The organism is Streptomyces collinus, from assembly GCF_031348265.1.
Lineage (GTDB): Bacteria > Actinomycetota > Actinomycetes > Streptomycetales > Streptomycetaceae > Streptomyces > Streptomyces collinus.
The window spans coordinates 5,635,277-6,558,022 of the sequence record NZ_CP133771.1 but is presented as its reverse complement, the minus strand read 5'-3'; the positions used below and the strand labels follow the sequence as shown (position 1 = coordinate 6,558,022).

The 922,746-nt window shown below is 70.9% G+C and carries 811 protein-coding genes, 9 tRNA genes, 3 rRNA genes, 17 pseudogenes and 4 riboswitches (2 of these 844 only partly in view); of the genes and pseudogenes, 322 read left to right on the top strand and 518 right to left on the bottom strand.

What is annotated here, in order from left to right; translation table 11 throughout:
- Together RFN52_RS29935 and RFN52_RS29930 are read left to right on the top strand one after the other, a co-directional pair.
- Positions 1-1,647 carry the 3' portion of a RecQ family ATP-dependent DNA helicase gene (locus RFN52_RS29935; RefSeq protein ID WP_184850731.1) on the top strand. 519 nt of this gene lie to the left of the window's left edge, so the window shows 1,647 of its 2,166 coding nt (coding positions 520-2,166); its start codon lies off the left edge, out of view; it ends in the stop codon at positions 1,645-1,647.
- A 312-nt stretch (positions 1,648-1,959) separates the two neighbouring features.
- Entirely contained in the window at positions 1,960-2,571 is a 612-nt protein-coding gene (locus RFN52_RS29930) for a hypothetical protein (protein ID WP_107459927.1), read from the top strand.
- A 288-nt stretch (positions 2,572-2,859) separates the two neighbouring features.
- Here RFN52_RS29930 and RFN52_RS29925 read toward each other — a convergent pair whose 3' ends face one another.
- The 6 genes and pseudogenes from RFN52_RS29925 to RFN52_RS29900 form a co-directional block, all read right to left on the bottom strand.
- Positions 2,860-3,489 carry a hypothetical protein gene (locus RFN52_RS29925; protein ID WP_184850729.1) on the bottom strand — a complete coding sequence of 210 codons (630 nt, stop codon included), beginning with the start codon at positions 3,487-3,489 and terminating at the stop codon, positions 2,860-2,862.
- A gap of 68 nt (positions 3,490-3,557) precedes the next feature.
- Complete coding sequence (gene rnhB, locus RFN52_RS29920; protein WP_062929510.1) at positions 3,558-4,259, bottom strand: ribonuclease HII; 702 nt, start codon at positions 4,257-4,259, stop codon at positions 3,558-3,560.
- Positions 4,260-4,397: 138 nt separating this feature from the next.
- A pseudogene (locus RFN52_RS29915) lies at positions 4,398-4,801 on the bottom strand (TetR-like C-terminal domain-containing protein); the annotation flags it as partial.
- 136 nt (positions 4,802-4,937) lie between these two features.
- A complete protein-coding gene (locus RFN52_RS29910) occupies positions 4,938-5,843 on the bottom strand; it encodes an ADP-ribosylglycohydrolase family protein (RefSeq protein ID WP_184850727.1) in 906 nt (301 codons plus the stop codon).
- A 12-nt stretch (positions 5,844-5,855) separates the two neighbouring features.
- Positions 5,856-6,515, bottom strand: a complete 660-nt coding sequence (locus RFN52_RS29905; RefSeq protein ID WP_184850725.1) for a histidine phosphatase family protein — start codon at positions 6,513-6,515, stop codon at positions 5,856-5,858.
- 199 nt (positions 6,516-6,714) lie between these two features.
- Positions 6,715-7,320 (bottom strand): YdbC family protein, encoded by a 606-nt coding sequence (locus tag RFN52_RS29900; RefSeq protein ID WP_184850723.1) that lies wholly within the window; start codon positions 7,318-7,320, stop codon positions 6,715-6,717.
- Between the two features lie 155 nt (positions 7,321-7,475).
- On the opposite strand from RFN52_RS29900, the gene RFN52_RS29895 reads away from it, so the two are divergent.
- On the top strand, positions 7,476-8,009 hold the full coding sequence (locus RFN52_RS29895) for a TerD family protein (RefSeq protein WP_184850721.1): 534 nt from the start codon (positions 7,476-7,478) through the stop codon (positions 8,007-8,009).
- Between the two features lie 83 nt (positions 8,010-8,092).
- Here RFN52_RS29895 and RFN52_RS29890 read toward each other — a convergent pair whose 3' ends face one another.
- Complete coding sequence (locus tag RFN52_RS29890) at positions 8,093-10,984, bottom strand: vitamin B12-dependent ribonucleotide reductase (protein WP_184850719.1); 2,892 nt, start codon at positions 10,982-10,984, stop codon at positions 8,093-8,095.
- Between the two features lie 164 nt (positions 10,985-11,148).
- On the bottom strand, positions 11,149-11,709 hold the full coding sequence (gene nrdR, locus RFN52_RS29885) for a transcriptional regulator NrdR (protein ID WP_184850717.1): 561 nt from the start codon (positions 11,707-11,709) through the stop codon (positions 11,149-11,151).
- A gap of 623 nt (positions 11,710-12,332) precedes the next feature.
- On the opposite strand from nrdR, the gene lexA reads away from it, so the two are divergent.
- Positions 12,333-13,112 (top strand): transcriptional repressor LexA, encoded by a 780-nt coding sequence (gene lexA, locus RFN52_RS29880; protein ID WP_031108030.1) that lies wholly within the window; start codon positions 12,333-12,335, stop codon positions 13,110-13,112.
- 182 nt (positions 13,113-13,294) lie between these two features.
- On the opposite strand, the gene RFN52_RS29875 is transcribed toward lexA, so the two are convergent.
- The 4 genes from RFN52_RS29875 to RFN52_RS29860 all read right to left on the bottom strand — a co-directional run bounded on the left by RFN52_RS29875 (position 13,295) and on the right by RFN52_RS29860 (position 20,242).
- Positions 13,295-15,271: an ATP-dependent DNA helicase gene (locus RFN52_RS29875; protein ID WP_184850715.1), complete on the bottom strand. Its 1,977-nt coding sequence runs from the start codon at positions 15,269-15,271 to the stop codon at positions 13,295-13,297.
- Between the two features lie 218 nt (positions 15,272-15,489).
- Positions 15,490-16,212: a GNAT family N-acetyltransferase gene (locus tag RFN52_RS29870; RefSeq protein ID WP_184850713.1), complete on the bottom strand. Its 723-nt coding sequence runs from the start codon at positions 16,210-16,212 to the stop codon at positions 15,490-15,492.
- A gap of 134 nt (positions 16,213-16,346) precedes the next feature.
- The gene (locus tag RFN52_RS29865) at positions 16,347-18,224 is read right to left on the bottom strand and encodes an IucA/IucC family protein (RefSeq protein ID WP_311241084.1); all 1,878 of its coding nucleotides are present in this window, start codon (positions 18,222-18,224) and stop codon (positions 16,347-16,349) included.
- A gap of 563 nt (positions 18,225-18,787) precedes the next feature.
- Complete coding sequence (locus RFN52_RS29860) at positions 18,788-20,242, bottom strand: aminotransferase class III-fold pyridoxal phosphate-dependent enzyme (protein WP_311241243.1); 1,455 nt, start codon at positions 20,240-20,242, stop codon at positions 18,788-18,790.
- A gap of 346 nt (positions 20,243-20,588) precedes the next feature.
- Here RFN52_RS29860 and RFN52_RS29855 point away from each other — a divergent pair, with 346 nt between their 5' ends.
- The gene (locus tag RFN52_RS29855) at positions 20,589-21,812 is read left to right on the top strand and encodes a trypsin-like serine peptidase (protein ID WP_184850711.1); all 1,224 of its coding nucleotides are present in this window, start codon (positions 20,589-20,591) and stop codon (positions 21,810-21,812) included.
- Positions 21,813-21,898: 86 nt separating this feature from the next.
- Positions 21,899-22,108: pseudogene (locus tag RFN52_RS29850) on the top strand (hypothetical protein); the annotation flags it as partial.
- A gap of 87 nt (positions 22,109-22,195) precedes the next feature.
- On the opposite strand, the gene hflX reads toward RFN52_RS29850, so the two are convergent.
- From hflX to miaA, 6 genes are all read right to left on the bottom strand, one after another.
- Positions 22,196-23,689, bottom strand: coding sequence for a GTPase HflX (hflX, locus tag RFN52_RS29845; RefSeq protein WP_184850709.1), 1,494 nt, complete (start codon positions 23,687-23,689; stop codon positions 22,196-22,198).
- Positions 23,690-23,831: 142 nt separating this feature from the next.
- Complete coding sequence (locus RFN52_RS29840) at positions 23,832-25,448, bottom strand: M1 family metallopeptidase (protein WP_184850707.1); 1,617 nt, start codon at positions 25,446-25,448, stop codon at positions 23,832-23,834.
- Between the two features lie 160 nt (positions 25,449-25,608).
- Entirely contained in the window at positions 25,609-27,786 is a 2,178-nt protein-coding gene (locus RFN52_RS29835) for a RelA/SpoT family protein (protein WP_184850705.1), read from the bottom strand.
- 297 nt (positions 27,787-28,083) lie between these two features.
- A complete protein-coding gene (gene dapF / locus RFN52_RS29830; protein WP_184850703.1) occupies positions 28,084-28,956 on the bottom strand; it encodes a diaminopimelate epimerase in 873 nt (290 codons plus the stop codon).
- A 28-nt stretch (positions 28,957-28,984) separates the two neighbouring features.
- Complete coding sequence (locus RFN52_RS29825) at positions 28,985-29,497, bottom strand: hypothetical protein (RefSeq protein WP_184854080.1); 513 nt, start codon at positions 29,495-29,497, stop codon at positions 28,985-28,987.
- A 108-nt stretch (positions 29,498-29,605) separates the two neighbouring features.
- Complete coding sequence (gene miaA, locus RFN52_RS29820) at positions 29,606-30,544, bottom strand: tRNA (adenosine(37)-N6)-dimethylallyltransferase MiaA (RefSeq protein ID WP_184850700.1); 939 nt, start codon at positions 30,542-30,544, stop codon at positions 29,606-29,608.
- A 182-nt stretch (positions 30,545-30,726) separates the two neighbouring features.
- On the opposite strand from miaA, the gene RFN52_RS29815 reads away from it, so the two are divergent.
- Positions 30,727-30,996 carry a hypothetical protein gene (locus RFN52_RS29815; protein WP_184850698.1) on the top strand — a complete coding sequence of 90 codons (270 nt, stop codon included), beginning with the start codon at positions 30,727-30,729 and terminating at the stop codon, positions 30,994-30,996.
- Positions 30,997-31,022: 26 nt separating this feature from the next.
- Entirely contained in the window at positions 31,023-31,472 is a 450-nt protein-coding gene (locus tag RFN52_RS29810) for an antitoxin (RefSeq protein ID WP_184850696.1), read from the top strand.
- 128 nt (positions 31,473-31,600) lie between these two features.
- Here the strand turns inward: RFN52_RS29810 and RFN52_RS29805 are convergent, their stop codons facing one another.
- From RFN52_RS29805 to RFN52_RS29790, 4 genes are all read right to left on the bottom strand, one after another.
- Positions 31,601-32,314 carry a class III extradiol dioxygenase subunit B-like domain-containing protein gene (locus RFN52_RS29805; protein WP_184850694.1) on the bottom strand — a complete coding sequence of 238 codons (714 nt, stop codon included), beginning with the start codon at positions 32,312-32,314 and terminating at the stop codon, positions 31,601-31,603.
- Between the two features lie 58 nt (positions 32,315-32,372).
- Positions 32,373-33,887: a tRNA (N6-isopentenyl adenosine(37)-C2)-methylthiotransferase MiaB gene (gene miaB / locus RFN52_RS29800; RefSeq protein WP_184850692.1), complete on the bottom strand. Its 1,515-nt coding sequence runs from the start codon at positions 33,885-33,887 to the stop codon at positions 32,373-32,375.
- 64 nt (positions 33,888-33,951) lie between these two features.
- On the bottom strand, positions 33,952-34,605 hold the full coding sequence (locus tag RFN52_RS29795; RefSeq protein ID WP_107459905.1) for a response regulator: 654 nt from the start codon (positions 34,603-34,605) through the stop codon (positions 33,952-33,954).
- Positions 34,605-35,666: a sensor histidine kinase gene (locus RFN52_RS29790; RefSeq protein WP_184850690.1), complete on the bottom strand. Its 1,062-nt coding sequence runs from the start codon at positions 35,664-35,666 to the stop codon at positions 34,605-34,607. The genes RFN52_RS29795 and RFN52_RS29790 overlap by 1 nt, the downstream gene beginning before the upstream one ends.
- Positions 35,667-35,776: 110 nt before the next feature.
- On the opposite strand from RFN52_RS29790, the gene RFN52_RS29785 reads away from it, so the two are divergent.
- Both RFN52_RS29785 and RFN52_RS29780 read left to right on the top strand, forming a co-directional pair.
- Entirely contained in the window at positions 35,777-36,262 is a 486-nt protein-coding gene (locus tag RFN52_RS29785; protein ID WP_033308295.1) for a cation:proton antiporter regulatory subunit, read from the top strand.
- A 4-nt stretch (positions 36,263-36,266) separates the two neighbouring features.
- Entirely contained in the window at positions 36,267-37,484 is a 1,218-nt protein-coding gene (locus RFN52_RS29780; RefSeq protein ID WP_184850688.1) for a cation:proton antiporter, read from the top strand.
- A 40-nt stretch (positions 37,485-37,524) separates the two neighbouring features.
- Here RFN52_RS29780 and RFN52_RS29775 read toward each other — a convergent pair whose 3' ends face one another.
- Positions 37,525-37,935 (bottom strand): pyrophosphohydrolase domain-containing protein, encoded by a 411-nt coding sequence (locus tag RFN52_RS29775; RefSeq protein WP_184850686.1) that lies wholly within the window; start codon positions 37,933-37,935, stop codon positions 37,525-37,527.
- 97 nt (positions 37,936-38,032) lie between these two features.
- On the opposite strand from RFN52_RS29775, the gene RFN52_RS29770 reads away from it, so the two are divergent.
- Positions 38,033-39,034, top strand: a complete 1,002-nt coding sequence (locus tag RFN52_RS29770; protein WP_184850684.1) for a TAXI family TRAP transporter solute-binding subunit — start codon at positions 38,033-38,035, stop codon at positions 39,032-39,034.
- A gap of 30 nt (positions 39,035-39,064) precedes the next feature.
- Here RFN52_RS29770 and RFN52_RS29765 read toward each other — a convergent pair whose 3' ends face one another.
- Positions 39,065-40,471 (bottom strand): sensor histidine kinase, encoded by a 1,407-nt coding sequence (locus tag RFN52_RS29765; RefSeq protein ID WP_184850682.1) that lies wholly within the window; start codon positions 40,469-40,471, stop codon positions 39,065-39,067.
- Between the two features lie 9 nt (positions 40,472-40,480).
- Positions 40,481-41,167 carry a response regulator transcription factor gene (locus RFN52_RS29760; RefSeq protein ID WP_184850680.1) on the bottom strand — a complete coding sequence of 229 codons (687 nt, stop codon included), beginning with the start codon at positions 41,165-41,167 and terminating at the stop codon, positions 40,481-40,483.
- Between the two features lie 290 nt (positions 41,168-41,457).
- Here RFN52_RS29760 and RFN52_RS29755 point away from each other — a divergent pair, with 290 nt between their 5' ends.
- The 8 genes from RFN52_RS29755 (at position 41,458) to RFN52_RS29725 (ending at position 48,014) form a co-directional block, all read left to right on the top strand.
- A complete protein-coding gene (locus RFN52_RS29755; RefSeq protein ID WP_097221293.1) occupies positions 41,458-42,234 on the top strand; it encodes an amino acid ABC transporter ATP-binding protein in 777 nt (258 codons plus the stop codon).
- 74 nt (positions 42,235-42,308) lie between these two features.
- Positions 42,309-43,154 carry a glutamate ABC transporter substrate-binding protein gene (locus RFN52_RS29750; protein WP_184850678.1) on the top strand — a complete coding sequence of 282 codons (846 nt, stop codon included), beginning with the start codon at positions 42,309-42,311 and terminating at the stop codon, positions 43,152-43,154.
- Between the two features lie 132 nt (positions 43,155-43,286).
- Positions 43,287-43,961: an amino acid ABC transporter permease gene (locus tag RFN52_RS29745; RefSeq protein ID WP_184850676.1), complete on the top strand. Its 675-nt coding sequence runs from the start codon at positions 43,287-43,289 to the stop codon at positions 43,959-43,961.
- The gene (locus tag RFN52_RS29740) at positions 43,958-44,866 is read left to right on the top strand and encodes an amino acid ABC transporter permease (protein WP_184850674.1); all 909 of its coding nucleotides are present in this window, start codon (positions 43,958-43,960) and stop codon (positions 44,864-44,866) included. Before RFN52_RS29745 ends, RFN52_RS29740 begins: the two co-directional genes overlap by 4 nt.
- Positions 44,867-45,146: 280 nt before the next feature.
- Positions 45,147-46,754 (top strand): FAD-dependent monooxygenase, encoded by a 1,608-nt coding sequence (locus tag RFN52_RS29735; protein WP_184850672.1) that lies wholly within the window; start codon positions 45,147-45,149, stop codon positions 46,752-46,754.
- Positions 46,755-46,772: 18 nt separating this feature from the next.
- A complete protein-coding gene (locus RFN52_RS40130) occupies positions 46,773-46,934 on the top strand; it encodes a putative leader peptide (RefSeq protein WP_351118586.1) in 162 nt (53 codons plus the stop codon).
- 100 nt (positions 46,935-47,034) lie between these two features.
- A complete protein-coding gene (locus RFN52_RS29730; protein WP_184850670.1) occupies positions 47,035-47,598 on the top strand; it encodes a cupin domain-containing protein in 564 nt (187 codons plus the stop codon).
- Complete coding sequence (locus RFN52_RS29725) at positions 47,595-48,014, top strand: rhodanese-like domain-containing protein (protein ID WP_229857066.1); 420 nt, start codon at positions 47,595-47,597, stop codon at positions 48,012-48,014. The genes RFN52_RS29730 and RFN52_RS29725 overlap by 4 nt, the downstream gene beginning before the upstream one ends.
- A 43-nt stretch (positions 48,015-48,057) precedes the next feature.
- On the opposite strand, the gene recX is transcribed toward RFN52_RS29725, so the two are convergent.
- Both recX and recA read right to left on the bottom strand, forming a co-directional pair.
- Positions 48,058-48,906 (bottom strand): recombination regulator RecX, encoded by an 849-nt coding sequence (gene recX / locus RFN52_RS29720; RefSeq protein WP_184850668.1) that lies wholly within the window; start codon positions 48,904-48,906, stop codon positions 48,058-48,060.
- 3 nt (positions 48,907-48,909) lie between these two features.
- On the bottom strand, positions 48,910-50,034 hold the full coding sequence (gene recA / locus RFN52_RS29715) for a recombinase RecA (RefSeq protein WP_184850666.1): 1,125 nt from the start codon (positions 50,032-50,034) through the stop codon (positions 48,910-48,912).
- Between the two features lie 413 nt (positions 50,035-50,447).
- Here recA and RFN52_RS29710 point away from each other — a divergent pair, with 413 nt between their 5' ends.
- Positions 50,448-50,999, top strand: coding sequence for a hypothetical protein (locus RFN52_RS29710; RefSeq protein ID WP_184850664.1), 552 nt, complete (start codon positions 50,448-50,450; stop codon positions 50,997-50,999).
- A 21-nt stretch (positions 51,000-51,020) separates the two neighbouring features.
- Here the strand turns inward: RFN52_RS29710 and RFN52_RS29705 are convergent, their stop codons facing one another.
- Together RFN52_RS29705 and RFN52_RS29700 are read right to left on the bottom strand one after the other, a co-directional pair.
- Complete coding sequence (locus RFN52_RS29705) at positions 51,021-52,292, bottom strand: AI-2E family transporter (protein WP_184850662.1); 1,272 nt, start codon at positions 52,290-52,292, stop codon at positions 51,021-51,023.
- A 232-nt stretch (positions 52,293-52,524) separates the two neighbouring features.
- On the bottom strand, positions 52,525-52,719 hold the full coding sequence (locus RFN52_RS29700; protein WP_184850660.1) for a DUF3046 domain-containing protein: 195 nt from the start codon (positions 52,717-52,719) through the stop codon (positions 52,525-52,527).
- A 79-nt stretch (positions 52,720-52,798) separates the two neighbouring features.
- On the opposite strand from RFN52_RS29700, the gene RFN52_RS29695 reads away from it, so the two are divergent.
- Positions 52,799-53,743, top strand: coding sequence for a hypothetical protein (locus tag RFN52_RS29695; RefSeq protein WP_184850658.1), 945 nt, complete (start codon positions 52,799-52,801; stop codon positions 53,741-53,743).
- Here RFN52_RS29695 and RFN52_RS29690 read toward each other — a convergent pair whose 3' ends face one another.
- From RFN52_RS29690 to RFN52_RS29680, 3 genes are read right to left on the bottom strand one after another with little or no spacing between them, the layout of a single operon-like run.
- Complete coding sequence (locus RFN52_RS29690; RefSeq protein WP_184850656.1) at positions 53,744-54,055, bottom strand: AzlD domain-containing protein; 312 nt, start codon at positions 54,053-54,055, stop codon at positions 53,744-53,746.
- On the bottom strand, positions 54,052-54,780 hold the full coding sequence (locus RFN52_RS29685; protein ID WP_184850654.1) for an AzlC family ABC transporter permease: 729 nt from the start codon (positions 54,778-54,780) through the stop codon (positions 54,052-54,054). Before RFN52_RS29685 ends, RFN52_RS29690 begins: the two co-directional genes overlap by 4 nt.
- A 22-nt stretch (positions 54,781-54,802) precedes the next feature.
- Positions 54,803-55,633, bottom strand: a complete 831-nt coding sequence (locus tag RFN52_RS29680) for an AraC family transcriptional regulator (RefSeq protein ID WP_184850652.1) — start codon at positions 55,631-55,633, stop codon at positions 54,803-54,805.
- A gap of 167 nt (positions 55,634-55,800) precedes the next feature.
- Between RFN52_RS29680 and RFN52_RS29675 the strand changes: the two genes are divergently transcribed.
- From RFN52_RS29675 to RFN52_RS29665, 3 genes are all read left to right on the top strand, one after another.
- On the top strand, positions 55,801-60,750 hold the full coding sequence (locus tag RFN52_RS29675) for an ATP-dependent helicase (RefSeq protein ID WP_184850651.1): 4,950 nt from the start codon (positions 55,801-55,803) through the stop codon (positions 60,748-60,750).
- A gap of 141 nt (positions 60,751-60,891) precedes the next feature.
- Entirely contained in the window at positions 60,892-61,713 is an 822-nt protein-coding gene (locus tag RFN52_RS29670) for an Fpg/Nei family DNA glycosylase (protein WP_184850649.1), read from the top strand.
- 32 nt (positions 61,714-61,745) lie between these two features.
- Complete coding sequence (locus RFN52_RS29665; RefSeq protein WP_184850647.1) at positions 61,746-62,510, top strand: SDR family NAD(P)-dependent oxidoreductase; 765 nt, start codon at positions 61,746-61,748, stop codon at positions 62,508-62,510.
- 91 nt (positions 62,511-62,601) lie between these two features.
- Here RFN52_RS29665 and RFN52_RS29660 read toward each other — a convergent pair whose 3' ends face one another.
- The 10 genes from RFN52_RS29660 to RFN52_RS29615 all read right to left on the bottom strand — a co-directional run bounded on the left by RFN52_RS29660 (position 62,602) and on the right by RFN52_RS29615 (position 77,893).
- Entirely contained in the window at positions 62,602-62,901 is a 300-nt protein-coding gene (locus tag RFN52_RS29660) for a hypothetical protein (RefSeq protein ID WP_184850645.1), read from the bottom strand.
- A gap of 403 nt (positions 62,902-63,304) precedes the next feature.
- Positions 63,305-63,775 (bottom strand): Dps family protein, encoded by a 471-nt coding sequence (locus tag RFN52_RS29655; protein WP_184850643.1) that lies wholly within the window; start codon positions 63,773-63,775, stop codon positions 63,305-63,307.
- Between the two features lie 201 nt (positions 63,776-63,976).
- Positions 63,977-64,357: a helix-turn-helix domain-containing protein gene (locus tag RFN52_RS29650; RefSeq protein ID WP_033314530.1), complete on the bottom strand. Its 381-nt coding sequence runs from the start codon at positions 64,355-64,357 to the stop codon at positions 63,977-63,979.
- A 109-nt stretch (positions 64,358-64,466) separates the two neighbouring features.
- The gene (locus RFN52_RS29645) at positions 64,467-65,012 is read right to left on the bottom strand and encodes a CinA family protein (RefSeq protein WP_184850641.1); all 546 of its coding nucleotides are present in this window, start codon (positions 65,010-65,012) and stop codon (positions 64,467-64,469) included.
- Positions 65,009-65,863 (bottom strand): CDP-diacylglycerol--glycerol-3-phosphate 3-phosphatidyltransferase, encoded by an 855-nt coding sequence (gene pgsA, locus RFN52_RS29640; protein ID WP_184850639.1) that lies wholly within the window; start codon positions 65,861-65,863, stop codon positions 65,009-65,011. Before pgsA ends, RFN52_RS29645 begins: the two co-directional genes overlap by 4 nt.
- The gene (gene rimO, locus RFN52_RS29635; protein ID WP_184850637.1) at positions 65,860-67,359 is read right to left on the bottom strand and encodes a 30S ribosomal protein S12 methylthiotransferase RimO; all 1,500 of its coding nucleotides are present in this window, start codon (positions 67,357-67,359) and stop codon (positions 65,860-65,862) included. Before rimO ends, pgsA begins: the two co-directional genes overlap by 4 nt.
- 93 nt (positions 67,360-67,452) lie before the next feature.
- Positions 67,453-68,298: a helix-turn-helix domain-containing protein gene (locus RFN52_RS29630; protein ID WP_184850635.1), complete on the bottom strand. Its 846-nt coding sequence runs from the start codon at positions 68,296-68,298 to the stop codon at positions 67,453-67,455.
- Positions 68,299-68,561: 263 nt separating this feature from the next.
- Positions 68,562-71,315: a DNA translocase FtsK gene (locus RFN52_RS29625; RefSeq protein ID WP_184850633.1), complete on the bottom strand. Its 2,754-nt coding sequence runs from the start codon at positions 71,313-71,315 to the stop codon at positions 68,562-68,564.
- Positions 71,316-71,442: 127 nt separating this feature from the next.
- On the bottom strand, positions 71,443-72,123 hold the full coding sequence (locus RFN52_RS29620) for a response regulator (protein WP_184850631.1): 681 nt from the start codon (positions 72,121-72,123) through the stop codon (positions 71,443-71,445).
- A gap of 307 nt (positions 72,124-72,430) precedes the next feature.
- Positions 72,431-77,893 carry a HAMP domain-containing protein gene (locus RFN52_RS29615; RefSeq protein ID WP_311241083.1) on the bottom strand — a complete coding sequence of 1,821 codons (5,463 nt, stop codon included), beginning with the start codon at positions 77,891-77,893 and terminating at the stop codon, positions 72,431-72,433.
- Between the two features lie 381 nt (positions 77,894-78,274).
- Between RFN52_RS29615 and RFN52_RS29610 the strand changes: the two genes are divergently transcribed.
- On the top strand, positions 78,275-81,028 hold the full coding sequence (locus RFN52_RS29610) for a SpoIIE family protein phosphatase (protein ID WP_184850627.1): 2,754 nt from the start codon (positions 78,275-78,277) through the stop codon (positions 81,026-81,028).
- A 48-nt stretch (positions 81,029-81,076) separates the two neighbouring features.
- Here RFN52_RS29610 and RFN52_RS29605 read toward each other — a convergent pair.
- From RFN52_RS29605 to thyX, 8 genes are all read right to left on the bottom strand, one after another.
- Positions 81,077-81,149: transfer RNA gene (locus tag RFN52_RS29605), tRNA-Thr, on the bottom strand.
- Between the two features lie 74 nt (positions 81,150-81,223).
- Entirely contained in the window at positions 81,224-81,886 is a 663-nt protein-coding gene (locus tag RFN52_RS29600) for a DegT/DnrJ/EryC1/StrS family aminotransferase (RefSeq protein WP_184854078.1), read from the bottom strand.
- A gap of 114 nt (positions 81,887-82,000) precedes the next feature.
- A 5S ribosomal RNA gene (gene rrf / locus RFN52_RS29595) occupies positions 82,001-82,117 on the bottom strand.
- A gap of 95 nt (positions 82,118-82,212) precedes the next feature.
- A 23S ribosomal RNA gene (locus RFN52_RS29590) occupies positions 82,213-85,328 on the bottom strand.
- 308 nt (positions 85,329-85,636) lie between these two features.
- Positions 85,637-87,162, bottom strand: a 16S ribosomal RNA gene (locus tag RFN52_RS29585).
- The 16S, 23S and 5S rRNA genes sit together here, the layout of an rRNA operon.
- A 502-nt stretch (positions 87,163-87,664) precedes the next feature.
- The gene (locus RFN52_RS29580) at positions 87,665-89,350 is read right to left on the bottom strand and encodes a ribonuclease J (RefSeq protein ID WP_184850625.1); all 1,686 of its coding nucleotides are present in this window, start codon (positions 89,348-89,350) and stop codon (positions 87,665-87,667) included.
- 154 nt (positions 89,351-89,504) lie between these two features.
- Positions 89,505-90,404, bottom strand: a complete 900-nt coding sequence (gene dapA, locus RFN52_RS29575; protein WP_184850623.1) for a 4-hydroxy-tetrahydrodipicolinate synthase — start codon at positions 90,402-90,404, stop codon at positions 89,505-89,507.
- A 212-nt stretch (positions 90,405-90,616) separates the two neighbouring features.
- Positions 90,617-91,357 (bottom strand): FAD-dependent thymidylate synthase, encoded by a 741-nt coding sequence (gene thyX, locus RFN52_RS29570; protein ID WP_033313015.1) that lies wholly within the window; start codon positions 91,355-91,357, stop codon positions 90,617-90,619.
- Positions 91,358-91,532: 175 nt separating this feature from the next.
- On the opposite strand from thyX, the gene RFN52_RS29565 reads away from it, so the two are divergent.
- Positions 91,533-91,772: a hypothetical protein gene (locus RFN52_RS29565; RefSeq protein WP_184850621.1), complete on the top strand. Its 240-nt coding sequence runs from the start codon at positions 91,533-91,535 to the stop codon at positions 91,770-91,772.
- 112 nt (positions 91,773-91,884) lie between these two features.
- Complete coding sequence (locus RFN52_RS29560; RefSeq protein ID WP_184850619.1) at positions 91,885-92,439, top strand: SCO5741 family PH domain-containing membrane protein; 555 nt, start codon at positions 91,885-91,887, stop codon at positions 92,437-92,439.
- A 74-nt stretch (positions 92,440-92,513) separates the two neighbouring features.
- Here RFN52_RS29560 and RFN52_RS29555 read toward each other — a convergent pair whose 3' ends face one another.
- From RFN52_RS29555 to rpsO, 5 genes are all read right to left on the bottom strand, one after another.
- On the bottom strand, positions 92,514-92,969 hold the full coding sequence (locus RFN52_RS29555; protein ID WP_184850617.1) for a tetratricopeptide repeat protein: 456 nt from the start codon (positions 92,967-92,969) through the stop codon (positions 92,514-92,516).
- A 13-nt stretch (positions 92,970-92,982) separates the two neighbouring features.
- Positions 92,983-93,735 carry a 4-hydroxy-tetrahydrodipicolinate reductase gene (gene dapB, locus RFN52_RS29550; RefSeq protein ID WP_184850615.1) on the bottom strand — a complete coding sequence of 251 codons (753 nt, stop codon included), beginning with the start codon at positions 93,733-93,735 and terminating at the stop codon, positions 92,983-92,985.
- Between the two features lie 28 nt (positions 93,736-93,763).
- Complete coding sequence (locus RFN52_RS29545) at positions 93,764-95,143, bottom strand: M16 family metallopeptidase (protein WP_184850613.1); 1,380 nt, start codon at positions 95,141-95,143, stop codon at positions 93,764-93,766.
- Positions 95,140-97,356, bottom strand: coding sequence for a polyribonucleotide nucleotidyltransferase (locus RFN52_RS29540; RefSeq protein WP_184850611.1), 2,217 nt, complete (start codon positions 97,354-97,356; stop codon positions 95,140-95,142). The genes RFN52_RS29545 and RFN52_RS29540 overlap by 4 nt, the downstream gene beginning before the upstream one ends.
- A gap of 286 nt (positions 97,357-97,642) precedes the next feature.
- On the bottom strand, positions 97,643-97,930 hold the full coding sequence (gene rpsO, locus RFN52_RS29535) for a 30S ribosomal protein S15 (protein WP_003993372.1): 288 nt from the start codon (positions 97,928-97,930) through the stop codon (positions 97,643-97,645).
- Between the two features lie 268 nt (positions 97,931-98,198).
- Between rpsO and RFN52_RS29530 the strand changes: the two genes are divergently transcribed.
- The gene (locus RFN52_RS29530) at positions 98,199-98,492 is read left to right on the top strand and encodes a DUF397 domain-containing protein (protein ID WP_184850609.1); all 294 of its coding nucleotides are present in this window, start codon (positions 98,199-98,201) and stop codon (positions 98,490-98,492) included.
- Between the two features lie 226 nt (positions 98,493-98,718).
- Here RFN52_RS29530 and eccD read toward each other — a convergent pair whose 3' ends face one another.
- The gene (gene eccD / locus RFN52_RS29525) at positions 98,719-100,224 is read right to left on the bottom strand and encodes a type VII secretion integral membrane protein EccD (protein WP_184854077.1); all 1,506 of its coding nucleotides are present in this window, start codon (positions 100,222-100,224) and stop codon (positions 98,719-98,721) included.
- A gap of 320 nt (positions 100,225-100,544) precedes the next feature.
- On the opposite strand from eccD, the gene eccCa reads away from it, so the two are divergent.
- The 5 genes and pseudogenes from eccCa to RFN52_RS29500 form a co-directional block, all read left to right on the top strand.
- Complete coding sequence (eccCa, locus tag RFN52_RS29520) at positions 100,545-104,519, top strand: type VII secretion protein EccCa (RefSeq protein ID WP_184850608.1); 3,975 nt, start codon at positions 100,545-100,547, stop codon at positions 104,517-104,519.
- Between the two features lie 348 nt (positions 104,520-104,867).
- The gene (locus tag RFN52_RS29515) at positions 104,868-105,383 is read left to right on the top strand and encodes a hypothetical protein (protein ID WP_184850606.1); all 516 of its coding nucleotides are present in this window, start codon (positions 104,868-104,870) and stop codon (positions 105,381-105,383) included.
- Positions 105,383-107,683 (top strand): DUF6571 family protein, encoded by a 2,301-nt coding sequence (locus RFN52_RS29510; RefSeq protein ID WP_184850603.1) that lies wholly within the window; start codon positions 105,383-105,385, stop codon positions 107,681-107,683. The genes RFN52_RS29515 and RFN52_RS29510 overlap by 1 nt, the downstream gene beginning before the upstream one ends.
- Before the next feature lie 36 nt (positions 107,684-107,719).
- Positions 107,720-108,325, top strand: coding sequence for a hypothetical protein (locus RFN52_RS29505; protein ID WP_311241082.1), 606 nt, complete (start codon positions 107,720-107,722; stop codon positions 108,323-108,325).
- A 38-nt stretch (positions 108,326-108,363) separates the two neighbouring features.
- Positions 108,364-108,771 (top strand): annotated as a pseudogene (locus tag RFN52_RS29500) (transposase family protein); the annotation flags it as partial.
- Between the two features lie 356 nt (positions 108,772-109,127).
- Here the strand turns inward: RFN52_RS29500 and RFN52_RS29495 are convergent.
- The 8 genes from RFN52_RS29495 to eccB form a co-directional block, all read right to left on the bottom strand.
- Positions 109,128-109,430: a WXG100 family type VII secretion target gene (locus tag RFN52_RS29495; protein WP_031138373.1), complete on the bottom strand. Its 303-nt coding sequence runs from the start codon at positions 109,428-109,430 to the stop codon at positions 109,128-109,130.
- 87 nt (positions 109,431-109,517) lie between these two features.
- Entirely contained in the window at positions 109,518-109,856 is a 339-nt protein-coding gene (locus tag RFN52_RS29490) for a WXG100 family type VII secretion target (protein WP_097221214.1), read from the bottom strand.
- A gap of 93 nt (positions 109,857-109,949) precedes the next feature.
- On the bottom strand, positions 109,950-111,155 hold the full coding sequence (locus RFN52_RS29485) for a S8 family serine peptidase (RefSeq protein WP_425579482.1): 1,206 nt from the start codon (positions 111,153-111,155) through the stop codon (positions 109,950-109,952).
- An 86-nt stretch (positions 111,156-111,241) separates the two neighbouring features.
- The gene (locus RFN52_RS29480; protein ID WP_184850598.1) at positions 111,242-112,921 is read right to left on the bottom strand and encodes a hypothetical protein; all 1,680 of its coding nucleotides are present in this window, start codon (positions 112,919-112,921) and stop codon (positions 111,242-111,244) included.
- Positions 112,921-113,367 (bottom strand): DUF2563 family protein, encoded by a 447-nt coding sequence (locus RFN52_RS29475; RefSeq protein WP_191848025.1) that lies wholly within the window; start codon positions 113,365-113,367, stop codon positions 112,921-112,923. Before RFN52_RS29475 ends, RFN52_RS29480 begins: the two co-directional genes overlap by 1 nt.
- A gap of 166 nt (positions 113,368-113,533) precedes the next feature.
- Positions 113,534-114,145 (bottom strand): hypothetical protein, encoded by a 612-nt coding sequence (locus tag RFN52_RS29470; protein WP_184850594.1) that lies wholly within the window; start codon positions 114,143-114,145, stop codon positions 113,534-113,536.
- Positions 114,133-115,404 (bottom strand): type VII secretion-associated serine protease mycosin, encoded by a 1,272-nt coding sequence (gene mycP / locus RFN52_RS29465; protein WP_184850592.1) that lies wholly within the window; start codon positions 115,402-115,404, stop codon positions 114,133-114,135. Before mycP ends, RFN52_RS29470 begins: the two co-directional genes overlap by 13 nt.
- A gap of 11 nt (positions 115,405-115,415) precedes the next feature.
- On the bottom strand, positions 115,416-116,942 hold the full coding sequence (eccB, locus tag RFN52_RS29460) for a type VII secretion protein EccB (protein WP_184850590.1): 1,527 nt from the start codon (positions 116,940-116,942) through the stop codon (positions 115,416-115,418).
- 198 nt (positions 116,943-117,140) lie between these two features.
- Here eccB and eccE point away from each other — a divergent pair, with 198 nt between their 5' ends.
- From eccE to RFN52_RS29420, 9 genes and pseudogenes are all read left to right on the top strand, one after another.
- Entirely contained in the window at positions 117,141-118,457 is a 1,317-nt protein-coding gene (eccE, locus tag RFN52_RS29455) for a type VII secretion protein EccE (protein WP_184850588.1), read from the top strand.
- 35 nt (positions 118,458-118,492) lie between these two features.
- Positions 118,493-119,242, top strand: a complete 750-nt coding sequence (locus RFN52_RS29450; RefSeq protein WP_184854076.1) for a hypothetical protein — start codon at positions 118,493-118,495, stop codon at positions 119,240-119,242.
- Between the two features lie 302 nt (positions 119,243-119,544).
- Positions 119,545-119,658 (top strand): annotated as a pseudogene (locus RFN52_RS40255) (hypothetical protein); the annotation flags it as partial.
- An 813-nt stretch (positions 119,659-120,471) separates the two neighbouring features.
- Positions 120,472-123,501 (top strand): MinD/ParA family ATP-binding protein, encoded by a 3,030-nt coding sequence (locus RFN52_RS29445; protein ID WP_425579483.1) that lies wholly within the window; start codon positions 120,472-120,474, stop codon positions 123,499-123,501.
- A 296-nt stretch (positions 123,502-123,797) separates the two neighbouring features.
- The gene (locus RFN52_RS29440; protein WP_184850584.1) at positions 123,798-125,651 is read left to right on the top strand and encodes an ABC transporter substrate-binding protein; all 1,854 of its coding nucleotides are present in this window, start codon (positions 123,798-123,800) and stop codon (positions 125,649-125,651) included.
- Between the two features lie 18 nt (positions 125,652-125,669).
- The gene (locus RFN52_RS29435; RefSeq protein ID WP_184850582.1) at positions 125,670-126,719 is read left to right on the top strand and encodes an ABC transporter permease; all 1,050 of its coding nucleotides are present in this window, start codon (positions 125,670-125,672) and stop codon (positions 126,717-126,719) included.
- A complete protein-coding gene (locus RFN52_RS29430; protein WP_184850580.1) occupies positions 126,716-127,627 on the top strand; it encodes an ABC transporter permease in 912 nt (303 codons plus the stop codon). The genes RFN52_RS29435 and RFN52_RS29430 overlap by 4 nt, the downstream gene beginning before the upstream one ends.
- Complete coding sequence (locus tag RFN52_RS29425; protein WP_184850578.1) at positions 127,624-128,643, top strand: ABC transporter ATP-binding protein; 1,020 nt, start codon at positions 127,624-127,626, stop codon at positions 128,641-128,643. Before RFN52_RS29430 ends, RFN52_RS29425 begins: the two co-directional genes overlap by 4 nt.
- Entirely contained in the window at positions 128,640-129,668 is a 1,029-nt protein-coding gene (locus RFN52_RS29420; RefSeq protein ID WP_184850576.1) for an oligopeptide/dipeptide ABC transporter ATP-binding protein, read from the top strand. The genes RFN52_RS29425 and RFN52_RS29420 overlap by 4 nt, the downstream gene beginning before the upstream one ends.
- 66 nt (positions 129,669-129,734) lie before the next feature.
- On the opposite strand, the gene RFN52_RS29415 is transcribed toward RFN52_RS29420, so the two are convergent.
- The 9 genes from RFN52_RS29415 to rimP form a co-directional block, all read right to left on the bottom strand.
- Positions 129,735-130,688 carry a bifunctional riboflavin kinase/FAD synthetase gene (locus RFN52_RS29415; RefSeq protein WP_184850574.1) on the bottom strand — a complete coding sequence of 318 codons (954 nt, stop codon included), beginning with the start codon at positions 130,686-130,688 and terminating at the stop codon, positions 129,735-129,737.
- A 170-nt stretch (positions 130,689-130,858) separates the two neighbouring features.
- On the bottom strand, positions 130,859-134,260 hold the full coding sequence (locus RFN52_RS29410) for a trypsin-like peptidase domain-containing protein (RefSeq protein WP_184850572.1): 3,402 nt from the start codon (positions 134,258-134,260) through the stop codon (positions 130,859-130,861).
- A gap of 262 nt (positions 134,261-134,522) precedes the next feature.
- Entirely contained in the window at positions 134,523-135,428 is a 906-nt protein-coding gene (gene truB, locus RFN52_RS29405; RefSeq protein ID WP_184850570.1) for a tRNA pseudouridine(55) synthase TruB, read from the bottom strand.
- Positions 135,425-135,877 carry a 30S ribosome-binding factor RbfA gene (gene rbfA / locus RFN52_RS29400; RefSeq protein WP_184850568.1) on the bottom strand — a complete coding sequence of 151 codons (453 nt, stop codon included), beginning with the start codon at positions 135,875-135,877 and terminating at the stop codon, positions 135,425-135,427. The genes truB and rbfA overlap by 4 nt, the downstream gene beginning before the upstream one ends.
- A 32-nt stretch (positions 135,878-135,909) precedes the next feature.
- Positions 135,910-136,203, bottom strand: a complete 294-nt coding sequence (locus RFN52_RS29395) for a DUF503 domain-containing protein (protein ID WP_184850566.1) — start codon at positions 136,201-136,203, stop codon at positions 135,910-135,912.
- A 133-nt stretch (positions 136,204-136,336) separates the two neighbouring features.
- On the bottom strand, positions 136,337-139,450 hold the full coding sequence (gene infB / locus RFN52_RS29390; protein ID WP_184850564.1) for a translation initiation factor IF-2: 3,114 nt from the start codon (positions 139,448-139,450) through the stop codon (positions 136,337-136,339).
- Between the two features lie 145 nt (positions 139,451-139,595).
- On the bottom strand, positions 139,596-139,892 hold the full coding sequence (locus RFN52_RS29385; protein WP_078625620.1) for a YlxR family protein: 297 nt from the start codon (positions 139,890-139,892) through the stop codon (positions 139,596-139,598).
- Between the two features lie 101 nt (positions 139,893-139,993).
- Positions 139,994-140,992 (bottom strand): transcription termination factor NusA, encoded by a 999-nt coding sequence (gene nusA / locus RFN52_RS29380; RefSeq protein ID WP_184850562.1) that lies wholly within the window; start codon positions 140,990-140,992, stop codon positions 139,994-139,996.
- A 2-nt stretch (positions 140,993-140,994) separates the two neighbouring features.
- Positions 140,995-141,495 (bottom strand): ribosome maturation factor RimP, encoded by a 501-nt coding sequence (rimP, locus tag RFN52_RS29375; protein WP_184850560.1) that lies wholly within the window; start codon positions 141,493-141,495, stop codon positions 140,995-140,997.
- Between the two features lie 216 nt (positions 141,496-141,711).
- On the opposite strand from rimP, the gene RFN52_RS29370 reads away from it, so the two are divergent.
- Genes RFN52_RS29370 through RFN52_RS29360 form a run of 3 tightly spaced genes read left to right on the top strand, consistent with a single transcriptional unit; the run spans position 141,712 to position 143,654 of the window.
- Positions 141,712-142,245 (top strand): hypothetical protein, encoded by a 534-nt coding sequence (locus RFN52_RS29370; RefSeq protein WP_184850558.1) that lies wholly within the window; start codon positions 141,712-141,714, stop codon positions 142,243-142,245.
- Positions 142,242-142,706, top strand: coding sequence for a ferritin-like domain-containing protein (locus RFN52_RS29365; protein ID WP_184850556.1), 465 nt, complete (start codon positions 142,242-142,244; stop codon positions 142,704-142,706). Before RFN52_RS29370 ends, RFN52_RS29365 begins: the two co-directional genes overlap by 4 nt.
- A 48-nt stretch (positions 142,707-142,754) precedes the next feature.
- Positions 142,755-143,654: an aminoglycoside phosphotransferase family protein gene (locus tag RFN52_RS29360; RefSeq protein WP_184850554.1), complete on the top strand. Its 900-nt coding sequence runs from the start codon at positions 142,755-142,757 to the stop codon at positions 143,652-143,654.
- Between the two features lie 99 nt (positions 143,655-143,753).
- Here RFN52_RS29360 and RFN52_RS29355 read toward each other — a convergent pair whose 3' ends face one another.
- The 7 genes and pseudogenes from RFN52_RS29355 to RFN52_RS29325 form a co-directional block, all read right to left on the bottom strand.
- Complete coding sequence (locus RFN52_RS29355; protein ID WP_184850552.1) at positions 143,754-145,454, bottom strand: proline--tRNA ligase; 1,701 nt, start codon at positions 145,452-145,454, stop codon at positions 143,754-143,756.
- 107 nt (positions 145,455-145,561) lie between these two features.
- Positions 145,562-146,092 (bottom strand): GNAT family N-acetyltransferase, encoded by a 531-nt coding sequence (locus RFN52_RS29350; RefSeq protein WP_184850550.1) that lies wholly within the window; start codon positions 146,090-146,092, stop codon positions 145,562-145,564.
- A gap of 117 nt (positions 146,093-146,209) precedes the next feature.
- On the bottom strand, positions 146,210-147,058 hold the full coding sequence (locus tag RFN52_RS29345; RefSeq protein WP_184850548.1) for a GNAT family N-acetyltransferase: 849 nt from the start codon (positions 147,056-147,058) through the stop codon (positions 146,210-146,212).
- A gap of 178 nt (positions 147,059-147,236) precedes the next feature.
- The gene (gene ispG / locus RFN52_RS29340; protein ID WP_030853172.1) at positions 147,237-148,394 is read right to left on the bottom strand and encodes a flavodoxin-dependent (E)-4-hydroxy-3-methylbut-2-enyl-diphosphate synthase; all 1,158 of its coding nucleotides are present in this window, start codon (positions 148,392-148,394) and stop codon (positions 147,237-147,239) included.
- A 168-nt stretch (positions 148,395-148,562) separates the two neighbouring features.
- A complete protein-coding gene (locus tag RFN52_RS29335; protein ID WP_506005314.1) occupies positions 148,563-149,867 on the bottom strand; it encodes a M50 family metallopeptidase in 1,305 nt (434 codons plus the stop codon).
- Complete coding sequence (gene dxr, locus RFN52_RS29330; RefSeq protein WP_184850545.1) at positions 149,864-151,120, bottom strand: 1-deoxy-D-xylulose-5-phosphate reductoisomerase; 1,257 nt, start codon at positions 151,118-151,120, stop codon at positions 149,864-149,866. Before dxr ends, RFN52_RS29335 begins: the two co-directional genes overlap by 4 nt.
- 96 nt (positions 151,121-151,216) lie before the next feature.
- A pseudogene (locus RFN52_RS29325) lies at positions 151,217-153,156 on the bottom strand (acyl-CoA dehydrogenase family protein).
- A gap of 349 nt (positions 153,157-153,505) precedes the next feature.
- Here RFN52_RS29325 and RFN52_RS29320 point away from each other — a divergent pair.
- The 3 genes from RFN52_RS29320 (at position 153,506) to RFN52_RS29310 (ending at position 157,998) form a co-directional block, all read left to right on the top strand.
- Positions 153,506-154,519, top strand: coding sequence for a LacI family DNA-binding transcriptional regulator (locus RFN52_RS29320; RefSeq protein ID WP_184850541.1), 1,014 nt, complete (start codon positions 153,506-153,508; stop codon positions 154,517-154,519).
- A gap of 148 nt (positions 154,520-154,667) precedes the next feature.
- A complete protein-coding gene (locus RFN52_RS29315) occupies positions 154,668-156,710 on the top strand; it encodes a glycoside hydrolase family 31 protein (protein ID WP_184850539.1) in 2,043 nt (680 codons plus the stop codon).
- 100 nt (positions 156,711-156,810) lie between these two features.
- Positions 156,811-157,998 carry a sulfotransferase family protein gene (locus RFN52_RS29310; protein WP_184850537.1) on the top strand — a complete coding sequence of 396 codons (1,188 nt, stop codon included), beginning with the start codon at positions 156,811-156,813 and terminating at the stop codon, positions 157,996-157,998.
- Between the two features lie 30 nt (positions 157,999-158,028).
- Here RFN52_RS29310 and RFN52_RS29305 read toward each other — a convergent pair whose 3' ends face one another.
- From RFN52_RS29305 to RFN52_RS29275, 7 genes are all read right to left on the bottom strand, one after another.
- On the bottom strand, positions 158,029-158,742 hold the full coding sequence (locus tag RFN52_RS29305; protein WP_184850535.1) for a glycoside hydrolase family 12 protein: 714 nt from the start codon (positions 158,740-158,742) through the stop codon (positions 158,029-158,031).
- A gap of 35 nt (positions 158,743-158,777) precedes the next feature.
- Complete coding sequence (locus RFN52_RS29300) at positions 158,778-160,967, bottom strand: glycosyl hydrolase family 95 catalytic domain-containing protein (RefSeq protein WP_184850533.1); 2,190 nt, start codon at positions 160,965-160,967, stop codon at positions 158,778-158,780.
- Positions 160,964-162,943, bottom strand: a complete 1,980-nt coding sequence (locus tag RFN52_RS29295; RefSeq protein WP_184850531.1) for a beta-galactosidase — start codon at positions 162,941-162,943, stop codon at positions 160,964-160,966. Before RFN52_RS29295 ends, RFN52_RS29300 begins: the two co-directional genes overlap by 4 nt.
- Complete coding sequence (locus tag RFN52_RS29290) at positions 162,943-165,141, bottom strand: sialidase family protein (protein WP_184850529.1); 2,199 nt, start codon at positions 165,139-165,141, stop codon at positions 162,943-162,945. The genes RFN52_RS29295 and RFN52_RS29290 overlap by 1 nt, the downstream gene beginning before the upstream one ends.
- Positions 165,142-165,250: 109 nt before the next feature.
- Complete coding sequence (locus tag RFN52_RS29285) at positions 165,251-166,201, bottom strand: carbohydrate ABC transporter permease (RefSeq protein ID WP_184850528.1); 951 nt, start codon at positions 166,199-166,201, stop codon at positions 165,251-165,253.
- Positions 166,198-167,232, bottom strand: coding sequence for an ABC transporter permease (locus RFN52_RS29280; protein ID WP_184850526.1), 1,035 nt, complete (start codon positions 167,230-167,232; stop codon positions 166,198-166,200). Before RFN52_RS29280 ends, RFN52_RS29285 begins: the two co-directional genes overlap by 4 nt.
- Before the next feature lie 26 nt (positions 167,233-167,258).
- A complete protein-coding gene (locus tag RFN52_RS29275; protein ID WP_184850524.1) occupies positions 167,259-168,941 on the bottom strand; it encodes an extracellular solute-binding protein in 1,683 nt (560 codons plus the stop codon).
- Between the two features lie 322 nt (positions 168,942-169,263).
- Here RFN52_RS29275 and RFN52_RS29270 point away from each other — a divergent pair, with 322 nt between their 5' ends.
- Positions 169,264-172,101: a glycoside hydrolase family 3 C-terminal domain-containing protein gene (locus RFN52_RS29270; RefSeq protein WP_184850522.1), complete on the top strand. Its 2,838-nt coding sequence runs from the start codon at positions 169,264-169,266 to the stop codon at positions 172,099-172,101.
- Positions 172,102-172,198: 97 nt separating this feature from the next.
- Here RFN52_RS29270 and RFN52_RS29265 read toward each other — a convergent pair whose 3' ends face one another.
- The 3 genes from RFN52_RS29265 to RFN52_RS29255 all read right to left on the bottom strand — a co-directional run bounded on the left by RFN52_RS29265 (position 172,199) and on the right by RFN52_RS29255 (position 177,692).
- Positions 172,199-173,644 (bottom strand): aldehyde dehydrogenase family protein, encoded by a 1,446-nt coding sequence (locus RFN52_RS29265; protein WP_184850520.1) that lies wholly within the window; start codon positions 173,642-173,644, stop codon positions 172,199-172,201.
- A gap of 122 nt (positions 173,645-173,766) precedes the next feature.
- A complete protein-coding gene (locus tag RFN52_RS29260) occupies positions 173,767-175,440 on the bottom strand; it encodes a PucR family transcriptional regulator (RefSeq protein ID WP_184850518.1) in 1,674 nt (557 codons plus the stop codon).
- Between the two features lie 119 nt (positions 175,441-175,559).
- Entirely contained in the window at positions 175,560-177,692 is a 2,133-nt protein-coding gene (locus tag RFN52_RS29255) for an ATP-binding protein (RefSeq protein WP_184850516.1), read from the bottom strand.
- 252 nt (positions 177,693-177,944) lie between these two features.
- Here RFN52_RS29255 and gabT point away from each other — a divergent pair, with 252 nt between their 5' ends.
- The gene (gabT, locus tag RFN52_RS29250; protein ID WP_184850514.1) at positions 177,945-179,279 is read left to right on the top strand and encodes a 4-aminobutyrate--2-oxoglutarate transaminase; all 1,335 of its coding nucleotides are present in this window, start codon (positions 177,945-177,947) and stop codon (positions 179,277-179,279) included.
- A gap of 648 nt (positions 179,280-179,927) precedes the next feature.
- On the top strand, positions 179,928-180,599 hold the full coding sequence (locus RFN52_RS29240; protein ID WP_184850512.1) for a phosphatase PAP2 family protein: 672 nt from the start codon (positions 179,928-179,930) through the stop codon (positions 180,597-180,599).
- Here the strand turns inward: RFN52_RS29240 and RFN52_RS29235 are convergent.
- The 7 genes from RFN52_RS29235 to RFN52_RS29205 all read right to left on the bottom strand — a co-directional run bounded on the left by RFN52_RS29235 (position 180,581) and on the right by RFN52_RS29205 (position 188,350).
- Complete coding sequence (locus RFN52_RS29235; RefSeq protein WP_184850510.1) at positions 180,581-181,051, bottom strand: hypothetical protein; 471 nt, start codon at positions 181,049-181,051, stop codon at positions 180,581-180,583. The genes RFN52_RS29240 and RFN52_RS29235 overlap by 19 nt on opposite strands.
- Positions 181,052-181,191: 140 nt before the next feature.
- On the bottom strand, positions 181,192-182,610 hold the full coding sequence (locus RFN52_RS29230; RefSeq protein WP_184850508.1) for an NAD(P)/FAD-dependent oxidoreductase: 1,419 nt from the start codon (positions 182,608-182,610) through the stop codon (positions 181,192-181,194).
- 18 nt (positions 182,611-182,628) lie between these two features.
- Entirely contained in the window at positions 182,629-183,429 is an 801-nt protein-coding gene (locus RFN52_RS29225; RefSeq protein WP_184850506.1) for an ABC transporter permease, read from the bottom strand.
- Positions 183,430-184,359: an ABC transporter permease gene (locus tag RFN52_RS29220; protein WP_184850504.1), complete on the bottom strand. Its 930-nt coding sequence runs from the start codon at positions 184,357-184,359 to the stop codon at positions 183,430-183,432. It abuts the gene before it with no gap.
- Positions 184,359-185,504 carry an ABC transporter ATP-binding protein gene (locus RFN52_RS29215; protein ID WP_184854074.1) on the bottom strand — a complete coding sequence of 382 codons (1,146 nt, stop codon included), beginning with the start codon at positions 185,502-185,504 and terminating at the stop codon, positions 184,359-184,361. Before RFN52_RS29215 ends, RFN52_RS29220 begins: the two co-directional genes overlap by 1 nt.
- Positions 185,505-185,509: 5 nt before the next feature.
- Positions 185,510-186,757, bottom strand: coding sequence for a polyamine ABC transporter substrate-binding protein (locus tag RFN52_RS29210; protein WP_184850502.1), 1,248 nt, complete (start codon positions 186,755-186,757; stop codon positions 185,510-185,512).
- Between the two features lie 57 nt (positions 186,758-186,814).
- Entirely contained in the window at positions 186,815-188,350 is a 1,536-nt protein-coding gene (locus RFN52_RS29205; RefSeq protein WP_184850500.1) for a gamma-aminobutyraldehyde dehydrogenase, read from the bottom strand.
- A 199-nt stretch (positions 188,351-188,549) separates the two neighbouring features.
- Here RFN52_RS29205 and ybiA point away from each other — a divergent pair, with 199 nt between their 5' ends.
- A complete protein-coding gene (ybiA, locus tag RFN52_RS29200; RefSeq protein WP_184850498.1) occupies positions 188,550-189,125 on the top strand; it encodes a riboflavin biosynthesis intermediates N-glycosidase in 576 nt (191 codons plus the stop codon).
- 51 nt (positions 189,126-189,176) lie between these two features.
- On the opposite strand, the gene RFN52_RS29195 is transcribed toward ybiA, so the two are convergent.
- Both RFN52_RS29195 and RFN52_RS29190 read right to left on the bottom strand, forming a co-directional pair.
- Positions 189,177-189,641: a DUF4190 domain-containing protein gene (locus RFN52_RS29195; protein ID WP_184850496.1), complete on the bottom strand. Its 465-nt coding sequence runs from the start codon at positions 189,639-189,641 to the stop codon at positions 189,177-189,179.
- A 69-nt stretch (positions 189,642-189,710) separates the two neighbouring features.
- Positions 189,711-190,334, bottom strand: a complete 624-nt coding sequence (locus RFN52_RS29190) for a DUF4190 domain-containing protein (protein WP_184850493.1) — start codon at positions 190,332-190,334, stop codon at positions 189,711-189,713.
- A gap of 277 nt (positions 190,335-190,611) precedes the next feature.
- Between RFN52_RS29190 and RFN52_RS29185 the strand changes: the two genes are divergently transcribed.
- Both RFN52_RS29185 and RFN52_RS29180 read left to right on the top strand, forming a co-directional pair.
- Positions 190,612-191,673: an adenosine deaminase gene (locus RFN52_RS29185; RefSeq protein WP_184850491.1), complete on the top strand. Its 1,062-nt coding sequence runs from the start codon at positions 190,612-190,614 to the stop codon at positions 191,671-191,673.
- Positions 191,670-192,395 carry a glycerophosphodiester phosphodiesterase gene (locus RFN52_RS29180; RefSeq protein WP_311241080.1) on the top strand — a complete coding sequence of 242 codons (726 nt, stop codon included), beginning with the start codon at positions 191,670-191,672 and terminating at the stop codon, positions 192,393-192,395. The genes RFN52_RS29185 and RFN52_RS29180 overlap by 4 nt, the downstream gene beginning before the upstream one ends.
- Here RFN52_RS29180 and RFN52_RS29175 read toward each other — a convergent pair.
- From RFN52_RS29175 to RFN52_RS29165, 3 genes are all read right to left on the bottom strand, one after another.
- A complete protein-coding gene (locus RFN52_RS29175; protein WP_184850489.1) occupies positions 192,340-193,980 on the bottom strand; it encodes an RNA polymerase sigma factor in 1,641 nt (546 codons plus the stop codon). The genes RFN52_RS29180 and RFN52_RS29175 overlap by 56 nt on opposite strands.
- Before the next feature lie 128 nt (positions 193,981-194,108).
- The gene (locus RFN52_RS29170; RefSeq protein WP_184850487.1) at positions 194,109-194,633 is read right to left on the bottom strand and encodes a hypothetical protein; all 525 of its coding nucleotides are present in this window, start codon (positions 194,631-194,633) and stop codon (positions 194,109-194,111) included.
- Between the two features lie 103 nt (positions 194,634-194,736).
- The gene (locus RFN52_RS29165; protein WP_184850485.1) at positions 194,737-196,176 is read right to left on the bottom strand and encodes a gamma-aminobutyraldehyde dehydrogenase; all 1,440 of its coding nucleotides are present in this window, start codon (positions 196,174-196,176) and stop codon (positions 194,737-194,739) included.
- 164 nt (positions 196,177-196,340) lie between these two features.
- On the opposite strand from RFN52_RS29165, the gene RFN52_RS29160 reads away from it, so the two are divergent.
- The 7 genes from RFN52_RS29160 to RFN52_RS29130 all read left to right on the top strand — a co-directional run bounded on the left by RFN52_RS29160 (position 196,341) and on the right by RFN52_RS29130 (position 203,354).
- Positions 196,341-196,880: an Lrp/AsnC family transcriptional regulator gene (locus RFN52_RS29160; protein ID WP_184850483.1), complete on the top strand. Its 540-nt coding sequence runs from the start codon at positions 196,341-196,343 to the stop codon at positions 196,878-196,880.
- Between the two features lie 13 nt (positions 196,881-196,893).
- Positions 196,894-198,261, top strand: a complete 1,368-nt coding sequence (locus RFN52_RS29155; RefSeq protein ID WP_184854072.1) for an aspartate aminotransferase family protein — start codon at positions 196,894-196,896, stop codon at positions 198,259-198,261.
- A 206-nt stretch (positions 198,262-198,467) separates the two neighbouring features.
- Positions 198,468-199,217: an ABC transporter ATP-binding protein gene (locus RFN52_RS29150; RefSeq protein ID WP_184850481.1), complete on the top strand. Its 750-nt coding sequence runs from the start codon at positions 198,468-198,470 to the stop codon at positions 199,215-199,217.
- Positions 199,199-200,836: a hypothetical protein gene (locus RFN52_RS29145; RefSeq protein WP_184850479.1), complete on the top strand. Its 1,638-nt coding sequence runs from the start codon at positions 199,199-199,201 to the stop codon at positions 200,834-200,836. The genes RFN52_RS29150 and RFN52_RS29145 overlap by 19 nt, the downstream gene beginning before the upstream one ends.
- A gap of 128 nt (positions 200,837-200,964) precedes the next feature.
- A complete protein-coding gene (locus RFN52_RS29140; protein WP_184564843.1) occupies positions 200,965-201,372 on the top strand; it encodes a VOC family protein in 408 nt (135 codons plus the stop codon).
- A 24-nt stretch (positions 201,373-201,396) separates the two neighbouring features.
- Entirely contained in the window at positions 201,397-202,518 is a 1,122-nt protein-coding gene (locus tag RFN52_RS29135; protein ID WP_184850477.1) for an LOG family protein, read from the top strand.
- Between the two features lie 146 nt (positions 202,519-202,664).
- A complete protein-coding gene (locus tag RFN52_RS29130) occupies positions 202,665-203,354 on the top strand; it encodes an LAETG motif-containing sortase-dependent surface protein (RefSeq protein ID WP_184850475.1) in 690 nt (229 codons plus the stop codon).
- 61 nt (positions 203,355-203,415) lie between these two features.
- Here the strand turns inward: RFN52_RS29130 and RFN52_RS29125 are convergent, their stop codons facing one another.
- From RFN52_RS29125 to rlmN, 5 genes are all read right to left on the bottom strand, one after another.
- Positions 203,416-204,210 (bottom strand): maleylpyruvate isomerase family mycothiol-dependent enzyme, encoded by a 795-nt coding sequence (locus tag RFN52_RS29125; RefSeq protein WP_184850473.1) that lies wholly within the window; start codon positions 204,208-204,210, stop codon positions 203,416-203,418.
- Between the two features lie 24 nt (positions 204,211-204,234).
- Positions 204,235-205,254 (bottom strand): ABC transporter ATP-binding protein, encoded by a 1,020-nt coding sequence (locus RFN52_RS29120; protein WP_184850471.1) that lies wholly within the window; start codon positions 205,252-205,254, stop codon positions 204,235-204,237.
- A complete protein-coding gene (locus RFN52_RS29115) occupies positions 205,254-206,918 on the bottom strand; it encodes an ABC transporter permease (protein WP_184850469.1) in 1,665 nt (554 codons plus the stop codon). The genes RFN52_RS29120 and RFN52_RS29115 overlap by 1 nt, the downstream gene beginning before the upstream one ends.
- Positions 206,894-207,931, bottom strand: coding sequence for a thiamine ABC transporter substrate-binding protein (locus tag RFN52_RS29110; RefSeq protein WP_184854071.1), 1,038 nt, complete (start codon positions 207,929-207,931; stop codon positions 206,894-206,896). The genes RFN52_RS29115 and RFN52_RS29110 overlap by 25 nt, the downstream gene beginning before the upstream one ends.
- A gap of 124 nt (positions 207,932-208,055) precedes the next feature.
- A riboswitch (TPP riboswitch) is annotated at positions 208,056-208,162 on the bottom strand.
- 24 nt (positions 208,163-208,186) lie between these two features.
- On the bottom strand, positions 208,187-209,293 hold the full coding sequence (gene rlmN, locus RFN52_RS29105) for a dual-specificity RNA methyltransferase RlmN (protein ID WP_107459252.1): 1,107 nt from the start codon (positions 209,291-209,293) through the stop codon (positions 208,187-208,189).
- A 358-nt stretch (positions 209,294-209,651) separates the two neighbouring features.
- Here rlmN and RFN52_RS40250 point away from each other — a divergent pair.
- Together RFN52_RS40250 and RFN52_RS29100 are read left to right on the top strand one after the other, a co-directional pair.
- Positions 209,652-210,218 (top strand): annotated as a pseudogene (locus RFN52_RS40250) (DUF6414 family protein).
- 29 nt (positions 210,219-210,247) lie between these two features.
- A complete protein-coding gene (locus RFN52_RS29100) occupies positions 210,248-210,649 on the top strand; it encodes a hypothetical protein (RefSeq protein ID WP_184850466.1) in 402 nt (133 codons plus the stop codon).
- A 206-nt stretch (positions 210,650-210,855) separates the two neighbouring features.
- Here RFN52_RS29100 and RFN52_RS29095 read toward each other — a convergent pair whose 3' ends face one another.
- The gene (locus RFN52_RS29095) at positions 210,856-211,425 is read right to left on the bottom strand and encodes a DUF7660 family protein (protein ID WP_311241079.1); all 570 of its coding nucleotides are present in this window, start codon (positions 211,423-211,425) and stop codon (positions 210,856-210,858) included.
- Between the two features lie 239 nt (positions 211,426-211,664).
- Positions 211,665-212,051 carry a DoxX family protein gene (locus RFN52_RS29090; RefSeq protein ID WP_184850464.1) on the bottom strand — a complete coding sequence of 129 codons (387 nt, stop codon included), beginning with the start codon at positions 212,049-212,051 and terminating at the stop codon, positions 211,665-211,667.
- A 176-nt stretch (positions 212,052-212,227) separates the two neighbouring features.
- Between RFN52_RS29090 and RFN52_RS29085 the strand changes: the two genes are divergently transcribed.
- Together RFN52_RS29085 and RFN52_RS29080 are read left to right on the top strand one after the other, a co-directional pair.
- The gene (locus tag RFN52_RS29085) at positions 212,228-212,701 is read left to right on the top strand and encodes a carboxymuconolactone decarboxylase family protein (protein ID WP_184850462.1); all 474 of its coding nucleotides are present in this window, start codon (positions 212,228-212,230) and stop codon (positions 212,699-212,701) included.
- A gap of 142 nt (positions 212,702-212,843) precedes the next feature.
- Positions 212,844-213,767 carry an RNA polymerase sigma-70 factor gene (locus RFN52_RS29080; RefSeq protein ID WP_184850460.1) on the top strand — a complete coding sequence of 308 codons (924 nt, stop codon included), beginning with the start codon at positions 212,844-212,846 and terminating at the stop codon, positions 213,765-213,767.
- Positions 213,768-213,798: 31 nt separating this feature from the next.
- Here RFN52_RS29080 and RFN52_RS29075 read toward each other — a convergent pair.
- Positions 213,799-214,137 (bottom strand): annotated as a pseudogene (locus RFN52_RS29075) (transposase family protein); the annotation flags it as partial.
- Between RFN52_RS29075 and RFN52_RS29070 the strand changes: the two are divergent.
- The 4 genes and pseudogenes from RFN52_RS29070 to RFN52_RS29055 form a co-directional block, all read left to right on the top strand.
- A pseudogene (locus RFN52_RS29070) lies at positions 214,085-214,291 on the top strand (replication initiation protein); the annotation flags it as partial. The pseudogenes RFN52_RS29075 and RFN52_RS29070 overlap by 53 nt on opposite strands.
- A gap of 1 nt (position 214,292) precedes the next feature.
- Entirely contained in the window at positions 214,293-214,490 is a 198-nt protein-coding gene (locus RFN52_RS29065; protein ID WP_097221050.1) for a helix-turn-helix transcriptional regulator, read from the top strand.
- A pseudogene (locus RFN52_RS29060) lies at positions 214,490-215,523 on the top strand (site-specific integrase). The gene RFN52_RS29065 and the pseudogene RFN52_RS29060 overlap by 1 nt, the downstream one beginning before the upstream one ends.
- Positions 215,524-215,757: 234 nt before the next feature.
- On the top strand, positions 215,758-215,946 hold the full coding sequence (locus tag RFN52_RS29055; RefSeq protein ID WP_184850458.1) for a hypothetical protein: 189 nt from the start codon (positions 215,758-215,760) through the stop codon (positions 215,944-215,946).
- A 76-nt stretch (positions 215,947-216,022) separates the two neighbouring features.
- Here RFN52_RS29055 and RFN52_RS29050 read toward each other — a convergent pair whose 3' ends face one another.
- The 6 genes from RFN52_RS29050 to rpsB all read right to left on the bottom strand — a co-directional run bounded on the left by RFN52_RS29050 (position 216,023) and on the right by rpsB (position 221,326).
- Entirely contained in the window at positions 216,023-216,472 is a 450-nt protein-coding gene (locus tag RFN52_RS29050; RefSeq protein ID WP_062929313.1) for an SRPBCC family protein, read from the bottom strand.
- A gap of 116 nt (positions 216,473-216,588) precedes the next feature.
- Complete coding sequence (locus tag RFN52_RS29045; RefSeq protein WP_184850455.1) at positions 216,589-217,716, bottom strand: phosphatidate cytidylyltransferase; 1,128 nt, start codon at positions 217,714-217,716, stop codon at positions 216,589-216,591.
- Positions 217,716-218,273, bottom strand: a complete 558-nt coding sequence (frr, locus tag RFN52_RS29040; RefSeq protein ID WP_030231567.1) for a ribosome recycling factor — start codon at positions 218,271-218,273, stop codon at positions 217,716-217,718. The genes RFN52_RS29045 and frr overlap by 1 nt, the downstream gene beginning before the upstream one ends.
- 165 nt (positions 218,274-218,438) lie before the next feature.
- Positions 218,439-219,197: a UMP kinase gene (gene pyrH / locus RFN52_RS29035; protein ID WP_184850453.1), complete on the bottom strand. Its 759-nt coding sequence runs from the start codon at positions 219,195-219,197 to the stop codon at positions 218,439-218,441.
- A 184-nt stretch (positions 219,198-219,381) separates the two neighbouring features.
- The gene (gene tsf, locus RFN52_RS29030) at positions 219,382-220,218 is read right to left on the bottom strand and encodes a translation elongation factor Ts (RefSeq protein WP_184850451.1); all 837 of its coding nucleotides are present in this window, start codon (positions 220,216-220,218) and stop codon (positions 219,382-219,384) included.
- A 187-nt stretch (positions 220,219-220,405) separates the two neighbouring features.
- Positions 220,406-221,326: a 30S ribosomal protein S2 gene (gene rpsB, locus RFN52_RS29025; protein ID WP_184850449.1), complete on the bottom strand. Its 921-nt coding sequence runs from the start codon at positions 221,324-221,326 to the stop codon at positions 220,406-220,408.
- Between the two features lie 273 nt (positions 221,327-221,599).
- Between rpsB and RFN52_RS29020 the strand changes: the two genes are divergently transcribed.
- On the top strand, positions 221,600-222,172 hold the full coding sequence (locus RFN52_RS29020) for a M23 family metallopeptidase (RefSeq protein WP_184850447.1): 573 nt from the start codon (positions 221,600-221,602) through the stop codon (positions 222,170-222,172).
- A 217-nt stretch (positions 222,173-222,389) separates the two neighbouring features.
- Here RFN52_RS29020 and RFN52_RS29015 read toward each other — a convergent pair whose 3' ends face one another.
- The 18 genes from RFN52_RS29015 to proS form a co-directional block, all read right to left on the bottom strand.
- A complete protein-coding gene (locus RFN52_RS29015) occupies positions 222,390-222,947 on the bottom strand; it encodes a TetR/AcrR family transcriptional regulator (protein WP_184854069.1) in 558 nt (185 codons plus the stop codon).
- A gap of 93 nt (positions 222,948-223,040) precedes the next feature.
- A complete protein-coding gene (gene whiG, locus RFN52_RS29010; protein WP_184850445.1) occupies positions 223,041-223,883 on the bottom strand; it encodes an RNA polymerase sigma factor WhiG in 843 nt (280 codons plus the stop codon).
- A gap of 271 nt (positions 223,884-224,154) precedes the next feature.
- Positions 224,155-225,315, bottom strand: a complete 1,161-nt coding sequence (gene dprA, locus RFN52_RS29005) for a DNA-processing protein DprA (RefSeq protein ID WP_184850443.1) — start codon at positions 225,313-225,315, stop codon at positions 224,155-224,157.
- The gene (locus tag RFN52_RS29000; RefSeq protein ID WP_184850441.1) at positions 225,312-226,937 is read right to left on the bottom strand and encodes a YifB family Mg chelatase-like AAA ATPase; all 1,626 of its coding nucleotides are present in this window, start codon (positions 226,935-226,937) and stop codon (positions 225,312-225,314) included. Before RFN52_RS29000 ends, dprA begins: the two co-directional genes overlap by 4 nt.
- Positions 226,938-227,339 carry a YraN family protein gene (locus RFN52_RS28995; protein WP_184850439.1) on the bottom strand — a complete coding sequence of 134 codons (402 nt, stop codon included), beginning with the start codon at positions 227,337-227,339 and terminating at the stop codon, positions 226,938-226,940.
- Positions 227,340-227,415: 76 nt separating this feature from the next.
- Positions 227,416-227,724, bottom strand: coding sequence for a DUF2469 domain-containing protein (locus RFN52_RS28990; RefSeq protein ID WP_003965949.1), 309 nt, complete (start codon positions 227,722-227,724; stop codon positions 227,416-227,418).
- A 56-nt stretch (positions 227,725-227,780) separates the two neighbouring features.
- Positions 227,781-228,305 (bottom strand): NUDIX hydrolase, encoded by a 525-nt coding sequence (locus RFN52_RS28985; RefSeq protein WP_184850437.1) that lies wholly within the window; start codon positions 228,303-228,305, stop codon positions 227,781-227,783.
- On the bottom strand, positions 228,295-229,074 hold the full coding sequence (gene lepB / locus RFN52_RS28980) for a signal peptidase I (RefSeq protein WP_184850434.1): 780 nt from the start codon (positions 229,072-229,074) through the stop codon (positions 228,295-228,297). Before lepB (RFN52_RS28980) ends, RFN52_RS28985 begins: the two co-directional genes overlap by 11 nt.
- A 51-nt stretch (positions 229,075-229,125) precedes the next feature.
- The gene (gene lepB, locus RFN52_RS28975; RefSeq protein WP_184850432.1) at positions 229,126-230,088 is read right to left on the bottom strand and encodes a signal peptidase I; all 963 of its coding nucleotides are present in this window, start codon (positions 230,086-230,088) and stop codon (positions 229,126-229,128) included.
- On the bottom strand, positions 229,976-231,067 hold the full coding sequence (gene lepB, locus RFN52_RS28970; RefSeq protein ID WP_184850430.1) for a signal peptidase I: 1,092 nt from the start codon (positions 231,065-231,067) through the stop codon (positions 229,976-229,978). Before lepB (RFN52_RS28970) ends, lepB (RFN52_RS28975) begins: the two co-directional genes overlap by 113 nt.
- Positions 231,060-231,785: a signal peptidase I gene (lepB, locus tag RFN52_RS28965; protein ID WP_184850428.1), complete on the bottom strand. Its 726-nt coding sequence runs from the start codon at positions 231,783-231,785 to the stop codon at positions 231,060-231,062. Before lepB (RFN52_RS28965) ends, lepB (RFN52_RS28970) begins: the two co-directional genes overlap by 8 nt.
- Before the next feature lie 45 nt (positions 231,786-231,830).
- Positions 231,831-232,181: a 50S ribosomal protein L19 gene (gene rplS, locus RFN52_RS28960; protein ID WP_184850426.1), complete on the bottom strand. Its 351-nt coding sequence runs from the start codon at positions 232,179-232,181 to the stop codon at positions 231,831-231,833.
- A 134-nt stretch (positions 232,182-232,315) separates the two neighbouring features.
- Positions 232,316-233,149, bottom strand: a complete 834-nt coding sequence (trmD, locus tag RFN52_RS28955) for a tRNA (guanosine(37)-N1)-methyltransferase TrmD (protein WP_062929296.1) — start codon at positions 233,147-233,149, stop codon at positions 232,316-232,318.
- On the bottom strand, positions 233,149-233,691 hold the full coding sequence (gene rimM / locus RFN52_RS28950; RefSeq protein ID WP_184850424.1) for a ribosome maturation factor RimM: 543 nt from the start codon (positions 233,689-233,691) through the stop codon (positions 233,149-233,151). The genes trmD and rimM overlap by 1 nt, the downstream gene beginning before the upstream one ends.
- An 84-nt stretch (positions 233,692-233,775) precedes the next feature.
- Entirely contained in the window at positions 233,776-234,015 is a 240-nt protein-coding gene (locus RFN52_RS28945; RefSeq protein ID WP_003973401.1) for an RNA-binding protein, read from the bottom strand.
- A gap of 2 nt (positions 234,016-234,017) precedes the next feature.
- Positions 234,018-234,437 carry a 30S ribosomal protein S16 gene (gene rpsP / locus RFN52_RS28940; protein WP_184850422.1) on the bottom strand — a complete coding sequence of 140 codons (420 nt, stop codon included), beginning with the start codon at positions 234,435-234,437 and terminating at the stop codon, positions 234,018-234,020.
- Between the two features lie 293 nt (positions 234,438-234,730).
- A complete protein-coding gene (locus tag RFN52_RS28935) occupies positions 234,731-235,333 on the bottom strand; it encodes a hypothetical protein (RefSeq protein ID WP_031107038.1) in 603 nt (200 codons plus the stop codon).
- Positions 235,334-235,583: 250 nt separating this feature from the next.
- Positions 235,584-236,999 (bottom strand): proline--tRNA ligase, encoded by a 1,416-nt coding sequence (gene proS, locus RFN52_RS28930; protein ID WP_184850420.1) that lies wholly within the window; start codon positions 236,997-236,999, stop codon positions 235,584-235,586.
- Between the two features lie 199 nt (positions 237,000-237,198).
- On the opposite strand from proS, the gene RFN52_RS28925 reads away from it, so the two are divergent.
- Both RFN52_RS28925 and RFN52_RS28920 read left to right on the top strand, forming a co-directional pair.
- On the top strand, positions 237,199-238,053 hold the full coding sequence (locus RFN52_RS28925; RefSeq protein ID WP_184850418.1) for a class I SAM-dependent methyltransferase: 855 nt from the start codon (positions 237,199-237,201) through the stop codon (positions 238,051-238,053).
- Positions 238,054-238,189: 136 nt separating this feature from the next.
- Positions 238,190-238,789 (top strand): hypothetical protein, encoded by a 600-nt coding sequence (locus RFN52_RS28920; RefSeq protein ID WP_184850416.1) that lies wholly within the window; start codon positions 238,190-238,192, stop codon positions 238,787-238,789.
- 77 nt (positions 238,790-238,866) lie between these two features.
- Here RFN52_RS28920 and ffh read toward each other — a convergent pair whose 3' ends face one another.
- The 5 genes from ffh to nsdA form a co-directional block, all read right to left on the bottom strand.
- Positions 238,867-240,417 (bottom strand): signal recognition particle protein, encoded by a 1,551-nt coding sequence (gene ffh, locus RFN52_RS28915; RefSeq protein ID WP_184850414.1) that lies wholly within the window; start codon positions 240,415-240,417, stop codon positions 238,867-238,869.
- Positions 240,418-240,498: 81 nt separating this feature from the next.
- The gene (locus tag RFN52_RS28910; RefSeq protein ID WP_184850412.1) at positions 240,499-242,946 is read right to left on the bottom strand and encodes a [protein-PII] uridylyltransferase; all 2,448 of its coding nucleotides are present in this window, start codon (positions 242,944-242,946) and stop codon (positions 240,499-240,501) included.
- 38 nt (positions 242,947-242,984) lie between these two features.
- On the bottom strand, positions 242,985-243,323 hold the full coding sequence (locus RFN52_RS28905; RefSeq protein ID WP_003993253.1) for a P-II family nitrogen regulator: 339 nt from the start codon (positions 243,321-243,323) through the stop codon (positions 242,985-242,987).
- A complete protein-coding gene (locus tag RFN52_RS28900; protein WP_184850410.1) occupies positions 243,320-244,660 on the bottom strand; it encodes an ammonium transporter in 1,341 nt (446 codons plus the stop codon). The genes RFN52_RS28905 and RFN52_RS28900 overlap by 4 nt, the downstream gene beginning before the upstream one ends.
- Before the next feature lie 338 nt (positions 244,661-244,998).
- Positions 244,999-246,495: a transcriptional repressor NsdA gene (gene nsdA, locus RFN52_RS28895; protein ID WP_184850408.1), complete on the bottom strand. Its 1,497-nt coding sequence runs from the start codon at positions 246,493-246,495 to the stop codon at positions 244,999-245,001.
- A gap of 446 nt (positions 246,496-246,941) precedes the next feature.
- Between nsdA and RFN52_RS28890 the strand changes: the two genes are divergently transcribed.
- Complete coding sequence (locus RFN52_RS28890) at positions 246,942-247,607, top strand: bifunctional DNA primase/polymerase (protein WP_184850406.1); 666 nt, start codon at positions 246,942-246,944, stop codon at positions 247,605-247,607.
- Between the two features lie 124 nt (positions 247,608-247,731).
- Here RFN52_RS28890 and ftsY read toward each other — a convergent pair whose 3' ends face one another.
- A complete protein-coding gene (gene ftsY / locus RFN52_RS28885; RefSeq protein ID WP_184564750.1) occupies positions 247,732-248,931 on the bottom strand; it encodes a signal recognition particle-docking protein FtsY in 1,200 nt (399 codons plus the stop codon).
- 151 nt (positions 248,932-249,082) lie between these two features.
- Between ftsY and RFN52_RS28880 the strand changes: the two genes are divergently transcribed.
- Entirely contained in the window at positions 249,083-250,054 is a 972-nt protein-coding gene (locus RFN52_RS28880; RefSeq protein ID WP_184850404.1) for an LLM class flavin-dependent oxidoreductase, read from the top strand.
- A 199-nt stretch (positions 250,055-250,253) separates the two neighbouring features.
- Here the strand turns inward: RFN52_RS28880 and RFN52_RS28875 are convergent, their stop codons facing one another.
- From RFN52_RS28875 to RFN52_RS28860, 4 genes are all read right to left on the bottom strand, one after another.
- Positions 250,254-251,672 (bottom strand): sugar porter family MFS transporter, encoded by a 1,419-nt coding sequence (locus RFN52_RS28875; protein WP_184850402.1) that lies wholly within the window; start codon positions 251,670-251,672, stop codon positions 250,254-250,256.
- A gap of 222 nt (positions 251,673-251,894) precedes the next feature.
- Positions 251,895-255,500: a chromosome segregation protein SMC gene (gene smc, locus RFN52_RS28870; RefSeq protein ID WP_184850400.1), complete on the bottom strand. Its 3,606-nt coding sequence runs from the start codon at positions 255,498-255,500 to the stop codon at positions 251,895-251,897.
- Positions 255,501-255,721: 221 nt separating this feature from the next.
- Complete coding sequence (locus tag RFN52_RS28865; RefSeq protein ID WP_030852030.1) at positions 255,722-255,925, bottom strand: hypothetical protein; 204 nt, start codon at positions 255,923-255,925, stop codon at positions 255,722-255,724.
- Between the two features lie 378 nt (positions 255,926-256,303).
- On the bottom strand, positions 256,304-256,585 hold the full coding sequence (locus RFN52_RS28860; RefSeq protein WP_031138144.1) for an acylphosphatase: 282 nt from the start codon (positions 256,583-256,585) through the stop codon (positions 256,304-256,306).
- A gap of 161 nt (positions 256,586-256,746) precedes the next feature.
- Between RFN52_RS28860 and RFN52_RS28855 the strand changes: the two genes are divergently transcribed.
- A complete protein-coding gene (locus RFN52_RS28855) occupies positions 256,747-257,883 on the top strand; it encodes a CAP domain-containing protein (protein ID WP_184850398.1) in 1,137 nt (378 codons plus the stop codon).
- 85 nt (positions 257,884-257,968) lie between these two features.
- A complete protein-coding gene (locus tag RFN52_RS28850; RefSeq protein WP_184850396.1) occupies positions 257,969-258,367 on the top strand; it encodes a winged helix-turn-helix transcriptional regulator in 399 nt (132 codons plus the stop codon).
- Here RFN52_RS28850 and mutM read toward each other — a convergent pair.
- The 8 genes from mutM to recG all read right to left on the bottom strand — a co-directional run bounded on the left by mutM (position 258,357) and on the right by recG (position 265,772).
- Positions 258,357-259,217 carry a bifunctional DNA-formamidopyrimidine glycosylase/DNA-(apurinic or apyrimidinic site) lyase gene (mutM, locus tag RFN52_RS28845; RefSeq protein WP_184850394.1) on the bottom strand — a complete coding sequence of 287 codons (861 nt, stop codon included), beginning with the start codon at positions 259,215-259,217 and terminating at the stop codon, positions 258,357-258,359. The genes RFN52_RS28850 and mutM overlap by 11 nt on opposite strands.
- A gap of 105 nt (positions 259,218-259,322) precedes the next feature.
- Positions 259,323-260,171 (bottom strand): ribonuclease III, encoded by an 849-nt coding sequence (rnc, locus tag RFN52_RS28840; protein ID WP_184850392.1) that lies wholly within the window; start codon positions 260,169-260,171, stop codon positions 259,323-259,325.
- Positions 260,172-260,178: 7 nt separating this feature from the next.
- Positions 260,179-260,352 (bottom strand): 50S ribosomal protein L32, encoded by a 174-nt coding sequence (gene rpmF, locus RFN52_RS28835; RefSeq protein WP_003951102.1) that lies wholly within the window; start codon positions 260,350-260,352, stop codon positions 260,179-260,181.
- 2 nt (positions 260,353-260,354) lie between these two features.
- Positions 260,355-261,008: a YceD family protein gene (locus RFN52_RS28830; protein WP_184850390.1), complete on the bottom strand. Its 654-nt coding sequence runs from the start codon at positions 261,006-261,008 to the stop codon at positions 260,355-260,357.
- 124 nt (positions 261,009-261,132) lie between these two features.
- Entirely contained in the window at positions 261,133-262,245 is a 1,113-nt protein-coding gene (locus RFN52_RS28825) for a F0F1 ATP synthase subunit B family protein (RefSeq protein ID WP_184850388.1), read from the bottom strand.
- Between the two features lie 121 nt (positions 262,246-262,366).
- Positions 262,367-262,846, bottom strand: coding sequence for a pantetheine-phosphate adenylyltransferase (gene coaD, locus RFN52_RS28820; protein WP_184854068.1), 480 nt, complete (start codon positions 262,844-262,846; stop codon positions 262,367-262,369).
- Between the two features lie 26 nt (positions 262,847-262,872).
- On the bottom strand, positions 262,873-263,460 hold the full coding sequence (gene rsmD, locus RFN52_RS28815) for a 16S rRNA (guanine(966)-N(2))-methyltransferase RsmD (RefSeq protein ID WP_184850387.1): 588 nt from the start codon (positions 263,458-263,460) through the stop codon (positions 262,873-262,875).
- Between the two features lie 83 nt (positions 263,461-263,543).
- Positions 263,544-265,772 (bottom strand): ATP-dependent DNA helicase RecG, encoded by a 2,229-nt coding sequence (recG, locus tag RFN52_RS28810; RefSeq protein WP_184850385.1) that lies wholly within the window; start codon positions 265,770-265,772, stop codon positions 263,544-263,546.
- Positions 265,773-265,961: 189 nt separating this feature from the next.
- Between recG and RFN52_RS28805 the strand changes: the two genes are divergently transcribed.
- On the top strand, positions 265,962-267,800 hold the full coding sequence (locus RFN52_RS28805; protein ID WP_184850383.1) for an HSP90 family protein: 1,839 nt from the start codon (positions 265,962-265,964) through the stop codon (positions 267,798-267,800).
- Positions 267,797-270,730 carry an ATP-binding protein gene (locus tag RFN52_RS28800; protein WP_184850382.1) on the top strand — a complete coding sequence of 978 codons (2,934 nt, stop codon included), beginning with the start codon at positions 267,797-267,799 and terminating at the stop codon, positions 270,728-270,730. The genes RFN52_RS28805 and RFN52_RS28800 overlap by 4 nt, the downstream gene beginning before the upstream one ends.
- A 249-nt stretch (positions 270,731-270,979) precedes the next feature.
- Here RFN52_RS28800 and fakA read toward each other — a convergent pair whose 3' ends face one another.
- Entirely contained in the window at positions 270,980-272,710 is a 1,731-nt protein-coding gene (fakA, locus tag RFN52_RS28795; RefSeq protein ID WP_184850380.1) for a DAK2 domain-containing protein, read from the bottom strand.
- Between the two features lie 268 nt (positions 272,711-272,978).
- Here fakA and rpmB point away from each other — a divergent pair, with 268 nt between their 5' ends.
- Positions 272,979-273,164 (top strand): 50S ribosomal protein L28, encoded by a 186-nt coding sequence (gene rpmB, locus RFN52_RS28790; protein WP_004924906.1) that lies wholly within the window; start codon positions 272,979-272,981, stop codon positions 273,162-273,164.
- Positions 273,165-273,328: 164 nt separating this feature from the next.
- On the opposite strand, the gene thiD is transcribed toward rpmB, so the two are convergent.
- Both thiD and RFN52_RS28780 read right to left on the bottom strand, forming a co-directional pair.
- Positions 273,329-274,126: a bifunctional hydroxymethylpyrimidine kinase/phosphomethylpyrimidine kinase gene (thiD, locus tag RFN52_RS28785; RefSeq protein ID WP_184850377.1), complete on the bottom strand. Its 798-nt coding sequence runs from the start codon at positions 274,124-274,126 to the stop codon at positions 273,329-273,331.
- Positions 274,123-275,088 carry a thiamine-phosphate kinase gene (locus RFN52_RS28780; RefSeq protein WP_104781449.1) on the bottom strand — a complete coding sequence of 322 codons (966 nt, stop codon included), beginning with the start codon at positions 275,086-275,088 and terminating at the stop codon, positions 274,123-274,125. The genes thiD and RFN52_RS28780 overlap by 4 nt, the downstream gene beginning before the upstream one ends.
- Before the next feature lie 206 nt (positions 275,089-275,294).
- Between RFN52_RS28780 and RFN52_RS28775 the strand changes: the two genes are divergently transcribed.
- A complete protein-coding gene (locus RFN52_RS28775) occupies positions 275,295-275,528 on the top strand; it encodes an Lrp/AsnC family transcriptional regulator (protein WP_031106939.1) in 234 nt (77 codons plus the stop codon).
- 20 nt (positions 275,529-275,548) lie between these two features.
- The gene (locus RFN52_RS28770) at positions 275,549-276,067 is read left to right on the top strand and encodes a DUF3515 domain-containing protein (protein WP_373308606.1); all 519 of its coding nucleotides are present in this window, start codon (positions 275,549-275,551) and stop codon (positions 276,065-276,067) included.
- Between the two features lie 21 nt (positions 276,068-276,088).
- On the opposite strand, the gene RFN52_RS28765 is transcribed toward RFN52_RS28770, so the two are convergent.
- The 3 genes from RFN52_RS28765 to RFN52_RS28755 are packed head-to-tail and all read right to left on the bottom strand — an operon-like array spanning position 276,089 to position 279,104.
- Positions 276,089-277,246 (bottom strand): D-alanine--D-alanine ligase family protein, encoded by a 1,158-nt coding sequence (locus tag RFN52_RS28765; RefSeq protein WP_184850375.1) that lies wholly within the window; start codon positions 277,244-277,246, stop codon positions 276,089-276,091.
- A 59-nt stretch (positions 277,247-277,305) separates the two neighbouring features.
- Positions 277,306-278,316 carry an NAD(P)H-dependent glycerol-3-phosphate dehydrogenase gene (locus RFN52_RS28760; RefSeq protein WP_184850373.1) on the bottom strand — a complete coding sequence of 337 codons (1,011 nt, stop codon included), beginning with the start codon at positions 278,314-278,316 and terminating at the stop codon, positions 277,306-277,308.
- Complete coding sequence (locus tag RFN52_RS28755) at positions 278,313-279,104, bottom strand: lysophospholipid acyltransferase family protein (protein WP_184850371.1); 792 nt, start codon at positions 279,102-279,104, stop codon at positions 278,313-278,315. The genes RFN52_RS28760 and RFN52_RS28755 overlap by 4 nt, the downstream gene beginning before the upstream one ends.
- 159 nt (positions 279,105-279,263) lie before the next feature.
- Here RFN52_RS28755 and cofC point away from each other — a divergent pair, with 159 nt between their 5' ends.
- Together cofC and RFN52_RS28745 are read left to right on the top strand one after the other, a co-directional pair.
- Positions 279,264-279,902: a 2-phospho-L-lactate guanylyltransferase gene (cofC, locus tag RFN52_RS28750; RefSeq protein WP_184850369.1), complete on the top strand. Its 639-nt coding sequence runs from the start codon at positions 279,264-279,266 to the stop codon at positions 279,900-279,902.
- A 9-nt stretch (positions 279,903-279,911) separates the two neighbouring features.
- Positions 279,912-280,115 carry a hypothetical protein gene (locus RFN52_RS28745; protein ID WP_033313194.1) on the top strand — a complete coding sequence of 68 codons (204 nt, stop codon included), beginning with the start codon at positions 279,912-279,914 and terminating at the stop codon, positions 280,113-280,115.
- An 85-nt stretch (positions 280,116-280,200) separates the two neighbouring features.
- Here RFN52_RS28745 and RFN52_RS28740 read toward each other — a convergent pair whose 3' ends face one another.
- The 4 genes from RFN52_RS28740 to leuC all read right to left on the bottom strand — a co-directional run bounded on the left by RFN52_RS28740 (position 280,201) and on the right by leuC (position 283,514).
- Entirely contained in the window at positions 280,201-280,842 is a 642-nt protein-coding gene (locus RFN52_RS28740) for an HU family DNA-binding protein (protein ID WP_030851950.1), read from the bottom strand.
- Positions 280,843-280,978: 136 nt separating this feature from the next.
- Complete coding sequence (locus RFN52_RS28735) at positions 280,979-281,209, bottom strand: SCO5555 family protein (RefSeq protein WP_030851947.1); 231 nt, start codon at positions 281,207-281,209, stop codon at positions 280,979-280,981.
- A 277-nt stretch (positions 281,210-281,486) separates the two neighbouring features.
- A complete protein-coding gene (gene leuD, locus RFN52_RS28730; protein WP_184850367.1) occupies positions 281,487-282,080 on the bottom strand; it encodes a 3-isopropylmalate dehydratase small subunit in 594 nt (197 codons plus the stop codon).
- A gap of 6 nt (positions 282,081-282,086) precedes the next feature.
- Complete coding sequence (gene leuC, locus RFN52_RS28725; RefSeq protein ID WP_184850365.1) at positions 282,087-283,514, bottom strand: 3-isopropylmalate dehydratase large subunit; 1,428 nt, start codon at positions 283,512-283,514, stop codon at positions 282,087-282,089.
- Positions 283,515-283,709: 195 nt separating this feature from the next.
- On the opposite strand from leuC, the gene ndgR reads away from it, so the two are divergent.
- On the top strand, positions 283,710-284,426 hold the full coding sequence (ndgR, locus tag RFN52_RS28720; RefSeq protein ID WP_003993203.1) for an IclR family transcriptional regulator NdgR: 717 nt from the start codon (positions 283,710-283,712) through the stop codon (positions 284,424-284,426).
- Between the two features lie 189 nt (positions 284,427-284,615).
- On the opposite strand, the gene RFN52_RS28715 is transcribed toward ndgR, so the two are convergent.
- From RFN52_RS28715 to RFN52_RS28670, 10 genes are all read right to left on the bottom strand, one after another.
- Positions 284,616-284,688 (bottom strand) — tRNA-Glu (locus tag RFN52_RS28715).
- Positions 284,689-284,716: 28 nt separating this feature from the next.
- Positions 284,717-284,788: transfer RNA gene (locus tag RFN52_RS28710), tRNA-Gln, on the bottom strand.
- A gap of 20 nt (positions 284,789-284,808) precedes the next feature.
- Positions 284,809-284,881 (bottom strand) — tRNA-Glu (locus RFN52_RS28705).
- 40 nt (positions 284,882-284,921) lie between these two features.
- Positions 284,922-284,994, bottom strand: a tRNA-Glu gene (locus RFN52_RS28700).
- Between the two features lie 21 nt (positions 284,995-285,015).
- A tRNA-Gln gene (locus tag RFN52_RS28695) sits at positions 285,016-285,087 on the bottom strand.
- Positions 285,088-285,176: 89 nt separating this feature from the next.
- The gene (locus tag RFN52_RS28690; RefSeq protein ID WP_184850362.1) at positions 285,177-285,908 is read right to left on the bottom strand and encodes an HAD family hydrolase; all 732 of its coding nucleotides are present in this window, start codon (positions 285,906-285,908) and stop codon (positions 285,177-285,179) included.
- Positions 285,909-285,937: 29 nt separating this feature from the next.
- Positions 285,938-288,157 (bottom strand): FlgD immunoglobulin-like domain containing protein, encoded by a 2,220-nt coding sequence (locus RFN52_RS28685; protein ID WP_184850360.1) that lies wholly within the window; start codon positions 288,155-288,157, stop codon positions 285,938-285,940.
- 175 nt (positions 288,158-288,332) lie between these two features.
- A complete protein-coding gene (gene gltX / locus RFN52_RS28680; protein WP_184850358.1) occupies positions 288,333-289,817 on the bottom strand; it encodes a glutamate--tRNA ligase in 1,485 nt (494 codons plus the stop codon).
- Positions 289,810-290,586, bottom strand: coding sequence for a fumarylacetoacetate hydrolase family protein (locus RFN52_RS28675; protein WP_033313200.1), 777 nt, complete (start codon positions 290,584-290,586; stop codon positions 289,810-289,812). Before RFN52_RS28675 ends, gltX begins: the two co-directional genes overlap by 8 nt.
- 172 nt (positions 290,587-290,758) lie before the next feature.
- On the bottom strand, positions 290,759-290,950 hold the full coding sequence (locus tag RFN52_RS28670) for a hypothetical protein (RefSeq protein WP_184854233.1): 192 nt from the start codon (positions 290,948-290,950) through the stop codon (positions 290,759-290,761).
- A gap of 604 nt (positions 290,951-291,554) precedes the next feature.
- Here RFN52_RS28670 and RFN52_RS28665 point away from each other — a divergent pair.
- The 10 genes from RFN52_RS28665 to RFN52_RS28620 all read left to right on the top strand — a co-directional run bounded on the left by RFN52_RS28665 (position 291,555) and on the right by RFN52_RS28620 (position 302,752).
- On the top strand, positions 291,555-295,397 hold the full coding sequence (locus RFN52_RS28665) for a sensor histidine kinase (RefSeq protein WP_184850357.1): 3,843 nt from the start codon (positions 291,555-291,557) through the stop codon (positions 295,395-295,397).
- Between the two features lie 9 nt (positions 295,398-295,406).
- Entirely contained in the window at positions 295,407-295,820 is a 414-nt protein-coding gene (locus RFN52_RS28660; protein WP_030851929.1) for a roadblock/LC7 domain-containing protein, read from the top strand.
- A gap of 110 nt (positions 295,821-295,930) precedes the next feature.
- Positions 295,931-296,326, top strand: coding sequence for a DUF742 domain-containing protein (locus RFN52_RS28655; RefSeq protein WP_030851927.1), 396 nt, complete (start codon positions 295,931-295,933; stop codon positions 296,324-296,326).
- Positions 296,307-296,882 (top strand): GTP-binding protein, encoded by a 576-nt coding sequence (locus RFN52_RS28650; protein ID WP_062929254.1) that lies wholly within the window; start codon positions 296,307-296,309, stop codon positions 296,880-296,882. Before RFN52_RS28655 ends, RFN52_RS28650 begins: the two co-directional genes overlap by 20 nt.
- Positions 296,883-297,257: 375 nt before the next feature.
- Positions 297,258-300,584: a sensor histidine kinase gene (locus tag RFN52_RS28645; protein ID WP_184850355.1), complete on the top strand. Its 3,327-nt coding sequence runs from the start codon at positions 297,258-297,260 to the stop codon at positions 300,582-300,584.
- 10 nt (positions 300,585-300,594) lie between these two features.
- Entirely contained in the window at positions 300,595-301,008 is a 414-nt protein-coding gene (locus RFN52_RS28640; protein WP_003993185.1) for a roadblock/LC7 domain-containing protein, read from the top strand.
- Positions 301,009-301,102: 94 nt separating this feature from the next.
- Entirely contained in the window at positions 301,103-301,687 is a 585-nt protein-coding gene (locus RFN52_RS28635; RefSeq protein ID WP_184850353.1) for a DUF742 domain-containing protein, read from the top strand.
- The gene (locus RFN52_RS28630) at positions 301,668-302,249 is read left to right on the top strand and encodes a GTP-binding protein (RefSeq protein ID WP_014675207.1); all 582 of its coding nucleotides are present in this window, start codon (positions 301,668-301,670) and stop codon (positions 302,247-302,249) included. Before RFN52_RS28635 ends, RFN52_RS28630 begins: the two co-directional genes overlap by 20 nt.
- Before the next feature lie 78 nt (positions 302,250-302,327).
- Positions 302,328-302,561 carry an NACHT N-terminal Helical domain 1-containing protein gene (locus RFN52_RS28625; RefSeq protein ID WP_184850351.1) on the top strand — a complete coding sequence of 78 codons (234 nt, stop codon included), beginning with the start codon at positions 302,328-302,330 and terminating at the stop codon, positions 302,559-302,561.
- The gene (locus RFN52_RS28620) at positions 302,558-302,752 is read left to right on the top strand and encodes a hypothetical protein (protein ID WP_184850349.1); all 195 of its coding nucleotides are present in this window, start codon (positions 302,558-302,560) and stop codon (positions 302,750-302,752) included. Before RFN52_RS28625 ends, RFN52_RS28620 begins: the two co-directional genes overlap by 4 nt.
- 95 nt (positions 302,753-302,847) lie before the next feature.
- On the opposite strand, the gene RFN52_RS28615 is transcribed toward RFN52_RS28620, so the two are convergent.
- From RFN52_RS28615 to RFN52_RS28600, 4 genes are all read right to left on the bottom strand, one after another.
- Positions 302,848-303,042, bottom strand: coding sequence for an acyl-CoA carboxylase subunit epsilon (locus RFN52_RS28615; RefSeq protein WP_142159151.1), 195 nt, complete (start codon positions 303,040-303,042; stop codon positions 302,848-302,850).
- A 35-nt stretch (positions 303,043-303,077) separates the two neighbouring features.
- Positions 303,078-304,661: an acyl-CoA carboxylase subunit beta gene (locus tag RFN52_RS28610; protein ID WP_184850347.1), complete on the bottom strand. Its 1,584-nt coding sequence runs from the start codon at positions 304,659-304,661 to the stop codon at positions 303,078-303,080.
- Positions 304,662-304,815: 154 nt separating this feature from the next.
- Positions 304,816-307,188: a polysaccharide lyase 8 family protein gene (locus RFN52_RS28605; protein ID WP_184850345.1), complete on the bottom strand. Its 2,373-nt coding sequence runs from the start codon at positions 307,186-307,188 to the stop codon at positions 304,816-304,818.
- Positions 307,189-307,304: 116 nt separating this feature from the next.
- The gene (locus RFN52_RS28600; protein ID WP_184850343.1) at positions 307,305-308,162 is read right to left on the bottom strand and encodes an SDR family NAD(P)-dependent oxidoreductase; all 858 of its coding nucleotides are present in this window, start codon (positions 308,160-308,162) and stop codon (positions 307,305-307,307) included.
- Between the two features lie 462 nt (positions 308,163-308,624).
- On the opposite strand from RFN52_RS28600, the gene RFN52_RS28595 reads away from it, so the two are divergent.
- The 3 genes and pseudogenes from RFN52_RS28595 to RFN52_RS28585 form a co-directional block, all read left to right on the top strand.
- Positions 308,625-309,227, top strand: a complete 603-nt coding sequence (locus RFN52_RS28595) for a YceI family protein (RefSeq protein WP_184850342.1) — start codon at positions 308,625-308,627, stop codon at positions 309,225-309,227.
- Positions 309,228-309,446: 219 nt separating this feature from the next.
- Complete coding sequence (locus tag RFN52_RS28590; RefSeq protein WP_184850340.1) at positions 309,447-310,232, top strand: S1 family peptidase; 786 nt, start codon at positions 309,447-309,449, stop codon at positions 310,230-310,232.
- 79 nt (positions 310,233-310,311) lie between these two features.
- Positions 310,312-310,464, top strand: a pseudogene (locus RFN52_RS28585) (TetR family transcriptional regulator); the annotation flags it as partial.
- Positions 310,465-310,484: 20 nt separating this feature from the next.
- On the opposite strand, the gene RFN52_RS28580 reads toward RFN52_RS28585, so the two are convergent.
- Positions 310,485-311,063: a YdeI/OmpD-associated family protein gene (locus RFN52_RS28580; protein ID WP_184850338.1), complete on the bottom strand. Its 579-nt coding sequence runs from the start codon at positions 311,061-311,063 to the stop codon at positions 310,485-310,487.
- A gap of 39 nt (positions 311,064-311,102) precedes the next feature.
- Entirely contained in the window at positions 311,103-311,687 is a 585-nt protein-coding gene (locus RFN52_RS28575; RefSeq protein WP_184850336.1) for a TetR/AcrR family transcriptional regulator, read from the bottom strand.
- 72 nt (positions 311,688-311,759) lie between these two features.
- Between RFN52_RS28575 and RFN52_RS28570 the strand changes: the two genes are divergently transcribed.
- Positions 311,760-312,695, top strand: a complete 936-nt coding sequence (locus RFN52_RS28570) for a DMT family transporter (protein WP_184850333.1) — start codon at positions 311,760-311,762, stop codon at positions 312,693-312,695.
- A 170-nt stretch (positions 312,696-312,865) separates the two neighbouring features.
- Complete coding sequence (locus RFN52_RS28565; protein ID WP_184850331.1) at positions 312,866-314,062, top strand: Cmx/CmrA family chloramphenicol efflux MFS transporter; 1,197 nt, start codon at positions 312,866-312,868, stop codon at positions 314,060-314,062.
- 420 nt (positions 314,063-314,482) lie between these two features.
- On the opposite strand, the gene RFN52_RS28560 is transcribed toward RFN52_RS28565, so the two are convergent.
- Complete coding sequence (locus tag RFN52_RS28560; RefSeq protein WP_184850329.1) at positions 314,483-315,838, bottom strand: hypothetical protein; 1,356 nt, start codon at positions 315,836-315,838, stop codon at positions 314,483-314,485.
- Positions 315,839-315,987: 149 nt separating this feature from the next.
- Between RFN52_RS28560 and RFN52_RS28555 the strand changes: the two genes are divergently transcribed.
- Positions 315,988-316,647: an SLATT domain-containing protein gene (locus tag RFN52_RS28555; protein WP_184850327.1), complete on the top strand. Its 660-nt coding sequence runs from the start codon at positions 315,988-315,990 to the stop codon at positions 316,645-316,647.
- Positions 316,648-316,678: 31 nt separating this feature from the next.
- Here RFN52_RS28555 and cimA read toward each other — a convergent pair whose 3' ends face one another.
- The 6 genes from cimA to ureA all read right to left on the bottom strand — a co-directional run bounded on the left by cimA (position 316,679) and on the right by ureA (position 323,002).
- Complete coding sequence (gene cimA / locus RFN52_RS28550) at positions 316,679-318,283, bottom strand: citramalate synthase (protein WP_184850325.1); 1,605 nt, start codon at positions 318,281-318,283, stop codon at positions 316,679-316,681.
- Positions 318,284-318,584: 301 nt separating this feature from the next.
- Positions 318,585-319,022, bottom strand: a complete 438-nt coding sequence (locus RFN52_RS28545) for a TolB-like translocation protein (protein ID WP_311241078.1) — start codon at positions 319,020-319,022, stop codon at positions 318,585-318,587.
- The gene (locus RFN52_RS28540) at positions 318,931-319,530 is read right to left on the bottom strand and encodes a TetR/AcrR family transcriptional regulator (protein ID WP_184850323.1); all 600 of its coding nucleotides are present in this window, start codon (positions 319,528-319,530) and stop codon (positions 318,931-318,933) included. The genes RFN52_RS28545 and RFN52_RS28540 overlap by 92 nt, the downstream gene beginning before the upstream one ends.
- A gap of 8 nt (positions 319,531-319,538) precedes the next feature.
- Positions 319,539-320,576, bottom strand: a complete 1,038-nt coding sequence (locus RFN52_RS28535; protein ID WP_184850321.1) for an agmatine deiminase family protein — start codon at positions 320,574-320,576, stop codon at positions 319,539-319,541.
- Between the two features lie 9 nt (positions 320,577-320,585).
- On the bottom strand, positions 320,586-322,298 hold the full coding sequence (locus RFN52_RS28530; RefSeq protein WP_184850319.1) for an urease subunit alpha: 1,713 nt from the start codon (positions 322,296-322,298) through the stop codon (positions 320,586-320,588).
- Positions 322,295-323,002 carry an urease subunit gamma gene (ureA, locus tag RFN52_RS28525; RefSeq protein ID WP_184850317.1) on the bottom strand — a complete coding sequence of 236 codons (708 nt, stop codon included), beginning with the start codon at positions 323,000-323,002 and terminating at the stop codon, positions 322,295-322,297. The genes RFN52_RS28530 and ureA overlap by 4 nt, the downstream gene beginning before the upstream one ends.
- A 114-nt stretch (positions 323,003-323,116) precedes the next feature.
- Here ureA and RFN52_RS28520 point away from each other — a divergent pair, with 114 nt between their 5' ends.
- The gene (locus RFN52_RS28520) at positions 323,117-324,547 is read left to right on the top strand and encodes a cytosine permease (RefSeq protein WP_184850315.1); all 1,431 of its coding nucleotides are present in this window, start codon (positions 323,117-323,119) and stop codon (positions 324,545-324,547) included.
- Positions 324,548-324,611: 64 nt separating this feature from the next.
- On the opposite strand, the gene RFN52_RS28515 is transcribed toward RFN52_RS28520, so the two are convergent.
- Together RFN52_RS28515 and RFN52_RS28510 are read right to left on the bottom strand one after the other, a co-directional pair.
- Positions 324,612-325,700: a branched-chain amino acid aminotransferase gene (locus RFN52_RS28515; RefSeq protein ID WP_184850313.1), complete on the bottom strand. Its 1,089-nt coding sequence runs from the start codon at positions 325,698-325,700 to the stop codon at positions 324,612-324,614.
- A 242-nt stretch (positions 325,701-325,942) separates the two neighbouring features.
- Positions 325,943-326,986 carry a 3-isopropylmalate dehydrogenase gene (locus RFN52_RS28510; protein WP_184850311.1) on the bottom strand — a complete coding sequence of 348 codons (1,044 nt, stop codon included), beginning with the start codon at positions 326,984-326,986 and terminating at the stop codon, positions 325,943-325,945.
- A 154-nt stretch (positions 326,987-327,140) separates the two neighbouring features.
- Here RFN52_RS28510 and RFN52_RS28505 point away from each other — a divergent pair, with 154 nt between their 5' ends.
- Positions 327,141-328,721, top strand: coding sequence for a purple acid phosphatase family protein (locus RFN52_RS28505; protein WP_184850309.1), 1,581 nt, complete (start codon positions 327,141-327,143; stop codon positions 328,719-328,721).
- Positions 328,722-328,773: 52 nt separating this feature from the next.
- Here the strand turns inward: RFN52_RS28505 and RFN52_RS28500 are convergent, their stop codons facing one another.
- The 4 genes and pseudogenes from RFN52_RS28500 to RFN52_RS28485 form a co-directional block, all read right to left on the bottom strand.
- A complete protein-coding gene (locus RFN52_RS28500; protein WP_107051730.1) occupies positions 328,774-328,905 on the bottom strand; it encodes a hypothetical protein in 132 nt (43 codons plus the stop codon).
- A gap of 249 nt (positions 328,906-329,154) precedes the next feature.
- Positions 329,155-329,697, bottom strand: a complete 543-nt coding sequence (locus tag RFN52_RS28495) for a GNAT family N-acetyltransferase (RefSeq protein ID WP_184850307.1) — start codon at positions 329,695-329,697, stop codon at positions 329,155-329,157.
- 74 nt (positions 329,698-329,771) lie between these two features.
- A pseudogene (gene pruA, locus RFN52_RS28490) lies at positions 329,772-331,402 on the bottom strand (L-glutamate gamma-semialdehyde dehydrogenase).
- Between the two features lie 90 nt (positions 331,403-331,492).
- Positions 331,493-332,419: a proline dehydrogenase family protein gene (locus RFN52_RS28485; protein WP_184850303.1), complete on the bottom strand. Its 927-nt coding sequence runs from the start codon at positions 332,417-332,419 to the stop codon at positions 331,493-331,495.
- Positions 332,420-332,571: 152 nt separating this feature from the next.
- On the opposite strand from RFN52_RS28485, the gene RFN52_RS28480 reads away from it, so the two are divergent.
- The 6 genes from RFN52_RS28480 to RFN52_RS28455 all read left to right on the top strand — a co-directional run bounded on the left by RFN52_RS28480 (position 332,572) and on the right by RFN52_RS28455 (position 339,642).
- Positions 332,572-334,005 (top strand): PucR family transcriptional regulator, encoded by a 1,434-nt coding sequence (locus RFN52_RS28480; RefSeq protein ID WP_311241077.1) that lies wholly within the window; start codon positions 332,572-332,574, stop codon positions 334,003-334,005.
- Between the two features lie 15 nt (positions 334,006-334,020).
- Entirely contained in the window at positions 334,021-334,665 is a 645-nt protein-coding gene (locus RFN52_RS28475) for an HAD family hydrolase (RefSeq protein WP_184850299.1), read from the top strand.
- Between the two features lie 85 nt (positions 334,666-334,750).
- Positions 334,751-336,244: an ABC transporter substrate-binding protein gene (locus RFN52_RS28470; RefSeq protein ID WP_184850297.1), complete on the top strand. Its 1,494-nt coding sequence runs from the start codon at positions 334,751-334,753 to the stop codon at positions 336,242-336,244.
- On the top strand, positions 336,241-338,004 hold the full coding sequence (locus RFN52_RS28465; RefSeq protein ID WP_311241076.1) for an ABC transporter permease subunit: 1,764 nt from the start codon (positions 336,241-336,243) through the stop codon (positions 338,002-338,004). Before RFN52_RS28470 ends, RFN52_RS28465 begins: the two co-directional genes overlap by 4 nt.
- A complete protein-coding gene (locus tag RFN52_RS28460; RefSeq protein WP_184850295.1) occupies positions 337,994-338,962 on the top strand; it encodes an ABC transporter ATP-binding protein in 969 nt (322 codons plus the stop codon). The genes RFN52_RS28465 and RFN52_RS28460 overlap by 11 nt, the downstream gene beginning before the upstream one ends.
- Positions 338,959-339,642, top strand: coding sequence for an ATP-binding cassette domain-containing protein (locus RFN52_RS28455; RefSeq protein WP_184850293.1), 684 nt, complete (start codon positions 338,959-338,961; stop codon positions 339,640-339,642). The genes RFN52_RS28460 and RFN52_RS28455 overlap by 4 nt, the downstream gene beginning before the upstream one ends.
- On the opposite strand, the gene RFN52_RS28450 is transcribed toward RFN52_RS28455, so the two are convergent.
- On the bottom strand, positions 339,629-340,207 hold the full coding sequence (locus tag RFN52_RS28450; RefSeq protein ID WP_184850291.1) for a TetR/AcrR family transcriptional regulator: 579 nt from the start codon (positions 340,205-340,207) through the stop codon (positions 339,629-339,631). The genes RFN52_RS28455 and RFN52_RS28450 overlap by 14 nt on opposite strands.
- 86 nt (positions 340,208-340,293) lie before the next feature.
- Here RFN52_RS28450 and RFN52_RS28445 point away from each other — a divergent pair, with 86 nt between their 5' ends.
- Positions 340,294-341,835, top strand: coding sequence for an MFS transporter (locus RFN52_RS28445; protein ID WP_184850289.1), 1,542 nt, complete (start codon positions 340,294-340,296; stop codon positions 341,833-341,835).
- Between the two features lie 26 nt (positions 341,836-341,861).
- Here RFN52_RS28445 and serA read toward each other — a convergent pair whose 3' ends face one another.
- The 6 genes from serA to RFN52_RS28415 all read right to left on the bottom strand — a co-directional run bounded on the left by serA (position 341,862) and on the right by RFN52_RS28415 (position 351,882).
- On the bottom strand, positions 341,862-343,451 hold the full coding sequence (gene serA, locus RFN52_RS28440) for a phosphoglycerate dehydrogenase (protein ID WP_033313244.1): 1,590 nt from the start codon (positions 343,449-343,451) through the stop codon (positions 341,862-341,864).
- Between the two features lie 270 nt (positions 343,452-343,721).
- On the bottom strand, positions 343,722-344,720 hold the full coding sequence (ilvC, locus tag RFN52_RS28435; protein WP_030851456.1) for a ketol-acid reductoisomerase: 999 nt from the start codon (positions 344,718-344,720) through the stop codon (positions 343,722-343,724).
- A 121-nt stretch (positions 344,721-344,841) separates the two neighbouring features.
- The gene (ilvN, locus tag RFN52_RS28430; protein ID WP_003993148.1) at positions 344,842-345,366 is read right to left on the bottom strand and encodes an acetolactate synthase small subunit; all 525 of its coding nucleotides are present in this window, start codon (positions 345,364-345,366) and stop codon (positions 344,842-344,844) included.
- A 36-nt stretch (positions 345,367-345,402) separates the two neighbouring features.
- Positions 345,403-347,253 carry an acetolactate synthase large subunit gene (locus RFN52_RS28425; protein ID WP_184850287.1) on the bottom strand — a complete coding sequence of 617 codons (1,851 nt, stop codon included), beginning with the start codon at positions 347,251-347,253 and terminating at the stop codon, positions 345,403-345,405.
- A gap of 225 nt (positions 347,254-347,478) precedes the next feature.
- Positions 347,479-350,493 (bottom strand): putative bifunctional diguanylate cyclase/phosphodiesterase, encoded by a 3,015-nt coding sequence (locus RFN52_RS28420; protein WP_184850285.1) that lies wholly within the window; start codon positions 350,491-350,493, stop codon positions 347,479-347,481.
- 438 nt (positions 350,494-350,931) lie between these two features.
- The gene (locus RFN52_RS28415) at positions 350,932-351,882 is read right to left on the bottom strand and encodes a 2-hydroxyacid dehydrogenase (protein ID WP_184850283.1); all 951 of its coding nucleotides are present in this window, start codon (positions 351,880-351,882) and stop codon (positions 350,932-350,934) included.
- A 77-nt stretch (positions 351,883-351,959) separates the two neighbouring features.
- Between RFN52_RS28415 and RFN52_RS28410 the strand changes: the two genes are divergently transcribed.
- Both RFN52_RS28410 and RFN52_RS28405 read left to right on the top strand, forming a co-directional pair.
- Positions 351,960-352,958 carry an aldo/keto reductase gene (locus RFN52_RS28410; RefSeq protein ID WP_184850281.1) on the top strand — a complete coding sequence of 333 codons (999 nt, stop codon included), beginning with the start codon at positions 351,960-351,962 and terminating at the stop codon, positions 352,956-352,958.
- Positions 352,959-353,084: 126 nt separating this feature from the next.
- Positions 353,085-354,257, top strand: a complete 1,173-nt coding sequence (locus RFN52_RS28405) for a PQQ-dependent sugar dehydrogenase (RefSeq protein WP_184850279.1) — start codon at positions 353,085-353,087, stop codon at positions 354,255-354,257.
- A 21-nt stretch (positions 354,258-354,278) separates the two neighbouring features.
- Here the strand turns inward: RFN52_RS28405 and RFN52_RS28400 are convergent, their stop codons facing one another.
- The 7 genes from RFN52_RS28400 to RFN52_RS28370 all read right to left on the bottom strand — a co-directional run bounded on the left by RFN52_RS28400 (position 354,279) and on the right by RFN52_RS28370 (position 362,040).
- Positions 354,279-354,452, bottom strand: coding sequence for a DUF6191 domain-containing protein (locus RFN52_RS28400; RefSeq protein ID WP_373308608.1), 174 nt, complete (start codon positions 354,450-354,452; stop codon positions 354,279-354,281).
- Between the two features lie 69 nt (positions 354,453-354,521).
- Positions 354,522-357,605, bottom strand: coding sequence for a helix-turn-helix transcriptional regulator (locus RFN52_RS28395; RefSeq protein WP_184854065.1), 3,084 nt, complete (start codon positions 357,603-357,605; stop codon positions 354,522-354,524).
- Between the two features lie 128 nt (positions 357,606-357,733).
- Complete coding sequence (locus RFN52_RS28390; protein ID WP_107459412.1) at positions 357,734-357,919, bottom strand: hypothetical protein; 186 nt, start codon at positions 357,917-357,919, stop codon at positions 357,734-357,736.
- Between the two features lie 198 nt (positions 357,920-358,117).
- Positions 358,118-358,654 (bottom strand): hypothetical protein, encoded by a 537-nt coding sequence (locus tag RFN52_RS28385; protein WP_184850275.1) that lies wholly within the window; start codon positions 358,652-358,654, stop codon positions 358,118-358,120.
- A gap of 35 nt (positions 358,655-358,689) precedes the next feature.
- Positions 358,690-359,262, bottom strand: a complete 573-nt coding sequence (locus RFN52_RS28380) for a GNAT family N-acetyltransferase (RefSeq protein ID WP_184850272.1) — start codon at positions 359,260-359,262, stop codon at positions 358,690-358,692.
- Entirely contained in the window at positions 359,240-361,486 is a 2,247-nt protein-coding gene (locus RFN52_RS28375) for an MMPL family transporter (RefSeq protein ID WP_184850270.1), read from the bottom strand. The genes RFN52_RS28380 and RFN52_RS28375 overlap by 23 nt, the downstream gene beginning before the upstream one ends.
- Before the next feature lie 158 nt (positions 361,487-361,644).
- Positions 361,645-362,040: a hypothetical protein gene (locus RFN52_RS28370; protein WP_184850268.1), complete on the bottom strand. Its 396-nt coding sequence runs from the start codon at positions 362,038-362,040 to the stop codon at positions 361,645-361,647.
- A 191-nt stretch (positions 362,041-362,231) separates the two neighbouring features.
- Between RFN52_RS28370 and RFN52_RS28365 the strand changes: the two genes are divergently transcribed.
- On the top strand, positions 362,232-363,035 hold the full coding sequence (locus RFN52_RS28365; protein ID WP_184850266.1) for an SAM-dependent methyltransferase: 804 nt from the start codon (positions 362,232-362,234) through the stop codon (positions 363,033-363,035).
- A gap of 57 nt (positions 363,036-363,092) precedes the next feature.
- Here RFN52_RS28365 and gatB read toward each other — a convergent pair whose 3' ends face one another.
- The 11 genes from gatB to RFN52_RS28310 form a co-directional block, all read right to left on the bottom strand.
- A complete protein-coding gene (gene gatB / locus RFN52_RS28360; protein WP_184850264.1) occupies positions 363,093-364,607 on the bottom strand; it encodes an Asp-tRNA(Asn)/Glu-tRNA(Gln) amidotransferase subunit GatB in 1,515 nt (504 codons plus the stop codon).
- A gap of 16 nt (positions 364,608-364,623) precedes the next feature.
- Positions 364,624-364,863: a hypothetical protein gene (locus RFN52_RS28355; RefSeq protein ID WP_030851407.1), complete on the bottom strand. Its 240-nt coding sequence runs from the start codon at positions 364,861-364,863 to the stop codon at positions 364,624-364,626.
- Complete coding sequence (gene gatA / locus RFN52_RS28350; protein WP_184850262.1) at positions 364,860-366,353, bottom strand: Asp-tRNA(Asn)/Glu-tRNA(Gln) amidotransferase subunit GatA; 1,494 nt, start codon at positions 366,351-366,353, stop codon at positions 364,860-364,862. Before gatA ends, RFN52_RS28355 begins: the two co-directional genes overlap by 4 nt.
- A 6-nt stretch (positions 366,354-366,359) precedes the next feature.
- Positions 366,360-366,656 carry an Asp-tRNA(Asn)/Glu-tRNA(Gln) amidotransferase subunit GatC gene (gene gatC, locus RFN52_RS28345; RefSeq protein ID WP_007384860.1) on the bottom strand — a complete coding sequence of 99 codons (297 nt, stop codon included), beginning with the start codon at positions 366,654-366,656 and terminating at the stop codon, positions 366,360-366,362.
- Positions 366,657-366,906: 250 nt separating this feature from the next.
- A complete protein-coding gene (locus tag RFN52_RS28340) occupies positions 366,907-367,296 on the bottom strand; it encodes a hypothetical protein (RefSeq protein WP_184850260.1) in 390 nt (129 codons plus the stop codon).
- 485 nt (positions 367,297-367,781) lie between these two features.
- Positions 367,782-370,070, bottom strand: coding sequence for a putative bifunctional diguanylate cyclase/phosphodiesterase (locus tag RFN52_RS28335; protein ID WP_184850258.1), 2,289 nt, complete (start codon positions 370,068-370,070; stop codon positions 367,782-367,784).
- Between the two features lie 258 nt (positions 370,071-370,328).
- Entirely contained in the window at positions 370,329-372,524 is a 2,196-nt protein-coding gene (gene ligA, locus RFN52_RS28330) for an NAD-dependent DNA ligase LigA (RefSeq protein ID WP_184850256.1), read from the bottom strand.
- A gap of 15 nt (positions 372,525-372,539) precedes the next feature.
- Positions 372,540-373,547, bottom strand: a complete 1,008-nt coding sequence (locus tag RFN52_RS28325) for a methionine synthase (RefSeq protein ID WP_184850254.1) — start codon at positions 373,545-373,547, stop codon at positions 372,540-372,542.
- A 31-nt stretch (positions 373,548-373,578) separates the two neighbouring features.
- Complete coding sequence (locus RFN52_RS28320; RefSeq protein ID WP_184850252.1) at positions 373,579-374,277, bottom strand: SDR family oxidoreductase; 699 nt, start codon at positions 374,275-374,277, stop codon at positions 373,579-373,581.
- A gap of 74 nt (positions 374,278-374,351) precedes the next feature.
- Positions 374,352-374,891: an LOG family protein gene (locus RFN52_RS28315; protein ID WP_107459433.1), complete on the bottom strand. Its 540-nt coding sequence runs from the start codon at positions 374,889-374,891 to the stop codon at positions 374,352-374,354.
- Positions 374,888-375,694 carry a class I SAM-dependent methyltransferase gene (locus RFN52_RS28310; RefSeq protein ID WP_184850250.1) on the bottom strand — a complete coding sequence of 269 codons (807 nt, stop codon included), beginning with the start codon at positions 375,692-375,694 and terminating at the stop codon, positions 374,888-374,890. The genes RFN52_RS28315 and RFN52_RS28310 overlap by 4 nt, the downstream gene beginning before the upstream one ends.
- An 80-nt stretch (positions 375,695-375,774) precedes the next feature.
- On the opposite strand from RFN52_RS28310, the gene RFN52_RS28305 reads away from it, so the two are divergent.
- Positions 375,775-376,098 (top strand): DUF427 domain-containing protein, encoded by a 324-nt coding sequence (locus RFN52_RS28305; protein WP_184850248.1) that lies wholly within the window; start codon positions 375,775-375,777, stop codon positions 376,096-376,098.
- A 61-nt stretch (positions 376,099-376,159) separates the two neighbouring features.
- Complete coding sequence (locus tag RFN52_RS28300) at positions 376,160-376,942, top strand: alpha/beta fold hydrolase (protein WP_184850246.1); 783 nt, start codon at positions 376,160-376,162, stop codon at positions 376,940-376,942.
- Between the two features lie 104 nt (positions 376,943-377,046).
- Here RFN52_RS28300 and mnmA read toward each other — a convergent pair whose 3' ends face one another.
- On the bottom strand, positions 377,047-378,177 hold the full coding sequence (mnmA, locus tag RFN52_RS28295) for a tRNA 2-thiouridine(34) synthase MnmA (RefSeq protein ID WP_184850244.1): 1,131 nt from the start codon (positions 378,175-378,177) through the stop codon (positions 377,047-377,049).
- A gap of 60 nt (positions 378,178-378,237) precedes the next feature.
- Between mnmA and RFN52_RS28290 the strand changes: the two genes are divergently transcribed.
- On the top strand, positions 378,238-378,903 hold the full coding sequence (locus RFN52_RS28290; RefSeq protein ID WP_184850242.1) for an N-acetylmuramoyl-L-alanine amidase: 666 nt from the start codon (positions 378,238-378,240) through the stop codon (positions 378,901-378,903).
- A 63-nt stretch (positions 378,904-378,966) separates the two neighbouring features.
- On the opposite strand, the gene RFN52_RS28285 is transcribed toward RFN52_RS28290, so the two are convergent.
- The 4 genes from RFN52_RS28285 to RFN52_RS28270 form a co-directional block, all read right to left on the bottom strand.
- Positions 378,967-379,341: a DUF1304 domain-containing protein gene (locus RFN52_RS28285; RefSeq protein ID WP_184850240.1), complete on the bottom strand. Its 375-nt coding sequence runs from the start codon at positions 379,339-379,341 to the stop codon at positions 378,967-378,969.
- Between the two features lie 78 nt (positions 379,342-379,419).
- Complete coding sequence (locus RFN52_RS28280; RefSeq protein WP_184850239.1) at positions 379,420-380,589, bottom strand: cysteine desulfurase family protein; 1,170 nt, start codon at positions 380,587-380,589, stop codon at positions 379,420-379,422.
- Positions 380,590-380,729: 140 nt separating this feature from the next.
- Entirely contained in the window at positions 380,730-380,996 is a 267-nt protein-coding gene (locus RFN52_RS28275; protein ID WP_184850237.1) for a DUF4190 domain-containing protein, read from the bottom strand.
- A 44-nt stretch (positions 380,997-381,040) separates the two neighbouring features.
- Positions 381,041-381,205, bottom strand: a complete 165-nt coding sequence (locus RFN52_RS28270; RefSeq protein ID WP_184850235.1) for a hypothetical protein — start codon at positions 381,203-381,205, stop codon at positions 381,041-381,043.
- A gap of 116 nt (positions 381,206-381,321) precedes the next feature.
- On the opposite strand from RFN52_RS28270, the gene RFN52_RS28265 reads away from it, so the two are divergent.
- Entirely contained in the window at positions 381,322-381,960 is a 639-nt protein-coding gene (locus RFN52_RS28265) for a TetR family transcriptional regulator (RefSeq protein WP_184850233.1), read from the top strand.
- Between the two features lie 141 nt (positions 381,961-382,101).
- Here the strand turns inward: RFN52_RS28265 and RFN52_RS28260 are convergent, their stop codons facing one another.
- Complete coding sequence (locus RFN52_RS28260; RefSeq protein WP_184850232.1) at positions 382,102-382,533, bottom strand: hypothetical protein; 432 nt, start codon at positions 382,531-382,533, stop codon at positions 382,102-382,104.
- 108 nt (positions 382,534-382,641) lie between these two features.
- Positions 382,642-383,502 (bottom strand): thioesterase family protein, encoded by an 861-nt coding sequence (locus tag RFN52_RS28255; RefSeq protein ID WP_184850230.1) that lies wholly within the window; start codon positions 383,500-383,502, stop codon positions 382,642-382,644.
- A gap of 151 nt (positions 383,503-383,653) precedes the next feature.
- Here RFN52_RS28255 and RFN52_RS28250 point away from each other — a divergent pair, with 151 nt between their 5' ends.
- Positions 383,654-384,889: an alpha/beta hydrolase gene (locus RFN52_RS28250; protein WP_184850228.1), complete on the top strand. Its 1,236-nt coding sequence runs from the start codon at positions 383,654-383,656 to the stop codon at positions 384,887-384,889.
- Here RFN52_RS28250 and RFN52_RS28245 read toward each other — a convergent pair.
- The 9 genes from RFN52_RS28245 to RFN52_RS28205 form a co-directional block, all read right to left on the bottom strand.
- On the bottom strand, positions 384,780-385,454 hold the full coding sequence (locus RFN52_RS28245) for a trimeric intracellular cation channel family protein (RefSeq protein WP_184850225.1): 675 nt from the start codon (positions 385,452-385,454) through the stop codon (positions 384,780-384,782). The two genes, RFN52_RS28250 and RFN52_RS28245, sit on opposite strands and share 110 nt — an antisense overlap.
- A gap of 64 nt (positions 385,455-385,518) precedes the next feature.
- On the bottom strand, positions 385,519-386,652 hold the full coding sequence (locus RFN52_RS28240) for an ABC transporter ATP-binding protein (protein ID WP_184850223.1): 1,134 nt from the start codon (positions 386,650-386,652) through the stop codon (positions 385,519-385,521).
- Entirely contained in the window at positions 386,649-387,731 is a 1,083-nt protein-coding gene (locus RFN52_RS28235; protein ID WP_184850221.1) for an ABC transporter ATP-binding protein, read from the bottom strand. The genes RFN52_RS28240 and RFN52_RS28235 overlap by 4 nt, the downstream gene beginning before the upstream one ends.
- Positions 387,728-388,738, bottom strand: a complete 1,011-nt coding sequence (locus RFN52_RS28230; RefSeq protein ID WP_184850219.1) for an ABC transporter permease — start codon at positions 388,736-388,738, stop codon at positions 387,728-387,730. The genes RFN52_RS28235 and RFN52_RS28230 overlap by 4 nt, the downstream gene beginning before the upstream one ends.
- A 91-nt stretch (positions 388,739-388,829) precedes the next feature.
- Positions 388,830-390,596: an ABC transporter substrate-binding protein gene (locus RFN52_RS28225; protein ID WP_184850217.1), complete on the bottom strand. Its 1,767-nt coding sequence runs from the start codon at positions 390,594-390,596 to the stop codon at positions 388,830-388,832.
- An 8-nt stretch (positions 390,597-390,604) separates the two neighbouring features.
- Positions 390,605-391,603: an ABC transporter permease gene (locus RFN52_RS28220; RefSeq protein ID WP_184850215.1), complete on the bottom strand. Its 999-nt coding sequence runs from the start codon at positions 391,601-391,603 to the stop codon at positions 390,605-390,607.
- 332 nt (positions 391,604-391,935) lie between these two features.
- Positions 391,936-392,745, bottom strand: coding sequence for an enhanced serine sensitivity protein SseB C-terminal domain-containing protein (locus RFN52_RS28215; RefSeq protein WP_184850213.1), 810 nt, complete (start codon positions 392,743-392,745; stop codon positions 391,936-391,938).
- Positions 392,746-392,883: 138 nt separating this feature from the next.
- Positions 392,884-393,672 (bottom strand): enhanced serine sensitivity protein SseB, encoded by a 789-nt coding sequence (locus tag RFN52_RS28210; RefSeq protein WP_184850211.1) that lies wholly within the window; start codon positions 393,670-393,672, stop codon positions 392,884-392,886.
- A 1,154-nt stretch (positions 393,673-394,826) separates the two neighbouring features.
- Positions 394,827-395,492, bottom strand: coding sequence for an AAA family ATPase (locus RFN52_RS28205; protein WP_184850209.1), 666 nt, complete (start codon positions 395,490-395,492; stop codon positions 394,827-394,829).
- 222 nt (positions 395,493-395,714) lie between these two features.
- A riboswitch (glycine riboswitch) is annotated at positions 395,715-395,815 on the top strand.
- Positions 395,816-395,932, top strand: a riboswitch (glycine riboswitch).
- Positions 395,933-395,970: 38 nt separating this feature from the next.
- Between RFN52_RS28205 and gcvT the strand changes: the two genes are divergently transcribed.
- The 4 genes from gcvT (at position 395,971) to RFN52_RS28185 (ending at position 400,315) form a co-directional block, all read left to right on the top strand.
- Positions 395,971-397,092 carry a glycine cleavage system aminomethyltransferase GcvT gene (gcvT, locus tag RFN52_RS28200; protein WP_184850206.1) on the top strand — a complete coding sequence of 374 codons (1,122 nt, stop codon included), beginning with the start codon at positions 395,971-395,973 and terminating at the stop codon, positions 397,090-397,092.
- 103 nt (positions 397,093-397,195) lie between these two features.
- Positions 397,196-397,573 (top strand): glycine cleavage system protein GcvH, encoded by a 378-nt coding sequence (gcvH, locus tag RFN52_RS28195; protein WP_184850204.1) that lies wholly within the window; start codon positions 397,196-397,198, stop codon positions 397,571-397,573.
- A gap of 8 nt (positions 397,574-397,581) precedes the next feature.
- On the top strand, positions 397,582-398,844 hold the full coding sequence (gene glyA, locus RFN52_RS28190) for a serine hydroxymethyltransferase (protein ID WP_161365993.1): 1,263 nt from the start codon (positions 397,582-397,584) through the stop codon (positions 398,842-398,844).
- Positions 398,845-398,932: 88 nt separating this feature from the next.
- Complete coding sequence (locus tag RFN52_RS28185; protein WP_184850202.1) at positions 398,933-400,315, top strand: L-serine ammonia-lyase; 1,383 nt, start codon at positions 398,933-398,935, stop codon at positions 400,313-400,315.
- A gap of 49 nt (positions 400,316-400,364) precedes the next feature.
- Here RFN52_RS28185 and RFN52_RS28180 read toward each other — a convergent pair whose 3' ends face one another.
- The 5 genes from RFN52_RS28180 to RFN52_RS28160 form a co-directional block, all read right to left on the bottom strand.
- A complete protein-coding gene (locus tag RFN52_RS28180) occupies positions 400,365-401,105 on the bottom strand; it encodes a class I SAM-dependent methyltransferase (RefSeq protein WP_184850200.1) in 741 nt (246 codons plus the stop codon).
- Positions 401,106-401,189: 84 nt separating this feature from the next.
- Positions 401,190-401,963, bottom strand: coding sequence for a hypothetical protein (locus RFN52_RS28175; protein ID WP_184850199.1), 774 nt, complete (start codon positions 401,961-401,963; stop codon positions 401,190-401,192).
- On the bottom strand, positions 401,963-405,904 hold the full coding sequence (locus RFN52_RS28170; RefSeq protein ID WP_311241075.1) for an SGNH/GDSL hydrolase family protein: 3,942 nt from the start codon (positions 405,902-405,904) through the stop codon (positions 401,963-401,965). The genes RFN52_RS28175 and RFN52_RS28170 overlap by 1 nt, the downstream gene beginning before the upstream one ends.
- A gap of 103 nt (positions 405,905-406,007) precedes the next feature.
- On the bottom strand, positions 406,008-406,493 hold the full coding sequence (locus tag RFN52_RS28165; protein WP_184850197.1) for a hypothetical protein: 486 nt from the start codon (positions 406,491-406,493) through the stop codon (positions 406,008-406,010).
- Between the two features lie 30 nt (positions 406,494-406,523).
- Positions 406,524-407,384, bottom strand: coding sequence for a hypothetical protein (locus RFN52_RS28160; RefSeq protein ID WP_184850195.1), 861 nt, complete (start codon positions 407,382-407,384; stop codon positions 406,524-406,526).
- 887 nt (positions 407,385-408,271) lie between these two features.
- On the opposite strand from RFN52_RS28160, the gene RFN52_RS28155 reads away from it, so the two are divergent.
- A complete protein-coding gene (locus tag RFN52_RS28155; protein WP_184850194.1) occupies positions 408,272-408,829 on the top strand; it encodes a GH25 family lysozyme in 558 nt (185 codons plus the stop codon).
- A gap of 73 nt (positions 408,830-408,902) precedes the next feature.
- Here RFN52_RS28155 and RFN52_RS28150 read toward each other — a convergent pair whose 3' ends face one another.
- From RFN52_RS28150 to RFN52_RS28140, 3 genes are all read right to left on the bottom strand, one after another.
- On the bottom strand, positions 408,903-409,574 hold the full coding sequence (locus RFN52_RS28150) for an NADPH-dependent F420 reductase (RefSeq protein WP_184850192.1): 672 nt from the start codon (positions 409,572-409,574) through the stop codon (positions 408,903-408,905).
- 186 nt (positions 409,575-409,760) lie between these two features.
- A complete protein-coding gene (locus tag RFN52_RS28145) occupies positions 409,761-409,973 on the bottom strand; it encodes an EF-hand domain-containing protein (RefSeq protein WP_184850190.1) in 213 nt (70 codons plus the stop codon).
- 59 nt (positions 409,974-410,032) lie between these two features.
- Positions 410,033-410,947 carry a helix-turn-helix domain-containing protein gene (locus RFN52_RS28140; protein WP_184850188.1) on the bottom strand — a complete coding sequence of 305 codons (915 nt, stop codon included), beginning with the start codon at positions 410,945-410,947 and terminating at the stop codon, positions 410,033-410,035.
- 49 nt (positions 410,948-410,996) lie between these two features.
- Between RFN52_RS28140 and RFN52_RS28135 the strand changes: the two genes are divergently transcribed.
- Positions 410,997-411,674, top strand: a complete 678-nt coding sequence (locus tag RFN52_RS28135) for a GNAT family N-acetyltransferase (protein WP_184850186.1) — start codon at positions 410,997-410,999, stop codon at positions 411,672-411,674.
- On the opposite strand, the gene RFN52_RS28130 is transcribed toward RFN52_RS28135, so the two are convergent.
- The 5 genes from RFN52_RS28130 to RFN52_RS28110 form a co-directional block, all read right to left on the bottom strand.
- Positions 411,641-412,819, bottom strand: a complete 1,179-nt coding sequence (locus RFN52_RS28130; protein WP_184850184.1) for a YncE family protein — start codon at positions 412,817-412,819, stop codon at positions 411,641-411,643. The two genes, RFN52_RS28135 and RFN52_RS28130, sit on opposite strands and share 34 nt — an antisense overlap.
- A 76-nt stretch (positions 412,820-412,895) precedes the next feature.
- Entirely contained in the window at positions 412,896-413,543 is a 648-nt protein-coding gene (locus tag RFN52_RS28125) for an ATP-binding protein (RefSeq protein WP_229856989.1), read from the bottom strand.
- A gap of 130 nt (positions 413,544-413,673) precedes the next feature.
- Positions 413,674-414,441 carry an enoyl-CoA hydratase/isomerase family protein gene (locus RFN52_RS28120; protein WP_184850180.1) on the bottom strand — a complete coding sequence of 256 codons (768 nt, stop codon included), beginning with the start codon at positions 414,439-414,441 and terminating at the stop codon, positions 413,674-413,676.
- An 81-nt stretch (positions 414,442-414,522) separates the two neighbouring features.
- The gene (locus RFN52_RS28115; protein ID WP_184850178.1) at positions 414,523-415,755 is read right to left on the bottom strand and encodes a L,D-transpeptidase; all 1,233 of its coding nucleotides are present in this window, start codon (positions 415,753-415,755) and stop codon (positions 414,523-414,525) included.
- A 159-nt stretch (positions 415,756-415,914) separates the two neighbouring features.
- Positions 415,915-417,159, bottom strand: coding sequence for a L,D-transpeptidase (locus RFN52_RS28110; RefSeq protein WP_184850176.1), 1,245 nt, complete (start codon positions 417,157-417,159; stop codon positions 415,915-415,917).
- Positions 417,160-417,345: 186 nt separating this feature from the next.
- Here RFN52_RS28110 and glgX point away from each other — a divergent pair, with 186 nt between their 5' ends.
- The 9 genes from glgX to RFN52_RS28065 all read left to right on the top strand — a co-directional run bounded on the left by glgX (position 417,346) and on the right by RFN52_RS28065 (position 426,984).
- Complete coding sequence (gene glgX, locus RFN52_RS28105) at positions 417,346-419,598, top strand: glycogen debranching protein GlgX (RefSeq protein WP_184850174.1); 2,253 nt, start codon at positions 417,346-417,348, stop codon at positions 419,596-419,598.
- 146 nt (positions 419,599-419,744) lie between these two features.
- Positions 419,745-421,400, top strand: a complete 1,656-nt coding sequence (locus RFN52_RS28100) for an FAD-dependent oxidoreductase (protein WP_311241074.1) — start codon at positions 419,745-419,747, stop codon at positions 421,398-421,400.
- Positions 421,401-421,678: 278 nt separating this feature from the next.
- Positions 421,679-422,836, top strand: coding sequence for a SchA/CurD-like domain-containing protein (locus RFN52_RS28095; protein WP_184850171.1), 1,158 nt, complete (start codon positions 421,679-421,681; stop codon positions 422,834-422,836).
- Positions 422,837-422,904: 68 nt separating this feature from the next.
- Positions 422,905-423,348 carry a cupin domain-containing protein gene (locus tag RFN52_RS28090; protein WP_033313352.1) on the top strand — a complete coding sequence of 148 codons (444 nt, stop codon included), beginning with the start codon at positions 422,905-422,907 and terminating at the stop codon, positions 423,346-423,348.
- Positions 423,345-424,613, top strand: coding sequence for a beta-ketoacyl-[acyl-carrier-protein] synthase family protein (locus RFN52_RS28085; RefSeq protein WP_184850169.1), 1,269 nt, complete (start codon positions 423,345-423,347; stop codon positions 424,611-424,613). Before RFN52_RS28090 ends, RFN52_RS28085 begins: the two co-directional genes overlap by 4 nt.
- Positions 424,610-425,863 (top strand): ketosynthase chain-length factor, encoded by a 1,254-nt coding sequence (locus tag RFN52_RS28080; RefSeq protein WP_184850167.1) that lies wholly within the window; start codon positions 424,610-424,612, stop codon positions 425,861-425,863. The genes RFN52_RS28085 and RFN52_RS28080 overlap by 4 nt, the downstream gene beginning before the upstream one ends.
- A gap of 32 nt (positions 425,864-425,895) precedes the next feature.
- The gene (locus tag RFN52_RS28075; RefSeq protein WP_184850165.1) at positions 425,896-426,150 is read left to right on the top strand and encodes an acyl carrier protein; all 255 of its coding nucleotides are present in this window, start codon (positions 425,896-425,898) and stop codon (positions 426,148-426,150) included.
- A 1-nt stretch (position 426,151) separates the two neighbouring features.
- Positions 426,152-426,631 (top strand): SRPBCC family protein, encoded by a 480-nt coding sequence (locus RFN52_RS28070; RefSeq protein WP_184850163.1) that lies wholly within the window; start codon positions 426,152-426,154, stop codon positions 426,629-426,631.
- A gap of 20 nt (positions 426,632-426,651) precedes the next feature.
- Positions 426,652-426,984, top strand: coding sequence for a TcmI family type II polyketide cyclase (locus RFN52_RS28065; RefSeq protein WP_184850161.1), 333 nt, complete (start codon positions 426,652-426,654; stop codon positions 426,982-426,984).
- 113 nt (positions 426,985-427,097) lie between these two features.
- Here the strand turns inward: RFN52_RS28065 and RFN52_RS28060 are convergent, their stop codons facing one another.
- From RFN52_RS28060 to RFN52_RS28040, 5 genes and pseudogenes are all read right to left on the bottom strand, one after another.
- Positions 427,098-428,126 (bottom strand): methyltransferase, encoded by a 1,029-nt coding sequence (locus RFN52_RS28060; RefSeq protein WP_184850158.1) that lies wholly within the window; start codon positions 428,124-428,126, stop codon positions 427,098-427,100.
- A gap of 42 nt (positions 428,127-428,168) precedes the next feature.
- Positions 428,169-429,257: a right-handed parallel beta-helix repeat-containing protein gene (locus tag RFN52_RS28055; protein WP_184850156.1), complete on the bottom strand. Its 1,089-nt coding sequence runs from the start codon at positions 429,255-429,257 to the stop codon at positions 428,169-428,171.
- Positions 429,258-429,464: 207 nt separating this feature from the next.
- Positions 429,465-430,073, bottom strand: coding sequence for a hypothetical protein (locus RFN52_RS28050; protein ID WP_184850154.1), 609 nt, complete (start codon positions 430,071-430,073; stop codon positions 429,465-429,467).
- A 71-nt stretch (positions 430,074-430,144) separates the two neighbouring features.
- On the bottom strand, positions 430,145-431,266 hold the full coding sequence (locus RFN52_RS28045) for a hypothetical protein (RefSeq protein WP_184850152.1): 1,122 nt from the start codon (positions 431,264-431,266) through the stop codon (positions 430,145-430,147).
- A gap of 212 nt (positions 431,267-431,478) precedes the next feature.
- A pseudogene (locus RFN52_RS28040) lies at positions 431,479-432,018 on the bottom strand (LuxR C-terminal-related transcriptional regulator); the annotation flags it as partial.
- A gap of 262 nt (positions 432,019-432,280) precedes the next feature.
- Between RFN52_RS28040 and RFN52_RS28035 the strand changes: the two are divergent.
- The 5 genes from RFN52_RS28035 to RFN52_RS28015 all read left to right on the top strand — a co-directional run bounded on the left by RFN52_RS28035 (position 432,281) and on the right by RFN52_RS28015 (position 441,079).
- Positions 432,281-434,350 (top strand): ABC transporter ATP-binding protein, encoded by a 2,070-nt coding sequence (locus RFN52_RS28035; RefSeq protein ID WP_184850150.1) that lies wholly within the window; start codon positions 432,281-432,283, stop codon positions 434,348-434,350.
- Positions 434,347-436,221, top strand: a complete 1,875-nt coding sequence (locus RFN52_RS28030; RefSeq protein ID WP_184850147.1) for an ABC transporter ATP-binding protein — start codon at positions 434,347-434,349, stop codon at positions 436,219-436,221. Before RFN52_RS28035 ends, RFN52_RS28030 begins: the two co-directional genes overlap by 4 nt.
- Before the next feature lie 301 nt (positions 436,222-436,522).
- Positions 436,523-438,583 (top strand): M4 family metallopeptidase, encoded by a 2,061-nt coding sequence (locus tag RFN52_RS28025; protein ID WP_184850145.1) that lies wholly within the window; start codon positions 436,523-436,525, stop codon positions 438,581-438,583.
- A gap of 249 nt (positions 438,584-438,832) precedes the next feature.
- Positions 438,833-440,479 (top strand): M4 family metallopeptidase, encoded by a 1,647-nt coding sequence (locus RFN52_RS28020; protein ID WP_184850143.1) that lies wholly within the window; start codon positions 438,833-438,835, stop codon positions 440,477-440,479.
- Between the two features lie 60 nt (positions 440,480-440,539).
- Positions 440,540-441,079, top strand: a complete 540-nt coding sequence (locus RFN52_RS28015; RefSeq protein WP_184850141.1) for a DUF1990 domain-containing protein — start codon at positions 440,540-440,542, stop codon at positions 441,077-441,079.
- Between the two features lie 178 nt (positions 441,080-441,257).
- Here RFN52_RS28015 and RFN52_RS28010 read toward each other — a convergent pair whose 3' ends face one another.
- Complete coding sequence (locus tag RFN52_RS28010; protein ID WP_184850139.1) at positions 441,258-443,876, bottom strand: glycosyltransferase family 1 protein; 2,619 nt, start codon at positions 443,874-443,876, stop codon at positions 441,258-441,260.
- Between the two features lie 276 nt (positions 443,877-444,152).
- Between RFN52_RS28010 and RFN52_RS28005 the strand changes: the two genes are divergently transcribed.
- The 7 genes from RFN52_RS28005 to RFN52_RS27975 all read left to right on the top strand — a co-directional run bounded on the left by RFN52_RS28005 (position 444,153) and on the right by RFN52_RS27975 (position 455,053).
- Positions 444,153-445,355, top strand: coding sequence for a S8 family peptidase (locus tag RFN52_RS28005; RefSeq protein ID WP_184850137.1), 1,203 nt, complete (start codon positions 444,153-444,155; stop codon positions 445,353-445,355).
- 215 nt (positions 445,356-445,570) lie between these two features.
- Entirely contained in the window at positions 445,571-447,691 is a 2,121-nt protein-coding gene (locus tag RFN52_RS28000; protein ID WP_311241073.1) for an alpha-1,4-glucan--maltose-1-phosphate maltosyltransferase, read from the top strand.
- Positions 447,688-449,388 carry a maltose alpha-D-glucosyltransferase gene (gene treS / locus RFN52_RS27995; RefSeq protein ID WP_184850135.1) on the top strand — a complete coding sequence of 567 codons (1,701 nt, stop codon included), beginning with the start codon at positions 447,688-447,690 and terminating at the stop codon, positions 449,386-449,388. The genes RFN52_RS28000 and treS overlap by 4 nt, the downstream gene beginning before the upstream one ends.
- A 191-nt stretch (positions 449,389-449,579) precedes the next feature.
- On the top strand, positions 449,580-451,022 hold the full coding sequence (locus RFN52_RS27990) for a maltokinase N-terminal cap-like domain-containing protein (protein ID WP_184850133.1): 1,443 nt from the start codon (positions 449,580-449,582) through the stop codon (positions 451,020-451,022).
- Between the two features lie 31 nt (positions 451,023-451,053).
- On the top strand, positions 451,054-454,053 hold the full coding sequence (gene glgB, locus RFN52_RS27985; protein ID WP_184850131.1) for a 1,4-alpha-glucan branching enzyme: 3,000 nt from the start codon (positions 451,054-451,056) through the stop codon (positions 454,051-454,053).
- A gap of 128 nt (positions 454,054-454,181) precedes the next feature.
- Positions 454,182-454,646, top strand: coding sequence for a hypothetical protein (locus RFN52_RS27980; RefSeq protein ID WP_184850129.1), 465 nt, complete (start codon positions 454,182-454,184; stop codon positions 454,644-454,646).
- Positions 454,643-455,053, top strand: coding sequence for a hypothetical protein (locus tag RFN52_RS27975; RefSeq protein WP_184850127.1), 411 nt, complete (start codon positions 454,643-454,645; stop codon positions 455,051-455,053). The genes RFN52_RS27980 and RFN52_RS27975 overlap by 4 nt, the downstream gene beginning before the upstream one ends.
- A 40-nt stretch (positions 455,054-455,093) precedes the next feature.
- Here the strand turns inward: RFN52_RS27975 and RFN52_RS27970 are convergent, their stop codons facing one another.
- The 4 genes from RFN52_RS27970 to RFN52_RS27955 form a co-directional block, all read right to left on the bottom strand.
- Positions 455,094-457,325 (bottom strand): HelD family protein, encoded by a 2,232-nt coding sequence (locus RFN52_RS27970; protein ID WP_311241072.1) that lies wholly within the window; start codon positions 457,323-457,325, stop codon positions 455,094-455,096.
- A gap of 172 nt (positions 457,326-457,497) precedes the next feature.
- Positions 457,498-457,833 carry a thioredoxin family protein gene (locus RFN52_RS27965; protein ID WP_311241071.1) on the bottom strand — a complete coding sequence of 112 codons (336 nt, stop codon included), beginning with the start codon at positions 457,831-457,833 and terminating at the stop codon, positions 457,498-457,500.
- The gene (locus tag RFN52_RS27960) at positions 457,827-458,255 is read right to left on the bottom strand and encodes a MerR family transcriptional regulator (protein WP_184850125.1); all 429 of its coding nucleotides are present in this window, start codon (positions 458,253-458,255) and stop codon (positions 457,827-457,829) included. The genes RFN52_RS27965 and RFN52_RS27960 overlap by 7 nt, the downstream gene beginning before the upstream one ends.
- A gap of 29 nt (positions 458,256-458,284) precedes the next feature.
- Complete coding sequence (locus RFN52_RS27955) at positions 458,285-458,794, bottom strand: Lrp/AsnC family transcriptional regulator (RefSeq protein WP_311241070.1); 510 nt, start codon at positions 458,792-458,794, stop codon at positions 458,285-458,287.
- A 45-nt stretch (positions 458,795-458,839) separates the two neighbouring features.
- On the opposite strand from RFN52_RS27955, the gene RFN52_RS27950 reads away from it, so the two are divergent.
- Together RFN52_RS27950 and RFN52_RS27945 are read left to right on the top strand one after the other, a co-directional pair.
- Positions 458,840-459,751 (top strand): NAD-dependent epimerase/dehydratase family protein, encoded by a 912-nt coding sequence (locus RFN52_RS27950; RefSeq protein ID WP_184850123.1) that lies wholly within the window; start codon positions 458,840-458,842, stop codon positions 459,749-459,751.
- A 1-nt stretch (position 459,752) separates the two neighbouring features.
- Positions 459,753-460,652 carry an aldo/keto reductase gene (locus RFN52_RS27945; RefSeq protein WP_184850121.1) on the top strand — a complete coding sequence of 300 codons (900 nt, stop codon included), beginning with the start codon at positions 459,753-459,755 and terminating at the stop codon, positions 460,650-460,652.
- 290 nt (positions 460,653-460,942) lie between these two features.
- On the opposite strand, the gene RFN52_RS27940 is transcribed toward RFN52_RS27945, so the two are convergent.
- The 3 genes and pseudogenes from RFN52_RS27940 to RFN52_RS27930 all read right to left on the bottom strand — a co-directional run bounded on the left by RFN52_RS27940 (position 460,943) and on the right by RFN52_RS27930 (position 463,297).
- Complete coding sequence (locus RFN52_RS27940; protein ID WP_311241069.1) at positions 460,943-462,136, bottom strand: peptidoglycan-binding protein LysM; 1,194 nt, start codon at positions 462,134-462,136, stop codon at positions 460,943-460,945.
- Positions 462,137-462,249: 113 nt separating this feature from the next.
- Positions 462,250-462,519 carry an IPT/TIG domain-containing protein gene (locus RFN52_RS27935; protein WP_184850119.1) on the bottom strand — a complete coding sequence of 90 codons (270 nt, stop codon included), beginning with the start codon at positions 462,517-462,519 and terminating at the stop codon, positions 462,250-462,252.
- Positions 462,520-462,671: 152 nt separating this feature from the next.
- Positions 462,672-463,297: pseudogene (locus tag RFN52_RS27930) on the bottom strand (IPT/TIG domain-containing protein).
- A gap of 1,459 nt (positions 463,298-464,756) precedes the next feature.
- On the opposite strand from RFN52_RS27930, the gene RFN52_RS27925 reads away from it, so the two are divergent.
- A complete protein-coding gene (locus tag RFN52_RS27925; protein ID WP_308431954.1) occupies positions 464,757-465,092 on the top strand; it encodes a hypothetical protein in 336 nt (111 codons plus the stop codon).
- Positions 465,093-465,411: 319 nt separating this feature from the next.
- Here RFN52_RS27925 and RFN52_RS27920 read toward each other — a convergent pair whose 3' ends face one another.
- Entirely contained in the window at positions 465,412-467,097 is a 1,686-nt protein-coding gene (locus RFN52_RS27920) for a DHA2 family efflux MFS transporter permease subunit (protein WP_184850117.1), read from the bottom strand.
- Between the two features lie 109 nt (positions 467,098-467,206).
- On the opposite strand from RFN52_RS27920, the gene RFN52_RS27915 reads away from it, so the two are divergent.
- Positions 467,207-467,821: a TetR/AcrR family transcriptional regulator gene (locus RFN52_RS27915; protein ID WP_184850115.1), complete on the top strand. Its 615-nt coding sequence runs from the start codon at positions 467,207-467,209 to the stop codon at positions 467,819-467,821.
- A 79-nt stretch (positions 467,822-467,900) separates the two neighbouring features.
- Here RFN52_RS27915 and RFN52_RS27910 read toward each other — a convergent pair whose 3' ends face one another.
- Positions 467,901-469,295, bottom strand: a complete 1,395-nt coding sequence (locus RFN52_RS27910; protein WP_184850113.1) for a cation:dicarboxylate symporter family transporter — start codon at positions 469,293-469,295, stop codon at positions 467,901-467,903.
- Between the two features lie 179 nt (positions 469,296-469,474).
- Between RFN52_RS27910 and RFN52_RS27905 the strand changes: the two genes are divergently transcribed.
- The 3 genes and pseudogenes from RFN52_RS27905 to RFN52_RS40125 form a co-directional block, all read left to right on the top strand.
- Positions 469,475-471,145, top strand: coding sequence for an ATP-binding protein (locus RFN52_RS27905; protein WP_184850111.1), 1,671 nt, complete (start codon positions 469,475-469,477; stop codon positions 471,143-471,145).
- Positions 471,142-471,831, top strand: coding sequence for a response regulator (locus RFN52_RS27900; RefSeq protein ID WP_184850109.1), 690 nt, complete (start codon positions 471,142-471,144; stop codon positions 471,829-471,831). The genes RFN52_RS27905 and RFN52_RS27900 overlap by 4 nt, the downstream gene beginning before the upstream one ends.
- Before the next feature lie 27 nt (positions 471,832-471,858).
- Positions 471,859-471,960 (top strand): annotated as a pseudogene (locus RFN52_RS40125) (carbohydrate ABC transporter permease); the annotation flags it as partial.
- An 85-nt stretch (positions 471,961-472,045) separates the two neighbouring features.
- On the opposite strand, the gene RFN52_RS27895 reads toward RFN52_RS40125, so the two are convergent.
- Complete coding sequence (locus RFN52_RS27895) at positions 472,046-472,495, bottom strand: PPOX class F420-dependent oxidoreductase (RefSeq protein WP_184850107.1); 450 nt, start codon at positions 472,493-472,495, stop codon at positions 472,046-472,048.
- A 177-nt stretch (positions 472,496-472,672) separates the two neighbouring features.
- Between RFN52_RS27895 and RFN52_RS27890 the strand changes: the two genes are divergently transcribed.
- The gene (locus tag RFN52_RS27890) at positions 472,673-473,434 is read left to right on the top strand and encodes an XRE family transcriptional regulator (RefSeq protein ID WP_373308488.1); all 762 of its coding nucleotides are present in this window, start codon (positions 472,673-472,675) and stop codon (positions 473,432-473,434) included.
- A gap of 26 nt (positions 473,435-473,460) precedes the next feature.
- On the opposite strand, the gene RFN52_RS27885 is transcribed toward RFN52_RS27890, so the two are convergent.
- Entirely contained in the window at positions 473,461-474,486 is a 1,026-nt protein-coding gene (locus RFN52_RS27885; RefSeq protein ID WP_184850103.1) for an ATP-dependent 6-phosphofructokinase, read from the bottom strand.
- Between the two features lie 222 nt (positions 474,487-474,708).
- Here RFN52_RS27885 and pta point away from each other — a divergent pair, with 222 nt between their 5' ends.
- The 3 genes from pta to pyk all read left to right on the top strand — a co-directional run bounded on the left by pta (position 474,709) and on the right by pyk (position 479,533).
- Positions 474,709-476,817, top strand: a complete 2,109-nt coding sequence (pta, locus tag RFN52_RS27880; protein WP_184850101.1) for a phosphate acetyltransferase — start codon at positions 474,709-474,711, stop codon at positions 476,815-476,817.
- Positions 476,814-478,031, top strand: coding sequence for an acetate kinase (locus RFN52_RS27875; protein WP_184850098.1), 1,218 nt, complete (start codon positions 476,814-476,816; stop codon positions 478,029-478,031). The genes pta and RFN52_RS27875 overlap by 4 nt, the downstream gene beginning before the upstream one ends.
- 74 nt (positions 478,032-478,105) lie before the next feature.
- Positions 478,106-479,533 carry a pyruvate kinase gene (gene pyk / locus RFN52_RS27870; RefSeq protein WP_184560285.1) on the top strand — a complete coding sequence of 476 codons (1,428 nt, stop codon included), beginning with the start codon at positions 478,106-478,108 and terminating at the stop codon, positions 479,531-479,533.
- A gap of 99 nt (positions 479,534-479,632) precedes the next feature.
- Here pyk and RFN52_RS27865 read toward each other — a convergent pair whose 3' ends face one another.
- The 5 genes from RFN52_RS27865 to RFN52_RS27845 form a co-directional block, all read right to left on the bottom strand.
- Entirely contained in the window at positions 479,633-480,022 is a 390-nt protein-coding gene (locus RFN52_RS27865; protein ID WP_184850096.1) for a hypothetical protein, read from the bottom strand.
- 124 nt (positions 480,023-480,146) lie between these two features.
- Complete coding sequence (locus RFN52_RS27860) at positions 480,147-481,526, bottom strand: ICP22 family protein (RefSeq protein ID WP_184850094.1); 1,380 nt, start codon at positions 481,524-481,526, stop codon at positions 480,147-480,149.
- Positions 481,516-482,079 (bottom strand): DUF6114 domain-containing protein, encoded by a 564-nt coding sequence (locus RFN52_RS27855; protein WP_184850092.1) that lies wholly within the window; start codon positions 482,077-482,079, stop codon positions 481,516-481,518. The genes RFN52_RS27860 and RFN52_RS27855 overlap by 11 nt, the downstream gene beginning before the upstream one ends.
- A gap of 118 nt (positions 482,080-482,197) precedes the next feature.
- Positions 482,198-482,830 (bottom strand): DUF6230 family protein, encoded by a 633-nt coding sequence (locus RFN52_RS27850; RefSeq protein ID WP_107455404.1) that lies wholly within the window; start codon positions 482,828-482,830, stop codon positions 482,198-482,200.
- Between the two features lie 621 nt (positions 482,831-483,451).
- The gene (locus RFN52_RS27845) at positions 483,452-484,426 is read right to left on the bottom strand and encodes a tetratricopeptide repeat protein (protein WP_184850090.1); all 975 of its coding nucleotides are present in this window, start codon (positions 484,424-484,426) and stop codon (positions 483,452-483,454) included.
- A 235-nt stretch (positions 484,427-484,661) separates the two neighbouring features.
- On the opposite strand from RFN52_RS27845, the gene RFN52_RS27840 reads away from it, so the two are divergent.
- Positions 484,662-485,297, top strand: coding sequence for a TetR/AcrR family transcriptional regulator (locus RFN52_RS27840; RefSeq protein WP_184850088.1), 636 nt, complete (start codon positions 484,662-484,664; stop codon positions 485,295-485,297).
- A 30-nt stretch (positions 485,298-485,327) separates the two neighbouring features.
- Here RFN52_RS27840 and RFN52_RS27835 read toward each other — a convergent pair whose 3' ends face one another.
- The 4 genes from RFN52_RS27835 to RFN52_RS27820 form a co-directional block, all read right to left on the bottom strand.
- Positions 485,328-485,705 carry a hypothetical protein gene (locus RFN52_RS27835; protein WP_184850086.1) on the bottom strand — a complete coding sequence of 126 codons (378 nt, stop codon included), beginning with the start codon at positions 485,703-485,705 and terminating at the stop codon, positions 485,328-485,330.
- A gap of 327 nt (positions 485,706-486,032) precedes the next feature.
- Positions 486,033-487,733, bottom strand: a complete 1,701-nt coding sequence (icmA, locus tag RFN52_RS27830; protein ID WP_184850084.1) for a coenzyme B12-dependent isobutyryl-CoA mutase large subunit — start codon at positions 487,731-487,733, stop codon at positions 486,033-486,035.
- Between the two features lie 116 nt (positions 487,734-487,849).
- Positions 487,850-488,188, bottom strand: a complete 339-nt coding sequence (locus tag RFN52_RS27825; RefSeq protein WP_184850082.1) for a DUF3817 domain-containing protein — start codon at positions 488,186-488,188, stop codon at positions 487,850-487,852.
- Positions 488,189-488,231: 43 nt separating this feature from the next.
- Positions 488,232-488,741, bottom strand: coding sequence for a MarR family winged helix-turn-helix transcriptional regulator (locus RFN52_RS27820; RefSeq protein ID WP_102911823.1), 510 nt, complete (start codon positions 488,739-488,741; stop codon positions 488,232-488,234).
- A gap of 172 nt (positions 488,742-488,913) precedes the next feature.
- Here RFN52_RS27820 and RFN52_RS27815 point away from each other — a divergent pair, with 172 nt between their 5' ends.
- Positions 488,914-489,903 carry a glycoside hydrolase family 6 protein gene (locus RFN52_RS27815; protein WP_184850080.1) on the top strand — a complete coding sequence of 330 codons (990 nt, stop codon included), beginning with the start codon at positions 488,914-488,916 and terminating at the stop codon, positions 489,901-489,903.
- 26 nt (positions 489,904-489,929) lie between these two features.
- On the opposite strand, the gene RFN52_RS27810 is transcribed toward RFN52_RS27815, so the two are convergent.
- Complete coding sequence (locus RFN52_RS27810; RefSeq protein ID WP_184850078.1) at positions 489,930-490,223, bottom strand: MTH1187 family thiamine-binding protein; 294 nt, start codon at positions 490,221-490,223, stop codon at positions 489,930-489,932.
- Positions 490,220-490,564 (bottom strand): DUF3817 domain-containing protein, encoded by a 345-nt coding sequence (locus tag RFN52_RS27805; RefSeq protein ID WP_184850076.1) that lies wholly within the window; start codon positions 490,562-490,564, stop codon positions 490,220-490,222. The genes RFN52_RS27810 and RFN52_RS27805 overlap by 4 nt, the downstream gene beginning before the upstream one ends.
- Positions 490,565-490,731: 167 nt before the next feature.
- Between RFN52_RS27805 and RFN52_RS27800 the strand changes: the two genes are divergently transcribed.
- The 4 genes from RFN52_RS27800 (at position 490,732) to RFN52_RS27785 (ending at position 493,406) form a co-directional block, all read left to right on the top strand.
- On the top strand, positions 490,732-491,364 hold the full coding sequence (locus RFN52_RS27800) for an AIM24 family protein (protein WP_031105041.1): 633 nt from the start codon (positions 490,732-490,734) through the stop codon (positions 491,362-491,364).
- Position 491,365: 1 nt separating this feature from the next.
- Entirely contained in the window at positions 491,366-492,016 is a 651-nt protein-coding gene (locus tag RFN52_RS27795) for an AIM24 family protein (RefSeq protein WP_184850074.1), read from the top strand.
- Positions 492,013-492,813: an AIM24 family protein gene (locus tag RFN52_RS27790; protein WP_184850072.1), complete on the top strand. Its 801-nt coding sequence runs from the start codon at positions 492,013-492,015 to the stop codon at positions 492,811-492,813. Before RFN52_RS27795 ends, RFN52_RS27790 begins: the two co-directional genes overlap by 4 nt.
- A gap of 116 nt (positions 492,814-492,929) precedes the next feature.
- Positions 492,930-493,406: a MarR family winged helix-turn-helix transcriptional regulator gene (locus RFN52_RS27785; RefSeq protein WP_184850070.1), complete on the top strand. Its 477-nt coding sequence runs from the start codon at positions 492,930-492,932 to the stop codon at positions 493,404-493,406.
- 12 nt (positions 493,407-493,418) lie between these two features.
- Here the strand turns inward: RFN52_RS27785 and RFN52_RS27780 are convergent, their stop codons facing one another.
- Positions 493,419-494,843, bottom strand: coding sequence for a sensor histidine kinase (locus RFN52_RS27780; protein ID WP_184850068.1), 1,425 nt, complete (start codon positions 494,841-494,843; stop codon positions 493,419-493,421).
- Positions 494,840-495,508 (bottom strand): response regulator transcription factor, encoded by a 669-nt coding sequence (locus RFN52_RS27775; RefSeq protein WP_184850066.1) that lies wholly within the window; start codon positions 495,506-495,508, stop codon positions 494,840-494,842. Before RFN52_RS27775 ends, RFN52_RS27780 begins: the two co-directional genes overlap by 4 nt.
- 116 nt (positions 495,509-495,624) lie before the next feature.
- Here RFN52_RS27775 and RFN52_RS27770 point away from each other — a divergent pair, with 116 nt between their 5' ends.
- A complete protein-coding gene (locus RFN52_RS27770; RefSeq protein WP_184850064.1) occupies positions 495,625-496,275 on the top strand; it encodes a PepSY domain-containing protein in 651 nt (216 codons plus the stop codon).
- Between the two features lie 100 nt (positions 496,276-496,375).
- Here the strand turns inward: RFN52_RS27770 and RFN52_RS27765 are convergent, their stop codons facing one another.
- From RFN52_RS27765 to RFN52_RS27755, 3 genes are all read right to left on the bottom strand, one after another.
- The gene (locus RFN52_RS27765) at positions 496,376-496,924 is read right to left on the bottom strand and encodes a GNAT family N-acetyltransferase (protein ID WP_184850062.1); all 549 of its coding nucleotides are present in this window, start codon (positions 496,922-496,924) and stop codon (positions 496,376-496,378) included.
- A 123-nt stretch (positions 496,925-497,047) separates the two neighbouring features.
- On the bottom strand, positions 497,048-498,004 hold the full coding sequence (gene meaB / locus RFN52_RS27760) for a methylmalonyl Co-A mutase-associated GTPase MeaB (RefSeq protein WP_184850060.1): 957 nt from the start codon (positions 498,002-498,004) through the stop codon (positions 497,048-497,050).
- A 40-nt stretch (positions 498,005-498,044) separates the two neighbouring features.
- Complete coding sequence (locus RFN52_RS27755) at positions 498,045-499,253, bottom strand: acetyl-CoA C-acetyltransferase (RefSeq protein WP_184850058.1); 1,209 nt, start codon at positions 499,251-499,253, stop codon at positions 498,045-498,047.
- A gap of 148 nt (positions 499,254-499,401) precedes the next feature.
- Here RFN52_RS27755 and mce point away from each other — a divergent pair, with 148 nt between their 5' ends.
- The 7 genes from mce (at position 499,402) to RFN52_RS27720 (ending at position 509,302) form a co-directional block, all read left to right on the top strand.
- Positions 499,402-499,842: a methylmalonyl-CoA epimerase gene (gene mce / locus RFN52_RS27750; protein WP_031107947.1), complete on the top strand. Its 441-nt coding sequence runs from the start codon at positions 499,402-499,404 to the stop codon at positions 499,840-499,842.
- 233 nt (positions 499,843-500,075) lie between these two features.
- Positions 500,076-504,023, top strand: coding sequence for a polarized growth protein Scy (gene scy, locus RFN52_RS27745; RefSeq protein WP_184850056.1), 3,948 nt, complete (start codon positions 500,076-500,078; stop codon positions 504,021-504,023).
- A 183-nt stretch (positions 504,024-504,206) separates the two neighbouring features.
- Complete coding sequence (locus tag RFN52_RS27740) at positions 504,207-505,142, top strand: coiled-coil domain-containing protein (RefSeq protein ID WP_184850054.1); 936 nt, start codon at positions 504,207-504,209, stop codon at positions 505,140-505,142.
- 86 nt (positions 505,143-505,228) lie between these two features.
- A complete protein-coding gene (locus tag RFN52_RS27735; protein WP_184850052.1) occupies positions 505,229-506,197 on the top strand; it encodes an ABC transporter ATP-binding protein in 969 nt (322 codons plus the stop codon).
- A gap of 2 nt (positions 506,198-506,199) precedes the next feature.
- Entirely contained in the window at positions 506,200-506,970 is a 771-nt protein-coding gene (locus RFN52_RS27730; RefSeq protein ID WP_184850050.1) for an ABC transporter permease, read from the top strand.
- A gap of 122 nt (positions 506,971-507,092) precedes the next feature.
- The gene (locus RFN52_RS27725; RefSeq protein WP_184850048.1) at positions 507,093-508,415 is read left to right on the top strand and encodes an ABC transporter ATP-binding protein; all 1,323 of its coding nucleotides are present in this window, start codon (positions 507,093-507,095) and stop codon (positions 508,413-508,415) included.
- Positions 508,412-509,302, top strand: a complete 891-nt coding sequence (locus RFN52_RS27720; RefSeq protein ID WP_184850045.1) for an ABC-2 transporter permease — start codon at positions 508,412-508,414, stop codon at positions 509,300-509,302. The genes RFN52_RS27725 and RFN52_RS27720 overlap by 4 nt, the downstream gene beginning before the upstream one ends.
- A 6-nt stretch (positions 509,303-509,308) precedes the next feature.
- Here RFN52_RS27720 and RFN52_RS27715 read toward each other — a convergent pair whose 3' ends face one another.
- Positions 509,309-509,641: an Rv1322 family protein gene (locus RFN52_RS27715; protein ID WP_184850043.1), complete on the bottom strand. Its 333-nt coding sequence runs from the start codon at positions 509,639-509,641 to the stop codon at positions 509,309-509,311.
- Positions 509,642-509,906: 265 nt separating this feature from the next.
- Here RFN52_RS27715 and RFN52_RS27710 point away from each other — a divergent pair, with 265 nt between their 5' ends.
- Entirely contained in the window at positions 509,907-510,935 is a 1,029-nt protein-coding gene (locus RFN52_RS27710) for an LLM class flavin-dependent oxidoreductase (RefSeq protein WP_184850041.1), read from the top strand.
- 84 nt (positions 510,936-511,019) lie between these two features.
- Here the strand turns inward: RFN52_RS27710 and RFN52_RS27705 are convergent, their stop codons facing one another.
- Positions 511,020-511,412 carry an SCO5389 family protein gene (locus RFN52_RS27705; RefSeq protein WP_003993005.1) on the bottom strand — a complete coding sequence of 131 codons (393 nt, stop codon included), beginning with the start codon at positions 511,410-511,412 and terminating at the stop codon, positions 511,020-511,022.
- Positions 511,413-511,665: 253 nt separating this feature from the next.
- Here RFN52_RS27705 and nucS point away from each other — a divergent pair, with 253 nt between their 5' ends.
- Positions 511,666-512,337, top strand: coding sequence for an endonuclease NucS (nucS, locus tag RFN52_RS27700; RefSeq protein ID WP_030854272.1), 672 nt, complete (start codon positions 511,666-511,668; stop codon positions 512,335-512,337).
- Between the two features lie 75 nt (positions 512,338-512,412).
- Here nucS and RFN52_RS27695 read toward each other — a convergent pair whose 3' ends face one another.
- The 4 genes from RFN52_RS27695 to RFN52_RS27680 form a co-directional block, all read right to left on the bottom strand.
- Positions 512,413-514,914 (bottom strand): ATP-binding protein, encoded by a 2,502-nt coding sequence (locus tag RFN52_RS27695; protein ID WP_184850039.1) that lies wholly within the window; start codon positions 514,912-514,914, stop codon positions 512,413-512,415.
- Positions 514,915-515,180: 266 nt separating this feature from the next.
- Positions 515,181-515,504: an STAS domain-containing protein gene (locus RFN52_RS27690; protein WP_184850037.1), complete on the bottom strand. Its 324-nt coding sequence runs from the start codon at positions 515,502-515,504 to the stop codon at positions 515,181-515,183.
- A 150-nt stretch (positions 515,505-515,654) separates the two neighbouring features.
- Positions 515,655-516,503, bottom strand: a complete 849-nt coding sequence (locus RFN52_RS27685) for a 3-hydroxyacyl-CoA dehydrogenase family protein (protein ID WP_184850035.1) — start codon at positions 516,501-516,503, stop codon at positions 515,655-515,657.
- Between the two features lie 126 nt (positions 516,504-516,629).
- A complete protein-coding gene (locus tag RFN52_RS27680; RefSeq protein ID WP_184850033.1) occupies positions 516,630-517,271 on the bottom strand; it encodes a TetR/AcrR family transcriptional regulator in 642 nt (213 codons plus the stop codon).
- 79 nt (positions 517,272-517,350) lie between these two features.
- Here RFN52_RS27680 and RFN52_RS27675 point away from each other — a divergent pair, with 79 nt between their 5' ends.
- The 3 genes from RFN52_RS27675 to RFN52_RS27665 are packed head-to-tail and all read left to right on the top strand — an operon-like array spanning position 517,351 to position 519,486.
- Positions 517,351-518,133 (top strand): ABC transporter ATP-binding protein, encoded by a 783-nt coding sequence (locus RFN52_RS27675; RefSeq protein ID WP_184850032.1) that lies wholly within the window; start codon positions 517,351-517,353, stop codon positions 518,131-518,133.
- A 17-nt stretch (positions 518,134-518,150) separates the two neighbouring features.
- Positions 518,151-518,894 carry an ABC transporter permease gene (locus tag RFN52_RS27670; RefSeq protein WP_184850029.1) on the top strand — a complete coding sequence of 248 codons (744 nt, stop codon included), beginning with the start codon at positions 518,151-518,153 and terminating at the stop codon, positions 518,892-518,894.
- Between the two features lie 19 nt (positions 518,895-518,913).
- Positions 518,914-519,486: a cob(I)yrinic acid a,c-diamide adenosyltransferase gene (locus RFN52_RS27665; RefSeq protein WP_184850027.1), complete on the top strand. Its 573-nt coding sequence runs from the start codon at positions 518,914-518,916 to the stop codon at positions 519,484-519,486.
- A 68-nt stretch (positions 519,487-519,554) separates the two neighbouring features.
- Here the strand turns inward: RFN52_RS27665 and RFN52_RS27660 are convergent, their stop codons facing one another.
- Positions 519,555-519,743: a DUF5708 family protein gene (locus RFN52_RS27660; RefSeq protein WP_184850025.1), complete on the bottom strand. Its 189-nt coding sequence runs from the start codon at positions 519,741-519,743 to the stop codon at positions 519,555-519,557.
- Complete coding sequence (locus RFN52_RS27655) at positions 519,740-520,318, bottom strand: hypothetical protein (protein WP_184850023.1); 579 nt, start codon at positions 520,316-520,318, stop codon at positions 519,740-519,742. Before RFN52_RS27655 ends, RFN52_RS27660 begins: the two co-directional genes overlap by 4 nt.
- Before the next feature lie 152 nt (positions 520,319-520,470).
- Here RFN52_RS27655 and RFN52_RS27650 point away from each other — a divergent pair, with 152 nt between their 5' ends.
- The 3 genes from RFN52_RS27650 (at position 520,471) to RFN52_RS27640 (ending at position 524,250) form a co-directional block, all read left to right on the top strand.
- Complete coding sequence (locus RFN52_RS27650) at positions 520,471-521,664, top strand: sensor histidine kinase (protein ID WP_184850021.1); 1,194 nt, start codon at positions 520,471-520,473, stop codon at positions 521,662-521,664.
- The gene (locus RFN52_RS27645; protein ID WP_184850019.1) at positions 521,661-522,302 is read left to right on the top strand and encodes a response regulator; all 642 of its coding nucleotides are present in this window, start codon (positions 521,661-521,663) and stop codon (positions 522,300-522,302) included. The genes RFN52_RS27650 and RFN52_RS27645 overlap by 4 nt, the downstream gene beginning before the upstream one ends.
- A 124-nt stretch (positions 522,303-522,426) precedes the next feature.
- Positions 522,427-524,250: a glycoside hydrolase family 18 chitinase gene (locus tag RFN52_RS27640; RefSeq protein WP_184850016.1), complete on the top strand. Its 1,824-nt coding sequence runs from the start codon at positions 522,427-522,429 to the stop codon at positions 524,248-524,250.
- Between the two features lie 14 nt (positions 524,251-524,264).
- Here the strand turns inward: RFN52_RS27640 and RFN52_RS27635 are convergent, their stop codons facing one another.
- From RFN52_RS27635 to RFN52_RS27510, 26 genes are all read right to left on the bottom strand, one after another.
- On the bottom strand, positions 524,265-524,711 hold the full coding sequence (locus RFN52_RS27635; RefSeq protein ID WP_184850015.1) for a DUF2550 domain-containing protein: 447 nt from the start codon (positions 524,709-524,711) through the stop codon (positions 524,265-524,267).
- Positions 524,712-524,841: 130 nt separating this feature from the next.
- Complete coding sequence (locus RFN52_RS27630) at positions 524,842-525,219, bottom strand: F0F1 ATP synthase subunit epsilon (protein WP_031104205.1); 378 nt, start codon at positions 525,217-525,219, stop codon at positions 524,842-524,844.
- Positions 525,220-525,330: 111 nt separating this feature from the next.
- Positions 525,331-526,767, bottom strand: a complete 1,437-nt coding sequence (gene atpD / locus RFN52_RS27625) for a F0F1 ATP synthase subunit beta (protein WP_031104204.1) — start codon at positions 526,765-526,767, stop codon at positions 525,331-525,333.
- Positions 526,768-527,688 carry a F0F1 ATP synthase subunit gamma gene (locus tag RFN52_RS27620; RefSeq protein WP_031104203.1) on the bottom strand — a complete coding sequence of 307 codons (921 nt, stop codon included), beginning with the start codon at positions 527,686-527,688 and terminating at the stop codon, positions 526,768-526,770.
- A gap of 20 nt (positions 527,689-527,708) precedes the next feature.
- Positions 527,709-529,298, bottom strand: a complete 1,590-nt coding sequence (atpA, locus tag RFN52_RS27615; RefSeq protein ID WP_031104202.1) for a F0F1 ATP synthase subunit alpha — start codon at positions 529,296-529,298, stop codon at positions 527,709-527,711.
- A 126-nt stretch (positions 529,299-529,424) separates the two neighbouring features.
- Positions 529,425-530,240, bottom strand: coding sequence for a F0F1 ATP synthase subunit delta (locus RFN52_RS27610; protein ID WP_184850013.1), 816 nt, complete (start codon positions 530,238-530,240; stop codon positions 529,425-529,427).
- Positions 530,237-530,785, bottom strand: a complete 549-nt coding sequence (locus RFN52_RS27605) for a F0F1 ATP synthase subunit B (protein ID WP_142159450.1) — start codon at positions 530,783-530,785, stop codon at positions 530,237-530,239. Before RFN52_RS27605 ends, RFN52_RS27610 begins: the two co-directional genes overlap by 4 nt.
- Positions 530,786-530,824: 39 nt before the next feature.
- The gene (locus RFN52_RS27600) at positions 530,825-531,061 is read right to left on the bottom strand and encodes an ATP synthase subunit C-like protein (RefSeq protein WP_010040161.1); all 237 of its coding nucleotides are present in this window, start codon (positions 531,059-531,061) and stop codon (positions 530,825-530,827) included.
- Positions 531,062-531,139: 78 nt separating this feature from the next.
- The gene (gene atpB / locus RFN52_RS27595; RefSeq protein WP_486388990.1) at positions 531,140-531,955 is read right to left on the bottom strand and encodes a F0F1 ATP synthase subunit A; all 816 of its coding nucleotides are present in this window, start codon (positions 531,953-531,955) and stop codon (positions 531,140-531,142) included.
- 225 nt (positions 531,956-532,180) lie between these two features.
- Positions 532,181-532,618 (bottom strand): Cg1360 family ATP-synthase-associated protein, encoded by a 438-nt coding sequence (locus tag RFN52_RS27590; RefSeq protein ID WP_184850011.1) that lies wholly within the window; start codon positions 532,616-532,618, stop codon positions 532,181-532,183.
- Between the two features lie 297 nt (positions 532,619-532,915).
- Positions 532,916-534,262, bottom strand: a complete 1,347-nt coding sequence (locus tag RFN52_RS27585) for an MraY family glycosyltransferase (RefSeq protein ID WP_184850009.1) — start codon at positions 534,260-534,262, stop codon at positions 532,916-532,918.
- A 129-nt stretch (positions 534,263-534,391) separates the two neighbouring features.
- A complete protein-coding gene (gene glyA, locus RFN52_RS27580) occupies positions 534,392-535,630 on the bottom strand; it encodes a serine hydroxymethyltransferase (protein WP_184850007.1) in 1,239 nt (412 codons plus the stop codon).
- 71 nt (positions 535,631-535,701) lie between these two features.
- A complete protein-coding gene (locus RFN52_RS27575; protein WP_184850005.1) occupies positions 535,702-536,382 on the bottom strand; it encodes an arsenate reductase/protein-tyrosine-phosphatase family protein in 681 nt (226 codons plus the stop codon).
- Entirely contained in the window at positions 536,379-537,026 is a 648-nt protein-coding gene (locus RFN52_RS27570; RefSeq protein WP_030854964.1) for an L-threonylcarbamoyladenylate synthase, read from the bottom strand. The genes RFN52_RS27575 and RFN52_RS27570 overlap by 4 nt, the downstream gene beginning before the upstream one ends.
- A gap of 70 nt (positions 537,027-537,096) precedes the next feature.
- Positions 537,097-537,936, bottom strand: coding sequence for a peptide chain release factor N(5)-glutamine methyltransferase (prmC, locus tag RFN52_RS27565; RefSeq protein ID WP_184850003.1), 840 nt, complete (start codon positions 537,934-537,936; stop codon positions 537,097-537,099).
- A gap of 94 nt (positions 537,937-538,030) precedes the next feature.
- A complete protein-coding gene (prfA, locus tag RFN52_RS27560) occupies positions 538,031-539,107 on the bottom strand; it encodes a peptide chain release factor 1 (protein WP_184850001.1) in 1,077 nt (358 codons plus the stop codon).
- Positions 539,108-539,212: 105 nt separating this feature from the next.
- The gene (rpmE, locus tag RFN52_RS27555; protein ID WP_003992975.1) at positions 539,213-539,434 is read right to left on the bottom strand and encodes a 50S ribosomal protein L31; all 222 of its coding nucleotides are present in this window, start codon (positions 539,432-539,434) and stop codon (positions 539,213-539,215) included.
- A gap of 210 nt (positions 539,435-539,644) precedes the next feature.
- Positions 539,645-540,781 carry an LCP family protein gene (locus RFN52_RS27550; RefSeq protein WP_184849999.1) on the bottom strand — a complete coding sequence of 379 codons (1,137 nt, stop codon included), beginning with the start codon at positions 540,779-540,781 and terminating at the stop codon, positions 539,645-539,647.
- 207 nt (positions 540,782-540,988) lie between these two features.
- On the bottom strand, positions 540,989-542,776 hold the full coding sequence (locus RFN52_RS27545) for a trypsin-like serine protease (protein ID WP_184854057.1): 1,788 nt from the start codon (positions 542,774-542,776) through the stop codon (positions 540,989-540,991).
- A 139-nt stretch (positions 542,777-542,915) separates the two neighbouring features.
- Positions 542,916-544,979 (bottom strand): transcription termination factor Rho, encoded by a 2,064-nt coding sequence (rho, locus tag RFN52_RS27540; protein ID WP_184849997.1) that lies wholly within the window; start codon positions 544,977-544,979, stop codon positions 542,916-542,918.
- Between the two features lie 402 nt (positions 544,980-545,381).
- On the bottom strand, positions 545,382-546,311 hold the full coding sequence (thrB, locus tag RFN52_RS27535) for a homoserine kinase (protein ID WP_184849995.1): 930 nt from the start codon (positions 546,309-546,311) through the stop codon (positions 545,382-545,384).
- Between the two features lie 361 nt (positions 546,312-546,672).
- Positions 546,673-547,731 (bottom strand): threonine synthase, encoded by a 1,059-nt coding sequence (gene thrC / locus RFN52_RS27530; protein ID WP_184849993.1) that lies wholly within the window; start codon positions 547,729-547,731, stop codon positions 546,673-546,675.
- Between the two features lie 6 nt (positions 547,732-547,737).
- Positions 547,738-549,030 carry a homoserine dehydrogenase gene (locus RFN52_RS27525; RefSeq protein ID WP_184849991.1) on the bottom strand — a complete coding sequence of 431 codons (1,293 nt, stop codon included), beginning with the start codon at positions 549,028-549,030 and terminating at the stop codon, positions 547,738-547,740.
- A gap of 188 nt (positions 549,031-549,218) precedes the next feature.
- Entirely contained in the window at positions 549,219-550,610 is a 1,392-nt protein-coding gene (gene lysA, locus RFN52_RS27520; protein ID WP_184849989.1) for a diaminopimelate decarboxylase, read from the bottom strand.
- Between the two features lie 16 nt (positions 550,611-550,626).
- Entirely contained in the window at positions 550,627-551,670 is a 1,044-nt protein-coding gene (nrtL, locus tag RFN52_RS27515) for an ArgS-related anticodon-binding protein NrtL (RefSeq protein WP_184849987.1), read from the bottom strand.
- Positions 551,671-551,774: 104 nt separating this feature from the next.
- On the bottom strand, positions 551,775-552,254 hold the full coding sequence (locus tag RFN52_RS27510; protein ID WP_373308489.1) for a response regulator: 480 nt from the start codon (positions 552,252-552,254) through the stop codon (positions 551,775-551,777).
- Positions 552,255-552,447: 193 nt separating this feature from the next.
- On the opposite strand from RFN52_RS27510, the gene RFN52_RS27505 reads away from it, so the two are divergent.
- Positions 552,448-552,519, top strand: a tRNA-Arg gene (locus RFN52_RS27505).
- Positions 552,520-552,767: 248 nt separating this feature from the next.
- Here RFN52_RS27505 and RFN52_RS27500 read toward each other — a convergent pair.
- The 11 genes from RFN52_RS27500 to RFN52_RS27450 form a co-directional block, all read right to left on the bottom strand.
- Entirely contained in the window at positions 552,768-553,064 is a 297-nt protein-coding gene (locus RFN52_RS27500) for a GYD domain-containing protein (protein ID WP_184849985.1), read from the bottom strand.
- Positions 553,065-553,306: 242 nt separating this feature from the next.
- A complete protein-coding gene (locus tag RFN52_RS27495; RefSeq protein WP_184854056.1) occupies positions 553,307-554,680 on the bottom strand; it encodes a tyrosine-type recombinase/integrase in 1,374 nt (457 codons plus the stop codon).
- Entirely contained in the window at positions 554,677-554,871 is a 195-nt protein-coding gene (locus RFN52_RS27490) for a helix-turn-helix transcriptional regulator (RefSeq protein ID WP_030246378.1), read from the bottom strand. Before RFN52_RS27490 ends, RFN52_RS27495 begins: the two co-directional genes overlap by 4 nt.
- Entirely contained in the window at positions 554,847-556,166 is a 1,320-nt protein-coding gene (locus tag RFN52_RS27485) for a replication initiator (protein ID WP_184849982.1), read from the bottom strand. The genes RFN52_RS27490 and RFN52_RS27485 overlap by 25 nt, the downstream gene beginning before the upstream one ends.
- Positions 556,167-556,296: 130 nt before the next feature.
- On the bottom strand, positions 556,297-556,554 hold the full coding sequence (locus tag RFN52_RS27480; RefSeq protein ID WP_104783031.1) for a SpdD protein: 258 nt from the start codon (positions 556,552-556,554) through the stop codon (positions 556,297-556,299).
- A gap of 26 nt (positions 556,555-556,580) precedes the next feature.
- Positions 556,581-556,775 carry a hypothetical protein gene (locus tag RFN52_RS27475; protein ID WP_184849980.1) on the bottom strand — a complete coding sequence of 65 codons (195 nt, stop codon included), beginning with the start codon at positions 556,773-556,775 and terminating at the stop codon, positions 556,581-556,583.
- 9 nt (positions 556,776-556,784) lie between these two features.
- Positions 556,785-556,976, bottom strand: a complete 192-nt coding sequence (locus RFN52_RS27470) for a mobile element transfer protein (protein WP_184849978.1) — start codon at positions 556,974-556,976, stop codon at positions 556,785-556,787.
- Positions 556,976-557,167, bottom strand: coding sequence for an RING finger protein (locus tag RFN52_RS27465; RefSeq protein ID WP_184849976.1), 192 nt, complete (start codon positions 557,165-557,167; stop codon positions 556,976-556,978). Before RFN52_RS27465 ends, RFN52_RS27470 begins: the two co-directional genes overlap by 1 nt.
- Positions 557,168-557,185: 18 nt before the next feature.
- The gene (locus tag RFN52_RS27460; protein WP_184849974.1) at positions 557,186-557,842 is read right to left on the bottom strand and encodes a DUF2637 domain-containing protein; all 657 of its coding nucleotides are present in this window, start codon (positions 557,840-557,842) and stop codon (positions 557,186-557,188) included.
- Between the two features lie 80 nt (positions 557,843-557,922).
- A complete protein-coding gene (locus tag RFN52_RS27455) occupies positions 557,923-559,296 on the bottom strand; it encodes an FtsK/SpoIIIE domain-containing protein (RefSeq protein ID WP_184849972.1) in 1,374 nt (457 codons plus the stop codon).
- Between the two features lie 5 nt (positions 559,297-559,301).
- The gene (locus tag RFN52_RS27450; RefSeq protein WP_184849970.1) at positions 559,302-559,652 is read right to left on the bottom strand and encodes an SCO3933 family regulatory protein; all 351 of its coding nucleotides are present in this window, start codon (positions 559,650-559,652) and stop codon (positions 559,302-559,304) included.
- A 354-nt stretch (positions 559,653-560,006) separates the two neighbouring features.
- Here RFN52_RS27450 and RFN52_RS27445 point away from each other — a divergent pair, with 354 nt between their 5' ends.
- The gene (locus RFN52_RS27445) at positions 560,007-560,237 is read left to right on the top strand and encodes a hypothetical protein (RefSeq protein ID WP_184849968.1); all 231 of its coding nucleotides are present in this window, start codon (positions 560,007-560,009) and stop codon (positions 560,235-560,237) included.
- A gap of 22 nt (positions 560,238-560,259) precedes the next feature.
- Here the strand turns inward: RFN52_RS27445 and RFN52_RS27440 are convergent, their stop codons facing one another.
- The 3 genes from RFN52_RS27440 to RFN52_RS27430 all read right to left on the bottom strand — a co-directional run bounded on the left by RFN52_RS27440 (position 560,260) and on the right by RFN52_RS27430 (position 562,532).
- Positions 560,260-560,988, bottom strand: a complete 729-nt coding sequence (locus tag RFN52_RS27440) for a GntR family transcriptional regulator (RefSeq protein WP_184849966.1) — start codon at positions 560,986-560,988, stop codon at positions 560,260-560,262.
- An 86-nt stretch (positions 560,989-561,074) separates the two neighbouring features.
- On the bottom strand, positions 561,075-561,515 hold the full coding sequence (locus tag RFN52_RS27435; protein WP_184849964.1) for an ATP-binding protein: 441 nt from the start codon (positions 561,513-561,515) through the stop codon (positions 561,075-561,077).
- Positions 561,516-561,791: 276 nt separating this feature from the next.
- Positions 561,792-562,532, bottom strand: a complete 741-nt coding sequence (locus RFN52_RS27430) for a GntR family transcriptional regulator (protein ID WP_184849961.1) — start codon at positions 562,530-562,532, stop codon at positions 561,792-561,794.
- Between the two features lie 144 nt (positions 562,533-562,676).
- Between RFN52_RS27430 and RFN52_RS27425 the strand changes: the two genes are divergently transcribed.
- Positions 562,677-563,774, top strand: a complete 1,098-nt coding sequence (locus tag RFN52_RS27425) for a DUF1152 domain-containing protein (protein ID WP_184849959.1) — start codon at positions 562,677-562,679, stop codon at positions 563,772-563,774.
- Positions 563,775-564,023: 249 nt separating this feature from the next.
- On the top strand, positions 564,024-566,834 hold the full coding sequence (locus RFN52_RS27420; protein ID WP_374050181.1) for an AAA family ATPase: 2,811 nt from the start codon (positions 564,024-564,026) through the stop codon (positions 566,832-566,834).
- 603 nt (positions 566,835-567,437) lie between these two features.
- Here the strand turns inward: RFN52_RS27420 and RFN52_RS40245 are convergent.
- The 3 genes from RFN52_RS40245 to RFN52_RS27405 all read right to left on the bottom strand — a co-directional run bounded on the left by RFN52_RS40245 (position 567,438) and on the right by RFN52_RS27405 (position 568,675).
- Positions 567,438-567,752, bottom strand: coding sequence for a DUF1877 family protein (locus tag RFN52_RS40245; RefSeq protein ID WP_311241241.1), 315 nt, complete (start codon positions 567,750-567,752; stop codon positions 567,438-567,440).
- Positions 567,739-567,963 carry a DUF1877 family protein gene (locus RFN52_RS40240; protein ID WP_311241068.1) on the bottom strand — a complete coding sequence of 75 codons (225 nt, stop codon included), beginning with the start codon at positions 567,961-567,963 and terminating at the stop codon, positions 567,739-567,741. Before RFN52_RS40240 ends, RFN52_RS40245 begins: the two co-directional genes overlap by 14 nt.
- Before the next feature lie 85 nt (positions 567,964-568,048).
- Complete coding sequence (locus RFN52_RS27405) at positions 568,049-568,675, bottom strand: hypothetical protein (RefSeq protein ID WP_184849955.1); 627 nt, start codon at positions 568,673-568,675, stop codon at positions 568,049-568,051.
- Between the two features lie 92 nt (positions 568,676-568,767).
- Here RFN52_RS27405 and RFN52_RS27400 point away from each other — a divergent pair, with 92 nt between their 5' ends.
- From RFN52_RS27400 to RFN52_RS27385, 4 genes are all read left to right on the top strand, one after another.
- On the top strand, positions 568,768-569,406 hold the full coding sequence (locus RFN52_RS27400; RefSeq protein WP_184849952.1) for a TRADD-N-associated membrane domain-containing protein: 639 nt from the start codon (positions 568,768-568,770) through the stop codon (positions 569,404-569,406).
- Between the two features lie 167 nt (positions 569,407-569,573).
- On the top strand, positions 569,574-569,978 hold the full coding sequence (locus RFN52_RS27395; RefSeq protein ID WP_311241067.1) for a hypothetical protein: 405 nt from the start codon (positions 569,574-569,576) through the stop codon (positions 569,976-569,978).
- A gap of 327 nt (positions 569,979-570,305) precedes the next feature.
- A complete protein-coding gene (locus tag RFN52_RS27390) occupies positions 570,306-570,803 on the top strand; it encodes a hypothetical protein (protein ID WP_184849950.1) in 498 nt (165 codons plus the stop codon).
- Between the two features lie 1,371 nt (positions 570,804-572,174).
- Positions 572,175-573,827 (top strand): N-6 DNA methylase family protein, encoded by a 1,653-nt coding sequence (locus tag RFN52_RS27385; RefSeq protein ID WP_311241066.1) that lies wholly within the window; start codon positions 572,175-572,177, stop codon positions 573,825-573,827.
- Here RFN52_RS27385 and RFN52_RS27380 read toward each other — a convergent pair.
- Positions 573,808-574,443: a hypothetical protein gene (locus RFN52_RS27380; RefSeq protein WP_184849948.1), complete on the bottom strand. Its 636-nt coding sequence runs from the start codon at positions 574,441-574,443 to the stop codon at positions 573,808-573,810. The genes RFN52_RS27385 and RFN52_RS27380 overlap by 20 nt on opposite strands.
- A gap of 618 nt (positions 574,444-575,061) precedes the next feature.
- Between RFN52_RS27380 and RFN52_RS27375 the strand changes: the two genes are divergently transcribed.
- Positions 575,062-575,727 (top strand): hypothetical protein, encoded by a 666-nt coding sequence (locus tag RFN52_RS27375; RefSeq protein ID WP_184849946.1) that lies wholly within the window; start codon positions 575,062-575,064, stop codon positions 575,725-575,727.
- A gap of 342 nt (positions 575,728-576,069) precedes the next feature.
- On the opposite strand, the gene RFN52_RS27370 is transcribed toward RFN52_RS27375, so the two are convergent.
- Positions 576,070-576,675, bottom strand: a complete 606-nt coding sequence (locus tag RFN52_RS27370) for a dihydrofolate reductase family protein (RefSeq protein WP_184849944.1) — start codon at positions 576,673-576,675, stop codon at positions 576,070-576,072.
- 351 nt (positions 576,676-577,026) lie between these two features.
- Positions 577,027-577,473, bottom strand: coding sequence for a DUF7144 family membrane protein (locus RFN52_RS27365; protein WP_184849942.1), 447 nt, complete (start codon positions 577,471-577,473; stop codon positions 577,027-577,029).
- Between the two features lie 219 nt (positions 577,474-577,692).
- Here RFN52_RS27365 and RFN52_RS27360 point away from each other — a divergent pair, with 219 nt between their 5' ends.
- Complete coding sequence (locus RFN52_RS27360) at positions 577,693-578,166, top strand: Asp23/Gls24 family envelope stress response protein (protein ID WP_184849940.1); 474 nt, start codon at positions 577,693-577,695, stop codon at positions 578,164-578,166.
- 252 nt (positions 578,167-578,418) lie between these two features.
- On the opposite strand, the gene ku is transcribed toward RFN52_RS27360, so the two are convergent.
- A complete protein-coding gene (gene ku, locus RFN52_RS27355) occupies positions 578,419-579,438 on the bottom strand; it encodes a non-homologous end joining protein Ku (protein ID WP_444545555.1) in 1,020 nt (339 codons plus the stop codon).
- A 63-nt stretch (positions 579,439-579,501) separates the two neighbouring features.
- Here ku and ligD point away from each other — a divergent pair, with 63 nt between their 5' ends.
- A complete protein-coding gene (ligD, locus tag RFN52_RS27350; RefSeq protein ID WP_184849938.1) occupies positions 579,502-580,383 on the top strand; it encodes a non-homologous end-joining DNA ligase in 882 nt (293 codons plus the stop codon).
- Between the two features lie 261 nt (positions 580,384-580,644).
- Here the strand turns inward: ligD and RFN52_RS27345 are convergent, their stop codons facing one another.
- Positions 580,645-581,448 (bottom strand): nuclease-related domain-containing protein, encoded by an 804-nt coding sequence (locus RFN52_RS27345; RefSeq protein ID WP_184849936.1) that lies wholly within the window; start codon positions 581,446-581,448, stop codon positions 580,645-580,647.
- Positions 581,449-581,567: 119 nt separating this feature from the next.
- On the opposite strand from RFN52_RS27345, the gene RFN52_RS27340 reads away from it, so the two are divergent.
- The 11 genes from RFN52_RS27340 (at position 581,568) to RFN52_RS27290 (ending at position 591,962) form a co-directional block, all read left to right on the top strand.
- Positions 581,568-582,071, top strand: coding sequence for a protein-tyrosine phosphatase family protein (locus RFN52_RS27340; protein WP_229856394.1), 504 nt, complete (start codon positions 581,568-581,570; stop codon positions 582,069-582,071).
- 291 nt (positions 582,072-582,362) lie between these two features.
- Positions 582,363-583,130, top strand: coding sequence for a hypothetical protein (locus RFN52_RS27335; RefSeq protein WP_184849935.1), 768 nt, complete (start codon positions 582,363-582,365; stop codon positions 583,128-583,130).
- Positions 583,127-584,458: an ATP-binding protein gene (locus RFN52_RS27330; RefSeq protein WP_184849934.1), complete on the top strand. Its 1,332-nt coding sequence runs from the start codon at positions 583,127-583,129 to the stop codon at positions 584,456-584,458. Before RFN52_RS27335 ends, RFN52_RS27330 begins: the two co-directional genes overlap by 4 nt.
- A 115-nt stretch (positions 584,459-584,573) precedes the next feature.
- Positions 584,574-585,089, top strand: a complete 516-nt coding sequence (locus tag RFN52_RS27325) for an SH3 domain-containing protein (RefSeq protein ID WP_184849933.1) — start codon at positions 584,574-584,576, stop codon at positions 585,087-585,089.
- Positions 585,090-585,141: 52 nt separating this feature from the next.
- Positions 585,142-586,506 carry an FtsW/RodA/SpoVE family cell cycle protein gene (locus tag RFN52_RS27320; RefSeq protein ID WP_184849931.1) on the top strand — a complete coding sequence of 455 codons (1,365 nt, stop codon included), beginning with the start codon at positions 585,142-585,144 and terminating at the stop codon, positions 586,504-586,506.
- Positions 586,503-587,963 (top strand): penicillin-binding transpeptidase domain-containing protein, encoded by a 1,461-nt coding sequence (locus RFN52_RS27315; RefSeq protein WP_184849929.1) that lies wholly within the window; start codon positions 586,503-586,505, stop codon positions 587,961-587,963. The genes RFN52_RS27320 and RFN52_RS27315 overlap by 4 nt, the downstream gene beginning before the upstream one ends.
- 62 nt (positions 587,964-588,025) lie before the next feature.
- The gene (locus RFN52_RS27310; protein WP_184849927.1) at positions 588,026-588,535 is read left to right on the top strand and encodes a DUF3291 domain-containing protein; all 510 of its coding nucleotides are present in this window, start codon (positions 588,026-588,028) and stop codon (positions 588,533-588,535) included.
- A 124-nt stretch (positions 588,536-588,659) separates the two neighbouring features.
- On the top strand, positions 588,660-589,598 hold the full coding sequence (locus RFN52_RS27305; protein ID WP_184849925.1) for an AurF N-oxygenase family protein: 939 nt from the start codon (positions 588,660-588,662) through the stop codon (positions 589,596-589,598).
- A 37-nt stretch (positions 589,599-589,635) separates the two neighbouring features.
- Positions 589,636-590,289 carry a TetR/AcrR family transcriptional regulator gene (locus RFN52_RS27300; RefSeq protein ID WP_184849923.1) on the top strand — a complete coding sequence of 218 codons (654 nt, stop codon included), beginning with the start codon at positions 589,636-589,638 and terminating at the stop codon, positions 590,287-590,289.
- A gap of 10 nt (positions 590,290-590,299) precedes the next feature.
- Positions 590,300-590,599, top strand: coding sequence for a DUF8847 domain-containing protein (locus RFN52_RS27295; protein WP_184849921.1), 300 nt, complete (start codon positions 590,300-590,302; stop codon positions 590,597-590,599).
- A gap of 106 nt (positions 590,600-590,705) precedes the next feature.
- A complete protein-coding gene (locus RFN52_RS27290) occupies positions 590,706-591,962 on the top strand; it encodes a C40 family peptidase (protein WP_184849919.1) in 1,257 nt (418 codons plus the stop codon).
- Here the strand turns inward: RFN52_RS27290 and RFN52_RS27285 are convergent.
- Genes RFN52_RS27285 through RFN52_RS27265 form a run of 5 tightly spaced genes read right to left on the bottom strand, consistent with a single transcriptional unit; the run spans position 591,926 to position 598,179 of the window.
- Entirely contained in the window at positions 591,926-593,188 is a 1,263-nt protein-coding gene (locus tag RFN52_RS27285) for a styrene monooxygenase/indole monooxygenase family protein (protein WP_184849917.1), read from the bottom strand. The two genes, RFN52_RS27290 and RFN52_RS27285, sit on opposite strands and share 37 nt — an antisense overlap.
- A 12-nt stretch (positions 593,189-593,200) precedes the next feature.
- The gene (locus RFN52_RS27280; RefSeq protein WP_184849915.1) at positions 593,201-593,848 is read right to left on the bottom strand and encodes a GTP-binding protein; all 648 of its coding nucleotides are present in this window, start codon (positions 593,846-593,848) and stop codon (positions 593,201-593,203) included.
- Positions 593,829-594,251, bottom strand: coding sequence for a DUF742 domain-containing protein (locus RFN52_RS27275; protein ID WP_184560124.1), 423 nt, complete (start codon positions 594,249-594,251; stop codon positions 593,829-593,831). The genes RFN52_RS27280 and RFN52_RS27275 overlap by 20 nt, the downstream gene beginning before the upstream one ends.
- Positions 594,248-594,772 carry a roadblock/LC7 domain-containing protein gene (locus RFN52_RS27270; protein WP_184849913.1) on the bottom strand — a complete coding sequence of 175 codons (525 nt, stop codon included), beginning with the start codon at positions 594,770-594,772 and terminating at the stop codon, positions 594,248-594,250. The genes RFN52_RS27275 and RFN52_RS27270 overlap by 4 nt, the downstream gene beginning before the upstream one ends.
- Entirely contained in the window at positions 594,769-598,179 is a 3,411-nt protein-coding gene (locus RFN52_RS27265) for a sensor histidine kinase (protein WP_184849911.1), read from the bottom strand. The genes RFN52_RS27270 and RFN52_RS27265 overlap by 4 nt, the downstream gene beginning before the upstream one ends.
- 368 nt (positions 598,180-598,547) lie before the next feature.
- Here RFN52_RS27265 and RFN52_RS27260 point away from each other — a divergent pair, with 368 nt between their 5' ends.
- Positions 598,548-599,333: a protein phosphatase 2C domain-containing protein gene (locus RFN52_RS27260; protein ID WP_184849909.1), complete on the top strand. Its 786-nt coding sequence runs from the start codon at positions 598,548-598,550 to the stop codon at positions 599,331-599,333.
- Positions 599,334-599,358: 25 nt separating this feature from the next.
- Here RFN52_RS27260 and RFN52_RS27255 read toward each other — a convergent pair whose 3' ends face one another.
- Positions 599,359-599,847, bottom strand: a complete 489-nt coding sequence (locus RFN52_RS27255; protein ID WP_062929039.1) for a MarR family winged helix-turn-helix transcriptional regulator — start codon at positions 599,845-599,847, stop codon at positions 599,359-599,361.
- A gap of 192 nt (positions 599,848-600,039) precedes the next feature.
- Positions 600,040-602,463, bottom strand: a complete 2,424-nt coding sequence (gene lon, locus RFN52_RS27250; RefSeq protein ID WP_184849907.1) for an endopeptidase La — start codon at positions 602,461-602,463, stop codon at positions 600,040-600,042.
- Between the two features lie 175 nt (positions 602,464-602,638).
- Between lon and RFN52_RS27245 the strand changes: the two genes are divergently transcribed.
- Positions 602,639-603,298 (top strand): GNAT family N-acetyltransferase, encoded by a 660-nt coding sequence (locus RFN52_RS27245; RefSeq protein ID WP_184849905.1) that lies wholly within the window; start codon positions 602,639-602,641, stop codon positions 603,296-603,298.
- A gap of 12 nt (positions 603,299-603,310) precedes the next feature.
- Here the strand turns inward: RFN52_RS27245 and RFN52_RS27240 are convergent, their stop codons facing one another.
- On the bottom strand, positions 603,311-604,102 hold the full coding sequence (locus RFN52_RS27240) for a rhomboid-like protein (RefSeq protein WP_184849903.1): 792 nt from the start codon (positions 604,100-604,102) through the stop codon (positions 603,311-603,313).
- Positions 604,103-604,273: 171 nt separating this feature from the next.
- Here RFN52_RS27240 and RFN52_RS27235 point away from each other — a divergent pair, with 171 nt between their 5' ends.
- From RFN52_RS27235 to RFN52_RS27215, 5 genes are all read left to right on the top strand, one after another.
- Positions 604,274-604,951, top strand: coding sequence for a spermine/spermidine synthase domain-containing protein (locus tag RFN52_RS27235; protein ID WP_184849901.1), 678 nt, complete (start codon positions 604,274-604,276; stop codon positions 604,949-604,951).
- 135 nt (positions 604,952-605,086) lie between these two features.
- Positions 605,087-605,827 (top strand): response regulator transcription factor, encoded by a 741-nt coding sequence (locus RFN52_RS27230; RefSeq protein ID WP_030851757.1) that lies wholly within the window; start codon positions 605,087-605,089, stop codon positions 605,825-605,827.
- Complete coding sequence (locus RFN52_RS27225) at positions 605,824-606,933, top strand: sensor histidine kinase (RefSeq protein ID WP_184849899.1); 1,110 nt, start codon at positions 605,824-605,826, stop codon at positions 606,931-606,933. The genes RFN52_RS27230 and RFN52_RS27225 overlap by 4 nt, the downstream gene beginning before the upstream one ends.
- 281 nt (positions 606,934-607,214) lie before the next feature.
- Entirely contained in the window at positions 607,215-611,045 is a 3,831-nt protein-coding gene (locus tag RFN52_RS27220) for a multifunctional oxoglutarate decarboxylase/oxoglutarate dehydrogenase thiamine pyrophosphate-binding subunit/dihydrolipoyllysine-residue succinyltransferase subunit (protein WP_184849897.1), read from the top strand.
- A gap of 89 nt (positions 611,046-611,134) precedes the next feature.
- The gene (locus RFN52_RS27215) at positions 611,135-611,314 is read left to right on the top strand and encodes a DUF6104 family protein (RefSeq protein WP_003992906.1); all 180 of its coding nucleotides are present in this window, start codon (positions 611,135-611,137) and stop codon (positions 611,312-611,314) included.
- 479 nt (positions 611,315-611,793) lie between these two features.
- On the opposite strand, the gene RFN52_RS27210 is transcribed toward RFN52_RS27215, so the two are convergent.
- Positions 611,794-612,627 (bottom strand): hypothetical protein, encoded by an 834-nt coding sequence (locus RFN52_RS27210; protein WP_184849894.1) that lies wholly within the window; start codon positions 612,625-612,627, stop codon positions 611,794-611,796.
- A gap of 93 nt (positions 612,628-612,720) precedes the next feature.
- Between RFN52_RS27210 and RFN52_RS27205 the strand changes: the two genes are divergently transcribed.
- The gene (locus tag RFN52_RS27205) at positions 612,721-613,692 is read left to right on the top strand and encodes a DUF4097 family beta strand repeat-containing protein (RefSeq protein ID WP_184849892.1); all 972 of its coding nucleotides are present in this window, start codon (positions 612,721-612,723) and stop codon (positions 613,690-613,692) included.
- 1 nt (position 613,693) lies between these two features.
- On the top strand, positions 613,694-614,761 hold the full coding sequence (locus RFN52_RS27200; protein ID WP_184849890.1) for a PadR family transcriptional regulator: 1,068 nt from the start codon (positions 613,694-613,696) through the stop codon (positions 614,759-614,761).
- 19 nt (positions 614,762-614,780) lie between these two features.
- Here RFN52_RS27200 and RFN52_RS27195 read toward each other — a convergent pair whose 3' ends face one another.
- The 4 genes from RFN52_RS27195 to RFN52_RS27180 form a co-directional block, all read right to left on the bottom strand.
- Entirely contained in the window at positions 614,781-615,353 is a 573-nt protein-coding gene (locus tag RFN52_RS27195) for a Clp protease N-terminal domain-containing protein (protein ID WP_184849888.1), read from the bottom strand.
- Positions 615,353-615,562 (bottom strand): HTH domain-containing protein, encoded by a 210-nt coding sequence (locus RFN52_RS27190; protein WP_003992902.1) that lies wholly within the window; start codon positions 615,560-615,562, stop codon positions 615,353-615,355. The genes RFN52_RS27195 and RFN52_RS27190 overlap by 1 nt, the downstream gene beginning before the upstream one ends.
- Positions 615,563-615,663: 101 nt before the next feature.
- Positions 615,664-616,629: a zinc-binding dehydrogenase gene (locus RFN52_RS27185; RefSeq protein WP_184849886.1), complete on the bottom strand. Its 966-nt coding sequence runs from the start codon at positions 616,627-616,629 to the stop codon at positions 615,664-615,666.
- A gap of 365 nt (positions 616,630-616,994) precedes the next feature.
- On the bottom strand, positions 616,995-618,227 hold the full coding sequence (locus RFN52_RS27180) for an NAD(P)-dependent malic enzyme (RefSeq protein WP_184849884.1): 1,233 nt from the start codon (positions 618,225-618,227) through the stop codon (positions 616,995-616,997).
- Between the two features lie 625 nt (positions 618,228-618,852).
- On the opposite strand from RFN52_RS27180, the gene RFN52_RS27175 reads away from it, so the two are divergent.
- The 3 genes from RFN52_RS27175 to RFN52_RS27165 are packed head-to-tail and all read left to right on the top strand — an operon-like array spanning position 618,853 to position 621,535.
- On the top strand, positions 618,853-619,803 hold the full coding sequence (locus RFN52_RS27175) for an ABC transporter substrate-binding protein (RefSeq protein WP_184849882.1): 951 nt from the start codon (positions 618,853-618,855) through the stop codon (positions 619,801-619,803).
- Positions 619,804-619,835: 32 nt separating this feature from the next.
- A complete protein-coding gene (locus tag RFN52_RS27170; RefSeq protein ID WP_184849880.1) occupies positions 619,836-620,777 on the top strand; it encodes an amino acid ABC transporter permease in 942 nt (313 codons plus the stop codon).
- Positions 620,774-621,535 carry an amino acid ABC transporter ATP-binding protein gene (locus tag RFN52_RS27165; protein ID WP_308431961.1) on the top strand — a complete coding sequence of 254 codons (762 nt, stop codon included), beginning with the start codon at positions 620,774-620,776 and terminating at the stop codon, positions 621,533-621,535. The genes RFN52_RS27170 and RFN52_RS27165 overlap by 4 nt, the downstream gene beginning before the upstream one ends.
- A 56-nt stretch (positions 621,536-621,591) precedes the next feature.
- On the opposite strand, the gene RFN52_RS27160 is transcribed toward RFN52_RS27165, so the two are convergent.
- On the bottom strand, positions 621,592-622,362 hold the full coding sequence (locus RFN52_RS27160) for a class I SAM-dependent methyltransferase (RefSeq protein WP_184849878.1): 771 nt from the start codon (positions 622,360-622,362) through the stop codon (positions 621,592-621,594).
- A gap of 87 nt (positions 622,363-622,449) precedes the next feature.
- Between RFN52_RS27160 and RFN52_RS27155 the strand changes: the two genes are divergently transcribed.
- Positions 622,450-623,100 carry a CGNR zinc finger domain-containing protein gene (locus tag RFN52_RS27155; protein ID WP_107455492.1) on the top strand — a complete coding sequence of 217 codons (651 nt, stop codon included), beginning with the start codon at positions 622,450-622,452 and terminating at the stop codon, positions 623,098-623,100.
- Here the strand turns inward: RFN52_RS27155 and sodX are convergent.
- Positions 622,983-623,417 carry a nickel-type superoxide dismutase maturation protease gene (sodX, locus tag RFN52_RS27150; RefSeq protein ID WP_102912064.1) on the bottom strand — a complete coding sequence of 145 codons (435 nt, stop codon included), beginning with the start codon at positions 623,415-623,417 and terminating at the stop codon, positions 622,983-622,985. The genes RFN52_RS27155 and sodX overlap by 118 nt on opposite strands.
- A gap of 145 nt (positions 623,418-623,562) precedes the next feature.
- Here sodX and sodN point away from each other — a divergent pair, with 145 nt between their 5' ends.
- Positions 623,563-623,958, top strand: coding sequence for a superoxide dismutase, Ni (gene sodN, locus RFN52_RS27145; protein ID WP_007491258.1), 396 nt, complete (start codon positions 623,563-623,565; stop codon positions 623,956-623,958).
- Positions 623,959-624,285: 327 nt separating this feature from the next.
- Here sodN and RFN52_RS27140 read toward each other — a convergent pair whose 3' ends face one another.
- Together RFN52_RS27140 and RFN52_RS27135 are read right to left on the bottom strand one after the other, a co-directional pair.
- Complete coding sequence (locus tag RFN52_RS27140; RefSeq protein WP_184849876.1) at positions 624,286-624,519, bottom strand: hypothetical protein; 234 nt, start codon at positions 624,517-624,519, stop codon at positions 624,286-624,288.
- Between the two features lie 14 nt (positions 624,520-624,533).
- Positions 624,534-625,688: an inorganic phosphate transporter gene (locus RFN52_RS27135; RefSeq protein ID WP_184849874.1), complete on the bottom strand. Its 1,155-nt coding sequence runs from the start codon at positions 625,686-625,688 to the stop codon at positions 624,534-624,536.
- Positions 625,689-625,792: 104 nt separating this feature from the next.
- Here RFN52_RS27135 and RFN52_RS27130 point away from each other — a divergent pair, with 104 nt between their 5' ends.
- Entirely contained in the window at positions 625,793-626,524 is a 732-nt protein-coding gene (locus tag RFN52_RS27130; protein WP_184849872.1) for a VOC family protein, read from the top strand.
- Between the two features lie 172 nt (positions 626,525-626,696).
- On the opposite strand, the gene RFN52_RS27125 is transcribed toward RFN52_RS27130, so the two are convergent.
- The 7 genes from RFN52_RS27125 to RFN52_RS27095 form a co-directional block, all read right to left on the bottom strand.
- Entirely contained in the window at positions 626,697-626,936 is a 240-nt protein-coding gene (locus tag RFN52_RS27125) for a hypothetical protein (RefSeq protein WP_184854232.1), read from the bottom strand.
- A gap of 10 nt (positions 626,937-626,946) precedes the next feature.
- Complete coding sequence (locus tag RFN52_RS27120) at positions 626,947-628,167, bottom strand: RNA polymerase sigma factor (RefSeq protein ID WP_184849870.1); 1,221 nt, start codon at positions 628,165-628,167, stop codon at positions 626,947-626,949.
- 30 nt (positions 628,168-628,197) lie between these two features.
- Positions 628,198-628,611 (bottom strand): YciI family protein, encoded by a 414-nt coding sequence (locus RFN52_RS27115; RefSeq protein WP_184849868.1) that lies wholly within the window; start codon positions 628,609-628,611, stop codon positions 628,198-628,200.
- Between the two features lie 85 nt (positions 628,612-628,696).
- The gene (locus tag RFN52_RS27110; RefSeq protein WP_184849866.1) at positions 628,697-628,972 is read right to left on the bottom strand and encodes a hypothetical protein; all 276 of its coding nucleotides are present in this window, start codon (positions 628,970-628,972) and stop codon (positions 628,697-628,699) included.
- Positions 628,973-629,234: 262 nt separating this feature from the next.
- Positions 629,235-629,846 (bottom strand): GNAT family N-acetyltransferase, encoded by a 612-nt coding sequence (locus tag RFN52_RS27105; protein ID WP_184849864.1) that lies wholly within the window; start codon positions 629,844-629,846, stop codon positions 629,235-629,237.
- A 408-nt stretch (positions 629,847-630,254) separates the two neighbouring features.
- Positions 630,255-631,424 (bottom strand): family 2 encapsulin nanocompartment cargo protein polyprenyl transferase, encoded by a 1,170-nt coding sequence (locus RFN52_RS27100; protein WP_184849862.1) that lies wholly within the window; start codon positions 631,422-631,424, stop codon positions 630,255-630,257.
- Between the two features lie 111 nt (positions 631,425-631,535).
- The gene (locus tag RFN52_RS27095; protein WP_184849860.1) at positions 631,536-632,942 is read right to left on the bottom strand and encodes a family 2B encapsulin nanocompartment shell protein; all 1,407 of its coding nucleotides are present in this window, start codon (positions 632,940-632,942) and stop codon (positions 631,536-631,538) included.
- A 254-nt stretch (positions 632,943-633,196) separates the two neighbouring features.
- Here RFN52_RS27095 and RFN52_RS27090 point away from each other — a divergent pair, with 254 nt between their 5' ends.
- Positions 633,197-634,105, top strand: a complete 909-nt coding sequence (locus tag RFN52_RS27090; protein WP_311241065.1) for a 1-aminocyclopropane-1-carboxylate deaminase/D-cysteine desulfhydrase — start codon at positions 633,197-633,199, stop codon at positions 634,103-634,105.
- Positions 634,106-634,219: 114 nt separating this feature from the next.
- On the opposite strand, the gene RFN52_RS27085 is transcribed toward RFN52_RS27090, so the two are convergent.
- On the bottom strand, positions 634,220-635,818 hold the full coding sequence (locus tag RFN52_RS27085) for a Na+/H+ antiporter (RefSeq protein ID WP_184849857.1): 1,599 nt from the start codon (positions 635,816-635,818) through the stop codon (positions 634,220-634,222).
- 62 nt (positions 635,819-635,880) lie between these two features.
- Between RFN52_RS27085 and RFN52_RS27080 the strand changes: the two genes are divergently transcribed.
- From RFN52_RS27080 to RFN52_RS27070, 3 genes are all read left to right on the top strand, one after another.
- Complete coding sequence (locus RFN52_RS27080) at positions 635,881-636,141, top strand: UBP-type zinc finger domain-containing protein (RefSeq protein WP_053672413.1); 261 nt, start codon at positions 635,881-635,883, stop codon at positions 636,139-636,141.
- Positions 636,142-636,402: 261 nt separating this feature from the next.
- Entirely contained in the window at positions 636,403-636,816 is a 414-nt protein-coding gene (locus RFN52_RS27075; RefSeq protein WP_003992877.1) for an ATP-binding protein, read from the top strand.
- Between the two features lie 17 nt (positions 636,817-636,833).
- Positions 636,834-637,970: an RNA polymerase sigma factor SigF gene (locus tag RFN52_RS27070; protein WP_184849855.1), complete on the top strand. Its 1,137-nt coding sequence runs from the start codon at positions 636,834-636,836 to the stop codon at positions 637,968-637,970.
- Between the two features lie 3 nt (positions 637,971-637,973).
- On the opposite strand, the gene RFN52_RS27065 is transcribed toward RFN52_RS27070, so the two are convergent.
- Complete coding sequence (locus RFN52_RS27065; RefSeq protein ID WP_184849853.1) at positions 637,974-638,423, bottom strand: hypothetical protein; 450 nt, start codon at positions 638,421-638,423, stop codon at positions 637,974-637,976.
- 116 nt (positions 638,424-638,539) lie between these two features.
- Here RFN52_RS27065 and RFN52_RS27060 point away from each other — a divergent pair, with 116 nt between their 5' ends.
- Both RFN52_RS27060 and RFN52_RS27055 read left to right on the top strand, forming a co-directional pair.
- Positions 638,540-639,508: a diacylglycerol/lipid kinase family protein gene (locus tag RFN52_RS27060; protein ID WP_184849851.1), complete on the top strand. Its 969-nt coding sequence runs from the start codon at positions 638,540-638,542 to the stop codon at positions 639,506-639,508.
- Positions 639,509-639,827: 319 nt separating this feature from the next.
- Positions 639,828-640,085, top strand: coding sequence for a WhiB family transcriptional regulator (locus RFN52_RS27055; RefSeq protein ID WP_003992873.1), 258 nt, complete (start codon positions 639,828-639,830; stop codon positions 640,083-640,085).
- Positions 640,086-640,285: 200 nt separating this feature from the next.
- Here RFN52_RS27055 and RFN52_RS27050 read toward each other — a convergent pair whose 3' ends face one another.
- Both RFN52_RS27050 and RFN52_RS27045 read right to left on the bottom strand, forming a co-directional pair.
- On the bottom strand, positions 640,286-641,752 hold the full coding sequence (locus tag RFN52_RS27050; RefSeq protein WP_184854050.1) for a sensor histidine kinase: 1,467 nt from the start codon (positions 641,750-641,752) through the stop codon (positions 640,286-640,288).
- Positions 641,753-642,104: 352 nt separating this feature from the next.
- On the bottom strand, positions 642,105-642,794 hold the full coding sequence (locus RFN52_RS27045; protein ID WP_184849849.1) for a TetR/AcrR family transcriptional regulator: 690 nt from the start codon (positions 642,792-642,794) through the stop codon (positions 642,105-642,107).
- 96 nt (positions 642,795-642,890) lie between these two features.
- On the opposite strand from RFN52_RS27045, the gene RFN52_RS27040 reads away from it, so the two are divergent.
- Positions 642,891-643,643, top strand: coding sequence for an SDR family oxidoreductase (locus RFN52_RS27040; protein WP_184849846.1), 753 nt, complete (start codon positions 642,891-642,893; stop codon positions 643,641-643,643).
- 144 nt (positions 643,644-643,787) lie between these two features.
- Here RFN52_RS27040 and RFN52_RS27035 read toward each other — a convergent pair whose 3' ends face one another.
- Positions 643,788-644,858, bottom strand: coding sequence for an SIS domain-containing protein (locus RFN52_RS27035; RefSeq protein WP_184849844.1), 1,071 nt, complete (start codon positions 644,856-644,858; stop codon positions 643,788-643,790).
- A 409-nt stretch (positions 644,859-645,267) separates the two neighbouring features.
- Here RFN52_RS27035 and nagB point away from each other — a divergent pair, with 409 nt between their 5' ends.
- Complete coding sequence (gene nagB / locus RFN52_RS27030; protein ID WP_184849842.1) at positions 645,268-646,053, top strand: glucosamine-6-phosphate deaminase; 786 nt, start codon at positions 645,268-645,270, stop codon at positions 646,051-646,053.
- Between the two features lie 64 nt (positions 646,054-646,117).
- Here nagB and RFN52_RS27025 read toward each other — a convergent pair whose 3' ends face one another.
- The 6 genes from RFN52_RS27025 to RFN52_RS27000 form a co-directional block, all read right to left on the bottom strand.
- Entirely contained in the window at positions 646,118-646,663 is a 546-nt protein-coding gene (locus RFN52_RS27025) for a hypothetical protein (RefSeq protein ID WP_184849840.1), read from the bottom strand.
- Positions 646,660-646,908: a helix-turn-helix transcriptional regulator gene (locus RFN52_RS27020; protein WP_062929004.1), complete on the bottom strand. Its 249-nt coding sequence runs from the start codon at positions 646,906-646,908 to the stop codon at positions 646,660-646,662. The genes RFN52_RS27025 and RFN52_RS27020 overlap by 4 nt, the downstream gene beginning before the upstream one ends.
- Before the next feature lie 66 nt (positions 646,909-646,974).
- On the bottom strand, positions 646,975-648,513 hold the full coding sequence (locus RFN52_RS27015; protein ID WP_184849838.1) for a glycoside hydrolase family 3 protein: 1,539 nt from the start codon (positions 648,511-648,513) through the stop codon (positions 646,975-646,977).
- 9 nt (positions 648,514-648,522) lie between these two features.
- A complete protein-coding gene (locus RFN52_RS27010; protein ID WP_184849836.1) occupies positions 648,523-649,383 on the bottom strand; it encodes a carbohydrate ABC transporter permease in 861 nt (286 codons plus the stop codon).
- Positions 649,380-650,369 carry a carbohydrate ABC transporter permease gene (locus RFN52_RS27005; RefSeq protein WP_184849834.1) on the bottom strand — a complete coding sequence of 330 codons (990 nt, stop codon included), beginning with the start codon at positions 650,367-650,369 and terminating at the stop codon, positions 649,380-649,382. Before RFN52_RS27005 ends, RFN52_RS27010 begins: the two co-directional genes overlap by 4 nt.
- Before the next feature lie 70 nt (positions 650,370-650,439).
- Positions 650,440-651,720 (bottom strand): extracellular solute-binding protein, encoded by a 1,281-nt coding sequence (locus RFN52_RS27000; RefSeq protein WP_184849832.1) that lies wholly within the window; start codon positions 651,718-651,720, stop codon positions 650,440-650,442.
- 312 nt (positions 651,721-652,032) lie between these two features.
- On the opposite strand from RFN52_RS27000, the gene RFN52_RS26995 reads away from it, so the two are divergent.
- The 5 genes from RFN52_RS26995 (at position 652,033) to RFN52_RS26975 (ending at position 658,594) form a co-directional block, all read left to right on the top strand.
- Positions 652,033-652,797, top strand: coding sequence for a GntR family transcriptional regulator (locus RFN52_RS26995; RefSeq protein WP_184849830.1), 765 nt, complete (start codon positions 652,033-652,035; stop codon positions 652,795-652,797).
- Positions 652,798-652,940: 143 nt separating this feature from the next.
- On the top strand, positions 652,941-653,207 hold the full coding sequence (locus RFN52_RS26990) for a DUF3311 domain-containing protein (RefSeq protein ID WP_184849828.1): 267 nt from the start codon (positions 652,941-652,943) through the stop codon (positions 653,205-653,207).
- The gene (gene mctP, locus RFN52_RS26985) at positions 653,204-654,832 is read left to right on the top strand and encodes a monocarboxylate uptake permease MctP (RefSeq protein ID WP_184849826.1); all 1,629 of its coding nucleotides are present in this window, start codon (positions 653,204-653,206) and stop codon (positions 654,830-654,832) included. The genes RFN52_RS26990 and mctP overlap by 4 nt, the downstream gene beginning before the upstream one ends.
- Positions 654,833-654,968: 136 nt before the next feature.
- A riboswitch (cobalamin riboswitch) is annotated at positions 654,969-655,105 on the top strand.
- A 124-nt stretch (positions 655,106-655,229) separates the two neighbouring features.
- A complete protein-coding gene (locus RFN52_RS26980) occupies positions 655,230-657,587 on the top strand; it encodes a ribonucleoside-diphosphate reductase subunit alpha (RefSeq protein ID WP_184849824.1) in 2,358 nt (785 codons plus the stop codon).
- Positions 657,587-658,594 (top strand): ribonucleotide-diphosphate reductase subunit beta, encoded by a 1,008-nt coding sequence (locus tag RFN52_RS26975; RefSeq protein WP_184849822.1) that lies wholly within the window; start codon positions 657,587-657,589, stop codon positions 658,592-658,594. The genes RFN52_RS26980 and RFN52_RS26975 overlap by 1 nt, the downstream gene beginning before the upstream one ends.
- Here the strand turns inward: RFN52_RS26975 and RFN52_RS26970 are convergent.
- On the bottom strand, positions 658,507-658,749 hold the full coding sequence (locus RFN52_RS26970) for a hypothetical protein (RefSeq protein ID WP_184849820.1): 243 nt from the start codon (positions 658,747-658,749) through the stop codon (positions 658,507-658,509). The genes RFN52_RS26975 and RFN52_RS26970 overlap by 88 nt on opposite strands.
- A 93-nt stretch (positions 658,750-658,842) precedes the next feature.
- Between RFN52_RS26970 and RFN52_RS26965 the strand changes: the two genes are divergently transcribed.
- Positions 658,843-659,805 (top strand): GlxA family transcriptional regulator, encoded by a 963-nt coding sequence (locus RFN52_RS26965; protein WP_184849818.1) that lies wholly within the window; start codon positions 658,843-658,845, stop codon positions 659,803-659,805.
- Between the two features lie 11 nt (positions 659,806-659,816).
- Here the strand turns inward: RFN52_RS26965 and RFN52_RS26960 are convergent, their stop codons facing one another.
- From RFN52_RS26960 to RFN52_RS26915, 10 genes are all read right to left on the bottom strand, one after another.
- Positions 659,817-661,187 carry a bifunctional albaflavenone monooxygenase/terpene synthase gene (locus RFN52_RS26960; RefSeq protein ID WP_184849816.1) on the bottom strand — a complete coding sequence of 457 codons (1,371 nt, stop codon included), beginning with the start codon at positions 661,185-661,187 and terminating at the stop codon, positions 659,817-659,819.
- A complete protein-coding gene (cyc1, locus tag RFN52_RS26955; RefSeq protein WP_184849814.1) occupies positions 661,184-662,269 on the bottom strand; it encodes an epi-isozizaene synthase in 1,086 nt (361 codons plus the stop codon). The genes RFN52_RS26960 and cyc1 overlap by 4 nt, the downstream gene beginning before the upstream one ends.
- 295 nt (positions 662,270-662,564) lie before the next feature.
- A complete protein-coding gene (gene def / locus RFN52_RS26950; protein ID WP_184849811.1) occupies positions 662,565-663,215 on the bottom strand; it encodes a peptide deformylase in 651 nt (216 codons plus the stop codon).
- Positions 663,216-663,341: 126 nt separating this feature from the next.
- A complete protein-coding gene (locus RFN52_RS26945; protein ID WP_033314438.1) occupies positions 663,342-664,322 on the bottom strand; it encodes a tetratricopeptide repeat protein in 981 nt (326 codons plus the stop codon).
- A gap of 117 nt (positions 664,323-664,439) precedes the next feature.
- The gene (locus RFN52_RS26940) at positions 664,440-665,687 is read right to left on the bottom strand and encodes an HD domain-containing protein (RefSeq protein ID WP_184849809.1); all 1,248 of its coding nucleotides are present in this window, start codon (positions 665,685-665,687) and stop codon (positions 664,440-664,442) included.
- Complete coding sequence (locus RFN52_RS26935) at positions 665,684-667,021, bottom strand: HD-GYP domain-containing protein (protein WP_184849807.1); 1,338 nt, start codon at positions 667,019-667,021, stop codon at positions 665,684-665,686. Before RFN52_RS26935 ends, RFN52_RS26940 begins: the two co-directional genes overlap by 4 nt.
- 151 nt (positions 667,022-667,172) lie before the next feature.
- A complete protein-coding gene (gene rsrA, locus RFN52_RS26930) occupies positions 667,173-667,484 on the bottom strand; it encodes a mycothiol system anti-sigma-R factor (protein ID WP_059416550.1) in 312 nt (103 codons plus the stop codon).
- Complete coding sequence (gene sigR, locus RFN52_RS26925; protein ID WP_142166727.1) at positions 667,481-668,167, bottom strand: RNA polymerase sigma factor SigR; 687 nt, start codon at positions 668,165-668,167, stop codon at positions 667,481-667,483. The genes rsrA and sigR overlap by 4 nt, the downstream gene beginning before the upstream one ends.
- Before the next feature lie 256 nt (positions 668,168-668,423).
- Entirely contained in the window at positions 668,424-669,080 is a 657-nt protein-coding gene (locus tag RFN52_RS26920) for an alpha/beta hydrolase family protein (RefSeq protein WP_374050180.1), read from the bottom strand.
- Between the two features lies 1 nt (position 669,081).
- Positions 669,082-669,897 carry an SOS response-associated peptidase gene (locus RFN52_RS26915; RefSeq protein ID WP_184849805.1) on the bottom strand — a complete coding sequence of 272 codons (816 nt, stop codon included), beginning with the start codon at positions 669,895-669,897 and terminating at the stop codon, positions 669,082-669,084.
- Positions 669,898-669,947: 50 nt separating this feature from the next.
- On the opposite strand from RFN52_RS26915, the gene RFN52_RS26910 reads away from it, so the two are divergent.
- The 4 genes from RFN52_RS26910 (at position 669,948) to RFN52_RS26895 (ending at position 673,586) form a co-directional block, all read left to right on the top strand.
- Positions 669,948-670,670 carry a M50 family metallopeptidase gene (locus RFN52_RS26910; RefSeq protein ID WP_184849803.1) on the top strand — a complete coding sequence of 241 codons (723 nt, stop codon included), beginning with the start codon at positions 669,948-669,950 and terminating at the stop codon, positions 670,668-670,670.
- A gap of 109 nt (positions 670,671-670,779) precedes the next feature.
- Positions 670,780-672,096 (top strand): 3-phosphoshikimate 1-carboxyvinyltransferase, encoded by a 1,317-nt coding sequence (gene aroA / locus RFN52_RS26905; protein ID WP_184849801.1) that lies wholly within the window; start codon positions 670,780-670,782, stop codon positions 672,094-672,096.
- 17 nt (positions 672,097-672,113) lie between these two features.
- On the top strand, positions 672,114-673,124 hold the full coding sequence (rsgA, locus tag RFN52_RS26900; RefSeq protein ID WP_184849799.1) for a ribosome small subunit-dependent GTPase A: 1,011 nt from the start codon (positions 672,114-672,116) through the stop codon (positions 673,122-673,124).
- Positions 673,125-673,262: 138 nt separating this feature from the next.
- Positions 673,263-673,586 carry a DMT family transporter gene (locus RFN52_RS26895; RefSeq protein ID WP_030851564.1) on the top strand — a complete coding sequence of 108 codons (324 nt, stop codon included), beginning with the start codon at positions 673,263-673,265 and terminating at the stop codon, positions 673,584-673,586.
- 7 nt (positions 673,587-673,593) lie between these two features.
- Here RFN52_RS26895 and RFN52_RS26890 read toward each other — a convergent pair whose 3' ends face one another.
- The 4 genes from RFN52_RS26890 to RFN52_RS26875 all read right to left on the bottom strand — a co-directional run bounded on the left by RFN52_RS26890 (position 673,594) and on the right by RFN52_RS26875 (position 676,881).
- On the bottom strand, positions 673,594-674,199 hold the full coding sequence (locus tag RFN52_RS26890; RefSeq protein WP_184849797.1) for a TetR/AcrR family transcriptional regulator: 606 nt from the start codon (positions 674,197-674,199) through the stop codon (positions 673,594-673,596).
- Positions 674,200-674,435: 236 nt separating this feature from the next.
- Positions 674,436-675,227 (bottom strand): ABC transporter permease, encoded by a 792-nt coding sequence (locus tag RFN52_RS26885; RefSeq protein ID WP_184849795.1) that lies wholly within the window; start codon positions 675,225-675,227, stop codon positions 674,436-674,438.
- Positions 675,224-676,180 (bottom strand): ATP-binding cassette domain-containing protein, encoded by a 957-nt coding sequence (locus RFN52_RS26880; protein ID WP_184849793.1) that lies wholly within the window; start codon positions 676,178-676,180, stop codon positions 675,224-675,226. The genes RFN52_RS26885 and RFN52_RS26880 overlap by 4 nt, the downstream gene beginning before the upstream one ends.
- A 29-nt stretch (positions 676,181-676,209) precedes the next feature.
- A complete protein-coding gene (locus tag RFN52_RS26875) occupies positions 676,210-676,881 on the bottom strand; it encodes a DUF4097 family beta strand repeat-containing protein (RefSeq protein ID WP_184849791.1) in 672 nt (223 codons plus the stop codon).
- A gap of 221 nt (positions 676,882-677,102) precedes the next feature.
- Here RFN52_RS26875 and RFN52_RS26870 point away from each other — a divergent pair, with 221 nt between their 5' ends.
- The 3 genes from RFN52_RS26870 (at position 677,103) to RFN52_RS26860 (ending at position 679,244) form a co-directional block, all read left to right on the top strand.
- Entirely contained in the window at positions 677,103-677,888 is a 786-nt protein-coding gene (locus RFN52_RS26870) for a GbsR/MarR family transcriptional regulator (RefSeq protein ID WP_184849788.1), read from the top strand.
- Between the two features lie 33 nt (positions 677,889-677,921).
- A complete protein-coding gene (gene hisN / locus RFN52_RS26865) occupies positions 677,922-678,722 on the top strand; it encodes a histidinol-phosphatase (protein ID WP_184849786.1) in 801 nt (266 codons plus the stop codon).
- A 129-nt stretch (positions 678,723-678,851) separates the two neighbouring features.
- On the top strand, positions 678,852-679,244 hold the full coding sequence (locus RFN52_RS26860; protein ID WP_102911931.1) for a CBS domain-containing protein: 393 nt from the start codon (positions 678,852-678,854) through the stop codon (positions 679,242-679,244).
- A gap of 72 nt (positions 679,245-679,316) precedes the next feature.
- Here RFN52_RS26860 and RFN52_RS26855 read toward each other — a convergent pair whose 3' ends face one another.
- Positions 679,317-680,768, bottom strand: coding sequence for a catalase (locus tag RFN52_RS26855; RefSeq protein WP_311241064.1), 1,452 nt, complete (start codon positions 680,766-680,768; stop codon positions 679,317-679,319).
- 166 nt (positions 680,769-680,934) lie between these two features.
- On the opposite strand from RFN52_RS26855, the gene RFN52_RS26850 reads away from it, so the two are divergent.
- The gene (locus RFN52_RS26850; RefSeq protein ID WP_062928973.1) at positions 680,935-681,351 is read left to right on the top strand and encodes a Fur family transcriptional regulator; all 417 of its coding nucleotides are present in this window, start codon (positions 680,935-680,937) and stop codon (positions 681,349-681,351) included.
- 127 nt (positions 681,352-681,478) lie between these two features.
- Here the strand turns inward: RFN52_RS26850 and RFN52_RS26845 are convergent.
- The 4 genes from RFN52_RS26845 to RFN52_RS26830 form a co-directional block, all read right to left on the bottom strand.
- Positions 681,479-681,552: transfer RNA gene (locus tag RFN52_RS26845), tRNA-Met, on the bottom strand.
- 82 nt (positions 681,553-681,634) lie between these two features.
- A complete protein-coding gene (locus RFN52_RS26840; protein ID WP_184849781.1) occupies positions 681,635-683,458 on the bottom strand; it encodes a tetratricopeptide repeat protein in 1,824 nt (607 codons plus the stop codon).
- Positions 683,459-683,692: 234 nt separating this feature from the next.
- Positions 683,693-683,766, bottom strand: a tRNA-Met gene (locus RFN52_RS26835).
- Positions 683,767-683,823: 57 nt separating this feature from the next.
- Positions 683,824-686,763 (bottom strand): UPF0182 family membrane protein, encoded by a 2,940-nt coding sequence (locus tag RFN52_RS26830; protein WP_229856513.1) that lies wholly within the window; start codon positions 686,761-686,763, stop codon positions 683,824-683,826.
- 163 nt (positions 686,764-686,926) lie between these two features.
- On the opposite strand from RFN52_RS26830, the gene RFN52_RS26825 reads away from it, so the two are divergent.
- On the top strand, positions 686,927-687,469 hold the full coding sequence (locus RFN52_RS26825; protein WP_184849777.1) for a PPA1309 family protein: 543 nt from the start codon (positions 686,927-686,929) through the stop codon (positions 687,467-687,469).
- A 51-nt stretch (positions 687,470-687,520) separates the two neighbouring features.
- On the opposite strand, the gene RFN52_RS26820 is transcribed toward RFN52_RS26825, so the two are convergent.
- The 4 genes from RFN52_RS26820 to RFN52_RS26805 form a co-directional block, all read right to left on the bottom strand.
- Entirely contained in the window at positions 687,521-688,612 is a 1,092-nt protein-coding gene (locus RFN52_RS26820; RefSeq protein ID WP_184849775.1) for a YlbL family protein, read from the bottom strand.
- Positions 688,613-688,714: 102 nt separating this feature from the next.
- Positions 688,715-688,846 (bottom strand): hypothetical protein, encoded by a 132-nt coding sequence (locus RFN52_RS26815; protein WP_268254250.1) that lies wholly within the window; start codon positions 688,844-688,846, stop codon positions 688,715-688,717.
- Positions 688,847-688,993: 147 nt separating this feature from the next.
- Entirely contained in the window at positions 688,994-689,455 is a 462-nt protein-coding gene (locus tag RFN52_RS26810; RefSeq protein WP_062928968.1) for a molybdenum cofactor biosynthesis protein MoaE, read from the bottom strand.
- Between the two features lie 121 nt (positions 689,456-689,576).
- Positions 689,577-690,701: an SDR family oxidoreductase gene (locus RFN52_RS26805; RefSeq protein ID WP_107455551.1), complete on the bottom strand. Its 1,125-nt coding sequence runs from the start codon at positions 690,699-690,701 to the stop codon at positions 689,577-689,579.
- Between the two features lie 192 nt (positions 690,702-690,893).
- Between RFN52_RS26805 and RFN52_RS26800 the strand changes: the two genes are divergently transcribed.
- Both RFN52_RS26800 and RFN52_RS26795 read left to right on the top strand, forming a co-directional pair.
- Entirely contained in the window at positions 690,894-692,354 is a 1,461-nt protein-coding gene (locus RFN52_RS26800) for a zinc-dependent metalloprotease (RefSeq protein ID WP_184849773.1), read from the top strand.
- Positions 692,351-692,878: an NUDIX hydrolase gene (locus tag RFN52_RS26795; RefSeq protein WP_184849771.1), complete on the top strand. Its 528-nt coding sequence runs from the start codon at positions 692,351-692,353 to the stop codon at positions 692,876-692,878. The genes RFN52_RS26800 and RFN52_RS26795 overlap by 4 nt, the downstream gene beginning before the upstream one ends.
- A gap of 260 nt (positions 692,879-693,138) precedes the next feature.
- Here RFN52_RS26795 and RFN52_RS26790 read toward each other — a convergent pair whose 3' ends face one another.
- The 4 genes from RFN52_RS26790 to RFN52_RS26775 all read right to left on the bottom strand — a co-directional run bounded on the left by RFN52_RS26790 (position 693,139) and on the right by RFN52_RS26775 (position 697,063).
- The gene (locus RFN52_RS26790) at positions 693,139-693,894 is read right to left on the bottom strand and encodes an AIM24 family protein (protein ID WP_184849769.1); all 756 of its coding nucleotides are present in this window, start codon (positions 693,892-693,894) and stop codon (positions 693,139-693,141) included.
- 16 nt (positions 693,895-693,910) lie between these two features.
- Positions 693,911-694,591 (bottom strand): AIM24 family protein, encoded by a 681-nt coding sequence (locus RFN52_RS26785; RefSeq protein WP_184849767.1) that lies wholly within the window; start codon positions 694,589-694,591, stop codon positions 693,911-693,913.
- A gap of 11 nt (positions 694,592-694,602) precedes the next feature.
- The gene (locus tag RFN52_RS26780) at positions 694,603-696,312 is read right to left on the bottom strand and encodes a TerD family protein (protein ID WP_184849765.1); all 1,710 of its coding nucleotides are present in this window, start codon (positions 696,310-696,312) and stop codon (positions 694,603-694,605) included.
- A gap of 142 nt (positions 696,313-696,454) precedes the next feature.
- A complete protein-coding gene (locus RFN52_RS26775; protein WP_184849763.1) occupies positions 696,455-697,063 on the bottom strand; it encodes a M48 metallopeptidase family protein in 609 nt (202 codons plus the stop codon).
- A 423-nt stretch (positions 697,064-697,486) separates the two neighbouring features.
- On the opposite strand from RFN52_RS26775, the gene RFN52_RS26770 reads away from it, so the two are divergent.
- Together RFN52_RS26770 and RFN52_RS26765 are read left to right on the top strand one after the other, a co-directional pair.
- Entirely contained in the window at positions 697,487-698,701 is a 1,215-nt protein-coding gene (locus RFN52_RS26770) for a TOMM precursor leader peptide-binding protein (protein ID WP_184849761.1), read from the top strand.
- Positions 698,694-700,064 carry an ABC1 kinase family protein gene (locus tag RFN52_RS26765; RefSeq protein WP_184849759.1) on the top strand — a complete coding sequence of 457 codons (1,371 nt, stop codon included), beginning with the start codon at positions 698,694-698,696 and terminating at the stop codon, positions 700,062-700,064. The genes RFN52_RS26770 and RFN52_RS26765 overlap by 8 nt, the downstream gene beginning before the upstream one ends.
- Before the next feature lie 16 nt (positions 700,065-700,080).
- On the opposite strand, the gene RFN52_RS26760 is transcribed toward RFN52_RS26765, so the two are convergent.
- The 5 genes from RFN52_RS26760 to RFN52_RS26740 form a co-directional block, all read right to left on the bottom strand.
- Positions 700,081-700,296, bottom strand: coding sequence for a hypothetical protein (locus RFN52_RS26760; protein WP_184849757.1), 216 nt, complete (start codon positions 700,294-700,296; stop codon positions 700,081-700,083).
- Between the two features lie 383 nt (positions 700,297-700,679).
- Complete coding sequence (locus RFN52_RS26755; protein ID WP_184849755.1) at positions 700,680-701,003, bottom strand: putative WhiB-interacting protein; 324 nt, start codon at positions 701,001-701,003, stop codon at positions 700,680-700,682.
- Positions 701,000-701,368, bottom strand: coding sequence for a WhiB family transcriptional regulator (locus RFN52_RS26750; protein WP_184849753.1), 369 nt, complete (start codon positions 701,366-701,368; stop codon positions 701,000-701,002). The genes RFN52_RS26755 and RFN52_RS26750 overlap by 4 nt, the downstream gene beginning before the upstream one ends.
- A 173-nt stretch (positions 701,369-701,541) precedes the next feature.
- Positions 701,542-701,868: a hypothetical protein gene (locus RFN52_RS26745; RefSeq protein WP_078625720.1), complete on the bottom strand. Its 327-nt coding sequence runs from the start codon at positions 701,866-701,868 to the stop codon at positions 701,542-701,544.
- Positions 701,869-702,032: 164 nt separating this feature from the next.
- Positions 702,033-704,228: an ATP-dependent DNA helicase UvrD2 gene (locus RFN52_RS26740; protein WP_184849751.1), complete on the bottom strand. Its 2,196-nt coding sequence runs from the start codon at positions 704,226-704,228 to the stop codon at positions 702,033-702,035.
- Positions 704,229-704,411: 183 nt separating this feature from the next.
- Here RFN52_RS26740 and RFN52_RS26735 point away from each other — a divergent pair, with 183 nt between their 5' ends.
- Positions 704,412-704,654 carry a mycoredoxin gene (locus tag RFN52_RS26735; protein WP_142159789.1) on the top strand — a complete coding sequence of 81 codons (243 nt, stop codon included), beginning with the start codon at positions 704,412-704,414 and terminating at the stop codon, positions 704,652-704,654.
- A 41-nt stretch (positions 704,655-704,695) separates the two neighbouring features.
- Here the strand turns inward: RFN52_RS26735 and RFN52_RS26730 are convergent, their stop codons facing one another.
- The 6 genes from RFN52_RS26730 to RFN52_RS26705 form a co-directional block, all read right to left on the bottom strand.
- Positions 704,696-705,133, bottom strand: a complete 438-nt coding sequence (locus RFN52_RS26730; RefSeq protein WP_184849749.1) for a class I SAM-dependent methyltransferase — start codon at positions 705,131-705,133, stop codon at positions 704,696-704,698.
- Between the two features lie 13 nt (positions 705,134-705,146).
- Entirely contained in the window at positions 705,147-706,091 is a 945-nt protein-coding gene (gene nudC / locus RFN52_RS26725) for an NAD(+) diphosphatase (protein ID WP_184849747.1), read from the bottom strand.
- A gap of 155 nt (positions 706,092-706,246) precedes the next feature.
- Entirely contained in the window at positions 706,247-707,650 is a 1,404-nt protein-coding gene (locus RFN52_RS26720; protein ID WP_184849745.1) for a dipeptidase, read from the bottom strand.
- A gap of 10 nt (positions 707,651-707,660) precedes the next feature.
- Entirely contained in the window at positions 707,661-711,218 is a 3,558-nt protein-coding gene (locus RFN52_RS26715; RefSeq protein WP_184849743.1) for an ATP-dependent DNA helicase, read from the bottom strand.
- Positions 711,219-711,308: 90 nt separating this feature from the next.
- Positions 711,309-714,680, bottom strand: coding sequence for an ATP-dependent helicase (locus tag RFN52_RS26710; protein ID WP_184849741.1), 3,372 nt, complete (start codon positions 714,678-714,680; stop codon positions 711,309-711,311).
- Between the two features lie 265 nt (positions 714,681-714,945).
- The gene (locus tag RFN52_RS26705) at positions 714,946-715,335 is read right to left on the bottom strand and encodes an MGMT family protein (RefSeq protein ID WP_311241063.1); all 390 of its coding nucleotides are present in this window, start codon (positions 715,333-715,335) and stop codon (positions 714,946-714,948) included.
- Positions 715,336-715,521: 186 nt separating this feature from the next.
- Here RFN52_RS26705 and RFN52_RS26700 point away from each other — a divergent pair, with 186 nt between their 5' ends.
- The 3 genes from RFN52_RS26700 to RFN52_RS26690 all read left to right on the top strand — a co-directional run bounded on the left by RFN52_RS26700 (position 715,522) and on the right by RFN52_RS26690 (position 721,615).
- Positions 715,522-718,251, top strand: coding sequence for a lysylphosphatidylglycerol synthase domain-containing protein (locus RFN52_RS26700; RefSeq protein WP_184849737.1), 2,730 nt, complete (start codon positions 715,522-715,524; stop codon positions 718,249-718,251).
- A gap of 216 nt (positions 718,252-718,467) precedes the next feature.
- The gene (locus RFN52_RS26695) at positions 718,468-720,012 is read left to right on the top strand and encodes an alpha/beta hydrolase (protein WP_184849727.1); all 1,545 of its coding nucleotides are present in this window, start codon (positions 718,468-718,470) and stop codon (positions 720,010-720,012) included.
- A gap of 133 nt (positions 720,013-720,145) precedes the next feature.
- Positions 720,146-721,615 carry an alpha/beta hydrolase gene (locus RFN52_RS26690; RefSeq protein WP_184849725.1) on the top strand — a complete coding sequence of 490 codons (1,470 nt, stop codon included), beginning with the start codon at positions 720,146-720,148 and terminating at the stop codon, positions 721,613-721,615.
- Between the two features lie 71 nt (positions 721,616-721,686).
- Here the strand turns inward: RFN52_RS26690 and moeZ are convergent, their stop codons facing one another.
- The 8 genes and pseudogenes from moeZ to RFN52_RS26650 form a co-directional block, all read right to left on the bottom strand.
- Positions 721,687-722,865 carry an adenylyltransferase/sulfurtransferase MoeZ gene (gene moeZ, locus RFN52_RS26685; protein WP_161363870.1) on the bottom strand — a complete coding sequence of 393 codons (1,179 nt, stop codon included), beginning with the start codon at positions 722,863-722,865 and terminating at the stop codon, positions 721,687-721,689.
- Between the two features lie 63 nt (positions 722,866-722,928).
- Positions 722,929-723,678, bottom strand: a complete 750-nt coding sequence (locus RFN52_RS26680) for a spherulation-specific family 4 protein (protein ID WP_184849723.1) — start codon at positions 723,676-723,678, stop codon at positions 722,929-722,931.
- On the bottom strand, positions 723,666-724,625 hold the full coding sequence (locus RFN52_RS26675) for an NAD-dependent epimerase/dehydratase family protein (RefSeq protein ID WP_010047687.1): 960 nt from the start codon (positions 724,623-724,625) through the stop codon (positions 723,666-723,668). The genes RFN52_RS26680 and RFN52_RS26675 overlap by 13 nt, the downstream gene beginning before the upstream one ends.
- Positions 724,626-724,760: 135 nt before the next feature.
- Positions 724,761-726,290, bottom strand: a complete 1,530-nt coding sequence (locus RFN52_RS26670; protein ID WP_311241062.1) for a RodZ family helix-turn-helix domain-containing protein — start codon at positions 726,288-726,290, stop codon at positions 724,761-724,763.
- Positions 726,287-728,074 (bottom strand): DUF3492 domain-containing protein, encoded by a 1,788-nt coding sequence (locus tag RFN52_RS26665; protein ID WP_184849721.1) that lies wholly within the window; start codon positions 728,072-728,074, stop codon positions 726,287-726,289. Before RFN52_RS26665 ends, RFN52_RS26670 begins: the two co-directional genes overlap by 4 nt.
- A 314-nt stretch (positions 728,075-728,388) precedes the next feature.
- Positions 728,389-729,116, bottom strand: a pseudogene (locus RFN52_RS26660) (ABC transporter ATP-binding protein); the annotation flags it as partial.
- 173 nt (positions 729,117-729,289) lie between these two features.
- Positions 729,290-730,663: a DUF3152 domain-containing protein gene (locus RFN52_RS26655; RefSeq protein ID WP_184849719.1), complete on the bottom strand. Its 1,374-nt coding sequence runs from the start codon at positions 730,661-730,663 to the stop codon at positions 729,290-729,292.
- Positions 730,664-731,127: 464 nt separating this feature from the next.
- Positions 731,128-732,174 (bottom strand): alpha/beta fold hydrolase, encoded by a 1,047-nt coding sequence (locus RFN52_RS26650; RefSeq protein WP_184849717.1) that lies wholly within the window; start codon positions 732,172-732,174, stop codon positions 731,128-731,130.
- Positions 732,175-732,429: 255 nt separating this feature from the next.
- Here RFN52_RS26650 and RFN52_RS26645 point away from each other — a divergent pair, with 255 nt between their 5' ends.
- The 4 genes from RFN52_RS26645 (at position 732,430) to RFN52_RS26630 (ending at position 734,371) form a co-directional block, all read left to right on the top strand.
- Entirely contained in the window at positions 732,430-732,654 is a 225-nt protein-coding gene (locus tag RFN52_RS26645) for an Rv3202a family protein (protein WP_184849715.1), read from the top strand.
- Between the two features lie 207 nt (positions 732,655-732,861).
- Positions 732,862-733,509 (top strand): TetR/AcrR family transcriptional regulator, encoded by a 648-nt coding sequence (locus RFN52_RS26640; RefSeq protein WP_184849713.1) that lies wholly within the window; start codon positions 732,862-732,864, stop codon positions 733,507-733,509.
- A gap of 138 nt (positions 733,510-733,647) precedes the next feature.
- Complete coding sequence (locus RFN52_RS26635) at positions 733,648-733,875, top strand: DUF3107 domain-containing protein (protein WP_030854792.1); 228 nt, start codon at positions 733,648-733,650, stop codon at positions 733,873-733,875.
- A gap of 226 nt (positions 733,876-734,101) precedes the next feature.
- Complete coding sequence (locus tag RFN52_RS26630) at positions 734,102-734,371, top strand: hypothetical protein (RefSeq protein ID WP_184849711.1); 270 nt, start codon at positions 734,102-734,104, stop codon at positions 734,369-734,371.
- A 56-nt stretch (positions 734,372-734,427) separates the two neighbouring features.
- On the opposite strand, the gene RFN52_RS26625 is transcribed toward RFN52_RS26630, so the two are convergent.
- On the bottom strand, positions 734,428-735,177 hold the full coding sequence (locus RFN52_RS26625) for a ferritin-like fold-containing protein (RefSeq protein WP_184849709.1): 750 nt from the start codon (positions 735,175-735,177) through the stop codon (positions 734,428-734,430).
- 475 nt (positions 735,178-735,652) lie between these two features.
- On the opposite strand from RFN52_RS26625, the gene RFN52_RS26620 reads away from it, so the two are divergent.
- Together RFN52_RS26620 and RFN52_RS26615 are read left to right on the top strand one after the other, a co-directional pair.
- A complete protein-coding gene (locus tag RFN52_RS26620; RefSeq protein ID WP_184849707.1) occupies positions 735,653-738,229 on the top strand; it encodes a DEAD/DEAH box helicase in 2,577 nt (858 codons plus the stop codon).
- Between the two features lie 97 nt (positions 738,230-738,326).
- Positions 738,327-739,226, top strand: a complete 900-nt coding sequence (locus RFN52_RS26615; protein WP_184849705.1) for an alpha/beta fold hydrolase — start codon at positions 738,327-738,329, stop codon at positions 739,224-739,226.
- On the opposite strand, the gene RFN52_RS26610 is transcribed toward RFN52_RS26615, so the two are convergent.
- Positions 739,223-740,125 (bottom strand): NYN domain-containing protein, encoded by a 903-nt coding sequence (locus RFN52_RS26610; RefSeq protein ID WP_184854047.1) that lies wholly within the window; start codon positions 740,123-740,125, stop codon positions 739,223-739,225. The genes RFN52_RS26615 and RFN52_RS26610 overlap by 4 nt on opposite strands.
- 219 nt (positions 740,126-740,344) lie before the next feature.
- Here RFN52_RS26610 and RFN52_RS26605 point away from each other — a divergent pair, with 219 nt between their 5' ends.
- Both RFN52_RS26605 and RFN52_RS26600 read left to right on the top strand, forming a co-directional pair.
- Positions 740,345-740,497 carry a DUF8834 family protein gene (locus RFN52_RS26605; RefSeq protein WP_097223186.1) on the top strand — a complete coding sequence of 51 codons (153 nt, stop codon included), beginning with the start codon at positions 740,345-740,347 and terminating at the stop codon, positions 740,495-740,497.
- A gap of 133 nt (positions 740,498-740,630) precedes the next feature.
- Positions 740,631-742,709 (top strand): trypsin-like serine peptidase, encoded by a 2,079-nt coding sequence (locus RFN52_RS26600; RefSeq protein WP_184849703.1) that lies wholly within the window; start codon positions 740,631-740,633, stop codon positions 742,707-742,709.
- Between the two features lie 9 nt (positions 742,710-742,718).
- Here the strand turns inward: RFN52_RS26600 and RFN52_RS26595 are convergent, their stop codons facing one another.
- From RFN52_RS26595 to RFN52_RS26585, 3 genes are all read right to left on the bottom strand, one after another.
- On the bottom strand, positions 742,719-743,324 hold the full coding sequence (locus tag RFN52_RS26595) for a MarC family protein (protein ID WP_184849701.1): 606 nt from the start codon (positions 743,322-743,324) through the stop codon (positions 742,719-742,721).
- 118 nt (positions 743,325-743,442) lie between these two features.
- Positions 743,443-744,303: a PHP domain-containing protein gene (locus RFN52_RS26590; protein ID WP_184849699.1), complete on the bottom strand. Its 861-nt coding sequence runs from the start codon at positions 744,301-744,303 to the stop codon at positions 743,443-743,445.
- A 118-nt stretch (positions 744,304-744,421) separates the two neighbouring features.
- Positions 744,422-745,063, bottom strand: coding sequence for a DUF6758 family protein (locus tag RFN52_RS26585; RefSeq protein WP_184849673.1), 642 nt, complete (start codon positions 745,061-745,063; stop codon positions 744,422-744,424).
- A 161-nt stretch (positions 745,064-745,224) separates the two neighbouring features.
- Between RFN52_RS26585 and RFN52_RS26580 the strand changes: the two genes are divergently transcribed.
- Positions 745,225-746,484 carry an MFS transporter gene (locus RFN52_RS26580; protein WP_184849671.1) on the top strand — a complete coding sequence of 420 codons (1,260 nt, stop codon included), beginning with the start codon at positions 745,225-745,227 and terminating at the stop codon, positions 746,482-746,484.
- 30 nt (positions 746,485-746,514) lie between these two features.
- Here RFN52_RS26580 and RFN52_RS26575 read toward each other — a convergent pair whose 3' ends face one another.
- Positions 746,515-747,099: a suppressor of fused domain protein gene (locus tag RFN52_RS26575; protein ID WP_184849670.1), complete on the bottom strand. Its 585-nt coding sequence runs from the start codon at positions 747,097-747,099 to the stop codon at positions 746,515-746,517.
- A 451-nt stretch (positions 747,100-747,550) separates the two neighbouring features.
- On the opposite strand from RFN52_RS26575, the gene RFN52_RS26570 reads away from it, so the two are divergent.
- Positions 747,551-748,669, top strand: coding sequence for a magnesium and cobalt transport protein CorA (locus RFN52_RS26570; RefSeq protein ID WP_184849668.1), 1,119 nt, complete (start codon positions 747,551-747,553; stop codon positions 748,667-748,669).
- Positions 748,670-748,692: 23 nt separating this feature from the next.
- Positions 748,693-749,205, top strand: a complete 513-nt coding sequence (locus RFN52_RS26565) for a hypothetical protein (RefSeq protein WP_184849666.1) — start codon at positions 748,693-748,695, stop codon at positions 749,203-749,205.
- 4 nt (positions 749,206-749,209) lie between these two features.
- Here the strand turns inward: RFN52_RS26565 and RFN52_RS26560 are convergent, their stop codons facing one another.
- Positions 749,210-749,965: a hypothetical protein gene (locus RFN52_RS26560; RefSeq protein WP_184849664.1), complete on the bottom strand. Its 756-nt coding sequence runs from the start codon at positions 749,963-749,965 to the stop codon at positions 749,210-749,212.
- A gap of 225 nt (positions 749,966-750,190) precedes the next feature.
- Between RFN52_RS26560 and RFN52_RS26555 the strand changes: the two genes are divergently transcribed.
- The 3 genes from RFN52_RS26555 to RFN52_RS26545 are packed head-to-tail and all read left to right on the top strand — an operon-like array spanning position 750,191 to position 753,239.
- A complete protein-coding gene (locus RFN52_RS26555) occupies positions 750,191-751,474 on the top strand; it encodes a magnesium transporter MgtE N-terminal domain-containing protein (RefSeq protein WP_184849662.1) in 1,284 nt (427 codons plus the stop codon).
- Positions 751,464-752,063, top strand: coding sequence for a DUF1003 domain-containing protein (locus RFN52_RS26550; protein ID WP_184849660.1), 600 nt, complete (start codon positions 751,464-751,466; stop codon positions 752,061-752,063). The genes RFN52_RS26555 and RFN52_RS26550 overlap by 11 nt, the downstream gene beginning before the upstream one ends.
- 42 nt (positions 752,064-752,105) lie before the next feature.
- A complete protein-coding gene (locus RFN52_RS26545; protein ID WP_184849658.1) occupies positions 752,106-753,239 on the top strand; it encodes an Mrp/NBP35 family ATP-binding protein in 1,134 nt (377 codons plus the stop codon).
- A 158-nt stretch (positions 753,240-753,397) separates the two neighbouring features.
- Here the strand turns inward: RFN52_RS26545 and RFN52_RS26540 are convergent, their stop codons facing one another.
- The 5 genes from RFN52_RS26540 to sigE form a co-directional block, all read right to left on the bottom strand.
- Complete coding sequence (locus tag RFN52_RS26540) at positions 753,398-754,069, bottom strand: hypothetical protein (RefSeq protein WP_184849656.1); 672 nt, start codon at positions 754,067-754,069, stop codon at positions 753,398-753,400.
- A gap of 227 nt (positions 754,070-754,296) precedes the next feature.
- Positions 754,297-754,725, bottom strand: a complete 429-nt coding sequence (locus tag RFN52_RS26535) for a sec-independent translocase (protein WP_184849654.1) — start codon at positions 754,723-754,725, stop codon at positions 754,297-754,299.
- Between the two features lie 217 nt (positions 754,726-754,942).
- Positions 754,943-757,084, bottom strand: a complete 2,142-nt coding sequence (locus RFN52_RS26530; protein WP_184849652.1) for a trypsin-like peptidase domain-containing protein — start codon at positions 757,082-757,084, stop codon at positions 754,943-754,945.
- Between the two features lie 131 nt (positions 757,085-757,215).
- Positions 757,216-758,256: an anti-sigma factor family protein gene (locus tag RFN52_RS26525; RefSeq protein WP_184849650.1), complete on the bottom strand. Its 1,041-nt coding sequence runs from the start codon at positions 758,254-758,256 to the stop codon at positions 757,216-757,218.
- Complete coding sequence (gene sigE / locus RFN52_RS26520) at positions 758,253-758,954, bottom strand: RNA polymerase sigma factor SigE (protein ID WP_037667389.1); 702 nt, start codon at positions 758,952-758,954, stop codon at positions 758,253-758,255. The genes RFN52_RS26525 and sigE overlap by 4 nt, the downstream gene beginning before the upstream one ends.
- A 246-nt stretch (positions 758,955-759,200) precedes the next feature.
- Here sigE and RFN52_RS26515 point away from each other — a divergent pair, with 246 nt between their 5' ends.
- Entirely contained in the window at positions 759,201-759,899 is a 699-nt protein-coding gene (locus tag RFN52_RS26515) for an O-methyltransferase (protein ID WP_311241239.1), read from the top strand.
- A gap of 118 nt (positions 759,900-760,017) precedes the next feature.
- Here the strand turns inward: RFN52_RS26515 and RFN52_RS26510 are convergent, their stop codons facing one another.
- Entirely contained in the window at positions 760,018-760,185 is a 168-nt protein-coding gene (locus tag RFN52_RS26510) for a DUF3117 domain-containing protein (protein WP_003966491.1), read from the bottom strand.
- 379 nt (positions 760,186-760,564) lie between these two features.
- Between RFN52_RS26510 and chcB the strand changes: the two genes are divergently transcribed.
- A complete protein-coding gene (gene chcB / locus RFN52_RS26505) occupies positions 760,565-761,374 on the top strand; it encodes a 2-cyclohexenylcarbonyl CoA isomerase (protein ID WP_452746264.1) in 810 nt (269 codons plus the stop codon).
- Positions 761,375-761,391: 17 nt separating this feature from the next.
- Here chcB and RFN52_RS26500 read toward each other — a convergent pair whose 3' ends face one another.
- The gene (locus tag RFN52_RS26500; RefSeq protein ID WP_184849646.1) at positions 761,392-761,979 is read right to left on the bottom strand and encodes a DNA-3-methyladenine glycosylase I; all 588 of its coding nucleotides are present in this window, start codon (positions 761,977-761,979) and stop codon (positions 761,392-761,394) included.
- Complete coding sequence (locus RFN52_RS26495) at positions 761,976-762,365, bottom strand: DivIVA domain-containing protein (protein ID WP_184849644.1); 390 nt, start codon at positions 762,363-762,365, stop codon at positions 761,976-761,978. The genes RFN52_RS26500 and RFN52_RS26495 overlap by 4 nt, the downstream gene beginning before the upstream one ends.
- A 144-nt stretch (positions 762,366-762,509) precedes the next feature.
- On the opposite strand from RFN52_RS26495, the gene folP reads away from it, so the two are divergent.
- The gene (gene folP, locus RFN52_RS26490) at positions 762,510-763,370 is read left to right on the top strand and encodes a dihydropteroate synthase (protein WP_184849642.1); all 861 of its coding nucleotides are present in this window, start codon (positions 762,510-762,512) and stop codon (positions 763,368-763,370) included.
- Positions 763,371-763,535: 165 nt separating this feature from the next.
- On the opposite strand, the gene RFN52_RS26485 is transcribed toward folP, so the two are convergent.
- Positions 763,536-764,294 carry an LOG family protein gene (locus tag RFN52_RS26485; protein ID WP_184849640.1) on the bottom strand — a complete coding sequence of 253 codons (759 nt, stop codon included), beginning with the start codon at positions 764,292-764,294 and terminating at the stop codon, positions 763,536-763,538.
- Positions 764,295-764,413: 119 nt separating this feature from the next.
- Positions 764,414-765,493: a succinyl-diaminopimelate desuccinylase gene (gene dapE / locus RFN52_RS26480; protein ID WP_184849638.1), complete on the bottom strand. Its 1,080-nt coding sequence runs from the start codon at positions 765,491-765,493 to the stop codon at positions 764,414-764,416.
- An 85-nt stretch (positions 765,494-765,578) separates the two neighbouring features.
- On the opposite strand from dapE, the gene RFN52_RS26475 reads away from it, so the two are divergent.
- Both RFN52_RS26475 and RFN52_RS26470 read left to right on the top strand, forming a co-directional pair.
- Positions 765,579-766,559 carry a VldE C-terminal domain-containing protein gene (locus RFN52_RS26475; RefSeq protein ID WP_184849636.1) on the top strand — a complete coding sequence of 327 codons (981 nt, stop codon included), beginning with the start codon at positions 765,579-765,581 and terminating at the stop codon, positions 766,557-766,559.
- 347 nt (positions 766,560-766,906) lie between these two features.
- Positions 766,907-767,353, top strand: coding sequence for an ATP-binding protein (locus RFN52_RS26470; protein WP_184849634.1), 447 nt, complete (start codon positions 766,907-766,909; stop codon positions 767,351-767,353).
- 70 nt (positions 767,354-767,423) lie between these two features.
- Here the strand turns inward: RFN52_RS26470 and RFN52_RS26465 are convergent, their stop codons facing one another.
- Together RFN52_RS26465 and fdxA are read right to left on the bottom strand one after the other, a co-directional pair.
- Positions 767,424-768,515, bottom strand: coding sequence for a bifunctional succinyldiaminopimelate transaminase/glutamate-prephenate aminotransferase (locus RFN52_RS26465; RefSeq protein WP_184849632.1), 1,092 nt, complete (start codon positions 768,513-768,515; stop codon positions 767,424-767,426).
- Between the two features lie 121 nt (positions 768,516-768,636).
- The gene (fdxA, locus tag RFN52_RS26460) at positions 768,637-768,957 is read right to left on the bottom strand and encodes a ferredoxin (protein WP_003973842.1); all 321 of its coding nucleotides are present in this window, start codon (positions 768,955-768,957) and stop codon (positions 768,637-768,639) included.
- A 140-nt stretch (positions 768,958-769,097) separates the two neighbouring features.
- On the opposite strand from fdxA, the gene RFN52_RS26455 reads away from it, so the two are divergent.
- The gene (locus RFN52_RS26455) at positions 769,098-770,114 is read left to right on the top strand and encodes a GNAT family N-acetyltransferase (RefSeq protein ID WP_184849629.1); all 1,017 of its coding nucleotides are present in this window, start codon (positions 769,098-769,100) and stop codon (positions 770,112-770,114) included.
- Positions 770,115-770,144: 30 nt separating this feature from the next.
- Positions 770,145-770,996 (top strand): transglutaminase family protein, encoded by an 852-nt coding sequence (locus RFN52_RS26450; RefSeq protein WP_184849627.1) that lies wholly within the window; start codon positions 770,145-770,147, stop codon positions 770,994-770,996.
- Positions 770,997-771,106: 110 nt separating this feature from the next.
- Here the strand turns inward: RFN52_RS26450 and RFN52_RS26445 are convergent, their stop codons facing one another.
- From RFN52_RS26445 to RFN52_RS26410, 8 genes and pseudogenes are all read right to left on the bottom strand, one after another.
- Positions 771,107-771,721: a response regulator transcription factor gene (locus tag RFN52_RS26445; RefSeq protein ID WP_184849625.1), complete on the bottom strand. Its 615-nt coding sequence runs from the start codon at positions 771,719-771,721 to the stop codon at positions 771,107-771,109.
- Complete coding sequence (locus tag RFN52_RS26440; RefSeq protein WP_184849623.1) at positions 771,718-772,884, bottom strand: histidine kinase; 1,167 nt, start codon at positions 772,882-772,884, stop codon at positions 771,718-771,720. The genes RFN52_RS26445 and RFN52_RS26440 overlap by 4 nt, the downstream gene beginning before the upstream one ends.
- A complete protein-coding gene (locus tag RFN52_RS26435; RefSeq protein WP_184849621.1) occupies positions 772,881-773,621 on the bottom strand; it encodes an ABC transporter permease in 741 nt (246 codons plus the stop codon). Before RFN52_RS26435 ends, RFN52_RS26440 begins: the two co-directional genes overlap by 4 nt.
- Positions 773,618-774,529, bottom strand: coding sequence for an ABC transporter ATP-binding protein (locus tag RFN52_RS26430; protein ID WP_184849619.1), 912 nt, complete (start codon positions 774,527-774,529; stop codon positions 773,618-773,620). Before RFN52_RS26430 ends, RFN52_RS26435 begins: the two co-directional genes overlap by 4 nt.
- A gap of 144 nt (positions 774,530-774,673) precedes the next feature.
- On the bottom strand, positions 774,674-777,403 hold the full coding sequence (locus RFN52_RS26425; RefSeq protein ID WP_184849617.1) for a hypothetical protein: 2,730 nt from the start codon (positions 777,401-777,403) through the stop codon (positions 774,674-774,676).
- 194 nt (positions 777,404-777,597) lie between these two features.
- A complete protein-coding gene (locus tag RFN52_RS26420; protein ID WP_184849614.1) occupies positions 777,598-778,008 on the bottom strand; it encodes a DUF6113 family protein in 411 nt (136 codons plus the stop codon).
- On the bottom strand, positions 778,005-778,862 hold the full coding sequence (gene mshB, locus RFN52_RS26415) for an N-acetyl-1-D-myo-inositol-2-amino-2-deoxy-alpha-D-glucopyranoside deacetylase (protein WP_184849612.1): 858 nt from the start codon (positions 778,860-778,862) through the stop codon (positions 778,005-778,007). The genes RFN52_RS26420 and mshB overlap by 4 nt, the downstream gene beginning before the upstream one ends.
- Positions 778,863-779,119: 257 nt before the next feature.
- Positions 779,120-779,470, bottom strand: a pseudogene (locus RFN52_RS26410) (helix-turn-helix domain-containing protein); the annotation flags it as partial.
- 289 nt (positions 779,471-779,759) lie between these two features.
- Here RFN52_RS26410 and RFN52_RS26405 point away from each other — a divergent pair.
- Together RFN52_RS26405 and RFN52_RS26400 are read left to right on the top strand one after the other, a co-directional pair.
- Complete coding sequence (locus tag RFN52_RS26405) at positions 779,760-780,644, top strand: helix-turn-helix domain-containing protein (protein ID WP_184849610.1); 885 nt, start codon at positions 779,760-779,762, stop codon at positions 780,642-780,644.
- Complete coding sequence (locus tag RFN52_RS26400; protein WP_184849608.1) at positions 780,641-780,850, top strand: DUF397 domain-containing protein; 210 nt, start codon at positions 780,641-780,643, stop codon at positions 780,848-780,850. Before RFN52_RS26405 ends, RFN52_RS26400 begins: the two co-directional genes overlap by 4 nt.
- A 61-nt stretch (positions 780,851-780,911) precedes the next feature.
- Here the strand turns inward: RFN52_RS26400 and RFN52_RS26395 are convergent, their stop codons facing one another.
- Positions 780,912-781,106, bottom strand: a complete 195-nt coding sequence (locus RFN52_RS26395) for a hypothetical protein (RefSeq protein ID WP_031103282.1) — start codon at positions 781,104-781,106, stop codon at positions 780,912-780,914.
- A gap of 177 nt (positions 781,107-781,283) precedes the next feature.
- Between RFN52_RS26395 and RFN52_RS26390 the strand changes: the two genes are divergently transcribed.
- Entirely contained in the window at positions 781,284-783,410 is a 2,127-nt protein-coding gene (locus RFN52_RS26390; RefSeq protein ID WP_184849606.1) for a S9 family peptidase, read from the top strand.
- Positions 783,411-783,611: 201 nt separating this feature from the next.
- Here RFN52_RS26390 and RFN52_RS26385 read toward each other — a convergent pair whose 3' ends face one another.
- Complete coding sequence (locus tag RFN52_RS26385; protein WP_184849604.1) at positions 783,612-784,187, bottom strand: CGNR zinc finger domain-containing protein; 576 nt, start codon at positions 784,185-784,187, stop codon at positions 783,612-783,614.
- An 82-nt stretch (positions 784,188-784,269) separates the two neighbouring features.
- Between RFN52_RS26385 and RFN52_RS26380 the strand changes: the two genes are divergently transcribed.
- Positions 784,270-785,442, top strand: coding sequence for an epoxide hydrolase family protein (locus RFN52_RS26380; RefSeq protein ID WP_184849601.1), 1,173 nt, complete (start codon positions 784,270-784,272; stop codon positions 785,440-785,442).
- 84 nt (positions 785,443-785,526) lie between these two features.
- Here the strand turns inward: RFN52_RS26380 and RFN52_RS26375 are convergent, their stop codons facing one another.
- The 8 genes from RFN52_RS26375 to RFN52_RS26340 form a co-directional block, all read right to left on the bottom strand.
- Complete coding sequence (locus RFN52_RS26375; protein ID WP_184849599.1) at positions 785,527-786,675, bottom strand: ABC transporter ATP-binding protein; 1,149 nt, start codon at positions 786,673-786,675, stop codon at positions 785,527-785,529.
- Positions 786,668-787,726, bottom strand: a complete 1,059-nt coding sequence (locus tag RFN52_RS26370; protein ID WP_184849598.1) for an ABC transporter ATP-binding protein — start codon at positions 787,724-787,726, stop codon at positions 786,668-786,670. The genes RFN52_RS26375 and RFN52_RS26370 overlap by 8 nt, the downstream gene beginning before the upstream one ends.
- A gap of 11 nt (positions 787,727-787,737) precedes the next feature.
- Complete coding sequence (locus tag RFN52_RS26365; protein ID WP_184849596.1) at positions 787,738-788,697, bottom strand: ABC transporter permease; 960 nt, start codon at positions 788,695-788,697, stop codon at positions 787,738-787,740.
- Positions 788,690-789,619: an ABC transporter permease gene (locus RFN52_RS26360; protein ID WP_184849594.1), complete on the bottom strand. Its 930-nt coding sequence runs from the start codon at positions 789,617-789,619 to the stop codon at positions 788,690-788,692. Before RFN52_RS26360 ends, RFN52_RS26365 begins: the two co-directional genes overlap by 8 nt.
- Before the next feature lie 130 nt (positions 789,620-789,749).
- The gene (locus RFN52_RS26355) at positions 789,750-791,363 is read right to left on the bottom strand and encodes a peptide ABC transporter substrate-binding protein (protein WP_184849592.1); all 1,614 of its coding nucleotides are present in this window, start codon (positions 791,361-791,363) and stop codon (positions 789,750-789,752) included.
- Between the two features lie 611 nt (positions 791,364-791,974).
- Positions 791,975-793,882, bottom strand: coding sequence for a translational GTPase TypA (gene typA, locus RFN52_RS26350; RefSeq protein WP_184849590.1), 1,908 nt, complete (start codon positions 793,880-793,882; stop codon positions 791,975-791,977).
- A 211-nt stretch (positions 793,883-794,093) separates the two neighbouring features.
- Positions 794,094-794,717 carry a hypothetical protein gene (locus tag RFN52_RS26345; protein ID WP_184849588.1) on the bottom strand — a complete coding sequence of 208 codons (624 nt, stop codon included), beginning with the start codon at positions 794,715-794,717 and terminating at the stop codon, positions 794,094-794,096.
- Between the two features lie 116 nt (positions 794,718-794,833).
- Positions 794,834-796,981, bottom strand: a complete 2,148-nt coding sequence (locus RFN52_RS26340; RefSeq protein WP_184849586.1) for an ABC transporter family substrate-binding protein — start codon at positions 796,979-796,981, stop codon at positions 794,834-794,836.
- A gap of 288 nt (positions 796,982-797,269) precedes the next feature.
- On the opposite strand from RFN52_RS26340, the gene RFN52_RS26335 reads away from it, so the two are divergent.
- From RFN52_RS26335 to RFN52_RS26320, 4 genes are read left to right on the top strand one after another with little or no spacing between them, the layout of a single operon-like run.
- Positions 797,270-797,560 carry an Rv0250c family protein gene (locus RFN52_RS26335; protein WP_031103292.1) on the top strand — a complete coding sequence of 97 codons (291 nt, stop codon included), beginning with the start codon at positions 797,270-797,272 and terminating at the stop codon, positions 797,558-797,560.
- A gap of 57 nt (positions 797,561-797,617) precedes the next feature.
- Entirely contained in the window at positions 797,618-798,454 is an 837-nt protein-coding gene (gene sdhC / locus RFN52_RS26330) for a succinate dehydrogenase subunit SdhC (RefSeq protein WP_184849584.1), read from the top strand.
- An 18-nt stretch (positions 798,455-798,472) separates the two neighbouring features.
- Positions 798,473-800,413, top strand: a complete 1,941-nt coding sequence (locus RFN52_RS26325; RefSeq protein ID WP_184849582.1) for a fumarate reductase/succinate dehydrogenase flavoprotein subunit — start codon at positions 798,473-798,475, stop codon at positions 800,411-800,413.
- Positions 800,410-801,186: a succinate dehydrogenase/fumarate reductase iron-sulfur subunit gene (locus tag RFN52_RS26320; RefSeq protein WP_184849580.1), complete on the top strand. Its 777-nt coding sequence runs from the start codon at positions 800,410-800,412 to the stop codon at positions 801,184-801,186. The genes RFN52_RS26325 and RFN52_RS26320 overlap by 4 nt, the downstream gene beginning before the upstream one ends.
- Here RFN52_RS26320 and RFN52_RS26315 read toward each other — a convergent pair.
- From RFN52_RS26315 to RFN52_RS26280, 8 genes are all read right to left on the bottom strand, one after another.
- Complete coding sequence (locus tag RFN52_RS26315) at positions 801,161-802,156, bottom strand: phosphotransferase family protein (RefSeq protein ID WP_184849578.1); 996 nt, start codon at positions 802,154-802,156, stop codon at positions 801,161-801,163. The genes RFN52_RS26320 and RFN52_RS26315 overlap by 26 nt on opposite strands.
- On the bottom strand, positions 802,153-803,238 hold the full coding sequence (locus RFN52_RS26310; protein ID WP_184849576.1) for a glycoside hydrolase family 18 protein: 1,086 nt from the start codon (positions 803,236-803,238) through the stop codon (positions 802,153-802,155). Before RFN52_RS26310 ends, RFN52_RS26315 begins: the two co-directional genes overlap by 4 nt.
- A 181-nt stretch (positions 803,239-803,419) precedes the next feature.
- On the bottom strand, positions 803,420-806,056 hold the full coding sequence (locus RFN52_RS26305; protein ID WP_184849574.1) for a SpoIIE family protein phosphatase: 2,637 nt from the start codon (positions 806,054-806,056) through the stop codon (positions 803,420-803,422).
- Positions 806,057-806,308: 252 nt separating this feature from the next.
- Complete coding sequence (locus tag RFN52_RS26300; RefSeq protein ID WP_184849572.1) at positions 806,309-806,752, bottom strand: ATP-binding protein; 444 nt, start codon at positions 806,750-806,752, stop codon at positions 806,309-806,311.
- Positions 806,753-806,874: 122 nt separating this feature from the next.
- Positions 806,875-807,330 carry a (deoxy)nucleoside triphosphate pyrophosphohydrolase gene (locus RFN52_RS26295; RefSeq protein ID WP_184849570.1) on the bottom strand — a complete coding sequence of 152 codons (456 nt, stop codon included), beginning with the start codon at positions 807,328-807,330 and terminating at the stop codon, positions 806,875-806,877.
- 61 nt (positions 807,331-807,391) lie between these two features.
- Positions 807,392-807,586 (bottom strand): SPOR domain-containing protein, encoded by a 195-nt coding sequence (locus RFN52_RS26290; RefSeq protein WP_033311135.1) that lies wholly within the window; start codon positions 807,584-807,586, stop codon positions 807,392-807,394.
- Between the two features lie 340 nt (positions 807,587-807,926).
- Entirely contained in the window at positions 807,927-808,679 is a 753-nt protein-coding gene (locus tag RFN52_RS26285) for a GntR family transcriptional regulator (protein ID WP_184849569.1), read from the bottom strand.
- Between the two features lie 147 nt (positions 808,680-808,826).
- Complete coding sequence (locus RFN52_RS26280) at positions 808,827-809,966, bottom strand: DUF4190 domain-containing protein (protein ID WP_184849566.1); 1,140 nt, start codon at positions 809,964-809,966, stop codon at positions 808,827-808,829.
- A gap of 82 nt (positions 809,967-810,048) precedes the next feature.
- Here RFN52_RS26280 and RFN52_RS26275 point away from each other — a divergent pair, with 82 nt between their 5' ends.
- Complete coding sequence (locus RFN52_RS26275; RefSeq protein WP_184849565.1) at positions 810,049-811,266, top strand: serpin family protein; 1,218 nt, start codon at positions 810,049-810,051, stop codon at positions 811,264-811,266.
- On the opposite strand, the gene RFN52_RS26270 is transcribed toward RFN52_RS26275, so the two are convergent.
- Together RFN52_RS26270 and RFN52_RS26265 are read right to left on the bottom strand one after the other, a co-directional pair.
- Complete coding sequence (locus RFN52_RS26270; protein ID WP_374050223.1) at positions 811,239-812,420, bottom strand: sensor histidine kinase; 1,182 nt, start codon at positions 812,418-812,420, stop codon at positions 811,239-811,241. The two genes, RFN52_RS26275 and RFN52_RS26270, sit on opposite strands and share 28 nt — an antisense overlap.
- Positions 812,420-813,076, bottom strand: coding sequence for a response regulator (locus RFN52_RS26265; protein ID WP_184849561.1), 657 nt, complete (start codon positions 813,074-813,076; stop codon positions 812,420-812,422). Before RFN52_RS26265 ends, RFN52_RS26270 begins: the two co-directional genes overlap by 1 nt.
- Before the next feature lie 233 nt (positions 813,077-813,309).
- Between RFN52_RS26265 and RFN52_RS26260 the strand changes: the two genes are divergently transcribed.
- The 3 genes from RFN52_RS26260 to RFN52_RS26250 all read left to right on the top strand — a co-directional run bounded on the left by RFN52_RS26260 (position 813,310) and on the right by RFN52_RS26250 (position 817,346).
- Positions 813,310-814,266 (top strand): DUF4258 domain-containing protein, encoded by a 957-nt coding sequence (locus tag RFN52_RS26260; RefSeq protein ID WP_184849559.1) that lies wholly within the window; start codon positions 813,310-813,312, stop codon positions 814,264-814,266.
- A 22-nt stretch (positions 814,267-814,288) separates the two neighbouring features.
- Positions 814,289-814,510, top strand: a complete 222-nt coding sequence (locus tag RFN52_RS26255) for a DUF2283 domain-containing protein (RefSeq protein WP_184849557.1) — start codon at positions 814,289-814,291, stop codon at positions 814,508-814,510.
- A gap of 1,255 nt (positions 814,511-815,765) precedes the next feature.
- Positions 815,766-817,346, top strand: a complete 1,581-nt coding sequence (locus RFN52_RS26250) for a S8 family peptidase (RefSeq protein WP_184849555.1) — start codon at positions 815,766-815,768, stop codon at positions 817,344-817,346.
- 121 nt (positions 817,347-817,467) lie between these two features.
- On the opposite strand, the gene RFN52_RS26245 is transcribed toward RFN52_RS26250, so the two are convergent.
- Positions 817,468-817,977, bottom strand: a complete 510-nt coding sequence (locus tag RFN52_RS26245; RefSeq protein ID WP_184849553.1) for a MarR family winged helix-turn-helix transcriptional regulator — start codon at positions 817,975-817,977, stop codon at positions 817,468-817,470.
- A 74-nt stretch (positions 817,978-818,051) separates the two neighbouring features.
- Between RFN52_RS26245 and RFN52_RS26240 the strand changes: the two genes are divergently transcribed.
- From RFN52_RS26240 to RFN52_RS26210, 7 genes are all read left to right on the top strand, one after another.
- Positions 818,052-820,163 carry an MMPL family transporter gene (locus RFN52_RS26240; RefSeq protein ID WP_184849551.1) on the top strand — a complete coding sequence of 704 codons (2,112 nt, stop codon included), beginning with the start codon at positions 818,052-818,054 and terminating at the stop codon, positions 820,161-820,163.
- Positions 820,164-820,279: 116 nt separating this feature from the next.
- A complete protein-coding gene (locus RFN52_RS26235; protein WP_184849549.1) occupies positions 820,280-821,863 on the top strand; it encodes an SDR family oxidoreductase in 1,584 nt (527 codons plus the stop codon).
- 4 nt (positions 821,864-821,867) lie between these two features.
- Entirely contained in the window at positions 821,868-823,241 is a 1,374-nt protein-coding gene (locus tag RFN52_RS26230) for a cryptochrome/photolyase family protein (RefSeq protein ID WP_184849547.1), read from the top strand.
- 103 nt (positions 823,242-823,344) lie between these two features.
- The gene (locus RFN52_RS26225) at positions 823,345-824,487 is read left to right on the top strand and encodes a polyprenyl synthetase family protein (RefSeq protein ID WP_184849545.1); all 1,143 of its coding nucleotides are present in this window, start codon (positions 823,345-823,347) and stop codon (positions 824,485-824,487) included.
- On the top strand, positions 824,484-826,055 hold the full coding sequence (locus RFN52_RS26220; RefSeq protein WP_184849543.1) for a phytoene desaturase: 1,572 nt from the start codon (positions 824,484-824,486) through the stop codon (positions 826,053-826,055). Before RFN52_RS26225 ends, RFN52_RS26220 begins: the two co-directional genes overlap by 4 nt.
- Positions 826,042-827,025 (top strand): phytoene/squalene synthase family protein, encoded by a 984-nt coding sequence (locus tag RFN52_RS26215; protein WP_184849541.1) that lies wholly within the window; start codon positions 826,042-826,044, stop codon positions 827,023-827,025. The genes RFN52_RS26220 and RFN52_RS26215 overlap by 14 nt, the downstream gene beginning before the upstream one ends.
- Entirely contained in the window at positions 827,018-828,034 is a 1,017-nt protein-coding gene (locus tag RFN52_RS26210) for a Rieske (2Fe-2S) protein (protein WP_311241060.1), read from the top strand. Before RFN52_RS26215 ends, RFN52_RS26210 begins: the two co-directional genes overlap by 8 nt.
- Before the next feature lie 55 nt (positions 828,035-828,089).
- Here RFN52_RS26210 and RFN52_RS26205 read toward each other — a convergent pair whose 3' ends face one another.
- The 4 genes from RFN52_RS26205 to RFN52_RS26190 all read right to left on the bottom strand — a co-directional run bounded on the left by RFN52_RS26205 (position 828,090) and on the right by RFN52_RS26190 (position 832,831).
- Positions 828,090-829,664 carry an FAD-dependent oxidoreductase gene (locus RFN52_RS26205; RefSeq protein ID WP_184849539.1) on the bottom strand — a complete coding sequence of 525 codons (1,575 nt, stop codon included), beginning with the start codon at positions 829,662-829,664 and terminating at the stop codon, positions 828,090-828,092.
- On the bottom strand, positions 829,661-830,377 hold the full coding sequence (locus RFN52_RS26200) for a class I SAM-dependent methyltransferase (protein ID WP_184849537.1): 717 nt from the start codon (positions 830,375-830,377) through the stop codon (positions 829,661-829,663). The genes RFN52_RS26205 and RFN52_RS26200 overlap by 4 nt, the downstream gene beginning before the upstream one ends.
- On the bottom strand, positions 830,374-831,588 hold the full coding sequence (locus tag RFN52_RS26195; RefSeq protein ID WP_311241059.1) for a lycopene cyclase family protein: 1,215 nt from the start codon (positions 831,586-831,588) through the stop codon (positions 830,374-830,376). Before RFN52_RS26195 ends, RFN52_RS26200 begins: the two co-directional genes overlap by 4 nt.
- Before the next feature lie 124 nt (positions 831,589-831,712).
- On the bottom strand, positions 831,713-832,831 hold the full coding sequence (locus RFN52_RS26190; protein WP_184849535.1) for a MerR family transcriptional regulator: 1,119 nt from the start codon (positions 832,829-832,831) through the stop codon (positions 831,713-831,715).
- Between the two features lie 162 nt (positions 832,832-832,993).
- Here RFN52_RS26190 and RFN52_RS26185 point away from each other — a divergent pair, with 162 nt between their 5' ends.
- From RFN52_RS26185 to RFN52_RS26155, 7 genes and pseudogenes are all read left to right on the top strand, one after another.
- Entirely contained in the window at positions 832,994-833,590 is a 597-nt protein-coding gene (locus RFN52_RS26185; protein WP_184849533.1) for a sigma-70 family RNA polymerase sigma factor, read from the top strand.
- 92 nt (positions 833,591-833,682) lie between these two features.
- Complete coding sequence (locus RFN52_RS26180) at positions 833,683-834,516, top strand: DUF4397 domain-containing protein (protein ID WP_184849531.1); 834 nt, start codon at positions 833,683-833,685, stop codon at positions 834,514-834,516.
- Positions 834,509-835,162, top strand: coding sequence for a class F sortase (locus RFN52_RS26175; protein ID WP_311241058.1), 654 nt, complete (start codon positions 834,509-834,511; stop codon positions 835,160-835,162). The genes RFN52_RS26180 and RFN52_RS26175 overlap by 8 nt, the downstream gene beginning before the upstream one ends.
- Positions 835,159-835,581 (top strand): hypothetical protein, encoded by a 423-nt coding sequence (locus tag RFN52_RS26170; protein WP_184854231.1) that lies wholly within the window; start codon positions 835,159-835,161, stop codon positions 835,579-835,581. The genes RFN52_RS26175 and RFN52_RS26170 overlap by 4 nt, the downstream gene beginning before the upstream one ends.
- Positions 835,545-835,752, top strand: a pseudogene (locus RFN52_RS26165) (type II toxin-antitoxin system RelE family toxin); the annotation flags it as partial. The gene RFN52_RS26170 and the pseudogene RFN52_RS26165, both read left to right, overlap by 37 nt.
- A 192-nt stretch (positions 835,753-835,944) precedes the next feature.
- Positions 835,945-836,220 carry a hypothetical protein gene (locus RFN52_RS26160; RefSeq protein ID WP_030222583.1) on the top strand — a complete coding sequence of 92 codons (276 nt, stop codon included), beginning with the start codon at positions 835,945-835,947 and terminating at the stop codon, positions 836,218-836,220.
- Positions 836,217-836,624, top strand: a complete 408-nt coding sequence (locus tag RFN52_RS26155; RefSeq protein WP_184849530.1) for a PIN domain-containing protein — start codon at positions 836,217-836,219, stop codon at positions 836,622-836,624. The genes RFN52_RS26160 and RFN52_RS26155 overlap by 4 nt, the downstream gene beginning before the upstream one ends.
- Positions 836,625-836,801: 177 nt before the next feature.
- Here the strand turns inward: RFN52_RS26155 and ychF are convergent, their stop codons facing one another.
- Complete coding sequence (ychF, locus tag RFN52_RS26150; RefSeq protein WP_030842729.1) at positions 836,802-837,890, bottom strand: redox-regulated ATPase YchF; 1,089 nt, start codon at positions 837,888-837,890, stop codon at positions 836,802-836,804.
- 168 nt (positions 837,891-838,058) lie between these two features.
- Between ychF and RFN52_RS26145 the strand changes: the two genes are divergently transcribed.
- A complete protein-coding gene (locus RFN52_RS26145) occupies positions 838,059-838,676 on the top strand; it encodes a DUF6542 domain-containing protein (protein WP_184849528.1) in 618 nt (205 codons plus the stop codon).
- A gap of 18 nt (positions 838,677-838,694) precedes the next feature.
- Here RFN52_RS26145 and ppgK read toward each other — a convergent pair whose 3' ends face one another.
- Positions 838,695-839,441: a polyphosphate--glucose phosphotransferase gene (gene ppgK / locus RFN52_RS26140; protein ID WP_184849526.1), complete on the bottom strand. Its 747-nt coding sequence runs from the start codon at positions 839,439-839,441 to the stop codon at positions 838,695-838,697.
- A gap of 69 nt (positions 839,442-839,510) precedes the next feature.
- The gene (locus RFN52_RS26135; RefSeq protein WP_184849524.1) at positions 839,511-840,536 is read right to left on the bottom strand and encodes a 4-hydroxy-3-methylbut-2-enyl diphosphate reductase; all 1,026 of its coding nucleotides are present in this window, start codon (positions 840,534-840,536) and stop codon (positions 839,511-839,513) included.
- A 120-nt stretch (positions 840,537-840,656) separates the two neighbouring features.
- Between RFN52_RS26135 and xseA the strand changes: the two genes are divergently transcribed.
- The 3 genes from xseA to RFN52_RS26120 all read left to right on the top strand — a co-directional run bounded on the left by xseA (position 840,657) and on the right by RFN52_RS26120 (position 842,833).
- On the top strand, positions 840,657-841,865 hold the full coding sequence (gene xseA / locus RFN52_RS26130) for an exodeoxyribonuclease VII large subunit (protein WP_184849523.1): 1,209 nt from the start codon (positions 840,657-840,659) through the stop codon (positions 841,863-841,865).
- Positions 841,866-841,874: 9 nt separating this feature from the next.
- Positions 841,875-842,120, top strand: coding sequence for an exodeoxyribonuclease VII small subunit (locus tag RFN52_RS26125; RefSeq protein WP_184849521.1), 246 nt, complete (start codon positions 841,875-841,877; stop codon positions 842,118-842,120).
- 122 nt (positions 842,121-842,242) lie between these two features.
- Positions 842,243-842,833, top strand: a complete 591-nt coding sequence (locus RFN52_RS26120) for a malonic semialdehyde reductase (protein ID WP_184849519.1) — start codon at positions 842,243-842,245, stop codon at positions 842,831-842,833.
- A gap of 55 nt (positions 842,834-842,888) precedes the next feature.
- On the opposite strand, the gene RFN52_RS26115 is transcribed toward RFN52_RS26120, so the two are convergent.
- Positions 842,889-843,413, bottom strand: a complete 525-nt coding sequence (locus RFN52_RS26115) for a DUF4245 domain-containing protein (RefSeq protein WP_184849517.1) — start codon at positions 843,411-843,413, stop codon at positions 842,889-842,891.
- Positions 843,414-843,539: 126 nt separating this feature from the next.
- Here RFN52_RS26115 and glpX point away from each other — a divergent pair, with 126 nt between their 5' ends.
- Positions 843,540-844,574 (top strand): class II fructose-bisphosphatase, encoded by a 1,035-nt coding sequence (glpX, locus tag RFN52_RS26110; protein WP_033311180.1) that lies wholly within the window; start codon positions 843,540-843,542, stop codon positions 844,572-844,574.
- A gap of 120 nt (positions 844,575-844,694) precedes the next feature.
- Here glpX and RFN52_RS26105 read toward each other — a convergent pair whose 3' ends face one another.
- Positions 844,695-845,072, bottom strand: coding sequence for a WhiB family transcriptional regulator (locus RFN52_RS26105; protein ID WP_184849515.1), 378 nt, complete (start codon positions 845,070-845,072; stop codon positions 844,695-844,697).
- Between the two features lie 114 nt (positions 845,073-845,186).
- A complete protein-coding gene (locus RFN52_RS26100) occupies positions 845,187-845,888 on the bottom strand; it encodes a DUF1707 SHOCT-like domain-containing protein (RefSeq protein ID WP_184849513.1) in 702 nt (233 codons plus the stop codon).
- A 180-nt stretch (positions 845,889-846,068) separates the two neighbouring features.
- Here RFN52_RS26100 and RFN52_RS26095 point away from each other — a divergent pair, with 180 nt between their 5' ends.
- From RFN52_RS26095 to RFN52_RS26080, 4 genes are all read left to right on the top strand, one after another.
- Positions 846,069-847,739: a fumarate hydratase gene (locus RFN52_RS26095; protein ID WP_184849511.1), complete on the top strand. Its 1,671-nt coding sequence runs from the start codon at positions 846,069-846,071 to the stop codon at positions 847,737-847,739.
- Between the two features lie 176 nt (positions 847,740-847,915).
- A complete protein-coding gene (locus tag RFN52_RS26090) occupies positions 847,916-849,319 on the top strand; it encodes a class II fumarate hydratase (RefSeq protein WP_184849509.1) in 1,404 nt (467 codons plus the stop codon).
- A gap of 83 nt (positions 849,320-849,402) precedes the next feature.
- Positions 849,403-850,095: a cytidylyl-2-hydroxypropylphosphonate hydrolase gene (gene fomD, locus RFN52_RS26085; protein ID WP_184849507.1), complete on the top strand. Its 693-nt coding sequence runs from the start codon at positions 849,403-849,405 to the stop codon at positions 850,093-850,095.
- A gap of 322 nt (positions 850,096-850,417) precedes the next feature.
- Entirely contained in the window at positions 850,418-852,562 is a 2,145-nt protein-coding gene (locus RFN52_RS26080) for a SpoIIE family protein phosphatase (RefSeq protein ID WP_184849506.1), read from the top strand.
- Between the two features lie 87 nt (positions 852,563-852,649).
- On the opposite strand, the gene RFN52_RS26075 is transcribed toward RFN52_RS26080, so the two are convergent.
- Genes RFN52_RS26075 through RFN52_RS26065 form a run of 3 tightly spaced genes read right to left on the bottom strand, consistent with a single transcriptional unit; the run spans position 852,650 to position 856,101 of the window.
- Complete coding sequence (locus tag RFN52_RS26075; RefSeq protein WP_184849504.1) at positions 852,650-853,393, bottom strand: hypothetical protein; 744 nt, start codon at positions 853,391-853,393, stop codon at positions 852,650-852,652.
- Positions 853,390-853,869, bottom strand: a complete 480-nt coding sequence (locus RFN52_RS26070) for a hypothetical protein (RefSeq protein WP_184849502.1) — start codon at positions 853,867-853,869, stop codon at positions 853,390-853,392. Before RFN52_RS26070 ends, RFN52_RS26075 begins: the two co-directional genes overlap by 4 nt.
- Positions 853,870-853,881: 12 nt before the next feature.
- Positions 853,882-856,101, bottom strand: coding sequence for a glycoside hydrolase domain-containing protein (locus tag RFN52_RS26065; RefSeq protein ID WP_184849500.1), 2,220 nt, complete (start codon positions 856,099-856,101; stop codon positions 853,882-853,884).
- Positions 856,102-856,912: 811 nt separating this feature from the next.
- Between RFN52_RS26065 and RFN52_RS26060 the strand changes: the two genes are divergently transcribed.
- The gene (locus RFN52_RS26060) at positions 856,913-857,467 is read left to right on the top strand and encodes a hypothetical protein (RefSeq protein WP_184849499.1); all 555 of its coding nucleotides are present in this window, start codon (positions 856,913-856,915) and stop codon (positions 857,465-857,467) included.
- Positions 857,468-857,579: 112 nt separating this feature from the next.
- On the opposite strand, the gene RFN52_RS26055 is transcribed toward RFN52_RS26060, so the two are convergent.
- Positions 857,580-859,868, bottom strand: a complete 2,289-nt coding sequence (locus RFN52_RS26055; RefSeq protein ID WP_184849497.1) for a transglycosylase domain-containing protein — start codon at positions 859,866-859,868, stop codon at positions 857,580-857,582.
- Positions 859,869-860,129: 261 nt separating this feature from the next.
- Between RFN52_RS26055 and RFN52_RS26050 the strand changes: the two genes are divergently transcribed.
- The 5 genes from RFN52_RS26050 (at position 860,130) to RFN52_RS26030 (ending at position 864,994) form a co-directional block, all read left to right on the top strand.
- Complete coding sequence (locus RFN52_RS26050; protein ID WP_184849495.1) at positions 860,130-861,065, top strand: SPFH domain-containing protein; 936 nt, start codon at positions 860,130-860,132, stop codon at positions 861,063-861,065.
- Positions 861,062-861,322 carry a type II toxin-antitoxin system antitoxin gene (locus tag RFN52_RS26045; RefSeq protein ID WP_062928849.1) on the top strand — a complete coding sequence of 87 codons (261 nt, stop codon included), beginning with the start codon at positions 861,062-861,064 and terminating at the stop codon, positions 861,320-861,322. Before RFN52_RS26050 ends, RFN52_RS26045 begins: the two co-directional genes overlap by 4 nt.
- Before the next feature lie 128 nt (positions 861,323-861,450).
- Complete coding sequence (locus RFN52_RS26040; RefSeq protein WP_184849494.1) at positions 861,451-861,975, top strand: PadR family transcriptional regulator; 525 nt, start codon at positions 861,451-861,453, stop codon at positions 861,973-861,975.
- The gene (locus RFN52_RS26035) at positions 861,972-862,661 is read left to right on the top strand and encodes an ABC transporter ATP-binding protein (RefSeq protein ID WP_184849492.1); all 690 of its coding nucleotides are present in this window, start codon (positions 861,972-861,974) and stop codon (positions 862,659-862,661) included. The genes RFN52_RS26040 and RFN52_RS26035 overlap by 4 nt, the downstream gene beginning before the upstream one ends.
- On the top strand, positions 862,658-864,994 hold the full coding sequence (locus tag RFN52_RS26030) for an ABC transporter permease (protein ID WP_184849490.1): 2,337 nt from the start codon (positions 862,658-862,660) through the stop codon (positions 864,992-864,994). The genes RFN52_RS26035 and RFN52_RS26030 overlap by 4 nt, the downstream gene beginning before the upstream one ends.
- A 16-nt stretch (positions 864,995-865,010) precedes the next feature.
- Here RFN52_RS26030 and RFN52_RS26025 read toward each other — a convergent pair whose 3' ends face one another.
- Complete coding sequence (locus tag RFN52_RS26025) at positions 865,011-865,961, bottom strand: LysR substrate-binding domain-containing protein (protein WP_184849489.1); 951 nt, start codon at positions 865,959-865,961, stop codon at positions 865,011-865,013.
- Between the two features lie 133 nt (positions 865,962-866,094).
- Between RFN52_RS26025 and RFN52_RS26020 the strand changes: the two genes are divergently transcribed.
- Both RFN52_RS26020 and RFN52_RS26015 read left to right on the top strand, forming a co-directional pair.
- Positions 866,095-866,649, top strand: a complete 555-nt coding sequence (locus tag RFN52_RS26020) for a peroxiredoxin (protein WP_030842656.1) — start codon at positions 866,095-866,097, stop codon at positions 866,647-866,649.
- Positions 866,650-866,655: 6 nt separating this feature from the next.
- Positions 866,656-867,189 carry an alkyl hydroperoxide reductase gene (locus RFN52_RS26015; RefSeq protein ID WP_031103031.1) on the top strand — a complete coding sequence of 178 codons (534 nt, stop codon included), beginning with the start codon at positions 866,656-866,658 and terminating at the stop codon, positions 867,187-867,189.
- An 81-nt stretch (positions 867,190-867,270) separates the two neighbouring features.
- Here the strand turns inward: RFN52_RS26015 and RFN52_RS26010 are convergent, their stop codons facing one another.
- The 4 genes from RFN52_RS26010 to RFN52_RS25995 form a co-directional block, all read right to left on the bottom strand.
- On the bottom strand, positions 867,271-868,578 hold the full coding sequence (locus RFN52_RS26010) for an AI-2E family transporter (protein ID WP_184849487.1): 1,308 nt from the start codon (positions 868,576-868,578) through the stop codon (positions 867,271-867,273).
- Positions 868,579-868,714: 136 nt separating this feature from the next.
- On the bottom strand, positions 868,715-869,407 hold the full coding sequence (locus RFN52_RS26005; RefSeq protein WP_181361365.1) for an aggregation-promoting factor C-terminal-like domain-containing protein: 693 nt from the start codon (positions 869,405-869,407) through the stop codon (positions 868,715-868,717).
- A gap of 421 nt (positions 869,408-869,828) precedes the next feature.
- Entirely contained in the window at positions 869,829-871,154 is a 1,326-nt protein-coding gene (gene phoH2 / locus RFN52_RS26000) for an RNA 5'-3' helicase PhoH2 (protein WP_184849485.1), read from the bottom strand.
- A gap of 354 nt (positions 871,155-871,508) precedes the next feature.
- Entirely contained in the window at positions 871,509-872,282 is a 774-nt protein-coding gene (locus tag RFN52_RS25995; protein WP_107455663.1) for an isoprenyl transferase, read from the bottom strand.
- A gap of 864 nt (positions 872,283-873,146) precedes the next feature.
- Between RFN52_RS25995 and RFN52_RS25990 the strand changes: the two genes are divergently transcribed.
- Positions 873,147-874,313, top strand: coding sequence for a winged helix DNA-binding domain-containing protein (locus RFN52_RS25990; RefSeq protein ID WP_184849484.1), 1,167 nt, complete (start codon positions 873,147-873,149; stop codon positions 874,311-874,313).
- Between the two features lie 18 nt (positions 874,314-874,331).
- On the opposite strand, the gene RFN52_RS25985 is transcribed toward RFN52_RS25990, so the two are convergent.
- The 4 genes from RFN52_RS25985 to RFN52_RS25970 form a co-directional block, all read right to left on the bottom strand.
- Positions 874,332-875,225: a class I SAM-dependent methyltransferase gene (locus tag RFN52_RS25985; RefSeq protein ID WP_311241057.1), complete on the bottom strand. Its 894-nt coding sequence runs from the start codon at positions 875,223-875,225 to the stop codon at positions 874,332-874,334.
- 38 nt (positions 875,226-875,263) lie between these two features.
- Complete coding sequence (locus tag RFN52_RS25980) at positions 875,264-876,151, bottom strand: LLM class flavin-dependent oxidoreductase (protein WP_184849482.1); 888 nt, start codon at positions 876,149-876,151, stop codon at positions 875,264-875,266.
- 108 nt (positions 876,152-876,259) lie between these two features.
- Positions 876,260-877,231 (bottom strand): hypothetical protein, encoded by a 972-nt coding sequence (locus tag RFN52_RS25975; RefSeq protein ID WP_184854041.1) that lies wholly within the window; start codon positions 877,229-877,231, stop codon positions 876,260-876,262.
- 41 nt (positions 877,232-877,272) lie between these two features.
- On the bottom strand, positions 877,273-877,932 hold the full coding sequence (locus tag RFN52_RS25970) for a hypothetical protein (protein ID WP_184849480.1): 660 nt from the start codon (positions 877,930-877,932) through the stop codon (positions 877,273-877,275).
- Between the two features lie 305 nt (positions 877,933-878,237).
- Between RFN52_RS25970 and RFN52_RS25965 the strand changes: the two genes are divergently transcribed.
- On the top strand, positions 878,238-878,612 hold the full coding sequence (locus RFN52_RS25965; RefSeq protein ID WP_184849478.1) for a DUF192 domain-containing protein: 375 nt from the start codon (positions 878,238-878,240) through the stop codon (positions 878,610-878,612).
- 265 nt (positions 878,613-878,877) lie between these two features.
- Here RFN52_RS25965 and RFN52_RS25960 read toward each other — a convergent pair whose 3' ends face one another.
- The 16 genes from RFN52_RS25960 to RFN52_RS25885 all read right to left on the bottom strand — a co-directional run bounded on the left by RFN52_RS25960 (position 878,878) and on the right by RFN52_RS25885 (position 894,776).
- Complete coding sequence (locus RFN52_RS25960; RefSeq protein WP_184849477.1) at positions 878,878-880,197, bottom strand: hypothetical protein; 1,320 nt, start codon at positions 880,195-880,197, stop codon at positions 878,878-878,880.
- A gap of 46 nt (positions 880,198-880,243) precedes the next feature.
- Positions 880,244-882,820, bottom strand: a complete 2,577-nt coding sequence (locus tag RFN52_RS25955; protein ID WP_184849475.1) for a hypothetical protein — start codon at positions 882,818-882,820, stop codon at positions 880,244-880,246.
- A 156-nt stretch (positions 882,821-882,976) separates the two neighbouring features.
- On the bottom strand, positions 882,977-883,627 hold the full coding sequence (locus tag RFN52_RS25950; protein WP_184849473.1) for an OmpA family protein: 651 nt from the start codon (positions 883,625-883,627) through the stop codon (positions 882,977-882,979).
- Positions 883,628-883,635: 8 nt separating this feature from the next.
- Positions 883,636-884,220: a hypothetical protein gene (locus RFN52_RS25945; protein ID WP_184849472.1), complete on the bottom strand. Its 585-nt coding sequence runs from the start codon at positions 884,218-884,220 to the stop codon at positions 883,636-883,638.
- 34 nt (positions 884,221-884,254) lie between these two features.
- Positions 884,255-884,857, bottom strand: a complete 603-nt coding sequence (locus RFN52_RS25940) for a pilus assembly protein TadG-related protein (protein WP_184849470.1) — start codon at positions 884,855-884,857, stop codon at positions 884,255-884,257.
- Positions 884,854-885,087, bottom strand: a complete 234-nt coding sequence (locus tag RFN52_RS25935; RefSeq protein WP_184849469.1) for a Flp family type IVb pilin — start codon at positions 885,085-885,087, stop codon at positions 884,854-884,856. The genes RFN52_RS25940 and RFN52_RS25935 overlap by 4 nt, the downstream gene beginning before the upstream one ends.
- 148 nt (positions 885,088-885,235) lie before the next feature.
- Positions 885,236-886,204, bottom strand: a complete 969-nt coding sequence (locus RFN52_RS25930) for a response regulator transcription factor (protein WP_184849467.1) — start codon at positions 886,202-886,204, stop codon at positions 885,236-885,238.
- Between the two features lie 26 nt (positions 886,205-886,230).
- Complete coding sequence (locus RFN52_RS25925) at positions 886,231-887,934, bottom strand: sensor histidine kinase (RefSeq protein ID WP_311241056.1); 1,704 nt, start codon at positions 887,932-887,934, stop codon at positions 886,231-886,233.
- A 17-nt stretch (positions 887,935-887,951) separates the two neighbouring features.
- A complete protein-coding gene (locus RFN52_RS25920) occupies positions 887,952-888,839 on the bottom strand; it encodes a DUF5936 domain-containing protein (RefSeq protein WP_184849465.1) in 888 nt (295 codons plus the stop codon).
- A 16-nt stretch (positions 888,840-888,855) separates the two neighbouring features.
- On the bottom strand, positions 888,856-889,800 hold the full coding sequence (locus RFN52_RS25915; RefSeq protein ID WP_184849463.1) for a type II secretion system F family protein: 945 nt from the start codon (positions 889,798-889,800) through the stop codon (positions 888,856-888,858).
- 9 nt (positions 889,801-889,809) lie between these two features.
- The gene (locus RFN52_RS25910; protein ID WP_184849461.1) at positions 889,810-891,147 is read right to left on the bottom strand and encodes a TadA family conjugal transfer-associated ATPase; all 1,338 of its coding nucleotides are present in this window, start codon (positions 891,145-891,147) and stop codon (positions 889,810-889,812) included.
- 25 nt (positions 891,148-891,172) lie between these two features.
- Positions 891,173-891,529 carry a TadE/TadG family type IV pilus assembly protein gene (locus tag RFN52_RS25905; RefSeq protein ID WP_184849459.1) on the bottom strand — a complete coding sequence of 119 codons (357 nt, stop codon included), beginning with the start codon at positions 891,527-891,529 and terminating at the stop codon, positions 891,173-891,175.
- 1 nt (position 891,530) lies between these two features.
- Positions 891,531-891,926 carry a pilus assembly protein gene (locus RFN52_RS25900; RefSeq protein ID WP_184849457.1) on the bottom strand — a complete coding sequence of 132 codons (396 nt, stop codon included), beginning with the start codon at positions 891,924-891,926 and terminating at the stop codon, positions 891,531-891,533.
- Positions 891,923-893,155, bottom strand: coding sequence for a CpaE/TadZ family protein (locus RFN52_RS25895; RefSeq protein ID WP_184849455.1), 1,233 nt, complete (start codon positions 893,153-893,155; stop codon positions 891,923-891,925). The genes RFN52_RS25900 and RFN52_RS25895 overlap by 4 nt, the downstream gene beginning before the upstream one ends.
- A 9-nt stretch (positions 893,156-893,164) precedes the next feature.
- The gene (cpaB, locus tag RFN52_RS25890) at positions 893,165-893,872 is read right to left on the bottom strand and encodes a Flp pilus assembly protein CpaB (protein ID WP_033311243.1); all 708 of its coding nucleotides are present in this window, start codon (positions 893,870-893,872) and stop codon (positions 893,165-893,167) included.
- A 70-nt stretch (positions 893,873-893,942) separates the two neighbouring features.
- Positions 893,943-894,776: a hypothetical protein gene (locus RFN52_RS25885; protein WP_184854039.1), complete on the bottom strand. Its 834-nt coding sequence runs from the start codon at positions 894,774-894,776 to the stop codon at positions 893,943-893,945.
- A 428-nt stretch (positions 894,777-895,204) separates the two neighbouring features.
- On the opposite strand from RFN52_RS25885, the gene RFN52_RS25880 reads away from it, so the two are divergent.
- Positions 895,205-896,893 carry a chitinase gene (locus RFN52_RS25880; protein WP_184849453.1) on the top strand — a complete coding sequence of 563 codons (1,689 nt, stop codon included), beginning with the start codon at positions 895,205-895,207 and terminating at the stop codon, positions 896,891-896,893.
- Between the two features lie 16 nt (positions 896,894-896,909).
- On the opposite strand, the gene RFN52_RS25875 is transcribed toward RFN52_RS25880, so the two are convergent.
- From RFN52_RS25875 to RFN52_RS25860, 4 genes are all read right to left on the bottom strand, one after another.
- Positions 896,910-898,226 (bottom strand): Nramp family divalent metal transporter, encoded by a 1,317-nt coding sequence (locus RFN52_RS25875; protein ID WP_184849451.1) that lies wholly within the window; start codon positions 898,224-898,226, stop codon positions 896,910-896,912.
- 101 nt (positions 898,227-898,327) lie between these two features.
- Entirely contained in the window at positions 898,328-898,810 is a 483-nt protein-coding gene (locus tag RFN52_RS25870) for an ATP-binding protein (RefSeq protein ID WP_229856427.1), read from the bottom strand.
- A 90-nt stretch (positions 898,811-898,900) separates the two neighbouring features.
- Complete coding sequence (locus RFN52_RS25865) at positions 898,901-899,800, bottom strand: anti-sigma factor RsbA family regulatory protein (RefSeq protein ID WP_184849449.1); 900 nt, start codon at positions 899,798-899,800, stop codon at positions 898,901-898,903.
- A 51-nt stretch (positions 899,801-899,851) separates the two neighbouring features.
- Positions 899,852-902,644, bottom strand: a complete 2,793-nt coding sequence (locus RFN52_RS25860) for an ATP-binding protein (protein WP_311241055.1) — start codon at positions 902,642-902,644, stop codon at positions 899,852-899,854.
- Between the two features lie 276 nt (positions 902,645-902,920).
- On the opposite strand from RFN52_RS25860, the gene RFN52_RS25855 reads away from it, so the two are divergent.
- Positions 902,921-904,273, top strand: coding sequence for a M14 family metallopeptidase (locus tag RFN52_RS25855; RefSeq protein WP_184849447.1), 1,353 nt, complete (start codon positions 902,921-902,923; stop codon positions 904,271-904,273).
- Here the strand turns inward: RFN52_RS25855 and RFN52_RS25850 are convergent.
- The 5 genes from RFN52_RS25850 to RFN52_RS25830 form a co-directional block, all read right to left on the bottom strand.
- Complete coding sequence (locus RFN52_RS25850; protein WP_184849445.1) at positions 904,270-904,809, bottom strand: hypothetical protein; 540 nt, start codon at positions 904,807-904,809, stop codon at positions 904,270-904,272. The genes RFN52_RS25855 and RFN52_RS25850 overlap by 4 nt on opposite strands.
- A gap of 65 nt (positions 904,810-904,874) precedes the next feature.
- Positions 904,875-906,353 carry a GntP family permease gene (locus tag RFN52_RS25845; protein ID WP_184849443.1) on the bottom strand — a complete coding sequence of 493 codons (1,479 nt, stop codon included), beginning with the start codon at positions 906,351-906,353 and terminating at the stop codon, positions 904,875-904,877.
- 102 nt (positions 906,354-906,455) lie between these two features.
- A complete protein-coding gene (locus tag RFN52_RS25840; RefSeq protein WP_184849441.1) occupies positions 906,456-906,866 on the bottom strand; it encodes a RidA family protein in 411 nt (136 codons plus the stop codon).
- Positions 906,863-907,624 (bottom strand): IclR family transcriptional regulator, encoded by a 762-nt coding sequence (locus RFN52_RS25835; RefSeq protein ID WP_184849439.1) that lies wholly within the window; start codon positions 907,622-907,624, stop codon positions 906,863-906,865. The genes RFN52_RS25840 and RFN52_RS25835 overlap by 4 nt, the downstream gene beginning before the upstream one ends.
- Entirely contained in the window at positions 907,621-908,655 is a 1,035-nt protein-coding gene (locus RFN52_RS25830) for a sugar kinase (RefSeq protein WP_184849437.1), read from the bottom strand. Before RFN52_RS25830 ends, RFN52_RS25835 begins: the two co-directional genes overlap by 4 nt.
- A 135-nt stretch (positions 908,656-908,790) precedes the next feature.
- On the opposite strand from RFN52_RS25830, the gene RFN52_RS25825 reads away from it, so the two are divergent.
- Complete coding sequence (locus RFN52_RS25825; RefSeq protein ID WP_184849436.1) at positions 908,791-910,065, top strand: amino acid deaminase; 1,275 nt, start codon at positions 908,791-908,793, stop codon at positions 910,063-910,065.
- 13 nt (positions 910,066-910,078) lie between these two features.
- Positions 910,079-911,692, top strand: coding sequence for an N-acyl-D-amino-acid deacylase family protein (locus RFN52_RS25820; protein ID WP_184849434.1), 1,614 nt, complete (start codon positions 910,079-910,081; stop codon positions 911,690-911,692).
- Between the two features lie 25 nt (positions 911,693-911,717).
- Here the strand turns inward: RFN52_RS25820 and RFN52_RS25815 are convergent, their stop codons facing one another.
- The gene (locus RFN52_RS25815) at positions 911,718-912,644 is read right to left on the bottom strand and encodes a S1 family peptidase (RefSeq protein WP_184849432.1); all 927 of its coding nucleotides are present in this window, start codon (positions 912,642-912,644) and stop codon (positions 911,718-911,720) included.
- A gap of 161 nt (positions 912,645-912,805) precedes the next feature.
- Positions 912,806-913,900 carry a hypothetical protein gene (locus RFN52_RS25810; RefSeq protein ID WP_184849430.1) on the bottom strand — a complete coding sequence of 365 codons (1,095 nt, stop codon included), beginning with the start codon at positions 913,898-913,900 and terminating at the stop codon, positions 912,806-912,808.
- A 126-nt stretch (positions 913,901-914,026) separates the two neighbouring features.
- Between RFN52_RS25810 and RFN52_RS25805 the strand changes: the two genes are divergently transcribed.
- Together RFN52_RS25805 and RFN52_RS25800 are read left to right on the top strand one after the other, a co-directional pair.
- On the top strand, positions 914,027-915,238 hold the full coding sequence (locus RFN52_RS25805; protein ID WP_184849428.1) for a pyridoxal phosphate-dependent aminotransferase: 1,212 nt from the start codon (positions 914,027-914,029) through the stop codon (positions 915,236-915,238).
- Positions 915,239-915,370: 132 nt separating this feature from the next.
- On the top strand, positions 915,371-915,790 hold the full coding sequence (locus RFN52_RS25800) for an SCO4983 family protein (protein WP_184849426.1): 420 nt from the start codon (positions 915,371-915,373) through the stop codon (positions 915,788-915,790).
- A gap of 223 nt (positions 915,791-916,013) precedes the next feature.
- On the opposite strand, the gene RFN52_RS25795 is transcribed toward RFN52_RS25800, so the two are convergent.
- The gene (locus RFN52_RS25795) at positions 916,014-916,691 is read right to left on the bottom strand and encodes a class I SAM-dependent methyltransferase (protein WP_184849424.1); all 678 of its coding nucleotides are present in this window, start codon (positions 916,689-916,691) and stop codon (positions 916,014-916,016) included.
- A gap of 106 nt (positions 916,692-916,797) precedes the next feature.
- Here RFN52_RS25795 and RFN52_RS25790 point away from each other — a divergent pair, with 106 nt between their 5' ends.
- From RFN52_RS25790 to RFN52_RS25780, 3 genes are all read left to right on the top strand, one after another.
- The gene (locus RFN52_RS25790; RefSeq protein ID WP_184849422.1) at positions 916,798-917,133 is read left to right on the top strand and encodes an ArsR/SmtB family transcription factor; all 336 of its coding nucleotides are present in this window, start codon (positions 916,798-916,800) and stop codon (positions 917,131-917,133) included.
- Positions 917,133-917,849 carry a cation efflux transmembrane domain-containing protein gene (locus RFN52_RS25785; RefSeq protein ID WP_184849420.1) on the top strand — a complete coding sequence of 239 codons (717 nt, stop codon included), beginning with the start codon at positions 917,133-917,135 and terminating at the stop codon, positions 917,847-917,849. The genes RFN52_RS25790 and RFN52_RS25785 overlap by 1 nt, the downstream gene beginning before the upstream one ends.
- Positions 917,850-917,928: 79 nt before the next feature.
- A complete protein-coding gene (locus RFN52_RS25780) occupies positions 917,929-918,714 on the top strand; it encodes a sulfite exporter TauE/SafE family protein (RefSeq protein ID WP_184849419.1) in 786 nt (261 codons plus the stop codon).
- A 121-nt stretch (positions 918,715-918,835) separates the two neighbouring features.
- Here RFN52_RS25780 and RFN52_RS25775 read toward each other — a convergent pair whose 3' ends face one another.
- Together RFN52_RS25775 and RFN52_RS25770 are read right to left on the bottom strand one after the other, a co-directional pair.
- Complete coding sequence (locus RFN52_RS25775) at positions 918,836-919,126, bottom strand: DUF397 domain-containing protein (protein ID WP_184849417.1); 291 nt, start codon at positions 919,124-919,126, stop codon at positions 918,836-918,838.
- On the bottom strand, positions 919,107-919,961 hold the full coding sequence (locus tag RFN52_RS25770; RefSeq protein ID WP_184849415.1) for a helix-turn-helix domain-containing protein: 855 nt from the start codon (positions 919,959-919,961) through the stop codon (positions 919,107-919,109). The genes RFN52_RS25775 and RFN52_RS25770 overlap by 20 nt, the downstream gene beginning before the upstream one ends.
- A 157-nt stretch (positions 919,962-920,118) precedes the next feature.
- Here RFN52_RS25770 and RFN52_RS25765 point away from each other — a divergent pair, with 157 nt between their 5' ends.
- Both RFN52_RS25765 and RFN52_RS25760 read left to right on the top strand, forming a co-directional pair.
- Positions 920,119-920,322 (top strand): hypothetical protein, encoded by a 204-nt coding sequence (locus tag RFN52_RS25765; protein ID WP_184849414.1) that lies wholly within the window; start codon positions 920,119-920,121, stop codon positions 920,320-920,322.
- Positions 920,322-920,804, top strand: coding sequence for an ATP-binding protein (locus RFN52_RS25760; RefSeq protein ID WP_184854036.1), 483 nt, complete (start codon positions 920,322-920,324; stop codon positions 920,802-920,804). The genes RFN52_RS25765 and RFN52_RS25760 overlap by 1 nt, the downstream gene beginning before the upstream one ends.
- A gap of 203 nt (positions 920,805-921,007) precedes the next feature.
- On the opposite strand, the gene RFN52_RS25755 is transcribed toward RFN52_RS25760, so the two are convergent.
- On the bottom strand, positions 921,008-922,746 hold the 3' portion of the coding sequence (locus tag RFN52_RS25755) for a phosphoenolpyruvate carboxykinase (GTP) (protein ID WP_184849411.1). The gene runs 91 nt beyond the window's last position; 1,739 of the gene's 1,830 nt are visible here — the last part of the coding sequence; its start codon lies off the right edge, out of view; the stop codon is at positions 921,008-921,010.

The window sequence follows — 922,746 nt, the reverse complement described above, 5'->3', positions numbered from 1 at the left end:
CGCCGGCTGCGCACCATGCTCGCCGACCTCCCACCCGGTGTTCCGGTGCTCGCGACCACCGCCACCGCCAACGCGCGCGTGACGGCCGACGTCGCGGAACAGCTCGGCACCGGCGGCAGCTCGGACGCCCTCGTCCTCCGGGGCCCGCTGGACCGGGACAGCCTGAGCCTGAGTGTCCTGCGGCTGCCGGATGCCGCGCACCGTATGGCCTGGCTGGCCGAGCACCTCGACGAACTGCCGGGGTCCGGAATCATCTACACCCTCACCGTGGCCGCCGCCGAGGAGGTCACCGCCTTCCTGCGACAGCGGGGGCACACGGTCGCGTCGTACACGGGCAAGACGGAGAACGCCGACCGCCAGCAGGCCGAGGAGGATCTGCTCGGCAACAAGGTGAAGGCGCTGGTCGCCACCTCAGCGCTCGGCATGGGCTTCGACAAGCCCGACCTGGGCTTCGTGGTGCACCTGGGTTCGCCCTCCTCCCCCATCGCCTACTACCAGCAGGTGGGCCGCGCGGGACGAGGCGTGAAGCATGCCGAGGTGCTCCTGCTCCCGGGCAAGGAGGACGAGGCGATCTGGAAGTACTTCGCGTCGCTCGCCTTCCCGTCGGAGGACCTGGTGCGCCGCACGCTCGACATCCTCGCGCACGCGGAGATGCCCCTGTCGCTGCCCGCCCTGGAGCCTCTGGTGGAGCTGCGCCGCTCCCGCCTGGAGACCATGCTCAAGGTCCTCGACGTGGACGGGGCGGTCCAGCGCGTCAAGGGCGGCTGGATCGCGACCGGGCAGCAGTGGACGTACGACGCCGAGCGGTACGCGTGGGTGGCGCGTCAGCGCGACGCCGAGCAGCAGGCCATGCGCGCCTACGCGTCGACAGCCGACTGCCGTATGGAGTTCCTGCAGCGCCAGCTGGACGACGAGGCCGCCACACCGTGCGGTCGCTGCGACAACTGCGCCGGTCCGCGCTTCACCGCCGACACGTCCGGGGAGGCTCTCGACGCCGCGCGCGCGGACCTGGGCCGGGCAGGTGTCGAAGTGGAGCCCCGACGCATGTGGCCCACCGGGCTGCCGACGATCGGAGTGGACCTCAAGGGCCGCATCCCGGCCGGCGAACAGGCCGCGTCGGGACGCGCGCTGGGACGGCTGTCGGACATCGGGTGGGGGAACCGGCTGCGGCCCATGCTCGCGCCCCAGGCCCCCGACGGGCCCGTGCCCGACGACGTGGCGAAGGCCGTGGTGGATGTGCTGGCCGACTGGGCCAGGGGCCCCGGCGGCTGGGCCCCTGGCGCCCCGGACGCCGGGCCTCGCCCGGCCGGCGTCGTCACCGTCGCCTCGCGTACGCGACCGCAGCTGATCGGCTCCCTCGGTGCGCGCATCGCCGAGATCGGCCGTCTGCCGCTGCTGGGCGCCGTCGAATACACCGGCGACGCGCACTCGGGCTCCCGGAGCAACAGCGCCCAGCGGCTGAAGACCCTGGACGGGGCTTTGGCCGTGCCGCCCGCCCTCGCCTCCGCCCTCGCCGAGGCCCGGGGCCCGGTTCTCCTCGTGGACGACTACACGGAGACCGGCTGGACCCTCGCAGTCACGGCACGCATGCTCCGACGCTCCGGCGCGCAGGGGGTGTTGCCGCTGGTGCTGGCCGTGCAGGGCTGACGGCGACCCCGGGCCGGGGCAGCGGCCCCGGCGCACGCCTCTGGACGCCGCGCACCCCCATGCCGTACGAACGTGTCGTGCTCGAACGCCCCATGGGTGGTCCATCGACACATACGGTGGGGATATTAGCCGCGCATCATCTGATAACGGTCGGCTGCCTCAATTGCTCGTTGCCGCATTCAAGTTCGACAGGAAGAATTGAGGTCTGCTCCCGCACGGCTCGCCGGCCGCTCCGGTAGGGCTTCGCTGCGGTGCGCGCTCCCAGGAATCCGACCCCGCCCGCAGTGTGGGCGCGTAGCCGAAGGGAGGACCGTGACCTTCGGATTCGCTCCGGCCTCGGCAGCGGCGTCGACGTCCGCCGCTTCCGCCAACCGCTTGCTCGAACCCGCGGAATGGGCCGCCGCCGGGATCCCACTCCTGCGCAACCCTCGTGAGATCGTCAGCGGACTGCACGCCCGTCACCACCCGCAGCCCGCGACCGCTGTCGTCGCCGTGCTCGACCCGGACGAGCGGCTGCGGGCGAGCGCCTCGTTCGTGCGCCGTCCGGCCCCGGCCGACGGCTGGATGTTCCGCAACGCGCTCCTCGCGCAGTTGCGCCGGGTCATTCCGCACGACCTGCGCCGCCGCACGCCGGTGCGCACCGCGGTGCTGCTCTACTGCCGTGAGGGCGACGCGCGTTGGACGGAGGAGGACGGCGCGTGGATGTGGGGGCTGCGCGACGCGTGCACCCTGCACGGGCTGCGCTGCGGGGCGTACATCACGCTGACCCGTGACGGCTGGCAGGTCCTGGGCGAGGGCCGCGGCGGACGCCGCCCCCACTCGGCCTCGGCACCGGAGCCGTTCGCCACGTCGGAGGCACCGCCACCCATACCGCGCACCGGCGGCGCCTCCGAGGTACTGCGCCGCGCAGCGGCGGCACGCTGAGCCCCGGGCGGACCGTTCCGGCCTGTCGGCCGGTCGGCCGCGCCCCCTCGCACGGCACACGACGACGGCTGGGCGGCCAGCCGGAACCAGCACCGACCCCTGCCCTGGCCGAACCGCCCGCACGGCGGTCTGCGGCAGCAACGGAAGCGCTCCCCCGCCCGCCGGACCTCACGCGCGCACGAGCACGGTCTCCCGCCCTCCGGGCATGATGAACAGCCCGCTGTGCGGCGCCGCCGCAGCGGCTCCTGAAGTCACCCCCAGCGCCCTACCGGGCGCCGCGGCATCGACTCAAACGCCCGCGCCCAGCACCGAGTTGATCCGCTGCGGGTCGCCGCAGACGATCAGCAGGGCGCCGGCCCGGGAGTGAGCCGCGGACAGGGCACTCGCGGCTGCGTCCTCGGGACCGCCGTTGACGGCGACCACGACCACCGGACGCGACGCGGCACGGGTCGCGATGGTGACATCCGTGTAGAAGACGTCATCGCCGGCGTCGTGCTGGGCCCAGTAGGAGGTTTCACCGAAGGACAGCTCGTGGGCGGCCCACGGGTGCTGCTCCCCGGTCGTGATCACCAGCACGTCGCCGGGGGCACGACCGGAGTCCAGCAGCAGGTCCACGGCTTCCTCGGCGGCGTCGAGCGCCCCCTCCACGGAAGCCGGAATCAGCTGGATCTGCGGGGTGACCGGAGCGGCGGCACCGGCGGCGGGACCCGACGGAGCGGGCTTGGCGGCCACGTCGCGCGGCGTACGTTGCATCGGCGGCGCCGGCCGGAGAGGGCCGGGACGACCGGGACGCAACGGAGCCGCGGGACGGGGGCCGGGTACGGGACGGGGGGTCGGCGCGATACGGCCGCTGGCCGGCGTGGCGCGGGGACCCTGGGCACTCTCGTGAATCTGAGGCTCCTCGGGAATGAGAGGCATGAGTTGATATTTATCAAACGTTGGTACGGCCCGCGTCGGCGGGTGGCGCATGCGTGCGAACGAAATCGTCAGAAATCGAAGCCGAGCTGGCCCTCAATCTCCGGAACACTTCCGTCCGCCCAGTTGCGGACCTTCTTGAGGTGCCGCCACTGGGGCAGCGCATCAAGATACGCCCACGACAAGCGGTGGTAGGGGGTGGGGCCCCGCTCCGCCAGTGCGGCCTTGTGCACGGGCGATGGATACCCGGCGTTGTCCGCAAAACCGAAGTCTGCATGGTCGATACCCAGTTCGGCCATCATTTTGTCGCGCTGAACCTTGGCGATCACCGAGGCCGCTGCGACCGCCACGCAGGACTGGTCGCCCTTGATCACCGTACGGACCCGCCAGGGCGCGCCGAGGTAGTCGTGCTTGCCGTCGAGGATGACCGCGTCAGGACGGACCGGGAGTGCGTCCAGCGCACGCCCCGCCGCGAGCCGCAGCGCGGCCGTCATCCCCAGAGCGTCTATCTCCTCCGGGGAGGCATGCCCCAGCGCGTACGACGTCACCCAGGTCCGCAGTTCCTCGGCGAGGACGGTACGTCGCTTGATGGTGAGCAGCTTCGAGTCCGTGAGCCCCTCGGGGGGACGGCGCAGTCCGGTGATCGCCGCGCAGACGGTGACGGGACCGGCCCACGCGCCGCGCCCCACCTCGTCGACACCTGCAACGATCTTCGCTCCGGTCGTGGCGCGAAGGGAGCGCTCGACGGTGTGAGTAGGCGGTTCGTACGGCATGGCGCCCCTAGATTACGCCGCCCGGAACCGCCCGCGACACCCCGGTCCGCCGCGGCCCGCGAACAACCCGGTCAGGCATCGGCCGGCCGGAACGTCGGGCACCGTCCGACCGCGGCTCAAGGCCCCCGGGCCACAGCCTCAGCAACCGTGCGGGCGCAGGAGTCGAACCATCAACTGGTCGATCATTTCCTCGACTTCGCGATCCTGCCCTTCACGGCCGCACACTTTCGAGCGGTACATCATCATCGCCGGTATGGCGTCGAAGACATAACCGTTCGCAGCCTCGGGGTGCACCTCGCCACGCTCGATCCCCCGATCGACGACCTCCTACAACATCCTCATGGTGGGCTCCACGACGCCCTCGAAGATCACACCGTGAAAGCGTTCGGCCCGCGCCGTGTCGCACTCGTGAATCACCGAGCGAAGTGCGAAACCAGGGCGGCCTTGCCGGTCTGGGCGCCGGCGGCGACGCCCTCCATCGTCAGGCCGTTCCAGCCGACCGTGCCGAGTTGATCCGGCGCGGCCTTGAGGGTGGCGCGTTCCCGCCACCCCCTTCACGCTCCCGGTTTGTGTTGCCCCCCGACGGCTCGCACAGCGCATGTCTGGACAACGGGCGCCCGGTCACGGAGAGTTCCCGAAACACACGGAGAGTTTCTGAAGGAGAGGAGAGCCAGACCGTCAGACCGACGTGGGCACCCAGTCCGGAAGGGGCTCCGTCCGATCCACCCACTCGGTGGGCGGCGTCCCCGCCTTCCCCGCGGCGATCACGCCGCCGACGATGGCGCACGTGGTATCGACATCCCCACCCACCTGCGCGGTCGTCCAGAACGCCTGCTCATAGTCACCGAGACTCCTCGCGGCCGACCAGAGGGCGAAGGGCACCGTGTCGTGGGCGGTCGTACGCCGCCCGCAGCCCAGTACGGCCGCGACCGTGCCCGGGTCGCCGTAGTCGAGCATGTCCCGGGCACGGCGAAGCCCCGCGCCGACGGCGCTCTTGGGCACCAGGTCGATGACACCGTCGAGGAGGGCTTCGGCGCCGGGCGGCCCGTCGGGAGCGGCAGCGAACGCGGCGGCCGCTGCGACCGCCATGGCCCCGACGACGCCCTCGCGGTGCTGGTGGGTGGTGTACGCCGAGATCTCCGCCTGGTGAGTCGCCTGCTCCGGATCGTCCGCGTACCAGGCGCCCAGCGGGGCGATCCGCATCGCCGCGCCGTTGCCCCAGGAGCCCTGCCCCTTGAAGAGTGCCGCGGCGAGCTCCCGCCAGTCGCCACCCTCCCGGACGAGGCGCAGCAGGCGGTTGACCGCGGGGCCGTAGCCCCGGTCGAAGTCGTGGTGCTCGGCGAAGGAGCGGGCCAGGGCGTCCTGGTCGATGCGGTGGTGGGCGGCCAGGACGGCGACGACCGAACCGGCCATCTCCGTGTCGTCCGTCCACTGCCAGGGTCCGGACGGCACCTCGCGGCGCTTCAGCAGCGGGTAGTTCACCGGCACGAAGTACTGGGAGCCGAGGGCGTCCCCGACGGACAGTCCGCGCAGGCAGGCCAGGGCGCGGTCCAGGCGCACGTCGGGGGAGGAATCAGCGGTCATCGCCCTGCCACTCTATCCGGTGATCCCGTACGGCTCGGGATCTCGCCAACGATCGAACGGCCGGTCCAGGGTGTACTTGCCGTCGTCCCCCAGAACGAGCATCCGCACCTCGCCGTTCCCGGGGTTCGACAGTGACTCGAACTCCGACACCGTCCAGTGGAACCACCGCATGCAGAAGAGCCGCATGGCCAGGCCGTGGGTGACGATGAGGACGTTCGGCGGGTGGTCGGGGTCCTCGAAGCTGCGGAACAGGCTCTCCAGGAAGCCGCCGACCCGGTCGTAGACGTCGGCGCCGGACTCGCCCTGGGCGAAGCGGTAGAAGAAGTGGCCGTACGCGTCCCGATAGGCCTTCTGAAGGCGGACCTCGTCCCGGTCCTGCCAGTTGCCCCAGTCCTGCTCGCGCAGCCGGGGTTCCTCGCGCACCCGTATGAGTCCGGGGTCGAGGTGGAACGCGCGCAAGGTCTCGTGCGTACGACGGTACGGGGAGACGTACACGCTGACGTGCTCGTCGCCGAAGAGCTCGCGCAGCTGCTCGCCCGTGGCCTCGGCCTGCCTGCGGCCGCGCTCGGTCAGCGCCAGGGCGTGGTCGGGCTCACGCTCGTAGACGGAGTCATCGACATTGCCCGTCGACTCGCCGTGCCGGACAAGGACGATGCGCCGTGGTCGTGCCATGCCAAGACCCTAGATCGGGTGAGGGCCGGCGGAGGACTCCTGCCGCACCCATACAGCGTAGGTCACACGATTCCTGCACCACAGGTCACACTGATCGCACGTCTGTCCGAACGGTTCCGTCCGGGCCCCACGGCGTCACCCAGCCCCGCACCCCTCCGAGCACCCGCCCGCACCATCCGGGGCACCCGGCTCCGCGAGCTCAGACCGTCCAGCTCGACTCCATGTCCACGACGTCCCCGGTGAGCGCCGCCACGTCAGCCTCCGTCTGGGCCCTCAGGGCGAGCCGCTCCACGCGTTCGGTGCGGTACTTGCCGTGCTCGGCGGCCGAGCGCCACATCGACAGCACCAGGAACTCGTTCCCCGGCGCCTCACCGAACAGCCCGCGCACCATGCCGGGCGAGCCGGCCATCGCCGGGTTCCAGACCTTCTCCTGCATCAGCACGAAGTGTTCGGCCCGTTCCTCGTGGATGCGGCAGAGCGCCACCCGGAGCAGGTCGGCGTCGGTGAAGCGCGGTTCGAACCCGGTCTTCACGTCGAAGCGATAGTCGAAGAGCCTCACCTGCGCGTCCTTGAACGTTCCCGCCTGGGCCGACGCGAGCCGGTCGTGCGACCGTGCCATGAAGGAGTCGTAGAAAGCGCGGCTCTCCCAGAACGCGAAGATGTGCGCCACGTCCGGCCGTCCCCGGCTCCAGCCACCCCCCTGCCCGCGAAATCCCGGCTCCCCCAGAAGCCCCGCCCACTTCCGCTGCCCCCGCTCGAAACCGCGGCGGTCCACCACGGTGCAGCGAATCCACTTGACCAGCACCGCGCCATGGTAAGGCCACCGAGCGTGGCGTCGGTCACTCTCGGGTGGACCACTCCCCCACGCGCGCACCCACGCGCGTGGCAGGATGGACAAACGGTCATAAGGGCCCGGCAGTTGGGTCCGACGGACGGGTCGGTACGGGGAAGGGGACTCTGGTGGACGGGCTCAACAAGGGGCTTCGCAAGGTCGAGATCGCGGTGCGGTGGGATCCCAGTCCGGCGGGGCAGCCGTCCACCGACCTGGATCTGATCGCCGCGACCTACCTGGCGGACGCTCCGCACGGCGACCCCGCATATGTGGTGCACTTCGACAGCCGCTCGCCCGACGGCACGATCACCCTGAACCGGGACAGCAAGGACGGCCAGGGCTTCGGCTACGACGAAGTCATGACGCTGGAACTCGACCGGCTGGACGTCCGGTACGCGCGCGTGGTGGTCGGTGTCGTCATCCAACAGCGCCCGGCGGAGCGCACCTTCGTCAGTGTGAGCAACCCCGGACTGCGTATCCGCGAGGGGTACACCGTCCTCACGGAGGACGACTTCGGGGGTGTCCTCGGGGCGACGGCGACGACGGTCGCGGAGTTCACCCGGGAGGGCTCCGGCCCGTGGGACTTCCGGTCCGGTCTGCGTGGTTTCGAGGGCGATCCCGTGGACTTCGCCGACACGATGGGTGCGGCGCAGCGCCCCTGAGCCCGTTACGACGAGGCAGGCAGAACGACAGGGGCACCGCCCGCAGGCGGTGCCCCTGTCGTCATCGGCTCAGGGGTTCGGCGTCAGCTGCAGCCGCTGGTCGAGCCGCAGCCCTCGCAGATGTAGCAGGAACCCGCGCGCTGCATCTTCGTACCGCAGGAGAAGCACAGCGGGGCGTCGGCCTGGATGCCCAGCTGCATCTCCACCAGTTCGGCGCTGGTGTGCGCCTGCTGCGGGGCGGGCTTGACCGCTTCCTCGGCCTTCGGAGCGGCAACGGCCTTCAGCTCCTGGGCACGCGGTGCCGACTGGGCGAGCCCCTCCACGTCGACCTCGTCGTCGGACGGCTCGTACGACCCGGTCTCGAGGTGACGCTGGCGCTCCTCGGCGGAGTGGATGCCGAGCGCGGAGCGCGTCTCGAAGGGCAGGAAGTCCAGCGCCAGGCGGCGGAAGATGTAGTCGACGATCGACTGCGCCATCCGCACGTCCGGGTCGTCCGTCATACCGGCCGGCTCGAAGCGCATGTTGGTGAACTTCGAGACGTACGTCTCCAGCGGCACGCCGTACTGGAGACCCACGGAGACCGCGATGGAGAAGGCGTCCATCATGCCCGCGAGGGTCGAGCCCTGCTTGGACATCTTGAGGAAGACCTCACCGAGACCGTCGTCCGGGTAGGAGTTGGCGGTCATGTAGCCCTCGGCACCGCCGACGGTGAAGGACGTGGTGATGCCGGGACGTCCCTTCGGCAGGCGCTTGCGGACCGGGCGGTACTCGACGACCTTCTCGACCGCGGTGCGGATGGTCTCCTCGGTCTTCTCGGTGATCTCCGCCTTCTCCTTCTCCTTGGTCTTGGCGGAGAGGGGCTGGCCGACCTTGCAGTTGTCGCGGTAGATCGCGAGCGCCTTGACGCCCAGCTTCCAGGCCTCGAAGTAGATCTCCTCGACCTCCTCGACGGTCGCCGTCTCCGGCATGTTGACCGTCTTGGAGATGGCGCCGGAGATCCACGGCTGGATAGCGGCCATCATGCGGACGTGGCCCATCGGGGAGATGGCCCGCTCGCCCATGGCGCAGTCGAACACCTCGTAGTGCTCGGGCTTGAGACCGGGGGCGTCGATCACGTTGCCGTTGTCGGCGATGTGGGCGACGATCGCCTCGATCTGCTCTTCCAGGTAGCCCAGGCGACGCAGGGCCTGCGGGACGGTGCCGTTGACGATCTGCATCGAGCCGCCGCCGACCAGCTTCTTGAACTTGACCAGCGCGAGGTCGGGCTCGACACCGGTGGTGTCGCAGGACATCGCCAGACCGATGGTGCCGGTCGGGGCGAGCACGGACGCCTGAGAGTTACGGAAACCGTTCTTCTCACCGATGCGCAGCACGTCTCCCCAGGCCTCGCTGGCGGCGGCCCACACCGGGGTGTCCAGGTCGTCCATGCGGACGGCCGTGTCGTTGGCGTCCGAGTGCTGCTTCATGACGCGCTTGTGGGCGTCGGCGTTGCGGGCGTAGCCGTCGTACGGGCCGACGACCGAGGCGAGTTCGGCGGAGCGCCGGTAGGCCGTGCCCGTCATCAGGGAGGTGATGGCACCGGCGAGGGAGCGACCGCCGTCGGAGTCGTAGGCGTGACCGGTGGCCATCAGCAGGGCGCCGAGGTTGGCGTAGCCGATGCCGAGCTGGCGGAACGCGCGCGTGTTCTCGCCGATCTTCTGGGTCGGGAAGTCCGCGAAGCAGATCGAGATGTCCATCGCGGTGATGACCAGCTCGACGACCTTCTGGAAGCGCTCGGCCTCGAAGGACTGGTTGCCCTTGCCGTCGTCCTTCAGGAACTTCATCAGGTTCAGCGAGGCCAGGTTGCAGGACGTGTTGTCCAGGTGCATGTACTCGCTGCACGGGTTCGACGCGGTGATCCGGCCGGACTCGGGGCAGGTGTGCCAGGTGTTGATGGTGTCGTCGTACTGGATGCCGGGGTCGGCGCAGGCCCAGGCGGCCTCGGCGATCTTGCGGAAGAGCGACTTGGCGTCGACCTCCTCGATGACCTCACCGGTCATCCGGCCACGCAGCCCGAACTGGCCGCCCTGCTCGACCGCCTTCATGAACTCGTCGTTGACACGGACCGAGTTGTTGGCGTTCTGGTACTGGACGGACGTGATGTCGTCGCCGCCCAGGTCCATGTCGTAGCCCGCGTCGCGCAGGACGCGGATCTTCTCTTCTTCCTTGACCTTGGTCTCGATGAAGTCCTCGATGTCCGGGTGGTCCACATCGAGGACGACCATCTTGGCGGCGCGGCGGGTGGCGCCACCGGACTTGATCGTTCCTGCGGAGGCGTCGGCGCCGCGCATGAAGGAGACCGGGCCGGAGGCGTTGCCGCCGGAGGACAGCAGCTCCTTGGAGGAGCGGATCCTGGAGAGGTTCAGGCCGGCGCCGGAGCCGCCCTTGAAGATCATGCCCTCTTCCTTGTACCAGTCGAGGATCGACTCCATGGAGTCGTCGACGGACAGGATGAAGCAGGCGGAGACCTGCTGGGGCTGCGGCGTGCCCACGTTGAACCACACGGGGCTGTTGAAGCTGAAGATCTGGTGCAGGAGGGCGTAGGCCAGCTCGTGCTCGAAGATCTCGGCGTCGGCGGGCGAGGAGAAGTACTTGTGGTCCTCACCGGCCTTCCGGTACGTCTTCACGATGCGGTCGATCAGCTGCTTGAGGCTGGTCTCGCGCTGCGGGGTGCCCACGGCACCGCGGAAGTACTTGCTGGTGACGATGTTGACCGCGTTCACCGACCAGAAGTCGGGGAACTCGACGCCGCGCTGCTCGAAGTTGACCGAGCCGTCGCGCCAGTTGGTCATGACGACGTCACGACGCTCCCAGGCCACCTCGTCATAGGGGTGGACCCCAGGGGTGGTGTGGATGCGCTCGACACGCAGGCCCTTGCTCGCCTTGGCGCTCTTGGCGCGGGTACTCCGTGCCGGACCGCTCGCCGTCTCTGTCATGCCGCCTCCCTGTACGGGCGAAAACGCCCTGAAGTGCCCCGTTGTTCCCGTGGCACGGTGTTCTGTCTGGTGTTGCGGGCACCCACTCGCGTCGCCCGCAACAGGTCTTCTCATCGCCGCCGCCCGGCCGGGCCCGGAGCTGCCTTCCGGGTCCGGCTCGCCGGTCAGTCGGCGGCGCCGGCGGGCTGGGGGACCTGTTCCGCCCCTCCGGACCCGCGGTCGTCTTCCTGGCCCCCCGTGGCCGTGTCCTCGCGGTCTTCGTCGTCCGCGCCGGAGTGTCCCGTCTGCGCCCTGAGTTCCTCGATGGCCGCCTCGAAGTCGTCGAGCGAGTCGAACGCCCGGTAGACGGAGGCGAATCGCAGGTAGGCGACAAGGTCGAGTTCCTGCAGCGGGCCGAGTATGGCCAGCCCCACGTCGTGGGTGGTCAGCTCGGCGCTTCCGGTGGCCCGCACCGCCTCCTCGACCCGTTGGCCGAGCTGGGCGAGCGCGTCCTCGGTGACGGGCCGCCCCTGGCACGCCTTGCGCACTCCATTGATGACCTTCGTACGACTGAAGGGCTCGGTGACTCCGGACCGCTTCACCACCATGAGCGAGCACGTCTCCACGGTCGTGAAACGACGGGAGCAGTCAGGGCACTGGCGGCGCCTGCGGATCGATGTGCCGTCGTCGGTCGTACGACTGTCGACGACACGACTGTCGGGGTGCCTGCAGAAGGGGCAGTGCATGATCTCCCAACCCTCCTCACAGCAGACTCAATAGCCTCGCCGGACCTCTTGCGCCCCACGAAGCAGCCCCAAGCATAGGCGATGACCATGGGCCTCGAGACCCGGGGGACCACAACTTCTGGGCTGCTGCTGCAATCCAACCACTAGATGTGGGGATTGGCTCATACATCCAGGCCGTTGCCGCGTGTCGCGCGCGTAGGCAGCAGGTGGCGTGCGGCGGGTAGAGCCGCACCGGCCCTGCAGACCTCCGGAGGCAGCGCGGCCGACGGCTTCGTCCGGGACACAGCCGCATCCGTTTGGGCACAGCCGTATCGCCGCGACACATGCGGAGATACCGTGGGCGCCGCGAGGAGGGGACGTGGGACTCCCGCACAGATGAGGGCTGGTCCCGGAGCAGCGGAATGCCGAATGGCAGACTGGGGCACCAGTCCACGAGGTGATCACCCCGGCGGTGAAGGGTACAGCAATGGGCCCTTTTGCCCGCCAGGTGGCGCGGCCGCCAATACACCCGGACACATGATCGCGTCCGGTGATTCGCGATTTTTCACTCGAACGTGTGTTTGGCGCAACCTTTCGAAAGCAACTACCGTTGTCCAGCAGGGAGACCATCGAGAGGGGCCGACGTGACCACCACCGCAGACAGTGCCGCCATCGCTGCCCAGGACCGCTCCCAGGGCCGACTGGAGCCGGTGCATGCGATGAACGAAGCCACGAACCCTGAGGGGCACAAGCGCTCCCTGCCGGGCCGACCTCCGGGCATCCGGGCGGACAGCTCCGGACTCACCGATCGCCAGCGCCGCGTGATCGAGGTCATCAGGGACTCCGTTCAGCGGCGGGGATACCCGCCGTCGATGCGGGAGATCGGTCAGGCCGTCGGCCTCTCCAGCACCTCCTCCGTCGCACACCAGCTGATGGCCCTGGAGCGCAAGGGCTTCCTGCGCCGCGACCCGCACCGCCCGCGCGCCTACGAGGTGCGCGGTTCCGACCAGGCAGCCTCGGTGCAGCCCACGGACACAGCGGGCAAGCCGGCCGCGTCGTACGTGCCGCTGGTCGGCCGGATCGCCGCCGGTGGCCCGATCCTCGCCGAGGAATCCGTCGAGGACGTGTTCCCCCTCCCCCGCCAGCTCGTCGGCGACGGTGAGCTGTTCGTCCTGAAGGTCGTGGGTGACTCGATGATCGAGGCCGCGATCTGCGACGGCGACTGGGTCACGGTGCGCCGTCAGCCGGTCGCCGAGAACGGCGACATCGTGGCCGCGATGCTCGACGGCGAAGCCACCGTCAAGCGCTTCAAGCGCGAGGACGGCCATGTCTGGCTCCTGCCGCACAACGCGGCCTACGAGCCGATCCCCGGCGACGACGCGACCATCCTCGGCAAGGTGGTGGCGGTACTGCGGCGCGTCTGACAGCGCGCACCGCGTCGGGTGGGCCCAGCGGGCCCGCCCTCTGACCGGGCCCCGGGACCCCTGCGCCGGTTCCGGGGCCCTGCGCTGTCCGGGGCCCTGCGCTGTCCGGGGCCGGTCACTGGACCGGGTGAGCTCCGGAGACGCGTGAGCTGTGGGGGTGGGCCGCGGCCCACCCCCACAGCTCACGCGTCTTCCGTCTGCTGGGCAGCCGCGTCGATCGCCGCCAGCGACTTCCGGACCTGGTTACGGTCCGTCGTGAACCAGAAATCGGGCAGTGACGCCTTCAGGTAGCCCCCGTACCGGGCCGTCGCCAGACGCTGGTCGAGGACGGCGACCACCCCGCGGTCCCCCGACGCCCGTACGAGACGGCCGGCGCCCTGGGCCATGAGGAGTGCCGCATGGGTGGCGGCGACCGCCATGAAGCCGTTGCCGCCCGCGTCCTCGACGGCCTTCTGGCGGGCGCTCATCAGGGGGTCGTCAGGGCGCGGGAACGGAATCTTGTCCATGACGACCAACTGGCAGCTGGGCCCCGGGACATCGACGCCCTGCCACAGTGACAGCGTGCCGAAGAGGCAGGTCTTCGGATCGGCCGCGAAGTTCTTGATCAGCTCGCCGAGTGTCTCTTCGCCCTGCAGAAGGATCGGAAACTCGGGGATCCGGGAACGCAGCTCCTCGGCGGCCAGCTGGGCGCCCCGCATCGAGGAGAACAGGCCGAGCGTACGGCCGCCTGCCGCCTGGATCAGCTCCGTGAGCTCGTCGAGCATGTCCGCACGGTCGCCGTCCCGCGCGGGACGGGCCAGGTGCTTGGCGACGTACAGGATGCCCTGCTTGCGGTAGTCGAAGGGCGAGCCGACGTCGATGCCCTTCCACTGCGGGACATCGTCGCCCTCGGTGCCCTCGGGGGCGAGGCCCAGGGAGGCCCCGACGCCGTTGAAGTCACCGCCGAGCTTCAGCGTCGCCGACGTCAGGACCACGGAGCGGTCCGCGAAGAGCTTCTCCCGCAGCAGGCCGGAGACGGACATGGGGGCGACACGCAGGGAGGCGCCGAAACGGTCGTGGCGCTCGTACCAGACCACGTCCCACTCGGAGCCGTTCGTGATGCGCTCTGCCACGTCGTGCACGTTCTCCACGGAGGCCAGTGCCTGCTTGCGGACGGCGTCCTCGTCCTGGACGGACTTGTCGCGGGTCGCGCCGATCCCCGAGATGACCGTCCGGCACGCGTCGCGCAGCGCCATGAGGGCATACCCGAGGTCCTCGGGAATCTCCTCCAGACGGCCCGGCAGCGCCAGCTCCATCAGCCGCTCGAAACCCTCGGCGGCGGTCTGGAGCTGGTCGGCGGCCTTCTCGTTGACGAGTTTGGCAGCACGGCGCACCGCGCGGTTGACCTGGCCGGGGGTGAGCTCGCCGGTGGCGACTCCCGTGACCCGGGAGACAAGTTCGTGCGCCTCGTCGACGATCAGCACCTCGTGCTGTGGGAGGACCGGGGCGCCTTCGATGGCGTCGATCGCGAGCAGCGCGTGATTGGTGACGACGACCTCGGCGAGCTTGGCCCGCTCGCGGGCCATCTCGGCGAAGCACTCGGCGCCGTACGCGCACTTCGAGGCACCCAGGCACTCCCTGGACGACACCGACACCTGCGCCCAGGCCCGGTCCGAGATGCCGGGCGTGAGGTCGTCACGGTCGCCGGTCTCGGTCTCGTCGGCCCAGTCGCGCACCCGCAGCAGGTCCTGGCCCAGCTTGCTGGTGGGCGCGGCGGCCTCGAACTGGTCGAAGAGACCCTCCTCCTCATCCTGTGGGACCCCTTCGTGCAGCCGGTGCAGGCAGAGGTAGTTCGACCGGCCCTTGAGCATCGCGAATTCCGGTCGGCGGCGCAGCAGGGGGTGCAGCGACTCGACCGTTCTCGGCAGGTCGCGCTCGACCAGCTGGCGCTGCAGGGCCAGGGTGGCGGTCGCGACGACCACCCGCTCCCCGTGTGCCAGCGCGGGCACCAGGTAACCCAGCGACTTGCCGGTACCGGTGCCGGCCTGGACCAGCAGGTGGGAGCCGTCGTCGATCGCTTCCTCGACGGCTTCGGCCATGGCCACCTGACCGGGGCGCTCCGTGCCGCCGACGGCAGTGACGGCAGCATGCAGGAGTTCGGGGAGTGAGGGCTTCGTCATAGCGCGACCACCCTACGACCCTGCACTGACAAACGGGGGATCAAGGCGGGGGCGGGGGACGGGCTCAAGACCGTGGGCTCCTCGGCGGTGTGCTGGGTAGGTGGGTGGCCGACCGCGTGGGCGAGGTCGCTGCGAAAGCGCTCGGAAGATTCGCACGACGGATGGGAACTGCGGCGGCGCGGGCTGCGTTCAATGAGTGATGGCGCGGTGACACAGCGCTACAGAAGGAGCCGGAGGGACCGGTCTCGGACCATGAGGGCGGCTCGCTTGGCGGGCAGGTCGACCTCGGCGGAGAACCGGAATCCGGCGGTCAGGAAAGCGGCGATGGAGGGGGTGTTGCGAATGTCGGGTTCGGCGATGACTCGTGCGCAGGAAGGCCGCTGCGCGAGAACGAGATCGGCCACGGCCCGCAGCAGCAGACCGCCGAGACCACGCCCCCGGTCCGCGACCGCACCGATCAGAAGGTGGATCCCCGTGTCATGACGCCCGGCCGGGTACTGGCGGGCCAGCGGGTCGAGATCCGCCCGGTAGATCTCCCAGTAGCTCATCGGGGTTCCGTCCAGTACGCCGACGCACGGCACGCTGCGCCCGTCACCGGCGAGCTGGGCCCGCAGGTGCTCCTCGACCACGCCCTGCGGTCCGGCCAGCTCCCAGAACGCCGCGGCTGCGGGGTCGTTCATCCAACGGCTGATGAGCGAAAGGTCGCGATCGAGGCGTGCGGGGACGAGGTGGAGCGGGCCTGCGGGCGTGCCGGCCGGGCCCCATTCGGCGACGCGGTCGAGGAGGTCGTCGAGGAGATCATCGTGCCCGCCCTCTCGGGGCGGAGGCTCGCCGGAGACCGCGCCGGGAGCCGATGCTGATCCGACGCCGACGCCGACGCCGACGCCGACGCCGACGACGGAGCCGGCCCTGGACTGGGTACCGGAAGCCACGTCAGCCATGACAGGGGCGGTGAAACCGGCCGTGGCAATCGGGTCGGAGGAAGGCACCTAACGCTCCTCTCGGAAGGGGGTGGGGCAGGTTCTCGGTGATGAGATGAAGGAGGTTCAGTCGTGGTCAGCGTCGATCAGGGTGGTCAGGAGTGCAGGGGGTTGGCGATGGTCACGTAGACGGACTGGCTGTCGACCGGGCCGACCAGTTCGTCGAGGCCGTGCAGCCGGGTCAGAAGGTTGGCCTTGCAGCGCAGGACGGGTGAGTCGAGCAGCCGGGCGGGCAGCGAGCTGCGCAGCCGGGCCGGACCGGAGGCCGCGTTCGCGAGGAAGCGGCGGAAGGCCGCGAGCAGCAGCCGCTCGTCGGCCAACCCTTGGGAGCCGAACGCGCCGATGAGGCCGAACACGTTGTTGACCACCAGGTAGTACACGAGTCGCTCGTCGGTGACCTCGTCACCTACGAACGTGTCGCTCCGCTCACCGATCCCGGGCAATCGGGTGCCGAGCTCCGCGCGCCGGGACTCGCGGAAGTAGTAACCCTGGTTGTCGCGGTAGCGGCCGCCCATGGGCCAGCCGTCCGCGTCCAGCAGAAGCAGGGTGTTCTGCTGGTGTGCCTCCAGGGCGACACCAGCCTCGCCGTCCAGCCAGAGGACGGGGCGCACCACCTGGGCGAGGTAGCGAAGGAACCACTCGGCGGCGACGGCACCGCGCGGACGGCCGGTGCACCGGGCAAGACGCGTGACGACCTCACCCAGCCGGGACTGCGGCGCCGGGTCGTGCTTGGCCGCCTGTCCTGGCGGGTTCTCAGGCACGGTCGGCGAGCACGGGCGCGGCGAGACGAGGCCGGCGACACAGGAGACGTCGTCCGAGGGGCTGAACGGGTTGTGGCGGATCACCACGTCCAGCCCTGGCACCGAGGCTCCATCAGGTGTGTCGACGGCGAGCCAGGCGGGGTCCCGAACGATGTCGAAGTCCGGGTGAGCGGCCCGCCACTGCTGCGCGAGGCCACTGCGGAGCAGGCGGTGGACCTCGACGCCGCGATGAAGTTCCTTGCGGAGGTTCTCGCGAAGGGAGTTGGTGATGCGCAGGCCCAGCGAGAGCTTGAGCATCGCGGGGGCATGAGTGCGGTAGACGGTTCGTACGGAGGAGGTGGGGTGCCAGTGAGGGCCGCTCGTGCCGAGGTCACGGAGCAGTCCGGCGTCGAGCAGGGCAGCGGTCTCCGACCGCCGGCGGATCTCGTGTGCCTGCCAGGGGTGCAGGGGCAACAGAGCGTACCCGTCCGGCAACGCCGGTGCTGGACCGGCGAGGCGGGCGGTGAGCCGGGGGGCGGCGACAGGGCGGCCGCGTTCGGTCCAGGAGGAGTCGGTGGCGAGGACGGAGGGGGCGACAGCCATCCAGTGCAGGGGGAAGGAGCCGCGCGACTCGGGTGAGTACAGGAGCGCCTGGGCTTCGGAGAGACCCTCGCGGCTCTTCGGGGTCGGGTGCAGAGGGTGTCCCAGGAGGAGTGCCTGCTCCGCTGACAGGAAGAGATCGGGGCCGTCGGCCGGTCGTTCCCGGCGGGCGGTGACGAAACCGGCGACACGTCGGAGGGAGTCGGCAACGCCCGCGACGAGCTCGGTGCCGTCGCTGAAGCCGGCGTTGAAGGAACTGGGGGTGGCCATGGGGAAGGAGTCGTGTGCGCGGTTGCCGCCGGAGCCGTTCGCGGACATCTCCCTGGTGAGCAGGGCGGCGAGTGTAAGGGCGTCGACCGGTGGGGCGCAGTCGGAAGCGCCGGCCAGACGAGGAGGGCCGAAGCGGTGCCAGCCAGTCGGGGACCAATAGCGGACCGGGGCGGACAGGGCCGTGCCGCTGGCGGTAAGGGGGATGCGCAGGAGGCCGTCGGCCGGCGCGGACTGGTTGGTCTCGCGCGCCCAGCAGCGGAGCAGGTTCTCCACGGCGGCGGCCTGGGCGACGGTGTGCGGATCGGGATGCGTCAGGAGGTCACGGCCGTGGCCCTCGCTCAGCCCCTGGGAAGGGTTCGCCATCGGCCGCTGATGAGGGACCCGTGCGTCCGGTGACATTTTTGACGGCCGGGCGCCGACGGAGCCTTGGTCGGGCGTCGGGATGTGTGAGTCGGGGTGGGTATGGGGGGTGGCGTTCACGGCTGGTACCTCTTGGAGTGGTCCGGATCATGCTGGTGAGGGCTGAGTGGGCTGTGGGGGCTGAGGAGCCTCACTCGGGCGGGGCTGCGCGGCACTAGGGAGCGGCGCGTGGGCTGCGAAACTGCGGTCTGTCGGTCGTGCGGACTGTTGGCCATGGGGCTGCCGGTAGTGCGGTCTGTTGGCCTGCGTGCTGCTGACCGTGCCGACTGCGGGCGTGCGGGCTCATGGCGCGGCAGGCGACTGGCAGACAAGCGGCTGGCAGACAGGCGACTGGCAGCCAGACCGCTGACCGACAGGCGGCTGGCAGAGGCGGCCACCTGTCGGGCAGACACCTGGCAGGCAGACACAGGGCGGGCGGGCAGGCAGACACGGCAGCAGGCGGCTGACGGAGACGCCTCGCACGCGGGCACCGCGTGAACTCCGGTGCCGTTGAAGCTCACCGCGGCTCAGGGTGCGGCTGCCGGGCCACCCCCACGGCATCGAGCCGCTGTCCGGACCGCGTCGGCCAGGCGGTCCAGTACGGCGGCCGCTTGTTCATCGGTGAGTGTCAGGGGCGGCAGCAGTTGTACGACACCGGCGTGACGGCCGCCGAGTCCGACGATGAGGCCGCGCCGCAGGCACTCCTGCTGGACCGCGGCGGCCAGCTCGGGGGCGGCAGGCAGGGGGTGGCGTCCGCTGCGCGGCATCACCGATGCCGCCACGCCGCCCTCCGCAGCTCCGGGACCGTCCGAAAACCCGGAGTCTCCCTCCGCCTCCGGATCCACTAGCTCGACCCCGATCATCAGTCCCCTCCCGCGCACATCCCCCACGCACTCCAACTCCGAAGCGAGGTCCTGCAATTGACCCAGCATGTGCTTCCCCAGCGTCGCCGCGCGCTCGGCGAGGGCATTCTCGCGGACGTGGGCGAGGGTCGCCGTGCCGGCAGCCATGGCGAGCTGGTTGCCGGGGAAGGTACCGACGGGGGCGCCGGGTTCCCCGATGTCGAGGTCGTCGCGGTAGACCACGACGGCCAGCGGCAGGCTGCCGCCGATGGCCTTGGAGAGCACCATCACGTCGGGCGTCACACCGCTGTGCTCCACCGCCCAGAAGGCGCCGGTCCGGCCCACGCCGGTGTGGATCTCGTCGACGATCAGCGGGATGGACCGGTCGGCGGTGAGCTGTCGCATGCGCCGCAGCCAGCTGTGCGGTGCGGGGATCACCCCGCCCTCACTCAGGACGGGCTCGACGATCACCCCGGCGGGCAGCGGCATCCCGGGCCCGGGGTCGTCGAGGAGGGACTCGGTCCAGCGGGCGGCGAGGTCGGCACCATGCTCGCCCCCGACGCCGAAGGGGCAGCGGTAGTCCTGCGGGTAGGGCAGGCGGGCGACCCGCGTGTCCGGGGTGTCCGCAGAGGTGCCGGCGAGGGCCCTGCCGGTAGTTCCGCGGCCGGAGCCGGTGAACGCCAGGAGGCCGCTCCGACCGGTCGCCGCGCGTACCAGCGCGCAGGCGGTCTCGACGGCTTCGCTGCCGGCCGGTCCGCAGAAGCGCACGCGTGCCCGCTCGGCGAGGCCCGGCGGCAGCGAGCGGTACAGCTCGGTGAGGAAGGCGTCCTTCGCGGGGGTCGCCAGATCGAGGGCGTTCAGGGGTGCGCCGGAGTCGAGGACCTTGCGGATGGCCTCCAGCACGACCGGGTGGTTGTGCCCCAGGGCGAGGGTGCCGGCGCCGGAGAGGCAGTCCAGGTAGCGGCGGCCGTCCGCGCCCTCGATGGTCAGTCCCCTCGCCCGCACCGGGACGATCGGCAGGGCCCGGGCGTAGGTCCGGGCGGCGGGTTCGCGCGCGGCATGTCGGCGCAGGATTGCCTCGTACCCGTTGCGAGAGGCGAGGGCGGTGGCGTCGACGACTCCGACGGGAAGGGATTTCACCTGCGTACGCCCCACAGCGGCCTCCTCCGACGCACAACCCCCACGGGTGGACTCCGCCACGATCTCCCTGACCTCCCACTGGGCACGGGCACAGAGGACCGGGCACAGACAGCAGGCCCCCCACCGCTACCAACCCCGGATCACTCACCGGGTTACGGGTTGCCTCAAGATCCTTTCCGTGACGGAACTGTTGCGGACCCGTCGGATCGCCCCCACAGCCACCGCATAGTGTGTGGTGCCGTTCCCGGACACCGTGCGCTCGTCCCGAACGTCCCGTGTGACAGCGGGAATCGGGGCCGAGGCGCCGGTCGGTCCACGTAAGTTCCGTATCAGGGGGAGTCAGATCATGCGATCCACACGGCCGTCGTCCCATGCCAGCCGAGGGGGGAGGGCGGGCCGCAGGAATTCCCCCGTGCTGGCCGCCATGGCCCTCGCGTCGGCACTCGCTCTGACCGCCACGGCCTGCGAGTCGGGCGACGCCACGGCGGGCGGTGAGGCCTCCGCGTCGGCCACCGCTACCGACGACGGCAAGCTCAGGATCCCGGACGACATCAGGGACCGGCTCCGCGAGCACGGGATCGATGTCGACAAGTGGAAGAACGGCGCCTGGAAGAACTGGGACCGGGACGACTGGCTGCGCGAGGCCAACGAGTACATCAACCCGATCATCGAGGGGCTCTGGAACCCGGACCGGATGCGGGAGGCCGAGGAGCCCGACCAGGGCGTCGACGACAGCGACCTCTCCGGTGACCAGGGTGTGACCGACCCGACGCCCGAGCCGGTCGAGGCGCAGGCCGTGCCGCCGTCGTACCACGCCAACGCCCCGACGGCCGGGAAGGTGTTCTTCGACTCTCCCAAGGGCTCGGCCGTCTGCTCGGCGACCGTGGTGAAGGACCCGGCCCACCCCGGCAAGTCCAACCTGGTGTGGACGGCGGGCCACTGCGTGCACGCGGGCAAGAAGGGCGGCTGGTACCGCAACATCGCGTTCGTGCCGTCGTACAACGACGACGGCAGGCCGGTGGAGGAGCTGGAGAACGTCACCCGTGAGGACGTCGCTCCCTACGGTGTCTGGTGGGGCGACTGGGCGCAGACCTCGGACCAGTGGATCGAGCAGGGTGGTTCGACGGGAGGCGACGGCGCGCCGTACGACTTCGCGGTCATCCATGTGACGCCGGAGAAGGGCAGCGGCGGCAAGTCGCTGGAGGAGATGGTCGGTTCGGCGCTGCCGGTCGACTTCAAGGCGCCCGCGGTGCCGCGGCTGAAGAGCCTCACGGCGATCGGCTACCCGGCCGCGCCGCCCTACGACGGGCAGAAGCTGTACCGGTGCGAGGACCGGCCCGGGCGGCTGTCGGTCACCGCGTCGGATCCGACGATGTACCGCATCGGCTGCACCATGACCGGCGGTTCGTCGGGCGGCGGCTGGGTCGCGACGGGCTCGGACGGCAAGCCGGCGCTGGTGTCCAACACCTCGATCGGCCCGGTGACGTCGGGCTGGCTGGCCGGACCGCGTCTGGGCGGCGTGGCCAAGGGCGTGTACGACTCGGTCAGCAAGAAGTTCGCCGGCCGGTGACGGCCTGCTGAACGGCGCCGAGGGTGGGGCGATGTACTCCGCGAAAACCTTCACCGCCCCACCCCGGTACGCCCTCAACTCCCCGCCCGCCCCTGCCGACGATGTACCGCATCGGCTGTGACATGACCGGCGGTCCGTCCGGCGGCGGCTGGTTCCGGGTCGTGAACGGCAAGTCGGTGCTGGTCTCCAACACCTCGATCGGCCCGGCCGACAAAACCTGGTTGGCCGGCCCGCAGCTGGGCCGCGACGCCGAGGCGCTCTACCAGAACATGAGCAAGACGTACGGCGGTCAGTGACCCGTGCATGCTGAAGGCCCGCTCCCCGGCAACGGGGGGCGGGCCTTCGGGCGGTCAGCTCAGGTCACAGCGCCGGCCAGGTCGTGCTCAGAGGGCCGGTGCCGGAACGTACGGTGTGAGTTCCGCCGCCAGTTCCTCGTGTACCCGCACCTTGAGCAGGGTGCCCTCCGGGGTGTGCTCCTCGGAGATCACCTCGCCCTCGTCGTGGGCACGGGCGACCAGCTTGCCGTGCGTGTACGGCACGAGCGCCTCGATCTCGACCGACGGCCGCGGCAGCTCGTTGTCGATGAGCGCGAGCAGCTCCTCGATGCCCTGGCCGGTGCGGGCCGAGACGGCGATGGACCGCTTCTCGACGCGCAGCAGCCGCTGGAGCGTCAGCGGGTCGGCCGCGTCCGCCTTGTTGATCACGACGATCTCGGGCACGTCGGTGGCGCCGACGTCCCTGACCACCTCGCGTACGGCGGCCAGCTGCTCCTCCGGGAACGGGTGCGAACCGTCCACCACGTGCAGGATCAGATCGGACTCGCCGACCTCCTCCATCGTGGAGCGGAACGCCTCGACCAGGTGGTGGGGCAGATGGCGTACGAACCCGACCGTGTCGGCCAGCGTGTACAGCCGTCCGCTCGGGGTCTCGGCCCGGCGCACGGTCGGGTCGAGGGTCGCGAACAGGGCGTTCTCGACCAGCACGCCCGCGCCCGTGAGGCGGTTGAGCAGCGAGGACTTGCCGGCGTTGGTGTAGCCCGCGATGGCGACGGACGGCACCTTGTGGCGCTTGCGCTCCTGGCGCTTGATCTCGCGGCCGGTCTTCATCTCCGCGATCTCCCGGCGCATCTTCGCCATCTTCTCGCGGATCCGGCGCCGGTCCGTCTCGATCTTGGTCTCACCGGGACCACGGGTGGCGAGGCCGCCGCCCTTGCCGCCGCCCATCTGCCGGGACAGCGACTGACCCCAGCCGCGCAGTCGCGGCAGCATGTACTGCATCTGCGCGAGAGCGACCTGCGCCTTGCCCTCTCGGGACTTGGCGTGCTGGGCGAAGATGTCCAGGATCAGGGCCGTGCGGTCGATGACCTTGACCTTGACGACGTCCTCGAGGTGGATCAGCTGGCCGGGGCTGAGCTCACCGTCGCAGATGACGGTGTCCGCGCCCGTCTCGACGACGATGTCGCGCAGTTCCTCGGCCTTGCCGGAGCCGATGTACGTGGCCGCGTCGGGCTTGTCGCGGCGCTGGGTGACGCCGTCGAGCACCAGCGCGCCGGCCGTCTCCGCGAGGGCGGCGAGCTCCGCGAGGGAGTTCTCCGCGTCCTGAACGGTTCCCGAGGTCCAGACGCCGACGAGGACGACCCGCTCCAGACGGAGCTGGCGGTACTCGACCTCGGTGACGTCCTCGAGCTCGGTGGAGAGGCCCACCACACGGCGCAGAGCCGCGCGGTCGGAGCGGTCGAACTGGTCGCCGTCCCGCTCTCCGTCGATCTCGTGGCTCCAGGCGACGTCCTCTTCCATCAGGGCATCGGCCCGAAAACCCTCGGGGTGGCTGTGCGCGAAGCGCTTGGAGTCCTGGGAAAAGGAAGAAGAGGAGGTCATTGGATCCTTACGTAGATGGGAAGCCGTTCACTGTCTGCAACGCGTGGGCGGTCCGGGAGATTCCCGGAACCCGTACCGCGCCGACCAGAAGATGTTCGCACGGCACGGGGCGTCTCGTCACTGTGTTATCGGGCGGGCGCCCTCACCACGCTCGGGCCTGCTCCGCCGGGGCATGCGGGTTGGCTGCCGGGGCTTGCGGCTTCGCTGCTGGTGCTTGCGGCTCCGCCGCCCGGACCTCCGGCTTCGCCGCCGGCGCTTCCGGCTTCCTCGCCGGCGCCTGCGGCTTCGCGGGCGTCTCCGGCTTCCAGTCCGGGTGCCCCGGCATGGGCGGGGTCTTCTCGCCGTACAGCCAGTCCTGGAAGAAGCCGTCGAGGTCACGCCCGGAGATCTCGGCGGCGAGCTTGACGAAGTCCTCCGTGGTGGCCGTGTCGTCCTGGTGGCGGACGACCCAGGCGCGTTCCAGGCGTTCGAAGGCCGGGCGGCCGATCTCCTGGCGCAGGGCGTACAGGACGAGCGCGGCCCCGTCGTAGACGTTGGGCCGGAAGATGCCGGTCTTGCGGGCGGGGTCGGGGGCCTTGGGGGCGGCGGGGGGCCCGCCTGCGGCGCGCCAGCGGTCGGAGGCGCCGTAGGCGGCCTTCATCCGGTCCCGCATCGGCTTGCCGGCCTGTTCCTCGGCGTACAGCGCCTCGTACCAGGTGGCGTGGCCCTCGTTGAGCCACAGATCGGACCAGGTGCGGGGGGTGACGCTGTTGCCGAACCACTGGTGGGCCACCTCGTGGACCATGATCGACTCGACGTACCAGGGAGGGTAGACCGGCTCGGTGAAGAGTTCCCGTTCGAAGAGCGAGAGCGTCTGGGTCTCCAGTTCGAAGCCGGTGGAGGCGTCGGCCACGAGCAGGCCGTACGTCTCGAAGGGGTAGCGGCCGACCTTGCTCTCCATCCAGGCGATCTGGCCGGGGGTTTTCTCCAGCCAGGGTTCGAGTGCCTCGCGGTGGCGGGTCGGTACGACGTCCCGTACGGGCAGGCCGTGCGGGCCGGTGCGGTGCAGCACCGTGGAGCGGCCGATGGACACCTGGGCAAGCTCGGTGGCCATGGGGTGCTGGGTGCGGTAGGTCCAGGTCGTCGACCCGCCGGACTTCTCCACTCCGGCGGCCAGGCCGCCCGCGACGGCCGTGTGACCGTCGGGCGCGGTCACCCGGAAGGTGAACATCGCCTTGTCCGAGGGGTGGTCGTTGCAGGGGAACACCAGGTGCGCGGCGTCGGCCTGGTTGGCCATGGCGAGGCCGTCGGCCGTGCGCACCCAGCCGCCCTCGCGGCCCTCGGCGGGTACGGGGTCACTGGTGTGCCGCACGGTGATCCGCATCCAGGTGCCGTCCGACACCGAGTCCTCGGGTGTGATCACCAGGTCCTCGCCGGCGGAGCGGAACTCCGCGGAGTCGCCGTCTACCTCGACGGACTCGACCTTGCCGTGGGCGAAGTCCAGGTTGACGCGGTCCAGGTCGGCGGTCGTCCAGGCGTCGATCGTGGTGACGGCCTGCAGCGGCTCGCTGTTGTTGCCCGGATAGGTGAAGGCGAGGTCGTACGACGCCACGTCGTAGCCCGGGTTGCCGAGGTACGGGAAGAGACGGTCGCCGACGCCGAGCGGAACGACGGGGGCGCTCGCGGCGACGAGGCAGACGGAGACGGCCGAGGTGAGCAGGGCGGCTGCGGTCCGGCGACGGGTGGGGGAGGTGGCCTGGCTGTGGGGGGTCAGGAGCATGCCCCACGGCTATCAGCGGGCGGGCGGGCGGCGGGGACGACGCGCTTTCGTCCCACCCGAACCGGGGACCGGGGCCTGCGCCGGGTGCCGCCCCGGCCCGCCGGGAGCCGTCCGCACGCTTCAGGGAGACCGACCGCAGGCCGCCCTTCCGCCCGGACCGTCAGCCGCCCTGCGGTTGCGGCTGCGCCCGGCTGACGTCGTACACCCCGGCCACGTTGCGCATCGCGCGCATCAGGGCGGGCAGGTGGCCGGCGTCCGGGAGCTGCACGGTGTACGTGTGCCGCACCTGCTGCTGGGTCGGAGGCTCGACGGTCGCGGAGACGATCTCGGCGCCCTCGGAGGCCATGGCCTCGGTGAGGTCGGCCAGCAGATGGGGACGGACGAACGATTCGGCGACCAGTGTGACCCGGCACTCGGCGGCCTCTCCCCAGCGCACGCCGACCTCCGCACGCCCCCCGTCCTTCATCCGCGCCACAGCGGGACACTCCACGCGGTGCACGGTGACCGCTCCCCCGCGTACGGCGAAGCCGGTGATCTCGTCGGGCGGTACGGGCGTGCAGCAGCGGGCGAGCCGTACGGTCGCACCGGGCAGGTCGGCGAGGACATGGCCGGTGCCGGGTCGGCCGGCGGGCTGCTCCGGAGCCGCGTCCGGGTCGGGTGCGCCGACGGGCCGTTGAGCCGTCCGGTCCTCGGCGGTCCGCGCCTCGTTCTGCTGCTGGGACTCCGCCTGAACCGGATGTGCGGTCAGCCACCGCTGGATGGCGATCCGGGCCGCGGGTGTGTGGGCGTGCTCCAGCCACTCCCGGGAGGGTTCCGACGCCGGGTCCTGGCCCATGAGGAGCTGGACGGTGTCGCCGTCCTTGAGGACGGTGCTCAGCGTCGCAAGGCGGCCGTTCACCCGGGCCCCGATACAGGCGTGGGCGTCCTCGCCGTACTGCGCGTAGGCGGCGTCCACGCAGGTCGCGCCCTCGGGCAGGCCGAGCGTGCCGCCGTCGGGCCGGAAGACGGTGATCTCGCGGTCCTGGGCGAGGTCCTCGCGCAGGGTGGACCAGAAGTGGTCGGGGTCGGGTGCCGCCTCCTGCCAGTCGAGGAGCCGGGAGAGCCAGCCCGGGCGGGTGGGGTCGACGCGCTCGCCGTCGGCCGGGTCGTCGGGGGCGGGCGCGTACGGGTTGCCGAGGGCGACGACGCCGGCCTCGGCGACCTTGTGCATCTGGTGCGTGCGGATGAGGACCTCGACGACCTGGCCGTCCTCGCGCGCCACGGCCGTGTGCAGCGACTGGTAGAGGTTGAACTTCGGTACGGCGATGAAGTCCTTGAACTCGGAGACCACCGGCTTCATGCAGGTGTGCAGTTCGCCCAGGACGCCGTAGCAGTCGGCGTCCTCGTTCACCAGGACCAGGACGCGGCCGAAGTCGGAGCCGCGGAGCCGGCCGCGTTTGCGGGAGACACGGTGCACCGAGACGAAGTGGCGGGGCCGGATGAGGACTTCGGCCTGGATGTCCGCCTCGCGCAGCACACCGCGCACCTCGTCGGCGACTTCGGCGAGAGGGTCGTCCGCACGGGCGGCGTTGCGGACGATCAGCTCCCTGGTGTGCGCGTACTCCTCGGGATGCAGGATCGCGAAGACCAGGTCTTCCAGTTCGGTCTTGAGCGCCTGGACGCCGAGCCGTTCGGCGAGCGGGATGAGCACGTCACGTGTCACCTTGGCGATGCGCTCCTGTTTCTCGGGGCGCATGACGCCGAGGGTGCGCATGTTGTGCAGCCGGTCGGCGAGTTTGATCGACATGACGCGGACGTCGTTGCCGGTGGCGACGAGCATCTTGCGGAAGGTCTCGGACTCGGCGGCGGCGCCGTAATCCACCTTCTCCAGTTTGGTGACGCCGTCGACGAGGTAGCGGACCTCCTCGCCGAACTGGTCGCGGACCTGGTCGAGTGTCACGTCCGTGTCCTCGACGGTGTCGTGCAGCAGGGACGCGGTCAACGTCGTGGTTTCGGCCCCGAGTTCGGCCAGGATCAGGGTCACGGCGAGCGGGTGCGTGATGTACGGCTCCCCGCTCTTGCGCATCTGGCCGCGGTGCGAGGACTCGGCCAGGACGTAGGCGTGGCGCAGCGGTTCGAGGTCCGCGTCGGGGTGGTGGGCGCGGTGGGCCTCGACGACGTGGCTGATGGCGTCGGGCAGCCGGCCGCGGGCGGCGGGGCCGAGCAGGGCCGCGCGGCCGAGGCGGCGCAGGTCGATCCGGGGGCGGGCCTTTCTGCGGGGGGCTGCCGGCGTCACCTGTCCTGACACCGCGCCCGGCATCGGGCCTGGGGTCACGGAATTCGTGGCCTCCGCACTCATGGGCACCTCCGGCTGCGTCTACCGGCGGACGGGGTGCCCCAGAGCGGACACGGCTCAGGGAGCGGCTTCGGTCCCCCGTCCGGGCCGGTGCTTGATGCTACCGAGCCCACCACGCCCGACTGACCGCCTCTCGCCGAGCGTGAAACTGATCACCCATTCGAGGGATGAATGTGAGGTTTGTACCCCTGTTGATCGCGACCTTCACCGTGTGATTTCCGCCAAGTGGCCGGTTATCAACGGTTGTTTCGGGTCGGGTGACCGAAGCGGCGCGGGTGTTTCAGGACGACCGGTTCGGGCTCACGCGGACGTGGCGGCTTCCAGCCAGTCCGGGTCGATCTCGCCCTCGGCCACGATCACGGCGGGGCCGGTCATCTCGATCTCGCCGTCGGACCGCTCGGTGATCACCAGGGTGCCGCCGGGGACGTCCACGGTGTAGGTCACGGGGGTGCCGGTGGCCGTCGGGTCGGCGCCGTCACGGCGGGCGGTGGCCACGGCGACCGCGCACGCGCCCGTGCCGCACGAGCGGGTCTCACCGGAGCCGCGCTCGTGCACGCGCAGTGCGACGTGCCCGGGGCCGCGGTCGACCACGAACTCGACGTTCACACCGTCCGGGTAGGCGGCGGCCGGGCTGAAGGGGGGCGGGGACAGCAGGTCGCCCGCGTGCGCCAGATCGTCCACGAAGGCGACCGCGTGCGGGTTGCCCATGTTGACGTTGCGCGCGGGCCAGCTGCGCTCGCCGACGCTCACCGTGACGTCGCCGGCCGGGAGCACGGCCCGGCCCATGCCGACGGTCACGTCGCCGTTCTTGGCGAGGTGCACGGTCTTCACTCCCCCGCGCGTGGCGACCGCGAGGTCTCCCTCGATGACGTGCCCGGCGCGCTGGAGGTAGCGCGCGAACACCCGCACGCCGTTGCCGCACATCTCCGCGACCGAGCCGTCGCCGTTGCGGTAGTCCATGAACCACTCCGCCTCGGCCGCCATCCCCTCGGCCTCCGGGTGAGCTGCGGAGCGGACGACGTGCAGCAGGCCGTCGCCCCCGATGCCCGCGCGCCGGTCGCACAGGGCGGCGACGGCGGCCGGGGGCAGGTCGATGGCGTTCTCGGGGTCCGGGACGATCACGAAGTCGTTCTCGGTGCCGTGACCCTTGAGGAAGGCGATCCGCGTGCTCATGCCTCGATCGTAACGGGGCACGCGCCCCCTACCGGAGTCGTGCCACCCGCCACACGGCGAGGACCACCACGAGGGCCACGACCAGGGCATACGCGAGGACGACCCGCCAGTCGGGTCTGCGGCCGGAGCCGCGGGCCGGCAGGCCCGGCAAGGTGTAGCCGACGCGGCGGGCTGCCATCATGCCCCAGCCGGCCGCGCAGGAGCAGATCAACAGGCCCAGCATGGCGATGACGGCCCCGCTGTCGCCGAAGTCGAAGGCGAGCGGGAAGGCGAACATCAGGGAGCCGAGTGCCGCGAGACCCACGATGGGGGCCAGCTGCCAGATGCGGAGCCGGCGCTGCGGGCGCAGCTCGACCTCGACCTCGTCGGCGAACATCTCGCCGGGCTCGGGACCGTCGTCCGTCACACCCTGCGCCTCGTCGGGTCCGTCGGAGCTGAGGTGGTCCGCCTCCTGCTCGGGCACGTCCCCGGGCCCCGGCTCATCCCGCTCGGCGGTGATGTGATCCGTGCTTCGTGCGGTGTCGCGAGGGCCGGCCTCCATCGCCACGCGCCCTCCCAACTAGGACTCAACTCGGTCGATCGAAGCTCGATGATGGCACGCCGCCGAAGGACCGGATGACGGCCTGGGCGTCCCGATGCCATGACGTGATCAGGCTGTGACCGGTCGTTCGACCAAGGACAGCGCGAGCTGCGGAAGTTCCGTGAGATCGGCTGCCGCCCCACTCAACCAGTGCACCCGCGGGTCGCGCCTGAACCATGAATCCTGGCGGCGCGCGAAGCGCTTGGTGGCACGGACGGTCTCGGTCCGCGCTTCCTCCAGGGTGCACTCCCCGGCGAGCGCCGCGAGCACCTGCTGGTAGCCGAGCGCGCGCGAGGCCGTACGCCCTTCACGCAACCCCTGCGCCTGGAGTGCGCTCACCTCGTCCACGAGGCCGGCGTCCCACATCCGGTCGACCCGGCGCGCGATGCGCTCGTCGAGCTCGGGGCGGGCCACGTCGACGCCGATCTGAAGGGTGTCGTACACCGAGTCGTGACCGGGGAGGTTGGCCGTGAACGGTTTGCCGGTGATCTCGATCACCTCCAGGGCGCGGACGACCCGGCGGCCGTTGCTCGGCAGGATCGCACGAGCGGCCTCGGGGTCGGCGGCGGCCAGGCGGGCGTGCAGCGCGCCGGGGCCGCGCAGTGTGAGTTCCTCCTCCAGCCGGGCGCGGACCTCGGGGTCGGTGCCGGGGAACTCCAGGTTGTCGACGGCTCCGCGCACATAGAGTCCGGAGCCGCCGACCAGGATCGGCCAGCGCCCCTCGGCGAGCAGGGCGTCGATCCGTTCCCGGGCCAGGCGCTGGTACTCGGCGACGGACGCCGTGACGGTCACGTCCCAGATGTCCAGCAGATGGTGGGGAACGCCGTCACGCTCCTCGGTCGTCAGCTTGGCGGTGCCGATGTCCATCCCTCGGTAGAGCTGCATGGAGTCGGCGTTGACGACCTCGCCGCCGAGACTCTGAGCCAGGAAGACGCCCAGATCGGACTTTCCGGCCGCGGTAGGTCCGACGACGGCGATGACGCGGGGGGCGGGGGGTGCACTGCTCACCGCCCCAGTCTCGCAAACCTCGAACCCTGGTCTCGAACGAGTTACGTGACACCACGGCCGCGGGGTCGTTGCCCGTTGCGAGGTTCCTGCCGCCGGATCGCAGAGGCGGTGGCCCGGGCCGCGCAAACCGACGCACCGGGCAACGCGGGTTTTCGCCCGCACGAGTAACGTATGGAGTGGATATGGGCGTTTTTGCACGACTTCTCCGGCGGTCGAAGGCCACGGCGGAGACGCCTGCAGCCGAGGCTCAGACCGGCGCGGCGAAGGCCGGGCCCGAGGGGAAGGCGGCCGAGGCCACGGAGGCGAAGGGCACCGAAGGAGTCGGGGATGTGGCGGGGCCGGTCGGTGAGGCCGCCGCCGAGGTCACCGAGTCCGAGGGCGTCGACATCCCCAAGCAGCAGTCCACCGAGAAGGCGGCCGACAACGAGGCCGGTGAGGGCGCCCGTACATGACCGCCCCGCGCGAGGGAGGGTGAGCCATGGGTCTCCTGCACAACGTGAGAGCCAAACTGGGCCTGGCCAAGGGCAAGGTCTCGCACTTCGCGCAGCGGCACGAGGACAAGATCCACCACGGTCTCGACAAGGCCGCGCACGCCGTCGACAAGAGGACCAAGGGCAAGTACAGCGACAGGATCCAGTCGGGCACGGGCCGGGCCAAGGGCGCCATGGGCCGCCTCGCGCACCAGGGCGAGAGTGGACCGGACGGGGGTGGCACGACACCGCCGCCGGGCACCGGGACCATGCCGCCGGAGACGGGCCGCACGGCACCGCCGCGGGACCCGAGTGGCACCACACCGCCGGTGACGGGCCGCACGGCACCGCCCCGGGACCCGAGTGGCACCACACCGCCGGTGACGGGCCGCACGGCACCGCCCCGGGACCCGAGTGGCACCACTCCGCCGGACGACGCACCTCCGCCTGCTTCCTGACGCGGACACCGGCACTCTGAAGGGCACATCGGCGGACGGCCGCGGAGCACCTGCTCCCGGCCGTCCCCGCCGCTTCTCTCCTCTGTGCTGTTCGCTGCCTGCCGGACTGCCGGACTGCCGCCCGTGCCCTACGACCAGCCGGCGACGATGTATCCCACGCCGTACGGAGCGTCCTCGTAGAGCAGCGATCCGCCGAGGTCCGCGCCCTCGGCCGCCCCCGCCAGGACCTGCCAGGGGGCCCGGCCGGACACCTTCAGCTCATGGGCAAGCCCGGGGTCGAGCGCGGTGAGTGCGGCCAGGTCCGCCGCGCCGAGGGCCCGTGCGACCTCCGCGTCGAACGGGGCCGCCCGTTCGTCCAGATAGCCCGGGGCCTTGAGCGTCCGGCACGCACTGGCGTCCCCCATCACCAGCAGGGCCACTCGCTCGTCCCGGGCAGCGATGTCCCTCCCGGTGTCCGCGCACAGCCCGGGCGGGCACGACTCCCCCACCCCGAGTCCCTCGACCGGGGCGTCGGACCACCCGGTCCGCTCCAGCAGCCGGGCGGCCACCGCCAGCGCGTACGGCAGTCGCGGTCGCGGGTCCGCGCCCCCGGCCGCTCCCAGACGTACATCGAGGTCGACGCCGAAGCTCCGGAAGGACCCAGCCGCTCCCTCCGGGTACGTCTCGGTCCCGGCGCCGTCCACGGGGCCGACGACCACGAGCCGGCCGGGGCGGGCGGCGGCGAGCACGCCCAGCGCGTCCGTGCAAGCGTCCCGCGCGGCGTCCAGTTCCGGGGCGGCGCCCGCGGCGACCTCGGGCACCAGCAGGGGCGGGCAGGGGCACACAGCGGCGGCGACAAGCATGATCGGCAGGGTAACCCTCAGGAGCCGCTGCCACCGCACAGGGCGGCAGCGGTCCGGGTCAGTCGCAGCCGCACCCGCTCGCCACGGCCGGCAGGGGCTCGGGAGCGCCGATCTTCGGCAGTCCCAGCATCACGCCGACGGGCTTGGCCTTCTCGGCCGCGTTGCGCTTCTCCCAGGCGTCGCCCGCGCGCGTGCGGCGGACGTCCAGCACGGGGCCCTCGGCGAGGAGGTGGTGCGGGGCGGCGTAGGTGATCTCGACGGTGACCACGTCGCCGGGGCGGACCTCCTGGTCCGGCTTGGTGAAGTGGACGAGGCGGCTGTCGGGGGCGCGGCCGGAGAGGCGGTGGGTGGTGTCGTCCTTGCGGCCCTCGCCCTCGGCGACCATCAGTTCCAGCGTGCGGCCGACCTGCTTCTTGTTCTCCTCCCAGGAGATCTCCTCCTGGAGGGCGACGAGCCGCTCGTAGCGCTCCTGGACGACCTTCTTGGGGATCTGGCCGTCCATCTCTGCGGCCGGGGTGCCGGGGCGCTTGGAGTACTGGAAGGTGAAGGCCTGGGCGAAGCGGGCCTCGCGCACCACGTGCAGCGTCTGCTCGAAGTCCTCCTCCGTCTCGCCGGGGAAGCCCACGATGATGTCCGTGCTGATCGCGGCGTGCGGGATGGCGGCGCGGACCTTCTCGATGATCCCCAGGAAGCGCTCCTGGCGGTAGGAGCGGCGCATCGCCTTCAGGACCGGGTCGGAGCCGGACTGGAGCGGCATGTGCAGCTGCGGCATCACGTTGGGCGTCTCGGCCATGGCGGCGATGACGTCGTCGGTGAAGTCGCGCGGGTGCGGGGAGGTGAAGCGGACGCGCTCCAGCCCGTCGATCTTCCCGCAGGCGCGCAGCAGCTTGCTGAATGCCTCGCGGTCGCCGATGTCCGAGCCGTAGGCGTTGACGTTCTGCCCGAGCAGCGTGATCTCGGAGACGCCCTCGGCGACCAGGGCCTCGATCTCGGCGAGGATGTCGCCGGGCCGGCGGTCCTTCTCCTTGCCGCGCAGGGCCGGAACGATACAGAAGGTGCAGGTGTTGTTGCAGCCGACGGAGATGGAGACCCAGGCCGCGTAGGCGCTCTCGCGGCGGGTGGGCAGCGTCGAGGGGAACGCCTCCAGCGACTCGGCGATCTCGACCTGCGCCTCCTCCTGCACGCGGGCGCGCTCCAGCAGGACGGGCAGCTTGCCGATGTTGTGCGTGCCGAAGACGACGTCCACCCAGGGCGCCCGCTTCACGATGGTGTCGCGGTCCTTCTGCGCGAGGCAGCCGCCAACCGCGATCTGCATGCCGGGGCGGCTCGCCTTCTTCGGGGCGAGGTGGCCGAGGTTGCCGTACAGCTTGTTGTCGGCGTTCTCCCGCACGGCGCAGGTGTTGAAGACGACGACGTCCGCCCCGTCGGCGCCCTCGGGGGCACGGACGTAGCCCGCGTCCTCCAGCAGTCCGGACAACCGCTCGGAGTCGTGGACGTTCATCTGGCACCCGTAGGTGCGTACCTCGTATGTGCGCGTGCCGCCCACTGACTGGCTCCGGTCGATGCTGCTCATGGGGACAAGGGTAGGCGGTCGGCGAAAGTGACTCGGCCGCCTGTGGACAACCGCAGCACCGGCCTCAGGGCTCGATGAGTCCGGCCCTGATCGCATAGCGGGTCAGCTCCAGGCGGTCGCGCATGCCGAGCTTCTGGAGGAGGTTGGCACGGTGACGCTCGACCGTCTTGGCGCTGATGAAGAGCAGTTCGCCGATCTCCTTCGAGGTGTGGCCCTCGGCTACCAGCTTGAGGATCTCCTCCTCGCGTTCGGTGATGGCCCTCTCCGGCAGGCCGTCACCCCGGTGCAGCCGCTCCAGGTAGGAGCGGACGAGGGCGCGTTCGGCGCCCGGGTAGATGAACGGCTCGTCGCGCACGGCCGCCCGGCAGGCCTCGACCAGGTCGCGGTCCGCGACGGACTTGAGGACGTAGCCGCTGGCCCCGGCCCTGAGTGCCTCGAAGAAGTACTCCTCGTTGTCGTACATCGTCAGGATCAGGATGTGCAGGCCGGGCAGCCGGCGGGAGAGTTCCCGGGCGGCCTGGAGGCCGGTCATCCGGGGCATGGCCACGTCCAAGACGGCCAGGTCGACGGCGGTTTCGCGGGCGCGTGCGACGGCCTCGGCCCCGTCTCCGGCCTCGGCGACGACCGTCAGGTCCGGCTCCCCGTCCAGGATGAGGCGCACGCCCCGGCGTACGAGGGTGTGGTCGTCGGCGAGCAGGACGCGGATCGGTGGGGACATCAGCGGGGTCCTTCCGTCACCGGTACGCCTGCTGTCACCGGTACGCGCAGCCGTATGTCGGTGCCTCCGCCCGGCGCCGGTTCCAGGGCCACGGCGGCGCCGATCAGCAGGGCGCGTTCGCGCATGCCGGTGATGCCGGCGCCCTCGGGGGCGTGACCGAGGCCCGTGCCGTTGTCGCGGACGAGGAGTTCGACGCCGCCGGGGACCGGCTGGAGGCGGAGTTCGGCGCGGTCGGCGGCGGCGTGCCGGGCGGTGTTGGTCAGCCCCTCCTGGGCGACCCGGTAGACGACGAGTTCCGCTTCCGGGGTCAGGGCGGGCAGATCGCCGGTGACGTGGTGGCGCACGGTCAGCCCGTGGGTCGTGAACTCGCCGGTGAGCGAGCGCAGCGCGCTGGCCAGCCCGAGTTCCTCCAGGACGCCGGGGCGCAGCCGGCGGGCGATCCGGCGGATCTCGTCCAGGCCGGCCCGGGTCGCCTCCTGCGCCTGGCCGACCTCCTCGCGCAGGTCCTCGGGCGCCCGGTCGGCGACGCGCTTGAGCTGGAGGAGGACGGCGGTCAGGGTCTGCCCGACCTCGTCGTGGAGCTCCCGCGCGATCCGGTGCCGTTCGCTCTCCTGCGCGGACAACGCCCGGGCGGCGCCCGCGGCCCGTTCGGCCTCCAGCCGGTCGAGCATCGTGTTGTACGTCGTGATCAGCCCCGCCGTCTCAGCCGGTCCCGCGACCACCGGCCGGGAGCCCGGACGCAGCAGGTCCGCGGTGGCCATGGCCCGGTCCAGCCGCTGCAGGGGCACCAGGCCGAACCGCAGCACGAGGGCGTTGCCCGCGAGCAGCACCACCAGGCCGCAGAGCAGCACGAGGGCCTCGCCCGCGAGAACGGGCGTGGACACGGTGACCGGGCCGAGCAGCAACGCCGTGGCCACGACCAGGCCGGCGGCGTTGAGCGAGAAGATCCGCCAGAACAACGACACGCTTCCGGATCCGCTCCTTCCCGCCTTCGCCCCCTGCACGGCCCCCTCCACCCTCTCCGGCGCCCGGCCGTTGCGTATATCCGTCACGACACCCATGTCGTCACCGTACGGCCGGATGGGAGCATGCGGACTTGACCCGTTCGGTGATCGAGACCGTTCAACAGACCGACAAAGCACGACAGACAAGACGATCAAGGGGAAGTAACGTGTCAGCTCCGCGCCTGAGGGCGACGCCGCTGCCGGGTATCGGGGTCCAGTACGACCTGGAGACCCGGGAACACCGCCATCTGTCGGTGGTGGCGCACCGCGACGGCACGCGCACGGTGAACGTGTACCGGCCCGACGACCCCGACTCCTGCGCCCAGTCCCTGAAGCTGACCAGCTCGGAGGCGGGGTCGCTGATCGACGCGCTGAAGCCGTCCCACCACAGCCCGAGCCTGCTGTACACCACGGATCTGGGGCTGGTCGCCGAGCGGATCGAGGTGGCCGCGACCTCGCGCTGGAACGGGCGGGTGCTGGGCGACATGCGGATGCGGACGGAGACGGGCGCCTCGGTGGTGGCCGTGCTGCGCCGGGCCGAGGCCATCCCGTCGCCCGCGCCGGACTTCCGGCTGGCCGGCGGTGACACCCTGATCGTCGTCGGGACCCGCGAGGGTGTCGACGCGGCCGCGACCATACTCGAGCGGGAGTGAGCTCTTGCACTCCGCGGTTCTGCTCATCGAGTTCGGTTCCATCATTCTCGGCCTCGGCCTGCTGGGCCGGTTCGCCGGCCGCTTCCAGCTCTCGCCGATACCCCTGTACCTGCTGGCCGGTCTGGCCTTCGGCGAGGGCGGTCTGCTGCCGCTGGGCGCCAGCGAGGAGTTCGTCGCCATCGGCGCGGAGATCGGCGTCATCCTCCTGCTGCTGATGCTGGGCCTGGAGTACACGGCGACGGACCTGGTCTCCAACCTCAAGACCCACTACCCCTCCGGTCTCGTCGACTGCGCGCTCAACGCGCTGCCCGGCGCCGCCGTGGCGCTGCTGCTCGGGTGGGGTCCGGTGGCCGCCGTCGTGCTGGCCGGTGTCACGTGGATCTCCTCGTCCGGTGTGATCGCGAAGGTGCTGGGCGATCTGGGCCGGGTCGGCAACCGGGAGACGCCGGTGATCCTCAGCGTTCTGGTGCTGGAGGATCTGGCGATGGCGGTGTACCTGCCCATCGTCACGGCGCTGGTGGCGGGCATCGGGCTCATGGCCGGGAGCGTGACCCTGGCGATCGCGCTGGGCGCGGCCGGGCTCGTGCTGTTCCTGGCCGTGCGCTACGGCCGGCTCATCTCGCGGTTCGTCTCCAGCGACGACCCGGAGAAGCTGCTGCTGGTCGTGCTGGGCCTGACGATCCTGGTCGCAGGTGTCGCGCAGCAGCTCCAGGTCTCGGCGGCGGTGGGGGCCTTCCTGGTGGGCATCGCGCTGTCGGGGGAGGTCGCGGAGGGTGCGCACACCCTGCTGAGCCCCCTGCGGGACCTGTTCGCGGCGGTCTTCTTCGTCTTCTTCGGGCTGCACACCGACCCGTCGAGCATCCCGCCCGTCCTGCTGCCGGCCCTCGGACTGGCCGTCGTCACCGCGCTGACGAAGATCGCCACCGGATACTGGGCGGCCCGGCGGGCCGGGATCTCCGTGAAGGGCCGCTGGCGGGCGGGCGGCGCGCTGGTGGCCCGCGGTGAGTTCTCCATCGTCATCGCCGGCCTGGCGGTCGCGGCCGGGGTCGAACCGTCCCTCGGCCCGCTGGCCACGGCCTACGTGCTGATCCTGGTCGTTCTCGGCCCGCTCACCGCGCGCTACACCGAGCCGGTGGCGACCTGGTGGACCCGGCGCCGCGAGCCCGGCCGCACGGAGCCCGCGCCCCGGACGGCCGAGGCCGAGGCACCGGTCGCCGACTGAGGAGGCGGTGAGCCGGGCGGCCCGGAGCATGACCCCCTGGTCAGGCGGCGCCCCCGCCCGGCACCCACCCCTGTCTGCGCAGCACCCCCCGTACGTCCGGCGCCTCGTAGTGCTCCCCCTTGAGGACCTTGCCGTCCTCACGGCGGGAGACCGAGCCGTCGGGGCCGATCTTCGTCATGTTGGAGCGGTGGATCTCGGCGAGCACCGCGTCCAGGTCGATGCCGTGCACGAGGGCGGTGCCGTACGCGACGTAGACCACGTCCGCCAGTTCGTGCGCGAGGCGGTCGAGCGGGCCCCCCACCGACACCTCGGCGACCTCGCGGGCCTCCTCCGCGAGAAGCTCACCCCGGTGGGCCGCCAGAGCCGGGGAGACCTCCGTGGGCGTGCTGCGGGCGTCCAGGCCGAAGGCGAGGTGGAACGCACGGACCAGGTCGGCGGGCGAAGAGCTCATGGGGGCGACTGTAGTGGCGCCCACTGACAGTCCCCCGTCCCGGCCCTGTGAGCCCTGCCCTGGTCAGCGGGGCACCCCGGCTGGCAGGATCGCCCGCATGTCCAGAACGCTCCCCCCCATCGGCAGGCGCCGTGCCCTGCAGGGCGGCACCGCCGCCCTCGTGGTCCTCGGCCTGCTCCTGTGGTGGCTGCGCCCCTGGGCCGAGGAGCCGCCGAGCGGGACGATCACGTTCAGCACGGGCACCCGCGCGGGCGTGTACCACGAGTACGGCGAACTCCTGCGCAACGAGATCGACAAGGACATGCCCGACCTGAAGGTGCGGCTGCTGACCAGCGCCGGCTCGCAGGAGAACGTCGCCGACGTGGCGACCGGCAAGGCCGACTTCGCGATCGCCGCCGCCGACGCGGTCGCCACCTACAAGCTCGACAACAGCCCCGGGGCGGACCGGCTGCGTGGCGTCGCCCGCCTGTACGACGACTACGTCCAGCTCGTCGTGCCACCCGACTCGGACATCCGCTCCGTCGCCGACCTGCGGGGCAAGCGCGTGGCCATAGGGCTGCCCGACTCCGGCGTACGGCTGATAGCCAACGGTGTGCTCAAGGCGGCCGGCATCGACCCGGAGAAGGACATCAAGCCGTCCTCGGACGGCATCGACACCGGGCCCAGGCGCCTGGGGCACGGCCTCGACGCGTTCTTCTGGTCGGGCGGGCTGCCCACGGACGGTCTCAGCCGCCTGGCCAACAAGTCGGCATCGGCCTTCCGGTTCGTGCCGATCGACGCCACGCTCGTGGCCAAACTGCACGACCAGGGCGGCGCCACCCGCTACTACCGCGCCACGAAGATGCCGGAGTCGGCCTATCCCACCATCCAGCGCGGCAAGCCGGTTCCCACCCTCGCGGTGTCCAACCTGCTGGTCACCCGCAGCGACATGGATCCCCGGCTCACGGAGTGGCTGACCCGTACGGTGCTGGACAGCCGGGACCTCATCGGGGCGACCGTCCACTCCGCCCAGCTGGTCGACGTCCGCACGGCGATCTACACCGACCCGCTGCAACTACATGCCGGCGCCCAGCGCTACTACCAGTCGGTCAAGCCGTAGCGCCCGGCCCCTCCCGCTCCTCGCCCTGCGTCAGGCCGTAGGCGCCGACCGCGGCACCGCCACCGTCACCTTCAGCCCGTGCGGCTCGTGACGGTCGTACGCGATCGAACCGCCGCCCGCCGCGAGCAGCGCCCGCGAGATGGACAGCCCGAGGCCCGAACCCTTGATGTTCTGATGCCGGCCGCTGCGCCAGAAGCGGTCGCCGACGCGTGCCAGCTCCTCGTCGGTGAGGCCGGGGCCCTGGTCGGTGACGACGACGGTGGAGGTGTCGCCGTGGGAGGCGACGCTCACCTCGACGGTCTCGTCCTCGGGCGTGAACTTCACCGCGTTGTCGATGACCGCGTCCAGCGCGCTGGACAGGGCGACCGGGTCGGCCCACGCGGTCGTCGGCGGGCAGTCCCCCACCAGATGCACGCCCTTGGCCTCGGCGGTCGGGGCCCAAGCCGCGAGACGTTCGGCGGCGAGCTCGCCGATGTCGGTGATCTTCAGATCCGCCTCGGTGTGCTCGGCCAGCGCCAGGTCGAGCAGGTCGTCCAGGACCTGCGCGAGACGCTTGCCCTCGGCCTGGACCGAGGCGATCTCCTTGTTGCCCTCGGGCAGCTCGAAGGACAGCAGCTCGATGCGCAGCAGCAGCGCCGCGAGGGGGTTGCGCAGCTGGTGCGAGGCGTCGGCGACGAAGGCACGCTGCTGCTCCAGCACGTCCTCGACGTTGTCGGCCATCTCGTTGAACGACCGTGCCAGGCGTTGGAGCTCCGGCGGCCCGCCGGCGGCCGCGACCCGGGACTTCAGCCGCCCGGTGGCGATGTCGTGGGTGGTGGCGTCCAGGACCCGTACGGGCTTGAGCACCCAGCCGGTCAGCCGCAGAGCGGCACCGACGGCCAGCAGCATCGCGGCAAACTCGCCCGCGCCGATGACCAGCCAGCCGTGCAGCGTGCGCGAGCGCATCTGCCCGGTGGGCGAGTCGGTGACGACGACCGCGACGACATCCCCGTCCCGGATGACCGGCGAGGCCACCACGAGGTTGCGGCGCTGCCAGGGCCACACCTGCTTCGGATCGTGGCTGCGGCGGCTGAGCTTCGCCTCGGAGAAGGCGTCCCGGACCTCGCCCTCCCTGGGCAGGGACCAGTCGGCCGGGGCGTGGGCCATGGCCACGCCGGTTCGGTAGAAGACACCGGAGCGGATGCCGTAGACCTCGTAGTAGCTGCGCAGCTCGCTGCTGAGGGTGGCCAGCCGCTCGTTCTCGAACGCGCCGGTGGTCCCGTCGGGCGAGTCGGTGACGAACTGCGCCAGGGCCGCGAAGCGTGCCGTGTCGTCGATCCGGTCGACGACGACCTTCTGCTGCTGCGCGCCGGCGAGGCTCACGGCGAGCGGGACGCCGAGCGCGAGCAGCACGGCCGCCATCAGGATGATGAGCAGCGGGAGCAGACGAGTGCGCACCCGGCCCCGCTAACCGGCGGGCGCGACGAGCCGGTAGCCGACTCCGCGTACGGTCTCGATGAGGGCCGGCATGCGCAGCTTGGCGCGCAGGGACGCCACATGCACCTCAAGGGTGCGCCCGGTCCCCTCCCAGCTGGTCTGCCACACCTCACTGATGATCTGCTCCCGGCGGAAGACCACCCCGGGCCGCTGCGCGAGCAGGGCCAGCAGGTCGAACTCCTTGCGGGTCAGCTGGATCACCGATCCGTCCACGCTGACCCTGCGGTTGGGCAGCTCGATGTGCACCGGGCCGAGCCGCAGCTCGGTCTCGATGCCGCTGGAGGTGTCCTCGTGGGAGGTGCGCCGGCTGACCGCGTGGATACGGGCGAGCAGCTCCCCGGTGTCGTAGGGCTTCACCACGTAGTCGTCGGCGCCGAGGTTGAGACCGTGGATGCGGGAGCGCACGTCGGAGCGGGCGGTGACCATGATCACCGGGGTGCTGGTGCGCTTGCGGATCTTGCCGCAGACCTCGTACCCGTCCTGGTCGGGCAGGCCGAGGTCGAGGAGGACGACGCCGAAGCAGTCGCCCTCGGGGACGAGTGCCTGGAGGGCCTCCTCACCGCTGCGCGCGTGCGTGACGTCGAACCCGTGTCGCGCCAGAACCGCCGACAGGGCGGCGGCGACGTGGTTGTCGTCCTCGACGAGCAGCAGTCTCATCCGGTCCCCCTTCGGTTCACTGGCCGTACGATCTAGATGTGTACAAAAAGGCGTGCACGCGCGCGCGTGCACCGTGTGCAGTCACGCTGATGGATGCGGACGGCGTCAAGAGGGTTCCGGTTGCGGACCGCTTCCGTTACCCGCCTGGTATGAGAGCTGCTCCCAAGTGCTACGACACGTGTCCGATTGCTATCGGATCGTGATGCTCAGATTCCCCTCAGATGTAATGACGCAGGTCGTACGGGGTTACTACTGTCCTCCGAAACCGAGGAGGACGGAGCCTGAGAGCGATGACCGAAGTATCGGTGGCCAAGGAAGATGTGGCCGCGACCGGAGAACTGGTCGTCCTGAAGAGCGTCAACAAGCACTTCGGCGCGTTGCACGTACTCCAGGACATCGACCTGACGATCGCCCGCGGTGAAGTCGTCGTGGTCATCGGACCCTCCGGGTCCGGCAAGTCCACCCTGTGCCGCACCATCAACCGCCTGGAGACGACCGACTCCGGCACGATCACGATCGACGGCAAGCCCCTGCCCGCCGAGGGCAAGGAGCTGGCCAAGCTCCGCGCCGACGTCGGCATGGTCTTCCAGTCCTTCAACCTCTTCGCGCACAAGACCGTGCTCGAGAACGTGATGCTCGGCCAGATCAAGGTCCGCAAGAAGGACAAGAAGGCGGCTGAGGAGCGGGCCCGGGCCCTGCTCGACCGGGTCGGCGTGGGCGCGCAGGCCGAGAAGTACCCGGCGCAGCTCTCCGGCGGCCAGCAGCAGCGCGTCGCCATCGCACGGGCGCTGGCGATGGAGCCGAAGGTGATGCTCTTCGACGAGCCGACCTCCGCGCTCGACCCCGAGATGATCAACGAGGTGCTGGAGGTCATGCAGCAGCTCGCCCGCGACGGCATGACCATGATCGTCGTCACCCATGAGATGGGTTTCGCACGATCGGCTGCAAACCGCGTGGTGTTCATGGCGGACGGCCGAATCGTCGAGGAGGCTGCGCCCGACCAGTTCTTCAGCAATCCGCGCAGCGATCGTGCCAAGGACTTCCTGTCGAAGATCTTGCACCACTGAGGCGCGCATCGCACACGCGACGATCCGCGTCACCCGCAACGACGGTTTTCTCTTCACGGCAAAGGATGTTCACAATGAAGCTCCGCAAGGTCTCCGCTGCGGCTGCCACCGCTCTCGTTCTCGCCCTGACCGCCACCGCCTGTGGCGGCGACGACGGCGGTGACTCCAACGGCTCCGGCTCCGGCGGCAGCGACAAGATCAAGATCGGCATCAAGTACGACCAGCCCGGTCTGGGCCTGAAGGAGCCCGACGGTTCCTTCTCCGGCTTCGACGTGGACGTGGCGACGTACGTGGCCAAGGAACTGGGCTACGAGCCCGACCAGATCGAGTGGGTCGAGACGAAGAGCGCCGACCGTGAGAACGCGCTGTCCCGCGGTGACGTGAAGATGATCGCGGCCACGTACTCGATCACCGACGAGCGCAAGGCGAAGGTCGACTTCGCCGGTCCGTACCTGCTGGCCCACCAGGATCTGCTGGTGAAGTCGGACTCGGACATCAAGGAGGGCACCGACCTCAACGGCAAGAAGCTGTGCTCGGTGACCGGCTCCACCTCGGCCCAGAACGTCAAGAACGACATCGCCCCGAAGGCTCAGTTGCAGGAGCTCGGCGGCTACTCGGAGTGCATCGCGGGCCTGCAGAGCGGTGCCCTCGACGCCGTGACCACGGACGACGCGATCCTCGCCGGTTTCGCGGCGCAGGACCAGTACAAGGGTCAGTTCAAGCTCACCGGACTGAAGCTGAGCAACGAGAACTACGGCATCGGTGTGAAGAAGGGCGACACCGAGACCCTGAACAAGATCAACGACGCTCTGGAGAAGATGGTCAGCGAGAAGGCCTGGGACAAGGCCGTCAAGGACAACTTCGGACCGGCGAACTACAAGAACGAGGAAGCCCCGAAGATCGGTCAGATCGTCCAGTAACGCGGGACTCCGCCGACGCAGGATCCCCGCGATCACAGCGGGGATCCGCAGGCGCGCCGCCGCCCATCGCTTCTCCGGCGGCGGCGCGGCACGTCCGCCACCTAAGCCACACACCCGGAAGCGCGGGAGATCGTGTTCGACTTTCTTTCTGACTATGACAACCCGACCCTGCTGGGTGCCTTCTGGGTCACGGTGCAGCTCACCGTCTTCTCGGCCGTCGGCTCCCTGATCTGGGGCACCCTACTGGCGGCCATGCGGGTCAGCCCGGTCCCGCTCATGCGTGGCTTCGGCACCGCCTATGTGAACCTCGTCCGTAACATCCCCCTGACCGTCATCATCGTCTTCACCTCGCTGGGCCTCGCCAACATCTTCGGGGTCACGATGGGCACTGAGGACCTAAAGGACAGAGCCTTCCGCTTGGCGGTCCTCGGCCTCGTCGCCTACACCGCGGCCTTCGTTTGCGAGGCGATCCGCTCCGGCATCAACACCGTGCCCGTCGGACAGGCCGAGGCGGCACGGGCCATCGGGCTCAGCTTCAGCCAGGTCCTGAGGCTCGTCGTGCTGCCGCAGGCGTTCCGCTCCGTCATCGGTCCGCTGGCCAACGTGCTCATCGCACTGACGAAGAACACCACCGTGGCGGCCGCGATCGGCGTGGCTGAGGCCGCCCTCCTGATGAAGGAAATGATCGAGAACGAGGCACAGACGCTGCTCATCGGCGCGATCTTCGCCTTCGGTTTCGTGGTACTGACCCTGCCCACTGGCCTCTTCCTCGGTTGGCTGAGCAAGCGACTGGCGGTAAAGCGATGACGTCCGTTCTCTACGACGCCCCCGGCCCGCGGGCCAAGCGGCGCAACGTGCTCTTCTCGGTGGTCTTCTTCGTCCTGCTGGCCCTGCTTCTGTGGTGGATCTGGCAGACCATGGACGAGAAGAACCAGCTGGAATGGGCTCTGTGGAAGCCCTTCACCACCTCCGAGGCCTGGACGACGTACCTGCTGCCAGGCCTGGCCGACACCCTGAAGGCCGCCGCCCTCTCAATGGTCATCGCCCTCCCGCTGGGCGCCGTCCTCGGCATCGCACGCATGTCCGACCACCGTTGGGTGCGCATCCCGTCCGGCGCGGTGGTCGAGTTCTTCCGGGCGATCCCGGTGCTGCTCCTGATGCTGTTCGCCAACGAGTTCTACGTCCGCTCCACGGGCATCCCCAGCGACGAGCGGCCCCTGTACGCGGTGGTCACCGGTCTGGTGCTCTACAACGCCTCGGTCCTCGCCGAAATCGTGCGTGCGGGCATCCTGTCCCTGCCCAAGGGCCAGTCGGAAGCCGCCATGGCGATCGGCCTGCGCAAGAGCCAGACGATGAGCAGCATCCTGTTGCCGCAGGCTGTCACCGCCATGCTGCCGGCCATCGTCAGCCAGCTGGTCGTCATCGTGAAGGACACCGCGCTGGGCGGCGTGATGCTCGGGTTCACCGAGTTGCTCAACACACGCAGCACCCTCGCGGCCAACTACGCGAACGTCATCCCCAGCTTCATCGTGGTGGCGGTCATCTTCATCATCCTGAACTTCATCCTCACGTCCTTCGCCTCGTGGCTGGAGCGCAGGCTGCGCCGCAGCAAGCGGAGCACGGGTGCTGTTCTCGGTGCCGACAAGGTCGACGACGTCAACGCGGCCGAGGTGGGTGGCACCTACGGCACCGGTGCCGGCGGTTCCATCTGACGCTCGTTAATTCTCTTCTACTGTGGCCCGCCGGGTTTCCGGCGGGCCACAGTCGTGCCGCGCAGAATCCAGCCGGTGACGCCCACCCCTGACACCTCCTCAAGTGACAAGTGAGCCGCCCCGCTACCCTTGATGCCGTTCCATGATCGCCACCAGCCCCTCGTTACTTGACGCAAGCACCGGCAATGGGTTGCATACGTTCTGTGATCGTGCACCCTGCTCCAACTTCCTGTTCACCTACGTCTCTCAGGACACCACCGCGGGCAGGGGGCGCTACGCCGTGGACCCGGTGATCATCGTCGGAGCTGGGCCCGTCGGGCTCACGCTCGCCCTTGCGCTGGCACGTCAGGAAGTCCCGTGCGTCGTCCTCGACGAGGGCCCGGGCAAGGACGAGCCCCGTGCGGCACGCACCGTCGTCCTGCGCGAGGACACCGCCGCCCTCGTGGAACGGCTGACCGGCGTGCCTCTAGCCCGAGCCGGTGCGCGCTGGGCCGGATGGCGGTCGATGCGGCGCAAGCAGGTGATGCGCGAAATCGTCTTCGACGGCACCGAGCCCGCCCCCCTGCACATCGCCCAGCACGTGCTGACCGGCGCCCTGCGCGCCGCCCTCACCGGCGAACGGCTCGTCAAAGTCGCCGTGGAAAGCCGCCTCGACGGGATCGAGCAGGAGCCATCCGGCGTCACCGCTCACACCCGCGGCCCCAAGGGCACCTGGTGGCGCGGCAGTTTCCTGGTCGGCTGCGACGGCCCCCGCTCTACTGTGCGCAAGCTGCAGGACATCCGCTTCCCGGGCCGTACGGCGGTGGAACGTCACGCCGTCGCCGCGCTCCGTACGAAGCTGCCCTGGCACGACGAGGCGTTGCTGCACCGCCTGCCGCCCTGGCGCATGTCCGGCCCCTCCGCCGGCGAGGTCACCGCCCGGCCACTGCCGGACGGCGTGTGGCGCCTGGACTGGCTCCTGCCGCCCGGCAAGGACCTGGTCACACCCGAGCTGCTGCTCACCCGTATCCGGGAGACCCTGGCCGGCTGGGCGGGCGGCACGACTCCGCCGTACGAGCTGCTGGACACCGGTGTCCACACCGTCCACCACCGGCTGGCCCGTCGCTGGCGTGCCGACCGCGTGTTCCTCGCCGGGGACGCTGCCCACCTGCTCGGCGCGCTGGGCACGCACGGACTGGACGAGGGCCTGCGGGACGCCGACAACCTCGCCTGGAAGCTGGCCCTGGCCTGGCACCACGGACCGCACGAAGCGCTCCTCGACAGCTACCAGACCGAACGCCGGGCGGTCGTGGCCGCCCGGCTCCGCGCCGCCGACCAGGCGCTGCCGCTGCTGCGCGGCGGTGCGGGGCTGCGCGCCGTCGTACCCGGCTCCTCCCGGGGCCACGACGCCCTCCTCACGGAAGGGCACTTGGGGCACGGCCAGCTCGGCGCGCCGGGGACGTACGCCGACTCGCCGCTCGCGCCTCAACTCCTCGACGGGCAGACCCCGGTCGAGACACCGCTCGGCGCACCCGTCACCGACGTACGGGTCACGGCGGAGGACGGCACCTTCGTCCGGCTACGGGACCGGCTCGGCCGCGGCGCGCTGCTCGTGGTGCTGATCGCGCCGGGCACGGGCGTGTGGGAGCGCAAGCACTGGGTCGGCGCCGGCATCATGCCGCAGCTCGCCGCGGCGGTCACGGCACTGCCGCACCCCGCCGAACTGCTCGTCGCCGAGAGTTATCCGGGCGCGGCCGCGCACACGGTGCTGCTGGTGCGTCCCGACGGGCACCTCGTCACCGCCCTGGGCGGAGTGCGCCCTGCCGACCTGTACGCGGCGGCGGAGGCCACCGTGGGCGGACCGGTGAAGGCGCAGGCAGAGGCCGGTGCTTCGGCCGGCTCGCACTGACATCGATCCCTCGGTGGTGTGCTCACTGTCACGGTGCGTCCGCATGGTGACAGTGAGTTGACCCGTTTGGGCGGCCGTGGTGTACTCCGGTGCGTGACCGACACCTGTGTGCGCCTGTGGCGGAGGGTCCATATGGACCTCCTCCGCTATGCGGGCTGCGTGTGTCGTCCGTCCTGCTGACTTCGCATTTCTCCTTCTCACTGTGCGCGCCGCGCTCTGACCGCGTGGGCTTCCGCGCCTCCTTCGCGAACCCTCATCAGGACCCTCAGGACGGCAACCCGTGTCTGTATCGCCACCTGCACCCTCCTCTGCATCCCCCTCTGCGGCCTCCTCCGTTTCCTGCGCCGGTTCGGCTCCCACGCAGGCCGACCTCTACGAGTTCGTCCGGCGTACGGCCGCCGACACCGAGCTGATCGACTCCCTGCCGCTCGACCCGGAGGGCCGCACCTGGGTGCGGCTGGACGGGCCCGGCGGCAGCGAGGCCTGGCTGATCGGCTGGCCTCCCGGCACGGGCACCGGCTGGCACGACCACGCCGACTCGGTCGGTGCCTTCCTGACCGCGTCGGGCGAGCTCAGGGAGAACTCGCTCGCCGCGCGGCTGCCCACCGACGGCTGGAAGACCCTGGAACTCGCCGAGGACGTGGACCGGGAACGCCGGCTGCGGGCCGGCCAGGGCCGCGCCTTCGGCCGGCACCACGTGCACGAGGTGCTCAACGAGTCCCCCGACCGGCACGCGATCTCCGTCCACGCCTACTACCCGCCCCTGCCGCAGATCCGCCGCTACAGCCGCAGCGGTCCGGTCCTGCGCCTGGAGCAGGTCGAGCGCCCGGAGGACTGGCAGTGAGCGCCGCACCCGGGCCGGCGAGCCGCGACCCCCGGCACCCTCTCGGCATCGACGCGTTGCTGGAGCGGGTCCGGGCGGGCTACGAGCGCATCGAACCGCAGGAGGCGTACGAGGCCGCCCGGGCCGGCGACGCGCTCCTGGTCGACATCCGCTACGCCGCCCTGCGCGAACGGGACGGCCTCATCCCCGGCGCCCTGGTCGTCGAACGCAACGAACTGGAATGGCGCCTCGACCCCCAGGGCAGCCACCGCCTCCCCGAGGCCACGAGCCATGCCCTGCGCATCGTCGTGATCTGCAACGAGGGCTACGCGTCCAGTCTGGCGGCCCAGTCCTTGCACCAGCTGGGACTGCACCGGGCCACGGATCTGGTGGGCGGCTTCCAGGCATGGCGAGGGTCGGGGCTGCCGGTGGTGTGAGCCGGAGCCCCAAGGGCTGTCGGTGAGTCGGTCGGCTGCCGGCTCAGTACCCCTCGTCCGCCAGGAACTCCGTGTCCTCGCCCTCTTCCTCCAGCGCCTGCCTCACCACACGCAGCGCCATGCCCTCGGAGTAACCCTTGCGGGCGAGCATGCCCGCGAGGCGGCGGAGGCGTTTGTCGCGGTCGAGGCCGCGGGTGGAGCGGAGTTTACGGTCGACGAGCTCCCGCGCGGTCGCCTCCTCCTGCTCGGAATCGAGCTGGGAGACGGCCTCGTCGATCACTGTGGAGTCGACGCCCTTGGTTCGCAGTTCGCGCGCGAGCGCCCGCCGGGCCAGCCCCCGCCCGTGGTGACGGGATTCCACCCAGGCGTCCGCGAAGGCCCCGTCGTTGATGAGGCCGACCTCTTCGAACCGGGACAGCACCTCCTCGGCCGCGTCGTCCTGGATCTGCCGCTTGCGCAGGGCGTCGGCGAGTTGCTTACGGGTCCGCGGGGTCCCGGTGAGCAGGCGCAGGCAGATCGCCCGAGCCTGCTCGACCGGGTCCCCTGGAGGTGCCTCCTGCTCGGCCCTCGACGAGGAAGGGACACCTCCGTCCTCGGCGTCAGGGACCGTCTCGCCGAAGCCGCGCCGACGACGACCTCGCCTGCCGCGCGAACCCCCGTCACGCGGCTCGCCGTCACGCGGGCCTCCATCACGCGGGCTGCTTCTGGGCGAGCCGCCCCCGTGCGGCCCGATGTCGCCCCAGTCTTCATGCAGCCGGTCGCCCTCGGGAGGCGTGTCCCCCGAGCCGTCCTCCCTGCCCAGGGCTGAGCGCATGCCGCCTCCGGTGCCCCTCCCCCGTGGGACACCGAAGGCGTCGTACTCGTACTCCGCCCAGTCGGTTCGCCGTGTCACGGGTCAGCTCTTGGCTGCGGCGGCCTTGGACTTGGCGGTCTTGGCCGGTGCCGGGGCGGGGACGGCGGGTGCCGCGTCGGCCGGTGCGGTGACCGCGGCGTCCGTGCCCGGCTCGGCGGCCGGCTCCTCGGGACGCACGCCGACGCCCAGCTTCTCCTTGATCTTCTTCTCGATCTCGTTGGCCAGGTCGGGGTTGTCCTTCAGGAAGTTGCGCGCGTTCTCCTTGCCCTGGCCGAGCTGGTCGCCCTCGTACGTGTACCAGGCGCCGGCCTTGCGGACGAAGCCGTGCTCCACGCCCATGTCGATCAGGCCGCCCTCACGGCTGATGCCCTGGCCGTAAAGGATGTCGAACTCGGCCTGCTTGAAGGGCGGCGCGACCTTGTTCTTGACGACCTTGCAGCGGGTGCGGTTGCCGACCGCCTCCGTGCCGTCCTTCAGGGTCTCGATACGGCGGATGTCGATGCGCACCGAGGCGTAGAACTTCAGCGCCCGGCCACCGGTCGTCGTCTCCGGGGAGCCGAACATCACGCCGATCTTCTCGCGGAGCTGGTTGATGAAGATCGCGGTGGTCTTGGACTGGTTGAGCGCGCTGGTGATCTTCCGCAGGGCCTGGCTCATGAGGCGGGCCTGCAGACCGACGTGGCTGTCGCCCATCTCGCCCTCGATCTCCGCGCGCGGGACGAGCGCGGCGACGGAGTCGATGACGATGAGGTCGAGGGCGCCGGAGCGGACCAGCATGTCCACGATCTCCAGGGCCTGCTCGCCGTTGTCCGGCTGGGAGAGGATGAGGTTGTCGATGTCGACGCCGAGCTTCTTCGCGTACTCGGGGTCGAGTGCGTGCTCCGCGTCGACGAAGGCGACCTGGCCGCCGGCCTTCTGCGCGTTGGCCACCGCGTGCAGGGTCAGGGTGGTCTTACCGGAGGACTCCGGTCCGTAGACCTCGACGACGCGGCCGCGCGGCAGGCCGCCCACGCCGAGGGCCACGTCGAGGGCGGTGGACCCGGTCGGGATGACCTCGATGGGCTCGTTGACCCGGTCGCCCATGCGCATGACCGCGCCCTTGCCGAATTGCCGTTCAATCTGTGCGAGAGCGGCATCCAGGGCCTTCTCGCGGTCGGTTCCTGCCATGGGTTCCACCCGATTTGCTTGAGTCGATCGCTTCACGTCAAAGACGCTAACGCCTGCCACTGACAATGCGTCCCGACGCACGTCCGGCCTGTGGATAACTCGGGCATTTACCTACCCAAAGTACGTCGAAATGCCCTTCGTTGAGCCTCGCCGGCGCTTCCATGAGAATGGATGTTCGATTTTCGTGTCAAGCGCACCGCACGGCACCACACGGCACCGCACCGGATCCGGCATCCGGCATCCGGCATCCGGCATCCGGCATCCGGCATCCGGCATCCGGCACCACGCATGCCGCACCGGCGCCCAGCGCCCGGCGCGGCAGCACCCCACCCCACCCCATGCCGTAGCGGGTGCGCTCCCGCCCGAGTACCGTGCGTCTGCACAGACGTGCGCGCGCTCAAGGGGGAGATGGGATGTGCCGGATCACCGCGGCGGGCAAGGAGGCCGCCGTCGCACGGTTCTTGCAGGAGTTCCCGGAGGCACCGCGCGCCGGCCGGGATCACCCCGCACTGCGCGGCTGTGACGACATCCCCTGGGCAGACTTCGGGTGTCCAGCCGGGGTCCCCGCCCTCCTGCGCGGTCTGCTCGACCCGGCCGCGGCCGCCGAGGCCGAGCGGGTGCTCTGCAACGTCCTGATGGACGGTGTCTTCACGCTGGGCCCGGCCATGCCGGCAGCTCTGCCGTTCCTGCTCCGCCTCGCCGCCGATCCGGCGGTGCCGGTGCGGACCGAGCTGGTCGAGGTCCTGTTCGTCGTCGCGGAGCTCTCGCACCCCGTCGACGGGGGCAGTGAGCGGGCGATCCGGTTCCTGGGCGGCGACCGCGACCACCCGGAACGCGCACGATGCCGGGCCGTGTTCTTCGAGCACGCCGAACTGGTGCGCGGTCTGCTGGACGACCGGACACTGCCGGACGGGCTCATCCCACCCGAGGAGCGGGCCAGCCTGCTGAAGGCCGCAGCAGCGTAGGAGCCGGGCCGTTCGTGCCGCTCAGGAAGGCCTCTCCCCCGAGCCCTCGCCCCCGCCTCCGGGCTGCTCCGCCCCCGGCCGCCGTGCCCACAACCCCCTGGCGCGCGTGAGCAGGCCCGCCCCTTCTCCCCGTCGGTGATGGCCGTGCACCCGGGGGTCGTCCGTGACGTCGTAGCGCCTGACGTACGCCCCCAGGAACGCCTGGAGCGTGGCGATGGCGGGGATGGCGATGAGCGCGCCGACTGCGCCGAGGAGGGCGGTGCCGGCGATGACCGAGCCGAAGGCGACGGCGGGGTGGATGTCGACGGTCTTGGAGGTCAGCTTGGGCTGCAGCACGTAGTTCTCGAACTGCTGGTAGATCACCACGAAGATCAGCACCCACAGCGCGTACCAGGGATCCACCGTGAACGCGATCAGCATGGGCAGGGCGCCCGCGAGGTAGGTGCCGATGGTGGGGATGAACTGCGACACCAGGCCCACCCACACGGCGAGCACGGGCGCGTAGGGCACGTCCAGGGCCTGCAGCAGGACGAAGTGCGCCACACCGGAGATCAGCGCCATCAGACCGCGGGAGTAGATGTAGCCGCCGGTCTTGTTCACGGCGATCTCCCACGCGCGCAGCACCTCGGCCTGGCGGGCGGGCGGCAGGACGGAGCAGATCGCGCGCCGCAGTCGCGGGCCGTCCGCGGCGAAGTAGAACGAGAACAGGGCGATCGTGAGCAGTTGGAAGAGGCCCCCGATGACCTGGGCGGACACGTCCAGGACGCCGGTGGCGCTGTTCTGGACGTAGTTGCGCAGCCAGTCGGAGCGGAGCAGGCCCTCCTGGATGTCGACGCGTTTCAGGTCGGTCTTGAAGTGCGTGTTGATCCAGTTGATGACGGAGTCGAGGTATTCGGGGAAGCCCTCGATCAGCTTGATGATCTGGTCCGCGAGGACGGAACCGAGCAGGGTGACGAAACCGGCCGACACGACCACCACGCCGATGAAGACGACGAACGCGGCGAACCCTCGGCGCATGCCGCGCGAGGCCATCCAGCTCACCGCGGGCTCGATGGCGAGGGCCAGGAAGAACGCGATGAGGATGTTGATCAGCAGGCCGGTGAGCTGGTGGAAGGCCCAGCTGCCCAGCTGGAACACGGCGACGAGGGCGAGCGCGAGCACCATGGCACGGGGCAGCCAGCGCGGCATGCGGCCGTTCGCCCCGGCCCCGCCGACGGGGGGCCGGACGGGCGGCGTCGTGCCTGAAGCTGAGGACTGCTGGGCTGCCTGCCCGGTCTCGTCAGTGGGTGCCACGGTCCAAGTCTCGCCCACGCCACCGACAGCCGTCTGCCCGCCCTGCGATCTTCACGACCCGGCAGCGATGTCCGACACCGGCCGACAGGTCCGGCTGCTGGTCCCGACCATCGGCCGACGCTCGCCAGGTGCTGGCGGCCCGGCCCTCGGCCCGACGCTCGCCAGGTGCTGGCCCCGACCGTCGACCCGACGCCTACCGGCCGATGGTCTCCGGCCCTCGCCGCGGCAGCGGTCAGCGCCTCTCCCTGGGCACGTCCATCACCGAGCAGACCACCTGCCAGACCTCTTTGGCGCCCCAGCCGGCGTCCAGCGCCTCGTGCACCGTCCGCCCGCCCAGCTCGGACATGACGTGATCGCGCGCGAAGGTTTCGGCGTAACCAGGACCGAAGTGCTCCGCCATTCGCTGCCAGAAGACCGTCAACCGCATGCCTCCAGTATCCCGCCCCTGGGGTGGGCCTGGGCCGTGACCGCCTGCCGGCGCCGCTTCGCGCCCTACGGTCTGACCCATGGCCGCAACAGGAGCTACCGAAGTCCCCCCGACGCCCCCGCCGCACAGCCCCGTCGCGCGCGCGGAGCGTTTCGTCTGGCTCACCGCACGAGTGCTCGAGCAGCGCCGCTTCGCCCACCACTTCCGGGGTGCCGCCGCCGACCCGGTGGAGACCGCCCTTGACGCCTACCGCAACGAGGACGGCGGGTACGGCCACGCGCTGGAGCCCGATCTGCGCGGGCCGGTCAGCCAGCCGTTGCACACCGCGCACGCCCTGCGCGTGCTGGACGCGGTCGGACGCTGCGCCGGCCAGCGCGTGGAGCGTATGTGCCGCTACCTGACGTCCGTGTCCACGGCGGACGGCGCCCTCCCGGCGATCCACCCCAGCCAGCGTGACTACCCCACGGCTCCCTTCGTGACGGTGGTGGACGACCCGCCCAGCGACCTTCTGGCCACCGGGCAGGTCGTGGGGCTGCTGCACCGCAACGAGGTGTGGCACGCCTGGCTCTTCCGGGCGACGGACTTCTGCTGGCAGGCGATCGAGTCCCTGGAGAAGTCGCACCCGTACGAGATCGAGGCCGCCGTGGCCTTTCTGGACTCCTCCCCGGACCGTCCGCGCGCTGAGGCGGCCGCCGCCCGTCTCGGCCGCCTGGTCCGCGCACACCGCCTCGCGGCCCTGGATCCCGGCGACCTCGACGCCTGTCCGGTGTCCCCCGGCTACGCCCCGGGGGAGCACCACTTCCCGTACGACTACGCGCCGACACCGCGCTCCCTCGCGCGCGCGTGGTTCACGGACGACGAGATGGCCCGGTCCCTGGACCATCTCGCGGCCCAGCAGCAGGAGGACGGCGGCTGGCCCGTCCGGTGGCGCCACTGGGCCCCGGCGCCCGCCCTGGAAGCACGCCCGCTCGTGACGATCGAGGCCCTGCGCGTGCTCAGCGCGTACGGCCGCGCCATTTACTGATCACCCGGCCCCCATGGCCCGCACCCCGGCGGTCACCAGCACGGCCGCGGCCACGACCAGCAGGAACGGGGCGCGCAGCACCAGTGCGACGGCCGCGGCGGCGAGTCCGGCGGCCCGCGCGTCCAGCACCAGCGTCTGCCCGTCGGCGAAGGTCTGCTGGGCGGTGAGGGCCGCGAGCAGCGCGACGGGCAGCAGTGCGGCGAGGCGTTTGACGAGGGGCCGCTCCAGGGCTCCCGCCGGCACCAAAAGGCCGGCGAGCTTGACGGCGTAGCACCCGAGGACGGTCACACCGATCGCGATCCAGACGTTCACCGCGCGTCCCCCCGTCCCCGGCGCCGGCCGTCCGCCCACAGCACGGCGGGCGCCGCCAGCGCGGCCAGCAGCACCGGTACCCCGGCGGGCAGGACGGGCAGCAGCCCGAGCCCCAGCAGCACGGCGAGCCCGGCGACAGCCCGCTCGGTGCCGGACTTCAGCATCGGCGCGAGCAGCGCCAGGAACACCGCGGGCCCGGCGGCGTCCAGGCCCCACGCGTCGGTGTCCCCGATGGCCTCGGCGCCCAGGGCACCGAGCAGTGTCGTGAGGTTCCACAGGAGGTACAGGGTCAGCCCGGTCACGACGAACCCGAGGCGCGCGGCGCGGCGCGTGGGCTGGGCGAGCGCGACGGCGGCCGTCTCGTCGATGACCCACTGGGCGGCGAACGGCCGCACCGCGCGCGGGAGCGCCAGCAGCTGCGACAGACGCAGGCCGTAGAAGGCGTTCCGCACGCCGAGGAAGAGGGCCCCCGCGGCGGCGGTGAACGGGCCGCCTCCGGCCGCGAGGGCCCCCACCAGGGCGAACTGGGACGCGCCGGTGAACACCAGAAGACTGAGCGCGCACGTCTGCAGCAGCGTGAGTCCGCTGCCGGCCGAGGTCACTCCGAAGGCGAACCCGGACAACCCGACGGCCACCCCGACCCCCAAGGCGTCGCGTACGACGGCCCGGTCCGCCTTCCCACCGATGTCCACGTCTTCATCTTCGAGAGCTGTCCGATCTGCCACACCGGGACGCTACGGCCGGCGGCTACCGCGGGTCTTGTACGTTCTTGCGCTCCCGCTGGTAAGCGCCGGGAGGCACGCCCACCATCCGGGTGAAGTGCCGGTTGAGGTGCGGCTGATCGGTGAACCCGACGGCCACGGCGGCCTCGGAGGGCGCCGTCCCCGCGTCCAGCAGCTGTCGCGCCCGACGTACCCGCGCGTCCGTGAGCCACGCGTGCGGCGGCATGCCGTAGACGTCCCGGAAGGCTCTCAGCAGGGCGAACGGGCTGGTCCCGAGGCCGGCCGCAAGTCGCTCCAGGCTCGGGGGACACGTCATCCGCTCCTCCAGCACACCACGCGCGCGTGCCGCGATCCGGGCTCCCGCCGTCCGCACCTCCCGCCGAGGCAGGGGCCCGCCGTTCAACCGCAGCAGCCTGGTCACGGCGACGCGCAGCAGTGTGTCCGCGGCGAGCGCATTGCCCTCCTCAGCGGCGCGCAGCACCTGGTGCACCAGGCTCACGGCGTAGGGATCGTCCACGACCGGGCTGACGAACCCCGGCGTCCCCCGCAGGGCCGTCGTCTCGGCCGCGATCTCCGCCACCACGCCGGGCGGCGGGTACACGGCCCCGTACCGCCACCCCTCGGGCACCCCGGCCCGTCCGGTGTGCGGCGTATCGGGATTCACCAGTGCCAGGGCCCCGGCCCCCGCGTACTGATCACCCCCGCCGTGGTGGAACACCTCCACCCCGTCGGCGATGGCGGCGATCACGAAGTTCTCGTGTGTGTGCCGCACGAACGTCTTGTGCACGTACCGGGCCCGCAGCAGATCGACCCCGGGCAGCTCGTCGTACTGCCAGTGGCGTGCGCGCTCGTTCATACGACCATTGTCCGCGGCGGCGGCCGGGGCGCTGCACCACGGCCGGACCCGGCGGCGAAACGGCAGGCGGCAGTCGGGGCACTGCACCCCGACCGGACCCGGCGGCGAAACGGCAGGCCGCAAGGCGGCGCGGGCCCGTTGTCAGTGCCGAGGTGCACGATGGACGCATGCCCAGCAATGCGCACCGAGCCCTGGACGGCTTCTCCCCCGCGACCCGCGCCTGGTTCACGGGTGCCTTCTCCGCGCCCACCGCGGCCCAGGCCGGTGCGTGGCAGGCCATCCACGAGGGTTCGGACGTGCTGGTCGTCGCCCCCACCGGCTCCGGAAAGACCCTGGCGGCTTTCCTGGCCGCCCTGGACCAGCTGGCCTCGACGCCTCCCCCGGCCGACCCGAAGAAGCGCTGCCGCGTCCTGTACGTCTCGCCCCTGAAGGCCCTGGCGGTGGACGTGGAGCGCAACCTGCGCAGTCCGCTGACCGGCATCCGCCAGGAGTCGGTGCGCCTCGGCCTGCCCGAGCCCGAGGTCAAGGTGGGCATCCGCTCGGGCGACACCCCCGCCGCCGAGCGCCGCGCCCTGTCGACTCGTCCGCCGGACATCCTGATCACGACCCCGGAATCGCTGTTCCTGATGCTGACGTCGGCCACGCGCGACGCGCTGGCGGGCGTGGACACGGTGATCCTCGACGAGGTGCACGCGGTCGCCGGCACCAAGCGCGGCGCCCATCTCGCGCTCTCCCTGGAGCGGCTGGACGACCTCCTCCCGAAGCCCGCCCGCCGCATCGGCCTCTCCGCGACGGTCCGCCCTGTGGACGAGGTGGCCCGTTTCCTCTCGCCCCGCCGCAAGGTGGAGATCGTCCAGCCGGAGTCGGGCAAGGAGTTCGACCTGTCCGTGGTCGTCCCGGTCGAGGACCTGGGCGAGCTGGGCGGCTCCCCGGTGGCGGACGGCCAGGAAGGCGCCGAGCGCCCGTCCATCTGGCCGCATGTGGAGGAACGGATCGCCGACCTCGTCCAGTCCCACCGCTCGACGATCGTCTTCGCGAACTCCCGCCGCCTCGCGGAGCGCCTCTGCAACCGCCTGAACGAGATCGCGTACGAACGGGCCACGGGCGAGACGCTGGACGAGCACCACTCCCCCGCCGAGCTCATGGGCGGCTCGGGAGCGGCCCAGGGCGCCCCCCAGGTCATCGCCCGCGCCCACCACGGCTCGGTGTCCAAGGAGCAGCGCGCCCTGGTCGAGGAGGACCTCAAGGCGGGCCGCCTGCCCGCGGTCGTGGCCACGTCCAGCCTCGAACTGGGCATCGACATGGGCGCGGTGGACCTGGTCGTGCAGGTGGAGTCGCCGCCCTCCGTCGCCTCCGGACTGCAGCGCGTCGGCCGGGCGGGGCACCAGGTGGGTGCTGTCTCCACGGGGGTGGTCTTCCCGAAGTACCGCGGCGACCTGGTGCAGGCGGCGGTGGTCACCGAGCGCATGCGCACCGGCTCCATCGAGTCCCTGAAGGTCCCGGCCAACCCGCTGGACGTCCTGGCGCAGCAAGTGGTCGCGATGACGGCCCTGGACACCTGGCAGTTCGACGACCTTCTCGCCGCCGTCCGCCGGGCCGCCCCCTTCGCCTCGCTGCCCGAGTCGGCCTTCACGGCGGTCCTCGACATGCTGGCCGGCCGCTATCCCTCCGACGCGTTCGCAGAGCTGCGCCCGCGCGTGGTGTGGGACCGGGTCACCGGCGAGATCACCGGCCGCCCCGGCGCACAACGCCTCGCCGTCACCTCCGGCGGCACGATCCCCGACCGCGGTCTCTTCGGTGTCTTCCTCGCGGGCGCCGACCCCAAGAAGGGCGGCGGGCGGGTCGGCGAGCTCGACGAGGAGATGGTCTACGAGTCCCGCGTGGGTGACGTCTTCACGCTCGGCACCAGCTCCTGGCGCATCGAGGACATCACCCGCGACCGCGTCCTGGTCTCCCCGGCTCCGGGCGTGCCGGGCCGGCTGCCCTTCTGGAAGGGCGACCAGCTGGGCCGCCCGCTGGAACTGGGCCGGGCGGTGGGCGCGTTCCTGCGCGAGGTCGGGTCGCTGCCCGAGGACGACGCCCGGCTGCGTCTCCTGGCCGCCGGTCTGGACGCGTGGGCGGCGGACAACGTGCTGTCGTATCTGAAGGAGCAGCGCGAGGCCTGCGGTCACATCCCGGACGACCGGACGATCGTCGTGGAGCGCTTCCGTGACGAGCTCGGCGACTGGCGCGTGGTCGTGCACTCGCCGTTCGGCGCCCAGGTGCACGCCCCGTGGGCGCTGGCACTCGGCGCGAAGCTGTCCGAGCGGTACGGCATGGACGCGCAGGTCATGCACGCGGACGACGGCATCGTGCTGCGCCTTCCGGACGCCGACCTGATGAGCCTGGACCTGCTGGACCAGGAGCCCGTGAAGACGGGCCGGGAGTACGACGCCGAGCAAGCCCCCGTGGGCGCGGCGGACGTCGTCTTCGACAAGGGAGAGGTCGACCAGGTCGTCACCGACCAGGTGGGCAGCTCCGCCCTGTTCGCCTCCCGCTTCCGTGAGTGTGCCGCCCGCGCGTTGCTGCTGCCCCGGCGCAACCCGGGCAAGCGCACCCCGCTGTGGCAGCAGCGGCAGCGCGCCTCGCAGCTGCTGCAGGTGGCGAGCGAGTTCGGCTCGTTCCCGATCGTCCTGGAGGCGGTCCGCGAGTGCCTCCAGGACGTCTTCGACGTCCCCGGCCTCGTGGAGTTGATGGGGGACCTGGAGTCCCGCAAGGTCCGCCTGGTCGAGGTCACCACGGCCGAACCGTCCCCCTTCGCGCGCTCCCTGCTCTTCGGCTACGTCGCCCAGTTCCTGTACGAGGGCGACTCCCCGCTGGCCGAACGCCGCGCCGCCGCCCTCTCGCTGGACTCCCGGCTGCTGGCCGAGCTGCTGGGTCAGGCGGAACTGCGCGAGCTGCTCGACGCAGAGGTGCTGACCGAACTGGAGCGGGAGCTGCAGTGGCGCACCGATGACCGCCGCGTCAAGGACGCCGAGGGCGTCGCGGACCTCCTGCGCCTCCTCGGCCCGCTCACGGAGGCGGAACTGTCGGAACGGGGCGCCGAACCGCAGTGGGCGCAGAAACTCGCCGGTGCCCGCCGCGCCATCCGGGTCCGGATCGCGGGCCAGGACCACTGGGCGGCGATCGAGGACGCGGGCCGGCTGCGCGACGCGCTGGGCACCGCCCTGCCGGTCGGTGTCCCGGAAGCCTTCACAGAGCCCGTCAAGGACCCGCTCGGCGATCTCCTCGCCCGCTACGCCCGCACCCACGGCCCGTTCACCTCGGCCACGGCAGCGGCCCGCTTCGGCCTGGGCGTCGCCGTCACCGAGGGCGCCCTCCAGCGGCTCGCGGCGGCGGGCCGGGTCGTTCAGGGCGAGTTCCACCCGGCTGGCATCGGCCAGGAGTGGTGCGACGCCACCGTGCTGCGCCGGCTGCGCCGCCGCTCCCTGGCCGCGCTGCGGCACGAACTGGAGCCGGTGCCACCGGCCGCCCTCGCCCAGTTCCTCCCCCAGTGGCAGCACATCGGCAAGGGCCACTCCCTGCGCGGCGTCGACGGACTGGTCCGGGCCATCGAGCAGGTCCAGGGCGCGTCCGTACCGGCTTCCGCCCTGGAGAAGCTGGTCCTGCCCTCCCGGGTCGTGAACTACACCCCGGCGATGCTGGACGAGCTGACCGCAGCCGGAGAGGCGGTCTGGGCCGGGGCGGGCTCCCTCCCCGGCAAGGACGGCTGGGTGTCCCTCTACCTGGCGGACGCGGCCCCCCTGCTCCTGCCGCCCCCGCACCCCCTGGAGCTGACCGCCCTGCACCAGTCCGTCCTGGACACCCTCTCCGGCGGCTACGGCCTGTTCTTCCGCCAGATCGCCGACCAGGTCCGCGCCACCACGCACCCCGAGGCCACCGACCCCCAGCTGGCCGACGCCCTCTGGGACCTGGCCTGGTCCGGCCGCCTGACGAACGACACGCTCACCCCCATGCGCTCCCTGCTCGGCTCGGGCCGCACCGCGGGCTCCACGGCCCACCGCGCCAAACGCGCGGTCCCGCGCGGCCGCTACGGCTCTCTCACGGCCGCGGCCCGCACCGCGTCCCGCTCCGGCCCGCCGACGGTCGCGGGCCGCTGGTCCCTGCTCCCCGCCCATGAGCCCGACGCCACCGTGCGGGCCCATGCCCTCGCCCGCACCCTCCTCGACCGGCACGGCGTCGTCACCAGGGGTGCGGTGTCGGCGGAGGGCGTCGAGGGCGGCTTCTCGGCGACGTACCGCGTCCTGTCCGTCTTCGAGGAGAGCGGCCAGGCCCGCCGCGGTTACGTGGTGGAGGGCCTCGGCGCCGCGCAGTTCGCGATGGACGGCGCGGTGGACCGCCTGCGCGCGGTGTCCAACGCCCGTGACCGCGGCGAGGACCTGCCCGGCCCGCCTCCCGCCTTTGAACACGCCCCGTTCCCCGCCCCTGATCTCACCGGCCCGGACGACTCGGCTCCCGCCCACGACTTCGCCGGCCCGGACGACTCCGCCCCCTCCCACGACCACACCGACGCCCCCGGCCCCGACGGCTTCCCCGACCTCGACACCTCCTACGACACCCCCCGCCCGTCGCCGGGCGAGTGGGTCTCGCCCCGCGACTACGCCGCGCAGGCCGCACCCTCCTGGCAGAACGGGCGCGCAGCCTACGACCAGGGGTTCGGGGGCCGGCGTAGCCGCCCCGACGGCGCCTCCCGGGCCGTCGTCCTCGCCGCCGCCGACCCGGCGAACGCGTACGGCGCCGCCCTGGCCTGGCCCGAGCCCCCGACCGGCGCCGGGCACAAGCCGGGCCGCAAAGCGGGCTCCCTGGTGGTACTCGTCGACGGTGAACTGACCCTCTACATGGAGCGGGGCGGCAAGACTCTGCTGGCCTGGGCCGCCGACCCCGACGGCGCCCCCGCCGACGACCCCCGCCTGCGCAGCGCCGCGGAGGCCCTCGCCGCGGCGGCTCGCGCGGGTTCGCTCGGCACGGTCACGGTGGAGCGCGTCAACGGCGCCCAGGCCCTGACGTCCCCCATCGGGACCCTCCTGGAAGGAGCGGGCTTCATCGCGACCCCCCGAGGACTCCGCCTGCGCGCCTGACGCCCCCGCCACAGCCGGTCCGGCTCCACACAGTCGGACCGGTCCGCACACAACCGACCCGGGCCGCCCGCACCTCCGATGATCCGACCCCGCACACAACCGACCCGGCCGCCCACACGGCCGTCGTGCCACCCTTGACCCATGCCCGAAGGTGACACGGTCTGGCAGGCCGCGGGGCGGTTGCACGACGCCCTCGCGGGCAAGGTGCTGACCCGCAGCGATCTGCGGGTCCCGCGCTTCGCCACGGCCGACCTCACGGGCCGCGCGGTCCTGCACGTCACCGCGCGCGGCAAGCACCTCCTCACCCGCATCGAGGGCGGCCTCACCCTCCACTCCCACCTGCGGATGGACGGCTCCTGGAAGGTGTACGGGAACGGCCAGCGCTGGAGCGGCGGTCCCGGCCACCAGATCCGCGCGATCCTCGGCACCACCGACCGCACCGCCGTCGGCTACCGCCTCCCCGTCCTGGAACTGCTGCGCACCACCGACGAGCACCGCGCGGTCGGCCATCTCGGTCCCGACCTCCTGGGGCCCGACTGGGACCCCGACCGGGCCCTCGCCAACGTCCTCCAGGACCCCTCCCGCGAACTCGGCGAGGCCCTGCTCGACCAACGCAACCTCGCCGGCATCGGCAATGTCTACAAGAGCGAGCTCTGCTTCCTGCTCGGCGTCACCCCCTGGCTCCCGGCCGGCGACCTTCCCGCCGACCGCGCCACGAAGCTGCCCGCGCTCGCCAAGAAGCTGCTGGAGGCCAACCGCGACCGCCCGATCCGCAGCACGACGGGCCGCCGCAGCCAGGACCTCTTCGTCTACGGCCGCGCACCCCGCCCCTGCCTGCGCTGCCGCACCTCGATCCGCGTCGCCGACCAGGGCGACGGCTCCCGCGATCGCCCCACCTACTGGTGCCCCACCTGCCAGCCCGGCCCCTCCCCCACCCCGGTACGGCGCGGCCGCACTAATTGACGGCCCGTCAGAAATGCTCGTACGGTCCCTGTATGCCCGTCACGGCGTACGACCTCACCGGCCGCACCGCGTTCGTCACCGGCGCCGCGAGCGGCATCGGCCGCGCCTCGGCGCTGCTGCTCGCCGAGGCGGGGGCGACCGTCCACTGCGCGGACCGTGACACCGGGGGTCTGCACGAGACGGCGACCCTGATCAAGGACAACGGCGGCATCGCCCGCACCCACGCCCTCGACGTCACCGACCGGGCCGGGCTGCGGCAGGCCTTCACCTCCTGCGAACGCCTGGATGCCCTGGCGGCGGTCGCCGGGATCATGCACCGCAGTCCCGTGCTGGAGACCCGGGACGAGGACCTCGACCGGGTCCTCGACGTCAACTTCAAGGGAGTGCTGTACGCCTGCCAGGAGGCCACCCGCCTCATGATCGCCCGCGGCACCCGGGGCAGCATCGTCACGATGGCCTCTGGCGCCGTCGACACGGGCGGCCCCGGGCTTCTCTGCTACGGCGCGGCCAAGGCGGCGGTGGTTCAGCTCACGAAGACACTCGCGACGGAGGTCGGCCGGCACGGCATCCGTGTCAACGCGGTCGCCCCCGGCTGGATCCGTACGCCGATGACCGACCGCGGCGACAGCGGCTCCCAGGCGCACACGGAGTCCGTCATGGCCCGAATGTCACCCCTGGGCCGCGTGGGCGAGCCCGAGGACATCGCCCACGCGATCCTCCACCTGGTCTCCGACGCCTCGGCCTTCACGACGGGCCAGATCCTCCGCCCCAACGGAGGTGTGGCCATGCCGTGGTGACGGAGCCCCCGCTCGTCAGACACGCCCCGCAACCGAGCCGCGCCGCCGGGCCACCACCCCCACGCAGCAAGCTCCGCAGCCGAACCAACCCCTACCCTCCCCCCGACTTCACCCCCGCGGCACCCCCGTCTCCGGCCCGGGCCCCCACCCCGGCCTTCAACACCCTCCGCCACCGCCCCGCCCCCACGACCCCCCGAGCCCGCCGCTTGGGCACACAGTGCACGGGCAGCACGCTCAGCCCCCATCCCCCGGCTGCGACCGCCGCCTCCAGCACCCCCGCCTCGGGCACGGCCACCAGTCGCACCACGGCCCACCACCACAGCGCCCCCAGCCCGAGCGTGACCCCGCGGACCCCCCAGTGCCGGCTCCCCCAGCGCACTATCACCGCCATGGCCGCCACCCCCAGCCAGACGCTATGCGGCCACCCGGACCGGCGGAGAGGGCGCACCATGGGCACACGGGCGCACCGCACGCACCGCCCGGGCAGCGCACGCCACTCAGGCCGCGCACGCCGCACAGGCGGCGCACGCACACACAGCGCACCGGCCCCGCAGCGCCCACCCGACCGGCATCGGCCGCGTGACCGGCACCACGCACCCGACCCACCCACCCCACCCCACACACCCGCCCCACACCGCCCAGCCCTCCACCCTGCATAGGCATAGGCATGCTCACAGGCACAGGCACAGGCACGCGCAGGCGCATGGGCATCGGCATGGACACGCGCGCCAGCCACCGCGACGCAGGCGCGAAACCCGCGCCCGGCGCGTCACCCGCTCCCGCGCCCTCTTCCGTCACCCGTTCTCGGCCTGGAACATCCAGTGATGCTTCTCCAGGTCCGCCGTGATCCCGATGAAGATGTCCTGGCTCACCGGATCCGGCTCACCGGTCGCCTCGACCCGCTCCCGCATCCGGGCGATCACCGCGCCCAGCGCTTCGACGAGCGTGCCCACGGCGGTCGTGTCGTCGACCCACCCTTCGGGGGTCACTCCGATCCCGCTGCCGACGGCCACCGTCGCGGCGCGCCCGTCAGGGGAGATCCCGAGGGCCGCTGCGCGCTCGGCCACGGTGTCGGAGTACGTCCGTGCGGTGTCGACGACCTCGTCGAGCTGGAGATGCACGGAACGGAAGCGCTGCCCCACCACGTTCCAGTGGATCTGCTTCGCCACGAGGGCGAGGTCCACCAGGTCGACCAGGGCACCTTGCAGCGCCTCGGACACGGTCTTCAGGCTCGCGTCCGACAACGGACTCTTCACGACGTACATCCGCACCTCCGAGGACTGCCCCCGCCATCCCCTCAACGATGACCGCCGCACGCCCCACCGGCAAACGCACACATATCAGACACGGCCCGTGCGCGACGGCGGCAGCCGGGCCCAGGCAAGCGAAAACCCCGGGCGGCACCCCTCCGGTTCTCCCGGAGAGGCCCGGCCGGGGCCTCGGTCATGCCGTGCGAGAGCAGAACCTCACGCGGCGACGACGTCCACCGCTTCGGCAGGCGCCTTGATGGTCACCCGTTCCGGTGGCACACCGGTCACCGACACGGAACCCAGCATCGAGCGAACCGGCGTGGGTACAGGCTCGCTGGGGGTGGCCGCTGCAGACTGGGCCAGCTCGGCGAGGGCGAGCTCGTCGCTCACTTCCCGCATGAGCTCGGACATCCGTACGTCCAGCGCGTCGCAGATGGCGGAGAGCAGCTCGGAGGAAGCCTCCTTCTGCCCCCGCTCCACCTCGGAGAGATAGCCGAGTGAGACTCGGGCGGACGAGGAGACTTCGCGCAGAGTACGGCCCTGGCGCTGGCGCTGCCGACGCAGCACGTCACCCAGCAGGCGACGGAGCAGAATCATCGGTGGCTCCCTCCTCGGACCGCGTAGCCGCATCCATTACGCCCCACCGTACCGCCTTGCGCCGCGGCCGTGCGGGGAGCGATGTCGTGTTCACTCAGGGCTGCAAACATCAAAACCCCCCGTTCCGTTCCGTATCCTGTGCCCGCTCATTCCCAGTCTGTTCGCTCGCAAGCTCCTTCAGAAGCAGTGCGAGTACGCTCCGTACACTCTCTCTACGAATTTCCGCGCGGTCGCCGTTCAACCGCAGAGCCTCCACTTTTCCGCCGCCGGCAGAACCGGAATCTGCTCGGGCAGGTCCGTCCACGGCGACGAAGACCGTGCCGACGGCCTGTCCGTCCTGCGGCTCGGGACCCGCGACACCGGTGGTCGCGATGCCCCAGTCGGTGCCGAGCGCCTTGCGCACGCCCGCCGCCATCTCGGCCGCGACCTGCGGATCCACCGCTCCACGCGCCGTCAGCAGGGCGTCGTCGACACCGAGCAGGTCACGCTTGAGGTCGGTGGCGTAGGCGGTCACCGAACCCCGGAAGACCTTGGACGCCCCGGGGACGGATGTGAGGTCCGCCGCAACGAGGCCACCGGTCAGCGACTCCGCGACGGCGAGCGTCTCGCCCTTCACCGTGAGTAGTCGCACCACGTCGGTGGCCGTGGAACTCACGCTTCCTTCTCCTCCAACGCAGCCTTGCGCTCTGCGATTCCCTGCCTGCGCAGCACAATGGCCTGTTTCACATAGTCGAGCCCGGTCACCACGGTCAGCACGACCGCCGCAGCCATCACCCACCACCGCAGAGTGGCCAGCCACCCCGTAAGCGCCAGCACGTACATGCCGACGGCCACGCCCTGAGTGAGGGTCTTCAGCTTGCCCCCACGGCTGGCGGGGATCACGCCGTACCGGATGACCCAGAAACGCAGCAGAGTGACTCCGAGTTCCCGGCCGAGGATGACGCCGGTCACCCACCAGGGCAGATCGCCGAGCGCGGACAGACAGACCAGAGCCGCCCCCATGATCGCCTTGTCGGCGATGGGGTCGGCGATCTTCCCGAAGTCCGTGACCAGGTTGTACGTGCGCGCCAAATGACCGTCGAACAGGTCGGTGATCATGGCGATGGCGAAGGCGGCCCAGGCGAGGGACCGCCACGCCGGGTCGTAGCCGCCGTCGGCGAGCATCAGCGCGACGAAGGCCGGTACGAGGACCAGCCGGAGCATGGTCAGGAGGTTGGCGATGTTCCAGACACTGGCCTGGTTGACCGCCGCGGCAGCGATCTTCCCGCCCCGCGGGGTCTTCTCTTCGCCCTGCGCGTCGAGGCCACTGTCCTCGCCGGGCACGACCTCGCCGGCACCGGACACCTCCCCGGCAGTCCCGCCGTCACCCACACCGGCCGAGGCTCCGGGCGCCCCGCCCTCGGCCGACCGCATGGCCGGGGCAGCGGGCGTCGCGGCGGCCGCACCGGCCGCTGCCCTCCTCGCGCCGGAGGCGCCTCCCGCCGCGGATGCCGGGACACCGGTCATCTGCCCGCCTCCTCACTCCACGCAGGCGACGCGAGCGAGCCCTGCAGCGGCTCGGCCACCAGGTCGACACCCTCCGTACCGACCACCTTCGCCTCGACCATACGACCGACACGCAGACCCGCGCCGCTCGTGAGGAGCACCTGGCCGTCCGTCTCGGGCGCCTGGTGCTCCGCACGGCCGTACACGCCCTCCTCGTCGACTGACTCCACGAGGACCTTCACGCTCTGGCCGACGCGGTCCTCGGCCCGCTGCGAGACGAGTTCCTCGGCCAGGCGCGAGATGTGGGCCAGCCGCTCGGCGACGACGTCCTCGTCGAGCTTGTCGTCGTAGGTCGCCGCCTCGGTGCCCTCCTCGTCGGAGTACCCGAAGACGCCGATGGCGTCGAGCCGCGCGCCGTTCAGGAACCGCTCCAGCTCGGCGAGGTCGGCCTCGCTCTCGCCGGGGAAGCCGACGATGAAGTTGGAGCGCACACCGGCCTCGGGCGCCTTGCTGCGGATGGTGTCGAGCAGCTCCAGGAACCGGTCGGTGTCACCGAAGCGGCGCATCGCGCGCAGCACGCCGGGCGCGGAGTGCTGGAAGGACAGGTCGAAGTAGGGCGCGATCTTCGGGGTCGAGGTGAGCACGTCGATGAGGCCGGGCCGCATCTCGGCCGGCTGGAGGTAGCTGACGCGCACCCGCTCGATGCCGTCGACCTCGGCGAGCTCGGGCAGCAGGGACTCCAGCAGGCGGATGTCGCCGAGGTCCTTGCCGTAGGAGGTGTTGTTCTCGGAGACCAGCATGATCTCCTTCACGCCCTGCTCGGCCAGCCACCGCGTCTCGTTCAGCACGTCGCTGGGGCGGCGGGAGATGAAGGAGCCGCGGAAGGACGGGATGGCGCAGAAGGAGCAGCGGCGGTCGCAGCCGGAGGCGAGCTTCACCGAGGCGACCGGGGAGCCGTCGAGGCGGCGGCGCAGGGGTGCGCGCGGGCCGGAGGCCGGAGCCAGGCCCTCCGGAAGGTCCGTCGGCGCGACGGCGGGCTCGGCCGGGCCGTGCCCGGGCAGGGCGACGTCGGCCGCCGACTCCTGGCGCTCCGCCGGGCTGATGGGCAGCAGCTTGCGCCGGTCGCGCGGGGTGTGCGAGGCGTGGATGCCGCCGTTGAGGATGGTCTGCAGGCGGTCGGAGATGTCCGAGTAGTCGTCGAAGCCGAGCACGCCGTCGGCCTCGGGGAGCGCTTCGGCGAGTTCCTTGCCGTACCGCTCGGCCATGCAGCCCACCGCCACGACGGCCTGGGTTCTGCCGTGCCCCTTGAGGTCGTTGGCTTCGAGGAGGGCGTCGACGGAGTCCTTCTTGGCGGCTTCGACGAAGCCGCAGGTGTTCACGACGGCGACGTCCGCTTCCTCGGCGTCCTCCACGAGCTGCCAGCCGTCCGCCTCCAAACGGCCTGCGAGCTCCTCCGAGTCCACCTCGTTACGGGCGCAGCCAAGGGTGACGAGTGCGACGGTACGGCGTTCAGGCATGGGCTCAAGACTACTTCGTCCCGCTGACACCCCACGTCGACGGGGTTGGCCGTTTCCCGGCCAACCCCGTATCAACTGGACGTTTCGGTCCGATCACCCGGCTTCGGGGTCGCCCTTCGTGTACGTCAGGCGCTCGACGGACCCCGGCTGGAAGTTCTCCTCGATCTTCTTGCCGTTGACGAAGAGGTCGATCGCGCCGGCGTCTCCGAGGACGAGGTGGACCTTCGAGCTGTCCTGGAAGGTCTTGGTGTCGCCCTGCTTGAGAACGCCGTCGAAGATCATCCGGCCGTTGTGGTCCTTGGCGGCGATCCAGCTGCGGCCGTCGGCGGCGGCCACACGGACGGTCACCTTGTCCTGCGGCGCGGCCGCGATGGCGCTGTCGGACGGTTCGGGCTCGGGGTCGGCGGGCTTCTTGGTCTTGGTGGTCGGGGAGGCGGAGTCGCCGGGCGTGGAACCCTCGGCCACGTTCGCCTCGCTGCTGCCGTCGTCGCCCCGGAACATCGTGAAGCCGACGAAACCGACGACGGCGACGATCGCGGCGACCATGGCCGCGGTCCAGTTGGGACCCCGCCGCTCGGGACGGATGCGTTCCGCCTCGAAGAGAGGAGCTGCCGGGGTCGGTGCCGGGCGCCCGCCGTGCTCGTCGCCGTACTGGGCGAGCAGCGGCGCGGGATCGAGGTGAACGGCCTTGGCCAGGGTCCTGATGTGCCCCCGGGCGTAGACGTCCCCGCCGCAGGCGGAGAAGTCGTCCGCTTCGATCGCGTGCACGATGTTCATGCGGACCCGGGTGGCGCTACTGACGTCGTCGACGGTCAGCCCGGCGGCGATACGAGCCTGCTGCAGGGCACGGCCGATCGAGGGGCGGGCTTCCTCGTGGTCTGCTTCGACGTGCTCGTTTTCGAACGGACGCTCGTCTTCAGGGGAGTTGCCGATGGACACGGGGGCGCCTTTCGAGCGTGTAGCCGCCTGTGCTGGAAGTTCAGTCTAGGGGGGTACCAAAAGGGTGGGGCAACCGGGCGGTGTCACTTTGTACGCCATCGGAATGGCCCGACATTCCGATGGTGGGCTCGCTGGTTGTCGCTTCCCTCAACTTGACGTACGCCGCAGGGAAACGGTTGCTCGATGATCGCTTACGGGTGGGTCACGATCCGGACACCCGTTTGCCGTAACGCCCCGCCAGGCGATCACCGCGTCCCGTTTCCCTACCCTTCAGACTCCCCCCGGATCAGGGCGAGCACGCCATCCAGCTCATCAGGCTTCACAAGAACGTCACGAGCCTTCGAACCCTCGCTCGGTCCGACGATGTTCCGGGACTCCATCAGGTCCATCAGCCGGCCGGCCTTGGCGAAGCCGACCCGCAGCTTGCGCTGGAGCATGGACGTCGACCCGAACTGCGTGGAGACGACCAGTTCGGCCGCCTGGCACAGCAGGTCGAGGTCGTCGCCGATGTCCTCGTCGATCTCCTTCTTCTGCTTGGTGCCCACGACGACGTCGTCCCGGAAGACCGGCGTCATCTGGTCCTTGCAGTGCCGGACGACGCCCGCGATCTCCTCCTCGGTGACGAAGGCGCCCTGCATACGGGTGGGCTTGTTGGCCCCCATGGGCAGGAACAGTCCGTCACCCTTGCCGATGAGCTTCTCGGCGCCGGGCTGGTCGAGGATGACCCGCGAGTCGGCCAGCGAGGACGTGGCGAACGCCAGGCGGGACGGCACGTTCGCCTTGATGAGACCGGTGACGACGTCCACCGACGGCCGCTGCGTGGCGAGCACCAGGTGGATGCCGGCAGCGCGCGCGAGCTGCGTGATGCGCACGATCGCGTCCTCGACGTCCCTCGGCGCGACCATCATCAGGTCGGCGAGCTCGTCGACGATGACCAGCAGGTACGGGTACGGCTGGAGCTCGCGCTCACTGCCCTCGGGCGGTTTGACCTTGCCCTCGCGCACGGCGCGGTTGAAGTCGTCGATGTGCCGGTAGCCGTAGGCCGCCAGGTCGTCGTAGCGCAGGTCCATCTCGCGTACGACCCACTGGAGCGCCTCGGCGGCCCGCTTGGGGTTGGTGATGATCGGCGTGATCAGGTGGGGGATGCCCTCGTACGCGGTCAGTTCGACCCGCTTGGGGTCGACCAGGATCATCCGCACGTCCTCGGGAGTCGCCCGCATCATCACCGAGGTGATCAGGCAGTTGATGCAGGACGACTTGCCGGAGCCGGTGGCGCCGGCGACCAGCATGTGCGGCATCTTCGCCAGCGAGTGCATGACGTAGCCGCCCTCGACGTCCTTGCCGAAGGCGACCAGCATCGGGTCGTCGTCCTCGGCCGACTCCGCCAGGCGCAGGACGTCTCCGAGGTTGACCATCTCCCGGTCGGTGTTGGGGATCTCGATGCCGACCGCGGACTTGCCGGGGATCGGGCTGATGATCCGCACGTCCGGGCTGGCGACGGCGTAGGCGATGTTCTTGGTCAGCGCGGTGATGCGCTCGACCTTCACGGCGGGGCCGAGCTCGACCTCGTAGCGCGTGACCGTCGGCCCGCGGGTGAAGCCGGTGACACTGGCGTCCACCTTGAACTCGGTGAAGACCGTCGTCAGCGACTCGACGATGAGGTCATTGGCGGCGCTGCGCGCCTTGCCCGGGCCGCCGCGCTCCAGCAGGTCGAGGGACGGCAGGGAATAGGTGATGTCGCCGGAGAGCTGGAGCTGCTCCGCGCGCGGGGGCAGGTCGCGTGGTTCGGAGGGCGGAGCCTTGGTGAGGTCGCGCACGCCCGCCCTCGGCTTCTGCGGCCCGGGCTCGTCCTGCTCGGGCTTCTCCTGCTTGGCCTTGTCCTGCTGGGGGCGTGCGGCCGGGACGGGCGTCGGCGTGGTCGCCTCCTGGTCCCCGACCCGTACGCCCTGGGTGAGGTCGGCGACGATCGGGGAGGGCGGCATGCCGTGCAGCACGGCACCGTCGAGGGCGGCGGCGGCCGCCGCGGCGACGTCCACGGCGTCCCTGCGCCGGTCCATGCCGGGCTGCGGCACCGCCGAGCGGCGAGGGCGGCCACGACGCCGGGTGAGGGCCTCCTCCTCGGCGCTTTCCGGGTCGTACGCCGCAGGCGCCGGCGCGCGCCTTCCGCGCGGGCGTGCGGGCAGCGCCTCGCGCCACTGCTCCTCGTAGCGCTCGTCGTCCTCGGCGAAGGCGATCTCGTCCTCGGCCGGGTCGCGGAGGATGCCGAGACGCACCCCGAGCAGCCGCAGCCGCTGCGGAATGGCGTTGACCGGGGTGGCCGTGACGACGAGCAGCCCGAAGACGGTCAGCAGCACCAGCAGCGGCACGGCGAGCACGTCCCCCATGGCGTACGACAACGGGGTCGCCATGGCCCAGCCGATGAGGCCGCCGGCGTCCCTTATGGCCTGCATGCCGTCGCCGCGCGCGGGTGAGCCGCACGCGATGTGGACCTGGCCGAGCACGCCGATGACGAGCGCGGACAGGCCGATGACGATGCGTCCGTTGGCCTCGGGCTTCTCCGGGTGCCGGATGAACCGCACGGCGATGACGGCGAGCAGTATCGGCACGAGCAGGTCGAGCCGGCCGAAGGCGCCGGTCACCAGGATCTCGACGAGGTCGCCCACAGGGCCCTTGAGATCGGCCCAGGTGCCTGCGGCGACGATCAGCGCGATACCGAGCAGCAGCAGGGCGACGCCGTCCTTGCGGTGGGCCGGGTCGAGGTTCTTCGCGCCCTGCCCTATGCCGCGGAACACGGCGCCGACGGCGTGCGCCACACCGAGCCAGACGGCCCGCACGAGCCGGTAGATGCCGCCGGTGGGACTGGGGGCCGGTTTGGGCGCGACCTTCTTGGCCGCGGCCTTCCGGGCGGGCGCCTTCTTCGCGGGAGCCTTCTTGGCGGCGGCCTTCTTCGCCGGAGCCTTGGCGGCCGCCTTCTTCGCGGGCGGCGGCTTCTTGGCTGCGGAGGGACGTGAGGCCATGGGTGTGAGGTTACCGGGGGAGACGGCAGGGGACACGCGTGTGTACCGCTTCACCCGTTCGTGTCGCTCCGGGAGAGGCACGAAACTGACGCGCGGTCACGGGTGGGCAAGCCCGCCTGCGCACGCGTCAGTTCTGCGAGGACACCGAGGAGGTGCTCCCGGTGCCCGGCTCCAGCGCGTCCAGCGCCCGCCGCAACCCCGTGAGCTTGCGCTCCAGATGAGCCGCCGTGGCCACCGCGGCGGCGTCCGTCGACTCGTCGTTGAGCTGCTTGGTCAGCGCTTCGGCCTGCTCCTCGACGGCCGCGCGCCGCGCGGAGAGCTCCGCGAGCAGCCCGGCCGACTCCTTGGCCTCGCCGCCCGCGTCCTTGCCGTTGCCCTCCAACTGGAGCCGCAGCAGCGACGCCTGCTCCCGCAGCTGGCAGTTCTTCATGTACAGCTCGACGAAGACGGAGACCTTCGCGCGCAGCACCCACGGGTCGAACGGCTTGGAGATGTAGTCCACCGCGCCCGCCGCGTAGCCCCGGAAGGTGTGGTGCGGGCCGTGATTGATCGCCGTGAGGAAGATGATCGGGATGTCCCGCGTCCGCTCGCGGCGCTTGATGTGCGCGGCCGTCTCGAAGCCGTCCATACCCGGCATCTGGACGTCCAGCAGGATGACCGCGAAGTCGTCCGTGAGCAGCGCTTTGAGCGCTTCCTCCCCGGACGATGCCCGCACCAGCGTCTGATCGAGCGCAGAGAGGATCGCCTCCAGCGCCAGCAGATTCTCCGGCCGGTCATCGACCAGGAGGATCTTGGCCTTCTGCACCATGGCCCGCCCTCCTCGCCCCGGCGTGGGGCCTCCCCTGTCCGCAGGACCTGCGGCAGCACCGGTGGGTGCCGCCCCAGGGGACGACTCCCTTGCGCCGCCCGTCCTTGTGCCGGTCATCGTAGCCGCACCCTGCCCGTCGCCACACCCTGTCACCGTGATGTCACTGTGCACGTAGCAGAAACGCAGCAGGAGACCAGAAGGTTCCCCAGATCTTGTACTTCTACACGACTATGCGCACACCGAGTCGGCAACTCCGCGTGAACACCGAACCTTCCCGGCATGGTCGCGCAACTGCCCAACGTTCCCCTCATTCCCCTCGCATCCACTGATCCATCACCGCCAGCAGGTGATCGGGGTCGACGGGCTTCGTCACGTAGTCGGAAGCGCCCGACTCGATCGCCTTCTCGCGGTCGCCCTTCATCGCCTTCGCAGTCAGCGCGATGATCGGCAACCCGGCGAACTGCGGCATCCTGCGGATCGCCGTGGTTGTCGCGTACCCGTCCATCTCGGGCATCATGATGTCCATCAGCACGACCGCCACGTCGTCATGCTGCTCCAGGACCTCGATGCCCTCACGTCCGTTCTCCGCGTACAGCACGGACAGGCCGTGCTGTTCCAGAACGCTGGTCAGGGCGAAGACGTTGCGGATGTCGTCGTCGACGATCAGGACCTTCTGACCGCCGAACCGGATGCCGCGGTTCGCCCTGGGCGCCGGCTCCTGCTCGGACGGAGTCCACTGCTCCAGCTGCGCGGGGCGCGGCGGCAGCTCGGGCATCCTGCGGCGCCGCCGGAACAGGGCGGCCGGCCCGTTCTGCGTCTCGCGGTACGACGTCACCTCGGCCGGCGTCTCGGCCTCCACGTCCGACAGCTCGGACGCCGACGCCACCAGGTCACCGGCCTCCAGGGCGGGCAGCTGCTGCTGGTAGCCCTGCGGCGGCAGTTCGCTGGGGTACAGCGGCAGATACAGCGTGAACGTCGAACCACGGCCGGGCTCGCTCTGCGCGTAAATCTCACCGCCGAGCAATTGCGCGATCTCCCGCGAGATGGACAACCCGAGACCCGTACCGCCGTACTTGCGGCTGGTGGTGCCGTCGGCCTGCTTGAACGCCTCGAAGATCACCCGCATCTTGCTGGACGCGATGCCGATGCCGGTGTCGGTCACCGAGAACGCGATGAGCCCCGCGTCCGGATCGGTCAGCGACCCGGTCTCCAGCAGCTGCTCCCGGATCTTCTGCGGCACGTCCTCCCGCGCCGGCCTGATGACCAGCTCCACCGACCCGGAGTCGGTGAACTTCACCGCGTTCGACAGCAGGTTGCGCAGCACCTGCAACAACCGCTGCTCGTCGGTGTGCAGCGTCGCCGGCAGCTCCGGCGAGACCCGCACCGACAAGTCCAGGCCCTTCTCCGCGGTCAGCGGCCGGAAGGTGGCCTCCACGTAGTCCACGAGCTGGACGAGCGCGATCCGTGTCGGGGAGACGTCCATCTTGCCCGCCTCGACCTTCGACAGGTCGAGGATGTCGTTGATGAGCTGCAGCAGGTCCGACCCGGCCCCGTGGATCGTCTCGGCGAACTCGACCTGCTTCGGGGAGAGATTCCCCTCGGCGTTGTCGGCGAGCAGCTTGGCCAGGATCAGCAGCGAGTTGAGCGGCGTACGCAGCTCGTGCGACATGTTCGCCAGGAACTCGCTCTTGTAGCGCATCGACACCGCGAGCTGCTCGGCGCGCTCCTCCAGGACCTGCCGCGCCTCCTCGATCTCGGTGTTCTTCACCTCGATGTCGCGGTTCTGCTGGGCCAGCAGCTCGGCCTTCTCCTCCAGTTCGGCGTTGGACGCCTGGAGGGCCTTCTGCCGCTGCTCCAACTCTGCCGAACGCTCCCGCAGTTGCTCGGTCAGCTCCTGCGACTGCGCCAGCAGCAGCTCGGTCTTGGTGTTGACGGAGATGGTGTTGACGCTCGTCGCGATCATCTCGGCGATCTGGTTCAGGAAGTCCTTCTGGATCTGCGTGAACGGCGTGAAGGACGCCAGCTCGATGACGCCGAGCACACTGCCCTCGAACAGCACCGGCAGCACAATCACCTGCGCGGGCGGCGCCTCACCGAGCCCCGAGGAGATCCTCAGATAGCCGCTCGGCGCGTTCTCCACCAGGATCGTGCGCTTCTCCTCGGCAGCCGTCCCGACCAGCGCCTCACCGGGCTGGAAGGACGTCGGCATGGAGCCCATCGAGTAGCCGTAGCTGCCGAGCATGCGCAGCTCGTACTGGTCCTCGTCCGTGGCGCTGATGTCCTCGCCGTCGACGAGGGGCATCGCCACGAAGAACGCCCCGTGCTGCGCGGAGACGACCGGGGTCAGCTCGCTCATGATCAGCGACGCCACGTCCTCCAGGTCGCGGCGGCCCTGCATCAGCGCGGAGATCCGGGCCAGGTTGCCCTTGAGCCAGTCCTGCTCCTTGTTGGCGATGGTGGTGTCGCGCAGGTTGGCGATCATCTTGTTGATGTAGTCCTGGAGTTCCTGGATCTCCCCGGACGCGTCCACGTCGATCTTCAGGTTCAGATCGCCGCGGGTCACCGCGGTCGCCACGCGCGCGATGGCACGCACCTGCCGGGTCAGGTTCCCGGCCATCTCGTTCACCGACTCCGTCAGGTCCCGCCAGGTGCCGTCCACGTCCCGCACGCGCGCCTGGCCGCCCAGCTGCCCTTCCGTGCCCACCTCGCGGGCGACCCGGGTGACCTCCTCCGCGAAGGACGACAGCTGGTCGACCATCGTGTTGATGGTCGTCTTCAGCTCCAGGATCTCCCCGCGCGCGTCGATGTCGATCTTCTTCGTCAGGTCACCCTTGGCGATGGCCGTGGTCACCATGGCGATGTTGCGCACCTGGCCGGTCAGGTTGGACGCCATCTGGTTCACGGACTCGGTCAGGTCCTTCCACGTACCGGCCACACCGGGTACGTGCGCCTGGCCGCCGAGGATGCCGTCCGTGCCCACCTCACGGGCCACCTTGGTGACCTGCTCGGCGAACGAACTCAGCGTCTTCACCATCGTGTTGATGGTGTCGGCGAGCTGCGCGACCTCACCGCGCGCCTCGATGGTGACCTGGCGTGTCAGGTCACCGTTGGCGACCGCCGCCGAGACCTGGGAGATGTTCCGCACCTGAGTGGTGAGGTTCTTCGCCATCAGGTTGACGTTGTCGCTCAGGTCCTTCCAGATGCCCGTGACACCCGGCACGTGCGCCTGGCCGCCCAGGATGCCCTCGGTGCCCACCTCACGGGCCACCCGGGTCACCTGCTCGGCGAAGGAGGAGAGCTGGTCCACCATCGTGTTGACGGTCGTGACCAGTTCGAGGATCTCGCCCTTGGCGTCGACGGTGATCTTCTTCGACAGATCGCCCCGGGCCACCGCCGTCGTGACCTCGGCGATGTTGCGCACCTGGATGGTCAGGTTGTTGGCCATGCCGTTCACGGACTGGGTGAGGTCCTTCCAGGTGCCGGAGACGCCCTGCACCTCGGCCTGACCGCCGAGGATGCCCTCCGTACCCACCTCACGGGCCACACGCGTGACCTCCTCGGCGAACGAAGACAGCTGGTCCACCATCGTGTTCAGCGTGTTCTTCAGCTCCAGGATCTCCCCGCGCGCGTCCACGGTGATCTTCTGGGACAGGTCACCCCGGGCCACCGCCGTGGCCACCTGGGCGATGTTGCGCACCTGGCCGGTCAGTTTGGACGCCATGCCGTTCACGGAGTCCGTCAGGTCACGCCACACACCGGCCACACCCGGCACCTGCGCCTGACCGCCCAGCCGGCCGTCCGTACCCACCTCGCGCGCGACCCGGGTCACCTGGTCGGCGAAGGCCGAGAGCTGGTCGACCATCGTGTTGATGGTGTTCTTCAGCTCCAGGATCTCGCCGCGCGCGTCCACGTCGATCTTCTGCGACAGGTCACCCCGGGCCACCGCCGTCGTCACCTGCGCGATGTTGCGCACCTGGGAAGTGAGGTTCCCGGCCATCGAGTTGACGGAGTCGGTGAGCTCCTTCCAGGTGCCCGAGACACCGTCCACCCGGGCCTGACCGCCCAGGCGGCCCTCCGTGCCCACGTCCCGGGCCATCCGCGTCACCTGGTCGGCGAAGCTCGACAGCTGGTCCACCATCGTGTTCACGGTGTTCTTCATCTTGAGCATCTCGCCGGAGACGTCGACGGTGACCTTCTGCGAGAGGTCGCCGTTGGCCACCGCCGTCGTCACCTGCGCGATGTTCCGCACCTGTCCGGTGAGGTTCCGGAACGCCGTGTTGACGGAGTCCGTGAGGTCCTTCCAAGTCCCGGCCACACCCGGCACCTGCGCCTGACCGCCCAGCTCACCCTCGACACCGATCTCCCGTGCCACACGCGTCACTTCGGCACCGAAGGCGGACAGCTGGTCGACCATCGTGTTGACGGTGTTCTTCAGCTCCAGCATCTCGCCGGCCACGTCCACGGTGACCTTCTGCGACAGATCACCATTGGCCACGGCCGTCGTCACGGCCGCGATGTCCCGCACCTGAGTGGTCAGGTTCCGGAAGACCGTGTTCACCGAATCGGTGAGGTCCTTCCACGTCCCCGCCGCACCCGGCACGTTCGCCTGGCCCCCGAGCTGCCCCTCGGCCCCGACCTCGTTGGCCACGCGCGTGACCTCGTCCGCGAAGATCCGCAGCGTCTCGGTCATCTGGTTGATCGTGTCGGCGAGCTGGGCGACCTCACCGCGCGCCGGCACGGTCACCTTGCGTGACAGGTCACCGTTGGCGACCGCGGTCGTCACCTCCGCGATCCCGCGCACCTGGGCCGTGAGGTTCCCGGCCATGGTGTTCACCGAATCGGTCAGTTCTTTCCACACACCGGCGACGCCCGGCACCTGCGCCTGACCGCCCAGCGCACCCTCGGTGCCCACCTCCCGGGCCACCCGGGTCACCTCGGAGGAGAACGCCGACAGCTGGTCCACCATCGTGTTGACGGTGTTCTTCAGCTCCAGCATCTCGCCGGCGACCTGGACCGTGACCTTCCGGGACAGATCACCCTTGGCGACCGCCGTCGTCACCAGCGCGATGTCCCTCACCTGGGCCGTGAGCCGGTTCGCCATCGTGTTGACGGAGTCCGTCAGGTCCCGCCACGAACCCGACATGCCCCGTACACGGGCCTGCCCGCCCAGCTTGCCCTCGGTGCCCACCTCACTGGCCACACGCGTGACCTCGTCGGTGAACGTCGACAGCTGGTCGACCAGGTTGTTGACGGTCCGCCCGACCTTGAGGAACTCTCCCCGCAGGGGCTGACTGTTCCCGTCCGGCGCCTGAGTCCGCAGCTCCATCCGCGGCGACAGATCACCCTCAGCCACCGCCGACAGCACCCGGCCGACCTCGGAAACCGGCCGCACCAAGTCGTCCACCAGGGCGTTCGAGTTGTCGATCGCCGTCGCCCAGGAGCCCTCACAGGCACCCGTCTCCAGCCGCTCGGTGAGCTTGCCCTCGCGACCCACCATCCGCCGCACCCGCGACAGCTCACCCGTCAGATGCAGATTGCGGTCGGCCACTTCGTTGAAGACCGCGGCGATCTCGGCCATCACACCGTCGCCGGAGACCGTGAGCCGCTTGCGGAAGTTCCCGTCCCGCATCGACACCAGGGCCGCCATCAGCCGGTTCAGGGCCGCCGTGTCCACCTCGGTCGTGCCACTGCGTACCTTGCCCTGGTTGATCGGGGACTGTCCGCCTTTCGCGCGCGCCTTCTTGCCACGCGTCGCTGCGCCAGACTCCACTGTGTCCCTCCCGCAGGGGTCGACCGTCTCTGCTGTGCTCGGGTACCACGCTCGGCGTACCGGTTACTACTGCGTATTCTCTGCCCTGCATGCCAGGCCGCTTCCAGTGGGCTGCTGCCCAAGGTCACCTCCGGGCACACAGCCTGCCCTGACCTTCACAAGAAGCTTGCCCAGTGTTTCACCCTGGCCGAACCAGGCCATAACAGTTCGGCAGCTTCGCACATCGTCCGCACACCCTCCGGGCGGAAACACTGCAGACCGGCATCCGCATGGACCGCGAAGGTAAGTAACCTTGCATCCGGCTGTCCAGCCACGCCGGTCCGTCCGGCCTGGGCGGTGGCACGAAGACGAGCGGGCATCGGAGGGGCGGCCGCACACAACATGACCACCGGACTGATCCCGGGGGGACAGCCCCCGGACCCCCGGCCGACGGGCGCCCTGCCCCAGCAGCGGCGCGAGCCGGCCGGCCACGCAGCCCAGCACGTCGAGAACCGGTCGAGGAGTTCTGTGATCACCGCGCGCGCGGCCGCCAGTTTCGAGCCCGTCGGGCGATCGGTCGCGAGCGCCCGCTCCTTTGTCCGCGACACCCTCCAGGGCTGGGGCTTCGCGGACATCGTCGACGACGCCGTCGTTCTCACGAGCGAACTGGTGACCAACGCCGTGGTCCACGCCGGCACCTCCGCCGACGTGCTGTGCCTGCGCAGCGACGAGGGCGTCCGCATCGAGGTGGCCGACCGCTACCCCGAACGCGAGATCCCCCTCCAGGGTACGGCCGTCAACATGGGTAGCCCCGACCGCGAGGGCGGCCGCGGCCTTCAGCTGTGCGCGGCCCTCGCCGGCCGCTGGGGCGTCGAGTACATCCCCACCCACAAGACCGTCTGGTTCCAACTGGACCTGCCCGCACGCGCGGTGGGCACCCGAGCGGCCGGCCCTGCCCTCCCCTCTGAACTCCTCCCCCTCGCCGACAGCCGGGTCCGCGTGGCCGTCGTCCAGGTCGACCGCACCGGCCACATCGCCGCCTGGAACGAGGACGCCGAGGACCTCTTCGGCTACTCGGCCGAGCAGGTCACCGGCAAGCCCCTGACCGACCTCGCGGCCTGGCCGCACACCCCCGGCACCAGCACCGGCATCGCCGAGGCCCTGCGCCTCTCCCGCTGGGAAGGCAGCTACGGCATCCGCGCCTCCACCGGCCGCGTCACCCCCGTCTACGCCTCCCACCTGCGCGTCCGCGACACCGCAGGCGAGCCGTCAACCGTGTGCCTCCTGGTACGGGACCACGAACGGGCAGTTCTGCAGACCCCGCTGCGCGGCCCCGCCTCCGACAGCTCCACCCGCTCCGAGGGGCAGAACACCGACCCCTTCGAGGTGTTCATCGGCTACCCCGCCCCGGACGACCTCGACGGCCTCCTCCAGCGCACGGTGGAGCGCGCCCGCGACATGCTCGACGGCGACTCGGCGTTCCTCCTGCTGGCCACGGACGACGAGACGGAGCTGGAGGTCCGTGCCTCAACCGGCCTGCCCTCGGCCCGCCAGCGCTTCGCACGCGTCCCCGTCGAGGCCGGCCCCGGCCGCTACGGTTCGGCCCGCATGCCTGCCGTCCACGACGATCTGACGGCGGTCCCTGGCGCGGTACCGCTTCTGAACGGCACGGGCATGCGCTCGGTCGTCACGGTCCCGCTGAAGGTGGAGGGCCGTCTCACAGGGTCCCTCGGCGTCGCCGCCGAGGCGCCCGGCAGATACTCCAACGAGGAGGCCCTGCGCCTCCAGTTCGCCGCCGACCGCATCGCGCTCGCCGTCGAATCGGCCCGCCTCGGCGAACTGGAACGTCTGCGCCGCGGCTCCCTGAACTTCCTGGTGGAGGCCTCCGACCTACTCGCAGGCACCCTGGACCGCGACCAGACCCTCGCCCTGATGGCCCAGATGACGGTCCCCACCCTCGCCACCTGGTGCGCCGTCTACACCATCGCCCACCAGGCCTCGGAGCCATACCTGTCGTACGTCCTGCATGAGGACGAGGAACTCATCGACGGCATCAAGTCCCTGCTGTCGAAGATCGCCCCGCCCGACCCGGTGCCGACCCCCGGAGCACGCGTCTGGTCGGCCCCCGGCGAGATGGCCCACCAGGCGGCTCTGCGCAGCTCCATGCGCAGCCTCGGTCTCAGCGGCAGCCAGACCCGTCAGGTCACGCCCGGCATCGGTCCCACTCTTGCGACCGCCTCCGCCGTCGGCGGCGAGACCGTGGTCCTCCCGCTGGTCGCCCGCAACCGTGTCATCGGCATGCTGACCCTCGGCAAGCCCACCGACGAACACTTCCGCCAGGAGATCCTGGAACTGGCCGAGGACCTCTCCCGCCGAGCCGCCCTGGCCCTGGACAACGCCCGCCTCTACTCGGAGCGCACGGCGATCAGCCAGTCCCTCCAGCGCAGCCTCCTGCCCCCGGAGCTCCCCGAGATCGACGGAGTCGAGGTCGAGGTCATCTACCGCGCCGCCGGCGAGGGCAACGAGGTCGGCGGCGACTTCTACGACGTCTTCCCCATCCGCGACGGCGCCTACGGCTTCGCCATCGGCGACGTCTGCGGCACGGGCCCGAACGCGGCAGCGGTCACCGGCCTGGCCCGCCACGCCCTGCGCCTCCTGGCCCGCGAGGGCCTCACCGGCCCGACGGTCCTGGAACGCCTGAACTCCGCGATCCTCGACGAAGGCGCCCGCAGCCGCTTCCTCACCCTCCTCTACGGCGAGATGCGCCCCCAGGAGGACGGCAGCGCGGAACTGAAGGTCGTCTGTGCCGGCCACCCGCTCCCGCTGCGCCTGCGCCAGGACGGCACGGTCGAACCGGCCGCCGAGCCCCAGCCGCTGCTCGGCGTCATCGAGGATCTGGAGCTCTACGAGCAGACCGTCACCCTCGACCCGGGCGACGTCCTCCTGTGCGTCACGGACGGCGTCACCGAACGCCGCGAGGGCGCCCGCATGCTCGGCGACGACGGCCTCGCCGACGTCCTCACGACCTGCACGGGTCTCACGGCCGGCGCAGTGGCTGCCCGCATCATGCGCGCGGTGGAACGCTTCGCGTCGGATGCCCCTTCGGACGACATGGCGATCCTCGCGATGCGCGTCCCCGGCCTCCACCAGGACTAGGGAAACGCAAAAGGCCCCACCCGTGAGGGTGGGGCCTTTTAGTGCTTGAGCCCCCAAGCGGAATCGAACCGCTGACCTTCTCCTTACCATGGAGACGCTCTACCGACTGAGCTATAGGGGCCTGTTGCTTTGCGAGGTCTCCCCCGCGGCAACGGAATAGATCATACCCCGAACAGACCCGTGCTCCCAACCACGTCAGAAGGCGGGCTGGAGAAGCCCTCCGAGAGCGTTGCAGGCCGACACGATCCGGTGCATGTCCCGCTTGGTCAGCGACGCGTCCACGGGCAGAGCGAGAGTCTCATCGGAAGCCCGCTCGGTCTCCGGCAGCGCGACACAGCGACGGAATTCGGGCAGCCGGTGCACGGGCGTCTTCACCGGCACCCGGCACTCGACTCCCCTGGCCCGCACGGCTCGCGCGAAGGCGTCCCGATCGGGCCGGCCATTACCCGGAACCCGCACGACGTACTGCTGATAGGTGTGCCCGTCGCCGTCGTCCGGCGTCCGCACACCCCTCAACTTGGCATCGAGATAAGCCGCGCGCTCCCTGCGCTGCGCTATCTCGTCGTACGGCGCCTCCGACTCCCCTTGCTCCAGCACCAGCAGCCCGTGCCGCTGCCCGAGGGCGTGCAGCCGACCGATGTCGGCGAGCCGGCCGAAGCGGTGCACGACGACGACGGCCGCGGTCCGCGAGGTGACCGCTGCTTCCACAGCAGCGGCGTCGAGACAGTAGGTGGCGGGGTCTATGTCGGCGAACACCGGCAGAGCCCCGGCCATGGTCACGGCTTCGGCGACCTCGACGTTCCCGAAGGCCGGCACGACGACCTCGTCACCGAGTCCGACCCCGGCGGCCCTGAGCATTGCAGCAGTACCCATGCAATGGATGTTCGTTGCGCAACGTGAACTTCAAGTGACGCGCAACAAAAAAGGGTTGGACCCGGAACCGAAGTTCCAGGTCCAACCCATTCAATGATTGTTCGGCGGCGTCCTACTCTCCCACAGGGTCCCCCCTGCAGTACCATCGGCGCTGTAAGGCTTAGCTTCCGGGTTCGGAATGTAACCGGGCGTTTCCCCTACGCTATAACCACCGAAACACTATGAAACTGTCGAACAATGCCGCACCATACCGTGACCATGGCATGGGGCCGTTCGTGGTTTCAGAACCAACACAGTGGACGCGAGCAACTGAGGACAAGCCCTCGGCCTATTAGTACCGGTCAACTCCACACGTTACCGTGCTTCCATATCCGGCCTATCAACCCAGTCGTCTACTGGGAGCCTTACCCTCTCAAGGAGGTGGGAATACTCATCTCGAAGCAGGCTTCCCGCTTAGATGCTTTCAGCGGTTATCCCTCCCGAACGTAGCCAACCAGCCATGCCCTTGGCAGAACAACTGGCACACCAGAGGTTCGTCCGTCCCGGTCCTCTCGTACTAGGGACAGCCCTTCTCAATATTCCTACGCGCACAGCGGATAGGGACCGAACTGTCTCACGACGTTCTAAACCCAGCTCGCGTACCGCTTTAATGGGCGAACAGCCCAACCCTTGGGACCGACTCCAGCCCCAGGATGCGACGAGCCGACATCGAGGTGCCAAACCATCCCGTCGATATGGACTCTTGGGGAAGATCAGCCTGTTATCCCCGGGGTACCTTTTATCCGTTGAGCGACGGCGCTTCCACAAGCCACCGCCGGATCACTAGTCCCGACTTTCGTCCCTGCTCGACCCGTCGGTCTCACAGTCAAGCTCCCTTGTGCACTTACACTCAACACCTGATTGCCAACCAGGCTGAGGGAACCTTTGGGCGCCTCCGTTACTCTTTAGGAGGCAACCGCCCCAGTTAAACTACCCATCAGACACTGTCCCTGATCCGGATCACGGACCCAGGTTAGACATCCAGCACGACCAGACTGGTATTTCAACGACGACTCCCCCTGAACTGGCGTCCAGAGTTCACAGTCTCCCAGCTATCCTACACAAGCCGAACCGAACACCAATATCAAACTGTAGTAAAGGTCCCGGGGTCTTTCCGTCCTGCTGCGCGAAACGAGCATCTTTACTCGTAGTGCAATTTCACCGGGCCTATGGTTGAGACAGTCGAGAAGTCGTTACGCCATTCGTGCAGGTCGGAACTTACCCGACAAGGAATTTCGCTACCTTAGGATGGTTATAGTTACCACCGCCGTTTACTGGCGCTTAAGTTCTCAGCTTCGCCCAGACGAATCTGAGCTAACCGGTCCCCTTAACGTTCCAGCACCGGGCAGGCGTCAGTCCGTATACATCGCCTTACGGCTTCGCACGGACCTGTGTTTTTAGTAAACAGTCGCTTCTCGCTGGTCTCTGCGGCCACCCCCAGCTCACCGAGTAAATCGGATCACCGAGTGTGGCCCCCCTTCTCCCGAAGTTACGGGGGCATTTTGCCGAGTTCCTTAACCATAGTTCACCCGAACGCCTCGGTATTCTCTACCTGACCACCTGAGTCGGTTTAGGGTACGGGCCGCCATGAAACTCGCTAGAGGCTTTTCTCGACAGCATAGGATCATCCACTTCACCACAATCGGCTCGGCATCAGGTCTCAGCCTTAATGTGCGACGGATTTGCCTATCGCACGGCCTACACCCTTACCCCGGGACAACCACCGCCCGGGATGGACTACCTTCCTGCGTCACCCCATCACTCACCTACTAACCGCTTGGTTCAGCGGCTCCACCACTCCCCTTTGCCCGAAGGCTCCAGGGCGGCTTCACGGCCTTAGCATCACGATGCTCGATGTTTGACGCTTCACAGCGGGTACCGGAATATCAACCGGTTATCCATCGACTACGCCTGTCGGCCTCGCCTTAGGTCCCGACTTACCCTGGGCAGATCAGCTTGACCCAGGAACCCTTAGTCAATCGGCGCACACGTTTCTCACGTGTGAATCGCTACTCATGCCTGCATTCTCACTCGTGAACCGTCCACAACTACCTTCCGGTGCTGCTTCACCCGGCACACGACGCTCCCCTACCCATCCACACAGGCGTTGGCCCTATTGTGTGAATGACACGACTTCGGCGGTACGCTTGAGCCCCGCTACATTGTCGGCGCGGAATCACTAGACCAGTGAGCTATTACGCACTCTTTCAAGGGTGGCTGCTTCTAAGCCAACCTCCTGGTTGTCTCTGCGACTCCACATCCTTTCCCACTTAGCGTACGCTTAGGGGCCTTAGTCGATGCTCTGGGCTGTTTCCCTCTCGACCATGGAGCTTATCCCCCACAGTCTCACTGCCGCGCTCTCACTTACCGGCATTCGGAGTTTGGCTAAGGTCAGTAACCCGGTAGGGCCCATCGCCTATCCAGTGCTCTACCTCCGGCAAGAAACACACGACGCTGCACCTAAATGCATTTCGGGGAGAACCAGCTATCACGGAGTTTGATTGGCCTTTCACCCCTAACCACAGGTCATCCCCCAGGTTTTCAACCCTGGTGGGTTCGGTCCTCCACGAAGTCTTACCTCCGCTTCAACCTGCCCATGGCTAGATCACTCCGCTTCGGGTCTTGAGCGTGCTACTGAAACGCCCTATTCGGACTCGCTTTCGCTACGGCTTCCCCACACGGGTTAACCTCGCAACACACCGCAAACTCGCAGGCTCATTCTTCAAAAGGCACGCAGTCACGAGAACAAGCAAGCCTCCGACGCTCCCACGGCTTGTAGGCACACGGTTTCAGGTACTATTTCACTCCCCTCCCGGGGTACTTTTCACCATTCCCTCACGGTACTATCCGCTATCGGTCACCAGGGAATATTTAGGCTTAGCGGGTGGTCCCGCCAGATTCACACGGGATTTCTCGGGCCCCGTGCTACTTGGGTGTCTCTCAAACGAGCCGCTGATGTTTCGACTACGGGGGTCTTACCCTCTACGCCGGACCTTTCGCATGTCCTTCGCCTACATCAACGGTTTCTGACTCGTCCCACGGCCGGCAGACCGTGGAAGAGAGATCCCACAACCCCGCATACGCAACCCCTGCCGGGTCTCACACGTATACGGTTTAGCCTCATCCGGTTTCGCTCGCCACTACTCCCGGAATCACGGTTGTTTTCTCTTCCTGCGGGTACTGAGATGTTTCACTTCCCCGCGTTCCCTCCACTTGCCCTATGTGTTCAGACAAGGGTGACAGCCCATGACGACTGCCGGGTTTCCCCATTCGGAAACCCCCGGATCAAAGCCTGGTTGACGACTCCCCGGGGACTATCGTGGCCTCCCACGTCCTTCATCGGTTCCTGGTGCCAAGGCATCCACCGTGCGCCCTTAAAAACTTGGCCACAGATGCTCGCGTCCACTGTGCAGTTCTCAAACAACGACCAGCCACCCGTCACACACCACTTCCATGGTGCTTTACCGGGGCCGGCGACTGAGGAAGTTCATTCCCTCAGACACCCAACAGCGTGCCCGGCCAAGTCCCGTCCGGAGATCATGCGTTCCACGCTCTTACGAGCAGTACTAGCAGCCTCCGACCCGAGGTCCTGGCCGAATAGTCAACGTTCCACCCATGAGCAACCAGCATCAGACATTCGCTGATGTACTGGCCTCTGACCTCACCCCGAAGGGATCGGTAAGAAGTGCTCCTTAGAAAGGAGGTGATCCAGCCGCACCTTCCGGTACGGCTACCTTGTTACGACTTCGTCCCAATCGCCAGTCCCACCTTCGACAGCTCCCTCCCACAAGGGGTTGGGCCACCGGCTTCGGGTGTTACCGACTTTCGTGACGTGACGGGCGGTGTGTACAAGGCCCGGGAACGTATTCACCGCAGCAATGCTGATCTGCGATTACTAGCGACTCCGACTTCATGGGGTCGAGTTGCAGACCCCAATCCGAACTGAGACCGGCTTTTTGAGATTCGCTCCACCTCGCGGTATCGCAGCTCATTGTACCGGCCATTGTAGCACGTGTGCAGCCCAAGACATAAGGGGCATGATGACTTGACGTCGTCCCCACCTTCCTCCGAGTTGACCCCGGCGGTCTCCCGTGAGTCCCCAGCACCACAAGGGCCTGCTGGCAACACGGGACAAGGGTTGCGCTCGTTGCGGGACTTAACCCAACATCTCACGACACGAGCTGACGACAGCCATGCACCACCTGTACACCGACCACAAGGGGGGCACTATCTCTAATGCTTTCCGGTGTATGTCAAGCCTTGGTAAGGTTCTTCGCGTTGCGTCGAATTAAGCCACATGCTCCGCCGCTTGTGCGGGCCCCCGTCAATTCCTTTGAGTTTTAGCCTTGCGGCCGTACTCCCCAGGCGGGGCACTTAATGCGTTAGCTGCGGCACGGACAACGTGGAATGTTGCCCACACCTAGTGCCCACCGTTTACGGCGTGGACTACCAGGGTATCTAATCCTGTTCGCTCCCCACGCTTTCGCTCCTCAGCGTCAGTATCGGCCCAGAGATCCGCCTTCGCCACCGGTGTTCCTCCTGATATCTGCGCATTTCACCGCTACACCAGGAATTCCGATCTCCCCTACCGAACTCTAGCCTGCCCGTATCGACTGCAGACCCGGGGTTAAGCCCCGGGCTTTCACAACCGACGTGACAAGCCGCCTACGAGCTCTTTACGCCCAATAATTCCGGACAACGCTCGCGCCCTACGTATTACCGCGGCTGCTGGCACGTAGTTAGCCGGCGCTTCTTCTGCAGGTACCGTCACTTTCGCTTCTTCCCTGCTGAAAGAGGTTTACAACCCGAAGGCCGTCATCCCTCACGCGGCGTCGCTGCATCAGGCTTTCGCCCATTGTGCAATATTCCCCACTGCTGCCTCCCGTAGGAGTCTGGGCCGTGTCTCAGTCCCAGTGTGGCCGGTCGCCCTCTCAGGCCGGCTACCCGTCGTCGCCTTGGTGAGCCACTACCTCACCAACAAGCTGATAGGCCGCGGGCTCATCCTGCACCGCCGGAGCTTTCGAACCATCTGGATGCCCAGACGGATCAGTATCCGGTATTAGACCCCGTTTCCAGGGCTTGTCCCAGAGTGCAGGGCAGATTGCCCACGTGTTACTCACCCGTTCGCCACTAATCCCCACCGAAGTGGTTCATCGTTCGACTTGCATGTGTTAAGCACGCCGCCAGCGTTCGTCCTGAGCCAGGATCAAACTCTCCGTGAATGTTTTCCCGTAATCGGGATGACACGCACGAGAGCGGAACAGTCAGGCGGAATAGGCCCGACCGTTCACAGCGTCCTCGCTGTGTTTTTTCAAAGGAACCTCGACCATCGGTTGTCCGATGGACGGGGTATCAACATATCTGGCGTTGACTTTTGGCACGCTGTTGAGTTCTCAAGGAACGGTCGCTTCCTTTGTACTCACCCTCTCGGGCTTTCCTCCGGGCGCTTCCCTTCGGTCTTGCGTTTCCGACTCTATCAGATCTTTCCGATCCGATTTCCTCGGTGCTTTCCAGGTTCCCGCTTCCGCGTTTTCCTTTCCGGCGGTTCCGACTTTATCAGAAGTTCTGAGTCGGATTTCCCTCTCCGGCCGGGCATGGTCCCTGGTGCCTGAGTTGGCCCGGGTGCCCCGTCGGGAGGAGTTGTAAACCTACTGGAGCGGGGCGCCTCGATGCAAATCGAGGCGCCCCGCTCCCAGTTGGCGTCGGCTCAGACCCGACGGGCCGTCAGACCTCCACCACCACGGGCAGGATCATCGGGCGGCGCCGGTAGGTGTCCGAGACCCACTTGCCCAGCGTGCGGCGTACGAGCTGCTGGAGCTGGTGGGGTTCGACCACGCCGTCCTGCGCGGAGCGTTCGAGTACCTCCGTGATCCTGGGGATCACGTCGGCGAAGGCGGAGTCCTCGATGCCGGATCCTCGGGCCTGGATGTGCGGGCCGCCAGTGATCTTCCCGGTGGACGAGTCGATGACCAGGAAGACCGAGATGATGCCCTCGTCGCCGAGGATCCTGCGGTCCTTCAGCGCCGGCTCGCCCACGTCACCGACCGAGAGGCCGTCGACGTAGACGTAGCCCGCCTGGACCTTGCCGGAGATCTTCGCCTTGCCCTCGACCAGGTCGACGGCGACGCCGTCCTCGGCGATGACGATGCGGTCGTGCGGAACGCCGGTCAGGGCGCCCAGCTCGGCGTTGGCGCGCAGGTGGCGCCATTCGCCGTGCACAGGCATCAGGTTCTTCGGGCGGCAGATGTTGTAGAAGTACAGCAGCTCGCCCGCGGAGGCGTGGCCGGAGACGTGCACCTTGGCGTTGCCCTTGTGGACCACGTTGGCGCCCCAGCGGGTGAGGCCGTTGATCACCCGGTAGACCGCGTTCTCGTTGCCGGGGATCAGGGACGACGCAAGGATGACCGTGTCGCCCTGGACGATGCGGATCTGGTGGTCGCGGTTGGCCATGCGCGACAGGGCGGCCATCGGTTCGCCCTGGGAGCCCGTGCAGACCAGGACCACCTCGCTGTCCGGAAGGTCGTCGAGCGTCTTGACGTCCACGACCAGGCCCGGGGGGACCTTCAAGTAGCCCAGGTCGCGCGCGATGCCCATGTTGCGGACCATGGAGCGGCCGACGAAGGCCACGCGGCGGCCGTACTCGTGCGCGGCGTCCAGGATCTGCTGGATGCGGTGCACATGGCTGGCGAAGCTCGCGACGATGATGCGCTTGCGGGCGCCGGCGAAGACCTGGCGCAGGACGTTGGAGATCTCCCGCTCGGGCGGGACGAAACCCGGCACCTCGGCGTTGGTCGAGTCCGAGAGGAGGAGGTCGATGCCCTCCTCGCTCAGACGTGCGAACGCGTGAAGGTCCGTGAGGCGGCTGTCCAGCGGGAGCTGGTCCATCTTGAAGTCGCCGGTGTGGACCGCCATGCCCGCAGGCGTGCGGATGGCCACGGCCAGCGCGTCCGGGATGGAGTGGTTGACCGCGATGAACTCGCAGTCGAACGGGCCGATGCGCTCACGGTGCCCCTCCGCCACCTCCAGGGTGTAGGGGCGGATGCGGTGCTCCTGGAGCTTGGCCTCGATGAGGGCGAGGGTCAGCTTGGAGCCGATCAGCGGGATGTCCGGCTTCTCGCGCAGGAGGAAGGGGACACCGCCGATGTGGTCCTCGTGCCCGTGCGTGAGCACGATGCCCTCGATGTCGTCGAGGCGGTCCCTGATGGACGAGAAGTCCGGCAGGATCAGGTCGATGCCGGGCTGCTCCTCCTCGGGGAAGAGCACGCCGCAGTCGACGATCAGGAGGCGGCCGCCGAATTCGAAGACCGTCATGTTCCGGCCGATTTCGCCGAGGCCGCCGAGCGGGGTGACGCGCAGGCCGCCCTCGGGGAGCGGCGGGGGCGTGCGGAGTTCGGGATGCGGATGACTCAAAAGACTCTCCTCACCACGCGCGCCACGTACCGGTGGGGCACGTGGCGCGCGTGACGTTCGTGCAGAAGCAGTTGTCTGTGGGGTGGTGCGGGCACCGGTGGCCCGCTTATTCAGTTGTGAAGCAGTTGCGCGGGAGTCCGCGCGAAGTCTGATGTCAGAGCTGTACCCCGCCGGCGGCAAGATCGATCTTGAGTTGTTCGATCTCGTCGGGCGCGCATTCGACCATGGGGGCGCGGAGCGGCCCGCCGGGCAGTCCCTGCAGGGCGAGGGCCGCCTTGGTCGTCATCACGCCCTGGGTGCGGAACATTCCCGTGTAGACGGGGAGCAGCTGCTGGTGGATCTCGGTGGCCTTCTGGACGTCACCCGAGGTGTACGCCTCGACCAGGGCGCGCAGCTCGGGGGTGACGACATGGCCGACGACGGAGACGAAGCCGACCGCGCCGACCGAGAGCAGGGGCAGGTTCAGCATGTCGTCGCCGGAGTACCAGGCGAGGCCGGAGCGGGCGATGGCCCAGCTGGCGCGACCGAGGTCGCCCTTGGCGTCCTTGTTGGCGACGATCCGCGGGTGCTCGGCGAGGCGGACGAGCGTCTCGGTGTTGATCGGGACGCCGCTGCGGCCGGGGATGTCGTAGAGCATCACCGGGAGGCCGGTGGTGTCGGCGACGGCCGTGAAGTGCCGGTAGAGGCCTTCCTGCGGGGGCTTGTTGTAGTACGGGGTCACGACGAGCAGGCCGTGTGCGCCGGTGCGCTCCGCCGCCCGGGCGAGCTCCATGCTGTGGTGGGTGTCGTTGGTGCCGACTCCGGCCACCACGTGGGCACGGTCTCCGACCGCCTCCAGGACCGCCCGTACGAGATCCGCTTTCTCCGCGTCGCTGGTGGTCGGGGACTCGCCGGTGGTGCCGTTGATGATCAGGCCGTCGTTGCCTGCGTCCACCAGGTGGGCGGCGAGCCGCTGCGCGCCGTCGAGGTCGAGTGCGCCGTCCGCCGTGAAGGGCGTGACCATGGCGGTGAGGACCCGCCCGAAGGGGGTCTGCGGAGTCGAGGTCGGAGCCATGGGTTACACGCTACTCGTTGCTCAGGACCGGGTCTGCCCGCGGGGCAGGTGCCAAGTCGTGACAAAGGTGGAGCCCGGCACTGCCTGCTCGGGGGTTCAAGCAGTGCCGGACCCGTTTGATCAGGCTAGATGAACTTCTCCAAATGCCGCAATACGGACACTTCGCGCGGCTGAACCGTACATCTGTACCTGGCCCGGAGGCCGGAGGTGCGTTACGGCGCCACGCGTCCGTTCGCGTTGAAGGCGGCGTACGTGAGCGGCATGAGCCGGGACCACTCGGCCTCCATCTTCTCGCCGACCATCTCGATCTCGCGCTGCGGGAAGGACGGGACCTTCGCCAGCTCGTGCTGGGTGCGCAGGCCGAGGAAGTGCATCAGCGAGCGGGCGTTGCAGGTGGCGTACATCGACGAGTACAGGCCGACCGGGAGGACCGCCCGGGCCACCTCGCGGGCGACACCGGCGGCGAGCATCTCCTGATAGGCCTCGTAGGCCTGTCGGTACGAGTCCTCCATCACACGGCCGACGAGCTCCTGCTGGGCCTGGGTGCCCTCGACGAAGACGTACTTGCCCGGGCGGCCCTCCTGGACCAGCTTGCGGGACTCGTCGGGGACGTAGAAGACGGGCTGGAGCTCGCGGTAGCGGCCGCTCTCCTCGTTGTACGACCAGCCGACGCGGTGCCGCATGAACTCGCGGAAGACGAAGATCGGGGCGCTGATGAGGAAGGTCATCGAGTTGTGCTCGAAGGGGCTGCCGTGCCGGTCCCGCATCAGATAGTTGATCAGGCCCTTGGAACGCTCGGGGTCCTTCTTCAGCTCGTCCAGGGACTGCTCGCCGAGGGTCGAGACGCGGGCGGCGAAGAGGACGTCCGCGTCGGACGCGGTGTGCTTGACCAGCTCGACGGTGACGTCGCTGCGGTAGCTGGGCTTGAGGTCGTCGGCGGGGGTGTCGGTCACGGTTGGCAGGGCCTTCCCATCTCGTCGTGTGGCGACGCCACTCTACGGCCCGGCCGATTCGGTGCGATCGGTGGCGTGCCGCAATGAAGTCGGTGAAACAGGGCACCTATGAGGGAGTTCGTTCGTCTCTACAGACGAAAGTGATCCGTTCCACCTTGAAGGAGACGTACCCCTGATGTTCGGTCGGCGTGAACCCGTGCCGTTTGCCTTCGTCGCCGAGGCCGACAGGTTCCGCAGCAATGTCACTCCCCCACCGCGCGAGCGGTCCTCCGTCGGTGAGGTGGCCGGCCGCTGGCTGCTGGGGCTCACCATCGTGGCGGGGCTCGTGGGGTCCCTGGTCATCGGGACTCCCGCACTGAAGCCCGACAAGACGGCTGATCAGCCTCAGCAGTCGCAGGCGTCCGAGAGGCGCTGAACCGCACCGCACCGGCGGTGACTCCATCCGGCCCCCCGCCAGTGGTGACCGGGGACACAGATCGGTAGCCTCACCGGGCACAGCCCACGCATGGATCGAGTGAGGACCAGCCGTGCCCCTGCCCTTCCTGACGGCCGACCGCGTTTTCGAGGCGGCGGACGACGTTCCGTTGCCCCACGACGACCGTGACCGCTGGCGGCGGCCGTACCGGCCCGGGCCGTGGCGCGTGGCAGTCGCGGCGCTCGCGCTGCTGCTCGCCTCGTTCGTGCTGTTCGCGGCGGTCATCATCGCCGTGACGGCCGAACTGGCGTCGGCCGGGGTCGTGTTCGCCCTCTCGCTGCTCGTCATCGCCGCGGCGCTGCGGCTGCTGCGCATGGGCGTGTGGGTCAGCGCCCGCGGGCTGCGGCACGTGGGTTTCCTCACGACGCGTACGGCGCCCTGGGAACAGGTCGCCTCCGTGCGTACGGTGCAGCAGCCGGTGCGCTGGCTGGGGCTGCCGCGGACCGTGCAGGGGCAGGCGCTGCTGCTCGGACGCCGGGACCGGGAAGCGGGCGGCATGCCGCCCCTGATGACGACGCACAACGCGGACTTCCTGGGCCGCGCGGTGGCTTTCGACCGGGCGGCGGACTCGGTCGAGGTGTGGGCCGAGGAGTACGGCCCGCGCTGACCTCCCCTGCTTCATGCCGGCGGGGCCGGACCGTCCATACGGTCCGGCCCCGTCGGCATGTGTGGGGACGCGGTTCAGGCAGCTTCGGGCTGCTTGCCGTCATGCAGGGCGATCGCGCGCTGCATCGCCTTGCGGGCGCGCGGGGTGTCGCGGGCGTCGTGGTAGGCGACGGCGAGGCGGAACCAGCTGCGCCAGTCGTCGGGGGCGTCCTCCGTCTCGGCCTTGCGCCTGGCGAAGACCTCGTCGGCGGAGTCGCGGTCGATACGCCCGCTGGGGGTGCGCCGCAGTTCGTCGACGGGCAGACCGCCCTCGGCGTCGAGTTCGGCGGCGAGTTGGCTCGCCTTGCGGGCGAACTGGGTGTTCTTCCACAGGAACCACAGGCCGATGACCGGCAGGATCAGCACCGCGACGCCGAAGGTGACGGTGAGGGGCGTGCCGGTCTCGATGAGCAGGACGCCGCGGCTGCCGACCAGGACGAAGTAGACGACCAGGACGGCGGCCGTGAGGGCGTAGGTGAGCTTTGCGCGCATGACGGTCAGAGGCTCAGTTCAGGTCCAGGAAGTGTTCCAGGCCGAACGTCAGGCCCGGGGTGCTCACCACGCGGCGGGCGCCGAGCAGGATGCCCGGCATGAAGCTGCTGTGGTGGAGGGAGTCGTGCCGGACCGTGAGGGTCTCGCCCTCGGCGCCGAGCAGGACCTCCTGGTGGGCGAGGAGTCCGCGCAGCCGGACCGCGTGGACCGGGACGCCGTCGACGTCGGCGCCGCGGGCGCCGTCCAGGGCGGTGGCCGTGGCGTCGGGGGCCGGGGCGGTGCCGGCGGCGCGGCGGGCCTCGGCGATGAGCTGGGCGGTGCGCGTGGCGGTGCCGGAGGGGGCGTCCACCTTGTTCGGGTGGTGCAGCTCGACGACCTCGACGGACTCGAAGTAGGGGGCGGCGAGCTGCGCGAACTTCATGGTGAGGACGGCGCCGATGGAGAAGTTCGGCGCGATGAGCACGCCCGTCTCCGGGGAGGCGGACAGCCAGCCGTTCAGCTGCGCGAGGCGCTCGTCGGTCCAGCCGGTGGTGCCGACGACGGCGTGGATGCCGTGGCCGACGCAGAAGTCGAGGTTGGCCATGACCGAGTCGGGCGTGGTCAGTTCGACCGCGACCTGGGCGCCCGATTCGGTCAGCGTCTCCAGCTTGTCGCCCCGGCCGAGGGCGGCGACCAGCTCCATGTCCTCGGCGGCTTCGACGGCTCGTACGGCTTCCGAGCCGATCCGGCCCTTGGCGCCGAGGACCGCCACGCGCAGCTTGCTCATCTCTTGTGCTTCCTTCACCAGGGAATGGTCAGGCGACGGCGTCGTTCAGGCGGGCCGCCTGCTTGTCCTTCAGCGGGCCGATGACCGAAAGGGAGGGCCGCCGTCCCAGGATCTCGCGGGCGACCTCGCGGACGTCGTCCGGGGTGACCGACGTTATCCGGGCCAGCATGTCGTCGACGGACATCTGCTCGCCCCAGCACAGCTCGCTCTTGCCGATACGGTTCATCAGCGCGCCGGTGTCCTCCAGGCCGAGGACCGTGGAGCCCCGGAGCTGGCCGATCGCACGCCCTATCTCGTCGTCGGAGAGGCCGTGCTCGGCGACGTGGTCGAGTTCGTCGCGGCAGATCTTCAGCACGTCGTGCACCTGCGAGGGCCTGCAGCCGGCGTAGACGCCGAACAGGCCGCAGTCGGCGAAGCCGGAGGTGTACGAGTACACGCTGTAGGCCAGGCCGCGCTTCTCGCGGACCTCCTGGAAGAGGCGGGAGGACATGCCGCCGCCGAGGGCGGTGTTCAGCACGCCCAGGGCCCAGCGGCGCTCGTCCGTACGGGACAGGCCGGGCATGCCGAGCACGACGTGTGCCTGCTCGGTCTTGCGGTCGACCAGCTCGACGCGGCCCGCGGTGCGCAGGGCCCGCTTGCCGCTGCGCGGGGCGACGGGGTCGGCGGCGAGGTCCTTGAGGGCACCGGCCTTCTCGAAGGCGGCGCGGACCTGTCGTACGACCTTGGCGTGGTCGACGTTGCCGGCGCAGGCGACGACCAGGTGCGTCGGGTCGTAGTGCTTCTTGTAGAAGCGGCGGATGCGGTCGGCGGTGAGGGCGTTGACCGTGTCGACCGTGCCGAGGACCGGGCGGCCGAGGGGGTTGTCGCCGAACATCGTGTGCGCGAACAGGTCGTGCACGCAGTCGCCCGGGTCGTCCTCGGTCATGGCGATCTCTTCGAGGATCGCGCCGCGCTCGACGTTGACGTCCTCTTCGAGGATGAGGGAGCCCGTGAGCATGTCGCAGACGACGTCGATGGCGAGCGGCAGGTCGGTGTCGAGCACGCGCGCGTAGTAGCACGTGTACTCCTTCGCCGTGAACGCGTTCATCTCACCGCCGACCGCGTCGAGCGCGGCGGAGATGTCCAGGGCGGACCTGCGGCCGGTGCCCTTGAAGAGCAGGTGTTCCAGGTAGTGGGTGGCGCCGTTCAGCGCCGGGGTCTCGTCGCGGGAGCCGACGTGCGCCCAGATGCCGAAGGTCGCGGAGCGGACCGAGGGCAGGGTCTCGGTGACGATGCGCAGGCCGCCGGGGAGGGTGGTCTTGCGGACCGTGCCGATGCCGTTCTGACCCTTGATGAGGGTTTGGGTACGGGCGACGGCCCGCGCCTCCGAAGAGGTGCGGGCCGTCGCCTGGAAGCCGCGGGACGTCACTTGTCGCCGTCGTCCTTCTTCTCGTCGCCTTCTTCGCCCTCGATGACCGGGATCAGGGAGAGCTTGCCGCGGGAGTCGATCTCGGCGATCTCAACCTGGACCTTGTGGCCCACACCGAGGACGTCCTCGACGTTCTCCACGCGCTTGCCGCCGGCGAGCTTGCGGATCTGCGAGATGTGCAGCAGACCGTCCTTGCCCGGGAGCAGCGACACGAACGCGCCGAAGGTGGTCGTCTTCACGACCGTGCCCAGGTAGCGCTCGCCGACCTCCGGCATGGTCGGGTTCGCGATGCCGTTGATCGTGGTGCGGGCGGCCTCGGCGGACGGTCCGTCGACCGCGCCGATGTAGATCGTGCCGTCGTCCTCGATCGTGATGTCGGCGCCGGTGTCCTCCTGGATCTGGTTGATCATCTTGCCCTTGGGGCCGATGACCTCACCGATCTTGTCCACGGGGATCTTGACGGTGATGATCCGCGGGGCGTTCGGGGACATCTCGTCCGGCGTGTCGATCGCTTCCATCATCACGTCGAGGATGTGGAGGCGGGCGTCGCGGGCCTGCTTGAGGGCCGCGGCCAGGACGGAGGCCGGGATGCCGTCCAGCTTGGTGTCCAGCTGGAGGGCGGTCACGAAGTCCTTCGTGCCGGCGACCTTGAAGTCCATGTCGCCGAAGGCGTCCTCCGCACCGAGGATGTCGGTGAGGGTGACGTAGTGCGTCTCGCCCTCGATCTCCTGGGAGATCAGGCCCATGGCGATACCGGCGACGGGGGCCTTCAGCGGCACACCGGCGTTCAGCAGCGACATGGTGGAGGCGCAGACCGAGCCCATCGACGTCGAGCCGTTGGAGCTCAGCGCCTCGGAGACCTGGCGGATCGCGTAGGGGAACTCCTCGCGCGTCGGCAGGACCGGCACGAGGGCGCGCTCGGCGAGCGCGCCGTGGCCGATCTCGCGGCGCTTCGGGGAGCCGACGCGGCCGGTCTCACCGGTGGAGTACGGCGGGAAGTTGTAGTTGTGCATGTAGCGCTTGCGCGTCACCGGCGACAGCGTGTCCAGCTGCTGCTCCATGCGGAGCATGTTCAGCGTCGTGACGCCCAGGATCTGGGTCTCGCCACGCTCGAACACGGCGGAGCCGTGGACCCGCGGGATGGCCTCGACCTCGGCGGCCAGGGTGCGGATGTCGGTGACACCGCGGCCGTCGATGCGCTTCTTCTCCTTGATGACGCGCTCACGGACCAGGGTCTTGGTCAGCGAGCGGTACGCGGCGGAGATCTCCTTCTCGCGGCCCTCGAACTCCGGGAGGAGCTTCTCGGCGGCGAGCGCCTTGACGCGGTCCAGCTCGGACTCGCGCTCCTGCTTGCCGGCGATGGTCAGCGCGGAGGCGAGCTCCGGCTTGACGGCGGCGGTGAGCGCCTCCAGGACGTCGTCCTGGTAGTCGAGGAAGATCGGGAACTCGCCGGTCGGCTTGGCGGCCTTGGAGGCGAGGTCCGACTGGGCCTTGCAGAGCACCTTGATGAAGGGCTTCGCGGCTTCCAGACCGGCGGCGACGACCTCCTCGGTCGGCGCCTCGGCGCCGCCCTCGACCAGCTTGATGGTCTTCTCGGTGGCCTCGGCCTCGACCATCATGATCGCGACGTCGCCGTCCTCCAGGACGCGGCCCGCGACGACCATGTCGAACGCGGCGTCCTCGAGCTCGGTGTGCGTCGGGAAGGCCACCCACTGACCGCGGATCAGCGCGACGCGGACGCCGCCGATCGGGCCGGAGAAGGGCAGGCCGGCCAGCTGCGTGGACGCGGACGCGGCGTTGATCGCGACGACGTCGTACAGGTGGTCGGGGTTGAGCGCCATGATCGTGGCGACGACCTGGATCTCGTTGCGCAGGCCCTTCTTGAAGGAGGGGCGCAGCGGGCGGTCGATCAGGCGGCAGGTGAGGATGGCGTCCTCGGAGGGACGGCCCTCACGGCGGAAGAAGCTGCCGGGGATCTTGCCGGCGGCGTACATCCGCTCCTCGACGTCCACCGTGAGGGGGAAGAAGTCGAGCTGGTCCTTGGGGTTCTTGGAGGCGGTGGTGGCCGACAGCACCATGGTGTCGTCGTCCAGGTACGCCACGGCGGAGCCGGCGGCCTGCTTGGCCAGGCGGCCCGTCTCGAAGCGGATGGTGCGGGTACCGAAGGCGCCGTTGTCGATGACGGCCTCGGCGTAGTGGGTCTCGTTCTCCACTAGTGATTTCTCCTCGTCCTCGTCTCCCGGCCCGTGTGGCAGGGGGACGGTTGCGGAGAAGCGCGCCGTGCTGTGCGGGCCGGTCTTCGATCGAAGCACCCGGGGTTCACTCTCCCGGGGGCCACTACCGAGGACCGGCGGCGGCTGGGTGCGCCTCTCCTCTTCTTGTCGTGCTGTGTCGTCCGTATTGCGTTGTGCTACCACACTACAAAGCAGTGGTGACACTCCGCACGTACAGCAAAGGGAGCGGCCCCCATTCTCCGGGAACCGCTCCCCTCACGGCGTCTTACTTGGCGCCCGCCGCACCACGGCGGATGCCGAGGCGGTCGACCAGCGCGCGGAAGCGCTGGATGTCCTTCTTCGCCAGGTACTGGAGAAGGCGGCGACGCTGACCCACGAGGATCAGCAGACCACGGCGGGAGTGGTGGTCGTGCTTGTGGGTCTTGAGGTGCTCGGTCAGGTCCGAGATGCGGCGCGAGAGCATGGCGACCTGGACCTCGGGGGAGCCGGTGTCGCCCTCCTTCTGGCCGAACTCGGTGATGATCTGCTTCTTCGTAGCGGCGTCGAGCGGCACGCGTACTCCTCGTAGTCTGTGATGGCCACCGAGTGCCCCCGGTCTGTGTCTCGGGGGAGCTTCCATGACTCGGAAGGCGGGGATCCGCTGGGCGCGGCCTCCAGAGCGGCGAGCTCCGGGGGTGCGTACACAAACGGCCGTCGACCAGGGTACCAGGCGGCCGGGGTCCTCTTTGCCCTGGTCTTTCGAACCCCCCGGCCGGAGCGGAGGGGGCCACTAGGGTGAGCAGATTCGGATCGTTCGTACGTCGGGAAGGGGTCGCTGCGGCATGGCGGAGACGGCTGAGGAGATCAAGGCACGCAAGGAGCGGGAGCGGGACGAGCTCTACGCCCTCGACATCTCCGGTGTCGAGTGGCACAGCGCGCCGGGCACCGAGGCGCACGAGGAGCGGGTCGAGATCGCCTACCTGCCCGAGGGGGCCGTGGCGATGCGGTCCTCGCTCGACCCGGGCACGGTGCTGCGCTACACGGAGGCGGAGTGGCGGGCGTTCGTGCTGGGGGCTCGTGACGGGGAGTTCGATCTTGAGCCGGGGCGGCACGATGGAGAGCTTGCCCCGGAGTGACGGGTGGGTGCGGCAGCCCTGACCGGGTCGTCGGGCACTCCCCGGCGACCCGGTGATCGAGCCGACGAGCCCGCGTGCGGCTCTGCCTCGTGGCGCTCGGCGGTGCGTCCGAGTGAGCGGGAAACGGTCCCGCGGCGCCCCGCGGCGTCGTTCGACTCTTCCCGTGGGCCTGGTGGATCCGCCGTCGGATGAAGCGGATGGGCACGCAGGGCAGCGGGGGCGAGGCTCAGCTGGTCATCGAGCGCACTGCCGAGTACACGTCGAACACCGCCAGGGTCAGCGGCACCAGTGTCAGCAGCACGAAGCCCTCGGCGATCTCCAGGAAACGTCCCCAGAACGGAGTGAGGCCGCCGCGCGAGACCGTCAGACCGATCGTCGTGACGAGCGCGGCCGCCACGGCGATCGCCGCGACGAGCCAGATGGTCCGGAGGTCGAGGTCGCTGCGGTCGCCCGTGAGGGCCTCGCGGACGATCGAGTGCGGCGGATTGAGTGCCAGCCCCAGGCCGAGCAGTACGAGAGAGGCGAGACCGGCAGCCAGGACGGGGGCCACCTGGCCGGTGTACCGGAAGAGATGGGCGCGCATCAGCATGGCCAGGCCGGTCGCCAGGGCCAGGAGCTGGGCCCAGACGTTCTCGGAGAACCCGAGGACCGCCGAGGAGCCGACGGCGAGCAGCGCGCAGCCGCCCACCAGACCGACGAGGAGTTCGTGTCCACGCCGCGCCTGGGCGGCGACCCGCTCGGCGTCGACCGGCTCCTGGGGGGCAGGGTCTGTGTCGTACGCGCTGCGCGGGGCCGTGTTCGGGGTGTCGAAGCCGATCGGGAGCCGGGCGAAGCGCATGGACAGCCCCGGCAGGAAGGCCAGGCCTCCGACGGCGATCGGGGCGCACAGGGCGGCGATCTCTGAAGGCGTCCAGTCGGCGAGGATCGCCGCGAACACGGCGATCAGGCTGATGGCGGAGGCGACGACGAAGCCGACGAACGGGCCGTCCCCGCTCGGCGAGCACAGGGTGAGCAGGACCGAGGCCAGCAGCACCGCCGCGCAGGCGAGGAGGAACTGGAGCCGGCCGATGCCCTGTCCGTCGGCGAGCGGCAGGAGACCCGAGCCGGCAACGCCGACGTTGGGGAGGGCGCCGAGCCCCAACGCGATGGCCGAGGCCCGGTCGTCGTAGACCCGGGCACGCACGCAGGCCAGGACGACCAGGAGGACACCCGCGACGCCGGCGAGGATGCCGGGCAGGCTGTGCATGTCGTGCCGCGGGTCACCCGTCCAGGCCACGAAGGCCAGCAGGACCGGCAGGACGCCTCCCCCGACAAGGCCCGCCGCGCGCGTCAAGTCGCCGCCCCACAAGGTCCGCTCGCGGGTCACGGCGGATGCGACCGCCTCGGAGACGTCGTCGAAGACGGCGGGCGGCAGCGACTCGGAGAACGGGCGCAGCGCGAGGAGTTCGCCGTCGAGGATGCGCTGGGCGGCGAAGGAACGTGCACTGTCGAGGACGGTGCCGTCCCGGCGGACCAGGTGATAGCCGACGGGGGCGCCCTCGACGGGACTTTGCCGGGTGAGAGTGAGGATCTCCGGATAAAGGTCGGCGACCGGGATGTCGTCGGGCAGCGCCACGTCGATCCGGCTGTCGGGCGCGACGATGGTGACGCGGCAGAAACCGAGACCCGTGGCCGCCCCGGCGGAAGTTCCCGTACCGGGTCCCCCTCCCGTGGCTGCCGCGGAGGCCGTCATGCTCACCTGCTGCTCCCCCTCAGTGATGATTCTCTACCTACGGTATGGACGTCCTACGCGGTGTTCCTGTCCCCGGTGACCGATCGTGCGGCAAGGTCGCAGGAACAGCCCTTCGTGCCGTCCGCCGGGGCTTCCGGCAGTCGGCGGGATCCGCCGCAATGCCCCGCTTACTCCGGCTCAACTCGCGTGTGCCGACGCGAACTTCCGGCACCCTATCGCCCCTTGCGACCAGGTGAGTCAGTAGGATCGCGCGGCGGCCTGCGTCCGCCTGACACGGGGCGGCGGACGGACTCTCGGGCTGGTCGAGGGAATGGATGCCAGTGAGCCACATCGTCGTGAAGCGCCCGCCTCGGGTGCTGCCGTCCGAAGTGTCCACGCAGGACATCATCCTGCAGCCTCCACCGGAACTTCCGCGGGGTCATCGGGAGAGCGTGCTGATGCAACTCCTGCCGACGCTGGGCATGGGTGGCTCGGTGGTCTTCTTCTTCACGAGCGGGCAGCCGTTCATGAGGATCATGGGCATGGTCATGATCGCCTCGACCATCGCCATGTCCGTCGCGATGGTGATCCGCTTCCGCCGCGGCTCCCAGGGGGAGTTGGCGGACATGCGCCGCGACTACCTGAGTTACCTGGCGCAGACCCGGCGCACGGCCGTCGACACGGCGAAGGCACAGCGTGACGCCCAGTACTTCCTCCACCCCTCCCCCGAACAGCTGTGGGCCCTGGTCGCCGAGGGCAGCCGGGTCTGGGAACGGCGCTCCGGCGACGAGGACTTCGCCCAGGTCCGCATCGGCCTCGGAGCGCAGGCGCTCGCCAGGGCCCTCGTCGCCCCCGAAACCTCCCCCGTCGAGCAGCTGGAGCCGCTGACCGCCGGTGCGATGCAGCGCTTCCTCGCGGTCCACAGCACCTTGGACGACCTGCCCATGGCGGTCTCGTTGCGGGCGTTCTATCACGTCACGATCAGCGGCGATCCGCAGTCCGTACGATCCTCCGCCCGGGCCATCACCGGCTCACTGGCCGCCCTGCACTCCCCGGAGGATCTGCTCATCGTGGTGGCCGCGGGACGCGAGGCCCTGCCCCACTGGGAGTGGGCCAAGTGGCTGCCGCACGTCCAGGCGCCCGGCGCCGTGGACGGAGCGGGCAGCCGCAGGCTGATCGACAGCGACAGCCGCGAACTGGAGAACCTCCTCGCCACCCGGCTGACCGGCCGCCCTCGCTTCCACCCGAACGCTGCGCCCCTGCCGGAGGAGCCCCACATCGTCGTCGTACTCGACGGCCTCACCCTGCCGCCGGACTCGGTCCTGGCCAATCCCGAGGGGCTCCAGGGCGTCACCGTCCTCGAGGTGGTCCCCGGCGAGCTCATCACGGGCGGCGGCGAACTCTCCATCGTCGTACGGCCCGAAGCGCTGCACCTGGAGTCGGGACACGGTGTCGTCTACGAAGGAACCCCCGACGTCCTCTCCTACGAGTCGGCCGAAGCCCTCGCTCGCCAGCTGGCCCCGCTGCGAATGGCCTCGGGCGGTGACGACGACGAACCACTGCTCGCCAACCTGGAGTTCACCGATCTGCTGAACCTCGGTGACGCGGCGTCCGTCGACACCCAGCGCACCTGGCGGCCGAGGTCGCTGGCGGAGCGGCTGCGGGTGCCGATCGGTGTCGGCGAGGACGGGCGCCCCGTGATGCTGGACCTCAAGGAGGCCGCGCAGGAGGGCATGGGCCCGCACGGCCTGTGCGTGGGTGCCACCGGCTCCGGCAAGTCGGAGCTGCTGCGCACCCTGGTACTGGGCCTCGCGGTCACCCATTCGTCGGAGACGCTGAACTTCGTCCTCGCGGACTTCAAGGGCGGCGCGACCTTCGCCGGCATGGCGCAGATGCCCCACGTCGCGGCCGTCATCACCAATCTCGCCGACGACCTCACCCTGGTCGACCGCATGGGCGACTCCATCCGCGGCGAGCTCAACCGCCGCCAGGAGATGCTGCGCGACGCCGGCAACTACGCCAACATCCACGACTACGAGAAGGCCCGCGCGGCCGGTGCCGCCCTGCGGCCCATTCCGTCGCTGGTGCTGGTCATCGACGAGTTCAGTGAGCTGCTGACGGCGAAGCCCGACTTCATCGAGATGTTCGTGCAGATCGGCCGCATCGGCCGCTCGCTCGGTGTGCACCTTCTGCTGGCCTCGCAGCGTCTGGAGGAAGGCCGCCTGCGCGGTCTGGAGACCTACCTGTCGTACCGAGTCGGTCTGCGCACCTTCTCCGCCGCCGAGTCACGCGCGGCGATCGGCGTGCCGGACGCCTACGAGCTGCCGAACGTCCCGGGCTCCGGACTTCTGAAGTTCGGCACGGACGAGATGGTGCGCTTCAAGGCGGCCTACGTCTCCGGCGTGTACCGCTCGGGCACACAGCGAGCCGGGCTGAGCGGCGGCCCACTGCCGATGAACCGGCGGCCGGTGCTGTTCACGGCGGCCGAGGTGCCGGTGCAGTACGTGGCGGTGCCGCAGCAGCGCCCTTCGGCTTCGGACGGCCCTGAGGTCGACGACGCGCTCGCCGACACCGTGCTCGACGTGATCGTGCGCCGGCTGGAGGCCCAGGGTCCGGCGGCCCACCAGGTGTGGCTGCCGCCGCTGGACAGCCCGCCGCCGCTCGACGGGCTCCTGCCCGGCCTCACTGCGGTGCAGGGCCGCGGCCTCACGCAGCCGGGCTACGAGGGCGCCGGCCGCCTGGTCGTACCTGCGGGCCTGGTGGACAAGCCCTACGAGCAGCGCCGCGACCCGCTCTGGGTCGACTTCTCCGGCGCGGCCGGCCACATGCAGATCATCGGCGGCCCGCAGTCCGGCAAGTCGACACTGCTGCGCACCCTGATCTCCGCGTTCGCGCTCACGCACACACCGTACGAAGTGCAGTTCTACGGACTCGACTTCGGCGGTGGCGGCATGGCGGCGGTGGCCGGACTGCCGCACGTGGGCGGGGTCGCCTCGCGCCTGGATCCTGAGCGGGTGCGGCGCACGGTGGCCGAGGTGTACGGCGTACTGAACCGCCGTGAGGAGTACTTCCGCTCCGCGGGCATCGCCTCGATCGCGGATTTCCGGGCGAGGCGGGCCCGGGGCGAGATCTCGGTCACGGATCAGCCCTGGGGTGACGTGTTCCTGGTCATCGACGGCTGGGGCAACTTCCGCGCGGACTACGATGCGATGGACCAGGTGATCCACGACATCGCGGCACGCGGTCTCGGTTACGGCGTCCACCTGATCCTGACGGCCTCGCGCTCGATGGAGGTCAGGGCCAATCTCAAGGACCACCTGATGAACCGCCTGGAGCTGCGGCTGGGCGACACGATGGACTCCGAGCTGGACCGCAAGGTGGCCGCGAACGTCCCGGCCGGAGTGCCCGGCCGTGGGCAGGCGCCGCAGAAGCTGCACTTCATGGCCGCGGTGCCGCGCATAGACGGCCTCACCTCCGACACGGACCTGGCGGACGCCACAGCCGCCCTCGCAACCGAGGTCTCCCGGCACTGGCAGGCCCCCGGCGCCCCTGAAGTCCGTCTGCTGCCCCGCGAGTTCCCGGCCGATCAGCTTCCTCCGGGCGATCGCTTCCCGCGTCGCGGCGTCGCCTTCGCCCTCGACGAGGACAACCTCGAACCGGTGTTCGTGGACTTCGAGCAGGACCCGTTCTTCCTCGTCTTCGGCGAGAGCGAGTCGGGCAAGTCGAACCTGCTGCGCCTGCTGATCCAGCAGCTGACGCAGCGGTACTCCGGCGACGAGGCCAAGCTGTTCGTCATCGACAACCGGCGTTCGCTACTGGACGTGACGCCGTCGTCGCACCTCGCCGAATACATCCCCATGTCCAACTCCATGGACCACCACATGGCCGCCCTGGCCGACCTGATGAAACGCCGCACACCGACAGCCGACGTCACCGCCCAGCAGCTGCGGGACCGGACCTGGTGGCGCGGACCCACGGTGTATGTCGTCATCGACGACTACGACCTGGTGGCCACGTCGAGCGGGAATCCGCTGGCTGGGTTGACGGAGCTGTTGCCGTTCGCCCGGGACGTGGGCGTGCGGTTCATCATCGCGCGGTCGACGGCGGGCGCGGGGCGGGCAGCTTACGAGGCGTTCATGCAGCGCGTGAAGGAGCTGGGCGCGCAGGGGGTCGTCCTGGCCGGCGATCCGGGCGAGGGGGACCTGCTCGGCGGGGTCCGGCCGCGGCCTATGCCTGCGGGGCGGGGGGTCTTTGTGTCTCGGCGGAGGGGGAGGCCGCTGGTGCAGGTGGGGTTGAGTCCGGAGGGGCTGTTGTGATGGTTGGGGTGGGGGTCTTCCTGCTCCCGTTGGCTCGGCACCGGCATCCGTACGGCGGGTGCTGTGATGGTGGACGTCAGGAGCGTCCGTTCTGGGATCCGGAGGCGACCGACCCGTCGGTCTCGAGGTGTCGGTCCAAGCGGATCGTGACGTTCGTCTGAGCTGTGGCAATGATTGAGGATGGTTGCGTAGAGGTTTGCGATCGCGGCTCAGATGTGACTTGAGGGAAAAGTGTGTGGCGTCCGAGACTCGCTTGAACGAGGCTCACGGGCCTGGTCCGTTACGCGTTCGACAGAATGACCGTCCACCGGACGGCTTTACGGGGACACGGGGAAGGGGTCCGACGCGATGGCGTGGGATGAATGGGAGCAGCTGAAGTCGCAGGCAGTTCAGGACGGCTCAACCCGGATGCAACTGAACCAGCTGGATCCCGGCAACGGCGGTCGGCCTGCACCAGATCCCAACCAATACGGCGACCTGAAGGTCAGCCAGAAGGATCTGGCGAAGATCGGCCAGAATGCCTTCGACCTGTACGACGATCTGTGGAACAAGGGGCGCAGAGCGGTCCCCACCAGCGAGAGCGCCGCCGGAACCCTGACAAAGGGCGGATTCGCCCTCGGCGGCGCGCTCCAACACGTGGCGCTCCGCTGGGACCAGCAGCTGTCCTCCCTCCGTGACGCGTGCGCACACATCTCAAACCACATGCGAGTCACCAAGAATTTGCACGCCGACGACGACGGCTACATCCGCCGGCAGATGAGCAGCATCGACCTGTTGGACGCTGGCTTCGACGAGCGTGTCGGCCCCCCTGGCAAGCAGAACTCGGTCTACGGCGAACCCGATAACAAGAAGGGCAAGGGCTAATGGATCTCGACGCCCTTCGCAAAGCCGACTTCAGTTTGCTCGACGATGCCGTCGACGACTGGTCGACGATGGTCAAGGACCTGGAGACACTGAAGGAAGAAGCCGAGAAGGGCCTTCGAGGCACTGCCAACAAGGCCGAGTGGGCGGGTGTCAACGCCGACGTCTCCAAGGAGTTCATCGGCAAGACGACCGAGGAGTTCAAGGACGCACACGGCCAGGCGGACTCCATCTACAAGATCCTCAGAGACACCCGGAACGAGCTGAAGGGCTACAAGGGGCAGCTCCTCGATGCCATTGAACGCGGCCGTCTGAAGAAGCTGACGGTGATCGGTTACGAAGGCGGCTTCACCGTCACCACGGATGTCCCGCCGGAAGGTCGCGCCAAGGAGGACAAGGACAACAAAGGCGAGATCACCGCGCTTCGAGACGAGCTCCAGAAGATCCTCGACAAGGCCACCGAGAGCGACAAGACAGCCAGTACGGTCCTCATGGCCATTGCCGACCAGAGCAGGCTGGGCTTCTCGGATGCCAACTACAACAGCCGGGACGAGGCGGCCGACGCGATCAAGAGAGCGGACGAGCTGGCCAGGCTGGCGAAGAAGAAGCCAGAGGACCTCACCCCCGCGGAGTTCGACCGGCTCAACAAGGGGCTGAAGGACTACTCGGACGACGAACTGTTCGCGGAACGCTTCGCCACGAGCCTCGGACCGAACGGGACGCTCAACTTCTGGACCGGTGTCAACGATCCGCACAGCGCCTGGGAACTGGGCCATAAGCGGTCCGACAAGTTTGACGACCTGCAGAAGAACCTCAGTCTCACGCTTGCCACGGCATCACAGAGCGACAGCGCCGACATGTCGGACTGGAAGTACAGAATGACCGACCTGGCGGACAAGCCCGTGGGGCGCAACGGCGGTTTCCCTCTCGGGGTGCAGGTCATGACCAACCTGATGCGGTTCGGCAACTACGACGACCGATTCCTCGCCGACTACGGCGACAAGGTGATCGAGACGGAGAAGAAGTTCACGGGCAACGGGCGCCACGGGGCCTGGACCCGCACGGGCGGCGACCCGCTCCTCAACCGCACCGGTACCGACTCGGGCTGGGACCCGATGACTGGGTACCTCAAGGGGCTGTCCAACAACCCGGATGCGGCTACGGAATTCTTCAACGGCACCTTTGTCACGAAGGACGAGGACCATGACTTCACACACGACACTGACGGTGACGGGAAGGAGGGAAAGAGGACTCTTAGCAACTTTGACTACCTGTTCGAGGAGCGTGACTGGACGCAGGACACGGATAACAAGGGCGAGGACAGCATCGCAGGGCGTAACTATCTTGCTGCGGCGCTGGAGGCCGCCGCTACGGGGCATCCGGCGGGTGAAATGCCGACGAAGGATACGCCGCCCCACAATGCCGACCAGGCCAAGATTACTCAGAGCCTCGTGTCATCCATCTCGGAAGATCCGACCCGCCTCACTAAGAACAACTATATGTCAGACAGCATGGGGCAGATCGCTGCTGAATACATGCCTGATATTCATCGCGGACTTCATGCCGGAAGTAAGGGAGAGGCGCAGCTTTTCCCCATCGCAGGAACAGCAGCAGAGTTGAGCGAAAGGGATACCACGCGCTTCCTCTACACACTCGGCAGAAACCCCGACAGTTATGCAGCTGTAAATCTGGGGCAGACCAGCTACACGACACAATTGATGCAGTACCATTTCGAGCATCCCGAGGTATATGCCAACGACCCGGCGTTTGATGAGCAAGATCGCCTCAAGCAAGGAATTGACGACATCGCCCGAACCGCCGGGCAGATCGAGGGCATGATCGGCGCAGGTCGAGCCTATGAGAGCGAACTGGAGGGCGGCACAAAGGATGCCGACTACAACGCCAAGATCGAGAGTATCGGCACTTGGGGTGGCGCCATTGTCGGCATTGGGATCGGTATGGCCGCAACACCGGCCACTGGCCCAGGTGGCGTCATCATCGGAGATTTGGCCGGCACAGCTGCCGACGAAATCATCAGCGGCATCACCGAGGGCTCACTGAAGGACAGCTCGGGAGAGGTCGTTTACCGCAACGGTGAAAAGGTTGAGGACACCAAGTCCTCGACCTACGCCGCCGTCGAAGCAGCGGCTCAAAAAGCAGGAAAGAATTCCGGCCATAGCTATCCACTCATCGAGGCCTCCGTGGGAACTGCAGCAGAGAGTGGATTCGACAGCGCTCGCACGAAGATTCATGACTATTTCGATGGCGAGGGAATTCCCAGGCAACTCGATTCGGAAGGCTGAAAATTGAGACTCACTCACCCAAAGATGATTTTCATCGTGGGAGCTGTGGTCGCTTTGGCTCTCTTCGCAGGCTTTGCGTACTCTTACAAAATCTCACCCTTCAGAGAGAAGGGTGAGATTGAAGCAGGAGAAGTATGCTCCTCTCTGGGTCCCACGTCCAGCGCGGTCAACGCTTTGACGAAGGTACTACCGGAGCAATCCTCGTACTCCTTCAACGAAAAGGCGCGCCTTCGCGTTGACGTCACGGACACCACCTATGAGTCCTCATGTTTCGTCTCTGGGGGCGGCAAACAGCTACTGGTCGTGGAAGCACGCTTGATGGAAGACGAGCCGGCAAAGAGCTGGACTCAATGGGTCAAAGGAACAGCTGCGAACGAAGCATCCACCAAATCGCTCACACCCTTCACGGCGGGAGATAAAGCCGTCGCATCCAGTAGGTTCGCGGCCATCTTCGTTCCATGCACTTCAGCTGGGAAGGCTCCAGGTGGGCAATACAATCTCAGCGTTTCCACCGAGTTGAAACAGGCGAGAAATTCCAGCGATGCCGCGGTGCGCGGTGAGCTGATCAAGCTCACAAGGAATGCCTCTTCGTATACTCACGCCAAAGCGAAGTGTGACATGACGCCCAAGATCGACGAGTAGCTCCGCACACAGCGGTGTGCGGAGCTGTTGCGGCTCCCCTGGGCCCTGCCGTGGACCTTGTGCCCGCCGCCGTCGGGCTGACCGATGCCGAGCTGGTGACCCTGGCGGTGGCCCAGGCCGTGCTGGGCTTCCACTGCGAGGCCCGATGGCTGCGCTTCGCCCACGCCCACCTGCACGGGATGTTCCCGTACCTGCCGCAGCGCCCGGCCTACAACAAGCGGCTGCGAGCCGCTCTGCCCCTGGTCAAACGGGCCATCCGGTCACTGGCCGCAGACACCGACCTGTGGCTGGACGATGTGTGGATCGTGGACTCCACTCCCGTCGAGTGCGCCCGCTCCCGCGAGACCGTCAAACGCTCCGACCTTGCCGGCTGGGCCAACTACGGCTACTGCCGCTCCCACTCCCGCTTCTACTGGGGCCTGAAACTGCACCTGGTGTGCACCCCGGCCAGCCTGGAGGAGGAATTTGTGCGGATTTACCCGGAGGGAAGTGAGAGCTCCGTCTCGGCGAGGCGCTGCTCGAGCGAACTCCTGCCGCACCATCTGTATTCGCCCTTCAGACCGAGAGGATCGAAGCTGCTTCGGGCAACCGGGTTATGGTCATAGGGGACTTCGGTATGAGGAATCTTGGCGGGAAGAGACCATATGCAGACTTGGTAGCCATACTTCGGGCACCCGGAGTAGTCAACACTTCGTTCGCGACAGACCACGGACGTGTGGCGCAGGATTTCTGAAAGACGCGGTACAACACAGGGTGGGCACCTCCCGTGCGTGCCCACCCTGGTTTTGCAGACCTTGCGCTCCTACTGGAAGTAGCTGGCGCCCTTCAGGTCGCCGCCTCGGTAGTCACCGCCGGCGGTGCGGACTCGCTGCGAGATGTTGACCAGCGCCTGGTGGATGCCCCGCGCGTGTGTGTCCCACTGCTTGGACTTCTTCTGGAACTCCTCGTACGCTTCGCCGCCCCAGCCCGAGGACACGTTGAGCACGGCCTGCTTCAGGGCCTCGAGGTCCTCTTCGAGCTTCTTGGCCTGGTTGCCGAGCTCGGTGGCGAGCGCATCCATGGTGCCGTACGTGACGGCGAGTTCGTCGTAGTGTGCTCCGGACATGTTTCCCTCGTTTCTGTGCAGATTTCAGCCGGACTGCGCAGCCCGGACCGCGTGCGGTTCGCTGCCGCCGATGGCTCGTCAGTAGCCTCAGTAGCTGTTGAGCGCCGAAGTCTTTCCACCGAGGTCGTCTACGGAGATCTGCTTGAGGTCGGCCTCGATCTGGTCTTCGAGGTTGCGCTTGTCGGTCTTGTTCAGGTTGATGCCCTCGAGGAAGTCGTCGAGCATCTTGCCGATCGCGACCATGTGCTGGTTGATTTCCGTCTGCTTCGTGTTGAACGCCTGGGCGCCCTGTCCCCTCCAGGCCTTCTCGATCATGTCGATCGTGCCCTGCAGCTTCGCGAGCGATCCCCTGATGTTGTCGTATCGATCGACAACCTCGGTCTGAAGCCTCTGTACGTCGCCTTCATTAAGCTTGCGGTCGACCATTTCGGCACTCCCCTTCGTAAGAGCTGTGGTTCGATTCCGAGCGCGTCATCGCGCCGGATAGGTCGTGTGTGACCGGTTGACATGCGTGAGTCGTCATGCTTTTCGCCGCGAGCGGATCACCGCGAAGGCGCCGCCCCCGATCACCAGGACCGCCCCTGCGGCTCCGAGAGCGACCCACATCGTGGTGTTGTCGGATGACTCCGAGGTCGATCCAGTCGCCGAAGTCTGGCCGCCAGAAGGGTTCTTGGGGGCCTGTGACGAGGTTGATGCGGGAGAGGAGGGTGAGGCGGTGACGCCCGTGACGCCGGTTCCGTTCTCGAAGCTGAGGGGGTCGGTGGCGGCCGACCCCGGGTTGATGTCTCTGTTCTCCAGCACCCTTCGGGGGCGGACGGCGCCGTAGCCGACGTAGTTGCTCCGCTCGCCCTTCGCCCAAGTGCGGCCAGCTGTATCGATCATGGTGCGCAGGACCTGGTTGGCGGTCCAGTCGGGGTGGGCGGACCAGATAAGGGCGGCTGAGGCGGAAGCGATGGCCGTTGCCATACTTGTTCCATCGCCGTCGTCGCAATACGAGCGGAATGTCGCATCGCACCAATAGGGCACGTTGAGACCTGGAGCCGCCAGATCGACATAGTTGCCGAACTCCGAGAATTCTCCCACTTTCCCCTTTTCATCGCTGGCCGCCACCCCCACCACATAGGGATAGGCCGCCGGATAGCCGATGAAGTTTTCTGATTCGGCGTTGTTTCCGGTAGCGGCGAACATCAGCTTTCCCTTGGAGTGGGCGTATTTGACGACCTTCTCCACGTCTGGATCGATGATGTCAGTGCCGATGGACATGTTGATGATCTGAGCATCACTGTCAGCCGCAGATTTGATCGCATCGGCGACCGAAGGTGTTTTTTTCTTGACGGCGCTGCTCACGCCTTTGGAGAGTACTCGATAGGGGACTATTTTCGCGCCGGGGGCCAAGCCCTGCATGCCGCCTCCGGCGCCGGTACCGGCAATCAACTCCGCCATGCTGGTGCCGTGGCCGTTGTAGTCCTCGGTGGCCTTGTAAGAGACCATCTCCGGCACCTCATCTCCGAGTACCTGGCCCTTCAGGGAAGATGTATCCGGATTCACGCCCGTGTCCAGCACGGCAACTTTGACGCCTTTGCCTGTGCTGATCTTCCACATGTCTTCAGCGCTCATCGCGTTCAAGTACCACTGCTTCGACTGAACGTCTGCCGCGACCGCACTCGGAGCCAGCCCCGAAGACATGATTGCGAAAGCGCCGAGTGCCGCGCACGCGGTGGACACCCGTCTTCCGGCACGTCCTGCGAAGAACGCAGTCAATCCGCCACGTGGGCTGGTCCCTGTCATGACTCTGCAGATCCTCGCTCTTGTCAATCGGTCGCTGGTGGCGTGTTGCGTCGCGGGGTCTCCGGTTGAGACTCATCCTCACGATCCCTGCGGTTCGTGTTTCGTCGGTTTCCCGTGCGGCCGTGCGGCGCGCCTGCACCACCTCCGGCTGGCCCACCGCTTCTCCCCGCTGGGGCTCGCCCTTTGGGTGTACCGACGACGCCGTCGGCATTTCCCGCGGCTGGACGCGCAGTCTGGCCCGGACGAGCACCAGGGGCGGAGCTCGGCGCTCCAATCACTCCACGCTGCCCGATTTGGCCGACGGGCGCATGGGAGCCAGTGTTGCCGCCAGCGCCGACGACCGTGCCGCGCGGAACCTTGGAACCGGTCGCCCCTTGAGGACCTGCGACGGGCCTTCCTCCAACAACTCCATTACCGCGCGCCGCACCTGTGGCGCTCGAACCGCCCGCGCGGTCGCTCGCTGGCCCCCCGACGGTGCGTGGCATTCCGCCGGAGACGCCTCGGCTCATGGGGGAAGCGCTGCCACCTCGAGCACCTGACTGTCCAGTGGTGGTGGCGTGACCCATCGGGCCAGTGGTACCGCGACCGCCGACGGTGCCACTCGAAGCACCTGTACGACCTTGAGCCGAGATCGGGGCCTTGTTGCCATTCGCTCCGCCGAACCCTGAGATGCGGCCTGGCTGCCCGCTGAGGGGGCGAGGAAGCGTGCCGGAGGGAAAGGGAGGGACTGTCCCGCCGTTGCCGCCACTTGGCCCAGTCATCGTCGGCCCCACACTGGTCGACGGCCTCGTGGCCTCCTGGGGCGACAGGGTTCCCACGCTGTCGATCTTCGTGCCGACGTTCGCACCCGAGAAAGCCGTCGGGGCATCCACATGCTTGAGCGGCGGCGTAGCGTCTCCCGGTCGCGCGTGCCCAGTCGCCGTACTCGAAGAATCATGCCCGGCCACCGCCGCCTGGTACCCGGACCCTAGCCCCCCGCTGCCCTGCGCCCCAGAGTTCCTGAAATCCCCATAGTTCGGATCCGGCTTAGGCACCCCCACATCCGGCATGGGCTCGAACGTCGGCGGCTCCTGCCCAGCCATGATCTCTTCCGACACCGCATAGAAGGACGCCAGCCGGTTCATCTGGTTGATCGCCTCTTGGCGGTCCTTCTCGGCCTTGACCGCAGCCGCGTACTCCGCGTTGCTTTCGATCTGCTTGGGCGTCGGAATGTCCGCGACCGCCTTGGGGTCCTCTCGGGTGTCGCGCGGCGGCATGGCGCTGCGGACCGAGGCGAGGCCCGTGGCCGCTGCCGTGATCTGGGTGCCGGCGGCGTCGGCGAATGCGGCAAGTTTGCGGGCGTGGATGACGAGATTGGCGCCCCACTTACGGAAGGCCTCGCCCGACTCGCCTTCCCAGTCGACCCGGGTGATGTGGCCTTCGAGTTCCTCCGCTGCTTCTTCGATGGCGGTCTGGGCGTTCAGCAGGGCAGTACCCGCGAGTTCCAAGTCCTCCGGTTTCGCGGACTCGACCATGTCGATCATGGCGTTCAGGGCGTGGCCCTCGAAGTTCGTCTTGCCGAAGACACGGGGGACCTTCCAGCCGAAGGGGAGGAGCTGAGCTACCCCCGTCGCTCCGCTCACCATGTCGATGACGCCCACCTGCGCCGCGGCCTGTTCCTTCTCCGCCTGATGCGATTCCTGGGGCTTCTGCTTGTCGCTCACTAGTACGTGACCGTCCGCTCGTCGTTGCTCTTCGGCGCGGACTCGCCCCGCTTCTCCGCCTCCGCCGCTGCCCTCTCCCGCTCCGCTTCCTCGTGCTGACGGCCGATCTCAGTCCTGATCTCCCAGAACCGCCGCCGCTCCTCCTCGTCGATGTTGCTGAAGTTGCCGCCCGCGCCCATGACGGCGATCTGCATCGCCTCGATCTGCAGGCCCAGGTTCTTGGAGAGTGCGGTGAGACGTTCGTGGACGCGTTCGTACTGGCTGTGGAGGCCCTTGGCCTCGGCGAAGCCGCCCGAGCCGCTGAACGAGGCCTCGGAGAGAGCGTGCGCCGCGATCTTCTGAGGGCTGCCGGGTGAGCCCTCGAATGTGGAGAGCACTGCATCGACACGCTTTTTGAAGGTTCCCAGCGCCTCCAAGCCGACTTTGAAACCCTCCGAAGGCAGCATGCCTTCCCTCCCCGTTCCCCGTTGACAAAGTCGTTGAGCGGTGCACGGGTGTTGGCGACCCGATCGGCACACTCGATCACCACTGTAGTCAACGTGTGAGACGCGACCAACTGAACTTCGTGGTATGTGAGTTACCAGGGGGACCAGTCCCGGCCGAACCACGAAGTCAGCAACCCCCCTCACGCGTCGTCACCGCGAAGTCGTACGAAGGGACCGTCACCGTCCCCTGGCCTCCTCCGATTCCCGGCGGCTCATAGTCCCCGTCCTTCGACCGGGTGCGTGTGACCTGCATGCAGAATGCCGAGTCGCCGCCGGTGACCGTGTAACGCGCCTCGGAGGGTGTGTTCGAGTCGGCGGGTGTCGCGTTCACGCCGTACTGCGGGGCGTCGCCGCCGCCGTGCTCGACGACCTCCTGCTCGACTTTTGTCGCGTATTCGTCGATCCAGCCGGTGTCGTTGTCCTCGGCATAGATGTCGCCGAATCCGGAGCTGCCGTCCAAGGCTTCCGTGGCGCCCTGCACCGCGGTCGTCAACTCGGCGTCGTCCCACGCCGTGTCATCGGAGACTCCAAAACCCTGCACGCACAGGTAGATGCCGACACCGGCGAAGGCGACGAAGATGACGCGAGCGGCGACGAAGGAGGCGTCAGACAGTTCTTCGGCCGACGGGTTGATGCCGGCGCGCCAGGCCCGGACGCGGTCCGCCTTGATGCAGGCCATGGCCAGCAGCACGGCGGACAGGATGAGGCCGAGGACATTCAGTTCGGTCAGCGCGTCCATGACCCGCCTTCCGCGCGTCGCCTCTGCCTGCGCCGGGCGTCCCGGAGCGCCACCGCCGTGCCACCCATCCCCGCGACGAGGACCACCGCGCCCACGGCCACGTAGGTGGCGAGGCGGGCGTTGCGCTCCTCGGCGGTTTCGCCGATCTGGAACTTGGCCGGGGTGGGGGCTTCGGGTTTGCCCAAGCCTGCCTGAGGGCTGGGAGATTCCAGGGGGTGTTCGTCCTGCGTCAGGGCTCGTACGGGGTCGACCACTCCCCAGCCGACCAGGCGGTCGTGGCCCGCGGTGGTGCGCTCCGCTGTCTGTTCGATCTGGGCGACGATCTGCTGGGCCGTCCAGTCGGGGTGCTTCGCCTTGATCAGCGCCGCGAGTCCGGCGACGTACGGCGCCGAGAAGCTCGTACCGTTGTCGGAGCAGTGACCGCCCTTGGGGACCGTGGAGATCATGTCGACGCCGGGGGCCGCGACGCCGACGAACTCGCCGGACTGGGAGAAGGCGGCGCGTTCGTTGTTGCGGTCCGAGGCGGCGACGGCGAGAACGCCCTCGTAGGAAGCGGGGTAGGTCTCCTTGACGTTGCCGCCGAGGCCGTCGTTGCCCGCCGAGGCCACGACCACGATCTTCTTGTTCAGGGCCTGGTCGATCGCCAGCTTCAGATCGGACGTCGACGTCATCGGCTTCGTGGTGTCCTGGGAGATGTTGATGACGTCGGCCCCGGCCTGGACGGCGTAGCGGATCGCGGCGGTCAGGGTGCCGACGTCGCCGTTGCCCTCCGCGTCGTTCTGCTGGATCGGGATGATCGTCGCGTCGGGGGCCAGTCCCACGAAGCCGGTGCCCTTCGCGGGCCGGGCCGCGATGATGCCGGCGACCTTGGTGCCGTGGCCGACCGTGTCCGTGGTGCCGTTCTCCTTGCCCCGCTCGATCGGGTTGCCGTCGTCGTCCTTGAGGTTCTCCGGCAGGAAGTTGCGGCCGCTCTTCGCATCGACCGCGTCGGTGAGCTGGGGATTGGTCACGTCGACGCCGGTGTCGATCACCGCCACCCGCATGCCCTTGCCCGTGGACTGGCTCCACAGCTCGTCCAGGAGGACGCGTTGCAGGGACCAGGGACGCCCCGGGTACTTGCCGTTGGGGAACGCGCACTGATCCGAGTACGGGAGGTCGGCCGCCGCCGCGGGGGGCGCGAGGACGACGGGGGCGGTCGTGAGCACGGTCGCGGCCACCACTGTGGTCGCCGTCCGGAGGAGGGAGGGCAGGTGTGGCATGTCCGGCCCTCTCAGGATCCCTGCGGCTGGCGGGCCGCCGTCGTCGACAGGCGTGGGCCGGTCGGCAGGAACTCCGACCAGGCGGCGGGGATCGGCGCGGGGTCCAGATCCTTGTAGCCGAGCCGGGTCTGGGCCTGTTGGGCCTCCTGCTGGGCCTGCCGGCGGTCCTTGGCCGTCGTGCCGATGCCGGCGTCGTCCGCGCCGCTGTCGGCGTTGGACTGCAGGACATAGCGCAGGCCGGTGTCGGTGACGAGGAAGACGGGGCCGGCCTTGGTCTCCCTGCCCTGGAACTGGCGGTAGAGCTGGCCGGAGCCGGGGGTGACGTAGGCGCTGGAGGAGCCGGTGGGGAGCTTGGCCGGGAAGTCGGTGCCGGCCCAGGTGCTCAGGGTCGTGGCCCCCGAGCCGGCGTCGACGCCGCGCAGGACGTTGCAGACGGTGCCGCGGCTTCCCGCGGTGCCGGAACCGTCGTTGACGGGCTGGGGGTTTTCGGTCGGCCAGCGGTGCTCGGTGCCGAACGGCTTGCCCGGGACGATCGCACCCGGGCTCATGTCCTGGGCTTCACCGGCCTGGCCGAGGGAGGCCAGCTCTTCGCTGAACAGCAGGAGTTGGGCGGTGAAGGCCGAGACGGGGGCGACCCTGCCGGGCAGCACCACGTAGTACTGATCACTGTTGAGGTCGGACGCCTTGAGGACCATGCCTACCTTGTTGGTCTTGTCGTCCAGTTGACCTGGGGCGTCGGCCGCGACACCGATCTGGCCGGGGATCTCGGGGAAGGAGATCGGGTCGCCGGTGTGCAGGGTCTCCAGCCACTCACCGGAGACCTGCTGCGGCTTGCCTCCGGAGCCGACGACGGCGCGCAGCAGCAGTTCGTTGCTCTTGTCGACGGGGTACGAGCGTCCGCTCGCGTCCACCACGTAGTGCTTTCCGTCCGGGGCCACGACGTAGAGCAGTTGCCCGCCCGTCAGTTTCTCGCCCTTGCCCTCGGTCGCTTTCAAGTCGCGGGAGGCGAGGACCAGGGCGGCCTTCTGGATGGACTCGCCGCCCGCGCTGGGGCGTTCGCAGACAGCCCAGCGCTTCTCGCCGCCCGCCTCGGACGCCGAGGGGAGACGGTCGGGCGCGTACGGGATGCCGATGGTGGCCCCGTGGGGGATCTTGCCGTTGTCGAGTACGGACTCGGCGACGGTCACCACATCGCCCTGGCCTTCGTCGAGGAGCAGTTTCGCGGAGGCCATGTTGAGGACCGGGTGCAGCTGAACCTGTTTGCCGGTCTTCAGAACGACGTAGCGCGTCGTCGAGTCACTGGCGACGATCACCTTGGCGTTGGGCTCGTCCCAGCCCTTTGGTGCGGTGGGTTTGAACATGCCCCAGGCCCCGAAGACGGCCATGACGACCACAGCCACGATGGCGCCCGGGATGACCGCGCGCAGTGGACGAGGCGCCCCCTCCTCCGAACCGTCGGGCGACGACTGCAGGAAAGCCGCGAGCATGCGGCGCTTCGCGAAGGTGTAGGCATTGAGCTGGTCGCGCCGAGATGCCATCTCTGCTTGTCTCTCCCCGTGTTCACATGTGCCGCGCTCGCCTGGTGTGTCATGGCCGACCGCCCGGTGTCAGAGCGGCCCCCTACTATGCCTGGTATCCGCGGGGACTTGTGGAGCGGGTAGGGTGCCCGGGCCTTCACGGGCATGGTGCGGTGCTGAAACGGCAGCGGGCTGTCAGTAGAACGGGGGGATGGAGTGATGGCTTCGGGGGTGCGCGCCCGATCCCGTGACCGATCGCGGACACGGGGTGCTTCGGCGGCCGGGCAGGGATCGGCGCAGCGGCCGGCCACGCCGGGCGGACTCCACTCCAGGGTGCGTTCGGGTCAGCTCGGAGCATTCCGGTTGCAACGCCTTGTCCTGTTCGAGGTCGCCGCGGCCATCCTGCTCGTCGGATGGGTGATCGATCCCGTGGCCGTGGTGCCCGCAGCCGTCCTCGCCGGCTGTCTGCTGCTGCTCTCCTTCCTCCGTCGCCGCGGGCGTTCGCTGCCCGAGTGGCTGGCCACGGCTCAGGCGTTGCGTGCACGGCAACGACGGGCCGCGAGTACGCCGATACCGGAGGGCACGGAGCCAGGGCTGGCGCCCGCTGTGGAGTGCGACCCGAGTCTGCGGACGTACACGTACACAGGCCGCGACCGCCGACCCGTCGGAATCGTCGGGGACGGCACGTTCGTCACCGCGGTCCTGCATGTCGAGGCCGACGCCACGGCGCTGCGGGCCGAGCGGAACAATCAGCCGTTGCCGCTCTCTCTGGTGCACGACGCCTTGGAGGTGGACGGCATCCGGCTGGAGTCGGCGCAGGTCGTGCTCCACACCCAGCCCGCGCCCGCGATCCATCTGCCCAAGCAGTCCGTGGCCGTCGCCAACTACGCGCCCCTGCAGGAACAGACGGGTGCGCCGGCCGTACGCATCACCTGGATCGCGTTGAAGCTCGATCCGGAAATGTGCGCGGAAGCGGTGGCCGCGCGCGGGGGCGGCCTGGTCGGAGCGCAGAAGTGTGTCGTGCGCGCCGCCGACCACCTCGCGAGCCGGCTCACCGGATCCGGATTCCGGGCCACCCTCCTCGACGAGGAGCAGCTGACCTCCGCCATCGCAACGTCGGCCTGTGCCAACCCGCTCGTGACGGCGGAGGCCGGGCGGACGGACACGCGGGAGCGGCGGACCGAGGAGTCAGGCCGGAACTGGCGCTGCGACAACCGCAGACACACCACGTACTGGATCCGTCGGTGGCCCTCCCTGGGTGGTGAGAGAGCGCCGTCGCTGCCGCAGCTCGTCGCTCTGGTCACGGCCGTCCCCACCCTCGCCACCACCTTCAGCCTCACGCTCAGGCAGGGGGAACGTAAAGAGGTGTCGGTCTGCGGGCACCTGCGGGTGACCGGACGCAGCGACGACGAACTCGTCGCCGCCCGGCGCGCGGTGCAGGCTGCGGCCCGGCACACGGGCATGGGGCTCGCCCGGCTCGACCGGGAACAGGTCCCCGGCATGCTCGCCACTCTGCCCCTCGGAGGTGCCCGGTGACGTCGAGGACCCCGCGCGCAGGACGGGCGGCGGCCATCGGACGGGGCGAGCCGCAGACCTCTGTCCCCGAGCGGGCGCGTGAACTACTGCGCCACGGATTCGGGTTGATCGGTCCGAGACACCCGCGGCACTCCGTGACCGTCGACCAACTGGACACCCTCGCCCTTCCCGTGGCCGACGACGGCGTCGTCATCGGCGTGGACGCGGAGAGCCGGCCCGCGGTACTCGGGCTCAATCGGCCGCTTCCGTACGACGTCGTGCTCATCGGCGGGCTGTGGACCGTACAGGTCATCGCGCTCAGGGCGGCGGCGACGGGGACGCGGGTCGCCGTGGAGACGGCGCGGGCGCAGGCCTGGATGCCGATGGTGCACGCCATGGGGGGCGGTCAGAACGGGATGGCCGTGTACGACGTCGGGCGGGTGCCGCCGCTGGGCGCCTCGGCCGGTACGCCGGTGCTGGTGGTGCGGGACTGCGGGATGCGGCCACCTCGCGGTCGCGTGGCCTCCGGGCCTTGGCAGTCGGTTCTGACCTTGTTGCCGTACGTCAGCCCGGTCGCACCGCGGCTCGTGCGGCAGGCGCGACTGGTCGGGATTCAAAGGGTGTCGCCCGACGAGGCCACGGAACTGGGCCGCACGATGGCGCTCACCCGGGCCGAAATGGACTCCCTGCCGGGGCTTTCCGACGGCCTCACCCTGTGGTGTACCGACCGCGATCGGCAGTATGTGATGACACAGCCCACGGACGCGGAGACCGGGCTGTTGGGTACGCCACGTCGGATGGACTGACGGACCGGACAGCGAAACCGTTCGTAGCACCCGGTTTGTCAACTGTTGCGCCAGCAATTACGTCTGTTTTGCCTGCTTTTCGAGGTCCAGCGTTGCTGTGGAGGGGCAGACGGGCCCTGCCGGGTCGGGGCGTGTGGTGATTAGGCTGGTACAGGGCTCGACGTCAGACCCGTGGAGTAGGCGTCGGCGTCCCAGCGGGAAGGCGGGGGAGCCTGTGGAGCGGACGACCTCGGACGACCTCGATACGCCTCAAACGACTTCGCACGACGTCGGACGACAAGCAAGGGTCGCCCCAGCACGGCATGAGGGTGCTCGACCACACCAGGAGGAACACTGTGAGCAGCGATCGGGACGGGATCCGCGGGGGCTGGGCGACACCCGGCGATGACCAGCCCGACGCGGAGTCCGCAGCGGAGATGACGGGCGAGTTCACCATCGACTACGCGCCGCCCGCCTGGTACACGCAGAACGCCTCGGGCAACGCGAACTCGGGGCAGGGGGCGGGGGCGTCCGAGGACTCCAGTGCTTCGGGGGCGCCCGGTTCCGGGCCGGGGTCTTCCGGTGTGCCCGGGGGTTCCGGGGCCAACGTGGCTTCCGGTGCGCGCGGGGGTTCCGGAGCTCCGGGGGCCGCTGGGACGCCCGGAGTCTCCGGGCGGCCGAAGGGGCCGGTGCCGCCGCTGCCCGGGCTGACTCCGCCGCCGCACGCCAACCCTTCCGGTGGGCCTTCGTCCCTTCCTACGTCCCTGCCGGGGCAGGCCTCCGCACCGGCTCCGGCGCCCGGGGCGCCCTTCACCCCTCCCGCGCCTCCGCCCGCTCCGGGCGCTCCGTTCACGCCTCCCGCGCCCGCGCCGGGTACGCACTTCACGCCGCCGGCGCCGCCCGCGCCTTCTTCGGGGGGTCCCTCGGCCGTGCCCAGGCTTCCCATGGGAAGCGGGTTCGAGCCGCAGGGCTCGCAGCCTGAGGGCCGGCCGCAGGGGCAGAGCGAGGCGCCCGCGGGTGGCGCGGCCTCTCCTACGGCTGTGCCGAACATCCCCGTCGCCGGGTATCAGTCGCCGTGGACGCCGCCGGCTCCGCCGGAGGCACCGGCCGCTCCCGACGCGCCGGCTGCTCCGCCTGCCGCTCCGGAGACTCCGCCTGCCGCTCAGGAAGCTCCGGCCGCTCCCGAGGCCGCGGCGGCTCCCGTCGATGCCGCGGAGCCGGAGAACGGCGATCTGGAGAGCGGCGCCACCATGCGTTTCTCCGCCGTCGCGCTGAAGCGTGAGATCGAGGAGCGTGCCGCTGCGGATGCGGCTTCCGCGCCCGAGGCGCCCGACGCACCCGAAGCATCCGAAGTCACCGAGGCGGAGGACGCCGACGCGGCCGGTGGCGCTGCCCGTGCCGATGCCCCGGACGACGAAGATTCCGGCATGGAGGGCGACGACTCCGCTGCGGTTTCGGAGTACGCGCTGGACGCGGACGCCTTCACCGACGTGCTGCCCGTCGAGGAGGCCGAGCCGGAGGGCACCCGGCCGGAAGCCGAGGACGTGACACCCGCACCCGCAGGCCTTCAGCCGCAGGTTGCAGCACCTGAGGGCAACGAGTCCGACGACAGCGAGGCCCAGGACGCCGGGCCCGAAGACGCCGAGGCCGACGGCGCGGAGGCCGAGGACGAGCAGGCACAGCCCGCACACGCAGAGCCCGACGACGCGCACCCCGAGGACGCGCTGCCCGACTCCGACGAGCCTGCGGACGCGGCGCCGGCCGGGGCCGAGCTGGAGCGCGAGGACTCGGTGGCGACTGCTGCCGAGCCCACCGACGCGCCCCCCGCCGACGGCGCGCCCGCGCAGGACGAGGACGCCGTACCGGCCTCGCCCGATGCCCAGCAGAGCACACCGTCCGACTCCGCTCCCCCGCCCCCGCAGGGCGTGCCGCCACTGCCGCCGTCGTACCAGCCGGCCGCTCCGGCCCCGGCGAGCGAGTGGCCCGCCCCGCCTACGCAGCAGCCCCCGGCGCAGCCCTCGGACTTGAACCCGCCCGCTCAGCCGCAGCCGACGGCCGCCCAGGGTCAGCCTCCGGTGCCACCGCAGCCCTACGTTCCGGCACAGCAGCCGCCGTTCCAGCCTCAGGCGCCGCAGCCCGCGCCTGCCGCGTGGAACCAGCAGCCCGCACCGACGCCGCCCAACCAGCCGCCCGCCCAGCCCGTACCGCAGCCCGGGGGCTACGGCTTCCCGCACCCGGGCGCCCCTGCCCCGTCCGCGCCCAACGCGCAAGGCGGCTACGGCTTCCCGCACCCCGGTGCCCCCACCCCGGCCGCACAGCCCCCGGCCCCGCAGCCAAACAGCCCCCACACGCCGAACCCGCAGAGCGGCTACGGCTTCCCCCAACAGGGCGCCCCCGCCCCGGCCGCGCCCAACGCGCAAGGCGGCTACGGCTTCCCGCACCCGGGCGCCCCCACCCCGGCCGCCCAGCAGCCCGCCGCTCCGCCCACCCCCGCACCGAGCCCGCAGGACGGCTACGGCTTCCCCCAGCCGGGCGCACCCGCCCCGGCCGCGCCCACCCCCCGGGACGGTTACGGCTTCCCGCAGCCCGGCGTCCCCGACGCCCAGGGCGGGTACGGCTTCCCCCAGCCTCCGGTGCAGCAGCCGCAGCCCCAGGCCCAGGCCCAGCCCGGCGTACCCCCGCAGGCCCAGCCGCAGCCCGCGGCCCAGCCTCCGCACGCCGGGCAGCCCGACCCGTCGGGGCAGCCTCACCCCGGGCAGCAGCCGCCGCAGCAGCCCGTGGACCCCCGTACCGGTGCCGCCTGGCCGCAGCCCATGCAGCACGACCAGCGGCAGCCGACCAACCCCGGGGCGGCGCCGCTCGGTTACACCGCCGCCGTGGAGCTGTCGTCCGACCGGCTGCTCAACAGCAAGAAGCAGAAGGCGAAGAGCAGCCGTCCGGCAGCCGGCGGCGGCCGGTTCAAGATCGGCGGGAAGAAGGAGGAGGCCGAGCGACAGCGCAAGCTCGACCTGATCCGCACGCCCGTGCTGTCCTGCTACCGGATCGCCGTGATCAGCCTCAAGGGCGGTGTCGGCAAGACGACCACGACCACCGCGCTGGGCTCCACGCTCGCCACCGAGCGGCAGGACAAGATCCTCGCGATCGACGCCAACCCGGATGCCGGCACCCTCGGGCGCCGCGTGCGGCGGGAGACCGGGGCGACCATCCGTGACCTCGTCCAGGCGATCCCGTACCTCAACTCGTACATGGACATCAGGCGGTTCACGTCCCAGGCGCCCTCCGGTCTGGAGATCATCGCCAACGACGTCGACCCGGCCGTGTCCACGACCTTCAACGACGAGGACTACCGGCGCGCGATCGACGTGCTGGGCAAGCAGTACCCCGTGATCCTCACCGACTCCGGTACCGGTCTGCTGTACAGCGCCATGCGCGGTGTGCTGGACCTCGCCGACCAGCTCATCATCATCTCGACGCCGTCCGTGGACGGGGCGAGCAGTGCGAGCACGACGCTGGACTGGCTGTCCGCGCACGGGTACGCCGACCTCGTCTCACGGTCCATCACCGTCATCTCCGGGGTCCGCGAGACCGGCAAGATGATCAAGGTCGAGGACATCGTGACGCACTTCGAGACCCGTTGCCGGGGCGTTGTCGTCGTGCCCTTCGACGAGCATCTGGCCGCCGGTGCCGAGGTCGACCTCGACATGATGCGGCCGAAGGTGCGGGAGGCGTACTTCAACCTCACGGCGATGGTCGCCGAGGACTTCATCCGCCACCAGCAGGCGCACGGCCTGTGGACCTCCGACGGCAACCCGCCGCCGGTCGCGGCCCCGCCGCTGCCGGGCCAGGCCGTGCCGGGCCAGGCCGTGCCGGGCCAGCCCTACGCCCAGCCGGGCCAGCCCCCGTACCCCGGGCAGCAGCAGCCGGCTCCCGGTCAGCCGGGCCCGTACCCACAGCAGCCACAGCAGCCGCAGCCCGGTCAGCCGTACCCGCAGCCCGGACAGCCGTATGCCCAGCCCGGACAGCCCTACGCCCAGCCTGGACAGCCGCAGCCGTACCCGCAGGCCGCGGAGCAGCCGCCCTACCCGCAGCCCGGGCAGCCGGGCCAGCCGGGTCAGCAGCCCGGGCAACCGGCGGCCCACCCCGGCCAGCCGTACCCGCAGCCGGGGCAGCCCCCGGCCGCTCCCCCGCAGCCCGGCTACGGCTACCCCCAGCCGGGTCAGCCCGGCCACCCGGCCCAGCCCGACGGGCAGACCCCGCCGCCCCCGCCCCCGACGCAGTAATCACCTCACCCGATCGGCTCCTTTCGCGGGGCCGATCCCCGCCCGGCCCGCGCCGTTCCGACTCGGCGCGGGCCTTGGCGCGTTCAGGGGCGAATTCCGTTGCCAGGCCCTGGCCAGGAGCGCGTCAGTGGTCTCGACCAATGAGTGGGAAAAGCTCGCCAATTCGTTATTTCCGCAGGCCACAAGGGGTGAACACGCCGTTGACGGGTGGAGACGGCCGCTGGTACACACACATCACGTATCTGACAGCTGATCAACCCGTCCTTCCCGTCCGAGCGATGACGCGAGGTCCGACCATGGGCACGAACGATCAGAAACGCAGCCTCCCGCACGGCCTCCGGCTCGTCGCCCTGGCCGGGGCCGCCGCGCTCACCCTCACCGCCGGTCTCGCGACCCCGCTCGACCCGGCTCCCCAGCAGGCGCGGGCGGCCGACGACGGCAAGAAGGTGCTGACCGTCGCGGTGGCGCAGAGCGTGGACTCGCTCAGCCCGTTCCTCGCGGTCCGGCTGCTCAGCACGAGCATCCACCGGCTCATGTACGAGTACCTGACCAACTACGACCCCAAGGACAACCACGCGATCCCGGGCCTGGCCACCAAGTGGGAGCCGTCGCCGGACAAGCTGACGTGGACGTACACGATCCGCGACAACTCCAAGTGGTCGGACGGCGAGCAGGCCACCGCCGAGGACGCGGCGTGGACCTTCAACAAGATGATGACCGACACCGGCGCTGCCACGGCGAACGGCAGCTACGTCGGGAACTTCCGGAAGGTGACGGCCCCGAGCCCCACGAAGCTGGTCATCGAGCTGAAGAAGCCGCAGGCCACGATGGCCGCGCTGGACGTGCCGATCGTGCCGAAGCACGTGTGGGAGAAGGTCTCGGACTTCTCCGAGTTCAACAACGACAAGAGCTTCCCCGTCGTGGGGAACGGACCGTTCGTGCTGAGCGGCTACAAGGCCGACAGCTATGTCCGGCTCAAGGCCAACAAGAGCTTCTGGCGCGGGTCGCCGAAGTTCGACGAGCTGGTCTTCCGCTACTACAAGGACCAGGACGCGGCCGTCTCCGCGCTGCGCAAGGGCGAGGTGTCCTTCGTCGCCGGGTCCCCGTCCCTGACGCCCGCTCAGGCGGAGTCCTTGAAGGGCGCGGAGAACATCCAGGTGAACGACGCCCCCGGCCGCCGCTTCTACGCCCTCGCCACCAACCCGGGGGCGAAGGCGAAGAACGGCGAGAAGTTCGGCGACGGCCACCCCTCCCTGCTGGACCAGCGGGTGCGCAACGCGCTGTTCCGGGCCGTGGACCGCGAGGCCATCATCGACAAGGTGTTCCGGGGCCACGCCGTCGAGGGCGAGGGCTACATCCCGCCGCGCTTCCAGGACTACTTCTGGAAGCCCTCCGCGGACCGGAAGCTGGCGTACGACCCGGCCGAGGCGGCCCGGCTGCTCGACCAGGCGGGGTACAAGAAGAACGGCGACGGCAAACGCGTCGGCAAGGACGGCAAGCCGATCACCTACCGCGTCCTGTGCCACGCCACCGACCCCAACGACAAGGCGGTCGGCAAGTACCTCCAGGAGTGGTGGGGCGAGCTCGGCATCGGCGTCCAGCTCAACTGCCTGGACAACGTGACCGACCCCTGGCTGGCCGGTAAGTACGACCTGGCGTTCGACGGCTGGTCGGTCAACCCCGACCCCGACTTCGTGCTGTCCATCCACACCTGCGGGGCGCTGCCGGCGACCCCGGAGGAGACGGGCGCGACGGACAACTTCATCTGCGACAAGAAGTACGACGAGCTCTACGCCCGGCAGCTCACCGAGTACGACCCCGCCAAACGGGCGGACATCGTCAAGCAGATGGAGTCGCGGCTGTACGACCTCGGGTACATGAACGTCATGGCGTATCCGAACGCGGTCGAGGCCTTCCGGACGGACCAGATCAAGTCGATCACGACCATGCCGGCGAAGGCGGGCAACATCTACGGCCAGGACGGCTACTGGAGCTGGTGGTCGGCGGTGCCCGCGGACTCCGGCGGGTCCTCGGACAACGCGTCGTCGACGGGGGTCGTGGTCGGGATCGTCGCGGGTGTGGTGATCCTCGGCGGGCTCGGCGCCTTCGCGGCGATGCGGCGGCGGGCCACCGCCGAGGAACGCGAGTGAAGCGGCGAGCGGGTACTCATGACCGCTGACGCGACCCCCGCGCTGGTCGAGGACAAGCAGCGGACGGCGGCCGGGCCGCGGGTACGCAAGGGCTCCGCGTACCCGCGGTACCTGGCGGGCAAGGTGGCCGGTGCCGCCGTCTCGCTGCTGGCCGTGCTCGTGACCAGCTTCTTCCTCTTCCGGCTGATCCCCGGCGACCCGGTGAAGACCATGACGGGCGGCCGTCAGGTGTCGGCGGAGCAACTGGCCGCCTACCGCGAGGAGTTCGGGCTCGACCTGCCCCTGTGGCGGCAGTTCACGGACTACTGTGGCAAGGCGCTCACGGGCGACTTCGGGACGTCGTACCAGTTCCGCGCCCCCGTCGTCGACAAGATCACCGAGGCGCTGCCGAACACCCTGCTGCTCACCGGTACCGCCTTCATCCTCTACACGGCGCTGGGCATCTTCCTCGGCACCCGGTCGGCATGGCGGCACGGCAGGCTGGGCGACCGCGTCAACACCGGCCTCGCGCTGACGCTGTACTCCATTCCGTCCTTCTGGCTGGGACTGCTGCTGATCATCGTGCTGTCGGTGGGCATCGGCCCGCTGCCCGGCATGTTCCCGACCGGCGGCATGGAGTCGGGCGGCGAGGAGGGCTTCGCGTACGTCCTGGACGTGGCGCACCATCTGGTGCTGCCGGTGGTGACGCTGGTGGCCGTGGAGTACGGGCAGACGCTGCTGGTCACACGGTCGGCGCTGCTGGACGAGATGGGCAGCGACTATCTGACGACCGCGCGGGCCAAGGGGCTGCGCGACGACCTCGTACGCCGCCGGCACGCCGTGCCGAACGCGCTGCTGCCGACCGTGACGCTGATCTTCATCAACCTCGGCCGGACGGTGGCGGGCGTGATCCTGGTGGAGACGGTGTTCTCCTGGCCGGGGCTCGGCGGGCTGTTCTACCAGGCGCTGAGCGTGCCCGATCTGCCGCTCGTGCAGGGGCTGTTCTTCGTGTTCGCCGCCGCGGTGATCCTGATGAACACCCTCGCCGACCTGGTCTATCCGCTGCTGGACCCCCGGGTGGCCCGATGACGACGACCGAGACCGCCCCTGGCCCGCGCGCCCTCGCCCGGCAGCGGCGCCGGGCCTCCGTCGCCCGCTTCTGGCGGCAGTACCGCTCCGAACGGGCCGGGCTGTACGGCCTGACCGCGCTCTCGCTGTGCGCGCTGCTGGCCCTGTTCGCACCGCTGTTCGTCGGCTCCGACGTGAGCAGTGTGACTCAGGCGCCGGGGCGCCCGATGCAGAGCCCGAGCGCCGAGTTCCCGCTCGGCACCGACCAGTTCGGACGGGACCTGCTGGGCCTGGTGATCTGGGGCTCGCGGGTGTCGCTGCTGGTCGGGCTGCTGGCCGCCGTGCTGTCGGTCGCGATCGGCACTCTGATCGGGGTGACGGCGGGGCACTTCAAGGGCTGGTACGCGACGGTGATGATGCGGATCACCGACTGGTTCCTGGTCATGCCGACGCTGGTGCTGGCGATCGCCCTGGCGACCGTGATGTCCCGCTCGCTGACCACGACCGTCGTCGCGATCGGCGTGACCACCTGGCCGACCACGGCCCGGCTGGTGCGTGCGCAGACCCTCGCCGTGGAGACCCGCCCGTACATCGAGCGGGCGCAGGCGCTCGGCGGCGGCCACTGGCACATCATGTCCCGGCACGTCCTGCCCAATGTGATGCCGCTGGTGCTGGCCCAGACGACCCTGATCATCTCCTCGGCCATCCTCGCCGAGGCGACCCTCGCCTTCCTGGGCCTCGGCGACCCGACGGTCGTTTCGTGGGGCGGGCTGCTCCAGGACGCGCGCGAGGCGGGCGCGGTCAGCGCCGGGGACTGGTGGTACCTGGTGCCGCCGGGCATCGCCATCGCCGTGGTGGCGCTGGCGTTCACGCTGTGCGGGCGCGCCGTGGAGTCCGTCCTCAACCCCAGGCTGGGGGTGTCGCGTTGAGTCTGCTCGACGTCAGGAACCTGACCGTGACGTACGCCGGCGGGGCGGCCGCCGTGCGCGGGGTCGATCTGCGCCTGGAGGCGGGTCACAAGCTCGGCCTCGCCGGGGAGTCCGGCTGCGGCAAGTCCACGCTGGCGCTGGCCCTGCTGCGGCTGTTGCCGGCGGGCTCCCGGATCACCGGGGAGGTGTTTCTCGACGGCGAGGACGTGCTGGCCATGAAGTGGGGCCGGGTCCGGGCGGTCCGCTGGGCGGGGGCCTCCGTCGTCTTCCAGGGCGCGATGCACTCCCTCAACGCGGTGCACCGCATCGGCGACCAGATCGCCGAGCCGATCCTGCTGCACAAGAAGGCCACCGCGGCCGGGGCGAAGAGGAAGACCGGCGAGCTGCTGGAGCAGGTCGGGCTGCCCGCCGCCCGCGCCGACGCCTATCCGCACGAGCTGTCCGGCGGCCAGCGCCAGCGCGTCATGATCGCCATGGCCCTGGCCTGCGATCCCCGGCTGATCATCGCCGACGAGCCGACGACCGCTCTCGACGTGATGATCCAGGCCCAGATCCTCCGGCTCATCGAGCAGCTCGTCGCGGACCAGGACCTCGGCCTGATCATGATCAGCCATGACCTTGCGGTCCTCGCCGACACCTGCGACCGGCTGGCGGTGATGTACGCGGGCCGGGTGGTCGAGGAGGGCCCGGCCGCCCAGGTGTACGAGGACGCCCGGCACCCGTACGCCCGGGCCCTGTCGGCGGCGTTCCCGCGCATCGGCGACCCGGCGTCCCGGTTCGCGCCGCAGGGGCTGGCGGGCGATCCGCCGGACCCGGCCGCGCTGCCGTCCGGGTGCACGTTCCATCCACGCTGCCCGGTGGCGCTGGAGTCGTGCCCGGAGGAGGACCCGCTGCTGCGGACCGCGGGACCGGAGCGCCGGGCGGCGTGCGTACTGGTCGGGCCACCGGCGGACGCACGCCGTGGCGCCCGAGAGGAACCAGAGCCCCTGGAGGAAGCGAGGCCCGGCACGCCATGACCACATCGCCCACGGCCCCCGAGGTCACCACGGCCCCCTTGCTCAGCGCCCAGGGCCTCCACATCACCTTCCCCGGCCGGCACGGCGGCCCCCGGGCCCGCGCGGTGGACGGCGTCGACCTCGACATCCGCCGAGGCGAGATCGTCGCCCTGGTCGGCGAGTCCGGCTGCGGCAAGACGACCCTGGCCCGCAGCCTGCTCGGGCTGGTCGAGCCGACCGCGGGCCGGGTCACCTTCGACGGACGCCCGCTGGACTACTCCGGCCGGTCCCTCAAGGCCTACCGCAAACGTGTCCAACTGGTCCTCCAGGACCCCAGCGGCTCGCTCAACCCCCGGCACACGGTGTACGACGCGGTCGCCGAGGGCCTGCGCATCCACGGCCACCGCGGCGACGAACGCGCGGCGGTCGCCGATGCCCTGTCCCGGGCCGGCCTGCGCCCCCCGGAGCGCTTCTTCCTGCGCTACCCGCACGAACTGTCCGGCGGGCAGCGCCAGCGCGTCGTCATCGCCGGGGCGCTCGTCCTGGAACCCGAACTCCTCGTCGCCGACGAGCCGGTGGCGTCCCTCGACGCCTCGGTACGCGGCGAGATCCTCGCCCTGCTGCTCCGGCTGCGCACCGAGCTGGGCCTGTCCGCCCTTGTCGTCACGCACGACCTGGGCCTCGCGTGGAACATCGCCGACCGGGTCGCCGTGATGTACCTGGGCCGGATCGTGGAAACGGGCGCGGTGGAACAGGTCCTGACGGCCCCGCGGCATCCCTACACGCAGGCGCTGCTGTCGGTCCTCCCGGAGGCCCCGGGCGCCCCGGTCGTCCTCACCGGGGAACCCCCGGACCCGTCCCGAATCCCGTCAGGGTGCCGCTTCCACGTGCGCTGCCAGATCCTGGCGGGTGGCGAGGCGGAGCGGGCGGGCGTGGCGGACGCGTGCAGGCACCAGGACTTGGAGGTGCTGAGCGGGGGCGGTGACTCGCAGGTCGCTTGTCACTGGGCGGTTTCGCATGCGCCCTCAAGGGGCGCGGGGCTGTAACGATGTGCGGCTCCGCCGCGTGGGCGCGACAAGCCACAACGCACCCGCAGACGGCCCACAAGAAGACTAGGCAGCCCCCTCAGCCGCCACCAACTCCGCGCACTTCTCGACGTCCTGCCCCATCTGAACCAGCAGCGCGTCCAACGTGTCGAACTTGGCCTGCCCCCGCACGAACGCCAGGAAGTCGACCGCGACATGCAGCCCGTACAGATCGAGCCCCACCCGGTCGATGGCGTACGCCTCCACCGTCCGCTCGGTCCCCTCGAACTGCGGGTTCGTCCCCACGGAGATCGCCGCCGGCATCGCCTCGCCCTGGGCGTGCAGCCACCCCGCGTACACACCGTCGGCCGGGATGGCCGTGTGCGGCAGCGTCTCGACGTTGGCCGTCGGGAAGCCCAGTTCGCGCCCGCGCTGGGCGCCCCGGACGACGACGCCCTCCACCCGGTGCGGCCGGCCGAGGATCTCCGCCGCGCCCTCGACGTCGCCCTCGGCGACCAGCCGTCGCGTCAGCGTGGAGGAGAACGGCTCGCCGCCGCCCGCCGCACCGGTCACGTACAGGTCGACGACCTCGACCTCGAAGTCGTAGGTCTTGCCCTGCGTGGCGAGGAACTCCACGTTCCCGGCGGCCTTGTGGCCGAAGCGGAAGTTGGGGCCCTCGACGACCGCCTTGGCGTGCAGCTTGTCGACCAGGACCTTGACGACGAAGTCGGCCGGGGACAGCTGCGAGAACTCGGTCGTGAAGGGGAGGATGAGCACCGCGTCCACGCCCAGGTCGGCCATGAGTTCGGCGCGGCGGTGGTGCGGGGCGAGCAGCGGCGGGTGGCTGCCGGGGCGGACGACCTCGCTGGGGTGCGGGTCGAAGGTGACGACGACGGCGGGCACACCCAGCTCCCGGGCGCGGTCCACGGCATGCCGGATGATCAGCTGGTGCCCGCGGTGCACTCCGTCGTAGGAGCCGATGGTGACGACGCTGCGCCCCCAGTCCTGGGGGATGTCCTCCAAGCCACGCCAGCGCTGCACTGTGCCTGCTCCTTGTCGAAAGCTCGTCGAACCCGTGTCCGGTCGGTTGTCCGTGATTGCCTCGTGCGCAGGTCTAAGGGTGCCATGCCGGGTGCCTCCTGCCCGCATCGGCATGGGGGCTGTGACAGGGCGCACGGCACCGTACTGCGGCCCGGCGCCCGGAAGGCCGGTCACGCGGGGACGCCCGCGCCCGCCAGGTTCTCGATCATCCGGTGGGAGCTCGGCCCGACCAGCGCCGCCCACTCCTCGGGCGCCTCGGCCAGCCAGGCGGCCGCGCGGGCGGCGAAGCCGGGCACGTGCCGGCCCAGGTCGACCAGGGCGCGGTCGAAGCGGGTGGCGCCCTCCGGGGTGCGCACGAGGAGCAGTCCGATGCGGTGGACGAGGTCGCGCAGGTCGTCGCCGGCGTTGCGGGCGGCGGCGTTCAGCAGCGCGTCCAGGACGTCGGTGTCGTGTTCCCGGGCGAGGAGCGCGTCGCGCAGTTCGCGGCGCAGCGGACGCGAGGCGGGGATGCCGGGCGGGGTGAGGACGGCGGCCAGGGCGCAGCGCAGCCGCACCGGGCCGTCCTCCAGCAGGCCCGTGATCAGCGGCAGGAGCACGGGCCGGGCGGCGGAGCCCCGGTCGAGCCGCTGGTCGGCGTACGCGGCCGTGTGCCCGGCGAGTTCCGGCCGCAGCGAGGCCGCCCGGCACACCACTGCGGCGACCCGCCGGGCCAGGCCGGGCGGGGCTGCGTCGGCCAGTGCCCGCAGGGCCTCCTCCGCGTCCGGCCGCTCCAGCCGGGCCGCGAAGGCCCCGAGGACCGGCTCGGGGTCGGTCAGGAGGGCGCCGGCGAGCGCGTCCGGTGAGAACCGCGGGTCGCCCGCCGCGAAGTGCTCCAGCGCCCGGGGGAGGTAGCGGGCCCGGGTGTGGGGGTCCTGGACGAGGAGGGCGAGGGCGCCGCCGTGCAGGGCGCGGTCGGCGGTGCGGGCGAGCAGGGTGAGGGCCGCGTAGCGCAGGAGGGCGCGGTCGCCTCCGGTGCTCACGTGCGGCGCGACGCGCAGTCCGTGCGCCACCGCGGCGCTGCGCCGCGCGGGCCGCTCGTCGCGCGCCCACCGGTCGACGGCCCGGCACACCCCCGACGGCTCCTCCTCGGCCAGCACGGCGAGCAGTTCGTCGGCCCGCGGGTGCGCACGGTCGACGAGCACGTCCGTCAGACCGTCCAGGGTGCCGTGGCGGTGGGTGTGCAGGAGCGCCTGGGCGGCCGTGGCCACGGTCGCGTGCGGGGTGGCGGGCAGCGGCTGCTCGTCGTCGAACCAGTGGGCGAGCTGCGGTTGCACGGCGGCGGGGTCGGCGGCGAGGAGTTCGGCGACGGCGTCCAGGAAGCGGGGTCCGGCCTCGCGCGGCGGCCCGTCGGCGTGGACCAGCCGCCGCAGCAGGGCCCAGCGTGCCTCCTCCGGGAGCCTGACGCCGGTCCAGAAGGCGGGCCCGAGCTCCTCCGGGACGGGCCGCTCCTGCCGCCGCCAGGCCACGATCCGGTCGGCGAGCAGCCGCAGCACCTCTGTGTACGGCGCCGCGTCGGGCAGGGCCGGCAGCGTCCCGGCGAGCAGCCGGGCGGCCCACCAGGAGCGCGGATCGGCGTCCAGGGCGTGCACCAGGTCGGCCAGGCGGGAGGTCAGGTGACCGGGGCCGTGCTGGCGGCCGGCGTACAGCAGGGCCTGGACGACCGGCCCGATGCGGTGGTGCGGCACGGGGTCGGACAGGGCATCCTCGGCGCGGTGGACGAGGGCGTGCAGGGCTTCGTCGAGGTCGAGGTGCATGCCCTGGAGCCAGTCGGCGAGCCCTTCGTGCGCGAAGCGGTAGCCGGGTCCGGCGGGCACGAGCAGGCCCTCGGCGAGCACGGCCGACGCCCAGCCGGTGCCGCCGCCGAGCCGCTCCGGGGCGGTCCCCCACGGGAACACCTCCGCGAACGCCTGCGGGTCCAGGTCCCCCGGCCCCGGTCCGAGGCTGCGCCGGGCGGCCTCGTGCACCTGCCCGGCGACCTTCGCGGCCAGGCGGCGCACGGCGGTGCCGTGCAGGCCGTCGCCGGCGGCCAGGCGCTGGGCGACCCGCAGGGACATCAGGTCGAGGTAGGCCGCGAAGACGTCGTTCCGGTCGGCCGCGGCCGGCTCGGAGTGCTCGGGGAGGGCGGCCCGGACCTCGGCGAGCAGACCGAGGGTGAGGGGGTGCCGGGCGTCGGCCGGGGCGAGGGCGTGATCGGCCAGGCCGTGGCGCCGGTACGCCTCCCGCGCCTCGCTCTCGGTGAGGTCGCCGACGGCCACGCACGGCTCCGCGGGGAGGGGCGCGGTCTCCCAGTACTCCGCCCGGCACGCCACCACCAGCCGGGCTCCCGACTCCCGCAGCCACCGCGTGGTCCCGTCCGTCCAGTCGGTCAGGCGGCGGGCCAGGGCCGGGGGCATCTCCTCGGGGCCGTCGAGCAGGAGCAGCAGCGGGCGGCCCTCGGACCGGGCGAGGTGGGCCAGGCGCTCGGGCGTGATGTCGCCCGGGCCGGCCGGGACGGAGGCGGCCACGGCGGGGGCGGCCCGGTCCAGCGCCCGGTGTGCCGCGTCGGCCACCGACGTGTCACCGTCCCGTAGTTCACTGCCGCGCAGCCAGAGCGTGGGCTGTCCGTCCCGCCGGCGCCGCGCGGCGAGCGCCGCGAGTTCCGTCGTACGACCGCTGCCCGGAGGGCCGACGAGGCCGAGCACGGCCGCCGGGCCGCGGGTGAACGCGTTGATCCCGGCAGCCACGGCCGCCCGTTCGACCGGTTGCGGGATTCCGCTGCCGCCGGGCGGGCCCTCCAGTGCCACGGAGGTGGCGGTCAGGTCCAGCACCCCGGCCGGATTGAGGTCCGCGCCGTACGCGGGAACCGTCGCCGCGTTCTCCGCGAGCACGGCGGCCAGTGGCTGTACGGCACCGGCGAGCCGGGAACGCAGCGGTACGGCGAATCCGACGTCGCTGTGATCGGAGCTGAGAGCGGTGCCCAGCACCCCCACCACGGCGCCGGTCCCGGCGTCGAGCACCGGGCCGCCGGCCGCCCCGCCGCCCGGCCGCAGCGCGTCCCGCCCTGCCGTGCCGACCGCCAGCTCCAGGGCGTCGTCGAGGCGGTGGAAGCGGTCCGTGGCCGCGTAGGTCACGGAGGCCGAGCCCAGCAGCCGTGCCTCGCGCCAGCCGTCGGCGGCGATCCGCACATAGGTGCCGGTTCTGGCTTCCTCCCGCACGGTGACGGGCAGCGGCGGCACACCGAGCCCCTCGGTCCGAACGAGGGCCAGGTCCAGTGCGGGCAGGGGGGTGACCGCGTCGGCGGACACGACCCGGCGGCGGCCCTCGGCGCCGTACAGGACGAGCCGGGGCAGGCCGTCGACGGCCTCGTGGCTGGTGATCAGCGTGCCGTGGTGGTCGGCCAGGAAGCCGGTGCCGCGGGGGCGGCCGGCCAGGTCGTGGATGCGGACGAGGGCGTCGCCGGGGACCGCCCCGGCCTCGTGCCGTGCTGGTCCGGGGAGCTCCGGGGAGCCTTGTGGGCTGTCGTCCGTCTCCCGGGACCGGTTCCGCGACGCCATCGTCGAGCCTCCCCGCCGTACAGCCGTGCCCTCGTGTTCGACGGTAGGGGCGGGATGATCAGCGGGACAGGTCGCTCAGCGAAAGCGCCCCCTTCCGCTCCCCCGGTTCACTCCGAGCGCCCGCACGGACGGGTGAAGGAACGGGGGCGGCTGGATACACCCTAGGGGTGGGGGGAACCGAGGGGGGACCGTGGAGCGGCGGCAGTGGAGGTACCCCGTGGCCGCCGCTCCACGGACGGACACCCGGCCCCCGGTTCCTCCGTCAGGCGAAGACGGCCAGGCTCTTGGCCTTGCCCCGCTGCTCCTCCACGAGCGCGAGGAAGCGGCCCTCCGGGTCGAAGACGGCGACCGGGCCGGCGCCCGCGTACGTCTCGGGCATGTCCAGCCGCACGCCGTTGGTGAGCAGCTTGGCCCGGCGGGTGTCGACGTCCCAGCGGGGGAACGCGGCCGTGGCGGCCTCGGCGATCGGCATCACGGTCAGCTCCTGCTGGAGCTGGTCGAGGGTGCGGGCCGCGTCCAGCTTGTAGGGGCCGACGCGGGTGCGGCGCAGCGCGGTGAGGTGACCGCCGACGCCCAGGCCGGCGCCCAGGTCGCGGGCGAGGGCCCGGATGTAGGTGCCGGAGGAGCAGACGACCGAGACGACCAGGTCGAGGACGGCCGTGCCGTCGTCGGCGACGGCGTCCCGGACGTCGTACACGCCGAAGGAGGAGACCGTCACGGGGCGGGCCGGGATCTCGAACTCCTCGCCCTCCCGGGCCCGCTTGTACGAGCGCACGCCGTTGATCTTGATGGCGCTGACCTTGGACGGCACCTGCATGATGTCGCCGGTCAGCGCGGCGATGCCGGCGTCGATGGCGTCACGGGTGACCTTCGAGGCGTCCGTGGAGGAGGTGATCTCCCCCTCGGCGTCGTCCGTGAGGGTGTTCTGCCCGAGCCGGATGGTGCCCAGGTACTCCTTCTCGGTCAGCGCGAGGTGGCCGAGGAGCTTGGTGGCCCTCTCGACGCCGAGGACGAGGACACCCGTCGCCATCGGGTCGAGGGTGCCGGCGTGCCCGACGCGTCGCGTTCTGGCGATGCCGCGCATCTTGGCGACGACGTCGTGCGAAGTGAAGCCCGACGGCTTGTCGACGATGACGAGGCCGTCGGGCGTGGTGTGCTTCTGGGTCATTCTGCGCTGGTGTCCGTCTCGTCGTCCTCGTCGGGCTTGCGGTACGGGTCGGCCTCGCCGGCGTACTTCGCGCCCGCGGACGCCTCGCGCACCTTCTCGTCGGACTGGCGCGCCTTGTCGAGGAGGTCCTCGATGGTGCGGGCGTTCTCCGGGAGGGCGTCCATGACGAAGGCCAGGGTCGGCGTGAACTTCACCCCGGCGGCCCGGCCCACCTCGGAGCGCAGGATGCCCTTGGCGCTCTCCAGGCCGGCGGCGGCCGCCGCGCGCTCCTCGTCGTCCCCGTACACCGTGTAGAAGACGGTCGCCTCCCTGAGGTCGCCGGTGACCCGGGTGTCCGTGATGGTGACGTGCGAGCCGAGCCGCGGATCCTTGATCCCGCGCTGCAGCTTCTGGGCCACCACCTCTCGGATGAGGTCCGCCAGCCTCTTGGCACGCGCGTTGTCGGCCACTGGTCCGTCTCCTTAAGTGCTTACTTGTTGCTTCAGTCTTCGTCGCTGTGGAGCCTGCGTCGAACCGAGAGCAGTTCGACTTCGGGCCGCCCGGCGACGAGCCGCTCACAGCGGTCCAGGACGTCGGTGAGGTGTCCCGTCTCCCCCGAGACCACCGCGAGTCCGATCTCGGCCCTGCGGTGGAGGTCCTGGTTCCCCGTCTCGGCCGCGCTCACCCCGTACTTGCGCTGGAGCTCGGCGACGATCGGACGGACCACGGAGCGTTTCTCCTTGAGCGAGCGGACGTCGCCGAGGAGCAGATCGAAGGACAGAGTCCCCACATACATGTGTGTATCCGGATGTCCCGCCGGTTCGGGGTACGGGCGCCACGCTTCGACGCCGATACGGGAACCGTACACGCAACGGCCGGGGCCGATCGACGGAATAAGTCCCGCCGATCGGCCCCGATCGTGACTCAGGTCAGACGCGCGGCTTCTCGCGCATCTCGTACGTCGCGATGACGTCGTCGACCTTGATGTCGTTGAAGTTGCCGAGGTTGATACCGCCCTCGAACCCTTCGCGGATCTCGGTGACGTCGTCCTTGAAGCGACGCAGACCCTCGATGTTGAGGCTCTCCGCGACCACCTTGCCGTCGCGGATGAGGCGCGCCTTGGTGTTGCGCTTGACCTCGCCGGAGCGGATGAGAACACCCGCGATGTTGCCCAGCTTGGACGACTTGAAGACCTCGCGGATCTCCGCCGTGCCGAGCTCGACCTCTTCGTACTCCGGCTTGAGCATGCCCTTGAGGGCCGCCTCGATCTCCTCGATCGCCTGGTAGATGACCGAGTAGTACCGGACGTCGACACCCTCGCGCTCGGCCATCTGCTGCGCACGCCCGGCGGCGCGCACGTTGAAGCCGATGACGATGGCGTCGGAGCCCATGGCCAGGTCGATGTCGGACTCCGTGACCGCACCGACACCACGGTGCAGGACGCGGATGTCGACCTCTTCGCCGACGTCCAGCTGGAGCAGCGAGGACTCCAGGGCCTCGACCGATCCGGAAGCGTCACCCTTGATGATCAGGTTCAGCTGCTGGACCTCGCCGGCCTTGAGCACCTTGTCCAGGTCCTCCAGCGACACGCGGCGCGTGCGCTTGGCGAACGCGGCGTTGCGCTCACGGGCGGCGCGCTTCTCGGCGATCTGACGGGCCGTACGGTCCTCGTCGACCACCAGGAAGTTGTCGCCCGCACCCGGGACGTTGGTCAGGCCCAGGACCTGAACCGGCGTCGAGGGACCGGCCTCGGCAACGCTGTTGCCGTTGTCGTCGTGCATGGCCCGGACGCGGCCGTACGCGTCGCCGACCACCATGGTGTCGCCGACCCGCAGGGTGCCGCGCTGGACGAGGACCGTCGACACGGCACCACGGCCGCGGTCGAGACGGGACTCGATCGAGATGCCCTGCGCGTCCTGGTTCGGGTTGGCCCGCAGGTCGAGCGAGGCGTCGGCCGTGAGGATCACGGCCTCCAGCAGGGAGTCGATGTGCAGACCCTGCTTGGCGGAGATGTCGACGAACATGGTGTCGCCGCCGTACTCCTCGGCCACGAGGCCGTACTCGGTCAGCTGACCGCGCACCTTGGTCGGGTCGGCGCCCTCGACGTCGATCTTGTTGACCGCGACGACGATCGGGACCTCGGCCGCCTTGGCGTGGTTGAGCGCCTCGACCGTCTGCGGCATGACGCCGTCGTTGGCCGCGACGACCAGGATCGCGATGTCCGTCGACCGGGCACCACGGGCACGCATGGCGGTGAACGCCTCGTGACCCGGGGTGTCGATGAAGGTGATCTTGCGCTCTTCTTCGTTGACCTCGGTCGCGACCTGGTAGGCACCGATGTGCTGGGTGATGCCGCCGGCCTCGCCCGCGATGACGTTCGTCTTGCGGATGGCGTCGAGGAGCCGGGTCTTACCGTGGTCGACGTGACCCATGACGGTGACGACGGGCGGGCGGACCATCAGGTCCTCCTCGTCGCCCTCGTCCTCGCCGAACTCGATGTCGAAGGACTCGAGGAGCTCGCGGTCCTCCTCCTCCGGGCTGACGATCTGAACCGTGTAGTTCATCTCGTCGGCGAGGAGCTGCAGCGTCTCGTCGGAGACGGACTGCGTGGCCGTGACCATCTCGCCGAGGTTCATCATGACCGCGACGAGCGACGCCGGGTTGGCGTTGATCTTCTCCGCGAAGTCGGTGAGGGAAGCACCGCGCGACAGGCGAACGGTCTCGCCGTTGCCGCGAGGCAGCATCACACCGCCGACCGACGGGGCCTGCATGGCCTCGTACTCCTGGCGCCTCTGCCGCTTCGACTTGCGGCCACGACGCGCGGGACCACCGGGACGACCGAAGGCACCCTGCGTGCCACCACGGCCACCGGGACCGCCGGGACGGCCACCGAAGCCGGGACGGCCACCGCCGCCGGGACCACCCGGACGACCGGCGAAACCGCCGCCACCGCCACCGGGACCACCCGGACGACCGGCGAAACCGCCACCGCCGCCACCGGGACGGCCGGCGAAGCCGCCGCCACCCGGACGACCGCCGCCACCACCGGGACGACCGCCGCCACCGGGACCGCGGCCGCCGGGGCCACCGCCGCCGGGACGCGGGCCGGCAGCAGGACGCTGCGGCATCATGCCGGGGTTCGGACGCGGGCCACCGGGACCGCCGCCGGGACGCGGGCCGCCGCCCTGCGGGCGGGGCATGCCGCCCGGGGTCGGACGCGCGCCGCCCGGAGCCTGCGGACGAGGACCGCCGCCGGCACCCTGGGGACGGGGGCCACCCTGGCCCTGGCCCTGCGGACGCGGGGCGCCACCGGGCGCACCGGGGCCGCCCGGACGCGGGGCGCCGCCCGGACGGGGCGTCTGCGGGCGCGCCATGCCGGTGGAGCCACCAGAGGTGAACGGGTTGTTGCCCGGACGGGGACCCGCCGGACGGGCACCGGGACGCGGGGCGCCGCCACCCGGACGCGGAGCGCCGGGACGGTCGCCACGGTCACCGCGGCCCTGGCCTCCCTGGCCGGGACCGCCCTGACGCGGAGCACCCGGACGCGGCGCCTGGCCGGCCGGACGCGGGGCGCCCGGACGCGGGCCGGAGCCCTGACCCTGGCCCTGCGAGGCGGCCGGAGCGGCGGGAGCCGCCGGGGGTGCCGTGAACTCGGGCGTGGTCGGAGCCGGGGACGCCGGGGCGGGCCGCGGCGCGGGCTTCGGGCCCGGGGTGGGACGGGGGCCGGGAGTGGCCGGCGCGGCCGGAGCCGCGGGCTTCTCTGCGGCGGCCGGCTTGGGGGCCGGCGGGCGCGGGGCGGCCGGACGGGCAGCCTGCGCGGGAGAGGGGGCGCCCGGCTTCGCCGGGGCAGCCTTGCGGGCAGGGGCGGACTTGCCGCCTCCGCTGCCCTGCTGGAGGGCGTCCGTCAGCTTGCGTACAACGGGCGCTTCGATCGTCGAAGACGCCGAACGGACGAATTCACCGAGTTCCTGGAGCTTGGCCATGACGACCTTGCTCTCGACGCCGAACTCCTTGGCGAGTTCGTAGACCCGGACCTTAGCCACTTCGCTCCTTTGAGGTCCGGGTTGCGTCCGGACCGTCGCTAGTTCATGGGCGTACTCATCGCGTACTCATCGAGTGCTCATCGCAATCTCGACCTGCTTTCGACTCGCGAGGTACCTAGCCGTACGGGGTTCCGTACGGCACGTCTTACCGTGTTGCCTGCTCGGCAACTGTCGTCTGCTCGACGTATCGACGCAACGCCTTTGTGTCGAGCGGCCCCGGGACGCGCAGTGCCCGCGGGAACGCCCGGCGGCGTACCGCCTGGTCGAGACAGACCGGTGCGGGGTGAACGTACGCACCCCGGCCGGGCAGCGTACCGCGTGGATCAGGGACGCACTCGTCCTTGATCGCTACGATCCGCAGCAGTTCGGCCTTGGCCGCTCGCTCCCGACACCCCACACAGGTGCGTTCAGGGCATGCGCGGGCGCGCGTCCGGCCAGACACTGTTAAGTCTACCTCCCCGTACGCCCCTCACCCCTTTGGGGCAGGGATCGAACAGTTCCGCGCGTGAAGCTGTCGTGATCTGAACGACGCGCGGCTTGGATCTATTCCTCGGAGCTGTTCGCGGCCGGTTCGGTGTCCGGGCGGATGTCGATCCGCCAGCCGGTCAGCCGGGCCGCGAGGCGGGCGTTCTGCCCTTCCTTGCCGATGGCCAGGGACAGCTGGTAATCGGGGACGGTCACCCGGGCCGACCGGGTCGCCATGTCCACGATCTCCACCTTGGACACCCGGGCCGGGGACAGCGCGTTCGCCACCATGTCGCCCGGGTCCTCCGACCAGTCGACGATGTCGATCTTCTCACCGTTCAGCTCGCCCATGACGTTGCGCACGCGGCCGCCCATGGGGCCGATGCAGGCGCCCTTGGCGTTCAGCCCGGAGCGGGTGGACCGTACGGCGATCTTCGTGCGGTGACCGGCCTCACGGGCGATCGCGGCGATCTCCACCGAGCCGTCGGCGATCTCCGGCACCTCCAGGGCGAAGAGCTTCTTCACCAGGTTGGGGTGCGTGCGCGACAGCGTCACGGACGGGCCGCGGACGCCCTTGGCGACCCGGACGACGTAGCTGCGCAGCCGCATGCCGTGCGGGTAGGTCTCCCCCGGCACCTGCTCCTGCACGGGCAGGATGGCCTCCAGCTTGCCGATGTCGACGAGCACGTTCTTCGGGTCGCGGCCCTGCTGGACCACGCCGGTGACGATGTCGCCCTCGCGGCCGGCGTACTCGCCGAGCGTCGCGTCGTCCTCGGCGTCGCGCAGGCGCTGCAGGATGACCTGCTTGGCCGTGGTGGCGGCGATACGGCCGAAGCCGGACGGGGTGTCGTCGAACTCGCGGGCCTCCTGGCCCTCCTCGAGGTCGTCGGGGTCCTCCTTCGCCCACACGGTCACATGGCCGGTCTCCCGGTTGAGCTCCACGCGCGCGTGGCGGCGGCTTCCCTCGGTGCGGTGGTAGGCGATGAGGAGGGCCGATTCGATCGCCTCGACCAGCAGGGAGAAGGAGATCTCCTTCTCCCGAACCAAGCCCCGCAGGGCGCTCATGTCGATGTCCACGGCTACGCCTCCTCTTCCTTCTTGTTGTCCTTGCGGCTGAACTCGACCTGGACACGCGCCCGGACGATGTCGTCGAAGGCGAGTCTGCGTGCGGTGGCCTTGCGGCCCTTCACTCCGGGCACCTCGGTGTCGACACCCTCGTCGTCGACCTTCAGGATCCTGGCGACCAGCTCGCCGCCCTCGGCCAGCTGGAACTTCACCAGCCGCTCGGTGGCGCGGACGTAGTGCCGGTGTTCCGTGAGGGGGCGCTCCGCGCCCGGGGTGCCCACTTCGAGGGTGTACTCGCCCTCACCCATCGCGTCCGTCTCGTCGAGCTTCGCCGAGAGCACGCGGCTCACATCGGCGATCTGGTCCAGGTCGGCGCCCGTGTCCGAGTCGACGACGACGCGCAGCACACGCTTGCGTCCTACGGAGTCCACTTCGATCTCTTCGAGGTCCAGGCCCTGAGACGTGACGAGCGGCTCCAGCAGTCCTCGCAGCCTCTCGCTCTGGGTGGTGCTCATCCGGGTGACTCCTCGGCCGCGTGTGCTGTTGTGGGATGGGTCGCGTGTCTGGTCAAAGGGTATCCGGTCGCGGGGAGTGTTGCCGTCCACCCGGTCACGAACGGTGCCGCTGAGTGATGCGGGGCGGGGGCCCGGGTACCGTGATCACGGGCGTGCAGCCCTCGCAGTCCCTTCTTTCTCGAATGTTTCTCGAAACGAGCCCCGAGGACGTCTGACGTGCCGTTCCCCCCATCGCCGCGTGCCCGCTCGGGGCCGCGCAGAAGGAGTCTGCTCGCCGTCGGCCCGGCGGCTCTCGCCCTGGCGGGCTGCACCGGCGGGGATTCCGGCCGCCCGGCCGGGGACGGCCAGCCGGCCGCCGACCGGGCGCGCGCTCGTGCGGCCCGGGACAGCGAGGCGCTGGCGGAGCGCTACGACGCGGTGATCGCCGCCCGGCCGGGGCTCGCGGGCCGGTTGGGGCCGCTGCGCGAGGAGGTCGTACGGCACGCGCGGGCCCTCGGCGGTGGCCGGAAAGCATCGCCCTCGGCGTCCCCTGCGGCATCGGTGTCCTCTTCGGCCTCGCCCTCACCGTCCGCGGCGGTGCCGGACAACGACAAGGACGCCCTTGCCGGGCTCGCCACGGCGGAGAAGGAGCTCGCCGACCGGCGGGCCAAGGCCCTGGGCGGGGTGCCGGGTGAGCTGGCGCGACTGCTGGCGTCGGTGGCGGCGGCCGGAGCGGTGCACGTGTATCTGCTGACGGAGGGGGACGCGTGAGCGAGGAGAAGGACCGGGAGCTGCGGGCCCTGCAGGCCGCGCTGGCGGCCGAGCACGCGGCGGTGTACGGCTACGGCGTCGTCGGCGGGAGGATCGCTGACGGCCGCCGCACCGAGGCGGTCACGGCGTACGACGCGCACCGGGCACGCCGGGATGCGCTGGTGCGTGAGGTGAAGGACCTGGGGGGCCGGCCGGTGGCCGCGTCCGCCGGTTACGCGCTGCCGTTCCAGGTGCCGGACTCGCCGGCGGCCGTGCGGCTCGCCGCCGAGCTGGAGGACCGGGTGGCCGGGGTGTACGCCGACCTGGTGCGCGCCGCGGGCGGCGGGCGGCGGGCCCTGGCCGCGGAGGCGCTGCGGGAGGCGGCGGTACGGGCGGTGCGCTGGCGCGGCGAGAGCGTAGCCTTCCCTGGGCTCGCGGAGCGGGCCGGCACGGCTCCGCCCTCGGCGGCGCCGACGGCGTGACCCGCGCGGGGCACGCACCGAGGACGGCACGAAGGGAACGACTCGCTCATGGTTTTCGAACCGCCGAAGCGCCTGGTCAGGGCGCTCGGTGAGACGGCACCGGACGGTGACGACTGGCTGGAGGAGCTGCCCGGGGCGGCGCAGCGGGCCGTCGCGCTACGCGAGTTGACCGTGGAGCGGGTGCAGGTGCCCGGCGGGCGCAGCAGCCTAGTCGTGCTGGTGCGGGCCGCGGACGGGACGCCGGCCGTGCTCAAGCTGGCGCCGGGCCGGGCCCGCCCGGAGGCGGAGCGGGCCGCGCTGGCGCACTGGGCCGGGCGGGGTGCGGTGCAGTTGCTGGAGCCCTTCTCCGCGGAAGGGGTCCTGCTGCTGGAGCGGCTGCATCCGGACGTGTCGGTGCGGTCGCTGCCGGAGGCGAAGGCGCTGCTGGAGGCGGCGGGGACGCTGCGGCGGCTGTGGGTGGAGCCGCCCGCCGGGTTCCCCTTCGAGACCGTGGCCGAGCGGACCGGGCGGCAGTCGGAGGCGATGCGGGCGCGCGCGCAGGCCGCTCCCGAGGTGGCGCCCCTGGTCGACGTGGCGCTCGCGGCGCGCGAGGAGCTGCTGGCCGCGCCGCCCGAACACCGGCTGCTGCACGGCACGTTCCGGCAGAGCAAGGTGCTCGCCGGGGAGCGGATGCCGTGGCTGGCCGTGGGGCCCGACCCGGTGGTCGGCGAGTGCGCCTTCGATCTGGCCCGGCTGGTCCGGGACCGGGTGGAGGACCTGATCGCCCAGCCGTCCGGCGCGGCCACGACCCGGCGCCGGGTGAAGCGGCTCGCCGAGTCCCTGGACGTGGACCAGGAGCGGCTGCGGGGCTGGACGCTGTTCCGGGCCGTGGAGTCGGGCGTGCGGGCGGGGCGGGTCGGACGCCCGCGCGACGCGGAGCTGCTGCTGGAGTTCGCGAGCTGGCTGTAGGGCGCGGCGCCCGCGTGCCGCGCCCCAGGGCCGCCGGCCCGGACCGGCCGCGGGGACCGGGCGTACTGATTTCGGCCAGTCCGCCCGGTCCCGTCGGTGCTACGCCGTGAGGCGGGCGACGGCCTCCTCGACCGTCAGTTCCTCGCGCTCGCCGGTGCGGCGGTCCTTCAGTTCCACCACGCCGTCGGCCGCGCGCCGGCCGGCCACTAGGATCTGCGGTACGCCGATCAGCTCGGAGTCCGTGAACTTGACGCCCGGGGAGACGCCGGGGCGGTCGTCGACCAGGACGCGGACACCGGCGGCGGCCAGCTTCTGGGAGATGTCCAGGGCCAGTTCGGTCTGGAGGGCCTTGCCGGCGGCGACCACGTGGACGTCGGCCGGGGCGACCTCGGCGGGCCAGCACAGGCCCTTGTCGTCGGCGCTCTGCTCGGCCAGGGCGGCGACCGCGCGGGAGACGCCGATGCCGTAGGAGCCCATGGTGACGCGGACCGGCTTGCCGTTCTGGCCGAGGACGTCGAGCTTGAGGGCGTCGGCGTACTTGCGGCCCAGCTGGAAGATGTGGCCGATCTCGATGGCGCGGTCGAGGACGAGGCCGGTGCCGCACTTCGGGCAGGGGTCGCCCTCCTGCACGACCACGACGTCGACGTACTCGCCGACCTCGAAGTCGCGGCCCGCGACGACGTTCTTCGTGTGCGTGCCGGCCTTGTTCGCGCCGGTGATCCAGGCCGTGCCGGGTGCCACGCGCGGGTCGGCGATGTACGTGACCTTCTCCAGGCCGCGCGGTCCGACGTAACCGCGGACCAGGTCGGGGCGGGCCGCGAAGTCCGTTTCGGTGACCAGCTCGACGGCGGCCGGGGCGAAGTGCGCCTCGACCTTGTCCATGTCGACCTCGCGGTCCCCGGGGACGCCCACGGCGACGATCTCGCCGTCGACCTTCACGAGGAGGTTCTTCAGCGTGGCCGAGGCCGGGACGCCGAGGGAGGCGGCGAGGGTCTCGATGGTCGGGGTGTCGGGGGTCGGGATGTCCTCGGCGGCCGGCACGTCCGAGCCGTCGACGGGCTTCAATTCGTACGTGATCGCCTCGGTGTTGGCGGCGAAGTCGCAGTTGGGGCAGTCGGCGAAGGTGTCCTCGCCGGCCTCGGCCGGGGCCAGGAACTCCTCGGACTTGGAGCCGCCCATGGCACCGGCCGTCGCGGCGCAGATGCGGTAGTCGAGGCCGAGGCGCGCGAAGATCTTCTGGTAGGCCTCGCGGTGCAGGGCGTAGGACTTCGCCAGGCCCTCGTCCTCGGTGTCGAAGGAGTAGGAGTCCTTCATGAGGAACTCGCGGCCGCGCAGGATGCCGGCGCGGGGGCGGGCCTCGTCGCGGTACTTGTTCTGGATCTGGTAGAGGATGACCGGCAGGTCCTTGTAGGAGGACGCCTGGTCCTTCACCAGGAGGGTGAAGATCTCCTCGTGGGTGGGGCCGAGGAGATAGTCGCCGCCCCGGCGGTCCTGGAGGCGGAACAGCTCGGGGCCGTACTCCTCCCAGCGGCCGGTGGCCTCGTAGGGCTCGCGCGGGAGGATGGCGGGGAGCAGGACCTCCTGGGCGCCGACGGCGTCCATCTCCTCACGGACGATCCGCTCGACGTTGGCCAGCACCTTCTTGCCGAGGGGCAGCCAGCTCCAGATGCCGGCGGCGGTGCGGCGGACGTAGCCGGCGCGGACGAGGAGCTTGTGGCTGAGGACCTCGGCGTCCGCCGGGTCGTCGCGCAACGTCTTCGCCAACAACTGGGACATGCGCTGGACCGGTGCGTTCGCCATGGTTTCTCTGCTCCTGCTGCTGGGGGTCCCCCCGCTCGAGCGGAGCCGAGAGTGGGGGAAGGTGATGGCAGGAGGTTATCCGGGGGGTGCGCGGCGGTGGAAATCGGTTAACGACGCCGGAGCGGGAGCGGGGCTCCCATCACCGCGTACGGCTTCGGGGCGCTCGGGAAGAGGACCTGGCGGGCCAGGTCCTGGTAGCCGAGGGAGCGGTAGAGGGCGCGGGCGGGGCTGTCGGTGTCGATCGCGGAGAGGATCGAGCGGGGTTCGGCGGCGGCGTCGGTGATCGTGGTGATCAGGGAGCGTCCGAGGCCGCGGTTCTGGTACGCGGGGTGGACGTGCAGTTCGGTGATCACGAAGGAGTCGTCGAGCCAGTGGTCGTTGCTCAGGGCGCGGAGGTAGGGCTCGACGACGGTGGACCACCAGTGGGTGCGGTCGTTGGGCATGCCGTAGACGAAGCCGACGAGGTGGCCGTCGGCTGTGGCGCCGAGAGCGCGGGCCCCCGGGTACGTCATGTGGCGCAGGACGATCTGGCGTCGGACGGCTACCTCGTCCGGGCCTAGGCCGAAGGCCACGGCTTGGACGGCCAGCGCCTCGTCTACGTGGGCGGAGAGGTCGAGTGGGCCGATCACCAGGTCCATGGCGGGGAGCCTACAGGGGCGGATTCGGTTGGCGTACGGGTGCGGGCCGCATGGGGTTGCTCGCGCCCAGGCGGCGGAGCCGGACATCGGACACAGACCCGCGCCCCTGAGGGCACTTCAGAACAGGACGCTCATGAAAGCTCCCACTTCCTGGAAGCCCACCCGCTGATAGGCCCTCCTGGCCGCCGTGTTGAAGTCGTTGACGTAGAGGCTGACCACGGGGGCGACATCGGCCAGGGCGTAGCGCAGCACGGCCGCCATGCCGGGGGCCGCCAGGCCGGTGCCCCGGTACTCGGGGGCCACCCACACGCCCTGGATCTGGCAGGCGCGGTCCGTCGCGGCGCCGATCTCGGCCTTGAAGACGACCTTGCCGTCCGCGTCGAAGCGGGCGAAGGCACGGCCGGAGCCGACGAGTTCGGCGACGCGGGCCTGGTAGAGCAGTCCGCCGTCGCCGGCCAGCGGGGAGACGCCGACCTCCTCGGTGAACATCGCGACGCACGCCGGCATGATCGTCTCCATCTCGTCCTTGCGGACGCGACGGACGTAGGGGTCCGGGGTGATGTCGGCCGAGAGGCGGTCGGTGACCATGAGCGGCTGGTGCCGGCGGACCTCGCGGGCCGGGCCCCACTGGGGTTCCAGCAGCCGCCACAGGTCGGAGGTGGCGCCGGAGGGGCCGACGATGGAGGAGCAGCGGCGGCCGGCCCGGCGGGCACGGTCGGCGAAGGCGCGGACGGCGCGCGGGCCGGCGCAGATCGGGACCAGGTTGGCGCCGGCGTAGCAGAGGGAGGTGAGTATGCCGTCCTCGTACCAGCCCCACATCTCGCCGCCGAGCCGCCACGGGTCGAGTCCGGCGACCTGCACGCGGGACGTCACGAAGGCGTTCGCGACCGGCTCGCGGTCGAGGACGGCGAGCGCCGCATCCAGGTCGCTCGGTTCGAGGACCCGTGAGGTGGTCTGCGTCAACACGTGCGGGCCTCACGAACTGGGGTTGCTGGTCTCCGCACTATAGCTGCGCTGCTGGTGCCGGCGCCTGGGAGCTCCGGGGGGACGGTTCGGCGGCGTGTGCGGGTCCGATGTGGCTGGGCGCGCAGTTCCCCGCGCCCCTGAAAAGACGGGGCGCCGGGAAACCGCCGATTCCGGGGGCTCAGCCCGCGACCGCCACCGACGGCTCACCCGAGGTCACGCCGTCCTTCTCCATCTGCTCGGCCAGCTTCATGGCCTCTTCGATGAGGGTCTCCACGATCTTGGACTCGGGGACGGTCTTGATGACCTCGCCCTTGACGAAGATCTGGCCCTTGCCGTTGCCCGAGGCGACGCCGAGGTCGGCCTCGCGGGCCTCGCCGGGGCCGTTCACGACGCAGCCCATGACGGCGACGCGGAGCGGGACCTCCATGCCGGTGAGGCCGGCGGTGACCTCTTCGGCCAGCTTGTAGACGTCGACCTGGGCGCGGCCGCAGGACGGGCAGGAGACGATCTCCAGGCCGCGCTCCTTGAGGTTCAGCGATTCCAGGATCTGGATGCCGACCTTGACCTCCTCGGCGGGGGGCGCCGAGAGCGAGACGCGGATCGTGTCGCCGATGCCCTGCGAGAGCAGCGCGCCGAAGGCGACGGCCGACTTGATCGTGCCCTGGAAGGCCGGGCCCGCCTCGGTGACGCCGAGGTGCAGCGGGTAGTCGCACTGGGCGGCGAGCTGCTTGTAGGCCTCGATCATGACGACCGGGTCGTTGTGCTTGACGGAGATCTTGATGTCGCGGAAGTCGTGCTCCTCGAAGAGGGACGCCTCCCACAGGGCCGACTCGACCAGGGCCTCGGGGGTCGCCTTGCCGTACTTCTGGAGCAGGCGGCGGTCGAGGGAGCCCGCGTTGACGCCGATGCGGATCGGGGTGCCGTGGTCCCGGGCCGCCTTGGCGATCTCCTTGACCTTGTCGTCGAACTGCTTGATGTTGCCGGGGTTGACGCGGACGGCCGCGCAGCCCGCCTCGATCGCGGCGAAGACGTACTTCGGCTGGAAGTGGATGTCCGCGATGACCGGGATCTGCGACTTGCGGGCGATGGTCGCGAGGGCATCGGCGTCGTCCTGCGTGGGGCAGGCGACCCGGACGATCTGGCAGCCGGACGCGGTCAGTTCGGCGATCTGCTGGAGGGTCGCGCCGATGTCGGAGGTGCGCGTCGTGGTCATCGACTGCACCGAGACAGGGGCGTCTCCGCCGACGGCCACGGATCCGACCTGGATCTGGCGGCTCTTCCGGCGCTCGGCGAGCTTGGTCGGAACGGACGGCATGCCGAGAGAAATCGCAGTCATCTGCTGTGCAACCCCAAGTCGTGGATCAAGGTCCGGTCCCGTGAGCAGCGGGCTCCGAGCTTCGAGATTACGGCACATGCCTCGGGACGGGCACATCCCACCCGCGTTGCCACTCCATGGGAGGCGGCCCGGCGGAAAGCATGCCGGGCCGCCACGAACGCCGTATGACTAGGAGATTCTCACCGGGTTAACCACGTCGGCGATCAGGACCAGGATGGTGAAGCAGATGAAGATCCCGGCGACGACGTAGGCGACCGGCATGAGCTTCGCCACGTCGAAGGGGCCCGGGTCCGGCCGGCGCAGTACCTTGGCCGTGTTGCGGCGCAGCGACTCCCACAGGGCGCCCGCGATGTGACCGCCGTCGAGCGGCAGCAGCGGGAGCATGTTGAACAGGAACAGGGAGAGGTTGAAGCCCGCGACCAGCATGAGGGCCATGGCCAGCTGCTGGGTGGGCGGGATGTCGAGGGTGAAGATCTCACCGCCGACGCGGGCGGCGCCGACCACGCCCATCGGGGAGTCGGCCTCGCGCGGTGCGCCGTCGAAGGCCGCGTTCCACAGCGCCGGGACCTTGCCCGGCAGGGCGGCGAGGGAGTCGACGGCCTCGCCGATGCGGTCGCCCATCCAGGTCACGGAGTCGCCGAAGTCCTGCTTGACCACGCCCGTGGCGGCGCTGAAGCCGAGGAAGCCCGCCTGGACGTACTGGCCCTCGACGATCTGGCCGGAGGAGTCCTTCTTGGCGACCTGGTTCGTGGCGATCTTCGCGTTCAGGGTGAGGGCCTTGCCGTCCCGCTCGACGACGATCGGCACCTCCTTGCCGGGCGTGGCGCGGATGAGGTCGGACAGCTTGTTCCAGTCGTCGGTCTTCACACCGTTGAAGGAGACGATCTTGTCGCCCGCCTTGAGGCCGGCAGCGGCGGCGGGGGCGGCCGGGTCGCCCTTCTCGCACTTGTCGCGGTTCTCGTTCTGCGCGATGACGCACTGGGAGACCGAGCTGACCGTGGTGGTCTGCTGGGTGATGCCGAAGCCCATCAGGACGGTGAGGAACAGCGCCACCGCGAGGACCAGGTTCATGAAGGGGCCCGCGAACATCACGATCACGCGCTTCCAGGGCGCGCGCGTGTAGAACATGCGGTTCTCGTCGCCCGGCTTGAGCTCCTCGTAGGCGGCCGTGCGGGCGTCCTCGATCATGCCGCGCCAGGGGGAGGTGGAGCGGGCTTCCATCCGGCCGTCGGGGCCGGGCGGGAACATGCCGATCATGCGGATGTAGCCGCCGAAGGGGATGGCCTTGATGCCGTACTCCGTCTCGCCCTTGTTGCGCGAGAAGAGGGTGGGGCCGAAGCCGACCATGTACTGCGGCACGCGGATGCCGAAGAGCTTGGCGGTGGACAGGTGCCCCAGCTCGTGCCACGCGATCGAGAACAGCAGGCCGACCGCGAAGAGGAGTATGCCGAGGATGAACATCAGGGTCGTCATGCACGGGCCTCCGCCGTCTGTGCCGCCAGTTGCCGGGCCCGGGTCCGCGCCCAGGTCTCCGCTTCGAGGACGTCCGACACGGTGAGCGAGGTTCCCGTACGCGGGGTGCCGTGCTCCTCGACGACCCTCGTCACGGTGTCCATGATCCCGTTGAAGGGCAGCGCGCCCTGGCGGAACGCCTCCACGCACTCCTCGTTGGCCGCATTGAACACCGCCGGGGCGGTGCCCGCGAGCTCTCCCACGTGCCGGGCGAGGTTCACCGAGGGGAAGGCCTCGGTGTCGAGCGGGAAGAACTCCCAGGTCGAGGCCTTGCTCCAGTCGAAGGTGGGCGCCGCGTCGGGCACGCGCTCGGGCCAGCCGAGGCCGATGGCGATGGGCCCGCGCATGTCGGGCGGGGTCGCCTGGGCCAGTGTCGATCCATCCGTGAACTCAACCATCGAGTGGACATACGACTGGGGATGCACGACCACCTCAATGCGGTCGAAGGGAATGTCGTAGAGGAGGTGCGCCTCGATGACCTCCAGGCCCTTGTTGACGAGGGTCGCGGAGTTGATCGTGATGACCGGGCCCATGGCCCAGGTGGGGTGTGCGAGGGCGTCCTCGACGGTGACGCCCGCGAGCTCGGCCTTGGTACGGCCGCGGAAGGGCCCGCCCGAGGCGGTGACGACCAGCTTGCGGACATCGGCGCGGGTGCCGGCGGCCAGGGCCTGGAAGAGGGCGGCGTGCTCGGAGTCGACCGGGATGATCTGCCCGGGCTTGGCGAGGGCCTTGACCAGCGGGCCGCCGACGATGAGCGACTCCTTGTTGGCGAGCGCGAGGGTACGGCCCGCCTCCAGGGCGGCCAGGGTCGGGGCGAGTCCGATGGAGCCGGTGATGCCGTTCAGGACGGTGTGGCAGTCGGAGGCCGCGAGCTGTGTGGCGGCGTCCGGGCCGGTGAGGAGCTCGGGGAGCGGCTCGCTCGTGCCGTACTGCGCGGTGAGCGCCTCGCGCAGGGCGGGGACGACGTCCTCGCGGGCCACCGCGACCGTGCGCACGCGCAGCCGGTACGCCTGCTCGGCGAGGAGTGCGACCCGGCCGCCGTTGGCGGACAGGCCGGTGACCCGGAACCGGTCGGGGTTGCGCAGCACGAGGTCGATGGCCTGGGTGCCGATGGACCCGGTGGAGCCGAGGATCACCACGTCCTTCGGGCCACTTCCCGCTACGGGGTCGTAGACGAGGTGGGGATCGGCGAGGGGGGCTGGACTGTCGCTCATTCCTCCATTGTTGCCGTAAGGCCGGGGTGTGAGGACAGCGCATCCCCCTCCTGGGGGCGCGCGCCATAACGGTGCACGCCCCCAGGAGGGCCGGGTCTACCTGATCGGCCGGTGGACGTTCTCCCGCTGCGAGGGTCCCGGTGTCGCGTCCGCGATCCAGGGGCCGTCGCCCGACGGGTCGACGATGCCCTGCTCCAGCCATTCGTACGTGCCGGACAGGACGCCCTTGACGACCTTGCGGTCGAGGTCGTCGGTGTTGGTCCACAGGCGGGTGAAGAGCTCTTCGACGCGGATCCTGGACTGGCGGCAGAAGACGTCGGCGAGCTGGTAGGCCTCGCGGCCGTGGTCGCCCTGGCTGCGCAGGAGTTCGGCCCGGACGCAGGACGCGCTCATGGCGAACAGCTCGGCGCCGATGTCGACGATCCGGCCGAGGAAGCCCTGCTTGGACTCCATGCGGCCCTGCCAGCGGGACATGGCGTAGAAGGTGGAGCGGGCGAGCTTGCGGGCGGTGCGCTCGACGTAGCGCAGGTGCCCGGAGAGATCCACCTCGTGCTTGAACTCGCCGTAGGAGGCCGGGAGCTGGCCGGGCCCTGCGACCAGCTTCGGCAGCCACTTGGCGTAGAAGACGCCCGCGTTCGCGCCCGCCCGGGCCTTGTCGCCGAGGGACTTCTCGGGGTCGATGAGGTCGCCGGCGACCGAGAGGTGGGCGTCGACGGCCTCGCGCGCGATCAGCAGGTGCATGATCTCGGTGGAGCCCTCGAAGATGCGGTTGATGCGCAGGTCGCGCAGGAGCTGCTCGGCGGGGACGCCGCGCTCGCCGCGGGCCCTCAGGGACTCGGCCGTCTCGAAGCCGCGGCCCCCGCGGATCTGGACGAGCTCGTCGGCCATCGTCCAGGCCATCTCGGAGGCGTAGAGCTTGGCGAGGGCGCCTTCGATGCGGATGTCGTTGCGGTCCTCGTCGGCCATCTGCGAGGCCAGGTCCGTCACGGCCTCCAGGGCGAAGGTGGTGGCCGCGATGAAGGAGATCTTGGAGCCGACCGCCTCGTGGTGCGCGACGGGCTTGCCCCACTGCTCGCGGGCCGCCGTCCACTCGCGGGCGATCTTCAGGCACCACTTGCCGGCCGCGACGCAGGAGGCGGGCAGGGAGAGCCGCCCGGTGTTGAGCGTGGTCAGGGCGATCTTCAGACCCTGGCCCTCCTCGCCGACGCGGTTGGCGGCGGGGACACGGACCTGGTGGAAGCGGGTGACGCCGTTCTCGATGCCGCGCAGGCCCATGAAGGCGTTGCGGTTCTCGACGGTGACGCCCGGCGCGTTCGTCTCCACGACGAAGGCGGTGATGCCGCCGCGGTGGCCCTCGCTCTTCGGCACCCGGGCCATGACGACCAGCAGATCGGCGACGACGCCGTTGGTGGTCCACAGCTTCACGCCGTCGAGGACGTAGTCGTCGCCGTCGGGGATCGCGGTGGTGGCGAGGCGCGCCGGGTCGGAGCCGACGTCGGGCTCGGTGAGCAGGAAGGCGCTGATGTCCGTGCGGGCGCAGCGCGGCAGGAAGCGCTCGCGCTGCTCCTGCGTGCCGAACAGCTTCAGCGGCTGGGGCACGCCGATCGACTGGTGCGCGGAGAGCAGCACGCCGATCGCGGGGCTGGCGGAGCCGGCCAGGGTGAGGGCCTTGTTGTAGTAGACCTGCCCGAGGCCGAGCCCGCCGTACTTGGTGTCGATCTTCATGCCGAAGGCGCCGAGTTCCTTCAGCCCGTCGATCACGTCGTCGGGGATCCGGGCCTCGCGCTCGATGAGGGCCCCGTCGACCTTCGTCTCGACGAAGTCGCGGAGCTTGGCGAGAAACTCCTCGCCGCGCTGGGCCGCCTCGTCGTCCGGGAGGGGTGGGGGTGGATGAGGTCGAGCCGGAAGCGGCCGAGGAACAGCTCCTTGGCGAAGCTGGGCTTGCGCCAGTGCTGTTCCCGGGCGGCCTCCGCCACCTCACGGGCCTCCCGCTCGGTGACGGCGGGACGGGAAGAAGGGGTGGTGGAAGCGGACATGAGGGGCACCTCGCCGCAACTAGAAGATGGAGGACCGTTTCGTTACCGACCAGTGCTACTGGATCGTTGGTACCCGAATCCGGACGCTCCCACCAGTCCTCGCGCGTCCGTTCAGCCGAAGGGGGGCGCAGCGCCCCCGCCACTTGTCGCGCGCCTGACGACGGTGTTGCATCGAGGTGCCGTCCCGGTGGCCGCTCCGGGCTCTGAGAGCGCTCCGGGAAATCCGTGTCGAAGCGCTTCGATAACCTATGGACACCCACTCCTGCTGGGGCTACTGTCGAACCACCCTCACCCACCCTAATCAGCTACGCGCACTGTCGAAGCGCTTCACAAGAGCTTGGAGAGCTGGATGGTCACCCTTGCCGAGGTCGCCCAGCACGCCGGAGTCTCGGCGAGCACGGTGAGCTATGTCCTCAGCGGCAAGCGGTCCATCTCCGCGAACACCCGGCAGCGGGTCGAGCGGAGCATCCGCGAGCTCGGGTACCACCCGAACGCCGGGGCCCGCGCCCTGGCCAGCAGCAAGTCGAACATCATCGCCCTGATGGTCCCGCTGCGCACGGACATGTACGTGCCCGTGATGATGGAGATCGCCATCGCCGTGGCGACCTCCGCCCGCGCCCACGGGTACGACGTGCTGCTGCTCACCGGCGAGGAGGGCCCCGACGCCGTGCGCCGCGTGGCGGGCAGCGGGATCGCCGACGGGATGATCCTGATGGACGTCGAACTCGACGACGAGCGGCTACCGTTGCTGCGGGAGACGGACCAGCCGTCCGTGCTGATCGGACTGCCCGCCGACACCTCGGGCCTGACCTGCGTCGATCTGGACTTCCGGGCGACGGGCGCACTGTGCGTGGAGCACCTGGCCAAGCAGGGGCACCAGGACATCGCCGTCATCGGGGAGGCCCCGGCCGTCTACGAGCGGCACACCGGCTTCGCCGAACGCACCCTGGAAGGGCTCAGGTCCCGTTCCCGGGAGCTGGGGGTGCGGTTGCTGCACCGGCCGTGCGAGGGCGGGTACGACGCGATGGCGGTGACCCTCGCCCGGATCCTCGACGAGCGCCCGGGCACCTCGGGGCTCATCGTGCAGAACGAGTCGGCGGTGGAGCCGCTGCTCGCGCTGCTGCGACAGCAGGGCCGGGCCGTGCCGGAGGACGTGTCGGTGGTCGCGATCTGCCCGGACCAGGTCGCGATGCAGGCCTCGGTGCGGCTCACGTCGGTGGCCATCCCCGCGCAGGAGATGGGGCGGCACGCCGTGGACCACCTGGTGGCCAAGCTCGACGGGCGAGGCAGCGACGAGGTCGTGCTGATCGCGCCCGAGCTGACGGTCCGGGGAAGCACGGGGCCGGCGCCGAGCCGGTCGTAGGCACCCCCCGTCCGTACGCCCCCTTCGAACACCGCCTTCCTCTCGGGGCACCCCCATGTCCGCGTACCTCTGTCTGCACAGCTCTGCCTGTACACCTCTGCCTGCACACCTCTGTCTGCACTCCTTCAGGAGCACAGGAGCCCGCCTCGTGAATCAGCCTGCTGAAACCCAGCCCCAGGTGAGCCTGGCGCAGTCCTCCCCGACCGTCGGCACGTTCCGCGAGCGGGACGGCGCGCTGGAGTGGAGCGGCCGCCAGGAGACCCTCCGGATCGAGCCGTGGGGTCCGGACGCGGTCCGGGTGCGTGCCCGGCTCGGCGGCCCGGTCCTCGAAGGGCTGCCGGGCGCCCTGCTCGACGAGGCTCCCGCGACGACGGCCACGGTGAAGACCGAGGACGGACGCGGGCAGCTGACCGTCGGCGCGCTCACCGTCGAGGTGAGCGCCGAGGGTCTGATCCGCTTCCTGCGCACGGAGGACTCCGAAGAGATCCTCGCCGAGGACCGCGCCCACTTCTGGTGGCCGGGCTCCCGCCTCTACACGGCCGTCGGCAACGGCCACCACCACCTGGAGCAGCGCTTCGCCGCCTACGACGACGAGAAGCTGTACGGTCTCGGCCAGCACCAGCACGGGCGCCTGGACCAGAAGGGCCTGGTGCTGGACCTGGTCCAGCGCAACGCCGAGGTCGGCATCCCGGTGCTCAGCTCCAGCCGTGGCTACACCCTGCTGTGGAACAACCCGGCGATCGGCCGGGTGGAGCTGGCGCACAACGGCACCCGGTGGGTCGCCGACTCGGCCCGGCAGATCGACTACTGGATCACCGCGGGCGACCCGGCCGGCGGCCAGCGCCGCTACAGCGCGGTGACCGGCCGCAGCCCGATGCTGCCTCAGTGGGCGGCGGGCTTCTGGCAGTGCAAACTGCGCTACCGCACCCAGGACGAACTGATGGCGGTGGCCCGGGAGTACAAGCGGCGGGGGCTGCCCATCTCGGCGATCGTCTGCGACTTCTTCCACTGGACGCACCTCGGCGACTGGAAGTTCGACCCGAAGGAGTGGCCCGACCCGGCGGCGATGGTGCGCGAGCTGGAGGAACTCGGCATCAAGCTGGTGGTGAGCGTCTGGCCGTCGGTGTCGCCGCTGAGCGAGAACCACCCGGTCCTGGAACAGCGCGGCTGGTTCATCGGCACCCAGTACGGGCCGATGGCGCACGCCGACTGGCCCGACAAGGAGGTCGCCTCCACGGTCCAGGTGGCCTTCTACGACGCCACCAACCCGGAGGCCCGGGAGTTCGTGTGGTCGAAGGTGAAGGAGAACTACCTCGACCCGTACGGCATCACGGCGTTCTGGCTGGACGCCTGCGAGCCGGAGCTGAAGCCCGGCTTCCAGGAGAACCTGCGCTACTGGGCGGGCCCGGGCCTTGAGGTCGGCAACGCCTACCCCGCGGAGAACGCCCGCACCTTCTACGAGGGCCTGGCCGCCACCGGCGAGGAGGAGATCGTCACCCTCAACCGCTCGGCGTGGGCGGGCAGTCAGCGCTACGGCGCCGCCCTGTGGTCCGGTGACATCGGCACGGACTTCCCGACCCTGCGCCGCCAGATCGCGGCCGGCCTCAACACGGCCCTGTCGGGCATCCCGTGGTGGAACACCGACATCGGCGGCTTCCACGGCGGCGACCCGGACGACCCGGCGTACCGGGAGGTGATGGTCCGCTGGTTCCAGTTCGGCGCGCTGTCCCCGCTGATGCGGCTGCACGGCTTCCGCGACCCGGGCATGCCGCTGGGCCCGGAGATGACCGGCGGCCCGAACGAGGTGTGGTCGTACGGCGAGGAGGCCGGGGCGATCCTGGAGCGGTACCTGCGGCTGCGCGAGCGGCTGAAGCCGTATGTGCTGGACGTGATGCGGGCGGCCCACGAGGAGGGCCTGCCGGTGATGCGGCCGCTGTTCCTGGAGTTCCCGGACGACCCGGCGGCCTGGTCGGTCGACGACTCCTACCTGTTCGGCCCTGACCTGCTGGTCGCCCCTGTGCTGACGGCCGGAGCCACCGCACGTACGGCGTACCTGCCGGCGGGGGCGTCCTGGACGGACGCGTGGACGGGCCAGACGTACGAGGGCGGCCGGGCCGTGACGGTCGACGCCCCGCTGGACCGCATCCCGCTGTTCCTGCGGGACGGGGCACGGCTGCCTGTAGCGGAGTAGCCATGCGCGTAGGGGCGGCCGGGGCGTGAGCCGTCAGCCGGTTCCGGCCGTCCCTCGATTGCTGTGCCACAACGGGCAGTTCGGTCGATAGGGTCTTGTCGTGTCCTCTTCACCGCTCGCCCTCACCGTGGCCGGTCTGCTGCTGCGGCCGGCCTTCGGGTCCCGCCGTGATCCCGGCCGGATCTTCGACCGCATCGTGGTGGAGGCCGGTGAGGCCCCGGGAGACCGGGAGTTCGTCGACGGCTTCCGGGCCCTGCTGGGCTGGTGGGCGAAGGCGGAGCACCTCACCCCGGTCGGCTGGCAGGCCGCGCAGGGGCACGTCCGGCGGCATCTCGCCAACCGGGCGCGGGTGCGGCGGCTGATCGCCGAGCACCCGGAGATCGGACGGGAACCCATCGAGAAGCCGGTGTTCGTCGTCGGACTGCCCCGCACCGCGACCACCGTCACGCACGCGGTGCTGTCGATCTCGGAGGAACACCGCAGCCCCCTGCTGTGGGAACTGCTCGCGCCGGACCTGGAGTTGGCGCCCCGGGAGCGGCGCAGGGCGATCGCGGCCGGACGGCGGATGGTCCGGGGCACGGACCTGTTCGCGCCGCGCTTCCGCGACATCCACGCGATGGCCGCCGAGGGCCCGGAGGAGTGCACCTTCGCGCTGCCGCACGCCCTGATGCCGTTCTCCCAGGCCCGTATCCCGGAGTACCAGGAGTGGCACTGCGCGCGGGACTTCACCGCCGACTACCGGTACCTCAAGCAGGTCTACCAGGTGCTCCAGTACGGCCGTCCGCGGCGGCGCTGGATGCTCAAGTCCCCCATGCACCTGGAGAACCTGGACGCGCTGCTGAGGGTCTTCCCCGACGCGACGATCGTGTGGTGCCACCGCGATCCGGTGACCGTCGTGGCGTCCTTCTGCTCCCTGATCGAGCACGGCATGGCCGTCAGCACCCGCCCCGTCGACCTGGCCGGCATCGGAGCCACCTGGCTGGAGCTGCTGAGCCGGGCCATGACGCGCGGTCTCGCGGCCCGGGCCGCCGTCCCGCCGGAGCAGTTGGTGGACGCCCCGTACTCCTGGCTCGGTTCCGACCCGGCGTCCGGCGCGCCGAAGCTCTACGCCGCCGTCGGCGCCCGGTGGACCGAGACCGAAGCGGCCCGGCTCGCCACGGCCGTCGCCCGCCCGAAGGGCACCCGCAAGCACACCTACGACCTGTCCCGCTACGGCCTGACCCGCGACGAGGTCGAGTCGGCCTTCGCCGACTACAACGTGCTGCGGGACGGGGTCGACCGCGCCTGACGGCACGGCCGGCCCCGTCCCCGCGCCGGATCAGCTGCTGCTGACCGTCAGGTTGTTGGTGGTGAAGTTCAGCCCGCCGGACGACGAGGTGACCTCGTAGCCGAACTGCACGTCACCGATCGTCTCGTTGCCCATCCACTTCTTGGTGTCCTTGATCCACTTCAGGATCGGCAGGATGTTCACGGTGCCGGAGCTGGAGTTGGAGGTGCGGATGAACGAGAACACCTCGTTGGCCCCGTTGGTGCCCTTGAAGACGTTCCAGGAGTGGCCGCCGAGGCTGACGCTGCCCTGCGAGGTGCCGAGCGGACCGACGGCTCCGGTCTTGTTGACCCAGAGCATGATCTCGTAGTCGTGGTCCGTGTCCCAGATGTCGTACGACGTGTTGTACGCGCCGGACGACGGGACGCTGACGTTGTAGCTGCTGGACAGCGAGGTCAGCGAGGTGATCGACTTGTTGATCGCCTTCGTCTGGTTCGGGTAGGACTTGATGCCGCCGGTGTTGGGGTGGTTGGCCCAGACGCCCCAGTTGGTACCGGAGTTGGCCCAGATGCACTGACTGCCGGCGCCACTGCCCCAGATGTTGTTGTAGAGCGTGTAGCCGTTCAGGTTGGTCTGGCCCCACTGGTCGCAGGAGTTCCAGACGGCGGCGGAGGCGGGGGCGGAGGCGAGTCCGATGGTGGCGCCGAGTGCCAGGGCGGGGGCCAGCAGGGCCTTGGTGACCCTGCGCAGCGTGCTTGATGCCATGGTGTCCCTTCCATGGGTGGGGGGGGTGGGGGGAACTACCACGTCCTCAGGGTGAGGACGTGGTCCTCTCCGGCGACCAGATGGAGGGATTCTGCGCCGGAGGAAGTGCGGAGTTCGACGCGGTGGGTGCGGCCGGGCCGGATGACGGCGGTGGCACCGTCCCGCGTCCAGGTGAGGTCGAGCTCGGCCCCGAACCGGGTGCGCACGCCGCGCAGGGCGCCGTCGGGATACGCCGCCGGCAGCGCGGGCAGCAGGACCAGCCGGTCGGGGGTCGACTGGACGAGCATCTCGATCAGCACGGCGGGCAGGGTGTGCGCGGCGTCGGCGTTGTAGACGTCCCGCTTCGGGTAGTGGGCGCTCATCAGGGAGGCGTGGAAGAAGTCGCCGTCCAGGACCTGGCCGAGGGCGTGGGCGACGCGGTCCGCGTCCCGGAGCCGGGCCGCGACGAGGGCGTGGTGGAGGTGGCCGTGCGCGGAGTCGTTCTCGGCGCCGCGCAGTTCGAGGGCCCGGTGTGCGGCGCCGGCCAGCTCGGGGCTGTCGTAGGGGGTGATCTCGTCGAGCGGCCAGACGCCGTAGAGGTGGCTGAGGTGGCGGTGGTCGTAGGAGTCGGCGAGGCCGGGCCACGCCCATTCGGCCAGGGCTCCGTCCTCGTTGATCCGGTGCGGCGGGAGCCGGTCGGCGAGGGCGTTCCAGCGGTCGGCGTCGGGGCCCGGGTGGTGGGCGGCGGCCGTGCGCAGGGCGTGGCGGGCCGCGGAGAGGTCCATGGCCGCGTTGATCGTGCCCCAGCTCGCGCCCGCCGGCCGGTTCTCGGGTGAGTAGGACGGGACGACGACGAGGTGACCGTTCTCGTCCGTCCTGGTGAGGAAGTCCTCGTAGAACAGGGCGACTTCGGCGAGGGCGGCGGCGGTGCGGGGGTCGCGGGTGCCGTGGGTCTCGTCGTGGTCGACGAGCGGCTTGAGCAGCCAGTCGGCGCCGGCGGTCCACAGGTGCAGCGGGTACTCGCGGCTGTAGTGGTAGGAGTGGCCGGACTCGCCGTCGGTGTGGGCGGGGGCGACGGCGCCCCGCGTGCCGAAGATCGCGCGGGCGTTGTCGCGCCAGTCGGGGAGCTGGCGGTGGACGAGGTTCGCGAGGGCCTCGGTGACCTCGGGAAGGGCTGCGGCGGCGGCCGAGGCGGTCTGGAGGTTGAGGTTGGCGTCGTTGGTGAACGCGCCCGACCAGGCCGTGTTCCAGTCGCCGGTCCACAGTCCGGTCAGCCGGGGCGGGAAGAGGCCGCTGGAGGACAGCAGGTGGTAGCGCCCGGCGGCGAAGAGCCGCTCCAGCAGGGCCGCGCTGCGGGGTCTCGTCAGCAACTCGGATCCCGGCAGGGCCCGTTCGGCGGGGTCGGCGGCGAGATCGAGGGTGACCCGCTCGTAGGCGGTGCGGTGCAGGGCGGTGTGGCGGTCGAGGAGTTCGTCGTACTCCGTGGGCAGGTCGCGCAGGGCGCGGCCCTCGGCGACCACGTCGAGCTCGCCGGTGTGCCGGTGCACGCGGGTGAGGAGCAGTACGGACCGGGCGCCCTCGATGCACACGCCCGGGGGCACCAGGGCGGTCGTGCCGCCGGTGACGGTGACCTGGGTGACGCCGGTGCAGGCCCGGTCGCCGTCGGGGTAGCGGATGCGCAGGCTGAGCAGGGCGCCCTCGGGGGTGAGGACGGCGCCGTGGCCGATGCCCAGCCGGGCGGGGGCGCCGGGCAGCCCGGGGTCGAGGTCGATGCCGAGGGAGAGGCCGGGTCCGGTGACGTGCTGGACGATCACGTCGTCGGCGCGGGAGACGAAGACGCGGCGGGCCCACCCGGCACAGGTCGTGGTCACCACTCCGGTGGTGAAGTCGACGTCCCGCCGGTAGTCCTGGCCGCCGTCCCCGGGCCGGGCCAGCCGGACCTGGAAGGCCGGGTGGAAGGGCTGCACCCACTGGAGGGGACGCCCGTCCGTGAAGTCCTCGGCGGCTCTCGTGTCGCCCGCCAGGAGACGGTCCTGGAGCCCGGGCAGGTCACCGGCGAGCTGCGGTGGGCGGCGGTCCCGGCCGCCCGGCCGCACCAGGGTGTGGTGGGTGACGACGACCCGCTCGGCGTGCGGATCGCCGAAGACCAGGGCGCCGTGCCGGCCGTTGCCGCTGAGGAAGGCGTCCTCCCAGCGGGCGGCCGGGAGCGGCTCCCAGGTGCCGTGGACGGGGGCGGAGGCGGTCATGGCCGGAGCACCGCCGCCTCGTAGCGGCCGAGGGTGACCCGGTCGGTGACGTCCGTCCCGGACAGCAGGTCGCGGTGGGTGCCGGGCACCTCGACGGTCACCGGCTCGCGGCCGTGGTTGAGCACGAACAGCACCTCGCCCCGCCGCACCGCCTCCACCTGCCCGGGGAGATCGTCGAGCACGGGCCGGACGCCCGCACCGGCGGCGATCGACGCCAGCAGGTCGCGCAGCGCCTCGGGCTCCGGGAGCGTGGAGACGTACCAGGCCCGGCCCTTGCGCAGCACCGCGGGCATGCCGTCCAGTTCGCCGCCCTTGTAGCAGGCCGTGTGGTCCGGGTCTGCGGGCTCGATCTCCTCGGACCACAGGGTGCCACCGAAGCCCTCGCAGGTGACGGTCTCCCCCTCGTCCAGGGGCCACCACTCGTGCAGCGTGCGGATGCCGAACAGTTCGCGCAGCCGGACGTCCATGCCTCCGGGGCGGACGCGGTCGTCCTGGTCGGCGACGCCGGTCTGGAAGCCGCAGACGAGGGTGCCGCCCTGCCGGACGTAGGCGAGGAGGTTGTCGGTCGCGGTGTCGGTGAGGGCGTACAGCTGCGGCACGACGACCAGCGAGTACGGCGTCAGGTCGTGCTCGGGGTGAGCGAAGTCGGTGGTGAGGTGCGCCTGCCACAGGGCCCGGTGCCAGGCGCGCAGGACGTTCGGGTACTCCACCCGGCCGGACAGGCGGCCGTCCTGGGCGCCGGCCCACCAGGCGTGCCAGTCGTGCAGGACGGCGACGTTCGCGGTGAGGTGCCGGCCGGTCACCTCGGGCGCGATCCGCTCCAGGTCGGCGCCGAGCCGCTTGACCTCCTGGTACGTCCGGCCCTCCTCCCCCGCGTGGCTGACCATGCCGGAGTGGAACTTCTCCGCGCCCTGCCGGGACTGGCGCCACTGGAAGTAGCAGACGGCGTCGGCGCCCCGGGCCACGGCCTGGAGGGACCAGAGCCGGTTGAGGCCGCGTGGCTTGGGGTGGTTCACGCCCCGCCAGTTGACCGGGCCGGCCGCCTGCTCCATCAGCATCCAGGGCCCGCGTGCCTGGGAGCGGGTCATGTCCTGGACCAGGGCGCCGTTCTGCGCGCCGAGGGGGTCGCGCGGGTCCGGGTAGAGGTCGACGGAGACGACGTCCTCCTCCTCGGCCCAGCGCCAGGCGTCCTGTCCGAACCACAGCGGCATGAAGTTGCTGGTGACCGGCGTGTGCGGGGTGTGCCGCCGGACGATGTCCCGCTCGGCGGTGTAACACTCCAGGAGCATGTCGGAGGTGAAGCGGCGGAAGTCCAGGACCTGGCCGGGGTTGCGCAGGTAGTGCGGCAGGCGGGGCGGCAGGATGCCGTCCCAGGTGTCGTAGCCCTGGCTCCAGAAGGCGGTCCCCCAGGCCTCGTTGAGGGCGTCGAGCGTGCCGTACCGCTCGCGCAGCCACCGCCGGAAGGCCGCCGCGGCCTGATCGCCGTAGTCGTAGGTGCAGTACTCGTTGTTGATGTGCCACATCGTCAGGGCCGGGTGGCCGCCGTAGCGGGCGGCCAGGTCCTCGGTGATGGCGGCGGCGTAGCGCCGGTAGGTGGCGCTGGAGTGCGAGAAGTGCTGTCGGCCGCCCCACCACTCGGTGCGGCCGTCCTCGGTGACGGGCAGGGTGTCGGGGTGCAGCCGGCCCATCCAGGGCGGGGGCGAGGAGGTGGGGGTGGCGAGGACGACCCCGATGCCGTTCTCGTGCATCAGGTCCATCAGCCTGTCCAGTCGGTCGAACTCCCGTGCCCCGGGCTCCGGTTCGAGCGTCGACCAGGAGAAGACACCGAGGGTGACCGAGTTGACGCGGGCGGCCTTCATCAGCCGCACGTCCTCGTGCCAGGTCTCCTCGGGCCACTGCTCGGGGTTGTAGTCGCCGCCGAAGAGGAGCCGGCCCCGGGTGGCGTCGCTGAGGGCGGGCCCCGTCTGCTCCGGCATCAGACGGGCTCCCCGTACTGCACGCCGCGGCCGTTGGTGGCGATGTAGACCCGGCCGTGGACACGCGGGTCGCCTGCGATGGCGGCGCCGATCCAGCCCCACCGGTGCCGGTCGTCGTTGATCCGCGTCCAGGTCTTCGCCTCGTCGTCGGAGCGGTACACGGCGGTGACGGTCTCGGTGGAGCCGACCATGTAGACGGCCGGGTACGGAGCGCCCTCGGCGGCCTTGCCGAAGCCGAGGGTGTACGAGGCCCAGCAACTGGCGACCTTGCTGAAGCTCGCACCGCCGTCCGTCGACCGGTACAGCCCGTTCCACTTCAGGCTCAGCCACAGGTGACCGGAGCGCCCGGGCGTGACGGCCAGCTGGAACTCGGTGTCCCCCGAGTTCAGGCCGGTCGCCCGCGCGGTGAAGGTCCGGCCGCTGTCGGTGCTGGCGAACAGCGTGCCGCTGGTGGTGTCGAAGGCGTAGCAGCGGGCCGGGTCGACGGGGTCCGGGACGGGGACGGCACCCTTCGGGAAGGAGGCGACCTCCGACCAGGTGGCGCCGTTGTCCGTGGAGCGGTGGCCCGGGTTGCTCGTGCCGAAGGACCACAGCAGCACGCTGCCGTCGGCGTTGGCGGCGATCGGGCCGGGCGCGGTCTTGGCGACGTCCGGCTGGGCCTCGAAGGGCGTCCAGGTCTTTCCGCCGTCGTCCGACCAGGCGCCGTTGCCGTGGTCCCCCCACCCGGCCCGGACGACGTACGACGGCTTCGCGGCGGCCAGCGACAGGCCCGTCGCCGTGCCGAACACGGGGTTCGACGCCATGCCGCGCGACGGGGAGGCGGTGAGCCGCTCGTGGTACATCACGCCGATGTCGCCGGACCCGCTGAGCAGGTGCGCCGTGCCGGTCGGGGGCGAGATCAGCTGGCGGACGGACGCCTCCTCCACACCGCGGATCTGCGGGGCCCAGTGCTTGAGGTCGCGGGTGCCGTAGAGGGTCGCGCCGGTGCCGTAGACCACGTGCCGGGAGTCGTACGGGTCGAGGGCGACAGCCTGGATCCACCAGCCGAACTTGGGCTCGTCCCCGCCCCAGTTGAGGTACGGCGTCTCGGACACGTCGAAGACGGCCCTGTCCTTCAGGGACGTCCAGGTGCGGCCGCCGTCGGTGGAGCGGAAGACGGTGTCGACGTCGGCCCAGCGGTTGTTCGTCGACACGACGAGCGTGCCGGGGCGGCGGGCGTCGACGGCGACACCGCCGTAGCCGAAGGAGTCGGCGGAGCCGTCGGCCGTCGTGCCGCCCGGCTTCACCGGGGTGACGTCCCTCCACTTCCCGGTGCCGACGCGCAGCTGGTGCACGCTGCCGTCGGACTGCCCGTTCGGGCCGGGGGCGTTGGCGTAGGTCACGTACAGCTCGCGGGTGTGCCTGTCGTACGCGGCCCGGACCGGAACTCTGGCGGCAGTGCCGGCCGGCTGCCCCGGGACGGCCTCCCAGGTGGCGCCGTCGACGGTGCGGTAGAGGTTCGCGGAGGTGCCGTCGGAGTCGCCCCAGCCGGCGTAGACGCTGCGGCCGGCGGCGACCAGGAGCGTGATGCCCTGGCCGGTGGCGCTCGGTGCGGCCGGGAAGCTCACGGCCTGCCAACTGGCGCCCCGGTCGGTGGATTTGAGCAGCCCGTCGTGCCGGGTGCCGAGCCACAGGGTGTCGCTGTCCCGGGGATCGACCAGCAGCCGTTCGCCGCAGCCGCGCCCGTCCTCGTTGGCCCCGAGCTTCACGGTGAGGTCGGTGCGCTGCCAGGTCGCTCCGCGGTCCTCCGAGCGCAGCACGGCCCCGTTGCCGGCCCAGGACTGCGCGTAGGTGCCGAGGGCGAGGTAGACCCGGTCCGGATGCGCCGGGTCGACGGCCATGGCCTCCACACCCAGCAGGTTCCAGTCGTCCCAGCCGATGTGGTCGGTCAGCGGGATCCACCGGTCCCTGCGATCGTCCCAGCGGTAGGCGCCGCCGATGTCGGTGCGGAGGTAGGCGAGACCCTTGACGGAGGGGTGGAACAGCACCCCGCTGATGAATCCCGTGCCGCCCTGGACGGCGTTGCGCCAGCGGTAGTTGCTCTGCGCGGGGGTGGCGGCCGCTTGGGCTCGCCCCTGGGTCAACGGCAGGGAGACGGCCGCGGCGGCGGCAGCGGTCCCGGCCAGGACGGCTCTTCTGCTGAGGCGGGACGCGTGCATGACACATACCTCGATCTACGAGAAGGGGTGGGGAGACATACCTCAGGGGCGCGGGGAACTGCGCGATCGGCCACGACGCCGCCGCAGAGATCCTGTGGCGGGAGGGCGTTCAGCCCTTGACGGCACCCGTGAGCATGCCCTTCTTGAAGTGCTTCTGGACGAACGGCGAGATCACGGCCACCGGCAGCAGCGCCATCACCATCACGGCCATCTGGATCGCCAGCGCGGAGATCTGGCCGGTCTTGATCGCCTGGCTCACCCCGACCGGCGCCTCCTGCTTCTGCACGAGCTGGATCATGACGTTCTGCAGCGGCATCATGCTCTGATCGCTGAGGTAGATCGACGCGTTGAACCAGGCACTCCAGTACCCCACGGCGTAGAACAGCGTGATCACCGCGATGACGGCCCGCGAGAGCGGAATGATGATCTGCCAGAGGATGCGCCAGTCGCCCGCCCCGTCGATCCGCGCACTGTCGACGAGTTCCGGCGAGATGCCCATGAAGAACGCGCGCAGCACCAGGATGTTGAAGACGCTCACCGCGCTCGGCAGGATCAGCGCGAGATACGTGTCGGTCAGCCCGAGAGACTGCACCAGCAGGTACGTCGGGATGAGCCCGGCTCCGAAGAACATCGTCGCGAGCAGGGTCATCAGCAGCCAGCGGTGGCCGAGCGAACCGCTCCTGGACAGCCCGTACGCCGCGAGGACCGACACCGCCATCGAGAACAGGGTGCCGGCCAGCGTGACGCACACGCTGACGATCGCCGCCCGGGTCACCTGCCCGCCGCTCAGCAGCTCCTGGTAGGCGATGAACGTGATGTCCTTCGGGATCAGCACCAGACCGCCGGCCTCGGTGATGGTCCTCTTCGAGGACAGACTGGTGACGATGACGATCCACAGCGGGAACAGCACCGCGAGGCAGGCACCGGCCAGGACGATGCCCTTGCCCGCGACCCCGGCCTTGCTGGGCTCGTCCTCCCAGACGGGCCTCGGCGGAGCCTGCCACCAGCGGGGTTCGCGCGCCGCCTCGTCCAGGGCGGCCTTGTCGATGACGGCGGTCATTTCTTGTACACCCCCTGCTCGCCCATGAAGTGGGCCACCTTGTTCGCGGCGAGCACGAGCGCCACACTCACCAGACCCTTGATGAGGCCGGCCGCCGCGGCGTAGCTGAAGTCCTGGTTGCGGACGCCGTTCCACCACACATAGGTGTCGAGGACCTCCGCCGCCCCTGGCCCGACCGCATCGCGTTGCAGCAGGATCTGCTCGAACCCGACGGTGAGCGCGTCACCTACGCGCAGCACCAGCAGCAGGGCGATCACGGGCCGCAGGGCGGGCAGCGTGACGTGCCACATCCGGCGCCAGCGCCCGGCCCCGTCCATGGCCGCCGCCTCGTACAGGTCGGGGCTCACGGAGGCGAGTGCGGCGAGGAAGACGATGACGCCCCAGCCCGCGTCCTTCCAGACGCCCTCCGCCGTCACCAGGAACTTGAAGATCCCCGGGTCGGTCATGAGGTCGAAGCCCTCGTAACCGTGCCGGCGCAGGGTCTGCGCGATGATGCCCGCGCCGCCGAAGATCTGCTGGAAGACGGTGATCACCAGCACCCAGGAGAAGAAGTGCGGCAGGTAGAGGATCGCCTGCGACACCGCCCGGATCCGGGGCCTGATCACGCTGTTGATGAGCAGCGCGAGCACGATCGGGATGGGGAAGAACAGCACCAGCTGGAGGGAGAACAGCACGAGGGTGTTCTGCACGGCGTCCCAGAACGCCGAGTCCGCGAAGATCCGCTCGAACTGCTCGATGCCCACCCAGGGGCTCTCCAGCATCGCGACGAAGCCGTTTTCGCTGACGTACGGGTCGTACTCCTGGAAGGCGACGACATTGCCGAGGATCGGTACGTAGTTGAAGACCAGGACCAGCAGGACGGCCGGCAGGGTCATCAGGATCAGAGTGCGGTCCCGGCGGAACCGCAGGCGAAGGCTCAGTCTGCCGGAGGCTTTCTCCTCCGGCCGCCCCCCGGCGGGGGCTTCCGCCCGGGGGTCCGCCTCGGTCGTGGTCGCCTCGGCCCTGCTGCGGGGCACCGTGCTGTTGGACACGGATGTCTCCTTGCCTCAGCGCCGGGTCACTGCGCGGAACCGTTGTCGTCGTGCAGCTTCTGGTACCAGTCGCGCAGCTTGTCGCCGCCCTGCTTCTTCCAGTCGGAGACGGCCTGCTGCACGTCGCTGATCTTCTTGCGGCCGCGGACGGTGTCGTCCTCCAGCTGCTCGAAGTCGTTGGAGAGGTTGGTGTAGCGCGCCGGTTCGGTGATCTGCAGGCCCCAGAAGGTGGACTTCTTGGTGAAGGCGCCCATCCGCTGCTGCCACTCCACCTGCTCCTTCGCGATGTCCGGGAAGTCCGGGTGCGCGATGGTCGGAGCGGGGCTGGCGAGCATGACGTAGGCGTTGATGACCTCCTGGTTGCCCTTGTCGTTCTTGGTGGGCACCCCGTCCTTGACGGTGTAGTGGGTGCCCTCCACCCCGTAGTTGGTGAGCATGTACTCCTTGGTGCCGTACGGGGCGGCGGTGACGTTGGCGGCGGCCAGGATGTCCTCGACGACGGCCTTGGAGGCCTTCTTGTTGACGAAGGCGAAGATGCCCGCGGGCGAGCCGGCCCAGAGGACGGGGTCGCCGCCGTCGGCGCCGAAGATGTCCATGCCGGAGATGCGGAAGTCGGTCTTCTGGCCCGCCTGTTCGGCCATCTTGCCCCACCAGGACGTGATGTTGTCGTTGTAGATCAGCACCTGGCCGGCGGTGAATCGGTCGCCCGCGGTGCCCTGGACCGCCCTCGCGTCGGGATGGACCACACCCGCCGCGTACAGCTTGCGCACCCACTCCAGCGCTTCGAGGTACTCCTCGGTCTCGACCCGGTAGACCATCTTGCCGTCGGCCAGGTTCCAGCCGAGGGGTTTCTCGCTGCCGGAGAGCACACCGAAGAACTCGAAGGCGGACCACTTCATGTCGTCGCAGGCCCACACCTTGGCCTTGGGCCGGCTGATCTCCTTGGCGAGGGCGAGGAACTCGTCCGGGGACTTGGGGAGTTCGTAGCCCTCCTTGTCGAAGACGTCCTTGCGGTAGAAGGGCACGATGCCGGGGACGGCGGGAGCGGGCTGGGGCAGACCGCGCAGCTTGCCGCCGAAGATGGAGTACTGCCAGGCGCCGCTCGGGATGGCCGCGAGGTTCGGGTACTTCTTGATCGCGTCCCCGGACAGGTAGGGACCGAGGTCGGCGAACTTGCTGATGATGGCGCTGGGTATCTTGCCGCCCATGTTCCAGCTGGGGATGACCACGACGTCCGGCAGGTCGCTGGAGGCGAGCACCGCGCCCAGCTTCTCGTCGTAGGTGTTGCCGTCCTGGTTCTGCCAGGCGATGTCGACGCCGATCAGGTCGTTCATCGCCTGGTAGTAGGCGTTGTCGCCCTTCGGCGGCGTGCCCCAGAACGGCGACATGATCTTGACGGAGCCGCCCTTGCCGAGCTTCTTCGGCACCGAGGTCTTGAGGCCGGCCAGGTCGAGCTTGGCCGTGAAGCCCATGGCCGAGCCGTGCTTGGACGGGATGTCCGGCGTCACGACGTTGCTCGCCACGTACGCCGGCAGCAGCTTCTTGGCGTTCTTGCCGGCCGTCGTGCCGTCCTTCGAGCCGCTGTCCGACCCGCCGCACGCGGCGAGCAGCGGCATCCCCCCGGCCACGGCCGCGGTGGCGACCGCCGTGGAGGCGAGGAAGCTTCTCCGGCTCGGTCCGGAGGAGGCGGAGGCGGCGTTCGGCGTCATTGCGTCAACCCTTCATGGCGCACCAGGACACCCGGCGGAGGGCCGTCGGCTGCGGTGTCTCGAGTGGAACTGGCTGAGCAGAAGCGACACTTCGACCAGAGGGGCTTCCGCAGTCGAAGCGCTTCGATGTTGCTGTGAGGTTAAGTGAACACCCCAGGGTGCACAAGGGTCGTCCCCAAACTTCCTCGCAGGTGCAGGAGGGGACCGTTCCTCATGCACGACTTGAAGTGACGGCGTCGGCTCTTGACACCCGGCCCGTCGTCGACCCAGCATCGAAGCGCTTCGAAAGCGCCTCGCCGATCCATCGCAGGGGGATCCCCACGTGACCGCACACCCGCCGCCCACCGAACCGTTCCGCGATCCGCAGCTGCCGTTCGCGAAGCGCGTCGACGATCTGCTGGAGCGGCTCACCCTCGACGAGAAGACGTCCTTCCTGCACCAGTTCGCCCCCGCCGTCGAACGGCTCGGCGTCGCCGCCTTCCGCACCGGCCAGGAGGCCCTGCACGGCGTGGCGTGGATGGGCCCGGCGACGGTGTTCCCGCAGGCGGTCGGTCTCGGCGCCACCTGGAACCCGGAGCTGGTGCGGCGCGTCGGCGACGCGGTGTCCAAGGAGATCCGCGCGATGCGCGCCAAGGACGACCGGGTCGGCCTCAACGTCTGGTCCCCGACGGTCAACCTGCTGCGCCACCCCCTGTGGGGCCGCAACGAGGAGGGCTACTCGGAGGATCCGAAGCTCACCTCGGCGATCGCCACGGCCTACACCCACGGGCTGCGGGGCGACCACCCCACCTACTGGCGCACCGCGCCCGTGCTGAAGCACTGGCTGGCCCACAACAACGAGACGGACCGCTCCACGACGTCGAGCTCGGTGCGCCCGCGCGTGCTGCACGAGTACGACCTGCGGGCCTTCCGCGAGACCGTCGAGGCGGGCGCGGTGGCCGGGGTGATGCCGGCGTACAACCTGGTCAACGGCCGCCCCAACCACGTGTCGCCGTACCTGCGCGAGCACTTGCGCGCCTGGACGGACGAGGAACTGCTGGTCTCTTCGGACGCGGGCGCGCCGAGCAACCTCGTCGACTCGGAGCACTACTTCGACACCCACGAGGAGGCCACCGCCGCTTCCCTCGTCGCGGGTGTCGACAGCTTCACCGACCACGGCACCGATTCCTCGCGGATGACCGGGCGGCTGCGCGGCGCCCTGGAGCGCGGTCTGCTGACCGGGGCCGATGTCGACACGGCCGTCCGCCGCCAGCTCTCGGTCCGTTTCCGGCTCGGCGAGTTCGACCCGGAGTACGACCCGCACGGCGCCACGAGCGAGTTCGACACCCCGGCACACCGCGCCCTCGCCCAGGAGGCCGCCGAGCAGGCGATCGTGCTGCTCAAGAACGACGGGGTGCTGCCGCTCGCCCCGGACACCCGCGTGGCGGTGGTCGGGCTGCTCGCCGACGAGTGCAAGCTCGACTGGTACAGCGGCACCCTCATCCACCGCTCGACCCCACTGGAGGGCCTGTACGAGCGGTTCGGCGCGGAGCGGGTGGAGTTCTCGGAGGGCGTGGACCGCGTCCGGCTGAAGACCTCCACGGGCGCGTACCTGCACGTGCCGGTGGCCGAGGGGGCCGCCGCCGAGGTCCGCGGGGCCGAGGGCGCGCTCGACCCGGCCCTGCTCACGGGCCGCACCGACCTGCCCGCGCTCACGACCGACGCCGACGGCACCGAACTGGCGCTCGCCGACTGGGGCGAGGGCGTCCTGACCCTGCGCGCCCCCGACGGCCGCTATCTCTCGGTCGCCGACGACGGCTGCCTGCGCGCCTCCGCCGACCAGCCGGGCGGCTGGATCGTGCAGGAGACGTTCCGCCTGGAACCGCACGGGAACGGGCACCTCCTCAAGCACCTGGGGACGGGTCGCCACGTGTGTGTCTCCGCCGACGGCGTGAAGGTTGCCGACACCGACCCCGAGGTCTTCGAGCTGGTCGTCGCCGAGCGCGGCGAGGAGGCGGCGGCGCGTGCCGCAGCGGCGGCCGACGTGGTCGTGGTGGTCGCGGGCAACGACCCGTACATCAACGGGCGCGAGACCGAGGACCGTACGACCCTGCGCCTGCCGGAACACCAGGAACGGCTGCTGCGGGCGGCCCGCGCCGCGAACCCGGCGACCGTGCTGGCACTGGTCTCCGCCTACCCCTACGCCGTCGACCCCGCCGGGCTTCCGGCGGTGCTGTGGACCGCGCACGGCGGCCAGGCGGCCGGCACCGCCCTGGCCCGCGTCCTGGCCGGTGACGTCTCCCCCGCCGGCCGCCTCCCACAGACCTGGTACGCCGACGACGCCGACCTGCCCGGCCTTCTCGACTACGACGTGATCGGCTCCCGCCAGACGTACCTCTACTTCGAGGGCACCCCCCTGTTCCCGTTCGGCCACGGCCTGTCGTACGCGTCGTTCACGTACGGCGGCCTGACGGCCCGGGCCGGGGACGGGGCGGTGCACGTCTCCTTCTCGGTCACCAACACCGGTGACGTGACCGCCGACGAGGTGGCGCAGCTCTACGGCCGGGCCGTCGACCCGTCCGTGCCGCGTCCGGGACGTGAGCTGCTGGACCACCGGCGCGTGACCCTCGCCCCGGGCGCGACGGCGGAGCTGGCGTTCGAGATCCCGCTGAGCGCCTTCGGGTTCTTCGACGTCGCCCAGGACCGGTGGCGCGTGGAGCCGGGCGCGTACGAGCTGCTGGCCGGGGCGTCCAGCGAGGACGTCCGGCTGCGCGCGACGGTCACGCTCGACGGCGAGCCGGCCCTGCCCCGCGCGGTCGTCGCGAACGGCCTCCCCGCGGCCGGGTTCGACGAGTACAGCGGCATCGAGATCGTCGACCGGACGAAGGTGTCGGGCGACGCGGTGACACCGGCCGGCCAGGCGACGGGCGAACTCGTCTATCGCGCCTGCGACTTCGGGCGGGGCATCTCCGGGGTGACGGTGGAGGTGGCCGGCGAGGGCTCGGTGGAGCTGTCCCTCGACGGCGGTCCGGTGCTCGCGGTGCTGTCGACCGCGGCTCCCACCTCGGGCCCGTACGACTACGTCCCACTCGACGCGTCCGTCGTCGCCGCGGGCGTCCACGACGTGCACCTCAGACTGCGCGGCCCGCTGCGGCTCGCGCACGTCGGTTTCTCCGGTTGAGGGTCCGGAGCAGGCCGGCGTAAAGAAGGGGCCCGGCACCGGAAGGCATCGGTGCCGGGCCCCTTCGTGGAGCTTATATGAAAATGGTTCTCATGAGCTAGAGGTTGATGCCGGTGAGGACCAGCACACGCTCGTACGTGTAGTCCTCCATGGCGAACCGCACGCCCTCACGGCCCACGCCGGACTGCTTGACGCCGCCGTACGGCATCTGGTCGGCGCGGTAGGACGGCACGTCGCCGATGACGACACCGCCGACCTCCAGGGCCCGGTGGGCGCGGAAGGCGGTCTGCAGGTCGTGGGTGAACACGCCCGCCTGGAGGCCGTACTTGGAGTCGTTGACGGCGTCGAAGGCCGCGGCCTCGCCGTCCGCCCTCTGCACGGTGAGGACCGGCCCGAAGACCTCCTCGCAGGAGATCGTGACGTCGGCCGGGACCTCGGCCAGGACGGTCGGCGCGTAGGAGGCGCCGTCACGCTTGCCGCCGGTGAGCAGCTGCGCCCCGGCGTCCACGGCCTCCTGGACCCACGTCTCGACGCGCCGGGCTGCGTCCTCGCTGACCAGCGGGCCGACGTCGGTCTTGTCGTCGCCCGGGTCGCCGGTGACCTGGGCCTCGACGGCGGCGACGATGCGCGGCAGCAGCCGGTCGTACACCGAGGCGTCGGCGATGACCCGCTGCACGGAGATGCAGGACTGGCCGCCCTGGTAGTTGGAGAAGGTGGCGATGCGGTTCGCCGCCCACTCCAGGTCCTCGTCGCTCGCCCAGTCGGCCAGGACGACGGCCGCGCCGTTGCCGCCCAGCTCCAGGGTGCAGTGCTTGCGCGGCACCGAGTCCATGATCGCGTAGCCGACCTTCTCGGAACCGGTGAAGGAGATGACGGGCAGCCGCTCGTCCTGCACCAGGGCCGGCATCTTGTCGTTGGCGACCGGCAGGATGCTCCAGGAGCCGGCGGGCAGCTCGGTCTCGGCGAGCAGTTCGCCGATGATCAGGCCGGACAGCGGGGTCGCCGGGGCCGGCTTGAGGATGATCGGGGCGCCGGCGGCGATGGCCGGGGCGATCTTGTGGGCGCAGAGGTTCAGCGGGAAGTTGAACGGCGCGATGCCGAGCACGACGCCCTTGGGGAAGCGGCGGGTGAGGGCGAGCCGGCCCTGGCCGCCGAGGTCGGTGTCGAGGCGCTGGGCCTCGCCGCCGTTGAACCGCCGGGCCTCCTCGGCCGCGAATCGGAACACGGACACGGCCCGGCCGACCTCGCCACGCGCCCACTTCATCGGCTTGCCGTTCTCGGCGGAGATCAGCCGCGCGATCTCCTCGGTGCGCTCGACGAGGCGCTTGCTGACGTGGTCGAGCGCGGCGGCCCGGACGTGGGCGGGGGTGGCGGCGAACTCGTCCAGGACGGCGTGCGCGGCGGCCACGGCCTCCTCGACCTGCGCGTCCGTCGGCACGCTCACCGTGCCGACGAGCCGCCCGTCCCAGGGGGAGGTGACGTCGAAGGTGTCCTCGCCGGTGGCCTGGCGGCCGGCGAGCCAGAAGGCGTGGGTGGAGGTCATGTGGGTTCCGGCCCTTCGGCGTTGGGGGTGATCCTGTGCTTCGGGACCAACGGTAGGGGCGAGGTGGCCGAACGACGTTTGTCCGAGCCGTAGCAGTGGGGGACGCGGACACTCCGGTTTGGCTACTCGGTGGAGGCCGCCTTCAGGGCCAGCCACAGCTCCATCCGGACGTCCGGGTCGTCCAGGGACCGGCCGAGGATCTCCTCGACCCGGCGCATGCGGTAGCGCAGGGTGTGCCGGTGGACGCCGAGGTCGGCCGCCGCCGCGTCCCACTGGCCGTGCTTGGACAGCCAGGCGCGCAGGGAGGCGACGAGGTCGCCGCGGCCCGTGGCGTCGTGCTCGTACAGCGGCCGCAGCATGCCGTCGGCGAAGGCCCGTACCGCGTCGTCGGCCAGCAGCGGCAGCACCGATCCGGCCGCCATCTGCTCGTGCTCCACGAGGACGCGCCCGCGCCGCCGCGCCACCGACAGCGCCTGCTCTGCCTGTTTGTAGGCGGCGGACGCGGCGATGGGCCCGGCCGGTGCCGACAGGCCCACGACCAGTTCGTCCTCCTCGCCGCCCGGCACCTTCTCGCGTATCCCCGCCCGGGCCGTCTCCAGGGCGCCCGCGTACTCCCCGCAGGCCGCCGCGGCGGCGCCGCCGTCCGCGGCCAGCACCACCAAACGCTCCCCCTCCGGCACCACCAGTACGGCCTCGCCGGCCCGGGCCGCCGCGGACTCCACGACGTCGGCGAGGGCCGCGAGGGGGTCGCCGCCGGGGTCGGCCGCGGCGAGCGCGGCGGCCGAGTGCCGCTCGGCGGGAGCAGCGCCCTTGCGTGCCTCGGCACGGGCCAGCGCGGCGGACGCCGACACCGGCACCCGCTCCGCGACCATCATCCGGAACGGCGCGTCCAGCAGCTCGCCGTACAGGTCACCGGCGACCGCACGGGCGTGGTCCGGCTCCCCGGCCAGCAGCATGCGCAGCACCGCCGCACCGACCCGCTGCTCGGCGGCCTGGAGGGACCGGGAACGTTCCGTGGTGAGGGTCAGCAGCGCGATCGCCGAGTGGACGGCGTAGCGCTCGGCGGTGCCCGGGGCGGCGGCCGTGCCCACGGCGAGGGCCGCCCGGGGGCGGCGGCCGGTGCCGAGGGTGTGCAGCTCGACCCGGTCCTCGTTCTCCGGGCCGCCCACCACGGAGGAGGCGGGGGCGGGACGGTCCCGCAGCTTCTGCACGTCACCGGTGAGCCGCGCGGCGCGCCGCCCCGCCCACTCCGGTGCGGTGGCGACGACCGCACCCGAGGCGTCGTACAGCGCCGCCCAGCCGTCGACCTGCGCGGCCAGCGCGGCCAGCAGCCCCTCCGGCCCGCCGGTCTGGGCCTGCCGGGTCAGCTCGCGCTGGGCGGCGAACCCGGCGGTGACGGCCCGGTACTGGTCGGCGGCGATCGCGGCGGAGACGGCCTTGCTGATGGCGAGGAACGGGGTGCGGCGCGGGACCTCCAGCAGCGGCAGGCCCTCCCGTGCGGCCGCGTCGACGAGCGCGGCGGGGATCTCGTCGTAGTTGACGCCGACGGCGAAACCGAGCCCGGCCACTCCGGCCCCGGCCAGCCTGCGCACGTAGCGGCGCATGGCCTCCGGGTCCTCGGCGTCCAGCTTGAGGGCGGTGATCAGCAGCAGTTCCCCGCCCTCCATATAGGGGACGGGGTCGGCGAGCTCGCTGGGGTGCGCCCAACGGACCGGCACGTCGAGGCGGTCTTCGCCCGCCCGCACGGTCAGCTTCAGCGCGGAGTGGTGGACGAGCGAGGCGAGCGTCGGGGGCATGAGGCCTTCTGCGTCAGGGCTGTGAGATCTCTGTGGTCTTTTGGCCGCCGCGTATGAACGACCTGTGACGATTCTGCCTCACCGTACGGTCCCCGCGTACCCGCGCAGGTGGGAAGGGGTCAGCCCCGCAGATCCACCAGCAGCGGAGGCGCGTGCTCGCCCTTGACGTCGGTCAGCGACAGCACCGCGTGCCCCGCCGGTACGCCGTGCGCCAGCTCGGAGGCGGACCAGCGCTCCCGCTCGACCTGCCGCACGGTCACCGCCCGCGCGGTCGGGGCCTTGCCGGTGATCACCCGGCGCAGCATGTGAACGGCCTTGCCGGCCGGGGTCTCCGCGATGATCTGCCGGTCGGTGACGTCGCGGGCCTCGGTCCACTCCTTGCCCCACACCTCGGCGAAGTCCTGTCCGTCCCACGGGGTGAGTCCCGACAGGGCCATCCGGCATCCGGTCGCGCCGAGCAGCGGGCCACGCAGGGGCCGGGCCACGTCGTCCAGGGTGCGCAGGGTCAGTACGACCCCGGCGTTGCCGGAGCGCAGCCGCTGGATGCCGCGCACGGCCTCGGGCGTCACCACGCCGGTCGCGTCGTCCAGCAGCAGGCAGGCGAACAGCGACCGGTCCTCGCGTACGGCGACACTGGCCGTGAACTGCGCGAGCACGAGCCGGGCGAGCATCTTGGAGGCGTCGGCGTGCCCGCGCTGGGGCAGGTCGATGCGCACCCGCACGGGGTGGTCGAGGGCCTTGAGCGTGAAGGGCCGGGACTGTCCGGAGGTGTCGAAGAACCCGGCGAAGGCGGGCCGGTCGAGCAGCGCCACCCGGTCGCCCAGCACCCCGCCGACGTCCCCGGGCTGCCCCATCTGCCGCTCCCTGGCGTCCAGTTCCCGCAGCAACGACTCCTGCCCGGCCTCATGAAGCCCCTGCCGCAGTGCGGCGAACGGCCCCGGCGCCCCGTCCAGCAGCTGCCGCAGCTCCGGTACGGAGGGGAAACGCCCGTGCACGGCCCGGAACGGCCCGAGCAACTGGGCGAGGACGGTGGTGGACCGGCGGCTGTCGCTGCCGGGGTGCGGGTCGGCGAGGTCCCCGACGAGCGCCTCGGCGAGCACGGCCGCGGCCTCGTCCGGGTCGGTGCTGCCGCCGTAGAGATCGAGGTCGTACTCGGACTCCTGGTTCCCGATCCGTACGACCACGTCGTACGCGTCGGCCGGTCCTAGCCCCGCGCCGGCCGCCCCGACGACGACCACGGCGGCGCGCCCGGCGAGGGCGTGCAGACAGAGCGACTCGGCGAGGGGCCGGACGACGGTGCCGGTCTTGCCGGATCCGGCGGGGCCGACGGCGACGAGCGAGGTGCCGAGCAGGTCGGGCCCGAGGGCGAGGCCCGTGCCGCGGTAGGCGTACGGGTTGCGGGCGTCGTCCACGGTGGTGCCGAGCCGCACCTGGCCGGTGACGAGGTCGTGCCGGGCGAGCCGGGCGGGCAGATCGCGCTCCCCGGAGGGGTGCAGGCACGCGGCGGCACCGTCCTTGAGCACGGCGCCGGTGAAGGTGGCGAGGCTGTGCCGCCCGGTGCGCACGCCCTGCCAGGCACGGAGGATCCGGGCGTGGTCGACGTCCCGCATCAGCCCGGTGCGGGCGTCGGCGGTGAGGCGCTCGGCGGCGTCGGCGGCCCCGGCGGCGCGCAGCTCGTTCCACTGGGCCGGGTCGTCCTCGGGGGTCGTGCGGGTCTCCTGGGCCTCCGGCCGGCGGAAGCGGGGGGTGACGAAACGGCGCCACACCTCGCCCCAGCGGCCGAGCCGGGCCGCCCCGACCATGATCCCCAGGGCGACGAGCAGCTCGTAGCCCTGGTAGACGACGAACGTCCCGGTCTCCCCGAGGTCGCTGTCGCCACCCCGCCAGGCGTCGGGAACGATCAGGTCGAACGGCACCCACCACCAGGTGCCGAGGTAGCCGTTCTGCAGCAGCGACCAGATCAGCCATCCCACGAGGAAGGCGATCAGCGCCCCGCTCAGCAGCTGCCGGGTGGGGATCTCCTCGGGTTCCTCAGCGGGCCGCGGCCGGTGCCCGAACCGCCACACGCCCGGTGCGGCGTCGGGGCGCGGCGCGCGCAGCCAGGTGAGGAACGCCGACCCGTCCGGCAGCGGCGGCGTCCCCGGTGCCCGGGGCGGCCGGGGAGGCATCGCGGGCACCTCCGGCGGCCCCGCCGGGCGCGGCACGGGACTCGCATGCGTACCCCGCGCGTCCTGCGTCCCGTCGCTGTCCATCGCCCTTGCCCCCTGACCAGCCGCTCCGTCCACCATCAGCGAGCCAATCTAACGCCCTCTCCTGGGGAGTTCACCGCTTACACGGCCGGGTCGTGGGCACCGGGTCCACGAGACTGCCATGTCCACCCCGGACAAGGCGCTCCGCCGACAACGCCCACATGGAGCATGCCCACCCCCCTTTCCCCGCCCTAGCCTGCGAGAAAAGAACCCAAGCGTCGTCGAGACCATCCGCACCACCCCCAGGAGCCCCGCATGACCGCACTTCCGCAGGAGCGCCGCGTCGTCACCGCCATTCCCGGTCCGAAGTCGCAGGAGCTGCAGGCCCGCCGTACCGCCGCGGTCGCGCAGGGCGTGGGGTCCGTGCTGCCCGTGTTCACGGCGCGTGCCGGTGGCGGGATCATCGAGGACGTCGACGGGAACCGGCTGATCGACTTCGGCTCGGGCATCGCCGTGACGTCCGTGGGCGCCTCCGCCGAGGCCGTCGTACGGCGGGCGTCGGCGCAGCTCGCCGACTTCACCCACACCTGTTTCATGGTCACGCCCTACGAGGGGTACGTCGAGGTGGCCGAGGCCCTCGCCGAGCTGACCCCGGGTGACCACGCCAAGAAGAGCGCCCTGTTCAACTCCGGCGCCGAGGCCGTCGAGAACGCGGTCAAGATCGCGCGTGCGTACACCAAGCGCCAGGCCGTCGTGGTGTTCGACCACGGCTATCACGGCCGCACCAACCTCACCATGGCGCTGACCGCGAAGAACATGCCGTACAAGCACGGCTTCGGGCCGTTCGCGCCCGAGGTGTACCGGGTGCCGGTGGCCTACGGCTACCGCTGGCCGACCGGGCCCGAGAACGCCGGCCCCGAGGCCGCCGCGCAGGCCATCGACCAGATCAGCAAGCAGGTCGGCGCGGAGAACGTCGCCGCGATCATCATCGAGCCGGTGCTCGGCGAGGGTGGCTTCATCGAGCCGGCGAAGGGCTTCCTGCCGGCGATCAGCCAGTTCGCGAAGGACAACGGCATCGTCTTCGTCGCCGACGAGATCCAGTCCGGCTTCTGCCGCACGGGCCAGTGGTTCGCGTGTGAGGACGAGGGCATCGTCCCGGACCTGATCACGACGGCGAAGGGCATCGCGGGCGGTCTGCCGCTCGCGGCCGTCACCGGCCGCGCCGAGATCATGGACGCCGCGCACGCCGGCGGCCTGGGCGGCACCTACGGCGGCAACCCGGTCGCCTGCGCGGGCGCGCTCGGCTCGATCGAGACGATGAAGGAGCTCGACCTCAACGCCAAGGCGAAGAACATCGAGGCGATCATGAAGGCCCGCCTCGGTGCCATGGCCGAGAAGTTCGACATCATCGGCGACGTCCGTGGCCGCGGCGCCATGATCGCCATCGAGCTGGTCAAGGACCGCGCCACCAAGGAGCCGAACCCGGAGGCGACCGGCGCGCTCGCCAAGGCCTGCCACGCCGAGGGCCTGCTGGTCCTGACCTGTGGCACCTACGGCAACGTGCTCCGCTTCCTGCCCCCGCTGGTGATCGGCGAGGACCTGCTGACCGAGGGTCTCGACATCATCGAGCAGGCGTTCTCCCGCATCTGAACCGCCGACGCGCGCATCTGAGCCCCCGTCGGGGCAGGTGAGCCGCCCCGGTTCCGCTACCGGGGCGGCGAGCGGCAGAGCGTGTGAAGAAGGTGTGCGAGGTGGATGACATGCGGCCCCATGGCCTGTCCTGCGCCCCGCCCCTGTCGTAGGTTCTACCCAGATGAGAGATACACCCCGCCCACAGGGGACTGTGGGTGACATCAGGCCGGGGCCTCCCCAGCTTCGACCTGGTCGTGCCCTCGCGCACACAACCGGAGCCTGAGGCTCTGGATCTCCTCACCGATCGGACAGTCGCCCGCCCCAAACCCCCCGGGGCGCGCGACGTTCCGGTCCGGACGGCCGCCCCGGAACCACCCCCCCCTGTTCCGGGGCGGCCGACCTCCCTCTACGCCCCCTTCCTGAGCATCTCGGTGAGCGCCGAGACGCTGCGCGGACCGTGGCGCAGCGCAAGCGTGCCCTGGCACCCCGGGCGCCGCGAACAGCCGCTTCTGCCGCTGCTCCTGGGCGGCCCGCTGCCGTTTCGAGGCCTGTCCGGCGAAGAGCCACGGGCAGTGCTCCAGGAGGCTGTCGTCGTGTGCCGGGTGGTTCACGTGATCCTCCGAGGGGCCGCGAGTGGACGTCGGCGCTCGTGCCAAGCTGTGCCCCATGCCGATCCCAGCGAACCAGGAACGCACCACGCTCCCGGGATCCGTCGCGCTCCTGCTCGCCCTTGCGGCCCTCCTCTTCACCCTGATCACCTGGCAGGTCGTCGCCGACGGCCCGCTCGTGCGGCTCGACGAGCGGCTCAGCCGCGTCCTGGTGAACCCGGACCGCTGCTCGGAACTCCTCGCCGACCTGGGCAACGTCCAGGTCGCGGTCCCGGTCCTCGCCGTCGCGCTCGGGTACGTCGCCGTACGCCACCGCCGTGCGGGCACGGACCGGTGGTGGCTGCCCGTCGCCGCGGCGGCGCTGCTCATGGCCCTGGTCCCGGCGCTGGTCGTCCCCCTGAAGGAGCTCACCGACCGCCCGGGCACCCCGGCCGTCCCGCCCGGCACCGGCTACTACCCCTCGGGCCACACCGCCACCGCCGTCGTCGCCTACGGTGGCGCGACCCTGCTGCTGCTCCCCTGGCTCCGCACGGCCCTGGCCCGCCGCGCCCTGGTCACCCTGTGCGTCGCCCTGGTCCTCGGCGCCGGCTACGGCGTGGTCCGCCGCGGCTACCACTGGCCACTGGACGTGGTGGGCAGCTGGTGTCTGTGTTCGGTGCTGCTGACATCGCTGTGGCTGTCCGTCCGGGCGGCGACGGCGCCCGGCCGGTCTCAACCACCGGAGCCCTGACCGTCGTTCTCCGTCGCCAGCCTCGCCGCTGCCTCGTGCATGGCCAGTTCCAGCAGGGCCGGGTCGGTCAGCAGACCCGAACCGTCGGGCGGTACCAGCCAGCGGACGCCACCGGGTGAGGAGCGGCCCGGGTACGGCACGACGATCCAGGTGCCGGCGCCCGCCGTGCGGATGCCCGTGCCGAGCCAGCGGGCCGCGGTGCCCGGGGGCACGAAGAAGCCCATGCGCGCGTCACCGAAGTCGACCAGCACGGGCCCCTGCTGGTCGAGGACACGGCTCAGCACGTCGAGCGTGGCGTAGCCGAGTTCGCCGGGCAGGATGAGCACGTCCCAGGCGCTGCCGGCCGGCAGCAGCGCCACCCCGAGCGGGTTGCGCTCCCACTCCCAGCGGCAGGCCTCGGGATCGGGTGCGACGGATGCGAGCCACTCGACCGCCGTCTTCGCACCGGTCATCGGAAAGACCCCCTTCTCTCTCGCGAACCTCACGGACGCGCGGGGCGTCCGGAGGTCATCACGAGGGAGAAGGGGGTGTCCCCCGGCCATTACGCGGGTTCCGGCACCCCTTTGGAGTGAACCGGACCACACCTGGTCGGTCAGCTGTCGAATCCCAGCCCCAACCGGTCCATCGTGCGCAGCCACAGGTTGCGGCGGCCGCCCTGGGCGTCCGCACGGGCCAGTGACCACTTGGTGAGGGCGATGCCCGTCCAGGCGAACGGCTCGGGCGGGAACGGCAGGGGCTTCCTGCGGACCATCTCCAGCTCGGTGAGCTCGGTGCGCTCCCCCGCGAGCAGGTCCAGCATCACCTCGGCGCCGAACCGGGTGGCGCCGACACCGAGGCCGGTGTACCCGGCCGCGTAGGCCACCTTGCTCTGGTGGGCGGTGCCGAAGAACGCCGAGAAGCGGGAGCAGGTGTCGATCGCGCCGCCCCAGGCGTGGCTGAAGCGGACGCCCTCCAGCTGCGGGAAGCAGGTGAAGAAGTGCCCGGCGAGCTTGGCGTAGGTCTCGGGGCGGTCGTCGTACTCGGCGCGGACGCGGCCGCCGTAGGGGTAGATCGCGTCGTAGCCGCCCCAGAGGATCCGGTTGTCGGCGGACAGCCGGAAGTAGTGGAACTGGTTGGCGCTGTCTCCGAGGCCCTGGCGGTTCTTCCAGCCGATCGAGTCGAGCTGCGCGGCGGTGAGCGGCTCGGTCATCAGGGCGTAGTCGTAGACCGGGACGGTGTACGAGCGGACGCGTCTGACCAGGTTCGGGAAGATGTTGGTGCCGAGGGCGACCCGGCGGGCGCGGATCCCGCCGTAGGGGGTGCGGACGGCCATGCCGGGCCCGTACGGCTTCAGGGTCAGGGCGGGGGTGTGCTCGTAGACGCGCACGCCCAGTTCCACGCAGGCCCGCTTCAGGCCCCAGGCGAGCTTCGCGGGGTTCAGCATGGCGACGCCCCTGCGGTCCCACAGGCCCGCCTGGAAGGTGGGTGAGTTCACGTGCTCCCGTACGGCGTCGGCGTCCAGGAACTCGACGCCGTCGGCCAGGCCCTGCCGGGCGGTCTCCTCGTGCCACTCGCGCAGCTCACGGGCCTGGTAGGGCTCGGTGGCGACGTCGATCTCGCCGGTGCGTTCGAAGTCGCAGTCGATGGAGTGCCGGGCGACGGCGGCCTCGATCTCGTCGAGGTTGCGGTCGCCCAGTTCCTGGAGCTTGTGGATCTCGTCGGGCCAGCGGGCGAGGCCGTTGGGCAGGCCGTGAGTGAGGGAGGCGGCGCAGAATCCGCCGTTGCGGCCGGAGGCGGCCCAGCCCACCTCGCGGCCCTCCACCAGCACCACGTCCCGCTGCGGGTCGCGCTCCTTGGCGATCAGCGCCGTCCACAGTCCGCTGTAGCCGCCTCCGACGACCAGCAGGTCGCAGGTCTCGGAGGTGGTGAGGGCGGGTTCGGGGCGGGGCCGGCCGGGGTCGTCCAGCCAGTACGGCACCGGCTGGGCGTCGGAGAGCGAACCGATCCACTGATTCATGGCGCTCGGGGCCATGATTTCAACTCCCTACGGTTATGCCTTCTGCCTGTTGCGACGGTTTCCGGCGATCATGGAAACTAGGACGAACAGTACGGCGACGACGAACATGGTCGTGCCGATGACATTGATCTGAACGGGCGTTCCGCGCTGCGCCGAGCCCCACACGAACATGGGGAACGTGACGGTCGAGCCGGCGTTGAAATTCGTGATGATGAAGTCGTCGAAGGAGAGCGCGAAAGCGAGCAGTGCGCCCGCCGCGATTCCCGGAGCCGCGATGGGCAGCGTGACCCGGACGAAGGTCTGGAACGGGCCCGCGTACAAGTCCCGTGCCGCCTCCTCCAGTTTCGGGTCCATCGACATCACACGCGCCTTGACGGCCGTGACGACGAAACTCAGGCAGAACATGATGTGGGCGATGAGAATCGTCCAGAAACCCAGCTGGGCGCCCATGTTGAGGAACAGGGTGAGCAGCGAGGCGGCCATGACGACCTCGGGCATCGCCATCGGCAGGAAGATCAGCGAGTTCACGGCGCCGCGGGCGCGGAACCGGTAACGGACCAGGGCGAAGGCGATCAGGGTGCCGAGGAGCGTGGCGCCGAGCGTCGCCCACACGGCGATCTGGAGGCTGAGGGACAGCGATCCGCACAGTCCGGAGACGCCGCACGGATCCTTCCAGGCGTCCAGGGAGAACTGCTGCCATTCGTAGTTGAAGCGCCCCTTCGGTTTGTTGAAGGAGAACACCGTCACGACGACGTTCGGCAGCAGCAGATAGCCGAGGGTCAGAAGTCCGGCGAGGACGACGAGATTTCTCTTGAGCCAGTTGACGAAGGGCATTTAGACCAGATCCTCCGTCCCGGACCGGCGGATGTAGAGGGTGACCATGAGCAGGATGGCCGCCATGAGAATGAAGGAGAGCGCCGCGGCCGTCGGATAGTCGAGGACTCTCAGGAACTGTGTCTGGATGACGTTTCCGACCATGCGGGTGTCGGTGGAGCCGAGCAGATCGGCGTTCACGTAGTCACCGGCCGCCGGAATGAAGGTGAGCAGCGTGCCGGAGACGACACCCGGCATCGACAGCGGGAAGGTGACCTTGCGGAAGGTCGTCGAGGGGCGTGCGTACAGATCCCCGGCGGCTTCGTGGAGCCGTCCGTCGATGCGCTCCAGCGAGGTGTAGAGCGGCAGGATCATGAACGGCAGGAAGTTGTACGTCAGACCGCACACCACCGCGAGCGGCGTGGCGAGGACGCGGTCGCCGGCGGTCCAGCCGAGCCAGGTGGTGACGTCCAGGACGTGCAGCGTGTTCAGCGCGCCGACGACGGGGCCGCCGTCCGCGAGGATCGTCTTCCAGGCGAGGGTGCGGATCAGGAAGCTGGTGAAGAACGGCGCGATCACCAGGATCATGATCAGGTTCCGCCAGCGGCCCGCACGGAAGGCGATCAGGTACGCGAGCGGGTAGCCGAGCAGCAGACACAGGATCGTCGCCGTGCCCGCGTAGAGCACCGAGCGGACGAACTGCGGCCAGTACGCGGACAGCGCGTCCCAGTAGGTGGCGAAGTGCCAGGTGACCTTGTAGCCCTCCTCCAGGGAGCCCGTCTGCACGGACGTGGAGGCCTGGTAGATCATCGGCAGCGCGAAGAACACCAGCAGCCAGAGGATGCCGGGGAGCAGCAGCCAGTACGGCGTGAAGCGGCCTCTGCGCTTCGGCGGCCTCGGTTCGGGCGCTTCGGGCGCGAGCGGCGGTGGCGCCTCGGTGAGTGTGCTCATCAGACCGCCTCTTCCACTCCGGCGTCGGCGTCCTGGGCGGCGTCCAGACCGAAGGTGTGGGCCGGGTTCCAGTGCAGGACGACCTCGGTGCCGGGCACGAGGCGCGGGTCGCGGTCGATGTTCTGGGCGTAGACCTCGAAGTCGGAGCAGACCGGGCTGTCGACGACGTACTGCGTGGAGACACCGATGAAGCTGGAGTCGGCGATGCGGCCCGTGATGCGGTTGCGGCCCTCGGGGATCTCGCCGGCGTCGTCCGCGTGGCTGAGGGAGATCTTCTCCGGGCGGACGCCGACCAGCACCTTGCCGCCGGTCGCGGTGGGCGCGGAGCAGCGCGCCTCGGGCAGGACGAGCTTGCCGCCGCCCGCCTTCAGCACGATCTCCTCGCCGCTCCGGGAGTCGACCTCGGCCTCGATGAAGTTGGAGGTGCCGAGGAAGTTCGCGACGAACGTGGTGCGCGGGTTCTCGTAGAGGTCGGTGGGCGCGCCCAGTTGCTCGACACGGCCCGCGTTCATCACGGCGACCGTGTCGGCCATCGTCATGGCCTCCTCCTGGTCGTGCGTGACGTGGATGAAGGTGATGCCGACCTCGGTCTGGATGCGCTTGAGCTCCAGCTGCATCTGGCGGCGCAGCTTGAGGTCGAGGGCACCGAGCGGCTCGTCGAGCAGGAGCACCTTGGGGTGGTTGATCAGCGCGCGGGCGACGGCGACGCGCTGCTGCTGGCCGCCGGAGAGCTGGTGCGGCTTCTTGCGGGCCTGCTCGCCGAGCTGGACGAGCTCCAGCATCTCCTCGACCTGCTTCTTCACCGACTTCAGACCGCGCCGGCGCAGGCCGAAGGCGACGTTCTCGAAGATGTCGAGGTGCGGGAAGAGGGCGTAGGACTGGAAGACCGTGTTCACCGGCCGCTTGTACGGCGGGAGGGCGGTCACGTCCTGGTCGCCGAGGAAGACGGTGCCGGCGGAAGGTTCCTCCAGCCCGGCGATCATGCGCAGGGTGGTGGTCTTGCCGCAGCCGGATGCGCCGAGCAGGGCGAAGAAGGAGCCCTGCGGCACGGTCAGGTCGAGCGGGTGGACGGCGGTGAAGGCGCCGTAGGTCTTGGCTATGCCCGTGAGGCGGACGTCGCCGCTGGGGTCCGTCTTGTTCGTCATGGTGGTCACGCCCCCGTCAGCTTCGCGAACTTCGCTTCGAACTCGGTCTCTTCCTTCGAGCTCAGCGAGCGGAAGGCGTGCGACTTGGCGGCCATGGCCTTGTCGGGAATGATCAGCGGGTTGTTCGCCGCGTCCTTGTCGGTCTTCTCCAGCTCGGCCTTCACGCCGTCGACGGGACACACGTAGTTGATGTACGCGGCGAGTTCGGCGGCGGCCTTCGGCTCGTAGTAGAAGTCGATGAGCCGCTCGGCGTTGGTCTTGTGCCGGGCCTTGTTGGGGATCAGCAGGTTGTCGGTCGACGTCACGTAGCCGCTGTCCGGGATGAGGAAGTCGATGTCGGGGCTGTCCGCCTTGAGCTGGACGACGTCACCGGCCCAGGCGACGCAGGCGGCGAAATCGCCGCTGGTCAGGTCCGAGGTGTAGTCGTTGCCGGTGAAGCGGCGGATCTGGCCCTTGTCGACGGCCTTCTGGAGGCGGGCGATGGCCGCGTCATAGTCGTCGGCGGTGAAGTCGGCCGGGTCCTTGCCCATGTCGAGCAGCGTCATGCCGATGCTGTCGCGCATCTCCGAGAGGAACCCGACCCGGCCCTTGAGCTTGGGGTTGTCCAGCAGGTCGGATATCGACTTCACCTCGACGCCGTCGAGGGCCTTCTTGTTGTACGCGATGACGGTCGAGATGCCCTGCCAGACGTACGAGTAGGCGCGGCCCGGGTCCCAGTCGGGGCTGCGGAACTGGGCCGACAGGTTGGCGTAGGCGTGCGGCAGGTTGCTCGGGTCGAGCTTCTGCACCCAGCCGAGGCGGATGAGGCGGGCGGCCAGCCAGTCGGTGAGGACGATCAGGTCGCGGCCGGTGTCCTGGCCCGCGGCGAGCTGCGGCTTGATCTTGCCGAAGAACTCGTTGTTGTCGTTGATGTCCTCGGTGTACTTGACCTTGATGCCGGTGCGCTTGGCGAACTGGTCCAGCGTGGGGTGGTGCTTGCCGCTGTCGTCGACGTCCATGTACTCGGTCCAGTTGGAGAAGTTCACCGTCTTCTCCTTGGCCGAGTGGTCCTCTGCCGAGACGCCGCCCTTCGCCTGGCCCGCGGCGGGGATGCCGCAGGCGCTCAGCGTGCCGAGTCCGCCGGCCGCTAGCGCCCCGCCCGCCGAGGCGCGCAGCAGGGACCGCCGGGTGAGGGAGGCCCTGCCGTTCTTGAAACTGCGCCGCACGGCGGCCACTTGGGCCGGGGACAGGCGGTCGGGCTCGTACTGCTCCATGCGCGTGGTGCCCTTTCGGAGGGTGGACGGCCGGTGGTCAGGCGGCCTGCGTAACGGCTATCGATCCCCGAACACGGTGCGGTGCCAGTCCTTGGCGGCCACCGCGGTGTTGTCGAACATGACGTGCTTGATCTGGGTGTACTCCTCGAACGAGTACGCGGACATGTCCTTGCCGTAGCCGGAGGACTTGTAGCCGCCGTGCGGCATCTCGCTGATGATCGGGATGTGGTCGTTGATCCAGACGCAGCCGGCCTTGATCTCGCGCGTGGCCCGGTTCGCCCGGTACACGTCCCGGCTCCAGGCGGAGGCGGCCAGGCCGTACGGAGTGTCGTTGGCGAGCGCGAGGCCCTCGTCGTCGGTGTCGAACGGCAGCACGACCAGGACCGGTCCGAAGATCTCCGACTGGACGACCTCGCTGTCCTGGGCCGCGTCGGCGATCAGGGTGGGCCGGTAGTAGGCGCCCTTGGCCAGCTCCCCCTCGGGTGCCTCGCCGCCGGTCACCACGCGCGCGTAGGACCGCGCCCGGTCCACGAACCCGGCGACCCGGTCCCGCTGCACGTGGGAGATCAGCGGGCCGAGGTCGGTGCCGGCGGCGAAGGGGTCGCCCAGCCGGACCGTCTCCATGAGCGCGGCGGTCCGCTCCACGAAGGCCTCGTACAGCGGCCGCTGCACGTACGCGCGCGTGGCGGCCGTGCAGTCCTGCCCGGTGTTGATCAGGGAGCCCGCGACCGCGCCGTGGGCGGCGGCCTCCAAGTCGGCGTCGTCGAAGACCACGAAGGGCGCCTTGCCGCCGAGCTCCAGGTGGAGGCGCTTGACGGTGGCGGTGGCGACCTCGGCGACGCGCTTGCCGACGGCGGTGGAGCCGGTGAAGGAGGTCATGGCCACGTCGGGGTGGCCGACGAGGTGCTCTCCGGCCTCCCTGCCGGTGCCGGTGACGATGTTGATCACGCCGTCCGGGATCCCGGCGTCGGTGGCCGCCCGGGCGAAGAGCAGCGAGGTCAGCGGGGTGAGCTCGGCGGGCTTCAGGACGATGGTGTTGCCCGCGGCGATCGCCGGGAGGATCTTCCAGGCGGCCATCTGGAGGGGGTAGTTCCAGGGCGCGATCGACCCGACGACGCCGATGGGCTCGCGCCGGACGTACGAGGTGTGGTCGCCGGAGTACTCGCCGGCCGACTGCCCCTGGAGATGCCGTGCGGCACCGGCGAAGAAGGCGGCGTTGTCGATCGTCCCGGGGACGTCGAACTCGCGGGTCAGCTTCAGCGGCTTGCCGCACTGGAGCGACTCGGCGCGGGCGAAGTCCTCGGCGCGGTCGGCGAGGACCGCGGCGAACCGGTGCAGGGTGTCGGACCGCTCGCCGGGGGTGGCTCCCGCCCAGCCGGGGAAGGCCTCGCGGGCGGCGGCGACGGCCCGGTCGACGTCGGCCGTGCCCGCCAGCTCGTAGGTGAGGACCTCCTCGCCGGACGCCGGGTCGACGACGGCGTGCGTACGGCCGGAGGTGCCGCTGGTCAGGCGCCCCGCGATGTACTGCGCGCCCTGCGCGAAGCGCTCCTCCGCCGGGAATCGGTCCGGGGTGGCAGTGCCCGGGTTGTGCATGTCGCTCTCCTCCGTGTCCCCTGATGGGGCCGGCGTGGCTCAGGCTCGATTTGAGTGCCGATCCTGACAGAGGTATGCCACTCCAACAAGTGATTCCGTTGTTGATTTTTGGTTACGCGACGGAATCTGTCGACCAGGTGTCGAGTTCGCCGCGAAAAGGCAGGACGCTGTGTCAGTGGTGCGTGCCAAACTCGCGTGCATGGAGAAGATCACGGGGGCGGTCGGCTCGCAGGAGGCCCTGATCAGGGCGGTCCGCGCGGGGGCCAGGGTCGGATATCTGCATTTCTGGGGGCACCGGCCGCGGCCGGACGGCCGGATCGGGGCGAGCTGCCTGAGCCAGTGGTGGCCGGCGCCGTTCACCGTTGACGGCGTGGCGTACGCGACGGCCGAGCACTGGATGATGGCGGCCAAGGCCCGGCTCTTCGAGGACGCCGCGGCGGAGCGTGCCGCGCTGGCCGCGGGGCATCCGGCCGAGGCGAAGAAGGCCGGGCGGCTGGTGCGCGGGTTCGACGAGGCGGTGTGGGCGCGGGAGCGGTTCCGGATCGTCGTCGAGGGCAGCGTCCACAAGTTCGGCGCGCATCCCGAGCTGCTGGCGTACCTCCTGGGCACGGGCGACCGGGTGCTGGTCGAGGCCAGCCCCGTGGACCGGGTGTGGGGCATCGGGCTGGCCGCGAACGACGAGGCGGCGATGGATCCGGAGCGATGGCGGGGGCCGAATCTGCTGGGCTTCGCGCTGATGGAGGCGCGGGAGCGGCTGGGGACGGCGAGAGCATGAGTGAGGGGCCGGTCCGGTGGACCGGCCCCTCACGAAGCCCGGGAGCCTCCTTCAGGCCGCCGCGCCGAGCCCGCCCATGATGCTGGCGAACAGCAGGAAGCCGAGCAGCGGCAGGATCACGGTGGCGATGATGCCGCAGACCAGGCCCGCGGTCGCCGCGCCCTTGTTGGTGGCCTCACCGCGGGTGGCCTTGCCGCGGCCGATGGCACCGAAGATGATCGCGAGGATGCCGAGGATCACGCCGAAGAACCACAGCAGGAAGGTCAGGCTGCACACCACGCCGATGATGCCCAGCACCAGGCCCGTGGTTCCCATGCCGTTGCTGGGCTGGGCGGGCATCCCGTAGCCGGGCGCCTGCGGGTAGCCCACGGGCGGCGCGGCCGGGTAGCCGGGGCCGCCCTGCGGGTAGCCGTAGCCCGGGCCGGGCTGCTGCGGATAGCCGTATCCCGGGGCCGGCTGCTGCGGCGGCTGGGCCGGCGGGCCGAAACCACCCGGGGGCGGGTTGGTGTTGGACATGGACGCTCTCCCCTCCGTTGTCAGACCAGGGCATCGTAGTGGCCAAGTCGGCTGCGGAGGGCGGCTGTTTCAGCGGTGGGACGGCGCGGTGGCCACCGGACCGACGGCGCCGTAGTACGGGTCGTCGTTGCGGTCGCTGTTGATCGCGGCCGTGATGCCGACGGCGATCAGGACGATCACCGTGATGCCGAGGATGATCCCGATGATGCCCATGATCAGCCCGGCCTGGGCCTGCCCGTGGTTGGTCGCCACCCCGGCCTCGGCGCGCTTGCGGCCCTTGATGCCGAAGACGACGGCGAGGATCCCGGTGACCAGGGAGACCACACCGTAGAGGCAGAAGAGGGTGCAGGAGATGATGCCGAGCACCATCGCGGCGACGCCCATGCCGTTCTGCGGGGCCATGGGCATGCCGGGCCAGCCGTAGCCGCCCTGGGGATAGCCGCCCGGGTATCCATAGCCGCCCGGCGCTCCCGGGCCGGTGGGAGCCACGGGCGGGGGCGGCACGGCACCGGTGCCGGCGGGGTCGAACTGCGGGGTGCCGGCGGGCGGGGTGAAGCCCGGCATCGAGGTGACCGTGGCCTGGTCGTGCACGGACGGCGGCTGCGGCGACTGGTTCTTGTCGAGCGAGGGCTTGTTCTCCGGGGGCGCCCACGGGTCGTGGCTGCCTCCGTCGGGCTGCGTCGCGTCCGTCATCGTGCGTCCCCCCTGGGTCGATCGTCCCGTCATGCTACGGGGCCGTCCGGTGCGGGCCACAGGGCGGGTGCGCCACGGCTCCCGGAGCCCGTGGCCGCGTCCGCCGGCGTCGGGCCGACCGCGCGGCCCGACGCGGCGGTGCCGCGGATCGCTGTGGCGCAGCGCCCCCGGGAAGGGGCGCTGCGCCACGGCCTACGATGATGCCGAGTCATCGATCAGCCGATCACCCGCGCCCGCCCGCCCTGCGCCGGCCGGAGCGCCGTTCCGGGGAGGAACCTTGACCCAGCATCTCGTCGACCCGCAAGCCCCTCGCGACCTCAGGGCCTTCATCGCCGACCTGCCCAAGGCCGAACTGCACGTGCACCACGTGGGATCCGCCTCCCCCCGGATCGTCTCGGAACTGGCCGCGCGGCACCCCGACTCGAAGGTGCCGACCGACCCCGAGGCCCTGGCCGACTACTTCACGTTCACCGACTTCGCGCACTTCATCGACGTGTACCTGTCGGTCGTCGACCTGATCCGCACCCCGGAGGACGTCCGGCTGCTGACCTACGAGGTGGCCCGGGACATGGCCCGGCAGCAGGTGCGCTACGCCGAGCTGACCATCACGCCCTTCTCGTCCACCCGGCGCGGCATCGACGAGCGGGCCTTCATGGACGCGATCGAGGACGCCCGCAAGGCCGCCGAGGCCGATTTCGGGACCTTGCTGCGCTGGTGCTTCGACATCCCCGGCGAGGCGGGTCTGCAGGCCGCCGAGGAGACGGCCCGGCTCGCCACCGACGACCGGCTGCGCCCGGAGGGCCTGGTCTCCTTCGGTCTCGGCGGACCCGAGGTCGGCGTGGAGCGGCCGCAGTTCAAGCCGTACTTCGACCGGGCGATCGCCGCCGGGCTGCACTCCGTACCGCACGCCGGGGAGACGACCGGCCCGCAGACGGTGTGGGACGCGCTGACCCATCTGCGGGCCGAGCGGATCGGGCACGGCACCAGCTCCGCGCAGGACCCCAAGCTGCTCGCGCACCTCGCCGAGCACCGGATCCCGCTGGAGGTGTGCCCGACCTCCAACATCGCCACCCGCGCGGTCCGCACCCTCGACGAGCACCCGGTCAAGGAGTTCGTACGGGCCGGGGTCGTCGTCACCATCAACTCCGACGACCCGCCGATGTTCGGCACCGACCTCGACAACGAGTACGCGGTCGCCGCCCGGCTGCTCGACCTCGACGAGCGGGGCCTGGCCGAGCTGGCGAAGAACGCCGTCGAGGCGTCCTTCCTGGACGCGGCGGGCAAGGCCAGGATCACCGGAGAGATCGACGCCTACACCGCGCAGTGGCTCTCCCGGTGACGCCCGCCCCGGTCGCCGTGGCCCACCGGGGCGACCCCTACCGCGTCCGGGAGAACACCGTCGCCTCGCTGCGTTCCGCGCTGCGCCGGGGCGCGGACGCGGTGGAGATCGACGTACGGCTCGCCCGGGACGGCGTGCCGGTGCTGCTGCACGACGCGACGCTGAAGCGGCTGTGGGAGCACGAACGGCCCCTGGTCGCGCTGTCGTCCGAGGAGGTGCGCGGGCTGACCGACGGCGGGGTGCCGGCCCTGGCCGAGGCTCTGCCCGCGACCGACGGGCACCGGGTGATGATCGATCTGCCCGGGTCGCCCGATGTACGGGCGGTGCGCCGGATCATGGGCGTCGTGGAGGAGGCCGGGGCGGCGGACCGGGTCTACTACTGCGCGGGCGCCGACGCCATGCTCGCCGTGCGCGCTGCCGATCCGGCCGCCGAGATCGCCCTCACCTGGACGACCCTGGCCCCGCCCCGGCCCGTGCTGCTGGAGGCGATCCGCCCGCGCTGGCTCAACTACCGCTTCTCGCTGGTGGACCGCCCGCTCGCCGAGCGTGTGCACGCCGACGGCTACCTGCTGTCCGTCTGGACCCCCGACACCCGCCGCTCCATGCGGCGGCTGCTGGCTGCGGGCGTGGACTCGATCACGACGAACCGCGTCGACGTGCTGTGCGCTACACGCGCGAGCGCTGCGGCACCGTCGCCGGATCGGCCGGGGCCTCGCGTGTGACGTACTGCGGCACCGGCGCGCTGTCCGTGCCGGTGTCGCGGACGAGCCCGTAGCGGATGGCGCCCTGGGGTGGGCCCTGGCCGATGTCCTCGACCACGGCGTCCCGGTTCGTCGGGAAGACGGTGAGGCCGTAGTCGCAGCCGCGTTCGTTCTGGGTGAGGGTGACGGTGCCGTCGAGGTAGAAGTACTCGTTCTGCCACATCTGCTGGGTGCCGGGCGGGAGGACGGCGTAGCCGATGCCGGGGCCGCCCATACCGGTGGCGTAGCCGTTCGGGGCGCCGGGCAGCGGGTCGTCCATCCGCCGCGAGCCGCCGGACGCCACATGGAACAGCCTGCCCTTCAGGCCGGTCCAGGACGGCATGACCAGCGCGCCGGGACGCGACCCGGGTGAGATCTGCCAGCGAACCAGGACGTAGCCCCGGCCGGTGAGCGTGACACGGTCGCCGCGGTGCTGCATGACGGCCTTCGGGCCGCCGGTGCTGGTGATGCCGGACTCCGGGCGGCGCGGCAGTGCAGCGGGCGGGGTGTCCGGGTCGGGGGCGCGGTCGACGGCGTCGACGACGGTGCCGTACGGATCGGTCTTCTTCGTCGCCGACGGCGAGGACCTGGGGGTGGGGGCGGGCGGGGCGGAGGTTCGCGGCGGTTCGGAAGTGGCCGTGGCCGTGGGCGCGATGGCGGCCCGGGGCGGCGGGGCGTCCGGCGGCTGGGTGACCACGTAGGCGCCGCCCGCGACGATCGTCGCTCCCGCGGTCACCGCGACGGCCGGCTTGGTGAGCGCGCCGAGCAGCTTGGCCGACCAGCCGGCAGAGGTGGCGGCCACGGCCGTCTTGCCGCCGAAGGCGAGCGACAGGGTGAACCCGACGGGCAGCGGGACGAGGGCGATGCCCGCCAGGAGGCGTTCGGCCGGTACGACCGTCTCGCGGGTGCCGCCGCAGTAGCCGCAGCCGCGGATGTGCCGGGCCAGCCGCTTGCGCCACACCGAGTCGGGCCGGCCGTCCCAGCGGCCGGTCAGCTCGCGCAGGCCGGGGCACGCACCGTCCAGGGCGCGCACGATGCCGCGCGAGGTCTCCAGGCGCTCCTTCATCCGCTGGACGCGCACGGCCGCGTGCTGCCGGGTGATGCCGACGGCGGCGGCCAGTTCGCGCCGGGTCAGTTCGCCCGCGACCTCCAGCCACCACAGCGACAGCAGCTGGCGGTCCTCGTCGTCGAGCCACCGCACCGCCTCGGCGACCTCGCGCCGCTGCCCTTCCAGCTGGAGCCGCAGCACGGTCAGGTCGGCGAAGTCGGAGGCCGGCGCCTCCTCCAGCCGGTCCGGGGTCTTCCGCCGGGCCCGGTCGCGGATCTGCCGCATGGCGATCGCCACCAGCCAGGACCGGAAACTGTCGGGGTCGCGCAGCGAGCCCAGGTTGCCGACGGCGCGCAGCATGGTCTCCTGCACGACGTCGTCGACGTCGGCGTGGCCGTTCAGGGCCCGGCCCACGATGTTGTAGACCAGCGGCAGCCAGCCCGCGACCAGCTCGTCCAGCGCCCGCCGGTCGCCGGCCTGCGCCGCCGTGACGACGGCGCGCCAGTGCTCACTGTCCACGGGAGCCTCTCGCCGGCCGGGATCGGTACTTCTCCGGACGCACCCTCTCAGGCAGGACGGGGGTCTTGGCTATGTGGGGGATCACATGCGGGGAGACGGCGTGAAGGTTCTCGGGATAACAGTTTTTCTCAGCCGCCGAACGCCGGGGCGGCCGCGGGCGCGGTCAGCGCCTCCAGCCGCTTGATCCGCTGCCGGACGACGTACAGCGGGATCACCCCGAACACTCCGAAGGCCATGTCGATCACCGACCACCAGAAGGGGATCCCGCGGAGCGGTCCGCAGATCAGGGCGAGCGGGATGATCCCCGCGCAGGCGATCATGCCGAACTCGACGACCCAGATGTTGCGGACCGGGTCACGGTAGGGCCCGTAGAAGGCGACCGCGATGACCAGGTGCGCGAAGGCCAGCCAGTCCGTGCCGTAGAGGAGGAAGGGGTATTCGGCGTCGGCCTGGTCCAGTCCGGCCCGGACCCGCCCGATCCATTCGGTCAGTCCGGGCAGGTGGTCGCCGACGGAGAGCGCGCGCAACAGGTCCTCGGTCCACCGCAGTTCGTGCACCAGGGGAAAGGCCGTGGCGCCGCTGAGCACCAGGCACACGACGAAGAGGACCAACCAGGCGCGGATGCCCTTCACCAGGGCGGCTCTGTCGTTCATGGAGGCACTCTACGCCCGTGTTGAACATGTTCAAAAATGAGGCGCGGGCAACGGAACGGCCCCGGGCGGCAGCGCCCGGGGCCGTCACGGCCGAACTGTGTGACTACGCGTCCAGCGACGTCATCACGTGCTTGATCCGCGTGTAGTCGTCGAAGCCGTAGCCCGAGAGGTCCTTGCCGTAGCCGGACTTCTTGAAGCCGCCGTGCGGCATCTCGGCGACCAGCGGGATGTGGGTGTTGATCCACACGCAGCCGAAGTCGAGCTTCTTGGACATCCGCATGGCGCGGCCGTGGTCCTTGGTCCACACGGAGGAGGCCAGCGCGTACTCGACGCCGTTGGCCCACTCCACGGCCTGCTCCTCGTCGGAGAAGGACTGCACGGTGATGACCGGGCCGAAGACCTCGTTCTGGATGATCTCGTCGGTCTGCTTCAGGCCCGAGACGACGGTCGGCGCGTAGAAGTAGCCCTTGTCGCCGACCCGCTTGCCGCCGGCCTCCACGCGCGCGTGCGCGGGCAGGCGGTCGATGAAGCCCTCGACCTGCTTGAGCTGGTTGGGGTTGTTGAGCGGGCCGAACAGCACGTCCTCGTCGTCCGGCTGCCCGGTCTTCGTCTCGGAGGCGGCCTTGGCCAGCGCGGAGACGAACTCGTCGTGGATGGACTCGTGGACGAGCACGCGGGTGGCGGCGGTGCAGTCCTGGCCGGCGTTGAAGTAGCCGGCGACCGAGATGTCCTCGACGGCCTTGGCGATGTCGGTGTCCTCGAAGACCACGACCGGGGCCTTGCCGCCCAGCTCCAGGTGGACGCGCTTGACGTCCTTGGCGGCGGACTCGGCGACCTGGATGCCGGCGCGCACCGAACCGGTGATGGAGGCCATCGCCGGGGTGTCGTGCTCCACCATCAGGCGGCCGGTGTCGCGGTCGCCGCAGATGACGTTGAAGACGCCCTTGGGGACGATCGAGCCGATGATCTCGGCCATGAGGACCGTCGAGGCCGGGGTGGTGTCGGACGGCTTGAGCACGACGGTGTTGCCCGCCGCGATCGCCGGGGCGAACTTCCACACGGCCATCATCATCGGGTAGTTCCACGGCGCGACCTGCGCGCAGACACCGACCGGCTCCCGGCGCACGATGGAGGTCAGGCCCTCCATGTACTCACCGGCCGAGCGGCCCTCCAGCATCCGCGCCGCGCCCGCGAAGAAGCGGATCTGGTCGACCATCGGCGGGATCTCCTCGGAGCGGGTCAGCCCGATGGGCTTGCCCGTGTTCTCCACCTCGGCCGCGATCAGCTCCTCGGCGCGCTCCTCGAAGGCGTCCGCGATCTTCAGCAGGGCCTTCTGGCGCTCGGCGGGCGTGGTGTCGCGCCAGCCGGGGAAGGCCTCGGCGGCCGCCGCCATCGCGGCGTCCACGTCCGCCTGCCCGGACAGCGGAGCGGTCGCGTACGCCTCGCCCGTCGCGGGATTGACCACCTCGGTGGTCCGTCCGTCGGCGGCGTCCTTGAACTCACCGCCGATGTAGTTGCGCAGACGACGCAGCTCGGTGCTCACTGCCGGCCCTCCAGTTCGGATGTCCAGTACTTGAGACACCCACCCTAGTCGGCCGACCCACGTTTTCAACACCCCTACTCCCTTCGATCGTGCGGAATCCGCAGGAGTGGGGGACTCAAACAACGGATTTCATCGCTCTAGGCTTGCGGAAGTGTCGAGACCTCGTGCACAGTGACCTCGTGGCCAGTCGAAGCGCAGAACAGAAGGGCTCGCGGGAGTCCCGCGAGCCCTCCCGCGAGTCCAGGAACGGCAGCTCGCCGCAGCTGGACGCCGTCTCCCTCGCCATCATCGAGCAGCTCCAGGAGGACGGCCGCCGGCCGTACGCCGCCATCGGCAAGGCCGTGGGCCTGTCGGAGGCGGCCGTGCGCCAGCGCGTCCAGAAGCTGCTCGACCAGGGCGTGATGCAGATCGTCGCCGTCACGGACCCGCTCACCGTGGGCTTCCGCAGACAGGCGATGGTCGGCGTCAACGTCGAGGGCGACGTGGAAGCGGTCGCGGACGCGCTGTCGGCCATGTCCGAATGCGAGTACGTGGTGATGACCGCAGGCTCCTTCGACCTGATGGTGGAGATCGTCTGCGAGGACGACGACCACCTCCTGGAGGTCATCAACAAACGCATACGGGCCGTGCCCGGAGTGCGCTCCACCGAGAGCTTCGTCTACCTCAAGCTCAAGAAGCAGACCTACATGTGGGGAACCCGATAACCGTGAGGACCCGATAGCCGTGAGCAAGGACCTCTCCCAGTCCGCGTACGACCACCTGTGGATGCACTTCACGCGCATGTCGTCGTACGAGAAGGCCCCCGTCCCCACCATCGTCCGGGGCGAGGGCACGTACATCTACGACGACAAGGGCAAGCGCTACCTGGACGGCCTCGCCGGCCTCTTCGTGGTGCAGGCCGGGCACGGCCGGGTCGAGCTCGCCGAGACCGCCTTCAAGCAGGCGCAGGAGCTGGCGTTCTTCCCGGTGTGGTCCTACGCCCACCCCAAGGCCGTCGAGCTCGCCGAGCGCCTCGCCGGGCACGCGCCGGGCGACCTGAACAAGGTCTTCTTCACCACCGGCGGCGGTGAGGCGGTGGAGACCGCCTGGAAGCTCGCCAAGCAGTACTTCAAGCTGACCGGCAAGCCCACCAAGCACAAGGTCATCTCCCGTGCGGTCGCCTACCACGGCACCCCGCAGGGCGCCCTGTCCATCACCGGTCTGCCGGCCCTGAAGGCCCCCTTCGAGCCGCTGGTCCCGGGCGCCCACAAGGTCCCGAACACCAACATCTACCGCGCCCCGATCCACGGCGACGACCCCGAGGCCTACGGCCGCTGGGCCGCCGACCAGATCGAGCAGCAGATCCTCTTCGAGGGCCCGGACACCGTCGCCGCGGTCTTCCTGGAGCCGGTGCAGAACGCGGGCGGCTGCTTCCCGCCCCCGCCCGGCTACTTCCAGCGCGTCCGCGAGATCTGCGACCGGTACGACGTGCTGCTCGTCTCGGACGAGGTCATCTGCGCCTTCGGCCGTCTGGGCACCTACTTCGCCTGCGACAAGTTCGACTACGTGCCGGACATGATCACCTGCGCCAAGGGCATGACCTCGGGGTACTCCCCGATCGGCGCGTGCATCATCTCCGACCGCCTGGCCGAGCCGTTCTACAAGGGCGACAACACCTTCCTGCACGGCTACACCTTCGGCGGTCACCCGGTCTCCGCGGCCGTGGGCCTGGCCAACCTCGACCTGTTCGAGCGCGAGAACCTCAACCAGCACGTCCTGGACAACGAGGGCAACTTCCGCGCCACCCTGGAGAAGCTCCACGACCTGCCGATCGTCGGTGACGTCCGCGGCAACGGCTTCTTCTACGGCATCGAGCTGGTGAAGGACAAGAACACCAAGGAGTCCTTCAACGACGAGGAGACCGAGCGCGTCCTGTACGGCTTCCTCTCCAAGGCGCTGTACGACAACGGCCTGTACTGCCGCGCCGACGACCGCGGCGACCCGGTCGTCCAGCTCGCCCCGCCGCTGATATCCGACCAGTCGACGTTCGACGAGATCGAGCAGATCCTGCGCGCCACCCTCACGGAGGCATGGACGAAGCTCTGACGCCCGTCGCTCAGATCGTCTGCCTGGATGATCAACACCGGCCCCGGTGCCGCCCGTTCGAGTGAGAAACGGCGGCCCGGGGCCGCGTGCTGTCCGGCGTCCCGCCGCCCTCTGCCTAGCGTGCGAAGTGACCGATCGGCCCTACCTTCGTTCCCCCGCACGGGGGATGGCACGGGAACTACGGATCTGAACCGAGGTGTACGCGCATGGAGGCCCCGCCGGACAACGACGTGCTCTGGGCACACACCCTGCACTTCCAGCACGACGACGGCACGCCCGCGCTCTGCGGCGTCTCGCTCGGCGTGCGCGAGGGCGAGATCCTCGCCATCGGCGGACCGCGCGGCAGCGGCAAGACGACCCTGCTGCGGTGCCTGTCCGGTCTGGTGCCCGTCCGGCGCGGCGAGGTCTGGTTCAACAGCGTGCCCGTGCACACCATGGGCCCCCTCACCCGCGAGCGGCTGCGCCGCGACCGGTTCGGCTGGATCGACCCGGCCCCCTCCCTGGTGCCGGAGCTCAACGTCTGGGAGAACACGGCCCTGCCGCTGATGCTGCGCGGCACGAGCAGGCGGCGCGCCAAGACCGCGGCCCTGGAGTGGCTGGAGCGTCTGGACATCGGCGACAGCGCCCGCAAACGGCCGCACCAACTGGTGCAGGCCGAGCGGCAGCGGGTCTGCATCGCCCGCGCCCTGGCCCCCGCGCCGTCGGTGCTGTTCGCCGACGAGCCCACGGCGCCCCTGCACCGCGCCGACCGCGCCCAGGTGCTGCGCACCCTCACCACTGCGGCCCGCTCCCACCGCATCACCGTCGTCCTGGCCACCCATGACGCGGAGACCGCGGCCCTCGCCGACCGCACGGTGTCCCTGCTGGACGGGCGGCGCGTGCAGACGGTGCACCTGCCGCCGGTCGCCGAGCCACGCGAGCCGGAAGGCCGGGCGGCGTGCTCGCTCTCCGTCTGACCCGCGGCGCCCACCCCGCCGTCCAGCTGCGCCGCCTGATGGTCACGGCGGCCTCGGCGGGCACGGGCTTCCTGCTGCTGTGCGCCCTGGGCTACGCGCTGGGCCACCCCGGCTCCCCCGGCGCCGCCGCGCTGCGGCTGGCCTGGTGCGCGGCCCCGCTGGCCGCCACGGTGTACTTCGCGCTCGCGGTGGCCCGTACCGACCCCGGCACCAAGCCCCGCTCCGGCCTCGCGGCCATCGGCCTCGGACCGGTCCGCATGATGGCCGTCTCGGCGACGACGACGGCCCTGTCCTGCACGCTGGGATCGATGCTGGCCCTGCTCGTCTTCCTGCACCTGCGGGGCGACCTGACGGGCATGCCCTTCGACGGCGCCGCCGCCGACTCCCTCGCCGCGGGCCGGCCCCTGCCCCTGCCGGGCGCCCTGACCCTGCTGGCGCTCGTGCCCGTCGGCGCGTCGGTGGCGGTGGCCCTGGCCCTGCGACCGCGCGAGGCGGGGCCCGCAGCGCCCCGGGCGGCCCGGACGTACGGCCGCTTCGGCGCCTGCCGGCGCACCAGCACCCGCGAGACCTTCGGGGCGTACGGCTGGTTCGGACGGCAGATCGTCCGGCCCACGGACGGCCGTACCGCCGAGCCCGCCGCGAAGAGCGGGCCGCCCGCGGCCCGGACCGGCGGGTCGGCCCCGGCCCCGGCCGCTGGCCCCGGCGCAACGGTGAACGCGGTCGCGGACCCCGCTCGACCGCCCGCGGTGGACCTGGGCGCCATGGACCCGGGCGCCGTGGACCCGAGCGCCATGGACCCGGGCGCGGAGGGCGCTCCGCCCGCGGCGCCGCTCCCGGCCGCACCGGGAGCGGCCGGCGCACGGGGCCCGGCCGGCGATCCCGCCCAGCGGCTCAGCGCGCACGCGGCGGCGCCGGACGCGGCCGGAGCCATCAGCCCCGCCGGGGCCCTGGCCCGGCACCCGGTTCCCGCGGCGCCCGACGTTCCCGACGAGGCCTCCGACGCGGCCCTGCCGGACACCGTCGCCGCCCCCTCCGGTCTGCCGTGGGGCATCACCGTGCTGGCCGCGGGCCTCGCCGTGGTGAGCTACACGAGCCGTACCGCTCCGACACCCCCCGACCTCTCCTTCTCCGGCGCCTCCCCGGGCGTGCTGGCGGGCTGGGCGCTGTGCGCCGTCGGCCTGGCCCTGGCCGGTCCGGGCCTGACCCATCTGTGCGGACGGCTGCTCCAGTCGGCCCGCCCCGGTGCCCTGCGGCTGCTGGCCGGCCGCATCCTCATGGCGGAGGCCGTCCGCATCGGGCGCCCCCTGGGCGTCGTCTGCGCGGTGCTGTCCGCCGCCTGGGCCATGGCGCTGCTGCACGCCCCGGACGGGCTCTCGCTCGGCCCGCTCACCACCCTCGGCGTGCTGCTCGTGACCGGGTGCACCACGGCGACGCTCCTCACGGCGGCCGTCGAGGCCCGGCAGGCCCGCGCCGACACCACCGCCGCACTGATGCGGCTCGGCGCTCCCGCTACGGCGCTGCGCAGCGCCGCCGCCCTCCGCGCCGTCGCGCTGCTCGCCGTGTTCGGTCCGCTCACCCTGACGGTCGCGAAACTGGCGGCGCTCCCCCTGGCGCGCTGAGTCCCGCCGCGATCGCCGGAAGCCCGCAGGAAAACTCGTACGAAAAAATCTCCGCACGGCGATGAGTTCCGGGCCGGCGCCCGGTCTATCCCCGCGTAACGACACGGACTTGATGGGAGAGACCTCGCATGTACCAGCAGATGATCTTCGTGAACCTGTGCACCGGCGACCTCGGCGCCTCGAAGAAGTTCTTCACGGAGCTGGGCTTCACGATCAACGAGCAGTTCAGCGACGACACGACCGCCTCGGTCGTGATCAGCGAGACCATCGTGGTGATGGTGCACACCAAGGAGAAGTACTCGCAGTTCACGAAGAAGGACATCGTGGACTCGACGAAGACCAGCGAGGTGCTGATCGCGCTGAGCGCCGAGAGCCGCGAGAAGGTCGACGAGCTGGTCGAGAAGGCGGTCGCGGCGGGCGGTTCCGTCTCGGGCGAGACGCAGGACCACGGCTTCATGTACGGCCGCGCCTTCGACGACGTGGACGGCCACACCTTCGAGGTCGTGTGGATGGACCCGGCGGCCGTCCAGGGCTGACGGCGGCTGTGCCAGCATGGGCGAGTGCAGACGATGCCCGCCCATGCGGCCCACCACGACGACCGTGAGATAGAGACCCTCGAGGAGTTCGACGCCACCGTCTCGGCGCGCGGCACCCTCGCCGGACACCGCGTCCAGGCCGTCGACCTGACGGACCGTACGCGCGAGCTGCTCACCACGGACACCGCGGGCGCGGTCTTCCTCGGCTGCGCCATGCGCGAGGACGCGGACGCGAAGGTCCGAGCCGACGGCGCCCTGGTCTTCCCGCCGGTCCCGGGCCTGCCGTTCGACCCCTACCGCGGCCTGGTCTACTCCCCGGACGAACTCTTCGCGTCGCTGGCCGACGGCTACGAGGCCACGCCCGACGCCCTCGCCTACGCCTGGTTCCAGCGCACCAAGGCGGACCGCGACATCTACGCGTCGATGCTGCGCTCGGTCCACGACGACTCCGTCTCGGACGCGCTCGACGAACTCCTGTCCGGCGCCCGGGTCGTGGGCGTCATGGGCGGACACGCGATGGCCCGCGGCACCGAGGAGTACGCGGGCGCTGCACGCCTCGGCCGGGAGCTGGCCCGCGCCGGCTTCACCATCGCCACCGGTGGCGGCCCGGGCGCGATGGAGGCGGCGAACCTCGGCGCGTACGCGGCCCCCTTCGACGACGAGATGCTCACCGAGTCGCTCGAACTCCTGGGCAAGGCACCGCACTTCACTCCGTCGATCACCCAGTGGGCCTCGGCGGCCTTCGAGATACGCACGCGCTGGCCGCAGGGCGGCCGCTCGGTGGGCATCCCGACCTGGTTCTACGGCCACGAGCCGCCGAACGCCTTCGCCTCCCACATCGCCAAGTACTTCGCCAACGCCACCCGCGAGGACGGCCTGCTGGCCCGGTCCAACGCGGGTGTGGTCTTCCTGCCGGGCGCCGCGGGGACGCTGCAGGAGATCTTCGACAACGCGACGCCCAACTACTACGAGTCGCGCGGCGAGCCGACGCCGATGGTGCTGGTGAACCGCGTGCACTGGACGGAGAAGCTGCCCGCGTGGCCGCTGCTCCGGTCGCTGGCCCAGGGCCGCTCGATGGAGGCGCGGATCGCGCTGGTGGACCGGATCGAGGAGGCGCCGGAGGCGTTGAAACGTCTCGGCGGTTAATAAGACGGCAAAGCAAGTGCTTGCAGCCTGCATATGCGTTGACACTACTTATGCGACGCTTATAGACCTGAGAGCCTCCCGGTAGTGCTGATGTCCAGTCAACACTGCCTCAGCCCCCCGCTTTAGCAATCCTGTAAAGGACAAACGTGGCAGTTCTGTCCGTATCCCGCCGCGCACGTGCCGTGCGCGTCCTCGGTGTCGTCTCCGCCTCGGCCGCGCTCGCGCTCGGCACCGCCGGCAACGCGCTCGCCTGCGACATCAGCGAGTTCTCCGCCGAGGCGAAGTGCGACGGTGACAAGGGCGTCATCACCGTCACCGACGTCGACCCCGCCGGCATCCCGGCCACGGTCACCGTGTACCTGCAGAACAACGGCGCCGACGCGAAGAAGGTCGGTACGCAGGTGGTCAAGGGCTCGCGCGAAGGCACCACCATCACCTTCGCCGAGGCCTGGCAGCCGAACGCCGAGTACCGCGTCCACGTCAAGGCCGCTCGTTACGTCGACGAGGACATCAAGCCGAACCTCGTCACCCCGGCCACGGCCTGCCAGAAGGAGGAGGAGCCCCCGGCTTCGACTCCCCCGGCGACGCCGACCCCGTCGGCCTCCCCCTCCAAGCCCGCCGAGGAGAGCGAGAGCCCGGCTCCGGAGCCGTCGGAAAGCCAGAGCAGTTCCCCCGCGGGCAACGTGCCCGCCCCGGCCGGTGACTCCAACCTCGCTGAGACCGGTGCCGACTCCAACACCGGCATCATCGCCGGCATCGCGGCGGCCCTGGTCGTCGTCGGTGGCGGTGCGGTGTTCTTCGGCATGCGCCGTCGCGGGGCGAACAGCGACAGCTGACGCCCGCGGCACACCCATTGATGTGGCCCGTCCCCCGACCGGGGGCGGGCCACGTCCCGTCTCAGAAGGTGGCCCGCTCCAGCCAGAACTCCAGCAACTCCCGCTCGCCCAGGACCTCCAGCTCCTTGGCGTCGAGCGGCAGCCGGCGGTAGAACGCGAGCAGCACGAAGGTGAGCGGCCCGCGCAGCGCGACCGTGGCCTTCTCGTGGCCCCGGCGCCAGCGGACACCGTCCTCGGTGAGCTCGACGACCCACTCGGCGTTCAGGTCCGGCCCGGTGTCGGTGGCGTGCAGATGGATGCTGCTGCCCGGGCCGACCAGCTCCCTCACCACGTCCCGCGGCTCCGTCCGCTGCACGTGCTCCACGATCTGGAGCCATTCGTCGATCGTGTCGGCGGCGACCTCGGGCGCGACGTCGTAGGGCAGCCCGGCGGCGAGGGCGGCGTCGGCGCGGTGCACGGTGATCTCGTGCGTCATCCTGCGGGCCCAGAACCCGGAGCTCTGTATCCCGGCCCAGCCCCACACCTTCGCGTCCGGTCCGGCCTCCCGGAGCGTGGCGACGATCTGCTCGCCCGTCTCCGCCAGCCAGGCGTCCAGTGCGGCGGCGTCACCGACGGCCTCGGGACCGGCCACGCCGGGCACCTGCTCCTCGGGCACCTCCTCCGCGGCCCGGGTCCGCACCATCAGCTCCGCCCAGCGCAGCGCGCCGCCCGTGTGCCGGACGAGTTCCTCCAGCGACCAGTCGGGGCAGGTGGGCACGGTGCCGGACAGGTCTGCCCCGGAGGTCACCACCTGCCGCAACAGGGCGATCTGATGGGCGATTTCGTCGCAGTAGCGGTCGTGCGCGAGTGGCGTCATGCCTCGCACCCTAGGCGGGGACGATCAGCCGAGCACCACGATTTCCGCCGCGTCGAACTCCACGCCCACCTCGTCCCCGACCTCCGGTGCCGCCCGCAGCGCGCACGCCGCCTCCAGGCGCGGTGCGCCCTCGGGCTGGAGGCGCACGGCGACATGCGTGCCCCGGAAGGTACGCGCGGCCACCGTGCAGCGCAGGCCCGAGTCCGCGGGCACCAGGTGCACCCCGGCCGGCCGCACCAGCAGGGTCCGGGTGCCCTGCGGGGCGCCCTCCGGCACCGGCACCTTGCCCCAGGGCGTGTCCGCGGCCTCCGCCCCGACCGTCGCCTCGACCACGTTCTCGAACCCGAGGAAGCGGGCGACGAACGCGTCGGCGGGCCGCTGCCACACCTCAAGAGGCGTACCGGACTGGGCGATCCGCCCATCCCGCATCACCACGACCCGGTCGGCCAGCGCGAAGGCCTCCCCCTGGTCGTGGGTCACGGCGAGCACGGTCGTGCCCAACCGGCCGAACAGCTCCCTCAGTTCGACGACCAGCCGCTCCCGCAGCGACCGGTCGAGCTGTCCGAGCGGCTCGTCCAGCATCAGCAGCCGCGGGCTCGGCGCGAGGGCCCGGGCCAGTGCCACCCGCTGCTGCTCCCCGCCGGACAGCATCGCGACGGCCCGGCGGCCCGCGCCCGGCAGCCCCACCAGGTCCAGCAACTCCCCTACCCGCTCGGCCTGTTGCCGCTTCGGCCCGCCGTGCATCCGCAGCCCGAAGGCGACGTTCCCGGCCACGTCCCGCTGCGGGAACAGCTGGTGGTCCTGGAACATCAGCCCGACACCGCGCCTGTGCGCGGGCACGCCCGCCTGGTCGCGTCCGTCGAGCACCACCTGCCCGGAGTCCAGGGGCTGTAGCCCGGCCACCGCCCGCAGCAGGGTCGACTTGCCGCTGCCGCTGGGCCCGAGCACACACACGATCTCGTGCTCGGCGACCTCCAGATCGACGGCGTCCAGCACCGCCCGCCCGCCGAAGCGGACCGTCGCGGCGTGCAGAGCCAGCAGCATCAGAACTCCCCCGTCCGGTCCGTGCGAAGCCTCTCCAGCACCAGCAGGGCCACGGCGCACACCACCATCAGAATCGTCGAAAGGGCCATCGCCTGGCCGTAGTTGAGGTCACCGGGCCGCCCCAGCAGCCGGGCCACGGCCACCGGCAGCGTCGGGTTGTCGGGCCGTGCGATGAACACCGTCGCGCCGAACTCCCCGAGGGACACGGCGAAGGCGAACCCGGCCGCGATCAGCAGCGCCCGCCGCACCATCGGCAGGTCCACCTCCCGCCACACCCGCCAGGGCGAGGCCCCCAGCACCGAGGCCGCCTCCCGCAACCGGACGTCCACGGCCCGCAGCACGGGCAGCATGGTCCGCACGACGAACGGCACACCCACCAGGGCCTGCGCGAGCGGCACGAGGATCCAGGAGGACCGCAGATCCAGCGGCGGCTCGTCGAGGGAGATCAGAAACCCGAAGCCGACGGTCACAGCGGACACGCCGAGCGGCAGCATCAGCAGCGCGTCGAAGCCGCGCACGAACCGCCCGGCGTCCCGGCGGGTGAGCGCGGCCGCGGCGAGCCCGCCGATCACCACGGCGATGAGCGTGGCGGCGACGGCGTACGACAGGGAGTTGCCGATCGCCTCGATCGGCGGGACCAGGAAGACTCCGCCGTCCTCGCTGGTCAGTGCCCGGTAGTAGCCGAAGCCCGGCGCGCCCAGGGACCGCTGCACCAGCACGGCCGGCGGCAGCACGAGCAGCACGGCGACGGTGACGAGCACCCCGCCCAGCAGCGCCCACTGCCCCGCGCCACGCGGCCGGCGCGCGGTCACGGACGCGTCCACCAGCCGCAGCGCGGTCTCCCGCCGCCGCACGGTCCAGGCGTGCAGGGCGAGGATCGCCCCGACCGCGGCGAACTGGATCAGCGTCAGCACGGCCGCGGTGGACAGGTCGAAGATCTCGGACGTCTGCCGGTAGATCTCCACCTCCAGGGTGGAGAAGGTGGGCCCGCCGAGGATCTGCACGACACCGAAGGAGGTGAAGGTGAACAGGAAGACCATGAGCGCCGCGGCGGCCACGGCCGGGGCGAGGGCGGGGAGCGTCACCTGCCGCCATGCCTTCAGCTGGGACGCCCCGAGCATCCGTGCGGCCTCCTCCTGCCGCGGGTCGAGCTGCGCCCAGAGCCCGCCGACCGTCCGGACGACGACGGCATAGTTGAAGAAGACGTGCGCGAGCAGGATCGCCCACACAGTGGTGTCCAGGCGTACGCCCCACAGGTCGTCGAGCAGCCCGCCCCGCCCGACCAGCGCCAGAAAGGCCGTACCGACGACGACCGTCGGCAGCACGAACGGCACGGTCACGACCGCCCGCAGGACGTGCTTGCCCGGGAAGTCGAAACGCGCGAAGACATACGCGCCGGGAAGCGCGACGATCAGCGTGAGCGCGGTGGAGACCAGCGCCTGCCAGGTGGTGAACCACAGCACGTGCCGGACGTCGGACTGCGCCAGCACCTCCCCGATCCGCCCGAGGTGCCAGGTCCCGTCGGTCTTCAGACCGCGCGCGACGATCGCGGCGACGGGGTAGGCGAAGAAGACCGCGAAGAACGCGACGGGCGCGGCCAGCAGAGCGAACCGCGCCGCCGCGCCCCGCTTGCGCGCGACTACTTCAGTACGAGTGAGGTCCACGACTTGACCCACTGGTCACGGTGGTCAGCGATCTTCGCCGGGGCCATGGTCTCCGGGTCCTTCGCCTGCGGCCCGTACTTCACGAACTCCGGCGGCACCTGGGCGCCCTCGCGCACCGGGTACACGAACATGTTCATCGGCATGTCCTCCTGGAACCTCTCGCTGATGAGGAAGTCGAGGAGGGCCTTGCCGCCCTTGGTGTTCTTGGCGTTGCTGAGCAGCCCCGCGTACTCGACCTGCCGGAAGCAGGTGCCCTCGGCGACCCCGGTCGGGGCGGTGCTCGGCCTCGGGTCTGCGAAGACGACCTCGGCGGGCGGCGAGGAGGCGTACGACACGACGAGCGGCCGGTCGCCCTTGGCCTTCTTCCCGCCGGCCGAGCCGGAGAACTCCTCGTTGTAGGCCTGCTCCCAGCCGTCGACGACCTTCACGCCGTTGGCCTTGAGCTTCTTCCAGTAGCCCTCCCAGCCGTCGTCGCCGTACTGCGCGGCCGTGCCGAGCAGGAAGCCGAGGCCGGGCGAGGAGGCGGAGGCGTTCTCGGTCACCAGCAGGTTCTTGTACTGGGGCTCGACCAGGTCGTCGAAGCTCTTCGGCGGCTCCAGCTTGTGGTCGGCGAAGTACTTCTTGTCGTAGTTGACGCAGATGTCGCCGGTGTCGATGGGGGTGACGCGGTGCTCGTCCCGGTCGACCCGGTAATCGGCCTTGATCCGCTCGGACCCCTTCGCCTCGTACGACTGGAACAGGTCGTTGTCGAGGGCGCGGGACAGCAGGGTGTTGTCGACGCCGAAGAAGACGTCGCCCTGCGGGTTGTCCTTGGTCAGGATGGCCTTGTTCACGGCCTGCCCGGCGTCGCCGTCCTTGAGGACCCGGACCTTGTACCCGGACTGCTTCTCGAAGGCCGCGATGACGTCCTTGGACGCGGCCCACGAGTCGTGGCTGACGAGCGTCACGGTCTTGGAGTCGCCGGACCCCTGGCCGCCGTCGGACGACCCGCACGCGGCGAGCGTGCCGGCCATGCCGAGACCGACGACCGCCGCCGTCAGCCGCTTGGTGTTGTTGCCCACTGGATTCCTCCTGGAGTGACCAGGAGAAGACGCGGCCCCGCCCGGGACTTCCGGGGTCCCGGGCAGGGCGCAACAGCTCGAGTGATGACCGATCTCCCTACCCAGAATGACCTGGGCCAGGTTCGGAGGGTCTGCGGCCGTGTGCCGCACTCTCAGCGCTGTGGCGCTCCCCTGTCGGAATATGCAGATGTTCTTACGGCGGTCAGACTACCGTTCGGTGGCCGCGAGCTGACCACACGCCCCGTCGATCTCCTGACCACGGGTGTCCCGGATCGTCACCGGCACACCATGAGCGGCGATCGCCTCCACGAACGCCTTCTCGTCCTCGGGCCGGGAGGCGGTCCACTTGGAACCGGGCGTCGGGTTCAGCGGGATCAGGTTCACGTGCACGGGCTTGCCCTTGAGCAGCCGCCCGAGCCGGTCGCCCCGCCACGCCTGGTCGTTGATGTCCCGGATCAGCGCGTACTCGATGGACAGCCGGCGCCCGGACTTGGCGCTGTACTCGAAGCCGGCGTCCAGCACCTCCCGGACCTTCCAGCGGGTGTTCACCGGCACGAGGGTGTCGCGCAGCTCGTCGTCGGGGGCGTGCAGCGAGATGGCGAGGCGGCACTTGAAGCCCTCGTCGGCGAACCGGTGGATGGCCGGGACGAGACCGACGGTGGAGACGGTGATGCCGCGCTGGGACAGGCCGAGGCCGTCGGGTTCGGGGTCGGTGAGCCGGCGGATGGATCCGATGACCCGGTTGTAGTTGGCGAGCGGCTCGCCCATGCCCATGAAGACGATGTTGCTGAGCCGCGCGGGCCCGCCAGGGACCTCCCCGTCGCGCAGGGCCCGCATCCCGTCCACGATCTGGTGGACGATCTCGGCGGTGGACAGATTCCGGTCGAGCCCCGCCTGCCCGGTCGCACAGAACGGGCAGTTCATCCCGCACCCGGCCTGGGAGCTGATGCACATGGTCACCCGGTCCGGGTAGCGCATCAGGACGGACTCGACGAGCGTCCCGTCGAACAGCCGCCACAGCGTCTTGCGGGTGGTGCCCTGGTCGGTCGACAGATGCCGCACGACGGTCATCAGCTCGGGCAGCAGCGCCTCCTGCAGCCGCCCCCGGGCACCGGCCGGAATATCGGTCCACTGCTCCGGATCATGCGCGTACCGCGCGAAGTAGTGCTGCGAGAGCTGCTTGGCACGAAACGGCTTCTCCCCGACAGCGGCAACGGCCTCCTTGCGCTCGGCAGGAGTGAGATCGGCAAGATGCCGCGGCGGCTTCTTGGCTCCGCGGGGGGCGACGAAAGTGAGTTCTCCGGGCTTCGGCATAACCCTCCCAGTGTCGCAGATCAACTCGGCGGGCCCAGGCCAGAGCTGGGTGGGGACGGTCACCCGTGATCGCCGTCTGTCGTCGTTGGTCGGCCTCGCACGGCCCAGCGACGACCCAGGGGGCTCGGCGGTCGCGATCGCTGCCTTGTAAGCCTGGCGGCGTGAGGCGGGATACGTGGTTCGTTGCGGCAGCGGTGAGTCACCCCTGCGACTGGCGGCCCACGCCATGGTTGACCGCTGGATATGGCATGACCGGCGCCGACAGCGCATAGGCACTTGGTGCCATATTCGCAAACAAGCCACAACGTCAGCAAGCCGCAGATAGGATCTGAGTCCGCTATCGGCGAGGGAGTGCCGCTTGATTCTGCGCGAATTCTTGTACGTAGACACCGATAAGGTCCGGGCCATGCTCGCTCAGCTCGACGGCGGAGTGCCGGAAGAGGAACGAGAAACAAGCAGTCAGAAAAAGCGATACACGATAGGCCCGAGGAGCGTTGCTCAGCACTTGTAAGTCGCCGGAAATGAGCGCTACACGCAAAAATCTCTCGGCGACGCCATCTTCCCCACATTGGAATCGGCGTTGGAGTCGGAAGGCCTGCTCCGAGATATTTCAGAGGAGGCAGCAGATCCTTCCCAGTGGGATTCAGGGGACTTGGAGCGAATCGCACCGCCCGGTTCACTCGTGCGCATCACAGCAATGGGGTCACTCTTTGACACTCGGTACGCTGCTAGCGTTTTCTCAGCGTATGCTTCGGTCGCCCTCGGGCTACAGGGCATCGGGGGCGACCTCGCGGATGCACCTAAGAAGACTCCGCAAGGTAAGGGGAAGTCGGGACACCAGGGGCCTCGACCCAGGCCTGGCCAGGTGCAGCCGGAACGACAGCTAGAAGACGCCATCGTAGACTTCCAAGGCCCTGGCGGTTAGACGGCAATTCTCTCCGCTCGATTATCCGCATGGCCAGAGGAATCTTTGCGCCTGGACTACATATCAACCTCTCCCCGGTTGATTCGGGGAACGTGTTGATCGGGTCTCGGTTGCAAGAAGGGCGGCAGTATCTGGACACCGAGGCGGACATCCTCTTCGCGCGGTACGGAACGGAGCCACAAGAATGGACCCTTGTCGGTAGCGTGGGGAGCTACGCCCCCAAAGATACGACAGTTCCGGATTTCAATTTCTTCAACCCCGACGGGGCCGTAGATAGAGGGAAGTTCGCAGACAGCATCAATGGACTCATGAAGCATTTGGGAGGCATGGGATTTATCGACCTGCCCCAGCATCCCGGATTTTCGCTGATCCCTTTCGCTGTTTACCGTACAATTCCACGCAGTTCCAGCATCGTCGCTCTGCGCGAGTAACAGGCCGGCGGAGCGGCTTTGGGCTGGAGTTTCCATGGCTGAGTCAAGCGTCACCACCAGGTCCTGGAGCACCTGTTGGAAGATCGCGTACGCGGCCCCGGCCTGACCTGACGTAACGCTGACCTGCGGGTTCTCGGACCGTTCGCCGAAACCCCCCGCTGTTCCCCGTTGGCCGCTTCCTCATCGGGCACGCAAGGGGCACGGCGTCACTCGTAGAACCGCGCTGCGCTGAGGGCCCGTGCCATGAACGCCCAGTCGCCCTCAGGCGGGAGCTCCTGGCCGTGGTTCGCGTACCACCCTGGGGCATCGGCCACCCACGCTTCCAGAGCCTCCAGGAAGCTGCCCAGCGTCCCGTTCTCCCATTGGTCGCCGCTCGCTTCATAGTCCTGCCGAAGACGCCTCAGAAAGCCGCTTAGGGCTTCGCGGTCGCCAAGGCGCTCGTTAGGCTCCAGTGGGAGGGGCTCGCGCTCGTCTCCCCAGTCATCGAGTCTGAGCCTGACTTGGAAGTTGCGCTCCGCGTGATCGACCACGCTCCCACTGATAGCGAACCCCAGCGGGGGAGGGACGGTTCCGGGCGGTGAACCGAAGATCTCCGCCAGGCCCACCGCGTCGGGCACCCCGTCGATCTCTACGAACACGCCGAATGGCTGTCGGCCGATGACCTTGCCGGTCACGGCGGCGCCCACTGGCAGTGCGGTCACGGTTGCCGGCCAGGCCCGTCGTATGTCCTCGGGCGTCGGATCCCCCACACCGTTCGGCCACGTGTACTCCGTCATGCGCGCGTCCCCCGGTCATCGCGTACTTGGACCTCTGGCCTCATCCTTATCAGGTCGATCACAGGGGGCCGTCGACGTCGGTCAACCCAGCTTGCGCCTAAGAGCTGTCCCGTAAGTGATCTTGATTGCGATATCTCGGGTCGTGGCTGGCGTGAATACGGCAGCGGAGCCGTGCTGGAGTCCGTTCACCGGGGTGAGCCTGCGCGCCTTCGGCGACCGGTTCACGCCGACCTGGGTGGTCAGCCGGTGAAGGACTCGGGGCCGAAGCGGCCCCACGCCAGGAAGAGGGCTAGGGCGAGGTAGATCAGATCGCCCGCGATCGTCACTCTCTCGCCACGGCCAAGGCGCATGGTCAGCGCGCCGGCGAACAGCAGTACCAGTCCGGTTGCGGCCAGCGGCACCAGAACCGGCGCGATGTCGAGTGCGGCGGGCAGTATCAGGCCCGCCGCGGCCAGGAGCTCGACGGCGCCGATGGCCTTGAGGGCACCGGGGCTGAAGTCCTCGACCCATCGGGTGGCAGTGCCGCCCAAGGCGGCCAGCTTCTCCTTGGGCACGAACATCTTGGAGCTGCCGGTCAGGCAGACGGCGGCCATCAGTCCGGCGACCATCCAGAGTGCGAGGTTCATCATCAGCTCCTTGATCGAGGATTGCCTGCTTCCTCTGGGACGAGACAGCGCCCCCGCCTGTGACATCTCCGAACATCCGAGCTCGGGGAGACGTGGATCACATGCCTCCGTGTCACAGGGCGTCGGGCTGTCTCGTCCCAGGGGGTGTAGCCACCACGAGCACGGAGGAGAACGCAATGGACGCGCGACTGAACTACTTCGCCAGCCCGACCGCCGCCAAGGCCCTCAAGCACCTCATGTCGGCGGGCAAGACGCTCAAGGAGTCGCCGCTGCCGACCGCGACACAGGAGCTCGTGGCCCTGCGCGTGAGCCAGATCAACGGCTGCGCCGTCTGCATCGACATGCACACCAAGGAGGCCGCCGCGGCAGGCGAGACACCGGTGCGGCTGAATCTGGTGACGGCCTGGCGGGAGGCAACCGTCTTCACCGAGGCCGAGCGTGCCGCGCTGGAGCTGGCGGAGCAGGGGACCCGGGTCGCGGACGCGGCCGGCGGAGTCAGCGACGACGTTTGGGCACGTGCCGCGAAGCACTACGACGAGGAACAGCTCACCGCCCTGGTAGTCCTGGTCTGCTTCATGAACACGGCGAACCGGCTGAACATCATCGCCCAACAGCCGGCCGGCGACTACGAGATCGGGCAGTTCCACTGAACGGCTGTCGATGACCCGCCCGGGGCACTGTCACAGGCCCCGGGCACGGGGCGTTGCACAGCACCGCCGACGGACCACAAGATCACCAGAACGTGCCCGTGCCGCGAAATACGACCGGGTGGGACCTCAAGGAGGATGCGGAGTGAACAAGGTCGAGAAGTTCGAGGAGCTGCGGCCCCTGCTGTTCTCGATCGCCTACCGGATTCTGGGCAGCGTGAGCGAGGCCGAGGACGCGGTGCAGGAGACATGGCTGCGCTTCGACGGCTCGACGACCCTTCCCACATCGGTCAAGGCGTTTCTGTCCGCCACGGTGACGCGGATCTCGATCGACGTGCTGCGCTCCGCGCGGGTGCGGCGGGAGGAGTACGTGGGCCCGTGGTTCCCCGAGCCACTGTTAAGCGATCCGTACCAGGATCCGTCGCGCTCGGCCGAGCTGGCCGACTCCGTGTCGATGGCGGCGCTGCTGCTGCTGGAGCGACTCAGCCCACTGGAGCGGTCGGTGTTCGTGCTGCGGGAGGTCTTCGGCTTCGGGTTCGACGACATCGCCTCGGCGGTGGGGCGTTCGGAGGCGGCGTGCCGGCAGCTGCTGGTACGTGCACGGCGGCACATGGAGGCCGGGCGGCCGCGGTTCGAAGCGGACCGTCAGCAGCGGCAGGAGCTGGCGACGCGGTTCTTCGACGCCCTCCGCGAAGGCGATGTCGCCGGCCTACGGGATCTACTGGCCGCCGACGTGCAGTTGGTCGGGGACGGCGGCGGCAAGGCCCCGCAGCTGGCCAGGGCCGTCGTCGGCGCCGAGAACGTGGCCAGGCTGCTGGCCTCCGTCTTCCCGCTGCTGGCCCGGATCGATGTGACGTTCGAGGCGCACGAGGTCAACGGCCAGCCCGGCGCCATATCCCGCGACCGGGACGGCAAGGTCCTCCATGCCCTCGCCCTCGACGTGCTCGACGGGCAGATCCAGACCATCCGCTCGGTGATCAACCCCGACAAGCTAGGCCACCTCGGACCGGTTGCCGACGCCTGGGCCATCGACGGCGAGGTGAAACAGACTCGCCGGCAGATGAAGTGACCCCGGGACCGGCGGGGGCCGGCTCGTTCGCCTATCCGGCGATGTTGAGGTTGTGCAGGCGGGCGATGCCGCGCACCGCGTGGTGCACGCCGTCGCCGCGGAGGCGGCAGTCACGCAAGATCTTCCAGCTCTTCATGCGGGCGAAGACGTACTCGACCCGGGCCCTGACCTGCTCGTGGCTCTTGTTGTGTGCCTGCTTCCAGCCGGGGAGTTCTTCGTCCGCGCTGCTACGGAGGTGAGGAATGACCAGTCCCGTTCCCCGGTAGCCGCCGTCGGCGATCGTTACGGTCTTCCCGACGACGTCCTTCGCGCCGGACTCGGCCCAGGCCCGGCAGTCGTTGCGGTTGCCCGGCAGTGGCCGACAGGCAACCGTCCTTGTCCTCGCTCACTGGCCCTACGCCGGTCACGGCCACACCCCCGGCGAATCCTGGCTTGCCGCCAACATCCGCCGCGACATCCAGCACAACCGAGATACGGCCCGCGAGGAACTACCCGGCCAGCTCAGCGACGAAAGGGAGTGGTGATATGGCCTCCGCTCTGCCGACCCGCTTCCTGACGCCCGAGGACCTGGTCGAGATGTTCGAGCTGCCCAGCGTCGAGACGGTCTACCAGTGGCGCCGAAAGCGCACCGGCCCCCGCGGCTTCCGCGTCGGCCGGCACCTGCGCTTCGACCCGAACGACGTACGAGCCTGGGTGGACTCCCAGCTTGGAGAGGCTGCCTGATGGCCGGACATATCCAAGACCGCTGGTACAAGACCGAGCCGGGTCCGGACGGCAAGCCGACAAGGGTCAAGACCGACCGTTACGGCAACGGCCTCCGCTACCGGGCCCGGTACGTCGGCCCGGACGGAACCGAAAAGAGCAAGTCCTTCCCGGACCGTCAGAAGCGCAGGGCGGAAGAGTGGTTGGCCGAGACCGCTGCTGACATGTCCCGTGGTCAGTACGTCGACCCAGGGCTGCCCGGACGACCTTCCAACAGTACGCGGAGCGCTGGATCGCCGGGCAGACGACTGACCTGAACACACGCATCGGAGCGGAAACCCGTCTTCGGCTGCATGCCTTCCCTCGTATCGGGGGTGCGTCCGCTCGGCTCCTTCCGTCCGGTCCACATCCGCGAGTTTGTTCGCGACCTGGAGAACGACTCGATAGGCGGCACCTACGCCCGCAACATCTACGCCAACGTCCGCGCGGTGCTGTCGGCCGCCGTGGATGACGGCCACCTCGCCCGGAACCCGTGCTCGGCCGCGTCCGTCCGCCCGCCCGCCGTATCCACTGCCCGGGTCGTGCCCTGGCTCCCGTCCCAGGTGCGTGCGGTCCGCGATGCCTTGCCGGAGCGCTACCAGGCCATGGTCGACGTAGGCAGCGGCTGCGGCCACCGGCAGGGCGAGATCATCGGTCTGGCCGAAGACACCTTGCAGCTCGACAGCGACACCCTGCGGGTCACCGCTCAGGATCGTCTGGCGAAGCAACTTCAACATCCAGGAGTGGAAGCCCGCCCTTGCGGCCGCCGGCCTTATTCCGACTCCCGAACCGGGCAAGCCGTACGCCTCTGCCCGGCAGCACGGAATGCATGCCCTCCGCCACTTCTACGCCTCGGTCCTCCTGGACGCGGGCGAGAGCATCAAGGCCGTGAGCGAATACCTGGGCCACTCCGACCCGGCGATGACGCTGCGGGTGTACGCGCCTGATGCCCAGCAGCAGCGAGCGAGCCCGCCGGGCTCTGGACGGTGTCTTCGGCACGGCCCAGGAGCCCTGACGGCCCAGGGGCGGCCCAGCGGGCACAAGGCGGCCCCCTACTGGCGACGAACTCGCTGGTAGGGGGCTTCATCGTGCCCGGAGCACATCAGTTCTCCGGGCTTAGGCATGGCCGTACCAGTGTCACAGATCCAATCGGGTGACTCGGAGCTGCCGCTCGCGACGACTGTCGGGGCGTTGGACGACCGTCCCCTGAGAGGATGGCGCGGATCATCACACGAAATGAGGGTTGGGCATGCTCGTGCTCATACTGTCGGTCGTCGTCCTGCTCGTCATCGGCGGCTGCGTCTGCGTGTACTGGGCAGCCAGGGGCGACGCCCCGCGCTGGGCACGTGGTGTGGCCAAGGCGACGCTGCTCGGAAGCGAACTGGCCCGCAGCGCGAGCCGTAACTCTCGTTCACAGCAGGGCGGCGGGGACGACTAGTCGCCCGGGGACGCTGACAGGAGTTCGCCCGGCAGAGGTGAGAGACACGGCCTGCGCCGTCGGGGAGCGTGGCCTCCTACTCCCCCGTCTGCTCCAGCCGGTCCTTGAGGAGCTGCTCGTTGCGCGGGAGTTCCTTGCGGACCTGGGGGCGTACGACGAGCGGGACCAGGACCTTGCCCATGCCGTGGCCCTCGAAGTCGATGTCGATCGTGACGTGGGAGCGCCGGCCCTCGTCGTAGGGCTCGACCTCGCCGTGCACCTGTGCCCGGACGGGGCCGTCGACGCCGCGCATGCCCCAGCTGTGCGGCGGGTCGTACTCGGTGACCTCCATGGTCATCGGCATGACACGACGGCCGATGTGCCGGGTCACCCGGACCTGGGTGCCGACGCCGACGGGCCCCTCGTCGAGGCGCTCCGCGGACACCGCGCTCAGCTGCCACTCCGGCATGCGCTGGGTGTCCATGACGTACTGGTAGACCTCCTCTGGACGGCGGTCGACGTCGATGCTCTCTCGGATGATGGCCATGATGGCCTCCTTTGGGAGGTACATCTGAATCGTCCCACTTCGAGCCCCCGGGCGTCTCCCCGGGACGACGGCGAGCCCCTGCCCATCAGGGCAGGGGCTCGCCGTCAGAGATCGCTTCAGCCCGACCCGACGAACAGCACGAGCAGCAGCCACACCACCGGAGCCGTGGGCAGCAGCGAGTCGAGCCGGTCCATGATGCCACCGTGGCCCGGCAGCAGCGTGCCCATGTCCTTGATGCCGAGATCCCGCTTGATCATGGACTCGCCGAGGTCGCCGAGCGTGGCGGTGACCGCGACAGCGAGGCCCAGCACCAGTCCCTGCCACCAGGCACCGTCGTCGATGAGGAACTGCATGCACAGCGCCCCCGCGACCATGGCGAAGGAGACCGCGCCGAGCAGACCCTCGCGGGTCTTGCCGGGGCTGATGCGCGGGGCGAGCTTGTGCCGGCCGAACCGCCAGCCGACGGCGTAGGCCCCGGTGTCACTGACGACCGTGAGCAGCAGGAAGGTGAGCACCCGCTGCGCCCCGTCGTCCGCGGTCAGCATCATCGCGACGAAGGTCGCCAGGAACGGCACGTAGAACGCCGCGAAGACGCCCGCGGTGACGTCCCGCAGGTAGCCCTCGGGCGGTTCGGTCATGCGCCAGACCAGGACGGCCTGTGCCGTGAGCGCCATCGCCACCCACGCGCCCTCGGCACCCCGGACGTACCCGGCGACGACCATCGCGGCACCGCCGAGCGCGAGCGGCACGAGGGGCGCCCGGATGCCCTTGCGCTCCTCCAGCCGCTTGGTCAGCTCCCACAGGCCCACCACCACGGCCACCGCGACGACACCGACGAACACGGCCTTGACGACGAACAGCGACGCGACGATCACCGCACCGAGCCCGACACCGACCCCTATCGCGGCACTCAGGTCGCGACCCGCGCTCTTCTTCGGCGGCTTGGGCGCCGGCTGCGAGGCGTCGGGCATGGGCTCCGGATTCGTGTCGTTTCGGACCGGGGTGCCGCTCAGCCGAGCAGCTCCCCGGTCGTCATCCTGGTGTCCGCCGAAGTCGGTCACGTCGGGCACGATGGGCATGGGGCGAGTCTGAGGCGCTTCATACGCATCGTATGCGGGACCCGCCGGAGCGGCCCCTTGGACGTGCCCGTGGCCCGGCCCCTGGATGTGCCCGTGACCATGCCCTTGGTCGGTGGGCTCCCAGTACCCGGCCTGTGGCGGCGCCCCCCAGGAAGAGTCGTTCATCAGACCTCGAGCAGCTCCGCTTCCTTGTGCTTCAGGAGCTCGTCGACCTGCGCGACGTACTTCGACGTGGTGTCGTCGAGCTCCTTCTCCGCACGGCGGCCCTCGTCCTCGCCGACCTCGCCGTCCTTGATCAGCTTGTCGATGGCTTCCTTGGCCTTGCGGCGCACGGAGCGGATCGAGATCTTCGCGTCCTCGCCCTTGCCCTTGGCGACCTTGATGTACTCCCGGCGGCGCTCCTCGGTGAGCTCGGGGAACACCACCCGGATGATGTTGCCGTCGTTGCTCGGGTTGACGCCCAGGTCGGAGTCGCGGATCGCCTGCTCGATATTGCGCAGCGCGCTCTTGTCGAAGGGGGTCACCACGGCCATACGCGGCTCGGGCACGGAGAACGAGGCCAGCTGGTTGATCGGCGTCGGCGCGCCGTAGTAGTCGGCCACGATCTTGTTGAACATCGCCGGGTGCGCACGGCCGGTGCGGATCGCGGCGAAGTCCTCCTTGGCGACCACGACGGCCTTCTCCATCTTCTCCTCGGCCTCGAGGAGGGTCTCTTCGATCACCACTTGCTCCTGCGTGTCTTGAGTAGGCCCGGCTGCGGTTCCATGTGGGGCGGCGGCCGGCTGCGTCGCGTCTTCTTCTGAACGGTTCCCGACCGGCGGGACATTGTCCATCCCCCGGCCCGGCTCCGTCCCGTCCGTCCCCCGGACGGGGTTGTACCCAGGGTGTCAGTCCCGGCTGCCGGGGTCCCCCACCAGCGTGCCGATCTTCTCACCCTTGACGGCACGTCCGATGTTGCCCTCCGCCAGCAGCTCGAAGACCACGATCGGGAGCTTGTTGTCGCGGCACAGCGTGACGGCCGTGGCGTCGGCGACCTTCAGATCGCGCGTGATGACCTCGCCGTAGCCGAGGTGGTCGAACTTCACCGCGTCCGGGTTGGTCTTGGGGTCGGAGTCGTAGACCCCGTCCACGCCGTTCTTGCCCATCAGCAGCGCCTCGGCGTCGATCTCCAGGGCGCGCTGGGCGGCGGTGGTGTCAGTGGAGAAGTACGGCATGCCCATACCGGCGCCGAAGATGACCACACGGCCCTTCTCCAGGTGCCGCACGGCGCGCAGCGGGATGTACGGCTCGGCGACCTGGCCCATGGTGATGGCGGACTGTACCCGGCATTCCACGCCCACCTTCTCCAGGAAGTCCTGGAGGGCGAGGCAGTTCATGACCGTGCCGAGCATGCCCATGTAGTCGGAGCGGGCCCGGTCCATGCCGCGCTGCTGGAGTTCGGCGCCGCGGAAGAAGTTGCCACCGCCGATGACGATCGCGATCTCCGCGCCGTCGCGTACGACGGCCGCGATCTCGCGGGCGATCTTGTGCACCACGTCGGGGTCGACGCCCAGGCCGCCGCCACCGGAGAAGGCCTCTCCGGACAGCTTCAGCAGAAACCGGCCGCGCACTTTGCCGTCGTCGCTCTTCTGGGCCTTGGTCGTCATGGGGGATCCCGCCTCTTTCACGTGTTGCACATACCAAGAAGGCCATTGCCGGTGGGGCGTGTTTCGCATCCCATACGGCAATGGCCTCCTTGTCAGATCTGCTGTCGTCCGCCACTCATGTGACGGCGTACGCGGACGACTGCTGTCGACCCTATAGGGGTCGGGCGTCGAGCGCGGTACGGACTCAGATGCCGACCTTGATGCGCGTGAAGCGCTTCAGGGTGACACCGGCCTCGTCCAGAACCTTCTGGACCGACTTCTTGTTGTCGAGCGCGTACGGCTGGCCGAGCAGCGTGGCGTCCTTGAAGAAGCCGTTGAGGCGACCCTCGACGATCTTCGGCAGGGCGGCCTCGGGCTTGCCCTCGGCGCGGGTGGTCTCCTCGGCGACGCGGCGCTCGGACTCGACGACCTCGGCCGGCACGTCCTCCTTGGAGAGGTACTTCGGCGCGAAGGCGGCGATGTGCTGGGCGATGCCCTTGGCGACGTCGGCGTTCGGCTTGTCCAGCTCGACGAGGACACCGATCTGCGGGGGCAGGTCGGGCATCGTGCGGTGCATGTACGCCGTCACGTAACCGTCGGCGAACTGCGCGAAGCGGTCCAGGACGATCTTCTCGCCGAGGTTGGCGTTGGCCTCGTCGACGAACGCCTGGACGGTCTTGCCGGGCTCGATCTCGGAGGCGAGCAGGGCCTCGATGTCGGCCGGGGAGGTCTTGGTGACGTGCTCGGCGATGGTGTTGGCCACGGCCTGGAACTTGTCGCCCTTGGCGACGAAGTCCGTCTCGCACTTCAGCTCGACGATGACACCGGAGGAGTTGTCGTCGGCGATGATCGAGACGACGGCACCGTTCTCGGCGGAACGGCCCTCGCGCTTGGCGACGCCCTTCTGGCCCTTGATGCGGAGCGCCTCGACGGCCTTCTCGACGTTGCCCTCGGCCTCGTCCAGCGCCTTCTTGCAGTCCATCATGCCGGCGCCCGTGAGCTCACGGAGCTTCTTGACGTCGGCGGCGGTGTAGTTCGCCATGAGTCTGTGAATCTCTCTCGAAGTCTGGAAGATCGAAGATCTGCGGAATCTGCGGTTGCGCCTCCATGGAGCCGGAGGGCGCTGTCCTTCCGCTGACCTACGGGTGAACGGCGGGAGCGGACTTCACCGCGCCGAGGGCGCTGGTGGATGCAGTACCGCTCCCGCCGTCACCACGGGACTGACGGGGTCAGGCCTGCTCGGCCTCGGCCGGCTTCTCGCCCTCGGCCGGCTTCTCGGCCTCGGCGGCGGGGGCCTCGGCGGCAGGGGCCTCGGCGGCCGGAGCGGCCTCGGCGGCGGGGGCGGCTTCAGCGGCGGGGGCGGCCTCGTCGGCCTTCTTCTCGCCCTCGAGCAGGTCGCGCTCCCACGCGGCCAGCGGCTCGCCCGCGGCCTTGTCGCCCTTGCCCTCGGTGGCGACACCGGAGCGGGCGATGAGGCCCTCGGCGACCGCGTCCGCGATCACACGGGTGAGCAGGGTGACGGAGCGGATCGCGTCGTCGTTGCCCGGGATCTTGTAGTCGACCTCGTCGGGGTCGCAGTTGGTGTCGAGGATCGCGACGACCGGGATGTTCAGCTTCCGGGCCTCACCAACGGCGATGTGCTCCTTCTTGGTGTCCACGATCCAGACGGCGCTGGGCACCTTCTGCATCTCGCGGATACCGCCGAGGGTCTTCTCCAGCTTGGCCTTCTCGCGCGAGAGCACGAGAAGCTCCTTCTTGGTCAGACCGGACGCGGCGACGTCCTCGAAGTCGATCTGCTCGAGCTCCTTGAGGCGCTGCAGACGCTTGTAGACGGTCGAGAAGTTGGTGAGCATGCCGCCCAGCCAGCGCTGGTTGACGTAGGGCATGCCGACGCGGGTGGCCTGCTCGGCGATGGCCTCCTGCGCCTGCTTCTTCGTGCCGACGAACATGACCGTGCCGCCGTGGGCGACGGTCTCCTTGACGAACTCGAAGGCGCGGTCGATGTACGACAGCGACTGGAGCAGGTCGATGATGTAGATGCCGTTGCGCTCCGTGAAGATGAAGCGCTTCATCTTCGGGTTCCAACGACGGGTCTGGTGACCGAAGTGGACGCCGCTCTCCAGCAGCTCCCGCATCGTGACGACGGCCATGGCCGTATCTCCTTGATTTTCTCGGTTGTGCCGCGGATGCCGGACGGCTTCCGCGCCTGACGCCCACTGCGCGCCGTTCCACGAGGGACCGAGGGGCGCTGACACGGGCCCGTTGCCGGGGTTCGTGTCGGGGCGTGCGAAGTCGACCCGATGGCTCGGGTCGCCACCAGAAGTGTACGGGACCCGCGGGGTGCCGGGTGACGCCGTTGTCCACAACCGGGCAGCCGCCCACAGCCGCGAGCGGGGTCACCGGTACTCCGGAACGCTTTCCGCATGCGAGCGAACCGATGTGCGCGCGTCTGCGCGCGCCTGATCCTGCTGCTGATCGTCACGGCTGCGGCCCTGCTGGCCCCACCGCCACCGCTCTTCGCGGCGGACGTCCCCCTCGCGGACGACGGCGTGCCGGCGGTGGGCCGCACCTGGCCCGTCGGCTTGCGCCCCCGGGTCCTGCGGGGCTGGGAGCCCCCGGCGACGGCCTACGGCCCGGGCCACCGGGGCGTGGACCTGGCGGCGCCCGCGGGCACACCGGTTCGAGCGGTGTCTGCGGGCCGGGTCTCCTTCGCGGGCCGGGTGGCCGGCAAGGGAGTCGTCTCGGTGGACCTCGCGGGGACGGGCGATCCGCCCTTGCGCACGACGTACGAACCGGTGACGGCGACGGTCGAGGAGGGCGAGGAGGTGGAACCGGGTGAGGTGATCGGCACGGTGGATGCGAGCGGCTCGCACTGCACGGCGGCCCCGTGCATCCACTGGGGGCTGCGCCGCGGGAAGGTCTACCTGAATCCGCTGTCGCTGCTGCCGCCATGGCTCCTGCACCGGGGCCCGTCACGGCTGCTGCCGCTCGCATAGGCTTCCGCAGGTGAGCGAGGCCATCGGTAGCTTTCCGCAGGTGAGCGAGCCCGTCGGGTGGCCTTCCGCAGGGCGAGCGAGGCCCTCAGGTAGCTCTCCTCAGGCGAGCCCCTTGGGTAGCCTTCCGCAGGCGAGCGGGCCCCTCGGAACAGGGCCGGTGGATACGTCGGCACCCACTCCGCCGGCTCCCGACCGGCCCCCGGCCCCGTCGGCCTCCTCAGCCCCGCACACCCCGCAGGGCCATGGAGACCGCCGCGTCGACGATGGCGGTCGGCTCCTCCGCCGCCCCCAGCTCGATCCTCCGCACGGCCGCGTCCACGACCCCCTGCAACAGCATCGCCGCCAGCCGGGGCTGCGCATGCCCCAGCTCGGCCAGCGCCTCGACGATCATCGCGACCAGCCCGCCGTGCGCCGCCCGGATCTTCTCCCGCGCCCCCGCGTCGAGCTCACTCGCGGAGATCGCGACCACGGCCCGGTGCCGCCGGTCCCCGACCAGCTCCAGCTGCCGGCGCACGTACGCCTCGACCTTGGCTTCGGCCGTCCCGGCCCGCTCCATCGCCGCCGACACGTCCGCCGCCCAGACCGGGAAGTCGACCTCGCACAGTTCCTCGACCACGGCCGCCCGTGACCGGAAGTACTCGTAGACGGACGAGCGTGCGAGGCCCGTCCGTTCGGCGAGGGCCGGGAAGGTCAGCGCCTCCGTACCGCCCTCGGACAACAAGGAACGAGCCGCGTCCAGCAGGGCGGCTCGCTGCATCGACCGGTGCTCGGCCACGGAGGCCGCTCGAATCCTTGGCACGTCAACACTCTACGGACGCCTCCCGCCGTACGGGAGTGGTTGATGCCGACACGAGGGCATCCGGCCTGGTCAACGGCCGAAGCTCGCCAGCTTCGCTCTCAGTTGCAACACCGATTTGGTGTGGATCTGGCTGACCCGGCTCTCGGTCACACCCAGCACGTTCCCGATCTCGGCCAGGGTGAGGCCCTCGTAGTAGTACAGCGTGACCACGGTCTTCTCCCGGTCGGGCAGCGTGTTGATCGCCCTGGCCAGGAACCTCCTCAGCTCCCGGTCCTCGGCGACCTCGACGGGGTTGTCGGCGGCGGTGTCCTCCAGCGTGTCCATGACGCTGAGCCCGTCGCCGCCCTCACCGCCCCCGTGCAGCAGCTCCTCCAGGGCCACCACGTTGGCCAGCGACAACTGGCTGAACACCGCGTGGAGTTCCTCGACGGCGATGCCCATCTCGCAGGCCACCTCGCCCTCGCTCGGGGTCCGCCGCAGCCGCGCCTCCAGCGTGGCGTACGCCCGCTCCACGTTGCGCGCCTTCTGCCGCACCGAGCGGGGGATCCAGTCCAGCGCCCGGAGTTCGTCGATCATGGCGCCGCGGATCCGGGTGATCGCGTACGTCTCGAACTTGATCTCGCGGTCGATGTCGAACTTCTCGATCGCGTCGATCAGTCCGAACACCCCGGACGAGACGAAGTCCGCCTGCTCGACGTTGGACGGCAGGCCCACGCTGACCCGTCCCGCGACGTACTTCACGAGGGGCGAGTAGTGCAGGATCAGCTGCTCACGCAGCCGCTCGTCCCCCGTCGCCTTGTACGACCGCCACAGCTCGTCGAGCGTCGAGGGAGCGGGCGGCCGCACGCTGCCACCGTCACGGGCGGCTGGGGGGATCGCCGCCCGGTCGGACCCGGAGGTGTGCTGGGGCATTCGTCGCCTTGTGCCGTTCTGCTGCGGAGTGGTGCTGCTGAGGTGAGCTGTCTGTCTGATGTCGAGTTGCCTGTCCGTGTCGGGATCCTCGTGAGCGTAGCGTGACTGCGGCGTCGCGGTGCGCGAAGGGACGAGGCCAAGGCGGACGCGGAAACGTTCCCGGGGACGTCTGCGAGGGCCTCGCGATGGCCCGGTGTGATCACCCGAAGGCCTCAACTGGCTGCATTTCCAAGGGGTGTAGGGGTTCCCCCGGACGGCCGAACAGGCACGGTCAACCCGGTCCGTGACCGTCGCGGACCGACATCACCGCCTGGCGTGTCAACTTCCAGCCGTCGCCGTGTCGTTCGACGTAACCGAGTGCTCGGAGTTCGTACAGTCTCGCGATCGCGTCGTCCTGGGCGGTCTGTGCGGAGCGGGCGATCTCGTCCGGCCGGGCCGCCCCGCGCCCGGGCAGGGCGGCGAGCACCTGCCGGGTGGCCGGTTCCAGCAGGTCCCGGGGCAGGACGGGGCCGCGCCGGTCGGGGGCCAGCTCTCCGATGTCACCGACCAGTTCGACGACGTCCGCGACGTCGGTGACCAGCACGGCCTCTCCGCGCAGCAGCTCGTGCACTCCGGCGGAGAGTCCGCTGGTGGCGGGGCCCGGCACGCCCATCGTGTGCCGGCCGAGGCGCTGTGCCGCCCGCGCGGTGACCAGGGAGCCACTGCGGTGGGCGGCCTCGACGACGACCGTGCCACGGGTGAGTGCGGCGATCACTCTGTTCCGCAGGATGAACCGGCTCGGTGTCGGGTGATCGCCGGGCGGCAACTCTCCGATCACCAGTCCCTGTTCGGCGATCCTGCTGATCAGCCGGGTGTGGCCGCGGGGGTAGGGCCGGTCGACGCCGCAGGCGAGGACGGCGACGGTGGCGCCGCCGGCTCCGAGCGCTCCGCGATGGGCGGCGCCGTCGACTCCGTAGGCGCCGCCGGACACCACGACCCAGCCCTGCTCGGCGAGGCCGGCGGCGAGGGTCGCGGCCATATGGGCCCCGTACTCGGTGCAGGCCCGGGCGCCGACCACGGCGACCGATCTCAGCGCCCACATCCGCAGACTGGGCCGCCCGCGCACCCACAGCCCCAGGGGCCGGGCATCCCCGAGATCGTCGAGCTGCCCCGGCCACTCCGCATCCCCGGGAGACACGAATCGCACTCCGGCGTCCCGAGCGGCCTCCAGATCCCGGCGTGGCCGGGCTGCCTGCGCCCTGGCCACCATGCCGACCCACCGCTTCCCGCTCGCACCCGGCAGAGGGGCCCCGCCCTCCCCGAGCCGCCGCACCACTTCCGCGACGCCGAGCTCCCGCACCCACCGCCCGCCGGCCTCGTCGCCGGGCTCGATGACACGGGTGAGCAGGACCCGGGCGAGCAGCTCGCCGCCCGGTTCACCGTCGACGCTCATGTCAGGGCCCCGATGGCCATGGGGACGCCTCGCGGCACTCCGGTGCGCAGCTGGAGCGCGAGCGCGACGTCCGTGGCGTCGGGCCGGTCATGGCCGACCAGGTCGGCGACGGTCCAGGCCACCCGCAGGACACGATCGAGGCCGCGGGCGGTGAGGACGCCCCGTTCCAGGTTCCGCTCGGCCTCGTCCATCGCGCCGGGCACGGCGTACCAGCGGCTGCGCAGCTCACGGCCGGGCACCTCGCTGTTCGTGCACCAAGGGGTGCCGTCGAGGCGGTCCGCGGCCCGTTCGCGGGCCGCCCCGACCCGGTCGGCGACCGTCGCTGTCGACTCGCCCCTGGCGCCGGAGGCGGTCAGCTGGGTGCGGGTGACGCGGTCCACCTCGACGCGCAGGTCGACCCGGTCCAGCAGCGGGCCGGAGAGCCTGGCCTGGTAGCGGCGGATGGCCGAGGGCGGGCATTCGCACAGGTCGTCGCGCTGCGAGAACCGGCCGCACGGGCAGGGGTTGGCCGCGAGCACCATGAGGAACTTCGCCGGGAAGCGCACGACACCCGCACTGCGCGCGATCACGACATGCCCCGCCTCCAAGGGCTGCCGCAGCGCGTCCAGGGCATGGCTGCTGAATTCCGGTGTCTCGTCCAGGAACAGCACCCCGCGATGGGACAGGGACACCGCGCCGGGCCGCGCGATGCCCGGGCCGCCGCCGACGAGTGCCTGCATGGTGGCCGAGTGGTGCGGGGCGCAATAGGGCGCGACGTCGATCAGCGGCTTGTCCGGGGGCAACAGGCCCGCCACGGAGTGGACCGCGGTGACCTCCAGCGATTCCTGCCGGCCGAGCCGGGGCAGGATGGCCGGCAGCCGCTCGGCGAGCATCGTCTTGCCGGCGCCGGGCGGCCCTTCGAGGAAGAGGTGGTGCCCGCCCGCCGCGGCCACCTCCACCGCCGTGCGCGCCGAGGTCTGTCCGACTACGTCCGCCAGGTCATGGCCGTGGTCGTGCTGGGCCGCGCCGATGCTGTGCATGCCCGTGGCCGCGCCGGTCCCCGGCATGCGCAGCCCGGCGAGCAGGGGGTCCGGGCGGCCCTGCTCGTCCGGATCCTCGTCGGGCACCGGTTCGTCGGCCAGGACGGCGATCAGCTGCCGCAGGCTGCGGACGCCCAACACCGAGACGCCGGGCACGAGGGACGCCTCGGCGGCGGCGCACTCCGGCACCACCACCTGCTCGTACCCCGCACCGGCCGCGGCCAGGACCGCCGGCAGCACCCCCCGGACCGGCCGCACCCGACCGTCCAGCCCGAGTTCCCCGATCATCACGATGTCGGCGAGGACGCGCGGGTCGATGCGTTCTGCCGCACCGAGGACGGCCGCCGCGACGGCCAGATCGAAGCCGCTGCCTGACTTCGGCACAGAGGCGGGGCTCAGGCCGACGGTGAGCTTCTTCTGCGGCCAGGCAGCGCCCGAGTTGACGACCGCGGCGCGCACCCGGTCCCGGCTCTCCGTGAGGCTCTTGTCGGGCAGCCCCACCAGCGTGAACGCCGCGACGCCGGGTTCCAGATCGGCCTGGACCTCGACGACCACGCCCTCGACGCCCACCAGCGCCACCGAACACGTACGGGCGAATGCCATTCAGGCCACCCCCCGCACATGCTCGACCACGGCGGCGCCGCGGGCCGGCAGCAGGACCCCGACCACGTCGATGCGGACTCCGCCGGGCGGTGCACCTCCGTGTGTCTGGATCCACCGCTCGGCCAGGTCCCGCAGCCGCCCCGCCTTCTGCGGGGTGACGGCCGCCATCGGATGCTCGAAGGGACCCTCGCGGCGGGTCTTCACCTCGCAGACGACCAGGACGTCCCCGTCCCTGGCCACGATGTCGATCTCGCCGGTGCGGCCGGAGCGCCAGTTGCGCTCCAGGATCGTCAGACCGGCCTCGGTCAGCCGCCGCGCGGCCAGACTCTCCCCGTACTTGCCCATGGCACTGCGTGCCAGCTGTGCGGTCATGTCGGCACCACCTCCGGCGCCAACGATCACGCAGCCGCGCCCCAGAAGTGGATCTTGGTGGGTGACTCAGCGATTGTGGAAAACTCCGTCACCCACTAGAGGCACCTCAGCCGCCCGGCAGCTCCAGGTCACTCTTGTTCAGCTCTTCAATGTTCACGTCCTTGAACGTGAGGACCCGCACCTGCTTCACGAACCGCGCCGGCCGGTACATGTCCCAGACCCAGGCATCCGCCATGGAGACCTCGAAGAACACCTCACCCTGGACCGAGTGCACCTGCATCTCGTAGTCGTTGGTCAGGTAGAAGCGCCGCTCGGTCTCGATCACGTATTTGAACAGACCGACGACATCGCGGTACTCCCGGTAGAGCTTCAGCTCCATCTCGGTCTCGTACTTCTCGAGGTCCTCGGCGCTCATGGCATGTTCCCCTTCAGCCGTGCGATCCCCCCATTGTGCGCCAGTCCTGTGAGCCCCTAGACGATTTCCGGGTCAAGGATCACTGGCCTGGCCGGGGGACCTTCGTCGAGCAGCGTGCGCAGCAGCCCGGCGAGTCTGGTCGGATACACCGTCTCATGTGCCCGGCTCAGTTCCGGACACGTCCACCAACGCGCTCCGGCGACACTGCGCCGTTCCAGCTCGGTCAGTCCGGTGGCGGCCACCGCCGTACGGTCCGTGCGGGCCAGGTAGTACCACTCGTCCTGGTCCCAGCGGCGTCCGGCGAAGGGGAAGGAGCACTTCCGCTGCCACATCACCGGGCCGAGCTCGACCTCGGTGATGCCCGTTTCCTCGGCGAGTTCCCGCAGGGCTGCCTGTTCACGGGTCTCGTCGCCCTCCACGCCGCCGCCGGGGGTGAACCACCAGTCGTCGGCCGGATCGTCCGGCTCGTGCCCGTGCAGCAGCAGGATGCGGTCCTGCGGGTCGAGCAGCACGACCCGGGCGACCTTGCGCAACCCGCCCCCGTAGGTGTCCCGGCCCGCTCCGACGGCCTCAGCGGACACCTGCGGGCTCCGCGCTCTCCCGCCGGGCCCGGGCGGCGCCGGTGCGCTTGGCGATGGGCCCGTAGGCGCCTCCGCCCAGGACGAGCACGGCTCCGGCGATCACGAGGAAGGTGATCGTCCGCAGCGGGCCGGGCGAGGAGAGGGTGCTGAGCGCCTCGAAGCCGGTGGGGCGCTCCAGCATGCCCTTCATGGGCCAGACGACGGCGTCGACACGGGCGTCCACGGCGGCGCGCGCCACCGTGCCGCTGGCGGCGTCGGTCAGGTGGGCCGTGGAGTCCACGGAATTGCCGCGCTCGTCGCCGAGCAGGAACAGCCGGCCCTTGGGGACGGTCACGGTCGGGAAGTTGCTCATCTCGGCCGGTGTGCCCTTGGGCAGGTACGTTTCGTCGATCTCCTTGCCGTTGACCTTCAGCCTGCCGTCCTGGCAGCAGGAGACCGTGTCGCCGCCGACGGCGACCACGCGCTTGACCATGGGCGCGTTGGCCCAGGTCGCGTCCTTGAAGACCACGACGTCACCGCGGCGCACCTCGCCACCGTCGACGCGCTGCGCCAGGATCCGGTCACCGGCGTCGATCGTCGGTGTCATCGAGCTGGTGGGGACGGTGTACGGCCGGTAGACCACCGCTCCCCAGGCGAACCCGCCCAGGAACAGCACAAGGCCCAGTGCGACGGCCAGGCCGGACAGTCGCTGTCCGGTCCGGCTGCCCACCGGGCCCGTCCCTGAGCCGCCGCTGCGCGGGGCCGTGTGCGTCATGCTCTCGCCACCCATGGGTCCGCACCCTACCCGGGGGTACCGGCCGGGGTCAGCCCATGGTCGGGATCACTGCTTGCGGCGACGCCAGAGCACCACCGGCACCACGCCGAGCAGCGCGATCCCCTGCGGTGCGACCGGCAGGCCCGCCGCGTTCGGCTGGGCGTTCAGGCCGGACTGGTCGAAGGTGTCCGGCACCGGCAGGGTGTCCCAGCGGTTGATCGGCCAGGCGACGACGACGGCGCGTCCGACGACATCCTTCACCGGAACCATGCCGTGGTGCTTGTCGGCCTGCTGGTAGCGGGAGTCCCGCGAGTTCTGCCGGTGGTCGCCCATGACCCAGATGAAGCCCTTGGGGACCTTCACCTTGAACTGGCCGCCCTGGTCGTCGACGCTGCACGGCGTGTTGCCCGCGTAGACGTACGACCGCTCGTCCAGCGCCTTGCCGTTGACCGTGAGCGGGCCGGTGCCCTTGCACTCGATGGTGTCGCCGCCGACCCCGATGACGCGCTTGATGAGGTCCTTCTCCTCCGCGGACGGCATGAGGCCGATCCAGCTGAGGAAGGTCTGCAGCGCGTTCGGGTCCGTGGTCGGCTCGCCCGCAAGCCACTTGTCCGGGTCGTGGAAGACGACGACCTCGCCGCGCTCGGGCTCGGAGCCGAACCACGGGGTGAGCTTGTCGACCAGGACGCGGTCGCCCTGCTGAAGGGTGTTCTGCATCGAGTCGGACGGGATGGAGAACGCCTGCACCAGAAAGGTCTTGATCAGCAGCGCCAGAACCAGCGCGATACCGATCAGGATGGGCAGCTCCTTCCAGAAGGAGCGCGGCTTCTTCGGTGTCCGGGCCGGTCCGCCCGGTCCCTGGTCCTCGGCTGTCGTGTGTTCGCCCGTCACCCTGCCGTCCTCGGCTGCCCCGGAGTCACTCCCGGAGGTCACGGCGCTGTCCGCGGCCGGGACGGCGGATTCCGCGGGGCGTCCGCGGTGCTCCTCGCCGTCGTGTCCGGACCGTGCGCCAACCGCCACATCCCCCACGCCAACTCCTCACTGTCTGCCGCCGCCTGCCCCATACGCGGCGCAGGCCCACCACTCCCATAACGAGCGGGAGTTCCGCAGGGGTCGGGAGCTGGATCGTTCCGTTCGAATCGTAGGAGGCAACCCTATGCGACAGTTCGGGAGCAGCGGTCGACCCGGTGGCCGAGTCGGACACGGAGGCGTACGTATTCGGTTCCTCCAGCATGTTCCAGTGCCCGAAGGGCCAGGCGATGACCATGGCGCGGCCCACCACCTCGTCCTCGGAGACGGTGCCCCCGTAGTCGGTGTCCTGGTGGGCGCGGGAGTCCGCGGAGTTGTTGCGGTGGTCGCCCATCACCCACAGCCGTCCCTGGGGGACGGTGATGTCGAACTGCGTGTCGGACGGGGCGATGCCGGGATACAGGTAGTCCTCGATCAGCGGGACGCCGTTGACGGTCACGCGCCCCTGCGTGTCGCAGCACTTGACGCGGTCGCCGCCGACGCCGACGACCCGCTTGATGAGGTCCTTCTCGTTCTCGGACGGCAGCAGGCCGATGAAGGTGAGCCCTTCCTTGACCTGTTTGATGACGACGGGGTCCGACTTCTGCGTGGTGGGCTGCTCGTCCTGGAGCCAGCCTCCCGGGTCCTTGAAGACGACGACGTCCCCGCGCTGCGGCTTCGAGCCGAACCACGGGGTGAGCTTGTCGACCAGGACGCGGTCACCGATCTGGATCGTCTGCTCCATGGAGCCGGACGGGATGACGAACGCCTGCACGAGGAACGTCTTCAGCACGAGCGCTATCAGGACGGCGACGCCCACGAGGAGCGGTATCTCCTTGACGGCACCGCGCCTGCGGCGCCGCTTGACCTTGCGCTGGAGCTTGCGCCGCTCGGCGCGCGTCCGGCCGCTGGAGGCGCCGGCGGCGCGCCGGGCGCCGGTGGGCAGCAGGTTCTCCGCGGGGCTCGCCGGGACGCCGCGCGGTTTGCCGCGGTTACCCATGGGCGCCCGCCCTTCCGGCGGCGGGCACGCGCGCGTAGGCGTCGGGGCGGTGGAGCCGGGTGGCGTGGCCGAAGGGCCAGACGATCCAGTCGGCGCGTCCGACGACGTCGCCGACGGGGATCATGCCGCCGCCCGGCGAGCCGAGGTGGTCGCGGGAGTCGCTGGAGTCACTGCGGTGGTCGCCGAGGACGAAGAGGGTGCCGCCGGGCACGACGACGTCGAAGGGCACCGCGGACGGGCTGTCGCCGGGATACAGGAAGCCCGACTCGTCGACCGGCCGGCCGTTCACCTGGATCCTCCCCTCCCTGTCGCAGCAGACCACGCGGTCTCCCCCCACACCGACAACGCGCTTGATGTAGTCCGCGTGCCCGAAGTACCCGGTCCCGTCGAACACGACGATGTCTCCCCGCTGCGGCACGGCACCGAAACGGTATGCCAACTTATTTACGAGAACCCGGTCCCCGATCCTCAATCCCTGTTCCATGGATCCGCTGGGGATCTGGAACGGGCGCAGCACGAAGGTACTGAGCAGCAGGAGGAACAGCAGGCAGACGAGCAGGGTGAGGGTGATGCGACCGCCCGGGATCCAGGAGCTGAGTCGCGACACCAACGCGAAACGCGACCGGTCCTCCGACCCTGCGGCCTCCGAGGTCGTTCCCTCGGATGCGGAAGGGCGGGAGGAGCGGTCGCGCTCCGTCGGCTGTGCTTCGGTGTCCATCGGAGCCAGATGTTATCCGGCCCCGCCGTGAACCCCGGAGAGCGCTCAGCTCTCGCGCTTCTCCTTGATCTTCGCGGCCTTGCCGCGCAGCTCGCGCAGGTAGTACAGCTTGGCGCGACGGACGTCACCCTTGGTGACGAGCTCGATCTTCTCCACGATCGGGGTGTGCACCGGGAAGGTGCGCTCGACGCCGACGGAGAAGGAGACCTTGCGGACCGTGAAGGTCTCGCGCACGCCGGAGCCCTGGCGGCGGATCACAACGCCCTTGAACTGCTGCACACGGGAGCGGTTGCCCTCGATGACGCGGACGTGGACGTTGACGGTGTCGCCCGGACGGAAGCCGGGGACGTCGCTGCGCAGCGACGCGGAGTCGACGGTGTCGAGCAGGTGAGACATGAGTCTGCTTTCCTCGCTGATGCCACAGGTCATCAACGGAAACTAGGTGTTTCGGATCAGGGGTGTGCGGGTCGGGGCGGACGTCGTCTCCCCCTGTGGCAGGGGCGCACGCCGGACGGACGCACAACAGCTGGCTATTCTTCCACGCCGTCGGTCCTGCGCCAAAATCGGCCGTACGGCTCCCCCGCCGGATCGGGTGCCCAGCCGAGGATGGAGAGCATCTCGCGGTCCTTCTTGTCGAAGGCCTTGGGGTCGCACCGCTCGATGAGGTCGGGCCGGTGGGCGGTCGTGCGCTTCAGTGCCTCGTCGCGGCGCCAGCGGGCGATCTTGCCGTGGTGGCCGCTGAGCAGCACGTCGGGGATGTCCCGGCCGCGCCACTCGGGCGGCTTGGTGTAGACGGGCCCCTCCAGCAGGCTCGCCATGGCGCCGGGCGCGAAGGAGTCGTCCCGGTGGGACTCGGCGTTGCCCAGGACCCCGGGCAGCAGCCGCGCCACGGCCTCCGTGACGACGAGGACGGCCGCCTCGCCGCCGGCCAGGACGTAGTCGCCGATGGACACCTCATAGACCGGCATCCGGGTCGCGTACTCGTCGACGACGCGGCGGTCGATGCCCTCGTAGCGGGCGGGGGTGAAGATCAGCCAGGGGCGCTCGGAGAGCTGGACGGCCAGTTCCTGGGTGAAGGGACGGCCGCTGGGCGTGGGCACGATGAGGGCGGGCGCCCGGGAGCCGGTCTCGTAGCCGTCGGCCAGGACGGAGTCCAGCGCGTCCCCCCACGGCCCGGTCTTCATGACCATGCCGGGCCCGCCGCCGTACGGGGTGTCGTCGACGGTGTTGTGGCGGTCGTAGGTCCAGGAACGCAGGTCGTGGACGTGCACGTCGAGCTGTCCACGTGCGCGTGCCTTGCCGACGAGGGAGACGTTCAGCGGTTCCAGGTACTCGGGGAAGATCGTGACGACGTCTAGGCGCATTACGACTCGTCCCGGCTGGAGGCGATCTCGGCGCGGTCGTCGATCAGCCCCGGCGGCGGGGTGATGACGGCCTTCTGCTCCTCCAGGTCGATCTCCCTGACGATCTCCTCGACGAAGGGGATCATGACCTCGCTGCCGTCGGGGCGCTCCACGATGAACAGGTCCTGGGTGGGCAGGTGCGAGATCTCCGTGATCCGGCCGACCTCGGTGCCGTCCGCGGTGACCACGTCGAGGTCCATGAGCTGGTGGTCGTAGTACTCGTCCTCGCCCTCGGGCAGTTCCTCCGGGTCGATCTCGGCGATCAGGAGGGTGTTGCGCAGGGCCTCGGCGCCGGTGCGGTCGCTGACGCCCTCGAAGCGCAGCAGGAGACGGCCGCTGTGGACGCGGCCCGTCTCGATGGTGAGCGGTCCCGCGGATGCGGGATCGGTGGTGAGTACGGCACCGGGGCCGAGCCTCAGCTCCGGCTCGTCGGTCCGCACCTCGACGGTGACCTCACCCTTGATGCCATGGGCACGGCCGATCCGTGCGACTACCAGCTGCACGTGTCCATTCTCCTGTCATACGACTACGGGCCGGGGACGGCCCAGTGGCCCTCCCCGGCCCGAGCCGGTGCTGCTGCGAAAGCGTCAGCGGACGTGGTCCACGTCGACGAGGTCGACGCGGACGCCGCGACCGCCGATGGCGCCCACGACGGTACGCAGGGCGCGTGCGGTGCGGCCGTTGCGGCCGATCACCTTGCCGAGGTCGTCCGGGTGGACCCGGACCTCGAGCACGCGGCCGCGGCGCAGGTTGCGCGAGGCGACCTGCACATCGTCAGGGTTGTCGACGATGCCCTTCACGAGGTGCTCGAGAGCCTCCTCGAGCATGCTCAGGCCTCGGTCGAAGCGGACTCAGCGGCGGCGTCGTCCTTCTTCTCAGCCTTCTTCTTCTGGGTGATGGCCTCACCCTTGCCCTCGTCCTCGCCACCGATGGCCTCGAAGGACGGGCGCGCGGCCTTCTCCGGCTGCGTCAGCAGCGGAGCCGGGGCGGGCTCGCCCTTGAACTTCTGCCAGTCGCCGGTCTTCTTGAGGATGGCCATCACGGGCTCGGTCGGCTGGGCGCCGACACCGAGCCAGTACGCCACGCGCTCGGCGTCGACCTCGATCACCGACGGGTTGTACGTCGGGTGGTACTTGCCGATCTCCTCGATGGCCCGGCCGTCACGGCGGGTACGGGAGTCGGCGACGACGATGCGGTAGTGAGGCGAACGGATCTTGCCCAGACGCTTCAGCTTGATCTTGACTGCCACGGGAGTGGGTTCTCCTGGTTTTGACGTGGTTGGGCACGGCGGAAATGCCGCGTGGGGTTGCGGTACCCGAGTGCCCGATGGACGCGTCAGCCGGAGGCGAGAGGGTTCCTGTGCGGCTGTCGAGTACAGCTAGCCATTGTGCCACACCCTGGAGGTCGCTCCGGGCCCGGGGGCCTGCACCGGTGTGCGGGCACACCGAGGGCGCACCCGGCGCGGAGGTGGGGCACGACGGGTGCGCGACACGGCCCGAGCCCTCGCCGACGACCGGCAGCCACGAGATGCCGGTGCAGGCGTCAGCTCGCTACCGCTCCCACGACGTCCGGGATCCGGAACGGCTTGCCGCAGCCGCCGCAGACGATCGGGGCCTGGGCGAGGACCGACGGCACGACCCGGACGTTGCGGCCGCAGTCGCAGACCGCCTTGACGCGGACGCCGCCGCCGGAGGAGCCGTGCCGGGCGGCCGGACCCCGGAAGGTGCGGGAGGTGTCGGAGGAGGTCGCGGCGGTGTGGGCCTTCAGGGCGCGCTGGAGCCGCTCCATGGTCGGGCGGTAGCGGCGTTTGGCCTCGGGGGTGAGCGTGACCAGGGAGAAGCCGCTGCTGGGATGCGGTTCCTCGGGGTGGTCCAGGCCCAGCTCCTCGGCGATCGCGAGGAATCTGCGGTTGTGGTAGCGGCCGGCACGGGAGGTGTCGCGGACGCCGCGCGAGGCGGCGATGCCATGGACTGCCTCATGGAGCAGTCGCTCGAAGGAGAGTTCGTGACCGCACGCGGACGACGACTCCCCGATCAGGGACTCTGGCGCGGCAAGGTCGGGCAGCTCGGGGTGGTACCGCTGAATGTCGGCCCACGCCTGTGCCAGCTCTGCGGCGAGAACAGGTGGTGTCTGTGTCGTGCTCACGTAATGACAACGAGCCGGGGTGCCTCAGTGTTCCGATTCCGGGCCATCCCAAATAATTTGCACGTACCCGTCAGTTGCCTCTGATGCGTCCTGACGAGGGCGGGTGCGCTGATCTGTGGAGAAGCCTCGCAGCTCACCACAAGGTGGTGCGTAGCCCCGCGTACGCACCGGCGCGTATGCAAACCGCGCGCTCCGGGGTACCAGAGGTCCGCGCGTACGCAAGAGGCGTTTCGGCCGCCTGGAGCCCTGCTCAGTAAGCGCGTGCGACGACCGCGACGTTACCGGGCGCGTCGTAGGCGTCCGGCACCGACCCGTCCTCGGCGACCAGACACCGTACGGTCACCGCGTGATCGGCGAGCCTGGCCTCGCCCTCCTCGCCCAGGACGGCCCAGGGGATGCGTGCCCAGCCGCCGGCGGTGGCCACCTCGACGGCCTCCTCGAAGGTGGAGACCTCGGCCGTACGGGACTCCCGGCGTTCACGGGACTGCTCCAGCAGGAGCGCCTGGTCCTCTTCGAGGACCTTCGGCAGCAGCGCGACCAGATCGTCCAGCGCCACCGGCTCCTTGCCACCGGGGATGCGGCGGGCCAGCATCGCGGTGCCGCTCTCCAGGTCGCGCGGGCCGATCTCGATGCGGACCGGTACGCCCTTGAGCTCCCAGTCGACGGCGCGGCGGCCGAAGGGGGTGTCGGTGCGGTCGTCGACGTGGACGCGGACGCCGGCCGCCCTGAGCCGGTCGCCGAGCTCGCGGACTTTGGCCAGAACCGCTGCGTCGCCCTTGATCGCCAGCACGACGGCCTGGATCTGCGCCAGCCGCGGCGGGACACGCAGGCCGTCGTCGTCGCCGTGCATCATGACCAGGGCGCCGATCATGCGGGTGGTGGAACCCCAGGACGTCTGCCAGACCAGCTCCTGCCGGCCGTCCCTGGACAGGTACCGGGTGTCGAAGGCCTTCGCGAAGTTCTGGCCCAGCTCGTGGCTCGTGGCCATCTGCAGGGCCTTGCCGTCGCCCATCATGCCTTCGAGCGTGAGGGTGTTGATGGCGCCCGCGAACCGCTCCCTGACGGTCTTGCGGCCGGGGACGACGTCCATGGCGAGGACGTTCAGCATGAAGTCCTCGTACACCTGCCGGTGGATGTGCGCGGCGAAGTCGCGCGCCTCCTCGTAGCCGGCGTGCGCGGTGTGGCCCTCCTGCCAGAGGAACTCGGAGGTCCGCAGGAACAGGCGGGGCCGCAGTTCCCAGCGCACGACGTTCGCCCACTGGTTGATGAGCAGCGGCAGGTCGCGGTAGCTCTGCACCCACTTCGAGAAGTACTCGTTGACGATCATCTCGGAGGTGGGCCGGACCACGGCGGGCTCTTCGAGTTCCTTGCCGCCGCCGTGGGTGACCACGGCCAGCTCGGGCGCGAAGCCCTCGACGTGGTCGGCCTCCCGGGCGAGGTACGACTCGGGGATCAGCAGCGGGAAGTACGCGTTCTGGGTGCCCGTCTCCTTGATGCGGGCGTCCATCTCCGCCTGCATCCGCTCCCACAGCCCGTATCCGTACGGTCGGATGACCATGGTGCCGCGCACCGGACCGTTGTCGGCGAGCTCCGCCTTGGTGATCAAGTCCTGGTACCAGCGCGGGAAATCGTCCGCCCGGGGGGTGAGAACGGGTGCCTTGGCCATGGCGGGATGGTACGGGCCCAGGTTGCCGGAATGTGAAATCTCGCCATAGGCACATGACAACTCACAAGCCCTGCCCCATTCCACTGGACGACAGGTCGAGGGGGGAGTTTCCTGGCATACGGGGGTAGTGCGAGCGCACTGTCACGGGGGCCATGGAATCGGGCAAGAGGCAACTCTCGGCGGATTGGGGCGCTTACTTATGACACCTACGCTCGTGCGGCAGCACCTGCCTCACGCGGGGGCCAAACCCCGCGTGGACCTGCGTGCACGCGCGCGTGACTGGTCCGAGATCCAGGAGCGGATGCTCGTACCGCTCTACGAGGCCGTCTACGAGCGACTGGAAGTGGGTCCCGCCACGCGGCTGCTCGGCCTCGGCTGCGGTTCCGGACTCTCCCTGCTGATGGCCGCCGCCCGGGGAGCGACGGTCACCGGTGTCGACGCTTCCCCCGAAAGAATGACCCTGGCGCGGGAGCGGCTGCTGCCCGGGACGCCGGGCACACGGACGGGTCCGGACGCCCGGCTGGTCGACGGCACGCCCCGGGACACCGCGGTGCCGGGTGCTCCCGGGTACACCCTGGTGACCGCCTTCGAGCCGATCGGGTGCCTGGCGGGCGACTCGGAGGGGCTGGGCGGGCTGCTCGCGGAGGCGACGCCGCTCACCCAGCGCGGTGCGGCCGTGGTGCTGGCCGGCTGGGGTCCGCCGGAGCGCTGCGCCACGGCGTCCGTGATGCGGGTGGCCACGAAGCTGGCGGAGCCGCTGCGCACCTCGGGCAGCTGGCGTCCCGCCTGCCGCGACGACCTGGAGGACGTCGCCCAGCGGGCCGGGCTCAGGCCGGACGGGTCGGGGCGGGTGGCGTGCCCCTTCGGCTACGCCGATGTGGACAGCGCGGTACGCGGCCTGAAGTCGACAGGGCTGTTCGACGCGGCGATGACGGCGACGGACCAGGTGCAGGTGGACAAGGAGCTGACGGAGGCCCTGCATCCGCACCGGCGGCAGGACGGCACTGTGTGGATGCCGAACGTGTTCCGGTACCTGATCGCCCGGACACCCTGACGAACGAGTTTCCGATGCAGGTGTGAATGGTGTGAAGAAAGCACCATGGGGTGCTTTTGGTTTCACCAAGTGGATCATGACCACCTAATGTGATCCACCGCTCGGGGGACCTACACATCTGCATACAGGAGCTGCTGTGCCGCACCACCAGACCGCGCTGCGCCTCATCGCGCCCGTCGCCGTCCTCGCTCTGACGCTCACCGCCTGCGGGGGCGGCGACACCGCCGACGCGAAGAGCAAGGGCACCGCCCAGGCCAAGACCTCGCCGTCGCCGGAGCCCACCTCCGGCGGCGAGATGGGGACCGGCGAGAGCGCCACGGGCAAGGTCGCCGAAGACCCGGGCGAGGTCACCTACGAGGTCCTGGCACAGAAGGTCGAGGTGGGCACCGAGGCCGAGGCGGCGAAGGCCGTTTCCGAGCCGGACAAGGTGAAGGGCAAGGCGCTGGCCGTCGCGTACGTGAAGTACACGCACAAGAGCGGGCCCGCCCTCACCGAGGGCTCCGACGTGCACGACGGCACCACGGTCTTCGCCGACGGGCAGCGCGGCACCGTCCTCATCGGCGCGTCCGAGGACGCGGCGGGCTGCGAGGACCCGTACGACGTCGAGAGCTGGAAGCAGGGCGAGAGCCATGTCTTCTGCGAGACCTACGTGGTCCCGGCGAACGCCAAGAGCGTCGAGGTCCACTGGTCCGAGGAGGACGGCGAGCCGTACATCTGGAAGTTCCCGAACGGCTGACCGGCGAGCCGCCGGCACACCACTGAGGGCGCCCCCTCCATACAGGGGGGCGCCCTCAGTGCGGTGGGGACGGGACGTCAGCCCATGAACTTCTTGAACTCGTCGGGCAGTTCGAAGTCCTTGCCGCCCTGCTGCGGCAGGCCGAAGGCGCCGCCGCCCTCGGCCGCGGCGGCCCGGCGGGCGGCCTCCTCCTGCTCCTGCTGCTTGCGCTTCATCGGGTTGCCGGAGCGCTGCTTGCCCTTGGCCTTCTTCGGCTGCTTCTTGGTGCGGCCGGGGCCGCCGCCCATGCCGGGCATCCCCGGCATCCCGGGCATGCCGCCGCCCTGGGCCATGCGGGACATCATCTTGCGGGCCTCGAAGAACCGCTCGACCAGGTTCTTGACCGCGCTGACCTCGACGCCGGAACCCCGGGCGATACGGGCGCGGCGCGAGCCGTTGATGATCGTCGGCTCCTGGCGCTCGGCCGGGGTCATCGACTTGATGATGGCGGCCGTGCGGTCGACGTCCCGCTCGTCGAGGTTGTTGATCTGGTCCTTCATCTGGCCCATGCCCGGCAGCATGCCGAGCAGCTTGGAGATGGAGCCCATCTTGCGGACCTGCTCCATCTGGGCCAGGAAGTCGTCCAGGGTGAAGTCCTGGCCCTTCTTGGACGCCAGCTTGGAGGCCATCTTCTCGGCCTCTTCCTGGCTGAACGTCTTCTCCGCCTGCTCGATCAGGGTGAGCAGGTCACCCATGTCGAGGATGCGGGAGGCCATCCGGTCAGGGTGGAACGCGTCGAAGTCGTCGAGCTTCTCGCCGTTCGAGGCGAACATGATCGGCTTGCCGGTGATCTGCCGGATCGACAGGGCCGCACCACCGCGGGCGTCACCGTCGAGCTTGGAGAGCACCACGCCGTCGAAGCCCACGCCGTCGCGGAAGGCCTCGGCGGTGTTGACGGCGTCCTGGCCGATCATCGCGTCGACGACGAACAGGATCTCGTCCGGGGAGACGGCGTCGCGGATGTCCGCGGCCTGCTGCATCATCTCCTGGTCGATGCCGAGGCGGCCGGCGGTGTCCACGATCACGATGTCGTGGACCTTCGACTTGGCGTGCTCGATGGAGTCCTTGGCGACCTTGACCGGGTCACCGACGCCGTTGCCCGGCTCGGGGGCGTAGACCGCGACACCGGCGCGCTCGGCGACGACGCTGAGCTGGTTCACGGCGTTGGGGCGCTGGAGGTCACAGGCGACCAGGAGCGGCGAGTGGCCCTGCTCCTTCAGCCAGCTGCCGAGCTTGCCCGCGAGGGTGGTCTTACCGGCACCCTGCAGACCCGCCAGCATGATCACGGTGGGGGGCTGCTTGGCGAAGCGCAGCCGCCGGGTCTCGCCGCCGAGGATGGTGACCAGTTCCTCGTTGACGATCTTGAGGACCTGCTGGGCGGGATTCAGCGCCTTGCTGACCTCGGCACCGAGAGCACGCTCCTTGACGTTCTTGATGAACGTCCGGACGACAGGAAGGGCCACGTCCGCTTCAAGGAGCGCGATCCGGATCTCGCGCGCCGTGGCGTCGATGTCCGCCTCGGAGAGCCGTCCCTTGCCGCGCAGGTTCTTGAAGGTCGCTGAGAGGCGATCGGAAAGAGTATCGAACACGGCGCTCGCGGTCCTCGGGGTCGGGGGCTACAGGGAATCGCCCTCCAGGGTATCCCGGCGTGACAAGTCGCCGGGTCGGCCTCACCCCCGCAGTGTCTCCTCCAGCTTCCGCGCCACCGACGCCGCCTCGTCCCCGGGCAGGGGCGCGCCCTCCGGGCCGGTCACGTAGAAGGCGTCGACGGCGTTGGCGCCGAGGGTCGAGACATGCGCGCTGCGGACCTGCACGCTCGCGTCCTCCAGGGCCCGGCCGATGCGGAACAGCAGGCCCGGGGCGTCCTGGGAGCGGACCTCGATCACCGTGGCCAGCCGGGAGGCGGCCGGGTGGACGGAGACCCGGGCCGCGGGAGCGACCACGCCCCGGCGGCGAGGATAGGCCGCGTCCCGTTCGGCGAGGCGGCCGGCGATGTCCAGGGAGCCGTCCAGGGCCCGGACCAGGTCCGACCGCAGCCGGGCGGCCTGCGGCAGCGAGCCGTACTCGGCGGCGACCCGCCAGTCCAGCAGCAGGACGGACCCGTCGACGCCGTCCGGGAGATGCAGGGAACGCAGCTCGGCGGTGCGGACGGTCAGCCGGTGCATGGCGAGGACACCGGCCACCGCGGGCAGCACCCCGGGCTGGTCGGGGACGGCGATGAGCAGCTCCACGCCGAGCGGCTCGGGGTCGCCGGACGGCTCCTGCCCCACGGGTGGCTCGGTCTGGGCCCGCAGGGCGAGGACGGGGCTGCCCGTGGCGGCCGCCTCCAGGGCGAGCCGCTCCTGCTCGGCGGTCGGCGCGGCCTCCTCCGGGTCGTCCGGGACGTCTCCGGCGAGCACCGCCGAGACCCGTTCGACCAGGTCGGCGACGAGCGAGCCGCGCCAGGACGACCAGGCGGCCGGGCCGGTCGCGAGGGCGTCGGCCTCGGTGAGCGCGTGCAGCAGCTCCAGCGTGCCCTGGGAGCCGACGGCCTCGGCGACGGAACGCACGGTGGCCGGGTCCTCCAGGTCACGGCGGGTCGCGGTGTCGATGAGCGTGAGGTGGTGCCGTACGAGGGTGGCGACGACGGCCACGTCATGACGGTCGAAGCCGATGCGGGCGGCCACGTCCTTGGCGATGATCTCGCCGGCCACGGAGTGGTCACCGGGCCAGCCCTTGCCGATGTCGTGCAGCAGCGCGGCGACCAGAAGCAGGTCGGGGCGGCTGACCCGGCGGGTGAACTCGGAGGCGCGCACCGCGGTCTCGATCAGGTGCCGGTCGACGGTCCACAGGTGCACGGCGTTGCGCTGCGGGCGGCAGCGGACCCGCTCCCAGTCGGGCAGCAGCCGGGTGATCAGCCCCTCGGCCTCCAGCGCCTCCCACACCTCGATGGTGGGGCGGCCGGAGCCGAGCAGGGTGACGAGCTGTTCGCGGGCCTCGGCGGGCCACGGCGTGGGCAACGGGCGCACGGTGGCCGCCAGGCGCCGCACGGCGTGCAGGGAGAGCGGGAGTCCGGCCTGCGCGGCTGCGGCGGCGGCTCGCAGCGGCAGCACGGGGTCGCGCTCGGGGCGCGCGGCACGGGCGAGCACCACCTCGCCGTCCTGCTCCACCACGCCCTCGGCCAGCGGGGACCTCTCGGCGGTCGGCTTCCCGCCGCCCAGCATGGCGCGAAGCCGGGGCCGCACGGCGCGCGATTTCAGGACGCGCCCCACCTCGCGCCAGGTGACATCACTGGCGTACGAGACGAGCCGGGCCGCCTCGTACACCTGCCGCAGCAGGGTGTCCGCGTCGAGCAGGCCCAGCTCGGCCGCCACCTGGTCCTGCTCCTGGAGGGCGAGCCGGTCGGTCGCGCGCCCGGTGGCCAGGTGCAGGGCGTCCCGGACGTCGAGGAGCCGGCGCCGGGCGTCGGCGAGGCCCTCGCGCGGGGCGTCGGCGAGCCAGGAGGCGGCGACGGCCCGCAGGGCGGTGGCGTCCCGCAGCCCGCCGCGGGCCTCCTTCAGGTCGGGCTCCAGCAGGTACTGCAGCTCACCCTGGCGTTCGGCGCGCTCGGCGCACAGCTCCTGGAGTTCGGGGAGGCGTTTGGGCGCCTGGTTGCGCCAGTCGGCCAGGACGGCGGTGCGCAGGGAGGCGGTGAGGCCGAGGTCCCCGGCGATGTGCCGGGCGTCCAGGAGGCCGAGCTGCACCTTGAGGTCCTCGCCGGCGGTCTTGCGGGCCTCGGCGGGGGTGCGGACGGAGTGGTCGAGGTCCAGGCCCAGGTCCCACACGGGGTACCAGAGCCGGTCGGCGAGGGCGGCGACGGCCTTGGTGTCGCTGCCGTCGTGCAGCAGGAGCAGGTCGAGGTCGCTGCGCGGCGACAGCTCCCCCCGTCCGTAGCCGCCGACGGCGACCAGTGAGGCCCCGCGCAGTCCCTCGGCGCCCGCCGCGAACAGGCCGGTCAGCCAGTCGTCGGTCAGTTCGGCCAGGGCTGCACGGCGCGGCGGCCCGGACCGCGCCTCCTCGGTGAGGAGACGCAGCCGGGCCGCCGCGTAGCCGCTGGGTCCCGAGTCCTCTGCTTCCTTCTGCACGTCCGTACCCGTCACCCAGCGACTCCTGTTCTGTTTGCCTGCCTCGAAGGCCTTCAGAGCGCGTCGGGACCGCGCTCGCCGGTCCTGACCCGTACGGCCGTGTCGACCGGGATGGACCAGACCTTGCCGTCACCGATCTTGCCGGTGCGGGCCGCCTTGACCACCACGTCGATCAGCTGCTCGGCGTCGTCGTCCTCGACCAGGACCTCGATGCGGATCTTGGGGACCAGGTCGACGGTGTACTCGGCACCGCGGTAGACCTCGGTGTGGCCCCTCTGACGACCGTAGCCGCTGGCCTCGGTGACCGTCAGGCCGTGTACTCCGAAGGCCTGCAGGGCCTCCTTGATCTCGTCGAGCCGGTGCGGCTTCACGACGGCGGTGATGAGCTTCATGCGTCCACCTTCTTGCTCGCGGCCGCGGCGACCGGGGCCGTGGCGGCGGTCTTGGCGGCACCGCCACCGGCGCCGCTGAAGTCGTATGCGGTCTCGGCGTGCTCGGCCTGGTCGATACCGGCGACCTCGTCGTCCTCGGGAACCCGCATGCCCATGGTCTTGTCGAGGATGAAGGCGAGGATCGCGGAGACGATCAGGGAGTAGGCGAGCACGGCGAAGACACCGGCGCACTGCTTCCAGAACTGGGTCAGGCCGCCGCCGTAGAAGAGGCCCTCGACGGTCGACTGGCCCTTGCCGCTGGCGAAGAGGCCGATCAGCAGGGAGCCGACGACACCGCCGACCAGGTGGACGCCGACGACGTCCAGGGAGTCGTCGTAGCCGAACTTGTACTTCAGGCCGACGGCCATGGCGCACAGCACACCGGCGATGGCGCCGACCGCGATCGCGCCGAGCGGGGTGACCGCGCCACCGGCCGGGGTGATGGCGACCAGGCCCGCGACGGCGCCGGAGGCGGCACCGAGCGTGGTGAACGCGCCGTGGCGGATCTTCTCGTAGATGAGCCAGGCCAGCATGGCGGCGGCGGTGGCGACCTGCGTGTTGACGAACATCAGCGCGCCCACGCCGTCGTCGTTGCCGAGCCAGGAGCCGGCGTTGAAGCCGAACCAGCCGAACCACAGCAGACCGGCGCCGAGCATGACCAGCGGCAGGCTGTGCGGGCGCATCGGGTCCTTCTTGAAGCCGACGCGCTTGCCGATGACGAGGATCACGCCGAGGGCCGCGGCACCCGCGTTGATGTGCACCGCCGTACCACCGGCGAAGTCGATGACGCCCAGCTCGAAGGCCCAGCCGCCGGTGCCCCAGACCCAGTGCGCGACCGGGAAGTAGACGACCGTGGCCCACAGGGCGACGAACAGCGCCCAGGCGCTGAACTTCACGCGGTCCGCGAGGGCGCCGCTGATCAGGGCGGGCGTGATGATCGCGAACATCAGCTGGAAGACCAGGAACACGAAGACCGGGATCGTGTAGCCGGGCCACAGCTCCGTCAGGCCGATGTTGCCGAGGCCGACCCAGTCGGAGTTCCAGCCGATCAGGCTCCCGGAGTCGGTGCCGAACGCCATGGAGAAGCCGTACAGCACCCACAGGATGGTGACGATCCCGAGGCTGATGAAGCTCATCATCAGCATGTTCAGGGTGCTCTTGACGCGGACCATGCCTCCGTAGAAGAAGGCCAGACCCGGCGTCATGAGCATCACCAGAGCGGAACAGATGAGCATGAACCCTGTGTTCGCGGCAGAGAGCTTGGGCGCCTCTGCGGCAAGGGTGATGGCTGGTGCCATCGGCGTCTCCTCGTCATTGGTACGGCCCCGTGCGGGCGAAGCCTCGAGCGGAATGAGGGGTGGGCCGGTTATGCGCCACGAGATTGGCGCAGCGCGGTTTCGGTGGAAGCCCCTCGTTGTTTCGCGGCCGTGACGAAGGCGCGTTCTGTGTTACGCGTCGATGAACTGCCGGATTACCGGCGAGCCGATCGTTATCGTGGCGCAACCTTCGGCTTTCAGGCAGCCGTGGGGACACAGGCCGGCCGCGGTCGGCCTTCCGATGACCTGGCATGGGGGAGCCGAGTCGGGCAGTTCGGGAGGGCCGGCCGCGGCCGGGGTTCTGGGGGTCGTACGGCTGCTCAGACCGCCTCGGCGGTCTCGGGCAGCTCGGCGGCGAGCCGCTCGGTGAGGTCGACGACCTCACCGAGGTCGCCGAATTCGCGGGCGGCGGTGTCGACCGTCTTCCGGATACGGGTGTTGACGCGCTCGGAGCGGACCTTCTTGGCGACCTGCATGGCCTCGGTGGCGAATCCCGTGCTCCGCTCGGGCTCGCGCCGCAGGAGGTGGACCGTGGCCATGCCGATCAGGTTCAGCGCATAGGACCGCTGGTGCTCGTCGTCCTCGGAGAAGAGCTGTACGGCCCGGTTCATCAGGGGCTCGGCCAGCGAGGCGTACGTGGGGCTGCGGCCGGCGACGTAGGCCAGGTCGCGGTAGGAGTGGGAGTTCTCGCCGTACAGCTCGGCCTCGGAGAAGAAGCGGATCCAGTCGGGGTCCGGCTCGTCCCACTCGTCGGCCTCGGCGAAGGTGTCCTCGGCCATCCGGACCGCCCGCTTGCACTTGCCGGGCTGCCCCATGTTGGCGTAGGCGCGGGCCTCCATCGCATACAGCATCGACTGGGTGCGCGGGCTCGCGCAGTCCCGGCTGCCGTACTGCGCGAGGTGGATCAGCTCCAGCGCGTCGTCGGGCCGGCCGAGGTGGATCATCTGGCGGCTCATGCTGGACAGCACGTACGAGCCGAGGGGCCGGTCGCCCGCCTCCTTGGCGGCGTGCAGCGCGAGGACGAAGTACTTCTGCGCGGTCGGCTGGAGCCCGATGTCGTACGACATCCAGCCGGCCAGCTCGGCGAGTTCGGCGGCGACCTTGAACAGGCGGCGGGTGGTGGACTCCGGCTGGGGCTCCTGGAGGAGGTCGGTCACCTCGTGCAGCTGGCCGACGACCGCCTTGCGGCGCAGGCCGCCGCCACACTGGGCATCCCACTGCCGGAACATCACCGTCGTGGACTCCAGCAGGTCCAGCTCGGGCCGGGAGAGCCGGCCGCGGGCGCGGCCGGAGCCGCCCGCGGGCTCGGGCTCGGAGCGCGGGGCGGGAGGCGAGGGGACGAGCCAGCGCTGCATGGGCTCGATGAGGGCCGGGCCCGCAGACAGGACCAGCGAGCTCCCGAGGAAGCCGCGCCGCGCCAGCATCAGGTCGCTGCGTGAGAACTCGCTGAGCAGGGCCACGGTCTGCGGGCCCGTCCACGGCAGGTCGACGCCGGTCGCGGAAGGTGACTGGCGGGCGGTGCGCAGCCCCAGGTCCTCGACGGAGACGACGACGCCGAAGCGCTCCGAGAACAGCTCCGACAGGATCCTGGGGATCGGCTCGCGGGGGTTCTCGCCGTCGAGCCAGCGGCGCACGCGGGAGGTGTCCGTGGAGATGTGGCTGGCACCCAACTGCCGTGCCCTGCGGTTGACCTGGCGGGCGAGCTCGCCCTTGGACCAGCCGCTGCGCACGAACCAGGAGGTGAGCAGCTCGTTCGGGCGCTTGTCAGCGTGCGTCGCGCTCGCAGCGTTCGTTCCGCTTCCGCCGTTGCCGCTCACTGGAACGCCCCCATCCCTGAGACCACTTGTCGCCGAGTGCGCCAAGCCCTAATCAGCATGCCGGTTCGTACGGCCGTCCGTCCGGCCCTTGTCACCCTTCGAACGGAATGACGACTTGCCTCCGGCATACCCACGAGCGCATGTGCCCCCAGGACTCGTGCACACAAAGTAATCCTACGATCACCCGTCCAGCCACGGCCCACACGGAAACGCCACCATTCGCCACCCCTTCGAATGAACTCACGTACGGCAACGCGCGATTGACTTGACGCAGCACAACCAGGAGCGGGTGCAGTGACGCACTCGGGGGCGCGCGTCGTCGGGCACGCAACCGTGGGCGCGTCCGGGCGCTGAATGAACCGACCGCCGCCGGGAAAGCGGAAACAGAGAGTCACGCATCACGATCGCAGCGTAACCGCCGGTGCGACGGACCCGTTGGAGGGGGCATGGGCTTCACGATCGGCATCAGCCGGGGCATGCGCGACATCCGGTCCGGCGCACGCCGCCGCGGCCGCACGTCGGACGGTACGGCCGTGGCCGAGTACACCGGCCTGTGGGGCTGGGACGTGGTGCCGGGCGCGCGGGCCTCGGCGGGCGCCTGCTCCTGCGGCCGCGGCGACTGCCCGGCGCCGGGCGCGCACCCTCTGGACTTCGCTCCGGTGCTGGCCGCCGGGGCGACGCTGAACGACGTGACCGACATGTGGGGCGAGTTCCCGGGCGCCTCGGTGATGCTCCGCGTCGGCCGGGCGTTCGACGTCATCGAGGTGGCCGGGCCCGCCGGCTGCCGCGCGCTGGCCCGGCTGGAGCGCATGGGCCTGCCCGTCGGCCCCGTCGCGGCCACCCCGGACGGCCGCGCCCACTTCTTCGTCGCCCCCGGCGCCGCCTCCGACCTGCCCGGCCTGCTCTACCGCATGGGATGGGACGACCCGGACTCCCTCGACCTGCGCGGCCTCGGCCCCGGCGCGCACATCACGGCGCCGCCCTCCGACCGCGGTGGCCTCGGCCCGGTCCGCTGGCTGCGCTCCCCCGCCCTGGACTCGGCGTCCCGGCCTCCGGAGGCCCGTCTGGTGCTGGGCACACTGGCCTACGTGGCGCACCGGTCACGGGCATAGTCAAAGGACCCCTTAGGCGCGGCAAGGACACAGAGCGAAGCGCCCGGCCCCGACTGCACCTCGGGGGCGGGCGCTTCTCGCGCAGGTACGGTTCTTCGCGGGTGTGCCGCGGCTGGTGCCGAGCTCACTCCCCGATAAGGGCGTCAACGAACGCCTCCGGCTCGAACGGAGCCAGGTCGTCCGCGCCCTCGCCGAGTCCGACGAGCTTGACCGGCACGCCCAGCTCGCGCTGGACCGCGACCACGATGCCGCCCTTGGCCGTGCCGTCCAGCTTGGTGAGCACGATGCCGGTGATGTCGACGACCTCGGAGAAGACCCGGGCCTGGACCAGGCCGTTCTGGCCGGTGGTGGCGTCCAGGACGAGCAGCACCTCGTCGACCGGGGCCTGCTTCTCCACGACCCGCTTGACCTTGCCGAGCTCATCCATGAGTCCGGTCTTGGTGTGCAGGCGGCCGGCGGTGTCGATGAGCACGACGTTCGCGCCCATCTCCTTGCCCTCCTTGACCGCGTCGAAGGCGACGGAGGCGGGGTCGCCGCCCTCCGGCCCGCGCACGGTGTGGGCGCCGACCCGCTCGCCCCAGGTCTGGAGCTGGTCGGCGGCGGCGGCCCGGAAGGTGTCGGCGGCACCGAGGACCACGCTCTGACCGTCGGCCACGAGGACGCGGGCGAGCTTGCCGGTGGTAGTGGTCTTGCCGGTGCCGTTGACGCCGACGACCATGACGATGCCCGGCTTGCGGTCCTCCGGTTCGGTCTTGACCACGCGGTCCATGTCGCGGCCGACCAGCGTGACCAGTTCCTCGCGGAGCAGCGTGCGCAGCTCCTCGGGGGTGCGGGTGCCGAGCACCTTCACGCGCTCGCGCAGCCGCTCGACCAGTTCCTGGGTGGGCTGCACGCCGACGTCGGCCGTGAGCAGCGTGTCCTCGATCTCCTCCCAGGTGTCCTCGTCGAGGTGCTCACGCGACAGCAGGGTGAGCAGCCCCTTGCCGAGGGCGTTCTGCGAGCGGGAGAGCCGGGTCCGCAGCCTGACCAGACGGCCGGCGGTGGGTTCCGGGATCTCGATCTCGGGCGCTTCGGCGGGCGGCTCCTCGACTACGACCGGAGCCGAGCCGTCCGGGAGATCCACCTCCTCTATCGTGCGCCGCGGTTCCTCCCGCGGCGTCTCGGCCTCGTCGCCGACGTGCGGCTCGGCCGGTGGGGCGGTGATGTCGGGCGCTGCGGGCGGGGGCGGGGGCAGCTGCTTCTTGCGCCGGCTGCCGACGATGAGCCCGCCGAGCGCGCCGAGCACGACCACGGCGATGACTACAGCAAGGATGACGATGTCCATAACGGGTCCAGTATCAGTCATGGGCCCCCGGGGCACCCTGCTCGCACCGCCCCGCGGTGCCGCGGGACGCCGGATCTCCACACCCCTGGCTGTCTGACGCTTCGTCAGCTAACGTCCCCCGGACACCCGCCCGGTGGAGGGAGACGCCGCCATGCCCGTCACGGTCGCACGCTTCAACCTCGTCGCTCCCGGGGCCTCCCCCGCCGAACTCGCCGCCCGGTACCGGGCGGCTCTGGAGATGGCCGCGTACGCCGACGACCGGGGCGTCACCACGGTCCAGACGGAGGAGCACCACGGGGCCGAGAACAACTGGCTGCCGTCTCCGTTCGCGTTCGCCGGGGCGGTCTTCGGCGCCACCCGGCGGATCGCGGTCACGGTCTCGGCGATCATCGGCCCGCTGCACGACCCGCTGCGGCTCGCCGAGGAGATCGCCGTGCTGGACCTGCTGAGCGGCGGCCGGCTGGTGACGGTCGCCGGGATCGGGTACCGGCCGGAGGAGTACGACCTGTTCGGCGTGGACTTCACCCGGCGCGGACGGCTTCAGGACGAACTGCTTCAGACGCTGCTCCAGGCGTGGACCGGCGAACCCTTCTCCTACCGGGGCCGCACGGTCCGTGTCACCCCTCGTCCGTACACCGACCCGCACCCGCTGCTCCTGGTCGGCGGCTCCTCGAAGGCCGCCGCCCGCCGGGCCGCCCGGCTCGGCCTGCCCTTCTTCCCCAGCGCGCACCTGCCGGAGCTGGAGGCGTACTACAAGGAGCGGCTCGCCGAGTACGGCACCGACGGCTGGGTCATGATGCCCGCCGCCGAGACGCCCCTGCTGCACGTGGCCGAGGACCCCGACCGGGCCTGGGCGCGGTACGGGCGGCACTTCCTGCACGAGGCGCGGACGTACGCCTCCTGGCAGTCGGGCGGAGTGCGCTCGGCGGTGAAGTCGGGCGCGACGACGGTCGAGGACCTGCGCGCGGAGGGCGTGTACCGGATCCTCACCCCGGACGCGTGCGTGGCGCTCGGGCTGGACTCCTACGTCCTGCATCCGCTGTCGGGCGGGATGCCGGTGGAGGAGGGGTGGCGGAGTCTGCAGTTGTTCTGCGAGCGGGTGCTGCCGGGGCTGGCGGGCTGACGCCCCGGTCGTCCGACGGCACGCCGACGCCCGTCGGTGATGGACCGCAGCCTGTTCGCCGAGGCCGGCGAAGCGGCCGGACGCGATGAACGGCAGACCGCCGCCCCGGCTCGGGCAGTGGCCGAACCGGGGCGGCGGCGGGTTACGGGGAGAGGGGCAGCGGGGACTTTGGCCCTTCCCCCCGAGTCGCGGGACGGGCCTAGCCCATCTCCTCCAGGGCCTTGCCCTTCGTCTCCTTGACGAACTTCAGGACGAACGGGATCGAGAGCGCGGCGAACGCGGTGTAGATCACGTACGTGACGGAGAGGTTCCAGTCGGCCAGCGACGGGAAGCTCGCGGTGATGGCCCAGTTGGCGATCCACTGAGCGGCGGCGGCCACGCCCAGTGCGGCGGCGCGGATCCGGTTGGGGAACATCTCGCCGAGCATGACCCAGACGACCACACCCCAGGACAGGGCGAAGAAGAGGACGAAGAGGTGCGCGGCGATCAGGGCGATCCAGCCCTGCGTGGCCGGCAGCCTGCCGTCGACGAGGTGGTACGAGAACGCCCAGGCCTCCAGCGCCAGGCCGACGACCATGCCGACCGAGCCGATGATCGCGAGCGGCCTGCGTCCGATGCGGTCGACGAAGATCATCGCGATGACGGTGCCGACGATGTTGATGATCGACGTGGTGAAGGAGTAGAAGAACGAGTCCGCGGGGTCGACGCCGACGGACTGCCACAGCGTCGAGGAGTAGTAGAACGCGACGTTGATGCCGACGAACTGCTGGAAGACCGACAGGCCGATGCCGACCCAGACGATCGGCTTGAAGAAGAAGCTGCCGCCGAGCAGGTCCTTGAAGCTCGACTTGTGCTCGCTCTTCATGGCGCCCTCGATCTCGGCGACACGGGCGTCCAGGTCGACGTCCTTGCCCTCGACCTCGGCGAGGATCTCCCGGGCGCGCTCGTGCTTGCCGACGGAGATGAGGAAGCGCGGGGACTCGGGGATGGCGAAGGAGAGCAGCCCGTAGAGGATGGCCGGGACGACCATGACGCCGAGCATGACCTGCCAGGCCTCCAGGCCCATCAGCTTGCCGCGCTGGTCACCGTCGGCGGCGTTCAGCAGACCCCAGTTGACCAGCTGCGACACGGCGATGCCGATGACGATCGCGGCCTGCTGGAAGGAGCCGAGCCGGCCGCGGTAGGCGGGCGGGGCGACCTCGGCGATGTAGGCCGGGCCGATCACGGAGGCCATGCCGATGGCGAAGCCGCCGACGACGCGCCAGAAGGCGAGGTCCCACAGGGCGAAGGGGAGCGCCGAGCCGACGGCGCTGACGGTGAAGAGGACCGCGGCGATCTGCATGCACCGGATGCGGCCGATGCGGTCGGCTATGCGGCCGGCGGTGGCGGCGCCGACGGCGCAGCCGATGAGGGCGATGGCGATGACCTGGGCGAGGGCCGCGGAGCCGACGTCGTAACGGTCACGGATGGCTTCGACGGCGCCGTTGATCACGGAACTGTCGTAACCGAAGAGGAAACCGCCCATCGCGGCCGCCGCCGCGATGAAGATGACGTGCCCGAGATGATCGGGATGAGCCGTCCTGGCTCCTGACTTGGGTGCCTGCGCTGTGCTGGTCACGTGTACTCCTCGGGCCACCGGCAACGCTGCCGGAGGGAATCAGCCCTTCGAGGTCCACCTGAAGGTACCTGAAGGTAAAAGGAACGTTGCCGAGACTATGCCTTCAAGTTTCGAAGTCAATAGGGCAATCGCTTTGGATCTGAGGCAGGAGTGTGGGGGCTATGTGTTCAAGTGTTGAAGTCGTGAAGGGCCGCAGGTGAGACCGGTGTAGAGCACACCTATCTAGCGGAGGCGCTGGCTGATGACCTTCGACACACCGTCGCCCTGCATGGAGACGCCGTAGAGCGCGTCGGCGACCTCCATCGTGCGCTTCTGGTGGGTGATCACGATCAGCTGGGAGGCTTCCTGGAGCTCCTGCATGATCCGGATGAGCCGCTGGAGGTTGGTGTCGTCGAGCGCGGCCTCGACCTCGTCCATGACGTAGAAAGGGCTGGGCCGTGCCTTGAAGATCGACACGAGCATCGCGACCGCGGTCAGCGACCGCTCCCCGCCCGAGAGCAGCGACAGCCGCTTGACCTTCTTCCCCGGCGGACGCGCCTCGACGTCCACGCCCGTGGTGAGCATGTTGTCGGGGTCGGTCAGGATCAGCCGTCCCTCACCACCCGGGAACAGGCGGGAGAAGACGCCCTCGAACTCCCGGGCCGTGTCCCGGAAGGCCTCGGTGAAGACCTGCTCGACGCGCTCGTCGACCTCCTTCACCACCTGCAGGAGGTCCGCCCGCGTCTTCTTCAGGTCTTCCAGCTGCTCACTGAGGAACTGGTGGCGTTCCTCCAGCGCCGCGAACTCCTCCAGGGCGAGCGGATTCACCTTGCCGAGCTGCTGGTAGGCACGCTCGGCCGACTTCAGGCGCTTCTCCTGCTCGGCCCGGGCGAAGGGCCTCGGCCGGTTGCGCGGGTGCTCCGGGTCCTCCGGCAGCTCCTCGCCCTCGGCGGGGGGCGAGGGCGGCACGAGCTGGTGCGGTCCGTACTCCGCCACCAGTCCGGCCGGTTCGACACCCAGCTCCTCCAGCGCCTTGGTCTCCAACTGCTCGATGCGCAGCCGCTTCTCGGCGCCGAGTACCTCGCCTCGGTGGACCGAATCCGTCAACTTGTCGAGTTCCGCCTTGAGATCACGCCCCTCGGTGCGGGCGCGGGCGAGTTCCTGCTCACGCAGGGCCTTGGCGGCCTCGGCGGCGGCGCGCTCCTCGTCGGCGCGGGCCAGGGAGACCTCGACGTGCGCGAGCAGCTGCCTCGCACCCGCGCCGACGGCCTGGGCGACGGCCGCCTCGTGCCGGAGCCGGGCCCGTCGCTGCTCGGCACGCGCACGTGCCTCGCGTTCCGCGCGGGCGGCCCGGTCCAGCGAGTCGGCCCGTCCGGCCAGGCCCTTGACGCGTTCCTCGTGCGTACGGGCCTGAAGCCGGGCCTCCATCTCGGTCTGGCGTGCGTTGGCGCCGTCGGCGGCGAGCCGGTCCCGGACGGAGGTGTCGGGCTCCTCCTCGATCGGCATCTCCTCGGCGACGGCGAGCCGCTCGGCGAGTTCCTCGACCTCCTGGAGCGCGTTGTCGAGGGCGTCCTGGGCACGGGCCGCGGCGGCGGTGGCACGTTCCGCCTCGCCGGTGGCACCGCGCGCCTGGCCCGCGAGCCGCCCGAGCTGCTGGGCGACGGCCGACTTCTCCCGGTCGGCGGCCCGGCGCCGCTCCCCCAGTTCCTCGACCAGCCGGGCGGCGTCCCTTCGTCGTCCGACGGCCGCGTCCTGGGCCTCGGTGAGCTCCTCGCAGCGGACGGCGAGCTCTTCCAGCTCGGCTGCCGCCTCGTCGACGGAGGCCTGTACTTCGAGGAGGCTGGGGGCGCCGGCGGAGCCGCCGTGGGCGAAGTGGGCGCCGAGGAGGTCGCCTTCGGCGCTGACGGCGGTGAGTTGGGGGTGGGCGTAGACGAGGTCTTCGGCGTCTTCGAGGGTGTCGACGACGACGATGCCGTGGAGCAGCCGGCGGACCGCCGGCATCAGGTCGGAGGGACCGCGGACCAGGTCGGCGGCATGGGTGAGCCGTACGTCCGCGGGTGTGTCGTGGCTCGTCGCGCCCACGCTGCGGCAGCCGCATGTCCGACACGGTCCCGCGCCCCTGAGGGCGTCATCTCCGGCCAGGAGCAGTGTCGCCCTGCCTCCGTCCTGTTTGCGGAGGAGTCTGATCGCGTCCGCCGCGGCGGCCGGGGTCGTGACCGCGATCGCGTCGGCTGCCGCTCCGAAGGCCGCGGCGACGGCGACCTCGTGGCCCGGGGTCACCGTCAGCAGCTCCGCCGCCGGACCCAGCAGGCCGGAGAGGCGGTCCTTGGCCGCGAGCAGTATCCCGGTGCCGTCCTTGCGGCGCAGGCCGAGGGCGAGGGCCTCGTGGCGGGCCTGGGTCGCGGCGCGCCTGCGTTCCGCCGCCGTGGCCGCCTCGCGGGCTGCCGTGAGGGCGGCCTCGGCCTCGGCCAGCTGCTGCTTGGCCGCCTCGTGCTGCTCGGCGAGTTCCGCGTCACCGGCGTCGAGGCCGTCGACCTCGGCCTTGAGGGCCTCGTACTCCTCCTGGGCGGCCACGGCACGTTCCTGCGCCTCGTCACGGGCGGCGGCCAGGCGTTCGATCTCGGCCTGGGCGGAGGCGGCTCGGGAGCGGGCGGCGTTGACCTGGCCGCTGAGCCTGGCCAGTCCCTCGCGCCGGTCGGCGATGGCCCGGGCGGCGTCCTTCAGGCGCCGTTCCTCCTGAATGAGCGCGCGTTCCAGCTCGGCGCGGTGGGCGACCGTGTCCTCCAGGGCCCGTTCGGCCGCCTCCAGGGCCGCTTCCAGCTCGGCCTCCTGCTCGCGGATGCGGGCGGCCTCGCGCTCCATGTCCTCGGGGTCGCGACCGCGCCGCTCCTCGGGGGGCGCGGAGGTGGCGCTCTTCACGCGGGCGTCGGCCAGCGAGATCGTGCCCCGTACGCGTTCGGCGAGCTGGGAGAGCTCGTACCAGGTCTGCTGGGCGCGCTGGAGCCGCGGGGTGAGCTGCCGTACCTCGTCCTCCAGGAGGGCCTCGCGCTGGAGCGCCTTGCGCAGTTCCTGTTCTGCGGACTCCTTCCGCTCCTTCAGCGCGGCCTCGTCGGCGACCTCGGCCTTGAGGGCCTCCCGGAGCCGTACGAGGTCGTCGGCCAGGAGGCGCAGGCGGGCGTCGCGCAGGTCGGCCTGGATGACGGCGGCCCGGCGGGCGACGGCGGCCTGGCGGCCCAGGGGCTTCAGCTGCCGTCGGAGCTCGTCGGTGAGGTCCTGCACGCGCGCGAGGTTTGCCTGCATCGCGTCCAGCTTGCGCAGCGCCTTCTCCTTGCGCTTGCGGTGCTTGAGGACGCCGGCGGCCTCCTCGATGAAGGCGCGTCGGCCCATGGGATCGGCGTGCAGTACGGAGTCGAGCTGGCCCTGCCCGACGATCACGTGCATCTCGCGGCCGATGCCGGAGTCGGAGAGGAGCTCCTGGATGTCGAGGAGGCGGCAGGTGTCGCCGTTGATCTGGTACTCGCTGCCGCCGTTGCGGAACATGATCCGCGTGATGGTGACCTCGGCGTACTCGATGGGCAGGGCCCCGTCGGAGTTGTCGATGGTCAGGGACACCTCAGCGCGGCCCAGCGGGGGGCGGCCGGTGGTACCGGCGAAGATGACGTCCTCCATCTTGCCGCCGCGCAGCGACTTGGCACCCTGCTCGCCCATGACCCAGCTGAGCGCGTCGACGACGTTGGACTTGCCCGAGCCGTTCGGTCCGACGACGCACGTGATCCCCGGCTCGAACCGGAGGGTGGTCGCGGAGGCGAACGACTTGAACCCGCGGAGGGTCAGGGCCTTGAGGTGCACGCCGCCGGACTCTACCGCCCGGGTCGGTCTCACTCCATGAACCCACGGTTTCGCCGCTGAACGCGCAGGGCACATCAGACGTTAAAGACGGTGAAAGGATGCGGGGGCAAGCAAGGCAAGAAAGAAGGGACGCCGACAGGGCGTCCCTTGCACTTCAGACAACTAGGCGGTTGTGACGGGCGGCCCAACCACTGCTGTGCTGTTGTGGAGCGGTGCAGTGATCAGGTGAGCGCAGGCTCCGCCTGGTGTGCGTCAACGCTCTCCATGATCCTGTCGTGAGAAGCGGCAGCCGTCAGCGCTTCGTTCTCCGCCTGGATTCGTCCGAGCTCGGATTCCAGGTCCTGGACGCGCTGCTGGAGCCGTCGCATCTCGGCGAGGAGTCGAGGGTCGGAGCCGCCGACGTAACCGAGAAGCGCCTTTGCCATGATGGATGGTCCTCCACAATGCGTGACCGACCGCTGCGGTGTGGGTCGTGAGGGATTCGCACCCGCGGTCTTGGCAGGGCCTGGAGTTGTGCTGCCGTTCAGCCATGCCAAACAGCTAAGGTGCGCGGGGCTTTCAGCGTCTCACCAAAAAGTTTGACGGTCAACACGATCACGCCCCGTATTGGGGGCGGCCCGGGCACGCGCGGCCTGGAACGGCCGTACTGCGGCTTCTGCGGGGCCCTGGGGGCGTGGCGATCATCTTCGCGGGTGGAGCGTGCCGAGGCAAGCGGTTCTCGGCAATCACCAGCGACTTTCCGTCCTGGGCGGTCGCCCGCGAGGGGTCCGCGGGCGACCCCTGGGGCCGCCCGGCGGGCGTGCTCAGCGGATGGCGAAGCCGTCGTAGCCCCCGCGCGGTGTGTCCCAGATCTCGGTGACGCCGTCCACGCGGCCGGGCGTGTCGTCACTCTGGAGCCACTCCAGGAGCCCCTCGCAGCCCTCGCGCCCGCCCTCGGCGACCACCTGGACCCTCCCGTCGCCCAAATTGAGAGCAAAGCCACTCAGGCCGCCGATCTCCAGAGCCTTGGCCCGCGTGAACCAGCGGAAACCCACACCTTGGACGCGTCCACGCACCCAGGCGACCAATCGCACATCCTCGCTCATGACTGCAACCTAACCGCCCAATCTCCCTCCGGGCACTTCCTCCACTTGCGCCATGCGGTACCGTCCCCCCTCAACGAATCTCATATGAAACTCACACGATCGAGTGAGTTTGGTGTTGATCTCGAGGACGAGTCGACCGCCAGGACGAGGAAGGCCAGGACATGGGACGCCACCGACGCTCCGACGCCGGCCGCGCCGCCACGGGCCGCGCCACGGGAATCACCCACGCCGACGGCTTCGCGGAGAGCCACGATCCGCTGTACCCCACCGCGGGCGACGCCCCGACGATGGGCATCGCGCCCTATCTGAACCCGGAGGCGTACGCCCACACCTACGCCAAGAGCGAGGCCTACCTGTTCGGGGCGGAGGGGTCCGCCGCCGGTGACCGCTACCGCGAGACGGCCGCCTTCGCGAGCGACGGCTTCACCCCCGACGGCGGCGCCCGCCGCTCGGGTTCGCACCGCCGCCGCAAGAAGACCGCCCGGCCGATGCGCACCGGCCTGCTCGGCGTCTCCGCCGCCGTCGCCCTCGGCACGGTCGCGGTCGCCACCGGCGCCGTGCCCGGCCTCGACAACTACAAGCTCGGCGGAGGCGGCGGGGCCGACAAGGTCCAGGCCGGGGACACCCCGACGAACACCCCGATCGAGCAGGGCGGCACCTCCGGCAGTGCCGACAGCCGGGACGACACGTCCACCAGCCGGGACGCCGAGCGCTCCGGCTCCCCGTCGCCCTCCGCCTCGAAGTCCTCCGCCGCACCGACGAAGACGCCGGACAAGCCGGAGAAGACGCAGGAGAAGACCCCGGAGAAGACCCCGGAGAAGAAGCCGGAGTCCACCCCGAGCGAGAAGCCGGACAGCACGCCCTCCCGTACGGCCACCAAGGCTCCGAAGGCTCCCGGCGCCTCCGCCGCCCTGGCCGGCGAGTCCGCCGCCGCGGCCCAGGTGCTCAGCCTCGTGAACGACGAGCGGGCCAAGGTGGGCTGCAGCCCGGTCGCCGCCAACAGCGCCCTGACCGGTCTGGCCCAGAGCTACAGCGAGGACATGGACGCGCGGGGCTTCTTCGACCACACCGACCCGGACGGCCGCACGCCGTGGGACCGGGCCGAGAAGGCCGGGATATCCAACCTCGGCGGCGAGAACATCGCCCGCGGCCAAGCCGACGCCGCAGCCGTGATGGACGCCTGGATGAACAGCCCCGGCCACCGCGCGAACATACTGAACTGCGACTTCAAGACGCTGGGCGTCGGTGTCGAGTTCGGCCCGGGCGGCCCCTGGTGGACCCAGAACTTCGGCTACTAGGGCGACCTGGAGCATCCACAGAAGGCACTAACTCATGGTTAGTGCCTTCTGTTGGTTAGCGCTGTGCTGGCGTAGGCTTGGGCATATGACCACCACCCAGGAGCTCGCGGAGGGGCTCGACGACCTCCCGTACAACGTGTTCGCCAAGGCCTGCCCGTCGCGCGGCACGCTGGAGCACGTCACGGGCCGCTGGGGCGGCCTCGCGCTCGGCGCCCTGTACGAGGGCTCGCTGCGCTTCAACGAGCTGCGCCGCCGCGTCGACGGGGTGAGCGAGAAGATGCTGTCCCAGACGCTGCACGCCCTGGAGCGCGACGGTCTGGTCCACCGCGAGGCCCAGCCGACCAATCCGCCCCGGGTCGACTACGAACTGACGCCGCTGGGGCGCGATGTGACAGAGCGGCTGCTCGCCCTGATCCACTTCGTGGAGGGCAGCATGGACGAGGTCCTGGCCGCGCGCGAGCGGTACGACTCCGCTAGGGCGTGATCCGCGGCGGCCGCTGGCACTTCGGGCAGTAGTAGCTCGACCGGTTCATCCACGGCCGCCGCCGCATGGGCGTCCCGCAGCGCCGGCAGGGCAGGTCCTCACGGCCGTACGCGTCGAGCGACCGGTCGAAGTAGCCCGACTCGCCGTTGACGTTGACGTACAGGCTGTCGAAGCTGGTGCCGCCGACCGAGAGGGCCGCGTTCATCACGTCCCGCACATGCCCCAGGAGCATCAGGGTGCGCGGGCGCGTGAAGGTGGCGGTGGGGCGCTCGTAGTGGATGCGTGCGCGCCACAGGGCCTCGTCCGCGTAGATGTTGCCGACGCCGCTGATCAGCGACTGGTCGAGCAGGGCCCGCTTGATCGTGGACCGCTTGCGGCGCAGCGCCCCGTGGAAGGCCTCGTCGTCGAAGAGCGGGTCCAGGGGGTCGCGGGCGATGTGCGCGATGACGTCGGGCAGGCCGTCCGGGGTGTTCTCGTGCAGCGACAGGCCGCCGAAGGTGCGCTGGTCGACGAAGCGGAGTTCGGTGTCCAGGGCGTCGGTGAAGCGGACGCGGATGCGCAGGTGCTTCTCGTCCGGGGCCGTGTGCGGCTGGACCAGGAGCTGGCCACTCATGCCGAGGTGGGCCAGGATCGACTGGTCCGTGTCCTCCAGGGGCAGCCACAGGTACTTCCCGCGGCGGCTGGGGACGCCGATGCGGTGGCCCTTCAGGCGGTGGGCGAAGTCGTCGGCGCCCGCGAGGTGGCGGCGCACGGCGCGCGGGTGCCGCACCTCGGTCTCGGCGACGGTCCGGTGGGCGACCCACCGCTCGAGACCGCGCCGGACGACCTCGACCTCGGGCAACTCGGGCATGGGGTCCCCCGTCACGCATACGTGTGGATGACGCGAGCGCCCGCCCCGGGCAGGGGCGGGCGCTCGGGTGCGCTGTGCTCGCCGCCCGGTGCGGGCGGCGAGCGGTCAGCCGTCGACGGGGCCGTCGACGGCCGTGTGGGCGGCTTGAGCCGCTGCCGTCTGCGTCGCCTCGGCGGCCTTCGCCGCCTTGACGCGCTCGTCCGCCGCGGCCCGGATGGACCGCCATGCGGACTCGGCGGCCTGCTGCTCCGCCTCCTTCTTGCTGCGGCCGGTGCCGGTGCCGTACGAGACGCCTCCGACGCGGGCGGCAGCAGTGAAGGTCTTCTCGTGGTCGGGGCCTGTCTCCGTGACCAGGTACTCGGGGACGCCGAGCCCCTCGGTCGCGGTGAGCTCCTGGAGACTGGTCTTCCAGTCCAGGCCGGCTCCGAGGTTCGAAGACTTTTCGATCAGGGGGTCGAACAGGCGGTGCACCAGCTCCGCCGCCGAGTCCAGTCCCTGGTCGAGGTAGACCGCGCCGATCACCGCTTCCAGCGTGTCGGCGAGGATGGACGCCTTGTCCCGGCCGCCCGTGCCCTCTTCGCCCCGGCCGAGCCGGATGAAGGAGCCCAGGTCGAGCCCGCGGCCCACTTCGGCGAGCGCACGCGAGTTGACCACCGCGGCCCGCAGCTTGGCCAGCTGGCCTTCTGGGAGGTCGGGGTGGGTGCGGTACAGCGTGTCCGTGACAACGAGGCCGAGGACGGAGTCCCCGAGGAACTCCAGGCGCTCGTTGGTCGGCAGACCGCCGTTCTCGTATGCGTACGACCGGTGGGTCAGTGCGCGCACCAGAAGGGCGGACTCGAGCTGGTAGCCGAGCCGCCCTTCCAGAAGCGTGTGGGACGAGGCCTGGTTGTCCGCCGGAGCACTCCCGCTCGCACGGGAAGACTTGTTCTTAGGCGTGGACACAGTGCCTCTCACCAGCCGCTCAGACCTCGAGGACCTGGCGCTTGTTGTAGGTGCCGCACGACGGGCACGCGATGTGCTGCTGCTTGGGCTCGTGGCAGCGCTCGCACGCAACCAGGGTGGGGACCGCAGCCTTCCACTGCGACCGGCGGTGGCGCGTGTTGCTGCGCGACATCTTCCGCTTCGGAACAGCCACGGCTACTTCTCCTGCTTCTCGTCGGCGCGTGCTGACTGAGGCGCGCCGCCGCTCATCTCGTCCTTCTCGCCGTCCTTCATGGTGCCGGCGAGTCCCTGCAATGCCGCCCAACGGATGTCGACGGCGTCGTGGTGGTGGTCCGGGTCGTCCGCCAGCCGTGCGCCGCATTCGGCGCACAGACCGGGGCAGTCTTCCCGGCACACCGGCTGCATCGGCAGTGCGAGCACCACCGCATCACGCAGCACGGGCTCGAGGTCGAACAAGCCGTCCTCGAGGAAGAGCCTGTCCTCGTCGTCCTCGGCGTCGTCGCCCGGTTCCGCGATCACGCGGCCCCGGTCGTCGGCGTCAGGGTACGAGAACATCTCCTGGAACTCCGCTTCGAGCTCCTGCTCGAGCGGCTCCAGACACCTTACGCACTCCCCCTCGGCCGCGGCACGGGCGGTGCCTGTGACGAGCACCCCTTCCATGACCGACTCCAGGCGGAGTGCGAGCTCCACCGGGGCGCCTTCCGGCACTCCGATGACTCCCTTGATACCGAGGTCCTTGGGAGCGTCGACCGTGCGGGTCAGGCGCTGCAGCGCACCAGGCCGCCGGCCCAGCTCGTGTGTGTCGAACACGAGGGGGTTGCGGTGGTCGAGGCGGGCGTTCAGAGCCATTCCTGCTTTCGGTGAGAACTCGGGGACGCCGCCCTTCGGTGTTCCCGGGCAGCGTTGATCGCGGACGTACACGCGACCGAAGAGCCAGGATACTGGACCTTTCGCTGTCGGCCCAATCCGGTCCTCAGCCCTGGCCCCGGCCCTGCTCGTAGGCCCGCAACTGCTCGGCGCTGATCATGCCGGTGTCGAAGAGACTGGTCTCGTCGAGGGCGTATCCCTGGTGGCCCTGTTGCCCCGGGGAGGCCTGCTGGGGCTGCTGCTGGGCCTGGTTCGGGTCGTAGGCGGCCTGCTGGGGGTCGTAGCCCTGGAAGGGGGCACCTCCCGCCGGAGCGTAGCCGGAGGTGGAGGCGTACGGATCGGCCTGCTGGTAGCCGTAGGGATCCTGCTGAGCGGCGTAGGCCTGCTGCGGGTAGCCGCCGTAGGGGTCGGGCTGCTGCTGGTAGCCGTACACGGGCTCCGGCTGCTGTGGCTGGGCGTAGTCCTGCTGCTGGGCGGGGCGCTCGGCCGGGGGCTTCTGGTCCGCGAGGGCGGCCAGGTCGGCGAGGTAGTCGGCGTCGCTGGAGTGCTGGACGGTGCTGGCGTCGTCGGCGAGGGCTCCGAGGTCGTCGCTGGCGATCCGGCCGTGCAGCTTCTGCCGGCCGCGGCCGACGGCCTCCAGGGTCTTGGCGAGGACCGCCTCGAAGGCGCCCAGCTTGACGTCGACGTACTCGTCGGCGCTGCGGCGCTGGGTCTCGGGGTCGTGGCTGCGCTCGGGGGCGTCCTCGTCCTCGTAGCCCTGCTCGTCGGTGCCGGGGCCGGTGCCCAGGAGCTTCTCGCGGCCGCGGCCGACGGAGCCCAGGGTCTTGGTGAGGACGACCTCGAAGTTGGCGAGCTTGGAGTCGACGTACTCGTCGGCCTCGGCGCGGATCTCCTCGGCCTCCTGGCGGGCCTCGGCGAGGATCCGGTCGGCCTCGGCCTGGGAGCGGCGGGCGACCTCGGTGCCGGAGATCAGCGAGCCCCGCTCGGCGTGCGCGCTCTCGATGATCTGCTGGGCCTCGTGGCGGGCCTGCTCGACCATCTGCTCGCGGCCGCCGATCAGCTCCTGGGCCTGGGCGAGGGAGTCGGGCAGCGCCGCGCGCACCTCTTCCAGCAGCGCGAGCAGGTCGGCGCGGTTGACCACGCACGAGGCCGACATGGGCATGGACCGGGCGCCGGAGACCGCGGAGACGATCTCGTCGAGCTTCTTCTGCACGTCCACCGTGTGCTCGCCACTCTCTACAGATGCGTTGGAGACGGACGGGACGACTGTACGGCCATGGGGTCCACGCCGAACACCGGGTGACGGGCAGTCAGGCCCCGAAGGGGCGCCTGGGGCCGGTTCAGTCCTTCCTCAGGCGCTCGGTGAGCTCGCCGAGGACCTCGGCCGGGACCAGGTGGGAGACGTCGCCGCCCCAGGTCGCGACCTCCTTGACCAGGGAGGACGACAGGAAGCTGTAGGTGGGGTTGGTGGGGATGAAGAGGGTCTCCACGCCCGAGAGGCCGTTGTTCATCTGGGCCATCTGCAGCTCGTAGTCGAAGTCGCTGACCGCACGCAGGCCCTTGACGATGGCGGGGATCTCGCGCTGCTTGCAGAAGTCGACGAGCAGGCCGTGGAAGGCCTCCACGCGGACGTTGCCGTACTCGGCGGTGACCCGGCGGATCAGGTCGATCCGCTCCTCGATCTCGAACAGGCCCTTCTTGGCCTGGTTGATCATCACCGCGACATAGACCTCGTCGTACAGCCTGGAGGCGCGGGAGATGATGTCGAGGTGTCCGTTGGTGATCGGGTCGAACGACCCGGGACAGACGGCGCGGCGCACTTGTGTTCCCTCGCTCTCCGGTCCGGTCATCGTGCGTCTTCGCACGTAGAGGCGGCGCGACCGTACCAAAACGTTCCCTCGCCGTAGCGACGGGCCCGGAGGGGTTCGAAACCCTCGGGCCACCGGAATTCACCGCCTCTGGTGCTGCGCTCCACGGTGACGAGGGCTTCCTCGGTGAGCCAGCCCTCCGAGCGGAGTGTGAGGAGGATCTCCCGAAGATCGTCGTCCGTGACGGCGTACGGGGGGTCGAGGAAGACGAGGTCGTACGGGGCGCCGGAAGGTGACGTACGGATGATCTGTTCCGCTTTGCCGGATCTGACCTCGGCGCCGGGGAGGCCGAGGTTCTTCACGTTCTCGCGGACCGTGCGCACGGCTTTGGCGTCGGCCTCGACGAGGAGGGTGTGGCCCGCGCCCCGGGACAGGGCCTCCAGGCCCACTGCGCCCGAGCCGGCGTAGAGGTCGAGGACGCGTTCGCCTTCCAGGGGGCCGCCGAGGAGGGACTGCCAGGTGGAGAAGAGGCCTTCGCGTGCGCGGTCGGAGGTGGGGCGGGTGCCGGTGCCGGGGGGTACGGCGAGTCGACGTCCGCCGGCTGTGCCGGCGATCACGCGGGTCATCTGTGGTCCTTGGTCGTGGGCGGCTTCAGGTCCATTGTGGCTGGTCGCGCAGTTCCCCGCCCCTGAAAGAGGGTCAGTCCCGCTCACCCCTTTTCCAGGTACTGCTCCCGCTCCTCGTCCAGGAGGGCGTCCAGTGCCGTGCGCAGGGCCGGGAGGTGGGTCAGCTCCGGGTCGTTCGCGACCACTGCCGTCGCCTCCTCCCTCGCCTCCGCGATGATCTCCTCGTCCTCGATGACGGCGAGGACCTTCAGGGAGGTCCTGGCGCCCGACTGGGCCTGGCCGAGGACATCGCCCTCGCGGCGCTGTTCCAGGTCGATGCGGGAGAGTTCGAAACCGTCGAGCGTGGAGGCGACCGCGCCCAGGCGCTGGCGGGCCGGGCTCGCCTCGGGCATCTCGGTGACCAGGAGACAGAGGCCGGGTGCCGAGCCACGGCCCACCCGGCCGCGCAGCTGGTGGAGCTGGGAGACGCCGAAGCGGTCGGCGTCCATGATCACCATGGCGGTCGCGTTCGGGACGTTGACGCCGACCTCGATGACCGTCGTGGCGACCAGGACATGTGTCTCGCCGGCGGCGAAGCGGCGCATCACGGCGTCCTTGTCGTCGGGGTGCATGCGGCCGTGCAGCACCTCGACCCGCAGTCCCTGGAGAGGGCCCTTTGTGAGCTGATCGGCCACGTCGAGGACGGCCAGGGGCGGGCGCTTCTCCGCCTCGTCTTCCGGGGACTTCTTCTTGCCGGACTTCTTCGGGTCGTCCTCCTCGTCGCCGATGCGGGGGCAGACCACATAGGCCTGGTGGCCGTTCTCCACCTCCTCGCGGACTCTTTCCCACGCGCGGGACAAGAAGTGGGGCTTGTCCGCGGCCGGGACCACATGGCTGGCGATCGGCGAGCGGCCCGCCGGGAGCTGGTCCAGGACGGACGTCTCCAGGTCGCCGAAGACGGTCATGGCGACCGTGCGCGGGATGGGCGTGGCCGTCATGACCAGCAGATGCGGGGGTTGCTTGCCCTTGCCGCGCAGGGCGTCGCGCTGCTCGACGCCGAAGCGGTGCTGTTCGTCGACCACGACCAGGCCCAGGTCGTGGAACTGCACCTTGTCCTCGATCAGCGCGTGCGTGCCGATGACGATGCCGGCTTCGCCGGTGGTGAGGTCGAGCAGGGCGTGCCGCCGGGCCGCCGCCCCCATGGAGCCGGTGAGCAGCACCACCTTGGTGGCCTGCTCGGCCCCGCCCAGCATGCCGCCCTCGGCCAGCTCGCCCATCATCTCGACGACGGACCGGTGGTGCTGCTGCGCGAGCACTTCGGTGGGGGCGAGCATGGCGGCCTGCCCGCCGGCGTCGACCACGGCGAGCATGGCGCGCAGGGCGACCATGGTCTTCCCGGAACCCACTTCCCCCTGCAACAGCCGGTGCATGGGATGGTCCGTGGCCAGGTCGTCGAAGATCTCCCGGGAGACGCGCTGCTGGCCGTCGGTGAGGGTGAAGGGGAGACGGGCGTCGAAGGCGGTGAGGAGGCCATCGGGGGCCGGCTTGCGGGGGACGGCGGGGAGTTGGGCGTCCGCGTGGCGGCGGCGGGCCAGGGCGACCTGGAGGACGAAGGCCTCGTCCCACTTGAGGCGGGAGCGGGCGTCCTCGATGTCGGCCTTGGTGTGCGGGCGGTGGATCTTCAGCAGGGCTTCGGGGAGCGGGACCAGGCCGCGGCCCTCGCGCAGGGTGTCCGGGAGCGGGTCGACGGCCTCCTGGGCGGTGGGCAGGACCGTCTGGATCGCCTTGCCGATCTTCCAGGACTCCAGCTTGGCGGTGGCGGGATAGATCGGAATCAGGGCGCCCGCCCAGGCCTCGACGGACTCCGCCGGATCGTCGTCGGTACCTCGCAGCAACTCGTAGGCCGGGTGGGCGAGTTGGAGGCGGCGGTTGAAGACGGAGACCTTGCCCGCGAACATCGCGCGGGTGCCCGGCAGCAGTTCCTTGTGGGGCTTGTGGACGCCCGCGCCGAAGAAGACCAGTTGGAGCCGGCCGCTGCCGTCCGTGATCGTGACCTCCAGGCGCTGGCCCCTGCCGCGCGGGGCCTTGGCGGAGGCGAAGGTGTGCAGGCGGGCGTCGGCGACCTGCGCGACCACCGTGACGTGCTCGTCCATGGGGAGGTCGGCGAGGTGGGTGAGCTGGCCGCGCTCCTCGTATCTGCGCGGGTAGTGGTGGAGGAGGTCGCCGACCGTGAGCAGGCCGAGGTGCTCGGCCATCACCTTCGCGGTGGCGGGGCCGAGCACCGACTTCAGCGGTTGTCGCAGGGGTTCTTCCAGTGCGGGCACGAGATCCATTGCACACCACGCCACTGACAATGGCTCCCAGGCCGCGGCCGGATCGCCGTAAAGGTCCCGGAAACCCCTGGTCAGGCGGTTGGTTCGGGCCTTAGGATGACGCGCTCCCGGCCCCCTTTCCGCGGTCACCGCCCCCACCGGGACCGCCCGACCCCGCGCCGTCGCGAGTCCCCCACCGGCGCCGTGAAGATGGACTCCCAGACCTCACAGGCATCCCAGGCACCCCATCCGCCCTCGTCACCTCATACGTTCCAGGTCGACCTGCGTGGTCTGGTGGACCTGCTCTCCCACCACCTCTACTCCAGTCCGAAGGTATATCTGCGGGAACTGCTGCAGAACGCCGTGGACGCCATCACGGCCAGACGCGCGACGGAACCCGACGCTCCGGCCCGGGTCCGGCTGTACGCCGAGGGCGGTGCCCTGCGGGTCGAGGACACCGGCGTGGGCCTCACCGAGGGGGACGTGCACAGCCTGCTCGCCACCATCGGGCGCAGCTCCAAGCGGGCCGAGGGGCTGCAGGAGGCCCGGTCCGACTTCCTCGGGCAGTTCGGCATCGGGCTGCTGGCCTGCTTCGTCGTCGCCGAGCGGATCCGGGTCGTCAGCCGCAGTGCCCGTACGCCCGGGGCGCCGCCGGTGGAGTGGACGGCGGCCGACGACGGTTCGTACACCGTGCGGACGCTGCCGGACGCCGAGCGGCCCGAACCGGGCACGACCGTGCACCTGGTGGCCCGGGCGGGTGCCGCGGAGTGGCTCTCACCCGGGCGGGTCGAAGCACTGGCCCGGGAGTTCGGGTCGCTGCTGCCGTACGACGTCCGGGTCGGCGACGAGGCGGTCACCGACCTTCCGGCGCCCTGGGACCGGCCGTACCCGGGCCCGGCCGCGCGCCGGGTCGCCCTGGCCCGGCACTGCCACGGCCTGTTCGGCTTCACCCCGCTGGACACGATCGACCTGTCCGTTCCGCTGGCCGGCATCCGCGGGGTGGCGTACGTGCTGCCGTCGGCGGTGAGCCCGGCACAGCGCGCCGGTCACCGGGTGCACCTCAAGGGCATGCTGCTGACCGAGCGGGCCGAACAGCTGCTGCCCGACTGGGCGTTCTTCGTGCGCTGCGTGCTCGACACGGACAGTCTGCGGCCCACGGCGTCCCGCGAGGCGCTGTACGAGGACGAGACGCTGGCGGCCGTACGGGAGGCGCTGGGCGAGCGGATCCGGGCCTGGCTGACGGGGCTGGCGGCCGGTGATCCGGAGCGGCTGGCCGCGTTCCTCTCGGTGCACCACCTGGGCGTGAAGTCGCTGGCCCGGCACGACCGGGAGATGCTGCGCACGATGCTGCCGTGGCTGCCGTTCGAGACGACCGACGGGCGGCTGTCCCTGGAGGAGTTCGCGCAGCGGCACCCGGTGGTGCACTTCACGCGGACCGTCGAGGAGTACCGGCAGGTCGCGCCGATCGCGTCCGCGCAGGGCATCGGCGTGATCAACGGCGGCTACACCTACGACAGCGAGCTGGTTCAGGCGCTGCCGTCGGTGCGGCCGGGCACCGTGGTCGCCGAGCTGGACGCGGAGACGGTGACCGCGCATCTGGACGCGGTCGACCCGGCCGAGGAGCTGGCCCTGTCCGGCTTCCTGGCGGCGGCCCGGGCCCGGCTCGACCCGCTGGGCTGTGACGTCGTGCTGCGGGCCTTCCACCCGCTGTCCGTGCCCGCGCTGCACCTCGACGACCGGGACGCCCGGCACGAACAGGCCCGGGCGGACGCCGAGGAGCGGGCCGACGACCTGTGGGCGGGGATCCTGGGCTCCCTGCGGGGCAGCGCACCCCGCGCGCGTCTGGTGCTCAACCACCTCAACCCGCTGGTCCGGAGGATCAGCGCGCTGCCCGACCCGGAGTTGATCGGCACGGCCACGGAGTCGCTCTACGGGCAGGCGCTGCTGATGGCGCAGCGACCGCTCAGGCCTGCCGACTCGGCGCTGCTCAACCGCGCGTTCATCGGCCTCCTGGAGTGGGCCACGCACAGCGAGGACGGTCAGGCATGAGCGAGATCACGGACTTCGACGCCCTGCGCGAGGCTATGGCGGAGAACTCCGGGCAGCCGGAGGGGCCGGCCCGCAACGCCCGCGCGGAGGAGCTGCTGACGGCGGCCGAGAAGCTGGGCATCCCGCTCGCCGTGATCGAGGCGCTCGGGCACCAGCTGAAGGTCTACAACTACAGCTCCGAGAAGGGGAAGATGTTCGTCCCCTTCGCGCGGCTGCTGCGTATGTGGGACGAACGGCCCGAGGACTTCGACGAGTACGAGAGCCACTCGCTGCACTGGGTCTTCAAGTGGGTCTCGGCCGGCATGCTCGACCAGCCGCACGTCCCGCTCGCGTCGATCGAGAAGTGGCTCGGCGAGATGGAGCACCGCTACCGGCTCGCCGGGCACTCCGAACGGGCCGTGCGCAGCGCCGAACACAGTGTCGCCGCGCACGTGGGGGACGTGGCGCGGGCCGAGCGGGCGTACGCCGCGTGGCTGGCCGCCGACCGCGACAGCATGGCCGACTGCCACGCGTGCGAGCTGCACGGGCAGGGCTGGTGGCAGGCGGAGCAGGGGCGGGACGCGCAGGCGCTGGATCTGTGGGGGCCGGTGCTGGAGGGCGAGTACACCTGCGCCCACGAGCCGCACACGGCCCTCGCGTCGTCCCTGGTGCCGCTGTTGCGGCTGGGCCGCGAGGAGGAGGCCCGGGCCAGCCATCTGCGGGGCTTCCGGCTCGTCCGGGCGATGGAGAGCATGCGTGGCGCCTACGCGGAGCACGTGGAGTTCTGCGCGCTCACCGGCAACGAGGCGCGGGGGCTGGAGCTGCTCGCGGAGCGTCCGGCGTACTTCACGGACGACGGGCATCCGCAGAGCAAGCTGGACTTCATGAGCGTGGTCGCCCTGCTCATGGACCGGCTGACCGGGCTCGGGCTGGGCGACCGGCAGGTGCCGGGCCCGGCGGGCCGGGAGTGGACCGCCCGCGAACTCGCCACGCACGCGCGCGAGGTGGCCCTCGCCCTGGCGGCGCGCTTCGACGAACGCAACGGCACGACGCACGTGAGCGAGCGGGCACGCGCGCGTATGGCGCGGCGACCGCTGGTGGAGCGGCTGCCGCTGGGAGTGCGGTCGGTACGGCCGGCTCCCCCGCCCGCTCCCGTCGCGGCTCCGGTTCCCGCCACCGGGCAGCCGGATCTGCCCGCCCTGCTGGCCGAGGCGCGGCGGCTGTCGGACACCCTGCGGCCGGGCGCCGTGGAGGCGTGGGCCGCTGCCGCCGCGGCCGCCGAGGGCGCCGAACTCGACCCGCGCGACCGTGCCGAGATGGCCGACCACGAGGCGATGTCCCTCGGCCCCGAGGGCACCGGGCTCTTCGAACGGGCCGCCGGCCACTACGCGGAAGCGGGCGACCCGGGCGAGGCCCTCGCGGCACGCGTGCGTGGGGCGTACGTCCGCGCACTCGCGGGTGACGTGGACGGCGCCGTCGCGGCGGTGACCGGCCTCTACGACGAGGTCCTGGCGCTGTACGCGGCCGACGGCACGGGCATCCGGCAGACGGCGTCCGTGGTGATGAGCCGGGCGCGGATCCTGACGCGCCGGGCGCACGGCGCCGAGGGCGACCCGGCGGCTCTCGCCGAGGCCGAGGCCGCCGTCCGGGAGGTCCTCGCGCTCGTCGAGGGCCGGACCGGGGAGGACGTACGGCTGGCCGCCCGGGTCGCCGAGGCACGAGCGATGCTCGGGGAGCTGGCCGGGCTGGCCGGGGATCTGGAGAGGGCCGCGGAGCTGTTCGCGCGAGGCGCGGCGGCGTTCACGGCGGCGGGGCTGCCGTGGTTCGCGGTGGAGTACGAGGCCCGGCTCGCCTCTCTGGCCCACCATCTCGGCGACATGGCGGAGGCGGAACGGGCGCTGCGGGCGGCCCTGGAGCACGGCGGGGCGCAGCTGGAGGCGCCCGGGCGGGCCCAGCTGCACCTTCAGCTCGCCGAGGTCGTCGGCGGCCGGGGTGAGGCCGTGGAGGCCGCCCGGCACGCCCTGGAGGCCGCCCACTGGGCCGACGAGGCGGGCGAGTCGGCGACGCTGGGGGCGTGGGCGCGCCAGCAGCTCGGCGGCTTCCTGCTGCGGCAGGGGCGGTGGGCCGAGGCCGCGGAGGTGCTGGAGTCGGCGCTGCCCGACCTGACCGCCGAGACGCACGGCGACGGGGCGGTCGTGCAGACGCAGTGGTGGCTGGGCGACTGCCTGAGCGAGCTGGGCGAGCACCGGGCGGCCGCCGAACGGCGCCTGCAGGCCGCCGAGATCGCCCGGCACTGGCCCGAGCAGCACGACCACGCGACCCTCGCCCACCTGGCCGGGGAGTCCCTCGGGCAGGCCGGACTGGCGGCGGAGGCGGACCAGGCCTACGCGCGCGCGGGCGGCCTGTGGCGCGAGCTCGGCAACACCCACGGCCTGATCCGCTCCCTGCGCGCCCGCGCCTGGCTGGCGCTCAGCGCGCAGGACGGGCTGGGAGGGGCACGCGACCTGATGGCGGACGCCGTCCGGGAGTGCGAGGAGGCGCGGGAGGCAGCCACCGACGAGGAGTCCCGGCAGCAGCTCGTCGCCGAACTCGGCCACACCCACCGGCAGTTCGGCGACCTGCTGGCCCGCTCCGCCTCCGAGGGCACCGAGGGCGCCCCGGTCCGCGAGGTGTTCGAGGAGGCGCTGGCCCAAGTGGTGTGCTCGGCAGAGGTGTTCGCCTCCCTCGGGGACGGCGCCCTGCACAGCCGCACCGGCGCGGAACTCGCCGCGGGCCGGCTGGAGGCCGACCTGGGCCGCCCCGCCGACGCGGCGGCACGCGCGCGTGCGGTGCTGGCGGCGTACGAGGGACGCGGCGGCACGGAGGCCGGGGACGGCGAGGACGAGGCGGTGCGGGCCCGCCGGGCGGAGGCGGAGCAGTTGCTGCGGCTGTCGGCGGAGCGTCCGGACTGAGCCCGACGGCGACCTGGACGCGCAGGGAGCCCTGCTCAGGCGGTTCGAGAGGGGCTTCCAAGGTCAGTTCGCCGGCCTGGTCGATGCCATGGCGGCCCGCGGCGGCCACGGCCGGCTTCAGGAACGCGGTGGCGGCGAGGGGCCGGCTATGGCGTGGCCGGCGAGCCGGGGCTGGTCGGGGGCGAGGCGGCCGGTGGGCCGGTGACCGGTCCGCCGCTGCCCGCCGGTTCCGTCGATGCGGCCCCGGCCCTACTCCACGCCGATGAGGAGCAGGGCCCCCTGCCGTCCGCCCCGGTACACGACCGTGTCGACGGCGAGGTACCCCTCGCGGACCCGGCCCTCCAGATGCTCGGCGACGGCGTCGGGGACGGCGTCGCCGAGGACCAGGGTGACCATCTCGCCCCCCGCCGAGAGCATGCGGTCGAGAACGGTCTCGGCGGTCTGGGCGACGTCCGAACCGATCACGGCCACGTCCCCGTCGATGAGGCCCAGGACATCGCCGGCCTGGCAGATGCCGGCCATCGTCCAGGACTGGCGTTCGGCGAAGGTGACCTCGGCGTAGCGGGTGGCCCCGGCGGCGGAGGTCATGGACACGACGTCCTCGTCGAAGCGGCGGTCCGGCTCGTGCACGGCCAGTGCCGCGATGCCCTGGACCGCCGAGCGGGTGGGGATCAGGGCGACCCGGATGCCCTCCGTGCGGACCTGCTCGGCGGCCGCCGCAGCGGTGTGGCGCAGATCGGCGTCGTTGGGCAGCAGCACGACCTCGCGCGCGTGGGCCCGCCGTACGGCCTGGACGAGCTCTCCGCTCGCGGGCGGCTCCCCGGGGCGTGCGAGCACGGTCGTCGCGCCGGCCTCGGTGTACAGCCCGGCCAGCCCCTCGCCGGGCACGACGGCCACGACGGCCCGCTGGGCGCGTTCCCGGGGCGGCCGCTCGGCGCCGGTGGTGTGGACGTCACCCGCGCCGAAGTGCGTGATGCGGATCCGGTGGGGCCTCCCGGCCTCGATGCCGGCCTCGACGGCGGCGCCCGCGTCGTCCACATGGACGTGCACGTTCCACAGCCCGTCGCCGCCGACCACGACGAGGGAGTCCCCGAGGGCGTCGAGCCGCTCCCGCAGCCGCTCCACGGCCCGGTCCTCGGCCTCCAGGAGGTAGATCACCTCGAAGGCCGGCCCTTCCTGGCCCGGCACGGCGGCGGCGCCGTCAGCGCACTCCTCCAGGGCCCCGTCGACCGGTACGGGGCCCGCGGCCGGCTCCACGCGCGCGTGGGGGTCCCTGGAGGGGCCGGTGCCCGCACTCCCCGCCACCCCCCGGGCCCTCTCCCCCGTGAACGTCTCCACCAGCGCTCCGAGCACCGCGACCAGTCCCCGCCCCCCGGCGTCGACCACCCCGGCGCGTTCCAGGACGGGCAGCTGGCCCGGGGTCGCGGCGAGGGCCGCGCGGGCTCCGTCGTAGGCCGCCCGGGCCACGGTCCCGCAGTCGCCCCGGGCACCGTCCGCGGCGTCCGCGGCGTCGGCGGCGGCCGAGGCGACCGTGAGGACGGTTCCCTCCACGGGATGGGCGACGGCCCGGCGGGCGGAGTCGGCCGCCTGCCGCAGGGCGAGCCGCAGACCCTGGCCGTCCGCGTGGGCCGGGTCGTCGTCGGCCAGTACCTGGGCCATGCCGCGCAGCAGCTGGGCGAGGATCGTCCCGGAGTTCCCGCGGGCACCGATGAGTGCTCCGTGCGCCATCGCCCGGGCGGCGTCGGCGAGCGTCGGCCCCTCGGGCCCGGAGCCCGCCGCGTGCCCGGCGAACACCGCCTCGACCGCCGCTACCGCCGACTCGACGGTCAGATACAGGTTGGTGCCGGTGTCGCCGTCCGCCACCGGGTAGACGTTGATCGCGTCGATCTCCTCGCGCGCCCGCCCCAGTGTCTCCAGCGCGAGGCCGCACCAGGTGCGCACCGCGAGAGCATCGAAGAATGTCTGCGGCACCTGCGCCACTACGCCTCCCTGAGCTGCTGGACGTGGCTCGCAGCGTAGACCCCGGGGCGGTGTTCACCGGAAGAGGGAGGGGACCGGGCCCCTGAGCTGCCATGGTAGTTTCGTTCTACGGGTGCAGCCGTTGTATGCTGCTCCGGTTGCCCGATCTGATCGGGCCTTCCCCCTGGCAACGCCACTCAGATTTCGACCGGCTCAGCAGAGCCCGAGAATCTTGATCCCGGCCTGCCGGGATCAACCGTAAGTGCATCTGAAGTCTTTGGAGTGACCCGTGGCTGCCAACTGCGACGTCTGCGGCAAGGGGCCGGGCTTCGGCAACAACATCTCGCACTCGCACCGCCGTACGCCCCGCCGCTGGAACCCGAACATCCAGCGAGTGCGTACCGTGGTGGGCGGGACGCCGAAGCGCGTGAACGCTTGCACCTCGTGCATCAAGGCCGGCAAGGTCTCGCGCTGACGCTCAGCTAGCGCGCGGCCACTGCTGGTTCGCTGCAGAGCCGGTCCACCTCTGGTGGACCGGCTCTTTGCCGTACCCGGATTCCAGCGGCCCGCTCCCGCGCATCAATACTCAGCGGCCACTCAGCGCTCAGGCCCCGCACATCAGTGCTCGGGCCCCGCACTTCAGCGCTCAGGCCCCGCCCGGAACCGCCAGCCGTGATCCACCGGGCCGATCCCCCCGCCGAGCGCGAACCCGGTCGCGACGGCCCCGGTGACGTACTCCTTCGCCGCCGCCACCGCCTCCGGCACGGACTGCCCCTTGGCGAGCTGGGAGGCGATCGCCGAGGCGAGGGTGCAGCCGGTGCCGTGGGTATGGCGGTTGTCATGCCTGGGCGCCCGCAGCCAGTGCTCCTCGGATCCGTCGGTGAGCAGATCGACGGCGTCACCGGGCAGGTGCCCGCCCTTGATCAGCGCCCAGCGCGGCCCGTAGCCGAGGACGGCCGCGGCGGCCCGCCGCATGTCCGCCTCCGACTCGACCCGTACGCCCGTGATCTGGGCCACCTCGTCGAGGTTCGGTGTGGCGACGGTGGCCACCGGCAGCAGTTTCGTACGGACGGAGTCCAGCGCGGAGGCGGCGAGCAGGGCGTCGCCGTGCTTGGAGACGCCCACCGGGTCGATCACGGCGGGGGCGTCCGTCTCCGCGATCAACTGGGCGACCGCCTCCACGAGTTCCGCGGAGGCGAGCATCCCGGTCTTGACCGCCTGGACGCCGATGTCGTCGACGACGCTGCGGTACTGGGCCCGCACGGCCTCCACGGGCAGTTCCCAACCTCCCTGCACACCGAGGGAGTTCTGCGCGGTCACCGCCGTGACGACGCTCATGCCGTGCACGCCGAGCGCGAGCATCGTCTTGAGGTCGGCCTGGATGCCCGCGCCTCCGCCGGAGTCGGAGCCCGCCACCGTGAGGACGTTGGGGATCATGACTCTATGTCCGCGAAGTGGTCCCAGCCGCCCTTGCTGGTCCACGGCGCCCCGTCGACCGTCACCTGGGGCAGCGCCGAGGGGTTGAGGACCTCGCCGATGACCTTCCAGCGGGCGGGCAGCTTCACGTCCGGCGGGAACGTCGCCACGATCGCGTGGTCCTCTCCCCCGGTCAGCACCCACTGCATGGGGTCGACCCCCACGGCCTGCCCGATGTCGTTCATCTGGGACGGGATGTCGATCGCTCCGGAGCGGATGTCGATCCGTACCTTGCTCGCCTCGGCGATGTGCCCGAGGTCGGCGATCAGCCCGTCGCTCACGTCGCACATCGCGGTCGCCCCGAGCCCGGCGGCGGCCGGACCCGCGTGGTACGGCGGCTCGGGCCGCCGGTGGGCCTCCACGAACGCCCGCGGCGAGCGGAACCCCCGCGACAGCACCGCGTACCCGGCGGCCGACCAGCCCAGCCAGCCGGTCACCGCGACCCGGTCGCCGGGCCGGGCGCCCGCCCGTGTCACCGGCTCCTGGTTGCGCAGATCGCCGAGCGCGGTGATCGACACCATGATCGAGTCGCCGCGCACGACGTCACCGCCGACCACGGCGGCGCCCGCCACCTGGCATTCGTCGCGCAGGCCGTCCATCAGCTCGCTCGGCCACGTCACCGGCAGTTCGGCCGGGACGACCAGGCCGAGCAGCAGCGCGGTCGGTACGGCGCCCATGGCGGCGATGTCGGCGAGGTTCTGCGCGGCCGCCTTGCGGCCCACGTCGTAGGCCGTCGACCAGTCGCGCCGGAAGTGCCGGCCCTCCACCAGGATGTCCGTACTCGCCACGACCCTGCGGTCGGGTGCGGCCACCACGGCGGCGTCGTCGCCGGGGCCGACCCGGACCGCCGGGGTGGTGGTCAGACGGGAGGTGAGCTCCCTGATGAGCCCGAACTCACCGAGCTCACCAACAGTGCCCTTCATTGCCCTTTCTCCCCTTCTGTCCCTGTCCGTGCCCGGTCGCGAGGCATCTCCGTCCTCGCTACCGTCGAAGTGACCGTCAAGTTCTGCCGGACCTGCACCTCGGCGCGCAAGACCCGGTCCCCGCAGGTCTCCCCGCGGCGAGCGGCGACGCGATACCGTGGCGTTCCTTTTCCCCACATGATCCTCGTGGCCGCCCTGGAGGTTCCGTGGTACAGGCGTACATCCTGATCCAGACCGAGGTCGGGAAGGCCTCGGTCGTCGCCGAGACGATCAGCAAGATCCCTGGGATCATCCAGGCCGAGGACGTGACGGGACCGTACGACGTGATCGTGCGGGCGCAGGCCGACACCGTCGACGACCTCGGCCGCATGGTGGTCGCCAAGGTTCAGCAGGTGGACGGCATCACCCGCACCCTGACCTGCCCGGTCGTCCATCTGTAGCCCCCGTCTACCCTGTGCCGGTGAACTCTTTCCGTCACCGGCACCTTTGTGTCCTCCGCGTGTTCCGCCTGCCCGCTGTCGCGCTGTTGATCACTGTTGCGGGCTGCTCCTCAGCAGACGACAGCGCGTCGGCGGCGGTTCCCAGTCCGGACGCGAAGGTCGCGGAACTGTGCCGGAACCTGGACAAGGTACTGCCCGCGAAGGTGAACGGTCAGCGTCGTGAGGATCCCGAGCCCGCGTCGGCGCTGACGGCGAGCTGGGGCAGTCCGGCGATCATACTTCGCTGTGGTGTGCCGCAGCCGCCCGAGATGGTCGACCCGAAGGTGGCGGAAGGGCGGGATCCGGATGCGGTCGCCGGGGGCGTGAACGGGGTGGACTGGCTGATGCAGGAGCAGGACGGCGGGGGGTACCGGTTCACCACGGCCAACCGTGAGGCCTATGTCGAGGTCCGGGCGCCGGAGGGCGTGGACAGCTCGGGTGTGCTGATCGATCTGGCCGCCGCTGTGAAGAAGGCGATCCCCGTGGGGATCGCCTCCTGAAGCCCGGGTTCTAGAGCCGGTTCACCGCAGGCCCGTCGAGCGCCGCAGTGCCGCCTGCACCAGCAGGTCGATCAGCTCCGGGTAGCTCACCCCGCTCGCCTGCCACATCTGCGGGTACATCGAGATGGGCGTGAATCCGGGCATGGTGTTGATCTCGTTGATCACGAACTCGCCGTCCTCGGTGAGGAAGAAGTCCGCGCGCACCAGGCCCTCGCAGGACGCCGCCTCGAACGCGTCGACCGCCAGGCGCTGGACGTCGGCCGTCTCCTCGGGGGTGAGGGGCGCCGGGACGAGACCCGGGGTGGAGTCGATGTACTTGGCCTCGAAGTCGTAGTACGCCTGCGCCTCGGGCGGGGGGATCTCCGCGGGCAGGGAGGCCCGGGGGCCGTCCTCGAACTCCAGGACCCCGCACTCGATCTCCCGGCCGCGCAGCGCGGCCTCCACGAGGATCTTGGGGTCGTGCCGCTGGGCCTCGGCGATCGCCTCGTCGAGGCCGGAGAGGTCGTCGACCTTGGTGATGCCGATCGACGAACCGGCCCGCGAGGGCTTCACGAACAGCGGCCAGCCGTGCTCGCCGGCGAAGTCGACGATCTTCTTGCGGGCGGCGGTCTCGTCGTGCTCCCACTCACGCGGGCGAATCACCACGTAGGGGCCCACCTTCAGCCCGAACGAGGTGAACACCCGCTTCATGTACTCCTTGTCCTGGCCGACGGCCGAGGCGAGCACACCCGAACCCACGTACGGGACTCCGGAGAGCTCCAGGAGGCCCTGGAGGGTGCCGTCCTCACCGTACGGGCCGTGCAGCACCGGGAAGACCACGTCGACCTCGCCGAGCGCCTTGGGGACCGATCCCGGCTCGCTGTAGACGACTTCGCGGCTGGCGGGGTCGACCGGGAGGATCACCGCGCCCTCGGCGGACTCGGCGAGCAGGTCGACGCTCGGCGGGCGCCGGTCGACGATCGCCATCCGCTCCGGCTCGTCCGCCGTGAGCGCCCAACGCCCGTCCTGCGTGATGCCGATCGGCAGGACGTCGTACTTCGTCCGGTCGATGGCCTTGAGGACGGCGCCGGCCGTGACCACGGAGATCCCGTGTTCGGAGCTGCGCCCGCCGAACACGACGGCCACACGCGGCTTGCGAGGCGGCTGCTCGGGGCTCTGGGGGAGGTTCTCGGTGCTCATATCGGGTTGAGGGTACCCGTTGGTAGGGCCGGTAGTAAGCGCCGTCGGCCTTGCGTCGCTCAGCGTCGTTCGGGCTTCGCGCTGCGCGACATCAGCTCCTTGAGAGCCACCACCGGGGGCTTGCCCTCGTGCACGATGCCGACGACCGTCTCCGTGATCGGCATGTCGACGCCGTGCCTGCGGGCCAGATCCAGCACCGACTCACAGGACTTGACGCCCTCGGCGGTCTGCTTGGTGACCGCGATGGTCTCCTGGAGGGTCATGCCCTTGCCGAGGTTGGTGCCGAAGGTGTGGTTCCGCGACAGCGGCGAGGAGCAGGTGGCCACCAGGTCGCCCAGGCCCGCGAGTCCGGAGAAGGTCAGCGGGTCGGCGCCGAGGGCCATGCCGAGCCGGGTGGTCTCGGCGAGGCCGCGGGTGATGAGCGAGCCCTTGGCGTTGTCGCCGAGTCCCATGCCGTCCGCGATACCCACGGCGAGGCCGATGACGTTCTTCACGGCTCCGCCCAGTTCGCAACCCACCACGTCCGTATTGGTGTACGGGCGGAAGTAGGGCGTGTGGCAGGCGGCCTGGAGCCGCTGGGCGACGGCCTCGTCGGTGCAGGCGACCACGGCCGCGGCCGGCATCCGCGCGGCGATCTCCCGGGCCAGGTTGGGCCCCGTCACCACGGCGATCCGGTCCGGGCCGACCTTGGCGACGTCGTCGATGACCTCGCTCATCCGCATCGCGGAGCCGAGCTCGACGCCCTTCATCAGCGACACCAGGACCGTGTCCGGGGCCAGCAGGGGGCTCCACTCGGCGAGGTTGCCGCGCAGGGTCTGCGAGGGCACCGACAGGACCGTGAAGTCGGCGTCCGCCGCGGCCTGCGCGGGATCGGTGGTGGCCCGCACGTTCTCCGGGAGCTCGACCCCCGGGAAGTAGTCGGGATTGGTCCGTGAGGAGTTGATCGCCTCCACGACCTCCGGGCGGCGCGCCCACAGGGTGACCTCGCACCCCGCGTCGGCGAGCACCATGCCGAAGGCCGTACCCCACGAACCGGCGCTCAGCACCGCCGCCTTGACCGGCTTGCTCACTTGCCCAGCCCCTCTTCCTGCACGGTCTGCCCTGACTTCTGATGCGTCTGCGTCTGTGCCTGCGTACGGCGCCGCTGCTCGATCCGCTCCCGGCGCGGGTCGTACGGCGTCTCCGGCGCCTTCTCACCGCGGATCAGCTCCAGCTGTGCGGTCACGGCGGCCATGATGACCTCCGTGGCCTCCTTCAGCAGCTCCGCGGTCATCTCCCGGTCGTAGAACCGCGCGAGGTCCACGGGCGGCCCGGCGAGCACCCGGTGCGTCTTGCGCGGCAGCAGATGCGGCTTCTTCGCGTACGGCGGGAGCAGCTCGTTGCAGCCCCACTGGGCGACGGGGATCACCGGGCACTTGGTCTGCAGCGCGACCCGCGCGGCCCCCGTCTTGGCGGTCATGGGCCAGCCGTCCGGGTCGCGGGTGAGGGTGCCCTCGGGATAGAAGGCGACGCATTCCCCGCGGTCCACGGCCTCGATCGCGGCCCGGAAGGCGCTCAGCGCGTCCGTGCTCTCGCGGTAGACGGGGATCTGCCCGGTGCCCCGCATCGCGGCCCCGACGAATCCCTTCTTGAAAAGCCCGCTCTTCGCGAGGAATCGCGGGACGCGCCCGGTGTTGTACTGAAAGTGCGCGTAAGCGAAGGGGTCGATGTGCGAATTGTGGTTCACCGCGGTGATAAATCCACCCTCTGCCGGAATGTGCTCCATTCCGCGCCAGTCCCGCCTGAGCAGAACCACCAGCGGCGGTTTGCAGATCACCGCGGCGAAGCGGTACCAGAAGCCGATTCTGCGGCGGGGCACGCGGACACCTTCCTCTAGGGCCTGAAAGCCGGGGCCACGGGGGGCCGCACAAGTGTCGCCCCAGGCCGCCGGTCTGTCGAGAACACCGTACGCCCCGGCACGCCGCCCGCCCGATGCCCCGGGTGACAATGACCGCGACAAGAGGAGGACGGAACACCCGTGCAGTGGACCCTGGTCGTACCCCTGAAGCCCCTGGCCCAGGCCAAGAGCAGGCTGGCGGACACCGCCGACGACGGGCTGCGGCCGGACCTGGCGCTGGCCTTCGCCCAGGACACGGTGGCGGCCGCGCTGGCCTGCCCGGCGGTAGGGGATGTGGCAGTCGTCACGGACGACGCCCGGGCGGGCCGTGAGCTGGCGGCATTGGGCGCCGCGATCATCCCCGACGAGCCGGGCGGCGGCCTCAACGCCGCCCTCGCACACGCGACGCGGGTCGTACGGTCAGCCCGCCCGGCGCGTGCCGTGGCCGCACTGAACGCCGATCTGCCGGCCCTGCGTCCTTTGGAATTGTCCCGGGTACTGGAAGCCGCCGCTGAATTCCCGCGTGCATTTCTCCCGGACGCGGCCGCAATCGGCACGACCCTGCTGGCCGCCGCTGCGGGCCGCGAATTGCGCCCGGCCTTCGGCGCGGATTCCCGGGCCCGGCACCGCGCGTCCGGCGCCGTGGAACTGCCCCTCGCCGCGGTGGATTCCGTACGCCAGGACGTGGACACCGGCGAGGACCTGCGCAGCGCGCTGGCCCTGGGGGTCGGCCCTCATACGGCCGCGGCCGCCGCGCGGTTGCTGATACCCGGGCAGTAGGCTGCGGCCATGCAGGCGACCGCGTACACATACGACCCCGAAAGCCGCAGCGGGCAGGTGCTCCTGGACGACGGCACCCCGGTGCCCTTCGACGCTGCCGCGTTCGACGCGGGGGGCCTCAGGCTGCTGCGTCCGGGCCAGCGGGTGCGCATCGAGGTCGAGGGTGCGAAGGACGCGCCCCGGATCACTCTGGTGACCCTGCAGACCCTCTGACCCCTTGCTGAACACGCCTTGCTGAACACGCCGCGGGCCGGACTCCGTGCGGAGTCCGGCCCGGCGCGTGAGTACTCCAGCGCCCTTACTTCTTGCGGGCGGTGGTCTTCTTGGCGGTGGTCTTGCGCGCCGTCGACTTCTTGGCGGGCGCCTTCTTGGCCGTGGCCTTCTTCGCCGGGGCCTTCTTCGCGGTGGTCTTCTTCGCGGCGGTGGTCTTGGACGTCGCCGTGGTCTTCTTGGCGGGCGCCTTCTTCGCCGTGGTCTTCTTCGCGGCCGCGGTCTTCGTGGTGGCCTTCTTCGCCGTCGTCTTCTTGGCGGTGGTCTTCTTCGCGGCGGCCGACTTCGTGGTCGCCTTCTTCGCGGCGGCCTTCTTGACCGTCGCGCCGGCACCGCCGGTCAGGCTGCCCTTGGGCGCCTTCTTGACGGAGACCTCGCCGCCACGCGGGAGCTTCTTCGAGCCGCTGACCAGGTCCTTGAAGCCCTGACCGGCGCGGAAGCGCGGAACGGAGGTCTTCTTGACCCGAACCCGCTCGCCCGTCTGGGGGTTACGGGCGTACCGGGCCGGGCGGTCGACCTTCTCGAACGAACCGAAGCCGGTGACCGAGACCCGCTCACCCGAGACGACCGCGCGGACGATGGCGTCCAGTACATGGTCGACAGCATCGGCGGCCTGCTGACGGCCGCCCATCTTGTCGGCAATCGCTTCTACGAGCTGCGCCTTGTTCACGTCTTCCCCTTCGGAGACATCGCCAGAACGAAAGTGTTCAAGCTTTTTCGCACGTTAGGCAGATATATACCGCAAATCAAACACGAAACGGGCTTATCACCCTTGTGCCGCAACGAACTCGACGGTGTCGAAGGGTTCAGCGTTCCTCGTCGGGGAGACGTCCCTCGTCGAGGTCCGCGGTGAACCGCTCCAGCCGTCTTGCCGCGTCGGCGAGATCGTGCTTGGCCGCGGCCGTAATGACCAGCAGCTTCCGGGTCAGCGCCATCCGTACGCCCTCCGGGACTTGCAGTGCGCGCACTCTTGTGTGCGCTTCCTTGAGTTGGTCCGCGACTGCCGCATAGAGCTCGAGTTGGCCGTCGTGTTCCATGCACAGATTGTGCCATCTGGGGCGAGTTGTCGCCTGCGCAGGGGACAACTGACGCCTCAAACGGCCTTCCGGGCACACGTGGAAGTCACGGCTGTACCCCTCGCGTACCCCAGCAACCACCGGCATAACGCCGGAAGTTGGCAGTTGAACAGTGGATGGGCAGGGCCGTTCGGGTGCAGACACGGCTGTACCCCCGATCGGGCTGATCGGGGGTACAGAGAGGGTGTTGCGGTGGCCGAAAGTCGCCTTGTTCGGAGGCGGTGGGCCGTGCGTGGGGTCAGACCGGGAGGGTCTGCGGCTTGAACGCCGGGCGCTTGGCCTCGTAGGCGGCGATGTCGGCTTCGTTCTGGAGGGTGATCGAGATGTCGTCGAGGCCGTTCAGCAGCCGCCAGCGGGAGTTCTCGTCCAGCTCGAAGGCGGCGGTGATGCCCTCGGCGCGCACCTCGCGGCTCTCCAGGTCGACGGTGATCTCGGCCGTGGGGTCCTGTTCGGTCAGCTCCCACAGCGCGTCCACGGTCTCCTGCTCCAGAACGACCGTGAGCAGGCCGTTCTTGAGCGAGTTGCCGCGGAAGATGTCGGCGAAGCGCGAGGAGATCACGGCCTTGAAGCCGTAGTTCTGCAGCGCCCAGACGGCGTGCTCACGCGAGGAGCCGGTGCCGAAGTCGGGACCGGCGACCAGCACGGTCGCGCCTTTGCGCTCGCTCTGGTTGAGCACGAACGACGCGTCCTTGCGCCAGGCCTCGAACAGCCCGTCCTCGAACCCGTCCCGCGTGACCTTCTTGAGCCAGTGCGCGGGGATGATCTGGTCGGTGTCGACGTTGGAGCGGCGCAGCGGCACGGCCCGGCCGGTGTGGGTGGTGAAGGCTTCCATGGGTGATCAGACTCCAGCGGGCGTGGGGGCGTCGGCGGTCAGGTCGGCCGGGGAGGCCAGGTGGCCCAGGACTGCGGTGGCGGCGGCGACCTGCGGGGAGACCAGGTGGGTGCGGCCGCCCTTGCCCTGCCGGCCCTCGAAGTTGCGGTTGGAGGTGGACGCGGAGCGCTCACCGGGGGCCAGCTGGTCGGGGTTCATGCCCAGGCACATCGAGCAGCCCGCGTGCCGCCACTCGGCGCCGGCCTGCTTGAAGACCACGTCCAGGCCCTCGGAGACGGCCTGCAGACCCACCCGCGCCGAGCCGGGGACGACCAGCATCCGTACGCCGTCGGCGACTTTGCGGTCCTTGAGCAGCTCGGCCGCAGCCCGCAGGTCCTCGATGCGGCCGTTGGTGCACGAGCCTACGAAGACGGTGTCCACCTTGATGGAACACAGCGGCTGCCCGGCCTCCAACCCCATGTACTCCAGGGCCTTTTCGGCGGCGAAGCGCTCCGATGCGTCTTCGTACGAAGCAGGATCGGGGACGGACGCCGAAAGCGGTGCGCCCTGGCCCGGGTTGGTGCCCCAGGTGACGAACGGCGACAGCTCGGCGGCGTCGATGACGACCTCGGCGTCGAACTCGGCGTCGTCGTCGGTCCTGAGCGTCCTCCAGTACGCGACGGCGGCGTCCCAGTCCTCGCCCTCGGGGGCGTGCGGGCGGCCCTGGAGGTAGGCGAAGGTGGTCTCGTCCGGGGCGATCATGCCCGCGCGGGCGCCGGCCTCGATCGACATGTTGCAGATGGTCATGCGGGCCTCCATCGAGAGCTTCTCGATGGCCTCGCCGCGGTACTCCAGCACGTAGCCCTGGCCGCCGCCCGTGCCGATCTTCGCGATGATCGCCAGGATCAGGTCCTTGGCGGTGACGCCGTCGGGCAGTTCGCCGTCGACCGTGATCGCCATGGTCTTGGGGCGGGACATCGGCAGCGTCTGGGTGGCCAGCACATGCTCCACCTGGGAGGTGCCGATGCCGAACGCCAGCGCCCCGAAAGCACCGTGCGTGGAGGTGTGCGAGTCACCGCACACGACGGTGGTGCCCGGCTGGGTCAGACCCAGCTGCGGCCCCACCACATGCACGACACCCTGCTCGACGTCGCCCAGCGGGTGCAGGCGCACGCCGAAGTCGGCGGCGTTCTTGCGCAGCGTCTCCAGCTGGACCCGCGAGACCGGATCCGCGATCGGCTTGTCGATGTCCAGGGTCGGGGTGTTGTGGTCCTCGGTCGCGATGGTGAGGTCCAGACGCCGCACGCCACGGCCGCTCTTGCGCAGACCGTCGAACGCCTGCGGGCTGGTCACCTCGTGCAGCAGGTGCAGATCGATGAAGAGAAGGTCGGGCTCGCCCTCCGCGCGCCGGACGACGTGGTCGTCCCAGACTTTCTCCGCGAGTGTCCTACCCATCGCTGTTCCCTCCGGCCGGCTACGGTCCGCCGACCCAACTAGAGATCTTGAGGAGGCGGCGCCCGTTCCCCTGATTCCGGGCGCACGCCACCAGGCCCTTACGTCACGGGCCGTTGTGACTTCGTGATTCCAGGGTGGCGCGTTCCACGAGAATTTGAACTTGCGTTTCACAGAGTGAGACGCAAGTATCGTTTCATGGACAACAGTAGCGGCGTCGGCGTTCTGGACAAGGCGGCCCTCGTCCTGAGCGCTCTGGAGTCCGGTCCGGCCACCCTCGCGGGTCTGGTCGGTGCCACCGGACTGGCACGACCCACGGCCCACCGCCTGGCCGTGGCCCTGGAACACCACCGCATGGTGGCGCGCGACATGCAGGGCCGATTCATTCTCGGCCCTCGCCTGGCAGAGCTTGCCGCGGCCGCGGGTGAGGACCGTCTCCTCGCCACCGCCGGCCCGGTGCTCACGCATCTTCGTGACATCACGGGCGAGAGCGCGCAGCTCTATCGCCGTCAGGGCGACATGCGCATCTGCGTCGCAGCGGCGGAGCGCCTGTCCGGTCTGCGGGACACGGTCCCGGTCGGTTCGACGCTCACGATGAAGGCCGGGTCCTCGGCGCAGATCCTGATGGCCTGGGAGGAGCCGGAGCGGCTGCACCGCGGCCTGCAAGGGGCGCGCTTCACCGCGACGGCCCTGTCGGGCGTGCGGCGGCGGGGCTGGGCACAGTCGATCGGTGAGCGGGAGCCGGGCGTCGCGTCGGTGTCCGCGCCGGTGCGGGGGCCTTCGAACCGGGTGGTCGCCGCGGTGTCCGTGTCCGGGCCGATCGAGCGGCTGACGCGGCACCCGGGGCGTATGCATGCCCAGGCTGTGATCGATGCGGCGGGGCGTCTCTCCGAGGCGTTGCGGCGCACCGGCTGAACCGACGGAGCGTTTCGGGGGAGGCCGGCCTCAACGCCGCGGCAGGCCTTTCCCGATCACGCGCCATGACACGGACGGTTTGATCGTCGCGTGCGGGCCGGTTGGGGTTTGTTCGTGCAGCTCACGCGACCAACAGAAGGCAAGCACACAAGAGGCCCCTCACCGAAGTGAGGGGCCTCTTGTGATGTGTACCCCCGACCGGATTCGAACCGGCGCTACCGCCTTGAGAGGGCGGCGTGCTAGGCCGCTACACAACGGGGGCATGGAGCCTGCGTTTCCGCAGGTCCGAGCTGGTCTACCTGGACTCGAACCAAGACTAACTGAACCAGAATCAGTCGTGCTGCCAATTACACCATAGACCAATGTGGTTTAGACCAGTCAGTACCCCCGACCGGATTCGAACCGGCGCTACCGCCTTGAGAGGGCGGCGTGCTAGGCCGCTACACAACGGGGGCCCTAGCAGTCCCGAGATGATCGTCGATCACTCGGAACCAGTACCCCCGACCGGATTCGAACCGGCGCTACTGCCTTGAGAGGGCAGCGTGCTAGGCCGCTACACAACGGGGGCGATGCAGATGAGCTCTGCGAGCTGGCCTACCTGGACTCGAACCAAGACTAACTGAACCAGAATCAGTCGTGCTGCCAATTACACCATAGGCCACTGGAACGCAAGCCCCCTAGGGGGTTTTGTTCTAGTAGTGCGCCTGGGGTTCTGGCCTTCCGGCCCGCTCCCGCGGCGCAGGAAGAACATTACCCGAAGGTGGACGGGGCTCCAAAACGAGTATCCGAGCCGAGCAGGGACGGCAGTTCGGCGAGGGAGGCGATGCGGTGCGGCCCGACGGGCGGCTCGATCGTGGCGTACAGACCGCCTCGGTCGATCCACACCGACAGCAGTCCGGCGTCGGCGGCGCCCCGTCCGTCGATCTCCGGGTGGTCGCCGACGTAGGCGACCTGGTGCGGCGGCAGTCCGAGGAACTCGCAGGCCGCGAGGAAGGCCCCGGCCTCGGGCTTGGAGATGCCGAGCTCAGCCGCGCACAGGATGGTCTCGAAGCGGTCGTGGACGCCGAGGGCACGCAGCTTGCGGTCCTGGACGTGGAGGCTCGAGTTGGAGAGCACGGCGTGCCGGTGGCTGGCGGAGAGGGCGTCGAGGACGGGCAGGACGTCCGGGAACAGGGCCCAGACCGCCTCGTAGTGGGTGATGTAACGCTGGAACCACGCGTCGGCCTCGGCGTCGGTGAGGTCCCGGTCCAGGAACACCCTTACGCGCTCGCGCCGCTGGTCCTCGAAGGTGGCCTCGCCGGCCGAGAAGCGGGCCCATTGCAGGTGGGTGATCTCCCGCCATTGGTCGATGGCCCGCTCGACGCTGTCGTAGCGGTCGAGCAGGCCCTCGGCCGTGAGGTGGGCGCGCATGCCGAGGCGGTCGGCGGTGGTGTAGTCGAAGAGGGTGTCGTCGACGTCCCAGACCACGGCGTGAATGCTCATGTTCCGACCGTACCCACCGCGGAATGCTCTCAGCCCAGGGTCATGGTGCCGGAGAGCGTGAGGTCCGGTCCCTGGCCGTCGCGGGGGTGGGCGGTGAGTTTCCAGGTGTACGCGCCGCCCGTGGTGCCGCCGCCGCTGTCGGTGGTGCCGTCCCAGGCGGGGCGCACCGCGGCTCCCGTGGAACTGCCGGTCAGCGTGCGGACGATCTTGCCGGAGGCGTTGGTGAGGGTCAGGGTCCAGGTGGAGGGCTTGTTCAGCTGCCAGACCGGGGACCAGGGGAACGCCTTGCCGATCACGGACGGCGTGTGGGCCTGGGCTTCCATCTGCGCCAGGGGCGAGGTGGGGACGCCGCTGGGGACGATCGACACCTCGCCGTACGTGCCGTTGAGGTAGGCGATGGGGCCGCCGAAGCGGTCGACGGCCCAGCGGCCGTTGCTGCCGCCGGTGTTCTGGTCCGTGGCGGGCAGTTTGACCAGGGTGCGGGTGGTGGCCGTGCCGGTGTGGAAGTCGGTGAGCAGCAGTTCGTGGGTGGTGCGGTTCTCCCGGAGCAGGAAGCCGTCGGCGAGGCGGGCCGGGCCCAGGTCGGCCGGAACCGTGATCTTGCGCTGGGTGGCCCGGTCGTAGACGCCGGCCGAGCTGCCGCAGGACCAGTACAGCCAGGTGTTGACGGCCTGGATGTCGGTGGGGGTGCAGGGGGCGCCGGTGGTGATGGTGGTGGTGGTCGTGCCGGTCTTGAGGTTGCGGCCGGTGACCTGGCCCTGGGTGCCGCCCGGGGCCCACAGGGTCTGTCCCCAGACCGCGGCGGCGGTGCGGTCGCGGGTGAGGGTGGTCTCGCCGGCGGTCTTGGCGCGCGGGAAGTCGACGACCCGCTGCTTGCCGGAGCCGCCGTTGTAGAGCACGTAGCGGCCGGTGCCGGCGCCGATGCGGCCGGAGGAATCGCCGTCCGTGGGTGCGCTGAGGACGGTGGTGGTGTCGAGGCCGACGGTGACGACGGACTCCTGGCCCGTCTCGCCGGTCCACAGGTGGCTGACCCTGCCGTCGCCGAGAGCCTCCAGCTGGGGACAGGCGGCGTCGCCGGTGAGGCAGGTGGACGGGCTCAGCCCCGGGCTGCGGCGGGTCTGGGGGCCGTCGGGCCGGCCGGTGGCGTCCAGCTGGAAGCTGCTGTAGCGCAGTGACGCGCCGGGCGTCGCGCCGTAGAGGAACAACTCGCCGCCGGCGACGGCCAGTCCCTGTACGCCGGTCGCGGCGGCGGGCACCCGGGCCACTTCGGTGGTGGAGAGGCCTCCGGTGCCGGTGGGGGTGATGCGGTGGATGTTCCAGTTGAGGCTGGAGGGTCCCGCGGTGGCCAGAGCGCCACCGTCCGGGGTCGGGCCGATGCCGCCGAACGACGAGGGGAGCACGGTGGCCGAGGCGCCGGTGACCAGGGAGCGGGCGGTCAGCGCGGCCTCGGTGCCGCCCAGCACGAAGCCCGGATTGCCGATCAGGAGTTGGTCGCCGACGACGGCTTCGAGCTGGGCGCCGGTCCTGGTGAGGGCCGTGGGCGCGGTGCCGGGTTCGGCGTCCACCCGGATCGCCTTCCAGTCGGCGACGAGCCAGCGGTCGTTGAAGGCGAGCTGCGGGGTCGCCTCATCGCCGGTGACATACGTGCGGAAGGCGCCGTCGGAGAGGTCCACCAGGCCCACCGACGTCTTGCCGTCCAGCGCGTAGACGATCGCGAGGCGGGTGACCGAGCCGCCGGTGCGGTAGAGGACGGGGCGGGCGCCCGCGGGGAAGCCGGTGACCGGGGTGTCCACGGTGAGGGTGCCGTCGACGGTGCGCAGGACGTGCAGGGCGCCGTTGCCGTCCATGGTCAGCACGCTCCAGCCGACGGCGGCGCGGTAGGCCTGGCCGGTGGGGATCGTGACGGTGGCGGTGACGCCCGTGGAGCGGTGTTTCTGCAGAACCTTCTGGCCGTCGCGGGTGTTCACGACGTCGGTGCCGGTGGCCAGGTCGTCCGGGCCGGCGTGGGCGGGCGGGACCGCGTCGGGGTAGTCCACCGTGGTGACCGAGGTGGTTCCCGGGCGGTACTGGAAGCCGGACGCGCCGGCCCAGGGGTAGTCGACGGTCACGCGCTTCTCGGTGGCCAGCCGCACCGTGCCGGCCGGCTCGTCGGCTCCGGGCGCCGCCTGCGCGGGTGCGGTCAGCAGGGTGCAGGACAGGGCCACCACCCCGCCGACGGCCGCGTGGACGAGTCTTCGTGGACGGATCATGCTCTCTCCCCCTGTACCCGGGCGCACACGCACGCACCGTGCGCACAGGGGGCATCCAACGTCTCGTGCGGGGACGGGAGTTGCCCGGAAGGGTGAACTCCGGGTGGCGGCTGGGCGGACACGGCGAGGGCGGCGCCCGAACCGGACGCCGCCCTCGCGGTGTGATGCCGTGCGCTTACGCGGTGAGCTTCGCCAGCGCCGCGTCGATCCGGGCCAGGGTGGTCTCCTTGCCCAGGACCTCCAGGGACTCGAAGAGCGGCAGGCCGACCGTGCGGCCGGTGACGGCGACGCGGACGGGGGCCTGGGCCTTGCCGAGCTTGAGTCCGTGGGCCTCACCGGCGGCCAGGACGGCCTCCTTGAGCGACTCGGCGGAGGTCCAGTCGGCGGCCTCCAGCTTCTCGCGGGCCGTGCGCAGCAGGGCGTCCGAGCCCTCCTTCATCGCCTTGGTCCAGGAGGCCTCGTCCTCGGCCGGCTCCGCCAGGAACAGGAAGTCGACGTTGTCGGTGATCTCGGAGAGGACCTTGAGGCGGGTCTGCGCGTGCGGCGCGATGGCCTGCCACTTCGCCTCGTCGAAGGCCTCCGGGGCCCAGGGGGCGAACGGCGCCTGGAGCCACGGGCGGCAGCGCTCCGTGAAGTCCTTCACGTCCAGCAGGCGGATGTGGTCGCCGTTGATGGCCTCGCACTTCTTGAGGTCGAAGCGGGCCGGGTTGGGCTGCACGTCGGAGATCTCGAAGGCCGCGATCATCTCGGCGATCGAGAAGACGTCCTGGTCGGCCGAGAGGGACCAGCCGAGCAGGGAGAGGTAGTTGAGCAGGCCCTCGGGGAGGAAGCCGCGCTCCCGGTAGAGGTTGAGGGAGGACTGCGGGTCACGCTTGGAGAGCTTCTTGTTGCCCTCGCCCATCACGTACGGCAGGTGGCCGAAGGACGGGATCTCCTTGGCGATACCCAGCTCGATCAGCGCCTTGTACAGGGCGATCTGGCGCGGGGTGGAGGAGAGCAGGTCCTCGCCGCGCAGGACGTGGGTGATCTCCATCAGGGCGTCGTCGACCGGGTTGACCAGCGTGTACAGCGGGGCACCGTTGGCGCGGACGATGCCGTAGTCCGGGACGTTCTCCGGGGTGAAGGTCAGCTCGCCGCGGACCAGGTCGGTGAAGGTGATCGTCTCGTCGGGCATCCGGAAGCGGACGATCGGCTCGCGGCCCTGGGCCTGGTACTCCTCGACCTGGGCCTCGGTCAGCTCGCGGCAGTGGCCGTCGTAGCCGGAGGGCTTGCCGGCGGCGCGGGCGGCCTCGCGGCGGGTGTCCAGCTCGTCCTGGGAGCAGTAGCAGCGGTAGGCGTGACCGGCGTCGAGCAGCTTCTGCGCGACCTCCTTGTAGAGGTCCATGCGCTGCGACTGGCGGTACGGCGCGTGCGGGCCGCCGACCTCGGGGCCCTCGTCCCAGTCGAAGCCCAGCCAGCGCATCGAGTCGAGCAGCTGGGTGTACGACTCCTCGGAGTCGCGGGCGGCGTCGGTGTCCTCGATGCGGAAGACCAGGGTGCCCTGGTGGTGCTTGGCGAACGCCCAGTTGAACAGGGCGGTGCGGACCAGGCCCACGTGGGGGTTACCGGTGGGTGAGGGGCAGAAACGGACGCGTACTGGAGTGCCGGATGCGCTAGCCACGCTTGACAACCTTGTTGGTGAGAGTGCCGATGCCTTCGATGGTGACGGCGACCTCGTCGCCGACGTTCAGGGGGCCGACCCCAGCGGGGGTGCCCGTGAGGATCACGTCGCCGGGGAGCAGCGTCATGGCCTCGGAGATGTTGACGATCAGATCCTCGATGGAGTGGATCATCTCGCTGGTCCGGCCGAGCTGGCGCTGCTGGCCGTTGACCGTGAGCTGGATGGTGAGGTCGCTCGCGTCCAGGTCCGTCTCCACCCAGGGGCCGAGCGGGCAGGAACTGTCGAAGCCCTTGGCCCGGGCCCACTGCTTCTCGCGCTTCTGCACGTCGCGGGCGGTGATGTCGTTGGCGCAGGTGTAGCCGAAGATGACGTCCTTGACGCGCTCGCGCGGGACCTCGCGGCACATCCGGCCGATCACCACGGCCAGCTCGGCCTCGTGGTGCACCTCCTCGGAGAAGGAGGGGTACTGGATCTCGTCGCCGGGGCCGATCACCGAGGTGGACGGCTTGAAGAAGGCGAAGGGGGCGTCGGGCACCTCGTTGCCCAGCTCGCGGGCGTGCTCCGCGTAGTTGCGACCGAAGGCCACGACCTTGTTGGGGAGCACCGGCGGCAGCAGCCTGACCTTGCTCACCGGCACCTTCGTACCGGAGAGCTCGAAGTCCGCGAACGGGATGCCCTTGATGATGTCCAGGACGAGTTCGTCCTGCTTGTCGCCCTCGATGGCACCGAAGGCGACGTTCCCGTCGATGGAGAATCTGGCGATGCGCACGGGTTGCTTGGCCCCTTGACTGACGCGGCTGGAGTCTGACGGTCCAGGCTAACGCGGAGAGGTGTTCCCGCCCCGCGCATTACGAAGGGGCGCCCCGTCGCAGGGGCGCCCCTGGAAAATCCGTGTCCCGCCGCCGTGAGCATCCGGTCGCCGGTACGCGTACTAGCTGGTGTCACTCCGCGGCTGCGGCGGCCGCGACGGGGATCTCCATCAGGATGGTGCGCTTGGGGTTTGCGGTCTGGGCCGGCAGGTCGACGGGGTGCTCCGGCTGCTCCGGCGTCTGCAGTTCGTCGGCGTCTTCCAGGTGTGCCAGCGTCGTGCGTCGCGGGTTGGCGATCTTGTGGAACATCGTCGTCGTCTTCACTGTTTACTTGACCCTGTCCTGTGACGGGCGCCGGGAGGGTGTGTGAAACCTCCGCACGGGCGCGGGTTGTCGGTTGTGCCATCGCTGTAAAGCGTCAGGCTAAACATGCGATTCCCCGGCCCGTTCGCGCGAAGACCATGATCGGCATGTGAGTTTCCTCACGAATCAGAGGGCGAATCGGTCAATCCGGACACGTGCTCCACATCGGCGAAACGGACATTGACCCCCTGAAGCCATCATTCCGCTCCTGATCATGGCGACTGGGACACCCGGCACCGCTCGGCGACTCGCGGACTAACGCCCGAAATGGGCGAACTCGCCATCCACCACCGGTGATCCGGCACTCACGTGGTGTCACCTACATCACGGCTCGGCCTACGGGCCTTGTTGGAGATCCTGTGCTGTGCTGGAATCTCACGGACCGCCGCAGGATCGAGCCGGCGCACAGGGGGCGCACAGTCGCGCCGAGTGGCGGTGAGAAGGGGGAGCCAGCGCCGGTCACCCAAGACCACCACGGGGGCGTTTTTCAGGGCGTCCCCAGAACGCCGACACCGTGCCCCGCCGTTCAGGCGACGGGGTGCCTGGTCCAGAGGTTGCGACGCTAGTGCAGGGACGTTTCAAGAGGGATGGCAACGCTTCGGCGGAGCCGGAGCCGCACGGCGGGACTGGCCCCATGACTGGCGGCCCCTCGCCCCAGCACGCCCAGAACCAGGGCCCGGCCGGTGACGGCGGTGAGCGCTCCGGGCGCCCCGGCACGTCGACCCCCACGGGGTCCGCGAGCCCTTCCCCGGCGCTGAAGCCGCCCACGGGCCCGACCGGCCCCGGGCCGCGAATAGCCCTGCGCAACTGGCGCATCTCCACGCGACTGGTGTCGCTGCTCGCCCTCCCGGTGGTCGCGGCCACCTCGCTGGGTGCGCTGCGTATCAATCAGTCCATGGACGACATCCAGCAGCTCGACAACATGAAGCTGCTGACGGACATGACCAAGCAGGCCACCGAGCTGTCGGCCGCGCTCCAGGAGGAGCGCGACCAGTCGGCCGGCCCGCTGGCGCACGGCGGCAAGGCGACGGACTTCACGGTCAAGGGGCTTCGCGAGAAGACCGACCGGGCGATGAAGAACTTCCTCGACAGCTCCGAGGAGATCGACGGCGCCAGCAAGGACGGCAACCTCAAGGGCGTCCGCGAGTACCTCGTCCAGCTCGCCGGCGAGCTGGGCGACCTGGAGCAGATCCGCAAGGGCGCCTACGCCTCCGAGGACAACTCCACGCAGACGATCGAGGCGTACCACCGTCTGATCGAGAACCTGATCGACCTCTCCCAGGACATGGCCGAGGCGACCAGCAACCCGGACATGATCCAGCGCACGCGTGCGCTCGCGGCGTTCTCCTCCGCCAAGGAGTACTCCTCGATCCAGCGCGCGGCCCTGGCGGCGGCGCTGCCCGCGAGCAACACCACGGCCGGCAAGCTCTCGCCGAACGACCGCCTCTACGCCGAGTCCGCCCTGGAGTCCCAGAACTCCGAGATCCGCAGCTTCAAGAGCATCTACGGCGAGGACTCCGCCGCCGAGCTGCTCAAGCCGATCGAGGACGGCGGCAACTCGACGATCAAGGCGACCGACACCTACGCGGGTCGCGCCCTGGTCTCCGCGAGCGGTCTCGCCCAGCAGGACAAGCGGTCCTACCGCGACTGGCTGGACGACAGCTCCACCAAGATCCAGCAGATGAAGAACATCGAGCACACGCTGCTCGAGGAGATGGAGCAGAAGGCCCGCGAGCTGCGCAGCGCCACCGAGCGCGACGCGATCATCTCCGGTGCCCTGATCCTGATCGTGCTGGGTGTGTCGCTGGTCGGCGCCTTCGTCGTGGCCCGCTCCATGATCCGCTCGCTGCGCCGTCTTGAGGACACCGCGACGAAGGTCGCCTCCGACCGTCTGCCCGAGCTGGTCAAGCAGCTGTCCGAGTCCGACCCGCAGGACGTCGACACGTCCGTGGAGTCGGTCGGTGTGCACTCCCGGGACGAGATCGGCCGAGTGGCCGCGGCCTTCGACGACGTGCACCGCGAGGCGGTCCGCCTCGCCGCCGAGCAGGCCCTGCTCCGGGGCAACGTCAACGCGATGTTCACCAACCTCTCGCGCCGCTCCCAGGGCCTCATCCAGCGCCAGCTGTCGCTCATCTCCGAACTGGAGTCGCGCGAGGCCGACCCGGACCAGCTGTCCTCGCTGTTCAAGCTCGACCACCTCGCCACCCGCATGCGCCGTAACGGTGAGAACCTCCTCGTCCTCGCGGGTGAGGAGCCCGGCCGCCGCTGGACCCGTCCGGTGCCGCTGGTCGACGTGCTCCGCGCCGCCGCCTCCGAGGTGGAGCAGTACGAGCGCATCGAGCTGGCCTCCGTGCCGACCACCGAAGTGGCCGGCCGGGTCGTCAACGACCTCGTGCACCTCCTCGCCGAGCTGCTGGAGAACGCGACCTCCTTCTCCTCGCCGCAGACCAAGGTCAAGGTCACCGGTCACGCGCTGCCCGACGGCCGGGTGCTGATCGAGATCCACGACACCGGTATCGGCCTGTCGCCGGAGGACCTCGCGGCGATCAACGAGCGGCTCGCCTCTCCCCCGACGGTGGACGTCTCCGTCTCCCGCCGCATGGGTCTGTTCGTGGTCGGCCGGCTGTCCCAGCGGCACGGCATCCGCATCCAGCTGCGCCCGTCCGACTCCGGTGGTACGACCGCGCTGGTCATGCTGCCCGTCGATGTCGCCCAGGGCGGCCGCAAGCCCCAGCCCAAGCAGCCCGGTCAGTCTCCCGTCGGCGGCGGTCCCGCCGCCGCGCAGGCCGCCGCCGGTGCGGCAGCGGCCCGGCGTGCCGCCGGTTCCGGCCAGGGTGCCGGTGCTCTCGGCGCCGGTGCGTCCGGCGGTGCCTTCGGTGGCGGTGCCTCCGGCGGTGGCCGGCTCGCTCCCGGTCAGGGCCCGCGGGCCGCGCTGCCCGGGCGGGACGGCGACGGTGGCCGTCCCGGAGCGCAGGGCGGTGCGCGCGGACCGCAGGGTCCCGGCCCGTCGTCGTTCGAGCCGAGCGGCCCCCCGCAGGGGCGTCCGGCTCCGGCCGGTGGCGGGTTCGGTCAGCAGGCGCCGGGCGCCCCGCAGGGTCTGCAGGCCGCGGGCACCAACGGGCCGCAGCAGGGCCAGGACGCCTTCGGCGGTGGCCGGAGCCGGAAGAAGCAGGGCGGCAACGGCGAGCAGGGCAAGGGCCGCAGGCCGCAGCTGCCGCCGCGCGGTGGTCCGCGGGCCGAGCTGCCCGGTGGCGACGCGCAAGCGCGCGTGCCGAGCTGGAGCGACGAGAACGCCCAGCCGCCGGTGCCGCGTGCGTCGCTGGACGCCCCCCGCGGCCACGAGGAGCAGCCGGACCTCTCCCGTACGTCCGCCCTGCCGCGCGTCGACGACCGCCAGGGTCCCGGCGCGACGGCGGAGATCCCGGCCGTGCCGCGCGACGACCGGCAGGGCTTCGGCTCGCCGACCGACTTCGGCACCGGCCAGGATCCGTTCGGCCCCGGCGCGAACGCACAGCAGGGCCAGGACCAGGGGTCGTTCGTCCGCCCGGACGTCTTCGGCACCCCGGGCGGCCGACGCGACTCGTCCACGTCGGGCCAGTACCCGGCGCCGCAGTCCTACGACAACGGCACGGCCGGCCAGTACCCGGCCCAGCGCCAGGACCACGGCTCGACCGGCCAGTACCCGGCGCCCCGCCAGGACAACGGCTCCACGGGCCAGTACCCGGCGCCCCGCCAGGACAACGGCTCCACGGGCCAGTACCCGGCACCGCGCCAGGACAACGGCTCCGGGCGGCCCACCCTCCCGGGTCCGGCCACGCCGGCCGACCCCGCGGGCACGGGCCGGTACGAGCAGCCGCAGAACAACGGCGGCCGGGGACCGGCCGACTTCGGCGCCCCGCGGCCGCCCGCCCCGCAGGCCCGGCCCGTCCGGCAGGAGCCCGAGGCCCTGCCGCCGGCGTCCGGTCCGGGCGACGGTCGTACGCCGCTGTACGACACGCTGGAGACCAACTGGTTCCACGGCCAGCAGGAGCAGCAGCCGCAGAACAACGGCTCCGCTCCGGCCGCCCCGCAGCAGCCGCAGGGACCCACCGGTCCGCAGCGGTCCGCCGCCCCCGCCGGCTGGCGCACGTCGCCGAACGACGACCTCGTCCGCCAGGCCGAGCGAGTCCGCCAGCCCGCCGCGGGTGGTGTCACCACCTCCGGCCTGCCGCGCCGAGTGCCCCGGGCGAACCTCGTCCCGGGCACGGCTCAGCAGCAAACCCACCAGAGTGGTCCGCAGGTCTCGCGTGCGCCCGATGACGTGCGCGGCCGGCTGACCAATCTCCGTCGGGGAATCGCACAGGGTCGTCAGGCCGGGTCCACCCAGACCGGCAGCCACCCACGGCCCACTCACCAGCAGGAGCGTTAGTTGAGTCCGATGAGCCAGGCGGCACAGAATCTCAACTGGTTGATCACCAACTTCGTGGACAACACCCCCGGGGTGTCCCACACCGTCGTCGTGTCCGCCGACGGTCTCCTCCTGGCGATGTCGGAGGGCTTCCCGCGCGACCGCGCGGACCAGCTCGCGGCCGTCGCCTCGGGCCTGACGTCGCTGACGGCGGGCGCTTCCCGGATCTTCGAGGGCGGTGAGGTGGCGCAGACGGTCGTGGAGATGGAGCGCGGCTTCCTCTTCCTCATGTCCGTCTCGGACGGCTCGTCACTGGCGGTCCTCGCCCACCCCGAGTGCGACATCGGCCTCGTCGGCTACGAGATGGCGCTCCTGGTCGACCGCGCGGGCGCGGTCCTCACCCCCGACCTGCGAGCCGAGCTCCAAGGCAGTCTGCTCCACTGATCGGCCCCGGCACCACCCGTCTCACCACATCACCGTCCGGCTGCCACACACCCCACACAGGCCCCGTCAGACGGCTTGCTGACCGACTTGCTGTCCCGCCCGGAGGACCCATGACCCCGCCCACCGCCTCTCATGATCCGTACGCGGAGCCGTACGAGGACGAGGGCGACCAGCCGCTGGTTCGGCCCTACGCCATGACCGGCGGCCGGACGCGGCCGCGCTATCAGCTGGCCATCGAGGCGCTGATCAGCACGACCGCGGACCCCGCCGCACTCATGGGGCTGCTCCCTGAGCACCAGCGGATCTGCCACCTCTGCCGTGAGGTGAAGTCGGTGGCCGAGGTCTCGGCGCTGCTGAACATGCCGCTCGGTGTGGCCCGGATCCTGGTCGCGGACCTCGCCGAGGCCGGTCTCGTCGCGATCCACCAGCCGGGCGGCGACGACGCCACCGGTGCGCCGGACGTGACACTGCTCGAAAGGGTGCTCAGTGGACTTCGCAAGCTCTGACCCGGGTCGATCCACCACCTCCGCGAAGATAGTGGTGGCGGGTGGCTTCGGCGTGGGCAAGACCACGTTCGTGGGTGCCGTCTCGGAGATCAACCCGCTGCGGACCGAGGCCGTGATGACCTCGGCCAGCGCGGGCATCGACGACCTGACCCACACCGGGGACAAGACCACCACCACGGTGGCCATGGACTTCGGCCGTATCACCCTGGACCAGGACCTGATCCTGTACCTCTTCGGTACGCCGGGCCAGGACCGCTTCTGGTTCATGTGGGACGACCTGGTGCGCGGCGCCATCGGTGCGGTGGTGCTCGTGGACACCCGGCGCCTGGCCGACTGCTTCCCGGCCGTCGACTACTTCGAGAACTCGGGTCTGCCGTTCGTCGTGGCCCTCAACGGCTTCGACGGGCAGCAGCCCTACCAGCCCGAAGAGGTGCGCGAGGCGTTGCAGATCGGACCGGACACCCCGATCATCACGACGGACGCGCGGCACCGGGCCGATGCGAAGAGTGCCCTGATCACGCTGGTCGAGCACGCTCTGATGGCACGGCTGAGGTAGCACCCAATTCAAGAGCGCCATACGGCAGTTGTCGTAGATACACCGGAGCCGGCTGTGTCCTTTGACACGGTCGGCCAAGGTGTTCATAACGTTTCGGCAGAGGAATCGGGTGGTACGGCCACTCGTCGCGCACATCCGGTCTCGCTGCGCGCACAACAGCCCCGCCTTTTGGCGGGGCTCGCTCTTTATGACCGTTTTATCTGGGGCTTACATCACGTCGAATCCCCGCCCCGGACTGTTTGGAAGAGCGCAGGTCGTCGTGCTGGAATGCCTGAACTGCCCAATAGTCAATGACGCACTCGTCCATCGAGGCGTGTTGGGCTCTGAACACTGCGGCACAACGTTGGTGCCGACCGCCGAGAGGTTGTTGGTCGAGTGAGGCGAAGCAAGAACAGTCCCGAGCCGTCGGCCCGGGGCAACTTCACCCCGCCGCCGCGCACAGCGGCGCCCGCCCCCGTGCCCGGTTCGGAACCGGCGGCCGCGCCCGCCGAGAGCGGCGGCCGTCTCTCTCCGCGCAACTGGCGCGTGGCGACCAGGCTGAACGCGATCCTGCTCATACCCGTGCTGGTCGGCCTCGTCATGGGCGGCTTCCAGGTGAAGGGCTCGATCGACACCTGGCAGGAGGCCGAGGACGCGGAGAACACCGCGCGCCTGGTCCGCGCCTCGCTGCTCTACGCCAACGCCCTCTACATCGAACGTGACGCGTCGGCTGCGCCCCTGCTCAAGGGCAGCGCCCAGAGCGCCCAGGACAAGGCGACCGTCACGCAGGTCCGCAAGGCCACCGACGAGGCTGCCGACGCCTTCGACACCGCGGCACAGAGCATGCCGGACAAGCCCGGCCTGGAGCGCCGGCTGAAGCTGTTCCGCGAGGCGGAGCCCAAGCTGGCCACCCTGCGCCAGGTCGCCTACACCTCCAAGCTCAAGGGCGTACAGACCGAAGAGGGCTACGTCGAGGTCGCCCACCCGCTGACGGAGTTCGCCAACGAGCTCGGCCTCGGCACCGGCAACATCACCAGCTACGGCCGGACCGTGTACGCCATCGAGCTCACCAAGGCGGCCCTGTCGCTGCAGCGCTCCATCGGCATGCACATCCTGGTCAAGCCGGGCCCGGACGACGGCAACCTGGCCAGCCAGCGCATCGCCCTCTCCTCGTACGCCTACCTGGAGCGCATCGCCGTTCAGGAGTACATCGGCGGTGGCACCGAGCAGGACGCGGACAAGCTCAAGGCGGCCGAAGCCAAGATCAAGGCCGAAGGTGCCGCGATGGCCCGCGAGGCCAAGGCCAAGGACCCGGACTACGTGCCGCCGCCCGCCAACCCGACGACGATGATCTCGGGCGTGGCCACGCTGCAGAGCACGGACCCGAGCGCGCGCGCCGCCCTCGCCGAGCGGGGCATCACCGCCGAGAACTGGTGGGCGGTCAACACGCTCAAGTTCAACGCGTACGAAAAGATCGAGACGGACCTGGCCGACAAGGCCGTGAGCGAAGCGTCCGACATCGCCGACGACGCCCAGCGTGACGCCTACATCACCGGTGCCGCCGTCGTGGTCGCCCTGCTCCTCGCCTTCATCCTGGCCGGCGCGGTCGCCCGCCAGATGAGCCGCTCGATGCGCCAGCTGCGCAACGCCGCCTTCGGCATCGCCGAGCAGCGTCTGCCGATGCTGGTCGACCAGCTCTCCCGCACGGACCCCGGCCGCGTCGACACCCGCGTCCAGGCCATCCCGATCACGACCACCGACGAGATCGGCGAGGTCGCCCGCGCCTTCGACCAGGTCCACCGCGAGGCCGTCCGGCTCGCCGCCGAGCAGGCCCTGCTGCGGGGCAACATCAACGCGATCTTCACCAACCTGTCGCGCCGCAACCAGTCGCTCATCGAGGGCCAGCTGACCCTGATCACCGACCTGGAGAACAACGAGGCCGACCCGGACCAGCTGGAGAACCTCTTCAAGCTGGACCACCTGGCGACCCGTATGCGCCGCAACGGCGAGAACCTCCTGGTCCTCGCCGGCGAGGAGCCCGGCCGCCGCTGGGACCAGCCGGTCCCGCTGGTCGACGTGCTGCGCGCCGCCTCCTCCGAGGTGGAGCAGTACGAGCGCATCGAGCTCTCCGGCGTCCCGGAGGCCGAGATCCACGGCCGCGCCGTGACCGACCTCGTGCACCTGCTCGCCGAGCTGCTGGAGAACGCCACCACGTTCTCCTCCCCGCAGACCAAGGTCCGCGTCACCGCGACCCGTCTCCCCGACGGCCGCGTGATGATCGAGATCCATGACAAGGGCATCGGCCTCACCGCCGAGGACTTCGCGGACATCAATCACAAGCTGGCCAACCCGCCGACCGTGGACGCCGCGATCTCCCAGCGCATGGGCCTGTTCGTGGTCGGCCGGCTGTCCGACCGGCACGGCATCCGGGTCCAGCTGCGCCCCTCGGGCGAGCAGGCCGGCACCACCTCGCTGGTCATGCTGCCCGACGCGATCACCCACGGCGGTGGCGGCGAGCAGCACGTGGACCGCGACGAGTTCACCGTCTCGCAGATCATCCCGGAGCAGAACTTCGGCGGCGAGAACTTCAACCAGCCGTCCATGCGCACGGCCGCGGAGCTCGGCTTCGACGACAGCCGCTACTCCGACGTCCCCGACGACATACGGGAGCTGGACCCCGTCGGCCGCTCCCTGATGCGCGAGGAGCGCCGGGCGGCCCTGGAGTCACAGTCGCACGAGCAGCCCGCGCTGCCCGGGCAGAACGGCCAGGAACCGAACCAGGCGACCGGATACCGCGACGAGTACAGCGGGCAGCAGGGCTACGACGCCGGCCAGGCCTACGACACCGGCCAGTCCGGCTACCCGGAGCAGCAGCCGTCCTCGTACGACCGCCAGGCGCCGTACGAGGAGCAGCAGGCGTCGTACCAGGAGCAGCAGGCGCAGTACCAGGAGCAGCAGGCGTCGTACGAGGAGCCGCAGCGGTCTGCGTACGACGAGCAGTACTACGCGCCGAACGGCGGTCTGCCGCAGAACGACACGTTCTCGCAGAACGGCGGCTACCCGGAGCCCTCCTATGCGGAGCCGGCCCAGGAGGAGCCCTCGGCTCCGGGCACGGGCGGGCACGGGGGTTTCGCCGCGTTCGAGCAGCGGCGCCACCAGGACGACTGGCCGCAGCAGGACGGTTACCAGAACGGCTACCCGAGCCAGTACCCTTCTCAGGCCCCGGAAACGGAATCTGCGCAGGCCGCTGACGCAAGTGAGCAGGACCGCGTAGGCTTCGACCGTCCGGGATCGAGCCCCTCCGCCGCTCACACGATGACGGACGCCGGGCTTCCCCGCCGTGGAGCCACCGCGAGCGGTGCGAACGGCACGGGTGGCGCACGGCATGTGAGCCAGGAGCCGCCGGCCTCCGCTCCGGAGAGCAAGGGCGACGACTGGCGCTCGGCCAACGACGAGCGGTGGCAGCAGGCTTCGCAGCTCCGGAAGCCCAAGGCGGGCGGGGTCACCTCCTCCGGCCTGCCGAGGCGGGTTCCCAAGGCCAACCTGATCGAGGGAGCCGCCGAGAGCACCCCCCAGGGAGGCCCACAGGTCTCCCGCGCCCCGGAGGACGTCCGGGGCAGGCTGAGCAACCTGCGTCGGGGCGTCCAGCGCGGACGCAGCGCAGGCAGTGAAACGAACGGCCAGGGCTTCGGTCCTGACAGCACCTACAACCAGGAGCGTTAGTGTGAGCCCGATGAGCCAGGCGGCACAGAACCTGAACTGGTTGATCACCAACTTCGTGGACAACACCCCGGGGGTGTCCCACACGGTGGTGGTCTCCGCCGACGGACTCCTTCTGGCGATGTCCGAAGGCTTCCCCCGCGACCGCGCCGACCAGCTCGCGGCCGTCGCTTCCGGTTTGACGTCGCTGACGGCGGGCGCTTCCCGGATCTTCGAGGGAGGCGCCGTGAACCAGACCGTTGTGGAGATGGAGCGGGGATTCCTCTTCATCATGTCCGTATCCGACGGTTCGTCCCTCGCCGTTCTCGCACATCCGGAGGCGGACATCGGCCTCATCGGGTACGAGATGGCGCTGCTGGTCGACCGAGCCGGTACGGTCCTGACACCGGACCTTCGTGCAGAGCTCCAGGGGAGCCTGCTCAACTAACAGACGGACGGTGCGTTTTGGCGTCCCGTGGCCGTAAGGTTTCGGGACGCGGCTCCACAGCGATGGGTGCCAGGCACAGTCGGAGGAGGAGAAAGTGGCAACACCCCCAGGCGGTTCGTCTTCGGGCAACTGGTCGTACGGCCCTGCCCAGGGCCAGGGCGACGGTGGTCAGAACCCGAACCGTTACAACTTCCCCTCCGCACCGAGCCACCGGCAGCCGTACGCGCCGCAGGGCCCCGGCCCGTCGCCGTACGACCAGCCGCCGGCCCCGCGTATCCAGCCCGTGCAGCCTCAGCGCCGCAGCCCCGAGCCGGCACCGGGTGGGGCGTCGAACAACCACAATCCGTTGGTGCGTCCGTACGCCATGACCGGCGGCCGGACCCGCCCGCGCTACCAGCTCGCCATCGAGGCGCTGGTGCACACAACTGCGCAGCCGCACCAGATGCAGGGCCAGTTGCCCGAGCATCAGCGGATCTGCAACCTCTGCCGGGAAATCAAGTCGGTCGCCGAGATCTCGGCGCTCCTCACGATCCCTCTCGGCGTGGCCAGGATCCTCGTCGCCGACTTGGCGGAGGCGGGACTGGTCGCCATCCATCAGCCCGGCGGCGACGAGAACGCCGGCGGCCAGCCAGACGTGACACTGCTCGAAAGGGTGCTCAGTGGACTTCGCAAGCTCTAGCGGAGGGCCTTCCCGCTCCACCACGTCCGCGAAGATCGTGGTGGCTGGCGGCTTCGGCGTGGGCAAGACCACGTTCGTGGGTGCCGTCTCGGAGATCAACCCGCTGCGCACAGAGGCCGTCATGACGTCCGCTTCGGCCGGCATCGACGACCTGACCCACACCGGGGACAAGACGACCACGACGGTCGCCATGGACTTCGGCCGTATCACCCTGGACCAGGACCTGATCCTGTACCTCTTCGGTACGCCGGGCCAGGACCGCTTCTGGTTCATGTGGGACGACCTGGTGCGCGGCGCCATCGGCGCGATCGTGCTGGTCGACACGAGGAGGCTCGCCGACTGCTTCCCGGCCGTCGACTACTTCGAGAACTCGGGCCTGCCCTTCGTCATCGCCCTCAACGGCTTCGACGGCCAGCAGCCGTACACGCCGGACGAGGTCCGCGAGGCGCTGCAGATCGGCCCCGACACCCCGATCATCACGACGGACGCCCGCCACCGCGCGGATGCGAAGTCGGCGCTGATCACGCTGGTCGAGCACGCGCTGATGGCCCGTCTGCGGTAACGGGCACGTTTCGCTTACGGCCCCCGTTCCTCCTGTGGGAGGAGTGGGGGCCGCTGGTGTTTTCGGGAGGGGGACGCGTTGAGTGCGGAGGCGGCGGCGTTACGGCCGGGCACGACCGTGGCGAAGACGGCGGCCGACATCTGGCTGGGCGGCAGACGGCGGCAGCAGGAACGGCACCTGTCGCTGACGGAGCTGGTGCGGGTGCCCGGGCCCCGGCTCCATCGCAGAGTGGAGCGGCAGTTCGGGCAGATGACCGACGCGGTGTCCCGGCTGGAGCCGTATCTGGAGCACGGGTTCCGGGGGCGTACGTGAGCCTGCGGGCCACCGGGGACGACGGGTCCCGGCGCCGGACCGGGCGTTCCCCGTCGCGGCTGCGGCCCGACATGAGCGACTGGGAGGAGGCCGGGGGCGAGAGCTCCGGGGTGCGGGTCGAGACCGGGCTCAGCGGTGCCTCGCGGGTGCTGCTGCGCGGCGAGGCCGGCTCGGGCAAGACGACCCGCTGAGGGCTTTCCCGGCGTGCGCGTCGTCGTCCGCTGGAGAGGTCGCACCACGGCCCCGCCCTCCCGAAGGAGCACGGGGCCGTGAAGGCGTGAAGAGGTCAGCGCCAGCTGTGCGGGGCCCTGAAGCCCGGCTCGCGTTCCAGGCGGCGCCAGCCTGCCTTGATGCGGCCGCGGTGGGCCGGGGTCGGGTCCGTGGGGCGGGCGGCGGCGCGGGCCAGGAGGATGGCCGTGATGGCGGCGACTTCCTCGGGCTCGGCGTGGCCCTTCTCGACGCGGATATCAGCAGATTCCATGGGTGTCAGTCTCCGTGAGGAAGATGTCCGCAGGGTTACTGCGGCGGGTTGCCGTGCTTGCGGGACGGCAGGTCCGCGTGCTTGGTCTGGAGCATGGCGAGGGACTTGATGAGCACCTCGCGGGTCTCGGCGGGGTCGATGACGTCGTCGACCAGGCCGCGCTCGGCCGCGTAGTAGGGGTGCATCAGCTCGGACTTGTACTCCTTGACCATGCGGGCCCGCATGGCCTCGGGGTCCTCGGCCTCGGCGATCTGACGGCGGAAGATGACGTTGGCCGCACCCTCCGCGCCCATGACCGCGATCTCGTTCGTCGGCCAGGCGTAGGTGAGGTCGGCACCGATGGACTGGCTGTCCATGACGATGTACGCACCTCCGTAGGCCTTCCGCAGGATCAGGGAGATCCTGGGCACGGTCGCGTTGCAGTAGGCGTAGAGGAGCTTCGCGCCGTGGCGGATGATGCCACCGTGCTCCTGGTCGACGCCCGGGAGGAAGCCGGGGACGTCCAGAAGAGTGATGATCGGGATGTTGAACGCGTCGCACATCTGAACGAAGCGGGCCGCCTTCTCGGAGGCCTCGATGTCCAGTACTCCCGCCAGGGCCTGGGGCTGGTTCGCCACGATGCCGACGACCTGGCCGCCCATCCGGCCCAGCGCGCAGATGATGTTGCGGGCCCAGCGCTCGTGGACCTCCAGGTAGTCGCCGTCGTCGACGATCTCCTCGATGACCTTGGCCATGTCGTACGGCCGGTTGCCGTCCGCCGGGACGAGGTCCAGGAGGACGTCCGAGCGGCGGTCGGCCGCGTCCGAGGGCTCGGTGCGGGGCGGGTTCTCGCGGTTGTTCTGCGGGAGCAGCGACAGGAGGTAGCGGACCTCGGCGATGCAGGTCTCTTCGTCGTCGTAGGCGAAGTGGCAGACACCGGACGTCTCGGCGTGGACGTCGGCGCCGCCCAGGCCGTTCTGCGTGATCTCCTCGCCGGTGACCGCCTTGACGACGTCGGGGCCGGTGATGAACATCTGCGAGGTCTCGCGGACCATGAAGACGAAGTCGGTGAGGGCGGGGCTGTAGGCCGCGCCGCCGGCGCACGGGCCGAGCATCACCGAGATCTGCGGGATCACGCCCGAGGCCTTGGTGTTGCGCTGGAAGATGCCGCCGTAGCCGGCGAGGGCCGAGACGCCCTCCTGGATGCGGGCGCCGGCGCCGTCGTTCAGCGACACCAGCGGGGCACCGGCCGCGATGGCCATGTCCATGATCTTGTGGATCTTCGTGGCGTGGGCCTCGCCCAGGGCGCCGCCGAAGATGCGGAAGTCGTGCGCGTAGACGAAGACCGTGCGGCCCTCCACCGTGCCCCAGCCGGTGATCACACCGTCGGTGTAGGGCTTCTTGGCCTCCAGGCCGAAGCCCGTGGCCCGGTGCCGGCGCAGCTGCTCGACCTCCCGGAAGGAGTCCGGGTCGAGGAGGAGTTCGATGCGCTCCCTCGCGGTCAGCTTGCCCTTGGCGTGCTGCGCGCTGGTCGCCTTCTCGCTCGGTCCGGCCACCGCCTGCGCACGGATCTCGTGCAGTTCGGCCACGCGTCCGCGCGCGTCGGTCGGCTCACCCGGCGCCTCATCCAAAACGGTCATGTAGTGACCTTACGAAGCCGAGCAAGGAATGCGGCCCGTCGACTCCTCACAGTCTCCGGCGTGTTTTCCTGGTACCCCTGAACAGAACCGAGGCTGGATTGAGCCTTTCCGACTGCTCAGGGGGCGTGTCGCTTGTAGGGGTCGCACAAAGCGGTCAGGCGAGAGTCACCTCACAGACGTGGGTGGCGCATGCCTCCCCCGGAGTGACGCGCACGCGCAGCCGGCGGCCTGTGGAGAGCACCTCGACCGTCTCGTCCGCGCGGTCGACCCGACGGACCGGGTGGGCCCAGACGACCTCCAGCGGTTCGCCGGTGCGGGGCGGTTCGCTCACGCAGAGGGTAGCGGTACGGCCCTGGCGGACGACCAGCACGCTCGCGCCGCCGGAGACGGAGAGCGGACCCGCCGTCCCCGCCCGCCAGAAGGTGGCGGCCGTACAGCCGAGGGAGGGCACGCTGACCGCCTGACGGCCGGCGTCGTTGGCGAGGACCGACAGCCAGTGGCGGTCGGTGGCCCGGCGCGCCACCGCGTGGCGGGACGCGCCGGGCATCAGGACGTAGGCGTACGTGGCGTCCTCGGGGTCGGTGCCGTGGTCGAGCCAGAGGGTCTGCCAGCGGCGGGTGCGCCGCTCCGGCGTGCTGCCGGTGTTGATGTCGGACCAGGCGCCGGTGCGGTCCTCGCGCAGCGCCTTCGGCTCACGGCCGAGCAGGATCCAGCCGCCGTGGTCCTCCAGATGGGCCCAGTTCGGGCCCTTGACGAAGCGCTGGGTGCCGGATGCCCCGAGGTTGCGGTTGTCGACGATCGTCTCGACCGGGACGCCGTCGGAGCAGGTGATCCCGGCGCCCAGGCAGATCACCGCGTCCGCGACGCAGAACCAGGACTTGCGGGCTTCGAGGGTGGAGCCGAGGCCCTTGAGGTGCTGACCGAGCGCCGCGCAGGTGCCGTCGGTGGTGCCGCCGACCCAGCGCGCGTCCGGGCGGGCCGTGCCCCACTCGCCGCCCTCACGGTCGGCGAGCCGCTTGGTCGAGACGGTGGTGCCGGGCAGGCGGTACCAGTCGACGGTCGGCCAGAACCAGTCCGTGTACTGGTCGCCGGTGCCCTCGGCCCACCAGCTGACCATGCCCGCGCCGGTGTGCCAGCCGCGGGGGTTCTCGCCGTTGCCGCACTCGTAGTGGGCGATGCGGTCGCTGGCCATGGCGATGTTCACGGTGAATCCGGTGCCGCGGTGGACGGCGCGGTCCATGGCGGCGAAGAGGTGGTGCCCGGGGGTTTCGGGCGCGGCCGGGGCGGGTGAGGCGGCGATGGCGTGCAGCCGGGCCAGGTCGGCGACGCCGAACTGGGGTGCCGTCAGGATCGGGACCACGGTGTCCCGTTCGATCCAGCCCTTGACGCGGGCGTGCCAGCGCTCGCGCTCCGCGGGGCTCGCACCGGCCGCGAGCAGGGCGATCGCGGCGATGAGCTGCCCGCCGTGGTAGTGGTCGCTGCGCAGGACCTTGCGGTCGTCGGTGCTGAGGTGACCGCGGCTGATGGCCCGGCCGTTGACGCTGTCCATGACGAGCCCGTCGTGGATGAGCGGGGCGTAGGCGCGCTCGACGCTGTCGAGGACGATCTGCCGGTCCGGGTCGGTGACCTCCCAGTCGGACCCGGCGAGCAGGGCGAAGAGCCGCCCGAGCCCGTCGAGCATGACCTGGCCGTAGGTGCCCGAGTAGGCGACCCAGGTGTGCTGGACGAACGAGCCGTCGGCGTAGAGGCCGTCGCCCCGGGTGGCGTAGGGGAAGACCGGGGAGAGGGCGTCCCGGGCGAGGGCGATCTTGGCGGGGTCGCGGCCGAGGATGCCGCGCAGGGCCACGGAGCGGCACAGGTCGACGCGGTTGGCGCCGGTTGAGGTGCCGCTGTAGTCGGCGAGGGCCGAGTCGGGGACGAAGTGGTCGACGGCGGCGCAGGCGGCACGGACGCGGGTCTCCCCCAGCTTCTCGTACAGGGCCGCCGTGATGTCGGTGAGCAGGCGGGGACTGCCGATCTGCCACTCCCACCAGTTGCCGTAGCGGGTGGTGGAGGGGTTGTAGACGGTGGCGGAGAGGTGGTCGAGGCCGCGCAGGATGCCGTCGAGGAGGGCGGGGTCGGCGGTCGAGCCGGTGCCCTGCTGGACGTAGGCCCGGGTCATGGTCCACAGCCGGCCGTAGCTGAGGGTGATGCCGGCCGGCGGGTCGAAGGGGTGGCCGGGCCAGAGGGAGTCCGCCGCCGGGGCCATGATCGTGCGCAGGTCCCGGGCGAGCGCGCCGGTCTCGGCGAGGCGGGCGGCGTAGGGCTCGGCCGTCGGGTCGTAGCCGGTGCCCAGCGCGATGCCGAGCCAGCGGCGGCGCAGGGTGTCGTACGGATCGTCCGGCACGTCGGCGCCCCGGCCCCCGGGGGCCGCGCTCCCGGTCGCCGCCAGGGCCGCGGCGGCCAGCAGCAGGGCGCGGCGGCCGGGGCGGAACAGGGCGGCGGCCCCGGCCGTACGACGGGGGAAGACGCGGCGCTGGGGAGTCATGCCCATGCCCTACCACGGGGAGGCGGTCACCTGAACGGTGGATCCGGCCGGAATGACCGGAACGGGGTATGGCCGGCGGGGCCAGGAGCCGCCATCCGGCATCCGGACGGCGGGCCCTAGCCGAAGCGGTTCAGCAGGCGGCGGTACAGGCCCGGCGCGAGGCCGCGGACCCGGCCGGGGACGGTCAGCCAGGTGGGGACGTAGGCCTCGTCGCGGTTCTGCCGGACGGCCTCCCAGATCGTGCCGGCGACGCCGCCGGGCGAGAGGAGGCCGGTGCGGGTGCCGTCGTAGGGCCTGCCGCGGCGGATGTGGAAGGGCGTGTCGACGGCTCCGGGCACGACGAAGGTCACGCCCACGCCCGTGCCGCGCAGTTCCTGGCGCAGCGCCTCGGCGAAGGCGGCGAGGCCGGCTTTGGCGGCGGAGTACACCGCCTCCTCCCGCAGGCCCACGCAGCCGGCGACCGAGCCGAGCAGCACCACGCGGCCGCGTCCCGCCGCGATCATGGAGGGCAGTACCTCGCGCACGAGGTGGAGGGTGGCGTTGAGGTCCAGGGTCAGCACCCGGTCGATGTCGGTGTGCGGCATGGTGGCGAAGGGGCCCGCCCAGCCCATGCCCGCCCCGGCGACCAGGACGTCGATGCGGCCGGTGGCGTGCAGCGCGGACTGGGCCAGCAGGCGCGGGCCGTCGGGGGCGGCGAGGTCGGCGGGCAGGACGACGGCCGTGGTGCCGGACGCCGTCTGCTCCAGGCGGTGCCGGTCGCGTCCGCTGAGGAGCAGCTGCCAGCCGTCCATGGCGAACCGTCGGGCCGTGGCCGCCCCGATGCCTGAGGAGGCGCCGGTGACCAGGGCGACGCGCCGGTCGAGACGCCGCGGCGGTCCGTACTGGTTCACCCGGACGGGGACGGGGGCCGTGGAGCGGCGCGGGGCGGGATCCGCCGGTGGGTCGTAGGCCGAGCCGGAGCCGGTGAGTGTCACGAGTCGCTCTCCCCTGCGCTGTGCGTCCGCCGTGGTCTCGTCTGTCTCCCTACGGTCACTGAAAACGGAACCCCCTCCCGCCGGGGGCCGCCACCGCAGGGTGTGCCGGCGGGGACCGGGCGCCCGGGCTTCGCGGGGCCCCGGGCCGTGGGAGGACCGCGTCCCCGGGCGCGCTGCGCCGCATCCCGCAGGACCACTCCCGCGGGCCGGGGGATTCGGCCATTCGGGCGTACGGGAGGCGCGCGGCGGTCCGGCGGTCCGGCGATCCACCGATCCGGCGATCCGGCGGTCCGGCGGTCCGGCGGTCCGGCGATCCGGGTGCGGACCCATCCGTCTGCACGTCCTTCGGCGCGTCCTCCGACACACTCCCCAAAGATGTTGAACATTGAACGGAATAGGTCTACGGTGGGTCGCGTTGGAGTAGTTAAAGATTCAACATCACACCCAGGAGGCGTACCCACCATGAGCATCTTCAGCCGCAACGACGCCCGGACCGCCACCGCCACCGGTGCCGTGAACCCCGAGCTGGCCGCCCTGACCGGCGATTACACGATCGACCCCGCGCACTCGACGATCGGCTTCGTCGCCCGACACGCCATGGTCACCAACGTCAAGGGCAGCTTCCAGGACTTCACCGGCACGCTCCACCTGGACGGCAGCGACCCGTCGCGGTCGACGGCCTCGATCGACGTCGTGATGGACAGCATCAGCACGGGCAACGCCGACCGCGACGGCCACCTCAAGAGCGCGGACTTCTTCAAGGCGGACGAGTTCCCCGCCATGACGTTCCGTTCCACCAAGGCGGAGGCACTCGGCGGTGACGACTACCGGATCACCGGCGAGCTGACGATCCTCGGCACCACCCGCCCCCTCGCCATCGACCTGGAGTTCAACGGCGCCGCGAAGGACCCCTTCGGCAACGAGCGCGTCGGTTTCGAGGGCAAGGCGGAGATCCTTCGCTCCGAGTGGGGTCTGACCTGGAACGCCGCGTTGGAGACCGGTGGCGTCCTGGTGTCGGACAAGATCAAGCTCAACTTCGACATCTCGGCCATCCGGAACGCGTGAGCCTCGCGGGACCGGCCCGGTGACATCGCCCCGGGCCGGTCTGGCCGGTTCCCGCCCCTTGTGCAAAGTCTGTCGGCGTTCTCATAATCCAGCAGCGATATTTTGACCAGTCCATGCCAGCACATGGACGTTCTTTTTGCCCCTGCTGCTGTCATGCACTCGTCAATCTGATGCTTCGGTTGCACCTCCCCAGTCAACCCCCCCACGGAAGGCATCACGTTGAAGAGACTCCTCACGGCCCTCAAGAGATGCGCGGCCCTCGGCGCCGCCGCGCTCGCGATCGCCAGTCTCCAGCCCGTTTCCGCCGCGCAGGCCGCGCCGTCGCCCGTCGTCGGCGGGACCCGGGCCGCGCAGGGCGAGTTCCCGTTCATGGTCCGGCTCTCCATGGGCTGTGGCGGCGCGCTCTACACCCAGCAGATCGTGCTCACGGCCGCGCACTGCGTGGGCAGTTCAGGCAACAACACGAGCATCACCGCCACCGCGGGGGTCGTCGACCTGCAGTCCACCAGCGGCCGGGTCCAGGTCCGCTCCACCAAGGTGCTGCGCGCCCCCGGCTACAACGGCACCGGCAAGGACTGGGCGCTGATCAAGCTCGCCCAGCCCATCAACCTTCCGACGCTGAAGATCGCCACGACCGCGCAGTACAACACCGGTGACTTCACCGTCGCCGGCTGGGGCGCGAACCGCGAGGGCGGCTCCCAGCAGCGCTACCTCCTGAAGGCGACCGTGCCGTTCGTCAGCGACGCCGCGTGCAAGGCCTACGGCGGTCTGTACAGCGGCCTCGTCGCGAACGAGGAGATCTGCGCCGGCTTCGACGCGGGCGGTGTCGACACCTGCCAGGGCGACTCCGGCGGCCCGATGTTCCGCAAGGACAACGCCGGCGGCTGGATCCAGGTCGGCATCGTGAGCTGGGGCGAGGGCTGCGCCCGGCCCGAGGCTCCCGGCGTCTACACGGAGGTCTCCACCTTCGCCTCCGCCATCGCCTCGGCGGCCTCGACCCTCTGACCGACGGCTTCCAGGGCCCGACGCCGCTGCGGTGTCGGGCCCGCTGCCGTGTCGGGCCCGTCCGGTCGCGGTGTCCGACCGCACGGCGCCCCTCGATCCGCAGCGCGAGGCCCGCGCCCTCCTCGCCCTCGCCACGCACGTCCTCGTCGGTCACCTCACCCCTCAGGAGGCACACGACGTCCTCCACGCACGCCTGGCCGGCCTCTGGGAGCAGCCGGCCCGGCAGCAGTGACGGACGGATCGCGCCGGGGCTCAGCGGGCCGGGGCCCGGGTTTCCAGGTTCCTCACCGTCGCCGTCACCTGCGCGGCGCGGCTTCTCGTCGTCCTGGCTCGGAGTACGCCGAGCATCGCGAGGTAGCGGTCCGTGCGGCCCAGGGTCTCGAAGGCCGCGGCGGCGCGGGGGCTGCGGGCCAGGGCCGCCGCCAGGTCGGCCGGAACCTCGGCCTCCTTCTGGGACGCGTACGCCGCATCCCACCGGCCGTCCGCCCGGGCGGACGCCACCTCCGCGAGGCCGCCGGGCCGCATCCGCCCGGCGGCGGTCAGTTCCCCGACGCGCCGGACGTTGACCATGGACCAGAGACTGCCGGGACGGCGCGGGGTGATCCGCTGGAGGTAGTGCGACTCGTCGAGCCCCTTGCGCTGCCCTGTGATCCAACCGTGGCACAGCGCCACGTCGTTGACGTCGGCGGCCGTGACGGAGGGGACCCCCGAGCCCTTCTTCGCGACCCTGACCCAGAGGCCGGGGTGCGGGGCAGGGTGTGCCGCCAGCCAGGAGTCCAGGTCGGCCACGGTGGCGAAGGTGAGAGGGCCGGCGCCGTCGGAAGTGGTCATGGCATCACCGTAGGGACGAAATAGGTCGGCTGCTGTCCGCTATGGGAGCAGCAGGCGTGCCTGTTCGCGGGCCTGGGCGATGGCGTCCGGGAAGACGCCCAGGCCGTGGGCGACCAGGGCGCCCTCGTGCAGGAGCATCAGCGTCCGGGCCGTCGCGTCCGCCGTCGCGGGCGTGATCTCCTCGGCGAAGCGGGTGAACAGGGCGAGCATCCACCGCTTCTGCCCGGTGATGATCGGGTGGGCCGGATGGGCGGGGTCGCTGATCTCCGCGTGGGCGTTGACCATGCTGCACCCCCGGGGGCTGAACTCCTCCGCCCAGGCGCGCGAGGCGTCGAACACGGCCAGGACGCTCTCGCGCGGGTCCGGGCCGACCGCGTCGAGGCGCTCGGCGAGGAAGGCCCGCCAGCGCTCGTCGCGGTCCGCCAGGTACTCCACGACGATCTGCTCCTTGGAGCCGAACCGGTCGTAGAGCGTCTTCTTCGTGACGCCGGCCTCGGCGGAGATGAGGTCGACGCCGACGGCGTGGATGCCGCGCTCGTAGAAGAGCCGGCCGGCGGCCGTCAGGGCACGGCGGGCGGCGGGCGTCATCGTGATCCGGCGCGGGTTCTGCGCGGTGGTACCCATGACACCCGACTATACCGATCTGTATAGTGACGCGGGAACGGGTAAACCGATCTGTCTACTGGTTGTGATGTCGTGAACATCCTTCTGTCCCTCGCCTTCGTCCTGTGCTGGAGTTCCGGCTTCATCGGGGCCAAGCTCGGCGCCGGCAGCGCGTCCGCGCCGACGATCCTGATGTGGCGGTTCCTGCCGCTGGCCGTCGTCCTGGTCGCCGTCGCCGTCCTCACGCGATCGGCCTGGCGGGGCCTCACCACCCGGGACCTGACCCGGCAGGCCATCATCGGCATGCTCTCGCAGAGCGGCTATCTGCTCAGCGTCTACTACGCCATCCAGCTCGGTGTCTCCAGCGGTACGACGGCCCTGATCGACGGGGTCCAGCCCCTGGTCGCCGGCGCCCTCGCCGGGCCGCTGCTGGGGCAGTACGTGTCGGGCCGGCAGTGGATCGGCCTGGGCCTGGGGCTGAGCGGCGTCGCCGTGGTCACCCTGGCCGACGCGGCGGCGGGCGGCGACGTGGCGTGGTGGGCGTACGCCGTGCCGCTGCTCGGCATGCTGTCCCTGGTCGCGGCGACGTTCCTGGAGAGCCGGTCCCCCTCGCGGGTCACCCCGTCGGTCTCGCTGACCGTCCACTGCGCGACCAGCGCGGTCCTCTTCTCCGTACTGGCCCTGGGCACCGGTGCCGCCGCACCGCCCGGCCGGTGGGACTTCTGGGTGGCGGTCGCCTGGCTCGTGGGGCTCTCCACGTTCGGCGGGTACGGGCTGTACTGGCTCATCCTGAAGCGCTCCGGCGTCACCAGGGTCAACACGCTGATGTTCCTGATGGCCCCGGTCACCGCCGTCTGGGGCGCGCTGATGTTCGGCGAGCCGTTCGGCGCGCAGACCGCCCTCGGGCTGGCCGTCTGTCTCGCGGCGGTCGTCATCGTCCATCGCGGCGGCCGGAGGGACACGACCCTGACCGCCGCCCGGGCGGAGCCGGAGGAAAACCGGTGGACCCGGTCGCCCGGGTCCGCCTAACCTGCCGCCCATGTCCAGCCCCGAGGCGTCCAGAGTGCGGCCACCGGCTCTCCGGTGGCTGTCCGTGACGCCGATGCCGGGCCGCTGAGGCCGCCCGCTCGTTCACTGCGCTGCCGGTTTGCCGTCCGACCTGTCGTGTCCGACGTCGACCTCCGGTGCGGAGTTCCTTCATGCCGTTCGCTCTTCTTCTGCTGGGCCTTGCCGTGTTCGCGCAAGGCACGTCCGAGTTCATGCTGTCCGGGCTGGTGCCGGACATCGCGCGGGATCTGGAGGTGTCCGTCCCTGCGGCGGGCGCCCTGACCTCCGCCTTCGCGGCCGGGATGGTCGTGGGGGCTCCGCTCGTGGCGGGGCTCGCGCGGCGCTGGCCCCGGCGGGGCGCCCTGCTGGCGTTCCTCGTCGTCTTTCTCGCCGTCCACGTCGTCGGCGCGCTCACCGGCAGCTTCGCCGTCCTGCTCGCCACCCGGGTGGTGGGGGCGTTCGCCAACGCCGGGTTCCTCGCGGTCGCCCTGGTCGCCGCCGTGGACATGGTCCCGGCCGATGCGAAGGGGCGGGCCACGTCCACGCTGCTGGGCGGGGTGACGCTGGCCTGTGTGGCCGGGGTGCCGGCCGGTGCCGTGCTCGGCGAAGTGTGGGGCTGGCGTGCGGCGTTCTGGGCCGTGGCGCTGGTGTCACTGCCCGCGCTGGCGGCGGTGGCTCGGTCCGTGCCGGGCGGTGCGGCGGAGGGTGTGCCGCCCGCGTTGCGCGGTGAACTGCGGTCGCTGCGCAGCCCCCGGCTGCTCGTCACCCTGCTGCTGGGCGCCCTCGTGAACGGCGCGACGTTCTGCACCTTCACCTTCCTCGCGCCGCTGGTCACCGAGGTCACGGGGCTGGGCAGCAGCTGGGTCCCCGGCGTCCTGGCGCTGTTCGGGGCCGGGGCGTTCGCCGGGGTCGCCGCCGCGGGGCGTTTCGCCGACCGGCGTCCCGTGCCGGTCCTCATCGGTGGTGGCCTGGCACTGGGCGCGGGCTGGTGCGCGCTGGCCCTCGGGGCCGCACACCCCGTCCCGGCACTCGCGCTCGTCTTCGCGCAGGGCGCCCTGTCCTTCGGCGTCGGCTCCACGTTGATCGCCCGGGCGCTGTACGCCGCGCAGGGGGCACCGACCCTGGCCGGGGGTTTCGCGACGGCCGCGTTCAACGTGGGTGCGGCGGTGGGGCCCTGGGCCGGGGGCGCGGTGATCGGCGCGGGGCTCGGGTACCGGGCGCCGCTGTGGGTCAGCGCGGCGCTGGTGTCTCTGGCGTTCGCGGTCGCCGCGGGGGCCGCGGGGGCGGTGCGGCGGAGGGAGGCAGCCGTGGGCCAGAGCCGCTACGGCACTGAAACTCGCGTGCCGTAGGAGTTCCTGGTGGGGCTCTGCCCGGGCGCCGCAGAGGCCGCGCCCGAGCGGGGCCCGCGCCCGGTGCGGGGCCCGGCGCCGCGAAGGCCGAACCCGGCCGGAACCGCGCTCGATGCAGTGAAGGCCGAACCCGAGCCGGAACCGCGCCCGGTGCGGTCAAGGCCGAACCCGGGCCGACCCAAGCCGAACCGGCGCCAGGCGCCGCGAAGGCCGAACCCAAGCCGAAACCACCCCCGCTGTCGCGAAGGCCGAACCCGGCCGGAACCGCCCCGGGCCCCTCCACATCCGACTCGGGTGCCGCGCAGCCGGGCCCCGGGCCGGGGCCCCGACGACAGGAAGCCGGGCTCGGCCGGACCCACGCCGGTGCCGGTACGTCCGGGCTCGGGCGGAACCCCAGGGCACCCCCAGCCCTGCCTCCGGTCAGAACCCGCCCCCGAAGTCCCCTCCCCCGCCGAAGCCTCCACCGCCGCCGAAGTCCCCGCCGCCGAAATCGCCACCGAAATCGCCGGTGTCGAAGTCCGCGCCGGAGACGTCGCCGCCCTCGTAACCGCCGAAGTCGCCGTAGCCCGAGCCGTAGTCGGCCGCGTAGGCGGGGGCGGCCATCATGCTGCCGAGCATGGTGCCGACGAGGAGGCCGGGCAGGAGGCCGCCGCCGAAGTAGCCGCCGGCCCAGGGGCCGTACGCCGGTCCTGCCTCCCAGTAGGGGCGGCGGCCGTAGTCGGTGTCGACCTCGCGGATCGCCGGGTCGCGGCCCTCGGTCAGACGCCTGTCGTCGGCCGCGCAGACCGGGACCTCGCGGGCTGCGCCGCCCTGGGGCGTCCAGGTGGCGTCGGCGACGGAGGGGCCGTGGCGGGGGTCGAAGAAGCAGGGCGGGCGGCGCTCCGGCAGGGCCCCGCCCTCGCGGCGGGCCGCGAGCCGGGCCAGGGAGAAGCGGCCGTCCTCCACGGCCTGGGTGACGGCCCGGACGTCCTCCGGTTTCGTCGCCGCCGCCATCAGGGACTTGGCCTGCTCGTAGGAGTCCAGGGCACGCTCGTAGTCGGTGCGCATCACGTCGTCGGCGCCGGGCTCCCCGGGGTGGAAGTCGAGGCGGTCGAGTTCCTCGCCGAACGCGGTGATGTCCTCGTCGACGACCACCCGCAGCTTCTCCAGCGCGGCCCGCTGCTCCTCCTCGTGGCGGCGCCGGTTGCGGCGGACCAGGGCGTAGGCACCCGCGCCGCCGGCCGCGACCAGGGCGCCGACGGTGATCAGGCCGCCGACCGGCACGTCCATGCCCGAGCCGTCGCTCCAGCTGCTCGGCGCCGAACCGCCCACGTTGCGCAGGGCGTCGTCGACGAAGTCGTTCAGCTGAGCCTTGGTGTCGCCCGCGTCCTGCACCGCCGTGACCAGGTTGGACACCGCCTGCCGGCTCATGACCGAGCTGTCGGCACGGGCGTCGAACCGGTCACCGAGGTGGATGCCGTAGAGGCCGGTGATGCCGGTCTCCGTTCGGAGGTTCCGGAAGAGGTCCTGCGTGGGGTAACCGGCCGGGAGGACCGCCACGAAGACGGGCTTGTCCGCGTCCTTGATCTTGTCGGCGAGCGCCTCGGCGTCCGATGCCGCCAGCTGCCCGGAGGCGGCCGGATCGACGTAGACGGGGTTCTCGCGCAGTTCCTGGGCGACCTCCGAGAGGTCGGTGGCCGCGTGCGCACCCGGCGCACCGGCCAGCAGCACCGCCAGTACGGCGGCGACCGGCACGATCAGCAGACGTACGACGGTACGCACCAGTGCGGCCTTCATATGTTCGAAGCTACCCGAAATCGCCCATAAAGGGTTATCCGTCGAGGCAGGGATTTGCGGCCGCGGCTGGGCCTAGGATGCCCTCTGGCCACGGGCCATCCAGGAGGGGCGGTAACAGAGGCATGTTCGGAAGACGCAGGGCTGCGGACATGACGGTGTCCGAACTGACCGAGCTGGACCGCTCGCGTACGCGGGCCGACCTGCTGTGGGAGCTGTTCCGGCACGCCGAGGCGGAGGTGACGTCGGCGATCGGCTGGTATCTGGCGCGTCGCCGGGGACCGTCGCTGTGGTCGCGCTCGCTGCGAGCGCTCGCCACCCTGCTGGGCATCGTCGGCACGATCACGCCGCTGGTGCACGCGGCCGCGCCCACGGCCGTGCAGCCCGAGTGGGGCTTCGTGTTCCTGGCCGGCGGCGCGGGCTGCGTGCTCTTCGACCGGATCTTCGGGTTCTCGGCGTCCTGGACCCGCTACATCCGAGCGGAGATGGCGCTGCAGCAGATCCTCAAGAAGGCGCAGTCCGACTGGGCGCAGGCCTTCCTGCGGACCACCGACTCCCCCAGCGACAAGGAGCAGGCCGCCCTGCTCGGGGTGATCGAGCGGCTGCGGACCGACGCGCAGCGGATCATCGAGGACGAGGGCACGGCATGGGTCGGCTATCTGGCCGACGGCGTCGAGGAGCTGACCCGCTCCACCACCACCGCCGGCGGTCAGCGCCCCCACACGGCGGGGCTTTTCCGCCTCGACCGGACCCCCGGCCGCGACCGGGGCGGCGAGGTCCCGGTGCCGCGGTCCCGGGACACGGCGATGTGACACGCGCCCCGGGCACCCGGCCGGGCCGCGGCTACTCCGCCGGTGCGACTCCCGCGCGCAGCAGCCCGTAGGTGTACGCGTCCTCCAGGGCCTGCCAGCTCGCGGCGATGACGTTGTCGGCGACGCCGACCGTGGACCACTCGCCCGTGCCGTCGGACGTGGAGATCAGCACGCGGGTCGTGGAGTTGGTGCCGTGCTTGCCCTCCAGGATGCGGACCTTGTAGTCCACCAGCTCCAGCTTGGCGAGCTGGGGGTAGATCTTCTCCAGGCCCACGCGCAGGGACCGGTCCAGGGCGTTGACCGGGCCGTTGCCCTCGGCGGTGGCGACGATGCGCTCGCCCTTGGCCCACAGCTTGACCGTGGCCTCGTTGGCGTGGGAGCCGTCGGGCCGGTCCTCGACGATGGCGCGCCAGGACTCGACCTCGAAGTAGGAAAGCGGCCCGCCCTGGACCTCGGCGCGCAGCAGGAGTTCGAAGCTGGCGTCGGCCGCCTCGTAGGTGTAGCCCTTGAGTTCGCGTTCCTTCACCCGTTCGACCACCCGGCCGACCAGCTCGCGGTCGCCGCCGAGGTCGACGCCGAGTTCCTTGCCCTTGAGCTCGATGGAGGCGCGCCCGGCCATGTCGGAGACCAGCATCCGCATGGTGTTGCCGACCAGTTCGGGGTCGATGTGCTGGTAGAGGTCCGGGTCGACCTTGATCGCGGAGGCGTGCAGTCCGGCCTTGTGGGCGAAGGCGGAGAGGCCGACGTAGGGCTGGTGCGTGGAGGGGGTGAGGTTGACGACCTCGGCGATGGCGTGCGAGATGCGGGTCATCTCGCGCAGGTGCCCGTCGGGCAGGACCTTCTTGCCGTACTTCAGCTCCAGGGCCGCCACGACCGGGAAGAGGTTGGCGTTGCCGACGCGTTCGCCGTAGCCGTTGGCCGTGCACTGCACGTGCGTGGCGCCCGCGTCGACGGCGGCCAGGGTGTTGGCGACCGCGCAGCCCGTGTCGTCCTGGGCGTGGATGCCGAGCCGGGCGCCGGTGTCGGCGAGGACCGTGGAGACGACGGCCTGGATCTGCGCCGGGAGCATGCCGCCGTTGGTGTCGCACAGGACGACGACGTCGGCGCCGGCCTCCGACGCCGTGCGGACGACCGCCTTGGCGTACTCGGGGTTGGCGCGGTAGCCGTCGAAGAAGTGCTCGCAGTCGATGAAGACGCGGCGGCCCTGCTCCTTGAGGAAGGACACGGTGTCGCGGACCATCGCCAGGTTCTCGTCCAGGGTGGTGCGCAGGGCGAGCTCGACATGGCGGTCGTGCGACTTGGCGACCAGCGTGATCACCTGCGCGCCGGACTCCAGGAGCGCCCTGACCTGCGGGTCCTGGTCGGCGGTGGTGCCGGCGCGGCGGGTGGCGCCGAACGCGACGAGCTGGGCGTGCCGGAAGTCGATCTCCTGCTGGGCGCGGGCGAAGAACTCGGTGTCCCGGGGGTTCGCGCCCGGCCAGCCGCCCTCGATGAAGCCCACGCCGAAGTCGTCCAGGTGCCGTGCGATGGCCAGCTTGTCGGCGACGGTGAGGTTGATGCCCTCGCGCTGGGCGCCGTCGCGCAGGGTGGTGTCGAAGACGTGGAACGAATCGTCGAGGTCGCTGGTAGCGGTCATGGTCTCAAGGCTCCTGAGGATGGGATCTCGGTCGTACCGGAATGACCGGCTCCACCGCCCTCACATACTCCCTCGCGCTCTCGCCTCCGGCTGTGGGTGGGCCAGAAATGCGAAAAACCTCTCGCGGGTGCGAGAGGTCTGCGCGCGGGTCGAGGACGACGGTGTCCACCCGTACCTGGTCGTACGTGGTGGTCACTGCGGACCGGCGCGCCTGCTGCCAATAATCGTGGCGAACGAGAGCACGGGGGCAGTCTGGCACAACCCCCGCGCTTCGCTCACGGTTGTCTCAGGATGCGGTCGGTCACTTCAGGTGACGGATGTAGACGTGCGAGGTGTCGTAGGTGTCGCCGGGCACGAGGTCGGGTGAGGCACTGCCGAAGGCGACGGTGCGGCCGTGGCGGTCGATGACCGGGGCGGACACGCTCTGGTCGTTCGGGCCGCCCTGGGCGTCCGGGCTGGCGAGGGCCGTGCGCCCGGTGCGCAGGTCGCGTACGTAGGCCCGGGTCGTGCGGTTCGTGTCGCCCGGGTCGGCCGAGGCGAAGGCCAGGTGCCGGTTGTCGGCGCTGAGCCTTGGAAACGCGGTGAAGGCGGCCGGGTCGGCGGCGTCGATCCGGTGCAGCTCACCCGTCTTCAGGTCGCGTGGGCGTTCAGGTGTCCGCGAGGAGGCTGTCGGCGAGGAACTCGCGCACGTGCCCGAGGACTTGGGCCCGGTCGGTGCCGCGCAGGCCGATCGCCACATGGATGGAGAAGCCGTCCAGCAGCGAGCGCAGCCGGGTGGCGAACCGGTCCGGGTCGACCCTGCGGAACTCGCCGCGCGAGATGCCCTCGGCGAGCAGGGCGACGAGGTCGCGGTGCCAGGCGCCCTCGATGGCGGCCTGCCGGTCGCGGGCATCGGCGTCGGCGTTCTGCGAGCGGTTCCAGACCTCCAGCCACAGCGTCCAGTGCGGGTCGCGGTGGCTGTCGGGGACGTACAGGTCGACGTAGGCGTCGAGGCGTTCGCGGGCGGGTGCGGTCCGGGTCAGCAAGCGCCCCCGCTCGGCCCCGAGCCGGCCCTCGCTCCACTCCAGGGTGCGCAGCAGCAGTTCGTCCTTGGAGCCGAAGTAGTAGAGCAGATGGCCGCTGCTCATGCCGACCTCGCGGCCGAGCGCCGCCATGGTGAGCCTCTCCAGACCCCGCTCGGCGATCATCTCCATGGCGGCGGCGAGGACGTCCTCGCGGGGCGGGGCCTGCCTGCGCCCACCGGCCATCTGCGCTCCTAGGTCCTCGGCTGCTGCTGGGTGATGCAGTGGATTCCTCCACCGCCCGCGAAGATCGTACGGGCGTCCACCAGCGTCACGGTCCGCTCGGGGAAGAGGCGGCGGAAGATGCCGGCCGCGATCTCGTCACGCGGGTCGTCGAAGCCGCACAGGACCACGCCGCCGTTGCAGAGGTAGTGGTTGATGTAGGAGTGGTCGGCCCAGTGGCCGTCGGCTTCCAGGACGGTCGGGGCGGGGACCTCGACGACCTCCAGGCGCCGCCCGCGCGCGTCCGTCTGCGACTTCAGCAGGCCGATGACCTCCCGGGTCACCTCGTGGTCGGGGTGGGCCGGGTCCGGCTGGGAATGCGCCACGACGACGCCCGGGCGGGCGAAGGCCGCGACGATGTCCACGTGCCCGAGGGTGCCGAAGCCGTGGGGAGGGTAGTCGCCGGTCAGGCCGCGCGGCAGCCAGATAACCTTGCGGGTGCCGAGCTGCGCGTGGATCTCGGCCTCCGCCTGCTCGCGGGACCAGCCGGGGTTGCGCTCCGGGCCGAGCTGGACGGTTTCGGTGAGCAGGACCGTTCCCTCACCGTCGACATGGATCGCCCCGCCCTCGTTGACGAGCTTCGAGGCGTACGTCCGTGCCCCGGCGAGTCCGGCGACGTGCCCGGCGATCTTCGCGTCGTGCTCCCAGCGGGCCCACTTCTGGGCGCCCCAGCCGTTGAACGTCCAGTCGACGGCGCCCAGTCCCCCCTTCCCGTCGATCAGGAAGGTGGGGCCGATGTCGCGCATCCAGGCGTCGTCGAGGTCGCGTTCCACGATGTCGACGCCCGGGCCGAGGAGCGCGGTGGCCTCGGCGGCCTGCCCGGGTCCGCACACCACCGTCACCGGTTCGAAGCGGCGCACCGCTCGGGCGACCGACGCCCAGGCGATCCGGGCGGCGGCCAGGTCCTCGGGGTCGTCGAAGGTCGGGTTCGGGCCCGGCCAGGCCATCCAGGTCCGCTCGTGCGGAACCCACTCGGCGGGCATGCGGAAGCCGTCGGCGGCTGCGGACATCGTTGATCCTCAGAGGAAGTAGAGACGGTTGAGGGAGACGGACTCGGCGGGTTCGGAGCGCAGCGGCTCGCCGTCGAGGGTGACGAGGCCGGTGCGCTGGTCGACGTCGACGGCTCCGGTACGGGAGTTGCGGCGCAGGTCGGCCGGGCCGATGCCGCGGGTGCCGCGCACGGCGACCCTGCGGCGCCGGGTCGGCAGGGTGTCGCGCCCCTGGTCGAGCGCGGCCTGCGCGACGAACGCCACCGATATCTCGGCCGGTGTCGCCCCGTGCGCGCCGAACTGCGGTCCGAGGACGAGCGGTTCGCAGGTGTCGGTCGCCGCGTTCGGGTCGCCGGTCACGCCGTACGCCGGAAAGCCGGCCTTCAGCACCAGTTGCGGTTTGGCACCGAAGTACTCGGGCCGCCACAGCACGAGGTCGGCGAGCTTGCCGTTCTCGATGGACCCGACCTCGTGCGAAAGCCCGTGCGCGAGGGCGGGGTTGATGGTCAGCTTGGCCAGGTAGCGCAGGACGCGCTCGTTGTCGTGGTGGTCGTCGGAGGCGCCGGACTCGGCCTTCATCTTCCCGGCCATGGCGAACGTACGGCGGACCGTCTCGCCCGCGCGCCCCATGCCCTGCGCGTCCGACGAGGTGATGCCGATGGCGCCCAGGTCGTGCAGGACGTCCTCGGCGCCCATGGTGGCGGACCGGATGCGGTCGCGGGCCATGGCGGCGTCGCCCGGCAGGTCGGTCTTCAGGTCGTGGACCGAGACGATCATGCCGTAGTGCTCGGCGACGGCGTCCCGGCCGAAGGGCAGGGTCGGGTTGGTGGAGGAGCCGATGACGTTCGGCACGCCGGCCATCTTCAGGACGTTGGGGACGTGCCCGCCGCCGCAGCCCTCGATGTGGAAGGCGTGGATGGTCCGGCCCTCCAGCACGCGCAGGGTGTCCTCCACCGACAGGCACTCGTTCAACCCGTCGCTGTGCAAGGCGACTTGGACGTCGTGCTCCTCGGCGACGCGCAGGGCGGTGTCCAGGGCGCGGGTGTGGGCGCCCATGTCCTCGTGCACCTTGAAGCCACTGGCCCCTCCCTCGGCGAGGGCCTCCACGAGAGGCGCCGGGCGGGAGGAGGAACCCCGGGCCAGGAAGCCGATGTTGACCGGCCAGGCGTCGAAGGCGCCGAACGCGTGGCGCAGCGCCCAGGGCGAGTTGACGCCGACGCCCCACACGGGCCCGAACTCCTGCCCGATGATCGTGGTGACGCCGGAGGCGAGCGAGGCCTCCATGACCCGCGGCGACAGCAGGTGGACGTGGGTGTCGACGGCCCCGGCGGTGGCGATGAGGCCCTCGCCGGAGACGATCGAGGTGCCCGTGCCGACGACGACGTCGACCCCGTCGAGGGTGTCGGGGTTGCCGGCCCGCCCGATCGAGCAGATCCGGCCCTCGCGGATGCCGATGGACACCTTCCGGATGCCCTGCACGGCGTCGATCACGACGACGTTGCTGACCACGACGTCACAGGTCTCCCGGACCGCGGCGGCCTTCAGGTGCAGCCCGTCACGGGCGGTCTTGCCGAATCCGGCGAGGAACTCGTCGCCGGGGCGCTGGGAGTCGGACTCGACCTCGACGACCAGCCCCGAGTCGCCGAGCCGGATGCGGTCTCCGGCGCGGGGCCCGTGGGTGGCGGCGTACTCGTACGGGGTGAGGCGGCGGGCCTCGGCGGGGTGGCCTCCTGGGCGGCTCATCGCTCGGCCTCCCGATCGGGTGCTGTTTCCGGTACGCCGAGGTAGCCGCAGGCGGCGGCCCGTCTCAGGGCCTCCTCCTTGGCGCCCGGCGCGTCCAGCGGCCCGTCGACGAGCCCGGCGAACCCGATGGCGATCCGCTCGCCCCCGATCGGCACCAGGCCGACCTCGGCGCCCTCTCCCGGCCCGAACCGCACGGAGGACCCCGCGGGCACGGCGAGCCGCATGCCGTAGGCCCGGCCGCGGTCGAAGTCCAGCCGCGGGTTGGCCTCGAAGAAGTGGAAGTGGGAGGTCACCGAGACGGGCACGGTCGCGGTGTTCGTGACGGTCAGCCGTACGGCCGGCTCGGGCTCGGGGTGCCCGGGCCCGGGCAGCAGGGCGCCCGGGGCGTCCGGCCCCGAGCCGCCCCCGATGGGGTCGGAGACGACCGCGAGCCGCGAGCCGTCGTCGAAGACGGCCTCGACGTGCACCTCGGTGACGACGTCGGGGACACCGGGCAGCACGTCGTCCGGCCCGAGCACCGCCCGCGCCCGCTCGATCGCCTCGGTGAGCCGGGCGCCGTCCCGGGCGGCCTCGCACACCGTGTCGGCGATGAGCGCGGTGGCCTCGGGGACGTTGAGCCTCAGGCCCCTGGCCCTGCGAGCGCGGGCCAGCTCGGCGGCGCCGAAGAGCAGCAGCCGGTCGCGTTCGGTCGGGGTCAGCCGCATGTCACTCCCTCCATTTAGAGCAACACTCTAAACACAAATTTCCTGCGGCCAAAAGGTTGACGACGATGCACCAAGCACATCACATTGAACGTCGCTCTAACCGAGGGAGACAGCATGCCGATCGAACAGCGCGGAGTCGACACCATCCCCGAGGAGGAACGCACCAGCGGGCCGCGGGATCTCGTCTCGATCCTGCTCGGGTCCAACCTCTGCCTGGGCGTGATCGTCTTCGGCTGGCTGCCGCCGTCCTTCGGCCTGGACTGGTGGTCGTCGGTCAGCGCGGTGCTCGCGGGCACGGTGGTGGGTGTGCTGTTCACGGCCCCGCTGGCCCTGGTGTCGCTGCGCACCGGCACCAACCTGTCGACCTCCTCCGGCGCCCAGTTCGGGGTCCGCGGGCGGCTGGTCGGCTCGGTGGTCGGGCTGCTGCTGGCCCTCGGCTACACGGCGCTGACCGTGTGGATCGGCGGCGACGTGATGGTGAGCCTGCTGGGCCGGCTGGCGGGGCTGCCGCAGGGCGGAGTGTCCTACGGCATCGTCTACGGGCTGCTCGCCGCCGCCACCGTCGCGGGCGCCGTCTACGGTTACCGGGTACTGCTGGCGATGTCACGGGTGCTGGCGTTCGGCATGACGGCCCTGCTGGCGCTGGGCGTATTCGCCTACGCCCCCGCCTTCACCACCGCCGCGCTGCCGGAGGCCGGCGGCTATCTGCTGGGCGGGTTCTGGCCCACCTGGCTGCTCGCGGCCGTGGCCGCCGGGCTGTCCGGGCCGGTCGCGTTCATCACGCTGCTCGGCGACTACACCCGCTACATCTCCCCGGTCCGCCACTCCTCCCGCCGGGTGCTGCACGCGACCTGGCTGGGGCTGATGCTGGGCCTGCTGGTGCCGCAGCTGTTCGGCACGTTCACGGCGTACGCGGCCGGGGCGGCCCTGGACTACGCGGGCCCGCTGGTGGACGCGGCCCCGTCCTGGTACCTCGTGCCGCTGCTCCTCGCGGCCTCGGCCGGGTCGGTCGGCAACGCGGGGCTGATGCTCTACTCGATGGGCCTCGACCTGGACGCGATCCTGCCGCGCGCCTCCCGGGCTCGGGCGACGTACGTGGTGGCGGCCGTTGCCACGGCCTGTGTCTTCGCCGGGCACTACTACTCGACCGCGCAGGACGCGATGACGTCCTTCGTGCTGCTCCTGACCGCCATCGGCACGCCGTGGGCCGTCATCACCCTGATCGGCTTCGCCCGCTGCGGCGGGGTCTACGACGCGGACGCCCTCCAGGTCTTCAACCGCCGCGCCCGGGGCGGCGTCTACTGGTACCGCGCCGGGTGGAACGTCCCGGCGACCGCCTCCTGGGCGGCCGGCGCGACTGTCGGCGTCCTGGCGGTGTCCCTGCCGTCGTACGAGGGACCGCTGCTGTCCCTCACGGGCGGGGTGGACTGCAGTTTCCTGCTGTCGGGGGTGGTGGGAGGGGTGGCGTACGCGCTGACGGCCCCGGGTTCGGTGTCGACGGAACCCGGGGTCGAGGCCCCTGCACCGGCATCTGTGTCCGACTGATTCGGGCGGTGGGTGGGATAGGTCCGGGGGCCCGGGGGCGGAGCCCCCGGGGGGCCGGGGCGCATCAGCCCAGTCGGTGCATCCAGCCGTGGGCGTCCGAGGCCGTACCCCGCTGAATGTCCAGCAGCGCCTGGCGCAGCCGCAGCGTGACCTCGCCCGGCTCTCCCCCGCTCTGCTTCCACTCCGCCCCGGCCCGCTTCACCGTACCGACCGGGGTGATCACAGCGGCCGTACCGCAGGCGAAGACCTCCGTCAGCGAGCCGTTCTCCGAGTCCCGCTGCCACTGGTCGACCGAGATGCGGCCCTCCTCCGCCTCGTACCCGAGGTCACGGGCGACGGCGAGCAGGGAGTCGCGGGTGACGCCCTCCAGGATCGAGCCGGTGAGCGAGGGCGTCACGATCTTGTCGCCGTACACGAAGTACAGGTTCATGCCGCCCAGCTCCTCGACCCACGTGTGCTCCACGGCGTCGAGGTAGCAGACCTGGTCGCAGCCCTTCGTCGCGGCCTCGGCCTGCGCGAGCAGGGACGCCGCGTAGTTGCCGCCCGTCTTCGCGTCGCCCATGCCGCCGGGGACGGCGCGGACGCGGTCCTCGGAGACCCAGATGGAGACCGGCTTCACACCACCGGGGAAGTACGCCCCGGCCGGGGAGGCGATCACCAGGAACAGGTACTCGTTGGCCGGCTTCACACCCAGCCCGACCTCGGTGGCGATCATGAACGGGCGCAGGTAGAGGGACTCCTCGCCGCCGTGCGCCGGCACCCACGCCTTGTCCTGCCGCACCAGGGCGTCGCACGCCTCGATGAACGTCTCGACCGGCAGCTCGGGCATCGCGAGCCGGCGGGCGGAGCGCTGGAACCGCTCGGCGTTCTTCTCGGGGCGGAAGGTGGCGACGGAGCCGTCGGGCTGGCGGTAGGCCTTCAGGCCCTCGAAGATCTCCTGGGCGTAGTGCAGGACCGTGGTGGCGGGGTCGAGGGAGATCGGCGCGTACGGCACGAGCTGGCCGTCGTGCCAGCCACGGCCTTCCGTCCACTTGATCGTCACCATGTGGTCGGTGAAGTGGCGGCCGAACCCGGGGTTGGCCAGGATGCCCTCGCGTTCCGCGGCGGACAGCGGGTTGGCGGAGGGCTTGAGCTCGATCGTGGGCGTCGTCATGGGTTGATGTCCTTCACCGGTTGTAGTGACGGGCCGCGCTCGGTACTGCTCTGATGGTGACCAGTGCTAGGACGTCCGAGCATTCCCTCATTCCGCGGCCTCGCGTTCGATTATCGCCCGGGGGCGGCGGCGGGAGGAACGGGGTGATTGCGGCACGGTGGTCGATGGTGGCACCCGGCGGGAACATGCGGAAGCCGCCGGGCGCTGATGCGACCCGGCGGCTTGCGGTGTGCAGCGGCGGGTCAGCCGGCTACGCGTACGGCGAGCGCGTCGCCGATCTCCGAGGTGGAGCGGGCGGGCTTGCCGGTGCGCTCCGAGAGGTCGGCGGCGACCGCGTCGTCGATGCGGGCGGCCTCCGCCTCGTAGCCGAGGTGGCGCAGCAGCAGGGCGACGGACAGCACGGTGGCGGTCGGGTCGGCCTTGCCCTGGCCGGCGATGTCCGGGGCCGAGCCGTGCACGGGCTCGAACATCGAGGGGAAGTCCCCGGCGGGGTTGATGTTGCCGGAGGCGGCGACGCCGATGCCGCCGGAGACGGCCGCGGCGAGGTCGGTGACGATGTCGCCGAAGAGGTTGTCGGTGACGATCACGTCGAAGCGCTCGGGCTGCGTGACGAGGTAGATCGTCGCCGCGTCCACGTGCATGTACTCGGTGGTGACCTCGGGGAACTCCTCGGCCACCTGGTTGAAGATGTTGGTCCACAGGTGACCGGCGAAGGTCAGCACGTTGTTCTTGTGGATCAGCGCCAGCTTCTTGCGCGGGCGGGCCTGGGCCCGGGCGAAGGCGTCCCGCACCACGCGCTCGACACCGAAGGCCGTGTTCACGGAGACCTCGGTGGCGACCTCATGCTCGGTGCCCTTGCGGATCGTGCCGCCGTTGCCCGTGTAGGGGCCCTCGGTGCCCTCGCGGACCACGACGAAGTCGATCTCCGGCTCACCCGCGAGCGGGGTGGCGACACCCGGCAGGAGCTTCGACGGACGCAGGTTGACGTGGTGGTCGAAGGCGAAGCGGAGCTTGAGCAGGAAGCCGCGCTCCAGGACGCCGGACGGCACGGACGGGTCGCCGATCGCGCCGAGCAGGATGGCGTCGTGCCGCTTCAGGGCGTCGAGGTCGGCGTCGGTGAGGGTCTCACCGGTGGCGTGGTAGCGCCGGGCACCGAAGTCGTACTCCTCGGTCTCCAGCTTCACATCCTGCGGAAGGACGGCGGAGAGGACCTTCAGACCTTCGGCCACGACCTCCTGGCCGATGCCGTCACCGGGGATCACTGCGAGATTGATGCTGCGAGACATGCGGGCACCCTACTCCTCGTCCCATGGAATGACACGGGGTGTCCGTGATGCGGACAGCAGGACGGTACCCGTCCGGGGGACGGCACGCGTCCGTCGGCTTGCGTTCACCCGTACGTGGCGGGGACGTTGGCCGCCGCTGGGAAGTTCACTGGACATGGAGATCCCCCACTTCGGCATCCCGCCCGAGCTCGCCCGCCGGATGAGCATGGCGGAGCAGCACGAGTACCTGCGGACGCGACTGTCGCGGCGGCGCACCCTGGTGACCGCGGGCGCGGTGGCGGGCGGGCTGCTGACCGGCTGCTCCGGTTCCGGCTCCCGGTCCGGGCAGGGCGGCGCCACGACGGCGGGGAGCCCGTCGCCCGGCACCTCGGAGGCGCCCGGCTCCCTCATCACGCCCTTCGGCCGCCATCTGGCGTTCGGCGCCGACCCGAAGACCCAGATGCGGATCTCCTGGCAGGTGCCGCTCGCGGTGCGGAAGCCCTACGTCCGGGTGGGCCTGCGCCCGGACGACCTCGGCCGCAAGGTCGAGGCGGAGCTGCGCGACCTGCACACCCCGGAGCTGAAGGGCATCCGGGCTGCGGTCGACCAGTACTACCTGCACGCCGCGCTGGACGGCCTGCGCCCGGACACGACGTACTACTACGGCGTCGGCCACGAGGGCTTCGACCCGGCCTCCCCGCGGCACCGGAGGACCGTCACCTCTTTCCGCACGGCACCCGCGCGCCCTCCAAAGAGGTTCGTGTTCACGGCGTTCGGCGACCAGGGGGTGGGCGACGAGGCGGCCCTCAACGACCGTACGCTGCTGCGCCGCGAGCCAGCCTTCCATCTGCACGCTGGCGACATCTGCTACGCCGACCCGACCGGCAAGGGCAAGGAGTCGGACGTCTTCGACGCGGGCCAGTGGGACCGGTTCCTGAAGCAGACCGAGCCGGTGGCCCGGTCGGTGCCGTGGATGGTGACGACCGGCAACCACGACATGGAGGCCTGGTACTCACCGGACGGCTACGGCGGCCAGCTCGCCCGGTTCTCCCTGCCGGACAGCGGCTTCGACGCGCGTACGGCACCGGGCGTGTACGCCTTCACGTACGGCAACGTGGGCGTGGTCGCGCTGGACGCGAACGACGTGTCGTACGAGATCCCCGCCAACTTCGGTCACACGGAGGGGCGGCAGACGAAGTGGCTGGACGGCAAGCTCGGCGAGCTGCGGTCCTCGAAGGACGTCGACTTCATCGTCGTCTTCTTCCACCACTGCGCGTACTCGACGTCCACGCACGCCTCGGACGGCGGGGTGCGTGCCGAGTGGCTGCCGCTGTTCGCCCGGCACGAGGTGGACCTGGTGATCAACGGGCACAACCACGTCTACGAGCGGACGGACGCCATCCGGAACGGCGAGGTGGGCCGGCCGGTGCCGGTCGGCGGGGCGACGGATCCGCGGCGGGACGGGATCGTGTACGTCACCGCGGGCGGCGGCGGCAAGGAGCTGTACGGCTTCCCCGACGGCGTGAAGGAGAGCTACGAGGGGAACACCGCCGACCACGAGCCGGTCACCACGTTCCGCTGGACCAAGTCCCGGGACACCAAGGAGGAGTCGGCGCAGTGGTCACGGGTGCGCTACCGCGGCTTCTCGTTCCTCTCGGTGGAGGCGGTCAGCGGCGCCAGGCCGAAGCTGAAGGTGTCGGCGCTGGCGTCGAGCGGTGAGCGGATCGACCACTTCGAGGTGCGGCGCGGGGCGTGAGACCCCGCACCGCTCCTCGTCGGGCGGCTCCCGGTCCTGTTGCGGCTGCGGCTCAGTGGCCGCTGGATCCGCCGTTGTCCCTGCGGTCCAGGGCGCGCTGGAGCGCGGCGGCGGCGTTCTTACGGTCGGACTCGGTCGTACGGGAGAGGTGACGGACTCGGCGGCGGACGGTCGTCTCGGCCATGGGAAATCGACTCCTTCGACAGCACGGAGTGCACAGGGAGGGATACGAGACGCCGGAAAGGGCGGGGAGCGGTGCCGCAGGGGTTGCCTGCACGGGGGCCCGGCTCACGACCGCCATTCGCTTGGTCGAGCGAGACGTTCGGCTTCTACAAAGCTAAGGGAGCGCGGAGCGTCTGTCTCCACAATTACTCGGACTTCCTACTATCTGAGACGGTGGACTGGATCACACTGGCCTGACCTGCGGTGATTTCTAGAGCACGTCGCCGTCGCGCCAGTCGAAGACCAGCTCGTGCGCGGGGTCGAGGGAGCCGGCCAGGGCGGTACGGACGTAGGTGCTGCCCTCTTCGTCCGGCAGCCGGACGATGCCGTCCCGCGGACTGAGGGCGTGCACCCGACCGGTCCACGGCTCCCAGCCGCGGGAGGTGTAGAGCCGGGCCCCGTCGTCGCTCGCGGACAGGGCGCCGAGGTCGTAGGCGCGGTCGACGACACGTTCCAGCTCCGCCATGACCCGCCCACCGAGGCCGCCGCGCCGGGCGTCGGAGCGCACGGCGACGTTCTCGACGTAACCGGCCCGCAGCCACCGCCCGCCGTGCCGCACCCGGCGCATCACGACCGCCCCGTGCGCGGCGAGCCCGGAGTCGTCGTGCACGAGGGCGTGCATGCCGCCGAGTCCGTGGTCCCAGTCCTCGTCACCGAAGTCCCCCTCGAACGCGGCGTCCAGCAGGCCGCGCACGGCATCGAGTTCGGCGGGGGTCAGATCGGCGGTGTGGGCGGTGCGCACTCGGATGCTCATCGGCCCAGTCTTTCCCCGGACATGCCGACGGGCCAGGTCTTTTCGACCTGGCCCGTCGGTTCACCCGGGGGGTGTCAGCCCATGTGCGGGTACGTGTAGTCCGTCGGCGGGACCAGCGTCTCCTTGATGGCGCGGGTCAGGGTCCAGCGCATCAGGTTCTGCGGGGCGCCGGCCTTGTCGTTGGTGCCGGAGCACGGCCGCCGCCGAAGGGCTGCTGGCCGACGACGGCGCCGGTCGACTTGTCGTTGATGTAGAAGTTGCCGGCCGCGTAGCGGAGCTTGTCGGCGGTGTAGGCCGCCGCCGCGCGGTCGTTCGCGATGACCGAGCCGGTCAGGGCGTAGTCGGAGACGGACTCCATCTGGGTCAGCATCTCGTCGTACTTGTCGTCCTCGTAGACGTGCACGGCGATGATCGGGCCGAAGTACTCGGTGCGGAAGACCTCGTTCTCCGGGTCGGTGCACTCGATGACGGTCGGGCGCACGAACCAGCCCTCGGAGTCGTCGTAGGTGCCGCCCGCGACGATCGTGCAGGAGGCGTCCTCCTTGGCGCGGTCGATGGCGGCCTTGTTCTTGGCGAAGGCACGCTCGTCGATGACGGCGCCGATGAAGTTCGACAGATCGGTGACGTCACCCATCTTGATGCCGTCGACCTCGGCGGCCAGCTCCTCCTTGAAGCCGGAGTTCCAGATCGAGGCCGGGATGTACGCCCGGGAGGTGGCGCTGCACTTCTGGCCCTGGAACTCGAAGGCGCCGCGGGTGAACGCCGTCTTCAGGATCGCCGGGTCGGCCGACGGGTGGGCGACGAGGAAGTCCTTGCCGCCGGTCTCGCCGACGAGGCGGGGGTAGGTGCGGTACTTCTCGATGTTGTTGCCGACCGTCTTCCACAGGTACTGGAAGGTGGGGGTCGAGCCGGTGAAGTGGATGCCGGCCAGGTCGCGGTGGACCAGGGCGACCTTGGAGACCTCGATGCCGTCACCGGTGACGAGGTTGATGACGCCCTTGGGCAGACCGGCCTCCTCCAGCAGCTGCATCAGCAGCACGGCTGCGTGGGTCTGCGTCGGGGACGGCTTCCAGACGACGACGTTGCCCATCAGGGCCGGGGCCGTCGGGAGGTTGCCCGCGATGGCGGTGAAGTTGAAGGGCGTCACCGCGTAGACGAAGCCCTCCAGCGGGCGGTGGTCCAGACGGTTCCACACGCCCGGGGAGTTCGCCGGGGGCTGCTCGGCGAGGAGGTTGCGGGCGTAGGAGACGTTGAACCGCCAGAAGTCGATCAGCTCGCAGGGCGTGTCGATCTCGGCCTGCTGGGCGGTCTTGGACTGACCGAGCATGGTGGAGGCGGCGAGCGTCTCGCGCCACGGGCCGGACAGCAGCTCGGCGGCGCGCAGGATGATCGCCGCGCGGTCGTCGAAGGACATCGCACGCCAGGCGGGGGCGGCGGCCAGGGCCGCGTCGATGGCGTCCTGGGCGTCCGCTTGCGTGGCGTTGCGGTAGGTGCCGAGCACGGCCTTGTGGTTGTGCGGCTGGACGACCTGGAAGGCCTCGCCGCCGCCCATCCGCTTCTCGCCGCCGATGGTGCAGGGCAGGTCGACGGGGTTGTCGGCCAGCTCCTTCAGCTTGGCCTCCAGCCGGGCCCGCTCGGGCGAGCCGGGGGCGTAGCCGTGCACCGGCTCGTTGACGGGGGTGGGGACCTGGGTCACAGCGTCCATGTTTTCCGTAACTCCTTACTGAGCGGTGTGTCGGTCTCGGCCCTTGACGGGCTCCAGGCCCTTCAAGGGCTCTCGCCCTGAGAAGGGCCGTCAGCCCTTGGTGAGCATCGAGCGGGCGAAGAAGCGCAGGTTGGCCGGCTTCTCCGCGAGACGGCGCATGAAGTAGCCGTACCAGTCGGTGCCGTACGCGGTGTAGACGCGCATCCGGTGGCCCTCGGCGGCCAGCCGCAGGTGCTCGTCGGTGCGGATGCCGTAGAGCATCTGGAACTCGTACTCGTCGAGCTTGCGCCCGGCCTGGTGGGCGAGTTCCTGGCCGATCGCGATCAGGCGCGGGTCGTGGGACCCGATCATCGGGTACCCCGTCCCCTCCATCAACGTGCGCAGAATACGAACATACGCCCGGTCGATCTCATGTTTGTCCTGGTACGCGACCGAGGCCGGCTCCTTGTAGGCGCCCTTGACCAGGCGGACCCGGCTGCCGCTCTCGGCGAGGCGGCGGGCGTCGGCCTCGGTGCGGAACAGGTAGGCCTGGATGACGCAGCCGGTCTGCGGGAAGTCCTTCCGCAGCTCCTCGTGGATGGCGAACATCGAGTCGAGGGTGGTGTGGTCCTCGGCGTCGAGCGTGACCGTGGTGCCGATCTCGGCGGCGGCCTCGACGACCGGGCGGACGTTGCTCAGGGCCAGCTCGTGGCCGCCCTCCAGCGCTTGCCCGAACATCGACAGCTTCACCGACATCTCGGCACGGGTGCCGAGCTCCAGCGGCTTGAGGCGGTCGACGAGCTCCAGGTAGGCGTCCCGGGCGGCGGCGGCCTGCGCGGGGTTGGTGATGTCCTCGCCGACGACGTCCATCGTCAGTTCGAGGCCGTTGTCCGCGAGATCCCGGACGACGGGGACGATGTCGTCGACGTCCTCGCCCGGGATGAAGCGGTCGACGACCTGCTTGGTCACCGGGGCCGCCGAGATCAGGCGTCGCATCCGGTCGCTGCGTGACGCGGCGAGAATCACGGGACCCAGCACGGGGCACCTCCAGAGCACAAGCAACGTGAAGGCCGGACCTCTCGCGGATGATGCGTCGGGTACGGCACGGAGAACCACCGTGAAACCTAAGGATCCCTCCGATCGTCGGCCATCGACAGCTGTCACGCATTCGTGCCGCAGATCTCAGACAGATGTATGAAGGGGTCCGGGAAGTGCGCGACAATGCCCGGGTGACGTCGGAACACAGGGGCGACTACGAGGAGCTGGTCGACGAGATCTCGGAGCTGCTCGGCGCACCCGCGACCTTGGAGAACCGGGACTTCGAGCTGATCGCCTTCGGTGCGTACGACAGTGAGGGCGACCTCGACCCGTCGGCCCTGGACCCGGTGCGCACCCGCTCGATCCTCACCCGCCGCTCGACCGCGGCGGTCCGGGCGTGGTTCGAGGGCTTCGGCATCACCCGGGCGACGGGCCCGGTCCGTATCCCCCCGACACCGGAGGCCGGGGTCTACCGGGGCCGGATCTGCCTCCCCGTACGCCACCGGGGCGTGGTGCACGGCTACGTATGGCTCCTGGACGACGATCCCGGCCCGGGCGAACCCCGGCTCGACGCCGCCATGCGGGTCACGGCCCGCATCGGCGCCCTCCTCGCGGACGAGGCCCAGCACGGCGCCGACCTCAGCCGCGAACTGCGGGCGGTGCTCACCGCCGAGCCCGGCTGGCAGAGCGACATGGCGATCGCGGAGCTCCGCACCGCCCTCGGTTCCCGCGCCGACGGCCCGCACACGGTGGTCTGCGTCGCCCCCTGGCCCTCGGCCGACCCGGACGACGCGCCGTCGGTCCGCACGATGCCGGGCGCGACGGCACTGTGCACGTTGCCGTGGGGCGCGACGGCCCAGTGCCTGGCGCTCCTGATCCGCCTGCGCTCCCCGGACGTCCTCACCCCGGCGACGACGGCGGCGGGGCGACTGCTGGAGCGGGCGCGAGGGGGAAGCGGCGCGTGGAGCGCGGCCGCGCGGGGGGCGGGCGGCAGCGGCCCGGGCGGAAACACCACCGGCGGCACGGACGGCTCCTCCACGGGCACCGCGGGTGCGGCGGGCACGGCAAGCGGAACAGGCACCGCAAGCGGAACAGGCACCGCAAGCGGAACAGGCACCGCGAGCAGAGCAGGCACCGCGAGCAGAGCAGGCACCGCGAGCAGAGCAGGCGCAGCCGGGCCCGCCGCCGGTGTCGCCACCCCCCGCTCCGGCCTCACCGACCTGGTGACCGCCTGGGCGGAGGCGTCGGCGGCCGCCCGGGCGGCACTGGCCGAGGCGCGGTTCGGGCCGGTCGCGCAGTGGGCGTCGATCGGGCCGTTCCGGCTACTCACGGCTCTGCCCCCGGAGGTCGCCCACGACCCCGTCGCCCGCACGCTGCTCACGCCGGTCCACCACGAACTCGCCCGGACCGCCGAGGTCTACCTGGACTGCGCCGGCCAGGCCGCCCGGGCCGCCGCCGAGCTGGGCATCCACCGCCAGACCCTGTACTACCGCCTGTCCCGGATCGAGAAGCTCACCGGCCTTGACCTGGACGACGGCGAGGACCGCCTGCTGCTGCACATGGCCCTGAAGGCACACCGACTCTGAAGGACCGGCCCGCCCGTGCCCCTGCTGCTGCTCGACCTCGACAACACCCTGATCGACCGGGACGCGGCGTTCCGCGGCGCGGTGACGGCGTTCCTCGCCGGGCATGCGCTGCCCCCGCACGACGTCGAGTGGGTGATGGCCCTCGACGCGAGCGGATACACCCCCCGCCATGAGGTCGCCCGGGCCATGGGCAGCCGGTACGGCGTCGGTCAGGAGGCCGTCCGTTCCTTCCTCGACCGGGGCGCGGCCGACCGCGTCGTCCTGGACGGCCCCACGCGCACCGCGCTCGGCCGGGCGGTCACCGGCGGCTGGACCCTGGCCATCGTCACCAACGGCCGTACCGCACAGCAGGAGGCGAAGATCCGGAACACCGGCCTGGACCAGCTGACCCACGGCTGGGTCGTCTCCGAGGCGGTCGGCCACAAGAAGCCCGCGCCGGAGATCTTCCACGCCGCTGCCGCCGCCGTCGGCTCCACCCTCGACGCCGCCTGGGTGATCGGCGACTCCCCGCACGCCGACATCGGCGGCGCCGCGGCCATCGGCGCCCACAGCGTCTGGGTGTCGGCCGGGCGCCCCTGGCCCGGCACCCTCCACCGCCCCACCCGGAGCTTCTCCGACGCCGCCTCCGCCATCGAGTCGGTCGTCCGCACTCCCTTGTGATCCCATCCTCAATTGTTGAAAACGATTGTCAATGCTAAGGTCGGCGCAACCGCTCTCTTGACCACCCCTTTACCCGGAGTGCCCCGTGCGCGTCCCCGCCCGTCTCGTCCCCCTCACCGCCCTGACCGCGGCCTCCGCCCTGCTCACCGGCTGCTTCGCCGGCGGGCAGTCGGCCACGGACGACTCCGGGGCGGGAGGGAAGCGCATACGCGTCGCCATGATGCAGCCGCCCCGCTCGGCCCTGTCCCCGCTGTCGGACGACGCCTTCAAACTGTCGCGCTGGTCGACGGCGGAGACCCTGGTGAAGCTGGACGCGGACGGCGACGCCCGGCCCGCGCTCGCCACCGAGTGGACCCAGTCGGGCCCGAGCTGGACCTTCACCCTGCGCGACGGCGTCACCTTCCACGACGGCACGAAGCTCACCGCCGAAGCCGTCGTCAACTCCCTCACCAAGGCCGCCGCGGCCTCTCCCAAGCCCCGCATCCTCGACGGGGTGGACCTGACCGCGAAGGCCGACGGGAACAAGGTCACCGTCACCACCGCCACCGAGGACCCCCTGGTCCCGCAGCGGCTCAGCTCCCCGCAGCTGTCGATCCTGGCCGCCAGGGCCTACCGGGGGAAGACGGTCGACCCCGTCGGCGCGGGCACCGGGCCCTTCGAGCTCACGAAGGTCAACGGCACCGCCTCCGCCGCCCTGGACCGCTACGACCGCTACTGGGGGAAGAAGGCCAAGGCCCCCGGGATCGACGTGCGGTTCGTGCCCGACGGCACCGCCCGCGCGGCCTCCCTGCGCAGTGGCGAGGCCGACATCGTCGAGGCGGTCCCGGTCTCGCAGGCGGCGGTCCTGGACCAGGACCTGATCACCGAGGTGCCCATGCCGCGCACCAACACCCTGTACCTCAACACCGAGAAGGGCGCCTTCAAGGACGCCGGGCTGCGGGCGGCGGCCCGTGAGGCGATCGACGCCGAGTCGATCGTGAAGGGCGTGTACGAGGGGCGTGCCGACGTCGCCGAGGGGCTGCTCGGCCCCGCCCTGCCGTGGGCCGCGGAGCTGCGCAAGCCGGTGAAGCGGGCCGCGGCGGGCGACCCGGGCGGCAGGACGATCACCATCGGCACCTTCACCGACCGCGCCGAGCTGCCCGAGGTCGCCGCGGCGCTGCAACAGCAGCTGCAGAAGGCCGGGTTCAAGGTGAAGCTCGACGTGCGCGAGTACGCCAACATCGAGTCCGACGCGCTGGCGGGCGAGTTCGACGCGTTCATCCTCTCCCGCGCCACCGTCCTCGACTCCGGCGACCCGGCCGCCTATCTCTACAGCGACTTCGCCTCCGACGGCTCCTTCAACATCGCCCAGCTGGCCGACCCGGCCGTCGACAAGGCCTTGAAGAAGGCCGGCGAGACCAGGACCGGTGACCCGCGCCGGGCCGCCGTCATCGCCGCCGAGGCCGCCGTGCTCGGCGCCGACGCGGCCGTGCCGATGCTGCACGAGCGGGTGATCCAGGGCGACGCCGCGGGCGTCACCGGCGCCGCCCACGACCCGCGCGAGCGGGAGCTCGTCACGGCAGACACCCACGTCAAGTGAGGTCCCGTACAAGGCGGTTGGCCGGTGCCGCCGCGCTGACCCGCTTGTGCTGTCTGATCGCCGTCCTGGCCGCCGTCGGCCTGCTGCCCTGGCTCTCCGGCCGGGACCCGGCGCTGGCTGTGCTGCGCGCCCGCTCCGCCGAGCAGGACCCCACCGAGGAAGCCCTGGAGTCCGTACGCCGGGACCTCGGCCTGGACGCCGGGCCGCTGTCCCTGCTGGGGGGCTGGGCCTCCGACCTGCTGCACGGCGACCTCGGCACCTCCTGGGTGTCGGGCACCGAGGTCCTGCCCTCCGTGGTCTCCGGGCTCCAGGTGTCGCTGGCGCTGATGGGCGCCTCGCTCGGCGTCGCGGTGCTGCTGGCGTGCGCGCTGATCGCGCCGGTGCTGGTGCGGGGCCGGGCCTCGGCCGGGGCGTGGGCCGCGATGCTGGCCGCCGTGCCCGAGTTCCTGCTGGCCACGGTCGCGCTGCTGCTGTTCGGGGTGTGGCTGGGGTGGCTGCCGACCTCGGGCTGGGTGGGACCGGAGAACATGGTCCTGCCCGCCGTGGCCCTCGGTGTCCCGGCGGGTGGCCTGCTCGGCCGGCTGGTCGCGGACGCGCTGCCCGCCGTGCTCGACGAGCGGTGGGTGGAGCTGTGGCGGGGCGCCGGGGTGAGCCGGGCACGGATCGCGGGTGCGGCGCTGCGGCGTGCCCTGCCGCCGCTGGTCCCGCAGTTCGGCATGGCCGCCGTCGGGCTCACCGGTGGCGCGGTCGCCGTCGAGACGGTCTTCGCCGTGCCGGGCATCGGCCGTACCGCGCTCGGCGCGGCCAAGTCGCAGGACCTGCCTCTGCTCCAGGGCTCGGTGCTGGGGCTGCTCGCGCTCGGCCTGGTCACGGGCGCGCTGGCGGCGTTCGCGCGGCGGCGGCTGCTCGGCCCGGCCCTGCGGGACGCCTCGCTGGCGCTGCCCCCGGCACGGCCGGTGCGGGCGCATCCCGCGGTCCCGGCGGCGCTGTTCGCCGTCCTGGCCCTGACCATCGGCTGGGGCCTGCTGCGGGACCCGTACGCGGTGAACACCACGGCCAGGCTGGCCGCGCCCTCGTGGACGCACCCGCTCGGCACCGACGGCCTCGGCCGTGACGTGCTCGCCCGGCTGGGCCACGGCGCCGCCACCACGGTCGGCACGGCGGCGGCCGTGTGCCTGCTGAGCCTGCTGGTCGCGCTCGCGCTGGGGTTCCTGCCGCGGATCGCGGAGGGCGCGGCGGACATCGCCAACGCCCTGCCCCCGGTGATCGTCGGCATCCTGGTCGCCGCGGCCGTCGGGCCGGGCACCGGCGGGGCGGCCCTCGCGGTCGCGCTGATCTCCTGGCCGGCCCTGTCCGCGCACGCGGCGGCCCTGGTGCAGGAGGTGCGCGCGTCGGCGTTCCTCACCGCCCAACGGGCCATCGGGGCGAGCCCGTTCTGGATCCTCACCCGGCACGTCCTGCCGTCCGTGGCCGCCCCGGTCGCCCGGCACGCCCTGCTGCGGCTGCCGGGCATCGCCCTGGCCCTGGCGTCCCTGGGCTTCCTCGGTCTGGGCGCGCAGCCACCGGCTCCCGAGTGGGGTCTGCTGCTCGACGAGTCCCGCGCGTATGTGGAACGCGCCCCGTGGGCGGCCCTCGCCCCGGCGGTGGCGCTGGCTCTGCTGGCCGGTCTCGCGGTGTCGGGGGCCGGGCTCACACGGGGCCGCAGGACACGGCGCGACACCCCGGCTCCGGTCACGAAGGAGGCCCCCGTTGGAGTCTGAGCCCCTGCTGTCGGTGCGCGAGCTGCGGATCGCCTTCGACGGGGTCGAGGCCGTGCGCGGCGTGTCCTTCGACGTCCGCCCGCGCGAGGTGCTGGCCGTCGTCGGCGAGTCGGGAGCGGGCAAGTCCCTCACGGCCCGCGCGCTCCTCGGCATGCTGCCGCGCGGCGCGGCCACGAGCGGGACGATCACCCCGGATCTCTCGGCCCACCGCGGCCGCCGCATCTCCCTGGTCCCGCAGGATGCCCTGTCCGCGCTCTCCCCGGTGCACCCGGTGGGCGACCAACTGGCCGCCGCCGTACGGTCGGTGGCCGGGGTGTCCCGCAAGGAGGCGCGGGCCCGGGCGGTCGCGGCCCTGGACCGGGTCGGCATCCCGGACGCGGCCCGGCGGGCACGGGCGTATCCGCACGAGTACTCCGGCGGCATGCGGCAGCGCGCGGTGATCGCCATGGCGACGATCAACGAACCGGACGTCGTCGTCGCCGACGAGCCCACCACCGCTCTCGACGAGGAGCGGCGCGACCAGGTGCTGCGGCTGCTGGCGGAGCAGCGGGAAGCCGTCGGGGCCGCGCTGGTCCTGGTGACGCACGACATGGACGTCGTCGGCGGCCACGCGGACCGCGTGCTGGTCATGTACGCGGGGCGGCTCACCGAACTCGGCGCGGCGGACGAGGTGCTGGCCCGCCCCCGGGCCCCCTACACGGCCGGCCTGCTGGCCTCGCTCCCCCGCAACGCGCTGCCCGGCCGGCGCCTGCCCGCCCTGCGGGGGACCCCGCCCGTCCCGGGCGCGCTCCCGCCGGGCTGCGCCTTCGCCCCGCGCTGCCCGCTCGCTGCGGACGTCTGCCGCACAACGGAACCGGAGCCCCGGGAGCTGGACGGACGTCTGCTCGCCTGCCATCGCGCCGAGCAACTCCCCCACCCCGCCCACGCGTTGTTCTCGAAGGAGCGCCGGACCGCATGAGCGACGACCTTCTGCTGGACGTGCGGGACCTGGTCGTCCGCTACGGCCCGGTCACCGCCGTGGACGGCGTCTCCTTCTCCCTGGACGCCGGCGAGACCCTGGCCCTGAGCGGCCCGTCAGGCTGCGGCAAGTCCTCCACGGCCCTGGCGGTGCTCCAGCTGCGCCGCCCGGCCGCGGGCCACGTGCGTTTCGAGGGGCGGGAGCTGACGAACCTCTCCGATAGCGAGCTGCGTCCGCTGCGCCCTCGCCTGCAACCGGTGTTCCAGGACCCCTACGGCACCCTCAGCCCCCGCCACCGCATCCGGGACGCCATCGCCGAGCCCCTGAAGGTCCAGGGCCGCTGGCATCCCGGCGACGGCCCCGCCCGGGTCGCCGAACTCCTCGACCGGGTCGGACTCGACCCCGCGTACGGCGACCGCAGGCCGCACGAACTCTCCGGCGGCCAGTGCCAGCGGGCCGGCATCGCCCGCGCCCTGGCCTCCGGCCCACGCCTGCTGGTCCTGGACGAGCCGGTGTCGTCACTCGACCCGTCGGTGCGGGCGGGCGTGCTGAACCTGCTCGCCGACCTCCAGGACGACCTGGGCCTCGGCTACCTGTTCATCTGCCACGACCGGGCGGTCGTACGGCACTTCGCGGACCGGGTCGTCGAGCTGCGCGAGGGGCGCGTCACGTCCGGGTAGCGCCCTCGATCGCCTGGCGGAGCCCCGCGGCGAGCTGACCGGCCTCGGGCGCGCTCTCGGGGTCGAAGGTCCACTGTGCCATCAGGCCCATCATCAGGGTGAGGTAGAAGTAGCCGAGGGTGTCCACCCGCTCCTCGGGGATGTCCTCCTCGCGACCTCCGTGGAAGAGCGTGACGATCCCGCGCGCCCCCTCGCGCTGTGCCCGCGCCAGATGCTCCCGCACCTCCGGCAGCTGGTCCCCCATGGCCACGATCTCCATGCTGAGGCGCCAGAGCGAGCCGGGCTCCCGCATGGTCCCGATGATGTTCGTCCACACCTCGGTGAACCGCTCCAACGATCCCGGCTCGCCCCGGAGTTCGCCGCCGCCCTCGAAGGCGTCGGACATGCCCTCCACCATCTCGACGTACGCCCGCGCCAGCAGCGCGTCCTTCGAGCCGTAGTGGTAGCCGATGGACGCCAGGTTGGTCCCCGACTCCTTGACGATGTCGCGCGCGGTGGTGCGCAGGAAGCCCTTCGCCAGCAGGCAGCGCTTGGCGCCCTCCAGCAGATCCTCACGGTGTCCCATGGCACGTCACCCTACCCCGGTGTCCAGACGAGCGTATTAAACGCCCGTACTAGACAAGCGTTTAAGACGCTCGTACAGTCCTGCTCATGACGACGACACCCCACCCCCCGGCCCGCGCCGGCCGTCGCGAGTGGACCGCTCTCGGCGTGCTGATGCTGCCGCTCCTGCTGGTCTCGATGGACGTCTCGGTCCTCTACTTCGCGATCCCGGCGATCAGCGCCGACCTGGAACCCACCGCCACCGAGCAGCTGTGGATCTTCGACATCTACGGCTTCGTACTGGCGGGACTGCTGATGACGATGGGCTCGCTCGGCGACCGCATCGGCCGCCGCAGGCTCCTGCTGATCGGCGCCGCCGCCTTCGGTACGGCGTCCCTGCTGGCGGCCTACGCGAACAGCGCCGAGACCCTGATCGCGGGCCGCGCCCTGCTGGGCATCGGCGGCGCGACGCTGATGCCCAGCACGATGGCGCTGGTCCGCACGATGTTCACCGACCCCGGGCAGCGTGCGAAGGCCATCGGCCTGTGGTCGGGCGTGATGACGGCCGGCATCGCCCTCGGCTCGGTGCTGAGCGGCGTCCTCGTCGAGCACTTCTGGTGGGGCTCGGTCTTCCTGGTCAACCTGCCCGCGATGGTGATGCTCCTGGTCCTCGGCCCGCTCCTCCTGCCGGAGTCCAGGAACCCGCACCCCGGCCGCTTCGACTGGCCGAGCGTCCCGCTGTCCATGGCCGCGGTGCTCCCCGTGATCTACGGCCTGAAGGAACTCGCGTCGCAGGGCTGGAACGTGCGGTACGCGCTGGCGATGTCGGCCGGGCTGCTCTTCGCCGCGCTGTTCGTGCACCGTCAGCGCACGGCGGTGTCCCCGCTCATCTCACCGGAGCTGTTCCGGCGCCCCGGCTTCAGCCCGGCCATGGCCCTCAACCTGGTGGCGGCCTTCGGCATGATGGGCTCGGCGTACTTCACGACCCAGTACATCCAGTCGGTCCTGGACAAGAGCCCGCTGGAGGCGGCGCTGTGGAGCCTGCTGCCGTCGGTGCCCATCGGCCTCGCGGCCCCGGTCGCGGCCCAGCTGGTGCAGCGGGGCGTGCCCCGGGGGCATGTCGTCGGCGGCGGTTTCGCGGTCACCGCGTGCGGCTATGTGCTGCTGGTCCTGACCGGGACGGACTCCCTCTGGCTGCTGCTGGCCGCCTGCGCCGTCCTGGCCTGCGGCGTCGTCACCGTCATGTCCCTGGTGGTCGACCTGGCCATGAGCGCCGCTCCGGTGGAGAAGGCGGGCGCCGCCTCGTCCCTGATGGAGACCGGCACGGAGTTCGGCGGCGCGCTCAGCATGGCGTTCCTCGGCTCCATCGGCACGGCCGTCTACCGCCACGAGATCCCTGCCCCGGCACCCGCCGCGGCCCGGGAGACCCTCGGCGGCGCCCTGGCGGTGGCCGGCCGGATGCCGGGGCGCGCGGGAGACGCCCTGGCGGCGGCGGCACGCGAGGCCTTCACGAGCGGCATGCACGCGGCCGCGGTCACCGGGACGGTGCTGATGGCCGTGGCGGCGGCAGCGGCGGCGGTGACCCTGCGGCGGGTCCGTGCAACGGAAAACGCCGGACGAGCTGATCAGCTCAGCTCGTCCGGCGTCTGAGGTCCGGGGGCGGCGCCCCGGGAAGATCAGGCCAGGTTCACCGACCGGGCCGAGGTCGCCCCGATCTCCGCGGCCACCTCGGCCAGCACGGTCGCGGTCACCGTGTCGTCCACGGTCAGCACCGCAAGCGCCTCGCCACCGGCCACCGACCGCGACACCTGCATGCCGGCGATGTTGAGGCCCGCCTCGCCGAGGATGCGGCCCACCGTGCCGACGACACCGGGACGGTCCTCGTACTTCAGCACGATCATGTGGTCGGCGAGCGCGAGGTCCACGTCGTAGTCCCCGACGGCGACGATCTTCTGCAGGTGCTTCGGGCCGGCCAGCGTGCCGGACACCGACACCTCCTCACCGTCGGCGAGGGTGCCGCGCACCGTGACGACGTTGCGGTGCTCGGTCGCCTCGGAGCTGGTGGTGAGGCGCACCTCGACGCCGCGCTCCTGCGCGAACAGCGGGGCGTTGACGTACGACACCGTCTCGTCGACGACGTCCTCGAAGACACCCTTGAGCGCGGACAGTTCCAGCACCTTCACGTCGTGCTGGGTGATCTCGCCGTAGACCTCGACGTCGAGGCGGACCGCGACCTCACCGGCGAGCGCGGTGAAGATCCGGCCCAGGCGCTCGGCGAGCGGCAGGCCCGGCTTGACGTCCTCGGCGATGACGCCGCCCTGGACGTTCACCGCGTCCGGCACGAGCTCACCGGCGAGGGCGAGCCGCACCGAGCGAGCCACCGCGATACCGGCCTTCTCCTGCGCCTCGTCGGTGGAGGCACCGAGGTGCGGGGTGGCGACGACCTGGTCGAACTCGAAGAGCGGGGAGTCCGTGCAGGGCTCCTTCGCGTACACGTCGAGACCGGCACCGGCGACCCGGCCCTCCTTGAGGGCGGAGTACAGCGCCTCCTCGTCGACGATCCCGCCGCGCGCGGCGTTGACGATGCGCACGCTCGGCTTGACCTTGCGCAGCGCCTCGTCGCCGATCAGGCCGAGGGTCTCGGGGGTCTTGGGGAGGTGGACGGTGATGAAGTCGGAGACCTCCAGCAGCTCGTCCAGCGACAGCACCTTGACGCCCATCTGCGCGGCGCGCGCGGGCTGCACGTAGGGGTCGTAGGCGACGACCTTCATGCCGAAGGCCGACATGCGCTGCGCGACGAGCGCGCCGATGCGGCCGAGGCCGACGACGCCGAGGGTCTTCTCGGCCAGCTCGACGCCGGTGTACTTGCTGCGCTTCCACTCGCCGTTCTTCAGCGCGGCGTTGGCCTGCGGGATGTTGCGGGCCGTGGCGACGAGCAGACCGCAGGCCAGCTCGGCGGCGGTCACGATGTTCGAGGTGGGGGCGTTGACGACCATCACGCCGGCCTTGGTGGCGGCGGAGACGTCCACGTTGTCCAGGCCGACGCCGGCTCGTGCGACGACCTTCAGCTTGTTCGCGGCGGCGATCGCCTCGGCGTCGACCTTGGTGGCCGAGCGGACCAGGATCGCGTCCACATCGGCGATGGCCGGGAGCAGCTCGGCTCGGTCCGCGCCGTTGCAGTGCCGGATCTCGAAGTCCGGGCCCAGCGCGTCGACGGTGGCGGGCGACAGCTCTTCAGCGATGAGTACGACGGGTTTCGAGCTCACGTGAGTCCTCACAAGTCCAGTGCTGCGGACGGCCGTCCCGACGGCCGCAGGCGGTGGAGGGGGGCTAGCCGCGGAAGACGCACGACGCTGTGGGCCTGACGCGTATGTATGTGTGCAGCAGTCTAGTGGCGCACCTGGCGTCGCCCTGTGCCGCTGCGGAAGGATCACCCGTCCGTGGCCGGACGGGATGGACAACGCCGTACCCCGACGTTACCCCGGGTTCGCCGAAGGGGCCGGAGCGGGGATGCTCCGGCCCCTCGGCCGTGAGGCTTACGCCTCCTCGTCGACCCAGCTCATGAGCTTGCGCAGCTCCTTGCCGGTGGTCTCCAGCAGGTGCTCGGAGTCCTGCTTCTTGTACTCGTTGTACTTCTTCAGGCCGCCGTGGTACTCGTCCATCCACTGCTGCGCGAAGGTGCCGTCCTGGATCTCGGCGAGGACCTTCTTCATCTCGGCCTTGGTGGCGTCCGTGATGATCCGCGGGCCGGTGACGTAGTCGCCCCACTCGGCGGTCTCGGAGATCGACCAGCGCATCTTCTCCAGGCCGCCCTCGTACATGAGGTCCACGATCAGCTTCAGCTCGTGCAGGCACTCGAAGTAGGCGATCTCCGGCTGGTAGCCGGCCTCGGTCAGGGTCTCGAAGCCCGCCTTGACCAGCGCCGCGGTGCCACCGCAGAGGACGGCCTGCTCACCGAACAGGTCAGTCTCGGTCTCCTCGGTGAAGGTCGTCTTGATGACGCCGGCGCGGGTGCCGCCGATGCCCTTCGCGTACGACAGGGCCAGCGCGAAGCCGTTGCCCGTGGCGTCCTGCTCGACGGCGGCGATGCACGGAACGCCGCGGCCCTCCTCGTACTGGCGGCGGACCAGGTGGCCCGGGCCCTTCGGGGCGACCATGCAGACGTCGACGCCGGCCGGGGGCTTGATGAAGCCGTAGCGGATGTTCAGGCCGTGGCCGAAGAACAGGGCGTCGCCGTCCTTCAGGTTGTCCTTGATGTGCTTCTCGTAGACCTCGGCCTGGATCGGGTCCGGGACGAGGATCATGATGACGTCGGCCTCGGCGGCGGCCTCCGACGGGCTCACCACGCGCAGGCCCTGCTCCTCGGCCTTGGCCTTGGACTTGGAGCCCTCGTGCAGACCGACGCGGACGTCGACACCCGAGTCACGGAGCGACAGCGCGTGGGCGTGGCCCTGGCTGCCGTACCCGATGACCGCGACCTTGCGGCCCTGGATGATGGACAGGTCGGCGTCGGCGTCGTAGAACAGCTCGGCCACTTTGGGTTCTCTCCTCGGGAGTGCAGGTGTTGCGTCCCACCGTATGACGGGGGGCGGAAGGGAAGTCTGAGGGTCTCGGAATACGGGCGGCCGACGGCGCGCCGACCGCCCGCTTTCCGTCTTACGCCGACCGGTCCAGGGCGCGCAGCGACCGGTCCGTGATGGAACGGGCGCCACGGCCGATCGCGATCGTGCCGGACTGGACGAGCTCCTTGATGCCGTACGGCTCCAGCATCTTGAGCATCGCGGTCAGCTTCTCGCCGGACCCGGTGGCCTCGATGGTGACGGCCTCCGGGGAGACGTCGACGGTCTTGGCGCGGAACAGCTGGACGATCTCGACGATCTGGGAGCGCGTCTCGTTGTCTGCGCGCACCTTCACCAGAACGAGTTCGCGCTGCACCGCCTGCGACGGCTCCAGCTCGACGATCTTCAGCACGTTGACGAGCTTGTTGAGCTGCTTGGTGACCTGCTCCAGCGGCAGGTCCTCCACGCCGACGACGATGGTGATGCGGGAGATGTCGGGGTGCTCGGTGACGCCGACCGCGAGGGAGTCGATGTTGAAGCCGCGGCGGGAGAACAGGGCGGCGATCCGGGCGAGGATGCCGGGGGTGTTCTCCACCAGGACGGAGAGCGTGTGCTTGGACATGATCTGCTTCCTCTGCTTGAAAGTCCTGGACGGCTCTCAGTCGTCTTCGTTGTCGCCGAAGTCGGGGCGGACGTCCCGGGCGGCCATGATCTCGTCATTGGAGGTGCCGGCGGCGACCATCGGCCAGACCATCGCGTCCTCGTGGACGATGAAGTCGACGACGACCGGGCGGTCGTTGATCGAGTTCGCCTCCTCGATGACCTTGTCGAGGTCGTCCGGGGACTCGCAGCGGATCGCGTAGCAGCCCATGGCCTCCGACAGCTTCACGAAGTCGGGGACGCGGGTGCCGCGGGCCTCGGGGTTGACGTCGTCCGGGCCGGAGTGCAGCACGGTGTTGGAGTACCGCTGGTTGTAGAAGAGGGTCTGCCACTGGCGGACCATCCCGAGGGCGCCGTTGTTGATGACGGCGACCTTGATCGGGATGTTGTTCAGGGCGCAGGTGGTGAGCTCCTGGTTGGTCATCTGGAAGCAGCCGTCGCCGTCGATGGCCCAGACGGCCCGCTCGGGGGCTCCGGCCTTGGCGCCCATGGCGGCCGGGACGGCGTAGCCCATGGTTCCGGCGCCGCCGGAGTTCAGCCAGGTGCCCGGCTTGTCGTACTCGATGAAGTGCGCGGCCCACATCTGGTGCTGGCCGACGCCCGCCGCGAAGATCGTGCCCTCGGGGGCGAGCTGTCCGACGCGCTCGATGACCTGCTGCGGGGAGAGCGAGCCGTCGTCGGGCTGGTCGTAGCCGAGCGGGTAGGTGTCGCGCCAGCGGCTCAGGTCCTTCCACCAGGCGCTGTAGTCGCCCCGGTGGCCCTCGCTGTGCTCCCTCTGGACGGCCTGGATCAGGTCCGCGATGACCTCGCGGGCGTCACCGACGATCGGCACGTCGGCCGCGCGGTTCTTGCCGATCTCGGCCGGGTCGATGTCCGCGTGGACGATCTTGGCGAACGGGGCGAAGCTGTCCAGCTTGCCGGTGACGCGGTCGTCGAAGCGGGCGCCGAGGGCGACGATCAGGTCGGCCTTCTGCAGACCGGTGACGGCGGCGACCGAGCCGTGCATGCCGGGCATGCCCAGGTGCTGCGGGTGCTTGTCGGGGAACGAGCCGAGCGCCATCAGGGTGGTGGTGACGGGCGCGCCGGTGAGCTCGGCGAGGACCTTCAGCTCGGCGGTGGCCTTGGCCTTGATCACGCCGCCGCCGACGTACAGCACCGGACGCTTGGCCTGGGTGATCAGCTTGGCGGCCTCGCGGATCTGCTTGGCGTGCGGCTTGGTCACCGGGCGGTAGCCGGGCAGGTCCATGGCGGGCGGCCAGGAGAAGGTGGTCTTCGCCTGGAGGGCGTCTTTGGCGATGTCGACCAGGACCGGGCCGGGGCGGCCGGTGGAGGCGATGTGGAACGCCTGGGCGATGATCCGCGGGATGTCCTCGGCCTTGGTGACGAGGAAGTTGTGCTTGGTGATCGGCATGGTGATGCCGACGATGTCCGCCTCCTGGAAGGCGTCCGTGCCGATCGCCTTGGACGCCACCTGGCCGGTGATCGCGACCAGCGGCACGGAGTCCATGTGCGCGTCGGCGATCGGGGTGACCAGGTTGGTGGCGCCGGGCCCGGAGGTGGCCATGCAGACGCCGACCTTGCCGGTGGCCTGCGCGTAGCCGGTGGCGGCGTGACCGGCGCCCTGCTCGTGCCGGACCAGGACGTGGCGCACCCTGGTGGAGTCCATCAGCGGGTCGTAGGCCGGGAGGATCGCACCGCCGGGAATGCCGAATACCGTGTCGGCGCCGACCTCCTCGAGAGAGCGGATGAGGGACTGCGCGCCCGTCACCTGCTCGGGGGCGGAGTGTCCTCCGGATCGGGGCCGGGGCTGCGGGTGGTGGGCCCCGGTGGCCTGCTCGGTCATCGGCATTCTCTTCTCAGATGCTGAGGGTTTTTTGCGAGAGTTTTGCGGTTTTCGGCTGCTGCACGGAGGGCGCCTGTGCAACAAAAAACCCCTCGTGCCATAAGGCAAGCGAGGGGAGCGCGCCGGGTGGGGTCGCTGAGCGGTCGAGGCTCAGCGTCAGCCGACGCGCTTTCCAAGTACGAGAATTCGGGTGCGCATGGCACTGACCCTCCCCCCGGCACGCACTCACTGTCAAGTGGGTGGGACGGGAGTCTCATTATGTGAGCGGAGAGCCGTGCCGCCTCCGATGACGGCGGACACACCCGAGCTGTACACCCGGGGGGCGCCGCCCGCGAACGCCGGTTCGACCGGTCCGTCCGGCACCGGATAACGGCCGCCTGCGAGCGCCCGGCGCAGCCGGTACTCGTCGAGCGGTCCGGAGAACGCCATGCCCTGCCCGTGCGTGCAGCCCATCGCGCGCAGGGCGATCACCTGCTCCGGCAGATCCACCCCTTCGGCCACGGACTTCAGCCCGAGGTCGCCCGCGATGCGCAGCAGCCCACTGGTGATCTTGTGCAGGCGGGCCGACTCGACGACGCCCTCGACCAGACCGCGGTCCAGCTTCAGGACGTCGACGGGGAGGCGCCGGAGGGCCGTGATCGCCGCGTAGCCACTGCCGAACCCGTCGAGCGCGATCCGTACACCGACCCGCCGCAGGGCGCCCAGACGCCGCTCCAGCTCGTCCAGCGAGACTCTCGGGTCGGCATCGGACAGCTCGATGATCAGCGACCCGGACGGCAGCCCGTGCCGCGTGAGCAGCGCCTCGATCGAGCCCAGCGGCATCGACCGGTCCAGCAGCCGACGGGCGCTCATCCGCACCACGACCGGCACGGACAGCCCCGTCGCGTGTCGCTCGGCGGCCTGCTCGACGGCCTCCTCGATCAGCCACCGGCCCAGCTCGGCGGTCTTGTCGCTGTCCTCGGCCACGCGCAGGAACTCCGCCGGGGTGAAGAGGACCCCTTGTGAGGAGCGCCAGCGCGCCTGCGCGGACACCGATGTGATCCGGCCGTCCTCCAGGGACACCACCGGCTGGTGCAGCAGGGCGAACTCCCCGTCGTGCAGGGCGGCCCGCAGGCGCGTGGCGAGCTCGGCCTTGCGAGCCACGTCCTGCTGCATCTGCGGCTTGTACAACTCGACACGGCCCTTGCCGCCGGCCTTGGCCCGGTACATGGCCAGGTCGGCGTTGCGCAGCAGTTCGCCCGCTCCGAGACCGGCTTCGGCGAAGGCCACGCCGATGGAGGCGTTGACGCGGACGTCGTTGCCGTCGATGAGGTAGGGCTGGGACAGCGTCGTCCTGAGGCGGTCGGCGAGCTCCAGGATGTGCCGCTCCCGGGCGTCCCGGTCGCGGGTGTTGTCCCCGGCGATCAGGGCCGCGAACTCGTCTCCGCCGAGCCGGGACGCGGTGTCGCCGTGCCGGACGGAGTCCTGGAGCCGGCGGGCGGCATGGACGAGCAGTTCGTCCCCGGCCTGGTGCCCGATGGTGTCGTTGACGGCCTTGAAGCCGTCGAGATCGATGAACAGCACGGCCGTGTTGCGCAGGGCCACGCCCCGGTCGGAGGCGCGGCGGCCCGAGAGGGCGTGCTGGACGCGTTTGGTGAACAGGGCGCGGTTGGGCAGGTCCGTGAGCGGGTCGTGCTCGGCGTTGTGCTGCAACTGGGCCTGGAGCCGCACTCTTTCGGTCACGTCGCGGCTGTTGAAGATGAGGCCGCCGTGATGACGGTTGACGGTCGACTCGACGTTCAGCCAGCCTCCCCCACCACCCGACCGGAAGCGGCACTCGATGCGCGTGGTGGGTTCCTCGACCGGGTTGGCCGCGAGGAATCTGCGCACCTCGTGCACGACGCAGCCCAGGTCCTCGGGGTGGATGAGATGGGCCAGTTCCGTGCCCACCAGTTCCTCCGCCGGGCGGCCGTAGACACCGGCGGCGGCCGGGGAGACATACCTCAGGACACCGCTGGGGGCGGCGATCATGATGACGTCGCTGGAGCCCTGCACCAGGGAGCGGAAGTGGTTCTCCTTCTGCGCCAGTTCCTGAGTGAGGGTGATGTTGTCGAGCAGCATGATGCCCTGGCGCACGACGAGCGCGAGCACGACCGTGCCCCCGGTCAGCAGGACCACGCGGTCGACGCTGCGGCCGTTGAGGACGTTGTAGAGGATCCCCAGGGTGCACACCGCGGCCGCGAGGTACGGCGTGAGCGCGGCCAGGGAGCCGGCGATGGGCCGGGTGGCCGGGTACCGGCTGTGGTCGGCGCCCGGCAGGGGCACGGGGTGGTGGGGGCCGCTGCGCTGTCCCGGCACGTGCTCGTGCACCACGCGGGTGTGCCCCGTGGCGCCGTGCCGGTCGGTGCCATGGCGGTCGGCCTCCGCGCGGGGCGCGGCCCACGGGGCGTACGCCAGCAGCAGCGAGCCCGCGAACCAGCCCGCGTCGAGCAGCTGGCCGGAGCGGTAGTCGTGGTGCATGAGCGGCGAGGTGAACAGGGCGTCGCACATCACGGTCAGCGCCAGGGCGCCGATGGCGGTGTTGACCGCGGAGCGGTTCACCGCGGACCGCCTGAAGTGCAGGGCGAGCACCATGCTGACCAGCGCGATGTCGAGCAGCGGGTACGCCAGCGACAGCGCGGTGTGCGCCACGCCCGGCCCTTCGGACTTCGCGGCCTGAGCGAGGGCGAGGCTCCAGGCCAGCGTCAGCAGCGAGCCGCCGATCAGCCAGGCGTCCAGCCCGAGGCAGACCCAGCCGGCCTTGGTGACCGGCCGTTTGGCGAGCACGAGCAGTCCGACGATCGCGGGCGGCGCGAAGCAGAGGAAGAACAGGTCGGCGTAGCTGGGGCTGGGCACGGGCAGTCCCAGCACCACCTCATACCACCCCCAGACCAGGTTGCCCAGGGCGGCCATGGCCGAGGAGAGGCCGAACAGCAGCCAGGCGGGCCGGAAGCCGGGGCGGCGGCTGCGGGCGTAGAGGAAACACGAGACGGCGGCGGTGCCGGCCGCGGCGCTGAGCCCGAAGTCACCCATGATCAGGGCCAGCTCGGCCGAGCCCCAGCCGAACGCGGAACCTGCGGCGTATCCCGCGCAGACCAGGGCGAGGGTGAGCTGGAGGGCCAGGCCCGGCCGGTGGCCGGTGACCGGCGTGCGGGGCAGCAGCGCGCCCGGGGACGAAGGCTGTGCCCGCAGCGCTCCGTCCAGCGTGGGGGTGGGGGGCGCGCTCACCGGGCCCTCCCCATCCGCCGCGCTCCCGGGCCCCGCGGGTCCCGGCGGGCCGGCTGGTCATGCCTCCTGCGGCTGCCGGGCCTGCGGTGGTGATGGCTGTGTTCGCTGTGGTGCCCGCTGTGGCGTTTGCCGTAGCGGGTGTGGTGGCCGACGTGATCGGCGTGCCGTCCGCGGCTGCCCGCGGCCGTCCGCCAGGGTCGCCGCCGGCAGCCCCGTCCCGTCGGATCGCTCGTCCATAGGCCGTGCATCGCCTGTCGCCCCCCTCACAGTCCGAAGTGTCCATCCCCTGCGCCGGAACGGTCCCCGGCGCTGCCCCTGTCGGGACGATACACCAGTCTCGTCACTCAGGGACATAGGTTCTCTACGCTCCGTGACGATCAATAGATAGATGAGTACCCACCGCACCCGAAGGATTGCGGACGGTACTCGAAGGTTCTCTCAGTCGGTTGATGCACCCGTCGTAAGGATCACGTTGCGGAGCGGCTCCCGGTTCACATAACGGTTCAACTGGTCCACCAGGAGCCGCTTGGCGCGCGGGAGGAACGCGGAGGTGGGTCCGCCGACGTGGGGGCTGATGAGCACCCCCGGCGCACGCCACAGGGGGTGTTCGCGCGCCGGCGGCTCCGGGTCGGTGACGTCGAGGGCTGCGGTGATGCGGCCGGTCTCCAGCTCGGCGAGCAGGGCCTTGGTGTCGACGACGGGACCGCGGGCGACGTTGACGAGGAGCGCGCCGTCCTTCATCCGGGACAGGAAGTCGGCTCCGGCCAGGCCGCGGGTGGTTTCATTGAGCGGGGTGGACAGGATGACGACGTCCGCCTCCGGCAGCAGCGCCGGGAGTTCGGTGAGCGGATGCACCGGCCCGCGCGCCGTGGTGCGCTCGGAGCGCGCGACGCGCGCCACCCGCGCCACCTCGAACGGAACGAGCCGGTCCTCGATGGCCTCGCCGATCGAGCCGTATCCCACGATGAGGACGTTCTTGTCGGCGAGCGCGGGCCGGAACCCACCGAGCCACTCCCCCCGGTCCTGCGCGCGCACGAAGTCGGGGATCCCGCGCAGCGAGGCCAGGATCAGCGCGAGGGTGAGCTCGCCGGTGCTGGCCTCGTGCACCCCGCGCGCATTGCACAGCCGCACGCCCGCGGGCAGGTGCCCGAGCCCCGGCTCCACGTGGTCGATCCCGGCGGAGAGGGTCTGTACGACCCGGACGTTGCTCATCCGTCCCATGGGACGTACGCACAGCGGGCTGGGCTTCATGTAGGGGACGACGTAGAAGGCACAGTCGGCCGGGTCCGCGGGGAAGTCCTCACCGCCGTTCCAGAAGCGGTACTCCGGGCCCTCGGGGAGTCCGTCGATCTCGTCCGGCGGGATGGGCAGCCACACGTCAGCAGTCATGCTCTGGAGGCTATGTCAGGAGCGTGCGACGGCAGAGGTTAGGTTGGGGTGGCTCGAACAGGGAGGGTCACGACCAGGTGGAGCGCAGGACGATCGGCGCGGCGGCGCTCGCGGTGGGGGCCGTCGGACTCGGGTGCATGCCGATGAGCTGGGCCTACAGCACGTCGAGGCGGCGCGGCGACGAGTCGCTCAGGGCGGTGCACCGGGCGCTCGACCTGGGCGCGTCCCTGCTGGACACGGCCGACATGTACGGCCCCTTCACCAACGAGCTGCTGGTGGGGCGGGCGTTGAAGGAGCGGCGGTCCGACGCGTTCGTGTCGACGAAGGTCGGGCTGCTCGTGGGCGACCAGCACATCGTCGCCAACGGCCGCCCCGGGTACGTGAAGCGGGCCTGCGACGCGTCGCTGCGGCGGCTTCAGACGGACGTCATCGACCTCTACCAGCTGCACCGGGCCGACCCCGAAGTGCCGGTCGAGGAGACCTGGGGCGCGATGGCGGAGCTCGTCCAGGCCGGGAAGGTACGGGCGTTGGGCCTGTGCGCGGTGGGGGCGCGGGCCGGCCGCCGGACCGGGGCCCGGCTGCACGACGGGACGATCCGGCAACTGGAGCGGGTGCAGCAGGTCTTCCCGGTCAGCGCGGTGCAGGCGGAGCTGTCGGTGTGGTCGCCGGAGGCGCTGGAGACCCTGCTGCCCTGGTGCCGGACACGGGGGGTCGGTTTCCTCGCCGCGATGCCGCTGGGCAACGGCTTCCTGACCGGCCGGCTGCGGCCCGGCGCGGGCTTCGAGGCGGACGACCCGCGCGCCCGGCACCCCCGCTTCACGGCCGAGATGATGGCCGCGAACCAGCCGGTCGTCGCGGGGCTGCGCCGTGTGGCCCGTCGGCACGGCACCGACGTCACGCCCGCCCAGGTCGCCCTCGCGTGGGTGCTGGCCCAGGGCCCGCACGTGGTCCCGGTCCCGGGCACGAAGCAGGAGCGCTGGGTCACGGAGAACACGGCCGCGGCGGCGCTGCGCCTGAGCCTCGACGATCTGAAGGAGATAGCGCGGCTGCCCCCCGCCCAGGGGTCGTGGGACTGAGGCCGGGTTCCGTCCCGGGTGCGTTTCGGGCAAACCCCGTCTTCCCGGTTCGGCGTTCCGTGATCGGGAACCTGGGAGCCGCGAGCGGTGTATGACAGGGAGAGGACCCGCCCCGTCGAAGGGACCATGATCGTGCAACGTCGAGCCGTGCCGACCGTGTTGGCCGCCGCCGCGCTCCTGCTGACGGCCGGTTGTTCGTCCGACGGCGGAGGGCCGTCGGGCAACGACGAGGGCGCCTCCCCGAGCCGTAGCGCACCGGGGTCGTCCGCGCCGCCGCGTCAGGCCGCCGAGGAGGCACCTCCCGCCAAGGGCTCGGTGAAGGTCGTGCGTACCGTCGCCGAGGGGCTGGAGTCCCCCTGGGGCCTCGCTCCCCTGCCGGGCGGCGGCCTGCTGGTGTCCTCCCGTGACGAGGGGACGATCGTCCGGGTCGACGAGAAGACCGGCAAGAAGACCGAACTGGGCGAGGTGCCGGGGGTCTCCGCGGCGGGCGAGGGCGGCCTCCTCGGGATCGCCCTGTCCCCGGACTACGCCTCGGACCGCATGGTCTACGCGTACTTCACCTCGGCCTCCGACAACCGCATCGTCCGCATGATCTACGACGGGCAGAAGCCCTCCGGCGAGCAGCTCGGCGCGCCCGACACGGTCTTCAGGGGCATACCCAAGGGCTTCATCCACAACGGCGGCCGCATCGAGTTCGGCCCGGACAAGATGCTGTACGTGGGCACGGGCGAGAGCGGCGACACCGGCCTGTCCCAGGACAAGGACTCCGTGGGCGGCAAGATCCTCCGCCTGACCCCGGAGGGCGAGCCGGCGCCGGGCAACCCGTTCCCGGACTCGCCGGTGTATTCCTACGGCCACCGCAATGTGCAGGGCCTGGCCTGGGACGGCAAGCAGCGGCTGTTCGCCTCGGAGTTCGGCCAGGACACCTGGGACGAGCTCAACGCGATCAAGCCGGGCGACAACTACGGCTGGCCGGAGGCCGAGGGCCGGTCCGACGACGGGGAGTTCCACAACCCGGTCGACCAGTGGACCACGGCCGAGGCCTCCCCCAGCGGCATCGCCTACGCCGAGGGGTCGGTCTGGATGGCGGGCCTGCGCGGCAAGCGGCTGTGGCGCATCCCGCTGAACGGCACCGAGGCCTCGGCCGAGCCGCAGGCCTTCCTGGAGGGCGAGTACGGCCGGCTGCGCACGGTGGTGCCGGCGGGCGGCGACCGGCTGTGGCTGGTCACCAGCAACACGGACGGCCGGGGCAGCGCGAAGGACGGGGACGACCGGATCCTGGAGCTGCGGGTGACGTAGCGGCTCCCGAGGCCCAGGGCCCTAGCTGCGGCTCTCGGGCTCCTCGCCGGCCGGGCGTACGACGACCTTTCCGGACGCGAGGTCTATCGGTCCGCGTCCGGGGTCGGCGTCCCCGACGTCCTCACGGGTCAGTTCCAGGCGGTTCTGCTCGTCGCGGGTGTGTTTGCGCCCGGGCGAGAACAGTTCCTCGAACATGTTGAACAACGTGTGCCTCCCTGGGCCGCGGGCTTCACGTCATCCGCGACGTCCTTCACAGCGTATGCCTCAGCCCGCCGGACCGGGCATGAGCATCTCGGCCGGGAACAGCCCCAGCCGGTGCGCCACCGCCGCCGCCTCGCCCCGCCCGGAGACGCCGAGCTTGCCCAGGATGTTGGAGACGTGCACGCTCGCCGTCTTCGGCGAGATGAACAGCTCCTGCGCGATGCGGCGGTTGGTGTGGCCGGCCGCGACCAGGCGCAGCACGTCCCGTTCCCGATGGGTGAGGCCCAGGGCCTCGGCGGGGTCGGCGGGTGCGGGACCCGGTCGCGCGGCGGGCGCGAGCGGGAGGCGGGCCCGCCGGCCGAGCGCGGTGGCCGCGTCGGCGAGCGGCCGTGCGCCGAGGTGGCGGGCGGCGGCGTGGGCGAGGCGGAGCAGTTCCGCGGCGCGCTCGCGCTCGTCCTCCCCGCCGCACGTCAGCAGGGACTCGGCCAGGCGGTACCGGACGCGGGCGAGGTCGTAGGGCCGGCCCAGGGGTTCGAAGGCGGTGACCACCTCCGACCAGGTGTCGGGGGTGCTCCCGTCCGCGGCGCGGTGGAGTTCGGCGCGGACCCATCGCTCGTGGGCCAGCCAGACGGGGGCGTGCGTGGTGAGGCGCTTGGCGGCCCCGGAGATACCGGCCAGCACCTCCTCGCGGCCCTCCTGTGCGGCGGGCAGCGTCCGGGCGTCGGCCTCGGCGGTGGCCGCTTCGAGCAGCAACGGCCAGGCGTAGCGCTGGGTGCCGGGCGGGAAGCCGGACTCCAGGGTGCGGGCCAGTTCGGCGCGGGCGTCGAGAAGGCGGCCCTCGGCGACGGCGACGGCGACGGTGAGGCAGGCGACCGGGAGGTCGTGCTGCGGCATGGGCGCGCGCGGGCCGTAGGAGGCGCGGCTCTCGGCGAGATGACGCCCCGCCTCAGGCACCTCGCCGCGGGCGAGCGCGAGAAAGGCCAGGCTGTTGGCCCCCGACCCGTACGGCGCTGCCGTCTGCCCGCGCCGCTGGGCGCTGACCGCCGCCTCGGCGGCCTCGGTCCAGCGGCCCAGGGAGATGAGGGATTCCGCCAGGTTGCTCCAGATCCAGGCCTCGGCCGTCCGCAGGCCCATCCTCCCCGTGAGCCGCAGGCCCTCCTGGAGGATGGCGACGGACTCCTCGGAGCGGCCGACGCCTTCGAGGACGGAGGGCAGGTTCACATGGCTGCGGCCCGCGACCGATGCGAGACTGCGGGCCACCACCTCGTCCCTGACCTCGTACATGTGCGTCAGCCCGGCCTCGATCTGGCCGGCGTCGACCATGAGCCCGCCGAGCGTGAGCCGGGCGTTGGCCTCGATGTCCTCGGCGCCCACCATGCGCGCGTACTCGACGGCCCGCTCGGCGGCGGTCAGGACCTCGGGTCCTGGTTCGTGGAGCATCGACCAGTGGGCGGCCGTGGCGAGCACCTCGGCATGTACCTCGGACGGCGGCAGGCCGCGTACCAGGTCCTGAGCGGTGGCGATCTCCTGCCAGCCGTCGCCGCGGGCGAGGCTCTGCACCAGCCGGGCGCGCTGGATCCAGAACCAGGCGGAACGCTGGGGGTCGCTCCTGCTCGAACGCGGTTCGGAGCGTGACGGAGGGTCGTTCTCCTCGTCGAGCAGGCGCAGCGCCCGCTTGGTGATCTTCAGGGCGCGTTCGCGCTCCCCGCAGAGCCGTCCGGCGACGGCCGCCTCGGCCAGCAGGTCCAGGTAGCGCAGCGCGGTGGTGGCCGGGTCGCAGCCGCAGGGAGGGTAGACCTCGGCGTAGTCCACGGGGCGCAGGGTCTTGCGTACGGCCTCGGGGGCGGCGTCCCACAGTTCCATCGCCCTTTCCAGGAGCCTGAGTTGCTCGGCGTAGGCGTGGCGGCGGCGGGCCTGGACGGAGGCTTTGAGGACGGCCGGCAGGGCCTTGGCCGCGTCGTGGGCGTGGTACCAGTAGCTGGCCAGGCGCGTCGCCCGCTGGTCGGCGGGGACGAGGGACGGGTCGGTCTCCAGTGCCTCGGCGTAGCGGCGGTTGAGGCGGGAGCGTTCGCCGGGGAGCAGGTCGTCGCTGACGGCCTCGCGGACCAGGGAGTGGCGGAAGCGGTAGCCGTCGTCGGCGGGTGCGGGGGCGAGGATGCCGGCGTTCACGGCGGCCCGCAGTGCCTCGATGAGGTCGTCCTCGGCGAGCCGGGCGACGGCGGACAGCAGCCGGTACTCGACGGTGGAGCCGCCCTCGGCGACGATCCGGGCGACCTGCTGGGCCGCCTCGGGCAGCCCTTCGACGCGGACGAGCAGCAGGTCGCGCAGGGAGTCGGTCAGGCCGGTCCGGCAGCCCTCGTGGGCGGCGACGGCGAGTTCCTCGACGAAGAAGGCGTTGCCGTCGGAGCGTTCGAAGATCGCGTCGACCCGGTCCGGCGCGGGCTCCCGGGCGAGGATCCCGGCGATCTGGCGTCCCACCTCCTCGCGGTTGAAGCGGGCGAGTTCGACGCGGCGGATGGTGCGGAGCCGGTCGAGTTCGGCGAGGAGGGGCCGGAGCGGGTGGCGGCGGTGGATGTCGTCGGAGCGGTAGGTCGCGAGGACGACGAGGCGGCCGGTGCGCAGGGTGCGGAAGAGGTAGGAGAGCAGATGGCGGGTGGAGGCGTCGGCCCAGTGCAGGTCCTCCAGGACGAGGACGACGGTGTGCTCGGCGGCGACGCGCTCCAGCAGGCGTGCGGTGAGCTCGAAGAGGCGGGCCATGCCGTCCTCGTCGTGCCGGCCGGCCCTCGGCTCGCCCAGCTCGGGCAGCAGCCGGGCCAGTTCCTCCTCCTGGCCGGCGGCCGCGGCGGCCAGCTCGCCGGGGAGTTCGCGGCGCAGGGCGCGCAGCGCGGTGGAGAAGGGAGCGAAGGGCAGACCGTCGGCGCCGATCTCCACGCAGCCGCCCAGGGCGACCACCGCCTCGTGGCCGCGGGCGGCCGCGGCGAACTCCTCGACCAGGCGGGTCTTGCCGACTCCGGCCTCCCCGCCGATGAGCAGCGCCTGCGGCTCGCCTTCGCGGGCGCGGACGAGCGCGTCGTGCAGCGTGCCCAGTTCCTCGGCACGGCCGACGAACACGGGGCTGACGGACCGGGTCTCCACGGCCCCGAGCATCGCATGCGGGTCCGACAGCGCGGCACCGGTTTTCCGCGCAACGGCCGCAGCAGCGGCCGTCGTTCCCGCGGGAACGACGGCCGCTGCCTGCCGGACGGCCACGGCCGGGGCCGGTCCCGCCGCGGTGTTCACGCGGTCCGGGCGGACCGTGGCCGCCGGAAGCGGCGGCTATGGCTCTCGTGCTCCGCGGTGTCCGTGTCCGCCTGGTGGCGGGCGGCGCGGCGGGCCCGGGCCGCCTCGCGGACCAGACGCTCGTGGTCGGCCCGGCGGATGAGGTCGGACGTGCGCAGCTGCTGGAGCTCGTACTCGTGCATGGTGTGTCCTTCGAGGAGAGGCCGGTCACGGAGCGTTTCTCCGCGATGACCTCACTCTCGTCTCCCAGGCGGGGCCGCCACATCGGGAGAGTTCCGCATCTTCGGCGACGGGAGGGGCCTTAGACACGGCTGAGGGGCCTCAGGGGCTCCGTAAGGTGCTTACGGAACCGCCTGAGACCCCTCAGGAAGCGCGTGCTCTCAGCTCGCGGAGGGCAGGCCGAGCAGAACGCCGGTGTACTTGAGGACGGCCAGGAACAGGCCGATGACGCCGAGCGCGACTCCCGCCCAGGCGACGGACTTGATCCAGGGGGCCTGGATCCTGCCCGGCGTGCCGAACGCGGGCCGGGCGAGCGTCACGACGCCGACGACCAGCGCGATCAGCGCGAACAGGCCGCCCCACAGGGCGGTGGTCTGCCAGGCGTCGCCGTAGACCGCCTGGATCTGCTGGGCCACGCCCGCGTTCTGGGCGGTCTCCAGCTGGCCGACGAGGTTCTGGCGCGCGGAGGCGACGGTGCCGATCCAGCTGCCGGTGAGGGAGACGACGCCCAGTGCGGCGGAGACCACGGCGGCTGCGCCCTGTCCGACGCCGGAGGGGGCCTCCTCCTTGGTCTGCGCGTCGTCGGCCGCGGCCTGGACCTCGGTCTCGGGCACCTCGTCGGACTTGGTGGTGTCCACCGCCTTCTCGTCGGTCGTGGCCTGGGTGGCCTCGGTCTCGTCCACTGCGTTCGTTGCCATGTCTCGCACCGTAGGGTCGCTGTCTGAGAAGTCTCTTAACGATCGTTGTGAGCGGCACGCGCGCGTGCGGCGCGCCACTCGGGTGCCAGCACCGACCAGACTTCGAGATCGTGCCGTAGGCCACCATAGGGGTGGGCCTCGCGCCGCACACCGTCCCGGGTCATGCCGAGTCGCCGGGCCACGTTCAGGCTGGGCCGGTTGCCGGCGGCGGCGACCCATTCGACGCGGTGGATGCCGCGCTGCTCGACGGCCCAGTCGATGAGGACCCGCATCGCGCGCGTGACCAGGCCGCGGCCCGTGGCGGCCGGCTCCAGCCAGCACCCGACCTCGCAGTTTCCGGTCGCCGCGTCGAAGTTCAGGAACAGCACCCCGCCCACCAGCGTCCCCTCCAGCCACAGGCCGTGCAGGGAGCCGGTGTCGGCGGCGCGCATGTCGGCGTAGCGCTGGAGTTTGGCGCGGGCCGAGGGCAGATCCGTCTCGGTCGTGCCGAACGGGATGTACTGCCCGATGAACTCCCGCCCCCGCTCCAGGTGCGCCAGGAACTCCCCGGCGTGCCAGGGTTCCAGGGGCCTCAGCTCGGCGTCGTCACCCAGGGATATCGCGTACATCCCGCTGCCGCTCCTCCTCCGCCAGGACGTCCGCCGCCTCGGCGTCCGTCGCGGCGGCCAGCCTCTCATGGGCGGCGCGGCTCTCGGGCGGCTCGATGCTGATGCGCGGCATGCGCTTGTCCAGCCAGCGGGGCAGCCACCAGTTGGCGCCGCCGAGCAGGTGCATGAGGGCCGGGACGAGGAGGGTGCGCAGGACGAAGGCGTCGAGGGCGACGGCGGCGGCCAGGGCGATGCCGAACATGGCGATCACGCGGTCGCCGCTGAGGACGAAGGCCAGGAAGACGGAGATCATGATGACCGCCGCCGAGTTGATCACCCGGCTGGTCTCGGCGAGGCCGACGCGCACGGCCCGCCGGTTGTCGCCGGTCTCCAGCCACTCCTCGTACATCCGGCTGACCAGGAAGACCTGGTAGTCCATGGAGAGGCCGAAGAGCACCGACACCATGATCACGGGCAGGAAGGGCTCGATGGGCCCGGCGCTGCCGAGGCCGAGCAGTTCGCTGCCCCAGCCCCACTGGAAGATCGCGACCACCACTCCGAAGGCCGAGGCCACGGCGGCGACGTTCATCGCGGCGGCCTTCAGCGGGATGCCGACGGAGCGGAAGGCGAGCAGGAGCAGCAGACAGCCCAGGCCTATGACGACCCCGACGAACACCGGCAGCTTGGAGACGATGACGTCGGCGAAGTCGTCGTAACCGGCCGTCATGCCTCCCACCTGCACGTCGAGGGAGGTGCCCGACTCGGCGCGCGGCAGCACCTCGCCGCGCAGCCGGTCGACGAGGTCGCTGGTGTCCTTCGACTGCGGGGAGGACTCCGGGACGACGGTCAGATACGCGGTGTGGCCGCCGGAATCGAAGGTCACCGGGGTGACCGCAGCGACACCGTCGGTGGCGCGGAGGGTGCCGTCGAGGTTGTCCAGGGCGAGCTTGTCGTCGGCTCCGTCGACCTTGGTGACGAGGGTGAGCGGGCCGTTCACGCCGGGGCCGAAGCCGTCGGCGAGGAGGTCGTAGGCCTGGCGGGTGGTGGCGGTCTTCGGGCCGTTGCCCTGGTCGGAGGTGCCGAGGTGCAGGGAGAAGGTGGGCAGCGCGAGGACACCCATGACGACCAGGGCGACCGCGCCGAGCACCTTGGGGTGGCGTTCGACGAAGGCCGACCAGCGGGCGGCGAAGCCGGTGGGCACCTCGGGTTCCGGCCCGTGTTCGGCGAGGCGGCGGCGCTCACGGCGGCTGAGGGCGCGCATGCCGATGAAGGACAGCAGGGCGGGCAGCAGGGTCACGGAGGCGGCGACGGTGAGGATCACGGTGAGGCTGGCCGCGACGGCGACGCCGTTGAGGAAGCTCAGCCGGAGGATCAACATGCCGAGCAGCGCGATGCAAACGGTGGCACCCGCGAAGACGACCGCCCGTCCCGTGGTCGCGACGGCGTTGGTGGCGGCCTCGGCGACGGACAGGCCGCGTTTCAGCCCGCGCCGGTGTCGGGTGACGATGAACAGCGCGTAGTCGATGCCGACGCCGAGTCCGACGAGCATGCCCAGCATCGGTGCGAAGTCGGCGACGGTCATGGCGTGCCCGAGCAGCACGATCCCGGCGTAGGCGGTGCCGACGCCGACCAGGGCGGTGGCGATGGGCAGCAGGGAGGCGGCGAGCGAGCCGAAGGCGAGGAACAGCACCACCGCCGCGACGATCACTCCGACGATCTCGGCGAGGTGCCCGCCGGAGGACTCCGTGAGCGCGACGGCGCTGCCGCCCAGCTCCACCTGGAGTCCGTCGGTCTCGGCGTTCTCGGCGGTGTCGACGACGGCCCGGGCCTCGCCCTCGGCGATGTCCTCGGCCCGGTCGTCGAAGGTGACCGAGGCGTACGCCGTGCGGCCGTCCTCGCTGATGCGGCCCGTTCCCGGTCCGTCGTAGGGGCTGGTGACCGAGGCCACCCCGGGGAGGTTCTCGATCCGGTCCAGGGTGCGGGTCATCGTCTGCTCGACGTCGGCGGCGCGGACGCTGCCGGAGGCGGTGTGCCAGACGACGGTGTCACTGTCCCCGCCGAGCCGCGGGAAGCCCTCGTGCAGCAGCTCGGTGGCGCGGCCCGACTCGGTGCCGGGGACCTGGTAGTCGTTCGAGTACGTGGTGCCGGCGACGGCGGCGCCGGCGGCGACCCCCGCGAACGCGAGGAGCCACAGCAGGACGCTGAGCAGACGGCGCTGGACACACCAGCGTGCGAGGGCTGCCACGAAACGTGCTCCCGGAGTTGCCTTGTGTGGATCTTTGGCCGGGAACAGTCGTGCATGAACTGAACAGCCAGCAAAGAACGCATGAGCAATGCGCTGCCACTCTTACAAACCAACGAGATCATTTGTCGGTTTCGTGGGCTTATTCACAGCGGCCGGACTCAGTCGAACTGGTCCCCCAGCGCCATCACCATCACGCCCGCGACCAGCAGCCACAGCGCCCGCCGGGTACGGCCGCGCGAGCCCAGCACGGCGGCGGCAGCGCAGAGGGCGGCCCCGCCGGCGTACGCGGCCGGGACGAGGGCCGGAGCGGAGCGGGTGAGGCGGAGCAGCGCCGCGGCGAGGCCCGCGAGGGTCAGTGCGGCGCCGGTGCCCACCGCGGTCCAGCGGGCCCGGCGCGCGTCCTCCCAGGGGTCGTCGGACGCGGACAGGGGATCGACGGACTCGTCCAGGGGGTCGTCGGACGCGGCCAGGGGATCGACGGACTCGTCCTGGCCTGCTGCCGCCTCCGAGTCCGCCGTCTCTGGACCGGTGCCGGAATCAGGACGTCCACTCATGGCCGAGACGGTAGCGCGCCCGGTGGCGAAAAGCGGGTGCGGGGCCGGAGGGGCGGCTGTTAGCGTCCGCTGGTCCGAGGAATGCCCGCGGCCTCCCGCCGCCCGGCTGAAGCAGGTGCATTGTTTGACGGTCCGACCGAGCTCCTCCGCATCCCCTTTCTCCCTCAAGGACTCAAGGAGCCCGTCCACCGATGTCGGACATCACTTCCCGGACCTCGAACGACCCCCTCACTGACCGTGTGAGCCACCCCGGCTACCCGCGCAGCAACGGCTACGACGCCCGCTGGACCATCGACAACCAGATGGGCCCGCACGCGCTGTGGCTGCTGGAGTGGCTGGCCCCCGCCCTGGGGCTCGACACCCTGAGCCCCGGCTCCCGCGTGCTCGACCTGGGCTGCGGCCGCGCCATGACGTCGGTCTTCCTCGCCAAGGAGTACGACGTCCAGGTCACCGCCGCCGACCTGTGGGTCAAGCCCGACGAGAACGCCGGGCGCATCGCCCAGGCGGGCGTCGCCGACCGCGTCCTGCCCGTGTTCGCCGAGGCGCACGACCTGCCGTTCGGCGAGAGCGGCTTCGACACGATCGTCTCGATCGACGCCTACCAGTACTTCGGCACCGACGACCTGTACCTGCCCCACCTGGCCCGGCTGCTGAAGCCCGGCGGGCGGATCGGCGTCGTCGTACCGGCGCTGCGCGAGGAGATCGACGGCGTCGAGCCGCCGGAGCACCTCAAGCCGTACTGGGAGCCGGACTTCTGGTGCTTCCACACCGCGGCCTGGTGGCGCCGCCACTGGACCCGCAGCGGGGCCGTGGAGGTCGAGACCGCGGACTGGCTGGAGGACGGCTGGCGCGACTGGCTGCGCTGGTGCGAGGTCGTGGCCGAGGAGCACACGGACGAGTGGCACGTCCGGATGGCCGGCCAGTGCGCCGAGATGCTGCGCCTGGACCGGGGCGAGACGCTGGGCTTCGTCCGGGTCGTCGGCCGCCGTGTGTGAGTGACGAGGGGGGATGCACCGGGTCCGGTGCATCCCCCCTCGTCGGGTCCGCCGGGGTCAGCCTTCGGTGACGCCCAGCTTCTCCAGGATCAGTTCCTTGACGCGGGCCGCGTCGGCCTGACCCCTGGTCGCCTTCATGACGGCGCCGACCAGCGCTCCGGCCGCGGCCACCTTGCCGCCGCGGATCTTGTCCGCGACGCCCGGGTTGCCGGCGATGGCCTCCTCGACGGCGGTGGTGAGAGCGCCCTCGTCGGAGACGACCTTCAGACCGCGCTTGTCGACGACCTCGTCCGGGGTGCCCTCGCCCGCGAGGACGCCCTCGATGACCTGCCGGGCCAGCTTGTCGTTCAGGTCGCCCTTGGTGACGAGCTCGGTGACCCGGGCCACCTGCGCCGGCGTGATCGCCAGCTCGTCGAGGGCCTTGCCCGACTCGTTGGCGCTGCGGGCCAGCTCGCCCATCCACCACTTGCGGGCGGAGGCGGCGTCCGCCCCGGCCTCGATCGTGGCGACGATCGGCTCCAGCGCACCGGCGTTGAGGATCGCCTGCATGTCGGTGGCCGAGACGCCCCACTCCTCGCGGAGCCGGCTGCGGCGGACCAGCGGCAGTTCGGGCAGTCCGGCCCGGATCTCCTCGACCCACTCGCGGGACGGGGCCACCGGGACGAGGTCGGGCTCCGGGAAGTACCGGTAGTCCTCGGCCTCCTCCTTCACACGGCCCGAGGTCGTCGACCCCGTGTCCTCGTGGAAGTGGCGGGTCTCCTGGATGATCGTGCCGCCGGACGACAGCACGGCCGCGTGCCGCTGGATCTCGAAGCGGGCCGCGCGCTCCACGGACCTGAGCGAGTTGACGTTCTTCGTCTCCGAGCGCGTGCCGAACTTCTCCCGGCCGTGCGGGCGCAGCGACAGGTTCACGTCGCAGCGCATCTGGCCCATCTCCATGCGGGCCTCGGAGACGCCGAGCGCCTTGATGAGCTCGCGAAGCTCACGGACGTAGGCCCGCGCGACCTCGGGGGCACGCTCGCCGGCGCCCTCGATCGGCTTGGTGACGATCTCGATGAGGGGGATGCCGGCGCGGTTGTAGTCCAGCAGCGAGTGCGAGGCGCCGTGGATGCGGCCGGTGGCACCGCCGACGTGCGTCGACTTGCCGGTGTCCTCCTCCATGTGGGCGCGCTCGATCTCCACGCGGAAGGTCTCGCCGTCCTCCAGCTGCACGTCGAGGTAGCCGTTGAAGGCGATGGGCTCGTCGTACTGGGAGGTCTGGAAGTTCTTCGGCATGTCCGGATAGAAGTAGTTCTTCCGGGCGAAGCGGCACCACTCGGCGATCTCGCAGTTCAGCGCGAGGCCGATCTTGATGGCGGACTCGACGCCGGTCGCGTTGACGACCGGGAGCGCGCCGGGCAGGCCGAGGCAGACCGGGCAGGTCTGCGTGTTGGCGTCCTGGCCGAGGGCGGTCGAGCAGCCGCAGAACATCTTGGTCTTGGTGCCGAGTTCGACATGGACCTCAAGGCCCATGACGGGGTCGTACGACGCGAGTGCGTCCTCGTACGACACCAGGTCGGTCGTGGTGGTCACGGTGAGTACTTCCCTCTCAGCCCAGCAGAACGTCGTCGTCGCCCAGCTGCTTCAGCTCGCGATAGAGAATGGCCAGGTTGGTGACGACCGCGGCTCCGGTCACGACGGCGTCGAGCAGCCGCAGCGTGTCGTTGTCTCCGCGGGCCTTCTTGATCTGCTTGTAGACCCCGACGGCGCCGAACGCCGACGTGGCCATCGAGATGTACAGACCGGACTTGGACTTCTTGAAGCCCTTGGCCTTGGACAGTGCGCTCACAGCGACGGAGCCTCCTCGATCAGCGGGTGCCCCCACTTTTCCACGAAGGCCGCCTCGACGGCTGCTCCCACCTTGTACAGGCGGTCGTCCTTCATGACGGGGGCGATGATCTGCAGGCCGACCGGGAGGTTGTCCTCCGGGGCGAGACCGCACGGCAGCGACATGGCCGCGTTGCCCGCCAGGTTGGTCGGGATGGTGCACAGGTCGGCGAGGTACATCGCCATCGGGTCGTCGGCGCGCTCGCCGATCGCGAAGGCGGTGGTCGGGGTCGTCGGGGAGACGATCACGTCGACCTGCTCGAACGCCTTGTCGAAGTCCTGCTTGATCAGCGTGCGGACCTTCTGGGCGCTGCCGTAGTAGGCGTCGTAGTAGCCGCTCGACAGGGCGTACGTGCCGAGCATGATGCGGCGCTTGACCTCGGGCCCGAAGCCGGCCTCGCGGGTCAGGGAGGTGACCGCCTCGGCGGAGTTCGTGCCGTCGTCGCCGGTCCGCAGCCCGTAGCGCAGGCCGTCGAAGCGGGCGAGGTTGGAGGAGCACTCCGAGGGCGCGATCAGGTAGTACGCCGACAGCGCCAGGTCGAAGGACGGGCAGTCCAGCTCGACGATCTCGGCGCCCAGCTCCTTCAGCAGCGCGACGGACTCGTCGAACCGCTGGATGACGCCGGCCTGGTAGCCCTCGCCGCGGAACTGCTTGACGACGCCGACGCGCATGCCCTCGACGCTGCCGTTGCGGGCGGCCTCGACGACCGCCGGGACGGGCTCGTCGATGGACGTGGAGTCGAGCGGGTCGTGCCCGGCGATGACCTCGTGCAGCAGCGCCGCGTCCAGGACCGTACGGGCGCAGGGCCCGCCCTGGTCGAGGGAGCTGGAGAAGGCGACCATGCCGTAGCGGGAGACCGCGCCGTACGTCGGCTTCACACCGACCGTGCCGGTGACGGCGGCGGGCTGGCGGATGGAACCGCCGGTGTCGGTGCCGATGGCGAGCGGGGCCTGGAAGGAGGCGAGCGCGGCGGACGAACCGCCGCCGGAACCGCCGGGGATCTTGGTCAGGTCCCAGGGGTTGCCGGTCGGGCCGTAGGCGCTGTTCTCGGTGGAGGACCCCATGGCGAACTCGTCCATGTTGGTCTTGCCGAGGATGACGACGTCGGCGGCCTTGAGCCGCTGGGTGACCGTCGCGTCGTAGGGCGGGATCCACCCTTCGAGGATCTTCGAACCGACGGTCGTGGGCACGCCCTCGGTGGTGAAGATGTCCTTCAGGGCCAGGGGTACGCCGGCCAGCGGGCCGAGCTTCTCGCCGCGCTCGCGCTTCTCGTCCACGGCACGGGCCTGGGCGAGGGCGCCCTCGCGGTCGACGTGCAGGAAGGCGTGCACCTTCTCGTCGACGGCCTCGATGCGGGCGAGGTGGGCCTCGGTGACCTGGACCGCGGTGAGCTCGCCGGAGGCGATCTTCGCGGCGGTCTCGGCGGCGGTGAGCTTGATGATGTCCGTCATGACTTCTTAGTCCTCCCCCAGGATCTGCGGCACCTTGAAACGCTGCTGCTCCTGGGCCGGGGCGCCGGAGAGCGCCTGCTCGGGGGTGAGCGACGGACGGACCTCGTCCGCGCGCATGACGTTCGTCAGCGGGAGCGGGTGCGAGGTCGGCGGTACGTCTTGGTCGGCGACCTCACTGACGCGGGCGACCGCGCCGATGATGTCGTCCAGCTGTCCCGCGAAGTGCTCGAGCTCTTCGGGCTTCAGCTCCAGACGCGCCAGCCGGGCGAGGTGGGCGACCTCCTCGCGCGTGATGCCAGGCATGCAGCGATCCTCAGGGGTGAGTGAATGTGGTTTGGCCCAATCCTATGGGGCGGGAGGGCGTGCCCGTGAAACGGATTCCCTGCCTCGGGCGCCCTGGCGGTTCAGGCGCCGGGCGCCGGGCGCCGGGGGCAGGCCGGTCCGGCCGTTCGGCAGGGGCGGTCCGGGTGGGGATGCCGTCGAGGGTGGAGTGCGGCCCGGTAGGCGATTCGCCGGCTTGCCGGGTTCGCACCGCGGCGACGATCCGGGCTGTTCACCGGGAGGTTCGCCCGCATGTGGGCGCGCCGGTCCCGGGGCGGCGCTCTGGAAGATCGTCCCGGCGCCTCGGTATGGGCCGGCCACGGGCCGGGGCGTGGGTGGCGGCCAGGTAGTTCTGGAGCTCCACCGCGCGGAAGCTGTAGAGGGGGCCCTCCTGCCGGAGGATCTCGCCTGCGTGCAGGAGGGCGAGGAAGCGCATGAAGCGCCAGGGCAGTAGCCGCCGGACGGCGAACCAGGTGATGCACAGGACGTGGTTGGGCCATGCTGTGTTGTAGGCGGCGAGGACGATGCCGACGTGCAGTCCGTGCTGGAGCCCCTGGGTGGCGGCACCCACGAAAGCGCCGCCCAGCCCCGCGGCGGAGGCCGCGCACGTGGCGGTGAACACCGGGCGCAGCGGCAGACCCGGGCTCTCTCGGGGATGCAGGCTCGCTGTCGAGGGCCGCAGCGGGCCGCCCGGCCTGGTCAGCAGACGCGCCGCGAGGGTGGCGATGGCGATGGCCGGTGACCACGGCCAGCAGGACGCCGGCCGGGGTCCTGCCGGGCGCGGAGCCCGGTGGCAGGACCGCCTTGGCCGTGTACACGGCGAACGCGCTGGCACTGCCCGTGAGGAGGACTGCGCCGACGCAGGCCGGCCACCGGCCGCACAGCGGCGACGTGAGGAAGAAGACGAGGCCTATCGCCGCGCCGATCCCGGAGGCGTCGACGATCGCCTGCCGCACGTCGAGCAGCCGGGCGCTTGTGAAGCGTGCAGGGGGCTCACGGGAGCGCGGTCCTCGGGATGAGGGCCCCGCGCGCGTGAACACACGTGAACGCAGCGGCGCGGAGCACGACGGATCACCGGGCCCAGGCGGTGCCCGGCCGGGGCAGAACCTAGCCGATCCGGCCCGAGTCGTCCGTGGCCGCCGCCGGAAGGGCGGCCCGGGGGCGCTGCCAGCCCCGGGAGCCCCGGGCGCGGAGCCAGGCCGTGGTCTCGTCCGGGGGCATCGCGGCGGCGACCAGCCAGCCCTGGACCGCGTCGCAGCGGAGGTCGCGCAGGCGCTCCCAGGTCTCGTCGTCCTCGACGCCCTCGGCGACGACGAGCAGGCCGAGGGAGTGGGCCAGGTCGACCGTGCAGCGCACGATCTCGGCGTCCTCGGTGTCGACCGCGAGCCGGGCCACGAACGAACGGTCGATCTTCAGCTCGCTGACCGGCAGCCGGCGCAGGTGCACGAGCGAGGAGTAGCCCGTGCCGAAGTCGTCGAGGGACATCTTCACGCCGTGCGCGGTCAGCTGGTTGAGGGTGTCGGCGGCGCGCTGCGGATCCTCCAGGAGGACGTGCTCGGTGATCTCCAGTTGGAGCGCTCCCGCCGGGACGCCGTGGCGGGCCAGCCGGGCGGCGACGGAGCCGGCGAAGCCGGGGGTGTGCACGTCGCGTGGGGAGACGTTCACCGCGACCGGGACGAACAGGCCCTGCTCCCGCCAGCGCGCGACCTGGCCGAGCGCGGTCTCCAGCACGTACTCGGTGAGGTGGGGCATCAGGCCCGAGGACTCGGCGATCGCTATGAACTCGTCCGGCGGCACCTTGCCGCGCTCGGGGTGCACCCAGCGGACCAGGGCCTCCAGGCCCGCGACCTGCCCGTCGAAGCGGACCTTGGGCTGGTAGTGCAGATGGACCTCCTGCGCGTCGAGGGCGCGGCGCAGATCACCCAGCAGGCCGAGGCGGTCGGGGGTGTTGGAGTCGCGCTTGGACTCGTAGACCTCGACGCCGGTGCGGTCCCGCTTCGCCTGGTACATCGCCACGTCCGCCCGCCGCAGCAGCCCTTCGGCGTCCAGGGCGTGGTCGGGGAAGACGGCGACTCCGGCGCTGGCCTCCAGGACGAGGGTGAGGCCGTCGAGGTCGAGGGGGGAGCTGAGGGCGGCGACGAGGCTGCGGGCGATCCGGGTCGCGGACGTCGTGGAGTCGGCGACCGGCAGTAAGACGGCGAATTCGTCCCCGCCGAGCCGGGCGGCCTCCGCCCCGCGCGGCAGCGCCACCCGCAGCCGGTCGGCGATCTGCAGCAGCAGCCGGTCACCGGCGAGGTGGCCGAGCGTGTCGTTGACCGACCGGAACCGGTCGAGGTCGATCAGCATGAGGGCGGCGCGGGCGTCGATCCGCTCCGCGTCGTCCAGCGCGGTCCAGATCCGCTCCAGCAGCCACTGCCGGTTGGGCAGCCCGGTGAGCGGGTCGCGCAGCTGTTCCTCCGCCCGGGCCCGGGCTATCCACAGGGTGGAGTCCAGGGCGATCAGGGGGATGGAGAACAGCGGCAGCAGGATCGGCTTGGCCACGGCGACCACGCAGACCAGCGGCGCGATGCCCAGCAGCGCCACGGCGACGAGGCCTTGTCTGACCAGGGCGGTGCGCGCCACGGTGGGCAGCCCGGGGCGCGGGGCGTGCAGGTACCAGAGCAGGACGCGGGTGACCATCAGGTAGGCGACGGCGACCAGAGCCACCTGAGGTGCCGTGGCGAGCGTCCAGGCGGCGGGATCCGCCGGGGACTCTACGGACGGCACGGTTCCGAAGACGCCCAGCACGAGCGCGCCGGCGCCGATGCCGAGGAGGTCGACGGCGCCGTGCAGCACGCCCTGGCGCCAGCGGTTGCGGCGGGCTATGCCGACGAGCACGACGACGGTGAGGCTGACCATGCCGGCCGGAACCCAGCCGTAGAGCAGCAGCACGGCGAGGGTGAGGGCGGCGCCCGAGCCGGTTCCGCCCCACCAGCGGGAGCGGCCCAGCATGACGAGGTGGCCGACGATGATGCCGGTCAGCACGGCCAGCGACCAGCCGGCCGTGCCCGACGGGAAGAGCGCGTGGCCGCCGGTGAAGGCGCGGTAGAAGCCGGCGCCCAGGACGAACCCGGCCGCCGCGACGACGGCCGCGGGCAGCGCGGGCCAGGACTGGTGTCGTTCGCCGTCCGGGTCGTCCGCGCCGGCGGGCAGGGGCGTGTGTTCGGTGATCGGCTGTGCGCCGGGGCCGTCAACGGCGCGCCCCCCGTCACCCCGCCCGTCCGGGGTGTACTGTCCGACGGCGCGCACCTCCGTACCCGGACGCCCCGCCGGCCGCACGGCCCCACGGACTGCACGCCATGCGACCGCCACACGGCGCAGCCGCGAGCCCGGCACGGCGCTCTCGGTCGGTTCCATTCCCGTCCCTCTCACAGCCGGCGGTGCCCACGCCCCGCGGCCCGGTGCCCGACATCCCTCAACGGCCCGCGCCCGAAAACCCTTCCCCGCGCTCTGTGCGAGCACGAAGATGCCCCGACCGCAGCTGGGCACGGCAGGCGCACATCTCAACAGTAGGCCGCAGAAGGCTTCCACGGGCAGCGGTCGCCGACGGTTGCCCGAATGCGCCCCGGCCACCCGTATGCATCTGGTATGCGCCGAACGGGTGGCCTTCAACCGCTACTCCTCGGCCGAAAGGGCGACTTCGGCCGCGGCTTCCGCTCCCTGCTCCAGCAGGACGCCGAAACCCTCCTCGTTCAGGACCGGAACCTTCAGCTGCATCGCCTTGTCGTACTTCGATCCGGGGCTGTCCCCCACGACGACGAACGACGTCTTCTTCGAAACAGAGCCGGTCACCTTCGCTCCGCGGCTCTGCAGCGCCTCCTTGGCGCCGTCCCGGGTGAAGTGTTCGAGGGTGCCGGTGACGACGACGGTGAGGCCTTCGAGCGGGCGCGGCCCCTCGTCCTCGCCGGTGCTCTCGGCCTCCATGCGGACGCCCGCGGCCTTCCACTTGCGGATGATGTCGCGGTGCCAGTCCTCGGCGAACCACTGCTTGACGGAGGCGGCGATGGTCCCTCCGACGCCCTCGGTGACCGCCAGCTCCTCCTCCGTGGCCTGGTCGATGCGCTCGATCGAGCGGAACTCGCGGGCCAGCGCCTCGGCCGCGACGGGTCCGACGTGACGGATCGACAGGCTGGTGATGACGCGGGCCAGGGGGCGCTCCTTGGCCGCCGCGATGTTCTCCAGCATGGCGACCGCGTTCTTGCGGGGCTCGCCCTGCTGGTTGGCGAAGATCGTGGCGACCTTCTCCTCGCCGGTCTTCGGGTCGCGCTTGGGCAGCCCGCTGTCCGGGTCGAGGACGTACGCCTTGATGGGCAGCAGCTGCTCGATGGTGAGGTCGAACAGGTCGCCCTCGTCGGCCAGCGGCGGGTCCTTCGGCTCCAGCGGGGCGGTGAGGGCCGCCGCCGCCACATAGCCGAAGTGCTCGATGTCCAGCGCCTTGCGGCCGGCGAGGTAGAACAGGCGCTCGCGCAACTGGGCCGGGCAGGTGCGGGCGTTCGGGCAGCGCAGGTCGACGTCGCCCTCCTTCATCGGCCGCAGCGCCGTGCCGCACTCGGGGCACTCGCTCGGCATGACGAACTCGCGCTCGGTGCCGTCGCGCAGGTCGGCGACGGGGCCCAGGATCTCCGGGATGACGTCACCCGCCTTGCGCAGCACGACCGTGTCGCCGATGAGGACGCCCTTGGCCTTGACCACGTCCTGGTTGTGGAGCGTGGCGAACTCGACCTCGGAGCCCGCGACCGTGACCGGTTCGACCTGGGCGTACGGGGTGACGCGGCCGGTGCGGCCCACGCCCACGCGGATGTTGACGAGCTTGGTGTTGACCTCCTCCGGCGCGTACTTGTAGGCGATCGCCCAGCGCGGGGCGCGCGAGGTGGAGCCGAGGCGGCCCTGCAGGGGGATCTGGTCGAGCTTGACGACCACGCCGTCGATCTCGTGCTCGACGGAGTGGCGGTTCTCGCCGAAGTAGGCGATGAACTCCCGTACGCCTTCCAGGCCGTCGACCACCTTGTTGTGCCGGGAGGTGGGCAGGCCCCAGGTCTTGAGCAGGTCGTAGGCCTGGGAGAGGCGGGTGAGTCCGGTGAAGCCCTCCAAGGCGCCGATGCCGTGGACCACCATGTGCAGGGGGCGGGTGGCGGTGACGCGCGGGTCCTTCTGGCGCAGTGAACCGGCCGCCGCGTTGCGCGGGTTGGCGAAGGGCTTGTCGCCGGCCTCGACGAGGCGCGCGTTGAGCTCCTGGAACTTCTCCATCGGGAAGTAGACCTCGCCGCGGATCTCCACGAGGTCGGGGACGGAGTCGCCCTTGAGGCGGTCGGGGATCTCGGCGATCGTGCGCACGTTGGGTGTGATGTCCTCACCCGTGCGGCCGTCGCCGCGGGTGGCCGCGCGGGTGAGGCGGCCGTGCTCGTAGGTGAGGTTCACGGCGAGGCCGTCGACCTTGAGCTCGCACAGGAAGTGGTACTCCTGCTCGCCCAGTTCCCTGGCGATGCGCTCCGTCCAGGCGGCCATCTCCTCGTCGTTGAACGTGTTGTCGAGGGAGAGCATGCGCTCGCGGTGCGCGACGGCCGTGAACTCCGTCTCGTAGGAGCCGGAGACCTTCTGGGTCGGCGAGTCCGGGGTGCGCAGCTCCGGGTACTCCTCCTCCAGCGCCTCCAGGGAACGCAGCAGCTGGTCGAACTCCGCGTCGCTGACGACGGGAGCGTCGTTCACGTAGTAGCGGAAGCGGTGCTCCTCGATCTGCTCCGCGAGGCGCGCGTGCTTCTCCCGCGCCTCGGCGGGCACCGTCGTCGTCTCCGCTTGCTTGTCGCCGGCCACCGTGTCGTCCTCCCGTTACTCTGGGTTGTCCGCGAGGGATCTCGCCGCCCGGGCGCAGTGCGCGAGAGCCGTGCGCGCGTACCCCGGGGAGGCCCCCGCGAGTCCGCACGCCGGGGTGACCGTGACCGCCTCCGCGAGAAGCCCCGGAGACAGCCCCAGCCTGCGCCACAGCGTCCTGACACCCATGACGCTACCGGCAGGGTCTGACAATGGGCCCTCCGCGGACGGGACGACGCCGGTGAAGAGCCGGGTGCCGCCCTCCACGGCCTCCCCGATCGCCTCGTCGTCACGCTCGGTGAGCAGGGAGAAGTCGAAGGAGACGGCGGCGGCGCCGGCCCGGCGGAGCAGGGCGAACGGCACGTCGGGGGCGCAGGAATGGACCACGACCGGGCCGGACGTGTGCACCCCGACGAGGTCGCGCAGCGTCTGCTCGACGACCTGCCGGTCGACGGCCCGGTGGGTGCGGTAGCCGCTGGCGCTCTTCACCTGCCCGCGCAGGACGGACGTGAGGGACGGCTCGTCGAGCTGGAGGACGAGCTGCGCGCCGGGGATCCGACGCCGCAGTTCGGCCAGGTGCTGGCGCAGTCCCTCGGCGAGGGAGGCGGCGAGGTCGCGGCAGGCGCCGGCGTCGGAGAGGGCGGCCTCGCCGTTCCTGAGCTCCAGGTTGGCCGCGAGGGTCCAGGGGCCGACGGCCTGGACCTTCAGCGGCCCCTCGTACTCCTGCGTGAACTCCTCCAGCGCGTCGAGGTCCTCGCCGAGCCAGGAGCGGGCCCGTTTGGTGTCGCGCCCCGGCCGGTCCCCGAGCCGCCAGCCGCTGGGCTCCACGCGTGCGTAGAGCTCGACGAGCAGGCCGGCGGTCCGTCCGATCATGTCCGCGCCGGGGCCCCGGGCGGGCAGTTCGGGCAGGAAGGGGAAGTCCTCGAAGGTGCCGGTGACGGTTTTGGCGGCCTCTCGGGCGTCGCCGCCCGGCATGGATCCCACGCCGGTGGCCGCGCCGAACCTGAACTGGCTGTTTTCGCTCACCGGAGAAGCCTACGCAGCCCCTTCACCGGGGTCAGCCTCCCGGGCGCACCGTGAGGTCGTTGACCTCCGCGTCCCTCGGCAGGTCCAGGGCCATCACGATCGTCGTGGCGACCGACTCGGGGTCGATCCACTTCGAGGCGTCGTACTCCTTGCCCTCCTGCTGGTGGACCTTGGCCTGCATGGGGCTGGCCGTGCGGCCGGGGTACACCGAGGTGACACGGACCCCGTGGCCGTGCTCCTCGTGGCGCAGGGAGTCGGCGAGGGCCTTCAGGCCGTGCTTGGAGGCGGCGTACGCGGACCAGCCGGCGTGCGCGTTGAGGCCTGCGCCGGAGTTGACGAAGAGCACGTGCCCGCGGGCGGCGCGCAGTTGGGGCAGGAAGTGGCGGGTCAGCTCGGCCGGGGCGATCAGATTGACGTTGAGCTGGTGGCGCCAGGCCTTCGGGGTGAGCTCGCCGACCGGGCCGAGGTCGACCACGCCGGCGATGTGCAGCAGTGAGTCCACGCGGTCCGGCAGCGACTGGTGGGAGAAGGCCCAGGAGAGCCGGTCGGGATCGGCGAGGTCGCCGACCAGGGGCCGCGCCCCGGGGAACTCGGCCGCCAGTTCCTTCGCGCGGCCCGCGTCTCGCGCGTGCAGCACGAGGTCGTCCCCGCGCGCGTGCAGGCGGCGTGCCACGGCAGCGCCGATGCCGGAGCCGGCTCCGGTGATCACATGAGTAGCCATGCCCGCCATGCTCGCATCAGCACCGCGTGACTCGACGCCCCGGTCCTCCCGCCACGGCGCATCACTGACGGCTCACAGACGGCTCACTCGATGCCCCGGCTCTCCTCCAGGTAGGCCAGCGCACCCACCGGCTCCTCTGCGAAGAACACCAGGTCGGTGAGGGGCCGGGGCAGGAAGCCCTCGGCGTCCATGCGGCGGAACTGTTCCTTCAGGCCGTCGTAGAAGCCCGCGGTGTTGAGCAGGACCACCGGCTTGTCGGTGTGCCCGTGCTTCTTCAGCTCCAGGATCTCGGTCGCCTCGTCGAGCGTGCCCGTTCCGCCGACCATGATCACCACGGCGTCGGCCCTCTCCAGGAGCAGCTTCTTGCGCTCGGCGAGGTCCTTCGCGACGACCATCTCGTCGACGCCCGGGCGGGCCTTGGCGGCGAGGAACTGCACGGAGACGCCGGCCAGCCGGCCGCCCGCCTCCTGCACCCCGTCGGCGACCACCTTCATCAGGCCGACGTCGGAGCCGCCCCACACGAGCGTGTGACCGCCCTTGCCCAGCAGCTTGGCGAACTCCCGCGCGGGGCGGGTGTAGCGCTCGTCGAGATCGGCGGCGGACAGGAAGACACAGATGTTCATGGACCCACCGTACGGGCCCGGTCCGCCGCGACGACGACCCGCATTTTGGACTGCCGGTGGGGCAGGCGCTCCCAGTCGTCCATGAACCGGGCGTCCAGGCCGTGCTTCGCGGCGAGGCCGGTGAGGGTCCGCGTCCGGTAGTAGAAGTCCTCGTGCAGGACCTGGTGCTCCTCGCCCTCGGTGCGGTCGAAGGTGAAGTCGAAGAACCCGCCGGGCGCGAGGATCCGGCCGACGTTCGCGAAGCACTCCTCGATGACGTGCAGCGGGGAGTGCGAGAAGACGCTGTGCGCGTGCACGACGTCGAAGTGGGCGTCCGGCAGGAAGGCGAAGGTGAGGTCGCCGGCGAGCGCCAGGTAGGGCAGTTTGGGCTGGAGCTTCTCGACGACGAGGGTGTCCTGGGCGGCGAGCAGGATGTGCGGCGAGATGTCGATGCCGTAGTAGTGCCCGGTGTCGAGGTGGTCGATGAACAGCCGCCCGGCGCGCAGGTTGCCGCAGCCGATCTCCAGCATCCGGTGGTGCGGCTTCAGGCCGTGGCCCACCAGGTAGTCGAACTGCATGCGGCCGATCCGCGCCCACTGCTCGCGCGAGGGGTTGTGCCCCACCGCCGCCTCGGTGCTGCGGGCCGCGTCCGAGGCCATGACGGCCCGGTAGTACGCGATGTGGTCGGGGTGGCGCAGCCGTAGCCAGGCGTCCCGCACCGCGCGCCGGGCGTGCGCGGGCACGCGCTCCGGGTGGCGCAGGGCGTACCGGACCTGGTGGAGCAGGCGGGAGCGGTTTCCGGCAGCCGGTTCCTTGGCGCGCATGGGGCCTCCTGCGGCGAGGGAAGAACTCCGCTTCAGCCTGCGCTGTACGGGAGGAGTCGGCTACCCAAGGAGGGGCGATCGTGACGACAGGGCATCGCATCACCATCCAGCGCAGCGACCGGCACGTGCGCGTGGTGCACGGGGGGCAGGTGCTGGCGGAGAGCGACCGGTCGCTGGTGCTGCGCGAGACGGGCTGTCCCGAGCGGTACTACATCCCGCCCGAGGACGTGGCGCTGGACCTGCTGACGGCGTCCGACGCGCAGACGTACTGCCCGTTCAAGGGCACCGCCTCCTACTGGTCCCTGCCGGACGCTGAGAACCTCGTCTGGGCGTATCCGGACCCCAAGCCGGACGTCGCCGAGATCAAGGACCACCTGTGCTTCTACGAGGTGGAATTGTTCTGATCGGCTGACGCGCCGCCCGCCTCATCGATGAACACGGCGGCGTGCGGCAGTCTGCATGAGCATGGACAAGAAGATCCTTTCGCGCGACGGCACCCGCATCGCCTACGAGGGCACCGGCCGCGGCCCGGCGGTCGTCCTGGTGAGCGGTGCCATGTCGACGGGCGGCACCCTGGCGCCGCTAGCCGTGTCGCTCTCGGAGCGTTTCCAGGCCGTGGTGTACGACCGCCGGGGCCGCGGCGCCAGCGCGGACACCGCGCCGTACGCCGTGGAGCGTGAGGTCGAGGACCTGGCCGCGGTGATCGAGGCGGTGGGTGGCGAGGCGCTCCTGTACGGCATCTCCTCGGGCGGCGCTCTGGCGCTGGAGGCGGCGGCGAGCGGACTGCCGGTGCGGCGAGTGGCCGTCTACGAGACGCCGTTCGCGATGTCCGAGGAGGGCGCCAGAGAGCGTGCACAGTACACCGAGCGGCTGACGGAGGCCCTCGGCGAGGGGCGGCGCGGAGACGCGGTCGAGCTGTTCCTGCGGCTGACCGGTCTGGCCGAGGGGGTGATCCAGGGCGCCCGCCAGTCCCCCATGTGGGCCGGGATGGAGGCGATGGCCCCGAGTCTCGCCTACGACGACGCCGTGATGGGCGACGGCCGGGTCCCCCGCTCCCGGCTGGGCTCGGTCGGCGTCCCGGTCCTGGCGGTCGCGGGCGACGCGAGCCCCTCCTGGCTGCGCGAGGCGGCCCGGGCGATCGCGGACTCGGTCCCCGAGGGCACGTACCGCACGCTCCAGGGACAGACGCACATGGTCGAGACGAACGTGCTGGCACCGGTGCTGACGGAGTTCTTCAGCCGGGACTGACGGAGTTCCTCGGCCTGGAGTGACGGGGTGCCGGGTTCCGGGGCCGAGGCGGGCGGCACGGGGGCACGCGCGCGTGGAGCCCGCCCCCGGGTGCCGCGGCGGGCTCAGGCCACGCCCGCCGTCGCCCGGGTCGTCGCCGAGATCGTCGCCGAGCCCACCACGCGCGTGCCGTCGTACAGCACGATCGCCTGGCCGGGGGCGACGCCGCGGACGGGCTCGGCGAACGTGACCTCCAGGGAGCCGTCGACGAGTTCGGCGGTCACCTCGGTCTCGCCGCCGTGGGCGCGCAGCTGGGCCGTGTAGGTGCCGGGGCCGGTGGGGGCGGCACCGCACCAGCGGGGCTTGATCGCGGTGAGGGCGCTGACGTCCAGGGCGGAGGCCGGGCCGACGGTCACGGTGTTGTCCACCGGCGAGATGTCGAGGACGTAGCGCGGCTTGCCGTCGGGGGCGGGGGTGCCGATGCGCAGGCCCTTACGCTGGCCGATGGTGAAGCCGTACGCGCCCTCGTGCGTGCCGAGCTTGGCGCCGGACTCGTCGACGATGTCGCCCTCGGACCTGCCGAGCCGGTTCGCCAGGAAGCCCTGGGTGTCGCCGTCGGCGATGAAGCAGATGTCGTGCGAGTCGGGCTTCTTGGCCACGGCCAGGCCCCTGCGCTCGGCCTCGGCGCGGATCTCGTCCTTGGTGGTGACGGTGTCGCCGAGCGGGAACAGCGCGTGGGCGAGCTGCCGGTCGTCCAGCACGCCGAGGACGTACGACTGGTCCTTGGCCATGTCGGAGGCGCGGTGCAGTTCGCGGGTGCCGTCCTCGCGCACGATCACCTGGGCGTAGTGGCCCGTGCAGACCGCGTCGAAGCCCAGCGCGAGCGCCTTGTCGAGGAGGGCGGCGAACTTGATCTTCTCGTTGCAGCGCAGGCAGGGGTTGGGGGTGCGGCCGGCCTCGTACTCGGCGACGAAATCCTCGACGACGTCCTCGCGGAAGCGGTCGGCGAGGTCCCACACGTAGAACGGGATGCCGATAACGTCCGCGGCGCGGCGGGCGTCGCGTGAGTCTTCGATGGTGCAGCAGCCCCGCGCGCCGGTCCTGAAGGACTGGGGGTTGGCGGAGAGCGCGAGGTGGACGCCGGTCACGTCGTGGCCCGCTTCGGCCGCGCGGGCGGCGGCGACGGCGGAGTCGACACCGCCGGACATGGCGGCCAGGACGCGGAGGGGGCGGGGGCGCTGCGGGGTCTCAGTCATAACCCTTCCAGGGTAAGGGGGCGCGGGAACCAGGACCGCCGGGTATCCGTTGACGATCACATGGGACAGCGGAAGGCTTCGAGGGACGGCGACCGGAAGGTCGGCCGCCGCGCGCTGCTGATCGGTGGCACGGTGGCCGCGGCGGGCTCCGCCGTGCTGGCCCGGGACGAGCTGGCGAGGCTGTGGTGGCGCACTCCGGGCGTCGAGAAGCCGCGCGAGGCGGGCGCGGTCGACTACAAGGGCGCACGCTGGGTGGCGGCGTCGGATGCGAACTGGCGCCGCGCGGACCGCCCGGACGACTTCGGCATAGACATGGTGATCGTGCACGTCACGCAGGGCAGCTTCGACAGTGCGGTGAAGGCCTTCCGGGACCCGGGCCACAAGGCGGCCACGCACTACATCGTCCGCCAGGACGGGCATGTCACGCAGATGATCCGCGAGCTGGACGTGGCCTACCACGCGGGCAACCGCGACTACAACGAACGCAGCGTCGGCATCGAGCACGAGGGCTTCGTGGACCGCCCGGAGGACCTCACGGACGAGATGTACGAGGCCTCGGCCCGTCTCACGGCCCGGATCTGCGCCCGCTACGACATCCCCGTCGACCGCGAGCACATCATCGGCCACGTGGAGGTCCCGGGCACGGACCACACGGACCCCGGGCCGCACTGGGACTGGGACAAGTACATGCGCCTGGTGCGCCGGGCGCGCACGACACCGGCCTGACCCGTCAGAACGCGCACGACGCCGGCTTGACCGTCAGAACGCGCACGACACCGTCCTGACCGGTCAGAACAGGGCGGCGACGAGCGCGACGGCCGGTGCCAGCCCCTGGCCGAGGGCCCCGCGCCACAGCCGGGGGAACGACAGGGCGAAGACGGCGGCGGACACCACGAGGAACCCGCAGAGGTAGAGGACCAGAGCGCGCCCGGCGGCCTCGTCCCCGGTGTGCAGGGCCACCGTGCCGGCGGCGAGCCCGAGTCCGATCAGGATGTTGTAGACGGCCACCCCGGACCGCCACAAGGTCACCTCGGGCGCGTCCGCCGCCGACGTGGTGAGGAAGACCCGGATCGCCGGGCGGTCGTAGAAGAAGCGCTCCAGGGTGCCCACCACGATGTGGATCACGGCGGCGAGCAGAGCGAAGACCTGCGTGACGACGTTCACGTGCGGAGTGTCCGCCCGGGCACGGCCCCCGGCAAGGGCACGCGCCGAACACACCGCGCGCCCGTCGCGCGCCGGGCGCTACGTCAGCCCGGCCGCCCTGGCCCGTTCCACCGCCGGGCCGATGGCCTTCGCCAGGGCCTCGACGTCGGCCTCGGTGGAGGTGTGCCCGAGGGAGAAGCGCAGGGTGCCGCGGGCCAGGTCGGGGTCGGTGCCGGTGGCGAGCAGGACATGGCTGGGCTGGGCGACGCCGGCGGTGCAGGCGGAGCCGGTGGAGCACTCGATGCCCTGGGCGTCGAGGAGGAGCAGCAGGGAGTCGCCCTCGCAGCCGGGGAAGGTGAAGTGCGCGTTGGCGGGCAGGCGCCCCTCCGGGTCCGGGTCGCCGCCGAGGATCGCGTCCGGCACGGCGGAACGGACCGCGCTGACGAGGGAGTCGCGCAGGGCGCCGATCTCGCGGGCGAACCACTCGCGCTGCTCGGCGGCCAGCCGCCCGGCTACGGCGAAGGAGGCGATGGCGGGGACGTCGAGGGTTCCGGAGCGCACATGGCGTTCCTGACCGCCGCCGTGCAGGACCGGTACGGGGGTGTGCTCACGGCCGAGGATCAGCGCGCCGATGCCGTAGGGGCCGCCGATCTTGTGGCCCGAGACCGTCATCGCGGCGAGGCCCGAGGCGGCGAAGTCGACGGGGATCTGGCCGAAGGCCTGCACGGCGTCGGAGTGCAGCGGGACTCCGAACTCGGCTGCCACGTCGGCGAGTTCACGGACGGGCAGGATCGTCCCGATCTCGTTGTTCGCCCACATGACGGTGGCGAGGGCCACGTCGTCGGGGTTGCGGGCGATCGCCTCGCGCAGGGCGTCCGGGTGGACGCGGCCGTGGGAGTCGACCGGCAGGTACTCGACGGTGGCGCCTTCGTGTTCGCCGAGCCAGTGCACGGCGTCGAGGACCGCGTGGTGCTCGACGGGGCTGGCGAGGACGCGGGTGCGGGCCGGGTCGGCGTCACGGCGTGACCAGTAAAGGCCCTTGACGGCGAGGTTGTCGGCCTCTGTGCCGCCCGAGGTGAGGACGACCTCGCTGGGGCGGGCGCCGAGGGCTTCGGCGAGGGTCTCGCGGGCCTCCTCGACGGTGCGGCGGGCCTGCCTGCCGGATGCGTGGAGGGAGGACGCGTTGCCGGTGGCACCCAGCTGCGCGGTGAGCGCCTCTGCCGCCTCCGGGAGCATCGGGGTGGTCGCGGCGTGGTCGAGGTAAGCCATGGTGAGCCCGATTCTACGGCTCCCCTTCGACCGGCCTCAGAGCAAGGCTGGCCGAACGTGGACCGCCGTACGGCGCTGCGACGGCCCGTCGTCCTCGGGCCCGGCCGCGGCGTACCGGCTCACGGTTGTCCGACGGCGGCTCAGAAGCTCCACGAGATGGTGCTGTCGAACTCCATGAAGGCGGCGAGGACCAGTAGGTCGGCGACGCCCAGGCCCAGGCCCAGGAGGGCGCGGCCGCGGCGTTCGGTGCCGCGCCACAGGGCGACGCTCGCCAGCACGATGGCGATCGGGCCGAGGAAGAGGTTGAGCACGAGCAGGCCGAGCAGGCCGAGGATGAAGGACGCGACGGCCATGCCGTCGGTGTCACGGACACCGGTGCGGCGCGAGGCCGGAGCGGTGAGCTGCATGATGATCGACTCCCGAATTCGGTTCGGAGGGGCGGCGGACGGTGTCAGTGGGCCTGCGTGTGACGCCGGCGGCCGCGCTCGCGGACCGCGAAGACGCCGAGCCAGACGGCGATGACGGCGCCTGCGGCCACGGAGAAGGTGAGCGGCGCGTGGGCCACGGTGCCCAGGACGACACCCAGCAGCAGGAGTGCGGCGACGATGAACAGCATGGGAAACAGCCCCCAGGGTTTCGGTGAACGATTGTGGTTACAGTTGTTCACTGACTTCCCAGTCTAGCGCTTCTCATGACTTTCCAATTCCAGAGAACAGTTGTTAACTGCATGGTATGAGTCACACCCTCGGCATCCGGCAGGCCCAGAAGCAGAAGACCCGGCAGGCACTCCTGGACGCGGCCCTGGCGCTACTGGAGGAGCAGAGCCTGAGCAGCCTGGGACTGCGGGAGGTCACCCGCGCCGTCGGCGTCGCCCCGACCGCCTTCTACCGCCACTTCCGCTCCACCGCGGATCTGGGCGTGGCCCTGGTCGAGGAGGCGCTGGGCAGCCTGCACCCGATGATCCGGACGACGGTGTCCACGACGGGCGACCCCGAGGAACGCGTCGCGCGCGCCATCGACCTGATCGCCCGTCACGTCGACGGGTACCCCGCCCATGTCCGGTTCATCGCCCGGGAACGACATGGCGGAGTCCAGCCGGTCCGGGAGGCGATACGGGACCAACTGGCCCGCTTCGCCCAGGAGGTCAAGGCCGAGCTGGCCAAGGACCCGGTGTCGCGCGGCTGGAGCGAGGACGACCTGCTGATGCTCGCGCACCTCTACGTCGATCAGATGCTGAGCACGGCGTCGCTGCTCCTGGAGGCCCTGGAGGGACCGGAGGAGGAGCGCGCGGACCGGACCCGGCACGTCACACAGCTGGCGACCCGCCAGATGCGGCTGATCGGCCTCGGCCGGCAGCACTGGCTGGACTGACCCTCTCGCGCGGCGCACGCACGCGCACCCGTACAACGCGCAGGGGCGGCGCGCCCGTTCGCCGGACGCGCCGCCCCTGCCGTGCCCGGGCGGACCCGGGCCTTCCGTACGCCTACTGCTCCTTCCGTACCTTCCGCACGCCTACTGCTCCTTCTGCGACTGCTGCCCCTGCCCGCCCGCGGCCTGACCACCGCCACCGCCACCCGGGCCGCCGCAGCCGCCACCCGGGCCGCCACCGGGACCACCCTGACCGCCCTGGCCGCCCCCCGGCGCGCCGCTGGGCATCCCCGAAGGAGCCCCGGACGGCGTGCCCGTGGGCTTGGCCCCCGCGGAGGCGGCACCCGAGGGAGCTCCGGAGGGTGCGCCGGACGGAGCACCGGAAGGGGCACCGGACGGAGCACCGGACGGGGCGCCGGAGGCCGCCGCTCCCGACGGCGCCCGGCAGGCCTGCTGCTGCCCGGACCCGCCCCCGCTGCCCGAGGACGACGAGGAGTCACCCGACCCGCAGGCCGCCAGGGCCAGGGGCGAGAGCGCCAGCAGGGCCACGGCGGGAAGGAGACGCGCACGCTTCATGGGAAACACTCCAGGGAGGGTGGAAAAGTCCTGAGGCGAGAACCCAACCAACCCCGCTTAGGCCTCCCTTGGGGCCGCCCTGTGACCCGCCTGTCAGCGGGGCAAAGTTCAGCCCAGCCGGACCCGCGCCAGCTGCCGGGACTGCGCGACCAGCCGGTCCGCGCTGTCCCACACCTCGGCGTCCTCCTCCAGGAAGCCGCCGGCGAGGTTGCGCGTGGTGATCGACACCCGCAGGGGACCCGGCGCCGGACGGCAGCGCACGTGCACGGTCAGCTCGACCGTGGGGACCCAGCCCTTCAGCCCGATCTCGAAGGCGGTGGGCGGCAGCGCGTCCACCGCGAGCAGCAGGGAGAGCGGGTCGGGTTCACGGCCGTCGGCGAGGCCGAACCAGGCCCGCATCTCGCCCTTGCCCGAGGGCTGCCCGAGGGCCCAGCCCAGGGTCGAGGGGTCGAGCTTGAGCATGAGCCGGTCCGCGATGGCCGAGCTGCCGTCGACGGGGGCGGGCCCGTCCTGCGGGCCGAAGCAGTGCTCCATGGGCGGGATCGCGGGGGGCCGGGCCGTCGTACGGACGTCGTCGGGCAGGGTGTCCAGGTCGCCGTAGGAGGCCAGCACGCGGATGCGTTCCACCTCGCGGCCCTCGTCGTCGTACTGGAAGAGGGAGGCCTGGCCGGTCGACAGGGTGCGGCCGGTGCGGACGACGTCCGTGCGGACGACCGCCGGGCCGGGCTGGGACGCGGTCAGGTAGTGCGCCGAGATCGTGAAGGGGTCGGCGTGCGGCAGGGCGTCCGCGAGGGCGCGGCCCAGGACGGCCAGCAGGTAGCCGCCGTTGACGGCGCTGATGATCGTCCAGCCGGCGGAGAGGTCGATGTCGTAGACGCCGGGTGCGCGGCGGGTGAGCGCGGTGTCGCGGTCGAACTCGCTGTCGCCGATCGTGGCCCGGGTGGCCGGGGCGGTGGCTGCTTCTGACATGGCTGAACAGTACAAGATGTTGCTACTAAGCGGTAGCTTTGCCGCTGGCCAGGCGCCGCCCGGGTCACGCCTTGGTGAGACACGGGCAATTTCTCGGTAAGTGTCCGACTCGTCCGTAAACCCGGGAACCGGTCCCGGCCTCTGTAGGGGCATGAGCCTCACCGGGACACCGTTTCTCTGCACGCTGGTCGTGTTGTCCGTCGCCGCCCTCGTCACTCCGCTGGTCCTCTGGTCGCGCATCCGCGGGCCCCGGGCCCTGCGCACCGCGGCCCGGGCGCTGATGCTGCTGTTCGCGCAGGGGACGGCCGTGGCCCTGGTCTTCACACTGGTCAACAACGCCAACGACCTGTACGACAACTGGGCCGACCTGCTCGGCACCGGCGACCATGTGCAGCAGGCCGCCGACCTGGGCGCCGACGGTACCGGCGGCATCGCGCTCACGAAGCTGCCCAAGGTGCGGCAGACCTTCGCGCCGGCCACCGGACCCGGGATGAGCGCGGCCGGCGGGGTGCGGGTGACCCAGCTGCGGGGCCGGGTGTCGGGGGTGAACGCCGAGGTCTACGTCTGGCTGCCGCCCCAGTACCGCGAACCGGCCTACCGGCACTACCGGTTCCCGGTCGTGGAACTGCTGCCCGGCTACCCCGGTTCGGCGAAGGCATGGTTCGGCTCGCTGCACGCGCACGAGCAGTTGGAGCCGCTGATGCGTGACGGCCGGGTGGCCCCGTTCATCCTGGTCGCGCCCCGCACCAACCTGCTGGCCGGGGTGGACACCGGCTGTGCCGACATCCCGGGCACGGTCAACGCCGACACCTGGCTCAGCGTCGACGTGCCGAGGATGGTCATGGACAACTTCCGCGCCCAGTCCGCCCCGCGGGGCTGGGCCGTCGCCGGCTACTCGGCCGGGGCGCACTGCGCGGCCCGGCTCGCCATCGCCCACCCCGGCCGCTACCGGGCGGCCGCCGGCCTGTCCGGCTACAACGACCCGATCGGCGAACGCGACTCGCTCACCGCGCAGAGCCCCGCCCTGCGCACCGAGAACAACCCGTATCTGATGCTGCGCAGGTCGCCCGTCCCGCCGCGCGTCGCGCTGTACCTCTCCGGCCAGCCGCACGACGGCTACGAGGCCGCCGTGGCCCTGGAGCAGGCCGCGAAGGCCCCGACGACCGTGCACGTGGTGTACATCCCGAAGAGCGCGGGCGGTCACAACATGGCGCTGTGGCGGCCGCAGGTGGTCCCGGTGTTCCGCTGGCTGACCCAGCAGATGGGCGCCCGGCCCGTCACGGCAGGACGGGCTGCTCCTCCTCGCTCACCGTCGAACGCCGGTGCCACGCCCGCGGAGCTCGCCAGTGGTACCGCATCGCGAGCAGACGCAGTACGAAGGCGGTGATCACCGCGAGAGAGCTGGTGAGCGGGTTCAGGACGTCGTAGCGGATGCACAGGGCGACCAGGGCGGAGCCCACGATCGCCGGGACCGCGTACAGGTCCCGGTCCCAGCGCAGCAGTGAGGGGACCTCGTTGGCGAGCACGTCCCGCAGCACGCCGCCGCCCACGGCGGTGGTCAGCCCCAGACCGGCGGAGGCGGTCAGGCCGAGCCCGTACTCGTACGCCTTGATCGTGCCGGCGACGCAGAACAGGCCGAGGCCGGCCGCGTCGAAGACGTTCACCGCGACCTGGATGCGCTCGACCTGGGGATGCAGGAAGAAGACCAGGAGGGTGGCGAGCAGCGGGGTGAGGAAGTACCCCAGGTCCGTGAAGGCCGCGGGCGGTACGGCTCCGATGACCAGGTCCCGGAAGAGCCCGCCGCCCAGCGCGGTGACCTCGGCAAGGACGGCCATGCCGAACACGTCGAAGTTCTTGCGCACGGCCAGCAGGGCGCCGGAGATCGCGAAGACGAAGATGCCGATCAGGTCGAGCGTGTGCTGGACGGACGGGCTGAAGAGTTGCTGGAGCACACGGGCATTTTCCCCCACGGGTGAGCCCCCGCCCTGATGTGCGAGGGCGGGGGCTCGTGGTGGGTCACTTCTCCACGGGGGTGGCGGCGTTGCCGGCCGCCTCCTTGGCCGAGGACAGCAGCTTGGTGTCCTGCGGCTGCTGGTCCTCGAAGTTCTCCGGGTGGTGACAGGCGACCTGCTGCCCGGCCCGCAGCTCCTTGAGCGGCGGCTCGGTCGTCTTGCAGATCTCCGTCGCCTTCCAGCACCGGGTGTGGAAGCGGCAGCCGCTCGGCGGGGCGATCGGCGAGGGCACGTCGCCCTTGAGCAGGATGCGCTCGCTCTTGACGCCCCGGCGCTTGGGATCCGGGACCGGCACGGCCGACAGCAGCGCCTTGGAGTACGGGTGCATGGGCGACTTGTACAGCTTGTCGCGGTCGGCCAGCTCGACGATCTTGCCGAGGTACATCACCGCGATCCGGTCGGAGACGTGCCGGACCACCGACAGGTCGTGCGCGATGATCACATACGTCAGGCCCAGCTCCTCCTGGAGGTCGTCCAGCAGGTTCACCACCTGCGCCTGGATCGACACGTCCAGCGCGGAGACCGGCTCGTCCGCCACGACCAGCTTGGGGTTGAGCGCGAGCGCGCGGGCGATGCCGATGCGCTGGCGCTGGCCGCCGGAGAACTCGTGCGGGTAGCGGTTGTAGTGCTCGGGGTTGAGACCGACCACCGACAGCAGCCGCTGGACCTCCTTCTTCACGCCTCCCTCGGGGTTGACGCCCTGGAGCCGGAAGGGGGCGCTGACGATCGTGCCGATGGTGTGGCGCGGGTTCAGCGAGGAGTACGGGTCCTGGAAGATCATCTGCACGTCGCGGCGCATCGGGCGCAGCTCGCCGGTCTTCAGGTGCGTGATGTCCTGGCCCTCGAACTCGACCCGTCCGCCGGTCGGTTCGAGCAGGCGGGTGATCAGCCGGCCCATGGTGGACTTGCCGCAGCCCGACTCACCGACGACGCCGAGCGTCTCGCCCTTGCGCACCTCGAAGTCGATGCCGTCGACGGCACGCACCGCGCCGGTCTGCCGCTGGAGCAGGCCCTTGCGGATCGGGAAGTGCTTCTGAAGGCCGGTCACCTTCAGCAGGACCTCGCCGTCGGCGGTGGTGCCCTTGGTGAGGGTGCTCCCGCTCGTGTCCGGTGTGCTCACCGTTTTGTCGTCGCTCACAGCTTCGGCGCAATCTCTTCGGTCCAGATACGCTCCCGCTGCTCCTGCGTCATGTGGCAGGCGGCCCAGTGCGAGCCGCCGACCTCGGTCAGCTCGGGGCGGACCGTGCGGGTGACGTTGTCCTTCGGGATGTCCGCGTACGGGCAGCGCGGGTGGAAGGCGCAGCCGGACGGGAGGTTGATGAGGGAGGGCGGCGCACCCTTGATCGGGATGAGCCGGTCGGTCTCCTCGCGGTCCAGTCGCGGCATCGAGCCGAGCAGGCCCCAGGTGTAGGGGTGGCGGGGCTCGGAGAACACGTCCTCGGCCGGGCCGCGCTCCACGCACCGGCCGCCGTACATGACCAGCAGGTCGTCGGCCATCTCGGCGACCACGCCCAGGTCGTGGGTGATCATGATGACCGCGGAGCCGAACTCCTTCTGCAGGTCCCGGATCAGGTCGAGGATCTGCGCCTGCACGGTGACGTCCAGGGCGGTGGTCGGCTCGTCCGCGATGAGCAGCTCGGGGTTGTTCACCAGCGACATGGCGATCATGGCGCGCTGGCGCATACCGCCGGAGAACTCGTGCGGGTAGCCGTCGACGCGCTTGGCGGGCTCGGGGATGCCGACGCGGTCGAGCATCTCGATCGCCCGCTGCTTGGCGGCCTTCTTGCTGACGTCGTGGTGGACGCGGTACGCCTCGACGATCTGGTGCCCCACCGAGTAGTAGGGGTGCATCGCCGACAGCGGGTCCTGGAAGATCATGGCCATCTTCCGGCCGCGCAGCCGCCGTACGTCGTCGGGGTCGGCCCCGATCAGCTCCTGGCCGTCCAGCCAGACCTCGCCGGAGACCTTGGCGCGCGCCGAGCGGTGCAGGCCCATCACGCCGAGCGAGGTCACCGACTTGCCGGAGCCGGACTCGCCCACGATGCCCAGGGTCTTGCCCTTGCGCACGTCGAAGCTGACGCCGTCGACGGACTTGACCAGGCCGTCGTCGGTGTCGAAGTGGATGCGCAGATCACGGACGGACAGGAACACGTCGTCCGGGACGGACGGGGCGGTGGAGTCCGGTTCGCCGAGCGCGGCTTTGTCGAGCTTGCTCACGAGTACCTCACCCGGGGGTCGATGGCTGCGTACACCAGGTCGACGATCAGATTGCAGAAGACGATGAAGAACGCGGCGACCATGGTCACGCCCATGATGATCGGCAGGTCGTTCGTCTGGATGGACTGGATGGCGTAGGCACCGATGCCCTGGAGCGAGAAGACGGTCTCCGTGAGCACCGCGGAGCCGATGAGGATGCCGAAGTCCATGCCGAAGATCGTGACGATCGGGGTGAGCGCGGAGCGCAGGCCGTGCTTGGCCACGACCGTGGTCTCCGTCAGGCCCTTGGCCCTGGCCGTTCTGATGTAGTCCTCGCTCATCGTCTCCAGCATGCCCGCCCGGGTGAGCCGGGCGTAGAGCGCGGAGAAGAGGAAGGCGAGGCTGACCCAGGGCAGCACCAGGTGCCAGGCCCAGTCGGCGGGGTTCTCGGTGAACGGGACGTAGTCGACGCTGTCCCAGATCGGGATCTCGTAGACGAAGAGCGCGAGCAGGATCTGGCCGGTGAAGAAGATCGGGAGCGAGACGCCGGCGAGGGCGATGAACATGGCGGCGCGGTCGATCGGCTTGCCCTTGCGCAGCGCCGAGACAACGCCGGTCAGGACACCGAAGACCACCCAGATCACCGCGGCACCGACGGCCAGCGAAAGGGAGACGGGGATCCGCTCCAGGAGCTGGGGCCACACCTCGACGTGGTTCTTGAAGGAGTACCCGAAGCAGGGTGCGTCGCAGTGCGTCGCGTCAGGCCCGAACTTGTAGTCGGCGCCCACCACGATGCCCTTGATGAAGTTCCAGTACTGCTCGTAGACGGGCAGATCCAGCCCCAGGTTCTGCTTGATCGCGGCGACGGACTCGGGGTTCGCGTCCTTGCCGACGTACTGGGTGGCCAACTGGTCGGCCGTCTGGCCCCCGAGGCGGGGCACCAGGAAGAAGATGGCGAAAGTGACTGCGCTGACCACCAGCAGCAACAGCACGGCGCCCATGACGCGTCGGAGGATGTACGCAGCCACAGCTGTACGGCCCCGGGTGGCCGCGGCGGGGTCGTCCGCCGCGGCCACCCGGTGCCTTCACCTGCCTTTCGAAAGGATCCGGCCTGCTGACTTACTTCGAGGAGCTCATCAGCAGGTAGTCGTACATGCCGAGGTAGGCCTGCGTGACCGTGACGTTCGTCGCGGACGTCGGCCGGAGCAGCAGGTTCTTGCGGTAGATCAGCGGGACGACCGAGGCGTTGTCGAGCACCATCTTGTCGATTTCACCCCAGGCCTTGGTGCGGGCCGCGTCGTCGGTGTTGGCGATCGCGTCCGTCAGGGCCTTGTTGATCTTCGGGTCGTCCAGCTCCATCAGGTTGTTGCCGCCCGAGGGCTTGATGGCAGCGCCGTTGACGATCTGGTCGAGGAAGCCGTAGCCGGTCGGCCAGTCGGCGCCCCACGCCATCGAGAGCATGCCGAGCTTGTTGTCGTGGACGTAGCTCGGGACACCGGCGAAGTTGGAGAAGTACTTGCCGGAGGGGAACTGCTTGATCTCGACGTTGATGCCGATCTTCTTCAGCGACGCCTGGGTGGCGGTCGCCGCCGCGATCTCGGCGGGGCGGTCGGAGCGGGCCGTCAGGATCGTGTTGAAGCCGTTCGGCTTGCCGCACGCCTTCAGCGCCGCCTTGGCCTTGGCGACGTCACCCTTGTGACCCTCGGTCGCGTAGGTGTCGAACTTGGTGTAGCCGTTCACCGACGGCGGCAGCAGCGTGGTCGCCACGTCGCCCTTCGGGGAACCGCCCATGGCGTCGAGCACCGACTGCTTGTCGAGGCCCCACTGCACGGCCTTGCGGCAGTCGGCGTTGTCGAACGGCTTCACGTTCACGTTGAGCGCGATGTACTGCGTCGCGCCCGCGTAGGAGCTGTCGGTCTGGTCGGCGAGCTTGCCGCGCAGCACCTTCGGCTGGGTCTGCGGCTGCACACCCGTGCCGGCCGCGTCAGCCGTGATCTTGTCCGAGATCAGGTTGTTGTCGACCGTGACCGGGTTGACCTTGAACTTGATCGTGATCTTGTCCGGCAGGGCCTTGCGGATCGGGTCCGTCTTGGCGTCCCACTGCGGGTTGCGCACGAGGGTGGCGCCGCGGCCCTCCTCGTAGGACTCGAACTGGTACGGGCCGGAGGACTGGATGGCCTGGACGTACTTCGCACCGGTGTCCTTCGCCTTCGGCACGGGGGCCGTCTGCGAGAACGTCGCCAGGTAGTCGAAGTCGGCGAACGGCTGCTTCAGCTTGAAGACGATCGTCCGGTCGTCCGGCGTCTCGATGGACTTGATGCCCTCGGCGGACTTGTCCTTGTAGGGGCCCTTGTACTTGTCGCCGCCCTCAAGGTACGCCTTGAAGTAGGTCGGGCCGTTGGAGAGCGCCTCGGGCGCGAAGTTGGAGCGCTCGATGGCGTACTTCACGTCCTTGGACGTCACCGGGGTGCCGTCCTGGAACTTCACACCCGCACGCAGCTTGTACGTCCAGGTCTTGGCGTCCGGGCTGGACTTGCCGAGGCCCTCGGCGAGGTCCGGAACGACCTCCAGGCCCTCCTTGCCCGCCGCTGGCTTGAACGTGGTGAGCGTCCGGCCGTAGAGGCGGGAGAAGTTCTGGACCCAGCCGTAGTACGTGTTGCCCGGGTCGAGGGAGTCCGGCACGTCCGAGTGCTCGTACGTGGCCGTCCCTCCCTTCTTGTCCGACGCGTTGACGATCGAGTTCAGCGCGGCGTCCTTCTTGCCGCTGCCTCCCCCGTCGTTGTCGTCACCGCCGCCGCCGCACGCGGCAGCACCCAGCGACAGTGCCAGGACCGACGCAACGCCGGCGGTCACCCTTCTCGTCTTCACCTGAGGAAGCCCCCTCATTCGATGGATCACTTGCTGCGAGGGTCGAGGGCGTCACGCAGCCCGTCACCCAGCAGGTTGAAGGCCAGGACGGTGATGAAGATCGCCAGTCCGGGCACGAACATGTACTGCGGATCAGCCGTGTAGAGATCCACAGCGTTGCTGAGCATGCCGCCCCAGGAGGCCTGCGGCGGAGCGATACCGACGCCGAGGAAGCTCAGCGCGGCCTCGAACAGGATGTTCGTCGGGATGATCAGCGTCGCGTAGACGAGGATCGGTGCGACGAGGTTCGGGAGGAGCTCCCGGAACAGGACGTACGGACCGCGCGCCCCGAGGCTCGTGGCGGCCTCGATGAACTCCCGCTTGCGCAGGGTCATCGTCTGGGCGCGCACGATGCGGCCGATGTACGGCCAGCTGAAGAAGCCGATCACGAAGATCAGCACGCAGATGCGCAGCGGCAGGCCTTCGAGGCCGAAGAACCCGTCCTGCACCGCGGCGGAGATCGAGATGGCGAACAGCAGCAGGGGGAAGGCCAGGAAGGTGTCCATCAGCCTGCTGATGACGCTGTCGATCCATCCGCCGTAGTAGCCGGCGACGACACCGAGCACGGTGCCGATGCACACGGACAGCAGCGTGGCGCCGCCCGCGACCAGCAGGGAGACCCAGGAACCGTCGATGATGCGGGCGAGCATGTCCCGGCCGTACTGGGGGTCCACGCCGAGCGGGTGGTCCCAACTCATGCCTCCCCAGCCGCCCTTGGGGGCGAGCAGCGCGGGGTCGATGAGGTCCTGGTTGAACTTGTTGGGATCGAGGTTGAAGATCCACTGGATCGGCTTGGAGAACACCGCCATCAGCGTGAGCAGGATGACGACGACGCCTCCCGCCATCGCCACCTTGTCCCGCTTGAAGCGCATCCAGGCGATCTGACTGAGCGAGCGCCCTTCGATCTGGCTCTTCTTGACCCCGGAGAGCACGGCCTCGGGCTGTGCTCCGGCTTCCGCCCCGGTGGTCTCGATCGGTGCGGTCACGGTGCGATTGACCCCTCTCGGGCCGGCGATCGCCGAGCCCCTGGCTGCCGCTGTAGCGGTTTTGTTTGTCTCGTACACGCGACCGACCCGGCCCGTGTCTTGCGGGGAGTCTTCAACGCTTTGGCGATCAGTTGCCAGACTTGGCGGTGAAAGGATGCGTAAACGTGATGCTGTCTGCGAGGTTCCGTTATCCGGACAGCGGGTAGCAGGGGTCGGACACGTGAGGACAGGGGTATTTTAGGGCATAAGCGATCAATCTCCCTCTATCTACGCGCGGAGAGCAGAGTGATTGTCGCGTTCGGGAGAGGCCGCGGAGGGCGTTTTCCGGCCGGTCAGTACCGGCCTTGGGCCGGGGGGTATCCGTAGCCGGAGGCCGGGGCGGCCGGGGCCTGGACGGGGGCGGTGGCGTGGGCCTCGCGGTCGTAGAAGGGGCGCGCTGTCGCGCGCAGCCACATCGCGACCGGGTCGTGCTCGTCGGACATGGCGACGGTCGACACGGGGAGCCCGTCCGGCACGGCGCCGAGGGACTGCTGCATCATCGCGCGCACGGAGTCCACGGCCGGCGGCGAGGTGTCGTACACGTCCAGTCCGATGGCGAGGTACGGCGCCCCGAGCGCGGGCTGCACCCAGGCGCGGCGCAGCGAGCGGACCGCCGGGGTGCGGTGGGCGTTCTGCGCGAGCAGGGCGTAGAACTGCGGGATCTCGATGGCCGGTTCGGACAGCCGCAGGGGGCCCGCGGGCTGGCGGTCCAGGCCGGTGGCGATCCGGCGCAGATCGAGCCAGGGGATCCCGACGCCGCCGCCGGGGGCGTGCGGGTTCAGCCAGAGGCCGTAGTGGTCGGGGTAGAGCGCACGGGCGACGTCGACGCCGTCGACCACCTCGTAGGAGCGGTTCCAGCCGCTGGCGGAGAGCTCCTGGGCGGAGGTCACGCAAGGGGCGTAGCCGAAGCCGTCGACGTCCATGTTCCCGTACTGGGCGTCCGGGGAACCGGCCTGGCCGTGCCACAGGAGCATCCAGATCTGGCCGGTGTGCGGGGTCGCGAGCGCGCGCAGGAGAGCCTCGTAGGCGTCGTAACGCCCGGGCGTGACCTGGCGCAGCATGTGCTCGACCTGTCCGGCCGCGGCCGTGCCGCTCGCGCTCACCTTTACCGCCCCTTCGTACAACGCCTCGACGGTGCCCTAGCTTAAGCCCGCAGGGGAGCCCGGGGATTGACGCCGTCGGGCGAGTGCGGGTCGTGTGTGGTTGATCGCGCCGTTCCTCGCGCCCCTGAGTGGGCTGCCCTACCGCTGGAAAAAGGGCCGGACCCGGTCCCGCATCCAGGCGCCCACCGGGTCCTCTGCCACGTCCAGGAGGACGAGGTTGACCGGCCAGGGGGCCGGGACGGCGCTGACTGCGCGGGTGAGGGCGTCCAGGGGGAGGGCGCGCAGGTCGCCTTCCCACTGGGAGAGTTCGACGCCGACGAACATCACGGGGGCGGCGGTCTCGATGGCCGCGAGGCAGCGGCGGGCCGTGACGACGACACCGGTCGCCTCGAACTCCGCGGAGGCGGCGGCGAGGAAGTCCACCGGGTCCTCCTGCCAGTCCGGCTCGAAGAGGCGGACCCGGCCGCCGCTCGCCGGGCCGTCCAGCGGGGTCCGGCCGGCCCGGCACAGCTCGGCCACCGCGGGCGGCGGGAGCGGGATGCCGACCACGCCACCCGGGTTGACGGCGATGCCCGCGTGCGGGGGCAGACCGCGGGCGAACTCCACGGCGGGCGCGATGGTGTACGACATGTGGGAGCCGACGACCTGGCGGAACTGCTCCTCGGAGCTGAACACCGGCACGAACGCCTGGCCGTCGATCTCGATGCCGGGCAGGTCGAGGGGGCCGCTGTGCGGGCCGCCGCCGCTGGGCAGCGGAATCCACACGAAGCTGCGGCCTAGCACCTCGACGATCCGTCCGCCGGCCGCCGGTCCGGCGCCGAGGGAGGCCGAGAGCACCTCCTCCAGCTCGTTGCCTGGCCAACCGCCGTGCGGGTGGGTCTGCGTCTGCGCCGGGAAGTCCGCGGAGAAGCCCGCCGGGATGTCCATCTGCCTACCGCCTGCCTGGAACCACTGCTGTGGCTCAAAGGCTAACGGCTGCGGGACGCGGGGAGGCAGGGCCGTGTTGGACCCGACGGGACGGGGAGGGCGTGGCGGATGCGGAGGCCGGTCCGTGGACCGGGGCGCGGGACCGGGTCGGCGCCCCGCCGGCGCGGGACCGGACCGCGGACCCCGGGCCGGCCTCCGCCCGGAGGGGCTGCGACGGACGGGGCTGCGACGGGTCCGTCGCCTGGGCCGTGCGCCCCCCGGGCCGGGGCCCGGAGCCGGGACAGCGGACGAGGCGGTGTGCACGACCGCAGGGGGAGGCTCTTGAGTCCGGGAACGCCGTCCGGGACCGGTGGCAGGGGGCCGCGCTCCGGCGCCCGGGGGCGACGCCCCGGCCCGGCGGGCAGGCGTCAGGTCGCCGACGTCCCCTGTCCAGCGGCAGGCGTCACATGGCCGATGGCAGGTGGCCGATGCCCCGGCAGCCGGCAACCGGCATGCCCGATCCGGCGTCAGGTCGCCGATGGCAGTGGCCAACGCCCCGACAACCGGCATCCCCTGTCCGGGGGAAGGCGTCAGGTCGCCGATGGCAGGTGCCCGACGCCCCGGCAGCCGGCAACCGGCATGCCCGATCCGGCGTCAGGTCGCCGATGGCAGTGGCCAACGCCCCGACAACCGGCATCCCCTGTCCGAGGGAAGGCGTCAGGTCGCCGATGGCAGGTGCCCGACGGCCCGGCGGCCCGACGGCCGACGGCCCGACGGCCCGGCGGCCCGACGGCCCGGCGGCCGGCGGCCGGGTGGCCGACGCCCCCGGTCCAGCCGCAGGCGTCAGGTCGCCGACGATCAATGGCAGGTGACCGCACTCCAGCGTCCGGCGCCCCGGAGTCCAGCGGCAGGCGTCACGTAGCCGGCCCCGGGGTCCAGCGGCAGGCGTCAGCCGACCCCCAGGGTCCAGCGGCAGGCGTCACATGACCGCCCCGGCAACCGGCGGCAGGCGTCACCTGGCCGGCGCCCCGGCAACCGGCAGCAGGCGTCACCTAGCCACCACCCCGGCAACCGACGCCCCGGCAGCAGCCCGGCACTCGGTATCCCTGCGGTACGCAGAAGCAGCCTGCCGCCCCGTCGCCCTCTCCCCCTGCCCTTCCCCCCGCCCCGGTCCCTCAGCCCGTGAAGCCGATTCTCTGGAGCGCGTTCGCCGCGTCGCGGTCGGCGAGGACGGCCGAGCCGCAGCCCGAGGGGAGGTCGCCGCGTTCCACCGCGTGCAGGAGGCGGGTGCTGGCCGCGCGGTGGCGCAGGAACGCGTAGCGCGAGACGCCGCGGCCCCGGTCGCGCTGGCCGGCCAGGGCCTGCTCGGCGGGGACGTCGAGGAGGAGCAGGTGGAGCGTGCCGCCCCGGCGGCGGGCCTCGCGGGCCAGCCAGCGGCGGACCCAGGCCTGGGTGCCGCAGTCGTGCACGACGACGCCCTCGCCGGTGCGCAGGGCGCGGCGCAGCCCGGCGTAGTGGGCGAGGCGGACGAGCGGGCGGTAGAGCGCGTAGGGCAGGGCGCGCGGCATGCGGCGGGCCCAGCGGTCCCGGGTGTCCTGGGAGTCGATGCGCCGGCCCGGCACGGTGCGCCGCATCAGCGTGGACTTGCCGCTGCCGGGCAGGCCCGTGACCACGACGAGGTCGCGGGGGCCGAACAGCAGCGCGTGCGGGCTGCGGCCGGCGCGGTCGCGCAGGTCACGGACGACCGGTGCCGGCGCCGGGGCGCGGACCGCCCGGGCCGGAACGGCCGGCTGCTCGGGCAGCGCGATGCCCGTCGTCGCGTACGCGGTGGTCCTGTTCACCGTGATCGTCCTCCCCTGGGGCCAGGTACGGAGTCCCATCCCCGCCGAGTGTAAAGAGAAGGTAATGCCGCAGGCCTCTCATTTACGTTCTCGTCCTGCAACAGGGCTGCTACAGGTCGCCGTGTCCGGCGGGCGGGACTCGTGCACTCCCTGTGAAAGGTCCCCCTGCCGCGCCGGAAGGATGCGTGCAATGATGTGCGCGCCAACTGCATACCGGCCGTTTGAATCCGCGCGGGAGAGTCCCCAGCAGCAGCTGTCGCTGGGGCGCCGAAGGAGCAAGTCCCTCCCTTGAATCTCTCAGGCCCCGTTACCGCGCGGGCGAGGCACATCTGAAAAGCGGGCCCTCCCCTGCCCCGGCAGGCCGGCTCCACCCAAGGTGCAAGCCATGGACCAGCGCGGTCATGGCGAACCTCTCAGGTTCCGATGACAGATGGGGAGGAACGACCTCGCCCGTCATTGCCCTGGGAGACGACCGACCGTGAGCAGTACAGGAGAACTCCGTCACACCGCGCTCGATGCCCTGCATCGTTCGCTCGGTGCGACGATGACCGACTTCGCCGGCTGGGACATGCCCCTGCGCTACGGCTCCGAGCGCGACGAGCACATCGCCGTGCGCACGAAGGCCGGCCTCTTCGACCTCTCCCACATGGGTGAGATCACCGTCACCGGCCCGCAGGCCGCCACGCTGCTGGACTTCGCCCTGGTGGGCAACATCGGCGGCGTGAAGCCGGGCCGCGCCCGCTACACCATGATCTGCCGCCCCGACGGCGGCATCCTGGACGACCTGATCGTCTACCGCCTTGGCGAGACCGAGTACATGGTGGTCGCCAACGCCTCCAACGCCCAGGTCGTCCTGGACGCGCTGACCGAGCGCGCCGCCGGCTTCGACGCCGAGGTCCGCGACGACCGGGACGCCTACGCGCTGATCGCCGTCCAGGGACCGGAGTCGCCCGGGATCCTGAAGTCCCTGACCGACGCCGACCTCGACGGCCTGAAGTACTACGCCGGGCTGCCCGGCACCGTCGCGGGCGTCCCGGCCCTGATCGCCCGGACCGGTTACACCGGCGAGGACGGCTTCGAACTGTTCGTGAAGCCCGAGCACGCCGTCGAGCTGTGGCAGGGCCTGACCAAGGCCGGCGAGGGCGTCGGCCTGGTCCCGTGCGGGCTGTCCTGCCGCGACACGCTGCGCCTGGAAGCGGGCATGCCGCTGTACGGGCACGAGCTGTCGACCTCCCTCACGCCCTTCGACGCCGGGCTCGGCCGGGTCGTGAAGTTCGAGAAGGAGGGCGACTTCGTGGGCCGCGAGGCCCTGCGCGAGGCCGCCGCCCGCGCCGAGCAGAACCCGCCGCGCGTGCTGGTCGGGCTGGTCGCCGAGGGCCGCCGGGTGCCGCGCGCCGGGTACGCGGTCGTCGCCGGCGGCGAGGTGATCGGCGAGGTCACCTCCGGAGCCCCCTCCCCCACCCTCGGCAAGCCGATCGCGATGGCGTACGTCGACGCCACGCACGCCACGCCCGGCTCGGCCGGCGTGGGCGTGGACATCCGGGGCAGTCACGAGCCGTACGAGGTCGTGGCGCTGCCGTTCTACAAGCGCCAGAAGTAGACACTGGCCGGAGGGCCGCGCCAGCGGCCGCGGGCCCGTCGTCCCAGCTCACCAGTAGTCCCCCCTTCCACAGCACTCCCGCGCGTACAGGAGAATCCAGGCCATGAGCAACCCCAAAGAGCTGCGCTACAGCAAGGAGCACGAGTGGCTGTCGGCCGCCGAGGACGGCGTCTCGACGGTCGGCATCACGGAGCACGCGGCCAACGCGCTCGGCGATGTCGTGTTCGTCCAGCTTCCCGAGGTCGGTGACTCCGTGTCCGCCGGCGAGACCTGCGGCGAGCTGGAGTCGACCAAGTCGGTGTCCGACCTGTACTCCCCCGTCTCCGGTGAGGTCACCGAGGTCAACGAGGACGTCGTGAACGACCCGTCGCTGGTGAACTCGGCCCCCTTCGAGGGCGGCTGGCTGTTCAAGGTGCGGATCTCGGACGAGCCGGCCGACCTGCTCTCCGCCGACGAGTACACCGCGTTCTCCGCGGGCTGAGGAGTCGTATGTCCGTCCTGAACACACCCCTGCACGAGCTCGACCCGGCGGTCGCCGCCGCCGTCGACGCCGAGCTGCACCGCCAGCAGTCCACGCTGGAGATGATCGCGTCGGAGAACTTCGCTCCGGTCGCGGTCATGGAGGCGCAGGGCTCGGTCCTCACCAACAAGTACGCCGAGGGCTACCCGGGCCGCCGCTACTACGGCGGCTGCGAGCACGTCGACGTGGTCGAGCAGATCGCGATCGACCGCATCAAGGAGCTGTTCGGCGCCGAGCACGCCAACGTCCAGCCGCACTCGGGCGCCCAGGCCAACGCCGCCGCGATGTTCGCGCTGCTCAAGCCGGGCGACACCATCATGGGTCTGAACCTCGCGCACGGCGGGCACCTGACCCACGGCATGAAGATCAACTTCTCCGGCAAGCTCTACGACGTCGTCGCCTACCACGTGGGCGACGACGGCCGGGTCGACATGGCCGAGGTCGAGCGGCTGGCGAAGGAGTCCCGGCCGAAGCTGATCGTCGCCGGCTGGTCGGCCTACCCGCGGCAGCTGGACTTCGCGGAGTTCCGCCGGATCGCGGACGAGGTCGGCGCGTACCTGATGGTCGACATGGCCCACTTCGCCGGTCTTGTAGCGGCCGGGCTGCACCCCAACCCGGTGCCGCACGCGCACGTGGTCACCACCACGACCCACAAGACCCTCGGCGGCCCCCGCGGCGGTGTGATCCTCTCCACGGCCGAACTGGCCAAGAAGATCAACTCCGCCGTCTTCCCCGGTCAGCAGGGCGGCCCGCTGGAGCATGTGATCGCCGCCAAGGCTGTCGCCTTCAAGGTCGCCGCCTCGGAGGACTTCAAGGAACGCCAGCGCCGTACGCTGGACGGTGCCCGCATCCTGGCCGAGCGTCTGGTGAAGGACGACGTCCGGGCCGTGGGCGTGGACGTCCTGTCCGGCGGCACGGACGTGCACCTGGTCCTGGTCGACCTGCGCCATTCGGAGCTGGACGGACAGCAGGCCGAGGACCGCCTCCACGAGGTGGGCATCACCGTCAACCGGAACGCGATCCCGAACGACCCGCGTCCGCCGATGGTGACGTCCGGTCTGCGGATCGGCACACCGGCCCTGGCGACCCGGGGCTTCGGCACCGAGGACTTCGCGGAGGTCGCGGACGTCATCGCCGAGGCGCTGAAGCCGGCCTACGACGCGCAGGCCCTCAAGGCCCGGGTGAAGGCCCTGGCCGACAAGCACCCGCTGTACCCGGGTCTGAACAAGTAAAGAAGAAACCTTTCGGGTGCCGCCGCCCGTCACGAGCGGGCGCGGCACCCACCCCCTCTGCACCACCCCCGTAGTCAGGAGTTCCCCCGTGGCCATCTCGGTCTTCGACCTGTTCTCGATCGGCATCGGCCCGTCCAGCTCCCACACCGTCGGCCCGATGCGGGCGGCGGGCCTGTTCGTCCGGCGGCTGCGCAACGAGGAGCTCCTGGGGTCCGTCGCCTCGGTCCGCTCGGAGCTGTACGGCTCGCTCGGCGCGACCGGCCACGGCCACGGCACGCCCAAGGCGGTGCTGCTCGGCCTGGAGGGCGACTCGCCCCGCACGGTGGACGTCACGAGCGCCGACGACCGGGTGGAGGCGATCAGGACCGGCGGGCGGCTGAACCTGCTCGGCGAGCACGAGATCGCGTTCTCCTTCGACGACGACATGGTCCTGCACCGCCGCAAGGCCCTGCCGTACCACGCCAACGGCATGACGCTGTGGGCGTACGACGCCTCGGGCGCGGAGCTGCTGACGAAGACGTACTACTCGGTCGGCGGCGGTTTCGTCGTCGACGAGGACGCGGTCGGGGCGGACCGCATCAAGCTCGACGACACCGTGCTGAAGTACCCCTTCCGCACGGGCGACGAGCTGCTGCGCCTGACCGAGGAGACGGGCCTGTCCATCTCCGCGCTGATGCTGGAGAACGAGCGGGCCTGGCGCACCGAGCAGGAGATCCGCGAGGGGCTGCTGGAGATCTGGCAGGTGATGCGGGACTGCGTGGCGCGCGGACTGTCCCAGGAGGGCATCCTGCCGGGCGGTCTCAAGGTGCGCCGCCGGGCCGCGAACACCGCGCGCAAGCTGCGCTCCGAGGGCGACCCGCTGGCCCTCGCCATGGAGTGGATCACCCTCTACGCCATGGCGGTCAACGAGGAGAACGCCGCCGGCGGCCGGGTCGTCACCGCCCCCACCAACGGCGCCGCCGGCATCATCCCGGCGGTCCTGCACTACTACGTCAACTTCGCGGCGGGCTCCGCCTCCGAAGAAGAAAAAGAGGAGGGCGTGGTCCGCTTCCTGCTCGCCGCGGGCGCCATCGGCATGCTCTTCAAGGAGAACGCCTCCATCTCCGGCGCCGAGGTCGGCTGCCAGGGCGAGGTCGGCTCCGCCTGCTCGATGGCCGCGGGGGCCCTGGCCGAGGTCCTCGGCGGCTCGCCGGAGCAGGTCGAGAACGCCGCCGAGATCGGCATGGAGCACAACCTCGGCCTCACCTGCGACCCGGTCGGCGGCCTGGTCCAGATCCCCTGCATCGAACGCAACGGCATGGCCGCGGTCAAGGCCGTCACCGCCGCCCGGATGGCCATGCGCGGCGACGGCTCCCACAAGGTGTCCCTGGACAAGGTCATCAAGACGATGAAGGACACCGGCGCGGACATGTCGGTGAAGTACAAGGAGACGGCCCGGGGCGGGCTGGCGGTGAACATCATCGAGTGCTAGGGGGTTCCTGTCCGGCGCGGGGTGCCTTCACGTCTCGGCGCGGCGGTACCTACGGTTTGTGGGTCACCCAGAGCAGTTCCGCCGGCCAGCGGTGTGCCCAGTCGGGCGGGTCGGTTTCGTTGTAGCCGTTGGGTGTTCCGGGTCCGGGCCGCGGCTCGATGAGGTCGTCGATGACGAGACCCGCGCCGCGCAGGACCTTGACCCAGTCGCCGTAGGTGAGCTGATAGCTGGTCGCGCCGTCGTCTTCGGCGATGGTGTTCAGCCCGAAGTAGTCCTGCTGCAGCGTCGTGGTCACGCGGCCGGCGGCTTCGTCGTAGCACGCTTCGAACCATGGGCTGGCGACGTTGAACACCAGGCGCCCGCCTCGGCGCAGGACGCGTGCGGCCTGTGGGACGGCCAGGTGCGGGGGCGCCCAGCTGAGCCCACCGAAGTCGCAGAACACCAGGTCGAAGCTGTCTGCGGCGAAGGGGAGTTGTTCGGCGGCGCCTTGCACCAGCCGGTAGCGGGCCGCTCCCATGGCGCGGGACGCTGCGGCGAGTTGGGCCTCGGACAGGTCGAGCCCGACCACGGTGGCGCCCTCGGCGGCGAGCGCCCTGGACCACTGTCCGGCGCCGCAGCCGAGTTCGAGGACGCGCTTGCCGGTGACGTCACCAAGGGCCCGCAGGTGCGCGTCGGGGATGGAGTACATGCCCCACAGCCGCGGCGCGGCGCCGATCTGCGGGTCGTGCTCGTGCTGGTAGGCGCTGCTGATCCGGTTCCAGAGCCGCCGGTTGGCGGGGATGCTGTCCACCCCCCGACTCCAGCACCGACTGCCGGAGGCGGTCAACACGATGAGGGCACTGGTCGGCCCTCGCCGTGCGTCACCGCCGTCGGGTCAGCACGAGGACGCGGGAACCGCGGTGGCGGGACCCCGGCCGTCGCCGCCCGGGGCGGGCCGGGTGAAGCGGTAGCACTGGTCGACCGCCTGCCCCGAACTCGACACGACGGCGGAGACGGTCGTCATGTCGCCCTCACGCACCACGCTCTTGACGTCGAAGGAACCCCGCCCGGTGGGGTCGAGGGCATTCTGTACCCCGGCGCGCGTCAAGTCCCCGGCGTACATGCTCGAGATGCGCTGCAGCGCCAGACGGACCCTGTGGCCGATCTCTGTGCCCGGACGGCACACGTCGTCGTCCCGCTCGGAGATCCTCGACGTCCAGGCCTGGCCGGGGCGGTAGGTGTAGGTGAAGACGAAGCACCGGGTCACCTCGACGGGCCCGCCACCGGGGAGCAAGAGCCTGTTGTCGTACTGGGCGGTTCTCGCGTCCGTGGCGGTGAACTCGCGACGGGACGCGTCGTAGGCGATCACGGGAGCCTCGGTGTGCCGCCAGACCACCTCGGTGAGGGCGTCGGCGTCGGTGGTGCCGCTCGTGCCGAGTGCGCGGGCCGTGTCGTGAGCCGTGGCACGGGCCTGCTTCCCGATGGAGGCGAACGCCTTCTCGTCGCGCTCCCTGTTGACGTTCCCGTCGTGCCAGGCCCGGTACCACAGCCAGGAGACGACGATGCCGAGAACGACGATCAAGGCCGTCAGCATGGTCAGGCAGCCGGTGGTCACGAGGCGGTTCGCCCGCCCCGTGACCACCGCACCGCCGGTTGTGTCAGGTCCCACTAGCTGCCTTTGTATCCGATACCGGCCAGTGCCTGTTCCATGACCCGGGCGTAGCCCGCGGTACCGGCGTTCTTCGGGTGGAACGACTCCAGGCTGGCACAGACGTTCTCCCCGGGCCAGGGCAGGCACGGGACCTGGTTGGCCGGGTCGCCGTCGTGGAAGTCGCCGTCACCGTTCGGGCCGGCGACGACACGGTTGATCCACTCGTCGCTGTCACAGATTCCGTGGCCCTGGAACGCCGGTATCGGATCGGCGAAGGCCACCTTGGTCCCGGCCTTGCTCAGCTCGGCCACCTTGGCTTTCTGCTTGTCCCGGACGTGGTCGGCCAGCTGGTTCAGGGCTTGGTTGCCGGCTGTCACGCACACCGCGTCATTGACCAGGCGCGGATAGCCCATGAGGACGATCTGTGCCTTCGGCGCGGCGACCGCGATGGCGTCGATCAGGCCCCCTGTGTCCAGGACCGCTTGGTCGACTTTGCCCGTGTAGTCGTCCGCGTCGCACACGAAGGTGACGACGTAGCAGTCCGTGATGGCCTTGGTGAAGTTGTCTCCGTCGTTGCCGCCGATGGTCAGCATGACCAGCGTGGTGTCCGGGCTGAGGACTCCGGAGTCGATCTGACTCTTCTCGCGGTAGTTGCCCATCCCTCCCCAGGGTGTGGGATCTCCCGGGGTCAGCTGCGAGGTCTTCGCGCCGGAGCAGCTGACGTCCAGGAAGCTGACGGTGGCACTTCCCTTGTGCGACACATCGCCGATGCTGGTGCTCTGACCGGGCAACTTCATCTTGCGCGGCCAGGAGTTGTCGCTGCGCCGGCACGCGTTCCAACTGCTCTTCCCGTGGCCCCTGTCGGACTCGGGTGAATAGGACCCGGCACCTTCACCGGAGGTGTAGGAGTCGCCCATGGCCACGACCATGTGCTTCGGCTTGCCCGACAGCGGCTGGAAGGCGACGGCGTCCCAGGCGACGTCCTCGTCCGCGGTGCCGTCGTCGGTGGTGTTCGTCAGCTCCACCCGAGGGGTGCCGGTGAAGCGGTAGACGCCGAGTTCGACCCAGGTGTTCTTACTGAAGTGGGTGTTGACGTAGCGGTGGCGCTCACCGCCCGCGACTCCCTTGATCACGTAGTGGGCCTGCTGGGTGTGCGCCCCGGTGTCCGGCAGGTGCGCGTAGACGCGGGCCCACTCGACGCTGCGGTCCAGGGTCCAGGTGCCGTCGATGGTCATCCGGCCGCCGGGGCCGCCGAGATGACCGGCGTCACGGGTGTGCGTGTACCAGAAGTGGCCGCCGTGCCCACCACCGATCTGGTGCAGGTCTCCCTTGGCCTCGTACGGGCCCAGACCCGGGCCGGTCGCCGCGGGGTTGGGATGGAACGTGAACTGGAAGTTCCCTGTGTCGGTGCCCGAGGATCCGCAGGAACTGTGGGTGTCGAGGTTGTCCGGGACGGACTCCACGATCAGCGCCCCGGCCGGGGCGGCACCGCACTCCGGCGTGCCGTGCTTCAGCCGCGTGCCGCGGCCCGGCTCCTCGCGCAGCGTGACGTACTTGATGCTCTCGTTGCCGCAGTCGGCGTCGCAGTTCTTCTTCCACGTCACGTTCGATCCGCGCCACCAGTACTTCTCGTAGCACTTGGCGTCGGGACAGTCCGGCGGGCTGGCGGAGTTGCAGTTGTTGGTGGCGTTGCAGAACGCGTCCAGAGGCGGCTTGACCAGGTCGCGCTGGCCCGGGTTGATCCACCAGGCCGGCCGGAAACCGGCGCTGGAGAACCCGGACTCGCCGGGCCAGTCCTGCCGCCCGTCGGTGGCGTAGGAGTAGCCGGTGTCCATGGACCAGGCGGACCAGCCCATCACCTTCTCCTGGTACGGCCAGTTCTGGGGCTTGGCGGCGTCACGCGGGCTGGACATGAACGGGTGCCGCGAGGCGGGGTAGGACGGGTTCGCGGGGTTGTTGTACCAGCCCAGGCCCCACGGCTTGCCGTCGCCCTTGTTCTCGTTGAAGCCGAGGTTGTAGTTCCACAGCGCGGCGAACCAGTTCTCCGGCTTCGACGGGTCGTCGTTGTTGACGGTGATGGTCTGCCCGGCGGTGTGCACCTGGTTCCACTTGTCCGCCAGGATGTACATCGACGCGGCGATGTTGACCGAGTAGTCCAGAGCAACGGCCTTCTGCTTCGCCGGAGGCAGGGAGGTCTCACCGGGCTTCTCCAGGCCGGCGAGGCGCATGCCGTCGGTGACCTGGCCGACCCCGTAGCCGCAGTCGGACAGGTTCCAGTTGATCCTCCAGTACGCCTCGGACGTCTCCCCCTTGTGCCCGTAGAAGCCCGCGATCGCGGCCTGCGGGTTGCCCATCTGGCCGGGGATGGCACCGCCTTCGGCCTGCCACAGGTTCGACTCCTGGGCGAGTACGCCCAGCAGCACCTGGGCGGGGATACGCGCGCCCGTCTTGCCCTTCAGCGTCGGGGCCGGGAACAGGCCCTGCGGGTCCACGGTACCCAGGCCCGCGCGCCAGCCTCCCTGCTTGATCCACTTCGAGCGCAGCTCGCCGCGGATCGCCATGTTGACGGCCCACTCGACCTGGTTGGGAGTCGGCTGCAGCGCCAGTCCCTTGACGTCGTTACGCGGGATGGAGCACCAGCGGTCCGTGTCGACCGGATTGTGCGGGTCGGGCGCCTGTGCCGCCCGCCCGCTCCTCTCGGGCGCCCGCCCGCTCTTGCCGGCCGCGCCCAGGGCGGGCGAGAAGGACTCCTTGCCCGTGCCGCTGGTGGTGTCGGCGAGCGTCAGGGTGATCTTCTCGCCGGTCGCGGTCGCGACACTGGTCACGGTCGGCGGCGCGGGATCCGAGTCGGTGGGGTCCTGAGACGTGCGCGCCCGCGACGAGGGTTCGGCCTTGGTGAAACCCTTGCCCGCGTTCCCGATCCGGTCCAGGCCCGCACGCACGCCGGGCATCAGCACGGGGTCGACGGCCAGTCGGCCGTGGCTCGACACGTCCGTGTCCGCCGGGACGTCCAGGCGCGCCACCGCGGTACCCGTGAGCTTCGCGTCCGTGGTGTCGCCGGTGAGGAAGGCCCGGCCCTCGGCGCCCTGTTCGAGCGCCAGGTCGCCGAGCTTCCCCGAGCCGAGCGTCGACGGTGTGCCCTGGCCCTTCCACAGCTTGGCGCGCGCCGTGCCGCCACTGTGGTCGAGGAAGGCGATCCCCTCGCTGGTGGGCCGGATGTCGAACGGCACGCTGTCCGCGGCAGCCAGCTTGCGGAGGCTCTGGTCCACGGGGTCGACGTGGACCAGGTGACGGCCGTGGGCGGCGACGAGGCCGTCCTTCACCGGGACGGCCGAGGTCACCTGCCCCGTGACCGTGGTGTCGCCGGTCGTCCTGCCGCCGGTGTCGACGGTGACGAGCCGGGTCTTGCTGTCGCGCGACGCGGTGAACGCGGCCGTGCGCGTCTCGGGGTTGCACGACGGGTCGAAGTAGGCCAGCGAGCCGGTGAACGGCAGCTTCGTGACCCGGCCGGACTTCAGGTCGACGACCGCGGTGAACGCACCGCCCTGCATCAGGTCCGGCTTGTTCGTGAACGTACGCGGCGCGTACACGACCGCGGCGTGATCACGGTCCATGACGCAGGAGTTGCCGATCCACGTGTCCGCCGGCATGCCGGGCTCCGCCAGCGAGGCGACGGTCCGCCACCGGTAGGCGTCCTCGCTGTCCGCCACGAGGACCTTGAAGCCGCCGCTGTCCGCCGCGGTGGTCACGGCCCGGTCCGCCGACGTCTTCCAGCCCTTCCCCAGCTTCTCCCCGGGATCCGGCACCCGCGTGGGCGGATCGGACGACGGCTTCCCGGACGGCTTCGGGTCGGGGGGACCGGTCTCTGCGAACGCCGGCGCGGCTTGTATGAGTCCGGTCAGGACCGCGGTGGCCGCAAGGCCCGCGATCCCGGCACGGCCCGGTCTGCGAACTTTCAACTGCCATCCTCCAATGGGGACTTGTCGAGCACGACTGAGATACCGGCGCGGCCTTCAGGGACACGGAGGCCGCGCCGGTCGACGAACGGCATGCGAATGCCGGTCAGGAGCTGGTCCACTTGAAAGAGGCGTTCTCGTTGTAGACCTTCGAGAACTTGCCGATGGTCTCGTTCGGGCTCAGCACGTCCTGCGCGCCCTTGTAGCCGCTGCGGTAGTAGACGCGGCCGATGTACTTGTAGTGGTCGTTCCTCGCGGATGCGGCGTTGTTCTTGATCTTCTGGTTGGAACCGGGCCACGGAGCGGACGCGCCCATCTGGCAGAACCGCAGGGGGTAGTGGTTGGGGTCACCCGCGCCCGCCTTGAGCGAGCCGAAGTCGTAGACGGAGTAACCGATGTTGCGGTACGAACCCTTCAGGTTCGAGTTGAAGAAGATGTGGAAGGAGAACGCCGACCTCCAGTGATCGTCACATGCGGACGGGGAGTAGAGGTTGTGGTGGTCACCGTCCAGCGCCTGGGCGTTCGGGGACATGGTGAACACGGCGGCGAGGGCGGCACCGACGACTGCGGCCCGCTTGACCGGATGGGACATGATCTGTGATCTCCTGACGTCGTTCGGTGGTCAGTCGAGGGCTCGTGCCTTGGCCACGGCCGTCTTGATGCCGGCCAGCTGCTCATCGAGTGCCGCTCGGCTCTTGCTGATCTCCTGCTCCTGGATGCGGGCTTCGGCGTCGAACCACGTCTTCTCGACGTGGACCTTGTCCCGGCACGCGACATCCGCCACCGCGGTGTCCTTCTCCAGCTCGGTCGCCTCGTCGGCGGTGAGGAAGCGGGAGTCCTCCGCGGCGTCCATCGGCTGGGCGTAGGCGAAGCCCTTGGTCTTCATGCACTCCGACCACTGCTGGAACGCCTTCTGCACTTCGGGTGCCTCACGCGCCGTCTGGTAGGAGTAGCCACCGATCTGATTGACCAGGGGGGACACGGCGAGGCGGGGAACACCGCCGTCCGCCTGGTCGACGCAGGAGCGCAGGACAGCGCGGTCGGTGTCGCCGGACTTGTCCCGGGCGAGGGCGTCGTCGTACGCCTTCTGTGCCGCCGGGTCCGGGTGGTAGCCGTGCGCCTGAGCGTCTTGGGCGTCGTGGATGCCGTACCGCCAGTCGGTCAGAGTCGTTCCGCCGAGGTCCGGGAGATCAGGGGCCGGGGTCCACTCGGGGAAGCCCTTGCCGTCCATGCAGGCGTCGATCAGCTCGTCACGGGTGGCGCCGACCATGCGCGTCTGCGCCTTGGTCGGCGCGAACGTCTCCACGGGCAGCCGCCATGTGGCCGGATCCTCCGGGTCTCCGACGAACGCCTTCGCCACCGGCGCGGCGGTCTCGGCCCGCGTTCCGGAATCCCCCTGGGCGAGGCTGGTGCCCGCGACGGCTACCAGGATCCCGCCGGCCACGGCGAGGGCCGGCAGGGCCAGTTTGGTCATCGGCTTCACGTCTCTGTTCCTTTCTGGTCAGGACTGTTTGCGGGCCGGCCGTTCGGCAGGTCCTTGCAGCACTGTGGTGGGAATGAGGCGATGCGCTCTTGCGCGCGCCTTGCCGGGTCGGCCCGCCACCCGTCGGACGACACCGGGAGTCGGCGAGGGGTGGGGAAGGCTCATGAGGTGATGGGGGAAGGACCCGCTGCGCTGCCCGGAGCAGGGAAGCGGGGCGGGGAAGCGGGCGGTATCCGCACCGCCCGCACCCGGGCGGCGACGCGCGAGTCCCCTGCGGACGGCCGGCGTGCCGCCGGCCGATACGCCGCCGTCAGCGGCGGCCGACGTGGGCGATGCCGCCGCTGTCGGAGATCTTCCCCCTGGCCCATCCGCTTCCGGACGGCGTCCCCACGTGGACCCGGGTCGGCACCGAAGGCGACTGCCGGCATCGTGGCATGACGAACTCCCCTCCCCCGTAGCGGCGCCGGTTCCCCCGGGCGCTCACTGAAGTCGTGCCGTAGCGGGTGGTCATGTCCCGCCGAGCACAGCAGTCACCATAGCCACAGGCCGGCAGCCCGAAACAAGGGTTTACGCCGGGCTCACGCGCCGACTGGCGTGAAGCGGTTGCACAAGAAAGCGCACATTCCGACGCGCTACCTGTGTGATTCCTGTGAACCGTGTGATGCAGGTCGACCGAAAGTCGTCCCTGGAGGTATGGGGTCCGATTGTGAGCGCCACGAGCCGGGACGGCTCTCCCTCGCGGACCTGGCGGACCGGATCACGGCGACCGCGGCGGACACCCGTCCCATGGTTCACCCAAGTTGACGTTTCCACGTCATCCCCCGGCAGGCCGTGCCAGGGTGGTGGACACCAACTCCCCTCCCCCACAGCACTTCAGGGAGCCCCCCATGCTGCGCGGCATCGATGTGAGCGCCTATCAGTCCTCCTCCTACAGCACCGACGGCCTCTCGTTCGTCTTCGTCAAAGCGACGGAGGGACGCTCCTACGTCAATCCCAAACTCGCCGCCCAGACCAAGCGGGCCCGGGACGCCGGGCTGGTCGTCGGCTTCTACCACTTCCTGTGGCCCGGCAACCTCACCGCCCAGGCCGAGTACTTCGTGAGCAAGGCCCCGGACCGGGCGGGCGACATCCTCGCCGTCGACTGGGAGACGACCAGCAACGGAACCCACGCGAGCAACGCCGAGAAGGACCTGTTCATACGGAAGCTGAAGGATCTGCGGCCGGACAACCAGGTCATTCTCTACGCCAACCGCAACTTCTGGCTCCATATGGACACGACGTCCTATGCGGGCGACGGCCTGTGGATCGCCGACTACGTCGCAGCGGGCAAGCCCCGCATCAAGGCCAAATGGCGCTTCCACCAGTACACCGACGACCCGCTCGACAAGAACGTGGCCGACTTCGAGAGCAAGGCGGCGCTGCGGAGGTGGGCGGAGGACGCCTGATCCGTCCACCTCAGAGGTCACGTGTGGGACCGGGGGGCCGCAGCGCACCCAGCCGTTTGCGCAGGCCGCCCGTTCACAGTGCCTGGCCGCGGAACTCCGGCGTGCGCTCCGGGGAGGCCTCCGCCAGGGCCTTCGTGACTCCCTCGACGCCGTCGCGCAGGCCGTAGACCGGGGTGCCGGGCTGCTGGCGCCAGGAGGCGTCGAGGCCGCCCGCGTCGACGGTGTCGAAGCCGAGGGCGTCGATCAGGTCCCGTACCGTGCGCTTGGCCACCTCGTCGTCGCCGGCCACCGGCAGGGCCATCCGGCCGGGGTCGCCGACGGGGAGCGGGCGGTCCAGGATGTCCTGGGCGAAGGTGCCGTTGAACGCCTTGATCACCGGGTGGCCGATGTGCCGTTCCGTCCAGCGGCTCTCGGTGAGGCCGTCGTCCTCGATCCCCGCGATCCTGCCGTCGCGCTGCCGCGGGTAGTAGTTGCCGGTGTCGATGACCGCGACGCCGTCCGCCGCGCCGTCGAGGAAGCCGGAGGGGAGGTCGGGGACCGCCTTGAGCGGGACGGTGACGACGACGATCTCGGCGCCGCGCGCCGCCTCCCCGACCGTCACGGGCGTCGCGCCGGTCTCCTCCGCCAGGGCCGTGAGCGTCTCGGGGCCCCGGGAGTTGGCGACGGCCACGTCATGACCGAGGGCGGTGAGCCGCCGGGTCAGATTGCCGCCGATGTTGCCCGCGCCGATGATGCCGATCTTCATGTCCTCGCCTAGCCCTTCCGGAGCTGGACAGCGCCTCGTGGAGCCTCGTGACCAGGGTCAACCCGAGGGACGGAGGGGCTATTCCGCGCCTGGAGACGGGACCGGCGCACGCCCCTCCGGGCACGGCGAGGGGCCCGGTCCGGCGGTCGCGGACCGGGCCCCTTCGCCGGGCTGTGCCTGGACGGGCTACTTGCTCAGGTAGGCCCAGAACTCGTCGAAGCTCAGCTGCTTGTCGCCGTCGAGGTCGCGGGTCTTGATGACGACCTCGGCGACCGACTCGGTGACGTTCCAGTCGCCCGACTTGGCCAGGGCGCTCTTGAACTCGGCAGCGGTGATGAAGCCGTCACCGTCCGTATCGATCCGCTCGAACTGCTTGCGTGCTTCCTCGATGTCCGCCACCGATCCGCCCCTCATCTCGTGCTGTGCTTCCTGCTGACGCAGGTCTGACGCAGGTCAGGTTAACCGGCCGTGCGGGCCTCCAGCGCGGCGACCACCCAGACGAACTCGTCGCGGTAGGCCGACTCGGGCCCGGCGCCCTTCACGAGGGCCAGCAACTCGCGGTAGCGGGCGACCTGGTGGGTGGCGTGCGACCGCAGCCGGTTCAGCACGGCGGCCGGGTCGGCGTCGCCCAGCAGCTCGTCCAGCACCTCGGCCGCCTCCGGGGAGCCGGGGTCGATGCCGCGCTCGCGGGCCTGTGCTCCCAGCTGCACGAGCCGCCGGGAGAACCACATGGACGCCCCGGCGGGTGCGTCATGAGCGCGATCGGCCGCGTTGAACTCGGCCACCTTGCGCATCTCGGCCCGGAAGCCCGGGTCCTGGAGCATCTCGGCCAGCTCCAGCCAGGCGTCGACCTGCTCGGGGGTGGGGTCCTCGGGCAGGTCGGCGGCGGTGCTCCGCATGCGTTCACGGATCACCGGATCCGCGGTGTCCAGGCCGTGGAACACCTCGTCCACGAACTCCTCCACGATCCGCCGCCGCTCGGCCGCCGACAGCCGCGCCAGTCTGTTCACGAGCGTCATCTCCTCCGCGTCCGAGCCCCGCTCGGCCACCGTCGACAGCACCGCGCGGGTCACCTTGAGCGACCGGATCTGCGCGTCCAGCGCGACCACGTGCGCGGCCGCGACCTGCGCGACGGTGGTCTCACCGGACAGGACCCGGCGTACGTCCGCCAGGCCGAGGCCCAGCTCGCGCAGGGTGCGGACCAGCTCCAGCCGGGCCACGGACGCCGCGTCGTACAGCCGGTAGCCGCCCGCGGACCGGGCCACCGGGGGCAGGGCGCCCTGGTCGGACCAGTAGCGGATGGTGCGCACGGTGAGTCCGGTCACCCGGGCCAGTTCCCCGATGGTGAGCAGTCCGGTGCGGTCGTCGATCATGTCTGCGAGTCTGGACCCTCCATCGGGTGGAGACTCAAGGAGTGCGACGGTGGCGGACGGCCTGCGGGACATACTCGACGCGGCGGCGCACGGCGTCTTCCCGCCGGCGGACGGCGGGACGACGATCGTGCCCCAGCCCTCGCCCCGGGACGCGGGGGTCCTGGCCTTCACGGCCCATTCGGTCGTCTTCACGGACGAGGACCCCGACTGGGTACGCGGCGTCCTCGCCCGCACCGGGTGCGACGTCCTCGCGGCCACGATGAACGCCCGCTTCCTGACGGCCCTGATGGACCGCACGGGGCGTACGTCCGACACGATCGACGTGCTGCTGACGGGCGCGGCGGTGCCCGGGGAGCCGCCGGTCGCGCTGACGGAGGTCGACGACCCCGGGCATCCGCGTGTGGTGTCCGCGATGCGGCGGCGGGACGGCGTGCGGGTGTGGACGACGGACGGCGGAGTGCTCGTGCTGGGCCGCGGCGTGGCCGGGCGCTGGGAGGTCGCCGTCGAGGTGGAGGAGGGGGCGCGGCACCGCGGGGTCGGGCGGCGGCTGGTGTCCGCGGCACGGCGGTTGACCGGGGGCGCGCCGGTGTGGGCGCAGGTGTCGGCGGGGAACGCCCGCAGTCTGCGGGCGTTCCAGGCGGCCGGCTACCGGCCGGTGGGCTCGGAAGCGCTGCTCGTCCCCGGAGCCGTACGTCACCGGAAGACGCCCGTGTGGCCGAGCGAGTAGCGGCCGGGCTGCGGGTAGACCGCGAGGCCGTGCGGGCCGCTGCCGACCGGGATCCGGGCGAGCTGGACCCCGGTGCGGGTGTCGACGGCGTACACCTCGGCGTCGTAGCGGCCGGACAGCCACAGCACCTTGCCGTCGGCGGAGACGCCCCCCATGTCGGGGCTGCCGCCGTCGGGCAGCTTCCACTTCTTGGTCAGCCTGCCCTGGGTGAAGTCGAAGACGGAGATGGTGCCCTCGCCGCGGTTGGTCACGTACATCTCGCGGGAGTCGCGTCCGACGTAGAGGCCGTGGCAGCCCTTCCCGGTGGGCATCAGGACGGGCTCGGTGAACGCGTCGCCGTTCAGCACCCACATGCCGTGGGCCATCATGTCGGCGATGTAGAACCTCTTGCCGTCGGGTGAGATCTTCACGTCCTGCGGCATGGCGCCCTCGAACGGAAGCCGCTGCTGCCCGACGACCTCCATCTTCTCGGTGTCGACCTTGAGCAGTTCGCCGCTGAACTCGCAGGAGACGATGAAGTAGCGGCCGTCGAGGGAGAAGTCGGCGTGGTTGACGCCGTAGCAGGAGACCGGGACGGTCTTCTTCACCTTCATGGTGTGCGGGTCGCGGAAGACCAGCTCGCGGTCGAGGGAGGCCATGACGACGGCGTACCTGCCGTTGGGCGTGAAGTAGAGGTTGTAGGGGTCGTGGACCTCGACGTCCTTGCCCGCCTTGCCGGTCTTCGGGTCGATCGGGGTGAGGGTGTGGCCGCGGTTGTTGTTGACCCAGAGCGTCTTCAGGTCCCAGGAGGGCACGACGTGCTGGGGCTGCCGGCCCACCCGGATCGTGTCGGTGACCTCGTACGTCTTCGGGTCGATGACGGTGACCGTGTCGGACTCGGTGTTGGGGACGTAGACCCGGGACGGGAAGTCCTCGACCACGGGGGACAGCTTGTCGGGGCGGTCGGCGGCGTACACGTCCTCGGGGTCCAGGACGGGCGGCATGCCCGGCAGGCCCTTCACGGGCTTCTTCTCGGGCGGGGCGGGCACGGCGGCCTTGGTGCCGCGCGCCTCGGAGGTCCGTTCCCCGCTGCCGGTGCCGCAGGCAGAGAGGACGGCGAGGGCGGCACCCGCGACCAGGGCGCTCTTGACGAGATGGCGGTGCATTGCACCATTTAATGGGCGGCCCGGAGAGAATCGGGCGATTCGTCCGTCCGGCGACCGGGTGAGGCATCGGGCGCGATCAGCGGTCGGCGACCCGCATCTCGAACCAGGTCGTCTTGCCCCGGGGCAGCAGATCGACCCCCCAGCGGTCGGCCAGCTTGTCGACGAGGAACAGGCCCCGGCCGCTGATGTCCATCTCCTGGACCGGCATCAGGCACGGCAGCCCGCGGGAGGGGTCGCGGACCTCGACGCGGATCCAGCCCCGGCGCCGGTGCAGGCGCAGCCCGAAGACGCGGGCGCCGGTGTGGCGTACGGCGTTGCCGACCAGTTCCGAGACGAGCAGGACCGCGTCCTCGGTGGTCTTGGGGGTGAGTCCCCACTGACGCAGGACCACGACCTGGGTGAGCCGTCTCGCGGTGGCGGCGGACTCGGGGCGGGACGGCAGTGGAACCTCTGCCTCCGTCGGGTTGCCGTACAACTCCAGCGCCTTGAGCGCGTGTTCGTCCTCGACGGTCGGCGACCAGCGCGCCGCGGCCGCATGAGCGTGTCCCCGCGGCTGTTCCATACCCTCCAGCCCCGCCATGCCCCCATCATGGCCGCCCGGAGCGCCACACGGGGCCGTTCCCGGGGAATACGCCCCGGTGAACGGGCGGTGAAACGGCGGTCCTCTGTCATATGCCGGAGACACTTCGAAGCCGCTCGAAGTTCTCCTGACCTGCTGGAACATCCCCTTCCGGAATGACCGGCGGACTCCCTCGACCAGGCGGGCTTAAGGTTGCCTTAAGGCTGGCATAAACCGCCCCATCGAGGGACCCCGGGTCAGACACCGTGTCAATTGCAAGCCTCTGGAGGGAGGTTCAGAGGAACTTCGCCTTGCCCGGCCCCTCCGCCACGAAGCTGCGCATCCCGCGCTCGCGGTCCTCGGTGGCGAACAGACCCGCGAACCAGTTCCGCTCGATCGCGAGGCCGGTGTCGATGTCCGTCTCCAGGCCCGTGTCGATCGACTCCTTCGCGGCGCGCAGCGCGAGCGCCGGGCCCTGTGCCAGCTTGGCGGCCCAGGCGTGCGCCTGCGCGTACACCTCGCCGGCGGGGACGACCCGGTCCACCAGGCCGATCTCACGGGCCTCCTCGGCCTTCACCATCCGGCCCGTGAAGATGAGGTCCTTGGCCTTCGAGGGGCCGACCAGGCGGGCCAGGCGCTGGGTGCCGCCGGCGCCGGGGATCAGGCCGAGCAGGATCTCCGGCTGGCCGAGCTTGGCGTTCTCGCCTGCGATACGGAAGTCCGCGCACAGGGCGAGCTCGCAGCCGCCGCCCAGCGCGTAGCCCGTCACGGCCGCGACGACCGGCTTGGGGATCCGGGCCACCGCCGTGAACGAGTCCTGCAGGGCGCGGGCGCGCAGGACCATCGCGGTGTGGTCCATCTCCTGCATCTCCTTGATGTCCGCGCCGGCCGCGAACACCTTCTCGCCGCCGTAGACCACCACGGCCCGGACGTCCTCGCGCCGCGCGGCCTCCTCGGCGAGTTCCTTCAGCCGGTCCTGCGTGGCGATGTCCAGCGCGTTCATGGGCGGGCGGTCGAGACGGAGCGTGCCGACGCCTTCAGCGACTTCGAGAGAGACGGTCATAGGCAGCAGGTTAACCACGACTAACGGGTGAGGCCCCGGTGCGGTCCGTCACACCGGGGCCCTCTTGTCAGCGGCGGAAAACTACTTCTTCCACTTCTCCCACGCCATGTTCCAGCCGTTGAGCCCGTTGTCCGGGTCGACGGTCCGGTCCTCGGAGTTCTTGACGACCACCACGTCGCCGACCATCGAGTGGTTGAAGAACCACGCGGCGGCCACCTTCTTGTCCCAGCCGCCGCGCACGTCGCGCAGGCCGATGCAGCCGTGGCTCGCGTTGTAGTTGCCGAAGGCGCCGCCGGCCCAGTAGTTGCCGTGCAGGAAGGTGCCGGAGGTGGTCAGGCGGACGGCGTGCGGGACGTCCTTGATGTCGTACTCGCCGCCGTAGCCGACGGTCTCGCCGTTCATCCGGGTCACCGTGAGCATCTCGCTGATGACCATCTGGCCGTTCCAGGTCTCCATGCCGGGCTTGCCGGTGGTGACCGGGATGGTCTTGACGACCTTGCCGTCGCGCATCACCTTCATGGTGAGCTTCTTGGCGTCGACGACGGAGACCTGGTTGCGGCCGATGGTGAACTCGACCTTCTTGTCCTGCTCGCCGTAGACGCCGGAGCGGCCTTCGACGCCGTCGAGGTTCAGGTCGACGGTCACCTTGGTGCCGGGCTTCCAGTACTTCTCCGGGCGGAAGTCGAGGCGGTCGTTGCCGAACCAGTGGCCCTCGACGTCGACGGCCGGCTCCGTCTTGATGCGGATGGCCTTCTCGACGTCCTCCGGGTGGGTGATGCCCCGCGAGAAGCGGACGGAGAACGGCATCCCGACGCCGACCTTGGAGCCGTCCTCGGGGGTGAAGGTGCCGATGAAGGTGTTCTTCGGGGTCAGCGTGGTGAAGCCGGCGTCCTCCGCGGCCGTGCGGCCCTCGGAGTCCTTGGCGACCGCGTGGACCGTGTACTTCGTGGCACCTGCCAGGTGGGTGGACGGCGTCCAGCTGGCGCCGTCCTTGGATATCTCGCCGTCGACCTTCTTGCCCTCGGCGTCCTTGACCTCGACCTCGGTCAGCTTCCCCTTGGCGGCGGTGACCTTCAGCGCACCGCTCGTGTCGACGGACTTGGCGCCGTCCTCGGGGGTGATACCGACGACCGCCTCGGACTGCTTGCTCTGCGCGGCCTCCGAGTCCTTGCCCTTGCTGTCGCTCCCGCCGGAACCGGAGCCGGTGCCCCCGCCGCCGCACGCCGTGACGGCGAGCAGCAGCACGCCGAGTATCAGCGCGAGCACTCCGTTCCTGCGCCCAACCGACGCCCCCGATATCGGTCGCCCGTTCAAGTGGTTCTCCCCTCCCCGGGCCTGGTCAGGCCCGCACGCGCACCCGCGCGTCCCCCGCGCGTCGGCGAATAGTAACCACAGGTCGGACGGCACCGGAGGCCCGCGATTGTCACCGTTCGGTCCCAACAGATCACCGGGTCAACCGGCCCCCCTGTCCGGCTACTTCACGGCACTGCCCGCCTTCCATGCGTTCCAGTCCATATTCCATCCTCCGAGCCCATTGTCGGGAGAGACCTTTTTGTCATTGCTGTTGACGACTTCGACGACGTCCCCGATGAGGCTGCGGTCGAAGAACCAGCCGGCCGGGGTGTCCGAGCCGCCGCCCTTCACATCACGCAGTCCGATGCATCCGTGACTGACGTTGGTGCGGCCGAAGACGGTGTGGTGCGCCCAGTAGTTGCCGTGCAGGAAGGTGCCGGAGCCGGTCAGGCGCATCGCGTGCGGAACGTCCGGGATGTCGTACTCGCCCTTGCCGTCGCGCTTCTTGAAGCCGACCGTGGCGCCGTCCATCCGGGTCACGTCGAGCATCTCGGTCACCACCATCTTGCCGTTGTACGTGGCCGTCCTCGGGGCGCCGGCCGTGACCGGGACGGTGGCGAGGGTCTCGCCGTCGCGCCGGACCTCCATGGAGCGCGCGGCGACGTCGACCACGGAGACCTGGCTGCGGCCGACGGTGAAGGAGAACGTCTTGTGCTGCAGGCCGTAGACGCCGGGCGCCCCCTCGACGTCGCGCAGGCGCAGGGCGACGGTGACCTGGGTGCCGGGTTTCCAGTAGTCCTCGGGGCGGAAGTCGAGGCGTGTCCTGCCGAACCAGTGCGGGCGGATCTCGACGGCCGGGCGGGCGGTGACGCGCACCGCACGTTCGACGGCGGCGCGGTTCGCGATCTGCCGGTTGAACTCCAGGGAGACGATCATGCCGGTGCCGACCGTGGCACGGTTCTCCGGGGCGACGTAGCCGATGAAGCGTTCCTCGGGGACGTAGGTGGTGAAGGTGGTGCGCCGGGCCGAGCGGCGGCCGTCGCCGTCCACGGCCACCGCGTCGACGGTGTACTTGGCGGCCAGCGCGAGCCGCTGCTCGTCGGGTTCCCAGGTCAGGCCGTCGGCGGAGAGGCGCCCGGGCACCGGGGACTCCTGCGCGTCCTGTGACCTGACGACCTTCACCTTCTCCAGCCGGCCGTCGGGCACGTGCACGCGCAGCCGCTTGCCGGGGCGCACTCCCCTGCTGTCGTCGCCGGGCGAGACCTTGATGACGTCCTCGGGCGCCGGGGGCGCGCCGAACGCCCCGGCAATCCATCCCGCGTCGTCCGAGGTACAGCCCGTGGCCCCGGCGAGGAGCCCTGCCCATGTCACTACGGCGGCCAGCGCGGCCCTCGCGCGCCGCGCGCGCCCTTGTACGTGCCTCACGAGGTGCCCAACGACCGGCCGTGTCCCCGGAAACGACCATGCCCGCCCCCGGGGAAACGTGAGTGCGAGCCACGCTCTGGGCAGAACAGTGGGGAGGACGACGCGCAGGGGAGCCGCGGCCCGGGCCGCAGACGGGGCCGCACCCCTCTGTCCCCCGTCGTCCCACGAGCCGCGGGAGGCTGACAGGTGTCCAGCGCAGCCGAGCAGGAGGCGGTGGCCGGTCGTCAGGCCACCGGGAACGGGCGCCAGGCCGCCGCCGTGAACGGGGCACGGCGGGCCGCGCCGCCGCCCACCGTGCCCGCGTGGCCGGGCGCGCCGACACCGCTGGGCGCCCGGTTCCGGGTCGGCCCGGACGGAGTGGCGGGCACCAACTTCGCGTTGTGGGCGGGCGGGGCCGAGGGGGTCGAGCTGTGCCTCTTCGACGAGTCGGGCAGGGAGTCGCGGGTCCGGCTCGCCGAGCTGACCCACGAGATCTGGCACGGCTTCGTCCCCGGCGTGCTGCCGGGGCAGCGCTACGGCTACCGGGTGCACGGCCGCTGGGACCCGTGGACGGGCGCCCGCTGGAACCCCGCCAAGCTGCTGCTCGACCCCTACGCCCGCGCCGTGGACGGGGACTTCGGCCTGCCGCCGGAGGTGTACGGGCACGTCCGCGACTGGCCGCAGCAGCATGTCGCCGACACCGTGCGCGACGACCGGGACTCGGCGCCGCACGTCCCGAAGGGCGTCGTCGTCCACGATGACGACGACTGGGCCGACGACCGCCGCCCGAAGACGCCGTGGGCGGACTCGGTGATCTACGAGCTGCACGTCAAGGGCTTCACGCAACTCCACCCGGGCATCCCCGAGGAGCTGCGCGGCACCTACGCCGGCCTCGCGCACCCGGCGGCCATAGAGCACCTGGTGAGGCTGGGTGTGACGGCGGTGGAGCTGCTGCCGGTGCACCAGTTCGCGCACGAGGACCATCTGCTGCGCCGGGGCCTCAAGAACTACTGGGGCTACAACTCCATCGGCTACTTCGCCCCGCACGCGGCCTACGCGGCCTCCGGGACGAGGGGCCAGCAGGTCGGCGAGTTCAAGCGGATGGTGCGCGCCCTGCACGCGGCCGGGATCGAGGTCGTCCTCGACGTGGTCTACAACCACACCGCCGAGGCGGGCGAACTGGGCCCGACGCTGTCCCTCAAGGGCATCGACAACCGCGGCTACTACCGCCTCCAGGACGACGCCCGCCGCTACGCCGACTACACCGGCTGCGGCAACACCCTGCACGTGGTCCAGCCGCACGTGCTGCGCCTGATCACCGACTCGCTGCGCTACTGGGTCACGGAGATGGGCGTGGACGGCTTCCGCTTCGACCTGGCGGCGGCGCTGGCCCGCTCCATGCACGACGTCGACATGCTCTCCCCGTTTCTCGCGGTCATCGCCCAGGACCCGGTGCTGCGCCGGGTGAAGCTGATCGCCGAGCCGTGGGACGTGGGCTCCGGCGGCTACCAGGTGGGGGCGTTCCCGCCGCTGTGGACGGAGTGGAACGACCGGTACCGCAACGCCGTTCGGGACTTCTGGCGGCACGCCCTGCCGGACGTCCGCGAGATGGGCTACCGGCTGTCGGGCTCCAGCGACCTGTACGCCTGGGGCGGGCGCAGGCCGTACGCGTCCGTCAACTTCATCACCGCGCACGACGGGTTCACCCTGCGCGACCTGGTGAGCTACGAGCGCAAGCACAACGAGGCCAACGGCGAGGGCAACCGGGACGGCACGGACGACAACCGGGCCTGGAACGGCGGCGCCGAGGGCGAGACGGACGACGCGGACGTACGCGCGCTCAGGCGGCGGCAGCTCAGGAACCTGCTGACCACCCTGCTGCTGTCGACGGGCGTGCCCATGCTGGTCGCGGGCGACGAACTGGGCCGCACCCAGCGCGGCAACAACAACGCCTACTGCCAGGACAACGAGATCGGCTGGCTGGACTGGGGACTGCTGGAGGATCCCGGCTGGCAGGCCCTGTTCGCGCTGACCTCCCGGCTGATCGCGCTGCGCCACCGCCACCCGGTGCTCAGGCGCCGGGCGTTCTTCTCGGGCCGGGCCCAGACCGCGGACGGGCTGCGCGACCTGGCCTGGTTCACGTCCCGGGGCACGGAGATGACGGAGCAGGACTGGTACGCGCCCGCCGCCACTCTGGGCATGTACCTGTCCGGCCGGGACATCCCGGGGCGCGACGAGCGCGGGGAGCAGATCCTCGACGACAGCTTCCTGGCCGTCCTGCACGCGGGCGAAGGGCCGGTGGACTTCACCCTGCCGGGGCCGCCGTGGGCCGAGCGGTACGAGGTCGTCGTCGACACGAGCCGGGAGGAGCAGGGGGAGGCGCCGGGCGTGGAGCACCGGGCGGGGACGGAGATCACGATGCCGGCGCGGGCCGTGCTGCTGCTGCGGGTGGCGGGGTGACCCCGGCGGGGCGGCCGGCGGGTGCGGACGGGCAGCACGCAGCAGGCGGGTGAAGCCTGAGCCACTGTCACCTTCCCGGGGCATGCATGAGGATCTCCGCCGCATCCGGCCGGGTCGGCGGTATCGATGCGCTGGAGGCGACAGTGATGAACGAACGAGGCGGGCAGACGGGTCCGCACACCATCAGCGTCCCGGTCCTCATCGTCGGCGGCTCCCTGGTCGGCCTGTCGACCTCGCTGTTCCTGGGACGGCTGGGCGTGCCGCACATGCTGGTGGAGCGCCACTCAGGCACCTCCATCCACCCGCGAGGCCGTGGCAACAACGTCCGCACGATGGAGCTGTTCCGGGTGGCGGGCGTCGAGAAGGCGATCCAGGACGCGGCCGCCACCCTGGCCGTCAACAAGGGCATCCTCCAGACGCCCACGCTGACCGGTGACGCGGGCGAGTGGCTGTTCAGGGAGATCGACCCGGGGGGCGGCCTGGCCCGCTTCAGCCCCAGCGCCTGGTGCCTGTGCAGCCAGAACGACCTCGAACCGGTCCTGCTCGACCACGCCCGCGGACACGGCGGGGACCTGCGCTTCTCCACCGAGCTGATGTCGTTCGAGGCCGGCGCCACCGGTGTGACCGCCGTGGTCAAGAGCCGCGAGACGGGTGAGCACACCACCATCCGCGCGGACTATCTCGTCGCCGCGGACGGCCCGCGCAGCCCCGTGCGTGAGCAGCTCGGCATCGGTCAGAGCGGTCCCGGCGACCTGTTCCACAACGTCAGCCTCACCTTCCGCTCCCGCCGCCTCGCCGACGTCGTGGGTGAGCGCCACTTCATCGTCTGCTACCTGACGAACCCGGAGGCCGACGGCGCCCTGCTGCCGGTGGACAACCGCGAGAACTGGGTCTTCCACGCCCCCTGGCACCCCGAACACGGCCAGACCCTGGAGGAATTCACGGACGAGTGGTGCGTCGAGCACATCCGCCGGGCGGTCGGGGTCGCCGACCTCGATGTGGAGATCACCGGCAAGGCGCCGTGGCACGCCGCTCAGCGGGTGGCCCGCAGCTACCGGTCCGGACGGGTGTTCCTGGCCGGTGACTCGGCGCACGAGATGTCTCCCACCGGGGCCTTCGGTTCCAACACCGGTATCCAGGACGCCCACAACCTCGCCTGGAAACTGGCCGCGGTGCTCGACGGCTGGGCGGGGGAGCGCCTGCTGGACACCTACGACGCCGAGCGCCGTCCCGTGGCCGAGGCCACCAGCGCGCGTGCCGCGGCCCGGTCGGCCGAGCACAGCCATCCCGGATTCGCCGCGCCGGCCGGAGGGGGCGGCGGCCCCCAGCGCGGCATCCTCAACGTGGCCCTCGGGTACCACTACCCGCAGGGCGCCGTCGTCGGCGCCGATCCCGCGGCCCCCGTGGTCCCCGAGAGCCTCGACCTGACCGGCGGCCCCGGCAGCAGGGCCCCGCACCTGTGGGTGCGTCACGGGGACGAACGCATGTCGACGCTCGACCTCTACGAGCGGTCCCTGGTGCTGCTCAGTGACGCCGCCGAGCCGAACGGATGGCACGAGGCCGCGCTCCGCCTCGCCGACGATCCGGCCCTGCCGCTCAGGTCGTACCGGGTGGGCACCGGGCCTCAGGCCGACCTGGTACCGGAGGACGCCGCCGACTGGGCGGAGCGCCACGGCACGGGGCCCGGGGGCGCCGTGCTCGTCCGGCCCGACGGGTTCGTCGCATGGCGGTCGCCGGGTCCGGACCCGGCCGCCGAGGACACGCTGCGCCAGGTCCTGAGGACCGGGCTGGCCGTCGGCTGAATCCCGGGCTCCGAAGCGGCGAGTCCCCCGACGGGTGCTGAGGGGCGGGCGGCCACGCCCGCATCACCCGGACGGGGGACCGCGACCGGCAGGCCGCGGACCACGCGGACGGCCCGGTTGTCCTGACCCGTCCCGTCCGGCGGCCACTCGACCCGGTCACCCGCGGACGCCGTCCGAGTCGCGCGATGTGCGGGGACGGCCACAGGATCGAGGAACGCCGACGTCGCATCCCTGCGGCCGGCGTTCACGTTCCCCGCCGCGAAGGAGATGTGCGCAGGATGAACACCACGTCCGAACGGGGGGCAGGTTCGCGGGCGCGACAGGCCTCGCACCATGTCTCCCAGTCCGTGTTCGACGGTTCCCGGCTCCGCGTCGTCCTTCTGGTCGACGTCCACGACGGGGCCCAGCAGGAGTTCCTCGAGGCTTACGAACAGTTGTGCAACCAGGTCGCGTCCGTCCCCGGGCATGTCAGCGACCAGCTGTGCCAGTCGATCGAGAATCCCTCCCAGTGGCTCATCACGAGTGAGTGGGAGAGCGCCCCGCCGTTCCTCGCCTGGGTCAACAGCGAGGAGCACGTGCGGATGGTGGAGCCGCTGCACAGCTGCGTGCGCGACACGCGGTCGCTGCGCTTCCACGTCGTCCGCGAGACCGGCGGACCGGCGAAGGGCGCCGACCAGGCGGAGCGCCGCCTCCAGACGGCGCCCCGAATCGGTGACGGTGTGATCCGGCACGCGCTCACGTTCACCGTGAAGCCGGGCAGCGAGGAGATCGTGGCCAAGATCCTCGCCGACTACGACTCGCCCGAGCCGAAGGTCGACGACAGCACCCGGCTGTGCCGCACCTCCCTGTTCATGCACGGCAACCGGGTGGTGCGGGCCGTCGAGGTGCGGGGCGACCTGCTGGCCGCGCTGCGCCACGTCGCCCGGCAGCCCGAGGTGCGGGCCGTCGAGGAGGCGATCAATCCCCACCTCGAACAGGACCGGGACCTGGGCGACCCCGAATCCGCCCGGGTCTTCTTCACCAGGGCCGCGCTGCCGGCCGTCCACCATGTGACGGCGGGGCGGCAGGAGCCGCAGGGCGAGCGGTACGCCCTGTACTACCCGGCGCGGCCGGAGCGCGGCATGCAGCTCGCCGAACTCCTGGCCCATCGGGACGAGACGGCCGCGGACGACCCGCGCAGCCCGGTCCTGCGCAGCACGATCTTCCAGCGCGACGACGTCGTCGTACGGCTGATCGACGTGCACGGCTCGATCGAGGAGGCCGGCCCCGGCCACATCCTCGGTCTGTCCGACTCGGCGCAGGTGACCGAGCTGACGACGCTCCTGGACGACGTCGCGGACATGGACGTGGCCATGTCGAAGGACGGCAGCCTCGCCCGCCTGCTCGAACTGGCGCGCATGGATCTCGTCACCGACCGCCGGTCGCCCGACGCCTGATTCGCCATCCGGCGGGAGGGGCGACGCCGCCTCTCCCGCGGTGGCGCAGCACCTCAACGGAGGAACGCGTGATCACATCTCGTCCCAACATCGTGAGCCTGAGCGACGTCGAGCCCAACCGCCGCCGAGGCGGTGACCTGCGCGCCATGCTCACTCCGGCCGCGGTGGGCGCCACCAGTGGATTCATGGGCGTGGCGCTCATCGAACCCGGTGACCGAATCGGTGAGCACTACCACCCGTACTCCGAGGAGTTCGTGTACGTGGTGTGCGGGCAGCTCGAGGTGGACCTGGACGGCGAGCCGCACCCGCTCCGGCCCGAGCAGGGGCTGCTGATCCCCGTCAACGTGCGCCACCGCTTCCGCAATGTCGGCAAGGAGGAGGCCAGGCTGGTCTTCCACCTCGGCCCCCTGGCGCCGAGTCCGCCGCTGGGCCACGTCGACACCGAGGAGACCGACGCCGAGTCCGCGGTGGTGGGAGCGGAGGCTGCCGCACGACGTCAGGTCCACTCATGACCAGGCGAGTGGCGGTCACCGGCATAGGCATCGTCGCTCCCGGGGGCATAGGCGTACCGGCGTTCTGGAACCTCCTGGCGGCCGGGCGCACCGCGACACGGGCCATCACGTTCTTCGACCCGTCCGGTCTGCGGTCGCGGATCGCCGCCGAGTGCGACTTCGACCCCACTGCCCACGGCCTGGACCCGCGGGACGTGGAACGAAGCGACCGCTACATCCAGTTCGCCATGGTCGCGGGCGACGAGGCGGTACGGGACGCCGGTCTCGATCTCGCCGCCGAGGACCCCTGGCGCGTCGGCGTCTCGCTCGGCACCGCGGTCGGCGGCACCACCCGGCTGGAGCACGACTACGTGCTGGTCAGCCACGGCGGGCAGCGCTGGGACGTGGACCACCGGGAAGCGGGCCCCGACCTGCACCGGGCGTTCACGCCCGGCGCCCTCGCCTCGACGGTGGCGGAGCGGTTCGGAGCGCGCGGCCCGGTGCAGACCGTGTCCACGGGCTGCACCTCCGGGCTCGACGCGGTCGGCTACGCCTTCCACACCGTGGAGGAAGGCCGGGCCGACATCTGCATAGCCGGCGCCTCGGACTCGCCGATCTCCCCGATCACCATGGCCTGCTTCGACGCGATCAAGGCCACCTCCCCGAACAACGACGACCCGGCCCACGCCTCGCGTCCCTTCGACGCCGACCGCGACGGATTCGTCATGGGCGAGGGCGGCGCCGTACTCGTCCTGGAGGAGCTCGAACACGCCAGGGCCCGCGGTGCGCGCGTGTACTGCGAACTCGGCGGCTACGCCACCTTCGGCAACGCCTACCACATGACCGGCCTCACCAGCGAGGGCGTGGAGATGGCCCGCGCCATCGACGACGCCCTCGACCACGCGCGGCTCGACCCCACCGCGATCGACTACGTCAACGCGCACGGCTCGGGCACCAAGCAGAACGACCGCCACGAGACCGCAGCGGTCAAGCGGGTCCTGGGACCGCACGCCTACGAAACCCCCATGAGTTCCATCAAGTCGATGGTGGGCCACTCCCTGGGCGCCATCGGAGCGATCGAACTCGTCGCCTGTGTGCTGGCCCTGACGCACCAGGTGGTGCCGCCGACCGCGAACTACGAGACCCCCGACCCCGAGTGCGACCTGGACTACGTCCCCCGCGAGGCGAGGGAGCGCAAGCTCGACAGCGTGCTCTCGGTGGGCAGCGGATTCGGCGGCTTCCAGTCCGCGGTGGTCATGAACCGGCCGAGGGAGACGTCACGATGAGCGAACCTCGTCCACAGCGCGTGGCCGTCACGGGTATCGGTGTGGTCGCGCCCAACGGATCCAGTACCGAGACCTTCTGGAAGTCCACCAGGGAGGGCATCAGCGTCCTGGACCGCGTCACCCGGGAGGGCTGTGAGCATCTGCCGCTGCGGGTGGCGGGCCAGGTGCGCGGCTTCGACCCGTCGGCGGCGATCGAGGAGCGCTTCCTGGTCCAGACCGACCGGTTCACGCACTTCGCGATGGCGGCGGCCGACCTCGCGCTCGACGACGCCCGGCTCCCCCGGTCCGTGACCGACGAGGTGCCGTTCTCCGTCGGTGTGGTCACCGCGGCCGGTTCCGGCGGCGGCGAGTTCGGACAGCGCGAGCTCCAGCAGCTGTGGGGCAAGGGCAGTCGCTTCGTCGGTCCGTACCAGTCCATCGCCTGGTTCTATGCCGCCAGCACCGGCCAGATCTCCATCCGCCGCGGTTTCAAGGGCCCCTGCTCGGTCGTCGCCGCCGACGAGGCCGGCGGCCTGGACGCCCTCGCCCACGCGGCACGAGCCGTACGGCGCGGCACCGATGTGATCGTGGCCGGGGCGACCGAGGCGCCGATCGCGCCCTACTCGGTGGTCTGCCAGCTCGGCTACGAGGAACTCAGCACGGTCGACGACCCGACCCGTGCCTACCGCCCGTTCACGTCCGCGGCCTGCGGGTTCGTGCCCGCTGAGGGGGGCGCCATGGTCGTGGTGGAGGCGGAGGGCACAGCCCGGGAGCGGGGCGCGCCCGTGCGGGCCCACCTGGCCGGACACGCGGCGACCTTCACGGGGGCCTCCCGCTGGGAGGAGTCCCGGGAAGGACTCGCCCAGGCCGTCCGGGGTGCTCTGGCGGAGGCCGGCTGCGCCCCCGAGGAGATCGACGTGGTGTTCGCCGACGCCCTCGGCGTACCGGAGGCGGACCGGGCGGAGGCCCTGGCCATCGCCGACGCTCTCGGGGCCCATGGCACCCGGGTGCCCGTCACCGCGCCGAAGACCGGCATCGGCCGGGGCTACTGCGCGGCGCCGCTGATGGACGCCGCGGCGGCGGTGCTGTCGATGGAGCACGGTCTGATCCCGCCCACCCCCAACGTCTTCGACATCTGCCACGACCTCGACCTCGTGACAGGCCGGGCCCGTACCGCCGAGGTACGCACGGCGCTGGTGCTGAGCCGGGGACTCATGGGGTCGAACTCGGCGCTGGTGCTGAGGCACGGCGCCGCCGACGCCTCGTCGTGAGGCGCCGTGGAACCGGCAAGGAAGGGAATGGCATGAACGACCGCATCTCGGTGGAAGAGCTGTCCGAACTCATGAAGAAGTGCACCGGTGTCACCGTCGCCCCGGAGGAACTCCGCCGCGACGGGACGGCCTTCGAAAGCCTCGGCGTCGACTCGCTGGGCCTGCTGGGCATCGTGGGCGAGCTGGAGAACCGGTACGGCACGCCGATGCCGACCGACGCCGAACGCTCCAAGACGCCCCGGCAGTTCCTCGACCTCGTCAACGGTGCCCTCCTGGCAGGAGCGTGACATGACCGGACACACACAGAACGAGATCACCATCGCCGCGCCGGTGGACCTGGTCTGGGAGGTGACCAACGACCTGGAGAACTGGCCGCAGCTGTTCAGCGAGTACGCCTCCGTCGAGATCCTCTCCCGGGAGGGCCACAGGACGACCTTCCGGCTGACGATGCACCCGGACGAGAACGGCACCGTGTGGAGCTGGGTCTCCGAGCGCGAGCCGGACCGCGACGCGCTCACCGTCAAGGCCCGCCGCGTCGAGACGGGACCCTTCGCCCACATGGACATCCACTGGCGGTACGAGGAGGTCCCGGCCGGCACGCGGATGGTCTGGACGCAGGACTTCGCGATGAAGCCGGACGCGCCGGTCGACGACGCGTGGATGACGGACAACATCAACCGGAACTCCAAGGTGCAGATGGCCCTGATCCGTGAGCGCGTCGAGAAGATCGCCGCGGAGCGCGGTGCGAGTGCCGGTCTGACCGACTGAGCCGGACGGAGAACAGTCCCATGCACCAAGCCCTGATCGTCGCCCGCATGGCCCCGGGGTCGGCGCCCGACATCGCCAAGGTGTTCGAGGAGTCCGACCGGGGGGAGCTGCCGCACCTCGTCGGTGTGACCCGGCGCAGCCTCTTCCAGTTCGGCGATGTGTACCTGCACCTGATCGAGGCCGAGCGCGACCCCGGGCCGGCCATCGCCAAGATCACCGGCCATCCCGAGTTCCGGGACGTCAGCGAGCGCCTGTCCGCGTACGTCAGCGCGTACGACCCCGCGACCTGGCGTTCCCCGAAGGACGCCATGGCGCAGCGCTTCTACCTCTGGGAGCGCGAGCCGGCCGGCTGACCGCCGCCGGCACGAGACGGCCGCCGGGTCCGCAGCGTCGCGGACCCGGCGGCCGTTTGTGCATCTGCACCGGGGAGTCCCGGGATCACCGGGTCCCCCGGGAAGCGGTCGGATCAGCCGGGGATGTGGCAGTCGAACGCGTGCAGATAGGGGTTGACCGGGCTGATGTCGTCGATGACCAGGCCGGCCTCGGTGAGCCGGTCCACCATGCTCTGCCGGGTGTGCTTGGCCCCGCCGACGTTGAGGAGCAGCAGCAGGTCCATCGCGGTGCTGAACCGCATCGAGGGCGAGTCGTCGACGAGGTTCTCGATGACCACCACGCGCGTCCCGGGGCCGCCGGCCTCGCGGACGTTGCGCAGCGTGCGGGTGGTGCTCTCGTCGTCCCACTCCAGGATGTTCTTGATCACGTAGACGTCGGCCTTCACCGGGACGGCCGTCCGGACGTCGCCGGGCACGACGTGCGCGCGGTCCGCGAGGTCGCCGCCCGTGCGCAGTCTCGGGACGGCGTTCTCCACCACCCGGGGGAGGTCGAGCAGCGTCCCGCGCAGGTCCGGGTACTTGTCGAGCAGGCTCGCCACGACGTGCCCCTGGCCGCCGCCGACGTCGGCCACCGAGGTGCATCCCGTGAGGTCGAGGAACGCGGCGACGTCCTGCGCCGACTGCACGCTGGAGGTCGTCATGGCGCGGTTGAAGACGTCCGCCGACTCCGGGGCGTCCTCGTTGAGGTAGGGGAAGAACTCCTTGCCGTACAGGTCCTCCACCACGTTGCGGCCGGTGCGCACCGCCTCGTCCAGCTTCGGCCAGACGTCCCAGGTCCACGGCTCGGTGCACCACAGCGTGATGGCGCGCAGGCTGTGGGGGTCGTCCTCGCGCAGCAGCCGGGAGACGTCGGTGTGCGCGAACGTCCCGTCCGGGCGTTCCGTGAAGACGCCGTGGCAGGACAGGGCTCGCAGGAGCCGTCGCAGCGGTCCGGGTTCGGTCTTCACCGCGGCCGCGATGTCCTCCGCGGCCATGGGGTCCTCGCCGAGGACGTCGGCGATTCCCAGACGGGCGGCCGCGCGCAGGGCGGCGGCGCATGCCGCACCGAAGGCGAGTTCCCGCAGCCGCATGGACGGCGGAGGCGCGGGCTGGGTGGTCGTCATGTGCCGCCTTCCTACTTCGATCACGTCAACGGTGGAGGGTGGTCAGCACAGGCCGGCGGGCTGGGACAGCCGGCAGGTGTTGCCCTGGAAGGTGTTGCCCTGACCCGGGTCCGTGTTGACCAGGTCCGCCGGAGCGTTGCCCTGCAGCAGGTTGTCGCTGACCCGGTTGCGCTCGCTGGTGGTGCCGACGAAGCTCTTGAACACGACGATGCCGCCCGACAGCGGGGACGTGCCGACGTTGTCCCTGATCACGTTGTGGGTGACCAGGTTGTCCTCGGTGCCCGTCAGGACGATGCCGGATCCCTGCAGGGCGTCCAGCCGGGCGGTCTTCGGGCAGGACTTGTTGTTGCGTTCGATGCGGTTCTCGCGCACGGTCACGAGGCCGGCCTTGGGCTTGTTCTCGTCGCCGACGACGAACAGGCCCGCGCAGTTGCCCGTGAGGTGGTTGTCCGAGACCGTCAGGTTGCGCAGCCGGCGGACGGTGGCGCCGATCCGGTTGCCCTGCAGCCGGTTGTGCTCGACCACCGTCCCCCCGGTGTCCATGGCCCCCAGTTCCTCCGTGACCGTGTTGGCGAGGAACAGGCCCGCGTCTCCGTTGTCCCGGGCGGTGTTGCCGCGGAACGTCCCGCGGGCCGACTGCTCCGTGGCGATGCCCCACACCCCGTTCTCGACGGCGTGGACGTTCTGCACGGTCAGTCCGTCGGCCTCACGGGCGTGGATGCCGGACTTGCCGAAGCCCCTCACCGTCAGGGAGGCGATGGTGACGCCGTCGACGTTGTGGTCCCGCGTGCCCTCGACGCAGATGCCGTTGCCGGCCGCGGCGCAGCCGGCGGCGGCCCCCCCGGCGTCCGGTGCGGTCGCGGCGCCGGCCCCCGCCTGCGGGCGGAGGACCGTGCCGCGGCCCATGCCGCGCAGGGTGAGTCCGGGCGTGCTCACGCTGACGCTCTCGCGGTGGGTGCCGCGGGCGAGCAGAACAGTGTCGCCCGGCCGGGCGGAGTCGACCGCCTTCTGGATCGACTCCCCCGGTCTCACCAGATGGACCGTGTGGGTGGCGGTCGGCGCGGCGGCGCCGAGGCCCGTCCCGAGCAGCGCCGCCGCGCATGCCAGAGGTGCGATATGACATTTATTCATATCGCGCAGATTAGGGGGCAAAGGTCGTAAATCGGCGGGATGGGCCATCCGGCGGCGTGGCACCCGGGGCCCGGCCTGCTGTCCTCGACCGCCCGTCTCCCGACCGCGGCGGCCGTCCGGGGGCCGGCCCGGAGCCTGCGCTGGGAGGGATGCCCTGGCCGTCGATCGCCAAGGCAGCCTTCTCCCGGACCGGCCCACCGATCGAGGTCAGTTCTTGACCGGCCACTCCAGCGGCGGCTTGTAGTAGCCCTGGGTCAGTTCGACGGCGGCCGGCGTCTGGCTCGCGGGGATGAGGAACGCGGTGCAGACCGTCTCGGACTGTCCGGCGCCCAGCTGCTTCTCGGTGTCCGGCGCGGGGCAGTTCGGCCACGTGGCCTGGCCCAGGATGACGAGGAGCGCCTTGGTGCGCTGGTTCGCGCTCGTCCTGACGACCAGGTCGTCATCCATGTCCCCCAGCAGCATGGCCTTGCCGCTCTCGTGGGCGTACTTGACCGTCACGTACACGGGCACCTGTGGGCCGTCGCTCTTGTCCAGCTTCACGCCGGACTTCTCCACGTCGGCCTTCGTGCCGGTCTCCACCTTGACGGGGGTGACCGTGAACGTGCTGCCCTTCGACCGCGTCATGCCGGACTCCTGCGGCGGACTGGCCTCGCCCAGACGGTAGACGGTCCGGGCGTTGGTCGCCTTGCCGTCCGCCTCCGGTGTCCCGGTGCTCTTGGCCTTACCCGTCGCCGAGTCGTTGCAGCCCGTCAGTGCGGCGGTGAGCGCCAGGGCTCCCACCGCAGCCGGTACTGCGCGAGTCGTCCACGTGCGCATGTTCCCTCTCCCCGTTGGTTGTTCTGTAGCCACATTCGATCGTTTCTGACCGGTCATCATCGGCTACCGGATCAGTTCCAGCGGACCAGCGTCTCGATGTGGTCGCGGGCGCCGTCGAGGGGCGCCTCCAGGTCGGCGACCTTCACCGGCTGAGCGGTACCACCGGCCGCGAAGGCCACGCGGAACAGCGCCAGTTGGTCGCCCTCGCCCTCAGAGATGAACGCGAAGGCCTTGCCGTCCGGGGACGCGACCGGGATGCCGTTGGTGCGGTCGTTGGCGGGGACCAGTTCCTCGTCCTTCTCAACCGACGTGTAGTCGGACGTGAAGGTGATTTCCCGCAGGCTGCATACCAGGGACGTGTTGGTGCGCCAGAACGCGGGCTCGCAGGCGAGCCCGTCGTCGAGCCCCTTGGCCTCGATCAACTCGGTGTCCTTGCCCGGCGGCGTGACACGGCTCAGCCCGATTCCGCTGGTCCGCAGGTCGTCATCGTTCCACCAGGCCTCCACGCTGCCGTTGGGCGTGAGCGCATGAGGGTTGCCGGTCGCCGCCTGTGCGGTGGCGGTCGTGGTGGCGTCCTGGCTGAAGGCGGCGTTGTCGCTCAGGGTCTTCTCGGTCGAGTAGCCCTTCCTGGCGTCACGCACGCTGTAATCGGTCTCGCCTTCGTAGACGCCCTGTCTCACCCAGAGCAGCCCGGTCGTGGGGTGGAAGGCGGCACCTGCGTTGTCGGGGCGCTCGGTGAATTCGTCTGCGGGCGGCGGAGAGACCTCCTCGCCGCCGGCGAGGTCGTACGCTCCGGCCCGCTTCTTGAGATCCGCCTCCTTGATACCCGCGACCATCGAGAAATCCTTGTCGAAGGCGAAGCCGGCCCCACCGTTGTCGCTCTCGCACACCCTCTCGGGTACCACGTCGGCGGGCAGGACCGTCTGGCGCTCCGCGACCACGGACCCGTCCTTCACCGAGTACGAGCGCAGGGTCAGCCCGTACAGGACATCGTCCTCGCCCTGCGGTATCTCGTGGCACCACGCCACCGTCAGGGAGCTCTTCTGTGCCAGCGACGCGGCCGCGGCGTCCGCGGGCTTCTTCATACTGCCGCCGTCGGCCGCGCTCTCCCCGTCTTCCTCAGCTCCACCGCCGCACGCGGTGAGCAGCAGCGCGGCTCCAGCCGCTATTCCGGCCTGGACAAGGCGTCCCACGAACATTCCCCGTTCTCTTGATCATGCAGCGCGCCGAACCCGGGTGAAAGTCCTCGCTCTTGGCACGCCGTTCCTGTGTCGTGACCGACCTGCAGTCGGCCGAGATCATTCTGCCGTCAGGCCCGGGCTCCGCTGCGCGCGAGGTCGGCGGGCGGGGAGGGTGGGGAGCGATGAGCATGATCGCCGGGGCCGGGATCACACTCATGGGTCTTCTAGCCGAGGATCCCCCGGTCGTAGGCGACCGCGACCGCCGCCGCGCGGTCGTTGGCGCCGAGCTTGGCGTAGAGGTGGGTGAGGTGGGTCTTCACGGTCGCCTCGCTGATGAACAGTTCGCGGGCGATCTCGCGGTTGGAGGTGCCCTTGGCCACCAGGGCCAGGACCTCGCGTTCCCGGGCGGAGAGCGGCTCGTTGCCGGGGGCCCTGGGCGTACGGACCGCGGAGACCAGGCGGGAGGCCACCGCCGGGGAGAGGACCGTGTGGCCTTCCGATGCCGCCCGGACCGCCGAGAACAGCTCCTCGCGCGGGGCGTCCTTCAGGAAATAGCCGGTCGCACCCGCCTCGATCGCGGGGAGGGTGTCGGAGTCGGTGTCGTAGGTGGTGAGGACGAGGACCTTGGCGCGGGCGCCGGTGCGGCCCAGTTCGCGGATGGCGTCCACTCCCCCGCCGCCCGGCATGCGCAGATCCATCAGGTTCACGTCCGGGTCGAGGCCCGCGGCGAGCGAGACCACCTCGACGCCGTTCGGTGCCTCGCCCGATGACGGGTGCGGTCGGCATACGAAGAGGGTCCCGGCGGGGCGGGGTCCGCCACATCGGCCGTCGCGCTCGAACGGACATCAGCCGATCGGTTGATGCGGCCCTACGACCCGGCCGGTGCGGCCGTACGACCCGTCGCCCCTCAAGCTCTCGGCTTCGCTCGGGCAGGGAGGTACCCCCAGGTCGTAGGACCAACGGCCGACCCGGGTCCGGCGGAAACTCGGTGGGCAGTGTCAGTGGCGAACCGTAGGCTCGCTGCTGATGGCCACGACACCAGCCCCCGCCCAGGACCGTTCCGCCGTGCGTACGCTGCTGCGCCTGTGGCCGTACGTGCGGCCCGTGCGGGCGCGGCTGTTCGGTGCCGCGTTGGTCGCCATAGTCGCCTCCTGCGTGGGCCTGGTGATCCCGCTCGCCCTGAAGTGGATGGTGGACGGGCCGATCGCCGACCGGGACCCGGCGGGCGTGTGGCTCGGCGCGCTGTTCCTGCTGCTGCTCGGCTTCACGGAGGCCCTGTTGTTCGGGCTGCGGAGGTGGCTGGTGGCCCGGCCGCTCTCGCATGTCGAGGCGTCGATGCGGGCGGCTCTGTACGGGCACCTCCAGCGGCTGCCGGTGGCCTTCCACGACCGGTGGGCCTCGGGGCAGTTGCTCTCCCGGGGGACGACGGACCTGATGCTGCTGCGCATGTTCCTCGCGTTTCCGCTGACGTTCCTCCTGGTCAACGGGGTGACGATCCTGGTCGGCGTGATCATCATGCTGCTCCAGGACTGGACGCTGGGGCTGGTCATCCTCGGGCCCGCCGTCCCCGTCATGGTCACGTGCGTGATCTTCGAGAGGCGTTACGCGAAGCTGGCCCGCCGCGCCCAGGACCAGGTCGGCGACCTGACGACGGTCGTCGAGGAGAGTGTGCTCGGCATCCGCATCATCAAGGGCTTCGGCCGCCACCGGAGCCAGGAGCGGGCGTTCCGGGACCTGTCGAAGACGCTGCGCGGCACGGAACTGCGCAAGGCGCGGCTGCTGGCGACGATCTGGGGCGTCATCGTGACGCTGCCGGAGGTGGCGATCGGGGCGGCTCTGGTGGTGGGGGTCGTCCAGGTGGCCGACGGTGTCCTGTCGGCCGGGACGCTGGTGGCGTTCCTGTCGACGGCGCTGGCGCTGCGGTGGCCGGTGGAGTCGATCGGTTTCCTGCTGGCGATGAGCCAGGAGGCGGCGACGGCGACGGAGCGGTACTTCGAGGTGATGGACGCGGAGGTGGAGGGGGCTGGCGGCACCCCGGCCGCGGCCGCGACCCCGGGCCCGGGCACCGGCTCCGCCCCGGACGCCGACTCGGGCTCCGCCCCCGGCACCGGCTCCGGCTCCGGCTCCGGCACGGGCTCCGCCCAGGGCCCCGGCTCCGGTTCCACCCCAGGCCTCGGCTCCGCTTCCGGCCCCGGCACCCGCTCCGCCCCGGGCTCCGGCAACGGCTCCCGCTCTCGTTCCGGCTCCGGCCGCGCCCCGGCCTCCGACGCGGGCTTCGCCCCGGCCTTCGGGTCTGGCTCCGGCTCGCCCTCCGGCACCGGACCCCGCCCCGGCTCGGCGACCGTCCAGGAAAAGGGGCTCCGTTTCCACGACGTCCGGTTCCGCTACCCCGACGCCCCGTCCGACAGCCTGCCCGTCCTTCAGCACATCGACCTGCACATCCGTCCGGGCGAGTCCATGGCGCTGGTCGGTGCCACCGGCAGCGGGAAGACCACCCTCACCGCGCTCATCCCCCGCCTGTACGAGCTGACCTCGGGCCGCATCACCCTCGACGGCGCCGACATCACCGGCCTGTCCAGGGAGGCGCTGCGCGCCAAGGTCGCCGTGGCCTTCGAGGAGCCCACGCTGTTCTCCGCCTCGGTGGGCGACAACGTTCTCATGGGGGCGAAGGACACCGCCGGCCATGCCGACCTGGAGCGCGCGCTCGCCGTCGCCCAGGCCGGCTTCGTGCACTCCCTGCCCCAGGGGACGGACACCCCGGTGGGCGAGCAGGGCCTCAGCCTCTCCGGCGGCCAGCGCCAGCGCCTCGCGCTCGCCCGGGCCGTCGTCGCGCAGCCGGAGTTCCTCGTCCTGGACGACCCGCTGTCGGCCCTGGACGTGCACACGGAGGCCGCCGTGGAGGCCGCCCTGCGGCAGGTCCTCGCGGACACAACCGCCCTGATCGTGGCGCACCGCCCCTCCACCGTGCTGCTCGCCGACCGTGTCGCGCTGCTGTCCGGCGGGAGGATCGCCGCGGTCGGCACCCACCACGAACTGCTGCGCACGAACGCCGAGTACGCGTATCTGATGTCAGGGGAAGAGGAGGGCGCCCGATGACGGTGGCCACCGGCGCACCGGCCGGCGACAAACCCGACGACCGGCCCGGCCGGCAACCGGACGACCGGCCCGCCACAGCCGGCGACCCCTTCGACCGGGACGTCCTGCCCACTCCGCCGGGCGCCACCGGAGCCCTGCTGCGTTCCCTGCTCGCGCCCATGAAGGCCCGGGTCGCGGTCACCACGTTCCTGCTGCTGCTCCAGCAGGCGGTCGTACAGGCGGGCCCGCTGCTCGTGGCGTACGCCATCGACCGTGCCGTACCGGCCTTCCGGGCGCAGGACCACGGTCCGCTGATCGCGGTGGGCGCCGGCTATCTGGGGTGCGCACTGGCCGCGGGCGGGCTGCAGTTCGCGTTCGTCGCCGCCGCGGCCCGGGTCAGCCAGGACGTGCTGCTCGACCTGCGCGGCCGGATCTTCCGCCACGCGCAGGCGCTGAGCGTCGACTTCCATGAGCGCTACACCTCGGGCCGGCTCATCTCCCGCTCCACGGCCGACGTGGAGTCCCTGCGCGAGCTGCTGGACGAGGGCCTCCAGGAGCTCGTGACGGTCATCCTCTCCTTCGTCTACATCTCGGCGATGCTGCTCTGGCTCGACCTGGGTCTCGGGGGCGTGGCGGTGGCGTCCCTGGTGCCGCTGTACGCGCTCGTGCGCTGGTACCGGCGGCGGGCCGCCCGGGTGTACCGGGCGCGGTCGACGGCCATCGCGGCCGTCATCGTCAAGTTCGTCGAGACGATGAACGGCATCCGGCCGGTGCGCGCCTTCCGCCGCGAGGCCGCCAACGACACGGACTTCGGCGTGCTCAACCGGCGGCACGAACGGGTCAACGGCGACGCGCTGCTGGAGATGGCCCGCTACGTCACCGGCTCGCGGCTGGTCGCCAACACGGCGGTCGCATCGATCGTGCTGTGGGGCGGCTACCGGGTCGCGGACGGCACGCTGGCCCTCGGCGTGCTGGCGGCCGCGGTCCTGTACCTGCGGCGGCTGTACGACCCCATCGACCGGCTCGGGATGTTCCTCAACTCCTACCAGTCGGCGGCGGCCTCGCTGGAGAAGATCGCCGGCCTGCTCGCCCAGACCCCGTCGGTCCCCGAGCCGGCCACCCCCCGGCAGCTCCCGCCGCTCGAAGGCGAGCACCCCGGCCGCGCGGTGGCCTTCGACGGCGTCCGCTTCGGCTACCGCACCGGCGGCGAGGTGCTGCCCGCGTTCGACCTCACCCTGCCGGCCGGACAGACGGTCGCGGTCGTGGGCTCCACCGGCGCCGGGAAGTCGACCCTGGCCAAGCTGCTGGCCCGGTTCTACGACCCCTCCGGCGGCCGGGTGCTGCTGGACGGCGTCGACCTGCGCGACCTCTCCGTGCCCGAGCTGCGGCGCGGGGTGGTCATGGTGACGCAGGAGGCGTTCCTGTTCTCCGGCACGGTCGCCGACAACATCGCGATCGGCCGCCCGGACGCCACCCGCGAGGAGATCGAGCAGGCCGCCAAGGAGATCGGCGCACACGACTTCATCAGCAGCCTGCCCGACGGCTACGACACCGACGTACGCAAGCGGGGCGGCCGCATCTCCGCCGGGCAGCGGCAACTGGTGGCGTTCGCCCGGGCGTTGCTGGCCGACCCGGCGGTGCTGATCCTCGACGAGGCGACCAGCTCGCTGGACGTCCCCGGGGAGCGTGCGGTGCAGCGGGCCATGACGACGGTGCTGAAGGGCCGTACGGCGGTGGTCATCGCGCACCGGCTGTCGACCGTCGAGATCGCGGACCGGGTCCTGGTGATGGAGCACGGCCGGATCGTGGAGGACGGCGAACCGTCCGAACTCATCGCGGGCACGGGCAGGTTCGCGGATCTGCACCGGGCATGGCGGGACAGTCTGGCGTAGGGCGGCGGCGGGAGGCGGCCCGCCGACCGAACCGGGCAGGCACGACGAGCGGGTGGCGGCCGCGGGACCTGCGCGGCACTGTGGCACTCCTGGCACGGGGCCTGCCCGACGACGGGGAAGCGTCCGTATAGCGAACATGAACTTCCGGACAACGGACCGTTTCCGGCCATACTTTTGACGCGGTCCTGACAGAAAGCGCGCTCCCCTGACACGCTTCCCACGACTGCTCCACAGGAACCCCACAGCAACACCTTCACCTCCCCAGGCCGGGCGACCCCCGGTCCCGCAGAAGGAGTCAGTGTTGAGAAGCAGTTCCTCGCGAAGAGGCACCTCCCACAGACGCACTCCCCACACCCCCCGCCGCACCGCGGCCGTGGCCCTCGCCGGCGTCGCCGCGCTGATCGCCGCCGCCGTCCAGGGCGGCACCGCCAGCGCAGCCCCGGAGAAGGCACCGTCGGCCGCGAGCAAGGCGAAGCCCGGCTCCGAGTCGGTCAGGCTCACTCCCGCCCAGCGCGCCGCGCTGATCCGCGAGGCCGACGCCGCCAAGGCGGAGACGGCCGAGGAACTGGGCCTCGGTGCCAAGGAGAAGCTGGTCGTCCGCGACGTCCTCAAGGACCGCGACGGCACCGTGCACACGCGCTACGAGCGCACCTACGACGGCCTGCCGGTCCTCGGCGGCGACCTGGTCGTCGAGAGCACCGAGGCGGACGCCACCGCGGCCGTCGCGAAGGCCACCCGCGCCGCCATCAAGCCGGCGACGACGAAGACCGCGGTGTCCGCCGCGAAGGCCCGGCAGCAGGCCCTGAAGGCCGGCGAGGCCGACGAGGCCAAGGGCGCCGGCATCAACCGCGCGCCCCGCAAGGTGATCTGGGCCGCGAACGGCAAGCCGGTCGTGGCCTATGAGACGGTCGTCGGCGGCTTCCAGCACGACGGCACCCCGCAGGAACTGCACGTCGTCACCGACGCCACCACCGGCGAGAAGTTGTTCGAGTGGGAGGCGATCGAGACCGGCACCGGCAACACGGTGTACTCCGGCACGGTCGACCTCACCACCACCCAGTCCGGGTCGACGTACAACCTCACCGACGGCGCCCGCGGCAATCACAAGACGTACAACCTCAACCGCGGCACCTCCGGCACCGGCACCCTGTTCTCCGGACCGGACGACGTCTGGGGCAACGGCACCCCGTCCAACCTGGAGTCCGCGGGCGCCGACGCGCACTACGGGGCCGCCCTCACCTGGGACTACTACAAGAACGTGCACGGCCGCTCCGGCATCCGCGGCGACGGCGTGGGCGCCTACTCCCGGGTCCACTACGGCAACAACTACGTCAACGCCTTCTGGTCGGACAGCTGCTTCTGCATGACCTACGGCGACGGCTCGGGCAACGCCAACCCGCTGACGTCGATCGACGTGGCCGCGCACGAGATGACCCACGGGCTCACCTCGAACACCGCCGGCCTCAACTACAGCGGCGAGTCCGGCGGTCTGAACGAGGCGACCTCGGACATCTTCGGCTCGACGGTCGAGTTCTACGCGAACAACTCCTCCGACGTCGGTGACTACCTCATCGGCGAGGAGATCAACATCAACGGCGACGGCACGCCGCTGCGCTACATGGACAAGCCGAGCAAGGACGGCGCGTCCAAGGACAGCTGGTACTCGGGCATCGGCTCGATCGACGTGCACTACTCGTCGGGCCCGGCCAACCACTTCTTCTACCTGCTGAGCGAGGGCAGCGGCACCAAGACCATCAACGGTGTCACGTACGACTCGGCCACCTCGGACGGCCTTCCGGTCACCGGCATCGGCCGGGACAAGGCGGAGAAGATCTGGTTCCGCGCGCTCACCACGAAGTTCACCTCGACCACCAACTACGCGGGCGCCCGCACCGGCACCCTCGCGGCCACCGGTGAGCTCTACGGCACCGACAGCGCCGAGTACAAGGCGGTCCAGCACGCGTGGGCGGGCATCAACGTCGGCACCCGTCCCGGCGACGGAGGCGGCGGCGGCACGTCCTTCGAGAACACCGCCGACGTGGCGATCCCGGACCGGGGCGCGGCGGTCACGTCGTCGGTCACCGTCTCCGGCCGGACGGGCAACGCGCCGTCCAACCTCCAGGTCGCGGTGGACATCGTGCACACCTACATCGGTGACCTCAAGGTGGATCTGGTCGCCCCCGACGGCACGGCGTACACCCTGAAGGGGTACGGCACCGGCGGAAGCGCGGACAACCTGAACACCACCTACACGGTGAACGCCTCCTCCGAGGTGGCCAACGGCGTCTGGAAGCTGCGGGTCCAGGACAACGCGGCCGTCGACACCGGCTACATCAACAGCTGGAAGCTGACGTTCCCGTAGATCGCAGGCCCGTAGGCCCGTAGGCCCGCGGATCACAGGCCCGTAGGCCTCTCCAGTCAGGTCGTCGCCCCGGTGGGTTCGAATCCCCCGGGGCGGCGTCCGTTTGACGTGCCCTCGCGCACATCTGGTCGTCGAATTCCGGCCAACATCACGCCCACTCCTGACATGTACGCGTCTCAAGTGCCACTCTTCCCCCACGCCGCACAGCACCACAGCGCCACAGCACTTCCCCCACACCTAGGAGCTTGTGTGACCTCCCCTCTCTACGCGCGTCACAAGCGCGCCACGCTGGCCATCGCCACCGCCGTCGCCGCCGGCGCTCTGCTCACCACCGGCCTGACCCCAGGCAGCAGCGTCGCCGCGGACTCCGCGGGCAAGCCGGCGCTCGCCGCCGCCCCCGTCCTGCTCTCCGCGCCCGCCCGCACCGCGCTCATCCAGGAGCAGCAGGCGGACGCCACGCGGACCGCGGACGAGATAGGCCTCGGCGCCCAGGAGAAACTCGTAGTCAGGGACGTCGTGAAGGACGCCGACGGCAGCGTCCACACCCGCTACGAGCGGACCTACGCCGGTCTGCCGGTCCTCGGCGGCGACCTCGTCGTGCACGAGTCGAAGTCCGGCGCGGCCAAGGGCGTCACCAGAGCCACGAAGGCCACGCTCAAGGTCGCCACGCTCAAGCCGGCCGTCACCGCGGCCAAGGCGGAGAAGCAGGCCGTGACCCTCGCCAAGGCGGCCGGCTCGGAGAAGACCGAGGCGAACTCCACGCCCCGCAAGGTGATCTGGGCGGCCGACGGCAAGCCCACCCTCGCCTACGAGACGGTCGTCGGCGGCCTCCAGGAGGACGGCACGCCGAACGAACTCCACGTCGTCACCGACGCCGCCAGCGGCAAGAAGCTGTACGAGTACCAGGCCATCGAGACCGGCACCGGCACCACCACGTACAGCGGCAAGGTCGACCTCACCACCACCAAGTCCGGGTCGACGTACAACCTGACCGACGGCACGCGCGGCGGCCACAAGACGTACAACCTGAACCGCGGCACCTCCGGCACCGGCACCCTCTTCTCCGGCGCGGACGACGTCTGGGGCACCGGCAACCCGTCCAACGCGGAGACGGCCGCCGCCGACGCCCACTACGGCGCCCAGGTCACCTGGGACTTCTACAAGAGCACCTTCGGCCGCAGCGGCATCCGCAACGACGGCAAGGCCGCCTACTCGCGCGTCCACTACGGCAACAACTACGTCAACGCCTTCTGGTCGGACAGCTGCTTCTGCATGACCTACGGCGACGGCTCGGGCAACACCCACCCGCTGACCTCGCTCGACGTGGCCGCCCACGAGATGAGCCACGGCCTGACGTCGGCCACGGCGGGCCTCAACTACAGCGGCGAGTCCGGCGGTCTGAACGAGGCCACGAGCGACATCTTCGGCGCGGGCGCGGAGTTCTACGCGAACAACACCTCCGATGTCGGCGACTACCTCATCGGCGAGAAGATCGACATCCGAGGCGACGGCACCCCACTGCGCTACATGGACAAGCCCAGCAAGGACGGTGACTCCGCCGACGCCTGGTCCGCCGGCCTCGGCAGCCTGGACGTCCACTACTCCTCCGGCCCCGCCAACCACTTCTTCTACCTGCTGTCCGAGGGCAGCGGGAAGAAGACCATCAACGGCGTGGCCTACGACTCGCCGACGTCCAACGGCTCCACGGTCACCGGCATCGGCCGGACCAAGGCGCTGCAGATCTGGTACAAGGCGCTGACGACGTACATGACGTCGACGACCAAGTACGCGGCCGCCCGCACGGCGACCCTGAACGCGGCCTCGGCGCTGTACGGCGCGAGCAGCACCGAGTACAAGGCGGTCGCGGCCGCCTGGTCGGCCGTCAACGTCGGCTGACCGCGGCATGACCGTAGGGCGGTACCCGGAACGAAGGCAGCTCCGGGTACCGCCCTACTCTTGGGGACCGTGTCTTCTACGGATTCGCAGGACTTCACCTACGCCGACGTCGGCGCCACCCGCGACCAGGGCTTCTGCCCGCCGGGCTTCCACCCCATGAACGTGCGCACCCGCCTCGGCGAGGGTGAGGAGGTCTTCCGCCGGGCCTCCGACGCCGTCCTGACCTGGGAGATGCACCGGGCCATGGGCGTGGGCATCGACGCGACCGCCGACCGCGCCGCCCCCGGCGTGGACGTCACCGTCACCCTCGCCGGCATGATCAAGGCCCCCTGCCGCGTGGTCTGGACGGTCGAGGAACCCCGCCGGGCGGGCTGGGCCTACGGCACGCTGCCCGGCCACCCGGAGACCGGCGAGGAGTCCTTCGTGGTCGACCGCACGGGCGACGGCACGGTGTGGCTCACCGTGAACGCCTTCAGCCGGGCGGCCAAGTGGTACGCGAAGGCGGGCGGCCCGGCGACGAGGGGATTCCAGCACGCGTATGCCCGCAGGTGCGGCACCGTGCTGCGCAACTTGGCAGCGCCGGGACCTGAGTCCGCGTAGGGGCGCGGGGAACCGCGCGACAGGCCCTGTGGAGCCGTGGGCAGCGCCATAATCGATCTCCATGGGGACGGTGACGGCGTTGTGGCGGTATCCGGTGAAGTACACTCCGATCACGGCCACCGCGGCGCGCACGAGGCTCACGATGTGAAGAACCGCGGACCGTCGCCCCGCACCGCAATCACCGCATCAGCAACCCCGCAGCCGCCACCAGCTCCTCGGACGGTCCGGCCACCAGCCCCAACTCCGCGCTGGAAGCCATCAGCCGGTGCGCGGGAAGGATCCGCACCGTGTACCCGAAAGGCCCGGTGCGATCCAGCGACAAGGGCCCCTCATAGACCCAGCGCCCGTCCTGGTCGGGAGCGCCCACCGGCTTCAGGGGCACGACCGTCGCGTCACCGATCCGGTCCTCCTCGTCCACCCGCCCCGAGACGACCTGCACATCGACGTCGTCCGGGCCGAGATCGCCGAGGGCGACCCGCACGCGCAGCCCGAGCGTCGTACCGAGCTCGGCCAGCGCGTCGGACGCCGACGTCTCCACGTGGTCGACGGTGACCCCCGGCCAGGCAGCCCGCACCCGCCCCTTCCACTCGGCGAGATCCCGGGCCGCGTCCGGCCCCATGGACCGGTGGGACAGGGCCGCGGGCGCGTAGAGCCGCTCCACGTACTCCCGGACCATCCGCCCGGCCAGCACCTTCGGCCCGAGCAGGCTCAGCGTGTGCCGGACCATCTCGATCCACCGGTCGGGCAGCCCGCCCTGCCCGCGCTCGTAGAAGCGGGGCGTCACCCGCTGCTCCAGCAGGTCGTACAGCGCCGCGGCCTCTATGTCGTCGCGGTGGTCGGGGTCGGTCCCGGCACCGTCGGCCGTGGGGATGGCCCAGCCGAAGTCGGGCTGGAACCACTCGTCCCACCAGCCGTCGAGGACGGACAGGTTGAGACAGCCGTTGAGCGCCGCCTTCATGCCGGACGTGCCGCAGGCCTCCAGCGGCCTGAGCGGGTTGTTCAGCCAGATGTCGCAGCCGGGGTACAGCTTCTGTGCCATGGCCATGCCGTAGTCGGGCAGGAACACGATCCGGTGCCGCACCCGCGGATCGTCGGCGAACCGCACCAGCTCCTGCACCAGCCGCTTCCCGCCGTCGTCGGCCGGGTGCGCCTTGCCCGCGACGACGATCTGGACCGGCCGCTCGGGGTGCAGCAGCAGGTCCATCAGCCGGTCCCGGTCGCGCAGCATCAGCGTCAGGCGCTTGTACGACGGGACGCGCCGGGCGAAGCCGATCGTGAGGACGTCCGGGTCGAGGACGCCGTCGATCCAGCCCAGCTCGGCCGTGTGGGCGCCGCGCTGCCGCCAGGAGGCCCGCAGCCGCTCCCGCACCTCCTCGACGAGCTGCTCGCGCAGCACCCGCCGCAGGTCGAAGATGTCCTGGTCGGGAATGTCGGCCACCGTGTCCCAGCGGTCCGAGCCGCCGACGGTCAGAGCGTCCTCGGCGCGCTGGACACCGATCTGCTGCGCACCGAGCCGGAACACCTCGGGGGCGACCCAGGTGGGCGCGTGCACGCCGTTGGTCACGGACGTGATCGGCACCTCGTCGGCGTCGAAGCCGGGCCACAGGCCGGCGAACATCTCGCGGCTGACGTTGCCGTGCAGCAGGGAGACACCGTTGGCGCGCTGGGCCAGGCGCAGGCCCATCACGGCCATGTTGAAGAGGTTGGGCTCGCCGCCGGGGTAGCTCTCCATGCCGAGCCGCAGGATGCGGTCGACGTCGATGCGGGGCAGCTCGGCGTCGGGGCCGAAGTGGCGGGCGACCAGTTCGCGGTCGAAGCGGTCGATGCCGGCCGGGACGGGGGTGTGGGTGGTGAAGACGGTCCCGGCGCGGACCGACTCCAGTGCGGAGTCGAAGTCCAGCCCGTCGGCGCAGAGTTCGGCGATGCGCTCCAGGCCGAGGAACCCGGCGTGTCCCTCGTTGGTGTGGAACACCTCCGGCGCGGGGTGGCCGGTCAGCCGGCAGTACGTCCGTACCGCCCGGACACCTCCTATGCCGAGGAGCATCTCCTGGAGCAGCCGGTGCTCGCTGCCGCCGCCGTAGAGCCGGTCGGTCACGCCGCGCTCGCCGAGGTCGTTCTCCTCGACGTCGGAGTCCAGCATCAGCAGCGGGACCCGGCCGACCTGCGCCAGCCAGATCCGGGCGTGCAGCTGCTTGCCGCCGGGCAGGGCGAGGGAGACCTGGGCGGGGCTGTCGTCGGGCTCCTCCAGCTGGACGACGGGCAGCTCGTTGGGGTCGAGGACCGGGTAGTGCTCCTGCTGCCAGCCGTCCCGGGACAGGGTCTGGCGGAAGTAGCCGTGCCGGTAGAGCAGGCCGACGCCGATCAGCGGGACGCCGAGGTCGCTGGCCGCCTTGAGGTGGTCGCCGGCCAGGATGCCGAGGCCGCCGGAGTACTGGGGCAGGGCGGCCGTGATGCCGAACTCGGGTGAGAAGTAGGCGATCGCGGCGGGCAGTTCCTCGGGCTGGGTCTGGTACCAGCGCTCGCCGGTCGTGTAGTCGCTCAGATCGCCCGCGACCTCGGCGAGGCGGCGCAGGAACGGGCCGTCCCCGGCCAGCTCCGCGAGCCGCGCGGGCGGCACGCTGCCGAGCAGCCGGACGGGGTCGCCGCCCGAGGCGGCCCACCGCTCGGGGTCGACCGACCGGAACAGGTCACGGGTCTCCGCGTGCCACGACCAGCGCAGGTTGCGGGCCAGATCACTGAGGGGCCGGAGGGGTTCGGGGAGAACGGGTCGGACGGTGAATCGACGGATCGCCTTCACGGGTTCCACCTCGGCGCGTTCGCTGGATTTCGCAGGGCTTCGACGACGTCTCCTACGACAGTACCGGCGTCGGTGCCTCCGCCGCTGAGGCTCCGCCACCCGCCGCCCGATCGGCCTGAACAGCACCATCCGCGAATATGGCCGATTCCGCACCCATAGGCGTCCTTGTGGTGCTTCACACGTCACGAGAGGCTGCCCCTGGCGTACCGGCCCGTGCCCGCCGTACGCGGTGCCGCGCGGCAGCCGTACGCCGAGTCGAGGAGGGGAACTCGGACCATGGCACGGACGCGCGAGCGGCGTCTGCGCCGGGCGGGGGGCCTGACGGCGGCGATCTGCGCCGCGGCGTTTTCGGCCACCACCCTGCCCGCGCACGCCGTACCGGAGGGGCGGATACTCGGCGCCGGATCACCCGGCTCCGTGCACGGAAGTTACCTGGTGACGCTGGAGGAGGACACGGTTGCCGGGTCGGCGGCCGGAAAGGGGCTCGCCGGACGGTACGGGGTGGAGATCAGCCACACCTACGGCACGGTCCTGAACGGCTACGCGGTCCGCGCGGACGCGAGACAGGCCGGGCGGCTGGCCGCGGACCCCCGGGTCGCCTCGGTCGTCCAGGACACCCGCGTGCGGCTCGACGGCACCCAGAAGAACCCCCCGTCGTGGGGGCTGGACCGCGTCGACCAGCCGAAGCTGCCGCTGGACCGGAGCTACACCTGGCCCGGGAAGGCCGGCGCCGGGGTGACGGTCTACGTGATCGACACCGGCGTCCGGACCACCCACCGGGACTTCGCCGGCCGGGCGGGCCACGGCTGGGACTTCGTCGGGGGCGACCCGGTCGCCGCGGACGGCAACGGCCACGGCACCCACGTCGCCGGCACGGTCGCGGGGACGGCCCACGGCGTCGCCAAGAAGGCCCGGATCGTCTCCGTGCGTGTCCTCGACGCCGCGGGCGGGGGCACCACGGCCCGGGTGATCGCCGGGATCGACTGGGTGACCCGGCACGCGAGGAAGCCCGCGGTGGCCAACCTCAGCCTGGGCGGCCCGCGCAACGACCGGCTGGACGCCGCCGTCCGCGCTTCCATCGCCTCCGGCGTCACCTACACGGTCGCCGCGGGCAACGACGGCATGCCGGCCGGCCTGTACTCCCCGGGGAGCGTCGAGCAGGCCGTCACGGTCGGGGCGACCGACCGGGGGGATAGGAAATCGGCCTTCTCCAACCACGGTCCGGCGCTCGATCTGTTCGCCCCGGGCGTCGGCATCACCTCCGCGTCCGCCGCGAGCGACACCGCGCGGGCCGCCTACTCGGGTACCTCGATGGCGTCCCCGCACGCCGCGGGCGCGGCCGCGCTCTATTTGGCCGATCATCGACAAGCGACTCCGGCCCAGGTCGGGAGGGCCTTGACGGCCGGAGCGGCGACCGGGAAGGTCTCCGGCCGGGGCGTCGGTTCGCCGGACAAGTTACTGCGGGTGCCGCGCGTGTAGGGCGAAGGAGCAGCCATGCCAGGGGGCCGGCCTCGTCCGTCGCGGACGAGGCCGGTCTTGTGTGTCGACATACGCGTGAGTAGTTAACAAAGTGCCGGATTGCCCACCCGAATAGGGTGGGAAGGCTCCTGCGGGTACCCATCTCAGGAGCACCACGCAGGACCCACCTCCCCACAGACCTCCGCCCACCCACGTTGACGCGGACAGGAGCGGTCATGCCCGCCAAGCACCATTCGCCAGCACCCCCCAACCGCCGCACCACCGGGGCGCGCGCGCCCGGCGGCGAAGCACGCCCCGCGCGCCCGGCCGATGCCGGCCCGCCGGCCTCGCCACCACCACCTGGCGACGCGACCGCCGTCGGGCGCATACCCGTACTCGATGTCCGTCCGGTGGTCCAGCAGGGACGCCGGCCGGCCAAGGCCGTCACCGGCGAGACCTTCGAGATCTCGGCGACCGTGTTCCGGGAGGGGCACGACGCGGTGGCGGCCAACGTCGTCCTGAAGGATCCCGAGGGCCGGCCCGGCCCGTGGACGCCCTTGCGGGAGCTGGCCCCGGGGACGGACCGCTGGGGCGCCACGGTCACCGCCGGGGAACCCGGCCTGTGGACGTTCACCGTCGAGGCTTGGGGGGACCCGGTCGGTACCTGGCGTCACCACGCCGAGATCAAGATCCCGGCCGGCATGGACGCGGACGTCGTCCTGGAGGAGGGCGCCCGTCTGTACGAGCGGGCGGCCGCCGGTGTGCCCGAGGAGGAGGGACTGCGCGACGTGATCCTCACCGCCGTCGACGCCCTGCGGGACGAGGACCGCCCCGTGGCGGCCCGTCTGGCGGCGGCGCTGACGCCGGAGGTGGACGCGGTCCTGGCGCGGCATCCGTTGCGGGATCTGGTGACCAGCAGTGAGCCGTTGCCGTTGCTGGTGGAGCGGGAGCGGGCGCTGTACGGCTCCTGGTACGAGTTCTTCCCGCGTTCGGAGGGCACCCGCGAGCAGCCGCACGGCACGTTCGCCACGGCGGCCCGCAGGCTTCCGGCGATCGCGGCGATGGGCTTCGACGTGGTCTACCTGCCGCCGATCCACCCCATCGGCACCACCTTCCGCAAGGGCAAGAACAACACCCTCTCCCCCGGCCCCGACGACGTCGGTGTGCCCTGGGCGATCGGTTCGCCCGAGGGCGGCCATGACGCGGTGCACCCCGGCCTGGGGACGCTGGAGGACTTCGTCGCCTTCGTGCGGCGGGCGCGGGAGCTGGGCATGGAGGTGGCGCTGGACTTCGCGTTGCAGTGCTCCCCGGACCATCCCTGGGTGCAGAAGCATCCGGAGTGGTTCCACCACCGCCCCGACGGCACCATCGCCTATGCGGAGAACCCGCCGAAGAAGTACCAGGACATCTACCCCATCGCCTTCGACGCGGACATGGACGGTCTGGTCGCCGAGACGGTGCGGGTGCTGCGGCACTGGATGGACGCCGGCGTGCGGATCTTCCGGGTGGACAATCCGCACACCAAGCCGGTGGTGTTCTGGGAGCGGGTGATCGGGGAGGTCAACCGCACCGACCCGGATGTGATCTTCCTGGCCGAGGCGTTCACGCGTCCGGCGATGATGCACACCCTGGCCCAGATCGGTTTCCAGCAGTCGTACACGTACTTCACGTGGCGCAACACCAAGCAGGAGCTGACCGAGTACCTCACGGAGCTGTCGGGTGAGGCCGCCTCCTACATGCGGCCGAACTTCTTCGCCAACACCCCCGACATCCTGCACGCCTACCTCCAGCACGGGGGCCGGCCCGCCTTCGAGGTCCGGGCCGTGCTCGCGGCGACGCTGTCGCCGTCCTGGGGCATCTACTCCGGCTACGAGCTGTGTGAGAACACCCCGCTGAAGGAGGGCAGCGAGGAGTACCTGGACTCGGAGAAGTACCAGCTCAGGCACCGTGACTGGGCCACCGCCGAACGCGAGGGCCGCACCATCACCAGGCTGCTCACCCGGCTCAACACCATCCGGCGGGAGAATCCGGCCCTCCAGCAACTGCGGGACATCCACTTCCACCACGCCGACCAGGAAGCGGTGATCGCCTACTCGAAGCGGAAGGGTTCGAACACGGTTCTGGTGGTCGCCAACCTCGACCCCCACCACACCCAGGAGGCCACGGTCTCGTTGGACATGCCGCAACTCGGCCTGGACTGGCACGAGTCGGTGCCGGTGCGCGACGAGCTCACCGGCGAGACCTACCACTGGGGCAGGGCCAACTATGTGCGCCTCGAACCGGGCCGCAGGCCCGCGCACGTCTTCACGGTTCTGCGACCGTCCACCCCGGAGATCGGAGGGTCACCCACAACATGATCGTCAACGAACCCGTTCCGGACACCTTCGAGGACACTCCCGCCCGGGACCGTGACCCTGAGTGGTTCAAGCGCGCCGTCTTCTACGAGGTGCTCGTCCGCTCGTTCCAGGACAGCAACGGCGACGGCGTCGGCGACCTCAAGGGCCTGACCGCCAAGCTCGACTACCTCCAGTGGCTCGGCGTCGACTGCCTGTGGCTGCCGCCGTTCTTCAAGTCCCCCCTGCGCGACGGCGGCTACGACGTCTCCGACTACACGGCCGTGCTGCCGGAGTTCGGCGACCTCGCGGACTTCGTGGAGTTCGTCGACGCCGCCCACCAGCGCGGCATGCGCGTGATCATCGACTTCGTCATGAACCACACCAGCGACCAGCACCCCTGGTTCCAGGAGTCGCGCAAGGACCCCGACGGGCCCTACGGCGACTACTACGTGTGGGCGGACGACGACAAGCAGTTCCAGGACGCGCGGATCATCTTCGTCGACACCGAGGCCTCCAACTGGACCTACGACCCGGTCCGCAAGCAGTACTACTGGCACCGCTTCTTCTCGCACCAGCCGGACCTCAACTACGAGAACCCGGCCGTGCAGGAGGAGATGATCTCCGCGCTGAAGTTCTGGCTGGACCTGGGCATCGACGGGTTCCGGCTGGACGCGGTGCCGTACCTGTACCAGCAGGAGGGCACCAACTGCGAGAACCTCCCGGAGACGCACGACTTCCTGAAGCGGGTGCGCAAGGAGATCGACGCGCAGTACCCGGACACGGTGCTGCTGGCGGAGGCCAACCAGTGGCCCGAGGACGTCGTCGACTACTTCGGCGACTACCCGAGCGGCGGCGACGAGTGCCACATGGCGTTCCACTTCCCCGTCATGCCGCGCATCTTCATGGCCGTACGGCGGGAATCCCGCTACCCGGTCTCCGAGATCCTGGCCAAGACCCCGGCCATTCCGTCGAACTGCCAGTGGGGCATCTTCCTGCGCAACCACGACGAGCTGACGCTCGAAATGGTCACGGACGAAGAGCGCGACTACATGTGGGCCGAGTACGCCAAGGACCCCCGCATGCGCGCCAACATCGGCATCCGCCGCAGGCTCGCTCCCCTGCTGGACAACGACCGCAACCAGATCGAGCTGTTCACGGCCCTGCTGCTGTCGCTACCGGGCTCGCCGATCCTGTACTACGGCGACGAGATCGGCATGGGCGACAACATCTGGCTCGGCGACCGGGACGCGGTGCGCACACCGATGCAGTGGACGCCCGACCGCAACGCGGGCTTCTCCTCGTGCGACCCGGGACGGCTGTTCCTGCCCACGATCATGGACCCGGTCTACGGCTACCAGGTCACGAGCGTCGAGGCGTCCATGGCCTCGCCCTCGTCGCTGCTGCACTGGACCCGCCGCATGATCGAGATCCGCAAGCAGAACCCGGCGTTCGGGCTCGGCTCGTACACCGAGCTGCCCTCCTCCAACCCCGCGGTGCTGGCATTCCTGCGGGAGTACGAGGACGATCTGGTGCTGTGCGTGAACAACTTCTCGCGGTTCGCGCAGCCCACGGAGCTGGATCTGAGCGCCTTCGAAGGGCGGCACCCGGTGGAGCTGTTCGGCGGGGTCCGCTTCCCCGCCATCGGCGAGCTGCCATACCTGCTGACCCTCGGGGGGCACGGATTCTACTGGTTCAGGCTCCGCAAGGAGACCATGTGAGGCCTGAAAAGGCCTGTTGAGGCCTGATCCACGGGGCGGGCGGCAAACCCCCGCGGCGGGGCGTTTCCTCCGCCCCGCCGGGGGCACGCATCAGTAACACCCCGCCCGCCCGCGTGAGCCGGAGGGGCGCCCACCGGAGCCGGCCACAGGCCCCGGAGGCGCACCGAGAATGGGTGAAAGGACGCGACGCCATGTCGGAAGCCGTCACACGCACCGTCACCACCCCGCCCGGCCTCCTTGCCTCCCTCGACCCGTTGCTGCGGGAGTGGCTGCCGCGGCAGCGGTGGTTCGCGGGCAAGGGGCGGCCGGTCACCGGGTTCACGCTGGTCGAGGCCACCGAGCTGCTCCCGGCCACGTCCAAGCTCGGCCTGTACCACCTGCTCGTCCGCGCCCATCAGCCCGCCGTGCCGTCCCACGGTGCGCCCGGCCACCCCGGTGACTGCTACCAGCTGCTGATAGGCGTGCGCGAGGCGCTGCCGCCTCGGCTGGCGCCCGCGCTCATCGGACACGTGCCGACGGGGCCGCTGGCCGGCCGGACGGTCTACGACGCCCTGCACGACACCAGGCCCGCCGAGCTGCTCCTGGAGGCGCTGCGCACCCGGGCCCGCATCGGCAGGCTGCGCTTCGACCGGGACGCCGGCCAGGACATCCGCTCGGGTCTCGTGCCGCGCGTGGTGACGGCCGAGCAGTCCAACTCGTCGGTCGTCTACGGAGATACGTTCATCCTAAAGCTGCTTCGCCGGATCGTGCCCGGGGTCAACCCCGATCTGGAACTGCCGCTCGCGCTGGCCGGCGAGGGCTGCCCCCGGGTGCCCGCGCCGACGGCCTGGCTGGTCGCGGACATCTCCCCCACGGCGGACCCGGTCGTCCCGTCGGGTTCGGTGGACCTCGCCGCCCAGCCGTACGTCCTGGGGGTGCTGCAGCCGTTCCTGCAGGGCGCCTCGGACGGCTGGGAGCTGGCGCTGCGCGAGCTGGCCAAGGGCGAGGACTTCGGCGCCGAGGCGCGGGCTCTCGGCCGGGCCACCGCCCAGGTGCACACCGCGCTGGCCCGCGCGTTGCCGACGGTCACGCTGGGTCACATGCAGCTCCGGCTCATGGTCGACGGCATGATCGAGCGGCTGGACGCGGCCGTCCAGGCGGTGGCCGCGCTGCGGCCGTACGCCGGCGGGCTGCGCTCCGCGTTCACGGCGCTGGGCGACCTGGCCGCCGAGGGCCGCACCTGGACCGCGCAGCGGGTGCACGGCGATCTGCACCTCGGCCAGTGCCTGCGCTCGCCGTCCGGCGAGTGGTGGCTGATCGACTTCGAGGGCGAGCCGGCCCGGCCGCTGGCCGAGCGGCGCATGCCGCAGCCGGCGGTGCGGGACGTCGCCGGCATGCTGCGGTCCTTCGACTACGCGGCCCGCTCGGCCGACCCGCCCCAGGCGGACTGGGCCGACACCTGCCGCGCCGCGTACTGCTCCGGCTACGCGGAGGCCTCCGGCCGCGATCCGCGCACCGACCCGGTGCTGCTGCGCGCCTACGAGACGGACAAGGCGATCTACGAGGTGGTGTACGAGGCCCGGCACCGCCCCGACTGGCTGCCGGTGCCCCTGGCCGCCATAGACCGGCTCGCCTCGACCGGCCACCTGACCTGACCGACCACCCCTCGTCCTGGAGGCTCCGCCCGTGACCCCCCGCCCTGAGTCCAGCGGTTCGCGCCCCAAGGGGACCGCCGGGGAGAAGATCCCCGAGCAGCCCACGGCCGCCCAGCAGAAGAGCGCCGCGAAGAAGACGGCGGTGCCCAAACAGGCAGCGGCGAAGAAGGCGGCCCCCGCGAAGGCGACCGCCAAGAAGGCCGCCGCCGCGAAGACCACCGTCGGCAAGACGGTGGCCAAGAAGGCGGCGGCGAAGAAGGCCGCAGCCGAGAAGACGGCGGTCGAGCTGCCCGCGGCCGGGACGGCCACGGCGAAGAAGGCCGCGGCGAAGAAGACGGCCGTCAAGAAATCGGCCGCCAAGAAGGCCACGACGGTCAAGGCGACGGCGGCCAAGACCACTGCCGTGAAGGCCGCGTCCTCGACGTCCACGGCCGCGGAAACCGTCGCCGGCAAGGCGGCCGCCGCGAAGTCCCCCGCGGCGAAGAACACCGCGAAGAAGGCTCCGGCCAAGAAGGCCGGCACCGCCAAGAGCGCCGCTGCGACGACCACGGCCGCCGAGGCCGTCGCGAAGAAGGCCACCCCCGCCAAGGCCACCGCCAAGAAGGCCGCCGCGAAGAAGACCGCCACCGCCAAGAAGACCGCCACCGCCACGAGCACGGTCGCCGAGAGCCCCGCGAAGAAGACCACCGCCGGCAAGGCGCCCGCGGGCAAGGCCGTCGCGAAGAGGGGCGCAGTCAAGAAGGCCCCGGCCCGGAGGGCGGCTGCCCGGAAGGCCCCTGCCGGACAGGCCCCCGCCCTGGAGGCCGCCTCCGCCCAGGTGGTCCCGCCGGAGGTGGAGGTCGCCGTCTCGCCCGCCGTCGACGCGGCGGACCGGGAGCGGCTGCTCGGCGGCACGCATCACGACCCGCACTCCGTGCTCGGCGCGCACCCGGTGCCCGGCGGCATCGCCTTCCGGGCGTTCCGGCCGTATGCCCTGTCGGTGACCGTCGTCGCCGGGGAACTGCGGGCCGAGCTGCACGACGACGGGGAGGGCTTCTTCTCCGGCCTGCTGCCGCTGCGGGAGGTCCCGGCGTACCGGCTGGTCGTGGAGTACGAGGGGACGGTCCTGGAGACCGAGGACGCGTACCGCTTCCTGCCCACGCTGGGCGACCTCGACCTGCACCTGATCGGCGAGGGCCGGCACGAGGAGCTGTGGACGGCGCTGGGTGCGCACCCGATGACCCACGAGGGCGTGACGGGCACCCGGTTCGCGGTGTGGGCGCCGAACGCGCGCGGCGTGCGCGTGGCCGGCACCTTCAACTTCTGGGACGGCACCGGGCACGTCATGCGGTCGCTGGGCTCGTCCGGGGTGTGGGAGCTGTTCCTGCCGGACGTCGGTGAGGGCGAGCTGTACAAGTTCGAGATCACCCGCCCCGACGGTTCGAGGACGCTGCGCGCCGACCCGCTGGCCCGCCGCACGGAGGTGCCGCCCGCGACCTCGTCGGTCATCACGTCCTCGGCGTACGAGTGGGGCGACGCCGAGTGGCTGGCCCGGCGCGCCGAGGCCCCGGCGCACGAGGCGCCGTTCTCGGTGTACGAGGTGCACCTGGCGTCCTGGCGGCCCGGGCTGACCTACCGTCAACTGGCGGAGCAGCTGCCGGGGTACGTGAAGAACCTGGGCTTCACGCACGTCGAGCTGATGCCGGTCGCGGAGCATCCGTTCGGCGGCTCCTGGGGCTACCAGGTGACCGGCTTCTACGCGCCGACGGCCCGGCTGGGCACGCCGGACGACTTCCGGTACCTGGTCGACAAGCTGCACCAGGCCGGCATCGGCGTCCTCATGGACTGGGTGCCGGCGCACTTCCCGCGTGACGCGTGGGCGCTGGCCGAGTTCGACGGCCGTCCGCTGTACGAGCACGAGGATCCGCTGCGGGCCGCGCACCCCGACTGGGGCACGCTGGAGTTCGACTTCGGGCGCAACGAGGTGCGCAACTTCCTCGTCGCCAACGCCGTGTACTGGTGCGAGGAGTTCCACATCGACGGGCTGCGCGTGGACGCCGTCGCCTCGATGCTCTACCTGGACTACTCGCGCGAGCCGGGCCAGTGGACGCCCAACGAGCACGGCGGCCGGGAGAACCTGGACGCGGTGGCGTTCCTCCAGGAGATGAACGCGACGGTGTACCGCAGGGTGCCCGGCGTGGTCACGATCGCCGAGGAGTCCACCGCCTGGGACGGTGTCACCCGGGCCACCCACCACAAGGGCCCGAGCGGCTTCGGCGGGCTGGGGTTCGGGCTGAAGTGGAACATGGGCTGGATGCACGACTCGTTGCAGTACATGAGCCACGAGCCGGTGCACCGCAAGTACCACCACGGGGAGATGACCTTCTCGATGGTGTACGCGTACAGCGAGAACTACGTGCTGCCGATCTCGCACGACGAGGTCGTGCACGGCAAGCGGTCCCTGGTGTCGAAGATGCCGGGCGACTGGTGGCAGCAGCGCGCCGGGGTGCGGGCCTACCTCGGCTTCATGTGGGCCCACCCGGGCAAGCAACTGCTGTTCATGGGCCAGGAGTTCGCGCAGGGCGCCGAGTGGTCGGAGGCGCACGGCCCGGACTGGTGGCTGCTGGACCCGGGCTACGGGGCGGAGCCCGACCACCGGGGCGTGCGCGACCTGGTCCGCGACCTGAACACCGTCTACCGGGCGACCCCGGCGCTGTGGCGGCTGGACACCGACCCGGCCGGTTTCGAGTGGATCGTCGGGGACGCCGCGGACGACAACGTCCTCGCGTTCCTGCGGCTGGACCCGGAAGGCGTCCCGGTGCTGGCGGTGTCCAACTTCGCGCCGGTCACCCGCCAGGACTACCGCCTGGGCGTCCCCGAGGACGTGCCCGCCTGGCACGAGGCCGTCAACACCGACGCGGCGCGCTACGGCGGCAGCGACGTCACCCACCCCGACCCGGTCAAACCGGAACCCCAGCCCTGGCACGGCCGCCCGGCGAGCATCCGCCTGACCCTGCCACCGCTGGCGACGGTGTGGCTGCGGCCGGCGTAGGGGGCCCGGGCCTCCTGTGACACGGCTGTGACCGGAGGAGTGGCCTCCGCCACAGCCCGGCCGGTCCGGCCCTGGTGGGGTGGCCGCATGGATGCCATGCGGTTCACCTCGCCGGGCCTGCCGTGCTGATGGGCTTCGGAGTCTCGACGGCCTGTGCCGTCGGTGCGCTCGTCGCGGGTGCCGGGGTCGTCGCGATGGCGCTGCCCGGGCGGCCCGAGCCGTGGCCGGTGCACCTGCTGCGCCGGGCGGCGGCGACGGCCGCGTGGGCGGCCGCGGCCGTGTACTCGCTGGGATTCTTCACCGTCCTGCTGTCGGAGCAGGCGTTCGGAGACGGCGCGAACTCGGTCCCGGCCCCGGCCTGCCGCGACGGCTTCGACGAGGCCACGCGGGAGGGGCTGTCCCATCACCGGTCCTCGTACCTGCCGCTGCGCTTCGACTGCGTCCGCGAGGACGGCTCCGTCTACTCCAGTGATGCGGCCTACGGGTGGATGAACGGGGCGAGCGCCTCCCTCGCCCTGTCCGCCGCCCTGTTCGCCATCGGCGCGGGCTACGCGACCGAACTGCGCGCCCGCAAGGCGGCCCTGACGTCGTGACGGTGCTTCCCGTCTTCGCCGTGCTGGTGGTCGGCCAGGTCGCGCTCCGCGGGCTGCTGGCGCATCCGCTGCTGCCGCTGTGGGTGAGGACGTCGGTCTTCTGGACGGTGCCGCTCACCGCGGTCACCTGGGTGTTCATCATGGCGGCGGACGATCCCGTCCTGTTCCCGGAGACCGCCCCCTGCCCCCGTGAGCCGTACCGGGAGGGTGTCATCGGGAGCGGGAAGGTGTCGGGAGTCTCGGTCCCGTTTCCACCGCGGGCCTACTGCGAGTGGGAGGACGGCACCGTCTACGAGCTCGCGCCCGGGGCCGAGTTCCTGTTCTGGGTGTTCTTCGCCTCGGCGGCCGTGGCGCTCGCCGCGGGGCTGTGGCACGCACTGCGGGATCCGGAGTCGCTCCTGCGGTAGGCGGCCCCGCACCCGGGCGGGCGGGTGCGGGGCCGCTCCGTCATCCGAAGGCCTCCGCCAGGGCCTGGGGCAGGGGCCCGGTGTGCAGCACGCCCAGCCGCTGGGTGGCCCGGGTCAGGGCCACGTACAGGTCGCTGGTGCCGTAGCGGCCGGGCTCGACCACGAGGACGGAGTCGAACTCCAGGCCCTTGGCCTGGCGCGGGTCGAGCAGGACGACCGCCTGGGTGAGGTCGGGTTCGGCGCCCGCCGTGACGCCGTCCAGCCGTGCCGCGACGGGGCGGTGGAGGTCGCGCGGGGCGATCACCGCGAGCCGTCCCTCGGCGGGGGTGAGTTCCCCGACCGCCTTGGCGACGGCGCCGGGGAGGTCGTCGGTGGCGCGGGCCCAGGGACGTACGCCCGTGGAGCGGACCGAGCTGGGCGGCTCGAAGCCCGGCTGCTCGGCGCGGACCACGGCCGCCGCGACGTCCATGATCTCGGCCGGGGTGCGGTAGTTGACGCCCAGCCGGGTGTGCTCCCAGCGGTCCTCGACGTACGGGGAGAGGATGCCCGACCAGGAGCCGACCCCGGCCGCCTCCGCCGTCTGGGCCGGATCGCCGACCAGGGTCATCGAGCGGGTCGGGCTGCGCCGCATCAGCAGCCGCCACGCCATCGGCGACAGTTCCTGCGCCTCGTCGACGATGATGTGCCCGAACGCCCAGGTGCGGTCGGCGGCGGCGCGCTCGGCTGCGCTGCGGTGGTCGTCCTCCTCGTGCCGCTCGGCGAAGCGCTCGGCGTCGATGATGTCGTGCGCGGACAGCACCTCGGAGCCCTCGGGGTCGTCCTCCTCCTTGTCCTCGAACTCGTACGTGCGGGACGCGTACGACACGTCCAGCACGCCCTGCGCGTAGGCGATCTGCCGCTGCCGCTCGCGTTCGGCGCGGTCGCGGGCGAGCCGGTCGTCGTCGCCGAGGAGTTCGGCGGCCTCGTCGAGCAACGGCACGTCCGCGACCGTCCAGCGCCGGGTGACCGGGCGGCGTACGGCGTCGGCGTCCTCGGCGGGCAGGAACTCCTCCGGCGCGGCGAGGAAGTCCGCGACGAGCCGCTGCGGGGTCAGCAGCGGCCACAATTGGTCGACGGCCGACCAGACCTCGGGGTTCTCGGCGAGGTCGTCGCGGATCTGGGTGATGTCGCTGGGGTCGAGCAGGCTGGACCCGTCGAAGGGGTCGGTGCCGATCCGCTCGGCGTACAGGTCGGTGAGGGCGTTGAGGATGTGGCCCTCGAAGTGCTCGCGGGCGGCGTTGTGCGGCAGCTTGACGGCACGGGTGCGTTCGCGGGCGACGTTGACCAGGCCGTCGTCGAGCATGAGGACCTCGCGGTCGTGCTCGATGGTGATCACCGGGTCGGGCAGCGCCTGCCGGCTGCGCACGACCTCGGCGAGCACGTCGGCCATGCCGGCCCGGCCCTTCACGGCGGCGGCCTCGGGCGTGTCGGTCGCGGTGGCCTTGACGCCGGGGAACAGCTCGCCGACGGTCGCGAGGAGCACACCCGTCTCGCCGAGGGAGGGCAGCACCTCGCCGATGTATCCGAGGAACGCCGGGTTGGGCCCGACGATCAGCACGGCCCGCTTGGCGAGCAGTTCCCGGTGCTCGTAGAGCAGGTAGGCGGCGCGGTGCAGGGCGACGGCCGTCTTGCCGGTGCCCGGGCCGCCCTCCACCACCATGACGCCGCGGTGCGGGGCACGGATGATGCGGTCCTGGTCGGCCTGGATGGTCTGCACGATGTCGCCCATGCGGCCGGTGCGCGCGGAGTTGAGGGCGGCGAGCAGTACGGCGTCGCCCGTCGGGTCCTCGTGGCCGGTGCGGGTCTCGTCGCCGAGGTCGAGGATCTCGTCGTGCAGGTGGGTGACCGTCCGGCCGTCGGTGGCGATGTGCCGGCGGCGCCTGAGGCCCATCGGGGTGTGGCCGGTGGCCAGGTAGAAGGGGCGGGCGACATCGGCACGCCAGTCGATCAGGACGGGGGTGCGCTCGGCGTCGTCGGTGCGCAGGCCGATGCGGCCGATGCGGTGGGTGACGCCCGAGGTGAGGTCGATCCGGCCGAAGCACAGGGAGCCGTCCACCGCGTTCAGCGCGGCGAGCAGCCCGGAGCGCTCGGCCACGAGGATGTCCCGCTCAAGTCTGGCCTGCATGGGGGTGTTGCCCTGCGCGAGCGCGTCCGTGACGGAGGTCTCGGCGTCGCCGCGCAGCGCGTCCACGCGCGCGTACAACCCGTCGATGAATTCCTGTTCCTGTCGCAATTCATCGTCCGGAAATTCGGTGTTTGACAATTCCGCTCCCGCCCGGATATACTGTGCTCACTGAACTTCACCGCGGCTTCAATCGACTTGAAGTCACGAACAAACAAATATACGCAAGGAAATCCCCCGAGCGCAATTGCTCGGGGGATTTCCTGTTGTCCGGGCGGGTCGCCTAGATCACGTCGGCGAGTTCCTCCAGCAGCTTCCGCTTGGCCCGCGCTCCCACCATCGCCTTCACGGGCTCGCCACCGCGGAACACCAGGAACGTCGGCATGGACAGCACCTTGTAGGCGTTGGTCGTCGCCGGGTTGGAGTCGACGTCGAGCTGCACCACCTTCAGCCGGTCGCCCTCCTCGGCGGCGAGGGCCTTGAGTACCGGGGCCATCTGCCTGCAGGGAGGGCACCAGCCGGCGGTGAACTCCACCAGTACCGGGAGCTGCGCACCGAGCACCTCCGCCTCGAAGTCCGCGTCCGTCACGTCGGTCACTCCCGCCACTCCGGTCACCATGGGTTTCCTCCCAGCTCGCATGCGGGCTCCGGACCGCCCGGAACCTCCGCCTCGGCAGCCAGCTCGGCCCGCGCCAGCTCGGCCCGCTCCAGCTGCCGGGCCACGGTGTCCCGCACGCCGGTCAGCTGGCCGATGAGCGCGTCGAGTTCGTCCAGCTTGCGCCGGTAGACCGCGAGCGACGCCGGGCACGAGTCGCCCTCGGGGTGCCCGGCCCTCAGACACTCGACGAACGGCCGCGTCTCCTCCAGGTCGAACCCGAAGTCCTGAAGCGTCCTGATCTGCCGCAGCAGGCGCAGGTCGCTCTCGTCGTAGCTCCGGTACCCGTTGCCCGTGCGCCGCGCGGGCAACAGCCCCCGCGACTCGTAGTACCGCAGCGTCCGCGTCGTGGTCCCGGCCCGTGCGGCCAGCTCGCCGATTCGCATGCGCTCGAACGTAAGCCTTGACCCCGGCGTCAAGGCAACAGTGGTTTCCGCTCCACCGGGGAGGTCAGCACGATCGACGTGGTGGTGCGGCCCAGCGCGGAGACCGCCTCCAGGACGTCCTCCAATTGGACGGTGTCCCGGACGGCGACCTTGAGGATCCAGCAGTCCTCCCCCACCACGTGGTGCACCTCGGTGATCTCGGGGCGCTCGATCAGCTCCAGGGTCCTGGGGTGCTTGAGGGTGTAGCCGCCGTGCGGATTGACCCGGATGAACGCCTGGATGCCGTAGCCGAGCCGGGCCGGCGCTACGTGGGCGCCGTAGCCGCTGATCACGCCCGCGGCCTCCAGCCGTCGCACCCGCTCGGTGACGGCCGCGGGGCTGAGCCGGACCCGGCGGCCCAGCTCGCTGAGCTTGATCCGGCCGTCGATCTGGAGCAGCTGGAGGATCTGCCGGTCCAGCGCGTCGAAGGCCACCGATGTTTCGTCGGCGGCGGTCCGCAGATGCCGTGGTTCTTTCGGTGCGGCGGCCTGAACTCCCATGGTTCCCCCTTCAGAGCGTGGATGTACGCCGGGAGAATTATGGCCATGGAAAAGGCCCTGGAAGTACTGGTCATCGGCGGCAACCGATACGTCGGAAAGCGTCTCATCACACGGCTCCTCGCCGAAGGCCACCGCGTCACCGTGCTGAACCGCGGGTCCTCCCCGCCGCCCGCCGGGGTGGAGCACCTGCGCGCCGACCGGGACGACGAAAGGTCGCTGACCGGCGCGCTCGGCTCGCGGGAATTCGACGTTGTCGTCGACCAGGTCTGCTACACCCCGCGCCAGGCCGCGATCGCCCGCCGTGTCTTCACCGGACGCACCCGGCGCTATGTGATGACCTCCACGGTCGAGGTGTACGAGTACGAGGACTCCGAGGTTTTGGTGCGGGAAGAGGCCGTCGACCCGTCCACCGTCCCCGTCGACGCCGGACTGCCCTGGGACGATCCCGCGTTCCTTCAGGCCCAGTACGGGGAGGGCAAGCGGCAGGCCGAGGCGGTCCTCGCGGCCGGACCCGGGTTCGCGTCCACGGTGGTGCGGGTGGCCCATGTGCTGGGCGGGGACGACGACTTCACGGGCCGGCTGGCCCACTATGCCGAGCGGATACGCACCGGCGAGCCGATCGCCGTGCCGACGGCGAACCGGCCGGCCACGTACGTCCACGTCGAGGAGATCGCCCGCTTCCTGGCCTGGGCGGCGGGTGAGGACTTCACCGGGCCGGTGAACGCCGCCTCCTCCGGGGCGCTGAGCACCGAGGAGCTGTGTGCGGCGGTGGCCGCTCATGTCCCGGGCGGCCGGGCCGAGTTCCGGCCCGTGGAGGTCGGTGAGGTCTCGCCGTTCTCCTTCCGCCGCTTCTACGGCATGGACAACGCCCGGGCCGCCCGGCTGGGGTTCACCTTCAGCGAGGCCCGGCAGTGGCTGCCGCGTGCCGTCGCGGAGACGCTCGGGAAGGGCGACTGACGTGCGTTACAGGACTCTTGGCGGGCTGCGGGTGAGCGCGGTCGGGCTGGGCGCGATGCCGCTGTCCATCGAGGGACGGCCGGACGGGGAGCGTGCCGTGGCCACCGTGCACGCCGCACTCGACGCGGGCGTGACCCTCCTGGACACGGCCGACTCGTACCACCTGCCGGGCGCGGAGCCCGGGCACAACGAACGTCTGGTGGCACGCGCTCTGGCCTCCTACGGCGGTGACACCTCCTCCGTCCTGGTGGCGACGAAGGGCGGCCGCGGCCGCCCGGCGGGCGGCGACTGGACGGTGAACGGCCACCCCCGGCACCTCAAGTCCGCCGCCGAGGCGTCGCGCAAGCGGCTGGGCGTGGAGGCGATCGGCCTTTACCAGCTGCACAAGCCCGACCCCGCCGTGCCCTTCGAGGAGTCGGTCGGCGCGCTGCGAGAGCTGCTCGACGCGGGCACGATCCGGCTGGCCGGTCTGTCCAACACGGACGCGGATCAGATCCGCCGGGCGCACGAGATCCTCGGCGACCGGCTGGTGTCGGTGCAGAACCGGTACTCCCCGGCTGTCCGGGACAGTGAGCCGGAGCTGCGGCTGTGCGAGGAACTGGGGCTGGCGTTCCTGCCGTGGAGCCCGCTGGGCGGGTTGGCCCGCAGCTCCCTGGACGGGCCGTCGCGCACGGAAGGGGAACAGCGCTTCGCCGCCTTCCACGCGGTGGCGGCGGAGCGCGGTGCCAGTCCCCAGCAGGTCGGGCTGGCCTGGCTGCTGGCCCGGTCCCCGGCGGTCATCCCGATCCCGGGAGCGAGCCGGCCGCGGACGATTCTGGACTCGGCGGCCGCGGCGGACCTGCTGCTCACCGAGGAGGAGCGGGTACGCCTGGACGAGTCCGCCGAGCCGGCTCGCGCGTAGGCAGTTTCGTTTTGTGGATGACCGGGCGGACCAGGGGAGGATGCGCGTGATGTGGAGTCCGGCCAGGCAGATGATGGGCGGTCTTCTCGTAGCGGAGGCTCTGTCGGGGCGGCGAGATGATGCCCTGATGCCTCGAACGAGCGAGCCTCGCACCCGACAGCGGAGTACGGTGGCCGCCGCCGTACTCCGCCGAGTGTCCGGGAGCCTGAAGCGGTCGGCCGAAGCATGACCGGGTTCGGGGGCGGACAGGGGGGAGGCGTGGTCGGTCTTCGCGGCCGGCCGGGGGCCGGTTACGGGATGACGGTGAAGCCGTGCCGTCTGCCGAGCCGGGTCAGGGAGTCGAGGCCCGGTGTTCCGTCGGCGTCTCCGCCCCGGTAGGAGCCGCCGGCTTCGCTGCGCTGCCAGGCGGCGTAGGCCTCGATGCTCTTGGTTCCGAACGAGCCGTCGGCGTAGCGGGGTTCGAGGAGGCCTTCGATGACGAGAGCGTTCTCCACTGTCTGGACCTCGGCTGGGTGGGTGCGGTGGCCGTCGGGACCGGGAGGGTCTTTCCTGGCGGCCGCGACGACGTGGGCGAGACTGACCTGCCGGGACGGGCCACCGGGGCTGGGCCGGACCCTGGCGGACAGCACTGTGGCGGTGTCGATCGCTCCGGGATCACCGTGGTCGTTGCCCGGGACATGGCAGTGGCCGAAGTGGCCGCCCTCGGACTGCCAAACGGAACGTGAGCGGGTTGCGGAGCCGCCCGGGTAGGTCACGGGTGGGCCGGCTGGCCACAGGCCGGGTACGTCCCAGGAGCGGAGGGCGGTGAGGATCCGTTGCCAGCCGGGTCTGTCCCGGGGATCCCATCCCGCGGTCCACGGTGTGGCGGCGCGGCCGAGGACCTCGATCTGTATGCAGACCCGGCCCTCCCGGTTGGTCCGGCGGGAGCCGTCGTTGCGCAGGGCGCGCGCTGAGTGGTGCAGGGGGCCGAACTGCCCGACGCGGTCGGTGACCGGGCAGTAGATCAGATGCGGTTCGGCGGACACCTTGATCAGGTAGGAGGCGACGGCCTCCAGGTACTTTCCGCCGGCCGGTGACTCGGTGGTGTGGTGGACCACGCGGGGTGGGTTACCGGGAGTGTCCATCGGGCCGCCGATCACTCCGTCGCCGCATCTGATCGCGTGGCCGATCCACAGGGCGCCCTGGTCCCGAGTGGCCACGGTGGCCGTCGCCGTTCTTCCGGGCTCCATGCGAAGTGCGGGCTTTTCACGGTGCCTGGCCCCGGACGGGGCTGGGGCTGTGCGGACGGGCTGGTACCACTCGAGGTCTCCGTCCTCGCGCAGGACGAACACCGAGCCCGGGTGACGCGGATGCTCGATGACATGGCGCGGGGTGGAGGGCAGCGCGGCAACCGCGCGGACGTCCCCGAGGTGATGCTGGTCGACGGTGCCGCGGTAGGTGATGGACCGGTCGGGGTGGATGACGGTGGCGTGAAACAGGGGCATCGGATATCTCCCTGGGTGGTGGCTGGTCGTCGTGGCCTCCGCAGGCAGGCAGGGCCTGGACGCTCATGGACGCCGCACAGCAGGGGCTCATCGCAGGTGCACCGCGCGCCGGGTCAGATGGCCGGGGCGTCGGTCCGCGTGCAGGACAGGCCGTTGCTGGTGCCGGCGGGGGTGGTCACGGTGACCGCGGCGGCACCGGCCGCATGGGCGGGGCTGACCGCGGTGATCTGGGTGCTGCTGTCGACGGTGAACGGTGTCGCGGTTTTGGTCCCGAAGCGGACGGCTGTCGCGCCGGTGAACCCGGTCCCGGTCACGGTGACGGTGGTGCTGCCCGAGACGGACCCCTGGTTGGGACTGCCCGAAGAGACCACAGGGGCAGCCATGGTTGTACTCCTTCAGACAAGGCAGATCGCGGATTGATCACACATGAGGGCCGGATCGTGGCGTGGCCAGGGTGAGACCCGTCCGGGCGGGGGGGGGACTTCCGCCCGGACGGGGGTTCACCGCCTCCCTGCCACGGAGGCAGAGGGGTGGGTCAGGTGCCGGGGCCGGCGACGTAGGGGAAGGCGCCGACCGCCGTGGCGGATCCGGTGGGGTTGGTGACGACCACGTCGTCTGCTCCGGCGGTGCCGGGCGGCGTGGCCGCCGACAGCGTGGTGGTGTTGATCACCGAGAACGGGTGCCGGGGTGCCGTCGAAGGTGACCGAGTCGGTGGTGCCGAGGTTGGTTCCGGTGATGGTCACCGCGGTGCCGCCGGAGGCCGGGCCGGCCGTGGTGATCGTCGGGTTCTCGATGTACGTGTAGGACAGGCCGTTGGTGGTGCCGCCCGCGGTGGTCACGCTCACCGAGACGGGGCCTGCGGCGGCTCCGGCGGGCACCGTGACGCTGAGGGAGCTGTCGGAGGTGACTGTCGGAGTGGCGGTCACGCCGCCGAAGTCCACGCTCGTCGCGGTGGACAGGCCGGTTCCACCCGGACGGGGAGACGGCGGTGACCTGGGTGGGTGAGACCTGGGTGGGTGAGACCTGGGTGGGTGAGACCTGGGTGACGCTCGTGGCCGGCTTGCTGCCGAACTTCACCGCGCTGGTGTTGGACAGGTTCGTGCCCGTGATGGTCACCAGCGTGCCACCGCCGGTGGAACCCTGATGGGGAGAGATGGGCATGGCTGTACTCCTCGCTCTTGGTGGGGACATGCGAGGAACCGGTGCAACGGGCCGGCCGGCCCGCCGACGGCAGCGTCACAGGTACACGACCTCACACGGTCAACGCCGCAAGGGGCCAGGGAGAACGAGCAGGGGCGACGCACCGCCGTGGCCACGGCCAGGCGCGCTGCAGCCTCCCGGCCTCTCCCGTGGGCAAAGAGAAAACCGGCACACAGCTGCCCGTCCAAGCGTTCCCCCGGCACGGGGATGGGCAGCCCGCCGGTTCACACTCTCAGTGACCCACACAGCCAACCGGGTGACAAGACGCCCCCACCACCAACCACCCGAACGGAGTAACCGTCACTGGGACGCCATCCGCTTTGATCGTTTGGTTCGGGCTGAGCGGGCATGGACTCCGGTCGGCGGCGGGAGGGTGGAGGTGGTTCGGCCGTTCCTGCCCCCGCGCCAAGGGGCCTGCCCGGCCTGTCCTTCACATGCCCGCCGGCACCGGGATCCCCCCCTATACCGTGTTCGCGTCACCTGTGAACGATGTTCGTCGACCGGTATTCAAATCCTTTGACGCATCGGCGATTTGGCGATTCGCGTCGGGCTCACGACGATACCTTCGCTCGAAAAGATGTCACGTTCCCTGATGGTGGGGGGCGCACATAACGCGCTGGGCCGTTCGGGTGAGGTGCTCTGATTCACATTGTTGTTGCCGAGGTGTAAATGGATTATTGGAGGCGGATCCAACCGGTGGGCAGCCCTTCTCGCCGGGGGGTGCGGCAGTCGACTACCTGTAGCTTTCCCGGGAAAGCCTAGGTGATCGCATCGGCATACCGCGATGGGCACCCTGGTGGAGAATATGGATCCCGTCAGCCGGTGCTGCTTGCAGCACCGGCTGACGCACCAGCATTGATGACACCGCATTCCCGCCATTGCACTTGGCGCGCCTGTGGGGCTGGCAGCGAAGGCGACTTTAGAACCCAACGTCATGAGACAGCCTTTAATGGAAAGCCTCGTTGACGTGACCCGCTAACGGTAGCTCCGGTGGATTGGTTGCTCTGAGGCGGAGAATCGGCGCAGGCGGACCTGGATGCTTGTCCGGACGGAACACGGTGCAGGCCACAGACCCGGTGGCGGCTCAGGCTCCTGCCGGGGGCGCGGGCAGAGCAGCCGACGGCGACGCAGGCGATGCTTTTGCCGAACAGCGGCGTTGATTATTCGATGGCGGCTTGGAGGACTTCCGAAGTCACGTCGAAAACGGTTCCCTCACAGGGGCACAGCCAACATCCGGCGAGCTCACGCATAGCGGGCAGATCTGGAGCTGTTTGCTCATGCAGCCGTAAAGCCGGCAGGTGCGACTGGTGTGATGATTCCGCCAGTTGCCGGGGTGCGTGCAGGCAATGATATGGAGGTCCCGTTGCGGACAAGACGAACCACACCCGCCACGGTGATCTGGTGGCTCAGGGTTGTCGGAATGACCCTGCTCGGAGTAATCCTCGTGGCCGGACTGTCGACGTCGATGGCCGTGTCGTCGACTACGTCACGGGTTCCGGGTCGGACGGGACCGTCTGTCGACGTCTCGAACGTCAACGATAATCGCTCGGAGAACGTCAACAGCAATCGCTCCGACAGCGCGGCGGGTGCCGGAAGCAGGCTGACGGAATCGACGGTCGCGCCTCCCCCAAGCCAGACTGCAGACGCTTACGTCGCCAATGCCGGCTCGGACACCGTGTCGGTGATCGACACCGTCACCGCCACCGTCCTCGTCGGCAGTGCCCCGGTGGGCGTGGCCGTCGCACCCACCACCTGACGAGAGCGACGAGCCGGAGGAAACGTTCACAGCCAGTCCGGGCGGACTCGACCGGCTGCAACGCCACGACCGGACCAGCCCCGCGGTCGGTCAACGGGACCGCCGGCACACCCACTCAGTTCCTTGAGCGTCGGCACCCACCCCATCACCGTCTCCTACACCGGCAGCTCGGGCTTCGCCGGCTCCAGCGGCACGGACACCCCTACCGTCGCGCCCTGACCTGGTACCAGTCACGAACTGCCCCGGCCACAGGCCTGTCGTTCGGATCAGGCCGCAGGAAATCGACGGTGCTGTTCAGCGCCGGTGAGCGGGGCCTGATCTACGACCGGCCCTGGCGGGCCCCGGCCGGCTCCAGTTCCTTGTCCTCCTCGGCGGGCTCGTCCACGGGCTTCGCACTGCCGGGCAGCAACAGCGCCACCACCACCGTGCCGACGCCCAGGATCACGGCGCCGATCAGGCTGGTGTGCGCGACCGCGTCGGAGAAGGCGGATCCCACCGCGTCGGCCATCTGCCGCGCGCCGTCGCCGAGTTGGCCGGCCTGCGCGCGCAGTCGCTCCGCCTGCTGCGGGTCGCCGGTGTGGGCGGCCTGCTCGGTCAGCTGCCGGGCCTTGTCGCCGAGGCCCCGGGCGACGGCGTACCCGGCGCCGACGGAGTCCTGGGCCGTGGACAGGGCGTCGGCGGGGAGCTTGCTGCCGGCCGTGGCGTCCGAGAGGTGGCCGGAGTAGGACGTCGCCAGCAGCGAGCCCAGGATGGCGATGCCCAGCGAGCCGCCGAGCTCCAGCGACGTGTCGTTCACCGCGCCGCCGACGCCCAGCTCCGACTCCGGGAACGCCCCCATGATCGCGTCCGTGCAGGGCGACAGGGCGAGCCCGATCGAGAGGCCGAGGACGACCAGGGGCGCGACGAAGTCGCCGTACGACGAACCGGAGCCGACCTGGGTGAGCAGCGCCAGAGCCGCCGTGCCGCCGACCATGCCGGCCGTGACGGTCCACTTCATGCCGACCCGGGGCGTGAGGAGACCGGTGAGGGCCGCTCCGGCGAACACGGCGCCCGCCAGCGGCAGCATGCGCACGCCCGTGTCCAGGGCGTCGTAGCCGAGGACGAACTGGAGGTGCTGCGTCAGGTAGTAGAAGGCACCGAAGACCGCCAGGAAGAACAGGGCGACGGCAAGGTTGGAGCCGGCGAAGCCGCGGTCGGTGAAGCGGCGGACGTCGAGGAGCGGGCGCGGGTGGCGCAGCTCCCAGAGGACGAACGCCAGGAGCCCGGCTCCGGCGACGACCGCCGCCGTGACGGCGTTGACGCCCCAGCCGAAGTGCGGCCCTTCGATGATCATGTAGACGAGCGCGGCGATCCACACCACCGAGAGCAGTCCGCCGCCGTAGTCGATGCGCCCGCGGTCCGCGGCCCTGGACGGCGGTACGAGGACGAGCGCGCCGACGAGGCCCAGGAGCGCGACGGGGACGTTGATGAGGAACGTCGAGGACCAGCCGTGGTCCTCCAGCAGCGCTCCGGCGACCAGCGGCCCGGCCGCGATGGCGAGTCCGGCCGTGGCGGTCCACAGGGTGATGGCCTTGGCGCGTTCGGCGCGCGGGAAGGTCGCGGCGAGCAGCGACAGCGTGGCGGGCATGATCATCGCGGCGCCGGCGCCCATCACGGCCCGTGCGGCGATGACCGTCGTCGCGCTGTCGGCCAGGTAGCCGAAGACGGAGCCGCCCGCGAAGACGACCAGCCCGAGGACGAGCGCGCCGCGGCGGCTGTACTTGTCGCCTATCGCGCCGAGCAGCAGCATCAGCGCGGCGTAGGGGACGGTGTAGCCGTCGATCACCCACTGCAGGTCGGCGCTGGTCAGGCCGAGGTCCTCGGTCATGGCGGGCGCGGCGACGGTGAGGGCGGTGTTGGCCATCACGATGATCAGCAGGCTGAGGCAGAGCACGAGGAGCGCCCACCAGCGGCGTGCGTAGGGGCGGTCCATCCTCTCGGCCGGTTCGTTCATGACGAGTCGCATGGCAGGGGTTGCCTTCCTCGCTGTCTTGCACATGGGCGTGCATTTACACAACGCTGTGCAATCTACGCCGTTGCACAGCACTGTGCAAATCGCTGCGGGAAGGGGCACAATGACGACCATGACCACGGGAACCAGCCGCGCCGACGCCAACCGCCGCCGCATCCTCGACGTCGCCCTCGCCGAGTTGCTGCGTGACCCCGACGCGTCCATGGACCAGATCGCACGGGCCGCGGGCGTCGTCCGGCGGACGGTGTACGGGCACTTCCCGAGCCGTGAGGCGCTGATCAGCACACTCGTCGACGAGGCGGTCCAGGCACTGTCGGCCGCGCACGCGGCGGGCCGCGAGGATGTGCGGGAACCGGCCGAGGCGGTGGCGCGCTCGGTGCTGGCGGTGTGGGCGATCGCCGACCGCTACCGGCTGCTGGTCGCCCTCGCCCAGCGCACGGTCACCATGCAGGGCATCCGGGAGCGGCTCGCCCCGGTCCGGGAAGCGAGCATCGGGCTGCTGCAGCAAGGGCTGGACGAGAACGTCTTCAGCTCGCCGCTGCCGGCTCCGGCCCTGGCGTATGTGCACGAGCAGATGCTGTTCGCCGTGATGGAGGCCGTGAACGACGGACTGCTGGCAGCGCAAGAGGCGGGCCGCTGCGCCGCGGTCACCGTACTGACCGCGGCGGGCGTGCCCGCCTCGAAGGCCACCGGGCTGGTGGCGAAGCTGAACGTGTGAACTTCTCGATGTGTGAACCGGGCGGCTGAGCGACGGGGGGACACCCAGCCGCCCGGATTCTGTGGGGGCGGTGCGGCCGTCAGGCCTTCGCCAGCTCCTTCTCGCCGCCCTGCTCGGGCACCTCGACCTGCTCCTCGGCCGGGCCGCCGTGGGCGTCGTCGAGCAGCGTCTTCTCGTCGAAGGGCAGCTGACCGGCGAGGACCTGGTTCACCCGCTCCTTGTCGATCTCCTTGGTCCAGGTGCCGATCAGCACGGTGGCCACGGCGTTGCCGGCGAAGTTGGTCAGGGCGCGGGCCTCGCTCATGAAGCGGTCGATGCCGACGATGAGGCCGATGCCGTCCACCAGGGCCGGCTTGTGCGACTGCAGACCACCGGCCAGGGTCGCGAGACCGGCGCCGGTGACACCGGCGGCGCCCTTGGAGGCGACCAGCAGGAAGAGCAGCAGCGGGATCTGCTCGCCGATCGACATCGGGGTGCCCAGGGCGTCGGCGATGAACAGCGAGGCCATGGTCATGTAGATCATGGTGCCGTCGAGGTTGAAGGAGTAGCCGGTCGGGACGGTGATGCCGACCACCGGCTTGCTGACGCCCAGGTGCTCCATCTTCGCGATGAGCCGCGGCAGCGCGGACTCGGAGGAGGAGGTGGACAGGATCAGCAGGAACTCACGGCCGAGGTACTTGAAGAGCGTGAAGACGTTCAGGCCGGAGACGACGCGCAGCAGGATGCCGAGCACGATGAAGACGAACAGGAAGCAGGTGACGTAGAAGCCGAGCATCAGCACGGCGAGGCTCTTGAGCGCGTCCAGGCCGGCGGAGCCGGTGACGGCTGCGATGGCGCCGAAGGCACCGATCGGGGCGGCCCACATCACCATGGCGAGGATGCGGAAGACGAGCCGCTGGATGTGCTCGATACCGCGCAGGATCGGCTGGCCGGCCGAGCCCATGCCCTGGAGCGCGAAGCCGGCGAGCAGGGCGATCAGCAGGGTCTGGAGGACCGACTCGTTGGTGAAGGCGGAGATCATCGTGGTCGGGATGATGCCCAGCAGGAAGTCGGCGGTGTTCGCGCTGGCCTCGGGGTCGACCTGTGCGTGACCGGCGTCCTTGACCGCGTCGGTCATCGCAAGGCTCGAGCCCGGGTCCAGGATGTTGCCGACGACCAGGCCGATGCCCAGCGCGATCAGCGACATCACCATGAAGTAGCCGAGGGCGATACCGCCGACGGCACCGACCTTGGCGGCCTTCCGCACCGAGCCGATGCCCAGCACGATCGTGCAGAAGATGATCGGCGAGATCATCATCTTGATCAGGGCCACGAAGCCGGTTCCGATGGGCTTCAGCCCGACCGCGAAGTCGGGTGCGGCCAGACCCACCGCGATACCGGCGGCGACCGCGATGATCACCGCGATGTAGAGATAGTGCGTGCGGTCCCGCTTGGCCTTGGGTGCGGCAGGTGCCGTATCGGCTGCGCTGGTCACGGCGGCCCTCCTTGACGACGTCGTCGGCATCACCGGCGTGCGGCTCACGTCCGGGGGAAAAGGGAGCGGGGAGCTCCCGAGATGCGTTATGGGGAATGCCGTGACTATGTCCTGCTGTGTGAGCGCGGTCACCCTTCCGTTCATATAGTTCACAATCAGCCACGAGGCAGACTGACGGCATGCGTCTCTCCGTCCCCGGCCCCCGCAGTCTGGCGGGCCAGCTCTTCGCCATGCAGGCCGTCCTGATAGCGGTCGTCGTGGCCGGATACGCGCTGTTCTCCTACGTCAGCGACCGCAGCCAGGCCGAGGAGGCCGCGACGCGCCAGGCCAGGGCGGTGGCGCGGTCCGTCGCGGACTCCCCCTCCGTGCTCGCGGCGACCCGCACCGAGGACCCGTCGGCGGAGCTCCAGCCGTACGCGCTGAAGGTGATGCGGGACACCGAGGTCGACTTCATCACGATCATGGATCCGCGGGGCATCCGCTGGACGCACCCCGACCCGCAGCAGATCGGCCAGACCTTCCAGGGCCACACCGAGAAGGCGCTGCGCGGTCAGACGTTCACCGAGACCTACACGGGCACGCTCGGACCGTCGGTCCGCGCGGTCACCCCGATCCAGGACGGCCCGCGGGTGGTCGGCCTGGTCAGCGCCGGCATCAGGGTCGAGGAGATCACCCAGCGGGTGCAGGACCAGCTGACGGCCCTGCTCGGCGTCGCGGCCGGCGCGCTGGTGCTGGGCGCGGTCGGCACGTACGTCATCAACGCCCGGCTGCGCCGCCACACCCACGGCATGAACGCGTCCGAGCTGAGCCGGATGCACGACTACCACCAGGCCGCGCTGCACGCCGTGCGCGAGGGGCTGCTGATGCTGGACGGGCAGTACCGTGTGGCGCTGATCAACGACGGAGGGCGCGAATTGCTCGGCGTGGCCGGGGACGTGGTGGGCAGGTCGGTGGCGGAGCTGGGGCTGCCGGCCCCGCTGACGGGTGCCCTGCTGGCGTCGGAGCCGCGGGTGGACGAGGTGCATCTGACGGCGTCCCGGGTCCTGGTGATCAACACCTCGCCGGTGTCGGGCGGCGAGCGGCGCGGTACGGTCGTCACCCTGCGCGATGTCACCGAACTCCAGTCGCTGATGGGTGAGTTGGATTCCGAGCGGGGATTCACACAGGCGCTGCGCTCGCAGGCGCACGAGGCGGCGAACCGGCTGCACACGGTCGTCTCACTGATCGAGCTGGGCCGGGCGGAGGAAGCGGTGGAGTTCGCGACGGCCGAGCTGGAGCTGGCGCAGGCCCTGACGGACCAGGTCGTGGCGGCGGTGAGCGAGCCGGTGCTGGCGGCGCTGCTGCTGGGCAAGACGGCCCAGGCGAACGAGCGGGGCGTGGAGCTGATGGTCTCGGAGGAGAGCAGCCTGGACGACGGCCTGCTGCCCGAGTCGCTGCCGGCGCGGGACCTGGTGACGATCCTCGGCAATCTGATCGACAACGCCGTGGACGCGGCGCAGGGCAGCGTACGGGCCCGGGTGACGGTGGCGGCGTACACCAGGACGTCCGACGCCACCCCGGAGCTGGTGCTGCGGGTCTCGGACACCGGCCCGGGCGTGGACCCGGAGCACGCCGAGGCGGTCTTCCAGCGCGGCTTCTCGACGAAGCCGGCGGGCCCGGGCGGCCGGGGCCTCGGACTGGCGCTGGTACGGCAGACGAGCCAGCGGCACGGGGGCTCCCTGACGGTGACGGAGGCCGACGGGGGCGGGGCGGAGTTCGAGGTACGGCTGCCGCTGCGGGAGCCCGGAACGGCGGCCGAGGGCGTGCCCTCCGAGGTCCCGGCGGCCAGAGGCGCTGGAGGCGACGCATGACGAGCAGCGAGAAGGCCATCCGTGTCCTGGTGGTGGAGGACGACCCGGTCGCCGCCGACGCCCACGTCCTGTATGTCGGCCGGGTGCCCGGCTTCGTGGCCGTGGGCAAGGCGCACACGGGCGCGGAGGCCCGCCGGGCCCTGGACCGCACGCCGGTGGACCTGCTCCTGCTCGATCTGCACCTGCCGGACGTGCACGGGCTGCACCTGGCCCGGTCGCTGCGGGCGGCCGGTCACCACGCGGACGTGATAGCGGTGACGTCGGCGCGCGATCTGGCCGTCGTCCGCGAGGGCGTCTCGCTCGGGGTCGTCCAGTACGTCCTGAAGCCCTTCACCTTCGCGACCCTGCGCGACCGCCTCGTGCGCTACGCCGAGTTCCACGCGGCGGTCGGCGAGGCGAGCGGCCAGGACGAGGTGGACCGGGCACTCGCGGCCCTGCGTGCACCGGGCCCGGCCGCGCTGCCCAAGGGGCTGAGCGCTCCGACGCTGGAGCGGGTGACGGTGGTCCTGCGCGACAGCGCGGAGGGCCTCACGGCCGCCGGGGTCGCGGAGTCCGTGGGCATCTCCCGCATCACGGCCCGCCGTTACCTGGAGCATCTGGTCGACGCGGGACGCGCGGCGCGCCGCCCGCAGTACGGCACGGTGGGCCGCCCGGAGTTGCAGTACCGCTGGGTCACGGGCCAGTGACGGCCCATCAGCCACCGGTCCCCGCATTTCCGCTCCCGCTTCAACCGCCCGTTCCTGCCGACGATCCTCTTCGCCACGAGCCTGCCCATCACCGCGATCATGGTGGTGATCCTCCTGTACGTACTGATCGCACGGCGGCTGGGAGGGGGCTTCGCCCTGGGCGGGGCGGTCGAGGGCTGACCGGTGGTTGCCCCCGCGCGGGCCGGGCCGTGGTTCAGTCCGGCGTGCCCTCCGGGAGCACGCCCGCCCGGAACGGCTCGACCCCCTCCTGCCTCCGCACCCGCGTCGGCTCGATCAGGAGCATCACCCGGCACTCGCCCGGCAGCAGCCACGGGTAGCGGTCCTCGCCGAGGTACTTGCGCGCCAGCCGGTCCATCGACCGCTCCGCCGCCTCCCCCTCCACGAACCGCACGACCTTCCCTCGGATCTCGGCGCGGTCGTAGGGGTTCGCGGGGTCGTGGTGCGACAGCGAAACGTACGGATTGCGCCGCAGGTTCTCCTCCTTCACCCGCCCCATCGAGGTGTTGACCATGACGTACTCCCCTTCGATGTCCGCCCACATGGGCGACACCTGAGGCGCCCCGTCCGCCCCCACCGTCGCGAGATGCCAGAAGTTCGGCGCGAGGAGCCGCTCGCGCATATGCCCGTTGAGCTTGCCGTTCATGTGCGTCACTGCCTTTCCGGGCCCGCGATCACCGGACCCGGCGCCATCCTCGCCCCGCTTCCGCCCCGGCCGGAAGACGATCTTCAGCCCTGGTCGAACCCGCCGGTAGCCGTAGGTTCCTACAATCCGTGATCCTGGCCGAACAGACCGTAGTCAGCCCACCCCCGCCGCCCTAGCTTGTGGGCCGTGCGCCGACCTTCAGCCCGCCCCAGCCACTCCCCTCCCTCTCCCCCGGCCCCGTCCGCCCCCACGACCCCGCCCTTCAACGCCCCCGCCGCCCGCCGGCTGCGCGCAGCTCTCGGGATGGCACCCGAGCACGTCGCCTACGGCATGCGGGTCTCGTACGGGCATCCCCACATCACCCCGGACCACGTGATGGCCTGGGAGCGCGGGGCCGCCGCCCCGACCGGTTCCGAACTCACCGCACTCGCGGGCGTGCTGTGGTGCTCGCCCGCCGAACTCATCGGCAGACCGCGCACCCTGCGCGAACACCGCATCGCCCGCTGCCTCGCCCCGGAGGACGTGGCCCGGGCCGTGGGGCACGAGGTGCAGGCTTACCTGCGCATGGAGGAGACCGACACCTGGCGCGGCACGGACCGCCAGTCCGCCGCCCTCGCCGATCTGCTCGGGCTCGGCCTGCCCGACTTCGTCGCCGTCACGGGCCGGGACGCCAAGCTCGGCGACCTGCTGCGCAGCGCCGCCACCACCCGCTGGCAGGCCTACGTCCGCCCGGTGGCCAGACTCGTGCCCCTGGACCGGCGGTTCCTGGAGGAGGCCTTGCAGGGCCTGCACGAGGACTACCAGGGGCACATGGCCGCGACCCTGAGCTGGGGCGGCGGCAGCGGTGACGCGGGCGGTGCCGGCCAGGACTTCCTCGACCGGATCGTGGAGCACTTCTGGACGAAGCTCCAGGACGACACCGGCCTGGAGGCCGGCTAGAGGACAGAGTCTTGGAGGACCGGGTCCTAGAAGACCGACTCCGCCTCGTCCATCCGGTCCTTCGGCACCGTCTTCAGCTCGGTCACGGCCTCCGCCAGCGGGACCATCACGATGTCCGTCCCGCGCAGGGCCGTCATCCTGCCGAACCGTCCCTGATGCGCCGCCTCCACCGCGTGCCAGCCGAAGCGCGTGGCGAGCACCCGGTCATAGGCGGTCGGCACGCCGCCGCGCTGGATGTGGCCGAGGATGACCGGCTTGGCCTCCTTGCCGAGGCGCCGCTCCAGCTCGTGGGCGAGGGCGGCACCGATGCCCTGGAAGCGCTCGTGGCCGAACTTGTCTATGGCGCCCTTGCCGTAGTCCATGGTGCCGTCGGCGGGGTGGGCGCCCTCGGCGACGCAGACCACGGCGAACTTCTTGCCGCGGGAGAACCGCTCCTCGACCATCTTCACGAGGTCGGCGGGGTCGAACGCCCGCTCCGGCAGGCAGATGCCGTGCGCACCGGCCGCCATGCCGGACTCCAGGGCGATCCAGCCGGCGTGGCGGCCCATGACCTCCACCACCATCACCCGCTGATGGGACTCGGCGGTGGTCTTCAGCCGGTCCATCGCCTCTGTGGCGACGCCCACCGCGGTGTCGAAGCCGAAGGTGCGGTCCGTGGAGGAGATGTCGTTGTCGATCGTCTTCGGGACCCCCACGACGGGCAGGCCCGCGTCGCTCAGCATGCGCGCGGCCGTCAGCGTGCCCTCGCCGCCGATCGGGATCAGCGCGTCGATGCCGAACTCGTGGATCATGTCGGAGGCGTTCTCACAGGCCTCACGGAGCCGGTCGCGCTCCAGCCGGGACGACCCGAGGATCGTGCCGCCGCGGGCGAGGATGCCGCTGACGGACTCCAGGTCGAGGGAGCGGTAGCGACCGTCGAGCAGGCCCGCGTACCCGTCCTCGAAGCCGATGACCTCGTCGCCGTAGTTGTCGACCGCCCGGTGCACGACCGACCGGATCACGGCGTTCAGGCCGGGGCAGTCGCCGCCTGCGGTGAGAACTCCGATACGCATCGTGCTGTGTCTCCTGCTCGCTGTTGACACCGGTGAGCCACTGCCGATTGTTTCACGCTCCACAGCCCGGTGCGGCACCCCGAGTCTGATGGGCGCCTTATATACCGGCAGAGGTATTGTCAAGAGGGTTCTGCTCACCTCGGTGGGCGATTTTTGTGCCCCTGGCTGGATAGCAGTGGGGCAAGAGACGTACCCCCATCCGAGACGAAACGGAGAGCGCGCGTGACCCGCAGCGTGTACGTGACCGGCATCGACCGAGGCGACGGACGCCAGGTCGTCGAACTGGGGGTCATGGAGCTCCTCACCCGGCAGGTCGACCGGGTGGGCGTGTTCCGCCCTCTGGTCCACGACGGGCCCGACCGCCTCTTCGAGCTGCTGCGTGCCCGCTACCGGCTCACCCAGGACCCGGCGACCGTCTACGGCATGGACTACCACGAGGCGTCCGCTCTCCAGGCCGAGGCCGGCACCGACGAGCTGGTCTCCGCCCTCGTCGACCGCTTCCACCTGGTCGCCCGGGACTACGACGTCGTCCTGGTCCTCGGCACCGACTACGCCGGCACCCAGCTCCCGGACGAGCTGGCGCTCAACGCCCGGCTGGCCAACGAGTTCGGCGCGTCCGTGATCCCGGTCGTCGGCGGCCGCAAGCAGACCGTCGAGTCGGTGCTCGCCGAGACGCGCAACGCCTACCGCGCCTATGACACCCTCGGCTGCGACGTCCTCGCCATGGTCGCCAACCGGGTGGCCCGCGAGGACCGCGACGAGATCGCCGGCCAGCTCGGCGCCAGGCTGCCGGTGCCCTGTTACGTCCTGCCCGACGAGCCCGCGCTGTCCGCGCCGACCGTCTCGCAGATCGGCCACGCCCTCGGCGCCAAGGTGGTGCTGGGCGACGACTCGGGGCTCGCCCGGGACGTGCTCGGCTTCGTCTTCGGCGGCGCGATGCTGCCGAACTTCCTGGGCGCCCTGACCCCGGGCTGCCTCGTGGTCACCCCGGGCGACCGCGCCGATCTGGTCGTCGGCTCCCTCGCCGCGCACAGCGCCGGCACCCCGCCGATAGCGGGTGTGCTGCTCACCCTGAACGAGGTGCCCGGCGACCACATCCTCACCCTCGCCGACCGCCTCGCCCCCGGCACCCCGGTGCTGTCGGTGGCCGGCACCAGCTTCCCCACCGCCGAGCAGCTGTTCTCCCTGGAGGGCAAGCTGAACGCCGCCACCCCGCGCAAGGCCGAGCGGGCCCTCGGCCTGTTCGAGCGCTACGCCGACACCGTCGACCTCGCGCGCCGCGTCTCCGCGCCGAGCAGCGACCGCGTCACGCCGATGATGTTCGAGCACAAGCTGCTGGAGCAGGCCCGCTCCGACCTGCGCCGGGTCGTCCTGCCCGAGGGCACCGAGGAACGCGTGCTGCACGCCGCCGAGGTGCTGCTGCGCCGGGGCGTGTGCGACCTGACCCTGCTCGGCCCGGTCGATCTGATCCGCAAGAAGGCCGCCGATCTCGGCGTCGACCTCGGCGAGTCCCAGCTGATCGACCCCGCCGCCTCCGAACTGCGCGACGCCTTCGCCGAGAAGTACGCGGCCCTGCGCGCCCACCGGGGCGTCACCGTGGAGCTGGCCTACGACGTCGTCTCGGACGTGAACTACTTCGGCACGCTGATGGTCCAGGAGGGCCTCGCCGACGGCATGGTGTCGGGCTCGGTGCACTCCACGGCCGCGACGATCCGCCCGGCCTTCGAGATCATCAAGACGAAGCCGGACGCCGACATCGTCTCGTCCGTGTTCTTCATGTGCCTGGCCGACAAGGTGCTGGTCTACGGCGACTGCGCGGTCAACCCGGACCCGAACGCCGAGCAGCTCGCCGACATCGCCATCCAGTCGGCGACCACGGCCGAGCAGTTCGGCGTGGAGCCGCGGATCGCGATGCTGTCGTACTCCACCGGCACCTCCGGTTCCGGCGCCGACGTCGACAAGGTGCGCGAGGCCACCGAGCTGGTCCGCGCGCGCCGGCCCGACCTGAAGATCGAGGGCCCGATCCAGTACGACGCCGCCGTGGAGCCGTCGGTCGCGGCGACCAAGCTGCCGGGCTCCGAGGTGGCCGGGCAGGCGAGCGTGCTGATCTTCCCCGACCTGAACACCGGCAACAACACCTACAAGGCCGTGCAGCGCTCGGCCGGCGCGATCGCCGTCGGCCCGGTGCTCCAGGGTCTGCGCAAGCCGGTCAACGACCTGTCCCGGGGCGCCATGGTCTCGGACATCGTGAACACCGTCGCCATCACGGCGATCCAGGCCCAGGCCCAGACCCCCGCCCCGTCCCCGAGCGAGAAGGCGACCGCCCAGTGAGCAGCCCGACCCGTGTCCTCGTCCTCAACTCCGGCTCCTCGTCGGTGAAGTACCAGCTGCTCGACATGCGCGACAGCAGCCGGCTGGCGGTGGGCCTGGTCGAGCGCATCGGCGAGCAGACCTCCCGGCTGAAGCACACCCCGGCCGGGGGCGAGAGCCGGGAGCGCGGCGGTGCGATCGCGGATCACGACGCCGCCCTGAAGGCCGTGGCCGAGGAGCTCGCCAAGGACGGACTGGGCCTGGACTCGCCCGAACTGGCCGCGATCGGGCACCGGGTGGTGCACGGCGGCAAGACCTTCACCGAGCCGACCGTGATCGACGGCGCGGTGCTCGCCGAGATCGAGCGGCTCATCCCGGTGGCCCCGCTGCACAACCCGGCCAACCTCACCGGCATCCGCACGGCCCAGGTGCTGCGGCCCGACCTGCCGCAGGTCGCCGTCTTCGACACCGCGTTCCACACGACCATGCCGGAGTCGGCCGCCCGCTACGCGATCGACGTGAAGACCGCCGACGAGCACCGCGTGCGGCGCTACGGCTTCCACGGCACCTCGCACGCATATGTCTCCCGGGCCACCGCCGAGCTGCTGGGCAAGGACCCGTCCGAGACGAACGTGATCGTGCTGCACCTGGGCAACGGGGCGTCGGCGTCGGCCGTGCGGGGCGGTCGCTGCGTGGACACCTCCATGGGGCTGACGCCTTTGGAGGGGCTCGTGATGGGTACGCGCTCCGGAGACATGGACCCGGCCGTCATCTTCCATTTGATGCGTGTTGGTGGAATGTCCGCCGACGAGATCGACACTCTTCTCAACAAGAAGAGCGGTCTGATCGGTCTGTGCGGTGACAACGACATGAGGGAGATCCGCCGCCGCGTCGACGAGGGCGACGAGCAGGCGGAGCTGGCGTTCGACATCTACATTCACCGGCTGAAGAAGTACATCGGCGCCTATTACGCCGTGCTCGGGCGGGTGGACGCGGTCGCCTTCACCGCCGGTGTCGGCGAGAACGCGGCTCCCGTGCGGGCGGCCGCCCTGGCGGGCCTGGAGGAGCTGGGCCTCGCGGTGGACGGCGAGCGCAACGCCGTGCGCGGCGACGAGGCGCGGCTCATCTCGCCCGACGGCGCCCGGGTCGCGGTGGCGGTGGTGCCTACTGACGAGGAATTGGAGATCGCGACACAGACCTACGCGCTGGTAATTGGTTCGGGGAATCACACCTGAGCGGCAACCCGCCCTTTTGTATTTTCCGCCAGACGGAATATTCCGCCGGGAAACAAACCGATAGGATCGCCCCCATGCGCCGTTCGAAAATCGTCTGTACTCTCGGCCCCGCGGTCGACTCCCACGATCAGCTTGTCGCGTTGATCGAAGCCGGCATGAACGTGGCCCGCTTCAACTTCAGCCACGGCTCGCACGCCGAGCACCAGGGCCGGTACGACCGCGTCCGTGCCGCCGCCAAGGAGACCGGCCGGGCCATCGGTGTCCTCGCCGACCTCCAGGGCCCCAAGATCCGCCTGGAGACCTTCGCCGAGGGTCCCGTGGAGCTGGTGCGCGGTGACGAGTTCACCATCACCACCGAGGACGTCCCGGGCGACAAGACGATCTGCGGGACGACCTACAAGGGTCTGCCCGGCGACGTCACCAAGGGCGACCAGGTCCTCATCAACGACGGCAACGTCGAGCTGAAGGTCACCGCGGTCGAGGGCCACCGCGTGAAGACGATCGTCATCGAGGGCGGCGTCATCTCCGACCACAAGGGCATCAACCTGCCCGGCGCGGCCGTCAACGTGCCCGCTCTGTCCGAGAAGGACGTCGAGGACCTCCGTTTCGCGCTGCGCATGGGCTGCGACCTGGTCGCGCTGTCCTTCGTCCGCGACGCCAAGGACGTCCAGGACGTGCACCGCATCATGGACGAGGAGGGCCGCCGCGTCCCGGTCATCGCCAAGGTGGAGAAGCCGCAGGCGGTGCAGAACATGGAGGACGTCGTGATGGCGTTCGACGGCGTGATGGTCGCCCGTGGTGACCTCGCCGTCGAGTACCCGCTCGAGAAGGTCCCCATGGTGCAGAAGCGCCTGATCGAGCTGTGCCGGCGCAACGCCAAGCCGGTGATCGTGGCGACCCAGATGATGGAGTCGATGATCACCAACTCCCGTCCGACCCGCGCCGAGGCCTCCGACGTGGCCAACGCGATCCTGGACGGCGCCGACGCGGTCATGCTGTCCGCCGAGTCGAGCGTGGGCGCGTACCCGATCGAGACCGTGAAGACGATGTCGAAGATCGTCGCCGCGGCCGAGCAGGAGCTGATGTCCAAGGGCCTGCAGCCGCTGGTGCCGGGCAAGAAGCCGCGCACGCAGGGCGGTTCGGTGGCCCGGGCCGCGTGCGAGATCGCCGACTTCCTCGGCGGCCGGGGTCTGGTGGCCTTCACCCAGTCCGGCGACACCGCCCGCCGGCTCTCGCGCTACCGCGCGGTCCAGCCGATCATCGCCTTCACCACCGACGAGGGCACCCGCAACCAGATGGCGCTGAGCTGGGGCGTGGAGCCGCACGTCGTGCCGTTCGTGAACAGCACCGACGAGATGGTCGACCTGGTCGAGCAGGAGCTGGTGAAGCTGAACCGCTTCAACGAGGGCGACATCGTGGTCATCACGGCCGGTTCGCCCCCCGGCGTGCCCGGCACCACGAACATGGTGCGGGTCCACCACCTGGGCGAGGCCAAGGGCTGATCCGCGCAGGGCCGTGAGGGCCCTGCACGCCACCGAGGGCGCCTCCTGGGATCCAGGGGGCGCCCTCGTCCTGATGCGCTCAGTGGCTTGCGTCGGGTGTCACGCCTCGGCAGCCGCCCTAAGGACGGCATGGGCCAGGGCGTAGAAGTTCTCCCGGTAGAAGCCCAGGCGGATGTTGAACGGCTCCTCCGCGAAGAGGCCGCTGCGCTCGAGGAACAGGGTGGGTGCGGTGCACAGCGCGCTGTGCACCATGTGGAGTTCCTCCATGGTGAGGCGGAAGTCGCATGACTCCGTGCGCCGTCCGGCCAGGCGTTCCACGAGCGCGTCGACGGCCTCCCGGCCCGAGCCGACCAACAGGGTCAGCTCCGTGTCACCGTAGTCCCGTTCGCTCAGATGACTCAGCGCCTCGTACATCGCCGCCACCTGACGGGGTGTGAGCCGCACGATGAACACGTCGCCGTCGCGGGTCAGTTTCAGCTGGGTCCTCAACCTCTCCTCTTTCCCAGTGCACACACGAAGGCCGTGAGGGCCCCTGCACGCCACCGAGGGCGCCTCCTGGGTTCCAGGGGGCGCCCTCGGTGTGTGCGGCTCCCGAACGGGCTCTGAGGGGCGCTCAGTCGGTGACGAAGTTGTGCAGCCCCGGCACGTGCAGGGTCCCGCCGAACTGGCCGGCCTGCTGGACCTTCACGTTGGTGAAGTAGATCAGCGGGATGTTCAGCGGCGGCGGGTGCTCCGGGTCGAACGTGATCGGTATCAGCCCGAGCAGGTTGCCGGAGATGCTCTCCGTGTACATCACGGTGTCGCCGTCGCGGATCGTGGACGTCGAGCCCTTGGCCGCCTGCACGTGGTAGGTCTTGCCGGACTGCTTGTCCTTGACGGTCTGGTGCAGGTCACCGATGTCGGTGCCGCCCGATATGACGTACTTCAGGACCTTCTTGACGGTGCCGTTGGCGGTGCGCACCTCGACGACGCCCTTGTAGTCGGCGCCCTTCAGCGTCAGCGAACTGGCGTTGAGGAACCACGGGTCGTCGGGCAGGGGCACCTTGTTGTCGACGCCGCCCTCGGCGTCGGTGGCGGCCGGGCAGTCGTCGGGGTCCGTGCTGGCGCTCGGGGAGGGGCTCGGCGAGGCGGTGGCCTCCTTCGCCTTCTCCGCCGCGTCCTCGGCGGCCTTCTCGACGGCCTTGGTGGTGTCCTCCACCGTCTTGCCGGTGTCCTGCACCGTGTCGGACGCCTTGCCGGTGGTGTCCTTGACGGTGTCCTCGACCGTGCCGGCGGCCTCCTCGGCCGTGTCCTGCTCGGCCCCGGAGGTGTCCTCGGCCGGCTTCTCGGTGCTCTCGGTCGCCGGGGCGGACGGGGTCGGGCTGGAACTCGCCTCGTCCTTCTCCTCGCCGTTTCCGCCGTCGAAGATGCCGCCGATGGCGTCGCCGATGTCCTCCAGCACGTTGCCGCCACTCTCGGACGGCGAGGGGGACGGCGTGGCCGCCGCGTCGTCGCCGCCCGTGGCGGGCGCGCTCGTGGACGGGGTCGGCGTCGGCTCGGCCTCGTCGTCGGCACCTGAATCCGACGGGGAGGAACCGCCGTTGTTCGCGTCCGTGCCGCCCGAGGGGGACGGCTTCGGAGCCGTGTCGCCCTGGTCGTCCTTCTCGTCCGTGGCGCCTTCGCTCGCCGAGGGGGACGGCGTGGGCGAGGCGGACTCGTCGCCCTTGGAGTCCTTCTCGGAGTCCTCCAGGGCCGCCACGCAGTCCTTGTACTCGTCGGCCGTCAGGCTCTTCGACGTCGGGGCCGCCGGGGTGTCGCTGTCGGCGATGGCGAGCGTCGACGTGAAGCCCATGCCCATGAGCACCGCCGTCGGCATCGCCGCCATGGCTATCGCCTTGCCGGTCGGCCTGCTGAACCTGGTGAACAGCGGCTTCTTGGGTGCCGCGTGGCGCGGCCCGGTTCTCACACGGGACGCCCCCACATCAGCCCCGTGGGTCACCTCGTCAGCCGGCACTGTGCCTCCCGTTCGCCCCGTTGGCCGGGTTCGTTCCTGACAGATCGTTCGGCTCGTCCACCGCGTCCACGGGCCGCAGCACCGTGGTCTCGTGGTCCGTTGCCTCGGGAGTCCCGCCCGTGCCGGTGCTGGCCATGGCGGCGGACTGTCCCGCGGGACGTGCGCCCGGCGCCCATGCCACGGCCATCGCCCCGCCCACCAGGGCGAGGAGGAAGCCGATGAGGAAGCCGCCGAGGTTCGACACGGGGATGGACACCAGCGCCAGCAGGATCGCCGCGACTCCCGCGAAGACGCGGACGTGCTTCTGGAACCAGAGGCTCACGCCCAGTACGACGAGCAGCACGCCGATGATCAGGGACCCGGCACCCGCGGTGGTCGCCATCGCCAGCGTCAGGTGACCGATCTGGAGGTTCGCGTACGGGAAGTAGGCGATGGGCAGTCCACTGAGGAGGACGAACAGCCCGGCCCAGAACGGCCGCTCACCCCGCCAGGCGCGGAACTGCTGCCTCCGGACGGTGAACTGGCCGGTGGCGGCAGGAGTCTCGGCGCTCATGGAAAAACAGCTCCCTGGTACAGCGTTGCTGTGGTGGTGATGTGGGCCCCGCGTGAAGGCGCGGCCGGAAGGTGGACGGGCGGGGGCGCCACCGGCTCCCCCGCCCGTCATCGAGTGCTTAGTAGCACTCCTTGACACCCGTCGACAGCGACATCTTCAGGCCGCTGAGCTTGAAGGTTCCGGCAGTGGTCGCCCACGCCGTCTGCTTCACGTCGGTCAGGGTCGCCTTGTCGGCCTGCTGGGCGAAGCCGTACGGGTTCGCCGTCTCGCCCTTCCTCATGGCCGGACCCTTGTTGGCGTCCTTGGCGGCCACACCGATGTCGATGTTCTCGAACGTCGCGTCGGCGCTCAGGTCGGCGACATCGATGTAGAGGTTCTGCGCCTCGACCGGCTTCGCACCCTGACCCGCACGCAGGATCAGGCTGACGTTCCCGAGCACCGGAATGTTCGGGGTGACGACCGACTGGCACAGGTTCTTGATCGTCGCCTGCTTGAACGACGAGACGGCGACCGGGTGGACGGCCTTCTTGCCGTCCATCGTGTATCCCTCATCGAGGGCGCCGTACTGCGAGAAGCCCGTACCGACGAGCTGGTCGGTCGTGACCTTGAACGACTGCCCGGAGACACTGAACGACGCGGCGAGAGCGCCCTGCGCGAGGGCGACACCTATCGCAGCCGTGGCGGCGACGCTGGGCACCATGACCACAGCGAACCGCTTCCATCTGGTCCCGCCACGCACCTGGGACTCCATATTTCCTCCTTCTCGGACGTACATCTCCTGTCCTGGCTCGCCCCGATGGGCGGCTCAGCCGGGCAGGGATGGGAGAAGTGCTACGTCCTCGGGAAGGAGAGCGCCTGCACTCGGCGGCGCAACTGCGCCCGAATCACCGGCGATCACCCCCGAGCGACAACCACTGGTCGCGCCTGACACGCATCACGCACAACCCTGCTGGACAGGCTTCGCCGGGAGGGCGAAGACCCCCCTGTCCAAGAGCCGGCGCCACTGCCGCCGGCTCTGCTCGGTGGGGACCCAGGTTGTCCCGTGACCCAACCGGCTGCCGGGGTACGGGATTGGACCGAGCGTGGCCGATCGTGGTGCATTCTCGCCGCCCGCACAAGGGGGTTCGTTACTCGCTAGTAACGGCCGGATAACCGAACAACGACCCATCGGTCTCGGCCGACGACACAGGGTGTTGTCGAACGCCGGTACAAAGCTGTTGATCGATGGACAGAATCCGACAGATCAACGCCTACGACTTACTCGTAGTAACAGCGGCCGCGATTACCAAGATTTGGTAAAGCGCGGCCGCAGTGACCTTCTATCGGCAAACTTTTCACGCGGGCACCACATGCCCGCGTGTTTAACGACTGGTCAGAACAGGGCGCGCGCCAGCGCCCTGCGCGCCGCGATCACCCGGGGGTCGTCGGGCCCGACGACCTCGAACAGCTCCAGCAGCCGCATCCGTACGGTGTCCCGGTCGTCACCCACCGTGCGCTGCACGGTCTCGATGAGCCGGCCGAACGCGTCCTCGACATGGCCGCCCACCAGATCCAGGTCGGCGGCGGCGATCTGCGCCTGCACATCGGCCGGCTTGTCGGCCGCGTCCCGGCGCACCTGCTGCGGGTCGACGCCCTGCACCCGCTGGAGCAACTCGGCCTGGGCGAGGCCCAGCTTGGCCTCCTCGTTGCCCGGGTCCTCGTTCAGGACGTTCTTGTACGCCTGGACGGCGCCGGACAGATCGCCCGAGTCGAGCGCCTGCACGGCGGCTTCCAGGAGCCCGTCGTGCGGGCCGGCCGGCCGCTCGGCGGGCTGCGGGGCACCGCCCGGATCGGCCTCGGGGTCGACGGTGAGACCGGTCAGGCCGAAGCGCTGCTCGCCGACCTGCACCAGCTGGTCCAGGGTCTGCCGGATCTGCGCCTCGCCGGCCGCTCCCTGGAAGAGCGGCAGCGCCTGACCCGCGACGACCGCGAACACCGCGGGGATTCCCTGGATGCCGAACTGCTGCATCAGCATCTGGTTGGCGTCGACGTCGACCTTGGCGAGCAGGAAGCGGCCGTTGTACTCGACGGCCAGCCGCTCCAGGACCGGGCTGAGCTGCTTGCAGGGCTCACACCACTCGGCCCAGAAGTCGATGACGACGGGCACCTCGGCGGAACGCTGCAGGACGTCCCTCTCGAACCCCGCCTCGTCGACGTCGATGACGAGATCGGCCGGGGAGATCGCCCCCGCCCCGCCCTCCCGGGCGGACTGCGCGCGCGCCTGCTCCGCCTTCGCCTTGGCCTCCTGGGCCGCCTTCACCGCGGCGAGGTCGACGACTCCGCTCATGGACATGTTCCGTGGCTGCATGCGCCTATCCTCCCCCGTCCTGCGCGCGCGTGTGAAAAACGGTGTGAAAGCCAGGCCGGTCCGGTGCCTTTCGGCGCCGGGTCCCCACCCCACGCCGGTGCGCGAGGCCCGTGCACGTCCAGCACAGGCTTTCGCTACGAGTCGTAGCGTAATGCCCCGCCGGGGCCCCGGGACACCACCCCCCGGTGATCTCCCTCACGGGCTGCACGGGAACCGCCGGGTCTATGGTCGTGAGATGCAGAGCCGCAGCCCAGCCAGCCGAACCGGGCGCCCGCGCAGCGCCACGGCGGACGCCGCGATCCTGGCCGCGACCCGCGAGGCTCTGGTGGAACTGGGCTGGTCCAAGCTCACCCTGGGGGACGTCGCGACGCGCGCCGGGGTTGCGAAGACCACCCTCTACCGCCGTTGGGCGGGCAAGAACGAACTGGTCGTCGACGCGGTCGCGGAACTCTTCGACGAGCTGGAACTCCCCGACCGCGGTTCCCTGGCCGCCGACATCGAGGGCGTGGTCCTGCAGTTCGCCTCGATCCTGGCTCTTCCCGAGGCGAGGAGCGGCCTGATGGCGGTGGTGGCGGAGTCCACCCGGGACGATGCCCTGCGGGAACGCATCCGGGCGTCGGTCGTCGACCGCCAGAAGCGGCTGGTCCTGGAGGGCCGCTCGCGGGCCCAGGCCCGGGGCGAACTCCCCGCGGAACCGGACCCCGCCTCGTCCGCCCGCACGGTCGACCTGATCTTCGACATGGTCGCGGGCGCGGTGGTCCACCGCACGCTGGTGAGCGCGGAACCGGCGGACGAGGAATGGGTCCACCGCTTCACCGGCGTGCTGCTGCGGGGACTGGCGGGAGAGGCCGCCCACCCGGCCGACGGCTGAGCCGCGCCCCCGCCCGCCCCGGTGGCCCGCTCAGGAGGGGCGGCCGCCGATGGTGATGTCGCCGTGGATGTCCCGGCCCTGGATCACCGTGGTCTGAGTGCCACCGGAGATCTCGTTGTGCACGTCACCGGTGGGTGACGCGACCTGCGCGTCCGCCCGCCGCCGCCAGATCTCCAGCGCGGCGGCGAAGTCCGGGTCCTGCCCGGCGCGTTCGTTGAGCAGCGCGGCGAGCTGTCCGGCCCGTTCCTCGGTGCGCGGGGGTTCGGCGGGCACCGCCGGCTCCTCGTCGCCGGCCCGCGAACCCCTTCGGGTGACGAGCTCGCGCAGGGACGCCCAGATCTGCTCCCCGGCCGCACCTGCCGTCCCCGAGGCGAGAGCCACGAGCAGTCCTGCCGTGATGGGCTCCACGAAGGTCCTCCAGTCGTCAGCGGATCGTGCACTGCTGCGTATGGTGCCGCACGACCGTCCGCGCTCACGGCGGCACGGATCCGACTTCCGGCGCCCGACCTCCGGCGACCGGCGACGTCGCCCTGGCCCGGGCGGCGCGGCCCTGCGCATGCGCCGGAGCAAGCCGTCCGGGGACGGTCGGTTCCGGGCGCGTCCCGCGCCGCGGACGGCAAGGGCGCTCCGGTTGCGCTCCGGCCGCACTCCGGCCGGTCGCCCGAGGAGCCACCCGCCCCGGCGGAGCCGAGGACCGGTGCCGGTGCCGGTACCGGCACCCGCGCCAGGACGGCCTCAGAACCCCGCGGGCTCGGTGTACACCCCCCACTCGTCCCGCAGCACCCCGCAGATCTCCCCGAGCGTGGCCTCCGCCCGCACGGCGTCCAGCATCGGCTCGATCATGTTGGCGCCGCTGCGGGCGGCGGCCAGCATCGCGTCGAGCGCGGTGCGCACCGCGGCGTCGTCCCGGGCCGCCTTGCGGCCGCCCAGCGCCCGGACCTGCTCGCGCTCCACCTCGTGGCTGACCCTCAGGATCTCCAGGTCCCCGGTGACCGACCCGTCGTGGCAGTTCACTCCGACGACCCTCTTGTCGCCCTTCTCCAGCGCCTGCTGGTACCGGAACGCCGACTCGGCGATCTCCCCGGTGAACCAGCCGTCCTCGATGCCGCGCAGGATTCCGGAGGTGATCGGGCCGATGGGGTGCCGCCCGTCGGGGTGGGCCCGCAGCCCGCGCTCCTTGATCTGCTCGAAGATCTTCTCCGCGTCCGCCTCGATGCGGTCGGTCAGCTGCTCGACGTACCAGGAACCGCCCAGCGGGTCGGCCACGTTGGCGACGCCGGTCTCCTCCATCAGCACCTGCTGCGTGCGCAGCGCGATCTCCGCGGCCTGCTCGCTCGGCAGGGCGAGGGTCTCGTCGAGCGCGTTGGTGTGCAGCGAGTTCGTGCCGCCCAGCACGGCCGCCAGGGCCTCCACGGCGGTGCGTACGACGTTGTTGTACGGCTGCTGCGCGGTGAGGGAGACCCCGGCCGTCTGCGTGTGGAAGCGCAGCCACTGGGCCTTCTCGGACTTCGCGCCGTAGACGTCGCGCATCCAGCGGGCCCAGATGCGCCGCGCCGCGCGGAACTTGGCGATCTCCTCGAAGAAGTCGACGTGCGCGTCGAAGAAGAAGGACAGGCCGGGGGCGAAGACGTCCACGTCCAGCCCGCGTGAGAGGCCCAGCTCGACGTACCCGAAGCCGTCCGCGAGCGTGTAGGCCAGCTCCTGCGCGGCCGTCGACCCGGCCTCGCGGATGTGGTAGCCGGACACGGACAGCGGCTTGTACGCGGGAATGCCGGCCGCGCAGTGCTCCATGAGGTCGCCGATGAGCCGCAGGTGCGGCTCGGGCTGGAAGAGCCACTCCTTCTGGGCGATGTACTCCTTGAAGATGTCCGTCTGGAGCGTGCCGTTGAGGACGGACGGGTCGACGCCCTGCCGTTCGGCGGCGACCAGGTACATGCAGAAGACGGGGACGGCCGGGCCGCTGATGGTCATCGACGTCGTGACGTCGCCCAGCGGGATGTCCTTGAACAGGACCTCCATGTCGGCCGCCGAGTCGATGGCGACGCCGCAGTGCCCGACCTCGCCCAGCGAGCGGGGGTCGTCGGAGTCACGGCCCATGAGCGTCGGCATGTCGAAGGCGACCGAGAGCCCGCCTCCGCCGTTGCGGAGGATCATCTTGTAGCGCTCGTTGGTCTGCTCGGCGTTGCCGAACCCGGCGAACTGCCGGATGGTCCACGTCCGCCCTCGGTAGCCGGTCGCGTACAGGCCGCGGGTGAAGGGGTACTCCCCGGGCCAGCCGATCCGGTCGAACCCGTCGTAGGTGTCACCGGGCCGCGGCCCGTACACCGGCTCCACGGGGTCGCCGGAGAGCGTGGTGAAGTCGGCCTCGCGCTTGCGTGCGGCGTCGTACCGGGCCTGCCAGCGGCGGCGGCCCTCCTCGATGGCGTCAGCGTCCATACCCTCGAATTTACTTGGACGTCCTAGTAAATGTCGATGGCTGACGGGAGTGACCTGGCGAACGGGTGAGAATCACCGCCGCACGCGTGCGTGCGGCGGTGGTGACGCCTGCGCGGTTACGCCTTGACGGGCGCGGGCGCGTCCTCGGCGATCCGGCCCTCCAGCTCGCGGCTGATCCGGCGCTCCACGAAGAACGCGGCCGTGGGAACGGTCCCGGCGAGCAGCACCCACAGCTGCTTGGCCACCGGCCACTTCGCCTTGGAGCCCAGGTCGAAGGCGAAGATCAGGTACACGACGTACAGCCAGCCGTGCGCGATGCTGACGACGCGCGTGAAGTCGGCCGCGCCGTTCAGGTCGAGCACATACTTGCCGATCATGCCGAAGGTCAGCAGGACCAGCAGCACGCCGGTGACGTAGGCCATCACGCGGTAGCGAGTCAGCACGCTCTTTTTCATGACGTCGAGCGTAACGACCCGTTCCGGCAGATCTTGCCCCGGGTCACTCCTCCTGGAAGTCGCCCGCCGAGAGGCGCAGCGGCCGCAGCATCGCGAAGATCTCCGCGCACTCCTCCGCGTCGTACGCGCCGAGCCCGAAGTCCATCGCCATCAGGTCGCGGGTGGCCGACTCGACGACCTCGCGGCCCTTGTCGGTGATGCTGGCGAGGGTGCCGCGGCCGTCGTTCGGGTTGGGCCGTTTGCCGACCAGACCCGACTTCACCAGCCGGTCCACGGTGTTCGTCACCGACGTGGGGTGCACCATGAGGCGCTCGCCGATCTTGGACATCGGCAGCTCGCCGGACTTGGAGAAGGTGAGCAGCACCAGCGCCTCGTAGCGCGCGAACGTCAGCCCGTACGGCCTGACCACCGCGTCGACCTCGGCGAGGAGGATCTGCTGGGCGCGCATGATCGAGGTGATCGCGGCCATGGACGGCACGTTTCCCCAGCGCTGCTTCCAGCGTTCGTCGGCGCGCGCGATCGGGTCGAAGGAGAGACTGAGCGGCTTCGGCACGAACCCGACCTTACCGGCCGGTCACATCGTGGTCAGCCCTGTCTCGCCCTTCGGGCGGGCGGCATCGGTTCCGGCAGGAGTACGGAGAGGCCATGTCCTTTCCCGGACGTTTCATTGCCGTGTGTAACGATTGGCGTCCCCTTCGTCACTGCACGTCACCCCAGGGAGCGGCATGCCCCGGCTGATCCACGCCTTCGCGGCACTCGCGGTGCTCGCTCTCGCCGCGGGCTGCTCGTCCCCCGCCGCGACGACGTCCGGCACCGACGCCGGGAAGGCCGCCTACGCGGCCGGCTCCTCCCCCTTCTGGACCGACCCCGAGAGCCCCGCGGCCCGGCAGGCTCAGCTCTGGAAGCGGCAGGGCCGCGGGCAGGACGCCGAGCTGATCCGGCGGATCGCCGACCAGCCGGTCGCGCTGTGGCCCGCGGGCGGTACGGACCCGGCGCCGACGGTGAGGGCGGCGGCCTCGGCCGCCGGCCGGGAGGGGAAGACGGCGGTCCTCGTCGCCTACAACATCCCGCACCGCGACTGCGGCGGGCACTCGGCGGGCGGGGCGGCGGACGGGAACGCCTACCGGGAGTGGATCGGGACGTTCGCCGACGCCCTCGGCGAGGCCGAGGCCCTGGTCGTCCTGGAGCCCGACGCGCTCGCGCACGTGGTGGACGGCTGCACCCCGGGCGAGTACCACGCCGAGCGCGAGGAGCTGCTCGGCGAGGCCGTCGCCCGGCTCAAGCAGCAGCCCAACACCAAGGTGTACCTGGACGCGGGCAACGCGGGCTGGATCCGGGAGCCGGCCAGGCTGGTGGAGCCGCTGAAGCGGGCCGGGATCGAGCAGGCGGACGGCTTCGCGCTGAACGTCGCCAACTTCCAGACGACCGAGGTGACCACGGAGTACGGAGTGCGGCTCGCCGGAGCCCTCGGTGGCAAGCACTTCATCATCGACACCAGCCGCAACGGCAACGGGCCCCTGTCCGGGGCGTGGTGCAATCCGCCGGGCCGGGCGCTCGGCACCCCGCCGACGACCGGCACCGGCGAACCCATCGTGGACGCCTTCTTGTGGATCAAGCGGCCCGGGGAGTCGGACGGAACCTGCGAGGGCGGCCCGGCGGCGGGGCGCTGGTGGCCGGAGTACGCCCTGGAACTGGCCCGCAACGCCACGGGCTGACCCGGGCCGGGCCCCGCTCCCGGCGGCTATTCGGCGAGGTGCCGCTCCACGGTGTCCACCTTGGAGGTGAGGCCGTCCGTCACGCCCGGGCGGATGTCCGCCTTGAGGACGAGGGAGACCCGGGGTGCCCGCCGCTCCACCGCGGCGACCGCACGCCGGACGACGTCCATGACCTCGTCCCACTCCCCTTCGACGGAGGTGAACATCGCGTCGGTACGGTTCGGCAGCCCCGACTCGCGGACCACCCGCACGGCGTCGGCGACGTACTCCCCCACGTCCTCACCGACCCCGAGCGGCGTCACGGAGAAGGCGACGATCACGCGCCCACCACGCCTTCCTTGCGGGCCCGCGTCGCGATGACGGCGTCCTCGGCCTCACGCCGCAGCCGGCGCTCGGCGACGAACCCGCCGGCGGGCAGCACCGACAGGACGAAGTACAGCGCGGCGGTCTTCAGCGACCACTTCGCCCGGTTCCACGCGTCGGCCCAGAAGATCACGTACAGGACGAAGAGCCCACCGTGTACCGCACCCATCACCGGCACGGCGTTGAAGTCCGTGGTCCGCTTCAGCACGGAGCAGACCAGCAGCAGCAGGAAGGAGATCGCCTCGGGCGCCGATACCAGGCGGAGGCGGCGGATGGCGGTGGCGGTCTTGAGGTCCACGGGTCACCTTCGGTGGGAGAGAAACAGTTTGTGAACACGCGCACAAGCGTCTGCCCATTGTGGCAAACCGCCTCGACACCCGGCCCCTAGGGGTGCGGTCAGGGTCGTTCTCCACCCACGGGGCCTGTCCGCGGGGCCCGGCCTGCGGCTACCTTCCAGTCGTGGCGATGTTCCGACTTCAGAGCAGCAAGGTGCTCGCCGTCGACATGACCGGGGATGCCGTGAAGGCGAAGAACGGCTCGATGGTCGCGTACGACGGGGAGATGGCCTTCAAGAAGCTCAGCGGCGGCGGCGAGGGCATCCGGGGCATGGTGACCCGGCGGCTGACCGGTGAGCAGATGACGTTGATGGAGGTGAAGGGGCGGGGGACCTGCTGGTTCGCGGACCGCGCCTCCGAGATCAACCTGGTCAGCATCCAGGGCGACAAGCTCTACGTCGAGTCGAGCAACCTGCTCGCGACCGACGGCGGGCTGCGCACGGGCACGGAGTTCACGGGTCTGCGCGGCGCCTCGCAGGGCAACGGGCTGTTCACGACGACCGTCGAGGGCCACGGCCAGGCGGCGATCATGTCGGACGGCCCGGCGGTGGTGCTGCGGGTGAGCGCGCAGTACCCGCTGACCGTCGACCCGGGGGCGTACGTGGCGCACCAGGGCAACCTGCGGCAGTCCTTCCAGTCCGGTGTGACCTTCCGCACGCTGCTCGGGGAGGGCGGCGGCGAGGCCTTCCAGATGCGCTTCGAGGGGGACGGGCTGGTGTACGTGCAGCCGAGCGAGCGGAACACGATCGCGGGAGACGTGTGAGATGGCCTTCCGGGAGATCAACGCGAAGATGATCGAGGCGACGGTCGCGCCGGGGCAGCGGCTGTTCAGCCAGCGCGGCGCGATGCTCGCGTACCAGGGTGAGGTGTCCTTCACGCCCAACACGGCGGGCGGCCAGGGCGGGATCATGTCGATGATCGGCCGCCGGGTCGCCGACGAGGACACGCCCCTGATGACCGTCGAGGGCAGCGGCACGGTCCTGTTCGGGCACGGCGGGCACCACATCCAGGTGATCCGGCTGGCCGGCGACACCCTGTACGTGGAGGCGGACCGCCTCCTGGCCTTCGAGGGCTCGCTCCAGCAGGGCACGATGTTCCTGGGCTCGCAGGGCGGCGTGATGGGCATGGTGCGCGGGCAGGTCAGCGGCCAGGGCCTGTTCACGACGACGCTGAAGGGGCAGGGGGCCGTCGCGGTCATGGCCCACGGCGGCGTCATCGAGATCCCGATCACCCCGCAACGGCCGGTCCATGTGGACCCGCAGGCCTACGTCGCCCACCACGGCGACGTCCGCAACAAGCTGTCCACGGCCCTTGGCTGGCGGGACATGGTGGGGCGCGGCTCGGGCGAGGCGTTCCAGCTGGAGCTCAGTGGCAGCGGTGCGGTGTACGTCCAGGCGTCGGAGGAGAAGCTGTGAGCACGTACGGAAGCCCCGGCGCCGGCCCCGTGGTCTTCGACCCGGCGACACTGCCGCCCGACGACAACGTGAACGCCTACTCCTTCTGCGTGGAGCTCAAGGGGAGCCAGTGGTTCCTGCAGAAGGGGAAGATGATCGCCTACTACGGGTCGATCGACTTCAACGGCGTCGGACACGGCCGGCTGGACCGTCTGGTGCGTACGTCCTTCCATTCGCCACTGCACGCGAGCGACTGGGTCGTGGCGGAGGGCTCGGGCAAGATGCTCCTCGCCGACCGGGCCTTCGACGTCAATTCGTACGACCTCGAAGACGGCAACCTGACCATTCGCTCCGGCAACCTCCTCGCTTTTCAGCCAACTCTGTCACTGAAGCAATCAATCGTGCCGGGTTTTCTGACCCTCATCGGAACCGGAAAGTTCGTGGCCGCGTCGAACGGGCCGGTGGTGTTCATGGAACCCCCGATCCGGGTCGACCCCCAGGCCCTGGTCGGCTGGGCCGACTGCCCCTCCCCGTGCCACCACTACGACCACGGGTACATGACCGGCGTCATGGGCGGTCTACGTGCACTGACGGGCCTCGGCGGGGCCTCCGGCGAGGAGCACCAGTTCGAGTTCGTCGGCGCCGGGACGGTGCTGCTCCAGTCGTCGGAGACCCTGATGGCGGAGCAGGCCACGGGGACCGTTCCGCATCAGGCCGGCGTGCCCGGTGGCGGGGCGCACAGCCCTCAGGCCGGACAGTCCGGCGTACCGCGCCTTCCCGGACAGCTGGGGGACCTCCAGCGTCGCTTCGGGCTGTGAGCGGTAGTCTGCGGAGTGTGACATCGAACGTCTGCGCACTGTTGTTCGCCAGGCGTACGTCGTCACACGCCACCCCTCACTAGTTCGCCTTTCAACCTTTTAGGTAGACTTCATTCATGGAGACCGAGACGGCCACCCGCTGGCTGACCGATGCGGAGCAGTGCGCCTGGCGCACCCACCTGGAGGTCAACAGGCTGTTGACGTACCAGCTCGAGAAGGACCTGCAGCCGTTCGGCCTGACAATGAACGACTACGAGATCCTGGTGAATCTCTCCGAGTCCGAGGGCCAGAGGATGCGGATGAGTGATCTCGCCTCCGCCACCCTCCAGTCCAAGAGCCGCCTCTCGCACCAGATCACGCGTATGGAGAACGCGAACCTGGTCCGGCGGGAGAACTGCGAGTCGGACCGCCGGGGGCTCTACGCGGTCCTCACCGAGCACGGCATGGCGACGATGCAGAAGGTCGCGCCCCACCACGTGGCGTCCGTGCGCAGGCACTTCATCGACCTGCTGTCCCCCGAGGCCCTGACCGAGCTCGACAAGGCCCTCAAGCCCATCGCGGAGCACCTGCGCGGCCAGCGCGGGCGCCCGTAGCCGCAGCCCCCGCTAGACGAGCGGCAGGCGGAGTTCGAACAGGGCTCCGCCTGCGGGCCCCCGTCCGGCCGTGAGCGTCCCGCCGTGCCGGACGGCCACGTCGCGGGCGATGGCGAGCCCCAGCCCGGCTCCGCCGTCGTCGCGGCTGCGGGCCGCGTCCAGCCGGACGAACCGTTCGAAGATCCGCTCCCGGTCGCCGTCGGGCACCCCGTCACCGTCGTCGGCCACCCCGACCACGGCCCGGTCGCCCTCGCTCCGCACGTTCACGGTCACGGCCGACCGGGCGTGCCGCTGGGCGTTGTCGAGCAGATTGGCGAGCACCCGGCCCAGCTGCCCCCGCGAGCCGGCCACCTCCACCGGCTCCGCGTCCACGGTCACACCCGTCCGCCCCTCGGCCGCCTCCCGGGCGAGCCCGGCGAGGTCTACCTTCGCGTCGTTGGGCCGCTCCCCCGCGTCCAGCCGGGCGAGCAGCAGCAGATCGGCCGCCAGCCGCTGGAGCCGGACGGTGTCCTCCACGGCCCCGTCGAGGTCCAGCAGCTCGGGGTGCGCGGCGGCCACCTCCAGCTGGGTCCGCAGCGAGGCGATCGGACTGCGCAGTTCGTGGGAGGCATCGGCGACGAACCGCCGCTGCCGCTCCACGGACGTCTCCAGCGCCGCGAGCGTCTCGTTGGTGGTGCTGGCCAGCCGGGCGATCTCGTCGTGCGTGTCCGGCTCCGGAACGCGCCGGGCGAGATCCTCGGACTGGGTGATCGCGGCCATCTCGCGCCGGATCCCTTCCACGGGCCGCAGGGCCCGCCGGGTCACCAGCCAGGTCACGGCCGCGACGACACCGAGCAGCAGCGGGAACCCGATCAGCATCACCGTCAGCGCGGTGCGCACGGCCCCGTGTTCGGCGGCCAGCGGGGAACCGGCGTAGACCTTGAGGTGCCCGCGGTCGTGGGTCTCCACCTCGACGGCCGCGAAGCGGTAGTCCTGCGCCTCCCCGTCGATGGTCGCGGACCCGTTGCTGAAGAGGCTCTCCCCGGAGATCTCACCGGGTTCCAGGGCCTCGCCGCCCGCGTCATCGGAGTCGTCGTCGCCGTCACCGTCGCCGTCGCCGGAGGGCGTCGCCGCCGGCCGCGGCTTCACCCGGTCGCTGTCCGTCCCGCTGATCCGCTCCAGGTCCTCGCTGGCCGCGACCAGCCGCTTCTGCTCGTCCAGGACCTGCACCGGGCCGTCGTCGCCGTCCAGCCCGGAGAGCTTGTCGTACGGCGTTCCGGCGGCCAGCTCGGAGGCGACGGCCCGCGCGGAGCGCTCCGCCTGCGTGCCGGCCTCGCCGATCAGATTGGACCGCAGGGACAACAGCACGGCGGCACCGGCCGCGACGAGCGCCACCGCGACCACGAGGGTCGCGCCCAGCGTGGCCCGTGCCCGGACGGACCCGAACAGCCGCCTCACGGCGACGTCTCCAGCCGGTAGCCGGCCCCGCGCACGGTCCGGATCAGCCCCGCGCGCAGCTTCCGCCGCAGCGTGCTGACGTACACCTCGACGATGTTCGGATCACCGTCGTACGCGAAGTCCCAGACGTGCTCCAGGATCTCGGACTTGGACACCACCTCGCCGGCCCGCAGCACGAGGTGCTCCAGCACCGAGAACTCCTTGGCGGTGAGGGCGATCTCGTCCGCGCCCAGGAAGACCCGCCGGGCCGCGGTGTCCACCTTCAGATCGCCGTGCACGTGCACGGGCGAAGCCCCGGCCCCCTGTCCGCGCCGCCGCAGCAGCGCCTTGACCCGGGCGACGAGCACGACGTACGAGAACGGCTTGGTCAGGTAGTCGTCCGCACCGGTGTCGAGTCCCTCGGCCTCGTCGTACTCGCCGTCCTTGGCGGTCAGCATCAGGATCGGCACGTCGTGCCCGGCGGCGCGCAGGGCGGCGCAGACCCGGTAGCCGTTCAGGCCGGGCAGCATGATGTCGAGGATGACCAGGTCGTACGTGCCCTCCGATGCCTGGTGCAGCCCCTCCCGTCCGTCGTGGACGACGTCCACGGCGTACCCCTCGGCCGTCAGGCCCCTGGCGAGCGACAGGGCCAGCCGCTTCTCGTCCTCCACGATCAACAGGCGCATGGGTAAAGAGTGGCAAAGGCAAGCTGAAGATCACTTCAGGGGGCTTCAGGTTCCTCTCAGCCTCCGTCAGCCAGAGTCGAAGACGTCGAAAACGAAACGACTCGGGAGGAATCCGCATGAAGCGCAACATCGTGATCGCCGCTGTGACCGCCGCCGCTCTGATCGGAGGCGGGACGGCCACGGCCCTCGCGACCACGGGAGACGACCAGGGCCCGGCGCGGCAGGCGGCGAACACGAAGCTGTCGGACGACGGCAACCGGGACGACCAGGACGACCGCGACGACGACGCCGCCAAGGTCTCCTCCTCCGACGTCACCGCGCCCGAGGCCATCGCCTCCGCGCTGAAGCACACGTCGGGCACGGTCGTCTCCGCCGAGCTGGACGACGAGGACGACAGCGACAAGGTGGTCTGGAAGGTCGACGTCCTGTCGGGCGACAACACCTGGCACAGCGTGAGCGTCGACCCGTCCAGCGGCAAGGTCCTGGGCTCGCAGACCGACGACGAGGACGACACGGCGCAGGTGCGGGCCGCTCTGAAGGGTTCCTCGGTGACGGCCGAGGAGGCCGCGAAGGCCGCCGCCGGCAAGGGCGTAGTGACGTCCGTCGGCCTCGACGAGGACGGCAAGGACAAGTCCTGGGAGGCCGAGACCCGCACGTCCGGCGGAGCCGAGCAGGACTGGAAGATCGACCTCACGTCGGGCAAGGTCACGGCGGACCGCTCCGACACGCAGGACGACGACGCGGACGACGCCGACGACCAGGACTGACCAGAAGGCCCCCTCGACCGCCCCGGCGTCCGTGCTGACGCCGGGGCGTCGCGCGGCTCGGCGCGACGAGAGGTGCCGCCGCGCGGACCCTCGTGCCCTCTCAGCCGGACGGCATGACGGGAGAACACACGCCGAACCACTGCTCGGCGCCGAACTCCTCGAACCGCTCCACCTCGGTGAACCCCAGCTTGGCCGCGAGGCGCATCGAACGGCGGTTCGCGGTCTGGGTGCAGAGCACCACCGGCTCGCCGGGGAGTGCGCCGGCGAACCAGTCGAGCACCGCTGCGCACGCCTCGGTGGCGTACCCGCGTCCCCATGCCTCCGGCAGGAACATGTAGCCGAGCTCGATCTCCCCGGCATCCGGGCTCAGACGCCCGGGGCGCTCTGCGTCGCGCCGTTCGAGCGTGACCGTGCCGATCATCGCTCCATCGACATCGATCACGAAAAGGCCGGGCCGCCGTCCGGGGATCGCGGGAATCGCCCGTTCGAGCTCATCGCGCGGCCGGGGACCACCGAGATAGGTCCGTACCTCCGGCGACGCGAACAGCTCGACGAACCCCGCACGGTCCCGGGCCTCGGACTCGCGGAGCACGAGCCGTCCGGTCCGTATCGGGGCAGGTGGCCATGGCATGAGCGCTGACCCGGTCATGACGGGCAACCTATCGCACACCCGTGCGACGCCGCCCGGTCCACCACCGGCGAGAAGGCGCAAGCACCCGACCCCGCCCCGTTTCCGCCTCACCTCCGGCCCAACCGCCGCAGGCACTGGCGGTCAGGCTTCCGTCAACCCCGCCACCAGCTCGTCAGCCGCCCGGTAGGGATCCAATTCGCCCGCGATGATCCGCTCCGCCAGCGCCCCGAGGCGGCGGTCGCCGTGCAGGTCCCCGATCCGCTCCCGCAGTGCCGTCACCGCGATCGTCTCGACCTCCCGCGACGCCCGGGACCGACGCCGCTCCGCGAGCACGCCCCGCTCCTCCATCCAGGCCCGGTGCTTCTCCAGCGCCTCGACGACCTCGTCGACGCCCTCGCCCCGCGCGGCGACCGTCTTCACGATCGGCGGACGCCAGTCGCCCGGCCCCCGGGACTCTCCCAGCCCCAGCATGTGGTTCAGCTCGCGAGCCGTCGCGTCCGCCCCGTCCCGGTCCGCCTTGTTCACGACGTACACGTCGCCGATCTCCAGGATCCCTGCCTTGGCCGCCTGGATCCCGTCCCCCATCCCCGGCGCGAGCAGCACCACGGACGTGTCCGCCTGGGAGGCGATCTCCACCTCCGACTGCCCCACACCCACCGTCTCGACCAGGATCACGTCACAGCCGGCGGCGTCCAGCACCCGGATCGCCTGCGGCGCCGACCAGGCCAGCCCGCCCAGATGCCCGCGCGTGGCCATCGACCGGATGTACACGCCCGGGTCGGACGCGTGCTCCGACATCCGCACCCGGTCCCCGAGGAGCGCACCGCCCGAGAACGGGGACGACGGGTCGACGGCGAGCACGCCGACCCGCTTGTCCTGCTTGCGGTACGCGGAGACCAGCGCCGAGGTCGACGTGGACTTGCCGACCCCGGGCGACCCGGTCAGCCCGACCACGTACGCCCCGCCCGTCAGCGGCGCGAGCGCTGCCATGACCTCCCGCAGCTGCGGGGACGCCCCCTCCACCAGGGAGATCAGCCGGGCCACGGCCCGCGGCCGGCCTTCCCTGGCCTGGGCCACCAGGGTGGAGACGTCCTGCATCACAGCTCCGTTCAGATAGGGGACGTACCGAAACTCAGGCCTAGGCCTTGGGCACGCGCACGATCAGCGCGTCACCCTGCCCTCCGCCACCGCACAGCGCCGCCGCGCCCACGCCGCCGCCGCGCCGCTTCAGCTCCAGCGCGAGATGCAGCACGAGACGCGCACCTGACATCCCGATCGGGTGACCCAGGGCAATCGCACCACCGTTGACATTCACCTTTTCGGTGGACACCCCGAGGTCCTTCATGGACTGCACGGCCACGGCCGCGAACGCCTCGTTGATCTCGATGAGGTCGAGGTCCGAGACCTCGAGGCCCTCCTTCTTCAGCGCGTGCAGGATCGCGTTGGACGGCTGCGACTGCAGCGAGTTGTCCGGCCCGGCCACGTTGCCGTGCGCCCCGATCTCGGCGATCCACTCCAGGCCCAGCTCCTGGGCCTTGGCCTTGCTCATCACGACGACGGCGGCGGCACCGTCGGAGATCTGCGAGGCGGAACCGGCCGTGATCGTGCCGTCCTTGGCGAAGGCCGGACGCAGCTTCCCGAGCGACTCCGCGGTCGTGTCACCGCGGATCCCCTCGTCCTTGCTGAACAGCACCGGGTCGCCCTTGCGCTGCGGGATCTCGACGGGCGTGATCTCGGCCTCGAACAGGCCGTTCTTCTGCGCGGCGGCGGCCCGCTGGTGCGACAGCGCGGCGATCTCGTCCTGCTCGGGCCGCGCGATGCCCAGACGGGTGTTGTGCTTCTCCGTCGACTCGCCCATGGCGACGCCTTCGAAGGAGTCGGTCAGACCGTCGTGGGCCATGGCGTCGAGCATCTCGACCGCGCCGTACTTGAAGCCCTCGCGGGACTTCGGCAGCAGGTGCGGCGCGTTGGTCATGGACTCCTGACCGCCGGCGACGACCACGTCGAACTCACCCGCGCGGATGAGCTGGTCGGCGAGCGCGATGGCGTCGAGGCCGGACAGACACACCTTGTTGATGGTCAGCGCGGGCACGTTCATCGGGATGCCGGCCTTGACCGCGGCCTGGCGGGCCGGGATCTGCCCCGCACCGGCCTGGAGCACCTGGCCCATGATCACGTACTGCACCTGGTCGCCACCGATCCCCGCACGGTCGAGGGCGGCCTTGATCGCGAAGCCGCCGAGGTCGGCTCCGGAGAAGGACTTCAGCGATCCGAGCAACCGCCCCATGGGCGTACGCGCTCCCGCGACGATCACCGAGCTGTTCGCTTCGGAAGTTCCAGAAGACATGAGCTGCGATCCCCTTACCGGCTGGACAGCCGAGGAGTGAACGAGGGTTTACTTCGAATGTACTGAGTGGCACTCCGTGCCGTCATCGGGCTGTCGGTGTGATCGCGCGCACGTTGCGTAACCACCTCCGGGGCGTTGCACTGAATCCATGCTGACGCGAATCGACCACATCGGAATCGCCTGTTTCGACCTCGACAAGACCGTCGAGTTCTACCGTGCCACCTACGGCTTCGAGGTGTTCCACTCCGAGGTCAACGAGGAGCAGGGCGTGCGCGAGGCCATGCTCAAGATCAACGAGACGTCCGACGGCGGTGCCTCCTACCTGCAGCTCCTGGAGCCGACCCGCGAGGACTCCACCGTCGCGAAGTGGCTCGCGAAGAACGGCGAGGGCGTCCACCACATCGCTTTCGGTACGGCAGATGTCGACGGCGACGCCGAGGAGATCAAGGGCAAGGGCGTACGCGTGCTGTACGAAGAGCCGCGAGTCGGTTCCATGGGGTCACGGATCACCTTCCTGCACCCCAAGGACTGTCATGGCGTACTGACAGAACTGGTCACTTCGGCGCCTGTTGAGTCACCTGAGCACTGACCCTCGTACATAGGGGCCGGTAGGGTTGGGGGCGGTCGCCGCTCAGTCCAGGGTGACCGCGGTCCCGCCGTGCTGCGGCAGGACCACCGGGGTCCGGGTTTCGGGGGACGAGCGTCGGGGCAGCAGCCTCTGCTCCGCCGATGATCTGACACCATTCCCCGGGGGCCCCGTTCGGCGGATGGACGGAGCTCGTTCGGTAAGAGTTTCGACCAGGGGACGGATGGGACCGCGCAGTGCGGGGCTACGAGAGCCAGGAGCGAGAGCCGGCGGCTGACGTCGACCACCTCTCTCGGTTCGAAGCCGAGATGAAGCGGCTGAAGACCGAGCGGGAAAAGGCGATCCAGCACGCCGAGGACCTCGGCTACCAGGTCGAGGTGCTGCGCGCCAAGCTGCACGAGGCGCGGCGGACCATCATGACCCGGCCCTCCTTCGATGGGGGCGACATCGGCTGGCAGGCCGAGCAGTTGCTGCGCAATGCGCAGATGCAGGCCGACCAGATCCGCGCGGACGCCGACCGCGAGCTGAGCGAGGCCCGGGCGCAGACCCAGCGGATCCTCCAGGAGCACGCCGAGCAGGCCGCCCGGCTCCAGGCCGAGCTGCACCAGGAGGCGGTGACCCGCCGCCAGCAGCTGGACCAGGAGCTGGCCGAGCGCCGCCAGACGGTCGAGTCGCACGTCAACGAGAACGTGGCCTGGGCCGAGCAGCTGCGGGCCCGCACCGAGCAGCAGGCCCGCCGGCTGCTGGAGGAGTCCCGCGCCGAGGCCGAGCAGGCCCTGGCCACCGCCCGTGCGGAGGCCGAGCGGCTGGCGACGGAGGCCCGGCAGCGGCTGACGGGCGCCGCCGAGGAGGCCCGTGCCGAGGCCGAGCAGATCCTGCGCCGCGCCCGCACGGACGCCGAGCGCCTGCTCAACGCCGCCTCCACGCAGGCCCAGGAGGCCACCGACCACGCCGAGCAGCTGCGGACGTCGACCGCCACCGAGTCGGAGTCCGCGCGTCGCGAGGCCCAGGAGCTGAGCAAGGCCGCCGAGCAGCGGATGGCCGAGGCCGAGGAGGCGCTGCGCAAGGCGCAGACCGAGTCGGAGAAGCTGGTCACGGAGGCCAAGGAGGCCGCCGCCAAGGCCCTGTCGAGCGCCGAGTCGGCGAACGAGACGCGCACGCGCACCGCCAAGGAGCAGGTCGCCCGGCTGGTCGAGGAGGCCACGAAGGAGGCCGAGAACACCAAGTCCGAGGCCGAGCAGCTGGTCGCCGATGCCCGCGCCGAGGCCGAGAAGATCGTCGCGGAGGCCTCCGAGAAGGCCCGCTCGCTCACCGCCGAGGAGACCGCGACCCAGCTGTCCAAGGCGGCCAGGACCGCCGAGGAGGTCCTGAACAAGGCGTCCGAGGACGCCAAGAAGACGACGAAGGCGGCGGCCGAGGAGGCCGAGCGGATCCGCTCGGAGGCCGAGGCCGAGGCGGACCGGCTGCGGGCCGAGGCGCACGACATCGCCGAGCAGCTCAAGGGCGCGGCGAAGGACGACACCAAGGAGTACCGCGCCAAGACGGTCGAGCTGCAGGAGGAGGCCCGCCGGCTGCGCGGCGAGGCCGAGCAGCTGCGGGCGGACGCGGTCGACGAGGGCGAGAAGATCCGCGCCGAGGCCCGCAAGGAGGCCGTGGCGCAGATCGAGGAGGCGGCGAAGTCCGCCGAGGAGCTGCTCGCCAAGGCCAAGGCGGACGCGGACGAGCTGCGCACGACGGCCCAGACGGACAGCGAGAGGGTCCGCACCGAGGCCATCGAGCGGGCGACGACGCTGCGCCGGCAGGCCGAGGAGACCCTCCAGCGCACCCGGCAGGAGGCCGAGCGGCACCGCGAGGAGGTCGTCGAGCAGGCCGAGGCGCTCCGGGAGGACGCCGAGCGCGCGGCGCGGGAGCTGCACGAGGAGACCGAGCGGGCCATAGAGGTCCGTCGTGGTGAGGCCGCCGAGGAGCTGACGCGGCTCCAGACGGAGGCGGAGGAGCGGCTGACGGCCGCCGAGCAGGCGCTGTCGGACGCCCGTGAGGAGGCCGCGCGGATCCGCCGCGAGGCCGCCGAGGAGAACGAGCGGCTGCGCGCCGAGGCCGCGGAGCGGATCCGTACGCTCCAGCACCAGGCCGAGGCGGAGGCCGAGCGGCTGCGTGACGAGGCCGCGTCGGACGCGTCCGCGTCGCGTGCCGAGGGCGAGGCCGTCGCCGTACGGCTGCGTTCGGAGGCGGCGAGCGAGGCCGAGCGGCTGAAGTCGGAGGCGCAGGAGAGCGCCGACCGGATGCGTGCGGAGGCACAGTCCGCCGCCGAGCGGCTCGCCGCGGAGGCGTCGGAGACGCTGGCCGCCGCCCAGGAGGAGGCCAACCGGCGCCGCCGCGAGGCGGAGGAGCTGCTCGGCAGCGCCCGGCAGGAGGCCGACCAGGAGCGCGAGCGGGCCCGCGAGCAGAGCGAGGAGCTGCTGGCCTCGGCGCGCAAGCGCGTGGAGGAGGCGCAGACCGAGGCCGTACGGCTGGTCGAGGAGGCCGACCGCCGTGCCACGGAGATGGTGTCGGCGGCCGAGCAGCACGCCCAGCAGGTCCGGGACTCCGTCGCGGGACTGCACGAGCAGGCCCAGGAGGAGATCACCGGTCTGCGTTCCGCCGCCGAGCACGCGGCGGACCGTACGCGCCGCGAGGCCCAGGAGGAGGCGGACCGGGTCCGCTCCGACGCCTACGCCGAGCGGGAGCGGGCGAGCGAGGACGCGGGCCGGCTGCGGCGCGAGGCGCACGAGGAGTCCGAGGCCGCCAAGGCGCTCGCCGAGCGGACGATGTCCGAGGCGATCTCGGAGGCGGAGCGGATCCGCGCGGACGTCGCCGAGCACGCCCAGCGGGTGCGCACGGAGGCGTCGGACGCGATCGCCGAGGCCGAGCAGAGCGCCTCGCGCACCCGGGCGGACGCCCGGGAGGACGCCAACCGCATCCGCTCGGACGCGGCGACGCAGGCGGACACCCTCATCACCGAGGCCCGCAACGAGGCGGAGCGGCTGACGACGGAGACGGTCCAGGAGACCGACCGGCTGCGCATGGACACGGTCGCCGAGGCCGAGCGGGTCCGTACGGAGGCGGTCTCCGAGGCCGAGCGCGTCCGCTCCGAGGCGGCCAGCGAGGCCGAGCGGGTGCGTTCGGAGTCGGTCGCCAAGGCCGAGCAGCTCGTCGGGGACGCCACGAGCGAGGCGGAGCGGCTGCGGGCCGAGGCCGCCGAGACGGTCGGTTCGGCGCAGCAGCACGCGGAGCGGATCCGCTCCGAGGCCGGACGGGTGAAGACCGATGCGGAGGCGGAGGCGGAGCGGCTGGTCAGCGCCGCGCGCGAGGAGGCCGACCGCACGCTGGACGAGGCCCGCCAGGACGCCAACAAGCGGCGCTCCGAGGCGGCCGAGCAGGTCGACAAGCTGATCACGGAGACCACGGCCGAGGCGGACAAGCTGCTGACCGAGGCGCAGCAGCAGGCGCACAAGACCACGGCCGAGGCCGAGTCGCGGGCCGACACGATGGTCGGCGCGGCCCGCACCGAGGCCGACCGGCTGGTGTCCGAGGCGACGGTCGAGGGCAACTCCCTGGTGGAGAAGGCCCGTACGGACGCGGACGAGCTGCTGGTCGGCGCGCGCCGGGACGCCACGCAGATAAGGGAGCGTGCAGAGGAGCTGCGGGACCGCATCACCTCCGAGATCGAGGAGCTGCACGAGCGGGCCCGACGTGAGTCGGCCGAGACGATGAAGTCGGCGGGCGACCGCTGCGACGCGCTCGTCAAGGCGGCCGAGGAGCAGCTGGCGAAGGCGCAGGCGAAGGCCAAGGAGATCGTGTCGGAGGCCAACTCCGAGGCGGGCAAGGTCCGTATCGCCGCGGTGAAGAAGGCGGAGGGGCTGCTCAAGGAGGCCGAGCAGAAGAAGTCCACGCTGGTCCGGGAGGCCGAGGAGCTCAAGGCCGAGGCGATCCGCGAGGCCAAGCGCACGGTCGAGGAGGGCAAGCGCGAGCTGGAGGTGCTGGTCCGCCGCCGCGAGGACATCAACGCCGAGATCTCCCGTGTCCAGGACGTCCTGGAGGCGTTGGAGTCCTTCGAGGCCCCCGCCGCGGGCAAGGACAACGGAGTCAAGGCGGGCGCGACGGTCGGCGCACCCCGTTCGGGTGGCAAGTCCTCGGATAGCTAGCGAAACGGGGCGAATCCGGTGTGTGCTGGGGTCTTTGGCCAAGTCTTTGGCAAGCGGTCCGGGGGTTAGCCACTCAAAAGGGGTGTCATTTTCCAGATCAAACGCGCATCCGCTCGATGACACACCGTTTCGGCCCCTAGGATTCCACCTATCACCTCACCGGTCTCATTCGACAGGAACCCCATGAGCGACACTTCCCCCTACGGCTTCGAGCTTGTGCGGCGTGGATACGACCGCGCTCAGGTGGACGAACGTATCTCCAAGCTCGTCTCCGACCGTGACAGCGCTCTCGCCCGCATCACCGCTCTGGAAAAGCGCATCGAAGAGCTCCACCTCGAGACGCAGAACGCCCAGGCCCAGATCACCGACGCCGAGCCGTCGTACGCGGGTCTCGGTGCGCGCGTGGAGAAGATCCTCCGCCTCGCCGAGGAAGAGGCGAAGGACCTGCGGGAGGAGGCCCGGCGCGCGGCCGAGCAGCACCGCGAGCTCGCCGAGTCGGCGGCCCAGCAGGTGCGCAACGACGCCGAGTCGTACTCGGCGGAGCGCAAGGCGAAGGCCGAGGACGAGGGCCTGCGGATCGTCGAGAAGGCCAAGAGTGACGCCGCCCAGCTGCGTTCCGAGGCGCAGAAGGACGCGCAGTCCAAGCGCGAGGAGGCGGACGCCCTCTTCGAGGAGACCCGTGCGAAGGCCGCGCAGGCCGCCGCCGACTTCGAGACGAACCTCGCCAAGCGCCGCGAGCAGTCCGAGCGCGACCTGGCCTCCCGTCAGGCCAAGGCCGAGAAGCGCCTGGCCGAGATCGAGCACCGCGCGGAGCAGCTGCGCCTGGAGGCCGAGAAGCTGCGCACGGACGCCGAGCGCCGCGCCCGCCAGACGGTGGAGACGGCCCAGCGCCAGGCCGAGGACATCGTGGCCGACGCCAACGCCAAGGCCGACCGCATCCGTTCGGAATCCGAGCGCGAGCTGGCCGCCCTCACCAACCGCCGCGACAGCATCAACGCCCAGCTGACGAACGTCCGCGAGATGCTCGCGACGCTCACGGGCGCCGCGGTGGCCGCCGCCGGCACGCCGGCCGAGGACGAGCCGATCTCCCGTGGGGTCCCGGCCCAGCAGTCCCGGTAACACGCGGGCATACGGAGGCTGAATCTCCGCAAAGCCCTCTGCCGCTCGGGTGGCAGAGGGCTTTGTCCCGTTCTAGCGTGGCGGGCATGATTGAGCTGGAGGGGCTGACCAAGCGGTACGGCGAGAAGGTGGCGGTCAACAACCTGTCGTTCACCGTGAGACCGGGCATCGTCACCGGCTTCCTCGGGCCGAACGGCGCGGGCAAGTCGACGACCATGCGGATGATCCTGGGGCTCGACCACCCGACCGCCGGCGACGTCCGTATCGACGGCAAGCACTATCAGCAGCTCAAGGACCCGCTGACGTACATCGGCGCCCTGCTGGAGGCCAAGGCCTGGCACGGCGGGCGTACCGCCTACAACCATCTGCTGTGCCTCGCGCAGAGCAACGGCATTCCGAGCGGCAGGGTGCGGGACGTGCTGGAGACGGTCGGGCTGACGGCGGTCGCGAAGAAGAAGACCAAGGGCTTCTCGATGGGCATGGGGCAGCGGCTCGGCATCGCTGCCGCGCTGCTCGGCGATCCGCGGATCCTGATGTTCGACGAGCCGGTCAACGGCCTCGACCCCGAGGGCATCCACTGGATCCGCACCTTGATGAAGTCGCTCGCCTCGCAGGGACGGACCGTGTTCGTCTCCTCCCACCTGATGAGCGAGATGGCCCTGACGGCAGAGCACCTCGTCGTCATCGGGCAGGGCCGGCTGCTCGCGGACACCTCCATGGCGGACTTCATCGCCCGCAACTCACGCTCGTACGTCCGGGTCCGCAGCCCGCAGCGGGAGCGGCTGCTCGACGTGCTGCACCAGGCCGGGGTCGTGGCCGTGGAGAGCGGGGACGGGGTGCTGGAGGTGGACGGCGGCAAGGCCGAGCAGATCGGTGAGCTGGCGGCGCAGCACCGGATCACGCTGCACGAGCTGAGCCCGCAACAGGCCTCGCTGGAGGAGGCGTTCATGCAGCTGACCGCGGAGTCGGTGGAGTACCACGCTCACAGCGGGACGGGCGCGACGGGCTCCGAGCCGGCGCGGCAGCAGTGGGGCGACGGCTGGAAGAGGGGCTGAGCATGGCGACGACGCAGGTCGTACGGTCGGAGTGGACCAAGATCCGGTCGGTGGCGTCCACGGTCTGGACCCTCTCACTGGTGGTGGTCGTGACGGTCGCCCTCGGCATGCTGATCTCGGCGTTGTCGAAGAACGAGTTCGACTCGATGAACGCGCAGGACCGGGCGGAGTTCGACCCGACGTTCATCAGCTTCGCGGGGATGAGTCTCGGTCAGCTCGCGATGATCGTCTTCGGGGTGCTGGTCGTGTCGAACGAGTACAGCACCGGCATGATCCGCAGCTCGCTGGCCGCGGTGCCGCAGCGCGGCGCCTTCCTGTTCAGCAAGATCGCGGTGGCCGGTGGGCTCGCCCTGCTGGTCGGGCTCGTCACCAGCTTCGCCGCCTTCTTCCTGGGGCAGGCGATGCTGGGCTCGCACCGGGCGGAGATCGGGGACCCGGGGGTGCTGCGGGCCGTGTTCGGCGGGGGCCTCTACATGGCGCTGATCGCGATGTTCTCCATGGGCGTCGCCGCGATGCTGCGCTCGCCGATGCTGTCGCTGGGCATCCTGATGCCGTTCTTCTTCCTGATCTCCAACATCCTGGGCAATGTCGACGCGACGAAGAAGGTCGGCCGGTTCCTTCCCGACCAGGCCGGCAGCAAGATCATGCAGGTCGTCACGCCGATCGACGACGACACTCCGTACGGGCCATGGGGCGGCCTGGGGATCATGGGGCTGTGGGTGCTCGCGGCGCTCGTCGGCGGTTATGTGCTGCTGAAGAAGCGCGATGCCTAGAGGGACGGGCTTGGCCTGACCTTTTACCTCCTCTTGGGTGGAACCGTCAGCGCCTCGATATCCTCCTAACCCTTACGGGGGCGTGTGCCCCGCTGTCCTGAACCTTGCGATGGGTGCGGAGCATGATCGAAGCAGTCGGCCTGACGAAGCGCTACGGCGACAAGACCGCTGTGTACAACCTTTCCTTCCAGGTGCGGCCCGGGGCCGTCACCGGCTTCCTCGGACCGAACGGCTCGGGCAAGTCCACGACGATGCGGATGATCCTCGGCCTGGACAATCCGACGGCCGGGCAGGTGACGATCGGCGGCTATCCGTACCGCAGGCTGCCCAACGCCGCCCGCCAGGTCGGTGCCCTGCTGGACGCCAAGGCGGTGCACGGCGGCCGGTCCGCCCGCAATCACCTGCTCTCCCTGGCCCAGCTGTCGGGCATCCCGGCCCGCCGGGTGGACGAGGTGCTCGGGGTCGTCGGTCTGCAGGACGTGGCCAAGAAGCGGTCCAAGGGCTTCTCCCTCGGCATGGGGCAGCGGCTGGGCATCGCCGCCGCGCTGCTCGGCGACCCGCAGGTGCTGCTGTTCGACGAGCCGGTCAACGGCCTCGACCCGGAGGGCATCCTCTGGGTGCGCAACCTGATGAAGGCGCTGGCGGCGGAGGGCCGTACGGTCTTCGTCTCCTCCCACCTGATGAGCGAGATGGCGCTGACCGCCGACCATCTCATCGTCATCGGGCGTGGTCAGCTGCTCGCCGACATGAGCGTGACCGACTTCATCTCGGCGAACTCCGCGGACTTCGCGCGGGTGCGCACGCCCGACACCGAGCCGCAGCAGCGCGAGAAGCTGTCGGCCGCGCTGACCGAGTCGGGCGGCCACGTGCTGCCCGAGCAAGACGGCGCCCTGCGCGTGACGGGGCTGCCCCTGCCGCGCATCAGCGACATCGCGCACGACCACGACGTACGGCTGTGGGAACTGTCGCCGCACCAGGCCTCCCTGGAGGAGGCGTACATGCGGATGACGCAGGGCGCCGTCGACTACCGCTCGACGATCGACCAGAAGGCAGGGCTCCAGCAGCCGCTGCCGCCCGGCGCGCAGCCGCCGATGCCGGTGCCCGGTCAGGGCCAGCCGGGCTGGTACGCCCCGCCGCCGCCCCAGCAGGGCGGCCAGCCGTTCCCGGCTTCGCCGGCGGGCGCACCCGGTCAGGCTCCGGCGGGCCCGTACGGCGCCCCGGGGGCTCCCAGCGTCGCTCCGAACTCCCCTGGCGCGGGAACGCCCAACCCGTACGCCCAGCCCGCGCCTGAGGCGCCTCAGGACACCCCACAGCCCGCACCGCAGGCTCCCGCGGCCCCCGCCGCCCAGCCGGCCGCCTCGGCCCCCGCGCAGCCCGCCCCGGCGCCGCCGGCGCCCGCCGCCGCCCCGACCTCCGACCTGACCAAGCCCGAGGACGCCCGATGAGCAGCCCCCAGTCCCAGATGCCGCAGGCCGCGCCCGCCTGGCAGGCGGCGCCCGGTTCCGCCCCGTACGCCGGCAGCCCCGGCTACACCTCGCCGATCCCGGTCGTACGCACGCACCTCGGCAACGCCATCGCCTCCGAGTGGACGAAGATCAGGTCGGTGCGCTCCACGATGTGGACGCTCGGCGTGTTCGTCCTGCTCGTCGTCGGCATCGGTCTGCTGACCGGCGTGGTGGTGGCCAACTCCGACCCGGCCCTGGACGGCGAGAGCCCTCTCGGCCTGGGCTTCTTCGGGCTGCTGCTGGGCAGCATGTGCATCATCACGCTGGGCGTGCTGACCACGGCCTCGGAGTACGGCACCGGCATGATCCGCACCACGATGGTCGCCTGCCCGAGCCGCGGACGCGTGCTGGCGGCGAAGGCCATCGTGTTCTTCCTGGTCGCCTTCGTGGTGACGCTGGTGGCCTGCTCCCTCGTCGCCTTCCTGCACGTGGCGATGCTGGAGGGCGACGGCGCCAAGTCGCCGTCCGGCGGTGACTGGCTGAAGGGCACGGTCGGCATCTCGCTCTACATCGCGCTGCTGGGCCTGTTCTCGCTCCTGGTCGGCTCGATCATCCGGCACTCGGCCGGCGCCATCACGATCATGATCGGCGCCGTGCTGGCCCCGCTGGTGATCGCGCTGTTCATGTTCTCGGAGTCCCTGCAGGGCGTGCGCGACGCCCTGTTCGAGTACTCGATCCCGAGCCAGCTGAGCGTCTTCTACGCCAACTCCCTCAACTCGGCCAGCCAGTCCGGCCCGTCCGGCTGGGACCCGCTGTGGATCATCCTCGGCGCCACGGCCGTCGCGTTCGCCGGCGCCTTCGCGCTGCTGGAGAAGCGGGACGTCTGAGTCCGCTCAGAACTTCGGCGCGTTACGGGACCGCTGCACCCCCGGGGTGCGGCGGTCCCGCGCGTTCCAGCAGGCCTTGTGCCAGTGTCTGCGGTCGTCGACGCCCGTGTGCTCCGCCCAGGCCACCACGTGCGGCACCCCGTCCGGGATCATCTGGTCGCAGCCGGGGCAGCGGTACGACTTGCCCTGCGCGCTCGCGCCGGCCACTTGCCGCACACTCCAGTTCTCGCCCTGCCAGTTCTCCGAGGACTGCCAGCCGCCGTAGCGGCCGGGGCGGTCGTCCTCGACGCTCCGGCCGGACGAAGCGGCGCCCTTGGGTCGGTTGCGACGCGGGGACACGGGACACCTCTCGGAGCTATACAGGAAGCACGGACCGCATCCAGCCTACGCGGCGCGCACAGGGGTAGACGTACGCCACCAATCGCCACAAGTCCTCCGCGGGCGCGGCGAGCCGGCCCCGGGCGCTCTCCCCCGGGCTCCCGGTGGAATGCCCCATTCTGCAGACAATCCGCAAAATACTCCGCCCGGCCGTGTCCTCGGCACGTGTCAGACGGTTATGCGCTGTGGGGGAGCTCCGCGTCGGAGCCAAGGAAGCAGGAAAGCAATGCGCGTTGGAAGTTTCGTGTTGGCGGCCCAGTTCCCCGGTCAGGGCGAGGGAGAGGCGCTGCACCGCGCGGTCCGCTCGGCCGAGGTGGCCGAGGAGGCCGGGCTCGACACGGTCTGGCTTGCCGAGCACCACTTCGTGCCGTACGGCACGTGCCCGTCGGCCGTCACCCTGGCCGCCTTACTGCTGGGCCGCACCCGCCGCATCCGGGTCGGCACGGCGGTCAGCGTCCTGCCCACCGTCCACCCCGTGGCCCTCGGCGAACAGGCCGCGCTGCTGCACCACACGAGCGGCGGCCGTTTCACGCTCGGTGTCGGGCGCGGCGGCCCGTGGGTCGACCTGGAGGTGTTCGGCGCGGGTCTGGAGGCGTACGAGAAGGGGTTCCCGGAGTCCCTGGACCTTCTGGTGCGGTGGCTGCGCGAGTCGTCCGTGGCGGCCGACGGGGAGCGCTTCCGCTTCCGTGAAGTCCCGGTGGTGCCCCGGCCGTCGGAGGCGCTGACGGAGGCCGCGGGGCCCGAGCTGGTCGTCGCCTGCACCTCGCCGTCGAGTGTGCGGCTGGCGGCCGAGCGGGGTCTTTCGATGCTGCTCGGGATGCACGTGGGGGACGAGGAGAAGGCCGAGATGGTCGCGCTGTGGCGGCAGCACGCACGGGCCTGCGGCCGGTCGCCGGAGGAGATCCGGGGCGCGTCCCATGTGTCGGCCGGCGTCTGCCAGGTCGCGGACCGGCGGGTCGACGCGGCGGAGACGCTGATGAAGGCGATGCCGGGCTGGCTCAAGCAGGGCCTGGAGGCCCATGTCACGGTCGACGGGCGCACACGCCGGATGCGCGACCCGCTGGCGTACACCGAACTGCTCTGCGGGCTGCACGCGGTGGGCACTCCGCGGCTGTGCGCGGACCGGCTCGCGGCGACCAGCGAGCGCACGGGCATCTCGCGCTTCGCACTGCTCGTCGAGGGCTCGGGGGACCTGGCGGCGACCGAGGAGAACGTGCGGCGGCTGGGCGCCGAGGTGCTCCCCCAACTCGTCTGAGAGCGTGGTGGTTTCCTGGGGGCTTGCCGCTCCGGTACAGAACTGCACCTCCCGCGTACGGAGCGGCAAGCAAGCGGCGCCGCGTCAGCAGTCCCGGAACTCGGGTGACTGGTTCAGCACCTGACTGCGGACCGAGGTGAAACGGTCCAGCTTCTCGTCGACCGAGGAGTCGAGCGGGAACACGGCCACCCGGTGGCAGTTCTGGAAAGCCAGCCGCACACCGAAGTGCCGTTGCAGCGCGCCGCGTATCGCGTCACTCGCAAGCGCACGCAGCAGCTGGCCGCGTGCCTGCTCGTCCGGCGGGGGCGTCTGGTTGTCGGCGAACGCGCCGCCGTCCACCTTCAGCTGGGCCACCAGTGAGCTGATCATCTCCCACGCATAAGGCAGGGAGGTCCGGACGCAGTCGACGAATTCCGCTTCGTCGACCTCGCCTCGCTCGGCCTGTTCGAGTAGGGCCGGTGAGACGTCGAGCGACATGAGTTCTCCTCTCGCACCCCCGTTGAGCAGGGGTTGCCGGACAGACAGGGGGAGTTCGCGATACCGGACACGCTGCGTACACGCCTCGCGACCTCCCGTTCATACGGTAAGCAACGTACGGTGACGGCACCAGGAAAATGCGCAGATGAGACACTCCCGCTGAGCACACCGTGCACACAATCGGCCATTACCGAACATGTGTTTTCCAGGGCGAATCGCGTCGACAGGCGCCCGTCGAGTAGCGTTGCCGACCATGCGTCTCGTCATTGCCCGCTGCTCCGTGGACTACGCCGGGCGGCTCACCGCCCACCTTCCCTCGGCCCCGCGCCTGATCCTGGTGAAGGCGGACGGCAGCGTCTCGATCCACGCCGACGACCGGGCCTACAAGCCCCTGAACTGGATGTCGCCGCCCTGCACCCTGAAGGAGGGCACCGGCGAGGAGGAGGGCGTCTGGACCGTCGTCAACAAGGCGGGCGAGAAGCTCATCATCACGATGGAGGAAGTCCTCCACGACTCCTCGCACGAACTGGGCGTCGATCCCGGCCTGATCAAGGACGGCGTGGAAGCGCACCTCCAGGAGCTGCTCGCCGACCGCATCGAGACACTCGGCGACGGCTACACGCTGATCCGCCGCGAGTACCCGACGGCCATCGGGCCGGTCGACATCCTGTGCCGGGACGCCGACGGCAAGACCGTCGCGGTGGAGATCAAGCGGCGCGGTGAGATCGACGGCGTGGAGCAGCTCACGCGCTATCTGGAGCTGCTGAACCGCGATCCCCATCTCGCCCCGGTGCGCGGTGTCTTCGCGGCCCAGGAGATCAAGCCCCAGGCCCGCGTACTCGCCACCGACCGCGGCATCGGCTGCCAGGTCCTCGACTACGACGCGCTGCGGGGCATCGAGGACGACAAGCTGCGGCTGTTCTGACAGCCGGTCCGAAGACGAACAGACGAACAGGGCCGGGTCCGCGGAACGGACCCGGCCCTGCCGTGTGCACGGCTGTCAGATCACCGTCTCCGAGCCGCTCGGCGTGGCCGGGGAACTCTGTGACGCGCTCGCCGTGGTGCTGGTGGGAGCGCTGGGCGCCGGGCCGCTGGCCGAGTCGGAGGTGGACGGGCTGGTCGTCGGCGGCTCCGAGGTGGGCGGCTGGGACGTCGGCGGCTCCGAGGTCGGCGGCTCGGACGTCGGCGGCTTCGACGTCGTCGGCGGCTTGGAGGTCGGCGGCTTCGACGTCGTCGGCGGCTTGGACGTGGGCGGCTTCGAGGACGTCGGCGGCTTCGACGGCGACGCCGAACCGCTCGGGTCCTGCGAACCGCTCGGGGAGGCCGTCGGCGTCGGGTCGTCCGACGTGCCGAGGGTGCCGTCGGGGCCCGGGTCCGTGGTTCGGGGGGCCGGCTCGCCGTTGTCACCGTCGCCGTCGTTCGCCGCCGGGTCGGCGCCGAGGCTGCCGTCGTTGATGCCCTGGCTGGCGGACGGGTTGACGCCGACCTGGTCGGACGGCGGGTTCTGATCCTTGTCGGAGGTGGCGCCGAGCGTCACCACCGTGCCCAGGACCGCGACGAGCAGGGCACCGGCACCGGCGGCCACGAGGTTGCGCCGGGCCAGGCCCTTGAGGCCGCCGCGCGCCTTGCGCGAGGGCGCGGGCGAGCTGCGGTGGGTGACCAGGGTCGGGGAGGGCGGCTTCTGGAGCGTCGGGAAGGCCGCCGGGACACCGCCGGGCGGGGACGCCGACTCCTCGTCCCGGGCGTCGGGCACCTCCTCCCCCGCGGTCGGCCCGAGCCCGATCGGTGTGCCCGAGCGGTCGGCGACCAGGGCCAGGGCACGGCGCCCGGCGACGGTCCCGCGCTTGTCGGCGAGGGCGCCGCGCAGGCCGATGGAGGCCTCCAGTTCGGCACGGGCCCGGTCGAGCTGGCCCCCGCACAGGGCGAGGACACCGAGCTCGTGGTGGAAGTAGGCCTCCTCGCCGACGTCCCCGGCGAGCCGGGCGGCCTCGGCGCCGGAGCGCAGGGCCCGCTCCCAGGCGCTCCAGTGCAGCCCTGCGGCGAACGCGGGGGCGGCGGTGCGGGCCAGGTGGACGGCCGCGCTCTCCTCGTCCTCGGCGGGCGGGCGGGTGGCGGGCCCGAGGAGGGCCAGGGCGGCGAGGACCGCGTCGGCCTCGGCGCACACCCGCTCGGGGGTGACCGAGGGGTGCCCGGCCCACCAGGAGTAGTGCTGGGCGGCGCTGCGGGCTCCGGCCTCGGCCTCGTCGGCGTACCCGGCGGCCTCCAGCTGGGCCGGCACGCCGGCGGCGAGGCGGTAGCGGGAGCCGACCGGGGAGACCAGGCCGCAGGCGGCCAGTTCACCGAGTGCGGCGTCCGCGTGGGTGTCGCCGACCAGGGCGGGCAGATGCGCCTGGTGCGGGACCTCACCGCCCAGGGCGACGGCGAACCGCAGGGTGGCGCGGGCGGAGGCGCTCAGCCGGGAGGCGAGCAGCGGCGCGGGCGCGGCGGCCTCGCCGAGCGCGGGCAGCGGCACGTCGTCACCGAGGTCGTAGGCGTCGGCGGGGTCGGCCGGGGGCACGTCCTCGAAGACGCCGAACTCGTCGACGGCGCTGGTGCCGGCGCGCAGCCGGTCGCGTTGCCGCAGCAGGGCGCCGGCCTGGACGAAGCGCAGGGGCAGGCCCTCGGACTCGAACCAGAGGTCGCCCGCCCAGTTGGACTCGTCCTCGGTGAGGGTCCGGCCGACGGCGTGTTCCAGCAGGTCGAGCCCGGCCGCGCGCTCCAGCCCGCCGAGGGGGACCTCCTCGACGCCGGCGCCGGCGGAGGGGGCCGGCACGTCCGGGGTGGCGCCGAGTAGGAAGGCGCACTCGGGGGTCGCGGCCAGCAGCTCGTCGAGCGCGGCGCCGCCGAACTCCAGGTCGTCGAGGACGACGACCGCGCCGATCTCACGGACGTAGGTGAGCAGTTCGTCCCGGTCCGGGCGGTGCAGGGGGGCGCTGTACACCGCGTGGAACAGGTCGTACAGCAGGTCACCGGCGGTGCGTCCGAAGCCGTTGAGGCGGACGACGCCGTCGGGGGCGAGGTCGGAGCAGTCCTCGGCGACGAGGTCGAGGAGGCGGGTGCGGCCGGAGCCTGCCGCACCGGTGAGGCGCGTGGAGCGGCCACGGGCGAGCAGGCGCACCAGGCGCTCGCGCTCGTCCTGGCGGGCCAGCAGCGGCAGGACGGGCAGCGCGGGGCCGGGCGGGACGGGCGGACGGGCGGCGCGCTCGGCCTCGGCGCGCTCGGCCGCGGTGAGCTTCACGGGCCGGGCGGGTCGTTCGGCGGGCGGGCAGGCCTCTATCTCGCTGCCGTCGACGGGGTTGACGGTCAGCAGGAAGTCGCCGGAGACGAGCTGGACCGTACGCGCGAGCGCCGGCGCGTGCTGCGCGAAGTCCGGTGTGAGGGATTCCCTGGGAGGGCGCTGGCGCGGCGCGGGGCCGTCACCATCGTGGCCGTACTCCTCGGGTCCCTGGTTGTCAGGATCCATAGGTCAAGCCCCCCAAAAGCGTGTGTGTGCTTGGAAAAGCCCCTCCCGGCCTTGCTGCACACCGCGCTGTCGCTTCTGGTCCGGTCCCGCCGAAGGGTGTCAAGGCAGCGGGCAGCCGAACCCTAAACCTTCGCACAGTATCTACGACAGTCCGGGGTACCGCGCCGTCCGTAACGTCACGGTCTCGTGAGGATTGTGCGCGTCGCACGATGCGACGACGTACGTCCGGGTCTCCCCGGTCGCCCGGCTCACACCCGTACGAGGCGTCACACGCGAGGAAGCGTCTCCACCCCGATGCCCCCCTCGATCGCCAGGATCCGGTGCAGGCGGGTGGCCACCAGCAGGCGCTGCATCTGCGGCGGCACTCCGCGCAGCACCAGGCGCCGGCCGCAGCGGCCGGCCCGCCGGTGGGCTCCCATGATCACGCCCAGTCCGGTGGCGTCCCAGGAGTCCAGTTCGGACAGGTCGAGCACCAGATCGCCGGCTCCGTCGTCGACGGCCGAGTGCAGGACCGTACGGGCGTCCGCCGCGCTCCGGACGTCGAGGCGGCCCCCGACGACCAGCTCGGCGTGGTCGCCCCTGATGTACATATGCGCTCCCCGTGCGTGCGAATGGTGCTCCGCGTTCTGGATGTGGGTGATGCAACCTCTGACTGCGTGGAGGAGTCAGAGGTTGCTTCTTGTGAGCGAACCGATACCGAATTCACCCTGGCGTGTGATGGATCCGGGGCATGTGCGGTTTCAGTGCTTGTAGAAGCCCTGCCCGCTCTTGCGTCCGATGTCACCGGCGTCAACCATCCGGCGCATCGACTCGGGGGCCGCGAACTTCTCGTCCTGGGACTCGGTGTAGATGTTGTTCGTGGCGTGCAGCAGGATGTCGACGCCCGTCAGGTCCGCCGTCGCCAGCGGGCCCATGGCGTGACCGAAGCCCAGCTTGCAGGCCAGGTCGATGTCCTCGGCGCTGGCCACGCCCGACTCCTGCAGCTTCGCGGCCTCGACGACCAGGGCGCAGATGAGACGGGTCGTCACGAAGCCGGCGACGTCACGGTTGACGACGATGCAGGTCTTGCCGACCGACTCGGCGAACCGCCGGGCCGTGGCGAGGGTTTCGTCGCTGGTCTTGTAGCCGCGGACGAGTTCGCACAGCTGCATCATCGGCACCGGCGAGAAGAAGTGCGTGCCGACGACCCGCTCCGGGCGCTCCGTGGCCGCCGCGATCTTGGTGATCGGGATGGCGGAGGTGTTGGAGGCGAGGATCGCCTCGTCCTTCACGATCTTGTCGAGCGCGCGGAAGATCTCGTGCTTGACCTCAAGCTTCTCGAACACGGCCTCGACGACCACGTCCGCGTCGGCCACGGCGTCCAGGTCGGTGGTAGCGGTGATGCGGGCCAGGGCGGCGTCGGCGTCGTGCGCCTCCAGCTTGCCCTTGGCGACGAACTTGTCGTACGACGCCTTGATGCCGTCGGTGCCGCGCGCCAGTGCCTCGTCGGTGACGTCACGCAGGATCACCTCCCAGCCCGCCTGAGCGGAGACCTGGGCGATACCGGCTCCCATGAGGCCGGCCCCGATGACGGCGAGCTTCCCTGCCACTGTGCGACTCCCCTGACGCGCTGCTTATATCTGCCTCTCCGGCGGACACTAGCGCTCGTGAGGGGCCGTGTGACCAGTAAGTAATGCGCGTCACGTCTCACATGACGGACATCACACCGGCACGGGTCATACGGCGCCTCGTACGGCGTAGTTGAGCACCTTCTCGCTCAACAGCTCCTCGATGTCGTCGAGAACGACGAGCATCTCTCGTGACACTTCGTCCGGGTTGCGCCCCTTGGTCATCTCGCAGCCGATCGCGACGAAGACGGTGCCGTGCACCCAGCAGATCTGACCGGCGATCAGCCTCGGCAGCGGGTCGTCGGTCTCGGCACTCACCTCCTCCCGGAGCGTCGCCTCCAAGTTGTCCTGGACCTCCTGCTGGATGCGCCACAGCCGGGAACGCAGCGGCGGGGCCTCGTCGATGCAGCGCATGAAACGGTCATAACCCTCGATCAGACCCATCCGGGGTGAGACGGCCTCGACCTCGGCGCGCAGCTCGCGCAGTACCGCCCGGGCGGCCGACTCCCCCGCGTCCCGGCCCCGCACCCAGCGCGAGAGCCGGTCGACGACGCCCTGGGAGCGGTCGAAGAAGAGGTCCTCCTTGGCCGGGAAGTAGTTGTAGACGGTGTTCACGGAGACGTCGGCCGCTTCCGCCACGTCCGCGATCGTCACCGACACGAACCCGCGCTCCAGGAACAGCCCGGTGGCGATGTCCGAGATGCGCTGCCTGGTCTCGCGCTTCTTCCGTTCCCTGAGCCCCTCAGCCATGTCCGAATCCTAGCTTCCCTGGGGACTCCCAAAACTTGGGGTCATTGCAAACTTTAAGAGACTCTGTTTTTCTGGTGCCATGGCAATCATCAGTACGGCCGGCCTGGCCCGTACCTTCCAGAGCAGGAGCGGCCCCGTGCAGGCCGTGCGCGGTATCGACCTGACCGTCCGGGAGGGCGAGATCCTCGGCTTCCTAGGCCCGAACGGAGCCGGCAAGACGACGACCCTGCGGATGCTGACGACCTTGCTGGAGCCGACCGGCGGCGCCGCCACCGTCGCGGGCCACGACCTGGCGACCGACCCCGCCGGGGTGCGACGGACCTGCGGGTACGTGGCGCAGTCCGGCGGCGTCGACCCGCAGATCACCGTGCGGGAGGAGCTGGTCACCCAGGGGCGGCTGTACCGGCTGCCGAAGACCGAGGCCGTCGAACGCGCCGGGGAACTGGCCCGCGACCTGGACCTCGCCGAGCTGCTCGACCGCAGGTGCGCCGCGCTCTCCGGCGGCCAGCGGCGCCGCCTGGACATCGCGATGGCGCTCACCCACCGCCCGAAGGTGCTGTTCCTCGACGAGCCGACGACCGGTCTCGACCCCGGCAGCCGCGCCGACCTGTGGGACCTGGTGCGCCGGCTGCGCGACGCGTACGGCACGACCGTCTTCCTGACCACCCACTACCTCGACGAGGCCGACGCCCTCTCCGACCGGCTGGTGATCGTCGACCGGGGCGTGGTCGTCGCCGAGGGCACCCCGAGTGCGCTGAAGCTCGAGTACGGCGGGTCGCTCGACGCCTCGCTCCAGGACACCTTCCTCGCCATCACCGGCCGCAGGGCCGCGCCGGCCGACCAGGCCCCCGTCGCCGTATAGACGCCAGAGGACTCACGATGCTGTTGCACGACACCGCGCTCGTCTACGGGCGCTACCTCCGCCAGTCCCTGCGTTCCCGCTTCGCACTGCTCTTCGGCGTCCTGATGCCGCTGCTGTACCTGCTGTTCTTCGGTCCACTGCTGACGGATCTGCCGCTGGGCGGGCGGGGAAGCTCGTGGCAGGTGCTGGTGCCCGGGCTGCTGCTTCAACTCGGTCTGTTCGGGGCTTCTTTCGCGGGCTTCTCGATCATCATCGAGAAAGGCCACGGAGTGGTGGAGCGGATGCGGGTGACGCCCGTCAGCCGGCTCGCCCTGCTGCTGGGGCGGGTTCTGCGGGACGCGACCGTGTTCGTCTTCCAGGCGGTGCTGCTGGTGCTGGCGGCACTGGCGATGGGCCTCCGGGCCCCGCTCGCGGGCGTTCTGATCGGCTTCGTGTTCGTCGCGCTGCTGACGGTGTCCCTGGCCGCGCTGTCGTACGCGCTGGCGATGAAGGTCCGTACCCCGCAGGAGTTCGGCCCGGCGATCAACGCCATGACGATGCCGATGATGCTCCTGTCCGGCCTGATGCTGCCGATGACGCTGGGGCCGAAGTGGCTGGACGTACTGTCCCACTTCATACCGTTCCGCTATCTGGTGGACGCGGTCCGGGACGCGTACGTCGGCTCGTACGCCACGGAGCACATGCTGTACGGCGTCCTGGTGGCCGTCGGCTTCACCGCACTGTCCGTGACAGTGGGCACACGCGTGTTCCGAACGGCCTGAGCGTAACTACGCTGGCCACATGGTCAATCTGACGCGCATCTACACCAGGACCGGTGATCAGGGCACGACCGCCCTCGGCGACATGAGCCGGGTCGCCAAGACCGATCTGCGGATCTCCGCGTACGCCGACGCCAACGAGGCGAACGCGGTGATCGGCACGGCGATCGCGCTGGGCGGTCTGGACGAGGAGGTCGTCAAGGTCCTCACCCGCGTCCAGAACGACCTGTTCGACGTGGGCGCGGACCTGTCGACGCCGGTGGTGGAGAACCCGGAGTTCCCGCCCCTGCGGGTCGAGCAGTTCTACATCGACAAGCTGGAGGCGGACTGCGACCGCTTCCTCGAACAGGTGGAGAAGCTCCGCTCCTTCATCCTCCCCGGCGGCACCCCGGGCGCGGCCCTGCTCCACCAGGCCTGCACGGTCGTACGCCGGGCGGAGCGCTCGACGTGGGCGGCTCTGGAGGTGCACGGCGAGGTGATGAATCCGCTGACGGCGACCTACCTCAACCGCCTCTCCGACCTGCTGTTCATCCTCGCGAGGACGGCGAACAAGCAGGTCGGAGACGTGTTGTGGGTTCCGGGCGGGGAGCGGTAGAAGCGCCCGGAAGGGGCGCGGGGAACTGCGCGAGCGGCCACGACGGACCCGCACTCGGCAGGCGGCACTCAGGTCCCCCGGCGCGCCGCCTGCCACAGACCCACCGCGGCGAGCGCACCGCCCACGTACATCATCACCACCCCCGTCTTCGTGAGGGTCACCAGGGGCACCTCCACATCACCGGCGAACAACCACAGCCCCAAGCCCGCCGCGAAGGTGGCGAGCCCTTCCAGGAGATTCCCGCGCGCCCGGCTCATCGGCGCACCCCTTCCTTCTCCAGTGACACCTCGGGCTCCTCCGCGGGAGCCTTCCGCGGCCAGATCAGATAGCTCAGCGCGACCAGTCCGTGGATCCCGGCCGCACGCCAGGCCACATGGCGCCAGCTCTCCAGGGAGGTCACGCGGCTCGGGTCGTCCACGTACCAGATCGCGAGCTGGAGGAGCACGGTCGCGACGGCGGCGCCCACCAGCGTGCCCAGCCAGACCTTGCCCTCGTGGCGCGCCCGGGCCATGCCGTAGCGCGGTGGGCCGATCGGTTTCGGGGCCCCGCCCAGCCGGTGCGCGGCGTGGCCGTCCAGCCACTTCACCGTGCGGTGGCCGTGCCCGACGGTGTAGCCGATGTACAGCGCGGCCAGGCCGTGCGTCCAGTTCGGCTCGGCACCGTTCTTCAGGTCCAGCGCGGTGGCGACCAGCAGGACGACCTCCAGCAGCGGCTCGCACAGCAGCAGGCCCAGTCCCAGCCGTGGCATGCGCAGCAGGTAGCGGGCGCCCAGGCCGGCCGCCAGCAGTACCCAGAAGCCGATCTCGCAGGCTGCGATCAATGCGACGATCACGGTTCGCTCCTCTCGGTCACCTCTTCAGGCTCCCGTGCGGCGCGCCCGGAATCGTCGTCGCGACTGACGAACCCGCAGTACATCGAAGGATGCAGCCGGGGACCCTCCGCCGGGATCACGCGCAGGGCGCGACGGCCGTGTTGGATGGTGACATGGCCGTACGACTCCCCCGACCCCGCCGTTTCGACGTCTACATCGCGCTGGGCGGGCTGCTCGGCGGGCTGCTGCTGTGGGGCGTCGGCCTGGCCACCCGGCCGCACACCGAGGCGTACGTGCTCCTGCCGGGACGCTGGCCGCTTCTGCTGCCGCTCTTCGTCATGGCCGGCTGCGAGCTGCTGCGCCGGGCCGCCCCCCGCAGCGCGCTGCTGATCGGCACGCCCGCGATCGTCCTGGACACCGTCACCCAGGGCAACCTGGTCACGGTCCTGATGTACACCGACCTGATGTACGCGGCCGTCCTGTACGGCCCGCCCGCATCGGCCCACCGCATCCCGCGGATCACCGGGCTCCTCTCGGTGGCCGGGGCGGTGGTGCCGTTCGCGGTCTGGCGCGAGCCCGAGGCGCTGCTGATCGGTGTGATCACCGGCCTCGTGTCCTTCGGCCCCGCCGCCACGGGTCTGATCGTCCGCAACCACCGTGACGCGGCCGAGGCGGCCCGGCTGCGCGCCGAACAGACCGCGCTGCTCGCCGAGATGGACCGCACCCAGGCGGTCACCGCCGAACGTGCCCGGATGGCCCGCGAGCTGCACGACATGGTCGCCAACCATCTGTCCGCCATCGCCATCCACTCCACCGCCGCGCTGTCCCTCGACGACCCGAAGACCTCACAGGACGCCCTCGTGGTCATCCGCGAGAACAGCGTGGAGGGGCTCGCCGAGATGCGGCGGCTGATCGGCATCCTGCGCGACAGCAGCGGCGACGTGGAACCGTCCGCCGCTCCCACGCTCGACGGTCTCGGTGCGCTGGTGGACGGCGCCCGCACCAACGGCCTCGACGTCACCCTCGACGCCGAACGGAGCGAGGTGCCCGCCCCCGTCGAGCTCGCCGCCTACCGCATCGTGCAGGAGTCGCTGACCAACGCGCTCAAGCACGCCGCCCCGGGCCGGGTCACCGTGTGTCTCGCCCGGCGGGACGGCTCCCTCGTCGTGAGCGTGACCAGCCCCTACGGGGACCGGGACGCCCCGCGCGCCCCCGGCTTCGGCGCGGGTCTGGTCGGCATGAGAGAGCGCGTGGCCCTGCTGGACGGCACGTTCGAAGCCGCCCCCGAGGACTCGTCCGAGGGCAAGATCTGGGTGGTGCGCGCCACCCTCCCCGTCAGCCACAGCCTCGAAGGAGACACCGCATGATCCGCGTCCTGGTTGCCGAGGACCAGTCCGCCGTGCGCGCCGGGCTCGTCCTGATCCTGCGCAGCGCGGCCGACATCGAGGTGGTCGGCGAGGCGGCGGACGGCGAGCAGGCGGTGGCGCTGGCCCGTGAGCTGCGGCCGGACCTGGTGCTGATGGACGTTCAGATGCCGCGGCTGGACGGGGTGTCGGCGACCCGGCAGGTCGTCGCGGAGCGGCTCGCCGACGTGCTGGTGCTGACCACCTTCGACCTCGACGAGTACGTCTTCGGGGCGCTGCGGGCGGGCGCGTCCGGCTTCCTGCTGAAGAACACCGAGGCGGCGGAGCTGCTGGAGGCCGTGCGGACGGTCGCGCGCGGGGAGGGGATGATCGCCCCGGCGGTCACGCGGCGGCTGATCGCGGAGTTCGCCGCGAAGCCCGCCCGGGAGCCCGGGGCCGATCCGGCGGTGCTCGAACAGCTGACCCGGCGGGAGCGCGAGGTGCTGTCCTGCCTCGGCCAGGGTCTGTCCAACGCGGGCATCGCCGAGCGGCTCGACATGGCCGAGGCGACCGTGAAGACCCACGTCAGCAGGCTGCTGGGGAAGCTGGAGCTGCGGAGCCGGGTGCAAGCCGCCGTGCTGGCCCAGGAGTTGGGTGTCTGAGCCGCGTTCGGTGCTGGTGGTCCAGACCTATTGACCGGTGGTCCAGACCTTTCTATTCTCACCGCACCATGAGTGGGCGTGAGGCTCAGTCACGCCCCCCACAACTCCATCAAGGAGGCGCAGCATGCGCTTCAGACACAGAGCCGCGGCAGGGTTCGCGACGCTGTTGCTCCCGCTGGCCGGCCTCGTCGGCCTGGCGAGCCCGGCCCAGGCCGCGACGTCCGCCACCGCTTCCTACGCCAAGACCCAGGACTGGGGCTCCGGCTTCGAGGGCAAGTGGACGGTGAAGAACACCGGTACCACGGCGCTCAGCTCCTGGACCGTCGAATGGGACTTCCCCTCCGGTACGTCCGTCACCTCCTCCTGGGACGCCGACGTCACCTCCTCCGGCACCCACTGGACCGCGAAGAACAAGTCCTGGAACGGCACCCTCGCCCCCGGCGCCTCCGTCACCTTCGGCTTCAACGGCAGCGGCTCCGGCTCCCCCGCCAACTGCAAGCTCAACGGCGGCAGCTGCGACGGCGGCACCACGGAACCCGGCGACCGCGCGCCGAGCGCCCCCGGCACCCCGACCGCCTCGGACATCACCAACACCTCGGTGAAGCTGTCCTGGTCCGCCGCCACCGACGACAAGGGCGTCAAGAACTACGACGTCCTGCGCGACGGATCGAAGGTCGCCACCGTGACGGGCACCTCGTACACCAACACCGGCCTCACCGCGGGCACCGACTACTCCTACTCCGTCCAGGCCCGTGACACCGCCGACCAGACAGGCCCGGTCAGCGGAGCCGTCCGGGTCCGCACCACCGGCGGCACGACCGAGCCGCCCACCGGCGACAAGGTCAAGCTCGGCTACTTCACCGAGTGGGGCGTCTACGGCCGCAACTACCACGTCAAGAACCTGGTGACCTCGGGCTCGGCGTCGAAGATCACCCACATCAACTACGCCTTCGGCAACGTCAAGAACGGCCAGTGCACCGTCGACGACACCTACGCCGCCTACGACAAGGCCTACACGGCCGACCAGTCCGTCAGCGGCACCGCCGACACCTGGGACCAGCCGCTGCGCGGCAACTTCAACCAGCTGCGCCAGCTGAAGGCCAAGTACCCGCACATCAAGGTGCTGTACTCCTTCGGCGGCTGGACCTACTCCGGCGGCTTCGGCCAGGCGGCGCAGAACGCGGCCGCGTTCGCCAAGTCCTGCAAGGCCGTCGTCGAGGACCCGCGCTGGGCCGATGTCTTCGACGGCATCGACATCGACTGGGAGTACCCGAACGCCTGCGGCCTGACCTGCGACACCTCCGGCCCCGCCGCCTTCAAGAACCTGATGTCGGCGCTGCGCACCGAGTTCGGCCAGAACTACCTGGTCACCGCGGCCATCACCGCCGACGGCTCCTCCGGCGGCAAGATCGACGCGGCCGACTACGGCGGCGCCGCCCAGCACCTCGACTGGTACAACGTGATGACGTACGACTACTTCGGCGCCTTCGACAAGGACGGCCCGACCGCCCCGCACTCCCCGCTCACGTCCTACCCGGGGATCCCGCAGGCGGGCTTCAACTCGGCCGACGCGATCGCCAAGCTGAAGGCCAAGGGCGTCCCCGCGAAGAAGCTCCTGCTCGGCATCGGCTTCTACGGCCGCGGCTGGACCGGCGTCACCCAGTCCGCCCCGGGCGGATCGGCGACCGGTGCCGCTCCGGGCACGTACGAGGCGGGCATCGAGGACTACAAGATCCTGAAGAACTCCTGCCCGGCCACCGGCACCATCGCCGGCACGGCGTACGCGCACTGCGGCAGCAACTGGTGGTCGTACGACACCCCGGCCACCATCGCCGGGAAGATGAGCTGGGCCAAGAGCCAAGGCCTCGGCGGCGCGTTCTTCTGGGAGTTCAGCGGAGACACCGCGAACGGAGAGCTGGCGAACGCCATCGACAGCGGCCTGTCGTAAACGAGTTCGGCGGATTACGCCACGTTGACGCGCTGACCGGGCGGGGCTGCCTCAAGCCACGCGAGGAAACCGGTCAGCGCGTCTTCGCTCATCGCGAGTTCGAGACGCGTGCCCCGGTGCAGACAGGCCAGGATCACATGGTCGGAGAGGAGCGCCAGCTCCTCCTCACCCTCCGGCACCCGGCGGCCGGCCACCTCGATGGCGGACCGCTCCAGGGTGCGGCGCGGACGCGGTGAGTACGAGAAGACGCGATACCACTCGACGCGGTCGCCGTTGTAGCGGGCCACCCCGTACGCCCAGCCCTTGCCGTTCCGGTCGCCCTCCTCCGGGGTGTCCCAGCGCAGGCTGGCGTCGAAGGTGCCGCCCGAGCGCTGGATCAGCCGGCGGCGCAGACCGAAGACGAACAGGCCCACCACCACGAGGGCCACCACGATTCCGCACACAGTCAGAGCGAGGACCATCGACACCGACCTCCTCGTCTCCTAGGTAACGGAACGTAAAAATCACCCACATCCGCCTCAGCCGCGGCTGGGTCCGGATCTCTCCGGTACCCAGCCGCGGCTGAGTGACGTCATCACACGGCGGACGGGGTCAGCGCGCCGCCGTGGCAGCCCGCAGACGGACGTCGGCGCGGCGCTGGGCGTCCGCGTCGTCCTCCGCCTTCGCGCGCTCGAGCTCCTGCTCCGCGCGCTGGACATCGATCTCGTCCGACAGCTCGGCGACCTCCGCCAGGAGGGAGAGCTTGTCGTCCGCGAACGAGATGAATCCGCCGTGCACCGCGGCGACGACCGTCCCGCCCTCGCTCGTACGGATGGTCACCGGGCCCGACTCCAGCACACCGAGCAGCGGCTGGTGACCGGGCATGACGCCGATGTCGCCGGACGTGGTGCGCGCGACGACCAGGGTGGCCTGGCCGGACCAGACCTCACGGTCGGCCGCGACCAGCGCGACGTGCAGCTCAGCAGCCAAGGGTGGCTCCTCGGGTCACCACCCGGCGGGAGTGCCGGGTGTTGGTTACAAGTCTAGTAGGCGTGACGGAGGGGGCGGGACGAACCCCGCCCCCTCCGACGAGCACGGGGCTCAGGAGACGCCGAGCTCCTTGGCGTTGTTCTTGAGGTCCTCAAGACCACCGCACATGAAGAACGCCTGCTCCGGGAAGTGGTCGTACTCGCCGTCGCAGATCGCGTTGAACGCGGCGATCGACTCGTCCAGCGGCACGTCCGAACCGTCCACGCCGGTGAACTGCTTGGCGGCGTGGGTGTTCTGGGACAGGAAGCGCTCCACGCGACGGGCACGGTGGACGACGAGCTTGTCCTCCTCGCCGAGCTCGTCGATACCGAGGATCGCGATGATGTCCTGCAGGTCCTTGTACTTCTGCAGGATGTTCTTCACGCGCATCGCGGCGTTGTAGTGCTCCGCCGTGATGTACCGCGGGTCGAGGATGCGGGACGTCGAGTCCAGCGGGTCCACGGCCGGGTAGATGCCCTTCTCGGAGATCGGACGGGACAGAACCGTCGTCGCGTCGAGGTGGGCGAAGGTGGTGGCCGGGGCCGGGTCGGTCAGGTCGTCCGCGGGGACGTAGATCGCCTGCATCGAGGTGATCGAGTGACCACGGGTCGAGGTGATGCGCTCCTGGAGGGTGCCCATCTCGTCGGCCAGGTTCGGCTGGTAGCCCACCGCGGAGGGCATACGGCCGAGCAGGGTCGACACCTCGGAACCGGCCTGGGTGAAGCGGAAGATGTTGTCGATGAAGAACAGCACGTCCTGCTTCTGGACGTCGCGGAAGTACTCCGCCATCGTCAGGCCGGCCAGGGCCACGCGCAGACGGGTGCCCGGGGGCTCGTCCATCTGGCCGAAGACCAGGGCGGTCTTGTCCAGAACGCCGGACTCTTCCATTTCCGCGATGAGGTCGTTGCCCTCACGGGTGCGCTCACCGACGCCCGCGAAGACGGAGACGCCCTCGTGGAGGTTGGCGACACGCATGATCATTTCCTGGATCAGCACGGTCTTGCCGACACCGGCACCACCGAACAGACCGATCTTGCCGCCCTTGACGTACGGGGTGAGCAGGTCGACGACCTTCAGGCCCGTCTCGAACATCTCGGTCTTCGACTCGAGCTGGTCGAACGCGGGGGCCTTGCGGTGGATGGACCAGCGCTCGCCCTCGTGGACCTCGTCGCTGTTCAGCACCTCACCGAGGGTGTTGAACACCTTGCCCTTGGTGAAGTCGCCGACCGGGACGGTGATGCCCGCGCCCGTGTCGGTCACCGGGGCCTGGCGGACCAGGCCGTCGGTGGGCTGCATGGAGATGGCGCGGACCAGGCCGTCACCCAGGTGCTGGGCGACCTCCAGGGTCAGCGTCTTCTTCTCGCCCGCGAGCGCCGGGTCTGCGACCTCGACGTGCAGGGCGTTGTAGATCTCCGGCATCGCGTCGACGGGGAACTCCACGTCGACGACCGGGCCGATGACCCGCGCGACGCGGCCCGTCGCCGTGGCCGTCTCAACAGTGGTGGTCATTTATCGGTCACTCCCCGCGGTCGCGTCGGCCAGGGCGCTGGCGCCACCGACGATCTCGCTGATTTCCTGGGTGATTTCGGCCTGGCGGGCCTGGTTGGCAAGCCGGGTGAGCGTCTCGATGAGCTCTCCGGCGTTGTCGGTGGCCGACTTCATCGCGCGCCGCGTGGCGGCGTGCTTGGAGGCGGCCGACTGGAGCAGCGCGTTGTAGATGCGGCTCTCGACGTAGCGCGGCAGCAGGGCGTCGAGGACGTCCTCCGCCGAGGGCTCGAAGTCGAACAGCGGGAGGATCTCACCCTTGGCGGGCTTGGCCTCCTCGGCGACCTCGTCGAGGCTGAGCGGCAGCAGCCGGGCCTCGATCGCCGTCTGCGTCATCATCGACACGAACTCGGTGTAGACGATGTGGAGCTCGTCCACGCCGCCCTCGGCCGTCTCCGTCTCGATCGCCTCGATCAGCGGGGCCGCGACCTTCTTGGCGTCCGCGTACGACGGCTCGTCGGTGAAGCCCGTGAACGTCTCCGCGATCTTGCGCTCGCGGAAGTTGTAGTGGGCGACACCGCGGCGGCCGACGATGTAGCTGACGACCTCCTTGCCCTCGGCCTCGAGCTTCGCCGTGAGCTTCTCCGCGGCCTTGATGGCGTTGGAGTTGAAGGCGCCGGCCAGACCGCGGTCGCTCGTGAGGAGCAGGACCGCGGCGCGGGTCGGGTTCTCGGGCTCGGTCGTGAGCGGGTGCTTGGTGTTGGATCCGCCGGCGACCGCCGTGACCGCCCGGGTGAGCTCGGTCGCGTACGGGGTGGAGGCCGCCACCTTGCGCTGCGCCTTGACGACGCGCGAGGCGGCGATCATCTCCATCGCCTTGGTGATCTTCTTGGTCGCGGTGACGGATCGGATGCGACGCTTGTAGACCCGGAGCTGGGCTCCCATGAGTCAGGTCCCTTCCGTCGTCACTTACCGGCAGCCGGGGTGTCCTCGCCGAGCAGCTTGCCGTCGGCGGTCTCGAACTGCTTCTTGAACTCCACGATGGCGTCGGCGACAGCCTGAAGGGTGTCGTCGGACATCTTGCCGCCCTCGCGGATGGAGGTCATCAGGCCCTGCTCCTTGCGGTGCAGGTACTCCAGCAGCTCCTTCTCGAAGCGGCGGATGTCGACGACGGGGACGTCGTCCATCTTGCCGGTGGTGCCGGCCCAGACGGAGACGACCTGGTCCTCGGTGGCCATCGGCTGGTACTGCGCCTGCTTCAGCAGCTCGACCATGCGCTGACCGCGCTCCAGCTGCGCCTTGGACGCGGCGTCCAGGTCGGAACCGAAGGCGGCGAACGCCTCCAGCTCACGGAACTGGGCGAGGTCCACGCGCAGACGGCCGGAGACCTGCTTCATCGCCTTGTGCTGCGCGGAACCACCGACTCGGGAGACGGAGATACCGACGTTCAGCGCGGGGCGCTGACCGGCGTTGAACAGGTCCGACTCCAGGAAGCACTGGCCGTCGGTGATGGAGATGACGTTGGTCGGGATGAACGCCGAGACGTCGTTGGCCTTCGTCTCGACGATCGGCAGACCGGTCATCGAGCCGGCACCCATCTCGTCGGAGAGCTTCGCGCAGCGCTCCAGCAGACGGGAGTGCAGGTAGAAGACGTCACCCGGGTAGGCCTCACGGCCCGGCGGGCGGCGCAGCAGCAGCGACACGGCGCGGTAGGCGTCGGCCTGCTTCGACAGGTCGTCGAAGATGATCAGGACGTGCTTGCCCTGGTACATCCAGTGCTGGCCGATGGCCGAACCGGTGTACGGCGCCAGGTACTTGAAGCCGGCCGGGTCGGACGCCGGGGCGGCGACGATGGTCGTGTACTCCAGCGCGCCGGCCTCCTCCAGAGCGCCGCGCACACCGGCGATCGTGGAGCCCTTCTGGCCGATGGCGACGTAGATGCAGCGGACCTGCTTGTTCGGGTCGCCCGAGCGCCAGTTGTCGCGCTGGTTGATGATGGTGTCGACGGCCAGGGCGGTCTTGCCGGTCTGGCGGTCACCGATGATCAGCTGACGCTGGCCACGGCCGATCGGGGTCATCGCGTCGACGGCCTTGTAGCCCGTCTCCATCGGCTCGTGCACCGACTTGCGGACCATGACGCCCGGGGCCTGCAGCTCCAGGGCGCGACGGTCCTCGGTCTCGATCTCGCCGAGGCCGTCGATCGGGTTGCCGAGGGGGTCCACCACGCGGCCGAGGTAGCCCTCGCCCACCGCGACGGAGAGAACCTCACCGGTACGGGAGACCGGCTGACCCTCCTCGATGCCGCTGAACTCGCCGAGGACGACGCAGCCGATCTCGCGCTCCTCGAGGTTGAGGGCGAGACCGAGGCTGCCGTCCTCGAACTTCAGCAGCTCGTTGGCCATGACCGAGGGCAGACCCTCGACCTTCGCGATACCGTCGCCGGCGAAGGTGACCGTACCGACCTCCTCGCGCGAGGCCGCGTCCGGCTTGTACGCCTGGACGAAGTTCTCCAGCGCGTCCCGGATCTCCTCCGGCCGGATCGTGAGCTCCGCCATCTGGGTTCCCTGCTCTCCTTGTTGGGCCCGAAGTTTCACTTTGGGGGTCTGGGGGCGACCCCCAGGATTCTTCTGCACGGCCCAACCAGGGCCGTCGTAAGTACGTACTGCCTATTGAGTTGCTGCTCAGCCGGTGAGCCGGCGGCCTGCGTCCTCGATGCGGTCCGCGAGGGAGCCGTTGATGACCTCGTCACCGACCTGCACCCGGATACCGCCGAGGACCTCGGGGTCCACGTCCAGGTTGAGGTGCATCCGGCGGCCGTAGAGCTTCGCGAGGGCGTCGCCCAGGCGCTGCTTCTGCGGGTCGCTCAGCGGTACCGCCGAGGTCACGATGGCGACCATGCGGTCCCGGCGCTCGGCGGCGAGCTTGGACAGGGACTCCAGTCCCGACTCCAGGCTACGTCCCCGCGGCGCGGTCACAAGGCGCGTGACCAGACGCTCGGTGGCCGGCTGGGCCCGGCCGCCGAGCAGGCTGCGCAGCAGCCCGCCCTTGGCCGAGGTGGTGGCCTTGCGGTCGGTCAGCGCGGCCCGCAGCTCAGTGCTGCCGGAGACGATCCGGCCGAACCGGAACAGCTCGTCCTCGACGTCGTCGAGCTTGCCGGCCTGCTGCGCGGCGGTGAGGTCGGCGGTGTCGGCCAGCACCTCCAGGGCGTCCACCAGGTCGCGCGACTGCGACCAGCGGGAGCGCACCATGCCGGCCACCAGGTCGGCGGCGGGGCCGCTGACCTGGGTGCCGAGCAGACGCTGGGCCAGCTCGGCCTTCGCCTCCGCGGACTGCGCCGGGTCGGTGAGGACCCGACGCAGCGACACCTCGCGGTCGAGCAGCGCGGTGACGGCGGCCAGCTCGTCGGCGAGCGAAGCCGCGTTCACGGACGTCGAGTCCGTCAGCGCGTCGAGACGCTCACGTGCGGCTGCCAGGGCCTCGCGGCTCGCTCCGCTCATCGCCCGGCCTCGGCCTTCTCCTCGAGCTCGTCGAGGAACCGGTCGATCACGCGGCTCTGGCGGGCGTGGTCCTCGAGGGACTCCCCGACGAGCTTGCCGGCCAGGTCGGTGGCGAGCTTGCCGACGTCCTGGCGCAGCGCCGAAGCGGCGGCCTTGCGGTCGGCCTCGATCTGGGAGTGACCGGCGGCGACGATCTCCTCGCGCTGACGCTGGCCCTCGGCCCGCATCTCGGCGATGAGCGTGGCACCCTGCTCCTGCGCCTCCTGGCGCAGGCGCGCGGCCTCGTGCCGGGCCTCGGCGAGCTGTGCCTTGTACTGCTCAAGGACGCTCTGGGCCTCGACCTTCATGGTCTCGGCCTCTTCGATACCGCCTTCGATCGCCGCGCGGCGCTCCTCCAGAACCTTGTTGATGTTCGGAAGCAGCTTCTTCCAGAAGAAGAAGAACACGATGGCGAAGGCGATGGTGCCGACGAGCAGCTCGGGGCCCGGAGGAACGAGCGGGTTCTGCTCTTCCTCGGCCGCCAGCTGCACCAGGTTGGCGATCACATCAGTGCCTTTCGTCGAAACGTGTCGGTGAGCAGGAAATTACTGACCGAACACGAACGGCATAACGATGCCGATGAGGGCGAGCGCCTCACAGAAGGCGAAGCCCAGGATCTGGTTGGCACGGATCAGGCCGGCGGCCTCGGGCTGACGGGCCAGAGCCTGGGTGCCGTTGCCGAAGATGATGCCGACGCCGATGCCGGGGCCGATGGCGGAGAGGCCGTAGCCGATGGAGCCGAGCGAACCGGAGACAGCGGCGAGGGTCTCAGTGGCAGCCATGCTGTTTCTTCCTTCTCTTTCACGGACCGGCGGGGGTTGGCCACCGGACGTTCTTGGGATTTGCGGGGCGGGCGGGGCTCAGTGGTGCTCGGCCAGAGCGCCCTGGATGTACGTGCAGGCAAGGAGTACGAAGACGTACGCCTGGACGGCCTGCACGAAGAGTTCGAAGCCGATCATCGCGACGGTCATCACGAAGGAGACACCGGCCGCCGGGATCATCCAGCTGTTCAGCAGGTACCAGGAGGCGACGGTGAACATCACCAGCATCAGGTGGCCGGCGAACATGTTGGCGAACAGTCGCACGGCGTGCGTGAACGGCCGGACGAGCAGGTTCGAGAAGAACTCGATGACCATGACGAGCGGCAGCACCGGGCCGAGCGACTTGTCGTAGCCGGTGATGTTCTTGAAGAACCCGACGAAGCCGTGCCGCTTGAAGGTCAGCGAGACCCAGGTCACGTAGACGATCACGGCGAGGACAGCCGGGAACGCGATGATCGACGAGACCGGGAACTGCGCGAGCGGGATCACGGACCAGATGTTCATGATCCAGATGAAGAAGAAGAGCGAGACCATCAGGGGGACGTACTTCTCGCCCTCCTTCTTTCCGAGGGTCTCGTAGACGATGCCGCGGCGGACGAAGTCGTATCCGGCTTCACCGACCATCTGCAGCTTGCCCGGCACGACCTTGGCCTTGCCGAAGGCCGCATAGAAGAAGCCGATGACGAGGATGGTGGTGATGAGGGCAAGCAGCATCACCTTGTTGAACTCGAACCCTCCAACCGTGGCAATCGGCTTGAAGAGGAACGAGTGCAGGCCCGGTGCCGGAAAACCACACCCGTCGGACATGATCCGACAGCTCCAGTCAAAGGCGAGCTGGGTCTGGTCAGCACTCACCGCGGGCTCCTTCGGCGTGACGCATAGGTACGGCAACCTCGTTGTGTCGGCGCGGCGCGCAGCCGCGGATCGGCACCGGACTGGTGTTACGGATGTGAGGGCGGCTGGGGGGCATCGAGCCTCGCGTTCGAGCAGGCGTCAGCTCACATGCCCGCGCCCGCGATGCCGCAGTTGGCACCGGACGATAGCAGGAGTTCCTACTGCCCTTTATCGCGCCCCTACTCGTCACGACGACGGTCCGGTCTTCTCGGGCTTCTCACTCTTCTCGGAGTCCGGATCGATGTAGAAGATCTTGGCCTTCATATGCGCACGAGCCTGCGCGGCCATCCACACGACGGTGGCGATGACGAGCCCGAGGGCGAACGTCTTCGCGTTGAAGAGAGAGGTGTCCTTGAAGAGGGCGACGAAGATCAGGAGAAGCAGCAGCTGAGCCACATAGAGCATCAGCCCCATGGCCTGAAACAGCTGCGGGAGCGTTTTTGCCGTCCACTGGAGGATGTACAGGCCAACCCCCATGAAGAGGATGGCCAGCACGGTACCGACGGCCGCTCCGACGGCTCCCTTGCCTCCGGCCACCGCGCCACTGACGGCGACCACGACCACACCGGCAGCGGCTGTGGGCACAGCGCACTGCAAGAGGTTCCGGGCGTCATTGGACGGCATGGCGGCAACTCCGCTTTCGCAGGGGGCAGGGGTGTCGTCATGGACGAGCGTAGTCCCGGGCTGAGTGGAGACCTCACGCCAATGGACCGTCGCACTGCGGTCCTTCGGCTCTATCCGGGGGGTTCTCGTGAACCGTATCACAAACTATTTGATGCAGTCTTTACCTGAAGGTGTGCGGACTCTCACACATGAGAGTGAACCTGCGCGTCTGAGCGAGAAGCGAGCCGAGATGTCTGGTATTGGGTGCTTCGCACCTCCATCGCAACCCCACGACTTGGCAATGCTCTAGTCAGATTCTTACCTTGTCCCGGCCTTGCGCCGGTCGGCCAGGCGCGAACGGGGGCCGATGGCGGTCGCCCCGTTGACGCCGGCCGCCCCGGACACCGCGGGGGTGCGGCTCTCGGCCCCGGCGGGAACGTGCTGGTCCGCCGCGGACGCCGGGGTCGAGGCCTCCGGTGCGAGGGCCGCGACCGAGCCGCGACGCCGGTAGCGCGGCGGGATGAAGCGCTCCATCCAGCGCGGGGCCCGCGGCGTGAAGCGCGGCAGCAGAAGCAGCAGGAGCCCGATGGCGCTGAGGAACACCACACCCAGCACGATCCACATGGACGCCGAGTTGACCGAGTAGGCGAGGGCGCCGAAGGCGATCAGCGCCGACCAGAAGTACATGATGAGCACCGCGCGACTGTGCGAGTGGCCGATCTCCAGCAGCCGGTGGTGCAGGTGGCCGCGGTCGGCTGCGAACGGGGACTGGCCGCGCCAGGTGCGGCGCACGATCGCCAGGATCAGGTCGGCGGCCGGGACCGCGATGATCGTCAGCGGCAGCAGCAGCGGGATGTAGACGGGGACCGTCTGGTGCACGGCCTCCTTCTCGGAGCCCACGTACAGGTTGAGCGCGTCCGGGTCGACCTGTCCCGTGACGGAGATCGCGCCGGCGGCCAGGACCAGGCCGATCAGCATCGAGCCCGAGTCGCCCATGAAGATCCGGGCCGGGTGCATGTTGTGCGGCAGGAAGCCAAGGCACATGCCCATCAGGATCGCCGAGAAGAGGGTGGCCGGGGCGGCGGCCTCGATGCCGTACGAGTACCAGATGCGGTAGGCGTACAGGAAGAACGCCGTGGCCGCGATGCAGACCATGCCGGCCGCGAGGCCGTCCAGGCCGTCGACGAAGTTGACCGCGTTGATGGTGATGACGACCAGCGCGACCGTGAGCAGGGTGCCCTGCCACTGGGTGAGCGCGACCGAGCCGACGCCGGGGATCGGCAGCCACAGGATCGTCAGACCCTGCACGACCATCACACCCGCGGCGATCATCTGGCCGCCCAGCTTGATCAGGGCGTCGATCTCGAACTTGTCGTCCAGCACACCGATCAGCCAGATCAGCGCCGCCCCGGACAGCAGCGCCCGGGGTTCGTTCGACGTCTCGAAGACCTGGTTGAGGTTGGTCAGGTGGTCGGCGACCAGCAGGCCCGCGCACAGGCCGAAGAACATCGCGATACCGCCGAGGCGCGGAGTGGGCTCCCGGTGCACGTCACGTGCCCGGATCTCCGGCATCGCTCCGGCCACGATCGCGAACTTACGTACCGGCCCTGTCAGCAGATACGTCACCGCGGCCGTGATGCAGAGCGTCAGGAGGTATTCACGCACGGGCTTCCCCACAGGTCTCGCTGGCCATCTCAGCCCCACACCCTAGCGATGCGCGCATATGAGTGGGGACTTCCGGGTAGCGACGATGGTTGCACGAGTGGCTGTGCACCCTGATGCGCTTACCCCGACTCAAGCGGGATACGGCGGAAATCGACCGGACAGCTCCCGAACATCTTCACGGGCTCTTGAGGTCTCCGTCACGCCCCCGAGCACCCCGGCGAGCAGCTCGGCGATCCGGACCATCTCCCCCTCACCCATGCCCTGCGTGGTGACCGCGGCCGTGCCGAGCCGCAGCCCCCGGGCGTCCGCGTGCGGCAGCGCGCAGCAGTCCATGACCAGGCCGGACGCAGCCAGACGGCCCCTTGCCGTGCGCCCGTCGACGCCGAGGGGCGCCGGGTCGGCGGTGATCAGGTGGGTGTCCGTGCCGCCGGTGGTGACGACCAGGCCCGCCGCGGCCAGCCGGGCCGCCAGAACCCGCGCATTCGCCACCACCTGATGGGCGTACGCGGCGAACGCCGGTGTTGCCGCCTCCCCGAACGCGACCGCCTTGGCGGCGATGGTGTGCATCTGCGCACCACCCTGTGTGAAAGGGAACACCGCCCGGTCGACCCGCTCGGCCAGCTCCGCCCGGCACAGGATCAGGCCGCCGCGCGGGCCCCGCAGCACCTTGTGGGTGGTCCCGCAGACGATGTCCGCGTACGGCACCGGATTCGGCGCCGCTCCCCCGGCGACGAGCCCGAGGGGGTGCGCGGCGTCCGCGATGAGGTAGGCGCCCACCTCGTCGGCGACCTCGCGGAAGAACGCGTAGTCGAGGTGCCGGGGGTAGGCGATGGAGCCGCACACGATCGCCTTGGGCCGGCGTGTGCGGGCCAGGGTGCGCACCTGCTCGTGGTCGACGAGCCCCGACTCGGCGTCCACCCCGTATCCGACGAAGTCGAACCAGCGGCCGGAGAAGTTGGCGGGTGAGCCGTGCGTGAGGTGCCCGCCATAGGGCAGGCCGAGGGCGAGGACGGTGTCGCCGGGGCGGAGCAGGGCGGCGTAGGCGGCGAGCACCGCCGAAGAGCCCGAGTGCGGCTGGACGTTCGCGTGGTCGGCGCCGAACAGGGCCTTCGCCCGCTCAACGGCGAGGCGCTCGGCGACGTCGGCGATCTCGCAGCCGCCGTGGTGCCGCGCCCCCGGGTAGCCCTCGGCGTACTTGTTGGCGAGCGGGGAGCCGAGCGCGGCCAGTACGGCCGGGGAGCTGAAGTTCTCGGCGGCGATCAGCTGGAGCGTGGTCGACTGCCGCTCCCGCTCGCCGAGCAGGATGTCGGCGAGCTCGGGGTCCTGGCGGCGCAGGACGTCGGCCTGGATGGCAGGGGTGACCGTCATGATGGGCTCCGGGCAGCGTCGACGGTGACGTACGTCCAATGTAGGCCCGGGGCCCCCGGGGCGCTCGGCTGTTACATCTTTGCCGGGACGCCCGTCAGGGCCGTGACGACCGGATCGAGTGCCTGGTGTATCTCGTCGCCGATGGACCGGAAGAACGTCAGGGGCGCCCCGTACGGGTCGTAGACCTCGTCCGCCTCGGCGTTCGGTGCCAGCAGCCACCCGCGTAGAGCCGCCGCGGCGCGGACCAGCGCACGGGCGCGGAGGACCACGCCCTCCTCCAGCGGCGGCAGGGTCGCCGGGTCGATGGCCTTGACCAGGCGGGTGAACTCCTTGAGCGTGAAGGTGCGCAGGCCCGCCGAGTGGCCCATGGAGATGACCTGCGCCCGGTGGTCCCGGGTGGCGGTCAGCACCAGGTCGGCGCGGATCACGTGCTCGTCGAGGAGCTCGCGCCCGGTGAAGCCGGAGGCGTCCGCGCCGAAGTCGGCCAGGACGGTCTCCGCGTGGGACTCCATGGGCGCGCCCTCATGGCCCCAGGTGCCGGCGCTCTCCACGATCAGCCCGCCGCCCAGGATGCCGAGCCGCTCCCGCACGGCATGGCGGGTCAGCCGCTCGGTGATGGGTGAGCGGCACACGTTGCCGGTGCTGACGTGGAGGATGCGGAAGCTGTCGCGCGGAAGTCCCACGAAGGTCGTCGTGATCTCCGCCGCGCTTTCCCCGTTGCCTATGCCACGCCCCGATCCAGGGGCCGTCAATTCGCCACCTCGAGGTCGGGTACGACCTTTCGCAGCTCGTCCGCCGAGATGGCACCCGCGCGCAGCAGCAGCGGCACCTCACGGGTCACGTCGACGATCGACGACGGCACGATGCCGGGGGTCGGGCCCCCGTCGAGGTAGACGGAGACGGAGTCGCCCAGCATCTCCTGCGCCGCGTCGCAGTCCTCCGGCGCCGGGTGGCCGGTCAGGTTGGCGGAGGAGACGGCCATGGGGCCGACCTCGGTCAGCAGCTCGATGGCGACCGGGTGCAGCGGCATGCGCACGGCGACCGTGCCGCGGGTGTCCCCGAGGTCCCACTGGAGGGACGGCTGGTGCCGGGCGACGAGCGTCAGCGCGCCCGGCCAGAAGGCGTCGACCAGCTCCCAGGCCAGCTCGGAGAAGTCCGTGACGAGGCCGTGCAGCGTGTTCGGGGAGCCGATGAGGACGGGCGTGGGCATGTTGCGGCCCCGGCCCTTCGCGTCGAGCAGGTCGGCGACCGCCTCCGAGGAGAACGCGTCGGCGCCGATGCCGTACACCGTGTCCGTCGGCAGCACCACGAGCTCGCCACGGCGGACGGCGGACGCTGCCTCGCGCAGACCGGTCACACGGTCGGTCGCGTCGTTGGTGTCGTATCGCCGTGCCATCTTTAGCTGGCCTCCTCGTACACGTGCTGCTGGGATGAAGTCCGCGAGGAACGCGGGGTGCCCGGTGTGCTCACGGCAGCGCCTTGCGGGCCGTGGCGAAGCGCGGGCGGTTGTTGAGGTCCGGGTGGTCGGCCGCGTCGGCCCAGCCCCGCTCCTCGGTGAAGATCCACGGCACCTGGCCGCCCTGGGTGTCCGCGTGCTCGACGACGACCACACCGCCCGGCCGCAGCAGCCGGTGCGCGGTGCGTTCCAGGCCGCGGATGAGGTCGAGGCCGTCCTCGCCGGAGAAGAGGGCCATGTCGGGGTCGTAGTCCCGCGCCTCGGGGGCGACGTACTCCCACTCGGTGAGCGGGATGTACGGCGGGTTGGTGATGACCAGGTCGACCTGGCCGTCCAGGTCCGGGAAGGCGGTGAGCGCGTTGCCCTGCCGCAGGTCGACCCTGGATCCCTCGACGTTCTTGCGGGTCCAGCGCAGGGCGTCCTCGGACAGTTCCACGGCGTGCACGCGCGAGCGCGGCACCTCCTGGGCGAGGGCCAGCGCGATGGCACCGGAGCCGGTGCACAGGTCGACGATGCACGGCTCGACGACGTCCATGGCCCGTACGGCGTCTATGGCCCAGCCGACCACGGACTCCGTCTCGGGCCGCGGCACGAACACCCCGGGCCCGACCTGGAGTTCCAGGTAGCGGAAGTAGGCGCGCCCGGTGATGTGCTGGACCGGTTCGCGGGCCTCGCGGCGGGCGATGACCTCCCAGTAGCGGGCGTCGAAGTCGGAGTCCTTGACGGAGTGCAGCTCGCCGCGCTTGACGCCGTGCACGAACGCGGCGAGCTCCTCCGCGTCGGTACGCGGCGAGGGCACGCCGGCGTCGGCGAGCCGCTGGGTGGCCTGGGCCACCTCCGCGAGCAGCACGCTGCGGGGGCTTGGGGGTCGCCCCCCAAATGACTGCTGCACGCAAGTCCTCCGTTGTCCTCGTACGTGATCACTCGTACGTGCTCGTGCCGCCTTACGCAGCCGCCAGCTTCGCCGCCGAGTCCGCGTCGACGCAGGCCTGGATCACGGCGTCGAGGTCGCCGTCCAGGACCTGGTCCAGGTTGTACGCCTTGAAGCCGACGCGATGGTCGGAGATGCGGTTCTCCGGGAAGTTGTAGGTGCGGATCTTCTCGGAGCGGTCGACGGTGCGGACCTGGCTGCGGCGGGCGTCGGCCGCCTCCCTCTCCGCCTCCTCCTGCGCCGCCGCGAGCAGCCTGGAGCGCAGGATACGCAGTGCCTGCTCCTTGTTCTGCAGCTGGCTCTTCTCGTTCTGGCAGGAGGCGACGACTCCGGTCGGGATGTGCGTGATGCGCACGGCGGAGTCGGTGGTGTTGACGGACTGTCCGCCGGGCCCGGAGGACCGGTAGACGTCGATGCGGAGGTCGTTGGGGTTGATCTCCACGTCGACCTCCTCGGCCTCGGGCGTGACGAGCACACCGGCCGCGGAGGTGTGGATCCGTCCCTGGGACTCCGTCGCGGGCACGCGCTGCACGCGGTGCACGCCGCCCTCGTACTTCATCCGCGCCCAGACGCCCTGGCCCGGTTCGGTGGCACCCTGGCCGCCCTTGGTCTTCACGGCGACCTGGACGTCCTTGTAGCCGCCCAGCTCCGACTCGGTGGCGTCGATGATCTCGGTCTTCCACCCCACGCGCTCGGCGTAGCGCAGGTACATGCGCAGCAGGTCGCCGGCGAACAGGGCCGACTCGTCGCCGCCCGCGCCCGCCTTGATCTCCAGGATGACGTCCTTGTCGTCGCTGGGGTCGCGCGGGACGAGCAGGAGGCGCAGCTTCTCCGTGAGCCCCTCGCGCGCCTTCTCCAGCTCCTTGACCTCGGCGGCGAACTCCGGGTCGTCGGCGCCCAGCTCACGCGCGGTCTCGATGTCGTCGCCCGTCTGCGTCCAGGAGCGGTACGTGGCGACGATGGGGGTGAGCTCGGCGTAACGCTTGTTCAGCTTGCGCGCGTTGGCCTGGTCGGAGTGGACCGACGGGTCGGCGAGCTTCTTCTCCAGGTCGGCGTGCTCGGCGACGAGTTCCTCGACGGCCTCGAACATCTTGGGCTCCTGTGCGGGACGGGGGTGAAGGGCGGGCGACCAAAAACGCCGGTCCCGGCGCGCCCGGTGAGGGGGCGCGGCCGTGGACCGGCGAATTGAGGCTCGCTACTTCTTGGAGCCGGCGGCCTTGCCGAAGCGGGCCTCGAAGCGGGCCACACGGCCACCGGTGTCGAGGATCTTCTGCTTGCCCGTGTAGAACGGGTGGCACTCGGAGCAGACATCGGCGCGGATGGTGCCGGACTCGATGGTGCTGCGGGTGGTGAACGACGCGCCACAGGTGCAGCTGACCTGCGTCTCGACGTACTCGGGGTGGATGTCGCGCTTCAAGGTGTCTCCTAGGTTCGGGAGGGCGCCGGGTCGCTGCCGCGGGGTGCGGGAGCGTGAACCGGAGCCGACGTACCAGTCTGCCAGGACTGGGGCCTACTCCCAAAACCGGGGGTTGCCGTCGTTTGTTCCCCGCGGGCCGTCGCGGGTTGTTCGCGCCCACGCGGCGGAGCCGCACATCGACACGGCCCCGCGCCCCCAGGGGGCGCGATCTCAGGAGCCGCTCACGACGCCCTTGGCTTCCCCGGTCGCGTTGCCCTTCGTCGCGCTCTTCGGGATCGGCCTGTCGTTCTCCAGGGCCTTCCAGATCTGGTCGGCCTTCTTCTCCTGGAGGAGGACGCGGTTGGGGTCGGCCGGGTCGTAGGCCACCGGCATCGTGACCATGTGCATGTTGGACGGGCTGATGCCCTTCAGGCCGCTCGCGAAGGAGGCGAGCTTGTTGACCGAGCCGAGGTCGGAGTCGGTCGTCACCGTCTTGGTCGCGGTTTCCGCGAGGTCGAGCAGCTTCTTGGGGTTCGAGAAGACGCCGACGTCCTTGATCTGGTTGACCAGGGCCTTGATGAAGGCCTGCTGGAGCTGGATCCGGCCCAGGTCCGAGCCGTCGCCGACGCCGTGTCTGGTGCGGACCAGGCCCAGGGCCTGCTCGCCGTCCAGCGTGTGGGTGCCGGCCTTCAGCTTCAGATGGCTGTCGGGGTCGTCGATGCGCTTGGTCGTGGTGATCTCGACGCCGCCGAGGTCGTCGATGAGCCTCTGGAAGCCGGCGAAGTCGACCTCCAGATAGTGGTCCATGCGCAGGTCGGTGATCGACTCGACGGTCTTCACGGCGCAGGCGGCGCCGCCGGTGGAGTATGCGGAGTTGAACATCACGCTGCGCGCGGCGGGGTACTCGTTGCCCTTGGTGTCCGTGCACGAGGGGCGGTCGATGAGGGTGTCACGCGGGATGGAGACCACGCTGGCCTTCTTGTGCCCCTTGTAGACGTGCACGATCATCGCCGTGTCGGAGCGGGCGCTGCCGTCGTCGGTGCCGCCGCCGAGCTTCTTGTTGCCGCCGGCGCGGGTGTCGGAGCCGAGGACGAGGATGTTCTCCGAGCCGTTGTCGGCCTTCTTGGGCCGGTCCGTGCCGAGGGCCTGGTCGATGTCGACGCTCTTGAGGTTGCCGTTGAGCTTGAAGTAGAGGTAACCGGCTCCGGCGCCGCCCAGCACGACGATGCCCGCGGCCGTCCAGGCCATGATCATCAAGCCCTTGTTGCGCTGCGGGGGCTTACGGCGCCGCCCCTTGCCGCGGTGGCGCGCTCCACTGGTACCGGTATCGCCCGGTATCCCCGGGTCGGGTGTGCTCTCGGCGGACATGTACTCCTCAGCTCTTCTACGGTCGGTTACCCCCTGCGGTCAGTGCCAGGCGTGGCCGGAGAAGACCCTTCCTCGCACTATCGTCGCCCCACCTGGTCAGACGGAGAAACTCGGGAAAGGGTTGCACAACGGACTGTGCCCACCGCGTACGGCGGTGGGCACAGTGCGTGTTCGTCGCAGCGGAGCGGAACCCGCTCACCTGCAATTTCAGCCGAAGATGTCGTACTGCTTGAAATCGGTGCCCACGGACTTCCTTGTGGCAAAGATCTCGCTTGTCCCCTTGCCGGTGCCCGCGTACAGGTACAGCGTGCCGCCGGGGGTGCGGGCCAGGAAGTCGGCCTTGCCATCGCCGGTGACGTCGCCGGGCGCGTCGAAGGCGTTGTAGTCGGCCCAGGTGCGCACCTTGACCCGGGCCGAGAAGGCGCCCGTGCCGGCCTTGCCGGTGCCCTTGTAGAGGTAGATCGCGCTGCCGGACGTGCTGCGGGCGATCAGGTCGGTCTTGCCGTCCCCGTTGAAGTCGCCCTTGCCGCGCACGGAGTTGTACTGGTTCCAGCCGGAGCCGACCTGGACGCGGGGCGCGAAGGTGCCGTTGCCGTTGCCCGGGTAGATCCACATGACACCCGCGGAGTCGACCGAGAGCAGGTCGGGCCGGTAGTCGCCGGTGACGTCACCGGGAGTGATGATCCGGGTGCGGGTCTTCCAGTTGTCGGCGATCTGCTTGGTGGACCAAGTGCCGCTGGAGATGACGTAGTGCGTCCAGAAGAGGTCGCCGTCGCTGCTGCGCCGGTAGACCAGGTCCTGGTAGCCGTCGCGGTCGAGGTCCGTCTGCAGGACGACGTTCACGCCGTCCCAGTTGCCCCAGGACTCGCGGGCGGCGAAGGACGTGCCGTTGGAGTCCTTGGAGTAGCCGGTCTTGGTGGAGGCGTTGCGCACCCAGAGGTCGGCCTTGTGGTCGCCGCTGATGTTGGTGTCGTCCAGGCGCGGGTAGGCGGCGCCGACGTAGGAGCTGACCTTGGCGAAGACGCTGTAGGCGCCCTTCGCGACGCAGTCGGTCACGCCCCAGGACACGACACCGACGATGCGGTTGTTGACGACCAGGGGGCCGCCGGAGTCGCCGTTGCAGGCGGAGACGGTGCCGGTGTCGCTGCCGGTGGCGGGCTTGCCCGCGCAGACCATGTGGCCCTTGACGAAGTCCGCGCCGTACGCGCCGGAGCACGTCGTGTCGGACTGCATGGGCAGCGTGGCCGTCTTCAGCGTCTCGGAGATGTCGTCGCTGGTGGAGCTGGTGCGGCCCCAGCCGTAGACCTTGGCACTGGTGCCGGCCTGGTACGACGTGGTGTCGCCGGAGGTCGTCATGCGGATCGGGGTGACCTTGACCGGGACGGGCAGGGTCAGCACCGCGATGTCGTTGTCGATGGTCGTCGCGTTGTACGACGGGTGGTTCCACTGCCGCCAGACGCCGGTGACGGTGCCGCCGTGCAGGTCGGTGCCGTCGGCCGAGGGCAGCTGGGAGGTGCCGGTGACGACGGCGCCGTTGCCGTTCCAGTTGTAGCCCTTGACGCAGTGCGCGGCGGTCAGGATCTTCGTCGGCGCGACGACGGCGCCGCCGCAGAAGAAGCCGATGTCGTCACTGGTGCCGGAGGTGCCCCGGTCGTCGTAGTAGTGGAGCTGCGCCATCCACGGAGCCGTGCTGATGGTGGTCTCGTTGCCACCGATGATCTTGGGGTCGATGCTGCCGGTGACGGTGCCCGCGCTGAGCGAGGCCTTGCTCGTCTTGCCGGCGACGTCGTCACCGGCCATGGCACCCGCGACGCGCTTCTCCAGCTCGGCGAGCGACGGCGAGCTGACGGCGGGCTTGACCGTCGGCTGCGGCAGCGGGGTGGCCGCGTCGGCGGACGTCGTCAGCAGCGCGCCGGCCACGGCTGCGGCGACACCGGCCGCGGCGACGGGCAGTGCTATGCGTATCCGGCGTCTGTGCCGACCGCCCCCGGGCATGGGTGTACCCACGTATGTCCCCCCTCGGGATCACAAGTTCGAAGAGAGCGTGATCCTACCCGCACACGAACAGCACAAAGGGCCGCCCCCCGTCCGGGGAGCGGCCCTCTTTGTGCAGTCCTTACCTCAGCCGACCGCCTCAGTCGCCGTTGCCCGGCGTCGGGGTGGTCTTCTGGATCTGCATGAGGAACTCGGCGTTCGACTTCGTCTGCTTCATCTTGTCGAGAAGCAGCTCGACCGCCTGCTGCTGGTCGAGCGCGTGCAGCACCCGGCGCAGCTTCCAGACGATGGCGAGCTCGTCGGGGGCGAGCAGGATCTCTTCCTTGCGGGTGCCGGACGCGTCGACGTCCACCGCCGGGAAGATGCGCTTGTCGGCGAGCTTCCGGTCGAGCTTCAGCTCGGCGTTGCCGGTGCCCTTGAACTCCTCGAAGATGACCTCGTCCATGCGGGACCCGGTGTCCACCAGGGCGGTGGCGAGGATCGTCAGCGAGCCGCCGTCCTCGATGTTGCGGGCCGCACCGAAGAAGCGCTTCGGCGGGTACAGCGCCGTCGAGTCGACACCACCGGACAGGATGCGGCCGGAGGCCGGGGCGGCGAGGTTGTACGCGCGGCCCAGACGGGTGATCGAGTCGAGCAGCACGACCACGTCGTGACCCAGCTCCACCAGGCGCTTGGCGCGCTCGATGGCAAGCTCGGCGACGGTGGTGTGGTCCTCGGCGGGGCGGTCGAAGGTCGAGGAGATGACCTCGCCCTTCACCGACCGCTGCATGTCGGTGACCTCTTCCGGACGCTCGTCGACGAGGACGACCATCAAGTGGCACTCGGGGTTGTTGTGCGTGATCGCGTTGGCGATCGCCTGCATGATCATGGTCTTGCCGGTCTTCGGCGGGGCCACGATCAGACCGCGCTGGCCCTTACCGATCGGCGAGACCAGGTCGATGATGCGGGTGGTGAGCACGCCGGGGTCCGTCTCCAGACGGAGGCGGTCCTGCGGGTACAGCGGCGTCAGCTTGTTGAACTCCGGGCGGCCGCGGCCGGATTCGGGCGCCATGCCGTTGACGGAGTCCAGACGCACCAGCGCGTTGAACTTCTCGCGCCGCTCGCCTTCCTTCGGCTGGCGCACGGCACCGGTGATGTGGTCGCCCTTGCGCAGGCCGTTCTTGCGGACCTGGGCGAGGGAGACGTACACGTCGTTCGGGCCGGGCAGGTAGCCGGACGTACGGATGAACGCGTAGTTGTCGAGGATGTCCAGGATGCCCGCGACGGGGATCAGGACGTCGTCCTCGTTGATCTGCGGCTCGGAGGCGATGTCGTCGCGTCCGCGACGGCCCCGGCGGTCGCGGTAGCGCCCGCGACGGCCACGACGGCCGCCGTCGAAGTCGTCCCCGTCGTCGTCGGGCCGCTGCTGGCCGCGGTCCTGGCGGCCGCCGCCCTGCTGGTTCTGCTGCTGGCCGCCGCGGTCCTGACGGCCGCCGCCCTGCTGGTCGTCGCCCTTGCCGCCGCGGCGGTCGCGGTCACGCCCGCGGTCCCGGTCGCGGTCCCGGCGGTCGCGACGACGGCCCTCGCCGTCACCGGCGTCGGACTTGGCCTCGTTGCTCTGGGACTGCTGCTGCGACAGCGCCTCGGCCTTGGTGTCCGTCTTCGCCTCGGCGACGATGGTCTCCGCGGCGGAAGCGGGGGCTCCGGCCTCCGCGGTGGCCCGGCGACGGCGGCGCTCGGGCGCGTCGTCTCCCGCGCGCTCGTTCTCGCTCGACCGGGAGGCGCCTCCGGCGGGCTGGCCGGGGATCTCGATCTGCTGCTGGGCCACGGCCTTCTCGGCCTTGTCCGCGGGGGCCTTGGAGGCCTCCTTCGCGTCCGCCTTCTTGTCCGCCTTCTCGGCGTTGTCACCCGTACGGGTCCGAGAGGTGGCGCGGCGCTTGGGCTTGGTCTCGGCGGGGGCGTCGGCCTTCGCGGCCGGAGCGGCGCCGCCGGACGCCTGCGCCTCCTTGATGACCTCGATCAGCTGGCTCTTGCGCATCCGCGCGGTACCCCTGATGCCGAGGCCGGAGGCGACCTGCTGCAGCTCGGCCAGCACCATGCCCTCGAGGCCGGTACCGCGGCGCCGCCGGGAGCCGGCACCGCTGGCAGGCGCGGAGGCGTCCGTGGCGGGCGCGGCAGCGGTCTCCTCGACACGTGCGCCCATCAGATCGGTGGTGTCGCTCACGAAGGGTCCTTCCCTGGAGCGGACGTCGGCCTGTCTGGCTCGGCGACCGTTTGTGCTGTCCGACTTCGGTTCGTGTGGTGTGAACCGTGCCGGGGCGGTGGTCCGCCTAAGCGGCGGAGGAATCTGGTGATGGCGCTTCCTTGAGCCGTGGCACCCAGTGTCAGTGTCACGCGGCGTGGTCGCACCGGTTCCGGAGCGTGCCCTGCGCCCCGCTCAGCATCCTTGTACGGCGTACGGTCCGACGTACGGAACACAGTGCGGCTTGGGGGGCTCCCGGAAGAATGTCTGTCCCGGACGGGGACACGAGGCACCTCGCCATGGTGGGGTCGGGTGCAGACTTGAGGTTAACACTACCGGATCCAACAAACATTCCCCCTCTCGAAATCCGGCAACCGCGCGGTTTCAGATGTCACCGGAGGCGGCGAGCGGCAGCACGCTCGCGCCCTGCTGATCGAGGCGGAGCCGGTTCGCCGCCCAGTCCGCGCCCGCCAGGGCCTCGACCTTGCCGGCGGTCTCCTCGTCGGCCAGTGCCATGACCGTCGGCCCGGCTCCGGAGATGACCGCGGGGATGCCGTCGCCCCGCAGCCGCTCCACCAGTGCCGCGCTCTCGGGCATGGCCGGCGCGCGGTACTCCTGGTGCAGTCGGTCCTCGGTGGCGGGCAGCAGAAGTTCGGGGCGGCGCGTCAGGGCTTCGACGAGCAGGGCGGCGCGGCCGGCGTTGGTGGCCGCGTCGACGTGCGGCACGGAGCGCGGCAGCAGACCGCGCGCGGTTGCCGTGAGCACCGGCTTCCCGGGCACGAAAACCACCGGAACGATGGAATCCGCGGGCTCCATCCTGATCGCGCGGGCGGCACCGCCCTCCATCCAGGACAGCGTGAAGCCGCCCAGCAGGCAGGCCGCGACATTGTCGGGGTGGCCCTCGATCTCGGTGGCGAGTTCGAGCAGGGCGGTGTCGTCGAGCTTCGCGTCGGCCCCTATGGTCACGGCGCGGGCGGCGACGATGCCCGCGCAGATGGCGGCCGAGGAGGAGCCGAGACCCCGGCCGTGCGGAATGCGGTTGGCGCAGACGATCTCCAGACCGCGCGGCTGTCCGCCGAGCAGGTCGAAGGCGGTGCGCAGGGACCGTACGAGAAGGTGCTGCTCGTCGCGCGGGAGGGTCTCGCTTCCCTCACCCGCGATGTCGATGTGCAGCCCGGAGTCGGCCACCCGGACGACCACGTCGTCGTACAAGCCCAGCGCGAGGCCTAGGGCGTCGAAGCCCGGGCCGAGGTTGGCGCTGGTGGCGGGGACGCGCACCCGGACGGCGGCGGCGCGGAACGCTGGACCGGCCATCGCTCGATGACTCTCCTTGAGCTGCGTGATTGTCGAATGACGTTCAGTGGACATTCGATGGCGTACGAGAACCCTGGGGGGCCGCTGCCGACCGGGCTGGCCGGCGGCTGTCCCGGCCGTGGAGACGGCGCGGCACCGTGCTCCATGCGGAGGCATATGCGGCGGGCGGGTTCAGTACAGCCTATCGAAGGAAGGTTCTGTGGCGACATAGGGCGCACAGGAGGCGCACGATGCGTGTCGTAAGCCCCCTGTGCACCCCCCGTAGGGAATCTCCCCGGGCCGGCGCCGTCTTACGCCGGAACGGTCGGGCGTAAGACCGGCGCTCGGTGCATCGGCGCACGTCAGGCAGGTTCGAGCGCCGTCACACGAGACCCAGGCGCTCCGCCGCGGCCGCGGAGTCGACGGGTACGGTGACCGGCTGCGGGGCACCGGCGACGGCCCAGTCGGGGTCCTTCAGCCCGTTGCCGGTGACGGTGCAGACGATCCGCTGCCCCGGGTCGACCTTGCCCTGCTCGGCGGCCTTCAGCAGACCGGCGACGGACGCGGCGGACGCCGGCTCGACGAAGACACCCTCCTGGGACGCCAACAGCCGGTAGGCGCGCAGGATCTCACGGTCCGTCACCTCGTCGATGAAGCCGCCCGACTCGTCCCGCGCGGCGAGCGCGTACTGCCAGGAGGCCGGGTTGCCGATGCGGATGGCCGTGGCGATGGTCGAGGGGTCCTTGACGACCTCGCCGCGCACGATCGGCGCGCTGCCGGAGGCCTGGAAGCCCCACATCCGCGGCTTGCGGGTCGCCACGCCGTCGGCGGCGTACTCCGTGTAGCCCTTCCAATAGGCCGTGATGTTGCCCGCGTTGCCGACCGGCAGGACGTGGATGTCGGGCGCGTCGCCGAGCATGTCCACGATCTCGAAGGCGGCCGTCTTCTGGCCCTCGATTCGCACCGGGTTGACCGAATTGACGAGGGCGACGGGGTAGTTGTCGCTCAGGCCGCGCGCGAGGGTGAGGCAGTCGTCGAAGTTGCCGTCGACCTGGAGGATCTTCGCGCCGTGCACGAGGGCCTGGCCCATCTTGCCGAGCGCGATCTTGCCCGTCGGCACGAGCACGGCGCAGACCATCCCGGCCCGCACGGCGTACGCGGCGGCGGAGGCCGACGTGTTGCCGGTGGAGGCGCAGATGACGGCCTGCGCGCCCTCCTCCTTGGCCCGGGTGATGGCCATGGTCATGCCGCGGTCCTTGAAGGACCCCGTCGGGTTCGCGCCCTCGACCTTGAGGTGGACCTCGCAGCCCGTGCGCTCGGAGAGCACCTGCGCGGGCACGAGGGGCGTACCGCCCTCGCGGAGCGTCACGACCGGCGTGCTGTCGGAGACGGGCAGCCGGTCCCGGTACTCCTCGATGATTCCGCGCCACTGGTGGGTCATTGCTGGTTACTCTCCTTCAACCCGCATGATGCTGGCGACACCACGCACGGTGTCGAGCTTGCGCAACGCCTCGACGGTCCCGGTGAGGGCCGCGTCGGACGCACGGTGCGTGACGACGACGAGGGAGGCCTCGCCGTCCTTCCCCGACTGGCGAACCGTATCGATCGAGACTCCGTGCTCGGCGAAGACGGTCGCGACCTGGGCGAGAACACCCGGTTTGTCAGCCACGTCGAGGCTGATGTGGTACCGCGTGACGACGTCACCCATCGGCGACACCGGCAGCGCGGCGTAGGCGGACTCGCCCGGTCCGGTCGTGCCGCTGAGCCGGTTGCGGCAGACGGCGACGAGGTCGCCGAGCACGGCGGAGGCGGTCGGGGAACCGCCCGCTCCGGGACCGTAGAACATGAGCTGCCCGGCGGCGTCGGACTCGACGAACACCGCGTTGTAGGCGCCACGGACGGAGGCCAGGGGATGGCTCAGCGGGATCATGGCCGGGTGCACGCGTGCCGTGACGGACGCGCCGTCCTCGGCCCGCTCGCAGATGGCCAGCAGTTTGATGGTGCAGCCCATCTCCTTCGCGGAGGCGAAGTCGGCCGCGGTCACCTCGGTCATGCCCTCGCGGTAGACGTCGTCGAGGCGCACGCGCGTGTGGAAGGCGATACCGGCGAGGATCGCGGCCTTGGCGGCGGCGTCGAAACCCTCCACGTCGGCGGTCGGGTCGGCCTCCGCGTACCCCAGGGCGGTGGCCTCGTCGAGGGCCTCCTGATAACCGGCGCCGGTGGAGTCCATCTTGTCGAGGATGAAGTTCGTCGTGCCGTTGACGATCCCCATCACCCGGTTGATCTTGTCGCCGGCGAGGGACTCGCGCACCGGCCGGATCAGCGGGATGGCACCGGCGACGGCGGCCTCGTAGTAGAGGTCCTTGCCGTGCTGCTCGGCGACGGCGTGCAGAGCGGCCCCGTCCTGGGCGAGCAGCGCCTTGTTGGCGGAGACGACGGAGGCGCCGTGCTCGAAGGCGGTGGTGATGAGGCTGCGCGCGGGCTCGATGCCGCCGATGACCTCGACCACGACGTCGATGTCGCCGCGTTTGACCAGGGCGGTGGCGTCGGTGGTGACCAGCTCGGGGGCGATGCCCTCACGCACCCGGTCGGGCCGCCGCACAGCCACGCCCGCGAGCTCCACCGGGGCCCCGATCCGGGCCGTGAGGTCGTCGGCGTGCGTCGTCATGATGCGCGCCACCTCTGAGCCGACCACTCCACAGCCCAGCAGCGCCACCTTCAGCGGACGCGTACGCATCATCCGACCTCGTTTCCTCTTTACCGTCTACGGTGGAACCAGTCTCACTCACCGGACGGGAGTTTCTGCCCCCGGTCCGGATCGTGAGATGTCTATTTCATTTTCATGGGGGCGGCAGACAGGAGATCTTCCGCCGCCCGCTTGCTTCGGCTTTCGGCCATGGGCCGCTCGGGCTTTCGGCCTTTTGTCGTTCAGCCGACGTCGAGACGCAGCAGGTCCTCCTCCGTCTCGCGGCGGACGATCACCCGCGCCTCACCGCCGTCGACGGCGACGACCGGCGGGCGCAGCACATGGTTGTAGTTGCTGGCCATGGAGCGGCAGTACGCACCCGTGGCCGGTACGGCGAGGAGGTCACCCGGTGCCACGTCGGCCGGCAGGAACGCGTCCTTGACCACGATGTCCCCGCTCTCGCAGTGCTTGCCGACGACGCGGGCGAGCATCGGCTCGGCGTCGGAGGTGCGGGAGACCAGCGCGACGCTGTACTCGGCGTCGTACAGCGCCGTGCGGATGTTGTCCGACATGCCGCCGTCGACGGAGACGTACGTCCGCAGCCCGTCGAGGGGCTTGATGGTGCCGACCTCGTAGAGCGTGAAGGCGGTCGGGCCGACGATGGCCCGCCCCGGTTCGACGGAGATCCGCGGCGTGCGCAGCTTGGCGGCCTCGCACTCCCTCGTGACGATCTCGCTGAGCGCCTTGGCGATCTCGTGCGGCTCACGGGGGTCGTCGTCACTGGTGTACGCGATACCGAGGCCACCGCCGAGGTCGATCTCGGGCAGCTCGACGCCGTGCTCGTCGCGGACGGCCTTCAGGAGCGAGACGACCCGGTGCGCGGCGACCTCGAACCCCGACATGTCGAAGATCTGCGACCCGATGTGGCTGTGGATGCCGACGAGCTCAAGCCCGTCGAGCTGCAGGGCGCGGCGTACGGCCTCGGCGGCCTGCCCGCCGGCCAGCGGGATGCCGAACTTCTGGTCCTCGTGGGCCGTGGCGATGAACTCGTGGGTGTGCGCCTCGACCCCGACGGTGATCCGGATGAGCACCTTCTGCCGCTTGCCCATGCCCTGCGCGATGTGGGCAACGCGCACGATCTCCTGGAAGGAGTCGAGCACGATGTGCCCGACTCCGGTCTCGACGGCCCGGGTGATCTCGTCGACCGACTTGTTGTTGCCGTGGAAGGCGATGCGGTCGGCGGGCATGCCGGCGGACAGGGCGGTGGCCAGCTCGCCGCCGGAGCAGACGTCGACGTTCAGCCCCTCCTCGTGGAGCCAGCGCACGACGGCGCGGGACAGGAACGCCTTGCCCGCGTAGAAGACGTCGGCGTCGGCCCCGAAGGCGGTACGCCAGGCCCGCGCGCGGGCCCGGAAGTCGGCCTCGTCCAGGACATAGGCGGGGGTGCCGTACTCCTCGGCGAGCCGGGTGACGGGGATGCCTCCGACGGTCACGACCCCGTCCTCGTCACGCGTCACGGTCTGGGCCCACACCTTGGGGTCCAACGCGTTGAGGTCGGCGGGCGGGGCTGAGTAGTGGCCCTCGGGGAGGACATCGGCGTGACGGGGCCCGGCGGGGTGTGCGGAACGGCTCATGATCTGTTCGTGTCTCTCAGAGATGGTCGGGAGCGTCGATGCCGAGCAGGGACAGGCCGCCGGCCAGCACCGTCCCGGCGGCTTCGGCGAGCGCGAGCCGGGCACGGTGGGCGGCCGAGGGTTTCTCCCCACCGAGGGGCAGCACGGCGGGGAGCAGGGGCATCGCGGCATCGGCGACAGTGACGAGGTGCCGGGCCAGGCGGTCGGGGGTGTGGTGCGTGGCAGTGGCGGCGAGGACGCGGGGGTGGTCGCCCAGTACGGCGATCAGCGCTTCCGCTTCGCTCACGGGACCGGGCTCGGGGTGGAAGCCGAGGTCGGCGGCGTTACGCAGGAGGGCCCGGGTGCGGGCGTGGGCGTACCGGACGCGGAAGAGGGGGTTGCTCTCCCGCTGGACGAGGTGATCTCCGGGGATCCGGGGCCGGTCGTGGCCGGCGGGGTGCAGCAGCGCCCAGCGGCCGGCGTCCCGGCCGAGGGGCAGCGGGTCGCCGGGGGCGGGGACGGGGCGGACGATGACGTACCGGTCGGCGATGCGTGGCCCCCGGGTGGTGACGTCCGCCCCGAGGACGGACTCCCACTCCGGGGCGGGCCGGCCCTCGCACTCGACACGGACGAAGTCGCCCTGACTGCGCAGCACGCGGGTCACGGCGTCCGCGACCACGACGGCACGCACCTCGGCCGGGCACGAGATCCCGACGGCGGTCCCGCTGAAGCCGCTCGTCGCGTGCCCGTACCGCCGCCCGCGCCGCAGGATCTCCTCGACGAGGCCGGCGGAGGCGGTGCCGCGCAGGCTGAGGTTGAGGAAGCCGGGCCCGGTGACGACGACGTCGGTGAACCGCTGCTCGCCGAGGAGCCGTGCCCGCAGGATCTCGGCCACGTCACGCGGCGGCCGCCCTGCCGCGCGGGCCAGCTGGAGGGCGATGTTGGTGGCGTAGTCGCCGCAGCCCCCCGGCCCAGGTGGAGCGACCACGGCCCGCTCCGGCACGGTCACACTCAGCTCACCCTCGTCGACAGCGCGCCGCACGGCGTGCAGCACGGTGCGGGAGAGCTCGGCGGGGGTCACGGGACAAGCGTATGGGAGGAAGGGGGTGGGTATGCGAGCCGGTTTCCGTACGGTCCGGGATGTGGACGAGACGCCTGCGCAGGAGCTGCGCACGAGTCCCTCGCCTACGGCACGGCGGGGAGATCCACTTCCTTGGCCTGCTCCACCGTTTGCCCCTTCACCTGCCCCTTCACCTGTTCCTCCATGTGGGCGCCGCCCCCGGTGTCGGGGCCACCCCCGTATTGCCGGCCCCCGCCCCGGGCCCGCTCGACCAACTGCCGCACCAGACGGACCAGTTCGGCCGGCTCGAAGGGCTTGGCGAGGAATGCGTCGACGCCCGCTTCGAGTCCGGCCTCGACCTCGTGGTGCCCACAGGCGCTGACGATGGCGAGGGGTGTGTCGCGGGTGCGCGGATCGGCCCGGAGGCGAGCGGCCGTCCTGATCCCGTCCAGCCGGGGCATGACGACATCGAGGGTCACGACATCGGGGCGCACCTGATGAACGACATCAAGACACTCGGCACCATCGGCCGCGGTCACGACCTCCAGCCCCTCCAGCTCGAGGTTGACCCTGATCAACTGCCGGATGACCTTGTTGTCGTCCACAACAAGCACCCGGCCCGACGCGCCTGGCACACCTCGAGAGTAGGTCGACCCCGGCCACCGCGTCCGGGTTTTCCCCACTTCCACCCTGCACAAGCGACCGACACCCCCGCCCCCGGCAGCGAAAACCCGTTCATGACCACCCCGAGGGAGCTGGTAGTGTTCTACCCGTCGCCGCGAGCAACGCGACGAACACGCCCCCGTAGCTCAGGGGATAGAGCAACGGCCTCCGGAGCCGTGTGCGCAGGTTCGAATCCTGCCGGGGGCACCGTGGATTAGGTGCCCAAAGACCCCGTCATCAGCGGAAACGCTGAGTGCGGGGTCTTCGCGTGTGCAGGCGTGTGCCGGTTGGAGCGGCCGTATGTCGGGGTCTGTGGACGAGGCGTGGACGGGATCTTGGGACGTAAGCGCAGGTCATGCCCAGGACAGGCGAAGGCCCCGGACAGGTCCAGGGCCTTGGGGGGTACCGCCTTGAGCGTGTCACTCGCACCAACAGAACCTCGACGGGGAAGTCCCTCAGCCGGTGGCTTTGGCGATGATGCGGCCCATCTCCTCCTGGCCGAAGGCTCGCAGGGTCGTGCTACGGACGTTGCCCAACGCGCCGACCTGTAGGAGCACCGCGGTGGCAGTCTCGTCGTCGGGCGCCTCCACGACAGCCACGATGTCGTACGGGCCGACGGTCCAGAAGAGGTTCAGGACCTTCACCCCGAGCTTCTGAGCCGCTGCCGTGAAGGCTTCGGCGCGTTGCGGGGTGTCCTTGTAGCCGCGGACTCCCTGGTCGGTCCAGTTCAGCAGCGCAACAAACGTCGGCATGATCCTTTACCCCTGTAAGTAGACGCAACTAGTCGTGGTCAACTCTGGGCATCATGCGCGTAATGCGCATGAGAGGCGCCTCTGAACGAGTGATGAAAGCCGGCCTTACTTCATGGCCCGGCCCGACATACACCCCGGAGCCAGCGGCGCGGAATTCCTGAGGACAGGAACGCCCCTCTCGGCCAAGGCATGCCGATGCCCCCGGACAAGTCCGGGGGCATCGGGGCTACGGTCGTCTGCGATCACTCGTACTCGCGCAACAGATCCTCAATACGCCGGTTGGCGACGTCTTGCCGTCCGTCGAGGCACTTGGCGTAGCGGGTCAGCAAAACCTCCACGCTGTTGCCGGCGTGCTCGGCCACCTCAGTGGGGTCGACACCCGCATTGAGCCACGTCGACAGCGCCGAGTGCCGAAGGTCGTACGGCCGACTCGCGAGCGGCGAGGCCGCGACGGCCGGCGGAAGCGCGAGGAGCCGAGCTTCCTGCCACACGCGGTAGTAGGTCGAGGACGGGACGACCGAGCCCTTCTCGCTGAAGAACAGCCGCCCGTCGTCCGCCGTGCCGAAGGTAGCCAGGTGCTCGCGGAGCACGGCTACGAGGTGAGGCGGGATCGGCACCCGCCTCACGTCCTCGGTCGGCCGGTTCTTCAGCCCGCGGTCGTCATGGGTCTCCCCCGAGTCGGTCCACTGCTTGCCGACGGACGGACGGGTCCGGTGGAGCAGCGCCGAGCCCCAGCCCTGCTCGGGAAGCTTCAGGTCCGTCTCGACGAGGCCCACCGCTTCCGCCGGCCGCAGGCCACCGAAGTACATGGCGGCGAACAGACCCACGAGGCGACGACCACGAGCACGCCGGTACCCGCCCACGTAGGAAACCGCCGCCAGGAGGTTCCGTGCCTGCTCCGGGTTGGCGACAACCCGCGGTTCGACATGGTTGGACACCTTTGGCTTCTGCCAGCGGACAGCTGTGATGGGGTTCTCGCGCAGCTCCCCCAGGTCGACGGCGTAGTTCGCGGCGTTGACGAGTGTCCGGCGCTTACGCCGCACAGTCTCCGCCGCTGCTGCCGTGCCGTCGAGCTTGAGCTTCAGCGAGTCGAGGACCGTGCGAGCCGTGGCCGCTTCAGCGAGATCGGCGAGCGGCCGGGATGCCTTGGACACCCAGTGGAGAACGGTCCGAACGTCGTCCGGGACTTCCCGGTCATCGGGCCCTGGCAGCACGAAGGCCCAGTTGCGCAGTGCTCTGCGGATTTCCTCGTCGGACGGTCGTCCGGCACGCTCGTCGAGGAGTTCCAGCGTCACGCTGGTGAGGGATTCGTTGATGCCATCCCTCGTATTCGGGGCGGCATGAGGCCATTTCATGGCGAGGTACCTGAGAGCGAAGGCGTACCACGACACGGCCGACTTCTTCTCTTCCATCGAGGCCGGAAGTCCCGACACAGTGTCGAACTCCTCGCCCTCGCGCATCGCACGCATGAGCTTCGTGCGGTAGTGGTCGGCAAGTGCCTTGGTACGGAAGGACTCCGAGAACACATTGCCTGCGACTGACCAGCGGACACCGTACGAGGGCGTTTTGGTGTCCCGCTTGCGGACTCCCCAGACCTTCACATCGAGAGACTTCACGCCGCCTCCTCCAGCTGTCGCAGCCATGTGTTGAAGTCACTCCGCCAAACCCGCAGCTCTCCGTTGGGCAGCTTGAATGCGGCCGGCCCGTACCCCAGTTCTCTCCAGCGGTAGAACGTCCGACGGGAGACACCGCCCAGCTCATCCAGGACTTGCCGAACGGTCATCAGCTCGTCGCGACGGGCGTCCATGTCGGTTCTCCTTCCGTTCCGCGGGCGGGTTCGAGGGACGCAGCGAGCCAGGCCTCGCCGTTACTCAGGCCGGTTCCGGCGAAGACCCAGTGGGCCAGGACGAGCGTGGTTTCGCCGTCCTGAGGAGCGGCCGTGGGCGCTTGTGCGCGGCGCCATTCGGCGCGGGCGTCGCGGAGGGCGCCGAGGGTGGTGGAGTAGCGGCGGGACTTGGTGGAGAAGTGGCCGCGGAAGCCGAGCATGTGGGCCCAAGCGCGCAGGCGGAGGTGTTCAAGGTGCTTGCGGGCGCCGAGGGTCCAGGCCGTCCGGATCATGCGGCGGGCGTGGTCGGTGATCCGGGCCTGTGCCAGCTCGGCGAGGAAGCGGATCGGCCGGTCCAGGGTGCCGGTCGCTGTCTCGGCGCCTTTGGTGGCGTACTTGGCGATGTACGCGGCGACGGCCCGCTCGGTCAGCTCCTGGCCGCCGTCGAAGTCGGCAGAGCGGATGGTGCGCACGTCGAGTTGGCGGCCGAAGGTGAAGGTGTGGGTGCGGCCGTCGACGTCCGATCCGTTGACGCGGGTGGCGGTGACGGCGGCATGAACGGCGTCGGTCAGCAGTTCGGCGGACGCCCAGGCCGGAGGGGCCGTGTCGCCGCCCTCCGGGCCGTCGAGGCGGATGACCGCGTGGAAGTGGACGGCGCCCCGCTTCTGGTACTCGGCGACCTTAGCGAAGGAGACACGTGCGTGATCCCGAAATGTGCGCTGGGTGAGGCCGGCGCGCTTGGCGATCTCACGGCGCAGGTAGATCGAGAAGCGCCGCCAGAGGGCCCCGGCGTGGGCATTCCAGAGCACGGCCGCTTCGTAGTTGTATGCGTCCGGGTCGAGGGGCGTACCGAGGGCCGGGTCTGTGTCGTCGTGCCGAGCACCGCAGCGGCAGGGCCGCCCGCTGGAGGGGCGGTTGTGGACCGGGCCGAAGCTCGGTGCGGTGAGGGTGGCGAAGACGCGCGGGTGTGTGCCGACCTGTTCGGCGGTGCCCTTGCCGCCACGGAGTCCGGCGGTGATCAGGTGGAAGGTGTCTCGGCGGTAGACCTCCGCACAGGCCGCGCAGCGGGTGGCACGGCGGTTGTTGCAGCGGACGAGGAGACTTCCGGCGGGCAGGGAGGACGAGTCGAGGTGGTGGAGGACGCGCCCGATCTCTCCGGTCGTCCGGTCGACCGCGTACTCGGTTCGGTGGCCGTCGAGGCGCACGGGGTTCGTGCAGCCGCCCAGGCCGGAGAGTTGGCGGGCCAGCTCGGGCATGGTGCCGAGGGAGGCCAGCATGGAGAGTTCCGCCAGCGGGGGCGGAGTCTGCCGGGTGATGATGGGTCTTCCTTTCGGCTGTTTCGGCGGTTGAGAGGGACGGCCCCGGGGCGGCGGGATGCTTGGCGGCGTTTGCCGCCCCGGCGGCCGGTCAGCGCCTGTTGGCGCCAGTGACGAGGGAGCGCAGGACCACGGCGGCGATGGCCACGGACACGGCCGAGACGGCGACCGCCGCCAGGAGCGCGGTGAGGACGACGCCGACGACGACCACGGCGGCCACCGCACCGGCGCCGACCCCGACGAACGGGGCGACCGAGCGGCCGGCGGAAGGAGCCGGGGCGTGATCCTGCGGGATGTGGGTGGTGATGCTCGGGACGTGCGGGGTGTCGGGCAGCTTGGGGCGGAACATCGCGGGACTCCTTGTCGGTCGGGGTGTCATTCGTGGGTGCCGTTGACGACGTCGACCCCGGAGCGGGTGCCGGACTCGATGGCCGGGGCGAGGATGGTGTGCGAGAGCCAGAAGCCGAACAGGGCGATCACGACGGCGACCCAGAGACGGATGCCGAGGAACTTGATCGCGGCCCAGGCGATGACGCCCAGGAGGAAGACGAGCGGCAGCGAGACGGTCACGGGAGCTCCTCAGCGGACGCGGCAGCGGTGGGTGCGCGCGGCCAGCTCGGCGGCGGCGCGGCTGTCGTAGTCGGTGGAGAAGCCGCAGCGCGGAGCCGTGCAGGCGGCGGTGTGCTTCTCGCGGCCCCGGCCGTCGTTGTAGGTGCCGACATGGACGGGGCCGATGCGGACGACGCGGCGGAAGCGGCGGTTGGCGGACATCAGGGGATCTCCTTGTCGGTCTCGCCGGTGAAGTCGGTGACGTGGTCGGCCAGCCAGCGCAAGATCTCTTCGCCCTCGTAGCTGTCGGCGGCGAGGATGACCGGTTCGGCGATCAGCACGGCTTCGGTGAGGCGGTTCTGTCGGGTCAGCTCTGCGGCGCGCTTCAGCGCGCGGAGCGTGGACGGGCGCAAGGGGGAAAGTCCTCCGGGTCAGGTGAGTTGGGTGGTGATGGCTTCGGCGAGCGGCATGGGCACACCGAGCCGGGCGCGAAGGGTCGAGGTGTCGATGTCGGTCCCGGTCCGGGCGCGGTGTTCGTCGGCGACCTTCCGGGCGAGAGCGACGAGCGCGGGCGGTACCGAGGACGGAGGCAATGAAGCCGACTCCGGCGCGGCGGCCGGCAGTTCGGGCGCTGCCGTGGGCGGCTCGACATCTGCGGCGGTCGGTTCCGGCGCCTGAGCTGTCGAAGGCGGTTCCGGTGCCGTCGCCCGATCAGCGCTGGGATTCACTGCTCCGTGAGCGAGCAGCGTGCCGCCGAGGAAGGCGACCGCGGGCCAGCCGGCGACGAGGATGCGGAGCCAGGCCGGTACGTTCTCCAGGTCGAGCAGACCGGCGGTGGCGACGTTGGCGCCCAGTGACGCCATCAGTGCGACAAGGAACCAGCACCACCCGGACGTTTTCGACTCACCGGAGCGCAGGCGCCGCCAGGCCGCGACCAACAGCAGGTCGACGGAGATCGGATAGGCCCACGCCTTCCAGCCGTCTTGTCCGGCAGCGAGCGCTAGGTCGTGCAGGTGAGCGAAGGACAGCGCGGCGGCGATCACCGCTTGAACGAGCACGGCGTCCACGCGGGCGGGCAGGGCGCGCACGGCCACTCCTTCCAGTTCCGGGCATGGGTGGGGTAGGGACTTGGCGCGGGACGGCCGCGCCGACCGTGGAAGCGGGTTGGCTACTCGGTGATCGGTTGAGGAGTGGCCAGAGGGCTGGACTCCTTCACCGGCGCGGGAGGGAGGTAGGACCGGAAGGGCGCGAGCGCCGGAACGTCCGGGGCGAGGTGCGCCGTTTCGCGGCAGGTGGCCGCAGCGTCGGCGAGGGACAGGTGAGGGGTGCGGATGCGGGACCAGCCGCCGGAGGTGTCGCCGACGACGGCGAGGCCGGGCAACTCGGCAGCGATGGCGCAGGAGGCCAGGACAGCCTCAGGGGCGATGTCACCGAGCGCCATCTTCGCGGACGCTTCGTCGTTCACCCGATGGCAGATCCGGCCGGTGAGCTGAGCCCGGAGCATGGTCGCTCCCTTGCCCAGCTCGGCCCCGAAGCGCTGCCCGCACACCTCCAGATAGATGCCGGCCGCACGGCCAAGCTGGGCGAGCCGGATGAGCTGGGTGACCATCTCGTCCCGCCGCTCTTCCTCCTTCCTGGTGGCGACGAGGAAGAGCTCTGCCACTTCGTCTACGAACAGCACGATGGGAGCCGGACGTTCGCCCTCCGGCAGGCCCCAGACGTCCGAGGTGATCAGCTCATCCGGGGTGCCGGGCGCGATGCCCTGCCGCGCTTTGATCAGGTCGTATCGGTCCTCCATTTCCTTGACGAGCACGGGCAGCAGCTCGGACGCCTGCTCCGGGTCGGTCGCCAGCGCAGAGAGCCGGGGAGCGAACGGCGCCAGCTCCACCCCGCGCTTGCAGTCGATCCCGACCAGGACCACCGGCTGAGCGGCCAGCCCGGCGAGCAGGTTCCGCAGGAACATGGATTTGCCGGACAGCGTGGCGCCGAGCACGAGTTCGTGAGGTACGGCCCTGTAGTCCCGCACGAAGGCGGTTGCGTCCTCCCGCAGAGCCACCGGCACGCGGAGCGGACCGGTATCGGTCCGGCGAGGCATCCGCACCTTGCGCAGGACGTCGAAGCCGACGAGCCGCAGTTCCACGACACCGGGCTTGACGTCCCGCACGTACACGGCGTGAACACCCCAGGCATGCCGGAGCCGTTCGGCCGAGGCCGCCACGTCCGCCGGTTCCTGGCCCGGAGCCAGCCGCAGCCGGAGCCGCAGGCCGGTCGAGGTGGGCCGGATCATGCCCCGGCGGGGAGGCACGGGTCGGACCTCACGGCGAGTCGTGGCCTTGACGGCCAGGGCCCGCCACCGGGGCGGCTCGACCGTCAGGCCGCACGCGTCCATGGTGGAGGTGTACGAGGCCAGCAGCCGGGCCACCGAGACGGGCAGCCCGACCGTGGCCCAGTACGCCGCCGGATGGGCATGCCGGGCGTAGGCCGCGCCGCCTATCGCAGCGAGCGACCCGCCCAGCTCGGCCCACGTCACCAGGTCGGTCACGACGATCAGCCCGCCTGCTCCATCGGGAAGGCGCCAGGAGCAACGGCGGTCGCCCGGTAGGCGATGCCGTGCCGCTGCTGCCCGTTGAAGACGCTCTCCCACGGTCGGGCAATGAGCCCCGGCAACGAGACCGGGGCCCCGACGGTCAGGCCCTCCGTCACACCGCTCTCGGGGACGGTGACCTGAAGCAGCGACGACTCGCCCTCGTCGATGTAGACGACGCCGACCGTCATCAGCGCCTCACCACTCACGGCGTCCTTGGCGATCTCACCGGTCTGCCGGTCGCGCACCTTCGGCGCCGGCGCTTCGGTGAGCAGGATCGTGGCGGCCGAGGCGTCAATACGGATCACACGCACAGAGATTTCTCCTTGTCGATCAACCAACTCGCCACCTGACAAGTTGACTTAGCAAGTTCGAAGCTACGGATGCCAGGTTGACTTGTCAAGTGACTTCGCGGTGGTCGGCGAGCGGCCCTGGAGCCCCGAGCGCACCATGGACTCAGCAGCAAGGGAGGGCGCGAAATGAGCAAGAAGCACCGCGCTCCAGAGCCCCAGTCATGGGGACCTCGCACTCCACAGTGGGCGGCACCGCCGCCAGTCACATGGCCGGGACCGCCTCAGGGATCACCCCCAAGTCAGCCCCCGCGTCAGGACAGCACGGCACCGCCGCCGAGGAAGCGGCGCCGGGTCTTCCTATGGGTCTTTCTCGCCGTGCAGATCTTGTTTTTGATCTGGGTCATTTTGGGCGCTTCGACGGCCAGCGGTACGCCCGAAGGTTGCCGCGGTCTGACGGGAGAGGACCTGAAGCTCTGCGAGGACGCGAGCGACGTCGGAACCACGATCGGGGTGGGCCTGATCGTCGCGTTCTGGGTAGCCGCCGACTTCATCCTGGCGCTTACGTACGTGATCTACCGACTTGCCAGCCGACAACCTCGGGCCTGAGTCACAGTGACCGGTTCAACCGTCAGCTGAGCCGATAGGTATCTTCGAGTTCCTGGCGGTCAGCAGGAAGCAGCACGTCAGAGACTTGCAACGCCTGCCCTGACGCGTCGCACGCGATGACGAGGACGCTCAGCACTGGCACGCCATCCGGCAGGCCCAGGAGTCCGGCTTCACCAGCCTCAGGGAGCCGAGCCGAAACCCGCTCCGTGACATGGTCGAAGCGGATCTTCCTTCTCGCTTCCAGGTGTTCGCGCACACTGCCGGCCAGGACTTCAGCGCTCGCCAGCTCGGTGTCCTCCACCAGGCCGGCGGGGAAGTACGACGAGACCAGCTCAACTGCTTCGCCTTCCTCCTCAACGAGAAAGCGGCGCATGAGAACTTTGGCCTTCTTCGGCAAGCCGAGCGCTGAGGCGACTCGCGCCGGGACAACGACTTCAGCGACTTCCACGAGGCGTCCCGAGGCCTGGGACTCATCGCGCTCCAGAGCCTCTCGCCCCCGCCGGTCCTTCTGCTCGACCGCTTCCGGTCGGTCCCGAACGATCGTGCCGTACCCCTGTCGAGACTCCAGCCAGCCGTCACGCTTCAGCAGTTCCAGCGCCCGCACGACGGTGGGGCGGGACATCCCGAAGGACTGCACCAACTGGTTCTCGCTGGGCACCCGAGTGCCAGGCGGGTACGTGCCGTCCTCGATGCGACGCTGGATCGTCTGTGCGAGGCGCACGTACTTCGGTGGCTCCACTTCATACGCCATGAACGCCGCCTGTCGGGATTGGCCAAGTCAACTGGTCAACCAGACTAGCGAATCTTCGATTGTCAAAGTAGAAGCGGAGCGAACTCTTACCTTCCGGGCCAGGCATCGGCCACCACGAAGGAGACGACGGTTCCGCCGAAGCGGCTCGGGGCGGCATGCCACGACTCAGCCAGCGAATCGACCAGGAGCAGCCCACGCCCGTGGGCGTCGTCGGCGTCGGGATGCCTCAACCGCACGTTCGCCGGAAAGCCGGGGTTGTGCACGTCGACCCAGAGCGAAGCCCCCTCCCGGAACCACTCGACCCATACGAGCCAGGGTTCGTCCGACCGGCCATAAGCGATGGCGTTGGTCACCAGCTCCGAGATCATCAACGCACAGTCGTCGACAGAGCAGGCCGGGTTGTACGGGGCGATGAACTTGCGGAACCAGCGCCGAGCCCGTGACACAGACTCAGCGACAGGGTGCAAGGTCATCGCACCGAGACGCGGTGACTCCTCAGACGGAAAGCGGTCGATCATGTAGGCCATCAGGTGCTCACTTCCTGCCGCTACCGTCGCAGTCGAGGCAGCGCCGCTTCGATGTGGCACGGGTGCGATCGGCGGCGGTGGCAAGCGCCAGGGTCGCTCGGGAGCCGACACGCTTCCAGCCGCGCCCCCGGCAACCCGAGCAAGGTAAGTGCGTGCCCTGATCCGGCCCCTGACTCGTCACACCGCGCCTCCTCCCAGTGAAGTGGCCTTAGCCACTTTCTGGATAGTGGCATTAGCCACTTGGAGGACGCAAGCGATTCGCCGCAACTGGCCCCCTCAGGTGAGGGGGTAGCCCTGCTCGAACGCCCAGCGATGCGGCGGGTAGGTGGCCTCAGCGAACTCCAACGGCCGGTCCTGGAAGTCGAAAACGACGTGGTGCACAATCAGGACAGCGGAGTCGGCGGCCAGTTGGAGGTCCTCGGCCTCTTCCTCCGTGGCCGCACGCGCGCACATGCGATCTTCCGCGTAACTGCCCTGCCGTCCGGTCATGTTCTCGACGTACAGCAGCGTCCCCTCTTGGATCCGCTCCGGCTCCAGAAGCTTCGGCGCACGCTGACCGACATCCGGAGCGAACCACGAGGTGGACAGCGTGATCGGGCCGTCCTGGTTGTTGGTCACCCGCCGCCGATGCACCGCACGGCGATCCTTGACCAGGCCCAAGGCCTCAGCCACGTGGTCTGGCGCCTCAAGCCAACCGGCAGAAGTGATCACGGCGTACTCGCCCGGCGTGTAGATCTTCCCGGTCTGCCGAGCGCGCCCGTACAACTCACGGGCCCGCCGGTTGACTTCGAGGCTCCGAACGTACGTGCCCGACCCCTGGCGCTTCTCGACGAGCCCCTGATGACTCAGCGCCTCCAGCGACCGTGCGGCCGTGGGCCGGGACACCTTCCAGTCCGCCGCCAACTGCCGCTCCGACGGCACCTCGTCACCCGGTCGCAGGTCACCCCGAAGAATCTGATCACGGATGTAGTGCGCGATCTGAAGATACTTCGGCTGAGCCTCCTCGATCTGCGGCATCAGTCCTCCTCACCCAAGGCGACCCCCAGGCGAGTAGTCGGGCACCCCGCTACCGAGCTGAGGCCCGCTTCTCGATACAAGTGGCTATGGCCTCTAGCCACTATAGGGTGAGTGGTCAACCCCCCACCCCGTAGGCTGAGACGCATGACGCGGTTGATCGTCGCAGCAGGAGGAGGGGGCGACGCAGTCGCCGCCGCAATGATTCACGCCGCCCTCTACGGCGACGAGGACCAGGCGGTGATCCTCACGTACGCATGGGACCGCCTCTTGGTCGACCCAGTACCGGGCCCCCGAGGACCAGACAACTTCACCGGTCTCCTCCCCCTCACCCCAGCAGTCCGGGCAGTGCCGGCCGAGGCCCGTCCGATCGCTCCGGCGGGTTCGACTCTCCCCCGACTTGCAGCAGAGCTCGGGCACACGTTCGCGCTGATCGACGCACGCGACGGGGTCGAGGGTGTCACCCGCCAACTCGACGAGCTGGTGGACCACTTGTCACCGGCCTCGATCGATCTCCTGGACGTGGGCGGCGACATCCTCGCCCGCGGCGATGAACCGACGCTGAAGAGCCCCCTCGCCGACGCCGTCACGCTCGCCGCGTGCTGCCAGGTGAACGCTCCCGTCCGCCTGTTGGTGGCGGGGCCCGGCCTCGATGGCGAACTCCCTCTCGACGAACTGCGCGGCATCTCCGGCCCGCTCATCCACACCCTCACCGCGAAGGACGTCGAGCCGATCAGCTCGGTCTTGGAATGGCACCCCTCCGAGGCAACCGGCATGCTCGCAGCAACAGCCCGAGGCGTGCGAGGCACCTGCGAAATGCGAGACGCCGGCCTCCCGGTCCCCCTCACCGACGAAGGACCGACAGTCCATGAGGTCGACCTGGACGAGGCACTGACCCGCAACCAGTTGGCCCGCGCCATCCTGACGACCGCCAACCTGGACGAGGTCGAGGCACACAGCCGCGAAATCTGCGGCTACTCGGAAATCGACTACGAGCGCAACAAGGCCGCATGGCTCAAGGACCAGCCACCGGCACCGCTCGACCGAGAGGCCGTACTGTCTCAGCTCGACCAGTTCGAAGCCGAGGCCCGCAGCCGCGGAGTCACCCACACGACGTTCCGCCGCATCACCGAGGCCCTGAACCTCAACGGCTCCCTGCGCGAGGACCTACGCCAACTGCTCATCAACAGCCGTCCGCAGCAGTACGACGCTCCCTTGTGGCGCATCACAACCACTACTGAGTAACAACCTTCTTCACGAGTTCAAGGCGGCTCGCTCCGCTCCCCGCGCGCGGCACGGGCGCCGGCCGGGCCTGCGCTCCTGTCTCCGCCCCGCTCCAGCCCGGCCGGCGCCCGTGCCGCGCTCATGGCAATCAGCCACCTGATGCCAGAGAAAGGGGTACGTCGTGGCTGGGGCGGTCGCGTAAGTCCTGCGTGCCCTGGGGCAAGGAGGCTACGATGAGGTGATCTGTAACACAGAGGCTGGAGGTTCGGGGTGCCCCAAGGCCTTTCCCAGGACGAGCTAATCCGTTGGCTGTGTGACGACTGGTTGCTCACCGGTCCTCAGGTGTGCATTTTGGAAGGATTCGGGGGAGTCGGGAAAAGCCGAATCGCCAACGAGGTGATCCGGCGTGCCGACTTTCCAGCCATCCGCGTGGTGACGCCCGAAGGTGGCCTCGGATGGGAAGATCTCCTGATTCTCATTGCAACCGAACTTGATGAACTTGGGGAACGGGAGATATCCGATCGGTCGGACGGTGATTTACAGGCAGGCCTTCTATCCTTCCTTCGCAAGCAGTGCCTTGTAGTCCTCGACAACATTGAAGCACTCCTCGACCCAGAAACGGGCTTGCCACCAGCGCCACTGCGGGAGCTGGTTTCGCAAATCTCCCAGCGAACACCGGGGGCAGGTCGCCTCCTTCTCGTTACCAGCCAATCCTTGCCCAGTGGCAGATGGATGGATGATTCCGCCATCCACACCGTTTACCCACCGACTGAAAGTCAAGGCTCCGATATTCTGGATAACCTCCTATCCATGAGAGGTCTCCAAGAAGAAATTCCACCAGAGAAGCGGACGGATATCGTTCGGTGGCTCGGGGGGAACCCGAGGGCTCTGGAAATCTTTGTGACCTGCCTTGCGGACGAGCCCCTCGAAGACTTGATCCAGCTAGGATCCGAGGCTTGGGAAGTACGTGACCAGATCGTCGCTCCAACACTAGTAAGGCAGCTAGAAGAAAGACTAGCGCGACGCTCCCTGGAGCATCTCGAAGTAAGTACAAAAGTACTCCTTCAAATGCTTTCGGTTTACAGAACACCCTTCCGCCAGGACGCAATTGATAGGCTCTCTCGAATCATCGAAGATCCTCACACGGCCCAGCAATTGCTTTCCAAAAGATTCTTCCTGTCTCGCAGCACTCGATGGTTCTCCCTAAACCCGATTGTGCGTGAGATTGCCAGAAGCCAAGTCGCCAAGGAGTCTCGCCGACTCAGAATGGCACACACTCAAGCGGCGGAACATTTCACGAGGCATTTTAGAGATCAGAGGTCGACCGCCCCTTTCCTTTCTAACGGCGCAAGCTTTGTCGAAGCCCGCTATCACCTCTTGAAGATCGAAAAGGGGGAAGAATTTGAAGCCATCGCCGCTAATTACAGATCTCAACTTTTGAAAAACTACAAGAACATCACGCGAATGCCAGAGGAATCAGAAGCTGCCCAGCAACTGATTTCTGTACTTATGGCGGCACTGGCTGGTAGCGACAGAGGGTATTCGAACCTCAGATACCTCTTGGCAAGACTTCTCATGAAGAGAAATCGTCGAGATGACGACCTATTGGCTTTTCGGCAAGTCACTTATGCAACGCGCTCTCCGAGCCAGTCAGGCGCTTGGCTTCTTCGTTTGGACCTGTCGGCGAGGTTTGAAGGCTATAGCGCTGCCGAATCTGTAGCGCGTCAAGCTATAGCAGCTCTTCACCAGAGTCATTCGTGGATCTTCTATCGAAAACTAGCACTCTTGGCTTTTAATTCCGGGAAAGTTCGGGATTCACTAAGAATTCTAGATGAAGCACTTCGCGAAATGCCACCCTCATCGCAGCGCATTCCTATTTACAGCCTCGGAGGCTATGTACTCACGCGCGAAAATCGCGGTTCCGAGGCGGTAGATCTACTACTTGATGGGTATCAATCCGCAACTAAAGATGCCCTTCCATACTCGTGGAGATTGTTCGAACAAGCCCTCTTTCTCGCAGGTGGACGCAATGACTCAATCGCCCTAACGAATGTCAAGAAAGCCGTTAAGCAGAACGCGAATCGGGAATATTTAACTCTCTGCGAGGTCGTAGAGATGCAATCTTCGGGGCAGTGGGAAGAGGCTGCAAAGGCTGCGGATGCGAGTCTGGCATCATCTCGGGGTGAGAAATATCCAACGCTCGCCGCTCAAGGTGCGTTCTCATGGATGTGCTGCGGCGAACCACGGCGTGCATACGCTGCACTCGCTGGTATAGCACTGCCCCGCAATTCGGCCACCTGGTGGCTCAGGGCGATGCTCGCACTGTGCTCTGGAGCGAACGAATCATACGTCGAGTATATGCACCACTGCCTCGGGCGTCCGCTTACCGAATCTGAAACTGACGACAAAAAGTTTTGGATTAAGTGTTGGGATGAAATTCCGGACGGCCTAGAACCATATCCTGCATTCTACTTCCCTCGCCTACCCTCAGGACTTACCGGTCTCAGTGGCGACGTAGTACGATTGGTGGAAAAGCCCTCACCGCTTGAATTCGAACTCATGAGTCAAGTAGGACTACCGCAGGGTGCTGAGGTTGCAAGTCAGGATGAATTGAGACCTGACGCCCCTTCCGTCTTTAGGGAACCAGCCAGACAAGGCGTAACGAACACCTTCATTTTTCGCGACGCCTCCGTTCCGTCGATTATTGTCAAAGGAGAAGAAAACATGCGCGATAAGTATGAGGTCGAGCAAGCTGCGGCCGTAGGCCCAAAGTCCAAAGCGAAGGATGTAACTATCCAGAAATTCCAAGGCGGCAGCAGCGAGGGGATCGACCTGCAGCGACTTGCTAGCGAATTGGCCGACCTTAGGCGGGCGATGCGCGCAGCGAGCGCGGACGACGACGATCCGGAGCGTGACATCGCTGTTGCTGCCGTTTCACAAGCAGCAACAGCTGCAGGGCAGGGGGACGAGGGTAAGGCCCTGCAACATCTCGCTAGTGCTGGTAGGTGGGCCTGGGATATGGCTAATTCAATTGGGGCTTCTCTAGCGGCTGCAGTCCTAAAAACCCAACTGGGGATTTAGGCTGGCAATCGAGAGCGCTCTTCCGCTCGCAACGATAGCAACAGTGCCAGAGACTGCATCATAGGGAGGCGTTCCGGACCCGTGCCGGAACGCCTCAGTCGCATCCGCATCGACCGTTCGTTGAGGCGTGAGTGTTAACTGCGTGGCAACGCCGAAGAATAGCGGTGGACGAACCCGAACGCCTGCGGACCATCAGCGCAGGTGACAGGCAGACCAGCCCAAGGCAGAGCCTGCTTCGGGACGAAGAAGTCATGGTCCCAAGGTCTCGTCACCACGCCTCCCTGGTCGCGGCTTGCTCAGGTGAACGACGGCGGCCAGCGTGGCTGAGGCCCGGTAGTGGTTGCTGTGGCACACGCGTGCCTAATCGTTCGACGCACCCACCATCGTGGCGGACTGGCGTCGGCTAAGGCTCAGACCCTCAAGACCAAGCTCCCGTCCAAGGTCCTTCCCGGCGAACCAGGCGTGCCATGCGCATGCCAGATCCTGCGGGGAACCATGGGGAACAGCGGGGCCGGCCGTGGACGAAGACACAGCCTGAACGCCGCTCCGCCACAGGTCAACACAGCAACTGCCGCCAGAACCCGAGCTTCCCAAGCTGAGGTCTCACGGCTGTCGTGGCCCGTCAGTCCAGCCAGACGAGCATCGCGTCGTCTGCCCTGGCAGCAGCGTCGAAAAACTGTGTGAGGCCGTCGTACCAGGGACGCCCCCACTCCACTCCAGGGAGGCTGGCTCACTCCATCCGAGCGGATACACCTCGGTGCTGGTCAGTTCAGCAGGCTCCACGTCACTGATGAGCTGGGCATAACTGGTAGCCCGCAGAGCTTCCGCCGCGAGCCGGACCCGCTCAGGCCGCAGGTACCTCGGAGGCCCGTACCCCCCATCCTCATCCTCGGCGAACGGCTCCTCACCGTGGATCACGTTCACGGGGAACCCGGTGCGCGCCAGCAGGAAGCGGAGCAAGTCCCAAGCCTTGTATGTGGTGAAGTGACGCGCTTCGGCCGGCGCAGGGCTCCGTCTCCTCCTCGGCGTCCTGCACCTCTTCGACGAAGTCCAGAGCCCAGTCGGGGTCTCGGATCGCCTGGTCAAGCTCAGCAGCCGTGACACGCAGATACTCACCGATCACGCTCATGGCCGGAGACTAGGCGAGGCCACTGACAGCGGCCACTGGACGGGCCGTCTCAGTTTTCGTCTCATTCAGCACGGTTCACCGCCGTTCAGCCGAGACCTGGAGCGGATCCCAGCCCGGTGGCCAGCCGCCCATGAACCCAGGTGAACGCCCCCACACCCGGCCCGTCACCCCACCACCACAGTTGGAAAGCGTGCACCTGGCCCGACGTAGTGGGGTAGTCAGTAGCGGCCAGCAGTTGCGGCTTCTCTGGTCGACGACACCCCCAGCGTGCCTGAGGCCGGTGGGGTGCGGCGAGGCACAGTCGTGCGTCGCCTTTGGCCTTCTGATCGAACCGGGCTAGGGCGCTCATCGCGGAAGTCGTCAGGTCCTTCGACTCCTTGGCCGGAGGAAGGTCCAACCACTGGGCGGCGATCTCCCCGGTCTGGGGCATGCCCGTTAGGCGGTACCGGCCCCTGGCTCGTGCCATCTGTTCCCGGGCCAGCTCCAGCAGCTCCTGCTGGATCTCCTGTCGCTGTGCCTTCAGGTCGACCTGAAGGGCGTCAGTGGCGGCCCTGACTGCCTCCCTGTCGAAGGGCAGCCCGAGGCGCTTGGCGTGGTTCGAGATGGTCCCCAGAGCCCACCCCGTCTGGCGGTGGATTTCGTTGCGGGAGAGCCCGTCAGCGTGGAGCTGACGGAGCCGCTCCTCGTCCTGTGCGGAGAAGGCTCGGGGCACAGGCGGCTCACCCCCTCGCACGCGTGTGGTGACGGGTGACCGGTCAGGGCGAAGTCCCCCCGAAGCGGGGGTGCCCCTGAAAGGATCAAGGGGTGGAAGCAGGGATCGCAGCAGTAATCGCGGCAGCAGTCGGAGCCGTAGGAACTGGGCTTTCGGCCCTTGTGACGAGCAAGTTCGGGAAAGCAGTTGACCGAGAACGGGCCGCGCTGACCGAAGAACTCCTGCCAGAGGGCACTGCGTCTGAGCACCCGACGCCGGAGGAGAAGGACAGCGCGAAGTTCACCAAGCTACTGATCCGGTACTACAGCTATGGGCTCACACAGGCGCGAGCGAGCTTCTACGTGAGCCTGTTCGCGTCGATCATCGGCGGTGGCATTCTGATCACTGGGATCGGTCTTGCCATCTTCCGCGCTGACACCATCGGTGATCAGTACGCTTCCGTCGTTGCCAGCGTGGCTGGACTGCTGACCGTGGCGATCGGCACCTTGTTCCACAAGCGCGCTGATGCCGCCTTGCGCCATATGGAGGCCCAGAGCAGGGGGCTGCGTGAAGACATGAAGCGCCAGAGCGATCTGGACAAGGCGATTGAGCTGTTGGGCGAGGAGCAAGAGCCGACCATCAAGGCCCATCTGCGAGCTGCGGTCATCATCAAGCTGTCGAACTCCTCATTGCCCACGCTGCCCAAGGCCGAACAGAGTGAGCCGGCCGACGGTCATTCCAGCTCACCCTGATCCTCATACAACCGGGACCAGCACGTGTGTGTGCTGACGGGGGACGGGGCCGTGCTGACGGCCGTCATGACGCTCTGGGCGGCCAGGTCACAGTTGAGACATGTGTGTAGATCCCATGCACACCTCATGGATAACCTGTGCGGCCCGGCTCTCCGTGCACGATCAAGGTGCCAGTCGGGCTGGAGGGGGTCGCCGTGAAACGGGTTCGGTACCGCTGGCGGGACGAGTACGAGAACGACCCGGAGTATCAGCGCATCCTGGCGAGGATGCAGACGCCTTGGTGGAAGCGGCCGGTGGTCCAGGTGGCCGTCGTCGCCTCCGCCGCAGCGTTCGTTGTGGGTGTCTTGATTGGGAATGCCCAGGACGACACGGACACCCCTTCGTCGTCGCCATCAGTGCAAACGCAACAGGACAACCATCCCGCCGGACTGACCTACCAACAGAAGCGGCAGATCCTCTTCAAGTTCTGTACGTCGTCCCAGATGCGCGGAGAGCCCGGAGATAGCTCAGCGTTCCCGACCTGCATGGGCGACTACTACGTAACGGAGCAGGGGATGGTCATGCCGAGGTAGTCGGCTCCGAGGTCAGGCAGCGGGCACCAGGACTTGGCTATGGCCCGGGTGGCCTTCTCGGCCTTCGCGACATCGATGTGGCGGAAGAACTTCTGGCCTCGGTGATCGAGGCCTCCGACTTTCAAGCGGCCTCAGCGGACCCACGAGTAGACCGTCACGACGCTGACGTCCGTCAGGTCGGCGGCCTCTCGGGCCGTCAGCCAGAGTTCGTCATCCACTGAAGCCCTCCCGCACATGCGAATCACGCGTAGAGAATCCGAGCTTCCCAAGCTGAGGGCTCGGCCGCACGGCATCTGAGTCCATAGAGTCACCCCGGAGGAGGGGGAGATGTCGTCTCTAGCGATCACATGGACGTTGGGCAGTCACGGCTGGGCGAACGTCAAAGTTGGTGATGAGTATGGGGAGGCAGAGGCCATTGCTTCCTACATCACTGACGCGCCTGAGGAGTTCCTATACGCCGTTGCCCGGCTCGTCCTTGGTGACGAGGACACACGCGCCGAGTTTGAAGGAGAGCCACAGGTGTACCGGTGGTTCTTCCACAGAGATGGATCTGCGGTTGATGCCCGCCTGGTTAGGGCCGACGACGCCCAAGCTCCGGACAGCTCAGGGGTAGTTCTCTGGTCAGGCCACCACACCGTCACGGCACTCGCACGGTCTGCCATCCGTGCCTTCGACCGGATCGACTACAAGCAGGGCGTAGAGGCCTACGAGTCCCAATGGGGCCGACCGTTTCCCCGAACCGAACTTGAAGCTCTGCGAACCGCAATGCGGTCGCACCAGAGAGCCACAGCAACCAACGGCACCGCCTCCCAGGCGGGCCGATGAGCGGGAGTCTGGGCCGTCCCTGGGCCGTCCGAAGTCGCTCAACAGTGACCAATGACGACCAACGACGACCCCCAGGCGCACGGTCCCACCGCTGACAGGTCTCGACCCGTCTATATAAGACTCCACTGACCTGCGAGGGTTGCCCGCGGGTCCTCTTGATTGAACAGAAGAGTCCAGTCATCGACGGGTTCCATTGGCGACGCCGCTGCGCTGGATCCATGTAGCTTAGGTTGTGACACAAGTTGTGGCTCAACTTGCAGCTCAACGTCGGTCCCCTTAAGACGGCTCCGGGACACGGTCCGGCCTGGGTGCCACCAAGCCGGACCTGTGCCTGCGGAGCAGCGAGTGAGCCCGGCCGTTTATAGGGCGGCCGGGCTCACCGCCTCACTTGCTCCACGAGAGCAGCGACGGCTACTACGAGGCCTAGCGCGGACAATGTGACTTGCCAGCGATCCGGCCCAGGCCAGCGCTTCCCTGGCCCTCTATACCGTCGGTCCCGCATTCGCTCTTTCCCTTCTTCCCAGTGCACCCTCAGTGGGTGCTCCGGTCGGTCTCTCGCCAACCGGAGGTCCGTAAGGGAGGGAAACCAGCACGTAGAGCGTAGCGCGTCAACTCGGCACTTAGCGCGCCGTCTTGGTCATCGCACTCCCGTCACACACCACGGGCGATACGTTCTCGAGGATTCGCTTGCAAACTCTCGAGCTTCCGGGATCATCTTTGACCTCCGGGCACCAGAACGTCCGTTAGACAGCCACACAGCGCTTGAGCGGGACAGGACAAGGGCTTGGGTCAAAAGTGTGACGCTCGCCACACCGTGCGGGCTACATGGCGAAGCAGGCAACAAGAAGCACGATGAGCCGGCCTCCAGCATGGCGATCCGACCGGCTGATCGAATGTCAGTGCTAGGTGCTAGCTTGCGCTGCCGTTTGAGGAAGAGGAGGGACCCGTGCCGTGTCAGACCGCCTGCACCGCATGTCATACGGGGAGCCTGGCCGCTACTGCGCTGCAACACCTGGCCCAGCGGACACTGAGGGCCACCTGCGTCGCCAAGCTACAGAGACAGGACAAGAACCCTAGCCGCACTCGCTGGGCGAACTCCCCGCGTGCGGTCAACGCGTTCGATGGAGTGATATCTGTGCGATCTGGCCATGCGCCGCAGGGCAGTGACACAGCGGCTCCCGCCGAACACACTCTGCGTCTCACTGCAGAGCGTCAGCGCAGACCGCAAGGGTGTGTTGACAAGAGTCCCACTGAGCGGGATCTCACCCGGCCGTTCTCCGTTGCTTGCTGGCCGCGAACCCCAGCGAGAGCAACCCGAGATGCCAGCCAGCGCACCCGACGCGACGCTCCCTACAAGCTAGGCTCCCTCACGTGACGAGCAAGATGAGGCAACTTCCAAACCCCAGCGCAATCCCAGCCGAGTCCATTAACCACGGCGAGGTGTACACGCAGCGCTGGGTCGTTGATCTTATTCTTGACCTTGTCGACTACACGCCGGACAGAGACCTTTGCGAGGTCGTAATCACGGACCCGGCCTGTGGCGGTGGAGCCTTTCTAGTTGGCATCACTGAGCGTCTCAGTGAGTCATGCAGGAAGTTCGGGAAAGAACTTCCTATCGACGGCATTCGAGCCTTTGACATCCTGGCCCGGAACGTGTCTTCAAGCCGCGAAAAGATCCGCTCCATCCTTACAGCAGACGGCTGGGGACATGATAACGCCGAGATCCTCGCAGAAAATTGGGTCACTCAAGGCGATTACCTACTTTCAGATACCCCACCAGCCGACATCGTGGTGGGCAATCCACCATACATCCGTCTGGAAGATGTGCCCGCAGACAGAATGCAGAGCTATCGCGCTCGAAATCTAACCATGACGGGCCGCTCGGACATCTATGTCGGATTTTTCGAGCGCGGTCTCGAATCCCTTAAAGAAGGTGGGGTGCTTGGCTTCATCTGCGCTGACCGCTGGATGAGAAATCAGTATGGCCGCGAACTCAGGAGGCTGATCGCAAGAAGATTCAGCGTCGACTCCGTCGTCATCATGCATGACGTTGACGCCTTTGAGGACCGGGTGGCGGCTTATCCTGCAGTCACGATCATTCGCAATAGCCCTCAAAGGGACACGATGGTGGCAGACACCTCAAAAGAACTCGGGCCGAAGCAAGCAAGAAGGTTGCTCTCGTGGCTTCAAAAAAAGGAGCCGACAGAAGTGACCGAAGTGGGATTTACAACCGCTTGCCTTCCTCATTGGTTCTCAGGCGACGAATCCTGGCCGACAGGAAGTCCAGCCCGGCTCGCCCTTCTGGAACATCTCAACGACACATTCCCCGTACTTGAGGAAACCGACACCAAAGTCGGCATCGGCGTCGCAACAGGTGCAGATTCTGTTTTCTTGACCACCGATGCGAATCTCGTGGAATCAGATCGCCTTCTCCCACTCTCTATGGTCAAGGATGCACGATCTGGCGTATTTGACTGGACCGGCTCGTACCTCGTGAACCCGTGGACCGCTGATGGCGATTTGGTCTCGCTGGACAGCTACCCTCGGCTCAACAGTTATCTACAGGAGAACCGTGGCCTGTTGAGCCGCCGGCACGTCGCAAAGAAGCGCACAGATCAGTGGTATCGCACAATCGACAAGGTTGATGCGAGCCTAGTGGGAAAGCCCAAACTACTTCTCCCCGACATGCGACTCACTATCCATCCCACGCTGGAACAGGGAGGTCACTACCCCCACCACAATCTCTATTACGTAACTTCGGAGAGTTGGGATTTGGAAGTACTGGGGGGCTTGTTGCTTTCCCGTGTCGCTCAACTCTTTGTGGAATCGTACGCCGTACGCATGCGAGGTGGAACGCTAAGGTTCCAAGCTCAGTACCTGCGTAGGATTCGGGTGCCACAACCAGAGTCGTTGAGTGCGAGGAATCGGCAGGACCTGATCGCAGCCTTCCGCAGTCGAGACGTTGACGCGGCAACAAGTGCCGCACTGCGCGCCTACGGTATTTTTACGAGCCTTCCGAAGTAGTTCCCTCCGAGTGCTGCGCTGCTACGTCCTCGTCCTGCACAGGCAACTCGCGAATTTCCCTTCGCTCCCTCACCTGAACATGCATGTCAATCGGCGTCCGCGCCAATACCGCATCGATAGACACACTAAAGAATTGATTGATGCTCAGGTCTTCCGGCACCAAGTCATGACGAATATGCACACTCGACCCGTCTCCCGGAGTCCAGTCGGCCATCAAAACAGCCGTGGAGTCGTAGACGTCATATTCAGCTCTCAACTTGCGCAGCATATCTAGCGCACGCTCATAGGACGCCGGCTCGTTGGTCTGAACAGAGGAGTGAAGGAGGAAAACGAATCCTATCGCTGCTAGCGGATGCCTCCCCCGAAGATTTTTTGCATCTCCGTAAGCCTCCTCAAAGCGATTGGGGAGGTTCTTTGCGAATGATGATGCCATGGTCTTCGTTGAGATGAGGATCTCCGGACCACGCGCCCATTGGGCAACTACGACATCCACCTGCTTTACATAGGCTTTCCCCAAAATGCTAGCGTTCGAAGGCGCTGTAGCTCTGTCCTTCACCAAGTATGGCTGCACCTGCGTGCGCAATTTTTGCGGCAGCTTACTGATGAAGATTCCCACCTCACGAGGCAAGACCCTGGGCGCGTCCCGCCGTGGCCATACCTCGTCAGCGTCGAATCCGGCCCTCCGGAGCTCGTGAGCTGCCCAGGCGTCAAGCGCCTTCGCGAGGCGACCACTTTGCGAGTCCGCGCCCTCCTCGACGGGAATGGCAAGCAACTTCTCAAGAAGGGCAGTATCGGCCTCATAGGACGGCCCCTTGTCCGTCATCGTCCATGGGGACGCCGACGACGCTTCTGACAAAATAGGATGTACTAGGTCAAAGATACTGTCTAGCTTCTCAGGCACTCAGATTCCTACGCATGATCGCTCCGATGGACGGGCCTAAGCCCCTCGGCACGCTAGAGGATCTTCAGTCCTAGCGACAGCCAAACCGTGGACTGTGTGTGGACCGGCCTCCCGAAGACCGGACCCCTCACTCCGTGTGAGCTGCACGAATGCGAGAACATCAAGCGGCCTCCGGAGCCGTGTGCGCAGGTTCGAATCCTCCGGGGGCACCTTGCATGAGGTGTCCAAAGACCCCGCCATCGGCGCTTTGCTGGGACGGGGTTTTCGTGTGTGTGCAGGCGTGTGCCGTTCGGAAGGACCTGACATGTCAGATGCCTGCGCTTGGATGAGCGGGTGACCGTTCGTGACGTTGCTCGACGCCTGCCTGAGATAGCAGTCCTCCGTGAGCACTGCCGTTCCATGGCCGTCCTGGAGGCAGTTCTGAGCCCTGAGTGGGAGAGCCGCCACCACTCCTTCGACGACCACTGGTCCGAGACGGAGTCGATGGCCTCGATGCGGAGCGGATCGGGCGACGAGTACTCGATCGTTTTCTCAGCCGCCGGCGCCTACGTGCGGGGATTCGATCACGAATCGCCCATGAGCCCCTATGCAGAAGACGGGCCATTCCCCGGAGTGCTCGACGAGGTTCCTGAGGTCTTCCGGCCGTATGTCGAGGAGCCGGCGTTCTCGGACGAAGACGCGATGCCCATCGTCACAGCCTGTATGTGGCGGGAGACAGCCGACGACCGCTGGAAGGCGGGAACGATCGACTTCCCCGATGCGGCAACGGAAGATCCGGACGGTGCCGGATACCTCTTCCGGCTGTTGGTGGATCGCTCCCCGGAAGCGTTTCAACGCTGGGCCGAGGACTACTACGAGGTCCCGGTCGATCTGGAGGCCGTTCGTCACGTCTTCTCTTCTCGCCCGCTGACCGAAGAACTGGTCCGCGCCTTGAACCCGAGAATCGTCCTGGCGGATCTCTCGGAGGACATTGCCGAGATCGGCTACCCGACGAGCTGAATCACAGAGCAACGGCCTCGGAAGCGGGCAGGGATACCTACTCGTGCTCGCGCAGCAGGTCCTCGATCCGCCGGCTGGTGACGTCCTGCCGTCCTCGGGCGTCTGCGCACCCAACTCGAGCGTGTCCCTGACCCGCGCGAGTCGAGCGGGCACAGTTCAGTCAGGACGGCAAGGACGGGCGAAGATGCCAGCTCATGCCTGTTCTGATGTGGCGTCAACTCCCGTCGCACAGCGGCGATGGACCGGGCGTCCTGATGTTGGTCGTTCGGCCCCTATGAGGTCTTGCTCCGCGCCCGCCGGCGCCGGCCTGGCGGGCCGTCCGGACCGGCGGACGGGGCGACGTCACGCAGGGACGCCGAGCGGCGGGTGCTCGAGCACGCGGGGTTTGTACTCGACCAGCTGGATGCGGCCGTCGAAGGTGCGGTGCTCGATCATTTCGAGCGCAACGTCCGGATAGCCGTCGTAGATGCGTTCCTCGCCCGTGGCCCCGGTGATCACCGGGAACATCACGACCCGGAAGCGGTCGACGAGTCCGGCTCGTAGCAGGGACCGGCACAGGCTCAGGCTGCCGATCGTGCTGAGGAGCCCCGGGCCACTCGATTTCATGGCGCGGACCGCCTCGATGGCGTCGTCGCGGACGAGCGTGGAGTTGGCCCACGTCAGTGGCTCCTCGAGCGAGGAGGAGAACACCATCTTGGACGCTTGCGTGAGTTCGTCGACGGACGCCTCTTCTTCGGGCCTGAACTCGTCTTGGCCCTTCGGGACCTCGCCTGCGGCGAAGCCCGACATCAGGCGGTAGGTGTTCGCTCCCATCAGGTAGGTGGCCTCGGGCTGCTCGCCCAGCCATGTGAGGTACTCCGGGCCCTCGAGGCCCCAGAACCCGGGCCATCCCTCTCCCGAGGCGTGGCCGTCGAGGGAGGTGATGAAGTCGACGAGAAGCTCCGACATGGCGGTGTCCTTTCCCAGAGGGTCACGAGCTTGGACCGGCCGGGAGCCACGAACTCATCGGCCGCGCTGTGGATTACGAGAAAACCCATCACGCTGCAGCCGACCAGATCGGCGGAGCGGCACTGCTTCGGAGGGCCGGAGGTGGGAACGGCGGTTTGAGTTCTGGCAAAGCCCCAGCTCGGACCCACCCGCGAACGGTCCCGACGATCTACGCGGGCCCGGGACTTGAATCCGCCCTGGGGCGCTCGCCGAATCACTTGCCTGGATCTGGTACGTGATCAGGGCGGATGCCGACGAAACAGAAGAGGGCGGGAGTCTGTTCACTGGCTCCCGCCCTCTTTCGTCATGTGCTCACATGCCCGGCGGGCTCTCGAACGGGACGAAGACGTCGTCCTTCCTCATCGCGCACAGGGCCCAGATGATGAAGCCCGAGACGGCGATCATGATGATCGACCAGACCGGGTAGTACGGCAGGGAGAGGAAGTGGGCGATGATGACGAGGCCGGCGATGCCGACTCCGAGGACGCGCGCCCATGTCGACCCCATGAAAAGGCCGAAGCTGACGACGAAGGCGATCACGCCCAGGGTGAGGTGGATCCAGCCCCAGGCCGTGAGGTCGAACGCGAAGACGTAGTTCCGCGTCGAGACGAAGATGTCGTCCGCGGCGATCTCCGCGATGCCGCGCATGATGTCGAGAATGCCGCCGATCATGAGCATGATGGCCGCGAACACGGTCACGCCGGTGGCCCATTCCCGCAGCGACGTACGAGCACTGTCCTGGGGTGTGGTGGTGGTCATGCCGGCTCCCTCGCTTCCCCTGTCGCCCCCTGTCGCCCCCCTGCGCCGACGTCGTGCCGTTTTCAGCGTGCACGGAGTGGGACGGGGTGGCCTCACCCGGGAAGGGTGAGGCACGCGATCACAGAACAGGGCGCCACTTTCGCCCCATACGCACCATTGTTCTACCGTGGAGTGGAACCACGCTGCTCATCCCTCTCACCGATCATCGAGGTGACGGTCATGACGGAGACCACTCAGCGCAGGAACACAGCGGGCAGGCAGGACGGGGCGACATCGCAGGGCGGGAAGGGCGCTCCCGGCACCCGCGGGAGCACCGCCATCGCGGACACGGTCGTCGCGAAGATCGCGGGCATGGCGGCCCGGGAGATTCCCGAGGTGCACAACCTCGGCGGAGGAGTGACCAGGGCCTTCGGGGCTGTGCGTCAGCGGGTGCCGGGCGGGGGCAGTGGGGCCACCCAGGGGGTGAAGGTCGAGGTCGGCGAGCGCCAGGCCGCCGTCGATCTCGATGTGGTCGTCGAGTACGGCGCCGCCATCGCCGACACCGCGGCGGACATCCGGACCAATGTCGTCAACGCGGTGGAGCGGATGACCGGTCTGGAGGTCGTGGAGGTCAACATCGCCGTCGACGACGTTCATCTGCCCGACGAGGAGGAGGAAGAGTCCGAGCAGCAGGAAGGCCGGCGGGTGGCCTGAGGGCCGCAGGCCCGGAGGCAGGAGACCTCCGGGGCCGCTCGGGGGCCGCACGACACGCGCACGTGCCCACCGTGGACGCGGTGGACGCGGTGGACGATCCGGTCGCCGAGGCTGATGGCGTCGGCCTCGGCCTCGGCCTCGGCCAGGAGGAACGCGGACAGCGGCGAGCGCATCACCGTGTTGTTCCCCGTAGTGCACGGGCAGCACGAGCCTCCAGCGTGACCCGGAAGCGGGGCACCCGCGTGGGGACCCTCAGGCCGAGCGCTTGCGGGGGGTCGACTTCTTCGCCGTCGTCTTCTTGGCGGTGCTCTTCGACGCCGTCTTCTTGGTCGTCCCCTGGCCCGACTTGGCCGTCGACTTCTTCGCCGCCGTGGTCTTCTTGGCCGCCGTCTTCTTCGCGGTGGACGTCGACTTCTTGCCGCCGGTCTGTTTGGGGGCCGCGCGGGCCGTCTTGCGCTGCGGGAGCGACTTGACCTCGGCGTGCTCGGCGTCCTCGCCCCGGGACTCGCGGGCCGCGCGGACGCTGCTCTCCAGGGCCGCCATCAGGTCCAGGACCTTGCCGCCCGTGGCCGGTTCCGGGGCCTGGGGCAGGGCCTCGCCGGCGGCCTTCGCGGCGATGACCTCCTCAACGGCCTCGCGGTACTCGTCGTGCAGGTCCTCCAGGTCGACCTCGCCCAAGGTGTCCATCAAGGCGTCGGCCAGGTCCAGTTCCTGGTCGCGGACGGTGACGTCGGTGTCGGGGGCCAGGCCCTCGGGCGCGCGGACCTCGTCCGGCCACAGCAGGCCGTGCATGGCGATGGCCTCGCCGACCACCCTGAGCATGCCCAGGCGCTCGCGCCCGCGCAGGGCGAACTTCGCGATCGCCACCTTGTTGCTGCGCTTCAGCGCCTCGCGCAGCAGCGTGTACGGCTTCGCCGCCGGGGCTCCGCTCGCCTGGAGGTAGTACGCGGCGTCCATCTGGAGCGGGTCGATCCGGTCCGCCGGGACGAAGGCCACGATCTCGATCGTCTTCGCCGTCGGGATGGGCAGGCTGGACAGGTCCTCCTCGGTGATCGGGATGATCGTGCCGTCCGCGTCCTCGTAGCCCTTGCCGATCTCCCCCTGGGTGACCTCGCGGTCTTCCAGTTCGCAGAATTTGCGGTAGCGGATGCGGCCGCCGTCCTCGGTGTGGATCTGGCGGAAGGAGATCGAGTGGCTCTCGGTGGCGTTCACCAGCTTGATCGGGATGCTGACCAGGCCGAACGAGATGGCGCCGTTCCATATGGATCTCACGTGCTGCACCCTTCCGGTCACGCTCGGGAGTGTTCGTCACGGTTTGCGTGGGATTCTTATCGTATGGCGCCTATCACAGTGGTGGAGGGGCGACGGCTCGCTCTCAGCAATCTGGAGAAGGTGCTGTATCCCGCCACCGGCTTCACCAAGGGCGAGGTGCTGCACTACTACGCGACCGTCGCCGAGGTCCTGCTCCCCCATCTGCGGGACCGGGCGGTGTCCTTCCTGCGGTATCCGGACGGGCCGGACGGGCAGGTGTTCTTCACGAAGAACGTGCCGCCGGGTACGCCCGAGTGGGTCACCACCGCCGAGGTGCCACGGGTCGAGGGGCCCTCGCGGATGGTCCTGGTGCAGGATCTGCCGAGTCTGATGTGGTCGGCGAACCTCGTGGCCGAGTTCCACACCCACCAGTGGCTCGTCGGCACCCCGGACGAGGCCGACCGGATCGTGTTCGACCTCGATCCGGGGGCGCCGGCGAGCATCGTGCAGTGCTGCGAGGTCGCGCTGTGGCTGCGGGAACGGCTCGCGCACGACGGCATCGAGACCTACGCCAAGACCTCCGGCTCGAAGGGGCTGCATCTGCTTTCCGCCGTGCGGGGGGCGTCCTCCGAGCGGGTGTCCGAGTACGCCAAGGCACTCGCCGTCGAGGCGGAGAAGGCCATGCCCCGCCTCGCACTGCACCGGATGACCAGGAGTCTGCGCCCGGGGAAGGTCTTCGTCGACTGGAGCCAGAACGCCGCCCGCAAGACGACGGCGACGCCCTACACCCTGCGGGCCCGCCCCGAGCCGACCGTCTCGGCCCCGGTGACCTGGGACGAGGTCGAGGAGTGCCGCGCGCCCGGACGGCTGGACTTCCATGCGGGTGACATCGCCCCGCGGGTCCAGGACTACGGCGACCTGCTCGCTCCCCTGCTGGACGCGGACACGGCCGGGACGCTGCCGTAGCAGGACGGCCGGTGGACTCCCCGACGGGTGTCGCCGTGGTCAGAGGCCGTGGTCAGAGGCCGTGGTCAGAGGCCGTGGTCAGAGGCCGTGGTCAGAGGCCGTGGTCAGAGGCCGTGGTCAGAGGCCGTGGTCAGAGGCCGTGGTCAGAGGCCGTGGTCAGAGGCCGTGGTCAGAGGCCGTGGTCAGAGGCCGTGCCCCGACCGGCCGGCCGGGGCCGCCTCCCTCACACCCTCGTCCACGTGGACCGGTGGCGGCGCCCCCTCACACCCTCGCCCACGTGTTCCGGTCGCGGGCCATCGCATGCAGGGCCTCCACGTCCGCCGGTTTCAGGACGCCGCCCCGCCGGGACAGGCCCTCCACCTCCACGGCCGTCAGGACGTGGACTTCCCGGGGGGCGGTCGGGATCGACAGCGATGCCGGGTCCACCAGGGCGAGTACCGGGCGGACCTCCGCCGTCAGGGCGTAGGAGGCGCGGTCGGCGTCGGAGCGGACGCGGCGCAGGAGGGGGTACGGGTCGCGGCGGCCCAGGGTGACCATGGGGTCGGCGATGCGGACGCGCTGCCTTCGGGCGTGCAGGGTGTGGACGGCGTAGAGGCCGCCGGGGCCGATCAGCAGGTGGTGGATGCGGTCGCCGCCGGGCAGTGGCACGGAGTGCAGGGCGTGCCAGCCGGCGCCGTCGAGGCGGTCGAGGGCGTCACCGACCGTCTGCTCGGCCGCCAGGGCCCTGCGGCGCGGGTCGGGGCGCAGCCGGTGGGTGGGGCCGGGGTCGCGGTCGAGGGCCACGACGAGGGCCTCGCCGGGGCGGTTGGGGGCCAGGTCGTCGTCGGGGTGGAGGGCGAGGCGGGCCAGTTCGGCGGGGGTCGGCACCGGGGGCGGTCCCACGGTCACGGGGCCGGTGACGAAGGGGCCGAGGGCCCGCAGGACGTCGTCCTCGCGGTCCTGGCCGAGCAGGTTCACCCGGGCGGCCTCACGGTCGTACCAGGCGATGTTCCTGCCGTCCGGGAGGCAGACGTACAGCCGTTCCCGGCCGTGCCGCCAGGTCGGTATGACGCGCAGTCCGTTCATGCACCATCACCCCAGTCCATGGGAACAGGCGGGGTGCTGCGGGGGCAAGAACCCGGTTACCTTGGAGAGCAGTTGGGCCTGCCCGCGGATCCTCGGGCGGTGATCGTGGGGAGGCGCCGTTGCGTACCCGCAGTAAACCCGACGTGCCCGCTCCGGAGAGTCCGTGGAGCGAGGTCGTCCCCGGCCTCTGGATGGGCGGTCACGAGTACACGGGGGCCTTGGGGCACCTGGAGTTCGCCGTCGTACGGAACGAGTTCGACCTCGTACAGACGCTGCTGCGGCTGCCGGGGCACGGGCCCGATCCCGGCGTCCGGCACCATGTGTGGCCCATCCCCGACGGCCCCCTGGACGGGACGCAGCTCGCCGGGGTGATCCGGCTGGCCGAGGCGGCGTGCGAGGCGATGAGCGAGGGCCGCCGGGTTCTCGTCCGCTGTTACCACGGGTACAACCGCTCCGGTCTGGTCGTCGCGCACGCGCTGATGCGCCAGGGCAGCTCCGCCGAGGCGGCGATCCGGCTGATCCGGGACCGCCGCTCGCCCTGGGCGCTGCACAACGACCTGTTCGTCGAGTACCTGCGGGCCGGGCTGGCCACGGCCCGGCTGCTGGAGGAGCTCGCCGAGTAGCCCGCACCCGTTGGCTTGCCGCATACGGGCGCTCACGTCCGGCTCCGTACGGCGTGCCGGGTGCGGGCGGTCACGTCCGGCTCCGTATGGCTTGGCGCATGCGGGCGCTCACGTCGGGCTCGGTACGGCTTGGCGCATGCGGGCGGTCACGGCCGGCTCCGTACGGCTTCCCGCCCGCGGGCGCGCACGTCCGGCCGCCCTCTCGCGCAAATGGGACTTCACCGCGAATAAGGTGTACGCGGCCGACGGTCGCGTCCGCCCGTGTGATCGCCCACGAACGCCAGGAGTGCAGTGCCCCTCAGCCGCCCCGGACAGGCCGCCCGTCGCCTCGCCGCCGTCGCCCTCCTGCTGGCCGCCGCCGTGGGCTGCGGGGACGCCGGGGGGCTGGAGGGCGCGGGGTCGACCCCGACGGCGCAGGGACCGGCCCGGCTCTGGCCGGAGCTGACCCCCGCGTCCAGCCCGGCCTTCGAGATCGGCGAGGTGAACACCGAGGTGGTCAAGGGGGTGAAGGTCCCCGGCGACGACATCCGCCGGGTGGACCCGGTCGGGATCGTCCGGGCCGAGATAGCCCGGCACCCCGGTGAGTACGACGGCGGCGAGGCGCCCTACCGCGACACGAAGCGCAGGATGGCCGAGTGCGGCAAGGGCGCGGGGCACGGGAGGTGCCCGGTGCTCAGGCCGTACTACCGGGACCTGACCGGCGACGGGCGCGACGACCTGACGCTGGGCTTCCCGCTGCTGCCCGGCAAGACGACCGCGGTCCGCGTCTACACCGTCGAGAAGCACCGGCTGGTGCAGGTGATGGCCTGGGAGGACGCGCTCAGCGGTGTCGAACTGGCCGGACGCTCCCTGGTGATCCGCTCGCCGTCGGAGGTCGCGGGTTACGAGTACCGCCTGCAGTGGACCTGGGACCGGGACCAGCGGGCCATGCTCCTCACCCACGACGAGATGCTGCGCACCGGCCCGCGCAAGCACTCCCGGCAGCCGTCGGCCTCCCCCACCGCCGCCCCGTCGCTCTCCCCCTCCGCGTCCGGCTCCGCCTCGGTGAGCGGCGGATGAGGCCCGTGTTGCCCCCGTGGTCCGGGACGCTCGCCGCGAAGGCCGCCGCCTTCATCACGGTGATGTGCTGCGCTCTGGCGGCCCTGCTCGGCGTCCTGGTGCACGTGCAGGTGACGAACCAGACCGTCGGCCAGGCCCGCGACCAGGCGCTGCAGCGGCTGACGCAGGCGACGGAGCGATACGAGGCCGGGGACACGCTGCGGCGCGACACCGGGGTGGATCCTCCGGAGCTGCCCGGGGAGCTGCGGGACCTGGCGGTGGCCGGGGACCGCGGCACGATGGTTGCCGAACGGGAGGGACGCCCCACGATGTGGGCGGCGGGTCCCGTCGACGGTGAGCGCGCCCTGGCCGTCGCGGTCGACTACTCGCAGCAGGCCCGCACGATCGAGGGCCTGGACCGGGCGATCTTGTGGTCGTCGGGCCTGGCGATCGGGGCGACGCTGCTGGTCGGGGCGTTCGCGGTGACGCGGGTGACGCGGCGGCTGCACACCACGGCGCTGGTCGCGCGGCGGATCAGCGCGGGCGATCTGGACGCGCGCGTGAACGACCCCCGTACGGGCCTCCGTAGGGGCCTCCGTACGGGCCTCCGTAGGGACCCGCGCACGAACCCGCGCACGGACCCGCCTACGGACCTGCGCGCAGGCCCGCGCACGAAGGCCGGCCCCCAGGACGAGGTGGCCGCGGTCGCCGCCGCGCTGGACTCCATGGCGGCCTCGCTCCAGGGCAAGCTGCTCGCCGAGCAGCGGTTCACGGCGGATGTCGCGCATGAACTGCGCACGCCGCTGACCGGGCTGCACGCGGCGGCCGAACTGTTGCCGCCCGGCCGCCCGACGGAGCTGGTCCGCGACCGGGTGGCGGCGCTGCGCACGCTCACCGAGGACCTGCTGGAGATCTCCCGGCTGGACACCGGCCGGGAGCGGGTGGAGCTGGACACCGAGCAACTGGGGCCGCTGGCCGAGCGTGCGGTGCGGGCGGCGGGGAACGGCACGGAGGTCAGGGTCGTACGGGATGTGGCCGTGGAGACGGACCGACGGCGGCTGGAGCGGGTGCTGGGCAACCTCGTGGCGAACGCGCACAAGCACGGGCGTGGCCCGGTGGTGCTGACCGTGGACGGTCCGGTGGTGACCGTTCGCGACCACGGGGACGGGTTCCCCGAGTACCTGGTCGCCCACGGGCCGCAGCGGTTCCGCACGGAGGGCGGTACGCGGGGACACGGGCTGGGGCTGACCATCGCGCGGGGGCAGGCCGAGGTGCTGGGAGCGCGGCTGGAGTTCGCGAACGCGCCCGAGGGCGGGGCGGTGGCCACCCTGAAGCTGGCGGCGGAGTGAGGGCCCGGGGCGCGTTCTCCTATGGCCCAGCGTGAGGGGCGACACCCCCTGGGCGCTCCTAATGTGGCGATAAATCAGCTTCGGCACCCTCGCCCCCCACTTGGAGGTAACCCCCATGTCCCTGCGCACCCGTCTCTCCATAGCCACCGCCGCCGGCCTCCTCGCCGCCGCGGTCGCCGTCACGCCCGCCGCCGCGCACGACGACTGGGACCCGAGCGGCGGCGACGGCAGCGGCGGCAACGGCAACGGCAACGGCAACAACTGGCACGACCCCAACGGCGGGAACGGCGACAACGGCAGCGGCGGGAACGGCGGCAACGGCAACGGCGGGAACGGCGACAACGGCAACGGCGGGAACGGCGGAAACGGCAACGGCGGGAACGGCAACCACGACCAGCGCCTCTACGAAGGCGTCGTCACGGCGGACACGCTGGCACTGCGCAGCGCCCCGAACCGCGGTTCGCAGATCATCCGGTTCGCCCACCGGGGCGACGTCGTCAGCATCTTCTGCAAGACGGGCGGCGAGACCGTGCAGGGCAATCCGCTCTGGTACCTGCTGACGGACGGCACCTGGGCCTGGGGCGCGGCCCGGTACATCGACAACATCGGCCCCGCTCCACGCTGGTGCTGACACTCGGTCACCCAAAGGCGCACAAGAAGCGCTGTTTGGGTAGGTTCCGGACATGAGCAAGGCCGGAATCACCGTGGCGACGGCGGACCCGCCCCCGCCCGCCGTCCGCCGCCTCCCCCGGCGCCGGGGCATCGAACTCGCCCTCATCGTGCTGGCCGTCCTGCTGTCGGTGTACGGCTACTGCGCCGTGGGCCTCGCCCGGCACGGAACGCTCCCGCCCGGCGCCGCCGGCTACGGCGCCGGGCTCGGCGTCCTGGCGCTGCTGGCCCATCTGGCGGTACGCCTGCGGGCCCCGTACGCCGACCCGCTGCTCCTGCCCATCGGGGTGCTCCTCAACGGACTCGGCCTGGTGCTGATCTACCGGCTCGACCTGGAGACCCCGGGGGACCGGGCGGCACCCGCCCAGCTGGTGTGGTCGACCCTGGGCGTGGCGCTGTTCATCCTGGTCGTCCTGCTGCTGCGCGACCACCGGGTGCTCCAGCGCTACACGTACGTCTGCGTGGTCGCGGCCCTGGTCCTGCTGACGCTGCCCATCCTGTTCCCGGCGGTGAACGGGGCCCGCATCTGGATCCGGATCGCCGGGTTCTCCATCCAGCCGGGCGAGTTCGCGAAGGTGCTGCTGGCGGTGTTCTTCGCCGCGTACCTGGCGGCGAACCGCAGCGCGCTCGCCTACACCGGCCGCCGCATCTGGAAGCTCCAGCTCCCCACCGGCCGGGTTCTCGGCCCGATCGTCGCCGTGTGGCTGGTGAGCGTCGGCGTGCTGATCCTGGAGCGCGACCTCGGCACCTCGCTGCTGTTCTTCGGCTTGTTCGTGGTGCTCCTCTATGTGGCCACCGGCCGCACCGGCTGGATCGCGGTCGGCCTGCTGCTGGCGGCGCTGGGCGCGGTCGCCGTGGGCCGGCTGGAGCCGCACGTGCACAGCAGGATCGAGACCTGGCTGCACCCCTTCGCCTCCATCGAGGCGGGCGAGGGCGCGAACCAGCTCGCCCAGTCGCTGTTCGCCTTCGCGGAGGGCGGCCTGCTCGGCGCGGGCCTCGGACTCGGCCACTCGTACCTCATCGGCTTCGCGGTGAAGTCGGACTTCATCCTGGCGACCGCGGGCGAGGAACTCGGCCTGGCCGGCATCAGCGCGGTCTTCCTCCTCTACGGCCTGCTGGTGGAGCGCGGCTTCCGTGCGGGCCTCGCGCAGCGCGAGCCCTTCGGCCGGCTGCTCGCGGTCGGCCTCGCCTCGCTGGTGGCACTCCAGGTGTTCGTGATCGCGGGCGGGGTGACCGGGCTGATCCCGCTGACCGGGATGGCGATGCCGTTCCTTGCGCAGGGCGGCTCGTCGGTGGTCACCAACTGGGCGATCGTGGCGCTGCTGGTCCGGGTGAGCGACTCGGCCCGGAGCGGTCACGACGGGCAGGACGCCCGGTGACCCGGCACATCCGGCACGCCGGATGGTTCTGCGTCCTGTTGCTGGTGGCGCTGCTGCTGAACGCGGCCCGCGTCCAAGTCGTCCAGGCGCCGTCGTACGACCGCAACCCGGGCAACCGGCGCCCCGACATCACCCGCTACGAGCAGCCGCGCGGGGACATCCTGGTCGGCGGACGGCCCGTCACCGGCTCCCGGGACACCCGCGAGCACCTGCGCTACGAACGGACCTACACCGACGGCCCGTTGTACGCCCCGGTCACGGGCTTCGCCTCCCAGCTCTACGGGACGACGCTGCTGGAGGGCACCGAGGACGGCGTGCTGTCCGGCGCGGATCCGATGCTGGCGCCGTTCCCGCTGTGGAACGACTTCACGCGGGCGCGCAACGCCGGCGGAGACGTCGTCACGACCCTGCACCCGGCCGCGCAGGAGGCCGCCTTCAAGGGACTCGCGGGCCGCAAGGGGGCGGTGGCGGCGCTGGAGCCGTCGACCGGCCGGATCCTGGCCCTGGTGTCCGCCCCGTCCTACGACCCCCAGCCGCTGTCCGGCAACGGCTCGGCCGCGGCCCGGGCCTGGGCGCGGCTCACCGCGGACAAGGACCGCCCGATGCTCAACCGGGCGGTGCGGCAGACGTACCCGCCGGGCTCGACCTTCAAGGTCGTCACCGCTGCCGCCGCGCTGGACACCGGTGTGGTCAGGGACCTCGAAGCGCCGACCGACTCCCCCGACCCCTACCGGCTGCCCGGGACGCGGACGCGCCTGACCAACGCGTCGAAGGGCTGTGCGGACGCCTCCTTGCGTGAGGCTTTCACGCTCTCCTGCAACACGGTGTTCGCCAAGCTCGGTGTGGAGGTGGGCGTGCCGGACATGACGGCCACGGCGCACGCGTTGGGGTTCGGCAACGGGGAGCTGCGGATCCCCTTCCCGGTGGTCCGGTCCACTTTCGACACCACTCTGGACAAGGCCCAGCTGGCCCTGTCGTCGATCGGCCAGTACAACACCCGCGCCACACCGCTGCAGATGGCGATGGTCGCGGCGGCCGTGGCGAACGGCGGCCAGGTGCGGGACCCGTATCTGGTGGAGCGCACGACCCGGCCGGGCGGTGCCACCCTCGCGACGGCCGGCTCGCGGGCGGTCCGCCAGGCGATGTACCCGTCCACCGCCGTCCGGCTGCGGGCGATGATGCGGGACGTGGTCGAGCGCGGCGGCGGACACAAGGCCGCCATCCGCGGCGCCAAGGTCGGCGGCAAGACCGGCACCGCCCAGCACGGCCTCGGCAACTCCGGGACGCCGTACGCCTGGTTCGTCTCCTGGGCGCAGGGCGAGCGCGATCCGGCGGCGCGGGTGGCGGTCGCGGTCGTCGTGGAGGACGCGGAGGCGAGGCGCGGGGACATCAGCGGAGGCGGTGACGCGGCGCCGGTCGCGCGGGCGGTGATGGAGGCGGTGCTCAAGTCGCCCTGACAGGTGCCCGGTTGGTGAGACGGGGCTACCGGCGGGAAAATGCCCGACCTACCGTTCGGTCCATGACTGAGCCCACTGCCCCTTATGAACTCGCCGAGGTCAACATCGCCCGTCTGAAGGCCCCGCTGGACTCACCGCAGTTGAAGGACTTCGTCGACGCCCTGGACCCGGTGAACGCCGACGCCGACGCGGCCGACGGTTTCGTGTGGCGCCTGCAGAGCGACAGCGGCAACGCCACGGACGTGCCCGTCTTCGGCGACTCCTGGCTGATCCTCAACATGTCGGTGTGGCGCGACACCAACTCGCTGACGGCCTACATGTACCAGGGCAGGCACCGGGAGATGCTCGCCCGCCGCCGCGAGTGGTTCGAGCGGGTGGAGGAGGCCATGGTCACCCTGTGGTGGGTGCCGGCCGGCCACCGCCCGACCGTGGCCGAGGCGGAATCCCGCCTCCTGCACATCCGCACCCACGGCCCGACGCCGTACGCCTTCACGCTGCGGACGCAGTTCCCGCCCCAGGGGGCAAAGCCGCTGATCGGCGAGGTGCCGGAGGGGCTGGGCTGCGCGCTCTGACGAGTGCGCGGGCGCACGCGAGGTAGACACCGGGTCAACAAGTGGCGCGCAGGGGATTGACTGGCTTGCTGACAAGCAGTCTCATAAGTGCATCAGTGACGTGTGCACAACGAGGTGGGCAGCCATGACGACCCTGACGGAAGCCGATGCGCTCGACGGCCTGCGCGACGCCCTCGGCCTGCTGAAGGACCGGGAGCAGGTGGCCCAGCGGCTGCTCGACTCCTCCGCCAAGCACTCCTTCGACCCGGACAAGGAGCTGGACTGGGACGCGCCCTTCGAGGAGGGCAAGTGGTTCTGGCCGCCGGAGCTGGTGTCCCTCTACGACACCCCGCTGTGGAAACGGATGGGCGAGGAGCAGCGGATCCTGCTCTCCCAGCACGAGGCGGCGGCCCTGGCCTCGCTCGGCATCTGGTTCGAGATCATCCTCATGCAGCTGCTGGTGCGGCACATCTACGACAAGGCGGCCACGAGCGCCCACGTCCGCTACGCGCTCACCGAGATCGAGGACGAGTGCCGGCACTCCAGGATGTTCGCCCGGCTGATCGCCCAGGGGGACACGCCCTGGTACCCGGTCAGCCGCGCGCACCAGCAGCTGGGCCGCCTGTTCAAGACCATCTCCACCACCCCCGGTTCCTTCACGGCGACCCTGCTCGGCGAGGAGGTCCTGGACTGGATGCAGCGGCTGACGTTCCCCGACGAGCGCGTCCAGACCCTGGTCCGCGGCGTCACCCGTATCCACGTCGTGGAGGAGGCCCGCCACGTCCGCTACGCCCGTGAGGAACTCCGCCGCCAGATGGTGACCGCGCCCAAGTGGTCCCAGGAGTTCACCCGCATCACCTCCGGCGAGTTCGCCCGCGTCTTCTCGGTGGCGTTCGTGAACCCCGACGTCTACACGAACGTGGGCCTGGACAAGCGGGAGGCCCTCGCCCAGGCCCGCGCGAGCGGCCACCGCCGGGAGGTCATGCAGAACGGCTCCAGGAAGCTGACCGACTTCCTGGACGACATCGGGGTGCTGCGGGGGGTCGGACGGCGGTTGTGGAAGTCGTCGGGGCTGCTGGCGTAGGGGCGCGCACCCCGGCACCCCGATTACCCTGCGAGGCATGACACCAGCCGCCCCCACCCCCGCCTACCGGCGACTCAGCGTCGAGGAACGCCGCAGTCAGCTGCTGACCTCCGCGCTGGCCCTCTTCGCCCACCGCGCCCCGGAGGAGGTGTCGCTGGACGACGTGGCGGAGGCGGCCGGGGTCTCGCGGCCCCTGGTGTACCGGTACTTCCCGGGCGGCAAGCAGCAGCTCTACGAGGCCGCCCTGCGCTCCGCCGCCGACGAGCTCCAGCACTGTTTCGACGAGCCCCGCGAAGGCCCCCTCCTCCCCCGCCTGTCCCGCGCCCTCGACCGCTACCTCACCTTCGTCGACGAGCACGACACCGGCTTCAGCGCCCTCCTCCAGGGCGGCAGCGTCGTGGAGACCTCCCGCACCACCGCCATCGTCGACGGCGTCCGCCGCGTCGCCGCCGAGCACATCCTCAGTCACCTGGGCGTCACCGGACCCGGGCCCAGCCTGCGCATGACCATCCGCATGTGGATCACCGCGGTGGAGGCGTCGTCGCTCATCTGGCTCGACGAGGACAAGCAGCCGCCGGCCGAGGAGCTCCGCGACTGGCTCGTCGAGCAGTTCGTGGCGATGCTGACCGTCACCGCCCGCCGCGACCCGCAGACCGATGCCCTGGTCCGGGCGCTCGCCGAGGATGTCTGACACTGATCCCGTGAAGAGCGAAGACACCCCCTTCGAGGGCGGCCCGATGGACGGCAGGGTCCTGCCCGTCCTCCTCGGCATCACCGGCCACCCGCCCAAGACGTACCGCATCCCCGTCCCGGACCCCGACGGCGGCCCGGAGACCGTGCTCGTCTACCGCCGTGTCCCCCGGGGCCCGGGCCGGGTCGGCCTGTCCAACCGCTGGAAGTACGAGTACGCCCCGGAGGGCGTCCCGCCCCGCCGGCTCAACTGGCCCTGGTCGAAGCCAGACGCCACGCCGGGCGGCAAGCCGGACGACGCCGACGGGTGACCCCGTTGCGCCGAACCGCGCACACCCACCGCGCGCACCGCCCGCACACGCCTGATCCTCACGATGTCCGGCGGCAGCACGCCGCCCCCGCATCGGAGGTGATGGCATGTCAGGAAAGCTTCTGCGTCTGGTCTGCATCGCGGCGACGGCGGCCGGAACCGTCCTGGCGCCCGTCCCGGCCACGGCCGCTCCCGAGCCTGACACGGAACAGCGCCATGTCGCCGACCTCCTGACAGAGCTTCAGGAGCTGTACAAGAAGGCCGAGGAGGCCACCGAGGCCCACAACGCCACCGAGGAGAAGCTGAAGAAGCAGCGCGCGGAGACCGACCGTCTGGACCACGCCCTCGCGCGCGCCCGGCTCTCCCTGCACGACAGCCGGGGCGCGGCCGGCCGGCTGGCCCGGCAGCAGTACCAGAGCAGCACCGACATCTCCCCGTACGTACGCCTGCTCCTGGCCCGCGACCCGCAGCACGCGATCGAGCAGGGCCATGTGATCGGCCGCCTCGCCCGGGAGCGGGCCCGCACCATCGGCCGGCTGACCGGCGACGAACGCAAGGCCGACGGGCTGGCCCGCACGGCCCGCACGGCCCTCGACCGGCAGCTGGCCCTCACCGAGCGGCGCAAGAAGGAGCGGGACGAGGTTCGCGCCCGCCTGCACGACGTCGAGAAACTGCTCGCCTCCCTCAGCCGCGACCAGCTCACCGACCTCGCCGAGTTCGAGCAGAAGGGCATCGCGAAGGCGCAGAAGGAGTTCATGGCGTCCGGCGCGCTCGGCAGCGAACGCAACGGCGACGACGACATGGCCGACGAGGCGGACGACGACGGCGGGGCCGGCAAGAATCGCGGGAGCGAGAGAAGCAGGGGGAGCGAGGGGAGCAGGAGGGTCCGTGCCCCGTCGGCCGAGGGCCGCCGGGCCGTGCGCTACGCCGTGCGGCAGCTCGGCAAGCCGTACGAGTGGGGCGCGGAGGGCCCGAGGACGTACGACTGCTCGGGGCTGACCTCACGGGCCTGGGCCGAGGCCGGGGTGCCCATCCCCCGGACCAGCCCGGAGCAGTGGAAGCGGCTGGAGCGGATCCGGCTGGACGAGCTGCGCCCCGGCGACCTGGTCGTGTACTTCGAGAAGGCCACGCACGTGGCGCTGTACCTCGGGGACGGCCTGGTGGTGCAGGCGCCCCGCCCGGGCGCGAAGGTGAAGGTCTCACCGATCGCGGCCAACCCCGTCCTGGGCGCCGTACGTCCGGACCCGGACGGGAAGCCCCTGCGGCGGTACGAGCCGCCGGAGCTCCCCGAGGGGGCCATGGACGGGTCGGACGAGGGCTACGAGGGTTACGCGGCGCCCGCGCCGGACACCTCGGCCAGGTAGGCCTGCGTCCTGGCCGGGTCGTAGAAGAAGTTCTCGAAGTCGGCCGGGTCGTTGAAGCCGTTGGCGAAGCGGTCGGCGACCGGCTGGAGCTCACCGGCGGCGCCGATGAGGTTCAGGATGTGCTCCGGCGGCGGCGCGAGCATCGCGTTGGTCCACTTGGTGACGTGCTGGGCGGTGTTCCAGTAGCGGTCGAAGGTGGCTCGCATCCACTCCTCGTCGAACGGCTTGTCGCCGTGCTCGGTGATCGAGGCGAGGTAGGCGGCGGCGCACTTGGACGCCGAGTTGGAGCCCTGTCCGGTGATCGGGTCGTTCGCGACGACGACGTCCGCCACGCCCAGCACGAGTCCGCCGCCGGGGAGGCGGCCGACCGGGTTGCGGACGGTGGGGGCGTAGCGGCCGGCCAGCGTGCCGCCGGCGTCGGTCAGTTCGACCTTGGTGGCCCGCGCGTACTCCCAGGGGACGTACCGCTCCATGAGTTCCAGGGTCAGGGAGAGGTGCTCCGCGGGGTCCTTGACGCCGTTGAAGGCGTCGAGCGGGCCACCGGGTATGCCCTCCCAGAACAGGATGTCGGCGCGGCCGGAGGTGGTCAGGGTCGGCATGACGAACAGCTCGCCGACACCCGGCACGAGGTTGCAGCGGACCGCTTCGGTGTCCGGGTGCTCGGGGCGCGGGCCGAGGCCGTGGACGTACGCCACGGCCAGCGCGCGCTGCGGCTCGCTGTACGGGGAGCGCTCGGCGTCGCGGCCGAACATCTGGACCAGTTCGCCCTTGCCGGCCGCGACGAGCACCAGGTCGTAGGTGCGGGAGAAGTAGTCGAGGTCGCCGACGGCCGCGCCGTGGATGACGAGCTGCCCGCCGCGCTGGGCGAACGTCTCCATCCAGCCGGCCATCTTCACGCGCTGGTCGACGGACTGCGCGTAGCCGTCGAGCCTGCCCAGCCAGTCGATGGCGCGGGCGGAGGGGCCTTCGGCCCAGGAGCCGGGGGCGGCGACCGAGACGCCGAGCCCTTCGATCTTCGGGGCCTGGGACTCCCAGAAGTTCAGCTGGAGATCGCGCTCGTGCTGCAGGGCCGTGTGGAACATGCACTGCGTCGACATGACCCGGCCGGTGCGGATCTCGTCCGCCGTCCGGTTGGACATCAGGGTGACCTCGTACCCCTGTGACTGGAGGCCGAGGGCGATCTGGAGCCCGGACTGACCGGCTCCGACGACGAGTATCTTCCGCATGCGGGCTGTCCTCTACTCGGGGGTTTCGTCGAGCGCGTGGCCCACGAGGGCCAGGAGGGTCTCGATCACGGAGATCCGGCGACGCGCGTCCATGATCATGACAGGTATGTGTCGCGGGATGGTCAGGGCCTCCCGCACATCCTCCGGCTCGAACAGCTCGCTGCCGTCGAAGTGGTTGACGGCGACCACGTACGGCAGTCCGGAACTCTCGAAGTAGTCCAGGACCGGGAAGCAGTCCTTCAGGCGGCGGGTGTCGGCCAGGACGACTGCGCCGATCGCGCCGCGCACGATGTCGTCCCACATGAACCAGAACCGCTGCTGGCCCGGCGTGCCGAACAGGTAGAGCACCAGGTCGTCGTCGAGCGTGATGCGCCCGAAGTCCATGGCGACGGTGGTGGTGGTCTTGCCCGGGGTGGCGGTGAGGTCGTCGGTGGCCTCGCTCGCCTCGGTCATCAGCGCCTCGGTCTGCAGGGGCGTGATCTCCGAGACGGAGGTGACCAGCGTGGTCTTGCCCACGCCGAAGCCGCCCGCCACCACGATCTTCGTGGCTATGGGGGCCCGGGTGCGGTCCGTCTCCCAGGCGTGCATGCTGTCGTCCGGCCGGACGAACGGGGAGGAACCAGCAACGCCGTGAGCGGCGTCAGAGACGACGGAGTCCACTCAGCACCCTTTCCAGCAGAGCCCGGTCCGGGCGGCCCGTGCCGTGGCCGGTGCCCGTTCCGTACACACGGATCTTTCCCTGGTCCGCGAGGTCGCTGAGGAGCACGCGGACCACGCCGAGCGGCATCTTCAGCAGCGCGGCGATCTCGGCCACCGTACGCATCCGGCGGCACAGTTCGACGATGGCCCGCAGCTCCGGCATCACGCGGGTGGAGAGGTGGCCGTTCGTCAGTTCCTTGCGCTCCTCGGGGGCGTCGAGCGCGGCCGTGCTCGCCACGAACGTCTCCACGAGGAGAACGTGGCCGAAGCGGGTGCGGCCGCCGGTGAGCGAGTAGGGGCGGACCCGGGCGGGTTTGCGGTCGCCGCCGCGGACGGGCAGGTGCTGCTTCGGCTTGCTGCTCATCGGTCACTCCCCGCCGTCTGGGAATCCTCCAGGGATTTACGGAGTTCGCTGCGGAGTTCGGGCGTCAGCACGTGGCCGGCACGGCCGACGAACAGGGCCATGTGGTACGCCACGACGCTCATGTCGCACTCCGCGGAGCCGTGGACGCCGAGCAGCGAGCCGTCGCTGATCGACATCACGAACAGGCTGCCCTCGTCCATCGCGACCATCGTGTGCCGGACCCCGCCGAAGTCCATCAGCCGGGCGGCGCCGATGGTGAGGCTGCCGATGCCGGAGACGATGGTGGCCAGGTCTGCGGCGGAGCCGCGTGGGCCGGTCCGCTTGGTTCCGCGGGCCTGCAGGGCCTCCCTGGCCTCCTTGTTGCGGTGGTCGTCGGAGGAGAGCAGGAGCAGTCCGTCGGAGGAGACAACCGCGACGGAGAGGATGCCGGGTACCTCCTCGACGAGGTTGGTCAGCAGCCAGTGCAGGTTGCGGGCCTCACTGCTCAGTCCGATCAGTCCGAAGGTACTGGGCGCGGTCAACTGCTTGCCTCCTCGACTGTGCCCCCCGTGGATTCTCCGGATCCAGCTGGTCCTGCAGCGCCGGTGGCCGGCCGCTGGTGCGAGGCCGTCCTCTCGGCGATCTCCGCCTCCACGTCGCGGTGGCCGGCCTGGGCGCCCTGGCGGAACCCGCCGAGTCGGCGGCGCAGGGCGTCGGCGTCGACGGAGCCGCTGCGCTGGCGCGGGGCGGTGGTCTGTGCGGTGATCTTCGGGGTGCGCTTGGGGAGGCCCTTGTCGGTGACGCGGTCCTCCTCCTCGTCGGGCGCGCGTTCGTGCTCCGGGCTGCCGCCCTCGTGCCCGACGCTCCCCGCGTCGGGCACGGACGGGCCGTGCGATATGGCCGCCTCACCGTCACCGGCCACGGCTTCCTGCCCGACCGGGTCCGACTCCCCCGGCTGCACGGGAATCAGCAGCTCCATCGTGGTCTCCGCGGGGGATTCCATGGGTGCCGCGGCATCGTCCTGTGCGGCGGGTACCGGCGGGGCGGCGGGGGTGGCGTGTGCGGGGGGTGCGGTGGGCGCGGACGGTTCGGCGGGCGCCGCCGGGTCGGCGTGTGCGCCCGGGTCAGCGGGCGCGGCCGGGTCAGCGGGCGTCGCCAAGTCGGCGTGTACGTCCGATGCGGCGGGCGTCGCCGAGTCGGCATGTGCCGCCGGGTCTGCCGCCGCCGTCCCAGTGGGGGTCGCAGGGTCGGCGTGCATCGGCTGCTCGGCGGAAGCCGACCGCTCAGCGTGCGCGGGCTGTCCGACGGAGGCCGCCGACTCGGTGGGCACGGCCAGGCCGGTGTCTACCGCCGCCCCAATGGGCGCCGCAGCGTCGGCGTGCATCGGCTGCTCGGCGGAAGCCGACCGCTCAGCCTGCTCGGGCTGTCCGACGGAAGTCCCCGGCTCGGCGGGCGCCGCCCCATGCGCGGAAGTCCCCGGCTCGGCGGGCGCCGCCCCATGCGCGGAAGTCCCCGGCTCGGCGGGCGCGGCCAGACCGTCGTGCGCGGAGTGCTCGACGGACGTCCCCGACTCGGTAGGCGCCGCCGGGCCCGCGAGTGCGGCCGAGTCGTCGTGCGTCGAGGGTTCGGCGGGTGTCGCGGGGGCTGCCGCCCCCGTCGTCGCGGCCGGTTCCGCGTCGGGCGTCGCGGTGGTTCCCCCGGCTTCGTCCTGGCGTACCGCCTTCTCCGCCAGGGCCACCAACGGGTCGTCGCCGGCCGCGCGGCCGGGCAGGACGTTGGAGTTGGCCTCGGCGTCGGCGCCCGGGAAGGAGTAGGCGTGGGCCGTGCCGGCGAGAGGGCCGGAGGTCGGGACGGCCACGGCCGGGGCGGCGGCGAGGAGCGTGCGGGGCAGGACGACGACGGCCGCGACACCGCCCTGCTTCTGCTCGCGCAACTGGACGCGCACGCCGTGGCGGTGGGCGAGCCGGGCCACGACGTACAGGCCGAGGCCGAGACCGTCCTCGCCCTCCTGGTCGTAGGGCGCCTCGGGGTCGAAGTCGGTGAGGCGGGAGTTGAGGCGCTCCAGCCGGTCCTCGGCCATGCCGATGCCCTCGTCCTGGACGGAGAGCATGACCTCGCCGTTCTCCAGCAGCCAGCCGGAGATCTCGACGGGCAGGTCGGGCGGGGAGAACGAGGTGGCGTTCTCCATGAGTTCGGCCAGCAGGTGGGAGAGGTCGTCCGCGGCGAACCCGGCGATGTGCGCGTGCGGCGGCAGCGCGGCGATCCGGACCCGCTCGTACCGCTCGATCTCGCTCACCGCGGCGCGGACGACGTCCACCAGCGGCACCGGCCCGGCGGCGTGCTGGACGTGCTCGGTACCGGCGAGGACCAGCAGGTTCTCGCTGTGCCGGCGCATGACCGTGGCGAAGTGGTCGAGCTTGAAGAGCGTGGCGAGCCGGTCCGGGTCCTGCTCGCGCTCCTCCAGGTTCTCGATGACGGCCAGTTGCCGCTCGACCAGCCCGAGGGTGCGCAGCGCGAGGTTGACGAACGTACCGCCGATGGCCGTGCGCAGCCGCTCCAGCTGGGCGGCGGACTCGGCGAGTTCACCGCGCAGTTCCTCGCGCGCGTCGGCCATCTTCTGGCGCTGGCCGACCAGGTGCTTGCGGTCGGACTCCAGCGTGGTGATCCGCTCGGTGAGGGCGGCGGCGTGCGCGTGCAGGGCGTTGACGGAGCGGACGGCCTGGGCGAACTCGTCGTTGCGACCGGTGAACTTCACCGGCTCCTCGGCCGCCGGGTCCTCGGCCTCGGCGAGGCGCTTGGACCCCAGGCGCAGGACCGCGAGCGGCCGGGTGAGGCTGCGGGCCATGCCGGTGGCGACGCCGACGGCGAGCAGCATGAGGGCGCCGAGGACGGCGACGCGGATCTCCAGCGCGGTGACGTCGTCGTCGCGCAGCGCCTCGAGGTCCTTGGTGCGCCGGTCGTAGAGGGCCGACTCCACGCCGCGCATCAGGTCGACGCGGGCGGACAGCGCCGCATCCAGCCTCTTGGTGCTGGTGGCGAGGTCGGTACGGGAGAGCGTCGGCTGGTCGGTCAGGGTGGCGAGATACTTGTCGGCGGAGTTGACCTCGGTACCGGTGACCGTGGAGTCGAAGGAGACGCGGGCCGGCTTGGGCGCGGTGCCGCGGAAGTCGGCCAGGGCCGCGTCGGAACGCAGCCGGGCCTGCTGGGCGGCGGCGCTCAGGGCGTCGCGCTGCCGGGTGTCGGCGTCCGAGGAGGCACTGGTCTCGGTCGGCAGGCCGGTGACGGGGTCGATGACCGTCTCCGTGCTGCGCGGCACGCTCAGCGCGGCGAGCAGCAGCCCGCGGGCCGAGGCGGCCTGCTGGACGGCGGAGTCCAGCTCGGCCAGCGCGTACGAGCCGGAGCCGGCGCGCGGAGGGGTCTGCTGCGCCAGTCGCTCGGCGAGCCGGTGGAGTTCGGTGATGGCGGCGGAGTACGCCTGGTGCGCTTCGAGTGCGCTGCTCTTGCCGGTGAGGGCCGCCCTGCGCACGGCCGCTATGCCGTCGAGGTCGGAGCGCAGCGAGGCGGGCGTGTCGGTGTCGGAGCGCAGCTCCTCGACCTGCCGGTCCACCCGGGCGCTGTGCTGCTCGGAGGGCGCCTTGGACTTGGGTCGCCCGGCGGCGATGTAGGAGGTGACGTCGTCCCGCTCGTCGGCGAGGGAGTGCGCGAGGCCGAGGGCGTCCTGCGTCTGCTCCGCGAGCGTCACCAGCTCCTGGGTGTCGTGGAGTTGCCCGGAGGCGGCGAGGACGGAGGGGGCGCCGGCGCCGGCGATGGCCGCGGCGACCACGGCCACGGCGACGATCAGCCGGTTGCGTACATGGGTGGGGCGTCCCTTGCCGGTGGGGGGCGTCGGCTCAGCGCCCTGAACGGGGGCCGTCTGCTTGCCTGTGCGACGAGGCCGCGTCTTCTGCACCGGTGCTCGCATTCCTGACTCGTGAACCCTTGGGCCCGGATGACGCTCCGTCAACTGGTGCGTACTCCCGGTACACTTCCCGACCCTCCCAGCGCCGGTGGGCAGCGCACGCGCATCACCTGACCCGCCACCCGAAGGAGTGAACCCCGGACCGGAGTTGAGGGGCAAGTTCCGCAGGCTCATGCAGCGACCTTGCGCGGCACGCCGGTTGGACGACGGCGACGGCCGGTGGCAGTATTCGCCACCACGCCTTCCCGGAACAAACCATTCCAGCCCAAACCCGGCGCCTGACCTGCGCGACTGCGCCGGTACGGCAACCGTTGGCAGCCTTTTGCGGACACTGTGAAGGGGTCGTGCAGACTGGCTGGATGCGTACTGAACTCGCCTCGGAGCCGGGAGACGCCGACCGCCCCAACGAGGACTTCGCCGGTGTCGGACTACCGGCCTCGGGGCAGGGCGGTTCAGTGGTCGTCCTGGACGGGGTCACGCCCCCGAGGACCGGGACGGGCTGTCTGCATTCCGTCCCCTGGTTCACGGCCCGCCTCGGCGGCGCACTGACCGAACTGACCGTTTCACTCCCGGATGTTCCCCTCGTCGACGCCCTGTCCCGTGCCATCGCGCGTACCTCCGAGGCGCACGCCGCAACCTGTGACCTTTCTCACCCTCGGACCCCTCAGGCCACGGTGGTCGTGACCCGCTGGAATCCGGACACCGTGGAGTATCTGGTCCTGTCCGACTCCGCCCTCCTCCTGGAGTCCCCCGAGGGCGAGGTGACGCCCGTCCTCGACGACCGGCTGGCCCTGCTCCCCCGCTCGGCGCTGGCGACGGACGCGCTGGTGGACTCCACGCTCCGCAATCTGGAGGGCGGCTTCTTCACGGCGGCGGCCGACCCCTCGGTGGCGGCCCGGGCGGTGACCGGAACGGTGCCCCGCGACCGGGTGCGCGCCCTGGCCGCGCTGACGGACGGCGCCTCCCGCTGGGTGGAACGGTTCGAGGAGGGCGACTGGACGGACTGCTTCCACCTGGTCCGCAAGGAGGGCCCGCAGGCCCTGGTGGACCGGGTCCGGACGCTGGAGCGGTCGGACACCGCCGCGACGTTCCTGGGCCGGAGCAAGCGGCACGACGACGCGACGGTCGTATACGTCGAGTTCTAGGGGGTGTCCGGGACGCCGGCCCGGCCTACTTCTCCATGCCCCGGTTGAGCTGGTTCAGCAGCCGGGCCAGTTCCGTGACCTCGCGGGAGTCCCAGTCGGCCAGGCGGCCGGCGTACCGGGCGCGGCGGGCCTCCCGGACCCGGCGGACGCGGTCGTGGCCCTCCTGGGTGAGGGCGACGAGCCAGGCGCGTCCGTCGGCGGGGTCGGGCTCGCGTGCGACCAGCCCGAGCTCCTCCAGGGCGCGCAGCTGGCGGGACATCGTCGCCTTGCCGACCCCGATGTAGGCGGCGAGTTCGGTGGCCCGCTGCTTCCCGCACTCGTCCAGCCGGACCAGCAGGCCGTACGCGGACGACTCCAGGTCGGGGTGGACCTCACGGGCCATCTCGCCCTGGCTGGCCCGGGCGCGCCGCAGCAACACGGTCAGCTCGCGTTCCAGGGCCAGGAAGGCGGGCTGATCCACACCGCTCGCGGCCACACCGGCGTCGCGGTGTCCGTCGTTGCCTTCCTCGTGCACGTCAGCCCCTGCCTCGGTCGTCGCCCGGCCCCTGAGAGTCCGGTACTGGAATTTTCCGCCACCTGCCGCCCTCGCCGCAGTCCGGCAAGTATTCCGCAGGTCAACGGCGTACGCGTACACAGGCTCACCACACGGTGAAGGCCCGGGCCTCCCTCATGGGGACCCGGGCCTTCTCTCATCCGATGACCTCCGTCACGCGGCCACCGGAACCTCCGGCGTCACACCCGCGGTGGCGGGCGCGAGCGCCAGCTCCAGGACCTGGCGGACATCGGTGACCGCGTGGACGTCGAGCTTGTCCAGCACCTCCGCCGGGACGTCGTCCAGGTCGGGTTCGTTGCGCTTGGGGATGATCACCGTGGTGACACCGGCCCGGTGCGCGGCGAGCAGCTTCTGCTTGACACCGCCGATCGGCAGCACCCGCCCGGTGAGCGAGACCTCGCCGGTCATCGCCACGTCCGTGCGGACCAGGCGGCCGGACAGCAGGGACGCGAGGGCCGTCGTCATGGTGATGCCCGCGCTCGGGCCGTCCTTGGGGACCGCGCCCGCCGGGAAGTGGATGTGCACGCCCCGGTCCTTCAGGTCCGCCACCGGCAGTTCGAGCTCGGCGCCGTGGGAGCGCAGGAAGCTCAGCGCGATCTGGGCGGACTCCTTCATCACGTCGCCCAGCTGACCGGTCAGGGTCAGCCCGGCCGCGCCGGTCTCCGGGTCGGCCAGCGACGCCTCGACGAACAGCACGTCACCCCCCGCTCCGGTCACCGCGAGCCCGGTCGCCACGCCCGGCACGGACGTCCGCCGCTCGGCCGGGTCCTGGGCGGACTCGGGCACGTGGTGCGGCCGGCCGATCAGGTCGCGCAGGTCCTCGTCCCGGACGGTGAAGGGCAGCTTCCGCTCACCCAGTTCGTGCTGGGCGGCGACCTTGCGCAGCAACCGTGCGACGGACCGCTCCAGGGTGCGCACGCCCGCCTCGCGTGTGTACTCGCCGGCGAGCTTGCGCAGGGCGCCCTCGTCGATGGTCACCTCGTCCTTGTCGAGCCCGGCCCGCTCCAGCTGGCGCGGGAGCAGGTGGTCGCGGGCGATGACGACCTTCTCGTCCTCGGTGTAGCCGTCCAGGCGGACGATCTCCATCCGGTCGGCCAGCGCCTCCGGGATCGCCTCCAGCACGTTGGCCGTCGCGAGGAACACCACGTCCGACAGGTCCAGCTCGACCTCCAGGTAGTGGTCCCGGAAGGTGTGGTTCTGCGCCGGGTCCAGGACCTCCAGCAGGGCGGCGGCGGGGTCGCCCCGGAAGTCCGAGCCGACCTTGTCGATCTCGTCGAGGAGCACGACCGGGTTCATCGACCCGGCCTCCTTGATGGCCCGCACGACCCGGCCCGGCAGCGCGCCGACGTAGGTGCGCCGGTGGCCGCGGATCTCGGCCTCGTCGCGGACGCCGCCGAGGGCGACGCGCACGAACTTGCGGCCCATGGCGTGGGCGACGGACTCACCGAGGCTGGTCTTGCCGACGCCGGGCGGCCCGACGAGCGCGAGCACGGCACCGCCGCGCCGCCCGCCGACCACGCCGAGGCCCCGGTCGTCCCGCCGCTTGCGCACCGCCAGGTACTCGGTGATCCGCTCCTTCACGTCCTCCAGGCCGGAGTGCTCGGCGTCCAGGACGGCCTGGGCGCCCCGGATGTCGTAGGCGTCCTCGGTGCGCTCGTTCCACGGCATCTCCAGGACCGTGTCGAGCCAGGTGCGGATCCAGGAGCCCTCGGGCGACTGGTCGGAGGACCGCTCCAGCTTGTCGACCTCCTTGAGGGCGGCCTCGCGGACCTTCTCGGGCAGGTCGGCGGCCTCCACGCGGGCGCGGTAGTCGTCGGACTCCTCGGCGGAGTCCTTGCCTGCCTCGCCGTTCAGCTCGCGCAGCTCCTTGCGGACGGCTTCCAGCTGACGCCGCAGCAGGAACTCGCGCTGCTGCTTGTCGACGCCCTCCTGGACGTCCTTGGCGATGGTCTCGGCCACGTCCTGCTCGGCGAGGTGATCGCGCAGCTGCTGGGTGGCTAGCTTGAGGCGGGCCACCGGGTCGGTGGTCTCCAGCAGTTCGACCTTCTGGTCGGTGGTCAGGAACGGCGAGTAGCCGGAGTTGTCGGCGAGCGCCGAGACGTCGTCGATGGCCTGCACCCGGTCGACGACCTGCCAGGCGCCGCGCTTGCGCAGCCAGGCGGTGGCGAGGGCCTTGTACTCCTTGACCAGTTCGGCGAGATGACCGGGCAAGGGCTCCGGCACGGTCTCGTCGACGCGGGTCCCCTCGACCCAGAGGGCGGCACCGGGCCCGGTGGTCCCCGCGCCGATGCGCACCCGGCTCCGGCCGCGGATCAGGGCGCCCGGGTCGCCGTCGGCGAGCCGGCCGACCTGTTCGACGGTGCCGAGGACACCGGTGTTGGCGTAGGTCCCGTCGATGCGTGGCACCAGGAGTACCCGGGGCTTTCCGGGTGTTGTGCGGGCAGCGGCCTGAGCGGCCTCCACCGCGGCACGGACCTCGGAGTCGCTCAGGTCCAGCGGGACCACCATGCCGGGCAGCACGACCTCGCCGTCGAGCGGCAGCACGGGCAGGGTGAGCGGTGTGGACGTCGAAGCCATGATCTCCCCTTCGGCAGTCAAGTTGAGCTATGCCGACTCAATGCTCGGGGGCGCCCGGTTGTTCCCCACCCGCCGTTCGCTGTCAGCGATCACCTGTGACGCCGGGGACGGGAGGACGCGTAAGGTCCGGTGAGTAATAGACCGCTCGGCAGTGCGCTCATTACAGGGGGATGACATGGACGGCACCGTGCAGGCATGGGTGAACGGATGGGTCGTGTCCCGCGGGGCCGCTCCGCCCACGACGGAGCCGTGGGGCTGGACGATCGACATGGGGATGCACGGGCACGTCACCCGGCACGTGCTCGGCGCCACGGGCGACGGCCTCGACGAGACGACCGTCCGCAAGGTGGCCGGAGCCGTGACCGGGCACGGGGTGTGGCTGAAGGCCTTCCGCGACCCGTCGGTGGTCTCCCGCTGGCTGGACGAGAACTGGTGGATCGACCCCGAGCCGGGCTACCTGATGACGATTCCGCTGACGGCCGGGAGCGCTCCGGCCGCTCCCGACGGCTACCGGCTGCGCAGTTGGTCCCGCGGCGGAGTGACCCGGGTGATGGTGGCCGCGCCGGACGGGTCCCTGGCGGCGCGCGGCCAGATCACCCCGACGGGCGAGACCGCCGTCGTCGACCAGATCGAGACGGCCCCCGAACACCGCCGCAAGGGCATGGGCAGCCTCGTCATGCGGACACTGCAGGACGTCGCGGTCCGGCAGGGCGCGCGGACGGGCGTCCTGGCCGGGACGCCCGCGGGGCGAGGGCTTTACGAGGCGCTGGGCTGGACGGTCGTGGCCCCGCTCACCAGCGCCAAGTACGCCCCGCCCGCCGCCGCCCGGGACTGAGAGGCCCCGCGTTCAGCCCCCGGCCGGGCCGAGCCGCGTGGCGTACCAGCGCCGGACCACCGGCCAGGTGGCGATCCCGATGCCCAGGGCGATGAGGTGCCCCCAGTTCGTCATCGGGTCGGTGAAGGCGAGCAGGTCCTGGAGGAGCATCCAGCCGAAGGCGGTCAGCAGCGGCAGGCGCAGCCAGAGCGGCAGCAGACCGGCCAGGGCACCGATGCCGGCGGCGACACCGAAGCTGACGCCGTAGTCGAGGCGGTGCAGGGAGCTGCCGGGGAGGTGCCCGGCCAGCACCGCGAGCCCCACGGGCACCTCGGTCGCGAGGGTGGCGAGGACGTGCCCGAGCAGGAAGACACCGGCCGTGCGCAGACTCCCGATGCGCCGCTCCAGCGCGGTCAGCACCAGCACGAAGGCGATGGCGAAGGGCGAGGTCACCCCGCCCGCGACCCACAGCGCGCTGCCGATCAGGACCAGTTCCGGCGAGCGCACCAGGTGCGCCACGTCCGTGCTGGAGCCCTGGAGCAGCGCGTGCACCAGGGCCGGGTCGGCGTGGGCGGCGATCAGCGAGGTGAGGCAGAGGAGGGTGGCGTAGGCGAAGGTGAACGGCGTTCCCGTGGGGGTGGGCAGCAGCCGCCAGGGGCGGAGCGCCCGCAGCCGGGGCACGGCCGCCGGGACGGGCTCCCGTACTCCCGCATCCGCCGTGTCGTACGGGCCCCGCTGCCGCGGCATTCCGTCCAGCAGCGCCGGCACGTCGGCTACGGGCGGTGCCGTTGAGGCCGTCTCGTGGGGCGGCGCGGTCCGTTCCACAGCGGGCGCTCCTTCCGTCAGGTCCCAGCCTTCGCCCCGGACCCCCCGCTGTCTGTGATCCGCGCCACGCGAAAGCCGATTCACAGCAACCCGAAAGCCTCGCCCCGCGTCCCGCCCGGGCCGCGGGGAAATGCCGGGCGCCGCAACCCCCTCCCCTGCGAGGATGCCCCCATGCCTATCCCGTACGACATTCCCGAGGTCCTGGACCGTCGCGAGGGGCCGCACGGCGAGGTGGTGCTGCGCCGGCACGGCGACCGGCTGGAGATCATCGCCAACGGCTGCTTCCTGATGGACACCTCCGACGGCCGCTCGGAGCGGCGGCTGGTCGACGCGGCACGGGACGCCCTGGCCGGCCGGGAGCGCCCCGACGTCCTGATCGGCGGACTCGGCGTCGGCTTCTCCCTCGCGCACGCCGCGGCGGACCCGCGCTGGGGGCGGATCACGGTGGTGGAACGCGAGCACGCGATCGTCGAATGGCATCGCGACGGCCCGCTCGCCGCGCTCTCCGCCCGGGCCCTGAGCGACCCCCGCACGGAAATCGTCGAGACCGATCTCGTCGCACACGTCAATGAGACATCCGACACGTACGACGCTCTGTGCCTCGACATCGACAACGGGCCGGACTGGACCGTCACGGACGGCAACGGAAATCTCTACCGGGAGGCCGGACTGGCAAGCTGTGCAAGGGTGTTGAGGCCGGGCGGGGTTCTGGCCGTCTGGTCCGCCCAGCCGTCTCCGGAATTCGAGGGAACCTTGCGGAATGCCGGGTTCCAACAGGTGCGTACCGAAGAGATCCCGGTTGCCCGGGGCGTTCCGGACGTCGTGCACCTCGCCATCAGCCCTGGATAGCAAAGGCGTACTGACTCCCCGTACGCTGCTCCCCTGACGCCGATCATTCAAGCGTCAATCGCAACCATGCGCAGGCATAGCCAGTCAGAAGGAATCACCCCACTGATTCCGGAAAGCACACCCCAGGGGCGGGCGATGGAGCAGACACAGACCTCCCACAACGGTTCGGCGACGGCTACTCCGGGCGCACAGCGCCGGGTCCTGGTGGTCGAGGACGACGCGACGATCGTGGACGCCATCGCGACCCGCCTGCGGGCCGAGGGATTCCTCGTGCAAACCGCGGGTGACGGCCCGGCCGCGGTCGACACGGCCGAGGCGTGGCAGCCGGACCTGCTGATCCTCGACATCATGCTGCCCGGCTTCGACGGTCTGGAGGTCTGCCGACGCGTGCAGGCCGCCCGTCCGGTGCCGGTGATGATGCTCACCGCGCGCGACGACGAGACCGACATGCTGGTCGGTCTCGGGGTCGGCGCCGACGACTACATGACCAAGCCGTTCTCGATGCGGGAGCTGGCGGCGCGCGTGCACGTGCTGCTACGCCGCGTGGAGCGGGCCGCCATCGCGGCGGCCACGCCCCGCTCCGGCATCCTGCGTCTCGGCGAGCTGGAGATCGACCACGCGCAGCGCCGGGTCCGGGTGCGCAGCGAGGACGTCCACCTCACGCCCACCGAGTTCGATCTGCTGGTGTGCCTCGCCAACACCCCGCGCGCGGTGCTCTCCCGTGAGCAGCTGCTCGCCGAGGTCTGGGACTGGGCGGACGCCTCCGGCACCCGCACGGTCGACAGCCACATCAAGGCGCTGCGCCGGAAGATCGGCGCCGAGCGGATCCGCACGGTGCACGGCGTGGGCTACGCCCTGGAGACCCCGACGCCATGAGCGGCGGGCCTGCCGCACGGAAAAACCCCGGTGAGAACCCCTGGGGCGGGGTGAGCCCGTTCTCGATCAAGACCAAGCTGGGCGCGCTGGTCGTCATCTCGGTGCTGATCACCACGGGCCTGTCGGTGATCGCGGTGCATACGAAGACGGAGCTGCGCTTCATCACGGTCTTCTCGATGATCGCCACGCTTCTCATTACGCAGTTCGTGGCGCATTCGCTCACGGCACCGCTGGACGAGATGACGGCGGTCGCCCGTTCCATCTCGCAGGGCGACTACACCCGCCGCACGCGGGAGAACCGCCGTGACGAGCTGGGCGACCTGGCCGTGACGATCAACGCCATGGCCGACGAGCTGGAGGCCCAGGACAGCCAGCGCAAGGAGCTGGTGGCGAACGTCTCGCACGAGCTGCGTACGCCCATCGCGGGACTGCGCGCGGTGCTGGAGAACATCGTCGACGGCGTCACGCAGGCCGACCCGGAGACCATGCGCACGGCGCTGAAGCAGACCGAGCGCCTCGGCCGGCTGGTGGAGACGCTGCTGGACCTGTCGCGCCTGGACAACGGCGTCGTCCCGCTGAAGCAGCGGCGGTTCGAGGTGTGGCCGTATCTGTCGGGCGTGCTGAAGGAGGCCAACATGGTCGCCTCGGTGCGCGCGGGAATCGCCACCGGCTCGGGCAGTCACACCCGTACGGACGTCCATCTGCACCTCGACGTCCACCCACCGGAGTTGACCGCGCACGCGGACCCGGAGCGCATCCACCAGGTCGTCGCCAACCTCATCGACAACGCGGTCAAGCACAGCCCGCCGCACGGCCGGGTGACGGTCAAGGCGCGGCGCGGCCCGCTGCCGGAGTCGCTGGAGCTGGAGGTCCTGGACGAGGGCCCCGGCATTCCGAAGTCGGAGTGGCACCGCGTCTTCGAGCGGTTCAACCGCGGCAGCGCCAAGCGGCCGCAGGGGCCGGGCAGCGACGGCGGCACGGGGCTCGGCCTGGCGATCGCCCGCTGGGCGGTGGACCTGCACGGGGGCCGGATCGGAGTGGCCGAATCCGAGCGGGGTTGCCGGATTCTTGTCACTCTTCCGGGACTGTCATCTGTGGCAAGTTGACGTAAAGTTCGAAGCGGAGCCACAAGATCCACGGGCGTCCGCGCTGACGGACACGTGTGATCAGGCACAGGCCCGCGCCATCGGCGCCAGGGGCCGTGCCGCGCCCTTCCCTCGCTAAGCGGAACCACGCTTGTTTCCCGCCATTTCAAGCCCCGAAACACGGTTCCAGATGTGACTTGCACGACGTTGCACCGGCCCGACCTGACCTTCCCCGTCCAGGGGGCGTAGCCTTGATTCCCGCTGTCCATCATCTTGTGAAGCGGAAGAGGGCGGTTGCCGCCGTGTCGCCACAGTCCCCCAGTAACTCGAGCATCTCGACCGACACCGACCAAGCGGGGAAGAACCCTGCCGCGTCGTTCGGTGCCAACGAGTGGCTCGTCGACGAGATCTATCAGCAGTACCTCCAGGACCCGAATTCCGTAGACCGAGCCTGGTGGGACTTCTTCGCCGACTACAAGCCGGGGGCGGCTGCCGCCTCGGCTCCGGCGGGTACCGCGGCCGCGGGGGCCGCGGGGACCACCACCGCTCCCGCCGCCGCTCCGGCCGCTCCCGCGCAGGCCCCCGCCCCGGCGGCCGAGAAGCCCGCCGCCGCTCCGGCGCCCGCCCCGGCTCCGGCCCAGGCGAAGCCCGCCGCGCAGGCCCCGGCCCAGGCCCCCGCTCCGGCGCAGGCCGCCCCGGCCGCGAAGCCCGCCGCCAAGCCGGCCGCGGCCCCGAAGAAGGCCGAGCCCGCCGCCGAGGCCCCCTCGGGCCCCGAGCAGGTCGTGCTGCGCGGTCCCGCCGCCGCGGTCGCGAAGAACATGAACGCCTCGCTGGAGGTGCCCACGGCCACGTCCGTGCGCGCGGTCCCGGTGAAGCTGCTGTTCGACAACCGCATCGTCATCAACAACCACCTGAAGCGCGCCCGGGGCGGGAAGATCTCCTTCACGCACCTGATCGGCTACGCGATGGTGCAGGCCATCAAGGCCATGCCGTCGATGAACTACTCCTTCGCGGAGAAGGACGGCAAGCCGACCCTGGTCAAGCCGGAGCACGTCAACTTCGGCCTCGCGATCGACCTGGTCAAGCCCAACGGCGACCGCCAGCTCGTGGTCGCGGGCATCAAGAAGGCCGAGACGCTGAACTTCTTCGAGTTCTGGCAGGCCTACGAGGACATCGTCCGCCGCGCCCGCGACGGCAAGCTGGGCATGGACGACTTCACCGGTGTGACGGTCTCCCTGACCAACCCCGGCGGCCTCGGCACCGTCCACTCCGTGCCGCGCCTGATGCCCGGCCAGTCGGTGATCATGGGCGTCGGCTCCATGGACTACCCGGCGGAGTTCCAGGGCACCTCCCAGGACACCCTGAACAAGCTCGGCATCTCGAAGGTCATGACGCTCACGTCGACCTACGACCACCGGGTCATCCAGGGCGCCGCCTCCGGCGAGTTCCTGCGGATCGTCGCGAACCTGCTGCTCGGCGAGAACGGCTTCTACGACGACATCTTCGAGGCGCTGCGCATCCCCTACGAGCCGGTCCGCTGGCTCAAGGACATCGACGCCAGCCACGACGACGACGTCACGAAGGCCGCCCGCGTCTTCGAGCTGATCCACTCCTACCGGGTCCGCGGCCACGTCATGGCCGACACCGACCCGCTGGAGTACCAGCAGCGCAAGCACCCCGACCTGGACATCACCGAGCACGGCCTCACGCTCTGGGACCTGGAGCGCGAGTTCGCCGTCGGCGGCTTCGCCGGCAAGTCGATGATGAAGCTGCGCGACATCCTCGGCGTCCTGCGCGACTCGTACTGCCGCACCACCGGCATCGAGTTCATGCACATCCAGGACCCGAAGCAGCGCAAGTGGATCCAGGACCGCGTCGAGCGCCCGCACACCAAGCCGGAGCGCGAGGAGCAGCTGCGCATCCTGCGCCGGCTGAACGCGGCGGAGGCCTTCGAGACCTTCCTGCAGACGAAGTACGTCGGCCAGAAGCGCTTCTCCCTGGAGGGCGGCGAGTCCGTCATCCCGCTGCTGGACGCGGTGCTGGACTCGGCCGCCGAGTCCCGCCTGGACGAGGTCGTCGTCGGCATGGCCCACCGCGGCCGCCTGAACGTCCTCGCCAACATCGTCGGCAAGTCGTACGCCCAGATCTTCCGCGAGTTCGAGGGCAACCTCGACCCGAAGTCGATGCACGGCTCCGGTGACGTGAAGTACCACCTGGGCGCCGAGGGCACCTTCACGGGCCTGGACGGCGAGCAGATCAAGGTCTCCCTGGTCGCGAACCCCTCGCACCTGGAGGCGGTGGACCCGGTCCTGGAGGGCGTCTCGCGCGCCAAGCAGGACATCATCGGCAAGGGCGGCACGGACTTCACCGTCCTGCCGGTGGCGATCCACGGCGACGCGGCCTTCGCGGGCCAGGGCGTGGTGGCCGAGACCCTGAACATGTCGCAGCTGCGCGGCTACCGCACCGGCGGCACGGTCCACATCGTCATCAACAACCAGGTCGGCTTCACCGCGGCCCCCGAGTCCTCGCGTTCCTCCATGTACGCGACGGACGTGGCCCGCATGATCGAGGCCCCGATCTTCCACGTGAACGGCGACGACCCGGAGGCCGTGGTCCGCGTCGCGCGGCTCGCCTTCGAGTTCCGCCAGGCGTTCAACAAGGACGTGGTGATCGACCTCATCTGCTACCGCCGCCGCGGTCACAACGAGTCGGACAACCCGGCCTTCACCCAGCCGCTGATGTACGACCTGATCGACAAGAAGCGCTCGGTGCGCAAGCTGTACACCGAGTCCCTCATCGGTCGCGGCGACATCACGCTCGAAGAGGCCGAGCAGGCGCTGCAGGACTACCAGGGCCAGCTGGAGAAGGTCTTCACGGAGGTCCGTGAGGCCACGTCCCAGCCGGGTACGGTCGAGTCCACGGACCCGCAGGCCGAGTTCCCGGTCGCCGTGAACACCGCGGTGACCACGGAGGTCGTCAAGCGGATCGCCGAGTCCCAGGTCAACATCCCCGACAACATCACCGTCCACCCGCGTCTGCTGCCGCAGCTGCAGCGCCGGGCGTCGATGGTCGAGGACGGCACGATCGACTGGGGCATGGGCGAGACCCTCGCGATCGGCTCCCTCCTGCTGGAGGGCGTGCCGGTCCGCCTGGCCGGCCAGGACTCGCAGCGCGGTACGTTCGGCCAACGCCACGCGGTCATCATCGACCGCAGCACGGGCGAGGAGTACACGCCGCTGCAGTACCTCTCCGAGGACCAGGCGCGGCTGAACGTCTACAACTCCCTCCTCTCCGAGTACGCGGCGATGGGCTTCGAGTACGGCTACTCGCTGGCCCGCCCCGAGGCGCTCGTGATGTGGGAGGCGCAGTTCGGCGACTTCGTCAACGGCGCCCAGACGGTCGTGGACGAGTTCATCTCGTCGGCCGAGCAGAAGTGGGCCCAGACCTCCGGTGTCGTCCTGCTCCTGCCGCACGGCTACGAGGGCCAGGGCCCGGACCACTCCTCGGCCCGTCCGGAGCGCTTCCTCCAGATGTGCGCCCAGAACAACATGACGGTCGCCATGCCGACCTCGCCGTCGAACTACTTCCACCTCCTGCGGTGGCAGGTGCACAACCCGCACCACAAGCCGCTGGTGGTCTTCACGCCGAAGTCGATGCTGCGTCTGAAGGCGGCGGCGGCGAAGGCGGACGAGTTCACCACCGGACAGTTCCAGCCGGTCATCGGTGACTCCTCGGTCGACGCGGCCGCGGTCAAGAAGGTCGTCTTCTGCGCCGGCAAGGTCTACTACGACCTTGAGGCCGAGCGTCAGAAGCGCGGTGCCACGGACACGGCGATCATCCGCATCGAGCGCCTGTACCCGCTGCCGGGTGCCGAGCTCCAGGCGGAGATCAAGAAGTACCCGAACGCCGAGAAGTACCTGTGGGCCCAGGAGGAGCCGGCGAACCAGGGTGCCTGGCCGTTCATCGCGCTCAACCTGATCGACCACCTGGACCTCGCGGTCGGCGCGGACGTCCCGCACGGCGAGCGGCTGCGGCGCATCTCGCGCCCGCACGGCTCGTCCCCGGCGGTGGGTTCCGCGAAGCGGCACCAGGCCGAGCAGGAGCAGCTGGTGCGTGAGGTGTTCGAGGCGTAAGCGCCTTCGCGCAGTTCGTGCGCGGCCGGGCCGCATCCCCCGCTCGGGGGGTGCGGCCCGGCCGTTTGCGCGCACATATCCTTGGGGGCATGTACTTCACGGACCGTGGCATCGAGGAACTGGAGAAGCGGCGCGGCGAGGAGGAAGTCACCTTCGAGTGGCTCGCCGAGCAGCTGCGGACGTTCGTCGATCTCAATCCCGACTTCGAGGTACCGGTGGAGCGGCTGGCGACATGGCTCGCCCGGCTGGACGACGAGGACGACGAGTAGGGACCGGCTGCGGCCGCTCCGGTCGTCAGTCCCACGCGGGCGGGTGAGGTCCCAGGTCTGACCGGCTACGGCCGCTCCGGGACGTCACTCGCTGGCGCGTGAGGTCACAGGCCCGACCCCGGCCCGGCCGCTCCGGGGCATCACTCGCACGGGCGTGAGGCCATAGGACCGGCTCGCTCCGGCCGCTCCGGGGAGTCAGCCCCGGGGGGCGTGCGAGATCGTAGATCTGACAAGCCCCAGCCGCTCCGGGACGTCCTTCGCTGGCGCGTGAAGTCGCAGGCCCGACCCCGGCCCCGGCCGCTCCGGGGCATCACTCACACGGGCGTGAGGCCATAGGACTGGCCGGCTCCGGCCGCTCCGGGGGGTCAGCCCCCGGGGGCGTGCATGGTCGTAGATCTGACCGGCCCCAGCCGCTCCGGGGCATCACTCGCACGGGCGCGTGGGCCGTAGGACGGAACCGGCCCCGGCCGCTCCAGGCGTCAGTCGCGCCGCCGCGCGAGGCCGTAGGTCAGACCCAGTGCGCCGTGCGCGAGGAGCAGGGCCCCGGCCGTGGCCCAGCCGCCGCCCCGCCGCCGCAGGCCCCTGACCAGGAGCGGCAGGCCCGCCGCCAGCTGCGCGAGGGCCAGGGCGCGGGCCGTGGGACTGCCCGTCCAGGGCATCCAGGGGCCGAGGCGTGTGTGGTGGCCGACGGGGTCGTGTTCCGCGCCCGCCTCGGGCCGGCCGGGCCTCTCGACGGGCCTGCTGTCCAGGCGGCGGGCTGCGGCCTCCCGGAGGCGGCCGGCGGGTTCGCCGGGGGCCAGTTCCGCGGGCAGGGAGACGCCCGCGCGTGCGAGGACCGCGAGCAGGCCGCGCAGACGGCTGCGTGCGTCGGTCGCCGAGTCGGGTTCGGTCAGCCGGTAGAGATCCCGGACGTCCGGGACGGGGTCGAGGCCCATCCGTGCGGCGAAGGTGCGCATCGCCTCGTCCTCCCCGGCCGGGACACCGCTCGCGAGCCAGACGAATCCGACCGGGCGGCGGAAGCCGGATGCGAGCGTGAAGCCCGCGTGGTCGGTGTCCCACCACAGGGCGAGGACGGGCCAGGGAGCGCCGACGGCGAGGGCCGTGGCCCAGCCGGTGGCCACGCGGTCGACGGGTTCGGCACCGTCCTGCCAGGGCCGGCCCTCGGGGACGAGCACGCTCCACGCGTCGCCCGCGGGCGTGAGCTGCATCGGCTCGCGCAGCAGATCGGCGACGGGGGCCACGCGCCCGGGCGCCGCCCGGCACAACAACAGCGCCCCGGCTGCGGGACCGGTGCGGGCGGCTTCCGTCGACATGGTCAGAACGGGTGTCTTGACTTTCCCCGACCGCGATATATCGTGAAAACGAGAGGACGCGATATGGCGCGTCGAGACGGGGAGGTCTGCACCATGTCCGAGTGGTCCGTCACGGAACCGAGGAAGCTCACCTTCGACGAGCCCGTGAGCGATCTGCACGTGCGTCTCGTCAACGGAACGGTGAACGTGGTGGGCACGGACGAAGGTTCCGCCCGCCTGGAGATCTCCGAGATCGAGGGGCCGCCCTTGGTGGTGACCCAGCAGGGCGGCGTCCTCACGGTGGCCTACGAGGACCTGCCCTGGAAGGGCTTCCTCAAGTGGCTGGACCGCAAGGGCTGGCGCCGCAGCGCGGTGGTCTCCCTGGCCGTCCCGGCCGGCACCCGCGTGGAGGTGGGTGTGGTCGGCGCGGCAGCCGTGATCTCCGGCATCCAGGGCCCGTCGGTGGTGAAGGGCGTCACCGGCGACACGACACTCGTGGGCCTCTCCGGCCCGGTCCGCGCCGACACGGTCTCCGGCAGCCTGGAGGCCCAGGACGTGACCGGCGACCTCAGGTTCAACTCCGTCTCCGGCGACCTCACGGTGGTCGAGGGCTCCGGCCCCTCCGTGCGGGCGGATTCGGTGAGCGGCTCGATGATCGTCGACCTCGACCCGGACGGCCCGACGGATGTGCGGCTGACCAGCGTCTCCGGTGAGATCGCGATCCGGCTGCCGTACCCGGCGGACACGGAGGTCGAGGCGAACACCGCGAGCGGCTCGGTTTCCAACGCCTTCGACGGCCTCCGGGTGCACGGCCAGTGGGGCGCCCACAAGATCACGGGCCGCCTCGGCGCGGGCACCGGCAAGCTGCGGGCCACCACCGTCTCCGGCTCGATCGCCCTGCTGCGCCGCCCGGCCGGAGAGGACGAGCACGGCGCGCCGCGAGACACCCCGCCCGCCGGAAGCAGCGCGGCGGCAGCCCCGGCGGGCGGTCCGGAGAGCGGCTCGGGAGACAATTCCGTTTCCGGCCCGGGCGATGCCCCCACCACCGTCCCGGCCGACGGTACGACCGACAAGAAGGTGCTCTGACATGCCCCCCGTCTTCGCCCACGGCCGCCTCCGCCTCTACCTGCTGAAGCTGCTGGACGAGGCTCCTCGCCACGGCTACGAGGTGATCCGCCTGCTGGAGGAGCGCTTCCAGGGGCTGTACGCACCGTCGGCGGGCACGGTCTACCCGCGCCTGGCGAAGCTGGAGACCGAGGGACTGGTCACCCACACCACGGAAGGCGGCCGCAAGGTCTACTCGATCACCGACGCGGGCCGCGCCGAACTGGCCGACCGCAGCGGCGAGCTGGCCGACCTGGAGCTGGAGATCAGGGAGTCCGTCGCGGAACTGGCCGCGGAGATCCAGGCCGACGTGCGCGGAGCCGCCGGCGACCTGCGCCGCGAGATGCGGGCGGCGGCGACCGAGGCCCGCCGGGACACCGGCACCAGGGACGACGGCACGGCCGGGGCCCCCCACGGCGACTTCTCGCAATACGGCGACAAGGAGACCTGGCGCATCGCCAAGGAGGAGATGCGCCGCGCCCGGCAGGAGTGGAAGGAGCAGGCCCGGCGGGCGAAGGACGAGAGCCGCCGCGCCCGCGAGGACGCCCAACGCGCCCGCCGCCAGGCGAAGGAGGCCCAGGAACAGGCCCGGGCACAGGCCCAGGAGCAGGTGCAGCGCATCACCCGCCGCGTCCAGGAGCAGGTGCAGGACCACTTCGCCCGCGGCGACTGGCCGACGGGCCTGCGCGAGGGCCTGACCGAACTGGTCAAGGAAGTGGGCGAGTTCGGGAAGGACTACGGCAAGGACTTCGGCAAGGACCTGGGCTTCGACTGGCCCGGCACCGGCAGGTCCGCCGAGGAGCCGAGCCACGCACATCCCCGGGAGGACTTCCCCGCCGCCTACGAACCGGCCTGGGCCCATGAGGACGCCGCGGACTCCACCGGCGACCCGGCCCGCGACCTGGACCGCCTGCTCGACCGCTTCCGGGACGACATCCGTGACGCGGCCCGCGACCACGGCGTCACCCCCGACCAGCTGCGCGACGCCCGCCGCCATCTGTCGACGGCGGCGGCCCACATAGGAGCCCTCCTGCGCACACAGAGCAAGTAGCGCGCCCGGGGCTCAGCCTTCAGCCGGCCTTGGCCTCGCCCCCACTGCCGTACAGCACCCGCACCAGGTGCTCGTACGTCACCCCGTGGTCGGCGAGGACCTCGGCCGCCACACCGGGGCGCAGGGTCAGGGCCAGCAGGATGTGCTCGTCCCCGATGTGCCGGTCCCGCTGGGCGAGGGCGACTCGCAGGGAGCGTTCCAGCACGTCCTTGGCTCCCCGGCCGAAGGAGGTACGCCCCGACCACCACCGCTTGTCCTTCCGGTCACCGGCCAGGGCGCCGACCCCATGAGCCTCCTCCACCCGGGCGACGATCTCCTCCACGTCGATCCCCAGCCCGGCGAGCGCGTCGGTCTCGGCCTGCGTCAGTCCGGCCCGCCGCCGCGCCTCACGCAAGGCCTCCCGCACGGACTCCCGCCGCTCACCGAGCCCGAGAGCCGCGAGCGCGAAGGAGCCACGGCTGCCCTCCCGGTCGAGCAGCGCCAGCAGCAGATGCTCCGGCTCCACGACCTGCCCGCCCTCGTCACGCCCGTCCACGTACGCGTACGCGCCCTTCACCACGTCGCGGGCGTCCTTCGTGAACCGCTCGAACATCAATGCCTCCCGTACTTCTTGTGCACGGCCTGCCTGCTCACACCGAGTTCGGTGGCGATCTCCTGCCACGACCAGCCCTGGTTGCGCGCGTTGCGCACCTGCACGGCTTCCAACTGCTCCAGCAGCCGGCGCAGCGCGGCGACGGCCCGCAGGCCGACCCGTGGATCACGGTCACCGGCGCGTTCGGCCAGATCGGTTGCTTCGGTCATACCGTCAACCTACGTTGACACCCCGCCCGCGTCAACCACGATTGACATACGAAAACGGCCGGCCCACCCGGGACCGGCCGTCGACACACCTTCGCAAGGACTCAGGGACTGGTCAGCACGACCTTCCCGAACTGCTCGCCCGAAGCCAGCCGCTCGAAGCCCTCCCGCGCACGGTCCATGGGCATGACCTCGTCGATGACGGGCCGCACTCCCGTCGCGGCACAGAACGCGAGGAGATCCTCCAGTTCGTCCTTCGTGCCCATCGTGGATCCGACGACCTTGAGTTCGAGGAAGAAGATCCGGGTCAGCTCCGCGTGCGAGGGCCGGTCGCCGCTGGTGGCACCGGAGATGACCAGCGTGCCGCCGGGCTTCAGCGATTTCACCGAGTGCGACCACGTGGCAGCCCCGACGGTCTCGATCACCGCGTCGACCCGCTGAGGCAACCGCGCCCCCGACTCCACGGCCTCCACGGCCCCGAGCTCCAGGGCCCGCTTCCGCTTGGCCTCGTCCCGGCTGGTGGCGAAGACCCGCAGCCCGGCGGCCTTGCCCAGCACGATGGCCGCGGTGGCGACCCCACCACCGGCGCCCTGCACCAGCACGGAGTCACCGGGCCGGACCCCCGCATTGGTGAACAGCATCCGGTACGCCGTCAGCCACGCCGTGGGCAGACAGGCGGCCTCCTCGAAGGAGAGCTCTTTGGGCTTGGGCAGGATGTTCCAGGTCGGCACGGAGACCTGCTCGGCGAAGGTGCCCTGGTAGCGCTCGGTGAGGATGGAGCGGGGTTCCTTCGGGCCGACCCCGTGCCCGCTCTGTCCGATCACGGAGTGCAGGACGACCTCGTTGCCGTCCTCGTCGACACCGGCGGCATCACAGCCGAGGATCATCGGCAGCTTGTCCTCTGCGAGGCCCACGCCACGCAGGGACCACAGGTCGTGGTGGTTGAGGGAGGCGGCCTTGACCGTGACGGTACTCCAGCCGGGACGGGCCTCGGGAGCCGGACGCTCTCCCAACTCCAGGCCGGAGAGCGGCTGGTCGCGGTCGATTCGGGCGGCGTAGACAGCGAACATGGCCTTGACGATAGGTTCCGCGGGGGGCCGAAGGAACCATCCGGGCCTGTGAGACACACCCTCTTGCCAGGTGAGCGGGGCGGTGTAGCTGCGCGCCCGCACTCGCCGCCGTACGCAAGGGGCCGCGTCGGGGGGTGTCCGCCCGCGGCTGTTGACGCGTCAACGGACAGTCATTCGGTATGGCGCCCCATCGCTCCGTTCCAAGGACGGATCCCCGGCGCGGCCCCGACCCACCACCCGGCGAGAAGGCGAAGCCACCCGCACCCCCGCCACCGCCGCACCACCCGAACGGCCCCAACCGAAAGCAAAGAAATGGCCCCGCCCGATCCCGGGCGGGGCCACGTCACACAGATGCCGGCATCACGTCAGCGCCGGGCCACACCCTCGGCCCGAGCCGCAGCCGCCACCGCGGCCGTGACCGCCGGCGCGACCCGCTCGTCGAACGGCGACGGGATGACGTAGTCGGCGGCGAGATCGTCCCCGACCACAGCGGCCAGCGCCTCCGCGGCGGCCAGCTTCATCCCCTCGGTGATCCGGGAGGCCCTCACCTGCAGCGCACCCGCGAAGATCCCGGGGAACGCCAGCACGTTGTTGATCTGGTTCGGGAAGTCCGACCGTCCGGTCGCGACGACCGCCGCGTACTTGTGCGCGACCTCGGGATGCACCTCGGGGTTCGGGTTCGCCATGGCGAAGACGAACGCGCCCTTGGCCATCGTCGCCACCGCGGACTCCGCGACCGTGCCACCGGAGACCCCGATGAACACGTCGGCCCCGTCCAGCGCCGCTTCCAGCGACCCGGTGATCCCGGCCTTGTTCGTGAACCCGGCCAGGTCCTGCTTCACCGGCGTGAGGTCGTCCCGGTCCGCCGACACGACACCCTTGCGGTCGGCCACCGCGACATCCCCGATCCCGGCCTCGACCAGCATCTTCGCAATGGCGACACCGGCCGCACCGGCTCCGGAGATGACGGCCCGCAGCTCACCCAGCGCCCGCCCGCTCAGCCGCGCGGCATTCCGCAGGGCGGCCAGCGTCACCACGGCCGTGCCGTGCTGGTCGTCGTGGAAGACCGGAATGTCCAGCCGCTCCTGCAGCTTCCGCTCGACCTCGAAGCACCGGGGCGCCGAGATGTCCTCCAGGTTGACGCCGCCGAACGACGGCGCGAGCCGCACCACGGTCTCGACGATCTCGTCGACGTCCGTGCAGGCCAGGGCGATCGGAACCGCGTCCACGCCACCGAACTGCTTGAAAAGAATCGCCTTGCCCTCCATCACCGGGAGGGAGGCCTCGGGCCCGATGTCACCGAGCCCCAGCACGGCCGTACCGTCCGTCACGACGGCCACGACCGACGACTTCCACGTGTAGTCGTGCACGAGCTCCGGCTGCTCCGCGATCGCGCTGCACACCTTCGCGACGCCGGGCGTGTACGCCAGGGACAGGTCGTCCTTGTCACGGACCGGCACGGTGGCCTGCACAGCCATCTTGCCGCCGCGGTGCAGCGCGAACGCCGGGTCGAAGGAGTCGAGGGGCTCCGCACCGCCCTCGTGGTCCGTATCGCCGGTCTTGCTCTCGCTGCGAGGATTGACGATCTCCGCTGCCACTTCGTTTTACCCCTTAAATCTTCATTGTTTTGAGGGTGGCCACTCCTGGTGAGGGGTGGGCGGGCACCGCGCAGCCCCATGTCGTGCTTGTACGTGTATACGTACGGGCGCGTACGCGACGGGCGCGCCGCACACGCGCCCTGAGCCCCGGATGAGGGGTGTAAAGACCCTTCTTACCGGACGGACGGCATCGACGACGAGTCCATAACGCGAAGGTCACATGACGACGCCCTGACTCTTCGTCCAAAATCGGGACAAGGCCTAGACAAACCAGCCACAACCACTCAAGCATCTGCGAAGCTCGCGGGCCCCGTCTTGAAATCCCGGGATATACCGAAGTTCTTCCGGCCGGAAGGGGTGATTCCCTTAGAAGGTCCGGCCGTGATGTACCGGAGTGGTGCGGTTCGGGGGTCGCCCGTTATCCGATTTTGACATGGCTGGCCCCCAGAATCGCGCAGTCCGAATGGCAAGATGCCGTAATCACACGAGGTCGCGACACTCGAAGAGGTGTGCTCTCGTCGACCCACGGCACTGCCGAAACCTTCGGCGTGCCACGGCGTTGCCGAACCCATCGGCAGCGGCCCGCCCCATCGGCAACTCCACCCATCCGCCGGAGGAACCCACCATGACCGCAAGCTCCACCCGTCGTACGACCGCCGCGCACTCCCGGCTAGCAGCGGTCGGTGCGATCGCGGTCGCAGGCGCGCTGATGCTCACCGGATGCGGTGACCAGACCAAGGACACCGGTTCGAGCGACACGGCGGCCTCGGCCCCACTCGCCGACAAGCTGCCTCAGGCCATCCGCGACAAGGGTGTCATCAAGGTCGGCTCCGACATCGCCTACGCCCCGGTCGAGTTCAAGGACAGCTCCGGCAAGGTCGTCGGCATCGACCCGGACCTCGCCGCCGCCATGGGCAAGCAGCTCGGGGTCGACTTCCAGTTCGAGAACGGCACGTTCGACACGCTGATCACGGGTCTGCGCTCCAAGCGGTACGACATCGCCATGTCCGCGATGACCGACACCAAGGACCGCCAGGAGGGCGTCGACTCCGACACCGGCAAGAAGGTCGGCGAGGGCGTCGACTTCGTGGACTACTTCACCGCCGGTGTCTCGATCTACACCAAGAAGGGCGACGACCAGGGCATCAAGACCTGGTCCGACCTGTGCGGCAAGAAGATCGTGCTGCAGCGCGGCACCGTCTCCGAGGACCTCGCCAAGGCGGAGTCGAAGAAGTGCCCGTCCGGCAAGAAGATCGCCATCGAGCCCTTCGACAACGACCAGCAGGCCCAGACCCGCCTGCGCGCGGGTGGCGCCGACGCCGGCTCGTCCGACTTCCCGGTCGCCGCGTACGCGGTGAAGACCTCCGGCGGCGGCAAGGACTTCCAGCTGGTCGGCGAGCAGGTCGAGGCCGCCCCGTACGGCATCGCGGTCGCCAAGAACCAGACGGAGCTGCGGGACGCCCTCAAGGCCGCCCTCGACGCCGTCATCGAGAACGGCGAGTACGAGAAGATCATGAAGAAGTGGGGCGTCACCGACGGCTCCATCGACGAAGCCACGATCAACGGCGGCAAGTGACCGCAGCGCAGCGGCACTGAAAGGCAACACCCGTGACTGTTGACATCGACAAGACGCCGGCCGACACGCCCCCGGCCGGACCGGAGGCCATCAAGGCCATCCCGGTCCGGCACTACGGGCGGTACGTCTCCGCCGTCGTCGCCATCGCCCTGCTGGTCGGGGTCGTCTACGCGTTCTCCCAGGGCAAGATCAACTGGGGCGCGATCCCGGACTACTTCTTCGACGACCGCATCCTGGACGGCGTCGGCAAGACGCTCCTGCTGACCGTGCTGTCCATGGTGATCGGCATCGTCGGCGGCGTCATGCTCGCCGTGATGCGCCTGTCGAAGAACCCGGTGACCTCGTCGATCGCGTGGTTCTACATCTGGTTCTTCCGCGGCACCCCGGTCCTGGTGCAGCTGATCGTCTGGTTCAACCTGGGCCTGGTCTTCGAGTACATCAACCTCGGGCCGTTCTACAAGGACGAGTGGTCGGACTTCATGACCCCGTTCCTGACGGCGCTGCTGGGCCTCGGCCTGAACGAGGCCGCGTACATGGCGGAGATCTGCCGGGCCGGTCTGCTCTCGGTCGACGAGGGCCAGACCGAGGCGTCGCACGCGCTGGGCATGAGCCACGCCAAGACGCTGCGCCGGATCGTCATCCCGCAGGCGATGCGCGTGATCGTGCCGCCGACGGGCAACGAGGTCATCAACATGCTGAAGACGACCTCGCTGGTCTCGGTCGTCCAGTATCCCGAGTTGCTGCGAGCAGCTCAGGACATCGGCCAGACCTCCGGTGCCCCGGCCGAGATGCTGTTCCTGGCGGCGGCCTGGTATCTGCTGATGACGTCGATCTTCAGCGTGGGCCAGTACTACCTGGAGCGGTACTACGCGCGTGGTTCGAGCCGGTCCCTGCCGGCCACGCCGTTCCAGAAGATCAGGGCGAACGTGCTCTCCCTGTCCAGCCGCTCCAAGCCGAAGGGAGGCACCGCATGACCGTCATGGTCAAGGCCGAGGGCGTCCACAAGTCCTTCGGTCCCGTAGAAGTCCTCACGGGCATCGACCTGGAGGTGAAGTCCGGCGAGGTGTTCTGCCTCATCGGCCCCTCCGGCTCCGGCAAGTCGACCTTCCTGAGGTGCATCAACCACCTGGAGAAGATCAACGCCGGCCGTCTGTACGTCGACGGTGAGCTGGTCGGCTACCGGCAGAAGGGCGACAAGCTCTACGAGCTGAAGGACAGCGAAGTCGCGGTCAAGCGCCGGGACATCGGCATGGTCTTCCAGCGCTTCAACCTGTTCCCGCACATGACGGCCGTGGAGAACGTCATGGAGGCGCCGGTCCAGGTCAAGGGCGTGAGCAGGAGCCAGGCCCGCACGCGCGCCCAGGAGCTCCTGGACCGGGTGGGCCTGGCCGACAAGGCGGGCAACTACCCCTCGCAGCTCTCCGGCGGCCAGCAGCAGCGCGTCGCCATCGCCCGGGCCCTCGCCATGGACCCGAAGCTGATGCTGTTCGACGAGCCGACCTCGGCGCTCGACCCGGAGCTGGTCGGCGACGTCCTGGACGTCATGCGCGACCTGGCCGAGTCCGGCATGACGATGATCGTCGTCACGCACGAGATGGGCTTCGCCCGCGAGGTGGGCGACAGCCTGGTCTTCATGGACGGCGGTGTGGTGGTCGAATCCGGCCACCCGCGTGAGGTGCTCACGAACCCGCAGCACGAGCGGACGAAGTCGTTCCTGTCCAAGGTGCTCTGACGGTACGCCCGGCGAGGGGGCGGTACGGAATCTCCGTGCCGCCCCCTTCGCGCGCTCTACTTCATGGCGAGCAGCAGGGTGTCCGAGGGCGAGCACCACACCGGCCTGGCCTCGCCGAAGCCCTTCTCGCGCAGCACGCGCGCGTGCCACTGGACCGACGGCATGTCGCCGTCGGCGTGGTCGCCGTAGATCTCGTAGCGCCGGGCCGTGGGTTCGGCGAGGACCGGGTCCTTCGCGGCGAGCTGCCACCACTCCGTCCAGCCGAGGACCCCGGATTCCCTGGCCTGTTCCATGCGGGCGTGGCGCTGCGCCCGCTCCGCCGCGTTGATCCGCGGCGTCGACTCGTCGATCATGTGGTCCGCGTTCATGAAGACACCGCCGGCGCGGACGAGTCCCGCGACCTGGCCGTAGAGGTCCGCGAGGGGTTCCCGGTGCAGCCAGTGCAGGGCCGTCGCGGTCAGGACGGCGTCGTACGAGTCGTACGGCAGCCTCGTCGGCCAGTCGGGGTCCTTGAGGTCGGCGGTGACGAGGCCGACCCGGTCGTCGCCCGCGAAGGTGCCCTCGGCGATGGCGAGGAGCGCCGGGTCGAGGTCGACGCCGGTGCTGGTGGCGTCGGGGAGGCGGGCCAGCAGCCGGGCCGTGATGGTGCCCGTGCCGCAGGCGAGGTCGAGGACGCGCGGGGCGGTGCCCACGACGGCCTCGACCATGTCGAGCATGATCCGGAACCGCTCCTCGCGGTCGGGCAGGTACCACTCCTGCTGCCGGTCCCAGCTCTCCTGCCAGGCCTGCCAGTCCGCGGTGGTCGTCGTGATGTCCGCGTCCGTCATCGAGCCCCTCCCTCGTAATACCCTGGAAGCACCATCAGCTGTTACAAGTGCGCTCACGACCCTAAAGCCCCTCCGTAAGGACTACAAGTGGAACTGGCCTATTACTCGGACTATGCCGTGCGCCTCGTCAACACCGAGGAACCGGCCCGGGGCAAGGACGCCCTGACGTCGGTCGAGGCCGTCCGCGATCTGTTCGGGCCCAGCCAGTCGGCGGCCCGCCGCGCCACCGACGCGGACGTGACCCGCTTCCGCTCGGTCCGGGCCCGGCTGCGTTCGGTCTTCGAGGCGGCCGACGCGGGCGAGGAGAGGCTCGCCGTCGACCTGCTGAACTCGCTGCTGCTGGAGTTCCCGGTGAGCCCGCAGATCTCCGGGCACGACTTCCGGGACGACGACGGCCGCCCTCTGTGGCACATGCACCTGGCGGACCACCCGTCGAACGCCACGGCGGGCTACGCGGCGATCGCGGCGATGGGCCTGGCGTTCCACCTGACCGAGTACGGCGTGGACCGCCTGGGGTTGTGCGAGGCCGCACCCTGCCGCAACGCCTACCTCGACACCTCCACCAACCGCTCCCGGCGCTACTGCTCCGACCGCTGCGCGACCCGGGCCAACGTGGCGGCCTACCGCGCCCGCAAACGCCTGGAGGCCGACCGGTCGGAGAGGACCGGCCTGGCGGCCGACAGCGCCCAGCCCAGCAGCGCCCAGGGCGACCGCCGGCCGGACCTGCGCGGCCGGTAGCGGAACCGAACCCGCCCCAGCACCAGGTCGTCGGGGACGACGCCGTAGTCGGTGCTGTCGCCGCCGGCGTACGCGTTGTCCCCGAGCACCCACCAGCCGCTCTCGCGCCGTTGGGCCACCCGCTTGACGACCAGCAGGTCCTGCTGGAAGGGATGCCGCAGGACGACGACGTCCCCGGGCCTGACCCGGCCCCCGTAGTGCACCAGGAGCCGGTCCCCGTGGTACAGCGTGGGCACCATGGACGGCCCGGTCACCTCGGCCACCCCGAAGGGTGGGGCGGGCCTCCCCCGCTCGGACTCCTGCGACAGCTCCGGCATCACCCGGCACCTCCCCGGTTCTTCCTCCACCAGTCTCAGTCTCACCCCGGACTTTTGTCCTAAGCCCATGGGGGCACCCGCGAAAAGCCGTCCCTCACGGAGTAATGTCCCCTGTGAGAAGACGATCACGAGGAAGGAATGCTCCATGCTTTCCCGCCTGTTTGCCCCCAAGGTCAAGGTCAGTGCCCACTGCGACCTTCCCTGCGGTGTGTACGACCCCGCCCAGGCCCGCATCGAGGCGGAGTCGGTGAAGGCCGTGCAGGAGAAGATGGCCGCCAACGACGACCCGCACTTCCAGGCGCGCGCCACCGTCATCAAGGAGCAGCGTGCCGAGCTCGCGAAGCACCACGTCTCGGTGCTCTGGAGCGACTACTTCAAGCCCCCGCACTTCGAGAAGTACCCGGAGCTGCACCAGCTGGTCAACGACGCCCTGAAGGCCCTCTCGGCCGCCAAGGGCTCGACCGACCCGGCCACCGGCCAGAAGGCTCTGGACTACATCGCCCAGATCGACAAGATCTTCTGGGAGACCAAGAAGGCCTGATCTCCCTCAAGGCAGTCCGGCCCGCGATGTCGCTGGTCGGGCGAGAGGGAGCAGCGGAGCCCCGTACCCGGCAGCGGGTACGGGGCTCCGCCGTTCCTGCTTCCCCTGCCTTCCGGTTCCCTTCTTGGCGTTGTGGCTTCGCCGGACACCGACCAGCACCACGATGGCGGTGATGACGACGAGCATCACGACGCCGGTGGGCCAGAAGCCGCTGCCCCTCCGGCGGCCAGATCGGGGTTCTCCACGCTTGCGCCCCCCTCTTGTTCGCAGCTGATGCGAACGCCCCTTGGCCGTTCGCGCGCAAACCGGTGGTTGTCCCGCAGGTGACTAATGGAACTGAGGGACGATCAGGTAGATCCCGTACGCCACCACGGCCGCGCAGGCGAAGAAGCACAGGGCGGCCTGGGTGAGGCCGAGGGCGAAGGTGCCGCCCCGCAGGGCGCGGGCGCCCTCCAGGCGGGCGAGGCCGAGGACGCCCAGGGCGAAGACGACGACCACGGCGACGGTCGCGCCGATGCTCACCGCGGCGACCTGTCCGAGTGCGGTCCAGTCCAGATGCATGGCGTTCCCGTCGCTCAGGCGGCCGCGCCGACCTTGGCCGGCGGCTCGGTGCGGATGCTGACTTCGTGTGCGTCGTTGACGTTGTGCGCGTGCACCGGGTTACGGCGCGAGACGATCACGATGCCCGCGGCGAGGGCCGCGCCGACCAGCGCGACGACCGCCGTACCGAGGTCCCCGCCGTTCTGCACGACCGCGGCGGCCAGCCCTCCGGCCAGTGCGGCGGCGGGCAGCGTGATCACCCAGGCGACGATCATCCGGCCCGCGACGCCCCAGCGGACCTCCGCGAGCCGGCGGCCGAGCCCCGCGCCGAGGATGCTGCCGGAGGCCACCTGCGTGGTGGACAGGGCGAATCCGAGGTGGGCTGAGGTCAGGATGACGGTCGTCGAAGCGGTCTCGGCGGCGAACCCCTGCGGCGACTGGATCTCGGTGAGGCCCTTGCCCATCGTGCGGATGATCCGCCAGCCCCCCAGATACGTACCGAGCCCGATGGCGAGGCCCGCGGACGCGATGACCCACAGGGGCGGGCCGGCGTCGTGGCCGAGCGCACCGGCCGAGATCAGCGTGAGGGTGATCACGCCCATGGTCTTCTGTGCGTCGTTCGTGCCGTGGGCGAGCGACACGAGCGAGGCGGAGGCGACCTGCCCGATGCGGAAGCCCCGGGTGACGGAGTCCTTGCGGGCCCGGTCGGTCAGCCGGTAGGCGAGGTAGGTGGCGAGCAGTGCGGCGACACCGGCCACGACCGGTGAGGCCACCGCCGGCACCAGCACCTTCTCGACGACCTTGTCGAAGTTGACGCCGTGGGTGCCCGCCCCGACCCACACGGCCCCGATCAGCCCGCCGAACAGCGCGTGCGAGGAGCTCGACGGGAGACCGACCAGCCAGGTCAGCAGATTCCACAGGATGGCGCCGACCAGCCCCGCGAAGATCATGCCCGGGGAGACGAGGGTGTCGTCCACGATGCCGCCGGAGATGGTCCTGGCGACCTCGGTGGACAGAAAGGCACCGACGACGTTGAGGACACCACTGATCAGGACCGCGGTACGGGGAGCGAGCGCGCCGGTGGCGATGGACGTGGCCATCGCGTTCGCCGTGTCGTGGAAACCGTTGGTGAAGTCGAAGGCGAGTGCGGTGACGATGACGACCGCCACGAGGAACGTGATGTGGTCCATTCCTGAATGCAAACAAGCGCGGGCCAATGGGCGGGGAACAGTACGGCAAAGGCTGGTCAAGGTTCACGCAGGTGGCGGCGGTGCGCCCCTCTACGATCGCGGCCATGAGGATCAGCTGGACTTACGCCTTCATCGACCGCCCCCGTCACGCCTTCGGCCCCGCCTGCGACTTCTGGACGGCGGTCACGGACACCCGCCTGTCCGAACCGCGCGGCGAACACGACGAGTTCGTCACCCTGCTCCCCGACGGCGCCGACGCGTGCGTGAAGGTCCAGGCGGTCGGTCCGGGCCCGGGCGGTGCGCACATCGACTTCTGCGTCGATGACGTACCGGAGTTCGCCGCCGCGGCGGTGCGGCTCGGCGCGGATGTGGTGGCCGACCTCGGGTCGCTCGTGGTGCTGCGCTCGCCCGGCGGACAGTTGTTCTGCGCGGACCCCTGGCGCGGGCAGTCGTCGCGCCCGGGCGTGGTGCGGGGCAGCCGGCTCGACCAGGTGTGCCTGGACGTCCCGTCCTCGGCCTACGACACGGAAGTCGGCTTCTGGAGTGCCCTGCTCGACGGCTGGGCATCGATGCCGGGCGCCCTCCCGGAGTTCCACGTGCTCAAGCCGCCGCCGGGCCTGCCGGTCCGTCTGCTCCTGCAACGCCTCGGCGAGGAGCGCCCGGCCTCCGCCCACCTCGACCTCGCCTGCGCGGACATCGCGGCGACCCGGGCGCGGCACGAGGCGCTCGGGGCCGTCTTCGTGGCCGGCTTCTCCAACTGGACGGTGATGCGCGACCCTGCGGGCGGCACGTACTGCCTGACGACCCGGGATCCGGTGACGGGCGGACTGCGCTAGGAACTTCGGGCGGACGTCGGTCGAGGAAGGGGCGGCGTTCGGTGCATGCGCCCGGGGCGGTACGGGTGCGCGAGCGAAGCGCCGTGTGCGCGCCCGGTGCGGCGGGTGCGCGAACGCAGTACCGCGTACGCCCGGTGCGGCGGGTGCGCGAGCCGAGCACCGCGGTGGTCCGTCAGTCGCTCTCGGTATACGTCCTGTAGGCGCAGGCCGGGGCCCCGGTGTCCTCGGGCGACGGGCACGGCGACAGGTCCGGGGACTCGTCGGGATCGGTCTGCTCCCAGACGTACGGCCCCGCGGGCTCGGCCGAGTCCTGCATCCACAGCGTCAGTCCGCCCGTGACGGCCACGACCAGCGCCCACCCGATCACCACGCCACGCCACACCGTGCGACGCTGCTCCCCCGGTCTGCCCATGCTTCACACGCTAGTCGGTCAACCGCGCCGCCCGGGCCCGCAGGTAGCGCTGCTCAGGGAGGCTGAGGGTCTGTGCGGCCGCCGACTCGTAGGCGGCGCGGGCGGCTTCCGGCTCGCCCACCCGCTCCAGCAGATGACCGCGCACGGCGTCCAGGCGGTGCCCCTTCACCTCGCCCTCAAGGGCGTCCACTTCGGCCAGCCCCGCGCGCGGGCCGTGGACCATGGCGACGGCGACCGCGCGGTTGAGGCGTTCGACCGGGCCGGGGACCAGACTGACGAGGACGTCGTACAGGCCCAGGATCTCGGCCCAGTCGGTCGACTCGGGCGAGGACGCCTCGTCGTGCACGGCCGCGATCGCGGCCCGCAGCTGGAACGGCCCGGGGCGGCCCCGGGACAGGGCCCGGGTGACCAGCGCGACGCCCTCCTCGATCGCCGCCCGGTCCCAGCGGCCGCGGTCCTGTTCGTCGAGGGGGATCAGCTCGCCGCGCGGACCGCTTCGCGCGTCGCGCCGGGCGTCGGTCAGCAGCATCAGCGCGAGCAGACCGGCCACCTCGCAGTCGCCGGGCAACAGCCGGTGGACCGTGCGGGTCAGCCGTACGGCCTCCCCCGCGAGGTCGCGGCGCTGGAGCGCGGCGCCGGACGTGGCGGTGTAGCCCTCGTTGAAGATCAGGTAGAGCGTCTGCAGCACGGACGGCAGCCGCTGCTCCCAGCGGTCCGGCCGGCCGAAGCGCACACCCCGCACCTTCTGCTTGGCCCGGCTGACGCGCTGGGCCATCGTCGCCTCCGGGACCAGGCAGGCTCGCGCGATCTCCGCCGTGGTCAGACCGCCCACGGCACGCAGCGTGAGCGCGATCTGCGCGGGCGGCGACAGGTCCGGATGGCAGCACAGGAACAGCAGCGAGAGCGTGTCGTCCTCACGAGGCGCACGCTCCCCCGGTGGCGGCGCCGTGAAGGCGTCCCGGGGCGTGAGTGCGGCCGCCCGCTCCTCGCGCTGCCGCCGGGCCTGATCACTGCGCAGCGCGTCGGTGAGCCGCCGCGAGGCGACCTTGATCAGCCAGCCCCGCGGATTGCCGGGCACACCCGCTTCGGGCCACTGCCCGGCTGCCGCGAGCAGCGCCTCCTGTACGGCGTCCTCGGCGGCGTCGAAGTGCCCGTACCGTCTGACCAGCGCACCGAGGACCTGCGGCGCGTCGCGGCGCAGCAGGTCCTCGATCTCCGGTGCGTTCCTCACCCGTGTGTCCGTCGGCGTCGTCCCGGTTCGTCAGATGTCCCCGGAACCGTCCATGATCGGGCGGATCACGACGGGGTAGTCGGGGGCGCCGGCCGGCTGGGGGCAGCGGGCGACACGGTCGGCGATCTCCGTGACCCGCTCCAGGCTCTCGCACTCCAGGACCCAGTAGCCGGCCAGCAGCTCCTTGGTCTCGCCGTAGGGGCCGTCGGTGATCACGGCCTTGCCGTCGCCGCCGAGGGTGACGTGCCGGGTCTGCGCCGGCTCGGCCAGGCCCTGCCCGTCGACGAGCTCGCCCGTCTCGGCCAGATCGTCGTTGATGGCGCCCATGTAGGCGAACATCGTCTGCAGCTCCTCCTCGCTCCAGGCCGGGGAGTGCGCCGACGCCTTGCCGCGCATGGCTTCGTAGTCCGCCTGAGTGCCCTGCACCATGACCAGGTACTTCATCAGTCCGCTCCTTCGGCTCTCACCGCCCCGCTGGGCGGCTCTTCACAAGGGACGTCGGAGCCGGGCCGCGTATCTCGACACGGGCTCAGGAGTTTTTGGCGGCGGTGTCTCCGGGAGCCGGTTCGGGCGGGATCGTGGCGGGCGGGGCTGTTTCGCCGGGGGCCGCGGGGGCCGGCCCGGGCCGGTGGCCCTCGGCGGTGTGGCCGCTGTCGGCGCCCTCCGCCGCGTAGGCCCCGCACTCGGGGTTGCGGCACGGGCCCGCCACCCAGCGCGGGACCCAGGTACCCAGCGTCTTGTGACGCCGGACGACCGTTTCCACTGGCTGTCCGCAGTCGGGACAGACCTGTCCTTCGCTGCCCATGTCCTCAGAGTAGGCCGGTCGTGGGCTCAGCGCTCCCTGCTGTACGTGCACACCGCTGTACGTGCACACCAGCGCGCGCCGTTGCCGAACGTGCGCACCGGCGCCGCCCGGGTTGCCGGCCTCGTACACGCGGTCGGCCCGGGGGCCGGGACGGCCGAAACCCAGGACGGACGTCCGTGAGGTCGCGTCGTCTGCCCGGAGAAGACACCGGAGGAATCAGCTGCTCGGCGGCGCACGGCAGGTACCGCTCTCGCCGTATGGCCTAGGCGGGCCGGTGGGGCCTGGGCTCCCGCCACATCGGCCACATCGACGGGCCGTCCGGCAGGTCGAGGGCCGGGCCGGCCGGCTCGAAGCCCAGGCGCTCGTACAGGTGGCGACTGCGGGCGTTGCTGGCCTCCAGGTAGGCGGGCAGCCCCTCGCGGTCGCAGCGGTCGAGGACGGTCTCGATGAGCGCGGTGCCGAGGCCCTCGTCCTGGCGGCCGGGGGCCACACCGATCATCCACAGGTACTCGTGGGCCCGCCCCGTGGGATGGACGGCAGCCATCAGCCGTCCGATGCGCTCGACGCGCTCGTTGTCCGGGTCGACGGCCTCCCGCACCTGGGCCGGCCCTTCGTCCTCCGCGTCGTCGTGGCCTTCCTCGGCGGGCATGGAGAGCCACAGCGCGCAGGCCGAGCCGTCCTCGGTGACGTCTATGCGGCCGGCCGCGAGCACGATGTCGGTGAAGGCGGCCATGAGCCGAGGGTGCTTGGCACGACGGTCCTCCGCGCCGGGGAAGACCCAGCCGCTCACGGGGTCGTCCTGGAACGCTTCGTCCAGAAGCCGGACGATCAGCTCCCTGTCCTCTTCGCCAGCCGTCCGGATGGCCACACCCATGCCGCGCCCCTTCACTCGTCCCGACGGGCGTTGATCGTAGGGGGGTTGGCCCTCACGGAGGGGTGCGGGCAGGATCTTGGCGGGATTCGATCGAACGTTTGCCCAAACTCGACGGAAGCGGGGAGGTGGCGGGTCCCGCACACCGTGGGGCAGTGCGGGACCCGCCGACCGGATGCCGACGGCCGTGCGGGGTCAGGAGCCGCACGGCCCCGACGCTCCGGGGCTCTGCCCTTCGGTCACCCGAAGGGGCGTTGCTGGTGCGGTCGGTCCTCTGCCGTTGCCGACGGACCGCTCGCTGCCGGTGCCATCCACTGCTGTGGCCCATCAACTGTGGCGGCCCGTCATAGCTGCGGCCCGTCAACTGCGGCGGCCGGCCACAGCCGCGGCCCGCCAAACCGTTGCGACCCCTCAACTGCTGCGCCGCGTCACGAACTCGGCGAGGGCGAGCAGACCGCCCGCCGCCTCCGGGTCCGGGACCGCCCGGGCCAGCTGCTGCATCGCCCGGGCCATCCGGTCGGCCGCCTGGCCCTGCGCCCAGTCACGGCCGCCCGCGCGCTCCACGGTCACGGCGATGTCGTCCAGGTCCTCCTTCTCGCTGGTTCGTGCGTACAGTTCGGCGAGTTCGGCCGCCTCCGGTGTACCGGAGGCGAGGGCCGCCACCACCGGCAGCGACTTCTTCCGTACGGCCAGGTCGGCACCGGCGGGCTTGCCCGTGCGGCGCGGGTCGCCCCATATGCCGATGACGTCGTCGATGAGCTGGAAGGCGAGCCCGGCCTCTCTGCCGAACGCGTCCAGCGCCGCCACTTCCTCCTCCGAGGCACCCGCGTACAGCCCGCCGATCGCGCACGCACTCCCGATCAGGGCGCCCGTCTTGGCCTCCGCCATGGCGAGCACGTCGTCGAGCGTGACGTCGCCGGGGGCGTGCCGCTCCATGGCCGTGTCCGCGTGCTGGCCCGCACACAGTTCCACCACGCAGTCCGCGAGCCGGGCGGCGGCGGCCTGGGAGGCCGGGTGCGGATCCTGGGCGAGCAGCCGCAGGGCCAGCGCCTGCAGGGTGTCCCCGGCGAGGATGGCGTCGGCGTCGCCGAACACCGTCCACGCGGTGGGGCGATGGCGGCGGGTGGTGTCCCGGTCCATCACGTCGTCGTGCAGCAGCGTGAAGTTGTGCACCAGCTCCACCGCGGCGGCCGCCCGAGCCGCCCCCGCCCGCGCCTCGGACCCGCCGAGGGCCGCCGCCGCGGCGAGGACCAGCGCCGGCCGGATCGCCTTGCCGGAGCCCCCGTCCGCCGAGGTGCCGTCGCCCTGCTCCCAGCCGAAGTGGTGGAGCGCGACCCGGCGCATCGGCCCCGGCAGCGAGCCGAGCGCGGCCCGCAGCACCGGGTCGACCTCCGCCCGGGCCCGCTCCAGCAGCATGACCGCCTCGTGCCCTTCGGCCGGTTCCGGCCCGCCGTCCCTCTGTGTCCCGATGCCCCCCTGCCTTTCCGGAGCCCCGGCCGACGCCCGGGGTTCGGCGCCGCCCTGCCCACCGCGGGCGGGCAGCGTCGTCCCCTTCCTGGACTTCGTGGAGGACTCACCCATGGGACCGCCTCGGAGAATGAGCGGACGGTGGCGCTTCCGCTGCCGCTGGGCTCGTACCCCGAGGGTGTACCCGCCCGGACGGGCGGGGACACGGCCGGCGTGCCGGGAGCGTCACCGCCAGCGGCCGATCTCGACGTTCTCCAGGACGCCGAGCGCGTCCGGTACCAGGACCGCGGCCGAGTAGTAGGCCGTGACCAGGTATTTGATGATGGCCTGTTCGTTGATGCCCATGAAGCGGACCGACAGGCTCGGCTCGATCTCGTCGGGGATGCCGGAGGCGCGCAGACCGATGACGCCCTGGTCGGCCTCGCCGGTACGCAGCGCGATGATGGACGTCGTACGGGCGTCCGAGACCGGGATCTTGTTGCACGGGTAGATCGGCACACCGCGCCAGGTCGGGATGCGGTTGCCGGCCATGTCGATGGTCTCCGGGACCAGCCCGCGCTTGTTGAGTTCGCGGCCGAACGCGGCGATGGCGCGCGGATGGGCGAGGAGCATCTTGGTGCCGCGGCGCCTGCTGAGCAGCTCGTCCAGGTCGTCCGGCCCGGGCACGCCGTCGTGCGGCTGGATCCGCTGGTCGTACTCGCAGTTGTGCAGGAGCCCGAAGTCGCGGTTGTTGATGAGCTCGTGCTCCTGGCGCTCCTTCAGCGCCTCGACCGTCAGCCGGATCTGCTGCTCGGTCTGGTTCATGGGCTGGTTGTAGAGGTCGGCCACGCGCGTGTGGATGCGCAGCACGGTCTGGGCGACGCTCAGTTCGTACTCACGGGGCCGGGCCTCGTAGTCGACGAAGGTGTGCGGGATGTCCGGCTCGCCGGAGTGACCGGAGGAGAGGTCGATCTCCTTCTCGCCGTACTTGTTGGAGCGCTGCGAGGGGATGGAGCGGCGGTGCTGGAGGTGTTCGCGCAGGGTGTCCGAGCGCTCCGCGATCTGCTCGAACTCCTGGCGGGGCAGCACGAGCACGGTGCACGCGGTGAGGGCGCGGGCGGTGTACTCCCAGATCGCGTCCTCGTTCAGCAGCGCGTCGTCTCCGAAGTAGGCACCGTCGGCGAGGACTCCGAGGGACTCGTCCTCCCCGTACGGTCCCGTACCGACCTTCTCCACCCTGCCGTGCGCCAGGAGGTACACCTCGTCGGACGGACTGCCGAACGAGGCGATGACATCGCCCGCCGGGATCTCCCGCTGCTCGCAGCGGCGGGCGATCTCGAAGAGCACCTCCTCGTCCTCGTACGACCGCAACGCCGGCAGTTCGCCCAGCTCGGCGGGGATGATCTCGACGCGGTCACCGGTCTTCACGAACGTCAGCCGGCCGTCGCCCACGGCGAACGTCAGACGCCGGTTCACCCGGTACGTACCACCCTGGATGTCGACCCACGGCAGCATCCGCAGCAGCCAGCGGGAGCTGATCTCCTGCATCTGTGGCACGGACTTGGTCGTGGTGGCCAGGTTCCGCGCGGCCGCCGTGCCGAGACTCTGCTGCGGCTTGGTCTGCTCCGTGCGGACCTCTTCGCCTACCGACATAGAGAACTGCCCTCCCGGTTGTGACCGACGCCCATACGCCCCGGGCATCGATGTGCACGAGCAAGCCTTCCTCACTCCACGTCGCGGTGCTATTACACGAAAGAGCGGGAATGGATCTTTGTACAGTTGGGCAGAGGGGGCCCGTCACGGCGTTCGCAGGCACTCGCGTCCGCGACCGGGGTGAGGGTGTCCGGCCCCAGAGCCCCCGTCAGCCCCCGAGCCCCTCTCTCACACTCCCGGGTGACAATGGCCCGGTGACCAGCCCCGACACCCCCATACTCGCCGCGCTGCACCCCCGGCTCCCCTCGCCGTTGCAGGAGGTCGTGGACGGCCGGTTCGAGCGCTGGGGCGTGCGGCTGCTGCTGAAGCGGGACGATCTGATCCATCCGGAGCTGATCGGCAACAAGTGGCGCAAGCTCGCGCCGAACCTGACAGCGGCGGCCGGCCGGACCGTCGTCACCTTCGGCGGGTCCTGGTCCAACCATCTGCGCGCCACTGCGGCGGCAGGCCGGCTTCTCGGCATCCCCACGGTCGGTGTCGTGCGCGGCGACGAACTGGCCGGCCGGCCCCTCAACCCCTCGCTGGCCCGCTGCACGGCCGACGGCATGCGGCTGCACTTCGTCGACAGGGCGACGTACCGCCGCAAGTCCGAGCCGCCCGTCCTGGCCGGCATCCTGCGAGCGGCGGACGCCGAGGAGGCCTACGTCGTCCCCGAGGGCGGCAGCAACGCCGAGGCCGTGCGGGGCTGCCGGGCGCTCGGCGCCGAGCTGCGCGGGCACGCCGAGGCCGTCGCCGTGGCCTGCGGCACCGGCGGCACGCTCGCGGGACTGGCCTCCGGTCTCGCTCCCGGCCAGCGCGCCCTGGGCGTGCCGGTGCTCAGGGGCGGCTTCCTGACCGCCGAGACGGAAGCCCTGCAGCGTGCGGCCTTCGGTGGCCGGCGCGGCACCTGGAGCCTGGACGACCGTTTCCATTTCGGCGGCTACGCGCGCGTGCCCGCAGAGCTCGACACCTTCGCGGCGGACTTCGAGCAACGGCACGGCCTGCCCGTCGAACGGCTCTATGTCGCCAAGCTGCTGTACGGGCTGGTCACCCTGGCCGGTGAGGGCGCCTTCCCGCGCGGGACGGCGGTGGCGGCCGTGGTCACCGGCCGCCCCTTCTCCTGAGGTGCGGCTCCGTTCTCCTGAGGCGCGGCTCCGACCCCACGGAGGTACTCCTCCACCTGAGGTGGCGCTCCGTTCGCCCTGAGGTACTCCTCCCCCGGAGGTACCGCTTCCTCGTCACGCCGCCTCCCGGAAGGCCGCCGCCTCCTCCAGGTCCAGTCTGCGCAGCAGGGTCCGCAGCATCTCGTCGTCGATGTAGCGGCCGTCCCGGAGTTTGACGAACACCTCGCGCTCGGCGCTGATCATCTCGCGCGTCAGCCGTCGGTAGGTGTCGTCGACGGACTCCCCGGTGATCGGGTTGGTCTGCCCGAGCCGCTCCCAGACGGCATTGCGACGGCGCTCCAGGACGGTGCGCAGCCGGTCGGCGAGCGGGGCGGGCAGGGTGTTGCGCTCGTCGGCGAGGAGCTCGTCCAGGCGCTGTTCCGCGGCCCGGGACGCCTGCGCCTGGGCGTTGGCCTCGGCGAGCGTCTCGGTCTGCGCGTCCCGCCCGGGGAACTTCAGCAGCCGGATCAGCGGCGGCAGCGTCAGACCCTGCACGACCAGGGTCCCGATGACCGTCGTGAACGTCAGGAAGAGGATGAGGTTGCGCTGCGGGAAGGGCTCCTCACCGTCGTGCAGGGTGAGCGGGATCGAGAAGGCGATGGCCAGGGAGACCACGCCCCGCATCCCGGCCCACGCGATGACGAACGGCCCCTTCCAGGTCGGGTTCTGCTCCCGTTCCCGAACCCGGGCCGACAGCAGCCGCGGCAGGAAGGTGGCCGGGTAGACCCAGACGAACCGGGCCGCGACGACGACCAGGAAGACGGCGACCGCGTACCAGGCCGCCTCGACGCCCTCGTACTCCCCGAGGCCCTGGAGAACCACCGGGAGCTGCAGTCCGATCAGCGCGAACACCGCCGACTCCAAGACGAAGGCGACCATCTTCCAGACCGCCTCCTCCTGCAGACGCGTGGCGAAATCGACCTCCCACGCGCGGTGCCCCAGGTAGAGCGCCACGACCACGACCGCGAGGACCCCGGAGGCGTGCACCTGCTCGGCGACGGCGTACGCGACGAAGGGGATCAGCAGGGAGAGCGTGTTCTGCAGCAGCGCCTCCTTCACGTGCGTGCGCAGCCAGTGGATCGGCGCCATCAGCAGCAGGCCCACCACGACGCCGCCGATCGCCGCGAGCAGGAACTCGCCGATGCCCCCGGCCCAGGTCGCGCCCTCGCCGACGGCGGCGGCCAGGGCCACCCGGTAGGCGGTGATCGCGGTCGCGTCGTTCAGCAGGGACTCGCCCTGGAGGATCGTCGTGATCCGCGAAGGCAGCCCCACCCGCCGGGCCACCGCCGTCGCCGCGACCGCGTCCGGAGGCGCCACCACCGCGCCGAAGACCAGGGCCGCGGTCAGCGGCATGTCCGGCACGATCACGTAGAGGGCCCAGCCGACCACGAAGGTCGCGAACAGCACGTACCCGACGGACAGCATGGCGACGGGCCTCAGCTGCGCCCGCAGGTCGAGGTAGGAACTCTCGGTCGCGGCCGTGTGCAGCAGCGGGGGCAGGATGAGCGGCAGCACGATGTGCGGGTCGAGCGTGTAGTCGGGCACCCCGGGGACGTAGCTGACCGCCAGCCCCACGGCCACCAGCAGCAGCGGCGCCGGCACCGGGGTACGCCGCGCCGCCGCGGCGATCGCGGCACTGCCCGCTACGAGCAGCAGCAGTGGCATCACGCCCATAGTTCTCGCCCGCCCTCATTTTTCGACGCGGTCTTCCGCCCGACCGTCGTAACCTGGCAATCATGAAACAGTGCACGCACGCCGACGCGCTGCCGCACCCCGAACCCGGCCCGCTCAGCGAGACGTGTCCGGAGTGCTTGGCGGAGGGCATGGATCCGGTGCAACTACGGCTGTGCCTCAGCTGCGGTCACGTCGGCTGCTGCGACTCCTCGCCGGGACGGCACGCGGCGGAGCATCATAAGGAGTCCGGTCACCCCGTGATGCGGACCCACGAGCCCGGGGAGACCTGGCGTTGGTGCTTCGTCGACCATGTCCTGGTGTGACGCGACAGGACCCCGGCGCCGGACGGTTCGACCGTCTGACGTCTGGGTACGTCAACCCGGCGCGCGCTCTTCCCATTTGGGCCCGCCCAACCCCTAGACACGGAGCGTATTCACAGGTTTACTGTGAGTGACGACAAGGGGTTGGGGTCCCGGGGACAGGACCGTCAAGAGCGCGATAGCGTCACCGCTGAACCACGTATCGCGTTACCCCCGGGGGGCGACCCTCGGCCCTGAAACGCTTGTACCACCATGGAGGTGAGGGTGTCCCAGATCGCAGGCGAGCCCGCGACCCAGGACTTCGTGGAAGTCCGGCTGCCGGCCGCGGGTGCCTACCTGTCGGTGCTGCGTACGGCCACGGCCGGTCTCGCGGCCCGTTTGGACTTCACCCTCGACGAGATCGAGGATTTGCGCATCGCGGTGGACGAGGCCTGCGCGATCCTGCTTCAGCAGGCCGTGCCCGGCTCGGTGCTCAGCTGTGTCTTCCGCCTCGTCGACGACTCACTCGAGGTCACCGTCTCGGCGCCCACCACGGACGGCCATGCCCCGTCACGGGACACCTTCGCCTGGACGGTCCTGTCCGCTCTCGCGGGCAAGGTCTCCTCTGCCGTGGACAAGGACAAAACCGTTTCGATCAGCCTCTACAAACAGCGCGGCGCGGGACCCGGGCCGGCGTGAGGAGCGAGGACGGGCCGGTGCGGGACGAAGAGCGCGGCACACGAGAGCTGCCGGCCGGGGGCACGGGCACGAGCGGCCCGAGCGGCGCCCGGCGCATGGCGGACGGCATCGACGGCATCCCCGAGCAGGCCCGCCCGCATCCCGAGGACGACTCCACGGAGGCCGTCCCCCCGGGCGGCGGGCGGCCCGACAGGGACGGTGTCGTGCGGAGCGCGCCTCCGGGCGCGGGGATCACCGCATCCCCGGCCCAGGGGGGTCCCCCCACTCACGAGGAGTCGAGAGTGACGGGGGAGGCGAGGGCTCGGGGAAGGGCGACGGGCGGGACGATGAGCGAGCACGAGCGAGACTCCGAGGATCAGGCGCGGCGCACACACCACGCATCAGGTGCGCAGCACGGCTCTCCGGACCGCAGCGGCGCGCGCGAGATGTTCCTCAAACTGCGCACCCTGAGCAGCGGCAGCCCCGAGTACGCGGAGCTGCGCAACCAGCTGGTCCGGATGCACCTGCCGCTGGTGGAGCACCTCGCGCGCCGTTTCCGCAACCGCGGGGAGCCGCTGGACGACCTCACCCAGGTCGCCACCATCGGCCTCATCAAGTCGGTCGACCGATTCGACCCGGACCGCGGCGTGGAGTTCTCGACGTACGCGACCCCGACGGTCGTCGGCGAGATCAAGCGCCATTTCCGCGACAAGGGCTGGGCGGTGCGCGTGCCGCGCCGGCTGCAGGAGCTGCGCCTGGCGCTGACCACGGCCACGGCCGAGCTCTCACAGCTGCACGGCCGCTCTCCCACGGTCCACGAGCTCGCCGAGAAGCTGGCGATCTCGGAGGAGGAGGTCCTGGAGGGCCTGGAGTCCGCCAACGCTTACTCCACGCTGTCCCTGGACGTCCCCGACACCGACGACGAGTCCCCCGCGGTCGCGGACACCCTCGGCGCGGAGGACGAGGCACTGGAGGGCGTGGAGTACCGGGAGTCCCTCAAGCCGCTGCTGGAGGATCTCCCGCCGCGCGAGAAGCGGATTCTGCTGCTGCGGTTCTTCGGCAACATGACCCAGTCGCAGATCGCGCAGGAGGTCGGCATCTCGCAGATGCACGTCTCCCGGCTGCTGGCGCGCACGCTGGCGCAGCTGCGGGAGAAGCTCCTCGTCGAGGAGTGACGGCTACTTCTCCAGGTTGCCGGGATTGCCGGGCCCGCGGATCCCGAGGGCCCGGGTCGTCTCGGGGTTCACCAGCAGGACGAGCGACGCGACGGCCACGACGGCGAGGGCGATCCCGGCCGGAATGGCCATGCTGTCGGCCTGCAGAAGGTTGTAGGCCACCGGCAGCGCCATGAGCTGGGTGATGACAGCCGGGCCGCGGCTCCAGCTACGGCGGCCGAGCAGCCCGCGCGCGGCGAGCAGTGGCAGCAGTGCGAGCACGGCCAGCGTGATCCCGCCGGTCACGGCCTGCTGCCGGTCGTCCGGATGGCCCGTGAGGCCGAGGACGAGGATCCAGACGCCTCCGACGACCAGCGCGAGCCCCTCCAGTGCGGCCAGCAGCGCGGCGTACGTCAGACGCCGGGGGCGGGGGCCGGTGGTTTCCTCGGTGGTGGGGGTCTGCTCGCTGCTCACCCCTGAAGGGTAGCCCCCGTCGTACACGCCCCCCGGGGCGCGGTTCACCTCCGCTCTCTTACCTGATCCCTACCTCGGTATGGGCCCGGTACCACCCAGTAGGTACGCTGCCAGTCATGCGTGCACTTCTTGTGGTCAATCCGGCGGCAACCACTACGAGTGCGCGCACACGCGACGTGCTGATCCATGCGCTCGCCAGCGAGATGAAGCTGGAGGCGGTCACCACCGAGTACCGCGGTCACGCCCGCGACCTGGGCCGGCAGGCGGCGGACAGCGACGACATCGACCTGGTGGTGGCCCTCGGCGGCGACGGCACGGTCAACGAAGTGGTCAACGGCCTGCTGCACGCCGGCCCCGCCCCGGAGCAGCTGCCCGGCCTCGCCGTGGTCCCGGGCGGCTCCACCAACGTCTTCGCCCGCGCCCTGGGTCTGCCCAACGACGCAGTGGAGGCCACCGGGGCCCTGCTGGACGCCCTGCGCGACGGCAGCGAACGGACCGTCGGTCTCGGACTGACCTCGGGCACGCCGGGCACGGAGGACGAGGCGGTGCCGTCCCGCTGGTTCACCTTCAACGCCGGGCTCGGCTTCGACGCCGGTGTGGTGGGTCGTGTGGAGCAGCATCGCGAGCGCGGCCGGAAATCCACACACGCTCTTTACGTCCGCCAGGTCATGCGCCAGCTCCTCGGCGAACCGAACCGCCGCAACGGGACGATCACGCTGGAGCGGGCCGGCGAGGATCCGGTCACCGATCTGGTGCTGTCCATAGTCTCGAACACCTCGCCATGGACGTTTCTGGGGAATCGCCCGATCTACGCGGCGCCTAAAGCCTCGTTCGATACCGGCCTCGATCTCTTCGGTCTCAGCCGCCTGTCCACCGCGGCTGTTGCCCGGTATGGCACCCAGTTGCTCACTTCGTCCCCCGAGCGTGGACCCCATGGCAAGCACGCCACTTCTCTGCACGACTTGACAGAGTTCACCTTGCATTCGAAGGTCCCGCTCCCCCTCCAGATGGACGGTGACCACCTGGGGCTGCGGACTAGCGTGACGTTCACAGGCGTACGCCGTGCACTGCGTGTGATTGTGTGAGCAGAACTGGCTAAAGTCCTTTCACTCGAACGTTTAGGCCAGGATCCACCCCATGGAAGTACGGCTGTGACCTAGTCGACACCGAAGAATCAAAAAAAACTTTCCAGAAGGGGTTGTATCCGCCGCTGAGGTTTGCGAGTCTCTACGTGGCGATCGGGACGGCCCGCAAGACCGGCCTCCACTGATCACCAGAACCCCTCTCCAACTCACAGGACCTTCGTCAGGGAACCTGACGGTCGGCCCTTCACTTGTTGAGGGATTCGTGAAAGCGTTCACATTCACAAGCACCTGCACGTAATACCAAGGAGAGGTAGCAGCCATGGACTGGCGTCACAACGCCGTTTGCCGCGAGGAAGACCCCGAGCTCTTCTTCCCCATCGGCAACACCGGTCCTGCGCTGCTGCAGATCGAGGAAGCCAAGGCCGTCTGCCGTCGCTGCCCGGTGATCGAGCAGTGTCTGCAGTGGGCGCTCGAGTCCGGCCAGGACTCCGGCGTCTGGGGTGGTCTCAGCGAGGACGAGCGCCGTGCCATGAAGCGCCGCGCCGCCCGCAACCGGGCCCGTCAGGCCTCCGCCTGACAACCCACCCCTGCTGACAGCCTGAGCTTGGCGGCGCGTACAGCGCGTACGCATCTCCCGCCCCCGAGCCGCAGCGCGCAGTTCCCCCGATGCGCTTAGTAAAGCAGCAACGAGCTTTAGCCCCGGACCACTTGGTGGCCCGGGGCTCATTGCTTTTCCGGCCCCTGTTCCTGTTCCGAGCTTTCGGGTTCCGCGTTCCGCTACTTCTGGGACCGCACCGGGATGTCGAGGATCACGCGGGTGCCACGCTCCGGGGCCGGGACCATGTCGAAGGTGCCGCCCAACTCCCCCTCCACCAGGGTCCGCACGATCTGCAGGCCGAGGTTACCGGCGGTGTGCGGATCGAACCCTTCCGGCAGGCCGACCCCGTCGTCCTGGACCGTGACCAGCAGCCGGGCCTCCTTGCTCGTGCCGCCCCGGACCGCCGAGACCTCGACCGTGCCGGTGTCGCCCTCACGAAAACCGTGCTCGAGCGCGTTCTGCAGCACCTCGGTCAGCACCATCGACAGCGGCGTGGCGACCTCGGCGTCGAGAATGCCGAAGCGACCGGTGCGCCGGCCGGCGACCTTGCCCGGGGAGATCTCCGCGACCATGGCCAGCACACGGTCGGCGATGTCGTCGAACTCCACCCGCTCGTCCAGGTTCTGGGAGAGCGTCTCGTGCACGATCGCAATCGATCCGACGCGCCGCACCGCCTCTTCGAGGGCCTCGCGCCCACGGTCGGACTCGATGCGCCGCGCCTGGAGGCGGAGCAGCGCCGCCACCGTCTGGAGGTTGTTCTTGACTCGGTGGTGGATCTCCCGGATCGTCGCGTCCTTGGTGATCAACTCGCGCTCTCGCCGACGCAGTTCGGTGACGTCACGGAGCAGGACGAGGGAACCGATGCGGGTTCCCTTGGGCTTGAGCGGGATCGCGCGGAACTGGATGACCCCGTCACTGGCCTCGATCTCGAACTCGCGCGGCGCCCAGCCGCTGGCGACCTTGGCGAGCGCCTCGTCCACCGGGCCCCGGGTCGGGGCGAGTTCGGCGGTGGTCTTGCCCAGGTGCTGGCCGACGAGGTCGGAGGCGAGGCCGAGCCGGTGGTAGGCGGACAGGGCGTTCGGGGAGGCGTACTGGACGATGGCATCGGCATCGAGCCGGATCAGGCCGTCGCCCACGCGGGGCGAGGCATCCATGTCGAGCTGCTGGTTCGCGAACGGGAAGGACCCGGCCGCGATCATCTGCGCGAGGTCGGAGGCGCTCTGCAGATAGGTGAGCTCCAGGCGGCTCGGGGTGCGCACGGTGAGGAGGTTGGTGTTGCGCGCGATGACACCGAGGACGCGCCCCTCCCGCCGTACGGGGATCGACTCGACCCGGACGGGGACCTCCTCGCGCCACTCCGGGTCGCCCTCGCGCACGATGCGGCCTTCGTCGAGGGCGGCGTCCAGCATCGGCCGGCGGCCGCGCGGGACGAGGTGGCCCACCATGTCGTCCTGGTACGAGGTCGGGCCGGTGTTGGGGCGCATCTGGGCGACCGAGACGTACCGGGTGCCGTCGCTGGTGGGGACCCACAGGACCAGGTCGGCGAAGGAGAGGTCGGAGAGCAGCTGCCACTCCGAGACCAGCAGGTGCAGCCACTCGAGATCGGTGTCGTCGAGGGCGGTGTGCTGGCGTACGAGTTCGTTCATGGAGGGCACGTGTGCGAGCGTACCCGGGGGTTCGTACGGCCCTGAAACACCCGCGGGCCGCGGCGCCTGAGAGGGACCCTCAACCCTCCCGGCACCGCAGCCCGGAGCAGCATCGGCCGTGGGGTGTGCGGTCCCGGTCGGCCGAGGATGAGGAGCCGGGGCAGTCAGGGCAGAGAGCCTCGGTTCCTCGGTCCGCCTTCCTGTGCGGGGAAGACGGAGGCTGGTGCGCGTTGCACACGCGCTCTCGTTACGCATTGTGGACTAGACCACTTACGGGTGTCCATGCGTTGGAGGCTGTTCGTTGTTGTCATTTCTGCGACGGCGTCGGACGCACTGTCGTCCAGCAGGCAGCCTAACCCGTGTGTGTTCCTGTGCGGGGCCAGATGGACAGGGCAATTTCCGCGACCGCCTCCAGTTCCTCCCGGCTCGCCCCGTCGCGTGCCTGTTGTGACATGCCCTGGATCATCGCTCCGGTGTGCCGGGCCAGGGCGGCGGCGTCGGTGGCCGGCGGCAGCACACCGGCGGCGACATCGGCCCTGATGCGGCTCTCGAACGCGGCGATGTTGGCGTTGCGGCGGCCGCGCAGCGACTCCTCCACCTCGGGGGTCGAGCAGTTCGTGGCGGCGTGGACGACGAGGCAGCCGTGCGGGTGGCCGGGTTCCGTGTACGCGGTGGCGGCCTCGCGCAGGGCCCGCTCGACGGCGGCCCGCGCGGTGGGCTCCTCGGCGAGGGCGCGCTCGGTGAAGGATCCGTATCTCGTGCCGTACATGCGGACGACCTCTTCGAAGAGGGACCGCTTGTCACCGAAGGCCGCGTACAGGCTGGGGGCCCCGATGTCCATGACGCGGGTGAGGTCGGAGACGGACGTGGCCTCGTAGCCGTGCTCCCAGAAGGCGAGGAGGGCCTTCTCCAGCGCGGTCTCGCGATCGAAGGAGCGGGGGCGGCCGCGGGACTTGGTCCTGGCCCTGCCGCCTCCGGCGGCTTCCGCACTCGCGGCGTCAGGCCCTGTCCGGGCCTTCGCGGTTCCGTCGTCGTTCACCATGGGGTGCATTTTATAGCGGGCACTAGAGAAATGACCCGGGGCTGCTGTACGGTCATTTCTGTAGCGACCACTAGAAAATGAGGAGGGGGCGTCGCCATGGGCGTGCTCACGGGCAGGACGGCACTCGTCACGGGGGCGAGCAGGGGCATCGGGCGGGGAATCGCCGAACGGCTGGGGCGCGACGGCGCCCGGGTGGCGGTGCACTACGGCAGGAACGAGACGGCGGCGAAGGAGACGGTCGCAGCGATCGAGAGGGCCGGGGGCTCGGCGTTCGCGATGGGCGTGGAGCTGGGGGTACCGGGGGACGCCCAGGCGCTGTGGGAGGAGTTCGACCGGCATGCGGACGGTCTGGACATCCTCGTGAACAACGCGGCGATCGGCAACACGCGGCCGATCCGGGAGCTGGAGGAGCGTGAGTACGACAAGGCCTTCGCGGTGAATGTGAAGGCGCCGTTCTTCATCCTCAAGCACGGCATGACCCGTCTGCGGGACGGTGGCCGGGTCGTCAACATCTCGTCGGGGCTGGCCCGGACGGCGGTGATGCCGGACAACATGGCGTACGCGATGACGAAGGGCGCGCTGGACGTCTTCTCACGCGACCTGTCCAAGGTGCTGGGGAGCCGGGGCATCACGGTGAACTCGGTGGCCCCGGGGATCATCGACACCGACAACACGGCAGCCCTGCTGCACGGCAGCCCCGACGGCTGGGCGAAGGCCGCCGCGATATCGGCGCTGGGCGGCGTGGGCGAACCCGCCGAGGTCGCCGACGTGGTGGCGTTCCTGGTGTCGGACGGGGGGCGGTGGGTGACGGGCAGCTGGGTGGATGTGACGGGAGGTTCGCTCACATAGCCAGGCAGCAGTGACTGTGCAGGCCGGCGCCCTCAGGGGGACAGCCCAATGCCGCAGCGACCGTGATGCCCGGGCCACAGTGCCCCTGATGCCGGTCCACCCCGCCCGCGGTGACGCCCAGGGTGATGCCCGAGGCTCCCTCCCTCAGCGAGTCTCCGTCACCTTCGCCAGCGCCCGGGGCGCGTCCGGGTCCTGCCCCCGGGCGATGGTGACTTCGTAGGCCAGGAGCTGGAGCGGGATGATCTCCAGCAGGGGCTGGACCTCCTCGGCCACGCCGTCCGTGGGCAGGACGAAGCCGGCCGACGCCCGCTCCACCTGATGCCTGGGGCCGATGACGACGAGGTCGGCACCGCGGCCGCGCAACCGGTCCAGGACGGGCTGGAGCGCTTCGCCGCCCTTGCCGTCGGTGACCACCGCGATGACCGGGGAGACGTTGTCGACCATGGCGAGCGGTCCGTGCAGCAGGTCCGCGCCGGAGTAGGAGAGAGCGGGGATGTAGCTGGTCTCCATCAGCTTGAGGGCCGCCTCCTTGGCCGTGGGGTAGCCGTAGCCGCGGGACGTGATCACCATGCGCTCGGCGAAGCGGTAGCGGGCGGCGAGAGTGCGCACCTCGTCCTGCCGGGCGAGCAACTGCTCGGCGAGATCCGGGAGCACCTGCGCGGGCGCGCCGTCGCCGCCGCGCAGGCCCTCGACGAAGAGGTAGAGAGCGAGAAGGGAGGCGGTGTAGGTCTTGGTCGCGGGGAGAGCCTTCTCCGGCCCGGCCATGATGTCGATGTGGTACTCGGAGACGCCGGCGAGCGGTGAGTCCGGGTTGTTGGTGACGGCCAGCGTGACCGCACCGGCCTCGCGGGCGGCCCGGGTGGAGGCGACCAGGTCCGGGGAGCCGCCGGACTGGCTGACGGTGACGACGAGGACGTCGGTGAGGTCGGGCCGTGCGCCGTAGGCCGTGGTGGTGGACATCGAGGTGAGTCCGCAAGGCAGGCCGAGCCGGATCTCCAGGAGGTACTTGGCGTACAGGGCGGCGTTGTCGGAGGTGCCGCGGGCGGTCAGCAGCACGAAGCGGGGCGCGCGGGCCGCGATCCGCCGGGCGACGTCCTGGATGGCGGGGGCGCCTTCGGACAGGATCCGGCGCAGGACGGCGGGCTGCTCTGCCATCTCACGGGCCATGGTCCGGCCCGGGAGCTCGCTGAGGGGGTCCGGTGTGGGGGCGGTCATGGGCGGGTCCTTCCAGGAGCGGGCCGTGCTGCTGCAGACCCCATTCCACTCCCCCGGGCCGGGCAACGCCCACCAGGGGGCCTCGAACCCATATCCCGCACCTTGCGCGGAGCGGCAGGGGCCCCTGACCCACCGCCCACACCATCAACCGCCGCAAAGTCACCCCTTGGTCCACCACCCACACCATCCACGGAGCCGCAGACTCACCCCCAGACCCACCACCCACACCATCCACGGACAGGCAAAGTTCACCCCCTGGCGACCTGGTCGGCACGCCGGCGCTGCCCGTGCGGGAGCGGCGGTGCTCACCCTGGGAGGGATGGGACCGCTCTGTTAGATTGGTCTAAACCACACGACCCCCTCCGGGTCCGGTCCCAGTTGAGCACTCCTCTCAGATCGGCAGGCCAGCGTGGAAGTTGTCATCGTTCCGGACGCCGAGGCCGGCGGCGAGCTCATCGCCGAGGCCATGGCCAAGCTGCTTGGCCGCAAGCCCGGCGCCCTGCTCGGCGTGGCCACCGGCTCGACGCCGCTGCCCGTGTACGAGGCACTGGCGGCGAAGGTCCGCTCCGGTGCCGTGGACGTCGGGCAGGCGCGGATCGCGCAGCTCGACGAGTACGTGGGGCTGCCCGCCGATCATCCGGAGTCGTACCGCTCGGTGCTGCGGCGCGAGGTACTTGAGCCGCTCGGGATCGGGATGGACCAGTTCACGGGCCCGGACGGCACGGCGGAGGACGTACAGGGGGCGTGCGAGGCGTATGACAAGGCGCTGTCGGACGCCGGGGGTGTGGACCTTCAGCTGCTCGGGATCGGGACCGACGGGCACATAGGGTTCAACGAGCCGTGCTCGTCGCTGGCTTCACGGACGCGGATCAAGACGCTGACGGAGCAGACCCGGATCGACAACGCGCGCTTCTTCGGCGGTGACATCGGCCAGGTGCCGCACCACGTGATCACGCAGGGCATCGGCACCATCCTGGAGGCCCGGCACCTGGTGCTGCTCGCCACCGGTGAGGGCAAGGCTGACGCGGTCGCGGCGACGGTGGAAGGGCCGATCGCCGCGGTGTGCCCCGCGTCCGCGCTCCAGCTCCACCCGCATGCGACCGTCGTCGTGGACGAGGCCGCCGCGTCGAAGCTGAAGCTGGCGGACTACTTCCGGCACACCTACGCCAACAAGCCGGAGTGGCAGGGCATCTGAGACCTCCGGCGGGCCCGGGACAGCACCGACGCTCCCCCGGTCGCCCGACCCGAGTGACAGGGGGCTAGCGGCCCAGCGCCCCGGGCTCCAGTACGTCGTCGTCGGCCGGCTCGTCCTGGGCGCGCCAGCCGGCCACCCACAGGGGCATCACCCAGTGGACGACGAGGACGGCGATGAGCAGGGGCGCCGCGTAGGCCTTCGGGGCGTCTCCGGCGACACCGCCCGTGATCAGCAGGGTGACCGCCGTGGCCGCGAGGAGCAGCGTCGTCACGCGGTGGGCCCGGGCCAGGACGCGGCTGCGTTCTGCCGACTGGCGCTCGTCCAGGACGTGTTCGCGCAGTTCCAGCAGGCCCCGGGTGGCGCTGTTGATCACGCCGGTCGCGACCATCCAGGGCAACAGCAGCACCGCCATCACGGCCACGGCCCACAGCGGTTCGCCCTCGGCGAGGAACATGTGGGTCATCAGACCGCCGATGGCCAGGGTGAGGGTGACATGGGCGGCAACGGCCACGCGGCGGCGTGCTGCCGTGGCGTGCCAGGCCGCTGCGCGGCGGTCGTTCATCAGCCGCAGCATGCTCCGGTCGTAGCGGGTCAGGCGTGTCGTCGTCATGGCTGTTTCCTCCCGTAGACCTCGTCCGTGAGCGGCCGGAACGGTTCGAGGGAGAACAGGGCCTCGACCGGCAGACCGAAGAACTTCGCGATCTTCAGCGCCAGGTCGAGGCTCGGGTTGTACTGCCCCCGCTCGATGTAGCCGATGGTCTGGTAGTGGGCCCCCACTGCCTCGGCCAGGCTCTGGCGCGACACCTTGTGTTCGGCGCGCACCACGGCCAGCCTGTTGTGCACCTGCTCGCTCATGTATAAGGAGTACTACATGTGGTCGCAGGCTTACAACCCAGCTCATCGAAGAGGTACTCAGCGGGTTCAGCGGCCCATGGCTCCGGCGATCACCTCGGCCGCCGCCCGGCCGCAGACGCGGGCCGCGCCGTGGGTGGCGATGTGCAGGGCGCCGCGCGGGGCGGCCTGCGGGACACCCATCTCGACGACGACGGTGTCGGGGCGGGCGGCCAGCAGGGCGTCGAGGGCGGAGGCCATCCAGGGGTGGCGGTGTTCGTCGCGGACGACGGCCACGATGCGGCGCGGTCCGGCGGCCTGGAGGGCCGCGCGGCCGGCGTTCTCCCCGGCCTCGCTCTCCGGGCCGTCCCCGGCGGAGAAGCTGCCGGTCACAGTGCCGGGCAGGAGGTGGATGAGCTCGGCGGCGATGCCCCATGGCGTCTCGTCGCCGACCGCGATGTTGGCGACGGGGGTGAGGGCGGCGACGTAGGGCGGTTCGGTGAGGGGCTTGAACGTCGCGGGATCGCCGAGGCCGGGCGCGGCCGTCACGGTGAGGGCGCGGCGGGCGGCATGCAGGCCGATCTCGGTGCCGTGGGTGTCCTCGGCCGGGCGCCCTGCCGTGCCCGCCCAGCGGGCGAGGGCCCGTACCCGGTCGGCGGCCTCGGCGAGGCGCCCCTCCGGGAGTTCGCCCGCGCGCACGGCCGAGACCAGGGCGTCCCGCAGGCGCAGCACGGTCGCGTCGTCAGCGAGGCCGCCGCCCACGCAGATCGCGTCGGCGCCCGCGGCGATGGCGAGGACGCTGCCGCGTTCGATGCCGTAGGTGCCGGCGATGGCGTGCATCTCCATGCCGTCGGTGACGATGAGGCCGGCGTAGCCCAGTTCGTCGCGCAGCAGGCCGGTGAGGATGCGGTGCGAGAGGGTGGCGGGACGGTCTGGGTCCAGGGCGGGGACGAGGATGTGGGCGCTCATGACGGCCCGGGTGCCGGCGGCGATGGCGGCGCGGAAGGGGGCCAGTTCGCGTTCGGCCAGCACGCCGGCGGAGACGTCGATGCGCGGCAGGGCGTGGTGGGAGTCGACGGCCGTGTCGCCGTGGCCCGGGAAGTGCTTGGTGCAGGCGGCGACCCCGGCGGATTGCAGGCCGGTCACATAGGCAGCCGTGTGCCGGGCGGCCAGGCCGGTGTCGGCGCCGAAGGAGCGGACGCCGATGACCGGGTTGCGCGGGTCGGAGTTGACGTCGGCGGACGGGGCCCAGTTGAGGTTGACGCCGCACGCGGCAAGGCGCCGGCCCAGTTCGTGGGCGACCTGCTGGGTCAGCTCCACGTCGTCGATCGCGCCGAGGGCGTGGTTGCCCGGGAAGGAGGAGCCGTTGCGCACCTCCAGGCGGGTCACGTCGCCGCCCTCCTCGTCGATGGCGACGAGGACGTCGTCGCGCTCGGCCCGCAGCTGTGCGGTGAGGGCGGCGAGTTGGCCGGAGGAGGCGATGTTGCGGCCGAAGAGCCCGACGGAGGCGAGTCCCTCACCGAGGCGGCGCAGCAGCCAGTCGGGGGCGGTGGTGCCGGTGAAGCCGGGCTGGAGGACCGTCAGGGCGTCGCGGGTGAGTGTGTCGGTGCCGCTGGCGAGTGTCGTCATCGGGTGAGGTCATCCCTTCACGGCGCCCGCGGTCAGGCCCGCGGCCATCTTGCGCTGGACGAGGAGGAAGAGGGCGACGATCGGCACGGCCATCATCGTGGCTCCGGCCATCATCGGGGCATATTCGGTGCCGTGCTTGGTGGTGAAATTGCCGAGCCAGACGGTCGCGGTCTGGTTCTTCTGGCTGAGCAGCATCAGGGCGTAGAGGTACTCGTTCCAGGCCTGGATGAAGGCGTAGACCGAGGTGGCGACCATGCCGGGGGCCAGCAGGGGGAAGACGACCCGGAGGAAGGCGCCGGTGCGGGAGCAGCCGTCGACCATGGCCGCCTCCTCCAGTTCCTTCGGGATGTTGACGATGAAGCCCCGCAGCGTCCACACGGTGAACGGGAGGATGAACGTCAGGTACGTGATGATGAGGCCGGTGAGCCGGTCGTACTGGCCGAGGTCGTTGAGCAGCAGGAACACCGGAATGATCATGGCGACCAGCGGGACCATCTGGACCGCGAGGATGCCCACGATCACGATCTTGCGGCCGCGGAAGGCGAACCGGGAGATGGCGAGCGCGGCCAGCAGCCCGACCACCATGCCGATGACGACCACCGCCAGCGACACCACCATGCTGCGGCCGACCGGGCCCCAGAAGTCGGCGATGTCCAGCGCCCGGGTGAAGTTGTCGAGGGTGATGCCGGTCGGCAGGAGGCTCGGATCCGCGTCGATGGCGTCCTTGGCGGGCTTGAACGCCGTGTTGAGCATCCAGTAGAGCGGGAAGCCGGCGGTGACGAAGACCAGGAGGCCGAGGAGGTTCCAGCCGAGCCGCGACGTGCGGCGCCCGGTTGTCTTCCGGCGGCCGGCTCCGGCGAGCGTACTCATTCGACCTCTCCGATCTTCAGCATCTGCCGCATGTAGACGGCGACCACGCCGAGCAGCAGCAGGACGGTGATCAGCGCGATGGCCGAGCCCTGGGCGTAGTCGTTGACGACGAAGGCCCGGTCGTAGGAGTAGGTGTTGAGGACCTGGAACTCCGGCTCGGGGTGGCCGCCCCGCATGACGAACACCTGGGGGAAGACGCCCATGTCCCAGATGACCGACAGGGTCGTCAGCATCACGATGATCGGCTTGAGGACGGGCAGGGTGACGTAACGGAAGACACCCCAGGAGCCGGCGCCGTCCAGGCGAGCGGCCTCCTCCAGCTCCTTCGGGACCTGGGTGAGACCGGCGCTGAGCGTGATGACCACGAACGGCACGGCTCCCCAGATCACCAGCAGCATGATCACGGCCAGCCCCTCGGGTCCGCTGGCGAACCAGTTGTGGCCGACCATGTCGACGCCGGGCAGCTTGCTGAGCAGCGCGTTGAAGACGCCGTAGTCGGAGTCGAAGAGCCACTTGAAGACCGTGGTCGCCACGATCACCGGCATGCCCCAGCTGGCCACCAGCACGATGTTGATGAGCATCTTCAGCCAGCCGGAGACCCGCTGGAGCAGCAGGGCGAGGGCCATCCCGATCACCATCGTGAAGACGACGGCACCGGCCGCGAAGACGATCGTGCGCAGGACGACGGCCCCGAACTCGCCGTCGCCCAGCACCTTGGCGAAGTTGTCGAAGCCGACCGACTCGGCCGGCTGGAAGCCCCACAGCTGGGACTGCCCGAACTTCTGGAAGGACAGGGTGACCAGGCGGGCCAGCGGATAGCCCATGACCAGGGCGAGGATCAGCAGGCAGGGCGCGAGCAGCAGCCAGGGGACCGCGGCCCCGCCGGACGTGCGACGCTCGCGGGGCCGTCGGTTCTCGGGGGGTGGCGGGGGTGCCTGCCGCGGCGGCGGCACTTTGGCAGGGATGTGGGTGTCTGCGGCACTCATCGCGCGCTCCTCGGCGGTCCCTCAGGTCTTGACGGCGGCGGGGTCCCACCGGTGGGACCCCGCCCGAAGGTCACTTGGTGTTGATGACCTTGTCGATCGCGGCGTCCGCCTCCTTGGCGGCGGCCGCGACGGACTTCTTGCCGGTGCCGATGCTCTGCAACATGGTCTGCAGGATCTGCGCCTTCTCGACCTGGCCCCAGCCGGGGGCCATCGGGACGAACCAGTTGGACTCGGCCGCGGTGGCGGGGACGGCCGTCTTCGGGTCGTTCTTGAGCGTGGCGAGGTCCGTCTTGTTGTTGGGCAGGTTGCCCTTGGCCATCAGCCCCTTCTGGCCGGAGGAGCCTGCGAACGCGTTGATCCACTCGGCGGCCAGTGCCTGGGCGTCGGACTTCACCGGCACGGCGAGGTCGGAGCCGCCCAGGAAGACGGGCATGTTCTTGCCGGACGGGCCGGGCATCACGAAGTTCTCGAGGTTGCCCTTGAGCTTGCCGGTCTTGTCGTTCTTCGGGTCCTCGGCGGTGGCGCCCTCCCAGGCGGCGGCGAAGATCATGGAGGACTTGCCCTGGCCGTAGACGATGTAGCGGTCGGACTCGTCCTTGGTCTTGTCGCCGTGCATGTACGAGTCGACGACGTTCTTGAACTCCTTCAGGCCCTTGAGGGACTCGGGGGAGGAGAGGGAGGCCTTCCACTGGCCGCCCGACTCGGTGGCGATGGCGCCGCCGGCGTCGTAGACGAAGGACATGGCCGCGTACCAGTCGCGGGTGGGCTGGTACCAGGCGCTGAACTTGTCGCCCTGCTTCTTCTGGATCTTGTCCAGGGCGGCGGTCAGCCCCTTGTACGTCTTAGGTGCCGACTTCACCCCGACCGACGCCGCGACGTCCTTGCGCCAGTTGGCGACGCGGCCGCCGGCGTAGTACGGGACGCCGTAGGTCTTGTCCTCGTAGGTGACCGAGGCCTTGAGGCCGTCCAGCCAGGCGTCGGCGTTGTCGAACTTGGCCTGGTCGAGGGGGGCGAAGGCGCCCTTGACCATGTAGCCGAGCATCTCGGTGTTGCCCATCTCGACCACGTCGGGGGCCTTGTCCGTGGCGAGGACGGCGTCGAGCTTGGCGTTCTTGTCGGGCCAGCCGTAGTACTCGTGGTTGATCTTGACGCCGGGGTGCTTCTTCTTCACCGCGGCGTCGGCGGCCTTCACCAGCTCCGGCCAGTTGTTCTGCGCGTCGACGGTGAGCCAGACGGTCAGCTCCTTGGCGTCCGCGCCCTTGTCGGAACCCCCGTCACCCTCGCCCCCGCACGCCGCGATGGAGACCATCATGCCCGCGATACCGATCGCGGATATCAGCTTGCGCTTCACGCCACCCTCCTCAGGGATCCCACAACCCCCCTGGCTCCTCGCAGTGAACGGGGGGCCGGGCCTGGACCAATGGTGTAGACCAGTACGGGGAGCTTGGACCAGACCAGAAGGCCTGTCAAGGGTCGCGTTACAGCCCTGACCAGCCGTTATGCGACCTACATATGCAGGAACCTTTAAGTAAGAAGCCAGCGAAAACCCCGGCGGGCACGGCATACTGCGGGTAGACCACAGGGAATGGTGGACTAGACCAAAAGAGGCGCCGACGGTATACAAGTGGGATCGTGTCGGCAGACCGAGCCGGGAAGGCGGAGCATGAGCACCGACGTCAGCAGTGCGGAGAACGAGAACGGGGTGCCCGTCCGTACCGCACGCGTGCCCAAGTACTACCGCCTGAAGAAGCACCTGCTCGACATGACGGAGACGCAGGCGCCGGGCACGCCGGTCCCGCCCGAGCGCACCCTGGCGGCGGAGTTCGACACCTCGCGCACCACCGTGCGCCAGGCGCTGCAGGAACTGGTCGTCGAGGGCCGGCTGGAACGCATCCAGGGCAAGGGCACGTTCGTCGCCAAGCCCAAGGTCTCGCAGGCGCTGCAACTGACCTCGTACACCGAGGACATGCGCGCCCAGGGCCTCGAACCCACCTCGCAGCTGCTGGACATCGGCTACATCACGGCCGACGACCGCCTGGCCGGGCTGCTCGACATCACGCCCGGCGGGCGCGTGCTGCGCATCGAGCGGCTGCGCATGGCCAACGGCGAGCCGATGGCCATAGAGACCACCCACCTGAGCGCGAAGCGCTTCCCGGCGCTGCGGCGCTCGCTGGTGAAGTACACGTCCCTCTACACGGCGTTGGCCGAGGTCTACGACGTCCACCTCGCGGAGGCCGAGGAGACCATCGAGACGTCCCTGGCCACCCCGCGCGAGGCCGGCCTGCTCGGCACGGACGTCGGCCTGCCGATGCTGATGCTCTCCCGCCACTCGCTGGACCGGGACGGTCAGCCGGTGGAGTGGGTGCGGTCGGTCTACCGGGGGGACCGCTACAAGTTCGTGGCACGGCTGAAGCGGCCTGCCGACTAGCGACGCCCCGCGGCGCTTCCGGCGCTGCTGAGGCCCGGTTTCGGTTGGGTACCGCATTGCGGACGAGGGGTTCCGCTGTCGCCGCACCCTGACCTAGATTGCCTGCGCACTACAGGTGATCACCAAGGGGACGGAGCCGCCTGATGTCGCAAGCACCGGAAGTCAGCAGAGGGCCGGTGGTGACGCCCATGCGCGTCGTCATCGCCATCTGCCTCATAGCGCCGTTCGTGGCCATGCTGTGGGTCGGGTCGTACGCCAAGACCGACCCGGCCTTCATCGGGATCCCGTTCTTCTACTGGTACCAGATGGCGTGGGTGCTCATCTCCACCGTCCTGACGATGATCGCCTACAAGCTCTGGCAGCGTGACCAGCGCGCCCGCTCGGCCGCGAAGGGCGGTGCGTCGCAGTGAAGGACGGCGTGAACGGCGTCGCGCTCGGCGTCTTCATCTTCTTCTTCCTGGCCGTGACGGTCATGGGTTTCCTGGCCGCGCGCTGGCGCAAGGCCGAGAACGAGCAGAGCCTGGACGAATGGGGCCTGGGCGGCCGCTCGTTCGGCACCTGGGTCACCTGGTTCCTGCTCGGCGGTGACCTGTACACGGCGTACACCTTCGTCGCCGTGCCGGCGGCGATCTACGCGGCGGGCGCGGCGGGCTTCTTCGCGGTGCCGTACACGATCCTGGTGTACCCGCTGATCTTCACCTTCCTCCCCCGCCTGTGGTCGGTGTCCCACAAGCACGGCTACGTCACGACCTCCGACTTCGTGCGCGGCCGCTTCGGCTCCAAGGGTCTGTCGCTGGCCGTGGCCCTCACCGGCATCCTCGCGACCATGCCGTACATCGCGCTCCAACTGGTGGGCATCCAGGCCGTGCTGGACGTGATGGGCGTCGGCGGCGGCGAGAACACCAACTGGTTCATCAAGGACCTGCCGCTGCTGATCGCGTTCGGCGTGCTGGCCGCGTACACGTACTCGTCGGGTCTGCGGGCCCCCGCCCTCATCGCGTTCGTGAAGGACACGCTGATCTACATCGTCATCGCGGTGGCGATCATCTACATCCCGATCAAGCTGGGCGGCTTCGACGACATCTTCGCCAAGGCCAGTGAGGCGTACAGCCAGACCAACCCGGCGACGGGCGCGCCGCGCGGTGCGCTGACACCGGCCGAGCCGGGCCAGTGGACGTACGCCACGCTGGCGTTGGGCTCCGCCCTGGCGCTCTTCATGTACCCGCACTCGATCACGGCGACGCTGTCCTCGAAGAGCCGTGAGGTGATCCGCCGCAACACCACGATCCTGCCGCTGTACTCGCTGATGCTGGGTCTGCTGGCGCTGCTCGGGTTCATGGCGATCGCGGCCGGCATCAAGGTGCAGAACGGGCAGCTGGCGATCCCGCAGCTGTTCGAGACGATGTTCCCGGACTGGTTCGCGGGCGTTGCGTTCGCGGCGATCGGCATCGGCGCGCTGGTGCCCGCGGCCATCATGTCCATCGCGGCCGCGAACCTCTTCACCCGCAACATCTACAAGGACTTCATCAAGCCGGACGCGACTCCCGCGCAGGAGACCAAGGTCTCCAAGCTGGTGTCGCTGCTGGTGAAGGTCGGCGCCCTGGCCTTCGTCCTCACCATGGACAAGACGGTCGCCATCAACTTCCAGCTGCTGGGCGGCATCTGGATCCTGCAGACCTTCCCGGCCCTGGTCGGCGGCCTGTTCACCCGCTGGTTCCACCGCTGGGCCCTGCTCGCGGGCTGGGCGGTCGGCATGGTCTACGGCACGGTCGCCGCGTACGGCGTGGCCTCCCCGACCCAGAAGCACTTCGGCGGCTCCGCGAAGGAGATCCCGGGCATCGGGGAGATCGGCTACATCGGCCTCACGGCGTTCGTCCTGAACGTGGTGGTGACGGTGGTCCTGACCTTCGTCCTGAAGGCCCTGAAGGCCCCCGACGGCATCGACGAGACCAAGCCGGAGGACTACACGGCGGACGCGGGCGACCCCGGGGTCCAGGTGGAACTCCCGCCGGCGACTGCTGGTTCCGCGCACTGATTCCAGGGCCCCGGCCCATCACGAACACCCCCGCAGCGGGCCGCCGTGACCGAGCGTCACGGCGGCCCGCTGTCACGTAGAGCTGACGCTCCGACACCACCGCGACACAACATCTGGGGGTGTCATCGGGACCCGACACAAGATGTATGCTCATGCTCGCTGCCGCCGCAGGGGAATCCGGTGCGAATCCGGAACTGTCCCGCAACGGTGTACCCATGCCCATATGTGCGCATGGGCGTCAGTCCGAGGACCTGCCGACAGCGCACCCGGCCACCCGGCCGTGGTGCCCCGACGTCCGGGCCTCGTGGAATGGGCCGGTGGACGCGACGCCGCGTGCGCTCGTGTGCTGCCCCCTGCCCTCGACGAGGCCCCCGTGCCGAGCGAGGGAGAGCCCCACGTGACCATCGCGCCAGCCGAACCGGTCTCAGCCAGCGAAGAAGAGCACGACGCCCCAGGCGCCGCGCTGTTGCGGACCCTGACCGAGCTGACCGCCGACCTCCCCGACGCCGAGCCCGGCCGGGTCGCCGCCGCGGCGCTGCGCGGCCGGTCCGCGCAGGCGGACGAGGGCGAGTTGCGGGAGCTGGCGACGGAGGCCGCGGCCGGTCTGATCTCCGAGGACCCCGCCTACTCCAGGCTGGCCGCCCGGCTGCTGACCATCGGCATCCGCGAGGAGGCCGCCTCGCAGGGCGTCACGTCCTTCACCGAGTCCGTGGCGGTGGGCCACCGCGAGGGCCTCATCGCCGACCGCACCGCCGAGTTCGTCCGGCTGCACGCGGCCCGGCTCGACGCCCTGGTCGACACCGGCGCCGATGACCGCTTCGGCTACTTCGGCCTGCGCACCCTGCACAGCCGCTATCTGCTCCGGCACCCGATCACCCGCAAGGTCGTCGAGACGCCCCAGCACTTCATGCTGCGGGTCGCCGCCGGTCTCGCCGAGGACGACACCCGCCGCTCCGTCGACGAAGTCGCCGCGCTCTACGGGCTCATGAGCCGCCTCGACTACCTCCCCTCCTCCCCCACCCTCTTCAACTCGGGCACCCGGCACCCGCAGATGTCGTCCTGCTACCTCCTCGACTCCCCCAAGGACGAGCTGGACTCCATCTACGACCGGTACCACCAGGTGGCCCGGCTGTCGAAGCACGCCGGCGGCATCGGACTCGCGTACTCCCGCATCCGCGCCCGCGGTTCCCTGATCCGCGGCACCAACGGCCACTCCAACGGCATCGTCCCGTTCCTGAAGACCCTCGACGCCTCGGTCGCCGCCGTGAACCAGGGCGGCCGGCGCAAGGGCGCCGCCGCGGTGTACCTGGAGACCTGGCACTCCGACATCGAGGAGTTCCTGGAGCTGCGCGACAACACCGGCGAGGACGCCCGCCGCACGCACAACCTGAACCTGGCGCACTGGGTGCCGGACGAGTTCATGCGGCGCGTGAACGCCGACGCGCAGTGGTCGCTGTTCTCCCCCTCGGACGTGCCCGAGCTGGTCGACCTGTGGGGCGAGGAGTTCGACGCCGCGTACCGGGCGGCCGAGGCGAAGGGCCTCGCGCGGAAGACCCTGCCCGCCCGTGAGCTGTACGGCCGCATGATGCGCACCCTCGCGCAGACCGGCAACGGCTGGATGACCTTCAAGGACGCCGCCAACCGCACCGCCAACCAGACGGCTGAGCGGGGCCACGTCGTCCACTCCTCCAACCTCTGCACGGAGATCCTGGAGGTCACCAGCGACGGGGAGACCGCCGTCTGCAACCTGGGCTCGGTCAACCTGGGTTCCTTTGTCGACTCATCGACCGGTGATCTCGACTGGGAGCGGCTGGACGAGACCGTCCGCACGGCCGTGACCTTCCTCGACCGGGTCGTGGACATCAACTTCTACCCGACCGAGCAGGCGGGCCGCTCCAACGCCCGCTGGCGTCCGGTCGGCCTCGGCGCGATGGGCCTCCAGGACGTCTTCTTCAAGCTGCGTCTGCCCTTCGACTCGCCGGAGGCCAAGGCCCTCTCCACCCGGATCGCCGAGCGGATCATGCTCGCCGCGTACGAGGCCTCCGCCGACCTCGCCGAGCGCAACGGCCCGTTGCCGGCCTGGGAGAAGACCCGTACGGCCCGGGGTGTACTGCACCCCGACCACTACGAAGCGGAGCTCACCTGGCCGGACCGCTGGGCGGCCCTGCGCGAGCGCGTCGCCACGACCGGCATGCGCAACTCGCTCCTGCTCGCCATCGCCCCGACGGCCACGATCGCCTCCATCGCGGGCGTGTACGAGTGCATCGAGCCGCAGGTGTCCAACCTGTTCAAGCGCGAGACGCTGTCGGGTGAGTTCCTCCAGGTCAACTCCTACCTGGTGGACGAGCTGAAGCGGCTCGGCGTGTGGGACGCCCGCACCCGGGAGGCCCTGCGCGAGGCCAGCGGCTCGGTGCAGGACTTCGCCTGGATCCCCGAGGACGTGCGCGCCCTCTACCGCACGGCGTGGGAGATCCCGCAGCGCGGCCTGATCGACATGGCTGCGGCCAGGACCCCGTTCCTGGACCAGTCCCAGTCCCTGAACCTGTTCCTGGAGACGCCGACCATCGGCAAGCTCTCCTCGATGTACGCCTACGCCTGGAAGTCCGGGCTGAAGACCACGTACTACCTGCGCTCGCGCCCGGCGACCCGCATCGCCCGCGCCGCCCGGGCCACCGTCCCCGTGCAGGCCACCCCCGATCCCGAAGCGGTCGCCTGCTCCCTGGAAAACCCCGAGTCCTGCGAGGCCTGCCAGTAATGAGCACCCAGAACCTTCTCGACCCCGGCTTCGAACTGACTCTCCGCCCCATGCGCTACCCGGACTTCTACGAGCGCTACCGGGACGCCATCAAGAACACCTGGACCGTGGAGGAGGTCGACCTCCACTCGGACGTCGCCGACCTCGCCAAGCTGTCACCGGCGGAGCAGCACCTGATCGGCCGGCTGGTCGCGTTCTTCGCCACGGGCGACTCGATCGTCGCCAACAACCTCGTGCTGACGCTGTACAAGCACATCAACTCCCCAGAGGCGCGGCTCTACCTGAGCCGTCAGCTCTTCGAGGAGGCCGTGCACGTCCAGTTCTATCTGACGCTGCTCGACACCTATCTGCCCGACCCGGAGGACCGCGCGGCGGCCTTCGCGGCCGTGGAGAACATCCCGTCCATCCGCGAGAAGGCCTCGTTCTGCTTCAAGTGGATGGACTCGGTGGACAAGCTGGACCGGCTGGAGACCCAGGCCGACCGCCGCCGCTTCCTGCTCAACCTGATCTGCTTCGCCGCGTGCATCGAGGGCCTGTTCTTCTACGGCGCCTTCGCGTACGTCTACTGGTTCCGCAGCCGGGGCCTGCTGCACGGCCTGGCCACCGGCACCAACTGGGTGTTCCGCGACGAGACGATGCACATGTCCTTCGCCTTCGAGGTGGTCGACACCGTCCGCAAGGAGGAGCCGGAGCTGTTCGACGACCGGCTCCAGCAGGAGGTGACGGACATGCTCCGGGAGGCCGTCGAGGCCGAGCTGCAGTTCGCGCGCGACCTGTGCGGTGACGGCCTGCCGGGCATGAACACCGAGTCGATGCGGCAGTACCTGGAGTGCGTCGCCGACCAGCGGCTCACCCGCCTCGGCTTCGCTCCGGTCTACGGCTCCGAGAACCCCTTCTCCTTCATGGAGCTGCAGGGCGTTCAGGAGCTGACCAACTTCTTCGAGCGGCGGCCCTCCGCGTACCAGGTGGCGGTGGAGGGCACCGTCGACCTGGACGAGGACTTCTGAGCCGGTACGCCTTCCCGGGCCTCCTGGGCCTCCCGGATCTGACGGTCGATGCGCCGCTCGCGCACCAGGCCGATCACGGACGGGAGGATCAGGAGGACCAGGATCCCGAAGGTGGCGGTCATTCCGATGAGTGCTTCGATCTGGTTCGTGTTCATGGACACCACTGTCGCGCCGATGACTCCTTACCGTCAGTGGCAGGACTGCCGGAGACCCTCGAATTACTGCCAAGGGCGAGGCACACTGGATCCATGCTGCAGAACGTGGCCGTCGCCTTGCTCGACGGCGTGAACCCCTTCGAACTGGGTGTGGTGTGCGAGGTCTTCGGCACCGACCGGAGCGACGAGGGCCTGCCGGTCTACGACTTCGCCGTCGCCTCGGCCGAGGGCCCCGTGCTGCGCATGAATTCGGGCTTCTCGCTCCAGGCCGAGCACGGCCTGGAGCGTCTGGAGACGGCCGACCTGATCGCGGTGCCGGCCGGCCACACCTACGCGTACCGGGATTTCCCCCCGGAGCTGCTGGACTCCCTGCGCCGTGCGGTCGACCGCGGCGCCCGGGTGCTGAGCGTGTGCTCCGGTGTCTTCGTGCTGGCCGCGGCCGGGCTGCTGGACGGCCGCCGCTGCGCCACGCACTGGAAGCACGCCAAGGACCTCGCCCGGCAGTACCCGCACGTGATCGTCGAACCGGACGTGCTCTACGTCGACGAGGACCCGGTGATCACCTCCGCCGGCACGGCCGCCGGCATCGACGCCTGCCTGCACCTGGTGCGCAAGGAGCAGGGCTCCGAGGTCGCCAACAAGATCGCCCGGCGGATGGTGGTACCGCCGCACCGCGACGGCGGCCAGGCCCAGTACATCGAGCGCCCGCTCCCCCACCCCGAGGGCGACACGATCGGCGACGTGCTGGCGTGGATGGAACGCCATCTCGACGAGGAGGTCACCGTCGAGCAGCTCGCCGCCCACGCCCACATGTCCCCGCGCACCTTCGCCCGCCGCTTCCAGCAGGAGACCGGGACCACTCCCTACCGCTGGATCCTGCGCCAGCGCGTGCTGCTGGCCCAGCGGCTGCTGGAGGCGACGGACGAGACGATGGACGCGATCGCCGGTCGAACGGGGTTCGGCAACGCGGCCACGCTGCGCCACCACTTCGTCCGGGCGATCGGGACCACGCCGAACTCCTATCGGCGGACGTTCAGAGGCCCCGAAGCGGCCTGAAGCCCCCTCCGTCACCTCGGCACCGGCCGCACCCGCAGGTCGTGCGGCCGGAGCGTGATGCCGACACGGGTGGCGTCCTTGGAGCCGGGGACCTGCTCGAATCGGTACCTGGTGGCCAGGGCCGCCGTGACCAGCGTCAGCTGGGCCATCGAGAAGTGATCGCTCGGGCACTTGCGGTTGCCCACGCTGAACGGGCTCATGGCGTGCTTCGGGACGTCCTTGACCCGGTCCGGAAGCCAGCGGTCGGGGTCGAACTCCAGGTTCCGCTCGTACGACTTCGGGTCGCGCTGGATCGCGTACGGGCTGTAGATGATGTCCGCCCCGGATGGAATACGGTATCCACCGAGTTCCGTGTCCCGCACCGCCCGGCGCGTCAGAATCCAGACGGCGGGGCTCAAACGCATGGACTCGACGACGACATTATTGGTGTGCCTGAGTCCTCGGACGTCTGCGAATGCCACCGGCCTCCCACCGGTGACCGCTTGCACTTCGTCGCGTACCCGGTCGCCGTGTTCGGGGTGCTCCGCGAGCATATGCAACAGCCACATGATCGTGGAGGCGATCGTCTCGCTGCCGGGGGTGAGGATCGCGACGACCTGATCGTGGATCTCCTGTTCCCCGATCGGGTCTCCATTCTCGTCCGTCGCCTCCAGCAATGCCGTCAGCAAATCGTCCGGCTTTTGACCGGATGCCCGGCGCTCGGCGACGATCTCGTCGACGAGGAGATGCAAATCGGCCAATGCCCGGTTGAATTCACGGTTGGCGGGGAGCGGCAGGTTGTAGAGCGGTCCGAGCGGGACCACCATCCGCCGGTACATCCCCCGGAAGACGGTGGCGAGGGCGACGCACAGCCGTTCCGCCCGCTCGTCCATGTAGGCGCCGCGCAGCAGGCAGCGGGCCGCGATGCGCACGGCCACCCGGAAGGACTCCGAGGTGCAGTCGATCGTCTCGCCGGGCTTCCAGCGCTCGGTCAGCGCGTGCGCTTCCTCCTCCATGATCGGGCCGTAGGCGGGGATGGCGTCGAGCCGGAAGGCGGGCTGGATGGTGCGCCGCTGGCGCCGGTGGCGCGGGCCGTTCGCCGTGGCCACGCCCTCCTTGCCGAGCAGGCCCTCCAGGGATTCCCACAGGGGCCCGGCGATGATGAAGTCGTTGCTCAGCGCCAGGGCGCCGGTCAGGGCCGGGGTGGTGACCGCGTACACCGTCTTCGGCCCGATCTTCAGCCGCACGACGTCGCCGTGGTCGCGCAGCCGCGCCATGAACGCCAGCGGGTCGCGCGCCAGCTTCCAGCCGTGCCCGAGGACGGGGACGCCACCCCCCGCCCGGGGCGGCTCCCGGGGTTCCACGGCCGGCGGGGTTTCGGGCTTCACAGACTCGATGGTCATTTCTCACCTGCCGCTTCGTTGTTGACGTACGGGGGCGTGGACCGGTCGTCCCAGCTGTCGACCATGTAACGGCCGGACTCGTGGTGGAACCAGTACACGGAACTGAACCAGTTCCGCATATTGCTCAGGCAGGCCCGCACGGCGGCGCTCAGTTCCTTTCCCCGCACGGAGCCGTCGGCGAGATCTTCGGCGAAGCGCAATGCATCCCGTTCACCCTTGAGGAAATCGGTGATGCATTCATCGACACGGCGCCGTATTTCCACGACCGCCTGTTCCAGAGTCATCCCCTCATGGGTGATGAGACTGATTCCGAGATTGTGCACCTCGTCGCCGGCTATCTCTTTCGGGAGCGAGCACAGATCGTTGTACCAGGCGGCGAATTCCTGGCTCAGCAGTGCCGCCCGCCGATATGCCGGATGTTTTCTCACGGCATCGGGAAGTTCACATCCGGCGGTCGGTTCCAGGAGGTCCGTCCAGATCCAGTGCGCGAAGGTGAGCCGGCGCAGCCGGAGGTATTCCTCGACCGTCGGGACGATTCCCTCGGTGCGATTGCGGAACTCCTGGTCGTACGCGTCGATCACCGCGTGGAAGTGCCGGGCGAACCGGAGGTTCCACGTCTGGGGCAGGAACGCGTACAGCCGCAGCACGCTGTCCGCGAACCCGGCGACCAGTGGGTCCTTGTGGTGCAGGTGCTCCCCGGGGGAGTCGAGGGCCGCGTGCAGCCGGTCCCGCAGCAGCCGCCAGGCGACCGGACGGCCGTGCACGATGTCGCGGTCGTGGCGGTCGTCCCAGAGGAAGAACCACGCGCTGTAGTCGGCTATCGCCTGCATGACCTCGTCGGAGGCGCCGAGGTAGTACCCGGCCATGAGGTCGGTGTAGCAAAGGCCGTCGGCATATTCCTCCACCTTGTCCGCCGGCATGAGCCGCTTTTCGAGCAGCCAGGCCCGGGTCTCCTCCTGGCACTTCGGCCAATACGGGTGGAGTCGCCGGGGAAACTCCGCCTCGATCACCGGGAGAAAGAGCGACGGTGGAACTGCGATCGCGGCCGGTGCCGTTGTGGTGCCGTGTGACAAAGCATGCACGAACTAACCCCTCTCAGACGCCAGTTGGCGCGGGCGCCCCTCCCTTCGTGCCGGGCGTGCGCCGTTGCATACCCCGCTCATCCCATTCAGCACTACAACTGACCGTTCTGGGAACGCATTTGCTTCATTCGCTCCCCCACAGTGCCGGGAACCTCCCGTTGTGTGACTATCGATGGATCGCCAGGCGAGCAGAAGCGATCGAACGTGCGACGGACAGGCGAACGACACAACGGAACGGCGCCTGTTCAGGGTGGTGAACCCGAACAGACGCCGTGCGATGGAGGCAGCTGAGGTCTCAGTCGTTGGCCACCACGGGGTAGCGAGGCTCGTTCTCGGCCATCTGCCGCAGCGCGTCCTTGCGCTCACGCTTGGAGAGCCGGTCGATGTACAGGTACCCGTAGAGGTGGTCGGTCTCGTGCTGCAAACACCGAGCGAAGTACCCGGTGCCGCGCACCTTGATCGGGTTGCCCTTCTCGTCCTGCCCGGTCACCTCGGCGTAGTCGGGCCGGGCGAGCGGCGCGTACGCGGTGGGCACCGACAGGCAGCCCTCGTTGCTGTCGTCCAGGCGGCGCTTGTCGGCGGGCAGTTCCACGAGCTTGGGGTTGCAGACGACACCGGTGTGGCGGGCGCCCTCGTCATCCGGGCAGTCGTAGACGAAGACCTTCGCGTCGACGCCGATCTGGTTGGCGGCCAGGCCCACGCCCTCGGCGGTGCGCTGGCTGGCGAACATGTCCGCGACGAGCTGCTGGAACTCCTCGCCGAAGTCGGTGACGTCCTTGCACTCCTTGTGCAGCACCGGGTTCCCGACGACCGTGATCGGCCGCGAGGTCCCCTTCTCCCGCCAGGCCGCCTCGCGCTCCTCGCAGCCCTCCGTGTCGATCACATACCCCTCGTCATCGACGGGGAGCACGCCCGCGTGCTGCTGATCGGTGTCCTGCTGAGCCATGACGTCCGTACGCCTTCCTGAACAAATCCAACCCGGGATGCTGATACAGGGTACGGGGAAGGCGCCCCGTCAGGGGCGCGGGGAACTGCGCGAACAACCACGACGGCGCTGCACCCGACAACGGCGCTAACAGACCTCTTCGAGATCCCGCCAGTCCCGGGAATCCGGACTGTCCGCGACCCACCCGTCCAGCAACCCCCGGACCAGCGAAGCCGGCGCAGCCAAGCCGCACTCCCGCTCCGGCACCCACAGCTGCCCGTCCGTCCGGTGCCCCAGCGGCCCTGGATGCCCCGGCTCGCTGTGATCGTGCGGATCGAGATGCTCCCCGTCGCCCTCGTCCGACGGCATCCGCGACTCCGAGCACATCCGGCACAGCAGCCGCACCGAGGAGGACCAGTCCTCCGCGGCGAACCCGGCGTCGGCCGCCAGCTGCTCCAGCGCGTCCCGGTCCGCCTCGGTCGCCGCCTCCAGCAGCACCACCCAGGTCGGCACGGGCGACGGCGCCCACAGCTCGATCTCGTCGAACACCGGGTACGTGTGCCCGGCGGCGGTCGTCCGCTCCCCGTGCGGCACCCCGTCGTGCAGCACGACCTCGCCCCAGCGGCGCCCGGACGACGGCAGCGGGATGGACAGCACCTCGATCCGCGCGGGATCCAGCCGCCGTCCCCACACGACCTCGGCCTCCCCCTCCGGGGACAGCCGTACGGCCGCGCTGCCGAGGTCCATGCCGAGGGGCTCGCCGGAGTCGTTGGCCGCCCCCGGCACCCGCAGCCCGTAGGCCTGCCAGGCGCGCCGGGCCAGCGGCCAGTCCTGGAGCGCGGTCGCGGCGATGCCGACGTTCCACCAGTCGGGCGCGCCGGTGTCCCGGTCGAGCAGCGCCACGGCCCGCAGTCCGGCCGCCCGCGCCTGCTCCCAGTCGTGCCGGAACTTGTGCAGCAGCGCGAGGTTGAACCAGGACTCGGAAAGCCAGGGCTCCAGATCGGCGGCACGTGTCAGCAGGGCGCCCGCGTCCTCGTAACGGCCGTCGCCGATGAGGGTGAACGCCCGGTCTGTGGCCTGCCGCCAGGAGGCGGAGGGCCGGTGCCGTCCCTTGCCGAAGATCCTCACGATTCCCGCCTGCCAGTTCCGTGCGGTGGGCTGGCCGTAGCTGTGTTTCGAGCCCCCGGACACCTTCTCCTTCGCATCCAACCACGTACGGCCTCAAGGGCGCTCATTACCCATGGGTTACCCAGCCAAGGGCAGGGTCAGACTGCTCCTTGCCAGGACGCGGGCCAGTGATTCCACCACCTCCGGGGCGTACGTCCCGGAGGTGGCGAGCCGGAGTTCCTCCAGCGCCGTCAGCGGCCCGCCGGGCCCTCCTTCCCGGGACTTCTCCTCGTACGCGTTCACGGCCCGGACGATTCGCGCGGCAAGCGGCTGCTCGGTGTAGGGGTCGGCCTGCCGCTCCACGACGACGGCCACCGCCTCGTCGACGCCCGTCTGCCGGACGACGGCCCCGCCGAGCAGGGCGATCCGCCGCTGCTCCGCGACGGGCAGCCCGGCGGTGGCGCCCGCCGGCACCGGGTCGACGAGACTCAGCTGGCCGATGTCGTGCATGAGCGCCGCGTACTCCAGCACCGCGAGCTCCGGCTCGGTCAGCCCCAGGTCACGCCCCACCGCCTGGCTGACCGCTGCGACCCGCCGCGCGTGCCCGCAGGGGGTGTAGCCGGCGACCTCCGTGGCCCGGGCGAGGGAGGCGATGGTCTGCCGGTAGGTCGCCCGGACGGCGGCATAGCGGCGGAACGACATCTGGGCGAGCAGCAGCGGCACGGAGAAGACCGGCAGCGCCCACAGCCCCACCACGGCGACCGCCAGCGCCATCACCGCCCCGGTGGCGATGACGGCGGACCCGATGCCGCACACGGCCCGCAGCTCGTCCCGCAGCACCGGGCAGAAGGGCCAGCCGGTGCGGGTGTGGGCCAGGGCGGCGGCGAGCACCGCGTCGCACAGCGCGGTCAGGGACAGCAGCGCGAGCAGCAGCAGGGCGTAGGCCGGACCGCCCCAGTCGTCGAACATGCCCCGGTTGTACGGGGGCTGGAAGCACACGGCGACGAACCCGACGGTGAGCACGCGGCGCGCCAGGTGGTCGAGGGTGGGCCCCTGCCCGCGCGCGACGTGCGGGACGCTGCCGAGCAGCGAGGCGGCCAGCACCACGGCGACGACCTGGGCGGGGCCGTGGTGGGTGGCCCGTCCGCCGGCCTCGCCGAGCAGGGCGTAGGACAGGGCCGCGGCGGCACCGAGCGGGGCGGGCTCCCGGATCCGCGCGCCGTTGCGCCGGGTGAGCTCGCCGACGGTGACGAGGACGCCGAAGGCGAGTGCGACCCGGCGTTCCTCAAGGCCGTCGTAGAGGGTGAGGGCGAGGGAACCGGCGGCGAGCAGGGCGGCGCAGGCGTGGACGAGGGTGAGGAGCGGTGGCGGCCGGTAGGCGCTCATCGGTGTGCTCCCGGGCGGCTGGACAGGGGTGCGCCGGGCGGGGGCACCCGGGCCGGGCGGGTCTCCTCGTCGTCGGCGGTCACCGCGGGGTGCCACCCCGTCCGCCCGACGGCTTCGACGAGAGCTGCGACCATCACCGGGTCGAAGTGGCTGCCCGCGCACCGCTCCAGCTCCGCCAGGGCCACGGCGACGGGCCGGGCCCTGCTGTAGCTGCGGGTGGAGGTCATGGCGTCGAAGGCGTCCGCGACGGCCACGACCCGTGCGGACTCCGGGATCTGACGGCCCACCAGCCCGTACGGGTAGCCGCTGCCGTCCAGCCGCTCGTGGTGGTGCAGCACGGCGGCGCGGGCCTCCCCGAGGAAGCCGATGCCGCGCACCATCTCGTGCCCGTACTCGGGGTGCAGCTCGATGACGCGCCGCTCCTCGGGCGTCAGCGGCCCGTTCTTCCTGAGCAGCCGGGTGGGCACGCCCAGCTTGCCCACGTCGTGCAGGATCCCGGCGAAGCGGAGCACCTCCACGCGTTCGTCGGCCATGCCCAGCTCACGGGCGATCATCATGGATGCCTGTCCGACGCGCTCGCTGTGCCCGCGCGTGTACCCGTCCTTGATGTCGACGGCCTGCACCAGCGCCCGGATGGTCGCCTGATGCGCGGCGCGTTCCCGGTGGTACTGCGCGAACGCCCACCACGAGACACACATGGGCAGCAGGACGAGCAGCGCGGAGACGGGCCCGTAGGGGCTGTGCCACAGGACCGCCATCATCAGCCCGGCGAGGCCGTGCACGGCGATCGGCGCGAGCGAGCGGGCCACCAAGCCCCGCCAGGCCCGCCGTACCGGCACCCGTTCGGCCACGGCCAGGATGCCGCCGTCGAGCAGCGCGAGCACCAGGCAGAACGCCAGCACGGCCGCTCCCGCCGGACCGAGTGCGTACGGGACGTCGGCCGCGGCCACCGCGTCCGGCCCGCCGAGTAGCCGGTGCACCGTGGCGGCGGCCCACACGCCGAGGACGAGCTGGGCGGCCCGCCAGATGCGCCGCAGCGCCACGGGCCGCCGGGCGACCTGCGAGAGCAGCGCTCCGGGCACGGCCACCAGCGCCGCGGCGGGCGCCGGCAGCAGGAAGGCGCCGGCGAGCAGCACGGGGTAGAAGGTCCCGGCCGGGTGGGAGATCCCGACGAACCGGGACCGGGCGACGCGCTCGCAGCCGGCGTACAGCGCGGCGAGCAGCGCGACCGCCCACCAGGGCGTGCGTACGCCCGGCGGCGGCAGCAGGCAGAGCAGCGCGGCCAGGGCGGCACAGGCGATGTAGACCCGTGCCCGTGCCGGTACCGCTTCCATGAGCCCCTCCCCGGCCAGGTCCGTCAGGCCCGGAGCCTAGGGCGGCGGCAGGGGGGTTCACGGGCCGATAACCCGCGGATTAGCACGTTTGAGTGACGCGTTCGAGGGCGACTACCCGTTCAGAGGGGGGTAGTTGAAAAGCGCAGGAGTGTCAGGACTCCTGGGGCGTGGCGGGCGAGGCCGTGACGTCCTGGTCGGGGACGGCCTGGCCGGAGCGGATCAGCTCGATCCGCCCCATGACCTTGTCCCGCAGGTCGCCCGGCACGTCGTCGTGCCCGCAGCAGCGCTTGACGAGCTTCTTCACGGCCTGCTCGAGCCCGTACTTCTCGAGGCAGGGCGAGCACTCCTCGAAGTGGTGCTCGAACTTCACGCAGTCCGAGTCCGGCATCTCACGGTCGAGGAACTCGTAGAGATGATCGAGGATTTCGCTGCAATCCGTCTCGTGCGGCTCTCCGCAGCTCATGACCCCGAGCCTTTCGCTTCGTTCGACTCTCCGGCACCGGCCGGGACCATCCCGCGGTCACGGGCGTAGTCCTCCAGCATGCCGCGCAGCTGACGGCGGCCCCGGTGCAGCCGGGACATCACCGTTCCGATGGGTGTCCCCATGATGTCGGCGATCTCCTTGTAGGCAAACCCCTCGACGTCCGCGAGATAGACGGCGATGCGGAACTCCTCGGGGATCGCCTGGAGCGCCTGCTTCACGTCCGAGTCGGGCAGGTGGTCGAGCGCCTGCGACTCCGCGGAGCGCAAGCCCGTCGACATGTGCGACTCGGCGCGGGCGAGCTGCCAGTCCTCGATCTCCTCGGCCGCGGAGCGCTGAGGTTCGCGCTGCTTCTTGCGGTACGAGTTGATGAAGGTGTTGGTGAGGATCCGGTACAGCCACGCCTTGAGGTTGGTGCCCTCACGGAACTGGTGGAAGGACGCGTACGCCTTGGCGTACGTCTCCTGCACCAGGTCCTCGGCGTCGGCCGGGTTGCGCGTCATGCGCAGCGCGGCCGAGTACATCTGGTCGAGGAACTCCAGCGCGTCCCGCTCGAAGCGCGCGCTGCGCTCCGCGGCCGTCTCCGCGCCCGTGCCGCCCTGGCCCTCGGGCTGCTCCGCCTGGCCGTTTTCGGTCCCTGCGTCGGTCCCAGTGACCGGACCCACCTCCTCGAACGTTCTCGCGAGACCGAGACCGGTCTCACCCGAATCGGAGGATAGACGACGATCCGGTCCGCCCGCCGCCCGAATAGGGGCGGTCTTGCCCGCGTGCAGCACCGTCCAGTCCAGGTCGGCGCGGCTGCTGCGGGTCGGGCAGATGGTCGAACCCATGCGGCGGACTCCCTCTCCTACGACGTCGGTGCTGGTCTCCAGCACGTACGTCCCGCACAACAGTGATCGCCGCCCCGGCATTCCCGAAGCTTTACCCGAGTGACCCGGTCCACTCCACGACCGCGTCCGTGATGAGGGACACGGCCCGGTCCTGCGAGATGTCCGCACGTTTCGGCACGGCGAAACCATGGTCCGCGTACGGGATCTCCACGAGCTCGAACGGCCCGCCCGGGAATTCCTCCGGCTTCCCGAACGGATCGTTGGCGCCCTGCACGACGAGGACGGGCACTCCGGCTCCCAGCAGCTCCTCGGCGCGGGACTTCTCCGGCTTGCCCGGCGGGTGCAGGGGGAAACTGAGCGCGAGCACGGCATGGGCGCCCAGCTCGGTCGCGGTGCGGCAGGCCACGCGGGCCCCGGCGCTGCGCCCGCCGGAGATCACCGGCAGCCCGGACTTCGCCAGCGCGGGCCAGATGCCGCGCCAGCCGGTGTCCAGGGTCTTCGGCGCGGGTGCCAGCTTCTTCCCGGCCACCCGCCAGGGCTGTTCCACCCGGGCGACGGTCACGCCGTGGGCGGGCAGGACCTCGGCCAGCGCCACCAGGTCACGGGCCTCGATGCCACCGCCCGCGCCGTGGCTGACGGCGAGCACCAGCCGGGCCTTCTTCGCCCCGTGCCAGGTGATCCGGGCGGTTCCGGCGTCGGTCTCGACGGTCTCGGTGGCGGTGCCGGCGGTCTTCGTCACATGCGTCACGTCAGAAGAGTGTGCCCTCTTCGGGCCCTTCCAGCTCCTTGAGCAGCTCCGGCCCGTTGTTGCGGACGTTGCTGACGGCCGTGGCGACCGGGTAGGCCCGCATCAGCCCGGCGGGCGGCGGGGCGAGCAGCTCGCGCAGGCCGTCGGCGTCCGTGCGGGAGGGGTCCAGCCAGGCGTCCCAGCGGTCGGGCGTCAGCATCAGGGGCATCCGGGGGTGGATCTCGGCGAGCGCCCGCGGCCCGTCGGCCGGGGACACCGCGAGCGGGCTCTGCTCGGCCTCCGTGGTGATCACCGAGCACGTCACCCACCAGGCCTGCGGGTGGTCGTCGGGCAGCGTCTTGTCCCGCCAGAACTCGTACAGCCCGGCCATCGCGAAGACCGACCCGTCGGCCGGCGTCACGAAGTACGGCTGCTTGCGGGGCCGCTTCTTCTTGCCCTCGACCTCCAGCTCGCGCTCCTGGGTGCCGGTGACCCACTCGTAGTAGCCGTCGGCGGGCAGGATGCAGCGCCGGGAGGTGAAGGCACGGCGGTAGGACGGCTTCTCGTGGACGGTCTCCGCGCGGGCGTTGATCATCCGGGCACCGCCCTCGGGGGTCTTCGACCAGGACGGGACGAGCCCCCACTTCAGCGTGCGCAGCTGCCGAACCGGGCGCGGGTCGTCGGCGTCTTTGAGGGGGCGGTCCAGGACGGCGTAGACCTCTTTGGTGGGCGCGACGTTGTAGTCCGGCGCGAGGGTCTCCTCGGGCTCCCACTTCTCGATCTCAAAGATTCCTGCGAGATCCTCTGGCCTGCGACTCGCTGAATACCGTCCGCACATACGTGCCACACTGCCAGATTCCATCCGCCCACAGGGAGCCAACGCCTCACATGGACAGCACCGCAACCGCCTCGCTCGCCTCCCTCTGGGACGAGGTGTCCGGCACGCAGCCCGACCCCGACCTGTGGGTGGTGATCGCGACCCTGGGCGCCGCGCTCGCCGTGGTGATCCCGCACGGCCTGTGGCGCATCTCCCGCAACGCGATCACCATCGCCCACGAGGGCGGCCACGGGCTCGTGGCCCTGCTCACCGGCCGCACCCTCACGGGCATACGCCTGCACTCGGACACCAGCGGCCTGACCGTCAGCCGCGGCAAGCCGCACGGCATCGGCATGATCCTCACCGCGGCCGCGGGTTACACGGCCCCGCCCCTGCTGGGCCTCGGCGGGGCGTCCCTGCTGGGCTCCGGCCGGATCACGCTCCTGCTGTGGCTGGCCACGGCCCTGCTCCTCACCATGCTCGTGATGATCCGCAACGCCTACGGCGCCCTGACCATGATCGTCACCGGCGGCCTGTTCGTGCTGGTCTCCTGGCTGGCAGGGCCCCAGGTCCAGGCGGCGTTCGCGTACGCGGTGGTGTGGTTCCTGCTGATCGGCGGAGTCCGCCCGGCCTTCGAACTCCAGGCGAAGCGGGCCCGGGGCGGGGCCGGGGACTCGGACGCCGACCAGCTGTCGCGGCTGACGCACGTGCCGGCGGGCCTCTGGTTCTTCCTGTTCCACGCCGTGTCGCTGTGCTCGCTGATCGGTGGGGGACGCTGGTTGCTGGAGATGTGACGGCCGCCCCGAGGAGGCGCGGGCCTGCCCGTCGGGCGGCTCCACCACGCGGGTGCGACCGGCCCCACGGCGCCGCACTCCGACGACGGCCTGCTTATAAAGTGGGGCCATGGCCCCGAACACCCCAGACACCGCCCTCTGGCCCGCCCCGCACGCGAGCGGAGCCGTCGACGCGACGGTCCACGTGCCCGGGTCCAAGTCGGTCACCAACCGTGCCCTGGTCCTCGCCTCCCTCGCCTCCGAGCCCGGCTGGCTGCGCCGCCCCCTGCGCTCCCGCGACACCCTGCTGATGGCCGGCGCGCTGCGCGCCATGGGCATCGAGATCGAGGAGGGCGTGGGCCCCGACGGCACCGGCGAGGCCTGGCGTGTGCTCCCCACCGGCCTGCGCGGCCCGGCCACGGTCGACGTCGGCAACGCCGGCACGGTGATGCGGTTCCTGCCGCCGGTCGCCGCGCTCGCCGACGGCTCCGTCCGGTTCGACGGCGACCCCCGTTCCTACGAGCGTCCGCTGAACGGCGTCATCGACGCGCTGCGGCAGCTCGGCGCCCGGATCGACGACGACGGCCGCGGCGCGCTGCCCATGACCGTGCACGGCAGCGGCGCCCTGGACGGCGGCACGGTCGCCATCGACGCCTCCTCCTCGTCGCAGTTCGTGAGCGCCCTGCTGCTCTCCGGGCCGCGCTTCAACCAGGGCGTCGAGGTCCGTCACACCGGCGCCACGCTGCCCTCCATGCCGCACATCCGCATGACCGTCGACATGCTGCGCGCGGTCGGCGCCCAGGTGGACACGCCCGAGTCGGGCGGCGAGCCGAACGTCTGGCGGGTCTCGCCGGGCGCCCTGCTCGGCCGGGACCTGGTCATCGAGCCGGACCTGTCGAACGCCCAGCCCTTCCTGGCGGCGGCGCTGGTGACCGGCGGCAAGGTCGTCGTCCCGGACTGGCCCTCGCGCACCACGCAGCCCGGTGACCGGCTGCGCGAGATCTTCACCGAGATGGGCGGCTCCTGCGAACTGACCGAGTACGGGCTGGTGTTCACCGGCTCCGGCTCGGTGCACGGCATCGACGTCGACCTGGGCGAGGTCGGTGAGCTGACGCCGGGCATCGCGGCGGTCGCGGCCCTCGCGGACTCCCCGTCGACCCTGCGCGGAGTGGCCCACCTGCGGCTGCACGAGACGGACCGGCTGGCCGCGCTCACCAAGGAGATCAACGAACTCGGCGGCGACGTCACGGAGACCGCCGACGGTCTGCACATCCGCCCGCGCCGGCTGCACGGCGGGATCTTCCACACCTACGACGACCACCGCATGGCCACGGCCGGCGCGATCATCGGCCTCGCGGTGGAGGGCGTGCAGATCGAGAACGTGGCGACGACGGCCAAGACCCTGCCCGACTTCCCCGATCTGTGGACCGGGATGCTCGGGGCGTAGGACGCAGGGATCACGTCATGCGCCGCTACGGCAAGCACACCGACGAGGACGACATCCGCACCCGTCCGGGCCGCCGGAACACCCGGCCCCGGACGAACATCCGCCCCAAGCACGAGGACGCCACCGAGGGCCTGGTCCTCACCGTCGACCGGGGCCGCCTGACCTGCCTGGTCGAGGACCGTGTGGTCATGGCGATGAAGGCCCGCGAGCTGGGCCGCAAGGCCGCGGTCGTCGGCGACCGAGTCGCCATCGTGGGCGACCTGACGGGCAAGAAGGACTCACTCGCGAGGATCGTGCGCATCGAGGAGCGCACCTCCGTCCTGCGCCGCACGGCGGACGACGACGATCCGTTCGAGCGGGTGGTCGTCGCCAACGCCGACCAGCTGGCCGTCGTCACCGCGCTGGCCGACCCGGAGCCCCGCCCCCGCCTGATCGACCGCTGCCTGGTCGCGGCCTACGCCGGCGGCCTGGAGCCGCTGCTGGTCCTGACCAAGTCGGACCTCGCCCCGCCCGACGAGCTGCTGGAGCTGTACGGCCACCTCGACATCCCCTATGTCGTGACCAGCCGCGAGGAACTGCAGAACGGCTCCGCCGTCGCGCGCGTGCGCGAGCAGCTCGACGGCAAGATCACCGCGTTCGTCGGCCACTCCGGCGTCGGCAAGACGACTCTGGTCAACTCGCTGGTGCCGGAGGAGCAGCGGCGTACGACCGGGCATGTGAACGCGGTGACGGGCCGCGGCCGGCACACCACCACGTCGGCGCTGGCACTGCCGCTCTCGGGCAGCGACGGCTGGGTGATCGACACCCCGGGCCTGCGGTCCTTCGGGCTGCACCACGTGGACCCGTCCCAGGTCATCCATGCCTTCCCGGATCTGGAGCCGGGCACCGAGGGCTGCCCGCGCGCGTGCAGTCACGACGAGCCGGACTGTGCGCTGGACGCCTGGGTGGCCGAGGGGCACGCGGATCCCGCGCGGCTGTACTCGCTGCGCCGGCTGCTGGCCACGCGTGAACGCAAGGAAGGCGACTGACCTCCGCGTTGTTTGTGCCGGTGTGCTGGCGGTAAGTGCATAATCGCACCCAAGCCGGATGCAATCCTGACCAAAGCCTGACGAGCGCGACGAAACTGACTGAGCGGTCACTGAACGTGGGATACGGGAGGACGACTCATGGCGTGGCTGCTGGTCATCGTGGCCGGATTGCTCGAGACCGGCTTCGCGGTGTGTCTGAAGCTGTCCCACGGCTTCACCCGGCTCTGGCCGACGGTCGCGTTCTGCATCTTCGCCCTCGGCAGCTTCGGCCTGCTGACCCTGGCGCTGAGAAAACTCGACGTGGGTCCCGCGTACGCGGTGTGGACGGGCATCGGTGCGGCGGGGACGGCGATCTACGGCATGGTGTTCCTGGGGGACCTGGTGTCGACGCTGAAGATCGTGTCGATCAGTCTCGTCATCATCGGCGTGGTCGGGTTGCAGTTGTCGGGGTCGGCGCACTGACGTCCTGTCAGCCCGCCTGCCGCTGAAGGACGCTGCGGACCAGGCCGGCGACGCCGCCCTCACCGGGTGGCGCGGCCACACACGACAGGGCGAGCCGGACGGCGAGTTCGCAGGAGCGGGCCAGGTCGGCGGTGTCGGACTTGGGGGTGCCGGGGCCGGCCAGGAAGGCGACGGCCCGGTCGCGGACGAGGGCGACGAAGTCGCCGGGTGAGGGCAGCGGCCCGTCGGCGCGGCGCTGGGCCGGTACGGCGGAGGCGGACGGCACGGCCGCCAGGGCGGGGGCGGGCAGCCGCTCACTCCAGCAGCCGGTGAGCATGGCGCGGACGAGGATGTTGTCCCGGGCCGCCGAGGCGGTCCACTCGGCGGTGGCGGTGAGCCGGTCGCGGGGCTCGCTGTACCCGGCGAGAGCGCGGTCCACCCCGGCGAGATATCCGTCGGCCTCCCGCCTCACGAGTGCCCTGGCCAGACCGTCCTTGCTGCCGAACTCGTTGTACAGCGTCTGGCGGGACACCCCGGCTGCCGCGGCCACGTCCACCATCCTCACGGCGGACCACGGCCGGCGCACCAGCGCCGTGTAGGCGGCGTCCAGTAAGGATTCCCGCGCTGCAGGCATCTTCGCCTCCCCTTGGGGCGAGCGGCTCTGCGCCCAGGTTTGACGCGCATGGAAGCACTGTCAAGGGTTCGCGAGTGCGCGCGGGGGCGCGTTTCGGCCTTGCCGCGCGGTGCGTCGGCCCGGTGCCGAGGGCTCGCCCCCGGGCAGACGAACGGGCGGCGCACTCCGGCGGGATGCCGGTGTACGCCGCCCTGGGGTGGGACGTTGGCGGGAGGTGGCCCGCGTGGCCACGGCGGTTACCTCGGGTCGCCGTTGAACTTCGAGGTCGACCAGAAGTAGCCGAGCACCGCGAGGCCGAGGCACCAGGCGAGGGCGAGCCAGCCGTTGTGGCCGATCTCGGTCCCGAGGAGCAGCCCGCGCAGGGTCTCGATGGCCGGAGTGAACGGCTGGTACTCGGCGATCGGCCGGAACCAGCCCGGCATCGCGTCGAGCGGGACGAAGGTGCTGGACAGCAGGGGCAGCAGGATCAGGGGCATCGCGTTGTTGCCGGCGGCCTCCGCGTTCGGACTGACCAGGCCCATGCCGACCGCGATCCAGGTGAGGGCGGTGGCGAAGAGCACGAGCAGTCCGAAGGCCGCGAGCCACTCCAGGACGCCGGCGCCGGAGGAGCGGAAGCCGATGGCCACGCCGACGGCGCCGACGAGCACCACGCTGGCGACCGCCTGCAGCACGCTGCCGATGACGTGCCCGATGAGCACCGACCCGCGGTGGATCGCCATGGTGCGGAAGCGGGCGATGATGCCCTCGGTCATGTCGTTGGAGACGGAGACCGCGGTGCCGATCGTGGTGCTGCCGATGGTCATCAGCAGCAGGCCCGGCACGACGAAGGCGATGTACGCGGACCGGTCCGGGCCGCCGCCCCCGATGCCGGCGCTCATGGTGTCGCCGAAGATGTAGACGAAGAGCAGCAACAGCATGATCGGGGTCAGCAGCAGGTTCAGGGTAAGGGACGGGTAGCGCCGGGCGTGCAGGAGGTTGCGGCGCAGCATGGTGGAGGAGTCGCGGAGGGCGAGGCCGAGGGCGCTCATCGGGTGGTCTCCTTGGGCTGGTTGGGGACGTTGGCCGGGCCGGTGAGGGCGAAGAACACGTCGTCGAGGTCGGGCGTGTGGACGGTCAGTTCGTCGGCTTCGATGCCGGCGGCGTCGAGCCGGTCGAGGATGGAACGCAGTTCGCGCTGGCTGCCGTCGCTGGGGATCCGCAGGGCGAGGGCCTCGTCGTCCGGGGTGACCCCGCGCAGGGTGGCGGCGGCGTGCCGGTAGGCGGCCGGGGCGGTGAAGCGGAGCCGGACGTGGCCGCCGGGGATGAGCCGCTTCAGTTCGTCGGCGCTGCCTTCGGCGGCGATGGTGCCGTCGTGGAGCACGGCGATACGGTCGGCGAGTTCGTCGGCTTCCTCCAGGTACTGGGTGGTGAGGAAGACGGTGACGCCGCCGGTGACGAGTTCCCTGATGATCTGCCACATGTTGTGGCGGGCACGGGGGTCGAGGCCGGTGGTGGGTTCGTCGAGGAAGATGATCCTCGGGTCGCCGACCAGGGTCATGGCGATGTCGAGGCGGCGCTTCATGCCGCCGGAGTAGGTGGAAGCGGGCTTCCTCGCGGCGTCGGTGAGGTCGAAACGCTCCAGCAGTCCGGCGGCGACGCGGCGCCCCTCGCGTCGGGGCAGGTGGTGCAGGTCCGCCATGAGGAGCATGTTCTCCTCGCCGGTGATCAGACCGTCGACGGCGGAGAACTGACCGGTGACGCCGATCGCGGCGCGCACGGCCTGCGGGTCGGTGGTGAGGTCGTGTCCGCCGACCCGCAGCGTGCCGGCATCGGCGGTGATCAGGGTGGAGAGGATCTTGACGGCGGTGGTCTTGCCGGCGCCGTTCGGACCGAGCAGGGAGAAGATCGTTCCTTCCGGGACGGCCAGGTCGACCCCGTCGAGGACGGTCTTGTCGCCGTAGCTCTTGCGCAGCCCGTGCGCCGCGATGGCCAGGTCGGTCATGGGGTGCTCCTTCGAAGAGGCCGGGATTTCTACAGGCTGCGGGCGGTGATGTCGCCGTAGGCGGTGGTCGCGAGGATGGTCAGCCCGGCGGCGGCGCCGTCGGCGTTCATGAGGCTGTTGTGGATCCGGCCGTAGCCGGTGCCGGCGTCCAGGGAGGCTGAGACGCCGCGGGCGGCGCCGACCGAGATGTCGCCCTGTTCGGTGCGCAGCGCGACCACGCCACCCACGGCCTCGGCGATGCCCAGATCACCCTTCTGGGTGCTGATCTGCGCGGGGCCGCCCAGGCGGCCGACCGAGATGTCGCCGGCGAGCAGGGTGAGGCGGGCCCCGCCGGTCTCGTCGAGCTTGACCGAGCCCTGCGCCGCCTCGAAGGCGACGTCGCCGAGCCGTCCGACGCCGCGGAGTTCGGCGGCGGCCGCCTTGGCCTCGACGCTGGAGCCGGCGGGCAGCTGCACGGTCACCTCGACGGAGCCGGAGTGGCCGAGGACCCGGTTCTTCGCCGCCGGGGACTCGATCCGCAGGACCCCGTCGCCGTAAGCCACCTCGGTCTGCTCCGCGGCCTTCACGTCGCGGCTCTTCGAGGCGTCCGCGGGCAGGACCTCGACCGTGGTGTCGGCCCGGTCGGCCGCGATGAACCGGATGCGCCCGGCGGGGATGTCGAGGACGGCCGAGACGGGGGCGGGGCTGTCGAACTTCTGCATCGTGCTCTCCTTCGCTCCGTTGTTTCCAACGATGGAAAAGCTACGTTGCATTTACTCAACTGGCAACGAGCTCGTTGCACTCAACGTACGAATGCGCAGTTCAAGGCAGCCAAATCATTGCAATGGCCATGCGACTTAACGCAACAATCCACCTCCTCCGTTGCAATGACATGAAGGTGAACGCTAGGCTGCGGACATCACGCACCACGAAGGAGGCTGCAATGCCGGGAGGCAGGCTCACTCAGCAGGAACGCCAGCAGATCGCGCTGGGGCTGGCCGACGGCCTGGCCTACGCGGAGATCGCCCGGCGCCTCGACCGCCCGACCTCGACGGTCACGCGCGAGGTCATGCGCAACGGCGGCCCCACGGCCTACCGTGCCGACCTGGCCCACCGCGCCACGGAACAGCGCACCCAGCGCCGCAGGCAGTCCGCACCCCGGGATCCGAAGGCGCCCCCGCAGACCGACGGACGGGACACCGAGGCCGTACGCGAGTTCGAGGAGACCTTCACCACCGTCCTGATGGGGTCGGGCATGCCCAAGATGATGTCCCGGGTGATGGCCTGCCTCTGCCTGACCGACTCGGGCAGCCTCACCGCGGCCGAACTCGCCCGGCGACTCCAGGTCAGCCCGGCGTCCGTGTCCAAGGCGGTCGCGTTCCTCGACAGCCAGGGCCTGGTCCGCCGGGAAGCGGACGAAGGACGCCGCGAGCGCTATGTCGTCGACGACGACGTCTGGTACCAGTCGATGATGGCCAGCGCCCGGTCCATCGCCCAGGTCGTGGAGATCGCACGGCAGGGCGTCGGGGTCCTCGGCCCCGGCTCCCCGGCAGCCGCCCGCCTGGAGAACGTCGCCCGATTTCTCGACTTCGTCTCCGAGAGCACCGCCCGTGCGGCGGAGCAGGCGCGCGACATCCTCCACAGCAAGCCCGAGACGGCACCCGGCGAACCCGGCCCCGCCGGCCCCAAGACGGCACCGGGCAAACCCGGCCCCGCCAACCCCCTGTAGCCCCACCCGCGCCTCGGCAGATAGGTTCGTTGCATGCCCGACTACCTCGACGACCTGCGTCTCGCCCACGTCCTCGCCGACGCCGCCGACGCCGCGACGACGGACCGGTTCAAGGCCCTCGACCTCAAGGTGGAGACCAAACCGGACATGACCCCGGTGAGCGAGGCGGACAAGGCCGCGGAGGAACTCATCCGCGGCCACCTCGGGCGCGCCCGCCCCCGGGACGCGATCCTCGGCGAGGAGTACGGCGTCGAGGGCACCGGCCCCCGCCGCTGGGTGATCGACCCGATCGACGGCACCAAGAACTACGTGCGGGGCGTGCCCGTCTGGGCCACGCTCATCTCCCTGATGGAGGCCGGCGAGGGCGGCTTCCAGCCCGTCGTCGGCGTGGTCTCCGCTCCCGCCCTCGGCCGCCGCTGGTGGGCCGCGCAGGGCCACGGCGCGTTCTCCGGCCGCAGCCTCACCAAGGCCTCCCGGCTGCAGGTCTCCCAGGTCTCCAAGCTCTCCGACGCCTCCTTCGCGTACTCCTCGCTGAGCGGCTGGGAGGAGCAGGGCCGTCTGGACGGCTTCCTGGACCTGACCCGCGAGGTGTGGCGCACCCGTGCGTACGGCGACTTCTGGCCGTACATGATGGTCGCGGAGGGCGCCATCGACATGTGCGCCGAGCCGGAGCTGTCCCTGTGGGACATGGCGGCCACCGCCATCGTCGTCACGGAGGCGGGCGGCACCTTCACCGGCCTCGACGCCCGCCCGGGCCCCCACAGCGGCAACGCGGCAGCGTCGAACGGGCTGCTCCACGACGAGCTGCTGGGGTATCTGAACCAGCGCTACTGAGCCCCCCGTTGTTACCGAGCGCCCCCTTGTTGACCCTCCCTTTGCCTGCCACTCTGAGAGTCCCCCCACTTGTGAACTTGTGAAACGCTGAACAAACGGCGGGGACACTCCCAGGAGGTGGCTCCATCCATGCTCGTCCGTGACGCCATGAGCACTGTCGTCCTCACCATCGGCCCTACCCACACCCTGCGCCAGGCCGCCGCGCTGATGTCCGCGCGCAAGGTGGGGGCGGCGGTGGTCCACGACCCCGACGCCGGCGGCATCGGCATCCTCACCGAACGCGACATCCTCAACTCCGTGGGCCTGGGCCAGGACCCGGACACGGAACGCGCCCACGCCCACACCACCAACAACGTCGTGTTCGCCGCTCCGGCCTGGACGCTGGAGGAGGCGGCGGGCGCCATGGCACACGGCGGCTTCCGGCACCTCATCGTGCTGGACGGCGGCGAACCCGCCGGCATCGTCTCGGTCCGCGACATCATCCGCTGCTGGGCACCGGCACGTCAGCAGGTGCCCGCATAACAGCACGAACGGGCCGGGCCCCCACAAGGGGACCCGGCCCGTCCACTACCGCAAGCGGTCCAGTGCTGGAGTTCAGCCGCGCAGGGCCTGGACCGCGGCCTCCAGCCGCTTGCCGTAGTCTCCGTCGGCCCGACGGAAGTTGTCGATCGCGCGCTCGACGATGTCCTCGCGCGAGACCTTGGCGATGAAGCCCGCCAGGTTGGCGATCAGGCGCTCCTTCTCGTCCTCCGCCAGGAGCCGGTAGAGGTTGCCCGCCTGGACGAAGTCGTCGTCCTCAGCGTGCACCGGGGCCGGGTGGGTGCCCGTCGCGCCGCTCACGGCCGTGGCGGACCACAGCGGACGGTCCGTCTGGAACGGGCCGCCGAAGCTGTTCGGCTCGTAGTTCTTCGCGCCGGCGTGACGGCCGTCGTAGAGGTACCCGTCGCGGGAGTTGGTGCGCGCCACGGTGGCGTGCGGACGGTTCACCGGCAGGTGGTCTGCGTTGATGCCGACGCGGTAGCGGTGGGCGTCGCCGTAGGCGAAGAGGCGGCCCTGGAGCATCTTGTCCGGGGACGGCCCGATGCCCGGCACGAAGTGGGCGGGGCTGAAGATCGACTGCTCCACCTCGGCGAAGACGTTCTCCGGGTTGCGGTTGAGCTCCAGCCTGCCGATCTCGACGACCGGGTAGTCCGCGTGCGGCCAGACCTTGGTCAGGTCGAACGGGTTGAAACGGTACGTCGCCGCCTCGGCCACCGGCATGATCTGCACCCCGACCGTCCAGGTCGGGTACTCGCCCCGCTCGATGGCCTCGCGCAGGTCGCGCTGGTGGGAGTCGGGGTCCTCACCCGCGAGCCGGGCCGCCGCCTCGGCCGTCAGGTTCTTGATGCCCTGGTCCGTCTTGAAGTGGTACTTCACCCAGAAGGCCTCGCCGGCCTCGTTGCTCCACTGGAACGTGTGCGAGCCGAAGCCGTCCATGTGGCGGTACGAGGCGGGGATGCCACGGTCGCCGAACAGCCAGGTCACCTGGTGCGTGGACTCGGGCGACAGGCTCCAGAAGTCCCAGACGTTGTCCGCCTCGGTCGAGCCGGTGTACGGGTCGCGCTTCTGGGTGTGGATGAAGTCCGGGAACTTGACGGCGTCCTTGATGAAGAACACCGGGGTGTTGTTGCCGACGAGGTCGTAGTTGCCCTCCTCGGTGTAGAACTTCAGCGCGAAGCCACGCGGGTCGCGCACTGCGTCCGCCGCGCCCAGGTTGCCGGCCACCGTCGAGAAGCGCAGGAAGACCTCGGTCTGCTTGCCGATGCCGGAGAGGAAGGCGGCCCGCGTGTACGGGGTGACATCGGCGGTCACCGTGAAGGTGCCGTACGCACCCGCGCCGCGGGCGTGCACCACGCGCTCCGGGATGCGCTCCCGGTTGAAGTGGGCCAGCTTCTCCAGCAGGAGCTGGTCCTGGATGAGCACCGGGCCGCCGGCGCCCGCGGTCTCGCTGTTCTGGTTGTCGGCGACCGGAGCCCCGGCCTCCGTCGTCAGCGGTCCCTGCGTCACGTGCGCCTCCTGCACCATTCCTGACCAGTCTGTCCCGATTCCCGACCAGTCTTATCCCTTGGGTAAAGCCGTTCACGATCCTACATTAGACTTCATCTAAAGCAAGCGGGGCTCTAATCTCACACCTATTCGGGACCTGGTCCCCTTAGCTGTTAGGCTGGTGGCCATGAGTGACCTTCTGGAACGCCTGCGCGGACGCGGATGGCGGATGACCGCGCAGCGGCGCGTCGTGGCCGAGGTCCTCGACGGCGAACACGTCCATCTGACGGCCGACGAGGTCCACGCACGGGCCGTCGCCAAGCTGCCCGAGATCTCCCGAGCGACCGTCTACAACACGCTGGGTGAACTCGTGACCCTCGGCGAGGTGCTGGAGGTTTCCACCGACCAGCGCGCCAAGCGGTACGACCCGAACGCCCACCAGCCGCACCACCACCTGGTCTGCGCCCAGTGCGGCGCGATCCGGGACGTCCACCCGACCGGCAACCCGCTGGCCGACCTCCCCGACACCGAGCGCTTCGGCTTCACGGTCTCGGACGTCGAGGTGACGTACCGCGGCGTCTGCCCGAACTGCGCGGCCGCCTAGCCCTGCGTACGAAAAGCCCCGGCACCCACGCGGTGCCGGGGCTTTTCCGTTACTCGGGCGGGCCCCTGGGAGCCCTGGAAAACACCGAGGGCCGGAACCCTTTCGGATTCCGGCCCGCGGCCTTCAGTAGCGGGGACAGGATTTGAACCTGCGACCTCTGGGTTATGAGCCCAGCGAGCTACCGAGCTGCTCCACCCCGCGTCGGTGAATGCAACGTTACGTCACCGCGGAGGGCGGATGCAAATCCATTGCCCGGCTGCACCCCGGCCCCACCCACACCACCTCACGCGGACAGCTCCTGCCGCAGAGCGTCCCTCAGCCGCTCCGCCCGCTCGGCGACGGACGCCGGCCCCAGCGACACGGCCCGGTCGGCCCACCGCTGGCCCTCCGCCAGCTCACCCCGACGCGCGTAGACAAGGGCCAGCCGCAACGCCGCCCGTCCGTGACCGGCGTCGGCGGCCCGTTTCCACCACGCCGCCGCCTCGGGCTCGCTCCCCTCCCGGGCCAGCAGCAGCCCGAGATTGAACGCACCGTTGCGGGACCCGGCCTCGGCCGCCTCCCGGTACCACCGAGCCGCCTCGACGACATCGCCCCGGGCCGCCGCCAGCATGCCGACCCGTACCTGCGCGCGCCGATGCCCCTGGTCCGCCGCCCGCTCGTACCACTCCTCGCACTCGCTCCGCCGGTGCACCGGCTCGCCGAGCTCATGCGCGGGCTCCGGCGGCCGCCGGGCGTCGAGCACCGTCGCCAGCCGGTAGGCGGCCTCGGCGCTCCCGCCCCCGGCGGCACACCGCAGATGCCGCTCGGCCTCCTGCTCGTCGCCGTCCCGCAGCCTCGCCATGCCGACCTGGAGCGCCGCCTCGGTGTGCCCGGCGGCGGCGGCCCGCTCGTACCAGCGCAGCGCGGCCTGCTCCTCGCCCCGCCCGGCGTGCAGGATGCCGAGGTTGAAGGCGGCGTCGACGCTCCCGGCCTCCGCGGCCTTGGAGAACCACGGCTCCGCGCCCGTCTCGTCGCCGCCCCGCAGCAGCAGGATCGCCAGCGCGTTCGCGGCCTCCCGGTGCCCTGCGTAGGCCGCGCGCCGGTACCACTGCTCGGCCTGCGGGGTGCGCCCCTGCTCGGCGCAGAGCAGGCCGAGGTTGTACGCGCCGTTCACATCGCCCGCGTCCATCGCGGCCCGGTACCACCGCTCGGCGGTCTGGGTCTCGCCCCGCTCGGCGTGCAGCGCGCCCAGCGCGTTCGCGGCGTTGCCGTCGCCGTCCTGGGCGCCCCGCAGCCACCACACGGCGGCGTTCTCCGTGTCGCCCGCGTCGCGCAGCAGGAAGCCGAGCGCGCAGGCGGCACGCGCCTCGCCGTCCTTGGCGGACGTCAGGTACCAGCGTCCGGCCTCCTTGAGCTCGCCGCGCCGCTCCAGGATCGTCCCGAGGTGCAGGGCGGCCCGCCGGTGGCCGCGCGCGGCGGCCTGCCGGTACCACTGCTCGGCCTCCTCGGGCACCTGGACACCGTTGTCGCCGTCGGCTTCCCGCGCCGCGTTCCGGTCCAGCGCCCGCGCCAGCCGGTACGCCGCCTCCCGGTGGCCGCGCTCGGCAGCGACCCGCATCCACTGCTCGGAGGCGGCGTCACCGCGGTGCTCCAGCAGGTCGGCGAGCGCGTACGCGCCCAGCGTGTGCCCCTGCTCGGCGGACTGGCGCAGCCAGTACTCGGCGGCGGGCTCGTCACCCCGCTCGCGGTGATGCCGGCCCAGGGCGTGCGCGGCCGCCGTGGATCCGGCGACGGCGGCGATCCGCCACCATCCGGCGGCCTCGTCGGCGTACCCCCGCTGGTGAAGGAGAACTCCCAGGTTGTTGGCGGCCGCCCGGTCGCCCGCGGCGGTGGCGGCACGCAGATGAGGCTCGGCACCGTCGAGGTCACCACGGCGCAGCAGCATGGCCCCGAGGACACTCATCGCCTCGACGTCGCCGGTCTCGGCGGCGAGCCGCTGACGCAGCTCCTCGGCCGCCTCGTCGGCGATCTCCCCGGTCTCGTCCGGGGTCTCGGTGTCCTCCCGGCTGGAAGGCTGCACAAAACGCCCTGTCTCGAACAGAGTTGCCTTGTCCCCCATAACGTCCATCGTCGCACCACCTGCAACCTGGGTACACCTGGTATACCGCAGCCAGTGAGGTCACTTCAGCGTTTTGTCGACATGCCCACAGAGAGACAAGTCAAACACAGATCGCCCAACTCCCCCCGACGGCGCGGCCACAGCCTGCGCCAGCACATGCGTTCACACATCACGAAGGCCCGGATTCCTTTGTGGAATCCGGGCCTTCGTGGCCGCTCCGTCACTCGGACATCGCGACTTCAGTAGCGGGGACAGGATTTGAACCTGCGACCTCTGGGTTATGAGCCCAGCGAGCTACCGAGCTGCTCCACCCCGCGCCGTTGTGTTCACAACCGTATCACGGCGCGGGGTGGGCATTTGACCAGGCCAGGGCCCTAGCTGCTCGGCTTCGGGCTCGGACTGCCGCTGGGGCTGCCGCTGGGCTTGCTCTCGCCGCCCCCGGAACCGCCCGTCCGGCTCGCTTCGGCCTGGGCGTCCTCGGCCCGCCGCAGGGCGTCCTCAAGGTCCTTCTGGGCCTTGCCGTACGCCTCCCAGTCGTTCTTCTTCAGGGCCTCCTGGCCGGCGTCGAACGCCTTTTGGGCGTCCTCCAGGGCCTGTTGGACCGTCGGGTTGTCGGACGTCGGCGGTGGCGTCGTCGTATCGCCCTCGTCCGGTGGCTCGGTGGCCGGGCCGTCCGCTCCGAAGACCTTGTTGAGGGCCTCGTCGAGGGTGTTCTCGAAGGCGGTCTGGCCTCCGTAGGTGACCAGCACCTTGCGCAGCAGCGGGTACTTCAGGCCGCCACCGCGGACGTAGACCGGCTCCACGTAGAGCAGTCCGCCGTCGAGCGGCACCGTCAGCAGGTTGCCGTACTCGACTTCGGAGTCGCCGCCTCTCAGGAGCCTGATGGACTCGGCGATGTCCTCTTGGGAGTTGAACTGGCTCTGGACCTGCTTGGGTCCGTTGACCGTGGTGTTCGTCGGCAGTTTCAGGATTCTGATCTTGCCGTAGTCACCGGTGCCCGGGTCGGCGTCGACCGCCATGAACGCGCTGAGGTTGTCCCGGCCGTTGGGCGTGAAGGTCGTCGTCAGCGAGAACGCCTGCGCCTTCTGGTCGGGCATCTTCATGCTCAGGTAGTACGGCGGCACCGCGCTGCCCGACCGGTTCGTCGGGTCGTCCGGCACCTGCCACACCTCGCTGCCGCTGAGGAACGTCGTGGCGTCCTTCACGTGGTAGCGGGTGAGCAGCTCCCGCTGGACCTTGAACAGGTCCTGGGGGTAGCGCAGATGGTCCATGAGCGACTTGGAGATGTCGCTCTTGGGCTCCACCGTGTTCGGGAAGGCCTTCATCCACGTCTTCAGGACGGGGTCCTTGGTGTCCCACTGGAAGAGCTTGACCTTGCCCGTGTAGGCGTCGACGGTGGCCTTCACCGAGTTGCGGATGTAGTTGACCTGGTTCTGCTGGGCCACCACCGCGCGGTTGTCGTTGGTGGCGGTCAGCGAGTCGGCCGTGGTGTCGCCCAGGGTCGTACGCGAGGAGTACGGGTAGCCGTTCGTCGTCGTGTACGCGTCGACGATCCACTGGATCCGGCCGTCCACCACCGCCGGGTAGGCGTCGCCGTCGATGGTCAGCCAGGGGGCGACCGCCTCGACGCGCTCCTTGGGCGTGCGGTTGTACAGGATCCGCGAACCGTCGCCGATGGCACCGGAGTACAGGATCTGCGGCTCTCCGAACGCCACCGCGTAGGCGGCCCGGTTGACCGGGTTGGAGAGGCTGACCCCGCTGTCGCCCTTGTAGCTGGTGGTCTTCTCGCCGTTGTCGTCGGAGTAGTCGATCTCCTTCTGGGGACCGCCGACGATCGAGTAGGTGTCGGTCTTCTCGCCGTAGTAGATCCGCTGCTCGTACGTGCCGAGGTCGCCCTCGGAGGGCAGGTCGGACTCCGTGAAGTTCGGACGGCCCTGCGCGTCGGCGCTGGTGCCCTCGGCGGCGACCACTCCGTATCCGTGGGTGTAACGGAAGTGGTTGTTGATCCAGTTCTTCTTCGGGATGCCCGCGAGGTTCAGCTCGCGCAGGCCGATGACCGTGTCCTGGTCCTTGCCGTCCTTGGCGTAACGGTCGACGTCCAGGTTGTTCGGGAACGCGTAGTAGTTCCTGATCTGCTGGAGCTGCTGGAACGTCGGCGACACGATGTTCGGGTCCATGATCCGGATGCTGGCCGTGGAGGGAACGTCGTCGCGCAGGGTGGTCTTGTCCTCGGTCTTGCTGGTGCCCGAGTAGTCGGTGACCTTGGTGCCGTCGATGCCGTAGGCCTTGCGCGTCGCTTCGAGGTTCTTCTCGACGTACGGCGCCTCCTTGGCCTGCTCGTTCGGCTGGACCTGGAACTTCTGCACGATCGCCGGGTACAGGCCGCCGATGAGGATCGCGGAGAGCACCATCAGGCCGAAGCCGATCACGGGCAGCTGCCACGTACGCCGCCAGATGGTGGCGAAGAACAGCAGCGCGCAGATGACGGCGATGCAGAACAGGATCGTCTTGGCCGGCAGGTAGGCGTTGGCGTCGACGTACCTCAGGCCCGTCCAGTTGTCGGTCGCCCGGAAGTCACTGGACTTCACCGCGAGTCCGTACCGGTCGAGCCAGTACGCGACCGCCTTGAGGGCCACGAAGATGCCGATGAGCACCGACAGGTGCCCGGTGGCCGCGGCCGTGGCGCGGGCGCCCGGGCTCGTGACGCGCAGCCCGCCGTAGAGGTAGTGGGTGAGCGCGGCGGCGATCACGGACAGGATCGCGGCGGCGAAGCCGAAGCCGAGCAGGAACCGGTACCAGGGCAGGTCGAATGCGTAGAAGGCGACGTCCAGCTTGAACTGGGGGTCCTTCTCGCCGAAGGGCACGCCGTTGACCCACATCAGCCACGTCCGCCACTGGCCGGAGGCGGAGGCGCCGGCGATCAGGCCCACCAGGGCGGTGATCCCGAACAGCAGCCACTTCTTGTAGGGCGCGATGCCCATCCGGTAGCGGTCGAGGTTCTGCTGCTCCATCGACATGGCGCTCAGCGGCGGCCGCAGCCGGTGCGCCAGCCAGATGTTGAAGCCGACGGCGAGGGCCATGAGCAGGCCGAAGACGGAGAAGAGCCCGATCTTGGTCCACAGCGTGGTGGTGAAGACCGAGGAGTAGTTCACCGAGCGGTACCAGAGCCAGTCCGTCCAAAAGCCCGCGAACATGGTGAACGCCATGCCGAGAACGGCCAGGACGCCCAGCGTCATGAGCAGGGTCCGGACACGCCGGGACGGGCGGCCCACTCTGATCCGCGGCCCCGAAGGGCCTCCGCCGCGGTCCGGCATCTGGAAAGCCAAGGTGCGCACCTCGAAGTTCGCTGTTGATTCGTCAGGCCCGCGTCTTCACGGACCGTGCGTGGCCCCCGTGATCGTGGGCCCCCACCTATGCAACTTACTCACCGTTTACTCGGTTCCCGATTCCGGCCGGGAACGAGGCAGGATTGTGACCATGTCCAACACTCCCATGGCTGCGAACCCGCTCACCCGGGCCGTACTCGAGATCGACGAGTACGTCTCAGGCCTCGGCTGGGACCAGCCGGCCCGCCTTTTCGCCCTTGTCGACACCGCACGACTGCGGGCCGAACAACCCACGCTCGCGGACCGGCTCGGTCTGGACGAAGAGTCGGAGAACGCCGGCCTCACCCCGATCGAGCAGGACGAAGTTCCAACGGGCAAGCCCCTCGACGAGTTCCTCGCCACCATCGCCTGGCCCGACGCGGTGGCAGGCTGCGCCCTCGCGGTGGAGCGCCTGATGCTGCCGCCGTCCGCGGAGGCCCAGGTTCCCAAGGGTCTGAGCGAGGCCGCGCTCACGAAGTGGGTGGCGGAACACGCGGACCGCCAGGAGGTCCGCATGACGGTTGCGGTCCTGCGTGACGGCACGCGCGAGTCGGCCCTGCGGCTGCGCGAGAAGGACTCCCCCACCGAGGTCCTGACCGGCTCCGACCTGGTCCCGGGGCTGGCGGAGGCGCTGGCGGCGACCTTCGAGGAGTAGCGAGCGCCGAGGACCACAGGGCCCGGCATTTCCGGGCCCTTGGTTCTTCGGCTACTTACCGCACTTCGGCAGATCCGCGGTGTCGCCGCTACGGATGTCCTTCAGGGCCCCCAGGGCGTCCCTGATGGTGCCCACCTTGATCAGGGTGAGGCCGTCGGGGGTGTCCTTGGCGGCGGCCGCGCAGTTGACGGCGGGCGTCAGGAAGTACTGCGCGCCCTTGGCCCGCGCGCCCACGGTCTTCATCTCGATGCCGCCGATCGGTCCGACCTTGCCGGCGTCGTCGATCGTGCCGGTGCCCGCCACGAACTTGCCGCCGGTCAGGCTGCCCGGGGTGAGCTTGTCGTAGATGCCGAGAGCGAACATCAGCCCGGCGCTCGGCCCGCCGACGTCGGCGAGCTTGATGTCGATGGTGAACGGGAACGTGTGGTCGGTGCCCGCGGAGATCCCGACGATGGCGCGCTTCTCACCGGTGTCGTCGGACGTCGTGGTGGTCATGCTGATGTCCTGCGTCCTGGTCGGCGTCCGCCTCTCCTTCTCCGCGGCGGCCTGCTCCTTGGCCGGCACGATCGTGAAGCGGACGTCCTGGCCCGGCTTGTGCTTGGTGACGAGCTTCGCGACGTCGTTCGGCTCCTTCACCGCCGTACCGTCGACGGCCTTGATCACGTCCCCCGCGTGCAGCTTGCCCTGGGCCGGGGAGCCCTTGACGACGGTCGAGACGATCACCCAGGACTTCACCGGAACGTCCAGCTGCTTCAGGGCGGCGACCTTGGCGCTCTCCTGGGACTGGCTGAACTCCTCGGCGTTCTCCTGGGTGGACTGCTCCTCGGTCTTGCCGTCCGGGTAGAGCGTCTCGTGCGGCACGACCTTGTTGTCGTGTGCGAGCCAGCCGTAGACGGCTTCGACCAGGTTCATCCGATAGTCGGCGCTCGTGACCCGGACCGTGGTCATGTTCAGATGGCCACTGGTCGCGTAGGTCTTCTTCCCCGCGATCTGCAGCACCGGCTCACCGTCGTGATCGCCCAGCGTGTTCACCGTCGGCCCCGGGGACATCTCCGCGTAGGGCACGGGGATGAACACTCCCGCGCACAGGAGCGCGATCAGCATCAGGGTGGAGGCGAGCATCGTCGCGGTGCGGCGTGGCATGACTCGACAGTACGGGACGGTCCTGTCAGCGCACCGTCAGGGCCGCCCGTCCGGGGCCGCCCTGCGCTTTCCAACGCCTGTGACCTGCTGTTTCTTCGACCATCAGGCACCCGGCCGGGGCTTCTCCATGGCCTCGCGGAAGCGGGCGTAGCCGGTGAGCTCCGGGCCGTCGTTGCGGACCCTGCGGGTCCGGTTGGCCCAACTGCCCCAGAGCCCCGCGCCGATGGCAGCCACAAGCGGAATCAGCAACCAGGCGAGCGCCGCCATGCCGACCTCCAACCCCTTTGAACGTCCGCAACTGACTGATCAGCAGATTAACGATCCGCAGTGACAACGCTCACGCCAGGGGTGCGGTTACGCAACCGGAAGGCCGCTTCCGCGTCAACAGGCCCCCACCCATTCCTCTGTGCCGTCGGAGAACTTCTGGTGCTTCCAGATGGGCACTTCGTGCTTGAGGTCGTCGATCAGCTTCCGGCAGGCCTCGAAGGCCTCCCCGCGATGCGGGCAGGAGACCGCCACGACCACGGCCAGGTCCCCGACCCGGAGATCCCCGACGCGGTGCACGGCCGCCAGGGCCCGCACCGGGAACTCGGCGGCGACCTTCTCGGCGATCCGCCGCATCTCGGCCTCCGCGCTGGGGTGGCACGAATACCCCAGCTCCTCGACGTCGGCGCCCCCGTCGTGGTTCCGCACGGTTCCCACGAAGAGCGCGGTGCCCCCGGCCGCGTCGTCCCCGACGGCCCGGAACACCTCGTCCAGGGAGAGGGCCGAGTCCCGGATCCCGATCAGCTTGATCGGATCCTGCGCGGCCTGCTCACCGGGGTGATCGTTCGTGGTTGCCATGCCCCCATCGTGCCGCACGCGACGGACGGCACGGAATAGAGCCATCGACCGGCACGCGCGCGTACGCGTTTGGAGCCTCCTACAGGGGCGGCCCTCTGCTGCGGTTCCGGCGGCGGGTTCCTCAGATCCGCCGCCGGGCCTTCCGCGCCCGCCGTACCACCGCGGCGGCACCCAGCAGCGCCACCGTCGCGCCCGCGGCACCCGCGGCCGTCGCGTCCTTGCGGCCCAGCCGCCGCCCGGCGACCGTGTGCCGGCCGGCGACCTCCTCCAGGAGTTCCGCCAGCACCTCCTCGTTGGTGTACTGCGGCCGCCACCCGGCGTCGTGCAGCCGGCTCCCGCTCACCACCCAGGGGTACATCGTGTACGCCAGGTCCCCGGCCGGGGACGGCGTGAGCCCGATCCGGTGCAGCCGCGCCGCCGCGCCCAGCGCGACCGCCGACGGCAGCTCCATCCGGCGGATCCCGCTGAGCTCCTCGACCTCCTCCTGCTCCAGCCAGCCGTCGCATCCGACGGTCAGCTCCCCGTCGACCTTCTCCAGGACGGCGTACTCCAGCGCGCTGCACAGGTCCTCGACGTGGCAGAACTGCCACGCGGGCCGCGACCCGGCGACGACGAGGAGCCGGGGAGACTCGAAGTACCTGGTCAGCGCGGTGTCCGTGCCTCCGCCCACCAGCACGGCGGGCCGTACCACGGTGACGTTGAGCCCCGGGTGCGCCCGGGGCGCGCGCCTCGCCAGCCGTTCGATCTCCAGGAGGTCGCCGACGCCGGTCGCCTCGGCCGTGGCGCGCAGCTCGGCGTCCTCGGACAGCGGCAGCTCGTTGTCGGGCAGCGCCCCGTAGACCATCGCCGAGGTGCAGAGCACGACCCGGTGCACTCCGGCCGCCGCGGCGGCCGTCAGGACGGTCTGCGTCCCCCGTACGTTGTAGGCCGTTCGGGCGGCCGCGTCGGTTTCCAGATCGAGATCCAGTGCGAGGTGCACCACCACGTCGGCGCCGCGCAGTTTGTCCGCGATGGCCGGATCCCGTACGTCCAGGATGTGCCACTGGGCCGACGCGCACTCGCCGCGCCGCTCGTCGATGGCGACGACCTGCTTGACCTCGTCGGATGCGGCGAGCTGCTCGGTGAGCAGGGCTCCTACGCCGTACGCGGCGCCGGTGACCGCGACGACGGGTCCACGTGCCGCGGGGCTCGCGGAACTGGTTGACTGGTTTCGCGCTGCGCGAACCTGCGGATCTGGGGAACTCACCGGGCGTCTCCAGCGGTTGTCTTCAGTACGAGCGCGTCCGACGCGTGCGTACCAGGTGGCATCCATCCTGCCGCAGGCTGTCAGTCGGCGAAGCACCGAGGCCCGATCCGCCCCAGGTGTCTACGCTGGGTGGTGTTGTCGGGCAGCCGTGCCGCCGGAAAGAACCGGCGGCCCTACCAGCCGAGGAATCCCGTGAGTGACACCCCATTCGGATTCGGCCTTCCGCCGGAGGAGCCGGACGACGGCGACGAGGGCAAGAAGAAGGACCAGCAGAGCGGTGGTGGTCAGGGACCGGCCAACCCGTTCGGATTCGGCGGCCTGCCCGGAGCCGGTGGCTTCGGCTCGGGCCCCGGTGGCCCTGGCGGCCCCGGTGCGGACAATCCGTTCGCAGCCATGTTCGGGTCGCTGAACCCCACCGACCTGGGCGCCGCGTTCCAGCAGCTGGGCCAGATGCTCTCCTACGAGGGCGGCCCGGTGAACTGGGACATGGCGAAGCAGATCGCCCGCCAGACGGTCTCCCAGGGCAGTCCGGACGGCACCAAGGACGCCAGCGTCGGCCCCGCCGACCGCAAGGGCGTCGAGGAAGCCGTCCGCCTGGCCGATCTGTGGCTCGACGATGCCACCTCCCTGCCCTCCGGCGCCGCCTCCGCGGTGGCCTGGAGCCGCGCGGAGTGGGTCGAGGCCACCCTGCCCGCCTGGAAGGAGCTCGTGGACCCGGTAGCCGAGCGCGTCGGCACCGCCATGGGCGACGTCCTGCCGGAAGAGATGCAGGCCATGGCCGGCCCGCTGATCGGCATGATGCGCTCGATGGGCGGCGCCATGTTCGGCACGCAGATCGGGCAGGCCGTCGGCGTGCTCGCCGGCGAGGTCGTCGGTTCGTCCGACATCGGCCTGCCGCTCGGCCCGGCCGGCAAGGCCGCGCTGCTACCGGTGAACATCGAGACGTTCGGCAAGGACCTGAGCGTCCCCCAGGAGGAGGTGCGGCTGTATCTCGCCCTGCGCGAGGCCGCCCACCAGCGCCTCTTCGCGCACGTGCCGTGGCTGCGCTCGCATCTGTTCGGTGCGGTCGACGGCTACGCGCGCGGGATCAAGGTCGACACGGCCAAGCTGGAGGACGTGGTCGGCCAGTTCGACCCGCAGAATCCGGAGCAGCTGCAGGAGGCTCTCCAGCAGGGCATGTTCCAGCCGGAGGACACGCCCGAGCAGAAGGCCGCCCTGGCCCGTCTGGAGACGGCTCTGGCGCTCGTGGAGGGCTGGGTGGACGCGGTGGTCCACGCCGCCGCGAAGCCCCGCCTGGCGTCCGCCGACGCCCTGCGCGAGACATTGCGCCGCCGCCGCGCCTCGGGCGGTCCGGCCGAGCAGACGTTCGCCACGCTGATCGGCCTGGAGCTGCGCCCGCGCCGTCTGCGGGACGCCTCCCGTCTGTGGGCCTCGCTCACCGACGCGCGCGGTGTCGACGGCCGGGATGACCTGTGGCACCACCCGGACATGCTGCCGACGGCGTCCGACCTGGACGACCCGGACGGCTTCGTGCACCGCGAGCAGATCGACTTCTCCGAGCTGGACAAGATGCTCGGCGAGGCGGCGGACAAGCCCGACCTCAAGAAGAAGGACGAGGGCGAGGACAAGAACAAGGGCGACGACGCCGGGTGAGCCTGTACGACGACGCGGTCCTCGTGCTGAAGGGGTACGAGGACCAGACGGAGCTGCGCCAGGCCTATCTGGACCACCTGGCGGAGCACCCGGACGGCTTGTGGAAGGCCTGTCAGGCCGGGCACGTCACGGCGAGCGCGCTGGTGATCGACCCCGAGGGCGGCCGGGTACTGCTGACCCTGCACAAGAAGCTGCAGATGTGGCTGCAGATGGGCGGCCACTGCGAGCCCGGTGACGCCACCCTGGCGGCAGCGGCCCTGCGCGAGGCGACGGAGGAGTCCGGTGTCTCGGGGCTCTCCCTGCTGCCCGGCGGCCCGGTGCGTCTGGACCGGCATCCGATCCCGCCGCCGTGCCACTGCCACTTCGACGTCCAGTACGCGGTCGTGGCGCCGCCGGACGCCGCGCACACGATCAGCGACGAGTCGCTCGACGTGCGCTGGTTCGGCTACGACGAGGTGCCGGGCGTGGCCGACGCGTCGGTGATACGGCTGCTGGAGGCCACGCGCGCGAGACTCGCGGCCTGAGGATGCGTAAGGGGCGCCCGCCATGGCGGGCGCCCCTTACTTTCGGTCCTGACGGCCTTCCGGACCTGACGGCCTATCGGTCGTGACCGGCTTTCGGTCGTGACCGGCTTTCGGTCCTGACAGCGGGCTGCGCCCCTCGCGGGGCGCGGGGCTGTGCCGATATGCGGCTCCGGCCGCGTGGGCGCGACCAGCCACACACGGCCCGCAGCCGGGAACCGGCCGGCAGCCCCCTGGGACCACCGGCCGAACCCGCGGAGCACTCAGCTCCAGGCGTTGCCCTGGTTCTGCCCGCGCGCTCCCTGCTGCCCCATGCCGTACTGCGCGGCGAGGCCCGAGCCGATCTGGGCGCCCTGCGGCGGCAGCAGCTCGCTCGGCTGGACGAGCGCGAAGCCGCTGCCCATGAAGCTCAGCTCCCAGCCCTCGCCGGTGCTGCCGCGGCGCCGCCACACCCCGGAGGAGTGTGTCTGGGCCTGCATCTGCACGCGCAGACTGGTCGACCAGGCGACGATCGCGTCGGCGTCGCAGTTGACGTACTTGTCGGGCGTCACCTGCAGCAGCAGCGGCATCCCGGAGGTCATCAGAGCGACCTTGCCCCGGCCCGAGATGTTGAGCTGGTACTTCCCGGAGCCGGAGATGCCGTAGAGGCTGTCCACAGCGATGACCTCGTGATGCAGGGAGGAGTCCATCGCCAGCACGTAGCTGCTGTCGACGGTGAGGCCGTCCTGGTCCACCTCCATGACGTGCACGTGCTGCTTGAGGTTGGCGAGGTAGACCGTGCCCTGCCCGTGGCAGCGCATCAGGTCGAGGCCCTCCCCGGTCTGCGCACGCGCGCGTGACTGCTGGTTGCTCTGGAACTCGGCGTCGAACTCGACGAGGCCCTGGTAGGCGACCATGGTGCCCTTGCGGGCCAGGATGTCGTCGTGGCCCTCCAGGGCGACGCGCAGCATCTGCTTGTTCTGCAGACTCCAGCGCTCCTGGGTCTGCTGCTCGTTGTAGGCGAAAATCGGGCTCTGCATGGCGTGTGGTTCCCCCTCAGCCCCGGACCCGGAGACGGTCGGTGCTGTCCTCGCTGGGCTGGACGACGACGATGCCCTGACCGGAGAAGGCCATCTGGTAGGCCTCGCCGCTGCCGCGGCCGATCAGCGACTGGGCCCGGAAGCTGCGCTTGCCCTTCACCTTGAGGTTCGGGGACCAGGCGACGAGCGCGTCGGGGTCGACGTACGTCTCGTCCTCGCCGCCTCCGCAGTCGACGACGATGGGCTTGCCCCGGGAGGTCAGCGCGACCCAGCCCTGCCCGGAGATCTTGGTGTTCCACAGGCCCTGCCCGGCGAACTTCGCCAGGCCCTTGACCCGCTCCACGCCCCACGTCAAGTGGGCGTCGAAGGCGAGCAGGTTGGTGGCGTTCACCGAGATGCCGTCGCCGTTGAGGTTGAGGACGACGACGTTCGCCCCGTAGTCGGCGAGGTAGAGCAGGCCGTCGCCGGAGCACTTCATCAGGGGCGCGCCCTCGCCGGTCATCCAGTCCTTGGCGATCTGGCGCACGGCCGGCGGATTGGGCTCGTACTGCACGAAGCCTTCGTAGGCGACCATCGACCCCACGCGCGCGAGGAGGTCGTTCCCGGTCTGCATGGCGACCTTCAGCATGTGGTTGCCGTGGTTCTCCATGCGGGCGGTGACGGGTGCGGGGGCATGGCCCGCGAGCTGCTGTGTCATGACGGGCTCCCTCAGACCTCGTACGGCTGGACGACGATGAAGTTGCCGGGCGCTCCCCGGAACTGGAGGTTGACGCTCTCCCCTGTGTCACCGGGGTAGGCGTTGCGACGCATCCGCACCTGGCTGGAGACGACGACCTGGGCGGCGGCCGACCAGGCGACCACGGCGTTGCAGTCGGCGAACGTGGTGGGCGTGACGGGGAGCACCACGGGCGTGCCGTGCGTCTTCACGACGATCGTGCCGGTGCCCTGGAACTGCATGGTGAACAGCGCGCCGCCGGGGATGCCGTGGCCCTCGATGCGGCGGACCTCGTACTGGAGGCTCTCGTCGAACGCGAGGACGTTCTCGGCGGAGACGCAGACGGCGTCGCCCTGCAGTTCGAGGGGGTGCAGCATGGTCGAGTTCTCGGCGAGGAACACCTGGCCCTGACCCGTGCAGCGCATCAGCTGCATCTCCTGGCCGGTCGCGTTGCCCACGATCCGGCCGGAGAAGCCGGCGCCCTTGTAGCTGAAGTCGACCTTGCCCTGGTACAGCACCATGCTGCCCTGCCGGGCCAGCACGGGCTGTCCGCCGATGCCGAGGTCGACGCGGACGAGCTTCTTGTTCTGCTGCGTCCACCGCTGCCCGGTCGGCGTCTCCTTGAACTGCTGGAGCGCGGCGGACACGCCGGGGCCCTGGGGAGCGCCTTGAGGAGCACCTTGCGGGGCTCCGTGAGGGACGCCCTGCGGGGCTCCGTAGGGGGCCTGTCCGAACGGCGGCTGCTGGCCGTAGCCCGGGGGCGGCGTCGGCTGGCCGTAACCGGGCGGCGGGGCCGGGGCGTGGGGCGCCTGGGGCTGGCCGTAACCGGGAGGCGGCGGGGCCGTCTGGCCGGGGACCTGGCCGTACTGCGGCGGCTGCTGGCCCGGCGGGCCGTACGGCGCGGGTGCCGGGGGCGGTACCGGGGAACCGCCGGGCGGGGTGTTCAGGGGCGCGACGATGGTCGGAGCGGCGTGCACCTGGGGCGCGGGAGCCGGGGCCGGAGGCGGGGTAGGGCCGGGCGGGGGAGCGAAGCCCTGCGCGGCGGGCTGGGGCGCGGGAGCCGGAGGCGCCGCCGGGGCGGGTTCCGCGGTTCCGGGGACTCCGAACGCGGGCGGCGCGAAGCCCGGGGCGGCGCCGGCCTGCGGCTGCTGCGGGGCGGGCGCGGGCGCCTCCTCCTCGGCCACCTCGCCGCCGAAGTTCTTGAGCAGCGCGTCCAGGCCGCCGTCGAAGCCCTGCCCGACGGCGGCGAACCGCCAGACGTCCTTGAGGTAGAAATCGCCCAGCATCACGGCCCGTTCGGTGGAGAACTCCGAGCCGTTGAAGGAGTAGCGCGCCACCTCCTCGCCGCCCGCGACGATCCGGATGTAGCCGGAGGCGATCTGCGACATCTGCCCGGCGCCGTCGATGGTCGCCGTGAAGGACAGCTTCTGGATCTGCGACGGGATCCGGTCGAGCGTCACCCGGAAGGACTCCGTGTCGCCCGCCTGGGCGCCCAGGAGCTGAATCGACTCCTCGGGGGACTTCGGCTGGTTGAAGAAGACGAAGTACCGGTCGTCCGAGAGACGTTCGTCGGCGTCGAGTCCGAAGCAGCTGATGTCGAAGCTCAGCCCGGGGCCGGCGATCTGTACGCCTACGTACAGATCCATGCCCGCGGTGAGGTCACTGATCCTGGCCTTGTGGCCGCGTTGGAATTCCCTGGCCATGCGTAACGACCGTCCCCCATCCAGAGCGTGAGTGCGTCGCGCCAGGCTAACGGCAAACTCGGACACCGGACGAGGTCGGTACAGAGCCGGTACACAACGCCCGCACAGCCGTATCGGCCGTTCGCTTGCGGGAAGCGGTCGGTCACCCCACGGGGCTCTCACCCCGGGCGCCGGGCACATGGGGCAACCGCTCGGCGGCGACCACGCCTTCGAGGTATCCGCGGGCCCGCTCCGTGCGCGGATAGGCCTCCAGGAGTTCCCAGAAGCGAGGTCCGTGTCCGGGAACGAGCAGATGGGCGAGTTCGTGGACGAGGACGTAGTCGACGACGTATTCGGGCATGCCCTGGAGGCGGTGTGAGAGGCGGATGCTGCCCTCGGAGGGGGTGCAGGACCCCCACCGCGTGTTCTGATTGGTCACCCAGCGCACCGACGCGGGCCGGGCCCGTCCCGCGAAGTACTGGTCCGAAAGACGCCGGGCGCGTTCGGCCAGCTCGGCGTCGCCGAGGGCCCGCTTGCTCTCCTGGGCGGCCAGCTTGTCGAGCATGACGTTCACCCAGCGCTGCTCCTCCGCCTCGGACATCCGGGCGGGGATGAGCACCACGGTGCGATCGCCCTCGCGGTACGCGGAGACCGTTCTGCGTCGGCGGGTGCTCCTGCGGACCTCGATCGCGCTCGCCCCCGAGCCGCTCGGCGGCTGGCTCGTCGTGCTGCGCTGTGCGGTTCCGGCGCGGTGCAGTGGGTCGGCGGGCACGCCCCGACGTTACCCGCTGCACACGGGGAAGTCCCGACTCCGGGACGGTTCGGTGCCGCCGCCCCCACCGGCCGCCGGATTTGTACGACGAATACTCGCACCTGTGGACAACTTTCGGCAGCCGTCGGCGGGTTTGGGCATGCTGGATCTCGTCGGCGAAGCGATGACGGATCGGTCCGGGACCAGGGGCCGTGCCCGCACTGGGGTCCGGTCCGCGCACGGGCCGCGCCTGTACGCAGGTCAGGCCTGCACCGGTTCAGGCCTGTGCTCGGGTCGGGCCGCGGCTGTACGCGGGTCAGGCCCGGGTCCGGTCGCGGCTGCGCTCCAGGGCATGCATGCGACCGGCCCCGGCGTGACCGGCCAGGGTCCGCATCCTCGCTCCGCCGGCATACGGGGACGATCTACGGCACACGGGGGCCTGTCATGCATCCGATGGTGAAACCCGCGCTCAGGCGCGGCTGGCGCGACCTCAAGACCGTGCAGTTCGGGATGACACCGGCGCACGCGATGACGCTCGGCCCGATGGACCTGGCGACGGGCAGCTTCCTCGACCTGCTGAACGGCACGCGGGGGCTGGAGCTGTTGCGCGAGGAGGGACGCCGCATGGACCTGCCCGACGGTCATGTCGACGGACTGGTGCGTGGTCTCACGCGAGCCGGGCTGCTGGACGACTCCCGGGGCGGCGGACCGGCCGCCGACGCCCTGCGGAAGAAGAAGGAGGTGCTGGACCGGCTGCGCCCCGACCTCGCCTCCCTGTCCTTGACGACCTCCGCGCCCGGCGACGCGATCGGGCGGCTGGCCGCCCGGCGATCGCAGCGCGTGCAGGTGCGGGGTGCCGGCCGGGTGGGTGCCGTGCTGGCCTCGCTCCTGGCCGGAGCCGGCGTGGGCGAGGTGGATGTGCTCGATGGTGGTTGCGTGGAGCCGTGGGACGTGGCGCCGGGCGGGCTCCCCCCGGAATCCGTCGGCGACCGCCGGGACGAGTCGGCCCGCCGTGCCGTGCGCCGGGCGGCCCCGGACCGGCCGCCCCGCCGTGCACCGGCCGAGGCTTCCACGGAGGACGGCGACCCGGGATTCTCACTGGTGATCCTCGCCCCACGTGACGATGTCGCCGTGCACGCGCCCGACCCGGCCACCGCCGAGCCGCTGATGGCCTCCGGGACCCCCCATCTGTACGCCGGTGTCGTGGAGGGCACCGGTGTGGTCGGCCCGTTCGTCCTCCCCGGGGAGACGGGCTGCGCCGGCTGTCTGCACGAGGACCGCACCGACCGGGACCAGGCCTGGCCGCGCCTGATCGCCCAGTGGCGCTCCGGCAGGCAGCGGCAGGTGCGGCCCTGCGACCTGACGCTGGCCACGACCGTGGCCGGGCTGGCCGCCGCCCATGCGCTCGCTTTCCTGGACGGCCGGGTTCCGTCCAGCGCCGGCGCCCACTGGGAGGTCTCCGTCCCGGCTCTCCACTGGCAAGCGCGGCCGGTCCTGGCCCATCCGGCATGCTCGTGCGGGGCGGCGGAGAGAGGAAAAGGGGAGCACCCCTCGGAGGACGGGGAGCCGCACGAGACAATGGCGGTGCAACGGCCGTCGGAGCAGTGCCGTGAGGCAGAGGCGGAGCGGCCGGCTGGGACTTGGAGGGCGCATGTCTGATCTTCCCCGGAAGGCGGTTACCCGGACCGCCAAGCTCGCCGCGCTCCCGCTCGGCATCGCCGGGCGGGCCACCTGGGGATTCGGCAAGCGGATCGTCGGCGAGTCCGCCGAACTCGTCGGCCGGGAACTCCAACAGCGCACGGCGGAGCAGCTGTTCAAGGTGCTCGGCGAGCTCAAGGGCGGGGCGATGAAGTTCGGCCAGGCCCTGTCGGTCTTCGAGTCCGCGCTGCCCGAGGAGGTGGCCGGCCCCTACCGGGCCGCGCTGACCAAGCTTCAGGAGGCGGCGCCGCCCATGCCGACCCGCACCGTGCACGCGGTGCTGGAGGAGCGGCTCGGCGAGGACTGGCACGAGCTGTTCCTGGAGTTCGAGGACAAGCCCGCCGCAGCCGCCTCGATCGGCCAGGTCCACCGGGGAGTGTGGCACGACGGCCGCGAGGTGGCGGTCAAGGTGCAGTACCCGGGTGCCGGTGAGGCCCTGCTGTCGGACCTGACCCAGTTGAGCCGCTTCTCGCGTCTGCTCGGTCCGCTGATCCCCGGCATGGACATCAAGCCGCTGATCGCGGAGCTGAAGGACCGCGTCTCGGAGGAGCTGGACTACGATCTGGAGGCCCAGGCCCAGCAGGCTCACGCGGAGGAGTTCACGGACGACCCGGACGTGGTCGTGCCGCTGGTGGTGCACCAGTCCGACCAGGTCCTGGTCACGGAGTGGATGGACGGCATCCCGCTGTCGGAGATCATCTCGGACGGCACCCAGGAGCAGCGCGACCGTGCCGGTCAGCTCCTGGCCCGCTTCCTGTTCTCCGGCCCCGCCCGCACGGGCCTGCTGCACGCCGATCCCCACCCGGGCAACTTCCGGCTTCTGCCCGGCGGCCCGGAGGGTGAGGACGACTGGCGGCTGGGCGTCCTGGACTTCGGCACGGTCGACCGTCTCCCGGGGGGACTGCCGGCCACGATCGGCGAGTCCCTGCGGATGACTCTCGACGGGGAGGCCGAGGCGGTCTACGAGCTGCTGTGCGCGGAAGGGTTCGTCAAGGAGACCATAGAGCTGGACCCGGACGCCGTCATGGACTACCTGCTGCCGATCATCGAGCCGGCCCAGGTCGAGGAGTTCACGTTCACCCGGGGCTGGATGCGCAGCCAGGCGGCTCGGGTCGCCGACCCCCGCTCCCCCGCCTACCAGCTCGGCAAGCAGCTCAACCTGCCCCCGTCCTATCTGCTGATCCACCGGGTGACACTGAGCACCATCGGCGTGCTGTGTCAGCTGGGGGCGACGGTGCGGTTGCGTGAGGAGCTGGAGGAGTGGCTGCCTGGGTTCGTCCCCGAGGACCCGGTGGACGGCGAAGCGGCGGTGGCGGAGGCGTGAGTCCCGGCCGCGGGGTTCACCACCAGTCCGAGTCCAGACGTCCCTCGATGGATCTGAGGTTCTCTCGGGAGCAGGTCTCGCAGTAGTACTGACGGATGCCGCTCTCCACGGAATATGTCCAGGTGAGGGGTGGGCCTTCGGTCAGGACGCCGACCAGTGCGCCGCAGCGGGCACAGACGAACCGCCGCGGCTCGGTGGCGGAGCCGTCGTCGCCTCCAGGAGGACTCGTCACCCCGCGACGATATCCCCGCGCCCGGCGCTTCTGCGGGCACAACGCCCCAGATGCGCCGGGGAGGCACCACACGCCGACCTGGGGACGCAGCGCGCATCAGCCCAAACGGAGCGCGCCGCACGGCCATGGGGCAAGCCCCGTACGTCGCCCCGCGGCAAGCGCCGCACCGGCCCGGGTAGCCGTACCGGCCCGGGCGGGCACGACGCACCGGCCCGGGCGGGCACCACGCACCCGGCACCGATGGGGTGTCGCGTGCCCTCCTGGTCGGCCCAACGCACCGCGGGGGCCGGCCCGTTCGGTACGGACCGGCCCCCGCGGTGAGAGTTCTGCGGCGGCACCCAGCGCGGCCTCCCTGGCCGGGAGGCCCCCGCTGGGTGCGCGGGTTACTGCATGACCGCCATGGCGAGCGCCCGACGGGCACGCATCGACGCGCGCTCCGCCCTGCGCTGCATCCGGCGGGCGGCCGCCAGGCGCGCGGCCTGGCGATCCCGCTCCGCCTCGTGCAGTCGCTCGCGCATATGCGCACGAGCCATGGCTTCTGGAATGAGTTGCATCTCACGGGTCCTGTTCTGACGCGAGTCGTTCGCGCCGGTGATGGTGAAGTCTTGGGTTGCGGAGCCTGCGGGCTCGTAAGTGGACGGCTTCATCGGGGCCTGCTTCTGGGGGTCGTGCGTGAGGGGGCGGTCGATCGTTCCTGCGATGTTCATGCTGTGACCGGGTTCTTGCGCGGGCGGCCACGCGGCCGCTTCCGGGCGACGACGACACCCTGGACGAACAGCTCTCCACCCCAGACGCCCCAGGGCTCACGCCGCTCCTTGGCACCGGCGAGGCAGGCCTCGACCAGCGGGCAGGTGCGGCAGAGGGACTTGGCGTACTCGACGTCCGCGGGCGACTCGGCGAAGAAGACCTCCGGGTCGTACGAACGGCACGGGACGGGTACGCCGAGGTTCTCGATGGCGTCGTCGAGCGCGGTGAGCGCGGTGAGCGGGGTCAAGGCGTGGTCCTCCGTGGAGCCGGGCTTGGGGATCGTGTCGGAAGGCGGTACGGACGGGGCGTGCGCTTCGAGTTGCACGGTTCGTCTTCCTCGTCTGGTCGTTCCGGCCTGTTGGCCGGTGGGTGGTGGTACCGGGTTCTTTTCTTGTCCCGAGGCTCCTTCGGTCTGTCATCCCTGGTCAGGGACAAACAGAAGGGCCGCGGATCCCGGATGGGGTTCCGCGGCCCTGAAGGCGCCGGCCTGATCGGCGATCAGGCTGGATCACTCCAGGGTTCTGGCCCACGGAAGGCCCACATCTGGTGGTGCTGCGTCGTCTGCTTCCGGAATCCGGCACCGGTCGCCGTAAAGGCATAGGCCTGCGCCTGTGCCGCTACTGCCGCTTCCAGTGCCTTGGTCGGTCGCTCATTGCGCTCGCGGACGGGAAGGCCCGCGGGGGCGACGGAGGAGGACGCCGGACGGACGGCACGAATGCCGGACAGACCGGTGCCCAGGTTCGAAACGCCGAGCATGCACGCGGAGACGGCCGAGCGATCGGTCATTTTCACGGTGCTGACGGAGCTGGTGTAGATGCTGATCACTGGACTCGCCTCCTCTCGGCGTATCGGGGGACTGGGTGAACCAGTCCAACGGATATGCAAGTACAACACGGGATCAGGGCCTCCGAGAAGGCCGCTGCTCTCGTGCCTAAGAACCTATGGGGATTGCTGGGGCATGCGCAAACTATTTTTTCGACGAGTTCGCGTCAGTCGTGATCTGTGCTCTCCGCCAGTGACTGGCCAGCGCAGATGGCCAGTACGTCGGCGCCGTAGCGGGTGAGCTTGCGCATCCCGACGCCCGGGATGCGGGCGAGCTCGCGCTCGTCGTCGGGGGCGGACTCGGCGATCGCCATCAGCGTCCTGTCCGTGAACACGCAGAAGGCGGGCTGGCCACTGCTGCGTGCCTGGTCGGCGCGCCACTCCCGCAGCCGCTCGTACAGGCCCTCGTTCATGTCGGAGGGGCAGTCGTCGCAGCGCATCAGCTTCATTTCGCCCGGGTCGGTCAGCGTGCGGCCGCAGACCCGGCAGCGGGCAGGGACTCGCTGCGCCCGTTTCGGGGCGGACCCCCTGGTTCCGGGGATTCCGCGCTCGATTCCGCCCGCTCCTCCGGCGGCGGTGCGGCCCGCGGTGGCCGTCGAGCCGGGGCGCAGCCCGTCGAGGAAGCGGCTGGGGCGGCGGCTCGGGCGTCCTCCGGGCGAGCGGGAGAGCGCCCAGGAGACATGGAGGTGTTCGCGCGCGCGGGTGACACCGACATAGAGGAGGCGGCGCTCCTCCTCGATCTGTTCGTCGGTCTTGGCGTAGGTGATCGGCATCATGCCTTCGGCGACGCCCACCAGGAACACGACGTCCCACTCCAGGCCCTTGGCCGAGTGCAGGGAGGCGAGGGTGACGCCTTGCACGGTGGGGGCGTGCTGGGCGTTCGCCCGTTCGTCGAGTTCGGCGACGAGGTCCGCCAGGGTGGCGGCGGGTCTGGCGGCGGCGAAGTCCTGGGCAAGGTTCACCAGGGCGGCCAGGGACTCCCAGCGCTCTCTCACCGCGCCGGAGCCGGCCGGTGGCTGTGTCGTCCAGCCCTCTCCCGACAGCACCGCGCGCACCTGGGAGGGAAGGTCGACGACGTCGTCCAGGAGGGAGTCGTTGCCGCCGAAGCGGGCCGCGCCGCGCAGGGCGATGCCCGCCTTGCGCACCTCCGGGCGGTCGAAGAACCGCTCGGCGCCGCGCAGCTGGTAGGGCACGGCGGCGTCGGCGAGGGCCTGCTCGTAGGTCTCGGACTGCGCGTTCGTGCGGAAGAGGACGGCGATCTCGGAGGCCGGGACTCCCGAGTCGACGAGTTCGCGGATGCGGCGGGCCGCTCCTTCCGCCTCGGCGGGTTCGTCGGTGTACTCGGCGTAGACCGGCTCGGGCCCCGCGGCGCGCTGGGAGACGAGCTCCAGGCGGTGGTCGGCGGCCCGGCCCCGGGCCTGGGCGAGCAGACCGTTGGCGAGGTGGACGACCTGGGGCGTGGAACGGTAGTCGCGGACCAGCTTGACGACGGTCGCACCGGGGTGGCGGGTGCGGAAGTCGAGCAGATGGTCCGGGGTGGCCCCCGTGAACGAGTAGATCGTCTGGCTGGCGTCCCCGACCACGCACAGGCTGTCCCGCTCGCCCAGCCACAGTTCGAGCAGGCGCTGCTGGAGAGGACTGACATCCTGGTACTCGTCGACCACGAAGTGCTGGTACTGGGCGCGGATCTGGTCGGCGATGTCGTGGCGGTCCTGCAGGACCGCCACGGTCAGCAGCAGGACGTCCTCGAAGTCGATGACGGACCGCTCGCGCTTGACGTCCTCGTAGGCGGCGTAGAGCTGGGCGATCTCGGCGGGGTCGCGGGGGGACTCACGGCCGGCCTTGGCGGCGGCGGGCGCGTAGTCGGCTGGGACGGTCTGGGTGACCTTGGACCATTCGATCTCGGCGGTGACGTCCCGCAGCTCGCCCCGGTCGAGCCGGATGCGGCAGGCGGCCGCCGCGTCGGCGACGAGCTGGATCTTGCGGTCGACGAGCCGGGGCATGGCACCGCCGATCGCTTTCGGCCAGAAGTACTGCAGCTGGCGCAGGGCGGCCGAGTGGAACGTACGCGCCTGGACGCCCCCTGCGCCGAGCTGGCGCAGCCGGCCGCGCATCTCGCCGGCGGCGCGATTGGTGAAGGTGACGGCGAGGACGCTGGAGGGGTGCAGGATGCCGGCGCGCACTCCGTAGGCGATGCGGTGGGTGATCGCCCGGGTCTTGCCCGTGCCCGCGCCCGCCAGGACGCACACCGGACCGTGCAGGGCCGTGGCCACTTCGCGCTGCTCGGGGTCGAGCCCTTCGAGCACCGCGTCCGCGGAGTCCGGTACCTGCGGGAACAGGGTGGAGTGCGTTGCTGCTGTCACACAGCCATGCTGCCAGGTCGCGCGAGACGGCTGCGCCGGTTGTCCACAGGCAGGCACTGATAGTCGTACTAATGCGGCAGGCGTCACGCCGGGCCTGGCCCGGGCACCGGGAATGGTGGACCTTTCACATACGTTCCTCCACTGCGACCACCCGCCCCGAGCCACCGAAGGAGCACGAGAGACATGCTGGGCACTGTGACGATGTACAGCACCACGTGGTGCGGCTACTGCCGCCGGCTGAAGAGCCAGATGGACCGCGAGGGCATCGCGTACACCGAGATCAACATCGAGCAGGACCCGGAGTCCGCCGCGTTCGTGGAGAAGGCGAATGGCGGAAACCAGACGGTGCCCACCGTCCTCTTCCCGGACGGCTCGACGCTCACGAACCCGTCGCTCGCGCAGGTGAAGCAGAAGATCGGCGTCTAGTCGCCGTATGTCTGTGCGGGGAAGGCGGCTCCTGAGACAGCTCAGGAGCCGCCTTCTCGCGGTTTGTCCCACACCACGATGTAGCGCCACAGCAGAGTGCGTCGAACGTCGCAGCCGGGCAGGAGACGGTGCAGCGCCCGTCCGATCTCCGCCCACGCCATGTGCACGTCCTCCATCGGCATGCCGACCGGTCCGCGTTTGCCGCCGTTTCGACGCGCGTACAGCGGGCTCACCGGCACGCCGCACGCACTGATAAGCCAGTCCAGAACCGTCCGGTTGGCGGCCATGCCGACGATCGCCATACGGCCACCGGGCGTGGTGAGCCGTGCGAGGCGGGTGACGGCCCGCTCGAACGGGGCGTGGTGGACCACGGCGACCGCGCTGACGAAGTCGTACGCCAGGGCCGTGCGGCAGCCGTCCGGAACGGCGAGGACCGCCCGATGGTGATGGACGTTGTGGTTCCAGTACGGGTCGGTCATCCGGGCGACCCCGTCAGGCGGCGCTCCGTGTCGGGAGCGGCTTGCCGTACCAGAGCTCGATCAGGCGGGCCGCGATCGAGATGCCGTAGGGCGGGAGCACCTCGCCGGACTCGAAGGCGGCGCGCAGCTCGTCACGGGAGAACCAGCGGGCCTCGTGGATCTCGTCGCCGTCGACTTCGATCTCGGTGGAGGTGGCGCGGGCCATGAAGCCCAGCATGAGGCTGGACGGGAAGGGCCAGGGCTGGCTGGCGACGTACTCGACCTGGCCGACGCTGATGCCGACCTCCTCGTGGACCTCGCGGCGCACCGACTGCTCGATGGACTCGCCCGGCTCGACGAAGCCGGCCAGCGTCGAGAAGCGGCCCTCGGGCCAGTGGACCTGGCGGCCGAGCAGGACGCGGTCGTCCTCGTCGGTCACGGCCATGATCACGGCGGGGTCCGTGCGCGGGTAGTGCTCCGCGCCGCAGGCCTGGCAGCGGCGGATGTGTCCGGCGGCGGCGATGACGGTGCGTTCGCCGCAGCGCGAGCAGAAGCGGTGGGTGCGCTGCCAGTTCTCCAGGCCCACCGCGTGCACCATCAGGCCCACGTCGCGGGCCGACAGCAGGGCGCCCGCCTCGCGCAGGCCCGCGGGGCGCGCGGACTGGTCCATGCGCCCGGGCAGGGAGTCCTTCTGGAGGGCGAAGTAGCTGACGCCGTCCTCGTCGTTGCCGAGGAAGTAGCGGTGTGCCTCGGTGAGAGGGGCCTCGAAGGACGGGGTCATGACGAGTTCGGTGTGCCCGTCCGCCGTCTCGTCGATGAGGACCTGTCCGCCGGAGACGACGAAGCAGCGCGTCGTCGGGTGGCTCCACGCCGCCGCGAGCCAGGCCTCGTCGAGCCGGTGGTGAGCGGCCCGGTCGATGCCGCTCGGGGCGGTGAGCGAGATGGGGCGGTCGGCGCTGGGGTCGGTCCAGGTGGTCACGGGTGCTTCCAACTCCCCGGTGGAACGGTCGGGTTCGGCGGGCGGTTCAGTGGGACGTACGGCGGGGGGCGACCGGGTCCGGCGGGCTCGGGCGGTGCGGGGCGGCGCTTCCAGTGTGCCCCGCGCGCATGCCCGGTCCGGACGGAACAGGACGCTCAGGGCGCATGGCGCCAGTTCTCGGCGAGGTCACCCCACAGGTACGCGGCGGTCTCGACGCCTTTGAGGAGCAGGTCGAGTTCGACTTTCTCGTTCGGGGCGTGCCAGCCGTCCGAGGGGACGGAGATGCCCAGGAACAGCACCGGGGCGTCGAGGACGTCCTGGAGGTCGGCAGCCGGTCCGGAGCCGCCCTCGCGCGTGAAGCGGACCGGCTTTTCGAAGGCCCGGCCCATGGCGCGGGTGACCGACCGGAGGGCCGGGTGGTCCAGCGGCGTCAGGCACGGGCGCGTGGCGCCGCTGAAGGTGATGTCGCAGCGGATCCCCGGCGGCACCTGCTGCTCGGACCAGGCGCGGACGGCCTTCTCCACCTGCCCGGGGTCCTGCCCCGCCACCAGGCGGAAGGACAGCTTCACCAGGGCGGAGGAGGGGACGATCGTCTTGCTGCCGGGGCCCTGGTAGCCGCCGCCGATGCCGTTGACCTCCGCGGTGGGGCGGGCCCAGATCCGCTCCAGGGTGGTGTACCCGGCCTCTCCCTCAGCGGCGTACGACTTGGCCGTGCGCAGCCACTGCTGCTCGTCGAAGGGCAGCTCGGCGAGGAGTTCGCGCTCGCGGTCGGTGAGTTCGACCACGCCGTCGTAGAAGCCCGGGATCGCCACGCGCGCGTGCTCGTCGTGCAGGGCGGCGACGAGGCGGGCGGCCGCCGTCGCCGGGTTGGGCACCGCGCCGCCGAAGGAACCGGAGTGGATGTCCTGGTCGGGGCCGTACAGGCGTATCTCGCATTCGGCAAGGCCGCGCATGCCGGTGCACACGGTGGGGGTGTCCTCGGACCACATGCCGGTGTCGGAGACGATCACGGCGTCGGCGGCGAGCCGCTCGGCGTGCTGCTCGACCAGGGCACGGAAGTGCGGCGAGCCGGACTCCTCCTCGCCCTCGACGATCAGCTTGAGGTGCACGGCCGGGGTGCTGCGGCCGGTGGCGGCGAGGTGGGCGCGCACACCCAGGGTGTGGAAGAACACCTGGCCCTTGTCGTCTGCGGCCCCGCGCGCGTAGAGGCGGTTCCCGCGCACGACCGGCTCGAACGGCTCGCTGTCCCAGCCGTCCTCCCGGGCGGCGGGCTGCACGTCGTGGTGGCCGTAGACCAGCACGGTGGGTGCGTGCGGGTCCTCACAGGGCCACTCGGCGAAGACGGCGGGCGCGCCCGGGGTCTGCCAGACCTCGGCCGTCGGGAAGCCGGTCTCCTTCAGCTTGGCGGCGAGCCAGTCGGCGCTGCGTCGTACGTCGGGCGCGTGGTCCGGCTGGGCGGACACCGACGGGATGCGCAGCCACTCGGCGAGGTCGTCGAGGAAGGCGGCGCGGTGCTGCTGGATGTACGTACGGACGACGCTGTCCGGGGTCTGGCTCATGGTCACGAGCCTATCGGCCCGCACGGACGTCCTCGGAGTGCGGTTCCTCACCGGGCGCCCCTTCCGACGGCTCGTCCAGGAGCAGCCGCTCCAGTGCGGCCCGGCCGGGCAGGTCCCGCGGGTGCACGACCTCCCCGCTGCGCACGTACAGGAACGCGGCTGTGACCGACTCCGGGGGCACGCCCTGCTGCTCGGCCCAGGCCAGCCGGTAGATGGCCAGCTGGAGCGGGTCGGCGGCGCGGGAGCGGCTGGTCTTCCAGTCGACGATCTCGTATGTCGCGTCCTCCCCGTCGCCCTCCTTGTACACGGCGTCGATGCGGCCCCGGACGATCCGGCCGCCGATCGCGAGCTGGAAGGGGGCCTCCACCCGGTGGGGCGTGCGGCGTGCGTACGCGGTGCGTTCGAAGGCCTCCTTGAGCGCCTCCAGGTCCTGCTCGTCGGCGATCTCGGCGTCGCTGCCGGGCAGTTCCTCCGGCTCCAGCATGGGCAGCGTGAGTTCCTCGAAGCGGGCCTCGACCCAGGCGTGGAAGCGGGTGCCGCGGCGCGCTGCGGGCTGGGGCGGGCGCGGCATGGGGCGGGCCAGTTCCTGGGCGAAGCCGTCCGGGTCGGCGGCCAGGTGCATCAGCTGGGAGGCCGTGAGGGACGCGGGCAGGGGCACCTCGGTGACGCTGTCACGGGCGCGCAGGAGCTCTCCGGTGAGGGCGTCGAGGTCGCGGTCCCAGGAGGAGACGGTGCGGGCCTCCTCCGGGGTGAGGTGCGGATGTGCCCGGCCCCGGGGGCCGGGATGCCCGGGGCCGGGGTGAGGGCGGGTGGCCGGGGGCTCCGGCGGGGCCGCCTGGTGGGGGACGGTGGGGTGGGCCACGGGTGGGGCGTCCGCGTCCGCCGGGTCTTCGCCGGAGACCTCTTCGAAGGGCTCCTCGTCGAAGGGGACGTCGTCGAACGGTGCCTCGTCGAAGGGGTCCGGTTCGTCGTACGGGGGCTCGTCGTCCTCGGGCGGCGGGGGCCACTCCGGGTCGTCGAGGGCGTCCGGGTCGTGTGTGGCCGCGGGGTGCCCGTCCTCGGGGGACGCGAGGCTCTCCAGGTGGGCCAGGACGGTCTCGGCTGCCGCGCGGCGGCGTGCCAGGGCTGCCGCGTCCAGGGGCAGGGGCCACACCTGGTCGGCCGTCGCCCGGTGCAGGGCCGGGTTCTCCTCGTCGTCGGCGGGTTCGTCCGCCCAGGCCTCGATCTCGCCGTACCCGGCCTCGCAGTGCTCGTAGAGGGCCTGGAGGAACGCGGACGGGCCGCGGCGCTTCTTCTGGGTGGGGCCCCACCAGTGGCCGGAGCCCAGGAGCAGGGAGCGGGGGCGGGTGAAGGTGACGTAGCCGAGGCGGAGTTCCTCGGTGTGCTGGTGGTCCTTCATGGCCTCGTGGAAGGCCTTCAGGCCCTTGGCGTCCCAGGACGTCACGTCGGGCAGGGTCTCGGCGTCGCCGCGCAGCACGTGCGGCAGGACCTTGCCCTGGGAGGTCCACTTCTCGCGGCCCTGGCTGCTGGGGAAGGTGCCGGTGACCAGGCCGGGGACCACCACGACGTCCCACTCCAGGCCCTTGGACTTGTGGGCGGTGAGCACCTTGACGGTGTTCTCGCCGCCGGGGAGGGCGTTGTCGAGCCCCTTCTCGTATTGGGCGGCGGTGCGCAGGAAACCCAGGAAGGCGAGCAGCGACGCCTCGTTGTCGCCGGCGGCGAAGGAGGCGGCGACGTCCAGGAAGTTGGACAGGGTCTCGCGGCGGCGTGCTGCCAGGGCGTGCGGGGACGCCGACAGCTCGACCTCCAGGCCGGTGACGGCGAGGACGCGGTGCAGGACGTCCATCAGGGGGTCGGCCAGGGAGCGGCGCAGCTCGCGCAGTTCGGTGGCCAGCCGGGCGAAGCGCACGCGCGCGTCGGGCGAGAACGGCAGTCCGTCGTCGTCACCGCGGCCGTCCAGCGGTGTCTCCAGGAACGTGTCGAGGGCGTCCGCGAGGGAGATCACCTCGGACGGGTCGACCCCTTCGACGGCTTCGGCGAGGCGGCGGTCCCGGTCGTCGTCGTCCGCAACGCGCGCGTGGGCCACGAGAAGCCGGGCGCGCCGTCCCAGCAGGGCGAGGTCGCGCGGGCCGATGCGCCAGCGCGGGCCGGTGAGCAGGCGCACCAGGGAGGCGTTGGCGCCGGGGTCCTGGAGGACCTCGCAGACGGCGACGAGGTCGGCGATCTCGGGCAGGTGCAGCAGGCCGGACAGGCCGACGACCTCGACGGGGACGTCCCGGGCGACCAGGGCGCCCTGGATCTCGGCGAAGTCGGTCGCGGTGCGGCACAGCACGGCGATCTCGCCGGGTGCCGTCCCGGTCCGGACGAGGTGGGCGACGGAGTCGGCGGCCCAGTCGATCTCCTCGGCGTGGGTGCGCAGCAGGGCGCAGCGGACCAAGCCGTCGCGTTCGGCGCCGGGGGCCGGGCGGAGTGCCTCCACGCCCGCGTGCAGGGCGCGCAGGGGCTCCGCGAGGCCGTTGGCGAGGTCGAGGAGGCGGCCGCCGCTGCGGCGGTTCTCGCTGAGGGCCTGGCGGGTCGCGGGGCGGCCGTCGGCGTGGGCGAAGTGCTCGGGGAAGTCGTCGAGGTTGGCGACGGAGGCGCCGCGCCAGCCGTAGATCGCCTGACAGGGGTCGCCGACGGCGGTGACGGGGTGGCCGGTGCCCTCGCCGAACAGGCCCGCCAGGAGGACGCGTTGGGCGACCGACGTGTCCTGGTACTCGTCGAGCAGAACCACCCGGAACTCGTCGCGCAGGACGTGGCCCACTTCGGGGACGCCGGCCAGCCGGGCCGACAGGGCGATCTGGTCGCCGAAGTCGAGCAGGTCCCGCTCGCGCTTGGCCGCCCGGTAGCGGGTGACCAGCGCGGCGAGTTCGCGCCGGGCGGCGGCCGCGTCGGGGACCTTGCGCAGGTCGGCGTTGCTGAGCTTGGCGCCCCGCAGGGTCAGCAGCAGTTCGGCGTCGTACGCGCGCAGTGCCTCCGGGCGTACGAGGTGCTCGGCGAGTTCGGCGTCGAGGGCGAGGAGGTCGCCGACGAGGTCCGGGAAGGAACGGGTCAGGGCCGGGTAGGGCCCCGGGGCCTCGCGCAGGACGCGCGCCGCGAGCTGGAAGCGGGTGGCGTCGGCGAGCAGCCGGGAGGTGGGCTCGAGACCGAGGCGCAGACCGTGGTCGGTCAGGAGGCGGCCCGCGAACGCGTGGTACGTGGAGATGACCGGCTCGCCCGGCGGGTTGTCCGGGTCGATGGCGTCCGGGTCGGTGACGCCGGCCCTGACCAGCGCCTTGCGGACACGCTCGGCGAGTTCGGCGGCGGCCTTGTTGGTGAAGGTGAGGCCGAGCACCTGCTCTGGGGCGACCTGGCCGGTGCCGACCAGCCAGACCACGCGCGCCGCCATCACCGTCGTCTTGCCCGAGCCGGCTCCGGCCACGATCACCTGCGGGGCGGGCGGCGCGGTGATGCAGGCCGTCTGCTCCGGGGTGAACGGGATGCCGAGGAGCTCCTTGAGCTGGTCGGGATCGGTGATTCTGGCGGGCACATCGAAAGGCTAGCGGCGGCCACTGACAGTGGTGACCGAGCGGGCCGCCGGGGAGGAGGAAGCGCAGGTCAGCACCTGTGGTGCGATAGCTCACTCCACGACGTGACGCCCCTCTTGCCGGGCGCTGCACGAGGCCCGGAACGCGCAGTGCGTGCAGTGCTGCCCGGCGGTCGGTGTGAACCGTTCGTCGAGGACCTTGCCGGCGGCGGTGGCGAGCAGGTCGCCGACCCACTCCCCCTCCAGCGGCTCCTGGGCCTGCACCTTGGGCAGGGTCTCGCCGCCGTCGCGTTTGGCCGCTCCCTGCCGGAGGTGGACGAGTTCGGCGCCGCCCGGCTCGGGACGCACGCCGTCGAAGGCCTCGTCGACGGCGCCCTCGCGGACGGCCAGCTGGTAGACGGCGAGCTGCGGGTGGCGCTCCACTTCCTTGGAACCGGGCGCCTGCTTGCCGGTCTTGAAGTCGACCACGTAGGCGCGGCCGTCGCCGTCGGCCTCGACCCGGTCCATCTGGCCGCGGATGCGCACCTGGTAGTCGCCCGCTTCGAGGGTGACGTCGAAGTCGTGCTCGCTGGCCACCGGGGTGCGCCCGGTGCGGTTCATGACGTGCCACTGGAGGAACCGTTCGAGCGCCACGCGCGCGTTGTCCTTCTCCTGGGCCGACTTCCACGGTGCGTCGAAGGCCAGCGCGTTCCACACGGAGTCGAGGCGCTCCATGAGGACCCCGAGGTCGGCCGGTGTGTGCCCGGAGGCGACCTCGTCGGCGAGGACGTGCACGACGTTGCCGAAGCCCTGGGCGGCCGTAGCGGGTGCGTCGGCCTTCACTTCGCGGCCCAGGAACCATTGCAGGGCGCAGGTGTTGGCGAGCTGGTCGAGGGCGCTGCCGGAGAGCACGACGGGCTGGTCGCGGTCGCGCAGCGGCACCTTGGACTCGGTCGGCTCGAACATGCCCCACCAGCGGTAGGGGTGCGCGGACGGCACCAGGGGGCGGCCGTCCTCGTCCGCGAGGGCGGCGAGCCGGGCCAGGCGGCGGGCGGCGGCCTCCCGGAGTGCGTCGGAGACGCGCGGGTCGACCGTCGTGGCCCGCAGTTCGGCGACGAGCGCCGCGACGGACAGGGGACGGCGCGGGCGCCCTGTGACGTCCTTGGGTTCGACGCCGAGTTCGGTCAGGAAGCGGGAGGGCTGGTCGCCGTCGTCCGCGGGGGCCTTGACCGCGGTGACGACGAGACGCTCGCTCGCGCGCGTGGCGGCCACGTAGAACAGGCGGCGCTCCTCGGCGAGCAGCGCACCGGGGGTGAGGGGTTCGGCGAGTCCGTCGCGGCCGATGCGGTCGGCCTCCAGGAGGGAGCCGCGGCGGCGCAGGTCCGGCCACAGGCCCTCCTGGACCCCCGCCACGACCACGAGGCGCCACTGAAGGCCCTTGGAGCGGTGCGCCGTCATCAGGCGGACGGCGTCGGGGCGTACGGTGCGCCGCGCGAGGGTGTCGGCGGCGATGTCCTCGGCGTCGATCTCCTCCAGGAAGTTCAGGGTGCCCCGGCCGCCGGTGCGTTCCTCTGCACGGGCCGCGGTGGCGAACAGGGCGCAGACGGCGTCCAGGTCGCGGTCCGCGTTGCGCCCGGCGGCGCCGCCCCGGCGGGCGGACCGTTCCAGTCGGGCGGGCCAGGGCGTGCCCTCCCAGAGGTCCCACAGGGCCTCTTCGGCCGTACCGCCGCCGGCCAGGCGCTCGCGGGCCTTGCGCAGCAGTGCACCGAGGCGCTGGGCCCCGCGCGCGTACGCGGGGTCGTGCACGGCCAGACGCTCCGGCTCGGCGAGTGCCTGCGCGAGCAGCACGTCGGAGGGCGGCGGCAGCGGGTTTCCGGCGGCCCGTTCCTCATCGCGCAGGGCGCGGCCGAGGCGGCGCAGGTCGGCCGCGTCCATGCTCGCGAGGGGTGAGGTCAGGAGAGTGAGGGCGGTCTCGGTGTCGAGCCAGGAGGCGGTCGGCTCCGCGTCGGGAGTACCGTCGGCCGCCGTGGTCCTCTCGGCAGTCCCGGCGGCCGCACCGTCGGCCGCCGTGTTCCTCTCGGCACCCCCGGCGGCCTCCGCCAGGGCCACCGCCCGCAACGCCGTCAGCAGCGGTGCCACCGCAGGTTCGTGCCGCAGCGGCACGTCGTCCCCGTCGCCGTCGACGGGGACGCCCGCCGCCGTGAGGGCGCGGCGGACCGTGGGGATGGTGCGGGAGCCGGCGCGCACCAGGACGGCCATGTCCTTCCACGGGACGCCGTCCTCCAGGTGTGCCCTGCGGAGGATGTCGGCGATGTTGTCCAGCTCCGTCCCCGACGTCGGGTACGTGTACGCCTCGACGCGGCCGCCGTCCCGTACGGGGGCGAGTTCGCGGTGGGCGCGCACCTTCTCGGCGGGCAGCCGGGTCAGCGGCATGCGCTGGGTGAGCAGCCGGGTGGCGGCCAGCAGACCGGCCCCGGAGCGGCGGGACGTGCGCAGCACGGTGACGGGGGCCGGGCGCCCGTCCGCGCGGGGGAAGGCGTGCGGGAAGTCCAGGATGCCGTTCACGTCGGCGCCGCGGAACGCGTAGATCGACTGGTCGGGATCCCCGAAGGCCACGAGCGTGCGGCCGCCGCCGGCCAGGGCGTCCAGCAGCCGTACCTGAGCGGGATCCGTGTCCTGGTACTCGTCGACGTAGACGGCGTCGTAGCGGGCGGCGAGCCACGCCGCGACCTCGGGGCGGCGGGCGAGGAGCACCGCGCGGTGGACGAGTTCCGCGTAGTCGATCACGCCCTGGAGGTCGAGCACGTCGAGGTACTCGGCGAGGAAGGCGGCCGCGGCGCGCCAGTCGGGCCGTCCCGTGCGGTGGGCGAAGGCGTCCAGGGCATCGGGCCCGAGGCCCAGTTCACGGCTGCGGGCCAGGACCGCGCGGACCTCGTCGGCGAAACCGCGGGTGGTCAGGCAGGCGCGCAGTTCGTCGGGCCAGCGCACGTGTGCGAGCCCGAGCCGTTCCAGATCCAGCTGGCCCGCGAGCATGTCGCGCACCGAGACGTCCTGCTCGGGGCCGGACAGCAGCCGCAGCGGCTCCACGAACAGGGCGCTGTCCTGGTGGGCGCGGACCAGGGCGTAGCAGAAAGAGTGGAAGGTGGTCGCCTGGGGAGCGCGGGCGGCCCCGGCCCGCCGGGCCATGCGGTCGCGCAGCTCGACCGCCGCCCGGCGGCTGAAGGTGAGCACCAGGACGCGCTCGGGGTCGCCGCCCCGGGCCACGCGCCCGGCCACGGACTCGACGAGGGTGGTGGTCTTGCCGGTGCCCGGACCTGCGAGGACGAGGAGCGGACCCGCCGTGTGGTCAACCACGGAGCGCTGAGCGGCGTCCAAACGAGGGGGGTCCATGCGGGCAGGAGGGGTACGTACCAGTCGGTAAGCGCCACGGTTCCCCCGCCGCACCCGGGGGTGCGACAGGCCGCTGGTGGAGGAAGAGGAGCTCACGTGGTTCGCCGGTTCTGGTGGAAGTACTGGTTGGGGGACACCGCGCGTGGCGGGCGGTGACCGCGGGGTGACGGAGGCACGCGCAGCCGACGCTACGCCGACGAGTGAGGCGGAAGCAGGGCTTCCCCTTCTTCCCACCGGTCACTCACAGCACTGCCGGCACTCGTGCCCCTCCACTCACGAACGTACGTCATGCCGCCGGTGTGCCCCGATTCCCCCGTACGGATCACGGGTCACACAGGAGGCCGTCCTATGGCGGAAGCTGTCAGGTGTGACCCTCCGCGCGATCACCGCCGTCCCACCGCGCCCGTCTCATGTCGATGCGCGGCAGGTGACCCTCGGCGGCGCGGCTCGCCTCCTTCAAGGGCGTGCCCTCCGCCCGGTAGTGTCCGAGCGCCCGTTGCTCGTGCCCCGGCAGCAGGACGCCGTCCGCGCGGACGACCCGCCACCACGGGGCGGCTCCCCCGTAGAGCGCCATCACCCGGCCGACCTGGCGCGGGCCACCTTGTTCCAGCCATTCGGCGACGTCCCCGTAGGTCATGACGCGGCCCGGCGGAATCAGTTCGGCGACGTCGAGGACGCGCTCGGCGTACTCGGGCAGCGCATGCGCGGGCTCGTCCGCGTACGGGCCACCCTCAGGGCTCTGCTCACTCATCCGCCCCATCCTGCCCGACCCCACCGACAACGGGCCGGGCGTGCTCCGGAGCGTTCTGCTCGCCCGGCAGGAGCGCGTCGGGCAGACTGTCCGCCCCCGCATGTGCACCCTGATTGCCCCGTGTGCCGGTGCGGCATGCCACCATCGTGCGGGCGGTGACCGGTGATACGAGACCAAGAAGAGACGATGAAGCAGCAGGGTGCGCACCCCGAGGACACGGAAGGCACCTCTGACGCTTCGTCGCGCCCGGGCACACCGGACGACGGCCCGAAGGGGGTCGCGAAGAAGAACCGCGCGGCCGCCGAGGAGCCCGACTTCGCGCACATCGACGAGGTGGAGGGCGACGAACCGCTGCTCCCCGCGCGCGTGCACCGCCCTTCCGACCTGATGCGCCTGCTGGTGGGCGTGCTCGCCGTCGCGATCCTGATCGGCATCGCGGCGTTCGCGCACGGCACCACCTCGGGCCTCGAACAGGACATCAACAAGGGCACCGGTCAGGCGCCCGACCTGCTCATCAAGATCGCAGGTCTGGCCTCCAGCATCGCGATCCTGCTGGTACCGGTCGCCTTCGCCATCGAGCGGCTGATCAAACGGGACGGACTGCGCATCGCCGACGGTGTGCTCGCGGCGGTCCTCGCACATGGTGTGACCCTCGCCACGGACCTGTGGGTGGCCCGGGCCGCCCCCGACTCGATCCAGGAGGCGCTCACCCAGCCCTCCCCCGGTGACATCCACGCCCTGACCGATCCCGTGCACGGCTATCTGGCCCCGGTCATCGCCTACATGACGGCCGTCGGCATGTCGCGCAGACCGCGCTGGCGCGCGGTGCTGTGGGTCGTGCTGCTCCTCGACGCCTTCTCGATGCTCGTCACCGGGTACACGACGCCGTTCTCGATCATCCTGACCGTGCTGATCGGCTGGACCGTGGCCTACGGCACGTTGTACGCGGTCGGCTCGCCCAACGTCCGCCCCACCGGACAGACGCTGATGGCCGGCCTGCGGACCGTCGGCTTCCGCCCCGTCAGCGCGTCCCGCGAGGACACCTCGGACAATCCGGATACCGGGGACCGAGGCCGGCGCTACTTCGTCACGCTGGAGGACGGCCCGCCCCTGGACGTGACAGTGGTCGACCGTGAGCAGCAGGCACAGGGCTTCTTCTACCGTGCCTGGCGCAACCTCACCCTGCGCGGCTTCGCCACCCGCAGCAGCCTCCAGTCGCTGCGGCAGGCCCTGGAGCAGGAGGCCCTGCTGGCGTACGCGGCGATCGCGGCCGGCGCCAACGCGCCCAAGCTGATCGCCACCTCCGAGCTCGGCCCCGACGCGGTGATGCTCGTCTACGAGCACAGCGGCGGACGCACCCTCGACTCGCTGTCGGACGAGGAGATCACCGACGACCTGATGCGCGACACCTGGCACCAGGTGAAGGCCCTCCAGTCGCGGCGCATCGCGCATCGCAGGCTGGTGGGCGACGCGATTCTGGTGGATCGTTCCGGCACGGTGATCCTCACCGACCTGCGCGTCGGCGAGATCGCGGCCGGTGATCTGCTGCTGCGCATGGACACCTCCCAGCTGCTCGTGACGCTCGGCCTCCGGGTGGGCGCCGAGCGGGCGGTCGCCTCGGCGGTGGGCGTGCTCGGTCCGGACGCGGTGGCGGACTGCCTGCCGATGCTCCAGCCCATCGCCCTCAGCCGCTCCACCCGCGCGACGCTGCGCAGACTGGCGCGTGAGCGGGCACAGCGCGAGCGCGACGCGGTCCTGGAGGCGTCCCGGCAGGCCAAACAGGCCCGTTTGGAGGGGGACGTGGGCGAAACGGCGCACGTCCCCGAGAAGCCCGACAAGAAGGCCGTACGGGCGGAGCAGCGGGCCGAGAAGCGGGCGATCGACGAGGCCGTGGAGGAGGCGCGCGAGGAGGACCTGCTCACGCAGATCCGGCACGCGGTACTGCGGATCAGGCCGCAGGCACCCGTCGAGCCGGCCCGGCTGGAGCGGGTGCGGCCGCGCACGCTGATCAGTTTCATGGCCGGCGCGATCGGCGCGTACTTCCTGCTGACACAGCTCACGCACATCGAGTTCGGGCCGCTCATCGCGAACGCCGAGTGGGGCTGGGTCGCCGCGGCCGTGCTGTTCTCGATGTGCAGCTATGTGGCGGCGGCGATGGCGCTGCTGGGATTCGTGCCCGAGCGGGTGCCGTTCGTACGGACCGTGGCGGCACAGGTCGCGGGATCGTTCGTGAAGATCGTCGCCCCAGCGGCGGTGGGCGGAGTCGCCCTGAACACGCGCTTCCTCCAGCGCGCGGGCGTGCGGCCGGGGCTCGCGGTGGCGAGTGTCGGCGCTTCGCAGCTGTTCGGGCTCGGCTGTCACATCCTGATGCTGCTGGCCTTCGGGTATCTGACCGGCACCGAGAAGACGCCGTCGCTGTCACCGTCCCGGACGGTCATCGCCGGTCTGCTGACGGTGGCGGTGCTCGTCCTCGTGGCGACGTCGGTGCCGTTCCTGCGCAAGTTCGTCGCCACGCGTGTGCGGTCGCTGTTCGCGGGTGTCGTGCCGCGCATGCTGGACGTGCTGCAGCGGCCGCAGAAGCTGGTCACCGGCATCGGCGGCATGCTGCTGCTGACCGCCTGCTTCGTGATGTGCCTGGACGCCTCGATCCGCGCGTTCGGCGACGAGTCGACGTCGATCAGCCTCGCCAGCGTCGCCGTCGTCTTCCTCGCGGGCAACGCCCTGGGATCGGCGGCGCCGACACCGGGCGGTGTGGGCGCGGTCGAGGCGACCCTGACGGTCGGTCTGATCGCCGTCGGGCTCCCGAAGGAGGTCGCGGCACCGGCGGTCCTGCTGTTCCGTCTGCTGACGCTGTGGCTGCCCGTGCTGCCGGGCTGGCTGGCCTTCAACCACCTCACGCGCAAGCAGGCTCTCTGACCCGACCGGGCCGAAAACAGGCCCTTCGCACGGTCAGCCGGGCAAGCATGGTGGTGGCGATCCCGGCCGTCCGTGCCGAGGGCCGTCCGTGCCGATGGCTGTTCGTGCCGATGGCCGCGCCGATGGCCCTCCGACCCCACCGAACCCTCTCGCCCCTCCTACCTCGTACGGCACGCGTCCCGCGCGGCCCGTCCGGTACCGCCGCAGGATGGAACCATGCCATCCCTCCTCCCACCGCGGGCCGCCGTCCTGACCGTCACCGCCCTGCTGCTGTCCACCGTGCTGGCGGGCTGCGGCGACGACGCCCAGGGCGAGGACGTGACGCGGCAGGAACTGAGCTGGAAGGCCTGCCCGGCCCCGGACGAGGCCCAGGGCGGAGGGGCCTCGCCCTCCCCTCTGCCGGACGACGGCGAGTGGCAGTGCGCCACCATGAAGGCCCCGCTCGACTGGGACGACCCGAAGGGCGACACGATCGGCCTCGAACTGATCCGGGTCAGGACGACCGGCGCGGAGAACGAACGCATCGGCTCGCTCATCTTCAACTTCGGCGGCCCGGGCGGGTCGGGCGTCACCTCGCTGCCCGCCTTCGCGGAGGGCTACGAGAAACTGCGCACCCGCTACGACCTGGTCAGCTTCGACCCGCGCGGGGTCGGCCGCAGCGACCCCGTGATCTGCGAGAACGACCAGCAGCTCGACGCCTACTTCCAGCAGGACGGCACCCCCGACGACGCGGCCGAACGCACCCGGCTCCTGGACAGCACCACGGAGTTCAACGACGCCTGCGAGCAGAACTCGGGGAAGATCCTTCCGCATGTGCGCACCACCGACGCGGCCCGCGACCTGGACCTGATGCGCCAGGTCCTCGGCGACGGCAAACTGCACTACTTCGGCATCTCCTACGGCACCGAACTGGGCGGCGTCTACGCCCACCTGTTCCCCCAGCGGGTCGGCCGCGCCGTGTTCGACGCCGTCGTCGACCCCACGCAGAACGCCGAACAGAGTTCGCTGGGACAGGCCAAGGGCTTCCAGCTCGCGCTCGACAACTTCGCCGAGGACTGCGTGTCGAAGACCGAGGAATGCCCGATCGGCGACAGCGCGCAGGACGTGAAGGACCGTATCGCCCGCCTGCTGGACGACCTCGACCGCAAGCCGATCGAGGGCATCTTCCCGCGCCAGCTGACCCAGACCGCGGCGACCAGCGGCATCCTGCAGGCCCTGTACTCGAAGGACCTCTGGGAATTCCTCACCGATGGCCTGGTGGAGGCCTACGACGGCAACGGCAGCACCCTGATGTTCCTCTCCGACACGATGAACGGACGCAGCGAGAACGGCGAGTACGACAACTCGGCCGCCGCCTTCACCGCCATCAGCTGCGCCGACGCCAAACCTCGCTACGACGCCGCCTACGTCGAGCGGCGACTGCCGGAGTTCCGGGCCGCCTCCCCCCTGTTCGGCGACTCCCTGGCCTGGGGCATGATCGGCTGCACCGACTGGGCCGTGGCCGGCGCCGCCGAGCATCCGGACGTGAGCGCTCCGGGCGCGGCACCCATTCTGGTCGTCGGCAACACGGGCGACCCGGCCACGCCGTACCAGGGTGCCCGGGCGATGGTGAACGCGCTGGGCCAGGGCGTCGGGGTCGAGCTGACGTACCGGGGTCAGGGGCACGGCGCGTACGACAGCAAGAACAAGTGCGTGCAGGGCGCGGTGAACGGCTATCTGCTGGACGGAAAGGTGCCGCCCACGGGGACCGTTTGTACCTGACATCCCAGCGGTCCGGGATACTCGCAGGTCAGAGGGTTATCCACAGGCCGAAACGGCCGAGACGGGATCTGCCTACCATGGCCTGACCGCCATCCGCGGCACGGAGCGGACGGCCTGCGAGGGGGGATGGGCAATGATGCGCTTCGTTCGGTGGACCGCTCTGGCGGCCGCCTCGGCCCTGCTGGCCGCGGGCTGCAGCGCCGGCTCGTCCGACGACGGCGGAAGCGGACTCTCGTGGGGCCGCTGCAAGGCCACCGCCGAAGGCCCCGCGCCGAGCAGCGACTGGCAGTGCGCGACGCTGAAGGTGCCGCTGGACTGGTCGGAGCCGGACGGCGAGACGATCGGCCTGGGGCTGATCCGCGCCAAGGCCCGCGGTGACGACCGCGTCGGGTCGCTGCTGTTCAACTTCGGCGGCCCGGGCGCCTCGGGCGTGTCCATGATGCCGTCGTATGCCCCGACCGTCTCCTCGCTCCGCGAGCGCTACGACCTGGTGAGCTGGGACCCGCGCGGCGTGGGCGCCAGCGAGGGCGTGCGGTGCCGGGGCGACAAGGAGATCCAGGCCGCCGAGTCGGTGGACGTCTCCCCGGACACCCCCGCCGAGGAGCAGGCGTACTTCGAGGACGCCGCAGACTTCGGCGAGGGCTGCCGGAAGAACGCCGGAGAGCTGATGGCGCACGTCTCGACCGCCGACTCGGCCCGCGACATGGACCGCATCCGGCAAGTCCTCGGCGACGCCAGGCTGAACTACTTCGGCATCTCCTACGGCACCGAACTGGGCGGCACCTATGCCCACCTCTTCCCGAAGAAGGTGGGCCGCATGACGCTGGACGCGGTCGTCGACCCCGGCGCCGACACCGTCGGCCACGCCGAGAACCAGGCCAGGGGCTTCCAGCGCGCGTTGAACGGCTACCTCGCATCCACGGGCCAGGACCCTGAAGAGGGCACACGCAAGATCGCGGACCTGCTGCGGCGGATCGACGCCCGGCCCCTGCCGGCGGGCACGCCCGGACGCAAGCTGACCCAGACCCTCGCGGTCACGGGCATCCTCCTGCCGCTGTACAGCAAGGACAGCTGGCCGACCCTGACCAGCGCCCTCGACGCGGCCGAGCGGGGCGACGGCTCGGAGCTGCTGGCCCTCGCCGACCGCTACAACGAACGCGATCCGTCCGGGCGCTACGGCACCACGACCCACTCCCAACGGGTCATATCGTGCCTGGACGACCGGCAGCGGCCGACGATGGCCGAGACGAAGCCGCTGCTGCCCCGGTTCGAGAGGATCTCCCCGGTCTTCGGCGCCTTCCTCGGCTGGGACACGGCCGGCTGGTGCCACGACTGGCCGGTGCCGGGGCAGCACGACACACCGGAGGTGAGCGCCCCCGGCGCGGCACCGGTCCTGGTGGTCGGCAACACCGGCGACCCGGCCACCCCGTACGAGGGAGCGCGGAGGATGGCCGACGAGCTGGGCAAGGGCGTCGGAGTGATGCTCACCTGGCGGGGCGATGGGCATGGCGCGTACGGCAGTGGGAGCGACTGCATCGACTCCACGGTGAACGCGTACCTGCTGGACGGCACGGTGCCGAAGGACGGCAAGGTCTGCTCATGACGACGGCGGGGGCTCCACGCACCCGTGGTGCGCGAAGCCCCCGCCGCTCGGAGAGGGAGGACCGGTGCGGCTCAGTACACCGGCTTGGACGGCTCGATCTGGTTGACCCAGCCGATCACGCCGCCGCCGACGTGCACCGCGTCCGAGAAGCCCGCGGACTTGAGGACCGCGAGGACTTCCGCACTGCGGACACCCGTCTTGCAGTGCAGGACGATCTTCTTGTCCTGCGGGAGGCTCTCCAGGGCGGTGCCCATGAGGAACTCGTTCTTCGGGATGAGCCGGGCGCCCGGGATGGCGACGATCTCGTACTCGTTCGGCTCGCGGACGTCGATGATGTCGATGCTCTCGCCGTCGTCGATCCACTCCTTGAGCTGCTTCGGAGTGATCGTGGAGTCGGCGGCCGCCGCCTGGGCCTCCTCGGAGACGACGCCGCAGAAGGCCTCGTAGTCGATGAGCTCGGTGACGGTCGGGTTCTCGCCGCAGACCGCGCAGTTGGGGTCCTTGCGGACCTTGACCTGGCGGTACTGCATCTCCAGGGCGTCGTAGATCATCAGTCGGCCGACCAGCGGGTCGCCGATGCCGGCGAGGAGCTTGATGGCCTCGTTGACCTGGATGGAGCCGATGGACGCGCACAGCACGCCCAGGACGCCGCCCTCGGCGCAGGAGGGGACCATGCCGGGGGGCGGGGGCTCCGGGTACAGGCAGCGGTAGCAGGGGCCGTGCTCGGACCAGAAGACGGACGCCTGTCCGTCGAAGCGGTAGATCGAGCCCCAGACGTACGGCTTGTTCAGCAGCACGCAGGCGTCGTTGACCAGGTAGCGGGTCGCGAAGTTGTCCGTGCCGTCGACGATCAGGTCGTACTGGCTGAAGATCTCCATCACGTTGTCGGCCTCGAGCCGCTCCTCGTGAAGGATCACGTTCACGTACGGGTTGATGCCCTTGACGCTGTCACGGGCGGACTCGGCCTTGGGGCGGCCGATGTCGGCCTGGCTGTGGATGATCTGGCGCTGCAGGTTCGACTCGTCGACCTCGTCGAACTCCACGATGCCGAGGGTGCCGACGCCCGCGGCGGCCAGGTACATCAGCGCCGGCGAGCCCAGGCCGCCGGCGCCCACACACAGCACCTTGGCGTTCTTCAGCCGCTTCTGCCCGTCCATCCCGACGTCGGGGATGATCAGGTGGCGGGAGTACCTGCGGACCTCGTCTACGGTGAGCTCGGAAGCCGGCTCGACCAGGGGTGGCAGCGACACGGGGACTCCGTTGGTCGGTCAATCACTACGGTTGTTCTCCCCGTAACAGTGCCATGCCCTTTTTCATTCCGAGACACCTGTTCCGACACGCGAGACGAATTCGTCCCAGTAGCCGGGCATGGCCTCCCAGGGGTCGGCGTCCCCGCCGCCGTCCGTGTGGTCCGTGATCCAGACCGTCGCGGCTCCCTGCCAGCGGGCGATGCACAGCGCCTCGGTCAGGTGGGGGCGGGGCACGCCATGGACGAAGTGGCAGAAGCGCTCGGGCGAATGGTCGGCGGTCCACTCGGCCACCTGCGACCAGCGGTAGTCGCTCCAGGGTCCGGAGAAGGTGACCAGCTGGTCGGCGAGCTCGATGTAGCCGGGGTGCGGGTGGATGCCGTGGCCGAGGACGATGTGGGCAGCGTCACGGATCACGCGGAGCGTGGCGACCGTGCGGCGGACCTCGGGCAGCCCGGCGTGGTCCGCCGGGCAGCGCTCCAGGAGGAAGCCGTCGACCTGGTACCAGTCGACGAACCGGTGGGCGTCCGAGACCAGCTCGCCGAAGTTGCGGGTGCCGTACCGGGTGTCGAGGCGGCCGAGGACGCGGACGCCCGCGTTGCGCAGCCGGCCGGCGGCCTCCAGGCAGTGCGGGTCGGGGCGGGCACCGGGGCCGTCGGACACGTTGAGGACCACCCAGTGCAGAGGGGTGCCGGGGCGGGTCAGCTCGCCCCACTCGGTGGGGGCGAGGAGGGGGTGCGCGTACCCGGGGACGCCGACGCCTGGGCGGAGTTCCGTGTCCGAGGTGTGCCGCCGGGATCTGGTCAGATGCGGCATGCCGCCTCCATCCAGATGTCGGCGAGGGACTCCTCCAGGCCGATCCGGGGACGCCATCCGAGCCGGTCGCGGGCGGTGCGCACATCGGCCTGCTGCCAGCTGCCGCAGCCGTCGGGGTACGGGTACGCGACGGGCGGCGCGTGGTCCGGGTCGGGGCGGGGGTGGCCGATGGCCGTGCGCAGGGCGCCGGGGGGACCGTCGAGTTCGTGGAGGGCCCCGCCGTATCCGGCGACCCGGGCGAGGACCGCGGCGGCGTCGCGCAGGCGCACCGCGCGACCGGAGCCGATGTTGATGACGCCCTGCGCGGCGGAGAGCGAGGCGGCGTGGACGGCACGGGCCACATCGCGGACGTCGACGAAGTCGCGCTGTGCGCCGAGGCCGCCGAGTTTCAGCTCGCCGTCGCCGGACTGCATGGCGCGGCGCATGGCCTCGGCGAGACGGCCGAGCGGGGAACCGGCCGGGGTGCCGGGTCCGGCCGGTGAGAAGACGCGCAGGACGACGGCGTCCAGGCCGGAGCCGAGGACCAGCTCGGTGGCGGCGAGTTTGCTGACCCCGTACGGACCGCCGGGCCGGGGCACGGCGTCCTCGGCGGTGGAGGAGCCGGGCTGGCTCGGGCCGTACTCCGCGCTGCAGCCGATCTGCACCAGCCGGGCACCGCAGCCGCTGCGGCGCAGCGCCTCGCAGACGGTGGCCACGGCGACGGTGTTGTGGCGGGTGAGTTCGCGGGCCCCGCCGCGGGTGGCGCCGGCGCAGTTGACGACGACACCGGGGTGGACCGCGTCGAGGAAGCGGGTGAGGGCGCCGGGACTGCCGGAGGCGAGGTCGAAGCGGACGTCGGCGTCGTCACCGCGGCCGAGGGCGGTGAGTTGCACGGCCGGGTCGGCGAGCAAGCGGTCGGCGACGAAGCGCCCGATGTAGCCGTTGGCTCCGATCAACAGGACTCTCATCGCGCGGCTCCCCATGTCGCCGGGGCTCCTGGGTGGGTGATCATGCGGTTTCTCCTCGGGGCGGAAAGGAAGGGAGCGGAAAGGAAGGGAGGGGGTGGGTGCCGCCCGCGGCGGCGGGGCCGGTATCCGGGGCGGTCACGGCGCGGGCTCCGGCGGTGCGTGGGCCGAGGCCCGGGTCAGCTTGCGGGTCGCGTGGACCAGGAGGGCCAGGGCCGCCGCTCCGCAGGCGAGCACGGGGACGCTCCCGGCGCCCCAGGTGGTGACGAGGGTTTCGACGGGGGTGGCGAGGAAGCCCAGAGCGGGGAGGCGGGAGGCGAAGACGGTGGCGAGGGCGCCCGCCTCGACCATGGCCGCCGCGGTGAGGACCACGGCGGGGGCGTAGGTGAAGCCGTGCGTGGTGAGGAGGCGGGCCAGGAAGAGGAGGGAGCCCAGGGCCAGGGCCTGCGCGAGGGCGGCGGGCTCGTCGAGGACTGCTGCGCAGAGGGTGAGCAGGCCGGCCAGGGCGCCCAGGAACAGGGCGAACGTGCCGAGCAGGAGGGGGCGTACGGCGGCGGCGAAGTCCTCCAGGCCGCGGCTGGCCCCGAGTCGGCGACGGGTGTGCACGGTGAAGAGGTGTGCGGCCCAGGCGGCGGGCGCGCAGGCCAGGGCGAGGGCCAGGGCCGGGGCGGCGGTGAGGGGCCAGGGGCCGTCGGCCGTGCCGGTGGGCAGGGCGTCGGGGCCTCCGGCGAGGGCGCTGTCGAGCAGGCCGTTGCCCAGGAGGGAGTAGGTGACGAGCCACAGGGTCCAGGGGGCGGTCCGGCCGGCGGCCGCGCCGGGTCGCGGTCCGGGCCGGTCCGCATCGGTCCTGCTGAGGGGACCTCGGCGCAGGGCCACGCGGAGTGCCAGGGCCACGGCGAGGGCACCGGCTGCGGCCGCGAGCAGGCGCGACCGCCCATGGGTGAGGTGCACGGCGGTCACGGCGGCGGCGCACAGCGCACCGGGCAGCAGGGTCAAAAGGGCCCAGCCGGCGCGCACCCGGGGCGTGACGGGTGGGGCGGGCAGGGGCGTCTCACCGTCGCGGGAGGCACGCGCGTACATCTCCTCGGCGAGGGAGAAGACGTCCCGGTGGCGGAAGCGGGCGGCGGTCCGGTCGGTGATGCCGTGCGCCTCCAGTCCCGCGGCGATCTCAAGGGGGTCCACCGCACGCTCGCAGAGCTGCCGGTGACGGTGCATCAGCGCCTTCACCGGGTCGACAGCGCCCCGACGCGGGGCGGACGCCTTGCGGCCGGCGGCCGGCTCCCGGGTTCCGGGCACCTTGAGGTCGGCGGCCGCCTCTGGTGCTGTCGGGTCCGTGACGGCCGAGTCCGTCGTGACCGAGTGCGCCGTGGCCGCGTTCGTCGTGACCGAGTGCGCGCTGGCCGCGTCCGTCGTGACCGAGTGCGCCGTGGCCGCGTTCGTCGTGACCGAGTGCGCGCTGGCCGCGTCCGTCGTGACCGAGTGCGCCGTGGCCGCGTCCGTCGTGACCGAATCCGTTGCTGCCGAATCCGTCGTTGCCGAGTGCGTCGTGGCCGAATCCGCCGTGGCCGAATCCGTGATCGTCGTGGCCGGTTCCTTCTGCGGGCGGAGACCCCGAACCCCAGGGCCGGTCGGGGTTCCCGGACGGTTCAGTTCGCCCAAGTCGCTCATCGGGCGCCCTCCGGGGCGGGGAGGGGAGTGGTCGCGCGCACGGGCCTGCTCGCAGCCCAGCCGGGGCCACTGCGGGCGGCGAGGCTGGGGGACGCGGCGGTCCAGCGGACGGGCACATGGGCTTCGGCGGGAACCGCGAACGGCAGCGGCTCTCCCGTTCCGTCGAGGAGGTCCCGGCGGACGGGTGCCCGCGAGACGATCTCCAGGTAAATGCTGTGAAATGCCTCGATGTTCTGCTCGACCGTGAACAGTTCGAGGGCCCGGGCACGAGCGGCGGCTCCAAGGCGCGCACGCCGCTCGGGGTCGCGCAGCAGCGCCACGCACGCCTCGGCGAGCGCCTGCGGATTGCGCGGCGGTACGACGAGCCCCGTGCCGCCGATGACCTCCACGACCGCGCCGACGTCCGTAGACACCGTCGCGCGACCGCAGAGCATGGCCTCCACGAGGCCGACGGGGAAACCCTCGACGACGCTGGAGAGGACGGTCACGGCGCCCGAGGCGTAGGCGTCGGCGGCGGCCGGAAGTTCAGGGCCACCGGTCTCCTCGAAGGACACCGGGTTGTCTCCGACGGCGTGCGGGCCCTCGGCCTCGTCGGGGAAGAGCTGGGCGGCCAGTGTCCTGCAGTGACCGAGGTAGGCCGCACCCTCGGGGCCGACGGGCGTGCCGACGATACGCAGCCGCGTCCCCGGCGACTGCTTGCGGACCTCTGCGAAGGCGTGCAGCAACGAGACCAGGTCCTTGGCGGGCTCGACGCGTCCGACCCAGACCAGGGTGTCGGGGTCGGCGCAGTCCGGGGACTCTCCCACCTCGGCGAAAGGCCGGGCGTTCATGCCGGGGTAGACCGTGCGGAGCTTCTCGCGCTCGGCACCGCAGCGCTCCTGCCAGCGGCGGGCGTGGGTGTTGCCGGCGGTGACGACCTCGGCCCGCCTGTAGGCCTCGGCCGCGAGCCGGCTCTGGAAGGCCGCCAGCAGGGACCGTACAGCGGGCGGCGCGTCCGGAGAGTTGAGGTAGTGCGTCCGCAGACGCACGCCGTACTCGGTCACCATCAGGGGCACGCCGGTGAAGTGCCGGGCCAGCAGGCCGGGCAGGGCTGCCGTGCCGCCGGACGCGGCGTGGCAGAGGTCGACCGCACCGAGCCCGTCGTGCTCGTACCAGTCGAGGGAGAGGGGGCGCAGGGCGCTTTCCAGGTGTGCGGCGACGGTGAGCAGGTCCGGTACGCGCGCCTCACGCGCCGTGCGATGGGCGCCGGGCGCGCGGCAGGCGCGTTCCAAGGTGCGTACGGCGGCCTCCGACCGGAGGGCTCCTGTCAGTCCGCCCTCCTCGCGGGCGAGTTCGGCGAGCCCGTACAGGGCGTTGGCGAAACGGTCCGCCTCCGAGGTCGGAGCCTCTCCGGGGGCACTGGAGGCACTTGCCGAGTCCCCCCGGGCAGCGTCGGAGACATCCCCGGAGATCCCCCCGACAGCGCCGGAGACATTCCCCGATGAAGCTCCCGGCACCCCGCACAGCACGGCGGCCAGTTCCCCGAAGCACTCGGTGAACCGCCGGCGTGCGCGGCGCCCGAGCGCCACCTCGTCGTCCTCGCCCATCCACAGCGGTGCGGTGCGCACCCTGCGGACGTTCCGTGGCAGCGGGATCCAGCCCTCGTCCTCCTGGTGCCGGCTGCGGCTGAGCGCGTAGACGTCGAACTCGTGCTGGGCGAGTCCGTGCACCAGCCGGTCGCACCAGAGCCTGGCGTCACCGCTCACATACGGATAGCCACCTTCCGTAAGCAGTCCGATGCGCACGAGTGCACCCCCGATCTCCCGTATGGGGAGCCGCCGTTGCCCGGCGGCTCGCAGCGGGACGAACGTATGCGGACAAGGCGGTGGTGCGACGGACGGTTGTCCGTCGCACCACCAAAAGGGGTGAACGGTCGTAACTTTCCCGTGCGGGTCGCGTTCTGTCGCGCTAGGAGATCAAGCGGACACAGATCGTCATGCCGCGGCTAACTCCCGTCCCCGCGCCCCGTGCCACACCGCCGCCGACTCCCGACGCATCGCCCCGTGCCACACCGCCGCCGACTCCGACGCCGCGCCCGGCGTCGCGCGGCGGCCTCCGGGTCCAGCGCCGGCACGGCGGCCAGCAGCTCCCGGGTGTACGGCTCGGCCGGTGCGCCCAGCACGGCGGTGACCGGGCCGTGCTCGACGGCCTTGCCGTGCCGCATCACCGGCACCTCGTCGACGCTCTCGGCGGCGACGCCCACGTCGTGCGTGACGAGCAGCAGGTGCCGGTCTCCTCGCGCAGCGTGTGCAGCAGGTCGAGGACCTGCGCCTGGACCGTCACGTCGAGGGCGGTCGTCGGCTCGTCGGCTCGTCGGCGATCAGCAGCCGGGGTTCGCACGCGAGCGCCATGGCGATCAGGGCGCTGGCGCATGCCGCCGCTGAACTCGTGCGGCCGGGACCGGGACCGCCGGGCCGCGTCCGGGATGCCCACCCGGTCCAGGACCTCCACGGCACACGCGCGTGCCGCCCGCCGGGACACCCGCGCGTGCATGCGGTACACCTCGGCGATGTGGTCGCCGATCGCGTAGTAGGGGTCGAGGGAGGACAGCGGATCCTGGAACACCATCGCGGCCCGCCCGCCACGCAGCAGCCGCAACTCCTCGTCGGAGGCCCGCCGCACGTCGGTGCCGGCCACCTCGACCGAGCCCTCGACCCGCGCGCCCGTGCCGCGGTGCAGGCCGAGCAGCGCGGACGCCACGGTCGACTTGCCGGATCCGGACTCGCCGACCAGGGCCAGGGCGGCGCCCTCCTCCAGGCGGAAGGAGAGGCCGTCGACGGCGCGCAGCGCCGATGACCAGGACCATGCCGACCACGACCGGCAGGTAAGGGTGAGGGTCTGTGCCCGCACGATCCGGGCGATGTTGCCCCAGCCGATCAGGCCGATGACGAGCGCGACGAGCACCGGCCGCGGGAAGCGGCATGTCAACGCGAGCCGCGCCACACCGGCGCTGGCGCCTGTCAACTCCCGGGATAGGGCCAGGCGTTGGCGCGGCAGTGGATGCCGTCGTGGTCGAGGAACTTGGTCTGCTGCTGCATGACAGGCGCGAGGTCGCCGTCCTTGTCGCAGGTGACGTGGCCGTAGCCGAGGCGGTGGCCGACCTCGTGGTTGATCAGCATCTGCCGGTAGGCGTGGATCTTGGCGTCGCCGTAGGTCTCCGAGCCCTGCGCCCACCGGTAGGCGTTGATCATCACGCGCTCGGTCGCGGCCGAGTCACAGGAGACGTTGTCCTGGGTGGTGTCCAGGCCCGATTTGGCGCACCAGTCGGCGGTCGTGCCGGGGCTGGCGAGAGTGATCACGAAGTCGGGCTTGCCGGAGTAGATGCGCTCGAAGGTGCGGGCGCCGTTGTGGGCCCAGCTGCGCTGGTCGTTGAGCGTCTGCTGCACGGCCTCGGCGAACAGTGCGCCGTCCAGCCCGAGTCCCTGCTCCACGTCGACGCGGTAGGTGAACTTCTGCCCGGCACCCGGCGCCTCGGCGATGCCGGGGACGGCGTCGAACTTCCCGGGGCCCCTGAGCTTGGCGCCGAGCGGGTACGTCCGGCTCATCTTCTCGTCGTACGTCAGCGGCTTGACCTCGGGGGCGGGAGCCCGGCCGTCCGCGCGGGACGCGGAGTCCCGGACGTCACGGGCCTGGTCGGGGGCGGACTGCGACTGCACGCCGGCGCCGCCGGGGTCGTCGGCGACCTGGCCGGCGACGACGACGGCCAGCACGGTGGTGACGGCCGCGGCCGCGATGCCGGTGAAGGCACGGCCCTTGCCGCCCTTGCCCGGCGCGGGCTCGCCGGTGGGCTTCGCGTCGTCCTGGCCACCGGACCCGGACCCGGAGTCGGCGGCGGTGCCGACGCTCCAGTCCGTGACGGAGGCGTAGGCGTCCGCGGCGTGCGCGGAGGCTGGCGTACGGGGCGCGAAGACGTCGTCCTCCTCGTCGACGAAGGCAGCGAGATAGTCCTGCCGCGGCCCGGGCACGGATGCCCGGCGCTGCCGCGGTATGGGAGCACCGACTTCAGCGGGTGCCCCGCCACTCCCTCTCAACTCACCCCAGCCGCCCCCGGCTTCGCGCTGCTCGGGATGCCCGCCACGGGCTTGCGGAAAGCCGTGCGCGGGCGTGCCGTCGGGCAGCCGCGGCACTCCACGCGGCGGCGTGCCACCGGCCACCCGGGGCATCCCGCGCGCGGGAGTCCCGTCGGGGAGCCGAGAAACGCCCTGCCCGGGGGCCCCATCGGCCGGCCTCGGCACACCATGCGCAGGAGTCCCGTCCGGCAACCGCGGAACACCCTGCACAAAAGCCCCGTCGGCCGGCCCCGGCACACCACGTGCGGGAGCCCCACCGTGCATCCTCGGCCCACCGGACCCCGGAGCCCCGTCCGCCACCCGCGGAAAACCCTGCGCAGGAGTCCCGTCCGGCAACCGCGGAACACCCCGCGCCGGAGTCCCGTCCGCAAGGCGCGGCACCCCGCGCACCGGCGTGCCGTCCGGCAGGCGTGGGAGGCCCTGGGGCGGTGTGCCGTCCGGGTGCCAGCCGTCGGGGAGGCGCGGCATGCCGTGCGGCGGCGGCGCCCCCTCCGCCGGCGCGGGCCGCGGCCCCGGCACCCTGCGCGGGCCCTGCGACGGCCAGCCGCCCTGCGGGGCGCCGGGCGGTGCGGTCCTGGCTCCACGGCCGGCGTCCGGCGCCTGGCCCGGTCCCTGGCCTTGCTTCTGACCCTGCGCGGCCCCGGTCCGGCCGTCCCGTACTGCGGTTGTGTCCGCGCTGTCGCCCTTGGCGACCGGTCCGCGGCGGCTGTGGCGTCCCACGTCGCGCCTCAGCCCCCCATGCTCTCGTCAGTGCCTTCTTCGTCGACGGCTTCGCCCCCGGCGTTCGCCCGGCCGGCCCGCCTCGCTCGCTGCGTGCCCAACTCTCCCGCGTCTTCGAGGAGTTCACGAAACGCCAGAGCCACCGTCTCCGGGTACTCCATCATCGCCACATGACCCGCGTCGGGCAACGTCACCAGCCGGGAGTCGCGGAAGGCCCGGGCCGCTTTCTGGGCCATGCGGAAGCCGACGAGCTGGTCGCGGCCGCCGTAGACGAGGAGGGTCGGCGCGAGGACCCGTTCGGCCTGGCGCCACAGCCCCTGCTGGCCACCCAGGGTGTACGCGTTGACGATCCCGCGCGCGGAGCGCGCCATCGCGTCCCAGAAGTACGGCAGCCGCAGCCGCCGCTCCATCTCCTGCACGGCGTTGCGGAATCCTTCCGGCGTCACCCGCCCGGGGTCCCCGTAACACAGCGCCATCACGCCGCGGACCCGCTGCTCCGCCGTCCACTCCCGGGTGAGCCGGGTGAACAGCAGGGCGACTCCGGGCACCGCCAGCAGCCCCGTGGGCACGGCGGCACGCTGCACTCGGATCTCCGGCAGGGCGGGTGACACGAGGGTGAGCGTACGGACCAGATCGGGCCGGACCGCGGCGACACGTGTGGTGATGGCGCCGCCGAGCGAGTTCCCGAACAGGTGCACGGGGCCGCGCCCGGAGGCGTCCAGATAACGGATGACGGCGCGCGCGTGGCCCGTGACGGAGTAGTTGCCGTCGTCCGGTGGCGGGGAGTCGCCGAAGCCGGGCAGGTCGAGGGCCTCGCCGTCGACGACGCCGTCCTGCAGCGCCATCAGCGCCGACCAGTTCTGCGAGGAACCGCCGAGCCCGTGCACGTACAGCGCGGGCGGCAGCCCCTCGCGCGCGGGCGGCCTCGACCGGACCGTCAGCGTGACGCCGGGCAGCTCGACCGACCGCAGGCGCTCACCCTCCGCGACCCGGACGGTCCCCACCTTCGGCAGCACATTGGCGGGCGGCACGAACGGCAGCTCGGTCGAAGACATGCGGCAATGTTACGAGACGATCACGCAGTGACTCATGTGTTCGCCTGTGTTCGCCGTCACAGGATTCGGCCCGTTGAGGGGGCGGGAGAGGAGGCACCCGGGCGCACGTGGGTAGCAGTCAACGGGATGAGCACTGTGTCACGTCCCGGACGCGGATCGCATAGCGTCCGGATCGGGTGTCTCCTAGGCTCGTACAGAGGGCACCCGCGTGTGGCCCCTGCATTCCCAGGGACGTTCGTAGGAAGGGAGCCCAGCATGGCCGTAGACCCCACCGACCCCGAGACGTTCGAGGCCGAGGACGCGCCGGAGGCGCAGGAGTTCGACGTCGAGGCCCCCGAAGTCGACGCGGCCGAGCAGCAGGCGGACATCGCGCCGGACCGCGACGACCCGCTGACCGGTCTCGACCCGGACCGGGCCAACGAGGCCGACCTGGTGGAGCAGGCCCGGATCGTCTCGCTCGACGAGGACGACTACCGGTGACACTCGCCGCCGACGGGCGACGAGCAGCTTCCCCGAACAGGAAAGAGGCAGCATTTTGCCCGCTCTGACCCTGTTTGAAACCTTCGCAACCGCTTTCGCAACCGTCCGGTCCGTGAAATTCTGCGTTCTCACCGCGCACACCACGGTTACCGAAAAGTACGATGGCGACGCGGCCAGATCCGCACGTGGACGACTATGGGAGGCGGCGTGACAGCCATCGAGCAGACAGAGGCGGTTCGCCCGCGGGGCACACGCCTGCCGCGCCGTGCCCGACGCAACCAGCTCCTGGGTGCCGCCCAGGAGGTCTTCGTGGCCCAGGGCTACCACGCGGCCGCGATGGACGACATCGCGGAGCGCGCGGGCGTCAGCAAGCCGGTGCTCTACCAGCACTTCCCGGGCAAGCTCGACCTCTATCTCGCGCTGCTGGACCAGCACTGCGAGTCGCTCATCCAGTCCGTACGGAACGCGCTTGCGTCGACGACCGACAACAAGCAGCGCGTCCGGGCGACGATGGACGCCTACTTCGCCTACGTAGAGGACGACGGCGGCGCGTTCCGCCTGGTCTTCGAGTCGGACCTGACGAACGAGCCCGCCGTGCGCGAGCGCGTCGACAAGGTCACGAACGAGTGCGCGGAGGCGATCTGCGACGTCATCGCCGAGGACACCGGCCTGTCGCGCGCGGAGTCGATGCTGCTCGCCTCGGGCCTGGGCGGCCTGGCCCAGGTGGTGGCGCGGTCCTGGCTGCACAGCGACCGCAGCGTGCCGCGCGACCAGGCCGTACAGCTGCTCACGTCGCTGGCGTGGCGCGGCATCGCGGGCTTCCCGCTGCACAGCATGGACCAGCCGCACCACTGACGACAGGCGCTTTGTTCCCGCCCGGTGTTCGCTCGTGGCGTTCTCGGGCGGAGCATGTACGTCCCCTCACCGGGCTAATGTGTGCTGCGTACGGCGCGGAAGGTCGCGCACATCACTGACCGTCGGAGGGACATAGCCGTGGAGGTCAAGATCGGCGTGCAGCACGCGCCCCGCGAGATCGTTCTGGAGAGCGGTCAGACTGCCGAGGAGGTCGAGCGCGTGGTCGCCGAGGCACTGGCCGGCAAGTCGCAGCTGCTGAGCCTGGTGGACGAGCACGGCCGCAAGCTCCTCGTCCCGGCCGACCGTCTCGCGTATGTCGAGATCGGTGAGCCGGCCCCGCGCAAGGTGGGCTTCGGCGCGCTGTAGGCGCATACGCGAAGGGGGCGGAACGGCTTCGGCCGTTCCGCCCCCTTCGCGTTCCCGGGCCCCTTCGCGTTCCCGGGCCCCTTCGCGTTCCCGGAACCCTTGCGGCACACCGCTTCCTCCACGGATGGAGCACAAGTCGCCCACAGGGGCGGTTGGATTCCGCAGGTCAGGGGTAAGACGGGCTACGAACGATCTGAGCAGCCGGCAGTGTGGGAGGGACCCCGACATGCTCCTGGAAGTGCTGAGCTCCGCGATCCTCGGCCTGGCTCTGGCATGGGCGGCCGCACACCGCCTGTCGCACCGCCTCCCGGACCGCCCCATGGTGCTCTCGACCGGTGTGGCCGGCGCCCTCTTCGGGGCCTTCGTCATGCACAGCGCGCTGGACGCCGGGCACGTGCTGCTCGTCCTGCTCGGTGCGGTGATCGTCTCCGTGGCCTCGCTGTCGCTGCTGCTGCGCCCCGCGGGAAGACTGCGCCGCCGGTCGGCGACCGCCTGAGGGGTCGCCGACGGCGGCGGCGCTGACTTCTACGCGGGCGGGCCGGCCGCGGAGCGTCAGGCAGCCAGCCCCAGCGCGGCCATCCGCTTGGTGTGGGCCTCGGTGATCCGGGAGAACATCTTGCCGACCTCGGCGAGGTCGAAGCCGTCCGCGACGCCGCCCACCAGCATGGTCGACAGCGCGTCCCGGTCGGCGACCACCCGCTGGGACTGCGACAGGGCCTCCCCCATCAGCCGCCGCGCCCACAGCGCGAGCCGCCCGCCCACACGCGGGTCGGCGTCGATCGCGGCTCGCACCTTCTCCACGGCGAAGCCGCCGTGCCCCGTGTCGTCGAGCACGGCCAGCACCAGATTGCGGGAGTCGGAGTCCAGCCGGGCGGCGACCTCCCGGTAGAAGTCGCTGGCGATGGAGTCGCCGACGTAGGCCTTGACGAGGCCCTCCAGCCAGTCCGAGGGGGCCGTCTGCTTGTGGAACCCGTCGTACGCGGCGACGAACGGCTCCATCGCCCGCGTCGGCTCCTCCCCGATCTCGGCGAGCCGGTCGCGCAGCCTCTCGAAGTGGTGGAATTCCGCCGACGCCATCTTCGCCAGCTCCGCCTTGTCCGCCAGCGTCGGCGCCAGCTTGGCGTCCTCCGCGAGCCGCTCGAACGCCGCCAGCTCCCCGTACGCGAGCGCACCGAGCAGGTCCACGACCGCGGCGCGGTACTGCGGGTCGGCGGAGGCCGTCGCCCAGTCCCGGGCGGCGACCGAGGTCGGTTCGGCGGCGGCGGCGTCCGAGGCGTTCTCAGGCTTGTCAGAGCTCGTCATGAAGCGCAGAATAGTCTGCCCGCCGGGGGGCGTAAGGCCCTGGTCAATCACTGTGACGACGACTACGTGACCGAATCGGCCATCGCATGTGCGCGATTCCGGGGTATGGTGGTAATGCGCCTGCTGGTACGTCGACGTACCTCGACAGGCCGCACGTATGAGGATGCCCGGTCGGTGGCCCGATCGGCTCCGACCCGACAGCCCTCCCCGGCCGTCCGCCCCAGTGCGTACGAGTCCCGGAGGGGGACACCCTCAGCGGCACGAGCGCTAGAGCGTCGGCGCGGTCCCGTGCTCTACGGCCCGCCCGTAGGCAGCCGACGTCCCCGGCACGGTCTGACACGACCCCGCGCTCGCCTCGCGCCGCCCACACAGAAGAGGCAGCACCCTGACTACGTTCCGAGAGCTCGGAATCCTCCCCGAGACCGCCGAGGCCCTGGAGGCCGTCGGCATCATCACCCCCTTCCCCATCCAGGAGATGACGCTTCCCGTAGCCCTCTCGGGCAAGGACGTCATCGGCCAGGCCAAGACCGGCACCGGCAAGACGCTGGGCTTCGGTCTCCCGCTTCTGGAGCGCGTCACCGTCCCCGCCGACGTCGAGGCCGGACGCGCCGAGCCCGAAGACCTCACCGAGGCCCCGCAGGCGCTCGTCGTCGTCCCCACGCGCGAGCTGTGCACGCAGGTCACCAACGACCTGCAGACCGCGGGCAAGGTGCGTAACGTCCGCGTCCTCGCCATCTACGGCGGCCGGGCCTACGAGCCCCAGGTGGACGCCCTGAAGAAGGGCGTCGACGTGGTCGTCGGCACCCCGGGCCGGCTCCTCGACCTCGCCGGGCAGAAGAAGCTGAACCTGAAGCACGTCAAGAGCCTGGTCCTCGACGAGGCCGACGAGATGCTCGACCTGGGCTTCCTGCCCGACGTCGAGAAGATCATCAACATGCTGCCGGTGCGGCGCCAGACCATGCTGTTCTCGGCCACCATGCCGGGCGCGGTCATCGGACTGGCCCGCCGTTACATGTCGCAGCCCACGCACATCTCCGCCACCTCGCCGGACGACGCGGGCGCGACGGTCGCGAACACCAAGCAGTTCGTCTACCGCGCGCACAACATGGACAAGCCCGAGATGGTGGCGCGCATACTGCAGGCCGACGGCCGGGGACTGGTCATGGTCTTCTGCCGCACCAAGCGCACGGCGGCCGACCTGGCCGACCAGCTCAAGCAGCGCGGCTTCGCCTCCGGCGCGGTCCACGGCGACCTCGGCCAGGGCGCCCGCGAGCAGGCCCTGCGCGCCTTCCGCAACGGCAAGGTGGACGTGCTCGTCTGCACCGACGTCGCCGCCCGCGGCATCGACGTCGAGGGCGTGACGCACGTCATCAACTACCAGTCGCCTGAAGAGGAGAAGACGTACCTGCACCGCATCGGCCGGACCGGCCGCGCGGGCGCGAAGGGTACGGCGATCACCCTGGTCGACTGGGACGACATCCCGCGCTGGCAGCTGATCAACAAGGCGCTGGACCTGGGCTTCAGCGACCCGCCGGAGACGTACTCCACCTCTCCGCACTTCTACACCGACCTCGGCATCCCCGAGGGCACGAAGGGCGTCCTGCCGCGCTCGGAGCGTACGCGCGCCGGGCTGGACGCGGAGGAGCTGGAGGACCTGGGCGAGACCGGCGGCCGGGGGCCGCGCGGTCGCGGCGGCCGAGGTGGCCGCGGCGACCGGGACGAGTCCCGTTCGGCCGACCGCGAGCGCTCGTCACGTACGCCGCGTCGCCGCCGTCGTACGCGCGGCGGGGCCGCGGTGGACGGGGCTCCCGAGTCCGCCGGCACCACCGCGCCGGAGAGCACGGTCACCGGCGGTGCCGCCGAGGCGGACGCCGTCACGGCTCCGCGCACCCCGCGCCGGCGTCGCCGCACCCGTGGCGGGGCCCAGTCCGAGGCGGCCCCGGTCACGGCGGTCGAGTCCCCCGTGTCCGAGCAGGCGGAGACCGCCGTCGCGACGGCGGAGGGCACGGCAGCCGAGGCCCCGGAGGCGGCCGCGAAGCCGCGCCGGCGCCGTACGCGCCGCTCGGAGACGCCTGCGGTGGAGACCGAGGCCGCGGTGACGCCGTCGGCCCCGGAGCAGGCGACCGTCGTCGAGGCCGCCGCGGAAGCGGCGCTGCCCGAGGCCGCCGCCAAGCCGCGCCGCCGCACCCGCAAGGCCACGGCGGCGTCCGCGGCCGAGTCGGCCGTCGACACCGCCGAGGGCGCCACCGAGGCCGCTGCGGAGCCGGCGGAGACGAAGCCGCGGCGTACCCGCAAGACGGCCGCGAAGGCCGAGGCGAGCGTCGACACGGCCGAGGCCAAGCCGCGCCGCGCTCGCAAGACGGCCGCAGCGGCGGAGGACAGCGCCGAGACGGCCGAGGCGAAGCCCCGGCGTACGCGCAAGACGACGGCAGCGGCGGCCGAGGCCGCCGTCGACACGGCCGAGGCCACCGAGGCCAAGCCGCGCCGCCGTACCCGCAAGACCGCCGAGGCCGCCGGGGCCACGGCCCTGGCCGAGGCCCCCGAGGCCGCGGAGACCAAGCCGCGCCGCACCCGCAAGGCCGCCGCCCCGGCGGAGGACGCCGTCGACACGGCCGAAGGTGCGGAGGCCAAGCCGCGCCGCACCCGCAAGACGGCCGCGGCGGCCGTTGCCGAGATCCCGGCCCAGACGGCTCAGGAGCCGGAGGCCGCCGAGGCCAAGCCGCGCCGCACGCGGAAGGCAGCCGCTGCCGCCCCGGACGCGGAGGCCGCCGAGGCCAAGCCGCGCCGCACGCGGAAGACCGCCGCAGCGGCCGAGGCCGCCGTCGACACGGCCGAGGGCACGGAGGCCAAGCCGCGCCGCCGCACCCGCAAGGCCGCCGAGCCCGCCGAGATCCCCGCACAGGCGGATCAGGAGCCGGAGACCGCCAAGCCGCGCCGTACGCGCAAGGCGACGGCCGCCACGGCTGCCGCCTCGGAGGACGCGGCGGAGGCGAAGCCCAGGGTCCGCCGCACCCGCAAGGCCACGGCCGCCGCGGAGCCCACGGAGGGCTGACACACCCCTCTTCGACGGCCCGGCCCCCTCACGGGGAGCCGGGCCGTCGGCATTCACCCGGAGCGCAGGGGCGATTCCCACCCGCTACCCTCGCCCCGTGACCAGCCACCCCGCCTTCCCCCCGCCCCCGGGCGCCCGCGCCTACCCCTTGCGCACCGCGCGCGGCGAGTTCGCCGTCGTCGACTCGTCGCCGGCGGCGGGTGAGGAGGGCAGGGGAGTCGTCCTCATGCTGCCGGGGTTCACCGGGAGCAAGGAGGACTTCCGGTTGCTCCACGAGCCGCTCGCACAGCGGGGGTACCGGGTCGTCGCCGTGGACGGGCGGGGGCAGCACGAGTCGGACGGCCCTCTGGACGACGAATCCGCCTACGCCCAGCGGGAACTGGCCCGGGACGTGCTCGCGCAGGCCGAGGCGCTGGGCGGGCCCGTCCACCTCGTGGGGCACTCGCTCGGCGGGCAGATCGCCCGTGCGGCCGTGCTGCTCGACCACTCCCCTTTCGTCTCGTTCACCCTGGTCTCCTCCGGCCCGGCGGAGATCTCCGTCTCCCAGCAGCAGCGGGTGAAGCTGCTGCGGGACGCGCTCGCCGTGCTGTCGATGGCCGAGGTGTGGGAGGCCATCCAGGCCATGGGGCCGCCCGAGGAAGTCGGCGGGCCCGCCCGCGGCCTCGGTGACCAGGACCAGTTGCGCCGCCGCTGGCTCGGCCACAGTCCCGCACAACTGCTGGCGACGGGACGCCAGTTGTGCACCGAGCCGGACCGCGTGGCCGAACTCGCCGCCGTCCCGCTGCCGTTCCACGTCCTGTCGGGCGCGCACGACGACACGTGGCCGGTGGCGATCCTGGACGACATGGCCCTGCGGCTGGACGCGCACCGCACGGTCGTCACCGGAGCCGAGCACTCCCCCAACGCCGATCAGCCGCTCCCGACGGCCCACGCCCTCGCCGACTTCTGGGACGGCATCGGGCCGGGCCGGTCCCCGGCCGCCGCCGGGACGGACTAGTACTGCGTCCGCAGGTGATCCCAGAAGCCGTCCCGCAGCGCCCGCCGCAGGTCCGCCTGGCCGCGCAGTGAGTACTGCAGGAGACCCTCCGCCTCCACGAGCAGGTCCTGGTCCACCGAGCCGGGCAGGTACGGGTGGCCGGGCAGCAGCTCGACCAGGGTGTCCCGACCGCGTGCCGCCAGCCACTTCGCCGCGATCTGCGCGCCCACGAACCGCACGTCCTCGCGGGTGGGCCGGCCGGCGGCCGTCTCGTAGGCGGGGGCCGTGCGGCGGGAGACGTACGGCTTGAAGAAGTCGAGGTCGAAGGTGCGCTGGCTGTCGACCTCCCACAGGAGGGGCTCGGCCTGGTTGCGGCCCTCCGGGGCCTCGATCCCCCAGAGGTGGACCCGGGCGCCGTACCCCTGGGCCGCCTCCACCGCCGACACCAGATCCTCGTCGCCGCCGAGCAGGGCAGCGTCGCTGATGGCGCGGTGCCGGGCGAGGGACTCCAGGTCGGAGCGGATGAGCGAATCGACGCCCTTCTGCTGGTTGTTGGCGTTGAGGTTGCCGAGGCGCACCTTGACGTCCGGCAGTTCCGCTATGGTCTGCTGCTCGGCCGTGTGGATGCGGCGGCGGGCGCCGTCGTACCAGTAGACCCGCAGCAGCCGGCTGTCCGCGAAGATCGTGCGGGCCTTGTCGATGAGGGCGTCGATCAGGCCCTCGGCGTCCAGGTCGAAGGCGCGGCGGTCCTCCGTGCCGGCGACGAGGCGTCCCGCGGCCGCGTACAGGTACCCGGCATCGACGAAGATCGCGTGGGTCGAGGGCGTCTTCGCCACCTCGGCGAGCATGCGCTGGAGCAGCTCGTTGGTGTGGTCGATGCGGGCGCTGAGGGCCGCGAGGTCGTCGTTCATCGCCTCCATTGTCCCGGCGGTCACGCTGCGAACACAACCGGTCCCGGTCGGTCCCGTAACGACACTCTTACGGCTCGGTAATTAGCCGTTCGAAAAATTTCCTTAGCGTAGGGAATGTTTGACACGTGCATCGCTGTTGACCCATACGGAACGCCGGGCACCGACGCCCGGCGGGCCGCACACCGAGTAGTTCTCCTCAGGAGGATGACCAGACGAAGGGAGAAGCCCTTGCGCTTCGAAATCATGCGACTCGACGACGTCGACGGCACTGCTGTGGACTCGACCGTTGTGGACGCCGCCTCCGTCAACCGCATCGTTCAGCAGGCGGCCGCCATCGGGCAGCGCCTCTGGATCCGCCCGGCCGAGACCACGGCCTCATAACGCGCGCAGCTCTCCCACACTTCGCAGCCCCCGTCCGGCATCGGCCGAGCGGGGGCTCCGCTGTTGCGGACCTCCATGGTCGGGGGCGTACTGGCTGAGGGGACCGGCACGAGCCAGAACAGGACGGTGGAGCATGGCGGTGACGGACCGGCCGTACCAGGAACTGCACGAGCAGGCCGCTGACGAGGCCGCACGGCGCTATCAGGATTCCGCCGCGGAGCGCGAGCGGGTGGAGGGCCGGCTGGCGGCCGGTGTGCGGTTCCCCGACTCCCCGGACGCCCTCGCCGTGCGCGCCGACCGGATCCTCGACCGGGGCGGTCTGTCGCCCTCGGCGGTGGTGGCGGACATCCACCGCGAGGCCATGGACCTGCCGGACGCCAACGAGCGGATCATCGACCTGTCCAACGAGCTCCAGGCCTGGAGCTTCCTGCCGCGCGGGGTCAGGGCCGGGGCCACGGTCGCCCGGATCACGCTGCGGCGCGACGGCCGCGAGCTGCCGCACGGCACCGGCTTCCTCGTCTCGCCGCGGCTGATGATGACCAACCACCACGTCCTGCCCGACGAGAGCTTCGCGCGCCACTGCTTCGCGGAGTTCAACGCCCAGGTCACGGCCGACAACCTGCCCGACACGGTCGTCCGGATGGAGCTCGACCCCGGAAGCTTCTTCGCGGCGGACCGGCGGCTCGACTTCGCCCTCGTGGCGGTCGCGCCCACCCTGGACGGCCCGCCTCCGGGCGAGATCTTCGGCTGGAACCGGCTGAGCGTGCAGATCGGCAAGCTGGTGCTCGGCGAGAAGGTCAACATCATCGGCCACCCCTCGGGGCGGCTGAAGGAGATCGCGCTGCGCGACAACGCGGTGCTGGTCCGCCTCGACGACTTCGTGCACTACACGACCGACACCGAACCGGGGAACTCCGGCTCCCCCGTCTTCAACGACCAGTGGGAGGTCGTGGCGCTGCACCATAGCGGCGTGCCGAAGAAGGACGACCAGGGCCGCTTGCTGCGCAAGGACGGCCGGCCCTGGCAGCAGGGCGACGGCGACGACGCCATCGACTGGGTCGCCAACGAGGGCGTCCGGATCAGCTCGATCCTCAAGCACCTGGCCGGGCTGGACCTCGACCCGGCTCGGCGTGCCCTGCTGACCGAGATGGGCCCGGACACCGGCCTGGACCAGGCCATGACCACCGTGCCGGCCCCCGGGGCACAGCCGCAGGGGACGACAGCCGCGCCGGGTGTCACGATCCCCGCGGTCCCCGAAGCCGCCACGACGGCCCCCACGACCGGGGGCGAGCGGCCCAGGACCGGGCTCCGGGCCCGCGCCACCGCGTTCGGCGGCCGCCGGCACCTGGTCTTCCTGCACGGCCGTGACCAGCAGGACAACTACCCCGACGAGCTACGCCGCACCTGGACGGCCGGCCTGAACCGCGGGCTCACCCTCGCCGCCCTGCCTCCGCTCGACCCGGAGGACGTGTGGTTCCCGTTCTACGGCACGAGACTGCACGCCCTGGTGAGCGGCAGGGAGAGCACGGCGGGGCCCATCGGCCTGGACCAGGTGAGCGCCGCCGCTGCCGCCGAGGCGTTCGCCGCCCAGTCGCCCACGGGCTCCTACGAGCGACTGCTCTACGAGGCGGCCGCCCGGGCCGGCATGCCCCAGAACGGTCCGGCGACCACGGAAGGCTTCGGTGCGGGCCTGGTCGGTGTGCTGCACCGGCCGCTGAGCTGGCTCGCCGCCAAGTCGGACCTGGACGAGTGGACCATCGCCACGTTCCTTCGGGACGTCGACCTGTACCTCGGGGACGGCGCCGTGCGGCAGGCGGTGCTGGACAGCGTCATGGAGACGATGCCGGCCGGCGGCGAGCTGGTGCTGGTCACGCACAGCCTGGGCACGGTCGTGGGGATGGACCTCTTGACCCGGCTCCCCGAGAGCCTCGACCCCGTGCTGCTGGTCACCGCGGGCAGCCCGCTCGGTCTGGACGGGGTCAACGAACGGCTCCTCGCCCGCGGCCCGCACCAGCCGCCCCGGGTGCGGGACTGGGTGAACGTCTGGTGCCCCACGGACACGGTGGCCATCGGCTGTCCCCTGGAGGACGAACGGTGGGGGAAGCTCACCCAGCTGGCCGTCCCCAACGGCCGCGAGCGCGCGCACAAGATGGACGAGTACCTCGGCCACCCGGGGCCGGCCCGGGAGATCCGCGGTGTCCTGCGCGTCTGACGGGGATCGTCAGCTCCCCTGGATCACCTGCGTGACGCCGTTGATGATCTGCTGCACGGCGATCGCGGAGAGCATCATGCCGGCGAGGCGGGTGACCAGGACCACACCGCCGTCCTTGATGATCCGGATGATCACCAGCGAGTAGCGCATCACCAGCCACAGCACGACGTGGATGGCGAGGATCGCCGCCCAGACCGACGCCTGGGCGGCGACGCCGTGGGCCTTCTGCACGGCGAGGATGACCGACACGATCGCGCCGGGCCCGGCCAGCAGCGGCATGCCCAGCGGTACGAGGGCGACGTTGACGTCCTTGGTCTGCTTCGGCTCGTCGGTCTTGCCGGTGAGCAGGTCCAGCGCGATCAGCAGGAGCAGCAGCCCGCCCGCGATCATCAGCGCGGGCACGGACACGTGCAGGTAGTTCAGGATCTGGTGCCCGAGGAGGCCGAACACGGTGATCACACCGCCGGCGACGCAGACGGCCTGGAAGGCCATCCGCTTCTGCACCTTGCCGGGGCGGCCGGCGGTGAGCGCGAGGAAGATCGGTGTGATCCCCGGGGGATCCATGATGACGAAGAGGGTCAGGAACAGGGAGCCGAAGACGGCGACGTCGAACATGAGTGAGCCTTGCGCAGAGGGCTGCCGCCGCGGGCAGGCGGAACGCCTGGGCGCAGCGGGCAGCGCCGGGTGAGAGGAAGAAGGTGAAGGGGAGAGACGGACCTGCGGAAGAGAGACCTCAGACGGTTCCGCCGGCCCCCGGCACGGGAAACGCCCCGAAGGCCCGCCGCGTGATCTCCCCGTACACCTCGGGATCCGTCGTGTACTCCCCGAGTACGCAGGTCTTCCGGCTGCCGTGGTAGTCCGACGACCCGGTCACCAGGAGACCGAGCTCCTTGGCCAGCCCTCGCAGCCGCGCACGGGTGTCCGCGTCGTGGTCCATGTGGTCCACCTCGACGCCGTCCAGCCCGGCTGCGGCCATCTCGGCGATGGCGGCCTCCGGCACCGTGAGCCCCCGCTTGCTCGCGCCGGGATGCGCGAACACCGCGACCCCGCCCGCGCCCTTGATCAGCCGGATCGCCTCGAAGGGGTCGGTCTCGTGCTTCTCCACGAAGACCCGGCCGCCGTCGGCCAGCCAGTCCGGCGTGAAGGCGTCGTTCACGGTCGGTACGACACCGAGCTCGACGAGCGCGCTCGCCACGTGCGGACGCCCGACGGACCCGTCACCGGCGATCCGCGCCACCTGCTCCCACGTCACGGGGACGCCCAGCCCCTGAAGCTTGGCGATCATGCCCTGAGCGCGCGGCACCCGGTCGTCGCGGACCAGCTCCCGCTCGGCGAGCAGCGCCGGCTCCTCGGCGTCGAAGAGGTAGGCCAGCATGTGCATGCTGATCCCGTCGATCCGGCAGGAGAGCTCGGCACCGGTGACCAGCGTGACGCCCTCGGGCAGCGCGGCGATCGCCTCGGCATGCCCGCGGGTGGTGTCGTGATCGGTGAGCGCGACGACGTCCAGCCCGGCGACAGCGGCCTTCCGCACCAGCTCGGCGGGCGAGTCCGTCCCGTCGGAAGCGGTGGAGTGGGTGTGCAGATCGATACGCACGACACGGACTCCAGACACGGGCGGGACGACAGGACCGCTCAAGGATAACCAGCTTTTCAACGCCCCATGTCACACCCGAACCCGGCAAGCACCCCCTACACCCCGCCCCCTGCACCCCTCAGGGACCCAGCAAGCGTGGCGACAGGGCACCGCACGGCACCAGCTCGACCTCGGCGCCGGCATCCCGCAGATCCGTCAGCACCAGCTCGTCGTACATCAGCAGCCCGGACTGCTCGGGCCACACCACCGCCCACAGCCACACCCCGAGCGCCTCGCCCGCGAACACGGCCCGGTCCTCCGGCGCCCCGGCCACATGCCACAGCGGCGTGGGGCGCCCGGCGGCCAGCACCTTCGCCTGGGGCGGCTTCTCGACGTTCATGTGCGGCCCGGGGTCGGGCCCGTCCATGCCGGCGTACCGCGCGCCGAGTCCGACGCCGAGCTCCTCGGCCACCAGGATCAGCTCGCCCATCCCGCCGAGCGGGCCGGGTCCCGTGCAGGCGACGGCGGTCGCACGGCCGCCCGTGCGGTCGTCCCCCGCGCAGGCCACCCCCGTGAACAGCCACCCCACCGGCAAGGGCCACGGCATCCACAGCGGCACCTGGGTGCGGTGCACCACGACGTTGAGGGCGTCGACGCTGGGCGGTATCACGGGCTGCACCGGATGGACGGTGCCGTGCACATCGCACTGCCACGAGTCGGAGAAGAGGCCGGGAGCCCTGACCCGGCCACCGCACTTCGGGCAACTGGGTTCGCCCCTCATAGGGCCCCACGGTCCTACCCGCGCCCCGCCGCGTCAAGGACGATCACCCATCCGGACGGAACCCTTCACCGCCCGTACTAGATGCATCTTGCATTAATTAGCCTCGCTAACTTAGTGTGTGTAGATACCAACTACCTCAGTCTCGGGAAAGGGAGCAAGCAATGGACCCCTTCGACGCCGGAGCGGGCGGCCTGTTGAAGCAGCCCAAGTCCGTATGGGCGACCGCCGGGGCGTCGGTCGTCGCCTTCATGGGCATCGGGCTGGTCGACCCGATCCTGCCGTCCATCGCCCAGGGCCTCGACGCCACGGCGAGCCAGGTCTCCCTGCTCTTCACCTCGTACTTCCTCATCACCGCCGTCGCGATGCTGGTGACCGGTTTCGTCTCCAGCCGGATCGGCGGCCGCAGGACCCTGCTGCTCGGCCTCGCGTTCGTCGTGGTGTTCGCCGGGCTCGCGGGCACCTCCGGATCCGTCGGCGAACTGGTCGGATTCCGGGCCGGATGGGGCCTCGGCAACGCGCTGTTCGTCTCGACGGCCCTCGCGGTCATCGTCGGCGCGGCGGCCGGCGGCAGCGCCGCGGCGATCCTGCTGTACGAGTCGGCCCTCGGCCTCGGCATGGCCTGCGGCCCGCTGCTGGGCGCCCTGCTCGGGGACGCCAGCTGGCGCTACCCGTTCTTCGGCACGGCGTTCCTGATGGCCGTCGGCTTCCTGTGCATCGCGGTGTTCCTGAAGGAGCAGCCCAAGCCGGCCCGCAAGACCTCGCTGCTGGACCCGATCAAGGCTCTCGGCCACGGCGGCCTCGCCTCCGCGGCGGTCTCGGCGTTCTTCTACAACTACACGTTCTTCACCGTGCTGGCCTTCACGCCGTTCGTGCTGAACATGAGCCCGTACCGGTCGGGTGCGGTGTTCTTCGCCTGGGGCGTGCTGCTCGCCGTCTTCTCGGTGATCGTGGCGCCCCGGCTCCAGAAGCGGTTCGGTTCACTGAAGGTGCTCGGCGGTTCGCTGGTGCTGCTGGCGGCCGACGTGCTGGTGCTCGGCTACGGCTCGCACACGGCCGCCGTCGTCTGCACGATCCTGTCCGGCGCCTTCATCGGCGTGAACAACACCGTCTACACCGAGCTGGCCCTCGGCGTCTCGGACGCGCCCCGGCCGGTGGCGAGCGCGGGCTACAACTTCGTCCGCTGGTTCGCGGCGGCGGCCGCTCCGTTCTTCGCGCCGAAGATCGAGGAGTGGACCGACGTCCGCATCCCGTTCGTGGTGGCGGCGCTCACCGCGGTCGCGGGCGCGGCCGTGGTCGTCGTACGGCGCAAGGCCCTCACGCTCCCCCAAGCTCTCGACTCCGCTCGAGCAGGGGCCCCCACCGCCGAGGAGCCGGAGCCGAAGCAGGCGACCGAGGACGGCGTCACCGTGTTCGCCAACTGACTCTTCGCAAACCGGCGTTGGTGAGCTTCCTCACTCCAGCGGGACGGACTTCCGGGACGGATCCCGGAGGTCCGTCCCCGAGTTGAGCCACTTCTCCTGAAGCGCCTGCGCGCCGTGCACGCGCTTCCAGGCGGCCTCGTTCGGGGTCATCGGCAGCAGCGGCAGGAACCGCACGGGGTCGAGTGGTTCGTCGAGCTCCAGGTCCTCCACCAGACCGCCCGGCTCCGCGACCAGGACGGACGTGAACGGGGCGCCGGGCCACAGCGGCTCACCGACGTCGAGGGACGCGCCGGGAGCCACGACCAACCCCTCCACCTGCGGAGACGCGGCGAGTACGGCGAGCGGCCGGAGCACCTTGTCGGTCTCGGCGAGCCCGGCACGGACGGAGAGGACCAGCTCGGCGCGCGGACCCTTGACCGGGTCGGCGACCACCACGGTGGGGTCCGTCATGGGGTGCGCGGACATGCCGAGCGAGGCGTAGCGGACGATGCCGGCCTCCTGGAAGCGGAGCACCTCGATGCGGTCCGTGCCCAGGAAGGTGACCGCCGCGCGCGCGTCCGGTTCGCCCAGCGCGCTGCGCAACCGGGCCTCGACCAGAGGAAGAACATCTGCCATGCGGCGAGCATAGAACTCGCCAGTAGCGGGCAAAGCAGCACCTTGACAGTTGTGTCGGCTGCTACTCTTGCCCGGTGGTTCGGGGCAGCACGCAGAAGCGTCGCGATCAAGCCCCGACGCCGAAGGAACTCCCTTACGAGGGACCGGCCGGAGGAGGTGGGGCTGCAATGGATCGAAGTCGACCGTGCAGTAGCACCACGCTCTTCGCGCCGCCGATGTAGCTGCTTCTGTCTCTGGCTGCCACCTCTCGTTTCACCGCGGAAGAGCGCTTCGTTTCGCTTTGCCTGATCTGCCTCAGTAGCTGAATCAGTGACGAAACCGACCACCGCGACGGTGCGGTGCTCCCCGCTTTGTGGACGTGCCAAACATCAGCAGTCCCTACGTCCCCATTCCGGGTAGTTCCAGCCGTCGTCGGCCGGCGTTTCGTCGCACGCCCGCGAAGGAGCCCGCCATGTCGATGATCCGCGACCTGCGCGCAGCAGTCGTCCGTCCGTCCCGTGTGTCGCTGCGCAAGGACGGCGGGACGTACGACGCCACCCGCAGCCCCGCGGCCGCCTCGGCCGTCGTCGACTGCGCCGTCTACCGCGACGGCCGCCGCATCGAGACCGAGACCGCCCTGACCCCGCACGAGGCGGTGCGCCTGGTGCGCCGCGACGGGGGCTTCGTGTGGATCGGCCTGCACGAGCCGACGGAGGCCGAATTCTCCGGTATCGCCAGTGAGTTCGGGCTGCACCCGCTCGCCGTGGAGGACGCCGTCCAGGCCCACCAGCGGCCCAAGCTGGAGCGCTACGACGACTCCCTCTTCACGGTCTTCAAGACCATCCACTACGTCGAGCACGACCAGCTCGACGCCAACAGCGAGGTCGTCGAGTCGGGCGAGGTCATGTGCTTCACCGGACGGGACTTCTTCATCACCGTCCGGCACGGCGGGCAGGGCTCCCTGCGGGCCCTCAGGCACCGCCTCCAGGACGACCCCGAGCTGCTCGCCAAGGGCCCCTCGGCCGTGCTGCACGCCATCGCGGACCATGTCGTCGACGGGTACATCGCCGTCGCCGACGCGGTGCAGGACGACATCGACGAGGTGGAGACCGAGGTGTTCTCCCCGGGGCGCAAGGGCTCGCCGCGCGGTTCGGACGCCGGGCGGATCTACCAACTCAAGCGCGAGGTACTGGAGTTCAAGCGGGCCGTGTCGCCGCTGCTGCGGCCGATGCAGCTGCTGAGCGAGCGGCCGATGCGGCTGATCGACCCCGACATCCAGAAGTACTTCCGGGACGTCGCCGACCACCTGGCCCGGGTCCAGGAGCAGGTCATCGGCTTCGACGAACTGCTCAACTCCATCCTCCAGGCCAACCTCGCGCAGGCGTCCGTCGCCCAGAACGAGGACATGCGGAAGATCACCTCCTGGGCCGCGATCATCGCCGTGCCCACGATGGTGTGCGGCGTGTACGGCATGAACTTCGACCACATGCCGGAGCTGCACTGGAGGTACGGCTACCCGGTGATCATGGGCATCACGGTGGTCATCTGTCTCGGCATCCACCGCACGCTGAAGCGGAACGGATGGCTGTGAGCAGCCTGGTTAGGCTGGGCCCCATGACAAGCGAGCTGCTCGACCAGGCCCTCGTCGAGGAGGCCACGAAGAAGTCCGGCCTCGTCTGGGTCCAGGGCCCCGACGGCCCGGCGCGTGCGCTGTGGCACGTGTGGCACGAGGGCGCCGCGTGCCTGGTCGGCGACGGGCCGGGCGAGCAGCCGCTGCCGGGTCTTGCCGACGGCGCCGAGGCGAAGGTGACGGTCCGCAGCAAGGACAAGGGCGGCCGGCTGGTCACCTGGACGGCGCGGGTCACGCAGCTCGCTCCGGGCTCCGAGGCGTGGGACGCGGCGGTCGCCGAGCTGAAGGGCAAACGGCTGAACGCGCCCGACGGCGAGGCCATGCCCGAGCGCTGGGCCCGGGAGTGCCGGGTGCTGCGCCTGGAACCGACCGGGGCGACGGCGCCGCTGCCCGACGGCTCCCTGTCCGAGCCGCCCCTGCCCTCCCCGGCGCTCACCCGCCGGCCCGTCCCGGCGGGCCTGCCCCGCCTGCTGCTGAAGAAGCGCAAACGGACGTGACGGCCTACGACGACGGCAACTGCGGGCCGTAGTCCACCGTCTCGTTCCTCTCCGGCTCCCTGAGGGAGAAGTCCTCACCCCAGCCGGAGAACGTGAGAGTGCCCGCCCCGCCGGCCCGCTCCAGGCGCAGCGGGTACGGCTTGCCCTCCAGGGACACCTCCAGGGTGCCGCCGGAGCCCTTGTCACCGGTGACGCGGATGGTGCGGACGCCCGCCTCCTCGTCGTGGCCGTCCGTCGCGAGCGTCCCGTGCAGGGTCAGCAGACCGTCGAGGAGGAGACCCTTGTCAGTGAAACCGCTGAACTTCTTGTACGAGGGGTCGCCCTGCGGCACCTTCACGAACTTGCCGTCGAGCTTGGAGGCCGCCGCCGCGTCCGCCTTGCCGCTCCCGCCCTGGCCGCTGCCGTGAGTCCAGAACTCGGCGTCCGCCTTGACGTAGAGCTGCTCGCCGATGCGCAGCAGCTTGAAGGTCGCGCCCTTGGAGGTGACCGAGCCGTCGCCGCCGTCGTCCTTCAGCCGCATGTCGAGCGCGTACGTCCGTCCGCCGCTGACGACGTTGCCGTGCACCCGGACCGCCCCGGCGGACTCGGCGGCCGACCGGGTCTTGCCCTGGATCTTGGCGGCGGGGAGTCTGCCGACCCCGTTGGTGCCCTCGTTCGGATCCTCCGCGCAGCCGGTGAGCACCGTTCCCGTCACGAGCAGCGCGCACGTCGCGCTCGCGAGTGCGGCACCACGGCCACGGCTCTGGCGAATCGGAGTCACAGGTGGGGCTGCCTCTCTGACGGGAGACCTGAACGGCGTACCGCAGGGTACCGGGGTCGTGGGGGCGGATCGGAGCCAGTCCGTCCGGACCGCCCGCCGACGCGTCACCGATCGGGACGGGCTAGCCTGAAGCCCACCCGAGCGGGCAATTCGGAAGACACAGGCACAAGGAAAGCCGTTCACACAGCCACCACGAACCACCCCGCACGAAAAGGAGCCGCGGCCATGGCAGCGGGCGCCCCCCGGATCTTCGTATCGCACCTCCAAGGTGTCGCCGTCTTCGACCCAGCCGGTGACCAGGTGGGGCGGGTGCGCGATCTGGTCGTCATGCTGCGGGTGGGGCAGCGACCGCCGAGGCTGCTCGGCCTCGTCGTCGAACTCGCCACCCGCCGCCGTATCTTCCTGCCGATGACCCGGGTCACCGCCATCCAGTCCGGCCAGATCATCACCACCGGTGTGCTCAACGTGCGGCGCTTCGAGCAGCGGCCCACCGAGCGGCTGGTCTTCGGGGAGCTGCTGGACCGGCGCGTGACGCTCACCGAGGCCGGTGAGGAGGTCACCGTCCTGGACCTGTCGGTGCATCAGCTGCCGGCCCGCCGGGAGTGGGAGATCGACCGGGTCTTCGTCCGCAAGGGCAGGAAGGGCGGGGCGTTCCGGCGCGCCAAGGGCGAGGCGCTGACCGTCGAGTGGACCGCGGTCACCGGGTTCTCCCTGGAGGAGCAGGGGCAGGGCGCCGAGAGCCTGCTCGCCACCTTCGAGCAGCTGCGCCCCGCCGACCTGGCCAACGTCCTGCACCACCTCTCCTCCAAGCGCCGGGCCGAGGTCGCCGCCGCCCTCGACGACGACCGGCTCGCCGATGTCCTGGAGGAACTGCCGGAGGACGACCAGATCGAGATCCTCGGCAAGCTGAAGGAGGAGCGCGCCGCGGACGTCCTGGAGGCCATGGACCCGGACGACGCGGCCGACCTGCTGGGCGAGCTGCCGACGGACGAGCAGGAGCGGCTGCTGAGCCTGATGCAGCCCGGCGACGCTGCCGACATGCGGCGCCTGATGTCGTACGAGGACCGCACGGCGGGCGGTCTGATGACCACCGAGCCGATCGTGCTGCGCCCGGACGCCACCGTCGCCGACGCCCTCGCCCGCGTCCGCAACCGCGACCTCTCCCCCGCTCTGGCCGCCCAGATCTACGTCTGCCGGCCCCCGGACGAGACGCCGACCGGAAAGTACCTGGGCACGGTCCACTTCCAGCGCCTGCTGCGCGAGCCACCGCCGTCCCTGGTCAGCTCGATCGTGGACACCGACCTCCAGCCGCTCGATCCTGAGGCGGAGCTGCCCGCCATCGCCGGGTTCTTCGCCACGTACGACATGGTCGCGGCGCCCGTGGTCGACGAGGCCGGATCGCTGCTGGGCGCGGTGACCGTGGACGACGTCCTGGACCACATGCTCCCGGAGGACTGGCGGGAGACGGAGTTCCACCTGGACGAGGAGGTGACGACCGATGGCTCCTGAGCGCGAGAACCTGCGCGAGCGCACGCCGGCGGGCGCCACGGCCGCCTCCCGGCCGCGCACCACCCGTCTCGACCAGCCGCTGCCGCGCCGGCGCCGGTTCCTGCCCGAGTACGACCCGGAGGCGTTCGGGCGGCTGTCGGAGCGCATCGCGCGCTTCCTGGGCACCGGGCGGTTCATCGTCTGGATGACGATCGTCATCATCCTGTGGGTGCTGTGGAACGTCTTCGCCCCGCGCGGCCTGCGCTTCGACGAGTACCCGTTCATCTTCCTGACCCTGATGCTGTCCCTCCAGGCCTCCTACGCCGCCCCGCTGATCCTGCTCGCGCAGAACCGGCAGGACGACCGGGACCGGGTCAACCTGGAGCAGGACCGCAAGCAGAACGAGCGGTCGATCGCGGACACCGAGTACCTGACGCGCGAGATCGCCGCCCTGCGGATCGGCCTGGGCGAGGTCGCCACCCGCGACTGGATCCGCTCGGAGCTTCAGGACACGATCAAGGAGATGGAGGAACGGCAGAACGGCCACCGTCACGACCCCGTCGTATTCCCGGCGGAACGGTCACGGGGACGTGACGCAGACGACCGCTGAGACGCTTTCCTACGCCCCGGTACGGCGCCGTACCATCGTCCTATGGCTATGGAAGACGCGGTGCGCGAGGCACTGGCGACGGTGAACGACCCCGAGATCCACAAGCCCATCACCGAACTCGGGATGGTCAAGTCGGTGGAGATCGGCGCGGACGGGGCGGTCGCGGTCACCGTGTACCTCACGGTCTCGGGCTGTCCGATGCGGGAGACGATCACGCAGCGCGTGACCGACGCGGTCTCCGCGGTCGAGGGCGTCACCCGCGTCGACGTCACGCTCGACGTGATGAGCGACGAGCAGCGCAAGGAGCTGGCGAACGCCCTGCGCGGCGGCCAGACCGAGCGCGAGGTCCCCTTCGCCAAGCCGGGCAGCCTCACCCGCGTCTACGCGGTCGCCTCGGGCAAGGGCGGCGTCGGCAAGTCCTCGGTGACGGTCAACCTGGCTGCGGCGATGGCGGCCGACGGCCTCAAGGTCGGTGTCGTCGACGCCGACATCTACGGCCACTCCGTGCCGCGCATGCTGGGCGCCGACGGCCGTCCCACCCAGGTCGAGAACATGATCATGCCGCCGTCGGCGAACGGCGTGAAGGTCATCTCCATCGGCATGTTCACCCCCGGCAACGCCCCGGTCGTCTGGCGCGGCCCGATGCTCCACCGCGCCCTCCAGCAGTTCCTGGCGGACGTGTACTGGGGCGACCTGGACGTCCTGCTCCTGGACCTGCCGCCCGGCACCGGCGACATCGCGATCTCCGTGGCGCAGCTGGTCCCGAACGCCGAGATCCTGGTCGTGACGACCCCGCAGCAGGCGGCGGCCGAGGTCGCCGAGCGCGCGGGCTCCATCGCCGTGCAGACCCACCAGAAGATCGTCGGCGTGGTCGAGAACATGTCCGGCCTGCCCTGCCCGCACTGCGACGAGATGGTCGACGTCTTCGGCACGGGCGGCGGCCAGACGGTCGCCGACGGCCTGACCCGCACGACCGGCACGAACGTCCCCGTCCTCGGCAGCATCCCCATCGACGTCCGCCTGCGCGAGGGCGGCGACGACGGCAAGCCGGTCGTCCTGTCCGATCCGGACTCCCCGGCGGGCTCGGCCCTCCGGGCGATCGCGGGCAAGCTGGGAGGACGGCAGCGTGGGCTGTCGGGCCTGTCGCTCGGCATCACTCCGAGGAACAAGTTCTGATCTGAAGGCCGGCGGGACAGCGCCCCTCTCAGGGGCGCTGGGCTGTGTCGATGTGCGGCTCCGACGCGCGGGCGCGACCAGCCACAACGTGCCCGCAGCCGCCCGCTGACAGGAGCTGTACGGCGATGGGGCGCCGAAAACCCGGCGCCCCGAGGAACTCACGCGTACGCGGCGATGTCCTTCACCACGGCGAAGCCGAGCCCGTACGCGCTCATGCCCCTGCCGTACGCCCCGACATGCACCCCGGCCGAGGTGGACCCGGCGAGCACCCAGCCGAACTCCGACTCCCGGTAGTGGAACGCCGTCGGTACCCCGTCCACGGGAAGCGACAGCGTCGACCAGTCGTCCCCGTCCAGGTCGTCCGCCAGCACCCACGCCGTCTCGGTCTGCTGCTCCAGCCAGTCGTCCCGCAGGGCGTGGTCCATCTGCCCGGGCCAGGTGAAGTACAGCAGCCCCACACCCGCGAGCCACGCCGCGGAGGAGACCGACGTGGCCTCCAGCAGCCCTGTTCCGTCCGCCGTGCGCCGTGAGGGATTCGCCGCGACGGTCACGACGACCGCGAACTTCTCCTTGGCATCCTGATCGCCCCCTGCGGCATGCTCGTTGCGCACCGTGGGTTCGTCCCCGTGCCCGATCGACCCGTGTTCCACGGCCCCGTCGGCCGTCGTACCGACCTGCATCAGCCAGCGCGGTCCCGTGAAGGCCTCGTCGAGGCCGTACCACGGGAAGGGCGCACGCAGGTAGCCGTCGACCGTACGCCGGGCGGAGGGGGCCGGTTGTCCACCCTCCGCGGCCGGCGTCTGCGCGACTGCCCGACTCGTCGTCTCCATGTGCCCGGACGCCTCCTCGCTCTAGTCGGACCGGAACGGCCCGCCCCCCTTCGGGCGTACTCGTCACGGTCCGCACAACAACTCGGCAGCATAGCCACACCGCTGCGAGCAGCAGGGAAACCGCCCGCCGCGTGGGCCGCACGGACGCCCGGTTCAGGCCGTAGACAGCCCGACCGGAGTATGAAACGCGTCACGCGCCCGGGGGCGTAGGCCGCCGGGGGTGTCGCTCAGGTGGCGTCCGCGTCGAAGGGCGGCCGGTCGTCCGGGTCGGGCGCCTGAGGCTTCTTCGTCATGTCGATGCTGCCACCGGACGATGCGGAGGACGTGTCGGAGTCACGGCTGTGGACGGCGTCGGTGACCTCGGCCATCTCCTTCTTCAGGTCGAAGCCGTTGCGGATCTCCTTGAGCCCCAGGTCCTCGTTGTCCAGCTGCTTGCGGATGAACGTCTTGGGGTTGAGATCCTCGAACTCGAAGTCCTTGAACTCCGGGCCGAGTTCCTCCCGGATGTCGTTCTTCGCGCTCTCCGAGAACTCACGGATCTTCCGGATCGTGCGTGTCACGTCCTGGATGACCTTGGGGAGCTTGTCCGGACCGAAGACGAGCACGGCGAGGACGATGAGCGTCACCAGCTCGAGTGGTCCTATGTCATTGAACACCTGAAGCTCCTTGCGATGTCCTCGGTCCTCGGCCCTCGTGGTCGGTGCGGGTCTTGCCGTGGTCCGGGCCGGATCCACGGTACCCGGCGATCCTGTCCGACCGGTACTGTCCCGGGACCTCCGAGTGCGAGAGGTGGGAGCGCTTTCCCGATCGTTTGCCCGGATGGTCCCCGATGGGACCTGTTGTGGCGTCTTCGCGGATCCCGGATCTCATGCCTCAGCCACCGGACGATCCGAGGACGAGCGAGACCTTCCGCTCCTTGCCGCCGCGTTCGACGGTCAGCTCCAGGCGGTCGCCGGGGCGGTGCGCCCGGGTCTTGACGATCAGTTCCTCGCCGGAGTGCACCCGCCCGCCGTCGACCTCCGTGATGACGTCACCCGACTTGATCCCGGCCTTGGCCCCCGGGCCGCCCGCGGTGACCGGTGCTCCGCCCTCGCTGCCCTCGGTGGCGACGCGGGCGCCGTCGCCCGTGTAGTCCATGTCGAGGGTGATGCCGATGACCGGGTGGGTCGCCTTCCCGGTGTTGATCAGCTCTTCGGCGACGCGTTTGCCCTGGTTGATGGGTATCGCGAAGCCAAGGCCTATCGAACCGGAACGGCCGCTGTCCTGCGCGGAGCCGCTCCCCGCCGAGCGGATGGCCGAGTTGATGCCGATGACGCGGGCCCGGGCGTCGAGCAGGGGGCCGCCGGAGTTGCCGGGGTTGATGGGCGCGTCGGTCTGCAGCGCATCGACGTACGACACGTCGCTGCCGTCGCCCTTCTCGCCGCCGGCCGTGATGGGCCGCTGCTTGGCGCTGATGATGCCGGAGGTGACCGTGCCGGCCAGGTCGAAGGGGGCGCCGATGGCCACGACCGGGTCGCCGACCTGCACGTTGTCCGAGTTGCCGAGGGGCAGCGGGGTGAGTCCGGCGACGCCCTTCACCTTCACGACGGCGAGGTCGTAGCCGCTGTCCCGGCCGACGACCTCGGCCTGGGCGGTCTGCCCGCCGTTGAAGGTCACGGTGATCTCGCCGCCCGATCCGGCGGGCTGCACGACGTGGTTGTTGGTGAGGATGTGCCCGCGGGTGTCGAGCACGAAGCCGGTGCCCGTGCCCTGCTCGCCCGCGCCGCTGACATGCAGCGTGACCACGCTGGGCAGGGCCCGCCCGGCGATCCCGGCCACACTGTCCGCGTCCCGCGCGGCGGCCTCCTTCCCGGCCTGTGGCAGCTCGACGGTCCCGACGCCCCCGTTCCGCTCCAGGTACGTACCCGTGACGCCGCCGATGCCCCCGGACACCAGCGCGAGCAGCACGGCACCGAGCACCAGGGACTTCTTGCCCCGCTTGCGCCGCTGCTCCGTGCTCAGCACTGCGGCGCCGTTCTGCTGGAGAGGGCCGTGTCCCCCGGCGCCCGCGGGAGCGGCCCAGGGGTCGTAGCGCTGCCAGGGGCCGGGTGCGGGAACCGGTGCCGGCGCCGGCACATCGGCGTGCACCGGGACGGCCGGCATAGGCACCGGGGAACCGGGGGCCGGCATCCCGGCCGCGGCCGGAGGGGCGGGCATCCCGGTCATGGCCGGAGGAGCGGGCACGTGCGCGGCGGGCGCGTGCCCGGCGGGCACGGAAACGCCGGAGGGCGTCGGCGTCTCGGCCGACGCGTGAGCCCTGGGCCCATGATCGCCGGCGGGCGTCGGCATCTCGGCCGGCGCGGGCGCGGGAACGCCGGATGGCTGGGCAGGCGGGGTGATGCCGTGCCCCGACGGCGCGGCGGGGACGCCCGGCACGGTGGGCCGCTGCCCCGGTATCGCGACGCCCTGAGCGGGTGTCGTCATCGGGTGCTGCACGGGCGGCGCGGGCGCCCAAGGGCCGGGTTCGCCGTAGGGCGGGGTGCTGTAGGGGTCGGGGTCGTGCACCGGCCTGGGAGCGCCCTCGGCCGGCCCGGCGGACGAGACGGGCGCGGCGGAGGTGACGGGCGCATCGGAGGTGACAGGCGCGGCGGGGGTGACGGAGGCCGCGGCGTCCTGGCCGCCGGGCTCCCGGGCTGCGGGAACCGCGGCAACGGCCTCGGCGGCGGCCCGGCCGGGAGTGGGCTCCCCCACCCCGCGTGCCGGTGCGGCAGGCTTCTCCAGGCCTCCGGCCGGCCCCCCGGACGGAACCGCCTCGGGGCGCCTCAACTCGTAGTCGCCGTCCTCGGCGGGCCGAGCCGCCGGCCGCGCCAGCTCGAAGTCCCCGTCGGTGCCGGTCGGCTCCGCCGCGGCCGTCACCGGCCCGTGCACGCCCGGGTCCTCCGCGACGGCCCCGTCCGTACCCCCCGGCCCTTCCGCAAGGTCCTGCGGCCGTGGACGGCTCCACCACTTCGCTTTCGTGGGCTTCCCCTCGTTCATGCTCTCCCCACAGCCGCGGCACGGCTCGTCGCGGTGGCCGCGGTTCGTCGAATCGGCGCCCGGCCATACCTCGGCCGCGGGCGACAACCCCCGGATTCAATCAGGTTCGCGGGCCGGTGCGCAGAGTCCGGTCAGCGAGCCGTACGTGAGGAGGCCGAGGAAGAGGGGGACGAGGCCGGGTCCGGGAGGGGCTCGGCGAACAAGGGAGCCGTGATCTCGGGGACCGCGGACCACGAGGCCAGGGCGGCCGGCGCGGCCGCTTCCAGCGGACGTATCAGCGGGGACATGACGGCCGCACCGGCCACCACCGGGGCGGTCAGCGCATGCAGCGCGTGATGCCGGGCGGCGGGCGGCACCCCGGGCAGCAGCGGCGCGGACACCTCGGTCGGGGCGACCGGGCCGTGCCCGAGCATGTTCTGGCCGTGCACCTGCCCGAGCAGCGGCGCCGTCCGGCGGCGCTGGGATTCGGGCGGGGCCGCTGGGCCGGTGCCCTGAGTGCGCATCGGGGTCACATTGCTCCCCGAGCCCTGGCCGCCGCGGGCCTCCGTGTCGGCCGGGGTGACGGTGGAGACACCGCCCAGCGCGATCGCGGCCAGCGAGACGGCTCCGGCGGCGACGAACGCGAACCGCAGCCGCGACGAGGACCGGTCGGTGTCGTGCCGGCCGACGTCGTGCATACGGAAGCCCCTGCCCGAGGGCAGGCCCCGGTGGTCCGAGGGCAGACCGCCGGTGTCGGAGGGCAGGCTCGGGCTTCCCGGGGAGGCGGGCAGCCCGGGCAGGTGCGGCCGGGCCGGGGCGTAGCCGAACTCGAACCGCTCGCCGCGCTTCACTCCGAACGCCCCGGACGATCCGAACCGTCCGGACAGTCCTCCGGGCAGCCCTCCCCCGCCCGGCGGCGTGAGATCACCGTCCGGGCCGCCGCCCGCGGGTAGTCCCTGCAGGCGGGCCAGGAAGCTCTCGGAGGGGGGCGGCGGGGCCGCCTCCGCGAAGACGTTCTTCAGCCGGCGCTGTGCGTCCACCTCCGCCTTGCACTTCGGGCAGGTGGCCACGTGCGCCAGTACGCGCTCACGCGCGTCATGACCGAGCTCTCCGTCCACCAGGGCGGAGAGTCGGTCTCCCAGATGCTGCTCTGCGAGGTGACCCTCGGAGGCTTTCGGCCGAGATCCGCTCACGCGCTCGCGCCCCCTCCTCCCAAGGCGGGAACACGGGGCACGAAGGAGCGGCGCTCGGCACGCGCCTCCGGAGAGCGGTGCGCGAGGGCCTTGCGCAGCTGGGAGCGGCCACGGTGGATCCGCGAGCGGACCGTCCCGAGCTTGACGCCGAGGGTCGCGGCGATCTCCTCGTACGACAGTCCCTCGATGTCGCACAGGACGACCGCGGCGCGGAACTCGGGGGCGAGGGTGTCGAGGGCCTGCTGGACGTCCGCGTCGAAGTGCGCGTCGTTGAAGACCTGCTGCGGCGAGGGCTCCTTGCTGGGCAGCCGCTCGGCCGCGTCCTCGCCGAGCGCGTCGAAACGGATGCGCTGCTTGCGGCGGACCATGTCCAGGAACAGGTTCGTGGTGATGCGGTGCAGCCAGCCCTCGAACGTGCCCGGCGTGTAGGTCGACAGGGAGCGGAAGACGCGGACGAAGACCTCCTGCGTGAGGTCCTCCGCGTCGTGCTGGTTGCCGGTCAGACGGTAGGCGAGCCGATAGACCCGGCCACTGTGCGTGCTGACGATCTCCTCCCACGTGGGCGGAGTCCACGCCTGCCCGTCCGCGTCGGTGGTGAAGGTCGCGGTCTGGGCGAAGTCAGCGGCGTGACTGTGGTCAGCAGCGGTGTCGTTCACGGATGTCGGCCTGCCCGCCGATCCGAGGAAGCGCCGGAGCACTCCTCCGCGATCCACAGGCGCAGCCGCACCTCCCCTGTCAGCTCTGGTGGTGTCCAGTGGAGCCCCTACCATAGCCACCTCGCCCGTTAGGACCGGATAAGCGGTTTTACGAGAATTTGATCTGGGCTGATACGCCTCGTACTGCTGCGTCGGCACTTGCTCGGCGCCTCGCTCGACGTCCTGATCCACCGCCCGCCCCCCGTCCCAGCCAGCACCACTTGCTCATCCCTTTAAACGACCGGTCCCATCTGCGGGTTCCCGTGCCCAACGGATACAGTCACGCCCAGGCATTCACGGGGACAGGAGAGGGTCATTACCGGCAACCGGCAGACGAGCTGGGCGTTCGCCGACGCCTATGTCGCCGAGGACGAAGCGCTGCACTGGGCCCGGGACCGGGCCCGTGAGGCAGGGCTGCGCTCGGTGACGCCCGGCACGGGCGCCGCGCTGCGGTTGCTGGCCGCGTCCGTCGACGCCAAGGCCGTCGCGGAGATCGGGACCGGCTGCGGTGTCTCCGGGATCCACCTCCTGAACGGTATGCGGCCCGACGGTGTTCTGACGACCGTGGACCCGGAGCCGGAGCACCAGCAGTTCGCCCGCCAGGCCTTCCGCGCCTGCGGCTTCGCCAGCAACCGGGCCCGCTTCATCCCGGGCCGCGCTCTGGACGTGCTGCCCCGCCTCGCGGACGCCGGTTACGACCTGGTCTTCTGCGACGGTGATCGCCTGGAGGTCATGGACTACCTCGCTGAATCGTTGCGTCTGCTGCGCACCGGCGGGCTGGTCGTTTTCGAGGGCGCCTTCGCGAACGGCCGGACGGTGGACTCCGGTCCGCAGCCCACGGAGGTGCTGCGGCTGCGCGAGCTGCTGCGTGCGGTGCGCGAGAGCCAGGAGCTGGTGCCGTCACTGCTGCCGGTGGGCGACGGGCTGCTGTGCGCGGTGAAGCGCTGACCGGACGGCACGTTAGCGGAGCCGGAGCCGGGGCAGGCGAGTGTCATCGGTGAGAAAACAGCCGCCCCGGCATCACGGGTGATGCCGGGGCAACTGAAAGGGTATGGTCGCTTGCGCGTCAGCCGACGACCTTCTTGAGGGCGTCGCCCAGCGCGTCGGCCTCGTCCGGGGTCAGCTCGACGACGAGCCGACCGCCGCCTTCGAGCGGAACGCGCATGACGATGCCCCGCCCCTCCTTGGTCACCTCGAGCGGGCCATCACCCGTCCGCGGCTTCATGGCCGCCATGCTCGTTCCCCTTCCTGAAACCCAGCTCATCGTCAAAGCCGACGGCCCCTGAGAAGGGCACACGTGCGGTTCCTTGTGGCAGGACACGCGACACCGGCATCGAACACATTGCTTCCAAGCCATTATCCCGCATCTCAGGACCCGATGACCAACATCAGTAGGCATCGCTTGGGCAACGCACGCGAGCAAAACCACTCAATTCGGCGATGAAACTGCGATACTCCGCCGCCGCACACACATCCGCCGAACCGATCCGGACGAGAATTCTTTGACGCAGGTCACACGTTCGGTCCGGTTCCCCGTCCGCGATCTCCGTCATGCTGTCCTGCAGACCCGGGACGTACCGGCCGGTACGTCCCCGATTGGCGACTCGGAGGGGATACGCATGACCGACACCGTGCTCTACGAGGTGAGCGACGGACTCGCGACGATCACGCTGAACCGCCCGGAGGCGATGAACGCGCTGAACGTGGCGGCCAAGGTCGCCCTGCGGGAGGCGGTCGAGTCGGCGGCGGGCGACGGCGCCGTACGGGCGGTGCTGCTGACGGCCGCCGGTGATCGGGCGTTCTGCGTCGGACAGGACCTCAAGGAGCACATCGGGCTGCTGGTGCAGGACCGGGAGAACGGCTCGGGGCAGACCATGAGCACGGTCCGGGAGCACTACAACCCGATCGTGCGGGCGCTGGCCGGGGCGGCCAAGCCGGTCGTCGCCGCGGTGAACGGGGTGGCGGCCGGGGCGGGCTTCGGCTTCGCGCTCGCCGCGGACTACCGGATCGTGGCGGACACGGCGGCGTTCAACACCTCGTTCGCCGGGGTGGCGCTGACCGCCGACTCGGGGATCTCCTGGACGCTGCCGCGGGTGATCGGCCCGGGCCGGGCCGCCGACCTGCTGCTCTTCCCGCGCAGCATCAGCGCGCAGGAGGCGTACGAGCTGGGCATCGCCAACCGGCTGGTGCCGGCCGGTGACCTGCGGGCGGAGGCCGAGAAGGTGGCGCGGGCGCTGGCCGAGGGCCCGACGGTGGCGTACGCGGCGCTGAAGGAGTCGGTGGCGTTCGGGCTGACGCACTCGCTGGAGGAGGCCCTGGAGAAGGAGGACGAGCTCCAGACCCGGGCCGGCTCCTCCGAGGATCACGCGATCGCGGTGCAGGCCTTCGTCAACAAGGAGAAGCCGAAGTACCTGGGGCGCTAGAACTCGTCCCGCGCCCCTTACGCGCCCCTTCGGGCGACGCAGGTCTCCAGGTGATCGTCGACCAGGCCGCACGCCTGCATCAGCGCGTACGCCGTCGTCGGGCCCACGAAGCGCAGGCCCCGCTTCTTCAGGGCCTTGGACAGGGCCGTCGACTCGGGAGTGACGGGCGGGACGTCGGAGAGGGTCTTCGGGGCCGGGCGGCCGGCCGGGTCGGGGGCGTGGGACCAGATCAGCGCGTCCAGTTCGCCCGGGGACCACTCCGTCAGCGCCCGCGCGTTGGCGAGGGTCGCGTCGATCTTGGCGCGGTTGCGGATGATGCCGGCGTCGGCGAGGAGGCGCTCGCGGTCGTCGTCGGTGAAGGCGGCGACCGAGGCGATCTTGAAGTCTGCGAAGGCGGCGCGAAAGCCGGGGCGGCGGCGCAGGATCGTGATCCAGGACAGGCCGGACTGGAAGGCCTCCAGGCTGAGGCGTTCGAAGAGCGCGTCGTCGCCGTGGACCGGGCGGCCCCACTCCTCGTCGTGGTACGCCACGTACTCCGGGGCGGACAGGGCCCAGGGGCAGCGCGGGCCGCCGTCCGGGCCGGCCAAGGCGGCGCCGTCGCTCACCGCCGGTCCTCCTTCCCGGGGGCGGGCTTGTCCATGGACACGTGGTTCTCCCCGGACGCGTGCACCGGCCCGTGGGCGGAGCCCGACCTGGCTCCGGCCAGGGCCGACTCCAGGTCGGCGATGCGGGCGTCGCGCTCGGCGAGCTCGGCACCCAGGCGGCTGAGGGCGTCGTCCACGTCCGCCATGCGGTAGCCGCGGGCGGCGAGCGGGAAACGCAGGCCCTCCACGTCCGCGCGGTCGACCGGGCGGTCCGGGGGCAGCGGGTCCCGCAGCCGCTCGGGGGCGGCCTCGGGCAGCGGGCCGCTCTCGCCGCCGCCCACCACGGCCAGCGTCACCGCGCCGACCACGACGGCGAGCGCGACGACCAGGAACAGGAACATAACCATCGCGGGGCCCCCACGGTCGGACGGATCGGACTCCCCGGGAGTCCACCGAGTCGGATGTTGTCAGGCTCCGATCGTGCCATGCGAGTCCGACAGTTAGGGTCGCAGGCGGCGGAAGACGGGACGTACCAGGAAAGGTCACAGGCGATGCTCAGGCTGGGCAGGCGGGAATTCGGGACGCACGAGCCGGTGATCATGGCGATCGTGAACCGCACCCCGGACTCCTTCTACGACCGGGGCGCCACCTTCCGCGACGAGCCGGCCCTCGCACGTGTGGAGCAGGCCGTGGCCGAGGGCGCCGCGATCATCGACATCGGCGGGGTCAAGGCGGGGCCGGGCGAGGAGGTCACGGCCGAGGAGGAGGCCCGCCGGACGGTCGGGTTCGTCGCGGAGGTGCGGCGGCGCTTCCCGGACGTGGTCATCAGCGTGGACACCTGGCGGGCCGAGGTCGGCGAGGCGGTGTGCGAGGCCGGGGCCGACCTTCTGAACGACGCGTGGGGCGGGGTCGATCCGCGGCTGGCGGAGGTGGCTGCGCGGTACCGGGTGGGCCTGGTGTGCACGCACGCGGGCGGGGCGGAGCCGCGGACCCGGCCGCACCGGATCGAGTACGACGATGTCATGGCGGACATCCTGGACGTGACGGTCGGGCTGGCCGAGCGGGCGCTCGCGCTGGGGGTGCCGCGGGAGTCGATCATGATCGACCCGGGTCATGACTTCGGGAAGAACACGCGGCACAGCCTGGAGGCGACGCGGCGGCTGGACGAGATGGTCGCCACGGGGTGGCCGGTGCTGGTGTCGCTGTCCAACAAGGACTTCGTGGGCGAGACGCTGGACCGGCCCGTGAAGGAACGGGTCGTGGGGACGCTGGCGACGACGGCGGTGTCCGCGTGGCTGGGGGCGCGGGTGTACCGGGTGCACGAGGTCGCCGAGACGCGGCAGGTGCTGGAGATGGTCTCGGCGATCGCGGGGCATCGGGGTCCTGCCGTTGCCCGGCGGGGGTTGGCTTAGCCCGAGTACCAGGGGGCTCCGCCCCCTGGACCCCCGGCCTATGCCCACCCGCCACCCGAAGCGGTCACGCAGGAAGCCCGGCTCGCCCGCCCGGATCACCCGGACGAGAAGCCCGGCCTCGCCCACCCGAAGCGGGGCCGCCAGGACGCTGAGGTCCGGAAGCCTCTACCTGCCCGCCTCCTTCGACACCAGCGCCACCGCCTCGTCCACGTCGTCCGTCACGTGGAACAGCAGCAGGTCCTTCTCCGCCGCCTTGCCCTGGGCGATCACCGTGTCGCGGAGCCAGTCGACCAGACCACCCCAGTAGTCGCTGCCGAAGAGGACGATCGGGAAGCGCGTGACCTTCTGGGTCTGGACGAGCGTGAGGGCCTCGAAGAGTTCGTCGAGGGTGCCGAGGCCGCCGGGCAGGACGACGAAGCCCTGGGCGTACTTGACGAACATCATCTTCCGGACGAAGAAGTAGCGGAAGTTCAGGCCGATGTCGACGTACGGGTTCAGCCCCTGCTCGAACGGCAGCTCGATGCCGAGACCGACCGAGACGCCCTTCGCCTCCAGGGCGCCCTTGTTGGCCGCCTCCATCGCGCCCGGGCCGCCCCCCGTGATGACGGCGAAGCCCGCGTCGACCAGGCCCTGCCCCAGCCGCACGCCCGCTTCGTACTCGGGTGAGTCCGCCGGGGTCCGGGCCGATCCGAACACGCTGATCGCGGGTGGGAGTTCGGCGAGCGTGCCGAAGCCCTCGATGAACTCCGACTGGATGCGCAGCACGCGCCAGGGGTCGGTGTGGACCCAGTCGGAGGGGGCCCGCTCGTCCAGCAGCCGCTGGTCGGTGGTGCTGGCCTGCACCTGGTCCCGCCTCTGGAGGACCGGGCCCAGGCGCTTCTCCTCCGGCGGCTGCTTCTTCCCCTCGGGGTTGCCGGTCGCCATGTGCGCTCCCTCCGTCGTGCCTGTCTTTCCACCTCAGCGTAGATCTACGCGGGTTACGAACGAGGGACGTGAGCATGTCCGCGATGAAGCGCCGTAAACACGATGGCGTCCCGGCGGGATCAGGCGGTCAGCCAGTTCCTCAGGCGCTCCTCGCCCGCGAGGATCTTGGCGGTCTCCACGCGCTCGTCCCGCTTGTGCGCCAAGTGGGGGTTGCCGGGGCCGTAGTTGACCGCCGGGACGCCGAGCGCCGAGAAGCGGGAGACGTCCGTCCAGCCGTACTTCGGCAGCGGGGTGCCGCCGACCGCCTCGATGAACGCCTTGGCCGCCGGGTGGGACAGACCGGGCATCGCCGCGCCGCTGTGGTCGACGACCTCGAACTCCTCGACCCCGCAGTCCGCGAAGACCTCACGGACGTGTGCGATCGCCTCCTCGGGCGTGCGGTCGGGCGCGTAGCGGAAGTTGACGGTGACGACGCACTCGTCGGGGATCACGTTGCCGGCGACTCCCCCGCTGACGCCGACCGCGTTCAGGCCCTCGCGGTACTCCAGGCCGTCGATGACCGGCCAGCGGGGCTCGTAGGAGGCCAGGCGGGCGAGGATCGGGGCGGCGGCGTGGATCGCGTTGGAGCCCATCCAGCCGCGTGCCGAGTGGGCCCGCTCGCCGGTGGTCTTCAGCAGCACCCGCAGCGTGCCCTGGCAGCCGCCCTCGACCTGGCCGTCCGACGGCTCCAGGAGCACCGCGAAGTCGCCCTCCAGCCACTCGGGGTGCGTCTCGGAGACGTGCTTGAGGCCGTTCAGCTCCGCGGCGACCTCCTCGTTGTCGTAGAAGACGAAGGTCAGGTCGCGGTTGGGGGCCGGGACCGTGGCCGCGATGCGCAGCTGGACCGCGACGCCGGACTTCATGTCGCAGGTGCCGCAGCCCCACAGGACGCCGTCCTCGTCGAGCCGGGAGGGGACGTTGTCCGCGATCGGAACGGTGTCGATGTGGCCGGCCAGGATCACCCGCTCCGAGCGGCCGAGGTTCGTGCGGGCCACGACGTTGTTGCCGTACCGGTCGACCGTCAGGTGGGGCAGCGCGCGCAGCGCGGACTCGATCGCGTCCGCGAGGGGCTTCTCGGTGCCGCTCTCGGAACGGAAGTCGACGAGCCGGGCGGTGAGCTCCGCGGCGTCCAGCGTGAGGTCAAGGGAGGTGTCGGCCATGCCGTCGACCCTAACGCGCCAGACCCCGGCCTCACTGTCCACACCCGGCACATGCCACTCCGTACTCTCCAGTACCTTGTACGGCGTGCCAGAGCAGTCCTCTCCCAAGCGCCGTGGCCGCCTTTTCCGATGCGGAGCCGCCTTCGTGGCCCTGCTCGCGGTCGCCGGGTACCTCGTCGTGCAGTACGTCACCGGGGGCTCGGGCGGACCGGGCTGCAACGTGGTCTCCGGCAAGGGCGACGGGGCGTCGTACGAGTTCACGCCCGAGCAGGCGGTGAACGCGGCGACGATCACCGCCGTGGGAACCGCGCGCGGTCTGCCCGAGCGGGCCGTGACCATCGCGCTGGCGACCGCGCTTCAGGAATCCGCCCTGCGCAACATCAAGCACGGCGACCGGGACTCCCTCGGCCTGTTCCAGCAGCGGCCCTCGCAGGGCTGGGGCACGCCGAAGGAGATCATGGACCCGACGTACTCGGCCGGTGAGTTCTACGACCACCTGGTCAAGGTGCCCGGCTACACCCGGCTGCCGCTCACCGTCGCCGCGCAGCGCGTGCAGCGCAGCGGTTTCCCGCAGGCCTACGCCAAGCACGAGCCGGACGCCGCGCTGCTCGCCGCGGCCCTCACCGGGCAGTCCGCGGCCACGCTGACGTGCGAGGGCCGCCCGGCCGCGACCCGGGCCTCGGGCCCTGACGGGGTGCGTGCCGCGCTCGTGCGGGACTTCGGACGGGACGTGCTGGAGCCGGCCGGTGCCGCCGTGGGCGGCTCCTCGGCGGCCACGCCGACGCCCTCCCCGAGCGCGCCGGACGGCTCCGGCGGGCGCACCGTCACGCTCCCGGTGAGCGCCGACACGCCCTCCGCCGGCGGCCGGAGCCTGGACCAGCGCGGCTGGCAGCTGGCGCACTGGGCCGTGGCCAACGCCTCCGAGCTGCACATCGCCCGTGTCACCTACGCGGGGCGGGAGTGGGTCGCCGGGAACACCGCGAGCCAGTGGCGGGAGCCATCGGCGAAGGGCACCGCGGGCGCGGAACGGGACGCGGACGCGGTCCGCATCGTCACGATGCGCTAGATCGCGCAGGGGTGCGGGGGCTCACCCCGTGGGGTTACCCGCACCGTCCTGCGGCGACGGCGTGCGCAGGTTTTCGCACCCTCACCCGGGCCACCGCGAGAACCCTTGGGAACACAGGGCTGGAAGGATTCGGCGGGGGTTCTCACAGAGGCTGCTTTGACCGTTTTTATCCGCAGCCGATAATGCGACGCATTGCCAACTCTTTACGTTGCGCCGCCGCAACCTTCGCGGGCTTCGAGCGGTAGTCACTGCGTCCGAACCGGGGTGATCCACAGCCAGTCGATCAACTGCCGGACCCGGTCGGACACTTCACGAAGCTCACTGTTCTCTCCCGTCGAAGGAGCACCATGTCCCTCCCCCTGACCCGCCGTATCGCCCGTGCCGCGCTGATCGTCGCTGCGGGAGCGGCTGCCGGGGTCGGTGCGGCCGGCTCCGCCAGCGCGGCCCCCGAGCTGCCCGCCACCCCGAACCTCGGTGGCCTGACCGCCCCGGACGGGGCCAACGTCGGCGACACCGTCGACGGCGCGGCTCAGAACGTCACCGAGTCCGCGGGTGACACCGGCGGCAAGTCCGTCAAGAAGGCGGTGCCGGCCGCGGGCAAGACCGGTGGCCAGGCGGTCAAGAAGACCACGCCCGTGGCGCAGAAGGCGGCCGGTGACGCGGCGGGCTCCACCGGGCAGCTGGTCGGCGACACGGCCGGTTCGACCAAGGGCGGCCTGCCCACGGGGTCCCTGACCAAGGGTGGCGTGCCGTCCGCGGACGCCCTGCCGGCGAAGGGCCTGCCGGTCGGCTGACGCGCCGGCGTTGCGACGCCGAAGGGGTCCGGGGAGCTTCCCCGGACCCCTTCGGTGTGCTCGGCCGCGGTCACAGCCGCTGTACGGCCGCCGCCACCCTCTCGTCCGTGGCCGTCAGCGCCACGCGCACGAACTGCGCGCCCGCCGGGCCGTAGAAGTCACCGGGGGCCACGAGGATGCCGCGCTTGGCGAGGTGGTCGACCGTGTCCCAGCAGGATTCGCCCCTGGTGGCCCACAGGTAGAGGCTGGCCTCGCTGTGCTCGATGCGGAAGCCGTGGGTGACCAGGGCCTCGCGCAGCAGCTCGCGGCGGGACGCGTAGCGCTCGCGCTGGACGCGGACGTGGTCGTCGTCGCCGAGGGCCGCGATCACCGCAGCCTGCGTCGGAGCCGACGTCATCATGCCGCCGTGCTTGCGGATCTCCAGGAGCGGGCCGAGGACCGCCGGGTCACCGGCCAGGAAGGCCGCGCGGTAGCCGGCGAGGTTCGAGCGCTTGGAGAGGGAGTGGACGGCGACGATGCCGTCGTACGAGCCGCCGTTGACGTCCGGGTGCAGCACCGAGACCGGGTCGGCCTCCCAGCCCAGCTCCAGGTAGCACTCGTCGGAGAAGAGCAGGATGCCGTGCGAGCGGGCCCAGGAGACGATCCGGGTCAGCTCCTCCTTGGAGAGGACCTTGCCCGTGGGGTTCGACGGGGAGTTCAGCCAGAGGAGCTTCAGGCCCTCGGGATCCAGCTGCGTCGGGTCGTCGTAGGCCTCGTGGTCGGCGCGTGCCAGGCGGGCACCCACCTCGTACGTCGGGTAGGCCAGGCGCGGGTAGGCCACCCGGTCGCCGGGGCCGAGGCCCAGCTGGGTGGGGAGCCAGGCGACGAGCTCCTTGGAGCCGACGATCGGCAGCACGTGACGGTGGGTGACCTCCCGGGCGCCGAGGCGGCGCTCGACCCAGCCGGTGATCGCGTCGCGCAGCTCGGGCGTGCCCCACACCGTCGGATAGCCCGGCGAGTCGGCCGCGGCCACCAGCGCTTTCTGGATCAGCTCGGGTACCGGGTCGACCGGGGTGCCGACGGACAGGTCGACGATGCCGTCCGGATGGGCGGCGGCCGTGGCCTTGTACGGGGTCAGCTTGTCCCAGGGGAAGGTGGGGAGGCGGTCGGAGACTGCGGACACGGGTTCTGGCTCACTTTCTCGTACGTACGAGCCGGTTACGGCAAACGCCTCGGCCCCGTACGGCGATCAACGGGGTGATCGGGCCGTACGGGACCGAGGCGGCACGGAGTGCGGGCCGCTCTTACTGGTTCTGCGGCGGCAGCGCGGCGACGAAGGGGTGGTCGCGCTCGATCAGCCCCAGCTTGCTGGCTCCGCCGGGCGAACCGAGCTCGTCGAAGAACTCGACGTTCGCCTTGTAGTAGTCCTTCCACTCCTCGGGAGTGTCGTCCTCGTAGAAGATCGCCTCGACCGGGCAGACCGGCTCACAGGCACCACAGTCGACGCATTCGTCCGGGTGGATGTACAAGGACCGCTGGCCCTCGTAGATGCAGTCGACCGGGCACTCCTCGATGCACGCCTTGTCCTTGACGTCGACACAAGGCTGCGCGATGACGTAGGTCACGCTGTCGTTCCTCCTCGATAGGGCGCTGGCGGGCCTCCTCAGGCTCCGCCGCCTGGCGCGCGGGAGCGCGGCGTCGTCGATGCCCGCCCCTAGTATCTCCGTTCCTGGGCATGATCCGAACAGGAGGGGTGAACTGACCTGTGGAAATCTCTGCCGCCGGGCGCCTTGAGGTCCGCATCACCACTGCTGACGTGGGCAAACGGGTCTCCGTCCGGAGCTTGATCGAACATGGTGCCCCGGGTGAGAAGTTCACCGATACGGTCGGTGTTCTCACATCATGGGACAACGGTGTGCTGCTGATCACACGCAAGAGCGGCGAGAGCGTCCGTATCGCGGAATCCGCGCTGGTCGCGGGCAAGGCCGTGCCCTCCGCACCGGCGCGTCGCCGCGGTCCGGCCGCCTCCTACGAGGAGCTGGCCCGGGTCGCCGCGCGGGCCTGGCTGCCCGTGGAGAGCGAGCGGCTCGGCGCGTGGGAGCTGCGGGCCGCGTCCGGGTTCACACGGCGGGCCAACTCGGTGCTGCCGCTGGGCGCGCCGGGCGTGCCGCTGGACGAGGCCCTGGAGGCCGTGCGGCGGTGGTACGGCGAGCGCGGACTGCCCGCCTACGTCCAGACAGCGACGGGTGCCGAGGGCACGCAGGAGCTGCTCTGCGCCGAGCTGGAGCAGCGGGGCTGGGTGCGGGAGGTGACCGCCGAGCTGTGGATCGGGCCGCTGGCGCCGGTCGCCGACCGGGGTGATCCGACGGGGGTCGTGCTGTCCCGGGAGGCCGGAGAGGGGTGGCTGGCCCGGTATCAGCGCAAGGGCGTGAGTGAGGTGGCGCTGCGGGTGCTCCGGGGCGGGCCGTCGGTGTGGTTCGCGACCGTGCCCGGGGTGGCCGAGGGGGCGCCTCCGGCCGCCATCGGGCGGTGTGTCGTCGACGGGCGGTGGGCCGGGTTCGCCGCCGTCGAGGTCGACCCGGCGCTGCGGCGGCAGGGGCTCGGCACGGCCGTGATGGCCGCGCTGGCCCGGCAGGCGCTCGACGAGGGCGCGTCGGCCGCGTGGCTCCAGGTCGAGGCCGACAACGCGGGAGCGCGGGCGCTGTACGCCGGGATGGGCTTCGCCGCGCATCACGCCTACCACCACTACCGGGCCCCGGACGCCCACGGCACCGGCCGGTAACCGATCGTCGTGAGAGGGCACGAGCCAGATATGCGTCCCCCGTACCCCCCGTCCCCCGAACGGTCCGCCGAGCTGCGGCGGCGGTTCGCCGAAGAGGCCCGGTCCGAGCGGCCCGATCTGTCGACGCTGTGCCTGCTGGTGGGCGCGGAGGCGGACCGGGAGCTGGACGAGGCGGGCCTGGACGCCGCGCAGGTCGAGCTGGACCGGCTGGCCGGGCTGCTGCCGTTCCGGCCCGGGGGGCCGCGGGCGTGGGCGGTGGCCCTGCGCGAGCTGCTCGGTGAGCGGATGGGGTTCCACGGCACCCCCGGCGACTACCAGCGCCTGGAGTCCTCGCTGCTGCACGAGGTGCTGGTGCGGCGCAGGGGGCTGCCGATCCTGCTGTCGGTGGTGTGGCTGGAGGTGGCCCGGCGGGCCGGAGCCCCGGTGTACGGCGTGGCCCTGCCGGGGCACTTCGTGGTCGGGTTCGGGCCCGACGAGGGGCAGGTGCTCGCGGACCCGTTCGACGGCGGGCGGGTGCTGACGGGGGCGGACGCGGAGTTGCTGGTGGCCGGGGCGACGGGGTCGGGGATCGATCCGTCCATGCTGCGGCCGGCGGATCCCCTGGATGTGGTGCTGCGGATCCTGAACAACGTGCGGGCGTGGGCGGCGGCCCGGCCGGAGCGGTCGGACGTGGCGCTGTGGGCGGTCGAGTTGTCGTTGCTGCTGCCGTCGCATCCGGCGCGGTTGCGGTACGAGCGGGCGCAGTTGCTGGTGCAGCGGGGGGAGTTCGTGGCCGGGGCCGTGGAGCTGGAGGCCTATGCGGAGGTTGTCTCGGCGGTGGACGAGGGGGCCGCGGAGCGGGTGCGGGGGGAGGCTCACGCGGCCAGGGCGATGCTCAACTGACGCCCCTCGCCGTGGCGGCACGTGTGGGATCGCGGGTGCGGGTGCGTCGTGGCTCGTCGCGCCCGCGCGGCGGAGCCGCAGATCGATACTTCCCCGCGCCCCTGAAAGCTTTACAACCAGCCCTTTTCTCGTGCTGCTCGGACCGCCTCCGCGCGGTTTCTCACCGCCAGCTTCTGGATTGCCGTGCTGAGGTAGTTGCGGACCGTGCCCTGGGAGAGGTGCAGGGAGGTGGCCAGTTCGGCGTTGGTGGAGCCGTCGGCGGCGGCCCGGAGGACCTCGCGCTCCCGGTCCGTCAGCGGGTTGGCGCCTTCCGCCAGGGCCGCTGCCGCGAGGGTCGGGTCGATGACGCGTTCGCCGGTGAGGACCTTGCGGATCGCCTCGGCGAGCTGGGCGGCGGGGGCGTCCTTGACCAGGAAGGCGTCGGCGCCGGACTCCATGGCGCTGCGCAGGTAGCCGGGGCGGCCGAAGGTGGTGAGGATGACCAGCTTCACGGCCGGGAGTTCGGCGTGCAGCCGGGCCGCGGCCTCGATGCCCGTCAGGCCGGGCATCTCGATGTCCAGGAGGGCCACGTCGACAGCGTGTTCGCGGGCCGCTCGCAGGACCTCGTCGCCGCGGGCCACCTGGACGACGACCTCGATGTCCGCCTCCAGGCCGAGCAGGGCGGCCAGGGCCTCGCGGACCATCGACTGGTCCTCGGCGAGAAGGACCTTGATCGTGCGGCTCATGCCGGGGATCCTACGTCCGCCGGTCCGGCCGTCGGCACGCGGGCGACCAGGCGGAAGCCGGGCTTGAGCGGGCCCGCCTCCAGGGTGCCGCCGGCCTTGGTGAGGCGTTCGGTGAGGCCCGCGAGGCCGTTTCCGTGGCCGCTGCCCGGGCCGCCCGAGCCGTTGTCCTCGACGGTGAGTTCCAGCACCGGGCCGTCGAGGGTCTGGCGGCACAGCAGCTCGACCGTGCAGCGGCGGGCACCGCTGTGCCGTACGACGTTGGTGACCGCCTCGCGCAGCGCCCAGGCGAGGGCGGACTCGCTCTCCTCGGGCACGCCGTCGAGGCCGGGTTCGGCGGGCAGTTCGGCGGTGACGCCGGCCGCGGCCAGGGCGACCCGCGCACCGGCGAGCTCGGCGTGCAGGCGGGGGCGGCGGTAGCCGGTGACGGCCTCGCGTACGTCGACGAGGGCCTGGCGGCTGACCTGCTCGATGTCGGCGACCTGCTGGGCCGCCTCGTCGGGCCGGCCGGGCAGCATCCGGCCGGCCAGCTCGCTCTTGAGGGTGATCAGGGACAGGGAGTGGCCGAGCAGGTCGTGCAGGTCCCGGGCCAGCCGCAGGCGCTCCTCGTTGGCGGCCAGCTGGGCGACGGTGGCGCGGGCCTCGCGCAGCGCGATGGTCGTCCGCACGAGTTCGCGTACGCCGGTCATCGCGAAGCCGCCGAGCAGGGCCGGGATGAGGAGGCCGGCCAGGTAGGACATCCCGTCGTGCGTCGCGAGCGCCACGGCGGTCAACAGCGCGCACGCGGCCGGGATCGTCCAGCGGGCCATGCGCAGGGGCAGGGCCGCCCCGGAGGCGATGGAGACGTACACGAACAGCACCAGCCACTCGCGGCCCAGGGTGAGGGCGAGGAGCGTGGACTGGGCCGCGAGGACCCCGAGCGAGGCGAGCACCAGGGTGTTGCGCTCACCCCGGCCGGTGCGGAAGACCAGCAGCATGTACCAGGTGACGAACGCGGCCAGGCCGGTCCAGCCGAGGATCGTCACGCCCGTGCTGTGGCCGCCGTGCAGCAGGTCGGTGACGGGTGCGCTCAGGTAGACCAGCCAGATGCCGGTCCACAGCGACTTCACCGCCCGCTGCCGGCGGTTCACCGGGCGCTGCCCCATGCCGAACCCGACGCCGCTCACGCCTTCAGGGTGTCCTTCCGGTACAGCCAGGCCGCGCCGCCCGCGAACAGGACGAACGACACCACGAGGACGGCGAGGTCCTGGACGTGCGGGGCGCGGCTCTGCTCGATGGCCCGCCCGAGGGCAGCGTACGCGTGCGTGGGCAGCCACTTGGCGATGTCCTGGAGCCAGCCGGGGAAGCTCGTCGTGGGCATCCACAGGCCGCCCAGCATGGACAGGCCGAAGTAGGTGATCATCGTGATCGGGCGGACCGCGTCACCGGTGGCCAGGTAGCCGATGGCGACACCGAGCGCGGCGAAGACGAGGCTGCCGGCCCAGATCGCGCCGGTGAGGGCGAGCCACTGCCAGGCGTCCAGGCGGACATCCTTCACGGCCGCCGCGACGGCGAAGACGATGACGATGGACGGCAGGCTGACGACGGCGGCGCTCGCGGTCTTGGCGAGGACGTAGCCGCGGCCCGGCAGCGTGGTCGGGCGCAGCTGCCGCACCCAGCCGCCCTCGCGCTCCTTGGCGATGCGCTCGCTGTTGCCCATGAGGACGGCCGTGAGGGCGCCGAACGACGCCATGGAGACCATCATGTAGGTCGGGACGGTCAGGCCGGTGCCGGGGACCTTCGAGCTGCTGTCGGCGTTGCCCGCGATGAGCAGGAACAGCACCGACGGGTAGATCACGGAGAAGAACAGGAACTTGCGGTTGCGCAGGGCGCGGGTGAGTTCCAGTCTGATCAGCGTGTTCACCGGGACTTCGCCTCCTCGGCGGTGGTGATGGCGACGAAGGCCTGCTCCAGGCCGAGCCCGGCGACTTCGAGGTTGCGGGGGTGGACGCCGAGGCCGTACAGGGCGTGGACGGTCGCGTCGGCGTCGGAGGACTGGATGCGCACGGTCCGGCCGGAGATGTCGATCCCGGTCAGGAACGGCAGGGCGCGCAGGGCGGGTTCGTCGATGGCGCCCGCCACTTCGAAGGAGACCCGGCGGGCGCCCGCCTTGGCCTTGATCTCGGCGGCCGTGCCGTCGGCGAGGAGCCGGCCGCGGTACAGCACGAGGACCCGGTCGGCGACGGCGTCGGCCTCTTCGAGGTAGTGGGTGGCGAAGAGCACGGTCCGGCCTTGGTCGGCCTGTTCGCGCATGGTGGCCCAGAAGGCCTGGCGGGTGGTGACGTCCATGCCGGTGGTGGGCTCGTCCAGCACGATGAGGTCGCTGTCGCCCGCGGTGGCCAGGGCGAAGCGGACGCGCTGGGCCTGGCCGCCGGAGAGCTTGTCGACCTTGCGGTCGGCGATCTGCGCGACGCCCGCGCGCGCCAGGACCTCGGAGGGCCGGTACGGCTTCGGGTGCAGGTCGCAGGCGAGCCGCACCAGTTCGGCGACGGTGACCTCGTCCATGAGGCCGCCGCTCTGCAGCATGGCGCCCACGCGCCCGGCGACGATGGCGTCCCGGGGGCTGGTGCCGAAGAGCCGGACCGTGCCGCTGTCGGGCCTCTTGAGGCCGAGCAGCAGATCGAGGGTGGTGGACTTGCCGGCGCCGTTGGGGCCGAGCAGGGCCACGGTCTGACCGGGGCTGAGACCGAGGGTCAGTCCGTCCACGGCCCGGACGGCGTCGTATGCCTTGCTCACCTGGTCGAACGCGACCACCGGGGCTGTCGTTGTCATACGGCCATCGTGGCTCCGGGGGTGCCGGCGGGGGCAGTGTCGGGCGTCCGGAGTGCCGCATGACGGTTGTCATGTGTGCGGGGTGACGACGAGAGCCCCCGGCCCTGATCGGGCGGGGGCTCTCGTACGGCGGGTGACCGGAGGTCAGTTCGGCTTGGTGTCGATGACTCCGACGCGCTCCGCGGGCGTCTTGCCGCGCAGGGCCTTGCGCAGCGCCGTGACGACGTCCTGCGGAAGGACGTCCCGCTTGCCGCTGGCGCCCTCGATCTGCACGCCCTCGAAGGTCTGGCCGTACGCCTCCTGGAGAGCCTTGAGGTTGTAGGTGTCCACGAGCTTGCCGTCGACGGCCTTGAAGCTGAGGATCTTCGGCAGGGAGACCTTGCCGAAGTCGATGCTGTGCGCCGCGTCGGTGCGGATGGTGACGAGGTCGGACATCGCGGGCTGCGCGAACTCCTTGAGCATCCGGTCGACCTCGGCGTTCGAGACCGTCGGCTGCCGGGTGGTGGTCGGGAGGTTCACCGTGGCGGCCGTGCCGGTCTCCACCTGCGTGCGGAAGGCCTCCTCGACCGTGGTCGTCGCCTTGGCGAGGTCGATGCCCTTGCCCACCTTGCCGTACACGGGGACGGCCTTGCCGCCCTTGAACTCGATCGTGCCGTCGGCCGACGCGCCGGCACCGCCCGCCGCGTCCTCCAGGGAGGCGTGCAGCTTCTCCTCGTCGACGGGCATGACCGGCGTGACGGCGCGGTGGTTGCCGAAGAGTGAGGCGATCACGGAGACCGGGTTGTAGTCGCTCTTGGCCGCCGCGTCGGCCGTGGCGTCCATGTCGAACTGCAGGCCCGCGTTGTCCGGGTCGAGGGCGACGGTCTTGCCGCCCACCGACAGCTTCATCTCCTTGCCGAGGCGGTCGTCGAAGGCCTCGTCGAGCTTCCTGACCGCGCCGTCGCGGGTGGTGCCGCCGATGTCGACGCCGAGCACGGTGGTGCCCTTGGGCACGTCGGTGCGGTTCATCAGGAGACCGGCGCCGTAGACGCCACCGGCGGCCACGACCACGGCGACCGCGAGCAGCACGAGCTTGCTGCGGCCCTTCTTCTTCGGCGCCTTGGAGGAACTCGCCGGGGGCGGGGAGACCGGCTCGGGCAGCTTCGGGGCCGTGTGCGGCGCCGGGCCGTCACCGGGCGCACCCGGGCCGAACGGCGAGGCCGCGCCGGACGGCACGACGGGGATGCCGCTGGTGACCGTGTGCCCGGAGACGTTGTCGTGCCGGGGGCCGTAGCCCTGGCCGTCCGTCGGTTCGGGGGCCGGCTTCTGCGGGGTGAGGATGGCGGTGTCGTCGCTCATGCCGGGGCCGGGGCCGGGGCCTGCGGCGCCGGGAGCGGGGGTGCCGCCCTGGGTGCCCGGACGCGTGGGGCCGCCAAGGGTACCCCCGGGGCCGCCGGGGCCGCCGCCTATGGCTCCGGGTCCGGCGGGTGCGCCGGGGCCTCCCGGGCGGCCGGGGTTGTTGAAGGCGTCGGGGGCGCCGGGGCGGCCCGGGTCTCCGAAGCCGCCCGGTCCGCCGGGGGCGCCGGAGCCGCCGGGCCCGCCAGGACCGCCGGAGCGGCTGGGGTCGCTGAAGGCCTCAGGGGCCCCGGGCCGACCCGGGTCTCCGAAGCCGCCGGGGCCGGCAGGGGTGCCGGGGCCACCAGGGGTGCCGGGTCCGCCGGGCCCGCCAGGGCCGCCGGGCGCGCCGGAGCGGCCGGGGTCGTTGAAGGCCTCAGGGGCGCCGGGCCGGCCCGGGCCGCCGTAGCCGTTGGGTCCGCCGGGGGTGCCGGGTCCTCCGGGCCCGCCAGGGCCGCCGGGTGCGTTGAAGGCACCCTGACCGGTTTGGCCGCCGAGTCCGCCCGGCTCGTTGCCGAAGCCGCCGGGGGCGCCAGGGCCGCCCTGGCCGCCGGGTGCGTCGAAGCCGGCCGGGGGCACCATCGGGCCGTCGCCGGTGACCGGTCCGCCGGTCGGGCCGGCCGGGCCGCTCTGCGCACCGGGCGCGCCCGGCTCGCCGAAGGCGCCCGCAGCGCTCGGGCCGCCGCTCTGGCCGTCGTAGCCGCCCTGTCCGTTCTCGGAGAAGTACGGCAGGTCGTCACGGCGCGGTTCGCCGCCGCCCGGGGCGGGACGCGAGCCGTTGCCCAGCGGGCCCGCCGCCAGGGCCTCGGTGACGTCGAAGGAGCCGGTGCCGCCGCCGTGCCCGGGCGCGACGGGACCGCCGGTCGCACCGCCCGGGAGCCCGGCACCGTTCGTGCCGCCGGACCGGGAGCCGCCCGGCGCGCCCATGGAGCCGACCACGCCTCCGGGCCGCCCGGCCCCCGGCCGGGGCCCGCCGGACGCACCGGCACCGGAACCCGGCGTCCCGGCAGCGGGGCCGCCCGCGCCGGAGCCGCCCGCCGCCGGAGCCGAACCGCCCGGCAGTCCGGCACCGTTGGTGGAGCCGCTGCCCGGACCGCCCTTGCCTCCGCCGGACTTGCGCGGCGCGAACCAGTCGCTGGCCGGCTTGTCGTCGCCCGGCTGTGCCGGATCGGCGGGAGACTCGACCGTGCCCGCGGACGGGCCGGCGCCCGGCGCCGTCGGCTCGTCACCGCGCGTGTCGGTGTCGGCCGGGCTCTCCGCCTCCGCGACGGGCTTGCGCACCACCACGGGCGGAATCGGCCGCGACCCGGGGATGTTGATCCGGATCCGGGTCGTCAGCGTGGTCTCGGTCTTGCGTTCCTCCGGCCGCGTGGCGGAACGGCCCGCGTCCGTACCGGCGTCGGAGACCGTCGGGGTCCCGTACGGCGGCGTACCCGACGGGTAGGCGGCTCCACCGCGCCCGTTGGGCCCGGAGGACGGAGTGTCAGTTTCACGACTCAAGGCAGGTTCTCCCGGTTGGCTCCGCCGCCCGTCACGACCTCACGATGGGGGTCCCCCCTGCACGAGCGAAGTCGAGCGCTTGGGGGAGGCTCGGCGGCGCGCACCACCATACTGGCCACTTCTCGCCCGTATCCCGTGACCGCCTTGGAAACCCACACCGGACCCCCACGGCCACGTCCTGGCGAAGTGGTACGTCACTTGGCAAGTCGGACGGGATCGCGGTCCGGTTGCCGCCCGGGGGCGAGGGTGGCGCAGATCACAGCCGCGGCGATGCCTCCGAGCAGGAAGAGATAGGAGCCGCTCCCGGCGGCGAAGAGGAAGTCGCCCTCGGTGCGGCTGGCGGTGAGCAGGACGACGGAGAGCATCCAGCCCGCGGCGACCGCGACGCCCCCGGCCCGGCCGCCGAGGACGCGGGTGGCGCCCAGGACGGCTCCGGCCTCACCCGCCAGGGCGAGCAGCAGCCCGCCCGGGAACCACCCTGGCTGTACCAGCGCCCCGGCCACGCCGACCACGGCGCCTAGCACGAAGAACCCGAGGCAGGCGGCAGCGCGTGCGGCCGTGGGCGGCCGCATCGGCTGGGCGAGGATCGACGTCCGGTCGCTCATGAGGCCTCCTCGACACCGGCGAACAGGTCCGTCTCCCGCTCGCCGACCTTCTCGCCTCGCACCAGCTCGTAGTACTCAGTCGTGAGGATGGGCTGGGCGAGTTCGTTGGAGAGCACGAAGTACGGCCCGGCCACCGTGATCTGGGTGGCGTGGGCACGCATCGCGGCGGCCTTGGCCCCGGCGTGGGCGGTGCCGTCGATCTCGGTGGTGATCCGCTCCTCGGGCACGACACCCGGGACGTCGTCGACCTCGGCGGCCTTGGTGAAGGGAGTGCCGGGCAGGTCTTCCCGGAGCCGCGCGAAGGACTCCTCCACAACCGGCCGGGGGACCCGGTTCCAGTAGACCTTGGGGATCGGCAGGCCGGCGTCGGCGGACCGTTCCACGGCGCGCATCGCGACGCGGTGGGCCTGGATGTGGTCGGGGTGGCCGTAGCCGCCGTCGTCGTCGTAGGTGACGAGGACCTGGGGGCGTACCTCGCGGATCACCTCGACGAGGTGCGCGGCGGCCTCGTCGACGTCGGCCTGCCAGAAGCAGGCGGGGTCGTCGTTGTCGGGCAGGCCCATCATCCCGGAGTCGCTGTAGCGCCCGGCGCCGCCGAGCAGGCGGACGTCGTGGACGCCGAGCTCGGCCATGGCGTCGGCGAGCTCACGGCGGCGGTGCTGACCCAGGGCGGGGCCCGACAGGTGCGCGAGCTCGGGCGGGATGACCTCGCCGCGTTCACCGAGGGTGCACGTGACCAGGGTGACGTGGGCACCCTCGGCCGCGTACCTGGCCATGGTCGCGCCGTTGTTGATCGACTCGTCGTCCGGGTGCGCGTGCACCAGCAGCAGACGCCGGGAGGGCAGTTCCGTCATGGGGCCACCCTATGAGGCACCGGACCGCTGTTCACCCGTGCCCAGGCACTCGACGCCGGAGGTGACCGAAGCAGCCCTCTCGGATACCGGATCACGCCCTTCACTGATCCGCCTCTTCCGCGCCGTCGTCCTGGTAGCGCGGCAGGCCGCTAGTGGAGATGGCCCACTCACCGATGGTGACGTCCTCGCCCAGGATGCGATGGTCATGGCGCTCGCTCCTCGTCGGCCGTGCTCAGGCAAGGATCGTCATGTTCATGCTAGGCAGCCTCCTGGAGGCCGGAGCGGCAGTCGCGGCAGCGGCCGGGACGGACAGCGCGGAACCCGCGGTCGCAGCCGTCGCAGTTCTGCATCGGGTGCCGTACCGGTGACGGCGGGTCGACTGCCGGTGCCCCGAACGGGGCCGGGGGCGGAAGCTGGGCGGCGAGACGGTGGGCCAGGAAGGCGGCGGGCCGTCGTACGCCCTCGGGCGGCAGGCCGGTGGTCAGGGCGCGGCGTACGGCGGCGGGGCTGACGTCCCGTTCCAGCCAGGCGGCGACACCGGGGGCCAGATGGGCCGCGTCGGCGGCGGAGAGGAGCAGGCAGGGATCGTGGCGGCGGAGGTCCGCGAGGGTGGGGCTTGGCGGGGTGTTTTCTCCCGGAGTTCTTTGTCTTTCAGCCGTCGACGGCACCGGAGCGCGAGGGTGCGGGTTCCGGTGGCGTGAAGCCCAGTGTTGGGGCCTGGTCTGGGCTGTTTCCTGATTCGCGTCACTCGGCGTGGCCGACCGGTCTTACCGTGATGTGCGATCGCCCTGCTACGTAGAGCTACCGCCCCAGGCTTGTCCGGTGCTGTCCGGACTGTCGACGCGGCTCCCACGGGCAGGGCGCGACGGTACGACGCGGCACTACGGAGGGGCGCGCATGTCGGTGAACGGCGAGGCGGTGCGGGTCAGGACCGAGACGGAGCAGGCCGACGAGCCGGGCTGGGAGGTGGACCCGGACGACGACTGGGCGCTCGCCGTAGTGACCACGGTGGGCAGGCAGTTGAGGCTCCGCCGTGAGGCTGCGGGGATGCGGGTCGGGGAGTTCGCGGTGGCGATCGGTTACGGCGAGGACCTCGTCTACAAGATCGAGGGCGGCAAGCGGATCCCCCGGCCCGAATATCTGGACACGGCGGACGGGGTGCTGGACGCCGCTGGCCTCATCTCGGCGATGAAGGAGGACGTGAAGAGGGTCCGGTACCCGAAGAAGGTCCGGGATCTGGCGCAGATGGAGGCGCGGGCGGTGGAGCTTCAGCTCTACGATCCGCTGAACGTCCATGGCCTGTTGCAGACTCCGGAGTGCGCTCGCGCCCTGTTGACCATGCGACGTCCCGCCTACTCGGCGGAGGAGGTGGAGCGGTTCATCGCAGCACGCGTAGCGCGCAAGGCGATCTTCGAGCGAGACCCGGCACCCGACCTCAGCTTCGTCCTGGAGGAGTGGACACTTCGGCGACCCCTGGGGGGACGAGCAGTCCTGCGCGGTCAACTCGAACATCTGCTTGAAGCAGCCCAGTTGCGCAACGTCGAGCTTCAGGTGATGCCGATCGAACGGGAAGCCCATGCCGGCGTGGACGGCAGCATCGAGGTGCTCAAGTTCGAGGACGGGTCAGCGATCGGGCGATCACCAGCAGTGACCAACGGACGACCGGTGTCCGACCTGCGGCAGCTCCGTATCCTGGAACTCCGCTATGGCATCATCCGGGCTCAGGCGCTCACACCACCGGAGTCGACTGCCTTCATCGAACAACTGCTGGGGGAGACATGATCCGCAAGACCTCGTCCGGAGACACCTCCGGACTGGCGTGGTTCAAGAGCAGCTACAGCAGCGGCAGTGAAGGCGACTCCTGCGTCGAGGTCGCCACAGAACCCGGCACCGTCCACGTCCGTGACTCCAAGAACGCTGACGGCCCCCGGCTGGCCTTCGAACCCGCCGCGTGGGCCGGCTTCGTGCCGTACGCGGTCGGGAGCTGATCCGGCGACGCCTCCGCTCAGGCCCGGATCGCCCCTCGGTCCGGGCCTGCGGGCGCGACGCTCAGAACTTGATGCTGCCGATCATGCCCGCGATGTTCGTCGTCAGCTCGTTGATCGTGGGAGCGACGGTCGAGGAGGCGAGGTAGAAGCCGAGCAGCATGCAGACGATCGCATGCCCCGCCTTCAGCCCCGACTTCTTGACGAGCAGGAAGACGATGATCGCCAGCAGCACCACCGCCGAAATCGAGAGTGCCACGGCGGTTCACCTCCAAAGATCCACGAGGGCGCGGGGGGTCGGACTATGGGGGCAGCAAATCCGTACAGCAGCCAGCAGGTTCATACCCACTATGCGACATTGATCATAACTATCCCTCCGTGCGCATCGATCGGCGCACGGCCGCACAAGGGGGCGCATGGCCAATATGGTCAGGGCATGACGACCGAGCCTCACTCCTTCCCCCGACGGCACGCCCGTACCCAGCGCTTCACGCTCGGCGCGCCGCGTTCGTTCACCGTGGCGCCCGACGGTTCGCGTGTCGTGTTCCTGCGCTCCGGTTCCGGTACGGACCGGGCGAATTCGCTCTGGGTCCTCGACGTGGAGGACGGTGGGGAGCGCGTGGCCGCCGACCCGCGCGCCCTGCTGGGCGGCGCCTCGGAGGACCTCTCGCCCGAGGAACGGGCGCGGCGCGAGCGCAGCCGTGAGGGCGGTGCCGGCATCGTCGGGTACGCCACCGACTCGGCCGTCGAGTTGGCCTCTTTCGCCTTGTCAGGGCGGCTTTTCGCGGCCGAGCTGCGGGCCGGGACGGCACGTGAGCTGCCCGCTCCGGGGCCCGTGATCGACCCGCGTCCGTCGCCCGACGGGCGGCATGTCGCCTATGTCGCGCGGGGCGCTCTGCGGGTGGTGGGCGCCGAGGGGGAGGGCGACCGGGCGCTCGCAGAGCCGGAGTCGGAGAATGTCTCATACGGACTGGCCGAGTTCATCGCGGCCGAGGAGATGGGGCGTTCGCGGGGCTTCTGGTGGGCTCCGGAGTCGGACCGGCTGCTCATGGCGCGGGTGGACGACACGCCGGTGCAGCGGTGGTGGATCGCCGACCCGGCGCATCCGGAGCGGGAGCCGCAGCGGGTGCCGTACCCGGCGGCGGGCACCGGCAACGCGGAGGTGCGGCTGTTCGTGGTCGGCCTGGACGGGCTGCGCACGGAGGTCGCCTGGGACCGGGCGCGCTTTCCGTACCTGGCACATGTCCACTGGTCAGCGGCGGGCGCGCCCCTGCTGCTCGTACAGGCGCGCGACCAGCGCAGTCAGCTGATCCTGGCCGTGGACGCGGATTCCGGCGCGACGCGGATGGTGCACGCCGACGAAGATCGAACATGGCTTGATCTTTTCCCCGGGGTGCCCTGCTGGAGCCCGTCCGGGCAGCTGGTGCGGATCGCCGACGAGGGCGGTGCGCGCGTGCTGGCGGTCGGGGACCGGCCGCTCACCGGCGCGCAGTTGCACGTCCGGGCCGTGCTGGACGTCTCCGAGCACGACGTGCTGATCTCGGCGTCGGCGGGCGCGGAGGCCGCCGGTGAGGCGGAGACGGGCCAGGTGCACGTGTACCGGGTGAACGAGCTGGGCGTGGAGCGGGTGTCGCAGGAGCCGGGCGTGCACGCGGCGGTGCGGGCCGGGGCCGTGACGGTCCTGGTCTCGGCGACGCTGAACCGGCCAGGTTCGCGCGCTCAGGTCCTGCGCGACGGAAAACCGACCAGGACTGTCCCGTCGTACGCGGAAGATCCTGGTATGTCCCCCCGCGTGACCCTCACCGAGGGGGGCGCACGCCGCGTACCGTGCGCCGTGCTTATGCCTCGGGACTACGACGGTGACACCCCCCTGCCGGTACTCATGGACCCCTACGGAGGCCCCCACGGTCAGCGGGTGGTCGCCTCCCACAACGCCCACCTCACGTCCCAGTGGTTCGCGGACCAGGGCTTCGCGGTCGTGGTCGCGGACGGCCGCGGCACCCCGGGCCGCTCCCCCGCCTGGGAGAAGGCGGTCCACCACGACTTCACACTGTCGCTGGACGACCAGGTGGAGGCGCTGGAGGACCTCGCGAAGCGCCACCCCCTGGACCTGTCCCGGGTGGCGATCCGCGGCTGGTCCTACGGCGGCTGGCTGGCGGGCCTGGCGGTGCTGCGCCGCCCGGACGTCTTCCACGCGGGCATCGCGGGCGCGCCGGTGACGGACTGGGCCCTGTACGACACCCACTACACGGAGCGCTACCTGGGCACGCCGGCGGAGCACCCGGAGTCCTACGCCAAGAGCTCCCTGGTGACCGCCGAGGGGCTCTCCTCCCCCGCCGAGCCGCACCGCCCCCTGATGATCGTGCACGGCCTCGCCGACGACAACGTGGTGGTCGCCCACGCCCTGCGCCTGTCCTCGGCCCTGCTGGCCGCCGGCCGCCCCCACGAGGTGCTGCCGCTGTCCGGCGTCACCCACATCACCCCCCAGGAACAGGTCGCCGAGAACCTGCTCCTGCTCCAGGTCGACTTCCTGAAGCGCTCCCTGGGCATGACGACCGCCTGAACACGGCAACGGGCCGGGACGCCTACCGGCGTCCCGGCCCGTTTACGGCACCCGCACGGCCGTACGCTGAACAGCCTGACGCGTCCGTATATCGGGACCGGGTCGGCCAAGTTGCCTGCACGTTAACGCGATTACTGCACATGTGTGAGCTTATGTCAGGCATGCGGCGACCCCTTGGGCCCGCTTCGCGGCGCGTGACGATCACTCTTCCGGTCTGGGACGTTTGCGCTGACTGGCGTTGAAGCGTGCTTTCTTCTGCCGATTCCCACATGTGTTCATCTCGCACCATTTGCGGGTGCGGCTCTGGCTGGTATCGAAGAAGGCAGCGCGGCAGGTCGGTGACGCGCACAGGGCCAGTCGTCCGTCCCGTTCGCCCGCGAGGATGCCGATCGCGTCGGCGGCGATCACGCCGAGGGCATCCTCCACGGAGGAACTCGGGCTGAGCCGCCATTCCCGCTCACCGTCGGGCGTCAGGATCGCGGCGGCCCGCCCCTCGGCGCTGCGGTCGTTGATGACCTGGACCGCGGGCCCAGGGAGGGGCTCCTTCAGCGCGGCCGCAGTCGCGGCGAGGTGGATCGACTCCCTCAGCTCCCGGGCGCGTTCGAGCTGGGCAGTGGTGCAGGAGTCCACGGCGAGGCCGTTCACCGCCAGCCAGTCGACGAGCCGCTGCGGCACGGGAATGCGCTCCACGGGGTCGCCCTGACGCTCCGTCAGGGTCGCCGTGAAGCTGGTGGCCAGCACGCTGCCGAGGCGGAACTCAGGGAATCCAGCACGCATGGAACCACCTTAGCCGGTTGCCCGTCGCCATGACGCGATGCTAGAACCGTCTTAGCCGGTTCCGCGATGGCCAGGAGGTCTCATGCCCCGCCCGACCCGCGACGTGCACGCATTCGAAGCCCACGCGACCGATGCCGACCTCGACGATCTGCGCGCGCGGCTGGCCGCGGCGCGGCTGCCGGAGCCCGAGACGGTCCCATGCGCCGCGCCCGGCCCCCGCCGGTGGGATCAGGGTGTTCCGCTCGCCGACCTCGTCGACGTCGTGACCTATTGGCGCACCGAGTACGACTGGCGGTCGTTCGAGGAGCGCCTCGACCGGGTCGGCCAGTTCCGCACGACCATCGATGATCTGGGCATTCACTTCCTGCACCGCCGGTCCGCGCGGGCAGACGCCACCCCTCTGATCCTGACCCACGGCTGGCCGGGCAGCATCGCCGAGTTCATCGACGTGGTGGAGGAGCTGGCGGATCCGGACGACGCGGACGCGCCGGCGTTCCACGTCGTGGCCCCGTCCCTGCCGGGCTTCGGCTACAGCGACAAGCCGGCCGCCACCGGTTGGGGAACCGAGAAGATCGCGGCCGCCTGGGTGGAACTGATGGGACGGCTCGGCTACAGCAGGTTCCTGGCCCACGGCGGCGACTGGGGAGGGAACATCACCACCGTCCTCGGCGGCAGGTTCCCGGAGCACGTTCTCGGCATCCACACCACGTTCGCGGAGGGACCGCCCGGTCTGACGACGGACGGGCTGACGCCGCTCGAACGCACATGGGCCGAGGAGACCCGCACTTTCTGGCGCCACCACGCGGCGTACGCGAAGCAGCAGGCGACCCGGCCGCAGACCATCGGCTACTCGCTCGTCGACTCACCGGTGGGGCTCCTCGCGTGGATCCTCGACAAGTTCGCCGAGTGGTCGGACACCCAGGACAGCCCGTTCGAGACGATCTCCCGGGACAGCGTTCTGGACGACGTCACTCTCTACTGGCTGACGCGGACCGGTGCGTCGGCGGCCCGCATCTACTACGAGAGCCACAACTCGCTCGATCCCGGACTCCGGGTCGACGTCCCGTCGGCCGTCACCATGTATCCCGGCGACGTCGAGAAGTGCCCGCGCCCCTGGGCACAGGAGCGGTACCGGCAGATCGTCCGGTGGAGGTCACCGCAGAGCGGGGGGCACTTCCCGTCGCTGGAGGTCCCCGAGTACTTCGTCGAGGACCTGCGGGAAGGCCTCGCGGCCGTGCTGGCCGCTCACCGGTGAACGCCGCCCGTCCCCGCGGCGCCATACCGAAAGGGCCGGCCCCCGCGCCGAAGCGCTTGGGGAGACCGGCCCTGTGACGGGGGATCAGGCCGCGTGGACCACGTCCTTCTCCTCCGCGAAGTGGCAGGCGGACTCGTGGGCCGCCGGGGTGTCCTCGCCCTTGAAACGCTCGGGGACCGCCAGGAGCGGGACCTCCTGGGCGCACTTGTCCTCGGCCTTCCAGCAGCGGGTGCGGAAGCGGCAGCCCGAGGGCGGGTTGGCCGGGGACGGGACGTCGCCGGTGAGGATGATCCGCTCGCGGCCCTCACGGGACTCCGGGTCGGGGACCGGGACGGCCGACAGCAGCGCCTGGGTGTAGGGGTGCGTCGGGTGGTCGTAGATCTCCGTGTCCGTGCCGATCTCGGCCATCTTGCCGAGGTACATCACACCCACGCGGTCCGAGATGTGCCGGACGATCGACAGGTCGTGCGCGATGAAGAGGTACGAGAGGTTGAACTCGTTCTGCAGCTTCTCCATCAGGTTGATGACCTGCGCCTGGACGGACACGTCCAGCGCGGAGACCGGCTCGTCGCAGATGATGATCTCGGGGTTCAGGGCCAGGCCGCGGGCGATGCCGATGCGCTGGCGCTGACCGCCCGAGAACTGGTGCGGGTAGCGGTTGATGTACTCGGGGTTGAGGCCGACGACGTCCAGAAGGTCCTGGACCTTGCGGCGGCGGTCGCCCTTCGGCGCCACCTCGGGGTGGATCTCGAAGGTCTCCCCGATGATGTCGCCCACCGTCATACGGGGGTTGAGCGAGGTGTACGGGTCCTGGAACACCATCTGGATGTTCCGGCGGACCGCCTTCAGCGCCCGCCCGGACAGCTTGGTGATGTCCTGGCCCTTGTAGAAGATCTCGCCCGAGGTCGCCTTCTCCAGCATCATCAGCAGCTTGGCGACCGTGGACTTGCCACAGCCGGACTCGCCCACGATGCCGAGCGTCTCGCCCTGGTAGAGGTCGAAGGAGATCCCGTCCACGGCCTTGACCGCGCCGATCTGACGCTTGAACAGGATGCCCTGGGTCAGCGGGAAGTGCTTGACCAGGTTGCGCACCTGGAGGATCGGCTCACCGCGCTCCACCGGCGCGTCGAGCGCGGCCACCGCCGCCTCCTCGGTCGCGGCCTCGACCGTCTCGACCTCGGTGACGTTGGGGGTGGCGTCCATGGACTCGTCCTTCTTGTCCAGCTCAGCCATGGATCGTCTCCTTCCAGAAGTGGCACGCGCTGCCGCGGCCGGTCAGCTCGCCGCCGTCCCGCTCGGTGACGGGGTGCAGCGGCGGGATGTCCGTACGGCAGATGTCCTGCGCCTGCGGGCACCGCGGGTTGAAGGCGCAGCCGGACGGGATACGCGTCAGGTTGGGCGGCAGGCCCTTGATCGCGTACAGGTCCTGGCCCTTCTGGTCCAGGCGCGGGATCGACTCCAGCAGACCCTTGGTGTAGGGGTGCGCGGGCCGCTTGTACAGCTCGTGCACCGGGGCGGTCTCCACGATCCGGCCGGCGTACATCACCGCGATCTTGTCCGCGACGTCGGCGACGACGCCGAGGTCGTGGGTGATCAGGATCAGGCCCATGTTGTACTCGCGCTGCAGCTCCGCGAGCAGGTCCATCACCTGGGCCTGGACCGTCACGTCGAGGGCCGTGGTCGGCTCGTCGGCGATGATCAGGTCCGGCTCCAGCGCGAGCGCCATGGCGATCATGATGCGCTGGCGCATACCGCCGGAGAACTGGTGCGGGTAGTCCCCGACGCGCTCCTTCGCGGCCGGGATCTTCACCCGGTCCATCAGCTCGATCGCCTTGGCCTTGGCGTCCTTCTTGGACATGCCCTGGTGCACACGGAACATCTCGCCGAGCTGGTAGCCCACCGAGAGCACCGGGTTCAGCGAGGAGAGCGCGTCCTGGAAGATCATCGCGATCTTGTTGCCGCGGATCTTCCGGCGCTCTTCGCCGGACATCTTCAGCATGTCCTGACCGCGGAAGAGGATCTCTCCCTTGGGGATGCTGCCGGGCGGCATGTCGAGGATGCCCATGATGGCCTGGGCGGTGACGGACTTGCCGGAGCCGGACTCGCCGAGGACGGCGAGCGTCTCACCCGCGGCGACGGAGTAGTTGACGCCGTTGACGGCCTTGGCCACGCCGTCACGGGTGCGGAACTCCACGTGCAGGTCGCGGACTTCGAGCAGCGGGCGGCCCGCGCCCTGCGAGCCGTCTGCCGAGGGGCTCTCGGCCGTTTCATCGATGATGGTCACGTACGCCTCCCTCAGCGCAGCTTGGGGTCGAGGGCGTTGCGTACCGCATCGCCGAACATCAGGAACGAGAGCACCGTGATCGAGACCATCACCGAGGGGATGATCAGCGTGTGCGGGGCGATACGGAGCTGCTCACGTCCTCGGGCCACGTCGCCGCCCCAGGACACGGCCGTGTCGCCGAGACCCACGCCCAGGAAGGACAGGGTGGCCTCGGCCGCGATGTAGCCGCCGAGTGCGATGGTCGCCACGACGATGATCGGCGCGAGTGCGTTGGGCAGGATGTGCCGGAACAGGATCCGGGAGGTCGAGGCGCCGAGTGCCTTGGCGGCCACCACGTAGTCCGCCTGCTTGATGGTGATCACGGCGCCGCGGGCGACTCGGGCGATCTGGGTCCAGCCGAGGAAGGCCAGGGCCATGATGACGACCCAGACGGTGCGCTCCTCGAAGGAGTTGAGCACCACCAGGGCACCGAGCAGGAACGGGATGCCGAGGAAGATGTCGGTCATCCGCGAGAGCAGGGTGTCGGTCCAGCCGCCGAAGTAGCCGGCGATCATGCCGATGACCGTGCCGATCACGGTGACGGCGACGGTGACACCCACACCGACGGTGATCGAGGCGCGGGCACCGTAGACGACACGGGCGTAGATCGAGCGGCCCTGGACGTCGTAGCCGAGCCAGTCCGGGGCGAAGAGGTGGCCCCAGTTCGGCTTCCCCAGGTAGTGCTTGGCCAGGTCGGCGTCGCGCGGCGAGGCGCTGGTGAACAGTCCCGGCCAGAGCGACATCACCAGCAGGAACACGATCAGCACGGCCGACACCAGGAACAGCGGGTTGCGCCGCAGGTCGTGCCAGGCGTCGGACCACAGGCTGCGCGCCTTCTCGGGAGCCGGGCCGGCGTCGGTCACGATGACGCCCGCGGTGCTCGCGGTGTCACCGGGAAGGGCTTCGACCTTCTCGACGGTCTTGTCAGGCATACCGGATCCTCGGGTCCAGGACCGCGTAAAGCAGGTCGACGATCAGGCTGGCGGCGAGGTAGATGAGCACCATCAGCGAGGCGATTCCGACGACCGTGGCACCCTCGCGCCGGGTGAGCGCGTCGTAGATCTCGAGGCCGATACCCCGCACGTTGAAGATGCCCTCGGTCACGATGGCGCCGGTCATCAGGCTGCCGATCTCGATGCCGAGGAAGGTGACCACGGGGATCAGCGAGTTGCGCATCAGGTGGACACCGATGACACGGCGGCGCGGCAGCCCCTTGGCCACGGCGGTGCGCATGTAGTCGGACCGCAGGTTCTCCGCGATCGACGTGCGGGTCAACCGGGCGACGTAGGCGAGTGAGAGCGACGCCAGCACGATGGCGGGAAGCGCGAGCTGGGAGAAGTCCGTCGAGTCGGTCACGGTGGGCGTGGTGACCTGCCACTTGAACGCGAACTGGTACTGCAGCAGGAATCCCAGCACGAAGGACGGCATCGAGACCAGGAACAGCGTCAGCGTCAGCAGCCCGCGGTCCTGCAGCGTGTCGGGACGCAGTCCGGCGACCACACCCAGGCCGATGCCCACGAGCGTGACGAAGGTGAAGGCGAAGAGCGTCAGCCTGATCGTCACCGGGAACGCGTCGGCGATGACGTCCGCGATGGGCCGCTGGCTGGCGATCTGAGTACCGAAGTCGCCCTGGAACAGCCCGGTCATGTAGTTCGCATACTGCTGAAGGAGCGGCTGATCGAGGCCGAGGTCCTTCTTGATGCTCGCGACCACCGTCGGGTCGTACGCCTGATCCCCCATCATCGCCCGGACGGGATCGCCGGGCAGGGCGTACATCATGCAGAAGATAAGCAGAGTTGACCCGATGAACACCGGGATCATCTGGAGCAGTCGTCGTGCGACATAGCGCCCCATAGGTGCCTCCGTGAGGGGTTAACGCAGGTGGGGGGCCGTCTCCTGGTGACGAGACGACCCCACGCACCTCCCACCGCCACCTGAAGGCGGCGGGCTTACGGCCGAGTGGGAAGAGCCCGGAGGGCTCCTCTTACTTGGTGGTGACGGCCCACACTTCGAGGTCACCGTGGAAGTCGACGTTGACGTTGTCGACGTTCTTACCGTGGCCGCCGTTGATGCGGTAGTACCAGAGCGGGATGGCCGGCATGAAGTCGACCAGCTTCTTCTCGACCTCCTGGAAGGCCTTCACCGACTCGTCGAGCGACTTGGCCTTGTCGGCCTTGTTCATCAGCCCGTCGATCTCCTTGTTGGAGAAGCGACCGTTGTTGGCCTCGGCGGTGGTGTGGTACAGCTCCTTCATGAAGTTGGCGTTGACCGGGTAGTCGGCGACCCAGCCACCGCGGTACATGCCCTTCACCTGGTCGTTGTCACGGGCCTCGAGGTCCGTGGCGAAGTCCGGCTTGGGGTCGCCGGTGCAGTCGACGCCGGTGGCCTTGCGGATGGACTCGCAGACCGCGGTCACCCACTCCTTGTGGCCACCGTCGGTGTTGTACTGGATGGTGAACTTGTTGCCCGGGACGCCGCCACCCTCCTGGATGAGCTTCTTGGCCTTCGCCGGGTTGTACGTGAACACGTCGGTGTCCAGGTTCTGGTTGCCCTTGACACCGGGCGGCGTGAAGGACTTCGCCGGGGTGCGGGTGTTGTTCAGAACCGTCTTGGTGATCGTGTCACGGTCGACCGCCATCGACAGACCCTGGAGAACCTTCGGGTCGATGTCCTTGAAGGTCTTGGAGTAGAACGCCGGGGTCAGCGACTGGAGGGCCGCGTACGGCTGCTCGATGGCGCCGTCACCCAGGTCCTGCTTGTACTTCGGCAGGTCCGTCGGGCCGACCTGGCGGATCATGTCCAGGTTGCCGGAGACGACGTCCTTGTAGGCGGCCTCGAGCGTCGTGTAGGCCTTGAACTGGACGCCCTTGTTCTTCGCCTTGTTCGGGCCCTGGTAGTCATCCCAGGCCTTGACCTGGATGAGCTTCTTGTGGTCCCACTTCTCGAACGTGTAGGGACCGTTGCCGACCGGCTTCTGGCCGAAGGCCTTCGGGTCGTCGTAGAAGACCTTGGGCAGCGGGGCCCACGTGGTGTAGCCGAGCTTGTAGTTGAAGTACGGCATCGTGTACTTCAGCTCGATGGTGAAGGTGTGGTCGTCCACGGCCTTCAGACCGGACATGGCCTCGGCCTTCGGGTCACCCTTCTCCGGGTGGACATCGTCGTAGCCCTTGATGTCCTGGAACCAGAAGGAGTTCTGCTGGTTGTTCTTGATGTTGGCGTACCAGTTCCAAGCGTCGATGTACGACTTGGAGGTGACTTCTTCGCCGTTGTGGAACTTCCAGCCCTTCTTGAGCTTGACCGTCCACGTCTTGGAGTCGTCGGTGGTGACCGACTCCGCGTTCGTGTAGACGATGTCGCCCTTGGAGTCGAAGTCCAGCAGCTGGGTGAAGATGGACTGGATGACGTACGAGCCGTTGGACTCGTTGGTGTCAGCCGGGATCAGCGGCTTCTGGGGCTCGCCGACGTCGATCGAGACGTAGCCGGCGGGTCCGGAACCCTTGCTCTTACCCTCACCATCACCGTTGCCGCCGCAGGCGGTGGCGGCCAGGGCGACAACTATCGCCCCCGCGACCCACTTGGCGCTCTTGGCACCGCGCATGGGTTCCTCCTAAAGAAGTCATTGGTTCACCGCGAAGGGAGCACAGACAGACCACCGCCACCGCCCGTCGCCGGTGCCGGAAATCGTCAGGTGCCCCCGCGCTCGTGAGTCGGCGCCGCTGCCAGCGGGTGACCCGTACATCCGAGCTCTACGCGCCTAACTATCTGCCAAACGCCAGGGCCGAACCACACCCACGAGGTCTCGGTTCGATCACAGCTCGCGTATACATCTTCCAAAATCCGGACAAAGGGTTTGGTGAGAGATCCCTGCGAAACGGACTTGTTACACATCTATCGGTAAAGACTGTCCGCATTCCGGACGCGAGAGTGAGAAAACCGCTTGCGACGTACCGTGGGTCCCGTGCAGGGTTCCACCGGAGTCTGTCGCGCGCTCAAGAGGCTTGTGCGGCAAGGCCGTTGTGCGATCCCCGGGGCCGGGGAGGCAGGGCACTTCCGCAGCAGGGTAGTGGGAGAAGACCGCCCCTGACGGCTCTCACCGGCAAGTCGAGGGTTTTCCCTACCCCTTGCCTCTGCGTTACCTCCCCTTCAGACAACGGCACCGGGCACCCCGCTCACGCGGGGTGCCCGGTGCCGTCGGTGCTGCGGAAGGCGTCAGCCGTGCTTGGCGCGGCTCGCGGCGCGGGCGCGCTCGCGGGCGTCCAGGTTCACCTTGCGGATGCGCACGGCCTCCGGGGTGACCTCCACGCACTCGTCGTCCCGGCAGAACTCCAGGGACTGCTCCAGCGACAGCTTGCGGGGCGGGACGATCGCCTCGAACGAGTCGGCCGAGGCGGACCGCATGTTCGTGAGCTTCTTCTCCTTGGTGATGTTCACGTCCATGTCGTCGGAGCGCGAGTTCTCGCCGACGATCATGCCCTCGTACACCTCGGTGCCGGGGTCCGTGAACAGCACACCGCGCTCCTGGAGGTTCGTCATCGCGAACGCGGTGACGGAACCGGCGCGGTCGGCGACCAGCGAACCGTTGTTACGGGTCTGCAAGGTGCCGAACCAGGGCTCGAAGCCCTCGTGGATGGAGTGGCCGATGCCGGTGCCGCGGGTCTGGGTCAGGAACTCGGTCCGGAACCCGATGAGACCGCGGGACGGCACCACGAACTCCATGCGGACCCAGCCGGAGCCGTGGTTCGACATGTTGTCCATACGGCCCTTGCGGACACCCATGAGCTGCGTGACCGCACCCATGTGCTCCTCGGGCACGTCGATCGTCATGCGCTCGACCGGCTCGTACGTCTTGCCGTCGACCTCCTTGGTGACGACCTGCGGCTTGCCGATGGTCAGCTCGAAGCCCTCGCGGCGCATCTGCTCGACCAGGATGGCCAGCGCCAGCTCACCACGGCCCTGCACTTCCCAGGCGTCCGGCCGCTCGGTGTCCAGCACCCGGAGGCTGACGTTACCGATCAGCTCGCGGTCGAGGCGGTCCTTGACCTGGCGCGCGGTCACCTTGCGGTCCTTCACGGCCGCCTTGTTGTCGGCGCCCTTACCGGTGCCGCCACGGCCGACCAGCGGCGAGGTGTTGGTGCCGATGACCATGGAGATCGCGGGCTCGTCGACCGTGATCAGCGGCAGCGGGATCGGGTTCTCGGGGTCCGCGAGGGTCTCGCCGATCATGATGTCCGGGATACCGGCGACGGCACAGATGTCACCGGGGCCGGCCTTCTCGGCGGGCTTGCGGGTCAGCGCCTCGGTCATCATCAGCTCGCTGATGCGGACGTTGCTGATGGTGCCGTCGCGCTTGATCCAGGCGACCGTCTGTCCCTTGCGCAGCTCTCCCTGCTCGACGCGGAGCAGCGCGATACGGCCGAGGAAGTTGTCGGCGTCCAGGTTGGTGACGTGGGCCTGGAGCGGGGCGGCCTCGTCGTAGGTGGGGGCCGGGATGTGCTCCAGGATCGTGGAGAAGAACGGCTCCAGGCTGGTGGAGTCGGCGGGGACCGTGCCGTTGTCCGGCTTGGTCAGCGAGGCGATGCCGTCGCGGCCGCAGGCGTAGACGATCGGGAACTCGATCTGCTCCTCGTCGGCGTCCAGGTCGAGGAAGAGGTCGTACGTCTCGTTGACGACCTCGTCGATCCGGGAGTCCGGGCGGTCCGTCTTGTTGATGCAGAGGATGACGGGCAGCCGCTGCTGGAGCGCCTTGCGCAGCACGAAGCGGGTCTGCGGGAGCGGGCCCTCGGAGGCGTCCACGAGCAGGACGACACCGTCGACCATCGACAGACCGCGCTCGACCTCGCCGCCGAAGTCGGCGTGACCGGGGGTGTCGATGATGTTGATGGTGATGACGTCCCCCCCGTCCTTCGGGTGGTACTTCACCGCCGTGTTCTTGGCCAGGATCGTGATGCCCTTCTCACGCTCCAGGTCGTTCGAGTCCATCATGCGGTCGTCGACGCCTTCGAGCTGGTGCGCGGCGAAGGCGCCGGCCTGCTTCAGCATGCCGTCGACGATGGTGGTCTTGCCGTGGTCGACGTGGGCGACGATAGCGACGTTGCGGATGTCGTGGCGCGTGGCCATATTGCGGCGTTCTCCCGGAGTGTGAGGAATGCCCTGCGCGGACGTCTGCGGTGCGCGGGCCCTGCCGGGCTGAACGTGCCACGGCCTCACCCCATGGTACGGGTGCACTGCCGCTGAAACGCGCCGGGAGGCATATACGCAGGTGGCGAGGGTTCCACGGCTTCCTCTAGGCACCCGGCGGGCCGCCATGGCCGTTCGGGGACGGCTCGGCTCAGTCCGCTGCCCTCGCGGCCCGGGAGGCCGCCGGGCACAGTGCACGGGCCGCCGCACGGGCGCCCACGCCTTCGGGCAGTTCCTCGGAACAGGGCATGAATCCGCTGCCGGTGCCCTCCCAGGTCAGCACCTGCCCCTTGACGGGCTCGCCGTTTCCGCAGGTGTACGCGAAGTCGGCCGTGACCATTTTGATGTAGCCCCAGGAGTAGTAGTCGCCCTTGAGGTCGCCGGTCGCCGCCTCGAAGTAGTGGCCCAACTCCGTGGGCTCCTTCTCGGACGGACCAGCGAGCGGTTCTTCGACCGCCAGATGCCTGCCCAGCGCCGTGATCACGGCGGCCGCGCCGATACCCCGGGGCGCGCCGGTCACCGAGGGCCGGTAGACCTTGTCGTCCACGGGCTTGAGCCTGGCCGAGTAGGAGGCGGTCCGCTTCTCGAACGAGATCGGGTCGCTCATCTCGGTCAGCTTCTCCGTCCGCTGCACACGGGACCAGGCATAGGTGCCGTTCGTGCAGGCCTCGGCCTTGCCGTCACCGCCCGCGTCCCCCGTACAGGCCGTCAGTCCCGTCACCAGCACCCCGATGACCAGCCCGGCCGTGCAGGCCCGCCCCACCATGCCGCGCATCCGCCGGCTCCCGTCCCCCGGGTACGGACACCGCCCGGCGTCCGCACCATGATCACTGCTGATCTCATGGTGCGGACGCCGGGCGGGGACGGCAAGGCGTTTGAGCGCTTCCAGAGCTACGGGGCGGACGAGCCCTTCGCCGAGGGGCCGGAGGCCGGCTTCGCGCCCTTCTTCAGGAAGCCCATGTCCTCGTAGACCGGTGTGCCGAAGCCGAAGGCGCCGGCGTTGACGAGGTTCTTGCGGGCCGCGAGGAGCTGGGGGCGCTGGAAGAGGGGGATCGAGCCGGCCGCCGCCCAGATACGGGAGTCGGCCTTGCGGATCAGGGAGCGGGACTCGCCCTCGTCGAGGGTGGCCACGGCCTCGTCGAAGAGCTGGTCGACCTGGTCGGTGCCGACGCGTGTGTAGTTCTGCTCGATGTTCAGCGAGCCGTCGGCGGCCGGGACGGGCTTGGCGAAGACGGGGCGGGCGTCGGTGGCCGGGTACGCGGTGGCGGGCCAGGAGTAGAGGGCGAGGTCGTACTGGCCGGAGGCGATGTGGTCCTTGAAGTAGGACTCGTCGGAGACCTTGGAGATCTCCGTGCCGATGCCGACGCGCTCCAGCATGCGGGAGATGCGGTCCGCGACCGTGCGCAGCGTCTGGGAGCCGGGCCCGGAGGGGAGCACGAAGCGGAGGGTGAGGGGCTTGCCGTTCTTGGCGAGGGGTGCGGACTCCTGGTTCGCCGGGGCGGCGGTGCCCCGGGGGGCGTACGCGCCGGGGGCGCCGCCCTGGTCCGGGGCCTTGTACTGCTTGCCGTCCCGGGCGAGGTGACCGGCGGGGTCCGGCCCGTCCTGGGCCTTGTTGTCCTCGCCGGTGTCGTCGTCGGCCTTCTCGCCCTCGGGGCCGGCCGCCTCCTCCTTCTTCTCTTCCTTGACCGGGCCGCCGCGCACCCACCCGGCGTCCGCGAGCAGCGCCTGGGCCTCCTTGGTGTCCTGGCCGCCGAGGGCGCCGCTGTTGTCGGCGTAGTGGGCCTGGCCGGACAGGGCGAGGTGGCTGCCGACCGGGACGGCGGGCAGGCCGAGGGGCTTGAGAACGGCCTGGGCGAGTTCCTTGCGGTCCAGGGCGCGGGCGACGGCCCTGCGGACGCGTTCGTCGGTGAGCGGGCCCTCGGCGCCGTTCAGGGCGAGCTGGGTGTAGGCGGGCTCCAGGGACTTGCGGACCTCGAAGCCGCTGAGGGCCCGCTGCTGCCGGGCGTACTTGACGGCCGCCTTGCGCAGCTTCTTGCGGGCGACGGTCTCCTCGTCGGCGGCGTCCTCCTCGGAGCCGTTGGCGACGGCCCAGGAGCGCAGGGAGGCCGCGGCGGACCGGTCGGCGGCCGGGCCCATCAGCGGGCTGGTGGTGCTGTGGGGGCGGGCGGCGACGGTGATGCGGCGGGCCGCGGCGGGGTCGATCTCGGCCAGGTCGAGGGTGCCGGCGGCCAGCTCCGCGGCCCGCTTGTCGCGCGGGACGGTGCGCAGCACGATCTTGGAGAGCCTGGCCGGCTCGCCCCACCAGCGCGGGTTGCGGGTGAGGGTGATCTCCTCGTCCTTGCGGTCGACCTTCTTCACCGTGAAGGGTCCGGCGGTGACCTTGAGCTTCTTGCGGGCTCCGTCGTTGAAGGAGTCCGGGGTGCCCATGACGTCCTTCGGGTACAGCGGCGAGAACAGCGAGCGCCAGTCGGCGTAGGGGCGGCTGAAGGTGACCCGGACCTCCAGGGCGCTGTCGCCGCGCTCGATCTTCTGGATGCGGTCGTAGCCGGCGTTGCGGGCGGTCCAGTAGGCGGTGTCGTTGCCGGACAGGGCGCGCCACTGGGCGGCGAAGTCGGCGGCGCCGATCTCCCGGCCGTCGCTCCAGACGGCCTGCTGGCTGAGCTTGTACAGGACGACCTGCTTGGGCTCGGTGTCGACGACCTTGGCGGACTCCAGGTAGTCGGCGTTGCGCTCCGGGCGGCCGGAGGCGTCCATGCGGAACATCGACGGCAGCACGGCCTGGGCGACGCGGGTGGTGGTGGCGTCGGCGTCCGACTGGAACGTGTTCAGCGTGTCGGGTACGGAGTCGACGGCCCAGCGCAGGGTGCCGCCGTCGGTGATCCGGTCGCGGGGTGCGGGCTGGATGTCCTGCCCGGCGAGCGGCTTGCCGGACGGGTCCTCGGAGCCGCATCCGGCGAGCGCGGGCACCGCGAGCACTCCCGCGGTGAGGAAGGCGACCGAACGCGTGACCGCGCGCGGGCCGACGCCGTGCTGGGACATCTGTGCTACCTCCGGGAAGCCGCGGGCGTTATGATCACTTTTGGCGGTATTTGGAGTTCATCTGATGTATGCGGCCACTGAAGAGGAAAGGGTTCGGCAACACAGGGCGACACGGCGGTCACGGACGGGAAGCCACCCGTGCGGCCCAATGCACCGCACGGTGCACCCACACGCCTCGGCCAATCGATGCACATCCCTTCACAGCACAAGGTGTGACGCGCAACACTCGCAGGCGCATGAACGTTGCCGCCTTGGGCCGCGAAGGACCCGTGGAAGTGAGGGCAAGTCATGTCCGTTCACGACGAACTGACGTCAGTCCAGCGCAGTCTCGACGAAGTGTTCCGTTCGCTGGGACGCCTGGAGAAGCAGCTCGGCACCGGCGGCCTGGAAATGCGCCGCGTCCGTGCCGACGCCAACCACCTGCGCGAGAGCGTCGCCCTGCTGCGCGACGCCGCCGCGTCACCGGCCGCGCCGAAACGCCCCGAGCTGGTCACCATCTCGGACACTCCGTACGACTCCGCCCTGTGGAGCGACTCGGACGACGAGGGGCTCGGCGCCCGGGACCGGCGCGCTCCCTGACCCGGGGCGGAGTCGAGCGCGACCGGCACCTCCCCCGAACCCGACCGGAGTCGTCACGTGGCCACTGGTACGGAACCTCCCGCCACCGAACCCAGACCTGAGAGCGGCGGTGTGCGGGGCGGCAGGCGCGCCGCGATCGCCGCCCCGCATCTGCGGACCGACCGCTGGTGGCTGGCCCCGGCCGGCACCGCGGCCGGTCTGCTCGCGTTCATCGTGTACTCGACCTGGCGGGCCTTCGCGAACGCCGACTACTACGCGGCGCCGTACGTCTCGCCCTTCTACTCCCCGTGCCTGGCGGAGAACTGCGAGCCGATGAAGGCCGGCCCGAACTGGGAGATCTTCGGGAGCTGGTGGGGCATCTCGCCCGCGATCATCATCCTGATCTTCCCGCTCGGCTTCCGCCTGACCTGCTACTACTACCGCAAGGCCTACTACCGCGGCTTCTGGGCGTCCCCGCCGGCCTGCGCGGTGGCCGAGCCGCACAAGAAGTACACCGGTGAGACCCGCTTCCCGCTGGTCCTGCAGAACATCCACCGGTACTTCTTCTACGCCGCGCTCCTCGTGGCCGGGATCCTCACGTACGACACGGTGCTCGCCTTCCGCGACGAGACCTACGCGTGGGGCCACATGGGGCTCGGCACGCTCGTGTTCCTGGTCAACATCGTGCTGATCTGGGCGTACACGATCTCCTGCCACTCCTGCCGGCACATCGTCGGCGGCAAGCTCAAGCACTTCTCCAGGCACCCCGTGCGCTACCGGATGTGGCAGTGGGCGGGGAAGCTCAACGCCCGGCACATGCAGCTCGCCTGGGCGTCACTGGTGAGCGTGGCGCTCGCCGACTTCTACGTCTACCTGGTCGCGTCGGGTGCCTTCGACGATCCGCGCTTCTTCTAGAGGGATGGGGCCTTATCGATGTCCGTGGTCGACCGGCAGGAGTGGGACGTCGTCGTGGTGGGCGCGGGCGGCGCGGGCCTGCGCGCCGCCATCGAAGCCCGCGAGCGGGGCGCCCGTACGGCCGTGATCTGCAAGTCGCTGTTCGGCAAGGCGCACACGGTGATGGCCGAGGGCGGCATCGCGGCAGCGATGGCCAACGCCAACGAGAACGACTCCTGGCAGGTGCACTTCCGCGACACCATGCGCGGCGGCAAGTTCCTCAACCAGTGGCGGATGGCCGAACTGCACGCCCAGGAGGCGCCGCAGCGGGTGTGGGAACTGGAGACCTGGGGGGCGCTGTTCGACCGCACCAAGGACGGCCGGATCTCCCAGCGCAACTTCGGCGGCCACGAGTACCCGCGCCTCGCCCACGTCGGCGACCGTACGGGCCTGGAGCTGATCCGCACCCTCCAGCAGAAGATCGTCGCGCTGCAGCAGGAGGACTTCCGTGAGACCGGCGACTACGAGTCCCGGCTGAAGGTCTTCCAGGAGTGCACGGTCACCCGCGTCCTGAAAGAGGACGGGAGGGTCTCGGGGGTCTTCGCCTACGAGCGCGAGTCGGGCCGCTTCTTCGTGCTGGAGGCACCCGCCGTGGTGATCGCGACCGGCGGCATCGGCAAGTCCTTCAAGGTGACGTCGAACTCGTGGGAGTACACCGGCGACGGCCACGCGCTGGCCCTCCTCGCCGGCGCTCCCCTGCTGAACATGGAGTTCGTGCAGTTCCATCCGACCGGCATGGTCTGGCCGCCGTCGGTGAAGGGCATCCTCGTCACCGAGTCGGTGCGCGGCGACGGCGGTGTGCTGCGCAACTCCGACGGCAAGCGGTTCATGTTCGACTACATCCCCGACGTCTTCAAGGACAAGTACGCCGAGACGGAGGAGGAGGGCGACCGCTGGTACGACGACCCGGACCACAACCGGCGCCCGCCCGAGCTGCTCCCCCGCGACGAGGTCGCGCGGGCGATCAACGCCGAGGTGAAGGAGGGGCGCGGCTCCCCGCACGGGGGCGTGTTCCTCGACGTGTCGACGCGGATGCCCGCCGAGGTCATCAGGCGCCGGCTGCCGTCGATGTACCACCAGTTCAAGGAGCTGGCGGACGTCGACATCACCGCGGAGGCGATGGAGGTCGGGCCCACCTGCCACTACGTGATGGGCGGGGTCGCCGTCGAGTCCGACACCGCGGCGGCGCGCGGGGTGCCCGGGCTGTACGCGGCAGGTGAGGTGGCCGGCGGCATGCACGGTTCCAACCGGCTCGGCGGCAACTCGCTGTCCGACCTGCTGGTGTTCGGCCGCCGGGCGGGCCGGCACGCGGCCGAGTACACGGTGGGGCTGGGCGCGGCGCGGCCCGTGGTGGACGACGCCCAGATCGACGCGGCGGCGGCCGAGGCCCTGCGGCCCTTCTCGGCCGAGGCGGAGACCGAGGAACCGGCCGGGGGCCCGCCGGAGAACCCGTACACCCTGCACCAGGCACTCCAGCAGACGATGAACGACCTGGTCGGCATCATCCGCCGGGAGGCGGAGATGGAGCAGGCCCTTCAGAAGCTGGCCGAGCTGCGGGTGCGGGCGCGCCGGGCCGGGGTCGAGGGGCACCGGCAGTTCAACCCGGGCTGGCACCTCGCCCTGGACCTCAGGAACATGCTGCTGGTCAGCGAGTGCGTGGCGCGGGCCGCGCTGGAGCGCACCGAGTCGCGCGGCGGCCACACGCGCGAGGACCATCCGGGAATGGACCGCGCGTGGCGGCGGATCAACCTGCTGTGCGCGCTCACCGACCCGACGGGCGGCCTGGCGGCGACGGACCCGGTCCGCGGCCAGATCGCCCTCACCCGGGAGACCACCGAACCCGTCCGTGCCGACCTGCTCGCCCTGTTCGACAAGGAGGAGCTGGTCAAGTACCTCGCCGAAGAGGAGCTCTACGAATGAGCGGCTATACGGCCCACTTCAAGGTGTGGCGCGGGGACGTGGGCGGCGGCGGCCTGGAGGACTTCAAGGTCGAGGTCAACGAGGGCGAGGTGGTGCTCGACATCATCCACCGCCTCCAGGCCACCCAGGCGCCCGACCTCGCCGTGCGCTGGAACTGCAAGGCGGGCAAGTGCGGTTCGTGCTCGGCGGAGATCAACGGCCGCCCGCGGCTGATGTGCATGACGCGCATGTCGGTGTTCGACCGGGAGGAGACGATCACGGTGACGCCGCTGCGGGCGTTCCCGGTCGTCCGTGACCTGGTCACCGACGTGGGCTTCAACTACACCAAGGCCAGGGAGGTCCCGGCCTTCGTGCCGCCGGCCGGTGTCGCTCCGGGCGAGTACCGGATGATGCAGGAGGACGTGGACCGCTCGCAGGAGTTCCGCAAGTGCATCGAGTGCTTCCTGTGCCAGGACACCTGCCATGTGGTCCGCGACCACGAGGAGAACAAGCAGGCGTTCGCCGGGCCCCGTTTCCTGATGCGGGTGGCGGAGCTGGACATGCACCCGCTGGACGCGGCGGCGGAATCCGGCCTGGACCGCAAGGCCACCGCCCAGGACGAACACGGCCTCGGCTACTGCAACATCACCAAGTGCTGCACCGAGGTCTGCCCCGAGGGCATCAAGATCACGGACAATGCGCTGATCCCGCTGAAGGAGCGGGCGGTGGACCGCAAGTACGACCCGCTGGTGTGGCTGGGCTCGAAGATCAGGAGGCGCTCTTCAGCAGGCTGAGCGCCTGGTGGAGGTTGTGTTCCGCGATCTCCCGCATCCGCTCCGGGTGCGGGAAGTCGCCCTCGATCAGGGTCAGCGGGCCCGAGACCAGACCGAGGTGCATCGACAGGCGGTAGAGCCGCAGGCGGGCCTCGTCCAGGCCGGGGGCGCGCAGGGCCTCGTAGTGGGGGCCGAAGCGGAGCCGGAGGAAGACGTGTTCGTGCTCCACGTCGAAGTACATCAGGCCTTCGACGTCGATGAGCGCGGGCTGTCCGCCGGGCGTGAGCAGGACGTGGTCGGCCCCGAGTTCGCCGTGGATCAGGGTGTGGCGGTCGCGGGGCCCGACCTCGGCGGCCAGGGCGTGGATCTCCTCCTCCAGCTCCCGGCGGGCGACGGCCGCGCGGGGGTCGCGTGCGGCGGCTTCGGCGATGCAGCGCAGGGCGGCCTCGGTGACGCGCTGCGTGCAGGAAACGCCGTACGAGGAACCGCCGCCGTCCACGACGGCGACCTTCCCGAAGCGGGGACCGGTGTGGCTGTGCAGGGCGGCGAGCAGCTCGGCCATCCGCTCCAAGGCCTGCGGAGCCCCGTCGGGGTCGCGGGCCAGGGCGTCCTCCAGACTGCCGCCGGTCAGGTCCTCGACGACGGCCACGTCCGCGGGCAGGTGCGTGTGCGTGGAGTCGGCGAACCGGAGGCGGGGCGTGCGGACACCCGCTGCTGCCAGGCGGTCGTGGGCCGCAGTGAACAGGCCGAGGCCGGTGCCGTGGGAGAAGGGGTCACGGGGGTCGGGGTCCGGCTGGTCCCAGTAGTCCTCGTCGGCGGACCAGACGTAGGCGACGGCCGTGGAGCCGTCGTCGAGGGTGAGGCGGTAGACGCCCTTCTTGGTGCCGCCGCGCAGGCGTTCCACGCCGGTGAGGGCGCGGGACCGGCCCAGCGCGGCGCGGGCGAGGGGGGCGAGGTCGGTGACGGTGAGGGGGCGTCGGGTCGTGGTCACCGCACCCAGTCTTCCTTGTACGCACGCCAGTCCGCCTCGGTGGCGGCGAAGTCGATGTACAGCGCGACGCCGAAGTTGGCCCGGTCGGCGTCGGTGCGGGACAGCCCGAGCCGTACGCCCCGTACGGCCGCGGGGACGGTCTCGGCGTGGCCCCAGTGGGTGAAGTTGCTCTCGTAGTAGAAGGGCAGCCCCATCAGCAGGTCGGTGGAGGGCGGGGTGACCTCCAGGGCGAGGGAGGTCTGCTGGGCGACGAAGCCGCCGTAGGTGCCCTCCAGGGGCTGGGCGGTGTCGTACGACATCAGGGCGATCTGGTCGACGCGGCGGGCGACCTGGCCGAAGAACTCCTGCGACCACCACTTGGGGTGTTCGGTGAACAGGCCGAACACGGTGTGCAGGTTCGGGAGCGGGTCGATCTGGTGGGCGGCGACGGAGAGTTGCGCGTCACGGGAGCGGGTCTCGCGGCGCAGGGCGTCGAGAAGGGTGAGGAAGTCGCGGTCGCCGGACGGCATGGGTTCCAGGTCGATGTGAATGCCCTCGTAGCTGGTGTCCAGGACCTGGCGGGCGGAGCGGACGACGGCCGCGCGGGTGTCCGGGTCGTTCAGGAGCATGCCCTCGCTGTTCTCGGAGGCGAGGACGTCACCGAGGAAGGCCTGGACGCGGACGCGGGGGATCTTCTCGTGGACGGCGTCGATGAACCAGCGGGCCCTCGGATACACCGACTTCGGGAGGGTGCCGTCGTGCTCCAGCGGACCCGAGTGGACGTACAGGTCACGGATGCCGGTGTCCTTCAGCCGCCGCGCCAGGGCGTCGACGTCGGCGTCCTTCTTCCGTCCGTCGACCCAGGCGTGACCGAGCCAGAGGGCGTCGCGGTCGCGGGTCTGGGTGCCGTCCGCCGGGTCGCCCATGTAGTTGACGCGGAGGGCCGTCAGAACGGCGAGGAGGGGGAGCAGGAGGAGCAGGGGGACGGCGATGGCCGTACGTCTCACCCAACGCCTGCGCCTCGTATCGCTCTTGGGGCCGGGCGTGGGTTCCCCCTGCGGCGGTGCGGAGTTCTCGCTGTCGCCGGTTTCCGTGCGGTCCATGCCGTCTCCCCCGGTGATGCGGTTGATGTTGCCGGGGAGGACGAGCAGAACGGGCGTTCGGTTGCGATCAGCCGGGGGTCCGGGCGGGTGCCGTACGCGCGGAGGCCCCCGCGGGCCGGGCGGGCGGCTCCGCCGGCGGGACGGCGGTGAGGCGGTAGCGGCTTTTCCGCCGCGGGGCCCCTCAGAACAGGCTCAGCAACGCCTCCGCCGGATCTGTCAGGCTCGTGTCGCCTCCGGGCAGGGGCAGTTCGAACCACACCGTCTTGCCCCGGGGCGTGCGGCGGGAGCCCCACGCGGCGCTGAGGAGGCCGACCAGCTGGAGGCCGCGGCCACCCTCGTCGGTGTCGCGGGCGCGGCGCCGGCGGGGCTGGACCAGGCCGGAGTCCCAGACCTCGCAGACCAGGGTGCGGTCGAGCAGGAGGCGCAGCCGGATCTCGCCCTCGCCGTAGCGCAGGGCGTTGGTGACCAGTTCGCTGACCAGCAGTTCCGTGGTGTCGACCAGGGGTTCCATGTCCCAGGCGAGCAGCTGGGCGCGGGCGTACTCGCGGGCCCGGCCCACGCTGCGCGGCTCGCGCGGCAGGGTCCAGTCGCCGACGGAATCCGTGGGCAGTCCCTGTACACGTGCCATCAGCAGCGCGATGTCGTCCTCGCCGTGGTGGGTGTCGAGGGTGTTGAGGACGTGGTCGCAGACGTCCTCCAGCGGCTGGGTCGGGTCGGAGAGCGCGCTGACGAAGGCCTGGAGCCCTTCGTCCAGGGGGTGGTCGCGGCTTTCGACCAGGCCGTCCGTGTAGAGCGCGAGCAGGGCGCCTTCGGGCAGTTCGACCTCGACCTCTTCGAAGGGCTCCCCGCCGACGCCGAGCGGCATGCCCGGCGGCACGTCGAGCATCAGCGCCGGCTCGCCCGGCTCGACCAGGACGGGTGGCAGATGTCCCGCGTTGGCGAAGGTGCAGCGCCGGGTGACGGAGTCGTAGACGGCGTAGACGCAGGTGGCGAGGTACACCTCCGACAGGTCCGCCTCGCGGGGGCGGCGGGCCGCCCGGGTCGCCTGCTGCACCCCGCCGGGGGCGCCGAGGCCGCGGGCGATCTCGTCCAGCTGGGAGAGCACCTCGGCCGGTTCCAGGTCGAGCTGGGCCAGGGTGCGGACCGCCGTGCGGAGTTCGCCCATGGCGACGGCGGCGCGCAGCCCGCGGCCCATGACGTCGCCGACGACCAGCGCGGTGCGGTGCCCGGGCAGTTCGATGACGTCGAACCAGTCGCCGCCGACCTCGCTGGGCCGGCCGGTGTTGACGCTGCCGGGCAGGTAGCGGCAGGCGATGTCGAGACCGGAGGCCTCCGGGTCGCCGGGCGGGAGCAGGGACCGTTGCAGTATCAACGCGCGTTCGTGCTCACGGCGGTAGAGGCGTGCGTTGTCGATGCAGACGGCGGCCCGCGCGGCCAGTTCCACGGCGAGGTCGCGGTCCCGGTCGCCGAACGGCTCGCTGCCCTTCGTCCGGGCGAACTGCGCCAGCCCGACGACCGTGTCGTGGGCGACCATCGGCACCGCGAGCGTGGACTGCACCAGCCCGCCGTCCTCGCCCGGGACGGTCTGCGGACGGGCCGTGCGCAGGGCGTCCGCGCAGGACGAGTTGAACGGGTAGTGGTGGACGGCCCCCACCGCGACGGGCACGCCGGTGCCGGCGAAGGGCGCGTCGGAGACGGCGCTGGCGAAGGCGACCCGGCGCAGCTCGGCGCTGCCGTCGGCGAGGCCGGGCGGGGTCTCGTCGCCGGCCAGCAGGCCCTGGTAGAGGTCGACCGTGGCCAGGTCGCAGAACCCGGGGACGACGACGTCGAGGAGTTGCCGTGCCGTGGTCTCCAGGTCGAGGGAATTGCCGATGCGGGCGCCGGCCTCGTTCAGCAGGGCGAGGTTGCGCCGGGCGGCGGCGGCCTCGCGGGCGGCGGCGCGGCGGGCGGTGATGTCGATGCCGAGCCAGGCGATGCCGATGGGGCGGCCCGAACCGCTGTGCACGCGATAGAGGTTGACGGACCAGTGGCGGCGCTCGTCGGAGCCCGGCACGAAGCCCGTGACGTGCATGTCGGTGATGGAGCTGCCGGTCTCCAGCACCCGCCGCAGGGTGGCGGCGACCCGGTCGGCCTCGCCGCGCTGGAGGTAGTCGTGGACGCCCTTGCCGCGGTGGTCGTCGGGCGTGCCGCCGAAGATGGAGGCGAACCGCTGGTTGACGCGGCGGACCCGCAGATCGGGGTCGATCAGCAGGAAACCGAACGGGGATTGACTGAAAATGGCCTGCGAGGCGGCGAGGTCGGTCTCGATGCTGCGCAGCGTGCGCACGTCGACGACGATGCAGACGGCGGCCTTCTCGCCCTCCTCGGTACGCGTCGGCATGACGTACACCTCGGCGAGCCCCTCGTGGCCGCACTCCCCCTCGACGCCCCTCGGCATCCGGAAGGGCACCACGCCGGTCCACTCGCGGCCGTCGAGGATCTCGGCCATCTTGCGCATGCCGCGCTCGCGGTGGCGCGGGTCGATGAACGCCTCGATGGGGTCCATGCCGACGGCGCGGTCGGCGGGGATGCCGAAGAGGTGCTCGGCGCGCAGGCTCCACTGCTCGACCAGTCCGTCGGGGCCGATGGAGAAGGACGCGACCTTGATGTAGTCGTAGATGGATCCGGGGGGACTGCTCTGCCACATGCCGTCCCCCTGCGGGACCCCGTCGGCCGCGAGCGCACCTCCCACCGCGGAGGCCAGGCCGTCGGCAGCCCTCGCCCTCGCGCCCTCCGACGGGTCCTCGGACTCCGTGGCCTTCGCTGGTATCTCGCTCACGCGAACCGTCCCCTCCAGCTCACCGCGTCCGGCACCGGTCACCGGGGGCGGCTGCCCGCAGTATCCAGCACTACGGTGCCGCACAACACGGTGTTCACGATCACAGCACGGTCCCGATGGTTTTCGGTCCGGACCGTGACAACACTTCCAGTCTTCTAACCAGGGGACACGGCGTCGAATCCCGTCGGCCGGCAACCGCCACTGGCCTGAACCATTCGCTCTACAGCGGCAGGACGTACGTACACCGGATTTTCACTCCGGCACCGCGAGTTCGAACCACACCGTCTTGCCCGAGACGCCGGGCCGGGTGCCCCACCGGCGGGAGGAGGAGGCCACCAGGTGCAGTCCGCGGCCGCTCTCGTCATCGAGTCTGGCGGCCCGCTCGCGGGGCGGGTCCGGCAGCGGGTCGGAGACCTCGACCAGGAGGACGGCGCCCAGGTCGGAGGGGCGGACCAGGCGGACCCCGATGGGGCCCGTGGCGTGCCGCAGGGCGTTGGTGACCAACTCGCTGACCAGCAGTGCCGCGAGGTCCGCGAGGCTGTCGAGACCCCAGTCGCGGAGCTGGCCGCGCACGGCCTGGCGGGCGGTGCGTACGGCGCCCGGTTCGGCGGGAAAAGCCCACTCGGCGCAGTCACCTTCGGTGTCGATCACGCCGATCACTTCCCAGGCAGGAGCCCCGCCCATGTCCAAATTCATGGGGTTAATGGGCACATACCCGATATCCGGGGCGGAGTATCGCGCGGGGCAGCGCACAGTGGCACGAAAGGCCTAGGGGCGCTCCCGTGACCACGCGATCGGGCCGCACCCCCCGGCCGGCTTCAGGCGCCGGGCCCTTCCTGCACGTCCGGGCCGGGACCGCCGGGGGCGAGGCCCTCGACGAACCCCAGGTGGGCGAGCGCCTGCCGTACGGCCGGGACGTCCTGGTCGAGCCAGGGCACGTCCCAGATCTCGCCGGGGCCGAGCCAGCGCAGTTCGTCGTGGTCCTGGAGGGGCTCGGGGGGTGCGGAGCCGGGCCGCAGCCGGGCGGTCCACACGTGCAGGACGTACGGCGCCCTGAGGGGCCACTCCCCCGGGACGCGGCCGTCCACCTCGGCGTCGACGCCGAGTTCCTCGCGCAGTTCCCGCGCGAGTGCGGCGTCGGCCGTCTCCCCGGGCTCGACCTTGCCGCCGGGCAGCTCCCAGCGCCCGGCCAGCTCGGCGGGCGCACTTCGCCGGGCGGCCAGCAGCCGCCCGTCCTCGAACAGCGCGGCCCCTACGACGATCCGCTCACTCATGCGGGGAGCCTACGGGAGCCCCGCCAGCCTCCGGGGCCCTCCCCGGGCCGCTCCCGCGGCGTCAGTCGTGCGCCACGGCCGGCCCGTTCTGACCGAGCCGCTCGACCCAGTAGAGCTGCTTGTGGCCGCGACCGTCGAGGCTGTCCGCGATCTTCTGGGCCTCGGCCCGGGTCGCGTACCGGCCCACTCGGTAGCGGTTGCCGTTGTCGTCCTCTCGTATCACGAGCCAGGGAAGAGTGACCGTGCTGTCGTTCATCGCGCCCCTCCACTTCCCACCCGCGGCCTGTGCCGTACCCCACCCGCTAAGGAAACCGCAATGCGCATATGCCCGACCCTACGCCTAACCTTCACGGAGCGAATACGGCTTTTCACAAAGAGGTACGCAACCAGCCAGAACCCAGGGGCGCACGGTGACGAACGCGCCGTCCGCGTACCTCGGCGCAAGCAGCCGGAGGCATACCGCATACACGCCCGTCGACCTGCGCACATGACGAACGCCCCCGGGACCCTCGCCACCCCGCCCCGCGACGGTCCGCAGGGCGGCGGTGTGAGCGGGGCGCGCGGGGAGCGCACCGCGGGGCGGATGCGGGCGCCGGCTACTTGACCGGAAGGTGGTAGGCGACCCGGTACCGGTCGGCCGGGATGACCACGTCGGCCGTCTCGACCGGGCGGCCGGAGGCGTAGAACGTGCGCTGGACGACCAGGACCACATGCCCCGGGACACCGCCCAGGACGAGCAGTTCCTCGGCGAGGCCCGGCCGGGCGCCGACCTCCTCCGTGACGTTGTCCACGATCACGTCGATGGCGCGCATGCGCTCGACGACGCCCATGCCGCCGACCGGCCCCTCCTCCGGCAGCATCACGGGCGTACGGCCCGTCACGGCGAGGGGCTCCCAGGACATGGAGAGCATCATCGCCTCACCGCCCTCGCGGTAGAGGTACCGCGTGCACATGACCCGCTCGCCCGGTTCGATGCCCAGCCGCTCGGCGACCGCGACACTCGCCTCGGACTGCTCGCTGCTGGACTCCCAGGTGCCGCGGCCCTCGCCGTCGGCCTGCTCCTGGCGGAACGGGGTGGCCCCGCCCGTCGGGCGGTAGCCGGAGCGGGAGATGCGCCGGGGCACGGGCCGCTCGCGCACATACGTCCCCGAGCCGGAGCGGCCCTCGACCAGGCCTTCCGCCATGAGCACCTTGCGGGCCTCCAGCGCGACGGTGTCCGAGACCCCGTACTCCTGGCGGATTCTGGCCTGGGAGGGCAGGCGGGTGTGCGGTGGCAGCTGACCGTCGACGATCTTCTGGCGGAGATCACCCGCGACGCGCAGGTACGCCGGCTGCTCACCGAATGTCACTGGCCGCTCCCATCAGGTTGTACAGACAGCAACAGCGTGGCAACCGTAGGTTCCGCGGTGCAAGCAAAGGCCAGAGAATCACTCGATGTGATGACATGGTGGCCCTGAGGGCTTTACGCAGGCGGTTTCTCCCCGCTATGGCGGCCGTCACACCTGTGCTTCGGGGTCCCGGCTCTCGTCCTCCCCAGGGACCGGCGGGGTCGCCGCCAGCCCGAGGGCCTTGCGCGCCGTGACGGTCGCCCGGCCGTCCACGAAGCCGTACGCCTTGTCGTAGTGCGTGTAGTACGTGCCGGCGTCACCGGCGGTGCTCGCCTTCCGCCACTCCTCCCGGGCGTCCTCCAGGTCCTCGACCAGACCGGCGACGGGCTTGCGGGCACCGGCCGGCCAGGTGTGTCCGCGCAGCGCCTCGGTCTGCTCGCCGAGCACGTCGTGGACCCGGCCGGCCCAGGCCCGGTGGGCGGTGAGGTCGTCGTCGGGGGTGTTCTCCGGCTCCTCGTAGAGTGCCGCGTCGAGGGCGTTGGCCGTCGACAGGAAGGCGGCCTGGTCGGTGTCGAGCGTGGTGGGATCGCCGCGCAGGGAGCCGGTCAGCTTGATCCCGGCCTCGGTGTTGCCGAAGAGGCAGGTGATCGCGCGGTCGCCGAAGCGCCAGCTCTCCCGGGACGGCAGCAGGTAGTACACGTCGACATCGGCCGGCATGGCCCAGGTGTCCATGGCGTACCGGCCCTGGAGGGCGTAGCACTTCTCGTCGGCGATGCCGGTGATCCTCGCGTCACCGGGGAAGGCGCCGCCCGGCAGCGTGACGACCGCGAACACCTCGCCGTCGTGCCGGCCCTCGCACGGCACCCGGTCGACGTCGTAGGTGTCGCCCTCCAGCCCGCCGGGCGCGTCGAAGCAGTCGCCCTTGGCCAGCGAGAGGCTCTCGTTGCCCCGCGCGCCGTCCTTGAAGCCCTCCCAGACCTCGGACGCGGCTCCCGTGGTCAGCACGACCGCCCACAGCACGATTCCGGCGGACGACAGCACCGACCCGGCGATCGCCATGCCCCGGCCGCTCTGCCCGGACCGCCGGATCTGCCGCAGCGCGACCAGGCCCAGCACGAGCCCGGCGGCGGGCAGGAAGCAGAGCACGCCGAACACGAGGGCGGCGACGGCCAGGGCGTTGACGGAGACCGGGGTGCCGTACGGACGCCCGGCGGGGCCGTACGGGCCGTATGTCCGCGGCCCGTTGGCCGGGGGCGGGCCGCAGAGGCCCGGGGGCGGCTGGTTCCCGGGGGGCGGGGGCGTCGACACGGGTACGGTGCTCCTGGCTGAGGCGGTGGGCGGGTCCGTCGTAGGGCTGGGCGCATCGTAGGGGGCGGGGGACGGGGGCGGAATGCGGTCGATGCACACGGCGGTACGGGCGGCGAACCGGTTGACGGCCCGCTGGGCCTCGGAGGTCCGTGCGGGCACGGTGTTCTCGGCGGCGGGGGTCTGGCCGCTGCTGGCGCTCCTCGCGGACGGGGCGGCGGGCGCGGCCCGCGAGGAGCTGGAGGAGGCGCTGGGCCTGCCGGCCCGTCAGGCGGGCTCGGCGGCGCGGGAGTTCCTTGCGGTGCTGACCGGGATCGACGGCCTGTCCTGCGCCCTGGGGCTGTGGACCGCGCGGTGCGTGGAGCTGCGCGAGGAGTGGGCGGCGGGGTTGCCGGTGGGGGCGCACGGGGTCCTCACGGGGGATCCGGGGGCGGACGGGCGGGCGCTGGACGCGTGGGCCGCCGAGCGGACCGGTGGGGCGATCGGGCGGGTGCGGGTGGAGCCGACGCCGGACACGTCACTGGTGGTGGCGAGTGCGCTGGTCCTGGGGGCGGACTGGGAGGTGCCGTTCGAGGGGCATTTCGGCAGCTGGCTGGGCCGCCACGACCGGGCGGGGCTCGTGCGGGAGGTCCCGGACCTCGACGGCGTCGCCGTGGCCCGCACCGGAGCGGGAGCCGTCACGCGGGTGGTGGTGCGCGGCGTGAGCAGGGTCGACGTCCATCTGCTGCTGGGCACGGAGCGGATGGGGCCGGGCGAGGTGCTGGGCGCCGGGACGGGCCTTGTGTCCGGCGCGCTGGACGCGGTGCCGGGAAGCCGGCTGCCGGAGGGTGAGGCCGGCCCGGGGCTGTACGTCTTCAAGCGGCGCACCCACACGCCCGAACCGCCGTCGCTGTCGCTGTTCACCGTGGAGTTCACCCTGCGGACCGAGCACGACCTGCTGGCCTCGCGCGACCTCTTCGGTCTGACCACGGCCGCCCGCGACACCCCGGGCGCCGCGCCCTTCCCCGGCGTGAGCCGCACGCCGCTCGTCCTGGACCGCGCGCGGCAGAGCATGACGGCCACGTTCGGCGCCGAGGGTTTCAGGGCGGCGGCGGTGACGACGTTCGCCGCGGTCTACCAGGGCCGGTCGCCGGAGGAGCCGCCGTACGAGACGACCCGGGCGATGGCCTGTTTCGACCGTCCCTTCGGGCTTCTGACGGTCCACCGTGAGAGCGGGCTGGTCCTCGCGGCGGGGTGGGTCGTCGATCCCGCGCCGCTCGCGGGGGACGAGGGCGGTCACGTCGCGGACGCCCCGGCGGAATGACGCGGGCCCGTCCATCCCACCGGGAAGACCGCCTTCACCGTGAAGCCGCCGTCGGGCGCGGGGGCCGCGTGGAAGTCGCCGCCCAGCAGGTGGGCCCGTTCGCGCAGGCCCACCAGGCCGTGGCCGCCGCCGGGGAGGGCCGGCCGGGCGCTGACGCGGCAGGGGGCGGTGTTGTGCACCTCGACGTGCAGGCCGGCCGCGCAGCGCACCCGCACCCGTGCCCGCGCGCCCGGGGCGTGCTTGCGGATGTTGGTCAGCGCCTCCTGCACCGTGCGGTACGCGGCGCGTTCGACCGGCTCGGGCAGCGGGGCCGGGGGGATCGACACATCGAGGTCCACCGCGAGGCCGCTGTCACGGACCAGGTCGGTGAGGCCGGCCAGTCCGGTCCCCGGGGCGCCCTGCGCGTCGGGGTCTCCCGCCGTGCGCAACACCCCCACGAGGTGGCGCAGTTCGGTGAGGGTCTGGGCCGACAGTTCGTGGATCGTCCGGGCCGTCGTCCGCACGTCCGTGTCCCCCGGCCGGCCCACCTGGAGCGCCCCGGCCTGGAGGCTGATCAGGCTCACCTTGTGCGCGACGACGTCGTGCATCTCCCGGGCCAGCCGGTTGCGTTCGGTGGCCAGCACCCGTTCGGTCAGGACCTGGTTCTCCCAGGCCCGCCGCTCCGTCGCCGCCCGCAGGCGCTCCTGCCGCGACCGGACGGACCGGCCGAGGACGACGACGCCCGCCGCCACGCCGCAGCAGTCCAGGGCCAGCAGCGCGGTCTCCCGGTCCAGGGCGAGGGAGGAGAGCCCGGCCGCCGGGTGGGGCAGGAACCATGCCACCGCGACCGCCGCCGCGCCCGCCACGCCGACGAGGGCGTGCCCGCGCCGGACGGCGACGCAGTAGAGCGCGATCAGCGGGGCGAAGGCGATGTGCCCGAGGTACAGCCCCGGCAGACCGGCGAGCACGGCCGCTTCGGGGGCCCGGCGCCGCAGCAGCAGCGCGCCGGCGGCGACCAGCGCCAGCCACGTCCCGAGGCCCGGGGTGAGTCCGTTGACCACCAGTCCGTCGACCAGGGCGACCAGCACCGGAAGCGCCCCGGAGGCGATCCGCCGTACGGCGCCGGGGGCCTGGGGCCGGCCGTCCCCCTCCCCGGCCGGAGACACCCCGTTCATCATCGCCCCGGCCCCGTGTCGACGAGGTCGGCCCGGTCCGCGACCACCGCCGCCTGCACCCGGTTGAGCCCGCCCAGCTTCGCCAGCACGGCGCTCACATGGTCCTTGACCGTGCCGTGCGCCAGGTGCAGCCGGCCCGCGATGGCCCGGTTGCTGAGCCCGGCTCCCACCAGGGCGAGCACCTGCCGCTCCCGGCCGGTGAGCGCCCGCACCCGCCGTACGGCGTCCTCGTCACGGCCGGAGAGCAGGTAGCCGTCGATCACCTGCCCCACCGCCTCGGGCGCCAGCACCCGGCGGCCGGCGGCCAGCGCCCGTACGGCGTCGATCAGTTGCTCCGGCGCGGTGTTCTTCATCAGGAACCCGGCCGCTCCCAGGCGCAGCGCCTCGTCCACGTGTTCACGGGCGTCGAAGGTGGTCAGCATCGCCACCGCGGGGGGTCGCGGGAGGGCGGCGACCTGCCGCAGCACGGCCGGCCCGTCCACGACCGGCATCCGGATGTCGAGCAGCAGCACGTCCACCCGCCCGTCCCGTACGGCCTCCACCGCGCCCACGCCGGCGCAGTCGGCGACGACGGTGATGTCGTGCGCCGAACCGAGGATCACGCGCAGTCCGGTGCGCACCAGTGGCTCGTCGTCCACCACCGCGACTCGTATCACTTCCGCCCCCCGCCCAGCGCGAACACCGTTCGTTACGACGTCCCTCCCCCGTGCGGCGTTGCACCGGCGCCGTGTGCCACCTGCCACACGGCGGCCCGGACCCCGCCGGTCGGCGGGGTCGGTTCCCGCCCTCGGACGGATGCCGCCGGCCGGTGCCGCGCTGCCAGGATCCATCGGGACGCCGATCACCACGGGCCCGTCGAACGGGCCGTCAGCACAACGCGAGGACGCACATGCACCACACCCAGGACCGCTCCGCCCGACGCCGACGCACCCACGCCCGCATCCTGGTGGCGTGCTGCACCGCCGGTGCGGTGCTGCTGACCGCAGCGGGCGCGCACGCCGGGACCGGCGACGACGGCTCCCGCGCGTCCCTGGCCGTCCAGGCGGCCGAGACGGTCGAGCGCGTCACCGGAACGTCCGACCTCGTCCCCGGCACGCCCGTCGCCGGCGGAGCCACGCACGCGGAGGTCGGCGACGAGACGTCCGCCGCCCGCATCACCGCGCCGGCCACCGCCGACGGCGCCGTGGAGTTCGCCTACGGCTCCGACGTGCTGCGCCTGACCCTGCCCGGCAGCGCCGACGCGCAGGCCACGACCAGCGCCAACGGCACGGTCGTCTACCCGGGCGCGGGCGAGGACGTCGACCTGGCCGTGCAGCCCAACCGGGACGGGGTGCGCGCCCTGATCACGCTCAAGGACGCGGACGCCCCGACCGAGTTCCGGTTCCCGCTCGGCCTGCCCGCGGACGCGGAGACCGAGACCCTTGAGGACGGCTCCGTCCTGGTCACCCGCGGTGAGGAGTACCTCGGCACGTTCGACGCGCCCTGGGCGAAGGACGCGCGGGGCGAGGCCGTGCCCACCGAGTACCGCGTCGAGGGCGGGGCCCTCGTGCAGACCGTGCGGCCGGGGCCGGGCACGGCCTTCCCGGTGGTGGCGGACCCGGCGTGGTTCATCCCGCTGGCGATCGTCGCCGGGCGATTGCTGCTCACCCAGGGCGTCAAGAGCATCTCCAAGCACGCGGCCCAGCGCATGGCCCAGCGTGGCATCAGCCAGGAGATGGTCGCGCGTACGGTGAAGACCGGCAAGAAGACCAAGGGCAAGTCGCCGGGCACGTGGAAGTACACCACCGGCAAGATCTGGGTCGTGATCAACAAGGCCGGCAACGTCGTGTCCGTCGGCCGCAACTGAGCCCGTTCCCGAGAGGCGAAGCATGCACATCGAGTACGACCGCGAGAACGACACCGCGTATGTCTCTCTCGTCGCACACATCGCGGACGGCGCCGCCGTCCGGCAGATCCCCGTCGACGGGGTCGGGGCGGACGCCGAGGTGTTCCTCGACGTGGACGCGTCGGGGCGGCTGCTCGGCATCGAGGTGATCGGTGCGGGTGGGGCTCTGCCGGTGGAGGTACTGGAGCAGTCCTCCGCGGGCTGAGGCGCGGGGGCCAGGCCGGAACGCCTGGCCTGCGCCGGCCTGCGCGGCCTGGTGCCCCGGCCTGGTGCCTCGGCCTGCTGGGCCGTCCGGCTGACCGGCCGGGGCCGGCTGCCTTCGGCGGACCGGTGAGGCGCGCGGGCGGTTCGCACCGTCGCGATCCGGCCGGCCCGCCGAGGCGCCGACGGCGCGGAGTGCCCGGGCAACCGGGCGAGGTGCCGGCGACGCGGACTGCCCGGGCAACCGGCCGAGATGCCGCGGACGGCAGGGTGGTGAGGCTCCATGGCCGCCGCCCGCCCGGCCAGTTGGCTGGCTGGCTGGCTGACCAGCGGAGCAGGGGGGCGCAGCGCCCCGAGCCGCCGAGCCGCCGAGCCGCGGAGCGGCCGAGCGGCCGAGGCGTCGGCGGCGGCAGGGTCGTGAGGCTCCATCGCCGCCGTCCGGCCGGCCCACGGAGCAGGAGGGTGTAGCGCACGCTCCGTCACCGGCCGGCCGAGCGGCCCGAGTTGCCACCGGCGGCGTCGGCAAGCGAGGCAGGGGGCGCTCCGCCCGTGCCTTCCGGCAGACCGGGTGCCTCCCGCAGTGCAGAGGGACTATGCCTGCTCCGTCACCGACCGGGCCCACCGGCCCGAGTTGCCGCCGACGGCGCTCGCCTGCGGCGCATCGGGCTCCGCTTGCGCCTTCCTCCTGCGCCTTCCGGCCGGCCCTCGGAGCACGCGGCGCAGCGCCGCTCCATCACCGTCAGGGACCGGCCCGACCCGACCCACCGACGGTGCTCACCTGCATACAGGTCCTCTCCGGCAGGGCAAGGGGCGCTACGCCCGCTCCATGACCGGCCGGCCCACCGGCCCAGCAGCCTGCCGCAGCACACTGCGGCGTGACGCCCGTTCCGTGGCCGTCCGGGCGACCAGCCCGTGTCGCCGCCGGCAGTCCAGGGGCGGCGCACCACCGGCCCGGCCGTCCGGCTTCCCTCGCAGCGCAGGACCGCGCCACACCCGCTCCGTCACCATCCGGCCGGCCCCTCGGCAACGCCCCGCCTCCCACCCCCCGCGGAGCGTCCCGGCGGCTGACGGGGCGTCATAAGGGTTCTGCCGGTCCGTGCAGAGCCCTTGTGCAATTCCTGTGGAGGCCTCAATCTTTCGCTGACGCACAGGAGTAGCCGCTGGCTTGACATGGTCATGACCCACTGGCCTCATCGGCGGCGACCGACGGGCGTGCACCACACCCCACAGCGCACCACCGATTGAGGAGGACCCCTCAGATGGCAGTGATGCGTACTCCCCGCAGAACCTCCCGGCGAAGACTGGCCGCGCTCGGCGCGACGGCCACCGCGGCCCTCGTCGCGAGCCTCGTCTCCGCCCTCCCCGCCGGCGCCGCCCCGGCCGCCGCCGAAGGGCGCATACAGTACGAGGGCGCCGCGAACGCCGTCGCCGGCAGCTACGTCGTCACCCTGAAGTCGGAGAAGGCCGCTTCCGCCGAGGGCCGCGCGCTCGCGCACAAGTACGGCGCCGACATCGAGCGGACGTACACCAAGGCCCTGAACGGCTACGAGGTCGAGGCGTCCGCGTCCGAGGCGAAACGTCTCGCCGGCGACCCGGCCGTCGCCTCCGTCGTGCAGAACCGGACGTTCTCGATCACCGGGACGCAGCCCAGCCCGCCGTCCTGGGGCCTGGACCGCATCGACCAGAAGAGCCTGCCGCTGAACAGCTCGTACACCTACCCGGACTCCGCCGGCGAGGGCGTCACCGCGTACGTCATCGACACCGGCGTCCGCATCACCCACGGCGACTTCGGCGGACGCGCCTCCTACGGCTATGACGCCGTCGACAACGACAACACCGCCCAGGACGGCCACGGCCACGGCACGCACGTCGCCGGCACGGTCGCCGGAAGCGCCTACGGCGTCGCCAAGAAGGCCAAGGTCGTCGGCGTCCGGGTACTCAACAACTCCGGCCAGGGCACGACCGCCCAGGTCGTCGCCGGCATCGACTGGGTCGCCCGGAACGCGGTCAAGCCGGCCGTGGCGAACATGTCCCTCGGCGGGCCCGGCGACACGGCCATCGACACGGCCGTGCGCAACGCCATCACCTCCGGCGTCACCTTCGTGGTCGCGGCCGGCAACGAGTCCACCAACGCCTCGACCCGGTCCCCCGCACGGGTCACCGAGGCCGTCACGGTCGGTGCCACGACGTCGAGCGACGCCAAGGCGAGCTACTCCAACTACGGCACCGTCCTTGACCTGTTCGCGCCCGGCTCGTCCATCACCTCGGCCTGGAGCACGAGCGACTCGGCGACCAACACCATCTCCGGCACGTCGATGGCGAGCCCGCACGTCGCCGGCGCCGCCGCCCTGCACCTGGCAGCCAACCCCACGGCCACACCCGCGCAGGTCTCCGCCGCGCTGACGTCCGCCGCCACCACCGGCGTCGTCACCAGCCCCGGCACCGGTTCACCCAACCGGCTCCTGTACGTCGGCGGCGGTACGACCACCCCGCCCGGCCCGCGCTTCGAGAACACCGCCGACCAGGCCATCGCCGACAACGCCACCGCCGAGTCCCCGGTGACGGTCTCCGGCGTCTCCGGCAACGCCCCCTCGGCCCTGGCCGTCGAGGTGCACATCGTCCACACCTACATCGGTGACCTCCAGGTCCAGCTGATCGCCCCCGACGGCACGGCGTACACGCTGAAGGCGTACGGCACCGGCGGCAGTGCGGACAACATCGACACCACGTACACCGTGAACGCCTCCTCGGAGGCCGCGAACGGCACGTGGAAGCTGCGCGTGAGCGACAACGCCCGCTACGACACCGGGCGGATCGACGCCTGGGCGCTCCAGTTCTGACCTCTGCGACGTCAGCGACCTCGGTGACCTGAGCGACCTGAGCGTTCTGAATGACCTGAGCGACTTGAACGCAGGGGCCGGGCTCGTGCGAGTCCGGCCCCCATCCCCACGTGACGAACCCTCAGCCGGGGTCCCGGCGCAGCAGGCCCAGTTCCGCGTTCATCTCGGCGAGGAACCGGACGACCACCTCCAGCTCCTCGGGGCTGAAACGGCCCCGGGCCGCGTCGGTGCTCCGGGCCAGGGGGCGGAAGTAGTCCCGGGCCAGGCCCCGGGCCGCGTCGGCGTAGTGCAGGTGCACCACCCGGCGGTCGCCGGCGTCCCGGACGCGGCGGATGTGCCCGGCCCGCTCCAGCCGGTCGAGGCACGCGGTCACCGCGCCGGACGTGAGATTGAGCTGACCCCGCAGACGGCCCGGCGTCATGGGCTCGCCCCCGGCCTCCGGGTCGGAGTCGGCGTCCAGGATCGCGATCAGGGCCTGCATGTCGGTGAGGTGCAGCCCCTGCGCCTGGGCGAACTCCTGGGCGATGCGGTTGAACTCGCTGTTCATCCGGCGCAAGAGAACGGCGAAGGACTGCAACCCCGTGGGGTCGTCCGCCGGAAGAGATGCCGTGGGTGCACCGGAGCCGCTCATCCCCCCAGCCTAGTATCTCTCAATGATTGAGATACTTTACGAGTGAGTTACTTCCTCTACGGCTTGGGATGCGCATGAGTACCGCACAGCGTTGGGCCCGGCGGCTCGTACCGCTCGTTCTGCTGCTCGTCTGGCTGGGGGTGGGCGGAACGCTCGGTCCCTACGCGGGCAAGCTCGGCGAAGTGGCCAGCAATGACCAGGCCGCCTTCCTGCCGCGGAGCGCCGAGTCCACCCGGGTGCTCGAAGCCCGCGCGGCCTTCGACCGGTCCGAGACCGTCCCGGCGATCGTGGTCTGGACGGCGGACGGGGAGCGGTTCACGAAGGAACGGCAGGCCGAGGCCGGCCGTGCCGTCGCCGCGCTCGCCGGGAAGCCCGGCGTCGTGGGCCGCCCGTCGCCCGCCCTGCTCTCCGACGACCGCGAGGCGATACAGGTCGTCGTCCAGCTGGAGCCCGACCTGGGCGACGAACTGCCCACCGTCCTCGACGCGGTGCGCGAGGCGGCCGGGGCCGTGCCGGACACCACGGCGCAGATCGCCGGGCCCGCGGCCAGTCAGGCCGATCTGTCGGACGCGTTCGCGGGCATCGACGGACTGCTGCTCGGCGTGGCCCTCGGCGCCGTGCTGCTGATCCTGCTGCTGGTGTACCGGAGCGTGTTGCTGCCCTTCCTGATCATCCTGGGGTCGGTCTTCGCGCTGGGCCTCGCCTGCGCGGTGGTCTACGCACTGGCCGACCGGGACGTGGTCCGGGTCGACGGACAAGTCCAGGGCATCCTGTCGATCCTGGTGATCGGCGCCGCCACCGACTACGCCCTGCTGCTGGCCGCGCGCTTCCGTGAGGAACTCGCCCTGCGCGGGGACCGCTTCGGGGCCGCGACGGCCGCCGTACGCCGCTCGTTCGGCGCCATCACCGCCAGCGCCGCCACCGTCGCGCTCGGCCTGCTGGCCCTGCTCGCGAGCGACCTCACCAACAACCGCGCCCTCGGGCCGGTCGGCGCCATCGGCATCTGCTGCGCCGTGCTCACCACGCTCACCTTCCTGCCGGCCGCGCTGGCCCTGCTGGGCCGCACCGCCTACTGGCCGTCCCGGCCGAAGCCCCCGGAGGAGTCCGGGGAGGGCAGCGGCGTGTGGCGCCGGGTCGCGAGGACGGTGAACGGCCGGCCGCGGCGGACCTGGGCGGTGACGGCGCTCGTGCTGGCCGTCTTCGCGGCCTTCTCGCCCTCCCTGTCCTCCAAGGGCGTGCCGCTCGACGAGATCTTCGTGAACGACGCGCCCTCGGTGGCCGCGCAGACGACGCTCGGTGCGCACTTCCCCGGCGGGTCCGGCAACCCGGCCGTCATCATCGCCGACGCCGGCCGGACCGCCGAGGTGACGGCCGCCGCGCGCAGCACAGAGGGCGTGGCCTCCGCCGGCGCCGTCTCCGCCTCCGGACGGCCCGGGGCGGGCGAGCCGCTCGCGGTCGACGGGCGGGTGCGCATCGACGCCACCCTGGAGGCCGCCGCGGACAGCGACGCGGCCAAGGAGACCGTCGAGCGGCTGCGCGCGCGGGTGCACGCGGTGCCCGGGGCGGACGCCCTGGTCGGCGGGTACACGGCGCAGCAGTACGACACCCAGCAGACCGCCGCCCGGGACCGGACGGTCATCGTGCCGATCGTGCTCGCCGTCATCCTGCTGATCCTGATGCTGCTGCTGCGTTCCCTGCTCGTGCCGGTGCTGCTGGTCGCGACCGTGGGGCTCAACTTCCTGGCGACGCTGGGCGTGTCGGCGCTGGTCTTCCAGAACCTCCTCGGGTTCAGCGGGACGGACGCCTCGGTGCCGCTGTACGGCTTCGTGTTCCTGGTGGCGCTCGGCGTCGACTACAACATCTTCCTGATGTCCCGGGTCCGGGAGGAGGCGCTCGCGCACGGCAACCGGCAGGGTGTGCTGCGCGGGCTGACCACGACCGGCGGGGTGATCACCTCGGCGGGTGTCGTGCTCGCCGCGACGTTCGCGGCGCTGATGGTGATCCCCCTGGCGTTCCTGGTGCAGATCGCGTTCATCGTCGCCTTCGGGGTGCTGCTCGACACGCTCGTGGTGCGCTCGCTGCTGGTGCCCGCGCTGATGATCGACATCGGGCCCCGGGCGTGGTGGCCGAGCGCCCTCGCCCGCGACGAGCCGGTGAGGTCCGGCGGCGGTACTCCCTCCGGCTGAACCGTCGGCATCACCCGTGTCGTGCATCCGCGAAGCGCCCCGGGCGGGAAAGGTTCGCGTCGGGGCGGCCGCGCTCCGGCGGCACGGCGACGGTTCCGGAGGACGGAGGCACGACGATGGCGACGGACGGGCGGCGGCTGCACTGCCTGGTCACCGGGGCGTCCGGATACATCGGCGGGCGCCTGGTGCCGGAACTGCTCCAGGAGGGCCACAGCGTCCGGTGTCTGGCCCGCTCCCCCGGCAAACTCCGCGACCACCCCTGGGCGTCTCACGCCGAGACGGTCCGGGGGGACGTCACGGACCCGGAGTCGCTCGCCTCGGCGATGCGCGGGATCGATGTCGCCTACTACCTGGTGCACGCCCTCGGCTCCGGCTCCGGGTTCGAGGACACCGACCGCGCCGCCGCCCGGATCTTCGCCGAACAGGCCCGGGCGGCCGGCGTACGGCGGATCGTCTACCTCGGCGGGCTCACGCCGCGTGGCGTCCCCGAGGGGGAGCTCTCCCCGCACCTGAGGTCCCGGGCCGAGGTGGGGCAGATCTTCCTCGACTCGCCCGTGCCCGCGACCGTGCTGCGGGCCGCCGTCGTCATCGGCTCGGGTTCGGCGTCGTTCGAGATGCTGCGCTACCTCACCGAACGCCTGCCCGTCATGGTCACCCCCAGCTGGGTGCACACCCGCACCCAGCCCATCGGCGTTCGGGACGTGCTGCGCTACCTCGTCGGGTCGGCCACCATGCCGGACGACGTCGACCGGGCCTTCGACATCGGCGGGCCGGACGTCCTCACCTACCGCGACATGATGCGACGCTACGCCGCCGTCGCCGGACTGCGGCGGCGGTTCATCGTGCCGGTCCCGGTCCTCACCCCACGGCTGTCCAGCCACTGGGTCGGCCTGGTCACGCCGGTGCCCGCCTCGCTCGCCCGGCCGCTGACCGAGTCGCTGCGGCACGAGGTCGTCTGCGGCGAACACGACATCGCCCGGTACGTGCCGGACCTCCCGGGCCGGCCGCTGCCGTTCGACGAGGCGCTGGCCCTGGCGCTGCGCAGGGTGCGCGAGGCGCAGGTCTCCACGCGCTGGTCCTCGGCGTCGGTGCCCGGGGCGCCCAGCGACCCGCTGCCCACCGACCCGGACTGGGCGGGCGGCAGCCTCTACCAGGACGAACGGCAGCGGCCGGTCGACGCGTCCCGGGCCGCGCTGTGGAAGGTCGTCGAGGGCATCGGCGGCGACAACGGCTGGTACTCCTCCCCTCTGGCCTGGGCGGTCCGCGGCTGGCTGGACCGGTTCGCGGGCGGGGTCGGGCTGCGCCGCGGCCGACGGGACACCGAGCGGCTGAGGGTCGGCGACTCGCTGGACTTCTGGCGGGTCGAGGAGATCGAACCGGGTCGTCTGCTGCGGCTGCGCGCCGAGATGCGGCTGCCCGGCCTCGCCTGGCTGGAGATGTACGCCGAGACCGACGAGAAGGGCCGCACCCGCTACCGGCAGCGGGCCCTGTTCCATCCGCGCGGCCTGCTCGGCCACGCCTACTGGTGGAGCGTCGCCCCGTTCCACTCCGTCGTGTTCGGCGGCATGGCGCGCAACATCGCGCGGGCCGCGTCCGAGGGCACCGGCGGACGCCGCGGCGCCTCGCGCATCCGGCGGGCCCGCGAGCGGCGAAGTGTCCGGGAGCAACGCACGCAACCCGCACCACCGCACCAGGAGTGACACCATGACCGTCGCGGTCGTCCTGTTCACCTCGGACCTGCGCCTGCACGACCATCCGCCGCTGCGCGCAGCCCTGAACTCGGCGGACGAGGTCGTGCCCCTGTTCGTCCGCGACCCCGCCGTCCACGCCGCCGGATTCGACGTGCCCAACCGCGTCGCGTTCCTCGCCGACTGCCTGGCCGACCTCGACTCCTCGCTGCGCCGGCGCGGCGGACGGCTGGTCGTGCGCACCGGGCCGGTCGCCCGGGAGGTCCGGGCGGTCACCGCCGAGTGCGGCGCCACGGAGGTGCACATGGCCGCGGGCGTCACCGGCTACGCCCACCGCCGGGAGGAGCGGCTGCGCGCGGACCTGGGCGCCGGCGGCATCGCGCTGCGGGTGCACGACAGCGTGGTCACCGCCGTGGCACCGGGGAGGGTGACACCGGTCGGCTCGGACCACTTCGCCGTGTTCACCCCGTACATGCGCCGCTGGTCCAGGGAGCCGCTGCGCGACCTCCTGCCGGCGCCGCGTGCGGTGCGGGTCCCCGAGGCGGTGCGCGGCGAGGAGCCGCCCGCGCGCGCGGGGGTGGCGGACGTGTCGCCGGATCTGCCGGCCGGCGGGGAGAGCGCGGGGCGCGACCGGTTCGCCCGGTGGGCGGACACCGGCCTGTCCCGGTACGAGGAACGGCACGACGACCTGGCCGGTGACGCGACCTCACGGCTGTCGCCGTACCTCCACTTCGGGGCGCTCTCGCCGGTGGACGTCGTCCGGCGGGCCCGTGAGAAGGGCGGCGCCGGGGCGGACGCGTTCGTCCGTCAGCTGTGCTGGCGCGACTTCCACCACCAGGTCCTCGCCGCCCGGCCCGAGGCGTCCGTCCAGGACTACCGCACCCGGGGCGACCGGTGGCGCGGCGAGGAGGAGGCCGCCGAGGACATCGCCGCGTGGCGGGAGGGCCGCACCGGCTACCCGGTGGTCGACGCGGGCATGCGCCAGCTGCGCCACGAGGGCTGGATGCACAACCGGGCCCGGCTGCTGGTGGCGAGCTTCCTGACCAAGACGCTGTACGTGGACTGGCGGATCGGCGCCCGGCACTTCCTGCGGTACCTGGTGGACGGCGACCTCGTCAACAACCAGCTGAACTGGCAGTGGGTCGCCGGCACCGGCACCGACACCCGCCCCCACCGCGTCCTCAACCCCGTCCTCCAGGGCAAGCGCTACGACCCGGACGGCACGTACGTACGGCGCTGGGTGCCCGAACTGGCGGACGTCGGCGGCGCCGCGGTGCACGAGCCCTGGCGGCTGCCGGCGGACGAGCGGGCCGGGCTCCGCTATCCGGCGCCGCTCCTCGATCTCGGCGAGGGCCTGGCCCGCTTCCGGCAGGCCCGTGGCCGCGACTGAGAATCGGGCACCCGACGCATCCGGAACACCACTCCCGGCGGAATCACACGGAAGCACCGGACGCACTGAGGTGCGAACGACCGGAAGCGAGAAGGGGTTGGGCATGCTTGGACCGCGGCCGACGGTGGCCGGATCGGCGGAGACGCATCACGCCCCGCTCACCGCTCCGGGGGCCACGCGCGCCATGGAGGCGGTGCTGGAGCGGGTGCTGGAGGACCGGCTGCGGCAGGCCCGCGACACCGACGCGGTGTTCTCCCGCGAGATGGCCGAGCGCGTCGCCGCGTTCGTCCGGCGGGGCGGCAAGCGGCTGCGTACGGCGTTCGTGTGGTGCGGCTGGCGGGCCGCGGGCGGCTCGGGCGACGCGGGCGCGGTCCTGAGCACGGGGGCGGCCCTCGAACTGCTCCAGGCCTGCGCCCTCATCCACGACGACGTGATGGACGGGTCACCGCTGCGCCGCGGTGCCGCCGCGGTGCACGTGGACTTCGCCCGGGACCACCCGGCCGGCCAGGCGGGCGGCTCCGCCGGGCCGTTCGGGACGTCGGCCGCCGTGCTCGCGGGCGACCTGGCGCTGGCGTGGGCGGACGACCTGCTGACGGAGACGGCGCTCACCTCGCCGCACGGCCAGCGGCTGCACGAGGAGTGGCGGGCCATGCGCACCGAGATGGTCGCCGGGCAGTACCGCGACCTGCGTGCGCAGGCGAGCGGCTCGTCCGGCGCCGAGGAGGCGCTGACCATCGCCGTCCTGAAGAGCGCCCGGTACACGGTCGCGCGGCCCCTGGCGCTGGGCGCGGCACTGGCCGGCGCGGACGCCCGCACCGTGGGCGCGTTGCGGGCCGCAGGCCGGTGCGCGGGGCTCGCCTTCCAACTGCGCGACGACCTCCTCGGGGCCTTCGGCGATCCGGCGCTGACCGGCAAACCGGCCGACGAGGATCTGCGCTCCCGCAAGCTCACCCCACTCCTCGCCGCCGCCGTCCGGCTCGCGGAGGCCACCGGCGACCGGGACGCCGCCGCCGTGCTCGCCCCGGACGCGGAGGCCCGGCCGGGGCACACCGTCGACCGGATGCGGGCGGCGCTGGAGCGGACGGGTGCCCGGGCCGAGGTGGAGGCGAGGATCGCGGACCTGGCGGCCACCGGGCTGCGGCATTTCGAGGCGACCGGCGCCGCCACGGGTGTGCGGCGGGAGTTCGCCGCCCTGGTCGAGCGGGCCTCGGGCCTCGCCCCGCGCCACGCGGAGGAGCTCGTATGAGGACGGTGACGGGACCGACGGACCATGTGGTCGTGGTGGGCGCCGGCCTGTCCGGGCTGGCGTGCGCGCTGCATCTGCTGGGCGCCGGCCGCCGGGTGACACTCGTCGAACGGGACGCCGGCCCGGGCGGAAGGGCCGGGCGGGCACGGCTCGGCGACTACCTGGTGGACACCGGGCCGACCGTGCTGACGATGCCGCATCTGGCCGACGCGGCGTTCGCGGCGGTCGGCGAGAGCCTCGGCCGGCACGTCGAGCTGCTGCCCCTTCACCCCGCCTACCGGGCCGGTTTCGCGGACGGGACCTCGCTCGACGTGCACACCGACGGCGATGCCATGGAGGCGGAGGTGCGGCGCTTCGCCGGACCGGCGGAGGCGGCGGGCTACCGCAGGCTGCGGGAGTGGCTGGAGCGGCTGTACCGGGCGCAGATGCGCCGTTTCATCGACACCAACTTCGACTCGCCGTTCCAGCTGGCGCATCCGGATCTGGCCCGGCTCGCGGCGCTCGGCGGCTTCGGACGTCTCGACGGCAGGATCGGCCGCTTCCTCTCCGACGCCCGTCTGCGCCGGGTCTTCTCCTTCCAGGCCCTGTACGCCGGGGTGGCCCCGGCCCGGGCGCTGGCGGCCTACGCGGTGATCGCCTACATGGACACGGTGGCCGGTGTCTGGTTCCCCAAGGGCGGCATGCACGCGCTGCCCCGGGCGATGGCGGACGTGGCGGCCGGGGCCGGTGCCGAGCTGCGCTGGTCGGCCGAGGTGAGCGCGCTGGAACGCTCCGCGGGCCGGGTGCGGGCGGTCCGGCTCGCCTCGGGTGAGCGCATCCCGTGCGACGCGGTGGTGCTGACCTGCGAACTGCCCGCCGCGCACCGGCTGCTGGGCCGGGCACCCCGGCGTCCGGTACGGCTGCGGCACTCGCCGTCCGCGGTGGTCCTGCACGCGGGGACCGACCGCACCTGGCCCCACCTCGCCCACCACACGCTGTCCTTCGGCGCCGCGTGGGAGCGCACCTTCGACGAACTGACCCGGACGGGGGCGCTGATGAGCGACCCGTCGCTGCTGATCACCCGTCCGACGACGCACGACGCCTCCCTGGCGCCGCCGGGCCGTCACCTCCACTACGTCCTGGCGCCCTGCCCCAACACGGCCGTCGGCCCCTCCGCCGCCGCCTGGCGGGACCTCGGCCCGCGCTACCGCGACAGCCTGGTCGCCGAGCTGGAACGCCGCGGCCTGGACGGGTTCGCGGACAGCGTCGAGGAGGAACTGCTGGTGACCCCGCTCGACTGGACGGCCCAGGGCCACGCGGCGGGCAGCCCCTTCTCCGTGTCCCACACCTTCGCCCAGACCGGGCCCTTCCGGCCGCGCAACCTCGTGCGCGGGCTGGACAACGTGGTGCTCGCCGGCTGCGGGACGACACCCGGGGTCGGCGTACCGACCGTGCTGATCAGCGGCAAGCTCGCCGCCGCCCGGGTCACGGGCGGCCCGGGACGCCGCTCTCCGGCCTCCCGCCCGCGCCCGGCCGTACGGGAGGTCCCGTCCACCCCGACCGGAGCAGGTGCCCATGACCCGACGTGAACTGGACGCAGCGGGGATCACCGACCCCGGCCTGCGTGCCGCATACACCCGATGCCGGCAGCTCAACGCGCGCCACGGCCGGACCTACTTCCTGGCCACCCGCCTGCTGCCACTGGAGCGCCGCTCGGCGGTGCACGCGCTGTACGGCTTCGCCCGCTGGGCCGACGACATCGTCGACGACCTGGACCGGCACCGGACCCCCGACGAGCCCGGCCTGCTGCTGACGCGGCTGGAGGGCGAGCTCGCCCACACGCTGCGCACCGGCGGCGGGACCGAACCGGTGGTCCGGGCCGTGGCCGACACCGCCGACCGGTACGGCATCGACGTGACGCTGTTCGCCGACTTCCTCGTCTCGATGCGCGCAGACCTGACCGTCACCGACTACCCGACCTACGCCGACCTGCGGGCCTACATGCACGGATCGGCGGCGGTGATCGGCCTTCAGCTGCTGCCCGTGCTCGGCACGGTCGTCCCGCGCGAGGAGGCCGCTGTGCACGCGGCGGCCCTCGGGGTGGCGTTCCAGCTCACCAACTTCCTGCGGGACGTGGGCGAGGACCTGGACCGCGGCCGCGTCTACCTGCCCGCTGACCTGCTTGCCGCCCACGGCGTGGACCGGCCGCTGCTGGAGTGGAGCCGGCGCACCGGACGCCATGACCCGCGCATCAGGGCGGCCCTCGTCGCGGCCGAGGCCCTGACCAGGGACGTGTACCGGGAGGCGGAACCGGGCATCGCGATGCTCGACCCGCGGGTGCGCCCCTGTATTCGCACCGCGTTCACGCTGTACGGCGGCATCCTCGACGCGATCGCGCGGCACGACTACACCGTGCTGCACCGTCGTGCGGTGGTGCCGCGCCGCCGGCGGGCGGCCACCGCCGCGGCGGGGGTCCTGAAGGTGGCCGGCGCGCGATGGCGCGCGGCACCCGCGGCGGCCCCCGCCGCACTGGAACGGAAGGGACCGGGTCGTGAGTGAGCGAGCGGACAGGGCACGCTGGACGTCGCCGCTGCGGCGCCGTCGTGGACCGGCCTGGGCGGAGCAGACGCCGACCTGGCGCGCGGCCCGCCCGGCGTTGATCGCCGACACGCTCAAACGGGCGTCCGCTCGGCCCTCGGGCAACTGGTTCGTCGTCGGCGCCTCGCGGGCCGTGCGCCCCGGCCGCCCCTACGGCAGGACCGTCGGCGGCGTCGAGGTGGTGCTGTGGCGCTCGGAGGCGGGTGATCTGCGGGCCGGCCCCGGTGCCTGCCCGCACCTCGGTGCTCCGCTGCGGGACAGCCGGGTGGTGTGCGGCACGCTGGTCTGCCACTGGCACGGACTGGCCCTGGACGGTGCCGCGTTCGCCGGCTGGCAGCCGTACCCCGTCCACGACGACGGGGTGCTGGTGTGGGTGCGGCTGGACGCGGTCGGGGGCGAGGAGCCGTCGGAGCGGCCCGTGGTTCCGGCCCGTCCCGCGCCGGGCAGCGGGGTGGACGCGGTGTTCACGGCGGTCGGGCGGTGCGAGCCGCAGGACGTGGTGGCCAACCGGCTCGACCCGTGGCACGGGTCGTGGTTCCACCCGTACTCCTTCGTCGACCTGACGGTCGTGCGGGAACCGCAGGGCGGCGAGGGGGGCGACGAGGACGACGCCTTCGTGGTCGACGTGTCCTTCCGGGTGGCGGGCCGTCTGGTGGTGCCCGTGCGGGCCGAGTTCACCGCGCCGGAGCCGCGCACCGTCGTCATGCGCATCACCGACGGCGAGGGCGCCACGTCCGTGGTGGAGACCCATGCCACGCCGCTGACCGCCGCGGACGCGGACCGGCCGCGGACGGCCGTGATCGAGGCGGTCGTCGCCGCTTCGGACCGGCGCGGCTTCGCCCTGGCCCGGGCCTCCGCCCCCGTGCTGCGCCCCCTGATGCGGGGTACGGCCGGGCGCCTGTGGCGCGACGACCTGGCCTACGCCGAGAGGCGCTGGGAGTTGCGCAGCACCGGGCGGTTCCCCGGCTGACACGACCCCGCCGGACGGGCCTGCGCTGAGCGGCCCGGGCCCGTCCGGCGGCCCTTCACCGGCGCGCAGGACGATCCGCGAGCGCCCCGAGTGCCCGCAGAACCCGGGAACGGCCCGCCCGTGGCACGGTCCACAGCACCTGGCCGCGGACGCCCCACCGGGCGAGCAGGGCGTTGGAGGCCAGGAAGCCGGTGGTGGCGGCGCGTTCCATCAGGGCCACGGGCAGGTCGCAGCGGAGTCCGTCGCCGGCCAGCGTCAGCCACGGGTGCGGGGTCCGTACGGTGGGGCGCCGGTGGTGGGTGCCGACCGGGAAGAGCGGACAGTCCGAGCGCCACTCGTGCCGGGCGTCGACGAGGCGCGCCTGACGGGTCTCCGGGTACACCCGCCGCAGCTGCCCGAGCAGTTCGTCCTGCACGGTCTGCCGGTCCGCGCCGGGGTCGACGGCGTAGGCGTGCAGTTCGACGACGGAACCCCCGTGTTGCGCGGCCCAGCGGGCGGCCTCGCCCTCGTAGCGTTCCAGGACGCTGATGTTGTCGAGGCCGTCGTAGCCGCTGGTGCCGAGGAAGCCGGGGCGGTCGGCGCGGACCGGCCGGTCGAGCCAGAGCCGGGAGACGAGGAACGGCGGGGCGGTGCGCAGGGCGGCGATGTCCTCGCGCCAGGGGGCGGTGCCGAGGCGGGGCGAGCCGGCGACGACCCGGCGCAGTCCCGCGGTGTCGAGGGCGAGCACCACCGCGTCGTGCCGGCCGGTGCCGGTGCCGGTGCGCACCTCGGCTCCCCCTGCGGAGTCGGGCTCCACGCCGTGGACGGGGGTGCCGGTGCGGACGGTCGCGCCGAGGCGGCGGAGGTAGTCGGCGAGCGGCTCCCACAGGGCCTGCGGGAAGGGCTCGTCGGGTACGTCGAAGAGCAGCCCCTCCGAGGAGCCGAGGAAGTAGATGTGGAACATCAGCATCAGCTCGGCGGCGGAGAGTTCGCGCGGGTCGGCGAAGAAGCTGCGGGAGAAGACCTCGAACGCCAGGTGGTGCGCGGCCTCGGGGAAGCGGACGCGTTCCAGGAAGGCGGTCGCGCTGGTCTCGTCGAAGCGTGTGTACACGTCGGGCACGCGTACGTCCGTCAGCGGCAGCGCCGCCCGGGCGTCCAGGGCGGCGAGGTCGCGCAGGCCGAAGGTGGGGCTGAGGGCGACGAAGCCGAGGGCGCTGAGGGGCGGGGTGCGCGGGACGCGGGCGAAGCTGTCGGTCAGCCCGCCGCTGTGCCGCAGGGGGTAGTCGGGCAGCGGGGTGAGGCGGGCCAGGGCGGGGTCGGTGCGCCGCAGCAGGCCGCGCAGGTTGTAGTACTGGCGGAAGAAGGCGTGGAAGCCGCGGCTCATGGTCACCTCGGAGCCGTCGGCCAGCCGGGTGCGGTGACCGGCCAGGCGGCCGCCCAGGGAGTCCTCCTGTTCGTAGAGGGTCACGCGGGCGCCGCGTTCGGCCAGTCCGGTGGCGGCGGCGAGACCGGCGATCCCGCCGCCCACCACGGCGACGGACGACGCGTCCTCGCGCGTGAACCCGTCCCGGCCGGGGACGGGCATGAGGACCTCGGCCTTGCGGTCCCGGCCGCGGCGGGCGGCCGGACGGGTGCTCGTCGGGCGGCTCATCGGCCGGGCTCCCCCGCCGCGGCGACGAACGTGTGCGTGATGCCGGTCTGCCATCCGGCGAGGGGCAGGGCCCGCGCGCCCGTGAAGCCGGCGCGCGTCAGGCGTCCGGTGAAGGCGGAAGCGGTGTCGAAGTCGAGGACGCTGTGCCACAGGTGCCGGTACAGGGCCCGGTCTCCGGTGATCGTGCCCGCCGGGATGATCACGCCCTGGCACACGGCCGTCCACAGCGCCCGGTGTGCCGGCGAGCCGGTGAGGCTGTACTCGTGGACGGCGAGCCTTCCGCCCGGGCGCAGCAGTGCGCGCACCGTGCCGAGGACGCCGTCCGGGTCGGAGACGTTGCGGAACAGGTAGGCGGCGAAGACCGCGTCGAAGGGCCCTTCGCCGGCCGCGTGGAGTTCCTCGGCACTCAGGTGCAGGAAGCGCACACCGTCGGGCCACGGCTTGGCCAGCGCCCGGCGCAGCATGCCCGCGGAAGCGTCCACCGCGGTGATCCGCGCCCGGGGCGCGGCTCGCAGCAGGGCCCGGGTGGAGGCGCCGGTGCCGCAGCCGAGATCGAGCAGGTGCAGGCCGGCCCCGTCCCCGGGGAGCTTCAGCCGGCGGGCCGAGCGCAGCAGGTCGGCGCGGTATCCGGGGTTGAGGCCGGTGAGGCGGTCGTAGGTGCGGGACGCGTGGTCGAAGGCGCGTGCCAGGTCGTGGTCGCGCAGCAGGGTCATCGGTGGTTCTCTCCGGTTCCTGGGGCGGGGTGGGTGCGGCGGGGGAGGAAGGGCACTTCGAGCGCGGTGCGGAGCATCGGGCCCACCGGGGTGCGCAGTCCGATGCCCCACTCCTCCCGGAGCGAGGTGGAGCCGTCGAGGAAGCGCAGCAGACGCGGCGCCGGCGTCCGGCGGAACAGGCCGGTGAAGAACTCGGGGCCGTCGATCCGCCCGGTGTCCAGGGCCCGCAGCAGCACGGCGTCCATGGCGAGGGCCCGCCTCCCGTGCGGTGCGGGCACGGTGGCGCGGCCGTCGTGCAGGGCGGCGGCGATGGCCCGGCTGTGGCGCTGGACCGCCGCGAAGGTGTAGCCGGTGGCGGGGCGGGTCGCGCCGCCCGCCGTCCCGATGCGGAAGACGGCCGACCCGGCCCGCCGGGGGAAACGGGCGTCGGTCATGGGGATGACGCCCTGCTCGGCGCTCTCCACGCCGAACTCGCCCAGGCGCAGCACCTCGCGGGCGTAGTGCCCGAGCGCCGCCTCGTAGGCCTCGGTGGTCAGCAGGGCCCGCGAGAACTCGGTGTACTCGACGAGCGCCCGGTCCGGGGCCAGCGGCAGGACGTAGCCGAAGGCGAGCCCGTGGCGCGGCTGGGGCACCCGGAAGTCCATGAGGTCGGCGACCGCGGGGTCGAAGCGGTCGCCGCGGGTGCGCACGAACCAGCCGCGGAAGTGCTGAAGCAGCCGCGTCCGGGCGGGTGGCAGGGCCCGCAGGGGCCGCGAGTCGAACACGTAACGGGAGCGCAGGGTCAGTGTCCGGCCGTCCTGTGCCGTACAGCGGACCTCCGCGCCTCCGGGTACGTCGCGCACCGTGCCGGCCGTGGCACGCAGCAGCCGCCCGCCGGGCGCGCGCGCCAGCCGGGCGTGCACGAGTCGTTCGAAGGCCGCGGAGCGCACCATGCGGTAGCGCCAGGGGGCCGTATCGACGGTGAGCGGGTCACCGTCCGGGCCGTGCACCCGCAGCAGGGGCCAGGTGGCGGTGACCGCCTCCTCGAAGTCACCGTCGCCCTGGTCCCAGTAGCACCAGGTCCGCTCCGCGGGACGCGCGGGACCGTCCGGCGGTTCGACCACGGTCACGGTCGCGACGCCGGTCTCGACCAGCCGGTGGGCGAGGCTGAGGCCGGCGGCACCGCCCCCGACGACCACCACGTCCGACGTGCCGACCGGTTCCCGGCTCACCGGGCCCCCCACGCGCCGCTCATCTCCGCACTCCGCTCCCGGCCACCGGTCGGCTGTTCCCTGTCCGTCGTGTGCTGTCCGTTCACCGCTTCCGGCGGGTGCCCGTGTTCGGATGCAGCAGCCCCTATGGCGATGCGGTCCCCTGACGCGACACGACCGTCTCCAGAACCGCGACGGCCTCGGCCAGCCCCGTGGGGCGAGGCAGGCCGGGGACGGTCCGGCCGCTCCAGCCGGGCCCGATCGTCAGGACGACCGGCTTGCGGCGGGCGCCCCGCACGCCCCACTCCATCGCGGCCACGTGCTGGGCCAGCGGGCGGCTGGCGGTCGTCCGGGACTGCGCCCACAGCGCCACCGCGGCCGGACCGGTTCTGCGGACGGCCGTCACGAGGGACTCCACCGGCAGCGCACCGCCGAACATGCGCACCGGCAGACCGCGTTCGGCGAGCGCCGCGGCCAGCACCTCCAGGGGCAGCGTGTGGTTCTCGCCCGGCACGCAGGCGAGCACGAGGGTGGCGCCCGGGCGGTCGGCGGCCGTGGGCGGGGCCCCGCGCCGCAGCGCGCCGGAGACGTGCCAGGACAGGAAGTGCTCGACCTCGACGTACTTCTCGCCGGAGCTCTCCCACTTGCGGCCGACGGCCTGAAGGGTCGGCATGATCACCTCGGTCCAGGCGGCCACCAGCCCGTGCTCGGCGATCGCGGTCTCCAGCAGCTCGTCGAGCGCGGAGGCGTCGAGGCGCAGCGCGGCACGGGCGATGCCCTTGCACTCCTGACGCACGTCCCCGAGGCGCAACCCGCTGCCCGCCCGGCTGCGGGCGCGGACGGACGGTCGCGGTGCCCCGCCCTCGTCCCTCCGGCCCGGGGCCTCCACCCCCGCCGCTTCCCCGGCCGCCTCCGGGGGTGCCGGGGCCGCCCGAGCGGCCGGGGCCGGCTCCGAGGGTGCCGGGGCGGCCGGGGTCCGCTCCTGCGTCGCTTCGTCGAGCACCGTGCGCGCCGCCTCGGCGGGCGGTATCCCGGTCGCCGTCAGGGCGCACATCCGCTCCAGCCGGGCCACGTCCACGGGGGTCCACCGCCGGTGCCGGCCGCCCGTGTGCGCGTCGGGCCCCAGGCCGTAGCGCCGGTCCCAGGTGCGGACCGTGGTGGGGGCGACCCCCAGCCGCCTGGCCACCTCCCCGGTCGTCAGTCCGACGCCGGCCGGTGCGCTCTCGGATCCGCGGCCCTGGCTGTCTCGTTCGTGTACACCCATACGTCCGACTGTACGACGCATAAACGACGCATGTTGAGATGCGTCGTTTGTGCACCGAACACTGGCTTCGAGCGCAGGGTCGCGGCTCGGCACAGCGCGACCGGTGCGGTTCGGCAGACGGCCTTCCGTCCCAGCGCGACGCCCTGCAGGAGGAACCAGGCCATGATCACCAACACGCGCATTACCGCCCCCTCCGAGGAAACGCGGTACGAGGAGGAACTGGCCCGTGGCCTCGTCGCCGCCGACGAGGAGGCGTTCGCCGCGATCTACCGGCGATGGGGCTCGCTCGTCCACACCATGGCCACCCGACTGCTCGGCGACACCTACGAGGCGGAGGACGTGACCCAGCAGGTCTTCCTCGGCGCCTGGCACGGCCGGGCCGGATTCCGCCCGGAACGGGGTCCGCTCGGCGCCTGGCTGGTCGGCATCACCCGCCGCAAGATCGTCGACGCGCTGGCGGCCCGGACGCGGCGTCTGACACTCATCGACTCGGCCGGCCGCGACGCGGACGCCACCGGGCCCGAGGAGGCGGCACCGGACCGCGTCCTGGACCGGGTGCTGCTCATCGACGCCCTGGCACAACTGCCGTGCCGGCAACGGGAGGTGCTGTGCATGGCCTTCTACGAGGACCTGACCCAGGCGCAGATCGCGGAGCGGACCGGCATGCCCCTGGGGACCGTCAAGAGCCACGCCCGCCGCGGCCTGCACCGGCTCCGCCAGGCGATAGAGCAGCCCCCGGTCCACGACACGGGCCTCTAGGGCCGGCCTACGCGCATCCACGGCGGCCCCCACACCTGAAACAGGACCGAGACTCCGCACCGTACGGAGCTCCGTTCGAAGGGATGATTCCCATGATTTCACGCACTCGCCTCGCCATCGCCGCCTCGACCGGAGCCTGCGCCCTGGCCCTCGGCGTCTCCGCGCCGGCCCTGGCCGCCCAGCAGCAGGACAAGGCCATGGTGTCCGTCTTCCACGGCATCCCCGGTATGACCGTGGACGTGTACGCCAACGGCGATGAACTGATCGGCGACTTCAAGCCCGGCACCGTGACGGACCCGCTGTCCCTCGACGCCGGGAGTTACGACATCCAGATCTTCGAAGCAGGCAAGGGACCGGGCGGAACTCCGGCCCTGGAGAAGAAGATCGAGGTGCCGGAGGGCGCGAACGCGACGGTCGCCGCCCACCTCTCCGCCAACGGCGATCCCCAGTTGACGGCTTTCACCAACGACGTCTCCCAGGTCGACGCGGGCAAGTCCCGTCTGACGGTCCGCCATGTCGCGGCCGCACCGGCCGTCGACGTCCGGGCCGGCGGACAGCCGGTGTTCAGCAACCTGACCAACCCGAAGGAGGACACCGCCGAGGTCGACGCGGGCACGATCAACGCGGATGTGGTGCTCGCCGGTACGGACACCGTGGCCATAGGCCCGGCCGACCTGAAGCTCGGCGAAGGCACCAGCAACGTCGTCTACGCCTGGGGCAGCGCCGAGGACAAGAACCTGGCCCTGGCGACCCAGACGTTCAGCGGCATGGAGTCCTCGCCCAAGGGCGTCCCCGCTGGCGGCAGCGGTGCCGCCGTCACGCCGAACTCCTCCGACCTGGGGCCGGCCTGGGCCGTCGCCGGGGCCGGAGCGGTCGCGGTGGCGGGCCTGCTGGTGACCCGCCGGGTCGCCCGCCGGCGTGGCTGACGGCAGGCGACGGCTGACGGGACCGATGGTGGCGGCTGCCGCTCTGGCAGCCGTCCTCGGTTTTCCGGCCACGCCGTCGCAGCCGGCCGCGCACCCGCCCGAAGCGGCGACGGCGCCGTCGGCACGCGGGAGCGCGGCGGCCCCGGAGACGACGCCCGGCACGGCGCAGGATCCACCGCCCCGGCGCGTGCTCGTCCCCCGCGCCGGCCTCGACGCCGAGGTCGGTCCGGTGGGCGTGACGGACCGGGGGGACATGGCCGTCCCCGACGACCCGTCCGTGGCCGGCTGGTACCGCTACGGGCCCGCGCCGGGCAGTGCCCGGGGCTCGGCCGTGCTCGTCGGGCACGTCGACTCCGAGACCGGTGACCTCGGTGAGTTCCTGGCGCTGTACGACGTGCGGCGCGGAGACCGCGTCGAGGTGCGCCGGGCCGGGGGCGGGCCGGTGCACTACCGGGTCGTCTCGCGGGTCACCGTGCCCAAGGACGAGCTGCCGCCCTCGGCGTTCCGCCGGAGCGGCGCCCCCGTCCTCACCCTCATCACCTGTGCGCCTCCGTACGACCCCGAGCGAGGCGGCTACGTGTCCAACCTCGTCGTCACGGCGGAGCCCGTCGAGTCCCGCCCAGCGGGGAACGGGAGGGCGAAGTGACCCACGTAGAGTCCGCGCACCTGGTGGAACTGGCGCTGCGCAACGCCACCCCGACCGACGCCGACGCCGAGGCCCTGCGGCACGTCGAACAGTGCGACCGCTGCCGCGAAGAGCTTCGCATGCTGACCCGCGTGGTCGCGGCGGCCCGCACCGCACAGCTCGTGGACCTGCCGACGGCACCCCCGGACCGCGTCTGGCAGCGGATCAGCCGGGACGTCTCCGGCGCCCCGGACACCCCCCGGCCGCCCGCACCCGCCCCGGCCCCCGGAAGGCGACTGCTCCTCGCCCTACTGGCCCTCGCCGCCGCCACGGGCATCGCCGTCGCCCACCGGTACCTGCACGAGCGCGCGGAGCTGGTGCGGCGCGGGGTTGTCCGCCAGGGCCGCGAGACACGGCCCTCCGCATTCTGGCGAAGCTGACCGAGCTGGAGAACGACCCCCTTGGGGTTCAACACCACCGCTCTCGTGTCCCAGCCCGAGCGCCGCCGCCTACGCGTGGGCGACTACCGCGTGATCTACACCCTCGACAACGGCGAACTGGTGGTGTGGGTCGTGCACGTGGGGCTTCGCTCCACCGTCTACGGCACCTGAGCACGCCTGACGTCGGGTCAGGAGATCGATCGCCCCTTCCGACCTGCAGGTATGTGGGCGCATCCCAGCACCGTCCCAGCGCGGGAGCAGTGACAAAGCACAAGGAGATCCGGGATGCCAAGACTGCGCGCCACCGATGCAGGCCACACAGCACCCCCAGCGCTGTAATAGTTCTTGTACTAGACTGACCTCATGAAGTCACCCCGCCCCGGCGGCACGGAGAACATCTCCGTCTCGATGCCCTCGGAACTCCTCGGTGCTCTGCGCACACGTACCGGCAAGCGCGGCGTGTCCGCGTATGTGACCGCGGCGGTCCGGCATCAGCTGGCGATGGACGGCCTCGCCGAGATCGTGGCCGCTTACGAAGCCGAGCACGAGCCTTTGAGCGAGGCCGAAGTCCAGGCCGCGCAGCGCGAATTGTTCGGTGACGCACCGGCGCCCTACGCGTCGAACGACAGCGCCGCATGAAGGAGCCCGCGGCCAGGTCCCTGGTTCTGGACTCCCAGGCGTTGTCGCTGCTGCTGCGCAACGACCGCCAGATGATCACCCGGATCGAGGCCGCTCGGCGCGTGGGCGTGCCCGTCCTCGTATCGGCACTGACGGTGGTGGAGGCCGTCTACGGGAAGACGGACAGCGCCCGGCTGCACTGGGTGCTCTCCCGCCTCCAGGTCCAGGACGTCACCCAGGCGGACAGCCTCACCGCAGTGCAGCTGCTGAGCGACGCCGGCGGTCTGCACGGCCACAAGTACGCCATCGACGCCCTCGTCGCCGCGATGGCACTCCGCTCCCCGGCACCGGTCCTCGTACTGACCTCGGACCGCGACGACTGGTCGAAACTGTGCGGCGACCGCGTACAGATCAAGGACGCCTGACCGAGCGCGCGGGTGCGGTGGCCCCCTGGGTGACGGTCCAGGAAGCGAGCAGGCGCAGGCCCCTCCTCGGAGGGCGAGCCCGGTTCAGCCGCCAGAACAAGGGGCCCGACTCCGAAGAGTCGAGCCCCTCCTGAACTGCATGTTTGCCAGATCAGCGAAGTGGTGTCGCGTCAGCCGCTACACATTGAAGCGGAACTCCACCACGTCCCCGTCCTGCATGACGTACTCCTTGCCCTCCATCCGCGCCTTCCCCTTCGCGCGGGCCTCCGCCACCGAGCCCGTCTCCACCAGGTCGTCGAAGGAGATGACCTCCGCCTTGATGAAGCCCTTCTGGAAGTCGGTGTGGATGACACCGGCCGCCTCGGGGGCCGTCGCGCCCTTCTTGATCGTCCAGGCGCGGGATTCCTTGGGGCCGGCGGTCAGGTACGTCTGGAGTCCCAGCGTGCGGAAGCCGACGTGGGCCAGGGTCGCCAGGCCCGGCTCCTCCTGGCCGACGGACTGGAGGAGTTCCAGCGCCTCGTCCTCGTCGAGCTCGGCGAGGTCCGCCTCCAGCTTGGCGTTGAGGAAGATCGCCTCGGCCGGGGCGACCAGCGCGCGCTGCTCGTTCTTGAAGTCCTCGTCGGTCAGCTCGTCCTCGTCGACGTTGAAGACGTAGAGGAACGGCTTGGTGGTGAGCAGGTGCAGGTCGTGCAGGAGCTCCTCGTTGCCGGAGCCCTGGACGATGCCCGCGGAGAACAGCGTGTCGCCCTTCTCCAGGATCTCCTTGGCCTCCTCGACGGCCTTGACCTTCGGCGCGATGTCCTTCTTGATGCGCGACTCCTTCTGGAGGCGCGGCAGGACCTTCTCGATGGTCTGCAGGTCCGCGAGGATCAGCTCGGTGTTGATCGTCTCGATGTCGTCCTTCGGCGAGACCTTGCCGTCCACGTGCACGACGTTCTCGTCCTTGAAGGCACGGATGACCTGGCAGATCGCATCCGACTCGCGGATGTTCGCGAGGAACTTGTTGCCCAAACCCTCGCCCTCGGAGGCGCCGCGGACGATGCCGGCGATGTCGACGAAGTCGACCGTGGCCGGAAGGACCCGCTGCGAGGAGAAGATCTCCGCCAGTTTCGTCAGGCGGGGGTCGGGGACGCCGACCACGCCCACGTTGGGCTCGATCGTGGCGAACGGGTAGTTGGCCGCCAGCACGTCGTTCTTGGTCAGGGCGTTGAACAGGGTCGACTTGCCGACATTCGGCAGACCGACGATTCCGATCGTGAGCGACACGTTGCGACTTCCCGTGAGTGGAGGGCCAGGAGGCCAGGGGACCGGCCGATCCACCAGTCTACGGCGTGTCCGGAACCGCCCGGGCGGACAGTCGAACGCTTGGCCAAGCCGCGGCCGACGGCGTGTCTGAGGGCCTATTCGGCATATTGAACGACCTAAGTTGGTGCAGTGGAGCAATACAGGACGCTATCTCCTCAGTACGGAACGCGACAGCACGGACCGCGACGGGACCGGCCCAGGCCGCCCAGGCCGCCCCGGCAGCCCGTGCCGTCCCAGGCGGGACGGGGGGCGGGGGGCGAGCCCGTGCGCGCGGCCCGGCCGCCCGGGCCTCAGCGCCGCCCCGCGCTGGTACGACGGCCCGCACCCGCACCGGCCCCCACCGCGGGCGGCCTGCCGAACCCCCGGCTGACCGGCCTGGGCAGCGGGCTGTTCTGCGCGGTGGTGATGTTCCTGCTGGGCGCGCTCTGCTCGGCGCTGTTCGGGGCGTCCCTGACGGCCTACGGCGTGCTGTTCCTGCCGGTGTGCGCGCTGACCGCCCTCTGGGTGCGCCGGGGGGACCTGATGACCGCGCCCGTCGTGGTGCCGATCGCGTTCGCCGTGGGGCTGCTGCCGCTGGCCGACGGCGAGGGTGGGACCGGCAGCAGGCTGATGGGCCTGATGACGGCGCTCGCCACGCAGGCCGGCTGGCTGTACGGAGGGACGCTGATCGCCGGGGTGATCGTGATCGTCCGGCGGATCAGGCTGGTGCGGCGGCGGCGGACGGCCGGGGCCCGGCCGCCGGTGTAACACGCGGCAGATCAGGCCTCAGCGCCCGGCCGCCCGCATCGACGCGCCCACGATCCCCGCATTGTTCTGCAGCTGTGCCGGGACGATCTCGGCCTTGATGCCCTCGATGTGGGGCAGGAACTTGTGGGCTTTGCGGCTGACGCCGCCGCCGACGATGAACAGCTCCGGCGAGAACAGCATCTCGACGTGGGCGAGGTACTTGGTCACGCGGTGCACCGCCCAGTGCTCCCACGTCATGTCGTGGTCCTCGCGGGCCTTGCTGGAGGCGCGCTTCTCCGCGTCGTGCCCGTCGAGCTCCAGGTGGCCCAGCTCGGTGTTGGGGACGAGGACGCCGTCGACGAAGACCGCGCTGCCGATGCCGGTGCCGAGGGTCAGCAGGATCACCGTGCCCCTGCGGTCGCGGCCGGCGCCGAAGTGCATCTCGGCGACTCCCGCGGCGTCCGCGTCGTTGACCACCGTCACCGGCAGTCCGCCCAGCCGCTCGCCGAGCAGCGCGCGGGCGTCGGTGTCGATCCAGCTGTCGTCGACGTTCGCCGCCGTGCGGATCGTGGCTCCGTCGGTGACCACGCCCGGGAACGTGACCCCGACGGGGCCCGTCCAGCCGAAGTGGCCGACCACCTGCCTGACGCCGTCGGCCACCGCGTCGGGCGTGGCCGGGTGGGGGGTGAGGACCTTGTGGCGCTCCTGCGCCAGGTCTCCCTTGTCCAGGTCCACCGGCGCACCCTTGATCCCGGATCCGCCGATGTCCACTCCGAAGATCTGCATGGCCCTACGTTACGACGAACGACTGACAGTCACAGGCCGGACAGCGGTCGCTGCCCGGCCCGTACCCGGTCACTTCGCGGAATCTTCACCGGTCCCGGCGCCACCGCGCTCGGCGACCAGCGACGCCGCCTCCTCGCGCAGGTCGCGGCGCAGCTCCTTGGGCAGGGAGAACGTGATGGACTCCTCGGCCGCCTTGACGATCTCGACGTCCTCGAAGCCGCGCGTGGAGAGGTACTCCAGGACCTGCTCGACCAGGATCTCCGGGACGGAGGCGCCCGAGGTGACGCCGACCGTGGTCACGCCCTCCAGCCAGGCCTCGTCGATCTCGTCGGCGAAGTCCACGAGGTAGGCCTCGCGGGCACCGGCGATCTTGGCGACCTCGACGAGCCGCTTGGAGTTGGAGGAGTTGCGCGAGCCGACCACGATGACCAGCTCCGACTCGGCGCCCATCTGCTTCACGGCCAGCTGACGGTTCTGCGTGGCATAGCAGATGTCGTCGCTGGGCGGGGAGATGAGCTGCGGGAACTTGTCCTTCAGGGCGTCGACGGTCTCCATGGTCTCGTCGACGGACAGCGTGGTCTGGGAGAGCCACACGACCTTGGAGGGGTCGCGGACCTCGACCTTCGCGACATCGCCCGGGCCGTCGACGAGCTGGATGTGGTCGGGGGCCTCGCCGGAGGTGCCGATGACCTCCTCGTGGCCCTCGTGGCCGATCAGGAGGATGTCGTAGTCCTCGCCCGCGAAGCGGACGGCTTCCTTGTGGACCTTGGTGACCAGGGGGCAGGTGGCGTCGATGGTGGCGAGCTTGCCGCGCTCGGCCTCCTCGTGGACGACGGGGGCCACGCCGTGCGCGGAGAACATGACGATGTTCCCCGGGGGCACCTCCTCCGTCTGCTCGACGAAGATCGCGCCCTTCTTCTCCAGCGTCTGCACGACGTACTTGTTGTGGACGATCTCGTGCCGGACGTACACCGGAGCGCCGTACTGCTCCAGGGCTTTCTCGACGGCGATCACGGCGCGGTCCACACCCGCGCAGTAGCCACGGGGGGCGGCGAGCAGGACACGGCGGCCAGGCGAAGCAGACATGCGTCCCATCGTAAGGCCGCGTACGGCAGGTCGAAGATCCCGTCCGTGTGACGCTCCGGCGAAGACCGGCACGGCCCCGCGCGAGGGACGTGAGCGGTGTTGTCGGCGGCGCCCACTACTCTCGCGGACATGGCTGTGAACACGACTCCGGAAGCCCCGCTGCCCGTCGGCGAGGTGTCGCGGCTCATCGGGGGCTGGATCGACCGGCTCGGGGCGGTGTGGGTCGAGGGGCAGATCACGCAGTTGTCGCGGCGGCCGGGCGCGGGGGTGGTGTTCCTGACGCTGCGGGACCCGTCGTACGACATCTCGGTCGGCGTCACCTGCTACCGGCAGGTGTTCGACGCCGTCGCGGACGTGGTGAGCGAGGGCGCCCGGGTCGTCGTCCTCGCCAAGCCCGAGTGGTACGCCCCGCGCGGGCAGCTGTCGCTGCGGGCCGCCGAGATACGGCCCGTCGGGGTCGGTGAGCTGCTCGCGCGCCTGGAGCAGCTGAAGAAGACCCTCGGGCGGGAGGGGCTGTTCGCGCCGGAGCGCAAGAAGCCGCTGCCGTTCCTGCCGCAGCTGGTCGGGCTGGTCTGCGGCCGGGCCTCGGCCGCCGAGCGGGACGTCCTGGAGAACGCCCGGCACCGCTGGCCCGCCGTGCGCTTCGAGGTGCGCAGCGTCGCCGTGCAGGGCGTGCACGCCGTGCCGCAGGTCGTGCAGGCCGTGAAGGAGCTCGACGCGCTCGACGACGTGGACGTGATCATCGTCGCCCGGGGCGGCGGCAGCGTGGAGGACCTGCTGCCGTTCTCCGACGAGCAGCTGATCCGGACGGTCGCGCAGTGCCGTACGCCCGTGGTGTCCGCCATCGGGCACGAACCGGACAACCCGCTGCTGGACCACGTCGCCGATCTGCGCGCCTCCACCCCGACCGACGCGGCCAAGAAGGTGGTGCCGGACGTCGGTGAGGAGTACGAGCGGGTGCGGCTGCTGCGGGACCGTGCGCGGCGGTGCGTGGCGGCGCTGGTGGACCGGGAGGAGCGGGGGCTGGCGCACGCGCTGGCACGGCCGTCGATACAGGACCCGCACCGGATGATCGACGTGCGCGGCGACCAGGTGGCGGACCTGCTCGACCGGGCCCGGCGCTGTCTGCGGCACCAGCTCGACCGCGCCGACTCGGAGCTGTCGCACACGCACGCGCGCGTGGTGGCCCTCTCCCCCGCCGCGACCCTGAAGCGCGGGTACGCCGTGCTCCAGAAGGCGGACGGGCACGCGGTCCGCGACCCGGGCGAGGTGACGGGCGGGGAGGCCCTGCGCGCGCGGGTCTCCGAGGGTGAGTTCTCCGTACGAGTGGACACATAGGGTGGGTGGATGACCAGCGAGGTTGACGAGACACCGGGCACGAGCGAGGCGCTCGGATACGAGCAGGCGCGGGACGAGCTGATCGAGGTCGTCCGGCGTCTGGAGGCGGGCGGTACGACGCTGGAGGAGTCCCTCGCGCTCTGGGAGCGGGGCGAGGAGCTGGCCAGGGTGTGCCGGCGGTGGCTGGAGGGCGCGCGGGCGCGGCTGGACGCGGCGCTGGCGGAGGAGACCGCGGAGGACGAGGGCACGGAGTGACCAGGGGCGTTCGGTTCGTGATGCACGACACCCCCACATTGGTTGAACGTTGAACTTCATTTCGCGTACGGTCGAAGACGTCAGCCGGTCATCCGGATCGACAGTCGCGAGAAAGTGCCTTCATGTCCCTCGTTCTTGACCCCGCAGCCCAGGACCTTCTGTTCCGTGAGGCCCGCAGCGCCAACACCTTCACCGACGAGCCGGTGACCGATGAGCAGGTGCAGGCGATCTACAACCTGGTCAAGTACGGCCCGACCGCCTTCAACCAGACCCCGCTGCGCATCACCCTGGTCCGCTCCCCCGAGGCCCGCGAGCGTCTGGTGGAGCACATGGCCGAGGGCAACCGGCCCAAGACCGCGAGCGCCCCGCTGGTGGCGATCCTCTCCGCGGACAACGAGTTCCACGAGGAGCTGCCGCACCTGTTCCCGGCCGCCCCGCAGATCAAGGACGTCTTCTTCACCGAGCGCCCGGTCCGCGAGAACGCCGCCGCGCTGAACGCCGCCCTCCAGGCCGCGTACTTCATCGTCGGCGTCCGCGCCGCCGGCCTCGCCGCCGGACCGATGACCGGCTTCGACTTCGAGGGCGTGCGCAAGGAGTTCCTGGACGACGACCACACCCCGCTGATGGTCGTCAACATCGGCCGCCCGGGCCCGGACGCCTGGCACCCGCGCTCCCCGCGCCTGGGCTTCGACCAGGTCGTCACGACCGTCTGAGCGACGCGCATGAGGAAGGCCCCCGGCATCCGCCGGGGGCCTTCCTCATGCGCGCTCACTTCGTCCGCAGCGCCTCGGCCATCTTCGTCAGCTGCGCGAACGAGGCGGTGCCCGTCACGACCGTCGTCGAACCCTTGGTGCCCTCCAGGACCAGCGCGTCGTACCGGCCGCCCTCGTAACGGGTCCACGTCTCGCCGGCGATCTTCTCGGTCTTCCCGGTCTCCCGCGCGCCCTGGGTCGCCTCGTCGACGAAGACGGGGCGCCGCTGAGTGGACTGCTCGACCGCCACGTACTCCCCCTCGGGATCGTGGAAGCCGAGGTGCCAGGCGTCGAACTCGTCGCCCTGGAAGCGGACGGAGGTGGCCTTCCATGCGTCGGGCAGACCCTGGGGCGCGGCCACCGGGTAGGAGGCCGCGCGGCGTGCCGTGAGCAGTTCGACCCGGTAGTCGACGGCCTTGACGTCGGGCGCGCTGTCGTCGTGCGGGATGAAGAGGTACACGAAGCCCGCCACCAGGACGATGACTCCCATGGAGAGGATCATGTCCCGCGCCGTCTTCTGCTTGCCGTTCTTGCCTGCCACGCCCCTATCGTCGCAGGTCCCTGCCGCGCTCATCCGTGGGGGCCCCTGCTCATTTTGCGGCCTCGGCGATAGAGTCGGGCGACAAAGCCCTCATCCGGCCGTCGTCGTACAGAAAGGTGCGCTCCGATGACCGAGCATCATCATTTGCCGTCCGAACTCGATGTGCCCTCCGAGGCCCCCGACCGCAACCTCGCCCTGGAACTGGTCCGGGTCACCGAGGCCGCGGCGATGGCCGCGGGCCGCTGGGTCGGGCGGGGTGACAAGAACGGCGCCGACGGCGCCGCGGTACGCGCCATGCGCACCCTCGTCTCCACCGTCTCGATGAACGGCGTCGTCGTCATCGGCGAGGGCGAGAAGGACGAAGCCCCCATGCTGTTCAACGGGGAGCGCGTGGGCGACGGGACCGGGCCCGAGTGCGACATCGCCGTCGACCCGATCGACGGCACGACGCTGACCGCGAAGGGCATGACCAACGCGATCGCGGTGCTGGCCGCCGCCGAGCGCGGGTCCATGTTCGACCCGTCCGCCGTCTTCTACATGGACAAGCTCGTCACCGGTCCGGAGGCGGCCGACTTCGTCGACATCAACGCCCCGGTGTCGGTGAACATCCGGCGGGTCGCCAAGGCGAAGCGGTCCGCGCCGGAGGACGTGACGGTGGTGATCCTCGACCGCCCGCGGCACGAGGGCATCATCAAGGAGATCCGGGAGACCGGGGCCCGCATCAAGCTGATCTCCGACGGCGACGTGGCCGGCTCGATCCTGGCGCTGCGCGAGGGCACGGGCGTCGATCTGCTGCTCGGCATCGGCGGTACGCCCGAGGGCATCATCTCGGCCTGCGCGGTGAAGTGCCTGGGCGGCACGATCCAGGGCAAGCTGTGGCCCAAGGACGACGAGGAGCGGCAGCGGGCGATCGACGCGGGGCATGATCTCGACCGGGTGCTGACGACCGAGGACCTCGTCACCGGGGAGAACGTGTTCTTCGTGGCCACCGGCATCACCGACGGGGAGCTGCTGCGGGGGGTGCGCTACCGGGCGGAGAACGCCACGACCGACTCGATCGTGATGCGCTCGCGGTCGGGCACGGTCCGCCGGATCTCCTCCGAGCACCGGCTCAGCAAGCTGCGGGCCTACAGCGCGATCGACTTCGACAAGGGGAAGTAGCCCCGAGGAGCGGAAGAACAGCGCAGCGAAAGGGCGTCCCCGGTGCGGTGGGGACGCCCTTTTCGTGGCGCGCGCTGCGTGGTGCTCGCTGCGTGGTGCTCGTTTCGCAGGGCTCGGCCGTCAGCCTGCCGCCGCTATCTGGTTCGCCGGGCGGGCCGCCTTCTTCAGCTCCATCTCACGGCGGCGGCGCCGGGCCAGGACCACGCGGCGCTCCGCGGCGGTGAGGCCGCCCCAGACGCCGTAGGGCTCGGGCTGGAGCAGGGCGTGCTCGCGGCACTCGACCATCACCGGACAGCGGGCACAGACCCGCTTCGCCGCCTCCTCCCGGGACAGTCTCGCGGCGGTCGGCTCCTTGGAGGGGGCGAAGAACAGGCCGGCCTCGTCACGACGGCACACCGCTTCGGTGTGCCACGGGGCGTCCTGGTCCCTGTCTCGCGCTGGCACCCGCGGGGCCGGAACGGCAGCTACCTGCAGGGACGAATGCGGCGGTTGCAGCACGGTCTACTCCTGACGACGGCTTCGCGAGCGAGAGACGATGCAGCAAGGCCTACCCGCTGTACGCGCGCCTATGCACTGAGTTCCGAACCGCCGGATTCGGGGGATTCGCGCCTGTCAATGCCCCAGGTGTTTGCGCAAACTCCTGTCGACCTTGCGCTGCACCCGGTCCAGGATGTCCGCGACGACCTTGCCCCGCTTCGGCCGCGCCTCGATGCTCCCCAGGACCGCCCAGCCGTCGACGTAGACGATGGGGGCCTGCGGGTCGCCGGAGTCGAGGGTGTCCACCTCGAAGCTGCCGAGGACGCCGCTGCCCGTGCCGCGCAGCGACACGTTCTCCGGGACGCGGATCTCGACGCTGCCGAAGATCGCGAACGACTTGACGACGACCTGCTGGTGATCGAAGAGGGCCTCGCTGAGGTCTATCTCGACACTGCCGAAGACCGCGTACGCGTGGATACGGCGGCCCGCACGCCAGCGGCCCTTGCGGACGGCGCCGCTGAAGACCGCGACCACGTTGTCGTCCGGGTCGATCGGGATGGCACCGGCGGTGGGGCGGTGCGGGGCGGGAGCCGGGGAGGAGCCGGGGCCCTGACGGTGGGCCGCGGGCAGGTCCCGTATGAAGACCTCCAGCTCGCCGACCGTCTTGGCGCGCAGCACCCCCTCGACGCGCTCGGCGTGCTCGTCGGCGGTGAGGCGGCCTTCGGCCAGGGCGTCGTGCAGGATGTCGGCGATGCGGTCACGCTCGGCGTCGGAGGCGCGGAGCTCGGAGACGGCGGGCGCGCTCTGCTGCTGAAGGTCCTGCTTCTGAAGGTCCACGACAGCAGCGTACCGAAACACGATAGATCGCGACACCCCTCGGTGGTACCCCCTTGCGGTACGCCCGGATGTGACGAACTGAGCCTTACCTCACAAGCTCGCCGTCAGCGGCAGGTTCTACGCTGGTTGGCGCTCGCCAAAGGAGGCGGGCCGCCGTCTGTCGAGTGAGGAATGGGCGAGATGCCTGAGTTCGCGTACACCGATCTGCTCCCCCAGGGCGAGGACACCACCCCGTACCGGCTGGTGACCTCCGAGGGCGTCTCCACCGTCGAGGGGCCGGACGGGCGGACCTTCCTCCAGGTGGAGCCGGAGGCGCTGCGCAAGCTCGCCGAGGAGGCCATCCACGACATCCAGCACTACCTGCGCCCGGCCCACCTCGCGCAGCTGCGCCGCATCATCGACGACCCCGAGGCGTCGGGCAACGACAAGTTCGTGGCGCTGGACCTGCTGAAGAACGCGAACATCGCGGCCGCCGGGGTGCTGCCCATGTGCCAGGACACGGGCACGGCGATCGTGATGGGCAAGCGCGGCCAGAACGTGCTGACCCAGGGCCGCGACGAGGAGGCCCTGAGCCGCGGCATCTACGACGCGTACAAGAACCTGAACCTGCGCTACTCGCAGATGGCCCCGCTCACCATGTGGGAGGAGAAGAACACCGGCTCCAACCTCCCCGCGCAGATCGAGCTGTACGCGGCGGACGGCGGCGCCTACAAGTTCCTCTTCATGGCGAAGGGCGGCGGCTCGGCCAACAAGTCGTTCCTGTACCAGGAGACGAAGGCCGTCCTGAACGAGTCCTCCATGATGAAGTTCCTGGAGGAGAAGATCCGTTCGCTGGGCACGGCGGCCTGCCCGCCCTACCACCTGGCGATCGTGGTCGGCGGCACGTCCGCCGAGTACGCGCTGAAGACCGCCAAGTACGCCTCCGCGCACTACCTGGACGAGATCCCGGCCGAGGGCTCCGAGCTCGGGCACGGCTTCCGGGACAAGGAGCTGGAGGAGAAGGTCTTCGAGCTGACGCAGAAGATCGGCATCGGCGCGCAGTTCGGCGGCAAGTACTTCTGCCACGACGTGCGCGTGGTGCGCCTGCCGCGGCACGGCGCGTCCTGCCCGGTGGCCATCGCCGTGTCCTGCTCCGCCGACCGTCAGGCCGTCGCGAAGATCACCGCCGAGGGCGTCTTCCTGGAGCAGCTGGAGACGGACCCGGCGCGCTTCCTGCCGGAGACGACGGACGAGCACCTCGACGAGTCCTCGGACGTCGTGAAGATCGACCTCAACCAGCCGATGGAGCAGATCCTCGCCGAGCTCACGAAGCACCCGGTGAAGACCCGCCTGTCCCTGACCGGCCCGCTGGTCGTGGCCCGCGACATCGCGCACGCCAAGATCAAGGAACGGCTGGACGCGGGCGAGGAGATGCCGCAGTACCTGAAGGACCACCCGGTGTACTACGCCGGCCCGGCCAAGACGCCCGAGGGCTACGCGTCCGGCTCCTTCGGCCCGACCACGGCCGGCCGGATGGATTCCTACGTGGAGCAGTTCCAGGCGGCGGGCGGCTCCAAGGTGATGCTGGCCAAGGGCAACCGCAGCAAGCAGGTCACGGACGCGTGCGACGCCCACGGCGGTTTCTACCTCGGCTCCATCGGCGGCCCGGCCGCCCGCCTCGCCCAGGACTGCATCAAGAAGGTCGAGGTCGTCGAGTACGAGGAGCTCGGCATGGAGGCCGTCTGGAAGATCGAGGTCGAGGACTTCCCGGCGTTCATCGTCGTCGACGACAAGGGCAACGACTTCTTCCAGGACCCGGCGCCGGCGCCGACGTTCACCTCGATCCCGGTGCGGGGCCCCGGTCTGGCGTAACGCCTCGGGCGCGGCGGGAGGAGGATGTCGCCCCCGCCGCCCCTGCCCGTTCCCGTCTCCCTCACCTCCATTCCGGTACGCGGTCCCGGACTCGCCTGAGAACAGGGGTGACGATTCACCTCCACGGGGAACAGTGGTCGCGGCGCTGACGCTGTGACACGTGGAGGTGATCGTCGATGACCGACGAGCAGGACAGGACCGAGTACCGCACCGAGCGCGACTCCATGGGCGAGGTGCGGGTGCCCGCGCACGCCAAGTGGCGGGCCCAGACCCAGCGGGCCGTGGAGAACTTCCCCGTCTCCGGGCAGCGCATCGAGCGCGCGCACATCGAGGCGCTGGCCCGCATCAAGGGGGCCGCGGCCAAGGTCAACGCCGAGCTGGGGGTCCTGGACAAGGACATCGCCGGGGCGATCCAGGAGGCGGCCGGGGAGGTCGCCGAGGGGAAGTGGGACGCGCACTTCCCGGTCGACGTGTTCCAGACCGGGTCCGGGACCTCGTCCAACATGAACACCAACGAGGTCATCGCCACGCTCGCGAGCGAGCGGCTGGGCAGCGCCGTGCACCCCAACGACCACGTCAACGCCTCCCAGTCGTCCAACGACGTCTTCCCCTCCTCGATCCACATCGCCGCCACCGCCGCCGTGACGCGCGATCTGGTCCCCGCCCTGGAGCACCTCGCCGCCTCCCTGGAGCGCAAGGCCGAGGAGTTCGCCGACGTGGTGAAGTCGGGGCGGACGCATCTGATGGACGCCACGCCCGTGACGCTGGGCCAGGAGTTCGGCGGGTACGCGGCCCAGGTGCGGTTCGGCGTCGAGCGGCTTCGGGCCTCCCTCCCCCGGCTCGCCGAACTGCCCCTCGGCGGCACGGCCGTCGGCACCGGCATCAACACCCCGCCCGGGTTCTCCGCCGCCGTCATCGAGGAGGTCGCCCGCACCACCGGGCTGCCCCTCACCGAGGCCCGGAACCACTTCGAGGCGCAGGGCGCCCGGGACGGCATCGTCGAGACCAGCGGGCAGCTGCGGACCATCGCGGTCGGGCTGACGAAGATCGCCAACGATCTGCGCTGGATGTCCTCCGGGCCGCGCACCGGTCTCGCCGAGATCGCCCTGCCCGACCTCCAGCCCGGATCCTCGATCATGCCGGGCAAGGTGAATCCGGTCATTCCCGAGGCCGTGCTGATGGTCGCCGCGCAGGTCGTCGGCAACGACGCCACCGTCGCGACCGCCGGCGCCGCCGGGAACTTCGAGCTGAACGTCATGCTGCCGGTCATCGCGAAGAACGTGCTGGAGTCGGTCCGGCTGCTCGCCAACGTGACGCGGCTGCTGGCCGACCGCGCCGTGGACGGCATCACCGCGAACCGCGAGCGGGCGCGGGAGTACGCCGAGTCGTCCCCGTCCGTCGTCACGCCGCTCAACAAGTACATCGGCTACGAGGAGGCCGCCAAGGTGGCTAAGAAGGCCCTGGCCGAGCGGAAGACGATCCGTCAGGTCGTGCTGGACGGCGGCTACGTGGAGCGCGGGGACCTGACCGCGGAGCAGCTCGACGAGGCCCTGGATGTCCTGCGGATGACACACCCGTGACGAGGGCACACGTTCGTGTGCCCGGCGCGTGAACCGTGACACGCGCCGCAGCGTCGTATGCCTACGGCACCTAATATCTGTTCATGGCGGACGGTGGAGCGATGAGACGCGTGGAAACGGGTGGTGCGGCAGGCTTCTGGGCGCCCGGGAGCCGGATCCTGTGGCGGTACCGGGAGAACGGCGGCACGCATGTGCACATCGCGCGTCCCGTCACCGTCGTCCGGGACGACGCCGACCTGCTCGCCGTGTGGCTGGCGCCGGGCACCGAGTGTGTGAAGCCCGTGCTCGCCGACGGCACGCCCGTGCATCTGGAACCGCTGGAGTCGCGCTACACCAAGCCGCGGGCCGTGCAGCGCGACCGGTGGTTCGGTACGGGTGTGCTGAAGCTCGCCACGCCCGGCGAACCCTGGTCGGTGTGGCTGTTCTGGGAGCCGGGCTGGCAGTTCAAGAACTGGTACGTGAACCTGGAGGAGCCGTTGACCCGTTGGGCGGGCGGCGTCGACTCCGTGGACCATTACCTGGACATCTCCGTCCATCCCGACCGGAGTTGGCACTGGCGGGACGAGGACGAGTTCGCCCAGGCCCGGCGGGACGGGCTGATGGACGACCAACAGGCGGAAAAGGTACAGGCGGCGGGGCGGGACGCCGTCGAGGTGATCCGCGCGTGGGGTCCGCCGTTCTCGGAAGGCTGGCAGCACTGGCGCCCGGATCCCTCCTGGGCTGTACCGTCACTGCCGGAGGACTGGGATCGTACGCCCGCGCATGTGTCCTCATGAGACCCTTGATGCGCCCCCGGGCAAGAAACGTAGGATCGTCCTCCGCAAGGGCGCGCGGCGGCAACTACCGGAGCACGCGCTGGGCTTGACCGATCGTCACCGAGGGGCGGCAGGACGTGAGCGAGGGGTACGAGGGCAACACCGGAAGGGCCTGCGCCACGGGCCCCAGGGGCCGTCAGACGGCCCCTGCGGACCGCAGACGGTCCGCCGGTGGCACAGGAACAACCTCTGACCACGCGGGAATTCCGTTCCTGGGGCACGTATTCCGGGTATCGGAGTTTCGGCGGGACCAACTGCGCGCGCGGCGCGCAGCCCCGGACGGATGGATTCGACACGCGTGACGGAGCAGCCGACCTCGTTCGAACGCCCCCAGACGGGCGTCGACCCCGTGGATCCCCGCGGGGCGTTCGTGCATACCCCGACACCGGCGCGGGCACCCGGCGCCGGCGCCTTACCGGTACAGGGCCGCCCCGGCGGCGACGTCAGCGCTCCGGTCACGACGGCACACAGCACGCCGGGCACGTCGGAGCCGGGCACCTCCACGCCGTTCGGCAAGGGCAAGGACACTGTGAGCGACCCCGCCTCCGAGCACTCCCAGCCGGGTGCCGAGCAGACCGCCGAGCGCGAGACGCCTCGGCCGCGCCCCGCCCCCGAGGGCATTCCGGTCCAGCCGGCCGACGAAGGGGACCGGCCGGCGGTGAACACCGACGGGCAGGAGCGGCGCAGCGGCCAGAGCCTGCCGCCGGGCCGGCCCACGCCCATGCGGCGGGACGGCGACCGGCTCAGGTTCGTGGGGGCCGCCACCCGGCGGATCGCCCGCGGCATCGACCTGGACGAGATCGTGATGGGGCTGTGCCGGGCGACCGTGCCCACCTTCTCCGACGCGATCCTGGTCTATCTGCGCGACCCGCTGCCCGTCGGCGACGAGCGGCCCACCGGCCCGCTGGTGCTGCGGCTGCGCCGCACCGACCGGATACCGGCGGAGCGCGACACGGAGAACGGCTTCCTGCCGGCCGCGCAGCCCGAGCCGAACGAGCTGGACACGGTCGGCGCCGAGCTGTGCGAGGTGCGGCCCGGCAGCGCGCTCGCCGAGGTGCTGCGGGGTGTGCGCCCGGTCTTCACGGACGCTCCGGCGGCCCGGGCCGCCCTGCCCGAGCTGCTCGGTGAAGGCGGCGAGTTCGGTGTACCGGACGGGCAGCGCGCGATCCTCGCCCCGCTGCGCGGCCGGCGCCGGGTCATCGGTGCGGCGCTGTTCCTGCGCCGGCCCGAGCGCATGGCGTTCGAGCCGGACGACCTGCTGGTGGCCGCCCAGCTCGCCACGCACAGCGCCCTCGGCATCGACAAGGCGGTGCTGTACGGCCGCGAGGCCTACATCGCGGACGAGCTGCAGCGCACCATGCTGCCCGAGACGCTGCCCCGCCCGACGGGCGTGCGGCTGGCCTCCCGCTACCTGCCGGCGGCGGAGACGGCCCGGGTGGGCGGCGACTGGTACGACGCGATCCCGCTGCCCGGCAGCCGGGTCGCCCTGGTCGTCGGTGACGTCATGGGCCACTCCATGACCTCGGCCGCCATCATGGGCCAGCTGCGCACCACGGCCCAGACCCTCGCCGGCCTGGACCTGCCGCCGCAGGAGGTCCTGCACCACCTCGCCGAACAGGCCCAGCGCCTCGGCGTGGACCGCATGGCGACCTGCCTCTACGCCGTGTACGACCCGGTATCGCACCGCATCACCATCGCCAACGCCGGTCATCCGCCGCCCGTCCTGCTCCACCTGGGCGGCCGTGCGGAGGTGCTGCGCGTGCCGGCCGGTGCCCCGATCGGGGTCGGCGGCGTGGACTTCGAGGCCGTGGAGCTGGACGCGCCCGCCGGGGCGACCCTGCTGCTCTACACCGACGGCCTGGTCGAGTCGCGCCTGCGCGATGTGTGGACGGGCATCGAGCAGCTGCGGGAGAAGCTCGCCGCGGTCGCGCAGCTCACCGGGCCGGACCATCCGCCGCCCCTGGAAGCACTGTGCGACGAGGTGCTCGACATGCTCGGCCCGGGCGACCGGGACGACGACATCGCGCTGCTCGCGGCCCGTTTCGACGGGATCGCGCCCAGTGACGTGGCGTACTGGTTCCTGGAGCCGGAGGACGCCGCCCCGGGCCGGGCCCGCCGGCTGGCCCGGCGTGCGTTGCAGCGCTGGGGCCTGGAGGAGCTCAGCGACTCCGTGGAGCTGCTCGTCAGCGAGGTCGTCACCAACGCGGTGCGGTACGCCTCGCGGCCGGTGACGCTGCGTCTGCTGCGCACGGACGTGCTGCGCTGCGAGGTCGGCGACGACGTGCCGCAGCTGCCGCGGCTGCGCCAGGCCCGGGCCACCGACGAGGGCGGCCGGGGGCTGTACCTGGTGAACCGGATGGCCCGGCGCTGGGGCGCGACCCGGCTCAGCACGGGCAAGGTGGTCTGGTTCGAGCTGAACCGGGGCTGAGCACGCCTACGGCACGGGCCGGTCCCCGCACCGCGGGGGCCGGCCCGTCGTCGAAAGCCCGTCACTTCCTGCGGGCTGCCGCCCGGTTCAGGACTGCTGTCGGGCGAGGCGTTCGGCGGACCGCTTCCGCGCCGGCTGGAGCGGGTCGGCGCCCGATCCGGCGCCCTTGCCGGGAACCCATTCCCAGCCCTGGATCTTCGCCGCGGTCGCCGCCAGCCTGCCGTCATCGGGCTCGACGTCGAGGTAGAAGAGCGCCTCGTCCGGGTGCTTGTCGTCGCCGCCCCACCGGACCACGCCGTCGCACTCGGCGAGGATGTCCCGGATCACCACCGTCTGCTGCGGGAAGAAGCCGCCCTGCGCGCCGGAGGGGTAGTGGCCCGGCCGGATCTGGACCGCCGTGCCGGAGGCCTGGTTCGACTCGGCCAGGCCCTTGCGGACCGTCGAGGGGTGACGCCAGCCGGTGACGTCGCCCCGGCGCAGTTCGTCGATCTCGTAGTGGAAGCGGCGGATCACATGGACGAGGACCGTCTCGACGTCGCCCATGCGGATCTGGACGCCGTCGACGGGGGTGCCGGGGACAGGTCTGGTGTAGACGTGCCCGTGGTCGTCCGCGATCTTCTCCATCTCCCATCCGTTCGTCGACGGAGTGCCGCTGAGGACTCGCTTGTTGCGTTCCTGCGCCTTCCGTATCGCTTCACGGATCTTGTCCGGTCCGGGTTGCGTCGTGGCCGCGTGGACGGGAGACGTCAGCGTCCCCGCGGCGACGGCGGTGCCGGCGGCCAGGAAGACGGCACGGCGCAGGGCGGTACGACGCGAGATGTTCACAGTCACGCAGTTCTCTCCTTGTGGTGGGTGCGGGAACGCGCAGCGCATGCGGTGAGAGCGACAGCGCCCACCGCCGACACCCCCGCCACGGGGTTCAGGTAGCCCGGGATGGCGGCTTCGTACGTCTTCCCGTCCTTGACGTGGCACCCGAAGCGCAGGGGGACGAACGAGGTCTCATAGCGGTCGACGACGACCTCGGACCTTTTGTCAGGACCTCCCAGCACCTTCGTGCAGGCCGCGGCCTGAGCGTGTTCGTCCAGCAACAACAGGTGCAGGACACCCCAGGTGTACATGCCGACCGTCGCCACCCAGGCGAGGATCGCCGCTCCCTTGAGCAGGCCCGGCCGGGTCCGTTTCCTGCCGGCCCGGATGAGCGTCACGACCGCGTAGATCGCGAGCCCCGGGGTGGCGACGAGTCCGGCCAGCGACAGCAGGAGCACGACGACGGGGTTGTGACCTGCGTATGGTTCGTCTCCCGACATGCGTGCAGCCTGTCACGGGTTACGGGCGATGGCGTTGTACTTCTCCATGACCTGATACAGCGCCAGACGCTTCTTCGCGTGCGCCTTCGCCTCGTCGTTCGTGCCCTGGTACCGCCGCAGGACCTCGTAGACCTCGTTCTCCGTGTAGTCCAGGCGCATGGGGCGCAGCGTGGTCTCGTCGTTCCCGCTGCCCGGCGCTCCGTCGGCGTTCCAGAGGTGGATCAGGGGCACGATCGACAGGGCGAACTGGTCGTCGTCCCGGCACTTGCGCCACATGCTGTAGAGGGTGTCGTCGTTGATGTCCTTGGCGCTGCCGGTGACGTAGCCCTTGCTGACGGCGTGGTTCCATGCCCGGGTCGCCGTGATGCCGAAGATCTGGCAGATGCCGGTGGAGGTGTCCTTGAAGGTTCCGGTCGTCTCGTAGGCCGTGATGACGGCCAGGTCCGCGCTTTCGTCGATCGCGTCGACGTGTCGCATCTCCCAGTAGGCGGAGGTCTGGATGAGGGCCTTCCGCATCTTGTAGCGGTAGGCGTACAGGGTGATGTCGGAGTCGTAGTCGACCACGGTCGTCGTGAAGCACTTCCAGTGCTGCCACTTCCGCACGCCGCCGTCGTTGGGGAAGCCGATCGACTCCATGTACTTGCCGACGTCCGTCATCATGGCCTGCACGAGATCAGGGTCCAGGCTGGTGTCGGCGAGGACGCCCCTGGGCTTGTTGAAGGATCCCTGACCGGTGTCGCGGCCGGACGCGATGTTCACGTCGATGTTGATCGATCCGCTGCCGGAGCCGACGGTCTTGGTGACGATCTGGTCGTAGGCCCAGTTCTCGGGGAGCGGGTAGCCGAAGTTCCCCGAGAATCCTGAGGACATGTCGGAGACGAACGAGGCCGAGGCGTGCCCCGCGTCCGACACACGCGTGCACACGTTGCGGGGGCCGTAGACGCCGACGCCGTAGCGGTTGCCGTCGTCGCGCATGGCGTCCTCGATGCCCTTGAAGTGGGGCAGGACGTTGTCGGTGACCTCGTAGTCGTAGGCGTCGAAGTCGACGGCGAAGAAGATCCGCGTGCCCGACTTGAAGCCGTGGTCGAGTGCCGCGTTGATCGCGGCCTGTCCCGCGGCACGCCCCAGGGGGTAGCTGAAGTCGTCCGCGCCTCGCCCGAAGGTCTGGTAGATCGGGAAACAGCGCAGTCCTTGGTCGGCGATCGTCTGGAGCTCGCCGGGCTGGATCTCCTTCTCGGGGACCTTGCCTCCGCCGGGGATCGGGTTGGTCAGGTAGCGCCCGACGTAGGTGATGCCTTCGGCCTTGAGCGCCTTGGCGCGATCCGGCGTGATCCTGGTGACGCCGTCGCAGGCAGAGCCCTTGCGGTTCTGGTCGCCGTAGGAGACGAGGAGGGAGGCCCAGGTGGAGAAGTCGCCCTTCCCCGTCACGGGGAGCTTGACGAACGACTGGAACGAGCGGACCGCGTCGGCATGGGCGGCGGTGAAGGTGCCGCCGAAAGAGACGGAGCGCTGGTTGAGCAGCATGCCGGCCGTGAACAACTGCACCCAGGTACCGGACGATCCGACCGACAGGGTGTGTTCCTTCAGACCCGCCTGGGTGCCCGGGCCGAACACCCCGTTGGCGACGCCGTCGGCCATGCCGATGGTGTACTGGACCGCGTAGAGCATCGCCTGGGCGACGGTACGGGAGTGATGACCGTCGCAGGAGATGATGTAGAAGTCCCGGCGGTGGACGAATTCGCCGTTCATCCACTGCTGCACGGAGCGGATCTGGGCGGATCCGTTGTTGACGGTGACGTACGGGTCCATGTTCAGAAGGCCCTTGAACACCTTCGGGACCACGTCACCGCCGGGGTAGGCGAAGTCGACGCCCATGTCCTTCTTGAGCTGGATCACCGAGTCGCGGACACGGTCGTTGTACTTGCCGTCGATCTCGCCGCCGTCGTAGCCCTTGCAGTACAGGCCGGCCTGGACGATCCGGATGATGTTCGCCGGGACACCCGACGCACCGATGCGCGGGTACTTCGACTGGAGCGTGGAGAGCGTGCCGGGGCCGAAGTTGTCCGACAGGCTGGAGATGCCCAGCTCGTACTGGAGCGCCCGGGTGAGGGCGAACATGACGGTCCAGCCGGTCTCGCCGTCCTCGACGAGCCGCGATATGCCCAGCTTCGCACCCTTGTCATAGGTGCCGTTGATGAACTGCTGGGCTCTGCGCACCATCTCATCGGCCATGGGCGTGGCTCTCCTTCACAAAGGTCGTGTCCGCGGACCGGAGCGTGACGGCACCCCCATCCGGTGCGGGACCGGCAGGGGTTGACGAGGGGCGGCCTCACCGGGAGGCGAGACAGCTCAGAGGCGCGGCATGGCGGCACGACTGCAAAGAAGATGCGCGCATGACAGACGGCACGGCGACATCAGGAACCTCCCCCGTTCCGGCGGCATGGTCAGTGCGCCGGATCAGTGATCACCATAGGCACAGCGTGAGCAGGAGGAGCAAGGGCTCAACTTCTGCGCCAGTCGGTGTGGTGGCCTGATTCCGACCCACTCAAGCACCGGGTTCCGGAACAGCCGTTGAGTCGACCGCGCCCTCCCCGTGCCAGCGAAGAGGCCGTGAAGCGGAATGGCCGGAGGGAGGGACATTTCCGGCCGGAAAAGCGTCCAAAACTGGCTGCCCGGACAGCTCGGCCGGCGCTTTTGAGCCAGCCCTTCCCCTGCCCGGTCACACTCACCCGTCGGCATTCACGACGTACACCCAGATCATCCCTGTCGCGGACACCCGAGCAGCCCTGCCGACGGGCGCCCCTCGGGGGGCACCTTTCAGCCAGATCGCACATCGCCGCTGTTCCGCCCCGCCGTTCCGTGCCTATGGTGATCGCCGCGCTCGACAGGTATGGACCGCTTTGCGTGCTGGACCGCCTTCTCACAGCAGCGCGTCACCACTCGCCGCGGCTTGCTCGCCCGGATGCCGCGTGACCGTCCGACCGCACCATCCGTAGGACCTGACGCTCGACGCCCGCCACCTTTCCGAAAGGAAGCGCTTACTATGCGTGACCTCATGCGCGCCCTGGCCCTCGGCACCACTCTCGTCGCCTCCCTGCTGGTCGCCCCGCAGGCGATCGCCCAGGACGCCGCCGTCACGGGGCAGCGAGTCGCCGGCACCAGCGTCCAGCTGTCGGCCGCCGGTGCCCAGGACGCGCAGACGCGCGCCGTCGCCGCGGCGGCCCCCGCTGCCGTCAGCGCGTCGGCGACCCTCTGCGGCAGCGGCTACGAGCTGGAGTTCGCGGAGCGGCTTCCCGACTCCAGGCGCTACGGAACCCTCTTCTCCTACGTCAAGTCCACGGTGGGCAAGCACGGGGTCTGTGTCGTGTTCGACAACAACACGAGCAGCGCGAAGAAGATGAAGCTGAAGCTCTGCCCCAACCTGACCGGGGCGACCTGCAAGGTCGACGAGGGCACCTTCAGTCAGTACGCCGGTCCCTTGAAGTACGAGAGCAGCAACGGCCTGCACGTCATGTGCTCCGAGGTCACGGCGCTCATGTGGGACTCCAGCGGCAGGGCGATCATCGACCGGGTCCGGTCCGCCACGCTCTGCGACTGACAGTCGATCACGACCACCCGTCTCCGGGACGCCGGGTCGGCGTCCCGGAGACGGGTGGTCATGCAACGGCCCGAGGGGCGCCCGTTGTTCACCGGGCGCCCCTCGGCGTCTCCTACTGGTCCTCGCCCGGCTTGACCGGGTCGAACGGGTCACCGCCGTCGTCCGGCGGTGTCGTCGGCGGGGACGTGGGCGGGGTGAGGGTGGGCGGTGTCGTCGACGGACTCGGCGGCGGAGACGACGAGGGCTTCTCCGTCGTCGGCGGCGGGGACGACGACGGCTCCTCGGTCGTCGGCTCCTGCGTGGGCTCCTTGGTCGGCTCCTGCGTGGGCGTCGGCGTCCAGGTCGGCTGGACGGCCGCGCCCTGCTGGGTCTCCAGGTCGAACTTGCCGACGTCGCCCATCACACCGAAGGTGTACGCCGCCCAGATCTGCGCCGGGAACCCGCCGCCGTTGACCCGGGGCTCGCCGCCCGCCTTGTACATCGGGACCTGGGCGTGGGTCTTGGGGTCCTCGCCGAACAGGCCCACCGAGGTGACCAGGTTCGGCGTGTAGCCGGTGAACCAGGCCGACTTGTTGTTGTCGGACGTGCCCGTCTTGCCCGCGACCTGCTGGCCGTCACGGCCGGGATTCTCGGCCACGGCCTTCCGGGCGGTGCCGTCGTCGACCACACCGGTCAGCACGGAGGTGACGGAGTCGGCTGCCTCGCGGCTGATGACCGGGTCTCCGACCGCGTCGGGCATGGTGACGTTCTGGTTGAGGTGCTCCGCCGACTTCAGGACGGCCGGGGTGACCTTCCTGCCGTGGTTGTCGAGGGTCGCGTAGACCCCGGCCATCTGCAGAGGGCTCGCGCCCATGCTGCCCAGGGTCTGCGCGGGGACGGCCTCCATGTTCTTGGTGTCCATGCCGAGCTTGCCGGCGACGTCCACCACCTCGGACATGCCGACGTCGACGCCCATCTGCGCGAAGACCGAGTTGACGGACTTGTTCATGGCCGTCTGGACGGAGATCGGGCCGTAGTTCCGGTCGTCCTCGTTCTCGGGGGCGAAGCCGACCTTGGTGCCGTCCTCCACGACCTGGCGCTTGCTGGTGCCGTCGTAGATCGTGTCGGCCGTGATCGGCTTGCCGGACTGCGTCTTCGCCTGCTCCTCCAGGGCCGCGGCCAGGATGACCGGCTTGAAGGTGGAGGCCGGCTGGTAGTCGGCGCGGGTGGCGTTGTTCATGTAGTGCTTGAAGTAGTCCTCGCCGCCGTACATCGCGACCACGGCGCCCGTCTTCGGGTTCACGGACGCGGCACCGGCCTGGACGGCCCCGTCGACCTTGCGCTTGTCGGGGTCGAGTTTGCCGGTCAGCTGCTGCTTGACGGACTTCTCCAGCGCCGCCTGCTTCTTCTTGTCGATGTTGAGCGTGAGGGTCCATCCGCCGGCGTTGACCAGCGCCTCGGCCTGCTTGGCGCTGTCGGCGGCGCCCTGGGCGACGAGCTGCTTCTCCAGTGCCGCGTTGGCCGCGTTGACCAGATAGCCCTTCTGGCCCTCCATGCCGGGGGCGGGCTTGGGCTCCTCGGGCACCGGGAACTTCATGCCGGCCCGATCGGACGCGCTCAGCCAGCCCTCGTCGACCATGTTGTTCAGGACGTAGTTCCAGCGCTGCTTCACCAGCTTCTTACCGTTCTCCGAGGCGACGGCCCAGTCGTACTGGCTCGGGGCCTGGAGGAGCGCGGCGAGGTAGGCGCCCTGCGCGACGCTGAGCTTCTCGGCGTCCTTGCGGTAGTAGGCCTGGGCCGCGGCCTGGATGCCGTAGGCGTTGCGGCCGTAGTAGCTGGTGTTGATGTAGCCGGCGAGGATGTAGTCCTTGGGCTTCTCCCGGTCCAGCTTCAGCGAGATGACCATTTCCTTCAGCTTGCGCGAAACGGTCTGTTCCTGCGTCAGGTAGTAGTTCTTGACGTACTGCTGAGTGATCGTCGAACCGCCCTGCGCACCCCGTCCGGACAGAGTGTTGAGCAGACCGCGGGCGGTGCCCTTGAGGTCGACGCCGGCGTCCTTGTAGAAGGTCTTGTTCTCGGCCGCGACGAAGGTCAGCCGCACTTCCTTGGGGACCCGGGAGAGGTCGACGTTCTCACGGTTGACCTTGCCGTCGCGGGCCATGATCGAGCCGTCGCTGTACTTGTAGATGTTGCTCTGGCGCTTGGCGTCGGCGTTCCCCTCGGGGATGTCGATCACCATGTACAGCACGATGAAGGCGCCCATGCCCAGCAGGCACAGGCCGAGGAAGGTGCCGAGGATCTTCTTCCAGGTGAAGAGCCTGCGTATGCCGCTCTTCCCGGCCGTGGCCGATGAACGGCGGCTCTTGGGTGCCGCCCGGCGCCCACCGCGCTGTCTGGCGCGTCTCTCTTCCGCTCGCCCCATGGGTCCGATCCGCTCCGCTTCGTTCATGTGTGCTCACGCGTCACACAGGTTCGCCGCTCAGGTCAGCTCAGAAAGCTAACACCGGGAGATAAGAGATAGGGCTGCCGATCCGGCCCTTTGCGGACGTGACAATCAGCACCCATCCCAACGGAACCGACGTACGAGACACGCGAAGGGTTGCCAGGACGCGATAAAGTGATATCACTTAGCTAGACAGAAGCTATGCAGGAGTGGCTTCGACAGAAGAACGGGGGACCACCCATGTCCACACACGACACGCAGGTCACGGCCGACGTGCCCGAGATGCCGGCGCCACGCGTGCGGGAGTTCACCGCACACAGCATCGGCGGCGGGCTGGCCCTGCTGCTCGGCCTGGTCGGGCTGCTGGCAGGCGCGGGACTGATCGCGCTCGCCCCCTCGGTGGAGGCGGGCGGCGCGAAGGCCGGGCTGATCGTCGGCGGCATCCTGGTCGCGCTCGTGGCGTTCCTCGCCATGTGCGGGCTGAACATGGTGGCTCCGGGCGAGGCCCGGGTCGTCCAGCTCTTCGGCCGCTACCGCGGCACGATCCGGCAGGACGGCCTGCGCTGGGTGAACCCCTTCACCTCCCGCACGAAGATCTCGACGCGCGTACGCAACCACGAGACCGCCGTCCTGAAGGTCAACGACGCCTACGGCAACCCGATCGAGCTCGCCGCGGTCGTGGTGTGGCGCGTCGAGGACACCGCCCAGGCCACCTTCGAGGTCGACGACTACATCGAGTTCGTCTCCACCCAGACCGAGGCGGCCGTGCGGCACATCGCCATCGAGTACCCCTACGACGCCCACGAGGAGGACGGCCTCTCACTGCGCGGCAACGCCGAGGAGATCACCGAGAAGCTCGCGGTCGAGCTGCACGCGCGCGTGGAGGCGGCCGGCGTGCAGATCATCGAGTCCCGCTTCACGCACCTCGCGTACGCCCCCGAGATCGCCTCGGCGATGCTCCAGCGGCAGCAGGCCGGAGCGGTGGTCGCGGCGCGTCGGCAGATCGTGGACGGCGCGGTGGGCATGGTGGAGGCGGCGATCGCCCGGATCACCGAGCGCGACATCGTGGAGCTGGACTCCGAACGGAAGGCGGCGATGGTCTCCAACCTGATGGTGGTGCTGTGCGGCGACCGGGCCGCGCAGCCGGTCCTCAACACCGGGTCCCTCTACCAGTGACGGTCCCTCCCGAAGGCCAGGGCCCGCAGCGGCGGCCGCAGCAGCAGCGCAAGCAGGTGCTGCTGCGGCTGGACCCTGCGGTGTACGAGGCGCTCGCGCGGTGGGCCGGGGACGAACTGCGGTCGGCCAACGCGCAGATCGAGTTCCTGTTGCGGAAGGCGCTGGCCGAGGCGGGGCGGCTGCCGCGGGAGACCGGGCCGCTGCCCCGGCGGGGGCGGCCGCCCGGGGGTTCCGCCTCCGGGCCCCCGCCGGCCTGAGCACCCGGACCGGACGGCTGTAGCGAAACCGTGACAACGCACTCCGACCTGCACGGCCGCACCCCTGGCCAGGAGCTGCACACTCGGCGTATACATGCCGCGTATACACACCGTGTACAGTCCCGACCATGTCCATCGGTCACACTCTCCTGGGACTCCTGGAGTCCGGCCCACGTCACGGTTACGACCTGAAACGGGCCTTCGACGAGAAGTTCGGTCACGACCGGCCGCTGCACTACGGCCAGGTCTACTCGACGATGTCCCGCCTGCTGAAGAACGGGCTCGTCGAGGTCGACGGCATCGAGGCGGGCGACGGGCCCGAGCGCAAGCGGTACGCGATCACCGAGGCCGGCGTCACGGACGTCGCGCGCTGGCTCGCCACGCCCGAGAAGCCGGAGCCCTACCTCCAGTCGACCCTCTACACGAAGGTCGTCCTCGCGCTGCTCACCCACCGCGACGCCGGGGACATCCTCGACACGCAGCGCTCGGAGCACCTGCGCAGCATGCGGATCCTCACCGACCGCAAGCGCAAGGGCGATCTGGCCGACCAGCTCATCTGCGACCACGCCCTGTTCCACCTGGAGGCGGATCTGCGCTGGCTGGAGCTGGCCGCGGCCCGTCTGGACAAGCTCCGTGAGGCGGTGACCCAGTGACGATTCCCGCTGGTTCGCTCCTCACCGCCCAGGACCTGCGCAAGGTGTACGGGCCGACGACCGCCCTCGACGGCGCCGGGTTCTCCATCCACCCGGGCGAGGTCGTCGCCGTGATGGGCCCGTCCGGGTCGGGCAAGTCGACCCTGCTGCACTGCCTGGCCGGGATCGTCATGCCCGACTCGGGCTCGATCACCTACAACGGGCGCGAGGTGACCTCGATGAGCGACGCCGAGCGCAGTGCGCTGCGGCGCTCCGAGTTCGGGTTCGTGTTCCAGTTCGGGCAGCTCGTGCCGGAACTCACCTGCGTGGAGAACGTCGCGCTGCCGCTGCGGCTGAACGGCTCCTCCCGCAAGGAGGCCGAGCGGACCGCGCTGGCGTGGATGGAACGGCTGGAGGTCGACGACCTCCGCAAGAAGCGGCCCGGCGAGGTCTCCGGCGGTCAGGGGCAGCGGGTCGCCGTGGCCCGCTCTCTGGTGACGAACCCGCGGGTGGTCTTCGCCGACGAGCCGACCGGCGCGCTCGACTCGTTCAACGGCGAGCGCGTGATGGAGCTGCTCACGGACGCCGCCCGGTCGGCCAACACGGCCGTGGTGCTCGTCACCCACGAGGCGCGGGTGGCCGCGTATTCCGACCGCGAGATCGTCGTCCGGGACGGCAAGTCCCGTGACATGGAGCGCGTCGTATGAGCGTCGGGCAGTGGAGCCGGGACCTGGGCATGGGGGCCCGGTTCGCCCTCGCCGGCGGACGCGAGGGGTGGACCCGGGCGCTGCTCACGGCCGTCGGCGTCGGGCTCGGAGTGGCGCTGCTGCTGCTCACCACCGCCATCCCGGGGGCGCTGGCGGAACGGGACCGGCGCGAGGAGGCGCGCAGCGACCACACCTTCGGCCAGCAGGAGATACCGAAGGCCGACGACACCCTGATCGTCGTGGACTCGGACACCACTTTCCGGGACCGGGACGTGCGCGGGCGCATGCTGGAGGCCGAAGGCCCGAAGGCTCCGCTGCCCCCGGGGGTGCCGGCGTTCCCGGCGGACGGCGAGATGGTCGTCTCCCCCGCGCTGAAGGAGCTGCTCGCCTCCGGCGAGGGCAAGCTGCTGCGGGAGCGGCTGGACTACCGGATCACGGGCACCATCGGCGAGCAGGGGCTGGTCGGCTCGCAGGAACTCGCCTACTACGCGGGCGGCAAGGGGCTCGCGGAACGGCTTCAGGGCTCCGCCAGCGGGGCCCGGATCGACAGCTTCGGCAACCCGGACCTGGGGTCGCCCGACCCGTGGGACCCGGTGCTGCTCCTGTTGGTCCTGGTCGTCTTCGTGGTGCTGCTGATGCCGGTCGCCGTGTTCATCGCCGCGGCCGTGCGGTTCGGCGGCGAGCGGCGCGACCGCAGGCTCGCGGCGCTGCGGCTGGTCGGCTCCGACAGCCGGATGACCCGGCGGATCGCCGCCGGGGAGGCGCTCGCCGGTTCCGTGCTGGGGCTCGTCCTCGGCACCGGGTTCTTCCTGCTCGGACGGCAACTGGCGGCGTCCGTCGAGGTGTTCCGCGTCAGCGTGTTCCCGAGCTATCTGAACCCCTCCCCCTTCTTGGCCGTCCTGGTCGCGCTTGCGGTGCCGGCGGCCGCGGTCCTGGTGACGATCCTCGCGCTGCGGGGGGTGGTCATCGAGCCCCTCGGCGTGGTGCGCACGGCCAGGCCCGCGCGGCGCCGGCTGTGGTGGCGGCTGCTGCTGCCGCTGGGCGGGCTGGCGCTGCTCTACCCGATGATGGGGCAGGGCGACGACGGCGGGAGCTTCAACCAGTACCTGGTCGTCGGCGGCGTGATGCTGCTCCTGATCGGTGTCACGGCGCTGCTGCCCTGGGTCGTGGAGACGGTCGTCGCCCGGCTCGGTTCGGGCGGAGTCGCCTGGCAACTTGCCGTGCGCAGGCTCCAGTTGAGCAGCGGTGTGGCGGCTCGCATGGTCAACGGCATCGCGGTGGCGGTGGCCGGGGCGATCGCGCTGCAGATGCTGTTCGCCGGGGTGGAGGGCAACTACACCAGGGCGTCGCAGTACGACGTCTCCCGGGCCCAGATGAGCGTGGACGTGCCGGACGGCAGCGACGCCGCCCCGGTCGCCGCGCAGTACCGCGACACCGAGGGCATACGCAAGGTCACCGTCCTGTCGGACTTCCATCTCGGCGACCGGCGCGAGGCGGACGCCCTCATCCAGATCACCGTGGCCGACTGCGCGTCACTGCGTGAAGTCGCAACGCTCCCCGACTGCCGCGACGGTGACGTCTTCGCGGCCAAGGGCTCGGAGTACGACAGCGACAGCGACCGCCTGGCCGTGCCCGGCACGCCCCTGTGGGCCGAATCGGAGGAAACCGGCCGCACCGGCGACCGTACGGTCTCCTGGACCGTTCCGCGGGACATCCGGCAGGCCGAGTCCCGCGAGGACCCCACCGGGTACGAGCGCGGCGGCATCCTGATCACCCCCGGCGCGCTGCCCGGGAAGCTCAAAACGCTCATCTCCACGCGGCTCTTCCTGAGCGTGGACCCCTCGGTGCCGGACGCCTACGACCACGTGCGCAACACGGCCGCGCGGCTCGACCCGACGTCCCAGCCGATGACCTGGCACAGCATCGAGAGCAACGACCGCTACGCCGCCATCCGCACCGGCCTGTCCGTCGGAGCCGCGTGTGTGCTGGCCCTGATCGGGGCGAGCCTGCTGGTCTCGCAGCTGGAGCAGTTGCGCGAACGCCGCAAGCTGCTGTCGTCCCTGGTCGCCTTCGGAACCCGGCGTCGCACCCTGGGCCTGTCGGTGCTGTGGCAGACGGCGATCCCGATCGGTCTCGGCCTGCTGCTCGCCGCGGCGGTGGGCATGACCCTGGGCGCGGTCCTGCTGCGGATGACGAACACATCGGTCCGGGTGGACTGGCCGAGCGTGCTGTCGGTGACCGGCATCGGCGCGGGCGTCGTCCTCGTGGTGACGCTGCTGAGCCTGCCGCCGCTGATGAAGCTGATGCGGCCGGACGGGCTGCGGACGGAGTAGGTCCTCATGCGGGGCGTCAGGCGTCGCGATCGACGACCCGTACGGGCAGCGGCCGCAGCGCCTGGCGCAGGGCGGCCGCCAGCTCCTCGTACTCCCCGCCGCGTGCGGCCCCCGCCCGCATCGCCAGCGCGATCCGGCGGGTGGGGGCCGGGTCGGCGAAGTACCCGGTGAGGAGCTGGTTGCTGCGGGACGTCTCGACCTTGAGGGCGGTGCGCGGCAGCAGGGTGACGCCGAGCCCGCCCGCGACGAGCTGCACCAGCGTGGACAGCCCCGCGGCGGTCGTGGTGACCGGCACGTCGTCGCGGCCGGCCTCCCGGCAGATGTCGAGGGCCTGGTCGCGCAGGCAGTGGCCCTCGTCCAGCAGGAGCAGGTTCAGCTCGCGCAGTGCCTGGCGCGGGATGCCCTCCCGGCCGCCGAGCCAGTGGTCGAGCGGCGTGACGAGTACGAAGTCCTCGTCGAACAAAGGCAGTTCGGTCACGCCCGGCACCCCCAGGGGCACGGCGAGCAGCAGCAGGTCGAGCCGGCCGCCGGCCAGGCCGTCGAGGAGGCTGGCGGTCTGCTCCTCGTGCACCTGGAGGTCGAGGTGCGGGTACCGCTCGTGGACGAGTCGCAGGACCGTCGGCAGCAGATAGGGCGCCACCGTCGGGATCACCCCGAGCCGCAGCACCCCGGTGAAGGGCGCCCGGACCGCCTCGGCTTCCTCCATGAGCGCTCCCACCTCCCCCAGAACCGCCTTGGCGCGTACGGCGATCCGCTCGCCCTCGGGTGAGAGCAGCACCTTGCGCGTCGTACGCTCGAGGAGCGTCACTCCGAGTGTCTCCTCCAGGGCCGACACGGCGCCCGAGAGGGCGGGCTGGCTCATGCCGATCGCGGCTGCCGCGTCCCGGAAATGGAGGTGATCGGCCACCGCCGCGAAGGCCCGGAGCTGGGCCAGGCTGGGCTGCCTGCGCTTATTACCGACAGTCACTGATAACTACCTCCGATCAACTCGACCGAGTGTAGCTATTTCCGTAATCAATCGAGCCTGTGCCAACATCAACACAGTCCAACCCATGGGAAACCCCCGCGATCCGGGAGTTTCTTCGCTGCAAGGAGTGTGTGTGCTCACCGTCGGTGACAAGTTCCCCGAGTTCGACCTGACCGCCTGCGTCTCGCTGGAGAAGGGCAAGGAGTTCCAGCAGATCGACCACAAGACCTACGAGGGTCAGTGGAAGGTCATCTTCGCGTGGCCCAAGGACTTCACCTTCGTGTGCCCGACCGAGATCGCCGCCTTCGGCAAGCTGAACGAGGAGTTCGCGGACCGCGACGCGCAGGTCCTCGGCTTCTCCGGCGACTCCGAGTTCGTCCACCACGCCTGGCGCAAGGACCACGACGACCTGCGCGACCTGCCGTTCCCGATGATGGCCGACTCCAAGCACGAGCTGATGCGCGACCTCGGCATCGAGGGCGAGGACGGCTTCGCCAAGCGCGCGGTGTTCATCGTGGACCAGAACAACGAGATCCAGTTCTCGATGGTGACCGCGGGCTCGGTCGGCCGTAACCCGAAGGAGGTCCTCCGGGTCCTGGACGCGCTCCAGACGGACGAACTGTGCCCCTGCAACTGGTCGAAGGGCGACGAGACCCTCGACCCGGTCGCGCTGCTCTCCGGGGAGTGATCTGACATGTCGCTGGATGCCCTGAAGTCCGCCATACCGGACTACGCCAAGGACCTGAAGCTCAACCTGGGCTCGGTCATCGGCAACTCCGACCTGCCGGCCCAGCAGCTGTGGGGCACGGTGCTGTCGACGGCCATCGCCTCGCGCTCCCCGATCGTGCTGCGCGAGCTGGAGCCGGAGGCGAAGGCGAACCTGTCGCCGGAGGCGTACACGGCCGCCAAGGCCGCCGCCGCGGTGATGGCGATGAACAACGTCTTCTACCGCACCCGTCACCTGCTGTCGGACCACGAGTACGGCACCCTGCGCGCCGGTCTGCGGATGAACGTCATCGGCAACCCGGGCGTCGACAAGGTCGACTTCGAGCTGTGGTCCTTCGCCGTCTCGGCCATCAACGGCTGCGGCATGTGCCTGGACTCGCACGAGCAGGTCCTGCGCAAGGCGGGCCTCGACCGCGAGGTCGTCCAGGAGGCGTTCAAGATCGCCTCCGTGATCCAGGCGGTCGGCGTCACGCTGGACGCCGAGGCGGTCCTGGCCGAGTAACCCCCGGCCGCACGCCTCGCATCGCAGGGCCCCGTCCACCTGACCGGTGGACGGGGCCCTGCTGTCGTTCTCGACGTCCCGCTACTGGGACTGCGCCCCCGGGCCGGGCTCCGCACTCACCGCCGTGGCCCCGCGCGGCCGCACCGAATGCCGCAGCGCCGACTTCTGCGAGTACGACCGCAGATACCCGGCGACCGTGTTCGTCACCGCCACCAGCGGGACGGCGACCACCGCACCACCGATCCCGGCCACCATCGCGCCCGCCGCGACCGACAGCACCACCGCCAGCGGATGGACCCGGACGGCGCGCCCCAGGATGAACGGCTGCAGGATGTGCCCCTCGATCTGCTGCACCGCGAGCACCACCACCAGCGTCATGACGGCCGTGAACACCCCCTGGGTGACCAGCGCGACGACCACCGCCAGCGCCCCGGACACCACCGCACCCACCAGCGGGATGAACGCGAACAGGAAGACGAACACCGCCAGCGGCACGGCCATCGGCACATCGAGGAAGTAGATGCCGAGGCCGATGAAGATCGCGTCGATCAGCGCCACGATCACCGTGCCCCGCACGTACCCGGTCAGCGTCCGCCACGCCGCCGGACCGGCCCCGGCCACTCCCGGCCGCGCCGCCACGGGCACCAGCTTCAGCGTCCACTCCCAGATCCGCTTGCCGTCGTAGAGCAGGAACAGGGTACAGAAGACCGACAGCAGGATCCCGGTGAGCGCCTCGACGACGACGGTCACGCCTTCCAGGCCCGCCGAGGTGATCTGGTCGGTGTTCGCCCCGACCGCCTCGCGCAGGTTCTTGGCGATCTCGTTGATCTGCTTGTCCGTGACGTGGAAGGGGCTGTTCAGCAGCCAGTTCCGCAACTCGTCGATGCCGTCCTGGATCTGGCCCGAGAGGTCGTCGATGTTCTCCATGACCTGCCAGGTCACGAACCAGCCGATGAGACCGATGACGATGAAGCCGAACATCGCCGTCAGCGCGGTCGCCGGCCCGCGCGGCACGCCGTGGCGTCGCAGCCGGGCCACCGTCGGCTGCAGGATCGCCGTGATGAGCAGCGCGATGACGAACGAGAGCACCACGAGCTGGACGGCGCTGATGACCCGCATCAACACCCAGAGCGTGCCCGCGAGGACGAGGAGCCGCCAGCCGGCCTCGGCCGCGACCCGTACCCCCCACGGCACGGCCAGCGCGGGATCGGGGCGGGCGGCGACATCGGGGGCGTAGTCCGGGGGCGCCGGCACGTGGTCGTCGGCGAGCGTCCCGGGGTCGGGGTCGTCCTGCTCCCGTTCGGCCTCGGCGCGGCGTTCGTTGTACCGCTCGCTGATCTCGGTCAGCCCGGCACCGACCCGGCCGAGCCACCCTGGCACTCGCGACATGATCCGTCCTTTTCCCCCGTCTTGGCGCACCACTCCCCCCGGGAGCCATCCGTCCGACCGTACATGGCGCGAGCCCCGCACCGGACGACGGTGCGGGGCTCGCGCGAAGGACGGGATCGGCCGTGGGCCGGTCGGCTCAGTACCAGTTGTTGGCCTGCCAGAACGACCAGGCCTCACAGGGGCTGCCGTAGCGGTCGTTCATGTAGTTCAGGCCCCACTTGATCTGGGTGGCCGGGTTGGTCCGCCAGTCGGCGCCGACGGACGACATCTTGGAACCGGGCAGCGCCTGGAACATGCCGTAGGCCCCGGAGGAGGGGTTGACCGCCTTGTAGTTCCAGTCGGACTCGTGGTCCACGATGTTGCTGAAGCACTGGAACTGGCCGGACGGCACGATCTGCCGTGCCATCGCCTGGAGCTGCGCGATGCTGTAGGAGGTCGCGACGGGGAAGTCGGAGATGTCCTTGGAGCGGCTGGCGGCGGCTTCCTTGGCCTCCGCGCGCTCCTTGGCCTCCTTGGCCGCCTTCTCGGCGGCTTCCTTCTTCGCGATGGCCGTCTCGGCGGCGGCCTTGCGGGCGGCCTCCTCGGCGTCCTTCTTCGCGCTCGCGTCCGCCTGAATGGCCTGTGCGTCGGCCTGTTGCGTCAGCGACGCGGTCTGCACCTGGGCCTGCTGGCCCGCGGGGATGTCCGCGAGCAGCGTCGCGCCGCTTGCCGTCGCTTCGGCGTCGTTGTTCTGCGCGGTGCTGCCCGAGGCAACGCCGACGACGCTTCCGACAGCGGTGACCGCCGTGGCCGAAGCCACTGCGAATCCCCGGACCGAGATCCGGCTCACACGGTTTTCCTTCCAGCATCGCCCGCTTCGGTGACCCTCGCGGACGCAATCGTGCCCCTGGCACAGGCCTCCCCAACTGCGGGGTCACGGGAGGCGCGGGCCCGGTGGGCAACTCCCCCGAGGGGAGCGCCGCGTGTTGCTCGGGCGGCATACGACATCGCTATGCAGTTGATGCTGATGCTTTTGTGGTGCCGTACCGCTGGGGGTACAGGTGTGTCGTATGCGGGGCCTGACAGGAGTGAGACTCTGCCGTAACCGGACGGGGCAAGGCAATTCCGAGTTGCGTGTGAAAGCTCACATCCCGTTTGACGCAGGAAATTCCACGGAACGGCCACACGCGAAGGCGCCGCCCGGCTAGGCTCTTCGCCTTTTCCGGACGGCGCCAACTATCGCATAAGCGATACTATTTGGCCTGGTGCGGTCAGATGTGCCCGTCTTCGAGCATTTCGGTCACAAGGGCTGCGATCTGGGACCTCTCGGACCGCGTCAGGGTCACGTGCGCGAAGAGCGGATGCCCCTTCAGCTTCTCCACGACGGCGACGACGCCGTCGTACCGGCCGACCCGGAGGTTGTCCCGCTGGGCCACGTCATGGGTGAGAACCACCCGTGAATTGGCCCCGATCCGGGACAGAACGGTAAGAAGTACGTTCCGTTCCAGCGACTGGGCCTCGTCCACGATCACGAACGCGTCGTGCAGCGAGCGGCCGCGGATGTGGGTGAGCGGCAGGACCTCCAGCATCCCGCGCGCGGTGACCTCCTCGATGACCTCGCGGGAGGTGACCGCCGACAGCGTGTCGAACACCGCCTGCGCCCAGGGGCTCATCTTCTCGGCCTCGGAACCCGGCAGATAGCCCAGCTCCTGCCCGCCCACCGCGTACAGCGGACGGAAGACCATCACCTTCTGGTGCTGACGGCGCTCCAGGACCGCCTCCAGCCCCGCGCACAGCGCCAGCGCCGACTTGCCGGTGCCGGCCCGGCCGCCCATCGACACGATCCCCACGTCCGGGTCGAGCAGCAGATCCAGCGCGATGCGCTGCTCGGCACTGCGGCCCTTGATGCCGAACACCTCTCGATCCCCGCGCACGACACGGATGTTGCCCTCGGGCGTGACCCGCCCGAGCGCCTTGCCGCGCTCCGACTGGATCATCAGGCCCGTGTGCACCGGGAGTGCGGCGGCCTCGGGGACGTAGACGTGCCCCTCCTCGAAGAGGATGTCCACCTGCTCGCCGGGCAGGGTCAGTTCGGACATTCCGGTCCAGCCGGAGGAGTCCGTGATGGCGAGCTCCGCGCGGTACTCCTCGGCGAGGAGTCCGACGGAGGACGCCTTGATCCTGAGCGGGAGGTCCTTGGACACGACGGTGACGTCGAAACCCTCGGCCTGCAGGTTGCGGGCGACCGCGAGGATGCGGGAGTCGTTGTCCCCCAGGCGGTAGCCGCTGGGCAGCACGCTGGGGTCCGAGTGGTTGAGCTCGACACGGACGGTCCCGCCCAGATCCCCGATAGGGATGGGGGCATCGAGGCGACCGTGCCTCACCCGGAACTCGTCGAGCAGACGCAGGGCCTGCCGGGCGAAGTAGCCGAGTTCGGGATGGTGCCGCTTGGCCTCCAGCTCCGTGACCACGACGATGGGGAGCACGACCTCGTGCTCGTCGAAGCGGTTCAGGGCGTTCGGGTCGGCCAGCAGGACGCTGGTGTCGAGAACATAGGTGCGCCGGTCGGGCTTGTGGCGCTTTGTGCTGGTCACCACGGAAGGACGTACCCCCTCGGATGAGGTCGGGGAGCGACGGTATGGAGCTGGACCGGTCGTCGGCCGCCCTGCGCGGGCCGAGAACCGGCCCTCCGCCTCTTCGTCCGTGCTGTGACCGCACGATCGGGCTGGTGCAAAGGGCCTCCCGGGCGGACGGCCCCGTGCCGTCCGCTGAGATACGACACCCGTGGTTCGGGCGTCGACCTGTCTGGGTTATGCCCTCGAACGAGCGTCGCCATGCCACGGCATATGACGGCGAGCGCGTGAACTCCGTGTTACGCGCGACCTCAAGGGGGTACGGGGAGGCGCCGTGACGTGGGACGTCCTGCGTCCGCGGTGCCCGGCAGCGGTACGTCAGCCGCCGTAGCGCCGGTGGCGGACGGCGTAGTCGCGCATGGCACGCAGGAAGTCGACCTTGCGGAACGCCGGCCAGAACACGTCACAGAAGTAGTACTCGGAGTGGGCGGTCTGCCAGAGCATGAATCCGGACAGCCGCTGCTCGCCGCTGGTGCGGATCACCAGATCGGGGTCGGGCTGGTCGCTGGTGTAGAGGTGACGCCCGATCATGTCGGTGTCGACGGCGTCGGCGAGCTCCTCCATCGAGGTGCCCCGGTCCTTGGCGTCGAGCAGCATCGAGCGGACGGCGTCGGCGATCTCCTGCCGGCCGCCGTAACCGATGGCGACGTTGACCACTATGCCGTCGACGTGCGCGGTGGTCTCCTCGGCCTCCTTGAGGACCGTCTGCATCCCCGAGGGCAGCAGGTCGGGCGTGCCCACGTGGTGCACGCGCCAGCGGCCGTCGGCGGCCAGGGTGCGCACGACGTCCTCGATGATGCCGAGCAGGGGGACGAGTTCCTCCTGCGGCCGGTCGAAGTTGTCCGTGGACAGCAGCCAGAGGGTGACGACCTCGACATCGGTCTCGGTGCACCAGCCGAGGAACTCCTCGATCTTCCCGGCACCGGCCCGATGGCCGTCGACGGTGCTGGATCCGGCGGCCTTCGCCCAGCGCCGGTTGCCGTCCATGATGACGCCGATGTGCTTGGGCACCTGAGCGTGGTCCAGGTGACCTTCCACCCGGCGTGCGTACAGCCTGACCAGCAGGCCGCGCAGCTTGTCGCGCAGGTTCACGTGATCGTCAGCCCCTCCGTAAGGATCGGACAGGCCGCGGTGTGCGGCCCGGTCGTGGCCGCGGGCGGTCCCTGCCCGTGTGGCAGTCCCCGGGGGCGAAGCCTACCCCCGCTGCGGCGGTGGGCCGCCAACCGGGGCGGAACGAAAGGTTCCGGCCGGTGGTTCGAGCCGCCCGGCGGACCCAAATAAAACGGGCCGGTCCGTGGGGGGGAGACGGACCGGCCCGAGGGGGGGTTTCCACCATAACCCTTCGTAAGTGATGCTGCGCGCATCGGCGTGCCACAACTACTCTCCGGAGCCGCCCGGCGACGCGGCGATGACCGCGGAGGCCCTCGTTCAGGGCTTGCCTGTGGCCGAAACAGGGCGCATACGCAGGGGAATCGGGCGCCACGGGGCAGGATCCGGAGGATTTTCCGCACCTTGGGGCCCACTCGGGTGACATGTCCCGGCATCCCCCCGACGGGTGACCCGGCCGCGAACGCCCGCTTGACCCGGGGTCGCCCCCGGGCCGTCGCCGATTCGCCGCTTTGCCGTCCCGACATCACCGCTGCGCGAGACCCGGCGAGAGGCCTGGTACCGCGCAGCCCCCTCCACTGCGCGGTACCGCCCGCGCAGCTTTGCTCACGCGAATTGCCTGGCTTCGAATCTACGCGAGTGGATGCGGGGAGGCGAGCCGCAGGCGATAACGATGTGAAAACCCTCGGCGGAAGATGCGCAAGTGCAGTGAGCGAAAGGGGTGACCCGGCGAAAGGGTGACAAGGCGAACGGTGCGAGCCGCAGCGAACGGTGCGAGCCGGGCGGCCATTCGGCGCAGGAAGCCCATCTAGGCCGATATCTGTCCTCATTGGCGTCTAGCGTCGCACCATGACGACGAACGTGAGCATCACGTGGGACGCGGCCGGCGCACGCCGGGCGGAGCGGCAGTTCCTGGCCGGGCCTGCCGGGACCGGCGTGCCGCTCGCCGAGGTGGCCGGCGCGATGCTGGGCGTGCACGCCCAGGTGCTCTCCGCGGCCGAGCTGTCGCTGGGGATGCGGACGGACGGGGTGACACGGGCGGACGTACGGTCCGCGCTCTGGGGCGACCGGTCCCTGGTCAAGACGTACGGCCCGCGCGGCACGGTCCATCTCCTCCCGGCCGGTGAGCTCCCCCTCTTCGCCGCCGCATTGACGGCGGTCCCGGCCGGCCCGAGCCCGTTCCCGCCCGACGTGCGGCTCACCGAGGAGCAGGCCGCCCAGGTCGTGACGGCGATCGGCGAAGCGCTCGACGGCAGGTTCCTGACGCTCGACGAGCTGTCCGAGGAGGTCGTCGCCCGGACGGGGCCCTGGGCCGGTGCCCGCGTGATGCCGGCGTTCCAGGACCTGTGGCCGCGCTGGCGCCAGGTGATGCACCGGGCCGGCTGGGCGGGCACGCTGTGCTTCGGCCCCGACCGCGGCCGCAAGGCGACGTACACGCGCCCCGCCACGGGGAACCGGAAGGTGGGCGACGGGGACGGTGATGCCTTGTCCGTCTTCGTCCGCCGCTATCTGCGCGCGTACGGCCCGGCGACCCCGGCGCACTTCGCACGGTGGCTGGCGGCGCCGCCCGGCTGGGCCACGGCCCTGTTCGGCGAACTGGCCGCGGCGGGCCGCATCGAGGAGGTCCGCTTCGAGGGAACACCGGCGTGGGTGGTGGCGGGCGACACCGATTTCCCGGACGGCCCGGCGCGGGGAGTCCGCCTGCTCCCCTACTTCGACGCGTACGTCATCGCCGGGCAGCCACGCGAACGGCTGTTCCCCGGGGCGGCGTACCGGCGCGCCCTCGCGGGCGGCCAGGCGGGCAACTATCCGGTGCTGCTCGTCGACGGAGTGGTGGCGGGGGTCTGGCACCAGCGGCGCCGGGGCCGTCGTACGACCGTCACGGTCGAGCCGCTCGCCCCGCTGACGGCACGGCAGGAACGGGAGCTGGGCGAGCAGGTTGAGCGCGTGGGTGAGGTACTGGAGGCGACGGCCGAGCTGGTGGTGGGAGAGGTGACGGTGGGCCCGCACGCGTGATCACGGGCCCGGGGTGCGTCAGCCCGGCTTGCGCGCGTCGAAGAGGTGGCGGGTGCTGTGGGCGACGAAGGGGCCATCGGCCCGGATGCGCTCATGCAGCTCCAGCAGCCGCGGCTCGTACGCCTCGACGGTGAAGCCGGGGACCATCCAGACCACCTTGCGCAGGAAGTGCACGACCGCGCCGATGTCGTGGAACTCCACGCGCAGCCGCTCCGCCCGCAGCCCGACGCCGTCGAGCCCGGCGGCCTCGGCGTCGGCACGCTCACGGTCGGGGTGGCGGGCACTGCGCACGCCGTCCGGCTGGGGTCCGAGGAAGTACTCGACGAGTTCGAAGACGCTGTTCGGGCCGATGTGCTGGGCGAAATACGTCCCGCCGGGCCGGAGGACGCGGGCGATCTCCGCCCAGTGCGGGCGGACGGGATGCCGGCTGACGACCAGGTCGAAGGCGCCGTCGGCGAAGGGCAGCGGATCGTCCTCCGCAGCGGCGACGACCGCGACGCCGCGCGGACGGAGCAGGGCGGTCGCTTTGGCGACGTTGGGGGGCCAGCCTTCGGTGGCGACGGTGAGGAGGGGCGGCTTCGGGGCGGGGGTGTCGGTGCCGGACTGTGGTTCGGACTTGCTGCCGGTCTCGGCGGCGGAACCGGTGGCGGGCCTGCTTGTGGTCTCCTCGGCGACCCGGGAGAGGGCGAAGTCCAGCACCTCGCCGCCCCCGGTCTGCACATCGAGCACGGCGCTCGCCCTGCCCAGCCGCTCGGCCATCGAGACGGCGTACCCCCAGGAGGGGCGTGCCTCCGTCGCCCGCCCTTCGAACCAGGAGAAGTCCCAGCCGTCCGTGGGGACGGAGGCGCCTTCGGCCACGAGGTCTTCGAAGGTGGTGGGGTGCGGAGGCCCGGGGTGGGGCAGGGACGTCACGCGGTGCTCCTTACGACAGGACGAATACGACGTGCTGGTCACCGTGGCATGGGAACCAGGGGCCGCACTTCCTCGGCGGCGAACCGCACGAACCCCTCCGGGTCGGGCTCGTCCGCCGTCGGCTGCAGGACGACGCTGTCGGCCCCGGCCTCCACCAGCCGCTCGACGGCCTTGGCGACGGCCCCGGCATCCCCGGCGACCCCGAGGTCCGGAACGGCTTCGTCCCCCTCGGCGGTGAGCTCCGCGCGCAGCCGGGCGGCGGCGTCGGGCCCGGTGGCGGTGAGGAGATAGACGACCAGGGGGTGGGGTCCTGTCCCCCGGCCCGCCGCGGCGCGGCCCTCCTCGACGAGCTGCCGCGCCCTGCGTACGCCCTCGGCGTTCGTGGAGGCGGTGAGGATGGTCCCGTCGGCGGCCTCTCCGGTGAGCCGCAGGGACCGCGGCCCGGTGGCCCCGGCCAGCACCCCGCCGTGCGGGCCCTCCGGCGGCCAGTCCAGGGCGACGTCGTCGAGCTTGACGTACCGCCCGTCGACGGTGACCCGCTCACCGCCCAGCAGAGCCCTGAGCGCGAGGAGATGCTCCCGCAGCAGCGTGACCGGCGACTCGACCCGGGCACCGACCTGTCCCATCCAGTCCTGCACGCCGTGTCCCACGCCGAGGATCGCGCGCCCCGGGAACATCCGGTGCAGCGAGGCGGCCTCCATGGCCGTGATGGCGACGTTCCGCAGGGGCACGGGCAACAGCCCGACCCCGACGCGCACGCGCTCGGTCCACGCGAGGGCGGCTGCGGCGGTGGAGATCCCGCCCTCTCTGAAACAGTCCTCCCAGAGCCAGAGCTCTTCGAGGCCGGCGTCATCGGCCAGCCGGGCCACTGATCGGAGTCGCTCGGGGGCCAGTTGGGGGCGGAAGACTGCGCCTAGTGAGGTCATGGTGCTGTTCTTACCCGGGCCGGGCCGCGACGGACAACGCAATTCGCGTCGGCCGGGCGGGCGTCCCTCGCATGGTGGGTGCCCCGCCCGGCCGGGCTCGGTCCTCGCTCAGCGGTTGACGGCCTGGATCTCCTGCACGACCACGTCCTGGGTGGCGCCGAACGTGCCGTCGGGGAGGTCGCCGCCCGCACCGCCGGAGCCGGTCCAGTCGATCTCCCAGGTGACGGTGGCCTGGAGGGGGTAGGTGCCGTCGCCCGAGGAGCGCAGGTACCTGACTCCGCAGGGCGGCGTCCGGTCGGCCTTGCCCTTGGCGTAGGGCTCGCCGATGCGATCGCCGTCGGCTTCGCAGACGCCGGAGGCGGGGTAGGTCACGGCGTCCTTGTTGCCCGGTTCGATCCTGAGCGACTTCGGCCTCGCGGTCGCGGTCGCCGTGATGCCGATGACGGGTACGGAGGCGGTGACGGACACCGGCTTGAAGTCTGCGACGTCCAGCCAGGCCCAGGTCGGCAGGTTGACCTTGGTCGCCGCGGCGGGTGCCAGGGTGACCTTGGTGCTGGGGACGCGGATCTCGGCGTAGGCGAGTTCGGCGAGGATCTCGGGCGTGACGGCGTTCTGGATGTCGGCGGGCGGCGGGTCGCCCTGGTCCACCCAGAAGGGTTCCTCCGTGCAGGCGTCCCACCCCGGGGGGAAGTCCTCGTCGACGAACGAGTCCCAGAAGTAGCCCTTGCCGGTCTTGTCCTTGTTGAAGTCCTTGTACGGCTTCCCGTTGACGTAACGGTCGCGCTGCTTCGCGTCCCACTCATAGCCCGTGGAACCGGCCTCCCAGACCGGCTCCATGGTCTTCTGGAGCTGCTCCGGGGTGTACTTCGGGGCGTACCAGCAGGGGGGCGGGGTCCAGGACGTGGAGGAGGTGAGCGCACCGGCGGAGGTGCCGCTGCCGTTCTTGGAACGGTCGAATACGACGCCGCCTACGGTTACGGAGACGGTGCCGTCTTTGCCTGCGTTGGCCTTCTGCGTCTCGCCGTCCGTGCCGCCGAACCCCTTCTCCGCGTAAGCGGGGCCGGACATGGCCAGGGCCATCGCTACGAAGCCCGAAGTGACGAGCAGGCGTCTGGTACGGATCAGGGCTGGCACTTCGCGCTCCCCCGCTGCGAGATCAGTCGCTCGGTCACCCATACGCCCTTGTCGTTCTTGCGCAGAGTACCGGCGTATACGACGTAGCTGTCCTTCGTCACCGGCGTGACATCCGTCTTTCCGGTCTTCAGGAACCTGTTGAACGCCTTGCTCTGGTCCTCGCAGTACACGAGTGCGGCCGTGCCGTCGTCCTTGATCGTCAGGCTCTCGTTGTAGTAGCGGGTCAGACCAGTCGTGCGTGCTTTGTGGTCGACGAACTCCTGGATGTACTTCTGGCTTTCGGCGGCGGCCGTGCCGTCCGAGTAGAAGCGGTAGCCCTTGTCGAGGGGGTCCTGCTTGGCGATGGCCATGTCCACGGCCCTGATGCGCTGCTCGGCATCATTGAGCACGGCGTCCTTCTGGGCGTCGCCGGTCTTCTTCCATTCGAACTCGTAGGTCACGTCCGACGGCAGGTCGATCTTCGGTCGTCCGGCCGGCGCCGGGTCGGAAGCGGTCGGCGATGCCGAGGCCTCGCTTCCCGTGTCCGCTCCCGCGATCTTGTCGTTGTCCTTGCCCTTGGAGCTGTCGTCGCTCCCGCACGCGGACAGCGTCAGGGCCGCAGCGGCGGTCAGCGTGAGCGCTGCGAGGAGGGTGGGGCGGCGGTTCACGGTCGGCTCCCGGGAGGTGGCGAGGCTTCTCTTGAGCGAACCAAAGCTATACAGCGGGGTCCGGCCGCACCAGGGCGAAGGTTGTCGACTCACGGGTCGTATGGGGAGGAATTGGTGATTCGTCGTCACCTTCGAGCCGTAACGGTTGCATAACGCGTCAATGCCGGGCATCAACGCCCCTGTCTCCGGGGGCGTTTCAGTCAGGAACGAGCAAAGGGCCTGGGTCCGTGGGCCCATGCGCGGGCCTGCCCTCTGCGGATACGGTCGGGCCCGAGAGCCAGCATGGGCAGTCGGAGGGGGTCCGGGTGGGGCGGCGTTGGCGCGACGGGCATGGGGAGTTGGTCGTGCACGGGGGTGGCGGCGAGCCACCCGTCGGGGTGCCGCTGGAGATCGCCACCTCCTATCGGGCCCGTACGAAGGGGCTGTTGGGGCGGGACTCCGTCGACGGGGCGATCCTGCTCTCCCCCGCCAACAGCGTGCACACCTTCCGTATGCGGATGCCGATCGATGTCGCCTATCTCGATCGCGGCCTTCGCGTCATCGCCGTGCGCACGATGCGGCCGGGGCGGCTGGGGATGCCTCGGGTGCGGGCCCGGCACGTGCTGGAGGCCGAGGCCGGGGCGATGAGTGAGTGGGGGATTCGGAAAGGGGCTCGGGTGGAGGTCGTCGTGCCGGTGTAGGGAACTCAGGGGATCGTTCCGGGGGCTCCACGCTTCTACGGCGGGTCGCTCACCCGCATGCGGATCGCTGTCCGGTCGGCCGCGTCAGGTTCCTTCGCTTTCCAGGTCGTGGAGCATGTGCTGTGCGGCTTCCGCGTCCTCCCAGCTTGCCGGCCCGCCCGGCTTCACCGACAGGCGCTCCCATGCCGCCCTGGCCGCCGGGCTCCCCATCGCGCACCTGGCGCCCCGTCGTACGCCTTCTGCGGTCAGTAACGGGTGTAGGACGTCATTGCGCCCACTCCTGCGCGGCATTCCTCGTCGTGGCCGGCAGGCTCGGGTCGAAGGCCAGTCGCGCCAGGGCTTCACGGCTGCCCGGCACGTCATCCGTGCGGTGGAGGAACCAGATGGCCTCCTGTACCGCGCTGCCACGCCGGGCGCACCGCTCGGCGAGTTCCGCAGCCCAGAGGGCGGTTGCCGCCAGCGCAGCCGGTTCCTTGTCGCCTGCCGCCTCTCCGCCTTGCGGGAGGTCAGCGAGCCAGCGGAAAACGGCGGCGGTGACCCGGTCCGCGATCCTCTTGCACCAGACCTTGGCGAAGCACGCGGCGTCGATGCCTTGGAATTCGAACCCCAATGACTGGCACTCGCGCCACGCCTCGTTCATTCGCTCGCGAGTGACCAGCCGTGGGTACGGCATCAGGGCGCGCACCACCTCAGCGATGGCACTGCAGTCCGCCGAAGCGTCACCGCACATCTGGGCGTCATCCGGCAACCGCTCGACAGTCAGACACGCCTCCAGTGCTGAACGCGCCTGGGCGAGGCTCTGGGAATCCGGCGCGGTCGCGCCCCAGCCGAAGTCGTTCTGCCAGGAATACGGAAGGCCTTGCAGCCCTTCGGGCAGCAGCGGCTCCTCATCGCGGGTGGCCTCCCGAGCACGAACGTCGTACACCGAACGGCGCAGCCCGAGAAGCCGGGAACGCACGTACGGGCGGAAGTCCCGGACCTCGTCGTCGTTCACGAGCTCCCTCAATGCCTGTTCGCCGCGCGGACGACCGAGCGAGACGAGCAAGCGCACCGCCGCCTCGACCGCCACGCCGACCCGCACGAACGCGGCCGCAAGCAGCGCAACGTCCTCGGCCTCCCCGCCGTTCGGCGATCCGGCGGTGGTCGCACGCTCGATGAAAGTGAAGGCGTCGTACGCCAGCGCCTGCCGCACCGAGGCGGCCCACTCCGCCGCCACCCTGTCGACCCACTGTTCAGTCGGTGGCTCAGGCACCGTGGGGATCCCCATGTCAGCCCAGGCTCCGACCACCTGCACCACCCGCTCCCGAGTGACCTGGGACGTGGTCGGCATGATTCGGGTCAACCAGGCGTCTGCCTCGTCCAGGACGTGGTCATCACGGTCGTCGTAGAAGTCCCGTAGTTCCTCGTCCCAGTCGTGCACACTCTGCCGCCGGTCGGGCAGGCACGCGCGCAGCACGTGCCGAGCCTGCTCAAGTCTTTCCTCCGTGGGGGCAAGTGCCTCCAGAGCTTGAGACCTGCGGTATGTCAGATCGTGCCAAGGCGGTGGCAGCTCGCGCATGGCGGCGGGCAGCAGGTAGGTGTCCACAAGTCGCTCTCCGTCCGTGCCCCGGCGGCTTCCCGAGACGCTGGCGTCATGAGACGCCCAGGTAATCCATCGCTTCCTTCGGATCCTTCATCCTGGACCAATCCATCGTCCCAGCCTGCTTCCGGGCCTGGATCTCTGCCTCCATCCGCTTGAGCTGACTCGGGGAGATGTCCGTACCCGCGATCCGTACAGGCACCCCGTTTTTCGCCATTGTTCCAGCCGGTGTCCCTTCAGGCTTGTACTTGACGCCGTCCCGCTTTCCGCTCTTGTAGCCGCTGAAGATATTGGTCCATTTCTCAGTGGTCTCGATCTCGACTCGAGTAGCCCTGCCCGGGCTGCCCTTCCCCTCCCATTCGGCCAGATCCTCGACCTGTCGTTCGAAGTCAGCCTTGATGGTGGCATTGCCCGTGTTCTTGACCTCCACGGCGTGGACCTGGCCGTCCTTGCCTCGATAGAGCACGTCGGCGTCGTTGATCTCGGAGATGTTCACCGTTTCGCCGTTGCCGAGATCGACGTTCTCCTTGCCGAAGTCCTTGCCGACAGCTGTGTGCACAGTCGTGCCAGGTGCTGCCTCACCGTCGGCAGCCCGCTGGACAGCGTTCAGCTCAGCACGTGCCTGGCTGAGTTCGTCGGTGTTCTTGGCGTTCGTGACCTTGCTGGTCAGCGACGAACGTGCCTCCTTGGAGATGCTCTTCGTCCCGGCCAGTTTGGAGATCTCATCCAACGCCCGAGCCGCATCCTCCTTGCCGATCTCCTTCTTGTCCGGGTCCGGGTTGTCCTTTGCCCGCTGAACGAACTCGTCGATCTTCCGCGGTGCGTGTTGGACGCCCTCGTCCTCGAGTGCCTTCCTGGCAGCCTCCTGGCGATCTGCCAACTCGGCCCCGTCTGCGACCGTGTCCGCCTCGTCGGCCTGCTTGCGGGCATCCTGGGCCCCCTCCTTGGCCTCCTCGTCGCAGCCGTCCTGGGCGAGGACGACGTAGGGGGAGCCGGAGGGGCCTGCGGCGAGGATCGCGGTGCCTGTGCCGGAGGAGCCGGTGAGGAGGCCAGGGGCGGTCCCGGGTGGGTTGCCGCCGTACGGGATCCGCCGAGCCGGCGCCGCGATGGTGCAGCCCGACTCGCGTGCCCGCTTCTCGGCCGCGTCCGCCGCCTCGTCGGCGTCCTTCGCCGCCTTCCGAGCGCCCTCGGCATCGCCCGCCTTGGCAGCCCTGCGGGCCTTCTCCGCCGCATCCGTCGCCTTGTCGAGGGATTCACCGACCTCGGCCAGCTTGTCGAACTTGGTGAACTTGGTGATGGTCTTCGGGCTGAAGATGCCGATGACGCCGACTACGGTGTTGCCGATGGAGGCGCCGTAGTTGCCCTTCTCCCAGTTCTCCTTGTCGACGAACGTGTCGGTCGCCAGGTCGGACACGAAGTCCTCGGGCGAGTTGATCCAGCCCCACACGGAGGAGACGTAGTTCCCCTTGTCCCACTCCTCGCCCAGATCGTCGGCCTTGTCGCCCCACCAGTTCGTGGTGTAGCCCGTCAGGCCGTTCCAGGTGTCCTTGATCGAGCCGACCGGGTCGCTGACGACGTCCATGGTGCTGGCCAGGAAGCTCTTGGTCGGGGCCACGAAGAAGCCCCGGACATGGTCCATGAACGTCCTGTCGTGGCGTTCCTGGTCATGTACCTCGTCCCAGAGCGACCTCTCGTCGAACGGCCCCGGAGCGAGGGGAACCGTGTCGTTCGTCCCCGCGCCCTCGTAGGTGATGATCCGAGTCGACCACGCGGGACCACCGCCGCTGCCGTCGCCGCCCGTACCATCGCCGGCACCGGTGTCTCCCTGGCCACCCGCACCCCCCTGAGTGCCCGAGTCGCCTTCGGCACCCGTCTCGCCATCCGCGTCCGGACCACCGTCTGCTGCTCGCGCGCCACCGTCCGCGTTCGCGCCGTTGCCACCATCGGTGCCGGCGGCCGAGTCGTCCTGCCGCGCACGGTCGTTGTCCCCGGCCGCACCCGTCTCCGTACCATCGCCCTGCGGAGCGGAGCAGGCCGTGCCCGTCACCGAGCAGACCGCCGACTGGATGCCGTCGGCGATACGCCCGCCGAGGCCGCCCACCGACAATGCGACGATGATCGCCGCGACCACCGCGATGAGCCCCGCGTACTCCACTGCGGTCTGGCCCTCGTCCCGCCGCCAGCGGATCATTCTCCCCAGGCTGAACGCCCGCCGCTCCTCCCTGTCCTGGGGAGCGCTCTCGAACCACTCGCGCGACCGGGCCCGGCGCAACAGCACGATGACCGCCACCGGCATCGCCGCCTGCGTGATGCCCCGCAGATCACCGTGCAACAGCGTGCCGAACGACAGCCACACGGTCCACGCCTGTACGGCGATCAGTGCGCGGCTCGTCCACACCCCGCCCCGCCACAGGCGCCGGGCCAGGTAGATCCCGGCCACACTGGGCAGCGAGTCGTACGCCAGGATCCCGAAGATCTCCCCGGAGTGGTACGTCACCACCGACAGCACGGTGACCACGTAGAGAACCGTCAGCGCGAACTGCACCCACAGCAGTATCTGCGCCCAGCCCAGTTCCCTCGGCAACGGTGAATGCCGGTCCCAGGACGGGCTGTTCTGTGCACCCCCCATTCCGAGCGGGGGTATCCGGTCACCGGCAGGAGACATGCGCGACCTCAGCTCAGCTCGATATGCGGCCGTTCAAGACGGATACCGAGCCGAGGCTAAGGAACGCCGATCACTCAGGCATGGGCCCGTGGCCCCAAACCCGGGCCCACCTTCGGTGGCTCAACTCTCTGTGCGCGGGAAGGAGACCTCGACCCGGCGGTTCTTCTTGCGTCCCGTTTCCGTGGAGTTGTCGGCGATGGGGTACTGCTCGCCGTAGCCGCGGACCTCGTAGGTGACGTTGGAGTCGGTCAGTTCCTGGTCGAGGACGTTCTGTACGGCGTCCGCGCGCTTGCGGGACAGGACGTCGCCGTGGGCGGAGGAGCCGAGGTTGTCGGTGAAGCCGAAGACGCGGATCTTCGTCGCGTTCTGCGTCTTGATCTCCTCGGCGATCGCGGAGATCCGGGCCTTGGCCTCGGCACCGAGTTTCGCGCTGTCCTTGCCGAAGAGGACCTCGGCCTGGAGGGCGAACTTGACGTCGGCGTTGGTGTCTTCTCGGCGTTCGTCGCCGCTCTGGTCTTCGACGACCTGTTTGATGTCGAGGACCTTGGGTTCGGCGAGGGTGCCGCCCTCGGGCAGCTTGAGGTCGGGGTCGTTCACGTCGACCTCGACGGGGGCGGAGGCGGAGGCCTCGGTGCCAGGCGGGACGCCGGGGGTTTCGTCTGCGTGGGCCGACACGGCGCCGTAGATGTTCGTGGCGACCATGAGGCCGGCGGCGGTGAGGACGAGGGCGAGGCGTGGAGTCGCCGTTCGGGTTCGGGTGCGGGTCGTCATGGCCGGCCTCACCCGGAGATCTTGATGGTGCCGCTGGAGAACGTCGGGACCTGGAGGGTGACGTCGGTGGCGCTCGCGGGCGGGGAGGGGAACTGGATGAAGACAGGGATGGTCTGACCGGATTCGATCGTGGTGAGACCGGTGGTGGTCAGCGGTCGTCCATCGGTGTCGCGCAGCACGTAATAGCGCTTCTTCCCCTTCGAGTCCACAAGCGTCGCGCCGCCGAGCGACGTGCCGTGCTTGAGGATCTCCGTTTCATCACCGCGCAGCGCGGCCGGGAGCACCAGTGATCCCGATCCGTCATTCTTGAACTGGCCGTTCACGGTGAGGAATCCGCCCGCGTCCCGCTGCGCTGACGTGATCTGCAGGAGCAGGCCGTCCTTGCCCTTGAGTTCGGCCAGCGGCGCCTCCGACTTCCCCTCCTGAGCACTCGGCGCAGAGCCACGGTCCTTGGAAGCGGAGGCTGAGGTGTCAGGCTTCTTGTCGTCGCCGCCACCTCCACCGCCACAGCCGGCCGTACCCAGGGCCAGCCCGGCCGCCAGGGTCAGCGCGACCGTCCTCCTGCGGGCCCTCTCAGTGATCCGCATGCTCATCTCTCCGCTTCCTTCATCACTCGTCGTTCGCTTCTCAGCCGGCCAGGTGGACGTCGAAAAGATCCTCAGGTTCCGGGAGCTCGGCGAGATCGTCCGGTTTCAGGTCCCAGTTCTTGCCGTCGCAGGTGAGGCGAGGGAGCGCGTCGTCCCCCGCATCCTCGGCAAGGGGCTTGAACTCGCAGAGGGGCTCGATGACGGCCGTGGCACTGGCCCGGGACCGCTTCTGCGCCGTGGCGGGGACGATGGACTCCCCCATGGGCTTCCGGGTCTGCACCGCGACCTCGTAACCCAGGGGCAATCCGGTGCCCGCGCACCCTTGGACATCGGCATCGTTCTGGCTGGCGAGCTGGTGCGCGCGCGAGCACGGGTCGTTGACCAGCGGTACGGCGCCGTCGAAGATGTCCTGCCACTTGGCGGGGTCGAGAACGGCCTCGACCCATTTGCCCGCAAGCTGATCCCGGGCGTCCTGGGCAGCCGCGAGCGCCGCGGCGTCGGCTGCCGTCTGGGCACCGCCCCTGTTCACTGTGGCCTGGCCGACCGCAAAGTAGGCGAGCGCAAGGAAGAGCAGGCCCCCCACCACCGTGATGTAGATGGGAAAGGCCTGCCCTGCGTCGCCGTACTTGCGAGATCGCGTCAATTCCCGACCCGGTTGACCAGATTCGTGATCTTGTCGAGGATCGTATTGCCGATGCTGGTACCCGTAATCGCCAGCACAATCGCCACCACCACCGCGATGATGCCCAGGTACTCGACCGCCGTCTGCCCCTTGTCGCCCGCGCGGCGGCGCATCGCCTCGGCCGTCGTGTTCTTCCAGCCGTTCACGCGGACCTTGGTTGCGACGGCGGTCTTCAGCATCAGGTCGCTCATGGTGTTCCCCTCCGATTGCGGCTGTGTCGCTTTCGACACGAGGAACGTACGGCGGAACGCCCTGTCCGTCAGAGGGCCCCTGGGCCCAATTCCGGGCCCAATCGCCGGGGCCCAGCCGTCGGTTGTCCCCCCATCGCGTCACCGGAGGTCACCCCCGTCCCCGGTGTGAGTCCGGTGCCGTGCCGATCCACTTCGCGGCGGCCTCGGAACGACTGGTGCTGTGGAGCTTGGCGAAGATGCGGTTGATGTGGTTCTTGACGGTCTTCTCGCTGATGAAGCACGTGGCGGCGATCTGCTGGTTGTTCATGCCGGATGCGATGAGGTCCATGATCTCCGCCTCCCTCGTGCTCAGTTGGAACCGTGCCCTGTCGGGAGCGGCCGGACGGCCACTCGTCCACTCAGACGAAGACTGTCCCACATGCGGTTGCACTTGCGAAAGGTTTTCTGAAGAAGCGGGTGGGGCCACACCCTCGGGGAGCCTCAAATGTGCTGGTGGACCGGCTGTTTGAGTGTGCATATACGATTGCCCGGAAGTAGAGATTCCGTATGCAGTCGCACTCGGCGACTGACCCAGACCCTCCGGAAGGGGCGGAGCCGGTGCCCGGTCCCGGCGGAGTTGGGCCAGCAGGGCGCCCGCCGCCGTGGGGGTGAAGTGGGCCCGGCCCTCCTTGATGTCCCGTACGGCATCGACCAGCTGGTCGGCCGTGAACTCACCGTGGACCAAGTAGCCGCCGGCCCCTCGCCGGAGGGCCTCCTGGACGATCTCCGACTCCCTGCTGTACGTCAGCATCACCACGGGAGCGATCTGCACCAGGTACGGCAGCGCCGAGATGCCGTCGACGCCCGGCATGCGGACGTCGAGCAGGACGACGTCCGGGCGGTGCTGGTGGGCGGCCTCGTAGGCCTGGCGGCCGTCGGCGGCCTCCGCCACGACCTCGATGTCCGGGCGGCCGGAGAGCAGGGCGGTGAGCCCGGCGCGGACCACGGGGTTGTCGTCCGCCACCACGACCCGGAGGCGGTGGGCCGGCTGGGCCGGCGGCGGGAGCGGAAGGTTGGCGAACGGATGGTGCGGGGGCGGCTGCGGGGCGCCGGTGGGGTGGGGCGTCTGGTCCGGCATCGGGGGCCTCCTCTCGGGTCGTGGGGTCATGCGGTGGGGGTGGTCAGGGCGGCCAGGGGGAGTTCCAGGCGAACCTCCGTGCCCTGGGAGTGACCGCCGCGGCCTATGCGGATGCGGGCGCCGACGGAGGCCGCGCGTTCGACCATGCCCACCAGGCCGAAGTGGCCCGCGCGGCGCAGTTGTTCGAGGCTGGTGCCGGGAGGCAGACCGCGGCCGTCGTCGTAGACGCTGATGCGGAGCAGGTCGCCGTGGACCCCCGCACTGACGTCGACGCGGGTGGGGTGGGCGTGGCGGTGGGCGTTCTCCATGGCTTCCGAGGCGATCGTGAGGAGTTGGCGGGCCACGGCCGGTGGGACGGGGGGAACGGCGTGGGCGCCGGTGGGGCGGTAGACCGCCGTCAGGCCGGTGCGGGCGCTGAAGTCGCGGGTCCGGGCAGCGAGTTCGACGAGAACGTCCGTGGCTTGGGACGGGTCCGATTCGCGCCGCAGGTCGGCCAGGAGCTCGCGGGATTCGGCGGCGGCCCGGCGGGCCGAACGGGCGACCAGTGCCGCCTGCTGTCGCACCAGGGCCGGGTCCATGCGGTCGGCGTTCGCCGAAGTGGTCAGGCCGTCCGCGGCCAGGGCCACGCCGTGCAGGGTCTTGGCGACGGAGTCGTGCATCTCGCGGGCCAGTCGGGCGCGTTCGGCGCTGACCGCCTCCGTCACGGCGAGACGGGCCTGGACGGTGGTGAGGGCCTGGGTGGCCGCGCCGAAGCGGAGCATGAGGTTGCGCAGGCTGGAGCCGACGGCTCCGGCGATGACGCAGAGGCCGGGCAGGAGGGCTGACTCGGCGATGCCGGGGGCCGGGTCCTCCTGCGCCGCGTGGATGAGGAGCAGCAGGAGCGCTTGGAGTGAGGCGAAGACAGCCGCCCCGCGCCAGCCGTAGACCAGGCCCGCCAGGAGGGGGGTGCAGACGCTGACGTAGGCGAGGGTGCTGTCGGGGCCCGCCGCGATGAGGAGCAGGGCGCCGAAGAGGGTGTCCGCGGCGAGGAGGGAGGGGTGGCGCAGGAGGAGTGGGCCGAAGCGTTCCCAGTCCCTGAAGAGGACGTAGGAGGTCATGAACGTGACGACCACGGCCGCGCAGACGAGGCGGGTGGGCATGCCGTCGTTGGCGTTGACGAGGGCGGTGGGGGTGGCCAGGGCGATCATCGCAAGGCGGAAGCCGAACACTTGTCGGCACATGGCCTGGAGGGCGTTGACCTGGATGTCGATCGCGGGGCCGGAGGAACGGGTGGTGTCCCCGCCATCTGCCGGGATCGGGTGTCCGGCCGCACCGACGGCGCGTTCGGGTGACCCCGGTGGGGGTGCAGCACCATCGGCGGCCGACTGACCGTTCGCTTCTCGTTCCGGACCGCGCGTCACCTCCCCCGCAGATCCGCCGCCCGCGGCCACCGGCATCGGACCCTGCGCAGGGGAATCCACCGTCGCCCCCGGAGGCGCCGCCTTCCGCCGCCCGCCCCCCTTGATCCGCAGCGTCGGCTCACCGCCGACCGTGGCTCCGGCCGCCTCCCACCCCGGAGGCAGCGCGGGCGTCACGGACGTCACCGGTACGTCCGGCGCGCCCGTGCGGACGTGCGCCGGCAGCACCGTCCCCGCGGGAGGTGTCGTGATCTCCGGTGTCCGCTCGGCGCGGCGGCGGCGACGCCCCAGCAGCCCGGTCCGCTCCCCGTTCCGTTCCCCTGTCATCGACATGACGTCGCCCCCCTCCCCTACTTGCCCGTCACCGAGCCGAAGTCCGTGCCCGAGCCGAGGATCAGGCCGGCGCCGAGCAGCAGCATGGTGGCCGGGACCATGAAGGTCGTGATCATCATCGTGGCCTTGGGGACCGCCCGGGCCGCCTTGCGGCGAGCGTTCTGCGCGTCGGTGCGGCGCATGTCCTTGGCGAGGGACACCAGCGTGTCGACGATCGGCGCGCCCAGTTCCTCGCCCTGCTGCAGCGCCGTGACGAACATCGCCACCTGCTCGGAGTCGTTGCGGCGGCGCAGTTCCGCGAAGGCCTGGCGGCGGCTCATGCCGAGGTCCATCTGGCGCAGGGTGATGCGCAGTTCGTCTGCCCAGGGGCCCTCGTAGCGGGAGGCGACCCGGTCCAGCGCCTGGCGGAAGCCGAGGCCGGCGCTCACCACGACCGCCAGGACGTCCAGGAAGTCCGGCAGGGTCCGTTCGATGACGTCCTTGCGGATGCGGATCGCCGACCAGATGCCGACCTCCGTCCAGAACGCGCCGAAGGCCAGCAGGAGCAGGGCGACCAGCAGCTGGCCGCGCATGAGGAAGACCAGGAAGCCGACGGCTCCCAGGACGCCGTAGACCGCGCGCCGCGCCGCGTACCGGTCGATCGTCAGGCCGCCGGGGTTGCCCGCGAGGTCGATCTTGCGGCGGTACTTGGCCACCTGCTTCGGGCCCATGAGCCGCAGCACCGCGGGCGCGTAGCGCATGCCCAGGCGGTCGATGAGCGAGTCGACCGCGCCGGTGCGGGTGGAGCCGACCTCCAGGGCCAGGGCGAGGTCGCCGGGCAGTTTGGCCTCCGCCCGGTACATGCGGATGCCGGCGAAGACGCCCCAGACGCTGAGGCCCGTCAGCAGGGCGAGGAGCAGTCCCATGGTTGCCTCCGGGCTCTCAGACGTCGATGCGGGACAGGCGGCGGATGAGGACGAAGCCGACGGCGTAGAGCGAGAAGGCGATGATGACCGCCCCCTGGCCGAAGGGGGAGCCGGTCATGCGGTCCAGGGCGCCGTCCTTGACCCCGTCCATGAGGAACAGGGAGCCGACGCCCAGGACCGGCACGGCGTAGGACGTCATGCTGACCTGGGAGAGCTGGGTGCGGACCTCGCGCCGGGTCTCCTTGCGTTCCTCCAGGGTCTCCGTGAGGTTGCGCAGGGCGCTCACCACCTGGCCGCCCGCCCGGTTCGACAACACCAGAGTGGTGACCAGGACGACCAGTTCGCGGGAGGGGAGGCGGTCGGCCAGTTCGCCCAGCGCGTCGTCCATCGAGGCGCCGACCGCCAACTGGTTGGAGACCTTGCCGAGTTCCTCGCCCGCCGGGGCCTCCATCTCCTCCGCGGCCATGCCGATGGCCGTGCGCAGGGCGAGGCCGGCCTGGGTGGCGTTCGCCAGGATCCGGGCCATCTCGGGGAGCTGGTTGATGAACTTCTCAATGCGCTTCTGCCGCTGCCAGTTGAGGAACTGGACCGCCACCCCGATGCCCAGCAACCCCGCCAGAGGCCCGAAGAACGGGGCCAGGGCCGCCTGGCCGATGAGCCACAGGCCCGCGACCGTGGCGAGCATGTAGACGAAGAACTCCCCCGGCGTGATGTCCAGGCCCGTCGCCGCCAGGCGCAGTTCCAGCTTCTTGCCGAGCTTGGTGCGCCGCAGTCGGCGGTCGATCCCGCGGAAGTTGCGGCGCCGGCCTCCCGCCGGGATCTGGCCGGTGGCGGACAGGCGGTCGACCAGGGCCTGCCGCTGTGCCTTGCCCATGGCGTAGGAGTGCAGGCCGACGACCGCGAGGACGCAGGTCAGCAGGGTGATGCCGGTGGTGAGCGTGATGAGCTGTTGCAGTTCCATCGGTCGGTCCTACCTGGCTTCTCGGGTGGCTAGCTGGTCCGCGGACCGGGCGATGCCGAATGCCTGCGGGAGGGGCTGGCTCGCCATGTAGAGGCGGTCGGCGGTGCGGCGCGGGAGGGGGTAGTACTCGAAGGCCCCGTGGATACGGCCGTCGGAGGTCATGGGCTGTGCGTTGAAGCGGGCGACGCTGACCAGCCGGTACGGGTCGCTGCCGTGGCTGTCCATCAGGGCGATCTCGGTGATGCGGCGGGCGCCGTCGGCGAACCTGGTCAGCTGCACGATGACGTCGACCGCGCTGTTGATCTGGTCGTGCAGCGCCACGAAGGGGATCTCCACGTCCGACATGGACGCGAGGGTCTGCAGCCGCATCAGCGCGTCCTCGGCGCTGTTGGCGTGGACGGTGGCGAGGGAGCCGTCGTGGCCGGTCGACATCGCCTGGAGCATGTCGAGGGACTCGCCGCCGCGGACCTCACCGACGACGATCCGGTCGGGGCGCATGCGCAGGGAGTTGCGGACGAGGTCGCGGATCGTGACCTGGCCCTTGCCCTCGACGTTCGGGGGCCGCGACTCCAGGCGGATCACGTGGGGCTGCTGGAGCTGGAGTTCGGCGGAGTCCTCGATGGTGATGATGCGTTCGCCCTGGGGGATGAGGCCCGACAGGGCGTTCAGCAGGGTCGTCTTCCCGGTGCCGGTCGCGCCCGAGACGATGATGTTGAACTTCGCCTGCACCAGGCCCGCCAGCAGGTACAGCATGTGCTCGTCGAGCGAGCCGAGGCCGATCAGCTCCTGGAGCGTGAAGGAGCGCGGGAAGCGGCGGATGGTGAGGGTGGCGCCGGTCAGGGACAGCGGCGGGATGATGACGTTGACGCGCTCGCCGGAGGGCAGGCGGGCGTCGACCATCGGGTTCGACTCGTCCACGCGGCGGTTGACCGTCGAGACGATCCGCTCGATGGTCTGCATCAGCTGGTCGTTGGAGGCGAAGCGCAACGGCAGTTGCTCGACCCGGCCGCCGCGCTCCACGAAGATCGCGTCCGGGCCGTTGACCATGATCTCGGTGATGGAGGCGTCCTCCAGGAGCGGTTCCAGGATGCCGAGGCCGAGCGCCTCGTCGACCACCCTGCGGATCAGCTGCGAGCGCTCCACCGTCGAAAGGACCGGGCCCTCACGGCTGATGATGTGCCCGAGCACGCGTTCCAGCCGGGCCCTGCGCTCGGCGGCGGCCAGCGAACTCATCTCCGCGAGGTCGATCTCCTCCAGGAGCTTGGACCGGTAGGAGGCGACCATGTGGCCGTCCTCGCCCCGGTTGCCGTTCTCCTCGGGGGTGTTGATGCGTGCTCGCAGGCTCATGAGTGCGGTGCTCCTAGCTCGGTGCTCAGTGGTCGAGCGGCATCGTCGCGGTCTTGACGGCCGGGTCGAAGTCCCAGCCCGGCACGAGGGACGGGATCTGCACGGTGGCCGTCACGGTCACCTCGTCCGCGCCGAAGGAGGCGGGGCAGCTCGTCCCGTCGGCCAGCCAACTGCTCACCGCCGCCCGGCAGTCCGCCTCGTACGGCCCCTCCAGTGACGCACTGCGCGCCCCCGTCCTGGCCGCCGTGCCGGCCTGCTGGGCCGTGTAGGCGATCAGGCCCAGCTGTACGGCCGCCAGGGCGACGAGCAGCAGGATCGGCAGGAAGCCGATGTACTCGATGGCGACCTGGCCGCGGTCGCGGTGCTTGCGGGCACGGCTCATCTCAGTCCGCCTCCTCGACCGCGCCGGCGTGGCCCCGGACCGGGAACGGGAAGGACAGCGTGCCCGGGAAGAGGATCGGCACCTCCAGCTTGACGTCGGCCGTCACATAGCCGGAGCCCGCGCAGGTCACCTCGGCACCGGACCGCCACGCGTCCGACAGATGCTTGAGCCCGGCTGCCTCGCACGCGCCCTGCCGCGCCCCGGGCTCCGCCGCCGTCGCCTGCCGTACCGCCTCGTCCGCGGCGTTGCCGGCGAGCGTGAAGGTGTAGCCGACGAGGACGACCTGCCACAGCGCGATCAGCGTCACGATGATGGTCGGGGTCATGCCGAGGAACTCGATGGTGACCTGGCCCCGGTCCCGTAAGGCCGGCGGTGCGAGAGCGGAGCGCATGCTCATGACTCCCTCCTGCGCCGGAAGCTCACCGGCCCGCGGCCCGCCTTGTGGCCGCCGTCCGCCGCCTTGACCAGGCCCACCTCCCCCGCCAGTCCCCACAGGGCCTGCTTGACCGAGCTCTTGTTCTCCAGTTCGTGGATGCGGCCCGCGTCCACGACGCTCTGCAGTTCCTTGAAGTTGGCGGGGACGACGGTGGCCGCGACGGCCGTGCCGGTGATCTTCTGGATCAGGGGCGGCTGGATCTCCGTGGCGCGGCTGTGCCGGTTGACGACGACGGTCGTCTCCTCGGCCTTGCGGATCTGCAGCCGGTCCCACATCCGCACGGCCCGTTTGGCGCCCCGTACGGCGACCACGTCCGGCGTGGTGATCAGCAGGGCCCGGTCGGCCATCTCCACGGCCGCCGCCCCGGCTCCGCCGAGCTGGGCCCCGCAGTCGATGACGACGACCTCGTAGCGGGAGCGCAGGGCGCTGACGATCTGCCGGGCGGCGCGGTCGGTGACGTCCTCGCCGCGTTCCCCTTCGGCGGGGGCGAGCAGCAGGGCGAGCCCGGTGTCGTGCCGGAAGACCGCGTCGGCCAGGACGCGCGGGGAGATGTCGGTGATGGCGGCCAGGTCGACGACCGAGCGGCGGAACTGGACGTCCAGGTAGGAGGCGATGTCGCCGGTCTGGAGGTCCATGTCGACGAGGGCGGTGCTGCGGCCGGAGGCCTGGGCGGCCAGGGCGAGCTGGATGGCGGTCAGGGTGGTGCCGACGCCGCCCTTGGCGCCGCTGACCGTGACGACGGTGCCGCCGACGCCGGTGAACACGTCACCGCCGGCGCCCAGGTGCCGTCGTACGCCGACGGACCACTGGGCGACCGCCTGGACGCGGCTGGCGAGTTCCTCGTAGCTGAGCGGCAGGGCGACCAGGCCGCGGGCGCCGTAGTCCATGGCGGCCTGGAAGAGGCCGGGGCTCGCGTCGGAGGTGACGAGGATGACGCCGACGGCCGGAAAGCGCAGGGCCACTTCGCGGATCAGTTCCAGCGCGGGGACGGGGCCGATCCGCTCGTGGACGATCACGACCTCCGGCAGCTCGTCGACCGACTCGGCGGCCAGCCGCGCGAGGGTGTCGATGAGCTGGGTGGAGTCGACCACGGGGGCGACGGGCTCGGCGTCCGGGAGCTGGCTGAGCAGCGTCGTGACGGACCGGACCGCGTCCGCGTCACCGACTGCCGGGAGGATCCTCGTGGGCATGGCAGCCTCTCACTTGTCCTTCGCGAGTTCGTACGTCCGGTCCCGCTCGGGGACGGTGGTGTCGCTGCCGGGCGCGACGAGGGCGAGCCGGACCCGCTTGGCGAACGACTCGGCGTAGGTGATGCGCTGGGCGTCGAGGGCGGACAGTGCGAACGTGATCGGGACGGCGTCGGTGGGCTGCTGGGTGCGGTTGCCCTCGTCGGGCTTGAGCGCGGTCAGTTCGCCGACGTCGAGGACCTTGGCGTTGGTGACGATGATCTTCGACTGGTCGGGGTCGCCCTCGCGTGCGCCCTCGAAGGTGGCGTAGACGTTGACCGCGGCGCCGGGTGTGATCTTGCCGGCCACGCCGGTCGCCGAGTCGATCATGATGGCGACCTCCTGCTGGCCGGGCTGGAGGGCCGGCTGGCGGACGATCATGTCCGACTGGAGCAGGGAGCCCGCTTCCAGCGTGGTCACGGCGATCTTGCCCTGGATCTCCCGCAGATCGGTGACCGCGTTGTCGGACAGCCACCGTTCGGGCATCTTGATCTTCTCGAACTGGCCCGTGCTGAGGGTGGTGTAGGGCGGCACGTCGGATTTCAGCCGGTAGGCGGTGACCTCGGGGCCGACCTTCGACTTCACGTCGCTGATGACGGAGAGCACGCCGGCGAAGGCGCCGAGGGCGCAGACGACCGACAGGAGCAGGAGAATCACGCCGCGGCGCTGACGGGAGTTCATGAACCGTACAACCTCGTTGGGGATATCGGTCGGGCGGGATCGGAACAGTGCTGACGAGCGGTGTCAGGCCTCACCCGACGGCCGTCCGGTTCTCCAGCTGCTTGCGGGGCGGGCTGTCGTGGACGGGTGGCGTGGCCGAGCAGAACACGCACCGGTCGCCGATGACGTCGATGCCGCACCAGTGGCACTGGCTGCGCCGGACGGAGGTGACCAGCTGGTAGAGGACGGACAGGTCGGGCAGGTAGCTGCAGAACTCGACGAGCTTGCCGGTGCCCCACCAGCCGGGCGACTCGGCCGGCAGCTGGGTCTCGCGCAGCCCCTGCACCTTCCAGGAGGGGGCGAGGGTGGTGGTGACCCAGTCGGACGGGAGCTGGCCCTTGGCGAGCAGCATCCAGGTGCCGAACTCGGGTCCGGGGAGCCCGGCTTCGGGGGTGATCCGGACGAGGTGCGGTTCGGGGTGGGCCAGGACGCCGAACTGACTGCCGGGCATCCAGGACTTGGCGTGCGACTTCAGGCCGACGGGGACGCGGTCGAGGCGGGCGACGGAGCCCAGCAGCGCGCCGGCATGGATGTAGTGGACGAGCAGCCGGCCGGCCGAGGCGAGCACACCGGGGCTGATGTCGCAGGAGGCGAGCTGCCGTAACTGGCGGGCCAGGACGGCCAGTCCGAGGGGCGGCAGATCCGGCCGGAACAGGGCGATCCGGTCGCTCTCCATGAGGGAGCGCAGGGTGTACAGCCGTCGCTGCACGGCGGTGGGCGCGGCCTGTGAGCAGACCACGATCACATGGCCGTGGTGCTCGACCAGGGCCTGCATCTCGGCCAGGACCTGCTCCAGGGGCCGTCGTTCGACGTCCCGCAGCACGACGGCGGGCAGGGTGCGTTCGTCCTGTGGTGGCAGCGCCATGTCGGCGCTGGTCACGGCAATGGCAGTTGGCACGCGCAGCTCCCCGTTTCCCCATGCCCGTCGGAACGCCGCGTGTCACTCCGGCGCACCGTGTCGACTTCACTGCGTGACTACCTCAGCACTGTAACCACGGCTCTGTGACCGGAGAACAGCGTTTGTGTAGGTGAGGAGCAACTGTCGTTGCACAAGATGCGTCAAAACGGGGCAGGCTGAGCATCTTGCCCGCCTCATGAGCGACACCGGGAGACCGGCCCGGCTTCCGGCCGCGGCGTGCGCGGCTCCGGCGGCGGCGCAAGTGCCTCTGCCGGCGCTGCGGCCGGACGTACTGGACCCGGCGGGTGCGGCGCTCTGGATGTCCACGGGCATGCTGCTCGACAGGTTGGTCTGGACCTCTTGACAGTCGCTTTGGTCTGGACCATTTTCTTGTCATGTCCCCACACAGACGATCCCTGCGTTTCTGGTCGGGTGCCGTCACGGCTGCCCTGGCCCTCACTGTCACGACCGTCGGCCAGGCCAGCGCCGCCGACGTCAACAACGCCAGGAACGCCGGCTTCGAGTCGGGCCTGAGCGACTGGACCTGCTCGGCGGGCAGCGGTACGACGGTCTCCTCCCCGGTGCGCACCGGCACGGCCGCGCTCCAGGCGACCCCGTCGGGGCAGGACAACGCCCGGTGCGCCCAGACCGTACGGGTGAAGCCCGACTCGACGTACACGCTGGGCGCCTGGGTCCGGGGCGGGTACGCCTACCTCGGCGTGACCGGCACCGGCACGACGGACGTGTCCACCTGGACGCCCGACTCCACCTCCTGGAAGCAGCTGTCCACGACGTTCCGGACCGGCGCGTCGACGACCTCGGTGACGGTGTACACGCATGGCTGGTACGGCCAGGCCGCCTACTACGCCGACGACGTGTCGGTGTTCGGCCCCGACGGGGGCGGCGGCACCGACCCGGGCCCCACGGTCCCGGCCGCGCCGGGCGGACTGCGCGTCTCCGGCACGACGTCCTCGTCCGTCTCGCTCGCCTGGAACACCGTCTCCGGCGCCACGGGCTACACCGTCTACCGCGACGGCACCAAGGTCACGGCGGTCTCCGGCACCTCGGCCACGGTGACCGGCCTCTCCGCCTCCACGTCGTACTCCTTCCAGGTCACGGCCACGAACGCGGCCGGTGAGTCACCGAAGTCGGCGGCGGTCACGGGGACCACGAACAACCCGTCCGGCCCCGGCCCCGCCCTCCCCAAGCACGCGGTGACCGGCTACTGGCAGAACTTCAACAACGGCGCGGCGGTGCAGAAGATCTCGGACGTGCCGTCCCACTACGACATCGTCGCGGTGGCCTTCGCGGACGCCACGGGCACGCCGGGCGCGGTGTCCTTCACCCTCGACTCGGCCGGGCTGAACGGCTACACCGCCGACCAGTTCAAGGCGGACGTGAAGGCCAAGCAGGCGGCCGGCAAGAAGGTCGTCATCTCGGTCGGCGGTGAGCGCGGCACGGTGACCGTGAACGACGCGGCCTCGGCGACCAACTTCGCCGACAGCGTCTGGTCCGTGATGCAGGAGTACGGCTTCGACGGCGTCGACATCGACCTGGAGAACGGCCTGAACGCGACGTACATGACGCAGGCGCTGCGCGCCCTGTCCGCGAAGGCCGGCCCGTCGCTGATCATCACGATGGCGCCGCAGACCATCGACATGCAGTCGACGTCGAACTCCTACTTCCGGACCGCGCTGAACATCAAGGACATCCTCACCGTCGTCAACATGCAGTACTACAACAGCGGTTCCATGCTCGGCTGCGACGGCAAGGTCTACAGCCAGGGCACGGTCGACTTCCTGACGGCCCTGGCCTGCATCCAGCTGGAGAACGGCCTCGCCCCCTCACAGGTCGGGCTCGGCCTGCCCGCCTCCACCCGCGCGGCAGGCGGCGGCTACGTGGCGCCGACCGTGGTCAACAACGCCCTGGACTGCCTGACCAGAGCGGCCAACTGCGGCAGTTTCAAGCCGCCGCGGACCTACCCGGCCCTGCGGGGCGCGATGACCTGGTCGACCAACTGGGACGCCACCTCCGGCAACGCGTGGTCCAACGCCGTGGGACCGCACGTGGACGCGCTGCCGTAGCCGGCGTCCCCTCGTCCTAGAAGAACTCCCCCCACGGCTGGTCCCAGACCTGCTTCACGCACAGGATCAGGAACAGCAGCCCCGCGACGGCGAGCATCACGTTGCTCACCGGGCCGTTGCGCCACTCGCGGGGTGTGCGGGGGGAGTTCAGGAGCCAGATCAGCGTGCCGGCGAGGAAGGGCAGGAAGGCCGCGCCGAGCACGCCGTAGATGATGATCAGGCGGAAGGGCTGGCCCTCGAAGAGCAGGATCATCGGCGGGAAGGTCAGCCAGAGCAGGTAGGCGCGGAACGGCCAGGAGCGCTCGCGCGTCCCCGAGGCGACCTCCTCGCCCTTGGACTGGCCCGTGCCCGTCAGGCGGGCGACGAAGTCGGCGAACATCAGGCTCACGCCGTGCCAGACGCCGATCAGCGAGGTGAAGGACGTGGCGAAGAAGCCGATCAGGAAGAACTTGGCGGTGGCCGAGCCGTACTCCTTCTCCAGGATGTCACCCAGCTGGACCAGGCCCTTGTCGCCGCTGGCGATCGCGACGTTCGCCGAGTGCAGCAGCTCCGCGCCGACGAACAGCATGGCGATGACGAAGATGCCGGTCGTGGCGTAGGCGACGCGGTTGTCCAGCCGCATGACCTTCATCCAGCCGGTGTCGGTCCAGCCCTTGGCGTTGACCCAGTAGCCGTACGCGGCGAGCGTGATCGTGCCGCCCACTCCGCCGATCAGGCCCAGCGTGTTGAGGATCGAGTCCTTCTCGTCCGGGAGGACCGGCAGCAGCCCGGCGAAGGCGTCGGGGAGGTTCGGCGTGACCCGGATCGCCAGGTACACCGTCACCACGAACATGACGCCCACCAGGACCGTCATGACCTTCTCGAACACCGCGTACTTGTTGAACCAGACGAAGACCAGCCCGACCAGACCGCAGGCGATGCCCCACCACTTGAGGTCCATCACGTCGGGGAACAGCGCCTGCAACGGCAGCGCGCTCGACGACATCGCCGCCGCGCCGTAGACGAAGCCCCAGACGACGACGTAGACCGCGAAGAACCACGTGGTCCAGCGGCCGAGGCTGGCCCAGCCGTCGAACAGGGTGCGGCCCGTGGACAGGTGCCAGCGGCCCGCCGCCTCGGCCAGGGAGATCTTCACCAGGCAGCCGATGACCGCGGCCCACAGGAGGGTGTAGCCGAAGTTGCTGCCCGCGATCAGCGTGGCGACCAGGTCACCGGCGCCGACACCGGTCGCCGCGACGACGATGCCCGGGCCGATGTACTTCCAACTCGCCTTGCGCATCGGGGGTGGCTGGGGAGCCTCATGGTCCGTGGTGTTTCCCGTGGTGTCCGCCATGCAGGTCAAGAAATCCCAAAGGCGCCCGCGGGACAAGAGGGCCTGACCGGATCTTCACGCGATGCCCGTAGGACACCCTGCCCGGTCAGGCCTGCGGAGCGTCACGGCTGTCGCCGACCACAGCCGTCCGCCCCGCACGTGCCGAGCTCGAACCACACGGTCTTGCCCGGCCCGTCCCGGTGGCAGCCCCAGCGCTGGGCGAGCGCGTCCACCAGGAACATTCCACGGCCGCTCTCCCCGGCACCCGCGTCCAGTACCCGCGGCACGCGGCGCTCGCCGTCGGCGACCTCGCAGCGCAGTACGCCGTGCGCGGCGAAGAGCGTGAGCCGGAAGCTGCTCCCGGCGTGCACGAGGGCGTTGGTGGCCAGTTCCCCGACGAGCAGTTCGGCCACGTCCGCGACCTCACCGCGCTCGGCGATCCCCCATCCCTCCAGCTGCCTGCGGACCTCCGCGCGTGCCTCGCGGACGGCGGAGGGCCGGGGTGCGTACTCGACCCGCAGACAGCCTGCTCCCAGGGGTGGTTGCGGGAACGGGCCGTAGCGGGCGTCGGGGTCGGGGAGGTGCCGCCCGGAGAGTTGCAGCATGGGTCCAGGGTGATCCCCGGGGGCGGTCCGGCGCAGGGGGAGGACTACCCGATCCCCTACCTGCTTGTGCAGGTGGAAGGCCCCTGGGGGCTACGCGTACTGGAGGCGGACGGCGGCTCCTTCGGCGTCGTCGCGGATGTCGACGTACGCGCAGACCTGACGCGCGTACCACAGCCCCGGGCCCGGTTCGGGGCCGGCGGCCGGCGGGACGAACCCCGCGAGCGGGTCGTCGAGACGCCGGGCCGAGCGCAGTTCGCAGACACAGGCGGGGGCCTCGCCCCACAGCAGGGCGGCATCGCCGAGGGGTGCGAGGGCCGCCGCGGTCTCCGCCACGGCGGCGGCGAACAGCTCGGCGTCGGCTGCGGGCAGTCCCCGGCCCACCGCCCATCTCTGCACGGCCGCGGCCTGCGGCTCCGCGAGGGGCCGCGCCGCGGCCGGAGGCAACGGCAGGGGCACGGCGTCGAGTTCGGCCACGAGCCGCAGCGGGTCCTCGTACACCTCGGTGTCGGGGTGGGTGCGGCGGGCCGCGGCGATGACGGCGGGCCCGGCGGTGCGGGTGTCGTAGGCGCACAGGGCGGTCGTGGACTGGGGGGCGAAGAGGAGGTTGGCGAGGGCCTCGTAGCGGATCCACTCGGTGGTCTCGCGGGCCGAGCGGCCGGCCCGGCCGCTCCAGACGGGCTCCATGACGAGGTGGATGCGGCCACCGGGACCGGCGTGCGCGTTCAGATACGCGGCGGCCTGCGCCACGGCGTTGGCGGCGGAGCCGGTGTACCAGTCGGTGTGCGGGATGCAGGTGACGTCCTTCGCGTCGGTGCCGAGGGCGTCCCGCAGGAGGTCCAGGTTGCGCGGGGCGGCGATGGCCACCGGCGGCGGTTCGCCGAAGGTGCCGAGGGCTTCGCCGAGTAAGGGCAGGGCGGCGGCGACGAAGCCGTCGTCGGAGTCGAAGACGGCCATGCGGTGGTCGAACGAGCCGAGTTGTCCGGTGGTCATGTGATCCCCTCAGGTGGGTGGGTGGGTGGATGGGTGGGTGCGGGGGCGGGGTCAGCGCTGTGCCGTCATCCAGGCCGCGATCTGGCTGCGGTTGCTGAAGCCGAGCTTGCCGAGGATGCGTTCCACGTGGCCTTCGGCGGTGCGGCGGGCGATCACCAGGCGGTCGGCGATCTGCTGGTTGGCGAGCCCCTCGGCGACGAGCCGGGCGACCTCGGTCTCGCGGCGGGTCAGCGGGACCGTGGCGTCCTCGTGCGGTGGCGGGCCGGCGGCCTCCGCGCCGGGCGGGCGGCCCGGCTCCTGGAGCGCGTGTCCGGCCAGCTCCCGCAGCCCGAGCGCCCCGCCCCGCCGGTGGAGTCGTTCGAACACCTCGCGCCCGAGGGCCAGGACGGCCCGCTCCTCGCTGTCCCGGCGTACGGAGTTGAGGGTGTGGGAGCCCCAGCGGCCGGTGTCGATGTCGGCCCAGACGCGGTCGGCGCCGCCCAGGAGCAGCGCGGCGTCCTCGGAGGTGCCGCGCCGGGCCGCGATCGACGCGAGCAGGTCGAGGGTGAGGGCGATGCCGATGACGTCGTGGACGGCGAGTTTCAGCCGCAGCGCCTCACGGGCGTGCCGCTGCGCCCGGGGCCAGTCGCCGAGGACGGTGTGGGCGAGGGCGAGCATGCGCAGCACGTAGGAGCGGACCCACTGCTCGCCGTGCCGTTCACACAGCCGCAGGGCCTGCTCGCAGACCTCGACGGCCCGCTCGGCCTCGCCCAGGAAGCCGAGCGCGCAGGCGAGTTCGACCTGGTCGAGGCCGACGAGGCTGAGGTGCTGGCCGGGCACGGGGCCGCGGGCGACGGTGGCCTCGAAGTGCCGCAGCGCTCCGGGCAGGTCGTCGCCGAAGAGCCGGATGACGCCGATGACGTACTCGGCGTGCGCGGCCTCGGCGGTGTCGCCGAGGGCGTGGGCGAGGGCGAGGGCGTCGGCGGCGTGGCGGCGGCCCCGGGGGAAGTCCCGGGCGGCGGCGGCCAGCAGGCCGGCGACCCACAGGCCGCGGGCCCGTTCCCGGGTCGGTGCGGGGGCGGCGGCCAGAGCCCGGTCGAGCCAGTACAGGCCTTCGCGGGAGGCGCCGCAGGCGTGCCAGTGGAACCAGAGCCTGCCGGCCAGGCGCAGGCCCGCGAGGGCCTCGCCGGGGGCGGTGAGGCTGAAGTCGAGGGCGGCGCGCAGGTTGTCCTGGTCGGCGCGCAGCAGGGCGGCGGTCTCCGGCTGGCCGGGGCCGAACCAGCCGCGCTCGTACTGCTCGGCCCGTCGCGCCATCCAGTCCCGCTGCCGCCGCCGGGCGGCCTCCTCCTGCCCGGTGTCCCGTCGCAACTGCTCCAGCCCGTACTGCCGCAGGGTGTCGAGCAGCCGGTACCGCACGCCGCCGGGTCCGGTCTCCCGGCAGAGCACGGACTTGTCCACGAGCCCGGCCACGGCTTCGAGGACGTCGTCCCGGCGCAGGCCGGGGGGCGGGAGCAGGGTGAGGGCACCGGCGGGGGCCGCCGCGGGCCGGGCGGGCGCACCGGGCCCGTCGGTGGGCCGGACGGGCGCACCGGGCCCGTCGGTGGGCCGGACGGGCACACCGGGCCCATCGGGGGACCAGCCGGGCACACCCGGCCCATCGGTGGGCCGGACGGGCACACCGGGCCCGTCAGTGGACCAGCCGGGCACACCGGGCACGCCGTTGGGCCGACCGGGCAACGCGCGCCCGTCAGTGGACCAGCCGGGCACACCCGGCCCGTCGGTGGACCAGCCGGGCAACGCGCGCCCGTCAGTGGACCAGCCGGGCACACCGGGCCCATCGGTGGACCAGCCCGGCACACCGGGCCCGTCAGTGGGCCGACCGGGCAGCTCGGGCGGGGCGTCGGGCGGGAGCGCGAGGAGTTGTCCCGCGCCTTCCGGAGGGCGGGTGCCGTCGTCCGGGGCGGTGTCCGCGCAGACCGCTTCCGCCGTCTCCAGGTCGAAGCTGCCCGCCAGGACCGACAGCCGGGCCCACACGGTCTGCTCGGGGAGGGTGCACAGGTCGTGGCTCCAGGCGACCGCCGCGCGCAGGGTCTGGTGGCGGGGCAGGGCGGCGGGGCTGCCGGTGGTGAGGAAGCGGTAGCGGTCGTCGAGGCGGTCCAGGAGCTGGTCGACGTCGAGGACGCGCATGCGGACGGCGGCGAGTTCGATGGCGAGGGGCAGGCCGTCCAGGCGGTGGCACAGCCGGGCGACGGAGGCGCGGTTGGCGGGGGTGAGGCGGAAGCCGGGGACGACGGCGGCGGCCCGGTCGGCGAAGAGCGTCAGGGCCGGATAGCCCTGGGCGGCGGACAGGTCGCCGTCCGGGTCGGGCACCGGCAGCGGCCGTACCTCCAGGAGGTGCTCCTCGGTGAGGCCGAGCCGGTGCCGGCTGGTGGCGAGGATCCGGACGCCCTCGGTGCCTTGCAGCAGGGCCGCGGCCAGTTGCGCGCACGCGCCCGCCAGATGCTCGCAGTTGTCGACGACGAGGAGCAGCCGCCGGTCCCGTACCTGTTCGACGAGGGCGGCCAGGGGCGGCTGGGCGGAGCGGTCGTGGAGGCCCAGCGCGTCGGCGGCGGCGAGCGGGACGAGAGCCGGGTCGTGCAGTCCGGACAGGTGCACGCAGCGCACGCCGTCCGGGAAGGCGCGCCGCACCCGGGCCGCGATGCGAGCGGCGAGCCGGGTCTTGCCGACGCCGCCCGGTCCGGTCAGCGTCACCAGCCGTGCGCGGGCCAGCAGTTCGCGGCCCTGGGTCAGTTCGCCACGCCGGTCGACGAAGCTGGTCGTCTCGGCCGGCAGGTGGTGGTCCCGTCGTGGCGCTGATCCGCCCATGATCAGCCAGTCCTCTGAAGGGGTGGGGGTCCGGGGATCCTGGCACTCCGGCTCCCCTTGCGCGGACCCCTTACTCTCCCCCGGGGCGTACATATATGCACGCCAGGGCCACACCTGCGGGTGTACTTCCGCCGGGACGCCTCGACCGCGGTGCCGCACGCGTACACTGCGCGGCCGCTTTCAGTCTTGACCTGCTCATGCCATTGGCAGAACGATATGAGCCACCCGCACCACGTACGTCGCACGGAACAACCCCACCTCCCACAAGGAGATTTCATGCGACTTCGCATACGAGGCTCCGGTGCCCGCACCGGCAGACGCACCGCCGCCCTCGCCGGCCTCCTCGCCCTGGCCCTCGCGGCGCCCCTGTCCGCGACGACCGGCGACGCCACCGCCGACAGCGCCCGCAAGCCGGCCGCTTCGGCGGACGACGTCCGGCAGTACGAGATCCATCTGCACTCGACGGCCGAGGACCGCACGGCACTTCAGCGCGCGGGCGTGACGGTGGACGAGGTCCACGGACACGGCGTCGTGGTCTCCGGCCGCGCCGGCCAGATCAAGAAGCTGCGCACGCTGGGCTACGAGGTCACCCCGCTCGGCGCGGTGCCCGACCGGTCCGCCGGCGAGGACGACGTCCGGCTCCTCGACTTCCCGTCGGCCGACTCGAAGTACCACAACTACGCGGAGATGACGAACGAGATCAACTCGATCGTCTCGGCCAACCCGTCCATCGCGAGCCAGCGCGTGATCGGCAAGTCGTACCAGGGCCGGAACATCGTCGCCATCAAGATCAGCGACAACGTGAGCGCCGACGAGTCCGAGCCGGAGGTGCTGTTCACGCACCACCAGCACGCCCGCGAGCACCTGACCGTCGAGATGGCGCTCTACCTGCTGCGCGAGCTGACCTCCGACTACGGCTCCGACTCGCGCGTCACCGGCATGGTGAACAACCGCGAGATCTGGATCGTCCCGGACATCAACCCGGACGGCGGCGAGTACGACATCGCCACCGGCTCGTACCGCTCCTGGCGCAAGAACCGGCAGCCCAACTCCGGTTCGTCGTACGTCGGTACGGACCTGAACCGCAACTGGAACTACCGCTGGGGCTGCTGCGGCGGCTCCTCGGGGTCGACGTCCTCGGACACCTACCGGGGAGCCTCGGCGGAGTCCGCGCCCGAGGTGAAGGTTGTGGCCGACTTCGTGCGCAGCCGGGTCGTGGGCGGCAAGCAGCAGATCAAGGCGGGCGTGGACTTCCACACCTACAGCGAGCTGGTGCTGTGGCCGTTCGGCTACACGTACTCCGACACGACGACCGGGATGACCGCCGACGACCACGCGGCGTTCAAGACGGTCGGCCAGAAGATGGCCGCGAGCAACGGGTACACGGCGGAGCAGTCCAGCGACCTGTACATCACGGACGGGTCGATCGACGACTACCTCTGGGGCGCGCACAAGATCTTCGGCTACACCTTCGAGATGTACCCCCGCTCCGGTGGGGGTGGGTTCTACCCGCCCGACGAGGTGATCGAGCGGGAGACCTCCCGTAACCGCGACGCGGTGCTGCAGTTGCTGGAGAACGCGGACTGTATGTACCGGTCGATCGGAAAGGAAGCGCAGTACTGCGGTTAGCCCGCGGCTTGCTCTTCCTTTTCCTCGTCCTCTTCCTCGAAGTAGGCGTCCAGGACCGCGTCCAGCCGGGCGTCCCACTCCTGGAAGTGACTCCTGGCCGGCGCCTCGATCTCGATCGGGTACCAGCGCCGGTCAGGGGTGTGGACGGTGACGGTGTACCGCTTGCCGAAGCGGGCCGTCTCCGTCTCGACCGCGCCGATCTCGTCCCAGCGGAACTCGCACTCCTGGTCGTCCAGGGACATGCGGACGCCTCTGTGGTCCGCGACCATCCTGGCGCGGCGGTCGGACGCCTCGAAGACGGGGCCGTCGATGTCGGCTTCGGTGTCCTCCTCCGGTTCGGAGGAGGACACCTCGGCCGTCTCCTCCGACTCGGCGGCGGCCTCTTCGGCCTCCTCGGCGTCCGCGACTTCAGGCTCCTTCTCCGGCCCGTCCTCCTTCGTCCGTCCGGACGCGGGTGACGTGAGCCCGGGGATGAAGGCCGGGTCGAATCCGGCGCCTTCCAGGGGCTGGCTGCTCGAACCTATGCGCTGCTCCACAGCGCAGAAGTATGGTCGAGAAACCTGTGCGGCACACAGTCGACCCCGACTTCGTTATCAGACTCCTACACGAACAGACTCAGCACGGCGGCGACCGCGAACCCCGCCACCGACAGCACGCTCTCCAGCACCGTCCAGGTCTTGAGGGTGTCCCGCTCGCTGATGCCGAAGTACTTGGCGACCATCCAGAAGCCGCCGTCGTTGACGTGCGAGGCGAAGATGGAGCCGGCCGAGATGGCCATGATGACCAGGGCGACGAAGGCCTGGGAGTGGTCGCCCTCGGACAGGAGCGGGGCCACGATGCCCGCCGTCGTCACGATCGCCACCGTCGCCGAGCCCTGGGCCACGCGCAGGACCACCGAGATCAGGTAGGAGAGCACGAGCACCGGCAGGCCCACGTCGTTGAACGTGTCCGACAGGGCCTGGGCGACACCGCTGGCCTTGAGGACCGCGCCGAAGACGCCGCCCGCGCCGACCACCAGCAGGATGTTGCCGACCGGCTTGAGGGACGCGGTCGACACCGTCTCCAGGGACTTGCGTGACCAGCCGCGGCGGATGCCCAGCAGGTAGTACGCGAGGAACAGGGCCAGCGTCAGCGCCACGAAGGGACTGCCGAAGAACTCGATCACCGAGCGGAGCGTGGAGGGGGCTATGGCGATCGAGGAGAAGGTCGCGGCGAGGATGAGCACCAGGGGCGTGCCGATGATGGCGAGGACCGTGCCGAGGGACACCGGCTGCTCGCTGGGCGCGACACCGGCGGCCCGCTGCTCGTCGACGACGGCCTGCTTGGCCTCCTCGGCCGCCTCGACCATGTCCTGCGGCACGGCGACGAAGATGCGGCGGCCGATCCACGCCGAGTAGGCCCACGCGGCCACCACGGCGGGCAGACCGCAGACGATGCCCATGAGGATGACCCAGCCGAGGTCGACGTGGAGGAGACCGGCGGCGGCGACCGGGCCGGGGTGCGGCGGCAGGAAGGCGTGCGTCACGGAAAGGCCCGCGAGCAGGGGCAGGCAGTAGAGCAGGATGGATTTGCCCGAGCGCTTGGCGGCGGCGTAGACGATCGGGGCCAGGACGAAGATGCCGACGTCGAAGAAGACGGGGATACCGAAGATCAGGCCGGTCAGGCCCATGGCGAGCGGGGCGCGCTTCTCGCCGAACAGACCGAGCAGGCGCCCGGCCAATACCTCGGCGCCGCCGCTGACTTCGAGGATCGCGCCGAGCATGGTGCCCAGGCCGATGATGATCGCGACATGGCCGAGGATGCCTCCCATGCCGGACTCGATGGTGGAGACGGCGTCCGACTTCTGGACCGTGCCGAAGAGTTCGGTGACGGACAGCCCGGCGGCGAGGCCGACGGCTATGGAGACCGCGAGCAGGGCGACGAAGGGCTGGAGTCTCGCCTTGATGATGAGGAACAGCAGCAGCACGATGCCGAGCGCTGCGGTGAGCAGGAGTCCGGCCGTGCCGTCGACGAGGAGGAGCAGCCCTCCGGTGTGGGGTGGGGTCTCGGCAGGGGCGGACGCGGCGAGCGGATGGGACATTCGGGGGTCCTCTGCGTAAAGGCATGCGGCTTCTGGGTAGGGGGGAGCGCGGCGCGGCGCATCGAACGGCGCCGCGCCTCGGGAAGGCGGGGTGGGGGTGGGTCAGCCGAGGACGGCCAGCGCGTCGATCTCGATGAGGAGACCCGCGGGGAGACCGACGTAGACCGTCGTGCGCGCGGCGGGCGGCTGGGTCAGGCCCTGCTCCTCGAAGTACGCGTTGTAGATCGCGTTCATCTCGGCGAAGTGGTCGGTGTCGGTGAGGTAGACGCGGATCATCATCACGTCGTCCCAGGAGGCGCCGCCCTCCTCCAGGATGGCCTTGACGTTGGCCAGTGTCTGGAGGGTCTGCTCGCGCAGGGTCGGCCCGGCGGGGGTGGGCGCCTTTCCCTCCTCGGCGGGCAGGAAGCCGACCTGCCCGGCGACCTGGAGGATGTTGCCCTTCTTCACTCCGTGCGAGAACTTCGCCGGCGGCGTTGTGTGGGTCTTCGGGGTGAGCGCGATCTTGTCCGTCATACGGTGCCCTTCACTGGTGTTCTGCCGGAGTACTCCCCGCTGATGGCGTCCGCCGTGCGGCGCACCAGCGGCAGGAGGGTGAGGAGTTCGTCGGCGGTGACGACGACGTTCGGCGCGGAGACCGACATCGCCGCGACGACCCGGCCGTCGGCGCCGCGGATGGGCGCCGCGACGCAGTTGATGGACTCCTCGTGGCCGCCGAGGTCGGTGGCCCAGCCCTGTTCGCGCACCTTCTCCAGCTCCCGCAGGAACGCGCCGGCGTTGGGTGTCGAACGGGACGTGTAGGTGGGGTAGTCGAGCTTCTCCGCGACCGCCCGCCGCTCGTGCTCGGGCAGGTCGGCCAGGAGCAGCTTGGCGACCGCGGCGACGGTGATGGCGACGGGCTTGCCGATGCGGGAGTACATCCGCACGGGGTAGCGGCTCTCGACCTTGTCGATGTACAGGACCTCGTTCTCCTCGTACACGGCGAGGTGCACGGTGTGCCCGCAGTCCTCGTTGAGGCGGACGAGGTGGGGGTGGGCGATCTCGCGGACGTCGAGGTTCTCCATCGCCTCCTGGGCGAGCGCGAAGAGCCGGGCGCCGAGGCGGTAGCGCTGGTCGGACTGGCGGTAGACGAGTCCGTGCTCGTGCAGGGTGCGCAGCAGCCGCAGCGCCGTGGACTTGTGGACGCCGAGGCGGTCGGCGACCTGCCCCAGGTCGGCGGGGCCCTCGGCGAGCAGCGGCAGGATGCTGAGCGCGCGGTCGACGGTCTGGCTCATGGCGTTCGTACCTCCTCGGCGGCCCGCTGTGTCTCCTCGGTCCAGCCCGGGCCGAGTCGCAGTCTCCCCCATGCCGCGTCGTCCAGGGCGACGAGCCGGTCGGTGTGCTCCCGCGAGGCCGGTGTGGCGAGGTCGCCGGGGACGGTGAGCGCGGCGGCGGCCATGAGGTGGCCGTGCCGCAGCCGGTCCCGTACGGGCAGTGCGCGCAGGGTGGCGGAGAGGAACCCGGCGGCGAAGGCGTCGCCCGCACCGACCTCGGCGACGACGTCGACCCGGGGTGCGGGGACGAAGGTGACGTCCCGCCGCTCGAAGACGGTGGCTCCGGCGGCGCCCTGCTTGACGACCAGCACCTCGGGTTCGGGGAGGGCGGCGCGGACGGCCTCGGGGCTGTGCAGGCCCCACGCCTCGTCCTGCCCGACGAACACGAGGTCCGCGCCCCGGGCGAGATCGCGCAGCACCGTCGGGGCGTCCGTGTCGCGCCACAGGCCGGGACGGTGGTTGACGTCGAAGGAGACCAGGGGCCGGCCGGGGCGGCGGGCGGTCAGCTCGCGCAGCAGGCCGAGGCAGTCCGGGGACAGCGCGGCGGTGATCCCGGAGAGGTGCAGCACGCGCCCGGAGCGCACCGCCGCCGGGTCCACCGTGGCGGCGGACATCGCCGAGGCGGCCGATCCGGCCCGGTAGTAGGCCACCTCGTGGGCGTCGCCGGCCCGGTCCCCCGCCGTGCGGAAGTAGATCCCGGTCGGACGCGCCGGATCGCGCCGTACGGACGTGACGTCGACGCCGTAGGACCCGATCTCCTCGACGAGGTGGTCGCCGAAGCCGTCGGCGCCGACCGCGCTGACCCACCGCACGGAGTGCCCTGCCGCCGCCAGCACGCACGCCACGTTCGACTCCGCCCCGCCGATCCCCCGCTCGAAGGACGGCACGTCGGCGAGGCGGCCCGGCCGGGAGGGCAGGAACGTGACCATGGACTCGCCGAGCGCGACGACGTCCACGACGTCGGGGGCGTTGCAGGGTCCGGTGGGGGTCACGATGCTCGTAGCTCCTCGGCGGCTTCGGTGGGTGGCGGTTTCATTGACCGGCGGTGGCCGAGATGTTAGACAGCGTTCAGCGACATACGCAATGAAGGTTGCAGATACTGCAACACCGCAGATCAGGGAGGCTCCATGACGGCCGACAGCGCCCAGTCCCTCGCCCGGCTCGCCGCCGAGCGCGTCGACCACCGCTTCAAGGGCCTCCCGCCGGACGCCGACGGGCTGACCGTCGCCGAGCTGGCCGGCCAGCGCCGCAACCTCTTCACGGGCGGCTTCGCGACGCCCGTGCTCGCGCTGTCCGCCGAGCGCCTGGAGCACAACCTGAAGCTCATGGAGACGTACGCGGCCCGGCACGGCCTCGCCTTCGCGCCGCACGGCAAGACCTCGATGGCACCGCAGCTGTTCCAGCGGCAGATCGAGCACGGGGCGTGGGGCATCACGCTGGCCGTGCCGCACCAGGTGCGGGTGGCGCGGGCCTTCGGGACGCGGCGCGTGTTCCTCGCCAACGAGCTGGTCGACGCGGCGGCCCTGCGCTGGATCGCGGCCGAACTGGACGCCGACCCGGATTTCGAGCTGGTGTGTTACGTCGACTCGGTGCGGGGGGTCGAGCTGATGGACGCCGCCCTGCGGGGTGCCACGCGCCCCGTGGACGTCGTGGTCGAGCTCGCCGCGGGCGAGGGCGCCCGGACCGGTGTCCGTACGGAGGCGGAGTGCGCGGCGGTCGCGGACGCCGTGGCGGGCACGCGGACGCTGCGGCTCGTCGGCGTCGCGGGCTACGAGGGCGAGGTGCCGAAGGCCGACACCGAGCGGGTGACGGCGTGGCTGCGGCGGCTGGTCGCGCTCGCCGCCGACTTCGACAAGGCCGGACGGTTCACCGGGCTGGACCGGATCATCGTCAGCGCGGGCGGCAGCGCCTGGTTCGACGCGGTCGCCGAGGTCTTCGCGGAGATCCCCGAACTCTCCCTTCCCGTACTGAAGTTGCTGCGCTCGGGCGCGTACGTCTCGCACGACGACGGCCACTACCGCAAGCTGACCCCGTTCAACCGGGTCCCCGAGGAGGGCGCGCTGGAGCCGGCGTTCCGCCTGTGGACGCAGGTGGTGTCACGCCCCTCCGCCGAGCAGGCCTTCGTCAACGCGGGCAAGCGGGACGCGGCCTACGACCTCGACCTGCCCTTCGCCCAGGTGATCCGCCGGGACGCCGCCGAGCGCCCGGCGACGGGCGTGTCCGTGACGGCCCTGTCGGACCAGCACGCCTGGCTCGCCACCACGCCGGAGGCGGACCTGGAGGTCGGCGACTGGGTCGGGCTCGGGCTGTCCCACCCGTGCACCTCGTTCGACAAGTGGCAGCTGATCCCCGTCGCGGAGGCGGACGGCACGGTCGTCGACTACGTCCGCACGTTCTTCTAGGAGGCCGTCAGCGATGGAAGAACTCGTCATCCGGGACGCCGACGTCGTCGACGGCTCCGGCTCGGACTCCTACCGGGCCGATGTCGTGGTCGACGGCGGCCGGATCGTGTCGATCGTCAAGGAGGCCGCGGCGGCCGGCTGCCAGCGGCCGAAGGCGCGCCGGGAACTGGACGCCGAGGGCCTGGTCCTCTCCCCCGGTTTCGTCGACATGCACGCCCACAGCGACCTGGCGCTGCTGCGCGACCCCGACCACAGCGCCAAGGCCGCGCAGGGCGTCACCCTGGAGGTCGTCGGCCAGGACGGCCTGTCGTACGCACCGGTCGACGACCGCACGCTCGGCGAGGTGCGGCGGGCGATCGCCGGGTGGAACGGCCCGGGTGACGACATCGACTTCGACTGGCGCACGGTCGGCGAGTACCTGGACCGGCTGGACCGCGGGATCGCCGTGAACGCGGCCTACCTGATCCCGCAGGGCACGGTCCGGGCGCTCGCCGTCGGCTGGGAGGACCGCGCGGCCACACCGCAGGAGCTGGACCGGATGCGGCAGTCGGTGGCCGAGGGCTTGGAGCAGGGCGCCGTCGGCATGTCGTCGGGGCTGACGTACACCCCGGGCATGTACGCGCGGGACGCCGAACTGACCGAACTGTGCCGGGTGGTGACGTCGTACGGCGGCTACTACTGCCCGCACCACCGCTCCTACGGCGCCGGGGCCCTCCAGGCGTACGAGGAGATGGTGGCGCTGACCCGGGAGGCGGGCTGCTCCCTCCACCTCGCGCACGCCACCATGAACTTCGGCGTGAACAAGGGCCGGGCGCCCGAGCTGCTGGCCCTGCTGGACGAGGCGCTCGCGGCCGGGTCCGACATCAGCCTCGACACCTACCCGTACACACCGGGCTGCACGACGCTGGCGGCCGTGCTGCCGAGCTGGGCGAGCGAGGGCGGCCCGGAGGAGACCCTGAGGCGGCTGGCGGACCCCGGCACCGCGGAACGCGTCCGCCACGACCTGGAGGTCACCGGCTCGGACGGCTGCCACGGCGTGCCCGTCGAGTGGGACACGATCGAGATCTCCGGCGTGGGCGACCCGGCCCTGGCGGATTTCGTCGGCCGGACGGTCCAGGAGTCGGCGGACCGACGGGGCGAGACGTGCTGGGAGACCGCACGCGGGCTGCTGCTGGCCGACCGGCTGGCCCCGACCATCCTCCAGCACGTGGGCCACGAGGAGAACGTCCGGGAGATCATGCGCCACCGGGTGCACACCGGCGGCTCGGACGGCATCCTCCAGGGCGCGAAACCCCACCCGCGTGCCTACGGCACCTTCCCGCACTACCTCGGGCACTACGTCAGGGAGTTGGGGGTGCTGTCGCTGGAGGAGTGCGTCGCGCACCTCACGTCCCGCCCGGCGGCACGGCTCCGGCTGCCCGACCGGGGCCTGGTGCGCGAGGGGTACAAGGCCGACCTGGTGCTCTTCGACCCGGCAACGGTCGCGGCGGGCTCCACGTTCGCGCAGCCGCGCACGCTCCCGACGGGCATCCCGCACGTCCTGGTCGACGGCCGGTTCGTGATCGAGGACGGCCGGCGCACGGACGTACTGGCGGGCCGGGCGGTCCGCAGGACTCCTCCCGCGTGACCGCCCGGCCGGCACCCTGCCTGCCTTACGGCTTGGGCAGGGTGCAGCCGCTCGCGCTCAGGTCGAGCTTGCTGTCGATCCCGACGCAGGCCGGGATCCCGTAGGTCTGCTGGGCGTAGTTGATGCCCTTGCGGACGGTCACGGTGCCGTTCGCGTCGACCTCGCAGGGGTTGTTCACCGTGCAGCGCTCACCGTCCTCGTTGCCGGTGTTGTTGATGGCGACGACCTTGTTGGTGGCCTGGTCGACGACGGGCGAGCCGGACGTGCCGCCGATGGTGTTGCAGGCGGAGGTGTAGCGGACCGAGTCCTTCCAGGTCCAGTCGCCCTCCTTCAGGGTGGGGACGAACCCGTCGATGGAGCAGCTGTAGATGCGCTTCCAGTAGCCGGAGGGGATACCGATGGCGGTGCCGGCGACCGGGTGACTGTCGCTCAGCGTCAGCGCGTTGATGTTGTACGAGCTCTTGATCTGCGCGTACGTGGTGGTGAGCTGGTACAGCGCGACGTCCGTGTCGGTCATCGTGCCGTAGGCCAGCTTGGCGGCGCGCAGGGTGGCGACGCGCGAGCCGGAGGCGTTGAGCAGGGTGAAGGTGCGGCTGGACGCCTTGTCGACGAGGACCTCGCCGGGGCCGGGGAACCCGGACTCCAGGCAGTGGCCGTTGGTCATCACGAGCGCCGGGTCGTTGTCCTCGGCGTCCGGCATGCGGACGACGGAGCCGGAGCAGTTGCTGAGCGCGACGGTGCCGGCGAAGTTCACCGCTTTGGTCTGCGGACCGCGGAGGCCGGACAGCGTCTGCTCCACGGACGAGACCACGCCGGAGACGGCGGAGGTGGCCGAGCCCGTGTCCGCGGTCTTGCCGACGCCCGTGGGGGCGGCATCGGCAGCGGCCGCGGGGGCCGCGCCGGCCCCGGCTATCGCCAGGGCGCAGAACGCGGCGGCGAGAGGTTTTCTCATGGGGGGTCCCCTCTTGCGACGGAGGCGACCGGAAATCCTCCGGCCGCCTGCACTGTTGTCATGTGCATTGTGATCGTCGCGAGAGGGCGGCACAAGAACCTGTTCCACAACCGGAATCCCGGCGTCCTGTCCGACCCTACTCAACCGCCCTTACGGACCGGTCACTTGGGTCCCTTGGTGCCGCCGGGACCGTGCCCGGGTTTCCCGTCGGGCCTGCCGGGGGCCGGTGCGGTGGAGCTGGGTCCGGATTCCACCGGAGCGGTGGTCGTGGCGGCGGCCGGGGGGCCCGCGCCGTCCGTACCGGACCCGGACGGGGTCCGGCTCGCCTCGGGCGACGGGCTCGCGGACGCGGCACCGGACGGCCCGTCAGACCGCCCCGAGAGCGGGGCGTCGGGGCTTGCCGGCCGACCGGTGTCCGTGGGGGACACCGCCGACGACTCCCCCGTCGCCGGATCCGTGCGGCCCCCTTCACCGCCGCGCGTCCCGCCGGAAGGCGCACCGGAGAAGGAGAACCCGGCGACGATGACGGCCGCCGACACGGCCCCCACGGCCCCGGCGGCGACCGCCACGCGACGCGACCGCCAGGCGGCGGGCTTCCGCCGGGCCCGACGCCCGGCACCGCCCCGGCCACCCACCCCCGGCACCACGGGCAGCTCCCGGGTCTCACCGACACCGCCGGGGCCGTCGGGGCCGCCGGGGTGGGGGTGGGGGTGGGGGTGGGCTGAGATGGGGGCGGGGCCGGGGGCCGGGGCGGGGTAGGCGGGTCCACTGTGGGAGTCGTGGGCATCGCCGCCGGGGTACACGTGCCCGCTGCGGGAGCCGTCCGCGGCATCGCGGGGGTACACCTGGCCGCCGTGGGAGCCATCCGCACCGCCGCCGGGGTACACGTGCCCGGTTCCGGAACCGTCCGCCGCAGGGTCGGGGTACGCGTCCCCTCCGCGGGAACCGTCCGCACCGCCGCCGGGGTACATGTGCCCACCGCCGGAGCCCCCCGCACCGCCGTCGGCATACGCCTGGGCGCCGGTGTGGCCCGCGTCACCCGTGAGGTTGGCGCTCTCGGCGGGATGCGGAGCAGCCGGCGCCGGCGTGACCGCCGGGTCGCTCCGGTCGTACACGTCCTGCCAGCCGTGTGCCGCCGCCGGGTCCACGTAGGCGTCGTACGCCGGTGGGGGCGCTTCCTGCGGCAGGTACACGTTCGGCGGGCCCTGCGGCTCGCCGCCCGTCGCTCCGTCGGCGTAATCGAATGGCTTGGACATGGCGGCGAATTCTAGGGACTGAAGATGCTGGTGGGACAGCGTGCGGCGATATCACCCCAAATAGCCGCGTCTCACGTGGCGGAAAACACGACCCGGCAGCCATTACCGGGCCGTAAGCTCCCACACATGCAGGTGATCCAGTCGACCAAGCTCGCCAACGTCTGTTACGAGATCCGGGGCCCGGTTCTCGAGGAGGCGATGCGCCTGGAAGCGGCAGGGCACCGCATCCTCAAGCTGAACACCGGCAACCCGGCAGCGTTCGGCTTCGAGTGCCCGCCGGAGATCCTGGAGGACGTCCTCCGGAACGTGTCGTCGGCACACGGCTACGGAGACGCCAAGGGCCTGCTGGCCGCGCGCCGGGCCGTCGTGATGCACAACCAGACCCTCGGCATCGAGACCGACGTCGAGCACGTCTTCATCGGCAACGGCGTGTCCGAGCTGATCGTGATGGCGATGCAGGGCCTGCTGGACGACGGCGACGAGGTCCTCGTACCCGCGCCCGACTACCCGCTGTGGACCGCCGCCGTCTCCCTGTCCGGCGGCACCGCCGTGCACTACCGCTGCGACGAGCAGGCCGACTGGATGCCGGACCTCGCCGACATCGAGCGCAAGGTCACCGACCGCACCAAGGCGCTCGTGATCATCAACCCCAACAACCCGACGGGGGCCGTCTACGACGAGGCGATGATCAAGGGCCTGACCGACATCGCCCGCCGGCACAACCTGCTCGTCTGCTCCGACGAGATCTACGACAAGATCCTCTACGACGGGGCCACGCACACCCCGACCGCCTCCGTCGCCCCGGACCTGCTCACCCTCACCTTCAACGGCATGTCGAAGGCCTACCGGGTGGCCGGCTACCGGGTGGGCTGGATGTCGATCTCCGGGCCGCGCGCCCACGCCGACTCCTACATCGAGGGTCTGACGATCCTGGCGAACATGCGTCTGTGCGCGAACATGCCCGGGCAGCACGGGGTCGTCGCGGCACTCAGCGGGCGCCAGACGATCAACGACCTGGTACTGCCGGGCGGACGGCTGCGGGAGCAGCGGGACACGGCGTACGAGCTGCTGACCCAGATCCCCGGGGTGAGCTGCGTGAAACCGAAGGGGGCGCTCTACCTCTTCCCGCGCCTCGACCCCAAGGTCTTCAAGATCAAGGACGACCGCCGCATGGTCCTTGACCTGCTCCGGCGCGAGAAGATCATGGTCGTCCAGGGCACGGGCTTCAACTGGCCGGAGCCGGACCACTTCCGGGTGGTGACCCTGCCGACGGTGGGGGACCTGACCGACGCCATAGGGCGCATCGGCCACTTCCTGGACGGCTACAGCCAGGCCTGACCCCGCCCTGCCGCGCCTGCCCCGACTGCCCGCTCACGCTATGTGTGCGGGCAGTCCGGTTTTGTGAACGACTCAACTTTAGACGAAATCTAAGCTAGGATGGTTTCCTGTAAGAACACAGGAGGCCTTCCCATGTACGAACCGATCCGCGCCAAGTCGGTCCACAGCACGGTGGACGGCCCCAACCCCGACTTCCCCCACCGTTCCCGCGAGGAAGAACTGGACATCCAGCTCGCGGGCCACCTCGCCGCCCTGCTCGCGGTCACGGACGAGCTGCGTGCGACGCAGTCCTCGGCCGACCTGGACAGGGCGGCGGAGCGGCTCGCGGAGCAGGTGGGCCGGCTGCGCGGGGGACGCGCTCCGGTGCGCGCCGCCATGAGCGGCAGGCGCGACCGCGGTACGGCGGCCCTGCACCAGCGGGCGCACGCCCTGGCGGGCCGGGCGCTGGTCGTCGCCGCCTCTCGCGCCGACACGGCGGCGGCGATCCTGGCCGCCGAGCGGATGGACGCCCACACGGCGGCCCTGGACCCGCGCGAGCTCGCGTCCCGCTGAGCCCTGCCGGGCTCCCCCTGACGGCCCCGGTCCGCGCGCACCCGCAGCGACGCGCGGACCGGGCGCCACGAACCGTTCCGTGAGGGCAGACCGCGACGGACGCGATGGCACGGGCTCGGACGACGCCGGCGGCAACACGACCACCTACGGCCGGGACGGCCGCAACAGCGGGGTGGCATCGGTTGAGTGAGCCCAGCGTTCGCACCGCTGCGGCCGGGGGCGGTCAGACCGAAGGCGTACCCGGCCGTGTCTGGGTGACCCGCCAGAGCTGACGCGGCAGGTCGCCCTCCTCGAAGGCGTGGACCTCGTCCAGGCTCCAGCCCTCGGCGAGAGCGTCGACGAGGTCGCGCGGGAAGAAGTGCACGGCGAACCCGCCGTGTTCGAAGACGTCGTCGCCGTGGGGCGTGCCGGTGCCGTAGTGGGCGTCGCCGGTGTGGCGGACGGTGTAGACGAAGCTGCCGCCGGGCCGCAGCACCCTGCCGATCTCCCCGACCAGGGCGTGGATCTCCTCGGTGGACAGGGCCATGCACAGCAGCATGTGCGCGAAAACCGCATCCACGGAGGCGTCCGGCAACGGCAAGGGGTCGCGGACGTCGTGGACCGCGGTCCTCACCCGGCGGTCCACTGCCTGCCGACGGGCTGCGGCGCCCAGTTGCTCCAGACCGGCGGCGGAGAAGTCGGTCGCCTGGACGGTGAACCCTTCACGCGCGAAGTACAGGGCGTCGCGGCCGTGGCCGGCCCCGAGTTCGAGGACATCGCGGGCTCCGGCCGCATGGAAGACGGCTGCCGCGTGGCGAGCGGGCGCCGACGGTTCCTCGCCGTACATCCCCGGGTGGGTGGTGTAGGTGTTCTGCCAGTGCGTCCGCTGCACCTCGGCCAGGTCCTGCCCGTCGTCGCTCACGTTCGCCGTTCCCTTTCGGATCCATCGGGGCTGAGGGTGAATCCGCCGCCCCACCCTCACATAATCCACGATCTCATGAATTCACGATTCCCTGTACTGTCATGGTGTGCTGACCGTTGCTTCCGACATCGACGTGCTGGCCCGCTTCGGCCGCGCGCTCGCCGACCCGATCCGCTGCCGGATTCTGATCGCCCTGCGCCAGGCGCCGGCCTACCCGGCCGACCTCGCCGACGCGCTCGGCGTCTCCCGCACCCGGCTGTCGAACCACCTGGCCTGCCTGCGGGACTGCGGCCTGGCCGTGACCGTCCCGGACGGGCGGCGTACCCGCTACGAACTCGCCGACGAACGCCTCGGCCACGCGCTCGACCACCTGCTCGCCGCGGTCGTGGCGGTGGAGACGGACAAGACCTGCCCCGACGCCGCACCGGAGGGCTGCTGCTGATGGTGTCCGTCTCCCTGGGGCCCACCCCGGCCCGTCGCGAGCAACTGGCGAGCCGCATACGGCTGCTGGTGGCCGCGACGATCACGTACAACGTCGTCGAGGCCGTCGTCGCGCTGACCGCCGGGGCCGTCGCCTCCTCCACCGCGCTGATCGGCTTCGGCCTCGACTCCGTCATCGAGGTCTCCTCCGCGGCCGCGGTCGCCTGGCAGTTCTCCGCCCGCGAGCACGCGGTCCGTGACGCCCGGGAGAAGACCACCCTGCGGATCATCGCCGTCTCCTTCTTCGCCCTGGCCGCCTACGTGAGCGTCGACGCGATCCGTGCGCTGGCCGGCCCCGGCGAGGCCGACCGCTCGATCACCGGCATCGTCCTGGCCGCGCTCTCCCTCGCGGTCATGCCGTTCCTGTCCGCCGCCCAGCGCAGGGCCGGCCGTGAGCTCGGCTCCGCCTCCGCGGTCGCGGACTCCAAGCAGACCCTGCTGTGCACGTACCTCTCCGCCGTTCTCCTCGTCGGCCTGGTTCTCAACGCCACCCTCGGCTGGTCCTGGGCCGACCCGATCGCCGGCCTCGCCATCGCCGCCATCGCCATCAAGGAAGGCCGCGACGCCTGGCAGGGCAAAGGCTGCTGTGCCCCCGCCGCGGCGAGCAGCGCGGCGCCGGAGGCCGCCGCGGACGAAGACGGGTGCGGCTGCCGTCCCGGCTGCTCCTGCTGCTCGTGAACATCACGTTGCCAACTCCCCGTTGCCTCGCTCGCCCCGCTGATACTGGCCGGGCAGCGGCGGGAGGGTGGGAAGCAGCGTGGAGTGGACGGTGTGGGCGGGGCTGGCCGCGGGACTGCTGATCGCGGTGGTGACCGCGCCGGTCGGGGTGTCCGGGGCGGTGTTCCTCCTTCCGGTCCACCTGAGCGTCTTCGGTGTGCCGAGTCCGGCGATCACGCCGACGAATCTCCTGTTCAATGTGGTGGCCGGGCCGGGCGCCCTGTGGCGGTACCGCCGCGACGGCGCTCTGCGCGGCGGCCTGGCCCGGCGCCTGGCCGTCGGCACCCTGCCCGGCGTCGTCCTCGGAGCCGCGATCCGCGTCTTCGCTCTCCCCGGCCCCGGCGTCTTCCGGCTCCTGATCGCCATCCTGCTGCTGCCGCTCGGCCTGTGGCTGTGCGTCCGTACCCTCGCCCCGGCCCGCCACCGGCCGGATACCGCGGCGGAACCGTCCCCGGCCGCGCTCACTGCCCTGGCTCTCGGGGTGGGCGTGATCGGCGGCATCTACGGCATCGGCGGCGGATCCCTCCTCGGGCCGGTCCTCGCCGCCCGCGGCCTGCCTATGACCCGGGTGGCGCCGGCCGCCCTCGCGGCCACGTTCGCCACCTCCGTCGTCGGTGCCACCGCGTATGCGGTCCTGTCCCTGCTCAGCTCCGGGGACGTCGCTCCCGACTGGTGGCTGGGGCTGTCCTGCGGGGTGGGCGGCCTGGTCGGCGGCTACCTGGGGGCCCGGCTTCAGCCCCGCCTGCCCGAGAATGCGCTGCGGCTCCTGCTCGGCGTTCTCGCCACCAGCGTCGGCGGGATGTACGCACTCCAGGCCCTGACGTGAGCCCGTCCCATGGCTCATGCGGGGCTACGCGGCAGTGCTGATCACCCTCCTTCTTCTGGCCTTCACGTCGGGACGCCGGTGACAAGCGGGCACCGACTCCGCCTTCGCGGAGCCGACGGGGTCATGCGTCAGGTGCCGGCTTGAGGGACGTGACGAAGGACGTCCAGGCCGGGGCCGTGATGGTGAGGACCGGGCCGTGGGGGACCTTGGAGTCGCGGACGGGGACGACGGCGGTGTGGGCGTCGCAGACTTCGAGGCAGTTGCCGCCGTCGCCGTTGCTGTAGGTGCTCTTGCGCCAGCGGGCGGCGCCGGGGAAGGCCTCGGCCACCTCGACGCAGTCGCCACCGCTGCCGTTGCTGTAGGTGCTCTTACGCCAGACGGCCGCGCTCAAGTCAGTCGCGTGATTTGCCATTTCGGTCATCCTCAGCCGCTTGCTCGATCAGGGCGAGGGACGCCTCCGGGGGCAGTGCGGCGGCCCTGAGCCGATCGTATGCCTTGCGGTACTGCCTCACGAGGGCCGGGTCGTCGATGGTGTCTCCGCTGTACTGCGCCTCCGTGTACACCAGAGGCGGCGCGTCCGGAAAGGTCATGACCATGGCTGAGCCCAGCATCAGCGGATACGCCCCGCAGTTCCACGGAAGGATCTGGGGAACGATGCGACGGCGTCGCGCCAGGTCCGCGATACGCCCCCACTGTTCGGCGTTCCGCTCCGGCGGCAGGATCGGCTGCCGCAGCAGCGACTCGGGCAGGATCACCCAGTACTCCGGGGTCTTGTGGTCGTCCTCGAACAGCCGGGCCCGCGCCAGCCTGGCGGTCACCTTCTCCTCCACATCCTCGTCCGGTGCCAGGGGATGTGCGGAGCGGGTGACCGCCCGCGCATACGCCTCCGTCTGCAACAACCCCGGCACCAGCGTCGGGCACCACCCCTCGATGGTCTCCGCGTGCCGCTCCGCCTCCAGCACCCGCTCGAAGTAGCTCGCGTGCCCCCGCCGTTTCGCCCGTCGTACGTCCTCGCACCGCCGCCTGAAGAAGCCGTCCGTGCCCAGCACCCTGTCCACGTGCTCGGCGAGTTCCGTCGGCATCCGGCGCGTCCCCCGCTCGATCTCGCTGAGGTGGCTCGGGCCGTAGAAACTGCCCTCGACGAGTTGCTGGAGGGTCAGGCCCGCCTCCTCCCGCTTCCAGCGCAACTCGCTGCCGTAGAAGGTCGGGACGCCCGTCGAACCGTCGATGTCCTTGCGCTGACCCATCGTTCACCGTCCTTGGTGTGCCGTTACCGCCCGCTACCGGCCCTTGCGCCACGCAGCCGCAGTTCAGGAGCGGGAGACCGAAGGGCTGTCACGCTACGGTGGCCGGCGCCAGAGTGTGAGGAGTTCGTCACTCAGCGCACTGGAAGGTGTGAACCCCATGCACAGCCCCGCCGAAGCCGACGCCTGCGTCGAGGAGTTGCGAGCCGCGCTCGCCGCACACGGCATCACCCTGCCGTCCCTCGGCATCGATCTCCCGGCCTTCGCCTCCCGCTGCCCCACGCGGCCGCTGATCGTGCTCGGCAACTGCAACCTCCGCACCGCCGCAGCGCTGACGGCCGCCCTCCGCAAGGGCGCGGCGTGATGCGGCCGGCGGTGGCGCTGGAGTTGCTCGCGACACCCGGCGAGGTGTCCGGTGTGCGGCGGGCGCTGCGCTCGTACGGGACCGACGTGCAGCTCTGCGCGAGCGAGCTCGTCACGAACGTGATCCGGCACGTCGGGGAGGGCGTCCCCGTGACGGTGCGGGTGTGGCGGGAGGAGGGCGGGCGGGTCCGGCTGGGGGTCACCGATCCGGACCCCCGGGCCTTGCCCGTCCTCGTCGGAGGGGACGGAGCGGCCGGCGCCCGGGCCGAGGCGGAATCCGGCCGAGGTCTGGCGCTGCTGGACGCGCTGGCCGTGCGGTGGGGCGTAGAGCAGGAGGCGGGCCGCAAGACGGTGTGGTGCGAGCTGTTCACCGACGCCGAACCCATCGCCGCCACCGCCGCCGACACCCCGGGCACGCCCGAGCGCTCCGGCCGACGTAGGCGGTCGGCCGGAGCGCTCGGTCATCCATCGGCACGTTCGTGAGCCCGCGGGGCGGGGCGCGCCGAAGCGGGCGGGAGGGGGCCTGTCGCCGTCGGTTTCCATCGGGGCGGACGGAAGGCGGCGACGGGCCCCGGACCCCGCACGCCGTTGTGCGGGCCCCGCCAGTCGGTTCCGCGGCCGGCCGTGACGATGTTGCTGGTCAGGGCACAGTCGGTTCCAGCCGGCCGCGGAGTTCGGGGTGGGGCTCAGCCCAGGCGCTGCACCAGCGCGCGGTACTGGTCCCACAGCTCCTTCGGCGTGTGGTCGCCGAAGGTGTTGAGGTGCTCGGGGACCAGGGCGGCCTCCTCGCGCCAGACCTCCTTGTCGACCGTGAGCAGGAACTCCAGGTCGGACTCGGCCAGCTCCAGGCCGTCGGTGTCGAGGGCCTCCTTCGTCGGCAGGACGCCGATGGGCGTCTCGACGCCCTCGGCGGTGCCGTCCAGGCGCTCCACGATCCACTTCAGGACGCGGGAGTTCTCACCGAAGCCGGGCCAGACGAACTTGCCCTCGTCGTCCTTGCGGAACCAGTTGACGTAGTAGATCTTCGGCAGCTTGGACTGGTCCTTGTCCTTGGCCACGTCGACCCAGTGGGCCATGTAGTCGCCCATGTTGTAGCCGCAGAACGGCAGCATCGCGAACGGGTCGCGGCGCAGCTCGCCGACCTTGCCCTCGGCGGCGGCGGTCTTCTCGGAGGCCACGTTGGCGCCGAGGAAGACGCCGTGGTTCCAGTCGAAGGACTCCGTCACCAGCGGCACGGCCGTGGCGCGGCGGCCGCCGAAGAGGATCGCCGAGATCGGCACGCCCTTGGGGTCCTCCCACTCCGGCGCGATGATCGGGCACTGCGAGGCCGGGACGGTGAAGCGGGCGTTGGGGTGCGCGGCCGGAACGCCCGACTCGGGCGTCCAGTCGTTGCCCTTCCAGTCCGTCAGGTGGGCCGGGGTCTCCTCCGTCATGCCCTCCCACCAGATGTCGTTGTCGTCGGTGAGGGCGACGTTGGTGAAGACGGAGTTGCCCCAGAGCGTCTTCATCGCGTTGGCGTTGGTGTGCTCGCCGGTGCCGGGGGCGACACCGAAGAAGCCCGCCTCGGGGTTGATGGCGTAGAGGCGGCCGTCCTCGCCGAAGCGCATCCAGGCGATGTCGTCGCCGATGGTCTCGACCGTCCAGCCGGGGACGGTCGGCTCCAGCATGGCGAGGTTGGTCTTGCCGCAGGCGCTCGGGAAGGCCGCCGCGACGTACTTGGCCTCGCCGCGCGGCGGGGTCAGCTTGAGGACCAGCATGTGCTCGGCGAGCCAGCCCTCGTCACGGGCCATGACGGAGGCGATGCGCAGGGCGTAGCACTTCTTGCCGAGCAGGGCGTTGCCGCCGTAGCCCGAGCCGTAGGACCAGATCTCGCGGTCCTCGGGGAAGTGCGAGATGTACTTGGTCTGGTTGCAGGGCCAGGGGACGTCCGCCTGGCCGGGCTCCAGCGGGGCGCCCAGGGTGTGCACGGCCTTGACGAAGAAGCCGTCGGAGCCGAGCTCGTCCAGGACGGCCTGGCCCATGCGCGTCATCGTGCGCATCGAGACGGCGACGTAGGCCGAGTCGGTGATCTCCACACCGAGCGCGGACAGCGGCGAGCCGAGCGGGCCCATGCAGAAGGGCACGACGTACATGGTCCGGCCACGCATCGAGCCGCGGAACAGACCGCCCTGGCCTCCGGAGCCCTGGAAGATCTCCCGCATCTCGGCGGGGGCCTTCCAGTGGTTGGTCGGGCCGGCGTCCGCCTCCTTCTCGGAGCAGATGAACGTCCGGTCCTCCACGCGGGCGACGTCGGTGGGGTCGGAGGCGGCGTAGTAGGAGTGGGGGCGCTTGATCGGGTCGAGTTTCCGGAAGGTGCCCTTCTCGACGAGCTCCCCGCACAGGCGCTCGTACTCGGCCTCGGATCCGTCACACCAGACCACGTTGT

Coding starts and splice junctions, on each gene's coding strand:
- RFN52_RS29925 (WP_184850729.1), bottom strand. CDS start 3,489: ATGCCTCTCATTCCCGAGGAGCCTCAGATTCACGAGAGTGCCCAGGGT.
- rnhB (WP_062929510.1), bottom strand. CDS start 4,259: ATGCCGTACGAACCGCCTACTCACACCGTCGAGCGCTCCCTTCGCGCC.
- RFN52_RS29910 (WP_184850727.1), bottom strand. CDS start 5,843: ATGACCGCTGATTCCTCCCCCGACGTGCGCCTGGACCGCGCCCTGGCC.
- RFN52_RS29905 (WP_184850725.1), bottom strand. CDS start 6,515: ATGGCACGACCACGGCGCATCGTCCTTGTCCGGCACGGCGAGTCGACG.
- RFN52_RS29890 (WP_184850719.1), bottom strand. CDS start 10,984: ATGACAGAGACGGCGAGCGGTCCGGCACGGAGTACCCGCGCCAAGAGC.
- nrdR (WP_184850717.1), bottom strand. CDS start 11,709: ATGCACTGCCCCTTCTGCAGGCACCCCGACAGTCGTGTCGTCGACAGT.
- RFN52_RS29875 (WP_184850715.1), bottom strand. CDS start 15,271: ATGACGAAGCCCTCACTCCCCGAACTCCTGCATGCTGCCGTCACTGCC.
- RFN52_RS29870 (WP_184850713.1), bottom strand. CDS start 16,212: ATGGCTGACGTGGCTTCCGGTACCCAGTCCAGGGCCGGCTCCGTCGTC.
- RFN52_RS29865 (WP_311241084.1), bottom strand. CDS start 18,224: ATGGCGAACCCTTCCCAGGGGCTGAGCGAGGGCCACGGCCGTGACCTC.
- RFN52_RS29855 (WP_184850711.1), top strand. CDS start 20,589: ATGCGATCCACACGGCCGTCGTCCCATGCCAGCCGAGGGGGGAGGGCG.
- hflX (WP_184850709.1), bottom strand. CDS start 23,689: ATGACCTCCTCTTCTTCCTTTTCCCAGGACTCCAAGCGCTTCGCGCAC.
- RFN52_RS29840 (WP_184850707.1), bottom strand. CDS start 25,448: ATGCTCCTGACCCCCCACAGCCAGGCCACCTCCCCCACCCGTCGCCGG.
- RFN52_RS29835 (WP_184850705.1), bottom strand. CDS start 27,786: ATGAGTGCGGAGGCCACGAATTCCGTGACCCCAGGCCCGATGCCGGGC.
- dapF (WP_184850703.1), bottom strand. CDS start 28,956: ATGAGCACGCGGATCGCCTTCCTCAAGGGTCACGGCACCGAGAACGAC.
- RFN52_RS29825 (WP_184854080.1), bottom strand. CDS start 29,497: ATGGAGGCCGGCCCTCGCGACACCGCACGAAGCACGGATCACATCACC.
- RFN52_RS29815 (WP_184850698.1), top strand. CDS start 30,727: ATGGGCGTTTTTGCACGACTTCTCCGGCGGTCGAAGGCCACGGCGGAG.
- RFN52_RS29810 (WP_184850696.1), top strand. CDS start 31,023: ATGGGTCTCCTGCACAACGTGAGAGCCAAACTGGGCCTGGCCAAGGGC.
- RFN52_RS29805 (WP_184850694.1), bottom strand. CDS start 32,314: ATGCTTGTCGCCGCCGCTGTGTGCCCCTGCCCGCCCCTGCTGGTGCCC.
- miaB (WP_184850692.1), bottom strand. CDS start 33,887: ATGAGCAGCATCGACCGGAGCCAGTCAGTGGGCGGCACGCGCACATAC.
- RFN52_RS29795 (WP_107459905.1), bottom strand. CDS start 34,605: ATGTCCCCACCGATCCGCGTCCTGCTCGCCGACGACCACACCCTCGTA.
- RFN52_RS29790 (WP_184850690.1), bottom strand. CDS start 35,666: ATGGGTGTCGTGACGGATATACGCAACGGCCGGGCGCCGGAGAGGGTG.
- RFN52_RS29775 (WP_184850686.1), bottom strand. CDS start 37,935: ATGAGCTCTTCGCCCGCCGACCTGGTCCGTGCGTTCCACCTCGCCTTC.
- RFN52_RS29770 (WP_184850684.1), top strand. CDS start 38,033: ATGTCCAGAACGCTCCCCCCCATCGGCAGGCGCCGTGCCCTGCAGGGC.
- RFN52_RS29760 (WP_184850680.1), bottom strand. CDS start 41,167: ATGAGACTGCTGCTCGTCGAGGACGACAACCACGTCGCCGCCGCCCTG.
- RFN52_RS29755 (WP_097221293.1), top strand. CDS start 41,458: ATGACCGAAGTATCGGTGGCCAAGGAAGATGTGGCCGCGACCGGAGAA.
- RFN52_RS29750 (WP_184850678.1), top strand. CDS start 42,309: ATGAAGCTCCGCAAGGTCTCCGCTGCGGCTGCCACCGCTCTCGTTCTC.
- RFN52_RS29740 (WP_184850674.1), top strand. CDS start 43,958: ATGACGTCCGTTCTCTACGACGCCCCCGGCCCGCGGGCCAAGCGGCGC.
- recA (WP_184850666.1), bottom strand. CDS start 50,034: ATGGCAGGAACCGACCGCGAGAAGGCCCTGGATGCCGCTCTCGCACAG.
- RFN52_RS29710 (WP_184850664.1), top strand. CDS start 50,448: ATGTGCCGGATCACCGCGGCGGGCAAGGAGGCCGCCGTCGCACGGTTC.
- RFN52_RS29700 (WP_184850660.1), bottom strand. CDS start 52,719: ATGCGGTTGACGGTCTTCTGGCAGCGAATGGCGGAGCACTTCGGTCCT.
- RFN52_RS29695 (WP_184850658.1), top strand. CDS start 52,799: ATGGCCGCAACAGGAGCTACCGAAGTCCCCCCGACGCCCCCGCCGCAC.
- RFN52_RS29680 (WP_184850652.1), bottom strand. CDS start 55,633: ATGAACGAGCGCGCACGCCACTGGCAGTACGACGAGCTGCCCGGGGTC.
- RFN52_RS29675 (WP_184850651.1), top strand. CDS start 55,801: ATGCCCAGCAATGCGCACCGAGCCCTGGACGGCTTCTCCCCCGCGACC.
- RFN52_RS29670 (WP_184850649.1), top strand. CDS start 60,892: ATGCCCGAAGGTGACACGGTCTGGCAGGCCGCGGGGCGGTTGCACGAC.
- RFN52_RS29665 (WP_184850647.1), top strand. CDS start 61,746: ATGCCCGTCACGGCGTACGACCTCACCGGCCGCACCGCGTTCGTCACC.
- RFN52_RS29660 (WP_184850645.1), bottom strand. CDS start 62,901: ATGGCGGTGATAGTGCGCTGGGGGAGCCGGCACTGGGGGGTCCGCGGG.
- RFN52_RS29655 (WP_184850643.1), bottom strand. CDS start 63,775: ATGTACGTCGTGAAGAGTCCGTTGTCGGACGCGAGCCTGAAGACCGTG.
- RFN52_RS29650 (WP_033314530.1), bottom strand. CDS start 64,357: ATGATTCTGCTCCGTCGCCTGCTGGGTGACGTGCTGCGTCGGCAGCGC.
- pgsA (WP_184850639.1), bottom strand. CDS start 65,863: ATGACCGGTGTCCCGGCATCCGCGGCGGGAGGCGCCTCCGGCGCGAGG.
- rimO (WP_184850637.1), bottom strand. CDS start 67,359: ATGCCTGAACGCCGTACCGTCGCACTCGTCACCCTTGGCTGCGCCCGT.
- RFN52_RS29625 (WP_184850633.1), bottom strand. CDS start 71,315: ATGGCCTCACGTCCCTCCGCAGCCAAGAAGCCGCCGCCCGCGAAGAAG.
- RFN52_RS29620 (WP_184850631.1), bottom strand. CDS start 72,123: ATGGTGCAGAAGGCCAAGATCCTCCTGGTCGATGACCGGCCGGAGAAT.
- RFN52_RS29610 (WP_184850627.1), top strand. CDS start 78,275: ATGACCACCGGACTGATCCCGGGGGGACAGCCCCCGGACCCCCGGCCG.
- RFN52_RS29600 (WP_184854078.1), bottom strand. CDS start 81,886: ATGCTCAGGGCCGCCGGGGTCGGACTCGGTGACGAGGTCGTCGTGCCG.
- dapA (WP_184850623.1), bottom strand. CDS start 90,404: ATGGCTCCGACCTCGACTCCGCAGACCCCCTTCGGGCGGGTCCTCACC.
- RFN52_RS29565 (WP_184850621.1), top strand. CDS start 91,533: ATGTTCGGTCGGCGTGAACCCGTGCCGTTTGCCTTCGTCGCCGAGGCC.
- RFN52_RS29555 (WP_184850617.1), bottom strand. CDS start 92,969: ATGCGCGCAAAGCTCACCTACGCCCTCACGGCCGCCGTCCTGGTCGTC.
- dapB (WP_184850615.1), bottom strand. CDS start 93,735: ATGAGCAAGCTGCGCGTGGCGGTCCTCGGCGCCAAGGGCCGGATCGGC.
- RFN52_RS29530 (WP_184850609.1), top strand. CDS start 98,199: ATGGCGGAGACGGCTGAGGAGATCAAGGCACGCAAGGAGCGGGAGCGG.
- eccD (WP_184854077.1), bottom strand. CDS start 100,224: ATGACGGCCTCCGCGGCAGCCACGGGAGGGGGACCCGGTACGGGAACT.
- RFN52_RS29515 (WP_184850606.1), top strand. CDS start 104,868: ATGGCGTGGGATGAATGGGAGCAGCTGAAGTCGCAGGCAGTTCAGGAC.
- RFN52_RS29510 (WP_184850603.1), top strand. CDS start 105,383: ATGGATCTCGACGCCCTTCGCAAAGCCGACTTCAGTTTGCTCGACGAT.
- RFN52_RS29495 (WP_031138373.1), bottom strand. CDS start 109,430: ATGTCCGGAGCACACTACGACGAACTCGCCGTCACGTACGGCACCATG.
- RFN52_RS29490 (WP_097221214.1), bottom strand. CDS start 109,856: ATGGTCGACCGCAAGCTTAATGAAGGCGACGTACAGAGGCTTCAGACC.
- RFN52_RS29475 (WP_191848025.1), bottom strand. CDS start 113,367: ATGCTGCCTTCGGAGGGTTTCAAAGTCGGCTTGGAGGCGCTGGGAACC.
- RFN52_RS29470 (WP_184850594.1), bottom strand. CDS start 114,145: ATGGACGCGCTGACCGAACTGAATGTCCTCGGCCTCATCCTGTCCGCC.
- mycP (WP_184850592.1), bottom strand. CDS start 115,404: ATGCCACACCTGCCCTCCCTCCTCCGGACGGCGACCACAGTGGTGGCC.
- eccB (WP_184850590.1), bottom strand. CDS start 116,942: ATGGCATCTCGGCGCGACCAGCTCAATGCCTACACCTTCGCGAAGCGC.
- eccE (WP_184850588.1), top strand. CDS start 117,141: ATGGCTTCGGGGGTGCGCGCCCGATCCCGTGACCGATCGCGGACACGG.
- RFN52_RS29445 (WP_425579483.1), top strand. CDS start 120,472: ATGCGTTTCTCCGCCGTCGCGCTGAAGCGTGAGATCGAGGAGCGTGCC.
- RFN52_RS29440 (WP_184850584.1), top strand. CDS start 123,798: ATGGGCACGAACGATCAGAAACGCAGCCTCCCGCACGGCCTCCGGCTC.
- RFN52_RS29435 (WP_184850582.1), top strand. CDS start 125,670: ATGACCGCTGACGCGACCCCCGCGCTGGTCGAGGACAAGCAGCGGACG.
- RFN52_RS29430 (WP_184850580.1), top strand. CDS start 126,716: ATGACGACGACCGAGACCGCCCCTGGCCCGCGCGCCCTCGCCCGGCAG.
- RFN52_RS29420 (WP_184850576.1), top strand. CDS start 128,640: ATGACCACATCGCCCACGGCCCCCGAGGTCACCACGGCCCCCTTGCTC.
- RFN52_RS29410 (WP_184850572.1), bottom strand. CDS start 134,260: ATGGCGTCGCGGAACCGGTCCCGGGAGACGGACGACAGCCCACAAGGC.
- truB (WP_184850570.1), bottom strand. CDS start 135,428: ATGACCCAGAAGCACACCACGCCCGACGGCCTCGTCATCGTCGACAAG.
- RFN52_RS29395 (WP_184850566.1), bottom strand. CDS start 136,203: ATGTATGTGGGGACTCTGTCCTTCGATCTGCTCCTCGGCGACGTCCGC.
- rimP (WP_184850560.1), bottom strand. CDS start 141,495: ATGAGCACCACCCAGAGCGAGAGGCTGCGAGGACTGCTGGAGCCGCTC.
- RFN52_RS29360 (WP_184850554.1), top strand. CDS start 142,755: ATGGTTTTCGAACCGCCGAAGCGCCTGGTCAGGGCGCTCGGTGAGACG.
- RFN52_RS29355 (WP_184850552.1), bottom strand. CDS start 145,454: ATGGCGAACGCACCGGTCCAGCGCATGTCCCAGTTGTTGGCGAAGACG.
- RFN52_RS29350 (WP_184850550.1), bottom strand. CDS start 146,092: ATGGACCTGGTGATCGGCCCACTCGACCTCTCCGCCCACGTAGACGAG.
- ispG (WP_030853172.1), bottom strand. CDS start 148,394: ATGACTGCGATTTCTCTCGGCATGCCGTCCGTTCCGACCAAGCTCGCC.
- RFN52_RS29335 (WP_506005314.1), bottom strand. CDS start 149,867: ATGACGACCCTGATGTTCATCCTCGGCATACTCCTCTTCGCGGTCGGC.
- dxr (WP_184850545.1), bottom strand. CDS start 151,120: ATGAGCGACAGTCCAGCCCCCCTCGCCGATCCCCACCTCGTCTACGAC.
- RFN52_RS29320 (WP_184850541.1), top strand. CDS start 153,506: ATGGTCACCCTTGCCGAGGTCGCCCAGCACGCCGGAGTCTCGGCGAGC.
- RFN52_RS29305 (WP_184850535.1), bottom strand. CDS start 158,742: ATGGCATCAAGCACGCTGCGCAGGGTCACCAAGGCCCTGCTGGCCCCC.
- RFN52_RS29300 (WP_184850533.1), bottom strand. CDS start 160,967: ATGACCGCCTCCGCCCCCGTCCACGGCACCTGGGAGCCGCTCCCGGCC.
- RFN52_RS29295 (WP_184850531.1), bottom strand. CDS start 162,943: ATGCCGGAGCAGACGGGGCCCGCCCTCAGCGACGCCACCCGGGGCCGG.
- RFN52_RS29290 (WP_184850529.1), bottom strand. CDS start 165,141: ATGCACGCGTCCCGCCTCAGCAGAAGAGCCGTCCTGGCCGGGACCGCT.
- RFN52_RS29285 (WP_184850528.1), bottom strand. CDS start 166,201: ATGACCGCCGTCATCGACAAGGCCGCCCTGGACGAGGCGGCGCGCGAA.
- RFN52_RS29275 (WP_184850524.1), bottom strand. CDS start 168,941: ATGACGCCGAACGCCGCCTCCGCCTCCTCCGGACCGAGCCGGAGAAGC.
- RFN52_RS29265 (WP_184850520.1), bottom strand. CDS start 173,644: ATGACCTCCACCCACGCCTTCTGGCTCGCCGGCCGCCAGGCCACCGGC.
- RFN52_RS29260 (WP_184850518.1), bottom strand. CDS start 175,440: ATGCCCCCGACGCTCGCCTCGCTCGTCCACCACTCCGCGCTGAAGCTG.
- RFN52_RS29255 (WP_184850516.1), bottom strand. CDS start 177,692: ATGGACAGCGACGGGACGCAGGACGCGCGGGGTACGCATGCGAGTCCC.
- gabT (WP_184850514.1), top strand. CDS start 177,945: ATGACCGCACTTCCGCAGGAGCGCCGCGTCGTCACCGCCATTCCCGGT.
- RFN52_RS29240 (WP_184850512.1), top strand. CDS start 179,928: ATGCCGATCCCAGCGAACCAGGAACGCACCACGCTCCCGGGATCCGTC.
- RFN52_RS29235 (WP_184850510.1), bottom strand. CDS start 181,051: ATGACCGGTGCGAAGACGGCGGTCGAGTGGCTCGCATCCGTCGCACCC.
- RFN52_RS29230 (WP_184850508.1), bottom strand. CDS start 182,610: ATGGCCCCGAGCGCCATGAATCAGTGGATCGGTTCGCTCTCCGACGCC.
- RFN52_RS29225 (WP_184850506.1), bottom strand. CDS start 183,429: ATGCCCTTCGTCAACTGGCTCAAGAGAAATCTCGTCGTCCTCGCCGGA.
- RFN52_RS29220 (WP_184850504.1), bottom strand. CDS start 184,359: ATGAGCACACTCACCGAGGCGCCACCGCCGCTCGCGCCCGAAGCGCCC.
- RFN52_RS29215 (WP_184854074.1), bottom strand. CDS start 185,504: ATGACGAACAAGACGGACCCCAGCGGCGACGTCCGCCTCACGGGCATA.
- RFN52_RS29210 (WP_184850502.1), bottom strand. CDS start 186,757: ATGGAGCAGTACGAGCCCGACCGCCTGTCCCCGGCCCAAGTGGCCGCC.
- RFN52_RS29205 (WP_184850500.1), bottom strand. CDS start 188,350: ATGCACAACCCGGGCACTGCCACCCCGGACCGATTCCCGGCGGAGGAG.
- ybiA (WP_184850498.1), top strand. CDS start 188,550: ATGGAGAAGATCACGGGGGCGGTCGGCTCGCAGGAGGCCCTGATCAGG.
- RFN52_RS29195 (WP_184850496.1), bottom strand. CDS start 189,641: ATGTCCAACACCAACCCGCCCCCGGGTGGTTTCGGCCCGCCGGCCCAG.
- RFN52_RS29190 (WP_184850493.1), bottom strand. CDS start 190,334: ATGACGGACGCGACGCAGCCCGACGGAGGCAGCCACGACCCGTGGGCG.
- RFN52_RS29170 (WP_184850487.1), bottom strand. CDS start 194,633: ATGAACGACAGAGCCGCCCTGGTGAAGGGCATCCGCGCCTGGTTGGTC.
- RFN52_RS29150 (WP_184850481.1), top strand. CDS start 198,468: ATGGAGGCCCCGCCGGACAACGACGTGCTCTGGGCACACACCCTGCAC.
- RFN52_RS29140 (WP_184564843.1), top strand. CDS start 200,965: ATGTACCAGCAGATGATCTTCGTGAACCTGTGCACCGGCGACCTCGGC.
- RFN52_RS29125 (WP_184850473.1), bottom strand. CDS start 204,210: ATGACGCCACTCGCGCACGACCGCTACTGCGACGAAATCGCCCATCAG.
- RFN52_RS29120 (WP_184850471.1), bottom strand. CDS start 205,254: ATGCTGCTGGCTCTGCACGCCGCGACGGTCCGCTTCGGCGGGCGGGCG.
- RFN52_RS29110 (WP_184854071.1), bottom strand. CDS start 207,931: ATGGCCGGCACGCTCGCCGCGTGCGGGTCGTCCGACGGCGGCCAGGGG.
- rlmN (WP_107459252.1), bottom strand. CDS start 209,293: ATGCCGAAGCCCGGAGAACTCACTTTCGTCGCCCCCCGCGGAGCCAAG.
- RFN52_RS29100 (WP_184850466.1), top strand. CDS start 210,248: ATGGCCAGAGGAATCTTTGCGCCTGGACTACATATCAACCTCTCCCCG.
- RFN52_RS29095 (WP_311241079.1), bottom strand. CDS start 211,425: ATGACGGAGTACACGTGGCCGAACGGTGTGGGGGATCCGACGCCCGAG.
- RFN52_RS29090 (WP_184850464.1), bottom strand. CDS start 212,051: ATGAACCTCGCACTCTGGATGGTCGCCGGACTGATGGCCGCCGTCTGC.
- RFN52_RS29085 (WP_184850462.1), top strand. CDS start 212,228: ATGGACGCGCGACTGAACTACTTCGCCAGCCCGACCGCCGCCAAGGCC.
- RFN52_RS29065 (WP_097221050.1), top strand. CDS start 214,293: ATGGCCTCCGCTCTGCCGACCCGCTTCCTGACGCCCGAGGACCTGGTC.
- RFN52_RS29055 (WP_184850458.1), top strand. CDS start 215,758: ATGCTCGTGCTCATACTGTCGGTCGTCGTCCTGCTCGTCATCGGCGGC.
- RFN52_RS29050 (WP_062929313.1), bottom strand. CDS start 216,472: ATGGCCATCATCCGAGAGAGCATCGACGTCGACCGCCGTCCAGAGGAG.
- RFN52_RS29045 (WP_184850455.1), bottom strand. CDS start 217,716: ATGAACGACTCTTCCTGGGGGGCGCCGCCACAGGCCGGGTACTGGGAG.
- pyrH (WP_184850453.1), bottom strand. CDS start 219,197: ATGACGACCAAGGCCCAGAAGAGCGACGACGGCAAAGTGCGCGGCCGG.
- tsf (WP_184850451.1), bottom strand. CDS start 220,218: ATGGCGAACTACACCGCCGCCGACGTCAAGAAGCTCCGTGAGCTCACG.
- rpsB (WP_184850449.1), bottom strand. CDS start 221,326: ATGGCCGTCGTCACGATGCGGGAGCTGCTGGAGAGCGGCGTCCACTTC.
- RFN52_RS29020 (WP_184850447.1), top strand. CDS start 221,600: ATGCGAGCGAACCGATGTGCGCGCGTCTGCGCGCGCCTGATCCTGCTG.
- whiG (WP_184850445.1), bottom strand. CDS start 223,883: ATGCCCCAGCACACCTCCGGGTCCGACCGGGCGGCGATCCCCCCAGCC.
- dprA (WP_184850443.1), bottom strand. CDS start 225,315: ATGAGCGTCGACGGTGAACCGGGCGGCGAGCTGCTCGCCCGGGTCCTG.
- RFN52_RS29000 (WP_184850441.1), bottom strand. CDS start 226,937: ATGGCATTCGCCCGTACGTGTTCGGTGGCGCTGGTGGGCGTCGAGGGC.
- RFN52_RS28990 (WP_003965949.1), bottom strand. CDS start 227,724: ATGAGCGCCGAGGACCTCGAGAAGTACGAGACCGAGATGGAGCTGAAG.
- lepB (WP_184850434.1), bottom strand. CDS start 229,074: ATGGGTGGCGAGAGCATGACGCACACGGCCCCGCGCAGCGGCGGCTCA.
- lepB (WP_184850430.1), bottom strand. CDS start 231,067: ATGGGTAACCGCGGCAAACCGCGCGGCGTCCCGGCGAGCCCCGCGGAG.
- lepB (WP_184850428.1), bottom strand. CDS start 231,785: ATGGACACCGAAGCACAGCCGACGGAGCGCGACCGCTCCTCCCGCCCT.
- rplS (WP_184850426.1), bottom strand. CDS start 232,181: ATGTCTCACCTGCTCGACACCGTCGACTCCGCGTCGCTGCGCAGCGAC.
- trmD (WP_062929296.1), bottom strand. CDS start 233,149: ATGCGCCTAGACGTCGTCACGATCTTCCCCGAGTACCTGGAACCGCTG.
- RFN52_RS28945 (WP_003973401.1), bottom strand. CDS start 234,015: ATGCTCGAGGAGGCTCTCGAGCACCTCGTGAAGGGCATCGTCGACAAC.
- proS (WP_184850420.1), bottom strand. CDS start 236,999: ATGGCCAAGGCACCCGTTCTCACCCCCCGGGCGGACGATTTCCCGCGC.
- RFN52_RS28925 (WP_184850418.1), top strand. CDS start 237,199: ATGACACCTACGCTCGTGCGGCAGCACCTGCCTCACGCGGGGGCCAAA.
- RFN52_RS28905 (WP_003993253.1), bottom strand. CDS start 243,323: ATGAAGCTCATCACCGCCGTCGTGAAGCCGCACCGGCTCGACGAGATC.
- RFN52_RS28900 (WP_184850410.1), bottom strand. CDS start 244,660: ATGGCACCAGCCATCACCCTTGCCGCAGAGGCGCCCAAGCTCTCTGCC.
- RFN52_RS28890 (WP_184850406.1), top strand. CDS start 246,942: ATGGGCTTCACGATCGGCATCAGCCGGGGCATGCGCGACATCCGGTCC.
- ftsY (WP_184564750.1), bottom strand. CDS start 248,931: ATGGACATCGTCATCCTTGCTGTAGTCATCGCCGTGGTCGTGCTCGGC.
- RFN52_RS28880 (WP_184850404.1), top strand. CDS start 249,083: ATGCCCGTCACGGTCGCACGCTTCAACCTCGTCGCTCCCGGGGCCTCC.
- RFN52_RS28865 (WP_030852030.1), bottom strand. CDS start 255,925: ATGGCAAAGGCGCTTCTCGGTTACGTCGGCGGCTCCGACCCTCGACTC.
- RFN52_RS28860 (WP_031138144.1), bottom strand. CDS start 256,585: ATGAGCGAGGATGTGCGATTGGTCGCCTGGGTGCGTGGACGCGTCCAA.
- RFN52_RS28855 (WP_184850398.1), top strand. CDS start 256,747: ATGGGACGCCACCGACGCTCCGACGCCGGCCGCGCCGCCACGGGCCGC.
- RFN52_RS28850 (WP_184850396.1), top strand. CDS start 257,969: ATGACCACCACCCAGGAGCTCGCGGAGGGGCTCGACGACCTCCCGTAC.
- mutM (WP_184850394.1), bottom strand. CDS start 259,217: ATGCCCGAGTTGCCCGAGGTCGAGGTCGTCCGGCGCGGTCTCGAGCGG.
- RFN52_RS28830 (WP_184850390.1), bottom strand. CDS start 261,008: ATGGCTCTGAACGCCCGCCTCGACCACCGCAACCCCCTCGTGTTCGAC.
- rsmD (WP_184850387.1), bottom strand. CDS start 263,460: ATGACCCGCGTGATCGCCGGCACAGCCGGCGGACGTCGACTCGCCGTA.
- recG (WP_184850385.1), bottom strand. CDS start 265,772: ATGGATCTCGTGCCCGCACTGGAAGAACCCCTGCGACAACCGCTGAAG.
- RFN52_RS28805 (WP_184850383.1), top strand. CDS start 265,962: ATGGACTCCCAGACCTCACAGGCATCCCAGGCACCCCATCCGCCCTCG.
- RFN52_RS28800 (WP_184850382.1), top strand. CDS start 267,797: ATGAGCGAGATCACGGACTTCGACGCCCTGCGCGAGGCTATGGCGGAG.
- thiD (WP_184850377.1), bottom strand. CDS start 274,126: ATGATCCCCAACGTCCTCACGGTGGCGGGCTCCGACTCCGGCGGAGGC.
- RFN52_RS28780 (WP_104781449.1), bottom strand. CDS start 275,088: ATGAAGGGCACTGTTGGTGAGCTCGGTGAGTTCGGGCTCATCAGGGAG.
- RFN52_RS28765 (WP_184850375.1), bottom strand. CDS start 277,246: ATGAGCACCGAGAACCTCCCCCAGAGCCCCGAGCAGCCGCCTCGCAAG.
- RFN52_RS28745 (WP_033313194.1), top strand. CDS start 279,912: ATGCAGGCGACCGCGTACACATACGACCCCGAAAGCCGCAGCGGGCAG.
- RFN52_RS28735 (WP_030851947.1), bottom strand. CDS start 281,209: ATGGAACACGACGGCCAACTCGAGCTCTATGCGGCAGTCGCGGACCAA.
- leuD (WP_184850367.1), bottom strand. CDS start 282,080: ATGGAAGCCTTCACCACCCACACCGGCCGGGCCGTGCCGCTGCGCCGC.
- leuC (WP_184850365.1), bottom strand. CDS start 283,514: ATGGGTAGGACACTCGCGGAGAAAGTCTGGGACGACCACGTCGTCCGG.
- ndgR (WP_003993203.1), top strand. CDS start 283,710: ATGGACAACAGTAGCGGCGTCGGCGTTCTGGACAAGGCGGCCCTCGTC.
- RFN52_RS28690 (WP_184850362.1), bottom strand. CDS start 285,908: ATGAGCATTCACGCCGTGGTCTGGGACGTCGACGACACCCTCTTCGAC.
- RFN52_RS28685 (WP_184850360.1), bottom strand. CDS start 288,157: ATGATCCGTCCACGAAGACTCGTCCACGCGGCCGTCGGCGGGGTGGTG.
- RFN52_RS28660 (WP_030851929.1), top strand. CDS start 295,407: ATGAGCCAGGCGGCACAGAATCTCAACTGGTTGATCACCAACTTCGTG.
- RFN52_RS28655 (WP_030851927.1), top strand. CDS start 295,931: ATGACCCCGCCCACCGCCTCTCATGATCCGTACGCGGAGCCGTACGAG.
- RFN52_RS28640 (WP_003993185.1), top strand. CDS start 300,595: ATGAGCCAGGCGGCACAGAACCTGAACTGGTTGATCACCAACTTCGTG.
- RFN52_RS28615 (WP_142159151.1), bottom strand. CDS start 303,042: ATGGAATCTGCTGATATCCGCGTCGAGAAGGGCCACGCCGAGCCCGAG.
- RFN52_RS28610 (WP_184850347.1), bottom strand. CDS start 304,661: ATGACCGTTTTGGATGAGGCGCCGGGTGAGCCGACCGACGCGCGCGGA.
- RFN52_RS28605 (WP_184850345.1), bottom strand. CDS start 307,188: ATGACTCCCCAGCGCCGCGTCTTCCCCCGTCGTACGGCCGGGGCCGCC.
- RFN52_RS28595 (WP_184850342.1), top strand. CDS start 308,625: ATGAGCATCTTCAGCCGCAACGACGCCCGGACCGCCACCGCCACCGGT.
- RFN52_RS28580 (WP_184850338.1), bottom strand. CDS start 311,063: ATGACCACTTCCGACGGCGCCGGCCCTCTCACCTTCGCCACCGTGGCC.
- RFN52_RS28575 (WP_184850336.1), bottom strand. CDS start 311,687: ATGGGTACCACCGCGCAGAACCCGCGCCGGATCACGATGACGCCCGCC.
- RFN52_RS28565 (WP_184850331.1), top strand. CDS start 312,866: ATGCCGTTCGCTCTTCTTCTGCTGGGCCTTGCCGTGTTCGCGCAAGGC.
- RFN52_RS28560 (WP_184850329.1), bottom strand. CDS start 315,838: ATGAAGGCCGCACTGGTGCGTACCGTCGTACGTCTGCTGATCGTGCCG.
- RFN52_RS28555 (WP_184850327.1), top strand. CDS start 315,988: ATGACGGTGTCCGAACTGACCGAGCTGGACCGCTCGCGTACGCGGGCC.
- cimA (WP_184850325.1), bottom strand. CDS start 318,283: ATGACCGCTACCAGCGACCTCGACGATTCGTTCCACGTCTTCGACACC.
- RFN52_RS28545 (WP_311241078.1), bottom strand. CDS start 319,022: ATGTGGCGATCGGCCTGCGCGGCACCGACCGGGCCCAAGTCCTCGGGC.
- RFN52_RS28540 (WP_184850323.1), bottom strand. CDS start 319,530: ATGGCCGGTGGGCGCAGGCAGGCCCCGCCCCGCGAGGACGTCCTCGCC.
- RFN52_RS28535 (WP_184850321.1), bottom strand. CDS start 320,576: ATGTCCGCAGCCGCCGACGGCTTCCGCATGCCCGCCGAGTGGGTTCCG.
- RFN52_RS28530 (WP_184850319.1), bottom strand. CDS start 322,298: ATGAGCCGCCCAGGAGGCCACCCCGCCGAGGCCCGCCGCCTCACCCCG.
- ureA (WP_184850317.1), bottom strand. CDS start 323,002: ATGCGGCTGACCCCGACCGAACGCGACCGGCTGCTGCTCTTCGGCGCC.
- RFN52_RS28520 (WP_184850315.1), top strand. CDS start 323,117: ATGCCGATCGAACAGCGCGGAGTCGACACCATCCCCGAGGAGGAACGC.
- RFN52_RS28515 (WP_184850313.1), bottom strand. CDS start 325,700: ATGACGACGCCCACGATCGAGCTCAAGCCCTCCGCCAACCCGCTGTCC.
- RFN52_RS28510 (WP_184850311.1), bottom strand. CDS start 326,986: ATGTCTCGCAGCATCAATCTCGCAGTGATCCCCGGTGACGGCATCGGC.
- RFN52_RS28505 (WP_184850309.1), top strand. CDS start 327,141: ATGGAGATCCCCCACTTCGGCATCCCGCCCGAGCTCGCCCGCCGGATG.
- RFN52_RS28500 (WP_107051730.1), bottom strand. CDS start 328,905: ATGGCCGAGACGACCGTCCGCCGCCGAGTCCGTCACCTCTCCCGTACG.
- RFN52_RS28495 (WP_184850307.1), bottom strand. CDS start 329,697: ATGAGCATCCGAGTGCGCACCGCCCACACCGCCGATCTGACCCCCGCC.
- RFN52_RS28480 (WP_311241077.1), top strand. CDS start 332,572: ATGTATGAAGGGGTCCGGGAAGTGCGCGACAATGCCCGGGTGACGTCG.
- RFN52_RS28455 (WP_184850293.1), top strand. CDS start 338,959: ATGAGCGACGACCTTCTGCTGGACGTGCGGGACCTGGTCGTCCGCTAC.
- RFN52_RS28450 (WP_184850291.1), bottom strand. CDS start 340,207: ATGGGACACCGTGAGGATCTGCTGGAGGGCGCCAAGCGCTGCCTGCTG.
- RFN52_RS28445 (WP_184850289.1), top strand. CDS start 340,294: ATGACGACGACACCCCACCCCCCGGCCCGCGCCGGCCGTCGCGAGTGG.
- ilvN (WP_003993148.1), bottom strand. CDS start 345,366: ATGTCCAAGCACACGCTCTCCGTCCTGGTGGAGAACACCCCCGGCATC.
- RFN52_RS28425 (WP_184850287.1), bottom strand. CDS start 347,253: ATGCCGATGACCGAGCAGGCCACCGGGGCCCACCACCCGCAGCCCCGG.
- RFN52_RS28415 (WP_184850283.1), bottom strand. CDS start 351,882: ATGACTGCTGACGTGTGGCTGCCCATCCCGCCGGACGAGATCGACGGA.
- RFN52_RS28405 (WP_184850279.1), top strand. CDS start 353,085: ATGATCGTGCAACGTCGAGCCGTGCCGACCGTGTTGGCCGCCGCCGCG.
- RFN52_RS28400 (WP_373308608.1), bottom strand. CDS start 354,452: ATGTTCGAGGAACTGTTCTCGCCCGGGCGCAAACACACCCGCGACGAG.
- RFN52_RS28395 (WP_184854065.1), bottom strand. CDS start 357,605: ATGCTCGGGGCCGTGGAGACCCGGTCCGTCAGCCCCGTGTTCGTCGGC.
- RFN52_RS28390 (WP_107459412.1), bottom strand. CDS start 357,919: ATGCACGAGTACGAGCTCCAGCAGCTGCGCACGTCCGACCTCATCCGC.
- RFN52_RS28385 (WP_184850275.1), bottom strand. CDS start 358,654: ATGGCAACGAACGCAGTGGACGAGACCGAGGCCACCCAGGCCACGACC.
- RFN52_RS28380 (WP_184850272.1), bottom strand. CDS start 359,262: ATGTACGCGATATCCCTGGGTGACGACGCCGAGCTGAGGCCCCTGGAA.
- RFN52_RS28370 (WP_184850268.1), bottom strand. CDS start 362,040: ATGAGTGGACGTCCTGATTCCGGCACCGGTCCAGAGACGGCGGACTCG.
- RFN52_RS28365 (WP_184850266.1), top strand. CDS start 362,232: ATGTCGGACATCACTTCCCGGACCTCGAACGACCCCCTCACTGACCGT.
- gatA (WP_184850262.1), bottom strand. CDS start 366,353: ATGACGGACATCATCAAGCTCACCGCCGCCGAGACCGCCGCGAAGATC.
- gatC (WP_007384860.1), bottom strand. CDS start 366,656: ATGCCTGGCATCACGCGCGAGGAGGTCGCCCACCTCGCCCGGCTGGCG.
- RFN52_RS28335 (WP_184850258.1), bottom strand. CDS start 370,070: ATGGAACCGACCGAGAGCGCCGTGCCGGGCTCGCGGCTGCGCCGTGTG.
- RFN52_RS28320 (WP_184850252.1), bottom strand. CDS start 374,277: ATGGCGGGCATGGCTACTCATGTGATCACCGGAGCCGGCTCCGGCATC.
- RFN52_RS28315 (WP_107459433.1), bottom strand. CDS start 374,891: ATGAACATCTGTGTCTTCCTGTCCGCCGCCGATCTCGACGAGCGCTAC.
- RFN52_RS28310 (WP_184850250.1), bottom strand. CDS start 375,694: ATGCGCGCCAAGGAACCGGCTGCCGGAAACCGCTCCCGCCTGCTCCAC.
- RFN52_RS28300 (WP_184850246.1), top strand. CDS start 376,160: ATGGACAAGAAGATCCTTTCGCGCGACGGCACCCGCATCGCCTACGAG.
- mnmA (WP_184850244.1), bottom strand. CDS start 378,177: ATGACTGAGACCCCGCAGCGCCCCCGCCCCCTCCGCGTCCTGGCCGCC.
- RFN52_RS28290 (WP_184850242.1), top strand. CDS start 378,238: ATGGGACAGCGGAAGGCTTCGAGGGACGGCGACCGGAAGGTCGGCCGC.
- RFN52_RS28280 (WP_184850239.1), bottom strand. CDS start 380,589: ATGGCTTACCTCGACCACGCCGCGACCACCCCGATGCTCCCGGAGGCG.
- RFN52_RS28275 (WP_184850237.1), bottom strand. CDS start 380,996: ATGCAGCTCACCGCTCCGGCCTCGCGCCGCACCGGTGTCCGTGACACC.
- RFN52_RS28270 (WP_184850235.1), bottom strand. CDS start 381,205: ATGCTGTTCATCGTCGCCGCACTCCTGCTGCTGGGTGTCGTCCTGGGC.
- RFN52_RS28265 (WP_184850233.1), top strand. CDS start 381,322: ATGAGTCACACCCTCGGCATCCGGCAGGCCCAGAAGCAGAAGACCCGG.
- RFN52_RS28260 (WP_184850232.1), bottom strand. CDS start 382,533: ATGAAGCGTGCGCGTCTCCTTCCCGCCGTGGCCCTGCTGGCGCTCTCG.
- RFN52_RS28255 (WP_184850230.1), bottom strand. CDS start 383,502: ATGTCAGAAGCAGCCACCGCCCCGGCCACCCGGGCCACGATCGGCGAC.
- RFN52_RS28250 (WP_184850228.1), top strand. CDS start 383,654: ATGAGCCTCACCGGGACACCGTTTCTCTGCACGCTGGTCGTGTTGTCC.
- RFN52_RS28225 (WP_184850217.1), bottom strand. CDS start 390,596: ATGAGGGGGCTTCCTCAGGTGAAGACGAGAAGGGTGACCGCCGGCGTT.
- RFN52_RS28210 (WP_184850211.1), bottom strand. CDS start 393,672: ATGGACATCCCGGCGGGCTTCTCCGCGGACTTCCCGGCGCAGACGCAG.
- gcvH (WP_184850204.1), top strand. CDS start 397,196: ATGAGCAACCCCAAAGAGCTGCGCTACAGCAAGGAGCACGAGTGGCTG.
- glyA (WP_161365993.1), top strand. CDS start 397,582: ATGTCCGTCCTGAACACACCCCTGCACGAGCTCGACCCGGCGGTCGCC.
- RFN52_RS28165 (WP_184850197.1), bottom strand. CDS start 406,493: ATGTCCCATCCGGTCAAGCGGGCCGCAGTCGTCGGTGCCGCCCTCGCC.
- RFN52_RS28155 (WP_184850194.1), top strand. CDS start 408,272: ATGCTGCGCGGCATCGATGTGAGCGCCTATCAGTCCTCCTCCTACAGC.
- RFN52_RS28150 (WP_184850192.1), bottom strand. CDS start 409,574: ATGAAGATCGGCATCATCGGCGCGGGCAACATCGGCGGCAATCTGACC.
- RFN52_RS28140 (WP_184850188.1), bottom strand. CDS start 410,947: ATGATCGACGACCGCACCGGACTGCTCACCATCGGGGAACTGGCCCGG.
- RFN52_RS28130 (WP_184850184.1), bottom strand. CDS start 412,819: ATGCACCGCCATCTCGTCAAGAGCGCCCTGGTCGCGGGTGCCGCCCTC.
- RFN52_RS28125 (WP_229856989.1), bottom strand. CDS start 413,543: ATGTTCCAGCAGGTCAGGAGAACTTCGAGCGGCTTCGAAGTGTCTCCG.
- RFN52_RS28120 (WP_184850180.1), bottom strand. CDS start 414,441: ATGACCGTCTCTCTCGAAGTCGCTGAAGGCGTCGGCACGCTCCGTCTC.
- RFN52_RS28100 (WP_311241074.1), top strand. CDS start 419,745: ATGAACGAACGAGGCGGGCAGACGGGTCCGCACACCATCAGCGTCCCG.
- RFN52_RS28095 (WP_184850171.1), top strand. CDS start 421,679: ATGAACACCACGTCCGAACGGGGGGCAGGTTCGCGGGCGCGACAGGCC.
- RFN52_RS28085 (WP_184850169.1), top strand. CDS start 423,345: ATGACCAGGCGAGTGGCGGTCACCGGCATAGGCATCGTCGCTCCCGGG.
- RFN52_RS28080 (WP_184850167.1), top strand. CDS start 424,610: ATGAGCGAACCTCGTCCACAGCGCGTGGCCGTCACGGGTATCGGTGTG.
- RFN52_RS28075 (WP_184850165.1), top strand. CDS start 425,896: ATGAACGACCGCATCTCGGTGGAAGAGCTGTCCGAACTCATGAAGAAG.
- RFN52_RS28070 (WP_184850163.1), top strand. CDS start 426,152: ATGACCGGACACACACAGAACGAGATCACCATCGCCGCGCCGGTGGAC.
- RFN52_RS28065 (WP_184850161.1), top strand. CDS start 426,652: ATGCACCAAGCCCTGATCGTCGCCCGCATGGCCCCGGGGTCGGCGCCC.
- RFN52_RS28060 (WP_184850158.1), bottom strand. CDS start 428,126: ATGACGACCACCCAGCCCGCGCCTCCGCCGTCCATGCGGCTGCGGGAA.
- RFN52_RS28055 (WP_184850156.1), bottom strand. CDS start 429,257: ATGAATAAATGTCATATCGCACCTCTGGCATGCGCGGCGGCGCTGCTC.
- RFN52_RS28050 (WP_184850154.1), bottom strand. CDS start 430,073: ATGCGCACGTGGACGACTCGCGCAGTACCGGCTGCGGTGGGAGCCCTG.
- RFN52_RS28035 (WP_184850150.1), top strand. CDS start 432,281: ATGGCCACGACACCAGCCCCCGCCCAGGACCGTTCCGCCGTGCGTACG.
- RFN52_RS28030 (WP_184850147.1), top strand. CDS start 434,347: ATGACGGTGGCCACCGGCGCACCGGCCGGCGACAAACCCGACGACCGG.
- RFN52_RS28005 (WP_184850137.1), top strand. CDS start 444,153: ATGGCACGGACGCGCGAGCGGCGTCTGCGCCGGGCGGGGGGCCTGACG.
- RFN52_RS28000 (WP_311241073.1), top strand. CDS start 445,571: ATGCCCGCCAAGCACCATTCGCCAGCACCCCCCAACCGCCGCACCACC.
- treS (WP_184850135.1), top strand. CDS start 447,688: ATGATCGTCAACGAACCCGTTCCGGACACCTTCGAGGACACTCCCGCC.
- RFN52_RS27990 (WP_184850133.1), top strand. CDS start 449,580: ATGTCGGAAGCCGTCACACGCACCGTCACCACCCCGCCCGGCCTCCTT.
- RFN52_RS27980 (WP_184850129.1), top strand. CDS start 454,182: ATGGGCTTCGGAGTCTCGACGGCCTGTGCCGTCGGTGCGCTCGTCGCG.
- RFN52_RS27965 (WP_311241071.1), bottom strand. CDS start 457,833: ATGGTGACCGGAGTGGCGGGAGTGACCGACGTGACGGACGCGGACTTC.
- RFN52_RS27960 (WP_184850125.1), bottom strand. CDS start 458,255: ATGCGAATCGGCGAGCTGGCCGCACGGGCCGGGACCACGACGCGGACG.
- RFN52_RS27955 (WP_311241070.1), bottom strand. CDS start 458,794: ATGGGAGTTCAGGCCGCCGCACCGAAAGAACCACGGCATCTGCGGACC.
- RFN52_RS27950 (WP_184850123.1), top strand. CDS start 458,840: ATGGAAAAGGCCCTGGAAGTACTGGTCATCGGCGGCAACCGATACGTC.
- RFN52_RS27940 (WP_311241069.1), bottom strand. CDS start 462,136: ATGCCCCTGTTTCACGCCACCGTCATCCACCCCGACCGGTCCATCACC.
- RFN52_RS27935 (WP_184850119.1), bottom strand. CDS start 462,519: ATGGCTGCCCCTGTGGTCTCTTCGGGCAGTCCCAACCAGGGGTCCGTC.
- RFN52_RS27925 (WP_308431954.1), top strand. CDS start 464,757: ATGACCCTGCTCGGAGTAATCCTCGTGGCCGGACTGTCGACGTCGATG.
- RFN52_RS27920 (WP_184850117.1), bottom strand. CDS start 467,097: ATGCGACTCGTCATGAACGAACCGGCCGAGAGGATGGACCGCCCCTAC.
- RFN52_RS27915 (WP_184850115.1), top strand. CDS start 467,207: ATGACGACCATGACCACGGGAACCAGCCGCGCCGACGCCAACCGCCGC.
- RFN52_RS27905 (WP_184850111.1), top strand. CDS start 469,475: ATGCGTCTCTCCGTCCCCGGCCCCCGCAGTCTGGCGGGCCAGCTCTTC.
- RFN52_RS27900 (WP_184850109.1), top strand. CDS start 471,142: ATGACGAGCAGCGAGAAGGCCATCCGTGTCCTGGTGGTGGAGGACGAC.
- RFN52_RS27895 (WP_184850107.1), bottom strand. CDS start 472,495: ATGAACGGCAAGCTCAACGGGCATATGCGCGAGCGGCTCCTCGCGCCG.
- RFN52_RS27885 (WP_184850103.1), bottom strand. CDS start 474,486: ATGCGTATCGGAGTTCTCACCGCAGGCGGCGACTGCCCCGGCCTGAAC.
- pyk (WP_184560285.1), top strand. CDS start 478,106: ATGCGCCGTTCGAAAATCGTCTGTACTCTCGGCCCCGCGGTCGACTCC.
- RFN52_RS27855 (WP_184850092.1), bottom strand. CDS start 482,079: ATGAGCGCCGAGACTCCTGCCGCCACCGGCCAGTTCACCGTCCGGAGG.
- RFN52_RS27850 (WP_107455404.1), bottom strand. CDS start 482,830: ATGGAGTCCCAGGTGCGTGGCGGGACCAGATGGAAGCGGTTCGCTGTG.
- RFN52_RS27845 (WP_184850090.1), bottom strand. CDS start 484,426: ATGCAGCCACGGAACATGTCCATGAGCGGAGTCGTCGACCTCGCCGCG.
- RFN52_RS27840 (WP_184850088.1), top strand. CDS start 484,662: ATGCAGAGCCGCAGCCCAGCCAGCCGAACCGGGCGCCCGCGCAGCGCC.
- icmA (WP_184850084.1), bottom strand. CDS start 487,733: ATGGACGCTGACGCCATCGAGGAGGGCCGCCGCCGCTGGCAGGCCCGG.
- RFN52_RS27825 (WP_184850082.1), bottom strand. CDS start 488,188: ATGAAAAAGAGCGTGCTGACTCGCTACCGCGTGATGGCCTACGTCACC.
- RFN52_RS27815 (WP_184850080.1), top strand. CDS start 488,914: ATGCCCCGGCTGATCCACGCCTTCGCGGCACTCGCGGTGCTCGCTCTC.
- RFN52_RS27800 (WP_031105041.1), top strand. CDS start 490,732: ATGTTCCGACTTCAGAGCAGCAAGGTGCTCGCCGTCGACATGACCGGG.
- RFN52_RS27795 (WP_184850074.1), top strand. CDS start 491,366: ATGGCCTTCCGGGAGATCAACGCGAAGATGATCGAGGCGACGGTCGCG.
- RFN52_RS27785 (WP_184850070.1), top strand. CDS start 492,930: ATGGAGACCGAGACGGCCACCCGCTGGCTGACCGATGCGGAGCAGTGC.
- RFN52_RS27775 (WP_184850066.1), bottom strand. CDS start 495,508: ATGCGCCTGTTGATCGTGGAGGACGAGAAGCGGCTGGCCCTGTCGCTC.
- RFN52_RS27770 (WP_184850064.1), top strand. CDS start 495,625: ATGAAGCGCAACATCGTGATCGCCGCTGTGACCGCCGCCGCTCTGATC.
- RFN52_RS27765 (WP_184850062.1), bottom strand. CDS start 496,924: ATGACCGGGTCAGCGCTCATGCCATGGCCACCTGCCCCGATACGGACC.
- meaB (WP_184850060.1), bottom strand. CDS start 498,004: ATGCAGGACGTCTCCACCCTGGTGGCCCAGGCCAGGGAAGGCCGGCCG.
- RFN52_RS27755 (WP_184850058.1), bottom strand. CDS start 499,253: ATGTCTTCTGGAACTTCCGAAGCGAACAGCTCGGTGATCGTCGCGGGA.
- mce (WP_031107947.1), top strand. CDS start 499,402: ATGCTGACGCGAATCGACCACATCGGAATCGCCTGTTTCGACCTCGAC.
- RFN52_RS27740 (WP_184850054.1), top strand. CDS start 504,207: ATGAGCGACACTTCCCCCTACGGCTTCGAGCTTGTGCGGCGTGGATAC.
- RFN52_RS27735 (WP_184850052.1), top strand. CDS start 505,229: ATGATTGAGCTGGAGGGGCTGACCAAGCGGTACGGCGAGAAGGTGGCG.
- RFN52_RS27730 (WP_184850050.1), top strand. CDS start 506,200: ATGGCGACGACGCAGGTCGTACGGTCGGAGTGGACCAAGATCCGGTCG.
- RFN52_RS27725 (WP_184850048.1), top strand. CDS start 507,093: ATGATCGAAGCAGTCGGCCTGACGAAGCGCTACGGCGACAAGACCGCT.
- RFN52_RS27720 (WP_184850045.1), top strand. CDS start 508,412: ATGAGCAGCCCCCAGTCCCAGATGCCGCAGGCCGCGCCCGCCTGGCAG.
- RFN52_RS27710 (WP_184850041.1), top strand. CDS start 509,907: ATGCGCGTTGGAAGTTTCGTGTTGGCGGCCCAGTTCCCCGGTCAGGGC.
- RFN52_RS27705 (WP_003993005.1), bottom strand. CDS start 511,412: ATGTCGCTCGACGTCTCACCGGCCCTACTCGAACAGGCCGAGCGAGGC.
- nucS (WP_030854272.1), top strand. CDS start 511,666: ATGCGTCTCGTCATTGCCCGCTGCTCCGTGGACTACGCCGGGCGGCTC.
- RFN52_RS27695 (WP_184850039.1), bottom strand. CDS start 514,914: ATGGATCCTGACAACCAGGGACCCGAGGAGTACGGCCACGATGGTGAC.
- RFN52_RS27690 (WP_184850037.1), bottom strand. CDS start 515,504: ATGTACATCAGGGGCGACCACGCCGAGCTGGTCGTCGGGGGCCGCCTC.
- RFN52_RS27680 (WP_184850033.1), bottom strand. CDS start 517,271: ATGGCTGAGGGGCTCAGGGAACGGAAGAAGCGCGAGACCAGGCAGCGC.
- RFN52_RS27675 (WP_184850032.1), top strand. CDS start 517,351: ATGGCAATCATCAGTACGGCCGGCCTGGCCCGTACCTTCCAGAGCAGG.
- RFN52_RS27670 (WP_184850029.1), top strand. CDS start 518,151: ATGCTGTTGCACGACACCGCGCTCGTCTACGGGCGCTACCTCCGCCAG.
- RFN52_RS27665 (WP_184850027.1), top strand. CDS start 518,914: ATGGTCAATCTGACGCGCATCTACACCAGGACCGGTGATCAGGGCACG.
- RFN52_RS27660 (WP_184850025.1), bottom strand. CDS start 519,743: ATGAGCCGGGCGCGCGGGAATCTCCTGGAAGGGCTCGCCACCTTCGCG.
- RFN52_RS27650 (WP_184850021.1), top strand. CDS start 520,471: ATGGCCGTACGACTCCCCCGACCCCGCCGTTTCGACGTCTACATCGCG.
- RFN52_RS27645 (WP_184850019.1), top strand. CDS start 521,661: ATGATCCGCGTCCTGGTTGCCGAGGACCAGTCCGCCGTGCGCGCCGGG.
- RFN52_RS27640 (WP_184850016.1), top strand. CDS start 522,427: ATGCGCTTCAGACACAGAGCCGCGGCAGGGTTCGCGACGCTGTTGCTC.
- RFN52_RS27635 (WP_184850015.1), bottom strand. CDS start 524,711: ATGGTCCTCGCTCTGACTGTGTGCGGAATCGTGGTGGCCCTCGTGGTG.
- atpD (WP_031104204.1), bottom strand. CDS start 526,767: ATGACCACCACTGTTGAGACGGCCACGGCGACGGGCCGCGTCGCGCGG.
- RFN52_RS27620 (WP_031104203.1), bottom strand. CDS start 527,688: ATGGGAGCCCAGCTCCGGGTCTACAAGCGTCGCATCCGATCCGTCACC.
- atpA (WP_031104202.1), bottom strand. CDS start 529,298: ATGGCGGAGCTCACGATCCGGCCGGAGGAGATCCGGGACGCGCTGGAG.
- RFN52_RS27610 (WP_184850013.1), bottom strand. CDS start 530,240: ATGAGCGGAGCGAGCCGCGAGGCCCTGGCAGCCGCACGTGAGCGTCTC.
- RFN52_RS27600 (WP_010040161.1), bottom strand. CDS start 531,061: ATGGCTGCCACTGAGACCCTCGCCGCTGTCTCCGGTTCGCTCGGCTCC.
- RFN52_RS27590 (WP_184850011.1), bottom strand. CDS start 532,618: ATGCCGTCCAATGACGCCCGGAACCTCTTGCAGTGCGCTGTGCCCACA.
- glyA (WP_184850007.1), bottom strand. CDS start 535,630: ATGACGGTCACCCCTGCCATCCAGGCCGACGTCCTGCGCCGCCAGGAC.
- RFN52_RS27570 (WP_030854964.1), bottom strand. CDS start 537,026: ATGGCACGGCGATACGACACCAACGACGCGACCGACCGTGTGACCGGT.
- prfA (WP_184850001.1), bottom strand. CDS start 539,107: ATGTTCGAGGCCGTCGAGGAACTCGTCGCCGAGCACGCCGACCTGGAG.
- RFN52_RS27550 (WP_184849999.1), bottom strand. CDS start 540,781: ATGTCCGCCGAGAGCACACCCGACCCGGGGATACCGGGCGATACCGGT.
- RFN52_RS27545 (WP_184854057.1), bottom strand. CDS start 542,776: ATGCCCGGGGGCGGTCGGCACAGACGCCGGATACGCATAGCACTGCCC.
- thrB (WP_184849995.1), bottom strand. CDS start 546,311: ATGGCCGGTCCAGCGTTCCGCGCCGCCGCCGTCCGGGTGCGCGTCCCC.
- thrC (WP_184849993.1), bottom strand. CDS start 547,731: ATGACCCACCAGTGGCGCGGAATCATCGAGGAGTACCGGGACCGGCTG.
- RFN52_RS27525 (WP_184849991.1), bottom strand. CDS start 549,030: ATGATGCGTACGCGTCCGCTGAAGGTGGCGCTGCTGGGCTGTGGAGTG.
- lysA (WP_184849989.1), bottom strand. CDS start 550,610: ATGAGCCGTTCCGCACACCCCGCCGGGCCCCGTCACGCCGATGTCCTC.
- RFN52_RS27500 (WP_184849985.1), bottom strand. CDS start 553,064: ATGCCGACGTTTGTTGCGCTGCTGAACTGGACCGACCAGGGAGTCCGC.
- RFN52_RS27490 (WP_030246378.1), bottom strand. CDS start 554,871: ATGGACGCCCGTCGCGACGAGCTGATGACCGTTCGGCAAGTCCTGGAT.
- RFN52_RS27485 (WP_184849982.1), bottom strand. CDS start 556,166: ATGCTGGCCTCCCTCGGCACCATGCCCGAGCTGGCCCGCCAACTCTCC.
- RFN52_RS27480 (WP_104783031.1), bottom strand. CDS start 556,554: ATGTTCCGCCCCAAGCTGCCCGACACCCCGCACGTCCCGAGCATCACC.
- RFN52_RS27470 (WP_184849978.1), bottom strand. CDS start 556,976: ATGTCCGCCAACCGCCGCTTCCGCCGCGTCGTCCGCATCGGCCCCGTC.
- RFN52_RS27440 (WP_184849966.1), bottom strand. CDS start 560,988: ATGGCGTATGAAGTGGAGCCACCGAAGTACGTGCGCCTCGCACAGACG.
- RFN52_RS27435 (WP_184849964.1), bottom strand. CDS start 561,515: ATGGCCTACATGATCGACCGCTTTCCGTCTGAGGAGTCACCGCGTCTC.
- RFN52_RS27430 (WP_184849961.1), bottom strand. CDS start 562,532: ATGCCGCAGATCGAGGAGGCTCAGCCGAAGTATCTTCAGATCGCGCAC.
- RFN52_RS27425 (WP_184849959.1), top strand. CDS start 562,677: ATGACGCGGTTGATCGTCGCAGCAGGAGGAGGGGGCGACGCAGTCGCC.
- RFN52_RS40240 (WP_311241068.1), bottom strand. CDS start 567,963: ATGAGCGTGATCGGTGAGTATCTGCGTGTCACGGCTGCTGAGCTTGAC.
- RFN52_RS27390 (WP_184849950.1), top strand. CDS start 570,306: ATGTCGTCTCTAGCGATCACATGGACGTTGGGCAGTCACGGCTGGGCG.
- RFN52_RS27370 (WP_184849944.1), bottom strand. CDS start 576,675: ATGTCGGAGCTTCTCGTCGACTTCATCACCTCCCTCGACGGCCACGCC.
- RFN52_RS27365 (WP_184849942.1), bottom strand. CDS start 577,473: ATGACCACCACCACACCCCAGGACAGTGCTCGTACGTCGCTGCGGGAA.
- RFN52_RS27360 (WP_184849940.1), top strand. CDS start 577,693: ATGACGGAGACCACTCAGCGCAGGAACACAGCGGGCAGGCAGGACGGG.
- ligD (WP_184849938.1), top strand. CDS start 579,502: ATGGCGCCTATCACAGTGGTGGAGGGGCGACGGCTCGCTCTCAGCAAT.
- RFN52_RS27345 (WP_184849936.1), bottom strand. CDS start 581,448: ATGAACGGACTGCGCGTCATACCGACCTGGCGGCACGGCCGGGAACGG.
- RFN52_RS27330 (WP_184849934.1), top strand. CDS start 583,127: ATGAGGCCCGTGTTGCCCCCGTGGTCCGGGACGCTCGCCGCGAAGGCC.
- RFN52_RS27325 (WP_184849933.1), top strand. CDS start 584,574: ATGTCCCTGCGCACCCGTCTCTCCATAGCCACCGCCGCCGGCCTCCTC.
- RFN52_RS27320 (WP_184849931.1), top strand. CDS start 585,142: ATGAGCAAGGCCGGAATCACCGTGGCGACGGCGGACCCGCCCCCGCCC.
- RFN52_RS27310 (WP_184849927.1), top strand. CDS start 588,026: ATGACTGAGCCCACTGCCCCTTATGAACTCGCCGAGGTCAACATCGCC.
- RFN52_RS27305 (WP_184849925.1), top strand. CDS start 588,660: ATGACGACCCTGACGGAAGCCGATGCGCTCGACGGCCTGCGCGACGCC.
- RFN52_RS27300 (WP_184849923.1), top strand. CDS start 589,636: ATGACACCAGCCGCCCCCACCCCCGCCTACCGGCGACTCAGCGTCGAG.
- RFN52_RS27290 (WP_184849919.1), top strand. CDS start 590,706: ATGTCAGGAAAGCTTCTGCGTCTGGTCTGCATCGCGGCGACGGCGGCC.
- RFN52_RS27285 (WP_184849917.1), bottom strand. CDS start 593,188: ATGCGGAAGATACTCGTCGTCGGAGCCGGTCAGTCCGGGCTCCAGATC.
- RFN52_RS27275 (WP_184560124.1), bottom strand. CDS start 594,251: ATGAGCAGCAAGCCGAAGCAGCACCTGCCCGTCCGCGGCGGCGACCGC.
- RFN52_RS27260 (WP_184849909.1), top strand. CDS start 598,548: ATGCGTACTGAACTCGCCTCGGAGCCGGGAGACGCCGACCGCCCCAAC.
- lon (WP_184849907.1), bottom strand. CDS start 602,463: ATGGCTTCGACGTCCACACCGCTCACCCTGCCCGTGCTGCCGCTCGAC.
- RFN52_RS27245 (WP_184849905.1), top strand. CDS start 602,639: ATGGACGGCACCGTGCAGGCATGGGTGAACGGATGGGTCGTGTCCCGC.
- RFN52_RS27235 (WP_184849901.1), top strand. CDS start 604,274: ATGCCTATCCCGTACGACATTCCCGAGGTCCTGGACCGTCGCGAGGGG.
- RFN52_RS27230 (WP_030851757.1), top strand. CDS start 605,087: ATGGAGCAGACACAGACCTCCCACAACGGTTCGGCGACGGCTACTCCG.
- RFN52_RS27225 (WP_184849899.1), top strand. CDS start 605,824: ATGAGCGGCGGGCCTGCCGCACGGAAAAACCCCGGTGAGAACCCCTGG.
- RFN52_RS27215 (WP_003992906.1), top strand. CDS start 611,135: ATGTACTTCACGGACCGTGGCATCGAGGAACTGGAGAAGCGGCGCGGC.
- RFN52_RS27210 (WP_184849894.1), bottom strand. CDS start 612,627: ATGTCGACGGAAGCCGCCCGCACCGGTCCCGCAGCCGGGGCGCTGTTG.
- RFN52_RS27205 (WP_184849892.1), top strand. CDS start 612,721: ATGTCCGAGTGGTCCGTCACGGAACCGAGGAAGCTCACCTTCGACGAG.
- RFN52_RS27200 (WP_184849890.1), top strand. CDS start 613,694: ATGCCCCCCGTCTTCGCCCACGGCCGCCTCCGCCTCTACCTGCTGAAG.
- RFN52_RS27195 (WP_184849888.1), bottom strand. CDS start 615,353: ATGTTCGAGCGGTTCACGAAGGACGCCCGCGACGTGGTGAAGGGCGCG.
- RFN52_RS27190 (WP_003992902.1), bottom strand. CDS start 615,562: ATGACCGAAGCAACCGATCTGGCCGAACGCGCCGGTGACCGTGATCCA.
- RFN52_RS27185 (WP_184849886.1), bottom strand. CDS start 616,629: ATGTTCGCTGTCTACGCCGCCCGAATCGACCGCGACCAGCCGCTCTCC.
- RFN52_RS27175 (WP_184849882.1), top strand. CDS start 618,853: ATGACCGCAAGCTCCACCCGTCGTACGACCGCCGCGCACTCCCGGCTA.
- RFN52_RS27165 (WP_308431961.1), top strand. CDS start 620,774: ATGACCGTCATGGTCAAGGCCGAGGGCGTCCACAAGTCCTTCGGTCCC.
- RFN52_RS27160 (WP_184849878.1), bottom strand. CDS start 622,362: ATGACGGACGCGGACATCACGACGACCACCGCGGACTGGCAGGCCTGG.
- sodX (WP_102912064.1), bottom strand. CDS start 623,417: ATGCCGGAGCTGTCGCAGGAGTCCGAGCGGGGGAGGCCCGCCCCACCC.
- sodN (WP_007491258.1), top strand. CDS start 623,563: ATGCTTTCCCGCCTGTTTGCCCCCAAGGTCAAGGTCAGTGCCCACTGC.
- RFN52_RS27140 (WP_184849876.1), bottom strand. CDS start 624,519: ATGCATCTGGACTGGACCGCACTCGGACAGGTCGCCGCGGTGAGCATC.
- RFN52_RS27135 (WP_184849874.1), bottom strand. CDS start 625,688: ATGGACCACATCACGTTCCTCGTGGCGGTCGTCATCGTCACCGCACTC.
- RFN52_RS27130 (WP_184849872.1), top strand. CDS start 625,793: ATGAGGATCAGCTGGACTTACGCCTTCATCGACCGCCCCCGTCACGCC.
- RFN52_RS27125 (WP_184854232.1), bottom strand. CDS start 626,936: ATGGGCAGACCGGGGGAGCAGCGTCGCACGGTGTGGCGTGGCGTGGTG.
- RFN52_RS27115 (WP_184849868.1), bottom strand. CDS start 628,611: ATGAAGTACCTGGTCATGGTGCAGGGCACTCAGGCGGACTACGAAGCC.
- RFN52_RS27110 (WP_184849866.1), bottom strand. CDS start 628,972: ATGGGCAGCGAAGGACAGGTCTGTCCCGACTGCGGACAGCCAGTGGAA.
- RFN52_RS27105 (WP_184849864.1), bottom strand. CDS start 629,846: ATGGGTGTGGCCATCCGGACGGCTGGCGAAGAGGACAGGGAGCTGATC.
- RFN52_RS27100 (WP_184849862.1), bottom strand. CDS start 631,424: ATGGGTGAGTCCTCCACGAAGTCCAGGAAGGGGACGACGCTGCCCGCC.
- RFN52_RS27095 (WP_184849860.1), bottom strand. CDS start 632,942: ATGTCGGTAGGCGAAGAGGTCCGCACGGAGCAGACCAAGCCGCAGCAG.
- RFN52_RS27085 (WP_184849857.1), bottom strand. CDS start 635,818: ATGGGCGTGATGCCACTGCTGCTGCTCGTAGCGGGCAGTGCCGCGATC.
- RFN52_RS27080 (WP_053672413.1), top strand. CDS start 635,881: ATGAAACAGTGCACGCACGCCGACGCGCTGCCGCACCCCGAACCCGGC.
- RFN52_RS27060 (WP_184849851.1), top strand. CDS start 638,540: ATGCGTGCACTTCTTGTGGTCAATCCGGCGGCAACCACTACGAGTGCG.
- RFN52_RS27055 (WP_003992873.1), top strand. CDS start 639,828: ATGGACTGGCGTCACAACGCCGTTTGCCGCGAGGAAGACCCCGAGCTC.
- RFN52_RS27050 (WP_184854050.1), bottom strand. CDS start 641,752: ATGAACGAACTCGTACGCCAGCACACCGCCCTCGACGACACCGATCTC.
- RFN52_RS27045 (WP_184849849.1), bottom strand. CDS start 642,794: ATGGTGAACGACGACGGAACCGCGAAGGCCCGGACAGGGCCTGACGCC.
- RFN52_RS27040 (WP_184849846.1), top strand. CDS start 642,891: ATGGGCGTGCTCACGGGCAGGACGGCACTCGTCACGGGGGCGAGCAGG.
- RFN52_RS27035 (WP_184849844.1), bottom strand. CDS start 644,858: ATGACCGCCCCCACACCGGACCCCCTCAGCGAGCTCCCGGGCCGGACC.
- RFN52_RS27025 (WP_184849840.1), bottom strand. CDS start 646,663: ATGACGACGACACGCCTGACCCGCTACGACCGGAGCATGCTGCGGCTG.
- RFN52_RS27020 (WP_062929004.1), bottom strand. CDS start 646,908: ATGAGCGAGCAGGTGCACAACAGGCTGGCCGTGGTGCGCGCCGAACAC.
- RFN52_RS27015 (WP_184849838.1), bottom strand. CDS start 648,513: ATGACGACACTCGCCAGCGGCACCGACACACTCACCCGCGACGCCCTG.
- RFN52_RS27010 (WP_184849836.1), bottom strand. CDS start 649,383: ATGAGTACGCTCGCCGGAGCCGGCCGCCGGAAGACAACCGGGCGCCGC.
- RFN52_RS27005 (WP_184849834.1), bottom strand. CDS start 650,369: ATGAGTGCCGCAGACACCCACATCCCTGCCAAAGTGCCGCCGCCGCGG.
- RFN52_RS26995 (WP_184849830.1), top strand. CDS start 652,033: ATGAGCACCGACGTCAGCAGTGCGGAGAACGAGAACGGGGTGCCCGTC.
- RFN52_RS26990 (WP_184849828.1), top strand. CDS start 652,941: ATGTCGCAAGCACCGGAAGTCAGCAGAGGGCCGGTGGTGACGCCCATG.
- RFN52_RS26975 (WP_184849822.1), top strand. CDS start 657,587: ATGAGCACCCAGAACCTTCTCGACCCCGGCTTCGAACTGACTCTCCGC.
- RFN52_RS26970 (WP_184849820.1), bottom strand. CDS start 658,749: ATGAACACGAACCAGATCGAAGCACTCATCGGAATGACCGCCACCTTC.
- RFN52_RS26965 (WP_184849818.1), top strand. CDS start 658,843: ATGCTGCAGAACGTGGCCGTCGCCTTGCTCGACGGCGTGAACCCCTTC.
- RFN52_RS26960 (WP_184849816.1), bottom strand. CDS start 661,187: ATGACCATCGAGTCTGTGAAGCCCGAAACCCCGCCGGCCGTGGAACCC.
- def (WP_184849811.1), bottom strand. CDS start 663,215: ATGGCTCAGCAGGACACCGATCAGCAGCACGCGGGCGTGCTCCCCGTC.
- RFN52_RS26940 (WP_184849809.1), bottom strand. CDS start 665,687: ATGAGCGCCTACCGGCCGCCACCGCTCCTCACCCTCGTCCACGCCTGC.
- RFN52_RS26935 (WP_184849807.1), bottom strand. CDS start 667,021: ATGGAAGCGGTACCGGCACGGGCACGGGTCTACATCGCCTGTGCCGCC.
- rsrA (WP_059416550.1), bottom strand. CDS start 667,484: ATGAGCTGCGGAGAGCCGCACGAGACGGATTGCAGCGAAATCCTCGAT.
- RFN52_RS26915 (WP_184849805.1), bottom strand. CDS start 669,897: ATGTGCGGACGGTATTCAGCGAGTCGCAGGCCAGAGGATCTCGCAGGA.
- RFN52_RS26910 (WP_184849803.1), top strand. CDS start 669,948: ATGGACAGCACCGCAACCGCCTCGCTCGCCTCCCTCTGGGACGAGGTG.
- aroA (WP_184849801.1), top strand. CDS start 670,780: ATGGCCCCGAACACCCCAGACACCGCCCTCTGGCCCGCCCCGCACGCG.
- rsgA (WP_184849799.1), top strand. CDS start 672,114: ATGCGCCGCTACGGCAAGCACACCGACGAGGACGACATCCGCACCCGT.
- RFN52_RS26895 (WP_030851564.1), top strand. CDS start 673,263: ATGGCGTGGCTGCTGGTCATCGTGGCCGGATTGCTCGAGACCGGCTTC.
- RFN52_RS26890 (WP_184849797.1), bottom strand. CDS start 674,199: ATGCCTGCAGCGCGGGAATCCTTACTGGACGCCGCCTACACGGCGCTG.
- RFN52_RS26885 (WP_184849795.1), bottom strand. CDS start 675,227: ATGAGCGCCCTCGGCCTCGCCCTCCGCGACTCCTCCACCATGCTGCGC.
- RFN52_RS26880 (WP_184849793.1), bottom strand. CDS start 676,180: ATGACCGACCTGGCCATCGCGGCGCACGGGCTGCGCAAGAGCTACGGC.
- RFN52_RS26875 (WP_184849791.1), bottom strand. CDS start 676,881: ATGCAGAAGTTCGACAGCCCCGCCCCCGTCTCGGCCGTCCTCGACATC.
- RFN52_RS26870 (WP_184849788.1), top strand. CDS start 677,103: ATGCCGGGAGGCAGGCTCACTCAGCAGGAACGCCAGCAGATCGCGCTG.
- hisN (WP_184849786.1), top strand. CDS start 677,922: ATGCCCGACTACCTCGACGACCTGCGTCTCGCCCACGTCCTCGCCGAC.
- RFN52_RS26860 (WP_102911931.1), top strand. CDS start 678,852: ATGCTCGTCCGTGACGCCATGAGCACTGTCGTCCTCACCATCGGCCCT.
- RFN52_RS26850 (WP_062928973.1), top strand. CDS start 680,935: ATGAGTGACCTTCTGGAACGCCTGCGCGGACGCGGATGGCGGATGACC.
- RFN52_RS26840 (WP_184849781.1), bottom strand. CDS start 683,458: ATGGACGTTATGGGGGACAAGGCAACTCTGTTCGAGACAGGGCGTTTT.
- RFN52_RS26830 (WP_229856513.1), bottom strand. CDS start 686,763: ATGCCGGACCGCGGCGGAGGCCCTTCGGGGCCGCGGATCAGAGTGGGC.
- RFN52_RS26825 (WP_184849777.1), top strand. CDS start 686,927: ATGTCCAACACTCCCATGGCTGCGAACCCGCTCACCCGGGCCGTACTC.
- RFN52_RS26820 (WP_184849775.1), bottom strand. CDS start 688,612: ATGCCACGCCGCACCGCGACGATGCTCGCCTCCACCCTGATGCTGATC.
- RFN52_RS26810 (WP_062928968.1), bottom strand. CDS start 689,455: ATGGCAACCACGAACGATCACCCCGGTGAGCAGGCCGCGCAGGATCCG.
- RFN52_RS26790 (WP_184849769.1), bottom strand. CDS start 693,894: ATGCAGAGCCCGATTTTCGCCTACAACGAGCAGCAGACCCAGGAGCGC.
- RFN52_RS26785 (WP_184849767.1), bottom strand. CDS start 694,591: ATGACACAGCAGCTCGCGGGCCATGCCCCCGCACCCGTCACCGCCCGC.
- RFN52_RS26780 (WP_184849765.1), bottom strand. CDS start 696,312: ATGGCCAGGGAATTCCAACGCGGCCACAAGGCCAGGATCAGTGACCTC.
- RFN52_RS26770 (WP_184849761.1), top strand. CDS start 697,487: ATGCATCCGATGGTGAAACCCGCGCTCAGGCGCGGCTGGCGCGACCTC.
- RFN52_RS26765 (WP_184849759.1), top strand. CDS start 698,694: ATGTCTGATCTTCCCCGGAAGGCGGTTACCCGGACCGCCAAGCTCGCC.
- RFN52_RS26755 (WP_184849755.1), bottom strand. CDS start 701,003: ATGAACATCGCAGGAACGATCGACCGCCCCCTCACGCACGACCCCCAG.
- RFN52_RS26735 (WP_142159789.1), top strand. CDS start 704,412: ATGCTGGGCACTGTGACGATGTACAGCACCACGTGGTGCGGCTACTGC.
- RFN52_RS26730 (WP_184849749.1), bottom strand. CDS start 705,133: ATGACCGACCCGTACTGGAACCACAACGTCCATCACCATCGGGCGGTC.
- RFN52_RS26720 (WP_184849745.1), bottom strand. CDS start 707,650: ATGAGCCAGACCCCGGACAGCGTCGTCCGTACGTACATCCAGCAGCAC.
- RFN52_RS26705 (WP_311241063.1), bottom strand. CDS start 715,335: ATGAGTGAGCAGAGCCCTGAGGGTGGCCCGTACGCGGACGAGCCCGCG.
- RFN52_RS26700 (WP_184849737.1), top strand. CDS start 715,522: ATGAAGCAGCAGGGTGCGCACCCCGAGGACACGGAAGGCACCTCTGAC.
- RFN52_RS26695 (WP_184849727.1), top strand. CDS start 718,468: ATGCCATCCCTCCTCCCACCGCGGGCCGCCGTCCTGACCGTCACCGCC.
- RFN52_RS26690 (WP_184849725.1), top strand. CDS start 720,146: ATGATGCGCTTCGTTCGGTGGACCGCTCTGGCGGCCGCCTCGGCCCTG.
- RFN52_RS26680 (WP_184849723.1), bottom strand. CDS start 723,678: ATGCCGCATCTGACCAGATCCCGGCGGCACACCTCGGACACGGAACTC.
- RFN52_RS26675 (WP_010047687.1), bottom strand. CDS start 724,625: ATGAGAGTCCTGTTGATCGGAGCCAACGGCTACATCGGGCGCTTCGTC.
- RFN52_RS26670 (WP_311241062.1), bottom strand. CDS start 726,290: ATGAGCGACTTGGGCGAACTGAACCGTCCGGGAACCCCGACCGGCCCT.
- RFN52_RS26655 (WP_184849719.1), bottom strand. CDS start 730,663: ATGCACGGTGGGGCTCCCGCACGTGGTGTGCCGGGGCCGGCCGACGGG.
- RFN52_RS26650 (WP_184849717.1), bottom strand. CDS start 732,174: ATGTCTTCGACCGAGCTGCCGTTCGTGCCGCCCGCCAATGTGCTGCCG.
- RFN52_RS26645 (WP_184849715.1), top strand. CDS start 732,430: ATGGCCGTAGACCCCACCGACCCCGAGACGTTCGAGGCCGAGGACGCG.
- RFN52_RS26630 (WP_184849711.1), top strand. CDS start 734,102: ATGCTCCTGGAAGTGCTGAGCTCCGCGATCCTCGGCCTGGCTCTGGCA.
- RFN52_RS26625 (WP_184849709.1), bottom strand. CDS start 735,177: ATGACGAGCTCTGACAAGCCTGAGAACGCCTCGGACGCCGCCGCCGCC.
- RFN52_RS26620 (WP_184849707.1), top strand. CDS start 735,653: ATGACGCTTCCCGTAGCCCTCTCGGGCAAGGACGTCATCGGCCAGGCC.
- RFN52_RS26610 (WP_184854047.1), bottom strand. CDS start 740,125: ATGGAGGCGATGAACGACGACCTCGCGGCCCTCAGCGCCCGCATCGAC.
- RFN52_RS26600 (WP_184849703.1), top strand. CDS start 740,631: ATGGCGGTGACGGACCGGCCGTACCAGGAACTGCACGAGCAGGCCGCT.
- RFN52_RS26595 (WP_184849701.1), bottom strand. CDS start 743,324: ATGTTCGACGTCGCCGTCTTCGGCTCCCTGTTCCTGACCCTCTTCGTC.
- RFN52_RS26585 (WP_184849673.1), bottom strand. CDS start 745,063: ATGAGGGGCGAACCCAGTTGCCCGAAGTGCGGTGGCCGGGTCAGGGCT.
- RFN52_RS26580 (WP_184849671.1), top strand. CDS start 745,225: ATGGACCCCTTCGACGCCGGAGCGGGCGGCCTGTTGAAGCAGCCCAAG.
- RFN52_RS26575 (WP_184849670.1), bottom strand. CDS start 747,099: ATGGCAGATGTTCTTCCTCTGGTCGAGGCCCGGTTGCGCAGCGCGCTG.
- RFN52_RS26570 (WP_184849668.1), top strand. CDS start 747,551: ATGTCGATGATCCGCGACCTGCGCGCAGCAGTCGTCCGTCCGTCCCGT.
- RFN52_RS26565 (WP_184849666.1), top strand. CDS start 748,693: ATGACAAGCGAGCTGCTCGACCAGGCCCTCGTCGAGGAGGCCACGAAG.
- RFN52_RS26555 (WP_184849662.1), top strand. CDS start 750,191: ATGGCAGCGGGCGCCCCCCGGATCTTCGTATCGCACCTCCAAGGTGTC.
- RFN52_RS26550 (WP_184849660.1), top strand. CDS start 751,464: ATGGCTCCTGAGCGCGAGAACCTGCGCGAGCGCACGCCGGCGGGCGCC.
- RFN52_RS26545 (WP_184849658.1), top strand. CDS start 752,106: ATGGCTATGGAAGACGCGGTGCGCGAGGCACTGGCGACGGTGAACGAC.
- RFN52_RS26540 (WP_184849656.1), bottom strand. CDS start 754,069: ATGGAGACGACGAGTCGGGCAGTCGCGCAGACGCCGGCCGCGGAGGGT.
- RFN52_RS26530 (WP_184849652.1), bottom strand. CDS start 757,084: ATGAACGAGGGGAAGCCCACGAAAGCGAAGTGGTGGAGCCGTCCACGG.
- RFN52_RS26510 (WP_003966491.1), bottom strand. CDS start 760,185: ATGGCGGCCATGAAGCCGCGGACGGGTGATGGCCCGCTCGAGGTGACC.
- RFN52_RS26495 (WP_184849644.1), bottom strand. CDS start 762,365: ATGGTTATGTTCCTGTTCCTGGTCGTCGCGCTCGCCGTCGTGGTCGGC.
- folP (WP_184849642.1), top strand. CDS start 762,510: ATGCTCAGGCTGGGCAGGCGGGAATTCGGGACGCACGAGCCGGTGATC.
- RFN52_RS26485 (WP_184849640.1), bottom strand. CDS start 764,294: ATGGCGACCGGCAACCCCGAGGGGAAGAAGCAGCCGCCGGAGGAGAAG.
- dapE (WP_184849638.1), bottom strand. CDS start 765,493: ATGGCCGACACCTCCCTTGACCTCACGCTGGACGCCGCGGAGCTCACC.
- RFN52_RS26470 (WP_184849634.1), top strand. CDS start 766,907: ATGTCCCTCCCCCTGACCCGCCGTATCGCCCGTGCCGCGCTGATCGTC.
- RFN52_RS26450 (WP_184849627.1), top strand. CDS start 770,145: ATGCGTCCCCCGTACCCCCCGTCCCCCGAACGGTCCGCCGAGCTGCGG.
- RFN52_RS26445 (WP_184849625.1), bottom strand. CDS start 771,721: ATGAGCCGCACGATCAAGGTCCTTCTCGCCGAGGACCAGTCGATGGTC.
- RFN52_RS26430 (WP_184849619.1), bottom strand. CDS start 774,529: ATGACAACGACAGCCCCGGTGGTCGCGTTCGACCAGGTGAGCAAGGCA.
- RFN52_RS26420 (WP_184849614.1), bottom strand. CDS start 778,008: ATGAGCGACCGGACGTCGATCCTCGCCCAGCCGATGCGGCCGCCCACG.
- mshB (WP_184849612.1), bottom strand. CDS start 778,862: ATGACGGAACTGCCCTCCCGGCGTCTGCTGCTGGTGCACGCGCACCCG.
- RFN52_RS26405 (WP_184849610.1), top strand. CDS start 779,760: ATGTCGGTGAACGGCGAGGCGGTGCGGGTCAGGACCGAGACGGAGCAG.
- RFN52_RS26400 (WP_184849608.1), top strand. CDS start 780,641: ATGATCCGCAAGACCTCGTCCGGAGACACCTCCGGACTGGCGTGGTTC.
- RFN52_RS26390 (WP_184849606.1), top strand. CDS start 781,284: ATGACGACCGAGCCTCACTCCTTCCCCCGACGGCACGCCCGTACCCAG.
- RFN52_RS26385 (WP_184849604.1), bottom strand. CDS start 784,187: ATGCGTGCTGGATTCCCTGAGTTCCGCCTCGGCAGCGTGCTGGCCACC.
- RFN52_RS26380 (WP_184849601.1), top strand. CDS start 784,270: ATGCCCCGCCCGACCCGCGACGTGCACGCATTCGAAGCCCACGCGACC.
- RFN52_RS26375 (WP_184849599.1), bottom strand. CDS start 786,675: ATGGCTGAGCTGGACAAGAAGGACGAGTCCATGGACGCCACCCCCAAC.
- RFN52_RS26365 (WP_184849596.1), bottom strand. CDS start 788,697: ATGCCTGACAAGACCGTCGAGAAGGTCGAAGCCCTTCCCGGTGACACC.
- RFN52_RS26360 (WP_184849594.1), bottom strand. CDS start 789,619: ATGGGGCGCTATGTCGCACGACGACTGCTCCAGATGATCCCGGTGTTC.
- RFN52_RS26355 (WP_184849592.1), bottom strand. CDS start 791,363: ATGCGCGGTGCCAAGAGCGCCAAGTGGGTCGCGGGGGCGATAGTTGTC.
- typA (WP_184849590.1), bottom strand. CDS start 793,882: ATGGCCACGCGCCACGACATCCGCAACGTCGCTATCGTCGCCCACGTC.
- RFN52_RS26345 (WP_184849588.1), bottom strand. CDS start 794,717: ATGCGCGGCATGGTGGGGCGGGCCTGCACGGCCGGGCTGGTCATCGGG.
- RFN52_RS26340 (WP_184849586.1), bottom strand. CDS start 796,981: ATGTCCCAGCACGGCGTCGGCCCGCGCGCGGTCACGCGTTCGGTCGCC.
- RFN52_RS26335 (WP_031103292.1), top strand. CDS start 797,270: ATGTCCGTTCACGACGAACTGACGTCAGTCCAGCGCAGTCTCGACGAA.
- RFN52_RS26325 (WP_184849582.1), top strand. CDS start 798,473: ATGTCCGTGGTCGACCGGCAGGAGTGGGACGTCGTCGTGGTGGGCGCG.
- RFN52_RS26320 (WP_184849580.1), top strand. CDS start 800,410: ATGAGCGGCTATACGGCCCACTTCAAGGTGTGGCGCGGGGACGTGGGC.
- RFN52_RS26310 (WP_184849576.1), bottom strand. CDS start 803,238: ATGGACCGCACGGAAACCGGCGACAGCGAGAACTCCGCACCGCCGCAG.
- RFN52_RS26300 (WP_184849572.1), bottom strand. CDS start 806,752: ATGAATTTGGACATGGGCGGGGCTCCTGCCTGGGAAGTGATCGGCGTG.
- RFN52_RS26295 (WP_184849570.1), bottom strand. CDS start 807,330: ATGAGTGAGCGGATCGTCGTAGGGGCCGCGCTGTTCGAGGACGGGCGG.
- RFN52_RS26290 (WP_033311135.1), bottom strand. CDS start 807,586: ATGAACGACAGCACGGTCACTCTTCCCTGGCTCGTGATACGAGAGGAC.
- RFN52_RS26275 (WP_184849565.1), top strand. CDS start 810,049: ATGCGGTCGATGCACACGGCGGTACGGGCGGCGAACCGGTTGACGGCC.
- RFN52_RS26270 (WP_374050223.1), bottom strand. CDS start 812,420: ATGAACGGGGTGTCTCCGGCCGGGGAGGGGGACGGCCGGCCCCAGGCC.
- RFN52_RS26260 (WP_184849559.1), top strand. CDS start 813,310: ATGCACCACACCCAGGACCGCTCCGCCCGACGCCGACGCACCCACGCC.
- RFN52_RS26255 (WP_184849557.1), top strand. CDS start 814,289: ATGCACATCGAGTACGACCGCGAGAACGACACCGCGTATGTCTCTCTC.
- RFN52_RS26250 (WP_184849555.1), top strand. CDS start 815,766: ATGGCAGTGATGCGTACTCCCCGCAGAACCTCCCGGCGAAGACTGGCC.
- RFN52_RS26245 (WP_184849553.1), bottom strand. CDS start 817,977: ATGAGCGGCTCCGGTGCACCCACGGCATCTCTTCCGGCGGACGACCCC.
- RFN52_RS26240 (WP_184849551.1), top strand. CDS start 818,052: ATGAGTACCGCACAGCGTTGGGCCCGGCGGCTCGTACCGCTCGTTCTG.
- RFN52_RS26235 (WP_184849549.1), top strand. CDS start 820,280: ATGGCGACGGACGGGCGGCGGCTGCACTGCCTGGTCACCGGGGCGTCC.
- RFN52_RS26230 (WP_184849547.1), top strand. CDS start 821,868: ATGACCGTCGCGGTCGTCCTGTTCACCTCGGACCTGCGCCTGCACGAC.
- RFN52_RS26225 (WP_184849545.1), top strand. CDS start 823,345: ATGCTTGGACCGCGGCCGACGGTGGCCGGATCGGCGGAGACGCATCAC.
- RFN52_RS26220 (WP_184849543.1), top strand. CDS start 824,484: ATGAGGACGGTGACGGGACCGACGGACCATGTGGTCGTGGTGGGCGCC.
- RFN52_RS26215 (WP_184849541.1), top strand. CDS start 826,042: ATGACCCGACGTGAACTGGACGCAGCGGGGATCACCGACCCCGGCCTG.
- RFN52_RS26205 (WP_184849539.1), bottom strand. CDS start 829,664: ATGAGCCGCCCGACGAGCACCCGTCCGGCCGCCCGCCGCGGCCGGGAC.
- RFN52_RS26200 (WP_184849537.1), bottom strand. CDS start 830,377: ATGACCCTGCTGCGCGACCACGACCTGGCACGCGCCTTCGACCACGCG.
- RFN52_RS26190 (WP_184849535.1), bottom strand. CDS start 832,831: ATGGGTGTACACGAACGAGACAGCCAGGGCCGCGGATCCGAGAGCGCA.
- RFN52_RS26185 (WP_184849533.1), top strand. CDS start 832,994: ATGATCACCAACACGCGCATTACCGCCCCCTCCGAGGAAACGCGGTAC.
- RFN52_RS26180 (WP_184849531.1), top strand. CDS start 833,683: ATGATTTCACGCACTCGCCTCGCCATCGCCGCCTCGACCGGAGCCTGC.
- RFN52_RS26160 (WP_030222583.1), top strand. CDS start 835,945: ATGAAGTCACCCCGCCCCGGCGGCACGGAGAACATCTCCGTCTCGATG.
- RFN52_RS26155 (WP_184849530.1), top strand. CDS start 836,217: ATGAAGGAGCCCGCGGCCAGGTCCCTGGTTCTGGACTCCCAGGCGTTG.
- ppgK (WP_184849526.1), bottom strand. CDS start 839,441: ATGCAGATCTTCGGAGTGGACATCGGCGGATCCGGGATCAAGGGTGCG.
- RFN52_RS26135 (WP_184849524.1), bottom strand. CDS start 840,536: ATGGGACGCATGTCTGCTTCGCCTGGCCGCCGTGTCCTGCTCGCCGCC.
- xseA (WP_184849523.1), top strand. CDS start 840,657: ATGGCTGTGAACACGACTCCGGAAGCCCCGCTGCCCGTCGGCGAGGTG.
- RFN52_RS26125 (WP_184849521.1), top strand. CDS start 841,875: ATGACCAGCGAGGTTGACGAGACACCGGGCACGAGCGAGGCGCTCGGA.
- RFN52_RS26120 (WP_184849519.1), top strand. CDS start 842,243: ATGTCCCTCGTTCTTGACCCCGCAGCCCAGGACCTTCTGTTCCGTGAG.
- glpX (WP_033311180.1), top strand. CDS start 843,540: ATGACCGAGCATCATCATTTGCCGTCCGAACTCGATGTGCCCTCCGAG.
- RFN52_RS26095 (WP_184849511.1), top strand. CDS start 846,069: ATGCCTGAGTTCGCGTACACCGATCTGCTCCCCCAGGGCGAGGACACC.
- RFN52_RS26090 (WP_184849509.1), top strand. CDS start 847,916: ATGACCGACGAGCAGGACAGGACCGAGTACCGCACCGAGCGCGACTCC.
- fomD (WP_184849507.1), top strand. CDS start 849,403: ATGGCGGACGGTGGAGCGATGAGACGCGTGGAAACGGGTGGTGCGGCA.
- RFN52_RS26080 (WP_184849506.1), top strand. CDS start 850,418: ATGGATTCGACACGCGTGACGGAGCAGCCGACCTCGTTCGAACGCCCC.
- RFN52_RS26070 (WP_184849502.1), bottom strand. CDS start 853,869: ATGTCGGGAGACGAACCATACGCAGGTCACAACCCCGTCGTCGTGCTC.
- RFN52_RS26065 (WP_184849500.1), bottom strand. CDS start 856,101: ATGGCCGATGAGATGGTGCGCAGAGCCCAGCAGTTCATCAACGGCACC.
- RFN52_RS26060 (WP_184849499.1), top strand. CDS start 856,913: ATGCGTGACCTCATGCGCGCCCTGGCCCTCGGCACCACTCTCGTCGCC.
- RFN52_RS26055 (WP_184849497.1), bottom strand. CDS start 859,868: ATGGGGCGAGCGGAAGAGAGACGCGCCAGACAGCGCGGTGGGCGCCGG.
- RFN52_RS26050 (WP_184849495.1), top strand. CDS start 860,130: ATGTCCACACACGACACGCAGGTCACGGCCGACGTGCCCGAGATGCCG.
- RFN52_RS26040 (WP_184849494.1), top strand. CDS start 861,451: ATGTCCATCGGTCACACTCTCCTGGGACTCCTGGAGTCCGGCCCACGT.
- RFN52_RS26030 (WP_184849490.1), top strand. CDS start 862,658: ATGAGCGTCGGGCAGTGGAGCCGGGACCTGGGCATGGGGGCCCGGTTC.
- RFN52_RS26015 (WP_031103031.1), top strand. CDS start 866,656: ATGTCGCTGGATGCCCTGAAGTCCGCCATACCGGACTACGCCAAGGAC.
- RFN52_RS26010 (WP_184849487.1), bottom strand. CDS start 868,578: ATGTCGCGAGTGCCAGGGTGGCTCGGCCGGGTCGGTGCCGGGCTGACC.
- RFN52_RS25990 (WP_184849484.1), top strand. CDS start 873,147: ATGACGACGAACGTGAGCATCACGTGGGACGCGGCCGGCGCACGCCGG.
- RFN52_RS25980 (WP_184849482.1), bottom strand. CDS start 876,151: ATGACCTCACTAGGCGCAGTCTTCCGCCCCCAACTGGCCCCCGAGCGA.
- RFN52_RS25975 (WP_184854041.1), bottom strand. CDS start 877,231: ATGGCCCTGGCCATGTCCGGCCCCGCTTACGCGGAGAAGGGGTTCGGC.
- RFN52_RS25955 (WP_184849475.1), bottom strand. CDS start 882,820: ATGGGGGGTGCACAGAACAGCCCGTCCTGGGACCGGCATTCACCGTTG.
- RFN52_RS25950 (WP_184849473.1), bottom strand. CDS start 883,627: ATGACGACCCGCACCCGAACCCGAACGGCGACTCCACGCCTCGCCCTC.
- RFN52_RS25945 (WP_184849472.1), bottom strand. CDS start 884,220: ATGAGCATGCGGATCACTGAGAGGGCCCGCAGGAGGACGGTCGCGCTG.
- RFN52_RS25935 (WP_184849469.1), bottom strand. CDS start 885,087: ATGAGCGACCTGATGCTGAAGACCGCCGTCGCAACCAAGGTCCGCGTG.
- RFN52_RS25930 (WP_184849467.1), bottom strand. CDS start 886,204: ATGCCGGACCAGACGCCCCACCCCACCGGCGCCCCGCAGCCGCCCCCG.
- RFN52_RS25925 (WP_311241056.1), bottom strand. CDS start 887,934: ATGTCGATGACAGGGGAACGGAACGGGGAGCGGACCGGGCTGCTGGGG.
- RFN52_RS25920 (WP_184849465.1), bottom strand. CDS start 888,839: ATGGGACTGCTCCTCGCCCTGCTGACGGGCCTCAGCGTCTGGGGCGTC.
- RFN52_RS25915 (WP_184849463.1), bottom strand. CDS start 889,800: ATGGAACTGCAACAGCTCATCACGCTCACCACCGGCATCACCCTGCTG.
- RFN52_RS25910 (WP_184849461.1), bottom strand. CDS start 891,147: ATGAGCCTGCGAGCACGCATCAACACCCCCGAGGAGAACGGCAACCGG.
- RFN52_RS25905 (WP_184849459.1), bottom strand. CDS start 891,529: ATGAGCCGTGCCCGCAAGCACCGCGACCGCGGCCAGGTCGCCATCGAG.
- RFN52_RS25900 (WP_184849457.1), bottom strand. CDS start 891,926: ATGAGCATGCGCTCCGCTCTCGCACCGCCGGCCTTACGGGACCGGGGC.
- RFN52_RS25895 (WP_184849455.1), bottom strand. CDS start 893,155: ATGCCCACGAGGATCCTCCCGGCAGTCGGTGACGCGGACGCGGTCCGG.
- cpaB (WP_033311243.1), bottom strand. CDS start 893,872: ATGAACTCCCGTCAGCGCCGCGGCGTGATTCTCCTGCTCCTGTCGGTC.
- RFN52_RS25885 (WP_184854039.1), bottom strand. CDS start 894,776: ATGGCGCTGCCACCACAGGACGAACGCACCCTGCCCGCCGTCGTGCTG.
- RFN52_RS25880 (WP_184849453.1), top strand. CDS start 895,205: ATGTCCCCACACAGACGATCCCTGCGTTTCTGGTCGGGTGCCGTCACG.
- RFN52_RS25875 (WP_184849451.1), bottom strand. CDS start 898,226: ATGGCGGACACCACGGGAAACACCACGGACCATGAGGCTCCCCAGCCA.
- RFN52_RS25870 (WP_229856427.1), bottom strand. CDS start 898,810: ATGCTGCAACTCTCCGGGCGGCACCTCCCCGACCCCGACGCCCGCTAC.
- RFN52_RS25865 (WP_184849449.1), bottom strand. CDS start 899,800: ATGACCACCGGACAACTCGGCTCGTTCGACCACCGCATGGCCGTCTTC.
- RFN52_RS25860 (WP_311241055.1), bottom strand. CDS start 902,644: ATGGGCGGATCAGCGCCACGACGGGACCACCACCTGCCGGCCGAGACG.
- RFN52_RS25855 (WP_184849447.1), top strand. CDS start 902,921: ATGCGACTTCGCATACGAGGCTCCGGTGCCCGCACCGGCAGACGCACC.
- RFN52_RS25845 (WP_184849443.1), bottom strand. CDS start 906,353: ATGTCCCATCCGCTCGCCGCGTCCGCCCCTGCCGAGACCCCACCCCAC.
- RFN52_RS25840 (WP_184849441.1), bottom strand. CDS start 906,866: ATGACGGACAAGATCGCGCTCACCCCGAAGACCCACACAACGCCGCCG.
- RFN52_RS25835 (WP_184849439.1), bottom strand. CDS start 907,624: ATGAGCCAGACCGTCGACCGCGCGCTCAGCATCCTGCCGCTGCTCGCC.
- RFN52_RS25825 (WP_184849436.1), top strand. CDS start 908,791: ATGACGGCCGACAGCGCCCAGTCCCTCGCCCGGCTCGCCGCCGAGCGC.
- RFN52_RS25820 (WP_184849434.1), top strand. CDS start 910,079: ATGGAAGAACTCGTCATCCGGGACGCCGACGTCGTCGACGGCTCCGGC.
- RFN52_RS25815 (WP_184849432.1), bottom strand. CDS start 912,644: ATGAGAAAACCTCTCGCCGCCGCGTTCTGCGCCCTGGCGATAGCCGGG.
- RFN52_RS25810 (WP_184849430.1), bottom strand. CDS start 913,900: ATGTCCAAGCCATTCGATTACGCCGACGGAGCGACGGGCGGCGAGCCG.
- RFN52_RS25805 (WP_184849428.1), top strand. CDS start 914,027: ATGCAGGTGATCCAGTCGACCAAGCTCGCCAACGTCTGTTACGAGATC.
- RFN52_RS25800 (WP_184849426.1), top strand. CDS start 915,371: ATGTACGAACCGATCCGCGCCAAGTCGGTCCACAGCACGGTGGACGGC.
- RFN52_RS25785 (WP_184849420.1), top strand. CDS start 917,133: ATGGTGTCCGTCTCCCTGGGGCCCACCCCGGCCCGTCGCGAGCAACTG.
- RFN52_RS25775 (WP_184849417.1), bottom strand. CDS start 919,126: ATGGCAAATCACGCGACTGACTTGAGCGCGGCCGTCTGGCGTAAGAGC.
- RFN52_RS25770 (WP_184849415.1), bottom strand. CDS start 919,961: ATGGGTCAGCGCAAGGACATCGACGGTTCGACGGGCGTCCCGACCTTC.
- RFN52_RS25765 (WP_184849414.1), top strand. CDS start 920,119: ATGCACAGCCCCGCCGAAGCCGACGCCTGCGTCGAGGAGTTGCGAGCC.
- RFN52_RS25760 (WP_184854036.1), top strand. CDS start 920,322: ATGCGGCCGGCGGTGGCGCTGGAGTTGCTCGCGACACCCGGCGAGGTG.